Origin of the sequence: Peptoniphilus vaginalis (assembly GCF_900176605.1) — a bacterium.
In the GTDB taxonomy this organism is placed as follows: domain Bacteria; phylum Bacillota; class Clostridia; order Tissierellales; family Peptoniphilaceae; genus Peptoniphilus_A; species Peptoniphilus_A vaginalis.
Window position 1 is genome coordinate 57,672 of sequence record NZ_FXLP01000004.1, and the last position, 650,099, is coordinate 707,770.

608 protein-coding genes, 4 tRNA genes, 1 other RNA gene, 4 pseudogenes, 1 CRISPR repeat array, 3 riboswitches and 5 other annotated features (1 of these 626 only partly in view) are annotated in these 650,099 nt (G+C 34.9%); of the genes and pseudogenes, 349 read left to right on the plus strand and 268 right to left on the minus strand.

Annotation, left to right across the window (positions count from 1 at the left end; all coding sequences use genetic code 11):
• The 5 genes in view from CAN42_RS01710 to CAN42_RS01730 are tightly spaced (at most 54 nt apart) and all read right to left on the minus strand, a layout consistent with a single transcriptional unit that may run on beyond the window.
• Window positions 1-738, minus strand: the 5' portion of a protein-coding gene (locus tag CAN42_RS01710) for a TRAP transporter large permease (protein ID WP_085875278.1). 531 nt of this gene lie to the left of the window's left edge; only the first 738 of its 1,269 coding nucleotides appear in the window; it begins with the start codon at window positions 736-738; the stop codon falls past the left edge of the window.
• 1 nt (window position 739) lies between these two features.
• Entirely contained in the window at window positions 740-1,252 is a 513-nt protein-coding gene (locus CAN42_RS01715) for a TRAP transporter small permease (protein ID WP_085875279.1), read from the minus strand.
• Between the two features lie 54 nt (window positions 1,253-1,306).
• Window positions 1,307-2,347 carry a TRAP transporter substrate-binding protein gene (locus CAN42_RS01720; RefSeq protein ID WP_085875280.1) on the minus strand — a complete coding sequence of 347 codons (1,041 nt, stop codon included), beginning with the start codon at window positions 2,345-2,347 and terminating at the stop codon, window positions 1,307-1,309.
• Between the two features lie 15 nt (window positions 2,348-2,362).
• Window positions 2,363-2,767, minus strand: coding sequence for an aconitase X swivel domain-containing protein (locus CAN42_RS01725; protein ID WP_085875281.1), 405 nt, complete (start codon window positions 2,765-2,767; stop codon window positions 2,363-2,365).
• On the minus strand, window positions 2,767-3,972 hold the full coding sequence (locus tag CAN42_RS01730; RefSeq protein WP_085875282.1) for an aconitase X catalytic domain-containing protein: 1,206 nt from the start codon (window positions 3,970-3,972) through the stop codon (window positions 2,767-2,769). Before CAN42_RS01730 ends, CAN42_RS01725 begins: the two co-directional genes overlap by 1 nt.
• 426 nt (window positions 3,973-4,398) lie before the next feature.
• On the opposite strand from CAN42_RS01730, the gene CAN42_RS09180 reads away from it, so the two are divergent.
• The gene (locus CAN42_RS09180) at window positions 4,399-4,614 is read left to right on the plus strand and encodes a transposase (RefSeq protein ID WP_085875745.1); all 216 of its coding nucleotides are present in this window, start codon (window positions 4,399-4,401) and stop codon (window positions 4,612-4,614) included.
• Between the two features lie 198 nt (window positions 4,615-4,812).
• Here the strand turns inward: CAN42_RS09180 and tuf are convergent, their stop codons facing one another.
• Together tuf and CAN42_RS01745 are read right to left on the minus strand one after the other, a co-directional pair.
• Window positions 4,813-6,006, minus strand: coding sequence for an elongation factor Tu (gene tuf, locus CAN42_RS01740; RefSeq protein WP_062571798.1), 1,194 nt, complete (start codon window positions 6,004-6,006; stop codon window positions 4,813-4,815).
• An 80-nt stretch (window positions 6,007-6,086) separates the two neighbouring features.
• A complete protein-coding gene (locus CAN42_RS01745; RefSeq protein ID WP_209019192.1) occupies window positions 6,087-7,430 on the minus strand; it encodes an MATE family efflux transporter in 1,344 nt (447 codons plus the stop codon).
• Window positions 7,431-7,616: 186 nt separating this feature from the next.
• Here CAN42_RS01745 and CAN42_RS01750 point away from each other — a divergent pair, with 186 nt between their 5' ends.
• Together CAN42_RS01750 and hutG are read left to right on the plus strand one after the other, a co-directional pair.
• Window positions 7,617-8,570, plus strand: a complete 954-nt coding sequence (locus CAN42_RS01750; RefSeq protein WP_085875283.1) for a 2-hydroxyacid dehydrogenase family protein — start codon at window positions 7,617-7,619, stop codon at window positions 8,568-8,570.
• Between the two features lie 8 nt (window positions 8,571-8,578).
• The gene (hutG, locus tag CAN42_RS01755; protein WP_085875284.1) at window positions 8,579-9,610 is read left to right on the plus strand and encodes a formimidoylglutamase; all 1,032 of its coding nucleotides are present in this window, start codon (window positions 8,579-8,581) and stop codon (window positions 9,608-9,610) included.
• An 84-nt stretch (window positions 9,611-9,694) separates the two neighbouring features.
• On the opposite strand, the gene CAN42_RS01760 is transcribed toward hutG, so the two are convergent.
• The 3 genes from CAN42_RS01760 to CAN42_RS01770 are packed head-to-tail and all read right to left on the minus strand — an operon-like array spanning window position 9,695 to window position 12,366.
• Window positions 9,695-10,474: an ABC transporter ATP-binding protein gene (locus tag CAN42_RS01760; RefSeq protein WP_085875285.1), complete on the minus strand. Its 780-nt coding sequence runs from the start codon at window positions 10,472-10,474 to the stop codon at window positions 9,695-9,697.
• The gene (locus tag CAN42_RS01765) at window positions 10,467-11,345 is read right to left on the minus strand and encodes an ABC transporter permease (RefSeq protein ID WP_062571901.1); all 879 of its coding nucleotides are present in this window, start codon (window positions 11,343-11,345) and stop codon (window positions 10,467-10,469) included. The genes CAN42_RS01760 and CAN42_RS01765 overlap by 8 nt, the downstream gene beginning before the upstream one ends.
• A gap of 7 nt (window positions 11,346-11,352) precedes the next feature.
• Window positions 11,353-12,366, minus strand: a complete 1,014-nt coding sequence (locus CAN42_RS01770; RefSeq protein ID WP_085875286.1) for an ABC transporter substrate-binding protein — start codon at window positions 12,364-12,366, stop codon at window positions 11,353-11,355.
• Between the two features lie 62 nt (window positions 12,367-12,428).
• Window positions 12,429-12,674: a binding site (T-box leader), on the minus strand.
• Window positions 12,675-12,899: 225 nt separating this feature from the next.
• Between CAN42_RS01770 and htpG the strand changes: the two genes are divergently transcribed.
• The 7 genes from htpG to CAN42_RS09130 all read left to right on the plus strand — a co-directional run bounded on the left by htpG (window position 12,900) and on the right by CAN42_RS09130 (window position 20,526).
• The gene (htpG, locus tag CAN42_RS01775; RefSeq protein ID WP_085875287.1) at window positions 12,900-14,753 is read left to right on the plus strand and encodes a molecular chaperone HtpG; all 1,854 of its coding nucleotides are present in this window, start codon (window positions 12,900-12,902) and stop codon (window positions 14,751-14,753) included.
• 207 nt (window positions 14,754-14,960) lie between these two features.
• Window positions 14,961-16,142: a copper amine oxidase N-terminal domain-containing protein gene (locus CAN42_RS01780; protein WP_085875288.1), complete on the plus strand. Its 1,182-nt coding sequence runs from the start codon at window positions 14,961-14,963 to the stop codon at window positions 16,140-16,142.
• Window positions 16,143-16,519: 377 nt separating this feature from the next.
• Window positions 16,520-17,071 (plus strand): PBECR4 domain-containing protein, encoded by a 552-nt coding sequence (locus tag CAN42_RS01785; protein ID WP_085875289.1) that lies wholly within the window; start codon window positions 16,520-16,522, stop codon window positions 17,069-17,071.
• Between the two features lie 292 nt (window positions 17,072-17,363).
• The gene (locus CAN42_RS01790; RefSeq protein WP_085875290.1) at window positions 17,364-17,999 is read left to right on the plus strand and encodes a PBECR4 domain-containing protein; all 636 of its coding nucleotides are present in this window, start codon (window positions 17,364-17,366) and stop codon (window positions 17,997-17,999) included.
• A 254-nt stretch (window positions 18,000-18,253) separates the two neighbouring features.
• A complete protein-coding gene (locus CAN42_RS01795) occupies window positions 18,254-19,111 on the plus strand; it encodes an NAD(P)/FAD-dependent oxidoreductase (RefSeq protein ID WP_245149841.1) in 858 nt (285 codons plus the stop codon).
• Window positions 19,112-19,277: 166 nt separating this feature from the next.
• Window positions 19,278-20,390, plus strand: coding sequence for a sodium ion-translocating decarboxylase subunit beta (locus CAN42_RS01800; protein WP_085875292.1), 1,113 nt, complete (start codon window positions 19,278-19,280; stop codon window positions 20,388-20,390).
• 10 nt (window positions 20,391-20,400) lie between these two features.
• Window positions 20,401-20,526 carry an OadG-related small transporter subunit gene (locus CAN42_RS09130; RefSeq protein WP_005957244.1) on the plus strand — a complete coding sequence of 42 codons (126 nt, stop codon included), beginning with the start codon at window positions 20,401-20,403 and terminating at the stop codon, window positions 20,524-20,526.
• 83 nt (window positions 20,527-20,609) lie between these two features.
• Here CAN42_RS09130 and CAN42_RS01805 read toward each other — a convergent pair whose 3' ends face one another.
• The 5 genes from CAN42_RS01805 to CAN42_RS01825 all read right to left on the minus strand — a co-directional run bounded on the left by CAN42_RS01805 (window position 20,610) and on the right by CAN42_RS01825 (window position 24,020).
• Window positions 20,610-20,843 (minus strand): hypothetical protein, encoded by a 234-nt coding sequence (locus CAN42_RS01805; RefSeq protein WP_085875293.1) that lies wholly within the window; start codon window positions 20,841-20,843, stop codon window positions 20,610-20,612.
• A 20-nt stretch (window positions 20,844-20,863) separates the two neighbouring features.
• Window positions 20,864-21,637, minus strand: a complete 774-nt coding sequence (locus CAN42_RS01810; RefSeq protein WP_085875294.1) for a hypothetical protein — start codon at window positions 21,635-21,637, stop codon at window positions 20,864-20,866.
• 528 nt (window positions 21,638-22,165) lie between these two features.
• On the minus strand, window positions 22,166-23,116 hold the full coding sequence (locus CAN42_RS01815) for an IS30 family transposase (RefSeq protein ID WP_085875295.1): 951 nt from the start codon (window positions 23,114-23,116) through the stop codon (window positions 22,166-22,168).
• 88 nt (window positions 23,117-23,204) lie between these two features.
• Window positions 23,205-23,582 (minus strand): hypothetical protein, encoded by a 378-nt coding sequence (locus CAN42_RS01820; protein ID WP_085875296.1) that lies wholly within the window; start codon window positions 23,580-23,582, stop codon window positions 23,205-23,207.
• 24 nt (window positions 23,583-23,606) lie between these two features.
• On the minus strand, window positions 23,607-24,020 hold the full coding sequence (locus tag CAN42_RS01825) for a hypothetical protein (protein WP_085875297.1): 414 nt from the start codon (window positions 24,018-24,020) through the stop codon (window positions 23,607-23,609).
• A 152-nt stretch (window positions 24,021-24,172) separates the two neighbouring features.
• Here CAN42_RS01825 and tpx point away from each other — a divergent pair, with 152 nt between their 5' ends.
• From tpx to CAN42_RS01840, 3 genes are read left to right on the plus strand one after another with little or no spacing between them, the layout of a single operon-like run.
• Window positions 24,173-24,673 (plus strand): thiol peroxidase, encoded by a 501-nt coding sequence (gene tpx / locus CAN42_RS01830; RefSeq protein WP_085875298.1) that lies wholly within the window; start codon window positions 24,173-24,175, stop codon window positions 24,671-24,673.
• Window positions 24,673-25,152: a 23S rRNA (pseudouridine(1915)-N(3))-methyltransferase RlmH gene (rlmH, locus tag CAN42_RS01835; protein WP_209019202.1), complete on the plus strand. Its 480-nt coding sequence runs from the start codon at window positions 24,673-24,675 to the stop codon at window positions 25,150-25,152. The genes tpx and rlmH overlap by 1 nt, the downstream gene beginning before the upstream one ends.
• Before the next feature lie 6 nt (window positions 25,153-25,158).
• Entirely contained in the window at window positions 25,159-25,680 is a 522-nt protein-coding gene (locus tag CAN42_RS01840; protein ID WP_085875300.1) for a hypothetical protein, read from the plus strand.
• Between the two features lie 187 nt (window positions 25,681-25,867).
• On the opposite strand, the gene CAN42_RS09070 is transcribed toward CAN42_RS01840, so the two are convergent.
• The 8 genes from CAN42_RS09070 to hisS form a co-directional block, all read right to left on the minus strand.
• Window positions 25,868-28,399 (minus strand): S-layer homology domain-containing protein, encoded by a 2,532-nt coding sequence (locus CAN42_RS09070; protein WP_245149827.1) that lies wholly within the window; start codon window positions 28,397-28,399, stop codon window positions 25,868-25,870.
• Between the two features lie 24 nt (window positions 28,400-28,423).
• On the minus strand, window positions 28,424-28,624 hold the full coding sequence (locus CAN42_RS01850; RefSeq protein WP_085875301.1) for a hypothetical protein: 201 nt from the start codon (window positions 28,622-28,624) through the stop codon (window positions 28,424-28,426).
• A gap of 121 nt (window positions 28,625-28,745) precedes the next feature.
• Window positions 28,746-29,501: a ZIP family metal transporter gene (locus CAN42_RS01855; RefSeq protein WP_085875302.1), complete on the minus strand. Its 756-nt coding sequence runs from the start codon at window positions 29,499-29,501 to the stop codon at window positions 28,746-28,748.
• Window positions 29,502-29,748: 247 nt separating this feature from the next.
• Entirely contained in the window at window positions 29,749-29,964 is a 216-nt protein-coding gene (locus CAN42_RS01860) for a hypothetical protein (RefSeq protein WP_085875303.1), read from the minus strand.
• Window positions 29,965-29,972: 8 nt separating this feature from the next.
• Window positions 29,973-30,512, minus strand: a complete 540-nt coding sequence (locus CAN42_RS01865; RefSeq protein ID WP_085875304.1) for a M48 family metallopeptidase — start codon at window positions 30,510-30,512, stop codon at window positions 29,973-29,975.
• Window positions 30,513-30,518: 6 nt separating this feature from the next.
• The gene (gene cls, locus CAN42_RS01870) at window positions 30,519-31,982 is read right to left on the minus strand and encodes a cardiolipin synthase (protein WP_085875305.1); all 1,464 of its coding nucleotides are present in this window, start codon (window positions 31,980-31,982) and stop codon (window positions 30,519-30,521) included.
• 20 nt (window positions 31,983-32,002) lie between these two features.
• Complete coding sequence (typA, locus tag CAN42_RS01875) at window positions 32,003-33,826, minus strand: translational GTPase TypA (protein WP_062572320.1); 1,824 nt, start codon at window positions 33,824-33,826, stop codon at window positions 32,003-32,005.
• 121 nt (window positions 33,827-33,947) lie between these two features.
• The gene (gene hisS, locus CAN42_RS01880) at window positions 33,948-35,255 is read right to left on the minus strand and encodes a histidine--tRNA ligase (RefSeq protein WP_085875306.1); all 1,308 of its coding nucleotides are present in this window, start codon (window positions 35,253-35,255) and stop codon (window positions 33,948-33,950) included.
• Window positions 35,256-35,499: 244 nt separating this feature from the next.
• On the opposite strand from hisS, the gene CAN42_RS01885 reads away from it, so the two are divergent.
• The gene (locus CAN42_RS01885) at window positions 35,500-36,723 is read left to right on the plus strand and encodes a sodium/glutamate symporter (RefSeq protein ID WP_085875307.1); all 1,224 of its coding nucleotides are present in this window, start codon (window positions 35,500-35,502) and stop codon (window positions 36,721-36,723) included.
• Window positions 36,724-36,845: 122 nt separating this feature from the next.
• Here the strand turns inward: CAN42_RS01885 and CAN42_RS01890 are convergent, their stop codons facing one another.
• From CAN42_RS01890 to CAN42_RS01905, 4 genes are all read right to left on the minus strand, one after another.
• Entirely contained in the window at window positions 36,846-38,330 is a 1,485-nt protein-coding gene (locus CAN42_RS01890; protein ID WP_085875308.1) for an aldehyde dehydrogenase family protein, read from the minus strand.
• Between the two features lie 200 nt (window positions 38,331-38,530).
• Window positions 38,531-39,007, minus strand: coding sequence for a hypothetical protein (locus CAN42_RS01895; RefSeq protein WP_085875748.1), 477 nt, complete (start codon window positions 39,005-39,007; stop codon window positions 38,531-38,533).
• Window positions 39,000-39,218: a helix-turn-helix domain-containing protein gene (locus CAN42_RS01900; RefSeq protein WP_085875309.1), complete on the minus strand. Its 219-nt coding sequence runs from the start codon at window positions 39,216-39,218 to the stop codon at window positions 39,000-39,002. Before CAN42_RS01900 ends, CAN42_RS01895 begins: the two co-directional genes overlap by 8 nt.
• An 8-nt stretch (window positions 39,219-39,226) precedes the next feature.
• Window positions 39,227-39,697: a DUF2975 domain-containing protein gene (locus CAN42_RS01905; protein WP_085875310.1), complete on the minus strand. Its 471-nt coding sequence runs from the start codon at window positions 39,695-39,697 to the stop codon at window positions 39,227-39,229.
• Window positions 39,698-40,134: 437 nt separating this feature from the next.
• Between CAN42_RS01905 and CAN42_RS01910 the strand changes: the two genes are divergently transcribed.
• Window positions 40,135-40,728, plus strand: a complete 594-nt coding sequence (locus CAN42_RS01910) for a leucine-rich repeat domain-containing protein (RefSeq protein WP_085875311.1) — start codon at window positions 40,135-40,137, stop codon at window positions 40,726-40,728.
• Between the two features lie 119 nt (window positions 40,729-40,847).
• On the opposite strand, the gene CAN42_RS01915 is transcribed toward CAN42_RS01910, so the two are convergent.
• From CAN42_RS01915 to metG, 18 genes are all read right to left on the minus strand, one after another.
• On the minus strand, window positions 40,848-41,846 hold the full coding sequence (locus CAN42_RS01915) for an ornithine cyclodeaminase family protein (RefSeq protein WP_085875312.1): 999 nt from the start codon (window positions 41,844-41,846) through the stop codon (window positions 40,848-40,850).
• An 18-nt stretch (window positions 41,847-41,864) separates the two neighbouring features.
• Window positions 41,865-42,917, minus strand: coding sequence for an acyltransferase (locus tag CAN42_RS01920; protein ID WP_085875313.1), 1,053 nt, complete (start codon window positions 42,915-42,917; stop codon window positions 41,865-41,867).
• Window positions 42,918-43,209: 292 nt separating this feature from the next.
• Window positions 43,210-44,358, minus strand: coding sequence for a 2-hydroxyacyl-CoA dehydratase subunit D (locus CAN42_RS01925; protein ID WP_085875314.1), 1,149 nt, complete (start codon window positions 44,356-44,358; stop codon window positions 43,210-43,212).
• A 12-nt stretch (window positions 44,359-44,370) separates the two neighbouring features.
• Entirely contained in the window at window positions 44,371-45,693 is a 1,323-nt protein-coding gene (locus CAN42_RS01930; RefSeq protein WP_085875315.1) for a 2-hydroxyacyl-CoA dehydratase subunit D, read from the minus strand.
• A 20-nt stretch (window positions 45,694-45,713) separates the two neighbouring features.
• Window positions 45,714-46,532, minus strand: a complete 819-nt coding sequence (locus tag CAN42_RS01935) for an acyl-CoA dehydratase activase (RefSeq protein ID WP_085875316.1) — start codon at window positions 46,530-46,532, stop codon at window positions 45,714-45,716.
• Window positions 46,533-46,780: 248 nt separating this feature from the next.
• Window positions 46,781-48,550 carry an acyl-CoA carboxylase subunit beta gene (locus CAN42_RS01940; protein ID WP_085875317.1) on the minus strand — a complete coding sequence of 590 codons (1,770 nt, stop codon included), beginning with the start codon at window positions 48,548-48,550 and terminating at the stop codon, window positions 46,781-46,783.
• A gap of 13 nt (window positions 48,551-48,563) precedes the next feature.
• A complete protein-coding gene (gene gctB, locus CAN42_RS01945; RefSeq protein ID WP_062572306.1) occupies window positions 48,564-49,361 on the minus strand; it encodes a glutaconate CoA-transferase subunit B in 798 nt (265 codons plus the stop codon).
• Window positions 49,361-50,332, minus strand: coding sequence for a glutaconate CoA-transferase subunit A (gctA, locus tag CAN42_RS01950; RefSeq protein WP_062572305.1), 972 nt, complete (start codon window positions 50,330-50,332; stop codon window positions 49,361-49,363). Before gctA ends, gctB begins: the two co-directional genes overlap by 1 nt.
• Window positions 50,333-50,404: 72 nt before the next feature.
• On the minus strand, window positions 50,405-51,541 hold the full coding sequence (locus CAN42_RS01955) for a sodium ion-translocating decarboxylase subunit beta (RefSeq protein WP_062572304.1): 1,137 nt from the start codon (window positions 51,539-51,541) through the stop codon (window positions 50,405-50,407).
• A gap of 14 nt (window positions 51,542-51,555) precedes the next feature.
• Entirely contained in the window at window positions 51,556-51,972 is a 417-nt protein-coding gene (locus CAN42_RS01960) for a biotin/lipoyl-containing protein (protein ID WP_085875318.1), read from the minus strand.
• Between the two features lie 42 nt (window positions 51,973-52,014).
• Complete coding sequence (locus CAN42_RS01965; RefSeq protein WP_062572302.1) at window positions 52,015-52,329, minus strand: OadG family protein; 315 nt, start codon at window positions 52,327-52,329, stop codon at window positions 52,015-52,017.
• 844 nt (window positions 52,330-53,173) lie between these two features.
• On the minus strand, window positions 53,174-53,401 hold the full coding sequence (locus CAN42_RS01970; protein WP_085875319.1) for a manganese efflux pump: 228 nt from the start codon (window positions 53,399-53,401) through the stop codon (window positions 53,174-53,176).
• A 75-nt stretch (window positions 53,402-53,476) separates the two neighbouring features.
• The gene (locus CAN42_RS01975; protein WP_085875320.1) at window positions 53,477-53,704 is read right to left on the minus strand and encodes a glutaredoxin family protein; all 228 of its coding nucleotides are present in this window, start codon (window positions 53,702-53,704) and stop codon (window positions 53,477-53,479) included.
• Between the two features lie 125 nt (window positions 53,705-53,829).
• On the minus strand, window positions 53,830-54,180 hold the full coding sequence (locus tag CAN42_RS01980; RefSeq protein WP_085875321.1) for an ArsR/SmtB family transcription factor: 351 nt from the start codon (window positions 54,178-54,180) through the stop codon (window positions 53,830-53,832).
• Between the two features lie 6 nt (window positions 54,181-54,186).
• Window positions 54,187-55,038: a 16S rRNA (adenine(1518)-N(6)/adenine(1519)-N(6))-dimethyltransferase RsmA gene (gene rsmA, locus CAN42_RS01985; RefSeq protein ID WP_085875322.1), complete on the minus strand. Its 852-nt coding sequence runs from the start codon at window positions 55,036-55,038 to the stop codon at window positions 54,187-54,189.
• On the minus strand, window positions 55,031-55,582 hold the full coding sequence (gene rnmV / locus CAN42_RS01990) for a ribonuclease M5 (RefSeq protein ID WP_085875323.1): 552 nt from the start codon (window positions 55,580-55,582) through the stop codon (window positions 55,031-55,033). The genes rsmA and rnmV overlap by 8 nt, the downstream gene beginning before the upstream one ends.
• On the minus strand, window positions 55,579-56,343 hold the full coding sequence (locus CAN42_RS01995; protein WP_085875324.1) for a TatD family hydrolase: 765 nt from the start codon (window positions 56,341-56,343) through the stop codon (window positions 55,579-55,581). Before CAN42_RS01995 ends, rnmV begins: the two co-directional genes overlap by 4 nt.
• Window positions 56,344-56,351: 8 nt before the next feature.
• On the minus strand, window positions 56,352-58,307 hold the full coding sequence (metG, locus tag CAN42_RS02000) for a methionine--tRNA ligase (protein WP_085875325.1): 1,956 nt from the start codon (window positions 58,305-58,307) through the stop codon (window positions 56,352-56,354).
• Between the two features lie 250 nt (window positions 58,308-58,557).
• Between metG and CAN42_RS02005 the strand changes: the two genes are divergently transcribed.
• Window positions 58,558-59,547 carry a YeiH family protein gene (locus CAN42_RS02005; protein ID WP_085875326.1) on the plus strand — a complete coding sequence of 330 codons (990 nt, stop codon included), beginning with the start codon at window positions 58,558-58,560 and terminating at the stop codon, window positions 59,545-59,547.
• 181 nt (window positions 59,548-59,728) lie between these two features.
• Here CAN42_RS02005 and CAN42_RS02010 read toward each other — a convergent pair whose 3' ends face one another.
• Genes CAN42_RS02010 through CAN42_RS02020 form a run of 3 tightly spaced genes read right to left on the minus strand, consistent with a single transcriptional unit; the run spans window position 59,729 to window position 62,103 of the window.
• A complete protein-coding gene (locus tag CAN42_RS02010; protein ID WP_085875327.1) occupies window positions 59,729-60,460 on the minus strand; it encodes an amino acid ABC transporter ATP-binding protein in 732 nt (243 codons plus the stop codon).
• A 1-nt stretch (window position 60,461) separates the two neighbouring features.
• Window positions 60,462-61,232, minus strand: coding sequence for an amino acid ABC transporter permease (locus CAN42_RS02015; RefSeq protein WP_085875328.1), 771 nt, complete (start codon window positions 61,230-61,232; stop codon window positions 60,462-60,464).
• 16 nt (window positions 61,233-61,248) lie between these two features.
• Window positions 61,249-62,103, minus strand: coding sequence for a transporter substrate-binding domain-containing protein (locus tag CAN42_RS02020; RefSeq protein ID WP_085875329.1), 855 nt, complete (start codon window positions 62,101-62,103; stop codon window positions 61,249-61,251).
• Window positions 62,104-62,211: 108 nt separating this feature from the next.
• Window positions 62,212-62,381: riboswitch (Lysine riboswitch) on the minus strand.
• A gap of 299 nt (window positions 62,382-62,680) precedes the next feature.
• Here CAN42_RS02020 and CAN42_RS02030 point away from each other — a divergent pair.
• Complete coding sequence (locus tag CAN42_RS02030; protein WP_135100539.1) at window positions 62,681-63,301, plus strand: PBECR4 domain-containing protein; 621 nt, start codon at window positions 62,681-62,683, stop codon at window positions 63,299-63,301.
• Window positions 63,302-63,573: 272 nt separating this feature from the next.
• On the opposite strand, the gene CAN42_RS02035 is transcribed toward CAN42_RS02030, so the two are convergent.
• The 5 genes from CAN42_RS02035 to CAN42_RS02055 all read right to left on the minus strand — a co-directional run bounded on the left by CAN42_RS02035 (window position 63,574) and on the right by CAN42_RS02055 (window position 72,347).
• Window positions 63,574-64,860 (minus strand): L-cysteine desulfidase family protein, encoded by a 1,287-nt coding sequence (locus CAN42_RS02035; RefSeq protein ID WP_085875331.1) that lies wholly within the window; start codon window positions 64,858-64,860, stop codon window positions 63,574-63,576.
• Window positions 64,861-64,899: 39 nt separating this feature from the next.
• A complete protein-coding gene (locus tag CAN42_RS02040; RefSeq protein ID WP_342364440.1) occupies window positions 64,900-66,387 on the minus strand; it encodes a Na+/H+ antiporter NhaC family protein in 1,488 nt (495 codons plus the stop codon).
• A 296-nt stretch (window positions 66,388-66,683) separates the two neighbouring features.
• Window positions 66,684-68,489, minus strand: a complete 1,806-nt coding sequence (locus tag CAN42_RS02045; RefSeq protein ID WP_085875333.1) for an S-layer homology domain-containing protein — start codon at window positions 68,487-68,489, stop codon at window positions 66,684-66,686.
• A 310-nt stretch (window positions 68,490-68,799) separates the two neighbouring features.
• Window positions 68,800-71,382: an ATP-dependent chaperone ClpB gene (clpB, locus tag CAN42_RS02050; RefSeq protein WP_085875334.1), complete on the minus strand. Its 2,583-nt coding sequence runs from the start codon at window positions 71,380-71,382 to the stop codon at window positions 68,800-68,802.
• A gap of 44 nt (window positions 71,383-71,426) precedes the next feature.
• A complete protein-coding gene (locus CAN42_RS02055; protein WP_085875335.1) occupies window positions 71,427-72,347 on the minus strand; it encodes a DnaJ domain-containing protein in 921 nt (306 codons plus the stop codon).
• Window positions 72,348-72,684: 337 nt separating this feature from the next.
• Here CAN42_RS02055 and CAN42_RS02060 point away from each other — a divergent pair, with 337 nt between their 5' ends.
• From CAN42_RS02060 to CAN42_RS02070, 3 genes are all read left to right on the plus strand, one after another.
• Window positions 72,685-73,527: a gamma-glutamyl-gamma-aminobutyrate hydrolase family protein gene (locus CAN42_RS02060; RefSeq protein WP_085875336.1), complete on the plus strand. Its 843-nt coding sequence runs from the start codon at window positions 72,685-72,687 to the stop codon at window positions 73,525-73,527.
• Between the two features lie 473 nt (window positions 73,528-74,000).
• Window positions 74,001-74,088, plus strand: a riboswitch (SAM riboswitch).
• A gap of 68 nt (window positions 74,089-74,156) precedes the next feature.
• Complete coding sequence (locus CAN42_RS02065) at window positions 74,157-74,459, plus strand: hypothetical protein (protein ID WP_085875337.1); 303 nt, start codon at window positions 74,157-74,159, stop codon at window positions 74,457-74,459.
• Between the two features lie 267 nt (window positions 74,460-74,726).
• Window positions 74,727-75,608: an Abi family protein gene (locus CAN42_RS02070; RefSeq protein WP_085875338.1), complete on the plus strand. Its 882-nt coding sequence runs from the start codon at window positions 74,727-74,729 to the stop codon at window positions 75,606-75,608.
• A 103-nt stretch (window positions 75,609-75,711) separates the two neighbouring features.
• Here the strand turns inward: CAN42_RS02070 and CAN42_RS02075 are convergent, their stop codons facing one another.
• From CAN42_RS02075 to CAN42_RS02090, 4 genes are all read right to left on the minus strand, one after another.
• A complete protein-coding gene (locus tag CAN42_RS02075; RefSeq protein ID WP_085875339.1) occupies window positions 75,712-77,064 on the minus strand; it encodes a hemolysin family protein in 1,353 nt (450 codons plus the stop codon).
• 214 nt (window positions 77,065-77,278) lie between these two features.
• Complete coding sequence (locus tag CAN42_RS02080) at window positions 77,279-78,331, minus strand: enoyl-CoA hydratase/isomerase family protein (protein ID WP_085875340.1); 1,053 nt, start codon at window positions 78,329-78,331, stop codon at window positions 77,279-77,281.
• 145 nt (window positions 78,332-78,476) lie between these two features.
• The gene (locus CAN42_RS02085; RefSeq protein WP_085875341.1) at window positions 78,477-79,103 is read right to left on the minus strand and encodes a cytidylate kinase-like family protein; all 627 of its coding nucleotides are present in this window, start codon (window positions 79,101-79,103) and stop codon (window positions 78,477-78,479) included.
• 73 nt (window positions 79,104-79,176) lie between these two features.
• Window positions 79,177-80,094: a DMT family transporter gene (locus tag CAN42_RS02090; protein WP_085875342.1), complete on the minus strand. Its 918-nt coding sequence runs from the start codon at window positions 80,092-80,094 to the stop codon at window positions 79,177-79,179.
• A gap of 178 nt (window positions 80,095-80,272) precedes the next feature.
• Here CAN42_RS02090 and CAN42_RS02095 point away from each other — a divergent pair, with 178 nt between their 5' ends.
• The gene (locus tag CAN42_RS02095; protein WP_085875343.1) at window positions 80,273-81,700 is read left to right on the plus strand and encodes a leucyl aminopeptidase; all 1,428 of its coding nucleotides are present in this window, start codon (window positions 80,273-80,275) and stop codon (window positions 81,698-81,700) included.
• Between the two features lie 338 nt (window positions 81,701-82,038).
• Here CAN42_RS02095 and CAN42_RS02100 read toward each other — a convergent pair whose 3' ends face one another.
• From CAN42_RS02100 to CAN42_RS09135, 4 genes are all read right to left on the minus strand, one after another.
• On the minus strand, window positions 82,039-83,262 hold the full coding sequence (locus CAN42_RS02100; RefSeq protein ID WP_085875082.1) for an IS110 family RNA-guided transposase: 1,224 nt from the start codon (window positions 83,260-83,262) through the stop codon (window positions 82,039-82,041).
• A gap of 335 nt (window positions 83,263-83,597) precedes the next feature.
• A complete protein-coding gene (locus CAN42_RS02105; RefSeq protein ID WP_085875344.1) occupies window positions 83,598-85,601 on the minus strand; it encodes a sodium-translocating pyrophosphatase in 2,004 nt (667 codons plus the stop codon).
• Window positions 85,602-85,727: 126 nt separating this feature from the next.
• Window positions 85,728-85,952, minus strand: a complete 225-nt coding sequence (locus CAN42_RS02110; protein ID WP_062571062.1) for a preprotein translocase subunit SecG — start codon at window positions 85,950-85,952, stop codon at window positions 85,728-85,730.
• Window positions 85,953-86,042: 90 nt separating this feature from the next.
• Window positions 86,043-86,168 carry a hypothetical protein gene (locus CAN42_RS09135; protein ID WP_280630420.1) on the minus strand — a complete coding sequence of 42 codons (126 nt, stop codon included), beginning with the start codon at window positions 86,166-86,168 and terminating at the stop codon, window positions 86,043-86,045.
• 75 nt (window positions 86,169-86,243) lie between these two features.
• On the opposite strand from CAN42_RS09135, the gene gap reads away from it, so the two are divergent.
• A complete protein-coding gene (gap, locus tag CAN42_RS02120) occupies window positions 86,244-87,263 on the plus strand; it encodes a type I glyceraldehyde-3-phosphate dehydrogenase (protein WP_085875345.1) in 1,020 nt (339 codons plus the stop codon).
• A gap of 198 nt (window positions 87,264-87,461) precedes the next feature.
• Here gap and CAN42_RS02125 read toward each other — a convergent pair whose 3' ends face one another.
• From CAN42_RS02125 to CAN42_RS02185, 13 genes are all read right to left on the minus strand, one after another.
• Window positions 87,462-92,834, minus strand: coding sequence for an S-layer homology domain-containing protein (locus CAN42_RS02125; protein ID WP_085875346.1), 5,373 nt, complete (start codon window positions 92,832-92,834; stop codon window positions 87,462-87,464).
• Window positions 92,835-93,081: 247 nt separating this feature from the next.
• Window positions 93,082-94,878 carry a homoserine O-acetyltransferase/O-succinyltransferase family protein gene (locus CAN42_RS02130; protein ID WP_085875347.1) on the minus strand — a complete coding sequence of 599 codons (1,797 nt, stop codon included), beginning with the start codon at window positions 94,876-94,878 and terminating at the stop codon, window positions 93,082-93,084.
• Between the two features lie 540 nt (window positions 94,879-95,418).
• A complete protein-coding gene (gene citF / locus CAN42_RS02135; RefSeq protein ID WP_085875348.1) occupies window positions 95,419-96,966 on the minus strand; it encodes a citrate lyase subunit alpha in 1,548 nt (515 codons plus the stop codon).
• Complete coding sequence (citE, locus tag CAN42_RS02140; RefSeq protein WP_062571057.1) at window positions 96,956-97,855, minus strand: citrate (pro-3S)-lyase subunit beta; 900 nt, start codon at window positions 97,853-97,855, stop codon at window positions 96,956-96,958. Before citE ends, citF begins: the two co-directional genes overlap by 11 nt.
• A gap of 4 nt (window positions 97,856-97,859) precedes the next feature.
• Window positions 97,860-98,141, minus strand: coding sequence for a citrate lyase acyl carrier protein (gene citD / locus CAN42_RS02145; RefSeq protein ID WP_062571056.1), 282 nt, complete (start codon window positions 98,139-98,141; stop codon window positions 97,860-97,862).
• 17 nt (window positions 98,142-98,158) lie between these two features.
• On the minus strand, window positions 98,159-99,448 hold the full coding sequence (locus tag CAN42_RS02150; protein WP_085875349.1) for a 2-hydroxycarboxylate transporter family protein: 1,290 nt from the start codon (window positions 99,446-99,448) through the stop codon (window positions 98,159-98,161).
• A gap of 193 nt (window positions 99,449-99,641) precedes the next feature.
• Entirely contained in the window at window positions 99,642-100,163 is a 522-nt protein-coding gene (citX, locus tag CAN42_RS02155; RefSeq protein ID WP_085875350.1) for a citrate lyase holo-[acyl-carrier protein] synthase, read from the minus strand.
• The gene (gene citC, locus CAN42_RS02160; protein WP_085875351.1) at window positions 100,150-101,142 is read right to left on the minus strand and encodes a [citrate (pro-3S)-lyase] ligase; all 993 of its coding nucleotides are present in this window, start codon (window positions 101,140-101,142) and stop codon (window positions 100,150-100,152) included. Before citC ends, citX begins: the two co-directional genes overlap by 14 nt.
• The gene (locus tag CAN42_RS02165) at window positions 101,135-101,959 is read right to left on the minus strand and encodes a triphosphoribosyl-dephospho-CoA synthase (RefSeq protein WP_085875352.1); all 825 of its coding nucleotides are present in this window, start codon (window positions 101,957-101,959) and stop codon (window positions 101,135-101,137) included. Before CAN42_RS02165 ends, citC begins: the two co-directional genes overlap by 8 nt.
• A 179-nt stretch (window positions 101,960-102,138) precedes the next feature.
• A complete protein-coding gene (gene ilvA / locus CAN42_RS02170) occupies window positions 102,139-103,347 on the minus strand; it encodes a threonine ammonia-lyase (protein ID WP_085875353.1) in 1,209 nt (402 codons plus the stop codon).
• 1 nt (window position 103,348) lies between these two features.
• Window positions 103,349-103,573: a DUF951 domain-containing protein gene (locus CAN42_RS02175; protein ID WP_062571050.1), complete on the minus strand. Its 225-nt coding sequence runs from the start codon at window positions 103,571-103,573 to the stop codon at window positions 103,349-103,351.
• Window positions 103,560-104,438, minus strand: coding sequence for a mechanosensitive ion channel family protein (locus tag CAN42_RS02180; RefSeq protein WP_085875354.1), 879 nt, complete (start codon window positions 104,436-104,438; stop codon window positions 103,560-103,562). The genes CAN42_RS02175 and CAN42_RS02180 overlap by 14 nt, the downstream gene beginning before the upstream one ends.
• 2 nt (window positions 104,439-104,440) lie before the next feature.
• Window positions 104,441-105,520, minus strand: a complete 1,080-nt coding sequence (locus CAN42_RS02185; protein ID WP_085875355.1) for a hypothetical protein — start codon at window positions 105,518-105,520, stop codon at window positions 104,441-104,443.
• A 129-nt stretch (window positions 105,521-105,649) separates the two neighbouring features.
• On the opposite strand from CAN42_RS02185, the gene CAN42_RS02190 reads away from it, so the two are divergent.
• On the plus strand, window positions 105,650-106,216 hold the full coding sequence (locus CAN42_RS02190) for a helix-turn-helix domain-containing protein (protein WP_085875244.1): 567 nt from the start codon (window positions 105,650-105,652) through the stop codon (window positions 106,214-106,216).
• A complete protein-coding gene (locus CAN42_RS02195) occupies window positions 106,180-107,034 on the plus strand; it encodes an IS3 family transposase (protein WP_135100538.1) in 855 nt (284 codons plus the stop codon). Before CAN42_RS02190 ends, CAN42_RS02195 begins: the two co-directional genes overlap by 37 nt.
• Before the next feature lie 48 nt (window positions 107,035-107,082).
• Here the strand turns inward: CAN42_RS02195 and CAN42_RS02200 are convergent, their stop codons facing one another.
• From CAN42_RS02200 to CAN42_RS02220, 5 genes are all read right to left on the minus strand, one after another.
• Complete coding sequence (locus CAN42_RS02200) at window positions 107,083-107,982, minus strand: DMT family transporter (RefSeq protein ID WP_085875356.1); 900 nt, start codon at window positions 107,980-107,982, stop codon at window positions 107,083-107,085.
• A 165-nt stretch (window positions 107,983-108,147) separates the two neighbouring features.
• Window positions 108,148-110,097: a transketolase gene (gene tkt, locus CAN42_RS02205; RefSeq protein ID WP_085875357.1), complete on the minus strand. Its 1,950-nt coding sequence runs from the start codon at window positions 110,095-110,097 to the stop codon at window positions 108,148-108,150.
• A gap of 11 nt (window positions 110,098-110,108) precedes the next feature.
• Window positions 110,109-110,861, minus strand: coding sequence for a WecB/TagA/CpsF family glycosyltransferase (locus CAN42_RS02210; RefSeq protein WP_062571045.1), 753 nt, complete (start codon window positions 110,859-110,861; stop codon window positions 110,109-110,111).
• A gap of 170 nt (window positions 110,862-111,031) precedes the next feature.
• A complete protein-coding gene (locus tag CAN42_RS02215; RefSeq protein WP_005956990.1) occupies window positions 111,032-111,376 on the minus strand; it encodes a type II toxin-antitoxin system PemK/MazF family toxin in 345 nt (114 codons plus the stop codon).
• A 132-nt stretch (window positions 111,377-111,508) separates the two neighbouring features.
• Entirely contained in the window at window positions 111,509-112,699 is a 1,191-nt protein-coding gene (locus CAN42_RS02220; protein WP_085875358.1) for an NAD(P)H-hydrate dehydratase, read from the minus strand.
• Between the two features lie 200 nt (window positions 112,700-112,899).
• On the opposite strand from CAN42_RS02220, the gene tyrS reads away from it, so the two are divergent.
• Window positions 112,900-114,126 (plus strand): tyrosine--tRNA ligase, encoded by a 1,227-nt coding sequence (gene tyrS / locus CAN42_RS02225; RefSeq protein WP_085875359.1) that lies wholly within the window; start codon window positions 112,900-112,902, stop codon window positions 114,124-114,126.
• A 7-nt stretch (window positions 114,127-114,133) separates the two neighbouring features.
• A complete protein-coding gene (gene pepD / locus CAN42_RS02230) occupies window positions 114,134-115,525 on the plus strand; it encodes a beta-Ala-His dipeptidase (protein WP_085875360.1) in 1,392 nt (463 codons plus the stop codon).
• Window positions 115,526-115,708: 183 nt separating this feature from the next.
• On the opposite strand, the gene CAN42_RS02235 is transcribed toward pepD, so the two are convergent.
• Window positions 115,709-116,101, minus strand: a complete 393-nt coding sequence (locus CAN42_RS02235) for an ATP-binding protein (protein WP_245149828.1) — start codon at window positions 116,099-116,101, stop codon at window positions 115,709-115,711.
• Window positions 116,102-116,265: 164 nt separating this feature from the next.
• On the opposite strand from CAN42_RS02235, the gene rd reads away from it, so the two are divergent.
• On the plus strand, window positions 116,266-116,427 hold the full coding sequence (rd, locus tag CAN42_RS02240) for a rubredoxin (protein WP_062571041.1): 162 nt from the start codon (window positions 116,266-116,268) through the stop codon (window positions 116,425-116,427).
• A gap of 253 nt (window positions 116,428-116,680) precedes the next feature.
• Here the strand turns inward: rd and CAN42_RS02245 are convergent, their stop codons facing one another.
• The 11 genes from CAN42_RS02245 to proC all read right to left on the minus strand — a co-directional run bounded on the left by CAN42_RS02245 (window position 116,681) and on the right by proC (window position 127,906).
• Entirely contained in the window at window positions 116,681-117,790 is a 1,110-nt protein-coding gene (locus CAN42_RS02245) for a M20/M25/M40 family metallo-hydrolase (protein WP_085875362.1), read from the minus strand.
• 9 nt (window positions 117,791-117,799) lie between these two features.
• The gene (locus tag CAN42_RS02250) at window positions 117,800-118,468 is read right to left on the minus strand and encodes a hypothetical protein (protein ID WP_062571039.1); all 669 of its coding nucleotides are present in this window, start codon (window positions 118,466-118,468) and stop codon (window positions 117,800-117,802) included.
• 12 nt (window positions 118,469-118,480) lie between these two features.
• Window positions 118,481-119,182, minus strand: a complete 702-nt coding sequence (locus CAN42_RS02255) for a DUF5058 family protein (RefSeq protein WP_062571038.1) — start codon at window positions 119,180-119,182, stop codon at window positions 118,481-118,483.
• Between the two features lie 258 nt (window positions 119,183-119,440).
• Entirely contained in the window at window positions 119,441-120,214 is a 774-nt protein-coding gene (locus CAN42_RS02260; protein ID WP_085875363.1) for an alpha/beta hydrolase family protein, read from the minus strand.
• Between the two features lie 111 nt (window positions 120,215-120,325).
• Complete coding sequence (locus CAN42_RS02265; RefSeq protein WP_085875749.1) at window positions 120,326-120,997, minus strand: uracil-DNA glycosylase; 672 nt, start codon at window positions 120,995-120,997, stop codon at window positions 120,326-120,328.
• Window positions 120,998-121,000: 3 nt separating this feature from the next.
• Window positions 121,001-122,368: a TrkA C-terminal domain-containing protein gene (locus CAN42_RS02270; RefSeq protein ID WP_085875364.1), complete on the minus strand. Its 1,368-nt coding sequence runs from the start codon at window positions 122,366-122,368 to the stop codon at window positions 121,001-121,003.
• On the minus strand, window positions 122,368-123,822 hold the full coding sequence (locus CAN42_RS02275; RefSeq protein WP_085875365.1) for a TrkH family potassium uptake protein: 1,455 nt from the start codon (window positions 123,820-123,822) through the stop codon (window positions 122,368-122,370). Before CAN42_RS02275 ends, CAN42_RS02270 begins: the two co-directional genes overlap by 1 nt.
• Window positions 123,812-125,212, minus strand: coding sequence for a Trk system potassium transporter TrkA (trkA, locus tag CAN42_RS02280; protein ID WP_085875366.1), 1,401 nt, complete (start codon window positions 125,210-125,212; stop codon window positions 123,812-123,814). The genes CAN42_RS02275 and trkA overlap by 11 nt, the downstream gene beginning before the upstream one ends.
• A 9-nt stretch (window positions 125,213-125,221) precedes the next feature.
• Entirely contained in the window at window positions 125,222-126,370 is a 1,149-nt protein-coding gene (locus CAN42_RS02285; RefSeq protein ID WP_085875367.1) for a cation diffusion facilitator family transporter, read from the minus strand.
• Between the two features lie 195 nt (window positions 126,371-126,565).
• On the minus strand, window positions 126,566-127,132 hold the full coding sequence (locus CAN42_RS02290; RefSeq protein ID WP_085875368.1) for a DJ-1 family glyoxalase III: 567 nt from the start codon (window positions 127,130-127,132) through the stop codon (window positions 126,566-126,568).
• A 9-nt stretch (window positions 127,133-127,141) separates the two neighbouring features.
• Window positions 127,142-127,906: a pyrroline-5-carboxylate reductase gene (gene proC, locus CAN42_RS02295; RefSeq protein WP_085875369.1), complete on the minus strand. Its 765-nt coding sequence runs from the start codon at window positions 127,904-127,906 to the stop codon at window positions 127,142-127,144.
• 78 nt (window positions 127,907-127,984) lie between these two features.
• Here proC and CAN42_RS02300 point away from each other — a divergent pair, with 78 nt between their 5' ends.
• Window positions 127,985-128,545, plus strand: a complete 561-nt coding sequence (locus tag CAN42_RS02300) for a chromate transporter (RefSeq protein ID WP_085875370.1) — start codon at window positions 127,985-127,987, stop codon at window positions 128,543-128,545.
• Window positions 128,538-129,095, plus strand: a complete 558-nt coding sequence (locus CAN42_RS02305; protein WP_085875371.1) for a chromate transporter — start codon at window positions 128,538-128,540, stop codon at window positions 129,093-129,095. Before CAN42_RS02300 ends, CAN42_RS02305 begins: the two co-directional genes overlap by 8 nt.
• A 91-nt stretch (window positions 129,096-129,186) precedes the next feature.
• Here the strand turns inward: CAN42_RS02305 and CAN42_RS02310 are convergent, their stop codons facing one another.
• From CAN42_RS02310 to folP, 10 genes are all read right to left on the minus strand, one after another.
• On the minus strand, window positions 129,187-129,969 hold the full coding sequence (locus CAN42_RS02310) for an ADP-ribosylglycohydrolase family protein (RefSeq protein ID WP_085875372.1): 783 nt from the start codon (window positions 129,967-129,969) through the stop codon (window positions 129,187-129,189).
• A gap of 106 nt (window positions 129,970-130,075) precedes the next feature.
• Entirely contained in the window at window positions 130,076-130,324 is a 249-nt protein-coding gene (locus tag CAN42_RS02315) for a type II toxin-antitoxin system RelE family toxin (protein ID WP_085875373.1), read from the minus strand.
• Window positions 130,321-130,545, minus strand: a complete 225-nt coding sequence (gene relB / locus CAN42_RS02320; protein ID WP_085875374.1) for a type II toxin-antitoxin system RelB family antitoxin — start codon at window positions 130,543-130,545, stop codon at window positions 130,321-130,323. The genes CAN42_RS02315 and relB overlap by 4 nt, the downstream gene beginning before the upstream one ends.
• 57 nt (window positions 130,546-130,602) lie before the next feature.
• Window positions 130,603-132,582 (minus strand): FtsX-like permease family protein, encoded by a 1,980-nt coding sequence (locus tag CAN42_RS02325; protein ID WP_085875375.1) that lies wholly within the window; start codon window positions 132,580-132,582, stop codon window positions 130,603-130,605.
• Window positions 132,583-132,586: 4 nt separating this feature from the next.
• Window positions 132,587-133,333, minus strand: coding sequence for an ABC transporter ATP-binding protein (locus CAN42_RS02330; RefSeq protein WP_085875376.1), 747 nt, complete (start codon window positions 133,331-133,333; stop codon window positions 132,587-132,589).
• Window positions 133,334-133,357: 24 nt separating this feature from the next.
• Entirely contained in the window at window positions 133,358-134,620 is a 1,263-nt protein-coding gene (locus CAN42_RS02335) for an erythromycin esterase family protein (RefSeq protein ID WP_085875377.1), read from the minus strand.
• Window positions 134,621-134,737: 117 nt separating this feature from the next.
• A complete protein-coding gene (locus tag CAN42_RS02340; RefSeq protein ID WP_085875378.1) occupies window positions 134,738-135,703 on the minus strand; it encodes a sensor histidine kinase in 966 nt (321 codons plus the stop codon).
• Window positions 135,684-136,373, minus strand: coding sequence for a response regulator transcription factor (locus CAN42_RS02345; protein WP_085875379.1), 690 nt, complete (start codon window positions 136,371-136,373; stop codon window positions 135,684-135,686). Before CAN42_RS02345 ends, CAN42_RS02340 begins: the two co-directional genes overlap by 20 nt.
• Window positions 136,374-136,479: 106 nt before the next feature.
• Entirely contained in the window at window positions 136,480-137,451 is a 972-nt protein-coding gene (gene pta, locus CAN42_RS02350; protein ID WP_085875380.1) for a phosphate acetyltransferase, read from the minus strand.
• 55 nt (window positions 137,452-137,506) lie between these two features.
• Window positions 137,507-138,481: a dihydropteroate synthase gene (gene folP / locus CAN42_RS02355; RefSeq protein WP_085875381.1), complete on the minus strand. Its 975-nt coding sequence runs from the start codon at window positions 138,479-138,481 to the stop codon at window positions 137,507-137,509.
• A 262-nt stretch (window positions 138,482-138,743) separates the two neighbouring features.
• Here folP and CAN42_RS02360 point away from each other — a divergent pair, with 262 nt between their 5' ends.
• On the plus strand, window positions 138,744-139,160 hold the full coding sequence (locus CAN42_RS02360; RefSeq protein ID WP_085875382.1) for a hypothetical protein: 417 nt from the start codon (window positions 138,744-138,746) through the stop codon (window positions 139,158-139,160).
• Between the two features lie 222 nt (window positions 139,161-139,382).
• Here the strand turns inward: CAN42_RS02360 and CAN42_RS09210 are convergent, their stop codons facing one another.
• The 4 genes from CAN42_RS09210 to CAN42_RS02375 form a co-directional block, all read right to left on the minus strand.
• Window positions 139,383-139,688: a PBECR3 domain-containing polyvalent protein gene (locus CAN42_RS09210; protein ID WP_167627551.1), complete on the minus strand. Its 306-nt coding sequence runs from the start codon at window positions 139,686-139,688 to the stop codon at window positions 139,383-139,385.
• A 192-nt stretch (window positions 139,689-139,880) separates the two neighbouring features.
• Window positions 139,881-140,224: a transfer-messenger RNA gene (ssrA, locus tag CAN42_RS02365) on the minus strand.
• A gap of 24 nt (window positions 140,225-140,248) precedes the next feature.
• Window positions 140,249-140,899, minus strand: a complete 651-nt coding sequence (locus CAN42_RS02370; protein ID WP_085875383.1) for a VanZ family protein — start codon at window positions 140,897-140,899, stop codon at window positions 140,249-140,251.
• Window positions 140,896-141,534: an HAD family hydrolase gene (locus CAN42_RS02375; RefSeq protein WP_085875384.1), complete on the minus strand. Its 639-nt coding sequence runs from the start codon at window positions 141,532-141,534 to the stop codon at window positions 140,896-140,898. The genes CAN42_RS02370 and CAN42_RS02375 overlap by 4 nt, the downstream gene beginning before the upstream one ends.
• A 184-nt stretch (window positions 141,535-141,718) precedes the next feature.
• Here CAN42_RS02375 and CAN42_RS02380 point away from each other — a divergent pair.
• From CAN42_RS02380 to CAN42_RS02400, 5 genes are all read left to right on the plus strand, one after another.
• A tRNA-Pro gene (locus tag CAN42_RS02380) sits at window positions 141,719-141,795 on the plus strand.
• A gap of 185 nt (window positions 141,796-141,980) precedes the next feature.
• Window positions 141,981-142,301 carry a hypothetical protein gene (locus CAN42_RS02385; protein ID WP_085875385.1) on the plus strand — a complete coding sequence of 107 codons (321 nt, stop codon included), beginning with the start codon at window positions 141,981-141,983 and terminating at the stop codon, window positions 142,299-142,301.
• Between the two features lie 528 nt (window positions 142,302-142,829).
• Window positions 142,830-144,284 carry a carbon starvation CstA family protein gene (locus tag CAN42_RS02390; protein ID WP_085875386.1) on the plus strand — a complete coding sequence of 485 codons (1,455 nt, stop codon included), beginning with the start codon at window positions 142,830-142,832 and terminating at the stop codon, window positions 144,282-144,284.
• A 58-nt stretch (window positions 144,285-144,342) separates the two neighbouring features.
• Window positions 144,343-144,819 carry a helix-turn-helix domain-containing protein gene (locus CAN42_RS02395; protein ID WP_085875387.1) on the plus strand — a complete coding sequence of 159 codons (477 nt, stop codon included), beginning with the start codon at window positions 144,343-144,345 and terminating at the stop codon, window positions 144,817-144,819.
• 53 nt (window positions 144,820-144,872) lie between these two features.
• Window positions 144,873-145,727 carry an IS3 family transposase gene (locus tag CAN42_RS02400; protein WP_135100538.1) on the plus strand — a complete coding sequence of 285 codons (855 nt, stop codon included), beginning with the start codon at window positions 144,873-144,875 and terminating at the stop codon, window positions 145,725-145,727.
• Between the two features lie 143 nt (window positions 145,728-145,870).
• Here CAN42_RS02400 and hpf read toward each other — a convergent pair whose 3' ends face one another.
• Window positions 145,871-146,398, minus strand: a complete 528-nt coding sequence (gene hpf / locus CAN42_RS02405; protein ID WP_085875388.1) for a ribosome hibernation-promoting factor, HPF/YfiA family — start codon at window positions 146,396-146,398, stop codon at window positions 145,871-145,873.
• Window positions 146,399-146,571: 173 nt separating this feature from the next.
• Between hpf and CAN42_RS02410 the strand changes: the two genes are divergently transcribed.
• The 3 genes from CAN42_RS02410 (at window position 146,572) to CAN42_RS02420 (ending at window position 150,769) form a co-directional block, all read left to right on the plus strand.
• Window positions 146,572-147,483 carry an FUSC family protein gene (locus CAN42_RS02410; protein ID WP_062571578.1) on the plus strand — a complete coding sequence of 304 codons (912 nt, stop codon included), beginning with the start codon at window positions 146,572-146,574 and terminating at the stop codon, window positions 147,481-147,483.
• On the plus strand, window positions 147,480-149,189 hold the full coding sequence (locus CAN42_RS02415; protein ID WP_085875389.1) for a hypothetical protein: 1,710 nt from the start codon (window positions 147,480-147,482) through the stop codon (window positions 149,187-149,189). The genes CAN42_RS02410 and CAN42_RS02415 overlap by 4 nt, the downstream gene beginning before the upstream one ends.
• A gap of 272 nt (window positions 149,190-149,461) precedes the next feature.
• Entirely contained in the window at window positions 149,462-150,769 is a 1,308-nt protein-coding gene (locus CAN42_RS02420) for a YjiH family protein (protein WP_085875390.1), read from the plus strand.
• A 236-nt stretch (window positions 150,770-151,005) separates the two neighbouring features.
• On the opposite strand, the gene rpsR is transcribed toward CAN42_RS02420, so the two are convergent.
• Genes rpsR through rpsF form a run of 3 tightly spaced genes read right to left on the minus strand, consistent with a single transcriptional unit; the run spans window position 151,006 to window position 152,072 of the window.
• On the minus strand, window positions 151,006-151,230 hold the full coding sequence (gene rpsR, locus CAN42_RS02425) for a 30S ribosomal protein S18 (RefSeq protein ID WP_062571580.1): 225 nt from the start codon (window positions 151,228-151,230) through the stop codon (window positions 151,006-151,008).
• An 11-nt stretch (window positions 151,231-151,241) separates the two neighbouring features.
• Complete coding sequence (locus CAN42_RS02430) at window positions 151,242-151,778, minus strand: single-stranded DNA-binding protein (protein ID WP_085875391.1); 537 nt, start codon at window positions 151,776-151,778, stop codon at window positions 151,242-151,244.
• A gap of 9 nt (window positions 151,779-151,787) precedes the next feature.
• Entirely contained in the window at window positions 151,788-152,072 is a 285-nt protein-coding gene (gene rpsF, locus CAN42_RS02435; protein ID WP_062571582.1) for a 30S ribosomal protein S6, read from the minus strand.
• A 114-nt stretch (window positions 152,073-152,186) separates the two neighbouring features.
• Here rpsF and CAN42_RS02440 point away from each other — a divergent pair, with 114 nt between their 5' ends.
• Entirely contained in the window at window positions 152,187-152,660 is a 474-nt protein-coding gene (locus tag CAN42_RS02440; RefSeq protein ID WP_085875392.1) for a methylglyoxal synthase, read from the plus strand.
• Between the two features lie 63 nt (window positions 152,661-152,723).
• A complete protein-coding gene (gene pepT / locus CAN42_RS02445) occupies window positions 152,724-153,932 on the plus strand; it encodes a peptidase T (protein WP_085875393.1) in 1,209 nt (402 codons plus the stop codon).
• Window positions 153,933-154,142: 210 nt separating this feature from the next.
• Here pepT and CAN42_RS02450 read toward each other — a convergent pair whose 3' ends face one another.
• Window positions 154,143-155,357 carry an LCP family protein gene (locus CAN42_RS02450; RefSeq protein WP_245149829.1) on the minus strand — a complete coding sequence of 405 codons (1,215 nt, stop codon included), beginning with the start codon at window positions 155,355-155,357 and terminating at the stop codon, window positions 154,143-154,145.
• Between the two features lie 97 nt (window positions 155,358-155,454).
• Here CAN42_RS02450 and CAN42_RS02455 point away from each other — a divergent pair, with 97 nt between their 5' ends.
• Together CAN42_RS02455 and CAN42_RS09075 are read left to right on the plus strand one after the other, a co-directional pair.
• Window positions 155,455-156,144, plus strand: coding sequence for a DUF188 domain-containing protein (locus CAN42_RS02455; protein WP_085875394.1), 690 nt, complete (start codon window positions 155,455-155,457; stop codon window positions 156,142-156,144).
• Window position 156,145: 1 nt separating this feature from the next.
• Window positions 156,146-156,397 carry a nitroreductase family protein gene (locus tag CAN42_RS09075; protein ID WP_245149830.1) on the plus strand — a complete coding sequence of 84 codons (252 nt, stop codon included), beginning with the start codon at window positions 156,146-156,148 and terminating at the stop codon, window positions 156,395-156,397.
• 15 nt (window positions 156,398-156,412) lie between these two features.
• On the opposite strand, the gene CAN42_RS08975 is transcribed toward CAN42_RS09075, so the two are convergent.
• The 7 genes from CAN42_RS08975 to CAN42_RS02490 all read right to left on the minus strand — a co-directional run bounded on the left by CAN42_RS08975 (window position 156,413) and on the right by CAN42_RS02490 (window position 162,548).
• Window positions 156,413-156,562: a hypothetical protein gene (locus CAN42_RS08975; protein ID WP_167627541.1), complete on the minus strand. Its 150-nt coding sequence runs from the start codon at window positions 156,560-156,562 to the stop codon at window positions 156,413-156,415.
• A 168-nt stretch (window positions 156,563-156,730) separates the two neighbouring features.
• Window positions 156,731-157,216, minus strand: a complete 486-nt coding sequence (locus tag CAN42_RS02465) for a hypothetical protein (protein WP_060799901.1) — start codon at window positions 157,214-157,216, stop codon at window positions 156,731-156,733.
• A gap of 141 nt (window positions 157,217-157,357) precedes the next feature.
• Entirely contained in the window at window positions 157,358-157,846 is a 489-nt protein-coding gene (locus CAN42_RS02470) for a GAF domain-containing protein (protein WP_085875395.1), read from the minus strand.
• A 6-nt stretch (window positions 157,847-157,852) separates the two neighbouring features.
• Complete coding sequence (locus CAN42_RS02475; protein ID WP_085875396.1) at window positions 157,853-159,478, minus strand: amidohydrolase; 1,626 nt, start codon at window positions 159,476-159,478, stop codon at window positions 157,853-157,855.
• A 1-nt stretch (window position 159,479) separates the two neighbouring features.
• Window positions 159,480-160,877, minus strand: coding sequence for an APC family permease (locus CAN42_RS02480; RefSeq protein WP_085875397.1), 1,398 nt, complete (start codon window positions 160,875-160,877; stop codon window positions 159,480-159,482).
• A 36-nt stretch (window positions 160,878-160,913) separates the two neighbouring features.
• The gene (locus tag CAN42_RS02485; RefSeq protein WP_062571725.1) at window positions 160,914-162,269 is read right to left on the minus strand and encodes a PFL family protein; all 1,356 of its coding nucleotides are present in this window, start codon (window positions 162,267-162,269) and stop codon (window positions 160,914-160,916) included.
• 9 nt (window positions 162,270-162,278) lie between these two features.
• Window positions 162,279-162,548 (minus strand): ACT domain-containing protein, encoded by a 270-nt coding sequence (locus tag CAN42_RS02490; RefSeq protein ID WP_062571724.1) that lies wholly within the window; start codon window positions 162,546-162,548, stop codon window positions 162,279-162,281.
• A 116-nt stretch (window positions 162,549-162,664) separates the two neighbouring features.
• On the opposite strand from CAN42_RS02490, the gene CAN42_RS02495 reads away from it, so the two are divergent.
• Window positions 162,665-163,744: a hypothetical protein gene (locus CAN42_RS02495; RefSeq protein WP_085875398.1), complete on the plus strand. Its 1,080-nt coding sequence runs from the start codon at window positions 162,665-162,667 to the stop codon at window positions 163,742-163,744.
• 66 nt (window positions 163,745-163,810) lie between these two features.
• On the opposite strand, the gene CAN42_RS02500 is transcribed toward CAN42_RS02495, so the two are convergent.
• Window positions 163,811-164,545, minus strand: coding sequence for a gamma-glutamyl-gamma-aminobutyrate hydrolase family protein (locus tag CAN42_RS02500; RefSeq protein WP_062571722.1), 735 nt, complete (start codon window positions 164,543-164,545; stop codon window positions 163,811-163,813).
• Between the two features lie 131 nt (window positions 164,546-164,676).
• Between CAN42_RS02500 and CAN42_RS02505 the strand changes: the two genes are divergently transcribed.
• A complete protein-coding gene (locus CAN42_RS02505; RefSeq protein WP_085875399.1) occupies window positions 164,677-166,005 on the plus strand; it encodes an MATE family efflux transporter in 1,329 nt (442 codons plus the stop codon).
• Between the two features lie 90 nt (window positions 166,006-166,095).
• Here the strand turns inward: CAN42_RS02505 and CAN42_RS02510 are convergent, their stop codons facing one another.
• Window positions 166,096-166,974 carry a DegV family protein gene (locus tag CAN42_RS02510; RefSeq protein ID WP_085875400.1) on the minus strand — a complete coding sequence of 293 codons (879 nt, stop codon included), beginning with the start codon at window positions 166,972-166,974 and terminating at the stop codon, window positions 166,096-166,098.
• A 256-nt stretch (window positions 166,975-167,230) separates the two neighbouring features.
• Here CAN42_RS02510 and CAN42_RS02515 point away from each other — a divergent pair, with 256 nt between their 5' ends.
• Window positions 167,231-167,668, plus strand: a complete 438-nt coding sequence (locus tag CAN42_RS02515; protein ID WP_209019193.1) for a nucleoside deaminase — start codon at window positions 167,231-167,233, stop codon at window positions 167,666-167,668.
• Here CAN42_RS02515 and CAN42_RS02520 read toward each other — a convergent pair.
• Together CAN42_RS02520 and CAN42_RS02525 are read right to left on the minus strand one after the other, a co-directional pair.
• On the minus strand, window positions 167,642-168,193 hold the full coding sequence (locus tag CAN42_RS02520; RefSeq protein ID WP_085875402.1) for a phosphatase PAP2 family protein: 552 nt from the start codon (window positions 168,191-168,193) through the stop codon (window positions 167,642-167,644). The genes CAN42_RS02515 and CAN42_RS02520 overlap by 27 nt on opposite strands.
• Window positions 168,194-168,242: 49 nt before the next feature.
• A complete protein-coding gene (locus CAN42_RS02525) occupies window positions 168,243-168,410 on the minus strand; it encodes a CDIF630_02480 family spore surface protein (protein ID WP_245149831.1) in 168 nt (55 codons plus the stop codon).
• Between the two features lie 235 nt (window positions 168,411-168,645).
• Here CAN42_RS02525 and CAN42_RS02530 point away from each other — a divergent pair, with 235 nt between their 5' ends.
• The 4 genes from CAN42_RS02530 (at window position 168,646) to CAN42_RS02545 (ending at window position 174,150) form a co-directional block, all read left to right on the plus strand.
• Entirely contained in the window at window positions 168,646-170,382 is a 1,737-nt protein-coding gene (locus CAN42_RS02530; RefSeq protein ID WP_085875404.1) for an ABC transporter ATP-binding protein, read from the plus strand.
• Window positions 170,369-172,213, plus strand: a complete 1,845-nt coding sequence (locus CAN42_RS02535) for an ABC transporter ATP-binding protein (RefSeq protein ID WP_085875405.1) — start codon at window positions 170,369-170,371, stop codon at window positions 172,211-172,213. The genes CAN42_RS02530 and CAN42_RS02535 overlap by 14 nt, the downstream gene beginning before the upstream one ends.
• Window positions 172,214-172,310: 97 nt before the next feature.
• The gene (locus CAN42_RS02540; RefSeq protein ID WP_085875406.1) at window positions 172,311-172,727 is read left to right on the plus strand and encodes a hypothetical protein; all 417 of its coding nucleotides are present in this window, start codon (window positions 172,311-172,313) and stop codon (window positions 172,725-172,727) included.
• Window positions 172,728-172,749: 22 nt separating this feature from the next.
• Window positions 172,750-174,150 carry a phospholipase D family protein gene (locus tag CAN42_RS02545; RefSeq protein ID WP_209019194.1) on the plus strand — a complete coding sequence of 467 codons (1,401 nt, stop codon included), beginning with the start codon at window positions 172,750-172,752 and terminating at the stop codon, window positions 174,148-174,150.
• 52 nt (window positions 174,151-174,202) lie between these two features.
• On the opposite strand, the gene CAN42_RS02550 is transcribed toward CAN42_RS02545, so the two are convergent.
• The 10 genes and pseudogenes from CAN42_RS02550 to CAN42_RS09080 form a co-directional block, all read right to left on the minus strand.
• Window positions 174,203-174,664 (minus strand): hypothetical protein, encoded by a 462-nt coding sequence (locus CAN42_RS02550; protein WP_085875408.1) that lies wholly within the window; start codon window positions 174,662-174,664, stop codon window positions 174,203-174,205.
• A 7-nt stretch (window positions 174,665-174,671) separates the two neighbouring features.
• Complete coding sequence (locus CAN42_RS02555) at window positions 174,672-174,941, minus strand: metal-sensing transcriptional repressor (RefSeq protein WP_005955077.1); 270 nt, start codon at window positions 174,939-174,941, stop codon at window positions 174,672-174,674.
• Entirely contained in the window at window positions 174,938-177,691 is a 2,754-nt protein-coding gene (locus tag CAN42_RS02560) for a heavy metal translocating P-type ATPase (RefSeq protein ID WP_085875409.1), read from the minus strand. The genes CAN42_RS02555 and CAN42_RS02560 overlap by 4 nt, the downstream gene beginning before the upstream one ends.
• Before the next feature lie 403 nt (window positions 177,692-178,094).
• A complete protein-coding gene (locus CAN42_RS02565; RefSeq protein WP_085875410.1) occupies window positions 178,095-178,676 on the minus strand; it encodes an MptD family putative ECF transporter S component in 582 nt (193 codons plus the stop codon).
• A gap of 16 nt (window positions 178,677-178,692) precedes the next feature.
• Window positions 178,693-179,394 (minus strand): energy-coupling factor transporter transmembrane component T family protein, encoded by a 702-nt coding sequence (locus tag CAN42_RS02570; RefSeq protein ID WP_085875411.1) that lies wholly within the window; start codon window positions 179,392-179,394, stop codon window positions 178,693-178,695.
• Window positions 179,391-180,908 (minus strand): ABC transporter ATP-binding protein, encoded by a 1,518-nt coding sequence (locus tag CAN42_RS02575; protein WP_085875412.1) that lies wholly within the window; start codon window positions 180,906-180,908, stop codon window positions 179,391-179,393. Before CAN42_RS02575 ends, CAN42_RS02570 begins: the two co-directional genes overlap by 4 nt.
• Before the next feature lie 8 nt (window positions 180,909-180,916).
• The gene (locus CAN42_RS02580) at window positions 180,917-182,641 is read right to left on the minus strand and encodes an ABC transporter ATP-binding protein (RefSeq protein WP_085875413.1); all 1,725 of its coding nucleotides are present in this window, start codon (window positions 182,639-182,641) and stop codon (window positions 180,917-180,919) included.
• Window positions 182,642-184,393 carry an ABC transporter ATP-binding protein gene (locus tag CAN42_RS02585; RefSeq protein WP_085875414.1) on the minus strand — a complete coding sequence of 584 codons (1,752 nt, stop codon included), beginning with the start codon at window positions 184,391-184,393 and terminating at the stop codon, window positions 182,642-182,644.
• A gap of 57 nt (window positions 184,394-184,450) precedes the next feature.
• A complete protein-coding gene (locus CAN42_RS02590; RefSeq protein WP_085875415.1) occupies window positions 184,451-185,092 on the minus strand; it encodes a TetR/AcrR family transcriptional regulator in 642 nt (213 codons plus the stop codon).
• Window positions 185,093-185,187: 95 nt separating this feature from the next.
• A pseudogene (locus tag CAN42_RS09080) lies at window positions 185,188-185,397 on the minus strand (recombinase TnpX); the annotation flags it as partial.
• A 103-nt stretch (window positions 185,398-185,500) separates the two neighbouring features.
• Here CAN42_RS09080 and CAN42_RS09140 point away from each other — a divergent pair.
• Window positions 185,501-185,635 (plus strand): hypothetical protein, encoded by a 135-nt coding sequence (locus CAN42_RS09140; RefSeq protein WP_277251363.1) that lies wholly within the window; start codon window positions 185,501-185,503, stop codon window positions 185,633-185,635.
• A gap of 251 nt (window positions 185,636-185,886) precedes the next feature.
• Here the strand turns inward: CAN42_RS09140 and CAN42_RS02600 are convergent, their stop codons facing one another.
• Window positions 185,887-186,522 (minus strand): hemerythrin domain-containing protein, encoded by a 636-nt coding sequence (locus CAN42_RS02600; RefSeq protein ID WP_085875416.1) that lies wholly within the window; start codon window positions 186,520-186,522, stop codon window positions 185,887-185,889.
• Window positions 186,523-186,530: 8 nt separating this feature from the next.
• Window positions 186,531-187,529, minus strand: coding sequence for a threonine aldolase family protein (locus CAN42_RS02605; RefSeq protein ID WP_085875417.1), 999 nt, complete (start codon window positions 187,527-187,529; stop codon window positions 186,531-186,533).
• Window positions 187,530-187,616: 87 nt separating this feature from the next.
• Here CAN42_RS02605 and CAN42_RS02610 point away from each other — a divergent pair, with 87 nt between their 5' ends.
• Window positions 187,617-188,696, plus strand: a complete 1,080-nt coding sequence (locus CAN42_RS02610; protein WP_085875418.1) for a pyridoxal phosphate-dependent aminotransferase — start codon at window positions 187,617-187,619, stop codon at window positions 188,694-188,696.
• On the plus strand, window positions 188,697-190,130 hold the full coding sequence (locus CAN42_RS02615; RefSeq protein WP_085875419.1) for a TraB/GumN family protein: 1,434 nt from the start codon (window positions 188,697-188,699) through the stop codon (window positions 190,128-190,130). It abuts the gene before it with no gap.
• Between the two features lie 51 nt (window positions 190,131-190,181).
• Here CAN42_RS02615 and CAN42_RS02620 read toward each other — a convergent pair whose 3' ends face one another.
• From CAN42_RS02620 to CAN42_RS02630, 3 genes are read right to left on the minus strand one after another with little or no spacing between them, the layout of a single operon-like run.
• Window positions 190,182-191,345, minus strand: coding sequence for a M20 metallopeptidase family protein (locus CAN42_RS02620; protein WP_085875420.1), 1,164 nt, complete (start codon window positions 191,343-191,345; stop codon window positions 190,182-190,184).
• Window positions 191,346-191,355: 10 nt separating this feature from the next.
• Window positions 191,356-192,759, minus strand: a complete 1,404-nt coding sequence (locus CAN42_RS02625) for a YfcC family protein (RefSeq protein ID WP_085875750.1) — start codon at window positions 192,757-192,759, stop codon at window positions 191,356-191,358.
• A gap of 16 nt (window positions 192,760-192,775) precedes the next feature.
• On the minus strand, window positions 192,776-194,020 hold the full coding sequence (locus CAN42_RS02630) for an L-cysteine desulfidase family protein (RefSeq protein WP_085875421.1): 1,245 nt from the start codon (window positions 194,018-194,020) through the stop codon (window positions 192,776-192,778).
• A gap of 175 nt (window positions 194,021-194,195) precedes the next feature.
• Between CAN42_RS02630 and CAN42_RS02635 the strand changes: the two genes are divergently transcribed.
• The 3 genes from CAN42_RS02635 to CAN42_RS02645 are packed head-to-tail and all read left to right on the plus strand — an operon-like array spanning window position 194,196 to window position 196,240.
• The gene (locus CAN42_RS02635) at window positions 194,196-194,603 is read left to right on the plus strand and encodes a DUF2752 domain-containing protein (RefSeq protein ID WP_085875422.1); all 408 of its coding nucleotides are present in this window, start codon (window positions 194,196-194,198) and stop codon (window positions 194,601-194,603) included.
• Between the two features lie 3 nt (window positions 194,604-194,606).
• Entirely contained in the window at window positions 194,607-195,254 is a 648-nt protein-coding gene (locus tag CAN42_RS02640) for a zinc ribbon domain-containing protein (protein WP_085875423.1), read from the plus strand.
• A 53-nt stretch (window positions 195,255-195,307) separates the two neighbouring features.
• Window positions 195,308-196,240, plus strand: coding sequence for a DUF4234 domain-containing protein (locus tag CAN42_RS02645; protein WP_167627542.1), 933 nt, complete (start codon window positions 195,308-195,310; stop codon window positions 196,238-196,240).
• A 76-nt stretch (window positions 196,241-196,316) separates the two neighbouring features.
• Here CAN42_RS02645 and CAN42_RS02650 read toward each other — a convergent pair whose 3' ends face one another.
• The 16 genes and pseudogenes from CAN42_RS02650 to dnaA all read right to left on the minus strand — a co-directional run bounded on the left by CAN42_RS02650 (window position 196,317) and on the right by dnaA (window position 214,605).
• Window positions 196,317-197,408: an iron-containing alcohol dehydrogenase family protein gene (locus CAN42_RS02650; RefSeq protein ID WP_085875425.1), complete on the minus strand. Its 1,092-nt coding sequence runs from the start codon at window positions 197,406-197,408 to the stop codon at window positions 196,317-196,319.
• Window positions 197,409-197,424: 16 nt separating this feature from the next.
• Window positions 197,425-198,576: a YkvI family membrane protein gene (locus CAN42_RS02655; RefSeq protein ID WP_085875426.1), complete on the minus strand. Its 1,152-nt coding sequence runs from the start codon at window positions 198,574-198,576 to the stop codon at window positions 197,425-197,427.
• A gap of 147 nt (window positions 198,577-198,723) precedes the next feature.
• Window positions 198,724-199,197, minus strand: a pseudogene (gene tnpA / locus CAN42_RS02660) (IS200/IS605 family transposase).
• Window positions 199,198-199,355: 158 nt separating this feature from the next.
• Window positions 199,356-199,580, minus strand: a binding site (T-box leader).
• Between the two features lie 191 nt (window positions 199,581-199,771).
• Entirely contained in the window at window positions 199,772-200,935 is a 1,164-nt protein-coding gene (locus tag CAN42_RS02665; RefSeq protein ID WP_085875427.1) for a YkvI family membrane protein, read from the minus strand.
• Window positions 200,936-200,982: 47 nt separating this feature from the next.
• Window positions 200,983-201,212: a binding site (T-box leader), on the minus strand.
• 257 nt (window positions 201,213-201,469) lie between these two features.
• The gene (gene glpK / locus CAN42_RS02670; RefSeq protein ID WP_085875428.1) at window positions 201,470-202,957 is read right to left on the minus strand and encodes a glycerol kinase GlpK; all 1,488 of its coding nucleotides are present in this window, start codon (window positions 202,955-202,957) and stop codon (window positions 201,470-201,472) included.
• A gap of 128 nt (window positions 202,958-203,085) precedes the next feature.
• Entirely contained in the window at window positions 203,086-204,036 is a 951-nt protein-coding gene (locus CAN42_RS02675; protein WP_085875429.1) for an IS30 family transposase, read from the minus strand.
• Between the two features lie 193 nt (window positions 204,037-204,229).
• The gene (locus tag CAN42_RS02680) at window positions 204,230-204,892 is read right to left on the minus strand and encodes a transporter associated domain-containing protein (RefSeq protein WP_085875430.1); all 663 of its coding nucleotides are present in this window, start codon (window positions 204,890-204,892) and stop codon (window positions 204,230-204,232) included.
• Entirely contained in the window at window positions 204,892-205,677 is a 786-nt protein-coding gene (locus CAN42_RS02685; RefSeq protein WP_062571403.1) for a SigB/SigF/SigG family RNA polymerase sigma factor, read from the minus strand. Before CAN42_RS02685 ends, CAN42_RS02680 begins: the two co-directional genes overlap by 1 nt.
• A 9-nt stretch (window positions 205,678-205,686) precedes the next feature.
• Complete coding sequence (locus tag CAN42_RS02690) at window positions 205,687-206,037, minus strand: ATP-binding protein (RefSeq protein WP_085875431.1); 351 nt, start codon at window positions 206,035-206,037, stop codon at window positions 205,687-205,689.
• 1 nt (window position 206,038) lies between these two features.
• Window positions 206,039-206,350, minus strand: a complete 312-nt coding sequence (locus CAN42_RS02695; protein WP_085875432.1) for an STAS domain-containing protein — start codon at window positions 206,348-206,350, stop codon at window positions 206,039-206,041.
• Window positions 206,351-206,358: 8 nt separating this feature from the next.
• The gene (gyrA, locus tag CAN42_RS02700; protein ID WP_085875433.1) at window positions 206,359-208,788 is read right to left on the minus strand and encodes a DNA gyrase subunit A; all 2,430 of its coding nucleotides are present in this window, start codon (window positions 208,786-208,788) and stop codon (window positions 206,359-206,361) included.
• A gap of 9 nt (window positions 208,789-208,797) precedes the next feature.
• On the minus strand, window positions 208,798-210,711 hold the full coding sequence (gyrB, locus tag CAN42_RS02705; protein ID WP_085875434.1) for a DNA topoisomerase (ATP-hydrolyzing) subunit B: 1,914 nt from the start codon (window positions 210,709-210,711) through the stop codon (window positions 208,798-208,800).
• A gap of 16 nt (window positions 210,712-210,727) precedes the next feature.
• On the minus strand, window positions 210,728-211,801 hold the full coding sequence (recF, locus tag CAN42_RS02710) for a DNA replication/repair protein RecF (protein ID WP_085875435.1): 1,074 nt from the start codon (window positions 211,799-211,801) through the stop codon (window positions 210,728-210,730).
• The gene (gene yaaA / locus CAN42_RS02715; protein ID WP_005955359.1) at window positions 211,798-212,010 is read right to left on the minus strand and encodes a S4 domain-containing protein YaaA; all 213 of its coding nucleotides are present in this window, start codon (window positions 212,008-212,010) and stop codon (window positions 211,798-211,800) included. Before yaaA ends, recF begins: the two co-directional genes overlap by 4 nt.
• Before the next feature lie 2 nt (window positions 212,011-212,012).
• Window positions 212,013-213,107, minus strand: a complete 1,095-nt coding sequence (dnaN, locus tag CAN42_RS02720; RefSeq protein ID WP_085875436.1) for a DNA polymerase III subunit beta — start codon at window positions 213,105-213,107, stop codon at window positions 212,013-212,015.
• A 148-nt stretch (window positions 213,108-213,255) separates the two neighbouring features.
• A complete protein-coding gene (dnaA, locus tag CAN42_RS02725) occupies window positions 213,256-214,605 on the minus strand; it encodes a chromosomal replication initiator protein DnaA (protein WP_085875437.1) in 1,350 nt (449 codons plus the stop codon).
• 433 nt (window positions 214,606-215,038) lie between these two features.
• On the opposite strand from dnaA, the gene rpmH reads away from it, so the two are divergent.
• The 12 genes from rpmH (at window position 215,039) to CAN42_RS02785 (ending at window position 224,513) form a co-directional block, all read left to right on the plus strand.
• Complete coding sequence (rpmH, locus tag CAN42_RS02730; RefSeq protein WP_005955298.1) at window positions 215,039-215,173, plus strand: 50S ribosomal protein L34; 135 nt, start codon at window positions 215,039-215,041, stop codon at window positions 215,171-215,173.
• A gap of 8 nt (window positions 215,174-215,181) precedes the next feature.
• Window positions 215,182-215,517, plus strand: coding sequence for a ribonuclease P protein component (rnpA, locus tag CAN42_RS02735; RefSeq protein ID WP_209019195.1), 336 nt, complete (start codon window positions 215,182-215,184; stop codon window positions 215,515-215,517).
• On the plus strand, window positions 215,514-215,729 hold the full coding sequence (gene yidD / locus CAN42_RS02740) for a membrane protein insertion efficiency factor YidD (RefSeq protein WP_060799935.1): 216 nt from the start codon (window positions 215,514-215,516) through the stop codon (window positions 215,727-215,729). The genes rnpA and yidD overlap by 4 nt, the downstream gene beginning before the upstream one ends.
• An 18-nt stretch (window positions 215,730-215,747) precedes the next feature.
• Complete coding sequence (locus CAN42_RS02745; RefSeq protein ID WP_062571392.1) at window positions 215,748-216,482, plus strand: YidC/Oxa1 family membrane protein insertase; 735 nt, start codon at window positions 215,748-215,750, stop codon at window positions 216,480-216,482.
• Entirely contained in the window at window positions 216,482-217,285 is an 804-nt protein-coding gene (gene jag, locus CAN42_RS02750) for an RNA-binding cell elongation regulator Jag/EloR (protein ID WP_085875439.1), read from the plus strand. The genes CAN42_RS02745 and jag overlap by 1 nt, the downstream gene beginning before the upstream one ends.
• Window positions 217,286-217,361: 76 nt before the next feature.
• A complete protein-coding gene (gene mnmE, locus CAN42_RS02755; RefSeq protein ID WP_085875440.1) occupies window positions 217,362-218,741 on the plus strand; it encodes a tRNA uridine-5-carboxymethylaminomethyl(34) synthesis GTPase MnmE in 1,380 nt (459 codons plus the stop codon).
• A gap of 6 nt (window positions 218,742-218,747) precedes the next feature.
• Window positions 218,748-220,652, plus strand: coding sequence for a tRNA uridine-5-carboxymethylaminomethyl(34) synthesis enzyme MnmG (mnmG, locus tag CAN42_RS02760; protein WP_085875441.1), 1,905 nt, complete (start codon window positions 218,748-218,750; stop codon window positions 220,650-220,652).
• Window positions 220,642-221,334, plus strand: a complete 693-nt coding sequence (gene rsmG / locus CAN42_RS02765; RefSeq protein WP_085875442.1) for a 16S rRNA (guanine(527)-N(7))-methyltransferase RsmG — start codon at window positions 220,642-220,644, stop codon at window positions 221,332-221,334. Before mnmG ends, rsmG begins: the two co-directional genes overlap by 11 nt.
• Before the next feature lie 271 nt (window positions 221,335-221,605).
• Complete coding sequence (locus CAN42_RS02770) at window positions 221,606-222,361, plus strand: ParA family protein (RefSeq protein ID WP_085875443.1); 756 nt, start codon at window positions 221,606-221,608, stop codon at window positions 222,359-222,361.
• Complete coding sequence (locus CAN42_RS02775) at window positions 222,354-223,205, plus strand: ParB/RepB/Spo0J family partition protein (RefSeq protein ID WP_085875444.1); 852 nt, start codon at window positions 222,354-222,356, stop codon at window positions 223,203-223,205. The genes CAN42_RS02770 and CAN42_RS02775 overlap by 8 nt, the downstream gene beginning before the upstream one ends.
• 1 nt (window position 223,206) lies before the next feature.
• The gene (locus CAN42_RS02780) at window positions 223,207-224,097 is read left to right on the plus strand and encodes a PhzF family phenazine biosynthesis protein (protein WP_085875445.1); all 891 of its coding nucleotides are present in this window, start codon (window positions 223,207-223,209) and stop codon (window positions 224,095-224,097) included.
• A complete protein-coding gene (locus tag CAN42_RS02785) occupies window positions 224,097-224,513 on the plus strand; it encodes a hypothetical protein (RefSeq protein WP_085875446.1) in 417 nt (138 codons plus the stop codon). The genes CAN42_RS02780 and CAN42_RS02785 overlap by 1 nt, the downstream gene beginning before the upstream one ends.
• A gap of 286 nt (window positions 224,514-224,799) precedes the next feature.
• On the opposite strand, the gene CAN42_RS02790 is transcribed toward CAN42_RS02785, so the two are convergent.
• A complete protein-coding gene (locus CAN42_RS02790; RefSeq protein WP_085875447.1) occupies window positions 224,800-225,132 on the minus strand; it encodes a phage holin family protein in 333 nt (110 codons plus the stop codon).
• 101 nt (window positions 225,133-225,233) lie between these two features.
• Here CAN42_RS02790 and cutA point away from each other — a divergent pair, with 101 nt between their 5' ends.
• A complete protein-coding gene (gene cutA, locus CAN42_RS02795; protein ID WP_062571382.1) occupies window positions 225,234-225,554 on the plus strand; it encodes a divalent cation tolerance protein CutA in 321 nt (106 codons plus the stop codon).
• Between the two features lie 168 nt (window positions 225,555-225,722).
• On the opposite strand, the gene CAN42_RS02800 is transcribed toward cutA, so the two are convergent.
• Together CAN42_RS02800 and CAN42_RS02805 are read right to left on the minus strand one after the other, a co-directional pair.
• Window positions 225,723-225,799, minus strand: a tRNA-Arg gene (locus CAN42_RS02800).
• Window positions 225,800-225,876: 77 nt separating this feature from the next.
• A complete protein-coding gene (locus CAN42_RS02805) occupies window positions 225,877-227,247 on the minus strand; it encodes a D-alanyl-D-alanine carboxypeptidase family protein (protein ID WP_085875448.1) in 1,371 nt (456 codons plus the stop codon).
• Between the two features lie 165 nt (window positions 227,248-227,412).
• Here CAN42_RS02805 and folE point away from each other — a divergent pair, with 165 nt between their 5' ends.
• From folE to ftsH, 12 genes are all read left to right on the plus strand, one after another.
• Window positions 227,413-227,967 (plus strand): GTP cyclohydrolase I FolE, encoded by a 555-nt coding sequence (gene folE, locus CAN42_RS02810; RefSeq protein WP_062571380.1) that lies wholly within the window; start codon window positions 227,413-227,415, stop codon window positions 227,965-227,967.
• Window positions 227,967-228,446, plus strand: a complete 480-nt coding sequence (locus CAN42_RS02815) for an HD domain-containing protein (protein ID WP_085875449.1) — start codon at window positions 227,967-227,969, stop codon at window positions 228,444-228,446. The genes folE and CAN42_RS02815 overlap by 1 nt, the downstream gene beginning before the upstream one ends.
• 10 nt (window positions 228,447-228,456) lie before the next feature.
• Window positions 228,457-229,275, plus strand: coding sequence for a 2-amino-4-hydroxy-6-hydroxymethyldihydropteridine diphosphokinase (gene folK / locus CAN42_RS02820; RefSeq protein ID WP_085875450.1), 819 nt, complete (start codon window positions 228,457-228,459; stop codon window positions 229,273-229,275).
• Window positions 229,265-229,837 carry a glycoside hydrolase family 73 protein gene (locus CAN42_RS02825; protein ID WP_085875451.1) on the plus strand — a complete coding sequence of 191 codons (573 nt, stop codon included), beginning with the start codon at window positions 229,265-229,267 and terminating at the stop codon, window positions 229,835-229,837. The genes folK and CAN42_RS02825 overlap by 11 nt, the downstream gene beginning before the upstream one ends.
• Window positions 229,838-229,839: 2 nt before the next feature.
• Entirely contained in the window at window positions 229,840-230,337 is a 498-nt protein-coding gene (locus CAN42_RS02830) for a hypothetical protein (protein ID WP_085875452.1), read from the plus strand.
• Between the two features lie 13 nt (window positions 230,338-230,350).
• Window positions 230,351-231,058 carry a hypothetical protein gene (locus tag CAN42_RS02835; RefSeq protein ID WP_085875453.1) on the plus strand — a complete coding sequence of 236 codons (708 nt, stop codon included), beginning with the start codon at window positions 230,351-230,353 and terminating at the stop codon, window positions 231,056-231,058.
• A 999-nt stretch (window positions 231,059-232,057) separates the two neighbouring features.
• Window positions 232,058-233,818 (plus strand): copper amine oxidase N-terminal domain-containing protein, encoded by a 1,761-nt coding sequence (locus tag CAN42_RS02840; RefSeq protein ID WP_085875454.1) that lies wholly within the window; start codon window positions 232,058-232,060, stop codon window positions 233,816-233,818.
• A gap of 79 nt (window positions 233,819-233,897) precedes the next feature.
• On the plus strand, window positions 233,898-234,455 hold the full coding sequence (locus CAN42_RS02845) for a helix-turn-helix domain-containing protein (protein WP_085875108.1): 558 nt from the start codon (window positions 233,898-233,900) through the stop codon (window positions 234,453-234,455).
• Window positions 234,443-235,312, plus strand: coding sequence for an IS3 family transposase (locus CAN42_RS02850; RefSeq protein ID WP_245149842.1), 870 nt, complete (start codon window positions 234,443-234,445; stop codon window positions 235,310-235,312). The genes CAN42_RS02845 and CAN42_RS02850 overlap by 13 nt, the downstream gene beginning before the upstream one ends.
• 491 nt (window positions 235,313-235,803) lie before the next feature.
• Complete coding sequence (locus CAN42_RS02855; RefSeq protein ID WP_085875455.1) at window positions 235,804-238,332, plus strand: ribonucleoside-diphosphate reductase subunit alpha; 2,529 nt, start codon at window positions 235,804-235,806, stop codon at window positions 238,330-238,332.
• Between the two features lie 131 nt (window positions 238,333-238,463).
• The gene (locus CAN42_RS02860; RefSeq protein WP_085875456.1) at window positions 238,464-239,504 is read left to right on the plus strand and encodes a ribonucleotide-diphosphate reductase subunit beta; all 1,041 of its coding nucleotides are present in this window, start codon (window positions 238,464-238,466) and stop codon (window positions 239,502-239,504) included.
• Between the two features lie 75 nt (window positions 239,505-239,579).
• Window positions 239,580-241,412, plus strand: a complete 1,833-nt coding sequence (gene ftsH / locus CAN42_RS02865; protein ID WP_085875457.1) for an ATP-dependent zinc metalloprotease FtsH — start codon at window positions 239,580-239,582, stop codon at window positions 241,410-241,412.
• Between the two features lie 72 nt (window positions 241,413-241,484).
• Here the strand turns inward: ftsH and CAN42_RS02870 are convergent, their stop codons facing one another.
• The 5 genes from CAN42_RS02870 to CAN42_RS02890 form a co-directional block, all read right to left on the minus strand.
• Window positions 241,485-243,488: a C69 family dipeptidase gene (locus CAN42_RS02870; protein WP_085875458.1), complete on the minus strand. Its 2,004-nt coding sequence runs from the start codon at window positions 243,486-243,488 to the stop codon at window positions 241,485-241,487.
• Between the two features lie 190 nt (window positions 243,489-243,678).
• Window positions 243,679-244,476 carry a metal ABC transporter permease gene (locus CAN42_RS02875; RefSeq protein WP_062571369.1) on the minus strand — a complete coding sequence of 266 codons (798 nt, stop codon included), beginning with the start codon at window positions 244,474-244,476 and terminating at the stop codon, window positions 243,679-243,681.
• Window positions 244,463-245,137 carry a metal ABC transporter ATP-binding protein gene (locus tag CAN42_RS02880; protein WP_085875459.1) on the minus strand — a complete coding sequence of 225 codons (675 nt, stop codon included), beginning with the start codon at window positions 245,135-245,137 and terminating at the stop codon, window positions 244,463-244,465. Before CAN42_RS02880 ends, CAN42_RS02875 begins: the two co-directional genes overlap by 14 nt.
• 3 nt (window positions 245,138-245,140) lie before the next feature.
• Window positions 245,141-246,436: a metal ABC transporter substrate-binding protein gene (locus CAN42_RS02885; RefSeq protein WP_085875460.1), complete on the minus strand. Its 1,296-nt coding sequence runs from the start codon at window positions 246,434-246,436 to the stop codon at window positions 245,141-245,143.
• Between the two features lie 64 nt (window positions 246,437-246,500).
• The gene (locus CAN42_RS02890; protein ID WP_062571366.1) at window positions 246,501-247,136 is read right to left on the minus strand and encodes a ZinT/AdcA family metal-binding protein; all 636 of its coding nucleotides are present in this window, start codon (window positions 247,134-247,136) and stop codon (window positions 246,501-246,503) included.
• 395 nt (window positions 247,137-247,531) lie between these two features.
• Here CAN42_RS02890 and msrB point away from each other — a divergent pair.
• A pseudogene (msrB, locus tag CAN42_RS09215) lies at window positions 247,532-248,473 on the plus strand (peptide-methionine (R)-S-oxide reductase MsrB).
• 369 nt (window positions 248,474-248,842) lie between these two features.
• Here msrB and CAN42_RS02900 read toward each other — a convergent pair.
• Both CAN42_RS02900 and CAN42_RS02905 read right to left on the minus strand, forming a co-directional pair.
• Complete coding sequence (locus CAN42_RS02900; protein ID WP_062571364.1) at window positions 248,843-249,514, minus strand: flavin reductase family protein; 672 nt, start codon at window positions 249,512-249,514, stop codon at window positions 248,843-248,845.
• Between the two features lie 50 nt (window positions 249,515-249,564).
• Window positions 249,565-250,896, minus strand: coding sequence for a YjiH family protein (locus tag CAN42_RS02905; protein WP_085875461.1), 1,332 nt, complete (start codon window positions 250,894-250,896; stop codon window positions 249,565-249,567).
• Between the two features lie 196 nt (window positions 250,897-251,092).
• Here CAN42_RS02905 and CAN42_RS02910 point away from each other — a divergent pair, with 196 nt between their 5' ends.
• Window positions 251,093-252,292, plus strand: a complete 1,200-nt coding sequence (locus CAN42_RS02910; protein WP_062571362.1) for a helix-turn-helix domain-containing protein — start codon at window positions 251,093-251,095, stop codon at window positions 252,290-252,292.
• A 43-nt stretch (window positions 252,293-252,335) separates the two neighbouring features.
• Here CAN42_RS02910 and CAN42_RS02915 read toward each other — a convergent pair whose 3' ends face one another.
• The gene (locus tag CAN42_RS02915) at window positions 252,336-253,232 is read right to left on the minus strand and encodes an alpha/beta hydrolase (RefSeq protein WP_085875462.1); all 897 of its coding nucleotides are present in this window, start codon (window positions 253,230-253,232) and stop codon (window positions 252,336-252,338) included.
• A 219-nt stretch (window positions 253,233-253,451) separates the two neighbouring features.
• On the opposite strand from CAN42_RS02915, the gene CAN42_RS02920 reads away from it, so the two are divergent.
• The 3 genes from CAN42_RS02920 (at window position 253,452) to CAN42_RS02930 (ending at window position 266,484) form a co-directional block, all read left to right on the plus strand.
• Window positions 253,452-254,024, plus strand: a complete 573-nt coding sequence (locus tag CAN42_RS02920) for a helix-turn-helix domain-containing protein (protein WP_167627543.1) — start codon at window positions 253,452-253,454, stop codon at window positions 254,022-254,024.
• 260 nt (window positions 254,025-254,284) lie between these two features.
• Window positions 254,285-255,607 (plus strand): magnesium transporter, encoded by a 1,323-nt coding sequence (mgtE, locus tag CAN42_RS02925; protein WP_085875464.1) that lies wholly within the window; start codon window positions 254,285-254,287, stop codon window positions 255,605-255,607.
• Between the two features lie 206 nt (window positions 255,608-255,813).
• Entirely contained in the window at window positions 255,814-266,484 is a 10,671-nt protein-coding gene (locus CAN42_RS02930; protein WP_245149832.1) for a Rib/alpha-like domain-containing protein, read from the plus strand.
• A 246-nt stretch (window positions 266,485-266,730) separates the two neighbouring features.
• Here CAN42_RS02930 and CAN42_RS02935 read toward each other — a convergent pair whose 3' ends face one another.
• From CAN42_RS02935 to CAN42_RS02970, 8 genes are all read right to left on the minus strand, one after another.
• On the minus strand, window positions 266,731-267,210 hold the full coding sequence (locus CAN42_RS02935; RefSeq protein WP_085875465.1) for a DUF4825 domain-containing protein: 480 nt from the start codon (window positions 267,208-267,210) through the stop codon (window positions 266,731-266,733).
• A 167-nt stretch (window positions 267,211-267,377) separates the two neighbouring features.
• On the minus strand, window positions 267,378-268,124 hold the full coding sequence (gene surE, locus CAN42_RS02940; RefSeq protein WP_085875466.1) for a 5'/3'-nucleotidase SurE: 747 nt from the start codon (window positions 268,122-268,124) through the stop codon (window positions 267,378-267,380).
• 19 nt (window positions 268,125-268,143) lie between these two features.
• Window positions 268,144-268,929: an MBL fold metallo-hydrolase gene (locus tag CAN42_RS02945; protein ID WP_085875467.1), complete on the minus strand. Its 786-nt coding sequence runs from the start codon at window positions 268,927-268,929 to the stop codon at window positions 268,144-268,146.
• A gap of 58 nt (window positions 268,930-268,987) precedes the next feature.
• On the minus strand, window positions 268,988-269,836 hold the full coding sequence (locus tag CAN42_RS02950) for a two-component system regulatory protein YycI (RefSeq protein WP_085875468.1): 849 nt from the start codon (window positions 269,834-269,836) through the stop codon (window positions 268,988-268,990).
• 2 nt (window positions 269,837-269,838) lie between these two features.
• Complete coding sequence (locus CAN42_RS02955) at window positions 269,839-271,179, minus strand: hypothetical protein (RefSeq protein WP_085875469.1); 1,341 nt, start codon at window positions 271,177-271,179, stop codon at window positions 269,839-269,841.
• Complete coding sequence (locus tag CAN42_RS02960) at window positions 271,160-272,968, minus strand: HAMP domain-containing sensor histidine kinase (RefSeq protein WP_085875470.1); 1,809 nt, start codon at window positions 272,966-272,968, stop codon at window positions 271,160-271,162. The genes CAN42_RS02955 and CAN42_RS02960 overlap by 20 nt, the downstream gene beginning before the upstream one ends.
• Window positions 272,968-273,669, minus strand: coding sequence for a response regulator transcription factor (locus tag CAN42_RS02965; protein ID WP_062571352.1), 702 nt, complete (start codon window positions 273,667-273,669; stop codon window positions 272,968-272,970). The genes CAN42_RS02960 and CAN42_RS02965 overlap by 1 nt, the downstream gene beginning before the upstream one ends.
• An 18-nt stretch (window positions 273,670-273,687) precedes the next feature.
• The gene (locus tag CAN42_RS02970) at window positions 273,688-274,173 is read right to left on the minus strand and encodes an Lrp/AsnC family transcriptional regulator (RefSeq protein WP_085875471.1); all 486 of its coding nucleotides are present in this window, start codon (window positions 274,171-274,173) and stop codon (window positions 273,688-273,690) included.
• A 214-nt stretch (window positions 274,174-274,387) separates the two neighbouring features.
• On the opposite strand from CAN42_RS02970, the gene CAN42_RS02975 reads away from it, so the two are divergent.
• The 12 genes from CAN42_RS02975 to CAN42_RS03030 all read left to right on the plus strand — a co-directional run bounded on the left by CAN42_RS02975 (window position 274,388) and on the right by CAN42_RS03030 (window position 286,493).
• Window positions 274,388-274,960 (plus strand): GNAT family N-acetyltransferase, encoded by a 573-nt coding sequence (locus tag CAN42_RS02975; RefSeq protein WP_085875472.1) that lies wholly within the window; start codon window positions 274,388-274,390, stop codon window positions 274,958-274,960.
• 3 nt (window positions 274,961-274,963) lie between these two features.
• A complete protein-coding gene (locus CAN42_RS02980) occupies window positions 274,964-275,977 on the plus strand; it encodes a DnaD domain protein (RefSeq protein ID WP_085875473.1) in 1,014 nt (337 codons plus the stop codon).
• Window positions 275,952-276,908, plus strand: coding sequence for an ATP-binding protein (locus CAN42_RS02985; RefSeq protein ID WP_085875474.1), 957 nt, complete (start codon window positions 275,952-275,954; stop codon window positions 276,906-276,908). Before CAN42_RS02980 ends, CAN42_RS02985 begins: the two co-directional genes overlap by 26 nt.
• Before the next feature lie 25 nt (window positions 276,909-276,933).
• Window positions 276,934-278,130, plus strand: coding sequence for a pyridoxal phosphate-dependent aminotransferase (locus CAN42_RS02990; protein ID WP_085875475.1), 1,197 nt, complete (start codon window positions 276,934-276,936; stop codon window positions 278,128-278,130).
• A complete protein-coding gene (locus CAN42_RS02995) occupies window positions 278,123-278,404 on the plus strand; it encodes a hypothetical protein (RefSeq protein WP_085875476.1) in 282 nt (93 codons plus the stop codon). Before CAN42_RS02990 ends, CAN42_RS02995 begins: the two co-directional genes overlap by 8 nt.
• Window positions 278,405-278,499: 95 nt before the next feature.
• On the plus strand, window positions 278,500-278,664 hold the full coding sequence (locus tag CAN42_RS03000) for a TrkA C-terminal domain-containing protein (protein ID WP_245149833.1): 165 nt from the start codon (window positions 278,500-278,502) through the stop codon (window positions 278,662-278,664).
• 24 nt (window positions 278,665-278,688) lie between these two features.
• Window positions 278,689-279,093, plus strand: coding sequence for a hypothetical protein (locus tag CAN42_RS03005; RefSeq protein WP_085875477.1), 405 nt, complete (start codon window positions 278,689-278,691; stop codon window positions 279,091-279,093).
• A gap of 47 nt (window positions 279,094-279,140) precedes the next feature.
• Window positions 279,141-279,363: a binding site (T-box leader), on the plus strand.
• 69 nt (window positions 279,364-279,432) lie between these two features.
• Window positions 279,433-280,545 (plus strand): 5-methyltetrahydropteroyltriglutamate--homocysteine S-methyltransferase, encoded by a 1,113-nt coding sequence (locus CAN42_RS03010; protein WP_085875478.1) that lies wholly within the window; start codon window positions 279,433-279,435, stop codon window positions 280,543-280,545.
• Window positions 280,546-280,661: 116 nt separating this feature from the next.
• Entirely contained in the window at window positions 280,662-281,879 is a 1,218-nt protein-coding gene (locus tag CAN42_RS03015) for a MalY/PatB family protein (protein WP_085875479.1), read from the plus strand.
• Between the two features lie 27 nt (window positions 281,880-281,906).
• A complete protein-coding gene (locus CAN42_RS03020) occupies window positions 281,907-283,283 on the plus strand; it encodes an APC family permease (protein WP_085875480.1) in 1,377 nt (458 codons plus the stop codon).
• 435 nt (window positions 283,284-283,718) lie between these two features.
• Window positions 283,719-285,155: an APC family permease gene (locus CAN42_RS03025; RefSeq protein WP_085875481.1), complete on the plus strand. Its 1,437-nt coding sequence runs from the start codon at window positions 283,719-283,721 to the stop codon at window positions 285,153-285,155.
• Window positions 285,156-285,173: 18 nt separating this feature from the next.
• Complete coding sequence (locus CAN42_RS03030; protein ID WP_085875482.1) at window positions 285,174-286,493, plus strand: M18 family aminopeptidase; 1,320 nt, start codon at window positions 285,174-285,176, stop codon at window positions 286,491-286,493.
• A gap of 219 nt (window positions 286,494-286,712) precedes the next feature.
• On the opposite strand, the gene CAN42_RS03035 is transcribed toward CAN42_RS03030, so the two are convergent.
• On the minus strand, window positions 286,713-293,111 hold the full coding sequence (locus tag CAN42_RS03035; protein ID WP_167627544.1) for an S-layer homology domain-containing protein: 6,399 nt from the start codon (window positions 293,109-293,111) through the stop codon (window positions 286,713-286,715).
• Window positions 293,112-293,319: 208 nt separating this feature from the next.
• On the opposite strand from CAN42_RS03035, the gene CAN42_RS03040 reads away from it, so the two are divergent.
• The 7 genes from CAN42_RS03040 (at window position 293,320) to CAN42_RS03070 (ending at window position 304,367) form a co-directional block, all read left to right on the plus strand.
• Window positions 293,320-294,036 carry an alpha/beta fold hydrolase gene (locus tag CAN42_RS03040; RefSeq protein WP_062572104.1) on the plus strand — a complete coding sequence of 239 codons (717 nt, stop codon included), beginning with the start codon at window positions 293,320-293,322 and terminating at the stop codon, window positions 294,034-294,036.
• Window positions 294,033-296,552 (plus strand): bifunctional lysylphosphatidylglycerol flippase/synthetase MprF, encoded by a 2,520-nt coding sequence (mprF, locus tag CAN42_RS03045; RefSeq protein WP_085875484.1) that lies wholly within the window; start codon window positions 294,033-294,035, stop codon window positions 296,550-296,552. Before CAN42_RS03040 ends, mprF begins: the two co-directional genes overlap by 4 nt.
• Window positions 296,553-296,872: 320 nt before the next feature.
• Window positions 296,873-298,234 (plus strand): amidophosphoribosyltransferase, encoded by a 1,362-nt coding sequence (purF, locus tag CAN42_RS03050; protein WP_085875485.1) that lies wholly within the window; start codon window positions 296,873-296,875, stop codon window positions 298,232-298,234.
• Entirely contained in the window at window positions 298,224-301,892 is a 3,669-nt protein-coding gene (locus CAN42_RS03055) for a phosphoribosylformylglycinamidine synthase (RefSeq protein WP_085875486.1), read from the plus strand. The genes purF and CAN42_RS03055 overlap by 11 nt, the downstream gene beginning before the upstream one ends.
• 105 nt (window positions 301,893-301,997) lie before the next feature.
• Complete coding sequence (locus tag CAN42_RS03060; RefSeq protein WP_085875487.1) at window positions 301,998-303,179, plus strand: amidohydrolase; 1,182 nt, start codon at window positions 301,998-302,000, stop codon at window positions 303,177-303,179.
• Window positions 303,180-303,364: 185 nt separating this feature from the next.
• Window positions 303,365-303,838, plus strand: coding sequence for an IS200/IS605 family transposase (gene tnpA / locus CAN42_RS03065; protein WP_005955379.1), 474 nt, complete (start codon window positions 303,365-303,367; stop codon window positions 303,836-303,838).
• A 223-nt stretch (window positions 303,839-304,061) separates the two neighbouring features.
• Window positions 304,062-304,367, plus strand: a complete 306-nt coding sequence (locus CAN42_RS03070; protein ID WP_085875488.1) for a DUF4298 domain-containing protein — start codon at window positions 304,062-304,064, stop codon at window positions 304,365-304,367.
• A 47-nt stretch (window positions 304,368-304,414) separates the two neighbouring features.
• Here the strand turns inward: CAN42_RS03070 and CAN42_RS03075 are convergent, their stop codons facing one another.
• The 3 genes from CAN42_RS03075 to glsA form a co-directional block, all read right to left on the minus strand.
• Window positions 304,415-304,765 carry a phage holin family protein gene (locus CAN42_RS03075; protein WP_085875489.1) on the minus strand — a complete coding sequence of 117 codons (351 nt, stop codon included), beginning with the start codon at window positions 304,763-304,765 and terminating at the stop codon, window positions 304,415-304,417.
• 155 nt (window positions 304,766-304,920) lie between these two features.
• Window positions 304,921-306,390 carry an alanine/glycine:cation symporter family protein gene (locus CAN42_RS03080; RefSeq protein WP_085875490.1) on the minus strand — a complete coding sequence of 490 codons (1,470 nt, stop codon included), beginning with the start codon at window positions 306,388-306,390 and terminating at the stop codon, window positions 304,921-304,923.
• Between the two features lie 9 nt (window positions 306,391-306,399).
• Window positions 306,400-307,329, minus strand: coding sequence for a glutaminase A (glsA, locus tag CAN42_RS03085; RefSeq protein WP_085875491.1), 930 nt, complete (start codon window positions 307,327-307,329; stop codon window positions 306,400-306,402).
• Window positions 307,330-307,487: 158 nt separating this feature from the next.
• Here glsA and CAN42_RS03090 point away from each other — a divergent pair, with 158 nt between their 5' ends.
• Window positions 307,488-308,207, plus strand: coding sequence for a hypothetical protein (locus CAN42_RS03090; protein WP_085875492.1), 720 nt, complete (start codon window positions 307,488-307,490; stop codon window positions 308,205-308,207).
• Between the two features lie 457 nt (window positions 308,208-308,664).
• Here CAN42_RS03090 and CAN42_RS03095 read toward each other — a convergent pair whose 3' ends face one another.
• Genes CAN42_RS03095 through selD form a run of 4 tightly spaced genes read right to left on the minus strand, consistent with a single transcriptional unit; the run spans window position 308,665 to window position 311,571 of the window.
• Entirely contained in the window at window positions 308,665-309,789 is a 1,125-nt protein-coding gene (locus tag CAN42_RS03095) for an aminotransferase class V-fold PLP-dependent enzyme (protein ID WP_085875493.1), read from the minus strand.
• Window positions 309,786-309,992 carry a putative Se/S carrier protein gene (locus tag CAN42_RS03100; protein ID WP_085875752.1) on the minus strand — a complete coding sequence of 69 codons (207 nt, stop codon included), beginning with the start codon at window positions 309,990-309,992 and terminating at the stop codon, window positions 309,786-309,788. Before CAN42_RS03100 ends, CAN42_RS03095 begins: the two co-directional genes overlap by 4 nt.
• Window positions 309,989-310,567 (minus strand): sulfurtransferase-like selenium metabolism protein YedF, encoded by a 579-nt coding sequence (gene yedF / locus CAN42_RS03105; protein ID WP_085875494.1) that lies wholly within the window; start codon window positions 310,565-310,567, stop codon window positions 309,989-309,991. The genes CAN42_RS03100 and yedF overlap by 4 nt, the downstream gene beginning before the upstream one ends.
• Before the next feature lie 2 nt (window positions 310,568-310,569).
• Window positions 310,570-311,571: a selenide, water dikinase SelD gene (gene selD / locus CAN42_RS03110; protein WP_085875495.1), complete on the minus strand. Its 1,002-nt coding sequence runs from the start codon at window positions 311,569-311,571 to the stop codon at window positions 310,570-310,572.
• A 63-nt stretch (window positions 311,572-311,634) separates the two neighbouring features.
• Between selD and mnmH the strand changes: the two genes are divergently transcribed.
• From mnmH to tnpA (CAN42_RS03125), 3 genes and pseudogenes are all read left to right on the plus strand, one after another.
• Window positions 311,635-312,654, plus strand: a complete 1,020-nt coding sequence (mnmH, locus tag CAN42_RS03115; RefSeq protein WP_085875496.1) for a tRNA 2-selenouridine(34) synthase MnmH — start codon at window positions 311,635-311,637, stop codon at window positions 312,652-312,654.
• A gap of 226 nt (window positions 312,655-312,880) precedes the next feature.
• Entirely contained in the window at window positions 312,881-313,936 is a 1,056-nt protein-coding gene (locus tag CAN42_RS03120; RefSeq protein ID WP_209019196.1) for a hypothetical protein, read from the plus strand.
• Window positions 313,937-314,356: 420 nt separating this feature from the next.
• Window positions 314,357-314,748 (plus strand): annotated as a pseudogene (gene tnpA, locus CAN42_RS03125) (IS200/IS605 family transposase).
• Window positions 314,749-315,000: 252 nt separating this feature from the next.
• Here tnpA (CAN42_RS03125) and CAN42_RS03130 read toward each other — a convergent pair.
• Genes CAN42_RS03130 through CAN42_RS03140 form a run of 3 tightly spaced genes read right to left on the minus strand, consistent with a single transcriptional unit; the run spans window position 315,001 to window position 318,983 of the window.
• Window positions 315,001-316,383 carry a restriction endonuclease subunit S gene (locus tag CAN42_RS03130; RefSeq protein WP_085875497.1) on the minus strand — a complete coding sequence of 461 codons (1,383 nt, stop codon included), beginning with the start codon at window positions 316,381-316,383 and terminating at the stop codon, window positions 315,001-315,003.
• Window positions 316,373-318,769: a type I restriction-modification system subunit M gene (locus CAN42_RS03135; protein ID WP_085875498.1), complete on the minus strand. Its 2,397-nt coding sequence runs from the start codon at window positions 318,767-318,769 to the stop codon at window positions 316,373-316,375. The genes CAN42_RS03130 and CAN42_RS03135 overlap by 11 nt, the downstream gene beginning before the upstream one ends.
• Complete coding sequence (locus CAN42_RS03140) at window positions 318,762-318,983, minus strand: helix-turn-helix domain-containing protein (RefSeq protein ID WP_085875499.1); 222 nt, start codon at window positions 318,981-318,983, stop codon at window positions 318,762-318,764. The genes CAN42_RS03135 and CAN42_RS03140 overlap by 8 nt, the downstream gene beginning before the upstream one ends.
• Before the next feature lie 43 nt (window positions 318,984-319,026).
• Between CAN42_RS03140 and CAN42_RS09095 the strand changes: the two genes are divergently transcribed.
• Window positions 319,027-319,323, plus strand: a complete 297-nt coding sequence (locus tag CAN42_RS09095; protein ID WP_245149834.1) for a DUF4368 domain-containing protein — start codon at window positions 319,027-319,029, stop codon at window positions 319,321-319,323.
• A gap of 92 nt (window positions 319,324-319,415) precedes the next feature.
• Here CAN42_RS09095 and CAN42_RS03150 read toward each other — a convergent pair whose 3' ends face one another.
• The 3 genes from CAN42_RS03150 to CAN42_RS03155 all read right to left on the minus strand — a co-directional run bounded on the left by CAN42_RS03150 (window position 319,416) and on the right by CAN42_RS03155 (window position 322,017).
• On the minus strand, window positions 319,416-320,774 hold the full coding sequence (locus tag CAN42_RS03150; protein WP_085875500.1) for a DUF438 domain-containing protein: 1,359 nt from the start codon (window positions 320,772-320,774) through the stop codon (window positions 319,416-319,418).
• Window positions 320,775-320,873: 99 nt separating this feature from the next.
• On the minus strand, window positions 320,874-321,029 hold the full coding sequence (locus tag CAN42_RS08980; protein WP_167627545.1) for a hypothetical protein: 156 nt from the start codon (window positions 321,027-321,029) through the stop codon (window positions 320,874-320,876).
• 55 nt (window positions 321,030-321,084) lie between these two features.
• A complete protein-coding gene (locus CAN42_RS03155) occupies window positions 321,085-322,017 on the minus strand; it encodes an IS30 family transposase (protein ID WP_085875111.1) in 933 nt (310 codons plus the stop codon).
• 262 nt (window positions 322,018-322,279) lie between these two features.
• On the opposite strand from CAN42_RS03155, the gene CAN42_RS03160 reads away from it, so the two are divergent.
• From CAN42_RS03160 to CAN42_RS03170, 3 genes are all read left to right on the plus strand, one after another.
• Window positions 322,280-322,507: an undecaprenyl phosphate translocase family protein gene (locus tag CAN42_RS03160; protein ID WP_245149835.1), complete on the plus strand. Its 228-nt coding sequence runs from the start codon at window positions 322,280-322,282 to the stop codon at window positions 322,505-322,507.
• A 146-nt stretch (window positions 322,508-322,653) separates the two neighbouring features.
• Window positions 322,654-323,526, plus strand: coding sequence for a diacylglycerol/lipid kinase family protein (locus CAN42_RS03165; protein WP_085875501.1), 873 nt, complete (start codon window positions 322,654-322,656; stop codon window positions 323,524-323,526).
• 4 nt (window positions 323,527-323,530) lie between these two features.
• Window positions 323,531-324,169, plus strand: coding sequence for an aspartate/glutamate racemase family protein (locus tag CAN42_RS03170; RefSeq protein WP_085875502.1), 639 nt, complete (start codon window positions 323,531-323,533; stop codon window positions 324,167-324,169).
• Window positions 324,170-324,483: 314 nt separating this feature from the next.
• Here the strand turns inward: CAN42_RS03170 and CAN42_RS03175 are convergent, their stop codons facing one another.
• Window positions 324,484-326,370, minus strand: a complete 1,887-nt coding sequence (locus CAN42_RS03175; RefSeq protein ID WP_085875503.1) for an ABC-F family ATP-binding cassette domain-containing protein — start codon at window positions 326,368-326,370, stop codon at window positions 324,484-324,486.
• A gap of 266 nt (window positions 326,371-326,636) precedes the next feature.
• Window positions 326,637-327,383, minus strand: coding sequence for an IclR family transcriptional regulator (locus CAN42_RS03180; RefSeq protein WP_085875504.1), 747 nt, complete (start codon window positions 327,381-327,383; stop codon window positions 326,637-326,639).
• 448 nt (window positions 327,384-327,831) lie between these two features.
• Here CAN42_RS03180 and CAN42_RS03185 point away from each other — a divergent pair, with 448 nt between their 5' ends.
• Together CAN42_RS03185 and CAN42_RS03190 are read left to right on the plus strand one after the other, a co-directional pair.
• Window positions 327,832-328,104 carry an autorepressor SdpR family transcription factor gene (locus CAN42_RS03185; protein ID WP_062571508.1) on the plus strand — a complete coding sequence of 91 codons (273 nt, stop codon included), beginning with the start codon at window positions 327,832-327,834 and terminating at the stop codon, window positions 328,102-328,104.
• Entirely contained in the window at window positions 328,094-328,735 is a 642-nt protein-coding gene (locus CAN42_RS03190) for an SdpI family protein (protein WP_085875505.1), read from the plus strand. Before CAN42_RS03185 ends, CAN42_RS03190 begins: the two co-directional genes overlap by 11 nt.
• A gap of 97 nt (window positions 328,736-328,832) precedes the next feature.
• Here CAN42_RS03190 and CAN42_RS03195 read toward each other — a convergent pair whose 3' ends face one another.
• The 7 genes from CAN42_RS03195 to CAN42_RS03225 form a co-directional block, all read right to left on the minus strand.
• Window positions 328,833-329,627 (minus strand): carbon-nitrogen hydrolase family protein, encoded by a 795-nt coding sequence (locus CAN42_RS03195; RefSeq protein ID WP_085875506.1) that lies wholly within the window; start codon window positions 329,625-329,627, stop codon window positions 328,833-328,835.
• Between the two features lie 7 nt (window positions 329,628-329,634).
• Window positions 329,635-330,510, minus strand: a complete 876-nt coding sequence (locus tag CAN42_RS03200; RefSeq protein WP_085875507.1) for an undecaprenyl-diphosphate phosphatase — start codon at window positions 330,508-330,510, stop codon at window positions 329,635-329,637.
• Between the two features lie 113 nt (window positions 330,511-330,623).
• Window positions 330,624-331,985 (minus strand): replicative DNA helicase, encoded by a 1,362-nt coding sequence (gene dnaB, locus CAN42_RS03205; protein WP_085875754.1) that lies wholly within the window; start codon window positions 331,983-331,985, stop codon window positions 330,624-330,626.
• 5 nt (window positions 331,986-331,990) lie between these two features.
• Complete coding sequence (gene rplI / locus CAN42_RS03210; protein ID WP_085875508.1) at window positions 331,991-332,440, minus strand: 50S ribosomal protein L9; 450 nt, start codon at window positions 332,438-332,440, stop codon at window positions 331,991-331,993.
• A gap of 1 nt (window position 332,441) precedes the next feature.
• Entirely contained in the window at window positions 332,442-334,439 is a 1,998-nt protein-coding gene (locus tag CAN42_RS03215; protein ID WP_085875509.1) for a DHH family phosphoesterase, read from the minus strand.
• An 11-nt stretch (window positions 334,440-334,450) separates the two neighbouring features.
• Entirely contained in the window at window positions 334,451-335,368 is a 918-nt protein-coding gene (locus CAN42_RS03220) for a DUF2232 domain-containing protein (protein ID WP_085875510.1), read from the minus strand.
• Between the two features lie 167 nt (window positions 335,369-335,535).
• Complete coding sequence (locus tag CAN42_RS03225) at window positions 335,536-336,723, minus strand: MalY/PatB family protein (RefSeq protein ID WP_085875511.1); 1,188 nt, start codon at window positions 336,721-336,723, stop codon at window positions 335,536-335,538.
• 197 nt (window positions 336,724-336,920) lie between these two features.
• On the opposite strand from CAN42_RS03225, the gene CAN42_RS03230 reads away from it, so the two are divergent.
• Complete coding sequence (locus tag CAN42_RS03230; RefSeq protein WP_062571872.1) at window positions 336,921-337,631, plus strand: helix-turn-helix domain-containing protein; 711 nt, start codon at window positions 336,921-336,923, stop codon at window positions 337,629-337,631.
• Between the two features lie 77 nt (window positions 337,632-337,708).
• Here the strand turns inward: CAN42_RS03230 and CAN42_RS03235 are convergent, their stop codons facing one another.
• Window positions 337,709-338,551 carry a DegV family protein gene (locus tag CAN42_RS03235; RefSeq protein WP_085875512.1) on the minus strand — a complete coding sequence of 281 codons (843 nt, stop codon included), beginning with the start codon at window positions 338,549-338,551 and terminating at the stop codon, window positions 337,709-337,711.
• A 382-nt stretch (window positions 338,552-338,933) separates the two neighbouring features.
• On the opposite strand from CAN42_RS03235, the gene CAN42_RS03240 reads away from it, so the two are divergent.
• Complete coding sequence (locus tag CAN42_RS03240; protein WP_245149836.1) at window positions 338,934-339,401, plus strand: radical SAM protein; 468 nt, start codon at window positions 338,934-338,936, stop codon at window positions 339,399-339,401.
• Between the two features lie 169 nt (window positions 339,402-339,570).
• Here CAN42_RS03240 and CAN42_RS03245 read toward each other — a convergent pair whose 3' ends face one another.
• A complete protein-coding gene (locus CAN42_RS03245; protein WP_085875514.1) occupies window positions 339,571-341,148 on the minus strand; it encodes an AbgT family transporter in 1,578 nt (525 codons plus the stop codon).
• A gap of 248 nt (window positions 341,149-341,396) precedes the next feature.
• Here CAN42_RS03245 and sdaAB point away from each other — a divergent pair, with 248 nt between their 5' ends.
• From sdaAB to CAN42_RS03290, 10 genes are all read left to right on the plus strand, one after another.
• Window positions 341,397-342,065, plus strand: a complete 669-nt coding sequence (sdaAB, locus tag CAN42_RS03250; RefSeq protein WP_085875515.1) for an L-serine ammonia-lyase, iron-sulfur-dependent subunit beta — start codon at window positions 341,397-341,399, stop codon at window positions 342,063-342,065.
• Window positions 342,066-342,947 carry an L-serine ammonia-lyase, iron-sulfur-dependent, subunit alpha gene (gene sdaAA / locus CAN42_RS03255; RefSeq protein ID WP_085875516.1) on the plus strand — a complete coding sequence of 294 codons (882 nt, stop codon included), beginning with the start codon at window positions 342,066-342,068 and terminating at the stop codon, window positions 342,945-342,947. It abuts the gene before it with no gap.
• A 5-nt stretch (window positions 342,948-342,952) separates the two neighbouring features.
• On the plus strand, window positions 342,953-344,188 hold the full coding sequence (locus CAN42_RS03260) for a dicarboxylate/amino acid:cation symporter (RefSeq protein ID WP_062572204.1): 1,236 nt from the start codon (window positions 342,953-342,955) through the stop codon (window positions 344,186-344,188).
• A 111-nt stretch (window positions 344,189-344,299) separates the two neighbouring features.
• Window positions 344,300-345,034, plus strand: coding sequence for an elongation factor P 5-aminopentanone reductase (ymfI, locus tag CAN42_RS03265; protein ID WP_085875517.1), 735 nt, complete (start codon window positions 344,300-344,302; stop codon window positions 345,032-345,034).
• 88 nt (window positions 345,035-345,122) lie between these two features.
• Entirely contained in the window at window positions 345,123-345,953 is an 831-nt protein-coding gene (locus tag CAN42_RS03270; RefSeq protein WP_085875518.1) for a bifunctional 5,10-methylenetetrahydrofolate dehydrogenase/5,10-methenyltetrahydrofolate cyclohydrolase, read from the plus strand.
• A gap of 97 nt (window positions 345,954-346,050) precedes the next feature.
• On the plus strand, window positions 346,051-346,953 hold the full coding sequence (locus tag CAN42_RS03275) for an arginine deiminase-related protein (protein WP_085875519.1): 903 nt from the start codon (window positions 346,051-346,053) through the stop codon (window positions 346,951-346,953).
• 1 nt (window position 346,954) lies between these two features.
• On the plus strand, window positions 346,955-347,131 hold the full coding sequence (locus CAN42_RS08985) for a hypothetical protein (protein ID WP_167627546.1): 177 nt from the start codon (window positions 346,955-346,957) through the stop codon (window positions 347,129-347,131).
• 73 nt (window positions 347,132-347,204) lie between these two features.
• On the plus strand, window positions 347,205-347,576 hold the full coding sequence (locus CAN42_RS03280) for a hypothetical protein (RefSeq protein WP_085875520.1): 372 nt from the start codon (window positions 347,205-347,207) through the stop codon (window positions 347,574-347,576).
• Between the two features lie 341 nt (window positions 347,577-347,917).
• Window positions 347,918-348,547 carry a redox-sensing transcriptional repressor Rex gene (locus CAN42_RS03285; protein ID WP_085875521.1) on the plus strand — a complete coding sequence of 210 codons (630 nt, stop codon included), beginning with the start codon at window positions 347,918-347,920 and terminating at the stop codon, window positions 348,545-348,547.
• 47 nt (window positions 348,548-348,594) lie between these two features.
• A complete protein-coding gene (locus tag CAN42_RS03290) occupies window positions 348,595-349,470 on the plus strand; it encodes a DNA-3-methyladenine glycosylase family protein (protein ID WP_085875522.1) in 876 nt (291 codons plus the stop codon).
• Window positions 349,471-349,667: 197 nt separating this feature from the next.
• Here CAN42_RS03290 and CAN42_RS03295 read toward each other — a convergent pair whose 3' ends face one another.
• The gene (locus tag CAN42_RS03295) at window positions 349,668-351,227 is read right to left on the minus strand and encodes an IS1182 family transposase (protein ID WP_085875246.1); all 1,560 of its coding nucleotides are present in this window, start codon (window positions 351,225-351,227) and stop codon (window positions 349,668-349,670) included.
• Window positions 351,228-351,358: 131 nt separating this feature from the next.
• Window positions 351,359-352,513 carry an aminotransferase class I/II-fold pyridoxal phosphate-dependent enzyme gene (locus CAN42_RS03300; protein WP_085875523.1) on the minus strand — a complete coding sequence of 385 codons (1,155 nt, stop codon included), beginning with the start codon at window positions 352,511-352,513 and terminating at the stop codon, window positions 351,359-351,361.
• Between the two features lie 142 nt (window positions 352,514-352,655).
• On the opposite strand from CAN42_RS03300, the gene murA reads away from it, so the two are divergent.
• From murA to CAN42_RS03340, 8 genes are all read left to right on the plus strand, one after another.
• Window positions 352,656-353,903, plus strand: coding sequence for a UDP-N-acetylglucosamine 1-carboxyvinyltransferase (gene murA / locus CAN42_RS03305; RefSeq protein ID WP_062572196.1), 1,248 nt, complete (start codon window positions 352,656-352,658; stop codon window positions 353,901-353,903).
• Window positions 353,904-353,918: 15 nt separating this feature from the next.
• A complete protein-coding gene (locus CAN42_RS03310) occupies window positions 353,919-355,445 on the plus strand; it encodes an ABC transporter substrate-binding protein (RefSeq protein ID WP_085875524.1) in 1,527 nt (508 codons plus the stop codon).
• Window positions 355,446-355,511: 66 nt separating this feature from the next.
• Window positions 355,512-356,441, plus strand: coding sequence for an ABC transporter permease (locus CAN42_RS03315; RefSeq protein WP_085875525.1), 930 nt, complete (start codon window positions 355,512-355,514; stop codon window positions 356,439-356,441).
• 7 nt (window positions 356,442-356,448) lie between these two features.
• Window positions 356,449-357,291 carry an ABC transporter permease gene (locus CAN42_RS03320; protein ID WP_085875526.1) on the plus strand — a complete coding sequence of 281 codons (843 nt, stop codon included), beginning with the start codon at window positions 356,449-356,451 and terminating at the stop codon, window positions 357,289-357,291.
• 1 nt (window position 357,292) lies between these two features.
• Window positions 357,293-358,249, plus strand: coding sequence for an ABC transporter ATP-binding protein (locus tag CAN42_RS03325; protein ID WP_062572192.1), 957 nt, complete (start codon window positions 357,293-357,295; stop codon window positions 358,247-358,249).
• 4 nt (window positions 358,250-358,253) lie between these two features.
• Complete coding sequence (locus tag CAN42_RS03330; protein ID WP_085875527.1) at window positions 358,254-359,054, plus strand: ATP-binding cassette domain-containing protein; 801 nt, start codon at window positions 358,254-358,256, stop codon at window positions 359,052-359,054.
• A gap of 92 nt (window positions 359,055-359,146) precedes the next feature.
• Complete coding sequence (locus tag CAN42_RS03335) at window positions 359,147-359,701, plus strand: metallopeptidase family protein (protein ID WP_085875528.1); 555 nt, start codon at window positions 359,147-359,149, stop codon at window positions 359,699-359,701.
• Window positions 359,694-360,545, plus strand: a complete 852-nt coding sequence (locus CAN42_RS03340; protein ID WP_085875529.1) for a DnaJ domain-containing protein — start codon at window positions 359,694-359,696, stop codon at window positions 360,543-360,545. The genes CAN42_RS03335 and CAN42_RS03340 overlap by 8 nt, the downstream gene beginning before the upstream one ends.
• A gap of 105 nt (window positions 360,546-360,650) precedes the next feature.
• Here CAN42_RS03340 and CAN42_RS03345 read toward each other — a convergent pair whose 3' ends face one another.
• From CAN42_RS03345 to CAN42_RS03355, 3 genes are all read right to left on the minus strand, one after another.
• Window positions 360,651-361,412 (minus strand): hypothetical protein, encoded by a 762-nt coding sequence (locus tag CAN42_RS03345; RefSeq protein ID WP_085875530.1) that lies wholly within the window; start codon window positions 361,410-361,412, stop codon window positions 360,651-360,653.
• The gene (locus CAN42_RS03350) at window positions 361,409-361,975 is read right to left on the minus strand and encodes an RNA polymerase sigma factor (RefSeq protein WP_085875531.1); all 567 of its coding nucleotides are present in this window, start codon (window positions 361,973-361,975) and stop codon (window positions 361,409-361,411) included. The genes CAN42_RS03345 and CAN42_RS03350 overlap by 4 nt, the downstream gene beginning before the upstream one ends.
• A gap of 108 nt (window positions 361,976-362,083) precedes the next feature.
• Complete coding sequence (locus CAN42_RS03355; protein ID WP_085875532.1) at window positions 362,084-363,640, minus strand: SH3 domain-containing protein; 1,557 nt, start codon at window positions 363,638-363,640, stop codon at window positions 362,084-362,086.
• Between the two features lie 149 nt (window positions 363,641-363,789).
• Between CAN42_RS03355 and CAN42_RS09145 the strand changes: the two genes are divergently transcribed.
• The 18 genes from CAN42_RS09145 (at window position 363,790) to CAN42_RS03440 (ending at window position 386,947) form a co-directional block, all read left to right on the plus strand.
• On the plus strand, window positions 363,790-363,924 hold the full coding sequence (locus tag CAN42_RS09145; protein ID WP_277251370.1) for a hypothetical protein: 135 nt from the start codon (window positions 363,790-363,792) through the stop codon (window positions 363,922-363,924).
• A 44-nt stretch (window positions 363,925-363,968) separates the two neighbouring features.
• Window positions 363,969-366,548 carry a CRISPR-associated helicase/endonuclease Cas3 gene (locus tag CAN42_RS03360; RefSeq protein WP_085875533.1) on the plus strand — a complete coding sequence of 860 codons (2,580 nt, stop codon included), beginning with the start codon at window positions 363,969-363,971 and terminating at the stop codon, window positions 366,546-366,548.
• A gap of 210 nt (window positions 366,549-366,758) precedes the next feature.
• A complete protein-coding gene (gene cas5c / locus CAN42_RS03365) occupies window positions 366,759-367,463 on the plus strand; it encodes a type I-C CRISPR-associated protein Cas5c (RefSeq protein ID WP_085875534.1) in 705 nt (234 codons plus the stop codon).
• Between the two features lie 14 nt (window positions 367,464-367,477).
• Window positions 367,478-369,442 carry a type I-C CRISPR-associated protein Cas8c/Csd1 gene (cas8c, locus tag CAN42_RS03370; RefSeq protein WP_085875535.1) on the plus strand — a complete coding sequence of 655 codons (1,965 nt, stop codon included), beginning with the start codon at window positions 367,478-367,480 and terminating at the stop codon, window positions 369,440-369,442.
• A complete protein-coding gene (gene cas7c / locus CAN42_RS03375) occupies window positions 369,435-370,286 on the plus strand; it encodes a type I-C CRISPR-associated protein Cas7/Csd2 (RefSeq protein ID WP_085875536.1) in 852 nt (283 codons plus the stop codon). The genes cas8c and cas7c overlap by 8 nt, the downstream gene beginning before the upstream one ends.
• Window position 370,287: 1 nt before the next feature.
• A complete protein-coding gene (gene cas4, locus CAN42_RS03380; protein WP_085875537.1) occupies window positions 370,288-370,941 on the plus strand; it encodes a CRISPR-associated protein Cas4 in 654 nt (217 codons plus the stop codon).
• Window positions 370,938-371,969 (plus strand): type I-C CRISPR-associated endonuclease Cas1c, encoded by a 1,032-nt coding sequence (gene cas1c, locus CAN42_RS03385; RefSeq protein ID WP_085875538.1) that lies wholly within the window; start codon window positions 370,938-370,940, stop codon window positions 371,967-371,969. The genes cas4 and cas1c overlap by 4 nt, the downstream gene beginning before the upstream one ends.
• Window position 371,970: 1 nt before the next feature.
• Window positions 371,971-372,264 carry a CRISPR-associated endonuclease Cas2 gene (cas2, locus tag CAN42_RS03390; protein WP_062572180.1) on the plus strand — a complete coding sequence of 98 codons (294 nt, stop codon included), beginning with the start codon at window positions 371,971-371,973 and terminating at the stop codon, window positions 372,262-372,264.
• 131 nt (window positions 372,265-372,395) lie between these two features.
• Window positions 372,396-376,456: direct repeats of the CRISPR family, unit length 32 nt; unit sequence GTCGCACCCCTCGCGGGTGCGTGGATTGAAAT.
• A 289-nt stretch (window positions 376,457-376,745) separates the two neighbouring features.
• On the plus strand, window positions 376,746-377,018 hold the full coding sequence (locus CAN42_RS03395) for a hypothetical protein (protein ID WP_085875539.1): 273 nt from the start codon (window positions 376,746-376,748) through the stop codon (window positions 377,016-377,018).
• 64 nt (window positions 377,019-377,082) lie between these two features.
• Window positions 377,083-377,268 (plus strand): hypothetical protein, encoded by a 186-nt coding sequence (locus CAN42_RS03400; RefSeq protein WP_085875540.1) that lies wholly within the window; start codon window positions 377,083-377,085, stop codon window positions 377,266-377,268.
• Between the two features lie 492 nt (window positions 377,269-377,760).
• On the plus strand, window positions 377,761-379,464 hold the full coding sequence (locus CAN42_RS03405; RefSeq protein WP_085875541.1) for a proline--tRNA ligase: 1,704 nt from the start codon (window positions 377,761-377,763) through the stop codon (window positions 379,462-379,464).
• 1 nt (window position 379,465) lies between these two features.
• Window positions 379,466-379,687 (plus strand): YdbC family protein, encoded by a 222-nt coding sequence (locus CAN42_RS03410; RefSeq protein WP_005955451.1) that lies wholly within the window; start codon window positions 379,466-379,468, stop codon window positions 379,685-379,687.
• Window positions 379,688-379,757: 70 nt separating this feature from the next.
• Entirely contained in the window at window positions 379,758-381,107 is a 1,350-nt protein-coding gene (gene tig, locus CAN42_RS03415; protein ID WP_085875542.1) for a trigger factor, read from the plus strand.
• Window positions 381,108-381,123: 16 nt separating this feature from the next.
• Complete coding sequence (gene clpP / locus CAN42_RS03420) at window positions 381,124-381,708, plus strand: ATP-dependent Clp endopeptidase proteolytic subunit ClpP (protein ID WP_062572276.1); 585 nt, start codon at window positions 381,124-381,126, stop codon at window positions 381,706-381,708.
• An 8-nt stretch (window positions 381,709-381,716) separates the two neighbouring features.
• Window positions 381,717-382,934, plus strand: coding sequence for an ATP-dependent Clp protease ATP-binding subunit ClpX (clpX, locus tag CAN42_RS03425; protein ID WP_062572275.1), 1,218 nt, complete (start codon window positions 381,717-381,719; stop codon window positions 382,932-382,934).
• Window positions 382,935-382,980: 46 nt separating this feature from the next.
• Entirely contained in the window at window positions 382,981-385,314 is a 2,334-nt protein-coding gene (gene lon, locus CAN42_RS03430; RefSeq protein WP_085875543.1) for an endopeptidase La, read from the plus strand.
• On the plus strand, window positions 385,301-385,897 hold the full coding sequence (yihA, locus tag CAN42_RS03435; protein ID WP_085875544.1) for a ribosome biogenesis GTP-binding protein YihA/YsxC: 597 nt from the start codon (window positions 385,301-385,303) through the stop codon (window positions 385,895-385,897). The genes lon and yihA overlap by 14 nt, the downstream gene beginning before the upstream one ends.
• 186 nt (window positions 385,898-386,083) lie before the next feature.
• Window positions 386,084-386,947 (plus strand): DUF1002 domain-containing protein, encoded by an 864-nt coding sequence (locus tag CAN42_RS03440; protein WP_085875545.1) that lies wholly within the window; start codon window positions 386,084-386,086, stop codon window positions 386,945-386,947.
• Window positions 386,948-387,004: 57 nt separating this feature from the next.
• On the opposite strand, the gene CAN42_RS03445 is transcribed toward CAN42_RS03440, so the two are convergent.
• On the minus strand, window positions 387,005-387,523 hold the full coding sequence (locus tag CAN42_RS03445) for a nitroreductase family protein (protein ID WP_085875546.1): 519 nt from the start codon (window positions 387,521-387,523) through the stop codon (window positions 387,005-387,007).
• Between the two features lie 718 nt (window positions 387,524-388,241).
• On the opposite strand from CAN42_RS03445, the gene CAN42_RS03450 reads away from it, so the two are divergent.
• A complete protein-coding gene (locus CAN42_RS03450; RefSeq protein WP_085875547.1) occupies window positions 388,242-388,904 on the plus strand; it encodes an S-layer homology domain-containing protein in 663 nt (220 codons plus the stop codon).
• A 115-nt stretch (window positions 388,905-389,019) separates the two neighbouring features.
• On the opposite strand, the gene CAN42_RS03455 is transcribed toward CAN42_RS03450, so the two are convergent.
• From CAN42_RS03455 to CAN42_RS03475, 5 genes are read right to left on the minus strand one after another with little or no spacing between them, the layout of a single operon-like run.
• Window positions 389,020-390,459: a bifunctional metallophosphatase/5'-nucleotidase gene (locus CAN42_RS03455; RefSeq protein WP_085875548.1), complete on the minus strand. Its 1,440-nt coding sequence runs from the start codon at window positions 390,457-390,459 to the stop codon at window positions 389,020-389,022.
• A complete protein-coding gene (phnE, locus tag CAN42_RS03460; RefSeq protein ID WP_085875549.1) occupies window positions 390,456-391,268 on the minus strand; it encodes a phosphonate ABC transporter, permease protein PhnE in 813 nt (270 codons plus the stop codon). Before phnE (CAN42_RS03460) ends, CAN42_RS03455 begins: the two co-directional genes overlap by 4 nt.
• 1 nt (window position 391,269) lies before the next feature.
• Entirely contained in the window at window positions 391,270-392,091 is an 822-nt protein-coding gene (gene phnE / locus CAN42_RS03465) for a phosphonate ABC transporter, permease protein PhnE (protein ID WP_085875550.1), read from the minus strand.
• Entirely contained in the window at window positions 392,088-392,852 is a 765-nt protein-coding gene (gene phnC / locus CAN42_RS03470; RefSeq protein WP_062572263.1) for a phosphonate ABC transporter ATP-binding protein, read from the minus strand. Before phnC ends, phnE (CAN42_RS03465) begins: the two co-directional genes overlap by 4 nt.
• A gap of 40 nt (window positions 392,853-392,892) precedes the next feature.
• On the minus strand, window positions 392,893-393,930 hold the full coding sequence (locus CAN42_RS03475; RefSeq protein ID WP_085875551.1) for a phosphate/phosphite/phosphonate ABC transporter substrate-binding protein: 1,038 nt from the start codon (window positions 393,928-393,930) through the stop codon (window positions 392,893-392,895).
• A gap of 187 nt (window positions 393,931-394,117) precedes the next feature.
• On the opposite strand from CAN42_RS03475, the gene rlmD reads away from it, so the two are divergent.
• The 6 genes from rlmD (at window position 394,118) to CAN42_RS03505 (ending at window position 399,917) form a co-directional block, all read left to right on the plus strand.
• The gene (gene rlmD, locus CAN42_RS03480) at window positions 394,118-395,449 is read left to right on the plus strand and encodes a 23S rRNA (uracil(1939)-C(5))-methyltransferase RlmD (protein WP_085875552.1); all 1,332 of its coding nucleotides are present in this window, start codon (window positions 394,118-394,120) and stop codon (window positions 395,447-395,449) included.
• A 109-nt stretch (window positions 395,450-395,558) separates the two neighbouring features.
• Window positions 395,559-396,317 carry a hypothetical protein gene (locus CAN42_RS03485; protein ID WP_085875553.1) on the plus strand — a complete coding sequence of 253 codons (759 nt, stop codon included), beginning with the start codon at window positions 395,559-395,561 and terminating at the stop codon, window positions 396,315-396,317.
• On the plus strand, window positions 396,280-396,837 hold the full coding sequence (locus tag CAN42_RS03490; RefSeq protein ID WP_085875554.1) for a hypothetical protein: 558 nt from the start codon (window positions 396,280-396,282) through the stop codon (window positions 396,835-396,837). The genes CAN42_RS03485 and CAN42_RS03490 overlap by 38 nt, the downstream gene beginning before the upstream one ends.
• A 175-nt stretch (window positions 396,838-397,012) precedes the next feature.
• The gene (locus tag CAN42_RS03495; protein ID WP_085875555.1) at window positions 397,013-397,543 is read left to right on the plus strand and encodes an HNH endonuclease; all 531 of its coding nucleotides are present in this window, start codon (window positions 397,013-397,015) and stop codon (window positions 397,541-397,543) included.
• A 245-nt stretch (window positions 397,544-397,788) separates the two neighbouring features.
• On the plus strand, window positions 397,789-398,646 hold the full coding sequence (locus CAN42_RS03500; RefSeq protein ID WP_085875556.1) for an Abi family protein: 858 nt from the start codon (window positions 397,789-397,791) through the stop codon (window positions 398,644-398,646).
• A gap of 125 nt (window positions 398,647-398,771) precedes the next feature.
• Window positions 398,772-399,917, plus strand: coding sequence for an ATP-binding protein (locus tag CAN42_RS03505; protein ID WP_245149837.1), 1,146 nt, complete (start codon window positions 398,772-398,774; stop codon window positions 399,915-399,917).
• Window positions 399,918-400,106: 189 nt separating this feature from the next.
• Here the strand turns inward: CAN42_RS03505 and CAN42_RS03510 are convergent, their stop codons facing one another.
• Both CAN42_RS03510 and CAN42_RS03515 read right to left on the minus strand, forming a co-directional pair.
• Window positions 400,107-400,373, minus strand: coding sequence for a type II toxin-antitoxin system RelE/ParE family toxin (locus CAN42_RS03510; RefSeq protein ID WP_085875558.1), 267 nt, complete (start codon window positions 400,371-400,373; stop codon window positions 400,107-400,109).
• Window positions 400,373-400,630 carry an AbrB/MazE/SpoVT family DNA-binding domain-containing protein gene (locus CAN42_RS03515; protein WP_085875559.1) on the minus strand — a complete coding sequence of 86 codons (258 nt, stop codon included), beginning with the start codon at window positions 400,628-400,630 and terminating at the stop codon, window positions 400,373-400,375. Before CAN42_RS03515 ends, CAN42_RS03510 begins: the two co-directional genes overlap by 1 nt.
• 147 nt (window positions 400,631-400,777) lie before the next feature.
• On the opposite strand from CAN42_RS03515, the gene CAN42_RS03520 reads away from it, so the two are divergent.
• The 17 genes from CAN42_RS03520 (at window position 400,778) to CAN42_RS03600 (ending at window position 415,548) form a co-directional block, all read left to right on the plus strand.
• Window positions 400,778-400,978 carry a DUF3784 domain-containing protein gene (locus CAN42_RS03520; RefSeq protein ID WP_085875560.1) on the plus strand — a complete coding sequence of 67 codons (201 nt, stop codon included), beginning with the start codon at window positions 400,778-400,780 and terminating at the stop codon, window positions 400,976-400,978.
• 227 nt (window positions 400,979-401,205) lie between these two features.
• A complete protein-coding gene (locus CAN42_RS03525; RefSeq protein ID WP_085875561.1) occupies window positions 401,206-401,877 on the plus strand; it encodes an MgtC/SapB family protein in 672 nt (223 codons plus the stop codon).
• A gap of 96 nt (window positions 401,878-401,973) precedes the next feature.
• The gene (locus tag CAN42_RS03530; RefSeq protein WP_209019197.1) at window positions 401,974-402,444 is read left to right on the plus strand and encodes a DUF4429 domain-containing protein; all 471 of its coding nucleotides are present in this window, start codon (window positions 401,974-401,976) and stop codon (window positions 402,442-402,444) included.
• Between the two features lie 272 nt (window positions 402,445-402,716).
• Entirely contained in the window at window positions 402,717-403,355 is a 639-nt protein-coding gene (locus CAN42_RS03535; protein ID WP_085875562.1) for a DUF6796 family protein, read from the plus strand.
• Window positions 403,356-403,439: 84 nt separating this feature from the next.
• Window positions 403,440-404,267 carry a class I SAM-dependent methyltransferase gene (locus CAN42_RS03540; protein WP_085875563.1) on the plus strand — a complete coding sequence of 276 codons (828 nt, stop codon included), beginning with the start codon at window positions 403,440-403,442 and terminating at the stop codon, window positions 404,265-404,267.
• A 206-nt stretch (window positions 404,268-404,473) separates the two neighbouring features.
• The gene (locus CAN42_RS03545; protein ID WP_085875246.1) at window positions 404,474-406,033 is read left to right on the plus strand and encodes an IS1182 family transposase; all 1,560 of its coding nucleotides are present in this window, start codon (window positions 404,474-404,476) and stop codon (window positions 406,031-406,033) included.
• Between the two features lie 309 nt (window positions 406,034-406,342).
• Window positions 406,343-407,584, plus strand: coding sequence for a DUF2812 domain-containing protein (locus tag CAN42_RS03550; RefSeq protein ID WP_085875564.1), 1,242 nt, complete (start codon window positions 406,343-406,345; stop codon window positions 407,582-407,584).
• A 2-nt stretch (window positions 407,585-407,586) separates the two neighbouring features.
• Window positions 407,587-407,898, plus strand: coding sequence for a PadR family transcriptional regulator (locus CAN42_RS03555; protein ID WP_085875565.1), 312 nt, complete (start codon window positions 407,587-407,589; stop codon window positions 407,896-407,898).
• 83 nt (window positions 407,899-407,981) lie between these two features.
• Window positions 407,982-408,740: an SDR family NAD(P)-dependent oxidoreductase gene (locus tag CAN42_RS03560; protein ID WP_085875566.1), complete on the plus strand. Its 759-nt coding sequence runs from the start codon at window positions 407,982-407,984 to the stop codon at window positions 408,738-408,740.
• An 82-nt stretch (window positions 408,741-408,822) separates the two neighbouring features.
• On the plus strand, window positions 408,823-409,389 hold the full coding sequence (locus CAN42_RS03565) for a helix-turn-helix domain-containing protein (RefSeq protein WP_085875244.1): 567 nt from the start codon (window positions 408,823-408,825) through the stop codon (window positions 409,387-409,389).
• Window positions 409,353-410,207, plus strand: a complete 855-nt coding sequence (locus CAN42_RS03570; RefSeq protein ID WP_135100538.1) for an IS3 family transposase — start codon at window positions 409,353-409,355, stop codon at window positions 410,205-410,207. The genes CAN42_RS03565 and CAN42_RS03570 overlap by 37 nt, the downstream gene beginning before the upstream one ends.
• Window positions 410,208-410,522: 315 nt before the next feature.
• Window positions 410,523-411,266: an alpha/beta fold hydrolase gene (locus CAN42_RS03575; protein WP_085875567.1), complete on the plus strand. Its 744-nt coding sequence runs from the start codon at window positions 410,523-410,525 to the stop codon at window positions 411,264-411,266.
• Between the two features lie 294 nt (window positions 411,267-411,560).
• Window positions 411,561-412,043 (plus strand): acyl-CoA thioesterase, encoded by a 483-nt coding sequence (locus tag CAN42_RS03580; RefSeq protein WP_085875568.1) that lies wholly within the window; start codon window positions 411,561-411,563, stop codon window positions 412,041-412,043.
• Window positions 412,044-412,132: 89 nt separating this feature from the next.
• The gene (locus tag CAN42_RS03585) at window positions 412,133-413,005 is read left to right on the plus strand and encodes a hypothetical protein (RefSeq protein WP_085875569.1); all 873 of its coding nucleotides are present in this window, start codon (window positions 412,133-412,135) and stop codon (window positions 413,003-413,005) included.
• Window positions 413,006-413,113: 108 nt separating this feature from the next.
• Window positions 413,114-413,326 carry a helix-turn-helix transcriptional regulator gene (locus CAN42_RS03590; protein WP_085875570.1) on the plus strand — a complete coding sequence of 71 codons (213 nt, stop codon included), beginning with the start codon at window positions 413,114-413,116 and terminating at the stop codon, window positions 413,324-413,326.
• Window positions 413,327-413,333: 7 nt separating this feature from the next.
• Window positions 413,334-413,753 carry a histidine kinase gene (locus CAN42_RS03595; protein ID WP_085875571.1) on the plus strand — a complete coding sequence of 140 codons (420 nt, stop codon included), beginning with the start codon at window positions 413,334-413,336 and terminating at the stop codon, window positions 413,751-413,753.
• A 196-nt stretch (window positions 413,754-413,949) separates the two neighbouring features.
• A complete protein-coding gene (locus CAN42_RS03600; RefSeq protein WP_062571934.1) occupies window positions 413,950-415,548 on the plus strand; it encodes a Na/Pi cotransporter family protein in 1,599 nt (532 codons plus the stop codon).
• Here CAN42_RS03600 and CAN42_RS03605 read toward each other — a convergent pair.
• Window positions 415,515-415,829, minus strand: coding sequence for a hypothetical protein (locus CAN42_RS03605; protein ID WP_135100545.1), 315 nt, complete (start codon window positions 415,827-415,829; stop codon window positions 415,515-415,517). The genes CAN42_RS03600 and CAN42_RS03605 overlap by 34 nt on opposite strands.
• A 133-nt stretch (window positions 415,830-415,962) precedes the next feature.
• On the opposite strand from CAN42_RS03605, the gene CAN42_RS03610 reads away from it, so the two are divergent.
• Genes CAN42_RS03610 through CAN42_RS03620 form a run of 3 tightly spaced genes read left to right on the plus strand, consistent with a single transcriptional unit; the run spans window position 415,963 to window position 418,063 of the window.
• Window positions 415,963-416,700 (plus strand): TIGR03915 family putative DNA repair protein, encoded by a 738-nt coding sequence (locus tag CAN42_RS03610; RefSeq protein ID WP_085875573.1) that lies wholly within the window; start codon window positions 415,963-415,965, stop codon window positions 416,698-416,700.
• Window positions 416,701-416,739: 39 nt separating this feature from the next.
• Window positions 416,740-417,345 (plus strand): C39 family peptidase, encoded by a 606-nt coding sequence (locus tag CAN42_RS03615; RefSeq protein WP_085875574.1) that lies wholly within the window; start codon window positions 416,740-416,742, stop codon window positions 417,343-417,345.
• 28 nt (window positions 417,346-417,373) lie between these two features.
• Entirely contained in the window at window positions 417,374-418,063 is a 690-nt protein-coding gene (locus tag CAN42_RS03620) for a hypothetical protein (RefSeq protein WP_085875575.1), read from the plus strand.
• Between the two features lie 7 nt (window positions 418,064-418,070).
• Here CAN42_RS03620 and CAN42_RS03625 read toward each other — a convergent pair whose 3' ends face one another.
• The 5 genes from CAN42_RS03625 to CAN42_RS03645 form a co-directional block, all read right to left on the minus strand.
• Window positions 418,071-418,592 (minus strand): phosphatase PAP2 family protein, encoded by a 522-nt coding sequence (locus CAN42_RS03625; protein WP_085875576.1) that lies wholly within the window; start codon window positions 418,590-418,592, stop codon window positions 418,071-418,073.
• Between the two features lies 1 nt (window position 418,593).
• Complete coding sequence (locus CAN42_RS03630; protein WP_085875577.1) at window positions 418,594-419,469, minus strand: LysR family transcriptional regulator; 876 nt, start codon at window positions 419,467-419,469, stop codon at window positions 418,594-418,596.
• Window positions 419,470-419,642: 173 nt separating this feature from the next.
• Window positions 419,643-420,671, minus strand: a complete 1,029-nt coding sequence (locus CAN42_RS03635; RefSeq protein WP_085875578.1) for a hypothetical protein — start codon at window positions 420,669-420,671, stop codon at window positions 419,643-419,645.
• An 8-nt stretch (window positions 420,672-420,679) separates the two neighbouring features.
• Window positions 420,680-422,116: an MBOAT family O-acyltransferase gene (locus CAN42_RS03640; protein WP_085875579.1), complete on the minus strand. Its 1,437-nt coding sequence runs from the start codon at window positions 422,114-422,116 to the stop codon at window positions 420,680-420,682.
• A 55-nt stretch (window positions 422,117-422,171) separates the two neighbouring features.
• Window positions 422,172-422,807, minus strand: a complete 636-nt coding sequence (locus CAN42_RS03645; protein WP_062571925.1) for a helix-turn-helix domain-containing protein — start codon at window positions 422,805-422,807, stop codon at window positions 422,172-422,174.
• Between the two features lie 302 nt (window positions 422,808-423,109).
• Here CAN42_RS03645 and CAN42_RS03650 point away from each other — a divergent pair, with 302 nt between their 5' ends.
• The 4 genes from CAN42_RS03650 to CAN42_RS03665 all read left to right on the plus strand — a co-directional run bounded on the left by CAN42_RS03650 (window position 423,110) and on the right by CAN42_RS03665 (window position 427,929).
• Window positions 423,110-423,736 carry an NAD(P)H-hydrate epimerase gene (locus CAN42_RS03650; protein ID WP_085875580.1) on the plus strand — a complete coding sequence of 209 codons (627 nt, stop codon included), beginning with the start codon at window positions 423,110-423,112 and terminating at the stop codon, window positions 423,734-423,736.
• Window positions 423,729-425,087 (plus strand): MATE family efflux transporter, encoded by a 1,359-nt coding sequence (locus tag CAN42_RS03655; protein WP_085875581.1) that lies wholly within the window; start codon window positions 423,729-423,731, stop codon window positions 425,085-425,087. The genes CAN42_RS03650 and CAN42_RS03655 overlap by 8 nt, the downstream gene beginning before the upstream one ends.
• 129 nt (window positions 425,088-425,216) lie before the next feature.
• Window positions 425,217-426,413, plus strand: coding sequence for a hypothetical protein (locus tag CAN42_RS03660; RefSeq protein ID WP_085875582.1), 1,197 nt, complete (start codon window positions 425,217-425,219; stop codon window positions 426,411-426,413).
• On the plus strand, window positions 426,403-427,929 hold the full coding sequence (locus CAN42_RS03665) for a ClC family H(+)/Cl(-) exchange transporter (protein WP_062571921.1): 1,527 nt from the start codon (window positions 426,403-426,405) through the stop codon (window positions 427,927-427,929). The genes CAN42_RS03660 and CAN42_RS03665 overlap by 11 nt, the downstream gene beginning before the upstream one ends.
• A 71-nt stretch (window positions 427,930-428,000) precedes the next feature.
• On the opposite strand, the gene CAN42_RS03670 is transcribed toward CAN42_RS03665, so the two are convergent.
• The 3 genes from CAN42_RS03670 to CAN42_RS03680 form a co-directional block, all read right to left on the minus strand.
• Window positions 428,001-428,351, minus strand: coding sequence for an arsenate reductase family protein (locus CAN42_RS03670; protein ID WP_085875583.1), 351 nt, complete (start codon window positions 428,349-428,351; stop codon window positions 428,001-428,003).
• A 766-nt stretch (window positions 428,352-429,117) separates the two neighbouring features.
• Window positions 429,118-430,329, minus strand: a complete 1,212-nt coding sequence (locus CAN42_RS03675) for an FprA family A-type flavoprotein (protein WP_085875584.1) — start codon at window positions 430,327-430,329, stop codon at window positions 429,118-429,120.
• 126 nt (window positions 430,330-430,455) lie between these two features.
• Complete coding sequence (locus tag CAN42_RS03680) at window positions 430,456-431,274, minus strand: tRNA lysidine(34) synthetase (RefSeq protein WP_062571918.1); 819 nt, start codon at window positions 431,272-431,274, stop codon at window positions 430,456-430,458.
• 271 nt (window positions 431,275-431,545) lie between these two features.
• Between CAN42_RS03680 and CAN42_RS03685 the strand changes: the two genes are divergently transcribed.
• The 9 genes from CAN42_RS03685 to ltrA all read left to right on the plus strand — a co-directional run bounded on the left by CAN42_RS03685 (window position 431,546) and on the right by ltrA (window position 441,235).
• Entirely contained in the window at window positions 431,546-433,000 is a 1,455-nt protein-coding gene (locus CAN42_RS03685) for a nicotinate phosphoribosyltransferase (RefSeq protein WP_085875585.1), read from the plus strand.
• 23 nt (window positions 433,001-433,023) lie between these two features.
• Window positions 433,024-433,890 (plus strand): radical SAM protein, encoded by an 867-nt coding sequence (locus tag CAN42_RS03690; RefSeq protein ID WP_085875586.1) that lies wholly within the window; start codon window positions 433,024-433,026, stop codon window positions 433,888-433,890.
• Window positions 433,891-433,892: 2 nt separating this feature from the next.
• Entirely contained in the window at window positions 433,893-434,336 is a 444-nt protein-coding gene (locus tag CAN42_RS03695) for a hypothetical protein (RefSeq protein WP_085875587.1), read from the plus strand.
• A gap of 20 nt (window positions 434,337-434,356) precedes the next feature.
• Entirely contained in the window at window positions 434,357-435,571 is a 1,215-nt protein-coding gene (locus CAN42_RS03700; RefSeq protein WP_085875588.1) for an AI-2E family transporter, read from the plus strand.
• Window positions 435,572-435,970: 399 nt separating this feature from the next.
• Window positions 435,971-437,191 carry an ABC transporter ATP-binding protein gene (locus CAN42_RS03705; protein WP_085875589.1) on the plus strand — a complete coding sequence of 407 codons (1,221 nt, stop codon included), beginning with the start codon at window positions 435,971-435,973 and terminating at the stop codon, window positions 437,189-437,191.
• The gene (locus CAN42_RS03710; RefSeq protein WP_085875590.1) at window positions 437,184-437,819 is read left to right on the plus strand and encodes an ABC transporter permease; all 636 of its coding nucleotides are present in this window, start codon (window positions 437,184-437,186) and stop codon (window positions 437,817-437,819) included. Before CAN42_RS03705 ends, CAN42_RS03710 begins: the two co-directional genes overlap by 8 nt.
• Window positions 437,819-438,796, plus strand: coding sequence for an osmoprotectant ABC transporter substrate-binding protein (locus tag CAN42_RS03715; RefSeq protein ID WP_085875591.1), 978 nt, complete (start codon window positions 437,819-437,821; stop codon window positions 438,794-438,796). The genes CAN42_RS03710 and CAN42_RS03715 overlap by 1 nt, the downstream gene beginning before the upstream one ends.
• Window positions 438,789-439,433, plus strand: a complete 645-nt coding sequence (locus CAN42_RS03720; RefSeq protein WP_085875592.1) for an ABC transporter permease — start codon at window positions 438,789-438,791, stop codon at window positions 439,431-439,433. The genes CAN42_RS03715 and CAN42_RS03720 overlap by 8 nt, the downstream gene beginning before the upstream one ends.
• Before the next feature lie 521 nt (window positions 439,434-439,954).
• Window positions 439,955-441,235 carry a group II intron reverse transcriptase/maturase gene (gene ltrA, locus CAN42_RS03725; protein WP_085875593.1) on the plus strand — a complete coding sequence of 427 codons (1,281 nt, stop codon included), beginning with the start codon at window positions 439,955-439,957 and terminating at the stop codon, window positions 441,233-441,235.
• Window positions 441,236-441,455: 220 nt separating this feature from the next.
• On the opposite strand, the gene CAN42_RS03730 is transcribed toward ltrA, so the two are convergent.
• Window positions 441,456-442,763 carry a Na+/H+ antiporter NhaC family protein gene (locus CAN42_RS03730; protein ID WP_085875594.1) on the minus strand — a complete coding sequence of 436 codons (1,308 nt, stop codon included), beginning with the start codon at window positions 442,761-442,763 and terminating at the stop codon, window positions 441,456-441,458.
• Between the two features lie 173 nt (window positions 442,764-442,936).
• Between CAN42_RS03730 and CAN42_RS03735 the strand changes: the two genes are divergently transcribed.
• Genes CAN42_RS03735 through CAN42_RS03745 form a run of 3 tightly spaced genes read left to right on the plus strand, consistent with a single transcriptional unit; the run spans window position 442,937 to window position 446,938 of the window.
• Window positions 442,937-445,012, plus strand: coding sequence for an efflux RND transporter periplasmic adaptor subunit (locus tag CAN42_RS03735; protein ID WP_085875595.1), 2,076 nt, complete (start codon window positions 442,937-442,939; stop codon window positions 445,010-445,012).
• Window positions 445,002-445,685, plus strand: a complete 684-nt coding sequence (locus CAN42_RS03740; protein WP_085875596.1) for an ABC transporter ATP-binding protein — start codon at window positions 445,002-445,004, stop codon at window positions 445,683-445,685. Before CAN42_RS03735 ends, CAN42_RS03740 begins: the two co-directional genes overlap by 11 nt.
• Window positions 445,685-446,938 carry an ABC transporter permease gene (locus CAN42_RS03745; protein WP_085875597.1) on the plus strand — a complete coding sequence of 418 codons (1,254 nt, stop codon included), beginning with the start codon at window positions 445,685-445,687 and terminating at the stop codon, window positions 446,936-446,938. Before CAN42_RS03740 ends, CAN42_RS03745 begins: the two co-directional genes overlap by 1 nt.
• A 229-nt stretch (window positions 446,939-447,167) precedes the next feature.
• Here the strand turns inward: CAN42_RS03745 and iadA are convergent, their stop codons facing one another.
• The gene (gene iadA, locus CAN42_RS03750) at window positions 447,168-448,352 is read right to left on the minus strand and encodes a beta-aspartyl-peptidase (RefSeq protein WP_085875598.1); all 1,185 of its coding nucleotides are present in this window, start codon (window positions 448,350-448,352) and stop codon (window positions 447,168-447,170) included.
• An 11-nt stretch (window positions 448,353-448,363) separates the two neighbouring features.
• Window positions 448,364-450,076 carry a putative basic amino acid antiporter YfcC gene (yfcC, locus tag CAN42_RS03755; RefSeq protein ID WP_085875599.1) on the minus strand — a complete coding sequence of 571 codons (1,713 nt, stop codon included), beginning with the start codon at window positions 450,074-450,076 and terminating at the stop codon, window positions 448,364-448,366.
• Window positions 450,077-450,816: 740 nt separating this feature from the next.
• On the opposite strand from yfcC, the gene CAN42_RS03760 reads away from it, so the two are divergent.
• Window positions 450,817-457,353: a S8 family serine peptidase gene (locus CAN42_RS03760; protein ID WP_085875600.1), complete on the plus strand. Its 6,537-nt coding sequence runs from the start codon at window positions 450,817-450,819 to the stop codon at window positions 457,351-457,353.
• Window positions 457,354-457,831: 478 nt separating this feature from the next.
• On the opposite strand, the gene CAN42_RS03765 is transcribed toward CAN42_RS03760, so the two are convergent.
• Window positions 457,832-459,262: a hypothetical protein gene (locus CAN42_RS03765; RefSeq protein WP_085875601.1), complete on the minus strand. Its 1,431-nt coding sequence runs from the start codon at window positions 459,260-459,262 to the stop codon at window positions 457,832-457,834.
• A gap of 170 nt (window positions 459,263-459,432) precedes the next feature.
• On the opposite strand from CAN42_RS03765, the gene CAN42_RS03770 reads away from it, so the two are divergent.
• From CAN42_RS03770 to CAN42_RS03800, 7 genes are all read left to right on the plus strand, one after another.
• Window positions 459,433-460,845 carry an FAD-binding oxidoreductase gene (locus CAN42_RS03770; RefSeq protein WP_062571973.1) on the plus strand — a complete coding sequence of 471 codons (1,413 nt, stop codon included), beginning with the start codon at window positions 459,433-459,435 and terminating at the stop codon, window positions 460,843-460,845.
• Between the two features lie 19 nt (window positions 460,846-460,864).
• Window positions 460,865-462,001: an acyl-CoA dehydrogenase family protein gene (locus CAN42_RS03775; RefSeq protein WP_085875602.1), complete on the plus strand. Its 1,137-nt coding sequence runs from the start codon at window positions 460,865-460,867 to the stop codon at window positions 461,999-462,001.
• 10 nt (window positions 462,002-462,011) lie between these two features.
• The gene (locus CAN42_RS03780) at window positions 462,012-462,782 is read left to right on the plus strand and encodes an electron transfer flavoprotein subunit beta/FixA family protein (protein ID WP_085875603.1); all 771 of its coding nucleotides are present in this window, start codon (window positions 462,012-462,014) and stop codon (window positions 462,780-462,782) included.
• A 12-nt stretch (window positions 462,783-462,794) separates the two neighbouring features.
• Window positions 462,795-463,766, plus strand: coding sequence for an electron transfer flavoprotein subunit alpha/FixB family protein (locus tag CAN42_RS03785; protein WP_085875604.1), 972 nt, complete (start codon window positions 462,795-462,797; stop codon window positions 463,764-463,766).
• 13 nt (window positions 463,767-463,779) lie between these two features.
• Window positions 463,780-464,130: a CidA/LrgA family protein gene (locus CAN42_RS03790; protein WP_062571969.1), complete on the plus strand. Its 351-nt coding sequence runs from the start codon at window positions 463,780-463,782 to the stop codon at window positions 464,128-464,130.
• Window positions 464,123-464,815, plus strand: coding sequence for an LrgB family protein (locus tag CAN42_RS03795; protein ID WP_085875605.1), 693 nt, complete (start codon window positions 464,123-464,125; stop codon window positions 464,813-464,815). Before CAN42_RS03790 ends, CAN42_RS03795 begins: the two co-directional genes overlap by 8 nt.
• A gap of 157 nt (window positions 464,816-464,972) precedes the next feature.
• Window positions 464,973-466,532: an IS1182 family transposase gene (locus CAN42_RS03800; RefSeq protein WP_085875246.1), complete on the plus strand. Its 1,560-nt coding sequence runs from the start codon at window positions 464,973-464,975 to the stop codon at window positions 466,530-466,532.
• A gap of 743 nt (window positions 466,533-467,275) precedes the next feature.
• Here the strand turns inward: CAN42_RS03800 and CAN42_RS03805 are convergent.
• From CAN42_RS03805 to CAN42_RS03815, 3 genes are all read right to left on the minus strand, one after another.
• The gene (locus CAN42_RS03805) at window positions 467,276-468,226 is read right to left on the minus strand and encodes an IS30 family transposase (protein ID WP_085875606.1); all 951 of its coding nucleotides are present in this window, start codon (window positions 468,224-468,226) and stop codon (window positions 467,276-467,278) included.
• A gap of 413 nt (window positions 468,227-468,639) precedes the next feature.
• Window positions 468,640-469,635, minus strand: coding sequence for an electron transfer flavoprotein subunit alpha/FixB family protein (locus CAN42_RS03810; RefSeq protein ID WP_085875607.1), 996 nt, complete (start codon window positions 469,633-469,635; stop codon window positions 468,640-468,642).
• Window positions 469,636-469,643: 8 nt separating this feature from the next.
• Complete coding sequence (locus tag CAN42_RS03815; RefSeq protein ID WP_085875608.1) at window positions 469,644-470,441, minus strand: electron transfer flavoprotein subunit beta/FixA family protein; 798 nt, start codon at window positions 470,439-470,441, stop codon at window positions 469,644-469,646.
• Window positions 470,442-470,964: 523 nt separating this feature from the next.
• Between CAN42_RS03815 and ahpC the strand changes: the two genes are divergently transcribed.
• The 36 genes from ahpC (at window position 470,965) to gloB (ending at window position 492,100) form a co-directional block, all read left to right on the plus strand.
• On the plus strand, window positions 470,965-471,534 hold the full coding sequence (gene ahpC, locus CAN42_RS03820; protein WP_062571965.1) for an alkyl hydroperoxide reductase subunit C: 570 nt from the start codon (window positions 470,965-470,967) through the stop codon (window positions 471,532-471,534).
• Window positions 471,534-473,057 carry an alkyl hydroperoxide reductase subunit F gene (ahpF, locus tag CAN42_RS03825; protein WP_085875609.1) on the plus strand — a complete coding sequence of 508 codons (1,524 nt, stop codon included), beginning with the start codon at window positions 471,534-471,536 and terminating at the stop codon, window positions 473,055-473,057. The genes ahpC and ahpF overlap by 1 nt, the downstream gene beginning before the upstream one ends.
• A 684-nt stretch (window positions 473,058-473,741) precedes the next feature.
• Window positions 473,742-474,059 (plus strand): 30S ribosomal protein S10, encoded by a 318-nt coding sequence (rpsJ, locus tag CAN42_RS03830; RefSeq protein ID WP_005957385.1) that lies wholly within the window; start codon window positions 473,742-473,744, stop codon window positions 474,057-474,059.
• A gap of 58 nt (window positions 474,060-474,117) precedes the next feature.
• Window positions 474,118-474,750: a 50S ribosomal protein L3 gene (gene rplC / locus CAN42_RS03835; protein WP_085875610.1), complete on the plus strand. Its 633-nt coding sequence runs from the start codon at window positions 474,118-474,120 to the stop codon at window positions 474,748-474,750.
• A gap of 17 nt (window positions 474,751-474,767) precedes the next feature.
• A complete protein-coding gene (gene rplD / locus CAN42_RS03840) occupies window positions 474,768-475,391 on the plus strand; it encodes a 50S ribosomal protein L4 (RefSeq protein WP_062571962.1) in 624 nt (207 codons plus the stop codon).
• Window positions 475,391-475,678, plus strand: coding sequence for a 50S ribosomal protein L23 (gene rplW / locus CAN42_RS03845; RefSeq protein WP_062571961.1), 288 nt, complete (start codon window positions 475,391-475,393; stop codon window positions 475,676-475,678). The genes rplD and rplW overlap by 1 nt, the downstream gene beginning before the upstream one ends.
• Window positions 475,679-475,696: 18 nt before the next feature.
• Window positions 475,697-476,527, plus strand: a complete 831-nt coding sequence (gene rplB, locus CAN42_RS03850; RefSeq protein ID WP_085875611.1) for a 50S ribosomal protein L2 — start codon at window positions 475,697-475,699, stop codon at window positions 476,525-476,527.
• A 13-nt stretch (window positions 476,528-476,540) separates the two neighbouring features.
• Window positions 476,541-476,825, plus strand: a complete 285-nt coding sequence (gene rpsS, locus CAN42_RS03855) for a 30S ribosomal protein S19 (RefSeq protein ID WP_005957452.1) — start codon at window positions 476,541-476,543, stop codon at window positions 476,823-476,825.
• An 11-nt stretch (window positions 476,826-476,836) separates the two neighbouring features.
• Window positions 476,837-477,172: a 50S ribosomal protein L22 gene (gene rplV / locus CAN42_RS03860; protein WP_005957388.1), complete on the plus strand. Its 336-nt coding sequence runs from the start codon at window positions 476,837-476,839 to the stop codon at window positions 477,170-477,172.
• A gap of 11 nt (window positions 477,173-477,183) precedes the next feature.
• Window positions 477,184-477,939 carry a 30S ribosomal protein S3 gene (rpsC, locus tag CAN42_RS03865; protein WP_085875612.1) on the plus strand — a complete coding sequence of 252 codons (756 nt, stop codon included), beginning with the start codon at window positions 477,184-477,186 and terminating at the stop codon, window positions 477,937-477,939.
• Window positions 477,940-477,956: 17 nt separating this feature from the next.
• Complete coding sequence (rplP, locus tag CAN42_RS03870) at window positions 477,957-478,388, plus strand: 50S ribosomal protein L16 (RefSeq protein WP_005957418.1); 432 nt, start codon at window positions 477,957-477,959, stop codon at window positions 478,386-478,388.
• On the plus strand, window positions 478,378-478,584 hold the full coding sequence (gene rpmC / locus CAN42_RS03875) for a 50S ribosomal protein L29 (protein ID WP_060800689.1): 207 nt from the start codon (window positions 478,378-478,380) through the stop codon (window positions 478,582-478,584). The genes rplP and rpmC overlap by 11 nt, the downstream gene beginning before the upstream one ends.
• 4 nt (window positions 478,585-478,588) lie before the next feature.
• A complete protein-coding gene (gene rpsQ / locus CAN42_RS03880; RefSeq protein ID WP_062571958.1) occupies window positions 478,589-478,843 on the plus strand; it encodes a 30S ribosomal protein S17 in 255 nt (84 codons plus the stop codon).
• Between the two features lie 23 nt (window positions 478,844-478,866).
• Window positions 478,867-479,235 (plus strand): 50S ribosomal protein L14, encoded by a 369-nt coding sequence (gene rplN / locus CAN42_RS03885; RefSeq protein ID WP_062571957.1) that lies wholly within the window; start codon window positions 478,867-478,869, stop codon window positions 479,233-479,235.
• Between the two features lie 14 nt (window positions 479,236-479,249).
• Window positions 479,250-479,558 (plus strand): 50S ribosomal protein L24, encoded by a 309-nt coding sequence (gene rplX / locus CAN42_RS03890; RefSeq protein WP_005957468.1) that lies wholly within the window; start codon window positions 479,250-479,252, stop codon window positions 479,556-479,558.
• An 11-nt stretch (window positions 479,559-479,569) separates the two neighbouring features.
• A complete protein-coding gene (gene rplE / locus CAN42_RS03895; RefSeq protein ID WP_062571956.1) occupies window positions 479,570-480,115 on the plus strand; it encodes a 50S ribosomal protein L5 in 546 nt (181 codons plus the stop codon).
• An 11-nt stretch (window positions 480,116-480,126) separates the two neighbouring features.
• Window positions 480,127-480,312 carry a type Z 30S ribosomal protein S14 gene (locus CAN42_RS03900; protein ID WP_005957510.1) on the plus strand — a complete coding sequence of 62 codons (186 nt, stop codon included), beginning with the start codon at window positions 480,127-480,129 and terminating at the stop codon, window positions 480,310-480,312.
• Between the two features lie 30 nt (window positions 480,313-480,342).
• Window positions 480,343-480,738 carry a 30S ribosomal protein S8 gene (rpsH, locus tag CAN42_RS03905; protein WP_062571955.1) on the plus strand — a complete coding sequence of 132 codons (396 nt, stop codon included), beginning with the start codon at window positions 480,343-480,345 and terminating at the stop codon, window positions 480,736-480,738.
• 14 nt (window positions 480,739-480,752) lie between these two features.
• Window positions 480,753-481,289 carry a 50S ribosomal protein L6 gene (rplF, locus tag CAN42_RS03910; protein WP_085875613.1) on the plus strand — a complete coding sequence of 179 codons (537 nt, stop codon included), beginning with the start codon at window positions 480,753-480,755 and terminating at the stop codon, window positions 481,287-481,289.
• 15 nt (window positions 481,290-481,304) lie between these two features.
• The gene (gene rplR, locus CAN42_RS03915) at window positions 481,305-481,667 is read left to right on the plus strand and encodes a 50S ribosomal protein L18 (protein WP_062571953.1); all 363 of its coding nucleotides are present in this window, start codon (window positions 481,305-481,307) and stop codon (window positions 481,665-481,667) included.
• 13 nt (window positions 481,668-481,680) lie between these two features.
• A complete protein-coding gene (rpsE, locus tag CAN42_RS03920) occupies window positions 481,681-482,187 on the plus strand; it encodes a 30S ribosomal protein S5 (protein ID WP_062571952.1) in 507 nt (168 codons plus the stop codon).
• Window positions 482,188-482,197: 10 nt separating this feature from the next.
• Window positions 482,198-482,374, plus strand: a complete 177-nt coding sequence (rpmD, locus tag CAN42_RS03925; protein WP_062571951.1) for a 50S ribosomal protein L30 — start codon at window positions 482,198-482,200, stop codon at window positions 482,372-482,374.
• Between the two features lie 13 nt (window positions 482,375-482,387).
• Complete coding sequence (gene rplO / locus CAN42_RS03930; RefSeq protein ID WP_062571950.1) at window positions 482,388-482,837, plus strand: 50S ribosomal protein L15; 450 nt, start codon at window positions 482,388-482,390, stop codon at window positions 482,835-482,837.
• On the plus strand, window positions 482,837-484,117 hold the full coding sequence (secY, locus tag CAN42_RS03935; RefSeq protein ID WP_085875614.1) for a preprotein translocase subunit SecY: 1,281 nt from the start codon (window positions 482,837-482,839) through the stop codon (window positions 484,115-484,117). Before rplO ends, secY begins: the two co-directional genes overlap by 1 nt.
• Window positions 484,118-484,126: 9 nt before the next feature.
• On the plus strand, window positions 484,127-484,768 hold the full coding sequence (locus tag CAN42_RS03940) for an adenylate kinase (RefSeq protein ID WP_062571948.1): 642 nt from the start codon (window positions 484,127-484,129) through the stop codon (window positions 484,766-484,768).
• Between the two features lie 36 nt (window positions 484,769-484,804).
• Window positions 484,805-485,026: a KOW domain-containing RNA-binding protein gene (locus CAN42_RS03945; RefSeq protein ID WP_231723510.1), complete on the plus strand. Its 222-nt coding sequence runs from the start codon at window positions 484,805-484,807 to the stop codon at window positions 485,024-485,026.
• A gap of 18 nt (window positions 485,027-485,044) precedes the next feature.
• The gene (infA, locus tag CAN42_RS03950) at window positions 485,045-485,263 is read left to right on the plus strand and encodes a translation initiation factor IF-1 (protein WP_005957367.1); all 219 of its coding nucleotides are present in this window, start codon (window positions 485,045-485,047) and stop codon (window positions 485,261-485,263) included.
• 22 nt (window positions 485,264-485,285) lie between these two features.
• Window positions 485,286-485,399 carry a 50S ribosomal protein L36 gene (gene rpmJ / locus CAN42_RS03955; RefSeq protein ID WP_005957387.1) on the plus strand — a complete coding sequence of 38 codons (114 nt, stop codon included), beginning with the start codon at window positions 485,286-485,288 and terminating at the stop codon, window positions 485,397-485,399.
• 11 nt (window positions 485,400-485,410) lie between these two features.
• Window positions 485,411-485,773 (plus strand): 30S ribosomal protein S13, encoded by a 363-nt coding sequence (rpsM, locus tag CAN42_RS03960; protein WP_005957375.1) that lies wholly within the window; start codon window positions 485,411-485,413, stop codon window positions 485,771-485,773.
• Between the two features lie 12 nt (window positions 485,774-485,785).
• The gene (rpsK, locus tag CAN42_RS03965; protein WP_005957371.1) at window positions 485,786-486,181 is read left to right on the plus strand and encodes a 30S ribosomal protein S11; all 396 of its coding nucleotides are present in this window, start codon (window positions 485,786-485,788) and stop codon (window positions 486,179-486,181) included.
• Between the two features lie 26 nt (window positions 486,182-486,207).
• On the plus strand, window positions 486,208-487,155 hold the full coding sequence (locus tag CAN42_RS03970; protein ID WP_062571947.1) for a DNA-directed RNA polymerase subunit alpha: 948 nt from the start codon (window positions 486,208-486,210) through the stop codon (window positions 487,153-487,155).
• A gap of 10 nt (window positions 487,156-487,165) precedes the next feature.
• Window positions 487,166-487,507 (plus strand): 50S ribosomal protein L17, encoded by a 342-nt coding sequence (gene rplQ, locus CAN42_RS03975; RefSeq protein ID WP_085875615.1) that lies wholly within the window; start codon window positions 487,166-487,168, stop codon window positions 487,505-487,507.
• Window positions 487,508-487,554: 47 nt separating this feature from the next.
• Window positions 487,555-488,091, plus strand: a complete 537-nt coding sequence (locus CAN42_RS03980) for a methylated-DNA--[protein]-cysteine S-methyltransferase (protein ID WP_085875616.1) — start codon at window positions 487,555-487,557, stop codon at window positions 488,089-488,091.
• A 1,052-nt stretch (window positions 488,092-489,143) separates the two neighbouring features.
• Complete coding sequence (locus CAN42_RS03990) at window positions 489,144-489,425, plus strand: co-chaperone GroES (protein WP_085875618.1); 282 nt, start codon at window positions 489,144-489,146, stop codon at window positions 489,423-489,425.
• A 28-nt stretch (window positions 489,426-489,453) separates the two neighbouring features.
• Window positions 489,454-491,076, plus strand: coding sequence for a chaperonin GroEL (groL, locus tag CAN42_RS03995; RefSeq protein ID WP_085875619.1), 1,623 nt, complete (start codon window positions 489,454-489,456; stop codon window positions 491,074-491,076).
• Between the two features lie 334 nt (window positions 491,077-491,410).
• On the plus strand, window positions 491,411-492,100 hold the full coding sequence (gene gloB / locus CAN42_RS04000; protein WP_085875620.1) for a hydroxyacylglutathione hydrolase: 690 nt from the start codon (window positions 491,411-491,413) through the stop codon (window positions 492,098-492,100).
• 68 nt (window positions 492,101-492,168) lie between these two features.
• On the opposite strand, the gene CAN42_RS04005 is transcribed toward gloB, so the two are convergent.
• The 3 genes from CAN42_RS04005 to CAN42_RS04015 form a co-directional block, all read right to left on the minus strand.
• Window positions 492,169-493,509 (minus strand): sodium-dependent transporter, encoded by a 1,341-nt coding sequence (locus tag CAN42_RS04005; protein ID WP_085875621.1) that lies wholly within the window; start codon window positions 493,507-493,509, stop codon window positions 492,169-492,171.
• 84 nt (window positions 493,510-493,593) lie between these two features.
• Window positions 493,594-495,237: a tryptophanase gene (locus CAN42_RS04010; RefSeq protein ID WP_085875622.1), complete on the minus strand. Its 1,644-nt coding sequence runs from the start codon at window positions 495,235-495,237 to the stop codon at window positions 493,594-493,596.
• Window positions 495,238-495,539: 302 nt separating this feature from the next.
• Entirely contained in the window at window positions 495,540-496,430 is an 891-nt protein-coding gene (locus tag CAN42_RS04015) for a fructose bisphosphate aldolase (RefSeq protein ID WP_085875623.1), read from the minus strand.
• Window positions 496,431-496,518: 88 nt separating this feature from the next.
• Between CAN42_RS04015 and CAN42_RS04020 the strand changes: the two genes are divergently transcribed.
• The 7 genes from CAN42_RS04020 (at window position 496,519) to CAN42_RS04050 (ending at window position 502,298) form a co-directional block, all read left to right on the plus strand.
• Entirely contained in the window at window positions 496,519-497,097 is a 579-nt protein-coding gene (locus tag CAN42_RS04020) for a ribonuclease H1 domain-containing protein (RefSeq protein WP_085875624.1), read from the plus strand.
• Window positions 497,094-497,513, plus strand: a complete 420-nt coding sequence (locus CAN42_RS04025; protein ID WP_085875625.1) for a deoxycytidylate deaminase — start codon at window positions 497,094-497,096, stop codon at window positions 497,511-497,513. The genes CAN42_RS04020 and CAN42_RS04025 overlap by 4 nt, the downstream gene beginning before the upstream one ends.
• Window positions 497,514-497,648: 135 nt before the next feature.
• Window positions 497,649-498,068, plus strand: coding sequence for a large conductance mechanosensitive channel protein MscL (gene mscL, locus CAN42_RS04030; RefSeq protein ID WP_085875626.1), 420 nt, complete (start codon window positions 497,649-497,651; stop codon window positions 498,066-498,068).
• A complete protein-coding gene (locus tag CAN42_RS04035) occupies window positions 498,065-499,096 on the plus strand; it encodes a patatin-like phospholipase family protein (protein ID WP_085875627.1) in 1,032 nt (343 codons plus the stop codon). The genes mscL and CAN42_RS04035 overlap by 4 nt, the downstream gene beginning before the upstream one ends.
• On the plus strand, window positions 499,086-499,715 hold the full coding sequence (locus tag CAN42_RS04040; RefSeq protein WP_085875628.1) for an NUDIX hydrolase: 630 nt from the start codon (window positions 499,086-499,088) through the stop codon (window positions 499,713-499,715). The genes CAN42_RS04035 and CAN42_RS04040 overlap by 11 nt, the downstream gene beginning before the upstream one ends.
• A gap of 443 nt (window positions 499,716-500,158) precedes the next feature.
• Window positions 500,159-501,145: a resuscitation-promoting factor gene (locus CAN42_RS04045; protein WP_085875629.1), complete on the plus strand. Its 987-nt coding sequence runs from the start codon at window positions 500,159-500,161 to the stop codon at window positions 501,143-501,145.
• A gap of 259 nt (window positions 501,146-501,404) precedes the next feature.
• Window positions 501,405-502,298 carry a hypothetical protein gene (locus CAN42_RS04050; RefSeq protein ID WP_085875630.1) on the plus strand — a complete coding sequence of 298 codons (894 nt, stop codon included), beginning with the start codon at window positions 501,405-501,407 and terminating at the stop codon, window positions 502,296-502,298.
• Window positions 502,299-502,338: 40 nt separating this feature from the next.
• Here the strand turns inward: CAN42_RS04050 and CAN42_RS04055 are convergent, their stop codons facing one another.
• On the minus strand, window positions 502,339-502,578 hold the full coding sequence (locus tag CAN42_RS04055; protein ID WP_062571324.1) for a glutaredoxin family protein: 240 nt from the start codon (window positions 502,576-502,578) through the stop codon (window positions 502,339-502,341).
• Window positions 502,579-502,684: 106 nt separating this feature from the next.
• Between CAN42_RS04055 and CAN42_RS04060 the strand changes: the two genes are divergently transcribed.
• From CAN42_RS04060 to smpB, 6 genes are read left to right on the plus strand one after another with little or no spacing between them, the layout of a single operon-like run.
• Entirely contained in the window at window positions 502,685-503,131 is a 447-nt protein-coding gene (locus CAN42_RS04060; protein WP_085875631.1) for a hypothetical protein, read from the plus strand.
• Window positions 503,118-503,888 carry an alpha/beta fold hydrolase gene (locus CAN42_RS04065; RefSeq protein ID WP_085875632.1) on the plus strand — a complete coding sequence of 257 codons (771 nt, stop codon included), beginning with the start codon at window positions 503,118-503,120 and terminating at the stop codon, window positions 503,886-503,888. Before CAN42_RS04060 ends, CAN42_RS04065 begins: the two co-directional genes overlap by 14 nt.
• Before the next feature lie 9 nt (window positions 503,889-503,897).
• Entirely contained in the window at window positions 503,898-505,451 is a 1,554-nt protein-coding gene (locus CAN42_RS04070; protein WP_085875633.1) for a UDP-N-acetylmuramoyl-tripeptide--D-alanyl-D-alanine ligase, read from the plus strand.
• Window positions 505,452-505,455: 4 nt separating this feature from the next.
• The gene (locus CAN42_RS04075) at window positions 505,456-506,628 is read left to right on the plus strand and encodes a D-alanine--D-alanine ligase family protein (RefSeq protein WP_085875634.1); all 1,173 of its coding nucleotides are present in this window, start codon (window positions 505,456-505,458) and stop codon (window positions 506,626-506,628) included.
• The gene (gene rnr, locus CAN42_RS04080) at window positions 506,628-508,730 is read left to right on the plus strand and encodes a ribonuclease R (protein WP_085875635.1); all 2,103 of its coding nucleotides are present in this window, start codon (window positions 506,628-506,630) and stop codon (window positions 508,728-508,730) included. The genes CAN42_RS04075 and rnr overlap by 1 nt, the downstream gene beginning before the upstream one ends.
• Window positions 508,723-509,178, plus strand: a complete 456-nt coding sequence (gene smpB, locus CAN42_RS04085; protein WP_085875636.1) for an SsrA-binding protein SmpB — start codon at window positions 508,723-508,725, stop codon at window positions 509,176-509,178. Before rnr ends, smpB begins: the two co-directional genes overlap by 8 nt.
• Before the next feature lie 129 nt (window positions 509,179-509,307).
• Here smpB and CAN42_RS04090 read toward each other — a convergent pair whose 3' ends face one another.
• Entirely contained in the window at window positions 509,308-510,162 is an 855-nt protein-coding gene (locus CAN42_RS04090) for an IS3 family transposase (RefSeq protein WP_135100538.1), read from the minus strand.
• Window positions 510,126-510,692, minus strand: a complete 567-nt coding sequence (locus CAN42_RS04095) for a helix-turn-helix domain-containing protein (RefSeq protein ID WP_085875244.1) — start codon at window positions 510,690-510,692, stop codon at window positions 510,126-510,128. Before CAN42_RS04095 ends, CAN42_RS04090 begins: the two co-directional genes overlap by 37 nt.
• Window positions 510,693-510,861: 169 nt before the next feature.
• Between CAN42_RS04095 and CAN42_RS04100 the strand changes: the two genes are divergently transcribed.
• The 20 genes from CAN42_RS04100 to CAN42_RS04195 all read left to right on the plus strand — a co-directional run bounded on the left by CAN42_RS04100 (window position 510,862) and on the right by CAN42_RS04195 (window position 531,902).
• Window positions 510,862-511,467: a YhfC family glutamic-type intramembrane protease gene (locus CAN42_RS04100; protein ID WP_085875637.1), complete on the plus strand. Its 606-nt coding sequence runs from the start codon at window positions 510,862-510,864 to the stop codon at window positions 511,465-511,467.
• Window positions 511,454-511,855, plus strand: coding sequence for a DUF3887 domain-containing protein (locus CAN42_RS04105; RefSeq protein WP_085875638.1), 402 nt, complete (start codon window positions 511,454-511,456; stop codon window positions 511,853-511,855). The genes CAN42_RS04100 and CAN42_RS04105 overlap by 14 nt, the downstream gene beginning before the upstream one ends.
• Before the next feature lie 98 nt (window positions 511,856-511,953).
• Entirely contained in the window at window positions 511,954-512,655 is a 702-nt protein-coding gene (locus CAN42_RS04110) for an ABC transporter ATP-binding protein (protein WP_085875639.1), read from the plus strand.
• Window positions 512,656-512,662: 7 nt separating this feature from the next.
• Window positions 512,663-516,664, plus strand: a complete 4,002-nt coding sequence (locus CAN42_RS04115) for an FtsX-like permease family protein (RefSeq protein ID WP_085875640.1) — start codon at window positions 512,663-512,665, stop codon at window positions 516,662-516,664.
• Window positions 516,665-516,845: 181 nt separating this feature from the next.
• Entirely contained in the window at window positions 516,846-517,769 is a 924-nt protein-coding gene (gene nadA, locus CAN42_RS04120) for a quinolinate synthase NadA (protein WP_245149839.1), read from the plus strand.
• A gap of 1 nt (window position 517,770) precedes the next feature.
• Entirely contained in the window at window positions 517,771-519,033 is a 1,263-nt protein-coding gene (locus CAN42_RS04125) for an L-aspartate oxidase (RefSeq protein ID WP_085875642.1), read from the plus strand.
• Entirely contained in the window at window positions 519,005-519,850 is an 846-nt protein-coding gene (gene nadC, locus CAN42_RS04130) for a carboxylating nicotinate-nucleotide diphosphorylase (protein ID WP_085875643.1), read from the plus strand. Before CAN42_RS04125 ends, nadC begins: the two co-directional genes overlap by 29 nt.
• Window positions 519,851-519,857: 7 nt before the next feature.
• A complete protein-coding gene (locus CAN42_RS04135; RefSeq protein ID WP_062571311.1) occupies window positions 519,858-520,367 on the plus strand; it encodes a transcription repressor NadR in 510 nt (169 codons plus the stop codon).
• A 156-nt stretch (window positions 520,368-520,523) separates the two neighbouring features.
• Entirely contained in the window at window positions 520,524-520,811 is a 288-nt protein-coding gene (locus CAN42_RS04140) for a DUF2089 family protein (RefSeq protein ID WP_085875644.1), read from the plus strand.
• Entirely contained in the window at window positions 520,804-521,073 is a 270-nt protein-coding gene (locus CAN42_RS04145) for a hypothetical protein (protein WP_062571309.1), read from the plus strand. The genes CAN42_RS04140 and CAN42_RS04145 overlap by 8 nt, the downstream gene beginning before the upstream one ends.
• Before the next feature lie 201 nt (window positions 521,074-521,274).
• Window positions 521,275-522,405, plus strand: a complete 1,131-nt coding sequence (locus tag CAN42_RS04150; RefSeq protein WP_085875645.1) for a stalk domain-containing protein — start codon at window positions 521,275-521,277, stop codon at window positions 522,403-522,405.
• A 207-nt stretch (window positions 522,406-522,612) separates the two neighbouring features.
• Window positions 522,613-523,515, plus strand: coding sequence for a substrate-binding domain-containing protein (locus CAN42_RS04155; RefSeq protein ID WP_085875646.1), 903 nt, complete (start codon window positions 522,613-522,615; stop codon window positions 523,513-523,515).
• A 17-nt stretch (window positions 523,516-523,532) separates the two neighbouring features.
• Entirely contained in the window at window positions 523,533-524,441 is a 909-nt protein-coding gene (pstC, locus tag CAN42_RS04160) for a phosphate ABC transporter permease subunit PstC (RefSeq protein ID WP_085875756.1), read from the plus strand.
• Entirely contained in the window at window positions 524,434-525,315 is an 882-nt protein-coding gene (gene pstA, locus CAN42_RS04165; protein ID WP_085875647.1) for a phosphate ABC transporter permease PstA, read from the plus strand. The genes pstC and pstA overlap by 8 nt, the downstream gene beginning before the upstream one ends.
• The gene (gene pstB, locus CAN42_RS04170) at window positions 525,315-526,070 is read left to right on the plus strand and encodes a phosphate ABC transporter ATP-binding protein PstB (RefSeq protein WP_085875648.1); all 756 of its coding nucleotides are present in this window, start codon (window positions 525,315-525,317) and stop codon (window positions 526,068-526,070) included. The genes pstA and pstB overlap by 1 nt, the downstream gene beginning before the upstream one ends.
• Entirely contained in the window at window positions 526,070-526,708 is a 639-nt protein-coding gene (gene phoU / locus CAN42_RS04175; protein ID WP_085875649.1) for a phosphate signaling complex protein PhoU, read from the plus strand. Before pstB ends, phoU begins: the two co-directional genes overlap by 1 nt.
• 31 nt (window positions 526,709-526,739) lie before the next feature.
• Window positions 526,740-527,420, plus strand: coding sequence for a response regulator transcription factor (locus tag CAN42_RS04180; RefSeq protein WP_085875650.1), 681 nt, complete (start codon window positions 526,740-526,742; stop codon window positions 527,418-527,420).
• A gap of 1 nt (window position 527,421) precedes the next feature.
• The gene (locus CAN42_RS04185; RefSeq protein ID WP_085875651.1) at window positions 527,422-529,095 is read left to right on the plus strand and encodes a sensor histidine kinase; all 1,674 of its coding nucleotides are present in this window, start codon (window positions 527,422-527,424) and stop codon (window positions 529,093-529,095) included.
• 433 nt (window positions 529,096-529,528) lie between these two features.
• Complete coding sequence (locus CAN42_RS04190) at window positions 529,529-529,825, plus strand: DUF6110 family protein (RefSeq protein WP_085875652.1); 297 nt, start codon at window positions 529,529-529,531, stop codon at window positions 529,823-529,825.
• Window position 529,826: 1 nt separating this feature from the next.
• Window positions 529,827-531,902 (plus strand): heavy metal translocating P-type ATPase, encoded by a 2,076-nt coding sequence (locus CAN42_RS04195; RefSeq protein WP_085875653.1) that lies wholly within the window; start codon window positions 529,827-529,829, stop codon window positions 531,900-531,902.
• Window positions 531,903-531,990: 88 nt separating this feature from the next.
• On the opposite strand, the gene CAN42_RS04200 is transcribed toward CAN42_RS04195, so the two are convergent.
• Window positions 531,991-532,515, minus strand: coding sequence for a DUF4364 family protein (locus CAN42_RS04200; RefSeq protein WP_085875654.1), 525 nt, complete (start codon window positions 532,513-532,515; stop codon window positions 531,991-531,993).
• A 97-nt stretch (window positions 532,516-532,612) separates the two neighbouring features.
• Here CAN42_RS04200 and hpt point away from each other — a divergent pair, with 97 nt between their 5' ends.
• From hpt to CAN42_RS04230, 6 genes are all read left to right on the plus strand, one after another.
• A complete protein-coding gene (hpt, locus tag CAN42_RS04205) occupies window positions 532,613-533,140 on the plus strand; it encodes a hypoxanthine phosphoribosyltransferase (RefSeq protein WP_085875655.1) in 528 nt (175 codons plus the stop codon).
• A complete protein-coding gene (locus tag CAN42_RS04210) occupies window positions 533,127-534,041 on the plus strand; it encodes a type II CAAX endopeptidase family protein (RefSeq protein WP_085875656.1) in 915 nt (304 codons plus the stop codon). Before hpt ends, CAN42_RS04210 begins: the two co-directional genes overlap by 14 nt.
• A gap of 11 nt (window positions 534,042-534,052) precedes the next feature.
• Entirely contained in the window at window positions 534,053-534,790 is a 738-nt protein-coding gene (locus CAN42_RS04215; RefSeq protein WP_085875657.1) for an SIR2 family NAD-dependent protein deacylase, read from the plus strand.
• The gene (locus tag CAN42_RS04220) at window positions 534,787-535,512 is read left to right on the plus strand and encodes a class I SAM-dependent DNA methyltransferase (protein ID WP_085875658.1); all 726 of its coding nucleotides are present in this window, start codon (window positions 534,787-534,789) and stop codon (window positions 535,510-535,512) included. The genes CAN42_RS04215 and CAN42_RS04220 overlap by 4 nt, the downstream gene beginning before the upstream one ends.
• A gap of 2 nt (window positions 535,513-535,514) precedes the next feature.
• On the plus strand, window positions 535,515-536,435 hold the full coding sequence (gene hslO, locus CAN42_RS04225; protein ID WP_085875659.1) for an Hsp33 family molecular chaperone HslO: 921 nt from the start codon (window positions 535,515-535,517) through the stop codon (window positions 536,433-536,435).
• A 95-nt stretch (window positions 536,436-536,530) separates the two neighbouring features.
• Window positions 536,531-537,256, plus strand: a complete 726-nt coding sequence (locus CAN42_RS04230; RefSeq protein ID WP_085875757.1) for a Fic family protein — start codon at window positions 536,531-536,533, stop codon at window positions 537,254-537,256.
• A 56-nt stretch (window positions 537,257-537,312) separates the two neighbouring features.
• Here the strand turns inward: CAN42_RS04230 and CAN42_RS04235 are convergent, their stop codons facing one another.
• The 4 genes from CAN42_RS04235 to CAN42_RS04250 form a co-directional block, all read right to left on the minus strand.
• A complete protein-coding gene (locus tag CAN42_RS04235; protein ID WP_085875660.1) occupies window positions 537,313-537,819 on the minus strand; it encodes an ECF transporter S component in 507 nt (168 codons plus the stop codon).
• 260 nt (window positions 537,820-538,079) lie between these two features.
• Window positions 538,080-538,670 (minus strand): DUF4125 family protein, encoded by a 591-nt coding sequence (locus CAN42_RS04240; protein ID WP_085875661.1) that lies wholly within the window; start codon window positions 538,668-538,670, stop codon window positions 538,080-538,082.
• 7 nt (window positions 538,671-538,677) lie between these two features.
• The gene (locus CAN42_RS04245; protein ID WP_085875662.1) at window positions 538,678-540,396 is read right to left on the minus strand and encodes a DUF4037 domain-containing protein; all 1,719 of its coding nucleotides are present in this window, start codon (window positions 540,394-540,396) and stop codon (window positions 538,678-538,680) included.
• On the minus strand, window positions 540,387-540,917 hold the full coding sequence (locus CAN42_RS04250; RefSeq protein WP_062572090.1) for a hypothetical protein: 531 nt from the start codon (window positions 540,915-540,917) through the stop codon (window positions 540,387-540,389). The genes CAN42_RS04245 and CAN42_RS04250 overlap by 10 nt, the downstream gene beginning before the upstream one ends.
• A 291-nt stretch (window positions 540,918-541,208) precedes the next feature.
• On the opposite strand from CAN42_RS04250, the gene CAN42_RS04255 reads away from it, so the two are divergent.
• The 16 genes from CAN42_RS04255 to CAN42_RS04330 all read left to right on the plus strand — a co-directional run bounded on the left by CAN42_RS04255 (window position 541,209) and on the right by CAN42_RS04330 (window position 556,921).
• Entirely contained in the window at window positions 541,209-543,782 is a 2,574-nt protein-coding gene (locus tag CAN42_RS04255) for a glycyl radical protein (RefSeq protein ID WP_085875663.1), read from the plus strand.
• Window positions 543,783-543,795: 13 nt separating this feature from the next.
• Complete coding sequence (locus CAN42_RS04260) at window positions 543,796-544,713, plus strand: glycyl-radical enzyme activating protein (protein ID WP_085875664.1); 918 nt, start codon at window positions 543,796-543,798, stop codon at window positions 544,711-544,713.
• 10 nt (window positions 544,714-544,723) lie between these two features.
• Complete coding sequence (pduB, locus tag CAN42_RS04265) at window positions 544,724-545,509, plus strand: propanediol utilization microcompartment protein PduB (protein ID WP_085875665.1); 786 nt, start codon at window positions 544,724-544,726, stop codon at window positions 545,507-545,509.
• 24 nt (window positions 545,510-545,533) lie between these two features.
• Window positions 545,534-545,815 (plus strand): propanediol utilization microcompartment protein PduA, encoded by a 282-nt coding sequence (gene pduA / locus CAN42_RS04270; protein WP_005957821.1) that lies wholly within the window; start codon window positions 545,534-545,536, stop codon window positions 545,813-545,815.
• An 85-nt stretch (window positions 545,816-545,900) separates the two neighbouring features.
• The gene (locus tag CAN42_RS04275) at window positions 545,901-546,425 is read left to right on the plus strand and encodes a hypothetical protein (RefSeq protein ID WP_085875666.1); all 525 of its coding nucleotides are present in this window, start codon (window positions 545,901-545,903) and stop codon (window positions 546,423-546,425) included.
• Window positions 546,418-546,951, plus strand: a complete 534-nt coding sequence (locus CAN42_RS04280; RefSeq protein ID WP_085875667.1) for a BMC domain-containing protein — start codon at window positions 546,418-546,420, stop codon at window positions 546,949-546,951. The genes CAN42_RS04275 and CAN42_RS04280 overlap by 8 nt, the downstream gene beginning before the upstream one ends.
• A gap of 7 nt (window positions 546,952-546,958) precedes the next feature.
• Window positions 546,959-547,222, plus strand: a complete 264-nt coding sequence (locus tag CAN42_RS04285; RefSeq protein WP_005957819.1) for a EutN/CcmL family microcompartment protein — start codon at window positions 546,959-546,961, stop codon at window positions 547,220-547,222.
• Window positions 547,223-547,230: 8 nt separating this feature from the next.
• Entirely contained in the window at window positions 547,231-548,547 is a 1,317-nt protein-coding gene (locus tag CAN42_RS04290) for an aldehyde dehydrogenase (protein ID WP_085875668.1), read from the plus strand.
• 6 nt (window positions 548,548-548,553) lie between these two features.
• Window positions 548,554-549,663, plus strand: coding sequence for an iron-containing alcohol dehydrogenase (locus CAN42_RS04295; RefSeq protein WP_085875669.1), 1,110 nt, complete (start codon window positions 548,554-548,556; stop codon window positions 549,661-549,663).
• Window positions 549,664-549,707: 44 nt separating this feature from the next.
• A complete protein-coding gene (locus tag CAN42_RS04300) occupies window positions 549,708-550,994 on the plus strand; it encodes a PocR ligand-binding domain-containing protein (protein WP_085875670.1) in 1,287 nt (428 codons plus the stop codon).
• A 9-nt stretch (window positions 550,995-551,003) separates the two neighbouring features.
• Window positions 551,004-552,005: an AraC family transcriptional regulator gene (locus CAN42_RS04305; protein WP_085875671.1), complete on the plus strand. Its 1,002-nt coding sequence runs from the start codon at window positions 551,004-551,006 to the stop codon at window positions 552,003-552,005.
• 4 nt (window positions 552,006-552,009) lie between these two features.
• Complete coding sequence (gene metK / locus CAN42_RS04310) at window positions 552,010-553,155, plus strand: methionine adenosyltransferase (RefSeq protein WP_085875672.1); 1,146 nt, start codon at window positions 552,010-552,012, stop codon at window positions 553,153-553,155.
• 7 nt (window positions 553,156-553,162) lie between these two features.
• Window positions 553,163-554,026, plus strand: coding sequence for a DUF7973 family transport facilitator (locus tag CAN42_RS04315; protein ID WP_062572079.1), 864 nt, complete (start codon window positions 553,163-553,165; stop codon window positions 554,024-554,026).
• A gap of 13 nt (window positions 554,027-554,039) precedes the next feature.
• Window positions 554,040-554,687 (plus strand): phosphate propanoyltransferase, encoded by a 648-nt coding sequence (locus tag CAN42_RS04320; RefSeq protein ID WP_135100546.1) that lies wholly within the window; start codon window positions 554,040-554,042, stop codon window positions 554,685-554,687.
• A 4-nt stretch (window positions 554,688-554,691) separates the two neighbouring features.
• Window positions 554,692-555,528, plus strand: a complete 837-nt coding sequence (eutJ, locus tag CAN42_RS04325; RefSeq protein WP_085875673.1) for an ethanolamine utilization protein EutJ — start codon at window positions 554,692-554,694, stop codon at window positions 555,526-555,528.
• Window positions 555,509-556,921, plus strand: a complete 1,413-nt coding sequence (locus CAN42_RS04330) for an aldehyde dehydrogenase family protein (protein ID WP_085875674.1) — start codon at window positions 555,509-555,511, stop codon at window positions 556,919-556,921. Before eutJ ends, CAN42_RS04330 begins: the two co-directional genes overlap by 20 nt.
• 97 nt (window positions 556,922-557,018) lie before the next feature.
• On the opposite strand, the gene thrB is transcribed toward CAN42_RS04330, so the two are convergent.
• The 5 genes from thrB to mgtA all read right to left on the minus strand — a co-directional run bounded on the left by thrB (window position 557,019) and on the right by mgtA (window position 565,649).
• On the minus strand, window positions 557,019-559,313 hold the full coding sequence (gene thrB / locus CAN42_RS04335) for a homoserine kinase (RefSeq protein WP_085875675.1): 2,295 nt from the start codon (window positions 559,311-559,313) through the stop codon (window positions 557,019-557,021).
• Window positions 559,310-560,491, minus strand: coding sequence for a homoserine dehydrogenase (locus tag CAN42_RS04340; RefSeq protein WP_085875676.1), 1,182 nt, complete (start codon window positions 560,489-560,491; stop codon window positions 559,310-559,312). Before CAN42_RS04340 ends, thrB begins: the two co-directional genes overlap by 4 nt.
• Before the next feature lies 1 nt (window position 560,492).
• Complete coding sequence (locus CAN42_RS04345; protein ID WP_085875677.1) at window positions 560,493-561,470, minus strand: aspartate-semialdehyde dehydrogenase; 978 nt, start codon at window positions 561,468-561,470, stop codon at window positions 560,493-560,495.
• 2 nt (window positions 561,471-561,472) lie between these two features.
• Window positions 561,473-562,783 carry an aspartate kinase gene (locus CAN42_RS04350; protein ID WP_085875678.1) on the minus strand — a complete coding sequence of 437 codons (1,311 nt, stop codon included), beginning with the start codon at window positions 562,781-562,783 and terminating at the stop codon, window positions 561,473-561,475.
• A gap of 334 nt (window positions 562,784-563,117) precedes the next feature.
• Window positions 563,118-565,649, minus strand: a complete 2,532-nt coding sequence (gene mgtA, locus CAN42_RS04355) for a magnesium-translocating P-type ATPase (protein ID WP_085875679.1) — start codon at window positions 565,647-565,649, stop codon at window positions 563,118-563,120.
• Window positions 565,650-565,835: 186 nt separating this feature from the next.
• On the opposite strand from mgtA, the gene CAN42_RS04360 reads away from it, so the two are divergent.
• Window positions 565,836-566,312, plus strand: coding sequence for a helix-turn-helix domain-containing protein (locus tag CAN42_RS04360; RefSeq protein WP_135100547.1), 477 nt, complete (start codon window positions 565,836-565,838; stop codon window positions 566,310-566,312).
• Between the two features lie 53 nt (window positions 566,313-566,365).
• On the plus strand, window positions 566,366-567,220 hold the full coding sequence (locus tag CAN42_RS04365) for an IS3 family transposase (protein ID WP_245149844.1): 855 nt from the start codon (window positions 566,366-566,368) through the stop codon (window positions 567,218-567,220).
• Between the two features lie 112 nt (window positions 567,221-567,332).
• On the opposite strand, the gene CAN42_RS04370 is transcribed toward CAN42_RS04365, so the two are convergent.
• From CAN42_RS04370 to CAN42_RS04390, 5 genes are all read right to left on the minus strand, one after another.
• Complete coding sequence (locus CAN42_RS04370) at window positions 567,333-569,312, minus strand: DUF2075 domain-containing protein (RefSeq protein WP_085875681.1); 1,980 nt, start codon at window positions 569,310-569,312, stop codon at window positions 567,333-567,335.
• A 203-nt stretch (window positions 569,313-569,515) separates the two neighbouring features.
• Window positions 569,516-574,681 carry a DEAD/DEAH box helicase gene (locus CAN42_RS04375; RefSeq protein ID WP_085875682.1) on the minus strand — a complete coding sequence of 1,722 codons (5,166 nt, stop codon included), beginning with the start codon at window positions 574,679-574,681 and terminating at the stop codon, window positions 569,516-569,518.
• A gap of 13 nt (window positions 574,682-574,694) precedes the next feature.
• Complete coding sequence (locus CAN42_RS04380) at window positions 574,695-575,768, minus strand: hypothetical protein (protein WP_085875683.1); 1,074 nt, start codon at window positions 575,766-575,768, stop codon at window positions 574,695-574,697.
• Window positions 575,765-577,471 (minus strand): hypothetical protein, encoded by a 1,707-nt coding sequence (locus tag CAN42_RS04385; protein ID WP_085875684.1) that lies wholly within the window; start codon window positions 577,469-577,471, stop codon window positions 575,765-575,767. The genes CAN42_RS04380 and CAN42_RS04385 overlap by 4 nt, the downstream gene beginning before the upstream one ends.
• The gene (locus CAN42_RS04390) at window positions 577,468-578,943 is read right to left on the minus strand and encodes a hypothetical protein (protein ID WP_085875685.1); all 1,476 of its coding nucleotides are present in this window, start codon (window positions 578,941-578,943) and stop codon (window positions 577,468-577,470) included. Before CAN42_RS04390 ends, CAN42_RS04385 begins: the two co-directional genes overlap by 4 nt.
• 469 nt (window positions 578,944-579,412) lie before the next feature.
• Between CAN42_RS04390 and CAN42_RS04395 the strand changes: the two genes are divergently transcribed.
• From CAN42_RS04395 to CAN42_RS04405, 4 genes are all read left to right on the plus strand, one after another.
• Window positions 579,413-580,096: an IS110 family transposase gene (locus CAN42_RS04395; protein ID WP_085875686.1), complete on the plus strand. Its 684-nt coding sequence runs from the start codon at window positions 579,413-579,415 to the stop codon at window positions 580,094-580,096.
• A 135-nt stretch (window positions 580,097-580,231) separates the two neighbouring features.
• Entirely contained in the window at window positions 580,232-580,657 is a 426-nt protein-coding gene (locus tag CAN42_RS04400; RefSeq protein WP_135100549.1) for a helix-turn-helix domain-containing protein, read from the plus strand.
• On the plus strand, window positions 580,654-580,788 hold the full coding sequence (locus CAN42_RS09150) for a hypothetical protein (protein ID WP_280630423.1): 135 nt from the start codon (window positions 580,654-580,656) through the stop codon (window positions 580,786-580,788). The genes CAN42_RS04400 and CAN42_RS09150 overlap by 4 nt, the downstream gene beginning before the upstream one ends.
• Entirely contained in the window at window positions 580,776-581,645 is an 870-nt protein-coding gene (locus tag CAN42_RS04405; protein ID WP_245149820.1) for an IS3 family transposase, read from the plus strand. Before CAN42_RS09150 ends, CAN42_RS04405 begins: the two co-directional genes overlap by 13 nt.
• A gap of 278 nt (window positions 581,646-581,923) precedes the next feature.
• Here CAN42_RS04405 and CAN42_RS04410 read toward each other — a convergent pair whose 3' ends face one another.
• The 6 genes from CAN42_RS04410 to CAN42_RS04435 form a co-directional block, all read right to left on the minus strand.
• Window positions 581,924-582,712: a hypothetical protein gene (locus CAN42_RS04410; RefSeq protein WP_209019198.1), complete on the minus strand. Its 789-nt coding sequence runs from the start codon at window positions 582,710-582,712 to the stop codon at window positions 581,924-581,926.
• 2 nt (window positions 582,713-582,714) lie between these two features.
• Window positions 582,715-585,666: an N-6 DNA methylase gene (locus CAN42_RS04415; RefSeq protein WP_085875687.1), complete on the minus strand. Its 2,952-nt coding sequence runs from the start codon at window positions 585,664-585,666 to the stop codon at window positions 582,715-582,717.
• Window positions 585,663-585,932 (minus strand): helix-turn-helix domain-containing protein, encoded by a 270-nt coding sequence (locus CAN42_RS04420; RefSeq protein ID WP_085875688.1) that lies wholly within the window; start codon window positions 585,930-585,932, stop codon window positions 585,663-585,665. Before CAN42_RS04420 ends, CAN42_RS04415 begins: the two co-directional genes overlap by 4 nt.
• A 127-nt stretch (window positions 585,933-586,059) precedes the next feature.
• Window positions 586,060-586,386, minus strand: coding sequence for a plasmid mobilization protein (locus CAN42_RS04425; RefSeq protein WP_085875689.1), 327 nt, complete (start codon window positions 586,384-586,386; stop codon window positions 586,060-586,062).
• A 303-nt stretch (window positions 586,387-586,689) separates the two neighbouring features.
• Entirely contained in the window at window positions 586,690-587,772 is a 1,083-nt protein-coding gene (locus tag CAN42_RS04430; RefSeq protein WP_085875690.1) for a site-specific integrase, read from the minus strand.
• A gap of 83 nt (window positions 587,773-587,855) precedes the next feature.
• Window positions 587,856-588,521 carry a helix-turn-helix domain-containing protein gene (locus CAN42_RS04435; RefSeq protein WP_085875691.1) on the minus strand — a complete coding sequence of 222 codons (666 nt, stop codon included), beginning with the start codon at window positions 588,519-588,521 and terminating at the stop codon, window positions 587,856-587,858.
• Window positions 588,522-588,667: 146 nt separating this feature from the next.
• On the opposite strand from CAN42_RS04435, the gene CAN42_RS04440 reads away from it, so the two are divergent.
• The 10 genes from CAN42_RS04440 to CAN42_RS04485 all read left to right on the plus strand — a co-directional run bounded on the left by CAN42_RS04440 (window position 588,668) and on the right by CAN42_RS04485 (window position 594,512).
• A complete protein-coding gene (locus tag CAN42_RS04440; protein ID WP_085875692.1) occupies window positions 588,668-588,865 on the plus strand; it encodes a helix-turn-helix domain-containing protein in 198 nt (65 codons plus the stop codon).
• A gap of 17 nt (window positions 588,866-588,882) precedes the next feature.
• The gene (locus tag CAN42_RS04445) at window positions 588,883-589,080 is read left to right on the plus strand and encodes a helix-turn-helix domain-containing protein (protein ID WP_167627548.1); all 198 of its coding nucleotides are present in this window, start codon (window positions 588,883-588,885) and stop codon (window positions 589,078-589,080) included.
• Between the two features lie 2 nt (window positions 589,081-589,082).
• A complete protein-coding gene (locus tag CAN42_RS04450) occupies window positions 589,083-589,280 on the plus strand; it encodes a hypothetical protein (RefSeq protein ID WP_085875694.1) in 198 nt (65 codons plus the stop codon).
• Between the two features lie 177 nt (window positions 589,281-589,457).
• Window positions 589,458-590,210 carry a hypothetical protein gene (locus tag CAN42_RS04455; RefSeq protein ID WP_085875695.1) on the plus strand — a complete coding sequence of 251 codons (753 nt, stop codon included), beginning with the start codon at window positions 589,458-589,460 and terminating at the stop codon, window positions 590,208-590,210.
• A complete protein-coding gene (locus tag CAN42_RS04460) occupies window positions 590,173-590,997 on the plus strand; it encodes a DnaA ATPase domain-containing protein (protein ID WP_167627549.1) in 825 nt (274 codons plus the stop codon). The genes CAN42_RS04455 and CAN42_RS04460 overlap by 38 nt, the downstream gene beginning before the upstream one ends.
• Before the next feature lie 30 nt (window positions 590,998-591,027).
• Window positions 591,028-591,414, plus strand: coding sequence for a S24/S26 family peptidase (locus CAN42_RS04465; protein WP_085875697.1), 387 nt, complete (start codon window positions 591,028-591,030; stop codon window positions 591,412-591,414).
• Window positions 591,415-591,954: 540 nt separating this feature from the next.
• A complete protein-coding gene (locus CAN42_RS04470; RefSeq protein ID WP_085875698.1) occupies window positions 591,955-592,386 on the plus strand; it encodes a hypothetical protein in 432 nt (143 codons plus the stop codon).
• A gap of 17 nt (window positions 592,387-592,403) precedes the next feature.
• Window positions 592,404-593,246, plus strand: a complete 843-nt coding sequence (locus tag CAN42_RS04475; protein ID WP_085875699.1) for a hypothetical protein — start codon at window positions 592,404-592,406, stop codon at window positions 593,244-593,246.
• A gap of 197 nt (window positions 593,247-593,443) precedes the next feature.
• Window positions 593,444-593,758, plus strand: a complete 315-nt coding sequence (locus CAN42_RS04480) for a hypothetical protein (RefSeq protein WP_085875700.1) — start codon at window positions 593,444-593,446, stop codon at window positions 593,756-593,758.
• Window positions 593,742-594,512, plus strand: coding sequence for a sigma-70 family RNA polymerase sigma factor (locus CAN42_RS04485; RefSeq protein ID WP_085875701.1), 771 nt, complete (start codon window positions 593,742-593,744; stop codon window positions 594,510-594,512). Before CAN42_RS04480 ends, CAN42_RS04485 begins: the two co-directional genes overlap by 17 nt.
• 88 nt (window positions 594,513-594,600) lie before the next feature.
• Here CAN42_RS04485 and guaA read toward each other — a convergent pair whose 3' ends face one another.
• Window positions 594,601-596,121, minus strand: a complete 1,521-nt coding sequence (guaA, locus tag CAN42_RS04490) for a glutamine-hydrolyzing GMP synthase (RefSeq protein ID WP_085875702.1) — start codon at window positions 596,119-596,121, stop codon at window positions 594,601-594,603.
• Window positions 596,122-596,336: 215 nt separating this feature from the next.
• On the opposite strand from guaA, the gene secA reads away from it, so the two are divergent.
• The 8 genes from secA (at window position 596,337) to CAN42_RS04530 (ending at window position 606,862) form a co-directional block, all read left to right on the plus strand.
• Entirely contained in the window at window positions 596,337-599,075 is a 2,739-nt protein-coding gene (gene secA, locus CAN42_RS04495; protein WP_085875703.1) for a preprotein translocase subunit SecA, read from the plus strand.
• 64 nt (window positions 599,076-599,139) lie between these two features.
• Window positions 599,140-599,859 carry a GntR family transcriptional regulator gene (locus CAN42_RS04500; RefSeq protein ID WP_209019199.1) on the plus strand — a complete coding sequence of 240 codons (720 nt, stop codon included), beginning with the start codon at window positions 599,140-599,142 and terminating at the stop codon, window positions 599,857-599,859.
• 140 nt (window positions 599,860-599,999) lie between these two features.
• Window positions 600,000-601,385 carry a sodium:solute symporter family protein gene (locus tag CAN42_RS04505; protein WP_085875704.1) on the plus strand — a complete coding sequence of 462 codons (1,386 nt, stop codon included), beginning with the start codon at window positions 600,000-600,002 and terminating at the stop codon, window positions 601,383-601,385.
• Entirely contained in the window at window positions 601,378-603,087 is a 1,710-nt protein-coding gene (ggt, locus tag CAN42_RS04510; RefSeq protein WP_085875705.1) for a gamma-glutamyltransferase, read from the plus strand. Before CAN42_RS04505 ends, ggt begins: the two co-directional genes overlap by 8 nt.
• Window positions 603,088-603,417: 330 nt before the next feature.
• Complete coding sequence (locus tag CAN42_RS04515; protein WP_085875706.1) at window positions 603,418-604,512, plus strand: dipeptide epimerase; 1,095 nt, start codon at window positions 603,418-603,420, stop codon at window positions 604,510-604,512.
• A 50-nt stretch (window positions 604,513-604,562) separates the two neighbouring features.
• A complete protein-coding gene (locus CAN42_RS04520) occupies window positions 604,563-605,744 on the plus strand; it encodes a DUF819 family protein (protein ID WP_085875707.1) in 1,182 nt (393 codons plus the stop codon).
• Window positions 605,745-605,769: 25 nt separating this feature from the next.
• The gene (locus CAN42_RS04525) at window positions 605,770-606,558 is read left to right on the plus strand and encodes a serine hydrolase (protein WP_085875708.1); all 789 of its coding nucleotides are present in this window, start codon (window positions 605,770-605,772) and stop codon (window positions 606,556-606,558) included.
• A 1-nt stretch (window position 606,559) separates the two neighbouring features.
• On the plus strand, window positions 606,560-606,862 hold the full coding sequence (locus CAN42_RS04530) for a DUF3870 domain-containing protein (RefSeq protein WP_062572040.1): 303 nt from the start codon (window positions 606,560-606,562) through the stop codon (window positions 606,860-606,862).
• A 232-nt stretch (window positions 606,863-607,094) separates the two neighbouring features.
• On the opposite strand, the gene CAN42_RS04535 is transcribed toward CAN42_RS04530, so the two are convergent.
• Window positions 607,095-607,718 (minus strand): PepSY domain-containing protein, encoded by a 624-nt coding sequence (locus tag CAN42_RS04535; protein ID WP_085875709.1) that lies wholly within the window; start codon window positions 607,716-607,718, stop codon window positions 607,095-607,097.
• A 185-nt stretch (window positions 607,719-607,903) separates the two neighbouring features.
• Here CAN42_RS04535 and CAN42_RS04540 point away from each other — a divergent pair, with 185 nt between their 5' ends.
• The 5 genes from CAN42_RS04540 to CAN42_RS08925 all read left to right on the plus strand — a co-directional run bounded on the left by CAN42_RS04540 (window position 607,904) and on the right by CAN42_RS08925 (window position 609,953).
• Window positions 607,904-608,581: a GntR family transcriptional regulator gene (locus CAN42_RS04540; RefSeq protein ID WP_245149845.1), complete on the plus strand. Its 678-nt coding sequence runs from the start codon at window positions 607,904-607,906 to the stop codon at window positions 608,579-608,581.
• 82 nt (window positions 608,582-608,663) lie between these two features.
• Window positions 608,664-608,739: transfer RNA gene (locus tag CAN42_RS04545), tRNA-Lys, on the plus strand.
• Between the two features lie 267 nt (window positions 608,740-609,006).
• On the plus strand, window positions 609,007-609,192 hold the full coding sequence (locus tag CAN42_RS04550; protein ID WP_085875711.1) for a type II toxin-antitoxin system HicA family toxin: 186 nt from the start codon (window positions 609,007-609,009) through the stop codon (window positions 609,190-609,192).
• A gap of 32 nt (window positions 609,193-609,224) precedes the next feature.
• Complete coding sequence (locus CAN42_RS04555; protein WP_085875712.1) at window positions 609,225-609,665, plus strand: type II toxin-antitoxin system HicB family antitoxin; 441 nt, start codon at window positions 609,225-609,227, stop codon at window positions 609,663-609,665.
• A 114-nt stretch (window positions 609,666-609,779) separates the two neighbouring features.
• Window positions 609,780-609,953 (plus strand): hypothetical protein, encoded by a 174-nt coding sequence (locus CAN42_RS08925; protein WP_209019200.1) that lies wholly within the window; start codon window positions 609,780-609,782, stop codon window positions 609,951-609,953.
• Window positions 609,954-609,971: 18 nt separating this feature from the next.
• On the opposite strand, the gene CAN42_RS04560 is transcribed toward CAN42_RS08925, so the two are convergent.
• From CAN42_RS04560 to CAN42_RS04580, 5 genes are all read right to left on the minus strand, one after another.
• The gene (locus tag CAN42_RS04560; RefSeq protein WP_085875713.1) at window positions 609,972-610,754 is read right to left on the minus strand and encodes a type III pantothenate kinase; all 783 of its coding nucleotides are present in this window, start codon (window positions 610,752-610,754) and stop codon (window positions 609,972-609,974) included.
• Window position 610,755: 1 nt separating this feature from the next.
• Window positions 610,756-611,505, minus strand: coding sequence for an ECF transporter S component (locus tag CAN42_RS04565; RefSeq protein ID WP_085875714.1), 750 nt, complete (start codon window positions 611,503-611,505; stop codon window positions 610,756-610,758).
• Between the two features lie 53 nt (window positions 611,506-611,558).
• Complete coding sequence (locus tag CAN42_RS04570) at window positions 611,559-612,521, minus strand: P1 family peptidase (protein WP_085875715.1); 963 nt, start codon at window positions 612,519-612,521, stop codon at window positions 611,559-611,561.
• A gap of 186 nt (window positions 612,522-612,707) precedes the next feature.
• Window positions 612,708-613,019: an MTH1187 family thiamine-binding protein gene (locus tag CAN42_RS04575; RefSeq protein ID WP_062572033.1), complete on the minus strand. Its 312-nt coding sequence runs from the start codon at window positions 613,017-613,019 to the stop codon at window positions 612,708-612,710.
• A 10-nt stretch (window positions 613,020-613,029) separates the two neighbouring features.
• Window positions 613,030-613,677 carry a trimeric intracellular cation channel family protein gene (locus tag CAN42_RS04580; protein ID WP_085875716.1) on the minus strand — a complete coding sequence of 216 codons (648 nt, stop codon included), beginning with the start codon at window positions 613,675-613,677 and terminating at the stop codon, window positions 613,030-613,032.
• Window positions 613,678-613,780: 103 nt separating this feature from the next.
• Between CAN42_RS04580 and CAN42_RS04585 the strand changes: the two genes are divergently transcribed.
• The 7 genes from CAN42_RS04585 (at window position 613,781) to CAN42_RS04615 (ending at window position 621,982) form a co-directional block, all read left to right on the plus strand.
• Complete coding sequence (locus CAN42_RS04585) at window positions 613,781-615,064, plus strand: amidohydrolase (RefSeq protein WP_085875717.1); 1,284 nt, start codon at window positions 613,781-613,783, stop codon at window positions 615,062-615,064.
• Window positions 615,065-615,068: 4 nt separating this feature from the next.
• Window positions 615,069-615,929 carry a CPBP family intramembrane glutamic endopeptidase gene (locus CAN42_RS04590; RefSeq protein WP_085875718.1) on the plus strand — a complete coding sequence of 287 codons (861 nt, stop codon included), beginning with the start codon at window positions 615,069-615,071 and terminating at the stop codon, window positions 615,927-615,929.
• Window positions 615,919-616,911 carry a tryptophan--tRNA ligase gene (gene trpS, locus CAN42_RS04595; protein WP_085875719.1) on the plus strand — a complete coding sequence of 331 codons (993 nt, stop codon included), beginning with the start codon at window positions 615,919-615,921 and terminating at the stop codon, window positions 616,909-616,911. The genes CAN42_RS04590 and trpS overlap by 11 nt, the downstream gene beginning before the upstream one ends.
• Window positions 616,912-616,975: 64 nt before the next feature.
• Entirely contained in the window at window positions 616,976-617,200 is a 225-nt protein-coding gene (locus CAN42_RS09040) for a hypothetical protein (protein WP_085875720.1), read from the plus strand.
• On the plus strand, window positions 617,190-617,756 hold the full coding sequence (locus CAN42_RS04605; RefSeq protein ID WP_085875721.1) for a hypothetical protein: 567 nt from the start codon (window positions 617,190-617,192) through the stop codon (window positions 617,754-617,756). Before CAN42_RS09040 ends, CAN42_RS04605 begins: the two co-directional genes overlap by 11 nt.
• Window positions 617,755-617,956: a binding site (T-box leader), on the plus strand. (Overlaps the previous gene by 2 nt.)
• Window positions 617,957-618,035: 79 nt before the next feature.
• Window positions 618,036-620,687 carry a valine--tRNA ligase gene (locus tag CAN42_RS04610; protein ID WP_085875722.1) on the plus strand — a complete coding sequence of 884 codons (2,652 nt, stop codon included), beginning with the start codon at window positions 618,036-618,038 and terminating at the stop codon, window positions 620,685-620,687.
• Complete coding sequence (locus CAN42_RS04615) at window positions 620,684-621,982, plus strand: bifunctional folylpolyglutamate synthase/dihydrofolate synthase (protein WP_085875723.1); 1,299 nt, start codon at window positions 620,684-620,686, stop codon at window positions 621,980-621,982. Before CAN42_RS04610 ends, CAN42_RS04615 begins: the two co-directional genes overlap by 4 nt.
• Before the next feature lie 68 nt (window positions 621,983-622,050).
• Here the strand turns inward: CAN42_RS04615 and CAN42_RS04620 are convergent, their stop codons facing one another.
• Both CAN42_RS04620 and CAN42_RS04625 read right to left on the minus strand, forming a co-directional pair.
• Entirely contained in the window at window positions 622,051-623,196 is a 1,146-nt protein-coding gene (locus CAN42_RS04620) for a hypothetical protein (RefSeq protein ID WP_085875724.1), read from the minus strand.
• A 245-nt stretch (window positions 623,197-623,441) separates the two neighbouring features.
• Window positions 623,442-624,329, minus strand: a complete 888-nt coding sequence (locus CAN42_RS04625) for a LysR family transcriptional regulator (RefSeq protein ID WP_085875725.1) — start codon at window positions 624,327-624,329, stop codon at window positions 623,442-623,444.
• 173 nt (window positions 624,330-624,502) lie between these two features.
• Between CAN42_RS04625 and CAN42_RS04630 the strand changes: the two genes are divergently transcribed.
• On the plus strand, window positions 624,503-625,891 hold the full coding sequence (locus tag CAN42_RS04630; RefSeq protein ID WP_085875726.1) for a YfcC family protein: 1,389 nt from the start codon (window positions 624,503-624,505) through the stop codon (window positions 625,889-625,891).
• Between the two features lie 19 nt (window positions 625,892-625,910).
• The gene (locus tag CAN42_RS04635) at window positions 625,911-627,074 is read left to right on the plus strand and encodes a M20 family metallopeptidase (protein ID WP_085875727.1); all 1,164 of its coding nucleotides are present in this window, start codon (window positions 625,911-625,913) and stop codon (window positions 627,072-627,074) included.
• Between the two features lie 74 nt (window positions 627,075-627,148).
• Here CAN42_RS04635 and CAN42_RS04640 read toward each other — a convergent pair whose 3' ends face one another.
• Together CAN42_RS04640 and CAN42_RS04645 are read right to left on the minus strand one after the other, a co-directional pair.
• On the minus strand, window positions 627,149-627,550 hold the full coding sequence (locus CAN42_RS04640; protein ID WP_085875728.1) for a zinc ribbon domain-containing protein: 402 nt from the start codon (window positions 627,548-627,550) through the stop codon (window positions 627,149-627,151).
• 28 nt (window positions 627,551-627,578) lie between these two features.
• Window positions 627,579-628,508, minus strand: a complete 930-nt coding sequence (locus tag CAN42_RS04645; RefSeq protein ID WP_062572019.1) for an L-lactate dehydrogenase — start codon at window positions 628,506-628,508, stop codon at window positions 627,579-627,581.
• 307 nt (window positions 628,509-628,815) lie between these two features.
• Between CAN42_RS04645 and CAN42_RS04650 the strand changes: the two genes are divergently transcribed.
• The 4 genes from CAN42_RS04650 to CAN42_RS04665 all read left to right on the plus strand — a co-directional run bounded on the left by CAN42_RS04650 (window position 628,816) and on the right by CAN42_RS04665 (window position 630,312).
• Window positions 628,816-628,899, plus strand: a tRNA-Leu gene (locus tag CAN42_RS04650).
• A gap of 153 nt (window positions 628,900-629,052) precedes the next feature.
• Window positions 629,053-629,562, plus strand: coding sequence for a hypothetical protein (locus tag CAN42_RS04655; protein WP_062572017.1), 510 nt, complete (start codon window positions 629,053-629,055; stop codon window positions 629,560-629,562).
• Window positions 629,562-629,879, plus strand: coding sequence for a hypothetical protein (locus tag CAN42_RS04660; RefSeq protein WP_062572016.1), 318 nt, complete (start codon window positions 629,562-629,564; stop codon window positions 629,877-629,879). The genes CAN42_RS04655 and CAN42_RS04660 overlap by 1 nt, the downstream gene beginning before the upstream one ends.
• Before the next feature lies 1 nt (window position 629,880).
• Window positions 629,881-630,312: a protein-export chaperone SecB gene (locus CAN42_RS04665; protein WP_085875729.1), complete on the plus strand. Its 432-nt coding sequence runs from the start codon at window positions 629,881-629,883 to the stop codon at window positions 630,310-630,312.
• A 56-nt stretch (window positions 630,313-630,368) separates the two neighbouring features.
• On the opposite strand, the gene CAN42_RS04670 is transcribed toward CAN42_RS04665, so the two are convergent.
• Both CAN42_RS04670 and CAN42_RS04675 read right to left on the minus strand, forming a co-directional pair.
• Window positions 630,369-631,223, minus strand: coding sequence for an IS3 family transposase (locus tag CAN42_RS04670; protein ID WP_135100538.1), 855 nt, complete (start codon window positions 631,221-631,223; stop codon window positions 630,369-630,371).
• Window positions 631,187-631,753 (minus strand): helix-turn-helix domain-containing protein, encoded by a 567-nt coding sequence (locus tag CAN42_RS04675; RefSeq protein ID WP_085875244.1) that lies wholly within the window; start codon window positions 631,751-631,753, stop codon window positions 631,187-631,189. Before CAN42_RS04675 ends, CAN42_RS04670 begins: the two co-directional genes overlap by 37 nt.
• A 299-nt stretch (window positions 631,754-632,052) precedes the next feature.
• Between CAN42_RS04675 and CAN42_RS04680 the strand changes: the two genes are divergently transcribed.
• The 3 genes from CAN42_RS04680 (at window position 632,053) to CAN42_RS04690 (ending at window position 635,985) form a co-directional block, all read left to right on the plus strand.
• Entirely contained in the window at window positions 632,053-633,483 is a 1,431-nt protein-coding gene (locus CAN42_RS04680; protein ID WP_085875730.1) for a L,D-transpeptidase family protein, read from the plus strand.
• A gap of 449 nt (window positions 633,484-633,932) precedes the next feature.
• Window positions 633,933-634,045, plus strand: a riboswitch (FMN riboswitch).
• A gap of 52 nt (window positions 634,046-634,097) precedes the next feature.
• On the plus strand, window positions 634,098-634,703 hold the full coding sequence (locus CAN42_RS04685; RefSeq protein WP_085875731.1) for an ECF transporter S component: 606 nt from the start codon (window positions 634,098-634,100) through the stop codon (window positions 634,701-634,703).
• A 160-nt stretch (window positions 634,704-634,863) separates the two neighbouring features.
• Complete coding sequence (locus tag CAN42_RS04690; RefSeq protein WP_085875732.1) at window positions 634,864-635,985, plus strand: pyridoxal-phosphate-dependent aminotransferase family protein; 1,122 nt, start codon at window positions 634,864-634,866, stop codon at window positions 635,983-635,985.
• 211 nt (window positions 635,986-636,196) lie between these two features.
• Here the strand turns inward: CAN42_RS04690 and CAN42_RS04695 are convergent, their stop codons facing one another.
• Together CAN42_RS04695 and CAN42_RS04700 are read right to left on the minus strand one after the other, a co-directional pair.
• Window positions 636,197-636,472, minus strand: coding sequence for a helix-turn-helix domain-containing protein (locus CAN42_RS04695; RefSeq protein ID WP_209019201.1), 276 nt, complete (start codon window positions 636,470-636,472; stop codon window positions 636,197-636,199).
• Entirely contained in the window at window positions 636,469-636,813 is a 345-nt protein-coding gene (locus CAN42_RS04700; RefSeq protein ID WP_085875734.1) for a type II toxin-antitoxin system RelE/ParE family toxin, read from the minus strand. Before CAN42_RS04700 ends, CAN42_RS04695 begins: the two co-directional genes overlap by 4 nt.
• Before the next feature lie 970 nt (window positions 636,814-637,783).
• Here CAN42_RS04700 and CAN42_RS04705 point away from each other — a divergent pair.
• The 8 genes from CAN42_RS04705 to CAN42_RS04740 all read left to right on the plus strand — a co-directional run bounded on the left by CAN42_RS04705 (window position 637,784) and on the right by CAN42_RS04740 (window position 645,252).
• Complete coding sequence (locus CAN42_RS04705; protein ID WP_085875735.1) at window positions 637,784-640,267, plus strand: S-layer homology domain-containing protein; 2,484 nt, start codon at window positions 637,784-637,786, stop codon at window positions 640,265-640,267.
• Window positions 640,268-640,377: 110 nt separating this feature from the next.
• Window positions 640,378-641,271 carry a hypothetical protein gene (locus CAN42_RS04710; protein WP_085875736.1) on the plus strand — a complete coding sequence of 298 codons (894 nt, stop codon included), beginning with the start codon at window positions 640,378-640,380 and terminating at the stop codon, window positions 641,269-641,271.
• Window positions 641,272-642,411: 1,140 nt separating this feature from the next.
• Complete coding sequence (locus tag CAN42_RS04715) at window positions 642,412-643,152, plus strand: sigma-70 family RNA polymerase sigma factor (protein ID WP_085875737.1); 741 nt, start codon at window positions 642,412-642,414, stop codon at window positions 643,150-643,152.
• A 13-nt stretch (window positions 643,153-643,165) separates the two neighbouring features.
• Window positions 643,166-643,642: a peptidoglycan recognition protein family protein gene (locus tag CAN42_RS04720; RefSeq protein ID WP_085875738.1), complete on the plus strand. Its 477-nt coding sequence runs from the start codon at window positions 643,166-643,168 to the stop codon at window positions 643,640-643,642.
• An 82-nt stretch (window positions 643,643-643,724) separates the two neighbouring features.
• On the plus strand, window positions 643,725-643,946 hold the full coding sequence (locus CAN42_RS04725; protein WP_085875739.1) for a DUF1659 domain-containing protein: 222 nt from the start codon (window positions 643,725-643,727) through the stop codon (window positions 643,944-643,946).
• Between the two features lie 74 nt (window positions 643,947-644,020).
• The gene (locus CAN42_RS04730; protein WP_085875740.1) at window positions 644,021-644,242 is read left to right on the plus strand and encodes a DUF2922 domain-containing protein; all 222 of its coding nucleotides are present in this window, start codon (window positions 644,021-644,023) and stop codon (window positions 644,240-644,242) included.
• An 11-nt stretch (window positions 644,243-644,253) separates the two neighbouring features.
• The gene (locus CAN42_RS04735) at window positions 644,254-644,403 is read left to right on the plus strand and encodes a YvrJ family protein (protein WP_085875741.1); all 150 of its coding nucleotides are present in this window, start codon (window positions 644,254-644,256) and stop codon (window positions 644,401-644,403) included.
• 657 nt (window positions 644,404-645,060) lie between these two features.
• Entirely contained in the window at window positions 645,061-645,252 is a 192-nt protein-coding gene (locus tag CAN42_RS04740; RefSeq protein ID WP_085875742.1) for a hypothetical protein, read from the plus strand.
• A 228-nt stretch (window positions 645,253-645,480) separates the two neighbouring features.
• Here the strand turns inward: CAN42_RS04740 and CAN42_RS04745 are convergent, their stop codons facing one another.
• Complete coding sequence (locus CAN42_RS04745; protein WP_085875761.1) at window positions 645,481-645,756, minus strand: transposase; 276 nt, start codon at window positions 645,754-645,756, stop codon at window positions 645,481-645,483.
• Between the two features lie 651 nt (window positions 645,757-646,407).
• Here CAN42_RS04745 and CAN42_RS04750 point away from each other — a divergent pair.
• Together CAN42_RS04750 and CAN42_RS04755 are read left to right on the plus strand one after the other, a co-directional pair.
• Window positions 646,408-646,992, plus strand: a complete 585-nt coding sequence (locus CAN42_RS04750) for a hypothetical protein (protein WP_085875743.1) — start codon at window positions 646,408-646,410, stop codon at window positions 646,990-646,992.
• A gap of 27 nt (window positions 646,993-647,019) precedes the next feature.
• Window positions 647,020-650,099, plus strand: a 3,080-nt coding sequence (locus CAN42_RS04755; protein ID WP_135100550.1) for a Rib/alpha-like domain-containing protein, incomplete at its 3' end; no start/stop codon positions are given.

Here is a 650,099-nt window from a genome sequence, read left to right on the forward strand (position 1 = left end):
AACTGAAACTACAGCAGCTTCTGTTGGTGTAAATATACCAGCATAAATACCACCTAAAATTATAACTGGCGACATTATTGCCCAGAATGCTTCTATAAAAGTATGGAATATTTCTTTAATGCTTTTCTTTTCCTCATTACCTTTATACCCATTTTTCTTAGAAACTACATAACAAACAATCATAAGTGCTACGCCCATTAATATACCTGGTAAGAATCCTGCTGTAAACATTTGAGTAATTGAAGCACCTGATACAACTCCATAGATAACAAAAGGAACACTAGGCGGAATAATTACTCCAATAGTTCCAGCAGCAGCTGTTAATGCTGTAGAAAAACCTTTACTGTATCCATGCTCAACCATTTGTGGTATCATAAACGCACCTACTGCTGAAACAGTAGCTACAGCTGATCCGGATATAGCTGCAAAAAACATACAAACAACTATAGTTACCATACCTAATCCACCAGTAATATGACCAATGAATGATTGAAAGAAGTTAACTAGCCTCTTAGCTATTCCTCCACTACTCATTAAGTTGCCTGCTAACATAAAAAACGGTATGGCTAAAAGAGGAAATGAATCTACTCCAGCAACGGAATTTTGAGCAATCATCATAGTTGGCATTTCCGTAAATCCTACTATGTTTACTAAAGTTGATATTCCTATTGCATAACCTATAGGAACCCCAAGAATTAATAGAATAAAAAAAACTCCAAATAAAACTATAGACTCCATACTAAACCTCCTTTATATCCGAATTATCTGTAACTAAAACTTTTTTACCTGTAATCAAGTCTATAGAATCTAACAACACTCTTATAGTTAATATAAACGATGAAACAGGTAATGCAGCATAAACATAAACTAAAGGCAATCTCATACCTGAGGATAAAGCATTCCTAGCACTCATTGATTCCAATAATTTTACTCCTACATAAACTAAAAATACATTAAATGAAAACCATATAATATTATTAATCAAATGTAATACTCTTTGAGATTTTTCAGACTTAAAAATACTAAATATTAAATCAACTCTAATGTGTTGATTGTCTACGAATGCTATACTGCTTCCTAACCACACCTGCCATATAAATATGTATCTAGATAATTCTTCAGACCAAGTCAAAGAAGTATTAAAAAAATACCTCATAATAACTTGCATAAAAACTATTATTACATTTATTACTAAGCTGGAAACTAGGATCATCTCTTCAAATTTATCGAATTTTTTAAGTAAATTTCTCATAACATATACTCCTTTTTAGAAGAATTGGGCTAACCCAATTCTTCTAAACCAGTTTTATTTATTATATTTTTCACATAAATCAAATAGTTTTTGTCCAAATTGTTTTTGATACTTATCATACATTGGTTGTACTGCTTTTCTAAACTCTAGTTTTTGACTGTCATCTAATACATTAGTGATAAGTTTTCCTTCTGTTTCAAGATCTTTTACAGCCTTCTCATTATCTACTAGTTCCATTTTTCTTTGTTCATCTACCAAAACTTTTGCTTCACTTTCAAGCAAATCTTGCATATCTTTATCTAGAGAATCAAAAACATTCTTATTAATTAAAAATGGTAAAAAATTATGAACGTGTTCATCAATAGTTTGATATTTTTGTACTTCATAAAACTTATTTGCGAATGTTAAAGAAGGAGGATTTTCTTGTGCATCAACAGTTCCTTGTTGTAAACCTGTATATAACTCAGTAAAACTCATAGGTGTTGGATTCGCTCCAAGTGTTTTGTAAAAGTCAATAAAAATTGGACTTTCCATAACTCTCATTTTTATTCCCTTTAAATCTTCAGGCTTTTCAATAGGACCAGAATTTGTAGTTGTAGATCTAGGTCCGTTATATACATATCCTAGACAGTGAATTCCTTGTTCTTCTAGCTTTTTGTTGAAATATTCTCCAACTTCTCCATCTAACGCTTTAAAAGCTGACTCACTATTTAAGAATAAATATGGCATGTCTAAAATTCCGAATTCTTCTGAGTAAGTTGTTAATACAGAAGTGGAAGGTAATGTAGATTGTAGAGTTCCCATAGCTACAGATTCTGTCATTTGAACATCTCCACCTAATGATCCATTAGGATAAATTTCAATTCCTATTTTCCCATTACTCTTTTCTTCTACATTCTTTTTAAAGTTAACTAAAGCCTTGTGCGTAGATCTGCTTTCAGGTTCTACGTGACCTATTTTTATTATTACGTCTCCAGATGCTGGTTTAACTGTATTTTCTGCTGCAGCAGTGTTTTCTGATTTTTCTTTTTTTCCACAAGCAACTAAAGTTAAAGCTATGAATAAAAAAGCAAGTACTTTATATAATTTTTTCATAATTAGCTCCTTTTTTTATAAAATTGTAATCTCTTCATTTGTAGCATCAACGATTATTCTATCTCCCTCTTTTATATCCTTATAAAATTGGGGATCTACTTTATCAACTAACGGGATTTCGAAAACTATCGCACTAGTTACTAAAACAGTTTCTGGATACTCAACAATCATACCAGCAGGTTGATTTTTGTACTTCATTAATTGAAATAATCCATCTGCTTGAACAACAGAACTTCCTTTCCCAGAAGGAAAAACTAGTACTTTCTCTGACATGCTCCTACCTGTAAAATCATGATTTGGTTCAATCATCTTTCCTGTTTCAGGTTCTAACAAATAGAACATTATCGGATCTTTCGAAATAGTTACCTCCGCTTCCACTTTTCCATCAGAAATTTTATGGCATTTATAAACTTTACTCATTATTTAACCCTCCCTGTTAAAGCTGCATCAACACAAGTATCCAAATCTCGTATTACAAAATCAATTCCTCTTCTCTTAGGATAGTATGCACATTTTGGTGATTCTGTAACACCTACTTTTCCTTTAAGGAACTTCCAAATAGGTTGATCTGGACATGTGCTTGGAACTATGTGTGCTCCGAGTTTTTCCATATCTTCGGAATAACCCATAATATCACAAAGGTGTTTTACATGAGATGATACTAGTATCCACATATCTTTTTCTAACTTTCTTCCATCAATTCTTTCTGAAATGTGTCTAACTTCATCTAGAGTAAAGTGTGGACATCCAAACATCGCAAAGTCTATTTCTCTTTCTCCTTCTAGAGAAATATTTTCTAATACTACATCAAAGTCCTCATTTGTTATTGTAACTTTCCTTTCAGGCTCTTTTCCACCAAATGCCATTTCCAATGTCTGAGCCTCTGGAGTAAATCCTACAATGTGATACATATCATATGCACCTGATGTATTTAGCTGAGCCCCTAGATTTCTTAATGCTTCTTTACTGACATGCTCAGGTAGTCCAACAAAAACTGGTATTCCGTGTCCTATTTTTTTACCGCACATTCCTAACATATGATAATCATAGTCATTTTTCATGTCAGCTTTTACTTCAACTAGTATTGTTCCCTTTCTGTTTTCGTCTAGTAATAGTCCATACTCTGGAACATATCCAGTTATTGCAGCAAATAAAGCTGAGTTAGCTCCTTCTCGATTTGATCTTGCTCCCCAAACAGAGTTAACATATGGTGTAGCACTCGATTCTGAAAACGCTGTAATTTCGCCAAAGTTTGGTACATTAGTGTCTATATACGGTGTACAATTATAAGATAATGTAGCTCCCAGCTTCTTATAAGCTTCATGAGTTCTTTGCATCATTTCATAATCATCTTTATCACCCATACCTCTCTCTTTAAAATATGGTATTCCCCATCCTGGATTTACTGTTGGAGAAACTCTACAATGAGCACCTAAATTAACCATTTTTTCTGCTAACCATAAATCTGCATCTTGATTACTTAGTGCAACATGTGCCCTAGTAATTGGAACCATCCTTTTTGCTCCAAAAGATTCTCCAATCGCAACTTGTACTTTCATTGCAAGTTGAGCACCTTCGCCATATTTACCATCTAATAAATCCTGTTGATCTTTTGTTAGTTTCAAATATACCTCTCCTCTCATTAATATGAAAACAATTTCTTGTATACAAGAAGTATACATCTAACGCTTTACTATGTCAATATGTTTTTTAAATAAATTCATTAATCCTTTTTTAGTTTTTTATTTTAGATATACAGTAAATATTAATGCATTTTGGAAATATTTTTATCTAATTACTGTTAATAACAAGTTTTCTCTGCATCAATTTAAATTGATTTGATATAATATGTGAATTCGTTTTCAGCATTCCTGCTATTTTTTTTTAAGGCTCTATAATATCTGTTGGGGAGTAAATCTCTAACAGATATTATAGAGCCTTTAAAATTGACATATAGGTTAAAGGAATTATTCTACTGTGTGCCCTGTGGGTACCAATATGTTCTTAGTCAACCCAATAAAGTTAGAGCTGCTAAGTCTTTATGAGAATGGATAAGAAGGGCTGAAGAGTCTAATTTAAAAGAATTTAAATCTTGTATAACTGCTTTTAATAACTGGTTTGATGAGATATGTAATTCTTTTGATTATCCTTGGTCTAATGGTCCTCTTGAAGGTACTCATACTAAGATAAAGACTTTAAAGAGGAATTGTTTTGGTATGAAAAATTTCAATTTGTTTAGAAAAAGGATTATGTTCGCTTGTAAGTAGTGGTTAGGAAAACGGGGAAAATTCGCAAAACCCCTAGGGGTTTTGTTTGCTATGCTTATTTTTAGTAGTTTTTTAGTTGTTTTAGTTTTGTTCTTTTATTAGCGTTTATGTGTTCATTTTTACATAAAGAAAGAGACTCGAGTTAACGAGTCTCCCCAATATTTGGCATAGAGCCTTTTTTATTTTGTAAGCCAAGGATTAGTCAAGAATCTTTGATACTACTCCTGATGCTACTGTTCTTCCACCTTCACGAATTGCGAATCTTAGTCCTTCGTCCATTGCGATTGGTGTGATTAGTGTTACTGTAAATGTTGAGTTGTCTCCTGGCATTACCATTTCTACTCCGTCTGCTAGTTGGATGTCTCCTGTTACGTCTGTTGTTCTGAAGTAGAATTGTGGTCTGTATCCGTTAAAGAATGGTGTGTGTCTTCCACCTTCTTCTTTTGTTAGTACGTATACTTCTGCTTCAAATTTTGTGTGTGGTTTGATTGTTCCTGGTGCTGCTAGGACTTGTCCTCTTTGGATTTCTTCTCTTTGTACTCCTCTTAGTAGGGCTCCTATGTTGTCTCCTGCTTCTGCTAGGTCTAGTTGTTTTCTAAACATTTCTACACCTGTTACTACTACTTGTCTGCTTTCGTCTGTTAAGCCTACTAGTTCTACTGTGTCTCCTACTTTTACTACACCTTGTTCTACTCTTCCTGTTGCTACTGTTCCTCTTCCTGTGATTGAGAATACGTCTTCGATTGGCATTAGGAATGGGTGTTCTGTATCTCTTACTGGTGTTGGGATGTATTCGTCTACTTCTTCCATTAGTTTTACGATCTTGTCTCCCCATTCTCCCTCTGGATCTTCTAGGGCTTTTAATGCTGATCCTACTACGATTGGTGTGTTGTCTCCATCAAAGTCGTATTCACTTAGTAGGTCTCTTACTTCCATTTCTACTAATTCAATTAGTTCTGGATCGTCTACTTGGTCTTCTTTGTTTAGGAATACTACTATCTTTGGTACACCAACTTGACGAGCTAGTAGGATGTGTTCTCTTGTTTGTGGCATTGGTCCATCTGCTGCTGATACTACTAGGATTGCTCCGTCCATTTGTGCTGCTCCTGTGATCATGTTCTTTACATAGTCAGCGTGTCCTGGGCAGTCTACGTGTGCGTAGTGTCTGTTTGGTGTTTCGTATTCTACGTGTGATGTTGAGATTGTGATTCCTCTTTCTCTTTCTTCTGGTGCCTTGTCTATGTGTGCGTAGTCTACGAATTCTCCTCCGCCGTATCTCTTGTTCATTACAAGTGTGATTGCAGCTGTTAGTGTTGTCTTACCGTGGTCAACGTGACCAATTGTTCCAATGTTTACGTGTGGTTTATTTCTTTCAAATTTTGCTTTTGCCATGCTTTTCCTCCTGGATATTTAAATTAAGTTCATAATACCTCAAATTCAAATTTTTTTCAACATTTAAGCAAATTTAGACTTTAAATTGCTTCTATTTTTCTTCTCACAAAGGTATTCATAAAATATGCTATAAAAAATACTGATGATATCTCTGCTATTACATATCCCCACCAAATCTCGTTAACTGTAAAGTATGTCACTGCTATATAGGCAACTGGTAGAAGGACAATGATTTGTCTTAGGATTGAGTCAAGTAATGCCAAGATTCCATTGCCAAAGGCTTGGAAAACACTGGCACCCACTACTGATATGCCTGCGAAGACATAGGATAAGGCACAAATCCTTAACATCGGTATTCCTATCTCTAGCATCTTGCCTGATGCTGAAAAGATTTTTAAGATTTCTCTTGGGAAGGACATTATTAAGCCTGAGACTATTAAGGTCATTACAGTTACTGTCACCATAGCGAGCTTTATTGACTTTATAATTCTCTTCTCGTTCTTGGCTCCGTAGTTGTAGGCAATTATCGGTACAAGTCCGTTGTTGATACCAAAGATTGGCATAAAGACAAAGGATTGAACCTTGAAGTAGGCGCCTAGTGCTGCTATGGCAGATGTAGAAATCCCTGAGAGCATCTTGTTCAATACATATATTGTAAAGGACTGGATTGTTATTGTAATCATGGATGGGATTCCAACAATATAAATGTCCTTTATAATTTTTGGATTAAAGGAAAGCTTCTTCATTGTTATGTCTGAATTAAATTTGTGTTGGAAGAAGGACCCACAAATTGCTCCAATTATTTGTCCCGTTACAGTAGCAACTGCCGCACCCTTTACACCCATAGCTGGCAGTCCAAAGTAACCGAAGATGAAAATTGGATCGAGAATTATATTTAATACTGCTCCAGTTAATTGTGTGAGCATAGTATAGATTGTTCTTCCCGTTGACTGAAGAGTTCTCTCCAAAAATATTTGAGTGAAGACACCTATGGATAAGCCCATTACAATTTGAAGATAGTCCACTCCATAGTTGATTATATTTTCATTTGTGGTTTGGGCAGACACAAAGGGTCTTGGCAAAAATCTTGACAAGATAAATAGAAGTAAGCCATATAAAAGGGCAAGTGTAAGTCCATTCTCTGCTGTCTTGTTGGCCCTGTCAAAGTTCTTCTCTCCCAAGTATCTCGAGATCAGCGAGTTCATACCAACTCCTGTCCCCACTCCAATCCCTATCATAATATTTTGTATTGGAAAGGCAATTGCTATGGCAGTGAAGGCTTCTTCGTTAATCTTTCCAATGTAGTAGGAGTCCACCAAGTTGTACATGGACTGGATGAACATAGAAATTACAATTGGAAAGGAAACTTGAAATAAAAGTTTTGGGATTGACATGGTCCCCAATTTATTTTCATTGTTTTGCACTTAATCACCTCTTAATCTTTCTATCTATAATCTTAACTATTATATAGGAAGATATAAATTTTTTAAAGTTTCTAAAGATAATAATGTCACTTTGAATTTTTATAAATTTTTTCTTCACTTAACTTGTGACCCAATATTTTTTTACATTTAATCTTACTATGATAAAATGTAGGCAGAGGTGATTTGGTGAAATTATTGATTACGAGTAATATTCCAGAAAAAATTTACGATGAGCTAGACAAAAATTTTGAAATAAGCTACCACGACTCCAACGTGCCACTTACTAAAGAAGAAATAATTGCAAGGATAAAGGGACAAGATGCCCTTCTCTGTCCTCTATCAGATAAGATTGACAAGGATGTAATTGATGCTGGCGACAATTTAAAAATTATTTCCAACTACGGAGCTGGCTTTGACAACATAGATATTGATTACGCAAGAGAAAAAGGAATCCTTGTTACAAATGCGCCTGCTCCTGCTTCTGCTGTATCAACAGCTGAACTTGCCTTTGGACTTATGCTTGCAGCTGCAAGACGTATTGTATCTGGCGACAAGGTCACTAGGTCTGGAGAATTTTATGGTTGGCGACCAACTTTTTATCTTGGAAGTCAACTTAAAGGAAAGACCCTTGGCATAATAGGACTTGGTAACATTGGAAAAAATCTTGCTAAGAGGGCAAGAGCCTTTGAGATGAAGGTTGTTTATTATTCACGAACAAGAAAAGAAGATTTTGAAAAAGAATTTGACATAGAGTATATGGATAAAGATGAAGTGATAAGGTCTTCTGACTTCTTAAGTCTTCACACAGCTTATGTGCCAGACCTTCGCCATATGATCTCAAAAAAAGAACTTGAAATGATGAAAAAAAGTGCTATATTAATAAATGCGTCAAGAGGTCCAATTGTTGATGAAGACGCCCTTGCCGATGCACTAATAGAAAATGTAATCGCAGGAGCTGCTCTTGATGTTTATGAGTTTGAACCAAGAGTAAATAAAAAACTTATGGACCTTGACAATGTAATCCTTGCTCCTCACCTTGGCAATGCAACTTTTGAAGCAAGACTTGAGATGGGTGAGAATGCAAAGGACAATTTAATTGATTTTAAAAATGGTAAGAATCCAAAAAATAAAGTAAACTGAGGTGTAAAATGATAAATTATTATAGTCCACAAGATATGACTATATGGTCTGGAAGAGTTGACGATGAAAATGACTACGAATCCTTTAGGTGGCATCAATGGGTTAAGCCCCTTGACCTAAACGACGAAAGCTTAACTCCCTTCGAAGGCAAGCTTGGTTTTGGAATTTTAGGTTTTGAATCTGACCAAGGCATTGAACTTAACAAGGGAAGGTTTGGAGCTGCTGCCGGTCCTGCTGCAATAAGAAAGGAACTTGCAAAACTTCCTTGTCAATTTTCTAAAGACTTAAAGATTTTTGATTGTGGTAATGTTACAAGTAAGTATACAACTCTTGAAGCCAGCCAAGACGAACTTGCTAAGGCTGTCGATAGAGTTCTTGAACTAAACTTATTCCCTCTTGTTCTCGGTGGCGGTCATGAAACTGCCTTTGGTCACTACAAGGGAATCAGCACTTTTCTTGACGATAGAGAAGACAACAAGCTTGGAATTTTAAATTTCGATGCCCACTTTGACCTTAGACCTTATGAAAAGGGAACTGGTACAAGTGGAACTATGTTTAGGCAAATTGCCGACTACACTCGTGAAAAGGGAACTCAATATGCCTACTATGTAATGGGAATTCAAAAACACTCCAACACCCTTTCACTTTTTAGGACTGCTGAAAGGTTAGGCGTTACTTATGTCTTAGGTAAGGACCTTATGAACGGCAACTTATTTGATATTGTCCAACATCTTGACGGATATATCCAAGAGCAAGACCACCTATATATAACAATTTGTATGGACTGCTTCACATCTTCCTTTGCACCAGGAGTTTCTGCTCCTCAAGCCTTGGGTGTTGATCCAGAAAAAGTAATCCTACTTTTAAAACACGTCTTTTCATCTGGCAAGCCAATGAGCTTTGACATCTGTGAAGTTTCTCCAAGATTCGACCACGACTCTGTAACTGCCAACTTGGCATCAATTCTCGTCTACACAGTTGTATCAACTATGGCTCAACACAAACTAGGCAAGGCAAACAAAAAATATATTCCTAATTAAGTTATAAATAATTATTTAAGCTAAAAAAATTGCCATGGACCTCTCCATGGCAATTTCTTTATCAAAAATTATTTTCTTTTTACATTATAGAGAGTTACCAACCTCTATAGATATTTCATAAAACTTATCTAAGATGGCATCTAGCTTAAGATTTTTCTTTTCTTCACCAGCTAGGTCCATAATCTTTTCTCCCTTGTGCATCATTATAAGCCTGTCCCCATACTTAAGTGAATAATTTAAGTTGTGGGTTACCATTAGGGCAGTCAAGTTTTTTTCTCTCACAATTTTATCTGTGATTTCCATAACTGTGTCTGCAGTCTTGGGGTCAAGGGCTGCTGTGTGCTCGTCTAAGATTAAAAAATCTATGGGAACAAGAGTTGCCATTATAAGGGCAAGGGCCTGTCTTTGGCCACCTGATAAGAGTCCAACCTTGTCGTCTAACTTGTCTTCAAGTCCAAGGCCAAGACCTCTTAATGTCTCCCTATAAATTTCTCTCTTCTTTTTATTTACTCCTGGAGTCAAGTTCCATGACTTGTTTTTGTTTTCAGCCATAGACATATTTTCCAAGATTGTCATCTTTGGTGAAGTCCCCATCTTTGGATCTTGAAAGACTCTTCCCATCTTGACGTATCTCCTGTGCTCAGGAATTTTTTTGAGGCTATCTCCATCTATTAGAATTTCTCCAGAGTCTTCTCTTAGGGACCCACAAATTATATTTAAGAGGGTTGACTTACCTGACCCATTGGACCCAATGATGCTAAGGAATTGTCCCTTGGGAAGGCTTAGGTCAAATCCAGAAAAAATTTTATTCTCATTAGCTGTTCCAATGTTAAAGGTTTTGTCGATTGATTTTAACTCAAGCATGTTGAACCTTCTTTCTCTTTCCCCTTCCTGCAATTAAAATCACAAGGAAGATTGCTGCTGTTATAAGTTTCATTGAATTTGCTGAAAAACCACATGCAATGGCAAGGGCAATAGATGCCTTGTAGAGAATTGATCCAACTAAGACCTTTGTAGTGTCCTTCATAAAGTCAAATCTCTCAAGGAGTTTCATACCAAGGACAACTGCAGCAAGACCCATTACCATAGACCCAGTTCCCATAGAAACTTCAAAAAATCTTTGCTCCTGACAAACTATGGCACCGCTTAGGGCTACAAGTCCATTAGAAAGTGCCAGACCACAAATTTTTACCCTGCCTGGGTCAACTGCCATGGTCCTGACAAGACTTTCGTTGTCACCACAAGCCTTTAAAATAAATCCAGCCTTGGTCTTTAAAAAATAATCTAAGATTATTTTCATCACAAGAACAAAGGGAATCATAACAAAGACCAAGTCAAAAGCTTGTAAGTTTTCTGGCACAAGTCTTGCAAGTCCTGTAGAAAAAATTGTATCTGCATTAAAGATTGGCACGTTGGCCTTGCCTGCGATTTTTAAATTAATTGTCCACAAGGCAGTTTGCATAATAAGACCTGCAAGTAGGTCTTCCACCTTTAACTTTATGTGGATAAGACCTGTCAATGAACCTGCCATAGCACCAGCCAAGAAACTTATTACAAGGGCAAGTCCAGGGTTCACTCCCCTTAGGATTGCAAAAACTGTTACTGCTGCTCCCAGTGGAAAGGACCCGTCAACTGTTAAGTCAGGAAAGTCCAAGATACTGTAAGCAATATAAAGACCAAGGGCTAAGAAACTATAAGTTAGCCCCTGCTCAATTATTCCTCTTAAAATATCCATGCCCTACCTACTTTTCTGAAGGTATAGTAACGTCTGTTATATTTTCTGTTGCCCTATCAAGTAGGTCCTTTGGAAGATCTATGCCAAGATCCTTAGCAACCTTTGAGTTGATATATAGGTTTGGCTTATCTATAGTTTCAAAAGGCATTTCACTTGCCTTAGCTTCTCCCTTTAAAATTTTTGCAGCCATCTTACCTGTTTGCTTTCCAAGAGAAACATACTCAATACCTTCTGCACCAAGGCAACCCATATTTACTTGTTCAACTTCAGAACCAAAAACTGGAATCTTCTTTGCATTGGCCTTATCCAAAATTGTTGGAAGAGAATTAACAACTGTGTTATCCAAAAGATTTGTCATTGCATCAACCTTTGAAAGCAAGTTGTCTGTTGCTAGAGGTATATCTGCTGTTGTGTTTATAGCTTCGTCCACAATAGTGAAACCGTACTTGCCTGCAAGGTCCTTGTAAATCTTTAACATTGAATCAGAGTTTGCTTCACTTGATGTATGAAGGATACCAAGTTTTTTTGCCTTAGGCATAAGTTCTCTTATTAATTTTAATTGGTCTTCCACTGGCAAGATGTCGCTTGTGCCTGTTACATTGCCAAGAGGTTTTTTATTTTTATCTGCAAGTTGAGCAGCAACTGGATCAGTGATTGCTGTATAGACAACGGGTATATCTGTTTTTGTTGTTGCGTTGTAGGCACTCATAGCTGCAGGTGTGGCGATTGCTGTTACCATATCCACCTTGTTGCCCACAAAGGCATCTGCTATTTGTGCTGCAATACCCATATCTGCTTGGGCATTTTGGTAATCAACTTCTAAATTCTTTCCTTCAACAAGACCTTCTTCTTCAAGTCCTTGTAAGAAACCTTTCCTACAATTATCAAGTGATGGATGTTGAGCAAATTGCAAAATTCCAATTTTATAAACTTTCTCACTATCAGAAGTTTTTTCTCCACTTCCCTTTGAGCATCCGACTAACAACATAACTAATGACAATACTACTAAAATTTTTTTCATTTTTTTCTCCTTTTTCCTCACACTATGAGAGAAGGATGGAAATAAAAAAAGACTTCCATCCCTAATGGGACAAAAGTCTTAACTTCTGCGGTACCACCCAAATTTGCATAAAGCACCCTCTCATCAATACTAACATATTGGTCTTATTTTAACGGCTAAGTCCCGTCGGGCATTACTCTAAATCAAAGATTTATTTCTTCCCGCCCTCCGAAGTCCATTCATTTAAACTTCACCTACAAGTCTCTCACCAAGTGACTCGCTCTCTTTAAAGCTCCATAAAAATTACTAATCTTCTTTATCGGTTTATTGTTTAGGTATAATATAGGCTTTCAATTTTAATTTGTCAAGAGCTTTTTTATATTAATTTTTAATTTTTAAAAAATAATTTGCTCCCTACTAAATTTAAAATTCCTCTCTCTTTAAAATTAAAGCTATAAGGTCAAAATAATCTTCAAACGTTTGACTATTTTAATAAAAAGATATATATTATTAGCAGAAGCACATAACGAGTGCTAATGAGGAAAGGTGATAATATGCAAAATAAAAAATACAATGCTGAAACAGAAAGATTAATGGACTTGATGATTCATTCCATTTACACAAATAAAGAAATATTCCTAAGAGAACTTATCTCCAACGCATCAGATGCCATGGACAAGATGTACTACATCGCTCTTAACGATGACAAGGTCAAGTTCAACCACGAAGACTACTTCATTAGGATCACACCTAATAAGGACAAGAGAACTTTGACAATAGAAGATGGTGGTCTTGGTATGACTGCCGAAGAACTTGAAGAAAACTTGGGAACAATAGCTAAGTCAGGATCTCTTGACTTCAAGAACATAAACAAGAAGGATGCCGACCACGAAATCATTGGACAATTTGGTGTAGGTTTTTACTCTGCCTTTATGGTTGCAGATGAAATTTCTGTCTTGACTAGGTCTTACAAGGAAGAAAAAGCTCACCTATGGAAGTCCAAGGGCGCAGAAGGTTACTCCATTGAAGATGCAGAAAAGGACAAACACGGTACTATCATTACTCTTCACCTAAGAGAAAACACTAAGGAAGAAAATTATGATGAATATCTTGACGAATATAAGATAAGGGAACTTGTAAGCCACTACTCCAACTACATCTCTTACCCAATTAAGATGGAAGTGGAAAAGAAAAGACCAAGTGCCGACTCAACAGAAGATGATCCAAAGTTTGAATCTTACAGAGAAGATGACGTATTAAATTCTTCTGTCCCAATGTGGAGAAAAAACAAAAATGAATTAAAGGACGAGGACTACAACAACTTCTTCAGGCAAAGACACTTTGGCTTTGAAGATCCCCTTGCCCACATCCACATCTCTGTGGAAGGTATGATTTCCTTTAAGGCAATTTTATACATCCCATCAAGAAGACCCTTTGACTTCCTAAACCCAGACAAGAAGGGTGGACTTGAACTCTACTCCAACGGCGTCTTGATTATGGAAAAATGCGAAGACCTACTTCCAGACTACTTGAACTTCATCAAGGGAGTTGTTGACTCAGAAGACATTTCCCTTAACATCTCACGTGAAATGCTACAACAAACTCGTGAGCTCCAACTAATTAAGAAAAATATAGAAAAGAAAATCCTTGATGAACTTGCAAAGATTTTAAAAGACGATAGAGAAAAATACGCAGACTTCTTTAAAAACTTTGGCGTCAGTCTAAAGTCAGGTGCCTACGAAAATTATGGAGCAGACAAGGACAAGTTAAAGGACCTCTTTATCTACACAAGTACTAAGAGAGATCACGTAACCTTTAACGAATACAGGAAGGATATGTTGCCAGACCAAGACTTCATCTATTATGCAAATGGCTCATCAATCGAAGCCATCAAGGACCTTCCACAAATCAAACACTTCATTGACAAGGACATAGAAGTTCTTGCATTAACAGATCCAATTGACGAATTTGTCATCAAGATGCTAGAAGAATATGACGATAAGAAGTTCAAGTCAATATCTGAAACCGATGAAGTCAAAGAAGAAGATGAAAAAAATCTACAAGACTATGTAAAGAAGATGAAAGAAATCTTAAAGGGAGAAGTTTCATCAATAAGAGAAAATCCAAATCTAAAAGATGACGCAGCCTACCTATCAAGCAAGGGCGAAATCTCCATTGAAATGGAAAAAACTCTTAGCCACATGCCAAACAACCAAGTCTTTAAGGCAGACAAGGTCTTAGAAGTAAATCCAAACCACCCTGCCCTTAAAAAACTAAAGGAAATGGACGAGTCTTCAGAAGAATTTAAAACTTACACACAAATGTTATACGATGGCGCAAGACTTGTAGCAGGACTTGAAATAAAAGATCCAATAGCCTACGCAAGAAATGTTTCAAAGTTAATGTAAGATTATAAATATTTAAAACTTTCAAAACAGCTCACAAAATTGTGGGCTGTTTCTTTATATACTCCACCATATTTGTTTCATAATTTCCATTAGCAAATTTTAAAAAATTTTGTTTCAGGGACTCCTTTAGGAGTCCCTGGAATTTTTTTCTCCATAAATTGGATTTTGATTTTTAAATGATATAATAAAACAAAAAGGAGGTTTTTAATGAACTTAAAACAATTGAAAAAATATTTTTTAATTTCCCTCTCTTTAGCAAGTCTTTTAACAATAAATGCCTTCGCAGAGGGAGAGCGTGACTTTCAAATCACTGTGAACGAAAAAGAAATTCCGTTAAATAACAATGTAGGAATGCCTTTTGTGGAATACGATAGAACTTTTGTACCTATCAGAGTCGTATCTGAAAACCTAGGTTACAAGGTTGACTGGAACCAAGACAAGAAACTCGTTACAATTAATGGCAACAAGAAAGTTGAACTTGTTGTGGGCGAAACTTCAGCGAAGGTTCAAGGGAAGAAAGTTGCAATAGATAGCACTGGCAAGGTTGCAAGTGTGCTTAAAAATGACAGGACTTATGTGCCACTAAGATTTGTTTCAGAACAAATGGGCGCAAAGGTTGACTACAAGCAAACTCCAAAACTGCACATTATAAACATTACGAAGGACGGAGTGCAAGTAGCGCAAAATGATGCACCAGAAGGATATTTAAGACCTGGCGAAACTAAAGACGATGTACTTAGAAGAGCTAAGGCTAAATATACAGAAGGCAACGCACCAGGCAAGGTATCAGACAAGTGGATTGACCCAGATTTAAGAACAATATATGTTGACCCATTTAGCAATAAATTTGGCATGCAATTACCATTTGGTTTTGGTACAGATTCCTATAGAAAATTTGAAGGCAAAGACCCAAATAAATACTGGATAAAAATAGAAATTGATGATGACAGGTATTTACCTTACGACCAACATTTTGAAAAAGCTGTTGGCGAAAATCAATGGGGCTCATTAACAGCTAACGATATAGCTCCTTTATCTAAGAAGTATCCATTAGACAATGGTGGTAAAATGCTTGCTCCTTTTACGTTTTTTGATTACAGTAAGTTATCTGGAACTCTATTAAGAACAAAGGGATACAGTAGAGTAGTTGCCCCATACCACGGTGACCTTATTGACTACAAGGCAACAATTCACCAAGATGGAGAAGAACACGTTTATAAGTTTAAGGTGAGGTATGGTAGAGTCATGACAGATTACACTTTAAACAAGTATGTGCCAAAAGACCAAAGAGAATACCAAAAAAATGTTTTTGAAAAGACAAACTTTTATTTACCAGAAGCAAACTCATTTTTAGGCCGTCTACCATTAAACTGGGAACAAGTAAAATAAAAGGTTGACAAAGAGGCAAAAATAATGTAAACTTATGTTAATAAATAAATAGGATAGATAATAGGGTATCTAGAAAAGTTGTAGTCTATATAAGGGACTTAAAAAAACTTATAGCGCAAGATGTTTTTTGGGCATCATGGCTTGCAGCTAGCATTAAAGTTGTAGTCTACATAGGGGACTTAAAAGACCTATGACACGAGATACTGTAGTGGGTATCATGGCTTGCAACTAGCAAAAAAACCTATATTAAGAGGAGTAGACTGTTAGCTACTCCTCTTTTTTTATTGAAAGGAGTAGCTAATGTCTAAAAAAAATTCATATAAATTAAAGATAAGAAACAGTATTGTTGAGGCAGCTAAACTTTATCAGAACACTTAATGGATAAACACTTTTTAATTGTGTATGGTTCTAAGTTTATTGAGTTACAATTTTTACCAGAGAACTTTTTGCACTTAACAGGTGTTGGAACAAGTTTAAGTGCTGTAACGTTTTTTGACTTGTGTTTGAGCAATCAATTAACAACTAATCAATTTTTTTATAATAGAAGATACCCCTCTAGTGTGTCTAAGAAAAAAGTAAACAATCTTTTTAAAATATTAAATCTTTTTAGGAGTGATAGTATTATTTTAGAAGAAATTACTACAGACACACAGTTGTACGAAATTGGAATAACAGAATTACACTTTACGTTATGTTTTAAAAATTTCATAAATAATAGCAATTTGTATACCGTATGTTCTCATAGAATTGAAAATATGTCTGCAAGCATTGTAGAAAAAAGCAAAAATGCTTATTTTATTGATTGTATTTTTTCAAAAAGTGCAAGCGATGATAAGTATAACCACATTGTTTTTGGTGGTCTGGAAAATATTAAATCAGAAATTATATTAAATATGGTTTCAAATGAGTTGACTAACAATTTTATCTAAATATTAAACAAGATTCAAAGTGTTACTTGACAAAACAAAACGTCTTTCATATAATATAGATACAAAAGGTGAGTTGACACCATGAAAACTCGAAATTAAGATAGGCGACAGGCGCAAGCCCTAAGGACCTATGGTTGGCGAGCAACGGTAAAACTCGAAATTAAGATAGGCGACAGGCGCAAGCCCTAAGGACCTATGGTTGGCGAGCAACGGTAAAATCAATAACAAAAGGGAGGACTATTAATAGTCCTTCTTTTTATTTGTAAAAGGAATGTTACTTAGAGGTTTTATATTGGAAAAGAAAGAAAAAGATTTACAAATTATAATAGATTGTGGGAAAAAATATAAAGAAAATTTAGCGGGTAAACAATTGTTAATTGTAAGTAGCAAGAATGGTACTATATCTACTACTGAAGTTGAATTTTCGTTACGAAATTATCATCATTTTACTGGAGTAAAATTACAAAAAAACCCTGTAACTAATAAGCTTATAACAACGTCACAATTTATAAATAAAGCATTGAACGGCAGGTTAAAAACGGACGATTGGGAATACAGAAAAGATGGAACGACAGGGCTTAAATTAAAAATCTTACAAGATATTGTAGAAATACATAAGACGGCAAAAATGATAGGTTCGTATGTAGACAATAGAGTAATGTTAAAAACAGACTTGTGTATAGGAAATATATTTTGTTACCTTGGGATGATTAAAACTAATTCCATTACTAGGTTTGATAATAATGTTTATGTGCCAAACACAGTTATTAATAAAGATATAAGAGAAGATGTCAGAGAACCAGAAAAAATAATTGCAATTTATAGAAAGAATAAAACAGATAAAATATATCAGGAATTGACTTATCTTGCAAAGGGAGAAAGCAAACAGGATATAGAATATAAAATTATAGAGTACTTGCATAATTGAATTTTAAATTATTGTTTTAAACACACAGAAATAAAAATCTGTGTGTTTTTTTATCTGGAATATTTCACAAGTATTCTTACTACAACAAAAAAATTTTGCAAATTTTAAATTAAAGTTCCCTCGGGAAAAAATTTTTGTTAGTTTAATTTTATTATCTTCTTTGTCCCATCTTATTGACAATAAATTTATTAAGTGCTATAACACCATTGTAATATTGACACAAGGGAGGTTTTAATATTAAAGATTTAATTATAATTGGAGCTGGACCTGCTGGTGTTTCTGCTGCTCTTTATGCACAATCCAGGGGCCTCGACTTGACAATATTTGAAAAAGATAAGGTTGGTGGTTTAATTGGAAATATTTCTAAGGTTAGCCACTACACTTCTGTTATAGTTGATGAAGACGGAGAAAGTTTTAGAAAGAGATTAGAGGATCAAATCAAGGCCTATAAGCTTGATTTAAAATACGAAGAAGTCCTTAGCTTGAAAAAAGATGGGGATGTTTTCATTGTTAAGACAAACAAGGGCACTTATGAAGCTAAAAAAATTATTGTAGCTTCTGGCTCTAGTCCAAAGGAATTGGATGTAAAGATTGATAATTATACAATTTCTCACTGGGCTAAGGGGTCTGAAGAAAGAGTTAAGGGCAAGCTTGTAATAGTTAACGGCGGATCTGATGGCGCAGCTAAGGAAGCTATTTATCTTTCCAAGTTCGCAAAGGAAGTTCACATTGTCCAAAACCAAGATAAGCTCTTATGCATCCAAGAGTTCAAAAAGCAAATCGAAGGATCTAATAACATTATCGTCCACACTTCTTCCTCTTTGGAAGATGTAACTTGTAAGGATGGTCTTATAACTTCTGCCAAGCTTTCTAGTGGATTGGAAATTACTTCCAAGGATGGACTTGAAATTTTTGCTATGATTGGTCAACATCCAAATACAAGTTTTATTGACTTAGATGTAGCAAAGAATGAACTTGGCTTTGTTGATTCTGATGTTGAAAGCAAAATTGAAAATTTATTTTTTGCAGGCGACCTAAGAGTCAAGGCAGTTAGACAAGTTGCCACTGCTGTAAACGATGGTGCTCTTGCAGGAATCGGAGCAAGTAAGTAGTTTTAAATTTTTGCTAACTTACTGCTTGCATCTCACTAACAAGCCTCAAAATTTTATAAGTAACAAAAGAAAGCTCACACTGTGGGCTTTTTTATTTTGCATAAATTGAAAATTGCACTTATTTGTGTTATATTACTTTTCATGTTGAAAACAATTAGGAGGTAAAATGGATATACTTTTAGAAGGGATTTTAAATCTCGAAGTTAAACACATAATTATGTTTATCATTGGAGGCATCTTAATTTATCTTGCCATTGATAAGGAATACGAACCCTCTCTTCTTCTTCCCATTGGTTTTGGTGCAATTATTTCTAATATTCCACTATCATCAGCTATTGGAGATGGGGGCTTCTTGACAATACTCTATAAGGCAGGGATTGCCACAGAGCTTTTCCCAGTTTTAATCTTTATAGGTGTAGGCGCAATGATCGACTTTAAACCACTTATTGCATCGCCTTTCATGCTCTTCTTTGGAGCGGCGGCGCAATTTGGAATTTTTGCCACAATGCTCTTTGCTATCTCAACTGGCAAGTTCTCACTTCCTGAAGCAGCGTCAATTGGCATAATCGGTGCAGCCGACGGTCCAACATCAATTTATGTTGCAAAGGTCTTTGCTCCAAATTATTTGGGACCAATATCTGTAGCTGCCTATTCTTATATGTCTCTTGTGCCAATTATTCAGCCACCAGTTATTAAACTTTTGACAACTTCTAAGGAAAGAAAAATCAGGATGAAGTACACTACTGTTCACGTTCCAAAGAAGGTTGAAATATTATTTCCAATTGTAATTACACTTATAGCTGGAATAATAGCACCTATGTCTGTGTCCCTCATTGGGGCCTTGATGTTTGGTAACTTAATAAGAGTCTGTGGAGTTCTTGAAAGACTTTCTATCTCTGCCCAAAACGAACTTTCAAACCTTGTTACAATTTTGCTTGGGATAACAATTGGTGGGACTATGTCTGCCGATGCCTTTTTAAATGTCAACACTCTTATGATACTTGCCATGGGACTTGTTGCCTTTATCTTTGACACAGCAGGTGGTGTTCTCTTTGCAAAGTTCTTAAACTTATTCTTAAAGAACAAGGTCAACCCAATGATTGGCGCAGCAGGTATCTCAGCCTTCCCTATGTCTGGTAGAGTTGTGCAAACTATGGCAGCTAAGGAAGACCCAACAAACTTTATTCTTATGCAAGCTATGTCAGCCAACGTTGCAGGACAACTTGGCTCAGTAGTTGCTGGTTCAATGATTTTGGCTCTTGTGCCAATGTTTATGTAGGGGTGATAAGATGGACATGAATGTATTTATGCAAGGTGTTGAAGTAGCAGTGTGGGGACTAGCTGGAGTCTTCGCTGTCCTTATACTCTTCTACCTATCAACTAAACTTATGCTAAAAGTTTTTAAAGAAAAATAATTTTCGAAAATTTAATAGACATGAAAAAAGGTGATGTGCAAGAATAGGTAAATCTATTCTACACATCACCTTTTTATTAAAATTTATTTTTCAATTTTTTCTTCATCTTTATCATTTAATGCTTTTTCTAAATTATCAAGTTTTTCCAACATATCATCAAATTTTTTGTTGAAAATAATATGCTGAATTATTAACATAATATATAATGAAACGCCAAATCGTGAACCTATAATCCATAATTCGGGATATGGTAAACAGAAAACTAAAATAAAACCTACAGTTGCAATTATAAAAAACTTAAAAATATTTTCTATCATAATACCTCCCTTACTAAGCATTATGCCATTACTATATATCCATCGCCCATTTCTTTAGTATTCGCACTAAATCCTATGGAAACTAAATTAGAACCAGAAATATTAATACTTGGTAATACACCTAAATAATTGTGAAGATACTTACCATGGACTTCAACATAATCCTTATTTTCTCTATTATTATCAATAACCAAATAAACTTTTCCACTACTTAAAGATCTTAGACCGCCAGGTCCATAGCTTTGTTCAAAATCAAATCTTAAACCTTGAACTAATCCATTAGGAGAATAATATTGTTCGTCTTTGTAATTGCCATCTAAATCTCTATATGTAACTTTCATTACTGTTCTATCTAAATTAGCTGTAAATCCATCGCTAAATCCAAAAACGACAGTATCTTTCCCTGCCCAAACAGGAGCAGACTCCCATGCCCAATAAGCATCAACAACTGCGTAATCTCCATATTCAAATCTATTTTTGTACATATTAAATCGAAAGTTTGCACTAGCTCTTCTTGCAACATCATTTGAAACTTTATCAGCACTCAATCCTTTAGTGGACAGTATTGCATCAATTTGTCTATCATTAAAATTCATTTTCTCTAATTCATTACGTGAATTATTGGATAAATTAATTATCTCTTGTTTAAAATAAAGTGTTTCATCATGTTTATCACTATAACTATACCTTAATTCAGAAATTATCTCTTTTTCAATGATTGCATCAAATTCATTGATAGTTTTTGAAACATGCGATTTAGATAATTCCGAAAACTCTGGAGCTGGAGAATCCATAAATTTCTGAATTTCTGTATCAATGCTTCTTGCATACACACTCGACGAACTAATCAAAACAAATACTAAAAATGTTAAGTTTGCTAACCTTTTTATAAGATGCCTCTTATTATTAAAACAAAATTACTTAATTAGATAAAACGTTATCTTATTTAGAGGTTATCATAGAAATTATTTTTTATCAATAAACTATTTATAATTTATTAATTAATTTTATTTTTAATATAAACTTTTAAATCTTCTTATAGTTTATACATATTATGTAGAGAGTGAAAGTCGAACTTTGGAGCCTAGCTGGAGTTTTCGCTGTCCTTATACTCTTCTACCTATCAACTAAACTTATGCTAAAAGTTTTTAAGGAAAAATAAGTTTGATTTTAAAAAAAAGTGATGTGCAAGATAGGTAAATCTATTCTACACATCACCTTTTTATTAAATTTTATTTTTCAACCTTTTTTCACTAATACCTAATTCTTATTCTAATTTTTTAAAATTTAAAAATGATGAATTGCAAATAATATTGCGACACCTAAATTAAACTAAGTTCATGTAAAAATAATTCAAATGGAGTTTGATAATTTAGACATTTCCTAGGTCTGCTGTTAAGCTCCATTAAATTTTTAATAAGATCTTCTTCAGATATCTCTGCTAAATCTGTCTTTTTAGGATAATATTCTCTCAATAGACCATTTGAATTTTCATTACTTCCTCTTTGCCATGCTGAATATGGGTCAGCAAAGTAAAAGTCTATCCCAAGCTTTTCAACTTCATCATAGCAAGCAAATTCTTTTCCTCTATCTGATGTAAAACTTTTTAAGGCTTCTTTTGGAAGTGATTTAACAAGTTTATTTATTGCTTCAAACATTGAATCTTTGCTTCTATCTTTCATTGGTAATGCTATATAAAACCTTGTTTTTCTTTCAACAAATGTTGCTAAACACCCTTTGCTTTTTCCTCTAGAAGACACAACTGTATCAAGTTCCCAGTCTTGTGCCCCTTGGGTATGTCCGAAGGAAACCCTATACTTTATGTTTTTTGGTCTTTTTCTTATAGATGTACCTATGTTAAATTTTCCTCTTGTTTCTTTGCTTTTTCTAGACTTACCTTTTCTTCTTAATCTTGAAATATCAAAATCTATTACTCCAGAATAAATCCAGTTATATATTGTTTTAAAGCTTAATATTCCTTTATAAAGGCAACCTACAATTTGCTCAGGTGACCATTTAGAATTAAGCTTTTCTTTGATATTTTCTAATATTTCATAAGTTACTTTAGTTTTTCTTCCTTTTAATGATGATTTAGATTCTTTATCTCTTTCTGCTAGGCCAGCTTCGTATTCAGTATCACATCTTTTAAGCTCTCTAGCTATTGTGGAATGATGACATCCTAAAATTTTCGCTATTCTTCTAGAAGAATAGCCCTCTTTGTTTAATACCTCTATCTTATTTCTTTCGTTTAGTGTAAGATGTTTATAGCTCATATTAACCTCCGTGTGTGTTTTTGTCGTTATTAACATTTTACACGAAGTTAGTATGAGTTTTTATTTTTTATTTGTGTCGCATTTAATTTTACAACTTATTAAATAAAAAAATATTTTCACCTAAAAGCAACATAAAGTACAGTAAATTAAAATCAAAAATATAGAAAAAATTCTCAGGCAAATAACATTTTTTTGTTACTACATAAATTATAAGTATGAAAATTTCAATTAATAAAAATATCCCAAGCTTATTTTTTTCTTGTTTGCTTGCAAAATTAAAATAGTAGGCAAGCATAAATCCCAAAAATAAAATCATTAAGATTTTAAATAAAAATAAAATAATCATATATTTTATATCAAAGGTTTCTTGAATTTTCCCATTGATGTACTCAAAAACCTTTAGATAGATTAAATTAAAAATCGGAAAACAAAATAATGATATTATTAAATTTACATATTTTTTCATAATAGACACTCAATCAGTTAATTTCTACTTATCTTCTTCACCAATAAAGGAGTATTTTGTATTCCAATGTTCAAAAACTAAATCAGGCTTAGGGTCCTCATCCTTGTAAGTTCTCATGCCATATATCCCAGTCACAGGCTCTTCAAAGCCATCAAACTTCATTATTACTTCATAGCCTGCGCCAGCTTTTTTTAATTTATAAGTGCCAGTATAGTCATAGGCACTGTTTCTATCAGTCAAGACAAAATTTTTCTTGTCAAATTTAAGAGCCATGTCATTGCTTAATTCTACTCCATAATCTGTATTTATCATGCTTTCCAAAGTCCACTTTACATTATAAATTTTTTTGTCTGGAAGATTTTCATCCTTGCCTGTGCAGGCTGTAAGAATTATTCCTGCCACAAAAATTAAAAATAAAATTTTTAAAAATTTTTTCATATGTAACTCCTTCTTTTATTCCTTTAATTAACAAAAGTGTTCTTACTAATATTTTAATCAACTTGGCATTTTATTGCAATCACTTGTTAATAATCGGGATAATTGGATATAATTATTGTGTAAAATGAAAAATAATTTTAGGAGGAATTAAAATGGATATAACATTTGCTGGAAATAAAGTAAATCTTGAAGGAAAAGAAATCAAAGTTGGAGACGTGGCTCCATCATTTAAGGCAGTTAAGAGGAACCTATCTGACTTTAACTCAGATGACCTAAAGGGCAAAATCGTAGTTTATTCAGTTGCACCATCAATTGACACACCAGTTTGTGCTCTTCAAGCAACTACTTTTAACGAAGAAGCTACAAAGTTATCTGATGACGTTAAAATCGTAACTGTGACAGTTGACCTTCCTTTCGCACAAGAAAGATTCTGTTCTGTTAAGGGAATTGAAAACGCAGACATCGTTTCTGACTACAAATACAAGGAATTTGGAGAAAAATTTGGCTTTATGATTAAAGAATTCCAACTACTTGCTCGTGGAGTAGTAATTGTTGACAGAGACGGAAAAGTTGCTTATGTTGAATATGTTCCTGAAGTAACTCACGATGTTAACTTTGACAAGGCTCTTGAAGAAGTTAAAAAATTAAAATGATAAACATTAATTTAATTGTACTTGGCAAAATCAAGGAAAATTATTTTAAGGATGCCATAAATGAGTACAAAAAAATGCTTAAATCCTATGCCGATTTAAGCATTTTTGAAATTATGGACGAACCCTGCCCCGAAAATTTGTCAGACAAGGACATGGAGAAGGTAAAAAATGTTGAAGGTGAAAAAATCCTCTCAAAGATAAAGGATGGTGCCTATGTCATTGCCCTTGAGATTGGTGGAAAGAGCCTTGACTCAGTGACCTTTGCAGATAAAATAAAGGACCTTATGATTGACGGCCACTCCAATATAACTTTTGTCATTGGTGGAAGTCTTGGATTATCTGATGAAGTTTTATCTAGGGCTGACTACAAGCTTAGCTTCTCCAAGATGACCTTCCCCCACAAGCTCATGAGGGTTATTTTAATGGAGCAAATCTACAGGGCCTTTAGAATAATAAATAACCACCCCTACCACAAGTGAGGTATTATGAAATTAAATTTACTAAATCAAGTTTTTTCCTTTCACGATTTTCGCCTTACAAATATCGAAAATTTACCTGACAAGGTACTTTTATATTTTGATCAAGGCATTTATTTTGAAAAAAAGAGCGACGACCAAAAAGATTACATGATGAAAAATCCAAGGCTTATCCTTCATAAAACTTACACATCTTTTTCTAAAGAAGAAATGGGAGATATACTTGGAGGAATAATTCACGCCTTTGATCCAGACTTTGATCTTGAGGGTGGGCTTAGTGACCTAGATGATAACTTTGATAATGGTCTTGAGATAAATCTTTATAAGGATGGAACCTACAAAAGAATTACTCTTGAAGAATTTTTAAAACTTGACTTCGAAGTGATTAATGAATCCTTTGGCTACGCCTACATGAGACTTTCTGGAATAGTCACAGGCTTTGAGGATACAAGTGAGTGGCAAGATGCTTCAATAGAAATTTATTACAACAATGAGGCAGAACTTATCTACGATTCAATAGAAAAATTATAATTAGCTCAAACTTGAGCTAATTTTTTTGCAATAAATTATTTTTGACTCTTATATGCTAAATATAAACACTTATATGATGGAAGAATAACAAAAGCACAAAGTAAAAAATACCTCATATGAGGTATTTTTTGGATAAATAACACAAAAAAGGACTCACAAGAGTCCTTTCTTTCTCCTATTTAATAGTTTATTCGATTATCTCTTTCCATTCTTCCATATTATTAGATAATCTTAGATATTTATGAGTATGATAAGCTTCAACAAGTTCATAGTAACCCCAGTGTCCCTTGTAAGACATATCCTTATAATTGTGAATTGAATTTTGATTTGCATCGATGAAATTCTTGTCAGGGAATCTGTCATACAATTTATTTAACATTGTGGCAACTTCTGCTCTTGTAATAGTGTTATCTGGTTTGAAAGTTCCATCAGGGTAACCCTTAATTCTTTCATTGCCATAAGCTTGGTTAATGGCAGCTTCAAACTTGTGACCTTTAACATCATCAAATGGAGCTACTGCACTGTTTTTCTTGTCAATATGACTGATTAATTCGGCAAGTTCAGCTCTAGTAATCTTGTCATTAGGTCTGATGTTTTCGCCTTCTTTTTCTAACAAATAACCAGCCTTAAATGCCGCATTAATAGCACCATTGTACCAAAGATTTTCTTTAGTATCTTTATAAATCTTAGCAGACTTATCGCTTAAGTCTAATTTTTGAAGTCTTGCGACTACTGCAATAGCTTCAGCTCTTGTCATATCACCATTAGGTCTAATTGTGTCATCAGGATATCCAAAGATGTACTTGTCATGAATATTTTCTTTTTTATCAACTCGAACAAATACAGGATAAGTTTCTATATATTCATGAACCTTTGGTTCTGTAGGTTCAGGAATAGGAGCTGACTTTTTAGAACACAAAACTGTGAAAGTTATATCATCTGGATCCCCACCTTTTTGTGTATAAAGGTAATCTGTTCCTCCTTTTTCTTGAATTCCTTTCCAATTTACAAAAAGAGAATATATATTTGTGTCATATTTTCTTCTTAGGACGTCATCTTTTAAAAGATTTGGTATAACTTGGTTAAATATTTCAGGATGCTTATCTAACATATAATCAATTGCATCTTTTATTTTTTGATTATCTTTGTTAAAGTGAAGAGTGCTTGTCCAAGTTTCATCTTGAACTACAACATCATTACCAAATTCTTTACGCAGTTCATCCTTATATTCATTCGCTACCCAATCGTCCACATCAGTAATAAATGTAAATAGTACTTTTCCCCCTAATTTACCCTTTATCGTATACTTTTCATTTTCTTTTGCTTCATCTGAAAATTTTAATCCTGGAATGTCTAAATAAAATGTAGAATCCACAGACCCAATAGTATTACTTAAATCATATAAAGATGGCATTTTTTTCTTTGCTCCTTCAGTTAAAGGCATCTCAATTTTTAAAATTGTTTCCTTACTATCAGGATCTGTACTTCTTTCAACTTTTGAAATGTAAAAAACATCTTTGGAACCTTTTAATTTTAATGATTTTTCATCTATATTTTTAGGAACTATTATTTCTTTAGGAAATCTCAAAGTAGTTGAGAAAACACTACCTAGATTGAGTGCTGGCCAAAACCTAAAAATTTGCATTTTGCTAAATTCTACGCCACCATTTGGCATTCCTATAAAAGCAAAGGGGTCTGTTACTGCTTTCTTAATACTTGATACATCTAGTTTTGTAGTTAAATTAAATTCTTCATCTTTGTTAATAGAGAAATACTTATTAGATCCGGTATCTTTCTCATTTGCCAAGATATCTCCATCTAATTTTTGATTTGCCGGAAAAACACTAACTTCTTGTGGCCATTTAGATAAATCTATAGGAGATAAAACTCCCAAAAGTCCAAGGATTCCTTTGCCCTCCACTTGAATGGATTTAGATTTGTCAATTAACCTTAAATTTCGTTCTACTTCTGGAACATAATCCATAACTGTATCGCCTTTTTTATAATGGATTGCCATTGGAATCTCTACATTTAAGACAGGTTTGTTCCAATTTGCAGTTTCTGAATTTAAAGCTATATCTGTTTTTAATGTTTTAAATTTTGCTCTAAATATAAGAGTATTACCATCAATAATTGCTTCTTGTGGATCATATAATTGTGAAAGAAAACTATCTTCAGACCATTGAGCTTTTATTTCATCTTTGTTAAATTTCATATTTTTAGGTAACTTTACTTTAAGTTCGTAATAAGAATTTTCAAGATCCCAGTCAGTAGTATTCCATTTATTTGTAGCCTCAGCCAATTGTTCCTTTTTAAACTTATCCTTAGCTCCCCAATCATTTCCAAATTTCTCATCTAACTTTTTTTTGTCCTCTTCATTCCATTGATCATCTGGAACCCACATACCCATGGCTTTTCCCATAAATTCTTTGTAGGAATGTTCTAAAATGCCACCAGGTCCGAACGTATCGCTCGTTATTTTAAGTACATTTTTGTCGTCTTTGTCTTCAGTTATCTTCAAAAAAGTGTTTACATCTAAATTGTCCTTATCAATAGTAAATTCAACTTTGTTTTGTTTTTCAAATTTTGCACTTTCAATGTTACTAAGTTCTAGTTCAACCTTTCTTGCTTTCTCAGCAAAGACATTGAATGGCATAATGCCTACTAACATTACTAGAGCTAAAAATAAGCTCAATGATTTTTTAATTATTTTTTTCATTTGTAACCTCCTTTTATTAAAAAATCAAAAAGAGCAAGAAAACAAAGCTATTAAATAGCCAAATTTTCTTGCTCTTAAAAAATTATATTCAAATAAGGCGAATGAATTTATGATTTCGCCTGAATATACATCTATAGTTGTCTGTCTGTCTGTCTGTCTGTCTGTCTGTCTGTCTGTCTGTCTGTCTGTCTGTCTGTCTGTCTTGATCCTAAAGATTCTCCTCATATCTTGTCAAGTCCTTTTTTGGTCTTATATCATGAATATATCACTTTTACATTTTATTTTCAACATTGAAAAATATTTTAAAGAATAAATATATGTAAAAACTTGCCACTTAGGCAAGTCATCACACTAGGCTATCTAAAAACATCATTAATATAAATCCAAAAACTACCCCATAAGTTGATTCTCTCTCGTAGCCATTGGAGTGGGTCTCTGGTATAATTTCATCACTTATTACAAAGAGCATGGCTCCTCCTGCAAGGGCAAGGATGAAGCCAAGAGTTGCAGAGAAGATGGAAACAAGTCCAACTCCTAAGAAGGCTCCAATGGGTTCAACAAGTCCTGTTAAAGTTGCAATAGCAAAGGCCTTCTTACGAGTGTAGCCTTCACGAACAAGGGCAAGGGCAACGGCAAGTCCCTCTGGCATATTTTGTAGGGAGATACCAAGAGCAACTGAAAGACCATTTGCAATATTTTCTCCGCCAAAGCTTACACCAGTTGCAAGTCCTTCTGGAAAGTTGTGGATAGCGATGGCAATTACAAAGAGCCACATCTTGGATAAGTTCTTTACCTCTGCTCCCTCATGCCTATTGTCTATTAAGTGCTCGTGGGGTGCAAACTTGTCGATTAGATCAAGAAGAAGAGCCCCGAAAAAAATTCCAAGTCCCGTTGACACAACTCCCATAGTCCCATTAGCTATTTCAAGACTTGGTATGACAAGGGAGAAGCAAGTTGCTGCGAGCATAACTCCTGCTGCAGCTGCAAGGAGAATGTCTAGCACCTTCTGGCTCACGCCCTTTGCAAAAAATATGGGGATTGCACCAACCCCTGTCATAAGTCCAGGCACCACACAGCTTAGTATAAGAAAAGTTAAATTCATTTAATCACCTTAATTTAAAGTTTTACATATTAATTATACCACATTAATAAATTTAATTTTTTGTAAAAAAATAAAAGCACGAAGGTCGTGCTTTATTATAATTTTTTAAACTCTTATAAGGTTAAAAATTTTTATGAAGTTAAAAATATTTGCAAAGTTAAAAATATTTGCAAAGTTATAAATTTTTATGAAGTTATAAATTCTTGTAAGGTTATAAATTTTTATAAAGTCATAGACTTTTATAAGTTTATAAACTATTAACTGCTCTTCTTATTCCACCAACTAGCTCGTCAAAGAATTTTGAAACCTTGTCAAAGAGATCTCCTAGGTTAAAGTTTCTAATTCCACTGACAATAAAGTGTTTATCAATTCTTTGATTTCCAATAAAGATGGAAATGTTAAAAAGTTTCATTAGGATAAGAATTCCTGCAATTATTCCCAAAATTTTTAAAGCTTTTTTCATTTTATCACCTAGGTCTTTAATTCTCTTTCAATTTCTTCATAGTTTTCCATATACTTCTTGCACTCATTTATAAAATTCTTGTCGTGGTGAAAGAATTTTAAATGAACTAACTCGTGAAGGACAACTGCCTCGATTTGCTCCAGGGGTCTTGCTGCTAGGTAGAGATTTATTTTTATATCTCCCCGCTGTGGATAGCAGGTCCCCCACCTCATCTTCATCTTCCTTATCTCATAGGACTTGGCTGAGAGTCCCGTCAAGGCTTCGTATCTTGGGAAAATTTCATCCAAGACCTTCTGCAGTTCTCGTCTGTAAATTTTTTCAAGTTCTTCTTCTGAGGTGAAGTTTACCTTCTGACCAAACAAGTGGTTCTTGTAGCGTCCCCTTCTCTTGTCTTCTCTCTTTAATCTCTCAATGACTTCATCATTGTTTTCGATGAAGTCCTTTATGGCTCTGTCACTCATAGACCTTGGGGCAGAAATTTTTATTATCCCGTCTTCTACCCTCAGCCTAAGGGACCTTATCTTCTTTCTATTTATTTCTATATCCATTATATCCTATAATAGTGGAGATAAAAGTCTTGAAAAGGATTCACGAAGCTTAGTAAACTTTGACCTCATTTCATAAGCTTCCTTAGTTATCTCTGTGCACTCTTCAAGATCTCTCTTAAAGTCTTCCTTTAATTTTTTATTTAATTCTTCGTCATATAAGAAGGCATTGACTTCAAAGTTTAGTTCAAAGGACCTTATATCAAAGTTTGCTGTCCCAACACTTGCTAGATAGTCATCAGAAATCATAATCTTTGTATGAAGAAAGCCTCCTTCATATTGGTAGACATGGGCTCCCCACTTTAAAAGTTCTCCCAAGAAGGAAAGTGATGCCCAGTGAACAAAGAGGTGGTCACGCTTGGCTGGGAACATTATGTTGACCTCAACTCCACTTAGGGCTGCAACCTTTATTGCCTTTAGGAGTCCATCATCGGGAACAAAGTAAGGAGTTTGAATGTAAATCTCCTTCCTTGCAGAAGTTATTAATTTCTCGTAACCATTTCTTATGGAGTCTGCCTTGGTATCTGGTCCACTTGTGACAATATTTATGTCTACTCCATCTTCTATCTCTGGAAAGATTTCTGTAGTGAAGCCCTTGGTATGGTCTTCTGATGCAAACTTGAAGTCCAAGAAAAATCTCCAGGCAAGTCCATTCACTGCTGGACCTTCTATCCTTAGGTGGGTGTCTCTCCAAAATCCCATAGGACCCTTGGATACATATTCGTCGCCAACGTTGAAGCCACCAACGTAACCAATTCTCTTGTCGATTACAGCAATCTTCCTGTGGTTTCTGTAGTTGATGTGGGTGTTGATCTTGTCAATAATACCTGGGAAGAAGATGGCAAACTTAACTCCAGCCTCTTCAAGGGACTTCCTGTCCCTTAGCTTCATCTTCCTAACACCCATACCGTCAACTAATAAGTACACGTCAAGGCCTCCCTTGGCCTTTGACTTTAGTATATTCATAAATTCAGTGGAGAGTCCATCTGATTTAAAAATATAATATTGAACGTAGATAGTGTGTTTAGCTTTTCTCAAGTCTTCAAAGAGGGCTGCAAACTTTTCTACTCCGTCGTTAAAAATCTTTACCTTGTTGTCAGTGTAGAGCATTTCGTTTTCTGCCTTGTTGAACATCTCAACCATATCAATATGGTTGGCAGTCCTAGCTTTTGAAAACCTAAATTTCTTCTTTTTTATATCTATTAATTGAGCCTTTGCTTCCTTGCTTAGGATCTCGTCCTTCTTATGTTTACCCTTAAATATCTTGGACTTTGAAATGTCCTGTCCTATAAAGAGGTAGAGGACAAAACCAAGAAGGGGCAGGAAGTTAATAGCCATTACCCACAAGAGGGTGGATACTGGCTTCTTGTTGTCAAATAAAATTATAAAGGTGGATACTAATAAGTTTACAATAAATAGTAGTGAATAAACTTGAGCAAAGTTTTTAAACATCCCAAAATATGCACTAAACATCTTCCACTCCTGTCCAAAGATTATTTATTTTTCTTTGATTTATATCTTGTTTGTGAATTTAAAATTTTCTTTCTAATTCTAAATTCATTAGGTGTAATTTCTATTAGCTCGTCATCTTCAATAAACTCTAACGCTTCTTCAAGACTCATCTTCTTAACTGGAGAAAGTCTTAGGGCTTCATCAGAACCTGATGCTCTGACGTTAGTTTGTTTCTTTGACTTAGTAACAGAAACTTCAATTTCAATTCCCTTTGGTGATTCACCAACAACTTGACCTTCATAAACATCTTCCCCTGGTTCAACAAATAGGGTACCACGATCTTGGGCATTGTTAAGTCCATAGGCTGAAGCTGTTCCTGTATCAAAGGAAACAATAGAAGCATTTACCCTTCTTGGGATTTCTCCCTTAAATGGCACATAGGATTCAAAAATAGAATTTAGGATCCCAGAACCCTTAGTGTCTGTCATAAATTCAGTCCTGTAACCAATAAGTCCTCTTGATGGAATGATGAATTCAAGTCTTTGGTAGCCCCCATTAGGTTCAACAATGTTAACAAGTTCGCCCTTTCTCCTGCCAAGTTTTTCTATAACAGATCCCGCGTAGACATTGTCAACATCAATAGTAACTCTTTCTGTTGGTTCTAACTTTTTGCCATTTTCGTCATATTTATAAAGAACTTGTGGCTTAGAAACTTGGAACTCATAACCTTCACGTCTCATATTTTCAATTAAAACTGAAAGGTGAAGTTCTCCCCTACCAGAAACCTTAAAGGAATCAGTGGATTCAGTGTCTTCAACCCTTAGTCCTACATCAGTTTGTAGTTCTCTGTGAAGTCTTGCCTTGATTTGTCTTGAAGTCAAGAACTTTCCAACTCTTCCTGCAAAAGGTGAATCATTTACAGAGAAGTTCATGGAAATAGTTGGCTCAGAAATTTTTACAAATTCAAGGGCTTCTGTGTCCTCTGTTGAAGTAATAGTATCCCCAATGTTGATGTCTTCAATACCTGTTACTGCAACAATAGAGCCTGAACGTGATGAATCAACTTCAACCCTGTCTAGACCTTCAAATTCATAGATTTGTGCAATCTTAATATTTTCTTTAAAGTCTGGATCAAGTTTGTTAACCCTTACAAGCTTGTCGTTTTCGTTAATAATACCTTGCTCGATTTTTCCAATACCAATTCTTCCAATGTAGTCATTGTAGTCAATTGTTGAAATTAGAAGTTTGAAAGGTTCATCATCTCTTTGTTCTGGTCCTGGAATGTAATTAATAATAGTTTCAAAAAGTGGATCCATACTTTCCATTTTGTCATCTACATCAAGAGCAGAAATACCTTGCTTTGCTGATGCAAATACAAAAGGACATTCAAGAACAGATTCGTCAGCACCTAGTTCAATAAAGAGGTCAAGAACTTCATCCACTACTTCAAGTGGTCTTGCTTCAGGTCTGTCTACCTTGTTGATGCAGACAATAACTGGAAGGCTAAGTTCAAAGGACTTCTTTAACACAAACTTAGTTTGTGGCATAGGACCTTCAAAGGCATCTACTAAGAGGACAACACCATTTACCATTTTTAAAACACGTTCAACTTCGCCACCGAAGTCAGCGTGTCCTGGAGTGTCAATGATATTAATCTTAACTCCATTATGGTTGACAGCAGTGTTCTTGGAAAGGATAGTGATACCTCTTTCCTTTTCAATGTCGTTGGAGTCCATTACCCTGTCCTTAACTTGTTGGTTTTCCCTAAAGATACCTGACTGTCTTAGAAGGGCATCAACTAGGGTAGTCTTACCGTGGTCAACGTGGGCAATAATAGCTATATTTCTTATATCTTGTCTTTTCAAAAATTCTCATCTCATTTCTTCATGTTTCTATCCTATTTTAAGCTTAAATAAAAAAAAGTGCAACAAAAAAGACCTATAAACTGTGAAATTATCGGTTTATAGGTCTAATTTTAATCCGAGCTTACTTCTTAAATCGATCAACTAACTCATCAAAAGTTACTTCTTCCTGATCCCCTGTCTTCATATCCTTCAAACTATACTTTCTAGTTTTTATCTCTTCTTCACCAAGAACTATTACATAGTCCACCTTTGTTTGGTCTGCGTACTTAAATTTTTTCTTTAGCTTTGCAAATTCTGTGTAGACAGAAACCCTCACTCCCTTTTCTCTCAATTCACTTAGGAGTTTAATTCCATCGTGGATGTAATCATCCATTGGAATAATTAAAAGATCAACTAGGGATTTTTCTTCACTAGAAATTATTTTTGCTTCATTTAATTGGTAGAAAAGTCTTGATAGTCCAATGGAAATTCCCACACCTGGTAGGGTCTTGTCTGTATAATAGCTTGCAAGGTCTTCGTATCTTCCGCCAGAGCAAACTGATCCAATCTTTGGATAATTATCAAGAGTAGTTTCATAAACTGTGCCTGTGTAGTAGTCAAGTCCCCTTGCAATCTTTAGGTCAATGTCAAAGCAGTCTTCTTCTATGCCAAAGTCCCTCATATAAGCAATAACTTGTGTAAGCTCGTCAAGTCCTTCTTGGAAGATCTCATCTTCTATTTTTAATTCTCTTAATTGTTCAAGAATTTCATCTACAGTTCCCTTAATTTTTATAAATTCTAGGATTTTTTCTCCAGAATTTCTTCCTATTCCATTTTCTCCTAATTCTTTAAGGACACTTTCTTCTCCAATCTTGTCTAACTTGTCAACTGTCCTAAGTACATTCATGGAGTCTTCGATGCCTAATGAGGCAAAGAAGCCCTTTAAAATTTTTCTATTGTTAAGGTGGATTGTGAAATCTGTAAAGCCTAGGTCCTTAAAAGTGTGGAAGATAACAACAGGGAATTCTGCATCATTTACAAGAGAAAGTTCTCCCATACCAATTGTGTCAATATCACATTGGTAAAACTCTCTAAAACGTCCCTTTTGAGCCTTCTCTCCCCTGTAGACCTTTCCTATCTGATACCTTTTAAAAGGAAATGATAGGTCGTTCATATGCTCAACAGTGTATCTTGCTAGGGGAACTGTTAAGTCAAACCTAAGACTCATATCAGTGTCGCCCTTTGAGAACCTATAAATTTGTTTTTCAGTATCTCCACCGCCCTTTGCTAGTAGGACTTCAGATTTTTCTATAACTGGAGTATCTATGGGCAAAAATCCGTGCTTTTCAAAATTTTTTCTTATAATGTCTTTCATCTCATTAAAGAGAATTTGATCCTTTGGTAGTAGTTCCATAAAACCTGGGAGGGTTGATGGTTTTACAATTGTCATAATATCACTCCTGTTTATGCATTTTCATTTACCTTCATATTAATAAGTATAATTTTATCACATTTACTTAGCTTTTTGTACTTTTGCTTGCTATTATGTGAAAGTTTTGAAAATTTATAAACAATTTAATAGGATTTCCTTAAAATATTTATAAAAAGTGGGTAATGTCTTTGACTTGCCAGATTTTATCCAGTATAATCGAATGGTTAACGCTTTTAACAATATATTTTTAGGAGGAAAAAATATGGAAAGAATTGTAATTGAGTTCGGCATGTTTGAAACTCTATTTCTTGGCGTAATCGGTATCTATCTTGGGGACTTCTTGAGAAAGAAATTTCCAGTTTTAGTTAAATACTGCCTTCCATCTGCTGTAGTAGGCGGCACTATTATTTCAATTATCACTATGATTTTATACTACGCAGGCATTATGGAACCAAACTTTGACTTCAAGACAGTTAATACTTTATTCTACTGCTTATTCTTTGCAGCTAGTGGTGCTGCTGCCAGTCTTTCATTATTAAAGCAAGGTGGAAAGCTAGTAGTTATCTTTGCTGTTTTAGCTGCCCTACTTGCTGCTTTTCAAAACGCAGTTGCACTTGGAGTAGGTAACTTACTTCACGTTAACCCACTTATCTCAATGATGACAGGTTCAATACCTATGACAGGTGGCCACGGAAACGCTGCTAGTTTTGCACCAATAGCTGTTGAAGCTGGTCAAACTGCTGCCATGGAAGTTGCTATTGCATCCGCTACGTTTGGACTTATTGCAGGTTCACTTATTGGTGGACCTTACGGTAACTTTATCGTTAAGAAATTTGGATTTGAAGATCCAGAACTAGATAATCAAGAAAACACTCTTGTTGATACAGCTAAAACTGTTTTGATGAACAAGAAGACTATGATTTCTTCTGTAAACATGATGGTTCTTGCTTGTGGTATTGGCCAATTAATTTTCTTGGGCCTACAAAAGGGTGGTGCTAACATTCCAATTCACGTTTGTTGTATGCTTGGTGGTATCCTTGTGAGAGTCTTCCTTGATAAGACAGGAAGAGTTACCGATTCACTTCTTGAAGCAATTGATACTGTTGGAGATTTTTCTCTTGCACTTTTCGTTTCAATGTCAATTGTAAGTATGAAGTTATGGCAACTTGCAGACCTAGGACCTCAACTAATCGTCCTTCTTCTTGCACAAGTTGTTCTTGTTCTAGTATTCACTTACTTCTTAACATTTAGACTACTTGGCAAGAACTACGACTCAGCCGTTATGGCAGTAGGTCACCTTGGTTTTTCAACAGGTGCTGTTCCAGTTTCAATGACAACTATGAAGACAGTTTGTGACAAGTACAGATTCTCTAAGCTTGCCTTCTTCGTTGTTCCAGTAATTGGTGGATTCATTTCAAATATTTCAAATGCACTAATTATTACTAAGTTCTTGGACATTGCAATTAAGATGAACGCAGGTATGTAAGAAAAATTAAAAATCTCTTAAATTTAAAATTATTTTAATTTGAAAATTTAAGCACTCAAAAAGGGCTATAGCGAAAACTATAAGCCCTTTTTAATTACTCTATTTATTTATAAAATTTATTATTAGTAAAGTCCTGAAGCTTTTTCAGAAGTATTAATGAAGATGTTCTTAACTTGTGAATAAGCATCAAGCATCATCTTGTGGTTTTCTCTACCAATACCTGACCTCTTGTAGCCGCCAAAAGGTGCCCCTGCTGGAAGTTGGTTGTAAGTGTTAACCCAAACTCTACCAGTTTCAATTGCTCTTGCAACTCTTATTGCCTTGTTGATGTCTCTTGTCCAAACAGCACCAGCTAGACCGTAGTCTGAATCATTTGCCATTTTTACAACTTCGTCTTCATCCTTGAACTTAATTACAACTGCAACTGGTCCAAAAATTTCTTCTCTTGCAACTTGCATCTTGTTATCTGCATTTGTTATAAGAGTTGGCATTGTGAAGTAACCATTTTCTGTTCCATTCTTTGTAGCCTTTTCGCCACCAACGACAATTGTTGCTCCTTCTTTTCTTGCAACTTCTACATAGCCAAGAACTTTTTCAGTTTGTGACCTGTTTACTTGAGCTCCAACTTGTGTGTCTTCTTCCCAAGGTAGACCAACCTTGATCTTCTTGAATTTTTCAATTGCCTTTTCAACAAATTCATCGTAGATATTTTCGTGAACGAAAACTCTTGAACCTGCACAACATACTTGTCCTTGGTTAAATAAGATACCCATAGCAAGACCATCTATTGCAAGGTCCATATCGCAGTCATCAAAGAAGATGTTAGCAGACTTACCACCAAGTTCTAGGGTAGCTGGAATTAATTTTTCTGCTGCAGCTCCTGCAATCTTGTAGCCAACTTCAGTTGAACCAGTGAAGGCAAGTTTTGAAAGTCCTTTATGATGTTGTAAGTATTCACCAGACTTAGATCCAGATCCTGTTACAACGTTGATGACTCCCTTTGGCACTACATCTTTTATCAACTTCATTAGTTCTAATAGTGAAAGTGAAGTTGTTGATGATGGTTTAATTACAACTGCATCCCCTGCTGCTAGGGCTGGAGATAATTTCCAGGCTGCCATTAGGAATGGGAAGTTCCATGGAATAATTTGACCAACAACTCCAAGTGGTTCACGAAGGACTATGGATAGGGTGTTTTCGTCAATGGCATTAGCAGTTCCTTCTTCGGCTAGGATTGCTCCTGCAAAGTATCTAAAGTGTTCAGATGCTAGTGGGATATCAACATTTTTTGTTTCCCTAATTGGCTTACCATTGTCAAGAGTTTCAACCATGGCAAGGTGGTCAGCATTTTCATCAATTATATCGGCAATCTTGTTTAAGATTTTTGCTCTTTCGTATCTATTTGTCTTTTTGTATTGGTGGAAGCCTTCCCAAGCTGCCTTAACAGCCTTGTCTACATCAGCTTCACTTGCTTGGGCAATTGATGCAAGTTTTTCTCCATCTGCTGGACAAAATACATCTAATGTTTCCCCATTTTCACTTTCTACAAATTCTCCGCCAATAAATAGGCCATACTTTTTATCTAAATTAATCTTTGGTTTAGTCATTTTACACTCCTTATTTTACTTTAATGTGTCATATAAAGCTTTCACATTAGAAATACCCCTCATAATTAATTTAAAAACCCATAAGTATATATTTTTAATTTTTTACTTAGAGAAAGCTCTCTGATTTCTTTCACTAAAAAAAGACTCTTTGCGAGTCCTTTTTTAAAAATTTCTAATTGATTTTCTTTATCAATTTTACTTTAAGTATCCCATTCTAAAAATAAAATTTCTCCCTTGTCCTCATCAAGTACTAGGGCAACGAAATTTCCATACATTCCTTCAAAAATATTTTCAGAAGTTGCTTTAAAATAAATTTCGTTATTCATATCAAGCGAAGTTTCAAATCCTCTCTTCTTAACTTCCAAAAGGCAAGTTTCAACTTGAGATTTTTTATTTACATCTGTAATCTCGTAAGCCTTTAATTCATTTTTAATTTCCCCAAGGTCTTCCTTGTCAAAAGAGAATAAAATTGCAGCTTCCCCATCTCCATGAAAGCTTGGCTCCTTATAGAGTTCCCTTTCCCTCTTCACAGACTTGGGAAGTCTTATCCCAAATTCATTTTCCACTTCCTTCACTGCCTGGTCTCTTGGGTCAGACAAGAAATATAAAAGGGGTATAGCGGCAAGAAAAATTATAAACATTGTAATTAAAATTTTTTTAAATTTTTTATCAGTCATCTTCATCACCCTCGTAGCGTAAAATATCACCAACTTGACAGTCTAGGACCCTACAGATTTCTGAAAGTGTAGAAAATCTTACAGCCTTTGCCTTATTGGTCTTTAAGATAGAAAGATTTGAAAGGCTTATGCCAACTTCCTCAGACAATTCTGTCAAAGTCATCTTGTTCTTTGCAAGTTCAACGTCTAAATCAACAATTATTTTTCCCATGGTCCACCTCAAATCGTAAGATCATTTTCTTCTTTCAAGTCTATGCCTTCCTTGATGAGGTCGCACAAGAGAAGAAAAATTTGTCCCACAAGCATGGACACAAGACCTACCCCAACAAAAATTAAATTTGTTATGGACCCGTCAAGGTTGAAGTTGGTGTAAAGGATGGCGAGGATAGACAAGAAAAAAATTCCTATAAAGGATAGGGCAACAACTTGAAGATTAAAAAGGGTCTTCCTCTCAAAAACTCTGTCCTCCCCATAATTTTTTAATGCCAAGAGTCCAAAGACTAGGGCAAGTATAAGTCCCAAGACCATGGCATTACACAAGACCATCATGGGATACTGCATATTCATAAACATTGGGTAGATTCCCGCCACTAACTTAGAAAATTTATAAACTCCATAGAGTCCGCAAGTTAAGATAAAAATAGCAAGGATCAAAAGTCCTCCAATAAATTTAACTCTAAAAGATTTCATAATAAGCTCCTTTCTTTTCCTTTATTATAATAAGTATTTTTATGTTTTTCAATAATTATTTATTGTTTATCAATGAATAATTTATCTTTTACATTAAATTTATCAACTCACTTTCAATTTTTTATCTAAATTCTTCTATTTTATAACCCCGACATAAACTCCCAAAAATTTTTAATTATTCAATCCCTATAATTAATTCAAAATTTAAGATTTGTGAAATCCTTTTTATTATTCTTAAGAAAGAATCTCTTTTCTTGGACAAAGTTTTTAAATATAGTAACAAAATTCTATATAAATAAACTATTAGTAAAAAAGATTTTTCTGATCATAAAAAGTGTTCATACTTCGCCTAATTAACAAGCTTCCTTTATAATTTTTGGTCCTTATGTTATAATATAGATAAGAAAAATTTTAATTAGGGGGAGGACGTACATATTATGGAAAAACCTTGGGAGTTTGATGATTTTATTTTTGACGGCGATGTTTTAAAGGGAATGACAAGAAAGGGCAAAGACAAAATCAAAAATGAAGAATTATTTGATATGGTAGTGCCTACTGAAGGACCTGACGGAACAAAGATTAGAGTAATTGGAGAACAATGCTTCTTTAGAAGAAAACTTAACTCTGTTGTAATTCCTGATACTGTAGAAGTAATCCAATACGAAGCTTTTGGTGTTAATAACCTTACTGAAGTAGAAATACCTGACTCAGTTAAGAAGATTGACGCTTACGCTTTCTACAGAAACAAATTAACTGACGTTAAGTTACCAGAAAAAGTTGAATTTATCGGTGACAATGCTTTCTCACTAAACCAAATTGGTGAAATTGCTTTTCCTGATACACTTGAATTCATTGGTGTAAGTGCTTTCTACAAGAACAATCTTACAGAAGTTAACTTACCTAAGAACATTAAAGAAGTCGACATGTATGCATTCAGAAAGAATAACATTCATGAAGTTAAAGTTCCAGCTGGTATGGAAAAACTTGACCGCAGAGCTTTCGAAGAAAACACTGTTGTTAAAGAAGCTTAATATTTATTATAAACTGTTGCTTTGGGGCAACAGTTTTTTATTTCCTTTTTTCAAGTACAAATTAGTTCACAAAAAAACTGCTGCTTAAAGCTAAAATGTTTAAAGCAACAGTTATTTTTTTACATTTCTATTTTTGTGCCTATTCCCTTTTCCTTGGCAAGCTGGTAAATCTTTTCTCCTGCCACAAGGTCTAGACCTGCAAAGCCTACAGTCTTGAACCAAGTTATTTCTTCCTTGGACTCTCTTCCCACTTCTCTTCCAAGTAGGAGGTTGCCAAGTTCGTGAGCAACTTTCTCTTTTGTAAGTTTTCCTTCTTTCATTGGAATTATAACATCCCCTGCCTCTTCAATAACACCTTCATTAGTATCAGTGAAGATCTTATCAGCCCTCACTAAGAGATCTGGAGGAGTTTCTTGCATATCAGGTGTATAGGACCCAACGCTGTTAACATGAATACCCTTCTTCACCTTATTGCCATCAAAAACAGGCTTCTTAGAAGTGGTCACAGTGGTTATTATGTCCACCTCTCCTAGAACTTCATCAAGTTCCTTAATTGCAAGTATTTTTGTCCCATATTTTTTTAACTTTTCATCCATCTCTCTTGCAAAGACCTCTGCCCTCTCGTAGTTCACATCATAAACGTAGGCTTCTTCTATGTCTCTTACTGCAAGGACTGCCTCAAGTTGAGTTCCAGCTTGGCCACCAGTTCCTATTAATAGAAAAGATTTTGCATCTTCATTGGCTAGGACCTCTGTAGCTGCCCCTGAAGCTGATCCAGTCCTCAGTCTTGTAAGGATTGTCCCATCAAGGATTGCCTTTACAAATCCATTTTCCCTGTCAATTAAAATCATTGTTGATGGAGATGTAACAAGACCCCTCTCAATATTTTCTGGATATATGTCGATTATCTTCATGCCAAGGGCATTCTTGTCCTTGATGTAGCCTGGCATAAAAATCGCAGTGCTTGATGAGTCTTTATCTACATCAATTACAGTCCTTAGAGGTATGTCAGACCCTCCATCGCTATAATTTTTTAGGGCTTCCTTATCTGCCTCAATTATGTCTTTTATGTCAACTGCCTTTAAAATATCTTCTTCTCTTAAAATTAATATTTCCATTTTTCCCTTCCTTCTCTCTTACAAAATTTTCAAATTTAAGATCTTTTTTATAGACCTAAGTATTATTGAAGTAATTAGTGAAATAATAAAAATCCCCAAAATTTCTAGGATACTAACTAAGACCTTACTTAAGCCAGCAAAGTTTATATAAGTTAACCCACAGATGCCCAAAAAGTCCAAGAAAACCAAGTGAATTATAAAAATCACAAAAATATTTTCAGAAACTATCCTTAGAAAAGTCTTTAGCTTTTGACTTTCGATTTTAGCCTTCATACACAAGCCAAAAAGTGAATAAGCCAGACCAAAAATCAAAATGTTGTTGCCTTCCCAGACGTAGAGGTTTAAGCCTTCTCCACTCATCTTAATTACACTTAGGACCAAGAGGATATAGGATGTGATAAAGATTAAAACATAAAAACTTGTCTTCCTGTCAAGAATTTTGGACTTATACTTTTTAAAATATCCTCCCAAAAGGGCAAACATTACATAGTTGTATGCCCCGCTAAGTTCATAAAACTTTAGGATCTTAAAAATCCTTATATTAAACACTGTTATTGCAAAATTTATTGTAAGAGAAATTATAATCCAAATTCCCAAGATGTATTTTAATTGCCCCTCTTCATTCTTCACAAGAAAATTTCCAAGGGGAGCAAAAATATAGATAAAAATTATTATAAAAATATAGTAGAGGTGGTTTTTAAAGTTCCCATCTAAGACGTCGGCTGCCATGGCACCAAGGTCAAGTGGCTTATGGTAGTGGAAGATTGTAGAAAGGCAGGACAAACTCCTGTAAAACATTTCTGCCAAAATAAAGTAAATGAAAAACTTTACAACCTGTCTTGCAACTTTCTCATAGGATATCTCACCTCTCGTGTATAGAAGATAACCACTTGCCATGCAGAAGGCTGGGACGCAAAACCTAAAGAAGGACCCTGCAAACAAAAAATATTTCCAAGTCATAGTCCCCATGTCGGAGGCTGACCCAGGTGCAAGGACGTGGATGGCAATAGTTGCTATTATTGCAAAAAATTTTATTAAGTCTATCTTATAATCTCTCGTGGACTCTTTCATACCTAACTCCTCAAATAATTTTAATTTAATTTTATCATAAAGGCCGCCCTTTACAATGAAAGACTATAAAGATTTTTATCATTACACTTATTCAAAGGTCTTTGTAAATTTTTTTTAATTTAATTAGACTTATTGGACTTGTTTGACTCGTTGGACTTATTCTACTTCTTGCACTACTTGCACTACTCGCTCTTCTTAAACTCTTCTATCTCCCTAGCTTGTAAAAATTTTATCAAAAAAGAAAGACAAACAAAAAGACGCCGATCTCTCGACGCCTTAAAAATTTATTTTATTACATTCTATTAAGTTGAACCATTTCTTCAAATGTTTCAAGTTGAGTCTTAGCTTGACCGAAGTCAGTCATTTGTTGGTCATAACCAAGTTTGATTAGTGGAATACCAGCTTTTTCGTAAGCTTGTTTTAATGATGGATATTCCATTTCTTCTGTGTCATTGAATGTCATCATAAATACTAGACATCCATCAGCATCGTTATCAACTGCTAGGTCAACAACATATTTTGGTCTCTTCCAAATGTCTGGATCGTAAAGAATTGGATCTTCGTCCATTCTTGCAAATTGATCAGCAAGTGCCATGTATGGATCTTCAATTGAAGTATCAACGTCAACCTTGAATCCTCTTGATTCACTTGCAACATCATCTGCAACTACACAGATGTTGAATTCGTCAAGTACTTCAAGAAGTGCAGGGTTGTCAGTGATAACACCAGAAGTTACTACTCTTGGTCCCTTGCATTCTTCTTTTGGCATAGCCTTAAGTGCTTCAATAAGTTCTTTTAACATCTTGTTGTGTTCGTCTTTTAGCATGTGGTGTGATGCCTTAAGAACGTGACTTCTGTCTGATGCCTTAATAGTTTGTGAATAGTCTCCACATAGTTTAACAAATTCTCTCTTAAGAGCTCTGTTTTCGTTGTAAACTTCGAAAGCCTTCTTAAGGTTTTCGTCAGTAATCTTAACGTCACAAATTTCTTCAAGTCTTTCAGCAGCTTGTTTGAAAATTGTAGCGTTATATTTTTTACCAAAGTCTTCTTTTCTGTGTTGTGCATGGTTTAAGAATACCATTGGAATCTTTCTACCAACAGAAACTTTGTAGTTTTGAGAGAATGGTCTTAGTGTATCATCAAGTGTTGTTATCATTGATGCGCTAAGTCCGTCAAGTGATCCGTCAAGACCCATTTCTAGACATCTAAGTGCTAGTGAGTAGTAAAATGTTGGGAAATATTCTTTAGCCTTATCAATTGCGCCTTGTCCTCCCCAAACTCCGTATGGAACAAGTCCACCTGCATAGATTATTTCTTCAGGTGCGTAGTAAGGGAAAACACCAACTACTTTCTTACCTTCTGCAAGGTACTTGTCGATTTGTTCTCTTCCATTTTCTGCTATATGTTTAAATTCTTTTAATAATTCTTTTATATCAGTCATTTTGCACCCCTATTAAATTGTAGCCTTAGACCAGTCAGTTTCTTTAGTGTTTTCAAAGTTAGTGTAGATATCTTCGCCCTTAGCAATTCTATCTGCCTTTCTTTCGTTCATAATTTCCACTAAACCTTGAACTCTTGTCTTGTATTGTTCTTCAGAGAAGTTTCTTTCGTCAGCTTGGTCACCGTCAAAGTGAACTACTGGAATATCAAGGTCTTCTCTCCATCTTCTTTCGATTTCAGGCATTGCTCCTGACCATGGTTTACATGATCTGTTGTAGTTAACAAGTGCTCCAGAAACTCCGTTTTCTTTAGCCATTGTTTCTCTCCATTCAACACCATCTTCGATACATACTGAACAAGGTGCTTTACAATAAGCTGCAGCCATTTCTCTAACAGTTGTGTATTGGAAACCAAAAGCAGGTGCATATACTACTGCAGTTACGTTAACGCCATTTTGTTTTAATGGTTCAAATAAGTGTCTAAGTCCTGGCCAGCAAGGGATACCTTCAAATAGGATTCTGTGTTCTTCTGGGTATTCCCATGTAGAAGTTCCTTCTTTAACTGATTGTTCGTATTCAGCTGCTAGAAGTTCAAAACCTTCAGCTGCATCAATTTCACATCTTGCAGCAACGATGTCTGCCATGTGGTTAAATAGGTCAAAACCAGAAAGTGGAGATGGTTGGTAAGCCATGTATGAACAAGCCTTTAACCATGCAGCAGCAGTTCTATTTGCAATTTTACAAGCTTCTTCGAATTTCTTTTCATCAAACTTCTTACCAGTAAGTTTTTCAAGTTGGTGAATAGCATATTCGAATTGGCCCATTAAGTAATCAACTTTTTCTTCAGGTACATTAACTGTGTTTTGGAATGGAATGTCAACCATAATCATTGGAATATCGTGCATTCTTGCGATGTTTTCATACCATTTAGTCATCATGTTACAGATGTTGTTACAGCAAAGTACGAAGTCTGGTTGTGGCATCTTTCTTGAGTCAGTTGGTTCTCCAGCTGCGTAAGCAAGTGAAATTCTTGCGTAACCACAAATATCGTTGTCGTATCCCATATCTTCAGCTGTTTGGCAAAGTCTTAAACCGTCTTTTTTAGCTGCAGTTGTAGCTGCGTGATTTTCTGGATATACAGCGTGTAGTCCAAATGCCTTTGCAAGTTCGATAGGGAATTTAGATGATGACCATCCAACTAATTCTCCTCTTTTTTTTGCATCCCATGCTGCTCCGTAAACTCTATCTACTACATTTCTTAATGCTTGAGCTGCAGGAATATTTCCTTCGATTGGTCTTGGTTTTTTACCAGGTATTTTTTGAATTGTTTCAGCCATAGTTTACCTCCTAAAATAAATTATGCATTAGCCTTTTTTTCTTTTAATTTTTCTAATTTACATTTTTGATATCCAAATAGTGCTGCTCCAAGAGCACCATTTAGTTGACATAAAGGTGAAGTGTAGATCTTGTGACCTGTGTTTTCTTCAAGGGCTCTTACCATACCCTTATTTAAAGCAACACCACCTGTGAATACTATGTCATCATTTAAACCAACCCTCTTTGCAAGAGAACCAACTCTTGCGGCGATTGATTTGTGAATCCCCTTAACTATATCTTCAATCTTCGATCCACTTGCAAGTTGCGAAATAACTTCTGATTCAGCGAAAACTGTACAAGTAGAAGAAATACTAACGTCTTTAGTAGACAGTTCGTCTAACTCTTCTAGTTTAGAAACATCTACTTCAAGAACCTTTGCGATAACATCTAAGAATCTTCCAGTACCAGCTGCACACTTGTCATTCATAACGAAGTTTTCAAGCATACCATTGTCTCCAATTTTTAGAGCCTTGGCATCTTGTCCCCCAATATCAATGATTGTGCGAACATTTGGGAATAAGAAGTATGCACCCTTAGCGTGACAAGAAAGTTCAGACATTTGGAAGTCAGCTTCTTCTAATGAAGTTCTGCCGTATCCAGTAGCCAGAACATAGGAAATATCTTCTCTTGTCAAGTTGGCATTTTCTAGAGTTTCTTTAATAGTTCTTGATGGTCCACTAGTTCCAGCTCCTACATCTATACAAGAGCTTGAAATAATTTCCTTGCCATCTTTTAAAATAATACTCTTTGAGGCTGTCGAACCAATATCGACGCCCATTGTATAAATAGCTTCTGCCATACAATCTCCTCTTTATTTAACATTAATATCTTACTCTTCTTAATTCTACTATACTTATGTATCTTTGTCAAAAAACCTAGTCGCTAAGAAGTTGAAAATATCAGGTTTTCATGGACTTGAGACTTTACTATTTATAAGTTTAAAATATTATTATTTACTTATAGTAAGGTTTATTGTAATATGCAAAAATATTGGATAATCCTTTTGAGATTATCCAATAAATTGTCATATTTTTATATTTTTTAATATTATTTAATATTATTTAGTCTATCGTAATCTCTAATTACTCTTGGAGTAAGCATTTGGTGAACTGGACAAATAGATTTTGGATCTTGGTAAGCACTTTCAGTGAAAGCGATGATGTAATTTCTCCATAGATTCATGTTTACTATTTCGTCTACTAGACCATACTTAGCACAAGAGAATGGTTTTGATTTTTCAGCATAGTCTTGAATCAAATCGTTCATCTTATCTATTGTAGGTTGAAGATCTTTTCCAGCCTTCTTATCCTTTGCAAGTCTTCTAGAGTACATTGCTGTAGCTGCTGTTTCTCCATTCATTACGTTGATTTCAGTTGCTGCAGAACCAAGTGAGAATGCATTAGTATCATTTCCTTGAGGTCCACCAAGTACATAGTGAGCTGCTGCAGTACCCTTTCTCATTGTAATTTCCATTTGTGGAAGATCAGAGTTTTGGATTGAATAAATAAGTGATTGACCAAGTCCTAGTAATTCTGCTTTTTCTGCATCATCACCTACGTCGATACCAGTAGTATCTTGTAGCCAGATGATAGGAAGTCTGTCTCTAGCACAAAGTGTTACGAATTCATTCATCTTTATTAGACCTTGTCTATAAAGTTTTCCACCTATAGAGATGTGTTTTGGATCATTGTAGTATTCTGGATAACCCATTAATAGACCTTGAACGTTAGCTACAACACCAACTAAAAGTCCGTTAACTTTTGCAAGTCCAGTTACCATTTCTCTTCCGTATCCCTTTTTGTATTCCATAAATTCAGAACCATCAAATAGTCTTGAAATTACATCATAAACGTCATATGCTTTTTTACCATTTTGTGGGATTATTGAGTACATGTCGTTAGGATCGAATAAAGGATTCTTTGGATCGTCTACTCTGAAGAACTCTCTTTGGAATTTTGGAAGCATTGAAAGGTACTTTCTAATTCCTTCAAGAACGCCTTCTTCTTCAACATATACTTCTCTCATAAAACCAGTTTGTGCAAAGTGAACGCCAACTGATCCTGGAGGAGTTGTTTTCTTAGCGTTTGCAGTTTGATCTGCAATTTGGTTAGCTCCTTCTTCGTCGATATAACCCTTAGGATTCATACCGCCAAGGATTCCAGCTCCACCAACAGCCATATTTGCATCTTTGTGAGCAATAATAATTGTAGGTGAAATTGAGTGGTATCCACCACCTGCTGGGTTAGTACCATAGATACCAACAATTACAGGAACTCCACATTGGTTAAGTCTAGAGTTTCTGTAGAATGGAGTACCACCACCACGTCTGTTTGGATAAACTTTTTCTTGTTCGTCAAGCTTAACCCCAGAACAGTTTAGAATATAAACTAGTGGTATTCTAAGTCTTTCAGCAGTATCTGATGCTCTAAGAAGATCATCAGCTTGTCCTGCAATCCAAGCACCTGCAAGTTTCTTGTTATCGCTGGCAACAATGTAAACCCATCTGTCGTCAACTTTAGCAAGTCCCTTTATGACACCTGTAGTTCCGTGATCATTATCACCAGGATTGTAAATTGTGTTTAGTGGGCACCATGTACCTTCGTCGATAAGATCAGCAATTCTTTGAAGTGCTGTCATTTCTCCACGTTCATTTACTTTTTCATCTGGTTTACCAGCGGCAAGAGCCTTTTCAGCAAATTCTTGAATTTCTTCTTCAATTTCTCTAAGTTTTTTGAAGTTTTCTTCGTCTACAGCTTTTAAAGGTTTACCAATTGTCTTCATATTCTGGAAATATGAACCAAGTGAATATTGAGCCATTTGTCCTCCTATATTATTCTTCAACAGGCTTCTTAATGAAAGCTTCGCCTGGGTCTATTTCTTCTCTAATAAGTCTGATTACATTTTCGTCTGGTGCTTCAAGTTCAACTGCACGAGATACGTCAATGTCAAATCCAGTGTTTTCAAGTACATCTTCTGGAGATGAAGATGGATAGTATCCTGCAAGATACATTCTCTTAGTGTCTTCATCAAATTTTAAGATACCCTTATCAGTTACAACCATTTGTGGTCCAACATTTTCAGGAATACCTACTCTAGTTCTTCCACCAGGGCCATCGATCCAACCTGGAGAAGTGATATAGTCAACTTTATCTATAAATCTTCTCTTTTCGTGTTGCATCATGATAATTGTATTTACGTAAGTTGCAATACCGTTAGCTCCACCAGATCCTGTAAATCTTGTCTTAGGGTGATGGTAGTCACCGATTACTGTAGAGTTAACATTTCCGTATGGGTCGATTTGAGCTCCACCGATAAATGCGATCATTCTCTTTTTGTCATGTCTCCATTCGTTAGCTTGGAATCCAACGTATGTTGCGTTTGTCCAGTGAACACCACAGTGTGCCATAAATCTGTTGTCACCAACTGATCTTGGAACTTCGATTGGGTCACAGTCCATAAGTCCTGATTCTACAATTAGATAACAGTTAGGAGCGTAAACTGCCTTTGCAAGAGAAGCACCAATTAGTGGTAGTCCTGTACCTACAATTGCGATTTGACCATCTTTAATTTGTCTTGCAATTGTAACTGCTTGCATTTCCTTATTAGTATAGTTATCGTATCTAGCCATTATTTTTCTTCTCCCTTCTTTAGTACGTCTGTTGCGTATCCAAATCCTGGAACATTCTTAAGTCCAATTACTCTAGTTGCTCCTAGCTTATTAAGGTATGCATTGTGATCTTCAACTCCGTACACCCATTCGTCTAAGAATGCATTGAAATCTTCTTCTGTCTTTGATTTAACATTGTACATCTTATAGAAATCAGCATCATAGTCGTAGTATTTGTAACATTGTGAAGGGTGAGCTCCAAATGGTGCGTGAACTACTGCGTCAACACAGAATCCTGGAATCTTATTTTCGTCAGCGTCGAAGCTCTTAATGTATTCGTCACTTACAAGTTCTTCACAAGTTACGATAACTTTTCTTGCTGCGATTGCAATATCAACATCGTGGAATGTGTTTCCAAGAATTCTTGTAGTTCCATCTGGAGAAGCCATTTGTACGTGAATGATTGCAGTATCAATTTCTGGAACTGGTGCTGCAACTAATTTTTCGCCTTTTTTGAATGGGTTTTCAACATAGATGAATTTGTCATTTGGAAGTTTGTCGATTTTTTCTCTTTCTTCCTTAGAAATTCCCCATTCGTCTACTAAACTTGAACCCATCATAAGTCTAACTGGTAGGTATGGAAGGCCAAGTGCAGCTGCGTGAATTCTTTGCATTTCAACGTCTTGAGAGTAGTCTTCCATTAGAAGTTCTCCCTTTTCAACTGCTGCTCTAAATCTTCTTGATACGTTTGTATATCCTGAGTTAGCAGTGTAGCAATTTATGTATGCTTTTACTCTGCCAGCTCCAATTAGTGTGTCCCAGTCTCCCCCTGCAGGTCCTGCTTCAACTATAAAATCTTTTTGTCCTTGACGTAAGATTTCGTTTACTGCTGCGTAAGGCTTTCTGTTTGTTGTAAATCCCCCAAGAGATATTACATCGCCATCTTCAACATATTTTGCTATGGCGTCTTTAAGATTCATTACTTTACTCAAGTTAAAACCTCCTTATTGTTCCATATATAACTTGATTGTATAAATATTCAGCTCACGATGGAGCTGAATGAATTAATGACTAAATAGAATTAAAAATACACCTGCTGCTACGGCTGAGCCAATAACTCCCGCAACGTTAGGTCCCATTGCGTGCATTAGTAAGAAGTTAGTAGGATTGTATTTTCTACCTTCAACTTGTGAAACACGCGCTGCCATTGGTACAGCTGATACCCCAGCTGATCCAATTAGTGGATTAATTTTTCCACCAGTTACAATATATAAAATTTTTCCAAAAATAACACCGCCTGCTGTTGCAAAGCAAAATGCCATAAGTCCAAGAACTATAATCTTTAAAGTTGCTGGTTGTAGGAAAGTTGATCCGTCTGCTGTTGCTCCAACTGTTGTACCAAGCATGATAGTAACAATATTCATAAGAGCATTTTGTACAGTGTCAGATAATCTAGCTACTACTCCTGATTCCTTAAATAGGTTACCAAGCATTAGCATACCAAGAAGTGGTGCTACGTCTGGTAGAAGTAGTGATGTGAAAAGTACTACTACAACTGGGAAAATTACTTTTTCTAGTTTAGTTACTTTTCTAAGAGAAGTCATTACTGTTTCTCTTTCTTTTTTAGTAGTAAGAACCTTCATAATTGGCGGTTGAATCATAGGGATAAGCGCCATATATGAGTAAGCTGCTACTGCGATTGGTGCTAGTAGGTGTGGTGCTAATTGTGATGTTGTAAAGATAGCTGTTGGGCCATCTGCTCCACCGATAATACCAATTGATGCTGCTTCTGGTCCAGTAAATCCAAGCTTAATAGCTACGATAAAGGCAACATAAATACCAAATTGAGCTGCTGAACCAAGTAATAGTGAAATTGGATTAGCAATAAGTGGACCAAAGTCAGTCATTGCTCCTACACCCATGAAGATTAGACATGGGAATAAGTTAGACTTAACACCATTATACATAATTGCTAGTACACCAGATGATTGCCATGGGTCAGCCACGTCCATTAAGCCTGCTAATGGTAAGTTTCTTAAAAGCATACCAAAAGCAATTGGAAGTAATAATAGTGGTTCGAATTCTTTTTTAATCGCTAGATAAATAAGAATGAAGGATACGATAAACATTACCACATTTTGCCACTGTAATGCTGCAAATCCCGATTCACCAAGAATCCCCTGTAATGTTTCTAATAACATGTTCCGACCTCCTATTATTGAACACTTGCTAGTACTGCGTCAGTATCTACTGTTTCTCCAGCTGTTACTTTAAGTGTTACTTTACCTGCACAAGGAGCTACGATTTCATTTTCCATCTTCATAGCTTCAAGAATAAGAATTACATCTCCTGCTGCTACTGTATCTCCATTGTTAACATTAATCTTAAGAACAGTTCCTGGCATTGGTGCTACTACATCTCCTGCTCCGCCTGCTGCAGGTGCTGCTGCTGGAGCTGGTGCTGCCGCAGGAGCTGGTGCTGCTGGTGCAACAGGTGCTGCTGCTGGAGCTGGTGCTGCTGGTGCAACAGGTGCTGCTGTTAGTGAACCTGGTGTAAGTGATGCATATCCTCCACCAACTTTTTCAACTTCTACTTCAAAAACTTTTCCATCTACTTTAACTTGATATTTCATTAATTTCTCCTTTTCATAAATAATAGAATAACCTAAAATAATTTATTTCTTTTCGTTTATAGATACGATTCTAAAACTTTCAACTCTCGATCTTTCTTCCATGCTGATTGCTCCAACTATAGCTGCTAATTGTGCAGGGTCCATTGAATTGTCAACTGGTTTTGCTGCTTTTGGTGCAGCTTTTTGAGCTCCTTGACTTGCTTTTCCTGAGTCTTCCTTACCTTGAATGCCTCCTACTATCTTAGTAATAATAACAATTGCTATTAATAAAGAAATAAGGGCTAAGAATACTACAGATAAACCTGTCAACGCTACGCCAAAGGCTTGCCCAAGGGTAAGACTAACATCTCCTAACATTATCACACCTCCCCAAGTAATTTCATATTACGGAATCCATTCCAGCTTTTAAGAATATTATAACAAAGACCTATAATTAATTCAATTAAAAAACTCTATGTATCATCAATTAATCAAAATCTTTTGCAAATCAATTATACATTAAAAAGTGAGTAAAATAAAGGAAACCCTTTTTAGAAAAATTTATCAGTTAAACAAATTTTAAGTATTTTTAGTTATTGATTACATTTGTTAAAAAAAGATTTAATTATGATTTATTTTTATCTAAAAATTTATTTTCTGGGCAAAATCTTTGACTAAATGAAAAATCAAATTTTTTATCCTTTCCTTTTTACTAAATATTTAACTTATCCTAACTTTTTGTAAGCTTATTTTATTTCCCTTCTTCTTACATATTTTTAAAAGTGAAATTTTTTAATAAAATCAATATTCCCTATACTATTCTAAAAAACATTCAATTAAGTAGATCAAAATTTTATAAAAACTTTTTCATAATAGCTTCATCTATTCATCGAAAGCCTACTAACTTGTAATTTACGAAAAAGTCCTAAGATTATATAGACCTATAAAAATTTGCAAGCTTGTAAGTATTTACGACTTTATGAAATGCTACAGGTTTGTAAATATTTGTGACTTTATAAACTTCTATAAAGTTATAAGCAAGTAGGACTTCATAAAAATTTGTAAGCTTATAAGTTTTTTGTACGTTCATAAATATTTAAGACATAATTAAAGGCTCCAAGTTTATAAGTTCTTACAACTTCAATAAAAAACTCCCAAGCTAAACTCGGAAGTCATAAGTTTTTATTAAATTTTATCTACTATTATAATTTTATTTTCAAATTCATAGGACAAGTATGCCAAGGTGTTCCAGTAAAATCTTTGTCCCCAAGAAAATTAAAATTACTCCACCTGTAACTTGCGCCTTGTCCTTTAAGGCAAGACCAAAGAACTTCCCAACTTGAACTCCAAAAAAGGAAATCCCAAAAGTTGTAAGTCCCTTACAAATTGCTGCTGCAAAAGCATCCAAGGAAAGACCAACTCCAACTAAGAATACCCATATTAAATTCATCTTCACTCACCAATCATTCACTCGTCACAAAAAAATAGATGCCCTATAGCATCTATCTTTGTCTTATTTTAAAAATTATTTAAGCAATTCTTCTAATCTTGCCTTGTCGAAACCAACGATTTGTTGGTCGTCAACACAAATTACAGGAACTCCTGTGTATCCCATAGCCATTAATTCTTGTCTTGCTTCTTTATCTGTTTGCACATTCTTTTCTTCAAAGGCAACTTCCTTATCCTTAAGATAGTCTTTTGCCATTGTACAATAAGGGCAAGTATTACTTGTATATACTGTTACTTTACTCATATTCATTCCTCCTAACTATTTTTTTCATTATACTCCAAGGTCCTTTATAAAATCAAACCTTTTGAGCTTTCTTCTATATAAATAAAAATTCCTTCTATTATAAATATATAAATTTTTATTTAAATCTATAACTTATGTTCAGCGTGTTCAAGTCCGTCCTTAAAGATGCAAAGGACGTGATCATCGTCAAGAGAATAGTAGGCCCTTCTCCCACGTCTTTTTACCTTAATTAGGTTTTGGGACCTAAGTAGGGCAAGTTGGTGAGATATTGATGATTGACTCATACCCAGTAGTTCTGAAATATCAGACACACATAGGGGTCCATTCATCAAGGCGTAAATTATTTTTATCCTTGTTGGGTCCGATAGGGTCTTAAATATTTGGGATAAGTTTTCTATTAAGTTTTCTCTTCCATTAAAATTTGATATATCTTCTTGAACCTTTTCAGGTATATCGTCGATTAAGTTTATTTTCATAATTCCTTACCCCACACTTTTAAAGTTTACACTTAAGATAATAAACTCTTCCAGGCTAAGGGTCTCTGCCCTTCTTCCTTCATCAATTCCACTAAGCTCAAGGGCTCTTTTGATATCGTCCTTACTATAGGGAAGTCTTGAGTTGGAAAAAGAATTTAACAAGGTCTTTCTCCTTGTAGTAAAGGCTGCCCTCACTATTTTAAATAAGAAGTCTGTGTCAAGGTCTTCTCTTTCCTTCATTTTTAAGTTTACAACTGCTGAATCAACATTAGGCTTTGGCATAAATACTGAGCTAGGAACTTGGAACTTATACTTGCAGTCTGTGTAATAATTTATAAAGACCGAAAGAGATCCATAGTCCTTGTTGCCAGGTTGAGCTGCTAGCCTCTTTGCAACTTCCTTTTGTACCATTACAGTTATAGAAACTAAATTTACCTTTGATAAAAGTAACTTTTCTATAATAGGTGTGGTCACATAATAGGGTAGGTTTGCAACAACCTTAAAGCCCTCGTCACCAAATTCTTCTTCAGCAATTTTTTCAAGGTCAAGTTCAAGGAAGTCACCATAGATAACTTTTACATTTTCTATATTTAAGGTTTCCTTGTGAAGGTCTCTTAATTTTTCATCTATCTCGACTGCTAGGACCTTCTTAGCCCTTAGTGCCAACTCCTCTGTCATGGTTCCAACGCCTGGACCAATCTCTAGGATATTGTCATCTTCACTTATTTCTGCTGCATCAGCAATTTTTCTAACTATATTTCCATCTATTAAAAAGTTTTGTCCCAGAGACTTTGTAAATCTAAAGCCATACTTGGAAAGAATTTCTGAAAGTTTGCTGGGTTTATATAATCTATCTATGGGAGTTCACTTCCTTCATAGCCTCTTCAAATTCTTCCCTTCTTATGCCAAAGGAATTTAATTTGCTTAGAGTCTTTTTTCCATTTCCATATCCTATCTTTAGGATTTCAGAAAGCATCTCACGTCTTCTGCTTGCATCATCAGAATTCACTAGGCCATTTTTTATTAAGTCAGCCATTGTAAACTCTGTTGACTTTTCTGTCTTTGTTGCCCTAGCAGCCTTTAGTGCCTTTAGAATTTCTTCCGGCGAAGCATTCTCTACTCCAATGTCCCCATGTTTTGTGGAAACCCTTTGAGAAAGGTAGGCATGCTTGGCAGTGGGAATTTCATCTGCAATTCTCTTCCTAATTTGTGATCCAACATAGTCAGAGTCTGTGAAAATTATTATTCCCTTCTTCTTGTCCATTTCCTTTAAGAGATTTATTAATTTTCTTCCGAAAGCAAAGCCGTGAGTGGTAATAATTTCTGTATCAACCGCCTTTTTAATGGCAATCTCATCGTCACGACCCTCTGCGACAATTACTTCTTTAATTGTCATCTTCATATTCCAAAAAACCTCTTTGTATTTTCTGCCGTTATTTTTTCCACTTCTTCTGGATCAATTTGCCTTAGGTCTGCAATGTATTGGCAGACAAACTTTACAAGCTTTGGCTCATTCCTCTTTCCCCTGTAGGGAACAGGTGTCATATAAGGGCAGTCTGTCTCAAGTAAGAGCCTATCAAGGGGCACCTTCTTTGCAACTGCTTTTGGAGTCTTGGCATTTTTAAAAGTAACCGCACCACCAAGGGCAATGTAGTCCCCCATCTTCACATACTCTTCCATCATCTCAACTGATTGAGAGAAGCAGTGGATCAAGGCTGTGAATTCATATTTTTCGTGGGCCTCTTTTAAGATGTCAAAGGTATCCTTCACCGCATCACGAGAGTGGATGACAATATTCTTGCCAAGTCTTGCTGCAAGTTCAATTTGCCTTTTAAAGACTTCCTTTTGGACATCTCTTGGAGAGTTGTCGTAGTAGTAATCTAATCCAATTTCTCCAATAGCCATTACTTTTTCATTTTTTGAAAGTTCAATTAATCTTTCTTCCACCTGGTCATTGTAGGTCTTTGCCTCATGAGGGTGGACCCCAATGGCTGCATAAATATTTTCGTATTTATTTGCAAGCTCCACTGACCTCTCAGATGATGGAAGGTCAGAAGAGTTATTTATTACAAGTTCTATTCCATTATCACCTAGGCTCTTGATTAGGCTTTCTCTGTCTTCATCGAAGGCAGGGTCATCTAGGTGGACATGTGAATCTATCATCTTATCTCCTATCTAACTCTTGCTCCTGATTTAAGGTCGGCTAAAATTGATGCAAGGCTTAGGTTCTTTTCATCATCTTCTGCTGCAAGAACCATTCCCTTGGATTCAACTCCTCTTAACTTAATTGGTTTTAAGTTTACAATCATTAATACCTTCTTGCCAATTAAATCTTCTTTCTTGTAGTGGTCCTTGATGCCAGATACAACTTGTCTTTGCATATCGCCAACTTTTAATTTTAATACAAAAAGTTTGTCAGCCTTTGGATGGTCTTCTACATCAAGAACTTCAGCTACCCTTATATCAAGTTTGTCAAAATCATCTATAGTAACTTCTTCTTTTACATCCTCTTTTTCTTCCTTCTTTTCCTTCATAATTCTTGACTCTAATAGGGCTGTGTTTTCTTCATTAAATCTTTCGGTTTCAGCTTCGATATCAAGTCTTGGGAAGATAACCTCTCCCTTTTTAACCCTAGTGTCATCAGGAAGTAGACCAAATACTCTTGAATCATCCCAGTTCACTTTTTCATCAAGACCAAGTTGTTCCCTAATCTTTAAAGAAGTTTCCTTAATGAAAGGATAAATTAAAACAGAAACAATTCTCAAACTTTCTGCCAAGTTATATAAAACAGTATTTAGTCTGTCCTTCTTGTCCTCATCTTTTGCAAGCTTCCAAGGTTCAGTTTCGTCAACATACTTGTTAGTTCTTCTGATTAGCTTCCAAATTGCTTCTAGGGCAACGGAAAATTCATAGTGTTCCATTGCTTTTTCAACATTATCTACAACAGACACTGCAAGATTTTCTAAATCATCATCAACTTCTTCTCTTACGCCCATATCTTTGATTACTCCGTCGTTGTACTTGCCAATCATAGAAACAGTCCTTGAAAGAAGGTTGCCAAGGTCATTAGCCAAGTCAGAGTTAAGTCTTTGCATAAACTTTTCTATATTAAAGGATCCATCAGAACCAAAGGAGAATTCACGAAGTAGGAAGTACTTAAGAGCATCAACTCCGTAAAGCTTTATTATTGGTTCAGGATAAATAACATTTCCCTTAGACTTACTCATCTTGTCATTGTCAAATAAGATCCAGCCGTGACCAAACACCTTATCAGGTAGAGGTAGGTCAAGAGCCATTAAAATTGCTGGCCAAATTATAACGTGGAATCTAATGATTTCCTTTCCAACAAAGTGGACACCAGCTGGCCAATAGTCGTTGAATTTTTCTTTATCAGTTCCATATCCAATTGCAGTTAAGTAGCAAGTTAATGCATCAATCCAAACGTAGACAACGTGTTTTGGATCAAAGGGAACCTTGACTCCCCAGTCAAAAGTTGATCTTGAAACAGAAAGGTCTTCAAGTCCACCTTCTCCTTCAAAGAAGTTTTTAACCATTTCATTTTTTCTAAAGGCTGGCTCAATAAACTCTGGGTGGTCTTCATAATATTTTAAAAGCTTGTCCTTGTATTTAGAAAGTCTAAAGAAGTAAGACTCTTCGTTAGTAAGTTCAGTTGGTCTGCCACAGTCAGGACAAGTGTGACCCTCTTCTAGTTGTGCTTCAGTCCAGAAAGACTCACAAGGCTTACAATAGTAGCCCTTGTATTCACCCTTGTAGATGTCACCCTTGTCATAAAGTTTTTGGAAAATTTCTTGGACGTCCCTTTCGTGGTCCTCATCAGTTGACCTAACAAAATAATCGTAATCAATATCCATAATTGACCAAAGCTTTTTGATGTTCTTAACAATTCCATCAACATAAGCCTTTGGCTCCATGCCAAATTCCTTAGCCTTATCTTCTATCTTTTGACCGTGTTCATCAGTACCAGTAGTAAAGAAAACATCATAGCCTTGCATTGTCTTAAATCTCTTAACGCAATCAACTGCCACAGTACAATAAGTGTGACCAATGTGAAGATTATCACTTGGATAGTAAATTGGCGTTGTAACATAAAATTTTTTATTACTCATAAAACCTCCATAAAAAAACCCAATCCACTGGGATAAGGCCTTGGCATAATCTGTCAATATTCCGATAAATTTCTACATATATTAAAATAATTATAACTGAATAAGATCATAAAATCAATTTCACCCTCTAATTTATCAACTTCCACTTAGCTATAAATAATAAATTTTTCTGATAAAATTTCTATCTTGTTGTATAATAGATAATTGTTTCATAAATTTTTTATAAATAAATTTTAATCAGGAGGTTTTTATGAATAAAAACATACTTAAGGGCCTAATCTTCTCTGGCCTTATTGGTCTTGTTGCCTACTTCTTGGGCAAGAGCTTCCCACTTGTTGGTGGACCAGTCTTTGGTATCCTACTTGGAATCATTTTAAATAATTTTAAAAGACCTGAGTCCTTTGAAGCTGGAATTAAATTCACATCTAAGAAAGTTTTGCAATACGCTGTAATTCTTTTGGGCTTTGGACTAAACCTTAGTGAAATAATTGTTGTTGGTCAGTCATCACTTCTAATTATTCTCTCAACAATTTCTACTGCCTTAATTATTTCCTTTGTTGTTGCAAAAATTCTTAAGATTGATACCAACATTGCAACTCTTGTTGGTGTTGGCTCATCAATTTGTGGTGGATCTGCTATTGCTGCAACTGCACCTGTTATTAATGCAAAGGACGAAGATGTTGCGACTTCAATTTCTGTTATATTTTTGTTTAACATCATCGCAGCTATTATCTTCCCAACTCTTGGGGTTAAGCTTGGCATGACTCACACAGGCTTCGGCATGTGGGCAGGTACTGCCATAAATGATACATCTTCTGTTGTTGCTGCAAGTGGAACTTGGTCCACAATGTTTAATGACGACACAGCTCTTAACTACGCAACAATTGTTAAGCTAACAAGAACTCTTGCCATTATCCCAATCACTCTTGGACTTGGCATCATCAAATCAAAGGAAAGCACTGAAAAGGTTAGCGTCCTAAAAACTTTCCCAACTTTTATTTTGTTCTTCCTTCTTGCATCAATTATCACAACTTTCCTTCCACTACCTGACGCCTTCTTGTCATCAATGAAGTTCTTGTCAAAGTTCTTTATTATCATGGCAATGTCAGCAATTGGTCTTAACACTGATATCAAAAAATTAATTTCTCAAGGTGGCAAGGCAATCATCGAAGGAGCCCTTTGCTGGATAGGAATTATTTTTGTCAGCTTGTTTATGCAACACCTACTCAATATTTGGTAAGACTTTATAAGTTAATAGTATGTAAGATAGCAGTCATTGATTGGCTGCTATTTTTTTGTGAATTTTTTCTACGACTAAGTATTTATTAAAAATTAAAAACTATTAGACTTTCAAAATTTTTTAATGCAAACAATAAGGCAATAAAAAGTCAAAAAAATAAAGGCCCTCTCGAGCCTCATTTTTATAAAACCATGGACAAGAATTCCTTTGCCCTTTGTGTCTTTGGATTTGTGAAAAATTCTTTTGAGTCTTCGTCTTCTGCTATGACTCCCTTGTCCATAAATAGAACCCTGTTGGATACGTCTCTTGCAAAGCCCATCTCGTGAGTTACAACAAGCATTGTAAGACCTTCTTCTGCCAAGTCCCTCATAACATTTAGGACTTCCTTAACCATCTCTGGGTCAAGAGCTGATGTTGGTTCATCAAAAAGTAGAACTTCTGGGTTCATGGCAAGTGATCTTGCTATTGCCACCCTTTGCTTTTGTCCACCAGATAGGGACATTGGCCTTGCGTCCCTGAAGGGATACATTCCAACTTTTTCAAGGAACTTGTCTGCTATCTTAACTGCCTCATCACGAGACCTCTTTAGGACCTTAACTTGTCCTATTACACAGTTTTCAAGAACAGTCATATTGTTAAATAAGTTAAAGGATTGAAAAACCATTCCCACCTTAGTCCTGTAATCATTAATAGAAGATTTTTCTTCTAACATGTTCTCTCCATGGTATCTTATTTCACCAGAGTCTGCTTCCTCTAAGAGGTTGATACACCTTAAAAGAGTTGACTTACCTGACCCAGATGAACCAATTATTGAAACAACTTCGCCCTTTTGGACTGTAAAATTTATTCCCTTTAAAACTTCATTTTCTCCAAAACTTTTTTCCAAGTTTTCTATTTCAAAAATATTGGCCATCTCACACCTCTTCCTTTACTTCTATAACTTCTGCTGTTGATTGAGATCCGTAAATCTTGTAAGTTCCATCTCCATCTAATTTCTTTTCAACAAACTTCATTACTTGACTCACACTTATTGTTAAGAATAGATAAATCAAAGCTGTTATAAAGAAAACTTCGAAATATCTTAAATAAGTTCCTGCAGCTGACTTTGAAATGAAAAATAATTCTGAAACAGAAATTACGTTAAGAACTGAAGAGTCCTTGATGTTTACAATAAATTCATTACCAACTGATGGGATAATATTTCTCACAGCTTGAGGAAGGACAACTTCTGTCATTGTTTGCCAGTGAGTCATTCCTATGGATAGGGCTCCTTCAGTTTGTCCCTTGTCTACAGAGATAATTCCACCCCTTATTATCTCTGCCATATAAGCTCCTGTGTTGACAGAAACTATAATTAGAGCTGAAGGCATAGCTGCCATATTCAAATTAAAATATTGAAGGGATCCATAATAAAACATCATAGCCTGTACCATCATTGGTGTTCCCCTAATAACTTGGATATAAACGCTAATAATAACATTTAAAATCTTTAGGCCCACCCTCTTAAAGGCAGATGACTTTTTATTTACTTTTGTTGTTCTTACTATTGCAATTAAAAGACCTATTAAAAAACCAATTAAAGTACCAACAACGGCAATTATAATTGTATTAATAGTCCCCTCAACAAAGAGGGGACCATATTCTTTTAATAAAAATCCAATCCATCCAAAAAAACTACTTGGCATATTTATCTCCTATATCTTATTCACCTAGTGGTTGGTTAGCCACAGCTTCTTCCATTATTTTTTGTCTTTCATCTTCAGGAATTTTTGAAAGAGCTTCGTTTACCTTATCAAGAAGTTCCTTGTTGCCCTTTTTAACTCCTACCGCAATTGATGTATCTTCAACAGAAGTTTTGAATCCCTTGCCGTCAGCAAATTCAACAAAAGTTAAGTCCTTATTTGCTGCAACTGCTGATAGGGCTCCTGGTCTTTCAGAAACATATCCGTCAATCTTTCCACTTCTTAGAGCAACAATCATTGCTGGGAAAGTTTCAAGAGCAGTTGATTTATTTACGCCTTCCATTTGATCAATAACATCATAGTGGAAAGTGTTAAGTTGACCAGTGATATTTGCTCCCTTAAAATCATTTATGCTCTTTGCATTGGCATAAGGAGAATCCTTTTTAACAACAATTACAAGGTCTGATGTGTAATAAGTGTCTGAGAAGTCAAGAGTTTCCTTTCTTTCTGCAGTTGGACTCATACCAGCTATAATAAGGTCAATTTTTCCAGATGTAATAGCTGGAGTAAGACCATTCCATTCAGTTTTTACAATTTCAAGTTTTTTGTTCATTGATTCAGCAATTTTCTTTGCGATTTCAACGTCATATCCACCAGCGTAGCCACCTGTTGCAATTTTGTAGCCGTGCTCTTCACCAGTTTGTGTCCAGTTAAATGGAGCGTAGTCACATTCCATACCAACCCTTAATGTGTCTGAATCAGATTGTGCTGCAGCTGATCCCCCATCACCCTTTGGGTTACAAGCTGTTAAAAGCATTGTTCCTGCCATAGCTCCAATAAGTAATAATCTTCTTGCGTTTCTTCTTAAATTCATGATATACCTCCGTAAAATTCTTCGGTAACTATCAAAAAGTAATAAAAAAAAACAGTTTGGGAAAACCAAACTGTTAAAATGTCTAAATATGTAAAGACAAAGTATTTAACCTTAGATAGCTCCCCACTAAAACGTGACAGTCATGCAAATATTGTTTGCATGCCCAGCATATTATCTGTTCCCAATAATACACTTCGGCGAAATTTCCTTTCATCTCCCTTCACTGCATGGTCTTGCTCTGAAAGATTACTGATAAATCCCGCGCCTCTATCGTATTTTTCAATACAATTTATTTAATTGTTTCATCAATTATATAAAGGAGATTTTTAAAAGTCAAGGACAATTTTCATTTTCTTGAAAAATAATTATAAAACTTTTTTTGTGCTATTTACTAGTATAACAAACTTGACATTTTCGTTTATTATGATAAACTTTAAATACAAAGTAAGTTTTAACTTTGCTTTAGACGAACGGACTGGAGTTCTAAAACCCATATCCATTGCAGAGTGGGAAACTGTGAAAAACCCGAAATAGAGAATGTCCTATGGCATTCTCTATTTTTATGAAAAGGAATTTTATGATTACAACATTTAAAGAAAGAGTAAAAAATACAATAATAGATTGTTCAAAAATTTATTATAAAAATTTTATAAAAAAAGAATTTTTAATATATTCCAAATCATTTACCAACGCTTCATTTTATACAATTACAGCAAAAAAAGATAATTATTTACATTTAACGGGATTAAATACTCGACTATCACCAAATATGTTTTTCGATAAATGTTTTAGTGGAACATTACAAGAAAATGACTTTGAAATAAATTCTAAACAACAAAAGGGTTCTGTTAGAAGAAAAATTAAAATATTAAGCGAAGCTATGAATATGCCTCTCTTAATAAACGATATGCAAATAGAAGAAAACTTTGAAAAAAACAACATACTTTGTTCTATTGCCACAGCAAATACAAGCTTCACATTGGGATTTACTTTGTTAAAAAACTCTAAACCAAAAACATTGCTTAAGGGTTTTCAGTTAACTAATCCTGGTGAAATAGATTTATTTGTACAACATGATAAAGAAACAAACGAGAACAAAATTATCATAAATAAAATAGAGTTACATAGTATTTTCGATGAAATAAAGCTACAAGTTCCGCATTATTTTAATGAATTTAATGAAACTGATATTAGGTAAATATTAAATACAAAACTTTAAAATATTTATTTAAAGTTTTTGATATCATCAAATACCGGTTTCAAGAAAATATGAATATTATTGCTCCTGGAAGAAAATCTAAAAGAATGGAAAAATTAGTCACAAAAGTTTTATTTTTTGACTAATTTTTAGTACTTATATTTTGTATTTTACTTCCCTTTTTATATCATTGTAATAAATAAACGACCCATCCTTATATTAATAGATGAGTCGTTTTTATTCCCTTTATTCTAAAACTCTAATAATTAAAATTATTTTTCAATTTTCTCTTGAAAAATATCTACAATTGTTTTTTCAGTTCCAATCATTCCAGGTGAAGCTATTGTTCCCATATTTTTCATTGTTTCTTCTGGTGTATCTCCATTTATACCATGAACTTTATTAATATGAACTCCATTTAGGGCAAGCTCACAAGAATCAAATGCTGCTGAAACTGCTGCTATTCCCTTCATAGTACATCCTTGATTTCCACCATCACAAATCATACCTGTTATACTAGAAGCCATATTATTAATAACATATTCCATTGTCTCAAGATTTCCATCTCTTAAATAAGCTAGTCCACAAGCCATACCTGTTCCTGCTGCTATAGCACATCCACAGAAAGCTGATAATCTTCCAGAATATTCTTTAATATACATACAGATTAAATAACTTAAAGCTGTAGCTCTAATCAATTTTTCTTTTGGAAGGTTTCTGATTTTGTATGAAGCGTATAATGGCATTGTTGCAATAATACCGTGGGCCCCTGATCCTGTAATACTCATAGCTGGTTTATCTAATCCAATTACCCTAGCTTCTATTGCACCATTACATAAAAGTTGAGCTGTTTTCAATTCATTGTCAGAGAAAATTTCATCATTATTCATTTTCTTTAACTGTCTTGCAAAAGTTGTTTTAGGACTATTCAATCCTTCTTCAAAAAGCTCATAATTAACTTTAAATGCTTCATTGATAAACTCTATTTCTTCGTATGGAACATTATTAACATATTCTAAGATCTCTTTTAGCGTATATTTTAAAATTAATGGAGTTTCATCGTCACCCTCTTCTTCTGTGTGATGATTTCTTTCTGCTTCAAATATTACTTCTCCATTCAATTCAATTTTTACTATATTTGTGTGTTTATCTTCAATTGTAACTATACACTTGTCTGTATCAGTTTCAACAGTAGCTTCAATGAAAATCCTAGAAGTAATGCCAGATAGTTTTACACCAATTTTCCCTTCATCTACTAATTTTTTAGCTACTTCATTATCTTCAGGAGTAACATCTGAAAGAGATTCTAAGCCTTTTTCTGGATTGCCTGCTACTACTCCTAAAGCTGCCGAAAATATATTTCCAACTTCTTCAGAATTAGGTATTCCACAAGTAAAAGCGTTTTTATACATTCCAGAGTTCATTGAAACTAGGACTGATTTTATTTCTCCTTTTGTATAACTCCTAGCCTTAGAGCAAGCAAAAGCTATAGCTCCTGGTTCAGTAACGCCTAATGCTGGAACCATATCCATTTTTATTAAATTAGTTAATTTTTCCATAATTCTCTCCCTTCGATTAAGTTGTACCAACCTTTTCTTTTATTTTTCTTTTTCTTCAAATATTCTTCCTTTGCCAGTAATACATAGGATTAAAGTCAACACCCAAATAACCCATGGATAAAATGCAGTAAATATCATATCTGTTGCCTTTAGATCAGGTAGGAATCCGTATGTACCTTTCATAGAAGAAAGTCCACCTAATAATAATAGAACGCATCCACCATAAGGTAAAAAGAATGGGAATGAACAAATTGTTGTGGCTAATATATTTGCTCTACGATATGGATGTAGATCACTTTTTTTGCCAATCGCATTAACAAATGGAGCAACACATATATTTGCAATTGTATTAATTGCAGCAATTAATATTCCAAATATTGTTACTAAAGAGAATATTGCTATTTCTGATCCTCTAGGTGTTTTTATTACTGAGTTTGTAAGCCAATCTACAACAGCATCCATACATCCACTAGCAACTAACAATTCCCCCATAGATACAACTATTAATAGTAAAATTGAAACATTTAACATTCCACCGACACCATCAGGTATTGCTCCTGAAATAACACCGTCTTTTATACTAATTAATGCTGATAAGTCAAATAGACCAAATACAAGACCTATAGCAATAGCTACTACTATACCAACACTTAAACAAGCAAAAATATTTTTACCATTAACTGATAAAAGTATAACTATAATTGTTGGAATTAATAAAAATAACCCTTTTGGTATTTGATATTGACTTAATAATTTAGCCGCTTCACCTGGGTCAATAGCTCCTTGTCCACTAGATCCTAAAACAAAAAACATAATTGCAGCAATAATAAATCCTAGAATAACCACAGGAAAACGCAACTTAACAGTCGGCCCTATTTCAGCAACACCATCTTTATATTGATATTCTTGTGTAGTTGCTGCAATAATTGCTGTATCAGATACTGGAGCTAAATTATCCCCTACAGCTGCTCCCGATAGAATAGCACCTGCTAAAATTGCTGGGCTTGAACCTAGAAGTATTCCTGCTGGATAAAGAATAAAACTCATAGTTGATATAGTGCCAAATCCTGAACCAGTTGCAATAGCAAATAGAGCTGAGAAAACAAATGCTGCTAAAGTGAATGTAGCTCCACTCATTTTTAGTTTAACACTTAACCATACTAACCCCTCAACTATATGACCACTTTTAAGAATATTTCCATATATTCCTATTACTAGCCAAAGCATTACAGCAGTAACACCAACTTTGGAACCTAATCCTTGCAAAATTACATCCCAATAATCTTCAATATTCTTAGCAAATAACATACCCACTAAGATACCAACTACACCTGCACCTATCATCATATTTAAGTCTGCTGCGTTTATAAAAGATAATGTAATTGTAACAGATATAAATATTAAGAAAGGTATCAATGCCATAAAACTTCCACCCCTAAAATCTAACTTCTTTTTCATAACTCTCTCTCCTCTCTGTTTAGATTTTGTATATGAAATTTTAATAAAGGGAACAATATAATTATAAATACTAAATTATTTTACACTAATATGATATAAATATAATGATTTACTTCGTGAAAATTTTTATTAACGATATTATAGTTCAATTACTTAACGAAAGTCAAGCAAATGCTTTCTTTACTAAACTAAATTTTTATAAAGTTATCAAGTCTTACAATCTTACAAGTTTCCTTTAACTAATAAAGAATTATCTCGCAATAAATTTCTGAATAAAAAATATAGTGCAAGATAGGAATTACTTCCCTTCTTACACTATTTATCCTACTAAAAAAGCTCCCCTCAGGGAGCCCTTAAAATTTTATTTATTTCCACATGTCAACTTCAGAAGTTGAGTTTAGTCTTTCTCTATTGTGAGAGTTTGCTGCATCAAGAATGTTGTAGTAAGCCCAGAAGCCTTCACTAACGTCAGAGAACTTGTTAAGTGATGAAGTGTTCACATTGTTAAGTGAGCTTTTGTTTGTATTTCTGTTAAATACAGAGTTTAGGATTGTAACAGCTTCTGCTCTTGTGATCTTTGCGTTTGGTTTGAAGCTTCCATCTGGATAACCAGTTACATTTTTGTTACCATAAAGTTTGTCAATTGCATCCTTTGCCCAGTGGTCTTTAACATCTTTGAAGTCTGATGTGCTAGCTTTTTCATTTTTAAAACTGCTAGAAAGCTTTTGTTCAAATTCTGCTCTCTTTTTAACGTAGCCAGAAATCATTTGTGCAAATTCTGCTCTTGTTATGCTTTCATTTGGTTTAAATGTTCCATTAGGGTAACCAGAGATTAGTCCCATACCAACAACATAGTTGATTGCCTTTGAGTACCAATCGTTGCTTGCATCAGAAAATTTTGTAGCTTGGGATGTTCCAAAGTTTGCTCCACCATTTAGAAGGGTAGCAAACATTTGAGCTGCTTCTGCTCTTGTTACATTTGCTTGTGGCTTAAATGTTCCATCTGGATAGCCCTTGATGTAAGCAATTGCCTTAACTTCTTCTACTGCATTCTTTGTTACCTTGTATTCAATCTTAGTGATGTTTTTGTCCTTATCTCTAGCTTCGATTTTAATTGTTTCGCCATTTATTAGGGCTCTGTTTAGATATGCTGTAAATACTCCTGCGTTGTTTACATAAGTTGTGGAGATTTTATTGCCATTTGCATCGTAAACTGTGATTTCATCATCAGTATTTGCAGTTCCCTTTACAACTTTTTGTCCGTCAAGGGCTTCTGTAACTTTGAATTTTTTGTTTTCAACAGTTTTTGAATCTGTGTAGAATCTTAAATCTTTAAGATCACTATCATTGATGCTTTTGCTTAGAGTAAGTGTGAATTTTCCATCCTTGTCAGCTCTAACTGTGCCAAGTTTTTCTCCATCAAGATATACTGTGATAAAGTCAAAGGCATGACCCTTAACTCTTCCTGTTAGGACACTTCCAGAAGCACTTAAATCAGTAGCATCTACTCTTGTGCCCTTTATATTTCTGTAGTTGTCGTTTTTAATTTCTTTTTCTGCTGATTCATATCTACCATCTACAGCTTTTACTAAGTAAGTTTCTCCTTCTTTAAGATTTACACTAATCTTAATGTCTCCATTGCTGTAAGCTTGACCTATTCTTTCATAGCTAGAGTAAAATCCGTATCCATATCTTGAGTTTGCTAGTTTAATATAAATATCAGCATTTGATGAAGTATATCCTGTTAAATATTTTCCATCATATTTAAGGTTTGAAAGTGAAAGTCTTTCTCTTTGTCTTCTTTCTTCTTCTCTCTTTTCTCTTTCTTCTTTATCTTTCTTTTCTTTAGCTTCTTTATCTTCTCTTGCTTTCTTTTCTTCTGGTGTTTCTTTCTTTTCTTTATTTGGATCTACATTTCCAGGATCTTGTTTATCCTTTGGTTTTTCTGCTCCAGGTTGTGCTTGTGTTTCGCCTTTATTGTTTGGGTTTCCTGTTCCAAGTGTTGCTGACCCTGGTGTTGGTGCTTGTGTTGTTGCACCTGGAGTGCCTGTAGCTGGTTTTGCTGCTCCTTGATTAGGTGATGGTTTACCTGCAAAAGCAGATACTGGGATTGATGCTGCTAGCACTCCTGCTAGAGCAAGTGTTAAATATTTTTTGCTATATGGTTTCATAAAAATTTCCTCCTAAATCAAAAATATAAAATATATTTATACTCTTATTTCATACTATGTTACTGAGTTTAAAGCTTATTTGTGATAAAAAAGTGATAATTTAGAGCTTTTTATTGGATTTAATCTTTTCTTAATAATTTGTAATTTTACAGAAATAAAATTTTCTATCAAAAAAAGTAATAAAAAGAAAAAAAATTTAAGTCCTCACTTAATAAGAATTTTTATTCATTAATCAAGTTCTAAAAATCTACAGACCCTCATCATAAATTCTTTGCAAGTAAAAAGGACCTGCCTAAGCAAGCCCCTAAATTTATTTTACTTTGACAGACAAGTCGTCTACTTCTACTTCAACTACAATTGTGTCGCCGTCCATTACGTCGCCCCTAATTATCATCTTTGAAATAATAGTTTCAAGCTTGTGAGAGATGTATCTCTTAACAGGTCTTGCACCATATTGTGGGCTAAAGGATGCATTCAAGATAAATTCCAAAGCTCCATCTGTAACTTCGATGTGGATGTCTCTATCTGCAAGTCTCTTTTCAACTTCGGCAATGCTTTGTTTGATGATGCCATAGATTTCACTCTTTTGAAGTGGTTTGAATAATACAATTTCATCAACCCTGTTTAAGAATTCTGGCCTAAAGGATGCCCTCAAGTCATCCATAACATTTTCTCTCGCATCTTCTTTGATCTTGCCATCTTCATCGATGCCGTCAATTAAGAAGTGAGATCCAATGTTTGATGTCATTATAATAACTGTGTTTTTAAAGTCAACAGTCCTGCCTTGGTTGTCAGTAAGTCTACCATCATCAAGAACTTGTAACAAGATGTTGAATACATCTGGATGGGCCTTTTCGATTTCATCAAAGAGGATTACTGAGTATGGTTTTCTCCTTACTGCTTCAGTAAGTTGTCCACCTTCATCATATCCTACATATCCTGGAGGGGATCCAACAAGTCTTGACACAGAATGTTTTTCCATGTACTCGGACATGTCAATCCTTATTAGGTTTCTCTCGTCATCGAAAAGTGTTTCAGTAAGTGCCTTGGCTGTTTCAGTTTTACCAACTCCAGTTGGTCCTAAGAAGATAAAGGAACCTATTGGTTTGTTTTTATCTTTAAGTCCAGCTCTTGCTCTTAAAACTGCGTCTGACACAAGTTCAATAGCCTTGTCTTGACCTATTACCCTCTTGTGGAGGATATCTTCAAGACCTAACAATTTATCTCTTTCAGTCTTATTTAATTTTTCAACAGGGATTCCTGTCAACCTGCTAACTACATAGGCGATTTCATCTTCTGTGACTTCTTCCTTCACCATAGATGATTCGTCTTTTGTAGATGCTTTTTCTCTAGCTGCAAGTTCTTCTTTTAACTTTGGAAGAGTTCCGTATTTTAATTCAGAAAGCCTTTCAAGATCGTAGTTTCTTTCAGCTTCTTCTATTGCGTGGTTAGTGTCTTCGATTTTCTTCTTGATGTCCTTTGTGGAATCAAGTTCCTTCTTTTCTGCTTCCCACTTAGATTTTAATCTGTCAAACTCAGCCTTTTCTTCAGAAAGTTCTTCTTGAAGTTTTTTAAGTCTTTCAGCACTTGCCTCATCAGTTTCCTTTTTAAGGGCTTGATTTTCAATTTCAAGTTGCAAGATTTTTCTTCTAACTTCGTCAATTTCTGTTGGCATTGAGTCGATTTCTGTCCTAAGCATTGCACAAGCTTCGTCCATTAGGTCGATTGCCTTATCTGGCAAGAACCTGTCAGTGATATACCTGTCAGATAAAGTTGCCGCAGCTATAACTGCTGAGTCAGAGATCCTAATTCCGTGGTAGATTTCATATTTATCTTTTAGACCACGAAGGATTGCAATAGTATCTTCAACACTTGGTTCCTTTACCATAACCTTTTGGAATCTTCTTTCAAGGGCAGGGTCCTTTTCGATGTACTTTCTGTACTCGTCAAGAGTTGTTGCCCCAATAGCGTGAAGTTCACCACGAGCAAGCATTGGCTTTAAAAGGTTAGATGCGTCCATAGCACCATCAGTCTTGCCTGCTCCCACAATATTGTGGATTTCGTCGATAAATAAAATTATATCTCCATTGGATTTTAAGACTTCATTTAAAACAGCCTTTAATCTTTCTTCAAATTCACCACGATATTTTGCACCAGCAATTAGGGCCCCCATATCAAGTGAAAAGACAGTTTTGTTTTTTAAGCCTTCTGGCACGTCTTCAGAGACAATTCTTTGAGCAAGTCCACCAGCAATGGCAGTCTTACCAACTCCAGGAGGACCAATTAGAACTGGGTTGTTCTTAGTCCTACGAGAAAGAATCCTGATTACGTTACGAACTTCTTCGTCACGACCAATAACTGGGTCAAGCTTGCCTTCACGAGCAAGTTCAGTTAAATCTTGACCATACTTTTTAAGAGCGTCGTAAGTTCCTTCTGGGTTGTCAGTAGTAACGTGTTGGTTGCCCCTGATTTTTTTAAGGGCATTTAAAAATCCATCCGCATCAATCTTGTTCTTATTAAAGATAGAAGAAGAATCAGTCCCCTTCATATTCAAAAGAGCAAGGTAGATGTGTTCAACAGAAAGGTAATCATCACCCATCTTCTTCTTAAAGTCCTCTGCCTTTTGGAAAAGTTCCCTATAAGAAGAGTCGGCATAAACTTCTGCACCTGATTGTTTTGGAAGTCTTTCAATAACCTTTAAGACGTCACTTTTTAACATATCAGGGTTTTTGTCCATATATGTCAAGACCCTAGGAATAAGGCCTTCCTTGTCATTTAAGAGGGCATAGTTGATGTGAATTTCTTTTACCTCTGGATTGCCGTATTCCTTAGCAATATTATATGCACCTTGAACGGCTTCAAGGGATTTTTGAGTAAATTTGTCAAAATTCATATAAACACCTCATTTGTTCAATATATTTAATCAATTAAAAATTGTTATTTACTTAATTTTTCTAATTCCTTATATAATTTTTCTTGTTCTTCAGTTAAGTCCTTAGGATTTACAATATTAAAGACCACATAAAGGTCCCCCACATTTCCCTTAAGGTCCTTAAAGCCCTTAGAAGAAATCCTCATCTTGTTGCCGCCAACAAAACCTTGAGGAATCTTTAACTTTAACTTACCATTAAGAGTCTCTACAGTCTTAGAAGATCCAAGAGCAGCTTCCCATGGATAAATGTTAACAGTCCTTGTAACATCAAGCCCATCGAGGACAAGATCTTTTTCATCCTTGATGTTGATCTTGAACAAGATATCGCCAGGAAGACCAAACTTTTCTCCTTTTACCTTGACCTTCTTGCCCCTAGTGATTCCAGCAGGAACCTTGACAGCGACATCATATTCCTTTTGCTTGTAAGTTAAAGAAACATTCTTTGTCACACCTTCAAAGGCCTCCTTAATAGAAATAGAAAGCTCAGATTCAAATTTATTTCTAGCCTTCTTTTGGGACCTTCCCCTTCCCTTGGAAGAGAAATCTCCGAAGATGTCATTTAAGTTAAAGCCACCAGAGAAATTGCCACCAGACTTAGAAGAACCAAAAATAGTTTCAAAGAAGTCTGAGAAGTCTGCACCGCTTCCTCCTGTGGTATAAGTGTAACCATATTGAGAAGGGTCGAAATCATAGCCAGATGAAAAATCATAATTAGATCCGAAAGTATCATATTTCTTTCTCTTGTCGGGGTCTGACAAGACCTCGTAGGCCTCAGAGACTTCCTTAAACTTTTCTGCAGCTACCTCGTCGCCTTGGTTGACGTCAGGATGATATTTTTTCGCAAGCTTCCTATAAGCCTTCTTTATCTCCTTTTCATCTGCATCTTTAGAAACTCCAAGGATTTCATAATAATCTTTGTATTTCAAAATGTAACCTCCTCATATATATAAACATTTAATCTCACTCTAATTATATCCCAATAAAAAATATTGCAACATAATAGAAGTTAATTAAATAGATTTAAAATTAAGACCTTTATCTAGTTTCCGTTTCCGTTTCCGTTTCCGTTTTTGTGAAATTAAAATAAAAATCATAGTCAAATTTAGTTTGACTATCTTTGACTATCTAAATTATACAACATCATTAGCACTCTTGCAAGTAGTCTGCTAATTTATTTTAAAAAATTTTTATTGCCTTGTTTCTATGAAAACGATATACTATAAGTGTAAAACTAGAAAACAATATTTTAGAGAGGAGTAAACCATGAAGAAACTAAACATTAAAAAAATATCTATCTACTTATCTTTTTTACTTGTATCAATGTTAGTATTTACAGCTTGTAGTAAAAAAGATAATGCAGGTGGTCCTACAATTGCAGTTTCTTGGTCAACTGATGAAGTTGATAAAGATTCAAAGGATAAAGTAGATATAGACACTCAAATGTATGCTGACGCCTTAAGAAAAGCTGGTGCAAAAGTTGTATTTCTTAATGAAATGAAATCTCTTGACCAAGCTAAAGAAGAAATCAAAGATGTTCAAGGCGTTGTCATAACAGGTGGCGATGACTTAAATCCTGCTTTATACAACGAAGAACCAATTCCTACTTTAGAAGAAATTAATCCTAGAAGAGATGATTCCGACGTATTCTTACTTAAGGCTTTGTTAGAAGAAGATAAGCCTACATTAGCAACTTGCAGAGGAATGCAACTTACTAATGTTTTATCGGGTGGAACATTATATCAAGATATAATGGTACAACATCCAACTGACATAATTCACAGAGATCCAAATAAAAAAGTTTTTGTGAAGCATGAAATAAATGTATTTCCTGACAACATCTTAGCTGAAGGATTCGGAAAAAATGGTAACGTAGAAGTTAACTCTTGGCACCACCAAGCAGTTAAAGATTTAGGAAAAAATTTAGAAGTTTTAGCAGAAGCTCCTGATGGTACTATCGAAGCAATAAGAAGAACTGATAAAAAATACTTCTTAGGCTTACAATTCCACCCAGAAGCAATGATAATGGAAGATAATAATAAAGATGCATTAAATCTTTATAAAACTTTCATAGCAAAAGCACAAGAATTATCAAAAGAAGCAAAATAATTTTTTTATTCTAGTTTTACAAAAGCACAGAGGAGCAACTTAGCTCCTCTTTCTTATTAATTTTTATTATTTTATTCCCTTCTATATCAAAAGTTTTATAAATTTGTTAAATATTTTAAATTTCTTATTGTCTTATTCGTGTTACTATGTTAAACTGGTAACAGATTATTTAATACACTTTTTTAATTAAATTCCTTTTACTCGCCGAGGTCGTCTCGGCAATTTTTTTGTCCTTTTTTATGACTTAAGGATTTTTTATAAGCCCATAGCTTTTCACAACTTTATAGATTTTTATGAGTCTATCTTGTCTTATGACTTTGTAATTTTTTATAGCTTTGTAATTTTTTATGACTTTATAAAGTTTTGCAAACTCATAAATTTTTACAACTTCCCAACTTTAACTGCGACACTTTTGTGAGTCATTTTAAAAGCAATTCCCTTTGACCCTTCTTTTCAAAAATGATAAAATGAAATTACCATAAAGAGAAGGCGAGAGACAAGCTCATCGACCCTTCAGCAACCTACCCACGAGGCAAGGTGCTAATGCTTGTATGATGGATACGTATCAATCTTGCATCCATCTTTCGATGGGTGCTTTTTTCTTCTCTAATTTTAAAGGAGGAGTTTATATGTTAATGGAAGTTTATTACGAACATTATCAAGAAAATTGTAGGGGAGCTTATTGGGAAGAACCCATTTCTATTCCTTACGGAGTTTATGAAAGAGATAGGAAGGCTAGGAATTCATTCTATGGCTACTTAACATCTAAGGGTTTTAAGTGTGTCAATTGGAACAATGATTATCCCCTTATACTTGTCAACACAGAGCTTAAACGCTTTGGTTTAATCTATCGTGCCTGCGCTCATGAGTGCCTAGACTCAAGAAATTATACAATTCAAGAGTTCAAGGATGAGGTTCTAAACATTAAATAAATTTTTTAATTTGTTATGAGATGTCATATTTTATAAGTTAGCACAAACATAAAAAGAGGAAGTAACTATCTACTTCCTCTTTCACTATTACACAATAAACTACCCTCTACTCTATTTGGATGTAGGGGTTCCTTATTTTCTTTCATATACACTCTTGACTCCAGTTTTTCCTATGCTATAATTAAGTTAACAGAACCTCTCCACGCTTAATGTAGATTTTTTACATGCGGACCACGGAGAGGGCTTTTTTGTATAAGGAGAATTTGTATGGAATTAAAGCCTGCTTTAAGTTACAAAAATCAAATTATTAAACTAAAAAATGATCACAATCTTTCTATATCCAACTATGAATTTGCAGAAGAAATTCTAAAAAAAGTAAATTATTATAGACTTTCAGGCTATGGTATTGGCTTGAAAAAATCTGAAAATAAGGAACACTACAAAGATAAGGTAAGTATAGAGCATCTTTTTAATCTTTACTGTTTTGACAGTCAATTTAAAAATAATATTATAAGGACTATTGAGCAGATTGAAATTGAACTTAGAACCCAAATCGCTTATCACCTATCCAATAAATATGGTTCTGATGCTCTTATGCACGAAAATAATTTTATTTATAAAACTACCAAAGAAGGTCAAAGCATATATTCCATAATTAACGAAAATCTGAATAAGGAAATTAATAGACAAAAAAATAAACCTTTTGTTAAACATCACTTGAAAAAGTATAACGGATTATTTCCATTGTGGGTATCTGTTGAGCTTATGTCTTTTGGAAATTTATCTTCTTTATTCAGCATTTTAAAGTTAGAAGATCAGAAAGAAATTTCTGATTATTATAATACAGACCCTAAATATTTAAAAAATTGGATTTTATGCCTTGTTGAAGTTAGAAATATTTGTGCCCACTACACTAGACTCTATAATATGCCTCTAAAAGAAAATCCACGTTTATATTCCGAAAACGAACAATATAAGGCTAAACAAAACAAAATATTTCCTATCCTTCTAATTATAAAGAGAATTCTAAACTCTAATAATCAGTGGAAATCCCTTTTAAAAGATTTAGAAAACACTTTTGATAAGTATCAAGGCTACTTTAATTATAGTTTTATGGGCTTTCCAAAAAACTGGAAGGATATTCTTTAGTTTTTAATTAAATCTATTCTCTGTAATTTATTATTATATTTTTAATTTAAGTCTTTCACATTAAAAGACCCCCTAATCCATTTGGATCTAGGGGGTTAGTTTTTTATGAATTGAATTCTTTATATTCTCTTTTGGCTTCTTCTTGTTCTTCTGGTATTACTTTGATGCTGGCTTTTATTATCCTTTTTTCTGCTACTGCTAGTTCTGTCAAGATGCAGCCGCCTGCCTTGACACTAAGTTTTTTCTTTTGTTTTTCGTCTGGTATAAAGCCAAGCTTTTCTATTATCAAGCCAGATATTGTTTCGTGATTTTCCGAATATAATGATAGTCCTAGGGCATCGTTTATGTCTTCTATGTCCATGGATCCGTCTACTATATATTCGTTTTCGCCAATTTTTTCTACGCTGTGGTCTTCCTTGTCGTACTCGTCTTCGATTTCTCCAACTATTTCTTCTACTATGTCTTCTACTGTAACCATACCAGAGAAACCTCCGTACTCGTCAATTAGGATTGCTACATAGTTTTTGGATGCTTGAAGTTCCTTTAGAAGCATGTCAATTTTTTTGGTTTCTGGTACATAGTAAGGTGACTTGATACAGTTGTCCAAGTTTATGGACTCGTAATCATTTTTTGCGTATTCAACAAAGAGATCCTTGATGTAAACTGTTCCCAGGATGTTGTCTGTGTTCTCACGATAGACTGGCATCCTTGAGTAACCCATCTTCAAGACTTCTGTTATTGTTTCTGTTGTGAACTCGTCGTAGTCTAGCATGTAAATGGAAGTCCTTGGTGTCATAATTTCGTATGCCAACTTGTCGTCAAAGTCCATTATGTTAACTATCATTTCTTCCCCAGCTGAGTTGATTACTCCTTGTTGGGTTGAAACTTTTATATAGGATTTTAATTCTTCTTCTGAAATTTTTTCTTCTACGTCCTCTGAATATTTTCCCATAATCTTTAATACTAATACTGTTGAAACTGATAGTAATTTTACAAAGGGATAAAATATTTTTGAGGCCAAGGCAATTGCACCTGATGCTTTAAGGGCAACTTTTTCTGAATTTTGTAGGGCAATTCTCTTTGGCACTAGCTCCCCAAAAACAAGTGTTATATAGGATAGGGCAAGAGTCACCAAAATAAAGGCTACTGTCCCACCATAGGGGATCCCGTATCTTCTTAAGAATTCTCCAAATACTTTTGAAATAGAAGTAGCTGCAGATCCAGATGAGAAAAATCCTGCCAAGGTTATTGCTACTTGGGTTGTGGATAAAAATCTCGTTTGATCTTCTGAGATATCTAAAAGAGCCTTTGCTCTCTTATCTCCTTTTTCTGCCATTTCTTTTATCTTGTTGTTGTTTACTGAAACCATTGCCATTTCAGCTGACGCAAAAAATGCGTTAATGCTTGTAAGTATTGCTATTAATATGAGCTTAGCCCACAAGGCGCCATCGTCCATAAAATCTTCCTCCCTATCTTTTTAGCCTAATTATATCAAAGAATTTATATTTGTGACAATAAAATAATTAATCTTATCAAGCTTTTTTACTCACTTCCTATGTTTTAAGAATTTCGCCCTCTGGTGTTAGTTATTTATGACTAAGCGTGGTGGGCTTGGATGAAAATTTAAAATAAAAGAAGAAGGGCCTTCTACTTAATTGCCCTTCTTCTCTTTACTTAACTAAAAAATTTTTTACTTCTTCAATTTTTACTTCATCTAGGCTCTTGTGCTTCCAATCTGGATTATTGTCCTTGTCAATCATTTTGGCTCTTATGCCCTCTTCCATCTCGCCAAGCTCTAGGCATTGTCTTAAAATTTTTAAATCCAAATCCACAGTTTCATGGTAGGTCAAGCCCTTGCCAAGAAAATATTTTTCAAACTGCAAAGCCAAGATAAATTGGGATTTGCCTCTTAGGTTCTTTAAAACATCTCTTGCAAATTCATCCTCTTGGTTCTCTTCTAGAATTTTATAAATTTCTCCTAAGCTATCCTTACAGAAATACTTTTCTATCTTGTCAGAATTTTTTTCAACAAAGGTCTCCTGACTTTCCTTTTTATATTTTTCTGCTTCTTCTCTTAACTTCTCTATTAGTCCTTGTCCCCTATATTTTTCTGATAAATCAAAAAACTTTTCTCTTAGCTTTTCATAATCCTTTGAATCTATAAAGACATGAGCAAGTCCATGCTTTATCAAGTCCGGGGATGCTAGACGTCCTCCACAGAGCCCTAGGTATTGTCCAAGAGCTTGAGGCAAGCTAGAGATAAATTTTCCCACACCTACATCGGGGACGAATCCCAAGCTTGTTTCTGGCATTGCCCATTGTACACTTTCATCACAAATTATAAGGTCAGAATTTATACTAATTCCAATTCCACCACCCATTACAATGCCCTTCCAATAGGATACAATAGGTTTTTTATATGAGGCTACATACTTATCCAGAGCAAACTCCTTGATAAAAAGTTCGTCTTTATTCTTACAGTCATCATTAGTGATAAAGTCCTTGTAGAGGTGGACTAAGTCGCCGCCAGAACAAAAACCCCTGTCAGATAAACTTTCGAAGAGGATAGCCCTTATTCCATCGTCCTTTTCCCATTTTTCTAAGATATTTCTTATATCCTTTACCATCTTTAAGTTTATAGCATTTATTTTATTGGGCCTATTAAAATAAATTATGCCAAAATTTTTTATCACTTTGCTAATTATAAAATCATCTTTTTTCATCATATCACCATCTTCTTAATTATTTTTAATGTCTACCCCAATTTATAGATAAGAAATTGAAAAATATAAATCTCATTAATTCATAAGACTCCAAGTCAATCAAATGAGTTTAGTCAATAAAAAATCCCGACTCTCGTCAGGATCCTTATTTTTTATTTTGTGCCAAGTTTATTATTTGGTCTGCTATGCTTTCAAAGTCAAAGGAAGATGAGTTTATTAAGATGTCGTAGTTGGCAGACTCGCCCCAAGTTCTTCCAGTATTTCTAGAATAGTGGTTGGCACGTCTGTTGTTTTCGCGAGTCATCTTTATATCAAGTTTATCTTTTTTAACCTTGTAAGTATTTAAAATTCTTTCTTCTTTAAAGTCTTTTGATGCGTAGATAAAGACTGATAGCTTTGGAAAGTCTTCCAAGACAAAGTCCCCGCACTTGCCAAAGATCACAACTTTTTTCTTTTTTGCAAGCTCCCTAATTGTCCTTGAATCTAAGAGGAAGGCTGCGTCGTCAACTGCTATGTCCTCTTGGGAGTAGGAATAGTTTTGTCTGTATAGGTCGTAGATGGTTCCCTGTAAGAAGGAATCATCTTTTTTTATTTCTTCGGGTTTTACCTTCTTTTCAAGACTTGTAAGTTCTATAAGTTTTTCGTCATAAAATTCGTAATTTAATTTATCGGCAACTGTCTTGGCAATTTCATTTGCCCCAGAGCCATATTCTCCATCAATTGTTATTAATTTTTCTCCATCTTTTTGGAAAATTTTTTTAAATAGTGACATATCCTCACCTCTCTTTAATTATACTCTAGCAATGTGAAAATTTTTTTATTCTATTTAAAATTCTTGTGAAATTTTATCCCCTATCTAATTTTCTTTCTATCCTCTTCTCGATATAAGTTTCTATTGGGACTTGAGCAAATATAGTTGCCACAAAAATTACTATAGCTCCAAAAATTTCCCTTTCAGTCATCTCTTGGGATAGGATGAGCCAACCAAAGAGGGCGCCAAAAACTGATTCAAGTGAACAGATCATAGATGCCACAACTGGCTCTAGGTCCTTTAGTGCCATTAGTTGAATTGTAAATCCAACTCCTGATGATAAGATTCCTACATAGAGAATTGTGACTTGAGATTTTAAAATTGCTTCCATACTTATGTCTTCAAGTACAAGGGCTCCCACTAAAGATATGACTCCACAAACTGCAAACTGAACTAGGGAAACCAAAACTGCATTGGTATTAGTTGAGTACTTTGTCAGTAATAAGATGTGGATAGCAAAGACAAGGGCAGATAGGATTACAATTAAGTCTCCCCTATTAATGTTTAGTCCACCCTTGATGGACAAGAGGTAGGTACCCACCATGGCTAGGAAGATACAAATTATAATTTTTAAACTTGGTCTCCTGCCAAAAAGTAGTCCCAAGACCGGAATAAAAACTATGTAGAGGGCTGTCAAAAAACTTGCCTTGGCAGCTGTTGTATAAATTAAAGAAACCTGTTGAAGGTTGATGGCTAGGGTAAAGACCAGACCGCAAATACTTCCACCCACGAGAGTCCTCTTCATATCAAATTTATCTTCCCTGTATGATGCCGACTTCATCATAAAAAATTTATAGGTTAGGTATAAAAATACAACTGCTACAAAACATCTTGAAGCAGTAAAAGAAAGGGGCCCTAAGTACTCCATGCCCGCTGCTTGTGCTACAAAGGCAAGTCCCCAGATAATTGCTGTTGCAAATAACATTATTGATGCTTTTAATTCTCTTTTCATTTTTACACCACCCAAAAAACACCAATTCAGAAGTTTAAGCCCAAATTGATGTTAAAATTCTATAATTAATCTTATCATAATTTATCTAAGAAAAATAGTAATGCAATACTTCTTACTGTAAATATTTTAAATTAGACCTTTTTAAAATCTCATGTATAATTAAGTTAAGAGGTGAATTATGATTAAGTTTAATTTGTATAAAGAAGGAGGACTAAAGGTCCACTTCGTTAAAAAAGATCAAGAGCTTCCACTTGAAATTAAGGACTACCTTGAGAAGAAAAAGTTCGCTTATAAGTTTAAAGAAAGTTTATACCTTCCTAGCTTTGAAGAAGAATCTGAAATCTTTATGGGACTTGGAGATGGCAACTTAGACCTAGAAGATGTGAGAAATCTTTTCTTCGAACTTGGAAACATTTTAAGAGACAACCAAGAGCATGAAGTCGAAATAAAAATGCCAGACCTTGGAATGTGCAACAAGAAAACTATTATGGCAGCCTACGAAGGACTTCGCCAAGGTGAATATGAATTCACAAAGAAGACTGACGTTAAAGAAAAGAAAGCAGACTTTGAAATAACTGTCAACTATTCTGCCTTTAAGGGACCCGAAGTAAAATTAAGACAAGGTCTTAATAAGATGGAAAATATTATGGACGGAGTCTTCCTTGCAAGAGACCTTGTTAACGAAAGGGCCAATGTAATCTATCCAGAAACTCTTGCCAATATTGCAAAAGAAAAATTAGAAGACCTTGGTGTCAAGGTAACAGTTTATGAAGAAGACGAAATCGAAAAAATTGGAATGAAGGCTTTTTTAAGAGTTGCAGCAGGCGCCACAAACCGTCCAAGACTTATTGTAATGGAATACAAGAACGCCGACACAGAGAAAGTTGCCCTTGTTGGTAAGGGGCTAACTTACGACTCAGGTGGCTACAACATAAAGTCACCTGCCGGCATGAACTATATGCACTGCGACATGGGCGGTGCAGGCACAGTTATTGGCACAATCTATGCCCTTGCAAAGAACAAGGCAAAGACAAATATAGTTGGCGTAGTGGCAGCTTGCGAAAATATGATTTCAGGTCAGGCTTACAAGTCTGGCGACGTAATCGACTCCATGAAGGGACTTACAATTGAAGTTGCAAACACAGATGCCGAAGGAAGAATCACCCTTGCCGATGCAGTTCACTATGCGACAAATGATCTTGGAGCTGAAAAAATTATTGATCTTGCAACACTTACTGGTGCAGTGACAATTGCTCTTGGAGAAGTTTACACTGGCGCAGTTACAAATAACGAAGCCTTCTACAATGAAGTCCTTGAAGCTGGCAAGCTAGCTGGAGAAAAAATGTGGGCCTTCCCTTATGACGAAGACTACAAGAAGTTAAACAAGTCAGAAGTTGCTGACATCAAGAACACATCTGGTAGACAAGCAGGATCTGTTACAGCAGGACTCTTCGTTGGCGAATTCGTAAAAGAAAACACACCTTGGGTCCACCTAGACATAGCAGCAACAGCTTATAGGGATAAGAAGTCAGGCTACCTTCCAAAGAATGCAACTGGCATTCACGTTAAGACATTAAACAACCTATTAGACCCAACAAATTGCTAAAAATTTTAAACTACAAACCACTGGCTCAGGCTAGTGGTTTTTCTTGTGCTTGTTTTTATTAATTAAGACATAAAAACTACAAACCACTGGCTCAGGCTAGTGGTTTTTCTTGTGCTTGTTTTTATTAATTAAGACATAAAAACTACAAACCACTGGCTCAGGCTAGTGGTTTTTCTTGTGCTTGTTTTTATTAATTAAGACATAAAAACCTGCTAACAAAAGTCAAGCTTAACCTGAAATTAATTTCAGGTTATTTGATTGTTTGAGTAATTAAATTAGCGCATGGCAAACAAACCGAGTGTAATCAATCGGCTTGCTTTTTAGTGTTATTCTAAATCTTATGCTACTTTTAATTCTTGTTTCTGGGCTTTTGATTCCATAACTCTTGCATAGTAGATTCTTAAGAATTTGTTTAATCCTGCAAATTTACAAACTTTTTTGGCTTTTCCTTCTTTTTCTTTTTTTATCATGTAATTATATATTTCGTTTTCTGGATTTTTCGAACTCATCATACATTTCATGGCTTGATAGCCTACTTTTCTTAGTATTGCATTTCCTCTTTTGCTTATTTTTCTTTGATCTGCTTTAAAGTTTCCTGATTCGTATGGTGGTGCGTCTATTCCTATGAAGGATATTAGGCTTTTTTTATTTTTAAATTTTCTTAGGTCTCCAAGTTCTGCTACTATTTGTACTGCTAATTTTTCTGATATGCCTGAAAATTTTTTTGCTTCTTGATATTCTTCTAGGGGCTCGGATATTTCTATCATTTGTGATAAAATATTTTTTAGAATCTGATTTATTTGTTTTATCAGGTTTATTCCTTCTCTGATATTCGTTTCTATTTTTGAGTTATGGGAAGGTTGTGTTGAGATACTATCTTCTGCTATTTTGTAAATGGCTTTTGCTTTGTTTACATTTGGATGGTATCTCTTTTCTTTTGCCCAAGTTTTGTATTCTTCTACAAATTCTTCTTCTGTGTTTTCTATTATTAGGTCTTTATGCCACCATTTTTCTAGAAAGTCTAATAGTTTGTCTTTTGAAAAGTCTCCTGAATTATGTGGTATTAGTTTTTTTATTCCTGGAAATGTTTGATGTATTGTTTGATCTATGTAGTTCATTTGATTGATTCTTAGATTCATATAATGTTGGTAGTTTCTGTTTAATTCTTTTAGGACTCTGTAGTTCTCTTTATCTATTTTGTATTCTTCTAATTCTTTCCAATACATTAGTCCATATTCTGCTATTTGTTTTGCATCTATCTTGTCATTTTTTGCTTTCCTAAAGTTTAATGCTCTACAGAATTGTTTCATTTTTAATGGATTTATTACTGTTACAAAGTAGCCTCTATCTTTTAATTCATAAAGTATTGGTAGATGATATTTTCCTGTTGCTTCCATTGTTATTTTTATTTCTTCTTTTAATTTTTCTAGTTTCTCTATTAATTTTTCTATTTCTGTTTTGTTTAGAGAAACATCGAAGGGTTTCCAAATTATTTTGCTTCCTTGTTCTAATGCACAAACTGTTATTTTCTCTTTTGATATGTCTATTCCTACAGATATCATATTTTTTCCTTCTTTCTTTTTATTTTGTAGTTTCTACCTGCACCATTACACTCATTTTAGCTTGTGACACGGGCGCTTTGCCCAACCTGCTTAACCGAATATGAATAATGAAAAGGTAGTTGACAGTTTTTATGGCGGATGTTTAAACCCTAAAACAGCCTCGTCATACTACTTCTTCATTATACAAAAATAGTGCAAGATAGGAATTACTTCCTTTCTTACACTATTTATGGTACTAAAAACTCTGCCATATAGAGATGACAGAGTCCTTAGAAATTTAATATAGTTTGCAATAAAAAATCTGCTAGAGATTTCTCTCTAACAGATTTGTTTTTTTATAGGAATAGTCCGCCGTGTGCAACAAATAGTGGTGCGAATACAAGGGATACAACAGTTATAAGTTTAATTAGAATGTTAAGAGAAGGTCCTGATGTATCTTTGAATGGGTCACCAACTGTGTCTCCAGTTACAGCTGCCTTGTGAGCTTCTGAACCTTTACCACCGTGTGCTCCACCTTCAATGTATTTCTTAGCGTTGTCCCAAGCTCCACCAGCGTTTGACATAAAGATTGCCATTAGTACACCAGTTACAAGAGCTCCGGCTTGAAGTCCGCCTAGGGCTTCTGTACCAAGTAGTAGACCTACAAGGATTGGAACAATTACAGCGATTAGTCCTGGTACGATCATTTGCTTAAGGGCAGCACCTGTTGAGATGTCAACACAAGTTGCATATTCAGGTCTTGCTTTACCTTCCATGATTCCAGGAATTTCTCTAAATTGTCTTCTTACTTCGTCGATCATTTCTGATGCTGCGTTACCTACTGCTGACATAGTAAGTGCAGAGAAGGCAAATGGAAGCATACCACCAACGAATGTTGCAGCTATAACTTCTGGTTTTGAAATATCAATTCCACTAAGACCAGTAGCGTTAATGTAAGAAACGAAAAGTGCAAGGGCAGTAAGTGCTGCTGATCCAATTGCAAATCCCTTTCCTATAGCTGCTGTTGTATTACCAACAGAGTCAAGTGAGTCTGTGATATCACGAACTTCTTCTGGTAGTTCACACATTTCTGCAATACCACCAGCGTTGTCTGCGATTGGTCCATAAGCATCTACGGCAATTGTCATACCAGTTGTTGAAAGCATACCAACAGCAGCAAGAGAAATTCCGTAAAGTCCTATGATTGGATTAGTGCTTCCGCCAGCTCCAAGGTAAGATGCAATAATACCAATAGCGATAATGATGATTGGTCCAACTGTTGACATCATACCAACAGAAAGTCCAGCAATAATATTTGTTGAAGAACCAGTTTCTGATTCTGCTCCGATTCTCTTAACTGGTGCATAATCATCTGCTGTGTAATATTCTGTGAATTTAGAAATTATTAGACCAACTGCAATACCAATGATTACTGGTGCAAATGGTGAAAAACTTCCAAAGATGTAGTTTGATAAAAGTGCTGAAGCTATCATTGTAACAGCAGCTGCTACATATTCACCTGCGTTAAGAGCCTTTTGTGGGTTCTTGTCTCCCTTTACAAAGAAAGCAGCTACAATTGATGCAAGAATACCAACTGTTGCAACAAGCATTCCAAATACAACGCCTTTTTCTTCGTAAGCTACAACTCCAAGAGTAATAACTGAAAGAAGGGCTCCAACGTATGATTCAAATAAGTCAGCTCCCATACCAGCAACGTCCCCAACGTTATCTCCTACGTTATCAGCGATAACTGCAGGGTTTCTTGGGTCGTCTTCTGGGATACCAGCTTCAACTTTACCTACAAGGTCAGCTCCAACGTCTGCAGCCTTAGTGTAGATACCACCACCAACTCTTGCGAAAAGTGCAATAGATGATGCTCCAAGTGAAAATCCTGTAATGATTTCAGTTTGTCCACCTGTTAAGAAGTATGCGCCGGTAATACCAATAATTCCTAGACCAACAACGCACATTCCCATTACAACCCCACCTGAAAAGGCAACATCAAGGGCTTTACCTAGACCACCCTTCCATGCTGCGTTTGTTGTTCTAACGTTTGCTTTTGTAGCAACCTTCATACCAACATAACCAGCAGCTACTGAAAAGATAGCTCCTACTACGAAACAAATAGCAGTTGGAATTGATTTAAGTCCTACTGCCAAGATAATTGCAAGTACAACGACAAATACAACAAGAGCCTTATATTCTCTTGTTAAAAATGCCATAGCTCCTTCTGAAATGTAAGATGAAATTTCCTTCATTCTTTCATTTCCGGCATCTTGTCTTGACACAAAGCCAGCCTTGTAACCAGCAAATAGTAGTGCCAAAACGCCGACAATAGGAGCTAGATATAACATATTCATTCTAATCCTCCTTAAATTTTAATTACAACTTACTTATTAAAAAGATATTAATAGAAATAAAATTGCAATAACAACCAATATTGGAAGTATAAAAATTATAATTTTTATTCCTCCCCTTAACTCTAATTAAATTGCAGCTAATACAATAAGTGCAAGTGCAAAAACGATGCTTGAACCAATAACAACTCTATTTTGGATATCTTTTTTACTAGAACCCTTGTGAGATCCCCACATAGCAGTTTCTTCGCCTTGAAGAGTTCCTAGACCAGCTTGTTCTGATTCCATTTGTGCAACTACAGTTATTACAATTATGCTCGCAATAATAATTATAATAGATAATAAAGTTTGCAAACTTATACCCCCCTTAAATTTCTATAACATATAAATTCTAACACAGCAAGGCTTGCTAATCAACGAATTTATAGGATATTTTGGCTTTTTTTAACAAGTTAACTCATTTTTTAAGGATTCTTCGATTAAGTCCTCTCTATCTTGCATTGCAAGAAGAGTTTTTTCTATTAAGTCATCAAGTTCCCAGCCAAGATTTTCTGTTCCTCTCTTTATCACAATAATTTTTGAATTTCACTTTTATCTACTTATGTTATAATGAAAGTAAGAATGCAATGAACAATGGAGGTTTTTATGAAAAAAAATGTTGGCATAATGGGCTTTGGTAGAATTGGTAGAGACGCACTAAGAATCTGGGCCCTAAGAGACGATGTTAATTTTGAAGTTACTCACGTAGCTGTAAGAAATTTAGAAAAAACTTTAAAAGAAAGAACTCACCTATTTAAATACGATACAATCTATAGAAAATTCCCTGGTGAAATTGAATTCACTGACGACGGAATGATCATCAATGGAAAGAAAGTTACTTTCGTTGAATCAAAAACTCCAGACAAGATGAACTGGAAAGAACTTGGTGTTGATGTTGTCATCGATTCATCTGGTGCCTTCAAGGACGAAGAACAAGCAAGAGGTCACCTTGAAAGTGGCGCGAAGAAAGTTGTCTTAACTTCTCCAGGCAAGGGCAAGATGCTTACAGTTGTAATGGGAGTTAATGACGACAAGTACGACCCAGAAAAGGACGACATTATCTCTAACGCATCTTGTACAACAAACTGTCTTGCTCCAGTGACTAAGGTTATCTTAGAAAACTTTGGAATCAAGAGGGGACTTATGTCCACTGTTCACGCTTACACTAACGACCAAAACATCCACGACGGAGTTCACAAGAAAGATATGAGACGTGCAAGAATGGGTGCAGAAAATATAATCCCAACATCAACTGGTGCAGCTAAGGCCGTTGGAAAAGTTATTCCAGAAGTTGATGGAATCTTAACAGGCTTTGCCCTAAGAGTTCCTGTACCAACTGGCTCCCTAGTAGACGTTACTTTTGAACTTGAAAAAGAAGCAACAGTTGAAGAAATCAACGCAGCTATCAAGAAGGCATCTGAAAATGAATTAAAGGGAATCCTTGCTTACTCTGAAGACGAAATTGTATCTTCTGATATTATTGGCGACACTCACTCATCTATTTTCGATTCACTCCTAACAACTGTTAACGGCAAAATGGTTAAACTTATTTCTTGGTACGACAACGAATGGGGTTACACAGAAAGAGTTATTGACCTAACAGAAAAAATTGTAGACTCCCTATAAAAAATTAATTACAAGGCTTGCGCAGGCAGGCCTTTTTTATTTGCTTAAAATTATTTTAATGCAAAGAAATTATTCTCTATACATCAATATAGACTTCTAAGATAGAAAACATAAAGATATGGAACTTTGAAAAAATAAAAAAAGACCAAGTGCAAGACTTGATCATTTTCTATTATTTGAAATTACTTAGTTATTTTTTTAATTGTTTGCATTTTTAACTATTAAAGTATATCTTTTCTGTACCGCCCCTTCTTTTACTTGAACCATAATATAATCTCCAGTCTCTAGCTTTTCATTGCTAAGTTTTTGTTCATACATAATTCCACTATAGACTTTAATACTTTTAAAAGAATCTCTATTTTCAATATATTTCAAAAACTCCTCTACGGTTAAGTTGGTATCTAAGTCCTTGCTACCCGAACTTATTTTATTTCCAAAAATTCCTTGCCCCAAAACTATGTTAAATGCATTATCTTTGAATTTTAAGGCTAATTCTTTTTGTTCAAATATTATATTATATTCAATTTCATCACCATTTTCTGCCTTTACAACTAATTTATCCCCTGACACTAAATTATCTCTATCTATTTTTATTCCACCATCTTTATTCTTAATTAAAAGAGATTGATTATTATCTCCCTTTTCAATATAAGATAAAAACTCTCCTACACTTACATCATCTGTAATTTTAAACTCTCCAGACTCTATTAATCTTTGATCCCCTTTTATGATTATTTTTAAATTTTGTTTTCCATTTACATTGTTCGTAGAAGATATACTCGTTTCATTGCTAAGGGCTTCTCTTTTAGGTCCAATTTCAAATAATGTAAACTTATCATTTCTTGGGAAAGCTTGAATGTGAGAAGTGTACACAACATTATCTTCTAAATACTCGTAGGCTTCTTCAAGAGAAATCTTACCATCGCCATCATTATCTCCTGATATTTTCCCATTTATTCCAGCAACTTGAGATAAAACTTTTGTGAATTTACCAACGGCCTCTTTTTTATCTTCAAAAGAATATTCATCTTCTGAACTTGCTGTTAAAACTTTATATTCATTCGTTGTTAAATATCCTATTGAACGGTCCTGTCCCAATGATGTAGAAAATGCTCTTTGAATACTTTCATTAAACTCTCTAGAACTTCTTGATGAGCTTGGTGTAGGAGATGTTACAGCATCAACTTTTTTACCTATGAATCCCCCTGCATTACATGAGTCGAAAATCAATACTTTTGTTCCGGGTACTTGATCCAAGGCTTTTCTTAATTCGTCGACACTTATCCATACCTTTATTTGAGATTCCTTATCTTTCGCAGAATCTACAGTACAAATATAACTAACACCATTTATATTGTTTCCATGCCCTGAGTAATACAAATAACTTACATCGTTATCATTTGCTCCTTTAAAGGATTCTTTTATTTTTTCTAAAAATTCTTCCTTTTTAAGATTTTCAGCAACAACAATATTCTCAAACCTATTAGAATCTATCTCTTGATTTTCAAAAACTTTTTTCATCAAATCTTTGTCATTTTTTGGACCTACTAAATTTAGCTTGCTATTTCCATAATCGCTATTTGCAACGATTAAAGCTCTATAAGTCCTTTTAGCATACTTGATTCTTATCTCTCTTTCTTCTCTTGTTTCTCCTTTTTCAAGTATGAATTTATAGCCTTCTTTGATATTGTTTGTTTCTAATCCTTTATCATCTAAAACTTTAATGCTTGTACCCTCAGTAAGCTCAATAGAATTTTTTAAATTATCCAATGTAGTGTTCTCAACAAGTTCTATGAATGTTGTACCTAATTTAGAAATAACACTATTATTCTTTATACTCATCAAAGGCTTAGATGGTACATCCTCAGTTATTATTTTGTATACTCCAACTTTTTTCCCATCCTCAGCAGTTACTACCAAGTAATCTTCATTTGAAATGTCTTCATAATTCTTCTTATATTTATAAACATTACCAGCATCTAATCTTCCATTATTTATATAAGATTTTTCATAAACTCTTACTACTTGTCTTGGATTTTCTTTTAAAATATTTTTAATGAAATCAGCTACTTTTGTTCTATTACTGATTAATTCACTTCCTGATTTTATTGTACTATCAGAAACTAAATATTTTTCAGAAGTAATCTTTGTGTCTTCACTTAGTGGATTCAAGGCTTTTTTTATATGAATAATGAATTTATCACTTCTAAAGTTTATTCCTGATTTTGGGTCTATATACTTAACAATAATTTGTTTTGTTCCAAACTCAGTATCTTTATCATTTATTTCTAGCTTATCTAAATATTCTTTTTTTATTGAAATTGTGTTCTTAGATTTATTTATATCTAAATACTTTCTATTAAACCTAAATGTACCATCATTAAGTCTTTCAAGGGTATCATCTTTCCAATCTACTGGGAATGGTTCAATATCAACACATCTTTCTAAATCAATTTCATTCTTTTTCAGTTCAACTCCCTTAGAATTTTTAATTCTAGTTATTTCAAACACGATACCAGCTTGAGGTGCTTTCTTTTGCGTATAGGTAAGCGTACTTAAAGGTGTAACTGTCACAGTTGAATTATTTAAAAATTCTACTTTTAATGTTTCCTTTGCATTTAAAATCTTATTATCAGTATCTGTAAAGTGGATTTCTAAGTTATGTGATGATCCATATACTGGAGCTGATATTTTATCTAAAAATGATTTTTTTATCGTGATTATATTCCCATCTACAGAAAAATCATTTTCTCTTAAATTATTGTAAGATAACTTAATTTTTAATCCTTTCGCTAAATTTATTCTCGATACATCAACGCTTTCTCCTTTAGAATTTTTTACCGAATTTATTTTTACTTTTAATCCTTCTTCAGGTGCAAATCTCTCATAAATAGTAGCTTTATTATTTACAAAATCCGCTTGCATTGATGATTTATTTTTAACTGAAATATAAAAAGTCTTTTGTAATTTTGAAATATTGTTTTGCACATCAGTATATTCCAACTTAACTATACAATTTTCCAAAATATTATTTAATAAATTTTCCCCTAAAATAACTTTATCTTCTTCATCATTAACTTTAAAATCATTTGTTTCTTTATCATTAACAAATACTTTAATATTATCTTTAATTCGTGATTTTTCTTTTGTTACATCTTCTCCAGATTTATTCTTAATACTAGAAATCTCTATTGGAAGTTCTGTGGCATCTTTAAAAGTTATTTCTGTAAATTCTGGCTTTATCGAAAAACTAGAATAGTCATTATCTCTAATTTTTAGAATATTAACTTTTTCTTTATCAATATTTGCATTGTTTTGTAAATTAGCATTAGGTAGATCTATCGTTAAGTTATCTGAAATAATCAAGGATGGATTTATTTTAACCTTTCCGCTACCATTGCCAACAATCTTTAAGGATTTGATTTTTTTACTTTTAATATCTTCACTCGGTATCGTTAAATCATTATCATCATCTTTTACAATTACTAAATCCTCTTTTTGAAGACGAGAATATTCCTTATTAAGTTCTTCAATAGGATTCTTAAACCTACTTTCGTATTTAAAGTATATAGGTGTGCAATTTAATACTCCTTGATTTTTATCATTTAATTCCTTTTCTTGTATTGTATTAACCATAAATAAATCTTTTAATAACTTGTTCTTATCGTTATAGTATTGATTATTTATTTTTACACCATATACCGATTTTTCAGTGTAGCCAATTCCAAGCCCTACTTCAAATTTATTAGAAGGCTTTTCTAGAGGGTCACTAAATTTTTCTTTGCTCATTATTTCTTTAGAACCATATTTAGAAATAATATTGTTCTTTATATTTATTTCTTTTCCTTTGCCAAATAGTGTTATATCAATTCCATTTTGACCAATATTATCCAAAATATTATCTTCTACAGTTAAGCTTGCATTTTCTTTTACAGTAACCCCTATACCATGATAAGCATAATCTGAAATTTTATTTCCTATTATTTCTGTTAATGTATCATTACCAGTGGCTTTGTTAATTGATATTGCAGATGAATTGTATTGCTTACTATTAATATCCGCTCCAGTACCTTTTATAATATTATTATTTATCTTTAAAAAGCCTTGATTTAAGGTACTCATAATTTTTATGGCATTTTTAGCGTTTGCTGTATTTTTACCAAAATCAAATGTATTGTTTATAATTTCAAGGTCTGATATCGCATTTTTACCATTCTTACTTGATTGACTTATAGCTGAATCATATATCATACTTTCTTTAGGCGCTTTCTCAAGATTAAAATTTAATCCATTTATTATTTTTGTAGAATTATACAAATCCAATCCGCCATTAACATTATTACCTTTGAAACCTAAAACAATCTTACTTGTTTCAAATGGTTTATCAAGTTTAACATTACCAACAAAAAGTGTTATATCTACATTATTGTTTTTTTCATCATAAGGAACAAACTCATTCTCTTTGCCCATATAAATACCACTTATCGTTTCTGGTAACTGATTAGTGTCTTTTTTGCATTTTATTTTAATATTGTCAGCATATAGTAAAACTTTTGAATTATCTTTGAAAATTTTTCCAATAAAATATTTATCGGAAGATAAGTACTTTTCTTTTAAGATATTTTTTATATCATCTTTATTATCTGAATCTTTTACATCAAAAATAAAAAAGTTTTTATCAACTTGAACCAGGGATAAAGGATTAGATGAATCTTCTGATTTATTTGGATTACTTGGTGTTACAGAATGTTCAGATTCTTCATTATTATTTTCTTTCGATTCATTTTCTATGTTAATAGTACCCTTATTGTTAGAATTAGATTTATTATTAGAATGGCTTGATTTGTACCCATCAGCATTATTCTCTTTTTTATCCTTTTCTAATTTCTTATTAATATCTTCATTTGTCTTAGAATTTTTTACTCTAAAATCTCTTATATCTGCTTCCGCATTATCTATTAAACTACAAACTTCCGCTCTTGTTATGCTTTTATTAGCTTGAAAAGTTCCATCTGGATAACCTTTCATGTACCCTTTTTCTACTACATAATCTATTGAATCTTTAGCCCATGCTGGAAGATTATCCTTAAAATCTACCCTACTTTCAACTTTATCACTATTTGTTTTCATAAATATTCTTGTCAAAAAAGTAGCTGCTTCAGCCCTAGACATCTTCGCATTAGGTCTGAAAGTTCCATCTGGATATCCATTTGTATAACCTTCTCCTACAGCAACTGAAATTGCATCATAGCACCAAGAATCCGGTAATACATCTTTAAATTTTACACTAGACTTTTTTGAAAACCCAAATGATTTGTTAACTAAGCTAATAAACTCCCCTCTAGTTATATCTTTGTAGGGTTTAAAAGTCCCATCAGAATATCCCTTAACTATTCCCTTGTCTGCCAACTTTACGATACTATTTTTCCCCCAATAATTTTCTGATACATCGTTAAATTTTAAAGACTTTTCAGAAGAATTTGCAAAACACGTAATAGGTAATATAGATATTGACATCGTAAAAACTAATAAATATAATACCAATTTTGAAAAAATACTATTTTTTTCCATTTATATGTCCTCCTAAAATTAGATTTATGAATTACTCTAATAATCCACATAACATTTGATATCATCCAATAATATTTATTTTATAAACTCACTAAACGATAATAAATGCCAACTAATTATAGCAAAAAACATAACTTGCTTATGTACAATTTTTCAGTAATTAAATTAAAAGCTGAGTTTTAAACTCAACCTACTTTGGTGATTAATTTCAATCTTAATAGGTGTATTGTTTTCTCAGCTTTTTTCTTTAATCCTTTATAATTGTCCCGTGATTTTCTGGGTTGTTGGTGTTTAGTATCTTTATGGTTATGTTTTTCTTAGCTACGGGGCTTATGGCATCTTCTTGATAGACTTGGGCGCCTTCGCCAATTATTTCCTTGAGCTCTGTGTAGGATAGCTTGTCAATTGTCTTGGCATTTGGATCCTTGTTGGGGTCAGATGTCATTATCCCATTTACATCAGTCCAGTTTTCATAGACCTTGGAATCAAGGGCATATGCAATAAGGCTACCTGTGTAGTCGCTGCCTCCTCTGGTAAAGGTCACAATGTTTCCCTTTTGGTCGCTACCATAGAATCCTGGCACAACTGCCTTTTTATTTTCTCCAATGTGACTTTGTATTTCCTTCTTAGACTTTTCTATGTCAACTTGTCCCCTTTCGTCAAAGATGATTAGGTCCTTGGCATCAATAAAATCGTAGTTCAAATACTTTGCAAGTAGCTTTGCGTTTAAGTATTCTCCTCTAGACACAATGAAGTCCTTGTCCCTAGATTCTTTTATCTCATCAAAGACAAATTTTAATTCGTCATCCCAAAATTTTTCAAGACCTAGGTCTTCCGCTATGGACAAGAACCTGTTTTTAATTTTTTCTACTTGCTTGTCACGAGTTAAGTTCTGTACTTCTAACTCTTCTTCGAGGGACTTGATGACTTCTCTAACTTCTTCAATCCTCAAGTTCTTGTCAGAAAGAGAAATCAATTCATCAGTGATTTTTGTATCCTTTTTAAATCTTCTTCCCGGTGCAGAAACCACAATTACATCCCTATCTTCCTTGGAAAAGATAATTTTCTTCACCTTGGCAAATTGTCCTGCATCCTTTAGAGAGCTGCCACCAAATTTTGAAACTGACTTGCCCTCGATGCTGTCAATAGCAAAGGGTGTTTCTTGGTAGACACAATAATTTAGCCAGTTGGAGAAGAAGAGGTTGCCCGCAGACCTCCACCTAATTTTTATGTCCTTCTTGGGGTCGTTGTCTTCATAATAATTTATTGGTGGGCTGATCTTTTTGCCTTGAGAAAGGTCCCTGATGTACTCATTGTGGAGGGTGTCCTTGTCGTATTCCCAATGACCAAAGTTAAAGACGAACCTGTTGTCCTTTGTTGTCACAAGGGAAACTCCAGTGTCAGGTCTTGCCGCAAGGACTTCCAAGTCAGAAAAGCCTTCAAAATCTTCTATGTCAACATAGGTGTGCCTTGATGTTGGAACCAAGAAGCTGTCATCAAAGCCCTTTACAATTTTATTTTCTTTTAACTTGTCAAATTCAAATACTCCAAAGATTTTTTCATCGCTAAGCTTGTGTTCAATCTTGTAGTAGTGGTAGAGGGCAGCTTGGGCAGACCAGCAGATGAACATTGTGGAGTAGACATTTTTCTTGGCGAACTCAAAAATCGTCTTTAGCTCGTCCCAGTATTTTATTTTTTCATAGGCTAGGGTCTCAATAGGTGCCCCCGTAATTATCATGGCGTCATACTTGTTGTTTTTTATATCATCATAGGTCTTGTAAAAGGACTTCAACCTCTTTGTGTCAGAGTTATTTGAGTCGTAGGACTCCATCCTCACAAGGTCAATGTTTATTTGTAGAGCTGTATTGGAAAGCATCCTCAAAAGTTGTAGCTCAGTCTCTTCCTTCTTGGGCATCAAATTTACAATGGCAATGCTAAGGGGTCTTATGTCCTGCTTAATGGCAGATGAATCCCTCATTGTAAAAATATTTTCTCTTTGTAAAACTTCTTCAACAATTAAATCTCTAGGTATTATTAACGGCATTTCTATTCTCCTCTATTTTTATTTGTACTTGAGGAAGGATGACAATAAAAAAAGCTTCCATCCATAAAGGACGAAAGCTATTTCGTGTTACCACCTTAATTCTCTTACAACTCGCATTGAAAGACTCTTCAAGTACTATCATACTCTATCGCTATAACGGGCGCGCCCGTGCCTATCTAAATATCGATAAACCCTCAAGTAGGACCATGTTCTCCTAATCTTCCTCTACTTCTCTCACCAAACGAAGTTCTCTTTAATCAGTCAAAAAGGATACTCTTCCTCTTATTGAGTTATTTTTTATTATAATAGCATCAAAAATTTTTTATGTCAATTATTAAAAATTTATAAGCTTGTAGATTTTTGTGACCTTGCAATTTTTTATAACTTCATAAATTTTTATAACTTCATAACTTTTTATGACTCCATAATTTTTAATGACTTCTTAACTTTCTATAACTTATCAACTTCTTATGGCCCTATGAAATTCTACAAAAAAAGAGAGGCCCTTGCCTCCCTTTTATGAGTATAGTTAGAATTTTTTTAAGCTTCTTTCTTAATTACATCAATTATAGAACCATCTCTGTATTCTACAACTGCAACTACTTCGTCAGAGAATTTAACTTCTTCAGGTTTGCCTGTAAGTTTTTCTGCCATTTCTTGAAGTTCCTTGATGTCCTTAAGTTCAATTCCTGCTTTTTGGAATTTTTCGATTAAGTCTTGTCTTTTTGGATTTACAGCTATACCATAGTCAGTACAGATTACATCAACAGATTCTCCTGGTGTACAAACTGTTGTAACCTTGTCTTTGACAATTGGGTTTCTTGATCTTACAAGTGGTGCAAGTATAAGTGACATTTCTGCACCTGGTGCTGTATCTTGGTGACCACCAACTGCTTGGTTGATAACTCCGTCTGATCTTGTCATTACGTTTACGTTGAAGTCTGTGTCAACTTCAAGTGCTCCAAGTAATACAAAGTCTAGTGTGTTAACTGCAGGAGTTGGGTTGTTAGGGTTTGCGTAAGAGGATGCAGTTTGTTCAAAGTGTTTTGGATTTTCACGAATTGATCTTACTGCGTCAAGGTCAAAGGATTGTGTATCATAGATACCATCGATAAGACCTTCTTCAAGCATTGTTACCATATAACCTGTGATTCCACCAAGGGCCATTGAAGCCTTGATGCCATCTTTTTTCATTTCTTCACGAAGAAGTTTTGCTACTGCAAGAGTTGATCCTGCTGCACCAGTTTGGAATCTAAAGCCGTCCTTATAAAGTCCAGATGCCTTGATTGCCTTAACTGCGTTGTTAGCAATTAGTAGGTCACGTGGGTTGTCGTTAAATCTAATTGATCCAGAAACAATTCCCTTTGGATCACCAATTGCATCAACTACTACAACATAGTCAACATACATCATACCAATTGAAGCAGGAATATTTGGGAATGGCACTAGGTTGTCTGTAATTGCAACTACACAGTCAGCATACTCTGCATCAACAATTGCATAACCAAGTGATCCACAAGCTGATTTTCCAACTCTTCCATTCATATTTCCATATTCGTCACAAGCTGGTGCTGCAAGGAAGGCTACGTCAATATGAAGTTCTCCATCTTCGATAGCTCTTGCACGTCCACCGTGTGACCGAATGATGCAAGGTTTTTTAAGGATACCTTGTGAAATTTTTTCTCCAAGTTCTCCTCTTAGTCCAGATGATTGAATTCCAGTGATAACACCTTGTTCAATTAGTGGAATTAGTTTGTCGTGGCATGGTGAAAGTGATGATGGAGCAAGTGTTAGATCCTTGATGCCCATATCAGCAATAACTTGCATAACCATATTTACAACATAGTCACCATTTCTTAGGTGGTGGTGGAAGGAAATTGTCATTCCGTCCTTAAGTCCACTTTTCTTAACTGCTTCTTCAATAGAACCTAGAAGTTTTTTCTCACTTCTATTGCCATATCTAATTTTTGGAGAAGCCTTTCTATCAGTTCTAAGATATTTGCCTTCGCCTTTGAAAGGAACAAGTTCACCAATGCCTTCAAGGTATTCAGGGATATCTCTTCCTACTGCATTTTTATTATAGTTCATCAATATCCTCCTTCTTTAGCACTCCACTTGCAACTGCAAGGTCTAGAACTCTTTGTGCGCCAGCAATAACTGGATAGTCAACCATCTTGCCGTCAACAGTAATAACTCCAGAACCCCTTCTTTCAGCTTCCTTAGAACCTGCAATAATACGAAGTGACTTCGTAATATCTTTTTCAGTTGGTGTATAAACTTCATTTACAACAGCAATTTGCTTAGGGTGGATAACTGACTTCCCATCAAATCCAAGGTCCTTAATAAATTGAACTTCTTCCCTAAAGGCATCCATATCATCAAGGTTTGTGTTAACTGTATCGAAGCAAGCAATGCCTGCGTTTCTTGCAGCTAAAACAATTTGGCTTCTTGCTGCAAAAAGTTCCCAACCGTGTTTAGACCTTTGAGTCTTTAGGTTAGTAACATAGTCAGCTGCACCAAGAGCAATACCCATCATTCTTGGTGATGCCTTAGCAATATCAACTGCATTAATAACTCCAGTTGGAGATTCAATAGCTGCCATCATAAGAGTTCTTCCTTGGCAACCCATTTCTTCTTCAACTTCTGTGATGATTTCATCTACATCTTTAACATCTTGTGCAGTTTCTGACTTTGGTAGTCTAATTACATCTACCCCAGCCTTTACAACTGCCTTAATATCTTCACGTCCAAAAGGTGTATCAAGGGCGTTAATTCTTACAACAACTTCAGTTTTTCCGTAGTCTAAAGTTTTTAGTGCATTGTAAACTAAAAATCTTGCTGCGTCTTTTTGATTTATGCTCGTAGCATCTTCAAGGTCGATCATAATTGAATCAGGGCCATAGATGTGAGCATCAGTGATGTTTGCAGGGTTGTTTCCTGGAAGAAACATCATTGTTCTTCTTAATCTTTCTTTCAAAATATCAGCTCCAATTATATTCTGTGCTTTCAGCTGCTCTAAAGCATGCTGCTGCTACTCTTGCTTTGATTGTGTAGTCCAAGGCACCCTTGTCTACTGCAGTAACTTTTGCATTCTCTACATCTAATTCTTTTAAAGTTTCTCTTATAACTTTTTCAATTTGTTTACCAAATTGTTTTTTTACTGAACTTTCCAGTTCAATAGATATGCCTTCTCCATTGTCAATAGTGATTAAAATATCATTTGACTCAAGAGTTCCGGCCATTGCTTCTTTTTTTAATTTCAAAAAAATCCCTCCTACGTCTACATGAGCGTTCCAAAGAGTATTGAACCTATAACTAATATAATTCCTCCACCAAGTCTTGATGAAAGTTGTGCATAAGAAATTAAATCCATTCTGTCAGCTGCTCCAAGAACTGCTAAGTCACCAGATCCACCTCTGTTTGCCATACATAGGCCTGCTGTAACAGCAGAGTCAACAAAGAAGAATCCAACAAGGTGTCCAACAAGTCCTGAACCAATAACAGCACCAACAACAATTAAAAATGCCATAACAACATTACCAAAAGTGATAGCATCCCTTAGTTCAATTAAGTCAGTTTCAACACCAACACCAACCATTACTAAGATTACAATATTTTTTGTAAAGAAAGATTGAACTTCCTTTGCAGCTTGTCTAAGTGGGCCAGGAACAATTCCAAGTCCGTTAGCAAGAGCAACGATAATAATCATAAAAGCAAAGGGGTGAATTGGCACTGAAGGAACAAGTGGATCCCAAAGTTTATCAGCTACAAATCTACCAAGTTGATAGAAAGTAAGACCCATTAAAATTGCTCCAGCGTAGTCCTTTAATTGTGTAGTAAACTTTTCTTCGTTTTGTTCAATTTCAGGAGCAGATCTCATAAGAGTTTTCTTGTCTCCTGTAAGGCTTGGCTTACTGTTACCAATTTTATTTAAAATACCACCAGCAATAATAGCAAAGATATTTGCAATTGTAAGAATTGAAATAGCAAAGCCGTAATAGTTTGCAGCAGCATCTCCTGTAACTCTTTCATAAATTTGACTTAGAGGAACAGCTCCTGCACCGTTACCTCCACCCATTACAGGAAGAACATATTTTAAAACAGTGTTTGCTGGAGAAACTCCAAAGAAAAGTCCACCAATAATACCAAGGATAGCAGCACCTAAAACCCCACCAAGAATTGCTGGAATATATCCTGCAAAAGATTTCATCATAAGCTCTCTATTAAGTCCAAGAAGTGAACCAGAGATAAGCATAATTATGAAGAAGTTTAGTAGTCCCATTGGCTTAGAGTTAACAGATGAAATAAGTTCTACATATTCTTTTGGGATAACATGTAGATAAACTAAAACTGCTGAGCCCAAGAAGGCAAGAACAAGCCCACCACCAACATAAGTGTTCCAAATTGGAATCCTCTCACCAATTTCATATAAAATGATACCTATTGCGAACATAAGGGCAACGCCCCCCGCTAAATCTTTAGACAAAACTCCCATGTATGTTGAGATAAAAACAATTATCGATAAAACTAATAACATTGGAAGGTTAAGTCCGAAATATTTTTTCTTCAATATAAAAACCTCCTTTTTTCTATCATACCCTAGGAAGGCTTTTTTATTCAAGATGTTAAAGCCTTGAATTATCCATCTCAGACAAATATAAAATTGTTACAGTAACAAATTTAATTTGTGGGGCCGCTTTACCTTTCCTTATTTATTTTGAAAATAAGCTGTCCTTAGATTTTTTTAAAAATTTTTCAAGGGTTTATTCAATAGTATCTTTAATAATTTCCCTCACTCTCTCTTCGAGTTCTTCTATCTTGTGTCTTTCTTTCTTGATGCAGGTTCTTGCTATGTCGCCACAAATTATGCACTTTCTCTCTGGAAGTCCCAGTGATGATCGTGAAATTTGTGAGAAGTCTTTGTCGTAGATGTCGATGTCAAGGAGTCTTCCTCCAAGGGATGCTTCTTCCACTTCCATCATGAGTTTTTTTATGAGTCTTCCATCACCATCTAGGACGGCAAGGTACTCCATGCCTGTGACTAAATTTTCGTAATCTTCAAATAAAATTTTTATTTTCTCTTCTTCCAAAAGGTTTTTAATTTTCTCTACATATTTTTTATGGAAGCTCACGGCTTCTTCAAAGTTTTTGTCTTCGCCAGGAATATTTAACATAAAGGAAAGGACTGGGGCCTCATATTTTTCTGTCAGGTCCTTGATTTTGTAATATCTTTTTTCTTTTGCCTCAAGCATCCTATTCATGGCAAGTATCTTAGAGTCTTTCATCTATTATCCTCTGTCCTTCTTCTGACTTAAGTGCCCTTATTGTTGCTTCTGGCAAAAACTTGTAGGCTTCTTCAAAATTTCTTTCCTTTAAAAGGGCCCTAACTTTTGAGGCAGAAATTATTTCATTGTCCAGACTTGTCCTCGGAATTTCTACAACTTCAACTCCATATTCTGGCAAGATCCTCTTCATAGTCTCGTTGTAATTTTTTGTAACTACATCCTTATCTTCGCTACCCACAAACCTCTTCTTTATGTTTAAGACCTTGGCAAAGTAGCTTCCAAAAATTTTTGTATCAAGCTCTGAATAGGCCTTTAGGATTGTCTTTTCGTCCTTATAAAAATATGTTGGGAAGGTGTTTTTTGAAATAATGTAGTCGTTGCCTGGGTGAACTATGACGTCGTCAAACTTTGCCAACTCTTCCTTTACAATCTTGTACCTAAAGTCGTAGGGGAAGGTGGACCCGTCCTCTTCCACCATAAAGATATGTAAAAGGTCTGTCTTCTTTCTCCCTTCTTCGATTAAATAGAGGTGGCCCTTGGTCATGGGGTTGGCATTTATTACAATTGCACCAGACTCCCTCTCGTCTTCAATGTTTTTTAAAAGCTTGTGAAGTTCATCTATCTTATTGTCCAAGAGGGCAACATCTTCTGTCTCTTCAACTAGAGAGAATCCAAAGTCTGTAAAGATCTTAATGTTTTTTGGCTTAGTAAAGATGAAGAGATGCTTGTTGCCAATCTCGTATTGGTGATCAAGTAGCCTTGTGATTATTGCATTAGTAATTCCCATGCCTTGGTAAGCTGGGTCAATGGCAAAGCACTTTAGGACCCTGCCAGCACAAGAACCTGTCCCAATAATTTTGTCGCCATCAAGGGCAACAAGAGTGTAGTCCACGTCCCTTTCATAATTTATGTCGAAGCCCTCCAAGAATTTCTCAATATTCTTTTTCTCAAACTTCATAACCTCTCTATAGTCAATCAATGTTTCCCTCCAAGAGATAAAAATACAAGGTAAGAATCAAAAAGTCAGCGCAGCCACCTGGACTTAGGTTCCTCCTCTTGTATTCTTCATTTATTTTTTGGATTTCTTTCATTCCATCTTCATTTTCGTACAATTTATTTTCAAGGACACGACTTGATGTCTCTTTTAAAAAGTCAAGACCTTCAAGCCCTCCTCTTTTGATTATGTTTGAATCCTCGATAAGGGACATAAAATAAAATAGGGTACCAGTAAGGGCGTAGTCAAAATTTGTCTTCTTCTCAGCTTCCTTTAAGAAGTCAAGTCCCATAAGAGCCTTCTTAAAACCTTCTTCTGCCTCTTCTCTTATCCCCTTTAGTCCATATTTTTTGTAATTTTTTTCGCCGTGAGTCTCTGCCCTTTCAACTTTTAGTTCGTCACTTATGCCACGATTTAGATAAGCCACTCGGTCAATAACCCTTTCAAAAGAAAAATTTTCTCTTTTAATTTCTATTGCACTTGCATAAACCATAAGGCCAAGAGAAAAAATAATTCCCTTGTGGGTGTTGGCTCCACCAGTTGCTTCTTTCATCTTGACTTCATAAAGTTTTCCATACTCTCTAAGTTCCAAGAAGTCCTCTCCCTTAGATTTTTCTCCAAGCTCATAGGCAATTTTGAAGTAGTCGTAGAGGACAAGTGATGACTTTAAGAAGTCCATGTAGTCCATATCATCATGGGCTCCCACATCTATTAGGCTAACAAGTCCTGGCTTTGGACTTAAGGATACCTCGTAGATGAGAGCGTAGCTAGCAAGTCTTGCGATTTTATCTGAATTTAACATAATCCCTCCGACTTCATTATAATAAATAAAAAATTTTTCATCTACTTTTATTTTTGTCTAAGAGACCAGCAATTTTTGTCAACAAAAAAGAGAGGTCCATGCCTCTCAATTTTTATTTTATATTTTTCAATAATTTTATGATTTTAATTTCAAATTTTTACGTTTAAGTCAAAAACAATTTAAAATTGGGCGTCGTTATATCTTGCCTTGTAGACATAGGAGTTTTGATTTAAGGCTGTTAAGATTTGACCTTGGTGGTCCTTGTCCTTGGTGTCGATAATAATGCTTACGATCATAGAGTCTATTGTTTCTCCAACTAGGTCTACGTTTTGATAAATTTGAACGATGTTGGCTCCTTCTTCTTCGAGAAGTCCTGAGATCTTAGTTAATTGTCCTGGTTGATCATCTAAATTAATCCTAAGCTCCATTCGCCTGTTGGTCTTGTAGAGCCCCTTTTCAATTACCTTTGAAACTCGAGTGACGTCGATGTTGCCACCAGATAGTACACAACAAACTTTTTTGCCCCTGTGGTCGAACTTCCTATACATTAAAGCTGCAACTGTAGATGCTGCTGCTCCTTCTGTGATGATTTTGTTGTCTTCAAGAAGGGTTAGGATTGCAGAAGAAATTTCTCCCTCAGTTACGAGAACTATTTCATCCACATATTCCTTTACTATCTCGTAAGTAATTTTTCCTGGAGTCTTAACTGCAATTCCATCAGCAATTGTTGACCCACCCTTGACTGTAATAATTTTTCCTTCCTTAATTGATTCATACATTGATGGTGAGATTTGAGTTTGAACTCCAATTATTTTTATGTCAGGCTTAATGGACTTAGCTGCAAGGGCAACTCCAGATATTAGTCCGCCACCGCCAATTGGCACTACTATTATGTCAACGTCAGGAAGGGACTCTAATATTTCTAGTCCTAGCGTTCCTTGGCCTGCGATAATTTTTTCATCATCAAAGGGGGCAATAAAAGTGTAGCCTTCTTCTTCAGATAATTTTTTTGCAAAGGCTGCTGCATCGTCAAAGGAATCTTTTACAAGTTCAACTTCAGCTCCGTAATTTCTTGTTGCCTTGACCTTGGATAGGGGTGCGTGATATGGCATACAGATAATAGACTTTATCCCTCTCTCGCTTGCTGACTTGGCAACACCTTGGGCGTGATTACCTGCTGAGCAAGCCACAACTCCTCTTGCAGCTTCTTCATCTGATAAGGTTGCAATTTTGTTGTAGGCTCCCCTAAGCTTAAAGGACCCTGTGTCTTGTAGGATTTCAACCTTTAGGTAAATGCCTTCTCCAAGGTTTGGTGTATAAACTACAGGAGTCTCTTTTATGTGACCCCTTAGTCTCTCTCTAGCTTCGTAAACTTCTTTGACGTCCATTTTACTCACCCTCTTTTTTATGATGAACAATACTTATAAATTTGTCCCCTTCTAAAATTTTTCTAACTCTCTTTTCAAAATCTATGCGGCTCATCCAAACAACTCGGTCACAGCCCAGGCACTTTAATTTCATATCGGCTCCCTTTCTTGCTATTTCCCACTTGTTCTCACCACATGGGTGCCCCTTCTTTAGGGTTACTATATCGCCTAGTTCATAGTAAAGCATGATCATCTTCCCCTTCTATAAATTTATTCCTAATCATAGGTGACTTAATATTTTCTCTCTGCATTGTTTTTAAAATCTCTGACCTAAGAGCATACTCCAAGTCATATTGCCTGCCCTGTCTTGTGTAATAGACAAGAGTCATCTTGTAGGCGTCTTTTCCATTTTCAGTTACTCCCCACAAGTTTGGTCCCATGGCCATGTCCTTATGGTCCCTATACTTTTCTATTGCTTTCTTAATTTTTTCTTCAACAAAGTCTGGGTCGCAAGAATTATCTAAGTAAAATTCAATCTTTGTCCTTACATTTGCCCTTTCCTTGTTGGAAATAATCGAAATGTTACCGTTGGGTATGATGTGAAGTACCTTGTCAAAGTCACGAATTTTTGTAACCCTAAGTCCCAAGTCCTCTACTACTCCTTCAATGTCGTCAATCTTAACAAGGTCGCCAACAGAATATTGGTCTTCAAAAATTATAAAGAAACCATTGATAAAGTCCTTAACAAGACTTTGGGCGCCAACACCTATTGCCAGTGAAAACACACCAAGAGTTGCAATAATCGGTGTGATGGAAATGTTAAAGACGCTCATAACTATAGTAAGCCCAATAAAAATTAGGATTACTTTTATGATGCGTCTGATTAAGTTTGTAACTGTTACAATCCTATTGTAGGATCCCTTTTCTTTTATCTTGTTTGAATTAAGTTGCCTACCTATAAAAGAATCTATTAATTTTAAAATTACAAAAGTTCCAATAACTACAAGGGCAACTACAAGGAGCCTCTCCCAGGACTCTAGACCTCTAAAGGTCGATCTCAGAGCCTGGTCTGCTTCGCTTGCAACAGCACCTGTGTTCTTTTCTATGTTCACTTTCACACCTCTTTGTAAGTTGTCTCTATCTTGTTATCATCTTCTCTTATTGTGTTTGTGTTCACAACAGAATAAAGACTTAGGTTGCCGTTTCTCAAAGCCCCAATCAAAAGTCCATTAATCTTAATCTTGTCTAGGGAGTAGCCAAGTCTTGTGTAAAATTCTCCCGAATTTCCAATTTCTCCACCAACATCACTCGGTCCATAGACATAAATTGAGCCAGAAATATTTTCCATCTTATTTACATTAGCTGCAATTATTTTTTTCTTGCCAGCCTTCAAGATGTAATTGTATTCAGTGATAATACCTGAGTGAAGAAGATAAGTCTTCTTGCCTTCTACCAAGATGTCAGAAATATTTGGCACCCTGTCCTCATATTTTGTGCCAGAATTCATAAACCTATAAATAGCCTTGTCTGTAAGTGCCAAGACTGACCTCTTGTCCCTCTTTAGGTACATGACAACTTCGTGGTTTAGGACCTGGCTCGTCTTTTCACCCTTGTTTAGATTATAAACAAGAGAAGAGTAACCAGTTGTTTCATTTTTTATCTCTGCAACAGAAAGATTTTTATCGTCAACTACATCATGGGCCAAGATTTGATTGCCAGTCCTATAGATTTCAGTTAGAGTTGAATCGTTGCCCATTAAGTATAAAATTTCATTTTTATCATCCACTACGTGGAAAATTATATTTGCATTCTCATAGCTTATGTTAAAGATGTCGCCCTTAACATCTATTGTGGAAAGGAGCTCGCCCATCTCTGAATACATTTGGACCTTGCCAAGGTCCTTCTCATACAAGAAGGCGTAGTTGTTGGCAAAGAAGGTCTCAATGTTTTCATCTTCCCTTTGAATCTTCTTTACAATGTTTCCTTCCCTGTCTGTGATATATAAAACTGGATCAGCCCATAAAAAGACAGACTTGGATGCAAGGCTAAAGTCCTTTATGGGTTCATTAACACTTACTCCCTTAAGTCTTACTATGGTCCTGTCCTTAGAAAAATTTTTATGGTTAATATATATAAATCCTAAAAATATAAATAACAAAGCTAAAATTATTGCGTGATTTTTTTTAATTTTCAAAATACCACTCCCGACTTCATTATAACATTTATACTTTTAATTTTGCATTGAATTGAAATAAAAAAAGAGGGCTCTTCGCCCTGATATGTACCCTCTTTACTGGACAAACCAGTAAGGAGGGTATTTTTTATGAAATATAGTTATGAATTCAAAAAAGAATGTGTACAGTTGTATAGAGAAGGTAAATGGCCCAATACACCTGAAGGAACAAAAGAAAAAATCTTTCATAATTCAATTAGAATATGGTTTAAGTTAGAAGAACTTCATGGACCAGAAATTTTAAAACATGGAAATAATATCAATTGGACACCTGATGAGAAATTAGAAATGGTATCTAAAGTGTTAGCTGGAAATTCAATAAAGTCCATAGCAATTGAATATGGAATTAATGATGGACAACTCTATTCATGGGTTAACAAGTATAAAAATTATGGATATAATGGTCTTGTTAATAAAAAGAAAGGTCGTAAATCCAAAAATCCAAGCATGAAAAGTAAAAATAACCATAAAGCAAAAGAACTTAATGAATCTGAAAGAGAAGAGCTAATAAAACTTAGAGCAGAAAATGAATATATAAAGGCAGAAAATGAAATAATAAAAAAAGAGATCGCCTTGAGAGAAGAACGCTACGCTGCGCAACTCAAGGCGAAAAAGCAGCGATTGTCAAAGAACTCAAAGAAAAAGGATACAGACTAAAATATCTTTTAATAGCTATTGATATGCCAAGGTCAACATACTATTTTGAAATAAATAAAATTGATAAAATAAAAATTAAGAATAGTCATGTGGCAGATAAAATAACTCAAATATTTAACTTACACAAAGGAAGATATGGAGTAAGAAGAGTATATATGGAGTTGCTAAGTCAAGGTTATGTCATAAATCATAAAAGAGTTCAAAGGATAATGCATGAGTTAAAACTATTCGGAAAAAGATCTAAGGAAAAATATCACTCATATAAGGGTAAGATAGGGAAAGTAGCTGATAATATAATAAATAGAGATTTCAAGGCAGATAGACCTCTGCAAAAATGGACCACTGATGTATCAGAGTTTAAATTTTCTTGGGGTAAATGCTACATATCTCCAATACTTGATATGTATACAAATGAGATAATCTCTTATGACTTATCCTTACACCCTAATTTAAAACAAATATCCAATATGCTAGAAAAAGCATTTAACAAATTTCCAAAACTAAATAATCTAATACTGCATTCAGATCAAGGATGGCAATACCAACATAAATATTATGTGAATGAGCTTAAAAAACATGGTATAAGACAATCAATGTCAAGGAAGGGAAATTGTTATGATAACTCCATTATGGAGACATTCTTTGGAAGATTAAAAAATGAAATTTATTATGGTTATGAAAAGAGCTATAGCTCTTTTGAAGAATTTTCGAGAGCAATAGAGGAATATATTGATTATTACAATAATGAAAGAATTCAATCCAAAACAAAATGGATGCCACCTACAAAGTATAGGTTAGCATCCACTACAATTAGTTAATTGAATATTGTGTCCAGTTTTATGGGTACACATCACCCTCATTAAAGTTTATTTTTTGTTTAAGATTATGGCACCTGTTAGGACGAAGATAAGTCCCAAGACAATATTTATTGTGAGGTCTTCGCCGAGGACCAAGATGGATAAAATTGTCCCAAAGATTGGAACAAATAATTTATAAATTCCAAACTCGCTGGAACTGTGAGTCTGAAGTACGAAGGTCCAAATTGTAAAAGCTGTTGCTGATATAAAGGCTCCGTAAGATAGCATTACAAATAGAAGGAAGTCAAAGTTCACATTAGACTTGTGAGTGATGGCTCCAATAATTATTAGTGGCGTTGCTCCAAGGGCAAATTGCGATGCAGTTAGAAGAAATCCATTTAATTTTCTTCCATACTTTCTTATGAGGACGCTGGAAAGGGCGTTAAAAGTTGTAGCTATAAGGACAAAGCCTTCTCCACTTAACTTAAAGTGTAAGCCTCCCCCTCCCCTTAGGTTGATGATTAAAATTCCTATAGATCCAACTAGAAGAGCAGAAAGCTTCCTCTTGGTAAACTTCTCTTCGCTAATTAAGAGGACAGAGATCACAACTGTAATAAAGGCATTTGATGCCTGGATAACTGCTGCAAGTGATCCAAGTGTGTTGGATAGTCCAATATAATAAAACATATACTGGAGGCAAGTTTGAAAAAGTGCCAAGACCAAGATGAATTTTATGTTTATATTTTCCTTCTTCACTTCTTCCTTGTTAAAGAGTCCAAAGTAGATAAATGTTAAGATACCTGCCATAAAGAACCTAATCCCTGCTATTAAAATTTTTCCACCTGTGTCATCTGGCATGATGTTAGCGTGGATGTAAGTTGTCTTTATTAGTGGTATGGCAGAGCCCCACAAGAGCATGGCAAAAAGTGAAAACACAATTGCCCATTTCTTTTCTTTTATAAGTTTCATTTTTCCCTCCCATCTCATAATTTTTGTAGTTCATAATAAAATTGCAAAGTCTTAATGAGATTTAAAAATAATTCTTAAGCTCTTAATAAGTTTTTAAAAATAAATTATTAAGGCAAATAAAAATTTAAATTAAAAAAGGAGGTCGCCCTCCCCTTTTATATTTTATTAAAATTCTTGAATCTTTCTTCTAATGTTTTCTTTAGTGAAGCCAAATCTTTCAAAGACTTCAGATCCTTTTCCACTTGCTCCAAAGGTATCAATGGAAATTGCCATTCCCTTTATGCCAATGTACTTGTGCCAGCCAAAGGATGATAGGGCTTCAATAGAAATCCTCTTAGTGATCTTTGATGGAAGAATTTCTTCCTTGTAGTCAGAGGATTGGGCATCAAACATTTCCATAGAAGGCATTGAAACCACACGAACTCCCTTGAGTCCTTCTGCTGCTTCAAGGGCAAGAGAAACTTCTGAACCTGTAGCTATTACAATTTTTTCAAGTTCTCCCTCTTCCTTCTTAATTATATAGGCACCCCTGTAAATATTCCTTGAAGAATTTTCAAGTTGTGGAAGATTTTGTCTTGATAGGGCAAGTACAAAAGGTGTGTTCTTTGAATTGAAGGCAAGGTTAAGTGATGCTGCAGTTTCACGTCCATCAGCAGGTCTTATTACAACAATTCCTGGAATAGACCTTAGCATTGCAAGGTGTTCTATTGGTTGGTGAGTAGGTCCGTCTTCGCCAACTCCAATGGAGTCGTGAGTGAAGATGTAGACATTTGGAATGTTCATAAGGGCTGCTAACCTAATTGTTGGTTTTAAGTAGTCACTGAAAACCAAGAAGGTTGATGCATAAGTCCTTAGACCTCCATGAAGAAGGATTCCGTTAGTGATTGCCCCCATAGCATTTTCACGAACACCAAAAGTTATATTTCTTCCAAGTCTATTTTCAGCTGTGAAATATTCTTCTCCCTTTAGCATAGTCTTGTTTGATGGACCAAGGTCAGCTGAGCCACCAAAGATGTGGATGTTGTCCTTGGCAATCTTATTCAAAACTTCGCCAGAGATGGAACGAGTTGCCATGTCCTTATCAAAGGAATCATAGTAGGAGTCTTCTAATAATTCCTTCTTTTCTAACTTAAAGGATCCAAGATAGTCCTCATATTCTTTAGGATACTTTTTCGCATACTCTTCTTCGATTTTTTTCTTTTCGTTGACCCTTGCAGTATTTTCTTCCACAATTTTTTGGAAGTGGGCTTTCACGTCTTCTGCAACATAAAAGTCTTCATCAGGAAGTCCAAAGAATTCACGAGTTAACTTTCTGTCTTCCTTGCCAAGAGGTTCGCCGTGAGCCTTTGCAGAATCTTCTCTAGGTGAGCCGTAGCCAATTTTTGTTTTAACTTCAATAAGTGCAGGCTTATCAGATCTTTTTGCCTCTTCAATTTTTGCATTTATTTCATCTAGGTCATTTCCATCATGAACTACAAAAGTGTCCCAACCAAGGGCCTTATACCTGTCACAAACATTTTCTGAGAAGGCAAGGTCAGTTGATCCTTCAATGGAAATTTTATTTGAATCGTAAAGTACGATTAGTTTACTTAATTTAAGTGTGCCAGCTAGTGACGATGCTTCGTTAGAAATTCCTTCCATTAAACATCCATCTCCTACTAGGGCATAAGTATAGTGGTCAACAAGTTTCAAGTCATCCTTGTTGTAAAGGGCTGCAAGTTTTTCTTCTGCAATAGCCATACCAACTGCCATGGCAATCCCTTGGCCAAGAGGTCCAGTAGTTGCTTCAACACCCTTAGTGTGACCATACTCTGGATGACCTGGTGTTCTCGAGTCAAGTTGTCTAAAGTTCTTTAAGTCATCAAGGCTTAGACCATAGTCAAATAAGTAAAAAAGTGAATATAATAGAGCAGATCCATGTCCTGCAGAGAGGACAAACCTATCCCTATTCTTCCAATCCAAGTCCTTAGAATCTCTCACTAGGTGATTCTTAAAAAGAGCATAGGCCATTGGTGCAGCACCAAGGGGTAGACCTGGGTGACCTGAATTTGCTTTTTCAATTTGATCAACAGATAGCATTCTCAAAGTATTAACTGCTTTATTTTCGATATTCAAAATTACTCTCCTTACTCAACTGAATTTTTATCTCTCATAACTGCCAACAAAAATTTTGGCAAATCAATTTGTCTCTTTATCCTAGATGGATTTTTTATAAGCCTGTAAAGCCACTCGAGGCCAAGCTTTATAAAAATATCCGGGGCCCTGTTTGCCCTACCTGATAAAATATCTAGGACTCCGCCATTTCCAATTATGACCTTGGCATTTATGTCCTTCTTCCATGCGTCAATCCACTTTTCTTGACGTGGAAAGCCAAAGCCAACAAAGACTATGTCAATGGCCTTGGAATTTATTTCTTTAATTATTTCTTCTTCAGCGCTAGATGTCTCGCCATCTAGCTTGGATTTGAAATATCCATTGTGAAAACCTGCAACCTTAAGATTTTTATACTTTTCATTGACAGCACTTGCTGCATCCTTAGCAACACCTTCCTTGCCACCTAAAAAATATAAGTTAAGTCCCATCTCATCAGCAAGCTCAAGTAGCTTAATAGAAGTGTCAAAACCTGTGACCCTTTCCTTCAAAGGCTTCTTCCTAAGCTTTGATGCGTAGATAAGACCAATCCCATCAGCAAGGACTAAGTCACCTGAGTTGACAAGCTTCTTAAGTTCTTCGTCCCTCTTAGCTGCCATTACGATTTCAGTATTTGGTGTGTAAATTTTTTTAAGTGAATCTCCTCTTAGGAAGTCCCTTAAAATATTTTCGCACTCAGAATTATCAATGTTTAGAATTTCAACTCCAAAAATTTTTACTTTCTTCATAAATCTCTCCGATAATAAGTTTATCACATAGACAAGAGCTTTTCTATTATTTATAATTTTTAAAACTTAAATTTTAATAATTATTGTCCCACTAGGTCGCAAGAATAAATTTTAAATTTCTACAAAAAAAGACTACCCCTTTCGAGATAGTCAATATGTATGTTGCCCAATTACTTTATCGCCAAGCTAACTTTTATTGCTGCGTCAATCTCTCCAATAACATCCTTGTCGAATTTACCGATCTTCTCTCTCAACCTTTTTTTGTCGATTGTCCTCAGTTGCTCCAGAAGAATTACAGAATTCTTGGGCAGCGGAACATCTTTAGCTTTCACATTAACATGGGTTGGTAGCTTCGCCTTGTTAAGTTGAGATGTAATTGCAGCTACAATTAAAGTAGGCGAATATTTGTTTCCAATGTCATTTTGAACAACAACTACGGGCCTAACCCCTCCCTGTTCTGATCCAATAACTGGCGACAGGTCGGCATAAAATATGTCCCCTCTTTTTATCATCATAATTTTTCACCTTTTAAGGCAAGAGAGAATTAAAGATTAACCTATTAGCAACCTTTATAACATTCTATCACATTTCTCCTTATTATATACACTAATCGAAAAATTTTTTGACTTTTTTACTTGCAAATTGCTTTACTTTTCTTCAAAAAGTTTAAATACTTCATCAAGTCCTTCTATTAAGTCTCTTGCCCTTAGGCTGGTCTTTGAATTTTTTCTCGCATAGATGTCACCTGATAGTCCGTGAACATAAACTCCAAGCCTTGCAGCATCAAACAAGTTGTAATCTTTCATTAGGGCAGAGATTATTCCAGTCAAGACGTCTCCTGATCCTCCTGTTGCCATACCAGAGTTGCCTGTCCTATTGATGTAAGTTCTCTCTCCATCTGTGACTATTGTTTCATGACCCTTTAAGACTAAGATGACCTTGTATTTTTTTGCAAACTCTTCTGCCACTGCCTTGCGATTGCTTTTTATTTCTTCTATAGATAAGCCAGTAAGTCTTGCAAACTCACCCTCATGTGGTGTTAGGATACTTGTAAAATTTTTTCTCTCCTCTAATAAGTTCAAATTTTTTGACAAGAGGTTAAGACCATCGGCATCAATTAAAAGATTTTTTTCTGTTTTTATTGTTCTCTCAAAAACTTTTTTTCCATAAGCTCCTAGTCCCATACCTGGTCCCATGGCTACGGCATCAATCCCTTCAAGGAATTTTTCCATTTCATCTAAGTCATCAAAGGTCTTTGCTATGGGCTCAATGAATTTTATGGACATGATGTCAAAGATTTCTCTTGGGACTATATTGTAAACTAAACCTGCACCAGACTTTAATGCTACGTTTGATGCAAGGTAAGACGACCCAGTCATCCCCATGGACCCACCAATGATTGCAATTTTTCCAAAGTCTCCCTTGTGACCAAAGTCATCTCGATCCTTCCAAAGGGATTTTATTTCTTCATCTAAAATTATTTCTTCTTCATAATTTTTTTCCATTAAATTTTCTCCCCTTACTCTTGCAACCGCCACTGCGTAGGATCTCTCGTGGCTAATAGATAAATCAAAATTCATATCAAAGACTTCTGCGTAAGGGACGTCTCCTCTGTATTTAATTTTTATGTCCTTAAAAGAAATTTTTCCAATGCCAGTGCCAAGGGCCTTTGCCACAGCTTCCTTGGCAGCAAAAATTCCCCCTGCCCTCTCATAGGCTTCCTTCCTTTTTTTTATTCTTTCAATCTCATCTTCATTAAAAACCTTGTGAAGAAAATTTTCATTCTCATCCATTAGTTTTTTTATCCTAGAAATTTCTACTATATCTATGCCTAACATCTCATCACCATTGACTTTTATTTTATTTTCGATTATTATATCATAAATAGTATGAATATAAGACGTTGAAGATATACAGTAGGCGAAAGCTGAATTACAATATTGGAGTCTGATAATCTTTGAGGCCTCGGCGAAGAAAGGTGGTACCACGAATGCGTCCTTTCGTTCACGGGGCTCTTTTTATTTTTTTGGAGGGTTTTATGGAAAATGTATACGATATTTTAAGCGAGAGAGGTTACTTAGACCAATGCACTTACGAAGATGAGCTAAGAGAAATGCTTGGCAAGGAATCAGTTCCCTTTTACATTGGCTTTGATGCAACTGCTGACTCCCTAACTCTTGGTCACTTTATCCAAATAAGAGTAATGCAACACATGCAAAGGGCTGGTCACGTTCCTATAGCTTTACTAGGTGGTGGAACTACAACTATTGGCGACCCATCAGGTAAGTCTGATATGAGAACTCTTATGGACAGGGAAACTATTAACCACAACGCAAGAAGATTTAAGGAACAAATTTCTAGCTTCTTAGATTTTTCTGATGGCAAGGGCTACATTGAAAACAACGCTGACTGGTTAACTAAGTTGAACTTCCTAGACTTTGTAAGAGAAATTGGTATCCACTTCTCTGTTAACAGGATGCTACAATTTGATTGCTACAAGAACAGGATGGAAGGAGGACTTACTTTCTTCGAATTTTCTTACATGCTTATGCAATCCTACGACTACCTATACCTATACAGAAAGCATGGCTGTAAGCTAGAAGTTGGTGGCTCTGATCAATGGTCCAACATACTTGGTGGTTATGAACTTGTTAGAAAGCTTGAAGGCGACAAGGTTTATGCCATGACTTTTAAACTTCTTACTACTGCAGCAGGAATAAAGATGGGTAAGACTATGGCTGGAGCAATTTGGCTCGACCCAGAAAAGACTACACCTTACGAAATGTTCCAATACCTAAGAAACTGTGACGACAGAGATGTTATTAAGTTTATGAAGCTTCTTACTATGCTTCCACTTGATAAGATTGCTGAATACGAAAAATTAGAAGGTGCTGAAATAAACAAGGCAAAAGAAGTCCTTGCTTACGAAGTTGTAAAAGACGTTCACGGAGAAGAAGCCGCTAAGGCTGCCCTTGATGCATCTCACTCCCTCTTTGGCGGTGACAAGGCATCAGAAGACATACCTGCAACTGAATTTGAAGCTGCAAAGTTTGACGAGCCTGTGGGAATCTTAAACCTTATGACAGAGCTTGGACTTATCAAGACAAACTCTGAAGGCAGAAGACTTATCCAACAAGGCGGAGTTAGCATTGACGATGAAAAAGTAACTGATCCTAAACTTGAAATCACAAAGGACGACTTCAAGAATGGAGAAATTATTATTAGAAAGGGTAAAAAAGTTTACCACAAGCTTATTATAAAGTGAGGTTAATATGAATTTAGAACCAAAAAAAGTTTTTGATTATTTTGAAGCATTATCACAAATTCCAAGAGAATCTGGTAACGAAAAGGGAGTTTCTGACTTCCTAAAGAAGTTTGGAGAAGAAAGAGGCTACAAGGTTATTCAAGATGACAGCCTAAACATTATTATGGAGGTCCCTCCTACAAAGGGCATGGAAGACAGACCTAAGGTCATCCTACAAGGTCACATGGATATGGTTTGTGAAAAGGGCAAGGACTCTAAACATAATTTTGAAACTGACCCAATCGAACTTATTGTCGACGGAGATTCTCTTCACGCCAACGACACAACTCTTGGAGCAGACAACGGAATTGGTGTTGCCATGGCAATGGCTCTTGCCGAAGAAGAACACGGTCCATTAAAGATAATCGTAACTGTATCAGAAGAAACTGACATGCACGGTGCCAAAGACCTTGAAGCAAAATATCTTGAAGGCAAGTACCTAATCAACATCGACTCAGAAGAAGAAGGTGTCCTAACAGTTTCATCTGCAGGTGGAAAACTTCTTAAATCAAAATTTGTCTTTAAGGAAGAAGCTTACACTGGCAAGGCCTTTGACCTTCACCTTCATGGCTTCTTAGGTGGCCACTCTGGTATGGAAATTGCCAACAACAGAGGCAATATGATCAAGGTCATAGCTGAAATTCTTAATAAGCTTGATGGAGCAAGACTAATTGACATCAACTGCGGAACAAAACAAAATGCCATCCCAAGAGAGGGTAAACTTGTGCTTGTAGCAGACGAAAAAGCACTTAAAGAAGCTATCGACTTCGTAAAAGAAAAGTTCAAAGATGTGGCAGGAGAACTTGTAATTGAATGTAAGGAAATTTCTCACGATGGAAAAGTTTTAACTGCTGAGGATACTAAGAAACTTGCAAACTATCTCTTAGAACTTCCAACTGGCCCACACACTTTCATAAATGAAGCTAAGAAAGTTCTTGAATCATCATCAAACCTTGCAATAGCAAAAAAAGTTGATGACGCAGTAGAAGTTTTCGTTTCATTAAGATTTGCATCCTCTTCACTTTCTGAAGAATTCGGAAAGATTTACTTGGATATAGTTGAAAAATATGACTGCCAAGGAGAATTCATAAACCCTTATCCAGAATGGGAATACAGAAAAGAATCTAACTTCAGAGAAATCGTAAAGAAAATCTACAAGGAAATAACAGGCAAAGAAATGGAAGAAGAGTTCACACACGGTGGACTTGAATGTGGTGTCTTCTACAAGAAGAATAGCGACCTAGACATTATCTCCATTGGTCCAGACACTGTTGGAGCTCACACACAAAAGGAAACTCTTTCAATTTCTTCAACTAAGAGGGTCTACGACCACCTTGTAAAAGTTCTAAAGGCTCTTTAATAAAATAAATTTATGGCTGTCAGCTTGACAGCCATTTTTTGGTGTATTGAATTCCCAACTTAAGATATAAAAAAAGAAACCCACAAGGGTTTCAAATAATTTCATAATAAATTAAAATTCGAAAAAAAATTATAAACTAGGACCTAAGTAAAAATATGTATGGACTTATAAGTCGCAAGTTATTTAAAGATTTTTAATTGCAATGACTTCATTTTGATTTAGGATAAGCTGGTCAGTAAGGGCCTCAACAATTAATAGACCTCTACCGTTACACTTTTTTTCTCCACAATCGTACAAGGAGGTGTCGTGGTTTACGCCTCTGCCCTCGTCAGATACAATAATTTTTAAAGAGTCGTCCTTTAAGACTAACTTTAAACAGACCTTCTTGTTAAGGTCTTCTTGATTGCCATGGACTGCTCCATTTATGACAAGTTCATTTAAAATAACTTTTATATCAAATAATTTTTCTTGGTCAGTAATGTAGGGATTTAAATCCATAATGGCTGAATCCAAAAAGCTCTTTATTAGAGATAAATCGCTATTAACAAAACCCTTAAATCTATATAAAGTATCCATACTTCTCACTCCATCCACTATGTGAATACCCATTAAATTTCAACTTTAAACCCCAAAAGCTTGGCATTGATTAATTTTAAAATTTTACTGTATTATATTTATTAATTTGTTATAATATTATTAAGCTTGCAAAAAGCATTAATTTTATTAGGAGGAAAAATAATATGAAAAAATATGAATGTACACTTTGCGGATATATCTATGATCCTGAAGTAGGCGACGAAGATAACGGCATTGAAGCTGGTACTGCATTTGAAAATCTTCCAGAAGATTGGGTTTGCCCTCTTTGCGGAGCTGAAAAATCAGACTTCGAACCTGTTGAATAATATTATTACGGAAGGCTTCGGCCTTCTTTTTTTTTACAAATTTTTACAAAATCTAAATTTTTATCCACAATTTTATTTTTTTATCTACATTTGTGGGTTTTTTTATACTTTTTAATAGCTATCCACAAATTTATTTTCCATTTTTAATTTTATTTATCCACAATTACATTGCCTTTTAAAATTTCTACATAAAAAACCGTGAGAATTTTATAACTTAAATCTCACGGATTTATTTGTTTATATTTTTAATCAATTAGTCTAACTTCAGATAATCTATAATTGCCCTACTTGTGTTTTCGAGGTCCTCTAGGACAAGGTACTCCTCTTTCGTGTGGACTTTTTCCATCCCAACACCAACTATAAGGGAGTTAAATCCCTCGTCAGCAAAGAAGTTGGCATCAGATCCACCACCAATTATAACTTCTTTTGCATCCACTCCAACATTCTTGTAGGACCTTATTATTTCTTTTGAAAATTCCATGTCACTTGAAACAAGGGCTGGATAGTCTAAAGTTTTTTCAAATTCAAAATCTTCTGTCAAGTTCCTTACTATTTGTTGGTATTCTTCTAAAATTTCAAGAACATGATCTTTATCGTGACCCCTTATTTCTCCAGAAAATTCAACATAGTCTGGCACAACATTTGTTGGGAAATCAGAATTGATATTTGAAATATTTGCTGTTGTAAATTCATCAATCCTAAGAATCTTAAACTGAGAAATAGCTTTTGCCGCAAGCATTATCGCAGAAATTCCCTTCTCTGGCTCAATACCAGCGTGAGCAGACTTTCCCCTTATCTTAAAAGTAAAGGTATATGATGTTGGAGCCTTGTATGCCACCTTGTCACAAGAACCTGCATTATCTACTACAATCATATTTTTGGCAGGCTCCATATTTTTATAGACTTCCTCCCAATTTATATTTCTTGCACCAAGCATTCCCACTTCTTCTCCTGGTGTAAAGATTGCATAAATATCTCTGTGCTTGTAATTATTTTTCAAAATGTAGTAGATGGAATAAAGTATGGCAGCAAGTCCTCCCTTGTCATCTCCACCAAGAGTTGTATTGCCATCTGTTTTCCAAATCTTATCTTCTTTTATAATTTTTAAATCTTTGTTAGGTTCAATAACATCCATGTGAGCTGAAAAAGTTATTCCTTCTCCTTCACCCAAAAACTTTGCAAAGATTGTAGGTGCATTGCCACCATATTTGTATTGTGACTCATCTAGATAAACTTCTCCCCCAAGTTCTTTTACAAAGTTTATTATATAGTCTGCAACTTTTTCTTCCTTGCAAGAAGGAGAGTGGATCATTAGTAGGTCTTCAAAAATTTCTAAGAGTTTTTCTCTTTCAAAGTCTTTCATATTTCCTCCTTATGAATTTTTATTAATAGTTTCAAGTTGAGTTTTTGCGAAGTAAATAGAAGAGAATACTGTAACTAGAGTTATAAGGAAAGTTGCATTAAAAGGTATTAAGGCAACAAGCTTGGACATAACAAAAGCTACAAGTAAGGCAAAAATTCCTGTCTTAAAAGACTTAACAGAAAATTGTGCAAAGATTCCACCATAAAGTGCTGGAATAATAAGAGTTAGAACTTCTTTAATGTGTTCTGGCAAGTTCACAATTACTGTTTGAGCAAAAATTGTTGATAATATTACAAAAAATGTTGCAATATAAATTGAAACTGCAATACCTATTGTTCCCATCATTGAACCTTCATCTGTTCCTTGCTTATATCCTGATCCAGAAATTGCTGATACTGCTGCAGGTATTTTTAAATTAACGCTGTTACCTGATAGAGTTGACATATATAGGCCTGCTGCCCCAATTATTGGATAGTTAGCAATGGGCTCTGAGAAATAAAAGGCACCTGACACAGACATTTGTGAAACTGCACCTGCTATAATGGCTGCTATACCTGGGTTATATCCATAGTAAAAAGTCATAAGCATAGGTGGAAGAAGTACAGCAATCATACCTAGTAGCATTGTAAGTCTTCCAAACTTGTGGATTGATTGTGAAAATTTTTCGTAAGCTGTCATTTTTTCTCCCCCTTAAAATATTAATTGAGATGCAATGGCACCAATAAACATCGCAAAGGTAAGACCCCAATCCTTCAACCAAGTGTATCTCTTGCCAAGTTTTTGGCAGATAAACATAATTATAAAGCCAAACACAGTTGCAAAAGTTACCTTTGGATTTGCCTTTATCTTTGACAAGTTGTCAACACAAAAGTAGGCGAAGGCTCCAAGCATGGCTCCCACAGAAACTGCAGGAAGAAGTGCCTTCCTACCACCTGTGAGAAGGTGGTTAACTGACTCCATCTTGTGGCCAAAAATTATCATAAAGATTAACCATCCCATTACACCAAGAGCAGGTGTCCAAAGAGCGTTGGCATAAACTGTTGGGTCCATTGTGGTAGCAAGTTCTGCTCCCATTGCCTTGGCACCAAAGTTTGCAGCCATAGTTTCGTAATTAGTTCCACCAATTACTGACATCCTAAGGGCTGTGACTGGTGCTCCTAAGGTTACTATAAGCGCAAGTATGGATCCACAAATACCTAGTGCTGGTCCAATAGAGGAGATCCCAGCTGTCACTATTCCCTTTCTGATTCTCTTCTTATCCATGTTCATTTCTTTTGTAGCCTTGAGGGCCTTTCTCAAAAGATAAGTACCTTGGAAAAGAACTAGGATAATACCAACAGAACAAACCATATACATAAGTGGACTGTTGGCAAACTGCCATTGATCTTTCATAATTATTCCTCCCTTTTTTGAATAAATTATTGACAGTATAACACAATGCTTTCGCTATATAAATCTATACTTAAGTACAATAAATAAAAAGATAAAACAAAAAAGACTCCATAATATGAAGTCTATATCAAATCTTTCTAACTTTTTAAAAATATTTGTTAAAAATAATTTTAATTATCTTAGATTTTTAATTTTCAAGTTACAAAAGCCATAAATTTTTCTTTAAGAGATTATTAAAAAATTGGTTTTTAATACGATTTAAAATCCTCCAAGATTCTTTGAGAACTTTATAGCCTCTTCAAGCATTTGCGTTGTTATTTGGTGGTAGGTCATGTCAAAAAGTTTGAAGTTCAAAAGCTTCTTGTCTTCATAAACTTTTTCAACTTCCTTGACAAAGGACTCTTGACCTGCTGGATTAATTACATCGTCATTCCTTCCGTTGAAGAGAACAAGAGGTCTGTCCTTAAAGGCTTCTGGACTGTCCATTGGGTTCATATCTAAGAAGAATTCGTTAATCCTAAATCCCCTCTCATCAATCTTGTCTTGACCTTTCAGTTCGTTGACTCCACGAACAAGTTCTTTCCAATTATTTATTCCATTAAAGATAAATGCCATCTTTAAATCTTTTTTAAAAGCATAAAGACCTCCAGCAGTTATGGCTCCCATAGAATGACCTCCCACTGCTATTTCGCTTCCTGGATAATTTTCTTCAATGTAGTTGAAGATGGAAGGTGCCTCTTCGATGTTGTGCATAATGACTTTTAAAATATATTCGCCTTCTACATCCTTGTCCTCGTGGTCAAGCTTTTCTACATTTCTCTCGCCATGGTGTCTTGCTTCAGGAATAATTACCCTGTAACCATAGGATGCAAAAATATTTCCCCTAAAGATTTGCCTTTCCTTGTCTGATCCCCAACCGTGATAAAAGACTATGGTCTTATTAGTAGCTTCCTTGGGCTCAATTATTACTGCAGGGACCTTCCCTATCATGACTTCCTTTATATCTGAATAATTTGTTTTTAAATACTCCATAATTCACCTCACCTCCATTATAGCAAAGATATAAAAAATTTCTTAAAGAGTAACTTTAATTCTAATAAAAAAAGCAAAGAAATAAATTTTCCTTGCTTAAGATTTATAATTTTATTTAACTTCCCAAGTTGGAGGTGTGACCCCATTATTTTTTAAAAATTCGTTGGCTCTTGAGAAGGGTCTTGATCCAAAAAATCCTCTTGCTGCAGAAAGCGGCGATGGATGAACTCCTTCTATGATTAAGTGGTTGCCAGACCTTATAAATTTCTTGCGAGCCTTGGCATGATTTCCCCAGAGTATAAAGACTACTGGGTCTTCCTTCTCGCTAATTTTTTCTATTACTGCGTTGGTAAAAATCTCCCAGCCAATCTTTGAATGGCTCATGGGTTGATGGGCCCTAACTGTTAGGGTTGTGTTGAGGAGCATTATCCCCTGGTCTGCCCAAGACTTTAAGTAGCCTGTCCTTGGAATTTCAAGTCCCAAGTCAGACTTTAGTTCCTTGTAAATATTTCTTAGTGAAGGTGGTATTGCCACACCCTCTTTGACAGAGAAGGCAAGTCCATGAGCCTGACCCACATTGTGGTAGGGGTCTTGCCCTAGGATTAAAACCTTGACGTCCTTGTAGGCTGTGTAGTGAAAGGCGTTAAAAATATCTTGAGCCTTTGGAAAAATTTTATAATGTTTGTACTCGTCGATTAAAAGTTTTCTAAGATCCTTGTAGTAGTCCTTTTCAAACTCATCTTCCAAAATTTCCTGCCAATCATTTTTTAAAATTTCTTTCACCACTTACCTCCTGAAAAAATCAAATATGCTCTTCTTTAGGCTTGGGTCGATTAACTCTTCAAGTTCCTTCCTACTTTCATTAGTTGAAAAGATTACAAGCCTATCGCCCTTTTCAATTTTTGTATTTCCCCTTGGAATAACTGCTGAGTTGTCGTACCTGATTATTCCACCGATAATAATTTCCTTGTGAAGATTAATTTCTGATAGCTTCTTGCCAATGTAGACAAAGTCATCTGGAATTTTTATTTCATAAACTTGGGCCTTGCCACCAAACATATAGTTGATTGAAACCTTCATATCTGTGTTAATTGCCTTTATGATTTCATTGGCAACAATTACCTTAGGATCAATAACCCTATAGATCCCCAAGCTTTCTAAGATTGTGTCGTAGTTGTTGTCCTTTTGGATTACAATATTTTTTGAAATCCCATGGCTCCTTGCAAGAAGTCCAAGTACAATGTTTAATTCGTCAGAGTCTGTCATAGAAATAAATACGCCATCTTTGGAAATATCTTCATCCTTAAAGATCTTGTCGTTTCTAAGTTTTTTGTTAACAACAAAGGCCTTGTTAATGTTTCGCCTGTAGTTTTCAAATTTTTCCCTATCTGGTTCAATTATTTTTAAATTTATATTTTCAAGATTTGAGATTATTCTGTTGAAGTTGTAATCCCCCGATGCAATTACAACTTCTCTTTGGTCTTCCTTTTCTTTTATTTCAAAGTGGGAGTGTTTGAAGTTTCTTATGTCGAAGGAAAGACCCATTAGGTAGATGTAGTCGCCAGACTTTAAGACTGTTTCTCCATCAGGAACGATTAGTTCTCCCTCTCTTAGGATTCCAACAACGAGAATTGTGGAAAGGGAACCAATGTCTTTTATCTTTTGGTTTTCAAATTCCTCGTCCATATCAATGTAGTGACCTGTTACTTCTATCTTTCCCTTGCCAAAGTAGTCTGCTTCATAATAATTTGTGGACCCAATTAACTTTGTAACAAGTTTCGCTGTCTCAAGACTTAGGTTAAAAATATTTACAACATTAGGAAGGGAGTTTTTTATAATTCCTATTTCGGAAATATTTTCCATTTCATCGAGGCGGAGAATTATTTTTACATCTAGGCCCTTGAAGATTGATGCCATTATTAGGTTGGTCTTGTCGCAATCAGTGACAATGATGGCATAGTCATACTTGCTTAAGTCGTGGTTTATGAAGAAGTCTTCTTCCAAGACATCCGCCCTTATTTTATTTACGCTATTTGTTATCTCTTCAAAGTTTTTTTCGTTCCTATCCACTAGGTCAACTTCAAATTTTTCAAGACTCAAGGTCTTGGCAATAGTCGAACCAACTTTTCCCGAACCTATAATTAAAATTTTCATTATAATTTAATAATTTCCTTTCTATGTCTTACCCTAGTAAAAAGTGCCATTATTGTAAAGAATTCAAGTCTACCTAAAAGCATAAGCAGGCTGAAGTAGAGTTTGAAAAAGTCGCTATAAAAATGAAAGTTTTTTGTAGGACCTATTTCTCCGAAGCCTGGACCAACATTGGATAAGGTTGTGGCAACTGAAGAAAATCCTGTTATGACATCTACTCCTGAAAGAGTTACAAGACCTGTGGATAGGACTGCTATTACAAAGTAGGTTCCAAGATAGGCGTTTATACTTAGGACCACCTCATCAGACAAGGACTTGCCATCTGCAATTACAGGAAGGACTGCCTTGGGGTGAGTTGCCTTTTTCATTTCTCTTTTTATTAGTTTTAAAAGAATTGAAATTCTTACTATTTTAATTCCACCACCAGTTGATCCTGCACAGCCACCAAAAATCATTAGGATAAGCAAGATAAACTTTGAAAAGCTTGGCCACAAATCATAGTCTGCATTGGCAAAACCTGAGGTAGATGAAATAGATGTTACTTGGAAGGCAGAGTCTCTAAAGGCCATAAAAAGTGATGAGTAACCCTTAGAGAAGAGGTCTATAGTTATTAAGGCAATAGCTCCAACAGTTATAAGTATCCAGAGTTTTAATTCATCATTTTGCAAAACTTCCTTAAATTTCTTTTTGGAAAGCAGAGCATAGATGGTGAAGTTTGTAGAACTCAAAAACATAAAAAATGCAAGGATAAAGTGGACTGCGTTGCCTTTATAGGACATAAGTGAGTCGTTATAGGATGAAAATCCACCGGTTCCTAGGACACCAAAGGTATGAACTAGGGAATCGAAGACTGGCATACCGGCAAGTTTTAAGCAAATGAATAATATCAAAGTCAAAATAAGATAAATTATGTATAGCCTCTTAGATGATTGAGAAATTCTAGACTCTATTTTTCCAGCAACTGGTCCTGGTGACTCTGCCTTAAAAATTTGAAAGGCTCCAACTCCAAGCTTGGGAAGAAGTCCCACAGTAAACACCAAGATACCCATACCACCAATCCAGTGGGTGATAGATCTCCAAAGTACAACAGACCTTGGAAAGGACTCTATACCAGTGATAACTGATGCTCCAGTAGTTGTAAATCCAGATACAATCTCAAAGAAGGAATTAACGTAAGTCATACCTGCAGATATACAAAGTGGAAGTGCTCCTACAATAGAGACCAAGACCCAGGATGCAGTAACTGTTAAGATCCCATCTCTTGGAGATAGAGAGTTCTTCTTTATTTTTAAATTAATTAAAATTAATCCCAAAAAGACTGCTATAGCCATTGGGATTAAAAAACCGTAGGCCGATCCATCTCTTTCAACTAAACTTAAGATAAGAGATGGGGCCATAAAGGCAGTTTCTATTAATAAAATATAGCCTAATATTTTGGAAATAAGCTTATAGTTCATCTTTCTTTCCTCGCTTCTTAATTAACTTAATTACGTCCTTTAGTTTCCCCTCAGAAGTAAAAATCTTTTGAACCCTTGGGGCAACTTCGTGCATAGAGAATAATATTATCCTATCTCCTGACTCTAGGACTGTCTTACCATTAGGGACTATCATATTTTGACCTCTTATGATAGAGATAATTAAAGTACCATCAGGTAGGCTAAGGTCTTCAAGGGCATGACCGCAAACAAGATGGCTTGCCCTAATCATTAACTCAACACATTCAACTTGACCATTTAAAAGTAAGTGAAGGGCAAGAGAGCTCTTACCTCTAATTTCTTTTAGCATTTCTGCTGCTGTAATATAGGATGTGTTAAAGACTGCATCTATGTCAAGTTTGTCTAGGACCTTATCGTAGTTTGTCCTAGAAATTTTTGCAACAGACTTATAAATTCCACTTTGCTTTGCCACAAGACTCATGAGGAGGTTGGCCTCATCAATGCCTGTTGCTGCAACAAAGGAGTCATAAGTGTGGACCATTTCTTCTTCAAGTACGGCGATGTCAGTTCCATCTCCATTTATGATGTTGGCTTCTGGCACCATATCCTTTAAGTCAAGGCATCTTTCCTTATTTATTTCAACAATAGTAACCTCAACATTTTCCTTTAAGAGAAGCATGGCAAGGTAAAGTCCAGTCTTACCTCCTCCAAGTATCATGGTACTCCTAAGGGCCCTTGTCCTATTTACACCTGTGTGATCCTTGTCAAAGGCCTCAATATTTTCAGACTTACCTGCAAGGATGATAACGTCATTTTCTTCAAGGATAGTACGACCATTAGGTATAATTGCATCGCCACTTCTTGATATGGCAGCAATAAGAAGGTCGTTAATACTATCAATCTCCATGATTTTTTTGTTAACAAAGCTTGGGTCATTGTCTATGTTAAATTCAACAAGAGAAATTTTTCCGCCTGCAAACTCATCGGAATAAAGTTGGTATCTCTTCATTAAGTATTTGAAGATTGATCTTGCTGTTGCATTGTCAGGGTTTATAATCTTATCTATTTCAAGTTCTTCTGATATGAAGTCAAGGTGCTTTCTATACTCAGGGTCCCTTACCCTTGCAATGGCATACTTAGCTCCAAGTTTTTTGGAAATTGTACAGAGAATAACATTGGCCTCGTCATTTGTTGTAGTTGCAACAACATAGTCAAATAGAGAAATATCAAGTTCTTCCAATACACCAAAGTCCAAAGCATTTGCACAAATACTAAAAACATCTAATGAATTTGATATGTTTTCAATTACATCTTCATTGTTATCGACTACAGTAACCTCATATTCTTCATCTAATAATGCAGCTGCAAGTCTATATCCTAATTTTCCGGCGCCTACAACTAAAGCCTTCATATATTCCTCCTAAAAAATCGCATCTAGTTTAATTTCAAATTCGTAATCTGGGTAGATGGATTTTAATTTATCTATTATCTCTTTTTTCAGAGTATCCTTTTCTTCTCTCTTCTTTACCAAATCGCCATTGTAATCAATGTCTATATAAACTTTCTTGTCTTCAAGGACTATATCATGGAAAGAGTAAATGTTAAGTGACTCCCTCACAATTTTTCTCAAATCTTTAGAAATAGAATTGATAATCTTACTTCCACTTCCTCTTGGTTCTGGATGAATTATTAATCTTATCCCTAGTAAGTCAGAAATTTCCCTCTCAACCTTGTCTACAATATTGTGGGCCTCTTCTAAGGTCAGATTATAATCTAATACTGCATCAATAATTACAACTATATTGTCAGGTCCAAAGTCTGTCACCATAATATTGTGGACATTAGATATGCCCTCGTAAGTGGAAACCTTGGACTTTATCTCGTGCTTAGTCTCGTCGCTAAGACCACGACCAAGTATAATTGAAATTGTTTCGTATATAAGTGAGATGGCTGTGTACAAAATAAATAAAGCAACTATTAAACCAACATAGCCATCCAAAATCTTGCCTGTGAATTTTTCTATTACAATAGAAACAATTACTACAGAAGTTATAAGAGTATCACTTAGTGAATCCTTCTCTTGTGCCATTAGGGTTACAGAGTCAATCTCTTTTGCAACCTTTGAATAAAGTGAAGCCTGCCAAAATTTTATTACCACAGTCATAAGCAAAATCGCAAGGGTGGACTTTGGATAGGAAATGGTTACTGGATGAAGGATCTTTCCCACAGAAGTCTTCAAAAATTGAAAACCAACGGAAAGTACGATACCAGAAACTACAAGAGAGATCAAATACTCAAGTCTCCCATGTCCATAGGGGTGGTCCTTGTCTTTTGGTTTGGCAGCAAGTTTTATTCCTAAAATAGAAATAATTGAGCTGACACAGTCTGTGATGTTGTTAACTGCATCAGATAAAATTGAAATTGAACCTGTAAAGATATATAGAATAACCTTTAAGGCTGCTGCAATTATATTTGATATAAGTCCGAGAAAGGATGTCTCATTAGAGATCTTTTCTCTGTCATAACCCTTGGCTGACTTCCCCCTCTTTAAAATAAGTTTTGCGAACATTTGTCCTCCAGTTTTTTTTGCAATAAATAAAAATAGGCCAAAAGCCCACTTACTAAGATTTCTTAAGTTACAATCATTATAACACTAGTATATTGGTAATAAAAGGAAAAGAAGTTAGCTATAGTCTTAATATGTATTAATAAGTATTAATAAAACAAAAAAATGCACCAGATTTCTCTGGCACATTTTCTAATCTTAAATAAATTTTTTAAGTTTTGGAAGTAGTAGGCCTTCTGCAACTTCTTCTGCCTTTTCCTTTGAAGCTAAAACTTCAACTAACTTAACTCCAAGTAGGATTGCAAGGGCTGGTCCCATAGCTGTAATTATATTTTCTTCAATAACTACTGCTGCATCTTGTGGGTCCTTCACCTTCAATCTATTTTCAAATCCTGGGTAGCAAGTGAACTTTCCATCTTTTAAAAGTCCTGCTGCATCAAGAACTTGTGGGCCTGCACAAATTGCTATTACTTCTTTACCTTCGTCATTAAATACATGGGCACACTCAAGAACTTTTTTGTCATTCATGAGATTAGTAGCACCAGGTTGACCTCCTGGGATATACATTGCCCTGTAGTCTTCGATGTTAATTTCATCAAAAGTCTTATCAGCGAGAACTTTAACATCGTGAGCTCCCTTTACTTCAAGTCTGTCCTTGACTGAAACTGTTTCGACCTTTAGGTCTGCCCTCCTAAGGACATCAACAATTGTAAGAGTTTCAACTTCTTCAAAACCTTCTGCCAAAAATACCAATAAATCTTTCATAATGACCTCCTATTTATTCATAATAGAATCCACTGCGTTTATAATTGCAGACCTAAATCCATCCCTTTCTAAAGATTTTACTCCCTTAATAGTTGTGCCACCTGGTGTTGTAACTTGATCCTTTAATTCACCTGGGTGAATGCCAGACTCTCTCACCATTTTTGCTGAGCCAGCAACTGCTTGAGATATAACCCTGTAAGCCATATCCCTTTTCATTCCATAAGAAACTGCTACGTCTGCTGCTGCTTCAATGTACATATAGACATAGGCAGGCATACAACCTGATACTGCCTCATAAATTTTTATGTTTTTCTCTTCCACAATTTCAGTTTCGCCAAAGCTTGATAAGATTTTTCTTATCTCACTAACTTCTTCTTCTGAAATATTTTTGCCTGGACAAATTCCTGTCATAGAATTTAAAATTTTTGCCGGTGTATTTGGAAGTGCCATCATAAGTTTTTTATTCGGAAGGCACTCTTCAAGTTTTTTAAGGTCAAAGGCTGAAGTAATAGAAATAATTATTTGATTCCTTACTTCATCTTTTATTTTTTCTATTACAGCTTCATAAGCGTAGGGCTTAACTGCAAGTATAATTGCATCGGCACCCTTCACTACATCTACTTCTGACTGGACTACTCTTGCTGCTTCACTTACCTTAAAGGCATCTCGCTTATCTTCATTTCTGTCGTAAAGAAAAGTTTCTATATTCTTATCTAAAAGACCATGTGCCATGGCAGCACCCATGTTGCCTAGGCCTATAATTCCCATCTTCATCGCATCACTCCTTAAGTAGATTATACACGATATTCCTTAAAAATTCATTTTTGTGCTATAATTTAACAAGGTGATTTCATGAAAAACATTTCTATTGCAAAGCTATTCTTAACTTTTTTTAAAATAAATGCCATAACTTTTGGTGGTGGTTATACAATTGTCCCTGTTATAAAGGATATTTTTGTATCAGACCTAGAACTAATCGACGATGAGGAAATGATGGACATAGTTGCCATCTCCCAAGGTGGACCTGGTGCCATGGCAATCTCTTGCTCAGTCCTAACAGGCTACTACCTAAGAGGACCCCTTGGAGCAATAACTTGTCTTCTAGCATCCTCCCTACCCTGTCTTATAATCTTGTCAGTTATTTCAAACTTCTACCAAGAATTTAAGTCAAACTTTTTTATCAACGCAGCCCTCGAAGGTATTAGTGGTGTTATCTCTGCAGTCCTATTTATCACTGTAGTCCGTATGGGGATTTCATCTTACAAAAATAATCCTCGCTTCTCTGCACTTATGATTGTTCTTGTATTCCTAGTTGCCTTCTTTACAAAAATCAACACAGGATTCATAATTTTATTCTGCGCTTTGGCAGGAATTTCTTATTTCAGTGTAATGGAGAGATACAAAAATGCTTGATCTATTTTTAATTTTCTTTAAAATCGGCTGCTTCGCCTTTGGTGGTGGCTACGCAGTTATCCCCTTGATTTCAAAATACGTTGTTGAAGAACACGCTTGGATCTCAACAAGAGAATTTATAGACTTAATTTCCATTTCACAAATGACTCCAGGACCAATTGCCATTAACTCGGCAACCTTTGTTGGTCAAAGTGTCCATGGAATCCTTGGATCAATTCTTGCTACAACAGGCCTAGTCCTTCCTCAGTTCATCCTCATGATGATCCTTGGTTACTTCCTCTTTAGCAAGGGCAAAAAATTTAAAATCATGGACTACTCCCTCCTTGGCATCAAGGCAGGAGTCGTATCCCTAATCTTTATAACTACACTAAAGCTCTTCCAGTCATCAGTCTTTCCTGAAGGACTTAAGCTTCAAAGTATGAGCCTAGCAGCCCTTATCTCCTTTGTCATTGGCTTTGTCCTCTACATGAAGAAGGTAGACCTCTTTAAGCTAATAGGACTTGGTGCAGTGATTGGGATTGGTGTCAAATACGCTTTGACTTTTATGTAAAACAAAACTCCTTGAATCTTGAACTGACCCCCAAAAGTTGGACCTAATACCAGGACTGGTAGTTTACTAGTTCTGGTATTATTTTATTGCTTTAAAATAAACACTCATCAATTAAATCTTTGGACTTTAATTCATCCACCCACTCTTTTGGAAATCCATCAAAGCCGTAAATAATTCCTGCCAAGCCACCAGTAACAGCTCCAGTAGTGTCTGTGTCGTCGCCAAGATTTATTGCCTTTAGGACAGCTTCCTTGTAAGAATTTGTATTTAAAAGACACCAAAGAGATGCTTCAAGAGTGTGGAGGACAAAACCTGTTGAGTGTATTTCATCTTCAGACTTGTTTTTTATGTGGTCAAGCCCAAGCTCTTCTAACTTCTCACCAGCAATCAACTTCCTCGCAAGATGAACATAATCAAGGCAGGCCTTTCTAGAAATTTCGTGAGCGTGAGTAATGCTTGACACACTTTCAATCTCTTCATCCCTTGCATCAGTAAAGGCAATAGGCAAGATCCTCATAAGTGATCCGTTGCCATTGGCATAAAAATCATCAATCCCATGACCTTCTGCTAGGGCTTCTCTTGTTGTTATCCCCACATCAAAAGTTTCTCCATGACAAGCGAACTTTCCTTCAAAGAGCCAGGTCTCAAAATTTTTTCTTATATCTTCAACATCTATTTTATTTTTATCTTTTATTGACTTACAAGTTGCAAGGGTCATGCTGGTATCATCAGACCAAGTCCCAGCAACTTGATCCCAAGTTCCAAAACCAACCATGCCTATGCAAGTGAAGTCCCCCCTCTTCTTAAACTCAAAGGGCACGCCAAGAGCATCAGCTATGGCTAGTCCATAAATTCCATCTTTAAGCTTAGACATAAAATCCCTCCTTCTTTAGTTCATATTTATAAATTGTTAAATCAATTATATAAACTAAAAGCATAAAAATAAAGACTCCCCTGAGGAAGTCTTATGAATAAATATTTTAATTTCTTCTATCTACAAAAAAGATTATTAACTTGTCGTCGTCAATTTTTGCTAGGAGTCTATAGGCACCAATCCTATATCGCCATATCCCATTGAAGTTGCCAGTGAGGGCCTTGCCATAAAATCTTGGGTCCTGGCAATCAATAAGGTTGCCCTCCATCCAATTTTTTATAAGTTTTTGTGACTGCCTATCAAGTTTTTTAAAGGACTTGTCAAACTTCTTTGTAGTTCTTATTTGGTAGGTCATAGGTCAAGCTCTTTAAATAAATCTTCAATAGGTCTAGTTTCAACTTCGCCCTTAGCTTCTCTTTCAAGAAAGTCTTCAGCCACCTTCATGTCAAACTCATCTTCAAGCTTCTCTTCCATCAATCTTTTGAAAAGAGTAGAAAGTGGTTCGCCCATAAGATCAGCATAAGCAGTAAAAGCCCTCTCCTCTTCAGTATTAAGTCTTACAGATACAGTTTTCATATCCATCACCTCTAAGACAATTGTATTACATTGTGTTACACAAATCAATAAAGAGCTTTATTTTTCTAAAACTATTTTTGTATAAATTTTTTCTGTGAATTTGTATATTACAAGATAAAAAATTATATAAATAAGAAATACAAAAATCATTGATTTAATAAATAATTTTGTATTCATAAGTCCTATTAGCATTAAAAATTTTTGCAAAACAGGAAGGGCAAAGGATGTGTGAATAAAACAGAAAACTATTGGCAAAAATAAAAGCCACGCCATTTGTTTTCTTATAATTTTCTTGCCATCAATTTCATCCAGTCCAAGTTTTCTTAAAATTTTAAATCTTTCTACGTCTTCATAGGCTTCTGTGAGAAATTTGTAGTATATGGCAAGTCCCATTGTAATCAAAAATGCAAGGGAAAGAATTATACCAACAAAAAATATTACTCCATAGTCACTTAAAAACTCCTCCTTTGTTTGCTGTCTGTCTATTATGGTGAGTTTTTGATTTGGATTTACTTTAATGTCGTTCTTGTGTTCGTTAAGTAAATTGTTAAAATCTTTTGGCAAGTTTCCTTTTATCAAACTTGTTATATTTGGACTTAATTTAGATCTGTTACCTTTAAAATTTAGTTTATCACAAATTTTATTTGCAGTTTCGTAATCTTTTGCTAATATTTTATTTTTTTCAAAAATTGTCTGCACACTTTCCAAGGGAATATCTATTGTTTCATTGGATACTTGCCTTGCACTAAAGCCCAAAGTCTTTATAAATTCTTCATTATTGTCTTCTTTAAAATAAATTAAATCCTTTCCTTTGAAGTCTAATTTTGCGTCAGGACTATAAATTATGTCCAGTGAAATTATGTCATTTTTTAAATTTGCATTAGTCCATTCTCTTTTTGCCATTACCTTTAGCTTATTCTTTTCTCTAACAAGTGGAATGGACCATTCATAAGTTGTAGTAACCTCTCCCTCAATCTTATTGTCAGCTAATAAGCTTCTGATATTATTTCTATACTTTTCTAAGTTTTTTATACTTAATGACCCTGCTTCAGTCCTTATGGCATAGGGTGCTGGAAATAATCTGTTGGTGGCATCTCCTATGCCTGCATAGAGACTTATGCCTGATGTTAAAACTATTGTAAAAGCTGTGGATAGTATTGCAATATTTGCAAGAGATCTAGAATTATTATTTACTCTATATAAAAGACCTGACACAGATAGAAAATTTCCCTTCTTGTAATATAGGGCCCTATTGTTTTTTAATAGTTCAAGAAATAAAGTCACTATGGTTGAAAAAGCAAAATAAGTTCCAATTATTACTAAAGTTGCCGCAATAAAAAATTTAAAAAAAGCTTGTACTGGATTTTTTGTAGTTAAACTAATAGCATAGCCTCCTGCAATAAAAATTATTCCCAGCAAGGCAATTAATTTTGTAAATTTATTCTTCCTATCTCCTGCCTTGGATTCATTTACCAAAGCTATTGGAGAATAATTTCTCATCTTAATAATCTGAATTACAAATACAAAAATCAGTATTGCAATAAATATTAAATCTACAATAGCTACTGCCAAAATATTATTAAAAAATCCACCCTCAAAAATATTTATGGAATTATTTGTCAGCATCAAAAAAATGCCAAGAGATAATTTGTATAAGGCAAGGCTAAAAATACTTGCTATTAATATAGCAAAAATAATAATATAAATTATTTCCCAAAACAAAATTACTCGCAGATGTGTTTTTTCAAGTCCAAGTATTAAATAAAGTCCTTGTTCTTTCAACTTTCTCTTTTGAATAAAAGAATATACAGAAGAAAGCATTATAAGTGAAAAGATTGATAAAACTATGACACCAAAAAATAGAATGCTTTTCATTGTTTCCATTCCCTTTGCTCCTGCAAGAGACTTATCTAAAACAAGACTTAAGCAAATTGAGCTTAGAACAATAAGAAAAATTATTGTTCCAATAAAGGGCATAAAAACTTTTTTATTTCTCTTAATTCCAGCAAGGGCAAGTCGTGAGTAAAGTGATTTCATTTTCTCAACTCCTTTGTAACATCTGCATTGTGTCTGCAATCTTCTTTTGCATATCAAGGGAAGTCCTCTCGCCCCTATAGATTTGATGGTAAATTTCTCCGTCCTTTATAAATAGAACTCTCTTCGCCTCTGATGCAGCCATAATAGAATGAGTTACCATGAGTATAGTCTCCCTATCTTGGTTTAAGTCTTTAAAAACCTTTAAAAGTTCTCTTGTACTATTGCTATCGAGAGCTCCTGTTGGTTCATCAGCAAGTAAAATTTTCGGATTACTTATAAGTGCTCTCGCAACTGCAGTCCTCTGTTTTTGACCTCCACTTATTTCGTAGGGATACTTGTTTAATAGATCTGAAACATTTAATTTCTTTGCAATTTTCAATAATTTTTCTTCCATAACAGAAATTTTTTCATCGGACAATACTAGGGGCAATAAAATATTTTCTTTAACAGTGAAGTTATCAAGAAGATTAAAATCTTGAAACACAAATCCCAAGTTTTCTCTTCTAAATTTTGCCATTTCGTTGTCCTTTATTTCTTGTAAATCTTTGCCCATTAAAATTACTTTTCCAGAAGTTGGTCTATCAAGTAAGGCTAAAATATTTAATAAAGTTGTCTTTCCACTTCCAGACTCTCCCATTATTGCAATATACTCTCCAGCTTCAACAGTAAAATTAATTGACTTTAGAGCCTCAAGCTCATTTTTCCCAAAGCGACTTCGGTATATCTTTTTTATATTTTGAACTTCTAACATCTTCCACCTCATTCATAAATAGTCTTAGTCATTAACAGCAATAGGCTTTGCATAATAAACAAAAATCATTCCGTCATATAAATCTTTTGGAACTTCCTTTATCCTATAAGATCTTGGCATGAATTTCATAAGTGGAGAATATGCTTCACCCAAACTTACCATGTTGATTTCTTTATTTATAAGGTCAAAAGTTTCACCATCTTTAACTTTTGTAAAATCCAAATAATATTTTCCTTTAAATTTTCTCGCACTGTAAGCTAAAGGATCAGCAGAGACAAAGACATGGTTTGATCTCTTGCTATCTGGACCAACTTCGTTTATGTTTACAATTCCCTTATAAAAGTCTGTTCCAATAATAAAATATTTTTCTCCAAAAATTTTCTTTAAGTGAGACCCCATTGGCTCATAAAACTTTTCACTTTTTGCGATATGACCGTTGTGTCCAGAAATTAAAAGCATCTTATTTCCCTTTGCCTTTTCAAAATCACTTATCCACTTAACATTTCCAGCCATAAGCTCATCTCTCACATTATTTGCTTTTGTATAATCATTGAAATCTAATTCGTAATATTTTACACTGTCCAATACATTTGTTATCGCTCTTGAAACTATTTTTGCCTTGGAAGAAGATAGGGTGTCTGCGTAAGCTTTTATTTCTAACAACAAATCTTCCTTATCTTTTATTATCTTTGATATCTTAAATTTTTTATCTTTTATAAAGGAAAAGTCTTTTTGCAAGTCTTTTTCTTGTAAAATATTATTTTCCTTACAAAAATCTAAAATTAACTCAATAGATTTTTCTGGATCTTGCATGTCAAAGCCGTAAAAAGAAAGTTTGTCCTCATCCTTTGCTTTTTGGTTGTAGTCGAACATATAATTTATGAGATCATTCATATTCTTTGTGTGATAAATATTAAAAGAAAAAATTCTTGAAATATTTTCATCTCTTTTGTTTCCGTGAATGTAATTGTTGATTATCATTCCTTCCCCAAAATCAGCTTCAATAGCAAAGTTCTTTAAATTATTTTTTTCAACTAAGGTCTTTAAAACTTCTAACTTTAAATCTTGAAAGTCAGCATTTCCATGAGTCGCTTCCCCAAGTCCAACAACTTCTATATTGTCATCTAAATTTATCTCACTTACAGCTTTGCCATAGTCTTCTATATCTGAAATATTTTTTCTGGCACTTAGCTTTGGAAGATTAATCCACAAAAAATCTCCAATCCCTATGAGAATAATAAGGGAAACTAAAAAAATTAAAATCCATTTGAAAATTTTCTTAATCATTTTCTCACCTCTTGCTACATTATAAATTGTATAAAAAAATAAATCCTTTTATTTACATAACAAATAGAGCTTTAATGTGACATTTTTGTAAGATATGAAAAAAGAGTGCTAAGCACTCTAGTCCAAAATATTTTTTAAATTTACATACATCTTTGTGCCAAGCTTTGGCTCTGACTCACACCTCAATGTCACTCTTAAAGACTTCCCAATATTCTTTGAGAGATTTAGTCCCAGTCCCGTTGACTTTTTCTCCAACCTACCGTTGTAACCAGTGTATCCTGCATCAAAAATTCGCGGCAAATCTTCTGGCATTATTCCAATTCCATTATCTTCAATTACAAGTTCATTTTTCTCTAAATAAATTGCAAGCCTTCCATTATGCGTGTACTTGATTGCATTAGAAATAATTTGCTCTAATAAAAAAGAAAACCACTTGGCATCAGTTAAAATTATTTTCTTAGTTTCGAAAAAGTCTACCCTATTATTTTTCCCAATAAACTGAATTGAATATTTTCTAATTACTCCCTTAATAATTTCATCTAAACTGTACTTGTCAAAGACATAATCTGTGCTATCTGCATTCATCCTTGCATATCCTAAAATATTTCCCACATACTCTTCGATTTCAAAAATTTCTTTTTCGCAATCTATTTTGTTTATTTCATCTTTTTTGAGTAAAAGTTTTAATGCAAATATTGGGGATTTTATTTGATGAGTCCAAATAGTTAAGTAGTTTTTTACATCTACTCTTTTCTTTTCTCCAATCTCTTTAATTCTTTTATTTTCTTCTAGGCTTTTATAAAGAGCCTTTGATAAGGGGGACTCATAAAGTTCTAATATTTTTTCGTAGTCTTTTCTATTTAAAAGATCTATTTCTTCTCTGTAATCACGATCTCTTATGGAATAAAGAAAAACCAAATAAATAAAAAATAAAAATAGATATAAAAAAGCTATGTAAATGGACTTATCTCTATCAAATTCAAAAATTAAATAAGTTCCCAGGATATAAAAAAATATGAAAAGTCCAAGAATTAATGTGAACTTTTCTCTCTTTAAAAAACTTTTAATTGGTAGGTGGGACATAATAGCCTACTCCTTTCTTAGTTTTTATTAGCTCAAAAATATTTATATCTTCTAGCTTTTTTCTTAGACGCATTACATTCACTGTTAAGGTGTTGTCATCAATATAAGAGTCAGTTTGCCAAATTTTATCAATAATTTCATCTCTATTAACAACTTTGCCTGGCTTTTCCAAGAGAATTTCTAAAATTTTAAATTCATTTTTCGTGAGTTCTATTTCTTTGTTTTCTCTTGATATAATCATCTTGTCGCAGTCAAGACTTATATCTTTGTAAAAAATACTTCTTGTCTCAATATATTCGTAAGCTCTTCTTAGCAAGGCTCTTATTTTTATTTGTAGCAGCTCTAGTTCAAAGGGCTTAGTCAAATAATCATCTGCTCCAAGATCCATTGCCATTATCAAATTTAAGTTTTCATCAGCAGCTGAAATAAATAAAATTGGAACTTTAGAATTTTTTCTAATAATTTTGCACCAATGATAGCCATTGTAAAAGGGAAGAGTTACATCCATTAAAACTAAATCAGGATGAAAGCTTTTAAAGTCATCAAAAATATTTTGAAAGTCCTCTGCTATTTTTATTTCATAATTCCAAAACTTGAGGTGCCTTTCAATTTCTTCTGCAATCACCTTGTCATCTTCTACTAAAAAAATCTTCCACTTTTTGTTTTCCATTTCTTTACAACCTACTCTTTTAACTAAAATTTACTTGACATCATTATATATATTAAAAGCATAAAAATAAAGACTCCCCTGAGGAAGTCTTTAAGTCTATTTTTTATTAAAGAACTGCTTGTGCTGCTGTGATGATAGCTAGTGCGTAAGCTTCGTCTTCTACACAACCTCTTGAAAGGTCGTTTACTGGTGCGTTAAGTCCTTGTAGGACTGGACCTACTGCCTTGAATCCACCAAAGTATTGTGCAAGTTTATAGCCAATGTTTCCTGCTTCAATGTTAGGGAAGATAAATACATTTGCGTGACCTGCTACTTTTGAATCTGGTGCTTTTTTCTTTGCAACTCTTTCGATGAAGGCTGCGTCAAATTGAAGTTCTCCATCAACTGCCATTTCAGGATTTCTTTCTGCTGCCATCTTAGCTGCTTCTGCTACCATTGTTACTCTTTCGTGAGAAGCTGATCCGTGAGTTGAGAAAGAAAGCATTGCTACCTTTGGATCGATACCAAATTGTTTTGCAGTTTCATTTGATACTACTGCAACTTCTGCTAGGCCTTCTGCATCAAGATCTGTATTAATAGCACAGTCTGCCATTAGATAAAGTTCTTCATTTCTAATCATAATGAAGGCACCTGAGCATCTCTTGTAGCCTGGTTTAGTCTTTATGATTTGAAGAGCTGGTCTTACTGTATCTGCAGTTGTGTGTGCTGCACCTGATACAAGTCCCTTAGCTTTTCCCATATATACAAGCATTGTACCAAAGTAGTTGTGGTCCTTTAAGATTTCTGCTGCTTGTTCTTCGTTAACTTTTCCCTTTCTTCTTTCTACGAAAGCCTTAACCATTTCGTCTTTTCCTTCATAAGTTTCTGGATTAAGGATTTCAAGATTTCCAAGTTTAACGCCTTCTTTTTCTGCAAGAGCTTTAAGTTCTTCTTCGTCTCCAAGAACGATTGGCTTAATGTCTCCTTCGTCGTTAAGTCTAATTGCTGCTCTTAAGATTCTTCTGTCGTTTCCTTCTGGAAATACTATTTCTGGTTTTGATTCTCTAACTTTTACTTTTAATTCTTCTATTAGTGCCATAATTTCCCCCTAATTTCTATTAACAAATAATATTATATATCTAATGAAAAATAATTTAAAGTGAATAAGCCTTAAAACTTACATCTTCTATCACTTGATTTAGTCTAACTGAATCTGCAACAAGTTTTGCAAGAAGATGATGCTTCATTGTGTGGACTCTTAAAACTTCTACTCCCTTGTAGGCTCCTATAGTTGTAAGAGCTGCTGATGCTTCGTCTCTGTTTTCAAATCCTTCTTCATTGTTGCCATCAGCATCAATCTTGTTTTCACTTAAAATATTTGTGATAAATCTCTTTCTTGAAACTCCAAGGAAGGTGAAGCATCCCATTTCTCTTAGGACATCAATTTTATCTATTAACTTTAAATTTTCTTTTTTTGTAAGTGCGAAGCCAATGCCTGGGTCAAGCATAATTCTTTCCCTTGAAATTCCATTTTTTTCTGCACTTTCAAGGGATTTTGACAAATACTTTTTCATAACTTCGACAATATCCATATCCTCAAAGGATTTTAATTCCTCTTCAGTGAAGGCTCCTTCGCCACCAAAGGATGGGAAGTTGGCACTGGACTTGTGATTTGGTCTTGCAATCTTTGGATTAAACATCAAGATTGCACCAACCTCACTCTTGCCTACAACTTCTGCCATTCTTGGATCACCCATAAAGCCTGTGATGTCATTTACAAAGTCAACTCCTGCTTCAATTGCTGCTTCAGCAACGTCAGCCTTCCATGTGTCAATGGAAAGAGGCACATCAGTCTTTGTCTTTAATTCTTTGATAACTGGGACAACTCTATCAATTTCTTCTTGAATTTCTACATAGTGTGAGCCTGGTCTTGTTGATTCACCGCCAAGGTCAATCATGCCAGCTCCAGCTTCTATAAGTTCAAGGGCCCTATTAAGAGCCTTGTCCTTGCCATACCACTTGCCTCCATCAGAGAAGGAGTCTGGTGTAACATTTACAATTCCACAAAGAATAGTTTCTCCGCCAGATTCTAAAACTTTGTCCTTGTATTTACAAACTAAATTTTTCATAATTCACTCCAAATTTTATTTCTTTCAATTAAAGATTATAATTCTTTAGTCAATAGATATTTTATGACTTGTAACTACTTAAAGCAAACAATTTTTACTTGGCGTAGTATAAAAGAACTCCCTCATCAGTCCACTCAAAGTCGGCCTTGCCTATTACCCTTAAGTGGAATAATTTTACAATAAACACCATCTGAAAGTTTTTTAATTTGTGACATATTTCCTCCCCTTGCTCATTTCATGTATAATAAAAATGAGGTGAAACATGAGCGATTTTTTATTAAAACTATTTAAAGTTGAAACCATTAACAAACTACCTATAGATAGATTATACCCCATTGTAGAAGCTTTAGACCAAGACCAGAGAAAGCTCATCGCAACTTCCTATGAACTTGGTCTTGAAGGATTAAGCGAGAGAGAAGAAATTGATGCAATCCACGAGACCATCTTGGCAAAGTTTAAAGACACGCTCCTCTCCTTCGACGAGAAGGAACACAAGTCCTTTTATGATTTTTACAATGGCGCAGTAGACTACGGCGACGAAAATGTCTACATCAACATGAAAAAATTTACAAGCCTAGGACTAATGTATCTTTTCCTATCAAAAACAGGCGGCTACTTTAACTTCGTAATACCAGTGGAGTTAATAGAAGAGTACGAAAGCCTATTAAAGTCTTCGTGAAAAATTATTGTCTAGTAAATAAAAATTACTAACTTGTGTTTTATTAATAATTAATTGTTATGTAAGTAAAAAATTTTATAAAAAAAGAAGGCGAGAAATTAATCTTACCTTCTTTCAGTGCAGTGAATAATTGGCTAGTCGGTGTATCCAGCATCTCAGATACCTTTTCAGGTGCGGTAGGAACCTTTCTACCCTCAATTATTTCCTATATGTATCTTAACATTATTCACAAGTTTCATCAATTCCTATAAGCCTTCCACTCTTAACTCTACTTTCTAATTTATATTCTGAAATTATGTAGATACTAGCTATATAAAATACTGACTTTTTTCTATTCAGTTTAACTGCAACTAATACATTATCTTCATAAGACTTTACATATTCAATACTAATGTCTTTTTCACTTGGACTAGTCCCAACATAATCTGGATTCTTGATTATATTATCTATTTCTTCAAAGTATTTTAAAGAATCATGATGTTTTCTCTTTAATATATGCTTTCTTAGTCCATTCTTCGAAAAAATTATTCATCAATATCTATGTCTATGTTTAAAAGTTTTTTTATTTCTTCTTTTACCTTCACTGCACTTTCTCCTTAGATAATACTAGCATAAATATCATCCCTATACTATAGACATAAAAACTTTAACACTTGCTTTGCAATTATAAGTTTTATTTTTTTCAAAATAAAAAAGCCATTCACATGAATGACTTTGCTTTGGTGGAGGCGGTGGGAGTCGAACCCACGTCCGAAGACCTCTTACAGAAAGATTCTCCGAGTGCAGACTCCTCTTTAATTTTCCCCTGTACTACTAGAGTGTCAAACTCATACAGGGTATCGCCATAAACCCCCTCTGCTATGGCGCCTCACAGAGTTCGTTTGCCCGCTAATTTGAAACCCGGTTACAGTTCGCGGTGTCTGGCCGGATTGCTACCTAATTAGGCAGCTAGTGCGAAATTATTTTCGTCGTTTATTTTTTAATAGACCATTTTAACGTTGTGTGATCCATCAACGACTCGCTACTTTAAGCTCAAAATCCCCGTCGAAACCATTTTCGCCCCCATATTTACTTAGATTAAAATTATACTAGATGGTCTGACCTTTGTCAATTTTATGGGGTCTTGGACTCCTTCTCTTCCTCTTCTTCTTTGCAAATTTATATCTTAAAATCTTCTCCCAGATTAAATAACCTATAAGTGATCCAAAGACATTTAATATTAAGTCGTCAATGTCTACTGACCTTCCTATAAAGAATTGTATAAATTCTACAAAGAAGGATGCTGCTATGGACCCTCCTAAAATTTTTAATAGCTTTCTAAACCTTGGAAAAAGTTCTGGCAGCAAAATTCCAAAGGGAATAAAAATTATTATATTGCCAAAAATATTTGTAAGTGTGTGAAGGAAGCCTGAGTATTTTATATAATTTCTCATAGTCCTAAAGGGTACTAGGTTAACTCCCCACGCTCCCGATGTTATTCTGTCTTTGAAGTTGCCAACGAAGTCAAAGTTTTCATTGGTCAAGTTTATGCCAGAGCTTGCTATGTAGGAATTAGGTGTGAAGAGCATGATTGCCAAGAAGACTAGGTAGGCTACAAAAAGGCTAAGCAAAAATTCTCTAAAGCCTGTGGAATTTTTCTTCCTGTGGGCGAAAAATTTTACTCTCACAAGAGAGAAGCCCACAAAGCTAATTATAAAGGCAGGAATTATTCTTGCCGCAAAAAATAAAAACAATCTCATAATTTTTTCAAATCTATTAATTTTCTGGCTGAATATTTATTTTCATCGACAATTGTTGCCCAAGTGTCCTTGGAGTTTTCGTCATAGATTCCAACTCCAATAAGGCCTGCCCTTCTTGCTGTCCTTAGGGCAAGATAGGAGTCGTCAACTAAAAAGATTTCTTCTGGAATTTCTCCAAGATCATCTGCGATTGAAAGATAAAATTCTTCTTCTCCCTTTAGGTGTCCCACTGAGTCGGCTGTGTAGAGTCCGTTGATAAACTTATCTATGCCATACTTTTCTATAACTATGTTGGCGAAGTGGGCAGCAGTTGATGTGCCTATTACTACCTTCATCCCTCTATCCTTAAAATATTTTAAAGTTTCAAGACACTTGTCCTTCATCTCAACCTTATTGGTATAAAAGTCTTCAACTGTCCTGCTAAAGTCCCTAAGTAGTTCTTCAAAACTTTCTTCTAATTTATAGTAGTCCTTCATGTATTTTAAGGACGCGTCCAAGTTCATGGTTGTCATCTTGTGCTGAACTTCATCTTCTATATCTATTCCCTTGGTCTTCATGAAGTCACGAGAAACACTTCTCCAATAACCCATAGAGTCAACTAGAGTTCCGTCTAAGTCAAAAATAATAGCCTTCATGTTACCTCCTTTTTCATAACAATACTATTTTATTTGTATCTTTAATAGATTTCAAGTATAATGACTTAGATAGGCTTTGAAATCAAATTTATTTAAAAAAAGCTTTGACAAATATTTTTTCCATGTTATAATAGTATTTGTTCGAAAATAGAATACAAGATTTTCACTTTTGTGAATCTGTCGTCGGGGTGTAGCGCAGTTTGGTAGCGCACGTGGTTTGGGACCATGGGGCCGGGGGTTCGAATCCTCTCACCCCGACCATTTTTTTATTTGAAGGTTTATACCTTCTTTTTTTTTGCAATTTATTAATCAGGTTTAAGTGCTTAGCTTTTTATAATTACTAGCTTGTCCTTATTTATTCTTGGACCTATAATTGAATAAGCTTAAGTATGATGAGATGTTTTTTTGAGATAGGCTAATAAGTCTGATTACAAATAGGAGATTTTATGAATTTTATATTTAGAGACAAGGCTCTTAACTTTTTAAAAAAGAAGAATGTAGATAAGATTTTTATAAATCCAGATGTCGATGTAAAAGCATCTTGCTGCTCCCTTGCCAGCTTTGACTTGGATATTTCTATAAATGACGGAGAGGACACAAGTAGGTACAAAGAAGCAAGGGTCTCTGGCATTTCTATTTTTTACAATCCAACTATTGATCTCTTCTTCAAGGGTCGTGAAGACACAGAAATAATTATCTCTGCCTTTGGTCTTGGGAATTTTAAAAAATTGTATGTTGAGAACGAAATAAATTCAATTGAAAGGTGATAAGAGCTGCAGGGAAATCCGCAGCTTTTTATGTCTTAGTCTAGCACAAGTTTATTAAACTTTATAAACTCATAGAACTTGATAAACTCATAAAAATTGATAAACTTATAGAACTCTGTAAACTCGTAAAAATTTATAAACTTATAGAACTTTATAAACTCATAAAAATTTATAAACTCCTAAAACTTTATCCTTTAATCAAAAGCTTATTAGCAAATTCAAATCTAACTCACAAATTCTTACAAAATAAACTTCATCAAGTCATCAACAGCTTTAAATTTCTTAACTTAATAAAATTAATTTTTATTCTCATTTTTCATCATTTTTATAAATTTTGTAGACTTTAACTTTCGAATATTTATTTCAAGACCAAATTTGAATTAACTTTTTTAAAATTCGTAAAAATTTTTTAAAAAAATTTAATAGAAAAGTCCTCACAAGGGCACTTCTAAGGCTTAATTTTTTTGTAATTGAGCGGCTCTTCCCCTATAATCTTATAGGAAATAATAAAAGTAAAGGGAGGGAATTATGTTACTATTTATTATTGGAATTATTATTTTACTTGTTGGGGGATTCTTCTATTCAAAGTACGTAGAAAAACAACTTCAACCCGACGATAGACCAACTCCAGCAGTAAAGAAAGCTGACGGAGTAGACTATGTAGTTATGAGCGAAAAGAAAAACTGGCTTATCAACCTACTTAACATTGCAGGAACTGGACCTATACTTGGACCTATTCAAGGTATCTTGTTTGGACCTATTGCCTTCTTGACAATCCCACTAGGTTGTGTCTTCGCAGGAGCAGTCCACGATTATATGACTGGCTTTATCTCCATGAGAAATGGTGGATCACAAGTTCCAAAGCTTGTTGGTAAATACATTGGCGATGGCGTTCGTAAGTTTTACAACATCGTCATAGCAATACTACTTCTCTTGACTGGTGTAGTTTTTGTTTACACTCCAGGAGATTTAATTGCCAATGACGTCCTAAAGGTTGGAGTAGATTCCAGTGCAATTTGGATTATCTATGCAGTTATCTTTACCTACTACATCCTTTCAACTGTACTTCCTATTGACAAGTTAATTGGAAGAATTTATCCAATTTTTGGTGCCTTCTTAATTATCTCTGCAATTGGAGTTTTTGTTGGAATTTTTGTAAAGGGTTCTGGGGACTTAGCCTTTGCTAACGCAGGCCTACTTGCTGAACACCCACTTGGTCAAAAGTTTATCCCATCCTTCTTCATCACAGTTGCTTGTGGTATCCTATCAGGCTTCCACGGTTCACAAGTTACTCTTGTGTCAAGAACTGTTAAGTCAGAATCAGAAGCTAAGGTGACTTTCTACTCAACTATGATTGCCGAAGGTTTCATAGCAATGGTTTGGGCAGCTGGTGCCATGGTAATCTTCTCAACAGGAAAGGCTCCACTTGATACAGCTGGTACCCTAATGGTTGGAGAAATTTCAAAATACTTTATGGGAGATGTTGGAGGACTACTTGCAGTTCTTGGAGTAATAGCACTTCCTATCACTTCTGGTGACACTGCCTTTAGATCACTTAGACTAATCATCTCTGAAGAGTTAAACATCGACCAAAGGTCTGGTGTAAAAAGAGCAATCCTTGCAGCAGTATTATTTATACCTGCAGCAGCAATCCTCTTCTTCGCAAAGTCAAACCCAAATGGTTTCAACATGCTTTGGAGATACTTTGGATTCACAAACCAATTTGTAGCAATCTTTGCCCTAGCAGTTGCAACAATTTATCTAATCAATACTGGCAAAAATTATTTAATAACTTTGATACCAGGAGTCTTCTACACCTTTATAGTTTTCTCCTTTATCATAAATGTTAAAAAACTTGGACTTGGCTTGCCCTTTAAGATTGCCTATCCAGCAGCTGGCATCCTAGCAATTGCTTACGCAATCTTTGTTGTTAAGGCTGGCAAGAAAAATAAAACAAGAATCGAAACTACAAACTTAGAATAAGATGAAGCTGTGATATGTACCCTCTTTACTGGACAAACCAGTAAAGAGGGTATTTTTTATGAAATATAGTTATGAATTCAAAAAAGAATGTGTACAGTTGTATAGAGAAGGTAAATGGCCCAACACACCTGAAGGAACAAAAGAAAAAATCTTTCATAATTCAATTAGAATATGGTTTAAGTTAGAAGAACTTCATGGACCAGAAATTTTAAAACATGGAAATAATATCAGTTGGACACCTGATGAGAAATTAGAAATGGTATCTAAAGTGTTAGCTGGAAATTCAATAAAGTCCATAGCAATTGAATATGGAATTAATGATGGACAACTCTATTCATGGGTTAACAAGTATAAAAATTATGGATATAATGGTCTTGTTAATAAAAAGAAAGGTCGTAAATCCAAAAATCCAAGCATGAAAAGTAAAAATAACCATAAAGTAAAAGAACTTAATGAATCTGAAAGAGAAGAGCTAATAAAACTTAGAGCAGAAAATGAATATATAAAGGCAGAAAATGAAATAATAAAAAAATAGATCGCCTTGAGAGAAGAACGCTACGCTGCGCAACTCAAGGCGAAAAAGCAGCGATTGTCAAAGAACTCAAAGAAAAAGGATACAGACTAAAATATCTTTTAATAGCTATTGATATGCCAAGGTCAACATACTATTTTGAAATAAATAAAATTGATAAAATAAAAATTAAGAATAGTCATGTGGCAGATAAAATAACTCAAATATTTAACTTACACAAAGGAAGATATGGAGTAAGAAGAGTATATATGGAGTTGCTAAGTCAAGGTTATGTCATAAATCATAAAAGAGTTCAAAGGATAATGCATGAGTTAAAACTATTCGGAAAAAGATCTAAGGAAAAATATCACTCATATAAGGGTAAGATAGGGAAAGTAGCTGATAATATAATAAATAGAGATTTCAAAGCAGATAGACCTCTGCAAAAATGGACCACCGATGTATCAGAATTTAAATTTTCTTGGGGTAAATGCTACATCTCTCCAATACTTGATATGTATACAAATGAGATAATCTCTTATGACTTATCCTTACACCCTAATTTAAAACAAATATCCAATATGCTAGAAAAAGCATTTAACAAATTTCCAAAACTAAATAATCTAATACTGCATTCAGATCAAGGATGGCAATACCAACATAAATATTATGTGAATGAGCTTAAAAAACATGGTATAAGACAATCAATGTCAAGGAAGGGAAATTGTTATGATAACTCCATTATGGAGACATTCTTTGGAAGATTAAAAAATGAAATTTATTATGGTTATGAAAAGAGCTATAGCTCTTTTGAAGAATTTTCGAGAGCAATAGAGGAATATATTGATTATTACAATAATGAAAGAATTCAATCCAAAACAAAATGGATGCCACCTACAAAGTATAGGTTAGCATCCACTACAATTAGTTAATTGAATATTGTGTCCAGTTTTATGGGTACACATCACTGGCGCCTGCCAGCTTTTTTATTATTAATAAGAAATTTCTTTGTATTAAAAATCTACAAGAAAAAAGGACGCCTAAGCGTCCTAAAATTTTATATATTAAATTTAATTTAAACTTCTATCTTACCGTAGTTTCCATCTTTTCTCTTGTACACAATAGAAACTCCATCAGTATCTCCATCTAAGAAAACAAAGAAGTTGTGGTTTAGAAGATCCATTTGAAGAATTGCTTCTTCTTCATTCATTGGATTAAGTTCGAAGTTCTTTCTCTTTACGATTTTGTGTTCTGATTCTTCCTTTACAGGTTCCTTATCAACAAGTTCGTCAAACCTAATTGTTTCGTTGTTTTGGTATCTTCTCTTTAATCTAGTCTTGTGTTTTCTAATTTGTCTAGCAAGTGCATCCACAGCATTGTCCATTGAAGAGTACATATCATCTGTAGTTTCTTCTGCCCTTATAATTGTCTTTGGTAAAAATATTGTAGCTTCAACAGTTTGTTCTTCTTTTATCGTAGAAAAAACAATCCTTGTTTCCACTTCTTCAGAAAAATATTTGTCTAATCTGGAGAATTTTTTTTCTGCAATTTCCTTCAAAGATTCTGTAAGTTCAATGTTTTTTCCAACAAAGTTCAATAACATAAATGTCACTCTCCTTTTTTCTTTGTCTAATATTTACCCATTAATTTACAAATATATCATATTATTCCATTACTTTCCTAAATTCTATTAAATGTACTTTTAAAGCTCTTATTGATATAATTAACATAAATAATTGTAGAATTTAATTTTAACTTTCTAAAGGTTGTGATCTTATGACAATAAAAAATAAAATTGATTACAAGTACAGGATTGGAATGCGTACCCTTAAGACAGCCCTTGCAGTTATCATTGGTCTTTACATTTCCTACCTCTTGGACTTGGGCTCAGCCATCTTTGTATCCATAGCTGCAGTGTCAACTATGAAGCCCTCAATGTCTGAATCACTTCAAGACTTTAAGAAAAGACTCTTTACCTGCGTCTTTGGAGTAATAGTTGGTTACTTCTTTTCTAAGATTAATGTAGAGGACTACCTTGAACCCCTAGTAGCAGGTCTTGGAATTCTTCTTACAATTTATATTTTAGTAGTTGTTAAGATGAAGGACATGACTCAACTATCTTGCATAGTTTTTGTAGCAAGTTTTTGCTCTAACTCAGATAAATTTTATTATGCGACAAATCGTATCCTGGGTACCTTTATTGGTATCATAGTGGGAGTCTTGGTAAATTATTTTATATCATCTCCCAATGTGTGGGAAGATTTTATACTTGCAGCGAGAAGCTGCTACAGGTCTTGCAACTTAGCTTTAAAAGAAATTCTCTCCGATAAAAAAGCTGACTTGACTGAATTTAATAAAGACCTTGAAAGTGCAACAAATCTTTACAAAATTTTGGAGAAGGAAGCTGACACTCCCTTCCAATACAAGTACAAGGAGCTTTCACGCGAGAAGAGAATTATGTCCTTAATCGAGAGCATTTCCGTTAGGCTTGAAGTCGTTGAAAATATGGATGCTGACCACTTTAGTTTAGAAGTTTCCCAAGAGGCTCTAAAAAGATACAAGCTTGTGGAAGAATATTCCTCTGACTTAGATGTGGAAGACAGAGTCTACAACTACCACATTGAATATATTTTAAAGTACATGGACCAACTAAAGGAAGAAATCGAAAATATAAAGGTGAAAAAATGAAAAATGATAAAAAAGAAATACTTGAAATAGCTAGAAAGCTTTTAAAAGAATCCACACTTGGCTTTAGGAACTTTCTAAATAGAGATGAGTTCGCCCTCATTAGAGAAAACCCCTACATCATGAATAGGAGCGACGAAGACCTAGCATCCTTTGTCTTATTTGACTTCAAGGACTTCTATCCAAACTCTGACAAGGTTCTTAGAAATCTTTTAGAATCTCAGGGACTTGATGAGTTCACAATGGAGAAGATGAAAAAAGTCTTGAGGGACTCCTATGTTTCTCTCTTCAGCATAGAAAAAAAAGATGACCACTACATCTTTTATGACTGCATCTTAGATGAAAATATAGAAGTAGAACTTGATAAGGGCATTGAACTTTCCAAAAGCACTAAGGGACTTGTCAGGATTTTTGGCGAAGATGAGAGAAAGATGGTTCTCCAACTTGTGCAAATGATGGATGATGAATTTTTCTTAGCCTACCAAAGCAACTTGAAAAATTTATTTGACCACATAGAAGAAGAGTTTGGTATCTTTGAATTAAATAGAGGCTTTATAAAGAGAGACTTTTTAAATCTCCTAGCAGTCTATGAAGTGACCTATGAAAACTTAAAAGAAGAGCCCGACCTAGATGACTATGCCCTTTATGAATTTGAAGAGCTCCTCGACTCCTTTAATCCAGAAGATCTTGAGGTTGCACAAAACTTAGACTACTACGAAAAATTATTCCCAGGCTCAAATGATGAATTCATAATAGGATTTATTATAAGACTGCTCTCGAAGATTTACTTCAACACCCTAGTTGAAAAAAATATGAACTTTAGCGACTACAGTCTTGACTACAAAGAAATCTTCAAAGACCTATCTGAGTCCGGTGAGTTTTTAAATCAAGAAGAGCTAGCAAACTCTATAGACTTCCTAATAATTTTCTACTCAAAACTTGCCCTACTTGGAAGACCTGTGGGATCAATGATAAATGATTTAAGAGAAATCCAAGAAAATATTTTTTATTATCTTGACCTCTTAAAGAACAGTCAAGAAGGCTTCTACTACGATGACAACATTTTAAAAATATTGGCAAAAAATAAAAAAGCCGTCTTCTCTAACAGGTTCATAGAAAACTTTGACAACTTTATTGAGTTCTTGGATATGAATTATGTAAGCATCTTAAAGTCTGGCGACCTTTCTCCTGCCAAGCTAAGAGAATTTGTTGACTCACTTTGCATAAGTCCAATAAAAGAAGTGAAAACCTATAAAAATTCCCACTTCCCCCTAATCGAACTCTATTTCAACTTTATGATAAAAAAATACCTCACCCTAATCGAAGGAAAGGAAGAGAAAGAGGATATTTATCTCACAGACACAGCAGACAACTACTTGGTCTTTGACGACATTACAAAACTTGCAATTTGGATTGAAGCCTTAACTAATAAGAACTTCTTAAAGTCCTCCTTTGGCAAGAACTATGAAAAGTACAAGACCTTCGTCATGGACTTGATAAAAGACCTAGCTGAAGATAAGCCAGTGGGTTTATATGAATGTGAATTTAAAAACTTTGAACTTTCTCTAATAACAATACTGGAAGACCTTGGCATTATAAGAGGAGAAATCGCAGAAATAAAAATCACAAACTTCGGAAGAGATATCTACGACTACTATAGGACTGAAGAAGTAAACTCCAACAACGTAATAAAAGTTGATTTCAAATAAAGAACTTAACAGGCGAGTAAACTAGAAGTTGAATCCTAAACAGGATTTGCTTCTGGCTTACTCGTCATTTTTTATTTACAAGTTGAATTCAAGTCAACAGATAAAACTTATGCTTAGTCAAATAAAACAATCTTTATACTTTGATAAAGCGTTATAAACAAAAAGTTTTGAAAAAGGAAAAAGTTTTCTCCAACTCAGATAATACTGTGCTATAATGAAGCAAAAGGATAGTTGTTTGATAAACTTTTATTATTTTTAAAGGAGGAATAATAATGGAAAATAAGAAATTTAACTCAAAGGACATCTTGATGTTCGTTTTATATGCACTATTTGGAATTTTTATGTTCTTCGTACCAATTAAAATTGGAGAAGCTAACACAATCCCTATTGACCACTTAACTTCTTTTGTTAAGAAGGCACCAAATTATAATTTAGTCTTTGGGGTTTTCATGGTTGTAGCCGGTATAGTTTATGCTATTAAGACAAAGTCTTGGGAAAAAAGTAAACTTCACTTGGTTTTCTTCGCACTAAAATTAGTTTCCCTTGTATTTTTATTTATGTATTTAACAAACAAAGGACCAACAAGAATATTTGACAAGGATATGCTTCCACTTATCTGGAATGGAATCATGGTATCTGTAACAACAATTGTACCAATTGGTTCAGTCTTCCTTGCTTTCTTGACAGGCTTTGGGCTTATGGAATTTATTGGAGTTTTCATGGAACCTGTAATGAGACCAGTATTTAAAACACCTGGTAGATCAGCAGTTGATGCCGTTGCATCCTTCGTTGGTTCTTATTCATTAGCACTTTTAATAACAAACAGAGTTTACATGGAAGACACTTACACAAAGAAGGAAGCAGCAATTATTGCAACAGGTTTCTCAACAGTTTCTGCAACATTTATGATTATAGTAGCAAAAACTCTTGACCTTATGGACTACTGGCTAGCTTACTTCTGGATTACACTTATTGTTACATTCATAGTAACAGCAATTACAGCAAGAATTTACCCACTTAACAAGAAGCCACAAGAATATTATTCTGGCAAGGAATATGTACCAGAAGCAAAGAAAAAAGTTACTTTCTCTGATGCCCTTGATGCAGGTATGGAAGCTTACGAAAACGCTGACTCCTTAGGCAAAGTTGTAAAAGATAACTTTATCGATGGTTTTAAGATGGCACTTAACATTGCCCCATCTCTTCTTGGCGTTGGTATGATTGGACTTTTACTTGCTGAGTACACTCCAATCTTTGACATCATCGGCTACATCTTCTATCCATTTACACTTATCACTAAGGTGGAAGAACCACTTATGGTTGCACAAGCACTTGGGATGAGTATTGCAGAAATGCTTCTTCCAGCACCACTTGTAGCAGAAGCTGGCCTTGGACTAATAACAAAAATGCTAGTAGCAATAGTTTCTGTATCAGAAGTCCTATTCTTCTCAGCATCCATCCCAGTTATGATGGGAACAGAAATACCTCTAAAATTCTCAGATTACATTATCATCTGGATCGAAAGAGTTATTTTAAGTATAGTAATTTCAATGCCAATACTTTATCTAGTATTCAGATAATTTCTTTAATTAAATAACAGAATTAGGGACTAACATGGTCCCTATTTTTTTGTTTTTACAGACATTTTACAATTCCTTGTTATCATTAACTTGTTGATAGTATGAAATTTTTATTCTTAATTAAGTCCATAATTTATATAAGTTTAAAATTTTTATTTACCTACTTTTTATAAAAATCAAATAAATTAAATCAAAAAAACTGCTGGGTTACTACCCAACAGTTTAATTCAAATTTCTTATTCAGCGCTATATGGAAGAAGTGCAATTTGTCTTGCTCTCTTGATAGCTACTGTCATTTCTCTTTGATGTTTAGCGTTTAAGCCAGTGATTCTTCTTGGAAGAATCTTTCCACGGTCAGAAATGTAATTTCTTAGTGTTTCAACATCTTTATAGTCAATTTTTTTAGTCTTATCTTTTTCAAAAGGATCTACTTTTTTCCTTCTGCCAAATCTTCTTTGCATTTTTACCCTCCTTAAAATGGAATATCGTCATTATCAACAGGGAAAAATCCATCGTCATCGTTATCGCTCTTTGAAAAATCATTTTCGTAAGCAGAATTTACTGGTCCTTGGCTAGCCATACCAGGTTGGCTAAATCCGCCTTGGCTTTGGAAGTTGTTTTGATTAAATCCAGCTTGGTTTTGGTTAAAGCCAGCTTGAGCTTGTCCACCACCTTGGCTAGATCCAATGAATGTAAGATTATTTACTACAACGTCTGTTGTATAAACTGTTCTTCCTTCTCTTTCATAACTTCCTGTTTGGATTCTACCTTCGATTCCAATTTGACTGCCTTTTTTGTGATAGTTGGCTATAAGCTCAGCAGTTGCTCCAAAGGCTGTACAAGATACAAAGTCAGCAGTTGGCTGGTTGTTAGCTTGTGCTTCTTGTCTCTTTTGCTTGCTCATTCTTCTATCTACGGCAACTGTGAAACGACACATTGCTGTGCCAGTTTGTGCGTAACGAAGTTCGGGATCTCTCGCTAATCTTCCGATTAAACATACACTATTCATAAAAACTCCTTAGTCTTCAACCTTGATAATCATTTGTCTCATTACTGGGTCCATGATTTTCGCTACTCTGTTGATTTCAGCTATATCTTCTGCCTTTGTTTCGAATTCATAGAAAATATAGTAAGCTTCATTCTTGTAGTCGATTGCGTAAGCTAGTTTTTTCATTCCCCATTCATCAACGTTATTGATTTTTCCGTCTTTTTCGATTACTTTTTTAAGTCTATCGAAGGAAGCATTTCTTTTTTCTTCTTCCACTTCAGGATAAAACATAATCACCGCTTCGTATTTATTCATACTTTCACCTCCTTATGGTCTTAGGCATAGTTTTTAAACTATGCAAGGATTTCAATCTTTGATATTATATATTAAAGAGACTACTTAGTCAAGATTTTATTTAAAGAGGTATTTATGGAAGTTAAATCTATTAAAGTTAAGAAGAAAAAAACTATCGCCCTTGTTGCCCACGACCACAAGAAGAAGGACCTACTTGCTTGGGTGAAGAGGCACGAAGATGAACTAAAAGGTAACAAGTTTATTGGAACAGGAACAACTGCTGCCCTTATCTCTCGTGAGACCTCTCTCAATGTTGAGAGACTTGTATCTGGTCCCCTAGGTGGTGACCAACAACTTGGTGCAAAAATTTCAGATTCACAAATTGATATTTTAATTTTCTTTTGGGATCCCCTTGAAGCACAACCTCACGACCCAGACGTCAAAGCCCTACTTAGAATTTCAACTCTATATAACATTGCCCTTGCTACGTCACCAACAACTGCTGACTACATCTTGTCCTCCCCAATGTTTTCTGGCGAGTATGAGGTGGAAATTTTGGACAATGAATATTCTGTGGAAGACAGAATTTCAAAAAATGATTTTGATTGATTAAAATGAAGGCGACGACCCGTCGCTTTTTTTGGTGATAAAATATTTTTATTGGAGGTTCTTATGACAAAAATGTTAGATAGATTTTTAAAATACGTGTCCTTTGAGACAACAAGTGATGAGTCATCAGATACTTGCCCATCAAGTGAAAGGCAGCTAGTCCTTGGTAATTATTTGGTGGAAGAGCTGAAGTCACTTGGGATAGAAGCAGAGATTGATAAGAATGGCTACGTCTATGGAAGGATTCCTGGCAGGGTCAAGACAAAGAAAACTGTTGGCTTTATTGCCCACATGGACACAACTCCCGATATGTCTGGAAAAGACGTCAAGCCAAGAATTATAGAAAATTATGATGGGGCTGACATTAAGTTAAATGAAGAATTCACAACAAGTGTTAAAGACTTTCCTTTCTTAAGGGACTTAAGGGGACAAACTATAATCACAACTGATGGCAACACCCTACTTGGGGCAGACGACAAGGCTGGAATTGCAATTATAGTTTCTGCTGTGGAAGAACTTTTAAAGGACGAGGACGCAAGCTATGGAGACATAAGAATTGCCTTTACTCCTGACGAGGAAATTGGCAGAGGGGCAGATAAGTTTAATGTAAAAGACTTTGGGGCAGACTTTGCCTTCACTGTTGACGGTGGACCCCTTGGCGAGCTTGAATACGAAACCTTTAACGCAGCTTCAGCAAAAATAGAAATCCAAGGTAAAAATGTTCATCCAGGTTCTGCCAAGGATACAATGGTAAACTCCCAGCTTATTGCCATGGAATTTAATTCAATGCTCCCTGCCAATGAAAGACCTGAATACACCGAAGGCTACGAGGGCTTCTCCCTTCTTCTTAGCATGGAAGGTTCTGTTGAGTCCACAAAGATGTCCTACATCATCAGGGACCACTCTAGGGAAAAGTTTGAAGCTAGAAAGAAATTATTTGAAGACATAGCTGACTTCTTAAACAAGAAGTACAAGGACAGGATAAAAATTGAAATCAAGGACCAATACTACAACATGAGGGAAAAGCTTGAGGACCACATGGAAATTATCGACTTGGCAAAGGCTGCCTTTGATAGGGCAGGTGTCGAACCAGTGATTGGACCAGTAAGAGGTGGAACAGACGGATCAAAGCTCTCCTTTATGGGGCTCCCAACTCCCAACATCTTCACAGGTGGCTACAACTACCACGGCAGGTACGAACTCGTGAGCCTTGACCAAATGGAAAAGTCTAAGGAAGTAGTAAAAAATATAATAAAATTATTAGCTGAATAAGTCATTAATCACCAGGCTCCTGGTGATTTTTTTTAATTTTTTATAAGGTCATGGGATTTTAATTTTTAATTCTTGTGAAGTTATAAATTTTTATGGAGTCCTAAATTCTTATTAAGTCATAAATTTCTACAAAGTTATAAATTTTTACAAGGTCATAAATTTTTATAAGTTAGTAAGAATTCATAAAAAAAGAACCCTCGCTGGGTTCCCTTAATTTTTCTCTTTTGTAGTTTTTGATGAAGTCTTAGAGACCTTTTTAGACTTTGAAGTCTTGTTGGACTTTGAAGTCTTGTTGGACTTTGATGTCTTTTTAGAGTTTGATGTCTTGTTAGAGTTTGAGTTCCCATTAGAAGAATTCTCTTGAATTGCCTCTTCCTTTAACTTGTCTCTAAGTTTTTTGTCCCTCATCTTTTGTTCAGCTTCTGCCCTCTCTGTCTCAGTCATATTGGCAAGCTCTTCTTCTGTGTAGTCCCTGACCTCTTCTTGGACCTCAGAATTATTTCTAAGTCTTTCCAATTCAGAAGCTGCGTACATGGCATCCTTCTTGTCAACAAAGTAAAGAGGTGATCCCTTCTTTGTGCGACCTGGTGCTGTTGACATCCCTATATTTTCTTTGTCAAGAGTTACACCATAGTAGGCAAGGTAGGAAAGTTGTCCGTAGTTCATATCTGTTTCAATGTGCTTGTTGGCAATGGAAACTAATTTTGGAAGCTTCAAAAGCATCCTTGGTGACTTCATCTTGTCAAAGATCTTCATGATAAAGTCCTGTTGGGCCTTGATCCTGTCAAGGTCTTGGTCCTTGTAAATTTTTCTAATCCTAAGATATTTTACTGAGTCCTTGCCATCTAGGAGGTGAAGTCCCTCTTCGAAATTGATTTCTAGTGGTGGCACAGTTGATGGATCAATGTACTTGTACTTTGGAGTGTAAACTTCTACACCGCCAATGGCATCAACAAGTTCTTCCACTGCCTCGTAGTTAACTGTTACATAGTGAGAAATTTTTATGCCCAAAAAGTCTTCCACGCTGGAAACTTGTAGGTCAATCCCACCACGTGAGTAGGCTGCGTTCATCCTATAGTTATCATATCCCTTTAGCTTGTAATATGTATCTCTAGGTATGGATAGGAGTCTAATCCTGTCGTGCTTTGGATCAATTGATAAAAGCATAATTGTGTCTGCCCTCTTAGAGTCCTCGTCCTTTTCATAAGTTACATCACTGGAGTCGATTCCAACTAGAAGGATATTTACAATGTCTCCATTATCGTTAAAAATAGAAATTTTTTCTGGTTCTTGTTCTTCTTTATTTTTAATTTTGTTTTCGTTATCTAATTTTTGTCCTCTTGGTGCAAAGATAAAGGCAAGTCCCAAGGCCCCAAGTAGGAGTACAACAGTAAGGAATACAAATATTCTGTAAATATATTTCATATTAACCTCCTTAACTAAGTCTATAAAAAATAAATCAAGATTTCAATACTTTTATTATTGTGCTAGCTAATCTTGTTCTTTGGTGTAAAATGTAAGTATGAAAATATTATTAGATGCAGATGGTTCGCCCATAAGAAAAATTGTTGAAGAGGTCTCAAAAAAATATGGAGCAAGGCTGGTCACTGTAAAAAATTATAGCCAGGACTTCACGCCATCCTATGGTCAAGTCGTTGATGTTGACATATCCAAGGAGGCAGCCGACATCTATATAGCAAACCAGGCAAGACAGGGTGACCTTGTCATAAGTAATGACAGGGGACTTGCCTCTCTTGGTCTTTCTAAGGGTGCCAAGGTCCTTGACTTCCAAGGTCTATTTGTTGATAAAGACAACATCATGAGCCTACTTGCCAGCCGTCACTTCAACAAGAAAATGAGAGACAGGAATATTTATTCTAATATTCCTAAGAGGGAAAAATCACTAGACCAAGATTTTTATAGGTCGCTTGTTAAATTTTTGGAGGGAAAAAATATGTTAACACTTTTTGTTTCAAGTCTTTGCCCAGATTGTCCATCGGCAATAGAAGAAATTAAGAAGAAGGAAATCAAATGTGAAATTGTGGATATAACTTCTTCAATGGCAAGTCTCAAAAGATTTTTAAAAGAGAGAGACTCCTCAGATGCCTTTGATCACATAGTAGAAGAAAATCGTGTTGGGGTTCCTTGCCTTATGCGTGATGATGAATTTTTCTTCTTTGATGGAGACTTAGATGAATTCTTAGGAGGATGAAATGGAATTTAAAGATTTTATAGATTTAGCAAAAGTCAGGCAGTCCTGCAGGTCCTATGACCCTGACAGAGAAGTTGAAGTTGAAAAACTTGAAGCCTGCCTTGAATCTATGAAGCTTGCACCCTCTGCCTGCAACGCACAGCCTTATTTTTACTACCTTGTCCTTAAAGGTCTTCTCAATATTTTCAACAAGTATTATGTCTTTCATATTGCCTCCTTAGCTTGCAAGTCTCCTGTGATTTTATTTTTTTAGATTTAATTTTAAATTTTAATAATTCAAAAACATTAAGATGCATCCCAAAATTATTAGGACAATCCCCAAGAATTTTTTCTTCTTCCTGTCTTTATCATTGAGAGAACTTGCAAAAATATAACTTCCAACAAAAATAATAATAGTTGATAGCCTTAAGTATTTCATTTCTAACTCCATTCTAATTTTTTATGAGATTTACTTCATGAGTAATAACTGCAAACTTTATTTATTTTCGATTATACTGTTTTTATCTTTGCTTGTAAAATTAACCCCAAAAAAGAATTTTTTGGGGGTTAACTTTCTAATTATTCAATTGACGAATAAATATAAATCTTATTCAGGTGCATTTAATTTGATATTTTCTTCAATACCTGTTGGGTCGCCCTTCTTAGCTTTTTCTAACATTTTAGCGAAATATTCTCTTGTTGCATCATCACAAGATGCTTCTGACATATAAGGCATTTTCTTTGCTTTTTCTAATTCTCTTAAGGCTTTTTCAGCTCTTTCCGGATCAGTTTTGTAGGTATTTAACCATTCCTTTTCCCAAGCAGCTTCCCAATACATACTTGCTCTTGTGTTTCCAAATCCTTTTTGGTAGACTGAGCCGTCTTTCTTTTCGTCGATTTCTTTTGGCACTTCGTAGCCTTCTGGCCAAGTAAGATTTTTGCAAGTTTGGGCAAATTCATTTTGGATTTCTTCATAGGATACCATTCCAGTTGAATAGTCTGCTGCATTTGCTTTACTGCAAGCGGCTAAGCCTAAAGCTAACACTCCTACTAGAACAATTGAACTTATTTTTCTTTTAAGATTTCTTTTCATTTTTTTACTCCTTATCTTTAATAATTTTTATGCCCTAAGTATAGCAAGTAAAAATTACAAATCTTCTAAATAATTCATACAAGAAATCAAAAAAAGACTTACAATTTTATAATAAAAAAGAGGAGGCTGACCTCCTCAAATTTATTTAGATAATTCTTCTTCCATGGCTTTCACAAGTTCTCTAAATTTTTCTTCTTCAAGACTTGTAAAGCGACCTAGGCTTGGTGAGTCTAGGTCCAAAACTCCTATAACTTGGTCCTTAACAATGATTGGCAAGACTAATTCTGAATTAGATGCCGAGTCGCAGGCAACGTGTCCTTTAAAGTCGTGAACATTTTCTATCCTCATGACTTTTTTATTCTTCCAGGCTGCCACACAAACTCCTCCATCAGCGAGTCTTGTGCAAGCTGGTAGACCTTGGAAGGGTCCTAGGACTAATTCATCTCCTCTTACAAGATAAAAGCCTGCCCAGTTTAAGTCTTCTACCACATTGAATATTATGGAAGAGATGTTTGCCATCATGGCGATCATGTCGGACTCAGTTTTTATTGTGGCTTTGCCAAAGTTCACCATGTAGTCAAGTCTTCCCTCGTTGTTTAAGTTTTCTATTCCCTTAATTTCTAAAGTCATATTTCCTCATCTTTTGTAAACTACATTTCCACCAACGATTGTCATCCTTGGTTTAATGTCCTTGATTTCCATTGGGTCAATTGTAAAGATGTCCTCGTCTAGGACCACAAAGTCAGCCAAGAAATCTTTTTTGATTCTTCCCTTGATGTCTTCTTGGAATTCTACATAAGCAGATTCCACTGTGTAGGCATCAATGGCTTCGTAGATGTCTACGCACTCTTTAGGATAAAATCCTCCTTCAGGATTTCCCTTCTTGTCCTTACGAGTTACTGCCATGTAAATATTTGGGAAGGGATTTAGGTTTTCAACTGGGGCATCAGTTCCATAGGCTACGTGAGACCCAAGGTCCTTTAGACTCTTGAAGGCATAGGATGTTGATGCAAGTTCTTTGCCACACCTGTCTTCTACAACCTTCATATCGTAATCCAAGAAGATTGGTTGTGCCATTACGCAGATGTCATCTCTTGCAATCCTCTCAACTAATTCTCTATCAGTGATTTGGCAGTGAACGAGAGTGTGACGAAGTTTGTTTTCTCCATTGACAAAGGAATCTTCATAGCACTTAACTGTATCTTCAATGGCCTTGTCCCCAATAACATGAGTTATAACTTGAAGGTCGTTCTTTGATGCAAGCTTTACATACTTTCTCATCTCTTCGTCCTTAATCCAAGGAAGTCCGTGATTGTCCCTGTCATCATTGTAGCCATCACGCATTAGGGCAGTCCTTGCACCAAGGGACCCGTCTTTAAATAACTTCAAGGGTCCAAGCTTTAAATAATTTGTATTGTATTCCTTTTCTTTGTTAGAGTATTCTCCGTCAGACAAATATTTTTCAAATTCACCAAAGTCGTTAAAGCAAACTTGGTGTCTGTATCTTATTTTTTTATTTTCCTTGTAAATATCCTTTAAAAGTTTAAAGGCTACAGGTCCATTCATAAATGTTGTTCCAACATCATTTGATTGAACTGATGTAAGTCCACAAGAAACTGCGTAGTCCATAGTTTCTATTAACATTTCACGTCTTTCTTCGAGAGTGAAGTCAGGTATTACATCCTTGGCAAAGTTGCAGGCATTGGCTGTGTAGACTCCACTTGGATAACCGTCATCGCCAATTAAAAATTCGCCGTCCGGATATTGGGGGCTGTCCTTTGTAAGTCCAAGGATTTCTATAACCTTGGTGTTTGATGAAACTATGTGACCACAAACTCTTTCAAGGACAATTGGAATTTCTGTAGAAATTTTATCTAGATCAAATCTATTTGGTATCCTCTTGTCTCCCTTAAAGAAGTCTTGGTTCCAGCCAATAGCGTGGATTCCCTTTTCACATCTCTTGGGATTTTTTTCCATAAAGATCTTGCATCTATCAATCATTTCTTCAATTGATTCAACTCCCTCGATGTCAACTTGGTTCATACTTTCGCCAAATTGCATAAAGTGAAGGTGAGAGTCGTTGAGTCCAGGTATTACTGTCCTACCCTCAAGGTCAACTTTTTCTACATCAGCTTGGTCATATTTTTTTACAAGGTCATTTGTCTTTCCAACTTCTTTTATAAATTCCCCTTCAAGGTAGATTGCTTCTTGAAATTCATCTCTATTGACATAAACTTTTCCATTGTAAAATAATTTTTTCATCTTATCCCTCGTTTTTTTCTCTTTTAAGTTTCGCATCAAAAATCATATAAGTGATTGCACCAAGGATTGGAACTATAAGTCCAGTAAGTCCTGTGATTGGATCTTCAATTGCACCTTGGACAACAAGTCCTGCAAAGATTAGGGCTGTAATAAGTACAGACACAGGGTAGAACCAAACCTTGTAAGGTCTTTCAATCTTTGGATATTTTTTCCTAAGGATTGGCACACATAAAATTGTAAGAACTGAGAAAATCATTCCAGTTATTACAACCATATTAGTAAGTTGGTCAAGATTTGATGAAAGTACAAGTAGGCAAGAGAAGACACATTGTACAATCATTGGAGCTGTTGGAACCCTATACTTTGGATGAAGTTTTGCAAAGGACTTGAAGAAGTGACCTTCAACTGCCATGGCATAGTACATTCTTGGTTGGGCAAGTATAAGTCCATTAAGAGTTCCAAACATAGCAAGAATCATGCCAGCACTAACTATTATTACTCCTGCGTGACCAAATACCCTCTTGGCAACTTCTGTTCCAAGATATAGGTTGTCAGAATTTATCATTGACACGATTTCTTCGTGAGGTATAACCTTCATTATTGCAAAGTTAAATAGAGTATAAAGAACTGTGATACCACCAATACCAACAATTAGGGCAAGGGGTAGGTTCTTGTGAGGGTCCTTTATTTCTTCTGCAACTGTGTTTAAGTTAGTCCATCCTTCGTATGCCCATAGAGTTGCAACAACTGCTATGGCTATCATGCCAAAGATATTTTTTCCACTTGTGCTTGAATATTCAAGAGCTGTTCCAAGACTTAAGTCTGGGCTAACCTTACCTACAAAGAGGGCTGCTATCATTACTAATCCAATTGGAACAAGTTTTGCCACCATGGATAGGTTTTGTAAAATTGATGAAGCTTTTACTCCAAGCATATTATATATAGTCAAAATAATTATCAAAGTTATGGCTGCCATCTTAATTCCAAAGTCAGAAATTTGAAAAAAACTTTTGAAAACTGACATCAAGGCAATGGCAACTGCGGCAACGGAACCTGGGCCACCAACTAACCAGTCAGTAAAGCCAGAAATAAATCCAACTATTGGGTGATAGGCTTCGTTTAAGTAGACAATTCTTCCTCCAGCCTTTGGCATGGCAGTACCAAGTTCTGCATAGCAAAGTCCACCAAATAGGGTTATAAGTCCACCTATTATCCAACAAATAAGGGCAAGACCAGAGTTCATACCAGTCCTTTGTAGAACATAGGAGCCAAGATAGAAGATACCTGACCCTATCATGATCCCACCAATAATACTTACGCCACCAAAGACACCAATTTCTCTCTTAAATTCAGTGGTCTCTGTGGTTAATCTTTCAATGTCCTTTGAATTGTTATTCATAACACACCTCTTCTTTTTTTCTTCTCTTCTTATTTTTTAATTTTTAAAGCTGTGAACTGGGGCTGGTATATATCCACCACGGTTGGCAAACCTGTCAGCACTACCTGGGTGAACTGGGACAATAGGGGCAGAACCTAGTAGGCCACCAAAGGTTGCCTCATCGCCAACTCCTTTGCCAATAACTGGAATAAGTCTTGCAGCAGTAGTCTTTTGATTTATAATTCCAATCATGGCTTCGTCAGCAATAATTGCTGCGATAGTAGTTGCCTTTGTGTCCCCTGGGATTGCAATCATATCAAGTCCAACAGAGCAAACACAAGTCATGGCTTCAAGCTTATCAATACCTATGTGACCATTTCTTGCAGCTTCAATCATTCCTTCATCTTCACTCACTGGTATGAAGGCACCAGATAGACCACCAACGTGGTCAGATGCCATGATGCCACCCTTTTTGACAGCGTCATTTAACATGGCAAGGGCTGCAGTAGTTCCGTGACCACCTGCAAATTCAACTCCAATTTCTTCAAGGATTCTTGCAACAGAATCACCTATTGCTGGAGTTGGAGCAAGAGATAGGTCAATTGTTCCAAAGGGAACTCCAATTTTTTTAGCAACTTCAGTACCAATTAATTCTCCAAGTCTTGTAATCTTAAAGGCAGTTTTCTTTATAGTTTCTGAAACAACGTGGAAGCTTTCTCCCCTAACCTTTTCTAGGGCATACTTAACAACTCCAGGTCCAGAAACTCCAACGTGAAGGACTACATCTCCCATCCCAACACCGTGGAAGGCACCTGCCATAAAGGGATTATCCTCAACTGCGTTGGCAAAAACTACAAGCTTGGCACAGCCAATGGAGTCTTTATCCTTAGTCAAGTTTGCAGCCTCTACAATTTTTTCTCCCATTAGCTTAACTGCATCCATATTAAGGCCATTTTTTGTAGTACCAACATTTACTGAAGAGCAAACTTTTTCTGTTTCAGCAAGAGCAGCAGGAATTGAGTTTATTAAAATTTCATCAGCAGGAGTCATCTCTCCGTGAACTAGGGCAGAGTAACCACCGATGAAGTCTACGCCAATTTCCTTTGCAGCAGCATCAAGGGTCCTTGCAAATTCTATGTAGTCCTTCTCATCAGTTGCACCAGCGATTAGGGCAATAGGTGTAACAGAAACCCTCTTGTTTACAATTTCAACCCCATACTTTTTACCAATTTCGTTGGCATATTCAACTAAGTGCTTGCCATACTTTGTGATCTTGTCGTAGATCTTCTTGCGGGCAGCATCTCCATCCTTGTCTATGCAATCTAGTAGCGAAATCCCAAGAGTAACTGTCCTAATGTCAAGGTTCTCTTGGTCCAACATTCTTACAGTTTCTAAAATTCTTTGTCTATCCATGTCTGCTCCTTAAATTTGGTGCATCTTATCAAAGATACCTTGGTGTTGAACTCTTATAGAAAGGTCTAGTTCCTTGCCAAGTTTTTCATAAGCATCAACAACTTCTTGGAACTCAACGTTCATCTTAGTTAAATCAACTATAACAATCATTGTGAAGCAATCATCTAAAATTGTTTGAGTGATATCAACTATGTTTAAGTCGAACTCCACCATCTTCTTTACTACTTCATATACAATACCTATCTTGTCACTACCTATTACAGTTATAACAGCTCTCATAATTTCCCCCTTAAATAAAATTACCATAATTATACCACAGTTTGAGGCTCTAATGCCTCTATTTCTTCTTGCCTTTAGCCAAGCTTTATTATAATATTTCCTTAAAGGAGGCAGACATGAAAAAATTTAAAATTATACTTCTTGCCTTGATAGGAATTTTGTTTTTGACATCTTGTGGGAAAAATGAAAATTCTAAAGAGGCTGAGAATCATGGAGAAAAAAATAAAGTTGAAGAGAAAGAAAAAAGTTCATCAGAAGAAAGTAAGTCAAAGCTTTTTATTGCAAGAGAAAACCTTGGCGAGTCTGATGGAAAAGTTTCTCTTTCAGAAATAAAGGGCAGCTTAAGTGATGACGACTACGAAAAAATTTTTAAGGACACAAATTTAACTAATAAGACAATGGATAAGAGCGAGGATGCTCTAGGTGACGTGATAATTTCTTCTGACGGCAAAGAAGTTAAGCTAGCAAGAGAGAGTCAAAAAAATATCTTTAACAACGAAGTGCTTGGAAAAGGAAATTCAGAAATCCTTGAGTCAAAGGATAATTTAAGGGACAGGGCCCTAGGCCTTCTACTTTCAAATCAAGTGCAAAATATTGAATCTATGAAGAACCCTGGCGACTACCAAATTTATTATACTCACCTAGTTAAGGACTTCTTTGAAGATGGCAAGTTAATTTTTCTTGCGACTGTAGTTAATCAAAATTATTCCTACAAGAATGGAATTTTTGATCAAGAATCTGGCTACACTATTCCAATGGAACTTCGATATGTCTTAGATCAAGATAAAAATTTTGTCTTTGATGAAAGAATTGAAGCTCAAGACGGAGCAAACTATGGTCCTTCTGTTAAAAAAATGGCTCGAGGTGACGATGCCATATCTGACAAATTGATGTTCGCTGGCGAAGTAAAAGAAAACTATGATAGCTTAATGGAAGAATTATTTTATCTAGCTCAGGAAAATGGTCTAAAGGACTTCACCCACAAGCTTGAAGAGATCCCCGGCTACGAAAAAGATGTAGTCTACATAGAAAAGGGACCAAACCACATCCCAGGCACAATAGAAATTGCCAAGAAAAAAGATTACGAAAACGCAAAGAAAAATGTCGGAAAAGAAAACTGGACCTATTGTGAGGGAGTAGTTTATCACAAGGCCACTGGCATTGCCGTAAAAGGTATAATTGATTATTTCGAATAAAAAATAAAAGACCTGGCTTTTTAACAAACTAGGTCTTTCTTTCATTCTCTCAAAAAATTTATAAACTTACTTGCAAGCATCAATAAATTTTTCAAAAATCATATTCATTTCCTTGTCGTCGTACATCATTTCTGGATGCCATTGGACTGCAAGGGCAAATTTTTTGTCGTCTAAGTAAACTGCTTCTACTAGGCCTTCTTCTGATAGGGCTGCCTTCTTTAGTCCCCTGCCAAGTTCATTTATCCCTTGGTGGTGGTAGGAGTTAGTCCAGATTTCTTCTCTTTTAAAAATATCAAAAAGTGGAGTGCCTTCTAAGATCCTTAGCTCATGTGAAGGTTCGTTCCTTAACGAATTACTCATTGAGTGAGCTGGAAAACCTGCTGATGGTAGGTCTTGGTGGATAGTTCCTCCAAGTGTCACGTTTAAAATTTGAAGTCCCCTACAAATTCCCAAGAAGGGGATGTCCTTTTCAAGGGCATATTCTGTCATAAAGATTTCTTCGTGGTCTCTTATGTTGTCAAACTTGCCAGCCTTGCCAGAGTTTCTCTCGTTGTAAGTCCTTGGATTTACATCGTGACCACCTGATAAAATTAGTCCGTCAATTGTATCCAAGACTTGTCTCATGTCTTCAATAGTCTTTATGTTTGGAATTAAAATTGGGATCCCACCATTTCTTTCAACTGCCCTAATATAATCTGCTGCTATTAGTTGCCAGTCTTGACCTTCTACTCCAATTTGTCCAACGTCATTTTGAGAAATATCTCTAAGTGAGTTAACAGAAATTCCTATAATTGGTTTCATATTCGTCCTCCCTTTTTTTATTACACTCATTATAACAAAGACTTACAAAAATTGTAATAGATTAACTCATAGTCTAGCTTAATTGCCTTAAAAATCAAATTCATATATAATTAATAGATTAGAGGTGTTTTATGAATTTAAACAAACAATTTTTTAAGTTTGTAATCCCATCAATTATTGCCATGTGGGTTTTTTCAATTTACACAATCGTAGACGGATTTTTTGTTGCAAACTTCGCCGGTGAGTTGGAGCTATCGGCAGTAACAATAGTTGTTCCCTATGTGAACTTCTTGTTTGCAATTGCAATTATAACTGGCGTGGGATCACAAACCATTATAGGAATAGAACTAGGCAAGGGCAACAGGGACGATGCCAACAAGGTCTTTACCTTTATAATTTTATTTATACTTAGCTTTTCAGTGATACTTGCCCTTATTGGAATAATTTTTATGGATCAAATAATAAATTTTCTGGGAGCAGACTCAACTTTATTTCACCTTTCCCATGACTACTTATCTGTCCTTGTATTCTTTTCGCCCTTCTACATCATAGCCTATGCCTTTGAGGTCTTGGTAAAGGTAGACGGCTTTCCTAGGACTGCAATTATCGGTGCTATTTCAGCCTGCCTTACAAACATAGTCCTAGACTATATATTAATAGATAAGTTTCATATGGGAGTAAGGGGAGCCGCCCTTGCAACAGGTATTGCACAATTTTTGTCCTGCCTCATATTTTTTATCCACTTCAGGGGAGCCAAGGGCTACCTTCGTTTTGTAAAGATAAAAATGGAATTTAAAGAAGTTATTCACTATCTAAAGAAGACAGTTATCTATGGCTTTGGAGAATTTATCTCTGAGCTAAACACAGCAACCTTTGTCTTTATCTTTAACCTATTTATAATAAAATACCTTTCACCCGAATATCTTTCTGCCTACGCAGTTATAAATTACATTTCCCTCTTTGCCAACTCAACCTTTCAAGGAGTTTGTCACGGGACCCTACCCCTTCTCTCCTACTATCACGGATCAAGAGAAAGGGATAAGTCTATAAAAATTATTAGGTTGAGCTTTATCTTCATCTTTATAATTTCTGTAATTATGTATTCCATTGCCTACTTTGGAGCAGAAAGCCTCTTCAAAATGTTTTTGGAGAACAAAAATATGATTTCTTCTTCCATAAGACCAATGAGGATCTACGCCCTTATGTATTTGTTGGCAGGTCAAAACTTGTTTATTGCATCCTTGTCATCAGCCATTGGAGAGCCACAGTATTCCATCGTCATAAATATTTTGAGGGGATCAGTCTCACTCTTCCTTTCAATTTATTTAATGGTTCACATCTTTGGAGTTGACTACCTCTTCTTTGGAGCAGGAGTATCAGAATTAGTAGTCTTTGCCCTTGCCCTCTACTCCCTAAAGAAGATGCTAGATAAGTCTGCTTTAAGACTTAAAGAAGGATAAGTTAATAGATACTAAAAAAGGAAGTCACGTGACTTCCTCTTTTTATGCAAAATTTTATTATTTTTTCGTCTTTAGTTTTTAAAATTAAAATCAATCTAAATACTTTTTAAATTCCCCTGGTATGTTTTCAGAAAGGTAGGCTAGGCCAAAGATATCTGGGCCTACGTGGGCTGCTATGGTTTGACCTATTTCAAGAGGAAGGAACTTATTGTATCCCCTCTCTTCTAATTTTTTTATTAGGGGATCTATGACTTTTTCGTCGTCGGCATAAACTGGAAAGACTATATCTGATCCATCTGATGTAGTTCTTTCTTCTATCATGTCCATCATCTTCTTGTAGGACTTGTTCTTGCCACGAACTATTTCTGATACATAAATTTTTCCTTCGCCATCTACTTCTAATATTGGAAGAATGTTTAAGACGCTTGAAATTTTTGCCTTGGCCTTTGAAATTCTTCCGCCTTCGTAAAGGTATTTGAGGTCGTAAACTGTAAAGATGTGCTTAGTTTTTTCTACCAAAAATTTGGCAAAGTCTAGGACTTCATCATAAGTTGCTCCATTCTTGGCAGCTAGTCCTGCGAAATAAGTTATTTGTCCGAAGCCAACTGACGCTGCAAGTGAATCCACTACTTCTACTCTTATGTCATATTTTTCTTCTATTTCTTTTTTTGCCATGCAGGCATTTTGATAGGTACCACTTAGTCCTGAAGATAAGGTTAGGACAATAATGTCTTTGCCTTCTTCTGCAAATTTTTCAAACTTCTTTAAGTAGTCATAGTATGTTATTTGGCTTGTCTTAAAAAATGCGCCCTCTCTCATCCTCTTATAGATTTCTTTGTTAGTAAGGTCTTCTGAAAGGTCTTGGCCCTTTTCGTCTGTCCCCTTTATTCTTATAACTTCCACATCTAAATTCTTTATAGTTTCTTTATCTAAATCACATGAGGAGTCGGATATTATTTTAAAAGTCATTTGTCCCTCCTGCTGTTTCCAGCTCTTATATTTCAAAAATAATTTTATGCCGATTTTTATAAATATTCTAAATCTTTTTTTGCTTAGTTTTTAAATATATTTCCCTTTATATTTTTATTTTTAAGGAAATTTCATCACTTTTTATATTATAACATAGGGAAAAATTTTCATATATTATTTTATTAGAATAAATCTAAGTTCAATAAACTTAATTTTTTATTTAATTTGATATAATAATTTTATGGAAATTAAGTTTATGAAAGAGGCCATCCGCTATGGCCACAGGTCTCTATTGTCAGATGACGTGCCAATAGGTTGTGTCGTTGTTAAGAATAATAAAATAATTGGATATGGCTACAATAAAAAAGAGGACTTAAAGAACCCTACAGCTCACGCAGAGATCATGGCAATATCTATGGCTTCAAGGCACCTAAATTCTTATCATCTTGAAGGCTGTGACATCTACGTTACTCTCGAGCCCTGCCTTATGTGTGTGGGGGCAATCTTAAATGCCCGCATCAAAAATTTATATTTTGGTGCTCGCAACAAGAGGTTTGGTGCTGTGGTCTCCCACCAAAAAATAGAAAAACTCATAACTAATCACAGGATTAATTATGAGTTTGGTATCTTGGAAAGAGAATGTGCAAGTTTAATCACTGGCTTCTTCTCAGACCTTAGGAAGAGGTCCAAATAAGAAGGGTAGGTTTACTTGCATAAAGTCTAATAAAAATTTGTCGTAATAGTTCTTTGTGACAAGGGCGATAATTATTCCAATGATTGCCCCTATGATTACGTCGCTAGGATAGTGAACGAAGTGGTAGATCCTTGAGAAGGCAATTAGGGTTGCTATCACAAGAAAGAAGATCCCCATCCCCCTGAAGTAAAAGTAAATTGTGAGAGCCGCTGCAAAGGATGATGATGCGTGACCTGATGGAAAGGAAAAGTCTGTGGGATCCTTTATAAGGAGTTCCACCTTTGTTATCCATGATGGTCTCTTTCTCTTTAAAATATTTTTTAGTAAGAGGTTACAAACTATGCCGTTAAAGATTAGGGCAAGTATTACATTTATGCTCTCTATCCTAAAGCCAAGATAGAAGAGGATGTAAACTGTAAAAAGCCAAATTGCTCCCCCAGTTCCCAGATGGGTTATGGCTATCATATACCTATTTAAGACTTCGTTCCTTATGCCAAGGAGCCAGTTTAAAAATTTGCTATCCATTAAAACTCCTATAATTTTTATAAAAAATGCCTATCGCTAGGTCATGAATTTACATTCTATTTTCCTTGTCGACCCATTCTTTAGCTTCTTCAACTGATTCTTCTGTTGGAATTTCGATTCCCGTTTCAGGATCTTTACCTGCAACTTTTGCATATAAATCAGAGTCTGCTCTGTTGCTAGGGTGAATTTCATTTTGTTGATCTATATTAGCTTTCATTTCTTTCTTCTTTGCATCAGAAAGAGTTTTTGAGTTTTCAATTAAATCTTTTTCTCTTTTATTGTCTGTAATAATGTCTCTCCACTTTTATATTACTTATATAGTAATACAAAAATCTACTAATTTCAAATTAAGGGTGGTGTTTTAAATATTTTAAGCTTATATCTTTAGTTTGGCTTTAGCTTTTAATTTTTGGGTAAGTGTTTAATATTAAATATGTATTAGGAAGTGTTATATGTTAAAAGTAGTTTTCGATAACTTAGGCGAGTATAAAAAGTATGCAGTGCTCTCGCCTTTTTTTGTTTTGTTAGAAGTCTTGATGAACGCATCTATCCCCTTCTTTATGACAAAGATAATAGACCAGGGAATCTTGATCAATTCCTCTCCCAATATAATTAACTATGGAATAATTTTATTTATTGCAGCGGGAATCTCTCTTGCCACTGGTGTAATCTCTGGTTACCTTGCCACTAAGGCATCAAGTGGTCTTGCAAAGAATATGAGGGCATATATGTTTAAAAACATAACAGACTTTTCCTTTGAGAATATGGACAAGTTCAAGTCGGGCTCTCTTATCACCCGTATGACAACTGATGTCCAAGCTGTACAAATGGCCTTTCAAATGACTATAAGGATGGCAATTCGTTCCCCCCTTACCCTTATCTTTTGCTTTGTAATGTCCTTTAGACTTTCAAGAGACCTGGCGCCAACCTTTGTAATTATCATTCCCCTCATTGGCATTGGTATGGGACTAATTATAAAGGGCGCCTATCCAATTTTTGAAAAAGTTTTTAAAATTACAGACAAGCTTAACACCGATGTGTCAGAAAACTTATCTGCAATTCGTGTTGTTAAGTCCTTTGTAAAAGAAGACAAGGAAATCAAAAAGTTTAACAGGATATCTGATGAGCTTCAAGCTAATTACATCAAGGCTACCAAGCTCCTTGCCTTTGCAAACCCACTTATGAATTTTTCAACCTATCTTATGGCAATTTTAATTGCCTGGTTGGGAAGTCACTTCATTGTGGCTGGCAGGATGACAACTGGAGCCTTAACTGGTCTTGTTACTTACGCAATTCAAATTCAAATTTCACTTCTTATGCTCTCAATGATTCTCGTTCAAATTACTATAGCGAGAAACTCCATAAGACGTATCAATGAAGTTATTACAACTAAGCCTTCTATTGTGAGTCCAGAAGACCCTATAAAAGAAGTGAAGAACGGAGAGATTGTCTTTGACCACGTCTTTTTCTCCTACTCCGGCGACCTTGATAAGTCTGTTTTAAAAAATATTAATCTCAAGATAAATTCTGGCGACTATGTGGGAATGATTGGTCCAACAGGATCTGGTAAGTCCACACTTATTAGCCTCATCGCAAGACTCTTTGACCCCACAAGTGGGACTGTCTACGTTGGTGGCGAAGATGTTAGCGACTACGACCTACCTTCTCTTCGTGACCAAGTCTCTCTCGTCCTACAAAAAAACCAACTCTTCACAGGGACCCTTCGTGACAACTTGAAGTGGGCTGGCGATGACCTAAGTGACGATGACTTAAAGGAAGCCCTCTATATTGCATCCTGTGATGACTTCATAGACCCTGAAAAAGACCTAGATATGAAGGTCCAAAGAGGTGGAACCAACTTTTCTGGTGGTCAAAGGCAAAGAATTTCTATTGCAAGGTCAATCCTAAAGAATCCAAAGATTTTAATTATGGACGACTCCACTTCTGCCCTTGACAACAAGACTGAAGAAAAAATAATTTCTTCCTTGAATAAATTAAGACCAGATATGACAAAGATTTTGATTTCACAAAAGATCAAGTCCCTAAAGAACACTGACTACACCCTAGTCCTTGACCTTGGAGAGATTGAATCTATAGGTAGACATGATGAGCTCATAGAAAAGAGTCCAATATATAGGGAAATTAACAAGACTCAAGAAAGTGACGGTGATTTTGATGCAGAAGAATAAGACAAAAATTACATCTCCTGAAAACAAGGAGGCAGCAAAAAAATTATTCTCCTTTATCTTTAAAAGGCATAAGTTTAAGCTCCTAGGAGTTGCCCTCATGGTAATAATTTCATCTCTTGCAACAATTTCTGTTTCACTTTTTATGAGATTTTTAATTGACGACTACATTATGCCCTTGGTAAATAGTTCAAATCCAGACTTCTCCAACTTGTTAGCCATGCTGATTAAGATGGGAATATTTTTGGCAATTGGAGTTATCTCATCCTTTACCTATTCAAGGCTTATGGTTGCAATCTCTGAATCAACTCTTGGTGAAATGAGAAAGACTATGTTTAAAAAGATGCAGGCCCTACCTGTATCCTACTTTGACCAAAATAGTCACGGAGACATAATGTCCTACTACACAAATGATGTCAGGGCTCTTGGGGAAATGATAGCCCAATCCTTCCCGTCCTTTGTGTCCTCTTCTATGACAATTATCATGGTCCTAATCGCCATGTTTTCACAATCCTTCTTCTTGTCACTTATAATAATTTTGACAGTGGGACTTATGATTTTTACCATGAATACAATTGGGGGCAAGTCCTCCCACTTCTTCTTGAACCAGCAAAAATCTCTTGCCAAGACTAACGGCTACATCGAAGAGATGATTGACGGTCTAAGAGTTGTCAAGGTCTTTAACCACGAGGAAGCTGCAAGAGAAGACTTTAGAATAATTAACGAAGAGCTAATGGAAAACACCATGATAGCCAATAGGCTTGGACTCTTCCTCTTCCCAATAATTTTTGGGATTGGAAACTTCCAATATATTTTGTTTGCCTTAATTGGTGGCCTCATGGCAGTTCATGGTGGCTTTGGGATAACAGTTGGTGTTGTCGCTTCCTTCCTACAACTTTCAAGAACTTTGACAGGTCCCATGGGACAAATTGGTGGAAATATAAATTCTCTTGTCCTTGCCATAGCAGGTGCCAGAAGAATTTTTGACTTCCTCGAAGTTGAGCCAGAAGACTACTCTGGCGAAGTTGAAAAAGTTGTTAAAGTTGTTGATGGAAAAGAAAAATATTATTGGCATGACCTAAAGACTGACGAGTACAGAGAACTCTTGGGAGACATCCGCTTTAAAAATGTTGACTTCTCCTACGATGGAAAAAATAAAATTCTAAAAGATATAAATCTCTATGCAAAGCCAGGACAAAAAGTTGCCTTTGTTGGGGCAACAGGTGCCGGCAAGACAACTATTACCAACCTTATAAATAGGTTTTATGAAATCGACAGCGGTGAAATTACCTTTGATGGCATAGACATTAAGAGGATTAGGAAGGACCACCTTCGTTCATCCCTTGGCATGGTCCTCCAAGACACCCACCTCTTTACAGGTACTATCGCAGAGAATATAAATTACTCTGTAGAAGATGTTGATATGGATAAAACTATCAAAGTTGCAAAGAGGACCAAGGCCCACGACTTTATCAAGAACCTAAAAGATGGGTATGACACCATGATAAGTGGTACTGGTGACGAACTATCTGAAGGACAAATGCAGCTACTTTCTATTGCAAGAGCTGAAATCTACAATCCACCAGTTATGATCCTAGATGAGGCAACATCATCAATTGACTCTCGTACAGAAAAAATTGTCCAAGAGGGTATGGACCAAATCATGAAGGGCAGAACAAGCTTTGTCATTGCCCACAGGCTATCAACAATTATGAACTCCGACGTAATAATCGTCTTGGAAAATGGCGAGATAGTCGAAAGAGGCGACCATGCAGACCTACTTGAACAAAGAGGAATCTATTACAAGCTTTACACAGGTGGCTTCGACGAATAAAGTTTTATAAAATACTTGGTCTTGGAGAAATTCAAGAACTTTTTATTTAAGTTTTTTTAAATAATTTTGATATAATAGGGGAAAGGAGGAGATTTTTATGGCTAATAAGGATATAAAATCTAAGAAGAATATGTTTTTTATAATTTTTGCAAGCTTAATAATAATTTCCACTTGCTTTTATTATGTAAAGTTAAGGAAACCTGACGCCTATGTGACCATGGACCCTCTCACAGTTCAGTTCCACTTCACTGGCTACGATGGATCTGGCAAGGCTGAGATAGAAATCCTTGAATATCCTAAAATTCTTAGTATAAAAAATGAGAAGGACAGAGAAGATATAGAAAAAATCCTTCACAATCCAAACATAGAGTGGAGCAAAAATGAAAATTTAAGAAACGGAGAAGAAATATTTTATTATCTTAGATATCCAGACACAGGAAAATATAATATTAAATTTGATAGAGAGTATGGAAGTGCTGGGACAAGGGTCCAAGACCTGATCCCCACAAAGTAATTTTAATTAATTGGAGAAGATTTTGAAAAAGAAAAAGAAAATAATGATACTTGTTTTATTGCTTATTATTATTCCAATTATATACAGCTTGAATACCAAAAATCCTCCTGGCACCAATGTGTCCTCTGACTTTAGGGATGCCGACTGTGAGTTTTTATATGACTTGACCTACTTGAAGGATGGAAAGAGGTTTCACGAGAAGAGAATATTTAACCGAGAAATGGACCTTATCAAAAATGCCAAGGACTTTCTCATGGTGGACTTCTTCCTCTTTAACGACGAGTATCCAAACACCATGAATTTTCCAAGTCAAGTGGAAGAGATGACGGACCTCTTAATTGCAAAGAAGAAGAAAAATCCTGCCATGCCAATTTTATTTGTCACAGACCCCATAAACAATTTTTACGGGGCTTATGAAGAAGATAATTTGAAAAGGCTTCGTGAAAATGGAATTGAAGTGGTGGTCACTGACTTAAACAAGATGCGTGACTCCAATGCCCTAGTCTCTGGCTTTTATAGGGCCTATCTACAGTGGTTTGGGACATCTGGTGGCGGTTGGATCAAAAACTTTTTTGACAAGGATGCCGACAAGGTAAATGTAAGGTCAATTTTGAAACTTGCAAACTTCAAGGGCAACCACAGGAAGGTCTTGATTTCAGAAAAAGAAGCCCTAGTTGCATCGGCAAATCCCCACGACCCATCAGCCCACCATTCCAACGTGGCAATTGTCTTTCATGGCAAGTCTATGGAGGATTTAATTAAGTCTGAATCTATATTTTTTGACAAATTACCTGACGTAATAGAAAATTTTAAGGCAGAAGAAGTCACTTCTCCCTACAAGTTAAAGGTCATAACTGAAGGAAAAATTTATGATGAAATTTCAAAAAATATTAAGGAAACAAAAAAAGGCGATGAGATAAATCTTGGAATCTTTTATCTATCAGAGTTTAGGATTTTAAGAGAGCTTGACGAGGCTTCAAAGCGTGGTGTTGATGTAAAAATCATCGCAGACCTCAACAAGGATGCCTTTGGTCTTGAAAAAAATGGATTGCCCAATAGACCTGCCCTAAGTGAATTAAAGGAAGACTATCCAGACATAAATATTCGCTGGTACCAAACTTCTGGTGAGCAGTTCCACACAAAATTTATTTACTTCGACTTCAAGGACAAGGACCCACTTGCTATACTTGGATCAGCCAACTACACAAGGAGAAACTTGGATAACTTTAACCTTGAGACAAACCTTGCAGTGGAGATGGAAAAAGATTCTCCTATGGCGAAGGAAATGAAGGACTACTACGCAAGAATTTGGAATAACAAAGATGGCGATTACACCTTGCCTCTCGAAGACTTCTATGAAAAAGGATTCTTATTGAGAATCCTCTGGAAGATTCAAGAAAAGACAGGTCTTTGTACCTGGTAAAATTTTAAGCATTAAAAAGTCACGGTAAAAATATTTCTACCGTGATCTTTTTTTATTTGTCTACAATATACTTTATCTCCGAAATTAAGTCCTTATCTGATAAGAGTGTAGGACTTTCTTGGTTGCCAAGCTTTCCATAGAAGGTATAGTGAAATTTATTTGTGTCTCTATCTCTTTCTGAGTCGTACATATAAATTGCATCTTCCCCGTCTTTTTTGTGAAACTTAATTAATAAACTTTCATAATCTGGGATTGAAGCATAGGAATATCCCTGATCCACTACTTGTGAGTTTCCCAAGAGATTTATTATTTCCCCTAACTTTTCTTCATTATCCTTAGAAGAAAAAATCTCTCTTGTAGTCATTTTTTCTTCGTCAGTAACTACTTCCACAGATAGGTCTTGAAACTTATAGGTTTCTCCAGTGGAAAATTTTATCACATGACTTTGATCCTTCTTGCAAGCTGTTAGAAAAATTAAGACCAGAAACAAATAAAATATTTTTTTAAATTTCATAATAAACCTACTTTGACAACTTGTTTATTATGGTGTTGATCTCTTCAATTTTCTCGTCAATTTCTTCCTGGCTCTTGGAGTAGGAATCCTTGACGCACCCCCTTAGGTGGGCTGTAAGAACATCCTTGTTGATATTTTTTAGGATGGAGATTGATGCCATGAGCTGGTTGGATACGTCTAGGCAGTACCTGTCCTCTTCAACCATTTTTATCAAGCCATCAATTTGTCCCCTGACAGTCTTTAATTTCCTAAGTTGGACTTCCTTGTCTGCTCTCATTTTTCTATTTTTGCAGAAAAACCTGCATCTTCAACAGCCTTAACAAGGGCTTCATCTGCAAGGTCCTTGTCAAGTTCTACCCTTGCCTTCTTGTCATCAAGGCTTACATCAGCTTCTCTTACTCCCTCAAGACCTTCAAGAGCTTTCCTTACTGATGCCACACAGTGGTTGCAAGACATTCCTTCAACATTTAAAATCTTTTCCATACTATCTTCTCCTTTATTTTTAATTATTTTATAACCTGCTTCTTCAATGGCATTTTTGATTTCTTCTAGGCTTAGACCTTGGTCTATAAATTCTACAGAAGAGTTTTCGTGGTTTGCCACTGCATTTTTTGCTTTGCCAGTTTTTTCTAGGGCATCAGCAACTCTCTTTTCGCAGTGGCCACACATCATGCCTTCTACTTCTATTCTAGTAATTTTTTCACTTTTTTCCAAATCTTTTTGCTTATCTACATTTTCTTTTTCTCTTGCAGAATTTGATTCTTCCAAGGATTTTTTCACGCCCCTTGGTTTAAATCTTCTTAGTCTTAGGGCATTGTTAACAACAAAGACCGATGACATACTCATGGCAAAGGCTGCAAACATTGGAGAAAGTTTAATACCAAAAGCTGGGAACAAAAGTCCTGCAGCTAGGGGAATTCCTATTGTGTTGTAGAAAAATGCCCAGAATAAATTTTCCTTGATGTTCTTTATTGTTGCCTTGGAAAGTTCAAGGGCTGAAACCACATCTAAGAGGTCGGACCTCATAAGGACAACATCGGATGATTCAATTGCCACATCTGTCCCGTGACCTATTGCCATTCCTATATCTGCCTTGGCAAGGGATGGGGCATCGTTGATTCCGTCCCCAATCATAAGGACCTTCTTGCCAGATTTTTGGATTTTGTCGATTTCCTTATTTTTGTCTTGAGGTAAAAGTCCTGCAAGGGTTTCGTCAACTCCAATTTCCCCAGCAATTGCCTCTGCAGTTTTCTCATTGTCTCCAGTTAGCATAATAATTTTCTTGCCTATGCCTCTTAGGAGCTTAATTGCAGACCTTGATGACTTCTTAGGCAAGTCCTTGACAGAAATTATACCCATGACTTCCCTTTCGTTTGCAAAGTACATTGAAGTCTTGCCCTGACCAGCAAGTTCCTCTGCCTTAGCCTTAAAGCCTCTTAGGTCGATTTTTTCTTCAAGCATGTATTCAAGGTTTCCAGCAAGATACTTTTTACCAGCGACTTCTCCATTTAGACCCCTGCCACTAACTGAATTGAAGTTAGTGATTTCTTCTAAGTCTATATTCTTTTCTATAGTGTAATTTAAAATTGCAGAAGCCAGTGGGTGTTGAGAATTTTTTTCTAGAGACCCAGCAATCTTTAAGAATTCATCTTGGTCTAGGTCTGTCACAATATCTGTTAAGATTGGCTTGCCTTCTGTAATAGTACCAGTCTTATCCATTACGATGACGTCAATCTTGTGGAGATTTTCCAAGACTTCTGCATTTTTAAAGAGAAGTCCAAAGTCGGCAGACTTGCCTGTGGCAACCATTATTGAAACTGGTGTTGCAAGACCCAAGGCACAAGGACAAGAAATAACTAGGACTGAAATTGCAAAGTTAAGGGCATTTTCAAATCCGTAGCCAAGTGCAATCCAAATTCCAAAAGTTGCGGCAGCAATAATTAAAACTGTTGGCACAAAGACTCCGGCAATTTCATCTGCAAGCTTAGCAATAGGAGCCTTGGATTGGTTGGCCTCGTCCACTAACTTTATAATTTGAGAAATTGTTGTATCTTCGCCGACCTTTTCTGCCTGAAACTTAAAGGACCCAGTTGTGTTAATGGAAGCCGAGATTACCCTGTCGCCCACAGACTTTTGAACTGGAATGGACTCACCAGTAACTGCTGATTCATCAAGAGATGATGCACCTTCGATGACCTTGCCGTCAACTGCCACAGACTCACCAGGCTTTACAAGTAAAATGTCTCCAAGTCTTACATCTTCAATATTTTTTATTTTTTCTTGTCCGTCTTCAATAACCGTCGCCATCTTTGGGGCAAGGTCCATTAACTTTGCAAGAGATGACCTTGTCTTGTTCTTGGACTTTTCTTCCAAGTACTTCCCCACAGTTATAAGGGTCAAAATCATGGCTGAGGATTCAAAGTAGAGATTGTCTTTGTAGGCATCTACAAGATTCATGTCCCCATGACCAAAGCCGTAGGCCATCATGTAAATGGCAAAGATTCCGTAGACAAGAGCTGCCAAGGACCCAATAGCAACAAGACTATCCATATTAGGTGCCCTGTTCTTAAGTCCCTTGAAGCCAGATATATAAAAGTCCCTGTTTATGAATACAACGGGAAGGGCCAAGAGAAATTGTGAAAATGCAAAAATTATTGCCCCTTCTCTTCCGTGAAAAACGCCTGGCGTTGGCAAGTGTACCATGTGACCCATGGCAATATACATGAGGATCAGCATAAAGATGCTAGAAGATATTAGCCTGTTCTTAAGGGCTTTCTCCCTGTCATCCACTGGTTTATCTTGAGCCTTTGTTTTTTCTCCAGCTGGGCTTGCCCCATATCCAATTTTTTTCACAGCTCTTATAATTTCTTCATCATTTATTTTATTTTCATCGAAATTTACCTTCATTGAGTTGGTCATGAGGTTGACGTTGGCAGTGCTTACGCCATCAAGCCTTTCTACAGCCTTGGTTACATTGGCAACACAGGCAGAACAAGTCATCCCCCTGACATCAAATTTCTTTTCCATATTACCTCCCATACCCCCCTAGGGGTGTCCTTTGATTTTATCTTAACACTGGTATAAAATTTTTACAAGTTTTTGATAAGACCTCTTAATATCTTTAAAAAATCGCATAATTTTTATAAATTTTATGCGTATTAATAATTTTTTATGGGAAAAATTTTGATAAATAAAAAAGCTTATGTTGCAGAGTAGAATAATCTATTCTGCAACATAAGCCCCAATATTTGACATAGAGCCATAAAAAAAGGCGAGGATTTTTATGTTTCCTCGTCTTTTTTCTATGATTGGACTTTTGTAACAGCCCCGATAGTTATCTCTTTGCACCTTTGTTATGGTCTTTCTTGTTTGACTTAGTTTTTTCTCTCCCAGAGATAAGTCATTCGAATTATTAACCTTGCGAAAAATACTAAATCATTCCTGCTTTTTCAAAATGTTTCTTCAATAGTTTCTTAGAAACTACTGCTCCAATCAATCCGCAAATGGCTATTACAATAAGCATTATTACTGTAGTCATAGGAGAAATAATTTTAGTTAATGTTCCTAAATATTCACTCCCAAACATTTTTTCATAAGCTTTAAGTGTTTGATCTGCATAGAAAAGAAAGGGTACATACATTCCACCAAAACCAGAAAGGACACAAAATATCATATATCCAATTGTTAATCCTTTATAATTACCAGTTCCCTTTATTCTCGCAATCAAGGTGGCTATGATTCCAGCAACTATACAACTGATTATATATGGCGGATAAAATTCTATAATGCTTGTCAATGCACAAAATAATAAAATCATCCATGGATTTTTCGTTTTTGCCGGAACTAAAAAATAAGCAATTGCTCCAATAATTGACCAGATTGGAACAGCTAATAATATTGTATATGGCGATACAAACAGAAAAGATAATACTCTGTATAAAACCTGTGAGCATAAGACCATTAGTGCTGTAATAATTAAATCTTTAATTTGAAATTTCTTTTTCTCCTCCATAATCATTCTCCTTTTTTTAAATATTTTTTATTTTAATAATGATAATAGTTAGATAAAATGCCACCATTATTACTAACAATAACGTATCAAGCATACGAAATTTGACTTCTGTATAACTAGTTTTTTTACACGAAACTCCAAGTCCTCGTGTCTCAACAGATGCCGACAACTCAGTTGCAGTACATAACATTCGCATTAACATAGGAATCAACATCATTTCATAAACTTTAAAGGGGTGTTTTAAAAATCCAAAGAAAGAAATATCAATTCCTCTCGTCTTAATTCCCTGCTTTATACAAGTAATATCCTGTTTTAGAGTGGGAAAAAATCTTAATATAACAGCTAATGGAATGTTTATATAATATGGGGTTTTCATATTTTGCAAGGAGGCTAATACTTCAGATATTTCACTTGTTCTAATCATATTTATAGCTGCAAGTGCCAATGTTATAAAACATAGGACAAAATAGTGTATTGTAGTTGAAATAAATAATGGACTTATTTCCGCTACCAAAAACAACACTGTATATAAAGCTAAAAATTTAAAACAAGTTTTGTATATGCCGCTTATCATTCCATATGCAAATACTGACAAAAAAAGTAGAATCTCATACTTTTTACCAGTCAAAGTAAATACTAAAATCCCTATAATTAAAACTTGTAACAGCTTAATCCTTGGATCATATCTTATTCCATTATGTTTACAAGATTTGTTCATTCTTCATATCTCTCATTCTGTAATAAAAATCTTTTTATTGTTTCAAACTCACCACTTTTCTTTAAACTGTTCCCTTTGCTAACAGTATTGTTTTCTATAAAAACTGCTTTAGTTGCTACTTTACTTAAAAACTCTAAATCATGAGAAATAACAAAAATCAGTATTCCTTTTTTACGAAGAGTGTTCATTGCTTCAGATACGATTTTCATATTCTCATAATCTAGTCCACTAGTCGGCTCATCAAAAATCATAATTTTTTTATTTGAAGCTATTGCAGCCGCAATAGTAACTCGCTGCTTTTGCCCTCCTGATAAACTTTGCGGATGTCTATTTCTGAATGATGAGATATTCAACAAACTCATCGCATTTTCTATTTTCTCATCATTTTGCTTAATAGTCTTAATGCTATTCATAGAACTGAGCATTAACTCAGAAACAACAGAATCGGAGTACAGTTGATAGTCTGCATCTTGCATCACAAAATATACACTTTTATATAACTCCTTTTGCTTCGTAAGTTTACCTTCAATAAAAAATTGTCCACTTCTTGCTTTTAATAATCCTGACATTATTTTTCCTAATGTCGTTTTGCCACTTCCGTTGTGTCCAACTATAGCTACTGTTTCACCAAAATTCCCTTCTAAATTACAATTACTCAAAATGGAATGATTAACATCATAGGAAAAAGATAAATTTTCCACTTTAAAATCTGCGTTTTGCTTATTAACAATAAGATTATCCTTTAGTTCATATTTAATATCACTCAACTTAAATGTTCGAAGTTTTAATGCTCTAATATCTGAATCATGCAGGTTTTCAATATCATTTTTCTCTAATTCTCTATGAATTTTTCCATCCTTCATTATCAAGCATTTATCTACTAAGTTTTTTAAGTAGAATAATCTATGCTCTGAAACAATTACTGTATATCCCTGTTTCTTGAGTCTTTCCATCATTTTCTTTAAGTTAAGAATTGAAGAAATATCTAAATTTGCAGATGGCTCGTCAAAAACATAAATCTTTGTATTCAAAGCTTTTGCAGCTATAATAGCTATCTTCTGTTTTTCACCACTAGATAAAGAAAACATATCCCTATCCATAAGACTTTCTGCTTCAAAATCATGAAATGCACAATTCACTCTATCTATCATTTCATTTCTCTCTATCCCATAATTTTCAAGAGCAAAAGCCACTTCTTTGGTGCTATTAGTTGTGAAAAATTGACTTCGTGGATTTTGAAATATAGAAGCAATATTTTTACCCAGCTCTCCTGGAGTGATGGTTTTTATATTATTTCCAATCACTTTTACACTTCCAGTTAAACTCCCTTCAAAGAAATGTGGAATTAAGCCATTTATCAATCTTGTAATAGTTGTTTTCCCTGAACCAGATTGACCAGTAAGCAAAACAAATTCTCCTTCTTTAACTTTGAAATTTATATTACTAAGACTTCTTTCTGTTTGTGTCCCGTAACTGAAACTTACATTGTCAAACTCAATAACTACATCTCTCATTTCATCACCTATATTTGCCAACCAATAGATTTTTTTCTAATTTCGATGAAATGTTTATATACTCCATCTTGACTAATTAGTTCCTTATGATTCCCTTGTTGTACAATTTCCCCTTTATCAATAACAATAATTTGATCTGCTCCTCTTACCGTAGATAATCTATGTGCAATGCTAATGAGAGTTTTATTTTTTGTTAACTCATTAATTGCACTAATTAACATATGCTCGTTTTCAGGATCTACACTTGAAGTTGCTTCATCAAGAATAATGATTGGAGCATCCTTAAGAATTGCTCGTGCAATAGATATTCTTTGTTTTTCTCCTCCTGACAGCGTTGAACCGCCCTCTCCAACAACAGTGTCGTATCCATCACTAAGGCTTGTTATAAAATCGTGGCAACAAGCTTTCTTACAAGCCTCAACCACCTCATCATGTGTTGCGTTTGGCTTTCCAAATTTTATATTATTTTCAATCGTGTCATTGAATAAATAAACTTTCTGAAATACCATACTGATATTTTGTAATAGGCTTTCAGAAGTAAAGTCCTTAACATTATGTCCTCCAATAAATACTTCACCTTTATTAACATCCCAAAATCTTGCTATAATATTACAAAGGGTTGTCTTTCCAGAACCTGAAGCACCTACAATAGCCAAACTGCTATTCGACTTTATCTTCAAATTTATATTCTTCAAAATCTCTTTTTTGCCATATCCAAAACAAACATCTTTCAATTCAATGTCATAGGAATTCAAAGCAATTTCTTTTCCGCCATCATCAAGTGAAGGTATATCTGAAATATATTCCAGTCTATTAAGTTGTGTTGCGAGCATCCTACTTAAAAAAGCTCCATCGCTGACTAACTCCAATTCCATAAAAATTAGAAAAGCAGATACTATAAACATAAGAGTATATGAAAGTGGAATCAGAGATTTCATATATAAAACCGTAGCAACAAACACTAAGGCACAACTTGCTACCTTGAAAATCATTTCATATAATTTCATTAAATAAGCTGAACCCTCACTAACCTCAATATCAACTTCGCATTTCCTCATAAAAGCTTTTTCAACTTTATTTTTTCCATCAGTTCCTTTTTCAAAAGAACGAAGTACTGAAATTCCTCTAATATACTCAATTGCATCAGAAACAAGCATTTCTTGTGAGTCTTGCATGATAGGAGAATATTTTTGGGTTTTCTTTGCGATTAATTTAAGAACGCCCATACCAAGGATGATTGCAATCAAAGATACCATTCCTACTGGAAAACAAAAGATCAATAACATGGCAGTCATACTAAAGGCATGAAAAAACCCTCCGACAATAAAGTTCATCGCAAGCATCGCCATACCCTCTAAATCGGAAATAGTTGTTGTTAGAACCGCTTGGATTGTTCCTAAGTTTTTTTCTGAAAAATACCCCATTGGAGCTTTTTTCAGTTTTTCCCCTATCTCAATTCTTTTATCCTTGAAAATTTCATAACCTGATGCACTTAATTTTCTATCACAAAGATATTGAAAAATAAATCTGCCGAATATACTCACAGCTACAATCGCTGTCGCCTGCATAATAATAGTCATATTCAGCTGTTCAAGATTAATCATAATCAGTAAAACCGCCAACAGCATCAAGGAAACGAATAATGATTTTAATCCACTAAATATAAGACCAAGAATTACATTTTTTTTATACTTTCCTGATATTTTTAATATACGTTTTACAATGCTAATCATTTACAACGCCTCCTTTTCGTTATCTAATCCGCCTACATAATTTTTCCACAAGGAAGCATATACTCCATCTTTTTTTACAAGGTCTTCATGAGTTCCATTCTCTACAATTTCCCCATTTTTCATAACAAGTATTGTATCAGCATTTGTAATAGTAGAGAGCCTGTGAGCAACTACTATCAGAGTCTTTCCCTCAATGAGTTTGTTGATTGCACTTTGAATGAGATATTCATTTTCAGGATCTGCAAATGCAGTTGCTTCATCTAAAATTATTACCTTAGATTGTTTTAACATTGCTCTTGCGATCGTTATTCTTTGCCTTTCTCCACCAGACAAAGAACCTCCTGCATCACCGACTTTTGTGTTATATCCATTTTCAAGTTCCATAATAAAGTCATGGCAAGATGCAGCTTTTGCCGCTTCAATAACCTCATCATCACTTGCAGTTGGTTTCCCCATTTTTATATTTTCTTTTATACTTGTATTAAACAAGAAATTGTCTTGAGCAACATAGCTTATCTCATTTGTTAGCTGTTCAAATGGAATTTCGGGTATTTTCTTTCCACCGTAATAGATACTTCCATTGGACGGATCCCAAAAACCAGCCATAAGTTTTGCTATTGTAGATTTTCCAGAACCTGAATTTCCTACCAATGCGGTTACTGTATTTGGTTTTAATTCAAAGTTGATATTTTTTAGCACAAGTTCCTTATCATATGCAAATGAAACGTTTTCAAAACGATAGAGAGTGTCATCAAAGATTACCTTCTCTTTTGGTCTTTTAAGTTCCTCTTTAGATAGAAATTCCTCTATTGCGTCTAAACTTGCCTTAACCATACTGAATTGCTCAGAATATTTACCGATTTTCATTAAATGTGCAATAAAACCAATAGGCAGTATAATGCACACAATAAAGCTTGATAACGATATTTTTGAATTCATATAAAGATATGCACCAATCGGCAAAGTTCCTAAAAGTGTGGATGGCATAACTGCTTGAACAAATGCTGACCATAACCAACTTTGTTTCCACCAAGCAAGTGTACTATCATGAAAGAAGTTAATTGCGTTCGTAAATTTTTCATAAGAAGAAGCACTGTGGTTAAAAGCTTTTATAACCTCAATCCCATTAATATATTCAACCAAAGTACTATTCATATTATTTTGAGCTGTAGTATATGTTTTGCTTCTAAACTCATAATCCTTCATCATGCCTATATATCCAAGCATTCCTAAAGGAATTGTAAGTAACGAAGCCAACCCCATCCTATAGTCCAAAGCAAAAATCAAAACCAAAAATAAAATAGGAGATACTATGCTTGATGTTATCTCCGGCATAAAATGAGCCATTGAATCTTCCAGCTTAGACACTGTATCTACAATTAAATTTTTAAATTTACCTATAGGAGTATCTATCATTACACCCATAGGTACTCTTAGCATTTTTTCAGCTACTAAACTTCGTATATTTTTTAAAATATGAAATGTTGCTTTGTGTGAGGTTATTGTTGAATATAAAGTAAAAATACCTTTTAAAATTTGTCCACACAAAGCTATAAGTGTTAAACACAATACAGTTCTAAATGACACTTCAGATTGATATATTTTTTCTATCAATTTTGCTATTGCTAAAAAAGGAATCATTCCAAACACTTCCCCTATGGTCGCTAACAAAATTGATTTGTATAATTGTTTTTTCTCGCCATCAGCGTATTTAAGCAACTCTGAAATGGCATTTTTATTGTTACCTTTCAAGAAAATACCCCCTACAAACAGACGATCAATTAGTTATAGCTAACCCTTTGAAAAAATTTATTTGTTGTTTTTATTCATTAAGCCCTGCCAACCATAATATTGAAAAACAACAATGCTTCTAATATATTCACTAACATTATCATATGGTATATCATGAAGAACACACTCGCATAGAGATGTAATATAGGCTTTTGTAATGACATGTACTTCAAACTCTTTAATTTCTGTGTTAATTTGCTCTTGTTTAGCGTTGAAAAGAATCAACTTGATATTTTTAGCTGTATATCTTTCAGTAATATCCTCAATAAAGTTTTCTACTTGCGTACCTTTACTACATTCAAAAATCAGCTTAAAGTTATCAAAGTGTGCATACATATAATCAACAAATACCATTGTTTCTAAAAATAAATTTTCTATAATCTCTTCATCATCGACTAAATCAGAGTCTGTCATAATAGTTTTATGTTCGCTCCTTTTTTCAACATCAGAAACAACATCTAAGGTGTGATTATATACCTCTTCAATTAGAGCAAAAAATAAGGCTTCTTTATTTTTGAAATGACGATAAATAGCCCCTGTAGTTACTTTCGCTAATTTAGCAATTTCAACTACCTGTGCATTTTCAAATCCTTTGCTTAAAAATTCCCTTTTAGCACATTCTAGAATTCTATTTCTTGTTATATCCGAGCAATAAGACATCTAACTTTCACCTCTTATTTTCTTTTTGATAAATGGTTTATCTTTAATAATTATATTATCATTTTTTTTGGTTTTTTGTCAATATATCACCTCTTCTATAAATTATCATCTGAACCCTTTACAAGTACCCCCACCCTTTTCAAAAAATTTGATTTCTCCTGTTGTTTGCCGCTTGCTTTACGTTTCAAATGATTTTGATGAAGTCTGTCTTTTTTCTCATTGATTTTTAGTTCTTGTCTTAATCATTCTTCTTCAGTTAATTCTTCCTTTGACAGTTCATAATTTCCGATAAAGTTGTAAATGATAAATTAAAAGTGGTCCAATAATCGATTAATTCTAATCGAAAAATGGTCCACTTGTTTTAGTTTATTCTCCGTATTTAAAATATAGATACGGGAGGTATGTGAGGTGATTAATTTAATGGACAAGCATGCAATAATAAGACTTAAAATCAAGGATATTCAAATAGAGAGGCTGCGAAGATTCTTAAGATTAACAGAAAGACAGTGGTTAAATATTGGAATGAGTACAAGGATAATGTAAAAAAATTAGATGATCCTAACTTAGATAGGACCTTGATTCAAGAAAAATAGCAAAGGCTCCTTCCTATGATTCTTCTAACAGTAAGAAAGTTAAGTATACAAAGGATCTTGATGACTATCTAGATGAGATCCTAGCTATGGAAAAAAAGGAATAATATAAAGTCGGTTTCGGAACAATAAAAAATGGCCTAGCAAAAGCTAAACCATTTCACTTCTTATTATTAAATTTTAAAAATTTATAAATCCCAAGACTTACATCCTAAATAGAATTTCGTTTTCTATATAGATATGTCTTCTCATATCCTCATCAAGTTCTCCCATAAGCTTGTTGAGTTCCATGATTTCTGGCTCTTCTGCATTCATTTTGTAGTCACTAGTTAGGTATTTGATCCTTTCAAAGAGTCCAATAGTCTTTTCGTGTTCTGCAAGTAGGTTTTCAAAGTCAACCTTCTTGCCTGCAAGGGCATCCTTGAATTCATATTCTTCTTCACTGGCAAAGTGAGAAATAAGTTCCGCCTTGATAAGAAGAAGGACTTCATAGATTACAAAGAGTTGTTCTCCTCTTTCTCTGTAATATTTTTTGATTGCTCCCCTAAAGATTTCGTCGATTTTTTCTGTTGTAGCAAGCTCTTTTGGGTGAATTTCTTCTACAATATAATGGATTATCTCTTCCTTAGACATCTTTCTAACCCTATCCATATCCTTGAAATCAGCTTGACCTTCAACTTTTTTAATAAATAGGTCGTAGTCTTCCCCTAGAGACTTTAAGGCATCTTCAAGGCTTTCCATAGCTATAAAGTCGTATTCTCCTCCAAGCTTTTGGATTTCCTTTAAGACTTTTGGATTTTCCATTATCGCAGCTTCAACTGTCATATTTCTTTCTAACATACTTCCTCCTAATTATTTATAGAGTTTAAAAAACCTCTTACTTCCTCTTCACTTGTCCTGTAATTTGTCACAAGCCTAATAATAGACTCCTTGGCATTTTCTATTTCAAAAATATTTTCTTTTTTCAATTTTTCAATTTCTTCTGGGTTTGATTTTATAAAAACTTGGTTGGACTCGCCAAAGACTGGGTCCCTTCCTAGGTCTCTTAGACCATCAACAAGGATTCTTGACATGCTGTAGGCCCTCTTGGCATTTTCATAATAAAGTCCATCTTGGAATAAGACCTTGAAGGATAGACCAATTAAGAATGACTTTGCCATCATGGCTCCCCTTTGTTTTAAGTAATACCTAAAATCCTTTTTCAAATTTTCATCTAAAATTACCAGGGCTTCACCGAAGATTGCCCCGTTTTTTGTTCCACCAATGGAAAAGATGTGAGAATACTTGGCGTAGTCAGCTAAGCTACTAGAGTTTGCAGCCATGGCATGGGCAATTCTCGCTCCGTCAATATAAAGATATAAATTCTTTTCCTGACAAACTTCATAAATTTCTCTGATTTCATCTATGGAATAGACTGTTCCCACTTCAGTAGTTTGAGAAATGTAGACAACTTTTATCTTTACGTCAATTTCTCCTGGCTGGTCATCAATAAATTTTCTAATTTCATCAGGTCTTAATTTACCATCAGAAGTTTCTAGAGTCACAACCTTGTGACCTGTGGCTTCGATGGACCCAGTCTCGTGGTGGGTTATATGACCTGTTGATGCAGATAAAACTCCTTCATAGGGTCTAAGACCAAAGGTCGTAGCCAAAATATTTGTTGCAGTTCCCCCAGACACAAATTCAATATCTGCTTCTCTTTCAATTTCTCTTAAAATTAAATCTCTAGCTTCATTGGAAATCTCGTCGGTCCCATAGCCAGAAACTTTTTTATCAAAAATCCTCTCTATCTCTTGGTAGATTTCCTTGGATCCAAAATCACTGTAGTCATTTCTAAAATTATTCATAAGCCACCTCACCCTTTTATTACCCCTTATTATATAATATATGTAATTTTTTACCAAATAGGGTACAATAGGAAATGAGGTGTTATAATGAACAGTCACGGCGCAAATGTTTTTGAAATTGCGAAAGATGAAGGCATAAAAATTGAAGACATTAGGGATTTTTCTTCCAACATAAATCCACTGGGACCATCTAAGAGGGCTCTTGAAAGTCTTAAGGAAAACTTAAACTTGCTTTCAACCTATCCCGACGTGGACTACGTGGACTTAAAAAAATCTATATCTTCTTACGCATCTTGTGATGTTAAAAATATTGTACTGGGACTTGGGTCTACAGAGATTTTAAAGGATGCAATCCACTATTTTGCTCCAAAAACTTCTATGATCCTATCGCCTTGTTACTCTGAGTATGAGAGGGAGTTAAGGAAAATTTCTTCCTACATAATCCAATATAATTTAGAAGAAAAAAATGATTTTAAAGTAAATCTTGATGAGCTTATAAAAATTATAAATGAAAAAAATGTTGAGTTTTTAATTTTTGCAAATCCAAACAACCCTACAGGAACAATTTTAAAAAAATCTGAAATAGAAAGAATTTTGAAAGAAACTGAGGCCAAGGTCTTGGTGGACGAAACCTATATTGAGTTCACAGACATGGAAACTTTCTCATCTTCATCTTTGACAAAGTCCTATGACAAGTTAATCGTCGTGAGGGGGACTTCTAAGTTTTTTGCCCTCCCTGGCATAAGACTTGGCTATGGACTAACATCAAATAATGGACTTTTGAAATTTTTCAAGGGCAAGGAAGTCCTCTGGCAGATTAATTCTGTGGCAGAAATCTGCGGCAAGGTCATGTTCTCTGATGAGGCTTATATAAAGGAAGTCCACGACTTTGTAAGAACTCGCAGAGTAGGTCTTTACAAGAAACTTGCAAAAATCAAAAATCTAAGAGCCTTTGAATCCTATGGCAACTTTGTTTTGGTAAAGATTTTAAGGGGACCTGATGCAAGAGAACTTCGTGGAAGATTAATGAAGAAGGGTCTTGTAGTAAGAAACTGCGACACTTTTAAAAATTTAGACAAATCATTTTTTAGATTTTGCATCTTAGATGATGATGCCAACGAAAGACTAATAGAAAACCTAAGGGAAATTTACCAAGAGGTGAAATAAGTGAAAAAAATAAAAAATCTACTATTAAGCCTTGGTCTTATACCACTTTTGATAAGTCCAACCCTAGCGGCTAATGAGAAAGTCACACCTCAGGTGACTGAGATAAGGGTTGAAGAAGTTAAGGCAAGGTCAGAAGATAAAAATCCACAAAATACCTTGGACAAAAAAATCGAAGAGGCCCACGAGGTCAAATCAAAACCTGATTCCAAGAAAAGTCCATCTCCTTCCTACTCATCTTGGGCTGTAAGGGACCTTAGCGATGCCCAATTTATGGGAATCCTCCCAGCCAAGACCTTTTATGAAGGAAACGACTTTAAAAAACCTGTTACTCTTGAAGATGCGAGAGAAACTTACAAGCTTTCTAAAGAAAAAATCCAATCCTGTGGAATTAAAACTGGAGGCGACTTTGCCTTCAAGGACCTAAGTCGTCTTGAAGCCTTAAATTCAATTTCAAAACTTTTAAACAAAAAGACCTTTGACATAAAGGACCTAAGAGATTCAAAAATATTTTTGGGTTCATCTGATGAAAAATACTTAAAGGAAAAAATCCCCTTCCAAGAGATGGTTTGCCTCTACAGAAGGGCTGTTAATAAGGTCCTCCAAGATGGTGGCAAGACTTCTAAGGGCTTCTTCTATGAAGTCAACAACAAGGGAAATAAAATTTACATGCTGGGCTCTATCCACGTAGGCAGAGACTGGCTCTATCCCATTGACGAAGGAATTATAAATGCCCTAAAGTCCTCTGACAAAATTTTTATGGAAATTGACACCACAAATAAAAAAGAAGCTAAGAAGATGGAAGAAAAACTTTATTACAAGGATGGAAGAACCTTAAAAGATGACCTTGGCTATGAACTCTATGCAAGAGTCCTAAGGATCTTCAAGGGCTTTGGCTTAACTGAAGACAAACTAATTAAGCTTAAGCCATGGGCAGTTTACAACACCCTATCTGTTGACCCAAGGCTTGATGCTCCTAAAGCATCCTTTGGAGTCGAGTCCTACTTTGTTTCCATGAGTCTCTTAAATAAAATTGAAATTGGAGAGCTTGAGTCTATGGAGTTTCAAGCAAATCTCCTTGCAAACTTTGACCAAGATGCCTATATAAAGATGATTGAATCTATAACTAGCGAGATTGAGCGAAATGGCTACAAGAATATAAATGATGGAGTAGACAAGATGCTCACTGTTTGGTCAGCAGGCGACAGGGATAAGATGAAAAAAATTCTTTCAAGACCTGGAGATGAAGCCTCAGAAAAATTTAACGAGGTCCTCTTAAGTGAAAGGGACAAGAAGATGGCAGAAAAAATTGACGCTATGCTAAAGAAAGATGGAAAGAACACCTACTTCATCCTAGTTGGATCAGCCCACCTTGTACCAGAAAATTCTGTGACAGGAATTTTGAAAAATATGGGCTATAAGGTAATTGAAAAGTAAAAATTTCTAAAAAAAAGACGAGGTCATGCGACTTCGTCTTTTTATGTGGATTTAATCTAAATATTTTAAAGCATACTTTATAAAATATTCTACACCTAGTGCTAGAGCATCTTCGTCAATATCAAATTTTTCATTATGTTGAGCTATCTTGCCTTTTTTTCCTGCACCTCCGAGAAGTAAAAAGCAACCAGGTATATTTAATAAATATTTTGCAAAATCTTCGCCACCCATAAGTTTTGGATAGTCTTCAATAAAACCATCTTTAAATACTTCTCTTGCTACTTCTATTCCCATTTCAGTTGATTCTTTTTCATTTACTGTGGCAGGTGTTCCATCGTGATAATCTAATTTTATTTCTGCCCTTGTTGTTAAGCTAACACCCTCTAAAACTCTTTCCATTTCACTCTTATATTTAGATCTAAGTTCATTATTAAATGACCTTGTAGTCCCTTCGAGATGAGCAATTTCTGGGATTACATTTTTAGAATTTCCAGAGTTGAAAGCTGTAACACTTATGACTTGTGGTTCAAGTGGATCATTTTCTCTTGATACTATTGTTTGAAGTGCGTTTACAACCATAGATCCTGCAACAATAGGGTCAATTGATTTATGAGGACTTGCTCCATGGCCACTTATTCCTTTTATAAAAATATCAAAGGTATCAGCTGATGCCATTATAGGACCTTCATTTAAAGATGCTTTTCCTGATTCAATATCTCCCCAAATATGAAGTCCTATAATTCTATCAAGGTTTTTAATTTCAGGAATTTGAGATAAGTATTTGGCACCAGAATCTTGAATATATTCTTCAGCTGGTTGAAATATTACAAGTATTTCTCCATTAAGTTCTTCCTTTAGATCATTTAAAATTTTTGCTGCTCCTAATAAAATTGAAATATGAGCATCATGACCACACGCATGCATTACACCTTCGTTTTTGGACGCAAAATCAAGACCTGTTTCTTCTTTAACTGGTAGAGCATCAATATCTGCTCTTATTCCAAGTCTCTTTCCTTCTTTTTTACCTTTTATATGGCCTATTACTCCTATATCTTTTACAACTTCGTAATCTATTCCCATTTCATCTAATTCTTTTTGAATTCTCTTTGAAGTATTTACTTCTTTCCAAGACAATTCTGGATTTTCATGAAAATATCTTCTTAAGTTTATGACATATTCTTTGTTTTCATTTATTCTATCTATTAAATTTCTCATAATTCACCTCTTAGAATGGCCCATAATTAATCTTTACTGCTACTATTAATGCTATAAATGAAACTACAAATAATATTAACATTAGCTTCCAAATGAATTTATACCATCTATTTAAAGGTATTTTTGCAATTGTTAAGAACATTAACAAAGTTCCACTTGTGAACCATAAACTATTTGTTAGACCATCACCAATTTGAAAAGCCAAAATCATTGTTTGTCTTGTCATTCCTACTAAGTCAGCTAAAGGAATTAATATTGGCATAAGAGCAGTTGCTTTTGCAGAGCCTGATGTTATTAAACCATTAAATAACGCAATAACAAATGTAACTGCTATTGGTGTAGATATAGTTCCTAATGCTCGAAGAGGTTTTGATACTGCATTAATTATTGGATCTATAACAGCACCTGTTGTAAGTACCCATTGAATACCTCTTGCCAAACCAATTACCAATGCAGGTCCTAGGCCATCTTTTGCACCAGAAATGAATCCATCAATAACTTCATTGATATTCATCCCATTAATGATACCACCCATTACTCCTGCAAAGAAAAAAGCTGCACCAAGATCATTCATTGTCCATCCTTTTGATGACACACCAACAATGGCAGCAACAAAAGTTGCCAAAAATACCAATAAAGAAAGCTTTTGTCTTCCATTCATTTTTTCACTTAATGTTTCTGAAAAATCAATTCTAAATTGGGAGTCATCTATACCTTGCATAATTGAATATGACTTATCTTTTTTTACTTTTTTCGCATATCTTAAGACATAAAACTGCATTATTATGTTAAATATTATTAGTAAAGTTAACCTAAATGCAAAACCTGAAAACATTGGAAGTTGAGCAACTTCATGTGAAATTCCAACTGTATAAACACTTGATGGAGAAACAGAAAAACTAATCATATCTACCATTGCAGATGCTGCTATTGCAGTCATAACATCATAACCCATTGCAAGGCACAACGAAATTATTATTGGTATAAATGGAACAATTTGTTCATTCCATCCTAAAAATCCACCCAAACAACCAAACATTATCATAATTAATGAAAGAATCTTTTCACTTCCAAATTTATCGGCCTTAGATAAAAGTGCTGAAACTAATTTATTAATTGCATCAGATCTCTTATATATTTCGATACAACCAGCAACCATCATAACTACAAACATCATTGATGCTGAAGCTGTTAAACCTTCTGGTATAGCCTGAAAAATAGCTTGTGGTTTTAGATAAACCTTAGGCGTACTGTGAAAAGAATCAGGTATAACACTTACAACTCCATTAATTTCTTCTCTAGTAAATTCTCCAGAAGGAATTATTAAAGTAAGAAAATAGCAAAAAACAATTACTAAAAATATTATTACAAAAGCATCAAATTTTATTTTTTTCTTTTCTTTTAATTTGTTCATTTTTTCTCCTTTAAAATTATTTACCAATCATTTCTCTTAAAATTACTTCGTCCGTTTCTTTCATCCCCTCCATTGCTATATGTCCCACAGTTTTTATCATCTCATCTATGTCGCCCTTGACGATTCCATCGCCTGCCTTAAAAGAATTGCCTGCCTTGGCTTGCTTGTATGCTAAGAATCCCATCTTTAGGCTTGATGCAATTTTAATGGCGCAGGATTCTTTTGCACCATCACAAATTAGACCAGAGTTTGTTGCAAGGGCATTGGTTAAAGTTTCCTTAATTAAATTCTTGTCTTCATCTTCCATAAAGGCAAGACCGCAAACTGAAGCACAGCCTGCAGACACAACTCCGCAGTAGGCAGACAGCTCCCCAATCCCCTCTTTTATATAGAGTCCAATTAGGTTGGTAAAAATTAGGGCCCTGTAAAGTTTATTCTTTGGAATATCGTGGTCCTTGGCATAAATTATTATTGGGACTGAAACTGTAATCCCCTGGTTTCCTGATCCAGAGTTGATGACAACAGGTTTTTCGCATCCAGACATACGGGCATCTGATCCTGCAGCTGCATAAGCCACAAGTTTTTCAGAGTACTTATCTCCTGCTTCTTCTAGGACCATCTTGCCAATATTTGCTCCCCAAAGATTTTCGATTCCCTCCTTGGCAATGGCGTAGTTGTACTCAATTTCCTTGTCCAAGACATCAATAATGTCATCATAATTTCCATTTTTTGCAAAGTCATAAATCTTGTCAAAAGATAAGTCAATCTTGCCCTCTACTTCCTCATGGTCTTCCTTCTTTTCAAAAAGAATTTCATTGTTTAGACTTTCAAAAATAATATTTGTATGAAAATCCTTTATCACTACTCGAGAAGTTTTTTCTCCCTTTTCCATGGATACGTCAATGTAAAGACCCTTCTTCTCATGAAGAAGTTCTATGTCGCATAATCCTTTTTTTATTAAATCGTCTAAGTATCCAAGCTTAGACTTGTCTACATCAGATAAGACTTCGAGTTTCTTTGTGTAGTCTCCTAAAAAAGCTCCTGCCGCAAGAGAAATTTCAATTCCCTTTCTCCCGTCGGTTCCTGGTACCTTAACGCTATTTACATTTTTAATAATGTTGCCCGATAACCTAGCTGTGATTCTCTCTGGGTCTTCTCCTAAGATACATCTTGCACGGCTAGCTGCAAAAGCCAAGGCTATGGGCTCAGTACATCCAAAGGCCGGCACCATTTTTCCCCTTAAATATTTATTGTAGTCCATAAAAATCTCCTTATTTATTCTCTGTATTTATTATAACAAAAGGAGATAAGCTTTTCTCATTATTAAATTTATTATTATAAATTTATGTCTCTTTATTAAGAAATAGATTTTATAATTTTATTTGTATATAATAATATATAAATAGGAAAACATTTTTTGCAAAGGAAATATCGCAGTGAAAAAAGATAGAAAGAGCTTACTTGTTTTCATAGTAATGGTAAGTATAATATATGGAATTTTACAATTTTTTGGCATAACTTGCCCCATTAAATTTATGACTGGCATATCTTGCCCAAGTTGTGGGATGACTAGGGCTTATCTTAGTCTCCTAAGATTGGACTTCAAGTCTGCCTATTATTATCATCCCCTATTTGTTCTCCCAGCTCTTGGACTTATTATTTATATCTTTAGGGACAAGTTCTCAAAAAAATTTTTAAGGGGCATAGAAGTTTCCTTTGTTCTTGTGTTTTTAATTGTATATGTTTTTAGGATGATGGACCCAAAAGACACCATCGTTGTTTGCAGACCCTATGAATCCATCTTCTACAAGATTTTTATATTTTTGAAAGAATTGATGAGGTGACTTATGTTTTGTATTAAGTGTGGCAACAGGCTAGGCGAGCACATGAAGTTTTGCGACCAATGTGGTGCTCCTGTTCCAGTAGATTCTGATGAAGTTGAGGTCAAAAAAGAAAATTTAAAAGATTTTAAAGCTCCAATAATTGATAAGGATCCCATGGACCTAGTGCCTGAAGAATTTGAAGAAAAACCTTCTGAAAGTGAAAAAGTTAAAGAAGAAATTGCTGAAGAGATTAAGGAAGACTTAAATCTTTCAAGAGAATCACAAAAAGAAGACTTGTTTAAAGAAGAAAAAGTAGAAAAAGTTGAGGCTCCAAAAATTTTAGATGAACCTCTTGATGAAAGAGTAAAAGCTCCAGAGATCCTAGATAGAGAAGAGGACAAGGCAACTCCAAAGCTTGAAGTTCATAAAGAGATAATAAGACCAGAGAAGGATTTAAAAGAAAACTCTTCACAAGGTCAAAAAGTAAAGGAAGAAAAGACTTACAAGGAAGACTCCTCTTATGATAAAAGAGAAAATTATAGTGGAGAGGCAGGCTTAAGTCCTGTAAAAATAATCACTCTAGTCTTTATGATTGTAACAGGTATTGCCTCTATAGCAACAATCCTTGCTTTCTTTGGATTTTTCTTCTCATTTATAGGAGGTTTATTATGATGGGATTTTCAAATTTTTTATATTTCTTAATTAGTCTGCCCTTCCTAGGAGGTATGGCTATATCCTTGGTTTTTATGACCTTCTCCCTATTTTCAATTTTTAAAAATTGGAACACTGGCAAGAACAAGGAATTATTTAACGGACTTTTAATATCAGGTATATTTTTATTAATTACAAATGTGTTTTTATTCATAATTTCCAAGATTTTTTATTACTATGGTTACTATGGTAATTTTTACCTTCTTATTGTTGCACTTATAGTTATAGGTCTTATTTATTTTATTGGAAACAGCAAGGAAAAAATTTATCCTGATAATTATTTTTCAAATATTTCTAATACAGAATTTTTAAAGAGAGAAATTAACGAGTCTATTAATGTTTTTATTTCTGTATTTAACAAGAGCAAGAGTGACTTCCAAGAAAAATCTGAAGCTAAAAAGGCTCAAAAGTTTGAAAATTATAATAATCAAAATGCTTATAATAACAATAATTATAGCAACAACCATAACAACTATAATAATGCAGGCTCCTACAATGCCTACAACAATTATGGAAGAAATCTTGGTCCAGCTCCCTTTAGGGGCTATGTAAAGGATGACTGGTCCTTCCCCCTATATATAATTCTATCTATTATAACTTGCGGATTTTATCACTATTACTTGATATACAAGGCAGCTGAAAGTGTAAATATTGCCTGTGCTGGAGATGGAGAAGAGACAAGTGGACTTTTAAAATTCTTTTTCTTTGGAATCCTAACTTGTGGCATCTATTGTCTATTCTGGGAGTTTAATTTTATGAATAGGACCCAAGCAAATGCCCCAAGATATGGAAGAAATATTCCTGATAATGGCGGAAGCTTTTTGCTATGGATGATAGTTGGTTCCTGGCTTTGTGGAATTGGTTTCTTCTTCGCTTGGTACTTGTTCTTTAAGAATTTAAATGCAATTTGTAGGGCTTACAATATGGAATACGCAAATGCAAATTAATTTATAAGTCAACAAAAAATTAGACCTAGATTAAATTCTAGGTCTATTTTCATCATCTTTTCTTTTTGAAAAATTATTATTCTGCTAATAATTTTTTTCCATAATCATCTGCGTAGAAGGCTGCTTCTACAAATTTTTCTTCACTTAGAGCTTTTTCTGATTTTTGCCATTCTGTTGTGTCATAAACTTTCTTTGCCATTTCTCTTACGTCATCTCTTGTCAAACCAATTTCTTCTAGAGTTACTGGCAAGCCGAGCTTCTTGTTAAATCTTGCAAGTTTTTCAAATTCTTCATAGTTTTTGTCGTAGGCATGAAGAACTAAAACGCCATAGGATACTAGGACTCCGTGAAGGTATTCTCCATCTCTCTTTACTGATGTTGATACGTTGTAAAATACATGGGCAAGAGATGAATTGTAATAATACTTATCTCCATTTGTTAGGTTTGATACATAACCAGTGTTAACTAGGATATCTGTAGCAACTTCTTCTACTGCCTTTGATGCCTTGTTTTCTCTTACGTCCTTAAGTCCTTCTTCTCCATATTTTAGGAATGGTTCTTGACAAGTCTTGGCAATGCTTACTCCCATATTGGCTACGAAGTCTAGGTCCTTTAGTCCCTTTGTTGCAAAGAGAACTTCTGGTTGTTTGCTAAGTCCATCGCCAATGCCTGCCCAGAAATATTTTTCAGGTGCTTCAGCTATTGTTTCTACTTCAACAAACATATGGACTGGAGCTGGGATTAACTCATATCTTAGGAAGGATCCGTCATCATTATAAACTACTGCAATTGCTGTACCACCTGCACAGTTGGAGCAAATTGTTGGGAAGGACATAGCTGGTTTATTTAAGAAACCTGCAAGAACTTTTCCTGTGTCTAGTGCCTTTCCTCCTCCTACTGCAAAAATAACATCTGCCTTTTGGACTTCTTCCTTTTCCATTAGGGCATTAACGTTGTTTAGGGTACATTCATGTCCATAAACGAATTCGCCAAGGACTTCTACGCTTGATCCTTTTAGACCATCTCTGATTTTTTGTGAAACTGCTGCAAGGGCTCTCTTACCTCCAACTAGGACAACTTTCTTGAAGCCATATTCTTCTACTAACTTTCCTAGTCCTTCATATCCTCTTTGTGATACACTGTAATTTGTCATCTTAACTGTTCTCATCTTTTTTCTCCTCTGATTAATCTAATACAAATTCTTTTCTAACTTCTGGTTGTAAATATTTTTTATTTTTATAAAGTCCTACTGTTATAAAAGGAAGGACTACAAATAATATTGCTATATAGCCACAATAACCGTAACCGTATTTTATTATATTTGTAAGACCTGCCATTGATATTGCCATTGATAGGACAAGTATTCCCACTGCTAGTCCAAATCTTCTAAGTTCTAGGGATTCAACTTTTCTTAGAGCTTTTGAATTTTCAAATCTTGAAACAAAGCCAAAGATTATTGAAACTCCAGAAGACAATAGGCAAAGTACAAGGGATATCACATAAAATACAGTCATCCACTTATAGCCCATGGCATTTGTAGATGTAAGTGTTGGTATAACTTCGCCTCCTTCTAGGCCTGTGTAGTAACCTCTCCAAACTAGGAGCATAAGGACTGAAAGTCCAAGTGCCAAGGAGTTTATTAGGCAAGATAGTTTCATTGATTTTGAAACTTCCCTCTCGCTATTTAAAACTCTTGAACAGGAAATCATTGAAGGTATCTGCACACATTGAAATCCTGCATAGATAAATCCGTTAAATATCGCCTTGTCTAAGTTTGAAAAACCAGTTTTTTCGAAGTTACTTGTGATAACTCCTACTAGGTCTCCTTGAAATGATCCAACTAGATAGATTAAAACTGAAGTAACAAGGATCACAATTCCCATTAGTGTTCCAACATTTCTAACAAGTTTTTCGCCAAAAATTGCTAACATAAGAGTTAATACACTAACTCCAAGGACAGACAAGCCATAGTTGAAATTAAAAAATTCCTTTAGGGCTGAAGCTGATCCTGATATTGTACTTGCTATTACCATCACTACCATGATGTAGTAAAATCCTTCAAAAACAAGTTCTAACTTGTCAAAGGGATGGTAGAGTGTTTCAAAAAGTTCCTTGTAGGACTTTAGACCCCTTGAGTTATACATTACAATTGCTTCTTTGAGGGTCCAAGTTAAAAGGACCATTGCAATCACAGCTGACACAAGTCCACTCCAACCAAGCTTTACAAAATATGTATTTGCTTGGTTACCTGTTGCAAAACCACCACCAGCGTGTGATGCAAAAAGTACAAATGCTATTGACATAGCGGGCGACATTCTTACTAACTTCTTTTTCATTTTTTTCCTCCTTGGGCACCTAATAATCATAACCACCGGCTAAGCCGGTGGTTTGTTTTGCCCCTATAAGGGGCTGTTACCGGCAGCATTCCATGCTTTGAACTTTCTTTCTCGTGCACCAATTTTCACATCTGGTGCTAAAGCACCTTATTTTTTGCTTTTGTTTACTTGCTCACCCGTAAACGGGTCTACAAATTCTTTAATGCTTATTTGATCTGCCATGTAATCTTCTTTTAATTGATTTTTTATATATTATTGTATCTTTTTCGCATTCTTTCCTGCTGTGTCTACATAATATCCTCTACACCAAAAGTGTCTATTCCCATATTTGTATTTTAAATTCGCATGCCTATCAAATATTATTAGACTACTTTTACCTTTTAAATATCCCATTGTTTGAGATATGCTGTATTTTGGTGGGATTTCCAACAGCATATGAATGTGGTCTGGACAACATTCCGCTTCTATTATATTTATTCCTTTTCTATCACATAAATCCCTTAATATTTTTCCTATATCTTGTTTTAATCTTCCATATATTACTTGCCTTCTGTATTTTGGAGCAAATACTACATGATACTTACAATTCCAGGATGTATGTGATAAACTATTTTTATCCATTTTAGGATACCTCCCTTTTCTATTTATGCTACTGCCAGTAACATTAATAGTTTATCACGGGAGGTTTTTTGCTTGAAGCTAAAGCTTATTTTCCTACCACCAGCATAGCTGGTGGTTTATTCATGCTAAAGCGTACAAAAAAAACCTCGTCTCTAATACAAAGAGACGAGGTTAATAAACTCGCGGTACCACTCTAATTCATCTTAATGATGCACTTATCCAATAATGAATTTCTCTGTAACGGGAGATCCCGAAAATACTTACTTGTTTCAGCATTTTAGTTCAGTGGGGATTTTTCGGTAAATTCAATTTCTTGCCTCTCAGCTAATGGCAATTCTCTGTAAAAACATTCTTCACTTACTTTTCCACTTCAAAACTTTTTAAATCACTATGAAAATTTATAGCTTTTTTAAATCGTTGAACATATATTAATGAAATTTTTTTAATATGTCAATAGTTTTTTTTAAATTATTTTTAATAATTTAAAATATTGTTTATTAAAAGCTCAAAACTTTCATATCCAAAAGTGTTTCTGTCTCTTTATTTTTTTATTTTTTATTTTTTATCTTAATTTTTAATTTTTGATCTTAACTAAAAGTAATTTAGGTTGAAAATCTGCTTGTAAATACTTTTTGTTCTTGTAATAGCCTACTGTAATAAAAGGAAGTACTATGAAACTTATGGCGATATAGCCGCAATAGCCATAGCCGTATTTTATTATATTTGTAAAACCTGCCATTGAAATAAACATTGATAGGATGATTACAAAAAGAGCAAGTCCAAATCTCCTAATACCAATGGATTCAATTCTAGAAAGTTTTTTTGAATTTTCAAATCTTGATACAAATCCAAAAATTATTGAAAGTCCTGTTGATATCAAACAAATTATTAAAGAAGCAACATAAAATTTGCTCATCCATCCAATGCCTATAGCCCTTGTAGATGTAAGAGTTGGTATGACTGCTCCACCTTCTACTGAATTGTAGTACTTGCTCCAAGATAAAAGCATGACACAGGAAAGTACAAGAGCCACTGTGTTAATAATAAATGAAATTTTCATAGACATACTTGCTTCTCTTTCATCCTTTAACACTCCCGAGCAAGATATAACTGATGGGATTTGAACACATTGGAATCCTGCATAAATAAATCCACTTACAAGAGCCGGTCTTAAATTTTTAAATCCTTCTGTGTAAAAATTTAAGCTAATTTGATGAATAAAATCTCCCTTTATACTTCCGACTATAAAAATCAAAATTGAAGTAAAAAGAATAATGATTCCCATAAAGCTTCCCATTCTTCTAACAAGTTTTTCTCCAAAAATACTTATTACCAAGATAAAAGAGCTGACAGCTACTACAGATATGCCATAGCTCCATCCAAAAAATTCATACATAGCTGAAGCTGATCCTGAAATTGAAGATGCAATAGCCATAATAATCATGATGTAGTAGAAAAACTCAAATACAATTTCTAACCTATCAAATGGATGGTAAAGAGTTTCGAATAACTCCTTGTAGGACTTTAGACCTCTTGAGTTGTACATAACTATAGCTTCCTTAAAGGTCCAATTAAGTAAAATCATGGCAAGGACTGCTCCAATAATTCCTGGCCATCCAAACCTAATAAAGTAAGTATTAGTTTGATTTCCCGAAGCAAATCCCCCACCTGCATGAGTGGAAAACACTAAAAAAGCAATTGAAAACACGCCCGACATTCTTGCAAATAATTTTTTCATTTTTTTCCTCCTTGGTACCTAATAAAAAAACCCCGTCTCTTTATATACAAAGAGACGAGGTTAATAAACTCGCGGTACCACTCTAATTCATCTTAATGATGCACTTATCCAATAATGAACTTCTCTGTAACGGGAGATCCCGAAAAAACCTACTTATTCTTGTTCAGCCTTCCTGTTCCGTGGCTAGTGTTCAGTAAATTCCTTAATTTGCCTCTCAGCTAATGGCAATTCTCTGTAAAAAATTTCTCTACCTACTTTTCCACTTCAAAACATTTGAAATAAAAATTAAATTCTTCATCCAAAAGAATTTTTTTAATTTAAGTGGTATTTTAAATAATTTAAATTAAAAAGTCAACAGTATTTTCAAAAAAAAATTTTAATATCATAAAAAATTGTTTAAAATAAATACAAATTTACATCCTAAAAGTTCAAAAAATCAATAAAGTCCTGATTTAAAAAAAAAATAAAAAACGAGATCTACTTTTTAAATAAATCTGGCTTATACTTAAATATTAATTTAAAAAAATTACAAAACTATTTTGCCCAATTCATAGAATATTTTACAGCTTCGTGCCATCTTGCCATCTTTTTATTTCTCTCATACTCATTCATTTCTGGGTCGAAGCACTTATCTATGGCGTTGTTTTCTCTTATTTCGTCAATGTTCTTCCAAAATCCTACAGCAAGTCCTGCCATATAACAAGCTCCTAGGGCAGTTAATTCTACAACCTTTGGCCTTTCAATGTGGACATCAACTATGTCAGACAAAAATTTCATCAAGAAGTTGTTCTTGCTAACTCCACCATCAACTGTTAGGGACCTTATTTTTGTATTTGAGTCCTCCTGCATTGCCTTTATTACATCGCAGGATAAATAGGCTATTGCTTCTAAGGCTGCTCTTACTATGTGATATTTATTTACAGACCCTGTGAGACCAACTATAGATCCCCTTGCATATTGATCCCAGTAAGGTGCACCTAGACCTGTGAAGGCTGGTATAAAGTAGCAGTCATTGGTATCCTCCACCTTATTTGCCATGTATTCAGAATCATCTGCTTGATCAATTATCCTCAAGTTGTCACGCATAAAGTCTATGCATGAACCTGCTTCAAAGATAGATCCTTCAAGGGCATACTTAATTTGTCCATTCATTGCCCAGGCTACAGTAGTCACAAGACCATTTTGTGACCTAATTAGTTCATCTCCTGTATTCATTAGGATGAAGGCACCTGTTCCAAAGGTAGACTTTGCCATTCCCTTTTCAAAGGATGCTGTCCCAAAAAGGGATGATTGTTGGTCGCCAATTGCACCTGCTATAGGAATTTCACATCCAAGATATTTAGACTTGCACTTGCCATAAACTTCGCTAGAATTTTTTATCTCTGGAAGCATGGATTTTGGTATATCAAAAATTTCAAGGAGTTCATCGTCCCACTTCTTCTCTTTTATGTTAAAGAGCATAGTCCTTGAGGCATTAGTGTAGTCAGTTATGTGGACTTCTCCATCTGTCAATTTATAGATGAGGTAGGTCTCAACTGTACCAAAGAGAAGGTCACCCCTCTCTGCCATCTCTCTTGCTCCCTCAACATTTTCCAAAATCCACCTGATTTTTGTAGCAGAAAAATAAGGGTCAATAACAAGACCTGTCTTTTCCCTTATAGTTTCTTCCAGGCCTCTTTTCTTTAGTTCTTCACAATATTTTGAAGTCCTCTTACACTGCCAGACAATTGCATTGTAAACTGGCTCCATGGTTTTCTTGTTCCAGACAATTGTTGTTTCCCTTTGGTTTGTTATGCCAATTGCAGCTATGTCCTTGGGGTCGATTTCCTTCCTAGACATAGCTTCCACCGCTGTACCAATTTGCTTGGACCACAAGTCATCTGGCTCTTCTTCAACGTAGCCAGGCTTTGGGAAGTGCTTAATCAAATCCTTTTGAGCAACAGAAACTGGATTTCCCTTTTTATCAAAAATTATAGTTCTAGCAGATGTTGTACCTGCATCAAATGCCATTATGTATTTCATCATATCACCAATTTAATTATAACATTTTTAATATTTTTTTCTTTATTTTTACAAATTAAATGAGTCTTATAAGCTTGCAATTTTTTTATTCTTGCTTACTTGATGAATTGCAAATAATATTGCGACACCTAAATTAAACTAAGTTCATGTAAAAATAATTCAAATGGAGTTTGATAATTTAGACATTTCCTAGGTCTGCTGTTAAGCTCCATTAAATTTTTAATAAGATCTTCTTCAGATATCTCTGCTAAATCTGTCTTTTTAGGATAATATTCTCTCAATAGACCATTTGAATTTTCATTACTTCCTCTTTGCCATGCTGAATATGGGTCAGCAAAGTAAAAGTCTATCCCAAGCTTTTCAACTTCATCATAGCAAGCAAATTCTTTTCCTCTATCTGATGTAAAACTTTTTAAGGCTTCTTTTGGAAGTGATTTAACAAGTTTATTGATTGCTTCAAACATTGAATCTTTGCTTCTATCTTTCATTGGTAATGCTATATAAAACCTTGTTTTTCTTTCAACAAATGTTGCTAAGCACCCTTTGCTTTTTCCTCTAGAAGACACAACTGTATCAAGTTCCCAGTCTTGTGCCCCTTGGGTATGTCCGAAGGAAACCCTATACTTTATGTTTTTTGGTCTTTTTCTTATAGATGTACCTATGTTAAATTTTCCTCTTGTTTCTTTGCTTTTTCTAGACTTACCTTTTCTTCTTAATCTTGAAATATCAAAATCTATTACTCCAGAATAAATCCAGTTATATATTGTTTTAAAGCTTAATATTCCTTTATAAAGGCAACCTACAATTTGCTCAGGTGACCATTTAGAATTAAGCTTTTCTTTGATATTTTCTAATATTTCATAAGTTACTTTAGTTTTTCTTCCTTTTAATGATGATTTAGATTCTTTATCTCTTTCTGCTAGGTCAGCAACGTATTCAGTATCACATCTTTTAAGCTCTCTAGCTATTGTGGAATGATGACATCCTAAAATTTTCGCTATTCTTCTAGAAGAATAGCCCTCTTTGTTTAATACCTCTATCTTATTTCTTTCGTTTAGTGTAAGATGTTTATAGCTCATATTAACCTCCGTGTGTGGTTTTGTCGTTATTAACATTTTACACGAAGTTAGTATGAGTTTTTATTTTTTATTTGTGTCGCATTTAATTTTACAACTTATTACTTAAAAATCAATAACAAATAAATTATTATTTATTTTTCATTATTAAAATTTTAAAATCTACAATAAAAAAATGTCGGCCTAGCCGACACCTTTAATCTTTATTTTCTTCTTTTTTAATTTTCTCGTCGATTCTTTCTACAGAAACTGTTTCTATAACGCCACCACTTGCCATCTTGACAATTTGGAAGATGTATTCGCCATCGTCGACAATAACTCCAACTTCTGCTTCTTCTGCATTCTTAATAAGAAGACCAGCTACGTAACCACCAATTGTCGTAGTCTCTCCTGCCTCAATATCAAATCCATACCTCTTGTTTAGGACCTTCATAGGGATTGATGCAGAGTATTCGTTGCCTTCGCCATCTGTAACCATATTTACTCCTGTTAATAAGAATTTTCTAACAGCAAAGAGGACTGCTATGGCTATAGTTGCTACAAGTAAGTCAAGCATATTATCAGAGTAAACTAGCATCTTTCTAGAAATTACAAGTAAAATCAAGTGAATGATGTTAGTATCTGTATGTGCAATCATAAGTACCACAAACTCTATAGCTATTACTAGCAAGAGGACGTGGGATAGAAAATTTTGGAATATTTCATAGGATGACCCAGCATCACTTGTAATTATCTTAAAATAATACTTCATAATATCTGGCACTGAAACTATTACTCCAGCTATTAGCAGAACTGAGACAACTATTTCAAAAATATTCACTAATTTTAAAAGTGTAACCAGGTATCTATTTCTATTCATTATACCTCCATGGTCTTAGCGACTTCTTTTCTCATCTTTTCCAAGACCTTCTTCTCGATTCTTGACACTGTCATTTGAGAAATGTTTAATTTCTTTGCAATTACAACTTGGGTCTTCTTGTTAAAGTATCTGTCAATTAGAATTGTCCTCTCAACTTCGTCTAAGTTCTCCATAGCCTTCTTAAAGAAGTCGTTAGACTCTATCTTGTCAAAGTATTCTTCTTCGACTCCAATTAAGTCAGATAGATTGACTTCACTTTCATCTCCTGATTCATAAGTGACATCAAGAGATTGTGGTGTATAAACCTTAGATGCCTCCATGGCCTCCATGACTTCTTCTGGAGTTGAGTCCAAATATTCTGCAATTTCGTCTATAGTTGGAGTCTTTTGATACTTTTGTGAAAGGCTCACAGTTGCATTGGAGATTTTCTTTGAAAGTTCTTGGATTCTCCTTGGGACCCTAATAGTCCAACCATTATCCCTAAAATATTTTTTTATTTCTCCAATTATTGTTGGAGTGGCAAAGGAAGAAAATTCAAATCCCTTTTCAGGGTCATATCTCTCAATGGCATAGATTAGACCAATTGATGCCACCTGATAGATGTCGTCATAATCTATTCCCCTGCCTGTGTATTTTTTAGATAGGATTTCTGCAATGTAAAGATGTTCTTCTATAAGGATATCCCTTATTTCCTGATCTTTTGTCTCATGATATTCCTTAAATAGGTCCTTTCTCTCTTCCTTTGTTAGCCTTCTATCTAAATTGTTGTATTCTTTTAAATTCATAGCAGACCCTTATAATTTTTTAGATAAAATAAATTTACTTCCATCAAAATGAGATTCATCTACAAGACAATCTATAATAGTCTTTGCAAGAGATAGGTCATCAGATGCTTCTAATTTTTCCTCGCTAATTTCACTTACACAAATTTTTATATTTTTATCTTCTTCTATTTCAAAGACCAAGTCTATGTGGTCATCTTCAGTTAACTCGTGACAAATATTTAAACTTTCTGTCACAGCCATTTTTATATCTTCTATTTCTTCAATATCTCTATTTAGGATGTTTAAGATACCTGAAAGCATAAGTCTAACTGTAGAAAAATATTTGGCATCATTGGGTATTTGATATTTTAAAGTATCCATACTACCCCCTGATTTCAAACATATCTTCAAGTTTTGTTATCTTAAAGAGTTTCATTATTGAAGGATTTAGGTTTTCAATTACAATTTTATGGCCTTCCTTTTCCACTTCCTTTAAGATGTAGATAAGAGAGCCAAGACCTGTAGAGTCTAGGTATTCTAGCTCTTTACAGTCAAACAAAATGTCCTTTTTATCCTTTTCATAAAACTTCATAGATTTTTCCTTGAAATTTTTTGTATTATAAACGTCAAGTTCTCCCTTTGGATACATTATCAAAAATTCGTCAGTATTTTTTGCCTCTAATTTAAATTCCATAAGGCCTCCTAGTCTCCAATATAATTTGCAACAGCTACAACTTTTGCATCTGTCAAATTCATAAGTTTAACACCAGATGTGTTTCTTCCTTGGACAGAGATGTCTTCAGTTAGGATTCTTATAATAATTCCAGAATTTGCAATTATCATAACATCATCTTCTTTTTCTACTACAGCAGCTGAAGCTACATATCCTGTTTTATTAGTAATCTTATAAGTTAGAAGTCCCTTACCACCCCTATTTTGTGGTCTGTATTTATTTATTTCAGTTAATTTTCCATAACCATTTTCTGATATAACAAGAAGGTACTTGTCATCTACTACAAGATCAGATGAAACTACAATGTCATCTTTATCAAGGTCTATGGACTTAACTCCCATGGAGTTTCTAGCAGATTTTCTAACTTGTTCTTCATTAAATCTAATTGATAGACCCTTTTTAGTTACAAGTATTACATCTTCATCATCTTTAGTCAAATGAACGTCGATTAATTTGTCGCCTTCATTTAATTTTATAGCAATGATACCAGATTTTCTAATATTTTTATAATCCTTAAATGGAGTCCTCTTAATAAGTCCCTTTTCAGTTACCATTAAGAAGTTAAGATCTGGGTCATATTCCTTAACAGGTATTATAGAAGTAACCCTTTCATCTTCACTTAGGTCAAGTAGGTTAATTATGGCAGTACCCCTTGATGTCCTAGAGTCTTCTGGAATTTCATAAGCCTTTAACTTGAAGACATTTCCAAGAGATGTGAAGAATAAAATCATATCATGAGTAGAAGTTACAAATAATTCTTTTACAAAGTCCTTGTCCCTCATATTGCCAGAAGAAACTCCCCTGCCACCTCTTTTTTGTGGCTTATAAGTTCCCTCGCTCATCCTCTTGATATAGCCAAATTGAGTAAGAGTTATAACAACATCCTCTTTCTTTATAATGTCTTCAATTTCTATATCAGTTCTACCATGTGATATTACAGTTCTTCTTAAATCTCCATATTTTTCTTTTATTTCAAGAAGTTCTTCCTTGATTAGGTTCATAAGAACATCATTATTATCTAAGATTTCCTTAAACCACTTGATGTCAGCTTGAAGTTTTTCATATTCAGCTTCAAGTCTATCTCTTTCAAGTCCTGTAAGTCTTCTAATCCTCATATCCAAGATAGCTTGGGATTGTTCATCTGTTAATTTAAATTCTTCGTAGAACTTTTCCTTTGCTTCCTTGTCATCCTTAGATCCCCTAACAATTTTTATAATCCTGTCAATATTGTCAAGAGCTATAAAAAGACCTTCAACTATGTGGGCTCTCTTTTCTGCCTTGTCTAAGTCAAACTTTGTCCTTCTAGTTACAACTTCAACTTGGTGGTCTACATAGTATCTAATAATTTGCTTTAGGTTTAAGATTTCTGGTCTTCCATTTACTAAGGCAAGATTTATTATCCCAAAAGTTGTTTGCATTTGAGTGTTTTTGTAAAGCTTATTTAAAACAACTTCTGCATTAGCATCTCTTTTTAGTTCAACAATTATATTGATGCCCTTTCTATTTGAGGCATCAGTGATATTTGAAATTCCATCAATAACCTTGTTCTTTGCAAGGTCTGCAATCTTCATAATAAGTGCAGACTTGTTAACTTGATAAGGAAGTTCTGTTATTACAATTTTTTCACGATTGTTCTTAAAGGATTTAATTTCAGCAACTGCCCTTACAGTTATCTTTCCTCTTCCAGTTTCGTAGGCTTCTTTAATCCCATCAGTTCCCATAATTTGAGCACCTGTAGGAAAGTCTGGTCCCTTTATAATTTGATTAAGTTCGGCAATAGAAATTTCATCATTGTCAATGTAGGCTATGATTCCGTCAATGGACTCATTCATATTGTGAGGAGGCATATTTGTAGCCATACCTACGGCAATACCACTGGATCCATTTACCAATAGATTTGGAAATCTTGCTGGAAGTATTGTAGGTTCCTTTTCGTTTTCATCAAAGTTTGGAACAAAATCAACAGTTTCCTTATTAATATCCCTTAGCATTTCTTCTGCAAGCTTGGTCATCCTAACTTCTGTGTAACGCATAGCCGCAGCCCCGTCACCGTCGATGTTACCAAAGTTACCTTGACCATCAACTAGGGTGTATCTAGTATTAAAGTCTTGTGCAAGTCTAACTGTTGCTTCGTAAATAGATGAGTCACCATGAGGGTGATACTTACCCATTACATCCCCAACAAGTCTTGCTGACTTTCTATAAGGTCCATTGGATACAAGATTAAGTCCCTGCATTCCATATAAAATTCTTCTGTGGACTGGTTTTAGTCCATCACGTACATCAGGAAGTGCCCTTGCAACAATTACAGACATTGAATAGTCAAGATAAGAAGACCTCATCTTTTTATTAATATCTACATTAAGTATTCCTGATTCTATAATATTATTTTCACTCATGGTTTACTCCTATGCATCTATATAATCAGCGTAAACTGCATTTTCTGTTATAAAGTCTCTTCTTGGTTCAACTTCTGTTCCCATTAAAATTGAGAAAGTATCATCAGCTTCTGTTAAGTCGTCGATATTTACCTTTAAAAGAAGTCTGTTGTCTGGGTTCATTGTAGTTTCCCAAAGTTGTTCTGGGTCCATTTCACCAAGACCCTTGTACCTCTTTATATTTACCTTAGAGTCCTTGTATTCCTTTAGGGCAAGTCTAAGTTCCTTTTCATTGTGGCAATATCTTAAAATCTTAGTTCCCTTTTCAATTCCATAAAGTGGAGCTTGGGCAACATAAACGTGACCTTCTTCAATAAGTGGCTTCATATATCTAAAGAAAAATGTGAGTAAAAGAGTCATAATGTGGGCACCATCAACATCGGCATCGGTCATAATTATAATCTTGTCGTATCTTAATTTTTCTAAATCGAATTCTTCTCCAATTCCTGTTCCAAAGGCTGTTATCATAGCACGAATTTCTGAAGAGTTAAGCATCTTATCAAGTCTTGCCTTTTCAACGTTCATAATCTTACCTCTTAGAGGAAGGATTGCTTGGTAGGCTGAGTCCCTGCCATCTTTTGCAGAACCACCAGCGGAATTACCTTCGACTAGGAAGATTTCATTTCTCTTCGGATCATCATTTTGACAGTCTGCAAGTTTACCAGGAAGGGTCATGGACTCAAGATTATTTTTCTTTCTCGTAAGGTCTCTTGCCTTTCTAGCTGCTTCTCTTGCACGTCTTGCTGATAGGGCCTTGTCTAGGATTTGCTTTCCAACTTTTGGATTTTCTTCCAAGAAAACTGCTAAGTCTTCAGATAAAACTGAATCTACAACTCCCCTAGTTTCTGAATTTCCTAGTTTCGCCTTAGTTTGTCCTTCAAATTGTGGATCAGGTAGCTTTACACTTATAACTGCAGAAATACCTTCTCTTACATCTTCACCAGATAGGTTTTCTTCCTTTTCCTTTATAATATTATTTTTTCTACCATAATCATTTAGGGTCCTTGTTAGGGCTGACCTGAAACCAGAAAGGTGAGTTCCACCCTCTTCAGTGTTAATATTATTCGCAAAAGAAAGCACAACTTCTGAATAGGAGTCTGTGTATTGGATAGCAATTTCAATTGCTGTTTCTTCCCTAATTTCATCTATGTAGATGATCTCATCATGGACTGGTTTTTTCTTTGCATTTATAAATTCAACAAAGGACTTAATTCCACCTTCATAATGGAATACTTCCTTTAGGTCTTTTCTATCATCTATAAATTCAATTTTTATTCCCTTATTTAGGAAGGCCATTTCTCTAAATCTCTTAGCTAAAACTTCATCAGAAAATTCTACTGTTTCAAATATTGTATCGTCTGGTTCGAAGTAAATTGTTGTACCAGTATCCTCTTTCTTAGTTTCTCCAATAACTTCAAGTTCACTTTTTCTAATACCCTTAGAGAATTCTTGTCTGTAGATTTTTCCATTTCTTTTTACAGTTGCAACTAATTTATTGGAAAGGGCGTTAACTACAGATACACCAACCCCATGAAGTCCACCAGAAACCTTGTAGGCAGAGTTGTCAAACTTACCACCTGCGTGAAGTATAGTAAGAACAGTTTCTACTGTAGACTTACCTGTTTGTGGATGGATATCAACTGGTATACCTGAACCATTATCAGTTATTTCAACGCTTCCATTTTTATTTATTTTAATAATAATATGATCACATATACCGGCAAGAGCCTCGTCAATAGAGTTATCTACGATCTCATAAACTAAGTGGTGTAGACCTCTTGGGCCAGTAGATCCAATATACATACCCGGTCTTTTTCTAACGGGTTCTAATCCTTCTAAGACCTGTATATCCGACGCGTCATAGTGTCTTTTATCATTTGCCATTTTTTCTCCTATTCTTTTACAAAATTCTACCTTGGCTCACCCTATAAAAATTAGCATCAACAGATTTTAAAAATTCGTCTGCCTCGGTTGTGGTGATGAAGGTCTGTAAATCTTTTAGTGAATGTAATAAGTATCTACTTCTCTTGAAGTCGATTTCTGAAAAGACATCGTCAAGTAAAAGTAGAGGTTTTGTTTTATATAAATCTCTTATGAGATCTGCTTCAGCTAATTTTAAACTCAAGACTATAGATCTTTGTTCCCCTTGAGACCCATAAGATTTAGATGAAAATTTATTTATCTTGAAGTCCAAGTCATCTCTGTGGGGTCCAATTGTTGTATATCTCTTCTCAAGGTCCTTTGGGAGAGCTTCTTTTAATATCCTAAAATAATTTTCCATGAGTTCTCCCTCGTCAACAAAGACAGGAACTGTGGATAGATAAGTTATATTTAGGTCGTCTCCCGATAAATTTTTATAATGTTTTTTGGCAATTTCATTTAACTTCTTAATAGTCTTTAGCCTCATTATAATTATCTTTGTTCCATTTCTTACGATTTCTCTGTCATAGACATCTAATAGATTTCTGTCCATATTCATCTTGAGGAGCTTGTTTCTCTCAAACAAGAGCCTCCTGTACTTGTACATATAAAAATCGTAATTCAGGTCAATATTTGAAAGCAAATCGTCTAAGAATTTTCTTCTTTCCTTAGGTAAATATTTTATTATATTTAGGTCTTCAGGATTAAAAAGTACAACAAATCTTGATTTTCTGTATTCTTTAGTATTTACCTTGTCATCATTTATAAAAAGTTTTTTGTTTTCAAATTTTGAAATTTCAATCCTGTAGTCGTCCTTGTAGTCTTCAGTCATATATCTTGTAATGATACTTGATGAATTTTCACCTATATTAATAAGGTCATAATCTTTTAAGCTTCTAAAGGAAGTCGCCCTTATAGACATGTAGATAGATTCTAACAAGTTGGTCTTTCCCGAAGCATTTAGACCATAGAGGACATTTATATTTTCACCTGGAACAAAATCTAAACCCTTGTAATTTCTAAAATTAAAAAGTCTTAGATACTTGAGTTTCATTTTTCACCAATTATAAAATCATTTCCTTGGAAAGAAATTTTATCTCCCTTATATAATTTTTTTCCTCTCCTAGTTTCAACTTCTCCATTAACCATAACTTCTCCTTCTTGAATTAGGGTCTTGGCAAGACCACCTGATTCACAAAGGTTTGTTAGCTTAAGGAAAGAGTCTAGTTTTATAAACTCAGTGTTTATTTTTATAGTTTCCATAATTACCCCGCAAGTCTTACTGGTAAGACAAGATATATATAGGAGTCATCTTCTTTTTCTGTAATTATTAGAGGGTTTACTGAGTCAGTAAAATTAAGGACAATTTCTTCTGATTCTAGAATCTTAACCCCATCTAAAATATATCTTGAATTAAAAGCAATATCTAAACTTTCTTCATGTTCTGATGTCTTAACTTTTTCGAAAACATCTCCAATTTCAGAATTACTCTTTATGTCGATATAATTTTCCTTAACATTTAACTTTATTAGGTTGGCCCTGTCTTCTCTTGCAAGAAGAGATGCCCTTTCCACTGCAAGTTGAAATTCTCTTTTTGATACAGATGTAGAAATCTTGTGTTCATCTCTTAAAAGAGCACTGTAGCTAAAGAAATCTCCACTTAGTAAAGTTGAATAAAATACAGTGTTATTAAAGTTAAAGACAATATTATTTCTTGAAATGTTTAACTTAAGATCTTCTTCATCATCAATAATCTTTACAAGTTCATTTAAAGACCTTGAAGGGATAATAATAGAATTTTCTATTCCAGTTTCCTTTTCAAGTCTTTGGATTGCCATCCTAAAACCATCTAGGGCAACAAAATTAATGTAGTTTTTCTTTATATCCATTAGGACACCTGTAAAGACAATTCTAGATTCGTCGTTGGAAACTGCAAAAGTAGTTTTCTTTACAATGTTTTTTAAGTCCTTGGCAGATATATCTATAGAAATATTTTCTTCTACCTTTGGTAGGTCAGGATATTCATCAGCCTTTTGTGTTGATAAATTAAATATTGAATCCCCGCATTTAAGGTTCATCATGTAATTTTCTACATTTATATTTATTATGTCATTTTCAAGTTTTCTTATAATCTCACCAAATAGTCTTGAATTTATTACTATTTCGCCTTCTCTTTCAACAATGGCATTAAGTTCAGTTTTTATACTTATTTCTGTGTCAGTTGCAGTAAGAGTTAGGGTATTATTCTTAGCTGATATTTTTATACCTTCAAGTATTTGCATAGTTGTTCTTTGAGAAATTGCTTTTTGAACTATGGAAATGTGTTTTGTCAGTTCTTTTCTGTTAACCTTTATTAGCATTTTTTCCTCCTAGAAAATAGTATATTAATTAGTAATAGTAGTAGGGCTTGTGGATTTGTTAATAAGTTCCCTAACCTTATAACTTTCAATAAAATTTATTCTTGATAAGTTGTGGATAAGATTGCCACTAAAAAAAACTTATCAACAACTAAGATTTAATCTCTTTTATTAAATTAGTAATCTCAATTTTAAATATGGGATCATCTTCTAAATCCTTACTTATTTTATCGTAGGCATGAATAACAGTAGAGTGGTCACGGCCACCAAAGACATCTCCTATCTTGGGAAGACTAAGATCTGTTAATTCTCTTGTTATATACATGGCTATTTGTCTTGGATAGGCTATAGCCTTGGTCCTTTTTCTAGAATTAAAATCATCAAGATTTAGTCCGTATTTTTTTGCAACTTCTGCCTTAATGTATTCTACAGTAATTTGTTTTTTTGCCTTAGTTTCGTAGATATCCCTAAGGACTATAGCAGCAGATTCAACGGAAATATCTGAATCTGTAAGCTTAGAATAGGCCATAACTCGTGATAATGCCCCTTCTAGCTCCCTAATATTACTTCTTACATTTTCAGCAATAAAGGTCATTACCTCTTGAGATACTTCAAATCCTTCAGAATCTGCCTTTTTTCTCAAAATTGCAATCCTAGTTTCAAGGTCTGGTGGTCCAATATCTACTACAAGACCCCAGGCAAACCTGGAAATAAGCCTTTCTTCAAGACTCTTAATTTCCTTAGGTGGTTTATCAGATGTTAGGACAATTTGCTTGTTTTGCTCGTGGAGCTCATTAAAGGTATGGAAAAATTCTTCCTGAGTCCTGTCCTTATCAGCTATAAACTGGATATCGTCAATTAGTAGAAGGTCAACCTTCCTGTATTTGTTTCTAAATTCTTCATTTTTATTAGTTTGGATTGAATTTATGAGCTCGTTGGTAAATTGCTCACTTGTCACGTATAAAATCTTCTTAATAGGATCTTGTTCTAGTACAAAATGTCCAATTGCATGCATTAAATGGGTTTTTCCAAGTCCAACGCCTCCATAGATGAAGAGGGGATTTGAAAAGGCATTTTGCGGATTTTCATAGTTTTCAGAGACTGCCAGAGCTGCTGCATGGGCAAATTCGTTGCTCTTGCCAACTACAAAGGTTTCAAAGGTATACTTTGGATTTAGCCTTGATACGCTTAAAAAATTCTTATTTACAAGGCCTGCTGGGTTCTGATCAGTTGCTTCGTCTTCTGAAATTATGCTGATATCAAAATCAATTCCCGTAATTTCTTTTAGAGCTTCACCTACTAGGTCGAAGTGCCTCTTGTTATTTACGAGATAGTCCCTAATAAAGGGTGAAGGAACTGTTATGATGATTTTCTTTTCATCATAATCAATTGATTTTGGAAGCATTCTGGAAAACCAAGTGGAGTATGTAACTTGAGACATAGATTTCTTTTCAAGTTCTTTTAAGAAAGACTCCCACATAGTGGAAAGTTCCTTGTCCATATTTCCTCCTTATTAACAATTTTTTTATTGTTGATAAATAACAGTTCATAATTATATTTACAATTGTGATTAAGTTTGTGGATAAGTAGATATAAACACTATAAATTTAGTGATAATGTTGATAGTTAAGCTTTAAAAAAGCGTAAATGACAAATTTTTTAGAAAATAAAAATAAAACTATCAACATCTTATCAACAGATTGTTAATAACTTTATTTATAAACAGCCTTATTATTATCTACATATAAGCCACAATTATCCACATACATTTTAACAAATACCAGGGGACTTATCAACAAGAAGGCTTTGGAGGACTTTTTGCTAAATTTTTCTTTTTTAGATTTTGTAGCTTAAAATTTCATTTAATTGTCTATATTACTTGACAAGACCTGCATTTGTAAATAAAATGATAAGGATAGAAAGAGGTGAGAATTTTGAAAAGAACTTATCAACCAAAAAACAAACAAAGAAAAAGGGAACACGGTTTTCGTGCAAGAATGAGAACTAGAGCAGGTAGAGCCGTAATTAAAGCAAGAAGAAGAAAGGGCAGAAAGAAACTTTCAGCTTAGGTTTTATAATGAAGGATTGTTATTTAAAAAAGAATAGTGAATTTCAAAGGGTTTATTCTAATAAGAAGATTTCTGGATCTAGATACATTACTCTTTTTACTGCCAATAACAACAGGAACTATCCCAGGTTTGGTATAACTGCCACAAAGAAAATTGGCAATGCAGTAAATAGAAATTTTGTTAGAAGAAGATTAAAACACATTTTAAGAGAGAATTCTCATAATATAGAGCCTGGATATGATTATGTATTTGTTGCAAAAAAGGATGCATGTGATTCAGACTTTAAAGACTTTAAGAATTCTTTTTTTTCTGTTTTAAAAAGACAAAAGAAGATGGTTAAATGAGTAAAATTTGTATGCTTTTAATAAGATTTTATCAAAGGTTTATCTCAACCTATCTTCTTCCAGGAAGACACTGTAGGTTCGAACCCACTTGTTCACAATATAGCTATGAAGCCTATAAGAAGTATGGATTTTTTAAGGGAACTTATTTAACTATAAGAAGAATCTTAAAGTGTAATCCCTTCCATAAGGGCGGATACGATCCTCTCATTTAAATTTGGAGGAAATTATTAATGCGATTAATTAGTACTATACTAGGTACTTTTGTTAAGTTCATCTATGATGGACTAGCAGCGATTATGCCACAAGAACCTACTGCAATTTCATTTTTTGCACTTTCAATTATAATTGCAACTATTATTATTAAGCTTTTAATTTTGCCACTAAATGTTTCTCAAATGAAAAATCAAAAGAAGATGGCAAAACTTCAACCAGAGCTTAAAAAAATTCAAACGAAGTATAAAAATGACCCACAAACTTTGGCTGCAAAGCAACAAAAACTTTATAAGGATAACAACTATAATATGGCTGGAGGATGTCTTCCAATGGTCATCACTATGGTTGTGTTAATTGCTTTTTACAGGGTCTTTTTGAACCCACAAACCTTCGCTTTTACAGATCCAGGTTTTTACGAAGCCATGAACAAGAATTTCTTTTATATAAAAAATATTGATCATGCTGACAAAACTTTAATTTTACCTATTATAGCAGCGGCTACGACTTTCTTAGTATCTTTTATTACTACTAAGAACCCTGCAACTCAAGGAGCAGGAGCTGATCAAGCTAAGTCAATGATGTCTACTATGATGGTTGTAATGCCAATTTTAATTTTTTCAATGGCAAGAAAATATGCAGCAGGACTTGTAATTTATTGGACTGTTTCCAATATTTTTTCAATAGGTCAACAGCTCATAACTAATAAGATTGTAGAAGATGAAATTGAAGAAGTTGAGGTTAAGGACAAGTAATGAATTATGTAATTAAAACGGGTAAAACCGTAGATGAAGCAGTAAGAGAGGCTCTAAGTGAATTAAATATTACAATAGAAAATGCTGAGATTGAAGTCCTTGATGAAGGTCAAAAGGGTTTCTTGGGACTTATTGGTTCTAAGGATGCCACTGTTAAAGTTTGGCCTAAGGTAGATGAAACAAAAAGTATCTTAAATGAAATATTTAATGAAGAAATTGAACCAGAGACGAGCCAAGAAGTAGTTCACAATACTGATGATGAACTTGAATTCGAAAAAGAAGAAGTTTCCACAGATGAATTTAATATGGAAGAAGTCATAAAGACACTTGATGAAGAAAATGAAGAAATCATAAGTGCTGCAAGAGAATTCTTAGAAAAAATTCTTGAAACTCTTGAACTTGATAATATTGTGGAAATGGAATTAGAAGATAATACTCTAAACGTAAATATCAATGGAGATGAAAATAGACTTGGAATTTTAATTGGAAAAAGGGGTGTAACTCTTGATTCCATCCAATATATTTTAAACTTAATTGTTAATAAAAAATCTTCAAGATACATTAGGGTTAATCTTGACTCTAGTGGCTACAGGGATAAGAGGAAGAAGACTCTAGAAAGTCTTGCTGGCAAAATGGCCAACAAGGTATTAAAGACTGGTAGGTCAATTAAGCTTGAACCTATGAATTCTTATGAAAGAAAGATTATCCACACAGCTTTACAAGATTTTGAAGGAGTACTTACTCATTCAGAAGGAAAGGATCCTTTTAGAAAAGTAGTAATTCAAAAAGAGAGAAAATATTAATGAAGAGGGCTTTATTTAAAAGCCTTCTTTTTTATTTGAAATAATTGTAGTAATATAATCTAAAAGGAATGATAAAATGGCAAATTTAAATGATACTATAGCCGCTATTTCTACTGCAATCGGTGAGGCCGGCATTGCAATAGTAAGAATGAGTGGCGATGATTCAGTTAATATAATAGATAAAATTTTTGTTTCTGCCAGTGGAAAAAAGATGGAAGAGGCAGAGAATAGGAAATTTTTATATGGTCACATAGTAGATGGCGACAAGTTAATCGATGAGGTTTTAGTTGTTAAGATGAAGGGACCTCACTCCTATACTGCAGAGGACATCATTGAAGTACACTGCCATGGTGGTGTGGTATCTGTTAAAAGGATTTTAAGTCTAATCTTATCCAAGGGAGCAAGACTTGCAGAAAAGGGTGAGTTTACTAAGAGAGGCTTCTTAAATGGAAGGATTGACTTAACTCAAGCTGAAGCTGTAATTGATATGATTAAGGCAAAGACTGATATATCCTTCGATATGGGTCTAAATCAATTGAGTGGTGCCTTAAGTGAAGTTTTAAATAAGCTAAAGGACGAGCTTGTGTCTATGCAGGCCCTTATAGTTGCTAACATCGATTTTCCTGATGAGGACATAGAGGATGCTGCCTACCATGACCTAATGGAAAGGTCAGGCAAAATCTTAGAAAAGATGGATAATCTCTTGGATAATTCAAAGAACTCAAGGCTCCTAAGAGATGGAATCAACACAGTAATTCTTGGAAAGCCAAATGTTGGCAAGTCTTCCTTATTAAATGGGCTCTTAAAATATGACAGGGCCATAGTTACAGATATAGCTGGAACAACTAGGGACATTATTGAAGACTATATTAACCTTGATGGGGTCCTATTAAAGATTACTGATACAGCAGGAATTAGAGAAACTGATGACGAAGTTGAAAAGATAGGTGTTAATATTGCAAGAGAAAAGCTAAAGGAAGCTGACCTTGTTATTGCTATCTTTGATATTTCTCGTGACTTTGATAAGGACGATGAAGAAATCTTAAAACTTATAAAGGGAAAGAAGCACATTACTATTTTAAATAAGGATGACCTTGAACAAAAAATTTCTGATGAAGAAATTGAAAAATATTTCAAAGATGATTATTTAAGACTTTCAGTGATGGAAAATGAGTCAGTTAAAAAGATAGAAAACTTAATTATAGACCTCTTCTTTGATGGAGAACTTCAAATCTCTTCAGATTCAATACTTTCTAACATAAGACATATAAATGCCTTAAAGGAAGCAAAAAAAGCTCTTCTAGAGGTAAATGAGAGCTTAAAGGAAAGGGTCTTTTTAGATTTAATTGAAGTTGACCTAGAAAATGTCATAGGACACATTTCTGAAATAACAGGAACAATTACAACAGAAGATATTTTAGACAGGGTATTTTCTGATTTTTGTATAGGAAAGTAGGTAAAGATGTCAGAAGTTAGATATTATGAAGCAGGAGACTTTGACACAGTAGTCATTGGAGCAGGCCATGCTGGCAGTGAAGCTGCACTTGCCTCTGCAAGACTTGGTGCAAAGACCCTCCTATTATGTATAAATTTAGATTCAGTTGCACAACTTAGCTGCAACCCAAATATTGGGGGCACTGGAAAGGGTCACCTGGTTCGTGAGATTGATGCCCTTGGCGGAGAAATGGCAAAAAATATTGACAAGGCCTTTATCCAATCCAAGATGCTCAACACTTCCAAGGGACCTGCAGTCCATTCACTTAGGGTTCAGGCTGATAAGAGAAAATATCACGATGAGATGAAGAGGGTTCTTGAAAATGAAGAAAACCTCTATCTTGTGGAAGATGAGGCTATAAAAATCTTAAAAGATGGTAATAAGGTAACAGGAGTTCTCACAAGAAATGGCTCAAAATACAAGGCTAAGGCTGTTGTAATTTGTAGTGGGACCTACCTTAGGGCAAGGATTTTTATGGGAGAAGTTAATTTTTCATCAGGTCCTTCTGGTTTTGGACCTGCCAACCACCTATCTTCAAGTTTGGAAGAAGACTTTGGTATGAAACTTCAAAGGCTTAAAACTGGTACACCAGCAAGGGTCCTAAGAAAGTCTATAGACTTTTCAGTAATGACTGAGCAAACGGGAGATGAAGAAATCATCCCATTTTCTTTCTTAAATATTGACAAGAAATATGATGTACACCAAGAACTCTGCTATTTGACCTACACAACTAAGAAGTGTCACGAAATTATAAGAAATAACATAAAAAGATCTGCCCTAGCCCTTGGAGATATTGAAGGGAAAGGTCCAAGATATTGCCCATCAATTGAAGACAAGGTTATGAGGTTTGCAGACAGGGATTCTCACCAAGTTTTCATTGAGCCAGAGGGTCTTACTACTGATGAAATGTATATTCAAGGTGTTTCATCCTCCCTACCTGTTGAAGTTCAACACGAGTTTTATAAGGAAATTATTGGGATGGAAAATTGCAAGATTCTAAGACCAGCCTATGCAATAGAATATGATGCAATTGATGCAACTCTTTTAAAGAGAAGTCTTGAGCATATGGACTATGAAGGTCTCTTCTTTGCAGGTCAAATCAATGGATCTAGTGGATATGAAGAAGCTGGAGCCCAAGGTATTGTTGCAGGCATTAATGCTGCCTTAAAGGTTCAAGGAAAGGATCCTTTTATCCTAGATAGGTCAGAGGCTTATATTGGAGTTCTTATTGACGACTTAGTAACTAAGGGAACTCGTGAACCCTATAGGATGATGACTTCAAGGGCTGAATACAGGCTAACTCTAAGGCAAGATAATGCCGATCTTAGGTTGACAGAAAGAGGAAGACAAATTGGACTTGTTGACGATGAAAGATACCAAGGATATCTTTATAGGAAGAAGGCTATTGAGGATGAAATGAAGAGAATCAAGAAAATACAAATCAACCCAACAGTTGAAAACAACAAAATCTTAGAATCTCTTGGATCCACTGAAACTCAAAATTCCTTTAGCCTTTATGAAATGATAAAGAGACCAGAACTTGATTATAAAAAATTAGCAGTATTTGACCCAGATAGGCCACCTGTTCGTGATGATGTAATAAGAAATATTGAAATTGAAATAAAATACGAAGGATACATTAAGAAGCAAGAACTTCAAATTAAACAGTTTAAGAAGCTTGAAAATAAAAAGCTTGATAAAGATCTAGACTACAAGTCTATAGAGGGTTTAAGAATAGAGGCAAAAGAAAAGCTATCTGATATTAGACCAGAATCAATTGGTCAAGCATCAAGAATAACTGGAGTTTCACCAGCTGATATAAATGTCTTACTTATCCATCTAGAACAAATGAGGAGAAAAAATGTTAGTTGATTATTTCAAAGAATACGGTCTTGATACAAAAAATATTGACAAGTACGAGAGATACAAAAAACTAATCCTAGACTATAACCAACACACAAATCTAACTAGGATAACTGAAGATGATGAATTCAATGTAAAGCACTTCTTGGATTGTCTAAGCCTACTAAAGACTGCGAAGTTTAGTGGCAGTGAAAAGATAATAGACATTGGAACAGGTGCAGGATTTCCTGGACTTCCCTTAAAACTCTACAATGAAGAACTTGATGTTACCCTACTAGATTCATTAAGAAAAAGGATTGACTTTTTAGATGGAGTTATTGAGAACTTGGGACTTGAAGGCATAAGGGCAATCCATGCAAGAGCAGAAGAAATTGCGAGGACAGATGAATACAGAGAACAATTCGATGTAGCGGTATCAAGGGCTGTCGCTAACCTATCCACTCTTGCGGAATATGCAATGGGTTTTGTAAAAGTTGGTGGATACTTTATATCTCAAAAGGGTCCAGAGTATAAGGAAGAAATAAAAAATGCCAAGAGGGCAATTGAGGTAATGGGTGGAGAAGTTGAAAATATAATTCACACACCCCTCCCCAATGACATCGACCACTATATAATAATGATAAAAAAGGTCAAAGCTACTGACGAGAAGTACCCAAGAGGTGGAGGCAAACCAAGGAAGTCTCCTCTATAAGTTTGTAAAATACACAATTTAATAGATATACAGTTTTTCAAAACTATGAGGCTCCACGTGGAGCCTTTTTTGTGAGTTTTTTACTTGAAATAAATTACAAATGCTCTACGTAGAGCACAAAAATTTCCATAATAAGATGCTCCACGTAGAGCATGGTATATAAAAAGTTTTGATAAAAAAATTATATAAAAAAATTATCTCTTATAAGACTTCATCTTTAAATTAAAACTTAAACGTGATACTATTGATAGTATAGAAATGAGGTAAGAATATGTCTCTTGTAATTACAGTTTTTAATCAAAAAGGTGGCGTGGGAAAGAGCACCACAGTTATAAATTTAAGTTCAGCATTGGCACTAAGAGGCAAAAAAACTCTTATAGTGGATATGGATCCACAAGGAAATGCCACATCGGGCCTTGGACTATATGAATTTGACAACATGATATATGACTTTCTAATAAATGAAGAAGAAGATTCAATATATCCAACAGGTTTTTCAAAACTCGATATAATCCCATCAAATTCAGAATTTGCAGGAGTTGAAATAGAGTTAGCAATCCACAAAGACTGGCAGTTTAAACTAAAAAAGATGATAGATAAGGTAAAGGATAACTATGATTTTGTAATTATTGATTCACCACCTTCTCTTGGAATTTTATCCCTGATGTCACTTGTAGCAAGTGACAAAATTTTGGTTCCAGTCCAATGTGAATACTATGCACTTGAAGGTGTAACTCAACTTATGGATACAATGACCCTTGTTAGGGAAAACTTTAATCCAGACCTAAGCTTATTAGGAGTTGTCATGTGTATGTTCGATGGAAGGACTAATCTTTCAAACCAAGTGGTAGAAGAAATTCAAAAGCATTTTGATAACAAGGTATTTAAGAGTTTTATACCAAGGAATGTAAGGTTGGCAGAAGCTCCAAGCTATGGTATGAATATATACGACTATGACAGCAGTTCTAAGGGGGCCAAGGCTTACTCAGACCTTGCCAAGGAAGTAATAGGTGAGATAAATGACTAAGAAAAAAGGGCTTGGAAGGGGCATTGGAAACTTTCTAAGTTCTAGTGAAAAGATAAGAGAAGTTATAGAAGAAGAACGCTCCAAGCTAATGGAAATAAATATTGAAGATATATTTGCAAATGAAGGTCAACCAAGAAAAAACTTTGATCAAGAAGAATTAAAGGATTTGGCATCTTCTATAAAGAAATATGGTATTATTCAGCCCCTTCTATTGAAGAAAAAAGATGAAAAGTACGAGATTGTAGCTGGTGAAAGAAGATTTAGAGCTGCAAAACTTGCTGGTCTTGAAAGAGTTCCTGCTATAGTAAAGGATATTTCTGATGACGAATCCTCAAGGATAGCGATTATAGAAAACATTCAAAGAAAGGACCTAAATCCGGTTGAAGAAGCCATGAGTTATAAACACCTATTGGATTCACAAGAACTAACTCAAAAAGAACTTGCTGATGAAATAGGAAAATCTAGACAATATGTGGGCAACACCATTAGGCTTTTAAATCTTGACCCAAGAGTTTTAAAACTTCTTGAAGAAGAGAAAATAAGCACATCACATGGGAAAAAACTTCTTTCTATAAAAGATGGTGACAAACAATATAAGGAAGCAATGAGGATTATCAAGGATTCCTTGCCTGTTAATGACAACAACAAGGCAGTGAAAAAACCTAGGGTCCAAGAAAAAGAAGATATTTACTTAGTAGATATGAGAAACAAGGTGGAAAGAACCCTTGGAACTAAGGTAAATTTCAAAAAAAGAGGCAAGGTAGGTAAAATCGAAATAGAATACTATGGAGAAGAAGACCTATCTAGGATTCTTGATTTAATATTAGCTGGAGATTTGAATTAATATGAAGAGATTTTATACAACCTATCTAGTATCTGCCTTTTCAGACAGGGCCTTTATGGGGAATTCTACAGGAGTAATCATCGATGATGGAAAGCTTACAGACCTTGAAATGAAAAACATTGCAAGGGATATAAACCAATCCGTTATAGTTTTTGTAAGAGGGCTTGATAGGGATAGGTACTTAACAAGATTTTTCACACCTGAAGGGGAAATAAATCTTTGTGGTCATGCAACTATTGCAACTTTTTATGCCCTTGCTGAAAATGAATACATTATGTCCAAGGAAGAAGGAATAAAAAAGATTATTCAGCATACAAAAATTGGTAGAATTCCAGTAGACCTTGAATACAAGGGTTTTAAAATTCAAAATGTTCATATGAATTTAAATGTTGAATTGAGAGAAAAATATGATGCTCCAGAAGGCATTTTAAGAGCTTTAAATTTAAGACCTGATGATATAGGTCTAGATATAAAAGAAAACTTAAATATGGAAAGAATATCAATGGGAACTTGTGACATCCTTGTTCCAGTGAAAAATGAGAGAGTCTTATCATCCATAAATTTAAATAGGGATGAGGCATTAAGGATTTCAAGAGAAGAAAAGATAATTTCAATTCATGCCTTTACTACAGAAGATGGAAAAGAAGTCAAACAAAGGACCTTCTCTCCAATTATTGGTGTTGATGAAGAATTTGGAAGTGGAACATCAACAGCAGCCACTATGCACTACTTAAAGGCAAATAACATTGCAAGTAGTGACTCAATTTATGCCACTCAAGGAGATTATATTGGAAGAGTCTCAAAGGTTTTAACTAGCCTTGGTGAAAGTGAAAATAAGGTTAGGGTCGGAGGCAGAGCCTATGTATTTATGAATGGAGTTATATATTTATAATGGGAAGAAGACAGAAAAAATCAAAGAGATCAAAGCTAGTTCTGATAATATTTTTTGCAGTTCTTGTCTTTTTTGGAGGTAGTCTAGTATCTTCTAGAAACAAGATTGTAGATATTAATCCTAGAGACATTGACTATATTGAAATAATAGGATTTAAGACTGATAACATGAAGACTATTAAGGACAGAAAAATAGTTACAAAGATTTCAAAGGACTTAAACAGTCTAAGAGGTAAACAAGCAAACAAGGATACAAATGGAGAAATTGCCAACTACATCAATGTTTACTTCACAAGTGGCAACAAGATTTCCTTTGTTAAGACAGGACTAACAATTAGGGTCAATAATATTTATTACAATATTAATTCTAGAAATTCAAGAATGATTGATGAACTAATAAAAAAATATGGAAGATAAACCTGGTGAGCTGAGGCTCACTGGGTTTTTTATTGTATTGTTTCCTTGATAAAAATTAATAGACCTTGTTGATAAGTATAAATTAAAAAGGAAAATTTATATGTTTATAAAAAATTCAAAACTATTAAGAAAAAGGAGTGAAAAATTAGATAATATCAACAATTGTAGATAAGATAGAAGAATTGTGGATAAAAAACTTAGAAAAAATAAAAAAAGACATAAAAAAAGAAGGAAAAACTCAACTTATCCACAAAAAAGACCCGACCTAAGTCGAGTCCAATTTATATTACATAGTCTTTTTGTCAGCTAGTAGGAATGAATCCACAATACCAAGAATAAAGGCGCCCACAAAAGCACCAATAATAGATACATCAAATCCATTAACATATTTACCAGTAATGAATAAAATTATTGCTGCAGCAATAAATCCAACTGCACCTCTACCGAAAGGTGAAGCATCAATGCCTGTGAACTTGTTAACTGCCCAGTCCAAAATTCCTATTACAATTGCTGCCATAATAGCAGCAGAATAACCGTCTGTTTTAATTCCTATTGAAAATGCAGAAGTTATTAAAATAGCTAATCCACTAACCAAGACTTTTATAATTAATTTAATCATACCTTATTCCTCCTTAATTTATCTATAACCAAAATTGCAAAAAATTAAACAATTTTACCCCTATGTAAAAATATGTGGTATAAATAAGGGAGGAGGTAGGTATGAAACACGTAAAAATAGAGATATTTATCCCAAGAGAGGACAGTAGAAAGTTAATAGACAAGATAAATGAAGGTGGATTTTTAAAAGAAGAAAATTATGACTACTGCTATGCAGAAACATATGTGCTAGGGCATTTTAGACCCATTGAAGGAGCCAATCCCTATATTGGAAGCCTAAACAAGATAGAAGAGGTCCAAGAATCAAAGTTAGAATTTAGGATAAGAAAAGAAAATCTGGGAGAAGTCATGAAAATAATTAAGGAAAATCACCCATATGAGGTTCCTGTTATTAATATTATTGAGCTTATAGATTTAGATTAAAAATAATTAAGCTATCAAAGATTTTTGATTTAAAATATTTTGTGACTAAATTGTCCTATAATAGGAGCTAAAATTGGAAGGAATATAAAGATATAAATTAAGAAATTTTCTATAATAAACAAATAACTCCAAATTCTCTAATTTAGAGATTTTGGAGTTTAAATAATTTGGCGTCTACGAGAGGAGTCGAACCTCCGGCCCCACGCTTAGGAGGCGTGTGCTCTATCCTACTGAGCTACGTAGACTCATAAAATAATTGTATATAAATAAGGAAGAAGTGTCAATATTTAATGACACTTCTTTTATTTTTAACCCTATAGTCTTAGGCAGCTTTTTCAATATTTACAAAAATTTCTTCAAAGACTCTTTTGAATTTATTGATTATGCCCTTTTCATAGACCTTGTCTTTTACAATTAAGTCACTTTCAAAAACTAGCTTGTCACCCTTGTAAAAGGAAATCTTTCCAACAGATGAACCAGCCTCGATTGGAGCCTTTAGGTCATCATCTATTTCCACAATCTCCTTGTATTTATCATTTGACTTGGAAAGTATGTAGCCAATTTCCTTTTGATAAACAGGTATATTTTCATCTTGAGAGTGTAGGACTTCTATGGTCCTTACTTCCTTTTCAGTGTCTCCTATTGCATTGTAGCCGTAGTCTTCAAAGCCGCTAGTAATAAGTCTTTTGCAGGCAACAAACCTCTCAAAATCAGAGTTGGAACCTGTTGTTATCCCAATAAGCCTCATGTCCTTTGACTTTTCATCTACTCCCTTTTCAAGACCAGTTAAGATTACACACCTGCCAGCTGCATTGGTATAACCTGTCTTTAGTCCGTCAACTTCTGGGACAATGCCAAGGACAGGGTTGGTGCTGTATTCTATAAAGTTTCTTCCAGGGTCTTCCAACTTAGGGATGGAAGTGTATTTTAAAATTTCTGGATGAAACTTAATAAGTTCTGATGCTAACTTGAACATTTCTCTAGTAGTCATCTTGTTGTAGTCCAAAATTTCATAATTAGTAAGTCCTGTTGGGTTTACCATTAGGGCATTTTTAAGTCCTAGGTCCTTGCACTTGTCGTTCATCATCTTTACGAAGGCATCAGTAGACCCTGCCACGTGCTTGCCAAGAGCCGTGATTGCATCGTTGCCGGATACAACCATAGAAGCTTCGATTAGCTTTTCCACTGTGACCTTGTCACCTTCCTTTAATTTAAAGGAAGATCCAGTTAGGGCTGCAGCCTCCTTGTCGATTTCAACTTCGTCATTAAGAGAGATTTTACCCTCTTGAATTTTATCTAAGACAACAAAAATAGAAACCAATTTTGAAGTTGATGCCATAGCACGAACCTCGTCAAGGTTGTAGCCTTCTAGGATTTTACCAGACTTGTAGTCTCCCAATAAGTAGGACTTAGTGAGTCCTTCTAGGGGAACTTCTTCTAACTTTTTAATTTTTTCAGCCTCATAAAGGTTGGCCTTTTGGACACCATCCTTTGTTGGGACTAGAAAATCTTGATTTCTAATTGTTTTTGGATCTATTTCTTTTTCTTCAGCCTTTGTAGCTGTGGCATCTAGGACATTTGAACTAGCTGCCTTAATATTATCACTTTGAGCTTTAGACTCTGCTGCCAAGACACTTCCTGGGGCAGAAAAAATTATAAGTCCAAGAGATAAATATAGAAGTAATTTCTTCATCTTGCACCTCGGAAAGTATTGTATCAAATTATAAATAAATTGTAAATTAAGTGGGAATTATTAGGACTTATAAAGTTCTAAATTACGGGAAATTGTTACCATTCTAGGGGTAATATGTTATAATGAAGCTTGTAAATTAAAAATTAAACCTACGAGGAGACTATAATGGATAAACAAAAAATAGAAAAAGCTGTTGAGATGATTATCGAGGCGATTGGAGAAGACAAAAACAGAGAAGGTCTATTAGAAACTCCAGCAAGAGTTGCAAGAATGTATGAAGAAATTTTTGCAGGACTTGGAAAAACAGCCGAAGAACATCTTTCAAAGACTTTTGAAATAACAGAGGACAATATAGTTGTTGTAAAGGACATTGATTTTTATTCTATGTGCGAACACCACTTCCTACCATTTTATGGAAAGGCTCACATCGCCTATATACCAAATGAAAAGGTGGCAGGTCTTTCAAAACTTGCGAGAACAGTGGAAACTTATGCAAAAAAACCACAACTTCAAGAGAGATTAAGCATTGAAATTGCAGATGCCATGATGAAGTACCTTGAACCAAAGGGAGTTCTTGTAGTTATAGAAGCAGAGCATATGTGCATGAATATGAGAGGGGTTAAAAAACCTGGCTCAAAGACTGTAACATCAGTAGCTAGAGGTGTTTTAGAAACTGACGAAAAGCAAAAACAAGAAGCCTTTAGACTTATTGAATTTTAATGAAAAATACAGACATAATTCTTAAGAGTAAAATCTACAATGACTATTTAAATGAACTTGAATACCTAGAGAGGGACAGGTTTTTTTGCAGGCACAACTATGAACACTTTGTGTCTGTTGCAAGGATTTGTTACATCTTGAAACTAGAAGAAGATGTAGATGTTGACAAGGATATGATTTATTCAACAGCCCTCCTACACGACATAGGGAGGCTCATTGAGATAAAAGAGGGAATAAATCACGCCATTGCCTCAGTTGACCTTGCAAGAAAAATTTTAAAGCTTACTGATTTTTCAGAAGAAGAAAAGAAAAGAATCCTAGATTGCATTGGAGCTCACAGAAGCAAGGACCAGCAAGAGGACGAGTTTTTTAATATATTTTACAGGGCAGACAAGTTGTCAAGGTCTTGCTTTAGGTGTCCTTCCTACGAGGGATGCAATTGGGACTTCAACAAGAAAAATCACACAATAATTTATTGATGGGAGTATTATGGATTTTATCAAGATAAAAGACCTAGAAGTCTATGCCAACCATGGGCTTTTTGAAGAAGAGAATAAACTTGGACAAAAATTTTTAATTAGTGCAGAAATTGGGATGAGTTTTAGGGACTGTGCCATAGAAAAAAACTTGGACAGGTCCATAGACTATGGAAAGTTGTCCCATGACCTCTACAATCTTTTTAAAAATGAAACAGAGGACTTAATTGAGACCCTTGCCTACAAGATGACAAAATTCATCTTTGACAATTATGAAATAGCAGAAACTGTTGATCTTATAATAAAAAAACCTTGGGCACCAATTAATCTTCCCCTAGACACAGCATCAGTTCGCTGCAAAAAAAAGAGAAGGAACTATTATATTGGGATTGGGACAAATCTTGGAGACAGGGAAGCCTATATTAAATCAGCTTTAGAAAAGATGGAAGAAGCTGGGCTTAGAGTCTTAGAAAAGGCACCTATAATTGAAACCAAGGCCTGGGGTAAGACTGACCAAGGAGACTTTTTAAATACAGTTGTAAGGGTGTCCTCCTTTGAAGATCCCCATGACCTCCTCCACATCTTACAAAAAATTGAGATTGACCTAGACAGGGTTAGGCATGAAAAATGGGGAGCAAGGACAATTGACTTAGATATTCTCTTTATAGATAGGGAAATCCACTACACAGATGAGTTAATAGTGCCTCATCCATATATTGCAGAGAGGGAGTTCGTATTAGAATCCCTAAATGAGCTTATGCCGAATTATTTTCATCCAATCCTAAATAAAAAAATAAGCAGGCTTTATAAAGAAGTGAAAGATGAATATTAAGAAGCTGGGCTGTGGCTGTCTTGGTATTATTATGGCTTTCCTTGGGATTGTCTTTTTTATGGGACTTTTAATAAATTCTGTAGCAGAAAGAAGGGCCCAGGAAGAGCAAAATTACAGACAGGCTTATATTGCAGAGACGGAAAAATTAGCAGTTAAGGTGGCAAAAAAATATGACCTGCTACCATCAGTTATGATTGCCCAGTCAATCCTTGAGAGCAATTGGGGAAGGTCTGAGCTTTCACAAGAATACAATAATTATTTTGGAATCAAGGCAGTGAAAAAGAATGAAGGCATAGTTTTCGAGACCGAAGAATATGTTGATGGTCAAAGTGGAAGCTATATGGAGAATTTCAAAAAATACTCTTCCAAGAAGGAATCCTTTGACCACTATGGCAAGCTCCTTTCCACAGCCAAGAGATACAAAAAGGTAAAGACTACCAAAAATTATAGGGAAGCTGCCCAGTTTATAAAAGAAGCTGGCTACGCAACAGACCCTGCCTATGCAGACAAAATAATATCAGTCATAGAAAAATATGGCTTAAATAAATACGACGAGGTGTAAAATTGACAAAAGATAAGAAAGAGTGGCTAAAAACCAGCCTAATAATCATAATTCTTTCAATAGCTTTCCTTGTATTTAAGTACAACAAGCTAGATACAAATAACTTTGCCCAGGTTTTTAATTACAAGACTTTGGCAATCCTATTGGGGATAATATCCCTATCAACCCTGGCAGTTTTCTTCTTTGTAGATGAAAAAAGATACAAAGACACAAAATCGGTTTTTATTTATATGATAATCTTAGTAATTTTATTCTCAGGCATATCCTATTATAGGTACAAAAATTTAACAGGACTTAGCCAAAATGACTTATCAGTCATAGAAACTGATCTTAAAAAAATGTTTATAAATTTTGGAATCTATATGTTTGCCTTCTTTGGAACCATGTTAATGCTAACTAAAAACGGCAAGGTTGCCGAAGAACTAGAACAAGAAAAAGAAGAAGCAAATAAGAATTTGAAAAACATAAAGAGTAAAAAAAAGAAAAAGAAGAAAAAATAAGAAAGAGGAAACAATGAACAAGAAAACATCTAACATAGTCCTTATAATATCAGCAATAATTCCCTTTGGACTTCAGTTATCTGGCATAAAAACAGTCCTTGGCAATGGGTCAATTATGTACTCAATCATGTGGGCTTTAGTAAACTACCTATTTTTGATGACAGCAGTGGAATTCATATCAAAGTACAAGAAAATTCTAAAACTTGAGGACCTAAATATAAAAAAGAGGACCTACAACTTAAACGTCTTTATTTATATAGGCTTTTTGCTTTTTGTAAATATTTACTTTTTCCAACAAATGTATATGAGAGATAACAAGATCATCAATATATTTGCAAATCCATTATTTTTAATAGGGCTATTACTCCTATTTTTATTTAACCTACAAAATGGAAAATTCCCTAGCAGAGAAGACAAGGATACAATAATTTATGACATACCACAAAAGTCATCCTTTAGAGATGGCAGGGACAAACTTGGAACTCTTGTGGGATCCTATGGCAAGGGACTTGTACTTGGAAATGATTACTTTCCCTACGAATATATGAAATCTATTTCCAAGTCAAAGAACGATGAAATTGTTATAAAAGGTAAGGAAGGATTTAGGAACTATATAGTAAATATTGGGTCCAAAAACTCAGCAAATCAAGCAACTATTGAAATTAACAAGGCCCTTAATGATGGAAAAATCGACGAGAAAAAAATAAATTTAAAAAAATAAAAAAACTTTTAGGAAAACATTGACAAAATAACTTTAGTGCTCTATACTATAGATAAGCTAGCTAGAGAAAACAAATTGGTAACTAAGAAAAGGTGATTCCAATGACAAGTTTTAATTTATCCCGCAAGGGAAAGGTAGCAAAGTACCTCATTTGAAAGTAGCTTATTGCTAAAGGTTGAATGCTTAATTTACGAGGTATAGAGCTATAGTTACATAACAATTGAAAATTTTTAAATCAAGAGATCCAGATGGGTCTCTTTTTGTTTTACAGGGTTAGAGGAAATTTCATTTTTGTTTTTGATAAAAATATTAAAAAGGATTTTTTTAGATAAGCCACGACGCAACCAAAAGTTGCGGTATATTTTCTTGTTATGAAGTTTTTCTTTTGTTATATTGATTTTGGAATTTCAAATTTACTTAATAACTTTGCAGGCTAAAACCCTATAAAGATAAGATTTTATTAGACATTAAATTATTATATGAAATAAAATTTATTTCTCTTGATAAAAATCCAAGAGTCCACAAATGTAGATAAGGAAGAAAAATTGTGGATAAAAAATAAAAATTGAATTAAGAGAGTTAAAAATTTTTCACAGCTTATTAAGATAAAGCAAAAAATTTATAAAATTTCTTGACAAAAGGAATTGCCAAGCTTATAGTGTAGATATAAAGTATATACAGTTTAAAATTTTTATTACATAAATTTTATCTTGCAAATTAAAAAGACAGCAGATATAATGATTATTGTATTAAGGAGTTGATACAAAAGTACAAGTATTTTATGTGTAAGCTAAAAAAAGTCCTGGATAGATGATGCAGGGTTGGTCTAAGCAAAAGTAATCCAAAACAAAATCAAATCCAAGCAAGGCGAATAAAATATTATGAAAATTTATAAGAATTTCTTATTAATAAGTTAATTTAATTTATTTTATGTAATATTGTTTTAATTTGAAAGGCTTCTCTGGGTTTGATAAAATCAAAGCAAATAGGAGGTATACTATGAAAAAGAAAATTTTAACTATTTTTCTTGTACTTATTGCAGCCATAACTCTTGGCGCTTGTAGTGCAAACACAACAGCATATCTAGATGCATCTCAAAAGGTTGCAAACTGGAAGGGCTCAAAGGTTTCTGGACAACTTGAATACAATGTTGAAGTAAAAAATCCTGAAACTAAAGAAGTCGTAAAAATGAAATTCCCTGTAAGCCTTACTGGTGAACAAGTTGGAAAAGATAAGGCTCATGTTTTAATGAATATGGACTTCACAAACTTAAAAAAAGAAATTGCAAAAGTTTCTAATAGCCAAAAAGAAATCGCTGGCCTTAATAAAGATGTGCCAGACAAGATCAAGATGGACCTTTATGTAAAGGGCAATGAAGTTATCATGTCAAAAGATATCTTTACAATTGGAAATGAATCCTTCAAGAACATCAAGGAAGGCTACATCTCAATTGCAGATGAAAGAAATGGTCTTTCACCAAAAGCTGCACAATACTTTAACTCCGAAGAATTTAAGACAGACCTAATCAAGTTAATGGACCTTGCATCAAAGGGTATTAAACAAGAAATTGACTTCAAAGTTGAAGGCAACACATACACATTAAATGCAAGTAGTGACGCTATAATTGACCAGTTCATCAAGTCAGCTGACGGCGTTATGAAAAATTGGGACGCAGTTTCAACATCTGCCTTAGCAATTGTTGACAAGGCTGGACTTCCAATGAATGATGAAGAAAGAAAAAGCTTCAAAGAACTTAACAAAGAATACAAGGCAGAAGACCTAAAAGAAGCTGCTAAGGGCATAAAAGAAATGATTAAGGGATCAAATATTTCTCAAAAGACAACTTTTGAAGAAAACAAAGTTATCCAAGATCTAGCAATGCAATTTAACTTTGCAGACTTTATAAAAGTTTCTGTTAAGGGAAAAGTTAACACAGTAAAAGATGAAAATGTAAAAATCAACTTCCCAACTTCAGTTAAAAAATTAACTACAGAAGAATACATGAAGTTAATCATGCCAAATGTAACTCTTGTAACAGTAAGAGTAAATGGAGAAGATATCACTTTTGAAGACCCAGAAGCTCTTCCAAAGATTATGAATGACAGAACTATGTTAGCAGCTCGTGCTTTCTATGAAAAAATCGGCGCAAAAGTTGATTGGAATGGAAAAGACAGAAGTGTAACAGTTACAAAGGACAAGAACAAAATCGTCTTAAAGATTGATTCTAACAAGGCTCTTGTAAATGGAAAAGAAGTTGCACTTGACTCTCCAGCAGTTATTGTAAAAGACAAAACTTACATCCCTGTAAGATTCGTATCTGAAGCCTTTGGTTATAAGGTTAAATACGACAAGAACGATGGAATGCCAATAGTTGATATTTACAACATGACAGAAAAAGAATTAGAAGCTAAGCTTGCAGAAATTGAAAAAGAAGAAAACTACAAGATAATCGCTTCAATGAAAACTGACCTTAAAGACGAAGAAGTTGTTAAAAATTTAAAAGAACTTTATGAAGGCGAAGAATTAAATAAATTACTTGCAGCAAAAGCTGACCTTGACAAGAACCCTGAACTTCTAAAGAAATACCAAGAAGAAAATAAAAAAGAAATGGAAGAATTCTTAAAAGAAGATAAGGAAGAAGTTAAGAAAGAAAAAGCTGACAAGAAAGAAACTAAAGAAGTTAAAGAAGAAAAAGTTGCTGAAAAGACAGAAAAATCTGCCGAAAAAGTAGCAAAGGTTCTTTTCTCAGTAGTAAAATAAGATAAAAATTATCCCAGGAGCAATGAACTGACCCCCAAAAGTTGGACTTAAAAACCAACTTAAGGAGGTCAGTTTTTAAATGGCAAAATACAAAACAGAATTTAAGGTTAAAGTAGTAAAAGAATATCTTGAAGGAAATGTAAGTTACAAAGACTTAGCAAAAAAATACTCCATACCAGATAAACATATCGTTAGAACTTGGGTTAATGCTTATGAATCTCAAGGCTATGAAGGACTAAAAGTATCAAGAAAAAATAATAACTACTCTTTAGACTTAAAACTAAATGTAGTAGACTTGTATTTAACAGGAGAAATGTCCTATCAAAGCCTAGCAAATGAACTTAAAATCAGCAATCCATCCATGATAGCTAGATGGGTAAAAGAATTTAGAGACGAAGGCATAGAAGGACTGAAACCAAAAAAGAGAGGAAGACCTTTAAATATGCCAAATACAGATAAAAATAAAGATTTAAAAAACAAACATAATAAAACAAAAAAAGAATTGAGTGAATTAGAAAAACTAAGAAAAGAAAACTACTATCTTCAAATGGAAGTAGAAATTCTAAAAAAAAAGATTCAATTCTCTCAAATGACAGAAACAGAAATAGACGAATATCTAAGGTCATTAGATCATTAAGAGATAAATTCAAACTAAATGATCTTTTAGAATACTTTAACTTTCCAAAATCAAGCTACATGTATTGGCAACAACGCTTAGACATACCAAACAAAGATGAGCAAGTAGAGAAGAAAATACTAGAGATTAGAAAAGATAATCCAAACTATGGATACAGAAGAATAACAGCAATGTTAAAGAAAACAGGGCTTTTGATAAATAAAAAGAAAGTTCAAAGACTAGTACAAAAGCTAAAACTTCAAGTAACAAACTTCTCAAGAAAAACAAGAAAATACTCATCATACAAAGGAACAATAGGTAGAGTAGCAGACAATAAAATAAATAGAAACTTTAAAGTAGAAAAAGCCTACACATATATAACAACAGATACAACAGAATTTAAGTATCTAGAAAAAGATACAAAAGACAACTATCAAGTAAAAAAACTTTATCTAAATCCATATTTAGATATGTATAATGGTGAAATAATATCCTATGAGATATCAAAACAACCAACACTAGAACCAATACTAAAAGCCTTAGACAAAGCAATAGAAATAACAAGCACTAACAAGAATAAGAGGATCTTTCATTCAGACCAAGGATGGGCTTATCAAATAAAACAATATACATCAAGACTTGAAAAAGAAGGGATAACCCAATCGATGTCAAGAAAGGGAAATTGCCTAGATAACTCCCCAATGGAAAACTTCTTCGGGATACTTAAACAAGAAATCTACTATGGCAAGAAATTCTATTCATATGAAGAATTAAAAGAAACAATAGAAGAGTATATAGAATATTACAATAAAGACAGAATAAAAGAAAAATTAGGATATTTAAGTCCAGTGGAATATAGAAAGTTAAACGCAGCATAAAAAATTTTCCACCCCTAGGGGTGGAAAGCAATAAAATAATACCAGAACTAGTAAACTACCAGTCCTGGTATTAGGTCCAACTTTATGGGGTCACCACACAAAGTCTCTTGGGATTTTTTTGGTTTTAAATAACATAAATATTTTATTAGGAAGCCAAGTCATGCTTCTTTTTTTTGAGTCTAGCTTGATGTGAATTTTTTATTCAAGAATTGCAATCTTCCTATTTAATAGTAAAGATAATTCTTATCTCTTATATCCACTCATCCTGTATTGATCGAATTCAAACTGTTTAGCGCCCATTATTTGATAACCACCTAGTGCACTCGAATATTAATATTATTAAAATAAAAAAGTTATAGCCTTATAAGTAAGGAACAAATTACTAAGATTATTTTTTATCTACTTTAAAGCTATTTATTAAATTTTGTTTATGGTACTATATAGTAGTATTTGAAAACTTTTAAATAAAAATTCTACTATATGGGGGATTTATGAAAATATTAAAAAGAGATAAGAGAGAGGTGGACTTCAATCATTTAAAGATAAAGAATGCCATCGAAAAAGCCTTTGACTCTGTTGGAAAAGCCTATGTTGATTCTGTCATCAACGCCTATGCCCTTGACATCAAGGAAAGCTTATTAAAAAACTATGACCCAAAGAAGCCACCTACTGTGGAAGAAATTCAGGATTTGGTTGAGCTAAAGCTAATTGATGAGAAGGAAATCGAAGTTGTAAAGGCCTACATCCTTTACAGGAATAGACATTCTGAAGAAAGACAAATCTTAGACAAGTTCGCCAACTACATCACTGACGGCAAGGTCCTAAAGATTTTGAAGTTTGTGAGAAAGACTTATGACCCAAAGAAGTACGAGCTTGAGAACTTGTACAAGAAGTTTGAATCCTTTGTGAAGAAGGACCAAAGTCAAGATGCCTATCTTTCTGAAATTATCAAGGCAGCAAGTGAACTTACAGACAAGGATGCCCCTAGGTGGGAGTTTATCGCAGCCCTTTTCTTAAACTACGATCTTGAAAAGAAAATCAAGACAAACCTAGAAGACTTTAAGATCAACAATTTCTATGAAAAGATTGTCTTCTTAACTGAGAAGGGTCTTTACGGCAAATACATCCTAGAAAATTATTCTAAGGAAGATATTCTTGAGCTAGAGGAATATATCGACAATTCAAGGAACAGGCTCTTAAATTATTCTGGTCTTGACCTCTTAATCAAGAGGTATGTAATCAGGAGCCACGATGGTAGGTTTGTGGAATCTATCCAAGAGATGTTTATGGGAATTGCCATGCACCTTGCTATCCCTGAAGAAAATAGGATTTACTGGGCTAAGAAGTTCTACGACATTTACTCTAGCCTAAAGGTTACTGTTGCAACACCAACTATGTCTAATGCTAGAAAGCCTTACAACCAACTTTCATCCTGCTTTATTGACACAGTGCCAGATACTTTAAAGGGAATTTATCGTTCCATTGATAACTTTGCCCAAATTTCTAAGCATGGTGGAGGAATGGGACTTTACTTCGGAAAGGTTCGTGCAACGGGATCTGACATCAGGGGCTTCAAGGGAGTTGCTGGTGGCGTTATAAGATGGATAAAGCTTGCCAACGACACTGCTGTTGCCGTTGACCAACTGGGAGTTCGTCAAGGTTCTGTTGCCTGCTATCTTGATGTATGGCACAAGGACATTCCAGAATTTTTACAACTTCGTACAAATAATGGTGACGACAGGATGAAGGCCCACGACATCTTCCCTGCTATTTCCTATCCAAATCTATTCTTTGAACTAGCAGAGAAGGATATAAACGCAACTTGGTATATGTTTGATCCCCACGAAGTTCTTGAAAAGAAGGGCTATTCTCTTGAGGACTTTTACGGCAAGGAATGGGAAAAAAAGTACAGAGAATGTATTGAAGATGAATCTATATCCCGTCGTGAAATGTCTGTCAAAGACCTTGTTAGACTTATTATCAAGTCCCTTACAGAAACTGGAACACCTTTTGCCTTCTACAGGGACAATGTAAATGAGATGAATCCAAACAAGCATATGGGCATGATTTATTCTTCAAACCTATGTACAGAAATTATGCAAAATATGTCTGCCATTGAAACCCTAGATACTACAATAGAAACTGAAGATGGGGACGAAGTAATTGTGACAAAGACTAAGCCTGGTGACTTTGTAGTTTGTAACCTTGCTTCCCTTGTCCTTGGAAATATAAATCTTGAAGATGACAAGGAGTTAAAGGACATTGTTGCAACAACTGTAAGGGCCCTTGACAATGTTATTGACCTTAACTACTACCCAATCCCTTATGCCAAGGTGACAAATAGGAAGTATAGGTCCATAGGCCTTGGAACTTCTGGATACCACCATGCCCTTGTAAAGGCTGGAATGGCATTTTCTGATATAGAAGACCACTTGAAGTGGGCAGACGACCTTTATGAAAGGATAAATTTCCACGCAGTTACTGCTTCTATGGAGATTGCCAAGGAAAAGGGATCTTATGACTTCTTCCAAGGCTCTGATTGGGAAAATGGAAACTACTTCGACCTTCGTGGCTACAAGGATGCCAAGTGGAATAAATTAAGAGAAGATGTGAAGACAAACGGACTTAGAAATGGTTACATTATGGCAATTGCTCCAACAGGTTCAACCTCAATTATCGCTGCAACAAGTGCAGGTGTTGACCCAATTATGAATAGGTACTTCTTGGAAGAAAAGAAGGGTTCAATCCTTCCAAGGGTGGCACCAGATCTTACTCCACAAAGCTTCTGGCTCTATGAAAATGCTCACGAGCTTGACCAAAACTTTGTAATCGAGGCTGCAGCTATTAGGCAAAGGCACATTGACCAGGCTCAGTCCATTAACTTCTATATAACAACTGACTTCACAATGAGAAAGATCCTCAACCTTTATATCAAGGCAGCCAAGGAAAAGTTAAAGTCTGTTTATTATGTGAGAAGTAAGTCTTTAGAGGTTGAAGACTGCGACTACTGTGCATCATAAATTATTGTGAAGCTACAATTTTTTATAAAGTCGTAATTTTTTATGAAGTCGTAAATTTTTATGAAGTCGTAATTTTTTATAAAGTCATAAAAATTTATAAAATCGTTACAAATTATTATTAAGGAGGAAATATGCAACTTTCAAAAAGAGGTCTCTTTAATGAAAAGGGAGACATTGAAACTTCCAAGAGAAGGGTCATCAATGGCAACACAACAAACCTAAATGACTTCAACAACTTGAAGTATAGCTGGACAAGTGATTGGTACCGCCAAGCTATGAACAACTTTTGGATACCAGAGGAAATTAATCTTTCCCAAGATGTGAAGGACTACAGGGAACTTGACAAGGCTGAAAAAACTGCTTATGACAAGATTTTATCTTTTTTGATTTATCTTGACTCACTGCAAACTGCTCAGATACCAAAGTTACAATCCTATGTAACAGCAAATGAAATCAATCTTTGCCTTTCAATCCAAGGTTATCAAGAGTCCATCCACTCTCAATCTTATTCCTACATCTTGGACACAATTTGTTCTCCAGAAGAGAGGGAAGAAATCCTCTACCAATACAAGGATGACGAAGTCCTATTAAAGAGAAACAAATTTATTGGGGACCAATACCAAGACTTCTACGAAGATGAAAACTTGGACAACTTTATGAAGGCCCTAATAGCCAACTACATCTTAGAAGGAATTTACTTCTACTCAGGTTTCTCCTTCTTCTACAATCTTGGAAGAATGGGCAAGATGCCTGGCACAGTTTCTGAAATTAGATACATCAATAGGGACGAGAACACTCACCTTTGGTTATTCAGAAGCATCATCCTTGAAATGAAAAAGGAAGAGCCAGAAATATTTACAGATAAAAATATTGAGGCATACAAAGAAATGCTTAGAAAGGGTGTTGAGGAAGAGATTGCTTGGGGTAAGTATGTCATAGGCGATGAAATTAAGGGTCTCAATGAAAAGATGATTGAAGATTACATCACGTACCTTGGCAACTTGCGTTCCAGAAATCTTGGTTTTGGCAACCTCTTCGATGAAAATATCGAGGAACCAGAATCAATGAAGTGGGTTAGCGAATACTCTGATCCTAACCAAATCAAGACAGACTTCTTTGAAGCAAGACCATCTGCATATTCAAAATCTTCTGTAATTGAAGATGACCTTTAATAAGAAAGATATTTAAGCCGGATTTTTATCCGGTTTTTATTTTTAAAAAATTTCATCCCTAAGGAGGTTTATAATATGGAAGATAAGGACAACAACAAGAGACCCAAGTACAATTTACTTAGATATTATTTGATTTCCATCTTGGCAGTCTTTGCCTTAAACTGGTTAATTTTGCCAATGGTGACACAAAACAGCATAGAAGGTTCTTCTTATTCAGACTTTAGGAGGAACTTGAGTCAAGATAAAATTGCAGAGGTAAACTTTAAACCAGACCAAATCCTCTACAAGCTTAAGGGAGACAAAAAAATCTACAAGACTGGAAGGATGGAAGACCCAGACATAGTTAGGGACCTTGAAGAGAAAAATGTTGATTACTCTTCTGAAATTCCAGAAAAGCCAAGTTTATTTATGAACTTTGTCATGACTTGGGGATTTCCAATCCTATTATTCTTCTTTCTACAAAGGGCAATGACTAAGAGGATGGAAAGTTTTGGCGGCGGCATCTTTGGTGGCGGAAAGAAAATCCAAAAGTACGAACCAAGCGGCGAAACTGTAAACTTCGATGACGTTGCAGGTCAAGAGGAAGCTGAGGAGTCCCTGGTGGAAATCGTGGACTACTTAAAAAATCCAAAAAAATATACAGACATTGGTGCCAAGTGTCCTAAGGGCGCCCTACTTGTTGGTCCTCCAGGAACTGGTAAGACCCTACTTGCCAGGGCAGTAGCCGGGGAAAGTCACGTTCCCTTCTTTTCTATTGCAGGTTCTGAATTCGTGGAAATGTTTGTGGGCCGTGGTGCAGCTAAGGTAAGGGAACTCTTTGAAGAGGCGAAGAAGAATGCCCCATGTATAATTTTTATTGACGAAATTGATACTATAGGTAAGAAGAGAGATTCAGCAGGAATTTCTGGCAACGATGAAAGAGAACAAACCCTCAACCAACTTTTGACTGAGATGGATGGTTTTGATGGCAATATTGGTATTGTTATGCTTGCTGCAACTAACAGGCCAGAGATTCTTGACCCAGCCCTTTTAAGACCAGGAAGGTTTGACAGGCAAATCAGGGTTGAGCTTCCAACTCTAAAGGACAGGATTGAAATCTTAAAGGTTCACGCAAGGTCCTACAAGATGGAAGATGACCTTGATTATTCACTTATTGCAAGGTCAACTGCTGGTGCATCAGGTGCCCAACTTGCAAATATCTTAAACGAGGCTGCCCTTCGTGCAGTTAGGATGGGTCACGACAAGGTCCGTCAAGAGGACATCCAAGAGTCTATTGAAGTTGTAATTGCAGGTGCCCAAAGAAAGCAAGACATACTTTCTCCAGAAGAAAAGAAGAGGGTTGCTTACCACGAAATCGGTCATGCCCTTGTTGCGGCTCTTCAAACTGGGTCTGAACCTGTGGAAAAAATTACAATTATCCCAAGGACTTCAGGAGCTCTAGGTTACACTATGCAGGTGCCTAAGGACGAAAAAAATCTCTACACAAGAGAAGATTTAATCAACCACATCACAACTCTTTGCGGAGGACGTGCAGCGGAAGAAGTTATCTTTAATGAAGTTTCCACTGGTGCTGCCAACGACATTGAGAAGGCAACAGAAACTGCCAGGTCTATGATCACCCAATATGGTATGGCTGACGAGTTTGGCATGGTTAAGTTCCAAGACTCTGGGTCAAGATATATGGGCGACAATGGAAATATGAATTGTTCTGAAGAAACTAGGAAAGAAATAGATGACCTCATGGTTAAGATTGTTAAATCAGCACAAGATAATGCAAGAAAATTAATTGCAGATAACAGGGATGCTATGAAGGAGCTTTCTGAATTCTTGTTAGAAGAAGAAACTATAACTGGCAAACAATTTATGGAAATTTTATCAAAGTATAAGAACTTTGATGAAGAAGAATAAGAATATGAATTATGAAGAAGGTGGCTTGAGCCACCTTCTTTGTTTCCACATTTTTAAATTTTATTAAGCAAGTTACTTATCAAGCTTTGAAATTATTTGTGCTACTTCTGCCCTTGTTAAGTTTGCCTTAGGTGAGAACTTGTTGTTAGATGTTCCGCTTAGGATCCCCTTGTTAACTAGGAATTCAATTTCGCCAAGAGCCCAGTCAGAGATTTCCTTTTGGTCATCAAAGACTACCATCTTAAGAGTTGAAGAGTCGTCGCCCATTAATTTTAGATAAGCTGCCAAAGTGTATGCCATTTCTTCACGAGTTATGTCTTCATTAGCCATTGCTTTTGAAGTCTTTGGAAGAAGTTTCTTTTCCACAGCCCAGTTCATATATTCAGTGTAGAACTTGCCAACTTCAATGCTCTTGTCCTTAACTTCAGCGTATTTCTTTGTGTCAACCTTGCCAAGTCTTCCAAGTATAGTGATAAACTCTCCACGAGTGATTTTTTCATTTGGAGAGAAGGTAAGGTCACTTGTGCCCACCATTAATTTCTTGTTGATGGCATCAATAATAGGTTTTCTTGCCCAGTGATCAATTAAGTCAGCCTTAGAAACTTGTGAAAGTTCTTTTTGTAGTCCCTTTTCTAGGTCAAATACTTCTTTTTCCCATTCCATTGTCTTAGTAGTTGAGAATTCAGCTGCCTTTGCCTTGTCTTTAGAATAAAGTTCAATCCATTCCTTTTCAACTTGAGGAAGGTCCTTCATGATTTTAGCTTCAAAGTCTGTTACAGTTTTTCTAGTTGATTCGCCAAGTGCTTCTCTGTTGCCAGAAACTAAATCATTAACAGATGAGCCAACCCAGTAGTAAGAGTTTGCATCATAAACTGGTGAATCATTTTTTGCTTCAGCTGTGGAGTCATTGATGTCAGGGAAAATTGGAATCCAAGGAATGTTAAGTGGACTTCCTAGAGTCATCCACATAAGACCTGGAGCTTCTTTAGGATAACCTTCCTTGATTTGGAAGATGTGGGCTTGCATTGTGTTAATAGATCCAATTGGTCTCTTGTGAGTCTTAGGGTTTGCCTTTCTTTCAGCCTTGTTGTCTGATGGAATAAATTCAGTTCCATCAAGTCTGTTTCTAAATACATTTAGGGCATGAGTGATGTCTATTTTTTCGCTGCCTTCTGATAGGTCATTTAATAAGTCAAATCTCTTTGCATCGTAAGGAACTTTTGAGTTAGGGTCAAGGTCGTGGATACCAGACCAAACTCTTGAACGAGATGTATCTCTAATTTCCTTAGGACCATAGGATCCAGCCATATCCATTAGACCATCAGCATTTTCCTTATAAGTCTTAGCCTTCTTTGCAACTTCAACTATGTCTTTTGATGCAATTACATTTTCTTTGTCTTTAAGGTCAACGCCACCTAGCCAAAAATCGTTAGGGAAGATACTGAATTTGTCGGCAGGATACTTAATAGCAACATATTGGTGGCCAGTGTAAATTTCCATGTACCAAACTTCATCTTGGTCGCCAAAGGCAACAATGTCACCCATTGAAGCACCTTGCTCATCAATAGTTTTTGCCAAAAGTTCAATTGCGCCCCTAGCTGATTTTGCGTGTGCAAGTAAGAAAGTTGTCATACTAGCTTCGTTAACACCATCTTTTACAAAAGGATCAGCCTTTAAGACTTCGTCTGATGGGCTAGCTGAAACTGTACAGAAGATACCTACACCTGCTTCGTTGTAGCCAGCTGCATCGTAGACACCTTGCTCCATGTCTTTTGGCTTCTTAGAAGAGTCTGGAGTTGAGAAAAACTTCAAAGAGTCTTCCTTGTGTATGTATGTAAATCCGTTGTTGACATCAACCAACTTATCGCCCTTTTTAATTTCTCCACGTGGGTGAGTTACAAGTCTCATAGTCCTATTTCTTTGGTAGTCTTCAGTTCTTCCAAAGATAAAAGAACCATCAGTAGTTAGGTCTTTACCAACGATAATACCTGTGCAGGCAAAAGTTGGAACTGCCATGGATAAGACCATGCTAGATGCAAGACCTGCAATCAATAATCTCTTCTTTCTATTTTTCATAATTACCTCCTTGGCTCCCTTTTATAAAAATGTTTTCTTTATCTAAATAAAGATGATGGAAGCGTTTTTATAAATATAAATTAACACCTCAGAATATAATAAGTCAATGTTTTAATTTTGTACTAAATTTTGTCGATGTAGCACTTAAAACCACAAAAGAAAAATCTGCAAGATAACTTGCAGACTTCACTTAATTCTTGTTTTTTAATTTTGAAATCAAGAGGCATACTAGCATTCCTAGGGAGGCAATAACAACTATTGCTCCACCTGGTTTTAGGTCGAAGTAGTAGGACAGGATAACACCACTTAGGGTGTAAATAAGTCCAAGGACCAAGGTGTTAAGGAAGGTTGCCTTGTAGGATTTACTTATTAATAGTGATGATGCCACGGGCAAAACTATAAGTGATGTCACCATGAGGGCACCAATTATTTTGGCTGAAAGGGCAATTGTAAGGGCAGATAAAAGTGTGAAGATTGAATTAATTCTCGCCACATTAACCCCGCTCATCTTGGCAAGTTGAGGATCAATTGCGATGGAGAGGAGACCAAAATAATAAATTAAAGAAATTGCAACAACAAGTATAAAGGTAATTAGGACGATTACCACGTCAAGCTTTGATACTGATGCAATACTTCCAAAGAGATAGGCATCAAAGCTGCTTCCTCCTGGTGAAAAGTCTGACAAGAGGGCGGCAAGTCCCAGTCCCATAGAGGTTATTATGGCAGTTGCCATATCACCAAATTGGGGGAACTTCTTCCTGATTTTTTCAATGGAGAAGGCTCCAATGACGCAAGCAAAGATGGCACCAATTAGGGGATTGATGGAAAGGATTAGTCCTAAGGCAACCCCAGCTAGTGAAACGTGAGATAGGGCATCCCCCATCATAGAAGTCCCACGATTAACAATAACAATCCCAATGAGGGGAATTATTATGGAAATCATAAAGGAAACTAAGAGGGTCCTAATCATAAAGCTATACTGTAACAAGTTCAAGACCTCCCTTCTTTAGTTCGTAAAACTTATCCATTTGCAAATTGTTTTTCACCCAGTCTAGCTCGTGGGTTATTAAAATTATGGATACGTCAAAATTTTTGTTTAAGTCTTCAAGGGTTTTGGCAAATTGCCTCTTTGAATTTTCATCAACACCTGATGTTGGCTCGTCAAAAATTAAAATTTCTGGATTGTTCATAAGGGCCCTTGTGATAACAACCCTTTGTCTCAAACCACCAGACAAGTCCCTTAGGGGATAGTCTGCGTACTTCTCTAGGTTCATCTTCTTTAAAAGTTCCATAGTTTTGTCGTAGTGGACCTTTCTTGGAATTTTTATCATCCCCATACTTTCGTAGAGCTGTAGGGTTACAAGCTCCTTGACAGAAATTGGGAAGGTATATAAATTTTCCTTTTGTGATTGAGGAACGTAACCAATCTTTTTAAGTGAATCAAGGGTTGGGTCTTCTTCAAGGATTTTTATTTCCCCAGACCTTAGCTTGAGCTCCCCAATAATTATTTTTATTAAAGTTGTCTTACCAACTCCGTTGCCACCGATGATAGTGATTTTCTCCTTGTTCATCAGGGTCAGGTTTAAGTCCTTAAGGACTGTATCCCTATCGTAGGCAAAGTTGGCATTTTTTATTTCAATAGCCTTCATATATCACCTCAATGATTCATATATATTTTTCAAATTGTATTCCATCATATCTATAAAGTCATCTCCAACGTTCCTTTCAATATCCCTGTTAATATACTCCATGGATATTAGGCCTTTTAGGTCAGCACCAATTTCCTCTGCGATTATGTCTGCCCCATTTTCTGGCATCCCATATTCGTAAAAGATTGTATTTATATTTCTGCTTCTTGCATCATCTATGGCCTTGGTGATCTTCTTTATACTTGGAGAATCTGTACTTGTGAGACCTTGGAGAGGATATTGGATGAGGTCAAAGTCCTTGGCAAGGTAGGCAAAGGCAAAGTGACTCACAATAAATTCCTTCCTCTTAGTTTTCTTAAAGAGGTCCCTGTACTTGTAGTCCAAGGCTGTAAGCTCTCTCAAAGTCTTGGAAGCATTCTTCCTGTAGATATTTTTGTTTTCAGGATAGAGCTTGGACATCTTGTATTCAATATCATTTACATATCTCTTGGCATTTCTAATACTCATCCAAGAGTGAGGATCGTAGGTTATCTTGTCCTCGTTAGTAGTTGAAGTATCACGAAGGACATCTAGTTTCATATCATCTCCATGGGCATCAAGCATCTTATAAGAAAGTAGGTCTGTGGAAATTCTGTCGCTAAACATAATCCACCTGCCCTTCTTAGGAAGCTTGTAATAAATTTCTCCATGCTCATGGCCCATCTCAAGCTTATAAGTCTTCCTGTCCTCAACCTTTATTAGGGACTTTTGTGGAACATCTTCGCCAGGGTCCTCCATTATCTTTCGACCCATCTTAATAAGGTCCTTTTCAGAGTAGTCCTTGTCACAATAGAGGAAGGCAATCCTCATATTATCTTCGTGTGTGTGACCAAATTCAAAGGAGTAGGTTTCCTTATCAAAGTCGCCAGCAACCATGTATTGGAAGTCTCCAATAGCAGCAGCCCCCTTGTAGGAAATTAAATTAACCCCACTGGCAAGATTTAGGATATCCAAATTTGGAAGAGTATTGGCAATTGTATCTGCCCAGTGTTCCATATTGGCCCCATTTATAATTAACAAGTCAGAATTTGACAGGTCCTTTATCTTTCTTGGAGTTGGCTCCCAGAGGTGGGGGTCCTGGTTTTTTGGCATCAGGATCCTTAGGTCCACAGTGTCACCAACTACGCTTTTAGTTAAGCTGTAAACTGGATAAAAGGAAGTGTAGACGACAGGTTTTGCGTCTTTACTTTTTTCTGCCTTGCAAGCAACTAGAGAAAAAGCCAAGAGAAATACAGTCATAATTTTTATTATTTTTGACATAAAGTCTCCTTTCTCTTAAAAAAATATCCTCGATGAAGCATCGAGGATGGGATAAATAGAAATATTATTCAGCAACTTCTTCGTAAACTTGATCGATAGTTACTGTTGGACTAACAAATGTTGGGTACCAGTCATCTTTAGCTAACATTTCTTGAGCACTTCCTCCAACTCTTAAGTGGAAGTGTGGCATGTGGTCTTCGCCGTGAACTGGCATCAATAAAATTGTTGGATATTTTCCATTAGAAGTAAACTCGTACCAATAAAGAGTTTTTCCACCGTGTTCGATTGGGTGCTTGTCTACTAGTTTGTAGTCAGCCTTGTCAATTTCTTCCCCTTCAGGTCCTTTTAAGAAAGTTATGCTATTTCCATCAACCTTTATAGCTCCGAAATCAACTGCAACGTGATCAGCAAAGTTCTTTTTAGCTTGATCTTCAGTGATATTATCTCTCTTAGCAACTTCTTCGTAAGCACCCTTTAGGCCAGGATCATCAAGATAGTTGGAAATGTTATTCCATTCGCCGTCCCAGTCAGAAAGAGTAACTTCATCAGCAGACTTATCATCAGCCTTAGTTGCTACATTTTGTTCGACCTTAGCCTTGTTCTCCTTAGGCTCATTCTTAGACTCTTCCTTGTTACAAGCAACAAGAAGAGTTGCAGATAAAGCCAAGACACCTAGCGATAGTCTAAATTTTTTATTCATAATTCCTCCTTATTATAAGTTAGCTAATATTTTGTGAAGAATTTAAAGAAATTAGCAGAAAAATTTCTTATATTAGAGAATAGACAAAATATTAGCAACTTGTAAATGATACGCATTATCATTTTTATAAACCTAGTATAACAAGTTCAAAAATTTTATTTTAAAGAACTTACTCAAATTTACTTAATTAGTATAAAAGATTATTACTTAGAAAATTATTTTGCTTTTAAGATCTAATTGATTTGATTCTTCGCCTTTATAAAAAAATAAAAAGTTATTTAAGCGAGAGTTGAAGCTTAGAAAAAATAATTAATTATGAAGTTGTCCCCTATTAGGAGTTCAGCAATCCCTATATTTATTTGCAAGTTTTGGGTAAAGGTAACCTAGGTGATAATATGAAAAACATAAAAATTATTTATCTTGCAGGTGGATGCTTTTGGGGAACTGAAGGCTACTTCAAAAGAATAAAGGGAATAAAGAAGACCCTAGTTGGTTACGCTAATGGCATTAGCGACGAAACAAATTATGAATCTGTGGCAAGGACAGACCACGCAGAAACAGTAAAAATATATTACGATTTCTCACGCATCTCCCTAACAGAGATCCTCCTCCACTACTTTAGGATCATTGATCCCAAGTCTATTAACAGGCAGTGAAATGACATAGGGCGACAATACAGGACAGGAATATATTGGGAAGAAGGAGACACAAGGTCAGAAGAAATTGTTAAGGACTTCATAGCCTATGAAGAAGAAAAACTTGGCAAGCTTGCAGTGGAAATCTCTCCCATCAAAAATTTTGTAAAGGCAGAGGACTACCACCAAGCTTATCTTGACAAGAATCCCATGGGCTACTGCCACATCAACTTGAGCTTGGCAGATGAACCAATAATTGATGACGAAAGAGAATTTTTAAATAAGTCTAAGCGAGAAGCCCTTGATGATCTTTCCTACGAAGTTATGGCAAACTCTGGAACAGAAAGGCCCTTCACAAGTGACTTAAATGCTGAACATAGGAAGGGAATTTATGTAGACAAGCTTTCGAGAAAACCCCTCTTTGTTTCATCAGACAAGTTTGACGCAGGTTGTGGCTGGCCATCCTTCTCAAGACCAATCCTTTCAACCTATCTCGATGAAGAAGTGGACACTTCTTATGGAATGGTAAGGACAGAAGTGAGGTCTAAGTCATCAAACTCCCACCTTGGTCACGTCTTTCCTGATGGACCAATAGACATGGGCGGACTTAGGTACTGCATCAACGGAGCAGCTCTTGACTTCATCCCCTATGAAGATATGGATAAAGAAGGCTATGCAGACTATAAGATTTTTGTAAAATAAAAAAAGAAAAGAACCTAGGACTTTATGGATTAACCATATTCCCAAGTTCTTCTTTTTGTGTACAAACCTAGTTATTATTTTGACTTAAGCATAAAAATTAGGATAACTTTATTTTATTAGATAATTTAAGCTTTGGTTTTTAAAACACATTTGAATATTAAGAAAGTATGAGTTAGTAAAATTTTATGAGATAGTAAAAAAATATAAGTCAGTAAAAGTTTATAGACTCATAAGAAAATTATGGACTCATAAAATTTTATGAATTTACAAAAATCTAATAAGACTATAAATAAGGGAGCGTGAGGCACGTAAATTATATTAAGCTGTTGTTATTTAATATTTTTGTTAATTTTTATTCCCTAGTAACCCTTATTTGCCAGCTATACCCTCAAGTCCCTTGTCAACAAGAGCTTGTTTTTCTGGGTCAATCTTTGGAGTGTCCATTGTGAAGGAGTTATTAACAACTGTGAAGTCGAAGTATCCAAGTCTTGCAACTGGTTTAATGCTGCAGATATCAATCTTGTCTTCGTCAGTTATGAACTTGTCGTCAATGTGGATTCCAATAACTTCACCGATAATGATATCGATTGTGTTAAGTGTGTCAACACCTGGAAGTCTAATTGTTTGAACGTATTTTATCTCGTATTGGATAGGTGAACCCTTAACTCTTGCAACATCTACAAGCTTGGATTCTTCTTTTTCAAGACCGCAGTGTTCGAATTTGTCCATAAAGTCTTCACTTGCAATTGAAGATTCGTTCATTGCTTGTGCAAGATCTTCAGTTACCATGTTGTAAACAAATTCTCCAGTTCTTTCGATATTTTTAACAGTGTTTTTTCTGTCACCAAATACGTTTTGGTTAGCTGAGAATAAAACTAGTGGTGGGTCAAATGTTAGGTTTGTGAATTGTGAGTATGGTGCAATGTCGTCTGTTCCATCTGGGTTCTTAGTTGAAATCCAGCCAATTACTCTTGGTACTGAACATGATTTAAATGGGTTCTTTTTTAGTCCGTGGTTATTTTTCTTTGGTTCGTAAAACATAATTATCTCCTTTTTTTCTGTAAAAATTTTAAAACAATAAACTTTCTAAATTATTTAATTAACAAAAATGCTATAGGCGTAGTGATTAAGAAACAGAATATAGTTCTTTCAAACCATATTATTACTAGGTCCTTAATGGAAACATCAATCTCAGATGCTACAATTGTAGGGATTGTAGTTGAGAACATAATTACTTGAGCAACACTCATTACAGAGATTATAAATCTTGTAACTAGAGGAGCCTTTGTTACCACCATTACTGGTAGGAACATTTCAGCAAGTCCTAACATGGCAGCCTTTGCTGCTAGTAGTGGCTCAGGTATTCTAAGTAAAAGTGTAAGTGGATATAAAATATATCCGAAGTAGTCGAATACTTGTGTGTAGTTTGCAATTATAAGTGCAACTAGACCGATTGACATAAAGTTTGGCAGAACTTCAAATACTAGGTTAAAGGAATCTAAGACATTCTTAGTGGTTCTTGGAACAACAGGGCCTGCTTCCTTGCAAAGTGTAAGTCCTTCATTAAGTGATGCCATAAATAGATTGCCTTCAAGTTTTTCTTCTGGGTAACCTTCCATGTCCTTGTAGTATCTATCTGATGTTGTTGAAATTGGTGGAATTCTAACTGTTATGGCACTAAGTGCAAAGGTAACAAATAGTGAAACGAAAACATATTCGCCCCAATATTCCATTAGATCAGTTGTGTTCGCAATTACTATTAAAAAGGATATTGCAACTGTAGTAAAGCCTGTTACTACTGCCACAGCTTCTCTTTGTGTATACTTTCTCTCCCTGTATAGGTCGTCAGTCATCATTACCCCAACTGCAGTTGATCCCATAAAGGCTGCTACTGCAATTACTGCTGTCCTACCAGGAGTCTTCCAGATTGCTCTCATTATTGGTCTCAAAAAGTTTCCTATAAAATCAATAAATCCGTAGTCCATTAAGAAAGTTATAAAAATTGCTGAAATTGGAATTAATGTACCTACTTGTATTGCCAGTGAGTTAAACAAGAATGGACCGTGGTCATCTCTTGCAACTGCTTCTGGTGCGTAACCAGAGAATAAATAGAGTGTGAAGAATGCCCCAATTAATTTTGTGAAAGAGAATATTATAGTGACTTTATCAGTCTTCCAAGTTCCCTTCACAAAAGGTCTAAAGGCACCTATCATAATGATGATAAAGGCATAAGCTGTTGCAACTTTTGGTAAGCTGTTAATAAAAAGTGAAATTACATATTCTAATGGGATTGTCGATTTGTCATCCACCTTGATAGGCACGAAAAAGGCAAATATTCCAATTGCACTGAGAATTATAAACTTAGCAAGTAATTTCGGGTCTTTGTAAAGCTTCTCTTCCCTATGTATTATTTTTTCTTTCATTTATTTCCTCCTTTTGATATGATAATAACCTTTTCCTAAACACAAAAATATGGAATATATTGCTTTAGATTTTAAAGTTTTTGCTTTATAATATAATCACGATAAAGTATTTAGACTTTTGAGGTAATAGAATTTTAGAATTTATTTGATTTAAGGATAGAATAAAAAAGAATTTAAGAAAAGAGAGAGGAAAAAATTGGGAGACAAGTTACTTTTATACGACATAATAACAAAGGACTACATACACAACCTAATATATGGAGACTTATCAAGGGCAAGACTCTTTCAGTCCACCTTTAGCCAATACCAACTTGACCTTGACACCAACTACATAATCACTATTATGTATGACGACTTTTGGAAAGTCTGCAAAAATCGTGACAACCACTACAGGTATATTTTAAAGAGAAAACTGCTTGAATACACTAGAGAAATAATTAAGGACTATAAGACCATCTCCACTACCCTAACGGGGACTGACAAGATAATAATTTTTTTGGATTGCCAAGGAAGGACTGAGGAAGAGGCCTTTGACCTAAGCCAGGAGTTAGCAGAAAAAATTATTGATGATCTAAAGAATGAGATGACTCACACAGTGAGCATTGGGATAAGCTCTTACTGCAAATCTAACAAGGACCTAGCTAAGGGATATGAAGAATCCTTTAACTGTCTGGAAAATATTTTTAACAAGGGACGAGGAAAAATTTTAAGACCCAGCCTTATTGATGTAAAAATTGACCAAGACTACAAGTCTAAGATTGATAAAAAAATCTATGAACTCCTAATAAAAATTGGCTTTCAAGATAGGGAAGGCTCCTACGACATAGTTGATGAAATTGTTCAGGATATGGTGGAGAGAAACGTAAGCGAAGAATACATTAAGTCCAACCTCATTAGGCTACTTGTGGAAGTTATAAATTATTTTTCCAGGGGAAGTCTAAAGTCCGACCTGTCACTTATAACTGTAAAGAGCATTGAAACCATTGTTGGCTCTAACAATATTGACGATACCAGGGCAGCAATAAATAGGACCCTTGACCTAATAAGTTCTGGACTTGAAATAGAAGACCAACATGACCTTGCCATGAATAACGCCAGGGCCTATATTGAAAAATATTATACGAGGGACATTAGCCTTGATGAAATATCTATGGTGGCAGGTTACAGTAAGAGTCACTTCTCCAGGACCTTTAAGGAAAGAATGGGGATAAACTTTTCAAAATACCTAATAAGGGTGAGGATAGAAAATGCTGAAAAGTTAATAAGGTCATCTGATCAATCAATTTTCGACATCTCCCTTGAAGTTGGCTTTAACGACTACTCCTATTTTTCCAAGGCCTTTAAGGATGTTTATGGACTTAGTCCCAGGGATTATAGAAATAAAAATAAAAATTAAATTATATAGAAAATGCCAGAGGGGGTTATGTCTCTGGCATCTTTTATTTCAAAATTTTTATAATTTCTTCTTGGGCCTCTTTGCCTTCTGGGAAGATTGACAAGAGTGGATAGCAGTGGCAAAGTCCTTTTCCCACTATTATTTTGTAATTAACCTTGTATTTTTTTAGGGCTTCCTCAAAAAGTGGTGCAAAGGCATAGATCACTTCATAAGACCCATAGTAGAGGTAGGTCATTGGAAAGTTACTAAAGTCTCCCCTGTAGGGATAAAGCATATATTCAGGGACACTTTCTCCCTTAGTCATAATTTCTTTTGCAGTGTCAAAATATTTGTAGTCAACCATTATGTCCTTATTGTTTAATTCCTTCAGCCTATCCATATCGAGATCATTAGATAGACATCCACCAGCAGAAGATGCGATGATTTCTCTTGGCATCTTTAAAGGTAATTTATTTTCATTTATGTAGAGACCAAGTCCAAGGGCAAGTGAGGCTCCAGATGAAAAGCCAAGAAGAGAAAGGGGCTCTTCCCCATAGGTTTTTGTCATCTCTTCATAGACTCCTATAGTGGCATCGTAAGCTTCCACTATGGTCTTGTCAATGCAAAGGGGATAAAAGTAGAACCAGACATCTTTACCAGTGGTGCGACAAATCTTCTTGGCAAAGCTTAAGTCCCTCTTGTCGGGATTTGTTATGTAGCCACCGCCAAAGAGGTATAAGATTGCACCGGGATTTTTATTTTTTGAATGTATTACAATCAATCTTTGGGACAAAAAAGTCCTATCATCATAATAAATGTCGGCTTCATCTTTAAGCTTGAAGCTTGGCTTTTGATTTTGCCTCCTGGCATAATTTAAAATCTTATCCTTTGGCAAGAGAAAAATTTTTTTAATTCTAATTGCCCTTACTAGACCTGCTAAAATCTTATAAGAAATGCTCATAACAAACCTCCTATATCTAATAGCATATTATCACTTTAACAAGAAAAAGATTAAAAATTTTAAGAAAAAGACCCTTTAAAATAAAATTTTTTATAAAAATTAAGGAAAACTCCTCCGCAACCAAAAGTTGCGCCCCATTTGCTTGTTAGACCAGGATATTTTTGTTATCATTTCTTACATAAAATGAAATTATGAGATAATAAAAGGCGAGTGAAAATTATGTACGGAGAAAAAATAAAAGCAAAGAGAAGAGAACTAAATCTCTCCCAAGAAGACCTTGCCGACAAACTTTTTGTAACAAGGCAGGCAATTTCAAAATGGGAAAATGATAAGGCCACACCAACAATGACCAACTTGAGAGAACTCTCTGAAATATTTGGAGTTGATATGGCATACTTTATTGGTAAAGCTGAGGAAGAAAAGAAAGAAGTAACAAAAGAGGGCGTTGAAGAAAGAAGTGAAGATAAAAGAAGTAACAAAAAAATTCTTGGAGATGGACTCTGGGACATCTTCATCTACGCCTGCCTTTGTGGGCTAGGGATTTTCTTTTTCGCAGTTTACTACTTCTTCTTTGTGGAAAGTTATCTGGGCAAGGACCCGAAAGACATGCCCTACCTCATCCTTACAATCTATATGATTGTAGCCCTAATAGCCTTCCCTCAAGCCTACAAAGATATAGGTGACAAACTAGAGGACCTTGAATACAACTTGTTCTCCAAAGTAGTCCTACCCCTTGTCTACCTTCTCTCTCCCTTAATAGTCTTCTATCACATAATAAAAAATAAAAATTAAAAAACAAAAACTAAGCCCACCCTAGCCGGTGGCTTTTTCTTTGGGAAATAAAGATAGTCTAAAAAGTCAATATATGTTAAAATCATTTTATATGGAGGTGTTTACATGGATACCAGTGGACCCTGGAAAAAATGTATGTGCCTACGCGATAAAGGAAGTCTTGTGATTTATAAGTAGAGTCTTAAGTTCATGTATCTTTACCGCTAGGCAGCGAATTTTTATGCAAAAATTTATGATATTTGCAAAAATTAGGAGGTTACATGAACAAATTAGATAGAGGAAGATTAAAAGTCTTGCAAGATGAGATCAACAAGATGGACCCTGTTGATATAGCAGAAAGACTAGAAGACCTATCCAAAGAGGACACAGCGATTTGGATAAAACTTCTAAATAAAGACCTCTTGGCAGATGCCTTTTCACTTTTGCCAAGGGAGAAAAAAATAGAAATGATAGGCTCACTTTCTGAAGAAAGAATAATAAGCCTTATGAAAGAGCTTGAAGAAGACGAGGTAGTAGATACCTTGCAAGAACTTCCTGCCAATATGGTTAGGAAGTTTATGAACCAATACATTGAAGAGGATAGAAGACCAATTATTAATGAACTTCTAGGCTTCCCTAAGGACTCCGTTGGTTCCATTATGTCCGTTGGTTTCATCTTTGTTAAGTCAACAGCTACACCAACACAAGCCTTAGAAAAAATCATTCACTCAGACCTAGATGCAGATAGACTAGAACAAGTTTGGGTTACAAACCAGTCCCTAGTCCTAATAGGCTATGCAAACCTAGCCGACCTTCTTCGTAATAAGAACAAGGACATCGAAGAATTTATGCATCCAATTAACGCCAGCGTTTACGCAACAGATGACCAAGAAGTTGTTGCTAAGTTGGCGGTTAAGTACGACTTATCAGAAATCCCTGTAACAGATTCTGAAGGCAGACTTGTGGGTATTGTCCCAGCAGAATGGGCAATCGACGTTATGCACGAAGAGTACGAAGAAGACTTGGGTAACATCCACGGTATTAGTGAATCCTCACCAGAACACTACTGGGACAAGTCTGTAATTAAACTTGCCAAGGACAGGACAATGTGGCTCATCATTTGTCTTGTGACAGCAACCTTCACAAGCTTTATTATAAAGAGATACGAAACCCTCTTGGCATCATCAGTTGCTCTTGCAGCCTATATCCCTATGCTAATGGACTCAGGTGGAAACGCAGGTACACAGTCATCAACAACTGTTATTCGTGGAATTTACACAGGCGAAATTGAATTTAAAGAATTTGCCCAAGTAATGTTTAAGGAACTTCTCATAGGCATAATAGTAGGAGCCATCCTTGTAATTGTAAATATTATTAGGATGTCAATCCTTGATAGTGTGAGCATTGGTGTTACACTCACAGTATCAATTACACTTCTTACAACAATAGTCCTATCAAAAATTATTGGAGGGATTCTACCCCTAATTGCAGAAAAAACACACGTAGACCCAACAATAATGGCAGGCCCACTTATCACAACAATAGTAGACACCTTGGTACTATTCGTTTATTTCGAAGTAGCAACAATTTTATTAGGTGTTTAAGAAGTCCATAAAGTAAGAAAAAAATAGGGGGGATGGCAATTCTGCCCCTCTTTCAATTTGAGATAAAATATATTAACAAATCAATACGTAATCTATATAAAAAAGTTAACAAATGTAGTACAATAGAAATATAAAAACTTAAATAACCAAAGATAAAACATACAAAATTTTAAGCAAGTGAATTTATAAAGGAGATGGAAGAAGATATGAAAAATTATTTGAAGAGGATGACGACATTTTTCTTAGCATTACTAATGCTAGTGTCAATCCCCCTACAAGCCTTTGCGGAGGTAGGAGAAAAGAAGATTAATTATGACGAAAATCCTATAAGTGATAGTGGCTTTAAAGAAGGCTACATAAACAACAAGGATATAGATGTTAAAGTTGCAAAACCCAAAAATGGAAGTAAAACATTTATAGAAGGACCAGACATACCAGACATCTATACAATGAAGGTAGAATACAAGATTCAACGTGGTGATAGGCAGATAAACAATTATCAACCCTACGAAGTATCAGTTGGACAAAGTATTAAAGAAGAAGATAAGGAAAAAATAAAACAAACAATAAAGCTTCCTGACTTTGATGGTTATACTACACCAACACCAGAATTTGACGTAACACATGATAGCATTGTGAACAAATCAAAGGAAGGAAAAAAAATAGAAAAAATAGAAGGCACAAAAACTTGGACAGAACACAAGGGTTTCTTGCCATATATATATATAGGTAAGAAAAACACTTTAAAAGTTAAACATGTTTTCCAGATTTTAAAAGATAAAGATGAAGATAAAGATGAAGATAAAGATAAATATGAATATGGACCTATGGATGGCCAAACTAAAGAAATAGAAACTATTGAAACAGGACTAACAGGTTCAATAGTTACAATAAGCCCCCTTGAAAGAGATAAAATAAAAGGCTACGAACCAGAAACTAACGTTATAGAAACACAAATGCCAGAACATACTAAGAACTATGTTGTAGAATACAGATATAATAGAAAACACTTTGACGTTCATTATGACACACAAGGTGGCTCACCAATAGCAACTAGAACAATTTACTATGGTCAACGAATCCCTACAATACCTTTACTAGATAAAAAAGGAAAAATAACTACAGATACAAGCGCAGATCCGACATATAAAGTGGGGAGTATTTTCCAAGGATGGAAACCTTCTATTGAATTAAAAACAAAAGATGGAAAAAAATTTGAGAAAGATAAAATAATTAAAGACAAAAGCGGAAATCCAATAAAAACATTAGATGCAAACTTAATTATGCCAGCAGATAATGTGACTTTTACAGCCGTATGGAAGGACAAGGAAAAGGCTGACTACGCTGTACAATTCTGGGCAGAAAAGGCAGACCATGCTGATAATGCAGGACTAGAAAAATACGACTATATAGGCACTCGTGTCTATAAAGACCAAACCACAGGCTCTATACCGGACATAGATAACGTGTCTGTAAAAGACATAGTCTTCCCAGACCTAGACCAAGCTCGTCTAGACAAGATATGGGGTGGCGAAGTTCCTTATCTAAACAAGTTCTATGTCTACAACCAAGAATTAACTCATGACCAAAACAAGGACCCTAAAAATGTAAACCTAGTTAAGTCTGTTGATTCAACAGGTAAGACTGTCTACAACATCTACTACGATAGACAAGTCTACAACCTTTACTTTACAAAATCTAACGTGGCTGGATCCGCTTTTTACCCAGAAATAAGCAAAGACGGTAAAGAAGTAGGTAAAGAGGGTAATCCCTACCACTTTAAGGCACGCTTTAACCAAAGTATGGTTGGTTTGTGGCCAGACGATGTAAAGGAAGTAAGGGGATTTACTGAAGGTAATAATAGTTTAGGATGGTTACCAAATTTAAAAAAACCAAAACATTTTTATAGAGACACACCGCCTTATAGACTCTCCGCCAATCTCTTTATAGATTTTCCTGAATTAAAAGATCAAGATGGCTATGCTAGTGAAATAGACCTAGGCAATGGAGGAAAAAAGCCAGCTAGTATTACAGACCTTTCCTTTGGTATTGATCAAAATGAGAGAACAATGCCCCACCAGATAGACTTTTGGTTGGATGGTTTTGACGGCGAGCCAGTTATAGATTATGACCTCTACACCATAAAATCGGATACCGATAATAGTAATTATCATGATTTTCTTCCACCAGACCTCCAAGGTTTTACACCAAAGAATTCAGGAGGAAGAGGTTCAGAGTTTAAGGAGGATAGTGATTTAGATGACCTTAATGATGAACGTGAGGAAATAACACCTTTTCCTGAGGTATATTATAAAGAATTAGATGAAAATGGAGATCCTAAACAAAAGGGCAAGTTATACTTTATGAGGCATTTTCCTGGTGATGATAAAGAATTTGATCAAAATGGTTACTTGAAATACGAGTATTCTCGTAACAAGTATCCACTAAGATTTAACTACGACCCATCAATAATTAGAGATGACAGTTATTTTAATGATAAAAATCAATTAGACACCTTCTACGAATTTCCACTAAAGGCTCTAAGTCCTGAAGCGGATACGGAAAAAAGCTACAAAACAGGGAATCCGAAAAACATATTGGATAATCCGGAAAAGTTAAAAGAATTAGGCCTTACAGACCTTGTTTTCACAGATCCTAAAGATGGCAAGTTAAAAGTTAAGCGTCCAGAAGGCCTTTCAGAGGACATGGTATTTAAGGGTTGGGCACTAGACCCTGCTGGCACTAAGCTTGTCAGGGATAACGGAAGCGAGAAGATGCCTTCTCACCCAGTAAACTTATACGCTAAGTGGGGCGAACCAGACTCTAAATGGAAGGTAACTATAGACCCTAATGGAGGTTATCTATCTCCAATAAAAGCTGAAGACTTGATAAAGGAAATGAAGACAATTAAAGAGGGCGATATAGGTCAAGAAGAAGAAAAGACTTATCCTGTAGCAGGATATAAAAATCCATCATTATCAAAAGAAGAAAATGAAAAGAGAGAAAAGGCTGAAAAGGCAGCGGGTCACCAAGTCTTCACGTTTGTACAAAGGCAAAAATTAAATAAACTAGAGGAACCTCAACGTTTGGGATATGACTTCATAGGCTGGGAATGGGTTAAGTTCAATGAAGATGGAACAGAAAACAAAACATATTCTAAAGAATATAAGGTTCCAGAACTATACTCCTTTGGAAATGACATTGTATCAAATGTATATCTAAAAGCTATCTGGGTTAAAAATGACCTACAAACAGTAATGGCATACCACCATATACTTGATAAGGACTTAAAGGAAGTACCTGGATCACCTGAGTCCCAAGAATTACCTAAGAGAAGGAAAGGCTACTTTGCAGCTGCACTAGGTAGCAAGCAAGGGTCTGAACTTACCCTAGTTCCAAAGGCTCAATGGGAAGCTTTAAAACAAAGTAATGATACCTTTAAAAATTATTACAATGAAGAAACTGGTAGAACAAACAACTATTTCCAAGTTCACGAGATAAAAGGACCTATTGAAGAAAAACAACAAGATGGACCAGATATAGAGAAAAACAACTCGGAAAATGACTTCCATTTCTTCTATATGCCTTATAGAAAGAGAGAGTACAAGGTTAACTACCTTGATGAGAGATGTAAGGCAGATGTAGAAAAATTCATAGCAGAAGCTAAAGATAAATTTAAAAAGAATTACGAAGCTATAAAAAACGATAGTAATAAGACAGAAGATCAGAAAAAAGAAGCTTATAGAAATTTAATAAAAGTTAATGAAGAATATTTTGAAAGGATTGTTTCCAAATATTCAATTATTGCACCAGAAACAGTTATAAATGGAAAGAGACATTATGATGCTAGAAACTATAGGCACATACCAGGTTGGACTTTGGCAGATAACGAAAGCCCTCAACAACAACTTTTCTTCGATGTAGACGAAAGTACTAATGAATTCTTGGGAATCAACGGAACAGGACTTGGAGAAATTTTCTTCTTCTACCAAGACGCAAGAGTAATAGAAGTTAAAAACCCTGAGGATAAAGTGCCAGAAGGTTATGTAAGAGTAACCTTTAAGGCAGACAAGGGTGGATCTTTTGGAAAGGATGCTGAAGGCAAGGATATCAAAAATCTTTACTATGATGTAATAAAGGGACTTAAGTCAGATTCACTTCCAGTTCCACAAAAATGGGAAGGACTAGATAATCTAAAGGATAAGGATAAAAACTATATCACTCCTGATTATGGTAAAAATTTTGTAAAATGGGATAATAAGCCACTTTTAAACAAGGGAACAATCCTACAAACTGCTGATAATAATTTCTATGTATTCACAGCCTACTTTGATTGGTCAGGACTATCAACAAGTTCAACTGGTCTAGTAAGAACTGAAGCTTTTAAAGATGAAAAGGCAGACTCAACAAAAGATTGGTCAAATAAATTTGCACCTACTATTGATGACTTAAAGAAACAATTAGTATGGAAAGAAAAAGATAAAGTTAAACCTATTCCAGCTGGAACAAAAATTGAATTCGTCTACAAAGATGATGCTGGAAAAGAAACAAAAATAAATACAGATGAAGATGTATTTAATCTTGTAAAAGAAATGGGCAAGGAAGATAAGGACGAAGTAGTTCGTGTAGTTAATATTGTAGCTAAAGTTACTTTTGAAGAAGGAAAGAATGCTCAAGAATTGACTATCCCAATAACAGTTTACAAAAACCGTTACGAAGCCTTGAATAAAGAATGGCAAAAACCTAAATATCTATCCGATGCAGAAGGTAAAGATGCCAAAGATGGTGGATTAAAAGATGTAACCGGAAACTATGTAATGGTAACTGTAAGTCCTAGTGGAGAGATGAAGGCTAAGGACAATAAGGTTTACTATGTAAATCCAAAAGCTTGGGTTGAAATACCAGAAGTTAAAGCCGATGGTTCTTCAACATTTATCAATTGGACAGCAGACCAAGTTGGACAAAATGATGATGGTAAAGAAAAAGGAAAATTCGACTTTGAAAAACGTCACAAATTTACAAAAGACACAGTTATTACACCAGTAGGTGCTGGAGATGTAGTTGAACAAGAAAAAGGTAAAGATAAACCAGACGTACCAAAGTCTTATGTAAAAGTTATCGTAAAGACAACTGATAAGGCTACAGATGATACAGCATTTGAAAAAACATTCTGGGTTAACCCAACTAAGGAAGTAACAATACAAATTACAGAACCAACAGGTAAGGAAAATCAAAAAGTTACAATTGATGGCCTTGGAGAAAAAGATGTAAACTATATCTTTAAAGAATGGCAAAAAGTTAAGACTGGAGAAGCTGATGATAAGCTAACAGATGTAACACCTGCAGTAAAAGTAGACTTAGCTAAGAATAAATTTACTGATAAGGTAACAGTAATTGAAGCAGCTTATAAAAAATCAATTCAAGCAAAACCTATAGTTGAGCCATTAAAGACTAAAAAATTAGATACACCACAAGGCAAGGAAATTACTGATAAAGATTTAATCGACAAAATTACTCCACCAGAGAATAAAGAGATTGAATCAATAACAGTAGTTGAAAAACCAGACCTATCTAACCCAGGCAAAACTGAAGCGAAGGTTATCGTTAAGTACAAAGACGGTACTACACAAGGAACTAATGACAATCCTGTTGTAATTCCTGTAGAAGTTCACAAAAACATAATTCCAGAAGCACCTGGCGGACAAAAACCAAAGGACGCTTTGGATAATTATGTAAAAGTAATCTTCACAGCAGGCACAGGCGGAACAGTATCAGGTGACTTAGTTTACTATGTATCACCAGAAGTTGAAGTCGATATGACAGATACTGCTAAAGCTATTACAAAGACTGCAAATATTGGATACTTTGTAAATGGTGAAAAGTGGACGAACACAGATAATAAAACTTTAAAAGGAACATTCACTGATCCACAAACAGAATTCGTATTTAACTTTGATAAATCTGATGACATAGTAGAAAAAACAGATGACCCTAACCAAGTAATACCAAAGGATTATGTAAAAGTAACATTTAAGACAGAAGATGAAGCTAAGGGTAAACTTGCAGAAAATAAATTAGTAAAAATTTATTATGTAAATCCAAAAGCTGGCATTAAACTTGTTGAATTGGCAGAAGGAACACAAGCTGCAGAAAAACAACTTGCAGTACCAAAAACAGTTCCTGCAGCAAATTATGAATTTGATAAATGGTACGAATCTATTGACAAAGAAAATCCAATTACAAATAACCGAGAATATGTAGCAAGGTTTGTTAAGGGTGGAGTTAATTTAACCTACGATGCTAATGGTGCTACAGGAACAGTGCCATCAAAAGTTATAGTAGCTCAAGGTACTAGCGTAAGGCTAGCATCAGCTGCAGGATTAAGCAAGAAAGATTATACATTTGCTGGTTGGAAATTTGATGGAGATGACAAATTATATCAAGCTGGAGATGAAGTAACATTAGATGTTAGTAAAACAGCAGTTGCTCAATGGAAAAAGGATAAAGATATAATTTCTTATAATCCAGAAGAGCCAAAGGCTAGACCAGATAACACTTATGTAAGAGTAATTTTTAAGGCTGATAAGGGACTAAGCTTAACAGAATCTAAAGCATACTATGTAAAGAAAGGCAAGGGAATAACACTTGCTAATGCTTCTCTAGTAAAGCCAGTGTATAAGGAAGAAACTGGATATAAGTTTGATAAATGGGATAAAGAAGATAGTCTTGTAATTGCAGAAACTGATATTGTAGTAACAGCAAAGGCAACTAAGTTTGACAAGGTTATTCCAGAAAAGAAAGATGATGGAAACAAGAACGACAAGCCAGCAGGCTACAAGGAAGTTACTTTTGTTGTTAAAGCAGGTGATGAAGCTAAAGGCTCAATTACTGGCGTTGCAAAATTCTATGTAAACCCAACAGAATATGTAACAATTAACCCACCAACAACAAAAGCTAACACAGGTTTTAAATTTGGTACTTGGGATAAGGACGCTACTATTCCAACAGTTTACAAGGAAGATGCAACAATTACAGGTAGTTTTAATGGATTGAAAGACGTCATTCCAAAAACTAATCCAGATGGAAGTGAAAACAAACAACCTGCTGGATATAAGAAAGTTGAATTTGTAATTGAACCAGCAAAAGGCGGAAGCATTGTTAAAGACGAAGTTACAGTTTATTATGTAAATCCAGCTAAAGAAGTGACAGTTCCACAACCAAAGACAGCAGCTGAAACAGGCTATGAATTTGAAAAATGGGATCAAGATACAGCTACAGCTAAGAAGTACACTGATAACACAACAGTAAAAGGAAAATTTGCTAAGCTTCCAGATATAGTCCCAGGAACAAATGATAAGGGAGAAAATAATCCTAAACCAGAAGGCTATGTAACGGTAACTTTTGAAAAAGGTGATCATGGAACTATAACAGGACAAACAGTTTACTATGTAAATCCAAATGTTGGCAAAAAACTATCTGATATTAAAAAGCCAGAAGTTAAACCAGAAATTGGCTATAAATTTACTGGCTGGGATACTAAAGATGACTTTGAAATAAAAGACAACAAAACAGTTATTGCACAATATGAATCTATTGATGATGTTATTCCAAAGACAAAAGAGGACGGCTCACCAAATGAAGAACCTAAAAGATATATCACAGTAACATTTGTAAAGGGCGATCATGGAAAAGAATTAACAGGACAAGCAGTTTATTATGTAAATCCTAATAAAGCAGTAGTTCTTAAAGGTAAAGCTCCTACAGCAGTTCCAAACACAGGATATAAATTTGCAAGATGGGACGTATCTATTGACCAAGCAATACAATATAAAGATGGTGCAAAGATTACAGCTCTTTATAATGAACCAGGTAATATTTCTAAAACAGAAGTAGAAGGATATGTAAAGGTTGAATTTAAACCTGAAACTAATGGTGCTTTAGAGGGGACAACTAATTACTGGATTAAGCCAGGAGTTGAAGTTAATATCCCTGCACCAAGTGTTAAGCCAAATGTTGGATACAAATTTGATAAGTGGGACAAACCATTAACAGTAACAGCTAATGCAAATGATCCAACTTATGAAATAACAGCAGATTATACTACACTTGATAATATTATTCCTCAAAAGAATACTGATGGATCAGATAAGCCAGATGGCTATGTAACAGTTAAATTTGATAAAGGCGACCATGGAAAAGAAATAACAGGTGAAACTGTTTACTATGTAAATCCAAATGCGGGTAAAAAATTATCCGATATTACAAAGCCAACAATAAAATCGGAAATTGGTTGGAAGCAAAAATCTGGCGCAGAAGCGTGGGATAAAGCTGATACAACACCAATAACTGGACAAAATGATATTGTAGTAAAAGCAAAATACGAAGAAATACCGGATGTAGTTCCAGAAAAAGACAAAAACGGAACAAATGCTCAACCAGATGGCTATATAAAAGTAACTCTTATTCCAACAGATAAGGCTACAGACCAAACAAAGGCTAATAAAGTCTTCTTTGTAAATCCAAAGAAAGAGGTTACTATTCCAAGTAAGCCTACTGGTAAGACAGAAAAAATAGACAACTTTGATTATCTTTACACTTTTAAAGGTTGGAAAACAACAAAGGGGACTATCGCATCTTGGACTAATGAACAAATAAATGGCACATTTATCCAAGAGACAGAAATCACTGCACAATATTCTACTAGTCGAAAACAAGTAGATTTAATGCCAGCCCCAACTCCAAAGAAGGATGCTGTAACACCAAGTGGCGATACACCAGAAGCTAAAGATTTGATTAAGAACGTTCCAGGAAGTGAAAAAGATCCTCTTCCAAATGGAACGAAAATAACTTATGAAGAAGAACCAAAAGTAGATAAACCTGGCGACTCAAAAGCAAAAGTTAAGATAGAATATCCAAATGGTAAGACTGTTGTTGTTGAAGTTCCAGTAAAAGTTGTTGAAAATGTAGTTCCACAAACAGGAAATGACAAGCCGCTTGTACCAGATTCTTATGTTATGGTAACAGTTGACACTACTGATACTGCGACTGATAATACTAAATTTGAAAAAGTATTCTGGGTTAAACCAAATGCAGAGGTTACAATAGCAGGTTTTCATGATCCAACAGGAAAAGTTGTTAAAGATAACGGAGTTAAAAAGACTAATAAATTTGTTAAGTGGAAATTAGCAGGAAGCAATCCTGAAAAGTTCTATGAAAATGGAATTACAGACAGATTCACACGAGAATCTAAAATAATTGCAACTTATGAACAAGATAAGAATGTAGAACCACATGGAAATATGGATCAATGGATACCGCAAGGATCAAATCCATCAGCAAAAGATTTTATAAAAAATCCTTACAATGATAATGATCCTAATAATAAAGATAACTTGCCACCAGGAACACAGCTCAAATTTGTAGATGGATTTACACCTAATACAAGTGAACAAGCTAAGGATAAGATAACTAAAGTTGAAATAACTTATCCAAATGGTGAGAAAAAAATTGTTGAAGTTAAGTACAATGTAACTGGTGATGTAGTTGAGCAAACAGATCCAAATACAAAACCACAAGTACCAGATGATTTTGTAAAAGTTATAGTTGATAAGACAGATAAGGCACAACTTCTACAAGGAGAACAACAAACTCAAACATTTTGGGTAAATCCAAGAAAAGAAGTAACTATTCCTGCAAGAGATCCAAAAGTTAAAGATAAATTTAAAGAAGAAAATTGGAAATTCTCTAAATGGAATACATCATTGAAAGGAACATTTACAGAGGAAACTACAATAACAGCAATATATGGTAGAGAAGCTGCTCCAATTGTTCCACAACCAAATGTTAAATATGTAATTACAGATGTAGATGTACAACCTACTAAGGATAAGTACCTTAATAGAATTACACCACCTTTTGGAAAAGAAATTGTTGATATTCAAATTGTCAATAAGCCAGATGTTAGCAAAAGAGGAGAAAGTGTTGCGACAATAAAGGTAGATTATAAAGATGGAACAAGTGCAATTGTTAAAATTAATGTAATTGTTTTTGATAAGAATATGCCACCAGATCCAAACTATCCTGGCGGACCTATACCTATATATCCTGAAGTAAGGCGTGAAACTATTATCCAAGAAAAAGTTGTTAAGGTTCCTGTACCTGTTTCCGATAACTACTTCAAGGAAGTAAGATACATGCAAGGCTTTAATGGTTACTTCAGACCTAATGATGGACTTACTCGTGCTGAGGCTGCACAAATTCTTGCCAACGCATTAGTTGAGGACGGCTACAAGTACAATCCTAACTTCAAGATTTCTTACAAGGACGTTGGAGAGGCTTGGTACACTAGGGCTGTTAAGATTGTAACTGGAGCAAATGTATTTGCTGGTTATGATGATGGTAACTTCAAGCCACAAGCTAAGATCACAAGGAATGAATGGATTGCAACTCTAAAGAGGTTCCAAGAACTTGGTGATGCTAGTGGCAACAATATGAAGTTAAGAGATGGCCACTGGGCTAAGGGCGAAATCCAAGCTGCTTTCAATGAAGGCTGGCTAAAGATTTACACTGATGGGCTTGCAACTTACAAGGGGGATGAGTTTATCCCAAGACAAGAAGTTGCAGCTGTATCTAACAAGGCCTTTAAGAGAATGGTCGACAAGACTTACATTGGCAAGAACAACTTGAGTCTTGTGACTTACAAGGATGTTAATACATCTATGTGGGCATACGAAGATATCCTTTGTGCAAGTAACACTTTCTTAGATAGAAAAGATCGTTATATTGCTCACTGGGTTAAGGAAGACAAGAATCAATTTAATATTGACACTAGTGATTTGGTTGTAGTTCAAAAGAACTTCCAAAGAAATCCTAGATAAAGAAAGAGAGAAGGCCGGGTCCTTCTCTTTTTTGAATTTATTATGAAAAATTTTTAATTGCTATAGGTTTAAAAGTTTTGTTGAATAAGATTATTAAAAAAGTATTGATGACAAATAAAAAATTATTAGACATTGAATAGGTTTAGATGAAAAAAGATATACTTAATAAAAAATAAGTAAGTAGATCAAGGTAAAAGAAGCACTAAAAAGAGAAGGCTTTATGTGGTTAGCACAAAGTCTTCTCTTTTATTTATTCCAATTATTTACAAAGTCCTCAAAGCTTTCTCTGTCCTTTGATATTTCTTCTAGGCTTGTGTTTTTTTCTTTTAAGATTTCTTCTATCTCCTTCTTGTAGAAGATGAAGATCTTGTCCTTAGGGTCTTTATTTTTTTCTGCCTCTAAGTCCCTGCCACTTGCTAGATAATAGATCCTGTCGAGGTTACCTATTAGGGCAAAGCTCTCGATGGCATTGATAAAGAGGTCTTCTCGATTGATTTTGTTGGTGTCTTTCACGAAGACCTTAAGTCCATAGGGTGATTTACTTGAAAGTATTTCTATGGTGTCTACTTGGAAGTCCTTGGGGTAGTCTTGGTTTGTAACTATATGTGAAACCTTTGAGTTGTCGCCAACAAAATCTGTCTTGTACTCGTACAAGCTATCAACTTTTTTATTTTGACAGCCACAAAGGATTAGGACTAGGGTCAAAAAAATATATAATTTTTTCAAATTCATCACCTCTTTAGCGTATTATATCAAAAAAAATAAAAAGTCACGAGGACTTTTTAAATTCTTTATTTACAATTTACATGATTGTTCTAAAAAATATTCCAAAGATTAATAGGATTAAAAATAGTAGAGTAAATTTATAATTCACGTTTTTTCCTCTCAGATTCTTACTTTAACATTTGGCTTAACTCTTTTATTAGAGTTAGGTTAGTTACATCGTACAAGAGTGGACTCACTGTTGCGTAGCCTTGACCTAAGTAGTGGATGTCTGAATCTTTTTCGTTGTTGTCCTTTGGGAAGCCCCTTAGTCTCATATTGTAGCCTTCTCCCTCTTCGGAGATGTCATAGATAGACATTACGTCGGCTCCAACCTTGCAAACTTCTATGCCCTTTAAGTCTTCATAATCAAGGTAAGGGACATTTATATTTAGGACTTGGAGTCTTTTTAAGTCGTCTAGCTTGTTGAAGACTTCTACTGCAACTCTTGCTCCTGTGTCAAAATTTGAGTGACCCTTTACCCATTGAGATGATACTGCTATGGCAGGTATATTAAATAGGTTGGCTTCGATGGCTGCTGATACTGTGCCTGAGTAGAGGACATTTGTAGCTGCATTAAAGCCAGAGTTTATTCCTGAGAAGCAGAAGTCGAATTTTTCATCTAGTAGGTGGACTGCTGCCCTTACGCAGTCAGCAGGTGTTCCGTAGACGCAAAGACTTTTTACATCTTCTAGGCCTTCTAGTTTTGTTTCTTGGACCATAAGTGGACTTTTAAAAGTAATGGCGTGTGACTTGCCAGAGTTCTCTACATTTGGTGCTGCGATTGTCACCTTGTGGCCTTCCTTTAGGAGAGCCTTGGCAAGGACTTCTATGCCTTCGGCATTTATTCCGTCATCATTTGTTAGTAGTATGTTCAAAATTTTCCTCCCTTGATTATTAAAGTTCAAAGACTTTTGATGGTTCGTATCTTGGAGCAACATCTATGGTGTAGTCTGTGTTTTCTTTTTTATGTTCGGATTGAAGCAAGTCGTTTATTGTCTTTAGGGCAAGTTCTGGTGAGTTGTTGTCTGTAGACAAGTGGCCTAGGACTACTTGCTCTTGCTTCTTTTTTAAGATCATGGCAAGAACTTCGCCTGCATTTTCATTGGAGAGGTGACCCTTAGTAGAAAGGATCCTCTGTTTTGTAGGATAGGGGTAAGTTCCATTTATTAGCATATCAACATCGTGGTTGGACTCAAGATAAATTAAGCCTGACCCATCCATTTTTTCCATGGCTTCTTGGTTGACCCAGCCTGTATCTGTGAGAAGAGAAAGTTTTTTGTCCCCCTTAATCACAAAGCCGCAGCCACTTGCACAGTCGTGGAAGGTAGAGATGGGCAGGATGTCTAGGTCTTTAAAGGTGAAGCCCTTGCCATTCTCAAAGATAAAGGTATTCTTTGGGTCTAGCTTCTTCACAGTTGGGAGCATGGCATCTAGGGTCATCATATTGGAGAAGACCTTTAAGTTGTGTCTTCTTGATAGGACTCCAACTCCTTTGATGTGGTCTATGTGTTCATGAGTTACAAAGACTGCATCAATATCAGAGGGATTTACGCCTATCTTTTTTAAGTTCTCTTCGATTTTTTTGCCAGAAAGTCCGGCATCTATAATAATTTTTGTATTTTTATATTCAATGTATTGGCAGTTGCCACTGGAGCCACTTGCCAAAGAGCAAAATTTCATAAAAACCTCCAAACTTTATTGTAACACAGGGATGTGAAATTGTTAAGCTTAGAGGCCCTTAGTAGTTGGAGAGAACAGTGTATTCACCATCAGAGAACTTGACCTTCCAGCCTGGTATGGCACGGCCATTTACTGCACGGGTGATGTCTTCAATGTAGCCCTGGTCTTCTGGGTTAAAGTAGAAGCAAGGAGTAATTTTTTCTATGGTCTTGCCATAGTAGTCTGTCTTGTTTAACAAGGAGAGAAGGACCCTTGGGGCAGGTGACAAGTATATCTTTTGGTCGGATTTGTCTAAGACGTTGAGCCAAAGCCTATCCATAGACATAACTCCCCTCTTGTCGATGATAAAGTTGGTGTAAGAGGACTCTACAGGTATGTCTTCAAAGACCTTGGTGTAGTTTAAGATGTACTTGCCGCCATTTTCTTCGTAATAGCTTAGGTAGATGTCTCTTGTGTCGTACTTCTTATCCAACAAAAACTTTTTGGCAATTTTTTGGGCTTCATCTAGGCTCTTGACCTCGTATTTATCTTCCGCTTTCCTGTTTTCGTAGTAGACCCTGCGACCGTTAACGAGGTTTATATATTCATCGCCTAGAGAAATTTCTGCCAAGTCAGTGCTTGGTCTTACCACCCTTCCCTTGCCTCCAAAGTACCTTTCCTTTATGTCTTCTTCTGTCGAGGTTTCAAAGGCAACAAGGACTGAGGGAAGTTTTCTTCTCCTTCTTGGTATCTTTGTGTCAAGGCTAATATTTTTTTCTTTTAAGAGGGCAGTTACTTCTCTTACAAAGTCAGTTCTTGTGGACTCGTTTCTCATTTTAAACTTGTTGTAGTTGGTGTAGCAAAATAATACTACGTTGGCAATCACAAGGGCAATTATTAAAATTTTTTTAATTCTTTTCCAATCCATAATTACCTCACCATCATTAGACTTCCGTTTTCAACATTAAAGTAATAGAAGTTACCCATGTAGGTCATTTCATAGACTAGGGTAGGTTCTTCTGCTTCTTCGCTGCTGAAAATCAAATAAACAAGGTTTAAGTTGTCTATGGAAGATAGGATTTCCATGACTGACTTGTTGTTAAAGTGTCTCCTATTCTTCCTTAAGATCTTGTGGATGCCTTCAATAGAAATTTTGTCCTTTTTATAAATTGGGTCGTCGTCCTTACGGATGTAGAACTCCCTATAATTTTTTACATATTCAGAGTAGACGTCAATTTCAATAAAGCTGTGGTCCTTGGAAGGAAGGACTAGGGGAATCTGACCGTCCTTCAAGTTGAAGAAAAATCTGTAGCCACGACTTTCGTTGTAGTCGCAAGGCTCAATCTTTTCAAGATAGATTCCAGAGCTTATACCAGTCTTTTGGGCAATAAATTCCACTGCCCTATCAAGGGACTTGTTGAGGTCTCTTGACTTGACATCAAAGAGGGACTCAAGGGAGTACTCGATTATGCCGTTGTTGGAAAGGGATAGGTATTCATTTTCATAAACGTAGGTGTATTTTCCATCTACAGACATTTCCCTGATGTAGTCAATGGGGATGCCCAAAAACCTCTCAGCCAAGTTGGCCTTCATACCTTCTTCAAGCTTACCCAAGCCAGAGACATAGGCAACTTTTTGGAGAGACAGATAGTCCTCATCAGGGATGTAGATGTCCTTCTTTATCCCGTAGGCCTCGTAGAAGTTAACTGCACGTATCCCCTTGGTTTTTACTTCTTTTAAAATCTCATCTATATCAAAGTCAACTTTGATGTCGGCAAGCTTGTAAAAACTCTTGCTACCAGAAATATAAATATCGCCAAGTTCTGAGATGTAAATGGAGTCCACGCTTAGGTTGATGTCGTTGGAGTTTCTCTTGTCACCAATTAGGTTCACAAAAACTGAACCTGATAGGGGGGAGTTAAATTTAAAAACTAAGGACTTTTGCTTTTGAAGTTTTAAGTATTCTTCTATGTCAATTAGCTGTAGGTTTTCTGAAGTTGCCTTTTGAAGTTTTTCAGAAATATTTTCTCCAGTCATCTTCCAGTAGGAACTCAAGTCTGTAGTCATATAGTGTTCTCTCTCTCCAAAGTTGGCAATAAGTCTTTGGGGAGTCAAAATCTCTTGCAAGAACTCATCTACCTCGCCAATCTTAACCTTGTCCTCAGGCTTTGTGTCAAAAGATAGCCAGAGGTTCTTTGATTGAAAGACCAAGAGGAGGATTAGACCTATGAGGATATAGGTTGACGTTGCTTTAGGCAATTTCTGTGTCATTGTCATCACCTTCACTTGCCTTAAAGAGGAGGGTAATAGTAGTTCCCTCTCCAAATACAGAATCTACCTTTAGGCTGCCACCAAAAGACTGGATCATTTCATTGGCAATGGAAAGGCCAAGACCTGTTCCACCCATTTGCCTGCTCCTGCCCTTTTCAACCCTGTAAAATCTTTCGGTTATCCTTGGCAGGTCTTCCTTAGGTATTCCAATACCATTGTCAGTAACCTTAATCTCTACAAAGTCACCAACATTTGAGGCATCAATAATGATCTTTCCATTTTCAGGAGTGTACTTGCAGGCATTGGAAATAATATTTGTAAGGATTTGGTCTGCCCCACTTCTCTCGGCGTAAATATCTCTAATATCCATATCAATATTTAATTCGATCTTGTGATTTTTTTGAACAATTAGGATTGATTGAGACTCTATTGCCTCAGCAATAAACTCATAGGTGTCAATATCTGACAAGCTTATGTTGTCCCTGTTGTAGTCAATGTTAGAAAGGCACAAGAGGTCTGTAACAATCCTAGACATCCTAGAGTTTTCCCTATCAATAATCTTTAAGAAGTTTCTTTGTGATTTCTTATCAAGGTCGCTATCAAGTAGGGTTTCTGTGTAGGACTTTATAGTTGTGATAGGAGTCTTTAACTCGTGAGAAACATTAGCAACAAATTCTTTACGCATACTGTCGAGGGTGTGTTCCTTGTCCACGTCTTGCAAAACTATAATTAGACCTGAGTTTATCAAGGCATCGGACTTGTAGGGTGCATACTTAATCTTGTAGAAGGAGTTGGCAATTTTTGTCAGCTCTTCCCCTCTGAGGCTCTCTTCATTTTTGTAGTCAATATTGTTGAGGTTAATAGACTTTAAGTTGATAACCCTCTTAAAGTCTTTTTCTGAAATATTTAAAATCTTCTTGGCGATTGAGTTGGCATGGATAAGCCTGTTGCTCCTGTCAATGGCAATAACCCCTTCTGCCATATAGTTAAAGATGGTGTCGAGTTTTGACCTTTCAAGGTCCATCTTCTCTATGGACTCACGGAGCTCCTTGGTCAAGAAGTTAAACATCATTCCAAGTTCACCAATTTCATCGTTGCTCTTGACCTCAATGCTTTGGTTAAAGTTACCCTTTGCGAGGGCCTTTGCCTTCTTAGTAAGGGTACGGATGGGACCAGTGATGGAGTTGGCAATAAAGTATCCAAGTATAGAAGTTGTCAAAAGGGAAATCAAGGTTGCGTAAGTAATAATTACCTTGGAGTCATCTATTACAGAGTAAATAGAATTTAGGTTTCTCGTCATATAAATAATGGCAAGTATGTCCCCATCGCCAGATAGGATTGGCCTTGCAATATGTTTTTCCACATCGCCTAGGTTTTTGTACTCAACAATTTTCTCACGAGTCTTGCCTGTTGCTGCATCCATAACAAGCTTTGGCTCAATAAATTTTACTGAGTAGGCATCCTCAGCCTCCTTGGGAGAAATATTTTGCGTACTTGCAAGAATCTTTGGAGCCTTATCTGGTGAAATTACATAGGCAGTTTCTTCACTGGAAATACCCCAGTCTTTTAGCGTTGCGTCAAGCTGGGGTAGAGTCTTATAATTATTATCTTTAAAAAATGCCGATGTTGTTGTGGCAAGTGTGTCCATGGTCTTAACCATAGAGGAAGTTGCCGTTTCTATTTGCACGCTTTCCAGCCTATCAATAATAAAAGTAGATGCGATAAACATGGAAATGAGAACTAGGACCACATAAATTAAAATAAATCTAGACTTAATGGAGTGGTTCATTAGGCTTCACCATTTTCTGATGCAAAGAAATAGCCAACTCCTCTTTTAGTCTTGATGTATTTAAAGCCCTTTTTCTCGTCTTCAATTTTTTCACGGAGTCTTCTAACAGTAACATCAACTGTTCTTATGTCGCCATAATATTCATACTCCCATACTTCTTCAAGGAGCTCTTCCCTAGAGAAGACCCTTCCTGGGTAGGAAGCCAAGAACTTTAAGAGTTCAAACTCACGTAGGGTAAGTTCAATTACCTCGTTGCCTCTTAGGACTTGGTACTTCTTTAAATCAATTTCAAGATCCATGACCTTTAGGATAGATGAATCATCCTTCTTGTCAGGGCTATCAAACCTTCTAAGGACAGCCTTAACTCTTGCAAGGAGCTCCCTCATGGAGAAGGGTTTTACAACGTAATCGTCTGCCCCAAGCTCAAGACCCAAGACCTTATCAACTTCTTCTTCTCTTGCTGTTAACATGATGACAGGCACATCAGAAGTTTTTCTTATTTCCCTTAGAGCTTCAAAGCCATTTAGCTTTGGCATCATTATGTCGAGAAGGATTAGGTCATAATTATTTTCTTTTGCAAGGGCAATAGCTTCTTTTCCATTGCAACCCGTCTCAACAAGGTAGCCTTCCTTCTCAAAATTAAACTTTATAATATCAGAAATTGCAGACTCGTCATCTACAACTAGTATTTTTTCTTCCATAAAATCATCCTTTGTTAACTATTCAGTATCAACCCTTGTAAAAATTTCGTCACTTATCTTTTCTGAGTAAAGAATAAGAAGGGTTTTAGTATCAAGTATTCCATCGATTTTTAATATCATATCATAAAACCTTGTTAGGTCTGAAGTATTTATAGTTTTAATCCTAAGCATTATACAGTGTTCACCTGTAACCCTATAACATTCAAATATTTTAAACTTCTCGTCTTGTATCTCCATTATCTTGGCGATAAGATTCTTGAAGTCATTTGTATTGACCTTGCAAAGGACATAGGTATCTACGTTATAACCAATTTTTTGCCAATCAACTAGGACCTTGTAGCCCTTAATGTAACCAGCGTCTTCCATCTTATATATTCTTCTATGGATAGCAGGCCTTGTTAGATTCAATTTTTTTGAAATGTCTTCGTGACTCATACGTCCGTTTTTTCTCAAGAGTTCAAGAATCTCAACATCAATTTCATCTAAATTGTCATTTTTTCTCATAAAAAATCTCTCCTGTTACGAATTGTATAAATTTAATTATTAACCTTACTTTATTTTATCATAAAACATCAAAAATTAAAGAAAATTAAACAATGTAAAAGTAAAAGTTTATCTTTTTGCACAACGAGAACCAATATTATTCATAAATCTGAAAAAGCTTATACTCCTTTATAGACTTGTTAAAATAGTATATAATAATCAAAGGAGGCTCTTTATGGAAAATTATCCAGACCTTAGTTTTAGAAAGATGAATTTAAGAGATGTCTTTACTTTTAGAAATTGGGGACGTCATAAATCACCACTTTTTTTGGAATATAATTTTATTGAAGAGTCTGAAGAAGATATAATAGAGTGGTTTAAGTGGAAGACGAGAAGGCCCCTATCAGAATACTTTGTAATCGAAAGTGATGGAAAGATTATTGGCTACTTGTCTCTTAAAAATATAAATAAAATTTTTAAGAGGGCAGAGCTTGGTATTGTATTAGATCCCAACTACATAGACAGGGGGATTGGCAAAAGAACACTTGGACTTTTTCTCACTTACTTAAAGGAAAGAGGCTTCAAAAAAATAGTTTTATTTGCAGCCCACTACAACAAGAGGGCACAAAGATGTTATGAAGAGCTTGGCTTTAAAAAAAGATACAGCTTTCTCATGAAGTTTCCCAATGGAAGCTATGACGAAAGCCTTCCTGACTTTTATGAAAACAAGTCTTCCTTTAAGATTATTTTAAACAAGACTTTTAATTACGCTATAAAGATGGACTTAGATTTGGAAAGAGATTGGTGAAATATGTTTTTACTTGAAAATAATAAATATGACCTTGGAGAAACTTCCATTGAGAATATTTTTATAAATGATTTTATGCCAGGAGCCAATGGCGAGTTTGTAAAAGTTTATCTCTTGGCTTATAAGTTTGCCAAGGAAAACAGGACTGATATTACTAACGAAAAGCTCGCCGACTATCTTGGGATTCTTGAGTCCGATGTCAATAGGGCCTGGGCATATTGGGAGAAGATGGGCATAGTTGAAATAGAAGAGGACAAGTTTAAGTTTGTAAACCTAAAGGAACTCTACATCAAAAATGTTTACAACTTAAGGGCAGAGGAAAAGAAAAAAGACAAGGGTTATTCAGAAGTTGTGGCAAACCCAACCTATGCCAACCTACTTACTAGGGCAGAATTTCTCATGAGAGAACCTATTGCCCCAATGAAGAAACTGGACATAATAAATTGGATTACAGCCTATAATATGCCTGCTGATTTAATTGAAGAGGCCTTTTTCTACACAACAGAGATCAAGGGAATTTACAATATTTCTTACGTAGAGAAAGTTGTGAGAAATTGGTCAAGAGATAACATTAGGACTATGGAAGATGTTGAGCAGTCCTACATTGAGCATGACGTAAAATATTACAGGTACAAGAAAATTATGAGATACATTGGTGTGGACAAGCAGTTTAGTCAAGTTGACTTTAACATTATCAACTCTTGGTTTGATGAGTTTAACTTTTCTAATGATTTAATCTTGGAGGCCTGCAAGAGGACTTCAAAGATTTCTAAGCCAAATGTAAATTATGTGGATGCCATCCTAATGAAGTGGAAGGACTTGGACATTAAGTCCCCAGAAGATGTTGAGGAGAAGGATCAAAAGAAAAAGAAGAGAAAGCCCACAGCCTTTCACAACTTTAAGCAAATAACAGATAATTATTCAGAAGATGACCTCTTTGATATTGCCATGAGAAAACAAAAAGAGGGTTTTAAAAAGCTAGGTGTTGATTATGGAACTGACAACCAAGATAAGTAATTATTATGAAAATTTGAGGAGAAAAAATTCTGAAATTCATGAGAAGAGGCTAGAGGAAATTTACAAAAAAATTCCTGAAGTTATGCAAATTGATGGACTAATAAGGGATCTTGCCTTTAGGACATCTATGGAGCAGATAAAGAATCCAGATGCTGACAAGTCTCTTGAGGCATCAGAAAAAATTTACAATTTAAAACTGCAGAAGATGGACTATCTTGAAAAAAATGGCTACCCAAGAGACTATCTTGAAGAAATTTATACTTGTAAGGACTGCCACGACACAGGAATAAATGAAGACGATGAGAAGTGCCACTGCCTAAAGAAATTAATTGTATCAGAATTATACGATATGTCCTCAATTTCTTATATGTTGGACAAGGAGAACTTTGACAAGTTTGACTTAAATATCTTTTCTGAAAAAGTTTATGAAAAGTATGAAATGTCGCCAAGAGAAAATATGAAAAATATTTTGGCGATTTCCAAAAGTTACATCAGGGACTTCAAGGAAGAAAATGATTTGAACCTACTTCTTTGGGGACCAACAGGTCAAGGCAAGACTTTTTTGTTAAACTGCATTGCGGCAGAGCTTATAAAGAGCGACGTAATAGTGATTTATCAAACAGCCTATGAAATTTTAAAGACTATAGAAGATAGGAAGTTTAAAAATATAGAAGATGACAAGTACAATCTCTATTTTGAGGCAGACCTCTTAATAGTTGATGACTTAGGGATTGAGTTTGTAAATTCCTTTACAACTTCAGAGATTTTTAACATTATAAACACGAGACTTTTGCGTGGCAAGAAGACGCTAATTTCTACAAACTTATCGCCAAAGGAATTGTCTGAGACCTACACAGACAGGGTCTTTTCAAGAGTTTTCCAAAAATTTGTCCCAATTAAATTTTTTGGGCCAGACCTAAGATGGCAATGAGTTAAAGGGATTTTGGGGAGGAAATATGAAATTATCAAAGAGAATACAAAAAGTAGAATATTCAGCAGTTAGGAAGTTGACACCTTATGCAGATGCAGCAAAGGCAAAGGGGATAAAGATTTACGAATTAAACATTGGGGCACCAGACATTGATGTGCCAGATGTTTATTTTGACACCTTTAAGAATTTAAAAAAGGGACCCCTTCCTTATGCTCATGCCCAAGGACTTTTAGAACTTAGGGAGGCAACTGCCAAGTACTATAAAAAGAGGGGAATAAATTTTGATGCCAAGGACATCTACATCACTAATGGTGCCAGCGAGGGTCTTCTATTTACCTTCCAAATAATTTGCGATGAAGGCGATCAAGTCCTCACAACTGACCCCTTCTACACAAACTATATGACAGTTTTTGAGCAACTTGGGATTGAAGTTGAGGCCTTTAAGACTGATCCAAAGGAAGGTTTTGCCCTTCCAGAAATTGGAGAAATTGAAAGACATATAAATGACAAGACTGTAGCAATCCTACTTTCAAACCCAACTAATCCAACGGGAGCCCTTTATTCAGAAGAAGAAGTTATGAGAATAGTTGAGCTTGCAAAAAAATACGATTTATATATTGTTGCAGACGAAGTTTATAGGGAATTTGTCTACGATGGCAATTCCTACAAGTCCTTTGGAGAAGTGGAAGGAATTGAAGATAACTTAATTTTACTTGACTCTATCTCCAAGAGGTTTGGAGCTTGTGGGGCAAGGATTGGTTCTATTGCAACAAAAAATCCACAAATCAAGGATGCCATAAGTAGACTTTGCAATTGCAGACTTGCTGCACCAAGTCTTGAACAAAGGGCAGCAGCAAAATTATATGGGATAGACAAGTCTTACCTTGAAGAAGTGAACAAGGAATACCAAAAGAGACGTGACGTAATTTACGAAGAACTTATTAAAATTCCTGGAGTTACAGTAGAAAAACCAAAGGGAGCCTTTTATGTTATGCCAAAGCTTCCCGTTGACGATACAGAAAAATTTGCAATTTGGTTAATCGAAAACTTTCAAATTGATGGAGAAACTTTGATGTTTGCACCTGCTGCAGGTTTCTTTAAGAACAAGGAAGAAGGAAGGCAAATGGTAAGACTTGCCTTTGTACTAAATGTCACTGATATAAGAAAGAGTATGAGGATTTTAAGAGAAGGCATGGAAGCCTATGCGAGGGAAAATGAATAAGGACAAAATTTTAAAAATTTTAGAAAAAATAATAATCTTTTTAGTCACCCTAATAATGATTTCTGTCCTTGCCAACAACTATATAAGGGTAAGCGAGGGGGCAATAAATGACGGCCTTAGGATGGCACAAATCGTCCTATCAATAGCTATAGTTGTCCTAACTCTTATTATGGCAGGCCTAAATAAGAACAAGAGTCTTTTCTTTGTATTAATTGGCTTTTATATTTTAACTGGCTTGCTCTTTTATGTTTTTAAATCAGCAAACAGAATTTGAAGAAGGTTGAGATTATTTGACGCTTTAACTAGATAAAAATGTTATAATCACTTTAAATGGGGACAGCCCTTCCTTTTGCAACGAAAGAAGTTGATATGTACGACCCTGATGACACAGTCCTAAGGACCTTTAACGTAATAATCGCCAAGATAGAGAGAGACAAGAAGGGCATAGTCCCAAGGGGCAACACACTTTTAAAGTCTGGGGACAGGGCAATAATCTCTAGGGAGACAAAGGAAATAGAAGACCCAGCCAAGTAAAGATTAAATAAAAAGGAGAATTTTATGTCACAAGAAAAAGAATTAAAAGAAGCGCGTCAAGCATTGGTTGACCTTAAAAATGAAATTGACAAGACCATAAAGATGACAGAGAGTGCATCAAGATGGGGACTTTTTGATCTCTTCGCAGACTCCAGCCTAGTTGGATTTATAAAGAGAGGAAAGATAAAGGACATCAATAGTAACTTAGAGATAGTTAGGGATAAATTAGAACTTGCAAAAAGAGAACTAAATGATATTAGGATTGACCTTGATGTAGAGATCCCAGACTCAACTTACGATTTTTTTGTTGATGTAATCTTTGACAACATCTTTACAGACCTTCGTGTAAACAGGGAAATAAAAGAAATCAGAGAAAAATTAGAAGACCTTGGAGACAGGGTTGATGAACTTTTGAGAAAAATAAATTAAAAATTTTCTTGACAGATAAAATTAATGATGCTAACATAAAATAAAATTTAAACCATTTGAAGAGAAGAGTAATCCATTTTGGAATTTTACAGAGAAGCCCGTTTAGCTGAGAGGGTCAAAGGAAGATTTGGGTGAACATGGCCTCTGATGGGATTAGTCGATATTAGACTTTTCCGGGAGCTCCCGTTATAGAGATAGAGTATGTTGGTACTTGAGAGTGGCATTCCATATGCAAAATAGGTGGTAACGCGGAAATAATTCGTCCTTATTGTTTTTATAAACAGTAAGGACTTTTTTTTATACATTCTCAAGATGGATTTAAGAAAAAGGAGAAAGAAAATGACAAAAATTTTAGCACCAAGTAAGTTTGATGTAGTTGGATCTTTTTTGAGACCAAGAGATTTAAAAATCGCAAGAGAAAAGTTTTCTAAGGGAGAAATTTCAGGAGAAGAACTTAAAAAAGTTGAAGATAGAGAAATAGAAAAACTTGTTAAGAAGCAAAAGGAAGCTGGCTTAAAAATTATTTCTGATGGAGAATTTAGAAGGTCCTGGTGGCACTACGACTTCTTCTGGGGACTTGAAGGAATAGAAAAATATACCCTAAGTCAAGATGAGCTCATCCACTTCCATGGAGAAACCCTAAGACCTGATGGGGTAAAAATTGTGGGAAAGCTTGGGGGTAAAAACCATCCCTTCTTAGACCACTACAAATTTGTAAAAAACTTTGAAGACGAAAACACAGTGGCAAAACAAACAATACCTGCACCAGCCCAACTCCTAAGAGGAGTTTACAATCAAATCAAAGCTGGAAACCCTTACGAAGATGAAGGCAAGTTTGTGGATGACCTTGCAAGAGCTTATGGCGAATTCTTCCAAGAAATTTATGACCTAGGCTGCAGAAATCTTCAACTAGATGATTGCACTTGGGGTGCCCTAGTAGATGAAGATGCCACAAGACTTTATGAAAAAGATGGCAAAAACATTGATGACCTAAAGGAAACTTACCTAGAATTAAACAACAAGGCAATAGCCTACGCACCAGAGGGACTAAATATTACAAGTCACATCTGCAAGGGTAACTACAAGTCCTCCTTCCACTTCAAGGGAGCCTATGACCCAGTGGCAGACTATGTCCTTGCAAGAGAAAAGGTGAATGCCTTCTATCTTGAATACGATGACGAAAGATCTGGTGACTTCAAGGCCCTTGCCAAGATTCCAGCAGGCAAGAAAGTTGTCATTGGCATCGTGACAAGCAAGAGACCAGACCTTGAAGATAAGGAAGAGCTCATCAAGAGAATAAAAGATGCAGCAAACTACATTCCTCTTGAAAATATTTGTATCTCACCTCAATGCGGTTTTTCATCAACAGAAGAAGGCAACGCAGTGACAGAAGAAGACCAATGGAAGAAGATAAAGTTATTGAGAGAAGTAGCTGAAGAAGTTTTAATTTAAAAATAAAAGTCTTAAAGCTTTTAAGTTTTATTTATTAATGATTTAGAAGTAATGATTTATTAAGAAACTTACTAAATTAAATTTATATAATAGATAAATTGAGAAAGGATAGTTCAATGTATAATTTTGATGAAAGAATTGACAGAAAAAATACTAACGCACTAAAGATAGATGGATTTAGAGATTATATATTTCATGCTGATGATAGTATGAAGTTTCCCTACGCTGATGATGAATTTATTCATATGTGGGTAGCTGATATGGAATTCGCAACACCTGATGTTGTAATTGAGGGAATTAAAAAAAGATTAGATAAAAAAATATTGGGTTATACAAGAGTGTTCACAGATGACTTTTATAAAGCCTTATTATCTTGGTGTCAAAGAAGATATGGATGGAGTTTTGCAAGAGAAGAACTTGTTACAAGCAATGGAATTATTCCAGCCTTGTTTGAATTGGTAGACTACATTTTAAAAGAAGATGAAAAAGTACTCTTCCTTACACCTTCCTATGCATATTTTAAATATGCAGCAGATTCTTCTAATAAAGAATCAGTTTGTTCAGATTTAAAGCTTGAAAATGGTTACTATACAATTGATTTTAAAGATCTAGAAGACAAGGCAAGGGATCCAAAAACGAAGTTGTTTATTTTTTGCAATCCTCACAACCCTACAGGAAGAGTTTGGAAAGAAGAAGAGCTAAAAAAAGTAGCAAAAATAATAGAAGAAAATGATTTGTGGGTAATTTCTGATGAAATTCACTGTGATATTTTAAGAGAAGGACAAAAACACATACCCCTAGGTAAGATCTTAGGTGATTATGACAAGCTAGTAACGTGTATGGCTGCAAGTAAATCCTTTAATATAGCTGGTCTAATGTTTTCAAGTATCATAATTAGAAACGAAAATTTGAGAAAAGTTTGGAACAAAAATCATTATAACTTTGACAATCCTCTTAGCATAGCAGCTAGTCAAGCAGCTTATGAAGAAGGTGAAGATTGGCTAAAAGAAATGAGTAAGTATTTGGATGAAAATTTTAAATTTACCAAGGATTACTTAGAAACGAACTTACCAAAGGTTAGAATTATCATTTCTGAAGCAACTTATTTAGCTTGGGCAGACTTTGGAGAATATTTTGATGAAGATGAAGCGATAACAATGTTTTTTGCATATAAATCTGGCGTTTTATTAGAAGCAGGAAATATGTTTGTGCAAAACTCTGGAAGTTTTGTAAGACTTAATTTAGCTTGTCCAAGATCTTATTTAAAAGAAGGATTAGACAGGATTATTTACGCAGTAAAAAATAAGCACAAGGAAAAATATTATGGAGAATAAAATAGACATCATTAAGGAGTATTCAGCATGACAAATAAAAATAAAAAACAACTTGGTATAATTAATATTATTGGACTGGGCATAGGCGGAGCCATTGGATCAGGAATTTTTGTTACATTAGGATCGGCTATGGCTAGGACTGGCAGGTCTATATTACCTATAACAGTTATAAGCGTATTTTATATGCTCTTAGCTTACTGGTATAACATGGCGATGTCGGGAGTATTTGTTATAGAAGGCGGAGATTACAGCATGAAGGGCATGCTTCTTCCTCCTATATTAACAGGATTTGGCGGATGGACTAACATTATCTGGGCATTTGGTTTTACAGGATATGCCTTGGCCCTAAGTCAATATTTAGGAGATTTATGGCCAATATTTACAGATAATTTAAAAATTTCAAGCTCCATAATCCTAACTATTTTCTTTTTATTAACTATAAAAGGCAATCGGTTTGTAACCATATTTCAAAATATAGTTACGGGCTTATTAATTCTGGCTTTAGTTATTTTTGTGTTTTTAGGAATTCCAAAAGTTAATCTTGGTAACTATTTTAACATGAGCTACGATGGTGGATTTTTCCGAAATGGTTTTTCAGGAGTTATAGGAGCCATAGCAGTAATGGGATGGGCTTGCCAAGGAACAACCATGGGGCCAGTAGGAGTAATTCCAATAACAAAAAACCCAAAGAGAAATATACCTGTGGGAATTTTATTGACTTGTATTCTCGTATCTATAATTTATGGATTTATGTCCTTTGTTGCATCAGGTGTACTAAACTTTGATCAATATGCTGGTAATAATTTAAGTGTTACAGCAAAAGCAATTTTGACACCGGGACTTTTTGCTTTCTTTGTGATTGGTGGAGGAATATGTGCAATCATATCTTCTTTTTTATCAGTCCTTGTTATGATACGAAACCCCTTGGCACAAATGGCAGATGATGGATGGTTACCAGAAATTTTTAAAAACAAGTCCAGTGATGGTTATCCCTATTACTGTTATTTGTTGGTCTATGTTATTGCGCTTATACCAATCCTTACAGGTATGAATGTAGACAATGCAATATCAATGCTTATGATTCCAACAATGGTTATTAATGCTTATTTAAATATAAAATGCATGTATATACCAAAAAAATATCCAGACCAATTTAAAAACAGAGGGTTTAGAATTCCAAAATTTCTATTTATTTCATCAAGTGTATTGGGTGGAATATGTGCTGCTGTAATAGCGATAACTTTATTTAAGGATTTAAATCTTAACAACGCAATAATTGCTGCCTGTGTAGTAATTATTCCTATGTTTTTCTCATACCTTGCATTAAGAACTAACTCAGTAAATGAAAACAAATTAGAAAATCAAAAAAAATTGATTGTTGAGCAAGCTCTAGCTAATAATTGAGAAAATAAATTTAAACATCAAATCTATATAAAAGAAAATATAAGAATATTTTCCTGATGAAAAAGCAATCCTAATTTTTTAATAATATATAAAAGATCTCCGATTTTTCGGAGATTTTTTGTTGTTACAATTCTCATAAAGATTTTATAAAATTTCGAATAAAATACAATTTTAAAATCCATTAAAAATTGTATTTTTTAATAGGTTAAGAGGAAATAAAATTTATACAAATAAAAATCCTGTTTCACTTAAAAGGGATATAGATTTGTATTTATTAATAATCAAGACTTTATCAACCAAATCATATAAAGTGGTTGAAGCATTGAGAAAACGGGAAGAAATGATTTTCTATTTTTTAAATATACTAGACGGTCTATTTTTTTAAGGTTATAATTAAAATAATCATGCAATTATTTTTTTGAGAGGAGAGTTAAAATGCAAGATTCACAAAAGAAAATTAAGTGGTATATGCTGGCTTTTATGGCCTTCTCCACTTTATGGAGTTTTGGAAATGTTGTTAACGGTTTCGTATTCTTTAACGGAATCCAAGTAATATTTTCATGGATCCTAATGTTCGCACTTTACTTTATTCCAAACGCACTTATGGTTGGGGAACTTGGTTCTTCCTTCAAGGATGAAGGTGGTGGAGTTACATCATGGATAAGGGCAACTTCTAGTGATAAGTTAGCTTATTACGCTGGTTGGACTTATTGGGCATGTCATATTACCTACATCGCTTCAAAGGGTTCTGGTGGACTAAAGGCTATGTCCTGGATGTTCTTCCAAAACGCAGAATTTTATGACTCCCTACCAACTGTTTATGTACAAATCGCAACTCTAGCAGTATTTTTAATTTTTTGTTGGGTAGCAAGTAGAGGTCTTAACCCACTTAAAAACCTTGCAACTATTGCAGGTTCAAGTATGTTTGTCATGGGTATTCTTTACATCTTAATGATGCTTGCTGCACCAAAGATCAATCCTAATGGTGGTTACCAAGCTATGGACTGGTCACTTGACAACTTGATTCCAACTTTTGATATGAAGTATTTCACTTCTTTATCAATTCTTGTATTTGCTGTTGGTGGTATTGAAAAGATGAGTCCTTATGTAAACCACATGGAGGGTAACTCATCTAAGGAATTTCCTAAGGCAATGATTTTTGCCGCTGTAATGGTAATTATTTCAGCTATCTTTGGTACTATTGCCATGGGTATGATGTTTGATCCTGCCATTATCAACGCAGATCCAGCAACTTTTGACTCTTACGCAGCTAATGGTGCTTATTGGGCCTTCGAAAGAGTTGGAGAATACTATGGCCTTGGAAACAAAATTATGATTATCTACGCTTTATGTAATGTGATTGGTCAATTCTCTACACTTGTTGTAAGTATTGACGCACCACTAAGAATGCTACTTGATGATGACAAGACAAACAAATACATCCCAAGAAAGCTTCTTAAGAAAAATAAATACGGAGCTTACATCAATGGTATTAAACTTATAATTGTTCTTGCAGGTTCAATTATCCTTGTACAAATCCTTGTGCCAGGTGCTGCAACTGTATTGAGACAGTTGACAAAGCTTAACTCAATCACAATGCCACTTCGTTACCTATGGGTATTCTTGGCTTACATCTTCTTGAGAAAGAACAGGGGCGACGTAAAAAGAGACTTCTACTTTACACGTAACCAAGGATTTGCTCTATTCTTTGGCTTCTGGTGCTTCATATTAACAGCAGCTTGCTGTATTCTAGGAATGATCTCAGACGATCCAATGCAAATGGCACTTAATGTAATTACACCACTTGTACTTGTTGCACTTGGAGTAATCCTACCAATGATTAGGGCAAAGGAAGATAAAAAACTTAGCTAAATTCTAAAAGGAGGAAGTATGAATTATTTAGAAACTTCAAAAGAATTGTTAGAATTTATTAGAAAATCTGCAAGTATGTTCCACACAGTAGATATTGTTAAGACATATCTTGACAAGGAAGACTTTATAGAATTAAAGGAAGGCGAAAGCTGGACTATTGAAAAGGGCAAAAACTATTATACTACAAGAAATGACTCAAGTATTATTGCTTTTAAGGTAGGTAGTGACCTTTCAGATTACCACTACCAACTTGTAGCGTCTCACTCTGACTCACCAACTTACAAGGTAAAGAGTATGCCAGAACTTGATGGCCCAGGAGACTATGTAAAATTAAATGTAGAAGTTTATGGTGGACCAATTGATTGGACATGGTTTGACAAGCCTCTTACCCTAGGCGGAAGAGTACTAGTTGAAGAAGATGGCGCAATTGTATCAAAACTTTTATACATTGACAAAGACATCTTAATCATACCTGATGTGGCAATCCACATGAATAGGGAAGTAAATAATGGCTATAAGTTTAACAGACAAGTTGACCTTCTACCACTTTTCACAAGTGGAGCTATGAAAAAGGGCGACTACAACAAGATGATAGCTGAAGAACTTGGTGTTAGAGAAGAACAAATTATTTCGAAGGACCTATTCTTAGTAAATAGACAAGAAGGAAAAATTTGGGGCTACAAGGATGAATTTGTTTCATCACCAAAACTTGACGACCTAGAATGTGCCTTCACTTCATTAAAGGCCTTTATAGCAGGTAAGAATGACAAGGCAGTAAATGTTTATTGCTGCTTTGACAACGAAGAAGTTGGCTCAAATACAAAACAAGGTGCTATGTCAACACTTCTTCATGATACATTAAAAAGACTAAATGCAGGTCTTGGATTTGAAGAAGAAGAATACCATAAGGCTGTTGCAAAATCCTTCCTAGTAAGTGCTGACAATGCTCACGCAGTTCATCCAAATCACAAGGAACTAACTGATGACGAAAACAGAACTTTTATGAATGGAGGCATTGTAGTCAAAGAAGCTGCCAACCAAAAGTACACATCAGATGCCTTTTCACAAGCAGTTTTCAAAAAGATTTGTGCCCTTGCTGAGGTTCCAGTTCAACACTTTGCCAACAGAAGTAATATGCAAGGTGGATCAACTCTTGGAAACTTATCAAACACACAAGTTTCCCTTCACGCAGTTGACATAGGACTACCACAACTAGCAATGCACTCTAGTTATGAAACAGCTGGAGCAAAAGACCCAGCCTATATGATTAAGGCTCTTACAAAATATTACAGCTCAAATGTAAAAATTGAAGGCGCATCAAAAATAACTATTGAATAATATAAGTTTTTATTAGAAAATAGTAATTAATAAATAAAATTTGTGAAAGCAAATAAATAAAATCGCGACAACACATTTAAATAAATACTTTTTTTGAAAAGAGAGTAGGCTTAGGCCTGCTCTTTTTTCTTTAAATGAAAATGATTGGGATTAATAAATTATAAAAAAAATAGTGCCAGTTTTATCTGACACTATTTAAAATGAATTATTTTATTGGCTTTAGTTAGAAGTTGGTTTTTCAATTTGAACCAATTTGTAACTATTATCGCCGTATTTTACGGCTCTTAGATACACATCTTCAAAACCATCTAGTGATATCTTTATAATATCGCCAGCTTTTATTTTGTTAATAGTTATAGATTTATTAGAGGATTTATTATAGATGCTTACATCCCTTTTATTTAAGTCTACATAGGTATTATTTTCTAGTTTCTTAATTATGGCTTTTTCTACTATTTGGCTTAGCCATACCCCGTTGTCTGGGTAATCTTTTTTTAGTCTTATCTTTAAATTGTCAGATTCTGCAAAAATAATTTTTTTAAGTTGAGTGTTTGGCTTATTATTTTCTTTCTTTTCAGGGTTTTCAATTTGAACTAAGTTGTAGCTATAACTATATTTTTCAGCCCTAACAAAGACGTCCTTATAGCCAGGGACTTCCACCTTAACTATATCTCCGATATTTATACCGCTAACTACAAGAGAAGAATTAGTAAATACATAGTATCCAGTTTCTGTAGAATAACGTGGGATAGAGTTTAGTTTTTCTCCACTAGGATATCTAGAAAGGCTAACAGTAGAGCCTTTTAGAAGGTTAAGCCAAGTAATTGTGTCTTCATCAGAAGGGTCAATAACAAGTGCGAAATATTTCTTAGTAGATGATATAAATTTAGGTGTCTTAGCGTCTTCTTGTGAAGGCTTAACTTCATCTTTAAACTCAGCAGAAATTTTAATTTTTCCATCCTTAACCATATCTTGTGTAAGGACTTTTGCATTCAAGGCTTCGCTTGATAAAAGTTCTGGGTTATCATTTATTTTCCATCCAAGGAAGACTTTACCACTCATACTAGGATTTTCAATCTTGTATCTTCCAGAATCACTTGTCAAATCTGCGAAAGTTTTTCCAAGAATTCCCTTTAGATTAACACTTGAAGAACCACCCTTATTAACCAATACTTCTACACTAACTTTAGGTGCAGGCTTTGGTTCAGAGCCTTCTTTCTTTTCAGGGTTTTCAATTTGAACTAAGTTGTAGCTATAACTATATTTTTCAGCCCTAACAAAGACATCCTTATAGCCAGGAACTTCCACCTTAACTATATCTCCGATATTTATACCGCTAACTACAAGAGAAGAATTAGTAAATACATAGTATCCAGTTTCTGTAGAATAACGTGGGATAGAGTTTAGTTTTTCTCCACTTGGATATCTAGAAACATTAACAGTAGAGCCCTTTAGAAGATTAAGCCAGGCAATTGTGTCATCATCAGAAGGGTCAATAACAAGTGCGAAATATTTCTTAGTAGATGATATAAATTTAGGTGTCTTAGCGTCTTCTTGTGAAGGCTTAACTTCATCTTTAAACTCAGCAGAAATTTTAATTTTTCCATCCTTAACCATATCTTGTGTAAGGACTTTTGCATTCAAGGATTCGCTTGATAAAAGTTCTAAGCCATCATTTATTTTCCAACCAAGGAAGACTTTACCACTCATACTTGGATCTTCAATCTTGTAGCTGCCAGAAGGACTTGTCAAGTCTGCGAAAGTTTTTCCAAGAATTCCCTTTAGATTAACACTTGAAGAGCCACCCTTATTAATTAATACTTCTACCATCACTTGGCTTGGTTTTTTTACAAGCTTAGCAATTGCTTCTTCAACTAGCTTTAACTCATGCTTAATATCATCTTCTGTGACATTATCGAAGTTATAACCTGGAAATCTATTTAAGAAGTTATTTAAAGTTTTCCTTGAATCTTCTGTGTAAGATTCATCTTTTGTTAGATTGAAGGCTTCAATTAGCCTTTTCTCTAGAATTGATGAATCGCCAAGTTTTATCAAAGAGTCAAGTGAATTTTGCAAGTCTTTTAATGCCACTTTTAAAGCTTCCTTATCATTAGAATCTTTTAAGGAGTTTGCTTTTTCTATTTCGGTTTTTAAGGCATCAAAGGATTTTTTTGTAAACTTAGTTTCTTCCTTTGCCTTTGCAAGATCAATTTTTTCTTGGAGTTGTTTCTTTAGATTTACAAGTTCCTTATCAACTTTATCCTTTTCGACTATAACAACAAAAGGTGATAGGCTATCTACTTCAAAGCTTACGCTAGCATTTTCGACAGTTGATGTATAAGTTTTTAAACCATCCTTTGAAAGGTGCTTTATAATAGCCCTTCTTCCATTATTTTCTTCACCAAGAGGCAAGCTTATTTTAAGCTTTCCTTGGTAGTCACCAAGTACTTTTATATCAAGGGATTTTACAATTTCATAAGACTTATTTGGTTCAGGCTTTAGAGTTTTATAATCCTTTAAAATAGTTTCAGGAATTGTTATTGTAAGCTTACCATCCTTTGTAGTGGATTTATCTACAACAACAAGCTTTGCATCTTTAGTAAATTTTCCTTCGATATTAACATTAGAAGTTTTATCATCTAATTTACTTTCAATATAATCCTTTTTTGCATTTGAATCTGGTTTATTATTTTGGTTCTTATCTTCAGAAACTTCATTAGAATTTTCAACCCAAACCTTGTCCCAAGATTCTTCATATCCATCCTTATAAGTGTAATAAGTTTCTGTAACTTCATTTATGATAGGGTAGTTTACAGCTGACATAATTTGCAAGTATGCCCAATGAGATTTTTTAACATCAGAAAATTCTTTTATTTTAGAATTATTTTTCTTTAAGTCATCTAATGTCAAATATCTATTAGATAATTTATTAAGCATAGTAACTGTTTCTGCTCTTGTGACTTTTCCATCAGGTTTAAAGCTTCCATCTGGATAGCCCTTTATTATTCCATTGGCACTGGCTCTTAATATTGCGGCTTCAAACTCATGACCTGCAATATCATTAAATCTTGGTCCACCTGACTTATCTGCTAGAAGAGGGTATAACATTCTAACAAATTCTCCCCTAGTCATAGGGACATCAGGCCTAATATTACCATCCTTAGCAAGCAACATTCCCTTAGATCTTGTATAGTTAAGAGCTTGGTTGTACCAAGAGTCTTTTGCGTCCTTAAAATCTGCTTTTAAGTTTGATGCAGTGGCATTTTCTAAGACCCAAAGCATTTGAGCAGCTTCAGCTCTTGTGACAGAACTGTCTGGTTTAAATAATCCATTAGGATAGCCAGCTATAAAAGATTTTTGAGAAGTCTTTTTAGTATGCTTAACTTTTGTTGGCGAATAATTTTTTGTTAGCCTGTATTCATAATGACCTGTGGATTCTGTCTTTGGCTTGGCAATATTTTTATTTGCCTCTTCTTTAATAGGATCTTTTTCTTCTACAATTGAAGTATTGTTATTTTCTGTTGATGGATTTTCACTAGGCTTATCTTCAGTCTTTGTGTCATTTAGAAATACAAAGTCAGAGCTTTTTGCATAAATGCCATTAGCAAGTTCTACAGAGAAAACAATTTTTAAAAGTTCCGTATTTGGGAAGTCTTTTTTTAATTCATTTTCTTTAATACTTATTTCATATTTATTGCTTGTCACAGAAGTCCTATCTTGATTGTTATTTGGAAGCTTCTTAATGTCATAGTATTTTCCATCTAAAATGTGATCTTCAAATTTTGGAACAGTTGCCCCAGAAGTTGCATCTAAATTTTGTCTTGTTTCATAGGAGTTTTTATCAATCCTATAAATTGTAAGCTTAGGATAAGCATCTTTAGAAAGATTTTGCAACTCAGAGGAGTAGCTTACTTTTCCGCCATTTAATTGTGCATGGAGCTTAGTGTTATCATATTTATTAGTTATAACTTTTGAAGATTCTAGATTCATATCTAGCTTAATATTTTTTGTTTGTTCTTCAAACTTATTATTGAAGTAAGAAACAAGTTCCTTCTTTTCTTCATCGTTAAGACTTGTTTTGTTAGCAAGTTCTTTAGCTTTGTTAATTGCTTCTTTGAAAGCACCTATAGTTGAAGAATTTTTATCAATATTTACACCTGGTTGATTTAGGGCAGATTTATTTATTGTAATATCATTAATATAATTTTTTGCAGCATTGACACTTTCATCTGAAATATCAACCTCTTTTTCAGGAAGATAAGGTCTTTCTTCCTTTTCTCCCTTATGGAGAACTAACATATATGCAATGTTAGGATTTGAATTTGCAATTGCATCTAAAATTATTGGAATATAACCAGTGACGTTTATATTAACTGTATCACCAATCTTAATTCCATAAACATAAAGGAAATCACCTTCAACCTTATAGCCTTTTTGTCCAGGGACTTCATCTTTAACAAGGCTTAACTTTTCCTCTCCAAGTTTAACCTCTCCCTCGCCCTTAGCTAATTTATTTATCCATTCCTTTGAGTCGTCGCTTTTTCCATTTATTTGTGTTGATTTGTTGTGGAAAGAATTAGTAACAAGCTCAACTCTTTTAAGGAATTTGCCTGGTTTTTTGTCTTCAAAAACAGGTGGAGTTTCGCCTTCAATTTTATTATCTCCTGATGGATTGATAAGATTACTTCCTATTTTCTTCTCATCTAATATCTTAGGAATAGAACTGTGTCCCCAGAACTCAGGATATTCTTCTGCTACTTTGCCGGTTCCATTTTTACCGTTATTGATACTTCCTATAACATTTTTTGTTATTTTAACACTATTTTCCTTTGCAGGTGTTTCAGTGTTTCCATTTCCACCTCTTAGGTAGGCAGACTTAGTTGAGATTATTCCATCGCCACAAGCAGCGTAGCCACCTTCTCCAGTTTGACCAGTTCCACCCATAAGGGCAAGACCTCCGTCACCTAAAACTTTACCCTTATTTTTAAGAACAAGGGCATTACCACCACGAGATGTAGTTGCAGCGGTTCCACCACCATATACATAAAGATTTGAATCCTTTAAGACAGTAAGAGATCCACCATCAATTTCCATACCAGTTTGACCCCTATAAGGCAATCCATTTGCTTCACTTCCTGTTGGAGATTCATCTCCTTTTACAAAAACATTTCCCTTTATAAAGGCCTTACCCTTAACAAGGACAACAGGTCTTGTATTTTTTATAGCCTTATTGGCATCTGTCAAATTATTTGTATTTGAATAAATATAAGAGCTTTCCAAAACCGCTCCATCCTTTAGGATGATTTGTCCTTGGATAGATGATCCAGAAACAACTTTTGCACCTGAAGATTTTCCAAGTTCACCTTTAAAAGTTCCCTTAGGATCGTAGTTTATCCTAAGTCTACCGCCATCAACGGTTATTCTTCCATAAATTGATGAATCATGAACATTTAAAGTAGCACCTTTTTTTACAATTATATTTACTCCAGAGAAGACCTTCATATTTACAAGTGTAAGATTAGTTCCTTCTTCTAGGATGAAATTTTGAATAGGAATTCTTTCTTCATCAGGTCTATATTGGAATTTCTCTCTATTTGGATTTTCACTTATTGGCAAAATCAATCCTAATTGTCCATAGGTTCCACTTTCATGAGATCCTAGCCATAGATTTATGTTCTTGGGAACAGTAAAAGATTGATTAGCTCCCTTATTATTTTCATTGAAATAACCAATATACCAAGGTTCTTGATTGAATAAGACCTTGTTATTTTGAGTTGTTTTAAGTTTTGTATTTACATCCTTCATTACCTTATCTAGGTAAGTTGATTTTATATCAGAAACAGAGAACCAAGCAGCATTACTAGTAGCTCTTCTTCCATATATATCAACTAGTTCTACCTTTACAGGATAGTCACCAACATTTTTTGGTTCACCTGCTAGGGTAATTGAAGAGTCCGAAGCGTTAAAGTTAGCTTTCATTCCAGACTTAGGGTCTAAAGTTATTTTTGTTAAGCCCTTATCAACTTCTATATCAGATTTGGAAAGTTCTTTCCAAGCTTTTGGATCAGGAGCTTGGTTTTCTTCGGTTATTTGACCATAGACTTTTATGTCGGAGTTCTTGTTGTCACTTGCAGCTCCAGTTGATGCACTTACTGCATCATACTTTCTTTGTCCCACAAGAGCACCCTCAAAATAACCCTCTAACTTTAAGTGAATTTTTCCCTTTGGTGGATGTGCTAGGTCTATGCTTTTGCACTTGCCATCCTTTAGGATAAAATGAAGCTTTCTTCCATCATTTAGCTCAAGAGTTATAGTATGTTTGTTCTTAATAGGTGGTATGTAAAGTTTTTCTCCTTCAATGGAGTATCCTTTTTTCCCACTAACCCATCCAAAGCTGGCCTTATTCATTTTTTCATGAATAAACACCGTGTCGGTCTTTACTCCTTTAATTTCTTTAATAAGACTTTTTGGCTCTATGGAGAATTCCATGTAGTCATTATTCTGATGTTCTAGTTTTAAACTTACTTTTTTGTCATTTGTAGCTTGTGCAAATACACTTATTGAATTGAATAAAAGCGTTAAGCACAAGATAAAAATCACAGATGTTTTTTTAATCATTGTGTCCTCCCTAAATTGATAAATATTATCGGTAGATATTTTAGCAAAATTATTTTTTGTAAGCAATAAATATAAAAGCATCTTAAAAAATTTTTAGACATTTATAATTTGATTCCGTATGACTAATAGAATATAAGCTTCTTTTAAGAAAAAATAAGAAAATAGTGGTACAATAGGTCAAGTAGAGAGGGACGAGTGAGGTGATGGTATGGAAAAATTTATTAGAGTTCGCGACGGTGCAAGGATTTTTGTAAAAATTCTTGGAGAGGGCGAGGACCTTCTTCTCCTTCATGGCAACGGCGACGATTCCAATTTTTTTGAAAAGCAAATAAAGGAATTTAAAAAAATTTACAGAGTAATCGCCATGGATACAAGAGGTCACGGGAAGAGTGACAGGTCTAAGGACTTAAATATGGAGGACCTATCTCTTGATGTCCTAGATGTCTTGGACTTTTTAAAAATTAATAAGATAAACCTTCTTGGCTTTTCTGATGGAGCAAATCTTGCCCTAACCTTTGCCAAGAATTTTCCAAATAGGGTTAAAAGACTTATTTTAAATTCTCCCAACAAAGAATTTTCTCAAGTCAAGTTGATACCAAGGATTTTATCTTATATTTTTTACTACAACTTATTGTTTTTATCCAAGATCTTCACAAGTCTTGAATATTATTTCTCTGTCTACTCATTGATTTTCTCTAAGCTAAAGATAAAGGACTCGGACTACGAGAAGTTTGACTTCCCAGTTTTGATTTTGGCTGGAGAAAGGGACTTAATTTATCTTGAGAATTTTTATAAAATTGCTAAAAAAATAAAAAAATCTAAATTATACATTATAAAAAATCACGGTCACAAGGTTGCCAGGTCAAACCCCAAGGAGTACAACAAGGTGGTCCTTGATTTTTTAAAAAAAGAGGTGAAGAAATGAAGAATTTAAAAAAAATATTATCTTGGATAAGACCCATCTTCCTTGGCGGGGTCATATTACTTGTTGTCCTTGAATTTACAAAACTAAGAAGGGAGATTTCCTTAGAAGAAATTTCAGCAATCTTTCATCAACTTTCCTTGGTAAAAGTTTTTGCTATGGGAGTCTTGGGTTTTCTTGCCGTATCCCCAATGATATTTTATGATATCTTGTTAAGTGACTTTTTGAAACTCGACAGGAAAAAGTCTTACATAATCAAAAGGTCTATTACAGTTAACTCCTTTAACAACTTAATAGGCTTTGGCGGAGTTATAAATCTTGGTCTTAGGATAAGATACTATGGACAGGGCAAGGAGGACAAAAATCTTTTAAAGTTTTTAGTTAAGTCCCTCTTGTTTGACATAGCTGGTCTATCAATCTGGGCATTCTTGTCCCTAATTTATATACTCATATCAAGAGAGGAAGTTCTCCTTCACTATAGCCCTTGGCTTTTTGGAGCAATCCTCTACTATCCAGTTTTGTTTTTTGTTTCAAAATTTAAAAATGATGGAGATTTTTCCATTTCCAAAAAATATGCAAGAGACGTGTCCTTGGTTTCTCTTGTTGAATGGACCTGTGCAAGTCTTTTCTTCTACACAATAGGACTTTTTCTTGGTGTAAGACTCAGTGTATTTAAGGTCATTGGAGTTTTTGTAATTGGATGCATCCTTGGTCTTGCTTCCTTTATACCAGGTGGTTTGGGATCCTTTGAACTTGTTATCTTGGGTGCCTTAAAGTCCTTTGGTATTGAAACAGATTTAATTTTATCTTGGCTTCTCTTGTACAGACTCTTTTACTACATCTTTCCCTTTATGCTTGGTGCAGTATTTTTTGTTCATGATTTGGGATCTATCTTTGATGAGAAGAATGACAAAATTCCCTCTAGAATAATAAAGTCTTTGGGTCTTGATCTCTTTTCTCTCATGCTCTACCTTGGCGGGGCCTTTATGATTTTTTCATCCACAATTCCCGACGAGTTGTCAAAGTTTCATTGGCTTAGAAACTTTTCTCCCATAAATGCCAACTTGCTCTACCAATTTCCAAGCATAATCTTTGGGCTTGCCTTTATTATTTTGGGACGAGCCAAGAGGGAAAGAGTGAAGAGGGCAGGAATACTAAGTATAATAATTTTGAGCCTAGCCTTAATTTATTCAATCTTTTCAGGCTTTGGCTTAATTGAAATTTTATACATCTTAATATTAATTTACCTTGGTGTAAAAACTAAAGACGTGGCAACAAGAGAGCAATTTGTTTACTCACCAGAGACCCTTACCCTGGACCTACTTGTCCTTGCATCAATCTCTCTTGTGACAATTTATTTTGTGGCTTTAAATTATAGGCTCACTCCCCTAAACTACAAGGATTTTCTCTTGATTCCCTTTGAAAGGTCCTTCCTCAACTTTTTCTTCTTCTTCTTGATTTTAATTTTTATAATGAAGACCTTGATAGGATATTTAAAGGGCGAAAGAGTTAAGCTAGGTGAAGAGCTAGACATAGATAAGGTCATGAAGATTTTATCAGACTACGAGTCTGGACCAGAAGCTCCCCTTGCCCTAGTTGGTGATAAGAAAATTTATTACTATGAAGAAGAGGGTCAGGCAACTTGTGGTATATCCCTTTACACCTACTGGGATAGGGTTATTGTCATGGGGTCACCCTTTGGCAAGAAGGAGGACTACAAGAAGCTACTTGAAAAATTTGTAAGTGATGCAGACCTATATGGTTACAAGGCAATTTTTTATGAAGTTGGAGAAGAAGAAACTATTAAGCTTCATGACTTTGGCTTCTCCTTTATAAAGTTTGGTGAAACTGCATCCATTGACCTAGAAGAATTTAGTTTGGAGGGTCGTGACCACAAGTCACAAAGAAATGTAATGTCAAAATTTGAAAAGAACTCTTACAGTTTTGAAGTAGTAAGTGGTCCCTTTGACAAGGACTTCTTAGATACTCTTGAAGAGATTTCAAATGACTGGCTTGGAGGAAGAAGGGAAAAGGGATTTTCTCTTGGCTACTTTGACAGGGACTATCTAGGCCTTTGTGACATGGCAATAGTAAAAGATGCAGATGGAAAGATCCTTGCCTTTGCAAATATTATGCCCCACCCTGGAGATACCTGGGCAACAATTGACCTCATGAGGTATTATAGAGAGGGAACTCCCAACAGTATTATGGAATATTTATTTTTAAATCTCTTCCTCTACTTTAAGGACAAGGGTAAAAAATATTTTGAAATGGGTATGGCACCACTCTCCAATGTTGGAATCAATAGCAACAGTTTTGTGGAAGAAAAGATTGCTTACTTGGTCTATAAGTTTGGCTACAAGTTCTATTCCTTTGAAGGTCTACGAGCTTACAAGGAGAAGTTCAAGCCTATCTGGGAACCAATTTATCTTTCCTATCCACAGAAGTCTTGGCTTCTTTACACAATGTTTGCCATCTTTATGGTGGATAGCTTGGCGGCAAAGAAGAAGGAAGAATAAAATTATTTTTAGAAGCTTATAAGAAAAAACTTGTTAAGACCTAGATAATAATTAATCAAGAAAAATTTAAAATTCAAATGTATTTTCACAATATAAAAAAATTTATGATATAATTAATTCATTACATTATGGAGGTTATTAGCTATGTTGTCATATCCTATGAATTCAAAATTATTTAGGGATAAATTTCACAGCCTTATAGACTCTATATTTGCGACTAATTTTTTAATATGTATTTTTGGCTCATCTTTTTGATGAGCTTTTTTAATTGGAGGAAGAATGGAAGATTTTTATTTTAGGAAGGACGAGGTGGAAGAATAATGTGTGGCGTTATTGGGATATACTCACAAAATGATGTGAGTAAGAAATTATTTTACGGACTCAACTCCCTTCAACACAGGGGACAAGAAGCATCAGGTATTTGCGTTTTTAATGGCAAGGACATGATATTAGACAAGGATATGGGACTTGTCTATGACAACTTTGATGAGGAAAGTTTTTTAAAGCTAAAGGGAAATGTTGGTATAGGTCATGTTCGTTATGCAACAGCAGGTGGATCCTATAAGTACAACTCACAACCCCTACTTGCCTTTTCAAAGAACAGGGAGTTTGCCCTAGCTCACAATGGAAATCTTGTGAACCATCAATCTATTAGGGATGAACTTGAAGATGAAGGTATGCTTTTTCAAACTGCTATTGACACGGAAGTTATCCTTTCATTAGTTGCAAAATATTACAAGGGCGACATAGTGGAAGCAGTTAAGAAAACTATGGCAAGGATAAAGGGTGCCTACAGTGTTGTAATGCTTTTTGAAGACAAGTTAATTGCCTTTAGGGACCCAAATGGTTTTAGACCACTTCTTATTGGAAGGGCAAAAAATGGAGAAGTAATAATTGCTTCTGAAAATGCTCCTCTTGAAATTATTGGAACTGATGCCATAAGAAATGTTGAACCTTCAGAAATTATTGTTGTGGATAAGGATGGAATTCACTCAGACTATTTTGAAAAAGATGAAAAGAAGCACTGCATCTTTGAGTATGTTTACTTTGCAAGAACTGACGCTACCTTAGATGGGGTTAACTCCTACAACTTTAGGAGAAGGTGTGGGGAAATTTTATCAAGAGAAGCTCCTATTGAGGCAGACCTTGTAATTGCAGTTCCCGACTCTGGTACTCCAGCAGCCATGGGTTATGCCCAAGAATCTGGGATTCCTTTTGCCGAAGGTCTTGTAAAGAACAGGTATATGGGAAGGACCTTTATAAAACCAACTGCTGAAGAAAGAGAGCTTTCTGTAAAATTAAAACTCAACCCTCTTGAAACTGTTTTAAAGGGAAAGAAAATTATCCTAGTTGATGACTCCATTGTAAGAGGAACAACTTCCAAAAATCTTATCAAGAGAATGAAAAAGGCTGGAGCCAAGGAAGTCCACATGAGAATAGTTTCTCCTCCAGTAAAGTTCCCTTGCTACTATGGAATTGACACACCTTCCAGACAAAAACTTATTGCTGCAAATTATTCTGTGGAAGAAATGAGGAAGAAGATTGGAGCAGATTCCCTTGCCTTTATATCTATGGAGGGAATGTTAAATGCTACTTTGATGAAAGAAAATAAATTCTGCGAAGCTTGCTTTAATGGAACTTACGCAGTGGAGCCAAAGGAGTTAGTTCAAGATGAAAAATAATGTTAAGAGAATTTATATCTGCAAGAAAAATGAATTTGACCACCAATCAAAGGACCTAAGAGAAGAAATTAAAAGCTCTCTTGGAATTGAAACTACTTATATAAAAACCTACAGGAGATATGACGTCGATATAAAAGATGAAAGTTTAGAAAAAACTTTAGCCAGCGTTTTTTATGAAGCTCCAGTAGAAGAAGTTTACTATGAAGACTACAAAAAATTAGAAGCTTCCTTTGAAAATCCTATTGGGATCCAATACCAAGCAGGACAATTTGACAACAGAGAAGAGGGACTTATCCAAACTCTTGCCCTTTTCACTGATGAAAAGCTAAGAGCCAAGGTCACAGAAGTTTATGACATTGGAGGAGTAAGTCAAGCTGACCTTGAAAAGATAAAAGCATTCTTAATTAACCCAGTTGACTCTCAAGAAGTTGATGTATATAAGGAAACTGAACTTAGGGAAGATGCAAAGGAAAATCACGAAAACCTAGTTTATGATGGTTTCAATAAACTTGACAAGGACGGACTTATTAAATTTGTTGAAGAAAAGTCCCTTGCTATGAGTCCAGAAGACTTAGAGGTATTGCAAGACTACTTCAAGTCAGAAAACAGGGACCCAAATGAAACTGAAGTGGCAATAATTGATACTTATTGGTCTGACCACTGTAGGCACACAACTTTTAACACAGAGCTTGATGTTGACTTTAATGTTGTTACTGAACTTGATAGGGAAATCAAAAGAGTTTTTGATGACTATTTAAAGATGAGAGAAGAGCTTGGAGTTAAAAAGCCAGTTACCCTAATGGGACTTGGCACAATTTTATCCAAGGAACTTAGAAAAAATGGAAAGCTAGAAGACCTAGAAGTTTCATCTGAAATCAATGCTTGCTCTGTAAAAATCAAGGCAAAGGTAGAAGTTGAGGGCAAGCTAGAAGACCGTGACTACCTACTTATGTTTAAGAACGAAACCCACAACCATCCAACAGAAATTGAACCTGTTGGCGGTGCATCAACTTGTCTTGGTGGTGCTATAAGAGACCCACTTTCTGGTAGGTCCTATGTTTACCAAGCCATGAGGGTAACTGGAGCAGGAGATCCTTTTACTCCAATTGAAAAAACTCTTAAGGGAAAATTGCCACAAAAGAAAATTGTCACAGAAGCAGCACTTGGCTACTCTTCTTACGGCAATCAAGTTGGAGTTGCAACTGGACTTGTTGACGAATTATACCACCCAGGTTATGTGGCAAAGAGGATGGAAACTGGTGCAGTTATAGCAGCTTGTCCTCTTGAAAATGTAAAGAGAATCGAACCTACTGAAGGAGATGTAGTTATCCTTCTTGGTGGAAGGACTGGTAGAGATGGCATTGGTGGAGCAACTGGCTCATCAAAGTCTCACAAGGTTTCTTCTATTGAAACAGAATCTGCCCAAGTGCAAAAGGGTAACGCTCCAGAAGAAAGAAAAATCCAAAGACTATTTAGAAATCCTGAAGCAGCAAAGCTAATCAAAAAGTGTAACGACTTCGGTGCAGGTGGAGTTTCAGTTGCTATTGGCGAGCTTGCTGACTCCATCGAAGTAAAACTTGATAAGGTTCCCCTAAAGTACATGGGACTAAAGCCAAGAGAAATTGCAATTTCAGAATCTCAAGAGAGAATGGCAGTTGTTATAGACAAAGACGACGTAGACAAGTTTATGGAACTTGCTGAAAGGGAAAATCTTGAAGCTACCTTAGTTGCTAGGGTAACTGGCGACAAGAGATTAAAGATGTACTACAAGGATGAACTTATCTGCGATATGAGTTACGACTTTGTAAACCAAACTGGAGCAAAGAGGTTTGAAGAAGTTGAAGTTGTAAGTGAAGACCTTCCAAAATTCTTAAATAAGAAGGATGGACTAGAAGACCTTGAAAAATATTTACAAGACTTAAATATAACTTCTAAGAGGAATATGATTGAGCTTTTTGACTCATCAGTAGGTGCATCAACAGTCTTACAACCTCTTGGAGGTAAAAAACAAAATACACCAGCCCAAGTTATGGCAGCCCTTATCCCAACAGATGATGGCGAATCAAAAACAGCTTCAGTTATGTCCTATGGATTTAATCCAGAATTATCTTTTGAATCACAATTCCTTGGTGGCTATTACGCAGTAGTTGAATCTATTGCAAAACTTGTGGCAGCAGGAGCACCCCTTGAAGGCATTAGACTTTCTTTCCAAGAATTTTATGAAAAGATGGACAACAAGAAGGCATGGTCAAAACCACTTAAGTCACTTCTTGGAGCCCTAAAGGCATCAAGATTCTTTGATGCACCACCAATTGGGGGCAAGGACTCCATGAGTGGAAGCTTCGAAGACATAAATGTTCCACCAACTCTAATTTCCTTTGCAGTTAATACTGTGGATGTGAAAAATATCATCAGTCCAGAATTTAAGGGCAAGGGCAAGCTTGGTCTTATAAGAACTAAGAGAGATGACATTGGGGCACTTGACCTTGACATGGCGAAAGAAAATTTCTTAAATCTTCAAAAAGAAATAGAAGGAGGAAATATAATTTCTGCCGCAGCTATAACTCACAAGGGCAGCCTTCCACAAATTTTTGAAATGGCAATAGACAATGTGGGCTTTGACATAAAATTAGATGACCTTTACTCACCACTTTACGGATCCTTTATAGTTGAGTACCTAGAAGACAGGGACTTCATAGAAAAGCTTGGTGACTTTAAAGAAGATGAAATGATTGTCAACGGAGAAAAGCTAGATATAGAAAAATTATCTAAGGCATATCTCACAAGAATGGATAAAATCTTCAAGCCACTTGACTCACATAAGCTAGAAAAGATTGACCAAGCTAAGGCTCCAAAGAGAAGGATGAAGTCTAAGAAGCCAGTTGATGAGGTTAAGGTTGTTATACCAGCCTTCCCTGGCACAAACTCAGAATACGATACAGCGAGAGCCTTTGAAAGAGCTGGAGCAAAAGCAGAAGTCGTAATCTTTAGGAACAAGGACGACAAGGCCCTTCAAGAATCTATAGAGGAATTGGCAGAAAAAATTTCCAAGGCACAAATCCTTGCAATACCTGGAGGCTTCTCACTAGGAGATGAGCCAGGTGGATCTGGTAAATTTATAGCCAATGTAATTAGGTCAGAAAAAGTTAAGAAGGCAATTGAAACTCTATTAGAAGTTAACGACGGACTAATCCTTGGAATTTGTAACGGCTTCCAAGCCCTAGTTAAGACAGGACTTCTTCCTTACGGCAAGATCAAGGACCTTGAAGAAGATGACCCAACTTTAACATACAACACTTGCTCAAGACACATAGCAAGAGTTGTGGACACAGTTGTCATGTCTAACAATTCACCATGGCTTGCTAAACTAGAAGAAGGCAAAACTTATAAGGTTCCAATTTCTCATGGAGAAGGAAGATTTATTGCAAGTGAAGAAGCAATCAAGGAAATCTTAGACAAGGAACAAGTTGCTCTTTGCTACGCAGATGCACCAAATGGTTCAGCATTAAACGTAGAAGCACTAATGTCAGAAGACGGAAAAATCCTCGGCAAGATGGGACACAGCGAAAGATTTGTAGAAAACACATTTAAGAACATTAGGGACATGGAACTTGAAGACATCTTCACAGGAGGAGTAGAGTTCTTTAAGAAAGACTAAGTTTAAAAATTTATAAAATTAAGTGGGGCTAGTTTTCTAGTCCCTTTTAAATGCAAATTTTTAGGAGTATAATTTAGTCAAATAAAAATTAAAGAGGGGGAGAATATGTTACTTAAAGAAATTTTTGACGAGATAGATAAGAGACAAGATGAGATGGTAAAACACCGTCGCCACATTCATGAGAACCCAGAGCTTTCCTTTGAAGAAGTTGAAACTGCAAAATACATCGCTGACTACTACAAGGGCAAGGATGTGGAAGTCACAAAAAATATGGGAGGCAATGGACTTAGGGTTGTCATTGACACAGGTAAGCCTGGCAAGACTATTGGACTTAGGGCAGACTTTGACGCCCTTCCAATTCAAGAAGAGACAGGACTTCCCTTTGCATCAAAAAATGAAGGAGTAATGCACGCTTGTGGTCACGATGCCCACACAGCCTACCTAATGGTTTTGGCAGACATCTTGCGAGAAAAGAAAGACCAACTAAGGGGTAAGATTGTAATTATCCACCAACACGCAGAAGAGACACCTCCAGGAGGAGCAAAGCAAATGATTGAAGCTGGGGTCCTTGACGGGGTGGATAATGTATTTGGTATTCACGTAATGTCAGCAATGGACTACGGAGAAGTCCAATACCACAAGGGCAATACCCAAACAGGTAGGTCAAAGTTTTCTATTAAGTTCCAAGGGGTAGGCGGTCATGGATCTATGCCTCACCTAGCAAATGATTCTATAGTTGCAGCTTCACACTTTGTCACAGCAGTTCAAACTATTGTATCAAGAAGGGTGTCTCCCTTTGAAAATGGAGTTGTCACAATTGGTTCCTTTGAGGGAGAAGGAAGCTTTAATATAATAAAGGACTCTGTGAGATTAACAGGAGACATAAGGTCTATGTCAGATGAAACAAGAGAAAAAATTGAAAGAGAAATAGAAAGAATTGCCAAGGGAATTGGCGAAACTTTTGGGATGGAAGTCCAAGTAGAATGCAAAAGCGACTATCCAGTCCTCTACAATGACCCAGCCATGACAGACCTTGTAGTAGATGCAATCAAAGAAGCAGATATAAAAGAAGTCAAAAAAATTTACGATGGAGGACCTCAAACAGCATCAGAAGATTTTGCCTACTACGCAAAGGAAAGGCCATCTTGTTTTTACTTTGTAGGGGCAAAAAAAGAAGACGCACCCTATGCAAACCACAATCCTAAATTTGACATCAGAGAAGATGCTATGATAGTATGTGCCAAGACCATGGCAGCAGTAACAGTGAAGTATTTAATGGAAGACTAATAAAATAAATTTTTGTAGCTGACACCTTTAGGAGTCAGCTATTTTTGTTGTACGCTTTAGCATGAATAAACCACCAGCTATGCTGGTGGTAGGAAAATAAGCTTTAGCTTCAAGCAAAAAACCTCCCGTGATAAACTATTAATGTTACTGGCAGTAGCATAAATAGAAAAGGGAGGTATCCTAAAATGGATAAAAATAGTTTATCACATACATCCTGGAATTGTAAGTATCACGTAGTATTTGCTCCAAAATACAGAAGACAAGTAATTTATGGAAGATTAAAACAAGATATAGGAAAAATATTAAGAGATTTATGTGATAGAAAAGGAATAAATATAATAGAAGCAGAATGCTGTCCAGATCATATCCATATGTTGTTAGAAATCCCACCAAAATACAGTATATCTCAAACGATGGGATATTTAAAAGGGAAAAGTAGCCTAATAATATTTGATAGGCACGCGAATTTAAAATACAAATATGGAAATAGACACTTTTGGTGTAGAGGATATTATGTAGACACAGCAGGAAAGAATGCGAAAAAGATACAAGAATATATAAAAAATCAATTAAAAGAAGATTACATGGCAGATCAAATAAGCATTAAAGAATTTGTAGACCCGTTTACGGGTGAGCAAGTAAACAAAAGCAAAAAATAAGGTGCTTTAGCACCAGCTGTGAAAATTGGTGCACGAGAAAGAAAGTTCAAAGCATGGAATGCTGCCGGTAACAGCCCCTTATAGGGGCAAAACAAACCACCGGCTTAGCCGGTGGTTATGATTAAGTTTAGGTTAAATTTATAGAAATTCCCTCCCAGACAAAAGTTTTATATTATAATCGTAAATGCAAAAGAGTTTTTCTTATTTAATAAAGGAGGATGTTATGGATCCTGTTAAGAGAATTAGCGAGATGGAAAATATTTTAAATGATCACAATGCTTTGATTGAAGACCTAAGGGTTGCAATTGAAAAGTTTGCTGACCACCAAGATGAATATATGAAGCTTAGCAATTATTACAGCTCTCAAGAATATTTTGACGACCTAGAGAGGTATGACAAGGGCGAGTTACCAGAAGACCTTCCATGTGGAGTCCTTTCTGAAGATGCTGTCTTTAATCTCTTTGGCGAAAACTTTAACCTTGCCATTGAAATGCTTGAGCTTGCAACTGATGTAATTAAAAACCGTTAAACAAAGAAGCCGCAGGATTTTTTCTCCTACGGCTTCTTTTAAAATTTTTAGTTAAAGTTATTGCTTATAAATTCTCTTATAGCACTGTTTATAAAACTTAGGACTATTGATGCCCAGAAGGCTGTCCCAAAGCTTCCAATGTGGGCTGTGGGCACAAGGCTAAAGGCAAGGTTAAGGACCACTGCGTTAACAACAAGTGAGAATAGACCCAGACTTAAAAGTGTAATTGGGAAGGACAAAACCTTTAGGATTGGTTTTATTGTAAGGTTAACCAGTGAAAAGATTATTGCCATTGCCACAAAGGCACTCGCTTTGTCAAAGTATATATTATTAAAAATTAGGTCTAGCAGGTAGAATGACAAGGCATTAGCCACTAGAGAGCCAAGTATTTTTTTCATCTCTTCCTCCTTTATGTATCTCTAATTCTTATTATACACTAGACTGGGATTTTGTAATATCATTTTATTGTAATGGCTTCTTATATATAAAAATACCCTCATTACTGGCTTACCAAGTAAAGAGGGTACACACTACAATTTATGATTTTTATTTTTTATTTTTTATTCCATGCAGTGATTTTATCCATGTAAGGTTTAAGTTCTTTTACATCGCCTGGGTTAAATACAGGATCTTTTCCTTCTTTAAGTTGTTTCATATAGTCATTGTAAACACCAACAGAGATTTTTCCTAAGAATATTAATACAACTAAGTTGATTACTGCCATAATACCCATGAATACGTCTCCTGTGTTCCAAACAATTGAGAAGTCCCCAACGCAACCAAGAATTACAGCTATAAGGACAATTACCCTGTAGATATTAAGGGCATTTTTACCAAAGTTTAGCTTTAAGATGTTATTTTCTCCGTAGTAATAGTTACCAACAATTGAAGAGAAGGCAAACATCAATACACAGAATGTTAGGAAGTAATTTGACCAAGAGCCAACTTCATTTGCAAGGGCTGCTTGTGTTATTTCTAATCCTTTTAGGTCTGATGCATAAATTCCTTCGCCAGATAAGATTACAACGAAAGCTGTTGCTGAACAAACAAGGATTGTGTCTAGATAAACTCCAAGTGCTTGGATAAGACCTTGTTTTGCAGGGTGAGAAACATCTGCTACTGCTGATGCGTTTGGTACTGCACCCATTCCAGCTTCATTTGAGAAAAGTCCACGTCTAATACCATTTAGGATTGCTGTTCCAAATAAGCCGCCAAAGCCTGCTTTAAGGGAGAAAGCTCCTTTGAAGATTAGACCAAACATGTGTGGTATAAGAGCAATGTTTTTTATTACTATGAAAAGTACAACTGCCATATAGATAATTGCCATGAAAGGTACAAGTAAACTTGTTACATCAGCGATTCTTCTTAGTCCACCAAAGATAATTAATCCAGCTAGAATTATTAGTACAAGAGCTACTATTTTTTTGTCAAGACCAAAAGAAGAGTTAAATCCAGCTGCAATTGTATTAGCTTGCATTGCGTTAAAGTTAATACCATAAACTACTGCGATTACAACGGAGAATAAGGCTGCAAGCTTTGGTTTACCAAGAGCCTTTTCCATGTAAAAAGCAGGGCCACCCTTGAAAGTTCCATCAGGGTTTCTTTCTTTAAATACTTGACCAAGAGTATTTTCTACAAAGGATGATGCGCCTCCAATAAGAGCTGTTACCCACATCCAAAATACTGCACCAGGTCCACCAATAGATACAGCTGCGGCAACACCAACGATATTACCAGTACCAATATGTGATGCGGCTGAAATTGTGAAAGCCTTAAAAGGGGAAATTGAGTTTTTATCCTCAGCTGGTTTAGAAATCAGCTTTATTGCATGTCCGATATTTGTTATTTGACCACCCTTGATTTTGAAAGTGTAGAAAAGTCCAATTCCAAGTAGTAGTGGTATAAGCAAGTATGTATAAATAGTGTCACTCAAAAGACCAGTGGTCATTGAGAAGGCATCAGCATACATTTTTTGCCCAAGTAAATTTCCTATGTCATGAATAGTTTGAATTATAGTTCCCATAATTACTCCTTATAAAAATATGTTTAAATTTAGATCGTTTGACAAGATTTTCAAAAGGTTCTTGCCACGTATTGAGTTTCCTGACGCATCAAGTCTTGGAGAATAAGTGCAGATTCCACATTTGCCAGGTACTATGCCAAGTATTGCTCCGCTGACCCCACTTTTTGATGGAATTCCTACGTTTAGAAGAAATTCTCCACTTTCTTCATACATACCGCAGGATGCCATTTGTGCAAGGACAATTTTAACTGCTTCTTTTGAAACCATTTCGTCGCCTGTTACAAGATCAGAACCACCATTAGCTAGAACTGCTCCAAGATGAGCAAGTTCACTTGCATTAATTCCTATGGAACAATTTCTTATATATAGGTCTAGAACTTCATCGGCATTTAAAGAAAAGATTTTTTTGCTTCGTAGGTAATAGGCAATAGATTTGTTGACATCAGTAGTTTCCATTTCAGATGAGTAAACTTCTTTTAAGAAACTAATCTTTTCGCTGTCTGATAATTTCTTTACTAAATTAAGAACTCTTTGGAACTTTTCGTCCACGTCTTTACCAACTATTAAAGATGCTGTTGTAATGGCACCAGCGTTTATTAATGGATTAGATGGTTTGTCATCTATTGGTATTAGAGAGTTAAACTTGTATTTAGTTGGTTCAGTCCCAACTTTTTCAAATACATCTTGTATAGTGTTATCTTTTAAAGCCATTATAAGAGAGATAACTTTTGAAATAGATTGCATAGAGAAAACAGTGTCTATATCACCGAAGTTGTAAACATCTCCTGTTGTAGTTACAATAGATAAGGCAAATCCATTTGGATCAACGTTGGCAAGTTCTGGTATGTAAGTTGCTAGCTCACCCTCTCCAATAAATCTTTCACTTTTCTTTATGGATTTTTCAATTTTTTTCACTATTTCTTCTCTTTTTAAAAACATAATTCACCTCCTATTGTTGAACTTGGAAAAACATTATAGCATAAAAAAGAAACCGATTGCAATATTTTTTTATTTAACGATATATAATGATTAAAAGCCAACAAATTAAAATAATTTGTGATAAAATGGGCTCATAAAATATATAAGGAGATGATTTCATGAGAAAATACAATCACGGAGCTATTCTATTAATACTCATAGTCAATGCAATTCTTGTTGGTATCTTGAAAAGTATTGTTGACGGGAAGTTGTCAATTCTTGCAAGCTTTGTCACTTTTATTTCAGACTACATAATTTGCAGGGGACTCCTTTATAATAGGGAGGGAAGTTTTTCTGACTACTTTAGGGGAATAAAAACTATGACAGGCAAGGTCTTTTTGATGAATATCTTGATAGTAGCCATTTCTATCATCCTAATTTTGTTAGCAACACTTGTATCAGGAGCAGGGGTCGCAGTATTTTATGGTTCTACAATTAAAAGCAACAGGGCTCTTATTAACTTAGTAGTTTTATATGCCCTAGTAACAATTTTTTTATCTCTTCTTTTTGCCTACATGAATTTCTTTATGGCAGACGAGAGATACAGGGATCTCCCATTTTTTAAAAGCCTTAAGCTTATTGTTAAGGCAGGTATAAAGTTATTTTCTGAAAGCTTTATGGCAGGCGTTAAGGCTTTTAAGATTTCTTTAATATCTACAGCCATTGTACTTGTTATATTATTATTTACTCCCTTAGCAGGTCAAATTGCACTAATATTTGGAGTGATCGCTGTTATTGCTCTCTTCTTTTGTACACCAACATTCCGTGCAAGCCTATCTGACATCTACCTTGATAGGTCAGAAGAAATTTACAATGAAGTCATAGGACGTGAAGATTAAAAAAAGAAGTCACTTCAAAAGGCTTATTGAATTAGGGATTTTAGAAAACTGATTTAGGGAGTCTTTAAGTAGAAAAAGCCTATGAGTTTAAATTCATAGGTTTTTTTATTTGGGACTATTGTTGATATTGGGAATATTATTAAGTGATAGATAGGCACAGCTTGGTCTAATTGTGAATGCCCAAGAGAGACCTTAAATGTCTTCTATGGAAGGACGAAATTACAGAAGACTACGAAAATATAAAGGGCAAAAGATAAAAATAATTAAAGACCTGTTTTGTTATTGGGGAACTTGTAAAAGGGGATAGATGCAAGTATTTAGGCTTGTATCTATCCCCTTTAATTTAAAATAGAAGTTTAAATAAGGCTTAATCTACTTCCTTTTAGTCCTAAATTAGCACCTATCTAACTTTTCCCCCTTCCCTCACAGATTATAGCTTATATAAGTCTTCTTATAATTAAGCTATAATTTTTAATGTTTCAATAAGTTTGTCCACGTCCTCAAAGCTGTTGAAGGTGGAGAGGGACACTCGCACCATGCCTCTTTTATCTGTGCCTATGGCCTTGTGGAAGAGAGGGGCACAGTGAAGTTTTGCCCTCGTGGCGATCTCTTTCTTTTGCCAAAGTAGGTCAGCCACTTCTTCTGAATCATAGTTCTTGTAGTTAAAGGACACAATTGGTCCGTGGGGATAGTCGTGGTCTCCATAAAGCCTTATGCCTTCCAAGGACTTCAAGGACTTGTAAAGGTAGGATGAAAGTTCAAAGAGGTCCTTTGAAATTTTATCAATGCCTAGTGACTTTACATACTTTACTCCAGCCAAAAGTCCTAAGTTGGAATGGACATTTATGGTGCCGTATTCAAATATGTCAGGCATAAATGGGCTTTGGTGTTCTTCATTTGAATTTCCACCGCCGCCTGAGAAGACTTCTTCAAATTTTATATCTCCTTTTAGGGCAAGGCCTCCTGTTCCCTCTGGTCCGTAAAGGGACTTGTGTCCAGTGAAGCAAAGGACGGTGCGGTCAAAGTCTTTTAAATTTAAGTCCATGCTGCCTGCAGCTTGTGCTCCGTCTATGATCAAAATAAGTCCCTGTTTTTTACAAAAGTCTGCCGCAGCTTTTAAGTTTGTGATTTGTCCCGACACATTTGACATTGCTGTAAGACACACTGCCTTTGTGTTTTTTTGGAGGAGTTTATTTAGGTAGCTTAAGTCGATTTTATCTCCTACTAAAGGAAGGTAGGACACTTCTACTCCTTTAAGTTTTAAGTGATTTAAAGGACGAAGGACGGAGTTGTGTTCCGCCATTGAAGTTATTATGTGATCTTTTTCATGTAAAAGTGAATTTAAAACTAAGTTGAGGGCAGTAGTGACATTTGCGCATAGGGACACGTTAAGTGCCTCCACGCCAAAAAGTTCTCCCAAGTCTTCTCGCAAATCGTAAAGGGATCTTAAAGAATTTAAAGACATTTCATAGGAGCCTCTGTTGGGGTTTGCGAAATGACGAGAGTTAATCCCTTCCATAACAGCTATGCCTACTGACTCAGGCTTTATTAAAGTTGTTGATGCATTGTCCAAGTAAATCATTTAAGATCGTAAATCCCTTCTATATTTTCTCTACCTAAAATTTTCAAAACGTCCTCCAAGTTTTCTCCCACTTTAAGACCGAAGCCACAGTCTGATGTGACCCAAGATGGGAGAGTGATAAGGCGGGTCCTTAAGTCCTTAGTCTTTTTCTCTGCTTCCATGGCATAGTTTACCGACTTAAAGGTTAAAAGTTTGTAAGTCAACAAGGTTTCACTGTCCTGTAATGTATTTGCAAATCCACAATCTTGTCCATATTTGTAACTTGTCCCACTTTAAGTTCTTCCTTTAAGTTGTAATTGCTTAAGCAAAGGCCGCAGGAGAGGACACTTGTACCCTTTGATTCCAATTTTTTAAGGTCGGCTACGGTGTTTTCATTTATTGTGGAAAGCCTTACGCCGTGATTGTAAAGGACTACATATGTGGGGACTTGGTCTTTTTCTGAAAGGGAGTAGACAAATCCTTCCAAAAGTTTTTTGGAAAATTCTTCATCGCCTATGCCAAGTTCATCTGATGAAAAGACTACAATAAATTCATCCTTGCTGTAGTCTTGTTCAAGCTTTTTGTCCCTATCTTTTTTAAATTTTACCTTGTAGATCTTGTCTTCCTTTTCCACTTCTGTGTCGTAACCCAATTGGTCCGCCATCTTGGATAGATTTTCAGTTGCGATTTCATTGTCTACAAGGACTGCAAATTCCTTAGGGTTTTCTTCTTTAATTAACTTTTTCGCAAGTATTACAGGTCTTGGGCAAAGAAGTCCAAGTGCATCGATTTCTTTCATTTTTACCTCACTATTATTTTTTTATCTTGAGTGGGAATTATTTCTCCCACAATTGCTGCGGGAATTCCTGCAGCTTTTAACTCTTCCAAAGCTTTTTCTCCGTCTTCTGCAAGTGATGCCAAAAGTCCACCTGATGTTTGGGGGTCGAAAAGGACTTCTTCCAAGGCGAAGTCCTGGATTTCAAAGTCCACCAAGTCGGCGTAAGACTTTCTGTTGCGCTGACCTCCTGCAGTAAAGAGAAATTCTTCTGCAGCCTCCTTGGCACCGGGAAGTATTTTTAAATTATTTGAATAAATTACAGCAGTGTCTGAGACCATTTCACTTAAGTGACCTATAAGACCGAAGCCTGTCACATCAGTCATGGCATTCACTTTATACTTTTTAAGTATTTCGCAGGCATACTTGTTTAAAGTCCTCATGGATTCCACTGCAGCTTTAAAGTACTTATCCTCACATTCACCCACAGTCCTTGCAGATGAGAGTAGGGAAACGCCCAAGGGCTTTGTAAGTATTAATTTGTCGCCCACTCTTGAAGAGTTGTTGCTGTAAATTTTTTGGGGATTTAAAATTCCCATGACACAAAGTCCATATTTTATTCGTGGGTCGTGAATGGAATGGCCGCCCACCAAGCTACACTGGGCCTCTTTTAGTTTTGCAGCTCCGCCCTTTAATATTTCTTCCAAAATACTTCTGTCTTCCTCTTCTGGAAAGCAGACTAAGTTAAGTGCTGCCACAGGCTCGCCACCCATGGCATAAATATCTGACAGGGCATTTGCTGCCGCAATTTCTCCAAAGGCAAAGGGGTCTTCTACCATTGGAGGAAAGAAGTCACAGGTAAGTGCCACTGCTATATCGTCACTTAATTTTATAATGGCGGCATCGTCATTTTTTGCAAAGCCTTCTAAGACTTCCTTTCTCTTAAATACTTCCAAAATGTCTAAAGTTGCTTTTAAAGAGGAGGCTGAAATTTTTGCGTTACAACCTCCGCATACTTGAAGCTTCATCGTTTCACCTCTACATTCACTATAACACTTTAAAAAATTTTTTAAAACAACTATAATAAAGCTATGTTTAAAGCAACAGATTATGAAGAAATTTTAAAATTTAAAAATCCTCTCTTTATTGACTTGCGAAGTGAAGGAGAGTTTGAAGACGGGACAATTTTAGGTGCAATATCCATGCCTCTACTCTCAAATGAGGAGAGAAAAATTGTAGGTACTCTTTATGTGTCAGGAGATATAAAGGGAGCAAAGGAAAAAGGTGTGGAGTTTTTTGCACCTAAGCTTGCGGATTATTATAGGCGCATTTCCCAAATGGAAGAAGAGCATGAAGTTGTCCTTTTTTGTTCTAGGGGAGGTTTTCGTTCTACTGCACTTTTTAATCTTTTGAAGACCTTGGGACACAAGGTCTACAAGTTAAATCACGGATACAAGTCATATAGAAAATATGTCCTTAACTTTATGAACACCCTTGAGGATTACAAGTATGTGGTTCTTAAAGGCTACACTGGCTGTGGCAAGACGGAAATTTTAAAAGAGCTAAGGAAGCGAGGAGAGAATGTCCTTGACCTTGAAGGACTTGCAAGACACAGGGGCTCCCTCTTTGGGGGAATAGGCATGGGTTTACAACCTTCTCAAAAGACCTTTGAGTCGGAGCTTATGGAAAGCTTTAAAAGTTTTAAACGAGGTCCAGTCTTTGTAGAAGGAGAGTCCTCACGCATAGGAAGCATAAATCTTCCTGGGGAACTTATAAAGGCTATGGGGCAGACTGATAAAGTTTTTTTAATTGAGGACACAATTGAAAGAAGAACAGAGCGAATTAAGTCCGACTATTTAAGTGACTATGGATTGGAGAAAAAAGAAGAGATAATCTCTGCATTTGAAAATTTAAGGAGATATATAAGTGCAAAGAGATACGAAAATTATTTGAAGTTGGTGGATGAAGAAAACTTTGATCTTATTATTAAAGACTTGATAATAAAATACTATGACGCCAATTACTCTATAAATAAGGAGAAAATTTTTTATAAAGTTTTTAATGAAGATATTGAAAAATCCTGTGACACAATACTTAATATCATAAAATAAAAGCCCCTAAAGGAACGTTCGGTTAGGGATTTATGGAAATTAAGTTTAACTGATAGCCTTTAAGCGATACAAAAGAAGAAAGTCTACAAAGTGTAAACAAACACACTAAGTAGGCTTTCTTTACTTTTATTATGTACTTAACATTTTATTTAAAACGATGGTTTTTGTAGTAAGATTTTTGAATCAAATGTATAATGTAATATTAATTATAAGGGTGGTGTTGAATTTGAATGAATTAAAAGCTGAATTTATTTTAGATTATATAAAAAGGATACAGGATTGGAAAAATAGTGAACTATTAGAAGATGATATTTTTGATTTAATCGTTGAGATTGCTAATGTTCTTCAGAATGAAATACCTGAAATTCAAAATAGTGTTTTATTGAGATCGGGTACTGAAATTAGGGATGCAAATACGACTATTTCATTACTTAGGTTGTATTTAATTAATAACGGAATAAAGATTCCAGAAGAGGGAAGTGATGAAAATAGAAATATCAAAAGATTTTGGGCTTCTTTTTTGTTATGGTTTGAAAATGAGTTACCCTCTAAAGATCTACTAAAAGATCAATATATAAGATGGGATAACTGGAATGGTGGAACATATTATCTTAACTTAGATTATAATTATGAATTCAAATTATATAGAGGAATAGAATATCCAAATTCACTCAAGGCAAACTTGGGAGATATAGAGGATATAAAAACTTTTTTAGAAATAGCGTATAAATATTGGATAATAAATGAAGGTAAACACCATTACCAATTTACAATAGAAGTTAATGAAAGGTTAAAAATATTTAAATTACCTTATAGATTGCAATATGGAATTCTGTTAAAACAAGGTTATAAGACATCTTTTGAAGTTGATAAAATTGTTGACTATAAAATGTTTGAAAGGAAAATACAGTTTTCTGAACAAATGATAAACAGCAAGGATCGCATGGAAAAGAAAAGTGGATTAGATTTTATAATAGATTCCTTGCAGTATTTGATATCAAAGCAGGAAGGTAATAGAAATTTGCAATATGCATCACTTGCAAAATCTGTAAACCAAGACGAGAATTCTAAGGTTTATTCTGTAATAAAATCTGAGCTAAACGAATTGATGAAATTGTCAAATGAGTATTTTGATATAAGACATAATGACTATTTAAACGCCGCCAAAGAACATAGAGAAGCTTTAAATGATCCACAGTTTATAGAATACTTGTATAACAGGGCATATTCTTTACTGTATATTCTTAGATTAAAAATCAATTCAGATAATAATAAAGGTTAATTCCTGTGTGTTTTGTAAATCGAGAGTGTGTGATAGTAGTAAAGACTACTAAATGTGGAATGGATGCTAGGAATTCGTTTAGTATAAGAACCCATCTCCACGTAAAAGGAGTGTTCAGTTTAGAGATTTATGAAAAATATATTAAATTTATAACCTTTAAGCGACAAAAAAACACACAGATATAAAAAACTGTGTGCTTTTTTGTACGCTTTAGCATGAATAAACCACCAGCTATGCTGGTTGTAGGAATACTAGCTTTAGCTTCAAGCAAAAAACCTCCCGTGATAAACTAGATATGTTACTGGCAGTAGCATAAATAGAAAAGGGAGGTATCCTAAAATGGATAAAAATAGTTTATCACATACATCCTGGAATTGTAAGTATCACGTAGTATTTGCTCCAAAATATAGGAGACAAGTAATTTATGGAAGATTAAAACAAGATATAGGAAAATATTAAGAGATTTATGTGATAGAAAAGGAATAAATATAATAGAAGCGGAATGCTGCCCAGACCACATTCATATTTTGTTGGAAATCCCACCAAAATATAGCATATCTCAAACAATAGGATATTTAAAAGGTAAAAGTAGTCTAATAATATTTGATAGGCATGCGAATTTAAAATATAAATAGGGGAATAGACACTTTTGGTGTAGAGGATATTATGTAGACACAGCAGGAAAGAATGCGAAAAAGATACAAGAATATATAAGAAATCAATTAAAAGAAGATTACATGGCAGATCAAATAAGTATAAAAGAATTTATAGACCCATTTACGGGTGAGCAAGTGAACAAAAGCAAAAAATAAGGTGCTTTAGCACCAGCTGTGAAAAATGGTGCACGAGATAGAAAGTTCAAAGCATGGAATGCTGCCGGTAACAGCCCCTTATAGGGGCAAAACAAACCACCGGCTTAGCCGGTGGTTATGATTCTGTTAGTAAATGTGTATAACAGAGCTGCTATATATCTTTTTTATTTACATATTGTTTGTAGTTTAAATTTGCCTTTAATTAGTGTGTTTCTATTAGGAGAAAATCTATCTCCTACACAGCTTTATTAATTATGAAAAAATTTCTAATTCAAAATTATCTAAAGCCTCTTGTCTGCATTGTTTTGCTTTTTTGTAGTAAATATTCGCTCCATCCCTTGCATCAAAGAACTTTTTTATTATTTGTTCTTGAATAGGTATTGAAGGAATTGGAATTCGGATAGCTCCAATTTCATCACTATTTAAATTATATTGACCGCCGCCTTGCCTGCGCATAACTGCAATTTGTTCTCTAACCAAAGGTGTCATAAATAATATATTTACAAATTCAGGTAATACTAAATTTGTATCAAAACGATATCTTATAAGGTATGATGCATATGTGTATGTTTCATCACTATTAAATATTGCGGATTTCCCTACCAGATCCTTACTACCATTTGTCCTTGTTATTAGAAAATCACCTTTGCGTAAAATCCATTTATTAGGTTCTTTTGTATTTGTTGCACAATCTGCAGGCAAATATTTTAACTCTGAAAAGTCAATTTCCCCTTTAACTACATTTGATATCCTCAGCACCGGAATCATTCCCTTTTTTTTATCCAAAGATGCCTTCACAGAAAGACCAAAAAGTGATTCTTTTTTCAAATCGTTAATTTTATATTCTGGATATTTGAAACTGTTATATATAGTTCCTAATCTACCTTCTTTTTGAATATATCCAACTTCCCATCTTCTAGTAGATGAAAAAGGTATTATTTGTAAAATTGATGAGTAAGGTTTTTCATTTTTTATTTCATTCTTCAAGCTTGATACATCCGACTGTACACTTAGTAATATGCCATTACTATAATTATCACCCTTATTAATATTTTCTTCTGCCTCATAAAGTTTTGAATGATACGAATCAAGAATTTTCTGCTGTTCAGTTACAGAAGGTATAGGGGCTTTAATAGATGCGAATTTGTCAAAGTGCAAAGTTTGTCTGACAGAACCAGTTGTTGAATCTTTGATAAGCTTATTAAAAAAATTACACTTCATCATTAACCAAAGAAATTCTGGTAGAATTGTATCTTTACAACTAAAAACAACATATGCTGGACTAATGTACCCACCTTTTAATTCCTGTGTTTTTATACCAATCGAACCAACATTAATTCGATACGGATTATATGCTAACCAGTTATCTTCAACTTTATGATATTTTTGTTTTATCTTATGTCCTTTTTCAACTGAAGCATCAAACATACCTATTTTGTTTGAAACACCAAGTATGGTAAATTCTTTATCAGGTTCATCAGACAACTGAACCTTTTTAGTTTGATGAACTAAGTGTTTTCCTAACTCTTCTACAGGATATTTCGAAAGAATCTTTTCAAAAAAGAATTGCTTTACATCCCATTGGGTAAACGATGAGAACAATACGGTAGAAAGTAGTGCCGACTTATTGCTCATTCAACACCACCTCCTGACCAAGAATACTTCTACAGTACAAATTATTACTATTTAGAACATAAGAAATGTTGTTGTTTACAAGCGCCCATAAATCGTTCTGCATTCTATAGGTAAAATATTCACTTACTAACTGTGGTAGCTGGTTCCCTTCAGATGCAGTACCGGTTGTTGTAATACCTGCATCATCAATCTTAGCAATTGGAATCTCGTAATCAAATTTCTTCTTTACCAAGGGTTTAGTTTCTTCTTCGATTAACTTATAGAGGCCTTTTAATTCTTTTTCATTAGTTTTCTTATTCAGCCTATTTTCAATTTGTTCTTTTTTAATAGCTGCTATTTCTGTATCAATCAAATGTGTATTTTTATTATTTTTTTTAGTTTGTCTAAGTCTTGCCTGTGATTTCTTTAAGTCAGCCTTTAGAGATTCTGTAAGGCTAATTGTGTTATCGATAGCATCTTTTATTGCATCAATCTCAGCTTGGTGTATAGAAGTAATCTCCGCTAAGGCATCAACTTTACACTTATTGTATTCCAATTCTTCATCAGATGTAAATCTACGCATAAAAACCAAGCTTGGTTTTACTGTTGCGCCTGCTGCGATAAATACATCCTGTGGAATTGAGCAAATAAGAATAATTTTAGCTTTTCCCTCAAAATATTCTCTGACAGCCTGCAGATTTTTATTATTAAGCACGCCTTCTGGAAGTACCATTCCCATACGTCCGCCTTTTTTTAGAAGGCGTAGGCATCTTTCCATAAAAAGTACTTCTGTCAGGGTAGATGTGCTACCAAGGTCATAAAGAGACAATAGGGTTTTTCCAATATTGTTATCTACTTGCTTTAAAGCCTCATCATATGCCACACCATACTTCTTTTTATACTTTTTCTTAATTTCTTCATCGGTAAACTTGTCTGCGTCAGAAATTAGCTGGTTTTTATCAACATTTTGACCAAATGGAGGATTAGTCAAGATCACATCAAATCTCTCTTCAAAAATACCATTAACATTAAGTAAACCATCATGATGATGAACACCACCATGACCATCACCATGCATAATCATATTCATTTTAGAAGTTCTTGCCATTCTAGGATTTGCATCTGTACCGTAGATACAATTGCGTGAAAGATTATACATACGACTGTTTTCAACACTTGTGTCAAGTTCGGTATTTAATGCAGCCTGCATAACATCAATTTTCTCACTAATTTCAGCCTGTTCCTGCTCAGATTTAGTATCAAAATTATCACCTTCTAAAGATTTACGAAGTACATCTTTCTTTTCTTTAATATCATGTTCTATTTTTTCACGAACATATTCAAAGGCTTTAATAAGAAATCCTCCTGACCCACAAGTTGGGTCACATATAATTTCACCTTCTTGTGGATCAAGAATTTCTGTCATAAAATCAACAATGGTACGAGGTGTAAAAAATTGACCTAATTCGCCTCTGAAAGTTGTGCCAAGGAAATGTTCAAAAGCTATGCCTTTAACATCATCTTGTGTATCAGAAAGATTAAAATTCTGTAGTTTTTCTAAAATCTGAACAAAACTATTTTCCCTAATTTTTATCTCATCACTTTCCTCGAAAAGGTGATCGTCCTTAAACTCTATTTTTGTTGTATTAAATAGATTCTGCATATAGGGCAAGTCTATACCTGCAGCTTTCAATCCCGGTCGTACATTCTTTTCATAATTGTCTGCCTGTGCAATATATTCTTCTCTAGTAAATACCTTTGTTCCTTTTTGCTGACGTTCATATCTAATCTTCATAAATAAAAGTTTACTTATTTCATCAAATGCAGCTTCAGGAGAAAGTTTATCATTATTTCTAATTATGTTATGGCAAGCCTGAAGTATTTTGGTAAATTCATCACGAGTAAAGGTTTTAGTCTGATTTTTTATTTGTTCAATCTTTTTTGCATTGTCAACATCTTTTGCGGTAGGAATAGCAACTACTTCTTCAAGCTTTTGTGGAAGATATGCAGGATCAACATTGAAGTATTTGGTTTCTTTTTCATTCGTAGTAACAAAAAATTCGGCATGAGCCCATGCAGCATAGTTAAACCCTTGATAGTAATCTTCAACATGAATTTTCACATTTTCTGCTTTGCATTCTATCACGATAAATGCAGATTTTTTTGCATCTTTATCTGCTTTGTTTTTCCAAATTACAATGTCTGCACGAGCCTTACCTTGACCACGATGCGAATTGCTAACTTTCAATTCTTGTGCCATCTGTTCTAATGAATAACCATAATCATTTATAAGTGATGCTATATAGTTTTGTCTTACTCTCTCTTCGGGTTTTGTAATTAACCATTTATCTATTAATGGGCAATAAATTTTACCTTCCTTTTCTTCGACTTGATATTTATTAGCCATTATTCTTATCCTCCTCCGGTATAAATTCCAATATATCATTAGGTGTACAGTCTAAAGCCAAACAGATACTTTCTACTTTATCCAAAGCCATATACTGTCCATTTCGTATTTTTGTAATTATATTTGCAGAAATCTTGGCGTCTCTTATTAAGTCCTGATTTGAAATATCTTTTTCAATCATCATATGTAGTAATCTTTTGTAACTTACAGCCATAATTTTCCTCCATCAATATTTTTATCTATTATATCACATTTCTATGATTATCTTCATACTATCATTTTATGGGTTGTTCCTAAAACATAAGCATCAAATATTTACATCTCCAAAAACTCACTTACAGAATTGTTGGAGATTTTTTATTTTAGGGGTTCGATTATGCTCCTTTCTAAATCTAGTAAAGAAATACACGGATATTAAAGAACTTGATCAAGAAATAATTAGAACTTTTGTAGATAAGATTTATGTAGAACAATCAGAAAAAGTTCCAGGTACAAATTTAAAGAAACAGACCATTTGGATTTATTGGAATTTTATTGGGAAAATTGACATTTAAAAATCGGCACAAAGGTTAATACCTTCATGCCGATTAAATTTTAAGGAAATAATCCCTAATTAAGAGCCCCTAAGGGGGCTTTTTTCATATCATCAATATTGGCTTATGTCCTCCACTGTTTCCAAGGTGCCCATATAAGTGCCAGCTTCATCATAAACTGCAAGGTACTTAACTAGGATCTTCTTTCCCTTAATATCTCTACACACAACTAGACGATCCCTCTTTTTGTTTTTGAAATCATCAAGCAAGGACTTTACCATTGGGACAACTTTTGGAGGATGACAAGAAGCTACGTCTCTATTTAAACAGGACTTAGGTCTAGGAAAAATTTTGTCCTTACCCTCAGAATAATATCTAACAAAGTCATCCTTATCTATAAAGGTTAGCTCGGCATCAAGGGTCCTAAAAATTTGAAGGGCTTCCTTTATCTTTAAGCTTCCAGTTTCGAATTCAAGACTTCCACAAGAAACTTCTTCTTCTTCTTCTTCAGGTAGGATTTCTTTAGGTCTATAGTCCTTCCAAAGTGGGACATCATCAACTAAGTCTAGTCCATATTCTTCAAGGTCGCCATAAATTTTATTCCACTCTTCCTCTGTGAAGTTTTCTTTTAAAAGGGGGAAGAGGATATTTTCTTCTTTATATATCATTTCATAGACCCTATCTAAAATTTTATTTAAGCTTTCCTCATCATAAGAATTTGTCTTTACAATGTTAGATAGGTCACTTCTTATTTCATCATCAACAGCCCACATAACATCGCTAGGACCACTGATATTGTATTTAGTTTTCAAGAGGGGATAAATAAGTCCAGCCTTTTTCCCATAGTGCGAATTTATTTTTAAAAGCTCTATTATCTTAGCTAACTTGTCCTTACTATTTTTAACTTCGTCAGCCAAAAATTTAATTTTTTTATTTTCTGCACTCAAAATATTTAGGGGATGACCTGGGATTTTTTCCAAATCCTTTTGACTCTCATCTACAATATTACTTTCGTGGAAAAGTGCAGAGTGGATGTCGCATAGTTTTTGGACTTTTTCTAGGGGAAGGCCACTCATAATTAGTTCTTGTTCAGCATCGACAATTTCCTTTGAAGATACATCCTTGAAATTTTTTACAAAATCACTTCTAACAGCTTCCAAGTCTTCGCCCTCGGAAAGTCTTTCGATATAGGATTTTAATAGCTTAAGTCTTTCATTATCTTCCCTGGCATCATCATTAACAATTTCTTCATCAACTAGATTGAAGCCTTCTTCTTTTAACTTCTCCTTGATTAAATCCAAGTCTATATTTTTTATCTTGGCTCCTTTTTTTATCGAAACCATTTTTCCCACAGTAGAAAGGGCTAGGGGATTTGTAATTTCAGTAAAACCCAAATCCTTTAAGATATATTTTAAATTTGGAAATTTTTCAATGAGACTTGCTACGGGTTCGTCTAAGTTTATATTCTTCATACTTCCTCCTAAAATTTTATTAAGGATATTATATTCCTTATTAGTAAAGATTTGTTAAATTTAATCAAATAAAAAGAGACTCTGTCGAGCCTCTAGACTTTATTTAGTTTCTAAAACCAAAGCTCCTATTAACTTGTAGACAGCTAAGAGGCAGATTAGGATAAAGATGCTTAAGAAGGGATCCTTAGTGTAAGTAACAAGTACAATGCCAAGAAGTATGCTAACTAAACTTTCCAAAAATTTTTTGTTTTTCATGTTTATCCTCCTTATAAAGTTTTTATGTGATGAATTGCAAATAATATTGCGACACCTAAATTAAACTAAGTTCATGTAAAAATAATTCAAATGGAGTTTGATAATTTAGACATTTCCTAGGTCTGCTGTTAAGCTCCATTAAATTTTTAATAAGATCTTCTTCAGATATCTCTGCTAAATCTGTCTTTTTAGGATAATATTCTCTCAATAGACCATTTGAATTTTCATTACTTCCTCTTTGCCATGCTGAATATGGGTCAGCAAAGTAAAAGTCTATCCCAAGCTTTTCAACTTCATCATAGCAAGCAAATTCTTTTCCTCTATCTGATGTAAAACTTTTTAAGGCTTCTTTTGGAAGTGATTTAACAAGTTTATTGATTGCTTCAAACATTGAATCTTTGCTTCTATCTTTCATTGGTAATGCTATATAAAACCTTGTTTTTCTTTCAACAAATGTTGCTAAACACCCCTTGCTTTTTCCTCTAGAAGACACAACTGTATCAAGTTCCCAGTGTCCGAAGGAAACCCTATACTTTATGTTTTTTGGTCTTTTTCTTATAGATGTACCTATGTTAAATTTTCCTCTTGTTTCTTTGCTTTTTCTAGACTTACCTTTTCTTCTTAATCTTGAAATATCAAAATCTATTACTCCAGAATAAATCCAGTTATATATTGTTTTAAAGCTTAATATTCCTTTATAAAGGCAACCTACAATTTGCTCAGGTGACCATTTAGAATTAAGCTTTTCTTTGATATTTTCTAATATTTCATAAGTTACTTTAGTTTTTCTTCCTTTTAATGATGATTTAGATTCTTTATCTCTTTCTGCTAGGCCAGCTTCGTATTCAGTATCACATCTTTTAAGCTCTCTAGCTATTGTGGAATGATGACATCCTAAAATTTTCGCTATTCTTCTAGAAGAATAGCCCTCTTTGTTTAATACCTCTATCTTATTTCTTTCGTTTAGTGTAAGATGTTTATAGCTCATATTAACCTCCGTGTGTGTTTTTGTCGTTATTAACATTTTACACGAAGTTAGTATGAGTTTTTATTTTTTATTTGTGTCGCATTTAATTTTACAACTTATTATGTACTTAATAAAATATTTCTTATCAATTATTATATACCACAAAAAAAGGGTTTTAAAGGATAAACCTTTAATTAGATAAAGAATATTAAAAATTTGTAAAATTTCCTACTTTAAAAATAATTTTTACAATTAAATGTTATCATAGGAAAATGGAGGATTTATGTTAATTAATTTTTTTCACGGGATGGTCATGGCAATAGCAGACTCTGTGTCAGGAGTAAGTGGGGGAACTCTTGCCTTCATATTAGGGTTTTATGATAAATTTATAGACAGCTTGCATGAATTTTTTGGGAGCCAAGGAGAAAAGAGGAAAGAAGCCTTTAAGTATCTCTTTAAGCTTGGACTAGGTTGGCTCTTTCGGTTTTATAGTAAGCTCAGGAAAATATGAGTTAATAGAAATTTTTAAGCAGGAGGAGGGAAAGTTTTAGGTAAAACTTCTTTAGAGGATATGAAAAAACTTCTTTAAGACACCTCGAATTAAGATTCTTGGAAAAGCAATTAAGATTTACTATAATAAAATACAAGTGGTGAATTATGAAGAAATTATTTATTATAAGTTCCAAGTCAGGCAGGGGTCGTGACAAAAATTTTGAGAGGGAACTTTTAAAATATTTTAAAGAAGATGAAATAAAAATTACAGAGAAGGCAGGGGACACAATTCTCTTTGCAGAGGACTTCAGGGACCAGGCTGGCGACATCCTCTTTATAAAAGGCGGAGATGGTGCCCTATCAGAAGTTGCCAACGTCCTAAGAGGAAGCAACACAGCCTTAGGACTTGTGCCAGGAGGAACGGGCAACGACTTTTCCAAAAACTTTAGACCCTTCGACCTTTCAAAAATTTTTAATTATGAAATTTCTCCCATTGACTTAGTGGAAGTAAATGGAAAAACTTGCATAAATGTAACGAGCCTTGGCTTCGACACCAATGTTCTGAAGTACGCCTATGACATCATGGATAGGAAGAAGCTTTCAGGCAAGCTTGCCTACCTCTACGGGGTTGTAAAAAGTGTGGCGAATTTAGAAAATGTAAATTTAAAAATTTCTTATTACGACGAAGAAGATAATGAAAGAGAAATCAATGGGAGATTTTTGGTATCTGCCCTTTGCAACGGATCCTATTATGGCAATGGATTTAATCCATCACCAAGGGGAAGGCTTGACGATGGACTCTTGAATTTAATCCTGGCAGATGAGATGGGACCTCTTGGAATTATAAAATTATTTTCTTCCTATCGCAAAGGCACCCACCTAGGCAAGCCTGGAGTGAGAGAAATTATAACAAGGTCTGGGGTGATTTCATCAGACCAAGAATTTTTATACAACATTGACGGAGAAATTTATAGGGCAAGGGACATAAGCTACAAGGTCTTGCCCCAAGCATTAAAGTGGATTTATTTTAAGGAGTGAGAAGATGAAAGTTGGAGTATTCGCAGGGACTCATGAAGACACAAGGATGGGAGTAGACCTCTTGGAGGGAAGAGGTTTTGAAACTTTGTCCTATCCCATTTCCAAGAACCCCAAGGACCAATCCCTTCTTCAATATTATTCAAGAGAAGAGTTGACAAGGCTCGTTGAAGAAAAAATTGTAGATGCAAAGGCTAAGGGGGCAGAGAAAATTTTTATCTACTGCAATTCACTTTCAGCTTCCATTGACATCGACGACCTATCACGTCGCCAGGAAATACAAATTATCACTCCCTTGGACTTTTATAAGGAACTTGACTCATCATATAAGAAGTTAATCATCCTGGCAGCAAACTCAAAATCAGCCTATGGTGTTGATGCCCTTGTCTGTGCAAAAAACTTTAGGGACACAATTTCTCTTGGCATCCTAAGTCTTGTGGAAGAAATTGAAAAGAAGACACCGCCAGAAGAAATCGTAAAGAAGCTGGGACTGAGAGACCTCTTTAACTTTTTTAACAAGATGGAAGATGGGCAAGATGGAATCATCCTCGCCTGTACCCACTTCCCCTACATGAAAGAGGAATTTAAAAAATTAACAGACATAGAGATCCTAGACCCAGCAGAGGACATGATAGATAGACTGTAAAGTTAAGTGATCCACATAACTAAAAATTGCACGAAAAAAAGAGCTTTTTCTTAGCTCTTTTATTTTTTTACCCACAAAAGTGGATAAATTTTATGAAATTGTGGATAAGATTGTATAAATCTTATAAAGTTTCCTTAAATTTCTTGTAAAATTACAAACTTTTCTTGTTTTATGATAAGATTTTCAAAATGTGCATGAATTGTGCAGAACTTTTCAAGACAAATGTTTAAATTCTTGTGGATAATGTGGATAAATCTGGGGATAAAGTCTTTATCACAAGTAGGCTTGTGGAGAAAAATTTTATTAATTTTTTATCAATCCTCAAGTTCCATCCATTTTTCATAGAGGTCTTCTAAAGTATTTGCAAGGCTTTCACGCTCTATTGATAAATCGCTTGCTAGTTGATAATCGCTGTAAGTGTTAGAGTCTGCAAGTTTAGAGTCGATTGTGGATAACTTTTCTTCGATTGTTGAAATCTCTTTTTCAACTTTTTCTTTTTCCTTGCGAAGGACCTTATTTTTTTTGCGTTCTTCTCTCTCTTCACGCTTTTCCTTTTCAATTTCTGTTCTTGACTTGTAGTCATGGTCAAGACCTTCAACCTCTGTGGTCTTTTCAAGATAGTAATCGTAGTTGCCAAGGAAGCTGTTGATGCCCGACTTTGTCATTTCAAAAATTTTATCAACAGTCTTATTTAAAAAGTACCTGTCGTGGGATATGGATAGGACTGTTCCATCGTACTTTAAGAGGGCATCTTCAAGGATTTCCTTTGAGTCGATATCCAAGTGATTGGTAGGCTCGTCAAGGACAAGAAAGTTTGCCCCCTTTAGCATAATTTTTAAAAGTGAAAGTCTTCCACGTTCTCCACCAGATAGTTCGTCAACGGTCTTAAAGATGTCGTCGCCCACAAAGAGAAACTCTGCTAAGTATTTTCGAATTTGGAAGTGTTCAAGCTTTGGAAACTCGTCCCAAATTTCATCCATGACAGTCTTGTCTAAGTTTAAGTTGTCCAGCTCTTGGTAGAAAAATGCAACCTCAACATTAGACCCAAGTTTAACTTCTCCAGAGCTTGGAGAAAGTTCTCCAGCAATTATCTTAAAGAGGGTGGACTTGCCCACACCGTTGGGACCAATGAGGCCAATCTTGTCGTTTTTGTAAACAAAGGCACTTAAGTCATGAAAGACTTGGTGGTCGCCAAAGGACTTTGAAAGGTCCTTGATTTCCAAGACATCCTTGCCTGAAGTTTTATTTGGCGTGAAGTGGAGATTGGTCTTCTTATTTGATGCCGGCATCTCAATCCTCTGCATCTTATCAAGCATCTTCTTACGGCTCTTGCCCTGCTTGATGAACCTGTCACGGCCAAGATTCATATACCTCTTTATGATCTCTTCCTGCCTCTTGATTTCCTTTTGTTGGTCCTCATACTGTCTCTTTAAGACTTCAAAATCCTTCTTCCTCTGCCTCATGTAGGTGTCGTAGTTGCCCTTGTAGGATTTGGTTTCTCCATTTTCCAAGAGGACGATCTTGGAGACAATGTTGTTTAAGAAGTACCTATCGTGACTGATTATGATAACAGCCTTGTCAATGTCCTTTAGATATTTTTCAAGCCAAGAGATTGCTCCAATGTCCAAGTGGTTGGTAGGCTCGTCAAGTAAGAGCAGGTCTGCCTCTTCAAGGAGGAGCATGGCTAGTGCCACACGAGACTTTTGCCCGCCAGATAGGGTGGAGATGTCCTTGTCAAAGTCCTCTTCTGTGAAGCCAAGACCAATTAGGGTTCCCCTTATCTTTGAATTATAAGAATAGCCATCCCTCTTGTGGAACTCGTCTTGGAGCCTTTGGTACTTCATGAGTTCTTCGTCGAGATTGTCGGGGTTAGCGGCAATTATGTGTTCTTGATTTCTCAAGTTTTTTTCAAGTTCTATTAGGTCAGCAAAGATTGAAAGGCAGTTGTCGTAAATAGACCCCTCAGTGTGAAGGCTAAGTTGTTGCTCTAGGTAACCAACCTTTAAATCCTTCTTCCTAAAAATTTCCCCATCATCATAGGAAAGATTTTCTGTAATTATATTAAAAAGAGTGGACTTGCCACTTCCGTTGATTCCAATGAGGCCAATTTTATCCTTGTCCTCAACTATTAGGTTTCCAGCCCTAATAGTTTCTTCATCAATATAGGATTTTTTTATATTCGTTAAACTAAGTATTGGCATAATGACCTCCCAGATACATTTTAACAAATTAGGAGGACCTTTAAAAGAAGCTAGGCTTGTGAAGTAGCTTGGAAAGCATTGAATAATAAAATAGGGTAAGCCTATAGGATCTTGTGACTTAATAAGAATTTATGACTTTATATAAGTTTATGACTTTATAAATTTTTGTGACTTAGTAAGAATTTGTAAGTTAAGTTAAATTAAATCTATAAAAATTATAAAAAAAGTCAATAAAAAAACTCTACCTTTAAAAGTAGAGTTGATAATTAATCTGAGTATCCTAAATTCTTTGAAAATTCAATTCCAGCATTTTTCACTGCTTCAATGTATTCTTTTTTAGAAGCCTCGTTGATCCTTTCCTTTGGTATGACAACGCCAATAGCTCCCACAAGTTGGTCCTTGTAGTTAAAGACTGGGGCGCCAATCCCAATAACTGAATCAATGTATTCTGAATCGGAAACAGAAAATTTGTTGTTCCTTATTTGCATTAAATCATGCCTCAGCGCTTCCTTGTCAACAGGTACATCAAGGTATTCGGAAAGGTCCTTCTTTAAGTAGTAGTTTATATAGTCATCAGATTGAAAGGCCAAGATAGTCTTTCTTATTGCTCCCTTGTGGAGGTCAATTTCTATGCCAAAATTTTCCACAATCTTTAGGGAGTGTTTGCCTTCAGCCTTGGAAAGCATAAGACCCTTGTCGCCAGACTTTATGACAAAATAAGAGTCCTCATTGGTCATATCAGACAAATTTTCAAGGACTGCCTTGCCAACAGCTTGTGGATCAAGCTTTGAGGATGCCTTAATGCCAAGGGGAATTAGGGCAGGTCCCAGACCATAGAGGTGGGTCCTTTCGTCCTTTGATACAAATCCAACCCCTATTAGGGTGGAGAGAATCCTGTGGGCTGTGCTTGGGGGTATATTTAAAAATTCAGAAATTTCTGCAATTGTAAGCTCTCTATTTTCACTCTTTAAGATGTCTAAAACATTAGCTGCCTTGACTAAACTTTGAATCATAATTTCACCTTCCAACTTTAATTATACCACATACTGGAAACTATTTCATTCTTAGAAATTAATACGCCATAAGTTAATCTAATCGTAAGGAAAGAAAAGAGTCTTTTTATTATTTTAAGTTAAATTTTTATTTTTTGATGAAAAAGTTAATTAAAGTTAATATTTTGATTTTTTTATTTTTTTTGTGGGAGAGAATATTTTTTATTATGCAAGAAGATATTTTTGATTTATAAATTCTAAAATTTTAGAAGTTAGTAAGTTTTAAAAATTGAAAGTAAGTAATTCAAAAAAAATTAAATTCTCAGAAAAGAGAAAGATGCGAAAAACAAAAATAAAAACTATTTAGATAAATTTCAAAATAGTCTTGACAGAGAGAAAAAATTTTATATAATTAAATTAACCATTTAGATAATTATCGAAATAGAATTAAAGGAAGGGAAGTGATCCAGTGTTTTCTGATACCTTTAAGGCCTTGTCAGACCCCGTTAGGCTAGAGATTTTAAACATGCTTAGGTCGGGCAGGATGAACGCAGGAGAAATTGCTGACAAGTTCGACCTCTCCAAGGCGACAATCTCCCACCACCTAAAAATTTTAAAAGACCAAGACCTAATTTACGAAGAAAAGGAAAAGAATTTTATTTACTACGAACTCAACACTTCAGTTTTCGAAGAAATACTTACATGGATTGTGAAATTCAAAGGAGGTCCAGATGAAAAATAAATTTAAACTAAGGAAAGATTCAATAATTTCCATAATCGCATCAATTTTACTTGTAGTAATTTTTAATATCTTATTTTATGACAAGATGCCTGCAGAACTTCCAACTCATTGGAACTTCCAAGGGCAAGCCGATGACTATAGTTCAAAGTTTCATGCTATGGTAGTAATTCAAGGCTTTCTTGTACTTATGAATGCCTTCCTCTGCTTTATGCTAGACAGTGACCCAAAAAATAAGCAACAATTTAACCTTGTAATGACTATAAGCAAGCTTTCCATGCCCGCAATAATGCTTTTGATTTATATAATAACAGTTATGGCAGGATTTGGAAGAGAGGTAAAGGTGTCAACGATACTTCCAATTTTCATTGGTCTTTTATTTATCGCCATTGGAAACTACTTTCCAAAGATAAAGAGGAACTACACTATGGGGATAAAGCTACCATGGACTCTTAACAGCGACGAGAACTGGAGAAGGACTCACAGGCTTGGCGGAATTTGCTTTATAATAATTGGACTTTCCCTAATCCTTTCAGTATTTTTAAAAAGTGAAATTGTATTTTTAGTTCCACTTATACTTGGTGGAATAATTCCAGCAATTTACTCTTACTATCTTTACACTAAGGGAATTTAAAAAAATAAAAAAAGTCTTGGTTGACTTCCAAGGCATAAAAAAGCTCTTGCAGATATTTTTGCAAGAGTTTATTTTTTGTAAATTATTATTTGCCAACTTATAATTTTCTATTTCTTCTTGATACTTCAAGGGGAAGTTTTTCTCTTTCCCTCTTCACCTTATGATTTTCTAATTTTAAGACTGCGTAATTTTTGTCTTCGCCAAGGTCCACTTCTATCTTGCCACTCGGGTCAACTATAAGTGAGTGGGCGTAGGCATTCTTTGACAAGTCATCATCTCTTGCTATGGCAGGTGAGACCAAATAACATTGGGTGTCAACTGCACGAGCCCTGTTGAGAAGGTGGAAGTGAACTTCGCCAGTCTTCTTCATAAAGGTTGATGGGACAAAGATGACTTCTGCTCCATAGTCCCTAAAAGTTTGGAAGAGTTCTGGAAATCTCAAGTCAAAACAAATTGCAAGGCCAAAGGTTCCGTATTCTGTTTCAAAAACTCCAAGGGACTTGCCACCAGAGATTGTAGCTGACTCCTTATAGCCTTCGATGTCGAAGAGGTTGATCTTGGAGTATCTGTATATTTCTTTTCCAGACTTGTCAAAGACATAAGACCTGTTGTAGATCTTGTCGCCTGACTTAATTGGAATAGACCCACCAATTAGGTAGACCTCATTATCTTTTGCCACCTGGCTCATCTTCTCATAAGTTTCGCCAAAGTCCTCTTCAGCAAATTTTGTGAAGTAGGCGTTTTGGTAGGGGCAGTTCCACATCTCAGGTAGACAAACTACATCTGCTCCTTCTTTCTTAACAAGGGCTATAGATTCTTCCATTGTCTTTAAGTTTTCTTCCTTGTCGCCCTTAGCAGGCAGCTGAATTATTCCAACCTTAAAATCTTTCATAGACACCTCATATTAAATTTAAAAAGCCAAGGCATAGGACCACTAAGCCGAGGGCAATCCTGTAGTATCCAAAGGGAATGAAGTCGTGTTCACGAACGTAGCCCAAGAATTTTTTGATAACAACAAGGGCAACGATGTAGGAGATTATACCTCCAAGAAGGATCAAGAACCATTGCCATAGGCTGAAGGAGAAACCAATTTTTAAAATCTTTAGGGCAGTTGCACCAAGCATGGTTGGGACTGCAAGATAAAAGGAAAACTTGGCAGCACTTGTTCTTGAACAACCAAGTAGCATGGCTCCAATAATTGTCGCTGCTGAACGAGATGTGCCTGGCACCATGGCAAGGCATTGGAAGAAACCAATGAAGAGGGCAGTCTTTAGTCCAATGTCATTTAGGCTTTCGTACTTAAAGCCCTTGTTCTTATTATTTTTTTCCATAAAAATAATTACTATCCCGTAAAAGATAAGTGCTATAGCAACTGTAATGGGATTAAAAAGATGAGCATCGATGAAGTCATCTAAGAGGAAGCCAAAGAAAGCTGCTGGCAAGAAGCCAACAATGATCTTTGCAATTAGTCTCATTGTCTCAAGGTCCCTGTACTTGAATTTTTCTTTTAAGCTTAGGCCATTGTATTTTTCTTCTCCAAGAAGAGGAAGTAATTTTCCCTTGGCAATGGGGTTGATGTCATAGAAGTAGAGATAAACTACTGCTAAGATAGCACCAAGTTGGATGATTACACTAAAGGCATTGGAAAAGGACTTGGGTTCAAGTTTTATAAAGCTGTCAGCTATTATAAGGTGGCCTGTTGATGACACAGGCAAAAACTCTGTAAGTCCCTCGATGATACCGAGGAAGATTACTTTTATTAAATCTAAAATCATATTAACCTCCAATATTTTTTCAAAGCTTATTATAACATTTGTCGCAAAAAAAATAAAAGACTCTGGCTTTCACAAGAGTCTCTAAAAATTTTATTTATTTATCAATCGTTTCTCTAATCGTTTCTCTGCAAGTTCAAGAATTTTGTAAATTCCTTCTTGAACATCAACTCAACAGTTCCCGTTGGACCATTCCTGTGCTTGGCGATAATAACTTCACCAACATTTGGTTTTTCTGATTCTTCCTTAGTGTAATACTCGTCTCTGTAGAGGAACATTACAATGTCGGCGTCTTGCTCTATGGCACCTGACTCACGAAGGTCAGATAGGATTGGTCTGTGATCAGTCCTAAGTTCTGGAGCACGAGAAAGTTGTGAAAGGGCGATGACAGGGACTTCTAATTCCTTGGCAATAGCCTTGAGGTTTCTCGATATTGCAGAAATTTCTTGTTGCCTTGACTCAGATCTTGATGACATCTGCATAAGTTGTAGGTAGTCAATTACAATTAGGTCAAGTCCCTTTTCAACCTTCATCCTTCGGCACTTGGCTTTGAGCTCTAGTGGAGAGATACCAGCTGTGTCATCAATTTCCATTTTTAAGTTAGACACAATGGGCATGGTGTTAATTATTTTTGTCCACTCCTCTTCATTTAAGTTTCCACTAATGACCTTTTGGAGGTCAACGTGGGAAGTGGATGAGATAATTCTTTGGAAGAGTTGGTTCTTACTCATTTCAAGAGAAAAGACTGCAACTGATGCACTACCTCTTAGGGCAGCGTTAGTTGCAATATTTACCATGAGGGCAGTCTTACCCATAGAAGGTCTTGCTGCCAACAAAATCAAATCAGACTTTTGAAGTCCAGAAATTTTTCTATCTAGGTCCACAAAACCAGTTGTAAGTCCCGTAAGGGCATTGGGGTTTTGTGCCTTTTTTTCCATTTCAGCGAAGGAGTCCAGAGCAATGTTTTTTATATTTACAAGGCCATTCTTTGTGGAGTCTTGAGTTATGTCAAAGACAGATTTTTCTGCAAGCTCAATGATGAGGTCTGCCTGGGCATCAGGAGAATAGGCAGCAGAAATTACCTTGTCTGATGAACCAATTAGCTCTCTTAAGATTCCCTTCTCCTTGATGATCTTGCAGTAGTATTTGATATTTGAAACTGCAGTTACATTAGACGAAAGATCTGCAAGGTAGGGGATGCCGCCAACCACTTCAAGGTCGTCAGTCTTTTTAAGTTCCTCTGCAATTGTAATTACATCGGCGGCTTCATTCCTGTTGTAAATATTTAAGATGGCACTGTAAATTTTTCTGTGGGCTTCTTGGTAGAAGTCCTTGATATTTAATAACTCAATGGATGTAGTGATGGCTTCCTTGGAAAGCATCATAGATCCAAGGGCTGACTCCTCTGCCTCCAAATTGTGGGGAGGCATCTTTAAATTTGAAACAGAATTAAAATTTAATTCTCCCTTTGCATCCATATCCATCAAGATTCCGGTCTAACATTTACTTTTAGTGTAGCAACAACGTCTGGGTAAAGCTTGATGTCAATGTTTTTCATGCCAGCTTCCTTGATGTTTTCGCCAAGTTCGATTTTTTTCTTATCAACATCAATCTTGTGGTCTTGTTTTAATTTTTTTGCAATATCAGCAGAAGTGATAGCACCAAAAAGTCTTCCACCTTCTCCAGCCTTAGCCTTAATAGTTAAAGTGATTTCGCTAATTTTTTTCTTAATTTCATTAGCTTTAGCGCGATTTTCTTTTTCTAATTTTTCTTCTTCAAGCTTGTTCTTCTTCCATGTTTCCATATTTTCTGGAGTAGCTTCAACGGCAATACCCCTTGGTAACAAGAAGTTTCTAGCATAGCCAGTCTTTGCGTTAACAATTTCGCCTTTTTTGCCTAGAGTTTTGTCGTCCTTAATTAAAATTACTTTCATGTTATTCCTCGCTTTTATTTTCAATTAAATATTCGTCAATTGCATTTATTAAAATCTTTTCTGCTTCATCTAAGTCAGTTGTGTCAAGTTGGGCACCAGCCATATTCAAGTGGCCGCCTCCGCCAATTTTTTCCAATATAAGTTGGACTGATACAACTTCTCCACGAGATCTGCCTGATATGTGGACCTTGCCATCATTTATTGTTAAGACAAAGGATGCATCTATTCCGTTGATATCAAGTAGGGCATCGGCAGCTTGGGCTGCAACAAGTACAGAGTTGTTGGCTTCCTTGTCGAATCTTGAAACAGCAATATTGTCGTGGATTATCTTAGTGTTGTGAATTACTTCTGCCCTATAAACCATAGTATCTAAATCGTCTTGGAAGAGGGCCTTTACCTTTAGCATATTTGCCCCAGCTCTCTTTAAGATGGAAGCGGCTTCAAAGGTCCTTACACCAGTTTGGAAGGAGAAGTTCTTAGTGTCAACCACTATACCACTCATTATGGCATCAGCCTCAAAGTGAGTTAGGTTTAAGTCGTTAGACATATAAGTTAGCATCTCAGTTATAAGCTCACAAGTCGAAGATGCATAGGGTTCCACGTATTGGAGAACAGGATTGTCAACAAATTCCTTGCCTCTCCTGTGGTGGTCTATAACCACAATTTGATTAGTCCTATCCAAGAGTTCTGGGCACTCTGTAAAGGATGGCTTGTGGTTGTCCACTATAACTAAAAGGGAAGAGTGCTTAATATTATTTAGTGCAGTTTCCCTAGAAATAAGTTTTTCATAAGTTTCTGTCTCTTCTTCCTTCATCCTATCAATTAAATTGTCAATTGATGGGTTGGATTTTTCAAGGACAATAAAGCCTTCCTTGTTTCGATTTAAGGTTGCACGAAGACAACCAATAGCTGCACCAATGGCATCCATGTCAGGGTTTTTGTGACCCATGATGTAGACATTTTCAGACCTATCGATCAATTGCTTTAGGGCTTCACCAATTACCCTTGCCTTAACCTTATTTCTCTTTTCCATGGCCTTGGATTTTCCACCAAAGAACTCGTAGTTGTCATCAACTTTTACAACAGCTTGGTCGCCACCACGACCTAGTGCCAAGTCAAGAGAAGAGTCAGACTCAACATAGGCATCCTTGAAGTTAAGTCCAAAGGAAGAAACTCCAATGGAAAGTGTAATTGGGATTGAATTCCCCTTATTGAGGTCTCTTAGGTCATCTAGGATGTCAAATCTCTTTTCCTTAATTGCCTTTAGGGACTTAAAGTTCATAACCACAAGATATAGGTCCTCGTCAGATTTTTTTACAAGGGCATCGTACTCTTCAAAGTATTGAGAAATTGTTGAGTCAATTTCTGCAATTAGAAGGGGCCTGATTTCTGATGGGGCAGAAGATATAGCCTCATCAAAGTTATCCACTTCAACCTTTGCCACGATGGCAAATTCATCCGTGTACTTGTTTTTTAAATTTTGATAGGCAGTGTTGTCCACTAGATAAAATAGGGCAGACTTGCCTTCTCCCTTTTCAGACTTGCTTTCCACAATGTTGGTATAGATGTTAAAAAATCTTTTATTTACTTCAACAGGTATAGTCCTTTGACCCTCAGAGTTTAAGATATTTGCTATATCAATATCTCCAATTAGGTTTTCAAGATCACCCTCCAAGACGCTATTTTCATTAAAGAGATTGATGAAGGGAGTATTGTACCAAAGGATTTTTGCCTTTTCATCTGTAACAACAAGGGGAAAGGGCATGTCGAAGATTGCCTGCTTAGTCAGGGAATCAAATCTTTCATTTAAGCTTTCAAGGTTTTTTAAATTTTCTTCATTTTTAATATTTATTTTGTTATAGGCCAAGAAGGCTACATAGGCAAGTGCCAAAATTCCCAAAATACCAAGTAGGGGTCTTGTGAAAATTAATGCCACAACAAGGGCTATTCCAAAAATAAAAAAGGGAAGAAAATCTTTAAATTTATATTCGTTTTTCATAGCATTCTCACTTATTTAATTTTTCTAAAGTTAACAATTTGATCAAGTCCACCAAGGATTATTAAAAAAATCTGTAGGCTTGATATAGTAAAGCTTAGACCTATTAAGAGAAATTGTAAAAATCTCTTAACTCCAAATCTCGTCATATAAAATTTGGTAAGGGCAAGGCCAGAAGCATAGAGCATAAAGAAGACTAAGTTCATTAGGTTGATCGTAAAGACTTGACCTGTGGGTCCAAAGTAGTCGCCAGTAAGTGAAAAGAGGGCGAGACTCACAAGTGACAAGGCTATGATTTCCCTTGGGAACTTCAAGAATTCAAGAGAGGATGGTTGAATAATAAAAATCCCCCTCGTAAGAAGACTTCTTCCAGCCCATGTATAAGTAACATAGGAAGTCACAATAGATGTGATAATTAGGACAGATGGAAGAATTTGTAAAAATTTCTTGTAGTAGAGCTCTACATTTTCTGTGAAAATCGCCATAGTCCCTGAAGACAAAATATCTTCGCCTGCTAGGTTTTTGTAAAATTCTGTAATGGCATTTATAGTTTCCCTTGAATTTAGGACTTGGCTATTGATCCCAAAGGCAAAGAATAAAACCATTATTGATGTAAAAAATATTAAAGATGTCGCCAAGATAGTCATGGAGACAGACCTTTTTGTTGTAATCATGTAGTGAAAAATTAAGATGAAGGGACCAAAGATTGTAAAGACAACTATGGCTTGGACTGGTCCCATGAAACCAGCAATTAAAAGTACAACGGCAAGAAGTGTCGCCATTACTTTTATAATTCCCTCCTTCACAGATTCAGCTACATACATAGAAGGAAACAAAATATATAAAAAGGGAAAAATCATTCCAATCATGGAAATGAAAATAGACCTTGTGAAGAGTCTAATGAGTCCCTTATAGTCAGTTTCTTTTTCCAATAAATCAACTCCTATCTCCCCTATTTTACCATAGAATTATAATTAGATAAAGAATTCTAACTTTCACGAATCTATTGATGACAAATAAAAAAGTCCCTAAAGATTAGGAACTTAATTTTAAAAATTAATAATTTGTTTGTAGCAAATCAAAAAAGAAATTTAATTTATTATTGTCCTTGCAATTCATTTATAGCTTGAACAATTTTATTTAAACCTTCTTCTAGGATGTCCCTTTGACAGGCAATGCTAATTCTAAAGTAACCATCTCCTGGCTCACCAAAGACAATTCCATCTTCAATTAATAAGTCGTACTTTGTAATTAAGATGTCCATTAGGTCTTTGTGATTTACATAAGCGCCAAAGTTGATCCAGGCTAAGAAAGTTCCTTCAGGTTTTTTGTATTTTGTTTGTGGAAGTTTTTCTCCTAAGAACTTGACAATAAAATCAAAATTGTCTTCCACATAATCCATTACTTGATCAACCCAATAGGTGCAGTGAGAGTAAGCTGTCTCGCATAAAATCATATCAAGTGGTGGTGCAAACCTAATGAAGTGTCTTCCATAAGTTTCTTTGTTCCACTTGTCTTTTAAGTCATGGTCATCAATTATAATTTGAGCGATAGGAAGTCCACCAACATTAAAAGTTTTACTTGGAGCAACTGCAGCAGCAATTTTATTATAAGCACCGAGACTCATAAGAGGATAGTGTCTTACATTTTTTCTGGTTAAGTCACAATGGATTTCATCGGAGAAAATAGTTAAGTCATATTTTTTGCAAATCTCAATAATTTTTAAAAGCTCTTCTTTTTTCCAAACACGACCGACAGGATTGTGAGGAGAGCAGAGAAGGAGCATTGTGTTATTTGGGTCTTTAGCCTTATCTTCAAGATCATTGAAGTCAATATAGTAGTAACCATCATCATTGATTAAATTATTATTGACAACTTTTCTTCCGTTTTCTGCTATTAATTGTGCAAAGGGATAGAAAACTGGTGGTTGAATAATTATTCCATCGCCTTCTTTTGTAAAAGAATTTATGGCAAAGCCAATAGCTGGCAAGACACCAGGGGAATAGAATATTGAATCCCTTTCTATTTTCCAAGAAAACTTATCATAATACCAACTTTGAATAGATGAAAAATATTTTTCACCAGGCATTGACTGACCAAAGAAACCATGGTCTACTCTCTTGGAAAGAGCATCTATAACTTCATCTGCTACCCTAAACTCCATATCAGATAACCAAAGGGGAAGAGCCTTATCACTTGCCCTTGAATCGATAAAATCCTTGTGATCCCATTTTACGCTATTACTTCCACGTCTATCATATTTAATTTCTAAATTTAACTTTTTCATTTTTCACCTCGCAAGACAAGTATAGCAAGTAGAAAAAAATTTTTTATTGAGTTGAATTTTATCCTAAAGAAACTTTTTTACTATAAGTTTCTCCAAAGTGGAAAAGACCAAGGCATTATGATAAAATTCTAAACAAATAAATTATTTACAAAAAATAAGCAGCAAAAGAATATTTATAGGAAATTTGGTGAGTAAAAGTGGATGAATATTTAAAAGAAGTTGGCAAAAAAATAAAGAAAATAAGAAAGTTAAAAAATATGACCTTAGATGACTTGGCAAAAAAGATTAATAAGAGTAAGTCAGCAGTGTCAAAATATGAAAATGGAGAAATTAATATTGATCTAGTCACCTTAAAGGAGATTAGTGATGTCTTTGAAATAGAAACAGCTAGGCTCATACCTCAAAATATATTGAAGCCCAAGAAAAAGTCCATAGACTTAGACAAAGTCCCTAGGTTCTTTAAAGAGGATTCAAAAATATATTCCTACTATTATGATGGGAGAAATTCAAAAATTCTTAAGTCACTTATTGAGATAAGTGGAGGAGAGGATAAGGACCACAGGGTCTCTATGTATATGAATATTTCAGATTACGACTTTCCTTATATTTGCGAGAACACCTATTATGGAAACATTGAGCATTTTGACAGTATAACTAGAATAAACTTGTACAACAAGTACACAGATCTTGAAAAACCAAACATATCTATCTTGTCGCCCTTTGTTGATTCTGAAATAAGATGGGGACTTTGGAGTGGCATTTCAATTAGGCCTATAATGCCAGCTGCCATAAAGATGCTTTTTTCAACAAGGATTTTAGATGAAGATAAAGAGCTGCAGAAGAAACTTATTTTAAATCGTGAAGATATGGCATACATAAAGAAGTTTAATATGTTTTCAGTTTTTTAATTTGAAGTTAAATTTGATTAAAAAAATTTAGGACAAATAAAAAAGTCCCTAAAGACTAGGAACCTTATAAGTTAAAATTATTTGCTAAAGTAGGACAAGAAGAGGGCGCCAGGACCTGTGTGTGTCCCAACAACACTTCCAATTTGGATGAACTCTGGTGAAGAAATCTTATCTTCCCAAAGGCTCTTTGTCTCTCTTAGGTATTTTTCGATTTTGCTGCCGTCACGACCTGTGTAGCCAAGTTTAATTGGCATATCAAAGTCAATGGATCCAGTCTTTTCTATTTCACTAATGAAAAGATTGTTGGCATTTTTTATTCCCTTGGCCTTACCCACAGATGCAATTGCTCCATCCTTCATAGATAGGAGGACCTTAACAGAGAAGAGGTTGCCGAGAAGAGCTGAAGTCTTTGAAATTCTTCCGCCTCTTTCAAGGTATTCTAGGGTGTCGACTAAGACCACTAATCTTAACTTCTTCTTAGCCTCATCAAGGATTTCCTTTATTTCTCTTGCAGACTTACCTTCTTTTACAAGTCTTGTGGCATATTCCACAAGAGCACCTTCTGCGTTAGAAACATTTAAACTGTCTACTATGAATATTTTATCTTCAAGACCTTCGCTGGCAAGCTTGGCACTTTGGTAAGTTCCCGATAACTTTGAAGATAGGACAATAACAACTGCCTCGTCTCCCTTATCTATTACTTCCTTGTATACATCCATAAAGGCCACAGGAGTTGGTTGACTTGTCATAGGAAACTCTTCCTTTTTTTCAAGTCTTTCATAAAATTCGTCCTTAGTAATATCAACTGAATCTAGGAAGTCTTCATCTCCAAAGGTAACGTGGAGGGGAACTACGATTAATTCCTTTTTAATATTTTCTTCCACATCACAAGTTGATCCCACAATTATTTTTACTGCCATATATTTCCTCACATTTATTATTAAGAATTTATTTATTTTTGCTATCTTATGTAAACCTTAGTATAAATAAAAGAAAGTAAGGTGTCAATATAGACCAAAGGACATCAATAAAGTTTTTGTGGTAAAATATTTAAGAAAGCTATATTAATTTTAAGGAGATGATTTTATCAATAGGTATTCAAAAATTACTAACAAGACAAAAAGAGAAATTGTCCTCTTAAAGGCAAGACCTTGTAAGTGGGGCAGGTGTACTTTTTGTGATTATATAGATGACAATGAAATAGATAAGAAGAAGATAGACGAGATAAATCTTGAAGTTTTAAAAAATGTCACAGGAGAGTTTGGAGTCCTAGAAGTCATTGACTCTGCATCAGTTTTTGATTTGACAGACAAAACTCTTGAGGCAATAAAAAAAGTTGTTGAAGAAAAAAATATTAAGAGATTATTTTTTGAAGCTCATTGGATTTATAGAAATAGGCTTGACGAGATAAGAGACTTTTTTAAAGTCCCCATAACTTTTAAAACGGGTATAGAAAGCTTTGACAATGACTTTAGGGAAAGAGTTCTAAAAAAGGGTGCAGACTTTAAAGACTACAGAGAAGTGAAAAAATATTTTGACTCTCCCTGCGTCATGGTGGGCATAAAGGGTCAAACGAGAGAAATGATAGACCGTGACATGGAAATTATAAGAAATTTTTCCCACGCAACAGTAAATATTTTTATGAACAACTCAACTGAGATAAAGAGAGACGAAGAACTCGTTAAGTGGTTCGTAGAAAAATATAGGTACCTTGAAGATGACCCACGAGTTGATATTTTATTCGAGATAACAGATTTTGGTGTGGGCTGATAGGATTAGAAAAGTTTTTTCTTTCTTAATAACAAATTAAATGAATATAGATGGACTCCCAGGAAGGAGTCTTTTTTAGCTTTGCAGATAAAGAAATAAAAACATGTCAATAGAATGAAAACACCCGATGGAAATTTCCACCGGGTTTATTATTTGAGAATATTTTATTTTAGATAAATAAGATTGAAATCATGTCTTGTACGCGAAGTGGTGCTTCAGGTCCAACAGGGATTCCAATTAGATACCAAACTATCATTAGGGCTGTCCATCCAACTAGGAAGAACATAGAGTATGGAAGCATCATTGAAGTAAGAGTTCCAAGCCCAGATTCTTCGTCATACTTTTGCATGAATACAACGATTATTGCGAAGTAAGACATAAGTGGTGTGATGATGTTTGTTGAAGAGTCACCAATTCTATATGCAACTTGTGTAAGTGCAGGTGAAAGTCCAAGGTTGTACATCATTGGTACAAAGATTGGAGCCATAATTGCCCATTTTGCTGAAGCTGATCCCATAAATAGGTTAAGGAAGGCTGATAGCAAGATGAACATTATTAGAAGTGGCAGTCCCTTTAGTCCAATTGATTCTAAGAAGTCTGCTCCGTTTTTTGCAAGGATAAGACCAAGGTTTGTTTGGTTAAAATATTTTACAAATTGCGCTGCAAAGAATGCAAGAACAAGGTATCCGCCCATGCCCTTCATTGCCTTTGTCATTGCGTCAACAAGGTCGTGTGAATTTTTAATAGTTCCAACAGTTTTACCATAAGCAATACCAGGAATCATAAATAATAGTAGCATTGCAGGGATAAGTCCGTGACCTAAGAAAAATTTAAGAGTCTTAATATCTTTTCCATCTTCTAGAGCTCTAAATGGAGCATTTGCTGGGAACATTAAGAATGCCATAACTACAACAAATATTATTACAGCTATAAGAGCATTTCTAAGACCCTTCTTTTCCACATCGGTTAGTGGACTTTCGTCAGCCTTATAAGATCCATGATATTCTCCTAAGTTTTTTTCAACTATTCTATTAGTTACAAGAGTACCAATTGTTGTGATTAAGAAAGTTGATACAAATAGGAAGTACCAGTTACAAGTAGCGGCAAGGGTCATATCAATACCACCAGCTTTTAATGCTTCGTTTGTGATATTTGTAAGTAGTGGGTCAGTTGTACCAAGTAGTAAGTTTGCAGAGAAACCACCACTAACTCCTGCAAAGGCAGCTGCTATACCAGCAAGTGGATGACGACCTGCGTTTGCGAAGATAAGTGCTCCTAGTGGAACTACAACTAGGTATCCTGCATCAGATGCAATATTTGACATTACACCAGCGAAAACAACTGTAGCTGATAGAAGTGTAGGGTTTACATTAGATAGAAGTCTTTTTAAAGTTGCATTAAAAAGTCCACTGTTTTCAGCAACGCCAACACCAAGCATAGCTACAAGTACTGTTCCTAAGGGAGCAAAACCTGTGAAGTTTTCTGTTGCAGAGTTAAAGATGTAAGCTAGGCCTTCCCAGTTAAGTAGAGAAACAGCTTCCTTAGTAACTTCTTCTCCAGCCTTGGCATCGAAGTATGTTACACTTAGTCCTGCTTTTGCAGCAAAGTAAGATACGATGATTACGATTGCACTAAGTATAGCAAAAATCATTGCAGGGTGTGGTAATCCATTACCAATTCTTTCTACGCCTTTCAGAAATCCGCCAACGTCATTCTGGTCTTTAAATTTTTTGTTTTGTTCTTTCATAAATTCCTCCTCTGTAATGAAATAATATCCTCATAATTTAATACTATATTATCTATTATATACTTGCAAGCAATATTTGGCATTATCGCAAAGTCTTATATTACGTTAATAGATTGAAGTAAATGTTTAATTTTGTTAAAGTATAAATAATGAGAAATTGGATAATTATCCTGTCTGCAAGTGTAATTTCATTTCACAAATTCAATTTATTATGCTAAAATAAGGTCTAAGAAATAAGGAGGAGTCCAATGAAAGAGTACAGTTCATTTGAAATTCTTGGACCAATAATGGTTGGTCCATCATCATCACATACTGCAGGCGCTTGTAAAATCGCTGGATTGGCAGCCAAAATTTGCCCAGCTGATTACGAGAGCGTTGAGTTTTATCTTCATGGTTCCTTTGCTTTTACATATAAGGGTCACGGAACAGACAGGGCACTTCTAGGTGGCATAATGGGTTTTAAAACCTATGACAGTTCTATAAGAGATGCTTATAAAATTGCAGATGAAAGGGGAATAAAGTATTCCTTCATACCAACTAATCTTGGTGAAAACTATCATCCAAACACAGTTAAGATTAAATTTAATTATAAAGACAGAGACAGTGAATATGTAATTGGATCTTCAATTGGTGGGGGAAATATGAAAATTGTTGACATCAATGGAATCGAAGTTGATTATGATGGCAAGTTCCCTACACTCTTATTCCAATATCCTGAACAAAAGGGAGTAATAGCAGATGTCTCGACTATACTTGCTGATGAGTCCTACAATATTGAATCTATAAATACAATTAAGGACGAGCTTACAAATATAGTAACTCTTACAATTGAACTTGATGAAGGTGCAAATAAGAGTCTACTAGATAAATTGTTAAATAATTCCAGATATATTACATCTAAATATGTGGAGGTTTAAATGTTAAATACAGCTAAAGAAGTTATTGAAGCATGTAAGAAGGATAATCTTCACATATATGATTTAGTTCTAAGTGGAGAAACTTCTGCTCTTAAAATGACTGAAAAAGAGATGAAGAATAAGATCAGGGAAATCTTGGAGGTTATGAAGAGATCTTCCCAAGAAACATTAGACAAATCCTATGAAACTGAATATAAAATGATAGACGGATTCGCAAAAAGAATGAATGACTATCAAAAAGAAAAAGACCCTTTAACTGGAAAGTTTCTAGTTAGGGCAATGGCTATGGCCTTTTCCACATCTGAGACCAATGCAAATATGGGAACTATAGCAGCAGCACCTACTGCTGGAAGTTCTGGTATTATGCCAGCAGCCTTAATGGCAGCTAAGGAAAAATATAACTTGGATGATGAGGTTTTGATAAATGGACTATTGACATCAATAGGAATAGGGCAAATTATTGGTAAATATGCAACGTTCGCAGGTGCTGAAGGTGGATGTCAAGCAGAATGTGGATCTGCCAGTGCAATGGCAGCTGCTGCATTAGTTGAAATGCTTGGCGGAAGTCCAGAAGAAGCACTACACGCAGCCAGTATTACACTTATCAATGTAATGGGGCTAGCCTGTGACCCAATAGCAGGACTAGTAGAGTATCCATGTACCTTTAGGAACGCATCAGGAGTTATGAATTCTTTCATATCAGCTGATATGGCACTTGCAGGTATTAAATCAATTGTTCCCTTTGACGAAGTTTGTCAAGCAATGGGAGAAGTTGGTCACTTGCTACATGAATCTATTAGGGAGACTGGTCTTGGAGGACTTGCAGGTACAAAAACTGGCCAAGAAATTAGGGCTAAGTTTTTAAAAATTAAGGAGGATTAAAGAAAATGAAGGAAAAGAAAAAAATAGGTCTAATTCCTAGACTTATTCTTGCAATTGCACTTGGTATTCTTGTTGGACAATTTTTACCAGAAGTAGTAACTCAAGTAGCAATTACAATATCAGGATTATTTGGTAAATTTTTGAACTTTATAATTCCACTAATGATTGTTGCCTTTGTATCTAAGGGTATTGCAGACTTGTCAGAAGGTGCTGGAAAACTTTTAGGAGCAACAGTTGCATTAGCTTATGGTTCTACACTAATTGCAGGATCATTATCTTATACAATGGCAAGAAACATATTTCCAAGCTTTATTAAACCAGAGCTAGCAGAAGAAATTCAAAAAGCAACAGCACATGAAGTTGCACCATTATTTGAAATTCCACTTGGACCTTTCATTGACGTAACAGCAGCGCTTGTTCTTGCATTTATGATTGGACTTACAGTTTCTGCTCTTAGAGCTAAAGGATCTGGAGAAGTATTTTACAAGGCTATTAACGAATTTAACGAAATCATAAATCTAGTTTTATCAAAATTTGTAATTCCACTACTTCCATTCTTTATCTTTGGTAACTTCTGTAACCTATCATATTCAGGTTCAGTATTTGCAATTCTTGGAATATTCTGGAAGATCTTCATCTGCATCATCGCACTACACATAATTTATATAGTAGTACAATTTTCAGTTGCAAGTGCATACACAGGAAGAAATCCTTTCAAATGTTTAAAGGATGCACTTCCAGCTTACCTAACAGCAGCAGGTACACAATCATCTGCAGCAACTATTCCAGTTAACGTTGCTTGTAACAGAAAAATGGGTGTTACAGCTCAAATTAGAGAATTCTGTATCCCACTTTGTGCAACAGTTCACTTAGCAGGATCAATGATCACTCTTACATCTTGCGTATTCACATTACTCACAATGTTTGATATGCCACACTCTTTCCCACTACTACTTAAGTTTATCGCAGTTCTTGGAGTTGCCATGGTTGCAGCACCAGGTGCGCCAGGTGGAGCAGTAATGAGTGCCCTTCCATTCTTACCAGTAGTAGGAATCGAATCATCAGGAACACTTGCTACGATTTTAATTTCACTTTACCTAACTCAAGACTCTTTTGGTACAGCTTGTAACGTAACAGGCGACAACGCTATTTCAATGGCAGTTGAAAAAATTTATTACAAACACATTGTAAAGAAACCTATCCCAGAAGAAGACTTCGAAGACGGTAGAATTAACCTATAATTTAAAAGCATATTTACCGGAGAATGCTATGTCATAGACATAGCTTTTTCTTTTGCAAAATTCTTATTATAAATTTGGTATAATGAAGGAAAGGTTGGTGGAAGACACAAGATGAAGACTGTACTTATAACTGGTGCCTCACGAGGAATTGGAAGAGACATTGCAAGAAGACTTGCAAGAGAAGACTATAGAATAATTATTAACTACAACAAGTCAGAAAAAGAAGCTAAAGAATTGGAGAAAGAAATTAGAGACATGGGTAAAGATGCCCTTGCCTTAAGAGCTGATGTGAGAAAATTTTCTGAAGTTGAAGAAATGTTTAAGGAAGTTGAGAGAAGATTTAAGGGAGTTGACATCCTAATCAACAACGCAGGCATATCTTCCTACGCCCTCTTCCAAGATATTGACGAAGAAACTTGGGACGAGATTTTCGATGTCAACGTCAAGGGAGTTTACAATGCAATTCACGCAGCCCTTCCTTACATGTTAAAGAAGCACTCAGGAAAAATTTTGAATATGACATCAATTTGGGGAATAGTTGGGGGGTCTATGGAGAGTCACTACTCAGCAAGCAAGGGAGCAATCAATGCACTTACAAAGGCCCTTGCTCAAGAACTTGGCTATTCGGGCATAACAGTTAACGCAGTTGCCCCAGGTGCAGTTGACACACCAATGACAAGAGAGATAGGGACAGACAACCTCTGCATTTTGTCAGAGGATATACCCATGGGTCGACTTGCAACTACAGAAGAGATAGCAGAACTCGTCGCCTTTATGGTTTCTGACAAGAATTCCTACATGACGGGACAAATAATTTCTCCCAATGGTGGCATGATTATCTACTAAGTAAAAATTTTATGTGCAATAAATTTTGATAAATAAATTAAAAAAAGAAAGAAAATAAAAAATATAAGCTCGTACAAGAGGAGGTAATATGACAAAGATTTTATACGCCAAGGACTATGTTGAAAAGAAGACTAGGGACCTAGTTGAAAAAGTTGAAGGCTTAAAGGACAAGCCAATAATTTCTATTATTAGAGTGGGGGATGACTATGGTTCACTTGCCTACTTGAAGGGAATAAAAAAGTCTGCAGAAAATCTAGGAGTTAGTGTTGATGTTAATGAATTTAAAGAAGATGTAAGTCAGGAAGAAATTTTAGACTGCTTAAAGAACTTAAACCAAAACAAAAAGGTTGGGGGCATACTTGTCTTTAGACCTCTCCCAGAGTCCATTGATGAAGACGCAATCTCACTTGCTATTGATCCAGAAAAAGACATCGACTGTATGAACCCCATTAACAGGGCCAAGGTTTATAGTGGCCACCTTGATGGATTCATCCCTCTTGCATCAAAGGCAGCTCATGAGCTCTTAGGATTTTATGGCTACGAACTAAAGGGCAAGGACGTGGTAGTTATTAACCACTCCAATGTTGTTGGCAAACCCCTTGCTATGATTTTGTTAAGTGAACTCGCAACTGTAACAGTTTGTCACGTGGGCACTAAGGACCTCAGGAAGCACACTAAGTCTGCTGACATAATATTCACTGCCATGGGAAGGGCAGAGACTCTTGATGAAACTTACTTCAAGGAAGACGCAGTTGTTATTGACATTGGGACTTCAAAGAACAAGGAAGGCAAGTATCGTGGCGACCTTGATGAAGAAGCTGTCATAGGTAAGATTGGAGCCTTCTCCCCAGTGCCTGGTGGAATAGGAAATATTACAAACCTCCTTCTTCTTGAGAACGTAATAAACTATTACTTGTGAGAAAAAGTTCATAAATGAAAAATTTATCCCTCCTTGCTGGAGGGTTTTTTATTGGAAATTTGTTATAATTGACTTAGTTGATGTAAAGGAGAGAGTTATGATAACAAGTAAAGTGATTTTAGTTAGACCTTATGCCTTTAATTTTAATACAGAGACAGCAGTGGATAATGTCTACCAAGTTAACCCAGAGAAAACTTCTAAAGAAGAAATTCAAGAGAGGGCTTTAAAAGAATTTGATAGAGCTGTGGAAGCTTTGCGAGAAAAAAATATTCACGTTGATGTCATCGAAGACTTTGATGAGAGGACACCAGATTCAATTTTTCCCAACAATGTCTTTGTGACCTTTCCTGGCAAAATTTTCATTTGTGAAATGTACACAGACAATAGGAATGAAGAGTATGACAAAATCCTTCCACAACTTAAGAAGATTCTCGACTACGACAAGGCAGAGATTGTAGACTTCAGGAATAATGAAGGTAGAGTCCTTGAAGGCACTGGCGCTGTAGTAATAGACAGGTGGAATAATATTTGCTACGGAAGTCTTTCAAAGCGTTGTGACAAGGGCGAGTTTTTAAAATTCTGCAAGGTCTTTGACTTAAAACCTGTCTACTTCAAGTCCAAGGACAGGGAAACTTACATCTACCACACTAACGTCTTGATGATGGTGGGAGAAAAGTTTGCAATGATTGCAGATGAGTTAATCGTAGAAAATAAAGAGGAAGTTCTGAAGTCCTTAAGAGAGTCAGGCAAGGAAATAATTTCTCTCAGCCAAGAAGAGTTTGATAACTTTGCAGGTAACTCTATTGAACTTAAGGGCCATGACAAAAACATTCTTCTTATAGCTCAGTCAGCCTATGACCACCTTAGGAAAGAAAATATAGAAAAAATTGAAAAATACGATGAGATCCTTCCAATTGATGTTGAGACAATTTCAAAATATGGTGGCGGATCAATTAGGTGCATGATAGCAGAAAATTTTTTTGACATAAAGGAGCTTTGATATGAAACTATTAAAGTTCTTGCTCTTTGTATATTTTGCAATCTTTTGGGCAAAAGAAATCCCAGAAATTTTTAGAAATTATAATGAAGACAAGTCTTCGAAAAATTTATTGCCACTCTTAGGAAGACTTATAATGGTAGTGGCTTCTATAATTTTGGCAGTAGGAGTTTATCTTTAAAATTTAAAAACCGAAAGGGAGATAAATGAAGAAAAAAATAATAAGTATAATATAAATTCTTCTTGTGATGATCTTGCTCACAAGTCTTTACAGGATTTACAACTACAACAAGGAGGACAAGGCCTTTAAGTCTGCCACAAGAGAAATTCAAGAAAAATTTGGAAAAGAAGAAGTAAAAGTAGCTCCTAACGAAGAAGTTAATACAGCTCCTAAAGAAGAGGTGAAAGCTAATCCAAAAGAAGAAATGAAAACTGCTCCAAAGGAAGAAGTTATAGCTAAGCCTAAAGAAGTAGCAAAAGTTTATTCAAAAATTTATGAGAAAGAAAAAATAGGTCAGGGATCCACAAAAAAACTTGAAGGGCAAAATCTCTTGGACTACATCAAGCAGAGAAATATTGTAAGTGGAGAGATGCCAGATAAGATAAATCATATTATAACTTTGTAAACTTGTACGCCAGGAGATACAAGGCTTGTGGTTCAAGGAGTTTTAGTTGAAGATTAAAAGTCGCCTCAGGGCGATTTTTTTGTAGGAATTTTTATCAGTTAGTAATTAAATAGGAGTTAGTAACAAAATATGAGTTTATAGAAAGATAGGACTTAATAAAAAACTACAAGTTTACAAATAAGTACAAGCTCATAAAAAAAGTACAAGCTCATAAAAAAATACGAAGTCATAGTAAAATACAAAGGCATAGTAAAACACAAAACAAAATAAAAATATGAGTTTCCTTTAATTTACAAAACTTGTGAAGATTGTTATAATATAAACAATTAGGAGGTGTTAATTTGCCGAAGAATGCAAGGGCTATTTCCGAGACCGTAATAAGGAGAATGCCAGTTTATCATAGATACTTAAAAGAACTTATAGAAGATGGAGTTGAGAGAGTTTCTTCAAAGGAACTTAGTGGACTCACAGGTTTCTCAGCCTCGCAAATTAGACAGGACTTAAATAATTTTGGAGGCTTTGGTCAACAGGGTTATGGTTACAACACCAAGGACCTTAAAGATCAAATTGATAAAATTCTTGGAATAGACAAGTCTTACAAGAGCATAGTTATTGGTGCTGGTAGACTAGGACAGGCCATTGCCAGATACAATGGATTTAGAGATTCTGGTTTTAATGTGATTTCACTTTTTGACATCAAGGACAACATAGGTGACATAAGTGGGATTAAGGTTCGCGAGATGGAGGACTTGGAAAAATACATAAGAGATGAAGGAATAGATGTTGCAATCATCACTGTGCCTAGGGAAGTCTGCCAAGACGTGGCAAACAAAGTGATTGATGCAGGTGTAAGAGGAATTTGGAACTTCGCACCCTATGACTTAAAGGGACCTGAAGGCGTTGTAGTTGAAAACATAAGACTTAACGATTCGCTTCTAACCCTATCTTATTTTATGAAAGAAATTATCTGACCTATTATTTTATAATAGGTTTTTTATTTATAGGAGCTTTATTTTTAATGAAGATAAATTTTGACGAAGGTCTTTGTAAGATCACTGACCTAGAAGAGTTTGATCCCAAAGATATTTTCACTTGTGGTCAGGCCTTTAGGTGGTATGAAGAAGAGGACGGGTCCTTTACCTTTGTAACTCATGGTATAGTTGCCAACGCAAAAAAAATTGGAGATGAAATAATTTTAAAGGGAGTAGATGAAAAGTCCTTTGAAGAAATTTTTTATGACTATTTTGACCTTTCTCGTGATTACAAACTTGTAATGGAAGAGCTTGCCCAAGACGAGGTCATGAAAGATGCCACAGATTATGGCAGAGGGATAAGGATCCTTAACCAAGACAAGTTTGAGACAATTATTTCCTTTATAATTTCTGCCAACAATCAAATACCTAGGATTCAAAAGGCAATTGAAAAAATTTCAGAGATGTATGGGGACTATCTTGGAGAAGATAAAAATAGAAAATACTATGCCTTCCCAAGTCCTGAGCAACTTTCTCTTGCCAAGCCAGAGGACCTTCGTGAGTTCGCAAGAGTTGGCTTTCGCGACAAGAGGATAGTTGAAGCCTCAAAGCTAATTGCATCAGGTCAAGTTGACATATCAAAAATTTCTGAAATGGACCTAGAAGATGCGAGAAAGGAACTTCAAAGCCTTCCAGGAGTGGGACCAAAGGTTGCCGACTGCATCCTCCTCTTTGCCTTTGACAGGAAGGAGTCCTTCCCAGTTGACGTTTGGATAAAGAGGGTTATGGAAGAATTATATTTAAAGGAAGTTACACCAAAGTCCAAGATAGCCACACGTGGCAGGGAGGTCTTTGGCAAGAATGCAGGCTTCGCCAACCAATACCTCTTTTATTATGGAAGAGAGAACAAGTTGGGCAAATAATTTTATAAATTTATAAGAAATTAAGAAAGGTGATGTTGCAGAATAGATGATTCTACTCTGCGACATCATTTTTTTATCAAATATTTAAGTTTAGCCATTATGTTTTTTGCTTTTAAGTTATTTTCTGGATAGATTTATCTTGTTTCATATAAAAATGGGTGCACTTAATAAAGCTGGCTTTAATGAATATTTTTTTCTTAAGCAGCTTTGTATTTTATGATTTCTAGGTTATTATTTTCTATTTTTGATGTCAGTTTATTTAAGTTTAGTGCTATTGATATGAGGCATATCTCACTTTTTATATTTTCTTTTCCTCTGTGGTGGAATCTGTTGTAGTTTAAGCCTGATTTTATTTTGGAGAATGCTCCTTCGGCTTGTATTGATCTATTTATTCTTTCTTCTATTCCTTGGTCGGATTTTATGTTTTTTAAGGATTCTTCTCTATATTTTTGAAATGTTTCTGATATGTAGATTCCTTTGGTTTTTTGTCCTTCTTTGTTCCAATCGAAGCATCTGTAGACTTTTGTTGTTGTTACGTATCCACTTTTTCTTTTTCTGTATCTGTCACTGCATCTTATGAATTCTTTGCCTTCTTGTGATGTGTATTTGTCTTGTCTTTCATCGTATTTTAAGCTTTTCTTAAATTCTTGCTCTTTTTTATATTTTCGTGTTTTTGACTTTTCATAGTTTGATGGTTTTATGTAGGATGTTAAATTATTTTCTGCTAGATATACATAGTTTTCTTCGCTTTCGTATCCTGCATCTGCTACTATCTTGTTTAGCTTGTTTGGATTTTTTTCTAGAAGGTCTTTTAAGAATGGTTTTAGGGTGTACATATCAGATGGATGGTGGGATATGTTTTCTCCTATGATGAAGCCTGATGCACTTGCTAATTGGATATTGTAGGCTGGTTTTAGTTGACCATTTTTCATGTGGTCTTCTTTCATTCTCATGAAGGTTGCATCATGGTCTGTTTTTGAGTAGGAGTTTCTGTTGTCTCCCATTATTTCTAGATGTTTCTTGTAGCTTTCTAGTTTTTCTTTCCATTCTTTTAAATGTTCATAGTCTCTTTGTTCTTTTGTTTTTCTTTTTCCTTTTCCATAAACGAATTTTATTTTTTTCTCTTTGCAGTATTTTCTCAATTGCTTAAAGATTGTTGTTACTGCTTGAAGTACTTGGCCTGGAATTAGACTTTTACTTAGTCCTAGTTCTTCTTTTATTTTTTCTATTAATTTTTCTTGCCATTTTTCTATACTTCCTCTCCATACAAAACTATATCTGTTGGCATAGGCTTCTATCTTTGTTCCATCTATATAGATGCTTGATAGGTCTATCTGTTTTTCTTCTATCAGTATTTGTACCATTTGATTTAGTAGTTCTGGTGTTAGTTCTTGTATTTTCTGTCTAAATCTATTTATTGTGCTATGGTCTGGTGGTTGTTCTGTATCGAGTAGGTACTTAATTCTTAAATCATATTTGCATGATTTTTCTATTTCTCTTGATGAAAATATTCCTTCTGAATAGCAGAATATTATTATTTGAAGCATTGTTACTGGATTTACAGTAGGTTTTCTTCCAAGTGATGAGTAGACTTTTTTTAGTTCTGATAGATTCATCCTTTCAATTATATTTTTTACAAGCCTTAGTTTAACATCATCTTTTATATATATTTCTGTATTAAAGTTTAATCTTAGTTGAATTGTATCATTAACTAGTGTATAGTTAGTTAATGATGATGTATTTTTAGCGGTTTTCATAAATACATTGTATCAAAAAAGACGAGGATTTTTATGTTTCCTCGTCTTTTTTCTATGATGGGACTTTTGCAACAGCCCCTTTCTTTGCGTGAATACTAATTTATGATTTTTAATTTGTTTTTGAAAGCAAATTACTTTTGAAAAATTTCTAATTTTTCTATCCTATCAAAGGCTTCGTTAATCTTGTCCTTGTTAACTGTTACGGCAATTCTTATGAAGCCGTCGCCAGCAGCACCAAAGGCCTTGCCATCAATTAGGTTTACGTGAGCCTTTTCCAAAATTTCTTTCACAACTTCATCAGTTGTCATGCCTGGGACAGAAATTTTTGGGAAGATGTAAAAAGTCCCCTTGGGTCTCATAACTTCTACGTGCTTTAATTTTTTTAGCCTGTCGTAGGCAAGGTACATCCTCTCCTTGTACTCTTCTGCAAGAGGTGGGCATATTCTCTTCCTTTGATTTATTCCAGCTACACCTGCGTACTGACAAAGTGTTGGCACTGAATAAACTGTGTTTGAGTGAATTGATGTCATGGATTTGATAAGGTCCTTGTGGGCAACTATGGCGCCAAGTCTCCAACCAGTCATTACATAGTCCTTGGACATAGAGGAGATGGAGATCACTCTCTCAAAGTTCTTGTCCCACTTGATCATTGGGGTGAAGTGAGACTCGTAGGAGTAAATTGTGTAGATGTCATCACAAATAACTAAGATGTCGTGCTTAACTGCAAGGTCATAAATTGCCTTTAGGGTCTCGTCACTATAGACTGCTCCTGTTGGATTGTTGGGAGTGTTTATGATAATTGCCTTAGTTTTTTTATTTATTAACTTTTCAAGTTCTTCTGGAATTATGTCAAAATCATTTTCGAATTTTGTATCGTAGAAGACAGTCTTTCCTCCAGCCATGTCGATTTGGTCTGGGTAGACGCTGAAGTAGGGTGAAGGAACTATTACTTCGTCGCCTTCTTCTAAGAGGGCTTGAAGGATTAAAAACATTCCTTCAGTCCCTGACATTGTAATCACAACTTCATCAGGGTCGCAAAAAACTCCAAAGTCTTCTTTATAAAAATTTGCTACAGCTTCTCTTAGACCGATGTAGCCTTGTGGATCTTCGTAGTGAGTGTGACCTGCAATTTGTGAATCGTAGGCTTCTTTTATTATTACCTCGTCAGTCATAAGGTCGGGGTCACCAACACCAAAGTTGATAAAGTCTGGATAGATGCTTGAGTAGTCTACAGCATAAATAGATTCTTCTACATTTCTATATTTTTCACGGATGAATTTCTTCATGAGAACCTCCTTTTAATTTCTAACAATTTATTCTAACACAAAGGGGTATTTTATTAATAGTATTCTTTTAATTCCTTAATTTAATAGAATCTCTATGATATAATTAACATAATATAAATAAAATTTTATAGGAGGAATCCTTTTGGATAAAATATTAGTAAAATCAAAGGGCCCACTAAAGGGTAATGTTAGAATTTCAGGTGCAAAAAACGCAGCTCTTCCAATTTTAGCTGCAACAATTCTTGGGACAGAAGAAATTGTTTTAGAGGACGTGCCTGAGCTAAAGGATGTTGAAATCATTACAGAAGTTCTTAGAGGGCTTGGACTTAAAATAGAAAAAGATGGCAACAAACTTGTAATTGATCCAAGTGGTCTTAACTCTTACGAAACTGACTACGAACTTATGAGCAAGATGAGAGCATCCTTCCTTGTTATGGGACCACTTCTTGCTAAGCTAAACAAGGCCTACAACTCCCTACCTGGTGGCTGCAACATTGGATCAAGACCAATTGACCTCCACCTAAAGGGTTTTAAGGCCTTAGGTGCAAAGATAGAAATGACTCACGGAGAAATTAAGGCTGAGTGTGACAAGCTCGTGGGCACAAGAATCTATCTTGACTTCCCATCAGTCGGGGCAACAGAAAATATTATGACAGCTGCAGTCCTTGCTGAAGGCGAAACTATTATGGAAAACTGTGCCATGGAACCAGAAATTGTTGACCTTGCAAACTTCCTTAACAAAATGGGTGCCAAGGTTATGGGCGCAGGAACTTCTACAATAAAAATCAAGGGCGTAGAAAAGCTAAGAGGATGTAGTCACCAAATTATACCAGACAGGATTGAAGCAGGAACCTTTATGGTGGCTGCAGCAATTACTGGTGGAGACATCACTATTGAAAATATAATAACATCTCACCTAAAGCCAGTTATAGCAAAGTTAGAAGAAACTGGTGCCAAGGTAATAGAAAATGGAGACACTGTTAGGGTTGTTGGGACAGATGATATTAAACCAATCGAAATAAAAACTCTACCTCATCCAGGTTTCCCAACAGACTTGCAGGCACAATTTATGGCCCTTCTAACTCAAGCTGAAGGACAATCTTCCGTTATAGAAACAGTTTTTGAAAATCGCTTCATGCACGCAGAAGAACTTAAGAAGATGGGTGCAAAAATCAAAGTAGTAGATAGAGAAGCTATACTATTGGGTAAGAACAAACTATACGGATCCAAGGTTGCTGCAACAGACTTAAGAGCAGGAGCTGCCCTTATACTTGCAGGATTAGTTTCTGAAGGCGAAACTGAAATTTCTGAAATTCACCACATAGACAGGGGTTATGAAAAAATCGAAGAAAAATTTAGAAATCTTGGAGCAGATATAAAAAGAGTCTAAGAAAGGAAGATGATAATGAGGAAGAGAATAATTATTGGGATGCTTTTAGTGCTTTCACTATTTTTGACGGCTTGCTCCTCTAAGGACAAGAAGAAAGAAGAAGGAAAGATATTAAAAGTTGCAGTTTCTGAAGACACTACTACACTTGAACCTAATGCGTTAAACGATGACTACGCAGAAAATATTTTAATTCAAGTTTACGATACTTTGGTAAAGAGAAACGCTAAGGGTGAACTCGTTAACTCACTTGCAGAATCAATTGAAAACCCAGATCCACAAACTTTTAAGATTAAATTAAGAGATGGAGTTAAGTTTTCTGATGGAAGCCCACTTACTGCTGATGATGTAATTTTTACACTTCAAAGAGCAGCAGCAAGTGAAAAGTTCAAATCTTTTTATGGCAAGATAGATCCAAATTCCTACCAAAAGGAAGATGATTTAACCTTCTCCTTTAAGTTAAGTGAACCAGATGCTGCCTTTTTAAACTCACTTTCACACCCAGCTGTATCCATTGTGTCTAAGGCCTATGTAGAAGGTGGAGCAGACCTTGCTACTGCACCAATGGGAACTGGACCTTTCGTATTAGACGAATGGGTTCAAAATGACCATGCGACTTTCTCAGTAAATGAAAACTACTGGGGAGACAAGCCAAGCATTGCTGGAATCGAAATGAAGGTAATACCAGAAGCCTCACAAAGAATTATTGAACTTGAATCAGGTGGAGTTGACCTTGCATATAAAATCGACCCATCAGAAATTCCTAATATAGAAGAAAACAATGATTTAACTCTTTACAGAAAATTAGATAACTCAGTTCACTTCATTGGCTTTAACATGGCCAAGCCTCCTTTTGACAAGAAGGAAGCAAGAGAAGCTATGGTAAATGCCATTGATATGAATTCAATTTTTGAAACTGTTTATATGAATAGTGGGAAGCTTGCAACAAGTCCAGTTAACCCTAACTTCAAATATTCTATAGCAGATTCTCTTGAAGCAAACAAGGTTAACAAGGAAAGGGCAAAGGAACTTTTTGCCGCTGCCGGAGTAGGTGAAGGTACAAATATTTCCATCTACACATCTGACAACACTCAAAGAGTTAATGTTGCAACTATGATGCAAGCCCAATTAAAGGAATATGGAATTGGTCTTAACATAGAAAGACTTGAGTGGGGAGCTTTTATGGATGCCCTAAAGAGAAAAGAACATAATATGTTTATCATGAGCTGGAACCCATCAATTGTGGATGCCCACTATGAACTTTTCCAACCCTTCCATTCATCAAACAAGGGTGAGGGACCAAACTTTATGTACTTTGGAAATGAAGAACTTGATAATTTAATAAAAGAAGGTCTTTCAACAGTTGATGATGCAAAGAGAGCAGAAATATACAAGAAGGCTCAAGAGCTTATAAACCAAGAATATCCATGGCTATACATTTGCTATGGCGAAACACTTGTGGCAGCTAACAGTAAAGTAGAAGGACTTGAACTACTTCCAAAATATCCACAAGAACTTAAAGATGTAACTTTATTAGAAAAATAATTTTTTGAAATTCACCAAGTTCTTATTTGGTGAATTTCGTCTTTTCTAGGAAAGAAAGGATTAGATATGACAAAATATATTTTAAAGAGACTCTTAATTTTAATACCTACTCTCTTGGGAGTAAGTTTTATTGTCTTCTTGCTTCTCTACCTTTCTCCAGGTGATGCTGCCCTTGCTGCAGCTGGACCCAATGCACCTAAGGAAACAGTAGAGGCAATAAGAGAGAGCCTGGGACTAAAGGAACCCTTCCTGGTTCAATATGGAAATTATTTAAAGGGCTTGGTCCTCCACTTTGACTTGGGAACAAGTTATCAATCGGGGAGGTCTGTCACAGAAGCTCTTTTAAGAGTCTTTCCAACAACAATTAAGCTTGCAGGTGGCGCCCTTATAATTGCAATTGTAATGGGGATATCCTTTGGGGTTCTTGCAGCCATAAAGAAAAACACCTTTATAGATTCTATAATCACAGCCTTTGGAATGGTGGGTCTTGCCATGCCAATCTTTTGGTCAGGTCTTCTACTTATAATAATTTTTTCTACTAAGTTAAAGATCTTGCCTGCTTCAGGATTTTCATCTATTAAGCAGATGATCCTTCCATGGTTTGCCCTGGGCTTCCAATCCTCTGCAGTTATTATGAGGATGACAAGGTCGGCAATGTTAGATGTCTTGGACAAGGACTACATTAGGACAGCTTATGCCAAGGGACTTTCAAAGTCCAAAATTATTTTTGTTCACGCCTTAAAGAATGCAATGATTCCAGTTATAACTACTATTGGACTCCAAGCTGGTGGACTTCTTGGTGGAAGTATTTTGACAGAGACAATTTTTTCTATTCCTGGCATTGGCAGACTAATGGTTGACTCCATAAAGACTCGTGACTACCCAATAATCCTCGGAGCTATTATGCTTATAGCCATAGTTTATTCAGTGATTTCCATTGTGGTTGACATCCTCTATGGATTTATAAATCCTAGAATTAAGTCAGAGTACAAGTAGGTGGACTATGTTAAAGAGATTTAAAACATTTTTTAAATATTATAGCAGGAACAAGCTTGCAGTCTTTGCCCTTGGAATTTTAATTTTAATAATTCTTGCGGCAATTTTTGCTGACCTCATAGCGCCCTACGACTACACAGAGCAGTTTCCAAAAGATAACTTCTTGAGGCCAAGCTCAGACCACTTAATGGGGACAGACAACTTTGGTCGTGATATATTTTCAAGAGTCCTAAAGGGAGGACAAATTTCTCTTAGGATTGGATTTTCTTCTGTAATTATATCTACCTTCATTGGAGTAATAATTGGTGCCTTCGCAGGTTATTATGAAGGCGTCTTTGATGCCATAATCATGAGGGTCATGGACACAATCTTATCCATCCCACAACTTGTTCTTGCAATTGCACTTGCAGCAGCTCTTGGTGGTGGAATGAAAAATTTAATTTTAGCAGTTTCCCTTTCATCAATACCATCTTATGCAAGGATTGTCAGGAGTCAGGTTATGGCTGTGAAGAACTTAGAATATATTGAATCAGCAAGACTTGCTGGAGTCAAAACCTTTAAACTAATTTTTGCAGAAATTCTACCAAATTGTTTTGCGCCAATAATTGTTCAAGTAACAATTGGAGTGGGAACTGCAATCCTATCAGCAGCTTCACTTTCCTTTATTGGGATGGGAATTATGCCACCAGAAGCAGAGTGGGGTCAAATGCTTTCTGAGGGAAGGGCATATATAAGGAACTATCCTCACATCACTCTCTTCCCAGGACTTGCCATTGCCCTAACTATTTTAGTTTTAAATATTGTAGGCGATGCCCTAAGAGATGCCTTTGATCCAAAGTTCAGGAGGTAGTATGTTATTAGAAATAAAAGACCTTGAAGTTTTTTTCAAAAGCTCACAAGGTATTGTCAAAGCAGTAAACAAGGTCAATATAAATACTCGTGACGGCAAGACAACTGCCATAGTAGGAGAGAGTGGTTCAGGTAAGTCTGTAACTTCTCTTGCTATTATGGGTCTTCTTGACAAGTCATCTCTTGAAAAAATTTCTGGAGCAATAAATTTTGAAGGCAAGAACTTACTTAAGTCTTCTCCTGAAGAACTTAGACATATTAGGGGGAATGAAATTTCAATGATCTTTCAAGAGCCTATGACTTCACTTAACCCAGCATTAAAGGTTGGCTACCAAATGTCAGAAGTCTTTAGGACTCACTTTGATATGGATAAGAAGACTGCAAAAGAAAAATCCATAGAGATGATAAAAAAAGTTGAAATCCCAAGAGCAGAAGAAGTTTACAACTCATATCCCCACGAGCTTTCTGGTGGTATGAGGCAGAGGATTATGATTGCAATGGCATTGTCATCTTCTCCCAAACTCTTAATAGCTGACGAACCAACAACGGCTCTTGACGTTACTATCCAAAAGGAAGTCCTAGAACTCATGAAGAAATTAAAGGAAGATATGAAGGCCTCCATTATTTTTATAAGTCACGACTTGGGAGTTGTCTCTGATATCGCAGACTATGTCAACGTAATGTATGCAGGTAAGGTTGTGGAAAGGGCCAAGGCTGAAGATATTTTCAAAAGGCCTCTTCATCCCTACACAAGGGGACTTATTAAGGCCATACCAAGTGCCCACAAGAAGAGGAATGAGCTTTACACAATAAGGGGATCAGTTCCCAATCCAATAGGTCTTCCTGACTGCTGCAACTTTTGCGACAGGTGCGACGAGAAAATGAAAATTTGTGAAGAGAAGGCTCCTGAAGAAGTTGATGTTGATGGACAAAAGGTAAGCTGTTTCTTGTACAGGTGATGCTATGGAAGATAAAATAATTTTACAAGTTAAGAACTTAAACAAGGAATTCAATCTTGGCAAAAAAAATACTTTAAAGGCAGTTAAGGATATTTCCTTTAACCTTAGGACTTCACACACCCTTGGTGTAGTTGGAGAAAGTGGGTCTGGCAAGTCAACTCTTGCTAGGTGCATTATGGGACTCTATCCAGATGCCACAGGTCAGATAATTTACAAGGGAAAAAATATTTTGGAAGAGAACCAAAGGGAGCTAAAAGAATATAGGAAAGACGTCCAAATGATTTTTCAAGATCCCTACTCATCACTTAACCCTAGAAAAAAATGTAAGGACATAATTGCATCGGGCATAAAAAATCTTTTGGGAGAGAGGGACAAGGACAAGATCCACAAAAAGGTTTTAGAGACTATGGAGATATGTGGTCTTTCAGAATACCACATGGAGAGGTACCCTCACGAGTTCTCAGGAGGACAAAGGCAGAGAATTTCTATTGCGAGAGCCCTTGCTGTTGATCCAAAAATAATTATTGCCGACGAACCAACTTCAGCCCTTGACGTTTCCATTCAAGCACAAATAATTAATTTGCTAGAGGACCTTCAAAGAGACCTAGGACTAAGTATGATTTTCATCTCCCACGACCTCTCAGTTGTTAGACACGTGGCAGAAGAAGTCCTCGTAATGTATCATGGCGACTGCGTGGAATACGACGAGTCAGAAGAAATTTTTGAAAACCCAAAGATGGACTACACAAAAAAACTTTTGTCATCAGTGCCAGGCAAAAAACTTGCCGCCCTTGATGAGATATAAGATGTGTGGAAAATTTTGAGTTGGGGTATTATAATTAAATAAATTAGATAAAACTGTAGACTTCTACAGTTTTTTATTTTATAGGTGAAAAGATGCAGGACTTTGATGAGAAAAAAATTTTTTATAGTGATGAAGATAACAATTTTGATCTTCCTCTTGATTTAATACAAGATACTTATGATAAAAGAGAAGATGAAGATAAAGATGAAGACCAAGATGATCAAATAGAAGAAATAGATTTAGAAAATGAAGATGATGAGGACTCCTACTACCTTGAGAGGATTGATGAGGTCCAAGAAATCTTAGAAGAAATTTGCGAGTCCATACCAGCCTATGCCTTTGACCATTTAAATGGTGGCATAATCCTATCAGAGGATAAGAAGTACCACGCTGAGTCCCGTGACGATGACTTAATAATAATGGGAGAGTATCAAAGGTCAATCCTTGGCAACATGATAACAATTTACTACGGGTCCTTTATGGATATGTACAGATTTTCATCGAGAGATAGACTTAAGGATAAGCTTGAAGAAGTTCTCCTTCACGAGTTCACCCATCACTTAGAATTTTTGGCAAATGAGTGGGGACTTGTTATTGAAGACGAAAAGTTTTTAGAAGAATATAGAAAAGAGAAAGATAATGAATAAAATTTTAGGATATTTTTATAAGGGCTTGGGGAAATTTTTAGACCTCCTCTTGACCTTCTTAATTGTAATAGTAAATATTGCTGTTGATCTCTTCTCGGCAGTGAGAAGATTTTTCTTGTACATAATTTCTATGGGAGGCTGCTTAATAATATTTTTGCTTTTAAATCCCCTTGCTTGGAGGGGCTTGGCGAGAAATGAGTGGCTCTCAACCCTAATAGTCTTGGCAATATTTGTGCCAATACTAGGGAACGTCTCAGAATCCTTCTTGAAGTACGCCCACTACGTTGTGACAGAATTTTTCTACGACAGGGCAGACCACTATCTCCTTGGCAAGGAAAATGAATTTGAAAATATTTCTGGCTACGGAAGAGCCTACTGGGAAAAGAAGGAAAGAGAGAGAATTAAAGAGGAAGAAGAGAGGAGAAGACAGAGAGAAGAAGAGTATCGACAAAGCTTTAAGGACTTCGGTGGCTTCACTTGGACAACTTTTGATGACTTCTCACAATTTGAAGAATTCTTTAGACAAGCAGGCTATGGTGGCTTCTACGAAAATCAAGGTGGATCCTACGGCAACAATTACGGTGGGTCTTATAGTGGCTCTTCATCATCTGGAGGCTATGGCTTCAAGGACCAATATGAATCTGCCTGCGACACTCTTGGCGTAAACTACACAGCAGACAAGTATGAAATCAAACTTGCCTACAGGAAGATGGCAAAAAAATATCACCCTGACCTTAATAAGGAAGAGGGTGCGAAAGAAAAATTCCAAAAAATAAATGCAGCCTACGAATTTTTAAACGACACAAATGTGGAAATGTATAAGAAGATGACTGGGGCAAATTAAATTTACAAAAAGAAAGGACCGCGAGGGTCCTTTTTTGGTGCTTAGATTTTTAAATTTACAACTATTTAAAATATAAGAAAAATGTTTTAACTAACTTCGAAAAAATTATTTTATAATTTCTTCTGCCATCTTATAAAATTCATTTACGTCCATATCATCTCCAGCCATTAATGCATATTGGACTCCCTTGTAGTCAAAGAGTAGGTGCTTTGAAGCATCTTTTTCTCTTTTATCTGAACCAATAGCTAGGTTAAAGAAAGGATCCTTCTTTGATCTTTCAAGTTCTTCTTTTGTTGCATCTTTTTCATCTGGTAAAAATACACTTTCTAATCTCCAATAATAAACTGGCACGCCCTTAATTTCTCTCATTTCTTGATAAGCTTGTTCGTCTATAGCTTTTGAACTTTCTGGATTCTTGTCAATTGAGAGCATTACTTTGTCGTCTGCATCGTTTTTGTAGTCAACATCAATTGCCTTCCTCTTATTTAACTTTGCTCCAGTGTCATCAATATCTGCCATGTTGACCATTCTAATTCCATCAAACTTATAATCTCCTAAATTTTCTGGTGCATAGGCATCGAAACCAGCCTTCTTTTCTGCCTTAGCCAAGTCAGTATATTTTGTGTAGTTATAAAATGATGTTGAAGATGCTAATGTTCCTGTAATTTTTCCTGCTGCAAAGACACCTACTGAAAGGACAAGGGCAGCAGCTGCTACTAATACAAATCTTTTTTTCATTTTAAATTCTCCTTTTTCTCCTTGTGAATTGATCTCTAAATCAATTTTATTTTTAAGATAATCAGAAGGAGAAGAATCTTCAACAGACTTATTGAGTTCATTTTTTATATACTTATCAAAATCTTTCATAATAACTCTCCTTCATATTCTTCTTGTGTTTTTAAAAGTTCTTTCTTCAAATTCTTGCGAGCCCTATGGAGTCTTGACTTCACTGTACCCTGGAAGGTCTTGCAGATGCTGGCGATTTCTTCTATGGTAAAGTCGTTGTAGTAATAGAGGACCAGGACTTCTCTTTCCTTTTCCTTTAAGTTCATGAGGGCATCTTGAATTTCTGATTTTTCTGCAAAGTCATCTTCTCCAAGATCGGTGGGACTTTCTTCAGCCTTATCAAGGATAAACTCATCTGGGAACTCTCTCTTCCTCTTCTTATATCGTGTGTAGGAAGTGTTCTTTAAGATTGAGAAAATCCAAGATTTTAATTTATCAAAATCAGAAAGAGATTTTACATTCTTGTAAATGGAAACGAAAGTGTCTTGGAGGACGTCTTCTGCATCTTCCTTATTGCCCAAGATTAAGAGGACAGTCCTAAATAAGACTAAGTAGTATTCCTGGTAAAGAAGGTTAAAGGAATCTCTGTCGCCAGCTTTTAATTTGTCAAAATCTTCTTCAGTAAATTTTCTTTCACGATTCATTTTATCCTCCTCTCTTAGATGCATCTACTTATAAGACTATTTAAGACATAAAAAGGTTCATTTATTTTAAAAGATTATAAAAAAATCTCCATGCCTAGGTGGAGATTATTAGTTTAAGGTTTTGTTTGAGACCCAACCCTTAATTGTGTCTTGTGAAATTGCATTTTTAACTTCAACATGGCACCAAATTCTTTGCCCTTGTTCGATTTTTGTATCAAGGATGTAGAGGTCGGTTCCCTTTTCGAGGATCCTCACAATGGATGAGTCGACGCTTGGTTCGGCTCGCAGGTTGGCCTTTTCTGTTACAACGGTTTTGTAAGTGTGAAGGAGGTCAGAAGCTTTTTTAGCAGTTTCTGCTGCATCCTTATCGCTTTCTTCCTTTTCAAAGTTTTCTTTTTGGTTTCCGTCTTCTTGCAAGCTGTTTGCGCTTTCTATTTCCTTTTTTAACTTCGCTGCCTTAGCTGATTCAGGTACCACATTCAAGTAGGAATTCAAAAGTTGAAGTGCATCAGTCCTATTAGTTTTATAGGATGATTTAACTTCATTTAAGACTGTATCTTCTATGGATGTAAGCTTGTCTTGTGCAGACTTATAATTTTTCTCGTCCTCTTGGATTACCTTTTTGTAATTGTAGGCAGCGTCGATGTAGTCGCCATCTTCTAAGTGGCTAGAAGCCCTTTGGAAAGATTCGTCTGATGCCACAAGCTTTTTAAGTTTTTCCATTTCGTTTAAGATTTCTGGGCTAGTTTTATCCTTTGTCGCAGAATTATACATTTCAAGAGCCTGGTGGTAGTTGCCACTTAGGGCAAGACTCCTTGCATCTTCAATCTTGCTCTCGTTTCTAAATTTTTTAACTATGTTCAACGTAAAGATTGAAAGAATTGACAAGATGATTATGAAAGTAAGGGTAAAAAATATTTTCTTCCAAGGTATTGACCTTGGTTTTTTTGGAGCCTCTTCATTGGTCCTGTCGACTTTTAAACTTTCTGTTGAGGGAGCAATCTTGGAAAGATTGGTTTGAGTCAAGTGGGTTTCAAGAGTTTTTAAATTTATCCCATCAGTGGACCTGGTGTTTTCTATAACGTTTAAAATTTTAGAATTTATCAAGGCCTCTGTGAGGTTGTTTAAGACGAAGCTCTTGTTTCTACCACAAAACTCACACTCGCTAGTCTCGTTTTCATTGATAAAGCCACAGGCACATCGCCAAAAATCCATTTGGTTTTCCCCGTAGGTCTTTATGCCATCACCAAGAGTCTCTTTTATTTGAGCCCTCTTCCTTTCAGGAATAACTGGGAGATTAATTTCAAATTCTTTGTCCCCACAAGTAATATTTTTTCCGTTAGTTGTGTATTTTGAAATGTAAATGTCAATGGCCCTTGCCTCGTGGAACCTCTCGTCCAAGATAAAGGGATCTAAGAAGTAACGAGTGAAGGGTGCAATATTAACAGCTTGTTGAAAATAAAATTCACGACCATTAAAGAGGTAGGACCTTTCAATGGACTTGAACTTAACAGCAAATTCAATATTAGTGATAAAAGAGTCTTGGGCATTTAACACGTCAATTGCTAGGGCAAAGTCACCAGATGTGAGCTCTGCATTTGCTATTTGAATTTTTTCACTTATATTAAAGCTAAGCTTTGTGGGTAGGGTTCTAAAAAAACTCATAAAGACTCCTTTCAATTTTTCAAATAAATTATATTATATTTAAAAAACTTTTACAATAAGCCGGCTATTTACTAAAATTCTAGCTTGCCCTATAATTTATTTAGAATACGAATTAGCACAATAAAGAATTTTTATAAATGGAGGTAAAAATGAAAGTTTTAATGGGTCATGGCTTGGCTAGAAAATACGGAGATAGAATAGAAAAACTAGGCTACCAAGTCATAAAAGCCTTGAAAAACGACGGCGACTTCAAAAACATAGTGGACTTCGACAAGGGTTATTAAAATTTAATTCATAATAAAGTTATAAAAATTTTTGAGGTGGTTTTATGTTAGATAAATTGTACGCACACATTGATAGGGACAAGAGAGAAAAGAAGCAAACTCTTTACACTCATCTTTTAAAAACTGGACTTGAAGCAAAGAAAATTGGCGAAAAAGTTGATGTTGGTAATATTAGCTTCTTAACAGGACTTCTCCACGATATAGGCAAGGCTAGCCTTGATTTCCAAGATAAAATCATAAAAAATTCAAACAAAAAAGTAGACCACTCAAGTCTTGGTGGTCTATTTGTTGTGAAAATTTACAAGTCAGTTTTTGATGAAATTTATGATAGCAAAGACCAATCTATTTTAGATTTGAGAAGTGTTTTGGAAAAAGATAGATTGACAATCTTAGACTTAAGCGACTATATAAACATTTTGATTTACACAATTATGTCCCACCACGGTCAATACGATATGGTGAGGAAGAACGAAGAAATGACCTATGTTTTGACAAGTCTTGATAGACTTAAAAAAATTGATAAGTCATCTTATAGGTTTGGCGAAACTTCAAAAGAAAGTCTTGATGTTGATGAATTTTTTGAAGAAGTAGATAAGTTTTTTAAATCAAACGAAATTTATATAAAAGATTTATTTTGTCAGGGATTTTTAGAATATATAGAAATTTTAAAGAAATTAAAAAAATCTTCTAGAGAATACTCAGAGAATAAAGAGTATGAAGCTCTGTGCTTTTACAAGTCTATGTTTATTAGGCTCTTGGTTTCTATTTTAAAATCTGCAGACATTAAGGACACAATAAATGCTTATGAGGATATAATTGTTGACGAAAATCTAGAAAAATTAAGACAAGTAGAAAAAAGATTCGAAGAAAACATTAATAAGAAGTACGAATCTTTTGGAAAACCTGAAGGTAAGTTAAATATTTTGAGGAATGAAATTTCAGGGGACATTCTCAAGAGATCTAAGGAAGATGGGCTTGGAATTTATAAACTAGATCTGCCAACAGGTGCAGGCAAGACTCTTTTGTCCCTTCGCTATGGAATAAATCAAATGAACTATCAAGGTAAGGATAGGTTCTTTTACGTTACATCTTTTCTTTCAGTTCTTGAACAAAACGCATCTGAGATGAGGGGAATTTTAAATAATGATGACTTTGTCTTGGAACACCATTCCAACGTTGTTGACGATGAAGATGAAATTGAAAATGATGATAGGGACGATGAACTAGATGTTGTAAATAAAAAATTTTTTCTTGATGATTGGACTTCGCCAGTAGTTTTGACAACTATGGTCCAATTTTACAATTCTTTATTCAAGGGGAAGTCAGCAAATCTGACAAGGTTTAAGTCTCTTATAAATTCTGTAATTATTTTGGATGAGTGGCAGTCAATACCAACAGAATTTTTATATATGACTAACCTTGCCCTTAACTTTATGAAAATAGTAATGAAGACGAACATCCTTCTATCAACAGCAACTCAACCTACAAACGCATCAGTAGCTCTTGACCATAAACTATTTTATGGAGATTTAGATGGAGAAAATGAAGACATTATAGATAATAAAAATTATGACTTCTCAGCCTTTGAGAGGGTCAAGTTAAAAGTTTATGGTGACATAAATAAGATGTATGGGCTTGAAGACATAAGGAACCTAGTCTTGGAAAATTTGGATAAGTCTAATTTAATTATTTTAAACACAAAGAAAACTGTAAGAAAGTTATTTGACTTGCTTCAAAGTGATTATGAAGATAAGGATCTTTTTTATCTAACAACTAATTTGACAGCAAGCCATAGGTTAAAGAAGATTGACGAAATAAAAAAGAGGTTACTAGAGGGAGATAAAATTTGTGTTGTCTCAACTCAACTTATTGAAGCAGGAGTGGATGTAGACTTTGACCTTGTCATAAGGTCGCTCTCTGGTATGGACTCAGTGGTCCAAGCCATGGGTAGGTGCAATAGGGAAGGTCATCGTCAGTCTGCCTTCACTTACCTAATAAATTTAGACAAAAATGAAGAAAAAACTTCTATGTTAAAGGGAGTTGATGAGAGAAAGGCTGCCTGCAAGGCTGCCCTCAATGCATCAACAGAAGACTTAGACATTAAGAAGTTAACGGAAGAATATTTTGAAAAGCTATATGCCAACTTAAAGGGAGACCAATACTCAGATGTATTAAAATTATTGGCTGAGAATAAAGAAGTTGCTGGTGATTTTCAAAAATTAAACAAGGTAAAGAAAGAACTAAAAGAAGTCGCTGGATATTTATATGATGAAAAGAGAAAAATCTACTTTGATTTATTTCAATCTTTTAAGGAAGCCTACAAAGAATTTGAATTGATTGAAGATAATAAGGGCACTGCAATTGTCGATTATGAAGAAACTAAAGAAGATTTAAATAAAGTGAGAGACCTTTCTTTAAAATTATATGGACCAGATTATCTAAATAATTTGAGAGAGTTAAAGAAAATAGTAAAGAAACTTTCAAGGCACACTGTAGCTATTAGTAAAAAAGATTTGAGTTCTTGCGACAATGTTCTAGATGGAAAAATTTATATCCTTCCAAATTCTTATTACAATGAAAAATTTGGTGTTAACTTTGAAGAACCGGATAGCTTTATATTATAAAAGAAAAAAGACCCTTACTAATAATAGGGTCTATCTTCCGTATAAATATCTTTCAATCCACAGCTTTCGCTGATGAAACAATTATATCAAAAAATTATAAAAAATAAAATCGAATAGATACTTGACAAAGAGACTGCTTTCGTATTAATATAAAGACAACGAAGATGATATCGTTTTCGCGAAATTAAAAATCAAAGGAGGTGTTTATTAATGAATAAGTCAAAATACTTTTACGCAAAAGTATATGGTGACAGGGCACTGTTCACTTCACCAGAAAGTAAGTCAGGGGGAGAAAAGATCTCTTACAACGTCCCTACTAGAGAAAATTTGAAGGGAATAATCGACGCAAATTATTTTAAACCCACAATTACAAATGTGATTGATGAAGTTAGGATAATGAATAAAATCGAATCCTACACCCAAGGTATGAGACTTCTATTAAGAGACTATAGTGCTGATTTATCAGCATATACCTATTTAAGTGATCCTTGCTACTATGTAAAATTTCACTTTGAGTGGAATGAAGACAGAGAGGATTTAAAGAATGACAGAAACTTTTTGAAGCACGAAGCCATAACAGAAAGATCTCTTAAAAGAGGAGGAAGAAGACCAATCTTCTTAGGAGTTTCTGAGTGCCAAGGCTTCATCGAATGCTTGACAGAAGAAGAGTATGAAAATGACGAGGGATATTACGATGATACTAATTTAGGTTTTGGACTTATGTTAGTTGGACTAATTTATCCAAAGAAGTATGGCGAGATGTTAAGGTCAGCCTATGGGCCAATAAATATGAAAAATGGAAGAATTACTTTTCCAAGGCCTGAAGACTGTACAATAATAAATGAAGTTTCAAATTATTCCTTTAAGGAGCCTGGCCTCACAAGGACAGTAGACCAAGAATTAGAAGACTATTAATTGGAGGTGATACATTGAGTTTTTTAACTGCCTTATACAATTCATATAACTTTGGACTCGAAAATAATTTAATTGGAGATCTAAATGATAAGTCAAATTTAATACTACCAATTTATCACAACTCCATGAAGTCCAATGGCAAGAATATTGTAGAAATTTTAATAAACAAGAGAAGTGAATTAGTTGATGCAAATTTTTTAGATGATGGCGACATTGTAATTTTTCCAGTAACAGAAGATTCTGTTGCAAGGTCTAGTGGCATTGCACCTCATCCCCTCTTCGACAACTTTGATTATGTAATCCAGGACGATACAAAGAAGTCTCTCGCCTATATTAATCAACAGGAATCCTGGCTTAAGTCCGATAAAGATGACTTTGTAGAGATTGTTCACGACTATATAACAAAAGCAAAAGTTTTCGAAGATATACTTTCAAAACTTTATAAAGATTATAAAATTACAAAAGATAAAGTTGTTGAATATGTAGATAATTCAGAAAAAAAACCAAAGACTGTGACTGCAGATTTTTCAAAAGTATTTTTAACTTTTGCAGTAGAAAATTATGATGGCAAGAAAAACCTAAGCCTATCAGAAAATAAAAACTTGCAAGAAAAATTTATAAGATACACAGAAGAAAGTTTTGCAAGAGACAAGGACTCTGAAAAAATAATTTGTAACATATCAGGGAAAGAAGACTTCTTGTGTCTAAAGCACAAACCTCTCATCGGTTCAGCAAGACTTATATCTCAAATAACTGCTAACAGTGAAAACTTCCTTGGCAGATTTGATAAGCCTGACGAAACTATAAAAATTGGAAAGGACTCAAGCCAAAAAATTATACAAATGGCAAAGGCCCTCTTAAGTGGTGAAAATACTTCCAGGTGGCTTGGAGAATTTACTTATGTTTTGAGCTGGTTCTCTGATGATATTCAAAATAAAACGGAGATGGATGTAACCAAGAAGCTAGAAAAAAGTATTGAAGAGCCAGATAAAGAAAGTTCCCAAAATTTTCAATTATTTATGCTTTCAGAAGATGATTTAAAAGGAATAAGTAAAGAAACTTCTATGACTATAGCAGATAAAACATCTGAAGATATTGTTAGGTCCTTTACCAGTGGAAGGATAAGATTTAGCGAAGACTCTAAGTACTACATTGCAATAATTGATAAAGTCAGCAATGGAAGGGTAGCCCTTAAATACTTTAAGGAAATGGATTCTTCAATACTCAAGGAGAACTTGGTTAAGTGGCAAGGTAAATACAATTGGCCTAGGTATACTAAGGAAATAGGAAGACACTTATACACTCCAAGTCCTTTTGCTCTAATCCAAACAGCCTATGGAGTTGAAAGAGATAAAGGCTTAGAAGTATCAAAGAAGAGTTTCTCCACTGATCAATATAAGAATATCATTATGGCAATAGTTGAAGGCAGAGATATGCCTCAAAATATTATTAGAGCCTTGGAACTAAATATAAGAAATAGATTAAGTTACGATAAATCTTGGCAACAAGTTAAGTTGTGTGCCTTGGCAGTCCTAAAAGATAAGGAGGGAATTAAGAGCAATATGTTGGATAGAAAAGAAACTGATAGGTCCTACTTATTTGGTAGGTTATTGGCCCTTTACGAAAGATTAGAAAAGTTGACCTACGACATGGATACAGAAAGAGTTACGAATGCAGAAAAACTTTGGACTAGCTATGTAAATAAACCAGTCACTATGAACTTGAGACTTAGAAATTTAATTAGACCTTATGAAGATAAGCTACTTAATAATGAATCTAAGAGAGGAATATATTTCAAGATAAAAAGAGATATAAGAGAAGTTACTAATTCAATAAGTGAAAACTACGATTATAAATTAAAAGAAACTAATAAACCTTTGGGGTCAGGTTTTATATTTGGCTATGAAGCACAAATGGCAGATTTATTTACTAAAAAAGAAGATAATGAAAATATAGAAAGTGAGGAAGAAAATGATTAACAATAAGGTAGATTTTATTTTTACAATTGAAGTTTCTGGAGCCAACCCAAACGGAGATCCTCTAACAGGTAATATGCCAAGAATTGATAACAGAGGATTTGGAGAAATTTCAGATGTTTGCTTAAAGAGAAAAATAAGAAACAGGATGCAAGACATGGGTCATGACGTCTTTGTAAAATCACTTGATAGGAGCGATGATGGTTTTAGGTCTCTTCAAAAGAGATTTGAAGATGTATTTAACAAAGAATCTGATGAAGAAGTTGAAAAGATAGCTAACGAAAAATGGATTGACATTAGATCCTTTGGTCAAGTATTCACTTACCAAAAAAGAGCCTTAGGTATAAGAGGACCAGTTTCTATATCCATTGCAAAATCTATTGAGCCAATAGAAATCACTACAATGCAAATAACTAAATCCATAAGTGGTATGGAACCGGCAGCTGGAAAAACTAGATCTGCAGATACAATGGGTACAAAACACTTTGTTGACCATGGTGTTTATGTAGTTAATGGAAGTATAAATTCCTACTTTGCAGAAAAAACTGGATTTGACCAAGAAGATGTTGAGACAGTAAAGGAATGTATAAAAACTTTATTCATAAACGATGTATCATCAGCAAGACCAGACGGATCCATGGAAGTTAAAGACATCTTTTGGTTTAACCACTCATCAAAGGTTGGAGATGTGTCAAGTGGAAAGATAAAGGACCTATTAGAATACGACCTACCTAACGCAGAGGACTTAAAAGTAAAATATGAAGACTACAATATTAGACTAGATCAAGAAAAATTAAAAGAATATGAAGAAAAGGGCTTGAGAGTAGAACACATTCAAGGAATTTAAAATGTATGCTGAAGATGACTATTTAATGTTAAATGGAATACAACATTTTTTATTTTGCAAGAGGCAGTGGGCACTTATCCATGTTGAAAATATTTGGACAGAAAACTCCTTTACAGCAGAAGGTCAAGTCATCCATACAAAAGTAGATCAACCTTTCATAAAAGAAAAGAGAAAAGATCTAATAATATCAAGAGCCATGTCATTGAGTTCCAAATCTTTGGGACTCTCTGGCAGGCTAGATGTAATTGAATTTCACAAGTCAGATGAAGGAGTAGAATTAAAAAACAGGAAGGGAAAGTGGCTGCCAGTAATCGTAGAATATAAACGAGGTAAGAAGAAAAAGTACAACTACGACAATGCACAACTAATGGCACAGGCAATTTGTATAGAGGAAAACTTCAATATCAAATTAGACTATGGATATCTTTATTACAATGAAACAGACACAAGAGATAAAGTTGACTTTACTGATGAGCTTAGAAATTTAACTATAAAAGCAGCCCAAGATATGCACTATTATTACAAGAATAAAATTATTCCTAAGGCAGAAAATTATAAAAATTGCAGGATGTGTTCCTTGTATGATGAGTGCAATCCAAGATTAACAAAAAAGATAAAAAATGTTGCTAACTATATCTATGGGGCAGAATTATGAAAAAATTACTGAACACCTTATATGTAATAAATCCTGATTATTATCTGAGAAAAGAAGGAAGAAATATTTCCATAACAGAGGATTCAAATAGAATTGCAAGATACCCCATCCACATATTAAAGCAAATAGTTTGCTTCAACTACATGGGTGTCAGCCCAGACCTTATGAAGATGTGCATGGAAGAAAATGTAGCGATAACATTCTTCACACCCTACGGAAAGTATTGTGGAAGAGTAATAGGAGCATCTTATGGAAATATTTATACGAGAAAGAAACAATACAAAATGCAAGAATCAGAGGAGTCATTAGATTTTGTAAAAAATATAATTTATGCTAAGGCCTACAACTCTAGGAAGGTTTTAATAAGAGGGAAGTTAGATAATAAAGACAAGGTAGACGTCAAAAGGTTAGAAGAAGTAATAGAAGCAATAAAGCTACTTATGCTAGAAATAAAAAATTGTAAAAACAAAGATAGTGTAAGAGGCATTGAGGGAATAATTGCAAAAGGCTACTTCTCTGTCCTAGATGAATTAATAATTAAGCAAAGAGAAGACTTTTTCTTTATTGATAGGAGCAAGAGACCACCAATGGACAGATTTAATGCCTTAATATCTTTTCTCTACTCCCTACTCACCAATAACATTGCCGCAGCTCTTGAAGGAGTGGGAATAGATTCTTATGCAGGATTCTTTCACACAGATAGACCAGGTAGAGTTAGTATGGCACTAGACATAATTGAGGAGATGCGAGCCTTTCTAGTTGATAAGTTCACACTATCAATGATAAACTTAAATAGAATAAACAAGAACCATTTTGAAGTTAAAGAAAATGGAGCCACACTCCTAAACGAAAAGGGAAGACAGGTAGTTTTAGAAAACTGGAACAAGAGAGAACAAGAAGAAATCTACCATCCATTTTTTGAGGAAAACATAAAAATTGGACTGCTCCCTCACGCACAAGCCCTCTTATTAAATTCTTATCTTAGAGGAGACATAGAGGCCTATCCACCCTTTATGATAGGAGGCTAAAATGCAAGTATTAATTACTTACGATGTAGAAACAGTAACGCCAGCTGGCAAAAAAAGATTAAGACAGGTAGCAAAAGTCTGTCTTGATTATGGACAAAGAGTACAGAACTCAGTCTTTGAACTAAATATTTATCCAGCCGACTTGGTAGAAATAAAAAACAAATTAGAAAAAATAATTGATTCCAAAAAAGATTCCATAAGAATTTATAATTTAGGGAAAAATTGGGAGAGAAGAGTTGAAAGCCTGGGAAGAGACGATACTTATAACCCAGAAAAAGATTTATTGATCTTGTAGGACTTGTGAGATTTGGACCTGGACATAAAAAGCCTAGACCTAACTCATAAAAAACAAGGAAAAAAGAGACAAAACTCTTTAAAAAATGATTAGCTGTATTTTTTAGCAGGAGATAATGGCTAAAAAATACGGTCGCACCCCTCGCGGGTGCGTGGATTGAAATCTATAATCACATTTCCAAAAATTACATCATTTAGAAGTCGCACCCCTCGCGGGTGCGTGGATTGAAATCCCCCGGTTGATAGGTTGACACTTTCGGCGGCTCCGTCGCACCCCTCGCGGGTGCGTGGATTGAAATAGCGATAGAAATGAAGCTAGAAATTATGGAAGAGAGTCGCACCCCTCGCGGGTGCGTGGATTGAAATAATTCTATCTACATTACCACGAGCTATGCCTGCCAAGTCGCACCCCTCGCGGGTGCGTGGATTGAAATTTCTTGGACACTGTTTCGGACCGCAGATTGTCGGAGTCGCACCCCTCGCGGGTGCGTGGATTGAAATCTAAAAGTGCATGGTAAGGGGGCAAAAGAAAGAATTGTCGCACCCCTCGCGGGTGCGTGGATTGAAATTATTGTCCTCTGACTTGGCTCACTATATAGGCTTAGTCGCACCCCTCGCGGGTGCGTGGATTGAAATGTCTAAAAAATTTCTTTGTAAAAATTCTAGGTATGTCGCACCCCTCGCGGGTGCGTGGATTGAAATTTAAGAGAATCAACAATAGATAACGAAGAACAATCATAAAAGTCGCACCCCTCGCGGGTGCGTGGATTGAAATATTTATTTTGGTTATTCTGTTGTTTTAAGATGGGGTCGCACCCCTCGCGGGTGCGTGGATTGAAATGATTTTCTCAATCTTATATACATATCCCTAGCACAAGTCGCACCCCTCGCGGGTGCGTGGATTGAAATCTTATAATAATCAACTACAATTTTAGGCAAAGTAGTCGCACCCCTCGCGGGTGCGTGGATTGAAATAATTAACCTACTCTAACAAGACCACCACCAAAATTGTCGCACCCCTCGCGGGTGCGTGGATTGAAATATTAAATAAAAAGAAACTCATTACGTGGACTTCTGCGTCGCACCCCTCGCGGGTGCGTGGATTGAAATTATTTTTAAGTTATTTATTATTTACAAGAAAGAAAGTCGCACCCCTCGCGGGTGCGTGGATTGAAATAACCTTTGCAACTCCTGCAAAATCGCCATAGATTAGTCGCACCCCTCGCGGGTGCGTGGATTGAAATCTCAAATGACTTATCTTTACGCTCCATATAGTTATGTCGCACCCCTCGCGGGTGCGTGGATTGAAATATGATGCTCTTGATAATCTATTATTGACTGTTGATAGTCGCACCCCTCGCGGGTGCGTGGATTGAAATTCCATTTCTTAGTGCTGCGATTTGGTCTCTTGCCTGTCGCACCCCTCGCGGGTGCGTGGATTGAAATTACTCCTACCATTTCATACACCTGTACCTGCTGCGTCGCACCCCTCGCGGGTGCGTGGATTGAAATCGTCGTCGATTGAAGTCACGTAGTCAAAATCTACAGGTCGCACCCCTCGCGGGTGCGTGGATTGAAATCCTGTGCAAAGTTAGGATCATCTTGCGTTAATATAAGTCGCACCCCTCGCGGGTGCGTGGATTGAAATATGGTCAAAGTGGGAAGTGCGACAAGTTATATATGTCGCACCCCTCGCGGGTGCGTGGATTGAAATAAGTAATGCCTTAAAAGTTCCAATCCTTAACTCGAGTCGCACCCCTCGCGGGTGCGTGGATTGAAATATTTCCTCTAGGTTGTACCTGTCCTTGTCGTCAGAAAGTCGCACCCCTCGCGGGTGCGTGGATTGAAATTAATTTAAAAGTATCTCAAAGGAAACGGAAAGGGGGTCGCACCCCTCGCGGGTGCGTGGATTGAAATAATTGCAGAATTAGACAAAAAATCATTTTTAGATGTCGCACCCCTCGCGGGTGCGTGGATTGAAATGTATTCTGGTACTCCTGGTAGTGGTAAATCCTTGCATGTCGCACCCCTCGCGGGTGCGTGGATTGAAATGCTATGTTGCTCACGATATACTTACTTGTTAAGTTGTCGCACCCCTCGCGGGTGCGTGGATTGAAATATCAAATGGCGTGTATGGATCCATCAACCTCACACGTCGCACCCCTCGCGGGTGCGTGGATTGAAATTAATCAAATAAAATTTTAGTGAGGTTTTTATGTTAGTCGCACCCCTCGCGGGTGCGTGGATTGAAATTTAAAAGATAATGATGTAGGTTTACTTTTATCAGGTCGCACCCCTCGCGGGTGCGTGGATTGAAATTTAAAAGATAATGATGTAGGTTTACTTTTATCAGGTCGCACCCCTCGCGGGTGCGTGGATTGAAATATGATTTGCCGCCTGAATTATATGCTTGATCCCCGTCGCACCCCTCGCGGGTGCGTGGATTGAAATAGAAAAATCAGGATTAGCAGGAAAATGGCTAAAAAGTCGCACCCCTCGCGGGTGCGTGGATTGAAATGTCATTATAACCAATCCAGGATATTACAAAATTATGTCGCACCCCTCGCGGGTGCGTGGATTGAAATAGCATTCTAGTGATAGCAGTAGCCGCAATGTATTTGTCGCACCCCTCGCGGGTGCGTGGATTGAAATACGGATTTATCGATGGTATGGAATTTGAAATTACATGTCGCACCCCTCGCGGGTGCGTGGATTGAAATGTCAATCTTTTCGTTTTGTCCTTGTAGGGATAATTGTCGCACCCCTCGCGGGTGCGTGGATTGAAATAACATACATAGTGTCCGTGATAAAAAGTAACCTCTCATGTCGCACCCCTCGCGGGTGCGTGGATTGAAATCCAGATTTTAAACAAGTAAGGGAAATGGCAATTAAGTCGCACCCCTCGCGGGTGCGTGGATTGAAATGTGATTGATAATTGTACTTTCAATCAAATTTTCTTGTCGCACCCCTCGCGGGTGCGTGGATTGAAATTATAAAAATGTTAAAAATAGAGAGACGGCAGCTGCAGGTCGCACCCCTCGCGGGTGCGTGGATTGAAATTATTGATTTCGCACCCTGCTTCTGCTCCTGCTACCCGTCGCACCCCTCGCGGGTGCGTGGATTGAAATATCAAGGTTTTCTAGTGGGTTTGCTGTTGCTTCTGTCGCACCCCTCGCGGGTGCGTGGATTGAAATTCTTGAGAAGATAACTTTTCAAAATGACGACCTAGTCGCACCCCTCGCGGGTGCGTGGATTGAAATATTTAGAAAAATGAGAAGATTAAAAAATGGAATGGTCGCACCCCTCGCGGGTGCGTGGATTGAAATAACTCTTGCATCAGTTTATAGGTCAAATTTATTGTAGTCGCACCCCTCGCGGGTGCGTGGATTGAAATACCATCTACAGATGGTATTGAAAATGATATCAAGAGGTCGCACCCCTCGCGGGTGCGTGGATTGAAATATAAGAAGATACCAGATTTTTTGAATTAAAACTTCGTCGCACCCCTCGCGGGTGCGTGGATTGAAATAAGGCAATACCAGGACAATTTGGAACTGTCAAAACGTCGCACCCCTCGCGGGTGCGTGGATTGAAATGCTCTCCATACTGCACAACACTTACTGCTGCATTTGTCGCACCCCTCGCGGGTGCGTGGATTGAAATCTGTTCCTTCAGCGGCAAAAACAGAAGAGTTAAGGTCGCACCCCTCGCGGGTGCGTGGATTGAAATAAGTTGCTCCACATAGTTATATAGGTTTATGTAAGTCGCACCCCTCGCGGGTGCGTGGATTGAAATACATATTAGTTGCCCTTTTCTAACACTATCATCAGTCGCACCCCTCGCGGGTGCGTGGATTGAAATCTGTTCCTTCAGCGGCAAAAACAGAAGAGTTAAGGTCGCACCCCTCGCGGGTGCGTGGATTGAAATAAGTTGCTCCACATAGTTATATAGGTTTATGTAAGTCGCACCCCTCGCGGGTGCGTGGATTGAAATACATATTAGTTGCCCTTTTCTAACACTATCATCAGTCGCACCCCTCGCGGGTGCGTGGATTGAAATGTCTAATGTCTATGTTTAATATTAATTATTTATTTGTCGCACCCCTCGCGGGTGCGTGGATTGAAATGAGTACGCTAAAGGTGACACAGTAGAGCAATTAATGTCGCACCCCTCGCGGGTGCGTGGATTGAAATTTTAATATAATAAGGTGATTTACTATATGAAAAATAATTTTTTAAATTTATTTACTTTAATAACTTATCTTATAGGTTTTGTTTTAATTATATTGTCTAATATATATAAAAACATATATTTAGCGAAAGTAGCTATGGGGTTTTATGTTTTATTTGGTTTGATTTTAATTTTTGCCTTTTGGTTAAAAAAATAATATATTCTTCAAATGAATAAATATAAAAACGATTCAGTCGCACTCCTCGCTGGTGCGTGGATTGTAATCATTAAGAAAGGTAAGGTTAGCAAAGGTTGGAAAAAAATTTAAAAGAAAAACTGTTATTTTTAAAAGAAAATTGTAACCCTTATGAAATCAATGAGTATTTTGCTTTCGAGTTTGCAGATGATTATGACGTATTTGCTCAAGATAAAAGCAACATTGAAGTTTTAGATTATCTCAATGATGAATTTATTGTCATCGATGTCGATTATAGTCACACAGATGAATTTGATAGCAAGGTAAGAGGGACAATTGATGAAGCTATTAATATGTTAAGTTGTATGCCTTCCGAGTTGGTGGGTTGAAAATTTTTACTCGCCCAGCGAGTGAAAAATTTAGTAGCAATATTCATAAGTGTGTGGATGGAAATTGAAGTATAAGGTTATTTTTATGAAAGTAAAGTTTATTGGTGAGTCTGATCCTGTTTATATGATTAATGGAAAGGCCTATGATGTTATTAGCATTGAAAAGGGTTGGTACAGGATTGTTGATGAAGAGGGGGAGGATTATTTATATCCGCCCGAGCTTTTTGAAGTTGTTGATGTGAAGGATTAATTTAATAAGTTTTTATTTACGATTTTTTTATAGTGTAAATGGGATGCCTTGTTAAGGAAATTAGTTTTCTTAGAGGGGCATCTTTTTTATTTTTAAAGGGATTTATACGACTTGTAAAGTGATGCTAAAAATGAAATTTGAAATTTAAGAACTTATTAAAAGTTGTGAAGTAAAAAATTTTTACGAGCTTACTTGAAAATATAAAGCAATAGGATATTGTAAAGTTGTTAAAGCTTATGAAGTTATAAAATTTTATAAAGTTATAAATTTTTATAAAGTTATAAATTTTTATAAAGTCGTTAAACAATACAAGGCAAAAATTATTTGTTTATTATATAGTAGAAAACTTGCAAAGTCTTCTAATTAAATCTAACAATTTTGTGAAGTATTGGGGTCTTTATAGTATAATAAAAATAGCGTGCTATGAGATTTTACCTAAAAACTTGTAGAATATTATTTTATTTATTATAATACCATTATTATGGAGGTAATATGAGATTATCAAAACTGTATATGCCAACTCTTAGGGAGGATCCACAAGATGCTGAGATTGCATCTCACAAGTTTCTTCTAAGGGCAGGTATGATTAGAAAATCTGCTAGTGGTGTCTATACATACTTGCCACTTGGCTATAGATCTATTAGAAAAATTGAAAATATTGTTCGTGATGAGATGGATAAGGCTGGTGCTATGGAGATTTTAATGTCTGCCATCCAACCTGCTGAAATCTGGAAAGAGTCTGGTAGATGGGAAAAGTTCGGTCCCGAAATGTTTAAGCTAAAAGACAGAAATGATAGGGAGTTCTGCCTTGGACCTACTGCTGAGGAATATTTCACTACTCTTGTTAGGGATGAGGTTAAGTCTTACAAGGACCTTCCTCTTAATCTTTACCAAATCCAAACTAAGTATAGAGACGAAAAGAGACCAAGGTTTGGTATTAATAGGGCGAGAGAATTCTCTATGAAGGATGCTTACACTTTTGACACTTCACCTGAGACTCTTGATGTGGCTTACATGAATATGTACGATGCTTACGAAAAGATTTTTGACAGACTTGAACTTGATTATAAGATTGTTGAGGGTGACAATGGTGCCATGGGTGGTACTGGTTCTCACGAGTTTATTGCTCTTTCAGAAACTGGTGAAGGTGTAATTGTTTATTCTGAGTCTGGCAAGTTTGGTGCTACTGAAGAGAAGGCGCCTGTTGAGTATATTCTTCCTCAAGCTGAAGACAAGAAGGACTTAGAAAAAGTTCACACTCCAAATGCCAGCACTATTGAAGAAGTTGCCAACTTCTTAAAGGTGGACCAAAAGAAGTGTGCCAAGGCAATTGATTTAATGTTAGGTGATGAACCTGCTCTTGTATTTATTCCTGGAGATAGGGAACTTAATCTTGCTAAGCTTGTTGCTTATACTGGAACTGCTGAACACGACATTAGGATGATGGAGGATAGCGAAATCGAAGCTATTAAGTCTAAGTCAGGCTACACTGGTCCTCTTGGTCTTGATGTTAGGATGATTTTTGACAAGAGACTTACTGAAATAGATAACCTTGTTGTTGGTGCTAATGAAAGTGAATACCACTACATCAATGCCAACTACGGACGTGATTTTGAAGGCGAAGTTGTTGATGACCTTCTTCTTGTTGCTGAAGGCGACAAGGTTCCTGGAACGAATGAAGACTATAAGTTTGCAAGAGGTATTGAAGTTGGTAACATCTTTAAATTGGGTACTAAGTATTCAAAGGCTCTAAATGCAACTTATCTTGATGAAAATGGCAAGGCAAATTATTTTTACATGGGTTCTTATGGCGTTGGTGTAACAAGATCTGTTACAGCTGTTATTGAACAAAACCACGATGATAATGGAATCATCTGGCCAATGTCTGTGGCACCTTATGAAGCAATTGTTACTATAGTAAACACTAAGGACGAAGAACAAGTTGCTCTTGGAGAAAAAATTTACAAGGAACTTGAAGCTAAGGGTGTCGAAGTCCTACTTGATGACAGGAAGGAAAGACCTGGAGTTAAGTTTAAGGACAGGGACCTTATTGGTATTCCTCTAAGAATTACTTGTGGCAAGAAGTCAGGAGAATCTATTGTTGAATATTCTACAAGAAGAGAAATGGAAAATTCTGAAATCTCTGCTGATGAAGCAATCAAAAATATTTTAAGTGAAGTAGAAAAGGTTAGATAAGATGAGCGATTTTAAATTTGAAATTACTGAACACTTGGGAACTCTATCTGAAAGTGCTAAGGGTTGGACTAAGGAACTCAACAAGGTTTCTTTTAACGATAGGCCAGCTAAGTATGATTTAAGAGAATGGGACCCAGACCACCAAAAGATGTCCAAGGGTGTAACTCTTAATGATGAAGAGATGGAAATTCTCTCAAAGATACTAAAGGACAGAGGTATTTAATAGGTTTTTAAAATAACTTATGTTATAATATAGAGATGTGAAAAACGCGAGAAGCGAGGAGGCTATTGAAATGGAAATTAATAAGAAAGAAAATAACACTGTCTTTTTTGACATTGTATTAAAGAGAGAAGATATAAAGAAAGCTGAAAACGAAGTGTACAAGAAAAACAAAAAACACTTCCAAATTCCTGGATTCAGAAAGGGTCATGTTCCTAAGCAAATGATTGAAAATATGTACGGCAAGGACGTATTCTTTGAAGATGCTATTAACGAACTTCTTCCACAAGAATATGAAAATGCTGTTAAGGAATTAGACCTTAAGGTAGTTGATCAACCAAACATTGACATCGACGAAGAAAGCATTAAAAAGGCTGAAGACCTTGTTATAAAAGTTTCTGTTGATGTTAGACCAGAAGTTGAATTAAAGGACTACGAAGGAATTGAAATTGAAGACCCAACTATTGAAGTAACTGACGAACTTATTGACTCTGAAGTTGAAAACCAAAGAGCAATGAACGCAAGAATCATCAATGTTGACGACAGGCCTGTAGAAGATGGTGACACTGTAAACATCGACTTCAAGGGTTCTGTTGATGGAAAATACTTTGAAGGCGGAGAAGCTGAAAGCCAAGACTTAAAGATTGGTTCAAACACATTCATCCCAGGATTTGAAGAACAATTAATTGGACACAAGATTGGCGAAGAATTTGACATCACTGTTAAGTTCCCAGAAGACTACCACCAAAAAGATCTTGCTGGTAAAGACGCTAAATTCGAAATCAAATTAAATGGAATTTCTTATGAAGAACTTCCAGAACTTGATGATGAATTCGTAAAAGATATTTCTGAATTCGACACTCTTGATGAATTTAAGGCTGATTTAAGAAAGAAAAAAGAAGAAGAATTCAAAACAACTTCTGAAATGGAAAAACAAAGAAGAGCTATTGATAAAATTGGCGAAATGATTGAAGCTGATATCCCTGAAGGAATGATCAACTCTCAAATCGACGATATGATTAGAAACTATGATCAAAGTCTAAGAGCCCAAGGCATTAGCTTTGAAGACTACATCAAGATGATTGGTCAAAGCCTTGACGACTTTAAGAAGACTATGAGACCTGAAGCAGAAAAAAATGTTAAAAATGACCTTGCCCTAGAAGCTCTTGTTAAAGCAATGAAGATTGAAATCACTGATGCTGAAATCGAAGAAGAAGTAAACAAGGTTGTTGAAGATTACTTCAAGGACGACAAGGAACACATGGAAAAAATGAGAGAATATATGCTTAACGAAAACAAGGATGTTGTAAGAGACGACCTTGAAAAGAGAAAGGCTATTGATGCTCTTGTTGAAAAGGCAAAATTTGTAGAGCCAAAGAAAATTACTAAAGAAGATATAGAAGAAGTAAAAGAAGATAAATAATCAAGGATGTGATTAAATGGCACTAGTGCCAATGGTAGTAGAACAAACTAATAGGGGCGAAAGATCTTACGACATTTACTCAAGACTATTAAAGGATAGGATTATCTTTCTTAGCGGTGAAGTAAATGACACAATGGCAGATTTAATTGTTGCCCAACTTTTGTTCTTAGAAGCTGAAGACCCAAACAAGGACATTCAACTTTATATTAATTCCCCGGGTGGTTCTGTAAGTTCAGGCTTTGCAATTTACGATACTATGAACTATATAAAGCCAGACGTGTCAACAATCTGTATTGGGATGGCAGCATCAATGGGTGCATTTTTACTTGCATCTGGTGCTAAGGGTAAGAGATTTGCTCTTCCAAACTCTGACATTATGATTCACCAACCATCTGGTGGAGCACAAGGTCAGGCAAGTGACATCCAAATTAATGCAGAAAAGATTTTAAAAATTAGACATAAGTTAAATGAAATTCTTGCAGAAAGAACTGGTCAAGATCTAGAAAAAATCGAAAGAGATACTGACAGGGACTACTGGTTAAATTCTCAAGAAGCAAAAGATTATGGTTTAATAGATAAAGTTATTGAAAAAAGGGTTTGAGGTGAGATATGTCTAATACAGATGAAATTTTAAGATGTTCATTCTGTGGAAAAACGCAAAACCAAGTGAATAGATTAATTGCCGGACCTAATGTCAATATCTGTGACGAGTGCATAGAGAGATGCCACACAATTCTAGAAAATGAAGTGCCTAATGAAATCAGCAAGGACTTTGACCTTAAAAAGCCTGCTGAGATTAAGGAAATCTTGGACCAATATGTTATAAAGCAAGAAGACGCTAAACGTGCTCTTGCTGTTGCAGTATATAATCACTACAAGAGAATTTCATCAACTAGGAAGGTGAGCAGTGACATTGAACTTCAAAAGTCCAACATCCTTATGATTGGACCAACAGGTTCTGGTAAGACCCTACTTGCGCAAACTCTTGCTAGACTTTTAAATGTTCCCTTTGCCATTGCCGATGCCACAACTCTAACTGAGGCTGGCTATGTAGGTGAAGATGTTGAAAATATTATTTTGAAACTTATTCAAAATGCTGACTACGACATTGAGAGGGCAGAAAAAGGGATTATATACATTGATGAGATAGATAAGATTGCTAGAAAATCTGAAAATGTATCTATAACAAGAGACGTAAGTGGAGAAGGTGTTCAACAAGCCCTCTTAAAGATTATCGAGGGAACTGTTGCTAATGTTCCTCCGCAAGGTGGAAGGAAGCATCCTTCACAAGAATTTATTCAAGTTGATACCTCTAACATCCTATTCATTGTTGGTGGTGCCTTTGACGGAATTGACAAAATTATAGAGAACAGGACTGCCAAGTCTTCTATGGGCTTTGGATCAGAAATTGTAGATAAGAAAGCCAAGCAAGAAAATATTTTACAAAAGGTTGAAACAGAAGACTTATTGAAGTTTGGTTTGATACCAGAACTTATTGGTAGACTCCCTGTTACTATTACTCTTGAAGAGTTAGATGAAGAGGCTCTAGTTGAAATTTTAACTAAGCCAAAGAATGCCCTTGTAAAACAATACAAGGAGCTTCTAAAGTTTGATGACGTTGACTTAATCTTTGATGACGATGCCTTAAATTATATTGCTAGAAAGGCAATAGAAAAGAAGGCTGGAGCAAGAGGACTAAGGGGCGTTATTGAAAACACAATTATGAATGTCATGTATGAAATCCCTTCAAGAGATGACATCAAAGCAGTTAAAATAACAAAAGAATCAGTAGAAGGAACTGCACCTGCTGAATTAATAAAAAAATAAATAAATAATTAGCCGTGCTTGCCACGGCTTTTTTAGAAGGTGAAAAATGGATAAAATTAAATTACCACTTATCCCACTTCGAGATCTAGTTATCTTTCCCCACATGGTGATGCACTTTGATTGTGGGAGAAAAATTTCTCTAAATGCAATTGATGCCGCAGAGATGAAGGATTCAAAAATATTTTTGGTTGCTCAAAGAGAACTTGAAATCGAAGACCCAAAGAGGAAAGACCTCTTTGACATTGGGACTGTGGCTACTATAAAACAAATTTTAAAACTGCCTGGTGGAATTGTCAGAGTCCTTGTTGAAGGTGAAGAGAGGGCAAAAATTTCTAAGCTTGATATCACAGAAGAGATGATTGAAGCAAAAATTGAAATCCTTGAGGACAAGGAAAGTGACTTCACAGAAGAGGAAGAGATTGAAGCAGCCCTTAGGCTTGCCCTTAGCGATTTGGAAGCCTACTCATCTCTTGATGACAAATTCTTCCCAGGACTTATTTCAAATATTGCAGACACAGATGACCCATCAAGATTTATTGACACAGTTGTGGGATATTTGAATTTTAAATTACAGGACTATCAGACACTTTTAGAAACAACAGATATCTACGATAGACTTGTGGTCTTCCACGAGATTATGAAAAAGGAAATTGAAATTCTCTCTATAGAAAAGAATATCAACGACCAGGTTAAAAAGAAAATGGATGATGTCCAAAGGGAATACTATCTCAAGGAGCAGTTGAGGGTAATCCACAAGGAGCTTGGCGATGGAGAAGACGAAGCTGAGATAACAGAGTCCTACAGAAAAAAAATTGAAGAGAAGGCCCTTCCTGATGAAGTTAAGGAAAAGGCCCTTAAGGAAGTCAAGAAGCTTGGCAACTTGAACTCACAGTCACCAGATTATTCTCTCTTAATAAATTATCTTGACTGGGTTCTCGACCTACCTTGGCTTGAATCTGGAGATGAAAAGAGGAATATCTCTGATGCAAGAAAAATTTTAAATGACGAGCACTATGGACTAAAAAAAGTTAAGGAGAGGATCCTAGAATTTATTGCCGTTAGGATTTTATCTGGCGACAAGGGTAGGGGACCAATCCTCTGCCTAGTGGGACCTCCTGGAGTTGGAAAGACTTCCATCGCTCAGTCAATTGCAAATTCTCTTAACAAGGAATTCGTCCGTATGAGCCTTGGCGGAGTAACTGACGAAGCAGAGATAAGGGGCCATAGGAGGACTTATATTGGAGCTCTTCCTGGAAGGATTATTTCTCTCTTGAAGAAGGCTGGCAAGAATGATCCAGTATTTTTATTTGACGAGATAGATAAGGTGGGCAATGACTTCAAGGGCGACCCTGCATCAGCTTTACTAGAAGTTCTTGACCCAGAACAAAACAATTCCTTTACAGACAGGTACTTGGAACTTCCCTTTGACCTATCAAAGGTATTTTTCATTGCCACAGCCAACACAACAGCGACTATACCAAGACCCCTACTCGATAGGATGGAAGTGATTCAACTTGAAGGCTACACTCCTAACGAAAAATTCAATATTGCAAAAAAATATTTAATTTCAAAGCAAATTGAAGAAAATGGACTTAAGAAAGAAAATATAAGTATTTCCGATAGGGCAATCAAGGACATAATAGATTACTACACTCGTGAGTCTGGAGTAAGGGGACTTGAAAAACGAATTTCAAAAATTGTGAGGAAGGCTGCCCTAAAAATTGTGGAAGAAGACTTAGACAAGGTTGCTGTTTCTACGAGAAATATTGAGGACTTCCTTGGAGAAAAAATTTACAGGATTTCTGAAGCAGAAAAAACTCCTGAAGTTGGTTCAGTAAATGGACTCGCTTGGACAGAGGTTGGTGGAACAAGTCTAGTCATAGAAACTACAGTTATGCCAGGCAAGGGCAAGCTCACCCTAACAGGATCCCTTGGAGATGTGATGAAGGAGTCAGCCATAGCTGCCATCTCTCACATTGCATCTAATGCAGACAAGTTTAAGCTTGATCCAAACTTTAGAAGCACAACAGACATCCACATCCACGTGCCTGAAGGAGCAGTGCCAAAGGATGGTCCATCAGCAGGGATTACAATAGCCACATCAGTCCTATCTGCCCTAACAAAGAGGCCAGTTAAGAATGACGTAGCTATGACTGGAGAGATAACTCTTCGTGGCAAGGTCCTTCCAATTGGTGGCTTAAAGGAAAAACTTTTGGCAGCAGAAAGATATGGAGTTAAGACTGTAATCATTCCAGAAGATAACAGGAGAGACTTAAAGGAAATTGAAGAAGAAGCAATAAAGAGATTAGACGTTAGACCAGTTTTCAAGTTTGAAGAAGTTGCAGAGATTGCCATAGGTGATTTTAATGAAGATAAATAAGGCAGAACTAGAAAAAGTTGCAGTAGAAGAAAAGCAATATCCAGACACAAGCATCAAGGAGTTTGCCTTTGCAGGCAGGTCCAATGTTGGCAAGTCATCTTTTATAAATGCAATGTTAAACAGAAAAAATCTTGCGAGAACTTCATCAACACCAGGCAAGACTAGGACCATTAACTTTTACAGGGTTAATGATGACCTAAGGCTTGTTGACTTGCCAGGCTATGGCTACGCAAGGGTTGCCAAGACTGAAAAAGAAAAGTGGGCAGGCATCATAAACGGGTATCTTGAACATAGGGACAACTTAGTTGAAACAATCCTACTTGTTGACATAAGACACGAGCCAACAGCCCTTGACAAGCAAATGTATGACTACATCATTGAGTCGGGTTTCTCGGGAATAGTCATCGCAACAAAAAAAGACAAGATAAAAAAATCTCAAGTAGATAAACACATTTCAGTAATTGCCAATAAGCTTGGCGTTAAGCACAGGGAGAATATAATTCCCTTCTCATCATCAAAGAAGGATGAAGTAAAGGATATGTGGTTTATCTTCGAAGATATGTTGAGATTTCATGAAGAATAAAAACTAAGAGCTGGGTGACTGGCTCTTATTTTCTTGAAAAAATTTAAAAAATATAAGACAAGACTGATTAAAATTTGTGAGCTCACAAGATTTTAAAAAATTCTTAATGAGTGATGGATAAATTTCACATATTTTTTAAGTATTAATCATATATAAATGTTATCATAATAAAAAATGGAGGATGTTATGAAGATAAAAAATAAAATTTTAGTGGCATCACTTTCTCTTGCCCTCTTGCCAGGCTTTGTTTTTGCCAAAGAAGGGGACGAGATTGTAACACTTGGTGCCGACTTAAAGGAAAGTCAAAAAAGTGAAATGCTTCATGAGATGAAGGCAAGCGAAGATGCAAAAGTAATCGAAGTTACTAATGCAGAAGAGTACAAGTATCTTGGAGATGTTTTGTCATCAAAGGAAATTGGCAACAAGGCAATCTCCTCTGCCATTGTGAGATATGAAAAGGCAGGCAAGGGACTTACTGTCGAGCTATCAGACAACATAAGAGTTGTAAAGGAAGATGCTTTTATCAATGCCCTTAACACTGTAGGGATTGAAGATGCTGATATTTATGTAACTGCACCAGGAAAGGTAAGCGGGACAGCAGCCTTGACTGGAATCCTAAAGGCTTATGAAGCTAACACAGGCAAGGAACTTCCAGAAAACCTAAAGAAGGTTGCCAACGAAGAGCTTGTTGTTCAAACCAAATTATCTGAAGAACTTGGCGACCAAAAGACTAACGATATAATTTATGAAATCAAGGACGCCATGGCAAAGAATATGCCAAAGAACGATAAAGAAGTCAGACTTATCATCGAAAGTGTTGCTAAAAGTGGTGATATAAATCTTACAAAGGCACAAGAGGACAAGCTTGTTGGACTCTTTAACAATATGAAAAATGCCAATGTTGATTGGGACAGGTTGGCTGATACTGCCGTTAAGTACAAGGACAAGGCTGCAAAATTTTTAAACTCTCCTGAAGGAGAAAAAGCCGTTAAAAACACAAAGAGCTTTTTGGAAAAATTAATAGACTTTATTGTCAGCTTATTTAAATAAAAAGGTGATGTTGCAGAGTAGAATCATCTATTCTGCAACACCGCCTTTTTGTTTTATTTAAAAGTTGTTGTAGTGTACCTTTGAAGATACGTCAAATTCTTCGTGGTCTTTTGTGCCAGATTTTTTGTAGCCAATTGGGATTAGGCATTGGGCCCTGTAAGGTTTTTTCACACCAAAGTTTTCTGCGAAGTATTCTTCATAAGAAATCTTGCCGGCAGTGTTTCCTTCTCTAACGTTGATCCAAGAAGATGAAAGTCCTTCGTCTTCAAGTAGGAGTTGGAGGTAGGCTGCTGTAAGTGAAGCTTCTTCTACCCAAGTCTTGCAAATATCTGTGTTGGCTATGACAATTACAACTACTGGAGCTTCTTTAAGGTAAAGGGTTGCGAAGGAGTCCATGTTGGAAAGCTCTTCAATCTTTTCCTTGTCGTCAACTACTATAAATTCTACTGGATGGGAGTTGCCGTTGCTTGGTCCCATGGATGCGTACATTAAAAGTTCTTCTAACTTTTCTCTGTCAACTTCTTTGTCTTTATATTTTCTAACGCTTCTTCTTTTCAAAATTATATCTTTTAACAAAATATCACCTCTCTTATCATTCTACCATAAAAAGACCTCTAGGCAAGTATATGAAAATATATTCATAATATTCTTAATAGGCAGGCTTAAAGACTTGTGTAGTATTGAAAATAAGCTAATATAATTAAAATAAAATTCCTTGAAAATATTTTCATAAAAGCGTTGACAAAAATAATTATCTAAAGTACAATATACATGAAGTGAAAACTTCATCATCTTTTTTCTTCCCTTAGAGAACAGTTATTGAATACATAATCTGTTCTCTTTTTATTTGCCCAATTTTAAGAGATAAGTTAAGTGGCATAAGTTTATAAAAGGAAAGAGCCTTATAACGAATTTAAAGTTTATAAATTTTATCTTATGGAGGAGTTATAATATAAACTCTTCTTTTTTTTAATTGCAAATTAATTAAAGTTAGTAAAAGGAGATTCATTTTTAATTTATTATAAAGTCATAATTATTTACAAAGTCATAATTATTTACAGAGCAATAAGATTTTACAAGGTTGTAGATTTTTATAAAGTTATAAATTATCACAAGTTTTTTCTATCTTACAAGTTAAATGCAAGGACAAAGTGGTAATTTATTATATTTATGATAATAAATGAAGCAATATTGCATGAGTGTTACACCAAAAAATCCTTTGTAACAGAAACTTAAAATAGAAAACCTGTTAATTAGCGGGCTATGATATATAATAAAAGTGAAGGTGATTAAGATGAAGATTTTTAAAAAGACTTCATTGATTATTATCTCCTCAGCATTGATTTTGACAAGCACTGTATCTGCAAGAACTTTTAGAGACACAAGAGGTCATTGGGCAGAAGCTTCAGTCGATTTTATAACTGACAAGAAGATTATGTCTGGTTACCAAGATGGAACTTTTAAACCTAATGAAAATATGTCAAGAGCAGAGTTTTATGCCACTGTAAATTCTCTAGTGGGATATGATAAGACTTATACTGTGACTTTTTCTGATGTAAGTACATCTGATTGGTTTTACACTGATGTAGCTAAGGGAATAAAGGCGGGTTACATTACACCAACTACAGGTAGGCTAAATCCAAATAGGGAAATTACACGAGAAGAAGTTGCAGAAATTCTTGGGTATGTATATTCGCTACCACCGAAGGAAGCTTCAACAAATGAGTTTGGCGACAGGGCAAGGATAAGCCCTTCGGCAAGGGGTTATGTAGGCGCCCTTGTGGATGCAGGGATTCTAAGAGGTTACTCTGATGGTAACTTTCATCCCTCAAGATCAATTAGGAGGTCAGAAGCTGCTACGCTTTTTAGGTCGATGATTTCTAATTACAACTATCCACAAAAGAAGGCTCTAAATAATAGCAAGATTAAATTTGGAGGCAGAAATCTTTATGAATAAGACAGGCGACTGTCTTATTTTTTTGTCTCAATTTATTGTAATCTTTTTAAATCATAAGCTGTAAATCAATAGCAAAAAAATAAAGAGACCGAAGTCTCTTTTGTAATGTATGTTTTTATAATTTTCTAAAATAATCTAGCAAGATCTCTGATGTTTCCTTGTCGTAATTTTTTATTACTTTAAGGTCCTTATACATATCGAAGCCACCAGCTCCTGTTGCCCTGTAGTTGTTCATAACAAGGGAGAACTTGTCTGTGTCTTTAACCGCCTTGCCCTTAAAGAAGATTTTGCCAATTCTCTCGCCAACTTTTTTTGTTAGGTCCTTTTCAAAGTCTATGCCATAGAAGTAGTCAAAGTTGTAGTGCTCTTTCTTTGGCTCCAAAAACTTCTTTGAAATCTTATAGGCCCCATCATACTCGATGTAGGAAAAGTTTTGTTCTAGGGCAGCTCTAAGAGCTTTGCCGTCGATTTCAAGTACCACTGTTGTGTTAGGGAACCTGTAAGTGTTTAGGACGTCTCTTGTGGTCAAGTTCTTCTTTAGACCTGAGATAACATTGGCAAAGGAAGTGATTGAAATATCTGCTCCTGTGTAGTCCAACTGGATCTTGTTTATTAGGTCTGCAAGGTCTGATCCCTTAAGAGCCATTTTTATCCTGTCCTCTGGCAAGTAGTCACGGCTAAGTTTTGCTATTGGGACATCGAGATAGTCTTGGACTTTTTCTTCTACGTCCCTATATTTTTCTATTAGCTTGTTTTCTCCAAGCTTTGGCTCTATGAAGGAAGCCTTCATTTCTTTTGTGGCAAGGTCAACTTCAACTAGGGCAGCCTTTGCTCCATTAGCTGGAGTTTCAATAGCAAGGGTCTTACCAATGTAAGCAGAAATCTCCATGTGTTGGTGACCTGCCAAGATTAGATTGAAGTCCAATTCTCTTGCAAGCCTTCCACCAATATTTTCTGTGGTCTCTGAAAGTTTCTTGCCGCTTTCTAGGTCAATTTCGTAGCCACCATGGTAGATTAAAATATTAAAATCTGTATTTGCTTTTTTAAGTCCATCAAGGGCCCTCTTGGCTCCTTCAAAGGCATCTGTGATTTCAAAGTTCACGAGATTTTCTTTTCTCTCCCAGAGGTTGACCCAGTCTGTAACCACGCCTGCAATTCCAATTTTGTAGCCAGCAATTTCTTTTATGGCAAAGGGCTCAAACTTAATTTGACCAGTCTTATCTTTGACGTTGGCACAAAGCAACTTGCCCCTCATATTTTCCACATAAGTCTTTAGGTAGTGGTAGCCATAGTTGAAGTCGTGGTTGCCAAGTGTGTAGTAGTCTACATTTTGCATTATGTCTGCCACCACATCTGAGTTTAAATTTTCTTTTACATAATAGGCGAAGGAAGACCCCTGAAGGATGTCTCCTCCGTCAGTTAGGATGGTCTTATCATCTTTTTTTATCTTATTTAAAAGGGATAAGTATCCTGTGTTTTTTTCTTCTCTATCAAGATAGTCTGTTGGGAAAAAATATCCATGCAAGTCTGATGTGTGAATTATTTTTAAAATCATTTTTCACCTACTAATTTTGCCCTTATTTTTGTTGAGAAGTACTCAATAAATAAAACAAGAACAATTAGTCCCAAGAGGATGGCACCAACTTCACGCCACTTGTAGGAGTTTATAGCGAACATAAGTGGTGAACCAATACCACCTGCTCCAACAAGCCCAAGGACTGAAGCATCTCTTAAATTTATGTCGAAACGATAAATTGTTGTTGATGCGAAGTTGGCAAAAAGTTGTGGAATTATACCAAAGCGAATCTTTTGGAAGGTTGTGGCCCCAATTGATGAGAAGGACTCTAGTATTGCCTTGTTAAGGTTCATTATGTTATCTGAAAATAATTTTGTAAGCATACCAATAGATGTAAAGGACATAGTCATAAGGCCTGCAAAGGGACCAGGTCCAGTAACTCTAATAAACATTAGACCGTAAACAATTGATGGAATTGTTCTTATTAAGATAATAAGAAGTCTAACTAGATAAGCTAGGGGAGCTGGAACAATATTTGATGATGCCAAAAAGCTAAGTGGCATAGCAATTATTGCTCCCACAAGTGTACCCAAGAAGGCTATACAAATAGTTTCAAGTAGGAGGTAAGGAACTCCCTTGGTAGTTAGGTTAAAGAGCATGTCCCTATTGGGGTTAAAAATCCCCTTAATAATATTTTTGGCTACTTCCATCCCATCTTTTGTTGCAGAATCAAAATTAATTACAGAAGATGACCAGATTATCATAAATAAAACCACTGCCACAATCATCAAGATGTAGACATGATTTTTTGGTTCTGATTTTAGTTTTTCTATTGCTTTTTCTGACATATTAATTCAACTTTCTTCTAAAGTAGGAGCTGATATTCTCGATGACAAATACTGTTATAAGTAGCATCAAGAGTATCATGCCCACACGGTTGTAGTCTCTCCAGTTAATATTTTCGTTAATAAGAAGTCCTAGTCCACCGGCACCAACATAACCAAGGATGGCAGCATATCTTACGTTACCTTCAAAGTTATAAAGGGCAGTTGATAAATAAAAGGGAAGAATCTCTGGCACAATAGATTTGAAAAATGCCATAGTCCTAGTGAAGCCCATGGAGATCATTGCCTCAAAGGCTCCCATATTTACTGTTTCAATTTGCTCAAAAGTTAACTTTCCAACATAGGAGAAGGAAAATAAAAATATGGCAACTGTACCAGCAAAGGCACCAAGTCCAAAAATATAAGTTGCTATAAGTGCAGATACAAGGGTTGGAATGGTACGAAGGATTGAGAAAAGTAATTTTACAATCCAGTTTATGACCTTGTTATTTACCATGTTGTTTGATGCCAAGAAGGCAAAGGGCATTGCCAAAACTGCACCCAAGAAGGATCCCAAGAAGGACATCTTTATTGTGTCGAAAAGTGGTCCCACAACTGAAGGGAAGTAGGAGAAGTTTGGCTTAAACATTGGAGATAAAATGGCAGAAAGCTTGTGAATATTTTTCACAAGACTTGTAAGTGAAAAATTTGTAACCTTTACTGAAAGGATGGTAAATAGAAGCAAGAGTATAAGTATAGGTAGTGTCAAAGTTGGCTTCTCATAGACTTCTTTACCAGACTTTAAGGTATGTTTTTTTGGTTTAAAAATTTTGTAGTAGAGGCTCATACTTCCTCCATTTTTATTTCTTCAAAGGAATCTCCGTAAATAGATTTTAAAACCTTATCGTCCACATCCTTGGCTGGACCATAATAAATTATCTCTCCATCACGAACACCAAGAACTGTTGAAGCATATTCAAGGGCAAGCTCAACGTGGTGGATATTTAGTAGGATAGTGATTCCAAGATTTTCGTTGATTTTTTTGAAATAATCCATAACCTGTCTTGCAGTGACAGGGTCAAGGCTTGCAACAGGTTCATCAGCTAGGATAATACTTGGGTTTTGGACAAGAGTCCTAGCAAGGGCAACCCTTTGTTGTTGACCACCAGATAGGTTGTCGGCCCTTTCGAAGGCCTTGTCAAGTATGTCAACTTGTTCAAGGGCTTCAAGAGCCTTTAGCTTACATTCCCTTGGATAAACTCCTAGAAGGGATTGGATGGGATTTAAATCAGGAACAAAGGAAGACATTACGTTTTTAATAACAGAAATTCTCTCAACAAGGTTAAAGGATTGGAAAATCATCCCAATATTTCTCCTAAACTTGCGAAGGTCCTTTCCCTTTAGAGATTTCACATCAACTCCATCAACAGTAAGAGTCCCTGCATTAATGTCGTGCATCTTATTTATAGTTCTAATTAGGGTAGACTTACCAGCACCAGACCTTCCTATTATGGCAACGAACTCGCCGTCATTAATAGTCAAGTTAATATCTTTAAGGGCCTTAAATCCACCAGGATAAACTTTATCTACATTCTTAAATTCAATCATAATTCTCCTCATAAAAAAGAGCTTCTAATGAAGCCCTTTCTTAATTTTTAAGTTCTTTTAATAATTTTTGTGCTTCTCTTTCACCGTCATAGTTCTTGTCATCAGCAACCTTGTAACCTTCATGGCTGTAGATAGCAATTATATCTTTTCCTTCTTTACTTTCACCGATTTCAATGAAAGAATCTTGAAGAGCTTTTTTGAAGTCATCTGTCATAATTTCTGAGTTCTTAGAAACTGAAATTGTATCGTTGTAAATTTTATCAGATGCACCAATTACATTTGTTTCATCCCAAATAGACTTAGTTCTACCAAATTCTTTTTGCCATTTTTCAGCGTTGTCCATTCTCACATCAGAGAAACCTACCATAACATCAACTTGGCCAGAAGCAAGTCTTGCCACTGAAGATGGGTAAGAGTCAGCTTGAACAACTGAAGGAAGATCTGTTAGGCCCTTTTGATAATTCTTTTGTAACCATAGGTATGGGTAGATGTAACCAGCAGATGAAGATGATCCCATTACAGACCATTTAGCACTTGCAAGGTCTTCCCAAGTTAACTTTTCGCCCTTATTTACTTTTGCAGCAAGTTCTTGACCCTTTGCAGATGGACCAGCGATTATAAGTGATCTATAAAAATCAACTTGGTCGTCAATCTTTTCTGTAGGCTTCTTGTCGTTCCATTCCTTTGGATCTTCAGAATCAATAGATAGTCCCTTTCTTGTTGCAGTAAGAAGAACTTCAGCGCCATCATCGTAGATAGCATAAGTTCCACCAGGGATAAATCCAACATCAACTGAGCCAGCACTTAGGGCTTCACCAGTTGATTCGTAGTTAGTACCAACTGTGATGTCAATATTTTTGACATCGTAACCTTTTTCAGCAAGCTTAGCCTTTAAGATTTCCTTAAGTGGTTCAGTCTTAGTTACAATTTCGTCAGGTTCTCTTGAAGGAACAAATTGAATTTTTAAATTTTCAATTACATTACCTTCGCCATCAGCTTTAGCCTCTTTCTTGTTACCACCACAAGCAGTAAGAGTCATTAGCATTGCAAGTAGCAATACCAACCATGTTTTTTTCATAAAATACCTCCAAAAAATTTTCGTGGGACTACCCACCAACAAAGTTTTGTCAAATGTATTATACCAAATAAAAGAAAAAATAAATTAAAGACTATAAAAAAATTAAAAATTGTAGCCAATTTTTCTTAAGCTATTAAATTGAGGCGACATATTTAATTTGATATAATTTCTCTAAAGGAGTGAAGAAATGAGTACCATAGTTAAAATAGATAAATCAAGATTTCCCAACCTATCAAGAGGAAGCTTTGAAGATAGAGAATACCACTTCAAGGGTGGCATAGTTGGTCAAAGAGTTGAGATAAAAGTAAGAGGCAAGAAGTCAAAGAAGGCAAAGCTTCTTAACGTAATAGAAAGATCAGACATAGAAATAGAAAGTCAGTGCCCTCACTCTGAAAAGTGTGGCGGATGTACTTATCAAACTCTAAGATATGAAGATGAACTTAAATACAAAAAAGAATTAATAAAAAATTTATTTAAAGAAAATGGAATTGAAAGAGAAATGGAAATTATTCCATCGCCAGTCCACAAGAACTACAGAAACAAAATGGAATACACCTTTGGTGACGAGTACAAGGGTGGACCCCTATCACTTGGACTTCACGTGAAGAATAGATTTCACGAAATAATAAACACCACTGACTGCAAGATTGTTGACGAGGACTTCAACACGATAAGAGCAGGAGTGAGAAATTACTTTGAAGAACTTGGAGAAGGTCAATACAACAGGAAGAGACACGAAGGCTTCCTCCGTCATCTCCTAATAAGAAAGGCAACAAAGACAGGAGAGATAATGGTTTTACTTTCAACATCAAGCCAAAGCAAGCTTGATGAAGAAGCCTTTATAAAATTTTTACGTAACCTAGACCTCAAGGGACAAATCATATCAATCTATCACGTAATAAATGATGCACTCTCAGATGCCATAGTGCCAGAAGAAATGAAATTAATTTATGGCAAGGAACACATAGAAGAAGAAGTCCTTGGACTAAGATTTAAAATAAGTCCCTTCTCCTTCTTCCAAACAAATACAAAATCAGCAGAAGTCCTCTACAAGATGGCAAGAGAAAAAATTGACGCCAAGGATAAGTTGGTCTTTGATTTATACTCAGGAACAGGAACCATAACCCAAGTCCTAGCAGAGTCAGCAAAAAAAGTTATAGGAGTAGAGATAGTAGAAGAAGCAGTAGAAGCCGCGAGAGAAAATGCAAAACTCAATGGAATCGGCAACGTCGAGTTCATAGCAGCAGACGTCTTAAAAGTATTAGACGACCTAGACAAGAACCCAGACCTAATAGTTCTTGACCCACCAAGAGAAGGAATAAACCCAAAAGCCATAGACAAGATAATAGACTTCGACCCAGAAAAGTTTTTATATATATCCTGCAACCCAGTAACCCTAGTCCGTGACCTCGGAGTCTTTAAAGAAAGAGGCTATGAAATAGAAGAACTAGAAATAGTAGACCAGTTCCCCAAAACCTCTCACGCAGAATGTATTACATTAATTTCTAGGATAGATTAACCAACTACAACAATTTTTATTTAATAGGGAGTGAATATGGAAGGCAATTTTTTAGAAAATGTATGGATAGATTCAAAGATTATTGAAGATTGTATGAATTGGTAGGGTTATGAATGTTGGTAAAATTTATGGGCTAAATAGTGCTTATGAAATATGGAATGAAGCAAATAATACTATATTAAATTGCAATGAAAATAAAGAAAAGCTAAACCAAGGATTCTTATCTCTTAAAAGAGCTTTTAATGTAACATCTGTGGAGTTAAGAAAAAATTTAGGGATTGATAATATAAAGTATAGTTCTAAACAGAAAACTAAAGATTTTTTAGGAGATTTAGAGTATTTTGAAATTATAAAAACCTTAACATTAAGTAAGTATCTTAAGCTTAGAAATCTAATAGAACATGAGAATCATTCTCCACCTTCAGTTGAAGATTGTTTATCTTTATCAGAATATATATGGAACTATATTAGAAACACGGTCAATATTCTTAGCCAATTTACAGAGGAAATTAGCATTACTAGCGATAATAATAACAAAATTTTATTTGAATATATTGTAGAAGAAAAAAATAATATGTATTTTCCTCATTTATATGTAACAGCATTTGTAGAATCAAAATTTGTCTCCTATCTTTATAAAGAAAACTCAATAAATGTAGAAAGAATAAAGTTATTGAACAAGTTTGATCTACAGAAAGAGTTAGAGTTTGAAGAAGAAGCCGAATATATTGATGATTTAAGACATATTGCTATTAAAGGAGAAATTCTTGATCAAGATATCATTGCTGAGTACATTAAAGTATTGATTTTACCAGAATATGGAGGTTTAGATGACATATCAATCCAATCAATTTTCTCAAAAGTATAAGATAATTGATTTTGAAATTTTTTTAACGTCTGATTGTGAATATGATGATATTATGCTGGGAAGAATAGATTTTTTCGAATATTTATGGCAAGACGAGGTAGAAGCTAAAAAGTTTATAGCTAGTATAACCTTTTATATCTTTAATATTTATAATATTGAAGATATGTTATTATTAGCCGATAGTATTTCTGGTGATTTAGAATATGTGGCAAGTGCTTATAACGTTTATTGCAATGAAGTTGGAGGAATAGGCTCCGTTGCTATAATAGATGATTTTAATCTAATAGATGAGCCGAAAGATTTTTATGAGAAAACACAAATCATTAAATACTTTTTAGCAAAAACAATAGAGAAATTACAAATAATAGGTACAGGGACATTGCTTTTTATGTCCAAGGCTTTGATTTTAGATATTAACAAATCAGATAGAATATACTTAATAAATGAATTACTAGATATTAATTGCATACCAATATATCAAGATAAAAGTGATATTGTTTTAGCTAGGAATTTAGTTTAGACATTATAAGCTAAACAAATATTGATTAATGCTAGATATAGGACTAAAATAAAATTCATCATATAAAATTATCATATGAAGTGGAAAAAAGACTTAAATACGAAAATATTTCTAGAAGATTAATCTGGAATATGATTGTAAATTTAAAGTAACATGTAAATAATTGGGAGAAAAGATGACTAAAGAAATTAAAACAACGAAAGAAGAAATATGTGATTATTGGTTTTCTAGAATTGATGAAAGCAACTTAAGTGTTGATGCATCGGAAGCATTAGAAAGATGTTGGAGATGTGGATCAAAAAGAAGGCTAGAGAGATGTCATATAATTCCAAGATCTTTGGGTGGTGAAGATATTCCTTCGAATTATGTGTTACTTTGTAAAAGATGCCATTTAGAAAACCCTAATGTTAATGACCCTGAAATTATGTGGGATTGGTTAAAGGCATATAAGGAACCCTACTATGATACATTTTGGATAAACCGAGGCTTGGAAGAATATGAGAGAATCTATAAAAGTAAGTTTAAGGATGACATTGCCATATTTAATGAATTTATAACCGAGAAGGAAGCTAAAGAAATTTTAGGGGAAGATATAGGTAGCTATGCCACTCATCATTTTGGGCAAGCGTATTTAAATTCTTCAACTATAGCTGGATTAATGAGAATTTTAATTAAAAAGTTAAGAACAAAATATGAAACTGATTAAAAACAAACCTGAAATTTGTTTATAGACGCAGTATTATAAATAATAAAAAACGATTAAAATAAATTCTAGATATGAGTTTAAGTTGAGGTTGATTAGCAGCTAAGATATAGTTAACCTTTAGATAGTAATATTTGTTAAAAATTGACAAATAAGAGCCAATGGTATATTATAATAGCTAACAGTACCCGACACGCCTCTTAACAATGCGGACCAAGTCGGGTCTTTTGATTATAAGGAGAAACAAATTGAAGAAAACTCATCAAACTCCCATAGATGTAAGCAAACAAATAGAAAATTTAATATCTTTAGGTTTACAAATTAAAAATAAAAACTATGCGGAAAGCGCACTTAATAGAGTTTCGTACTATAGACTTATTAAAGCGTATAGTATAACTTTAAAAGAAAATGGAGAATACATAGAGGGTACTACTTTTGAGAATATAGTTGATTTATATTTATTTGATATGGAGTTTCGTCATATTTTATTTTCTCTGATAGAACACATAGAAGTTTATTTAAGAGCCGTAATTACAAATTACTTTTCCTTAAAATATGGAAATTTTGGATATAAGGATCTAAATAATTACAAGAAAAAGAATTTCCAGATGAATACTTTAAAGGAATTAGAAAGAGAGATAAATAGGAATGAGAAGTCACCATTTATACATAACTTTAAAGAAAACTATGAAGGAGGAGAGATTCCCTTCTATGCTGTAATAGAAGTAGCAAGTTTTGGCACACTTTCCAAAATGTATAAAAATATGAAAAATGAGGATAAAAGAGAAATTGCAAAAGTATTTGATGTCAACTATAATTATTTAGAATCTTGGATTGAAAATTTGTCTTATGTTAGGAATATTTGTGCTCACTATGGAAGACTTTATGGTGCAAAATTAACTAAGACACCAAAGTTGTATAGAGAATTTTCAAGACTTGGTATTTCAAACAACACTATTTTTGCCAGTATAATTAATCTCAAAATATTAGCTGAAGGTGATTACTACGATAAATTTCATACTGACTTGTTAGAATTAATTAATAAATATCCATCAGTAGAATTAAAGTACTTAGGGTTTATAGGAAAATGGGTAAACATTATTTAATGATTGCATAATAAGCTAAAAGAACAATTACTAAAATGCAGCTCCAAGTGAGCTGTTTTTTATATTATATAGGATGGTATAATAAAATCAGAAAAAGCAACGATGTAGGTGATATTTTGATATGTATGCATAAAATTATAGATTTAATTGACTTAAAACAAGAAGGTAGCTACTGGGATTTTAAGAAAGAATGGTATAAATCTGATAGTAAAGGAAAGCAAAATTTGCTTCATGATATTATTTGCATGTCTAATAATTTAGATAGTAGAGACGCTTTTATAATAATAGGTGTCGACGAAGAAGATAATTATAATGTTAGAGATATAAGTGAAGACGATGGAAGGAAAAACACTCAAAACATAGTTGATTTTCTAAAAGGCAAAAAATTTGCGGGTGGTTTAAGACCAACGGTATATGTAAAAAGCTATCAAATATTAGGTAAAACAATTGATGTAATGGTGATATTGAATGACAATAACACACCATATTATTTGACAGATAACTTTCAGGGAATTAGGGCAAATTATATTTACACGAGAATTCAAGATACTAACACACCTGTAGATAGATCAGCAGATTTAGATAAAGTTGAATATTTGTGTAAAAAACGATTTGGACTAACTCAAACAGTTTTAGAAAGATTTGAGATTTATCTTGAGGATTATGAAAATTGGAATGATGGTCCATATGGTGAAATGCAAAAGTACTACAAGTATTTTCCAGAGTTCACTATTGAATATGAGAGTGCTAGAGACGAAGGAGATGGATACAGATATTATTTTTTTTCTCAAGTAGATTCAAGGTCGCATTGGTATGATATAAAATTTAGATATCATCAGACACTATTGAAAGAATTAGGTGGGGTTGCTTTAGATGGAGGCAGGTATTTTACGCCTTGCCCTGAAATAGATGGAATTACATTAGACAAAAACAATAGCTTTAGTTGGGATTTTTCATATAGGTATTTTACGAAAGGAACTTTTCTTTATAAGTTAAATCAGTTTTTCTATTTTCAGGAAAGCTTTAGTGATAAGTTTTCTAGAGACAGATTATTTGAAGTTGTACTATTATTTGAATCAGAAGAAGAACGCATAGAATTTAAAGAATTTATTAGGAATAATTGGTATAAGAGAAATGAATATTTAAAAAATGTATATGTACCAAATATTCCGAATTTTTCTCAGTACAAAGAGGGAGCATTTGTTGAAGAATATGAAAATGCGTTGGTTTTAAATAAAATGTTAAAAGAATTTAGAAATAGTTTAGAATAAATATGTTTCCACATACGAGGCTTTTGAAAAATCTCAAATTTTATCCAGACTGACCACTCAAGCCACGCTGAATGTATTACTTTAATCTCAAGAGAATAGAGGTATTTAAAATAAAAATCGGGTGACGCATAAATGCATCACCCGCAAAACCTTCGTTTTCAACTCATGCTTGTATTATATTAATTTTTTTTAAAACTTGTCTAGGATATCGTGATGTCCAACATCTAAAAGAAATATCAACTCATTATTTTCATAGAACCAAATAATTTTAATACCCATATTAACAGAAGACTCCCATATTCCATCTGCACCTTGTATTTTCTTGGTTCTTAAAGATGGATGAGTAGGATTTTCTACGAAAAACTTGAGTTTGTTTTTAGTTTGGTTCTTTTCATCATCAGATAGTTTTTTGTAATGCTTTTTAAAGGCTTTAGAATAAGTAATTTTATAGGACATTATTTGTCCAACTCTTCAAATAGAGAGTCAATTGAATCAAAGATTGGTTGATTTCCATTTTTTATAGATTCTTTAATTTCTTTCACTTCAGCTTTTAAACTTTTTATGACATGCTCTGGATAAACTGCAACTGGAACAAGTATGATTTTTCCATTGTCTTCAGTTACCTCAAATTGGTCGCCTTGATTTAATTCCATGGAGTTTACTATATCTTTTGGGATAGTGACTTGTGATTTAGCTTTTAGTTCAACTAACATAACAAAACCTCCTTAGTTAGAAATTCGTACTTTCTAACTAAATTATAATTTTTACCAAGAAAAAAGTCAATAGAAGCAGTGGAATTCATTGTAGTATAATTTTTACAAAATACTTGTCCACCCAATAAGTTTTAAGAGAGGTGTTCTATGACTTTATTGAAAATAATACTTATCCTAGTAGGTCTAGTTTTTATTATTTTCGGTTATTTAATTTATTTTAAAGAAAAATATAATTTGATTAATGGATTTGAGTCAGATTTTAAATATGGAAGAAAAACAGAATCCTATGCTAAGAAGGTGGGGTTAACAGAGTTTATTATTGGAATTGTTGTGACTGTCATAAAATAATTACTACAAGTTTGTTCTTCTATGGACCTATGAATAGGAAAGTTTACTTGTTATACTTAGTGGTAAGTCAATCTATGAAGTATGTATTATTCTTCTAAGTTGTATAGAATATTTTTATCTTTATAGCAATTAAATACGTTAAACAAATTTCTACAAAGTAGATAAGTCGAAATTATAAAATTATATTATTCATTAATAAGTATAAAATTTATGTAAGGAGGGAGAGAATGGATATATTTTTAGTGACTGTTAGAATCTTATTAGCAGCCCTTCTAGGAGCTATTATCGGTCTAGAAAGGGAAACCAAGAAGAGGGCAGCTGGTTTTAGAACTCATATTATTGTCAGCGTTGGAGCTTGCTTAATTATGCTTATAGGGATAGATGGATTTGGGAAAATATCTGACAATGCAGGACAAGATACTGCACGTCTTGCAGCTCAAGTTGTAAGTGGGATTGGTTTCTTGGGTGCAGGCACTATACTTCAAACAAAAAACAGAGTGTCAGGTCTTACCACAGCTGCAACCCTATGGCTATCTGCAGCAATTGGACTTGCAGTGGGGATTGGATTTTATGAAGGAGCAGTAATAGCAACTGTAATTTGCCTCGTGACCTTGATATCCTTAATGGGGGTTAGTGATTTCATAAATGAGAGAACAAGAAAGTCTTACATAATGTTATTTGATACTAATAATTATGATGAAGAGAGCCTTCTAAACTTTGCTTCGAAAGAGGGCGTTGAAGTTAGAAAATTTGATATAATTGATGAGGACATAGATGATAAATTAATGATTAAAGTAACCTTATCTTTCCACAGGAATTACAATATAGATAAATTTTTTAAAAAATTAGAATCAGACCATTATTTGAAGTCAGTAAAGTTGAGTAAGCAAAGAAGTTAAGATAAATACAATCTGGATAGAAAGTTGATAGTGCAAATTTTTTATTATTTTAATTATTTGGTTTGATATAATAAAGGAAAAAGGAGGATTTTTATATTGGAAGGAATACTTTTTAATTTAGAGGGTGTTAATGGGCAATTAGAGGTATACGAAAACAGGATAGTAATTAAAAGAAAAGGAGCAATCTCTAAGTTAACTCAAGGCTTTTTCAAGGGAGATAAAGAAATTTTAATATCTAGGATATCTGCCATACAATTAAAACTTGGGACAAAGTGGACTAATGGATATATACAATTGACCTTATCTGGCGGAAATGAAAACACAAAAGGACTTTTTGATGCTACTAAAGATGAGAACACTGTAATGTTTGATAAGAAATATAATGATGAAGTCATTAAGATAAAAGAAAGTATTTATGAACTAATTGAAAGAAATACAAATTCAAATAATACAATGAACATTAGCTCTGTAGCGGATGAACTAATGAAATTAAAGAAGTTACTTGATGAAGGTATTTTGAATGAAGATGAGTTTCAAATTGAAAAAAATAAAATCCTAAATAAATAAGAAGTAAGGCAAAGCATCCACTTATGTGGGTGTTATTTTTATATTTAAAATTTACATTTAAAACATCTTAGCCTTCCTCTTCAATCAAAAATAAATAGCTTGGGAGTGAATAGAGTAGTTAAAAAATTTTTACACAATGCGATCTCAAATATAAAGAAAAAAGAAAGGGGAGCCTAATTTTATTCTCGTAGCTTTCTAATAGATTTTAATTTTTTCAAGTTGTATAATTAAGGCGAAAATAAGTAGCATTTAAAGTTACAAAGGAGTTTTATATGAACTTACACACTTGCATCTTAATAGGTCTTTTGGGATCTATCGCAATGTTTATGGGGGACATGTTCCTCTACTACGACCGCAAAGATTACGATAAGAAGGACAAGATAAATAGTATCGTTGAAATAATGAAAAATCTCGGCACAAAGAGATTATATCTGGGTGGCATTTTAGGACCTCTAGGATCATTTTTATATTTGCTTGGATTCTATCACATGGTCTTAGCCAGCCAAGAAAAATTTTTAAATCTTGCTTGGATTTTATTTTTAATAAATTCTTTTGGAATTATTTTTGGAGGAGCCTATCATCTTCAATTTGCCTACTTAGGTCTCTTGTCAAGGCACGAGGGCAAGGAAGCCTTTGATGAGTTTTTAAAATTTTTAAAATTTCAAGCCAAGTTAGTTTTTGGATTTATGGGCCTTGGCAACTTGGGTCTTGCGATAATGATTCTTTTTGGATTGACAATCTTTCCAAGCTGGCAAGTCTTACTCACTCCCTTAGTTCTTATTACCCTAACGCCACTTCTTGGTAAATTGCCGAGAGGTCTACACATGATTATATGCGGTGGCTGGTTCAATTTAATTTATTTTATTTACTACTTATCTTTATTTATAAACCATACTAATATGAATTTATAAGATTATAAAGTAAAGGGTTAGAATCATTATTTTAGTTGATAAAGGGGAATTTTATAAAATTTATTATTTAAAGGAGGAATGTTTATGAAACAATCAAATTTTATTGATAACAAGAAAACAAAGCCTGACTATAGAAACTGGGTTCCTGTAAGTTTACTTAGGAATTTCATCGGAGGGACTATAATTACTTTTATTCTCTTTATAATTTTCGCAGGGACAGACCTTGTTTTCAGTGGAAGTCTTAGGATTATCTGTGGAATTATTTTAGGAATTGGAGTATTAATACTTCTATTTTTTTCAATTATGCTTTCCTTTATGTATCGAAGCTTTGACTATAGGGGTAAGAGGAAACTCGCCAAAACTATTATAGAAGGTGTGGCTCAATATGTTGAGATACCAGATGGTGGAGTTGGACTAGATGTAGGATGTGGCAGCGGTGCACTTACCATAGCTTGTGCAAAAAGAAATCCAAAAGCGACCATGGTGGGCTGCGATATTTGGAGCGGTTCATACAAAGTGGAGTTTTCTAAAAAGATTTGTGAAGACAATGCAAAGGCTGAAGGTGTTTCCAATGTGAGATTTGAAGAGGGCAATGCAGTGAAACTTCCCTTTGAAGATGAAAGCTTCGATGTGGTGACAAGCAACTACGTTTATCACAATATAATGGGACATAATAAGCAGAAACTACTATTGGAAACTTTGCGTGTTCTTAAAAAAGGTGGTGTTTTTGCCATACATGATTTGATTAAGAAATCAAATTACGGAGATATAAAAAAATTTATCGAAGAACTTAAAAAAGAAGGATACAAAGATATAAAACTAATAGACACAACAAGGGGAATATTTATTGACCCCAAGGAAGCTAAGTGGTTAGGCCTTTCTGGTTCAAAAATTTTTATTGGAAGGAAATAGAAACTTAAAAGTAATTATTATTAGGCTAGAAGACTTTTATAAGCTTAAAGCTTATGTCGAATAAGAAGCTTAAGGATAGCGGCAATTAACCATGGACTTATTAAAACAAGAAGTCATATAAGGATAAGGGGCTGTTGCAAAAGTCCCATCATAGAAAAAAGACGAGGAAACATAAAAATCCTCGTCTTTTTTGATACAATGTATTTATGAAAACCGCTAAAAATACATCATCATTAACTAACTATACACTAGTTAATGATACAATTCAACTAAGATTAAACTTTAATACAGAAATATATATAAAAGATGATGTTAAACTAAGGCTTGTAAAAAATATAATTGAAAGGATGAATCTATCAGAACTAAAAAAAGTCTACTCATCACTTGGAAGAAAACCTACTGTAAATCCAGTAACAATGCTTCAAATAATAATATTCTGCTATTCAGAAGGAATATTTTCATCAAGAGAAATAGAAAAATCATGCAAATATGATTTAAGAATTAAGTACCTACTCGATACAGAACAACCACCAGACCATAGCACAATAAATAGATTTAGACAGAAAATACAAGAACTAACACCAGAACTACTAAATCAAATGGTACAAATACTGATAGAAGAAAAACAGATAGACCTATCAAGCATCTATATAGATGGAACAAAGATAGAAGCCTATGCCAACAGATATAGTTTTGTATGGAGAGGAAGTATAGAAAAATGGCAAGAAAAATTAATAGAAAAAATAAAAGAAGAACTAGGACTAAGTAAAAGTCTAATTCCAGGCCAAGTACTTCAAGCAGTAACAACAATCTTTAAGCAATTGAGAAAATACTGCAAAGAGAAAAAAATAAAATTCGTTTATGGAAAAGGAAAAAGAAAAACAAAAGAACAAAGAGACTATGAACATTTAAAAGAATGGAAAGAAAAACTAGAAAGCTACAAGAAACATCTAGAAATAATGGGAGACAACAGAAACTCCTACTCAAAAACAGACCATGATGCAACCTTCATGAGAATGAAAGAAGACCACATGAAAAATGGTCAACTAAAACCAGCCTACAATATCCAATTAGCAAGTGCATCAGGCTTCATCATAGGAGAAAACATATCCCACCATCCATCTGATATGTACACCCTAAAACCATTCTTAAAAGACCTTCTAGAAAAAAATCCAAACAAGCTAAACAAGATAGTAGCAGATGCAGGATACGAAAGCGAAGAAAACTATGTATATCTAGCAGAAAATAATTTAACATCCTACATAAAACCATCAAACTATGAAAAGTCAAAAACACGAAAATATAAAAAAGAGCAAGAATTTAAGAAAAGCTTAAAATACGATGAAAGACAAGACAAATACACATCACAAGAAGGCAAAGAATTCATAAGATGCAGTGACAGATACAGAAAAAGAAAAAGTGGATACGTAACAACAACAAAAGTCTACAGATGCTTCGATTGGAACAAAGAAGGACAAAAAACCAAAGGAATCTACATATCAGAAACATTTCAAAAATATAGAGAAGAATCCTTAAAAAACATAAAATCCGACCAAGGAATAGAAGAAAGAATAAATAGATCAATACAAGCCGAAGGAGCATTCTCCAAAATAAAATCAGGCTTAAACTACAACAGATTCCACCACAGAGGAAAAGAAAATATAAAAAGTGAGATATGCCTCATATCAATAGCACTAAACTTAAATAAACTGACATCAAAAATAGAAAATAATAACCTAGAAATCATAAAATACAAAGCTGCTTAAGAAAAAAATATTCATTAAAGCCAGCTTTATTAAGTGCACCCATTTTTATATGAAACAAGATAAATCTATCCAGAAAATAACTTAAAAGCAAAAAACATAATGGCTAAACTTAAATATTTGATAAAAAAATGATGTCGCAGAGTAGAATCATCTATTCTGCAACATCACCTTGTTTTTTACAAAAATTATTTTTACAGAATTTTGATAAAGATGAGGAAAAATCTCTAAAAAATTTTAAATTTATTGACATCTATCGAGTATCGATATATAATTCAATTATCGACAGTCGATACTAAAGGAGGAAATAAAATGTTAAAGTCAAGATACTTAACTTATACAAACTTTGGACTTGTTGAAAAGTGGTACGAAGACATGGCAAAGAAGGGTTGGCAAATTGAAAAAATAATTTTGCCCTTCATCCACAAGTTTAAAAAAGTTGAACCAGAAGATGTGCGATACAAAATTTCGATTGCTCCCAATGAAGGATCTTTTTCTGCCTTCTCAAAAGATGAATTAAGGGACTTTGATGAGATGGCAGGAGATTTTGGTTGGCATCTTGTAGACAGGACCTTCAACATAAACATCTATAAGCTTGATGAAGGAAGCCGAGACTCCCTTTATAATGATGGAAAAGACGAAATTGAAATTTTAAAGAAGGGCGTGAGGGGCGAAACAATTTCTTTTATCATTAATTTTATAGTTTTAGGATTCTTAGCTTTTTTTGTTTTTTCTCAGTTTTTTTCTAAAGAAATATTTTATTCAAATTACCTAATATTTATGGGGCCGGCTGCCATTTTACTTTTTCTTTTTGATGCTTTGGCTTTGGGAGATTGTATATTTTTTAAAAAGAGAAATAAGGATGTAAAAAGCATAAGTGAAATAAAATTTTCAAGATTTACTTTTTCTAAGGGCTTTGTCTTAATATTTTATATTCCACTTATTTTAATAATACTTGCCTTTGGATCAGAATTTTTGATTCCTAGTGGGGATTCAAATTCTTTTGGAATGCTAATAAGTTTGCTGCCAACGCTTATTATGGTTTCTTTTATTTATTTCTATCGCAAAAAAATTAAAGCCATGAACATAAAAAGAGGCAATAAAAAAATTATCTTAATCTCAATGATAATTTTAATTGTTATATTTACAAATGTCTTTACCTCTACATTAATCGATAAATTCTCTACTTCTAATGAGATTGAAAGCCAAGTGATGGGAGATTTTACAAAGACTAGGGAAAGAAGAAGTTTCTTGACAGAAAGCTGCGATTACTACTCATCAGAAAAAAATAAGCTTGGCATAAAAAAGACTGTTGTGAAGTCACAAGACCTTGCAGAAAATTTATTTGAAAGGATATTAAAAAATGCAAAAAATCACCCTTATAGGGCTGACTATGTAAAAGACATTTCTCAAAAATATCCTTATGACAGGACTTATATCTTATCTGGCGAAGAAGACTATTTGATTTTATACAAGAATGTGGTCTTAGAAGTAAATGGAAACTTCAAAGATGAAAAGGTCCAAGAAGAGATTGCAAGAATCTTGGAGGTGTAATCATGGCAAGAGACCAATTCCAAACCCTAACAGAGCCTATGTACTTCACCCTCTTGGCACTAGGTCAAGTTAGAAATGGGGCAGAGATAACAGCCTGGGTAAGTGAAATCACAAGGGGAAGAATAAATTTAGGGCCAGGAACACTCTACGTCCTCTTGGCACAGTTTTTAGAAAATGATTTGATTACAAGAGTTGAAGTGGATAAGAAGGGAAAATATTACAAGATAACCGATGAGGGACGAAAGCTTCTTGAAGAAGAAGTGGATAGACTTAGACTCTTAATAGATAACTACGAAAATTATTTTGACAAGTGAAGTTAGAAAAGTAAATTAATATAAAAAATTATCCTGTAATTTGTTACAATGGTATTATAGTAAAGCAAATAAAGGAGGTTATTATGAGATTTGAAAATAAAGTTCTTGTTATTACTGGTGCTTCATCTGGTGTAGGTAGATCTACTAGCCTTATGGCAGCAGAGGAAGGGGCAAAAGTTTATTCCTTTGCAAGAAGGAAGGAAAAGTTGGAAGCCCTAGCTGAAGAAGCAAAGTCCTTGGGCTACAAGGGAGAAATAATTCCAGTGGCAGGTGACGTGTCTAAGCAAGAAGATGTTGATAGACTTTTCGAAAAGGTTAAAAACGAAAATGACAAGCTTGATGTTTTAATTGCCAACGCTGGTATAATGGATAAGTTTGAACCTGTAACTCACTGTCAAGAAGAAACTTTCGACAGGATCTTTGAAGTAAATGTAAAGGGATCCTTTAGACTCTTTAAGTCAGCTATACCTCTAATGACAGCTGGTGGTTCAATAGTTGCAACAACTTCAATAGCTGGCATAAGAGGTGGCAAGGCTGGAGTTGCTTACACTATGTCAAAGAGTGCCATCCATGGTCTTGTGAGAAACACTGCTGCCATGTATGCCAATGACAAAATTCGCTGCAACGCTGTAGCACCTGGTGGAATTCAAACAGAAATATTAGAAAACTTAAATGACGTCGATGAAAAGGGAATAGAAGTTGTAATGAGGGGACCAAAGCTTGACAAGATGGTTGCAAGCCCAGAAGAAATTGCCGCAAATCTTCTCTTCCTTGCATCAGACCAATCATCCAACATCAACGGACAAATTTTGGTTTCAGACGGCGGACTTACTAATATGTAATTTAATTTTAAATTTTAAAGGTTCATGCAAGCTTTGATATGTACCCTCTTTACTGGACAAACCAGTAAGGAGGGTATTTTTTATGAAATATAGTTATGAATTCAAAAAAGAATGTGTACAGTTGTATAGAGAAGGTAAATGGCCCAATACACCTGAAGGAACAAAAGAAAAAATCTTTCATAATTCAATTAGAATATGGTTTAAGTTAGAAGAACTTCATGGACCAGAAATTTTAAAACATGGAAATAATATCAATTGGACACCTGATGAGAAATTAGAAATGGTATCTAAAGTGTTAGCTGGAAATTCAATAAAGTCCATAGCAATTGAATATGGAATTAATGATGGACAACTCTATTCATGGGTTAACAAGTATAAAAATTATGGATATAATGGTCTTGTTAATAAAAAGAAAGGTCGTAAATCCAAAAATCCAAGCATGAAAAGTAAAAATAACCATAAAGCAAAAGAACTTAATGAATCTGAAAGAGAAGAGCTAATAAAACTTAGAGCAGAAAATGAATATATAAAGGCAGAAAATGAAATAATAAAAAAAGAGATCGCCTTGAGAGAAGAACGCTACGCTGCGCAACTCAAGGCGAAAAAGCAGCGATTGTCAAAGAACTCAAAGAAAAAGGATACAGACTAAAATATCTTTTAATAGCTATTGATATGCCAAGGTCAACATACTATTTTGAAATAAATAAAATTGATAAAATAAAAATTAAGAATAGTCATGTGGCAGATAAAATAACTCAAATATTTAACTTACACAAAGGAAGATATGGAGTAAGAAGAGTATATATGGAGTTGCTAAGTCAAGGTTATGTCATAAATCATAAAAGAGTTCAAAGGATAATGCATGAGTTAAAACTATTCGGAAAAAGATCTAAGGAAAAATATCACTCATATAAGGGTAAGATAGGGAAAGTAGCTGATAATATAATAAATAGAGATTTCAAGGCAGATAGACCTCTGCAAAAATGGACCACTGATGTATCAGAGTTTAAATTTTCTTGGGGTAAATGCTACATATCTCCAATACTTGATATGTATACAAATGAGATAATCTCTTATGACTTATCCTTACACCCTAATTTAAAACAAATATCCAATATGCTAGAAAAAGCATTTAACAAATTTCCAAAACTAAATAATCTAATACTGCATTCAGATCAAGGATGGCAATACCAACATAAATATTATGTGAATGAGCTTAAAAAACATGGTATAAGACAATCAATGTCAAGGAAGGGAAATTGTTATGATAACTCCATTATGGAGACATTCTTTGGAAGATTAAAAAATGAAATTTATTATGGTTATGAAAAGAGCTATAGCTCTTTTGAAGAATTTTCGAGAGCAATAGAGGAATATATTGATTATTACAATAATGAAAGAATTCAATCCAAAACAAAATGGATGCCACCTACAAAGTATAGGTTAGCATCCACTACAATTAGTTAATTGAATATTGTGTCCAGTTTTATGGGTACACATCACTTTTTGCATGAATCTTTTTTTATATAAAGACAAACTTAGTATGGTCTTAATTATCTAACTATAGAAAGGCAAAGGAACAAGTATAGATTAACTTTCAAAAAACAAAGCTACTTTGATAAGTCTAATTTTTGGCAACAAGATAGAGGCGCCAAGCAAATACACAAGATTGAAAATATTTTTCATTTAACATATAATCTCCTTAGAACTTTAGCAATAATTTGAAGCAAGTCTTTCTAATTAAGAAGAGACACAAAAATTACTTTAGCAAGGGTTAGGTAAATGGATTTTATAGAAGTAAACAAAGATAATAAAAAGACAATATTACTTATACATCCTCTTGGATTTACTGCAGAGGCAATGAAAAATTTAATAGCTGATAAGCTGCCAAGTGATTATAGGTATATAATTCCAGAACTAGCAGGTCATGGCAAGTCGAAGGAAGTATTTAAATCAAGTGAGATTGAAGCGAAAAAAATTGAAAGCTATTTGTTAGAAAAAGGCATAAGAGAAATAGACTTAGCCTTCGGGGCCTCCTTGGGTGGAGTGGTTCTCTTAGACTTATTAAATTCTAAAAAAATAAAATTTAACAAGTGCATCTTTGAAGCTTGTTCCCTGTCAGAAGGATCTAAAATAAAGGAAATTTTTGCTAGAAAGTTTGTAATGGATAAGCAAAAAAAGGCACTTAAAGATAGGAAGTTTGCCCTAGATGAAATTGAAAAATTTTATGGCAAGCAATGGAGCAATATTATTGCAGAATCTCTTATTGGCATGGATAAAAAAAGCGTGGCCAACCTTGTTAAGAGTTTTGTTTATGTAAAAGTCCCTAAGCTATCCAAGGCAGACCAAGAAAAATGTATTTTTTGTTACGGGTCAGAAGAATTTAATTTAAAAGATTCGAAGAAGATCATTGAGAAAAAACTTCCAAATGTAAAAGTAAAAATTTGGAAGGGCTTTAACCACTGCGAAATCTTAGCAAGGAATAACTCATACTATTGTAGATTTTTAGAGGGCGAGTTAGGTTAAAAAAGCCAAAAGAAAATACATAGAAAATTATAGGTAGAAAAAATTGCTGCAAATCTTCTCTTCCTTGAATCAGATCAAGCATCTAATATCAAGGGATAAATTTTGCTTTCAAACGGTGGACTTACGAATATGTAATTTAATTTTAAATTTTAAAGGTTCATGCAAGCTTTTTGCATGAATTTTTTTGTATTAAGGCTTTTGACTTTAAAGCAAAGGAATAGGAGTATGAAAAGAAGAAATTGCGAAGCAGTTGTGATAAAATAAAATTATAAATGAGATTATGAGGGGGATATTATGTCAGAGAATAAAAGAATTGCCATTCAAGAAACTTACGGCGAAAGATTTCAATACTGCTGGGGTTGTGGACCAAAGAATCACGAAGGAATGCATCTAAGATCTTACCCATCTGAAGATGGAAGTGAATGCATCGCAAGGGTTACTCCTGATTCAGTTTACACTGGTGGAGTTCCTGCTAACCTATTTGGTGGAATGATTGCCATGATCTTCGACTGCCACGGTACTGCTTCCGCTGCTTGGTTCAAGCACAGAGACCTTGGACTTGAACTTAATGAGGACACAGTTATTGGCAGATTTATTACAGCAAGACTTGAAGTTGATTTTAAGAAGCCAACTCCAATGGACAAGGAAGTTACAGTTACTGCTACTGCTGAAGAAATTGGCGAGAGAAAGGTAATTGTTAACATGGTGATGGAAGCTGATGGCGAAGTTCGTGCTAAGGCAAGGATGGTTGCTGTTGGTGTAAAAGATAATATGTAAAATTATTAGGAGATGAGTTCTCCTAATTTTTTTGTATAAATTTTTTGAAAATTATTTATAATGTAAGAAAAGATTATTAGGAGGAGCCTATGACTTTAAAAAATAAAAAACTTTTATATATTTTTCTTTACTTGCTTTCCTTTGGGCAAGTCGTTGGGACCTTGATTCTAATTAATAAAATTGAATTTATTCCAATGATTAACAACGTCATACTTGGTCTTAGCTATTTAGTTTTCTTTGCCCTACAAATTTTTTCTATTTATAAGATTTTAAATTTTAAGTTTAACAGGTACTTAAAGGTTCTTGTGGGTCTAATCTTAATAGGACTTTGCCTCATCTCAATGGCTTGCATACTTATGGTCTTTGCTTTTGCTGGCAAGGACAACCGACAAGTTACCTATGATGATGAAAAGTTTTACATCTTAGATGTGGGTTGGCTGGATCCAGTTTATGAAGTCTACAGAAAAAACTTCATCACCATGGACAAGCTAAGTGAAGATGAAATAAAAGATACCTTTGCTGATTTAAATAAGATTGAGAATGAGGACACAAGAGAAATTTTAAAAACTTTGATTTATGGAAGAGAAGGTCTTGATGGTCCTAAAGCTGAAGAAGAAAATAAAAATCAGGATTTAGAGGAAGCAAAAGAGAATGAGGGAGTAGTAAAAGAAAACAAGGAAGAAGTTTTAAAAAATTTTGAAGTTTCTGATGCCATAAAGATAGAAAATTCTGATTATGGACTCCTTGAAGTTGACAGGGCAGGGGCAAGGTCTCGCTGGTTCCTTGTAAAAATTTCTGGCGACGATATGGAATTTATATCTGAACTTGAAGAGACGAGTCCAGAAGCTTCTGGAAGGATGGATGAAGATGGGACCATCCACTTGGACTTCAAAGACATAAATAACAACAAGACCACTTACATTTCAAAAGACAAGGGAAGGACCTTTGAAAAAATAAAATAAATTTATAAGTCAGTGATGGAAGTCACTGATTTTTTCTTGCAAAAAATTTATTGAAGTTAAGAACAAATTTTGGTACTATAAATGTAACCAAAAACACCAGGTGATTTAATGGAAATAGAAAATGTAGTAATAGAAAATAAAATTGCTCAGTACAGGAAGGAACTTGGACTCTCTCAACATAAGCTAGCCAAGGCTGTGGGACTAAAGAGGAGGTCAATCATGGCTTACGAGAACAACACCATTAGCCCAACCCTTGAGACAGCCTACAAGATTTGCAAGGTCTTGGGCAAGGATATCAAAGAAGTTTTTATATTTAAGTGAGGTTTTTATGGGATTATTATTTAACGACAAGAAGGAATTTAGTGACAAGGTGGAAAAAATTTTTGGCGATAGGGACAATTACCTTGTAGCCTTTAAGGCTAACGACCTAAAGACAGGACTGGCTAAGTTTATGATAATAGGTGGGCTCTTCTACACTATGGATTCATCTAGGACTTTTATTCTCTACTTTAGCCCTAAGGGTCTTTATGAAAGTGAAATTTCAAATTCAACAAAGAGGGACTTCTACCTCATGCCTTGGAATGAAATAGAAGAATTTGAAGTAGATGAGAAAAATAACAAAGCCATCATAAGCCTAAGGCACTTGGGCAAGAAGGTCATGTATGAAGTTGACTTTAAGGGTAAAATTTTTGAAGGCAATGAAGAGAGATATGAAGAATTAAAATCAAAGGATTGGAATAGGATATAAGAAAGACAAGAGGGATTTTGTTTGTCTGCACCCTTGGGTCAATATTAATCAATAGTGTGACAGTTTAAAAAAAATAATTTTTGACGGCTCAGCCGTCTTTTTTCTTTTAGCAATTTATTTACAAAATCTTTACTTTGCCTTTAAAAATTAAGAATTATATTGTAAGATGAAATTGAAAAAAGATTTGGGAGGACTTATGTCAATTAATTATTTTATTGAACTATTAGGAGGACTTGCTCTTTTCCTTTATGGAATGGAAATGATGAGCTCGGGTCTCGAATTAGTCGCAGGTGATAGACTTAGAGTTGTCATTGAAAAGATGACATCGAACTTCTTTAAGTCGATTTTTGTCGGTGCTCTTGTCACTGCAATAATTCAATCATCTTCAGCTACTACAGTAATGGTTGTGGGTTTTGTAAATGCAGGCCTCATGACTATCTATCAATCTGTTGGAATTATTATGGGGGCCAATATTGGTACAACAATCACTGGTCAATTAGTAGCCCTAAACATTTCAACTATAGCACCTATAATTGCCTTTGTAGGTTTTTTATTGAACACCTTCTCCAAGAGTAAGAAGAAAAAATATGTAGGCCAAGCAGTTATAGGCCTTGGATTTTTATTCATGGGTATGCAATTTATGAGTGACTCTATGGAACCCCTAAGGGACTACCCTGGATTTGCAACTTTGATGACGAAGTTTGACAACCCAATCCTGGGAGTCTTGGCAGGTACAGGTGTAACAGCCCTATTACAATCATCATCAGCATCCCTTGGTATCTTGCAAGCCGTTGCCAACCAAGGTGTAATATCACTCCACTCTGCCATGTATATAATCCTAGGATTTAACATTGGTACTTGTGTGACTTCAGTTTTATCTTCAGTTGGATCTTCTAAAAACGCAAGAAGGACTGCCCTAGTTCACGTTCTATTTAACATCATTGGTACAATAATTTTCGTATGTGCATCCTTTGTCATTCCAATAGACAAGATAGTTATAAGTTTCTCAAGGAACTTGCCGGCAGCAGAAATTGCCAACCTACACACCCTCTTTAACGTTGTGACAACAATTTTATTAATTCCTTTCTCCAAGAAACTTGCAGACCTAGCCTTCAAGATTATTCCTGGAATTGACAAGGAACAAGAAGAGATGTCTTTACAATACATCAACTTAAATGTAGTAAAGGATGCTCCAGCAACTTTTACTGACGTTAAAGCAGAAGTCAATAGACTTCTCAATGTAGTAGATAAAAACTATGAGGCATCTGTTGGGCTTTTAAGTAAGTTCGATGAACAAGTTCATGAAGAAATCTTTAGAAGAGAAAAAGTTATTAACTACCTCAACAAACAAATTTCTGCCTTTATAATTGATTCTCTAGGTCTATCTATGAACGAGCAAACTTCTGCCAACTTCGCAGCCTATCTAAGAATATCTAGGGACATGGAAAGAATTGGGGACCACTCCAAAAACATTGCCGAAGTTGCCAAGTTAAAAAATGACGAAGGTCTATTGTTTACAGATGTTACCTTTGACGAATTGAGAGAAATTAACGCAATCATCGACAAGATGTTCCATTCCTTTGATGAAGATATGGAAAAAGAAGATAGGGTTCTCTTGATGCGTCAATCTAACGAGCTTGTTCAAAAAGAGGCATCAGCCTTTAGAAACAACCACATGATGAGGATGAGGGAAAAAATTTGTAATCCTGAATCAGGACTTCTATATGAAAAAACTCTTGCAGCTATGGAAAGAATTTCAGCTTATATATCCAATGCTGGCAAGCTTTCAATATGATAAATTAATTGAACTTCATAATGAAAATTAATCTGCCTTAGGGCAGATTTTTTTGTGAACTTAATTAGTTCGCAAGGGGTGATTAGGTTATAAGAACTTGTGAAGTCAGAGATTCTTATAGACTTGTAAAAGTTTATAAAGTCGTGAATACTTATAAAGTTGTGAACAATTATAAAGCCATAGAAATTTATAAAGTTGTAGAATTTTATAAAGTTGTGAATACTTTTTAAGTCCCAGAAGTTTATAAAGTCATCAAGGTCTACAAGAACATAAAAAAACATAAAGAAGCCAATAAAAGAAAATTTGTTTACAAACAGAAGTTTCAATGTTAGAATGACCTTGTAGAAAGATATAAGATTTGACTCCAAACAAGTCTTATTTTTAATTTATAAAGAGAGGAGAGCAGGACTTAATATGATTTACTTATACGATGGAACAATAGAGGGGCTCTTCACAGTGATCTTTAATGCCTACAAGGTCTTAGAAGAGGTTGATTCAATTTCAAAAAGAGTCAGCCAAGTTAATTCGAACAAAGAAAGGATCAAGTGCCCCACAGAAGAAGACAAGGCCCTAAGGGTTAAGAAGTCTATAATAAAAAACTTCTCCTACTCCTTTTATGAGTCAGTCCTAAGGGTTTTTGCAGTGCCCAGTGAGAAGAAGGAGCTTGCCATAGCCAGGACCCTAAAGAAGCTTTACCTTCATGGCTTTTATTATCTTGAAAGTGATGATAAGGATGTAAAGGACTTTAAGAACTTATTAGATAGGGTCTCAGGAGAAATTAACTCCTACAAGAGTCTTCGCTTTGAAGAAAAGAAGGGACTTCTCTTTGCCAAGTTCCAACCGCAAAATGACATCTTATTTTTTGTTTACAGGCACTTTAAGAATAAGCTTGCCAACAAGAGCTTTGTCATTGCAGACTTTAGGAGGAATAAGGCAGTGATCTATAATGGACAAGAGGGAAAGTTCTTTGAATTTGAAATGTCAGAGGATATGAAGTCCACTGATGCCTTCTTTGACCTCTGGCTTTCCTTTTATGATGAAGTTGCCCCTGACAAGAGAAAGTTTGATAGGGAAGGAATGGGAGATATGCAAAGAAGTTATTGGAGTCATATGGCAAATATGCCTGGGGCAAGGAGAAGGGAAGTCAAATAAAAAATTCCTTCAGGGGTATAATTAAGTTGGGAGGAAAAAATGGAAAAAAATAGAATTGCAAACTTAGATACTTATGTGGAAAAGACTTATCCTGGGGCAAGACTTATTGAGTCCAGCGACTTGGAACTGCCAGACTTCTTGCAAAGGGATTTTCAAGATAGCCACAACAACTGCACCATAGCAAGCCTCACTAGGCTTATAAATTATTACTTCAAAGACAAGGACAAATTTGAAATTTACGATGAAGTATTTGGCATTGCCAAGAGAAATGGTTACTTCAAAAGCATTGGCACCCTTCCTATAATGATCTCTCACATTGCCAACTCCTACTTCAAGAAAAATAAAATTGCCATAAGGGCAAGGGGGATTTACCTTGGCAACTTTTACTCCCATGTAAAGGATGAGATTGATAACTTTAGGCCCCTTCTCATGAACTTGGGATCAGGCTATTACAAGAACCACTCCCTAGTTGTTTCAGGCTACTCAATTTATAGGTTCAGGGGAATGAAGCTAAAGTTCTTACACGTTTACGATGGTTGGAACAAGAGTAAGTCCTACATTGACTACAACGACCTTAGGGGATTTATGAAGTTGCCAATTTTTTCTTACAATGTCTTTAGCGTTGACATATTAGAAGACTTGTAATAAAGTTTAAGACCAGATAGGTGATTAAATGGAAAAAAATTATTTGAAATTTTTGGTGTCGGAACTTATCTTTGTGAGGGAAGACACACTTATAAACCTGATCCCCAAGACTGAAAAGAAGTACAGGGAAATCTTTGGGGACTTAGAAAATTATGTAGATACCTTAAACTTAAATATTAGAAAGCTTAGAAGAAATTTAAAACTCTTGGATAAACTTTCTCCTGACCTTGCAAAGAAGAAGGCAGAGGAAGAATTTGAAAGAGATTTTGAAGAGCTTAGGGAAGATGAGAACTTTGACAGTCAGTCAAGGGACTTAGATGAGGATAAGCTGAGGGAAGTTGAGGACCTTTTTAGGCAGGCAATCTTCTATTACAGTCCCAAGCTTAATGACTTTTCTATAGAAGAGTTTGACCAAGCAAGAGAGGCCTTTAAAAAGGCTGACAAGGAAGGGCTTGAAGAATTTTTAAAGAAGGACAAGCCAAGGGAACTTGAGATGACCAATGGACAACTTGAAATAATGAGGGAGGACCTAGAGATAGAAACTTCTATTTTGTTTGAAAGATTTCCCCTCAACCAGTTGGACATGCTTGAGGACAAGGAAGCTATAGACTTCAACTTAAACAGACTTAAAAATGTCTACGAAGAATACCAAGAAATTTATGGAAGTCTTGGCGAAGAATTAAATATTAAAATTGCAAAAAAAGAAACTACCTCTTAAAAAATTTTTATGAGGTAGTTTTTTTATACTTGTTGTTTATTATTTTTGTAGCCACTAGACTTGAGAGACCTCCCAGGACAAGACCTGCAAGGACATCTGTGGGATAGTGGACTGATAAATACATACGTGAAAATCCTATTAAGGCAGCCAAGACAAGGGCAAGAAGGCCTTGCTTTTTATTGTAATAATAAATTGTAAAGGCTGCTGCAAAGGATGAGCCTGTGTGACCTGATGGGAAAGAATAACCCATAGGTGGCTTAATCAAAAGATTAAAGGCTTCAACCATAAAGGGTCTTGGTCTTCCAATGAGGGGCTTCAAAGTCACAAGTCCCACAAGAGAAAAAATAATTAAACTAAGGAATAGGTTAAGAGCCTTCCTCTTTGAGTCCTTATTTTTTTGGAAGAGAAGAATAAGACCAAGGGCAATCCAAAAGAGTCCCCCATTGCCAAGACCTGTTATGAAAATCATAAGCTTGTCTAGGATGGGGGAGTGAATGGATTCTAAAAATTTTAAGAAGTGTAATTCCATCTTAATGTTTTTCTTTGAACTTATTCTTGATGAACTGAACAAAGTCCTTTAGGTTTTTCTTTAGATAAGTTTCCTTGTGATAAACTATGTTATAAGGTCTAGTAGCATCTAAATCCCTAAGCTCGTGCAAGATGACATCTTCATCGTTGAAGGAGGACTTAGTTTCAAAGGATAAGGCATCAGAAGACTTAACTATATTAATTGCCATATCCTTGTTCTTGCAGATGTATTTAATATCAATTGGGATGTTAGTCTCTCTCAAATAAGAATGAAAAGCTTTCATTGATTGTTCCCCTAGGTATCCCAAGGCAAACTTTCTATTCTTTAGATCATCGTGGTCTAGGACAGGCTTGTCTTTTAAATCAGAATACTTAGATGAAATAACAAAAATATCATCCTTATAGAAAGGAACAGAAACAACCTTATCAGTATCTACGTTTCCGTCAATAATCGCTAGGTTAATTGTACCTGCATCTAATTTTTTAAGCAACTCTTCACGTACGTCGACATAAACTCTAATATTTACATCGTCGTGTAATTTTTCATATTCATTTATAATTTCTAAGAGAAATTTTGAGCTAAAGTATGAACTAACTCCAAGGGTAATACTGTGACCAGTAGAAGAACCTTGTAAGAAAATAACAGTATTTTGAAATTGTTCCAAAATATTCTTGGCATTATCCAATAGTCTTAAGCCAACATCTGTTATGTATAATTTTTTTGAAATCCTATCGAAGAGTTTTACATTATATTCAGTTTCAATTTGTGAAATTGCATGAGAAACAGTTGGCTGAGAAATTTTTAAATTTTCGGCAGCCTTGGACATATTTTTTGTCTTGCAAACTTCGATGAATATTTCTAAATCTCTAATTGTCATAAAAACCTCCTTTAAACATATTCTATTATCATATTTAATAAAAATCAAGCATTTATAGAGTAAAGCTTATAATTTTATTTTCGTATTTATTTTAAAAAGCCTATAAGCACGAAGATTACTATGTTAACTTTGGTTAAACAAAAAGATAGACCAAGTTTTAAGGACTTAGTCTATCAAGATTTATTTATATTATATTTTTTAAAATTCTCTAGCCATGACTTATCCTTGGCAAGCCTATCTTTAAAGACTCCCTCCTTCTTCATGTAGTCAATGAAGAAGTCGTTAAACTTTTCTGCACCAGAGACGTTAAGGTGATGGGGATCATAGAAGTTCTTCTTAGAGAGTCCCATCTCATGATAAAAGTCGTTAAAGTCGATAAACTTTGCTCCACGATCTTCTAAGTATTTACTAAAGACCTTAATGTTATCTTTATAGTAAGAGTAAGAATAAATTGGTGTCTTAACAAAGTAGACCTGGACTCCATTTTTCTTACAAGTTTCTATTATCTCATCAATGGCCCTTAAGTTTCCCTTTAAATAAGTTTCCTCGTCAAAATTTTTTATGGACTCCATAAGTTGTTCCTTATCCTTAATGACATCTTTTTTAAAGTCCTGACTTTGATCCTTTAAGAGGACGTAGCCCTTGAGGTAGTCATTGTAAGTTGACTTGTCAAACTTGTAGTCCTCATCCTTTAGCTCATCCCACCTGGAGTGGTAGGCAACAAGGGGGAAGAGGGCAGGAGCCTTAAAGCCTCTTGGCACTTTTGTCCCTATCATTATGAGTTTATTGATTGACAAGGGAAGGTAGTCGGAGTAAGAATTTACAACTCCCAGGTCTTCGGTGATATTGAAGATACCTCCATAGATGTCAACAAAGATGACCTTAGGATTTTTTCTCTTAAAGGCTTCTTTTACATAAGTTGCTGTAATCTTTAGGGGTTGCTTCTGAGAGCTTAAGACATAGGACTTTAGACCAGTCTTTTCATAGATATAAAGGGGTTCAAAGGAGCAGTAGGCATGACTTGTCCCAAAGAACATTACATCATAGTCTTCCACTTCGTTAAAAAAGCCGCCAATTTTATTACCCATGTCCCAAGGCCCTGAAAGGGACTTTCTCATAAATAAATTATTAAGTTGTAGGCAGGCAAAAATTAAGATGCCAAGAAAAATTATAGATTTTGAAATTCTCAAAAATTTTTTCATTAAACCACCTAAAACTGAAAATAAATAAAGGCTGACTCAGAAAACTCTGGACCATAAATTCCATAAATTATTATTCCTAGGAGAAAGGCAAGGTAAACTACCCACCTTATTGGAAGGAAGAGTTTTAAAATTTTTTCTGAAATATCTATCTTATTGTACTTTATGATGTCAAAGACAAGTAAGATAAAAAGACCCACTCCAAGAGGATAGAGATTAGCAAGACCAAACTTTGAATTTGTAATTTCTCCTAGGAGATTGTGACTTGATGGGTTCTTAAGAATTCCCAAGATGTAAGCATTAGCCTGGTGGATGTTCTCTGCCCTAAAGTAGATAAAGGCAAAGACAACAATGACTAGGGTCACGATCCTCCTGAAGAAGTCCAATAGAAAATTTGATTTTTTATTTTTATTTATTCCAAGTATGCTTTCAATTACATTAAAGACTCCGTGGATAAGACCCCAGAGGACAAAGGAAAGTTCTGCTCCATGCCAAAGTCCTGACACAAGAAAAACTATTAAGAGGTTTATGCACTTTCTAAAAGTCCCCTTCCTGTTACCACCAAGAGGGATGTAGAGGTAGTCCTTAAACCAAGTGGAAAGGGATATGTGCCAGCGTCTCCAAAATTCTGTAATGGATTTTGAGAGGAGGGGTTCCTTAAAGTTATCCATGAGGTCAATGCCAAGAATTTTTGCAGACCCCTTTGCCATAATTGAATAGGAATAAAAGTCGCAATAAATTTGTAGGGTAAACAAGAAGGCACCAAGTAATAAAAATTCCTTCGAATGAGTTTGGTAATTAGCGAAGGCATCGTTGACAAAAATTGCAACCCTGTCGGCAAGGACCAACTTCAAAAACATTCCGTAAGTAAAAAGTTCTAGTCCCCTAAGAAGATTATCATAAGAGAACTTCTTGGGATTTTTTATTTGTGGAAGAAGGTGGGTACTTCTTTCAATGGGACCTGCCACAAGTTGGGGGAAGAAGGAGACGAAGAGGGCATAGTCAATGAGTGACTTCTCAGCTTCAAGGTCCTTCCTGTAGACGTCAATTGTGTAGCCAAGAGCCTGGAAGGTATAAAAGGAAATCCCAACGGGAAGGAGAAGGTCAAGGGCAATGTTAAAGTTGCCTCCCGAGATCTTACTTGCCAAGTCCATGAAAAAGTTAAAGTACTTAAAGATAAATAGGATGCTAAGATTTATAAAAAAGCACAAAAAGACAGCAAGCTTCATCTTAGCCTTGGAGTCACGATTGTTTTCAATAAAGACACCTGTCAAGTAGGTGATGAGAATTGAAAGTATCATGAGGAAGGTGTACTTCACATTCCAAAAGCTATAAAATGTAAGGCTTGCCAAGAGCAAAAATATATTTTTAAATTTTCCCCTGAGTAAGTTGTAAAAAATTACAACTAGGGGGAGAAAGATTAGATATTCAAAAGAATTAAAAAGCATAAAATCCTCCAATTACTACATAATATAGTAAAAATTGGAGGATTTCAATAAATTATTATCCAGCTAATAGGCTCATCTTGTACTCCTTAGGAGTCTTGCCTGTGTACTTTTTAAATGTCATTGTGAAATGAGGTTGAGAAGAAAATCCACACTCATAAGAGATGTACTCAAGAGTCTTCTTGTCTTCCAAAAGAAGTTTCTTTGCCTTGTTAGTCTTTAAAGTGTTTAGATATTGGCAGAAAGTAAAGCCAGTTTCTTCTTTAAAAAGTGAACAAAGATAATTTTTTGAAAGATGAAGTTTGTTTGCAAGGTCTTCAAGTCCAAGCCCCTTGCTAAATTCTTCGTTAATAATTTTTAAAGCCTTGTCGATGATTTCGTTCTTAGAAAAACTTAGGGCATCGAGAAGGGAGTTTGAATAAGCTTCAATTAAGTCGTGACCAATGAGTTTAACATCTGCCTCAGTAAGTGAACCTTCAAGCCTATTTGAAAATTCTGTATGTAGGTAAGTAAGGTCCTTGTTGTATGTAATTAAAAAGTATGTATACAGAAAAGTGTTTAAGTTTTCTACTTGCCTTTTAATCTCGTCAAGAGAAGATGTTTTACCGCAACAAGAAATTTTTTCGAAGATTTCTGTGGCACATCCAAGTAACTCGGGTCTTGTCATTTGTGCAAGATCAAGATAATTTGTCATAATATCCTCCTATGTGATTTGTAAATTTTATTTATTAAATTTTCTTAATTTCTTAACTTAGGTTAATTATAAGTCAAATGATATCTAATATCAATAGGGAAATATAATTATTTTTAAAATTTGTCAATGAGAGATAGGACCTTGGTCATCAAGTTAGGATGATTTTTAAATTTTAAAGACCATTAAAAACATTAATGAATTTTGTTTAATTTTAAAAAATTTGCTTTATGTTAGAAGAAATAAGGCTTAGAAGGTTTTAATTTTTATCAAATAGAATATAATAGGATTGAGGAGGTATTACTGTGACAATTTCAAAGGATAAAATGAAAGAACTAGAAAAGAGAACCATAGATGAATACAAAATTGATTCTCTTATTTTAATGGAAAACGCAGGGATGGGAATTTATCGTGAAATTAATCAGTATAATTCCTACACAATAGTATGCGGTAAGGGAAACAATGGTGGCGATGGACTTGTCATTGCAAGGCACTTGATCTTAAATGGCAAGCTCGTTGAAGTCTTTGTTGTTGGCAAGAAGATGACAAGAGAATTTTCTAAAAACCTTGCGATCTTAGAAAAGCTTACCCAAGTAAAATATATTGATGATGAAGATGACTTTGATGACTTAGTGGAATCTATGGAAGTCAATGAAGTTACCGTCGATGCAATTTTTGGCATAGGACTAAACAGACCCCTCAATGATTTTTATAAGAAACTAATTAATCTTATTAATGCCCACGGCAACTATATTATTGCAGTTGACATCCCATCAGGTATGGACGCAGACACAGGTGACGAGTATGGAGCTTGCCTTGGGGCTAACATTACTTATGCCATATCTGATATAAAGGATGGTCAACTATTAAATAGTAAGGTTGGAGAACTAAAGAAAATTTACATAGGGATTGTGAGGTATATGGATGAGTAGAAAAGGAAGACCAAATAGAAATATAAATTTAACAGAGGGCTCGATTATCCAAGGGATAATTTTATTTGCCATCCCTCTACTTCTAACAAACTTTTTGCAACAGCTTTACAACACAGCTGACCTTATGATAGTGGGAAGGTTCGCTGGCAAGAACCCCATGGCAGCAGTTGGTGCAACAGGACCAGTTTCCAACTTATTAATTGGACTCTTCCTTGGACTTACAACTGGTGCCTCTGTAATAATTTCACTTTACTACGGGTCCAACGATAGGGAGGCCCTAAAGAGGTCAGTAGGTTGTTCCTACTTCCTTGGATTTGTTTCAGGACTTTTGATAACAGTCTTTGGTTATTTTACAACACCCTTCTTCTTGAGGATAATGGACACGCCCCAAGAAATTTTACAAGACGCAACAACTTATATGAGAGTTTTCTTCTTGGGTACAGTTCCTATACTTATTTACAATATGGGAGCTTCAATCCTAAGGGCAACTGGTGACTCCAAGAGACCTTTTAACTTCTTATGTGTTTCTGCATTAGTAAATATTATTTTGGACTTAATCTTCGTTGGCTATTTACAAATGTCAGTCCTTGGTGCTGGGTTAGCAACTCTTGCTTCCCAAGTTACATCAGCAATACTTGTAACATATTCACTATTAAAGGCTGACTCATCCTACAAGCTTAGGAAGAGTGAAATCAAACTTCATAAGCATGAAGCTAAGAGGATTTTTGAAGTTGGGATACCAACAGGAGTTCAAACAGCACTCCTTTCTCTGACCAACGTAATCTTCCAAGCAAAGATAAACTCCTTTGGTCCTAATGCTATAGCTGGTGTTGCTGCAGAAGGAAGGATTGATGGCTTCATTTTTATGTCCCTACAAGCTATTGCCCTTGCGGCAACAACCTTCTCAGGACAAAACTTTGGAGCCAAGAAGTTTGACAGACTTCGTGAAGGTATGAGGGTATCCCTAATGATTGTATTTGGAATTTCATTTATCCTATCACTTATTGCTTACTTCCTAGCAAGTCCATTAATAGCAATCTTTAACCCAGACCCAGGTGTAGTTGCTTATGGTGCCGACTTCCTAAAGATTTTAAGTCTTGGCATTTGGTCCTTTGGACTTTCAGAAACAATCTCTGGCTTCATAAGAGGAAGTGGACACGCTATGGGACCAATGATCATTTCCCTTCTTACAATTTGTATATTGAGACTTGTTGTAGTTCACTTCGCAATGCCAATATTCAATTCAATAAGAGTTATCTCTGTTATCTATCCAGTTTCATATTTTGCTAACTTGGTGATTATGGCTCTTTACTTTAAATTTGGAAGTTGGAGAAAAGATTTTGATATGTAAATAAAAATTAATAAGTCATTACAAGTTAATAAGTTATTACAAATTGGCACCTAATTGGTGCCTTTTTTAATTGCAATGAAGTCAAGCTTTATTGTAAACTATAATTAAAATATAAGAAGCAGTGATACTATGAAGAAAAAAACTTTAATCTTAATAAGTCTTCTTGGCTTGGGAATTTTTTTTGCCATCTACAACTTCAATCGCTATCCAAAAAAAGTTGTGGCACAAATTCTTTACACAGTTGACGATAGGGTCTTTGCCTTTGTAGATAAAAACATCCAAGACTTTGGTTTTGCAGATATCTTCAGAAAGGTCAAGGAGAGTGGCGACTACGGAATAAGGCTGAGCCTTGAAGATAATAAAAATGATAAATTAAATATAATCAACTTCCAAAGTCCCAACAAGAAGGAGAGCTACTACCTAGAGAGAAGAGAAGTTGACCACAAGATAAAAACCTATGGAGAAAAAATTGTAAATAGCGACGTTTATCTCTACAAGAAAGACATCTCCGACTTGCCCCTTTACATTGATAGAAACACCATGGTCAACCTAGCTCGTGACTCCAAGGTTATGTCTGATCTTGGCTATGACATTACAAACAAAAAATTATTTCTCCCACCAGTTTCACTTTCTGAGAAGAACACAGAACTTAAAAAGTATGTGAAGAAGGAGTGGGCAGGGACAATAAGAAGGACCAAGGTAAAAAAACTTTCAGGCAGGTCTTATGAAGTACAGGTAAGGTCTAAGGATTTAAAAGACCTCTTTGCAAAGATAGAGGACTTTTATTATGAAGAAGACTACTTCCCTTACACTTACCTTTCAGACCTATTGAGAAGAGAATTTGCAAAAATTTCAAGGGACCTAGACAAGAGAGACCAAATAATTTTCTACATCTATACAGATAAGGACAGGAACCTCTTGAGGCTAAAGTCCGACGACAACAAGTATGCCCTTGCCATAAAAAACTACATGGAGTTAAAACTTCCAGACACTAGGATCTACATCGAGCCAGAGGAAAATGGAAAGCTAAGGACCCTAAAGGGAAAGATAAACAATAGGTCCTTTAGGATGTCCTACAATCCCGACTCAAAAATACTCATCTATCACGATGGGAAGATCTTAATAAATGCCAGATTTTATAATTTTGTAAGATCAAAGAAGTTTAAACTTATTGCAGATATAGATGGTGGGGAAATAAAAAAATTAAATTTAAACTTCTACACAATTCCAGAAAAGATTAACAGGGAGAAAAATTATATAGAAGTTTTGAAATTAAAAGAAGAAGATTGGCGAAAGCTAATAGGGGATGGAAAAGATGAAAAATGATATAAATAACAAGGACAGACTAATATTTAGGATCCTAATAGACTCACTGATGGTGGGAGCCTTGGCAGGATTGTTCTCTGTCCTCTACAGATTTGTGATAATGAAGATGGACTCCTACAGGGCCATCCTCTACAAGGAATTTAATTTAAGGTCCCTATTAATATTAATAGTCTTGGGAGCTGTGATTTCCTTTGTAATTTATACTTTACTAAAGTGGGCACCCCTATCAGGAGGCAGTGGAATCCCACAAATACGTGGAGAAATCTTGGGTAAGTTTAGGATGGAAGAAATTCCAACCCTAATTTCCAAAATACTTGGAGGTGGCTTGGGAAACCTCATGGGATTTTCTCTTGGAAGAGAGGGCCCATCAATTCAAATGGGTGGAGCAGCAGCTAAGTCCCTTGGCAAAATCCTAAATAGGCCACCAGATGAACTCAAGTATATGATAACAGCAGGGGCAGCGGCAGGACTTGCAGCAGCCTTTAACGCACCTATGGCAGGTTGTATCTTTGCCTTAGAAGAACTTCACAAGTCCTACTCAAAGTTTGTCCTCTTACCAGCCCTTATTGCATCAATAACAGCAAACTACATTTCCTTTGTGATAATGGGTGAAGAAACATCCTTCTCCTTCTTTGTAACAGAGTCCCTACCAATGAAACTCATTTGGGTTGCCATCCTAATAGGAATTATGACAGGTATAGTGGGAGGAGCCTACAACTACTTAATAACAAAATTTCAAGACCTCTTCAAAAAAATAAATTCAAAAATTGTAAAGTATGCCCTACTAATGGGAGTTACAATTCTTGTTGGCTATATGTTTTTTGAAGGAACAGGGGGAGGTCATGGTCTTTTAGAACACATGGCGAGAGAAAGATTTGCAGTAAAATATATACTAGCAATCCTCTTGGTAAAATTATTTTACACAAGCTTTTGCTACGGATCAGGAGTCCAAGGTGGAATCTTCCTACCAGTTCTTGTAATAGGAGGATCATGCGGAGCCCTAGTCTTTGCCTTCCTAGACAAGAGCTTTGAACTAGATGCCTTTTACATCAACTTCATAATATTGGGCATGAGTGGAATCCTTGCATCAGTAGTGAGAAGTCCAATCCTCTCAATAATATTGGTATCAGAAATGACATCAACCTTTGAACACTTAATAGCCCTATCCATTGTAGTAGTAGTTTCATACTACGTGGCAGAAGCCTTAAGAGTCGCACCAATTTACGACACCCTCTTTGAAAGACAACTAAAGGACAAAAACTTATTAAGTCCTAAGGAAAGAGAACTTGGCGACTACTCAGTCTTTGAATACACAATCACAGATGACTTCAAAAATATGGGCAAGGACCTAAGAGATATAAAATTTCCAAAACATCTTATAATAATGTCCATCGAAAGAGATGGAATAGAATTTGTCCCAACAGCTGACGACTTGATCTTGCTTGGCGACAAAGTCACAGTATTAATAAGTGCAGAAGACGCCCTAGACATTGACGAATTTTTTAGGGGCGAATAAAAATTTTAAAATTGATAAAAAAAGAAGTGCAGGTTAATTTTCTTGCACTTCTTTTGCTTTTAAATTTAATTTTACAGACTTTCTAAATATTTTTTAACTTGTGGACCTATATAAGCCTTGCCGTCTTTTAAGAGGATAGGTCTCTTAACTAGCATGCCGTCAGTGGATAGGAGTTTAAAGATTTCATCTTCTGTCATGTCATTCTTCTTGTCCTTTAGGTTTAGTTCTCTATATCTCATTCCTGAGGTATTAAAAAGTTTGAAGACGTCAACTCCTGCTTGGTCTTTAATTTTTTTCAGTTCATCAACACTTAAGAGGTCCTTGTCGATCTCTCTGTAGTTGTAGGAAATATTTCTTTCTTGCAAAAGCTTTTCTATATTCTTGCAAGTGCTGCATCTTTTGTATCCGATTAATGTGTTCATAATAGCCTCCTTCTATGTCAAATTATACTACAATAAATTATAAAAAGATTTTAAAAATTTTTGTAAAAAGTGTTTACACTGTACTTTTTCGTGGTATAATAATAGTACAAAATAAGATTAATGTAATTAAGTAATAAAAAGCTTTTTAGATTTTTCTTATTTGTGAACAATGACAATTCCATCCAATAAAAAGAAAAACGTATTTGATTTTATTAAATTTATTAGCCTCCCATTAAAAAGGCTTTTATATAAATTGAAATTGAAGATGTAATTAAAGTACGATGGTAAATAGTTTAGTAAGTAATTGTTATTTACTCTAAGTTTTTATATAAATGGCAGGAAGTCCTAGAGTTGGGAGCTTTCACAAAGGTTAATTTATATAGGACTTTGGTAAAAAAAGAATATAGGTGATAGATGTGATTGAACCAAAAAGTTTAAATTGGATGGAATTAAGTATTTGAAAAGAATGTCTTTAAATTAATTGATTGAGGACATTCTTTTTTTATGGACTTTTTTAAGTGGGTCTAGGATATTTAAAAATTTTATAAACTAATAGGGCCTTTACTTAGTCTTAATAGAAAAATTTGCTTACTTAATAAATTATTAATTTAGAAATAGAAAAAATTTATAAGGGAAAAAGATAATAAACAGTCAACTGATATATAGTTCTAATTATTTTTTAGGATACAACAAAATAAAAATCTACATAAAAAATCTCCACCTATTGCACATAAGTGGAGATTTATTTTTATTTAATTAACTTTTATTAATCTTCTTTTGCTAAGATCTTTGCAGCCATTTCCTTACCGAAGTCTATAAGTTGTTTTAATTCTTCGGAATTTGCTGCTCCTTGGATTTCAAGTTGAGTGTCAAGCACATTGTATTTGCCATCTTCCATATATTTCTTTAGAGTTTTTAGGGCTCCACCTGACCAAGAGTAGGAACCGAAGATTCCCCAGTAGTTGTTCTTCATTCTTTGGTGAGAAACTTCTGTCAATAGGTAGTTCATTGGAGGGAAGAGGTTGTTGTCGTAAGAACAAGATCCCAAGATAACTCCCTTGTATCTCCAGATGTCAGAAAGTAGGTAGGAGTAAGAAGTCTTTGTGATGTCACGAACCTTTACATTCTTAATTCCACCTTCAGAAAGTCCCCTTGCTACTGCTTCTGCCATTGTTTCTGTGTTACCGTACATTGATCCGAAGATTACTACACAGCCTTCAATAGTTTCTTGCTTAGCAAGTGATGTATAGATGTCGATAATCTTTTGTGGGTTCTTTCTCCAGATTGGTCCGTGGTCTGGACAAATTAATTCAATATCAAGACCTTCTAACTTATTAAGAGCTTTTAAGGCTTGTGTTGCATACTTACCAACAATGTTGATAAAGTATCTTGTTGTTTCTTCTAGGTAGTTTGAATCATATTCGATTTGGTCGTCGAAGATGCCACCGTCAAGAGTTCCAAAGCCACCAAAGATATCTTGTGAGAATAGAGTCTTAGTTGCTTCTTCGTATGCAACCATTGATTCTGGCCAGTGAACCATTGGAGTCATGTAGAAAGTTAACTTTCTATTACCAAGTTCTATAGTTTCTCCTTCTTTAACTTCGATGATGTTGTCTGTAACTTCGTAGAAGTTCTTTAACATTGCAACAGCCTTCTTGTTTGTAACAAGTTTTGCATCTGGATAGATGTCCAAGATTGACTTAATTGAAGACGTGTGGTCTGGTTCCATGTGATTGATTACTATGTAATCAATTTTTTCATTTTCTCCAATGATTTCATGAATCTTTTGAATATAATCGTCAATTGTGTTAACTCTTACTAGATCAAAAAGTATATTTTTTTCGCCCTTTAACACATAAGAGTTGTAAGCAACACCCTTTGGTAGTGGCCACATTCCTTCAAATAGTTCAGTCTTTCTATCATTTGTACCTATAAAATAAATATCGTCTTTAATAGGTACTGACAATAAGTTTTCCATAAATCCTCCTTATATTTTATAAAATAAAGACTTAAGTTTAAGTCCTTGATCTTAACCATTTAATAAAGTTAAATTACCTTAACTTACATACCCCATAATTATAATAAAAATCAGGAATTTATTTTTTTAGTAAAATTCTAAAAAGTCGTGTCTCTCGCCCTTTTCCTTGTAGCCAAGAATTTGATCTATGTTGACATTTTCTGTAGCACGCAAGATGTTTATGTCCACATTTTTGTTTTCTTTCTTTAACTCTTCGATGAGGTCTTTGATAAAGAACCTCTTGTTGCCAGACTGCTTTTGGGTAACTGTGCAGGCACAGTCAAGAGCAGAAAGACCAGTGGACTTCATAAACCTAATAATAGCTTCTTCTCTTACAAGATACATGGGCCTAATGAGTTCTAAGCCTTCAAAGTTCTTGGATTTCAACTTTGGCATCATCGTCTTGAAGTCGCCAGCGTAGATTATATTTAAAAGGACTGTCTCAATAACATCATCAAAGTGATGACCAAGGGCAAGCTTATTGCAGCCAAGCTCTTGTGCCCTGTTGTATAAGTTGCCTCGACGCATCCTTGCACACATATAACAAGTTGATCCACCTTCTGACAACTTCTCAGCAACGGAAAAGACATCGGAGTTGTGAACCTTGACAGGGATTCCAAGTTTCTCGCAGTTGTACTCCAACCTCTCTCTGTTCTCAGGAAGGTAGCCTGGGTCCATGGCAATGAATTCTAACTCAAAGGGAACCTTGTTGTGCTTCTTGAGTTCTTGCAAGAGCTTGGCAAGAGTTAGCGAGTCCTTGCCACCTGATATGGCAACTGCAATCTTGTCGCCAGGGCTAATCATTTCATAATTGTTGATCCCCTTGACGAATTTTTTATAAATATCTCTCCTGTAAGTTTTTATTAGGGACCTCTCTATGTCCACAATACTTTTAACTTTTTCCAAAAATTTCACCTTTACCAATCTATTGTTATTATAGCATAGCTATTACTAATTAATAAGAATTTGAAAATCTTTAAGAGCCTCTTCATAGAAAAGAAGCTCGCAAGAAATTTTTCTTAAAAATTATAACACAAGTAGACTTTTATAAAAATATTTTTGGGCATATATAAGAGTGAGAGCCATTAGATTATAAAAAAAATCTCCTTTGTGTTATAATCTAGGTAATTAACTAAGGGAATCTAGGGAGCCTAGATGAAAGAAAAGGAAGTATAAAATGGTAAATTATAATGTAAAGAAAAATTACACCTTGCTTGTTGATTTCTATGAACTCACAATGGCCAATGGTTTTTTTAAGGAAGGACTAAGAGACAAGACTGTCATCTTTGATATGTTCTTTAGAGAAGTGCCTGACAACGGAGAGTACACAATTGTTGCTGGTCTTGAACAACTCATTGAGTACATGGAAAATCTTCACTTCTCAGATGAAGACATAGACTTCTTAAGAGACAAGGGAGTTTTTAACGAAGAATTTTTATCTTATTTAAAGAATTTTGAATTTAAATGTGACGTTTGGGCAATGCCAGAAGGAACTTTAGCCTTCCCTGGCGAGCCACTTATAATAGTAAGGGGTCCAGCTATCCAAGCTCAAATGCTAGAGACTATGGTCTTACTTACAATTAATCACCAATCTATGATTGCGACTAAGGCATCAAGAATTGTTAAGCAAGCTAAGGGCAGACCAGTTGTTGAGTTTGGATCAAGAAGAGCCCAAGGATATTCTGCAGCAAATCTTGGAGCAAGGGCAGCCTACATAGGTGGTTGTGCAGGAACAGCTAACACCTTGACAGACAAGATGTTTGGAGTGCCAGCTCTTGGTACCATGGCCCACTCCTGGGTTCAAATGTTTGACACAGAACTAGAGGCCTTTAGGGCTTTTGCAAGAGTTTATCCAGACAACTGCCTACTTCTTGTTGACACTTACGACACTCTTAAGGAAGGTATCCCTAATGCCATCAAGGTCTTTGACGAAGAAGTTGTAGCTCGTGGCTTTAGACCTAAGGGGATAAGAATTGACTCTGGAGATATAACATATATTTCCAACAAGGCGAGAAAGATGTTAGATGATGCAGGTTATGAAGATGCTAAGATTATGGCATCAAACTCCTTGGACGAGTACACAATTAGGACAATACTTAACCAAGGTGCAAAGCTTGACTCCTTTGGAGTTGGTGAAAGACTTATTACATCAAAGTCATCTCCAGTCTTTGGTGGAGTTTATAAACTTGTTGCCACAGAAGATAAAGATGGAAATATAATTCCAAAAATTAAAATATCAGAAAACGTGACAAAAATTACTACACCAGGCTTTAAGGAACTTTACAGATTTTATGAAAATGAAACTGGCAAGGCCATGGGCGATGTAATTGCCCTAAGAGATGAAGAAATCCCTAAGGATAATTACGAAGTCTTCCACCCAATTTACACTTGGAAGAGAAAGACTCTTACAGACTACACAGTTAAGAAGGTTCTTGTCCAAATTTATGACAAGGGTGAACTTGTTTACAAGATGCCAAGCCTTGATGAAATAAGGGCAAGGGCTGATGCAGAACTTGATACCCTTTGGGAAGAAACTAAGAGACTTGACAATCCAAGTGAATACATTGTCGACTTGTCAGAAAAACTTTGGCAACTAAAGGATGACCTATTAAAGAAGCACGGAAAAAATTAAAATAAAAGTGAGGGAAGAGTTATATGCAGTACTACGGAAATGTTTTTAGACCGCCAAGTGAGGCTAGGTCACTAATAATTCAAGCTACAGTGGGTTGTTCTCACAACAACTGTACCTTTTGCTACATGTACAAGGAAGATGATTTTAGGATAAGACCCCTTGAAGATATAAAGAAAGATCTAATAGAAATGAGCTCCTATGGAGATTATTTTGAAAGGATCTTCTTGGCAGATGGAGATGCCTTGGTATTAAAGACAAAGGACCTTGTTGAAGTCCTAAGGACAATAAAAAAATATTATCCCAACGTTAAAAGGGTTTCATCCTATGCAACTGCCCAAGATATAAATAGAAAGTCCCTAGAAGAACTAAAGGAACTTAGGGCTGAAGGACTTGAGATGCTCTACATTGGTTTTGAAACTGGAGATGAAGAACTCCTAAAGGAAATCAAAAAAGGGGTAACTTATGAAGAATATGTGACTGCTATGAAAAAGGCAAAGGAAGCAGGTTTTATAACTTCTGTCACAATCATAGCAGGTCTTGGTGGAGTAGAGGGCATGGAGAGAAATGCAATAGGAACTGCAAGATTAGTTTCAGAAACTAAGCCAGACTTCTTGGGTTATCTTACAATGAGAATTTACAAGAACACACCTCTTTATGAAGACTATGTCACTGGCAAGTTCAAGATGCCAGATGCTGGTCAAATCCTTGAAGAGATGAAGATATTCTTGGAGAACGTTGACTCTGAAGGCACAGTGTTTAGGTCCAACCACGCATCCAACTACGTTCTACTTGCGGGAACATTAAACGAAGACAAGGAAGGCCTAATAAGGGCGATAGAAAAAACTTTAAAGAAAAAGTCTTTTAGACCTGATGTATTGAGAGGATTTTAAAATTGAAAGACAAAAATTTTGAAAGTATGGATGAAAGGCAAAGTTTAAAAAATTTAAAAAAAGAATTGGACTCAGGAGTTATTTCCTTTGAAGAAAAAACTGAGGAGACATCTCTTGCCCTAAATCCTGTTAGGTATCTCATACCTCTTGAGTCAAGTCCTAACAAGAAGGAGAAACTTGACATTGACTACAAGAAGAAGGACCAACCTAGTGATAAAAATTTCGAAATTATTATAGAAGTAAATCCCAAGGGATATGAAGAAAAGAAAAAGAGAAGGAGGGGGTCAAAGCTCCCTGCACCTCACAGGGCTTATCCTCTTGAAAGGGTTAGAAGAGATGAGCCAAAGATAAAGAAGGGGTCTCTCTTCTACGACTACCTAGAGATTTACTTAAACAGGACAAAGAACATAGAGAGACAATTCTTTGAGGATTACTTTGGCTTGTAGGCACAAGAAAAGAGGAAGAAATGGAAGAGAAAAGAGAAAGAGAAATTGAAGAAAAGAAAATACCATCAAGCTTATCCTTTAAGACTGATGTCTACAAGAAGATATTTTTGACAGGACTTGCCCTCTTATTTGTGGCATACTTATTTGTAAACTCCAAGACAATATTTTCAGGTTTTGGAGTTTTACTTGGAGTTGTGACTCCCTTTATCCTAGGTGGAGTCATAGCCTTTATAATGAAGATACCCCTAAACTTTTTAGAGAGAAAAGTTTTTGACAAGATAAAAAATGAAAAATTTCAAAAGCACAAGAGGACAATTTCCATCGCTATATCCTTTATAGTGATAATCCTCGCCATATTTATAATTACGGCAATAATAGTCCCACAACTTATAAATTCCTTCAACGAACTTAGGAAGTCCCTTCCAAGTTTCTTGCAAATGGCAATAGATAAGACAAGGGGCATACCTTATTTGAGCAATTACTCTGATAAACTTCAAGCTGACTACGACAACTTATCTTGGAACGAAATTTTTAATAGGGTCGGGAGCTTTGTGAAGTCCGACGAAAAGTCATCCTATATATTAAACTCTGCCTTATCAACTGCATCCAGTATCCTAGGTGGCTTGGTATCCTTCTTCCTTGCCCTTATTACATCTATCTACATCCTTGCAGACAAGGAAAGACTTGGCTACCAAGCTACAAGAATTTGCTACTCATGTTTTAACAACAAGTTGGCAAATAAAATATTGCACGTAGCCCACCTCTTACACGAAAACTTTTTTGGTTTCATAAGGGGACAGCTTACAGTGTCAAGCTTTATAGGTATAGCGACTTTTGTGTTTTGCTTGATTTTAAGAATTCCCAACGCAGCTACAATTGGTGTAATAGTTGGAGTCACAGACCTTGTGCCAATCATTGGGCCCTTCCTTGGTGGCACCATGGCCTTTGTTATGACTGTAATTAAAGATCCAACTAAGGGGATGGCATTCATAATCTTGATTCTTATCTTGCAACAAATTGAATCAAACCTCGTTTATCCAAAACTTGTGGGTAACAAAGTAGGACTTCCATCCCTATGGACTCTTGTGGCAATCACTATTGGTGGATCCCTCTTTGGAGTAGTGGGCATGTGGGGCTTCATACCCCTTGCATCAACTATCTACGCCCTGATAAAAGAGTACACAGAGTATAAGATCAAGGAAAAGAACTTAGACCTTAGAATGAAGAAAATTTAAAAATTTTAAGAAAGACTTCTCACGCTATAGTGAGGAGTTTTTTTTATGCAAGTTAGATGACTTGCAGGTTAAGAGGACTTTGCAAGTTAATAAAAAATTATGAGTTAATAAGATCTTGCGACCTTATAAAAAATTACAAGTTTATAAATTACTGCTAAGCCATAAAAACCTACAAAGTCATAAAAACCTAAAAAGTCACAAAAATTTACAAAGTCACAAACAATAAAAATTCACACAAAACTTACTTGATTAAGCTGAGCCTAGTTACTAATTATTGAAAGTTCCCTCTTATGGGTATAATAGAAAAGAAGAAAAATTTTAAAAATATTAAAATTTTTAAAAATGAAAGCTAAAGTCTTCACACTAATGAAGATTAATTGATTAAAGGAGAGATTATTAATGATTGAATTTAAAAAAGTCAGCAAGATCTATCCCGGTAATCAGGTTGCAGCGGAAAATATAAATTTAAAATTCAAAGATGGCGAGTTTATATGTTTTATTGGAGCCAGTGGATCGGGCAAGACCACCTGCATGAGGATGATAAACAGGATGAACGAAATCACTTCAGGAGATATCCTCATTAATGGAGTCAGCATCAAGGACATGGACCCAGTTGAGCTCAGGAGGCAAATTGGATATGTAATTCAACAAATTGGACTCCTGCCCCATATGACAGTTTACGATAACATAGTTTTAGTCCCAAGACTTTTGAAATGGGACGAAGAAAAGTTAAGGCCCATTGCAGAAAACCTAATTGAGAAAGTGGACCTACCTCTTTCCTACTTAGACAAATACCCATCAGAATTATCTGGTGGCCAACAACAGAGGATTGGAGTTATAAGGGCTCTGGCAGCAGACCAAGACATTATCCTAATGGACGAACCCTTTGGTGCCCTTGACCCCATAACGAGAGATGCCCTTCAAAAACTTGTCAAAAGACTTCAAAGAGAAATGGGCAAGACAATAGTCTTTGTATCCCACGACATGGATGAGGCCCTTTCACTTGCAGACAGGATAGTTATCATGAAGAAGGGTCACGTTGAACAATTTGATACACCTGAAAATATACTTAAAAATCCAAAATCAAAATATGTAGAAGAAATGCTAGGTCAAGAAAAGATGAACGAGGCAAAGACTTCTTACAGGACTGTGGAGACAATAATGTTAAAGAACCCAGTTTCCCTTACAAGTGACAGGTCAACCTATGATGCCCTTGCCCTTATGAGAAAGAAGAGGGTCGATACAATTTTTGTAACAGACGAAGAAGGTCACTTACTTGGTGCTGTGGGTATGTTTGACATAGGAAGATTTGGTAAGCACATAAAAGCTCTTCATGAAGTCATGGACACGGTCTATGCCATAGGAGAGGACACAGTAATTATGAATGCAATTCATGACATCTACAAGCTAGACATAAAAAACCTGCCAGTTGTTGATGAGGAAAACAAACTTGTTGGTCTTGTTACCAGGGCATCAGTAGTAGATACAATTTACACCAACCTCTGGGGAAATGAAGAAGAGGAAGAGGCTGAAGAAGTCTATGAAGAGGACAACTTGTCTGCACTTATGAAGGATGCATCGGGTGAGTCACCTAAGAAAATAGGTGATGATAATGATTAATTTTTTACTAGCAAATAGTGGAGAAATCTTTTCAAAGTCTCTGGAACACCTTATGATTGCGGCAATTTCTCTTGCCCTTGGAATACTTGTGGCAGTACCACTTGGAATCTTGCTCAATAGGTCCAAGCAGGTAGCAAAAATTGTCATGGCAATAGCATCAGTCCTTCAAACAGTTCCATCCTTTGCCCTCTTGGCACTTATGATTCCACTTTTTGGAGTTGGAAAGAAGCCTGCCATAGTTGCACTTTTTATCTACTCTTTGCTTCCGATTATGAGGAACACCTATCTTGGTATAGGAGGAGTGAATGAAGGTCTAATAGATGCAGCTAAGGGAATGGGGATGACAAGGTCGCAAATACTTTTCAAGGTCCAAATTCCTATGGCTATGCCAGTCATCATGGGTGGCATAAGACTTTCAGGAGTTTACGTTCTTGCCTGGACAAGTCTAGCAGCCTATGTGGGAGCAGGTGGACTTGGAGACTTTATCTTCAACGGACTAACTAATGCCATAATGCCCATGGTAGTTTGGGGGACAATTCCAGTTACCCTTATGGCAATAATTGTGGACTTCCTCTTTGGCATCCTAGAAGAAAAGCTATCCCCTAACAAGAAAAGTGAGGCGGCATAATGAAAAAAATTAAAAAATTATTTTTAATCTTTCTTATCCTGCCAATCTTTTTAACATCCTGCACCCTACCAGGGCTTGGTGGCAATACAAAAACTAGCGTAGTTGTGGCAACGGGATCCAACACAGAAAGACAGATCCTGGGAGAAATTGTTAAGCAAATGATAGAACATCACAGCGACATTGATGTTTCACTCATCACCAACTTGTCATCATCTGTCCTAAACCACATAGCCATGTTAAAGGGAGATGTAAATATTGTTGGAGCCATGTACACAGGAACAGCCCTAAGTGGAGAACTTGGTATGGACCCAATTAAGGACCCCAAAGAGGCAGAGAAAGTTGTAATGCAAGAATACTACAAGAGGTGGCAGAGGTACTGGTACCCATCCTTTGGCTTTGACAACACCTACGCCTTTATGGTTACAAAAAAATTTGCAGAAGAAAACAAGCTTAAAAAAGTTTCTGACCTTGAAAAATTAAAGGACAAGCTTGAAGTTGGAGTTGACACAGCCTGGATCAAGAGAGAGGGTGATGGTTATAAGGCCTTCAAAGAAATCTATGGTTTTGACTTTAAGACAGTTTACCCCATGGACATTGGCTTAGTTTATACAGCCCTTGCCAGTGGAGAGATGGACCTAGTCCTTGGATATTCCACAGATGGAAAGATTTCATCCTATGACCTAGTTGTCCTAGAAGATGACAAGAGACTTTTCCCACCTTACGACTGCTCACCAGTTTTGTCAAAGGCAATCGTGGAAAAATATCCAGAGCTTGAGACAATAATGATGAAGCTTGTGGGACAAATCTCATCAGAAGATATGCAAGAGTTAAACCGTCAAGCAGACGAAGACCTAGAGATGCCAACAAAGGTTGCAGAGAACTTTTTAAAGAAGCACAAGTATTTTGAAGATGTAAAAGTTGACGAAAACAAGATAAAAGAATATAAGGAATTTGTGGAAGGAGGAAAAAATGTCTGATGTAATAATTTACTATATGGAGAACGCATCCTATGTCTTTGAACAATTTATTAGACACTTTCTAATTTCCATCTACGGAGTTCTCTTTGCATCAATAGTAGCAATACCACTGGGCTTTGCAGTAGCGAGAAAGAGAAAATTATCAAGACTTACAATAAGCATAGCCAATGTGATGCAGACCATACCATCCCTTGCCATGCTGGCTATCCTTATGTTTTTAATAGGGACGGGACCAAACACAGTGGTCTTTGCAGTCTTCCTATACGCAATCCTTCCAATATTAAAAAACACAGTGGGAGGAATAAGCTCTGTTACGCCAGACCTTGTTGATGCAGCCAAGGGAATGGGAATGACAAAATACCAAATAATGATAAAGGTAGAACTTCCCCTTGCCATTTCAATAATAATGGGTGGTATAAGAAATGCCCTTGTCCTTGCCATAGGAGTAACAGCAGTGGGTACCTTCATAGGAGCAGGAGGCCTCGGAGATATAATCACAAGGGGAATCACAGTTGCCAATGGAAGCCCCATAATAATAGGAGGAGCAATCCCAACAGCCCTCATGGCAGTCTTGGCAGACTTCGTCCTTGGTGCAATAGAAAATAAATTAAAGCCAAGAACCTTTACAAAGATATAGAATAATAAAAACTCAGGTTGTAAAAGATCTGAGTTTTTTGTGGTATGACGGGCATGTTCTAATGCTGGGGTGAAATTCCCTACGGAGCGTAGTTACCGACGAATCTAATAGCGACTTGCAAGTTTTAGATGGTGACATCTAGGAGAGAAGAAGCAATAGCGAAATCGTGACTTGACGAACAGAAACAGAATATGAGGCGCAACAGGTGGGCAAGCTAGCCACAGATAGCAAAAACCCAAAAGGTAACCGTAAACCCAAAACGTAAATTCTGCGAGTAAACGATGAGAGTATTAGGGCTTATCCCGTGAGGTCTCACTAGCGAAACAGTAGTAACAACGAATAGTGAGAAGTCAGCAGAAGTCATAGTAGGTGGAAACACTGAAGGGCTGAACAATTTAACAGCACAAGTAAAATGTATGTTGCATAACAAATCTGACAGAGAAAGTAGCAGAAACGTAAATGAAAACAAAATCTCACACCTAAGAAATAAGTTATGCAAGCGGAAAGGAGCAAGTGCACACATGGAAGATAAACTGATAAGTCAAATCCTAAATCCAGAAAACATGCACCAAGCCAAACTAAAAGTTATCTCCAATAAAGGAGCGGCGGGAATAGATGGCATAAGTGTAGAAGAAATAGATGAATACATCAAAGAAAACTGGACAAGGATAAGACAAGAAATTATCGAAAGACGCTACAAACCACAACCAGTAATTCGAGTAGAAGTTCCAAAACCAAACGGAGGGAAAAGGAAACTCGGAATACCAACAGTAATGGACAGAATAATCCAACAAGCAATCGTGCAAGTTCTAACACCAATAATAGACCAAAGATTTTCTGAAACAAGCTATGGCTTCAGACCAGGAAGAAACTGTCAAATGGCAATAACAAAAAGCCTAGAATACCTAAACGACGGATTCGAATGGGTAGTAGATATAGACTTAGAAAAATTCTTTGACAAAGTGCCACAAGATAAACTAATGAGCAAAGTTCATGAACATATCAAAGCGCCAGACACAGAATCACTAATCAGAAAATACCTAAAAGCGGGAATAATGAACAAAGACGTATACGAAGAAAGTGAAATAGGAACCCCACAAGGTGGAAACCTATCACCACTACTAAGCAACATTATGCTAGACAAACTAGACAAAGAACTAGAATCAAGAAGACTTAGATTCACTAGATACGCAGACGATTGTCTAATATTTGTAGGAAGTAAAGCAGCAGCAACAAGAGTAATGTATTCAGTAACAAGATTCATAGAAAATAAACTTGGCTTAAAAGTAAATGCAGAAAAAAGCAAAATAACAAGACCAAGCAAGATTAAATATCTAGGATTTGGCTACTGGAAAAACAACAAATCAAAACAATGGAAAGCACGAGTCCATGAAACATCATTTAAAAGATTCAAAGACAAAATAAAAAAACTAACCACAAGAAAGTGGTCAGTTCCTTTTGAATACAGAATCAAGAAATTAAATGAAGTAACAAGAGGCTGGATAAATTACTTTAGGATTGCGGATATGAAAAGCAAACTAAAAAGATTTAGTGAACAATTAAGAACTAGGCTCAGAATAATATGTTGGAAAATGTGGAAAGTACCGAAGAAAAGACAATGGGCGTTAATGAAAATGGGGGTAGGAAAAGACCTAGCAAGAATAACCGCCTATTGTGGAGATAGGTATTACTTTGTAGCAACAAAAACCTGCTTAGTAAGAGTAATCACAAAGGAAAAACTAACCAAAACAGGATTAGTAGACCCATACGATTACTATATAAGCAGGTCATGTGTAAATTAAATTGAACCGCCGTATGCCGAACGGCACGTACGGTGGTGTGAGAGGGCTATTTATTTAGCCCTACTCGATTGTGAAGATTTTTATAAAATCATTTTTCAAATTTTATCATCTTATAACTTTTATATTTAATTTTAACATTAACTTTCTAAACTTATTAATTTAAATTTTTTCATTTAACTTAATCCTTATTTTCAAAATTTATTTTCAAAGTTTTCTTAAACTACTTCTTGTCCTTAGACTTATAGAAGTCCACTACAGAAAAGATTGCGTTCACTAGGATGATGTAGTGGTGGTAGAAGGAGAAGTAAACGGACACTATTGGTGCGCCAATCATTTCCATTGGTGTCCTTCCTGCTATGTTCCAAGGGATGTAGACTGGAGTCATAACTGCTGAGTTCTCCATATCAAGGGCTAGCTTGTCTCTGTCGTCATAACTTTCTCTTGCCATTTCATAAGTTAGCATAATCGAAAGAGTTTGGTTAGAAGAAAAAATTGAAATTATTGTAGACATAAGAGGCATAAGCACCATATTAGGTAGCTTCTTAAAAATTTTGTTTACAAATTTCTTCACACCAACTAATAGGTCGGTCTCTTTGAAGAAACCAAAGTAGCCAGAAGAAATTCCAACGATTAGAAGCATCTTGAACATAGAGAAAAATCCACCGCCGTTGATTAACTTGCCAGCTGGAGAATCCAAATGAAAACCAAAGATTAAGGCATGAAAAACTTCTTTTATAGACTTGTCTTGTAAGATAACTGCAAAGATTATTGAGATTCCTATAGAAATCATCAAATTTTTTCTTAAATCAAGCTTCAAAATTGAGAAGATAATAATGGATAGGGTTGGGAGTATTAGAAGAGGACTGAAATTAAAGAGGTTTCTTATCATCTCAATACTATCCTTGTCGACTCTTGCTTCGATACCAAAATTAAAAATTTGGTAAGTAGCAATAGTTAGTATAAGAGGTATGATGCAGGTCCTAAACATATTCTTCAAGTTGGTATAAAGGTCTGTCTTTGTAAGAGTTGCCACCAAGAGGGCTGATGTTGACATTGGTGATGATCTGTCTCCAAAGAAGCCACCTGACAAAATTGCCCCACCACACACAAGAGGGTTGAAGCCCATGGCATTGGAAATCGACATAGATATAATCCCTGCTGTAGAAGCAGTACCAAAACTTGTCCCTGTTAAGAAGGAGATGGAAGCGTTAAAGACAAAGACTCCCACGTAGAAAAATTTGGGAGAGATTAAAGAAGTTCCGTGATAAATTATGTAGGCAATAGTGCCTGAAAGTCTCCAAATTCCTGTTATCATTCCAATGAGGGAAAATACGGTTAAGATAGTCTTGGTGTCCCTTATGCCTGTGTATGCCATAGACCAAATTTCTCTTGGACTAAATTTTCTCATATAAGCATAAATGGATAAGAGAATTAAATTCAAAAAGAGGGCAATTACAATTGAAATATTAAAAATTATTGCCACAAAGAGAGTCACCATAAATAAAATTAAAATTAAAATTTCTAGCATCTTTCACCTCGTTGATTTTCTTAACTCTAGCTTTATATTTCTTATTTTATAATTAAGCCTAGATATCTTTCAAGGGAATTTAGAGAAATCTTAATAAATTTGAAAGAAAATTGCAGTTCTTTACTATTGTAATTTTTGAAAAGCTTACTATATAATTAAACCTGGAGGTAGATATGAAAAAATTTTACATAAAAGCGAAGGATACCCTACTTAAAAACAGAAGAAATAAAATTATAGCGTTAGTTATACTTGTTCTAGCCCTAGGCTTATTCATAAGACCAATCTTATCTGGACTCGGTGGAGGAAAGGCTGAAACAATTTCTGAAAACCAAGTTGTAAGCTTAAAGAAGGGAGATGTTACTAACTCCGTCAGTGAAAAGGGAAAGGTAGTTCCATCAAACTCTGTGGAAGTCTTTTCTGAAAAGGCATTGCCAGTCACTGCAATAAATGTAAAAGTTGGCGACAAGGTTAAGAAGGGCGACATAATTGCCAAGCTTGACTCATCAAGTATAGAGCAACAACTGAGGTCAAGGAAGGCACAAAAGGCAGCTACAGACAAAAACTTGTCGGCACAAATTTCTGCTGCCAAGAAGAGACTTACTGAAGCCGTGACTGGTCAAAAGTCTGGAAAGAGTCCTGCCCTTGTGGCAGCTGAAACTTCCCTAACCCAAGCCATGGACCAGTACCTTGCAGCAGAGAAGTCCTACAATGACTTCAAGAGAAGTCTTGACGAGAGATACAATCAAGGACTTGTGGCAGAGAAGGGTTCAAGAGAAAGTCTTACCTACCAAGAAGAAGCAACAGACTTAAGATACAAGCAGTTGGTGGATGACCTAAACAAGAACAGGGATAAGATTTCTCAAAACAAGTCCCTTGCCTATGGTGCATCAAGGTCCAAGGACTATCTCCAAGCTGATTTAGACAATGCTAAGAGGAGACTTACTGAGATTGGAATTGAAATATCTGATCTTCAAGGTCAAATAACTGAAAAACAAGGAGAACTTGCAGGCGAAGGAAGGCAAAATATCCAAAGTCCTCCTAAGAATAATAATTTAAATGCAGAAAAAAAGAGTATCAACGCAGGCACTCTTGAAAGTAAAATTGTAGAGAACACTACAGTGGGAAAAAATTCTGACACTAAAAATATCCAAAATGAAATAGAAAACCTAAAAAATAAAATCAAGAGCCTAACAAGAGAACAAGCAGAAACAGAAATCCTAATTGGAAAAATTTCTGAAGACCTAGCCACTGCCAAGGCTGATGAACAAAAATACCAAGCTGAAGCCGAAGCTCTTGAAAAGGAAATTGAAGGCCAAGCAAAGCAAGTTGAATCCACAAGCCTTGAAGTGAGAAAGGCGAAGGAAGACCTATCAGCTGATGCCGACAAGGCATTAAAGGCAGGGAAATCTCGTCAAGACGAATTAAAAACCCTTGAACAAAGTCTTGAAGCTGCAAAGGACAACTACGAAAGTGCCAAGAAGAATCTGGAATCAACCAAAATCCAAGTTGCCAATGAAATCTCTGGTCTAAGGGACAACCTAAAGACAACTCAGGCAGGAGCCAACAATTTAGATAATGTAGAAATTGAAAACCTAAGCGAAGAACTTGAAAAAGTTATGATAAAGGCACCAGCAGATGGAACTGTTACAGAAGTCCCAGCCAAGGAAGGTCAAGTGCCAACTGGCTACCTTGTTAAAATCGAAACCATTGACAAGCTTAGGATAGAATCACAAATTAAGGAATACGATAAGAACTCCATCAAGGTGGGAACAGAAGTTGAAATGACATCAGACTCCCTTGTGGGACAAGTCTACAAGGGCAAGGTCATCTCCATTGATCCAGCACCAATGCCAGTAGCTGATGACAACAAGTCTGGCGAAGTCCTCTACAAGACTGTAATAGAAATTGATGAGGGGCAAGAAGAGAAGTTTGCTCCAGGTATGACCCTTAGGGTTAAGTACATCATTAGCCAGGAAGAAAACACCTTCAAGGTGCCAAGTGATGCCATCTTCGAAAGAGATAACAAGTCCTATGTCCTTGGTCTAAAGAAAAAGGGAAAGGATAACTATCAGGTAGAAAAAGTTGAAGTGACAAGGGGACTTGAAAATGATGCAGAAACTGCCATCAAGTCCAAAGACCTCAAAGAAGGGGACAAGGTCCTTGCCACATCAGGAGGCTATGGAGAAGGCAGCCTGGTTAATATTACAAAAAACCTAGAAGCCGAAGAGAAGGATGCAAATGACAAGTAAGCTTATAAAAATGGAGGACATAAAAAAGTCCTTTAACATTGGAAAAGAAAATGAATTAGAAATCCTTCACGGCATAAACTTTGAGGTAAATGATGGCGACTTTGTATCAGTTGTGGGTCAGTCTGGCTCCGGCAAGTCAACCCTTATGAACATCATTGGACTTCTTGACAGACAGACTTCAGGCTACTATGAGTTAAACGGAGTTGAAATTTCCACCCTAAAGGACAGCGACTTATCAGCCTACAGGTCCAAAAAAATTGGCTTCGTCTTTCAAAACTTTAACTTAATTCCCAGGTCCAACGCCCTAAAAAATGTTGAACTTCCCATGACCTACGCAGGAGTGGGGAAAAAGGAAAGAGCCGAAAGGGCGGAAAGGCTACTTGAAATAGTAGAGATGAAGGACAGGATGGGTCACCTTCCCAACGAGCTATCAGGTGGGCAAAAGCAGAGAGTTGCCATAGCCAGGTCCATGGCAAATAACCCCGATATCATCTTGGCAGACGAGCCAACGGGAGCCTTGGACTCCAAGACTGGGAGAAATGTAATGGATCTCTTCCACAAACTCAACAAAGAGGACAAGAGGACCATAATCATCATCACCCACAACATGGAACTCGCCAAGGAAGCAGGCAGGATTTACAAGATGACTGACGGACTTTTGGAGGAGATTTAATGGATATACTAGAAACAATAAAACTCTCCCTTGAAGGACTGAGGGCCAACAAATTAAGGTCCTTCCTCACCATGTTGGGGATAATAATTGGCATCGGATCAGTAATCGGCATCACAACAATTGGGAATGCCCTTAGCAAGTCAGTCAACAAGGCCTTCGACTCCATAGCCAACACAGCAGTCCAAATTTATGTAAAGACAAAAAACTCTGACAGTGATGGGGGTGATCTTTACGACTCTGATTACTTCTCAGAAAATATAATAAACTATTTAGAAGCTCAAGAGGGCAGGACCATTGAAGACCTAGTCTACCAAGGAGCCAGTGGTCAAGGCTATGTCAAAGAAGGGAGAAACAAGGAAGCAGTATCCATAGTTTCCACATCAGAGGGCGAAAAAAATATCTTCAAACTCAAGATGGTTGCCGGCAGATTTTTAAATGAAGAAGACGTGGCAAGGGGCAAGTCTGTTGCAGTAATATCAGACAAGGTCCTTGAAAAAGTCTACAAGATCCCAGCACCAGAAGTCTTAGGTCAAGAAGTAAAAATTGACGTCAATGGTAAACTCCTAGTTGCCACAATAATTGGAGTCTACAAGTACGAAGAGATGAAGGTCATGGGTCAATCACTTAACGGGTCAAGCTCATCACTTTACATCCCAAGGACAACTGGGGACAGGGAACTTTTGACAGAGCCAAGGACATCCTACTACGATATCTCCATGACTTTGAAAAACCCTGACACAATAGAAGAAGATGCCAAGTCCCTAGTTGATGATTTAAATTCCAAATTCTACAAGGACAACCCGCGAGCAGAAGTTGCATACTATTCAGCCAAGAGCCAAATATCACAAATGAACTCAGCCATGGGGTCCATCCAAGTTGCCATAGGAGCCATCGCAGCCATCTCCCTTTTAGTTGGGGGCATCGGCGTAATGAACATCCTCCTTGTGTCAGTGACAGAGAGGACGAGAGAAATTGGAATTAGAAAGGCCCTAGGGGCAACCAGGGGCGACATAAGAAAGCAATTTATCATCGAGTCCGTCATAATTTGCATCATTGGAGGATTCTTCGGCATAATTTTGGGGTCTGCAATAGGTATGGTTGGATCCAAACTCTTAAAAGCACCGAGTCTTCCGTCCCTTAGCTCCATAGTAGTGGCAGTTGGTTTCTCAATGTTAATAGGAATCTTCTTCGGCTACTACCCAGCCAACAAGGCAGCCAAGTTAGATCCAATCGAAGCCTTGAGGTACGAATAAGTTGCAAGCTATTGGAAGCTTATAAAGAATAATTAAATATTTGTGCCAGTTTTATGGGGAAATATCAATATCTAATTCACAAAATTGCCCTGCTTTCTAAATCTCGACCTTCGATTTGAAAGCAAGGTAATTTTTTATATAGTATATTCTTAGCAAGGAGCTTTTAAATTAATACATAAAAAACGTGCAGCTAATGTGTACAACACATTTAACTTGCACGTTTTATTTTTTAAATATTTTCAAAAGTTCCTAGGACTTCTGGTTTTTTATTTCTTACCATGACTTTGCCCAGGGCGAGGACTGTTTCTATTTCTAATGTTTTTTCATCTAAGAGGTTAATGTCTGCGTCGCATCCAACTTTGATTGACCCCTTAGTCTTTAGGGACAAGATCTTGGCTGGGTTGGTTGTAAGACCTCTTAGGGCGATTTCTAGTGGGATTTCTTCTTTGAAGGCGCACTCTTGTATGGCTTCTAAGAGGCAAGATGATTTGCCAATGCCAAGTCCCAGGTATTCATTCTTTTCGTTGAACATTGGGAAGCTGCCTTGTCCGTCTGATGTGAAGGTGAAGTTGTCTAGGCAGATTTTTTCATCTAGGATGCGTTTTAATGCTTTGGAGATTCTCACTTCGCCATATTCTTTTTCCCAGAGGTCGGGGTCATCGGCGCCTGTAAAGTCGCAGTAGCCACCACGTTTTAAATACTTGATGCTTTCTTCAAATAGTTCTGGGTTTCTACCACAGTGGGTTGGCAAAAATTGTGAAATTGGAATTTCTGTTTCGTCAACTGCTCGGTTGAGGTAGGCTAGGTTGGATTTGCCGTCGCCCATGTGGATGTTTATTATCCCAGCCTTGCCAGATAGCATGCCAGCAACTCTGACGTTGGCAGCAAGTCTTATGAACTCTTCAAAGGTTGGTTGTGAGGACCTGTGGTCGGAGAGGGCAATTTCTCCTGCCCCAATGATCTTGTCTATTGACATGATGTCCTTCATTACATCGCCAGTGAGGGTTGGCGTTGGGACTTGGTAGGCTCCTGTGTAGATGTAGGATGTGATTCCTTCTTCTTCAAGGCCTCTTGCCTTGGCAAGGAGGGCAGAGGTATCTCTTGCCAGTCCATCTGTGCCAAGGGTTCCTACTACTGTTGTGACACCAGCTTTTGTTAGGGTTGTAAGTGTTATCTCAGGTGTTCTTGTTTTGAAGCCACCTTCTCCACCGCCACCAAGTATGTGAACGTGGGAGTCTATGAAGCCAGGTGTTAAAATTTTTCCTGTGCCGTCAATTTCTTCTACTTCCATGCAGGACACCTTTAGCTTTATCTCGTCTTCTATGCCTGCAATTTTGTCGCCAAGTATTAGGACGTCTTTGGTACCTAAAAAGTCTGGGCTATAAACTTTTACATTTTTAATAAGTTTAATCATCTTATCACTTCCTATTGAAAATTAATCATTACTGCAATAATTAGGATTATTGAACCAAGTAGGAAGAAGAAGGCTTGCATCTTGATTTGGAATTTCGCCCACTTGGACCAGTCAATACCTGCAACACCAAGGACACCAATTAAACTTGCTGATACTGGTGTAAAGGCATCCATAAAGCCTGCACCCATTTGGTAGGCAAGGACTGCGATTTGCCTTGAAAGACCAACGAGGTCAGCAAGGGGTGCCATGATAGGCATTGTCAAGGCAGCTTGTCCTGAGTTGGATGTAACTACTAGGTTGAAGAGTGATTGGAAGAGGTACATGCCAATTGCTGCTAGAGCCTTTGGAACTCCTGCGAAGGCATTGCCCATGGAGTAAAGAATTGTGTTTAAGGCAGAGAAGGAATTTGCATCACTGCCACCAAGTACAATTAGAATACCCTTTGCCATACCTACAACTACTGCAGTGCCTGCTAGGTCTGCTGCACCTGATTGGAAGCAGGAAGCCATATCGTTAATTGTCATATTGTTTAGCTTGAAGATTACAGCTGTAAGTCCTGCTACTAGACCCATTACAAAGAATTGGGATGCGATTTCTGGGATGTAGTAACCTTGTTTCATAACTCCCCAAACTATCCAAACTAATACTGCTAGCATTTCAAGTAGGATGATCTTGTGACCAAGTTTAAATTCTTGGGCCGAATCGTCTTCTGCTAATTTTTCCCTAAATTTGTTGTCTGTTTCATATACTACTGAGTGACTTGGGTTCTTACGAATTCTTTCTGCATAAACCATAGTGTAGGCTGCACCAAGTCCTGTTACGATAACCCAGCAGGCAAGTCTAAAGCCTGCACCAGATAGTACTGGTATGCCAGCTATACCTTGGGCAATGGCAACTGAGAAAGGACTCATCCATGAAACTGCGTTGCCAAGTTGTGATGCAACGAAGGTAACTGTAACTGCAACAATGGAGTCGTAGCCAAGGGCAATTACAAAGGGAACCATGACCATGGAGAAGGGGATGACTTCTTCACTCATACCAAAGGTAGCTCCACCAAGTGAGAAGAGATAGAATAAAATTGGAATTGCAAATTTTTCAAGGCCCTTTGTCTTGTTGATTACGGCATAGATACCTGCATCAATGGCACCAGTTGACATAATGATACCAAAGGCGCCACCAACAACTAAAAGAAGTGCAACAATACCAACTGCTGATCCGTACTTATCTCCTGATACAAGACCTTCGAAGAGGTAGTTAAGGAAACCAAAGCCATTAAAGTCATCTGTTCCCCAAATTTTTGCAGTCTTGTTTAGGTTGACAGAATTGTCATAAAACTTGTCCTCATAAAGTCCGTAGAGTACATCATCTGTCAAGCCAACCTTGTCAAGGGTAGCTTGGTCCCAAGTGTCTGCTGGAGTCTTTAAAAGTTCTCCAAAGGCCTCTTGGTCTACTTCATTTTCTTCTAAGATAGGCTTGTCTTGATACAATTTGTCAAGATTTTGTGCTAAGAAGTCCTTGTTGAGAGGATGCATGTACCTAAAGGTATCAGTTTGCAAAACTGTTCTCTTGTCAATTTCGCCAGAGGCATTTTCAAATTCAACTTCGTGAGTTGAGAATTTACCAGCCGGGATTAAAAAAGTTAGACCCCAACAGATAAGAACTACAACAAAAATAATTGCATAAGTGTGTGGCGTTTTGAATTTTGTTAAATCTTTTTTGCTCATAATTTTCTCCTTTCGAGTTAAGATTTTATCCATAGTATTCTTTAAGAGTCTGGGTAAATTTTATGAATTTTATAAAATTTATGAGTTTATAAAAATTTCCGAGGTCTTTAAAGTCAGCTAAGTTATTAAAAAATATAAGCTCGGGGTCTTGGACGAGTTTATAAACTTTTGTAACTTAGTAAATTGTTATGGACTTATAAAAAAGATAGGACCTCCTAGATATTTATAAAGTTTTTGCTTTAAAGGAGTCTACCTTTGTAATTAGTATATATCAAAAGGCCTTCACTTTGTAGAAGCAATCTATTTACTAGGGACTTTTTTATATTTTTTCTTTGACTTACATATACTTGGCTTGTAAGTCTTATAAATGATTTTTATTTAGGGCATAAGAAAAAGCTATGACTTACTCATAGCTTTTCTTAGTATATTTTCGATTTTGCTTAGTTAATTTTTATCGCTTTCAAATTTGATTTATTGTTTTTATTTTGTTTTTTATTAGGCCTTGATTTATAAAAATTACCGTAAAATCCTAAAAAAGCATTAATAATTTTAAAAGGAATTAGATTGGCATATTTAAGCCTTTTATTCAAGGGAAAAGTCAGTAATATTTTTAATTTTTCTAATGGTGATATCAATTGATAAAATATTGTATTTTTGTATTTAAATTCAAAAAATAATTTGTTAAACTATAAAAAGTTATCATTAATGATAAGTATTATTGTTAAAAATTTGGAGGTAATATGAATAAAAATTTAAAAATATATTCTTCGCTAGGTTTATCTTTAATTTTTGTAATGAGTTCTTTTAATGGAGTTTTTGCTGAAGGCAATAATATTAACAAGCCTTTAAGTGAGACTGAGAGACTTGTTATAAGTCAAAAGGAAAAGAATTCCAATAAAAGTAAAATTCTTGAAGATTTTGAAAAAGATGAAGCTTGCGTAAAGGTTAAGAGGGAAAAGGTAGTTTACTTTGTAGAATTTGATAATGTAGCTAACAAGGCCCAAGTTATAAATAGCTTAAAAGAGATTAAGGATGTAAAAGTTCTTTATGAATACAATATTTTGTTCCAGGCTGTTTCCGTTGAAGCTTACCCTGAAGAGCTTGACAAGTTAAAAAGCATTAAGGGCGTAAAAGATGTTGAAAGGGCTGGCAAGTTAGTTCCTCTTATGGAAAATGCGAGAAAACTTGTTGGCGTCGACAGGGCAAGCGACTATCTAAAAAGTTTAAATGCAATTAATGCAAATCTTGGCAAGAACTATGATGGTAGAGGGATGATTATTGCCAACATTGATACGGGTATGGATGCAAGTCATAAGGCTATGCGTATTGATGATGATGCTAAGAATTCTCTAAAGTTAAAAAAGGATGATCTAAAGGGTTCTGATAAGGAGTTTTGGCTTTCTGATAAGGTACCACATTCTTTTAATTACTTAAATGGTGGCAAGATAACAACAGAGAAGTATGATGATGGTTCAGATTATCATGACCCACATGGCATGCACATTGCTGGGATTTTGGCTGCTAATGATACTGATGAAGATATTAAGGCCCATAAGGGAATAAGAGGTATCGCTCCTAATGCTCAACTTTTTTCTTATAAGATGTATTCAGATGCAAGCGATGGATTTGCTGGTGATGAGACTATGTTTCACGCCTTTGAAGACTGTATAAAACATGATGTTGATGTTATTTCTGTTTCTTCTGGATTCACAGGAACTGGTTTGGCTGGAGAAAAGTACTGGCAAGCCATTAGATCTTTGAGGAAGGCTGGAATTCCTATATGTGTAGCGACAGGTAATTATGCAACTTCATCTTCTAGCTCGTCATGGGACAGGTATGCAAATAATTCTCTTAAGATGACTGATACTGGTAATGTTACTAGGACGGCAGCACATGAAGATGCTATTGCTGTTGCTTCTTCTAGAAATACAAAAATCGAATATGAAGGCGTAAATATTGGAGGCAAGGATTTTAGGTATTCACAAATTGGTGCCTTCTTCGATAAGAGAAATTTCAAACAAGATAAGTACAAGTTCATATATTTGGGACAATGCCAAGATGAAGATATTGCTGGTAAGGATTTAAAAGATAAGATTGTTGTAATGGATAGGATTTATACCAAGGACTTAAAATACTCATTTAAAAAGGTATTTGATAAGGGAGCAAGGGGTGTAGTTGTAGTTAATACTGTGTCCTATTACAACAGAGATGATTGGGAAAATATTCCTGCCATGGGATATGAAGAAGATGAAAATACAAGAGTTCCTGTATTTTCAGTATCAGGTATGGATGGTAAGTTAATCTGGGATATGATTTGCGGCAGAACTCCTGATGAAAAAGAAGATTTCAAGGCAAAGAACTCTGACTATAGAATTGATATGGAGAAGTATAATTCTAAAAAACCTAAGGTTGGAGAGGAAAAAGAGCTTAGTATAAAATTCTTAGATCATAAGATTACCTGGGAAGATACTAATGTGCCAGCTGGTTCCACTTCTTGGGGTCCTAGAATAGACTTGATGTTAAAGCCAGATGTATCTGCTCCAGGTAAGAATATTTATTCAACTTTAAACAAGATAGATGGGGTGGATAATTATCAATATATGTCAGGAACATCTATGGCAGCGCCTGTTGTTTCTGCTTCTACTGTCTTAATTAGGCCAAGGATAAAGGAGCTTGTCAAGGAACCAGTTATTAAGGCAAGGGGAATTGATGTAACTTCTCTTACTAAAATAATGCTTCAGAATACTTCTAGACCAATGATTGATCCAACAACAGATGATGGTAAGGGCAATTATCTATTTGCATCGCCAAGACAACAGGGATCGGGTCTTATTAATGTTGAAAGGGCATTGAAGAGTAATTTAATCATTTCATATAAGGTGGAAGATTCAGTGGGAGAAATGAACTCTTATGGAGCGGTTTCTCTTAAAGAAATAAAGTCTGACAAAAAAGATTTTACTATAAATATAGACAATCCTTCTGACAGGGATATTACTGTTAAAGTTTCTTCGTCAAAGGTAACTACTGATGGAGAAGTTAATAAGAAAAAATTAGATGAACAATATAAGGATGAAAGTAGTAAGGATGGTATCCAAAATATTGCAGAAATTCATCCTAAAGAGGTTAAAGGAGCAAGTATAAGTTTTGCACAAGATGAGATTACAATTCCTGCAAGGGGTTCGTTTAATTTAGGTGCTACTCTTAATGTTGGAGAAGCAAGGGACAAGGATATGTTCGTAGAGGCCTTTATTAATTTTGAATCTAAGGAAGAGAAGGAGAATGTAAAAGATCCACAACCTTCACTTTCAATGCCTGTGATGGGTTTTGCTGGAGATTGGAATAAGGAGCCTATTATAGACAAGTGGGCATGGGAAGATGGTTCTAGATCCAAGGGGATTGTAGGTTATGATGATGAGGGTAATCCAAAAATTCCTGGCACTTTAAACAAGGGCCGTGGTGGTGAACATGGAATAGATTTATTTAAACCAGCTGGTGTAATTCAAAATAGAGAAAATGAAAATAAGACTCTAGACCAGGACCCTGAATTATTTGCTTTTAACAATTCACAAGATTTTACAATGAGTTCCACAGGTGAAAGTAAAATTATTTCTAAAAATGAAATTGATAGGGGGCTTACTCCTAGTCCTTTGATATTAAGATCAGCTTCTGATTGTAAAATTTCCATTGTAAATACTATGGATGAAAAGAATCAAAAAGATCTTAAGGTAATTACAGTGGATCATTTTATAAAGGGGATTTTAAACTCTAAGAGAAGTGACGCTAAGGGGATTAAGTCTTCAAAATTAAAAGTCTATGGAGATTTGAGATGGGACGGATTGATTTATAATCCTCATGCAGAAGATAAGAGTGATTCAAATTATGTGGAAGGAAAATTTGATCCTATTGCAGAGGGCCAATACTATTACAAATTCCAATACAGGCTTTCTCCTAAATATCCTTATCAAGTTTCTTATATTCCTGTAAAAATTGATAGGACTCCACCTAAAATTATTAGCTTAAATGCAGATAATCCTGATGAAATGATCTTAAAGGTTAAGGATACTTACCATGTTCAAAACGATCACAGTAAGACTTTATTCCAAAGGGATCAAGAAAAGAATTCAGGTGATTTTAAAGAAACAAATAACAAGGTTTGGTTTGCAGGCGCTGCCTTTATCAATGAAGATGGAGAAATCGAAGAGAATTTAAAGGTAGTAAATACTGGAAAAGTTGACAAGTATGGTAGCTTTGAGATGGATAAGGAAGGAAATTCTGTTTATAAGATTCTTGGAGCAAATAAAAATCTTCTTGGCAAGACCTTAGAGGTAGCGGCACTTGATGGGGCATCAAACTTCACTAATCTTTATAGGGTTAAGTTTGACAATGAAGTTAAGGATGGTAAACTTGCTTATTATTTGGAAGATGGTAAAAATACTAAGCTTGGGGAAATTGGTGCATCTAAACTTAAAAATGTAGAAAACAAAGATCACGAAGAAAATAAGAATGAAAATAAACTAGAAAAGAATAGTAGAGAAAATATCAGTGAAAAACCTGCAGTAGTCCTTGACGACAACTCTTATGTAAAGCAGCTTTCTGAAGAGGATACAAAGAGAATTATAAAACCAAAAGAAACAGTGACTACCAATGAATTTACTGGAGATACAAGTACTGACTATGATTATGGTGATATAAGTTCAGTAGATAAATATGGTATTCCTTCTAAATATTCTAATGGCGACCCAATGGAGTTTAAGGATAAGGATCTTGCAGCATTAAAGGATATGGGTTATGTTGGGAAAATTGTCCCTGACGAAAGGGGAGGTTTTGACTTAAGTGGATATGTAAAAAATGTATCTCCTGATGCAAAAATTTATTTTAGATCTACAAGAATGATACAGACCAATAAGAGAGAAGAACTAAAGAGGGTTCCTGGTTCTTATGACGAAAAAACTCACTCTTTCAAATTTAATTTATGGGGAAATAAGGATGATGTTGACAACAATAAGGGAACTGACTACAAGGGAGACATTGAATTATATGTAGTAGATGGTAAAGAGAGAAGCGAGAGTATTTTCCTCAGAATGCCAAAGGAAATAAATGATAGTGTAGAGAAAAAGCAAAAGGCAAAACTATTAACTTCACAAAAAAGTATTATTGAACTTGGAAAAGCTGAACTAGGTGGCGAACTTAAAGAGAAAAAGGATGAAAATGGAAAAGTTCATTATGAAGTAAAAGATGAACTTAAAATAAGCAAGGGTTATGGAGTTAGAATCATCTCCAGAAATCCAGGTAAGACAGGCTTAGATGCTAATTATAGGAAAGATTTCATAAATAATAATGAAGATGTAAAGATTGTTGATGCATATATCTGGGGTCTTGATGGCTTTAATGTAATTAGATATGAAATTTACAAGTTAGATGGCAGTGGAGTGCTTAAAGAAGAAAACTTAGTTGAAGAAATGGGCAAGTGTCTTTACATCGATAGGGATGGAGTTCAATTAGACATGGACCAAGATACATTTAATCCTTACACTGATGGAGGAAAAGGGGAACTTTATGTTAGGAAGAGTCCACATACCCTAAGAGGAAGGATTGGAGATAAGGGTGGCTTTAACTGGCACCTTAGAATAAATGAATCAATGGTAGACCAATATTTAATTTATGGTGATTTGAAATCTGATAACTCAAAGGATTTTGAAGTTACATTTGATGTAAGGGACAATGATGTAATGGATTGGTCTGCTAAGGACTATAAATTAAATGGTCCAGAAAAAGAAATTTTATCACAATATAGGATTTATTTAGACATCGTTAAACCAGATATAAAATTATCTAAAAATGAAATTAGTGGAAATGACATTTTGCTTAAATATAAGGACAAAACTTATTATCTTAATATCTCTGACAAGAGAGATGGTGACAAAGTAGGACGTGTAGAAAGCAGTAAAATTTATGTAAATGGTAAAGAATTTGATTCAACTAAAAATTTTGAAGATTATGCCAAAGGTGGAAAAGTTGAAGTAAGAGTAGTAGCCTCAGACTATGCAAAGAATACAAGTGTGAAAATTTACTCTATTGACCTAGATTCAGATACAATTACTGAAGTAGAAAACAAGGAAATAAAAGTAAAGGTTAATGGGGAAGAAGTACCTGTAAAAGAAGGCGAAGATTTTGTACTTCCAGAATTTACTGGGCCTGAAGAAAAGGGTAAAAAATTCATAGGATGGAATGTCGGAGGGGTAAATCAAAAACCTGGACACATCTTTATAGCTCAAGGGGGTATTGAAATCACTCCAAACTTTGAAGAAGTTAGACAAACTACACACAGGGTTGAATTTGAAGCCAATGGTGGAAGTGGAAGGATACCTTATATCAATGTTGGAGATAAGGAAGAAATTAACTTGCCACAAAATACATTCACTTCACCAAGTGGAAAAGTTTTTGATGGATGGATTGTTTCTGGAAATAGAGGTAAGAAGAATCCAGGAGATAAAATTGAGGTTGATTCAGATATAACTATTACAGCTTCTTGGAAAGACATGGACAAGGAAGTGCCACAAGAAGATAATAAACCATCTAATGAAAATAGACCTTCAGATAATAAACCAGCTGATAGTTCTCCTGAAATAGAAAACAACTGGGATAAGGGTATTCTTAGAAGGAGAAGTCATGAAAACACAAGTAAAGTTGTGACAGGATCTAAGGGCAAAAACACAAGTATTTTCTCCTCTTATAATTCAAATCCAAGTTCTATTGAAAATCACTGGGCAAAGAAGGCTATTATGTATGCAGTGGAAAAAAATTATTTCAAAGATATAGCTGACCTAAATAACTTTATGCCAGATAAGAGTCTAACAAGAGCTGAATTTGTAACTATACTTGGCAGGATTGCAAATATAGATGAAAGTAAGTATAAGGACAAGGTCTTTAATGATATTGATGCAAACAAGTATTATTCACCATATATTGATTGGGCTTATAAGAATAAAATAGCAAGTGGATTTGGCGATGGTAAATTTATACCGGACAAGGAACTTTCAAGAGAAGAAATGTGTGCCTTTTTATCAAGATTTAACAAGGTTCATAAGATAAATAATAAAGAAGAAAATATTAAAATTAGCTTCAAAGATAAAAAGAATATTTCAGATTGGGCTAAGGAATCTGTGAGAGAAATGGTTAGACTAGGTCTAATCAAGGGAATGGACGATGGAAAATTCATGCCAAAAGAAAAATTAACAAGGGCACAAATTGCTCAAGTGGTATTTGGGATTAAGTAACAGGTCAAAAATAAAAAGTTTATGAGGCTCGAGAAATCGAGTCTCTTATTTTATTTCTTAGAGGAACAAAATAAACTTGCAAAAGATACGATTATTTAGGAAAGATAATATTTGAAATAGGATATTATTTACAATTACGTAGTAGATTATAAATAAAAAGGGATGTTTTTGTTTTTCTGGAATAAGAAATTTGATCAAGTGATAATAGAGGAACACATATTTTTGACAAGCAAAAATATGTGGGCAGACTTATCAAAATTTCTTATAGAAATTTGATAAGTCTATGCCAAGTAAAAAAGCTATGATTTCTCATAGCTTTTCTTAGTATGTTTTCGATTTTGGTTAGTTAATTTTGGTATATTTTTTTTAAGAGTGATTTGTTTTAGAATTTTTTAAATTCTTTTGATTTTAAATAATGTCTTTTTAATTGATTTCTTGCTTACTAATTATAAATAATTGATAAATTCGTCCCATGAACTTAGTGGGACATTTTTTTGAATACGTGAACGTATTTATGGAAGAGTTTTTCTAACTCGTCGACTTCGTACTTTTGACTGAAGTCTGACTCCATGATTTCTTCCAAGCTGTGGTGGATCTTGTTGTGGATCTTGACGTCTGAAACTATAGATGTGGAAGTGAGTATGCCGTCGTCATTGATCTTCTTGAAGAACATATTGTTATCATTGATGAAGAAGTTGAACTTGTCGAGGCCCATAGCTTGGAGGGGCCTATTGTCTTTTATGATGTAAAAGTTTATGTTTTTGTTCTTCTTCATAATTGAAATGATGTTGTTCAAGTGGACTTGAATCTCTTCAGTGGAAAGCTTGGCCCTTAGGGAGCAGTAGAAAATTTCTCCTGTCTCAAAGTATTTTAAAAGGTCTGTCCTAGTTACCAAGAAGTTGATCTCTGCATCAGCAAAGAGTTCTTCCCAAAGGAGTTTGATGCCCTGGACTTCTGTCTTCTTGAAGTCCTTGTCTTTGTCGATTTCTCTTATTATCCTGTCGATTATGGGGTTGGGTAGAAGAAATTCAAAGCCATAATTGGAGAGGAAGAGGAACTCGTTGTCGGAGTAGAAGTACTTCCTGTAGTTCGACTTTGCCAATTCTTCTTCTTGGGAAAAGACTATTATCTTGTTGAGGTCTTTGAAAAGTCCTGTGATGAAGGAGGAGATTTCAAAGAGGGTGTCAAGTTCTTCGCCATGGGTTAAGATGGAGAAGCCTTCTTCCTGCCTAAGGATAAGGTAGGCAGTTTCTCTTACTAAGATAATGTCGTAGTCAATGCCTGGGTCCTCGTAGAGCTCAATGTTGATGTCTGCGTTGTCAGTTATTATCTTTAGGATGTCTAACTTGTCAAGGTTTTTTTTCTTGCAAAGGAGGTGGAGATTAAATTCCACATCCTTATTTAAATTTTTACCTATTTGTAAGAGGATTTGGGCGGAGTGACTATTGATGTCAAAAGTTGCCCAGATGTCAACTTTTTTCTTTTTCCCAATTATTCTCTCCAAGCTCTCTCTTAGGTCCTTGTCAAGGGAAGAGTTCTTGAAGATTAAGTTTGTATTTGAGACTGTCTCTGGGGGTAGGTCTTGGTTGGAGTCCATGTAAGCTTCGTTTAAGAGTTTGTAGATCAAGACTTCTAGGCCCTTTATTGAATCACCCTTTAAGACATCCTTGTTGTTCATCTTAAAGGCTATGAAGAAGTCCTCCACCTTGTCTTCTTCTATGATGACCTTGGCAAATAGGGAGGATAGTTTTCTATTTATAGTGTAGATGTTCTTAGATGAAGGTAACTTCCTCCCGCTATTCCACTTACTTATGTAGGATATGTCATAACCCAAGCTAAAGGCAACAGTGGATAGTTTTGTATTTGTTAAGTCTATTAAAGTTTTAAAAGCTTGTCTGTATTGCCACATAATATCTCCTCAATCTCTTGTAAATACAAGATAATTATATTAGTAACTTGAATAAAAGTCAAATAATTGAGGAATAATTCAAGATATTTCAAACAGGAAAACAAATTTTTTTAGGTGGTCCATTATATAATATTGATAATAATATTTTTAATGAATTATTGGAGGGAAAAATGGTAAATTATAACGCTGTTACAGATAATGTGATAGAAGAAATTAAAAATGCTGTATCAGGCAAAGTTTATGTTGGGGAAGAGATTAACATCGACTTCTTCCATGATGAAATGCCTATCTATGGCGAAGGACAACCTGAATTAGTTGTTGATGCAACTAATGCTGAAGAAATTGCTAAGGTTGTAAAAATTTGTAACGACAATAAGATTCCTGTTGTTCCAAGAGGTGCAGGTACTGGTCTTACTGGTGCTGGTGTTTCTAGACACGGTGGAGTTATGATTAATATGCAATCAATGAACAAGATTCTTGATTATGATGAAGAAAATATGGTTGTTAAAGTTCAACCTGGCGTTCTATTAAATGACCTTGCTGAGGATTGTCTATCAAGAGGTTATATGTACCCACCTGATCCAGGTGAAAAGTTCGCTACTTTAGGAGGAAACGTAGCAACTAACGCTGGTGGTATGAGAGCTGTTAAGTATGGTACTACTAGAAACTATGTACGTTCAATGGAAGTTGTTACTCCAACTGGTGAAATCACTACTTTTGGTGCAACTGTTTCTAAGACTTCTACTGGTTACTCCCTAAAGGACCTTATGATTGGTTCTGAAGGTACTCTTGGTATTATCACTGAGCTTACTCTTAAGATTATCCCAGCTCCAAAGGAAACAATGTCTTTAATCGTTCCTTACGAAGATCTTGACACTTGTATTTCTACTGTTCCAAAGTTATTTAAGGCTAACTTAAATCCTCAAGCAATTGAGTTCATGGAAAAAGAAATTGTTAATATGTCAGAAATCTACATTGGAAAGTCAACTTTCCCTAAGGAATTAGAAGGAATTGATATTGGCGCTTACCTTCTTATCACTTTTGATGATGAAGATGAAGATGCACTTAACGATATTGTTGAACAAGCTGCTGAAGTTCTTATGGAAGCTGGAGCAATTGACATCCTAGTTGCTGACACTCCAAATAAGATGAAGGAAGCTTGGGCTGCTAGATCTTCTTTCCTAGAAGCTATTGAATCTCAAACTAAACTTCTTGACGAATGTGACGTTGTAGTACCTATTAACATGATTGCTAAGTATGTTCATTATGTTAACGAAAGAGCTAAGGACTTCCCATTTGAAGTTAAGTCTTTCGGTCACGCTGGTGATGGTAACTTACACATTTACACTTGCTCAAACGATATGGAAAAAGAAGAATTCATTAAGCAAGTTGATGTATTTATGAATGACATCTACAAGAAGGCTTATGAATTTGGCGGACAAATTTCTGGTGAACACGGAATCGGATTTGGTAAAAAGACATTCCTACACGAATTTGAAGGCGCAGTTAACACTGAGTTAATGAGAGGAATTAAGAGAGTATTCGATCCAAACTTAATTCTTAACCCAGATAAAGTTGTTTAATAGAAGGAGATTTTAATAAATGTCATATTTAATTTCAGAAGAAGCACAGGACTTACTTTTAGATATTAGAAATTTTTGCGAAAAAGAAGTTATAGAAGTTTGTAAAGAAGCAGATAGAACTGGCGAATTTCCAACAGAACTTTATGAAAAGGCAAAGGAACAAGGTTACTTTGCCCTTGAAGTTCCTGAAGAACTAGGTGGACCTGGTCTTTCTAGGGTTGATGTTGCTGCCCTATTCGAAGAAATGGCTAAGGCTGATGCTGGTTTTGCAACTACTATCTCTGCTTCAGGTCTTGGTATGAAACCAGTTCTTATTGCTGGAAACCAAGAACAAAAAGAATATATTGCTGACGTAACACTTGAAGGCGGACTTGGTGCTTTCTGTCTAACTGAACCAGGTGCTGGTTCAGATGCTAGTGCAGGAACAACTACTGCTGTTAAGGACGGCGACGAATACGTATTAAACGGAAGAAAGTGCTTCATCACTAATGGTGCAGTTGCTTCTTACTACTGTATTACTGCAGCTACAGACAAGTCTCAAGGTGTTAGGGGTCTTTCAATGTTCCTAGTACCTGCTGGTACTCCTGGACTAAGTGCTGGTAAGGAAGAAGACAAGATGGGAATTAGAACTTCAAACACAACTGACGTTGTTCTTGAAGATTGTAGAATTCCTGCAAAGAATCTTATCGGACAAGAAGGACAAGGCTTCTCAATAGCAATGAAGACTCTTGACCAAGCTAGAGCATGGATGGGTTGTATTGCTGTTGGTATTGCTCAAAGAGGAATCAACGAAGCTAAGAAATATACAACTGAAAGAATTCAATTTGGCAAACAAATTAACAAGAACCAAGCTATCCAATTTAAATTAGCTGATATGGACATTCAAACAGAAGTTGCAAGACAAATGGTTGCTAACGCTCTTACTAGAATGGACTTGGGACTAACTTACAATAGAGAATCTGCAATTGCTAAGTGCTTTGCTTCTGATATAGCTATGAAAGTTGCTGAAGATGCTATCCAATTATTTGGTGGATATGGATACTCAAGAGAATATCCTGTTGAAAAGCTTCTAAGAGATGCTAAGATCTTCCAAATCTTTGAAGGTACTAACGAAGTTTTAAGAATAGTTGTTGCTAATAATTTATTGAGAGGTTAAGGATTAAATAATGAATATTCTAGTATTTATAAAAGAAGTGCCTGATGACTCAGTAGCAGTTTCTGTCCAAGGGGACAGAGCTGCTATCTCTGATATCACACCTGTTGTTAATGCTTTCGATACTTACTCCCTTGAAATGGCTGTAAGACTTAAGGAAGCTAATGAAGAAAGTCAAGTAGTTGTAGTTTCTATAGGAAATGAAGAGGTTAAAAACTCTCTTAAAAACTGTCTAGCAGTTGGTGCTGACAAGGCTTACTTAGTTAAGAATGACGATTATAGAAAGCTTGATGCTAAAGCTATAAGTGAAATTCTTATGGGAACAAGAGAAAAATTAGAAGCAGAACTTGGTGCTTTTGATGTAATTTGCTTCGGTAAAGAAACTACAGATGCAGAAGCTTCACAAGTTGGAGTTTACTTTGCAAACAAGTCTGAACTTGGTGTTGTTACATCTGTTATCGCAATGGAAAAAGATGGGGACAAGCTTGTTACTAAACAAGAAATTGATGGCGGTTATAGACAAGTTGAAACACTACTTCCATCTGTTGTAACAATTGCAAAACCAGACTATGAACCAAGATACCCTACTATAAAATCTAAGATGGCTGCAAGAAGGCAAAAGATTGATGACTTTGAAGTAGAAGCAACTTCTAGCCCAATACTTGAAGAAGTTAAGGACTTCGAACCTAAGAAGAGGGAAGCTGGAGTTAAGATCCAAGAAGAAGAAGTTGAAGATACTGTAGCAAAGGCTATTAGCCTAATGTTAGAACAAAAGGTTTTATAATAGGAGGAAAAGATGAAAAATATATTAACTTATATAGAAATTAAAGATGCTGCTCCTATTAAACTTAGTTTAGAATCTCTTTCTAAGGCAAGTGAACTTGCGAGTGATAAGGGCGGCAAGTCTATTGCTCTTATTGCTTTTGAACTTGCTGATGGAGAATTAGCTAAATTAAAGGCTGCTGGAGCAGTAGAAATTGTACTTGTAAAAAGAGAAGCTTATAATATGGAAGACTTCGCAAACATTATTGTTGAAGTTTCTAAAAAATATGATTGTGAAGACATATTTATCCCAGGGACTCTTGACGGCAAGGACCTAGCTCCGTACGCTGCTGCAAGTCTTGACACAGTTTCTATTACTAACGTAATGGACATCAAGTTTGAAGGTGATGATGTTATTTATGTAACACCTTCTTACGGTGCAACTGTTTTAACTGAATCAAAAATTATGAAGGCTCCAAGAATTGCTGTTGTAAGAGCAGGATCCTTTGACAAGAGAGACGACCTTAATGGCGCAGGAAATCTTGTAGAAGAAAATATTGATGAAGTTAAGGACCTAAAGGCTGTTATCAAGGATATTGTTACTTCTAACGAAGGACTTATTAACCTTGAAGATGCTCCAATCATTGTAACTTGTGGTAGAGGTGCATCAACTGATGAAATCTTCCCACTTGTTAAAGAACTAGCTGACGTATTTGGCGCTCCAATTTCTGGAACAAGACCTGTAATTGATGATGGTGTGCTTCCAAAGGCTTCACAAATTGGTCAATCAGGTAAGATTGTTGCTCCAGCTCTATACATCGGTTGTGGTGTAAGTGGTGCAGTACAACACCTTTCTGGTATTGAAAACTCAAACTTTATTGTAGCTATTAACAAGGACGAAGACGCTCCTATCTTTAACATAGCTGATATTGGAATTGTTGGAGATTGTAAGCAAGTTCTTCCATTATTTATTGAAGAAGTGAAAAAAATAAAGGCTAACGCTTAATAGGTGGTGACCTGTGAATTATTTAAAGGAATTTGTCATACTCTGTGTATGTCTGATGCTTGGAGTAGCGACAAGACACTTAATAAACTTCCCAATACCTGAGGCAGTTTATGGGATGATCTATCTCTTTATTGCCTTTGCAGTGGGACTTATTGAGCCAGATGATGTTAAGAAAACTTCAAATGGTATCCTTCAAAATCTAGCTATTCTTTTTGTGCCAGCAGGTGTTGGCATTATAAATAGCTATGATGAAATCAAGGGCAAGGCAGGCCTACTTGTGGGACTTGTTATAATTGGTACTGCAATAACAATGGGCCTAACTGGTAAGATTATTGAATTGCTACAAAGGAGGAAAGATGTTTAGTAATAAATATTTTGGTATCATCCTTACTTTTGCAACTTTTGAAATTGGTAAGATGATCAACAAGAAACTAAAGACTCCTTTGGCAAACCCTCTTTTAATATCCATTGCCCTATGTATATTATTTTTAAAGGTAACTGGTATTTCCTATGAAGATTACAAGCAAGGTGGGGACTTCATTATGTTCTTTATCGCACCTGCTACAGTTGCCATGGTAGTTGATTTGTACGAAAACCTTCCAGAACTTAAGAAAAATTTAATCCCAATTTTATCTGGAACAATTTTAGGTTCTGCTATTGCTGTCTTATTTGTTGTTTTCGTTTCAAGCTTCTTAGGCATTGACGAAAATCTTGTGGTATCCGCAACTCCACAATCAATCACAACAGCAATTGCAATTTCTCTTTCTGAAGAGTATGGAGGAGCCTCAGCTATAACTGCAGTTCTTGTAGTTATAAGAGGAGTTACTGGAGCAGTAATCGCTCCACTTATTATGAAACTCTTTAGGATCAAGGACCCAACTGCACAAGGAGTTGCCATTGGTACTTCTTCCCATGCTGTTGGTACTTCTGAAGCGAGAAAGCTTGGAGAAATCCAAGGAGCTATGAGTGGACTTTCTATCGCAGTGGCAGGTCTTGTGACTGTAATCCTAATGCCAGTTGCAATGAAAGTTATAGAAATGTTATTTTAATTAATATAAATATAAGTAAAGAATACGTAAAAATTAGACCTATTGTCTCCCTCAATAGGTCTTTTTAATGATAAGAAAGGGGCTGTTGCAAAAGTCCCATCATAGAAAAAAGACGAGGAAACATAAAAATCCTCGTCTTTTTTGATACAATGTATTTATGAAAACCGCTAAAAATACATCATCATTAACTAACTATACACTAGTTAATGATACAATTCAACTAAGATTAAACTTTAATACAGAAATATATATAAAAGATGATGTTAAACTAAGGCTTGTAAAAAATATAATTGAAAGGATGAATCTATCAGAACTAAAAAAAGTCTACTCATCACTTGGAAGAAAACCTACTGTAAATCCAGTAACAATGCTTCAAATAATAATATTCTGCTATTCAGAAGGAATATTTTCATCAAGAGAAATAGAAAAATCATGCAAATATGATTTAAGAATTAAGTACCTACTCGATACAGAACAACCACCAGACCATAGCACAATAAATAGATTTAGACAGAAAATACAAGAACTAACACCAGAACTACTAAATCAAATGGTACAAATACTGATAGAAGAAAAACAGATAGACCTATCAAGCATCTATATAGATGGAACAAAGATAGAAGCCTATGCCAACAGATATAGTTTTGTATGGAGAGGAAGTATAGAAAAATGGCAAGAAAAATTAATAGAAAAAATAAAAGAAGAACTAGGACTAAGTAAAAGTCTAATTCCAGGCCAAGTACTTCAAGCAGTAACAACAATCTTTAAGCAATTGAGAAAATACTGCAAAGAGAAAAAAATAAAATTCGTTTATGGAAAAGGAAAAAGAAAAACAAAAGAACAAAGAGACTATGAACATTTAAAAGAATGGAAAGAAAAACTAGAAAGCTACAAGAAACATCTAGAAATAATGGGAGACAACAGAAACTCCTACTCAAAAACAGACCATGATGCAACCTTCATGAGAATGAAAGAAGACCACATGAAAAATGGTCAACTAAAACCAGCCTACAATATCCAATTAGCAAGTGCATCAGGCTTCATCATAGGAGAAAACATATCCCACCATCCATCTGATATGTACACCCTAAAACCATTCTTAAAAGACCTTCTAGAAAAAAATCCAAACAAGCTAAACAAGATAGTAGCAGATGCAGGATACGAAAGCGAAGAAAACTATGTATATCTAGCAGAAAATAATTTAACATCCTACATAAAACCATCAAACTATGAAAAGTCAAAAACACGAAAATATAAAAAAGAGCAAGAATTTAAGAAAAGCTTAAAATACGATGAAAGACAAGACAAATACACATCACAAGAAGGCAAAGAATTCATAAGATGCAGTGACAGATACAGAAAAAGAAAAAGTGGATACGTAACAACAACAAAAGTCTACAGATGCTTCGATTGGAACAAAGAAGGACAAAAAACCAAAGGAATCTACATATCAGAAACATTTCAAAAATATAGAGAAGAATCCTTAAAAAACATAAAATCCGACCAAGGAATAGAAGAAAGAATAAATAGATCAATACAAGCCGAAGGAGCATTCTCCAAAATAAAATCAGGCTTAAACTACAACAGATTCCACCACAGAGGAAAAGAAAATATAAAAAGTGAGATATGCCTCATATCAATAGCACTAAACTTAAATAAACTGACATCAAAAATAGAAAATAATAACCTAGAAATCATAAAATACAAAGCTGCTTAAGAAAAAAATATTCATTAAAGCCAGCTTTATTAAGTGCACCCATTTTTATATGAAACAAGATAAATCTATCCAGAAAATAACTTAAAAGCAAAAAACATAATGGCTAAACTTAAATATTTGATAAAAAAATGATGTCGCAGAGTAGAATCATCTATTCTGCAACATCACCTTTCTGGTTTTCACAGCAAATGCGAGCGTTAGCGAAGCATGAGCTGATGAAAAATCTTATCCAGCGACTGCAGAAGAAACGACCGAATAGGGAGTTTCTTCAAAGGAGTCGGATTAAGTAAGCATAGAAAAGTTTAATTAGAGGCAGTCACAAAGTCGACTGTCTTTTTAATATGACTTCAAGCTGAAGGCGACTAAAACTATGAAAAATCTTATCCAGCTATAATATAGGAACACAGATTTTTGACAAGCAAAAATTTGCGGGCAGACTTATCAAAATTTCTTGTAGAAATTTGATCAAGTCTCAGCCTGCGACCGAATAGAGACCATTGTCGAGTGAGTCGGATATCTTGAAATAAATTAAATAAAAAACAAAATCCTATTGGTCGAATATCTCATTACAAAAATTGAAGCTTTCTAAATCTCGAACTTCTAAAATCGCAAACTCGCTACGCTCAAACAATGCGATTTTGGTCGAAGTTCTTCGATTTGAAATCTTTACAATTTTTTTCATAGGATATTCTCCTCAATAGGATTTTTTAGTTTATGATGAATTGCAAATAATATTGCGACACCTAAATTAAACTAAGTTCATGTAAAAATAATTCAAATGGAGTTTGATAATTTAGACATTTCCTAGGCCTGCTGTTAAGCTCCATTAAATTTTTAATAAGATCTTCTTCAGATATCTCTGCTAAATCTGTCTTTTTAGGATAATATTCTCTCAATAGACCATTTGAATTTTCATTACTTCCTCTTTGCCATGCTGAATATGGGTCAGCAAAGTAAAAGTCTATCCCAAGCTTTTCAACTTCATCATAGCAAGCAAATTCTTTTCCTCTATCTGATGTAAAACTTTTTAAGGCTTCTTTTGGAAGTGATTTAACAAGTTTATTTATTGCTTCAAACATTGAATCTTTGCTTCTATCTTTCATTGGTAATGCTATATAAAACCTTGTTTTTCTTTCAACAAATGTTGCTAAACACCCTTTGCTTTTTCCTCTAGAAGACACAACTGTATCAAGTTCCCAGTCTTGTGCCCCTTGGGTATGTCCGAAGGAAACCCTATACTTTATGTTTTTTGGTCTTTTTCTTATAGATGTACCTATGTTAAATTTTCCTCTTGTTTCTTTGCTTTTTCTAGACTTACCTTTTCTTCTTAATCTTGAAATATCAAAATCTATTACTCCAGAATAAATCCAGTTATATATTGTTTTAAAGCTTAATATTCCTTTATAAAGGCAACCTACAATTTGCTCAGGTGACCATTTAGAATTAAGCTTTTCTTTGATATTTTCTAATATTTCATAAGTTACTTTAGTTTTTCTTCCTTTTAATGATGATTTAGATTCTTTATCTCTTTCTGCTAGGTCAGCTTCGTATTCAGTATCACATCTTTTAAGCTCTCTAGCTATTGTGGAATGATGACATCCTAAAATTTTCGCTATTCTTCTAGAAGAATAGCCCTCTTTGTTTAATACCTCTATCTTATTTCTTTCGTTTAGTGTAAGATGTTTATAGCTCATATTAACCTCCGTGTGTGTTTTTGTCGTTATTAACATTTTACACGAAGTTAGTATGAGTTTTTATTTTTTATTTGTGTCGCATTTAATTTTACAACTTATTTTATGATAATACATATAAAAGATACTAATGTAAATCACGAAGAATTATATGAGGTGAGATTATGGACAATAAGTCGGCAATAATAATTGCAATTTCAATAATAATTGCGAGCGTTATTATAGGACTATGCATATTTAAAGGGTTAGACTCAGTATCTGGAGCTATTATACTCAGTATCTGGAGCTATTATACTCAGTATCTGGAGCTATTATAGTGTCACAATATTAGGTAATCTTAAAAATAGCCATTAAAAAAGCTTGGTGAGAGTGAAATTTCACCAAGCTTTTTAAGTTAAATTATTTTATCTGTTATTCTATCTTCTATTTTTTATTGCTTCGATTAATCCAGGAACTACGTTAAATAAGTCGTCAACAATTCCGTAGTGGGCTGTTTTAAAGATGGCAGCGTCTGGGTCATTGTTGATGGCGATTATTGTTGTGGAGTCTTCCATTCCCTTAGTGTGTTGGATTGCTCCAGAAAGTCCAAGGGCAATGTAAAGGTCTGGTCTTACTTGAACTCCAGTTACACCTACTTGTATGTCTTTGTCACACCAACCAAGGTCTGTTACAGCCTTAGTTGCTCCAACTGCACCGCCAAGTGCTTCTGCGAGTTCTTCTACTAGGTGCCAGTTTTCTGGTCCGCCAAGTCCTCTACCACCAGATACAACAACTTTTGCATTCATTAGCTTGTCAAGAAGTGGGTTGATTTCTTCTTCTTCAAAGTTTATGAATTTAGTCTTGACATCATCTGCTGTGATATTTGCATCTTCTTTAATTACTTCAGCTACTCTTGCTTCATCGAAAGGAGCTTCAACGAAGGCACCTCTACCAATTGTAGCCATCATTGTTTCAGAAAGGATTCTTATGTCACAGAATAATTTTCCATCAAAGGATGGTCTAATCCACTTGATGTCTTCCTTGTCTTCAGTTAGTTCAAGGTTAGAACAGTCGGCAACAAGTCCAACTCCTCTTTTTGCTGAAACCCTACCTGCAAGGTCACGACCATCGTTTGATGCTGGAAGCATAACTATTGCTGGATCGTATTTATCCATTAGGCCTTCTAGGACTTTGGCATAGGCACAAGTGTTGTAATTTTCTAGAAGTTCATCAGATACTTGGATTACCTTGTCGGCTCCAAGATTGCCTGATAGTTTTACCTTGTCATCATTATTGTAGCCAATTTCTACTGCTACAAGTTCTTTATCTAAATCATCAGAAAGTTCTCTTGCTATAGACATCATTTCTTTAGTTATAAGTGAAAGTGAGCCTTCTGAAGTTTCATTTACTACCCAAATATTTCCTTTTTTCATATTATCACCTACACTAACACTTTTGAGTCTTCAATTATCTTAACAATTGCTTCTATGTTCTTTTCAGAAGAACCTTCATCAATTATGTTGCCTGTTTCATTCTTGTCTGGAGCTGAAAGGTCTGTTACCACTGTAAGGGATCCCTTTTGTCCAATCTTGTCAAGGTCAAGCCCAAGTAATTCAGAAGTTAAGTTATGAATTTCTTTTTCTTTTGCGATATTAGATCTCTTTAGGGCAAACTTTGAAGGTTTGTTAACTGAACCCTTTAGGGCAGATGCAAGGAAAGGCGTCTTTAAGGAAACTGTTTCAGTTCCGTCAGCAGTACTTCTCTTAACTTCAAATTCGCCATCCTTGTAGTTGATGTCGGAAATGTAAGTCACTTGGTTTATGCCAAGTCTTTCGGCAATTTGTGGACCGATTTGTCCAGTGTCTCCGTCCATAGTTTGGTCGCCAGTGAAGATTATATCGTAGTCGCCAATGTGCTTAATAGCTTCTGAAAGGGCATAAGAAGTTGCATAAGTGTCAGAACCTTTAAACTCTTCGCCTTCTAATAAGTAGGCTTCTTCTGCTCCCATTTGGATACATTCACGAAGATATTTTTCTGCGTCTTGTGGTCCCATAGTTAGGACGTCAATTTGTACATTTTCTTCAACTTGTTCAGTGACATTAAGTGCAAATTTTAAACCACAAAGGTCTGATGGGTTAATAACTGTTTTGATCCCATCTCTCTTTAAGTTCTTTGTTTCCGGATCTATTTTTGCATTTGTAGTGTCAGGAACAATTTTCATTAGTAATAATATTTTCATAGTTCCTCCTAAAATTTTATTCCATATATCTATATCATACCCAAAAAGGTTGAAAGTATTAATAAAAAATTTAAATAATTGATAAAAATAATCAAAGATTTTAAAGTTTTATATTATGGGATTTTTGTAGTTTCTAATGAACTTATAAATTTTTACAAGCTTATTAACTTGGAGGTGATAAGAATTTTTTTATATTTCATCGAAATTTGTGAGTTAATAAATTTTTATGAGTTCATAAACTTTTTACAACTTCATAAATTTTTGTGACATCATAAACTTTTTACAACTTCATACATTTTTGTGACATCATAAACTTTTTACAACTTCATACATTTTTACGACTTCATAAACTTTTACAAAATCATAATTTTTTACAAAGTAATTAACTTCTACAAACTCATAAATTCTTACAGTTTTTATTAAACTAATTATCATAATAATTTTAAGAGAAGATAATTTTTCAGGGTATATTAAATATTGAAAGTTGTTATCAATTTAAAAATTTAAATATAAGGAGGACAATATGTCACAAATAGGAAAGAAAATACCTGAGTTTAAAACTATGGGCTATGCGCCTAGCAAGGAAGAGTTTGTAGAAGTTACTAATAAGGACTTTGAAGGCAAATGGACAGTTCTAATGTTCTATCCTGCTGACTTTACTTTCGTGTGCCCAACTGAACTTGAAGATATGCAAGAACAATATGGCAAACTAAAGGAACTTGGAGCAGAAGTTTACTCAATGTCAACTGATACTCACTTCGTTCACAAGGCATGGCACGACCACTCTGAAGCTATTAACAAGCTTGAGTTCACAATGTTAGCTGATCCTCACAAGTCTATTGCAAGGGACTTTGATGTTCTTGATGAAGAAGCTGGTCTTGCACAAAGAGCAACTTTTATCATTGATCCAGATGGAGTTATCCAAACTCTAGAAATCAATGCTGATGGAATTGGTCGTGATGCAAGCCAAGTTTATGACAAGATTCGTGCAGGTCAATTTGTAAGAAACAATCCTGGTCAAGTTTGTCCGGCAAAATGGAAGCAATCAGGAGAAACTTTAACTCCAGGTCTAGACCTAGTTGGTAAGATTTAATGTTAGATCAAAATTTAAAAAATCAAGTTAAGGGATATTTACAACTTCTCGAGAGGGAGGTTGTAATTTCTATTAGCCTTGATGATTCAGAAAATTCAAAAAAGTTAAGGGACTTTGTGGATGAAGTAGCCAGCCTAACAGACAAGATTAAGCTAGAGGAAGCTGACTTGAAGTTTAAACCAAGCTTTAGCCTTTCATCTGGGCCTGTAAGTGGAATTACTTTTGCTGGACTTCCTCTAGGCCATGAGTTTGAGTCCTTTATCCTAGCCCTCTTGCAAGTTGGAGGTCGTCCTCCAAAGATTGATGACAAGACTAGGAAGAGGATAGAGGCTCTTGATGAGGAAATGGATTTTGAAACTATGGTTAGCCTATCCTGCCACAATTGTCCTGAAGTTGTTCAGTCCCTAAACATTATGACGGTATTAAATCCTAAGATTAGGCACACAATGGTTGACGGATCTGTATTCACAGACTATGTTGAGGACCTTGGGGTCTTGGCAGTTCCAACAACTTACTTAAACTCTGAAGTCTTTAACAATGGCAAGGCTTCTTTAGGTGAAATTCTAAACAAGATTAGTCATGAAGAAGTGGACTTAAAGCTAGAGGAAAAACCTGTCTTTGACAGCATCGTTATTGGCGGCGGACCTGGTGGAGCAACAGCTGCAATTTATGGAGCAAGAAAGGGAATAAAAGTTGGACTTGTGGCTGAGAAATTTGGCGGTCAAGTTAAGGAAACTCTTTCGATAGAAAACATCACTGGTATTGAATACACAGAGGGTCCAAAGTACATGGATGATGTGAAGGCCCATCTGGATAAGTACAAGGTGGATATTATTGAAGGAGCAAGTGTCACTGGCATAGAAGAAGGCAAACCTTTAAAAGTTATCACTAATAGGGGAGAACTCTTTGCCAAGACAATAATAATTGCAACTGGTGCCAAGTGGAGGTTAATTGGAATTCCTGGAGAAATAGAATTTAGGAATAAAGGCGTTGCCTACTGCACACACTGTGACGGACCACTCTTTAAGGGTAAGAAGGTAACAGTAATAGGTGGTGGAAACTCTGGTATCGAAGCTGCAATTGATCTTGCCAGCCTTGCCAAGGAAGTCTTAGTCCTAGAATTTTTACCAGAGCTAAAGGCAGATAAGGTTCTTCAAGACAAGCTAAGGGAATTTAAAAATGTAAGAATAGTTACTAATGCAGAAACCCAAGCCTTGACTGGAGAAAAAGTTTTGGAAAAAATTTCTTATAAGGACAGGATAAGTGGCAAAGTTATAGAAGAAAACACTGAAGGCTGCTTTATCCAAGTTGGCCTTGTGCCAATGACAGATTGGGCAGATATGGTGGAAAAAAATTCTCGTGGAGAAATTATTGTAGATGAATTTGGAGCAACAAGCCTTGAAGGAGTTTACGGAGCAGGTGACTGCACTAACTCTGCCTTTAAGCAAATTGTTATAGCAGAAGGGTCTGGTGCAACAGCTGCCCTAGGAGCCTACAATTATTTAATGACTAAGTCCAAGTAATCTTCTCAAAGTTGTAAAATTATAAAAGTAAAAATTAGCAATAAAATTGCAAGAAAAGTATGGTGGTCTGCCATACTTTTTTATTTCTTCTATAATAAGGGTTAGGCATAGGACTATCTTAGAAAATATTTTATAAACAAAAGATTTGTTTACGAAAAAAATTTTACGAGATAAGTTAGAAAAATTTATAAAAAATAAAAGCCTAAATTAAGTAGGAAGAAAATTTTTAAAAGCGATTAAGTTATAAAAAATAAAATTGAAAAAATTATTTATTAATAATAGGAAGAAAATTAAAAATAATTTTGTAAACAAATATAAATCCTTGCAAATAGAGGACTTTTAGATTATATTAGAGAGAGTGTCTATAAACTTAGACGCAAAAAAATTTAGCGAAAGTATTCTTAATAAAAAATCTGAAGAAATTCAAAAAAACCTGTAAATTTCCTTTACAAGTGGTATTTTTTATTATATAATATTTGAGCGTTTAAAAAAGAATGTTGCGATGAAGTCATAAGTTGCTTGAGACTTTGTTGAAAAAAAGGAGTTTCAAGGTAATTATGGCCGAGAAGTCCAGGCTGGACTTGGGCGTGGGTTATTTTTTTCAAATGTACCCTTTTTACACACCAGGGTGCGTGTATCGATAACCCCATTCGCAAGTAAGGCTTTAGCGAATAGGAGGTAAATATGTCTAACAAAGGCAAACAAAAAATCAGAATTAAACTTAAAGCTTATGATCACGAACTACTTGACAATTCAGCGCTAAGAATTGTTGATGCTGCTAAGAAGAGTGGTGCAGAAGTATCTGGACCAATCCCTCTTCCAACTGAAAAGGAAATCATCACAATTATAAGAGCTGTACACAAGTACAAGGATTCAAGAGAACAATTTGAGCAAAGAACTCACAAGCGTCTAATTGATATATTAAACCCTACACAAAAAACTGTAGATTCACTTATGAAGTTAAATCTACCAGCTGGTGTAGATATTGAAATTAAACTTTAAAACTTTGCTTTATATGACTTCTAGATAGAAGTCCGCTGTAAATATTAGGAGGTGCAACATGAAATATTTAGTAGGTAAAAAAATTGGCATGACCCAAATTTTTGATGAAGAGGGTACTGTCACTCCTGTCTCAGTTATTGAAGTAGAACCAAATGTTGTTGTGCAAAAGAAAACAATCGAAAGCGATGGCTACAACGCTATCCAAGTTGCAGCACAAGAGGTTAAGGAAAGAAGATTAAACAAACCTGAGAAGGGACATTTTGACAAGGCTGGCGTAGGATATAGAAGACATCTTTCAGAATTTAGAACTGATGATGTAGAATCTTACAAGCTTGGAGATGAAATAAAAGTAGATTTATTTGAAGTTGGAGAACACGTTGATGTTGTTGGAACTTCAAAGGGTAAAGGAACTGCTGGTATTATCAAACGTCACAACTTCGGACGTGGTAGAGAAACTCACGGTTCTAAATTCCACAGAATGCCAGGTGGTATGGGAGCTGCTTCTTATCCAGGAAAAGTTTGGAAAAACCACAGAATGGCTGGAAAAATGGGTAACGAAAGAGTTACTGTACAAAACTTAGAAATCGTAAGAATAGATACAGATAAAAATTTAATTTTAGTTAAGGGTGCTATTCCAGGACCTAAGAAGGGAACTGTTAGAATTAAAAGCACTGTTAAAATAACTAAATAAGATAGGGAGGTTAAGAAATGCCTAAAATTCAAATGATTGACATTAAGGGAAATCCTGTTGAAGAAGTCGAACTAAGTGAAGGGCTATTTGCTGCTCCTGTTAGCACTCATGCTGTTTATTTAGTTGTTAAAAATATTTTAGCTAACAAAAGACAAGGTACTCACTCTGCTAAGACACGTGCTGAAGTTCGTGGAGGCGGAAGAAAGCCTTGGAGACAAAAGGGAACTGGTCGTGCAAGACAAGGTTCTATTAGATCACCTCAATGGAGAGGCGGTGGAGTTGTATTCGCTAAGAAACCAAGAGATTACTCTTACACAACTCCTAAGAAGGCTAGAAGAGTTGCTCTTAAGTCAGTTCTTACTAGCAAGTTACAAGATGGCGAAATGATTCTTGTTGATTCCATTCAAATGGAAGAAGCTAAGACAAAAGTTTTTGCTAACATCTTAAAGAATATTGGTGCTGGTAAGAAAGCACTTGTAGTTGTTAATGATGACGAAAAAGATGTTCAAAGAGCAGCAAGAAACATCGCTGGTGTTAAAACATCAAGAGCTACAGACATTAACGTATACGACTTATTAAAGTACGATAACCTTGTTATCACAAAGTCTGCACTTGATGTTGTTGAGGAGGTTTTTAACTGATGAATAAATTTGACGTTATAAAAAGACCTTTAGTCACTGAACAAAGTATGGACATGATGGCAGAAAACAAATACACTTTTGAAGTTGTTAAAACTGCTACAAAACCTGAAATCAGAGAAGCTGTTGAAGAAATCTTCGGCGTTAAGGTTGAAAAAGTATATACAATAAATATGCGTGGTAAACTTAAAAGACAAGGAGTTCATCAAGGAAGACGTCCTTCATGGAAAAAGGCTATAGTTAAGCTTACTGATGACTCAGAGCCGATAGAATTTTTTGATTCTATCTGATAGTAGGAGGTATTAATAATGGCGATTAGAGGATTTAAACCTACAACTCCTTCCCGTAGAAAGATGACAGTTGCTACATTCGAAGAGATAACTAAGACAACACCTGAAAGATCTCTTGTAACAACTATCAACAAGACTGCCGGTAGAAATGCTCACGGTAGAATTACTAGTAGACACAGAGGCGGCGGAGTTAAAAGAAAATACAGAATTATAGATTTAAAGAGAGATAAAGACAATATTCCTGCAAGAGTAGCAGCTATTGAATATGATCCATACAGAACAGCTTACATTGCTCTTCTAAACTATGCTGATGGTGAAAAAAGATACATCATCCAACCAAATGGTTTAAAGGTAGGAGACGTAGTTGAATCTGGTTCAGATGCAGATATTAAAGTTGGTAACACATTAAGACTTGCTGACATTCCAGTTGGTACAACAGTACACAACATCGAAATGACTCCAGGTAAGGGTGGACAAATTGCAAGATCTGCTGGTTCATGTGCACAACTTATGGCAAAAGAAGGAAAGTTCGCTCAACTTAGACTTCCTTCAGGTGAATTTAGATTAATCGACCTAAGATGTAGGGCAACTATTGGACAAGTTGGAAATATTTCTCATGAACTTATCACTTTAGGTAAGGCAGGTAAGAGCAGGTATCTTGGAAAGAGACCTCACGTAAGAGGATCTGCAATGAACCCTGTTGATCACCCTCATGGTGGTGGGGAAGGTAGAACTCCAATTGGTAGACCTTCACCAATGACTCCTTGGGGCAAGAAAGCTCTAGGACTTAAGACTAGAAAGAAATCTAAAAAATCTGACATGTACATTGTAAGAAGAAGAACTAAGTAATCGGAGGGTATTAATGAGTAGATCAATAAAAAAAGGACCATTTGCTGATGAACACCTTCTAAAGAAGGTTGACGAGCTTAATGATAAGAATGAACACAAAGTAATTAAAACTTGGTCTCGTCGCTCAACTATTTTCCCTGAATTTGTTTCTCACACAATTGCTGTTCACGACGGCAGAAAACATGTGCCAGTATACATTACTGAAGACATGGTAGGACATAAATTAGGTGAATTTGTTCCAACAAGAACATATAGAGGCCATGGCGGCAAGAGCGAAAAGAGTACTACACTTAAGTAAGGAGGGTTATAATGCAAGCACAAGCAATTGCTAAATATGTAAGAATATCACCTCTAAAGGTGAACTATATTTGCGCAGAAATACGCGGAAAAAGCGTTGATGAAGCCCTCTCTATTTTAAAGTTTACTAATAAAAGAGGAGCTCATGAACTATATAAGGTACTACATTCAGCTGTAGCTAACGCTGAAAACAACCTTAACCTAGACAGAGGAGATCTTTATGTTAAAAAGGCTTACGCAAACGAAGGCCCAACAATGAAGAGATTCCGTCCTAAGGCTAAAGGTATGGCTTATCCAATTTTAAAGAGATCAAGTCACATTGGCGTTGTAGTAGCAGAAAGAGAGTAAGGAGGTAGAGAATGGGTCAAAAAGTAAACCCACATGGACTTCGTGTTGGAGTAATCAAAGATTGGGATTCAAAATGGTACGCAGATAAGAAAAATTTTGCCGATCTATTAGTTGAAGACAACAATATTAGAAATTACGTAAAGAAAAAACTTTATGCTGCAGGTATCTCTAAAATCGAAATCGAAAGAGCTGCTAATAGAGTTAAAATTTCTATTAATACAGCAAAGCCTGGTATGGTAATTGGCCGTGGCGGTGCTGGAGTTGAAGAACTAAGAACTGAAATTGAAAAACTTACAGATAAATCTGTTGTAATAAATGTAGAAGAAATTAAAAACCCAGACCTAGATGCACAAATTGTTGCTGAAGGCATTGCTGAAGCTCTTGAAAGAAGAGTTGCATTTAGACGTGCTATGAAACAAGCAATCCAAAGAACTATGCGTCAAGGAGCACTTGGTATTAAAACTTCTGTTGCAGGTCGTGTTGGTGGTGCCGACATGGCAAGAACTGAAGGATATTCTGAAGGAACTATTCCTCTACAAACTTTAAGAGCTGACATTGACTACGGTTTTGCTGAAGCTGATACAACTTACGGAAAACTAGGCGTTAAAGTTTGGTTATACAAGGGTGAAGTTCTTCCTGAAATCGAAGACGAAAGAGGAAGAAAACCTAGAGACAATAGAGATAACAGAAATCGCAAGAGACGCGATAACAAAAACAATAATTTCAATAGAAATAACAGAAAAGACAATAAAAATAAAGAGTCTTAAAGAAGGGGGGAATAGTCATGTTGATGCCTAAGAGAGTAAAATATCGTAAAGTTCACAGAGGCAGAATGAAGGGCAAGGCTATGCGTGGTAATGAGCTTGCATACGGCGAATATGGTATAAAAGCTTTAGAACCTTGTTGGATAACTTCAAATCAAATAGAAGCGGCACGTCGTGCTATGACAAGATATATTCGTAGAGGTGGAAATATCTGGATTAAGATTTTCCCAGACAAACCTGTTACAGAAAAGCCTGCTGAAACTCGTATGGGTTCCGGTAAAGGTGCACCAGAATACTGGGTAGCAGTTGTTAAACCAGGAAGAGTTTTATTTGAAATGGGTGGTGTTTCAGAAGAAGTTGCAAGAGAAGCTATGAGACTTGCATCAATGAAACTCCCTATTAAAACAAAATTCGTTATGAAAGATAAGGATGGTGACTCAAATGAAGGCTAATGAAATTCGCAAGATGTCTAGCGAAGATTTAAATAATAAAGTTAATGAACTTAAAAATGAACTTTTTAATTTGAGATTTAGATTGGCAACTGGCCAACTTGACAATCCATCAAGTATTAAAAGTGTTAAAAGAGATATAGCAAGAGTAAAAACGATCATTAGAGAACGTGAACTTGAAGTTGGAAAGGAGGCTTAATCTCATGGAAAGAAATTCAAGAAAAACTATAACAGGAATTGTTGTAAGCAATAAGATGGATAAGACTATTGTAGTTCAAACTGAGACTTTAAAGACTCATCCAATCTATAAGAAGAGATTTAAGAAGTCTACTAATTTCAAGGCTCATGATGAAAATAATGAATGTGGTATTGGTGATCGCGTAAGAGTTATGGAAACTAGACCACTAAGTAAAGATAAAAGATGGAGACTTGTAGAAATTATTGAAAAGGCTCAATAATTTTAGCTTGAAAGGAGAATAACATGATTCAACAAGAAACAAGATTGCGTGTTGCTGACAATTCAGGTGCAAGAGAACTATCTGTTGTTAAAGTCCTTGGTGGTACTAATAGAAGAACAGCCAGCATTGGTGATATTGTAGTATGTTCTGTTAAAAATGCAACACCCGGTGGCGTTGTCAAAAAAGGTTCTGTTGTAAAGGCAGTTATCGTAAGAACAAACAAGGGAATCAGCAGAAAAGACGGATCTTATATCAAATTTGACGATAACGCAGCTGTTGTAATAAAAGATGATAGAAGCCCTGTTGGGACTCGTATTTTTGGACCTGTAACTAGAGAACTTAGAGCTGGAAACTTTATGAAGATCATATCTCTAGCTCCGGAAGTACTATAATTTGGAGGTGTAATATGAGAATTAAAAAAGATGACATCGTAAAAGTTATAGCCGGAAAAGATAAAGGCAAGACTGGTAAAGTCCTAAGAACAATTCCTAAGAAAGACTTAGTTGTTGTAGAAAAGGTTAATGTTGTAACTAAACATATGAAACCAAAGGGACCTCAAGCACCAGGTGGAATTGAAAAAATGGAAGCGCCAATTCATGTATCTAATGTAATGTACTTTGACAGTGCGTCAGGAAAGGCTACTAGAGTTGGTTATAAATTTGAAGACGGAAAAAAAGTTAGATTTGCTAAATCTAGCGGAAAGACAATTAAGTAGGGGGTAGAATAATGACTTCAAGATTACAAGAAAAATATAAGACAGAAGTTGTGGGCCACCTAATGGAACGCTTCAATTATAAAAGCGTTATGGAAGTACCGAAACTTGAAAAGATCACTATTAACATTGGTCTTGGCGAAGCTAAAGATAACCACAAGGCACTAGAAGCAGCAGTTGAAGACCTAACTATTATTTCAGGTCAAAAGGCACTTGTAACTAAGGCAAGAAAATCTATAGCCAACTTTAAACTTCGTGAAGGTCAAAATGTTGGTGTTAAGGTAACTCTAAGAGGCGATAGAATGTATGATTTCTTAGATAAGCTTATGAATGTTGCTCTTCCAAGAGTAAGAGACTTTAGAGGTGTTAAACCAACTGCATTTGATGGCAGAGGTAACTATGCACTAGGTCTTAAAGAACAACTTATCTTCCCAGAAATCGAATATGATAAAGTAGACACTATTAGAGGTATGGACATCAATATAGTAACTACAGCTAAAACTGATGAAGAAGCTAAAGAATTCCTAGATAAAATGGGAATGCCTTTTGCTAAGGCTTAAGGAGGTACAAAGTGGCTAAAAAATCAATGATTGCTAAACAAAAGAGGAAACAAAAGTATTCTTCTCGTGAATATACTAGATGTAAAATTTGTGGAAGACCACATTCAGTTTTACAAAAATATGGAATATGTAGAATATGCTTTAGAGAACTTGCGTACAAGGGACAAATTCCTGGCGTAAGAAAAGCTAGCTGGTAATAAGCCTTAGATGAAAGGAGGCAAACTGATATGATGACAGACCCAATTGCAGATATGCTATCAAGAATTAGAAATGCAAATAATGCAAGACACAAATCTGTTGATGTTCCTTGTTCAAAGATCAAAAAAGAAATCGCTAAGATTCTTCTTGATGAAGGTTATATAAAAGGATATGACGTTGTTGAAGACGACAAACAAGGAATGATTAAGATAGATCTTAAATATTCTCAAGATGGTGAAAGAGTTATCTCTGGATTAAAGAGAATATCTAAACCGGGACTTAGAGTTTATGTTAAGTGCGACGATGTTCCTAAAGTTCTTGGAGGACTAGGAATAGCAATTATCTCTACATCTAAGGGAATAATTACAGATAAATTGGCAAGACAGGAAAAAGTTGGCGGAGAGGTAATCTGCTACGTTTGGTAATTTGGAGGTGAAAAATGTCAAGAATTGGCAAAAAACCTATTGAAATCCCAAAGGGCGTTGAAGTTAAAGTTGACGGCCAAACAGTTATTGTTAAGGGACCAAAGGGTGAACTAAAACAATCTTTCGATAAAGATTTAAAAATAGAATTAAATGACGGAGTTCTCACTGTAGAAAGACCAAATGATATTAAAAGAATTAAGGCACTTCACGGTTTAACTAGAACTCTAATTTACAATATGATAATTGGCGTTACAGAAGGTTATACAAAATCTCTAGAAATAGTTGGAACAGGATATAGAGCTGCTAAGAAGGGAAAGGTTCTTTCTCTTAACTTAGGTTTCTCTCACCCTCTTGATATAGAAGATCCAGAAGGTATTGAAGTAGAAGTTCCATCTCCTAACTCAATTATTATTAAAGGTAACGATAAACAACAAGTTGGCGCTTATGCTGCTTACATTAGACGCTTCAGAGAACCTGAACCATATAAGGGTAAGGGTATTAGATATACTGATGAACATGTAAGACGTAAAGTTGGTAAGACTGGTAAGTAAGAAAGGAGAATTTAAGTGTTAAATAAAATTAATAGAAACGAAAACAGAATTAAAAGACACAAAAGAATTAGAAATCACATCTCCGGAACTTCAATGAGGCCTAGACTTTCAGTTTACAGATCATCTAAACATATTTATGCTCAATTAATTGATGATGAAGCTGGCAATACTTTATTAAGTGCATCTACACTTGATAAGGGATTGAATTTAGAAAACACTGGAAATATTGAAGCAGCTAAATCTGTTGGAGAATCTATTGCTAAGAAAGCATTAGAAAAAGGAATTGAAGAAGTAGTCTTTGATAGAAGTGGATATATATTCCACGGTAAAGTCAAAGCACTTGCTGATGCAGCTAGAGAAGCTGGTCTAAAATTCTAAGAAGGAGGAAGTAATGAAGCGTTCATTAATAAATGCGGCAGAACTTGATCTTGAAGAAAGAGTTGTATCTATAAACAGAGTTGCCAAAGTAGTTAAGGGTGGTAGAAACTTTAGATTCTCTGCTCTTGTAGTAGTTGGTGACAGAAACGGACACGTTGGGGTAGGTACTGGTAAGGCTCTTGAAGTTCCTGAAGCAATAAGAAAAGCAACACAAGATGCTAGAAAGAATATTGTAAGAATTAACTTACTAAACACTTCTATTCCTCATCAAGTAACTGGAATTTATGGTGCAGGTAGAGTTTTCTTAAAGCCAGCAAGAGAAGGTACAGGAGTTATTGCCGGTGGTGCAGTGCGTGCTGTATGTGAACTTGCAGGTATTTCTGATATTCGTACTAAAAACATTGGTACTAACAACCCAAGAAATGTAGTTAATGCAACTCTAGAAGGTCTAAAGTCTCTTAAGACTGCAGAATCTGTTGCAAAACTTAGAAATAAATCTGTTGAAGAAATTTTAGGATAGGAGGAAAATCATGAGTACAATTAAAATTAAGCTTGTTAAAAGTCCTATCGGTAAAGTGCCTAAACACAGAAAAACAATCGAAGCTCTTGGTTTTAAGAAGGTAAACCAAGTTATTGAAAAAAATGATACTCCTCAAATTAGGGGAATGTTAAAACAAGTCGATTATATGATCGAAGTAGTAGAATAAGGAGGTGTACCTAATGAAGTTACATGACTTAAGACCTAACGAAGGCGGCGGAGTTAAAGCTAGAAAAAGAATAGGTCGTGGAATTGGTTCCGGTACTGGTAAGACTTCCGGCAAGGGTCACAAAGGACAAAATGCTAGAAGTGGCGGCGGGGTTAGACCTGGATTTGAAGGTGGACAAATGCCACTATTCAGACGTCTTCCTAAGAGAGGATTTACAAATATATTTAAGAAAGAATACGCTGTATTAAACGTAGCTGATCTTAATGTATTTGAAGAAGGAACTGAAATCACTCCTGAATTCTTAATCGAAAATAAATTTATTAAAGCTGGTAAGGCTAAAGACGGACTTAGAATCTTGGGAGATGGTGAATTAAATGTTAAATTAACTGTTAAAGCTCAGCATTTCTCAAAATCTGCTATAGAAAAAATTGAGGCTTGCGGAGGAAAGGCCGAGGTGATTTAATGCTCTCTACTTTTAGGGATGCTTGGAAGGTTGAGTCACTTCGTAAGAAGATGCTTTTCACTCTTTTCATGCTTCTATTATATAGACTTGGATCACACATTGCCGTTCCATACATGAACTCACAAGTTATTTCACAACTTATGAGTGGAGCAGGCGGATCAATTTTCTCCTTCCTTGACTTAATGGCAGGGGGAAACTTTAGAAGATTTACAATATTCGCTGCTAACATTTATCCATATGTTACAGCATCAATCATACTTCAACTTTTGACAATTGCTATTCCTTCATTGGAATCTCTTGCAAAAGAAGGAGAAACTGGTAGAAAGGCTATTGCAAAATACACTAGATACCTTTCTATTGCTATCGCTCTTGTTCAAGCAGTTGGTTATACTTTTGGTCTATTTAGACAAGCAGTTAACGCAACAAGCCCTATTGAATACACAACTATTATCCTATCAATAGTTGCTGGTACAGCGGTACTAATTTGGATAGGAGAACAAATTACTGAACACGGAATTGGAAATGGTATTTCAATCTTAATTTTTGCAGGTATCGTTTCAAGATTCCCACTTGATATAGCTCAATCTGTTGCTCTTGTTAAGGCAGGAAAATCTAGCCCTTTATTCTTAGTGTTATTCGTAATAATTGCTATTGCAATTGTTGTTTTCGTAGTAACACTAACTGAAGGTGAAAGAAGAATTCCTGTACAATATGCAAAGAGAGTTGTTGGTAGAAAGATGTACGGTGGTCAATCCACTCATATTCCAATTAAGGTTTTAATGACTGGTGTTATGCCAATTATCTTTGCTAACTCACTACTTGCTATCCCAGCAACTATTGCTATGTTTACAAGTGAATCAACTAGAAATTGGATTCAAAAGTGGTTAACTCCAGCTGGAGGACCAGGAGCTGTGCTTTATATAATATTTACTGTAATTCTTATTGTATTCTTCACATTCTTCTACACTACAATCCAATTCAACACTGTTGAATACTCTAAGAACCTTCAAGCTAATGGTGGTTTTATTAGTGGTATTAGAGCAGGAAAACCTACAAGTGATTATTTAGGTAGAACTTTAAATAGGTTAGTTATGCCGGGAGCAATTGCACTTTCTATACTTGCAGTTCTTCCAACTATCCTAACACTTATTTCAGGTCTACAATTCAACTATGGTGGTACATCAATTATCATCGTTGTTGGTGTTGTACTTGAAATCCACAGAGTGTTAGAACAACAATTAATCATGAGAAATTATCGTGGATTCTTAAAGAATAAGTAGGAGGTAATTATGAAATTAGTTATATTGGGACCTCCAGGGGCCGGCAAGGGCACACAAGCTGAATATATTGTTGAAAGATACAATATCCCACATATTTCAACTGGAGATATCTTTAGAGAAAATATTAAGAACAACACTGAACTTGGAAAGGAAGCTAAGTCTTATATGGACAAGGGTCTTTTAGTTCCTGATGATCTTGTTATTGCACTTGTTGAAGATAGACTTAACAAGGACGATGCTAAAGAAGGATTTCTACTAGACGGTTTCCCAAGAACTGTAGCTCAAGCTGTTAGCCTTGACTCAATCTTAGATAAGAATGACGACAAGCTAACTAAGGTAATTAACATTTCAGTTGATCCTGAAATCTTAATTGAAAGAGCTGTTGGAAGACGTGTTTGTAAAACTTGTGGAATGACTTATCACGTTAAATTCAATCCTCCAAAGGAAGAAGGAGTTTGTGATAAGGACGGCACTAAGCTTATTCAAAGAGATGACGATACTGAAGAAACTGTAAAGACTAGAATTTCTGTTTACTTTGATCAAACAGCACCTCTTATTGATTACTATAGGGCTCAAAATCTATTAATTGATATTGACGGTGCTAAGGATATTGACAAGGTATTTAACGATATAGTTATTGGTCTCGAATAGTTCATGGATAAAACATTTAGTCTTTTGAAAGGACAAGTGGTAAGATCCAAAAAGGGTAGAGATGAGGGCAAGGTTTATATCATAATGGAAATTATTGATGATGACCTTCTCTTGCTCGTTGATGGAAAACTAAGAAAGCTAGATCGACCAAAGAAAAAAAAGGTAAAACATCTTTATATATATAAGGATGTCATAGATACTGAGGTTAGTGACTTTAGTGACATCTATATTAGAAAGAAACTATTACCTTATAGCTAAAGGAGGATCCTTAATAATATGGCTAAAGAAGATGTAATTGAAGTAGAAGGCGTTGTTGTTGACGCTCTTCCAAATACTCATTTCAAGGTTGAACTTGAAAATGGACATATCATACTTGCTCATATTTCAGGTAAATTGAGAATGAATTATATTAGAATTCTTCCTGGTGATAAGGTGACAGTTGAGCTTTCACCTTACGATCTTACACGAGGTAGAATAACTTGGAGAAAGAAATAATCCAGAGTCAGGAGGCATTTAGATGAAAGTAAGACCATCTGTAAAAAAGATGTGCGAAAAGTGCAAAATAATTAAAAGAAACGGAAGAGTAATGGTAATCTGTGAAAATCCGAAACATAAACAAAGACAGGGATAAGGGAGGTAATTATGGCTAGAATTTCCGGTGTTGATTTACCTAGAGAAAAAAGAGTTGAAATTGGACTCACTTACATCTATGGTATTGGAAAACCCAGATCTCAAGAAATATTAACTGCAGCTGGCGTAGACTTTGACACTCGTGTTAAAGACCTTACAGAAGCAGAACTTGCTAAGATTAGAGAAGAAATAGATAAGTACCACGTAGAAGGTGATTTACGTCGTGATGTTGCTATGAACATCAAGAGACTTCGTGAAATTAACTGCTACCGTGGAAGAAGACATAAAATGGGTCTTCCTGTAAGAGGACAAAAGACTAAGACAAATGCTAGGACAAGAAAAGGTCCTAAGAAACTTGTTTCTAAGGGTAAGTAAGGGGGGACTTAAATGGCAAAAAAACAAAAAGCTACACGTGCTAGAAGACGTGTACGTAAAAATATTGAAAAAGGTGAAGCACATATAGCTTCAACATTTAACAACACTATGGTTACTCTTACTGATATTAACGGTAATGTTATATCTTGGGCTAGTGCTGGACAACTTGGATTTAGAGGTTCAAGAAAGTCTACTCCTTTTGCAGCTCAAGAAGCAGCACAAGAAGCAGCTGAAAAAGCTAAAGAACACGGACTAAAAAGCGTTGACGTATATGTTAAGGGTCCAGGTTCAGGAAGAGAAGCTGCTATTAGATCTCTTCAAGCATCAGGACTTGAAGTAACAATGATTAAAGATGTTACTCCAATTCCTCACAATGGATGTAGACCACCAAAACGTAGAAGAGTCTAAACTATTTACCGAGAAGGAGGGTACCCATGATTGAAATTGAAAAACCTAGAATTAGTATTGAAGAATTAGATGAATCAGGTTTATATGGCAAGTTTGTCGTTGAACCTCTAGAAGCTGGATTTGGTATCACTATTGGAAATTCCTTAAGAAGAGTGTTACTTTCCTCTCTACCAGGCGCAGCTGTATCTTTTATCAATATACGTGGCGTTGAACATGAATTTGATACAATTCCAGGGGTATTGGAAGATGTACCTGAAATAGTTTTAAATATTAAATCTATAGTTTTAAAGATGACTGAAGATGAGCCTGTAAAACTAGTAATAGAAAAAAAGGGCAAGGGTGAAATAAAAGCCTCTGATATTGAACTTGTTCCGCACGTAAGTGTTATTAATCCAGATCAACATATAGCAACCCTAAATGATGATGCTGATTTCTATCTTGAAATGATGGTGGAAAAGGGAAGAGGCTACGAACCTTCTGAACTTAAGAAGGATGAAATATCTGAAATAGGAATTATTCCTATGGATTCTAACTTCACTCCTGTGGAAAAAGTAAACTGGAAGGTTGAAAACACAAGAGTTGGACAAAGAACAGACTACGATAGATTAATCCTTGAAGTTACAACAGATGGTTCAATGAAGGCTGATGAAGCAACATCTCTTGCAGCAAAAATCTTGACAGAACATCTTGAACTCTTCATTGGCCTAAAAGAACATGTCAGTGAAATAAATTTGATGGTTGAAAAAGAAGAGGATCAAAAGGAAAAAGTTCTCGAAATGACAGTTGAAGAATTAGACTTATCTGTAAGATCATTCAACTGCTTAAAGAGAGCAGGCATAAATAGTGTTGAGGAACTAACTAATAAAACTGAAAGTGAAATGATGAAGGTTAGAAATCTTGGTAGAAAATCTCTACTAGAAGTAACTGAAAAACTTGATGAGTTAGGCTTAAGCCTCAAACCAGAAGAAGAATAAGGAGGATATTATGGCAAAAAATAGAAAACTTGGCCGTAATTCAAGTCATAGACGTGCAATGCTAAGAAACCTTGTTACTTCTCTCTTAGCTGAAGGTAGAATTCAAACTACTCACACAAGAGCAAAAGAAGTTCAAAGAATTGCTGATCGTATGATTACACTTGGAAAAAGAGGCGATCTTCACGCAAGAAGACAAGCTTTAGCATATATTTATTCAGAAGATGTTGTAACAAAACTATTTACTGAGTATGCAGAAAAATATGCTGACAGAAACGGTGGATACACTAGAGTTTTAAAGATGGGTCCAAGACGTGGAGACGGCGCAGAAATTTCAATTCTAGAATTAGTATAAGGAAATCCAATGGGGTTTCCTTTTTTTTATAAACTTTTGGAGGCAATATGCTTTACAAAAAATTGTACAAGTCATTGTTGGGGGACATATTAATAGTGTTCGATGAAGAAGCCTTGCTTGGACTCTACCTAGAGCGTCAAAAAGAATATGAAGAAAGACTAAGAGATAGTGAGATAGTTAAGAATGATGAAACTGCTTTGCAGGATTCTAAAGAAGAAGACTATAATATCTTAAAACTTACAGAAGCTTGGTTAGATAAATATTTCTCAGGAGAAGATCCAGGCTTTATTCCTCCAATCAAAGTTATAGGAAGTGAATTTAGAAAAGACGTCTGGGACATCTTACTTAAGATAAGCTATGGAGAGACAAGAACCTATAAAGAAGTGGGAGAAGCTTTACTTGCAAGTGGGAAGTATGAGAGAGTATCCAACCAGGCAGTTGGAGGAGCAGTAGGTCACAATCCAATTTCATTAATAGTACCCTGCCACAGAGTCATAGGAAGTGATGGGAGTTTAAGAGGGTATGCAGGGGGATTAGAGGTTAAGAGAAAGCTCTTGGAGCTTGAGGGGAAGAGGAAAAAGTAAAAAGGGTTTTTAAAATTGCTTAAAGAAGTTTTCTTTAAAAAGTTTTATTAAAAGCTGACGCTTTTATAATTGCTCTTGGAGGGGCTTAGGGGCATCGTGAGGCCCCCTTGTGCCTGCGTGGTATTGCCCCTCCAAACCACCCCTTCACCCCACGTACGTTGAGTCCAAAAAAATCGGTCATGCTAAATTTTCAAAACTCATTCGCTTCGCGAATTCAAACAGTTGAAAATTTTTAACGCATAACCGATTTTTTTGTTCATTATATACACTTGATTAGCTCACTGCTAAATCCTTAAGTTGTTCTAGTATAAATATTAAATAAAAATTATACACATATAAATAAAATTAAACTAATAAATCAAAAAATCTTAATCATATTGATATGTACCCTCTTTACTGGACAAACCAGTAAGGAGGGTACATATCAATATGATTAAGATTTTCTTTTTATAAGCTTGTAATTAATTATGAGTTTGTAAACTTTCGTGACTTCATATAAAACTACAAGGTGATATTAAGTTAATAGTTTATAAGATGTTATAACTCCATAAGAAACTCAAACTTGGTGCTTAGTAGTGAACTGATAGAGTGCTCCAGCTTGTTGAAGTTTTATGAGATAGTAAAGTTTGCCAATAAACCGCAAGCTAATAAGGTAGTAAGCAAAAAGTTCGGAGACGTTAAAAAAATTTCACTGTTTGAGCGAAGCGAGTTTGAAATTTTTAGTCGGAGAGCTTTTTGCGTATTAATGGGTCGGGCCCCCTGCCAGGGCGATGGGGTCAGGGGGGAGGTTTAAGGAGGGGGTCAGGGGCCTCGCTCGCCCCTGGCTCCCCCTCCTTATAAGTAATATAAAAGCGTCAGCTTTTAAGAAACTTTCTTAGTTTTCTAAATTCATTAAAAAGAGGAATTAAAACCTTAGGTTTTACAAAATTTTTTAAAGATTTCTCTTTAAAGAATACTTGAAAAAATTTTTCTTTTGAGTTATCATATACATATTAGCAGAAGAGATAAGTGAGTGCTAAAAATAAATTATAAATTTTAGGAGGCTTATATAAATGAAATTGAGACCACTTGATGACAAGATTGTCATTAAAAAGATAGAAAAAGAAGAAACTACTGCTTCTGGTATTGTACTTCCTTCTTCAGCTAAGGAAGAATCAAACATAGCAGAAGTTGTTGCAATTGGCAACAAATTAGATACAGACGAAGATATGAAGGGACTTGTTAAGGTTGGGGACAAGGTTGTTTTCTCTAAATACGCAGGAAGTGACATTGAACTTGACCATGAAAAATACACTATAATCAAGTTCCAAGACATCTTGGCAGTTATTGAATAAGGCCTATTGAATAAGGAGAGATGATAAAATGGCAAAGGAAATTAAATTTTCAGAAGATGCTAGAAAAGGTTTAATAAAAGGAATCAACACTCTTGCAGATACAGTAAAGGTAACTCTTGGACCTAAGGGCAGAAATGTTATCTTAGACAAGGAATATGGCACACCACTTATAACTAATGATGGTGTTACTATTGCAAGAGAAATTGAATGTGAAGATAAATTTGAAAATATGGGCGCACAACTTTTAAAGGAAGTTGCTACTAAGACTAATGACGTTGCAGGTGACGGTACTACAACTGCTACCCTACTTGCTCAAGCTATCATTAGAGAGGGTATGAGAAACCTTGCAGCAGGTGCAAACCCAATGGTTCTTCAAAAGGGTATCGCTAAGGCAGTTGAAAGAGCTGTTGAAGAAATCAAAAAGTTCTCAACTGAAGTTTCTTCCAAGGAAGCTATTGAACAAGTTGCTTCAATTTCTGCTGCTAACGAACAAGTTGGAAAGCTTATTTCTGAAGCAATGGAAAAAGTTGGAAACGACGGAGTTATCACTGTTGAAGAATCTAAGTCAATGGGAACAAGCCTAGATGTTGTTGAAGGTATGCAATTTGACAGAGGTTACCTATCTCCATATATGGTTACAGATTCTGACAAGATGGTTGCAGAATTAGAAGACCCATACATCCTAATTACAGACAAGAAGATTTCAAATATCCAAGAAATTCTCCCACTACTAGAAAAAGTTCTTCAACAATCAAAACCACTTCTTATTATTGCAGATGATATTGATGGCGAAGCTCTTGCGACTCTAGTTGTTAACTCACTTAGAGGAACATTAAACGTAGTTGGAGTAAAGGCTCCTGGCTATGGCGACAGAAGAAAAGATATGCTTCAAGATATTGCAATTCTAACAGGTGGACAAGTTATTTCATCCGATTTAGGTCAAGACCTAAAGGATGCAACAATTGAAATGCTTGGATCAGCTTCAAAGGTTAGGGTTGAAAAAGAACTTACTGTAATTGTAAATGGAGCAGGCGACAAGGCTGAACTTGAAAACAGAATTAGCCACATCAAAAACCAAATAGAAGAAACAGATTCAGAATTTGATAAAGAAAAATTACAAGAAAGACTTGCAAAACTTTCTGGCGGAGTTGCAGTTATCCAAGTTGGAGCAGCAACAGAAGTTGAACTAAAGGAAAGAAAGCTAAGAATCGAAGATGCTCTAGCAGCAACAAGAGCAGCAGTAGAAGAAGGAATCGTTGCAGGTGGTGGAACTGTACTAATCGACTCAATCGACGCAGTTGCAAAAGTAGTAGACGAACTAGAAGGCGATGAAAAAACAGGAGCTAACATTATCCTAAGAGCCTTAGAAGAACCACTAAAACAAATAGCAGAAAACGCAGGACTAGAAGGCTCAGTAATCGTAGAACACGTAAAGACAAAAGAAGCAGGAATCGGCTTCGACGCATACAAGTCAGAATACGTAGATATGAAAAAAGCCGGAATAGTAGACCCAACAAAAGTAACAAGATCAGCACTACAAAACGCATCAAGCGTAGCATCAATGATCTTGACAACAGAAGCAGCAGTAGCAAACATCAAAGAAGACGCACCAGCAATGCCAGCAATGAATCCAGGCATGGGAATGATGTAATTAATGGTAGTATCAATCGTGACGAGTCACGATTGATACGGTCTTCAAGCTGAAGGCGACTGAAAGGAGCCTGAAGCTATGAAGAACCTTATCCAGCGACTGCAGAAGAAACGACCGAATAGGGAGTTTCTTCAAAGGAGTCGGATTAAGTAAGTACAGAAAAAGCATAATTAAAGGCAGTCACAAAAGTGGCTGTCTTTTTTAATTGTAAGTAAAGCTATGAAAAATATTAATTATACAGTTAAAAAATCACACAATAATTTAATAAAAAACAACAAACCAACACCCATGTTTAGATCCCACCAATAAGAGTAAGAATATTATGAGGTGTTTTATGGATATTAGATATATTAAAGCTTTTAATGACAATTACATTTGGACTATTGAGAAGGGTGGCAAGATAATAGTTGTTGATCCTGGTGACGCAGGTCCTGTTATTGATTATTTAAGGGGCAGAAATCTTGACTATATTATTTTAACCCACAAGCACATGGATCACGTTGGTGGTCTTGATGAACTTAAGATTAAATACGGACCGAGGGTCTTTGGGCCTGTTGAAACTAGGGAATACAATGACGTGACTTTAAGGGATGGAGATGAATTTGAACTTCTTGGAGAAAACTTCAAGGTGATTTCAACTGGTGGCCACACTCAAGACCACATTTCCTATTTAGTTGATGGCAACTTATTCTGTGGAGATGCCCTCTTTCTTGCAGGCTGCGGCAGGGTCTTTACTAGGGACTACAAAAAATCCTATGAGGGTCTTATTAAGTTAAAAAATTTAGCTGACGACACTCTAGTTTATCCTGGTCATGAGTATTCTCTTGCCAATTTAGAATTTGCCAAGTCTCTAATCTCCAATGGGGACTTGGACAGGGAATATGAAAGGGTAAAGAAGCTCAGGGAAGAAGGTAAGATTACTCTTCCATCAACAATTGGAAAAGAGAAAAAAATAAATCCCTTCTTCTTGGCAAGGGATTTAGATGAGTTTATTTACTTTAGAAATAAAAAGGATAATTTTTAAGTAAAAATCTGCAAAAGAAAAGTGCTGGCTAATAGGAAAGCCAACACTTTTTTGATTATAAAATTTCATCAACCAATACCACCAAGTATTGCACCAGCTATTAGGGCAACTATGGCAGCTGTTACATATACATATTTTGCTAATGGATAGTACCATCCTCCAATTTTCTTTGGTGAGCCTTCATTGACTGCAGCAAGGACATAATCTTTGTCTGCAACCCAAAGGAACATTATGCCAGCAAGGGCTGCTCCAAGTGGGCAAATGTAAATTGAAACAACGTCCATCCAACCACTTACTATGCCTTGAATCAAAATTGCAACGAGGCAACCAATGATGTGGATAATTGTAGTTGCAAGAAATCTTGACGCATTGAATTTTTCTTGTAGGTAGGCAACTGGTGTTTCGTAAAGGTTAATTATTGAAGATACTCCTGCAAAGAGAACGCAGATGTAGAAAATCATTCCAATAATTTTTCCAATAGGCATGCCGTTAAATACATGTACAAGGAAGATAAACATAAGACCAGGGCCACCAGTGTCAAGTGGTGCATCAGCTGCTGCCATGGCAGGGATGATTACAAAGGCTGCCAAGAGGGCTGCTATTGTATCAAAGACTGCAACATTTCTTGCTGATGATGGAATACATTCATTCTTAGGAAGGTAAGATCCATAAATTACAGTGCCTGAGCCTGCTACTGATAAGGAGAAGAAGGCTTGTCCAAAGGCAAATATCCAAACCTTAGGATCCTTTAATCCTTCAGGGTTTACTGTGAAAATATACTTATATCCATTTGCAGCACCTGGAAGGAAGAGGATGTAGATTGCAAGTCCTACAAATAAAATGAATAGGGCTGGCATCATAATTTTGTTTGCCTTTTCAATTCCACCAGATACACCCATTACCATTATGGCAAAGCTTGCAAGTATTGCTACTACAACCCAGATGTTTGCACCAAAGGCTCTTGCTGTTAGACCAAAGGTACCACCAATTACATCCATATCTTGTCCCATTTCATAAAGGTGACCTGATAGAGAAAGGAAGGTGTATTTAAAAATCCAAGCCATTACACAAGTGTAGCCTATAGCTAGTGCCAAAGAGCCGAGAACTGGGATAAGACCAATTAATTCGCCAGGCTTTTTGTTGCCAGTTCTTAATTCTGTACATTTTCCAAAGGCACCAACTGGTCCAGCATTTGCTGACCTACCTAGTGCCATTTCAGAAATTACTCCTGTAGATCCTATTAAGGTTACGAAGATAAAGTAAGGAATGAGGAAAGTCATCCCACCATAAGTTGAAACCATTATAGGGAATCTCCAAATATTACCCATACCAACTGCGGACCCAATACAAGCTAGTATAAAGCCCCATTTGCTTTTAAAACCATCACGAGTTTTTAAGTTGTTATCCATAATTTTTCTCCTTAAAGGGTAATTTACCCCTCGACTAAGAGGGGTTTATTTAATTTTTTGTATTTATAAAAAGTTTAGAGAAATTTATTTTTCATCTTCAGAAGCTTCATAAGTTTCAAGGAAAGCGTGGAAGTGACGCATTGGAAGATTCTTTCCCTTGACTATTCTAATATTAGGAATAGTAGCACGATCTTCGTAAAGAGCTTTAACTGCTGCAATTACATAATCCATGTGTTCCTTAGAAAGTTGACTTCTATTTATTGCGAAACGAACTACGTTAGCTACTTCGGCTTGTTGCTCTGGAGTCTTTAGGTCATATTCCATTGAGTAGTTACCAAGTTCTGCAGTTCTAATTCCATATCTTCTTATTAATTCAACAGAGAAGCCTTGACCTGCAAAAGTTTCTGGTCCCCTCTTGTTGTCGAAGAATTCGTCCATGTTGATATAAACACCGTGACCACCAGCAGGAAGTACAACTCCCTTAACGCCAGCCTTGTAAAAACCTTGAGCAAGGTATTCACATTGTTTAACACGAGCATCAAGATAATCAAACTTAGCTGCTTCATAAAGACCTGCAGCAAGAGCCATAATATCTCTACCACTCATACCACCGTAGGAGTCGTTGCCGTAAGAAGAAATTTGTTTAACTTTTAGGAGTATACCTACATCAGTTTTAACTGTGCCGTCTTCGTTAAAGTCAGAAAACTTCTTCCAGAATAGTCCCTTATCTCTAAAGGCAAGAACACCGCCCATATTTGCGTGTCCATCTTTTTTAAGTGATGCAGTAAAGCCGTCGCAGTAAGAGAACATTTCTTTTGCAATTTCTGGGATTGACTTGTCAGCATAACCTTCTTCATTAACCTTGATGAAGTAAGCATTTTCTGCCCATCTAGCAGCATCAAACATATAAGGTATGTCATACTTATGAGCAATTCTTGAACATTCTCTCAAGTTTGCCATAGAAACTGGTTGACCACAAACTGTGTTGTTAGTAATAGTTGTGTAAATTAGTGGGACATTTTCAGGTCCTAACTTAGTGATAAGTTCTTCTAGTTTTTCAGTGTCCATGTTGCCCTTAAATGGATTCTTTTCATAGTGACCATTTTCAGGAACTTCCCATAGCAATTTTTTGTTGTATAGGTTTCTTGGGATTGAACCCATTTGCTTAATATTACCTTCAGTAGTGTCGAAGTGACCATTAGAAGGAATAGTATAAATCTTTCCTGGTTCTCTTGCGTTTAGTATTTTTTTGACAAGTTCGAATAAAACAGATTCAGCTGCACGACCTTGTTGAATGATAAAGGTATTTGGTCTTTCCATTTGGGCAGAGCCACCATTAAATAGGCCACCTTCATATTCGCAAAGGTAAACTTCGTCCATCATTTTTTCAACATCTTCGCAGTCAGTTCTTACAAGGTCGATGATTCTTTTTTGATCGTCGCCTCTTTCGAATACATCCCTAAAGGCATCGAGAAGGACATAGTAGCCCTTGTTTCTACCATAGGATTCATCTCCTAAGAACATTGCAGACCATTGAACGTCTGTCATGGCTGTAGTTCCTGAGTCTGATAGCATGTCAATAGTTAACATTCCTGCAGGGAAGGCAAATTCATTGTAGTGAGTAGCCTTAAGAGCCCTTTCCCTTTGTTCAACTGTTACATTTGGGATATTCTTTGTTACATAAGTGTAGGAATGTGGTGTAGGTACGTCTAATTGATACTTTTTCATAAAAAAACCTCCATATAATAATAAAAAAGTTATAGAGGAACCCCGGTCATTAATATAAATTAACTAGCGGACAGTATCCTATAGAGAACCCCGGTCATTAAAAATTTAACTAGCGGACAGCACTCCAGATAATATTTATTATCTATGCAACAGTTTACATTATGAAAGAATAATTGTCAACAATAAACTGCATAAATACAAGCTTTAACTAATATTAGAAGATAAAGAAAAACATTTGCAAATTAAGAAATTAAAACAAAAATAAGATCTCCAAAAATTGGAGATCTTAAAAATTTTACGCTTTATTTTTCAACTGAAGCTGAGTAGTTCTTTTCGATAGAGTCGTCAAGCATCTTTGTAAATTCTTCTGCACTTTGATTTACATTTAGTCCTTCAGTAAGGGCTCTTGAGTAAGAAGCAATTACGCCCCTGTTCTTTCTAAGTTTTTCGTTGGCTTCATCTCTTGAGTAGCCACCAGATAGGGCAACGATCCTAACAGTTTGATCAAATTCGTAAAGGTCTTCGTAAAGATTTTCCTTTTCTGGAAGACTTAACTTAAACATTACATAAGTGTCCTTATCTAATTTTTTAAGTTCTTCCACAAGATATTTTTTAAGGACTTCTTCGATTTGTCCCTTGTCCTTAGCGTGGATATCAACTTCTGGCTCGATAATAGGAACAAATCCTGCTGCGGAAATTTTCTTTGCGTAGTCAAATTGTTGTTCAACCACTTTTTTAATGGATTCTTCATTGAGTTCTTTTACAAGAGAACGCATCTTAGTTCCAAAAATATTTCTTTCCTTTGCATTGGCAAGAAGCTCGTCAATGTGTTTGAAAGGCTTCATAAGTTGAGCACCATCTTTTTCTTCATCAAGTCCCTCGTCAACTTTAAGGATTGGAACAATGCCCTTTTCTTCCCAAAGGTAGTCGCCAGTGAACTTGCCGTCGATTTTAGAGTTCATAGTAACCTTAAATAGGATTGCAGCTAAAATTCTATCAGATGTAAAGGCCTTATCCTTTATAATTCTCTTTCTCATTTCGTGAACTTGTTCAAACATTTCTTCTTCGTTTGAATAAGCATCTTCAGTCACACCATAATTTAATAGGGCCTTTGGTGTTGATCCACCAGATTGGTCAAGAGCAGCAATGAAGCCCTTGCCATTTTTCATTCTTTCAAATTGTTCTTTGTTCATTTTTACCTCCAAAAGTCTAGACTTCTAATTACTTCTAATTATATAATAAGTAGACATAGTTGACAAATCACAAAATTTTGAGGTGAACATGAAGTATTACGCAGTTAGAATAGGAAGAAATCCTGGCATCTATCACACCTGGGATGAGTGCAAGCGAGAAATCATGGGCTTTAAGGGAGCAAGTTTCAAAAAGTTTTCCACTCGTGAAGATGCTGAGGCCTTTATAAATGAAATAGAAGAAAAGAAGAAGGAGTCAGCAGAAAAGGACGAGCTTGTAGTTTACGTCGATGGATCCTATAGGGACAGCGACAAGTCTCACTCCTATGGTGTCTATATGTTTAATGATGAAGAAGAATACACTTACTCAAAGAGATTTTTCAAGGACTCAGATATGAGAAATGTGTCGGGAGAAATCAAGGGAGCCATGCGTGCCATGGAAGAAGCAACAAAGCTTGGCAAGAAAAAAATCTACCTTCACTACGACTACGAAGGCATAAGGTCATGGGCACTTGGTTTTTGGAAGACGAATAAAGAAGGAACAATATATTACAAGGACTTTTATGATTCCATAAGGGACAAGTTGGAAGTAAAATTTATAAAAGTTGAGGCCCACACTGGGGTCAAGTACAATGAGTTAGTTGATAAACTTGCAAAGGAGGCAAAATGAGAAAGTCTTGGGATGAATATTTTATGGAGATAACACAAATGGTTGCAACAAGGTCCACTTGCGACAGAGCCTTCGTAGGCTGCGTCCTTGTGAACTCGGACAACAGGATAATTTCAACAGGCTACAATGGATCAGTGACAGGCAACCCCCACTGTGACGAAATTGGACATACAATGCGTGATGGCCATTGCATAGCCACAATCCACGCAGAGATGAATGCCCTCCTATACTGTGCCAAGGAAGGAATATCAGTTAGGGGAGCCAAGGCCTATGTAACACACTTCCCTTGCCTTAACTGCACAAAGGCCCTTATCCAAGCAGGCATAGGAGAAATAATTTATCACGAAGCCTATAGGGTGGATGACTACGCTATGGAACTTTTGAAAAAGAACAAGATTATCTTAAAACAAATTTAAAAATTACAAAGACAAAGAGAGACCTGGGATTAATTCCTAGGTTTTTTAATTAAAGTTTTTTTATCAACAAGCTGGGTAATAAATATTCAATAAGAAATTATTTTTAATTATTAAATTACATATGAAGGAGGAAAAATGAAAAAATTTGCTAATGAATTTAGAGAATTTATTGCACAAGGAAATGTTATGGATATGGCTGTAGGCGTTATCATAGGTGGAGCCTTTGGTAAAATCGTTGCAAGCCTTGTTGAAAATATTTTAATGCCCCTAATAGGTATCTTACTTGGTGGAGTTAGTTTTGAAAATCTTGCTCTTACAGTGGGAACTGCTGAGGTCAAGTATGGAATATTCCTACAATCAGTTTTTGATTTCTTGATTATAGCTTTTGTTATCTTTATTATGATAAAACAAATTGCAAAAGTTACTGACAAGTTCAAGAGGGAAGAAGAAGCTCCAGCTCCAACCGAAAAGGTGTGCCCTTTCTGTAAGTCTAAGATTGATATTAATGCAACAAGATGTCCACAATGTACATCTGAATTAGGAAGTGTGAAATGAAAAAGTGGGCATTAGTTCTTGAAGGCGGAGGAGCCAAGGGTGCCTACCAAGTAGGTGCCTACTTCGCCCTTATGGAAATGGGATTTGATTTTTCGAAAATTGTTGGGACTTCTATAGGTGCTTTTAATGGAGCCATGTTTGCCCAAGGAGATGCCTATGAATGTTTTAAGGCTTGGAAGAGCCTAGACTTTTCTGCCTTTGAAACTGAGTTACAAGAAATAGAAAAGGACGATAATTTATTTTCAAAAATTGTAGATAAGCTTCGTGAACACGACATAAAAGTTCCTGAACTTACTAGATCACCCTATCCTCTCTACAAGTTAGTGGACAAGTTCATCAATGAAGATAAGCTTAGAAGGTCTGATATTGATTTTGGTATGTGTACAGTGAATGTATCTGACCTCAAAGTTGAGAGATTATTTAAGAAGGATATTAAAGAGGGTCTATTAAAGGACTATATTATTGCCTCTTGTTATCTTCCCTTTTTTAAATTACAACGTCTTCACGGCAAGTATTTTATTGATGGTGGCTTTGCATCACCAGCTCCCATGGAGATGATAGATGAAGACACAGATATTGTCCTAGTAAGACTTTCAAGGCTACCCCTCAAAAACATCGAAAGGGCAAGTTATATAATTAAAGCAAATAAAAATCTTGGGTCATCCCTTGGCTTTGACAAGGAAAAGGCTGACGACCTAATAAAACTTGGTTACTTCGATGCCTGTAAGGCTGTTAAGGGTCTCAGGGGAGAAGACTATTATATTATGCCTCTTGACGAAGGAGAAAGCCTAAAGTATATTTATAGGCTCCTAAAGGACAAGGTCAAGGAAAGTGAAAACAAGATTGCAAGGATAATCTTTGAAGACTATGTTCCAAGGCTTGCAGAAGAACTAGAGATGCCAGAAAGCTTTAGGTATGATGACCTCTTATATATGCTCCTAGAAAGAGAAGGCAACAAAAGACAGATTGACAGGTTTAGAATTTACACAGTAGAAGAATTTATGAGGGAGATAGAAAATGCCAACTGACCAAGACTTAAATTTAGAAAAAATTAAAGCCAAGGTCCAAGAAATAAAACCCATGCCCATTGACGTGAAAAATAGGTTTTCCGTCATGATTCCTCTTATAAAAAGAAATGGGGAAATTCATCTTCTCTTTGAGGAGAGGGCCTTTACTCTAAGAAACCAACCTGGAGAAATATCCTTCCCAGGAGGCAGGATTGAAGAGGGAGAAAGTCCAAGGGATGCAGCTCTTAGGGAGACTTCAGAAGAGCTTTTAATTTCAGAAGGTGAGATTGAAATTTATTCTGAGGGTGACTTTGTAGTAAATCCCTATGCAGCAATTATTCACAGTTTCATTGGAGAAATAAAAAGAGACTTTGACAAAATATCTCCATCAAGAGATGAGGTGGAGAAGGTTTTTACAATTCCACTTTCTTATTTTTTAGAGACCAAACCAAGATCCTACAAGATTGACTTAAAGGTTGAGAGGAACAAGGACTTTCCCTATCACTTGATTCTCAATGGTATCAACTACAAGTTCAGAAGGGGTAGAGAAGAAGTCCTCTTTTATGAATATGATGGAAAAATTATTTGGGGCTTCACTGCCAAGATGGCTAGACGTTTTGTAGAAAAGCTAATGTCATAATTTAAAAAATCAAAAAGATGAAAAGCTTAGAAAATTATTTTGATTTTAATTTTTTAAGCTTTTTATTTTTTTAGAGTAAAACAAGCCTCTAATAAGAAATAAGACTTAGAAAACTTTAAAGTTCACTTACTGAAATGAGCCTTTTATCAAAAAATTAATAAAATAAGGAAAATATTATAAGATTTTGTAACATAAACGTAATACTTTATAAAGAATACCTAATTTTCCAGCTTTGAGAGAGGTTTTATTTTTATTTTAAAATAGATTTAATTGACACAAGTTTTAAAATGGCTCAACTAAGCCGTGTGTAGAGAGATTTACAAAAAAGTTACAAAAAATTGACAAATCTTACTTTTTTTAATATACTCTTAAAAGATTAGAAAAAGTTACAAAGTAGTAACAAAATTTACAAGTTTGTAACTGAATTTATGGAGGGAATATTTTTGAATAAACAGAACATTTTTAGAAATGCGAAATTTATGCTGATTGTCCTAGCTCTTGTGTCAATCCTTACAATGGGTTTTAGCACAGCTCTAGGTAAAAACGTTGAATTAAATATTAATGGAAAAACTAAGACAGTATTTACATATGAAAAAACAGTAGGAGACTTCTTGGAAAAAGAAGGCATTGTTCTTAAGAACAAGGACCTTGTAAGCCCAGGTCTTGATGAAGAGATTACTAAGGACACAAAGATCCTTATTACTTCACCAAAGTCTTATCACATAAAAGATGGAAACAAGACACTAATAGCTGAAGCAAATGGATACACAGTTGCTGATGTACTTGAAAATCTTGACATAAAACTAAACAAGCTTGACAGAGTTTCCCTTCCTCTTGATGAAATTGCTAAGCAAGGAATGGAAATCAAAATTGATAGAGTTGTTGAAGAAAATTTAGTTAACAAAGTTGAAATTCCTTTTGAAACAGAAACTCGTGAAAATAATGAAATGTTTAAGGATGAAAAGAAAGTTATCACTAAGGGACAAGTTGGAGAAAAGGTAGAAAACCTAAAGAACACTTATGTAAATGGAAATTTAGAAGCTACTGAAGTCCTAAAGAGTGAAATTACTAAAGAGCCTGTAAAGGAAGTTGTAGAAGTTGGAACTAAACAAGGATCTGCTGCTCCTAATGGAAAGTCAGCTAAGAGAGTAATTATTATGCAAGCTACTGCTTATGACCCTTCTGCAGGTTCAAGGACTGCTATGGGAACAAGGGCAAGAGTTGGTGCAGTTGCTGTTGACCCTAGGGTTATCCCACTAGGTTCAAAGCTTTACATTGAGAGTATGGATGGCTTTGCATCTTATGGCTATGCTACAGCAGAAGATACTGGTGGAGCAATTAAGGGAAATAGAATCGACTTATTCTACAGCACAAGTTCCCAAGCTAGAAATTTTGGAAGAAGAAACGTAAAAGTTTATGTACTTGATTAAGAGAGTCCTGGTAACAGGACTTTTTTATTGCTTATTTTTAAGCTAAGAGAGATAAAGACTTAATAAGTTATAGATTTAGAAAAAATTATTTATAAAAAGTTTAAATTATAAAATTCTAAAGGACTTATAAAAAAATTGAAATTAATCACCAATCAAAAATTTATTGCTCCTAAATACGAAGTAAAAATAATTTATAAATTTGTGATTAGTCATTTAAAAGAACCAATATTTAACTTATAATGTATGTGAGGATGATTTTATGAAGTTAATTGAACATGAACTCGTCGATAGATATATTTATTATTTGCAAAGATACATCCCCTATGACAAGCAAGAGGCTGCCAAAGAGGATTTTTTAGATATACTGAGAGATAGACTTCCGGAGATTTATACAGAAGAAGACATAAAAAAAGAATTAAATAGGATGGGGAACCCTTACGAGTTTGCAGGAGCCTATAGCGACTCAGGCAACTTCCTCTTAAGTGGAAAGAATTATGAAATCTTTAAGGCCTTTTTAAAGATACTTTCAATTTCTGCCCTTCTTGGTCTTGTAGCATTTACCTTTAACTACTTTAGACGCTTTCAAGGGACAAATTTGTTTGACATCTTAAAGAGTCTTGTAGTTAGCATCTTCATATTGAGCCTTTTGCCATCTTGGATTTGCGAAAAGATTAAGACTACAAAAATCTTAAAGGCCCTTATGGATGAATGGGACATAGAAAACCTCTACGAGTCCAAAAAGTTAAAGCTAGAGGTCTATGAGATAGGTCTACTTATGGTGAAGTTTTCCATGTACTTTATGCTACAAGTTTACATCTTGACTGCTAGCATAAATATTTCCAAAGCTACTTATTTCTTTGTCATGTTTTTATTTTTTATCAATGTGCTTTCTGTAAATATTAAATTTTCAGAGAACACAATTTTTTCAAAGACAATGTATGTGGAATATTTTGTTGACATCTTTAGCATCATTAGTTTGATCTTTTTAACAAGCTATCACATGCCAAGAGTCTTTGGCACAAATATAATAATTCTATGTAATATTGTTAATTTAGTTTTAAATTCTTACACTATTTCCAAGTCTAAAAATATACTCCTATCGCGAAAAAAGAGAAAGAAAAACAGAAAAAGAAACAAAAAAGACAGAGATTAAACTCATTGAGTAATCCCTGTCTTTTTAATTTCTTATAAAGTTAATCTAGATTTTCTTTTAGGTATTTAATAATGTCTAGTGATTCATAAAGAGGCTTGTCTCCAATGAAGAGACAAGGCACTTGCTTTTTGCCGCCTTTTTCAATTAAATATTCACGAGCTTCTTTATCTTGATCAATATTTTTTATTTCTACAGAGTCAATGCCAGCATCTTCCATGAAGGCTTCTACCTTTTTACAGAAAGGGCAAACTGTTCCGACATAAAGTGTTAATTTTTCCATAATATCCCTCCAAGTCTTTTTTACCCAATTAAAAATAAAGAAAACAAGGGCAGTATTTAAAAGATATGAGATTTTTGGTATAATAACATAGATTCGAGGTGATATTGTGGGATTTTTTGACAGTCTTGATGGCAATTTAGATGACCTACTTGGGAATCTAAATTACATAAAGAAGAAAATTGTGACTGAGTCGCAAGAAATTAAAAAGGCAGCAAGGTTGAGATACGAACTTTTAAATGAAGAGAGAAAGCTAAGCGAAGCCTTTGAAAAGCTTGGCAGGCACCAATACCATGCTCTAAAGGGTGAGGGGTCTGATCTCGATTTAAGTGAGACTTTGCAAGAAATAGAGAGGTTAGAGTCAAGAATTTCTTCACTAAAGATGGGCCTTGACTTAAGTGAAAAGACATCTGGCATAAATTTTGCAGAAGATAATGCTAGCCAAGATGCTTATGAGTCCTCTTCAATTTTTGTAAGAGATGAAGAAGATATTTCTCATGAAGAAGACCAGGGCTCAATAATTTTTATAGAAGAAGATGAAGATGAAAATAGATAAAGAATTTGTTGAAATAGACGGTATAAAAACTGCATATATTAAGAGGGAGGGTGGCGAGAAAGTTCTTCTTATCCTCCACGGTTGGGGTGCATATATTGAATCAATTATGCCGATTTTTAATGCCATCCCTGATAGTTACACAGTTTACGCCTATGATGCGCCAGGCTTTGGAGACAGCGAAGACCCAAAAGAAGTCATGGGGACTTATGATTATTATGAATTTCTCTTAAAGTTTTTGGACCACTTTAATATTAAGAAGGCAACTTTTGTAGGTCACTCCTTTGGGGGCAAGACTCTTACGATTTTAGGGTCAAGAAATAAGGACAGGGTTGAAAAGCTTATAATAATTGATGCGTCAGGAGTACTTCCCAAGAGGAAGCTATCCTATTATGCCAAGGTCTATTCCTTTAAGGCAGCAAAAAAATGCTATATGCTGACTCATGGCAACAATGAAGAGGCCATGGCAAAGTTTTATAAGAAGCATGGATCTGATGACTACCAGGCAGCAAATGGAATTATGCGTAAATGCTTTGTAAAGGTGGTAAATGAGTCCACTAGAGAGGAATTCAAGAATATTGATGCAGAAACCCTCCTCATTTGGGGAGACAAGGATGAGGCAACGCCCCTTTATATGGGTAAGATTTTTGAAGAAGAGATAAAAAACTCTGGCCTAGTTGTCCTAGAAGGGGCTGGACACTATTCCTACCTTGACAAGTTTGGCCAATTTAATGCAGTTATTAATTCGTTTTTAGGTTAGGAGATTTTCATGGAATATTTTTTACAGAGACTGCCAATTTACTCAATAGATTTTGTTATTATATGCCTGGCACTTTATTATTCCCTAATTAGGAGCAACTTTCCCATTCACATGCTCCAATTAGAGGGCTACGACAATGATGAATACAAGACATTTTTAAAAAACAACAAGGAAAAGATGAACAAGTTAGTCTACAAGTTGGAGAAAAATCAAAAGACTCCCATAGTTTGGACTGACAGGGCAAAGAGACTTTTAAAGAAGCACAAGCTTGTAAACTTTATTGCCTTTATCCTTGTAGTTGTCTTTTCATTGGGAATTTTTGATGGGTCAGGATCCTATGTGATTTCAATTTTAGCTACACTAATCCTGTCATTTTTAATTTACTTTTACCAATATAGGCTACTTATCTTGACAAACAAGTGGGCAAAACCTACTGAAGATAAGATAAATATGGGCTTTTACAAGTCAGCTCAGGCAAAAATAAAAAAATACAAGGAAGAAGAAGGCTTAAAGGTTCTTGGAATCACAGGATCCTTTGGAAAGACTTCAGTTAAGTTTATTTCAGACACAATTTTATCTGAAGGTCTAAGGGTTAAAAACACACCGTCATCCTTCAACACTCCTATGGGTCTTTCAAAAATCATCAACAACGAACTTGAAAGAGACAGGGAAGTTTTTATAGCAGAGCTTGGTGCCAAGGTGCCAGGAGAAATCCACGAAGTTGCAGAACTTGTCCAACCAGATATTGGGATAATAACTGCTATTGGACCAACTCACATGCATCTTTTTAAGACAATTGAAAATATACAAAAAACAAAGTACGAGTTAATTGAAGACCTGCCAGAAGATGGGGTTGCAATTTTTAACTACGACAATGACTATGTTAAACCTCTTGCAGACAAGACTAAGAAAAAGACTTATAGGTATGGAACTAAGGACTTTGACAAGCTAGATGTCTACGCCGATGACATAAGGGTAAGTGAAACTGGATCAGAATTTGTCCTCCACATTAAGGGGGCAGGAGAAATTAAGTGCTCCACAAGACTTCTAGGAGTTCACAATATCTCTAATCTACTTGCAGCGGCAACTGCTGCCTATGTCTTGGGACTTAGCTTAGAGGAAATTCAAAGGGGGATTTCCAAGGTTGAGCCAGTGGAACACAGGCTTTCACTTATTCCATCATCAAATAACACCATAGTTATTGACGATGCCTTTAACTCAAACCCAGTGGGCTTTAGGGCGGCTCTTGATGTTTTAAGAGGTTTTAAGGACCATAGGAAGATAATAATAACGCCAGGTATGGTTGAGCTTGGAGATATGGAAGAAGAAGAAAATAGAAAAATAGGTCAAGTTATGGCAAGTGTCCTTGATTTTGCAATTTTAGTTGGCAAAAAGAGAACTCTTCCAATCTATGAAGGCCTTAAGGATAAAAATTTTGATGAAGAAAAAATTTATAGGGTTTCTTCACTAGACGAGGCAACTAAGGTTCTCGCAAAGATTTCAATGGCGGGAGATGTCGTTCTCTTTGAAAATGACCTTCCTGACAATTACAATGAGGAGTGAAAAAATGGAAAATATAGGTGTAATCTTCGGAGGAAGATCCGTTGAACACGAAGTTTCTGTTATTACAGGAATGCAAGTTATTGAAAATATGGATAAGTCTAAATACAATCCTATTCCAATTTATATTACAAAAGATGGCAAGTTTTTGTCAGGAGAAAGCTTAAAGAACTTTAAGTCTTACAAGGACCAAGACTTTCACGATGGGGTAGAAGTTTTCTTCAAGCCAGAATATGGCAACAAAAACTTATACTATGTAAAGCACAATCCAAAGAAACTTTTTAAGGCAGAATACGATTCAGTAGAAGTTTACCAAAAAATTGACGCAATCTTCTTTGCCCTTCATGGAACTTTTGGAGAAGATGGATGTACTCAAGGACTTTTTGAGCTTATGGGCATGCCTTACACTGGCTGCGGAGTTATGTCTGCTGCTGTTGGCATGGACAAGGTAATCATGAGAAAGGTCTTTGAATCAGAAGACATCCCAATGACAAAGTACAAGTACTTCTACAGGGAAGAACTTAAGAACCTAAAGGGTCTTATAGAAAAGTGCAAGGACTTAAACTTCCCACTTTTTGTTAAGCCAGCCAACCTTGGCTCATCAATAGGGATTTCAAGAGTAGAAAATGCCCTTGATCTTTCAAAGGCTCTTGAGGTTGCAGCCCACTACGACAGAAAAATTATTGTAGAAGAAGCTGTTGTAAATCCAAGAGAAATTAACGTGGCAGTCCTTGGTTACGAAAATGACCTAAGGGTTTCTGCAGCAGAAGAACCTCTTGGCTTTAAGGACCTTTTAAAGTATGAAGACAAGTATGTTTCTGGATCTAAGGGAGCTAAGTCATCTCAAAAGCACCAAAACAAAAAACTTCCAGCAGAACTTAAGCCAGAACTTGAAAAAGAAATTAAAGAACTTGCAAAAAAAGCCTTCTCAGCAATTGATGGTGCAGGTGTGGCAAGGATTGACTTCCTTGTTGATGGCGACAAGGCTTATGTAAATGAAATCAACACCCTTCCAGGTTCCATTGCCTTTTACCTTTACGAGGTTGATGGACTTATGATTAAGGATTTAATCACAAGATTAATTGAACTTGGCAAGGAAAGACACAGTGAGAGAGCTGCAAATAACTATTCAATTGATTCAAATTTATTTAATATGACAAGTTATGGAGCAAAGATTTAATGATTAAAGAAAAGATTTTAGAACTCATTAAGAATTCGAAGCCAAGGACAAAAGATGAACTTGCTAGATTATTTAAAATTAAGAGCAAGGAGAAAAAAGAATTTAATAGGATCCTTGAGGAACTTGAAAAAGAGGGCCTAATTTTCATGGACCACAGGAAGAAGTACAGACTTGTGGACAATGACAAATTCTTTTTTGGAAAACTTCAAACAAATGCCAAGGGTTTTGGATTTTTAATAAGCGAAAATCTTGACGAGGATATTTATATATCAAAAAACAACCTTAAGGATGCTTTAAATGGCGACGAAGTTATTGTAAGAAGATATAGGGACTCCTTTGGCGACAAGCCAGAGGGCAAGGTCCTATCCATTGTGAGAAGGGTTAACAGCAAATTCGTTGGAGTCTTTCAAAACAAAAAGGACTTTGGCTTCGTTGTATCTGATGAGAGCAAGATGGCAATGGATATTTACGTTCCTAAGAAGAAATTCAATGGAGCAAAAAATGGTCAAAAGGTTGTTGTAAAAATAGAAAAATGGCCAGAGGCAAACAAAAAACCTGAAGGAAGAATAGTAGAAGTCTTGGGCTACCCAGAAGACCCTGACGTTGATATTCTTTCTGTAGCTGCAGGCCTAGACCTTCCCATGGAGTTTTCCAAGGCTGCCCTATCTGAAGCCAAGTCTCTTCCACAAGAAGTTAGGGAAGAAGACCTAAAGGGTAGGAGAGACTTAAGAGATCTTATGACTTTTACAATTGATGGAGCAGACTCCAAAGATTTTGACGATGCAGTTTCTCTTGAAGTTGCAAAAAATGGAAACTACCTCTTAGGAGTTCACATTGCAGATGTTGCCCACTATGTTGAAGAGTACTCTGCCATAGACGAAGAGGCCTTCAAGAGGGGGAACTCAGTTTACCTTTTAAACAAGGTTATACCAATGTTGCCCTTTGAACTTTCCAATGGAATTTGTTCCCTTAATGAGGGTGTGGATAGGTTAACTTTGTCTGTTCTTGCAGAAATTGACAAGAAAGGCGAAGTAGTAAAATATGAAATTCTTGAGTCTGTGATTAATTCTAAGAGAAGGCTAGTTTATGAAAATGTCTCTGACTACTTAGAAAAAAATATTACACATGAATCCCTAAAGGGGCTTGAGAAAACCCTAGACAAGATGTATGAACTTGCAAAAATTTTAGAAGACAAGAGGGAAAAGGGTGGCGCCATAGACTTTGACATACCAGAAGTTATCATTGAAGTTGACGAGAGAGGTTGGCCACAAAATATCCACAAGAGGGACAGGAGATCTGCCAACAAGCTCATAGAAGACTTCATGTTAATGGCAAATGTCTGTGTGGCAAAGGAATATTATTTTAAGAAAATTCCATTTTTATACAGGATTCACGAGAGACCAAAGGATGAAAAAATTTCAGAGCTCAACTCTTACTTGAGACCACTTGGCTACATGATTAACTTTGATGAAAAAGTTGAGCCAAGAGATGTGCAGAAGGTCCTTGAGAAGGCAAAGGGGACTAAGGAAGAGATGTTTATCTCCACAATGACTCTAAGGTCCATGGCAAAGGCAAGATATTCTGAAGTAAATGACATCCACTTTGGCTTGGCCTTTGACCACTACTCCCACTTCACTTCGCCAATAAGAAGGTATGCGGACCTCACAATCCACAGGATTATAAAAAAGAAAATCCAAGGCAAATTATCTAAGGGAGATCTTACAAACTTAAAGTCAATCTTGCCAGACATAGCAGAGCAAGTTTCTAAGACAGAAAAAGTTGCCCAAGATGCTGAAAGGCAAGTCGAAGACATCAAGATGGCTGAATACATGTCTGAGAGAATTGGAGAAGTCTACAAGGGCAGGATTTCATCTATCACAAACTTTGGAATGTTTGTTGAACTAGACAACCTAATCGAAGGACTTGTTGGCTACAGGACCATGGATGGCTACTACGAATTTGACCAAGATAACTATAGGGCAATTGACTACAGGACTAAAAAAGAATTTCACATTGGCGACGATGTTACTATAAAAGTTGTAAATGTTGACCTAAACATGGGCAACATTGATTTTAAAATGGTAGGTGATGAAGATGAGTAAGGAAAAAAACGATGCAATAGCAAACAATAAAAAAGCCAGCCATCTTTATTTTATCGAGGACACTTATGAAGCTGGGATTGAACTTGTTGGGACTGAGGTCAAGTCCATAAGGGCAGGCCATGTCAACATCAAGGATGCCTACTGCGACATCAACAAGGGAGAAATTTTTGTATCAGGCATGCACATTTCGCCCTATGAGCAGGGAAACATTTATAATGTTGACCCCATGAGGAAGAGAAAACTCCTTATGCACAAGGCAGAAATCTTTCGTCTTGAAAAAGTTAAAACTCAAGAGGGCTACACAATTATTCCCCTAAAGGTTTATCTAAAGAGGGGAAGAGTCAAAGTCCTAATTGCCAAGGCAAAGGGTAAGAAGCTTTGGGACAAGAGAGAGACAATGAAGAAGAGAGAAGTAGACAAGAGACTTCGCCAAGCAACAATGTATTAATTCTTCATAACTTGCGATTTGATAAAAATTAATTGCAGGAAGTTCATTAAATTTTGAAAATTAAAAATTAAAAATAAATTATAATTTTACGCTCTGATGTGTACCCATAAAACTGGACACAATATTCAATTAACTAATTGTAGTGGATGCTAACCTATACTTTGTAGGTGGCATCCATTTTGTTTTGGATTGAATTCTTTCATTATTGTAATAATCAATATATTCCTCTATTGCTCTCGAAAATTCTTCAAAAGAGCTATAGCTCTTTTCATAACCATAATAAATTTCATTTTTTAATCTTCCAAAGAATGTCTCCATAATGGAGTTATCATAACAATTTCCCTTCCTTGACATTGATTGTCTTATACCATGTTTTTTAAGCTCATTCACATAATATTTATGTTGGTATTGCCATCCTTGATCTGAATGCAGTATTAGATTATTTAGTTTTGGAAATTTGTTAAATGCTTTTTCTAGCATATTGGATATTTGTTTTAAATTAGGGTGTAAGGATAAGTCATAAGAGATTATCTCATTTGTATACATATCAAGTATTGGAGATATGTAGCATTTACCCCAAGAAAATTTAAACTCTGATACATCAGTGGTCCATTTTTGCAGAGGTCTATCTGCCTTGAAATCTCTATTTATTATATTATCAGCTACTTTCCCTATCTTACCCTTATATGAGTGATATTTTTCCTTAGATCTTTTTCCGAATAGTTTTAACTCATGCATTATCCTTTGAACTCTTTTATGATTTATGACATAACCTTGACTTAGCAACTCCATATATACTCTTCTTACTCCATATCTTCCTTTGTGTAAGTTAAATATTTGAGTTATTTTATCTGCCACATGACTATTCTTAATTTTTATTTTATCAATTTTATTTATTTCAAAATAGTATGTTGACCTTGGCATATCAATAGCTATTAAAAGATATTTTAGTCTGTATCCTTTTTCTTTGAGTTCTTTGACAATCGCTGCTTTTTCGCCTTGAGTTGCGCAGCGTAGCGTTCTTCTCTCAAGGCGATCTCTTTTTTTATTATTTCATTTTCTGCCTTTATATATTCATTTTCTGCTCTAAGTTTTATTAGCTCTTCTCTTTCAGATTCATTAAGTTCTTTTGCTTTATGGTTATTTTTACTTTTCATGCTTGGATTTTTGGATTTACGACCTTTCTTTTTATTAACAAGACCATTATATCCATAATTTTTATACTTGTTAACCCATGAATAGAGTTGTCCATCATTAATTCCATATTCAATTGCTATGGACTTTATTGAATTTCCAGCTAACACTTTAGATACCATTTCTAATTTCTCATCAGGTGTCCAATTGATATTATTTCCATGTTTTAAAATTTCTGGTCCATGAAGTTCTTCTAACTTAAACCATATTCTAATTGAATTATGAAAGATTTTTTCTTTTGTTCCTTCAGGTGTATTGGGCCATTTACCTTCTCTATACAACTGTACACATTCTTTTTTGAATTCATAACTATATTTCATAAAAAATACCCTCCTTACTGGTTTGTCCAGTAAAGAGGGTACATATCACTCACTTGTGGGCGTTTTTTTATTTTGCATTTAAAATCAAAGAAATTTTATTGACAAAGAAAAACAGTGATGCTAAACTTCTATTTAGATAGATATCTAAATAGAAGGAGGGGTTTTAATTGTGAAAAAATTTTTCAAATTATTTTTGCTAGGGATGATATGTTTTGTATTATCACAGCTGTGTCTGCGATTGCCTCTCTTGAAATTATTGAATAATAATTTATGGCTCAACAACTTTCAAAGTCTTTATCCACTTTTTTATGGATTTTTGATCACACTAAGTGCTGGACTCTTTGAAGAGGGCGGAAGATTTATTTTTAGGGATAAGTTTTTATTAAAAGAAAGCAATAGCAAGTCAGATGCAATTATTTTTGGACTCGGTCATGGAATTGTAGAAGTAATATTTGTTATTGTTGTGAGTTATAGCAGTTTAAGCCTAATGACTAGCTCTGATATTTTTTTAGGACTATATGAAAGATTATTAGCGGTAATTTTTCATATTGGTATGACTGTATTAATATGGCTTGGATTTAATAGAATGGAAAAATACAGATATTTAATTCTAGCGATTTTTTTACATGGTTTTTTTGATTATTTTATAATATTAAAGAATATTTTTGGATTTAGTAATTTAATTTTGTACGGAAGTTGGACTTTGCTTTGTATATTCATTTTAATTTTCATTTTTAAAATTAATTTAGGAGGGAATAGAAATGAAAAAATTTAAAATTTTAACTTTAACAGCTCTTGTATTACTTTTGGTTGCCTGCGGTTCTAATACTAAAAAAATGTCAGATGAGGATTTTAATAAGTATCAAAAAGAAGCTCAAGCTGCAATAAGTTTAGTCAATGAGAGAAAAACAGATGAATTTATTGATTTGACAGAAAAATCACTGGGATTTAAAAAAGAAATTTTGGAAGAAGGCTATAAAAATCTTGAAAAAAATGGAAAATTTGTAGAGTTTGGTGATGCTAAGGGAATCTATGAAGAGGATAAGAATTCAGGAACAAGTTATTCTACTATTTTACAAAAGGTCAAGTATGAAAAAAAGGATGTCCTTTTTAGGGTAAGTTTTAATAAGGATGATAAAATAGTTGGAATATTTTTCAAGTAAATTGAAAATAAATTATTAATTAACGCTCAGTCATGGGCGTTTTTTTATTTTTAATTATCTTATTAGCTTTTAATGATATAATAAGCCTAGGTGATATTATGGCTTTTATCGAAGTTAAAGACCTCTCAAAAGTTTACACAATTGGTGAAAGGTCTGTTATGGCTAATGATAAATTAAATTTTGAAATAGAAAAAAATGAGTTTGCAATTATTCTTGGTGCATCAGGTGCAGGCAAGTCAACTTTTCTAAATATTTTGGGAGGTCTTGACACAGCGTCTTCTGGAGACCTCTTAGTTGATGGGAAAAATATTGCAAAGTATAGTGAAAGAGAACTGACAACTTATAGGCGTTACGATATGGGCTTTGTTTTTCAATTTTACAATTTGATTCCAAACTTGACTGCTCTTGAAAATGTTGAGCTTGCCAGTCAAATTGTAAAGCATGCCAAGGACCCACTTGAAGTTTTAAAGTCTGTGGGCCTAGGCGAGAGGATGGATAACTTTCCATCACAATTATCTGGTGGAGAGCAACAAAGGGTTTCAATAGCTCGTGCCATTGCAAAAAATCCCAAGCTTTTATTGTGTGATGAGCCAACAGGTGCCCTTGACTACAAGACTGGCAAGCAAATTTTAAAACTCTTGCAGGACCTTACGAGGACAACAGACACCACTGTGGTCCTTATAACCCACAACTCTGCAATTAAAAATTCAGCGGACAGGTTAATTGAAATTTCTGATGCTAAGGTCAAGGATATTTTTGTTAACGACAAGCCAAGGGACATTATGGATATAGAATGGTAGGTGGAGTGTGAAAGCTCGCGACAAGGATAATCTCAGGGAGATAAAAAATTCTCTTCCAAGATTTATCTCAATAATGATAATTGTCTTTCTCGGAGTTTTTGTCTTGATTGGACTTATTTCCACAGGCAAGATTATGAGAAAGACAATTGATGATAAAATTGAAAAATTAAATCAAGAGGACATAAAGATTTCCGTTCCCATTGGACTTGAAGATAAGGACCGACAAATTATTGAGGACCAGGATGACATCAAGGAGCTGGAGTATGGCTACGACAAGGATGTCTTTCTTGATGGCGATCCAACTGTTATAAAAGTTTTAAATATGCCCTATGAAATTTCCAAGCCAGAAATTATTGAGGGAAGAGAACTTGAAGGACCTGATGAAATTATTTTGGACTCTAGGATGAAAGAGGCTGGGAGTAAAATTGGGGACACAATAAACTTCAAGGAAGACAATGACGATGATGAGGATAATGACCTAAAGAGGCTTTCCTTTAAGGTAGTTGGCTTTGCAAATTCTCTGGACTTTCTCCAATATAAAGTTGAGGCCTATTCAGAAAGAGGTTATGGCAAGATTTCTTACTTTGCCTACATTGACGATGGAAACTTTTCTGGAGACCCAACTCTTGCCAAGATAAAATTCTTGGGGACTGAGGGCTTAAAGACTTCAGACAAGGATTATGTTGACTACATGGATAAGAAGAAGAGGACCCTTAAAATTGACTTGAAGTCTAGGCCAAAGGAAAGACTTGCCTCCATTCAGGGAGAAATTTCTGGTAAGATCACTGATGCAGAGGACAAGATTAGTGATGCCGAAACAAAATTATCTGATGCAAGGGACAAGCTAGTTAAGGGCCGAGAAGACTTAAACAAGGGAAAGTCCGACTACAAGAAGGGCCTTGATAAGTACAATAAGGAAAAGGGCAAGGCAGAGTCAGAAATTTCCAAAAACAGAAATAAACTTTACAAGGCATCTGTGGAAATAGATGATGGTGAAAGAAAGTTAATTGATGGTTACGAAAAATTAAATGATGGAAAGAAGAAACTTGACCATGCCAAGTCTGAATTAAATTCTGGAAGAAAGAAGCTTACAGAAGGCAAGGAAAAGTATCAAAAGGGACTTGGAGAAGTTGAAGCTTCAGAAAAAGCCCTAAGGCAGGGAGAGGACCAACTAGCTGACGGAAGAAAAAAACTTGATTATGGATGGAATAAGATAGAGGAATCGAGGAAAAAACTTGCTGAGGGTATGAAAAAGTATGAAGAGGGAGAAAGAGAATACCAAGCTGGGATGACTCAACTTGAGGCTGGCAAAAACAAATTAGTTGCCCAAATGGGAGCTTCTTCCTATGAAGATGCGGTAGAAAAAATCTACGCCCTAGACAAGGCTTTGGAAAGTGGAGAAGACTTAGTTAAAAAACTCCCTTCCATAGAGAATGAAATTGCAAAAACTTCTTCCCAAATAAGCCAAGTAAATAGTGGTATTTCCCAAATTGATAGTCAGCTTTCTGCTTTAAAAAATTCTCTAAATAGTCCTGACCTTTCAGATGAAGAAAGAAAAAATATAGAGGGACAAATTGCTGGACTTGAAGGGAAAAAATCAGAACTGGAAAAAAATAAGGCTGACTTAAATAGAAAGTTAGACTTCCTAAAGACATCCAAGGAAGAAATTGACAAGGCCATGGAAGAGATCAAGAAGGAAGTCCCAGGTGGGATCACTGGCAACTTGGCTGACTTAAAGACAAAATTAAAAGAAGGCAAGGCGGGGATAGGAGCCATCCAAGAAAATGAAAAGAAACTTGTAGCAGGCAGGGCAAGTCTTGATGCCAGCAAGAAGCAAATTGAAGAAGGAAAGAGGCAACTTGAAGAAGGAATTGCCGAGGCAGAAAAGGGAGAAGCTGACTATGCCAAGAACAAGGGCGAAATCGAGAAAAACAAGAGAAAACTTCAAGAAGCCAGGGAAGAATTAGACAAGGCAAAAAATAAATTAAATGAATCTGAAGAAAAATTAAATAAGGGGACTGCTGACTACGAGTCTGGCAAGAAAGAATACGATGAAAAGTACAATGACTACGTTGAAGGCAGGGAGAAACTTTCAAGAGCCAAGGAAAAATACTTGTCAGGAAGAGATGAGCTAGACAGAGGTCAAGAAAGACTTGATAAGGAACTAAAAACTGGTAAAAAACAACTAAATGATGCCAAGTCAAAGCTTTACAAGGCAGAAAAAGATTTGAAAAAGGGCGAAAATGAATACCAAGACAAGTCCCAAGAGGCTGAAGAAAAAATTTCTGATGCAAGAGGAAAGATTGCTGATGGAAGAAGGTACCTCAGCCTAATCAAGCAACCTCGTTACACAATTACACCAAGGCACTTAGAAACAGGCATCAACACTTATCTTGATTACGCGAATAGAGTTGACGGCCTATCACTTATCTTTCCAATATTTTTCTTTGCAATAGCCCTCCTAGTTTGTTTCACAACAATGACTAGGATGGTGGATGAAAACAGACTCATCATTGGAGCCTACAAGGCCTTGGGTTACACCAATAGAGAAATTGGAAAGAAGTTCTTCCTCTATGGGTCCCTAGCATCCTTAATAGGGGGGACTCTGGGAGCAATTACTGGGTCTTACCTCTTGACCTATATAATTGGGAATGCCTACTCAACAAAGACAATTTTTGAAAACAAATTGTTGATAAGCATCTTCCCTCTAAGAGTTATATTTGCCATTGTCATGGGATTTTTATTTACCAGCGTGGCTGCCATGATAAGTGTAAATAAAAATTTGGAAGAAAAGACAGCCGACCTCTTGAGGGCAAAGGCACCAGCCAAGGGAAACAGAATTCTTTTGGAAAAAATTCCCTTTATTTGGAACAGGATGAGCTTCTTATCAAAGGTAACAGCAAGAAACCTATTCTTGTCAAAGAAGAGGATGTTCATGACAGTGGTGGGAGTCCTAGGTTGTGCAGCCCTCCTAGTCCTTGGATTTGGAATTGCCGAATCAGTAAAGGACGTTGAGCCCCTACAATTTAAAAATATTTTGAAGTACGACATATCCGTCCTTTACGACAGAGACCTTGACCAAGACTCCTTTGAAAAGTATAAAAAATCTCTCCAAGGAAAAAATTTATCCTATACAGAAGTCTATGAAGAATTATTCACTGTGGACTATGATGAAATCGATCAAGCAGTTAATGTAATAGTCCCAAGTGACAAGGAAGGCTTCAAAAATTACGTGTCACTCTTTGATAAGGATACGAAGAAAGAATTAGAACTTCCAAAGAGGGGAGTCATAATCACAGAAAAATTATCCAAACTTAAAAAATTAAAAGTTGGCGACCCACTAGAGATAAGTGACGTCTATGGAAATGACTTCGAAGTAGAAGTCGCTGGCATCAGTGAATTTTATATAGGCCACAATATCTACATGGACAAGGACTACTTTGAAAAAGTAACTGGATCAAAGTTTAAGGCCAACACCGACCTAATAAAAGTTCCAAGTGACTTTGACAAGGATGCCTTCATAAAATCTACAATTGAAAACAAGTCTGTCTTTAACATAGGAAATGTTGACGACATGAAGGACATTTTAAATCAATTTTTGTTTTCAATAACTAAAATCGAGATAATAATTCTAATAGTGACAAGTATTTTGGAAATAGTTGTCCTCTACAACCTAACAAACATAAACATCGAAGAGAGGATAAGAGAAGTCTCAACAATAAAAGTCCTTGGCTTCTATCCAAGAGAGACAACATCATATATTTACAAGGAAACCTATATCTTGGCGATAATTGGAATTATCATAGGACTCTTTGTGGGAAAAATCCTCCACTACTCAGTCCTACAAATGGTAGTTCCCTTTATGGCAATGCTGCCAGAAGACTTGAGTCCAAGACCCTTCATCTTGGCAGGAATAATAACAGCTCTTGTAAACACATTAATAATGATAATCTTCCACTACAGGATAAAGAAGATAAAGGCCTTAGATGCATTAAAGTCAAACGAATAAAATTTATAGAGAAGAGCAAGTGTTAAATGGCACTTGCTTTTTTAGTGGGAATTTATTTTAGTTGTTAGACTTAGTAAATAAATTTAAATTTTTGATTAAGGGAAGCTTAGTGTATATACACTTGACTTGTCCTGTCTACTTCTTTGTAATATAATTTTAATCAAAATTTATTAGGAGATTGGTGAAATTGAAAAATTTAGAAAATTTAACTTTGGAAGAAAAAATTGAAATATTAAAAAAATTAAAGAAAGAGAGGGATGCTGTTATACTTGCACACTTTTATGTTGATGAAGAGATCCAAGCTGTGGCTGACTACATAGGAGATTCATTTTTCTTGGCTCAAAAGGCTACAGAATTAAAAGAAGACACTATAGTCATGGCAGGAGTTTACTTCATGGGAGAAAGTGTTAAGATTTTAAATCCAAGCAAGAATGTTATGATGCCCGACCTTGGAGCAGATTGTCCCATGGCCCACATGGTAAGCATTGAAAAAATTAAAGAGATGAGAGACAAGTACGATGAGCTTGCAGTTGTGACTTACATAAATTCTACTGCAGAGATCAAGGCTTATTCGGATATTTGTGTAACATCTTCTAACGCTGCAAAGATTGTAAACAAATTAGAAGAAAAAAATATATTTTTTGTTCCAGATAAAAATCTTGGAGCTTATATCAAGAAATCCTTGCCAGATAAAAATGTTATTTTGAATGACGGCTACTGTCCTGTTCACGATGAGATAGACCTTGAAGATGTGAAGGCCTACAAGGGCAAGGTAAAAATTTTGGCTCATCCAGAATGTAGGAAGGAGGTCTTGGACCTTGCTGACTTCATTGGATCTACAAAAGCCATTATTAATGAAGCAGGAAAGTATGATGATGTATTAGTTGTCACTGAAGAAGGAATTTTTACTGAGTTAAAGAAAAAATATCCAGAGGTTAACTTTAGAAAGCTTTCCAAGGGACCAATTTGCAGTGACATGAAAAAGTTAAGTGTAGATAAGATCATTGAGGTCTTAGAAGGAAATAAAAATCAAGTGGAAGTCCCAAGAGAAATTAGAGAGAGGGCTTTGAAACCACTAGAAAAAATGTTGGAGTTAGGTGCATAATATGAAAAAATTTGATGTTTTAATTGTTGGTTCAGGTCTTGCTGGTGTCAGCACAGCCCTAGAGTTAAGTAAAGATTATAAGATTGGTCTTGTAACAAAGAAAAAGCTTGAAGATTCAAACTCTTATCTTGCCCAAGGTGGGATAAATGTATTAAGAGATGAAGAGGACAGGGAAGTTTTTATTGAAGACACCATGAAGGCAGGCCACTACAAAAATAATTTAAAATCAGTTGAGACTATGGTGGACAAGTCACAAGAGGCAATTGAGTTTCTAATTGATCTTGGAGTTGAGTTCACAAAGAAAAATGGTCAACTTGATTACGCAAGAGAGGGGGGTCACTCTGCATCGAGAGGCCTTCACATTGATGATGAAATTGGCAAGGGAATCTTAGATGTCCTCTATAAAAGATTAAGGGAAAGACCAAACATAGAAATATTTGAAGACACTCCCATAGTCGATCTTATTGTAAAAGATGGCAAGTGCTATGGTGCAAGGTCTCGTGATGAAGTTTTTATCTCTACTAATGTTGTTCTTGCAACTGGTGGACTTGGTGGACTCTTTGACAAGTCCACGAACTTCCCACATATCTCAGGCGACGGACTTGCCATGGCAATAAAAAATGGAGTCAAGCTTAAGGATATTTCCTACATTCAATTCCATCCAACTTCCCTTTATGAAGAGGGAGTTGAAAGACAATTTTTGATTTCTGAATCTGCAAGGGGAGAAGGTGCAGTCCTACTTAACCACAAGGATGAGAGATTTACAGATGAAATGAGACCAAGAGACATAGTAGCAGGCGCCATAAAAAATGAAATGGAAAGAGAAGGAGTGGACTTTGAATTTTTATCAATGAAGCCTCTTGGAGAAGAAAGAATTCCCAAGAGATTTCCAATGATTTTTGATGAGTTAAAAGCAAGAGGCATAGACCCTAGATACGAAAACATTCCAATAGTTCCCTGCCAACACTACACCATGGGAGGAATAGAGTGTGACATCGAAGGTAGGACTAACCTAGAGGGACTCTTTGTTGTCGGTGAGGCTGGCAATGTGGGTATTCATGGTTCCAATAGACTTGCCTGCAATTCACTTTTAGAGTGCCTAGTCTTTGGAATAATTTTGGCAGACTACTTAAATGAAAATAAACTTGAAGAAAAAGAAATAGACTTTACAATTGACACAAAAGATCTTGATGGAGAAGATAAGAAAAAAATTATTTTTGAAAGGATAAGAGAAGATGAGAGAGCTAAAGCCAATCTTAATTGACAAGTATATACTTGCAGCTCTAAAAGAAGATATGACAAGTGGCGACATAACAACAGATGCCATCTTAAGCAATGAAAGGGCTGAGGTAAATTTAAGAGCCAAGGACAAGGGAATCCTTGCAGGTCTTGATGTCTTTAAGAGGGTCTTTGAAATTTTAGATGAAGAAGTGACTTTTGAATTTTATTTTTCTGATGGCGACCAAGTTAATAATAAGGATTTAATTGGGAAAATAAGTGGAAGTGCCAAGTCAATCTTAGAGGGGGAAAGGACAGCTCTAAACTTCTTGCAAAGGATGAGTGGGATTGCAACTTACACAAAGAAAATGGTTGATGCCCTTGACAGTGACCATGTAAAAATTCTCGATACAAGAAAGACTACACCCAATATGAGGGTTTTTGAAAAGTATGCAGTGACCCTTGGTGGAGGATACAACCACAGGTACAATTTATCTGATGGAATTATGCTAAAGGACAACCACATAGATGCAGCTGGTGGAATAACAAGTGCAGTTGAACAAGTGAGGAGCCTAAATCCCTTTGTAAAGAAAATTGAAGTTGAAGTAGAAAATTTTGACCAAGTTAGGGAAGCCTTGGAGGCAAAAGCTGATATAATAATGTTAGACAACATGGATATAGAAGAGATAAAAGAAGCCTGCAAAATAATTAATAAGAGAGCCATCATTGAGTGTTCGGGCAATATTAGTCTTGAAAATATAAATTCTTATAGGGACCTAGACATTGATTATATTTCTTCAGGTTCAATCACTTATGGGGCAGGAGTCCTTGACCTATCCATGAAAAATTTAAAAATCTATTGAGGGAGATATGTTAGATCCAAAATCAAGAAGAGAAGACTTGTTAAAATTTTTATACGAAAGTCAAAAGCCTATGTCGGGAGAAAATTTAGCAAAAAAGTTTGATGTCACAAGGCAGGTTATAGTCCAAGATATGGCAATACTCAGAGCCAGCGGCAAGGATATTGTCTCAACTAATAGGGGCTACTATCTCAACGAAGCCAGGACCCAAAAAGTTTTTAAGGTCAAGCACAGTGACAAGGACATAAAGAAAGAACTAGAAGCCATTGTTGATCTGGGTGGACTTGTTAAGGACGTCATGGTCCACCACAAGGTTTACGGTGAGATAAAGAAAGATTTAAATTGTTCATCAAGAAGAGATGTAAAAATATTTTTAGAAAAGATGAATGAAGAAAAGTCCAAACCCCTTGACGTCTTAACTGGTGGAGTCCACTACCACACAGTAGTAGCAGAGAACGAAGAAGTCATGGAAGAAATAGAAGTGGTTTTGGGCGAGCTTGGATTTTTAATAGAAGACTAAAGAGTTAGGAGACTAGCTCTTTTTTTATGCTTGGGTTATTGTTGTACGCTTTTCAAAATAAAATTAAATTGATAGTCGAATAAAATTAAAAAGTAGAAGATTAATATTGAATATTATTAGAAAATAAGTTAATATAAAAGAGAAAGGAGTATTGTAATGAAGAATGATTGGATATTTAATCTCGATGATAATGAAATAGCATTTATTAAGCAGTTCATTTTATCATCTGGATCATTGAAGAGCATGGCTAACTATTACGATAGTTCCTATCACATAATCAGGAATAATCTCAATCAGTTAATTGAAAAGGTAAAGCTTATGGATGTGGATGAAGATGCATACGTGAAGTTCATTAAGTCTTTAGCTTTGCAAGATAAATATGATTATGAGACTACGAAGAAACTGATTGATAAATACAATGAAAGGAGGGAAGCGGATGAGTAGAGAGTTATTGCTTCTTTACTTGGTGATAGGTATTGTTTTAGCTGGACTTGAAATTTACGTTGGTAAAAGCAGAAAAGCAAATAAATGGATTATACCTGGTGCAGTTTGGATTATTACGATTGCTGTAGCCATACCATTTTCAGTGAATTTTGGTGCTTTTTCTTCGTTATTGCAGGCTGTCGTTTTGGTAGGATTTTATATGGAAGATTGGCTTCATAGAAGGAATAGTGATGACGAAAAATTCAAGATAAAAAACTTATGATGAATGCATCATTCGAAAATTTATCTCGATAGGTTAAAGCGGCAAATCGAAGGGTTTGCTGCTTTTCTTTAGTGGACGCTATCAGGCGTCTTTTTTTATTGCAAATTTAACCTAGTAGCGTGTTGACATAAAGTTATGACTTCTATACAATTGACTTAAAGATAAACGCTAACCTATTTTTGTTATAGATAAGGAGAAATTATGAAAAAGACGAAACGATATTTTATTTTATTTTTATCTCTTGTAATGTTACTCTCAACAGTAAATGTTTTTGCTGTTAGGCATAAGGAGAGAGATATAGCTTTAAATGGAATTATTGTAAATGACCACATTGTTTACAGTGATGTCTACCCTTACATTAAAAATTCTAGGACTTATGTGCCTATAAGATTTATAGCTGAAGAACTTGGCTATGATGTTAAGTGGGACGGAGCAAATAAAAAGGTAACTATGAAAAGTGATGGCACTACAGTTGAACTTACTATAGGTTCAAATAAGATGATGGTAAATGGAAAGGCAGTTCTTTTAGATGCTCCAGCAGAAATAAAAGACGACAGAACTTTCGTACCACTTAGGGCAATTGCTGAAGCCTTTGGAGAAAAGGTAGATTATTCTAGCGATTATAGGGCAGTTTATATTGGGGACAACCCTAAGTACAATGCCTTCTATAAAGTTGTATATTATTATGAAAAGAAAGAAACTGTTATTTCTGAATACACAATTAATATTGCAACATATAAAATGGATGTAAATGGAAATGTAACTAGATTTGGATCAATAAAAGAACTTGTAAATGTAGTTTACGATGACTTCTACGATTATGGAGTAAGTGGAGTTTCCAAATATGGAGTAACAACTTATAAGACTCAATATCTTCAACCAAAGGAAGAAGTAAAGTATGTTAAAGCTCCAAAAACTAATGTAGCAAAGGAAAAACAACTTAAGGATGCATACTACGTTGTATCAACAGATGATATTCTTGTAGGTTCATGGTATGGTCCTGGTGGTTATAATGATTATGATAATGGAGTTACCTACCCTACAGATAGGTACACATATATTACAAGTCTAGGCAATGGTAGATATAAACTTACTAATAGAGTAATATTAGGTTCAGATAAAAATTCTGAGTACTTTACAGAACAATATGGATACTACGATAAGAATAAAAATGCCTTGGTAGTAGAAAAGTCACATAGCACTTATGGAGAAAAAGGATATTTCGAAGGTATGAATTCTGAATCTCTTGCTGGAGAGTATTATCTTGAAAACTCTTATACAAAATTATCTTGGAAAAAGGTAGGATCTTCATATTATATGGATAAGTATTAAAATTTAATAAGCTTGTTTATGAAGGACACTAAGGGACTCGTTAACTCGAGTCTCTTTTTTATTGAGTATTTATCAAATTTTTCCTTGCATTTAAAAATTCAAAATAATTTACACAAAATTTACAAAAGACATCTTGGCAATTTACAAAGCAAAACTATAATGACTGTGAAATAAAAAATAAATCAAATTTTGAAAGGATGAAAATTAATGAAGTTAAAAAGTTTTGGTAAGGTTGGTCTAGTTCTTGCTCTAGGTGCAAGTCTTGTTGCTTGTGGAGGAAACAAAAAAGAAGAAGCCACAGCTAATGCTGGTGGAAAAGATGAAGGTAAGGCTCTTGGAAGAATTAATGTTATTACAAGAGAACAAGGTTCTGGTACAAGGTCAGCCTTCACTGAGTTAACTGGAGTTCTTGTTAAGGACGGAGACAAGGAAACTGACAAGACCTATGAAGAAGCTGCTGTTCAATCATCTACTGATGCAGTTCTCACAGCAGTACAAAACGACGCTGCATCCATTGGTTATATTTCTCTTGGATCTTTAAATAATGATGTTAAGGCCCTAAAGCTTGAAGGAGTTGAAGCGACTCCAGAAAATATTAAGGCAAACACTTATAAGCTTTCTAGACCTTTTAACCTTGCTTACAAAAAAGACCTAGATGAAAAGGCTATGGACCTTGTTAAGTTTGTAATGTCTGACGAAGGACAAAAGATTTGTGAAGAGGAAGGATATGTTGGAGATGCAAAGGGTGAAACTTATGCACCAATTGACAGCGATGCAAAGTTAACTATTGCAGGTTCAACTTCTGTCACTCCTCTTATGGAAAAACTTGTTGAAGCCTACAAGGTTAAAAACCCTAAGGTGACTATTGATATCCAATCTAATGGTTCATCAGCTGGTATGACTGCTGCAATGGAAGGAACTGCACAAATTGGTATGGCATCAAGAGAACTTAAGGATGAAGAGAAGAAGGCTCTTGACTTCACTGTCATTGCAAGAGACGGTATCGCAGTTATAGTTAACAAGGAAAACCCTGCAGAAGATGTAACTATGGATGAGTTACAAAAAATCTTTACTGGAGAATTAACAGAGTGGTCAGAAATGCAAAAATAAATTGCAAAGGAAATAAAATGGAAAATATTAATGTAAAGGTACCTAGGGATGACAAGTGGACCAGGACATTTTTGTGGGAAGAAGTATCTAAGTACTTTTTCCTACTTTGTTCTGTGCTTTCAATTTTCTTCTTACTCCTAATTTGTCTATTTATCTTCAAGGATTCAATAGGATTTTTTGGCAAGGTGGGAATGAAGGATTTTATCTTTAATGACTCTTGGGCACCTATGAATCAACCACCAACTTATGGAATCTTACCAATGATACTTGGCTCAATAATTATTACAGCCCTATCTTGTTTGGGAGCAGTGCCAGTTGCCATTATGGTGGCAGCTTACTTGGCCTTTGACTGTCCCAAAAAGTTTTACAAGATTTTAAAACCAGGACTTAATTTAATGACAGGGATCCCATCAATTGTTTATGGTTTCTTTGCCCTAACAATTATTGTTCCTATTAACAAAAATATTTTTGGTGGAAATGGAATGAATATTTTAAGTGCATCAATCTTACTTTTAATAATGATTCTACCAACAATAATTTCTATGGCTGAAGCATCACTTAGGACAGTGCCAAAGTCTTACTACTCAGGATCACTTTCTCTTGGCGCAAGTCACGATGAAACTATAACAAGGGTAATGATACCTGCTGCAAGATCAGGAATTTTTGCAGGGATAATACTTGGAATTGGTAGAGCCATTGGTGAAACTATGGCAGTAATCCTAGTTGCTGGTAACCAAACAAGACTTACACTTAACCCTCTCAAGGGAATTAGAACTATGACAACAAACATTGTTTTGGAAATGGCTTATGCTGCTGGCGACCACAGGCAAGCCCTAATAGCAACAGCAGGAGTCCTATTTATTTTTATCCTAATTATAAACACCAGCTTCTTCATGGTTAAGAATAGGAGAGAAAAAAATGACTAAAATAATTGTCCTAGGTCTTTTGGGCCTCTTTATAATTTCAATTCTTGGACTTCACTTTGTTGGCAAGATGTCCTTTTACAAAATAAGTACAAGACTTTTTTCTGCTATGACTCTTGGGGTCCTAGTCTTTATAGTTTTGTTTGTTGTAGTAAAGGGAGCAATGTCCTTTAAACCAAGTATGCTATCACTTAAGTATTCCACAGAAAATCTCTCCATGGGTCCTGCCATTTTAACAACACTTTTAACAGTTGTCCTTTCAATTTTATTGGCGTCACCTATTGGAATCTTTACTGCCATCTTCTTAGTTGAGTACACTAGGGTGGAAAATAAATTAGTAGGGGCAATTAGGCTTGCAACAGAAACTCTTGCAGGTATTCCTTCTATTGTATATGGACTTTTTGGGATGTTGTTCTTTGGACTAAAATTGAAAATGGGCTTCTCAATAATTTCTGGTGTCCTAACAGTTTCTATTATGATTCTGCCAATTATTATTAGGTCAACAGAAGAGGCCTTAAAGTCAGTTCACCCATCAGTGAGACAAGGGTCACTTGCCCTTGGTGCAGGTAGACTTAGGACAATCTTTAAGGTTGTCTTGCCAATAGCAATTCCAGGAATCTTATCAGGCATAATTTTATCTGTCGGTCGTGTAGTTGGAGAAACTGCTGCCCTTATGTACACACTGGGGACAGCAACATCACTTCCAACATCTATTAGATCATCATCAAGGACTCTTGCCCTACACATGTACGTCCTTTCATCAGAAGGTAAGCACGTTGGAGAAGCCTATGCAACTGGTATGGTCCTCTTGATTTTGGTTTTAATTATTAACTGGTCTTCCACAAAACTTGCAAACAAACTTAGTGAGGTTGAATAATGAATACAAAAATGAGCCTTAAGGACTTGGACCTTTACTATGGAGACTTCCAAGCCCTTCACAAGATAAACTTAGACATAAAGGAAAGGGAAATTCTTTCCTTCATTGGACCATCAGGTTGCGGCAAGTCTACTCTATTAAAATGCTTAAATAGGATGAACGACTTAGTCCTTGGCTGTAAGATTGATGGAGAAATAAAACTTGATGGCGAAGATATTTACGCCAAGAATTATGATGTAAATAAACTTAGGAAGAGAGTGGGTATGGTCTTCCAACAACCCAACCCCTTCCCAATGAGTATCTATGAAAACATTGCCTATGGACCAAAGACTCATGGGATAAAAAACAAGGCTGAGCTCGATGAAATTGTCGAGTCATCACTTAAGCAAGTTGCCATTTGGGATGAAGTAAAAAATGATTTAAAGAAGTCTGCCCTTTCCATATCAGGTGGGCAACAACAAAGACTTTGTATAGCAAGAGCTCTTGCAGTTAATCCAGAAGTAATACTAATGGACGAACCAACATCTGCCCTTGATCCAATTTCCACAGGAAAGATTGAGGACCTTGCCCAAGACCTAAAGGACAAGTACACAATTGTAATGGTAACCCACAACATGCAACAGGCATCAAGAATATCTGATCAGACTGCCTTCTTCTTAAATGGAGTAATTGTTGAGAAGGGAAAGACTGTGGACATCTTTACAAACCCAAGGGAAGAAAAAACTGAATTGTATGTAACAGGAAGGTTCGGCTAATGAGAAAAAGATTTGATGAAGAATTAAGACACTTAAACGACTTGCTACTAGAGATGGCAAGCCTAAATGAATCTGCAATTAAAAAGGCAATTTCACTTTTAGATGAAAAGAATAAGGATATTGCAGAAGATGTCATCCAAGACGAAAAGAGAACAGACCAATATGAAAAAATTATTCAAAACCAATGTCTTAAAATTTTTGTAGAGCAACAACCAGCAGCAAGTGACCTTAGGAGGGTCTCTTCTGCATTGAAGATGATAACAGACCTAGAAAGAATTGGGGACAACGCAAGAGACATTGCAGAAATTTGCATGGGTCTGCCTGATGACTGTGACAGGTCAAGCCTAGCACTTATAAAGGAGATGGCTGAGGCAACAGTGAACTTGTTAAACAGGTCCATTGATTCCTTTGTGAATTTAGATCTTGATCTTGCGAAGAAAATTGACCATGAAGACGACGTAGTCGACAAGTATTTTGTAATGATAAGAGACCAATTAATTGATATAATTAAGTCAGATTTTGACCCAGGAGTTGCCATTGATTTTATAATGATTGCCAAGTATCTGGAAAGAATTTCTGATCATGGAGTTAATATTGCTGACTGGGTAATTTTTACTCTAGAAGGTTCAAGAACTTAATAAGAAATCAAAAATTTATAAGGATGATTTTATGCTAATTTATCTCGTTGAAGATGATACATCTATTTTAAAATTAATTGAATACTCCCTAAAGACTAAGGGATATGAGGTCAGGGCCTTTGAAAGGGGCAAGGACTTTTTCAAGTCTCTTGATGAAAGGAGACCTGACCTAGTCCTCCTTGACATAATGCTTCCAGACATAGATGGGATTGAAATTCTAAAAAGACTTAGGGCAAGAGAAGACACAAAAGACACCTGGGTCATAATGATAACTGCCAAGACGTCAGAATACGATGTGATTTCAGCCCTTGATGAGGGAGCAGACGACTACATCAAGAAGCCTTTCTCTGTCATGGAACTCTTATCAAGAGTTGGGGCAGTGGAAAGACGTGCTGGCAAAAAAATTGTTGACCAGGGAGTCCTGGACTACAATGGCATTGTCATTAAGGACAAGAACAGGTCCGTCACAATTGATGGAGTTCAAGTTGACTTCAGCTTAAAGGAGTATGAAGTTTTAAAATACTTGATTTTAAATAAGGACATAGTTATCTCTCGTGAGAAGCTCTTAACGGAAATTTGGGGCTATGATTATGAGGGAGAAACGAGGACAGTGGATATGCACATAAAATTAATAAGGGATAAGCTTGGCAACAAGAGAGTCTGTATCAAAACTATTAGGGGAATTGGTTATATGATGACCAAGGAGGAATAAGATGAAGAAAAGATTTTTCAGATACCTACTTGGTATTGCCCTCCTGACCTTATTTTTATCAACTGTGGCATCTATGTTTATTTTTTACTCTGGCTATGCCAAGAGGTCCAACGAGGACTTGCGAAGCATCGTCATGACCATGGGGGAAAGTCTTAATGAGCATGAAGATGACCTTGCCTACTTAGAAGGACTTGCAAACAAAAAATTAGACTTTAGGATAACTTTGATAAGAGATGATGGACAAGTCCTATACGATTCAAAGAAGGATGTAAAGCTCTTGCCATCTCACAAGGATAGACCAGAAGTAATTGAAGCAAAAAGACTTGGCTATGCCCAAGTGGAAAGATATTCCAACACCCTCTCCAAGGACCTCTACTATGTTAGCCTAAGGCTCGATGATGGAAATATGATTAGGATCTCCAGGGAGATGGACAACCTAATTGGTGCCTTTACTAAGGTTCTTCCCCTTGACATCTTAATGTCTTTTGTGATTTTTATAGTAGCAGCTCTAGTTTCAAAGACCTTAACAAAAAAGACCTTTGACCCACTAAACAATCTTGAAGAAGACCTGCTTAGTCTTGACACAAATATTTTTCCAGAGCTAAGTCCCTTCATCAATAAGATAAAAAAACAAAAGATTACTATAGATGAAAACTACAAAGAGATCGCAAGAGAAAGGGACACAATTAATACAATCCTAAAAAATATGAGAGAGTCCCTTGTTATTGTTGACGAAAATAAAAACCTCTTGGCAGTAAACGACTCTGCGAAAGAAATTTTTAAATCCAAGAGAGAAATCCTTGGAGAAAATATAATTAACCTAATAAGAGATGAAGAAATTTTAAAAATGACTGACTATGCCCTTATGGGTAAGAGCATCGAAGCCATAACAAGAATTGGAGACAGGGACTACAAGTGCTATGTCAACCCAGTCTATGAAGACAAGAGGGTGAGGGGACTTTTGATCCTCTTCATTGACGAGACAGAAGAGATTAGGGCTCTAAGACTTCGTGAAGAATTCTCATCAAATGTCAGTCACGAGTTAAAGACTCCCTTGACATCAATCTCTGGTTTTTCAGAACTTCTTGTAAATAACTTGGTAGAAGACAAGGACAAGGAAGCCTTCTATAAATTAATTTATGATGACTCCAAGAGACTCCTAAGTCTTGTTGAAGACATTATGAAAATTTCTGGACTTGAAAATGCAGGAGACTATGACAAGGAAGAAGTTGATCTAAGGGAAATTATTTCTGAAATCCTAAAGGGATATGAAAATTTAATTGAAGAAAAAAATCTTGAAGTTAACTTTGAAGGTCGTGGAACTGTCTTTGAAAACAGGACTATGATCTGGGAACTCTTCTCCAACTTAATCAACAACGGACTTAAGTACAACAAGGAGGGGGGAAGGCTCGACATAAAAATTTCTGAAGAAGAAAGAGCCTACAAGATTATAATTGCTGATACAGGAATTGGAATCCCACAAGAAGATCTTGCAAGGGTCTTCGAAAGATTTTATAGGGTGGACAAGTCAAGGTCACGTAGAGTTGGTGGGACAGGTCTTGGCCTCTCAATAGTAAAACACATCTTGCAAAACATTGGAGGCAAGGTAAAAATTTCTTCACAACTTGGTCAAGGCACTAGCTTTGAATTACTATTAAAAAAGCAAAGTCAATAAATTTTCTAAAAGCTCTTAATAAAATAAACTTAATTGACCTATGGGGGTTGGCCTTAATAATCAACCCTTATAGGTTTTTTGTTACAAGTAAACTTTCTCTATAAGAAAGACCTCTTAAGTTAATTTAATAGGGCTTAAAACAATGCAAGGTTTGAGAAATTATAAGAGTTTAAAAATTGAAAGCGAAAATCAATTTATATTATAATTGCTATTGATGATAAATGTAATCAAAATCAAGGGAAAAGTCTTTAGCTATATTAAGATTTATTTTGAGTAGCTATAAATTAGTAAATAATTGATTTTGAATATCACTATATTATTGAAAATTTAGTTTGAAATTTTGATAAATAAAAAATTTTTTTAAAAAAAATGATTGTAATTTATAGATTATTGGGTATAATGAAGACAAAGAAAAGTTTAGGAGGTTTTTATAATGAAAAGAAAATTAATTAATTTAGGACTAGGTTTTGTAGCAGGTGCTATCGGTGGAAAAATTCTTTCATCAGAAACAGCAAGAAAATTAGCCGTTAACACAGTAGCTGGTGGTTTAAAAATCAAAGAAGGCATAGACAAGAACCTTGAAACAGTAAAAGTTACAAGCGAAGACATTCTTGCCGAAGCAAAAATTAAAAAGGCAGAAGACGAAAAGAAAGAAGCTGAAAGAAAGGCTCAAGTAGACATAGAAAAAGTTGCTGAAGCAGAAGTTGTTGAAGAAAAAGTAGAAGACTAAGATGATTGCTTCTATTGCTAGCAGGACTCTAGGCAGGGCTCGTTTCACTTATGAAGGGGTCCTACCAGATTCCAATGTTAATAAATTAAAATACAAAATTGAAAAACTTGAGGGAGTTAAGTTTTGCAAGATTTCTCCCCTTGCCAATTCAATAACAGTATCTTATGAAGAAAAATTTCTTCCAAAGATTGCAAGATTTATCTTGGACTTCGACTTACGTGACTTAGATGACTTTGAAGTCGATGATCCTGACTTTGTCCCACAAAATAATAGGGAAGTATTTCACATCTTGCGAGACGCCATGTATAGGAGAATTTTCTTTACAAAAATTCTGCCAATGCCTTTGAGGCCAATTGGCGTAATTATAAAATCAATTCCTTACATCAAGGCTGGCTTAAGGAGCCTAAAGAATAGAAAATTTGATGTGAGTCTTCTTGATGCAACAGCAATTGGTGTATCTATACTAGATGGAGAATTTGGTGATGCAGGTAGCATTATGTTCTTGCTAGAGCTTGGCGAAGAACTAGAAGACTACACACTAAAGAAGTCTAAGGATGACTTGGCTCAGTCCCTAAAGTTAAATGTCGACAAGGTCTTTGTAGTTGATGGAGATAAGAAGTATTTAAAGAAACTTGAAGAGGTTGAAATCGGTGACCTCGTTGAAGTCAATATGGGTTCAACTATACCTGTTGATGGAGAAATAATAAGAGGTTATGGTATGGTCAATGAGGCATCCTTAACTGGTGAGTCTCTAGCTGTTAAGAAGACCGAAGGCAAGACTGTCTTTGCGGGCACTGCCCTAGAAGAGGGAGCTCTTTTAGTAAGGACTGCCAAAAAATATGACGACTCAAGAATCAACCATATAATAGAATTAATTGGAGAAAGTGAAAAGAATAAGTCCCTTGCAGAAAAGAAGGCAGAATCTCTTGCAGATTCAATTGTAAAATATTCCTTCCTTGGAGCAGGCATAACTTATCTTTTGACAAGGAACTTTATCAAAGCCAAGTCCTTCCTAATGGTGGACTTCTCTTGTGCCCTAAAACTCACAATGCCAATTGCAACAATGAAGGCAATCTCATCGGCATCAGAAAGGGAAATTCTTGTAAAGGGTGGAAGGTATCTTGAAAAGTTGGCACACGCTGACTCCATAGTCTTTGACAAGACAGGAACTCTTACAAAGTCAGAACCAAAAGTTGAGAAGGTAATTGCCTTCTACGACCACGATGAAGACGAATGTTTAAGAATTGCAGCTTGCCTTGAAGAACACTTCCCACACTCAATTGCCAATGCAGTTGTAAAGGCTGCTAAGGATAAGAACCTAAAGCACGAAGAAATGCACTCAAAACCAGAGTACATTGTGGCTCATGGAATAAAATCAACAATTGAAGGAAAACCTGCCCTAATAGGATCTGCCCACTTCATACTTGAAGATGAAAAGATCCAAATCGACAAGGAACAAGAAAATAAAATTGAAGAGTTAAAGGAAGACTACTCACTTTTATACCTTGCCTTTGATGATAAACTAATTGCAGTTATTTGTATCAAGGACCCAGTACGTGAAGATGCAAAATTCACTATTGATGCCCTAAGACAACTTGGCTTCACAAGGATTGCAATGCTAACTGGCGACGCAGAAAACTCTGCTAGAGCTGTGGCAGAAGAACTTGAACTTGATTATTACGAGTCACAAGTCTTACCAGAAGACAAGAAAAATTATGTAGATAGGGAAAAGGAAGCAGGCAGGACTGTAGTTATGATTGGAGACGGAATCAACGACTCCATAGCTCTTTCATCAGCAGATGTTGGCATCTCAATGCATGAAGGTGCAGACATAGCAAAAGAAATTGCAGACATATCTATTAAGTCTGACTCCCTAAAGGAACTCATCGACGTAATAAAAATTGCAAGAGCTCTTGAAGGAAGAATCCACAGAAATTACAGAGAAATTATTTCCTTTAACGGAGCCCTAATTATTCTTGGAGTCTTAGGTTATGTGACAAACACTCGCTCAGCCTTCCTTCACAATGCATCAACAGTTGCCATTGCAGGAAGAAATATGAGAGACTACGCAATATAAAATAATTTTTAAAATATTTTAAACGAATAAGAAAATATTTATTCCAAATCTCAAAAAAAGAGGACCTTCGCGGTCCTTTTTCTTTTACTTATTTATTTTCTTCTTCTGTCAAGATTTTTAAAATCTCTGAATAAATTTCTTCTGGATTTTTTTTGAAGTTGGCAGAAATTTTCTTCGCCATAGTGGCGTCTGAAGTTTCAATTTTTAAATTTAATACTTCAATCTCGTCGTCTCTAATTTTTAGTTGAGCGTAGTGGCTTCCATCTCTTTCAATTACTTCGGCAGAGACAGAATTTTTTAAAAGTAATTCGTGGTGGTAGACTTCCATCTTCTCATCTAAGAATTTTATATTTTCTTCAGGTATTTGCTCGTAGAAAATATTTAAGGTCTTGACTCCATCATCTGATAGATAATATTTTTTTTCATTGTCAAAGAGGACAAGGCCCGTTGACTCTAGCTCCTTTAAATATTGTTTGAAGTAAAAATAATTGAAGAGCTCAATATCCAATACAAAATAAGACAGGTCATTCTCCTTTAGTCTGTGGTTGAAGTTGTCTATTATGTAGAGGATTAATAATTTATTTAATGCAAGTTCAAAAGAACTTTTTTTCATAAGATCACCTTCCAAGTCATTATACCAAAGCCAGGCTTATAATGGCAATTAAAGATGAATTTTTACAAGTTTTTGATATAATGTAAATGGAGGAATTATGGAAAAAGAAATTTTATTTTCTCGTGAAGAGATACAAGAAAAAGTTGTAAGCCTGGGCAAGATGATTGAAAAAGACTTCGAAGATGATTTCGTAGTTATTGCTCTTTTAAGGGGAAGTTTTATTTTTGCAGCAGACTTAGTTAGAGAGATAGATAGATTAGTTGAAATAGATTTTTTAACAACGTCAAGTTATGGGCACAGCGAAAGCTCCAGTGGAGAGGTTAGGTTCTTGACAGACCTTCGCACTAACATAGAAGGCAGGAATGTCTTAATAGTTGATGACATATTAGACACAGGCAACACCCTCTATGCTGTGAAGGAAAAGTTAATGACTTACAAACCAAAAACTTTAAAGACTTGCGTCTTGTTAGATAAACCTTCAAGGAGAGAGGCAGATGTAAGCGCCGACTATGTTGGCTTTGAAATTGAGGACCTCTTTATAGTTGGTTACGGCCTAAACTATGGCGACCACTACAGGAATGTCCCTTACATCTACACTTATAAGGAAAAAAATGAGAAACTTTAAGAAGAAAAATTTAAATGTAATGAGTGTCAACTCCTTGACTCTCGTTCTTGCAATTATATTTTTGACGATTGGATTTAACATTCAGGAACGTTTTAGCTTTTGGGGGACCTTCATAACAGAAGTGGTAATTGTTTTGATCCCAGCCTTACTTATATCTTCAACAGGAAGAATAAAAGAGGTTTTAAAGGTCAAGAGGGTCCCAATGAAGAGCTTGGGGCTTACAATTATCCTTGTGATATTAACCTATCCTGTGATTTTACTTCTTAACGGAGTATTTTTGTCCCTTCTTTCAAACTTCATTGAATACAAAAATTTCCCCATGGAGTTAATGTTACAAAAGGTTCCGATTTTTAATTATTTAATTTTTATGTGCCTTGTGCCGGCAATTTGTGAAGAAGTTTTCTTTAGGGGAACCCTTACCAATGCCTACAATGTTTATGGAGAGAGGTTTGCCATAGTGATATCTGCCCTTGTCTTTGCCCTCTTCCACTTTGACATTCAAAATTTTATAGCCCCCTTCTTGTTGGGACTTTTATTTGCAAGTTTAATTGAATTTACCGGCTCAATACTGCCTGCAATTTTGGCTCATTTTGTCAATAACGTCCTTGCAGTTTTATCTGCCAGGTATGTAAATGAAAGGGTCTTTAGCTTTTTGAGACAGACAAAATTTTCTCGTGAGATTGGTTCTCTTGAGCTTTCAATTATTATAATTTTAGTGGTTCTTTCAATTTTCTCAATAGTCTTAAGCAGGCTTATTTTGAAAAACCTAAAGAAGGAAAATCAAGCTGAGGGACAAGCTAATATAAGGTATAGGGATGTAGAGGCCATTGACTTGTTTAATTTCGTGCCACTTATTGCCCTTGTGATTTTGTATTTCATCTATCACTATATTGTTTTTTAAGGAGATAGGATATGGATAAGATTAAAGAAGCAGCAGATTTAATTTTAAAATCAAAGAAGGTTTTTGCCCTTACTGGGGCAGGCATTTCTACAGATTCAGGAATTCCTGATTTTAGGTCATCATCTGGCTACTATTCCAAGATGGATCCAGCCCTTGCCCTTTCTAAGGACAGACTTTTAAATCATCCAGAAATTTTTTACAAGGAAGGCTACAAGATTTTGGAAGACTTAAACGACCAAGAACCCAACGGAGGTCACAAGGCCCTTGCCAAGATGGAAGAGGAAGGCTTTTTAGCTGGCATAATCACACAAAATATTGACAACCTTCACGCCAAGGCTGGTTCCAAAAATATATATGAAGTTCATGGCGAAACTCGTGGGACTCACTGTATGAAGTGTGGCAAGGAATATCCCTTTGCCCTGATGAGAAAAAAAGTTAAGGTTGGAGAAATTCCACCAAGATGTGATACTTGTGGCGGAGTAATTAGGCCCAATGTTGTAATGTTTGGCGATATGATGCCAGACGACTTCGAAAGGGGAGCAAGGGAACTTGATTCCACTGACACCCTTATAGTTGTTGGCTCATCACTTACTGTTTCACCAGTAAACTTCTTGCCAAACTACGTAGACCACTTGATTATAATTAACAATGACCCAACACCAATGGATAGGCGTGCTGATGTTGTCATCCACGAAAATTCTACTAGGGTATTGGAAGAAATTTTGAAGGAGCTTGAAGCCAGATCATGATGTACGGAGATTTTGCTTATTTTTACGACAAGCTCATGTATGACCTTGACTACGAAAAAATTTATAAATTTATTAGAGAGCTTCTAGAGAAAAAATCTTTAGAAGCTGACTTAATTTTGGAAATGGCTTGTGGGACAGGAGGTCTTACTGAAAAACTTGTCAAGGACTTCAAGGTTCATGCCTTTGACCTATCAGAGGATATGTTGGCAGTCTGTGAAAATAAGATTAGGAGTAGGAATTTAAGACTTTTTAAGCAAAATATGGCAGGTTTTTCTGCCCCAGGGACTTATGATGCTATAGTCTCAGTTGGTGACAGCTTAAATTATTTAATAGAGGGGGAAGACTTTGAGGCAGCCTTGAGGTCAGCCTACAACCACCTAAGAGAGGGTGGGATCTTTATCTTTGACCTCAACACAGAGTACAAGTTCAAGAACATTGATCCTGTAACTGTTGACGAAGTTGAAGATGTCTTTTACATCTGGGAAAATATTTTTGATGGGGAGTCAAAACTAAATACCTATGGGGTTAATTTTTTCAGAAACACTGAAGACAACAATTATAAGAGATTTTACGAAGAACACCTAGAGAGGGCATACAACCTTTCTTATGTGACAAATATTTTAAAAGAAATTGGTTTTTGTGATATAGAAGTTTACGATGACTATGAGTTTAGAGAGGCAAGTGATACAAGTTCTAGATACACAATAATCGCAAGGAGGTAAATTTGGGATATATTTTAAGAGCAATAGATGAAACAGAAACTATAAAAATATCTGCAGCCATAACAACAGATGTAGTTGAAGAGGCAAGAAAAATTCACAATCTTTCAAAGACAACTTCAGCAGCCTTGGGCAGGGTTTTAACTGCAACAGCAATCATTGGCTCCTGGCAAAAAAATGAAAGAGACTCAATAACTCTTTCCATTAATGGAAATGGTCCAGCAGGTCCCATTATTGCAACTTGTAAAAATGATGGCTTTGTAAAGGGTTACGTTTCAAGACCTGGGGCAGACCTTCCAACAAGGGAGTCTGATGGAAAGATAGATGTTGCTGGAGTAGTTGGTCAAGGAAACTTGACTATGACAATGGATGTAGGAATGAAGAAGCCCTACACAGGGACAGTTAACCTAACAAGTGGGGAAATTGCAGAAGACCTTGCAGTTTACTTCTTGCAATCTGACCAAATTCCATCAGCAGTTGGCCTTGGAGTCCTAGTTGACGTTGACTATTCAATAAAGGCAGCAGGAGGCTTTATAGTTCAACTAATGCCAGACTGCAGGGAAGAAGAAATTGCAAAGCTTGAAGAAAACTTGAAGAAGTTAAAGAATGTAACTTCAGTAATTGATGAGTACCACGATGCAGAAAAACTAATTGAAATTTTAATGGAAGGTATGAACTACAAGGTGCTTGAAAAAAGAGACATCGAGTACAAGTGCAACTGCTCTCGTGAAAAAGTTGAAGATGCAATAGTCTCAGTTGGACCAAAGGAAATTAGAGAAATTTTAGAAGAGGACAAGAAGGCGGAAGTGAATTGTTATTTCTGCAACTCTGTTTACAATTTCGATGAAAAAGATCTTGAGAGAATGCTAAAGAAGGCAGAAGACATAAATAAAAATAGAGAAATCATCATCCAAGATAATTTTTAAAAATTTTCTATTTTGTATTAGCCTTATCTAAGGCCTAGGAGACTTTGACTTATTGCTTTCTTGTTGGCTGCTGGCAAAAAGGATATAATTGTATTATGAATAGAAATTTATTAGATGTTTTAAAATACGAGAAAAACAATAAAATAAGTGGTGGAATATATCACAAACTTCAAGTTGAATTTACTTATAATTCTAATTACATCGAGGGAAGTAAACTGACTGAAGACCAAACTAGGATGATATTTGAAACTAACACTCTTGGTGTCAATGAGGCAGTAAATGTTGATGATGTTATAGAAACTTTAAATCACTTTCAAGCAATTGATAAGGTCATCGACTCCTACGATGAAGATTTAACAGAAGACTATATAAAAGATATTCACAAATTTTTAAAGGCTGGAACAAGTGACTCAAAGCTAGATTGGTTTAGGGTTGGAGACTATAAGGTCTACCCCAACGAAGTTGGTGGATATGAAACGAGTTTGCCCCAAGATGTGTCTAGTGATATGAAAAAGCTTTTAGACTCATACAATGAGAGGACAGACAAGACTGTCGAAGATATAATTGACTTTCATTATAGGTTTGAAAAAATTCATCCCTTCCAAGATGGCAATGGAAGAGTTGGGAGGCTTATTATCTTTAAAGAGTGCCTAATGCATGACCTTGTTCCCTTCATAATTAGCGAAGACTTAAAATTTTTTTATTACAGAGGTCTAGCAGAATACAAAAAGGAAAGAGGCTACTTGGTAGAAACTTGCCTGTCTGCGCAGGATAGATTTAAGACATATTTAGATTATTTCAAAATTGAATATAAGGATTGAGAGAAACTTTATAAAAAAAGAAAGATAGCTAGATAATTTAATCCAGCTATCTTTTTTTATCTAATGCTATTAAAAACTTTTTCCATAGGTTTTAAAATCACAAGGACTATGACAGATGAAACTCCAATTTGAATAAGGTTGCCTGGTATTGATGCAAGGGGTGCAACAAAGGAAGACAAGATAAAAATTTCTCCTATGTAATAAACAACAACTTTTACAAGGGCAAGGAGGACAAAGGATAAGACTAAACTTTTAAGAGTGTACTTCTTGTAGTTCATCTTGTTAAGTATGTAGCCCATAAGAAGTGCTGAGATCACAGTCATTGGTGCCCAAGGAGCCCATCCACTTGTGAGGTCGAAGAGTCCCATGCCAAGAGCTCCTGCTGTCATGCCAACTCTCTTGTCAAAAAAGATTGCTGCCAAGAAGAAGGGTACATTGCCCAAGTGAATTAAGCCGCCGTTGGGTGAGAAGGGAAGTTGGATTTTTACAAGCCAAGTGAATACAAATACAAGTGCAATAAATAGTGAAGTGATGACAAGGTCTCTGACCTTAAAGTTGTTCATAAGTGCTCCTTTCACATTGTTAAAATATATTTAAAAATATTCTAACAGAAATTGTCACATAAATAAAGAACAAGGTCGGCAAACCGACCTTGCTCTTAATATTATTTATAATCATTAAAGGGAAAATTTTTAAAAACTTACTATGACTGTGAATTTATAGGAATATTTATGTAAGTGATTTTTGGAGTAAAAGATTCTTTAATTCACTTAGTATTAAAGTAGTTTTAAAAGTAAGGAATATTATTGTAAAAGTCATAAGACTATTTATCTTTAAGGAATTTTAAATTTTTCTCAACTAAATTTATTCCTTTTTGATATGCGCTTATATAATATTTGGATATAAGTTTTAAAGTTGTTTCTGAATAACTATAAAGTTCACCTTTGAAATAGTATTCTATGCTAGTATTAGCTGTACTATTTGTTGAATTATATAAATCTCTCTTATTATCCAAGATTTCAGGATTTTTTTTTCTAATATCTTCTTCCCAAGCGAGATAAATAGCCATTATTGAATTGACGAGGATATCTTTGTCCTTTGAGATATAAGGGAGATTATTTTTTATTTTGCTAAAATATTTAGGATCAGTATATTGCATCATATAAGCATATTTTTCTGTAATCAAATTTCTATTGTCCTTTTTAGCACTGATTAAATCATTTAAATAAGAAGTTAGTATTATATCATTATAGATACTCCAGTAACAAAGACGAGAGTATATAAAGGTAAAAGAATCATCTTGACAAAAAGCTCTTTTACCTAAATTATTTACATTAGTAAAAAACTTCCATTCACTTATTACAATTTTTTTTAGAGTTTCATCTCTTTTTTTTGATGTTGAATCGAATTTCATATTTAACCTACTTTATCCATGTATCTTCATTTTTTAATTCTTCATCATTTATTTTTTTAACTATTTCAGAAGAATGATATTTTAAAAAATTTGCATTTAAATTCGAAAGGTTAGCTTTATTTAGGTATCCCACTAATTTCTCGCACATTTCTTCAATAATGTCAATTTTTTGCAGTGATTCGCTAATGTCACTATAAGACAATAGAGCATCCATCTTTGAACAAGTATATTCGCCAAGTAAATGTAATGATTTTAGAGATCTATATTGCCACTTATAGAAAGGCATATATTTTTTATTTATTAGGTGAATAAATTCACAATAATATTGCAGAAATTCGCTGAGTGCAATCTGAGCTCCCATTAAATTATTTCTTTTTAAGCATCTTTGATAGTTATACTGACCTGATTGGGCAATTTTATTACAAAGGTAAGCTAGTTTCTTTAAAACTAAATCTTTTGGATAATATGCTAGAAGTCTTTGCCTAATATAAGAAAACTTGCCGTAATTATCTTCGAATATCTTTCCATTTGTAGCCACTGATAAAAGATCTTGAGGGACTTTTCTAAATTCTTTCAAAGTTAAAGGACCTTTTTCATAAAGGGTATAATACTTGTAAAAATCTTCTACTGCAATAATCTTTACAAGCCCATCACCTAAGTTTATTTCAGTGATAGGGAGTTGAGAAATTATATCTCTAGGTAAAAACCAAGAACATCTCTTTATAAAATCGTGATCTTTAGAAATTTCATCATCAAAACCGTAACATTCAGAACCTTCACCAACTAGACCAAAGGCAGAGTATCTAACAAGATCTGGATAATTCTTTAATATGAAGGGTTTTACTTGGTTGAAATAAAAGTCCTCCGAAATTTCTATACCTTTTTTCAAATTATTTTCAGTAATATCATCTTTTGACTCTGGTTTTAAATTTTCTTTAATGAAATTTAAGTTGCTAACTATATTCTTATAAGCCTCACTTTCTTTGCCATAAGTATTTTCAATAATTTTTTTTGAAATATTATAAAGTGATGTACTTTTTTCAATTTCTCCTATATTAAAATAATATTTTGCAAGATTATTGAGTACACTAGCATAAAGTGGATTAGCTGGAGAAATTTTACTTTCAAGGAATTCTTTTGCTTTAAAAATATAATCTTTGGCTTCGCTATCTTTTTTCATAAGAGTGCAAACATCAAATAAATTATTATATGTAGTTGCAAGTTGTATGCTATGGTGTGGAATTTCAGACAAAATCTTTTCAGCCGATTTTAAAAGATCATAGGCCCTTTGAAGGTTTCCATCTTCTAAGAAAAGAAGAGCCAAGTTGTTTGCGTTTGATGCGTATGAATAATTATAAAGGTTTAAACTTTTGAAAATTCCATCAGCTTCATTAAATAAATTCAAGGCCTCTTCTCTATTAGAATTCATTCTATAAGCATTTGCTAAATTCATAAGAGTATTTGCGTAGGCTTCAGAGTTTTTGTTGAAATGAGTTTCAATGAGGGTTTTTGCAGTTAGTAGGCTTTGAATACTCTTAGAATAATCTCCTGTATTTCTAAGTGCACCACCATAATCATTAAGCAATTCAACTAACTTTGCAAAATCTTTATTGGAAAAAGCAATTTCAATAGCTTCTTCAATTAGAGGGAGCATTTCAACTTCTTTGCCGTCTCTTAATAGAGAGTGGTATTTTTTTTGAATATTTTCTATTTTATCTAAATACATTTTATTAACTCCTCTACAGGATTTTCGATGATTTCTAAAGCAATAATGTCTTTATCTGAAAAATTATTTAAAATAGTTTCTTTTGAATTCTCAAGACTTGATAACAAACCACTTAAAATGAGAACACCTTTTCCAAAAAGTCCGACTTGGAAATGAATTTTAATAATAGAAACACCAGATGCTTTTAAACATAAGTCAGAAGCCTTAATGGAAGAAATACTATTTTTAAACTCACAAATCATTAAAGAAGATATTTTTATTGATTTGTCAGGAGAATTAATTCTGCTCATAACATCTTCATGTATATTTAGGATAGGTAGGGCAGATATGTTTTTTTCTTTTAAATATTTTTTTATTCCTAGGATATCGTGGTCATTTCCCTTAAATATAAAAAGAATACTTCCAGGGCAAATATTTTTTACTAAAAAAAGTTCCACAGGATAATTTAAAATTATACAATTTACTTCTTTATAACCAAGGGCTATACTTCGAAATTCGGCAAGTAAATAAGAAGAATCCATAAAATCACTTCCTTATCATCTTATATAAAAATAATTTTATTTAAAGAGAACATCAAATTCAATATATGGCTAGGAAAATGTTTTGATTCTACAACAAGAAGTTTGTATTGTCATTTTTTCATAAAAAATTGATAAAACATCAGCCAATAAATATTAAAGGAATACATATTAAAAGTTTTAATTTTACATTACAAAGGTTTGCATAATATTTTAAATCTAACTCAGATAAAAGATATAATTTCCATAAGCTTGATGGTTTACATAAGCAAAATAAAATTTAGGAGGTATTTTATGTTAGAAAAAGGGTTTTCACAACCTACAGAGAGAGTGAAAAGACTGAGACAAGTTATTATCGATGCAGTGCCACAAGTTGAGTCTGACAGAGCAAGATTAATTACAGAGTCTTACAAAGAAACAGAAGGTCTTACAAACATATTAAGAAGAGCAAAAGCAGTTGAAAAACTTTTTAATGAGCTTCCAGTAACAATTAGAGATGATGAATTAATTGTTGGTTCCATTACAAAGGCACCAAGATCAACAGGACTTTGCCCTGAATTTTCTTATGAATGGGTAGAAGCTGAGTTCGACACTATGGCAACAAGACTTGCAGATCCTTTTGTGATTCCAGAAGAAACAAAAAAGGAACTACATGAAGTATTTAAATATTGGAAGGGAAAAACTACATCTGAATTTGCAGATTCTTTAATGAGTACAGAAGCAAAGGATTGTATTGCAAATGGAATCTTTACTGTAGGAAATTATTTCTATGGTGGTGTAGGACATGTTAATGTAGATTATGAAAAAATAATTAAAAAAGGTTTCAGAGGAGTCCTTGAAGAAACAGTCAAAGCAATGAATGAAATGGACGAATCAGAACCTGAAGCAATTAAAAAGATGCAATTTTATAAGGCAGTTATTATTTCTTATAACGCTGCAATAAATTTTGCACACAGATATGCTAAAAGGGCTGAAAAATTAGCAAATGTTGAAACTAATCCTCAAAGAAAACAAGAACTTTTAAGAATTGCAGAAAACTGTAAGAGAGTTCCTGAATATGGTGCAAGAGATTTCTGGGAAGCTTGTCAAGCTTTTTGGTTTGTTCAAATAATGGTTCAAATTGAATCAAATGGTCACTCAATTTCACCAGGAAGATTTGATCAATATATGTATCCATCTTATAAGGCAGACACAACTATTACAAAAGAATTTGCTCAAGAACTAGTTGACTGTATTTGGGTTAAGTTAAATGATATAAATAAAACTCGTGATGAAATTTCAGCACAAGCCTTTGCTGGTTATGCAGTATTCCAAAACCTATGTGTAGGTGGACAAGATTCTGAAGGCTTTGATGCTACAAATGACGTATCTTATATGTGTATGGAAGCTGTTGCTCATGTTGCTTTACCAGCACCTTCATTCTCAGTAAGAGTTCACCAAAACTCTCCTTATGAATTCTTATTAAGAGCTTGCGAAGTTTCAAGACTAGGATACGGTGTTCCTGCTTTCTATAATGATGAAGTTATTGTACTTAACTTAGTATCAAGAGGAGTTAAGATAGAAGATGCAAGAGACTACTCAATTATAGGTTGTGTTGAACCTCAAGCAGGTCACAGAACTGAAGGATGGCACGATGCCGCTTTCTTTAACATAGCAAAAGTTCTTGAAATAACATTAAACAACGGTAGATGTAATGGAAAACAACTTGGACCTAAGACTGGCGAACTTACTGATATGAAGTCCATTGATGACATATTTGTTGCATATCAAAAACAAATGGAATACTTCGTAAAATACTTAGCTGAAGCTGATAACTGCGTTGATTATGCACATATGGAAAGAGGAAATCTTCCATTTATGTCAGCTATGGTTGATGATTGTATTAAGAGAGGTAAATCTGCTCAATCAGGTGGAGCTATTTATAACTTTACAGGACCTCAAGCATTTGGTGTAGCAGATTCTGGAGACTCATTATACGCTATTTACAAAAATGTATTTGAAGAAAAGAAAATTTCTCTTACTGATTTAAGAGAAGCATTAGAAAAGAACTTTGGATTTACAGACTCATTAATGCCTGGATGTGGATGCAATACTCAAACTGTTTCTGCAAAGGTTGGAGAAATGAATGAAAGCGAAATTTATGAAGCTGTTAAGAAAATTTTAGCTTCAACAGGATCAATCAATGTTGACGATCTTGAAAACAAATTAAACGAAGAGTATGTAGTATCTAGTGATTGTGGATGTGGTTCACAAGAAACAACAGGAAAGTTCAGAACAATTCAAAAAATACTTGATAACACTGATAGCTTTGGTAATGATAATGAACTTTGTGACGAATTTGCAATCAGAGCTGCAAAAATTTATTGTGATGAAGTTGATAAATATACAAATCCAAGAGGAGGAGCATTCCAAGCAGGAATTTATCCAGTATCTGCCAATGTATTATTTGGTAAAGATGTAGGAGCACTTCCTGATGGTAGACTTGCACATGCACCACTTGCTGACGGTGTATCACCAAGACAAGGTAAGGATACAAATGGTCCTACTGCTGCTGCAAACTCTGTAGCTAAGCTTCCACACGGCCAAGCATCTAACGGTACTCTTTATAACCAAAAATTTTCACCACAAGCTGTTTCAGGAGAAAAAGGATTAAAGAACTTTGTATCTATTGTTAGAAGTTATTTCGATCACAAAGGGGCCCATGTTCAATTCAATGTAGTAGATAGAAATACCTTAATTGAAGCACAAAAGAATCCTCAAGATCATAAAGATTTATTAGTTCGTGTAGCAGGATATTCAGCTCACTTTGTAACATTAGCCAAAGAGGTACAAGACGATATTATAAATAGAACAGAACATACTATGTAAGTTGGAGGTGACTATGGATTCTATAAATTATAACGAAGAGGGTGTCGTATTTGATATTCAAAGATATTCAATAAACGATGGTCCTGGGATTAGAACCATAGTATTCTTAAAAGGATGCCCTTTGAGATGTATTTGGTGCTCAAATCCTGAATCACAAAGAAAAGGAAAAGAGCTAATGTTTAGAGAGATTCTTTGCATACATTGTGGCATGTGTATTAAGGCATGTAAACAAAAGGCATTAGATCCTAGAAACCCAAACTTTATCGATAGAGATAAATGTGTGATGTGTGAAGAATGTGCGAATGTATGTCCTTCTAGTGCATTAGAGGTTAAGGGTAAAGTAATGAATGTAGAAGAAGTTATTACTGAACTAAAAAAAGATGACTCTTTTTATTACAGATCAAATGGAGGAATAACACTTTCTGGCGGAGAGACTTTAATGCAACCTGAATTTGCTAAAGAAATTTTTAAAGCTTGCCGATCAAGAGGATGGCATACTGCAATAGAAACAGAAGGGTATGCTTCTGAAGAAGTAATAAGAGATGTTGTTCCACATATAGATTTAGTTTTACTTGATATAAAAGCAAACAATGATGAACTGCACAAAAAAGTAACTGGTGTAAGTAATGAGCTTATAAAAAAGAATGCAAGAATTTTACAGGAAATTGCCAATACAATAATAAGGGTACCAACTATCCCTGGTGTTAATGCAGATGAAAAGGAATTCGGGGATATAGTTGCTTTTGTAAAAACATTGCCAAATGTAAAAGAGTTACACATATTGCCTTATCATAACTTTGGTGAAGGAAAATATAATTTATTAGGTAGAGATTATGAACTATCTAATGTAAAAAAGCTAGATGAAGATTATATAAACAAATTAAAAGAAATAGTGGAATCTAGTGGATTAATTTGTAAAGTAGGAGGCTAAGGAGGAAACGATGGATAAAGATTTATTAGAAAAAATAATGGGACAAGTATCTAATGAATTGGGAATAGACCAAAAAGATACTGAATGCTGCTCTTCAAATGGATGCAAAAAAGTAGACGTTACTGAATTTGTTGGAACAGCAATAGGAGATACAATCGGTTTAGTTATAGCTAGTGTTGATCCAATGTTAGTAGACAAGCTAAATCTTGGAAAATACAAATCAATAGGTATTATTGGTTCAAGGACTGGGGCAGGCCCACAAATTATGGCTGTTGATGATGCAGTAAAAGCAACTAACACAGAAGTAATTACTGTTGAACTTCCAAGAGATACAAAGGGTGGAGCAGGACACGGATGCTTAATATATATAGGAGCAGATGATGTATCTGATGCAAGACGTGCTGTAGAAATAGCTTTGGATGTACTTCCAAAATATTTTGGCGATGTATATTCTAATGATGCAGGGCACTTGGAATTTCAATATACTGCTAGGGCTAGTTATTGTTTAGAAAAGGCTTTTGGAACACCTAATGGAAAGAGCTTTGGTATGGTAATTGGAGCTCCAGCTGGAATTGGTACAGTTCTTGCTGATGTTGCTGTTAAAGCCGCAAACATTGAAGTAGTAGGATATGCTTCTCCAGGACAAGGAACAAGTTTTTCTAACGAAGTTATATTAACTTTCACAGGAGATTCAGGAGCAGTTCGTCAAGCTGTAAAGGCAGCTATAGAAGTTGGTAAAAAATTGCTAGGGGCTTTAGGAGAAGATCCTAAATCAACAACAAGTCCATATATTTAATAGAAAATAATCAGGAGGTAAATTATGAATTCAGACGCTTTAGGAATGGTTGAAACAAAAGGTTTAGTAGGTGCAATTGAAGCAGCAGATGCTATGGTAAAGGCTGCAAATGTAAATCTAGTAGGATATGAAAAAATCGGTTCTGGTTTAGTAACTGTAATGGTAAGAGGAGATGTAGGAGCAGTTAAAGCTGCTACAGATGCAGGTGCTGCATCAGCAAGAGCTATTGGCGAAGTAGTATCAGTTCACGTAATCCCAAGACCACATTCAGATACTGAAAAAATTATTCCTCACTTTGATAAATAATATTTAAGCATAATAGAATTGAGAAAAGTTAAAATATCTTTTGGTATTTTAACTTTTCTATTACTTATATAAGTAGGGTGATTAAATGAATATTAGTAAAAAAGAGCTTGAAGAAATTATAAAGCTTATAGCGAAACAAATTTCTGAAAATAGAAACATTAATTTTATATTCTCAAAGCCATGGAACAACAAATATTATATTGCCCTTGATAGTTTGAAAAAACTAAATTTAAATGCAAATGCAATTATAAGCCGAGAATTGGACGAAAGTCATAAGCTTACAATAAAGGCTTCATGTTGTTGGAAAGAAGTTATAGATTTTGATGAAAATAAACTTGATTTAATTTCAAAAAACGATACTTTCTTCCTTGATATAAAAATGAAAAATATTGTTAATATAACAATGTTAAATGAAGATGAGCTTGAATCTGCACTTGCAATGAAACTTTTTGAAAATGGCAAAAATATATATTTATGGAAGGAAACAGTAAAAACTGTAACAGGGAAAGAACCTGAAAAATATATAAAGAAACTATTAAATTATTATGAGGAAATTTTAAGTTATGGAATAAATATAGTTGATATAGAGGAAGTGAGAAATTATGAATAGGGCACTGGGACTTATAGAAGTAGTAGGTCTAACAAACGCTATTATAGTAGCGGATACAATGCTTAAAGCTTCAAATATAAAAATGGAAGATGTCGAAATTACTAAAGGGATGGGCTTTGTTACTGTGAAAGTATCTGGAGATGTTGGAGCAGTAAAAGCTGCCATCGATTCTGGAAAAAGTTTGGCAGTTTCATTTAACAAATTTGTTTCATCAAAAGTTATACCAAGACCAGCTAATAGTCTTGACGGTTTTTTTCATTTAGACAAAGAGGATAAGCTTGAAGTTAACGCAAAAGATGATGTAAAAACTTTAAGTAAAGAAAAAATAAAAGAAGTTGAAGATAAAAATAAAGTAGAAAATGAAAAAAAAGAAGAAAAGGTTGAAAAGGAATCTGAAACTAAAAACAATTTGAGCGAAAAAGAAGTTAAAATAGCTGAAACTGTAAAAGTTGAAAGCAAGGAAATCAAAAAAACTCAAAGCAAGAAATCTCAAAAAGATTCAAAGAACCTTAAGACAAGTGAGTAGTGATATTATGTTTATCGCAAAAGTAGTTGGTAATGTTGTTGCAACAAGAAAAAATGACACCCTAGTAGGATATAAGCTTATGATAATACAGCCTATTAATGCCAAGGGCGAAAAAGTTAGAAACGAATCAGTTGCGGCTGATTATGTAGGAGCTGGTATTGGTGAGCTTGTACTAGTAGGTTCTGGTTCATCAGTTCGTGTAGAAGATGATAGGAAATCATCGGTGATAGATTTGGCAATAATAGGAATTATTGATGATTTAATTGTGTGAGGTAAATTATGAATAAAAGAGCAGTATTTGATACAGTATGCGATGCAATAGATGCTGTAAAATCATCTTTTCAATTATATAGAAAGCTTGGGATCTCAGATAGAGAGGAAATTATACAAGAACTTAGAAAAGAGCTTTTAAATCATGTAGATGAACTTGCACAAAAAAGTTATGAAGAAACTTGCATGGGTAATGTTGTATCCAAAATTGAGAAAATAAAGTTGAGTATTGAGAGAACTCCAGGAACTGAAGATTTAGTTTCAGAAGTTTTAACGAAAGATAAAGTTATGACTCTTTACGAATATTCGGCTTTTGGAATTGCTTGTGCTATTATGCCAAGCACAAATCCTGTAGCTACGGTAATAAATAATGTAATAGGTTTATTGGCTTCTGGCAATGCCGTTATTCTATGCCCCCATCCAAGGGCAATAGAAGTAACAAAATACCTTACTGACATAATAGCGACTACAATACTTAGAACATCAGGGATTGATAATCTGGTTACTACTCTATCCGAAGTTAGCATAAAAAATATATCAGAAATAATGCATCATCCTGATGTAAATTTATTGGTTGTAACTGGGGGAAGCGATATAGCAAGGGCTGCAAATAAATGTGACAAAAAAGTAATATCAGCAGGGGCAGCTAATCCTACCTTTATTGTAGATGAAACAGCAGACTTAGATAAAGCAGCAAGTTGCATTGTAAAGGGTGCTAGTTTTGACAATAACATTTTATGTGTTACAGAAAAGAATATAGTAATTGTTGAATCAGTTTACGACAAATTCAAAAAAGCTCTTGAAAAAGAGGGAGTTTTTTACGTAGATACAGTTGAAGATATGTTGAAACTTTCCAAGGTTCTTTTAACAGAAGATTTGAAGCCAAATAAATTTTTGGGCGGAAAAGATGTAAAAGAAATATTAAAATTTGCTGGAATAGAATCTAATGGCGTTTACAAAATAATAGCTGTGGATGTTCCAAAGATTCATCCTTTTGCAACAGAAGAGTTATTGATGCCGGTTATTGCAATAGTCAAAGCAAAGGATTTTGACGATGCATTAGAAACATCATTAAATCTTGAGCAAGGGCTACATCATACAGCAGGAATTTATTCTAATATCATAGAAAGGCTTAATATTGCCGCTAAGCAAATGCAAACATCAATATTCGTAAAAAATGGATGCTCCTTAGAAGGTATAGGTTTTTCAGATAACAATCCAGTAAGTTTTACTATAGCAAATAAAACAGGTGAAGGTTCAACAAGTGCAAGAAATTTTGCAAGAAAGAGAAGATGTGCTTTAGTTGATGCCTTTTCTATTAGGTGATGAAGTATGAAAGATTTAATAAATAAAACAGAAATAGTATTTCAAGGAAAAGCTCTCAGTAAATTAAAAGAGATAGAAGAAAAGAGAATTTTAATAATAACAGATTCTTTTATTGCAAAAAGTGTTCTTATGAATAAAGTTTTAAGAAGCATAAACGCATCAAATAAAGTTGTTATATATGACAAAGTTTTGCCTGATCCAAGCCTTGAAATAATAGGGCAGGCTTTATCTCTATATATAAAAGAAGATATAGATATAATAATAGGATTTGGCGGAGGATCCTCAATTGATTCTGCAAAAGGTGTAATATATTTTGCTAAGGAAGTTACAAATAAAGATGTTTATTTTATAGCAATACCAACAACAAGTGGAACTGGATCTGAAGTTACAAGTGTATCAGTAATAAAGGACAATGATACACAAGTAAAACACTTGCTACAGTCTTATAATATGTTACCGGACTTGGCTATCTTAGACACTTGTCTTGTTAAAGAACTTCCTAAGAAAATAATTGCAAATACAGGCATAGATGTTTTAACTCATGCAATTGAGGCCTATGTTGGTAAAAATAGAAGCTCATATTCCGATGCTTTAGCAGAAAAAGCTGGAGAATTGGTTGTTAAATATCTCTATAGAAGTTATAGAAATATGAACGATATTGAATCCAAAGAAGAGATGCATTTGGCATCCATGATGGCAGGTATGGCATTTGAAATGGCAGGGCTTGGAATAAATCATGCAATAGCACATCAAATAGGAGCTAAATTGCGAATACCTCATGGTCTTTGCAATGGTATTCTCTTAACAAGTGTTATAGGATTTAATTCGAAAGTTGAAGCAATGAAAAAAAGATATGCTAATTATGCAAGAAAGATTGGAGTTACTACAGCTAAAGATGATACAGAAGCAGTAAATAATTTAAATAAATTTATTGAAGTCTTACAAGCAATTATGGATATGCCAAAAAGCTTAAGTGAATGTAATGTGTCAAGAGAAAAACTATTAGAAACGAAGAATCAAATTGCTGAGAATGCTTTAAAAGACAATTGTATGAAAACTTCTGTAAATAGTATAAGTATTGATGAGATAAAAGAAATTATTGAAAAGATATATTAGCTTTTATAAGATTATTATGAGATTAAATCGTCTTGGAGGGATTTATGAACATTAATAAAAAATATAAACATATACCTAATATAAAAATCAATGAAAAATATACAGACGGAAGAAGCAAAATTGACATATATTCTATTTTTGGAAAAGAATATTTAGAAGAAATTCAAAGAGTTATTTCTGATGTAACAGGACTTGCTTTTGTCACAATTGATTATAAGGGAGAGCCTCTAACAGAGATGACAAATTTCTCTAAAAGGTGCAGTTATATTAGAGAAAATGTAATGTGCAAAAAAATATGTGAATTATCTGATGCATCTGGAGCTATAAGATCAGCTGTGTCTAAAAAAACATCAATATATTTTTGCCCTTTTAATTTATTAGAGGTTGCAATCCCAATTGTTATTAATGATAAATATTTAGGTGCCTTTATAGGAGGTCAAGTAATATGTGAGGATGCTCCTGAAAAAGTCCTAAGGATGCAAGAACAACTTTTACTTGATGAAATAAATCTGGAAAGTTTACATCTAAATGATATAGATATAAATTCAAAAAAGTATACATTTACAGAATTTGAGTCAATTGTAAGATTGGTTGAGCTAATAATTTCAGAGATAATAAAGAAAGAATTAATTTCAAGTTATCATGAAAGTAAAAATAAAAAGAGAATAAAGGACTTAGAAGAAAAGATAGAAAAGCTTGAAGGTAAAAACTTAGAGCTTAAGAACAAAATCTTAAAAATTAATAATAATTTAAACAAACTTTTTTTAAACGATATGATGGAATCACTTTCAAATCTTGCTTTAATAGAAGAGGCAAAAAATACCAGCCAATATAGCGAGTATTTGAGGAATTATTTCATTAACTCAATTGAAATTGACTCCGATTCTATAAATTTTGTTTATAAAACTTTGATTAATTATTTCAAAATGAAAAAAATCCAATATAAAGATAGATTCAAATATGAAATTAATATCGATGATGATGTTAAGGAATGCAGTATGCCTTTTAAAATATTAATTCCTTATACTCTAGTTATGTGTTATTTAGGACTTAATTTCAAAGAGGATGAGTACCACATTGAGATAAATGTAAAAAGAGAGGAAGACAATATAATTATTTTAATTAATGATAATGGAGTTGGAATTTCAAAAGAAGCATTTGAAAGGTTAAAAGATATACATAACATAAGCGGAGAAGTAAAAAATATGTTTGAATATATAAAGAATTTGGAAGATGATTTCAAGAAAATATCAAATGGAAAACAAGAGATAAATATTTTTGAAGATAATGAAAAGACAGTTATCTCTATAAAATATCCTATAAAAAATTAGGGTGATTATATGTATAGTGTTCTATTAGTAAGTAATCAAACCTTAATGAGAGATGTATTAAAAAAAATAATAGAAAAGAATGAGAAATTCAGTATATTTGGAGAAACAAATTCTTATAATAAAGCAATAGATTATGTTAGAAATAACAATATTAATTTAGTTTTTTCTGATTTCATAATGCCTAACATTACAAGGGTAGATTTTATAAATAAAATCGAAAAAACAAATAATAAAACAAAAGTATTGCTAGTAGCATTTCCTCATGATGTAGTTTTTGAAGGAAATGAAAATATAAATTTAAACCAAATAATATTAAAGCCTCTAACATATGAAAAAGTTAATGAGAAGCTAGAAAAATATGACGCTATAAATCAAAAGAGTTATGAAAAAGATTTTCTATTTAACATGGAACAAACAGTTAATATGAATGACTTTATTGAAGTTAATGAGTATTTAATTGAGATAATAAATGAATTTGATTTTAATAGTAGTGATGTAAAAGTCAAGGATGATATAAAAGGCAAATTAAAAAACTTAGGAAATAAAATAATTAATTTTAACAGTTTTGCAGAAGATAAAGATCTACTAGACAAGGATTTCCCAATTAGTGATTTAACGGTAAAAGATAAAAGACTTTGTAATATATGGATGTTTAGAATTATTAATTATTATTTTAAGAAAAAAAGTATTGCAAATTATCCAATATTAAAAGACGTCTTTAAGTATATTGAAAATAATTTAAACAAAAATATTTCTCTTAATGATGTTGTGAAGGAATGTAATATATCCCAAGGTTATTTAAGTAGGCTTTTTAAAAATGAATATAATCTTACAGTTGTAAATTATATTCATTTAAAGAAAATAAATTTAGCAAAAGAATACATATTGTTAGAGAATAGCAGTGTTTTGGATATAGCATTTAATTTAGGATATAACGAATATGGTTATTTTAGCAAAGTATTTAAAAAATACGAGAAAATAACAGTTGAGCAGTTTAGAAAAGCTAGGTGATATAATGAATAAATTTATTATTACATCAGAATCAGTTACAGAAGGTCATCCTGATAAGGTTTGTGACATAATATCAGATTCAATTTTAGATGAATATTTAAAAAAAGATAGCAATTCAAGAGTTGCTATTGAAAATATGATTTCAAACAATCTTCTTGTTATAGCTGGAGAGGTAACATCAAAAGTTAAGATAGATGTGGAGAAGGTTGCTTTAGATGCAATCAAAGAAATTGGATATTCAACTAATGAATCAGGTTTTGATGTAGATAAAGCTATTATTCTTACAAATATAGATGAGCAGTCAAAGGATATAGCAATGGGGGTAAATCAAGAAAAAATTTGTGCAGGAGATCAAGGACTTGTTTTTGGTTATGCAACAAACGAAAGTAAATCCTATCTACCTTTAGCGGTTGAACTTTCTCATGCTCTTACAAAAAGACTTTCTGAAGTCAGGAAAAAGGGAATAGTTCAAGGTTTGTACCCTGATGGAAAATCTCAAGTTAGCTTGGTATATGAAGATGGAAGACCTAGTTATGTTAAGTCAATAGTTCTTGCTGCACATCATAAGGCAAGCAAAGATATTGCACTTTTAAGATACGAGCTTATCAAGGAAGTAATAATGAAGGTTATAGATAAGTCTTTGATAAAAGGCGATACTTTAATTCATATAAATGCAACTGGGAAATTTACAATTGGTGGACCAAAGGCTGATGTAGGATTAACAGGACGAAAAATAATTGTTGATACCTATGGAGGAATTGGAAGACACGGTGGTGGAGCATATTCCGGAAAAGATCCATCTAAAGCTGATAGATCAGCATCTTATATGGCAAGATATGTTGCGAAGAATTTAGTAGCAGCTGGATTATGTGATAAGTGTGAAATACAATTGGCCTATGTTATTGGAAAAGAAAATCCAGAAAGTGTATATATAGATACATTTGGAACAGAAAAATTTGATCTAGAAAAAATTTATAAGGTAACTGAGAAGGTTTTTGATTTGAGTATTGATGGCATAATAAAGAACTTGAAGTTACAAAGGCCTGTTTATAAAAAAACAGCGGCTTATGGTCATTTTGGAAGAGATGAAGATGAATTCACATGGGAGAAAACAGACAAAAAAGATGAACTAAAAAACTTAATTAGGTAGGTGTACTATGGATATTTTAACAATAATTGCAGGTTTTGCAGGAGGAGCTTTCGGAGCAGCTTTTGGTTCGATACCAGCTTTTATCTTGACAGGAGTGTTTGCTTTAATAGGATCTATTTTAACCCTTTCAGGAGTTACAGATTATATTGTTGGCAATGTGGCATTTGGTCCATTCTTTGGCCCACATGTATCCTTTGCAGCGGGAGCTGCCGCAGCAGCATATGCAGCAAATAAAGCTAAAAAGCTAGATAATGCACAAAATGTTTTAGCATCTCTTTTTGGTATTAATGATATAACCACAATTTTGGTTGGTGGAATTTATGGCTTAGTAGGTATAGTAGCCTTTACATTGATAACAAAACAATCTGTATTTGTAACAGATTATCCTGCTTTTTGTGTATGTATAGTTTTATTTTTAAATAGAATTATCCTTGGAAAGACATCAATTATAGGTACATTAAAAGATGGAGAAAAAAGAGAGATTTTTCCTAAAGTTGAAATAATACAAAATTCAGTAAATGGGTTCCTGTTATCACTAGGAATCGCCATAATTGGTCAAAAGCTTATTGAAGCTGGAGTTAGTAAAGATGCTATGGCAATTTATCCTGTTTTTGCTTTTGGAATTTCAGCCCTATCACTTATTTTTTTACAAATGGGTTATTCTATTCCAATTACGCATCACGTAACATATCCTGCAGCAACTGTATTTATTTTGACGCAAAATATATTTTTAGCTGCTATTACAGGATTCATCAATGCAATACTATGGGTAATTGCAGGCAGAATTTTTAATTCTCATTGCGATACATATATTGATCCACCTGCAATAGTAATTGCAGTTAGTATGTTTATAATAAATTTAATTTTCTAAAAAAGGAAGTAATATGTTGAATAATAATGAACTTATAGCAAAAATTTCAAAAGAAGTTTTACAAAGATTAAATGATATAGATAATCACAAGATTGTTGTAGGTGTATCAAATAGGCACATACATCTATCTAAAGAAGATTTAGAAAGCTTGTTTGGAAAGGATTATGAGCTTACTGTTAAATCAACATTAAAACAGCCAGGTCAGTTTGCAGCCGAAGAATGCGTAACAATACGAGGTCCGAAAGGTGAATTTAACAATGTAAGAATTTTAGGACCTATAAGAAAAAAATCACAAGTGGAAATATCTCTTACAGATTCTTTCAAACTTGGTGTGAAGGCACCTATAAAAGAATCTGGAAAACTACAAGGAACTCCTGGTATTCAAGTTATTGGACCTTATGGACGAATAAATATGCCAGAAGGAACTATTATAGCTCTTAGACATATTCATATGACTCCTGAAGATGCAAAGTTTATGGATGTAAAAGATGGTGATTTTGTTGATGTGCAATTTTTTGGCGAGAGAAAAGCAGTAATGGGCAATGTACTCATTAGGGTAAGCGATAAGTACAAATTGGAAATGCACTTAGACACTGATGAAGCAAATGCTGTAGGTATAAAAAACAATGACTATGTTGTTTTGAAAAAATTTACTAGGTGAGAAATTGATAAAGAATAAGGACTTATTAAAACTTTCAAACTTAATAAAAGAAAACAAATTTGTTGACTTTAAAGATGGTGAATTAAAAGTTGGAGTGGATCTTGGAACTGCAAATATTGTACTCGTTGTTACAGATGTGAATGACAACCCAATCGCAGGTTTAATTAGACGTTCCAAGGTTGTAAGGGATGGAATTGTTGTTGACTACTTAGAAGCAATAAAAATTGTCAAGGATTTAAAAGAAGAGCTAGAAAAATTACTAAATGTAGAGCTTATATATGCAGCTTGTGCTATACCACCAGGAATTGATCCTAGGAGTGTAAAAGCTATATCTAACGTTGTTGAGTCAGCTGGTTTTATAGTTACAAACATAATTGATGAGCCAACAGCAGCTGCGAAAACATTGAGAATAAAAAATGGTGCAATTGTTGATTTAGGCGGAGGAACAACTGGGATAAGTTTGATGAGAGATGGGAATGTTATAGGAACATGGGATGAACCAACAGGTGGCCATCACATGAACTTAACGATAGCTGGATACTATAATATAGGCATAGATGAGGCAGAAGAATTAAAAATAAAATCTAATAGTAGAGAAATATTAACTATAGTAAAGCCAGTTTTAGAAAAAATGGCGATTATAGTAAAAAATGTGTTGGTTAATAAAGATGTACAGGCCTTATATTTAGTTGGAGGAGCTTCAAATTTTGACGGAATAGAAGATTTATTTGAGAAAATAACTGGGATAAAAACTTATAGAAGCGAAGAAGCTTTATTGGTAACACCCTTAGGTATTTCAAAAAGTTGTATTGGAGGAAAATATGGAAAACAACATGATTGATGAAGTCATAAAACAAGTAATTGAAGAATTAAAAAAAGAAGGAAGTATAAATAATTCATTTGAAAGTTGTCAAACAAATTACGGAGTTTTTGACAATATGGATGAAGCAATCGAAGCAGCAGATAAGGCCCAAAAACAACTTTATGATCTTTCGATTGACGAAAGAGATAGATTTGCAGATATTATAAGAGAGACAGTTTTAAAAGAAGAGAATTTACAACTTCTTTCAAATATGGCTGTTGAAGAAACTAAAATTGGAAGAGTTAGTGACAAGGTAATAAAAAATAGAGTAGCTGCAATAAAAACTCCAGGGAAAGAAGATTTGAGGACAAATGCATTAACAGGGTCAAATGGTCTTATGATTGAAGAATATTGTCCTTTTGGGGTTATAGGATCTATTACACCAACTACTAATCCAACAGAAACTATAATATCAAATTCAATTTCAATGATAGTTGGTGGTAATTCTGTTGTGTTTTCACCACATCCTCGTGCAAAAGAAACTTCAATAACTCTTATTCAAATGCTTAATCAAGCTCTAGTAGCAGGTGGAGCACCTGCTAATTTAATAACCATGGTGAGAGAACCATCTATTGAGGCTACTAATATTATGATGAACCATCCTAAGGTCAGACTTCTTGTAGCAACAGGTGGTCCTGGAATTGTTAAGACAGTTCTTTCATCTGGCAAAAAAGCAATAGGAGCAGGAGCTGGTAATCCACCTGTTGTTGTTGATGAAACCGCAGATATTGAAAAAGCTGCAAAAGACATCGTTAATGGAGCATGTTTTGATAACAATGTACCTTGTATAGCAGAAAAGGAAGTTTTTGTAGTTGAATCTCAAATTGATAATTTGATCTATTATATGAAAAATAATGGTGCATATTTATTGACATCTGAAAATGATATAAGAAATCTTGATAACACTGTTAGTCAAGAAAATGGAAAACCAAAGACTGAATTTGTAGGAAAAGATGCAAAATACATTTTAAGTAAAATTGGAATTGAAGTTTCAGATGATATAAGGCTTATTATTTTTAAAGCAAACAAAGAGGATCACTTAGTAACTGAAGAAATGATGATGCCAATATTACCTATAGTTCCTGTTCCTAATGTTGATGAGGCAATAGAGTGTGCACATAAGGCGGAACATGGAAATAGACATACTGCAATAATGCACTCAAAAAATGTTGACAAATTATCAAAAATGGCAAAACTTTTAGAATGTACAATTTTTGTAAAGAACGCACCTTCATATTCTGGGATTGGTGTTGGTGGAGAGGGCTCTACTACTTTTACAATTGCCGGTCCTACTGGTGAAGGTATAACAAGTGCTAAGAGTTTTTGTAGAATAAGAAGATGTGTAATTAAAGATTCATTTAGCATTAGATAAAATAGAAAAACAAAAAATATATATTTATTTAGAAACCCCTAAATTTTTGAGATTTAGGGGTTTGTTATATAAACATGAATTAAATTAAGTCAAATTTTTAAATTATAAAGGCGCCTTTTTTATCTATATTAAGTCTCACGACTTCATAAGAATTTGAGAGTTTATCTAGTTTATTTTTGATTTCGTCTTCTGATGTTTTGTCGCTTGCCTTTAAGACTACCATTATTGTTGAGCCAGCACCACTTAGGTAGTGACCAAGGGCCTTACTGTCATCAATTATTTTTTCAATTTCATTAATTTCTGGAATTAGTTTTAACCTGTAGGGTTCGTGAATTTTGTCATCAAGGGCAACTTTTAAGTTTTCTTCGTCGCCAGAGATAAGTGACAAGATTACCATAGAAAGCCTTGAAAGATTAAAGACAGCATCTTCTTTTGAGTAAGTCCTTGGCAAGACATCTCTTGCTTCCTTTGTAGGGAGTTTGAAGTCAGAAATGATTGCCAAGAATTTAAAATTATTTGAAATTTCAAATTTTTCTACATAGACTTGGTCCTCTTTTAAGATTGATGCCACAGCATTGCCAAAAATTGTTGGAGCCACATTATCTGGATGACCTTCCATCTTTGCTGCAATTTTTAAAATTTCCTTCTTGTCGAAGTCCTTCTTCATTACATCGAAGGCTGCCATAATACCCATGACAATGCAGGCAGCTGATGACCCAAGACCACGTGAAAGTGGAATGTTTGCGTCAATGTCAAAGTCCACTGGAAGAACTTCTTCATCGTAGAAGTCGAAGGCATACTTGTAGGCCTGGTAGATTAAATTTGTTTTTAAATTATTTTCAAATTCATCTTTATCATCAGTGACTTTAAACTCGCAAGTGTTGGATAAATCAAGGGCAAGGCCAAGGACGTCAAAGCCAGGTCCAAGGTTGGCAGAAGTTGCTGGCACAGAAATTCTCTTGCCACGTTTTGCAAATTTTAAAACTTCTTCTTCAATTTCATCTTTTTGAATTTTTGTCTTGTGAATAATTTTTTTATTTTTTAATTTTTTAATTTCAGATGGAATTTTTACCCCAGTTTTTTCGTGAAGGATATTAGTATTTTCGAACTCGTCATCTGAAAGATTTTCTCCCAAAGCTTCAAGGACTGTTGAAGAAAACTTGTAGGGACTTGCAGTTGATAAGATTACAGTCTTTTCAAGTCCAAGCTTGTCTACAATATTTTTTGCAACTCCTGTGTGGGGGTCCATTAAATAATTTTCTTCTTCAAAGGCCTTCTTTATTGCATTTTTTGTTTCTTCTTCATTGGCATAGCCACACAAGAATTCCTTGAAGTCTCCTTTGAATTCAAAGACTCCCTTGTCCCTTAGATCTTCCATCTTTTCTTTCACTATAGCATCTGATGACTTGTGGAAGATTAATCTCTCAAGATTTGATGAAACTAAGATGTCCATAGATGGAGAAATTGTCTTTACGAGGTCCCTATTGGCATCGTATCTTCCAGTTGTGAAGAAGTCTGTCAAAACATTGTTGTCATTTGATGCAATGACAAGCTTGTCAATTGGTAGACCCATTTCCTTGGCATAATAGCCAGCCAAGATATCTCCAAAGTTACCTGTTGGGACGCAGTAGGAGATTTTTTCGCCGCCAGATATTTTTTTATTTTTAACTAAGTCTGCATAGGAATAAAAATAGTAAACAATTTGGGGAAGGAGCCTGCCAATGTTAATGGAGTTGGCAGAAGAAAGATAAATATTTTCTTTCTTAAGCTCTTCTTTTATCGAAGCATCGTTAAATATTTTTTTTACAGCAGATTGAGCATCGTCAAAGTTGCCGTCAATGGAAATAACTTTTGAATTTAAAGAACCTGTTGTATCCATTTGAGCCTTTTGGATGGAGCTCACACCTTCTGTTGGGTATAAGACCAAGATGTCAATGTCCTCTGTGTTGTAAAAACCTTCTAGGGCAGCCTTGCCTGTGTCCCCTGATGTTGCAGTTAAGATTAATGTCTTGTCCTTGATGCCAAGAGATTTTTTGGCGTAAGCCAAGAGGTTTGGAAGAAGGCAAAGGGCAAAGTCCTTAAAGGCAGAAGTCCTGCCATGATAAAGCTCTAGGTAAAAATCCTTTTGGTAAGACACTTTTGCAATTTCATCTTCAAAGGAAGCGTAGGATTTTTCTATAATCTTTAACAAGTCCTTCTTGTCAAAGTCTGTAAGATATAATGAAAGAATTTTGTGGGCCAAGTCTGTATAAGATAGGTCTAAGTTTTCCATTATGTCAAAGGCAGGGAAGGATTCTGGGACAAAGAGGCCGCCATCTTCAGAGATTCCCTTTACAATGGCTTCTCTGCCAGAAATTTTTAAATTTGAATTTCTTGTTGATAAAAATTTCATAGGTCCTCCTCAATCTCTGCCAAGAAAACTTTTGAAAGGTCTCCAAGGGCATCACGCAAGTCATCAAGAGAAACTTCCTTTGTTACTATTAAGTGTTGGTCGCCTAGGACTTTTTCTTCTTCAATTAAATCTTTTAATTTTTCTGCAAGCTCACAAGTCCTTACATAAAATTTATTCTTTAAATTATTTTTAACTTCATGAGTATTGCCTGCGTCATAAAAAGTTTTGATTTCTCTTTTCGCAAGAACTCTCAAGAGGTCACGCATTACTGCATCGGCAGTTTCAAGCTTGCCTGCGCCAGGCCCCTTTAGCTCGTAGGCTGTGAAGTTTTCTCCCCAGACCTTAATGCCATTGGTGCCACCAAAAGTTTTTGCGAAGAAATTATCTTTTACAAATGTAGGGACTACAGAAATATTTATTTTGCCCTCAGCTAACTCTGACTTGGCAAGCAGTCTAATGGAGTAGCCCCTTTCCTTTGCAAAATCAAAATCAGATTTATTTACATTTTGAATGCCAAAAGTAAAAATTTCATCTTCATTTATTTTTGCATTGTAGATGAGAGAAGATAAAATCCTAATCTTTCTCATGGCATCAAAGCCACCAACATCAGCAGTAGGATCAGCCTCAGCATAGCCAAGCTCTTGGGCTTCTCTTAGGGCCTCGCCATAGGAGGAGCCTTCCACTTCCATCTTTGAAAGGATGTAGTTGGAAGTCCCATTTAAAATCCCTTGGACCCTATTCATATCGCTGAAGAAGGTCTCTTCCATAAGAGGATGGATTACTGGAATGGCACCAGCGACTGCAGCCTCGTAGGAGAAGAAAATATTCTCTTCTCTTGCAAGCTCATTTAATTCTTCAAAGTATTTTGAAACCACAGCCTTGTTGGCAGTGACAATATTTTTGCCAGCCTTCATAAGTCTTACAATTCTTTCATGAGTTTCTTCAAGACTTGAAGTCACATCAATAACTGTATCCACATCAGAATTTAAAATTTCATCAAAATCATCTGTGAATGAAAGGCTCTCATCTAGTGGAGACCTTTTTTTATTTTTATTTCTAATTAAAACTTTTTCAATTTTTATATCAAAATTATTTTTTAAGAGGGCATCTTTCTTCTTGTATAAGATTTCTTCGACACCTGTTCCCACAGTGCCAAAGCCCATTATTGCAATTTTCAACTTAAACCTCCAAGACTTTTTCCGCAATTTGCACTGCGTTAGTTGCAGCTCCCTTCCTAATGTTGTCGGCACAAGACCATAGGTTTAGACCATTTTCCACAGTGAAGTCACGTCTAATTCTGCCAACAAAAACTTCATTCTTGTCGGCTGCCATTAGGGGCATTGGATAAACTTCATTGGCAAGATCATCTTTAAGGACCATGCCAGGGTAGTCGGCGATGATTTTTTTTACATCTTCCACTTCAAAAGGCTTTTCCACTTCAACGTTAATGGAAATTGAGTGGGAGAACTTAACAGGCACACGAACGGTTGTTGCAGTAACAAGGATAGAGTCGTCGTGAAGAATTTTTTTAGTTTCGTTAATCATCTTCATTTCTTCCTTGGAGTAACCATTGTCTAAGAATACATCAATTTGTGGGATGCAGTTGTTCTTGATTGGATACTTGTAGGCAAGCTGAGTGCCTTCTTCCAAGTCAGAAATTCCCCTTATGCCAGAGCCAGAAACAGATTGGTAAGTTGAATAAATTACCCTCTTAATCTTGTACTTATCGTGAATTGGTTTAAGTGGAAGTACAGATTGGATAGTAGAACAATTTGGGTTTGCAATAATTCCCTTGTTCATTTTAATATCTTCAGGATTAATTTCTGGAACAACTAGGGGAACTTCTGGGTCCATCCTAAAGGCAGAGGAGTTGTCAACAACAGTTACTCCAGCCTTAGCTGCAATAGGAGCAAACTTTTCACTGACAGCACCACCAGCAGAGAAGAGGGCAATCTTGATGTCCCTTCCTTCAAAGGAATCTTCCTTTAATTCCTCAACAGTGTATTCCTTGCCACAATATTCAATTTTTTTGCCAGCTGATTTTTTGGAGCTAAACAAGTATAAATTGTCTATTGGGAAATTTTCCTCACTTAAAACCTTTAACATCATACTTCCAACAAGTCCAGTTGCACCTACAACTGCTACATTAACCTTCATCTTTAGTCCTCCTTATAAAATTCTCTATAAATTGCGCGTATCGCTTTTTCAAAATCCTGAGTTTCAACACCAATAATAATATTGATTTCGCTGGAACCCTGGCTAATCATCTTGATATTAATTCCTTCTCTGGCAAGGGCAGTGAAAGTCCTAGAAGACACACCCTTTTCATTTATCATCCCACGTCCAACAACGGCGATGAGGGAGATGTCCCTTTCCCAAGAAATATTGTCCACGTTTAAATAAATCTTTAGCTCTTCAAGAACCTTGTTTAGCTTTGGTGTGATAAAGGAATCTGCCACAAGGACAGAAACTGAGTCAATGCTTGAAGGCATATGTTCAATGGAAATGTCATTGGACTCGAAAACTGTAGTTAGCTTTCTGAAAAAGTCCTTCTCGCTATTCATATTTATCTTTTCAAGATTTATTACAGTGAAATCTTTTTTGCCTGAGATACCAGTTAAAATATTTTTGTTTTTTATGTCGCACTTAGAAAGAATCAAAGTTCCTTCATCATTTGGGGCATTAGTATTTTTTATATTGATAGGAATGTTCTTGTCCCTAAGTGGGAAGATGGCCTCTTCGTGAAGAACCTTGGCTCCCATATAGGAAAGCTCCCTCAACTCCTTATAAGTAATTGAACCAATAGGGGATGGGTTCTTGACGATTTTTGGGTCTGCAACTAAGAAGCCAGACACATCAGTGAAGTTCTCATACATCTCTGCATCAAGAGCAGAGGCGATGACAGAACCTGTCACATCAGACCCACCACGAGAAAAAGTTTTGACCTTGCCATCTTCCTTTTCCCCATAGAAGCCAGGCACAACAGCTCTTTCATATTGAGTGAGAATTCTTCTAATGTTGTCCTCAGACTTTGGAAGATCCAAGACCCCGTTAGTGAAGGCAATCATATTTCTTGCATCCACAAAGTCAAAGCCAAGATAGGCTGCAAGGACTTGGGCACTTATGAACTCGCCACGGCTTATTACGAAGTCATAACTTGCTCCATTTGTGATTTCATCCTTGACCTCAGCAAGAATCTTATCAATGTCTATATCCAAAACAAGATCATCAACAATATTTTTATAAACATTCTCGATGATCTTGTAAACTTCATTAAAATTTAATTCGTGGGCACTTAGTTCGTGGCACATTGCTAGAAGGTCAGTGACCTTGTGGTTGTTGTTAACTCCCTTTCCAGGCGCAGAAACGACTATGTACTTTCTTGCTTCGTCTTCCAGTACAATATCCTTAACTTTTTTCAGTTGACGAGCATCAGCAAGTGAACTGCCACCAAATTTTGCGACTTTCATCTTTTTCTCCTTTTTGTAAAATTAATAAAAAACTTTTAACACAATAAAAATTGCCAAGTGAATAAGAATTATTTAATCAATCAAAACTACTTAGTAATAAAAAATTAAAAAATTAAACTTACAAAACAATCTCATAAATATAAGTAAAAATGTTAAAAGTAATTTTTTCGATTATACAATTATTTAGCCCAGTTGTCAATTAGAAGGGACTTAGTAAGGTAGGGAAAAGAAGGATAACACAAAAAATTTAACAAGAGGACAGAGAGAACAAAAATTTAAAATTTGAAAAAAAAGGCCGAGTGAACTCGACCTAAATATTCGTAAGCTATTAAATTTATTTTCGTGAGAAGGAGTTTCGTTTATAAAATTCTTTTTTCAATGCTTCTGCTACTAAGGCATAGACAAAGGAGATTAAAAACATTGCAAGTAGGGCCTTGATAGGAAGGTCAACTAAACCAAGATAGGAGTTAATTGGACTGTAAATTATTCCAACCAAGAGGATGCTGACACATACAATAGCAAGGATTAACTTTTTGGAAGGTTTGCTTTTAAAAATTGGTCTTGCAGTCCTGACGATTAACATAACAACCATAGCTGAGATAACAGATTCTAACATCCAACCTGTTTGGAAGTAACTTTCCCTTGCCTTGAAAATAAAAATTAAAACAAAGAAGGTCACATAGTCAAATAGGGAGGATATTATTCCGAAGATAATCATAAACCTCTTGATGAATTTCATATCCCACTTAACAGGATTTTTCAACCAGTCCTCATCAACAGAGTCCGATGCAATTTGCAAGGAAGGGAAGTCAGTTAACAAGTTTGTAAGAAGGATTTGCTTGGGCAAGAGGGGCAAAAACTTTAAAAAGAGACTTGCACCTGCCATAGAAAACATATTTCCAAAGTTGGCACTTGTAGCAACAAAGATATACTTCAAGGTGTTGATGAAGGTCCTTCTTCCTTCCTTAATGCCCGATAAGAGGACAGCAAGATTGTTTTGCAAAAGAACAATTGAAGCAGCATTCTTTGCTGTGTCGGCAGCTGTGTCAACAGATATGCCCACGTCAGCAACTTTGATGGCAGGAGCATCATTGATGCCATCTCCCATATAGCCAACAATTTCTCCAGCTTCCTTATAAGCCATGATGATTTTTTCCTTTTGGTTAGGACTTATTTCAGCAAATATATCAATATCTAAAACTTTTTTGTTAAGTTGACTTAGGGAGTAAGAACTTAAATCTTCTCCAAGCAAAATTTTTTCAGGATTAAGTCCAATTTGACTGCCAATATTTTTTGCAATCTCTTGGTTATCTCCAGTTATCATCTTTAAGGCAACGCCAAGCTTATTCATTTGGCTAACAACATCCCTTATATCTTCCTTTAATGGGTCCATAAAAAGCAAGAAACCCTTGAAGATCATATCTTGTGCAGTTTCTTTTTCAAGGTCGCAAGAATCATCTAAAAATTTGTAGGAAAGACCTAAGACCCTATAGCCTTGACTTGAATACTTATTAAAAGAATTTTTTAAACTAGGTATGATAGCATCAATTGATCCAAGACTGCCATCACTTCCTTCGTAAGTTTTGCAAATCTTTAAGATGCTATCAAAGGCTCCCTTAGTGACCATTAAATTCTTATTTGAAAAATCGTCATTAGTTTTCACAACGACACTTAAGAGTTTATTTTCAAAAGAGTAGGGGATTTCAAAAAGTTTTTTGTAGCCAGAAAAATCTTGTGACTTGTCACTTAAGATAGCTTCATCAATTGGATTGGCATAGCCCTCTTGAAAGTATGAATTAATAGCTGCAAATTTTTTTAAATCCTCAGAATTTTCTCCAGCAAAATTGAGGCTAGAGTGGAGCTTAACCTTGCCCTGAGTAATAGTTCCAGTTTTGTCAGAACACATAACTGTCATTGAACCAAAGTTTTCAATGGAATTTAACTTCTTCACAATAACACCTTGCTCGGACATTCTCTTGGCACCCTGTGACAAGTTAACGCTAATAATAGCCGGCAACATTTGTGGAGTTAGACCAACAGATAGGGCAAGGGCAAACATAAAAGATTCCAAAAAAGACTTATTTAAAACAATATTAAACAAGAAAATTAAACCAATTAAGAGGGTAGTAACGTGCAAGATTAAATTGCCAAAATTTTTAATGCCCTTTTCGAAGTCTGTATCCGAATCCCTTTTACTAAGAGAATTTGTAATTTTTCCAAACTCAGTGTCCCTTGCTAAGTTTACAATAAGAGCCTTGCCAGACCCACTAATAAGGTGAGTCCCCATCCAAAGAGAATTTTTCCTCGCAGAGAGACCTGTGCTGGCAGGTAGCTTTCCGCAAGACTTCTCAACAGGGAAGGTCTCACCAGTTAAGCTTGACTCATCAGTAGTAAGAGAGTTGCCTTCAATAAGCAAACAATCAGCAGGAATCATATCACCAGTTTTCACCTTAATAATGTCACCAAGAGTTAAGTCAGCATTGTCTAACTCTTTAAAACTGCCATCTCTTAAAACAGAAGAGGTAACACTGACAGAAGAAAGAAGTTTCTTCACAGCGTCCTTTGCCTTGCTCTCATGAAGATAACTCAAGAGAGAAGAAATCAAAATAATAATTAAAATAATGATACCATCAGAATAATCCTTTAAAAAAATAGACAAGATAGCAGCGAAGATAAGAATCAAAGTAATAGGGCTTTTGAATTGAGATAAAAATATTATAAAGTTAGAAGAAGCCTTCTTCTCATCAAAAACATTCTTACCATAAGACTCAATCCTATCAGCGGCCTCTTGACTAGTTAAACCATCACGGCTAGAATTTAATTCCTTCAATGCATCATCTATGTCATAAGACCAAAAATTTTTCATAATACCTCCTAGATAGGTCAAATATATATCTAATAAGAATAAAATACAATAGGATTAATAGAAATAAAAATATATAAGTAAAATAAAAAATGTAAGTAAAATAAAAAATGTAAGTAAAATAAAAAAAGACCGAAGCCTTGATATGTACCCTCTTTACTGGACAAACCAGTAAGGAGGGTATTTTTTATGAAATATAGTTATGAATTCAAAAAAGAATGTGTACAGTTGTATAGAGAAGGTAAATGGCCCAATACACCTGAAGGAACAAAAGAAAAAATCTTTCATAATTCAATTAGAATATGGTTTAAGTTAGAAGAACTTCATGGACCAGAAATTTTAAAACATGGAAATAATATCAATTGGACACCTGATGAGAAATTAGAAATGGTATCTAAAGTGTTAGCTGGAAATTCAATAAAGTCCATAGCAATTGAATATGGAATTAATGATGGACAACTCTATTCATGGGTTAACAAGTATAAAAATTATGGATATAATGGTCTTGTTAATAAAAAGAAAGGTCGTAAATCCAAAAATCCAAGCATGAAAAGTAAAAATAACCATAAAGCAAAAGAACTTAATGAATCTGAAAGAGAAGAGCTAATAAAACTTAGAGCAGAAAATGAATATATAAAGGCAGAAAATGAAATAATAAAAAAATAGATCGCCTTGAGAGAAGAACGCTACGCTGCGCAACTCAAGGCGAAAAAGCAGCGATTGTCAAAGAACTCAAAGAAAAAGGATACAGACTAAAATATCTTTTAATAGCTATTGATATGCCAAGGTCAACATACTATTTTGAAATAAATAAAATTGATAAAATAAAAATTAAGAATAGTCATGTGGCAGATAAAATAACTCAAATATTTAACTTACACAAAGGAAGATATGGAGTAAGAAGAGTATATATGGAGTTGCTAAGTCAAGGTTATGTCATAAATCATAAAAGAGTTCAAAGGATAATGCATGAGTTAAAACTATTCGGAAAAAGATCTAAGGAAAAATATCACTCATATAAGGGTAAGATAGGGAAAGTAGCTGATAATATAATAAATAGAGATTTCAAGGCAGATAGACCTCTGCAAAAATGGACCACTGATGCATCAGAGTTTAAATTTTCTTGGGGTAAATGCTACATATCTCCAATACTTGATATGTATACAAATGAGATAATCTCTTATGACTTATCCTTACACCCTAATTTAAAACAAATATCCAATATGCTAGAAAAAGCATTTAACAAATTTCCAAAACTAAATAATCTAATACTGCATTCAGATCAAGGATGGCAATACCAACATAAATATTATGTGAATGAGCTTAAAAAACATGGTATAAGACAATCAATGTCAAGGAAGGGAAATTGTTATGATAACTCCATTATGGAGACATTCTTTGGAAGATTAAAAAATGAAATTTATTATGGTTATGAAAAGAGCTATAGCTCTTTTGAAGAATTTTCGAGAGCAATAGAGGAATATATTGATTATTACAATAATGAAAGAATTCAATCCAAAACAAAATGGATGCCACCTACAAAGTATAGGTTAGCATCCACTACAATTAGTTAATTGAATATTGTGTCCAGTTTTATGGGTACACATCACCTCGGCCTATGATTTATAAAAATTTGCAATTAAATTTTCGATTTTATTTTTGTCTTTGAATTGATAGTTTGTAAAGTTATATTTCATCAAGCCCTATTTCTTTAAAATAAGCATAAGTTTCATCGTAATACTCTCTTAAACGTGTCTTGTCATAATCAGAACCTCTTGGGATAAAAATTATCATGCCCTGCCTTGACCTTGTGAGTAGGACTCTGTAGGAATTTTTTAAATAAAGTCTTTCTTCAGCCTTATTAATGTTAATCCATTTAGAACCATGGAACTTTTTGTATTCCCATTTGCCATTCTTCATCCTTAGGTCTGCATCCCAAGCAACAATTGAATAGTCTAACTCAAGGCCTTGGACATCAAACTCTGTAATAACGTCTTCAAGATAATAGCAAGACCTCACATCTTCTTTATCATTTAAAAACCAGTTGGCAACATTGACATTGTTTTTTACAAAAATACCTTCAGACTTTAATCTAAGGGCACCACTTGTAGCCAAGAGACCATATTTTTCTGAACCTTTGGATATTTCTCTTATCCAATTTTTTGCGACATTTAAATCACGTGTTAGCTTAATTGGATACTTATCCTTAATTTTTTTATATAGACCTTGAGCCTTTAATAAGTCTAAATCTAAAGAGTATTTTATAAAGTCTGCAAGGTCAGGAGACCTAAAGGACCTCATAGAAACTGAAAGATGAAGGTCATGAAGATCCTTTATGTTTAAGCCCTTAACCATATCTTTCCAGAGATTATCCATAAGATACTCATCTTTTAAATTTGTAGAAACATAAACATCCCAGTCGTTAAATTTAGCTCTTAGAGCATTAAACCATTCAGGCAAGCCACCTTCGCCTTCGTTAATCTCTTGGCCACCACCAATTAGGCAGACAACAACAGCCCAGTCCTTATGACGATCCATTGTAGAAATTAAAAACTCGGGTTCGCTATAATTAAAATTAAGGATACCTTTTTTAGTTTTCATAAACTTATGAATCATTTCTTGATTCCAGGATCTTTGAGCTTCATCAAAAATTACAATGTGTTCAGGAGGTACATCATCATTATTGACAAAAGAATCCCTATACTTATGTATCATTTGAATAAAAGCGTTAGTATGTCTTTCTTCATCTCTCTTATTTGTTTTTATTCCCAGTTCCTTTAATGCCTTTATCTTATCTCTTACAAGAGCTTCTTTTAGGACTTGAACTAAGGGGAAGTTGCCAGATAAAAACACAGCGTGTTCTCCCTTTTTAGCATCCGATTTTTGGATACTTAAGTTTAAACCAACTAAAGTTTTTCCTGCGCCAGGAACACCTGTTACAAAGCAAATAGATTTTCTATCATTAGCCTTGCTATAATCTATAATTTTATTAATTGCATCTGTAGTTATATTTATATTTTTTGCACCAGCATCATTTCTAGTTATGTCACTGACATTGTGACCCTTATAAAGAGCTTGAGCAGCCTCAACAATAGTTGGAGTTGGAAAATATTCACTATTTATCCACGAGTCATAAGAAAAATCATTTTCTCTATAAATAGAAGATACATTTAAAATTAAATTTTTAATATCAAACTCATTAGCTCTAAGAGGTTTTAAAATATTGTCCTTTAAAATAAATTGAATTGGATAAGATGGAGCATCACTTGCAATTAAAATAGGAACAATTAACTTATCAGAACTTTCCTTGTGAAAATTTTTCAAATCAAGAGCATAATCATAAACTTGGTCATAGTCATTGGACTTATAAGAATTGCTTCCACATTTGAACTCCAAAATAAATACAATATTTTTGTATAAAATTACATTATCGATTCTCTTTCCCATGCGGGGAATGACATACTCAAAGAGAATTTTAGAAGAAGGATCCTTTAAATCCTTTAACTCCCTTTTTAGAATTTCAATCTCAGCCTCCCAAGTATTTTTTTGTTGTATCCTAGTGTCAGCAGAAGAATCATTTCTTGAAATCTCTCCCAAAATTTTATCATTATCACTTTTCAAAAAGTTAGAAATGCTCGACTCATAGTAAGCTCTTAAACTATTCATATAGACTCCTAAAAAAATTATTTTTATAAAATTATAGATGAATATTATTTAAAACATTATATCACAGGGAAGTAAAAGCTTTTTAATTTATGAAGTAGAAAAAATTTTGCTGATTGATTATTAAAAAGCATAATAAAAATCCCCTCCTTATAGGTTTGCCCAGCAAAGAGGGAACGTATCAATTTTTGTAGCATCTATTTATATTACTTTTCCAAATACTCAGTAAAAGCATTTGGTAGCCAATCTGATAAGTTTATAGGATTAAAATATATAACTCCCTTTTCATTTCTTTTTCTTTTTCTCAAAGAAGGTATTACTTTAAATTCAACATCTTTTTTAAAGCCCAAATCATATTCTTCTATTAGTTTTTTAAGAGGTTTCAGGTATTTAGTTTGTTCATCTTTAGAAAAATCGGAAGGATATTTTCCATAGACAGCATAATCAAATAATTCTAGACCAATAAATCTATTGAAGTAGTTGTGATTTCTTTGGTTATAAAAGTTATCCAAACAATTTTTACAAGATCTATCACAAGTACAGTCATTTAGAACTTTTCTTGTTCTTAATAGTACTTCTTCCATAATTGGCTCTTCTCCAATTAAAGATGAGTATCCGGCGCCACTAGAGAGTTTATCATAAAAATACATCTCTATATGAGACTCTCCACCTTTATCACTTCTAAATCTCCAGCCTCCATTAACTTCATTAAAGTCAATATCTAGAGTAAGGGAGATAGCTTTTTTTAAAGCTTCATGTAGACTAGTTGCAGCAGATTTTAAAATAGCTTTTTCTTCTGGGTCATAATTTGACACAAGTTTATTTGAATCATAAGAAATATCTAACATGAACATATCTGTAAGGAATTCATATCCAAGATATAAATTATTTTGGATATTATGATTACATCTTGTAGTACTTATATAAGGCATATATATATTATGCTGATTATCCTGGATATCTTTAGCTATTTCAGCTCCTCCACACGATTTGCAAATATTGAATCCTTTTTTCTTTTTCCCCATGTTGACAATTAATACTTTTTTGTCTTCTAAATTTGCATAACTAATTCTAGTACCCTTATATTTCTTAACTTCTGATTTTTTTGGAACATAAGAATAAAATGGATTTTCAGCATATGTCCTTTCTTCATTCTTATCTTCAATTTTGCTTTCTACACCATTAATTGGTCCAAAGCCCCAAGGCTTAATCATTCTATGTTTTTCAATAGGTGAGCCACAGTAAGGGCAAGATTTATGAATACTATCCTCATCATCAAACCAATTACACTCGGTACAAACTAAAATATTTTTAATGTAGTCCTTACTATTAAAGAAATTTTCTGCTGGTGCTTTATTTTTATAATTATTAGGCCTTGGAACTTTGTAGAGCCCTGCACTTTGATAAAGTGACTTATCAATTGTTATATATCTTCCTGGAGCGTATTCACTAATCGCAATAGCAATATCCCTTTCAGGAGCATGTAGTATTCCTCTCTTATAGTGATTGTCACTATTTTCCTCAACATAAAACTTTACAACATTTTTCGGAAAAGAATAGGATGGTATAAAGCCTTCTTCGTAGAAAACATCAAAGGCAGAAACTTCTTTATCTCCATTAAAGTATTCACTTTTCTTTTCTAAGTCTAAAACTTTTGCACAGAGTTGATTAAAAAGTTTTATTGTTTCATTAATAGGAAAATCTAAATTTTTAATATACTCTTTAAAAGCACTTCCATATTCTTTGCAAAAAGTTATTATACCAACATCTAAAATACTATCGTACTTAACTTTCATTTCACTAGAGTCCATAAAACTATTAAGTGCCTTCATATTAAAATGTCTTTGTTGAATTTTAGGATTATTTCTATCAATCCAAGGTTTTCTTGGTTGACCAGAAATCATTTCATCAGGATGTTCAAAATAATAACTGTCATGCACTCCGCCAGAAGAGTAAGTTACAATTGTTGATATACCTGAATTTTTCCTTCCAGCTCGACCGGCCCTTTGTTGATAATTTTCTCTCATCGGAGGAACATTTCTTAGGCCTACAGCTGTCAAGGAACCTATATCAATACCAACTTCCATAGTAGTTGTACAGCTCAAGACATCAATAGAATTTTCACCTTTTTCTCCAACATCTATATCTTGAAATCTAATTTCATAGTCTTCGGTCTTGCTCATTAGTTCACTAGTTGTATCTTTATGAGACAATTGTGCCGTATGTTCTTCAGTAGTTATTTTTTGGATTTTCTCATTATTTAATGCTTTTTCAACCGGCTTTCTCCAAAAATCAAATCTTGAAAGATCTTCTTGAGTAATCTCATGAACTTTCTTTGAGTTAAAACAGTTACCACAATTTCCATTTAATAAATAAGGAGAAATCTTACCGCATTTTTCACAGCGATAAATATTAAAATCTTTACTCAACAATTCTAATTTTACTGCTGATAATTTAATATAGAGTCTACCATCTGAAGATTGCTCGAAGAACCTAAATTTTATTTTTTCAAAAACATGCTCCAATTGTTCTTCTTCAAGATTTATTTCTGACTGTATCAAATATATAAAATTTTTATTGAGACTATTATAAAAATAAGAGGATACACCAAAGTTCTGGTTATTTTGCCTACCAGGAAGTTTTTTTCTTATTGAATCATCAATTTCACTGCCTAAAGCTGCGGAACTGTCCATAAGCATTGAAAATAATAAAACTAATATTTTTTTTAGTTTATTTTTGGGAATATTTATATCATAATCATCAATTAAATCGTCTATACAATCGTCTAAAGATGCATCTAATGGACTCAGAATACCAAAACCAAAATCTTGTACTGATCTAGGACTTTCTGTAAAAATCATTAAAAGTTGTTCATAGTAATCGTCTGGTCTTCTTTCTTTATCAAGTTCGTTAATTGATTTGTTTCTTTTTAAGATCCTTTTAATTTCTCTTAATGAATTATTAAATATTTCCTTACTAACCCCAGAGAAGAAGCTTAAATCTTTTTCATAGCAAACCTTTATAAAATAATTATAAAGCTGTGAAAGAGAAATCTCTTCTTTTTCATTTTCTGCTATAGTGGCCGCTAATATCAAGGCCTTTCTAAAGGCATCATTGTCTGACGATTTTGACAGATCAAGTGCAAGCTTTGCTGCATTTTGTCTTGAGTCTGAGAATAATAAGACTTTTTTACCCTCGTTAATCAAAGATGATTTTGGAGTTTGTAGTTCAAACTGGGCTTTAGTAAGATTGTAAAATGGTATATTACCTTTGGTAGCGAAATTACCAGGCTTTTTATAAGGCATTTGTTTATTGCACTTTGGACATTTAGAAAAAACATACTTTCCTGTTTCCTTATCTTTTTTCGGATATAATACAGTTAAAAAGTTTCCTTCTCTATATTCATTATCTAAATATAGTTTACCTGTTATTGGGTCTAAATATCCAATGTTATCACCTGCATTTGCTATATAGTCATCAGGACGAATATAGAGTTGCATCTCTGTCAGATCTTCCGAACTGCCACTGAGACCTTCGTTAGGAAATACATAGCAAAAGTCTTCGCTATCAGACATTTTTGTATAAACCTTTAAATAAAGTCCACCACATTTCAAGTGGTTTAACAATTCATAAACACGACCACCACATTCACATCTTTTTCTAGGCACAGCAGTAATTTTTCCAAGATGTATTTTTTCTTTTTCAGAATAATATTTTCCTTTTGCTTTACAATCAGGATTTGAGCAAGCATACAAACCTTGAATACCTCTCAAAAACATGTGGAGTCGGACAGGGAACAAGATTTCTTCGTTTTTCTTAGCTAATGATACGATGACAAGTAAAGCATCTAAAGCTTTTTCTCCATAGTCTGAATCGCCAAATAGAGATTTTTTTATATCTGAATAGGATTTAGCACCATTTCGACAAAGTTCATAAAGTTTTAAATAGCCTTCATAGCTTGGTAGATTATCATATAACCAAGTCTGGGCATCTTTTCTATTATCAATGTTTTCAGGGAAGCCCTTAAAAATTTTCTCAGCAAATTCTTTTATTCTGTCAAGAATTTCATCATCACTTACTTGGCTAGTGTTTATTGTGGAAAGTAATTGGCCATCTAGTGGAAACTTGGTCTTTGTTTTTATATCTTCCTTTTCGCCAAACAAAACTTCACACTCATCGTAATCTTTTCCTGTTAAGTTGTTAAAAAAGTTTCTTATAGAATTCTCAGAATTTGTAGGCATACTTGCAGTTGTCAAAATAAATTGAACTTTATCTACTCCTATTTCTAATCTAGAAAGAAGTCTGTCTATTAGGAGTGAAATTTCACCTCCAGATGAACCTCTGTACATATGTGCCTCATCAAGAACGATTAGCAATTTATTTTCCTTAGATGCATTTAGCCACTTTTTAGTATTCTCCCAAATTTTTGCTTCTCTTTGTCTCATTAGCATGTACTCTAACATGGAATAATTAGTAATAAGTATATCTGGTGTGTGGTCTTGCATTTCGAATCTAGTTATATATTCCACATCTTTGGGTTCAGGTGTGTGTACATTGTTTTCAAGATTACTAATAAATTTTTCAAGTCCTTCTTCTTCATTGTATCTGGCAGGATACTTGTTAATTTTTTTGTAGCCTTCAATTTTATTTTTTTGATCTTTTATTTTTTCGGGGTGATTTCCATTGTTTAATAGGTATTGTTTGCGAAAACTATCGGCTAACTTTTTGTTTTTTTCAGGAGAATTATCACCTGGATAAGGTGTTCTTCCTGTATACATTCCAAAATGGGGAAGGCGATTTGACTTAGTTTCATTTTGAAAAATATCAGAAAAGTCCCTAGACCCTAAAGTTTTTCTAAATCTAGCCAGTTGATCTGAAACTAAAGCGTTCATTGGATAAATTATAAGTGTTCTAACGGCTTCCATTTCAAACTCTTTAGGCTTATATAATGCTTCCAAAATTTCATTAGAAATTATTGGCCATAAAAAACATTCTGTTTTACCTGAACCGGTTCCAGTTGATACTAAAATATCTTTGCCATTTAAAGCCGATGTTAGGGCTTTTACTTGATGTGTGAAAGGAGAAGAGTAGAACCCAACATTTTTTTCAATAAGTTTTAACAATATATTTTTTAAACCTTGGTCAATATTAGATTTTTTTATGCCATCTTCCTCTTTTTTGTAAGAAGATGAAGTTTCTATATATGGCTCTCTAGCAATGTTTATATTACTAGGATTGTTTTCACCTAATATATCTTCTGCGTATAACAAAAGCGTTTCACTATTAGCAAAATAATCAGATTTAATATAATCATAAAGCCTATCTCTAATATTTTTATAATACGCTTGAACGTTATTTTCAATTTTTGTCATAAAAAATTCTCCTTTAGTTGACTTTAAATCCTATGTTTTCTAGAACTTCGGCACACGAACTTTTAGAATCATCACTAATAATAAAATTATATCGGTTATTATATGCATCAATAGGCCAGCCATTTAGCAATAGATAAAAATATTCTCTATTAGGAATAGAGGCGAATAAATCCAACCTATAATGGTCATCGTCGATTTTATAAAATATAGCTGTAGCTGGGTTATCGTAATATTTTCTTAAGGCTAAATAAAGTCTATTATAATCCTGACCAGACATATCCTTTTTATTAAAATAATTTTTCATAGGTTTTGAGAATAGTATTTTATTATCTTTTCCAATTAAGACTTTATAATATTCATTATATTCAAAATTTCTTGCAACAGTCCTAATTGGAAAGTCATAACTATTTTCTTTCCAAAAATAATAAATATCTTTTTTCCAAGATTTATAAATATTTTTTTTAGAAAGAGGATTAAAATATTCGAGTTTGTTTATTACTGTGTCCATTGAAGTGAATTCTCTTTCACAAAAATTATTTTCTACAAACTCTTCTGGAGAGGAAGGGTCTCTTATTAAAAATTCTTTGAGGTTAATTTCTATACCATTAGCTTTATTTTCGAAGGTATTAATTCCTAAGCCATTCATCAAAAAATTATAATTTGGTATTCCAAAATATAAGAATATTCCATTAGAAAGAGATATTATTTCTCTACCTGAATTTAGAACATTATAATTATTTTCTATCGTTAGAAAATATCCTGTTTCTTCATAAAGGTTTCTAATGAATAATGCTAATTCAGTTTTTTCTAAATTTTTTATTTCAACAGATTGATTTTTGAGTTGTGGATAAAAATACTGTTTTATTTCGGGAAAAATATTTATATATTCCTCAAGTAGTAAATTTAATTTTCGAGTTAAATAATTTTTACTAACTCCTATAATATCTTCGATAGAATTTTTTCCTAAGGTTAAACACCATAAGCCTAAAGAGGAATAGATTAATCTACTTAAATATGACACATCATCTTCATCTTTATATTTTTGTATTTTTAGGTTTTCTTTAATAATTTTTGCTAATTCATTCATAGGTTAAGACACTCCAATAAAACATCTTTATAATAGAATGCACTATCTTCACTCAAGTATCTCTGCAATTCTAGAGAATTTTCAAATGGATTTATCTTTAATACGTCTCTAGCATAAGGCAATAAGAAAAAAACAAGTAGACAATCTAGAAATTCTCCATCATCAATATTTATTTTTAGTAATGAAGTTAACTCCTCTTCAAAACCAAACTCTTTGCTTATTTCGTTGAAAAGATTATTGTATTCTTGAGGGAAACAAGAATCTAATGCTTCCGGATCATAAGGAAGTTCTTCAATAATCGATGGGTCTTCGTCTAAAGAGACATCTTTAGAGAAAACTTTGCAACTGCTTAAGTTTACATAATTTACGTATTCTAAAATTTCTTTTGGAAGATAGTAAAGAGTCCTATCGTATAAGTAAGTTAAGATAATTATTTTACTTTTATGTGATATCAACAAGGGCAATATTTCTAATTCACGACCACTTCCTATGATATTATTAATTACAAGAATTCGATCGTCACAAAATTTTAAGAAGTTATTAATATCATGTAGTGTTGTAGAGGAGTCTATATTAATAGACCTAAAAATCTCACTTCCACTTATAGTGTTGGATAAGATTTTAGCGAGATTAGTTCCTGGATTCTGCTTGATTAGAATTGGAAATCCAGAAAATAATATTGATTCAAGATATCTAAAGAAAAGATCATAGTATTTATCTTCGGTTGTCATTCCTATTGATTGCAAATTAAATTTAAAAAAATCTTCAAATTCATCCATATCCTTCGGTCTTAATGGATGTGAAAGATCATTTTCTATGAAATTATCGAAATTAAACTTTTCTTTAATGGTTTTGAGTTCTCTTTCTATGTTCGATTTTTTAGCTTCTAGATTTTCTATTTCTAAAATTTTTTCTGATATAGCTGAATAACACCCAGATTTTAAACTATTGATTTTTTCTTGGTATTCTTCTTTGGATATAAAATCCTCGGGGTCAAACTTACATGACCTTAACTTGTCTTTTAAGTCTTTTATAGTATTTTTTAATCTTTCAGTCTCTTTAATATATTCAGAAACCAGTTTTTTATCATCTCTCTCAACTTCTTCTAATCCTTGAATTTCTTTAATATAATTTGTATTTTCTTTTTCTAGATCTTTTAATTCATCTAGTTTACTTGTTAACCTAGAATTTTTAGATTTAAATTTTTTTAATTCATTAGATAATTCGCTAATATTTTTATCGGACACTCTTAAGTCCTCACTTATTATTTTGCTTTCTTTAATAAGAGTAGCGCTGTATTTAACCGCAGATGAAAGAATATTTAAGTAATCCTGAGACACTTCTTTTTCCGTTAACTTAAAATAAAGTGGAATATTAGAATTAAAATTATTCTCGGCTAATGAAATTATCACCGCTGTGTTCTCGTCAATGCCATAATTAAGTTTTTTTGAAAATGAGGATTTAATCTTTTTTATTTCTTCTGAGATAAAACTATTTATAAAGTCGGATATAAATGGTTCAGAATGATTTCTATAAAGAATTTCAAAGATCTCTTCTCTAGTTAATGTTTCTGGACTGAATCCAGGCTTGATTTTATGAAAATGTTTATTGTATTTTTTAAAATGTCTTTTGATCAAAACAGTAGGTATTATTTCACATATATATTTTAAGTCCTCATCAGTTAATTTTTTTAAGTAATTCATAATAAGCCTTTCTGTAAATATAATTTTATAAGCGAGTTAATTTTCCCGTTTTCCTGACAAACCTTTAGGTATTCTTTAAGAAATTCATTAGATGAATAATCTTGAAATTCATTATTAGTATAAGATTCTAGTTTAGGATAGAATCTCAACATATCAAGAATTTTTTCTTCTAGACTTAATTCTTTTTTTAGAATTGGTTGAATTTCTATTCTCTTAAATCTCTTTTCATAACCTAATATTTTTTCATTTTTTCTTAGTTTTATAGTTTCGCCTGGATAAATCTTGCGAATTCCAGAGTAATTTAGAAGATAATAATCATAATTTCTTAATAAAAGATTTCCATATTTATCATATTCATCTTTAAAAATACTGCTGGATTCTAAAACTTTGCACGATCTTGCTTGTAAAGTTTCGACAATTTTTGTTTCATCTTTCAGATCATCAAACTTATCTTTAAAAATCTTTAAATCAATATTGTCTTTACCGATTAGAAGAGGATCTGTAATCTCAAACTTATAAATCTCCCTATTAAAACTTTTTATTATTTCAAAGCTTGTATTTGTATTTCTATCTTTCTCTAACTCAAATGAACTATTTAAAAATAAACTATCGAACATAGAAACAAACTCTTCATTTGATTGGTAAAGTGGAGGCCAAATTATATCTATTGATTCACTTTTTTGTAAATTGTAACCATTACTATTTAAGAAAATGTCTATATTAGAATTTTTTGTTCCAAATGTTAAATTTGTCCAGAAAAAAGTATCATCAGAAGCTTGGATTTGATTAATCTTTAAATTACTTTCATTGGAAACAAGATTTGATAGTTTTCTTATTTTATTAAAAATTTTTGACATTACTATATATTCCGTATCAGTATATAGGTTGTCAGTATTAGATAAAAGCTTAAAGTGATTATTAGATTTTAATGTAAAAAACAATAGATTATTATTCTGAATACTTTTGACAACATTAGTAAGCTTATCATCAATAAAGATTTTTAAATTTTTAAAAGGATCTTCTAATTTAAAATATGTAAATGAATTACTTATTAAAGATATTTTTGTTATTGGAACTTTATTAAATAATTTCCCTGAACTCTGTTCTATAGTAATGATAGAATCATTGTTGTAAAGCTCTTCAATCTCGTCATAATAAAAGAATAATCCGAATTCGAAGATATTTTTTTTATTATTAAAGAATATATCGGTTTTCTTATTATTCTCGGAGTCTGATAAGTAGTATTTTCTATTTACTGAACTTATTAGATTGTTAAGATAGTACTTACAATCCTTATCGTTATTGCCATTTCTATGTCTGAAATGTGGACTTTGTTTTTTACTATCTACAGCACTTAGAGTTAGGTATTCATCACAGGCTAAGCATTTATACCTATACATATCATTATCTCTTATAGTTAAATCTTTTGCGAAAACTTCGCCATTAGTCCTCTTGTCAAATGCCCTATCCATTTTGTCACCTACAAAAATTTTACATTTTTAGATAAAAATTAATTTATAATAATTTCGATTTAAAAAATCTAATTAAATAAATTATAGCCTATTTGAAAAGGTTATTACAGTACAAAGACTTAAAGATATATTATGACATTAAACATTAAAATAAATTATAAAAAGACCCTAGCCGTGTGAACTGACCCCCAAAAGTTGGACTTAAAAACCAACTTAAGGAGGTCAGTTTTTAGTACCATAAATAGTGTAAGAAAGGAAGTAATTCCTATCTTGCACTATTTTTGTAAAATGAAGAAGTAGTATGACGAGGCTGGTTTAGGGTTTAAACATCCGCCATAAAAACTGTCAACTACCTTTTCATTATTCATATTCGGTTAAGCAGGTTGGGCAAAACGCCCGTGTCACAAGCTAAAATGAGTGTAATGGTGCAGGTAGAAACTACAAAATAAAAAGAAAGAAGGAAAAAAATATGATATCTGTAGGAATAGACATATCAAAAGAGAAAATAACAGTTTGTGCATTAGAACAAGGAAGCAAAATAATTTGGAAACCCTTCGATGTTTCTCTAAACAAAACAGAAATAGAAAAATTAATAGAGAAACTAGAAAAATTAAAAGAAGAAATAAAAATAACAATGGAAGCAACAGGAAAATATCATCTACCAATACTTTATGAATTAAAAGATAGAGGCTACTTTGTAACAGTAATAAATCCATTAAAAATGAAACAATTCTGTAGAGCATTAAACTTTAGGAAAGCAAAAAATGACAAGATAGATGCAAAACAAATAGCAGAATATGGACTAATGTATTGGAAAGAATTAGAAGAATACAAAATAGATGAAGAGAACTACAGAGTCCTAAAAGAATTAAATAGAAACTACCAACATTATATGGATCTAAGAATCAATCAAATGAACTACATAGATCAAACAATACATCAAACATTTCCAGGAATAAAAAAACTAATACCACATAATTCAGGAGACTTTTCAAAAGACAAACTATTAGACTTTCTAGAAAAATGGTGGCATAAAGACCTAATAATAGAAAACACAGAAGAAGAATTTGTAGAAGAATACAAAACTTGGGCAAAAGAAAAGAGATACCATCCAAATGTAAACAAAGCAAAAGCCATTTACAAAATAGCATAAGATTTAGAATAACACTAAAAAGCAAGCCGATTGATTACACTCGCTTTGTTTGCCATGCGCTAATTTAATTACTCAAATAATCAAATAACCTGAAATTAATTTCAGGTTAAGCTTGACTTTTGTTAGCAGGTTTAAATGGCAAAATACAAAACAGAATTTAAGGTTAAAGTAGTAAAAGAATATCTTGAAGGAAATGTAAGTTACAAAGACTTAGCGAAAAAATACTCCATACCAGATAAACATATCGTTAGAACTTGGGTTAATGCTTATGAATCTCAAGGCTATGAAGGACTAAAAGTATCAAGAAAAAATAATAACTACTCTTTAGACTTAAAACTAAATGTAGTAGACTTGTATTTAACAGGAGAAATGTCCTATCAAAGCCTAGCAAATGAACTTAAAATCAGTAATCCATCCATTATAGCTAGATGGGTAAAAGAATTTAGAGACGAAGGCATAGAAGGACTGAAACCAAAAAAGAGAGGAAGACCTTCAAATATGCCAAATACAGATAAAAATAAAGATTTAAAAAACAAACATAATAAAACAAAAAAGAATTGAGTGAATTAGAAAAACTAAGAAAAGAAAACTACTATCTTCAAATGGAAGTAGAAATTCTAAAAAAAAAGATTCAATTCTCTCAAATGACAGAAACAGAAATAGACGAATATCTAAGGTCATTAGATCATTAAGAGATAAATTCAAACTAAAGGATCTTTTAGAATACTTTAACTTTCCAAAATCAAGCTACATGTATTGGCAACAACGCTTAGACATACCAAACAAAGATGAGCAAGTAGAGAAGAAAATACTAGAGATTAGAAAAGATAATCCAAACTATGGATACAGAAGAATAACAGCAATGTTAAAGAAAACAGGGCTTTTGATAAATAAAAAGAAAGTTCAAAGACTAGTACAAAAGCTAAAACTTCAAGTAACAAACTTCTCAAGAAAAACAAGAAAATACTCATCATACAAAGGAACAATAGGTAGAGTAGCAGACAATAAAATAAATAGAAACTTTAAAGTAGAAAAAGCCTACACATATATAACAACAGATACAACAGAATTTAAGTATCTAGAAAAAGATACAAAAGACAACTATCAAGTAAAAAAACTTTATCTAAATCCATATTTAGATATGTATAATGGTGAAATAATATCCTATGAGATATCAAAACAACCAACACTAGAACCAATACTAAAAGCCTTAGACAAAGCAATAGAAATAACAAGCACTAACAAGAATAAGAGGATCTTTCATTCAGACCAAGGATGGGCTTATCAAATAAAACAATATACATCAAGACTTGAAAAAGAAGGGATAACCCAATCGATGTCAAGAAAGGGAAATTGCCTAGATAACTCCCCAATGGAAAACTTCTTCGGGATACTTAAACAAGAAATCTACTATGGCAAGAAATTCTATTCATATGAAGAATTAAAAGAAACAATAGAAGAGTATATAGAATATTACAATAAAGACAGAATAAAAGAAAAATTAGGATATTTAAGTCCAGTGGAATATAGAAAGTTAAACGCAGCATAAAAAATTTTCCACCCCTAGGGGTGGAAAGCAATAAAATAATACCAGAACTAGTAAACTACCAGTCCTGGTATTAGGTCCAACTTTATGGGGTCACCACAGTGACTAATGTCTTGTAGTCTATATTAATTTTATTCCCATTCTTCTTGTCCAAACGTCCGATATATCCCAAACCATTCAAAATACTGAACTCTATTTTTTTCTAATATCACTAAATCCATCTAATTATAGGACATTTTTAGATTTTTAGTCCCGTCCCAGTCCCAGTACCGGAGAAAATATTAATCTTGTATATATCCTGATTCCTCACAATATTTTTTAATTTCTTCTTTGAAACTCTTTAATTTATCTTTATATTCTGTATGTGCTGATATTAATTTGCTTACACTCATTTCATTACAAATAAGCAACTCATTTATTGATAACTTAAATGACTGAATCATTTGCTCAACTATTATATCTTTAGGATCATCATATCCTTCAAATTCCCCTTTACAAAAACTCAATAGCACTTTTTCATACCAATTTCTAATAGGACAATTCATATGTCTGTGAATATTTTTAATTGAGGTAAATATACTATTTACCTTGACTTCAAAGCTTTCCTCATTAAGAATGTAAAACTTACCTGAAGCATGTGCCATGTCATTTCTTGTATCTACAAGATCAGAAATTATCGAAATTTGTGAATTGTCAAGCTCAATGATTTTAAACAACTTAGAAATATCTTTCTCCGGCATTAGGCTATATACAAAAATAGAATCTGCATCTTCAATTTTAAAATCACGTTCTCTTCCATTGTAAGGACGTGCAAAAACAATAGCATCCTTGTACCTATCAACTTCAATTTGAGCAATTTTCCAAGCTGTACAATAAACATAGGTCATAAACAATAGGTGTATCCCTAAATAAGCAAACTGATATTGTTCATATTTGTAATTTACTGCAACAACATTTGTTATATTATTAATGTAATTAATGATATCCTCTTCATCATCAGGTTCTATTGGAAGGTAAGCTATTATATCCTGTAAGTACGGAACATCTACGTAATTCAGTTCTTCTATCATATTTATTCTCCCCATATTTTATTAATTGCAGTATCTATTTTGTTTTCAAAAACTTCTATTACTTTTTTCGCCGGTTTAACGAAAGATTCTTCTTCATGAATTTTCACTAAAATTCTTTTCTGTTCATCCAACGATGGCAACTCTACTTTGATTTTTCCAAAATTAAATTTTGAAATCTCTTTAAATGTAGCTCCACTTGCTAGAAATTCCATTTCTTCTGTTTTTTCTTTTAATAATAATGCTAAAAACTCTGGTATAACAACATCCGGTTTCTTTATTATAACATTTTTAAATCCTTGATTGGTTGCCAAAGGATGCTTGACTATACCAACTCGACCTATTGTCGCTCTTGTAGACACAACAATCGCTCCAACTGGGAGAATTTTAGCACTTGAATTATCCAGACCTTTTTTTGTAATTGTTCGTACAGATTTATCAATAGTAGTCACATACTCTTCTTGTGGCAAATCAGCTAGTGTTATCCAAAAGATATCTCCACCCCAATAGTCTGGATTTTTTGTGCTAGGAGTCCCTCCTGACATAATTTCAAATAGCTTTGAATCATTCAACGAAGTTGAAACAAAAATTTCATATGATGGTAACTTTGGTAAATAATTGTTCATAATCTTCTTCGCTCCAACAATCATTTCATGATATCGATTAAGTTCATCAATGATTTTTAGCTGATCATCCAGTCTAGGTAGGGGTAACACTAAGTTTCCCAAATCTTCAAAAGTAATATTAGAAATATTTGTAGTCGTTTTAGCCACAGCTCTAAAATATTTTTTTACCACGATAGAATTTAAAATATGGAATAAATACATTGGATGAACTTTTTGATAGTTTACCCTTATTACTCCCATAAATGCACCAAATGTAGCATCTTTATAATTTTCATCAACATATGTTACCCTTCCGACTAACTCTAAGCTATTTGCTAAAGAAATTAAAATATCTCCTTTGAAAACCATTTTATCTGGTTTTGTATAGGATTTTTCAATATAAACTACTTTTTCAAAATCTATTCCGTCTGCCTGTGCTGCTCTAGTTGTAATTACGTTTAACAAATCATCAGCTTGATCTTTCTGAGCTTTTTTAGGGAATGAAATCCCCCTAATAAAAGTGGCAATATTTCCTAATTTTACCATTTCATGAGATTTGCTTTTTTTAACTGTATGAGTTCTATATCTACTGCCAACAAGAATATTTGAGTTTTTATATACCTTATCAAGTGGAATAACTTCAAATCCCACCTTTAGCATATTTTCTACTTGATCAACATCTAATTTTCGATATTCCTCATACTTACTTAGATCACTTGGGGTATCAAGTTTTCTCCTATGATTATCTAATGAATATCCATCACTTTTTACGTCAAAGTACCAAAAATCTTTTCGTTTTTCAGAAGATGAAATCTTTCTATTCACCTTTGTTGCATAAATAATATCTGTCTTAACTCCAGTATATGGCAAAAACACTCCTTGCGGAAGTGATATAACACTTTGAAGCTGACAGTTTTCTAACAAATATTCTCTTGTTTTAGTTAAATCTTTACGGAATAAAAATCCTTCTGGAACAACGAGTGCAATTCTTCCATTTTCAGAAGCACTATCCACAGCTTTAATACAGTGTTGAATACAAATGCTATCTCCATTATTACTTGGCAAATCATAAAGATTACCATATTTAGTTTTTTGAGAGTATGGCATATTTGCCAATACAATATCATATCCGTTATGATGTTCTTCTCCTTTTTCGTCTATATATGTCGATTTACCATCAATTGGATTTGCCAAACTATCCTTCATTTTAATATTACTATGACCATCTCCTGCAAGAATCATATTCATTTTAGTTATTCGAGCAGTATTAGTAATTTCATTCCCGTATACTGTCTTCTCTCTCAATATCTTCAAATTAGCATCTGTTCTTGCCATATTATTATAGATATGCCTAAAACTCTCAATCAAAAATCCCCCTGTACCACAAAACGGATCATAAATAGTTTCACCTATTTGAGGATTAACCAAACGTACCATTGTTTTTACAATATGCCTTGGAGTAAAATATTCACCCAAATCATTTTTGGTAGATGTTGAAGCTTTAAGAAAATATTCAAATGCATCCCCTTTAACATCGCTATCAACATCAGTAATGGTTAAAGGATCCAATTTATCCATAATTTCTTTTAGAATGCTTGTATCTCGTATTTGAAGAGGTGTAAATATATCTGTTTCATAAAGGTCATTTAATTTTTCATATACCGTCTTATTTATATATTCTATACGTGTTGAAATAGGGATATTTTTTATACTGTCCCAACTACAAGCATTATCAAAATTTGTATTTATACCGTTTTCTCTTTTAATTTGCTCACTTTCACTAATAAGTTTTAAGAAAAGTATATTTGCAAACTCTCCAAAGCGTTCAATACCAGCACGTAAGCCTTCACCTCTAAGCATATTATTTGCTTCATCAAAAATTCTAATAAGTTCCCTTCTGTCATACTGAACCTTAGGACTTACAGTATTAACCTCGTATGAAGATAAATAGCGTAGTGCAAGTGCCTCACGAATAAATTCATCAACTTCTTCACCATTTAATATTGGTGCACGATTTGCAACAGTATGGAACGCTTTACAAAATACTCCATCCGTAGCAAATACTAATGGTGCTTCTAATACTCTCGCATAACCAATACCTTGTTCTAATGCAGCGTCGATACATGATCCTTTTTTCTTAGCCTCAATAACGATTAGTGGTTTATCACTATCCTTAGAATATAAAACATAATCTGGACGCTTACCATCCAACCTTTTTTTCTCTGATTCTGTTCTAGGTTGTTCAAAAAATACATTCTTATCTTTTCCTTGGAATTTCCAACCAAGATTTTCGAGGCTTCTGTCAATAAGCACTCTTGTTTCAGCCTCTAATGGCATTGTATTTGAGTTCATTTTTTCACCTCCTCACCCTTCATTTTATTAATCTCTTCATTTGCAATATCAGTTAATATATACTTTCCTCTTGAACTAAGTTGTGTCAAATACCCATTTTCCTTTAATTCTCTAACTATATTATTTACTTTTGTTTTCGTAAAACCTAATATATCTGCAATCTCTTGTTGCGATAATTTAACTATCGATTCATCATTAACTTGAATTTGTCTCTGTTCCATGCATTCAAGGACTTTAAATTTATCATTAACAAAAAAGTTAGACACAATCGCTCCCTCCATTCTTAACGGTGTAACTATTATGCCAAATAGGTCTAATTTTTTCAATATATTGGTTCTAATTTTTGCATTTTAAGCCTACTAATAGTTATTTAATATAAAAATAAATCTTTAATTATGTGACACTCTTCAGCAACAAGGAATGTATATCCCATATTTCTCTTGACAATTTTTCTATTTTTTCTCTAATATAATCAATATCTTTCTTATAAATAACACCAGTTGTATTAGTGGCTTTTTCAATCTGATTTATATTATTTGTTGCATTTGAAAGCAGCCATAGGATATCTCTAAATGGTTCTAAATCTACAATATAAATTTCTTTTTCCAATACACATTTTCTAAGAAAATAGGACATGGTTTTGCAATTTGCAAGTTTCATTTTCTTTTCAAAAATTTCTTTTTCTTCATCTGTTAGATATATTTTAAGTTGATTTTTAATATATAGATGTTTTTAAAATATAAAAGACCGCAGCTTTTAACTACGGTCTAATTTTTTGTCCAAATGTAAACCACTTGGAACTAGTATTCAATTTATTCTTTTTAACAAATGTTCCCATTTTAATCCCAGTTACAGTTTTTAACCTTCTGTAACCATTGATTTTAAAAGGTTTTTTGTTTTTTTGCTACTATTCCCATTCTACAAATATATACTTTTTATATAATCTTAATGTGTATTTTAAGCTATTTTATTTTTTATTACATAACATTTTTTATCATAATATACCTTATTTAAAAATTATTGTTACGATTTTGTTACGCTTAATTTTTCCATTATATTAAGTATCTTATCTTCACTAGGGATCATGTGAGAGTAGGTGTTTAATGTGGTTGATACTTTTTCATGTCCTAGTCTTTTACTTAAAGCTACAATGTTTATACCCTCATTTAATAATAAACTTGCGTGAGAATGTCTTAAATCATGAATTCTAATTCTTTTAAAGTTGTTCCTGTTGCAAATATTTATCATAGCATGTTCAAACTTGAACTTTGTGCAATTAAAAATCCTATCATCATCACCAGGCTTATAAAATAACTTCTTATAGGATTCTATTTCTTTAATTACATCACTAATAACAGTAATTTTTCTAATACTCTTCTTTGTCTTAGGTTCAGTAATTACATCTTTACAATTAAGCCTTTGATATGATTTATCTATGTTGATTATATTGTTCTTAAAGTCTACATCATTCCAGGTTAAGGCTAATAACTCACCTATACGGCAACCACTCCAATATAAGATGTTAAAGCCTAAATGAAGTGTTTTATCTTCTATCAGGCTTATAAATTCATTAAATTCTTCTATGCTCCAGATTTCTTTTTCTGGTGCATTTTTTTCTCCTATTGTTCCCACTTTATGAACGGGGTTATTTTTTAGGTTATGAAATTTAACTGCATAATTAAAAATAGCCGTTAATTGGTTATTGATTGTTTTTAAATAAGTAGGTGCATATGGTTTATTAGTTTTAGGGTTTTTAGCTTGTAATAATGAATTTTGCCATCTTTGAATTTCAATAGATCCTATTTCACTTATTTTCATATCTTTAAAATAGGGAAGTATCTTATTTTCAATAATGTATTCTTTACTTGTCAATGTATGCTCTTTGATTCGTGGTTTCATATCTTCAAGATACATTTTATAAAGACTTTTAAAATTCATTTCTGGATTAAACTTTATATTATTTAAAAAGTTTCTTTCGTATTCGTCGGCCTCTTTTTTCGTGCTAAAGCCCTCTTTTTTCTTTTGCTTAGTTTCACCATCTAAATTTACATATCTAAATGAACAATACCACCTGTTAGGGTCGTTCTTCATTCGTTTACTTGTCATAATATTTTCTCCTTTATTAAATTGTAACCAGGCTTAAAATTTGGGGTCAATTTCAAGCTTTTATTTTTCATTAGTAAATTGCATTAGTTATCTGTAAAACTGTTTAAATCGTTTAATAAATCATTAATAACTCCATTTTCAGGATTGTTATTTGAATTCTCAATAGTTCTATAAAGTCTAATTATTAGATCCTTAGTATTATTTTCAAATAGGTCAATAATATACTTTTTATTACTTGCGTATAAGTGCGTAGAATAATCATAAATTTCAGTATCTTCACCTGAATTATAATCTACACCAAGATCCAAAAACTTTCCTTGAGTTACAAGATAGTAGAATCCTTTATCATAATTATAAATATAACAGTCAATAAGGTTATATTTTTTTTCCACATCTAAAATTGGCTTTACATCATAATCTAAAGAATTATATAGGTCTAGGTTTGTGAAATACTCATTTGGTTCATTTATGAATTCCCAATTAATAGTTTTATTTTCAGTTAATTCTATTAGTTTCTTGATTAGTTTTTCTTGAGGACTCTCTTCTTCATTCCAACCCATCAAATAATTAGAATCTACGTCTAAAGCTTTGGATAATCTTTCTATATTTTTCGTTGATATATTTTGAATCTTATTGTTTTCATATTTTGAAATAACCGAATGAGAAAGTCCGCTTAATTCTGCTAACTCTTGAAGAGTAAGACCTTTTTTTATTCTAATTTCTTTTATTCTTTCACCTGTATCTTTCAAGCTATATCACCTCCACCTAAAAAGATTATATTCTAAGAAAAATTATAATTCAAGAAAAATGTTAAAAAAAGTATTGACAAGTGTTTTTCTTATAATATAATTATATTAAAAGAACATTGTTCTTAAAATAAAAAAGAGGTGAGATAGTGAAACTAAATACTATGGAAGTTAAGGCGTTATTGGTTGAAAATAACTTGAATCAAACTGAGTTAGCTGAAAAATCGGGTCTTTCGAGAATAACAATAACTAGTTTAATGACAGGTAAAAATGGAAGTGCTAAATCATTAAATAAGATTGCTAAAGCTTTGAATGTTCCTGTTAGGCAAATAATAAATATTAATTAATAGTGGGAGGGGTAAAAGTGAAGATTAAAGAATTTGAAGTTAATTTAATATTAGCTGAAAAAAATTTAAGACAGAGTGATCTTGCTGAATTATCAGGAATTTCAAGAGTAACTATTAATAGCGTCTTAAACGGTAAGACCGCAAATTTTAGAACAATTCATGCTATTGCTAAAGCTTTAAATGTTCCTGTTAGGCAAATAATAAGTGAGGTGTAATTATGGCTACATTGGTTAAGGTTGATGTCGTTTCAGATGTTTTATGTATAAGCAAGAATAAGGCCTATCAGGTTATGAGAATGATAAATAAAGAACTTGAAAGAAAAGGCTTTATAACTATCCAGGGGAGAGTTCCATTGGATTATCTCAAAATGAGATTTAATTTAAGTGATGAAGATTTTAGTCAAAGAAGTTGTTAAAGATGTTAGTTAGTGAGTTAGTTATAAATAAAGAAAGACCTACCAGGTTCAAGCAAAGTTCCCCAACTTCTCACCTAGTAGGTTATGACAAGTAACACCATGAAATGGTATTGCTCAGTTTAATTTTAGCATAATTGATTTATTTAAACAAGATAGAGGGGAATATTAGGTGATAATATGGCAAAAAATAAAGGGTGGGTGAGTATTCATAGAAATATTTATGATAATTGGTTATGGAAAAGTAATGAACCTTTTGACATTAGATCGGCATGGATTGATTTGTTGCTAATGGTTAATCATGAAGATAATAAAATTTATCATGATAATCAGCTGATAATGGTTAATAGGGGACAAAAAATAACCAGTTTGTTAGATCTATCTAAAAGATGGAAATGGTCGAGAACAAAAGTAAGAAATTTTTTAAAACAATTAGAAGATGACGAAATGATTTTGCTTGAAATAGTACCACGAAAAAAGACAGTTATAACCATTGTAAATTACAACAAATATCAAGATGACAATACCACTAAAAAGACAACAGAAGAACAACAGAAAGACAACAGAAGAACAACAGAAAGACAACAGAAAGACATAAACAATAATGATGTAATAATGATTAATAATGATGATAAGATAAATTACATTTCAGAAATTAATAACTTAATCAAGAATAAAATATCATCATCAACTTTAGATGATTTTATAAATCGATTTGGAGTTAATAAATTAGATTCATTGATTAATGAAATTAGAGCAAGTAATTATTTGAAAAGCTCCATTAATTTCAATTATCTTAATGATGATTTTGTTAAAAAGGCTATTGGTGGTAAATATAGGACATTCAATGTTAGTAGTATAACGAATTATAACGATTATGATGAGGAGAATATTTATGCAGGAATTGAACCAATTAGGGGATATAAAAAATAATAAATCTGCTTATGAAAAAAAGCCTAAAGTCTATTATGACGATTGGTTTGTTAATGGCAAAAGAACTCTAATGACTTTGACAAATGAGGGCAACAGAAAATGGAATGAGGATCATAAAAAAGAAGAAGATGAGAAATTTTTAAAATATATTGAAAAGTTAAAGCTTGATAGCTTGATGGATAATAAGTTTAAAAAGTGTACTTTTAATAATTTTTACAAAACTAAAGATAATGAGTTTTACTTTAATTTCGGTCAATTCTATTCCAGGAACTTTGAAAAGAACAAGACTGAAAATAACGGCTTGCTAATATATGGGAAGCCTGGTACTGGTAAATCTTTTTTAAGCTTTTGTATAGCTAATTACTTACTTGATAATGGTATCAAAGTTATAGCTTGCTCAATATCAACTATCTTAGAAAAAATTAGAGAATATTCATCTTTCGGAGATAATAAGATGACTGTATTTAATAATGAATTAAAGAAAGCTGATTTATTGATTATTGATGATTTAGGCTCAGAAAATAGCAGTGAATGGGTAAATTCAAAAATTTATGAAGTTATTGATCTAAGATACAGATCAGAAAAGCCTTTGATTGTAACTACTAATCTTGAACCTGATAATTTGAAGAAAAAATTAACCAATAAAGATGGCATTACAAGAACTTATGACAGGATCTTTGAAATATGTAGACCAATCGATATGAACATACAACCTTTAAGAATTATAAAGGGTAGGGAAAAACAAAATTCATTTTTAGAAGATTTAAACAAGCTATATAATATTTAATTGTGTTTGAAAGGATAAATAGGTGTAATTATGAAAAAAATACAAATGGATAAGATACCTCTTATTAAGGCTTATAAAGATATTGAGAAAGAAGATGTTAATATTAGTGATCTAATAGACGCTGATTTAATTGTTCAAGTTAAAGGTTTTAATGATTTTTATGATTTAGCATTTGTTAAAAAGGTTGCTAAGCTTGAAGATGATGATATTGTAGCAGTAATTGAACATAAGGATTTCACTAATTTAGTTGGCCAAGTTGTTAAGAATACTAATATTGTTTTAAGAAGAGTTATAAAAATAGGGGATAATATTCAGCTTAGAGATATACACAATTTATTTAATCATATAGATCTGAAAGAGGATAATAACATAGAGATTTTAGGTAAGGTTACCTATAAATTATGTTATGTTTCTTGATACGAATAAGTAAGGGACTCAGGAAGAGATTACCAATAAAATAACCGCTATAAAAAAAGAACACCTACAGTCAGCCAAACTACAAAAGTTTTAGGGGCCTACCTGGTGTTCTTTTCCTATGGATATCTTTAGTATCCATGCAGTGAATACCTATATTATACCAATGGTTTTATGAAATTTCAATAAATATAAAATAAGTAGATGGCGGTACCCAGCTAAAAGCCTTGTGGGGGCACCGTATCTACTTATAAATATATTATACTAAATAGATTTATTATTTTCAACAAATAGAAAATAAAATCGGTAATAATCGGTAGTTTAAAAATATTTTTATAAAATGTTATGTTTTGTTAAGGTTTAGCATGGTAATAGTATTTATATTTTATTTAGTATTTATTTAAGCGTTTTATTTTATAAGGTTATATTTAGTAACTTTAATTGCATATAGTTTACTAATAGAAAAAGCAATCTAGTTATAGTATAATATAGTTATACATATGTAACTTATGGAAAACACTTTTTATAAAGGAGAATATAAACATGGATGATTTAAAAAATCAAGAAGTGGAACAACAAGAACACTCAACAAATGAGGGAAAAACATTTACTCAAGATGATGTTAATAGAATAGTTGAAAAGCGTTTAAAGAGAGAAAAAGAGAAAAACTCTGATGATTCTATTGATATTTTTGAGGAAAAAGAGAGAAATTTAGATAAGAGAGAGCTTAACCTAGATTGTAGAGAAAAGCTTGCAGAAAATGGACTTAGTCCTGATTTCATAAAGTTTTTTAGAGGGAAATCAAAGGAAGATTTAGATGATTTTGTAAATGAGGTTAGGAATCTAACTGAAAACTTAAATAATGAGTTTGAATCTAAATCAGGTGGGAGATTTAATTCTCATGTACCACCTAATAATACTTCTAGTGATTTTGATCCTGTTAGGGAGGCTTTCAAATATCCTGGATTAAAATAAATAGGAGATGAAAAATAATGAGTATAGATTTAGCTACTAAGTATATACCTTATGTAGATGAACAATTCACAAATGAAAGTAAATTATCCTTGATAACCAACCAAGATTTTGATTTTACTGGTGCTAAAACTGTTAAGGTTTATAAAGTCAACACAAGCCCAATGAATGATTATGATAGGGTTGGAAAAGGAACATTTCAAAATTCTAGATATGGTAATATTTCAAATTTAACTGGATCTACTGAAGAGTTTACTTTATCAAAGGACAGATCTTTTACTTTTGCTATTGATAAATTAGATCGAGATGAAACTGTTCAAGCTTTAACAGGTGCTACTGCTTTGGCTAGACAAATAAGAGAGGTCGTTATTCCTGAAATTGATAAATATGTAATTGGAAAGATTATTGAAAAAGCTGGAATAACAACGGCTGAACCTGTTACTTTGACTAAAGAAAACATATATGAAACCATATTGAAAGCAAATACAGAATTAGACAACTGGGCAATACCTGAAGTCGGAAGATGTTTATTAGTAACACCTGATGTATATTTGCTATTAAAACAAAATAAAGATTTTTTGATGTCAACTGATATAGCACAAGATTTAAAGATTAAAGGTGTTATAGCTACGGTTGACGGGCTAACTGTTATTAAAGTACCTAAAAATATTGTACCTAAAGAATTTGGGTTCTTATTAGTCCACCCATCAGCGACAGTTGCACCAATTAAATTACAAGAATATAGAGTTCATCAAGATCCACCTGGAATTAGTGGTGAATTAGTTGAGGGTAGAATAGCCTATGATGGCTTTGTACTAGAAAATAAGAGTTTTGGTATATATTACAATAAAATAGGGGCTTGATAGCCTATACCTACTTCTTATTCATAACATAATTGATTCATTAATACATTTGTAATGGTGCTAATGTACCGGATTGGAAAAATGTCCAATCATCTACTAACCGAGGTGTTATTTTAAGGATAAATACACTTCGGTTTTTTTATTTGTTTTAACAAGTATAGAAGTTATTATTTTTTAAGTACATAAAGGAGAATAAAATGAGTATTGATAAACTAGAACAATATAGATTCCTAAAGTTAGAAAAACAAGATTTAGCTGAAAATATAGATTATTATGAGAGTTTACTCGATAGACTATATAAAAGGCTTAAAAGATGTAATAACGATATTGAAGAAATTGAGAATTTTATAGTTTCTGAAGATGATGAGATCATAAAACAAATAATAAAAATGAGATTTCTGGATAATAGAAAATGGATTGATGTTTCAATGGCATTAGGAAGCTCTAATGAAAGTTATGCAAGAAATTTATTCAATAGATACTTGAAAAAGAGTAATGAAAGACAACAATGAATTATTTGAAAGGTATTCAAAAAATAAAAGTGATATTGGTTTAAGAAATAAGATAGTATTAAATAATATTAATCTAGTTCCTTATACTATAAATCACTATAATTTATTTATTGATGGTGTCCATGATTATGAAGAGATGTTACAAGATGGTTATATTGCCCTTATAAAGGCTGTTGAAAGCTTTGATTATAGTTTAGGGTTTAAGTTCTCATCTTATGCTATTAAATGTATATTATCACTCACTAGAACCAGGCTTGATTATAATAAAGATTTATCTTTAAATGCACCTATAAATGAGGGTGCTGAAACTGAAATTGAAATTATAGACACTATTAAAGATGAGAGTGTTGATTTTGAAAAAGATATTATAAATGAAAACTTCTATCGTGAAATTAAAAAGAATTTATCTTTTAATCTTAATGATATTGAATTAGAGGTTATTAAAGCAATTTATGGTATAGATCAAGAAGTTAAATCATATAAATATTTATCTTGTATTCTTAAATTGGATATTAATTATTTAAAAAAGATTAAAAAACAAGCTGAAAATAAAATAAGAAGATCTAGTTATTTTAAAAAAATATACAATGAAAGAAATCCTATCTCTTATTATCCTAAGATGATATTTGATAATGATAAATCAAGTCCAACTAATCAAATTAATTCACCAGTTGAAAGAATAGTTTTAGAAAAGCAAAAACAAGAAAAACAATTATTGAAGAAAACATTGAAGCATATAAAAAGCACCTTTTGAATTAAGGTGCTTTAATTATTATTGTTACGATATTGTTACACTTAGATTTTAGATTGGCTTATTTAAGCTATTTATAATCTATTTTTAATTACTCCCATTCAATAGTTGCTGGGGGTTTTGATGTTATGTCGTAGACAATTCTATTGATGTGGTCCACTTCGTTTACTATTCTTGTTGACACCTTATCTAAGATTTCCCATGGGATTCTTGAGAAGTCAGCTGTCATGAAGTCTGTTGTTGATACTGCACGAAGGGCTAGTGTGTAGTCGTAGGTTCTAAAGTCGCCCATTACTCCTACTGTTCTGTTGTTTGTTAGGACTGCGAAGTATTGGTTGATGTCTTTTAGTTTTGCTTTTTCTAATTCGTCTCTAAAGATTTTGTCTGCGTCACGAAGTATGTCGAGTTTTTCTTTTGTGATTTCGCCCATTACTCTTATGGCTAGTCCTGGTCCTGGGAAGGGTTGTCTGTCTACTAGGTAGTCTGCGAGTCCTAGCTCTCTTCCAAGGTCACGTACTTCGTCTTTAAATAGCATGCGGAGTGGTTCGATGATTTCTTTGAAGTCCACGAAGTCAGGTAGTCCGCCAACGTTGTGGTGGGATTTTATTACTGCTGAGTCGCCTAGTCCTGATTCAATTACGTCTGGGTAAATTGTTCCTTGTGCTAGGAAGTCTACTGCTTTTATTTTTTGTCCTTCTTCTTCAAAGACTCTTATGAATTCTTCGCCGATGATTTTTCTTTTTCTTTCTGGGTCTGTTACTCCTGCTAGTTTATTTAAAAATCTTTCTTCTGCGTCTACTCTTATGAAGTGCATGCCTGAGTCTTTAAAGGCTTCTTCTACTTCGTCACCTTCGTTCTTTCTCATTAGGCCGTGGTCTACGAAGATGCATGTTAGCTTTTCGCCAACTGCTTTTGATAGTAGGGCTGCTGTTACTGATGAGTCAACTCCACCTGATAGGGCAAGGAGGACTTTCCCGTCGCCAACTTTTTCTTTTATTTCTTTAATGGATTTTTTTGCATAGTTTTCCATTGTCCAATCTTTTTTTGCTCCGCAGATTTTTACTGCAAAGTTTTCTAACATTTCTTTGCCGTGGACTGAGTGGTTTACTTCTGGATGGAATTGTAGGGCATAAAGTTTTTTGTCTACATTTGCCATGCCTGCGATTGGACAGTTTTTGCTCTTTGCTATTACTTCAAAGTCTTCTGGAACTTGGCTCACTCTATCTACGTGACTCATCCAAACTGTTTCTTCTTTTGATAGGTTTTCAAAGATAAGTGATTCTTTTGTTTCGATTTCTGTTTTTCCAAATTCTCTTTCATTTGGTGCTTTTATTACTTCACCACCAAGTGTGTGTGCCATTATTTGCATTCCGTAGCAAAGTCCAAGGACTGGTATGCCTTTGTCGAAGATTTCTTTTTCTATTTGTGGTGCGCCTTCTTCATAGACTGAGTTAGGTCCACCTGTAAATATTATTCCTTCTACATTGTTTCTATTTTCTAATTCTTTTAAGGCCTTGTTGTATGGTACAACTTCGCAGTAAATATTTAGATCTCTTATTCGTCTTGCTATTAACTGGTTGTATTGGCCGCCAAAGTCAACTACTAGTATCATATTTACCTCCTCTTCATTTAGTCCATTTTATAATAAATTTTTAATTTTGTATAGTTTCAGCTAAAGAGATTAGATTTAAATTAAGTAATTAGCCTATTTATATTGACATTGAATATTAGTAACTCTATAATTTATAGAGATATATTGAACGGGATTTTATTGTAAAATATGCCATTTAATGATAGAATAATACGTCAAGTAAAAGGAGTGGTAAAATGGGTTTAATGGAAAAGATTTTTGGTACCTACAGTGATAGGGAACTGAAAAAAATCGAGCCCCTTGTAAATAAAGTTATGAGTCTTGAAGGCGAGATGGAAAAACTTTCTGATACTGAGCTTAAAGACAAAACTGAAGAATTTAAAAATAGAATTAAGAATGGTGAAACAACTGATGACTTACTTCCAGAAGCTTTTGCTGTTGTAAGAGAAGCTGCTTGGAGAGTCCTAGGTATGAAGCACTTTAGGGTTCAAGTTATTGGTGGTGTTGTTCTTCACCAAGGTAGAATCGCTGAAATGAAAACTGGTGAAGGTAAGACACTTGTTGCTACACTACCAGCTTACTTAAATGCCCTTGAAGGCAAGGGTACTCACATTGTTACTGTCAACGACTACTTAGCTAGCCGTGATAGGGACTGGATGGGTAAGGTCTATGAATTCCTAGGTCTTAGTGTTGGATGTATTATCCACGATATGGATCAAAAGGAAAGACAAGTAGCTTATAATGCTGATATCACTTATGGTACTAACAACGAATTTGGTTTCGACTACCTAAGAGATAACATGGTTATATATAAGGAAGAAATGGTTCAAAGAGGACTTCACTTCTGTATCGTCGACGAAGTTGACTCTATTTTAATTGATGAAGCGAGAACACCTCTTATTATTTCTGGTCAAGGCGATGAATCTATTGACTTATATGTTAGAGCTAGAGATTTTGTCAATACTCTTAGTCACAGAATTAAATCTCAAGATGAAATTGATCTTGAAAGATTTAACAGGGAATTCGAAGAAGAAACTGTTGACTATGTAATTGATGAAAAAGATAAGACTGCAACTCTTACTGATAAGGGTATTACTAAGGCTGAAAAGTATTTTGGTATTGAAAACTTATCTGATGCAGCAAATATGGAATTATCTCACCACATTAACCAAGCTCTTAAGGCAGCTGGTACAATGCACAGAGACATTGACTATGTTGTAAAAGATGGCGAAGTTATTATTGTCGATGAATTTACAGGCCGTCTAATGTACGGTAGAAGATACTCTGAAGGTCTACACCAAGCTATTGAAGCAAAAGAAGGACTAGAAGTAAGAGCTGAATCAAAGACTCTTGCAACAATTACCTTCCAAAATTACTTCAGAATGTATGACAAGCTTTCTGGTATGACAGGTACTGCCATGACAGAAGAAGGCGAATTCAGAGATATTTATAATATTGACGTTGTTGAAATCCCAACAAATAAACCTGTACAAAGGGAAGACGACAATGACCACATCTATATTAATGAAGATGCAAAATTCAAGGCAGTTACAAGAGAAATTGCGCAAGCACATGAAAAGGGACAACCAGTCCTAGTTGGTACTGTATCAATTGACAAGTCTGAAAAACTTTCTAAATATTTAAAACATGCAGGCATTAAGCACAACGTCTTAAACGCTAAAAATCACGAACAAGAATCTGAAATAGTTGCCCAAGCAGGTCGTTTTGGTCAAGTTACTATTGCCACAAATATGGCTGGTCGTGGTACCGATATTGTACTTGGTGGTAACCCAGAATATCTTGCTAAGAAGGAACTAAAGAAACAAGGTATGGAAGATGAAATGCTTGAATATGCAGATTCATACTTCAAGACAGATAATTCGGAAATCTTAAAGGCAAGAGAAGACTATCAAGCTCTTGTTAAAAAATTCAAAGTTGAAACAGACAAGGAAGCCGAAGAAGTTAAAAAAGTTGGCGGACTTAGAATAATTGGTACAGAAAGACACGAATCGAGACGTATCGATAACCAATTACGTGGTCGTTCAGGACGTCAAGGGGACCCAGGTTCTTCAAGATTTTATATTTCTGCTGATGATGACTTAATCAGACTATTCGCAGGAGACAGATTTAAGGATACAATGCTTAAACTTGATCCAGCAGAAGATGAACCAATTGAACACAAAATTCTTACAAGATTAATTGAATCAGCTCAAAGAAAAGTAGAAGGCAACAACTTTAGTATTCGTAAGAACGTCCTAAAATATGATGACGTTATGAATAAGCAAAGAGAAGTAATCTACGCAGAAAGAAGAAGAGTTCTTGAAGGTGAAAACCTAAGAGATGACATCATAGCAATGAGAAATGATGTAATCGACAAGGCCATTGACTTCTACAATAAGCTAGATGACAACAACAAGAACTATCTTGACTTTGAAGCAATAAGAAACTTCGGTGTAGCTACATTTGACTTTGAAGAAGACTTCTTAAAGAAGCTTGAAAATCCAACAGTAGATTCACTAAAGGCTTACTTCAAAGAACTTGCTGATGCAAAATATCTTGAAAAAGAAGAAGAATTCGGCGAAGAAAAATTCAGAGAAATCGAAAGAGTTGCCCTTCTTCAAAATGTTGACCAAAAGTGGATGGACCACATCGACGCAATGGATCAATTAAGAAAGGGAATTGGACTTCGTGCAGTTGGGCAAACTGACCCAGTAAGAGCCTACGCAGAAGAAGGCTTTGATATGTTCGAAGCAATGAATGAATCAATAAAAGAAGATACAGTTAAGATGCTTTACCACGTAGTTAATCCTGAAAGAGTACAAAGAGTTAGGGTGGCAAAGGAAGTTGAAACTGTAAATCCAGATGACGGAAAACAAAAACCTTTCGTTAGAAAAGAAAAAAAGGTTGGAAGAAATGATCCATGTCCATGCGGAAGTGGAAAAAAATATAAAAACTGTCACGGAAAATTTGAATAAGATATAATTAAAGTGACCTAAAATGTTTTAGGTCACTTTAATTATAAGATACATATAATAATTATTGAAAAGAGGTGGTACTATTAATAAGTATTTAGTAGATTCAGAAAAATTTGATGAAATGACTTTCAAAGAAAAAGCCTACGTATTAATAAAAAATGCAATTATGTTTAATAAGTTTAGAGTAGAAGGCATATACTCGCAAGATGATATTTGTGATGAAATAAAAATTAGTAAAACGCCTGTCAGGGAAGCCTTGCTACAGTTACAAAATGAAGGATTCGTAAAAATACTAAGGGGTAAAGGAGTACAAATAGTACCAGTTAACCATGGAAGGGCAAAAGATATTATTGAAACAAGATTATTATTAGAAGTAAATAATGCATATTTTGCTGCATCTGTATTAGACGAAACTAGCAAGAATGAGATAAAAATCTGTCTTGATGACCTTGAAAATTTTCTTGTATCAAAAGATAGTAACTATTTGTATGTAATAGACCATGCTTTTCATAAATCTATAGCTAAGGCGACACAAAATAAGATTTTCTATAAACAAACTTGTTTAATTTTAGACAACTATTTAAGATTTGAAAATAAAAATGTATATAACAATCTAATTGATGGAAAAAAAGTTTTTGAAGAACATCGTTTAATAGCTGAAGCAATATTTAATAGAGATTCAAAGAATGCAAGTAAAAATATGGAAGCACACTTAATAAAGTCATACAATAGGACTCTAAAGGAAATATGGGAAAAAAGCATATTATTTAATAAAAAAAATTAATGATTTAATGAATAAGGATGGACTCCCTACCACAAAATAGCGGTAGGGAGTTTTTTGTGATAAAGTGTTGACAAATATAGAAGGGGAACCTATAATAAGAAATATATTACGTAATATATTTCTTATTATAGGAGGTTAATATGATTATTTTAACGTGGATAATAACATTCTCTATTGTTGTTGGTTTAGGTATTTATTCTGGGAAATCCATAAAATCAGCAAATCAATGGACAGGTGGAGACAAGTCTATGGGAGCTATTTCTATAGGATGTATTTTTGCTGCATGGCAAATTGGTGGAATGGCTATTGTTGGTGCGGCTCAAAATGGTTATAACTTAGGAATATCAGGAGCTTGGTATTCTATTGCTGGTTCATTTTATTTTATAGCACTCGCGTTTTTTGCAAAGACTATACGAACTAAGATGCCAGGAGAATCAGTTCCTTCTTATCTACAAACTAGATTTGACAAAAAGACCGCTAAATTATATTCAATTGCATGGATAATATACGGATTTTTCTATATTCCAATTCAATTAAAAACAGTATCAAGTATCATTTCAATAGTAATACCAAATGTAAATCTAACGATTGCAATGATTATTGGATTAACACTAGCTGTATTATACACTAGTTTTTCAGGTATGAGGGGAGCAGATACTGTTGGAAGAATAGTTTGTATTGGAATTTACATATTATTAATAATATTTGTATTTACAAACTTAAAAAGATTTGAAGGATATGGAGGTTTATTAACCGAGTTACCATCTGAATACAGCAGTATGACAAATATGCCTATACAAAGAATTATAGCATGGATTTTTGGAGGATGTATATCAACAGCTGTTATGCAATCTGTATTACAACCATTATTAGCAGCAAAGAATCCGGAGGCGGCTCAAAAGGGATCTGTAATAGGATACTTAATAGCAGCGCCAATATGTTTCTTTACAGCACTATGTGGAATGATGGCGAAAGCTTCTGGAGCTAGCTTAGGCGATGGATCCACTGCTTTTGCATATTCTATTGATTTATTTAGTTCACCGTTATTTGCAGGTATTATATTTGCATTTACAACATTAATTATTTCAGCAACTATGGCAACAATGATGCTTGCAACGGGCACAATCATAACGAATATATATAAAACAGATATAAATCCAAATGCTAGTGATGATAAAATTTTAAAAACATCTAAGATAGTAACTTTTATATTCGCTTATCTAACTTTAATACCAGCTTTTTTAATACCTAGTGATTCACTAACAAATTTATTTTTGACTTTACAACACGTCGCAGCGGCACCTGTAAGTTTTTCAATTATAGTTGGTTTAACATGGCACAAGGCAACAAAGCAAGGTGCATTTTGGAGTATGTTACTAGGAATTATTGTAGGAATTTCATGGATGCTTCTTGGGCTTACTGATAAGGTCGAAGCTATTTATCCAGTTTTCCTAACAACATATTTAGTTGGTTTTATTGTTTCTAAATTGACATATAAAGAGGGGATTGAATATATAAATGAATAGAAAGAGTTATTTATGGCCTACTTATTGGGAGAGACCTTATGCAAAGGGTGATAATGGGGCAGTAAGTTCAAACAGTTATTACGCTACGAAGACAGGCCTTGAAATATTAAAAAAAGGTGGAAATGCTTTTGATGCTTCAATTGCTGTTAGTTTAGTTTTAGCGGTAGTAGAACCACATCATTCAGGAATCGGTGGAGGAGCATTTAGTTTACTTTATTCAAAAGAACATGATGAATTATTTGCTATAGACGCTAGAGGAATAGCTCCAGAAAAAGCAACAAAAGATCTATTTATTAAAAATGGAGAAGTTTGGAATGAGTGGAAAGATAATAGTGGAAAATCTGTTACTGTTCCAGGTTTAATAAAATCTATTGCATACGTATATGAAAATTTTGCTAGCCTAGATATTAAAGATCTTATAAAACCAGCTTATGATTACGCAGAATATGGTTTTAAAACTAGCTTCACTGAATCAATAACAATTAAAGATGAATCAGTTAAGAGAAAAATAGAACTATCTAAAGATTTTAGAGATTTATTTCTGAAAGATGCAGATAAGGGATATGAGTTTGGTGAAGTTCAATATAACAAAAAAATTGCAACGCTTTTAAAAATACTTTCTGAAAAAGGATTCGAAGAATTTTATAAGGGAGACATTGCAGATAAAATTGTTGAGGCTATAAATACAAGAGAAGGGTGTTTTGTAAAAGAAGATTTATCCAATTATGATGTAAAGATAAGAGATGTTGTAGCTACTAATTATAAGGGATACGAAGTTAAATCGTTTGGGTTACCTTCGAGTGGTAGTACTGTAGTTGAAATTCTAAATATTTTAGACAATTTTGATTTAAAATCTATGGGTCATAATTCAAGTGAAAGCATCCACCATATAGCAGAAGCTATGAAGCTTGGATTTTCTGATAGATCCACTCTTATGGCAGATCCTGATTTCTTCAAGACAGATGTAGAAAAATTGATAGATCCTGAATATGCAAAGATGTTGGCTAAATCAATAAAAGAACATTCACAGAATTTTACAAAGAATTTAGCGGATAATTATACAGAAAATCATAATGGAAATACATCTCATTTCTCCATAATTGACAAATGTGGGAATTGTGTTTCACAAACTCAAACAATAAGAGATTGGTATGGGAGTGGAATTATTGTTAAAGATTATGGATTTACTTTAAATAATAATATGAGTGATTTTTCTGCAAGTGTTGGAGAAAAAACAAGCCAAGGGCTGGAATATGGTGAAGCTAATGCTGTTGAACCATTTAAGACTCCAATATCTAGTATGTCACCAGTAATTGTTTTTAAAAATGAAAATCCATTTTTGGTTATAGGTGCCGCTGGTGGACCTAGAATAATAACAGGGATAGTTCAGGGTATAGTAAATGCTATAGAGTACGATATGAACCCAGAGCAACTTGTAAGTTTTCCTTTCATAACTTGCCTAAGTGAGGAACAAGGACTAGAACTTGAGTATGGAATTTCAAGAGACACAATTAATAGGCTAGTAGAAAAAGGTCATGAAATAAAATCTGTTTCGGTTAAAAATTTGATGAGCTCAATGTTAAATAGTGTAATGGTTAAAGATGATGTCTATTATAGTGCCTCCACTAAGAGAGTTGACGGTTGCGGTGGATGTCTATGTGAAAATGGATCAATTATCTATGAAGGAATAAGTCATAATTAGTTAGAAAACTCTGGTAGAGTGATGTGTACCCATAAAACTGGACACAATATTCAATTAATTATTAGTGGATGCTAACCTATATTTTGTAGGTGGCATCCATTTTGTTTTTGATTAATTTTTTTAAACTTCAACACTTTAGTATATTGACAAAATTTAAGAAAAATAGTAAAATGTTTTCACAAATATATATTAACTGCTTCATTTTGCATGAGCTATTACAGTAGATCAAAAAGCTTTATGAGACCCAGTAAATAAACTAGTTTTATTTTGCTGGGTTTTTTATATTGTTTTTTAGTTTTGTTATTTGAAGTTAGGAGAAGGAGGTAAAAAATGAAAATTACAGATGTAAAATTAGGAATTTTATCTGTTCCCTTGAGGGTGCCCTTCAAGACAGCCTTGAGGTCCGTTGACAGCGTAGAAGACATAATAGTGGAAATCCACACTGACACAGGTCATATTGGTTATGGTGAAGCACCACCAACAGGAGCAGTGACAGGGGAGACACAATACTCCATAATAGGAGCCTTCAAAGACCACATAATAAAAACAATTGTTGGTAGAGATGTAGACGATTTTGAAAACCTAATGATGGCTCTAAACTCATGCATAGTTAAGAACACAAGTGCAAAGGCTGCTTGTGACATGGCCCTTTGGGACCTTTATGGACAACTTCATAAAATTCCTGTCCACAAACTAATGGGAGGCTCAAGGAAGAAAATCACTACGGACATAACAATATCTGTTAATGATCCAGAAGAAATGGCAAGAGATGCTATAGACGCTGTAAAGAGAAAGTATGACACCTTAAAAGTAAAAGTTGGAATTGACCCCAGCCTAGACGTAGCAAGACTTGATGCTATAAGAAAGGCAGTTGGACCAGATGTTAGGATTAGGATTGATGCTAACCAAGCTTGGAAGCCAAAGGAAGCAGTAAGGATACTTGACTCTATGCAAGAAAAACTACTTGATATAGAGTTAGTAGAACAACCTGTAAAAGCTCATGACTATGAAGGTCTAAAATATGTAACAGACCACTCAGTAGTCCCAGTCCTTGCAGATGAAAGTGTATTCTCGGCAGAAGATGCTATGACAATTTTAAATATGAAGGCAGCAGACCTAATCAATATAAAATTAATGAAGTGCGGCGGCCTTTACAATGCCTTAAAGATTACAAGTATGGCAGAACTTTGTGGAGTTGAATGTATGATTGGCTGCATGCTAGAAGCAAAAATATCAGTAAACGCAGCAGTCCACCTAGCTTGTGCAAAACAAGTCATCACAAAAATAGACCTAGATGGACCAGTCCTATGTTCCGAAGACCCAATAGAAGGTGGAGCAGTATTCAATGAGAAAGAAGTAACAGTAACAGACGACTATGGACTAGGGATAAAATCAGTTAGAGGAATAAAATACCTAGACATATAAAAAGAAATCATAAGATATTAAAATTAAAAAATAAAATAAAGGAGTAAATTATGGTTATCACAAATGGATTTACTTATATAGCATTCTTAATGTTTATAGCAGGAGCACTACTTGCCCTAGAAAAATATACAAAATGGAAAGTCTTTAACCTTGTACCACCACTAGTATTCATATATGTATTAAATATGGTCTTCTGTACTATGGGTTTATACGCATCAGATGCTTGCTCAGATACATATTCAGCCCTAAAGAACAACCTACTCTACGCAATGATCTTTGTAATGTTACTACGTTGTGACTTTAAAAAACTTGCAAAACTAGGTGGAAGAATGGTAGCAATCTTCCTAGGATGTTCATTAACATTATTCATAGGATTCCTAATCGGATATCCATTATTCAAACATGCCCTAGGAACGGATACATGGGCAGCAGTAGCAGCCCTATTCGCATCATGGGTAGGAGGATCAGCAAATATGGCAGCGATGCAAGCAGCTCTACCAGTAGATGCAGGAGCCTACTCATGTGCCCTAGCACTTGATACAGTTTGTTACTCTCTATGGATAGCATTACTATTATTAGCAGTTAGGTATGCACCAAAGTGGAACAAAGCAACAAAAGCAGACACATCAAAACTTCAAGCAGTAGCAGATGCTGCAGCAGCAGAAGTTGCAAAAGAAAAAAGGAGTGCAGACTCATCAGATTGGATTTTCTTAATCGGTTTATCATTAATAGTATCAGCATTATCACAATTTGTCGGAGCAAAACTATCAGAAACTTTAACAAATGCTGGCTTAGCAGTATTTGATAAGGGAACAATAACAACCCTATTCGTTACAGTGCTTGGACTAATCTGTGCCTTAACAAAAATTGGGAAACTTCCAGCAGTGGAAGAACTATCCAACGTATACCTATACGCAGTAGTGTCCCTACTAGCATCAACTGCATCAGTAGTAGATTTAATCTCTGCACCAATGTGGGTTGTATATGGAGTATTTATCCTAGTAGTTCATGTAGTATTAATGTACCTACTATCAAAAATCTTCCACTGGGATCTTTGCATGGTATCAACAGCATCCCTTGCAAACATAGGTGGATCAGCATCAGCTCCAATAGTAGCCAGTGCCTATGACGCATCCTATGCAGGTATAGGAGTATTAATGGGAGTATTAGGAGCAGCAGTTGGTAATTTCTTTGGTATTGGAATGGGACAAATCCTAAAGCTATTGAGCTAGAACTTATAGAAAAGAAAGTATTCGTATGATAAACTATAGCTTATTACAAAATAAAATAGAAAATATAGTTGAAGAAAGTTCTGCAAATATTTCTGTGTCTTTTTACGACCTAGACCTTGAAGAAGGTTTTTCCACAGATGGAGATAAACAAGTACCCTCAGCAAGTATGATAAAACTTTTGATTTTGTTAAAGGCCTTCTACGAATGCGATAAGGGAAAACTCAATCTTGAAGACATCATAAGTCTTGATGACTATGAAAGAGTTGAGGGATCAGGGATATTAAAGGAACTTTATAGGAACCACAAATTTTCTATAAGAGAGCTCTTGACTCTTATGATAATAGTAAGTGACAACACAGCCACAAATATTTTAATAGACCTTCTTGGAAGAGATGAAATAAATAAAATTGGTCATGAACTTGGACTTGAGAAGACAATTCTTCAGAGAAAGATGATGGACTCTCTTGCAAAGGAAAAGGGACTGGACAATTTTACTTCTTCTAATGAAATTTTAAAAATTTTAAAAATGATTTATGAGAAGGACTTTATTAATGAAGACTACTCTCAGCTTGCCCTTGATATTCTATTGAGGCAGCAGGAAAGAGATAGGCTTCAAAGATATCTTCCTGAAGATTTAAAAATTGCAAACAAAAGTGGCGACTTGGATAATTTGGAAAACGACGGTGGAATATTTTTTACAAAAAATAAAAATTACATCCTTGTTGTTTTAGTAAACCAAGCAGAGTCCAATGTCCTTGCCAAAGAAATCATAGGCGAGATTTCTCTAAAAATCTATAATGAAATTGGAGAATAAGATGAAGAATACTTTATATCTCACAGGAGAAGCTAGGACAGGTTCAGACAATGCCATCACAAAAATTTATGGAGTATTTTACTTGGCCTTTGAAGTGGATGAAGATGGAAAAATTATTGATTCAGATAGCAATGCAACCCTTGAATTAACTCGCAAGTTTATAAAGGATATTTTTGCTGACAAAAATATAAAGGATCAGGAAGCAATCACAAGTGAAATACAAAGAAGATACAAGGCTTCTTCTACCAAGGCAATAATCACTGCCTACAAGGATGCCTTGCAGAGATATAAAAATTTAAAATAAGACCTAACTACCCTTTCGCTAGAGAGGGTAGTTTTTTTGCTCACTTTTTGATCTATGTAATAATAAAAAATTTTAACTCACAAAGGATTTATAAATTAAATTTCAAAAGACAAACTCATTAAACTTAAAAAATAAATTTTAAAAACTTATACAAGTCCACTTACTAATAATTAGTTTAAAAACTTCACAAAAAAAAAGAGGGACTAGCCCTCTTTAAAAATTAAAATTTATCTTACTTATCTTTTTCTATAAGCTTGCCTGACTCCAAATCGTACTTATAAGTTATATCTTTCTTTCCCTTTACAACTTCAACATTAGCCACATATTTGCCGTCATCAAGTTCAACTCCGTATTCGCCAGCTTCATAGCCTTGACCTGCGTCCTTTAAAGCTTCTTCCATGAACTTGTCAATTGATTCAAACATTGCAAGTTGAATGTCGGCTGTCTTGTCTGATGTCTTTTCTGTCTTGGATTCGTTTTTAACAATCTCACCTGTCACTGCGTCTACTGTAATTTCGTATTCATTTTTTGCATCATAACCTTTAACCTTGTAGTAGGCCTTGCCATCTTCAACTTCAAGTTTGAAGGATTCAACCTTTGCATCAGCGTGAATTTTTTTAAAGCCGTCAAAGGCTATTCCCCTATCTAAGTTTGCAACAGCACCCTTATTTATAGCAGTCTCTTCCTTAGTTTGTGCATCAGCCTTGTTCTTGCTTGCATTTTTATTTGCACTTGCTTCAACTGCTGCATTATTTTTTGCATTAGGAGCATCTGCCTTTTCATTCTTTGGACCACAAGCAGTAAGTGTTAGTGCAAGTCCTAGTCCAAGTGTTGTCATTAAAATTTTTTTGTTCATTATATTCCTCCGATTAAAGTGTATTTAATTTTGCCTACACTTATTCTACCCGAAAAGGGGACTTATAAGCAATTGTAAAAGCATGAAATATTGTAAATAAACGTATAGCAAACTAACAACTTTATGGTATAATGAAAAAAAGAAAATTTCTTAGACTAAGGGAAAACATTTTTAGCAATCAGGAGGTGAGATTTTTGGGTGTAAAAGCTAATAAAAAGTCTCTTAGCAATATGGTTTATTGGGATTTAAAAGAAAAAATCTTGAAGAATATATTACTTCCAGGAGACAAGCTTATTGAGATGGAAATCGCTTCTAAACTTGATGTTTCTAGGACACCAGTGAGAGAAGCCCTTAAAAAGCTGGAGAAGGATGGCCTTGTTACTAGCTTTCCAAGAAAGTCTTTTATTGTTTCAAAGATTTCTGTTAAAGAAGCCAAGAATCTTTATATCGTTAGAAAATCCTTAGAACCTCTTTGCGTTGAACTTTTGGCAGAGAAGGGCTTAACAGATAAGACCAAATACTTCGAGGAGGTCAACGAAGATCTTAGGATTGCAATTGAAAATGGCGAAGAAGAACTTTCCCAAAATTTAATTATTGAATGGAATATGGCTCTTGTAAAGTCACTTAACAATGAAATTCTCATTGAAATAATGACTATGATCAACAAGAGACTTTATAGGTTTGGTAACTTTATATTCAGAGACAAGAAAAATTACAATAGACACTATGATAACTTGCAAAGAATTTATAAACTAATCGAAGAGAAAAAACCTAAGGAAGCTAGGAAGGCTAGCGAGAGAACAATAGAGATAATTTACGAGATGTTTGAGGAGCAAGCTGATTATAGAATGTTTAGAAAATAATTAAAAAAACACTTGACAGGAGTGTTTTTTTTAATTATAATTATTTTTGTTGTACTGATGGTACAAACAAATTAATATTTATGCACCTTTAGCTCAGTTGGTAGAGCAACTGACTCTTAATCAGTGGGCCTACGGTTCGAGTCCGTAAAGGTGCACCATTTGAAAGCCTGTGAATATAATGTTCACAGGCTTTTTGCTTTATTTTTTTAAATACATAAAATTCGCCTGAATTTGCTTGAATGTTGGTGGCTGCACAGAAACTTTAGGCAAATTTATTTTAATTTGAAAATCTTGAAGGCATTAGAGAAAGTCAATTTGGTAGATTAAAAGACGTGAAAGTGGAAGAAGAAGCTTTAAATTCAAGTCTCACATTGACACTACGTAATAACACGTGATAAAATAAAGCTGTCAGGAGGTAGGTATACATGCCGATGACACAAGATGAAATGGTCAAGCTACTAAGAAAAAAGGGTTTCGAAGTAGTTAAAGGTGGAAAGGGTAGTCATGTAAAAATGATAAAGCCTGGCATCAAAAGACCAATCATTATTCCACATGGGGAGCTTCAAAAGGGTACCGAACGTGGAATACTAAAAGAGGCAGGGCTGAAATAGCCCTACTTCTTATAATTAGAGAGGTGATAATTATGTTAGTTTCTTATCCAGCTATATTTTATTATAGTCCAGAAGAGAAAGGTTACTATGTTTATATGCCAGACATTGAAGGGGCAGGAACTCAAGGTAATTCAATAGAGGAAGCTTTGTTAATGGCTAGCGACTACTTGGGAATAATGGCGAGCTCTATAATAGAAGGCGGAGATACTTTGCCAAAACAATCAGCCATAAGTGACATATCTATTGAAGATAATTTTCCCTTTAAAGATGATGAGGAATTTGATGGGTTCTATGATTATTCAAAGTCCTTTATTTCTCTTGTCTATGTTGATTTAAAGGATTATTTGGGAAGCCAGGAGCTTGTGAAAAAGACCTTATCTATACCCAAGTGGAGTAATGATCTAGGGAATAAATTGAATTTAAATTTTTCTAAGCTACTAACTGAAGCTATTGTAAATATCGCCAAGAATTAAAAATAAAATACTAATACCAAAGCACTCTTTTTATAAGGGTGTTTTTTAATTTATGAGGATATTAATCAAGATACAAAATATAAATTTACTGAATTATAGAAAGTGTAGTTAGTATTGATTCAAAAACAAATAAGACAAAGTAAAATAATCGAGATTAACAAGGTGCTTAACTTGATAGCTGGTGACATAGATATGTTTCGTTCTACCATGGAAAAGATTGTAGACCTCTCTGGCTTTGAAGTAAACTTTCACCAAGTAGACATAAAAGATTTAGAAAAATATAGGTAACGAAAAAAGGCTTCACAATTATGAAGCCTTTTTTGTATTTAAGTCGTAAATAATTTTAAGTCCGTAGATGCCTAGGTATTCTTCTCTTATTAAGTCGTACTTACATAAGTTTAAGAGATGAGCATAGGGACCAGTGATTAAAATATTTGTATTTTCTTTATTAAGTGAATAGCCTTCTACTATCTCATCAATAATGCCCATGACTGCCTTCTTGTAGGCGAAGAAGAGTCCAGCCTGAATTGCCTTTTCAGTATTTTTTCCAATTATGTCATCAGGCCTTTTTATTTCTACGTGGGGAAGCTTGGCGCTCCCTCTCACAAGTGAATCTTGAAGCAAGTTGATTCCTGGCAGGATTAGTCCTCCTAGGAATTCTTTTTTTGCATTGATATAGTCAACTGTTGTAATTGATGATGCAGAAACTATTATTATGTTGCCTTTGTATTTTCTTGTGGCGGCAACAGCCCTTATAATTCTGTCTGACCCAACTTCTCTTGGGCTCTCACACTTTATATTTAAACCAGTCTTGACTCCAGCAGAAATAAAAATTGGTTTCTTGCCAATGAGTTCTCTTCCTATCATCTCATAGGAAGATGATAGCTCTGGCACAACATTTGAAATTATAATTTCTTGTATGTCAGAAAGTTTTATATTTTTATCCATTAAGATGAGCTTAATCATTAATTTAATTTCTACAACAGACCTGTTCTTGTCAGTTGTAATGGAAAACTTATCAACTAACTCCTCTTGGTCAAAGACTCCAAAGTCTGTTGTCCTATTATCTATATCAATTGCAAGTAACATATTAACCCCTTCTTGATTTCAAAGCTTTTATAACTGCTGTAGTGATAATAACAGATAGGATGGCTTCAGGTATTCCTGATGTAACTGATACACCAAGGATTGCAGATTTTGCATTTTCTAGTGGTATGTTAAGAGCTTCAACATATCTCTTGGCATAGATTACATAAATTCCACCAAGGACTAGGACTGTGTTAGTCATTGATCCAACAAAGGCGCCTATGGCAATAGGGAAGTCCTTCTCACTTGACTTGAAAGAATAAACTAAAAAGCCTAGGCAAAGGGCAAGAAGTATTACTACAAAAGTAATATTTAGTGTTGACCCACCGCTTGTTATATTCTTGTAGAGTAAGTAAGCTAAGAAAATTGAAATTAGTCCCCAAAGTCCCTTAGTTAAGTTTCTCAAGTTCTTGTCCTCTAGCTTCTTCATTGCAGCGAAAGAGTAGTAGGAAGTTATCCCAATTAAGACTCTTGGCAAGATAGAGATTAGTGGATTGTAAAAGACAAAGGCAACGGGACTTGCATTTCTTAAAATTGCATTTAAGAGTGATGACACTCCAAAGATAAGTCCAACCATGGCTCCTACAAAAGGTCCCTCTGCTATGGCACCAATAATTACTGGTATGTGCATAGTAGTTGCGTTGATAACCCCAAGTGGAATTAGTCCAAGGGGAGTGAGACTAAGAACAACTGTGATGGCACCAAGCATGGCAGCTATCACTAGCCTTCTGTTACGTTCAGTGTTTCGATTCATTTTTACCTCCGATAGGGTTCACAAGGATACCCTTCTTCTTCTTTGCATCAATTTTATTTGATGCTTTTATAACTTACAAGCCCTCCTGAATCCTCGGCTGAATAAATTGCATTGGCAATAGACCTTGAGATGGTCTTTGCAGCAAGAATTCCAACTAAATTTATGTCTGCTTCCACTTGGCCAGATGCAAGTGTAAAAATTGTATCTCCATCGTTCATGGTATGCACTGGGTTAATTGATCTTGCATATCCATCATGAGCCATTTGTGAGATCTTATTACAGTTTGCCTTAGTGAGCCTAGCATTTGTTGCCACAAGAGAAATTGTAGTGTTGGCAGGGCTAAATTGATTATAATTGTTTAGTTGCTTTTCGTAAAGGGCACAAGTGTCTAAAAATATTTTATTTTTTCTGTCGTAAACTCCTGCAATTCTTTTTCCTTCTTCGTAATCGAAAATATCTCCCAAGGCATTTAAGGCAACAATAGAAGAAACTACTAAGTCGCCAACTTTAATTGATGATTGACCTATGCCTGACTTCATAGCAAAGTCATTGCCCAAGATTTTTCCAACGCTGGCACCACAACCTGCTCCAAGGTTGCCCTGAGTCTTGTCATCTTCTCTTGCCTTTCTTGCAGCTTCATAGCCCATCTTAAAATCAGGTCTTACTTTTGCATCGCCTACTGCAAGGTCAAAGAGAACTGCACCGGGAACGATAGGGACTAGCCCAACTCCAACGTCGAAGCCTGATCCCTCTTCTTCCAAGAATTTCATAAGTCCACCACCAGCATCAAGTCCATAGGCAGAGCCACCAGTTAAAAAAACTCCGTGGACCTTTTGGACCAAGTTCTCTGCACGCAACAAATCTGTTTCACGAGTGCCAGGTCCTGCACCACGAACATCAACTCCTGCTGTAAAGCCTTCTGGGCAAAGAATGGCACTTGTCCCAGTTAGGGCGACTTCATCTTCTGCGTGGCCAAGCCTTATCCCCTTAACATCTGTCAAAAATCCCTCGTACATATTTCCTCCTAATTTATAAAAAGTTTTCAAGTCATAAAAAAGTTCTAACTAACAAAAATTTATCAAGTCACAAAAATTTATTAAGTCGTAAAAGGTCACTAAGTTATAAAAATTTACAAAGTCATAAAACTTAATCACTTACAAAATAACAAAAAACCCCATCAAAGTCGATGAGGTAAAAAAAATTTATTTATTTTTTCTCTTTTCATTAACAGATGTGACTTTATCCTTAAAAGTGTAATTCTTATCGCGTCTGTCGTCAACCTTAACAACAGAGTAGACCCTGTCTGCTCCAGATTCAAAAACAGATTCTTGCATTCTTCTTATTACATCGTACAAAACCTTTAAATCCTTATGGGCAATTGTTGTGCCCATGGCATTAAGTTCATAAGTTAGTCCATCAACTTCGCCGATAGAGTCAAGGGCACCTGCAATATACTTGCTAACAGATGTTGTCTTTGTTCCTATAGGTATAAGTGTTAATTCTGCTACTGCCATTATATTCCTCCTAGTCACTAATCTTTGGCAAGTTCCAATTTCTTTTCACTGCCAAGAGTCTAAATATTAAAACTGTAAAAAAACAAATTATCATGGAAACCTGGTCGCCTAAAAAATTTCTCGTGAGAAGAAAAATTATAGAGCCCAAGATGCAGGCGCCAGCATAAATTTGTTCCTTAAAGATGAAGGGGATAGTGCCTGCCAAGACGTCACGAATCATTCCACCGCCAACTCCTGTTATGGAACCGACAAAGATAAGCAAGAAGCTCTTGTCAAGTCCTAGTGAAAGGGCAGTTGCCATTCCGGTAATAGTAAAGGAAGCAAGACCAATTGTGTCACTAATAATCATAAGCTCGTTCATAAAATTAATGACCTGTCTTGATTGAATATTTTTTCTGAAATAGAAAAACATAAAAACTAAAATTGAAAAGGCGGCTGATATGCTTGCGTTAGTTGAATTCTGAAACATCTTTGGTGGATTGATACCAAGGACCAAGTCACGAACGAAGCCTCCCCCAAGAGCTGTGACAAGACCCAAGACGGTAACACCAAGTATGTCCATCTTCTTCTTGCAACCAAGTATGGCACCAGAAATTGCAAAGGCAATTGTCCCGATGATGTCAAAGAATATATTGAACTCTAAATAATTTCCAATCATAAGGTCATTATACCAAAGTTTAAATTTGTGGGAGGCGGAAATTTCAATAAATTGAAAAAATTTTTTTAAATTTTGCTATAATGTTAATAGTATTGGAGGGACTATGAGCTTACTTATAAAAAATATTTCTTATTTAGATATAGAGCAAGAAAAAATTATTGATAGAGCAGATGTCTTTATCGAAGAAAATAAAATAAAAAAAATTGGAAGGGACTTAGAAGTCCAAGCAGATGAGGTCTTTGATGGCAAGGACAAACTTCTTACACCAGGCTTTGTAAATGCCCACACCCATCTTGGCATGTCCTACTTCAGGAACTATGCCGACGACTTGGCGCTGATGGACTGGCTTGAAAATGAAATTTGGCCTATTGAAGCAAAGTTAAATGCCGAGGACATCTATTGGTCTTCTTTGCTTTCTATTATTGAAAACATAAGGTCGGGGGTTACATCCTTCTGCGATATGTATTACGAGATGGATAGGGTTGGTGATGCTGCAATTAAAGCTGGCATTCGTGGAGTCCTAACTCGTGGGATGACAGATGTTGATGGTAAAGGGGAAGAAAAGCTTAAGGAGTTTGACGACCTTTACAAAAATTATCAAAACAAAGCTAATGGAAGAATTAGAGTTGTCCCTGCACCTCACGCAATTTACACTTGTTCCACTGACTTCTTAAAGGAAATCTCTAAGAGGTCCTTGGAAAGATACGACAGCCTAATTCACATTCACTTGTCAGAAACTTTAACAGAAGTGGAAAATTCTAAAAAAGAATATGGGATGACACCAATTGAGTACGTGAACTCCCTGGGACTACTTGATAGCCAAATTATTGCAGCTCACTGCGTGCACATTACTGATGAAGAAATTGAACTTGTGAAGGATAAAAAATTCTTCCCAGTTTACAACCCATCATCAAACCTAAAGCTTGCCAGTGGCTTCACACCAGTTGATAAACTTTTGAAAAATAATATTACCATGGCACTGGGAACTGATGGCGACTCATCAAACAACAACCAAGACTTTGTTGAGGAGATGCACATTGGCGGCATAGTAAACAAGGCTGTTACCATGAATGAAAAGGCTGTGCCAGCTATAGAAATTTTAAAGATGGCAACTGTAAATGGAGCAAGGGCCCTTGGCTTTGAAAATCTTGGTCTTATTAAAGAAGGCTACCTTGCAGACCTTACAATTTTTGATTTAGATTCAAATTCTTTCACACCGAGAAATAATTTAATCTCAGCCCTAGTTTACTCAGCCAACTCATCTGATGTTGAAGCAGTTATTTGCGACGGCGACTTCATCATGAAGAATAGGGAAATAGTAAAGCTAGATGAAAAAAAAGTTAGACAAGTGGTTAATGAGAGATGGGAAGACATTAAGAGGAGATAGGACTATGGAAAAGAAAAAGACAAATAATTTTTTCAAAGTTATTCTAAGGGTAGCTATTTTATTAATTACTATTACCATCTTAAATGGTGGTATTATGCTTGCCCTGTCCCTAATTTTTTACGGACAGCCCTACTTTAAGAGCGACTATAAAAATGCAAGTCTAGTGATGTTAACGGGAACTACGGGTCAACTACTGGCAGCCATCTTTTTTGTAAAATTTATTTTAAAGAAGAAGTTTGACTACATCTTCTTCAAGAGAGAAGGCCTTGCCAAGAACATTGGCATAGGACTCTTCCTTGGGTTTTTGCAAATTTCTCTTTATGTCTTGTTAGACATGGGAAGGGGAGTCCTTGGATACGAGAGGATTAACCTAGGCAATTTAAACTTAATTTTCCTTGCCTACTTAATTGCCTTCTTTATCCAATCAACATCAGAGGAAGTCTTGGTGAGAGGAATCCTAACAAGAGTTCTATTTGATAAATATGGAAGGAAGGTCGCAATCTTACTCCCATCAATTATCTTTGGTTTATTGCACCTAGGCAATGAGGGAGCGACAATTTTATCCACCCTCAACACAATTTTGGTGGGAATATTTTTTGCAAAATTGTTGTTCTACTCAGACAACATTATGTTGACCTCAGGGGTCCACGCAGGCTGGAACTTTTCCATGGCAATGATCTATGGACTAAATGTTAGCGGCTTTAGTGGTTTTGACAGCTTACTTAATTTTAAAATTTTAAATTACAACTTGTACGACAAAACTTATGGGCCAGAGGGAAGTATCCTCGTGACCTTCATTGAAATAATTAGTATTTTTATTATATTTTATTTGGAAAAAAGAAAGAGAGATAAAAATGGAAGATAAAAAAATAGTTTACTCTGGGATCCAACCTTCAGGTTCCCTCACTATTGGAAATTATATTGGAGCCCTAAAGAACTTTATTGGACTTCAAGATGAATACAACTGCCTCTACTGTATAGTTGACATGCATGCCATCACTGTTGCACAAGAGCCAAAGGACCTTAGGAAGAACACACTGGATGTCCTTGCCATTTACCTTGCAGCAGGTCTTGACCCAAAGAAGTCAATCATTTACATCCAATCTCATGTGCCGGCCCACGCTGAACTTGGTTGGGTCTTAAACACAATGACAGGTCTTGGACAACTTCAAAGGATGACGCAATTTAAGGACAAGGCAAAGAAGTACACTGACGTGCAAGCAGGACTACTTAACTATCCAGTCTTAATGGCAGCAGATATTTTGCTTTACAACACATCCTACGTTCCAGTTGGGGAAGACCAAAAGCAACACATAGAAATCACAAGAGACTTAGCACAAAGATTTAACTCAAGATATTCTGAAACATTTACAATCCCAGAAATTTTGACACCAAAGGTCGGAGCAAGAATTATGTCTTTGAAAGACCCATCATCAAAGATGTCTAAGTCCGACTCAAACAAAGACTCTTTTATTTTAATTCTTGACTCAGAAGATGACACAAGAAAGAAAATAAAAAGAGCTGTCACAGATTCATCAGGCGAGTTTAGATATTCAGATGACCAAGCTGGACTAAAGAACTTAATCAACATTCACGCTTCCTTCTCTGGCATGAGCCCAGAAGAAATTGTCAAGAAGTACGAAAACCTTGGCTACGGCGAATTCAAAGAAGACTTGGGCGAAGTTGTAGTTGAAGGACTAAGACCACTTCGTGAAAGATTTAAAGAAATTAGAGATGACAAGGCTTATCTTGAATCAGTTTACAAGGAAGGAGCAGAAAAGGCATCCTATCTTGCAAATAAAACTCTAAGGAAGGTTTATAAAAAAGTTGGTTTTATCCCTAGGTAATCAACAATTTATTGATTTCGAATATTTTTTGTGGTATCTTTTATATTAAGTTGGAGGTGTTATAATGAAGAAAATAATTCTTGTAATAGCCATTATCTTAATAGGTGCAGGAGTATTATATAGACATAATTCTAAAGAAGCTGCATCTATTGGAATAATTCGCGGAGCAGACGGACCAACAGCTACTTTTACTACAAAAAATAAAAAGACTGACAAAGATGAAGGTGTAGAAATAATTGGTGGGGCAGACGGTCCAACACAAATCTACGTGAAATCTAATGGAAAATAGAAACTTATATCAATCAATGCCCATTGGATTAATTGGTGTAGATTCGACGAAAAATAATGCAATTGACGATGATAGAAATGATTTTCAAAAATTAGTTGATTCTGGATACTTGTATTTTGAAGATGAAAATATAAAAGCTGAAATTAATAAAGAATCTGACAATGCAGCAACAGCTTACGCTATATGTGATGATGAGGATTATTTTATAAGAAAGACACCAATTTATAATCCGAGTATTGCAAAAACACTTGTAACTTTAATAAATTGGGAGAATTCTAGCTTAGAAATTAAAATAGATACTTATGTAAGCTCAAAAATAATGTTAAAATCTGACTATACAATTTTAATTGCTACAAAAGACAAAGAAGTTATTAAAAGGCTAGAAATAATTAATTCATCAGATGAAGCTACAGATCATTTTAAGAAAACAGAAAAGGTATTTGGATTTTCTAATTATGATGAACTTATAATTTCTATTGAAGAAAATTTCATTCGTCTAATAGATGGCTATGAAGTAGGTCTAGTGTCTACAGGTTATTTAAAAATAGAAAAATAAATTAGCAATAAAAAAGAGGATTGTAAAAATTTATATTTAGAGAGAGACTATTTGCTGAGAGGTCTTTATAAACTTTACAATTGTAGCTTTTTTGCTTCTTTGGTGAAGCTAGTAGCCAGAGACGACTTATCTCGTTAAAGATTATAGAGTGTTTATTGAAAAATAAAAATTAAGGTGGTACCGCGTCTTTCGTCCTTAGGGATGGAGGACGTTTTTTTTATTTTTTTAATTTTATAAAATTGCAAAAATTCAAAAATTATAAATTATGAGGAGGAAAAAATGAAAGAGTTAAACAAAACTTATGATCCAAAGGATTTTGAAGAGAAAATCTACGACTATTGGATGGAAAATAATTACTTTAGGGCTGAGGTTGATGAAAACAAAAAACCTTACTCAATTGTAATGCCACCTCCAAACGTAACAGGCAACCTTCACATGGGTCACGCCCTTAACAACACTATCCAAGACGTTCTCATTAGGACAAAGAGGATGCAAGGCTACTCTGCACTTTGGCTACCAGGAACTGATCACGCATCAATTTCCACTGAAGCAAAGGTTGTAGAAAAACTTAGAAATCAAGGCATAAACAAGGAAGACATTGGAAGAGAAAAATTCTTAGAACACGCTTGGGAATGGACTCACGAATACGGTGGCAACATTGTAAACCAACTTAAGAAGCTGGGAATTTCTTGCGACTGGTCAAGACAAAGCTTCACACTTGACGACAATCTTTCCCACGCTGTTGAAGAAGTTTTTATAGAACTTTATGAAAAGGGACTTATCTATCGTGGCAACAGGATCATCAACTGGTGTCCATCTTGTCAAACTTCAATCTCTGATGCAGAAGTTGAACACGAAGAAAGTGATGGCAATATTTGGTACTTCAAGTATCCTTTTGCAGACAGGAAAGGTGGAATTGAAATTGCAACAACAAGACCTGAGACAATCCCAGGTGACCTTGCCATTGCAGTAAACCCTGAAGACGAAAGATACAAGGACCTTGTTGGCGAGTATGTAATGATTCCAGTAATGGGCAACAAAAAAATTCCAATTATTGCTGACGAATATGTTGAAATGGACTTCGGTTCTGGTGCAGTAAAGATTACTCCATCCCACGACCCTAACGACTTTGAAGTTGGAGCTCGTCATGACCTTGGTCAAAATATAATTATGGACGGCAAGGGATACTTAAATGAAAATGCTGGTGCCTACGCAGGCATGGAAAGATACGAAGCTAGAAAGAAAATCATTGAAGACTTTGAGAAACTTGGCTTCTACATTGGCAAGAAGGACCACCACAACGCTGTTGGTCATTGTGAAAGATGTCACACAGTTATTGAACCACTAATCTCTAAGCAATGGTTCGTTAAGATGGCGCCACTTGCTAAGCCAGCTCTTGAAGAATACAGGAAGGGCAACTTAAACATTATTCCAGAAAGATTTGGAAAGATTTATGAAAACTGGCTAGAAAATATTCGTGACTGGAACATCTCAAGGCAATTGTGGTGGGGTCATAGACTTCCAGTTTGGTACTCAGACTCTGACGATGAAATTGTAATTTCAAGAGAGGACCCATCAAACACAGAAGGACACGAAGGCAAGACTTACACACAAGACCAAGACACACTTGATACTTGGTTCTCATCAGCTCTTTGGCCTTTCTCAACTCTTGGTTGGCCAGAAAAGACTCCAGAGTATGACTACTTCTATCCAACAAATGTACTTGTAACAGGCTACGACATCATCTTCTTCTGGGTAATTAGAATGGTATTCTCTGCCTTAGAACAAACTGGCAAGCTTCCATTTAAAGATGTATTCCTAAATGGACTTGTAAGAGATGACCAAGGAAGAAAGATGTCCAAGTCTCTTGGCAATGGTATTGACCCACTTGACATTATAAGAGACTACGGTGCCGATGCCCTTAGATTTACCCTTGTAACAGGTAACACTCCAGGCAACGACATGAGATTTTACATTAAGAGGGTTGAAGCAAATAGAAACTTTGCCAACAAACTTTGGAACGCAACAAGATTTTTAATGATGAATATGTCTGATGAAATCGAAGACTCCAACTTTGATGTAAATAAGCTCCACTACCAAGACAAGTGGATAATCTCAAAGCTACAAAAAGTTATAAAATCAATTACAGAAAAAATTGACAAGTACGACATAGGTCTTGCAGCGGATGACATTTACGATTTCATCTGGTCCGACTTCTGCGACTGGTACATTGAAATTGTAAAACCAGTTTTATATTCTGACGATGTGGAAGAAAAAACTAACACAGTAAAAGTTTTATTATATGTATTAGAAAACATATTAAAACTTCTTCACCCATTTATGCCATACATCACAGAAGAAATTTGGCAAGCCCTACCTAATAGGAAGGAAGCACTTATTGTTGCAACTTGGCCAGAGTACAGGGAAGACCTTGTATTTGAAAAAGAAGAAAGGGCAACAGAATACATTGAAAGTGCTATTCGTGAAATAAGAAATGCAAGAAGCGAAATGAATATAGAAAACTCAAAGAAGTCCAACACTCTTGTTTACACTAAGGATGAGGAAGTTAAGGAAATCTTTGAAGAAATGAAGGGACTTCTTCTAAATCTTGGCTACTCAAACTCTGTAGAAGTTACAGATGACGAAGCTAAAAAGAATTCAGAAAATATTTCTATAGTTCTCAACAAGGCAGAAATCCAACTTCCATTAAAGGAACTTGTGGACTTTGAAAAGGAACTAAAGAGACTTCAAAAGGACAAGAAGGAAGCTGAAGGAGAACTAAAGAGAGCCAAGGGTAAACTTGCCAATGAAGGCTTTGTTTCTAAGGCACCAGAAAAACTTATTGAAGAAGAAAAAGAAAAAGTTACTAAGTACGAAGAAATCTTAAAGACAATTGAAGTTCAAATTGCAAAGGTAGAAAAGAACCTATGACATACCAAGAAGTTGTTAAAAATATTGAAACCAGGATTGGCAAGTTCAAGTCCAAGGGCAATATTAGGATCAAAAAGTTTTTAGAAAAGCTTGGGTCACCCCACAAGAACTTAAAGGTCATCCACATTGCTGGGACTAACGGCAAGGGATCAACAGTTAACTTTATAAAAGATATCTTAAAGGAAGACTATAAGGTGGGGTCCTTTGTTTCTCCCCACCTCATAACTTACTGCGACAGGATAAAAATTGGCGACGAAGAAATTTCTCAAGCTGACTTTGCAGAAATCGGTGAGCTTATAATTGAAAGAGAAAAAGACATCCTAGAAGAATATGGGGACCTCAACCTCTTTGAGTTTTTGACAATTATGGCGATAATCTACTTTGAAAGAGAAGGTGTAGACCTTGCTATACTTGAAGTTGGTATGGGTGGACGTGCAGACTCCACAAACATCTTCACAAGTCGTGAAAAATTAATTTCCCTTATCACATCAATTTCTATGGACCACATGGAATACCTTGGCGACACCATAGAAGAAATTGCAGATGCCAAGGCTGGCATAATCCAAGAGGATGGACTTGTTGTGACAACAAATAGGGACCCAAAAATTCTTGGAGTCATAGAAAGAGAATCCAAAGAAAAATCTGCAGAAGTCTTCTACACCAAAGACCTTACAAGTGAGATAGAAAAATCTGACCTCAAGGGAATAGACTTCAAAGTGAAATTAGATGGTGTTGAAGAAGAATTTCATCTATCACAAATTGGCGACTACCAAGTTGAAAATGCTCTTGGAGCAATTTATGCTCTCTACCTCTTAAACAAGAGGGGAATTTTAAAAATTTCTCTTGATGACATCAAGGAGAGAATAAAAACTTCAACTTGGAAGGGGAGGATGGAGATTGTCTCAAGAGATCCACTCATAATTCTTGACGGAGCCCACAACTTTGATGGGATCAAGAGATTAGTTGAGTCCCTAGACAATTTTAAATTCAAAAAACTCCATCTCATTATGTCGATCCTTGCAGACAAGGAACACAAGAAGATGCTAGAAGAAATTGCCTCCTACACAGATGAAGTTGTCTTCGTAAATCTTGACTACAAGAGGGGAACAAGTCCAGAAGAACTTAGCAATGAAGCAAGTGAGTACGGACTAAGGGGTCAAGTCATGACCTTTGAAGAAGCCCTAGCTTATTACAAAAAGTCTTACCAAGATGGTGACTTGATTTTAATCACAGGCTCACTTTACTTTGTAAGTGAAGCAAGATCAAAAATTTTAAATTACGATTACAGCATTTAATAAAATAAAAAAATCAAAAAAATAAGACCATGGATTTTTGTTTCCATGGTCTTTTAATTTAAGTTAAATTATTTTGCTTCTTTAACAGTTTCTTTAACTTCTTTTTTATCGTCTTTCTTTTCTTCTTTAACTTCTTTAGTTTCTTTCTTTTCTTCTGCCTTAGCGTCTTTCTTTTCTTCTGCCTTAGCATCTTTCTTTTCTTCTACCTTAGCATCAGCCTTGAAACCAAGTTTTTCTTTAGCTTCAACAAGTGCCTTAAGTTCATTTGTGAATTGTTCAGCAGTAGCTTTTTCATCAGCTAGTAGAGATTTTGCAGCTGCAACAGCATTTTCAAAGTTAGATTTTACTTTGTCGTCAGCTTTTTTGTATGCTTCAGATTCACGAACTTCTTTTTCGTTAACAAGTTCTTTTTTAACAGCTTCTTTAAGTTCTTCTAGCTTAGGAGCAACTTTTTCTTCCTTAACTTCTTTTCCAGAAGTTAAAAGAACAGATTTAGTAGCTTCGTCATATCCAACACCAAATCCAAGTTCTTTTCCAAGATCTCTAAGCTTGTAGTAATTGCTGTTGTCAACCTTGTAAGCAGTAGCTGTAAGAGCCTTGTCGCCAACCATTACCTTATCGTTAGTAAGCATACCCTTAGACATAGCCTTAACTTCTTTTTGGTCAGATTCTGCTACTTTGTAGTCAGCACCCTTAGTTAAAGTAACAAGAGCATCCTTGTATTCAACGCCAAATTTAGCCTTAGAGTCTTTAAGAACTGCAGCTAAATCTCTTAGTTTGAAGTAGTTGTAACCATCAATATTGTATCCGTAGATAACAACGTCTTTTCCGTCAAGTTTAACCTTTTGAGTAGTAGCCTTAACGTCAACAGTTTTAACTTCTTCTTTTTTAACTTCTTTAGCTTTTTCTTCAGCCTTTTTTTCTACTTTTTTAGCTTTTTCTTCAACTTTTTCTTTAGCTTCAGTTATTTTTTCCTTAGCATCTTTAGCTACTTCTTTTCCAGCTTCCTTAGCATCTTTAGCTACTTCTTTTCCAGCTTCCTTAGCATCTTTAGCTACTTCTTTTCCAGCTTCCTTAGCGTCTTTAGCTAATTGTTCAACCTTAGATGGTTCTTTAGTTTCTTTCATAGCTTCTTTAGCTTCAGCGAAAACTGGGCTAGCACTAGATAGTAGCATTACTCCAGCTAGAGATAGTGATGTTAATTTCTTGTTCATTATAATTTTCCTCCTAAAATATAAGTTAACCTTATTATACATAAATTAATTGATAAATCAATTAAAGTGAGTAAAATAGAGAATCAATTTAAAAATTTTAATAATTCTGTAACATTAATTTTTTGTGTAAGCGTAAAGGAAAGTGTCGCTTGCATTTGCATCAAGATCAGATTGTGAATTATAGAAAAGAAAAAAGTCCCCCTAAGGGAACTTTTAAGAATTAATTATGAATTTTTCTTGTGCAATTAAAAAATAAATTTTTTTGACACATATTCTTTTATAATTGCAGAAAGTTTGCAAGCAAATTCTTCCATCTTAGGATTTTTGTAAACAACAGTAATTGCAGAGTAGTCCCCATCAATTTCTATAAAGTCACAATAAGAGGTTGAGTTGATCATCTTAAGAGCTGACTCATAAATAAAAGTCACTCCCTTATTGGCCCTAACTAAGCTGACAGAATTCATTATAGTGGATGTAATTTTAATATTCTCTGGGTAGAAGTTCTTTGCCTTAAAGATATCTTCAACAGACTTTCTTAAATTTTTTTCACGGTTTAACAAGAAGAAGGTTTCCTTTGAGTAGTCCTCCAAAGAATTTTTATCATCTTTATAAATAGACTTGGGAACCATTAAATAAATTTTGTCGTTTAAAACGTGGACAGATTGTAAGTTCTTGTTAGTTATTTTTCTGTTAGTTATAAATAAATCAATTTCATCTCTTAATAAGGCATCTTCAAAGGAAGAGGAATCATACTTAGTAAGACTCAGCTCCAAGTTTGGATAAACTTCTATTAACCTAGGTACAATGTTTGGAATTATGTATTGTGACATAAAAGTCAAGGAACCTATCCTAACGTATGAATTATTTGAACTTTTGGACTCATTAATTTCTTTGAACATTTCCTTCTCTAAGTTTTGGAACTTATCTATGTAATCAAAAAGGATTCGACCTTCTTGTGTCAAAGCTAGGGGAGATTTTGATCTGTCAAAAATTATAAAGCCAATATTATCTTCAATTCTTTTTAAAGATCTACTTAGGTTTGGTTGAGCGGTAAAAAGTTTTTTTGAAGCCTTGCTTATACTTTCACACTCTTTTATTGTTTTTAAAATTTTAACATTTTTATAATCTAGCACTATATCACCAGAAGCATTATATCACAAATTATATAGGATATATAGTAATTTAAGTATTTGCTGTAGTAAAGTTCAGGGTGTTAATATTTAAGCGTGATATGAAAATGTTTACTTATAAGCTTTTCAATCAACAATAATAGAAGATTGTGTAATTAAAAAAAGAGAGGTGCTTTATGGAAAAAGTAAAAAAGAAAAAGGTTCCACATACTTTAGTAATTCTTATGATTATTATTTTATGTGCAGTTGTTCTAACTTGGATTATACCAGCTGGAGCTTATGAAAGGATTGAAAACGCAAAGGGTGTAAAGGTAATTGATCCAGAAAGTTTTAATTATATTGAAAAGAGTCCAGTAAATCCTTTGAAAATATTTAACATTAGTTTAGAAGGCTTTAAGGATACAGCAACTTTAATATTTGTAATTTTATTCTCAGGAGCTTCCTTCAATGTAATTACGATGAGTGGAGCTTTGCAATCACTAATAGGAGCTGTCTCTAAAAAGACAAAGAGCAAGGAATATCTTTTTATTCCAATACTAACTCTTATATTTGGACTTATATGTACAACTCAAGGTGTAAATACCTTCATCGGATTTGCTCCAATTATGGTTATGATTGCCTTAGCAATGGGATTCGACTCAATAATAGGTGCTTCAATTATATTGCTTGGTGGAGCGGTAGGATTCTCAACAGGAACTCTAAATGTAAATACAACAATAGTTGCTCAAGAAATTGCAGGACTAGCACCCTACTCTGGACTTTCATACAGAGTTGTTTGCTTTATAGTATTCTATATTGTTACAAACTTGTACTTAGTTAAATATGCCCTAAAGATTAAAAAGAAGCCTGAGCTAAGTCCTATGTATGAACTTGATAAACTTAGAGTTAAGGACGTAGACTCTCACGATGAATTTAACGCTCCAATGGATGCAAGAAAATGGGCAGTTATAATTTCATTATTTGCTGCACTAGGAATTATAGTTTATGGTGGAGTAAAATTAAAATGGAAATTGGAAGAAACAGCAGTCGTATTTATTTGGTTGTCAATAGTGGCAGGATTTGCTGCTGGATTTACACCATCACAAATTGCAAAATACTTTGTTGAAGGTGCAAAAAAAATGATAGGGGCAGCCCTAATCATTGGACTTGCAAGAACTGTTTCCGGAGTACTAGATGCTGGAAAGATAATGGACACAAGTATCCACGCTATGTCAAGTTGGCTTAACTTCTTCCCTCAAATTTTAAAGGGACCTGTAATGTTTATTGTAAACATAATAGTTAATATGTTTATAACTTCTGGTAGTGGACAAGCAGCCGCAATTATGCCAATATTTGCTCCTCTAGCAGATACTATTGGACTTACAAGACAAACTGCAGTTTTAGCTTTTAACTTTGGAGATGGATTCTGTAACTATATCCTACCAACTTCAACAGCCCTAATGGGAATCTTGGGAGCAACAGACATACCTTATGACAAATGGATGATATTTATGGGTAAACTATTTGGAATTTGGATCATAGTTGGTTCAATTATGATGATTGGGGCACAAGTTATTAACTTTTAAAAAATAGTAAAGGAGAAAAATGAAAGACCTAATTATAAAGGAAATTGATAAAATAAAAAATAAATTATTTGAAATGTCAGACGATATCTTTGACCACCCAGAACTTTGCTTTAAAGAACACTTTGCAAGCAAAGTCTTAGAAGACTATCTTGAAGAAAATGGCTTTAAAGTTGAAAGAGGTTTAGGGAGTTTAGACACTGCCTTTAGAGCTAAGTATTCTAATGGAAATGCCAAGTACAACATAGGACTCTTGTGCGAATACGATGCACTTCCTATGGGACATGGTTGTGGTCATCAAATGCAAGGCCCATCAATAATAGGAGCCGCCATAGCAGTAAAAAATGCAGTGAAAGACCTTCCATTTAACCTAATTGTTTATGGAACACCTGCTGAAGAAGGTGGTGGGGGAAAGATGATTATGCTTAAAGAGGGTTACATTAAAGATATTGACATAGCCCTTATGATGCATGGCGGACCAGCTACTCAAGTTGATGTTAAGTCTATGGCATTGTCATCGAGATTTGTAAAATTTTTTGGCAAGTCATCTCACGCAGCCCTTAAACCAGAAGCAGGTAGATCAGCTTTTGATGCCCTTCTTCTAACCTTCCAAGGCGTAGAATTTTTAAGAGAGCACGTTAAAGAAGATACGAGGATGCACTACACAGTTTCAACTCTTCCAGGACCAGCAAATGTTGTGCCAAGTGAAGCAGAAGGTCACTTCTCACTTAGGTCCTACAACTCAAAGTATTTAGATGAAGTTGTAGAAAGATTTGATAATATTGTAAAGGGTGCAGCCCTAATGACAGGAACGACTTATGAAATAAGAGAAGACAGAAGACTTGAATCAAAAATACCTGCCTATATCTTAAATGATTTAATAATGAAAAATGCTGAAGAACTTGGAGCTCCAAGAATAAAAGGAGCAAGAGAAAAGACAGGTTCAACAGATTTTGGAAATGTAACTTATATAATGCCAGGAGCCTGTGCAAGGATAGCCTTTGTTCCAGAAGGAACAGCATCCCACTCTCAAGAATTTTTAGACTTAGGTAAGAAAAAAGAAGCACATGACTGCGTAGAGTACGGTGCAAAAATAATTGCCACAACAGTTTATGATTTAATAAAAGATCCTAGCTTAATTGAAAAATCTATAGAAGATTTTAAGGAATACAAATCAAAGATGTAAAAAATTTCCCTCTTTACTGGACGAGCCAGTAGGGAGGGAATTTTTAATGTAAAAAAGTCCCCCTAGGGGAACTTTTAAGAATTAATTATGAACTTGTTGCCACATGACTTGCAAGTGACTCTTATCTTGCCCTTGCCTCTTGGGACTTTCATCTTCAACTTACATGTAGGGCACTTGATGTACTTATAGGTCTTCCTATTATTGTACCTGGTCTTGGAAGTGAAGATCGTCCTTCTTAGTGGCTCAACAGCGTCTAAGAATTTTTGATTTTCTCTGTACCTTGCGTTGATGTCACGAGAGAAGATCCTGTAATAGGAATAAATTATAAGCACCAAGGCAAGACTTGGTAGGCTTGCCCTCTTGAAGAAGAGGTTTACTAGCAAGATGACAAGAGCAAGGAAGGTGATAAACCTCCCCAATTGATCTTGTCCATACCTGCCCACCATAAACTGTCTAAATTTTTCTTTGATATTCAAAGAATCAACTCTTTCTTATTTTATAATCTTATAGGTCTAGCATTGCAATGTGATCCTTGATTACACCAGCAGTCTTTTTAAGTCTAACTAATTCTTCATCAGTTAAGTCAAGCTCAAACTTTTCTTCTATACCATCTTTACCAACTCTTATTGGAGTTGAGATGTATAAGTCATTAAGACCATAATGTCCTTCCATTAAACAAGAAGCCTTTAGAATAATTTTTTCGTCATTAGCGATGGCTTGGATGATATTGTTAACAGTGTTGCCAATACCATATTGAGTTGAGCCCTTGCCCTTGAAGATGTCCCAGCCACGACGACGAGTGTCATCTTCAACTTGGTCCTTGTCAAAGTCCTTGAATAGTTCTGGGTGAGTTTCCTTATATTTTTCAAGAGTCATAGAGCCAATCATAACTTGTGACCAAGGTACAAATTGACTTTCACCATGTTCACCAAGTACAGTAGCGTTAACAGACTTTGGAGAGATGCCAAGCTTATTTGCAATTACAACTTGGAGTCTTGCAGAGTCCAAAAATGTTCCTGAGCCAATAACTCTTGAGTCATCAAAACCAGAAACCTTATAAACTTCATAAGTAATAATGTCTACAGGGTTTGTAACAACGACAAAAATTCCCTTGAAGCCAGCGTCAACAATTTTTCTTACGTAGCTTGCAACTTCTTTCTTGTTTAGTTCAAGTTCATTAAGTCTATCCTCTTCAGGGATCTTGCCAGAGCAAATTACAATAACATCACGGTCGCCCATGTCTTCGTACTCGCCAGCTCTGAACTTAACATCCTTAGGATAGAAAAGTCTACCATCATTTAAGTCGATAGCTTGAGAGATAGCTTTCTCCTTAACTACATCGTTAATAATAACATCACTTGCAATACCTCTCATAGCAGAAGTGTATGCAACGATTTCGCCAACAGCTCCTGCGCCAATAATACCTAATTTCATCCTTATTCCTCCTTAACGTCCTCAAGGGACAAATTTAATAAGAAGTCAAAAATCTTCTTATTAATACCATATTATAGTACAGTAAAAATCAAAAGAAAATAAAAAAGTAAAATTACTAAGTCTTTAAGAAGAAAAATAAAAATACAAAATCATAAAATCTTGTAGCTTTTTTCAAAACCAACTGTTATAATAAAGAAGCACTTTAGAGAGGAAGAAAAATTTCTCAAAAATATTTTAAAAACTTTTTAAAAAGTCTTGACAAGATATTAAAAGGTGCGTATAATAAGTTTTGTTGTTAAAACTTCATGCGGGAATGGCGGAATTGGCAGACGCGCTAGACTTAGGATCTAGTTCCAATGGAGTGGGGGTTCAAGTCCTCTTTCCCGCACCAACATCAAGCACACGATTTAAGTCGTGTGTTTTTTTGTGTCCATTTTTAAGATGCAAATTATAAATTTTATGGATAAATGATTTTTTGTGTGATAATATAATATTACTTATACCTAAGAATAAGAGAAAAAAGTATGAGAGAAAAGTGATTTAAGTGCAAAAATATGAGGTTTATCACACTACTTATAAGACATTTGGGAAAAACATTCTGAGAACTAAAAGTTTTAAATGTAGTGATGGAGAAAGTGAATGGTTGGGAAAGGGAGTATACTTCTGGGACAATCTATATACTGCCAATGATTTTTGGCCAAAGGCAAGAAAAATTAATAAAAAAGATATTATGGTGCTAAAGGCTTATTTAGAAGTAGATAAAGCATATATCTTAAATCTAGACGAAGAAGATCAACATAAAAATTTTGAAGAATTTTGTGATATTTTAAAGGGAGAACTAATAAAAAGGAAAAAATATATTCCAGTAAGAAACAGAAAAAAACTATGGTGTTTCTATTTGAATTATTATAAAAGATTATACGATGTAGCACTAATTACTAGAACTTTTTCAGCAGGAGGGCATAATAAAATTTTCGATGTAAATCGAAAACAATATTGTGTAAGTGAGAAATTTAAAGATTCTATAATAAAGAATGTGGAGGAGGTTGTGTGATGTTTTATAAAAAAGGTGACAGTATATATAGTGAAGAAATATTGGATGAAGTTTGTAAGGATATGAATATACAACCGACTTATGAAGTTCAAGATTTTTTTGCGGAAAATTCTATAAAATATGACGATAGTATTTTTTACGAAGAAGTAAGTAATAAAATTAATTGCAATAAATATAATGATTCGAGCTATAAAATAAGTGAATCTGATACTATTTATTATAATAGTGATCCTAAGACTCTTTATATCAATAAATCTAGGTCGTATATTAATAACAAGAATTTAAAAATTGACGTTTTATTAACAGAGGCGGCATAAAATGAACAATAAAAAAACAAATGAAATAAAAGGCAAAATATCTTTTGAAGAATATAGAGTCTTAGAAATAAATTATAAACTTAATAGAGAGTTTGATTCTGACGAACCTATAATAATGTCCTTTGAAATAGGTCACGATTATCAAATTTATGAAAAGGGAATGAATGTTCAGATGGGAGTAAATATATTTGAAAATTCAGAGAGCAATGGTTACCCCTTTGAAATGAAGGTAGATGTTGAAGGAATTTTTTCTTTTGAAGGAGAGGTTGATGGCGAAAAATTTTTAGCCAATGCCTTATCGATTTTATTTCCTTATATTAGAGCTATTGTTTCATCTTATACTTCATTGGCAAACATTCCACCTTTTACACTTCCAACAATTAATATTCAACAGTATTTAATAGACGCTGAAAGTAATAAAAATAATAAATAATAAAAATTGCTTGAATTAATATGATGTGTACCCATAAAACTGGACACAATATTCAATTAACTAATTGTAGTGGATGCTAACCTATACTTTGTAGGTGGCATCCATTTTGTTTTGGATTGAATTCTTTCATTATTGTAATAATCAATATATTCCTCTATTGCTCTCGAAAATTCTTCAAAAGAGCTATAGCTCTTTTCATAACCATAATAAATTTCATTTTTTAATCTTCCAAAGAATGTCTCCATAATGGAGTTATCATAACAATTTCCCTTCCTTGACATTGATTGTCTTATACCATGTTTTTTAAGCTCATTCACATAATATTTATGTTGGTATTGCCATCCTTGATCTGAATGCAGTATTAGATTATTTAGTTTTGGAAATTTGTTAAATGCTTTTTCTAGCATATTGGATATTTGTTTTAAATTAGGGTGTAAGGATAAGTCATAAGAGATTATCTCATTTGTATACATATCAAGTATTGGAGATATGTAGCATTTACCCCAAGAAAATTTAAACTCTGATACATCAGTGGTCCATTTTTGCAGAGGTCTATCTGCCTTGAAATCTCTATTTATTATATTATCAGCTACTTTCCCTATCTTACCCTTATATGAGTGATATTTTTCCTTAGATCTTTTTCCGAATAGTTTTAACTCATGCATTATCCTTTGAACTCTTTTATGATTTATGACATAACCTTGACTTAGCAACTCCATATATACTCTTCTTACTCCATATCTTCCTTTGTGTAAGTTAAATATTTGAGTTATTTTATCTGCCACATGACTATTCTTAATTTTTATTTTATCAATTTTATTTATTTCAAAATAGTATGTTGACCTTGGCATATCAATAGCTATTAAAAGATATTTTAGTCTGTATCCTTTTTCTTTGAGTTCTTTGACAATCGCTGCTTTTTCGCCTTGAGTTGCGCAGCGTAGCGTTCTTCTCTCAAGGCGATCTCTTTTTTTATTATTTCATTTTCTGCCTTTATATATTCATTTTCTGCTCTAAGTTTTATTAGCTCTTCTCTTTCAGATTCATTAAGTTCTTTTGCTTTATGGTTATTTTTACTTTTCATGCTTGGATTTTTGGATTTACGACCTTTCTTTTTATTAACAAGACCATTATATCCATAATTTTTATACTTGTTAACCCATGAATAGAGTTGTCCATCATTAATTCCATATTCAATTGCTATGGACTTTATTGAATTTCCAGCTAACACTTTAGATACCATTTCTAATTTCTCATCAGGTGTCCAATTGATATTATTTCCATGTTTTAAAATTTCTGGTCCATGAAGTTCTTCTAACTTAAACCATATTCTAATTGAATTATGAAAGATTTTTTCTTTTGTTCCTTCAGGTGTATTGGGCCATTTACCTTCTCTATACAACTGTACACATTCTTTTTTGAATTCATAACTATATTTCATAAAAAATACCCTCCTTACTGGTTTGTCCAGTAAAGAGGGTACATATCAATAGATATATCCAATATATTTATTTTTGATAAAATTATAAAAGATTTTTATTCCACAACTTTTTGTTGTGGTTTTTTTACTCCCTTAAATTCCTTTAGATATTTGATAAAAATTTAAATAATAAATTAAAGACTTCACTAAAAATATATAGAAGATTAAAGACAAAGCAAAAAATATTTACAAATATTTTACATTTACAAAATCCTACATAAAAAAATTTTTTATCTAGTATAATATGTGAGGGAGGACTTATGAAAAAAACATTTAAAATAATTTTCGGACTAATACTAATTTTAATAATTTCAATATATATAGGAGGACTTTTCTTCTTCACCAATAGGTACATGCCAAGGACCTACATAAATGGAAAGGACTTTGGACTTGTAAAAAAATCTGAACTGCAAAAGACCTACGAGGACCTTTCGAGAAACTTTGAGCTTGAAATCATCGCCAAGGACAAAAAATTAAACGACAAGATTTCTGCCAAGGACTTTGGTTACATTGACTCTCTTGGAAGTGACTCCATAGACCAGACAGCCTTCTATTGGCCAGTAGCATCTCTTGTGCCAAAACACTACCAAGTAGACACTGACCTTACCTACGATGGAGAAGCCCTAGACAAAAAAATAAATAAACTTAAGCCAGTCTTGGGTCAAAAGGACCACTCAGAAGATGCAAAAGTCATCTTCAAAAATGGAGAATTTAAAATTCAAGATGAAGTTCACGGCAACTTCATAAAGATGGACGAATTTAGAAACACCATCCTAGGTTACTTTGGAGATAAGAAGGAAAAACTTAACCTTGCAGACGAAAATCTCTACCAAGAGCCAAAGGTAACTAAGGACTCAGAATATCTAAAAAATCAACTTGCATCCTATAAAGACATCTACAAGAAAAAAATAATTTTTGACTTTGACGATAGGAAGGAAGAGGTTACAGGTCAAGGGATAATTGCCATGTATTCCAAGACAGATGACGGGACCCTTGCCCTTGACGAAGACAAACTAAGGCACTTTGTGGAAAGACTTGCAGCCAAGTATGACACCTACAGGACAAGCAGGATCTTTAACTCAACAGGACTTGGCCTAATGAAAGTTGACGGAGGCATCTATGGTTGGCTAACAGATAGGAAAGCTACAAGAGAAAAAATAAAAGAAGCTCTTGCAAAGGATGAGCCAGCTACAATTAAACCATCCTACAGACAAGACGCAGTATCAAGAAAGCTTGATGATGTTGGCAAGACCTACATCGAAGTAGACCTTGCAAGGCAAAAACTTTGGTACTACAAAGACGGAGCCTTACAACTTGAAACCAATGTTGTAACAGGAAACCCAACCAAGGGTAACGGAACACCAACAGGCACTGACAGGATTTGGTCCCGTGAAAGAGATAGGTACCTAACAGGAGAAACCTACCGTTCAAAAGTTTCCTACTGGGCACCAATAAACTGGTCGGGAGTGGGCCTTCACGATGCATCATGGAGATCAACCTTTGGAGGAAATATTTATAAATCAGGTGGATCCCATGGCTGTATAAACATTCCAGTCCCAGTAATGAAAAACCTATATCCACAAACCTTTACGGGTATGCCAGTTATAGTTTATAACTCAGCAACCCAAAAGGTAAAGGATGCTGGCGGACAAGTAATAGTTGGTCAACCACAAGCCCAACCAAAACAATAAAAACTAATCGAAAAAAACTTTTGATAAACAAATAACTTAGCAAAAATACCCAACTTGTTGAGGCGTTATGAAGGAGCACACCTTTAGCTAGAATCGTAGACTAATGGGAGTGTATAAGATAAGCAAAAAAATCGGTTATGCGTTAAAAATTTTCAACTGTTTGAGCTCGCGAAGCGAGTGAGTTTTGAAAATTTAGCATGACCGATTTTTTTGGACTTTCCGCGCGTGGGGTTTAAAGGGGTGGTTTAAGGAGGGGGAAAAGGGGCCTCGCAATGCCCCTTAACCCCCTCCTTAAAAAGAAGTGAAAATAAAAATATATTTTATGATGAAAAAACTTTTTTTATATGCTTTTAAAGAAAGTTTTCATCAATTTAATATAAATTAACTCCATATAAAGCTTGAAAAAAATTTAACAAGTGATATAATAAAAACATCAAATAAATAATATTTTAAATCTTCAGGGAAGGGTGCAAATCCCAACCGGCGGTAAAGTCCGCGAGCGCAAGCCGAATTGGTGCAATTCCAATACCGACAGTAAAGTCTGGATGAGAGAATGATTTAAACTTTCACGCCCCGAAGGTTCGGGGTTTTTTCATGCCCCAACAGGAGGTAAAATGAATAAAGTAAATTCAAGTTCTATGATAAGAACAAAAGACATGACAAAAGTAGGAATGCTATCAGTAATTGGTTTTATACTAATGTATTTTCAACTACCACTTACCTTTGTAGCACCACCCTTTATGAAGCTAGACATCTCAGACCTACCAGTCCTTATGGGGGCCTTCACAATGGGACCAGCCTATGGCATCATAATAGCAGCCCTAAAAAACATAATGCACATAATCTTTAAGGGCACAATGACAGCAGGAGTTGGCGAACTATCCAACTTCATCATCTCATCAACCTTTGCTTTCGTGTCAGCCTACTTCTATAGAAGACACAAGACATACAAGGGAGCAATAGTATCAATGACACTAGGAGTCCTTGCCATGACAACACTCGCAATGATCTCCAACTACTTCGTAGTATTCCCACTATACGGCAAGGTAATGCCAATGGACGCAATCATAGGAATGGGAACAGCAATCACACCAAAGATCACAGGCCTATTCACAATGATGATCTACTCAGTCCTACCCTTTAACCTAATAAAAGGATTCACAACATCAGCAGTGATGATGTTAGTCTACAAAAGAGTCTCACCACTCTTTAAAAACTAAAAAAGAAAAGATTAAAGATAAAATAAAACAAAAGCAAGTTGTCCTAGGGCAGCTTGCTTTTTTATTTGATATAATAAAAGTCGCAAAGAAAAATTTTAAAATTACAAAATTACAAAATTACAAAATTACAAGATTACAAAATCACAAAGAGAGGTAAAAAATGAAAATACTATGCGCAGGTCCAACATCAATCGACCCAAGAGTAATGGAAGTAATGGGCAAGTCACTAACTAACCCAGACATAGATCCAGAATATGAAAAAAAACACAGACAAGTAGAAAAGAAAATTTCCAAACTCCTAAAGACAGAAGCCACATCCTTCATCATGCTAGGCGAAGGAATGATAGGACTAGAAGGCGCCATCATAAACCTAGTAGAAGAAGGCGACAAAGTCCTAGTCCTTAACAACGGAGTCTTTGGAGCAGGATTTGCAGACTTTGTAAAATACTATGAAGGTATCCCCTACATATACCAAGACGACTTTAGACGAGGTTTCGACATAGAAAAACTTAAAAACTTCCTAGAAAAAAATCACGACTTCAAAGTAGCAACCATGGTCCACTGCGAAACACCATCAGGCATCACCAACGACGTCAAGACCATCTGCAAGCTACTAAGCTCCTACGGCATCCTAACAATAGTAGACACAGTATCAGGCATGGGGGGAGAAGAATTTGACTTCGACGACTACAAAGTCGACATCGCCCTAGGAGGAAGCCAAAAATGTATATCAGCACCAACAGGCCTAACCCTAGTGACCATATCAGAGAGAGCTAAGAAGGCAATAAGAGAAAGGAAAAAACCAGTACCATCCTATTATATGAACTTCGAAAACTACTACGCCTACTCAGACGGTTTCGCCTTCCCATACACAATGAACGAAAACCTAACCTATGCCCTAGACCTAGCCCTAGATTTATTATTTGAAAAAGACTCCTTGACCCTTCACAAAAAATACGCAGAAGTCACAAGAGAAATATTTGAGAGAGCAGGCTTCGAACTCTACGCAAAGGACTCCAGGTCCAACACCCTAACAGCAGTCATAGTGCCAGAAGGCTTTATAGCAGAAGACATCATCGGAGCCTTGAGAAAAAAAGGAATTTTAATCTCCAAAGGAGCAGGCAACATCTTCGAAAAAGTATTTAGAATAGGACACATGGGCAACAACATATCCTATGAAAACTTCTTAGAACTCTATGAAAAGTTAGATGAGGTCTTTGGGGAACTAGGGATCAAGACAAAGGTTTCTTTAAAAGAAAGATTTGTAGAACTCATGAAGTGAGAAAATTGCTTTTGCAAAAGCAAATAAAAGTTTTAAGGACTTATTAACTAAGAGAAAATAAGCGTAAGGGATGTCACCCAAAATGTCGGTCAAAAATTAAAACCGAATGATAGGCGTGAGAAAATTCTTTATATAATAAAAAAGCTACGCTGTTTTCGCAAATGAAAACAGCGTAGCTTTTTTGATATAATATAAAAATTTAAAATAAAAATTAACCTTTAAATTCAAGTTTCAATTGCATTCCAAGTCCATTTGCTAGTTTTTTTAACATTTTTAGACTTGGATTTCTTGTACCATTTTCAATTCTACTGATGTCTGCTTGATTAATCCCAGTTTTTTCGGACAAGTCCTTTTGTGTTAGATTAAGATTCTTACGAGCTATAATCATGGCTTCTATAATGTCGTATTCCGGAGCAAGTGCATCATATTCAGACTTAATTTCATCATTTTTTAAAATTTCCTTTTTGTAATCATTGTAAGTTCTCATAAAAATCTCCTTTCAAAATCTTTTTTATATTTAATAGCAAGTTCAATTTCAGATCTTGGAGTTTTATTACTCTTTTTAACAAAACCATTGGTTAAAACTATTCTTTTATCAAATATAAAAAAATAAAAGATCCTAGTTATGTCACTAGATTGTTTTGTTCTTAATTCAAAAATACCATCACTTAACTTCTTTGAAAAAGGTTCTCTAAGATTATTCCCAAACTTTTCCAATAGATCGATATCTTTTAAAGTTTTCGCCAATAATTTAGGGCTTAAAGAATCTAAAAATTCTTCAACAGGAACTTTGCCATCTTCCTTATCATAAAATATAATTTCATACATACCGGTATACCTCTTATACAAAGATAATATGGTGTATAAGACATATTGTCAATAGAAAATTATAACTTTACAATTAAATACACATTTATAAAAAGATAAAGATTAGTCAGTATTGATTAAGCTTCTTCTTTATTACAGCTTAATAATTATCTATGAGTTTATAGACTTCTATGGCTTCATAAGGAACTACAACTTTAAAATTAGATATGACCTTATAAAGTTTCATAACTTCATAAGAAACTATAACTTCGTTTTTAGCAGTGAGTTTGTCGAGTGCATATAATGAGCAAAAAAATCGGTTATGCGTTAAAAATTTTCAACTGTTTGAATTCGCGAAGCGAATGAGTTTTGAAAATTTAGCATGACCGATTTTTTTGGACTCAACGTACGTGGGGTGAAGGGGGTGGTTTGGAGGGGCAAGGGGCCTCACGATGCCCCTAAGCCCCTCCAATAAGGATCATAAAAGCGTCAGCTTTTAAAATAATTTTATTAGCAAGCTAACCCCCTCCTTAAAGATAAATAGTAAAGCATGGCTTTACAAAAAATTCTTATTCCTTTTATATCTTATAGAAGAACGAAACCATCTCTTCTTTTCTTTCCAATTTCTTTCTTTATCTAATTAGAAAAGAAAAAATAAAAAATTGCAATCCTGTAACCCTTTTGTTATAATTCTACATACGGTCTTAAAAGACCGGTCCTATTAACACGAGAAAGTGCCAAATAAAATACAAGCCATCACGAGAGAGAATGTTGCAAAAGAATTTCGCATAATTCCTTTATGTAATGTAATTGTAATTTTACAAAGCAAAATTCTAGTGTATAATAGAAACACAAGAGGAACATGACAATTAAATAAAACCAAAAGGCGATATTTATTTGTCGACCTCTTAGCCGAGATAGTTCAGTCCCGGCGACAAAAGTTTGAGACTTTTGTAGAATCTACAAAATTTTTAAGGAGGTCGAAAGACAAATGAACAAGAAAATCATTTCTCTAGTACTAGCACTAGTTATGGTACTAGGAACATTCACAAGTGTCTTCGCCGAAGCAGCTAAAGAAGCTACAGCTAAAAAAGAAGAAGTTAAAAAGACTGAAACTAAAAAAGCTGAAGCTGGAGAAAAAGTTGAAAAAGTAGTTGGAAAAGATAACAAAATCCAATACGTAATCGACAAAAAGCTAGTTGAAGGCTACGAAGACGGAACTTACGGTCTTGACAAAAACATCAAGAGATCCGAAATCACAAGACTTCTTGTACTTGCTAATGGTAATGAAGAATTATCAAAACAACTACAAGGATCAATGAAGATTTACTCTGATGTTGATGCTAAGCACTGGGCAAACGGAGTTATCACAGTAGGAACTACAGTTCCATCTGATGCTAACGGAATCGCTATGCTAGCAGGATACCCTGATGGATCATTCAAGCCAGAAAAAGATGTAACTTACGCTGAATTATCTAAAATGCTTGTAGTTCTTGCTAAAAAAGACCTTACAGCAGACATGGTTAAAAACGCTAAATGGGCATCTGATTGGATGACTTGGGCTGCTCAATTAGGAATTCTTAACGATGTAACTGTTACTGATTCTGACAAGGCAGCTAACAGAGCAGATGCATTCACAATGATTTACAATGCACTTTACACAATGAAAGAATTCAAGAGAGTACCAGCTAACGAAACTAGAGGTATTATCTCTAACCTTACAAAAAACACACTTCAACTTAACCAAGATTCTAAAATGGAATACAAGGTTACAGGAGATACTGTATTTGTAACTGGAACTAATGCTTCAAGACAACAACTTGTTAAACTTAGCACTCTAAATCTTAGAGCTACTGAATACTACCTAGGTTCACTAGTTAGAATTCTTGTTAACGAAAAGAATGAAATAACTCACATTATTGAACTAGGAAACCCAAAGGATCTTGCTAAGGGTATGGATCCTGCAATGGCAGCAAGAAACGATGTTTGGAGAGGTGTTGCTGATAACACTGTTGAAACTCAAAAAGTTGAAAAAGACAGAAAAGCTTCTAACGATGCTCAAGATTTAGCTAAAGCTACTTCTTATGCAACTATTGGTTTCAAAAACTCTAGCAATATTAATGCAAATAAGATTACTTTCCACAATGTAACTGTAGATAAAAAAATGGTTGCAGAATTTGATCTTAAGATTAATGACAAAACTGAATTCTATGTAGCAAACCCTGGTAACAACATCATGAAGAAAGTTGCTAACGTAAACGAAGCACTTGCTCTTCTTGGATACAAAAACTATGATAACTACAGAATTCTTGACGTATATGCAGGATTCGATGTTGATGGAATCAAATCTAACTACGGTGCAATCAAATTTGATACAGCTGATAGAAGAACTGCAAAAGTTGTAGTATTCAACCTAGTAAACAAATCATTTGAAGGCGAAAAGTTCAGAGTAATTAACGATTCTTCTTCTAAGATGATGACAACACTAGAAAAAACTGACGGTACTCTAGTTGATAGAAACAATTCAAATGACACTTCAAGATTCCCAAATGAATATGGTGACAAACTTGACATTATTGAAATGGACGGAGTAAGAACTGGTTCAATCTACAAGATGGTTATTAACCACGACGATTATGCTAAATACCCAGTTGTTGAAATCATTGATGTTGACGGTAAGGTACTTACTGTTAGAGACATGGACGGAGTAATTTCTTACCTTGATGCAAGAGATGCTGACATATTCTCTGCTAAGAGATATGACGGTCTTGAAGTTGGAAACTTCATCCAATTTAGAGTTGAAAACACTAATAGCAACACTGCTACTGATATTTCACTTCTTGGTAAAAACTACAGAGACGAAAATGGTAAAACACTTCGTGGTTCAATGGTTGGCGTACTTCCAGTTGTTCACAAAGGAACTACAATGGGTACTGTAACTGAAGTTGGAAAAGTAGGTAACTATGTAACATTTACAGTAAGAGTAGAAAACTCTCTTGCAAATGCTGATAGAAAATACTACTACAACCACTTTGTAGCTTACGAAGAAAATAAAGATGCTTTAGAAGCATTCAAAGCTAACCAAAGACTTGTATCATTTATCGTTACTGACCAAAAGGTTGGAGACAGATACCTAGCTACAGAAATTAAAGATAATACTACTCAAGCAGCTCTTGCTGAATATTTAAACATTCAAGCAGCTAAAGCAGCAGTAGAAGATAAAGCTTTTACAAAAGAAACAACTGAAAAGGATCCTGCTAAAATAGAAGCAGATGTTAAGACTAAAGTTGAAGCTCAACTTACAGCTAAAGCTGTTAAAGATGTAAAAGTTGAAGTTGAACTTTTAACAAAACTTGAAGCATCTAAGAAAGCTTTTGTTGCTACTGACAAGCCAGAATTTAAAGTTACTTTAACATCAACTAAAGATGCTAAGGCAATGGAAGTTTTTGAAAAAGTAGTATTTGAAGTTAAATAATTTAGATTATTTAATTAAGCTTTAAAGATAAAACCTGAGAGGAAACTCTCGGGTTTTTCTTTTTGTACATATATTTTTTTTCTGGTAGAATTAGGGCAAGAGGTGGTAGTATGTCAGTCAAAGATAAATTCAAAGTCTTATTTAGTAAGATTGGATTAAATAAAAATTCAGACTTTGTAGCAGAAAATACATCTAACAAGAAAGAGAAAGGTAAAGATGAATCCAAGCTACTAAGAAATTGTAAGTCTATATTCAAATTCATAGTAGATATTATATTTCTTATTCTTTGTTTCTCATTAGCATTTTTTCTTTTGGCTATTTTTATTTGTATTGTTTCCAACACTTTAGTTATAGTACCTGAAGAGAGAATAGGAGAGTCTTTGGGCTTGATAATATCATCTGTTATTGCTACTATAGGTGTAGTTGCTGGCTTTTACTTTAATAAGAAACAAACTTACAAGGAGATTGTGACTAGGGAGAGGATAGAGTGGTTACACAAGATGCAAGTGAAGCTTGCCTACTACCTAGAGCCGACTTCATCAACTGAAACAACATCAGATCCAAATAAAAAAGCAAAAGCTTCAGTTGAAGATAATGTGACTGCAAATAGACTTTATTATGAACTTAGTTTTAATATTAATCATAATAAGGATGCTGATGCTCTAAAGGCTCTTAACAATTATCATTATGCTAGAAATTGTAAGCCAGACAAGATTAAAGTCAACTTAGCCTTAATGGATGAAGTCAAACTAGAATTAGTCCTAGATAAGGGCGAGGAAGATGAACTCTTATTTATAATAAAGGATAAGAGAGAGTTAGATAAGTTAAAAAATCTAATTTCATCAGGTAAATTAGAAAAAATAAAAATAGGCAAAGAAAATGAAAATTTTGATGAAGAAAAAGAGTTTGAAAAAGAACTTGCCTTGTTAAAGAAAGATCTTTCAGATGAATTTACAAAAATATTTAACGAGACTTGGGGGGATATAAAGAGAGAAGCAGATTGAAGGGTCTGCTTTATTTTTTTTCTTTAAAGAAAGATGGAAAGAAGTTTTGTGTAAAAAGTTTTTGTAAAGCAGAGCTTTATTATTCCCTTTCCGGAGGGGGTTAGGACCTTTCGATTGGTCCTTCCCCCTCCAAACCTCCCCTTACCACCCCCAACGACCTGGCAGGGGCCCGACCCATTAATACGCAAAAAGCTCTCCGACTAAAAATTTCAAACTACTCGCTACGTTTCACTTCGCTCGCTCGAACAGTGAAATTTTTTTAACGTCTCCGAACTTTTTGCTTACTGCCTTATAAGTCATCAGCATATTGGCTTAGCTCGTAATCCGATAACATTTCAGCTAGCTGGGGCACTCGATTAGCTCACTGTTAAGTACGAAGTTATAGTTTTTTATAAAGTCATGACATCTTATGACCTCGTAACAGAGTAGGAAGTTATCCTTCCTTATAAAGTCATGAAAATTTACAAGCTCACAATTAAATAGAAACTCATAACAAGCTAAAGCTTAATCGTTACTGGTTAAGCTTTTTTTGATGCAAAGATTTATTCTTTTTGTCAGGCTTAATTAAGTGATTTTACATAAGTTTGAAAAGCTGTAGAGGTAAAACCGTGGACTAAAGGTTGAGAAACCCCGTAAGGCAAGACAGCCGTTAAAAAATTCAACTGTTTGAACTAAGCGATTAAATTTTTATCTTATTAAAGGTAGAGATTTTATTAATTTTAAAGTTTTATAAAGAATAAGTGTTAGCTTAGTGAGTTTTGAATTTTAGGATGTCTGCCGCTCGGGGTTGTAAGCAAAGGCCCCTGCCAGGTCGTTGAAGGTGTTGGGGGAGGTCCGGAGGGGGCAGGACCAATCGAAAGGTCACTCGTGCCCGAATGGGTATAACCCCCCTCCGGATAAAGAATCGTAAAGCTCTGCTTTATACAAATTCATAAAAGACAAAGTCTTTACTCAACAACAAGAATCATTAAAACCTAAGTTTAAAAAAAACCTTTTAAAAGCGAAGCTTTTGCCATAATTTTCCAAAAGATTCTTTTCCATATTTTCTATAAAGAAAATAAGTTTAAACAAATGATTGACAAAATAAAACGGAAGTTCTATAATATCCTTAAGAATAATTTACAAAAGGAGGTAAGCTTAATGGAAAATTTTGATGAGAGGTCGGAGGATGTTATGAATGGAGGAAATGATATGTGTAATGCCGCAAGTCATAGTGATTTTTTTGATGTGATTGATCCTAGGGAGGGCGAGCTGGGGACTGGGTCTTGTGCTTCTATGTCTTCTAAGGGTCCTAGGGACTTTAAGAAGTATTCTTATGAAGACTTTGACAGGGTCCTGAGGTCTGCTCTTGTTGGTGAGGAGAGGGCAAGGGCTAAGATCCTTTCTATGTTGGATCCCCTTATTAGGTCTTCTATTAAGAGGTATTGTCCTGTTTATTCTGAGTTTGATGATCTTTATTCTGATGGTCGTTATATGGTGCTTTTTTGTCTGGAGAATTTTGATGGGAAGAGGTCTTTTTTGAAGTATGTGAAGGATTATTTGAAGTTCACTTATCTTGATAATTATAAGTATCTGACTAAGGTGGAGAAGGATCTTAGGGATGAGGATCTTGATGAGGAAGGGATGTCTATTTTTGACTCTATTGATGCTGGGGTGGATATTGAGTCGGACTTTGTGGAGGCTGAGAGGCTGGGTATCTTGAAGGAGGCGGTTGATTCTCTCACGCCAAGGCAGGGGATGGTGGTTAGGCTCTTTTATTATGAGCGTCTTGGTCTCAGTGAGATTGCTGATTTTCTTGGTATCTCTAAGAGGACTGTGGTCAATTTAAAGGTCAATGCCATTGTGAACTTGCGTAAGTTTATTCTTAATAATAATTTTTAAGGGAGGTGATTTTATGGTAATTGATAAGCAACTTATTCGTTATAACTTTATGAAGAGGGCGGGAAATGTGACTCCAAGGTTTATTGTGATTCATGATACTGGCAATCAAAGTCCTGGTGCTGATGCTCTTGCTCACTTTAGGTATTTTAATGGTGGCAATAGGCAGGCTTCGGCTCATTATTTTGTGGATGACAAGAGGATTGTGGAGACTGTGGAGACTGCTAATGCTTCTTGGCATTGTGGCGATGGTCATGGAAGGTATGGAATCACTAATTCTAATTCTATTGGGGTTGAGATTTGTGTCAACAGGGATGGCAATTATGAGGCTGCTCTTGAGAATGCTAGGAAGATTATTAGGTATCTTATGGGTCTTTATAATATTCCTCGTGAGAGGGTGGTTAGGCATTTTGATGCTTCGCACAAGATTTGTCCTCGCTCTATGTCTGAGAATAATTGGAAAAGGTGGTGGGCCTTTAGGGCTTCTCTATAATTTCTAATTTTTTAAAATTTTTTTATTTAAGCCTAGTAACTTTTGTCATTTTATTCTATGTAGATTATAGGAGGTGAAAATAATGGCAGTTCAAGTTAAAGAAACTAAGCTAATGCTTAAGTCAGTTTTTGCTGATAATTCTTCTGGCGTGATGAAGAGAAGAACAGTTACTATTAAGGGCATTAATTCTAAGGCTTCTAAGGACAATTTATATGATCTTTCTAATGGCCTTAACCCTTTAATTGCTGGCGAGTTCGCTACTTCTTCTTTAATTACTGAGGAAGTTTTGTCTAATAATGCTTAAGGTTTTTAATCTTTTGCTTTGTAAGTTGTCGGCGTGAAATTTTGAGATTTCACTTGTTATGAAAGGAGATTTTTATGGATAAGAATACTAGAACATTAAGGATGAGTTTTTTTGATGAAGGTGGTAAGCCTTGGACTCTTACTATTTCTAACCCTAAAGACAATGTTGCTATTAGCGAGGTCAAGAATGTTTCTGATAATATTATTAATAACAAGCTTGTGGAAGGCAAGGTTGGTTTTGTCAAGACTTTCAATGGGGCTGTTATAGTGACTAGGGAAGAAAAACCTATTGAGTAAGGTTGAGTATTATGGAAGATTTATTGGCTAACATTTCAAATATTGGTTTTCCCATTGCCATCTCTTGTTACCTCTTGGTGAGGTTGGAGAAGAAGATGGAGGAGTTAAAGGAAGTTATTGTTGAACTTTCTAAGACTTTGGAGAATATGGGGGAGAGGTAGAGTTTTATTGTTAAAACTCTGGAAAGAATCTTTATGGATTCTTTATTTTTTTGTTTTTTTAATTTTATAGTTTTATATTTTTTATGTTGGATCAAGCCTAGGCTTGGTTATTTTTTTATACTTTTTTAAAGGGAAAGGGAAAAATTGGTAAAAGCTCCGCTTTTATATGCCTTATTGGAGGGACTTAGGGGCATCGTGAGGCCCCCTTGTGCCTGCGTGGTATTGCCCCTCCAAACCACCCCCTTCACCCCACGTACGTTGAGTCCAAAAAAATCGGTCATGCTAAATTTTCAAAACTCATTCGCTTCGCGAATTCAAACAGTTGAAAATTTTTAACGCATAACCGCTTTTTTTGCTCATTAGATGCACTCGATTAGCTTACGGCTTAAACCTTAAATCATTTTATTTCATAGGTCGCAAAAAATGGTCCAAGCACATTGAATTTTTTTACGGCTGTCTTGCCTTACGGGGTTTTTCAACCTTTAGTCTACGGTTTTACCTTTACAGCCTTTCAAACTTATGCTGAATTACATAAACAAACCTAATAACAATTAAAAAGTTTTTCATCAAAAAAGCTTAATCTTTAAAAGATCAAGTTTAATGTTTGATTGAAAATCATGTGTAATATACATATAATGACTTTAAGGAGCTGATGGTATGTCTAAATCAAAATTATCTCTTAATAAGAAGCAAGTAAATGATGTTGATAATAAATTAGAAGAAGATAGAATGTTTGAAGATGCAAGGAATTTTGTTGATAATCATATTGACGCTTTTAAAAGACTTGCAGAAATAAGTGATGGTATTATGGATAAGTATGACGAGGCTTTTAAGGAGTTAGGAAAGTAATTTTAGTCTAAAGTTCACAAAAAAATTGCTAAACCTATAAAAATTAAATCAAAAAAGAAGGTGATGTTGCAGAATAGATGATTCTACTCTGCGACATCATTTTTTTATTACATATTAAAGTTTAGCCATTGTGTTTTTTGCTTTTATATTATTTTCTGGATAGATTTAGCTTGTTTCCTATAAAAATGGGTGCACTTAATAAAGTTGGCTTTAATGAATATTTTTTTCTTAAGCAGCTTTGTATTTTATGATTTCTAAGTTCTTATTTTCTATTTTTGATGTTAGTTTATTTAAGTTTAGCCCTATTGATATGAGGCATATTTCACTTTTTATATTTTCTTTTCCTTTGTGGTGGAATCTGTTGTAGTTTAGGCCTGGCTTTATTTTTGAGAATGCTCCTTCGGCTTGAATTGATCTATTTATTCTTTCTTCTATTCCTTGGTCGGATTTTATGTTTTTTAAGGATTCTTCTCTATATTTTTGAAATGTTTCTGCTATGTAGATTCCTTTGTAAGTCTAAACCTCTACAAGGTCATCCTGAGGGGCAGCCGAGTTCTGCAAATCTGCCTTCACTTCACTCGGCTTCTTTGGAACTCTTTGCATGAGACCTGCTGCGAAATCAAAGATTTTGGCTATGGCTTCGACGGATCTGACCTGTATTTAACTTAGTACTTCCAACTGACTCCACAATATTTTAGATCCTTCGACTCGAGAATAAATTCCCTCGCTCAGGATGACCGAGTTGGAATGTGCTACCATCTTTCCCAACTGTCTTTTTTCACTTCCACATATAACAACAATAAAAATATTAAAAGATCTATATTACAAAAATTTCAAAAAAACTTATAAAAAACCTTGCATAACTTGAAATAATTGAGAAAATAAGGTCAAATATATTTACAGAATTGGTGAAAATAACAACACTCCACGATAATAATTTACTATGTTATCAAGAGTCGAATTTTCAAAAAAGAGAAGATTTTTATATAAACCATTTACAATAACAAAATCACAATAAAAATAATAGAGATTTAAAATTAAATTGAGAAGCAATGCAACAAATATTTTGAAAAAATCTCTATATTTTTATATAATTATATATAAGCTAGTAATAAGCTAAAAATCACACATTAAAATAATAAAAGGAGGAATAAAATGAATAATATTACTGACTCAAAAAATGAAAAAATTCAAATTTCTAAAATTTGGAAACAATTATGCTTGTATTTGTTAGTAATAAGCTTAATGCTACCATCGTTAACAGAAGTTGCATGGGCGGCGGCTAATCCACCAGAAGCAATGCTTAGAGACAATCAAGCGAGAGCAGGAGAAGCGCCATGGAAGCCTGACAATTATGAAAATGGTTCAGACGCTGCTGTAATGTCAAGAACAGGATATTGTGGAAGTGTACCTGCTGGAAGGTTTAGAAGTAGTGTTAACAACATATTCTACAAAGAATATAAAGATCCATATGACGGATTCGGCTGGTCAAGAAAACCAGGCGGAAATGATAATTATGCAGATGAGCTTATTAGAGTAAATGCAAAATTTGATAAAAATACCAACACTATATTTTGGAATATTATAATTAAAGGACAAAGTGCTGGAGACCTTATGGGTGTTACAAAAGACTTAACTAATCCATATTTTACTATTGCGATATCAAGAGGTCTAGAAAATCCGAAGAACCTCTATGTTTCTAATGGATATAGCAAATTGAAAGCATATCCTGACAATTAGCAAGAGCTAACTAGCGGAGACTTCAGAATGTATGATGCTGCTAAGGGTAGAAACTATGCTGTATATAATGGAAGAAGAATTCTTGGAGATAAAACTGATTCAAAAGATTTATTACTAGAAAAATACAGACTGCCATGTACGGGTAAAGACCAAGGGAAGTCAATGGCTTACAACATAGAGAAATACAACTACTATTCAAAGTATGCAATCTTAGACAATCAAGGAGGTTTAAATGTAGCAAACACTAGAATGTATTCTTTCACTACTGAACTGGACGAGGGAGAAGTAGCTGCACAAGGAGAACTTCCAAATGTAGATAGTGACTTTACCAACTATATGGGTTGGGGAGGAAAAAGAAATGACGTAGATTTAACTGGAAAAGTATGGATAACAGTTGGTGTTACAAGTAGAGAAGCGAGAACAAACACGGCAAAACCGCTTGGAACAGGAAACTACAACTTTTCTAAAATTGCAGTTGTTGACGTTGTACCTAATAAAGATAATCTAGGATTAGAGCCTTACTATAATGAAGGAAGCGGAAAAGCAGAAGAGACTGTAAAATTACCAGTCAATTTAAAGAATAGTAAAAAATTCCCAGAAGGAACTCGTTTCATGTTAGAATCTGATCCAAAGGATAAATTTGAGACAAATCATAGTACTGGGGCAATTACTCAAACACCAGCTAAACCAAATGGACCTATAAGCATAAATCAATACACTGGAGAAGTTACAGTCAAGATTCCAAAGGGAGCAAAAGGCGGAGAAGAGATAAAGGATAAGGTTCATGTTATTTACCCTGACGGTTCAACTCACATTGTACCTCTTGTAGTAAAGGTAATTGAAGATAAACCTAATATTAAAAGAGATTCCTTTGCAACAAATCCTTTAAATAATGAAAAGCAATTAGATAAAGTACCTTTTGATGACATCTACATGGGCGATGACGTTTTAACATACACATACGAAGCTGGAGATAAATCTAAAATCATAAAGAAGTTTACAGCAGACGGACTACCATCAGGAACAACTTTTGGTGTTGGGACTAAAGAAAGTAGTAATAATGCAGACGATGCAGACCACAAAAGACTTGAAAGACCACTATTATTAAAAGCTGACACAAAGGCAAAAGTAGGGGATTTTGCCATAACATTTAAAGCGGTAAATGGAAGTGGAAAAGAAACTACAGCGACAAATCCAGGAGTTATAAAGACTTATTTGCCAACTAATAATGGTACAAAGATCCGTATAAAGAAGGGCACACCAGAAGCTAATATACCAAGCCCAGAAGCTGCGATAGGTATTTACCAAAAAAAATACAAAGATCGTGATGATATTCGTAGAGAGCTGAACACAGGTATAAATGCAAATCTCATTAAAAAAGATAAAACTGGATATCTACCTGAGGGTACAACTTATACTTGGGAGAGAACCCCAGACACTGATGCAGTTGAACAAAGTCGTCTTTACTATGCCCTTGTAAAATATAAAGACAAAAACGGTAAAGAAGTTGTAGACAAAGTTCCTGTATATGTAGAAGTGTACGATACGGACGATGTAATTGCATATACTCCTAAGGATGTTACTAAGCCTACAAATGAGAAAGACAAGAATGTTCCTAAAAAAGATAGTAAAAAGGATGATGTCGATGTAAATGATTACAACATTGTTGCATTTAGAACAGAAGATAAGACTAAGGGAACATTAACAAAAGATAAAGAACAAAACAAAGAAGTAATTTCAGTTTTAGTTAAAAAGAACAAGTCTAATTTAAATACTTTTGGAAGTATAAAACCTACTGTAAACACAGTGAATGGTTATACATTTTGGTTCTGGGATAAAGACCCAGCTAATGTAAAACAAGTTGTGAAAGATAAAGATACCTATGCAAACAAAGATGTTTACACAGCATATTTCATTAAATCAGGCGATGAGATAAAAGAAGTTGACAAAAATATACCATTACCAAATGGATTCCACAAAGTAACAATAGCCAAAGGCGATGGAATAGAAGATAATAAATTATTTGGAAAAACTTATGCAGTTAAAGAGGGAGCAAAGCTTAGCAGGGATAAATTCCCTAATTTAAAGGCTCAAGCATCTTATAAAGAGCCTAAGTGGAACGTAGGTAATCCATGGGATCAAGTTATGGGAAAAGCTGATGTAACCTATACTGCAACAGCTGCACAGAAAACAATAGCAGAAAAGATCGAAGTATTAGGCGGCATAGAAGGAAAAGACCTAGCAGTATGGGTAGGCGACACACTAAACGCAGACTTTTGGAAGAAAGGCGTAGTAGCTAAGTCGACAGATACTATAAATAAAGCAGCAGTAGAAGCAACTATCCAAGCAGCAAAGAAAGTTGAAGACGTTACAAAACCTGCAAGAACAACAAATGCTGAAGTATTAAATCCTACAGCCGGAAAATTAAAGATTACATTTGCAGACGGTTCTTCATTAGAAGTAGAACAAAAGCTATATGTATACGCAAAGAAAACAACAAAACCAACAGCTCCTAAGCAACCAACACCAATAGATGCGGTAGTAGTAGCATACAATAAAGGTGACGGAGTAAAAGAACTACAAGGAACAGGAAAAACATTAGTAAAATCTGGTGAAACATTAGCTGATGCAGACTTCCCAAGAGCAACATTAAAAGAAGGACACAAGGATGTAACTTGGTCAGGACAAACAGCAGGTAATCCAAAAGACTACAAAGTAACAGAAAGCAACAAAGTATTTACAGCAACAGCAACAAAGATAGAATACACAACAGACGAAGTAATACCATGGATACCAAAAGATCCAAAGAATCCGGAAAATGACAAACCAACAACAGGAAAAGACGGAAAAGAAATCCCAGCAAACTATATAACAGTAACATTCAAGTCAGAAGACGCAACAAAGGGAACTGTAAAAGTAGGAACAAAAACTGGAGCAGAAGTAAAAGCAAAAGTAAAACCAGACACAGACTTAGCTAAGAGAACAGACATTACAGCAGAAGCTAAAAACGGATATGGATTTACAGAATGGGATCCAGCACTAGGCGTAGCTCAAAAAGAAAAACCATACATTGCAAAATTCATCAAAGATGGAAGCGAAGTAGGTAA

Coding starts and splice junctions, on each gene's coding strand:
- CAN42_RS03685 (WP_085875585.1), top strand. CDS start 431,546: ATGGTAAATTATAATGTAAAGAAAAATTACACCTTGCTTGTTGATTTC.
- CAN42_RS01840 (WP_085875300.1), top strand. CDS start 25,159: ATGAAATTAAATTTACTAAATCAAGTTTTTTCCTTTCACGATTTTCGC.
- CAN42_RS02490 (WP_062571724.1), bottom strand. CDS start 162,548: ATGAGAGCTGTTATAACTGTAATAGGTAGTGACAAGATAGGTATTGTA.
- CAN42_RS01900 (WP_085875309.1), bottom strand. CDS start 39,218: ATGGGAAAAATAATTGTTGATTTAGACGTTGAACTTGCAAAGAACAAG.
- rd (WP_062571041.1), top strand. CDS start 116,266: ATGAAAAAATATGAATGTACACTTTGCGGATATATCTATGATCCTGAA.
- CAN42_RS09095 (WP_245149834.1), top strand. CDS start 319,027: ATGATTATCTTCATACTATCATTTTATGGGTTGTTCCTAAAACATAAG.
- mnmG (WP_085875441.1), top strand. CDS start 218,748: ATGTCAGAAGTTAGATATTATGAAGCAGGAGACTTTGACACAGTAGTC.
- CAN42_RS03565 (WP_085875244.1), top strand. CDS start 408,823: ATGAAATATAGTTATGAATTCAAAAAAGAATGTGTACAGTTGTATAGA.
- CAN42_RS02290 (WP_085875368.1), bottom strand. CDS start 127,132: ATGAAAGATTTATTGGTATTTTTGGCAGAAGGTTTTGAAGAAGTTGAA.
- CAN42_RS01960 (WP_085875318.1), bottom strand. CDS start 51,972: ATGAAATATCAAGTTAAAGTAGATGGAAAAGTTTTTGAAGTAGAAGTT.
- CAN42_RS02745 (WP_062571392.1), top strand. CDS start 215,748: ATGCGATTAATTAGTACTATACTAGGTACTTTTGTTAAGTTCATCTAT.
- CAN42_RS03815 (WP_085875608.1), bottom strand. CDS start 470,441: ATGAAAATATTATTACTAATGAAAATTGTTCCTGACACTACAAATGCA.
- CAN42_RS01920 (WP_085875313.1), bottom strand. CDS start 42,917: ATGAAAGAGTCCACGAGAGATTATAAGATAGACTTAATAAAATTTTTT.
- smpB (WP_085875636.1), top strand. CDS start 508,723: ATGAGTAAGGAAAAAAACGATGCAATAGCAAACAATAAAAAAGCCAGC.
- CAN42_RS01785 (WP_085875289.1), top strand. CDS start 16,520: ATGGATAAACACTTTTTAATTGTGTATGGTTCTAAGTTTATTGAGTTA.
- CAN42_RS04735 (WP_085875741.1), top strand. CDS start 644,254: ATGGAAGATTTATTGGCTAACATTTCAAATATTGGTTTTCCCATTGCC.
- infA (WP_005957367.1), top strand. CDS start 485,045: ATGGCTAAAGAAGATGTAATTGAAGTAGAAGGCGTTGTTGTTGACGCT.
- CAN42_RS01910 (WP_085875311.1), top strand. CDS start 40,135: ATGGAAAAACCTTGGGAGTTTGATGATTTTATTTTTGACGGCGATGTT.
- CAN42_RS03690 (WP_085875586.1), top strand. CDS start 433,024: ATGCAGTACTACGGAAATGTTTTTAGACCGCCAAGTGAGGCTAGGTCA.
- CAN42_RS04245 (WP_085875662.1), bottom strand. CDS start 540,396: ATGTATTTAGATAAAATAGAAAATATTCAAAAAAAATACCACTCTCTA.
- rplI (WP_085875508.1), bottom strand. CDS start 332,440: ATGAAAGTAATTTTAATTAAGGACGACAAAACTCTAGGCAAAAAAGGC.
- CAN42_RS04620 (WP_085875724.1), bottom strand. CDS start 623,196: ATGAACAAGAAATTAACATCACTATCTCTAGCTGGAGTAATGCTACTA.
- CAN42_RS04285 (WP_005957819.1), top strand. CDS start 546,959: ATGTTTATCGCAAAAGTAGTTGGTAATGTTGTTGCAACAAGAAAAAAT.
- CAN42_RS04505 (WP_085875704.1), top strand. CDS start 600,000: ATGATTATTTTAACGTGGATAATAACATTCTCTATTGTTGTTGGTTTA.
- tnpA (WP_005955379.1), top strand. CDS start 303,365: ATGGATAAAAATAGTTTATCACATACATCCTGGAATTGTAAGTATCAC.
- CAN42_RS04305 (WP_085875671.1), top strand. CDS start 551,004: ATGTATAGTGTTCTATTAGTAAGTAATCAAACCTTAATGAGAGATGTA.
- CAN42_RS01970 (WP_085875319.1), bottom strand. CDS start 53,401: ATGAATTTAATATGGGTATTCTTAGTTGGAGTTGGTCTTTCCTTGGAT.
- CAN42_RS04450 (WP_085875694.1), top strand. CDS start 589,083: ATGGCTACATTGGTTAAGGTTGATGTCGTTTCAGATGTTTTATGTATA.
- CAN42_RS04330 (WP_085875674.1), top strand. CDS start 555,509: ATGGAAAACAACATGATTGATGAAGTCATAAAACAAGTAATTGAAGAA.
- CAN42_RS04350 (WP_085875678.1), bottom strand. CDS start 562,783: ATGAAAGTCGCAAAATTTGGTGGCAGTTCACTTGCTGATGCTCGTCAA.
- rpsS (WP_005957452.1), top strand. CDS start 476,541: ATGAGTAGATCAATAAAAAAAGGACCATTTGCTGATGAACACCTTCTA.
- CAN42_RS04155 (WP_085875646.1), top strand. CDS start 522,613: ATGAAGTTAAAAAGTTTTGGTAAGGTTGGTCTAGTTCTTGCTCTAGGT.
- CAN42_RS03325 (WP_062572192.1), top strand. CDS start 357,293: ATGTTATTAGAAATAAAAGACCTTGAAGTTTTTTTCAAAAGCTCACAA.
- CAN42_RS04075 (WP_085875634.1), top strand. CDS start 505,456: ATGGAAAATATAGGTGTAATCTTCGGAGGAAGATCCGTTGAACACGAA.
- CAN42_RS09130 (WP_005957244.1), top strand. CDS start 20,401: ATGGACATGAATGTATTTATGCAAGGTGTTGAAGTAGCAGTGTGGGGA.
- recF (WP_085875435.1), bottom strand. CDS start 211,801: ATGAAACTCAAGTATCTAAGACTTTTTAATTTTAGAAATTACAAGGGT.
- CAN42_RS02770 (WP_085875443.1), top strand. CDS start 221,606: ATGTCTCTTGTAATTACAGTTTTTAATCAAAAAGGTGGCGTGGGAAAG.
- CAN42_RS03710 (WP_085875590.1), top strand. CDS start 437,184: ATGATTAATTTTTTACTAGCAAATAGTGGAGAAATCTTTTCAAAGTCT.
- CAN42_RS03140 (WP_085875499.1), bottom strand. CDS start 318,983: ATGGCTGTAAGTTACAAAAGATTACTACATATGATGATTGAAAAAGAT.
- CAN42_RS03360 (WP_085875533.1), top strand. CDS start 363,969: ATGTTAGATAAATTGTACGCACACATTGATAGGGACAAGAGAGAAAAG.
- ftsH (WP_085875457.1), top strand. CDS start 239,580: ATGGAAGATAAGGACAACAACAAGAGACCCAAGTACAATTTACTTAGA.
- purF (WP_085875485.1), top strand. CDS start 296,873: ATGTGTGGCGTTATTGGGATATACTCACAAAATGATGTGAGTAAGAAA.
- rpmJ (WP_005957387.1), top strand. CDS start 485,286: ATGAAAGTAAGACCATCTGTAAAAAAGATGTGCGAAAAGTGCAAAATA.
- rplQ (WP_085875615.1), top strand. CDS start 487,166: ATGGCAAAAAATAGAAAACTTGGCCGTAATTCAAGTCATAGACGTGCA.
- lon (WP_085875543.1), top strand. CDS start 382,981: ATGGATAAAATTAAATTACCACTTATCCCACTTCGAGATCTAGTTATC.
- CAN42_RS02190 (WP_085875244.1), top strand. CDS start 105,650: ATGAAATATAGTTATGAATTCAAAAAAGAATGTGTACAGTTGTATAGA.
- glsA (WP_085875491.1), bottom strand. CDS start 307,329: ATGTTTTTAAAAAGAGAAGAAATAGTGAAAAAAATTGAAAAATCCATA.
- CAN42_RS02665 (WP_085875427.1), bottom strand. CDS start 200,935: ATGAAAAAATTATTTGCAAGAATGTCGGGCGTGTTTTCAATTGCTTTT.
- cas7c (WP_085875536.1), top strand. CDS start 369,435: ATGATTAACAATAAGGTAGATTTTATTTTTACAATTGAAGTTTCTGGA.
- CAN42_RS02625 (WP_085875750.1), bottom strand. CDS start 192,759: ATGAACAAATTAAAAGAAAAGAAAAAAATAAAATTTGATGCTTTTGTA.
- CAN42_RS01930 (WP_085875315.1), bottom strand. CDS start 45,693: ATGGCTGAAACAATTCAAAAAATACCTGGTAAAAAACCAAGACCAATC.
- CAN42_RS03010 (WP_085875478.1), top strand. CDS start 279,433: ATGACAAAAATTTTAGCACCAAGTAAGTTTGATGTAGTTGGATCTTTT.
- gyrB (WP_085875434.1), bottom strand. CDS start 210,711: ATGGCAAATGATAAAAGACACTATGACGCGTCGGATATACAGGTCTTA.
- CAN42_RS02440 (WP_085875392.1), top strand. CDS start 152,187: ATGGAAGTTAAATCTATTAAAGTTAAGAAGAAAAAAACTATCGCCCTT.
- jag (WP_085875439.1), top strand. CDS start 216,482: ATGAATTATGTAATTAAAACGGGTAAAACCGTAGATGAAGCAGTAAGA.
- CAN42_RS01935 (WP_085875316.1), bottom strand. CDS start 46,532: ATGGCAGAAGCTATTTATACAATGGGCGTCGATATTGGTTCGACAGCC.
- CAN42_RS02695 (WP_085875432.1), bottom strand. CDS start 206,350: ATGGAATTTAAATTAGAGGCAAAAAATACTGACGAATTTTTGATAATG.
- CAN42_RS03440 (WP_085875545.1), top strand. CDS start 386,084: ATGAAGATAAAAAATAAAATTTTAGTGGCATCACTTTCTCTTGCCCTC.
- CAN42_RS03320 (WP_085875526.1), top strand. CDS start 356,449: ATGTTAAAGAGATTTAAAACATTTTTTAAATATTATAGCAGGAACAAG.
- rpsH (WP_062571955.1), top strand. CDS start 480,343: ATGATGACAGACCCAATTGCAGATATGCTATCAAGAATTAGAAATGCA.
- CAN42_RS02520 (WP_085875402.1), bottom strand. CDS start 168,193: ATGGATAGCAAATTTTTAAACTGGCTCCTTGGCATAAGGAACGAAGTC.
- CAN42_RS03700 (WP_085875588.1), top strand. CDS start 434,357: ATGGAAGAGAAAAGAGAAAGAGAAATTGAAGAAAAGAAAATACCATCA.
- CAN42_RS02175 (WP_062571050.1), bottom strand. CDS start 103,573: ATGCTTTACTATGAACTAGGCGATATAGTAACCCTAAAGAAGGGGCAC.
- CAN42_RS02525 (WP_245149831.1), bottom strand. CDS start 168,410: ATGAAAGCTAATATAGATCAACAAAATGAAATTCACCCTAGCAACAGA.
- CAN42_RS03095 (WP_085875493.1), bottom strand. CDS start 309,789: ATGATTTACTTGGACAATGCATCAACAACTTTAATAAAGCCTGAGTCA.
- CAN42_RS04630 (WP_085875726.1), top strand. CDS start 624,503: ATGGAAAAAGTAAAAAAGAAAAAGGTTCCACATACTTTAGTAATTCTT.
- CAN42_RS03165 (WP_085875501.1), top strand. CDS start 322,654: ATGAAGAAATTATTTATTATAAGTTCCAAGTCAGGCAGGGGTCGTGAC.
- CAN42_RS03075 (WP_085875489.1), bottom strand. CDS start 304,765: ATGAAAAAAATACTTGGCTCTCTAGTGGCTAATGCCTTGTCATTCTAC.
- CAN42_RS03180 (WP_085875504.1), bottom strand. CDS start 327,383: ATGATTCAAAGTTTAGTCAAGGCAGCTAATGTTTTAGACATCTTAAAG.
- rplF (WP_085875613.1), top strand. CDS start 480,753: ATGTCAAGAATTGGCAAAAAACCTATTGAAATCCCAAAGGGCGTTGAA.
- CAN42_RS02165 (WP_085875352.1), bottom strand. CDS start 101,959: ATGTTAAATTCAGATAAAATCGCAAGACTTGCTAGCTACGCTCTCATC.
- CAN42_RS01925 (WP_085875314.1), bottom strand. CDS start 44,358: ATGACTGATATAAAAGAATTATTAAAAGAATTTAAACATATAGCAGAA.
- CAN42_RS01975 (WP_085875320.1), bottom strand. CDS start 53,704: ATGAGTAAAGTAACAGTATATACAAGTAATACTTGCCCTTATTGTACA.
- cas4 (WP_085875537.1), top strand. CDS start 370,288: ATGTATGCTGAAGATGACTATTTAATGTTAAATGGAATACAACATTTT.
- CAN42_RS02340 (WP_085875378.1), bottom strand. CDS start 135,703: ATGTCCCACCTACCAATTAAAAGTTTTTTAAAGAGAGAAAAGTTCACA.
- rpmC (WP_060800689.1), top strand. CDS start 478,378: ATGAAGGCTAATGAAATTCGCAAGATGTCTAGCGAAGATTTAAATAAT.
- CAN42_RS02880 (WP_085875459.1), bottom strand. CDS start 245,137: ATGAAGGCTATTGAAATAAAAAATGCCAACTTTGCCTACGATAGGGAT.
- rplD (WP_062571962.1), top strand. CDS start 474,768: ATGCCTAAAATTCAAATGATTGACATTAAGGGAAATCCTGTTGAAGAA.
- CAN42_RS02060 (WP_085875336.1), top strand. CDS start 72,685: ATGAAGAAACTAAACATTAAAAAAATATCTATCTACTTATCTTTTTTA.
- CAN42_RS03410 (WP_005955451.1), top strand. CDS start 379,466: ATGAGCGATTTTAAATTTGAAATTACTGAACACTTGGGAACTCTATCT.
- CAN42_RS03000 (WP_245149833.1), top strand. CDS start 278,500: ATGTACGACCCTGATGACACAGTCCTAAGGACCTTTAACGTAATAATC.
- CAN42_RS02285 (WP_085875367.1), bottom strand. CDS start 126,370: ATGTTCGCAAAACTTATTTTAAAGAGGGGGAAGTCAGCCAAGGGTTAT.
- CAN42_RS04410 (WP_209019198.1), bottom strand. CDS start 582,712: ATGATAGAAGAACTGAATTACGTAGATGTTCCGTACTTACAGGATATA.
- CAN42_RS02450 (WP_245149829.1), bottom strand. CDS start 155,357: ATGAAATATATTTACAGAATATTTGTATTCCTTACTGTTGTACTCCTA.
- CAN42_RS03495 (WP_085875555.1), top strand. CDS start 397,013: ATGACTAAAGAAATTAAAACAACGAAAGAAGAAATATGTGATTATTGG.
- CAN42_RS02630 (WP_085875421.1), bottom strand. CDS start 194,020: ATGGACTACAATAAATATTTAAGGGGAAAAATGGTGCCGGCCTTTGGA.
- CAN42_RS02990 (WP_085875475.1), top strand. CDS start 276,934: ATGAAATTATCAAAGAGAATACAAAAAGTAGAATATTCAGCAGTTAGG.
- CAN42_RS02465 (WP_060799901.1), bottom strand. CDS start 157,216: ATGAAAAGAAATCTTAAAAGAAAAATAAGTTCAATTGTTCTAGTAGGA.
- CAN42_RS02495 (WP_085875398.1), top strand. CDS start 162,665: ATGAAAAAATTTAAAATTATACTTCTTGCCTTGATAGGAATTTTGTTT.
- rpsR (WP_062571580.1), bottom strand. CDS start 151,230: ATGCAAAGAAGATTTGGCAGAAGGAAAAAAGTAGATCCTTTTGAAAAA.
- CAN42_RS02790 (WP_085875447.1), bottom strand. CDS start 225,132: ATGATTAAATTAATTATAAAAGTCTTGGTTAGTGGATTAGCTATTTTA.
- CAN42_RS03775 (WP_085875602.1), top strand. CDS start 460,865: ATGTCATATTTAATTTCAGAAGAAGCACAGGACTTACTTTTAGATATT.
- CAN42_RS03740 (WP_085875596.1), top strand. CDS start 445,002: ATGACAAGTAAGCTTATAAAAATGGAGGACATAAAAAAGTCCTTTAAC.
- CAN42_RS02260 (WP_085875363.1), bottom strand. CDS start 120,214: ATGGAGTATTTAAAAACAAATTATTCAGATATAAAGGAAGTCATGATA.
- CAN42_RS04220 (WP_085875658.1), top strand. CDS start 534,787: ATGATGTACGGAGATTTTGCTTATTTTTACGACAAGCTCATGTATGAC.
- rpsF (WP_062571582.1), bottom strand. CDS start 152,072: ATGAATAAATACGAAGCGGTGATTATGTTTTATCCTGAAGTGGAAGAA.
- CAN42_RS01905 (WP_085875310.1), bottom strand. CDS start 39,697: ATGAAATCTTTTAGAGTTAAATTTATTGGAGGACTTTTGATCCTTGCT.
- CAN42_RS03550 (WP_085875564.1), top strand. CDS start 406,343: ATGTTAAAGTCAAGATACTTAACTTATACAAACTTTGGACTTGTTGAA.
- CAN42_RS02530 (WP_085875404.1), top strand. CDS start 168,646: ATGTTAAAAGTAGTTTTCGATAACTTAGGCGAGTATAAAAAGTATGCA.
- ggt (WP_085875705.1), top strand. CDS start 601,378: ATGAATAGAAAGAGTTATTTATGGCCTACTTATTGGGAGAGACCTTAT.
- CAN42_RS04520 (WP_085875707.1), top strand. CDS start 604,563: ATGGTTATCACAAATGGATTTACTTATATAGCATTCTTAATGTTTATA.
- CAN42_RS04190 (WP_085875652.1), top strand. CDS start 529,529: ATGAAAAGAAAATTAATTAATTTAGGACTAGGTTTTGTAGCAGGTGCT.
- relB (WP_085875374.1), bottom strand. CDS start 130,545: ATGAAAACTGTATCTGTAAGACTTAATACTGAAGAGGAGAGGGCTTTT.
- CAN42_RS03745 (WP_085875597.1), top strand. CDS start 445,685: ATGGATATACTAGAAACAATAAAACTCTCCCTTGAAGGACTGAGGGCC.
- CAN42_RS02075 (WP_085875339.1), bottom strand. CDS start 77,064: ATGGACGATGGCGCCTTGTGGGCTAAGCTCATATTAATAGCAATACTT.
- CAN42_RS04380 (WP_085875683.1), bottom strand. CDS start 575,768: ATGAATGAATTAGCAAAAATTATTAAAGAAAACCTAAAAATACAAAAA.
- CAN42_RS02480 (WP_085875397.1), bottom strand. CDS start 160,877: ATGAATAACAATTCAAAGGACATTGAAAGATTAACCACAGAGACCACT.
- CAN42_RS02335 (WP_085875377.1), bottom strand. CDS start 134,620: ATGATTAAGAAAATTTTCAAATGGATTTTAATTTTTTTAGTTTCCCTT.
- CAN42_RS04635 (WP_085875727.1), top strand. CDS start 625,911: ATGAAAGACCTAATTATAAAGGAAATTGATAAAATAAAAAATAAATTA.
- CAN42_RS03080 (WP_085875490.1), bottom strand. CDS start 306,390: ATGGGAACTATAATTCAAACTATTCATGACATAGGAAATTTACTTGGG.
- CAN42_RS01855 (WP_085875302.1), bottom strand. CDS start 29,501: ATGAATTTAACTTTTCTTATACTAAGCTGTGTGGTGCCTGGACTTATG.
- CAN42_RS02035 (WP_085875331.1), bottom strand. CDS start 64,860: ATGGAAAAATTAACTAATTTAATAAAAATGGATATGGTTCCAGCATTA.
- CAN42_RS03170 (WP_085875502.1), top strand. CDS start 323,531: ATGAAAGTTGGAGTATTCGCAGGGACTCATGAAGACACAAGGATGGGA.
- citF (WP_085875348.1), bottom strand. CDS start 96,966: ATGAACTATAATAAAAATGCAGTAGGAAGAGATATCCCTGAATACCTT.
- CAN42_RS09040 (WP_085875720.1), top strand. CDS start 616,976: ATGAAGAAAATAATTCTTGTAATAGCCATTATCTTAATAGGTGCAGGA.
- CAN42_RS04255 (WP_085875663.1), top strand. CDS start 541,209: ATGTTAGAAAAAGGGTTTTCACAACCTACAGAGAGAGTGAAAAGACTG.
- trpS (WP_085875719.1), top strand. CDS start 615,919: ATGGAAGATAAAAAAATAGTTTACTCTGGGATCCAACCTTCAGGTTCC.
- thrB (WP_085875675.1), bottom strand. CDS start 559,313: ATGAAATTTTTATCAACAAGAAATTCAAATTTAAAAATTTCTGGCAGA.
- CAN42_RS04240 (WP_085875661.1), bottom strand. CDS start 538,670: ATGAAATTCGATTCAACATCAAAAAAAAGAGATGAAACTCTAAAAAAA.
- CAN42_RS01770 (WP_085875286.1), bottom strand. CDS start 12,366: ATGAAAAAAATTTTAGTAGTATTGTCATTAGTTATGTTGTTAGTCGGA.
- CAN42_RS03330 (WP_085875527.1), top strand. CDS start 358,254: ATGGAAGATAAAATAATTTTACAAGTTAAGAACTTAAACAAGGAATTC.
- CAN42_RS03655 (WP_085875581.1), top strand. CDS start 423,729: ATGAGTAGAAAAGGAAGACCAAATAGAAATATAAATTTAACAGAGGGC.
- mgtA (WP_085875679.1), bottom strand. CDS start 565,649: ATGAAAAATTTTTGGTCTTATGACATAGATGATGCATTGAAGGAATTA.
- CAN42_RS02605 (WP_085875417.1), bottom strand. CDS start 187,529: ATGAATAATTTTAGAAATGACTACAGTGATTTTGGATCCAAGGAAATC.
- CAN42_RS02570 (WP_085875411.1), bottom strand. CDS start 179,394: ATGAACAAATCTTGTAAACATAATGGAATAAGATATGATCCAAGGATT.
- CAN42_RS04485 (WP_085875701.1), top strand. CDS start 593,742: ATGAAAGACAACAATGAATTATTTGAAAGGTATTCAAAAAATAAAAGT.
- CAN42_RS03780 (WP_085875603.1), top strand. CDS start 462,012: ATGAATATTCTAGTATTTATAAAAGAAGTGCCTGATGACTCAGTAGCA.
- CAN42_RS04740 (WP_085875742.1), top strand. CDS start 645,061: ATGTCTAAATCAAAATTATCTCTTAATAAGAAGCAAGTAAATGATGTT.
- CAN42_RS02370 (WP_085875383.1), bottom strand. CDS start 140,899: ATGAGATTGTTTTTATTTTTTGCGGCAAGAATAATTCCTGCCTTTATA.
- yaaA (WP_005955359.1), bottom strand. CDS start 212,010: ATGGAAACTATAAAAATAAACACTGAGTTTATAAAACTAGACTCTTTC.
- CAN42_RS03605 (WP_135100545.1), bottom strand. CDS start 415,829: ATGTTTTTTTATGTTCTTGTAGACCTTGATGACTTTATAAACTTCTGG.
- CAN42_RS03560 (WP_085875566.1), top strand. CDS start 407,982: ATGAGATTTGAAAATAAAGTTCTTGTTATTACTGGTGCTTCATCTGGT.
- cas5c (WP_085875534.1), top strand. CDS start 366,759: ATGAATAAGTCAAAATACTTTTACGCAAAAGTATATGGTGACAGGGCA.
- CAN42_RS03405 (WP_085875541.1), top strand. CDS start 377,761: ATGAGATTATCAAAACTGTATATGCCAACTCTTAGGGAGGATCCACAA.
- CAN42_RS03675 (WP_085875584.1), bottom strand. CDS start 430,329: ATGGAAAACTTATTGTCAGTACCTATTAAAGACGATATTTATTTTATA.
- CAN42_RS01885 (WP_085875307.1), top strand. CDS start 35,500: ATGGAAAGAATTGTAATTGAGTTCGGCATGTTTGAAACTCTATTTCTT.
- CAN42_RS02890 (WP_062571366.1), bottom strand. CDS start 247,136: ATGAATAAAAAATTTAGACTATCGCTAGGTGTCTTGGCTTTATCTGCA.
- tuf (WP_062571798.1), bottom strand. CDS start 6,006: ATGGCAAAAGCAAAATTTGAAAGAAATAAACCACACGTAAACATTGGA.
- CAN42_RS03340 (WP_085875529.1), top strand. CDS start 359,694: ATGAATAAAATTTTAGGATATTTTTATAAGGGCTTGGGGAAATTTTTA.
- CAN42_RS02305 (WP_085875371.1), top strand. CDS start 128,538: ATGCTTGATCTATTTTTAATTTTCTTTAAAATCGGCTGCTTCGCCTTT.
- rplN (WP_062571957.1), top strand. CDS start 478,867: ATGATTCAACAAGAAACAAGATTGCGTGTTGCTGACAATTCAGGTGCA.
- CAN42_RS03150 (WP_085875500.1), bottom strand. CDS start 320,774: ATGAAGAATATAAACTTAGACGAACCCGTAGCAAGTCTCATTGAAAAA.
- CAN42_RS03535 (WP_085875562.1), top strand. CDS start 402,717: ATGAACTTACACACTTGCATCTTAATAGGTCTTTTGGGATCTATCGCA.
- CAN42_RS03980 (WP_085875616.1), top strand. CDS start 487,555: ATGCTTTACAAAAAATTGTACAAGTCATTGTTGGGGGACATATTAATA.
- CAN42_RS04470 (WP_085875698.1), top strand. CDS start 591,955: ATGGATGATTTAAAAAATCAAGAAGTGGAACAACAAGAACACTCAACA.
- CAN42_RS03345 (WP_085875530.1), bottom strand. CDS start 361,412: ATGAAAGATTTTGATAAGTATATAAAAAATGAACTCAATAAGTCTGTT.
- CAN42_RS03155 (WP_085875111.1), bottom strand. CDS start 322,017: ATGAGCTATAAACATCTTACACTAAACGAAAGAAATAAGATAGAGGTA.
- ahpF (WP_085875609.1), top strand. CDS start 471,534: ATGTTAGATCAAAATTTAAAAAATCAAGTTAAGGGATATTTACAACTT.
- CAN42_RS02470 (WP_085875395.1), bottom strand. CDS start 157,846: ATGACTTTAGAAATTAAGGGAATAGAAAACTTAAACAACGAGGGAAGA.
- CAN42_RS04300 (WP_085875670.1), top strand. CDS start 549,708: ATGAACATTAATAAAAAATATAAACATATACCTAATATAAAAATCAAT.
- CAN42_RS03520 (WP_085875560.1), top strand. CDS start 400,778: ATGACTTTATTGAAAATAATACTTATCCTAGTAGGTCTAGTTTTTATT.
- dnaN (WP_085875436.1), bottom strand. CDS start 213,107: ATGCTAATAAAGGTTAACAGAAAAGAACTGACAAAACACATTTCCATA.
- CAN42_RS04480 (WP_085875700.1), top strand. CDS start 593,444: ATGAGTATTGATAAACTAGAACAATATAGATTCCTAAAGTTAGAAAAA.
- CAN42_RS03590 (WP_085875570.1), top strand. CDS start 413,114: ATGGAAATAGAAAATGTAGTAATAGAAAATAAAATTGCTCAGTACAGG.
- pepD (WP_085875360.1), top strand. CDS start 114,134: ATGAATTTAGAACCAAAAAAAGTTTTTGATTATTTTGAAGCATTATCA.
- CAN42_RS02100 (WP_085875082.1), bottom strand. CDS start 83,262: ATGATATCTGTAGGAATAGACATATCAAAAGAGAAAATAACAGTTTGT.
- nadC (WP_085875643.1), top strand. CDS start 519,005: ATGAGAGAGCTAAAGCCAATCTTAATTGACAAGTATATACTTGCAGCT.
- CAN42_RS03625 (WP_085875576.1), bottom strand. CDS start 418,592: ATGGAATTACACTTCTTAAAATTTTTAGAATCCATTCACTCCCCCATC.
- CAN42_RS02250 (WP_062571039.1), bottom strand. CDS start 118,468: ATGACAGCTTACGAAAAATTTTCACAATCAATCCACAAGTTTGGAAGA.
- CAN42_RS04125 (WP_085875642.1), top strand. CDS start 517,771: ATGAAAAAATTTGATGTTTTAATTGTTGGTTCAGGTCTTGCTGGTGTC.
- CAN42_RS03200 (WP_085875507.1), bottom strand. CDS start 330,510: ATGATTTTAGATTTAATAAAAGTAATCTTCCTCGGTATCATCGAGGGA.
- CAN42_RS03555 (WP_085875565.1), top strand. CDS start 407,587: ATGGCAAGAGACCAATTCCAAACCCTAACAGAGCCTATGTACTTCACC.
- CAN42_RS03475 (WP_085875551.1), bottom strand. CDS start 393,930: ATGAAAAAAACATGGTTGGTATTGCTACTTGCAATGCTAATGACTCTT.
- CAN42_RS03235 (WP_085875512.1), bottom strand. CDS start 338,551: ATGGCAGTAAAAATAATTGTGGGATCAACTTGTGATGTGGAAGAAAAT.
- CAN42_RS03615 (WP_085875574.1), top strand. CDS start 416,740: ATGGAAAAAAATAGAATTGCAAACTTAGATACTTATGTGGAAAAGACT.
- rplW (WP_062571961.1), top strand. CDS start 475,391: ATGAATAAATTTGACGTTATAAAAAGACCTTTAGTCACTGAACAAAGT.
- CAN42_RS02985 (WP_085875474.1), top strand. CDS start 275,952: ATGGAACTGACAACCAAGATAAGTAATTATTATGAAAATTTGAGGAGA.
- rpsE (WP_062571952.1), top strand. CDS start 481,681: ATGAAGCGTTCATTAATAAATGCGGCAGAACTTGATCTTGAAGAAAGA.
- CAN42_RS03640 (WP_085875579.1), bottom strand. CDS start 422,116: ATGCTTTTTAATTCTTTTGAATATCTAATCTTTCTCCCCCTAGTTGTA.
- CAN42_RS01715 (WP_085875279.1), bottom strand. CDS start 1,252: ATGAGAAATTTACTTAAAAAATTCGATAAATTTGAAGAGATGATCCTA.
- CAN42_RS04135 (WP_062571311.1), top strand. CDS start 519,858: ATGTTAGATCCAAAATCAAGAAGAGAAGACTTGTTAAAATTTTTATAC.
- CAN42_RS04710 (WP_085875736.1), top strand. CDS start 640,378: ATGTCAGTCAAAGATAAATTCAAAGTCTTATTTAGTAAGATTGGATTA.
- CAN42_RS04475 (WP_085875699.1), top strand. CDS start 592,404: ATGAGTATAGATTTAGCTACTAAGTATATACCTTATGTAGATGAACAA.
- CAN42_RS04385 (WP_085875684.1), bottom strand. CDS start 577,471: ATGAATTACTTAAAAAAATTAACTGATGAGGACTTAAAATATATATGT.
- CAN42_RS04695 (WP_209019201.1), bottom strand. CDS start 636,472: ATGAGAACTTACAATGATTACAAAAAGGAAATTTTAAAAAATGATGAA.
- CAN42_RS02500 (WP_062571722.1), bottom strand. CDS start 164,545: ATGAAACCAATTATAGGAATTTCTGTTAACTCACTTAGAGATATTTCT.
- CAN42_RS02275 (WP_085875365.1), bottom strand. CDS start 123,822: ATGAACTATAAGCTTATTTCCAAAATATTAGGCTATATTTTATTAATA.
- CAN42_RS04465 (WP_085875697.1), top strand. CDS start 591,028: ATGAAAAAAATACAAATGGATAAGATACCTCTTATTAAGGCTTATAAA.
- CAN42_RS02540 (WP_085875406.1), top strand. CDS start 172,311: ATGGCTAATAAGGATATAAAATCTAAGAAGAATATGTTTTTTATAATT.
- CAN42_RS03260 (WP_062572204.1), top strand. CDS start 342,953: ATGAAGGAAAAGAAAAAAATAGGTCTAATTCCTAGACTTATTCTTGCA.
- CAN42_RS02455 (WP_085875394.1), top strand. CDS start 155,455: ATGAAAATATTATTAGATGCAGATGGTTCGCCCATAAGAAAAATTGTT.
- cas2 (WP_062572180.1), top strand. CDS start 371,971: ATGCAAGTATTAATTACTTACGATGTAGAAACAGTAACGCCAGCTGGC.
- CAN42_RS03630 (WP_085875577.1), bottom strand. CDS start 419,469: ATGACAATTAGAGATTTAGAAATATTCATCGAAGTTTGCAAGACAAAA.
- CAN42_RS02575 (WP_085875412.1), bottom strand. CDS start 180,908: ATGAGAGATGTAGTTATTGAGTTTGACAATGTAAGTTTCAGTTACGGG.
- CAN42_RS09075 (WP_245149830.1), top strand. CDS start 156,146: ATGGAATTTAAAGATTTTATAGATTTAGCAAAAGTCAGGCAGTCCTGC.
- CAN42_RS01765 (WP_062571901.1), bottom strand. CDS start 11,345: ATGGATATTTTAAGAGGAATAATTGAGCAGGGGCTAACTTATAGTTTC.
- CAN42_RS04525 (WP_085875708.1), top strand. CDS start 605,770: ATGATAAACTATAGCTTATTACAAAATAAAATAGAAAATATAGTTGAA.
- phnE (WP_085875550.1), bottom strand. CDS start 392,091: ATGAGCCTCTACTACAAAATTTTTAAACCAAAAAAACATACCTTAAAG.
- CAN42_RS04055 (WP_062571324.1), bottom strand. CDS start 502,578: ATGGAAAAATTAACACTTTATGTCGGAACAGTTTGCCCTTTCTGTAAA.
- CAN42_RS04010 (WP_085875622.1), bottom strand. CDS start 495,237: ATGAAAAAGTATCAATTAGACGTACCTACACCACATTCCTACACTTAT.
- rsmG (WP_085875442.1), top strand. CDS start 220,642: ATGTTAGTTGATTATTTCAAAGAATACGGTCTTGATACAAAAAATATT.
- ymfI (WP_085875517.1), top strand. CDS start 344,300: ATGAAGACTGTACTTATAACTGGTGCCTCACGAGGAATTGGAAGAGAC.
- CAN42_RS02650 (WP_085875425.1), bottom strand. CDS start 197,408: ATGAGAACAGTTAAGATGACAAATTACAGTGTATCACAAAGAGGATAT.
- CAN42_RS02675 (WP_085875429.1), bottom strand. CDS start 204,036: ATGAGCTATAAACATCTTACACTAAACGAAAGAAATAAGATAGAGGTA.
- CAN42_RS02005 (WP_085875326.1), top strand. CDS start 58,558: ATGAATAAAAACATACTTAAGGGCCTAATCTTCTCTGGCCTTATTGGT.
- CAN42_RS02065 (WP_085875337.1), top strand. CDS start 74,157: ATGTTAATGGAAGTTTATTACGAACATTATCAAGAAAATTGTAGGGGA.
- CAN42_RS02390 (WP_085875386.1), top strand. CDS start 142,830: ATGTTACTATTTATTATTGGAATTATTATTTTACTTGTTGGGGGATTC.
- rpsC (WP_085875612.1), top strand. CDS start 477,184: ATGGGTCAAAAAGTAAACCCACATGGACTTCGTGTTGGAGTAATCAAA.
- CAN42_RS02085 (WP_085875341.1), bottom strand. CDS start 79,103: ATGTCACTATTTAAAAAAATTTTCCAAAAAGATGGAGAAAAATTAATA.
- CAN42_RS02200 (WP_085875356.1), bottom strand. CDS start 107,982: ATGAAACTTATAAAAGAAAAGAAATGGGCAATTGTGTTTTCACTTTTT.
- CAN42_RS02125 (WP_085875346.1), bottom strand. CDS start 92,834: ATGGAAAAAAATAGTATTTTTTCAAAATTGGTATTATATTTATTAGTT.
- CAN42_RS02805 (WP_085875448.1), bottom strand. CDS start 227,247: ATGAAGAAATTACTTCTATATTTATCTCTTGGACTTATAATTTTTTCT.
- CAN42_RS04275 (WP_085875666.1), top strand. CDS start 545,901: ATGAATATTAGTAAAAAAGAGCTTGAAGAAATTATAAAGCTTATAGCG.
- mscL (WP_085875626.1), top strand. CDS start 497,649: ATGAAAAAATTTGCTAATGAATTTAGAGAATTTATTGCACAAGGAAAT.
- CAN42_RS02580 (WP_085875413.1), bottom strand. CDS start 182,641: ATGATTAGCATTGTAAAACGTATATTAAAAATATCAGGAAAGTATAAA.
- CAN42_RS02950 (WP_085875468.1), bottom strand. CDS start 269,836: ATGGATTGGAAAAGAATTAAAAAAATTTTAATAATTGCCCTTGTGATT.
- pstC (WP_085875756.1), top strand. CDS start 523,533: ATGGAAAATATTAATGTAAAGGTACCTAGGGATGACAAGTGGACCAGG.
- CAN42_RS02915 (WP_085875462.1), bottom strand. CDS start 253,232: ATGAGCATTTCTTATAAGATTTTAGCAGGTCTAGTAAGGGCAATTAGA.
- rplC (WP_085875610.1), top strand. CDS start 474,118: ATGAAATATTTAGTAGGTAAAAAAATTGGCATGACCCAAATTTTTGAT.
- CAN42_RS03715 (WP_085875591.1), top strand. CDS start 437,819: ATGAAAAAAATTAAAAAATTATTTTTAATCTTTCTTATCCTGCCAATC.
- CAN42_RS02620 (WP_085875420.1), bottom strand. CDS start 191,345: ATGAGAAATTTAATAGATAGAATAAATGAAAACAAAGAATATGTCATA.
- CAN42_RS03450 (WP_085875547.1), top strand. CDS start 388,242: ATGAAGATTTTTAAAAAGACTTCATTGATTATTATCTCCTCAGCATTG.
- rpmD (WP_062571951.1), top strand. CDS start 482,198: ATGAGTACAATTAAAATTAAGCTTGTTAAAAGTCCTATCGGTAAAGTG.
- CAN42_RS01940 (WP_085875317.1), bottom strand. CDS start 48,550: ATGGCTCAATATTCACTTGGTTCATATTTCCAGAATATGAAGACAATT.
- CAN42_RS03805 (WP_085875606.1), bottom strand. CDS start 468,226: ATGAGCTATAAACATCTTACACTAAACGAAAGAAATAAGATAGAGGTA.
- CAN42_RS02775 (WP_085875444.1), top strand. CDS start 222,354: ATGACTAAGAAAAAAGGGCTTGGAAGGGGCATTGGAAACTTTCTAAGT.
- cutA (WP_062571382.1), top strand. CDS start 225,234: ATGAAACACGTAAAAATAGAGATATTTATCCCAAGAGAGGACAGTAGA.
- CAN42_RS04530 (WP_062572040.1), top strand. CDS start 606,560: ATGAAGAATACTTTATATCTCACAGGAGAAGCTAGGACAGGTTCAGAC.
- CAN42_RS03765 (WP_085875601.1), bottom strand. CDS start 459,262: ATGTGGCAATACAGACAAGCTTTTAAAACTTTAATAGACTTAACAAAT.
- CAN42_RS02300 (WP_085875370.1), top strand. CDS start 127,985: ATGAAAAACATTTCTATTGCAAAGCTATTCTTAACTTTTTTTAAAATA.
- CAN42_RS02010 (WP_085875327.1), bottom strand. CDS start 60,460: ATGGCCAATATTTTTGAAATAGAAAACTTGGAAAAAAGTTTTGGAGAA.
- CAN42_RS03800 (WP_085875246.1), top strand. CDS start 464,973: ATGAAAACCGCTAAAAATACATCATCATTAACTAACTATACACTAGTT.
- CAN42_RS03035 (WP_167627544.1), bottom strand. CDS start 293,111: ATGATTAAAAAAACATCTGTGATTTTTATCTTGTGCTTAACGCTTTTA.
- CAN42_RS02485 (WP_062571725.1), bottom strand. CDS start 162,269: ATGGATAGACAAAGAATTTTAGAAACTGTAAGAATGTTGGACCAAGAG.
- CAN42_RS01800 (WP_085875292.1), top strand. CDS start 19,278: ATGGATATACTTTTAGAAGGGATTTTAAATCTCGAAGTTAAACACATA.
- metG (WP_085875325.1), bottom strand. CDS start 58,307: ATGAGTAATAAAAAATTTTATGTTACAACGCCAATTTACTATCCAAGT.
- CAN42_RS04290 (WP_085875668.1), top strand. CDS start 547,231: ATGAATAAAAGAGCAGTATTTGATACAGTATGCGATGCAATAGATGCT.
- CAN42_RS04020 (WP_085875624.1), top strand. CDS start 496,519: ATGAAGTATTACGCAGTTAGAATAGGAAGAAATCCTGGCATCTATCAC.
- CAN42_RS02980 (WP_085875473.1), top strand. CDS start 274,964: ATGTTTTTACTTGAAAATAATAAATATGACCTTGGAGAAACTTCCATT.
- CAN42_RS03315 (WP_085875525.1), top strand. CDS start 355,512: ATGACAAAATATATTTTAAAGAGACTCTTAATTTTAATACCTACTCTC.
- CAN42_RS01725 (WP_085875281.1), bottom strand. CDS start 2,767: ATGAGTAAAGTTTATAAATGCCATAAAATTTCTGATGGAAAAGTGGAA.
- iadA (WP_085875598.1), bottom strand. CDS start 448,352: ATGATTAAACTTATTAAAAATGTAAAAGTTTATAGCCCAGACTTTTTA.
- ilvA (WP_085875353.1), bottom strand. CDS start 103,347: ATGGACGTCAAAGAAGTTTACGAAGCTAGAGAGAGACTAAGGGGTCAC.
- CAN42_RS02905 (WP_085875461.1), bottom strand. CDS start 250,896: ATGAAAGAAAAAATAATACATAGGGAAGAGAAGCTTTACAAAGACCCG.
- CAN42_RS03620 (WP_085875575.1), top strand. CDS start 417,374: ATGGAAAAAAATTATTTGAAATTTTTGGTGTCGGAACTTATCTTTGTG.
- CAN42_RS04515 (WP_085875706.1), top strand. CDS start 603,418: ATGAAAATTACAGATGTAAAATTAGGAATTTTATCTGTTCCCTTGAGG.
- cls (WP_085875305.1), bottom strand. CDS start 31,982: ATGTTTAGTGCATATTTTGGGATGTTTAAAAACTTTGCTCAAGTTTAT.
- rpsK (WP_005957371.1), top strand. CDS start 485,786: ATGGCAAAAAAACAAAAAGCTACACGTGCTAGAAGACGTGTACGTAAA.
- CAN42_RS03350 (WP_085875531.1), bottom strand. CDS start 361,975: ATGAATCGTGAAAGAAAATTTACTGAAGAAGATTTTGACAAATTAAAA.
- gloB (WP_085875620.1), top strand. CDS start 491,411: ATGGATATTAGATATATTAAAGCTTTTAATGACAATTACATTTGGACT.
- CAN42_RS04295 (WP_085875669.1), top strand. CDS start 548,554: ATGAAAGATTTAATAAATAAAACAGAAATAGTATTTCAAGGAAAAGCT.
- CAN42_RS04065 (WP_085875632.1), top strand. CDS start 503,118: ATGAAAATAGATAAAGAATTTGTTGAAATAGACGGTATAAAAACTGCA.
- CAN42_RS04575 (WP_062572033.1), bottom strand. CDS start 613,019: ATGGCAGTAGCAGAATTAACACTTATACCTATAGGAACAAAGACAACA.
- yedF (WP_085875494.1), bottom strand. CDS start 310,567: ATGAAAGAAATCGATGCACTTGGACTTCTTTGCCCAAGACCTGTAATA.
- guaA (WP_085875702.1), bottom strand. CDS start 596,121: ATGATACTAGTAGTTGACTTTGGCGGCCAATACAACCAGTTAATAGCA.
- CAN42_RS03990 (WP_085875618.1), top strand. CDS start 489,144: ATGAAATTGAGACCACTTGATGACAAGATTGTCATTAAAAAGATAGAA.
- clpP (WP_062572276.1), top strand. CDS start 381,124: ATGGCACTAGTGCCAATGGTAGTAGAACAAACTAATAGGGGCGAAAGA.
- CAN42_RS04585 (WP_085875717.1), top strand. CDS start 613,781: ATGAGCTTACTTATAAAAAATATTTCTTATTTAGATATAGAGCAAGAA.
- folK (WP_085875450.1), top strand. CDS start 228,457: ATGGATTTTATCAAGATAAAAGACCTAGAAGTCTATGCCAACCATGGG.
- ltrA (WP_085875593.1), top strand. CDS start 439,955: ATGGAAGATAAACTGATAAGTCAAATCCTAAATCCAGAAAACATGCAC.
- CAN42_RS01995 (WP_085875324.1), bottom strand. CDS start 56,343: ATGATAGATTCACATGTCCACCTAGATGACCCTGCCTTCGATGAAGAC.
- CAN42_RS04645 (WP_062572019.1), bottom strand. CDS start 628,508: ATGAAATTAGGTATTATTGGCGCAGGAGCTGTTGGCGAAATCGTTGCA.
- CAN42_RS03970 (WP_062571947.1), top strand. CDS start 486,208: ATGATTGAAATTGAAAAACCTAGAATTAGTATTGAAGAATTAGATGAA.
- CAN42_RS02090 (WP_085875342.1), bottom strand. CDS start 80,094: ATGAAAAGAGAATTAAAAGCATCAATAATGTTATTTGCAACAGCAATT.
- CAN42_RS03030 (WP_085875482.1), top strand. CDS start 285,174: ATGAATTATTTAGAAACTTCAAAAGAATTGTTAGAATTTATTAGAAAA.
- CAN42_RS04690 (WP_085875732.1), top strand. CDS start 634,864: ATGAAAATACTATGCGCAGGTCCAACATCAATCGACCCAAGAGTAATG.
- hpf (WP_085875388.1), bottom strand. CDS start 146,398: ATGTTATTGAACTTTGTTGGAAAAAACATTGAACTTACAGAATCTTTG.
- rnmV (WP_085875323.1), bottom strand. CDS start 55,582: ATGAAGATGACAATTAAAGAAGTAATTGTCGCAGAGGGTCGTGACGAT.
- CAN42_RS01815 (WP_085875295.1), bottom strand. CDS start 23,116: ATGAGCTATAAACATCTTACACTAAACGAAAGAAATAAGATAGAGGTA.
- CAN42_RS04720 (WP_085875738.1), top strand. CDS start 643,166: ATGGTAATTGATAAGCAACTTATTCGTTATAACTTTATGAAGAGGGCG.
- CAN42_RS03055 (WP_085875486.1), top strand. CDS start 298,224: ATGAAAAATAATGTTAAGAGAATTTATATCTGCAAGAAAAATGAATTT.
- CAN42_RS02095 (WP_085875343.1), top strand. CDS start 80,273: ATGATTAAGTTTAATTTGTATAAAGAAGGAGGACTAAAGGTCCACTTC.
- CAN42_RS02245 (WP_085875362.1), bottom strand. CDS start 117,790: ATGAAAGACTTTGAAAGAGAAAAACTCTTAGAAATTTTTGAAGACCTA.
- CAN42_RS02235 (WP_245149828.1), bottom strand. CDS start 116,101: ATGGATACTTTATATAGATTTAAGGGTTTTGTTAATAGCGATTTATCT.
- dnaB (WP_085875754.1), bottom strand. CDS start 331,985: ATGGATGCAAAGGGAGAATTAAATTTTAATTCTGTTTCAAATTTAAAG.
- CAN42_RS03020 (WP_085875480.1), top strand. CDS start 281,907: ATGACAAATAAAAATAAAAAACAACTTGGTATAATTAATATTATTGGA.
- CAN42_RS04705 (WP_085875735.1), top strand. CDS start 637,784: ATGAACAAGAAAATCATTTCTCTAGTACTAGCACTAGTTATGGTACTA.
- CAN42_RS04725 (WP_085875739.1), top strand. CDS start 643,725: ATGGCAGTTCAAGTTAAAGAAACTAAGCTAATGCTTAAGTCAGTTTTT.
- CAN42_RS04250 (WP_062572090.1), bottom strand. CDS start 540,917: ATGGATTCTTCTTATTTACTTGCCGAATTTCGAAGTATAGCCCTTGGT.
- sdaAB (WP_085875515.1), top strand. CDS start 341,397: ATGAAAGAGTACAGTTCATTTGAAATTCTTGGACCAATAATGGTTGGT.
- CAN42_RS02690 (WP_085875431.1), bottom strand. CDS start 206,037: ATGGATACTTTAAAATATCAAATACCCAATGATGCCAAATATTTTTCT.
- gap (WP_085875345.1), top strand. CDS start 86,244: ATGAAAAAAAATGTTGGCATAATGGGCTTTGGTAGAATTGGTAGAGAC.
- CAN42_RS03310 (WP_085875524.1), top strand. CDS start 353,919: ATGAGGAAGAGAATAATTATTGGGATGCTTTTAGTGCTTTCACTATTT.
- CAN42_RS01965 (WP_062572302.1), bottom strand. CDS start 52,329: ATGTTAGGAGATGTTAGTCTTACCCTTGGGCAAGCCTTTGGCGTAGCG.
- CAN42_RS04660 (WP_062572016.1), top strand. CDS start 629,562: ATGTTTTATAAAAAAGGTGACAGTATATATAGTGAAGAAATATTGGAT.
- CAN42_RS03635 (WP_085875578.1), bottom strand. CDS start 420,671: ATGAAAAAATTTTTGAGAATTTCAAAATCTATAATTTTTCTTGGCATC.
- CAN42_RS02505 (WP_085875399.1), top strand. CDS start 164,677: ATGAATTTAAACAAACAATTTTTTAAGTTTGTAATCCCATCAATTATT.
- CAN42_RS01760 (WP_085875285.1), bottom strand. CDS start 10,474: ATGCTTGAGTTAAAATCAATCGACAAAACCTTTAACATTGGAACAGCT.
- groL (WP_085875619.1), top strand. CDS start 489,454: ATGGCAAAGGAAATTAAATTTTCAGAAGATGCTAGAAAAGGTTTAATA.
- CAN42_RS04375 (WP_085875682.1), bottom strand. CDS start 574,681: ATGACAAAAATTGAAAATAACGTTCAAGCGTATTATAAAAATATTAGA.
- CAN42_RS01955 (WP_062572304.1), bottom strand. CDS start 51,541: ATGTTATTAGAAACATTACAGGGGATTCTTGGTGAATCGGGATTTGCA.
- CAN42_RS02360 (WP_085875382.1), top strand. CDS start 138,744: ATGAGCGATTTTTTATTAAAACTATTTAAAGTTGAAACCATTAACAAA.
- CAN42_RS01860 (WP_085875303.1), bottom strand. CDS start 29,964: ATGAAAAAAGCTTTAAAAATTTTGGGAATAATTGCAGGAATTCTTATC.
- rlmD (WP_085875552.1), top strand. CDS start 394,118: ATGAGTACCATAGTTAAAATAGATAAATCAAGATTTCCCAACCTATCA.
- CAN42_RS03190 (WP_085875505.1), top strand. CDS start 328,094: ATGAAAAATAAATTTAAACTAAGGAAAGATTCAATAATTTCCATAATC.
- glpK (WP_085875428.1), bottom strand. CDS start 202,957: ATGAAATACATAATGGCATTTGATGCAGGTACAACATCTGCTAGAACT.
- CAN42_RS04025 (WP_085875625.1), top strand. CDS start 497,094: ATGAGAAAGTCTTGGGATGAATATTTTATGGAGATAACACAAATGGTT.
- CAN42_RS03580 (WP_085875568.1), top strand. CDS start 411,561: ATGTCAGAGAATAAAAGAATTGCCATTCAAGAAACTTACGGCGAAAGA.
- CAN42_RS03600 (WP_062571934.1), top strand. CDS start 413,950: ATGTCAATTAATTATTTTATTGAACTATTAGGAGGACTTGCTCTTTTC.
- CAN42_RS01850 (WP_085875301.1), bottom strand. CDS start 28,624: ATGAGGAGAATCTTTAGGATCAAGACAGACAGACAGACAGACAGACAG.
- CAN42_RS02215 (WP_005956990.1), bottom strand. CDS start 111,376: ATGATGATAAAAAGAGGGGACATATTTTATGCCGACCTGTCGCCAGTT.
- CAN42_RS02555 (WP_005955077.1), bottom strand. CDS start 174,941: ATGAGAGCAGACAAGGAAGTCCAACTTAGGAAATTAAAGACTGTCAGG.
- mprF (WP_085875484.1), top strand. CDS start 294,033: ATGAAGAATTTAAAAAAAATATTATCTTGGATAAGACCCATCTTCCTT.
- CAN42_RS04395 (WP_085875686.1), top strand. CDS start 579,413: ATGATATCTGTAGGAATAGACATATCAAAAGAGAAAATAACAGTTTGT.
- CAN42_RS04320 (WP_135100546.1), top strand. CDS start 554,040: ATGTTGAATAATAATGAACTTATAGCAAAAATTTCAAAAGAAGTTTTA.
- CAN42_RS01805 (WP_085875293.1), bottom strand. CDS start 20,843: ATGATAGAAAATATTTTTAAGTTTTTTATAATTGCAACTGTAGGTTTT.
- CAN42_RS02885 (WP_085875460.1), bottom strand. CDS start 246,436: ATGTCAAAAATAATAAAAATTATGACTGTATTTCTCTTGGCTTTTTCT.
- pstA (WP_085875647.1), top strand. CDS start 524,434: ATGACTAAAATAATTGTCCTAGGTCTTTTGGGCCTCTTTATAATTTCA.
- CAN42_RS04460 (WP_167627549.1), top strand. CDS start 590,173: ATGCAGGAATTGAACCAATTAGGGGATATAAAAAATAATAAATCTGCT.
- CAN42_RS03660 (WP_085875582.1), top strand. CDS start 425,217: ATGAAGAAAAAAACTTTAATCTTAATAAGTCTTCTTGGCTTGGGAATT.
- CAN42_RS04140 (WP_085875644.1), top strand. CDS start 520,524: ATGAAGAATGATTGGATATTTAATCTCGATGATAATGAAATAGCATTT.
- CAN42_RS03760 (WP_085875600.1), top strand. CDS start 450,817: ATGAATAAAAATTTAAAAATATATTCTTCGCTAGGTTTATCTTTAATT.
- CAN42_RS02220 (WP_085875358.1), bottom strand. CDS start 112,699: ATGTTAGGCATAGATATAGTAGAAATTTCTAGGATAAAAAAACTAATG.
- CAN42_RS04015 (WP_085875623.1), bottom strand. CDS start 496,430: ATGAACAAAGAACAATTTGAAAGAATGAAAAATGGCAAGGGCTTCATT.
- CAN42_RS02655 (WP_085875426.1), bottom strand. CDS start 198,576: ATGAAAAAGAAGTTAGTAAGAATGTCGCCCGCTATGTCAATAGCATTT.
- CAN42_RS02070 (WP_085875338.1), top strand. CDS start 74,727: ATGGAATTAAAGCCTGCTTTAAGTTACAAAAATCAAATTATTAAACTA.
- yihA (WP_085875544.1), top strand. CDS start 385,301: ATGAAGATAAATAAGGCAGAACTAGAAAAAGTTGCAGTAGAAGAAAAG.
- pepT (WP_085875393.1), top strand. CDS start 152,724: ATGACAAAAATGTTAGATAGATTTTTAAAATACGTGTCCTTTGAGACA.
- CAN42_RS04580 (WP_085875716.1), bottom strand. CDS start 613,677: ATGATTGGAAATTATTTAGAGTTCAATATATTCTTTGACATCATCGGG.
- rpsM (WP_005957375.1), top strand. CDS start 485,411: ATGGCTAGAATTTCCGGTGTTGATTTACCTAGAGAAAAAAGAGTTGAA.
- CAN42_RS03730 (WP_085875594.1), bottom strand. CDS start 442,763: ATGCTAGAAATTTTAATTTTAATTTTATTTATGGTGACTCTCTTTGTG.
- CAN42_RS03665 (WP_062571921.1), top strand. CDS start 426,403: ATGAAAAATGATATAAATAACAAGGACAGACTAATATTTAGGATCCTA.
- CAN42_RS04605 (WP_085875721.1), top strand. CDS start 617,190: ATGGAAAATAGAAACTTATATCAATCAATGCCCATTGGATTAATTGGT.
- hpt (WP_085875655.1), top strand. CDS start 532,613: ATGGAAAAAGAAATTTTATTTTCTCGTGAAGAGATACAAGAAAAAGTT.
- CAN42_RS04150 (WP_085875645.1), top strand. CDS start 521,275: ATGAAAAAGACGAAACGATATTTTATTTTATTTTTATCTCTTGTAATG.
- CAN42_RS03705 (WP_085875589.1), top strand. CDS start 435,971: ATGATTGAATTTAAAAAAGTCAGCAAGATCTATCCCGGTAATCAGGTT.
- CAN42_RS03090 (WP_085875492.1), top strand. CDS start 307,488: ATGAGAAAATACAATCACGGAGCTATTCTATTAATACTCATAGTCAAT.
- mnmH (WP_085875496.1), top strand. CDS start 311,635: ATGTTTAAAGCAACAGATTATGAAGAAATTTTAAAATTTAAAAATCCT.
- CAN42_RS03295 (WP_085875246.1), bottom strand. CDS start 351,227: ATGAAAACCGCTAAAAATACATCATCATTAACTAACTATACACTAGTT.
- CAN42_RS03195 (WP_085875506.1), bottom strand. CDS start 329,627: ATGAAAGATTTTAAGGTTGGAATAATTCAGCTGCCTGCTAAGGGCGAC.
- CAN42_RS02845 (WP_085875108.1), top strand. CDS start 233,898: ATGGCAAAATACAAAACAGAATTTAAGGTTAAAGTAGTAAAAGAATAT.
- CAN42_RS04235 (WP_085875660.1), bottom strand. CDS start 537,819: ATGAACAACTTTAAGGTCAGAGACCTTGTCATCACTTCACTATTTATT.
- CAN42_RS04570 (WP_085875715.1), bottom strand. CDS start 612,521: ATGTACGAGGGATTTTTGACAGATGTTAAGGGGATAAGGCTTGGCCAC.
- CAN42_RS02420 (WP_085875390.1), top strand. CDS start 149,462: ATGGAAAATAAGAAATTTAACTCAAAGGACATCTTGATGTTCGTTTTA.
- hutG (WP_085875284.1), top strand. CDS start 8,579: ATGATAAATTATTATAGTCCACAAGATATGACTATATGGTCTGGAAGA.
- rnpA (WP_209019195.1), top strand. CDS start 215,182: ATGAAGGATTGTTATTTAAAAAAGAATAGTGAATTTCAAAGGGTTTAT.
- rnr (WP_085875635.1), top strand. CDS start 506,628: ATGATTAAAGAAAAGATTTTAGAACTCATTAAGAATTCGAAGCCAAGG.
- CAN42_RS02685 (WP_062571403.1), bottom strand. CDS start 205,677: ATGAATTTAAAAGAATACAACAATTTAGATAGAAGGCTAACAAAGGAA.
- CAN42_RS02900 (WP_062571364.1), bottom strand. CDS start 249,514: ATGTTTTACGAACCAAAGAAAAATAACCACGGACTAAAAAAGAACCCA.
- CAN42_RS04195 (WP_085875653.1), top strand. CDS start 529,827: ATGATTGCTTCTATTGCTAGCAGGACTCTAGGCAGGGCTCGTTTCACT.
- trkA (WP_085875366.1), bottom strand. CDS start 125,212: ATGAAGGCTTTAGTTGTAGGCGCCGGAAAATTAGGATATAGACTTGCA.
- CAN42_RS03130 (WP_085875497.1), bottom strand. CDS start 316,383: ATGAGCAATAAGTCGGCACTACTTTCTACCGTATTGTTCTCATCGTTT.
- CAN42_RS01825 (WP_085875297.1), bottom strand. CDS start 24,020: ATGAAAAAATTTTTAAAAATTTTATTTTTAATTTTTGTGGCAGGAATA.
- CAN42_RS02565 (WP_085875410.1), bottom strand. CDS start 178,676: ATGGAGGAGAAAAAGAAATTTCAAATTAAAGATTTAATTATTACAGCA.
- CAN42_RS02600 (WP_085875416.1), bottom strand. CDS start 186,522: ATGTTAGAAAGAAATATGACAGTTGAAGCTGCGATAATGGAAAATCCA.
- CAN42_RS04390 (WP_085875685.1), bottom strand. CDS start 578,943: ATGGATAGGGCATTTGACAAGAGGACTAATGGCGAAGTTTTCGCAAAA.
- CAN42_RS04070 (WP_085875633.1), top strand. CDS start 503,898: ATGGAATATTTTTTACAGAGACTGCCAATTTACTCAATAGATTTTGTT.
- CAN42_RS03275 (WP_085875519.1), top strand. CDS start 346,051: ATGATAACAAGTAAAGTGATTTTAGTTAGACCTTATGCCTTTAATTTT.
- CAN42_RS04260 (WP_085875664.1), top strand. CDS start 543,796: ATGGATTCTATAAATTATAACGAAGAGGGTGTCGTATTTGATATTCAA.
- CAN42_RS03335 (WP_085875528.1), top strand. CDS start 359,147: ATGCAGGACTTTGATGAGAAAAAAATTTTTTATAGTGATGAAGATAAC.
- CAN42_RS02590 (WP_085875415.1), bottom strand. CDS start 185,092: ATGTCTTATTGCTCGGATATAACAAGAAATAGAATTCTAGAATGTGCT.
- CAN42_RS04400 (WP_135100549.1), top strand. CDS start 580,232: ATGGCAAAATACAAAACAGAATTTAAGGTTAAAGTAGTAAAAGAATAT.
- clpB (WP_085875334.1), bottom strand. CDS start 71,382: ATGAATTTTGACAAATTTACTCAAAAATCCCTTGAAGCCGTTCAAGGT.
- CAN42_RS04550 (WP_085875711.1), top strand. CDS start 609,007: ATGCCGATGACACAAGATGAAATGGTCAAGCTACTAAGAAAAAAGGGT.
- phoU (WP_085875649.1), top strand. CDS start 526,070: ATGAGAAAAAGATTTGATGAAGAATTAAGACACTTAAACGACTTGCTA.
- CAN42_RS01915 (WP_085875312.1), bottom strand. CDS start 41,846: ATGGAAATATTAATTTTAAGAGAAGAAGATATTTTAAAGGCAGTTGAC.
- CAN42_RS03040 (WP_062572104.1), top strand. CDS start 293,320: ATGGAAAAATTTATTAGAGTTCGCGACGGTGCAAGGATTTTTGTAAAA.
- pstB (WP_085875648.1), top strand. CDS start 525,315: ATGAATACAAAAATGAGCCTTAAGGACTTGGACCTTTACTATGGAGAC.
- pta (WP_085875380.1), bottom strand. CDS start 137,451: ATGGCACTAATAGAAGAATTAAAAGTAAAAGTTAGAGAATCAAAACCA.
- CAN42_RS03510 (WP_085875558.1), bottom strand. CDS start 400,373: ATGTCCTATAAAATTACTTATTCTAAAGCCTTTAAAAAGCATTACAAA.
- CAN42_RS02860 (WP_085875456.1), top strand. CDS start 238,464: ATGCAACTTTCAAAAAGAGGTCTCTTTAATGAAAAGGGAGACATTGAA.
- selD (WP_085875495.1), bottom strand. CDS start 311,571: ATGAAGCTTCAAGTATGCGGAGGTTGTAACGCAAAAATTTCAGCCTCC.
- CAN42_RS04280 (WP_085875667.1), top strand. CDS start 546,418: ATGAATAGGGCACTGGGACTTATAGAAGTAGTAGGTCTAACAAACGCT.
- CAN42_RS03595 (WP_085875571.1), top strand. CDS start 413,334: ATGGGATTATTATTTAACGACAAGAAGGAATTTAGTGACAAGGTGGAA.
- rplX (WP_005957468.1), top strand. CDS start 479,250: ATGAGAATTAAAAAAGATGACATCGTAAAAGTTATAGCCGGAAAAGAT.
- ahpC (WP_062571965.1), top strand. CDS start 470,965: ATGTCACAAATAGGAAAGAAAATACCTGAGTTTAAAACTATGGGCTAT.
- CAN42_RS04560 (WP_085875713.1), bottom strand. CDS start 610,754: ATGTTACTTGCAATTGATATAGATAATAGGACAACAGACTTTGGAGTC.
- CAN42_RS03505 (WP_245149837.1), top strand. CDS start 398,772: ATGCATAAAATTATAGATTTAATTGACTTAAAACAAGAAGGTAGCTAC.
- CAN42_RS02945 (WP_085875467.1), bottom strand. CDS start 268,929: ATGAAATTTTGCTCTTTGGCAAGTGGCTCCAGTGGCAACTGCCAATAC.
- CAN42_RS03215 (WP_085875509.1), bottom strand. CDS start 334,439: ATGAAAAACGAATATAAATTTAAAGATTTTCTTCCCTTTTTTATTTTT.
- CAN42_RS02415 (WP_085875389.1), top strand. CDS start 147,480: ATGAAAAATGATAAAAAAGAAATACTTGAAATAGCTAGAAAGCTTTTA.
- secY (WP_085875614.1), top strand. CDS start 482,837: ATGCTCTCTACTTTTAGGGATGCTTGGAAGGTTGAGTCACTTCGTAAG.
- CAN42_RS03355 (WP_085875532.1), bottom strand. CDS start 363,640: ATGAGTTTTTTTAGAACCCTACCCACAAAGCTTAGCTTTAATATAAGT.
- CAN42_RS03490 (WP_085875554.1), top strand. CDS start 396,280: ATGACATATCAATCCAATCAATTTTCTCAAAAGTATAAGATAATTGAT.
- CAN42_RS04050 (WP_085875630.1), top strand. CDS start 501,405: ATGAAGTTAATTGAACATGAACTCGTCGATAGATATATTTATTATTTG.
- CAN42_RS02310 (WP_085875372.1), bottom strand. CDS start 129,969: ATGTCTAAGCTTAAAGATGGAATTTATGGACTAGCCATAGCTGATGCT.
- CAN42_RS04145 (WP_062571309.1), top strand. CDS start 520,804: ATGAGTAGAGAGTTATTGCTTCTTTACTTGGTGATAGGTATTGTTTTA.
- CAN42_RS02680 (WP_085875430.1), bottom strand. CDS start 204,892: ATGAATAGAAATAGATACCTGGTTACACTTTTAAAATTAGTGAATATT.
- metK (WP_085875672.1), top strand. CDS start 552,010: ATGAATAAATTTATTATTACATCAGAATCAGTTACAGAAGGTCATCCT.
- dnaA (WP_085875437.1), bottom strand. CDS start 214,605: ATGGACAAGGAACTTTCCACTATGTGGGAGTCTTTCTTAAAAGAACTT.
- CAN42_RS04215 (WP_085875657.1), top strand. CDS start 534,053: ATGGATAAGATTAAAGAAGCAGCAGATTTAATTTTAAAATCAAAGAAG.
- CAN42_RS02475 (WP_085875396.1), bottom strand. CDS start 159,478: ATGAAAAAATTATTTTACAATGGAAAAGTTTATGTCAATAGAGATGAA.
- secA (WP_085875703.1), top strand. CDS start 596,337: ATGGGTTTAATGGAAAAGATTTTTGGTACCTACAGTGATAGGGAACTG.
- CAN42_RS02430 (WP_085875391.1), bottom strand. CDS start 151,778: ATGAATAGTGTATGTTTAATCGGAAGATTAGCGAGAGATCCCGAACTT.
- CAN42_RS09145 (WP_277251370.1), top strand. CDS start 363,790: ATGAAAGTTTTAATGGGTCATGGCTTGGCTAGAAAATACGGAGATAGA.
- CAN42_RS02855 (WP_085875455.1), top strand. CDS start 235,804: ATGAAAATATTAAAAAGAGATAAGAGAGAGGTGGACTTCAATCATTTA.
- CAN42_RS02395 (WP_085875387.1), top strand. CDS start 144,343: ATGAAATATAGTTATGAATTCAAAAAAGAATGTGTACAGTTGTATAGA.
- CAN42_RS03525 (WP_085875561.1), top strand. CDS start 401,206: ATGGATATATTTTTAGTGACTGTTAGAATCTTATTAGCAGCCCTTCTA.
- CAN42_RS02955 (WP_085875469.1), bottom strand. CDS start 271,179: ATGACACAGAAATTGCCTAAAGCAACGTCAACCTATATCCTCATAGGT.
- CAN42_RS03720 (WP_085875592.1), top strand. CDS start 438,789: ATGTCTGATGTAATAATTTACTATATGGAGAACGCATCCTATGTCTTT.
- CAN42_RS02920 (WP_167627543.1), top strand. CDS start 253,452: ATGTACGGAGAAAAAATAAAAGCAAAGAGAAGAGAACTAAATCTCTCC.
- CAN42_RS03670 (WP_085875583.1), bottom strand. CDS start 428,351: ATGAACACATTAATCGGATACAAAAGATGCAGCACTTGCAAGAATATA.
- CAN42_RS02330 (WP_085875376.1), bottom strand. CDS start 133,333: ATGTTAGAAGTTCAAAATATAAAAAAGATATACCGAAGTCGCTTTGGG.
- CAN42_RS04715 (WP_085875737.1), top strand. CDS start 642,412: ATGGAAAATTTTGATGAGAGGTCGGAGGATGTTATGAATGGAGGAAAT.
- tyrS (WP_085875359.1), top strand. CDS start 112,900: ATGGAAAATGTATACGATATTTTAAGCGAGAGAGGTTACTTAGACCAA.
- CAN42_RS04555 (WP_085875712.1), top strand. CDS start 609,225: ATGTTAGTTTCTTATCCAGCTATATTTTATTATAGTCCAGAAGAGAAA.
- sdaAA (WP_085875516.1), top strand. CDS start 342,066: ATGTTAAATACAGCTAAAGAAGTTATTGAAGCATGTAAGAAGGATAAT.
- folE (WP_062571380.1), top strand. CDS start 227,413: ATGGATAAACAAAAAATAGAAAAAGCTGTTGAGATGATTATCGAGGCG.
- CAN42_RS04230 (WP_085875757.1), top strand. CDS start 536,531: ATGAATAGAAATTTATTAGATGTTTTAAAATACGAGAAAAACAATAAA.
- CAN42_RS03455 (WP_085875548.1), bottom strand. CDS start 390,459: ATGATTTTAAAAATAATTCACACATCAGACTTGCATGGATATTTTTTC.
- CAN42_RS04370 (WP_085875681.1), bottom strand. CDS start 569,312: ATGAATAGTTTAAGAGCTTACTATGAGTCGAGCATTTCTAACTTTTTG.
- CAN42_RS04680 (WP_085875730.1), top strand. CDS start 632,053: ATGAAAAAAACATTTAAAATAATTTTCGGACTAATACTAATTTTAATA.
- phnE (WP_085875549.1), bottom strand. CDS start 391,268: ATGTCAGAAAAAGCAATAGAAAAACTAAAATCAGAACCAAAAAATCAT.
- CAN42_RS02255 (WP_062571038.1), bottom strand. CDS start 119,182: ATGAAAGATCAATGGCAGTTTGCCAACAGTCCACTTATGTATATGGTT.
- CAN42_RS02965 (WP_062571352.1), bottom strand. CDS start 273,669: ATGGAAGAAAAAATACTAGTTGTAGATGACGAGTCTGCAATTTCTGAT.
- CAN42_RS03515 (WP_085875559.1), bottom strand. CDS start 400,630: ATGTTAGTTGAACTAAAAGCTAAATCACAAGTCACTATCCCAAAAGAT.
- phnC (WP_062572263.1), bottom strand. CDS start 392,852: ATGATTGAATTTAAGAATGTAGATAAAGTTTATCCTGGTGGATTTAAG.
- tig (WP_085875542.1), top strand. CDS start 379,758: ATGGAAATTAATAAGAAAGAAAATAACACTGTCTTTTTTGACATTGTA.
- CAN42_RS03785 (WP_085875604.1), top strand. CDS start 462,795: ATGAAAAATATATTAACTTATATAGAAATTAAAGATGCTGCTCCTATT.
- CAN42_RS02610 (WP_085875418.1), top strand. CDS start 187,617: ATGAACAGTCACGGCGCAAATGTTTTTGAAATTGCGAAAGATGAAGGC.
- gyrA (WP_085875433.1), bottom strand. CDS start 208,788: ATGAGTGAAAATAATATTATAGAATCAGGAATACTTAATGTAGATATT.
- gctB (WP_062572306.1), bottom strand. CDS start 49,361: ATGGCTAGATACGATAACTATACTAATAAGGAAATGCAAGCAGTTACA.
- CAN42_RS03770 (WP_062571973.1), top strand. CDS start 459,433: ATGGTAAATTATAACGCTGTTACAGATAATGTGATAGAAGAAATTAAA.
- CAN42_RS08975 (WP_167627541.1), bottom strand. CDS start 156,562: ATGAAATACTTAAGGCTATCAACTATTATTATTTTTGTTGGAAGTTAT.
- CAN42_RS04700 (WP_085875734.1), bottom strand. CDS start 636,813: ATGTATGAAATTATATTTTATGATAAGGAAGATGGCAAAGTTCCTGTT.
- CAN42_RS02870 (WP_085875458.1), bottom strand. CDS start 243,488: ATGAAAAATAGAAAGAAGAGATTATTGATTGCAGGTCTTGCATCTAGC.
- CAN42_RS02080 (WP_085875340.1), bottom strand. CDS start 78,331: ATGAAAAAAGATGATTTTATAATTAGCAAAGTGATAAAAAATTTTGGC.
- CAN42_RS03575 (WP_085875567.1), top strand. CDS start 410,523: ATGGATTTTATAGAAGTAAACAAAGATAATAAAAAGACAATATTACTT.
- CAN42_RS04315 (WP_062572079.1), top strand. CDS start 553,163: ATGGATATTTTAACAATAATTGCAGGTTTTGCAGGAGGAGCTTTCGGA.
- CAN42_RS02020 (WP_085875329.1), bottom strand. CDS start 62,103: ATGAATTTAAGAAGAAACGCAAGAAGATTATTACTTATTGGAGCTATG.
- CAN42_RS03810 (WP_085875607.1), bottom strand. CDS start 469,635: ATGAAAAAAGGAAATATTTGGGTAGTAAATGAAACTTCAGAAGGCTCA.
- CAN42_RS01895 (WP_085875748.1), bottom strand. CDS start 39,007: ATGACTGATAAAAAATTTAAAAAAATTTTAATTACAATGTTTATAATT.
- folP (WP_085875381.1), bottom strand. CDS start 138,481: ATGAAAAATTTAGTTTGTAAATACAAGGACAAAGTTTTAGAATCTGGC.
- CAN42_RS04675 (WP_085875244.1), bottom strand. CDS start 631,753: ATGAAATATAGTTATGAATTCAAAAAAGAATGTGTACAGTTGTATAGA.
- CAN42_RS03025 (WP_085875481.1), top strand. CDS start 283,719: ATGCAAGATTCACAAAAGAAAATTAAGTGGTATATGCTGGCTTTTATG.
- pduA (WP_005957821.1), top strand. CDS start 545,534: ATGAATTCAGACGCTTTAGGAATGGTTGAAACAAAAGGTTTAGTAGGT.
- CAN42_RS02375 (WP_085875384.1), bottom strand. CDS start 141,534: ATGAAGGCTATTATTTTTGACTTAGACGGAACTCTAGTTGACTCTATG.
- CAN42_RS04040 (WP_085875628.1), top strand. CDS start 499,086: ATGCCAACTGACCAAGACTTAAATTTAGAAAAAATTAAAGCCAAGGTC.
- CAN42_RS02785 (WP_085875446.1), top strand. CDS start 224,097: ATGGGAAGAAGACAGAAAAAATCAAAGAGATCAAAGCTAGTTCTGATA.
- CAN42_RS01890 (WP_085875308.1), bottom strand. CDS start 38,330: ATGACTAAACCAAAGATTAATTTAGATAAAAAGTATGGCCTATTTATT.
- rplE (WP_062571956.1), top strand. CDS start 479,570: ATGACTTCAAGATTACAAGAAAAATATAAGACAGAAGTTGTGGGCCAC.
- tpx (WP_085875298.1), top strand. CDS start 24,173: ATGGATATAACATTTGCTGGAAATAAAGTAAATCTTGAAGGAAAAGAA.
- CAN42_RS01980 (WP_085875321.1), bottom strand. CDS start 54,180: ATGAAAATAAACTTAATCGACGATATACCTGAAAAGGTTCAAGAAGAT.
- CAN42_RS01720 (WP_085875280.1), bottom strand. CDS start 2,347: ATGAAAAAATTATATAAAGTACTTGCTTTTTTATTCATAGCTTTAACT.
- CAN42_RS02345 (WP_085875379.1), bottom strand. CDS start 136,373: ATGGAAAACAAAAAGTGGAAGATTTTTTTAGTAGAAGATGACAAGGTG.
- CAN42_RS03610 (WP_085875573.1), top strand. CDS start 415,963: ATGATTTACTTATACGATGGAACAATAGAGGGGCTCTTCACAGTGATC.
- CAN42_RS03645 (WP_062571925.1), bottom strand. CDS start 422,807: ATGACAAATTATCTTGATCTTGCACAAATGACAAGACCCGAGTTACTT.
- CAN42_RS02030 (WP_135100539.1), top strand. CDS start 62,681: ATGATTACAACATTTAAAGAAAGAGTAAAAAATACAATAATAGATTGT.
- CAN42_RS02840 (WP_085875454.1), top strand. CDS start 232,058: ATGAAAAAGAAAATTTTAACTATTTTTCTTGTACTTATTGCAGCCATA.
- CAN42_RS02045 (WP_085875333.1), bottom strand. CDS start 68,489: ATGAAACCATATAGCAAAAAATATTTAACACTTGCTCTAGCAGGAGTG.
- CAN42_RS04665 (WP_085875729.1), top strand. CDS start 629,881: ATGAACAATAAAAAAACAAATGAAATAAAAGGCAAAATATCTTTTGAA.
- CAN42_RS04430 (WP_085875690.1), bottom strand. CDS start 587,772: ATGACAAGTAAACGAATGAAGAACGACCCTAACAGGTGGTATTGTTCA.
- CAN42_RS02815 (WP_085875449.1), top strand. CDS start 227,967: ATGAAAAATACAGACATAATTCTTAAGAGTAAAATCTACAATGACTAT.
- CAN42_RS04035 (WP_085875627.1), top strand. CDS start 498,065: ATGAAAAAGTGGGCATTAGTTCTTGAAGGCGGAGGAGCCAAGGGTGCC.
- CAN42_RS04200 (WP_085875654.1), bottom strand. CDS start 532,515: ATGAAAAAAAGTTCTTTTGAACTTGCATTAAATAAATTATTAATCCTC.
- CAN42_RS02015 (WP_085875328.1), bottom strand. CDS start 61,232: ATGCCAAGTAGTTTTTTTGGATGGATTGGATTTTTATTAAAAGAATAT.
- CAN42_RS02560 (WP_085875409.1), bottom strand. CDS start 177,691: ATGGAAAAGAAATTTGATGTCAGGGGGATGACTTGTTCTGCCTGTGTT.
- CAN42_RS04180 (WP_085875650.1), top strand. CDS start 526,740: ATGCTAATTTATCTCGTTGAAGATGATACATCTATTTTAAAATTAATT.
- CAN42_RS04730 (WP_085875740.1), top strand. CDS start 644,021: ATGGATAAGAATACTAGAACATTAAGGATGAGTTTTTTTGATGAAGGT.
- CAN42_RS03290 (WP_085875522.1), top strand. CDS start 348,595: ATGAAGATAAATTTTGACGAAGGTCTTTGTAAGATCACTGACCTAGAA.
- CAN42_RS03060 (WP_085875487.1), top strand. CDS start 301,998: ATGTTACTTAAAGAAATTTTTGACGAGATAGATAAGAGACAAGATGAG.
- CAN42_RS01810 (WP_085875294.1), bottom strand. CDS start 21,637: ATGGATTCTCCAGCTCCAGAGTTTTCGGAATTATCTAAATCGCATGTT.
- CAN42_RS02535 (WP_085875405.1), top strand. CDS start 170,369: ATGCAGAAGAATAAGACAAAAATTACATCTCCTGAAAACAAGGAGGCA.
- rplB (WP_085875611.1), top strand. CDS start 475,697: ATGGCGATTAGAGGATTTAAACCTACAACTCCTTCCCGTAGAAAGATG.
- CAN42_RS08985 (WP_167627546.1), top strand. CDS start 346,955: ATGAAACTATTAAAGTTCTTGCTCTTTGTATATTTTGCAATCTTTTGG.
- CAN42_RS04210 (WP_085875656.1), top strand. CDS start 533,127: ATGAGAAACTTTAAGAAGAAAAATTTAAATGTAATGAGTGTCAACTCC.
- CAN42_RS03225 (WP_085875511.1), bottom strand. CDS start 336,723: ATGAAAAAGTTAAATTTAGAAATTAAATATGATAGACGTGGAAGTAAT.
- CAN42_RS09070 (WP_245149827.1), bottom strand. CDS start 28,399: ATGAAAAAAATAATTAAAAAATCATTGAGCTTATTTTTAGCTCTAGTA.
- mgtE (WP_085875464.1), top strand. CDS start 254,285: ATGAACAAATTAGATAGAGGAAGATTAAAAGTCTTGCAAGATGAGATC.
- clpX (WP_062572275.1), top strand. CDS start 381,717: ATGTCTAATACAGATGAAATTTTAAGATGTTCATTCTGTGGAAAAACG.
- CAN42_RS04360 (WP_135100547.1), top strand. CDS start 565,836: ATGAAATATAGTTATGAATTCAAAAAAGAATGTGTACAGTTGTATAGA.
- CAN42_RS02210 (WP_062571045.1), bottom strand. CDS start 110,861: ATGAAGAAAGTAAAAATTTTTGGAGTTGAAATTCTAAACATTGATAAT.
- hisS (WP_085875306.1), bottom strand. CDS start 35,255: ATGACAATTGTAAAACCATCAACCCTCCCAGGTTTTATGGAACTACTA.
- CAN42_RS03485 (WP_085875553.1), top strand. CDS start 395,559: ATGAATGTTGGTAAAATTTATGGGCTAAATAGTGCTTATGAAATATGG.
- CAN42_RS01865 (WP_085875304.1), bottom strand. CDS start 30,512: ATGGATATAGAAATAAATAGAAAGAAGATAAGGTCCCTTAGGCTGAGG.
- CAN42_RS02105 (WP_085875344.1), bottom strand. CDS start 85,601: ATGAATATGTTATATCTAGCTCCTATTGTCGGCGTTTTGGCACTACTA.
- CAN42_RS03160 (WP_245149835.1), top strand. CDS start 322,280: ATGTTAATTAATTTTTTTCACGGGATGGTCATGGCAATAGCAGACTCT.
- CAN42_RS03270 (WP_085875518.1), top strand. CDS start 345,123: ATGACAAAGATTTTATACGCCAAGGACTATGTTGAAAAGAAGACTAGG.
- CAN42_RS02960 (WP_085875470.1), bottom strand. CDS start 272,968: ATGAACCACTCCATTAAGTCTAGATTTATTTTAATTTATGTGGTCCTA.
- CAN42_RS01820 (WP_085875296.1), bottom strand. CDS start 23,582: ATGAAAAAATATGTAAATTTAATAATATCATTATTTTGTTTTCCGATT.
- CAN42_RS08980 (WP_167627545.1), bottom strand. CDS start 321,029: ATGAAAAACAAAAAATTTTTGGAAAGTTTAGTTAGCATACTTCTTGGC.
- rpsJ (WP_005957385.1), top strand. CDS start 473,742: ATGTCTAACAAAGGCAAACAAAAAATCAGAATTAAACTTAAAGCTTAT.
- CAN42_RS03070 (WP_085875488.1), top strand. CDS start 304,062: ATGGATCCTGTTAAGAGAATTAGCGAGATGGAAAATATTTTAAATGAT.
- CAN42_RS04590 (WP_085875718.1), top strand. CDS start 615,069: ATGGAAAAGAAAAAGACAAATAATTTTTTCAAAGTTATTCTAAGGGTA.
- citX (WP_085875350.1), bottom strand. CDS start 100,163: ATGAAAGACTCTAAGATACTTGCCATGAATAGGATGCTTGAGGCAAAA.
- CAN42_RS04455 (WP_085875695.1), top strand. CDS start 589,458: ATGGCAAAAAATAAAGGGTGGGTGAGTATTCATAGAAATATTTATGAT.
- CAN42_RS03015 (WP_085875479.1), top strand. CDS start 280,662: ATGTATAATTTTGATGAAAGAATTGACAGAAAAAATACTAACGCACTA.
- mnmE (WP_085875440.1), top strand. CDS start 217,362: ATGGCAAATTTAAATGATACTATAGCCGCTATTTCTACTGCAATCGGT.
- CAN42_RS03135 (WP_085875498.1), bottom strand. CDS start 318,769: ATGGCTAATAAATATCAAGTCGAAGAAAAGGAAGGTAAAATTTATTGC.
- CAN42_RS02975 (WP_085875472.1), top strand. CDS start 274,388: ATGGAAAATTATCCAGACCTTAGTTTTAGAAAGATGAATTTAAGAGAT.
- CAN42_RS03245 (WP_085875514.1), bottom strand. CDS start 341,148: ATGAAAGAACAAAACAAAAAATTTAAAGACCAGAATGACGTTGGCGGA.
- CAN42_RS03940 (WP_062571948.1), top strand. CDS start 484,127: ATGAAATTAGTTATATTGGGACCTCCAGGGGCCGGCAAGGGCACACAA.
- proC (WP_085875369.1), bottom strand. CDS start 127,906: ATGAAGATGGGAATTATAGGCCTAGGCAACATGGGTGCTGCCATGGCA.
- CAN42_RS04565 (WP_085875714.1), bottom strand. CDS start 611,505: ATGAATCGAAACACTGAACGTAACAGAAGGCTAGTGATAGCTGCCATG.
- CAN42_RS02995 (WP_085875476.1), top strand. CDS start 278,123: ATGAATAAGGACAAAATTTTAAAAATTTTAGAAAAAATAATAATCTTT.
- CAN42_RS03300 (WP_085875523.1), bottom strand. CDS start 352,513: ATGAAGAAATTCATCCGTGAAAAATATAGAAATGTAGAAGAATCTATT.
- CAN42_RS02410 (WP_062571578.1), top strand. CDS start 146,572: ATGACAATAAAAAATAAAATTGATTACAAGTACAGGATTGGAATGCGT.
- CAN42_RS03735 (WP_085875595.1), top strand. CDS start 442,937: ATGAAAAAATTTTACATAAAAGCGAAGGATACCCTACTTAAAAACAGA.
- CAN42_RS04345 (WP_085875677.1), bottom strand. CDS start 561,470: ATGAAGGTTAATGTAGCAGTTGTAGGTGCAACTGGACTTGTTGGAAGT.
- CAN42_RS02970 (WP_085875471.1), bottom strand. CDS start 274,173: ATGAGAAAAAATGACAATTTAGATGAAATTGATGTTGAGATTCTTGAA.
- rpsQ (WP_062571958.1), top strand. CDS start 478,589: ATGGAAAGAAATTCAAGAAAAACTATAACAGGAATTGTTGTAAGCAAT.
- CAN42_RS02780 (WP_085875445.1), top strand. CDS start 223,207: ATGAAGAGATTTTATACAACCTATCTAGTATCTGCCTTTTCAGACAGG.
- yfcC (WP_085875599.1), bottom strand. CDS start 450,076: ATGAGCAAAAAAGATTTAACAAAATTCAAAACGCCACACACTTATGCA.
- CAN42_RS03005 (WP_085875477.1), top strand. CDS start 278,689: ATGTCACAAGAAAAAGAATTAAAAGAAGCGCGTCAAGCATTGGTTGAC.
- CAN42_RS02270 (WP_085875364.1), bottom strand. CDS start 122,368: ATGAAAATTTTAATTATAGGTTCGGGAAAAGTTGGTTCGACTATTGCC.
- CAN42_RS02325 (WP_085875375.1), bottom strand. CDS start 132,582: ATGAAATCACTTTACTCACGACTTGCCCTTGCTGGAATTAAGAGAAAT.
- CAN42_RS02825 (WP_085875451.1), top strand. CDS start 229,265: ATGAATATTAAGAAGCTGGGCTGTGGCTGTCTTGGTATTATTATGGCT.
- CAN42_RS03540 (WP_085875563.1), top strand. CDS start 403,440: ATGAAACAATCAAATTTTATTGATAACAAGAAAACAAAGCCTGACTAT.
- CAN42_RS01780 (WP_085875288.1), top strand. CDS start 14,961: ATGAACTTAAAACAATTGAAAAAATATTTTTTAATTTCCCTCTCTTTA.
- CAN42_RS04615 (WP_085875723.1), top strand. CDS start 620,684: ATGACATACCAAGAAGTTGTTAAAAATATTGAAACCAGGATTGGCAAG.
- CAN42_RS02640 (WP_085875423.1), top strand. CDS start 194,607: ATGTTTTGTATTAAGTGTGGCAACAGGCTAGGCGAGCACATGAAGTTT.
- CAN42_RS04610 (WP_085875722.1), top strand. CDS start 618,036: ATGAAAGAGTTAAACAAAACTTATGATCCAAAGGATTTTGAAGAGAAA.
- CAN42_RS02930 (WP_245149832.1), top strand. CDS start 255,814: ATGAAAAATTATTTGAAGAGGATGACGACATTTTTCTTAGCATTACTA.
- CAN42_RS03545 (WP_085875246.1), top strand. CDS start 404,474: ATGAAAACCGCTAAAAATACATCATCATTAACTAACTATACACTAGTT.
- CAN42_RS03585 (WP_085875569.1), top strand. CDS start 412,133: ATGACTTTAAAAAATAAAAAACTTTTATATATTTTTCTTTACTTGCTT.
- CAN42_RS02550 (WP_085875408.1), bottom strand. CDS start 174,664: ATGAAATTTAAAAAAATATTTTATTTGTTTCTGGTCTTAATTTTTCTA.
- CAN42_RS04005 (WP_085875621.1), bottom strand. CDS start 493,509: ATGGATAACAACTTAAAAACTCGTGATGGTTTTAAAAGCAAATGGGGC.
- CAN42_RS04185 (WP_085875651.1), top strand. CDS start 527,422: ATGAAGAAAAGATTTTTCAGATACCTACTTGGTATTGCCCTCCTGACC.
- rplO (WP_062571950.1), top strand. CDS start 482,388: ATGAAGTTACATGACTTAAGACCTAACGAAGGCGGCGGAGTTAAAGCT.
- rplP (WP_005957418.1), top strand. CDS start 477,957: ATGTTGATGCCTAAGAGAGTAAAATATCGTAAAGTTCACAGAGGCAGA.
- htpG (WP_085875287.1), top strand. CDS start 12,900: ATGCAAAATAAAAAATACAATGCTGAAACAGAAAGATTAATGGACTTG.
- CAN42_RS04095 (WP_085875244.1), bottom strand. CDS start 510,692: ATGAAATATAGTTATGAATTCAAAAAAGAATGTGTACAGTTGTATAGA.
- CAN42_RS04415 (WP_085875687.1), bottom strand. CDS start 585,666: ATGAACTCAAATACAATGCCATTAGAGGCTGAAACAAGAGTGCTTATT.
- CAN42_RS03175 (WP_085875503.1), bottom strand. CDS start 326,370: ATGCCAATACTTAGTTTAACGAATATAAAAAAATCCTATATTGATGAA.
- CAN42_RS04110 (WP_085875639.1), top strand. CDS start 511,954: ATGGCTTTTATCGAAGTTAAAGACCTCTCAAAAGTTTACACAATTGGT.
- CAN42_RS04685 (WP_085875731.1), top strand. CDS start 634,098: ATGAATAAAGTAAATTCAAGTTCTATGATAAGAACAAAAGACATGACA.
- CAN42_RS02645 (WP_167627542.1), top strand. CDS start 195,308: ATGGCTATATCCTTGGTTTTTATGACCTTCTCCCTATTTTCAATTTTT.
- rplV (WP_005957388.1), top strand. CDS start 476,837: ATGCAAGCACAAGCAATTGCTAAATATGTAAGAATATCACCTCTAAAG.
- CAN42_RS02315 (WP_085875373.1), bottom strand. CDS start 130,324: ATGACCTACCAAATAAGAACTACAAAGAAGTTTGACAAGTCCTTTAAA.
- CAN42_RS03795 (WP_085875605.1), top strand. CDS start 464,123: ATGTTTAGTAATAAATATTTTGGTATCATCCTTACTTTTGCAACTTTT.
- CAN42_RS04535 (WP_085875709.1), bottom strand. CDS start 607,718: ATGAACAAAAAAATTTTAATGACAACACTTGGACTAGGACTTGCACTA.
- CAN42_RS04750 (WP_085875743.1), top strand. CDS start 646,408: ATGAATAATATTACTGACTCAAAAAATGAAAAAATTCAAATTTCTAAA.
- yidD (WP_060799935.1), top strand. CDS start 215,514: ATGAGTAAAATTTGTATGCTTTTAATAAGATTTTATCAAAGGTTTATC.
- cas1c (WP_085875538.1), top strand. CDS start 370,938: ATGAAAAAATTACTGAACACCTTATATGTAATAAATCCTGATTATTAT.
- CAN42_RS02385 (WP_085875385.1), top strand. CDS start 141,981: ATGAATTTTATATTTAGAGACAAGGCTCTTAACTTTTTAAAAAAGAAG.
- CAN42_RS04105 (WP_085875638.1), top strand. CDS start 511,454: ATGAAAAAATTTAAAATTTTAACTTTAACAGCTCTTGTATTACTTTTG.
- CAN42_RS02515 (WP_209019193.1), top strand. CDS start 167,231: ATGAAAGAGGCCATCCGCTATGGCCACAGGTCTCTATTGTCAGATGAC.
- pduB (WP_085875665.1), top strand. CDS start 544,724: ATGGATAAAGATTTATTAGAAAAAATAATGGGACAAGTATCTAATGAA.
- CAN42_RS02510 (WP_085875400.1), bottom strand. CDS start 166,974: ATGACTTTTAAAATAATATCCGACTCCTCATGTGATTTAGATAAAGAA.
- CAN42_RS02130 (WP_085875347.1), bottom strand. CDS start 94,878: ATGCCGTTAATAATACCTAGAGATTTAATTGTTGAAGAAGTTTTACAA.
- CAN42_RS02835 (WP_085875453.1), top strand. CDS start 230,351: ATGAACAAGAAAACATCTAACATAGTCCTTATAATATCAGCAATAATT.